Here is a 922,746-nt window from a genome sequence, read left to right as displayed (position 1 = left end):
TCCTGAAACAAAGTTTTGTAAGAGTTGCTACAGAAAATTTTCTTACAATCTTTGCCTTTTACATTGTTATCAAGTAAAAAACTATACACGCCTGCATCGTAAACCGGCATCAATATATCTTCTCTATGATTATAGACACAAAACCCGACATCCAAATCAGTCATCCCTAAAAACGATTGAAAAATGGACTTAAAATTCGCCATAAACTGTTGGTCTTTTCTTTTTTCTTTCGCGATTAAGCTCGATTTTATATTAGAAATAGACTGATCGGCCGTAATATCAAAAATATTAGAAATTACAAAACCCTTGAATTCATAACTTCTTGGCGGGAATTTTTCTTTCCATAAATTGATGTTATCAAAATTATCTAAAAGTTCTTTATAATCTTCCTTGGTTATGGGCTTTGTGTTTTTATTACGGGTTATTTCTATAAAATCGGCGTTATATAAAATTTTATACGATTTAATAATACCGTTAACGTCTCGGTATTTCATAATAAAGTGGTCGGGTATGGTTTGCTTTAAAATTATAACAATAGTCTAAAATAATGGTACAAGCAATAATGTATCCGGAATCATCGGGCATGTTGCGTATTTCCAAATTAAAATCTTCCCCTGCTACATTTAAAATATTGCGAAAGCGTTCTGAAGAATTAAATACGATGTTATGAAAAGGAACGGAAGCCGTCTTGATTTCATTTTTTGTCAACACTTCACTGAAAGAATCTTGTAAGATAATATCAATCTCTTTTTGATATTTTTTAAGATGAGAAATTTGTGTAAAACCATCTCGTAATATGGGGAAATTTTTTTGAACTTTCAATACTCTTCTTGCCTTAGCTGCAAGAAATTCATCATTGCTCTTTGCCAAAGTCTCATAGTAAGACAACAGTTTATTAAAACCGATTTTGATTATGAACGGTAACTCTATATTGTCATTAATATCTGCCATGGTATTTAAACTTACGTAAAATAAATGAAAATTAATCTCAATTTAGTGGTTTTAACACTTAGTTAAGTCGCATAAAAAATCACTATATTTATTGACTAGCCTCTATATTTTATTGGTAAATGCACCACTTTTTTGGTGTCATAAAACGCTTCATCAAAAAACGCCGAAATCGGATAGATTTTTGCGGTTTTATAATCTTGAAGTTCTGCTGATAGGTCTCCCCCTTTTAAATAAAGAATGCCATTTTTGAGATCATGATTTTGATCTTTAGCTATTTTGCCTTTAATCCAGTGCACAAAAGTTGGCATAGCTGCAACCGCTCTGCTTATAATAAAATCGTAATAATCATCATTTATCTCTTCTACCCGAGAATTTGTAGTTTCGACATTATCAAGCTTTAATCCAGCAACCACTTCATTAACTACTTTTAATTTTTTTCCAATACTATCCACCAAATGAAAATGGCATTCGGGAAATAAAATGGCTAAAGGAACCCCTGGAAAACCACCACCAGTGCCTACATCCATAATTTTAGTCCCATCTTTAAAGGAGATGACTTTGGCTATTGCTAATGAGTGCAACACGTGACGTAGGTACAGCTCATCAATATCCTTACGAGACACTACATTTATTTTTAGATTCCAATCTTGATATAATGCCGATAACTTAGAAAACTTATCTATCTGGTCTTCAGTAAGGTTGGGAAAATACTTTAAAATAAGGTCCATCATTTATTTTTTTGCAAAAATAAGACTTTTGCTACCATAATTTTATGATTTTGTATATTAGTTCAAACGTTTTAATTATTTATCTTTGGCACAAATGTGATTGGCACCATTTGTGCACTATCATACAAAACAACACATTATGACAAAACAAACCTTATCGTTCTCTAGAACAGATTCTGCAAAGTTTTTTAGAACACTTAACAAACGTGTGAACTCTTACTTTAAAGACAACGATATAAAACGAACTGGTAACTGGAAAATATGGATTAAAACCATAGTGATGTTTACTTTGTTTTTAGCCCCTTATTTTTTAATATTAACTTTAAATATTCCTGGCTGGGCGCAAATACTATTGACTATAGTTATGGGTGTCGGTATGGCTGGTGTAGGCATGAATGTGATGCACGATGGCAACCATGGTTCGTTTTCTAATAAAGAATGGATCAACCGTTTAATGGGAAGTAGTATATACATATTAGCAGGAAATGTTTACAATTGGAAAGTACAACATAACGTATTACACCATACTTACACGAATATTCACGGTCATGATGAAGATTTAGAAGCAGGACGGGTCTTGCGTTTTTCTAAACACACAGAATGGCGTAAACACCACAAGTTTCAGCATTACTACTCGGTTTTATTATATGGTCTATTGACTATTAACTGGGCAATCACTACAGATTGGCAACAAATGAAGCGCTTTATGAAACGTAAATTATCATATGGTGAATTCCCTAATCCTGTGGCGAACTGGAGTAAATTAGTGATTTCTAAAATTATCTACATCGCGATGTGGATTGTATTACCAATGTTAATTTTAGATATGGCTTGGTGGAAAATCTTAATAGGATTCTTTATCATGCATTATACCGCTGGACTTATATTAAGTGTTGTGTTTCAATTGGCACACGTTATGGATGAAGCAGAAATGCCATTACCGAAGTAAATGGCACCATGAAAAACACTTGGGCCATTCATCAATTAAAAACAACGGTTAATTTTGGTGCAAAAAGCAAGATCGTTAACTGGTTTACTGGTGGTTTAAATCACCAAGTAGAGCATCACATTTTTCCACATATTAGCCATGTTCATTATGGCAAGATTTCAGAAATTGTTAGAGACACGGCAAAAGAATTTAACTTACCATATAACGAATATAAAACCACTCGTAAAGCCATTGCCGCCCATTTTAGATATTTGCGCGACATGGGGATGAATCCCGCTTTACAAGCATAACGAACACATTTTAATGAGTCAACCACTTTCTGAACGTATTTTAAATATGTCCACGTCTGCCACCCTAGCTATGGCAGCAAAAACTAGAGAACTTAGAGCCGAAGGCAAAGATATTATAGGGTTAAGTTTGGGTGAACCGGACTTTAACACCCCGCATTTCATCAAAGGTGCCGCAATTCAAGCGATTAATGATGACTATAATTCGTACTCACCAGTTGATGGGTACGTAGAATTAAAAGAAGCCGTTATCACTAAATTTAAGCGCGACAATGATTTAACATATACGCTACCACAAGTTGTGGTTTCGACTGGCGCTAAACAATCGTTGTATAACGTCGCTCAAGTTATGCTAAACAAAGGTGATGAAGTTATTTTACCTTGTCCGTATTGGGTAAGCTATAGTGACATTGTCAAAGTCGCTGAAGGCGTTCCTGTAGAAGTTCAAACGTCGATAGAGAATGATTTCAAAATGACAGCTTCTCAATTAGAAGCAGCCATTACGCCAAAAACAAAAATGCTTTGGTTTAGTTCTCCTTGTAATCCTAGTGGTTCTATATATAGTAAAGAAGAACTAGAAGCTTTGGCTCAGGTTTTAAAAAACCACCCAAATATTTACGTCGTATCCGATGAAATATATGAACACATCAACTATACCGGCAAATCCCATGCTAGTATGGCCAGTGTGGATGGCATGTTCGATCGTACCATTACTGTTAATGGTGTCTCTAAAGCCTTTGCTATGACGGGCTGGCGCGTAGGCTACATAGGGGCTCCCGACTGGATTGCACGCGCATGTAACAAAATGCAAGGTCAAATTACCAGTGGCACTAATTGTATTGCTCAACGCGCAGTTATCACGGCTTTAAATGCAGACCCAAGTACGGTAAAATATATGATTGACGAATTTAAAGAGCGTCGAGATTTAGTGCTAAATTTATTAGAAGGTATTGAAGGATTTCAAACTAATACACCAGAAGGTGCTTTTTATGTGTTTCCAAATATTTCTTATTTCTTTGGAAAAACCTTACGCGGTAAAACCATAAATAATGCGAATGATTTTTCTCTATATTTATTAGAAGAAGCTTTAGTCGCAACAGTAACTGGTGATGCTTTTGGCAACCCAAACTGTATCCGCATAAGTTATGCCGCTTCGCAAGATCAGATTAAGGAAGCCATAAAACGCATAAAAGAAGTACTTGAATAGTGCCATTCTTGAAAAACATAATATAAAAAAGTCCTATTGATTGGTTTCAATAGGACTTTTTTTCTTTAAAGCCTCTCGGGGGAATATACCCCTTCGAAAAAATTTAGTTGAAATAAAGGAGTAGGGCAATTAATATACCGCCTATAATTCCAATCACTATGAGTCGTTGTAAACTTCGTCTTTTATTTTTCTTTTGAAGTGTTTCGCGAATTTCCCGCAATTTTTCAGGCGTTGCTTTTGGTAAATTATATTCCGTCTTTTCTGTACTCGTATTTACAAAGCTTAATTTTTTATCCAATCGTTTCGATAACATACTCTTATTGGTTCTAATAATTGTTATCATAGCAAGTGCTCCCATAGTTTACAAGGTATTATCCAATAGTCTGTTACAGACTATTAGTAGTTAAACAAATAATAAGTGGAATAGATATAATTATGAAGAATTTGCGAATTCTAAATATCTATTTGAATTAACTGGAGGCAAAGGACCTCTATTAAAAAAGAAAACCGGCTTTATATATAAGTATCCTAATTATATAAAATGTTACATTTTTTAATCGAAATCGTAAACCTATAGGACAAAGCGCAATACACTAATTAAAAGCTATGATAAGCGCTGCTAAAAACACGGCCACTTTTAAAGCGGTTTCAATGCTGCTAGAGGATTGTAACTCATTACTTTTTAGTCGTTGTTTTAAACTAAAAATAGAGTTGTTTTTTAAATCTTTAAAATTCTGTTTAACAACAGATTTATAATTGGAATTTAAAAGTCCTGAATACGAGTGATGCGCGTTTGATGTGATGATTGATTCCATTGTGATTGATTTATTGTGGTTATACTATTACAACGACTCACCTCCAGTTTTGTAACACCAAGACTACGATACAATATACTAAAAACCAACTGGAAACAGCTCAAAACCATTGAGAAATCTACAAAATTTAAAAGTAAAAAATAATTGAAAAATTATCTATTACGCCAAAAGAAAGGCGTGAATAAAATTAAAACCGTGAACAATTCTAATCGCCCGATAAGCATTAAAAAAGCAGACCACCACTTACCAATATCTCGGCAAAGCGTCATAGTTCTTAACTGGTCCGAAGTCACCTAAAGCTGGCCCCACATTTCCTAAACTGGAAGCTGCTAACCCAATGGCTGAAGTAAAGTCAATTTGCATCATGGAGAACCCTAAAGTACCCACAATAAAAGCTAAGAGATAAAGAATAAAAAATCCTAAAATATTAAAAACAATCTCTCCGGAAACGGATCGTCTATTATAACGTACTGGCAAAATAGCATTAGGATGTAACGTACGCTTAAATTCTAAAAAACCATTTTTAATAGTAATTAGGTGTCGCATCACTTTAATACCCCCGCAGGTACTTCCTGCAGAACCTCCTAAAAACATCATACCAAAGAAAAATAAGGTTAGAAATGGAGTCCACAAGGTATAATCTGCGGTCACAAATCCCGTTGTGGTTACAATAGTAAGCACTTGAAATAAGGCGTGTCTAAAGGCACTTTCACCTCTACCTAATACCATAGGGTGCTCAATAGAGGAAAGACTTAAATCGGCATTAAAATAAATAATAAGTGCTGCTACTATGGTAAATCCAGCAATAAATTTAAAATACAATTTAAACTCTTCATCTTGGAAGACCTTTTGTACTTTTCCTTTAAAGGCAAAATAACTCAAAACAAAATTTGTCCCTGCTAAAAACATAAAGACAATAATGATATATTGAATTAATGGCACATCATTCCAATACGCGACACTTGCGTTTTTAGTTGAAAATCCTCCCGTTGACAATGTCGTCATCGAATGATTTATAGCATCAAAAAAAGACATGCCCGCCGCCTTAAGTAAAATCGTTTCTGCAGCGGTATAGCCAAAATAAATTAACCACAATCGTTTGGCCGTGTCTGTGATACGCGGATGCAACTTATCGGCACTGGGTCCTGGAGCTTCAGCCGCAAACAGCTGCATACCACCAATACCTAGCAAGGGTAGAATGGCGACTGCCAATACGATAATCCCCATGCCACCAATCCAGTGCGTTAAACTTCGCCAGAATAAAATCCCTTCGGCACAATTTCAATGTCATTTAAAATAGTAGCTCCAGTAGTCGTAAAACCGAGACATCGTTTCAAAAAAAGCGTCGGTAAACCTAGGAATAGATTCTGTTAAGAGGTAAGGTAGCGTGCCGAGATAAAGCCATAACAACCCAACCAAAGGCGACAACAATATAACCTTCACGCTTATTCATTTCCTTATCATGATCTCTGGTGACATACATGGTAAATGCACCAATAAGAACCGTAACGAGACCCGACAAAAATAAATTTAGCGTAACACCATCCTTATAACTTAAGCTTACTAAGGTCGCAAGCAACATAAACCCACCATTAAAGAGAAACAGTAGTCCGAAAAAATGGAAAATAATTTTGAAATTGAGTTTTAATCTTTTACGCATTATAGGAAAAGTTTCTCGACTTCTTTTATAGATCGGGGTAAACAACACACAACAATATAATCGCCCTTTTCAATTTTAAAACCGCCTAATGCAATTAAACCTTCACCATCTCTAATCACTCCGCCGATAATAGCAGAACGCGGAAATTGAATATCCTTTATTTGTTTATTGCAAATTTTAGAATCAGACTTGACTCTAAACTCTAATAATTCAGCATGAATATTATTGAGTTTGGTCATGGCAACCACTTCTCCCTTTCTAATATATCTAAATATATTATTTGCCGCTAGAAGTTTTTTATTCACCAAAGTATCAATCCCAATAGATTGAGAGAGCTCAAAGTAATCCATATTCTCAACTAAAGCAATCGTTTTCTTTACCCCTTTAGATTTGGCAACAAGACACGACATAATATTGGTTTCAGAGTTTCCTGTAACCGCAATAAATGCATCCATGTCTTTAATGTTTTCTTCTTCAAGAAGCTCTACATTCCTTCCGTCTCCATTAATAATCAACACATCAGACAATTGATCGGCTAAATCCATGGCCACTTCCCTGTTTTTCTCAATGAGTTTAACATTAAAATGTTTCCCACTTAGATCTCTAGAGGTTTTATAACCAATTTTACTTCCCCCTAATATCATAACATCTTTAATAGCGGTATTCGCTCTACCCGTCATTTTACACAACTCTTGACCACCACCTTCACTAGTAATAAAGACCACGGTGTCTCCTTCTTTAAATTGTGTATCCCCCCTAGGAATAATAGTATATTGCGTACCAAATCGCTGAACAGCTATAGGCACAAAATGAATTTCACTAAACTGTTGCGCAGCTTCCTTAACTGTTTTACCTACAAAGGATGCTGTTCTGGACAAGTTTAGACTCACCATGGTTAAAGCACCTTCTTCAAACTCATAACTTTCATTAAAAGCAGACTGACTTAATAATAGTTGAATTTCTGATGCGGCTAAAGACTCGGGTGAAATCAACTCATCGATACCAAAGCGTGTAAATCCAACTTCATCTTTATGGGTAATAAACTCGGTATTAGAAATTCTAGCAATAGTACGTTTCGCCCCCAGCTGTTTAGCAAGTACACAAACAGTAATGTTTGTTGTTTCAGAAGCAGTAACACCAATAACCAAATCGCTATGGGCCACCTTAGCCTCTTTTAAAATAGCAATAGATGTAGCATCTCCTTTTAAAACTTTAATGTCTAAATGATTATCTGCGTAAGAAAGGCTTTCCCTATTAGTATCTATAAGTGTGATTTCCTGTGATTCGTACGACAGTAATTTAGCTAAATGAAATCCTACTTCACCAGCGCCAGCAATAATAATTTTCATTCTTTATCTTTCTGAAAAGTGATACAAAGATAACTAATTTATAATTTAAATGCATTGAAAATGATTCACTTCATCTGCGTTTAACTTTTATCTATAGTAAATTGAATTAATAACATCCCATCTTAAACTCCAATGCTTATAAATTAAAGAAATCGCCTTAAATTTGTAAAAAAAAATATTTTGGCAAAAGTAAAACCTTACAAAGACAGCGCCCTCGGCAAAAAGGAACAAGTCACGCAAATGTTTGATACGATTTCTGAGGATTATGATGGTTTAAATCGGGTGATTTCATTTGGTATTGATATCAAATGGAGAAAGAACGTAGTCGCTATCGTTAAACAAGCGCAACCAAAAACCATTCTCGATATTGCAACGGGTACAGGGGATCTCGCTATTAATTTAGCTGAATCCCAGGCTGAAAAAATTGTAGGACTAGATATTAGTCCCGGCATGCTCGAAATAGGAAAAGAAAAAATAAAGAAAAAAAACCTAAATGCTAAAATCGAAATGATTTTAGGAGACAGTGAAAATATGCCTTTTAATGATAATAGTTTCGATGCCATTACCGTTGCTTTTGGCGTGCGCAATTTTGAAACCTTAGAAAATGGTTTAAAAGAAATCCTTCGCGTACTCAAACCTGGCGGCACTTTCGTGATTTTAGAAACATCGATGCCGAGACAAAACCCCTTTTAAACAAGGCTATAATTTTTATACTAAAAACATACTACCGCTAATAGGAAGGGTCTTTTCTAAAGACAAAACAGCTTACAAATATCTCTGTGAATCGGCGTCTCAATTTCCTTATGGTGAAGCGTTGAACAATATTTTACGTAATATTGGGTTTATAAATGTTAAAGATATGCCACAAACTTTTGGTGTGGCCACTATTTATAAAGCATCAAAACAATAAACAAGGACATGAGGGTCACATGAAATTTTATTAATTCTGAGGATATTAATAGTGAACAGCCTGTGATTTTGATAAAAACCAAGAATGAATACATGAAAAATATATTTGCCCTAATAACTTTTTTATTTATAGCATCAACCTGTTCTGCACAACTATTTACTAAGAAAAAAGTGCAAAATAACCAAAACATGGATAAATCAACTTTGAGTTGGGGCTACTACTTTGGCGTTAATAATTTGGACTACAAAATTGATTACAATAGTGACGAAGAGGAGATACAAACAGAAAAAACATTTGGGTTTAATGTTGGTTTAGTTGGTGATTTTCGTGTTAACGATTATATCAATTTAAGATTAGAACCCGGCTTAGTCATTGCGGGAAGAAACCTAATGTATCCCGAGAGTTACTTTGATGGAATCGATGATACTAATAAATCAGATTTCTTACGTGAGGTGAAGTCCACCTATGTCTATTTTCCATTATTGGTTCGTTTTTCAACGCAAAGAATTAATAACTTTAAACCATTTATTACTTTTGGCGTAGCGACTTCCATTAATTTATCAAGCAACGAAAAAAATCCGAGAGGACAATAGTGGTGGGGAATTTAGAACGACACAGAGCACACAGTTTTATGATATTGGTTTTGGTATCGATTTCTATCTATACTGGTTCAAATTCACACCTTCTATTAGGGGTGTTTTTGCCATTAACGATGAATTAGTACGAGATGTAGACGCAGACAGTCCATGGACTGGGAATATCAATTCTATGAAAACAAGAGGTGTTTTTTTGAATCTAACGTTTAGATAAATATTCCGTTACTGGTTTACTAAAGCAAAAAGAATAATTCTTAAGTATTGCCCGTGAAAAACTAAAAACTGGAGCTATTTATTAATTAAAATATTAACTCCGTTTAAATTCACTCAACAACACAGCGGTAGCCGCAGCAACATTTAAACTTTCTGTCGCTTGTAACGCTCCAAACCTTGGAATAGAAATTCGCTGTGTAATGTGCTTTTCTATGCGATTCGAAATGCCGTTGGCTTCATTCCCCATAACGCGAATACCTTTTTGGGGTAAGTCGCTTTTATAGACATTAACACCATCCATATAAGCTCCAAATACGGGAACATCGGCGATCTTTAAAAAGCGTTCTAAATCAAGATAGCTCACATTTACGCGTGTGATCGAGCCCATTGTTGCTTGTATTACTTTGGAATTATAACAATCTACCGTTTCTTTACTACAAACCAATTCTTTGACACCAAACCAATCGCACAATCTAATAATTGTTCCTAGATTTCCGGGATCCCTCACGGCGTCTAAGGCAACTATTAGTTCAGAATTTAAAACAGCCGTTGCTTCGGAATTTTGAAAATAGCCAACACTTGATTTGGAGTTTTTAAGCTACTGATTTTTTTTAGTTCTATTTCAGAGACAATGGTTTCCTTGTCGGCATAACTATAGAAGCTAGTCGCAGTAAATAGGTGATAGAGCTCTAAAGAAGACTCTAAAAGCTCGGTAACTGTTTTTAGGCCTTCCGCTATAAAGAGACCTTCTTGTACTCTATATTTTTTTTGCTTTAATCGCGTTATAAATTTTATTTGGCTTTTTGATAGCATTTAAAAAATGTATTTTTGAATCCGATGTCATTTAATATATAAATAACCTTAGAAATTAACCTTTTTAACCTTCAGCTATTTGAAACAGCAGTCTTCAAAAATACTATTATTAATTGTAATTATTGGTTTTTTTAGCGCTTGTAATTCGGTAAAAAGAGTCGCAAAAAACGAACATTTACTTACAAAAACTTCACTCACTGTAAATAATGAAAATGAAGACAGAGAAGCTATTACTAATTTAATTTACCGGAAACCAAACAGCACATTACCTCTTATAGGAACCCCTTTAAGATTACATATTTATAATTTAGCGAGACCCAATATTGATTCGATTTTAAAAGCAAGGGCCAAAAAAACCCAAAACGTCACAAACGCTGGGAGAAATTTTTATCTAAAAAACAACAAGACAAATATTACGCATCGCGATTAAGTTTTAATAATTGGATAAAAGAAACAGGGGAAGCTCCCGTTATTGTCAATGATACGCTCTCTAAAAAATCCATTAAACGCTTAAAGGATTACTATTTTAATTATGGATGGTTTGACGTTGAAGCAGAATATGAAACGACCAAAAACGACAATCAAGAAGGTCGCGTGAACTATAATGTAACCACAGGAAAACCGTACATTATAGATTCTATATCCACTAAAATCTCAACGACAATCATTGATTCTTTATACAAATTATCAGCGAACAAATCCTTTATAGAACTTAACAGACAATATAAGTCTGTGGATGCTGTAAATGAGCGAGAGCGCATTACAGACCACATGCGAAACTCTGGTGTTTATCATTTTTCGCAAGATCACATTTATTTGGAGTATGACACCATAGGTAAAACTAAAAAAGTGAAACTAGAAATTCAAATAAGCGATCGGCAAATACGTTTTGAAGACACCACCTTGACCGAACCCTTTAAGATTTATAAGGTAAAAGAGGTTAACATTTTTACAGATTCTCGGTTATGAAGATCGAAATAAAGTCATTTCAGACTCTACTATTTTTAATGGTGTAAATATTTACAGTAAAGGTGCATTACGATACAACCCTAAAACTTTGACCGATGTGGTTTTCATGAAGCCTAATACCATTTTTAAAGACAAACACAAACCCCAAACATCGCGCCGGATTAGCAATCTACGAACCTTTAAATACCCCAAGATTGATTACATAGAAAATAAGGCAGACACCACCTTAACTACGAATATTTACTTGACCCCATTAAAACGCTTTTCCTTAGGGTTTAGTGCGGAAGCCTCCCAAAGTAACATTCAAAGTATTGGGTTTGCATTGAATCCTAGCATATTAATGCGTAACGTATTTAAAGGAGCCGAAACACTGGAATTATCTCGGAATTACTTCTATTGGAGCTTCAAAAGATGGGGCTAATGAACGGGATCAGTTTTTTGACATTAATGAAATCGGTGCCGACTTAAAATTGACCATTCCGCGATTATTTTCTCCTATTAATACAGAAAAAATAATCCCTTCGTATATGTTTCCAAGTACGAGAATTAGTCTTGCCGCTACCAGTCAAACCAACGTAGGTTTAGATAAACAAACGTTTACAGGCGTTTTTAATTACAAATGGTTTCCCAATGACAAAGTCACTAATCGATTAGATGTTTTTAATATTCAATTTGTACAAAATTTAAATACAGCAAATTATTTTAAAACGTATCAAGCGTCATTTAATGCTTTAAATACGATTGCATTAAATTCTGGATACCTCAATGAAAATGAAACACTAAGCATCCCTTCAGGCGCCAATACTTTTATAGCAGAAGCTACGAGCGGAAGCTTAGGCAATGCTATTTCTACCACAGATTTACTAGCTGTAAATGCCATAGAAGAACGAAAAGATCGATTAACCGAAGACAACCTAATTTTATCTTCAAATTTTAATTATGTTAGGGATAGACGGGACAACTTATTTGATAATGATTTTTCCATTTTAAGATTAAAGTTAGAACTTGCTGGTAATGTATTATCTACGGCTTCTAATATTTTGGGATTACAAAAAAACGCAAATAACAAATATGAAGTTTTCAATGTCGCTTTTTCACAATACGTAAAAACAGAGGTGGATTATGTCAAATATTGGAATTTAGGAAATAAAAATATTGTTGCCGTGCGTTCCTATTTTGGCATCGCAATACCGTATGGAAATTCTACAAGTATTCCATTTTCAAAAAGTTTTTTTGGTGGTGGCGCTAATGATATCCGCGCGTGGTCGGCTTATAATTTAGGTCCCGGTAGCTCGCAGTCAACAAATGAATTTAATGAAGCCAATATGAAAATCACATTAAGTGCCGAAAATCGTTTTAATATTTTTGGCGCATTAAATGGAGCTATTTTTATTGATGCAGGAAATATTTGGAATGTGTTAGATGAGGTCAAAAACGATGCCGCTACTTTCAACACATTAGCATCAATAAAAGACATTGCTATCGGCTCGGGTTTTGGGCTGCGCTATGACTTTAATTTCTTTATCTTAAGAGGTGATATCGGTTTTAAAACCTATGACCCCTCCTATCGTTTAGGCAACCGTTGGTTCAATGACTACAACTTTAACAATGCGGTTTATAACATAGGAATCAACTATCCGTTTTAAGCTTAAAACTAAAAAACACTACAACGTTTTCGATGTTTTATCTCCACTTTTCCCAACGAAGACTCAAAAATTCATTACTTTTGATATTCAATTTTTCAACTAAAAACACATTAAAATGGCACACCAAATAAAACCAGGAGTCGCAACAGGAAAAGAAGTACAAGCGATCTTTAAGCTAGCAAAAGAAAAAGGCTTTGCATTACCCGCAGTTAACGTGACTGGATCTAATACTATGAATGCTGTTTTAGAAACAGCAAAAGCTTTAAACGCCCCTGTAATTATTCAGTTTTCTAATGGGGGAGCCGTTTTTAATGCAGGGAAAAGTTTAAGTAATGAGGATCAAAAAGCCGCTATTGTAGGCAGCATTGCCGGAGCCAAACATGTGCATTTATTGGCTGAAGCCTATGGTGTTCCTGTAATACTACACACAGACCATTGTGCTAAAAAACTGCTACCCTGGATTGATGGATTATTAGATGCCAGTGAACAACATTTTAAAGAAACGGGAAAGTCCCTATATAGCTCACACATGATAGATTTAAGTGAAGAGCCCCTAGAAGAAAACATTGAAATTTGTAAAACGTATCTTAAACGCATGAGCAAAATGGGCATGACTTTAGAGATTGAATTAGGAATTACTGGTGGAGAAGAAGATGGTGTTGACAATAGTAATGTCGATGAATCTAAGCTATACACACAGCCGGAAGAGGTGGCTTATGCCTATGAAGAATTAAGTAAAATTAGTGACCAGTTTACAATCGCTGCCGCTTTTGGTAATGTTCATGGCGTTTACAAACCCGGAAATGTAAAATTGACTCCGAAAATTTTAAAAAATTCTCAGGAATATATCTCAAAAAAGTATAATGTGTCAAAAAACCATATTGATTTTGTCTTTCACGGGGGGTCTCGGTTCAACCGAAGCAGAAATTCAAGAAGCTATTAGTTATGGCGTCATTAAAATGAATATTGATACAGATATGCAATATGCCTTTACGAGTGGTGTACGCGATTATATGGGAGAAAAAGCAGACTATTTAAAATCTCAAATTGGTAGTCCTGATGGCCCTGAATCTCCAAACAAAAAATATTATGATCCTAGAGTCCGGTTGCGTCAAGGAGAACTCCTGTTTGTTGAGCGACTTAAAAAAGCATTTGAAGATCTAAACAATGTTAATACACTTTAGGCGTAACCTCCTTTAAATTAAACACCTGTACTAATCCACGATCCCATTGTAACTAAGTTATTATGGGATTGTTTAATTTTAAAGTGATCATTCAAAAGAGATAGGCTCAACAAATTTTGAGTTTGAATAATAAAAACAGTAATTTTGTACGCTTTATTAAAGCAAAAACAGAACTAATTAATAGCAATGATTGGAGCTTAGGCCACTAAACTTCGATTAAATCTCCCATAATTTTGGGATAAAATATAAAATCAATATGGCTTGGTTTAAAAGAAAAGAAAAAGGTATCACTACTTCTACTGAAGAAAAAAAAGACATCCCTAAAGGTCTTTGGTACAAATCTCCTACTGGAAAAATAGTGGACTCCAAAGAACTTGAAAAAAACTTTTATGTGAGTCCTGAAGATGACTACCACGTAAGAATCGGCAGTAAGGAATACTTTGAAATATTATTTGACGACAATAAATTCAAAGAATTAGACGCTAAATTAAGCTCTAAAGATCCTTTAAAGTTTGAGGACACAAAAAAATACCCGAGACCGTTTAAAAGCAGCCCAAGACAAAACCAATTTAGTAGATGCTGTACGTTGTGCGGTTGGCAAGTCTAAAGGTAAAGATTTAGTAATAGCAGCCATGGATTTTGCTTTTATTGGTGGCTCAATGGGAAGTGTTGTAGGGGAAAAAATAGCACGTGCAGCAGATTACGCCTTAAAGAATAAGCTGCCATTTATGATTATTTCAAAATCTGGTGGTGCTCGAATGATGGAAGCCGCTTTATCACTCATGCAATTAGCAAAAACATCAGCGAAATTAGCACAATTGGCAGATGCTCAAATACCATATATTTCTTTATGTACAGACCCCACTACGGGAGGAACGACAGCTTCTTTCGCTATGTTAGGTGATATTAATATTGCCGAACCAGGGGCCTTAATTGGGTTCGCAGGACCTCGTATTGTTAGAGACACCACAGGAAAAGAATTACCGAGAGGGGTTTCAAACTTCTGAGTTTCTATTAGAACATGGCTTTTTAGATTTTATTTCACATCGAAAAACACTTAAAAATAAGGTGAATTTGTATATCGATTTGATTACCAACCAACCTTTAAGAGCATAAAAAAAGCGACCGAAATCGGTCGCTTTTTTTATTATTAAATCGGGGCTTAATTGAGCACAATATCAATTACATCACCACTGTTAAAAGTAAACGTTGCGCTATTATCACAATCTCCAGTTCCATAATCAAAAACACCAGAGAAGTTGTTGCGACTGACAGCTATAGAGCCACTAACAACATAGTAACAACTCATTTGACGACGCAACGGTATAACGACCTCATAACTATGTGAATTTCCATTGACAAATGTAGAGGTCCAATTTCCCGTAATCTTAAAAACGTTATCACTAAAAACGCCGCTACCAAAACCTTCCACCCACTCTCTTACTTTTAGTCCTTGTCTTGATGCTTGTGCACCGCTTGGCCAGATCACTGTTAAATCTAAAGTATGCGCAAATTGTGGGTTTCCATTTTCATTTTCAAGTTGCTTTAAAATAGTTTTAGATCCTAAAATATGTTTCGCATTAATATAAAAATCTTCCAAGGTATAGGTTATTAAAACTTCTCGATCTGAGGCCTCTCGATCATAACTCATTATAACTTTTCCTTTAAGATTATTCCCATTAATAAGACAGCCTTCAGCTCCAAAATCAACAGTAATTTCTCTAAACCCTTGCTCTATCACTGCGGTGATAGTTACGCAATCTGGTAAAAAGTTAGGACGATTAACATTAGGCATTTTACCTGTTTCATCTCCTTCTTGATTTTCATAGACTTCAATCATAACATCATCTATCGCATCAGATGCCGTATCGATTTCTGCCGATAATTTAAGCTCACTAGTCTCTTTTTGTGTCACATCTGTCTCCACAGTCTCATCTTTACTACATGAGGTGAAAATTAATGCGATGATAGAAAACGTGGCAATGGCCTTCTTTGTAAATTTCAAATGGTTCATAATAATTACATTTATATGTTAATATAGTTTTAAGACGCTACAAACAAAAAAAGGTTTAAAAATAGGTGTCAAAAACTTAAATACAATGACCAGCGGTAATGTTATTTTATAAAAGAAGTTGAATTTATAATCTTGGTTAATAGCCAAACGACCTACTAGACGCTTTTACAAAGAGACTAATCTTATAAACCCTATGGGTTTAGTAATAGTAGTAGTAGTAGTAGTAGTAGTAGTAGTCATTATGGACCTTCGTTTTAAACGAAAAAAGATGTACTCAGTATTATTCTAAAGTTATATTTCATGTCTGTGCCTTTTGTAGATAAATGGCAAAGCAAGTCCCTTGATCAACCGTACTGTTCACTTCAATTTTACCTCCAATACTTTCAATGTGATTTTTTGTAATGAATAAACCCACCCCTCTTGAATCCTTATGTTCATGAAACGTACCATTTACCGTAAATAGCTTGTGTTTGTTATTTTTTAAATCCATCCCCAAACCATTGTCTTGTATTTTTAATACTACAAACTCACCGTGTAATACCGTACTAATTTCGATTATACAATCGCGACGAGGAGATTTATATTTAATAGCATTTGTAAGAAAATTTAATATAATACTATCTAAATAAGCTGGTACAGCAAGAACCTCAAGCGTACTATTCGTATGATTTAAAATTTGACATGCATTTCTTTTAGCTAAAGCATTCACATTATAAATGGCATGGGATACATAATCAAAAATTGATAATGCCTCTAACGCTTCTATTTGTTCTAACCTTTCTTTTCTTATTTCATTGAGATGTTCTAAGGTCTCTTGAAGGTTCTCTAATGACACTTTTAACATTGCAAAATTTTCATTATTTTCTAAAACACTAAGTTCTTCTTCTAAAAATTCCATTATTGATCCTAAATTACCCACATGTGTTCTTATATCGTGAGTAGCAATATGAGCAAAATCCTTGAGTTTATCATTTTGGGTTCTCACTATCTTCATTAATATATTAAGTTCCCAATTGGTATTGGTTTGTTCAGAAATATCAACAATTTGAGAAATAAAAAAAGAGGTTTGCCCCATTCATCTCTCACTAAAGAAACTCATAACAAGGCTACAATCACATGGCCTTTTTTATGAAAATAACATTTTTCAATTTGATATTTTTCTGTCTTACCTTCAAGTAATTGATGCATAGGACCTAAATCAAGGTCTAAATCGTCTCGGTGTGTGATGTCTTGAAAAGATAATTGATAAAGTTCTTTCTCTGAATAACCAAATAAATCGATAATACTTTGATTCACCTTAATCCAACGCCCTTCCGCATTAACAATCGCAATACCACCATGCGCATGGGAAAATATATTTTCGAAAAGTACGTCAGTAGATAAATTCATCTTGCTCTAGTATAAAACTGTAAATCAACGAAGTAAAACTTTAAATTTAACACATTATTCTGTTATTGAAAGCCAACTAATACACAATCTTTTGACTTAAAAAGATTCAGAATAACGTTTATTAATCTAATTAATATTTATTATCTTTGCCGTTCGAAAGATAGGCTTTCGTGTACATAACAATCATTTACAACAATATTAGAATGTATCTAACAAAAGAAGAAAAAGCAGAACTTTTTGCTAAACACGGTAAAGCTAAAAACGATACGGGCTCTGCAGAAGGACAAATTGCATTATTCACACACAGAATTAAGCACTTAACAGAACACTTAAAAACCAATCGTAAAGATTATAATACAGAGCGTTCATTAGTGATGTTAGTAGGTAAAAGAAGAAGCCTTCTAGATTACTTAACTAAGAAAGATGTCTTAAGATATCGTGCAATAGTAAAAGAATTAGGATTAAGAAAATAATCTCAATATAAAGACCACGCTTAACAGCGTGGTTTTTTGGTATATAACAACTCGCTTTGGAAGAGTATAAACACCAAAATTGAAGAAGCTAATTATAGTTTTTCATTGGTCACAACTACTACTACACAACACAACTACCAATGTTTAATTAGTATTAAAACTTATTTATGATTCCAAAAGTTTTTAGAGAGGTCATTGACCTAGGTGATGGTAGAGAAATTTCTATCGAGACCGGAAAATTAGCAAAACAGGCACACGGTTCTGTTGTTGTACAATCCGGAAAATGTATGTTATTATGTACAGTTGTTTCCAATTACGAACAAAAAGACCTTGATTTCTTACCATTGACGGTAGATTATCGAGAAAAATTTGCAGCTGCAGGTCGTTATCCGGGGGGCTTCTTTAAAAGAGAAGCAAGACCAAGTGATGGCGAAGTGTTAACCATGCGTTTAGTGGATCGTGTATTGCGTCCATTATTCCCAAAAGATTATCATTCTGAAACGCAAGTCATGATTCAGTTAATGTCTCATGATGATGATGTTATGCCGGATGCTATGGCAGGGTTAGCCGCTTCAGCAGCTATTCAACTATCAGATTTCCCTTTTGAATGCCCAATCTCTGAAGCTCGAGTTGGTCGTGTAAACGGAGAATTTGTTATCAATCCAACACGTGCTCAATTAGCAGAATCTGATTTGGATATGATGATTGGAGCGTCTGCCGATTCAGTCATGATGGTAGAGGGTGAAATGGATGAGATTTCTGAAGAAGAAATGGCCGATGCCATTAAGTTTGCGCATGACGCTATTAAAGTACAGTGTGCTGCACAGGTACGATTAGCTGAAGCCTTCGGGAAGAAGGAAGTACGTGAATACCCGGAAGAAAGATCAGACGACGATTTAGCACAGAAAATTCATGATATGGCATACGATAAAGTGTATGCTATTGCCAAAGCAGGTTCTGCTAAACATGAAAGAACTGCAGCGTTCGCTGAAATAAAAGAAAGTATTAAAGCCACGTTTTCTGAAGAAGAATTAGAAGATTTCGGTGGTTTAGTTTCGAAATATTATCGTAAAGCTGAAAAATCGGCGATTCGTGACTTAACCTTAAATGAAGGTTTACGTTTAGATGGTCGAAAGACCGATGAAATAAGACCAATATGGTGTGAGGTAGATTATTTACCGTCTACACACGGTTCTGCAATCTTCACACGTGGAGAAACACAAGCTTTAGCCACTGTAACTTTAGGAACCTCTAGAGATGCCAATCAATTAGACATGCCGTCTTTTGAAGGTGAAGAGCGTTTCTATTTACACTATAACTTCCCTCCTTTCTGTACTGGAGAAGCAAGACCTATTCGTGGTACCTCTCGTAGAGAAGTTGGACATGGTAACTTAGCGCAACGTGCTTTGAAAGGGATGATTCCTGATGAATGTCCTTATACGGTACGTGTGGTTTCTGAAGTTCTAGAATCTAACGGTTCCTCTTCTATGGCAACCGTATGTTCCGGCACCATGGCACTTATGGATGCGGGTGTACAAATGAAAAAACCAGTCTCCTGGTATCGCTATGGGATTAATTTCTGATGCAGATTCGGGAAATATGCGGTATTATCTGATATTTTAGGTGATGAAGATCATTTAGGAGATATGGATTTTAAAGTAACAGGTACTGCAGACGGAATTACGGCTTGCCAAATGGACATTAAAGTCAAAGGTTTAAGCTATGAGATTTTAGTCAATGCTCTAAAACAAGCACGTAATGGACGTTTACATATTTTAGATAAATTGATCGAAACGATTGCTACTCCTAATGCAGACGTTAAAGAACATGCACCTACTATGGTAACAAGACGTGTTCCTAACGAATTTATTGGAGCCTTAATTGGACCTGGAGGAAAAGTGATTCAGGAAATGCAAAAGGAAACCGATACGACGATTGTTATTAACGAAGATCCGGTAACCGAAGAAGGTATTGTTGAAATATTAGGCGTAGGAAGAACCGGTATTGATGCGGTTATGGCTAAAATCGATGCTATTTTATTTAAGCCAACAGTTGGTAACGTTTACGAAGTAAAAGTTATCAAAATGTTAGACTTTGGAGCTGTTGTAGAATATTTAGATGCCCCAGGAAACGAAGTGTTATTGCACGTGAGTGAATTAGCATGGGAACGCACAGAAAACGTTAGTGACGTTGTAAACATGGGTGACGTTTTTGAGGTGAAATATTTTGGACTAGATCCAAGAACACGCAAAGAAAAAGTCTCTCGTAAAGCTATTATGCCAAAACCAGAAGGTTATGTTGCGAGACCACCAAGAGAAAGTAACGATCGTGGTGGACGTGATAACAAAGGTAGAGATAGTCGCGGACGTGATAACCGTCGTGACGATAGAAAACCTAGAGAAGATAAAAAAGAAGAGTAATTCTTTTAGTTCTTAATATAATTAAAAGCCCATCAAAAATTGATGGGCTTTTTTAATTTAAAAATCTGAATATTTGACGCGGCCTTGAATAAGAAATCACATCAGTGATCCCAAATGTTGTTTATCATAAATAAATTAAGTGACAAGCAATAGCACATTTCACAACTATCCTGCTAAATATAATTACTCTATTATATAAAGAGGAAATGGCTGGTATCTGTACTTACTATAGAAATCTACAGACCATACATTTAGACAAAAAAAAAGCAAAGTATAATTTAAAATTATACTTTGCTTTAATGATGCTTATGTTACTAATTTACCTTCTAGTAAATGTTGTTGATTCACCTTGTTCAGTTAAAATAAGTTGATTAGCACTAACGTCAACAGCAACTCCGGAAAAATAAACGTCGCCACTTTCATAAACTTCATTATTAGCAGGATCTAATAGGTCTGTATATTTGAAATCGATAACGGTTAGGGTACCATCTTCTTCATTGAACGCCCAGTTACCATCGTATTTATCATTTTCAAACATAGTCTCACCATATGTTGCTTCACAGTTAGCTGCAGATGCCTCATAATCTAAGGCATTATATTCTGAATCATAAACTTCATAATATGTACCATTTGCTTTCAATACAAATACCCAACTTTCTTTAGTATAAATGCTATACTCTGCAGGAATCACATCTCCATTAGTACAAGTTACTTCGGTTGAACTACCCGAATAATTGTCTGTTCCTATCCATTCTCCAACAACAGCAGCATTTCCGCCCCAAGCTTCCACAGTTACACAAGCTTCTTGAATTTGACTTACATTTCCGAAGCGTCATATACACAAATAGCGTAGCAAAATTGACCTGCCGGGATACTAGAATCAAAATCTACATCAATATCATTATTAGGAGGCATTAATCTACTTCTACGATTAACCATAGGTGCCTTTGTAGCCATCCTACTGGAGTTATTACGAGACGTACCAAATGCTGAAGCAGGCACATCAAAATAAGTTCCTGTAGCGTTACCCTCTGAATCCTTAAACACTATATAAGCGCCCTCTAAAGTACTATTTGAAGACAATACAATATCAAAACCTGTCCTCTGAAAGGCTTCATTTTTTGTGCCGGACATATCAAAATCCAAATTGCTATTTGGAGCTGGTGGTAATCCAGTTACCTTAGTAGCTCCTGCTATATTGATGCCTCCTTCTAAAGTAGTCGCAGGTATATTTTCATCTTCAGTGGCATTTTGCGAATTTGCCAAAGCTTCAGTATCGACTTGAGCAGTTGTGTTATCGTCGTCCTTGCTACAAGATGTAGAAAATAAAATCGCTACAGACGCGATCGCTAAAAATAAATTACGTTTTTTCATCATAAAATTGGGTTGTTAAATTAGTTACACCTATTGTGTTGGGCAAATATATAATTATTCTTTTACTTTAAAATTTATAAAGCGCTAATCTGTTATTTGTTGTTACAACAGAAGTGTTATAGAGACTCGAATTAAGAATATCCAAATTATTTCTGTAAAACACTTTTGAATAAAACCAGGAAAAGCGCTCCATTAGAGATGGTTTAAAGGCGGCTTATAGATGCTGTAATTCGATTTAAAAAATCCACTTGAGCGTTATAAAACAAAAAGGTAAAATACGAAACCGTTTCGGATTCTTAATTCTTGAACATATTAGTTAAGTTATATAATATCCTTTCTAAATACTATTCAATGATTGTAAAAGTAAATTACTACGATTAATTTTCGTACCTTATAAATCTAGGTTTAATACAGTGTATTCCATTAAATTTTCATAATAAAATTTTAAAATTAATTCGATTTACAGAATGAAATTCAGCAGTGATTTTTTCTTGGATTAAAAACATCTATGCCTTTTTATCCGGACCTTTACTTTAATCTTAATTAATGTACTAAACATACACGATCATCGCCTTTTTTATTTTAATGCGTCTCTTATGCCGACAATTTGTCATTAAACTGAGAGACATATTCTCATGGAGAATTAAAGAATACACCGTTAAGCCCGTTCATTTTTTCATAAATCTCGAACAAAGTGACGTTAAATTATCAAATTGATGATTTAACAAAAAAACAAATATTCAGCCTAGTTCTGCATAATACTTGCACTATATAGGACATAATAATATTAAAATCAACACCTTAATTAAATGAGAGTATTAGTAATTGGAGCAGGAAATATGGGTTTAACGTATGCTGAAGGCATGGCACAATCGCCATTGCTAAGCAAGCATAATTTAAGAATTTATGACACCGATCCAAAAAAGATTAAAAAACTAAGTAAGTTGTCCTATTTCAATGTCTTTGATAATCTTGAAGATTGCCTACCAAAAGCCGATCTTGTTTTTATAGCTGTTAAACCTTATCACTGCGAGGCCTTATTCAAAACTATGAAACCGATGACTAATGATCAACAAATTTTTGTGTCGTTAATGGCAGGCGTCACTATAGATACTATTAAAGAACAGTTAGGCAAGAAAAAAGTCATTCGAACCATGCCTAATTTGCCTGCTAAAGTAGGTAAAGGTGTGACGTCATATACAGAATCTAAAGATGTGTCTAAAATAGAACTTCTCATGGTTCGTAACCTTCTCGATACTACAGGTACCTCTATTCATGTAGAGAATGAGAATTTCATTGATGCCTCAACAGGCATTTCCGGTAGTGGACCAGCCTATGTGTTTTACTTTATGCAGTCGATGCTAGAGGCGGCAAAAAAAATGGGGTTTTCAGACAACGACTCCAAAGTTTTGGTCAGTAGCACATTTGAAGGTGCCATAGAGTTGTTCAACCAATCTGATATTTCACCGGAAACCTGGATTGAACGCGTAGCGTCAAAAGGCGGAACCACACAAGCGGCCATCGATTCAATGGATGACAACAATGTAAAACAACTTATTGAAGATGCGGCTTATGCGGCATTTGATAGAGCTATTGAACTGGGTAAAAAATAAATATGGATATTAAGAGAATTGTAGTAAAAGTTGGTACCAATGTATTAACAAATAGAGACAATCGAATATTGGGCCCTGTACTAAGAGAGTTAGTAAGACAAATTGCAGAATTGTACGAGCGTGACATTATGGTAATTACGGTGTCCTCAGGCTCTGCTATCGCTGGAAAAGAAGTTTTAGGAAACACCAATATCACTGATAAATCGATAAGAAGGCAAGTGTATTCTGCAGTGGGTCAACCTAGAATGATGAGGCATTATTACAGCTTATTTCATGATTACGGAATGCGCTGTGCACAGGTTTTGGCGACCAAAAGAGATTTTGATATTGGAAAGCATCGTGAAAACATGATTAATTGTTATGAAGGCTTATTATCTGAAGGCGTTATACCTATTGCTAATGAAGATGATGCCGTCTCATTAACCATGTCTATGTTCTCAGATAACGACGAGCTGGCCAGTTTAGTTGCTGAGTTATTAGACGCAGATAGATTAATTATTTTATCAGATACGGATGGTTTATATACAGGACATCCGGACGACGAAGACTCAGTAAAATTAAACACGGTTAAAGGTGATCAAAACGTAGAAAAATACGTTCAGGCCTCTGAAAAGCAAGAAGGAGAAGGCCGTGGCGGAATGGCTTCAAAATTAAAAATAGCAAAAGGCACCGCGAAAAAAAACATTCCTACTTATATCGCCAATGGGAAACGCAAAAATGTTATAGTAGATATCATCGACAACAAACCCATAGGAACGAAATTTATTAATTAAAAATACAAAAACATGAAACTTTTAAGTTCAGAGATAAAGAATAAGGTATTGAGTACCATGATGAAAATTCGGATAGAGAACGAGACACTATTATTAAAGAGAACCAATTAGATTTAGAGGCTTTTGACAAAGAAGATCAAGCCCTATACGATAGATTAGTTGTCAATGAGGCTAAAGTAGATGGCATGATACAAGCTATCAATGAAGTACGAGCACAAGACGATCCTGTTGGAAAAGAAATCTCAAACATTACCTTAGATAGCGGCCTAAACATTATCAATAAGACAGCGCCATTTGGTACCATTATGATTATATATGAATCCCGGCCTGATGTTACAATTGAAGCAGCCGTAGTTGCGTTTAAAGCCAATAACAAGATATTATTAAAAGGTGGAAAAGAAGCCATAAACTCTAACTTGATATTAGAAAAATGCTGGCATGAGGCGCTTTTGGAAAACGGGCTGTCTAGAGATTGGATTAAGTTATTACATTTAAAAAGAGAAGAAACCCAGGAATTCCTAAAAAACCCAACTGAAAAGTTAGATTTAATTGTGCCCCGAGGTGGAGAACGCCTTATAAAATTCGTGAAAGACAATGCATCTTGTGCTGTCTTAATTAGCGGTCGTGGTAACAATTTTTTATATGTCGCTGAAGATGCCGACTGGAAGAAAACAGTAAAAGTCATCGTAAATGCAAAAACAGATAAAATTTCAGGATGTAATGCACTAGACAAAGTATTAGTAGATAAAAACATCCCCGAATATGAAGATAAAATAAAGGAGCTACAAACCCTCTTAGAAAAATTAGAGGTCGATATTGTAGTCGATCAATCTTTGTCTAACGTGTTACCAACAAAAACAAAGGTAACCAATGAAGATGTTTGGCATGAAGAGTTTTTGGCTATGAAGATCTTACTTGGGGAGGTGGGCGACATCACGCAAGCTATCGATATGATTAACACCTACTCCGGAGGACATTCTTCAACAATCATGACCGAAGATAAAAGTAAAGCAACGTTGTTTATGGAACAGGTAGATAATGCGGCAGTGTACCACAACGCCTCTACACGATTTACAGATGGTGGCCAAATGGGAGTGGGTGCAGAATTAGCCATTAGTACCGATAAGCTACACCATAGAGGCCCATTAGGTCTTAAACAACTGGTAACAAACAAATACTATGTGTTTGGTGATGGCCATATTAGAGATTAAGTATTAACAGGAAGCATCTTTAAATTACCTTTGAAGATGTTTCTTATTCTAATCCACGAATTTTAACATATAATAAGCTTATGATCAAATCATTAAAAAATCACTTTGCGGTGTTTTTTAAACTAATATGAGGCAACAGGTGACGACAAAGCAAATAAATTATCCAAATACATCTCATTTTTAATACATCCCACCGTTTTGGGTATTCATAATAATGAGTTTTAGTGTCTTGTAAAGCTAAAAACACAAGATAATTCTATCTCTTTCTTTATCAATAATAAAAACGTAAAATACTATAAACATGATGTTTAACTCAAAAAAGAGTGGTATCTTTTATGTTTTTTTTTAATTAATATCTTTTTTATGTAACAAAATGCAACCTATTTACGTATAACTAACGATAGCAATTTATTCACTCCCGAGCTTCGGGATAAAAATCACACTTTTTAAATGAGACAACTTAAAATTACCAAGCAGGTTACCAACCGTGAGACCGCATCATTAGATAAATATCTACAGGAAATTGGAAAAGTTGACTTAATTACCGCAGACGAAGAAGTAGAATTAGCACAACGTATCAAGGCTGGCGATCAGTTAGCACTTGAGAAATTAACGAAAGCTAATTTACGTTTCGTTGTATCGGTAGCTAAGCAATACCAAAACCAAGGGTTAACGTTGCCGGATTTAATTAACGAAGGTAACTTGGGTTTAATTAAAGCAGCTCAACGTTTTGATGAAACACGTGGTTTTAAATTTATCTCTTATGCTGTATGGTGGATTCGTCAATCCATTTTACAAGCGTTAGCTGAGCAATCTCGTATTGTGCGATTACCGCTTAATAAAATTGGATCTATCAACAAAATAAATAAAACATTTGCTTTCTTAGAACAAGCACATGAGCGTCCACCAAGTGCCGAAGAAATTGCAAAAGAATTAGATATGACGATTAATGACGTTAAAGAATCAATGAAGAATTCGGACGTCACGTCAGTATGGATGCCCCTTTAGTTGAAGGTGAAGATTCTAACTTATACGATGTATTAAATTCGGGAGTCACCAAATCCAGATCGTGAATTATTACACGAATCCTTACGTACTGAAATAGAACGCGCTTTAGAAACCTTAACACCTCGTGAAGCAGATGTTATTCGTTTGTATTTTGGTTTAGGAAATCAACATCCCATGACTTTAGAAGAAATAGGTGAAACGTTCGACCTAACACGCGAGCGTGTAAGACAAATTAAAGAAAAGGCTATTAGAAGATTGAAACACACTTCTAGAAGTAAAATATTAAAAACATACTTAGGTTAATCCCTGAGTTATAGTAACAAACAGTTAATCATAACTGTTCGTTTTTTGATTGATGAAAGAACCCGCGGCTGATTACCACGGGTTCACTCATTTTAATCCTTTTGTAAATCACTAAATTCTTTTTTGAAAAAAAATCTTTCACTATCTTTATAAAGCTATTACTACCTGTGTTTGTTGTTTAAAGAATATTATGTTAAAGACAATCTGTTACATTAGTAGTATTACAAATAAAACATCCCAAAAAGATTTAAGTCAGTTATCTGATTTCGTAGCTTCGAAAAATAACCAGCTGAATATAACTGGTATTCTTATTATACAACATGGCCATTTTTTCCAAATAATGGAAGGCAAACTCCAGATTGTTGAAGACCTATTTAATAAAATAAAAGTAGACCAACGGCATTCGGACTAATAAAGCTTCTAGACACGACCATTGAACATCGCATCTTTGAAGATTATAACAGCGGACATTTTTCGGTTATAAACGATTTTTCCAGTTTAAAGAAATTAAGAATTTACTTTGATTGGGTTAAAGAAGCCAATATTCTAACCATTGATGAATTAGCCACCCTAACCAATACCTTTCTTAATTCTAATCGTTGAGTTTAAAACGCATTTTATTATATAGTCATCTTCTCAGTGTACCATGTTATATAAATAATTACCAAGTCGTTTAGATATCAATCCGTAAGTAAAAAGAGTATCGAATGCATTCAAAATTAACAGGAATCCATTTAATATTAATTACTCAAAATGAGTAGTTTAAAATATTTTATTATATTTGAATTCACTCGCAATTAATCTCCCATGTATAAAACTGTTTGCTATCTCAGCACACCAAGCAGAAACCTTTCAATTTTAGACTACGAAGCACTCTTCTACACCATTAAAAACAATAATGATAGACTAAAAATTTATGGCGCACTAATAAAAACACAAGATGTTTTTTTTCAAATCATTGAAGGAGAAGTACCTATTATTGATGCCCTTTTAGAGAAAATTAAAACAGACTCGAGACACAAAAATATTATTGAAATGTTAAACCAGCCTATTGATAAACCCACGTTTTCTGATTTTGGCGTGGGATATTCTATAATTAACCATGACGCTACCATAAGGGCTTTTTACAAGTATATAAACTCTTTGGAATCTAATAAAACACCGAGTCACTCTCTTTTTTGTAATATTATTTCAAAACTAATAAATGTTGACGTTTAAAAATGTTAGTTTTGTACAAACAATACAAACTACAATATTCATGTCTTCAAAATTAATTGCACCTTCCATGCTTGCCGCCGATTTTGGTAACCTACAACGGGATACAGAACTCGTTAATAAGAGTGCCGCTGATTGGTTTCACATTGATGTAATGGACGGTCATTTTGTGCCCAACATCTCTTATGGCATGCCTATAATTGCTGCCATTAAAAAACATGCCACTAAGCCACTAGACGTGCATTTAATGATTGAAAAACCGGAACGCTACATTGAAGAATTTGCAAAAGTTGGTGCTGATATCATTACGGTGCATCATGAATCGACCGTACATTTACACCGTACACTACGACAAATTAAAGATGCCGGTTGTAAAGCGGGAGTTGTTTTAAACATCACCACACCAGTTTCTGTACTTGAAGATATACTTCCAGAATGTTATATGGTGTTGCTCATGTCCATTAATCCTGGCTTTGGAGGACAAAAATTTGAAGACGTGACTTACCAACGCGTACGAAAACTGCGCAAAATGATTGATGAGCAAGGTTTAGACACGCTTATAGAAATCGATGGTGGTGTAACCGATAAAAATATTAAACAATTAGTAGAAGCGGGTGCAAATGTTTTTGTAGCAGGAAGTCATATATTTAAAAGTGATGACCCCATCAAAACCACAGCTCATCTAAAAGCTATGGCGAATCAATAAAATGGTGTGCTTTTTTTATGTAGTGGGCTAACAAGATAGATTAATATCCTGCAAAATTAAAATTCAACATTTGTTTCACATGCTTGTAAATCGTTGGGAATTGACGTCTAAATTCTTGAGGGGTTTCAATAAAATTTTCGATAATTACGGCTGTAAACTCAAAATTATTTTCAAAGGCATAGCTTCTAAAATACGCTGATTTTTTCATTTGTAATTTAAAATTTACTTTTGAATCAATATATTCATTTAACGCTTCTAAACTACTAATAAATATATGTGCACTAATATCATTGTTGCTTTTAGAGTTTAAATAACTTAGGTGTAACGCATGTACAAATTCGTGAATACCCAAATTTAAGTTGTCATCTTCAATTTGATGCCCGTGAATAAAATCTTCCCAAGACAATATTATGGCTCTATATCCTGGATTAAAATGACCTTTATGATAGTTCCTGTCTAGATTTGAGTAGAATACCGATGGATAAATTAAAATTTTATCTATTAAGTTAATGGCATAATCCCGGTAACCAAAGGTGAGCATAATGGCCGTAGCGGCCACAAGTATTTTTTTTCATCATCTATTACGAGACCTTCTTTTCCAGTAAATTCGACTTGCGATAAGAATTTAAAAATGCGGTGTCGAAAGTACTTTTGTTGTTTAATATCTAACCGCTTATAGAATTTAAAATCGTTCTCTAATACCTGTTTTTGAAAGATATTTAAATCTTTAGTAAATAGATAAAAATGCCTAAATAGCGGTTTTTTCGCTATAAAATCAACATAAAAACCTTCTATAAACTTAAAAAGGCCTATACCAATTATAATAATACCTAAGGTAATTATTACTATTAAAATGGTATTTGAAATTGCTGGATTTTCAGGAGGATTTTGGAATAAAAAGAGAACGTTAATCATAAATAATGGGTACAAAAAGGGCTATATTGTTACAAAGTTAATCGTTCGTATTATTAAAAAGAACAGTAGCACCAATTATGTACCCCTGTGTATATCTAATAAAAACTTTATTTTTGATTAGAATTATCGTGCGTACAAAAACCCTTTAAAAATTTCAGATGCACATCAAGCTACAGCAAAAATAGAGATAAGAAGTGAAAACAGCATCATCACGAGACGAAGTCATGAATTACACTATAAGTAAGATTGAAGAGAATAACAGTACCAACTAACGCTTGTTTTATCATGATATAATATTGGTTTGGCTTCCCCATATCACGTCTTTCAGACGAATATTATGTGCTATACTGCATATCTCTTCTTTATTACTCGCAATGGTAAGGCCTCATATAATTACAAAAGAGTCCCTCGCTGCGCTGCGTCATCCTCAATGCTCCGCTTTGAAAACAAAAAGACCACACTTACAAATTCAAGCAAGCTTGATCAATGGTGTCGTTAAAAAGGATTACTCCGCTGCGCTGCGTCATCCTCAATGCTACGCTTTGAAAACAAAAAGACCACACTTACAAATTCAAGCAAGCTTGATCAATGGTATCGTTAAAAAGGATTAATCCGCTGCGCTGCGTCATCCTCAATGCTCCGCTTTGAAAATAAAAAGACCACACTTACAAATTCAAGCAAGCTTGATCAATGGTATCGTTAAAAAGGATTACTACGCTGCGCTTTGTCTTCCTCAATGCTACGCTTTGAAAACAAAAAGACCACACTTACAAATTCAAGCAAGCTTGATCAATGGTATCGTTAAAAAGGATTACTACGCTGCGCTGCGTCATCCTCAATGCTACGCTTTGAAAACAAAAAGACCACACTTACAAATTCAAGCACGCTTGATCAATGGTATCGTTAAAAAGGATTACTCCGCTGCGCTGCGTCATCCTCAATGCTCCGCTTTGAAAATAAAAAGACTATACTAACATATTCTAGCACGCTTGATCAATGGCATCGTTAAAAAGGATTACTCCGCTGCGCTGCGTCATCCTCAATGCTACGCTTTGAAAACAAAAAGACCACACTTACAAATTCAAGCAAGCTTGATCAATGGTATCGTTAAAAAGGATTACTACGCTGCGCTTTGTCATCCTCAATGCTCCGCTTTGAAAATAAAAAGACCACACTTACAAATTCAAGCACGCTTGATTTGACGTGTGGTCTTTTTATTTATTCGTGACCGCGAGAGGATTCGAACCTCCAACCCTCAGAGCCGAAATCTGATATTCTATCCAGTTGAACTACGCAGCCATTTTATTCCCAAGAGAGTGGGAATCTCAATATTCTTAATCTTTTAGCCTAATTTAGCTTTTACAACATTCGAAATGGTCTTCCCATCGGCTCTACCAGCCACTTCCTTATTTACCATTCCCATGACTTTACCCATATCTTTCATGCCTTCAGCACCCGTTTTAACAATCACTGCTTCAACTAATTTAGCGACTTCTTCTTCGCTCATCGCTTCGGTAAAAACGCCTCAATAACTTTGGCTTCTGCTAATTACGGTGCCGCCAAATCTTCTCTGCCTTGCTCCGGATAAATAGCCGCACTATCTTTGCGCTGCTTCACTTGCTTTTGAAGAATTTTCAACTCTTGTTCCTCCGTTAATTCTTCTTTTGCTCCACTTTCCGTTTGCGCTAATAAGATAGCAGACTTCACTGCTCTTAATGCCGTTAGCGCCACGGTGTCTTTACTTTTCATAGCCGTTTTCAAGGCCGTCATTATGTTAACTGATAAACTCATTTTGTGATTCTTTTTCCAAAGTACGAAGATAGGAAAATATGATAGGATTCAACCGCTCTATATGTAAACTTCTGAATAGAAAAATGATTTTTTTTAAAATTAAAGTACCTTGAAGCTTTTTAAATCTCTTCATTTCATATAAAATCAATAAAAATCCGAAAAGTTGGGGAACTCTCCGGATTTCATGTCATTAAAATTAAGGGGCTGCTATTAATCTACATTATCATGTAAAAAAGAATTATTATTTCTTAATTGAATATCATCATTATCATCTATACTTAAACTTGTTTTAGACACATTGGCTTCAGATGAAGAATGTTTAGAAGCATCCAAAGTTGTGCCTTGGCGTTTGTAAGCTGGAATTTTCTCTATGTCCTCAATTTTAGACGTATTGAATTTATAGTTAAAGTTCTTCATTTTCTCCCTTCTGTCATCTGCCCGCTCCTTTAAAATGTCTGAAATAGAACTATTCATAGGATCTAAGTCGTCCTCAGAAACTACTTGTGCGTCCTCTTTATTTAAGACTTTCTTTTCAAAAACAATTTCTTTATCTACTTCTTCCTTAACTTCTGTTTTTGTGTTTTTATTTATTGCAGAATTTACTTCTATATAGTCATCTAAAGCATAACGTACTTCTTCATTTTCACGCACTTCGGTAACAGGAATTAATTCCACATGATCTGTCACTTCATAATCTTTTATCTCACTAGTTAAGTCATGAACTATAGGCGTTTTAGAAGTTTCTTCAACGGTTGGCTCATTAATAGGCAAATCAAAACTTAATGTAATTTGCTTTCTTTCCCCCTCTTGCGCCTCAATTTCTTCTGTATTTGTATTTTTCGTTTCAGATGGCGTGATCACAAACTCTTCTTCTGTTTCAAAATGCGCGACTACTTCTTCGTACACAACATCCATATTTCTAAGAACCTCTGTCGTTGGGATCAATTCAAAATCTTCATAGACCACACTGCGCTGTTTGTTTACCTGTTCCATTTCAAACTTGCTTAAGGTGTCTTCAGTATCCTCTTCAAGATTTAACGTGTGCTTAACCACTGGCACTTCCTTTTTAACGGCTAACTCTAAAGGTGGAGACGTTATTACTCTTTGTTGCTCCTCCGAAGTAAGATCCTTTTTAATACTTTGGTCTTCTTCCAGGGCATGTATTACTTTTTTAGCTTCAGTATTAGAAATTTCATCCTGCTGTTCTACATTAAAACCTGTTGCAATAATGGTCACTGCTATAGACTCATCTAATGACTCATCTTCACCAACACCCATAATAATATTTGCACCATGACCCGCTTCTATTTGAATGTGATCGTTAATTTCACCTATCTCATCAATAGTGATTTCTTGAGAGCCGTAAACGATTAGCAACAATACGTTTTTAGCTCCTGTGATTTTATTATCATTCAATAGTGGAGAATCTAATGCTTTAGAAATGGCTTGCTGCGCTCGGTTTTGACCAGATGCGGTTGCAGAACCCATAATAGCAGTACCACTATTACTCAACACCGTTTTGGCATCTCGTAAATCAATGTTTTGTGTGTAGTGGTGCGTTATTACTTCAGCAATACCACGAGACGCCGTAGATAACACTTCATCTGCTTTAGAGAACCCTGCTTTAAAGCCTAGGTTTCCATAAACTTCACGAAGTTTGTTATTATTAATTACAATTAACGAATCGACTTCTGCTCGAAGTTTCTCAATACCAATTTGCGCTTGTTCATTACGCATTTTTCCTTCAAACTGAAAGGGCATCGTCACAATTCCTACGGTTAAAATATCCATTTCTTTAGCCATTTTAGCTATAATGGGCGCCGCTCCTGTTCCTGTTCCACCACCCATTCCAGCAGTGATAAATACCATTTTAGTATTGGTACCTAACATTTGCTGTATGTCTGAAAAACTCTCTACTGCAGACTGCATGCCTACATCCGGATTAGCTCCTGCCCCAAGACCTTCTGTTAAGTTTACACCTAACTGAATCTTGTTAGGTACCCCGCTGTTTTGTAATGCCTGCGCATCGGTATTACAAATAACAAAATCCACCCCTTTGATGCCTTGTTGGAACATGTGATTAATTGCGTTACTCCCACCGCCTCCAACACCGATAACTTTGATGACGTTAGATTGATTTTTAGGTAAATCAAAAGTGAAATTTTCGAATTCATTGTTGCTCATAAAATTCTATTTAATTGGATCAATTATTTTGACGTTGCCATGCCCCGTCTTTTTTTTCTTTATCTATTTTGTTAAGCCTTACAAGGCAAAGTCTTTTTATTATTCAGCGTTGTCTAAAAAATCTTTAACACGCTCTGTTAACGCATCTAAAAAAGAGCGCTTATGTTTTTTTGGTAACTCGACGGCTATTTCTTCTTCAATACCTTGTTCTGCTTCAATAGCTGCTTCTGCTTCAAATTCTTCTTCAATTTTTTCAGCTTTAATACGTTCTTGGCGTTTTAAACCGTCCATTACCAAGCCAACCGCTGTGGCAAATAAGGGACTGGTAATGGCGTCATCACTATCTCCTGCTAAATGTTCGTTTGGATACCCTACTCGGGTATCCATTCCTGTAATGTATTCCACTAATTGCTTTAGGTGTTTTAGCTGGCTTCCCCCGCCGGTTAAAACAATACCTGCAATCAATTTCTTCTTTTGCTCTTCGTGACCATAGTTTTTGATCTCTACATATACCTGCTCTACGATTTCAACCACTCTAGCATGAATAATCTTTGATAGGTTTTTTAGTGTTATTTCTTTGGGATCACGACCACGTAAACCTGGAATAGAGACAATCTCATTGTCTTTATTTTCTCCTGGCCAAGCAGAACCAAACTTTATTTTTAGTAACTCCGCTTGCTTTTCTATAATAGAACAGCCTTCTTTTATATCCTCTGTAATCACGTTCCCACCAAACGGAATGACCGCTGTGTGACGAATGATACCATCTCTAAAAATAGCTAAATCTGTAGTTCCTCCACCAATATCGATTAAGGCCACACCGGCTTCTTTTTCCTCCTGACTTAATACGGCATTAGCTGATGCTAGAGGCTCCAACGTGATGCCTTCTAACTCTAATCCGGCACTTTTAACACAGCGACCAATATTTCTAATAGAGGACACCTGCCCAACAACAACGTGAAAATTGGCTTCTAAACGGCCACCATACATCCCAATAGGTTCTTTTATTTCAGCTTGGCCATCCACCTTATATTCTTGAGGTAAAACATGTATAATCTCCTCTCCAGGTAACATCACTAATTTATGTACCTGATTGACTAAGCGCTCAATATCATTTTCGTCGATGACGGTTTCCGAGTCTCGGTCTTGTAATGTAATCACTGTGCTGTAAACTACGAATATGCTGTCCCGCAATTCCTACGGTTACCCCTTCAATTTTCAATGCTGCAGCAGCTTCAGCTTCTTGTATTGCTAATTGAATGGATTGAATCGTTTGGGTAATATTATTTACCACGCCACGATGCACCCCTAAACTTTTAGACTTTCCAATACCTAAGATCTCCACCTTTCCGTACTCATTTTTGCGACCTATCATGGCCACAATCTTTGTGGTTCCGATGTCTAATCCTACTGCTAAATTCTGTTCCATAATTTATACTTTAGTACAAACAACTTGGTTTTCAAATTGCAAATTCACTTTGCTATATTTTTCTAAACTCTTATCCTTAATCGCCTTATTATAAAACGCCTTGAGGTTGTTTATTTTTTTATCTAAATAATTCAAGCTACCTAAATGTACCGTGAATTGGCATTGCCTTAATTTTAAATCTATAGATTTATCCCTATTTTGATGAATCTCAATGACATTTGTTTTTAAAAACGAATCATTCATAATTCGGCTAGCAATAGTATAAACCACTGCTAAATCATTTTGTTTTACATGACCTGTAACCATGGGTACACGTGCTGTATAGTTTGTAGACAACGGCATCAAACCACCTGTACTGTCAATATAATAAGCACCTGAACTACTGACTCTTGCAATGGGTTTTTTCTGTTTTATTTTAACTGAAAAACCACCATTTACACGCAAAAACACCTCAGCATTTTCAATCATTTTATGAGCATTTAGGGCTTGCTCTAAACCATTCAAATCTAAAGTTTCTTTGGGCACACTCGTAATAGGTTGTTGATTTTGTATTAACAATTTACTAACAGTGGCGTGTGTGACAAATGGCTTCTGATCATCGACAAATTCTATAATAGGTGCTGCTACTTTTCGCTTGTTATTTCTTTGTGATGTAAACGCATACAAAAACACTACAATCGCCAACAATCCTATGATCTTTATGTGGTTCCAATTAATTCGCATCCATTAAAGCCGTTTTAATATGTTTAACTTCTTCTCCAATATCGCCAGCACCAAGGGTCATAATAACTCCGGCTTTACTTTCTTTTATTTTTGATATGATTTCTTTTTTCTGAATCAATGCTTTTTTAGGGTTAATAATTTGCTGTAACAACCATTGCGAATCGATACCTTGAATGGGCAATTCTCTCGCGGGGTAAATATCCAATAACAACAGCTCATCAAATTGAGATAAGCTTTTTGCAAAATCAGCCCCAAAATCTCGCGTTCGACTAAACAAATGTGGCTGAAAAATAGCCAACACCTCATCATCAGGATACATTTCTCTTACCGCTTGATGTGCAGCGTCAATCTCTGTGGGATGATGCGCATAATCATCTATAAATACGCGTTTATCTGTTTTAATCTGGTAGGTAAATCGACGCTTGACCCCTTTATAGCTTGCTAAAGCTTTAACAAGTTCTGTTCGGGAAGACCGTATTCTAAGGCCATCGCCAAAGCAATTAAGGCATTCGACAAATTGTGTCTACCAGGCAGATTAAATTGAATGTTATTAAGGACTTCTTTTGGTGTTTTTACATCAAAAATATAGGCCGCGTCACGTATGGTAATATTCTGAGCAGAATAATCAGCAGCATCTTCTATCCCGTAAGTGATCCCTTTTAAAGGCAAGCCGTTTCTAACAAACAATTTACCATTCGGTTTTACTTTTTTTGAAAAGGCCTCAAAAGACTCATGTAAAGCCGAAGCATCGCCATAGATATCCAAATGATCTGCATCCATAGAAGTAATGCAAGCGAAGTCCGGCGACAGCGTTAGAAAGGAACGATCAAACTCATCGGCTTCCACTACACTTACTTCATCACCATTTTCAATTAAGTTTGAATTATAGTTTTCACTGATTCCACCTAAAAAAGCAGTAAGCTTCACATCACATTCATACAATAAATGACCCAAAATACTTGAGGTCGTTGTTTTTCCATGAGTCCCTGCTACCGCTAAACAAAAGGTGTTTTTGGTAATCAACCCCAATACTTCCGACCGCTTTAACACAGTGAAATTATTCTCCTTAAAATAAGCCAACTCTTTATGGTCTTTTGGTACTGCTGGAGTATAAATAACAAGGGTCTCTTTAGAATTTAAAAACTCACTATCTATGCTATTTATTGCATCTTCAAAATGAATGTCAATTCCTAAATCTTGTAAACCGTAAGTAATGTCTGTTGGTGTTTTATCATAACCGTGAAACAGCCTTGCCATTGGCACTAAAATAACGTGCTAGCGCAGACATACCAATACCTCCAATGCCTATAAAATAGATGTTATGTTTGTTTTTTAGGTTCATTAAAATCTTTATTCCCTTCTAACGGTACTTACCGCAATGGCAGTCCCCTTATATTATTATTCTCTTATTATCAAGTTTTCTATCCTACTTTAAAAGTTTTTCAACTTCGTCGACAATCTCTTTAGTAGCATTTGCTAATGCTAATTTTTTAATATTAGCGCTCAATTCTTTTTGCTTTTCTAAGGAAGCTACCAATTGTGAAAATTTATTTTCAAAATCAACATTCAAATCCTCCTGAGCAATCATCATTGCAGCATTTTCTTTAACTACTGCCATAGCATTTTTAGTTTGATGATCTTCTGCCACGTATGGAGAAGGCACAAAAATGACAGGTTTTCCAACGATACAAAGTTCTGATACGGAACCGGCGCCAGCCCGTGAAATAATAAAATCGGCTGCTGCATAAGCATAATCCATTTTATTTATAAAGGCATGTACCTGAACATTTTTTGTGTGTCCAACGATTTTATAATCGTCATAATATAACTTTCCACATTGCCAAATGATTTGAAGGTTTTGCATTTGCAAAAACTCTATTTCATTTTTTATTAATTCGTTTATAGCCTTAGCCCCCAAGCTTCCACCTAAAACGAGTAATGTTTTTTTATCTGTAACTAGGTTAAAATGTTTTAAGCCTTCTGCTTTTTTTGAATTAATATCTAGTAAATCCTGACGTACTGGATTTCCCGTTTTAATAATTTTATTCGCAGGAAAAAAGCGTTCCAACCCATCATAGGCCACACATATTTTCTGTACTTTTTTAGACAATAATTTGTTTGTTATACCAGGATAGGAATTCTGCTCCTGTATTAAACTTGGAATTCCTTTTGATGCCGCCACCTGCAATAAGGGACCACTCGCAAAACCTCCGGTTCCAATCACGACATCTCGGCTTGAAATTATTGATTATTTGTCTAGCATTCCAAAGACTATTAAGTAATTTAAAAGGAAACATCATGTTTTTTAACGTGAGTTTTCTTTGAATACCAGAGATCCACAAGCCTTTAATCTCAAAACCTGCCTGCGGCACTTTTTCCATCTCCATACGGTCCTTTGCTCCTACAAACAGGAATTGCGCATCAGGAAAACGTGATTTTAATTCATTCGCTATCGCTATCGCTGGATAAATGTGTCCACCGGTTCCTCCCCGAGATAATATGATTTTATACGTGTTCATTATATGGCTTCCGATAGAATTTCTAACGGACTCTCTTCTGTGTTTTCTTGTTCTTTAATTTCTTCTCTTTTAGCACTTACGCTTAAAATGATCCCTATTGCTAAACAGGTCATCCAAATGGAGGTCCCCCCACTACTTACTAATGGTAAGGTTTGTCCCGTTACCGGAAATAACTCTACAGCCACAGCCATATTTATCATGGCTTGGAACACAATAGGCAAACCGACACCTAGTACTAATAATTTTCCAAAAATCGTATCTGCTTTTTGTGACACGATCACTATTCTAAATAACAACCACATATACATGGTCATTAAAAATATACCTCCTATTAGACCGAACTCTTCGATAATTATCGCAAAAATAAAATCTGACGACGATTGTGGTAAAAAGTTTTTCTGTGTGCTTTTTCCAGGGCCAACACCCGTAATATAACCAGATGCAATGGCAATTTTCGCTTTTTCTATTTGATAATCTGCCTCTGTATCCTCATCATCTGAGAAATTTTCAATACGACTCATCCAAGTATCAATTCTATTTGGCATCGCATCGGGAAACGCTTTTGCAACGACTACGAATAATGCTAATCCTAAAATACCTGCACCAACTATAGCCACCAAATAACGAATGGGATACCCCCCTAAAAACACCAAGATCACTACCATTAAAAAGATAAGCGCAGTTGTAGAAAAATTAGACGGTAGTATTAATGCCAACACTAAAAAAACGGGTAACCAAAGCGGCAAAATAGAATCTCTAAACGTAACGTGTTCATCTTTTATTTTAGACATGTATCGCGCCACATAAACCATTAACACAACAGAGGCCAAAGTAGAGGTTTGAAAAGACATATTAACAAAAGGGATACGAATCCAACGACTAGCATTAGCGCCTGCAATTGTTGTTCCTTGCAAAACAGTGACCACTAATAAAATGAGAACGACAGGAATCATGACCATAGACAATCCCCGGAAATAACGATAGGGTATTTTATGTACGCCATACATAATTGAAAATCCTAGAAACAAATGCATAAAATGTTTTACAAAAAAGGAAAAAGTATTTGTACTGCCACCTACATATGCCAAGTTGCTAGCAGCACTGTACACTGGTAAAAATGAAAAAATAGCAAGCAAGGCCGCTATTGCCCAAATTAACCTATCGCCTTTTATGTTTTTAAATAGTTTTTGCACTTTATTTATTTAATGAGATGCCTTGACTACGCTCAGCATGATAATTAGACTACTTTTATAAATTTCTAACGGCATCTTTAAATTGACGCCCGCGATCTTCATAATTTTCAAACAAATCGAAACTCGCGCATGCCGGTGACAACAAAACATTATCACCAGCCTCAGCTATTCTATAAGCTATTTTGACTGCTTCACTCATAAACTGAGTTTCCACAATAACATCCACCATATTCCCAAAGCTTTCTAAAAGCTTATCATTGTCAACACCTAGACAAATAATGGCTTTCACTTTTTCATTTACAAAAGGAAACAATTCTGTATATTCATTCCCTTTATCTGTACCTCCAACAATCCAAACCGTTGGTGCATCCATACTTTCTAAAGCATAATACGTTGCATTAACATTTGTAGCTTTAGAGTCATTAATGTACTGTACTTTATTAATTTTAAGTACTTGCTCCAAACGGTGTTCTACACCATGAAAATTCTCTAAGCTCTCACGAATGGTTTGCTTTCTAATTTTTAATAAATGGGCCACTGTTGAAGCAGCCATTGCATTTTTAATATTGTGTTTCCCTTCTAAAGCTAAATTGTTTGTTGGCATAATTATCTGGTCGTTATCTATTGTTATTTTTATGTTTTTTTTATCTAAATAAGCACCGTTTTCAATAGTCTTAACCAAAGAAAATGGTAGTAATGTGGATTGAATTTCGTTTTCACCAAGCCATTTTTCAATGACTTGATCATCGGCATCATAAATTAAATAATCGCTTTCGGTTTGATTAAGAGCAATTCTAAATTTAGAATTGATATAATTTTCAAACTTATAATCATAGCGATCTAAATGGTCCGGTGTAATATTAGTTAAAACAGCGATGTTTGGTTTAAAATCTACAATTCCATCGAGTTGAAAACTGCTAATCTCCAACACGTAGTTTTCATAGTCATAGTCTAAAATCTGCTTCGCAAAACTATCTCCAATGTTTCCTGCTAAACCAACATTCAACTCTTGTTTTAAAATATGATGCGTTAACGAAGCGGTTGTAGTTTTCCCATTACTTCCTGTGATCCCTATTAAGGTGGCATTTGTATACTTAGAAGCAAATTCAATTTCAGAAATAACAGGAACTTTCTTCTTTATAAGTTGCTGAATCAACGCAGCCTTATCTCGGAATTCCTGGACTTTTCATAACAACATCAGCATTTAAAATTTTAGATGCTGTATGCTGCTCTTCTTCCCATTCAATCTCATTATGTATAAGAACGTTTTTGTACTTTTCTTTTATTTTTCCTTTATCTGAAACAAAAACCGCATAACCCCTCGCACGTCCTAAAAGCGCCGTTCCCAAACCACTTTCTCCGCCTCCTAATATGACTAATCTTTGCTGTATCATGTCTTGAACCTCCACTTTATAGTGCCGAGTACTCTGTTTTATTATCTTAATTTTAAAGTAACTATTGAAAGGATTGCTAGTAATATGCCAACAATCCAAAACCGTGTTACTATTTTACTTTCGTGATAGCCTCCTTTTTGATAGTGGTGGTGCAATGGTGACATTTTAAAAATACGTCGGCCTGCGCCAAATTTCTTTTTGGTGTACTTAAACCATGTGACTTGTAAGATCACCGAGAGAGATTCCGCAAAAAAGATTCCGCATAACAATGGGATTAATAGTTCTTTTCTAACAGCAATTGCGATGACAGCAATAACACCTCCAATAGTTAAACTCCCCGTATCCCCCATAAACACTTGTGCTGGATACGTATTATACCACAGAAAACCTATAAGAGCTCCTACAAAGGCTGCAATGAATACGACCAATTCACCCAGTCGTGGAATGAACATCACATTGAGATAATTTGAAAAGTTAAAATTTCCAGAAATGAAGGCAAAGATGGCTAGCGCAAAGACAATTATGGCGGAACTCCCTGCTGCTAAGCCATCAATACCATCAGTTAAGTTTGCACCATTAGATACTGCGGTTACTATAAATATAACTATTGGAATAAAAAATAGCCAAGCATATTTACCTGTATCGTCACCAAACCAAGCGGTAATTTGAGCGTAGTCAAATTCATTATCTTTAACAAAAGGAATGGTGGTTTTAAGCGATTGTTCCTCTGCTCTAAACTCGGCCTCTATATTTTGTGTTACTTTTTGAGTCTCATAAACAGGGGTTACTTTTTCCTGCCTTATGGTCACTACGGATGGAAATACATAATAGAACCAACGAAAATACCCAAACCAACTTGCCCTAATACTTTAAATTTCCCACTTAATCCTGCCTTATCTTTTTTAAATACTTTAATATAATCGTCAGCAAAACCTACTAACCCCATCCAAACGGTAGTGACAATTAACAATATAACATAAATATTATCCAGTTTTGCTAAAAGAAATACCGGTATTAGGGTTGAAAAAATTATAATTAACCCCCCCATTGTTGGTGTTCCCGCTTTTTCTACTTGTCCAACTAAGCCTAAGTCTCTTACCGATTCACCTACTTGTTTTTTCTGTAATAAGCGTATGATTTTCTTTCCGAAAATTGTAGAAAACAATAACGATACAATGATAGCCAAAGCAGCACGAAAGGTGATAAATTGAAACACACTCGCCCCTGTTAACTGAAATTCTTTTTCTAAATATTCGAATAGATAGTACAACATATTATTTGTGTAATTGCTTTAATAATTCTTCTACTATTTTGTAATCATCAAAATCTGAACGTTTACCGTTTATCTCTTGATAGGTTTCGTGACCTTTACCTGCGATTAGAATGATATCACCTGGTTGCGCCAGTTGGCATGCCGTTTTTATGGCCTGCTTCCTATCGACAATAGATACCGTTTTTTTAAAATTTTGTGGTTCTACTCCTTTTTCAATGTCTTCTATAATGGATTCCGGAACTTCCGTTCTAGGGTTATCACTTGTGAAAACAACTTTCGTACTCAATGCCGTAGCAATGTGTCCCATTTTAGGACGCTTAGTTTTATCACGATCTCCACCACAACCCACTACTGTAATAAGTTTTTCGTTTTTTGTACGAATGGCGTTAATGGTTTCTAGCACATTTTTTAAAGCATCCGGTGTGTGCGCATAATCCACAATCGCTGTAATTTTCTCCTCAGAAACCAGATATTGAAAACGCCCACTAACACTTTCTAGTTCACTTATTAGTCTTAAAATCTCCGCTTTTTCAAGCCCGAGCAATTCGGCTGTGCCATAAATAGCCGTAACATTGTATGCATTAAACCCTCCAATTAATCGAGTCCGAGACTTCGCTATCATTTAACTTTAATAACATACCCCTAAACGAATGCTCTAAAATCTGCGCTTTATAATCCGCATAACTTTTTAGTGCATATTTATAGGATTTAGCCTTGGTATTCTGCACCATTACTGCACCATTTTTATCATCGCTATTCACCAGTGCGAACGCTTTCGAATTTAAATTATCAAAGAAGTGTTTTTTAACATCACGATACTCAGCGAAGGTGTCGTGATAATCTAAATGATCATGGGATAAGTTTGTAAAAACCCCTCCGGCAAATTCCAAACCTTCAGTTCTATTTTGATGAATTCCATGTGAGCTCACTTCCATAAAGCAAAATTCCACACCCTCATCATTCATCTCTTTTAAATACCGATTAATTGTAAGAGAATCCGAGTCGTATGTGTTGCTTTGTAGTCTTTATCATTTACTTTAATGACTACAGTAGACAGCAGGCCTACTTTATATCCTGCTTTTTTAAACAGTTGATATAATAAACTGGCAATGGTCGTTTTACCATTTGTTCCTGTAACACCTACCAATTTTAAATTGGACGAGGGATTACCATAATAATTAGAAGCCATAACAGCCAAGGCTTTACTCGAATGATCTACCGTTATGTAAGTCACTCCCTCTTTTAACACCTTAGGTAATTGCTCACATACCACAACCACCGCACCTTGCTGCACAGCCTGTTCAATGAAATTATGACCATCTGAAACACCTCCTTTAATAGCCACAAACACATCGTTAACACCAATATTACGGGAGTTAAAATCAATGTGACGCACCTCTAAATTTGTAGCTCCAACCACAGCATTTATAGTTACTTTATACAATATGTCAGCTAATGAATTCACTATATTTCTAAAACTATTGTTTGATTTCTTATAACTTTATCTCCCTTAGGGATAGACTGCGACTTCACCACACCTACGCCTCCCATTTTTACTTTCAACCCCATGTTTTCACATAATGCCACTGCATCCATAGTAGGCAAACCAATAACGTTTGGCATGATGGTTAAATAGATCTTTTCAGTATTGTAAAACTGTTGAAATTCTTTTTCTACTGGAGCATTTACAACTTCCGGAGACTGGATCTCATCAATGATTGGCGTATCTGTAAAAATCTTTTGAGCAATACGTTTAAATACTGGACCTGTAACATCAGCGCCATAATACCCCACTTCAATACTTGGCTTATGAATTACCACAATACAAGAATACTTAGGGTTTTCAACGGGAAAATACCCCACAAATGAAGAAATATATTTCTTATCCTTTTTCCACTCCTCAAAATTGCTATAGCCAGTTCTTACCGTCCCGGTTTTTCCTGCCATTGAGAAGTATTCTGAATACAAGCCCCTACCCGTACCATGAATCACAACGTTTTCCATCATTTTCTGAGCCTTCTCAATGGTCTCTTTCGAACAGATTTGTTTTACTCTGACTTGTTTTTTAAAGGTTTCGATTTCCTTATCTAATTCTTTAACCTCTCTTAAAAATCGAGGCTTTACCATTTCACCGCCATTGGCTACGGCATTGTAAAACGTTAAGGTTTGCAATGGAGTTAGTTTTAAATTATAACCATAAGCCATTGAGGGCAGCGCATTGCGACTCCAATTACCATCTCCTGGCCTAGGAATATTTGGTTTTCCTTCGCCAATTATAGGAAGGTCTAAGGTCTCATTGAGTTTCCATTTATCTAAAATATTAATAAATTTCATCGGGTTTTTAGAATAATGATCATCTATAATGGTTGCCAAACCAATATTTGAAGACTTTTCAAAAGCTTGAGCCGCCGATATTTTTCCATATCCGCGTGTATCGGTAATAGACCTACCATAAAAGCGTTTTGAACCCAGTTTGGTATCAACAATAGTAGAGGTATCAATAACCTTATCTTCTAATGCTGCCATAATGGCCATAAGTTTGAAAGTCGAGCCAGGCTCATGAGATTCCCAAACCGCATAATTCCTTTTTTCATAGTAGGTTCCAGCCTTACTTTTTCCCAGGTTAGAAATCGCACGAATCTCTCCGGTTTTCACTTCCATAACCACCACACAGCCATGCTCTGCATCGTACTTTTCTAATTGCTCTAACAAGGCGTGATGCGCAATATCTTGAACATTTACATCAATGGTTGTGTACACATCATACCCATCCTCCGGTTCTACCTGATTATAATCCACAATAGGCTTCCATTGTCCTTTACCTATTTTCTGTTTCCAACGTTGACCATCTTTCCCTCGTAAATATTTTGCTCCAAAAGCACCATCAATACCAGCTCTTGTAATATTACCGTCTTCATCTTCTCTCTCGTAGCCAATGGTTCGCATAGAAATCCCCCCATTGGATGCTCACGCTTTGTGTTTTGCTCAACAATTAACCCCCCTTTAAAAGCACCCATTTCCAGTAAAGGAAAGCTGCGCAGTCTTAAATAATCTGAATATCCAATATCACGAGCTAACAAATAGTATCGATTTTGTTTTGCATGGGCTTTTCTTAATTCCTCTCTATAGTAACTTGTTGATTTTCCTGAAAAATTAGATAACGAGTCACAAAGCGCTCCTAAATGTCTTTGCCACACACTTTTCTTTGGGGCTTTGGTATCAATTCTAATATCATATTTAGGAATAGACGTAGCTAATAGGTTACCATTTACAGAATATACATTGCCTCGATTTGCTGGAATAGTCACATTTTTAACCGTACGCTCTTCGGCTAACGCCCGATAATCATCGCCATTAACAAACTGGATGGTTAATAACTTTACAACCACAGCCAAGCCGAAGATGAACATGCATCCAGCTACAAAATACAATCGATTTAATATGTTCGTTTCGTTTACTGCCACGAGGGAACTTAATTTTGTTGTGGTTTAACTATTATTTTTTGAGGCGGAACCTCGGAGGTTTTTAAACCTTTCGCTTTCATTTTCAGAGAGACAACAGATTCTTTTTTTAGCTCCATTAATCGCCCTCTACCATCTATAAAGGCACTTCTTAATTCTTTGGCCTCATTACCTAACCGCGCAATGTCATACACTTTTTTATCTGCACTATGCGAACTTGCAATCATGACTATCGCTAGCACAGAAACAAAGAGAATCATCCTCCAATTCTTAAAGGAATCTTCACTCACCGAGAAAGGTGCCTCTTAATATGCTATAAATGTTTTTTTTCATGCCATTGTGCTTTTGAACACTATGCTTAAGCCCCTAACTTTTCAGCTATTCGCAATTTTGCACTTCGTGCTCTATTGTTTATTTTTATTTCTTGAGCAGATGGAATTATTAAACCACCTACTTTTTTAAGAGGCACTTCGAAATTCCCAAACACATCCCGCTCAGGCTCCCCGGCAAACAAACCATTTCTTATAAATCGTTTCACCAAACGATCTTCTAAAGAATGGTAGCTTATCAAGCTCAATCGCCCTTGAGGCTTCAGTATTTCAGGCGTTTGTTGTAAAAATTCTTTTAAAGCCTCGATCTCCTGATTCACTTCAATCCGAATGGCCTGATAAATCTGAGCCAAGATTTTATTTTCATGTTTTGGAGACAAAAACTTTTTTATCGCGTGTTTGAGCTGATCACTGGTTTTTATCACCTCCAACTCACGCTGCTCAACAATCATTTTTGCCATTGCCGGAGCCGCTCTCAATTCACCATATTGCGACAAAACCTGCTTCAGTTGTGCTTCATCATATTCATTTATCACATGATAAGCAGATAACTGATTATTTTGATTCATTCGCATATCTAATTCCGCTTCGAAGCGTGTTGAAAAACCACGTGCCGCGACATCGAATTGATGTGACGAAACTCCGAAATCAGCTAAGATCCCATCCACTTCTTTTACGCCATGAAATCTCAAAAACCGTTTAATGTATCTGAAATTTTCATGTATAAGCGTGAATCGCGAATCATCAAGGGTATTCTCTATGGCGTCGACATCTTGATCAAACGCAAACAACCGCCCCTTATCACCAAGGCGGCTTAGTATTTCTTTACTGTGGCCGCCACCGCCAAAGGTGACATCTACATAAACACCATCTTCTTTGATATTTAAACCGTCCACGGTCTCTTTTAATAATACTGGGTTATGATATTCCATCGTCGCTTTCATCTTGTCCCATGACGTCTTCAGCTAAATCTGCAAAATCAACAGTCGCATCATCTATGGCTTGTTCATATTTTTCTTTATCCCAAATCTCAACAATGTTAACTGCTGAAGACACCACCACATTCTTAGAAATATCAGCAAAAACAAACAGATCCTTTGGTATCAACAATCTGCCATTAACATCCACCTCAACCATCTTTACACCCGCAGTAAAACGACGAATAAAATCGTTGTTTTTCTTCTTGAATCGGTTGAGTTTATTTATTTTTTGCATCAATAATTCCCATTCTGCCATTGGATACAGCTCCAAACATGGCTGAAAAACAGCTCGTTTTAATACAAACCCATTTTGCAACACAGGCGTCAACTGCTTTTTAAGCGCAGCAGGCAACATTAACCTTCCTTTGGCATCTGCTTTACATTCGTATGTTCCTATTAATGAGTTCAAAACGTTTTTTTGAGTCCTTGAGATTTTAAATTCAAATATATCGAAAATTTTACCACTTTTTACCACTTTTTACCACTTTGTTGATAAATAACATCTCAAGTTACTCATCTTACTCCAGCCAAAACCTTGCTATTATGCTTAAATCAATCGTTTTCAAGCTCTTAAACATGACAGTTAATACTAATAAACTATTGTTAATATGTCCCTCCACTTCAATTTTTCAAGTATCTTAAGATTACTATCATTTTTTAAAGGAATTACCTATATTTGCTTTCAACTGATTGACTAAAAATTGCATGTCTCACACACTTAAAACCGAAGGAAAGTACAACTACATTGAAGCTGGAGAAGGCACGCCAATTATAGTATTACATGGCTTAATGGGTGGCTTAAGCAACTTTGATGCAGTAATTGACTATTTTAGTGATAAAGGCTATCAAGTCATTATCCCGCAGCTCCCTGTTTATTCGATGTCTCTTATAAAAACCAATGTAAAAGCCTTTGCTAAATATTTAGGCGAATTCATAACCTTTAAAGGCTTTGACAAAGTCATTCTCTTAGGAAATTCTCTAGGAGGACATATTGGTTTGTACTATACAAAATTAAACCCGGAGCATGTTAAAGCTTTAATTATCACGGGTAGTTCGAGCTTATACGAAAGCGCCATGGGTGGTGGTTACACCAAACGTAGCGACTACGAAGTGATTAAGAAAAAAGCGCAAGACGTTTTTTATGATCCTGCTGTAGCCACTAAAGAGATTGTTGACGAAGTCTATGAAACTGTAAACGATAGAAGCAAGCTTATAAAGACTTTAGCCATTGCAAAAAGCGCCATTAGGCATAATATGGCGAAAGATTTACCGAGACATGCACACGCCTACGTGTATTGTTTGGGGAAAAAACGACGCGGTTACACCTCCTGAAGTTGCTGATGAATTTAACAAACTGCTCCCGAATTCAGATTTATTTTGGATTGACAAGTGCGGTCATGCCGCAATGATGGAACACCCTCAAGAGTTTAATAGAATTCTTCATGAGTGGTTTAAGAGCAGGAGTCTTTAGTTTACAAACTTATCTTTAAAGACCAAGACGGCTGGTTTAAAATTGATATCGCGACACTTTCTCTAAAGTTCTCGGGTTGTTCATGGGGGATATTTTTTGCTTTTCATGACTTACTCTTGTTTGCTTACTCTTAACTGCTTACTTTTGTGCCTTAGTTTTTTGACCTAATCTTTTCATACGTTCGATTATTTCCGAAAATTTTTAGTTTAATTAAAAAGATTCCCGCATTAGTAGGAATGACAAGATGAAAATAAAATCTGCTGCGTTTGTAATAAGTAATTCCGATGTGGAACGCTGTCCCAAAGGAAAAATTCCGGAATATGCTTTTATAGGCAGAAGTAATGTTGGGAAATCATCGTTAATTAACATGCTAACCAGTAAAAAGAGTTTAGCAAAAACTTCAGGAAGACCTGGAAAAACACAACTTATCAATCATTTCATTATTAACCAAGAATGGTATTTGGTGGATTTACCTGGTTATGGTTACGCCAAAGTTTCCAAGAGCGCCAAAAAAGTATTTCAAAAGTTTATTACGCAATATTTTAAGTTTAGAGAACAGTTAGTTTGCGCTTTTGTACTGGTAGATATTCGTCACAAACCACAGCCCATAGACTTAGAATTCATGCAGTATTTAGGTGAAAACGGAGTGCCTTTTTGCATTATTTTCACTAAAGCCGATAAGCTGAAACCTCAAGCTATAGAAAACCACGTGGAAGACTACAAAACCGTCCTTTTAGAAACTTGGGAAGACATGCCACAGTATTTCATCACCTCGTCTTCTAAAGATATAGGTAAAGAGGAGGTCCTTGATTTTATTGGAGAGCTGAATAGTAATATGATTATTGAATAATTCTAAAAATCAACCGCTTTTCTATAGCTTTAGAAGACGGGATTCTTATATTAAACTCTTTATAAATGACAACATTTTTAATTGACTATAATCTATACTTTATACTTCTTGCCGTAGTTACTATTATCGTTGTTGGCTTTATTTTTGTAAAACGGTTAAATACTGAAAAAGACAGAAAGCTTGAGCTCATTATTGGAATCACAGCAGGCGTGTCAATCATTATGGTCATGTATAATCTCATTTTAAACACGCATTCCAATAATCGCGTCGAAGAAAATAGAACGGCTCATATTACTTTAGAAAACATTCAAAGAAACTGGCTTTCTCCTCAAATTGAATTATCACAAGCGTATCCGGAAGGGTTCTTTCTTTTTAAATCGATGACCCCGGATGTTAATCATGACGGTTTTGAACCTACAACCTATGATGCAGCCAAACGCAATCAAATAGAAATTGTTAGTTCTATACGCGTGTTTCAGGCGATGGAAGATTTTTTAACCATAGGATCTCATGACCTTACAGGAAGTAATGTCTCGGATTAACAATTTTTTAATGTGGCTTCAATCTCCCATATTAAAGGAAAACTGGAAAGCACTTTCTTTTAATTATTCAAAAGACACCGGAGAAATGGTGGATCGCCTTATTTTAGAAAGTGATAAATTTACACAAAAAAGAATAAAAAAGGGCACATTAACCAACCAAGACTATGATGACATCTCTGCAAATTTTAAAGTCATTTTTCGTTAATTGACCCACCAAACAACAAAGTGGAATCCCATCAATTTTTGACATCTAAAGCATCCCGCAACGCGTTTCCAATAAGCATAAACGCCATAACTAAAGTCATAATACACAACCCTGGAATAATGGCTAAATAAGGCTTCCCTAAAATAATATAATTATAGTGGTCTTTTATCATCGCTCCCCAACTTGCCATTGGTGGCTGCGCACCAATACCTAAAAAGCTTAAACCGGATTCTATTAAAATGGCCGCAGCAAAATTAGCGGCACAGATAACTATTACTGGCGCCATGATGTTGGGTAAAATATGTTTCGTGATTATGCGATAATTATTATACCCTAATGCTCTTGCAGCAGTCACATATTGTAATTCTTTTGCACTAATTATTTGTCCTCTTACGACTCTAGCGACTTCCACCCACATTGTTAAACCTACTGCTATAAATACTTGCCAAAACCCCTTCCCTAAAGCTAAAGTGATAGCAATAACCAATAGTAATGTTGGAATCGACCATGTGACGTTTATAACCCACATAATTAAGGCATCTATTTTACCACCAAAGTAACCTGCGATACTTCCCATAAAGAGACCAATAACCAAGGAAATAAAAACAGCCACAAAGCCAATAAAAAAGGAAATGCGGGCACCAACTAAAATCCTACTTAAAAGATCGCGACCATATTTATCGGTTCCTAAATAGAAGGTCTTCTCAGAAATTAAAGCTTCGGCGCTTGGTCTATTTCTAGTTGACAGGTCTTATCTAAACCTGTCATTCCATCTGCAGCGTATTCTGTATAATTAATAGAGGACCCCTGGAATTCATAATTTGAAATCGGGATTTCGGTTGCCGTATTAACCGTTCCAAAGAAGAGTTGTTCTAAAACATGTTGCTCATTTTTTATTTTTGTAGGTAGTGTAAGCATGGTCACCTTAAAACCAGGTCTTTTCGAATGAATAGAAACATGCATTTGGTTTGCATGCTGAGAATTATCGGGTGCAAATACATAAGCAAAAATAGAGACTCCCCCTATAAATACTATAAACCAAAAACTTAAAACGCCCCAAAAATTCTTTTTGAATTTCCGGAGCGCTAATTTGCTTAATGAGTTGGTGTTTTCACTCATTATTTATTTAATGTTTTAACGTCGCTACTTTCTTAATTTCGTACGTCATTTTTAAATCGTTCAGCACGTTTAAAGCTTCTTCAATATACACATCTTGACTTAAACTTTCATGCCAACGCACGCGCTTTTCCTTTAAAACAGTGTCTTTTACAAACAGTTGTTTTTCGTAAGGCAAAGACTCAAATGTTAAATTCGTATTGTATTTCCCGATGGCATCGTACTGTTCTGCTTCTTTTTCATTTGCTTTTTGTTCAGCCTTATACGTTGTATAATTAAGTGAATAGGTGTTATCATCCATTTGTGTTTTTATCCACCTTGCATTTTTCTCTATTAACTTCAACTGTTCATTATTAGCCATTCGGGCTTTACTATTGCTTATGGTCGTGTCATAATCAAAATAGCTATTCCGGAACGTATAATCTACGGCATCAATCTTGTCCCAAGGTAATGGATTGTGTTGGTCGCGTTCTCCAATGTCCACAAAACTGTAACGGTCTCGGAACAACAACATCACTCTTAACACCTTCTAATTGTGTCGAACCGCCATTAATTCTATAAAACTTCTGTCTCGGTGATTTTTATGGCTCCTAAGTCACCATGGGAACTATTTCTAACCATTCTATTAAGATCCAAAATATTTTGAACTGTTCCTTTACCATAGGTTTGTTTACTACCAATAATGATGGCGCGTTTATAATCCTGCATGGCTGCGGCCAAAATCTCTGAAGCAGAAGCCGATAATTCATTAACGAGAATCACTAATGGGCCATCCCAAACAATAGACTCGTCTTCATCTTCCAATACCTCTTTTGGCTCATTTGTAGATCGCACCTGAACCACTGGTCCATCTTTTATAAATAATCCAGCGATATCTACCACCGTTTTTAAAGAACCTCCGCCATTGTTTCTCAAGTCTAAAACTAGACCTTCAATGTTTTGCTCTTTTAATCTTTCAATTTCTTGTCTAACATCAGACGCCGAATTACGTTTATTATAATCTTCAAAATCGATATAAAATTTCGGAAGGTTAATCACCCCAAAGTTTTTGCCATCTTTAATAACCGTAGACGATTTAGCGTAGGTTTCCTCCAACTCTACTAGGTCACGGGTAATAGTAATATCTTTAATCGTACCATCTACTTTTTTCATGGTTAGAATTACTTTTGTTCCTTTTGGGCCTTTAATTAATTTAATAGCATCATCAATACGCATGCCCACGATACTAACCGCGGCGTCTTCCCCTTCTTGTCTCACCTTTAAAATAATGTCTCCCACTTCCACCTGCTGGCCTCTCCAAGCTGGCCCACCCGAAATCACTTCAACAACCTTGGTATAGTCCATACGTTTTTGAAGTCTTGCACCAATACCTTCTAATTTACCGAGACATTTGCTGATCGAAACGATCTTTGTCAACTGGCGCGAAATAAGACGTATGGGGATCAAATTCCTCAACGATAACATTCACATACATTGTAAACCAATCTTTGCGCTCCATGTCATTGATGTAATCTGTATAATACACATCCAAGTTTTTTAAAGTTTCCCCTCGGGCTTCAACCTCTATTTCTTTGAGTGTCTTTTTTGGCTTTAATGTTTTGCCATCAACTTTTACAGTATCGGTTTCCTGCTGCGTGATTAACTCATCATAACTAGCAATGGTACTAAATTTAAGTAATTGTCTCCAACGTTCTTTTAATTGCTTTTTAGTTTTTACATACTCGTGATTTTCATAATCGGTATCAAAACTTTCATTAGCATTAAAATCGAAAGGTTGCTCTAACACTTCCTTGTAATACGTTTGAGCCTCTGCCATTCTTTGAACTAAACGTTCATTCGTGATATTGAAAAAAGTAATGTCATTGTCGCGAAGCTGATTATCAATCATCAACTCATACTTTTGAAATTCTTCAATATCTGATTTTAAGAAAAAGCGTTTTAATGGGTCAAGCCGCTCCAAGTATGTTTTATATACATCTTTTGAAAAGTCATTATTAAAATCCTTTGGCTGAAAGTGCAACTGCTCTAAAGCCAATTTCACTATTTGAATTAAAAGTTTGTCTTTATTTGGGTCGTTATCAACTTTAGCTGTAAAACTACATGAACCAAATGCTAGTAACAGTACCAGCATGAGAATGTTATATTTCCTTTTCATAAGCGTTCTTAATCTTTTATATCGTTGTCCTAAACGAAAAGTTTTCACTAAAATAGTAGAAAAAACCGTGCCAACAATTTAATGACGCGCTAATTTTTTGTTAAACCACTTAAAATTAAATATTCCTTAAGAAATTATGTATTTTAGCTAATAATTTAAGGCCTTAAATGACTAAAAAACCGCTTATTTTAGTAACTAATGATGATGGTATAACAGCGCCAGGAATCGTGACATTAGTCTCCATCATGAAAACGCTTGGAGATGTAGTAGTTGTAGCACCGGACAGTCCACAGAGTGGCATGGGGCACGCCATTACTTTAAACTCTACCTTACATATTGAAAAAATTAGAGTTCCGGAAGGCGACTATGAAGCTTACAGTTGTTCCGGAACACCTGCAGATTGTGTGAAAATTGCCATTAATGAAATTTTAGACCGAAGACCAGATTTATGTGTTTCGGGTATTAATCATGGTTCCAATTCATCTATAAATGTGATTTATTCTCGGTACGATGAGCGCTGCTATAGAGGCCGGGATTGAAGGCATTCCTGCAATAGGTTTTTCTTTGTTAGATTTTAGTTGGAATGCCAATTTTGAAGCATCCAAAGACTATGTTAAACAGATAGCAAAGCATGTTTTAGAAAAAGGTATTGCTGACAACACCGTGCTTAATGTTAATATACCAAAAGTAGAAAAGGTAGAAATTAAAGGTGTGAAAATTTGCAGACAAGCACGTGCCAATTGGGAAGAGAAATTCGATAAACGACAAACACCCTATGGCAAAGACTATTATTGGCTTACAGGTACTTTTGTGAATTACGATGAAGGTACAGACACCGATGAATGGGCTCTTGAAAATGGTTATATTTCTGTAGTACCCGTACAGTTTGACTTGACCGCGCATCATACCATACAACAATTAAACACTTGGAAGTTCAATGATTAATAAAAATGTGATTATAGGATTAGCCATTGGTTTAGTCACTACTTTAATTGGCATTACCTGTTATACTATTTTTATAGGCTTGCAATTAGGTTTGAGTACAGAGGGCATCCTCAATAAAATAACATCAACTAGTGTTTTGGGCAAGCGCGCAAGTATTGGAGCCCTTTTAAATATTCCAATATTTTATTTATTTTTAAACAAAAAAAGGAAGCGCATGCCAAAGGCATACTAATTGCTATTATTTTGGTAGCCATTATATTTATGATCGATAAAATTTAAATAATGAAGTACTACATCATTTCCGGGGAGGCCTCAGGCGATTTGCATGGCTCAAACCTTATGAAAGCACTAAAACATGAAGATGCTCAAGCAGACTTTAGGTTTTGGGGAGGTGATTTAATGGCCGCTGTAGACGGCACAATGGTGAGACATTATCGCGATTTAGCTTTTATGGGATTCATAGAGGTCGTTCAAAATTTAAGAACCATCGCCAAAAACTTATCCTTTTGCAAAGAAGATATTAAAGCCTATAATCCGGATGTTATTATTTACATCGATTATCCTGGTTTTAACTTACGCATTGCCAAGTGGGCGAAACAGAAAGGCTTTAAAAACCATTATTACATTTCTCCTCAAATTTGGGCCTGGAAAGAAAACCGTATCAAAGCCATTAAAAATGATATTGATGCGATGTATGTTATTTTACCTTTTGAAAAAACGTTTTACGAAGACAAACATCATTTCCCAGTGCATTTTGTTGGACATCCTTTAATTGATGCTATTGGAGATAGGCATCAGGTTGACGAATATGAGTTTAGAGCTAAACATGAATTAAGCGACAAACCCATTATCGCACTATTACCAGGGAGTAGAAAACAAGAAATAACAAAAATGCTTTCTATAATGTTAAGCGTGGTGGACGATTATTCAGAGTACCAATTTATTATTGCAGGCGCACCAAGTCAAGATTACACATTTTATGAGCAGTTTATAAAAAAGGCCAACGTCCATTTTCTGTCTAATAAAACCTACGACTTATTAAGTGTTTCAAGCGCGGCATTAGTGACTTCCGGAACAGCCACTTTAGAAACGGGATTATTTAAAGTGCCGCAGGTAGTTTGCTATAAAGGGAGCTGGATTTCATACCAGATTGGGAAGCGGGTTGTGAATTTAGATTACATTTCTTTAGTGAATCTCATTTTAAATAAAGAAGCGGTAACCGAATTAATACAAGACGACTTTAATACTAAAAACCTAAAAAAAGAGTTAGATAAAATCCTAGATGCCTATGAACGCACCAAGTTTTTCATTAATTATTACGATTTAGAAAAAGCTTTGGGTGGAAAAGGCGCTAGTAAAAACACGGCGAAACTCATATATGATTCAATAAAAGCTTAAACTTAAGATGAGACACATAACCCTACTGTTATTACTTATCGTTTTTTCGCTTACGTCTTGCGGAAGTGCTAAAACCAAACGTGTGATTACAACGAAATCAAAGACGACTAAATCAGCACGTCCCGTTAAAAGCACAAAGACTGTGGTTAGAAAATCTACCCTTGAGCTGCCTTTAGCAAAGGATATTATTAAAAATGCTGAAAAATATGAAGGTACGCGGTATAAATATGGCGGCACCACTAAAAAGGGTATGGACTGTTCAGGGTTAATCTATACCGCTTTTAAAGAAGAGCATGTCACTATTCCACGCGTGTCTCATGCCATGGCGAAATCGGCGACTGGATAGACCTAAAAGAAGTACAAAAAGGAGATTTATTATTTTTTGCCACGAAGAAAAACAATAGGAATGTCAACCATGTAGGACTCGTTACCGCAATATACGGGGATGATGTTGAGTTCATTCACTCCACTACCAGTAGAGGTGTCATTACTTCAAAACTCAAAGAAAAATATTGGTATTTCGCATTTGTACAGGCACGACGTTTATTATAATCTAAATTTTTCGTATCTTGATTAGGTGAAACTCCCAAAATTCACTTCAATAGAACTCTTGGCTTGCTTCGTTTTAGGAATATTGATGGCTTATTTTTTTGCTATTCCTACTGCGATTTCTCTGTATACCGCAGTTTTTCATGTTATTGCTCTCAGCACTATCTTTTATTTTTATAAACAAAAGAGATTAAAACCTTTTTGGTATACGGTCTTCAGCTTTTTATCTATTCTATTCATTAATAGCATAACCACAAGACTTAACAGCGAAAGAGAAACGGCATTAATTACGCTCGCCATCATTCACAATGCTGAAAATTACGAAGGCACTCAATATAAATACGGGGGCACCACAAAAAAAGGCATGGATTGCTCTGGCTTAATTCGCACCATTTTTAAAGAAGAAAACATTGCCTTACCTCGAGCGTCTAGTGCCATGGCACAAACAGGGGAATGGATAGCCATAGAAGAAGTAAAAGCTGGTGACTTACTCTTTTTTAGAACTAGAAGTAATACTAGCCGTGTTAATCATGTGGGTTTAGTAACGTGTACTGAGAATGATGCTATAGAATTTATTCACTCCACGACCAGTCAAGGGGTTATTACTTCTAAATTAAGCGAAAAATACTGGTATTTTGCGTTTGTTCAGGCGCGACGCGTATTGTAGTATTTTTTTTACTATCTTAAGGGAGTGAAACTCCTAAACTTCACCATAATTAAGCTAACGTCTTGTTTAGTTTTAGGAATATTAATTGCTCATTATTTTGCTATTCCTTTAACTTTATCTTTGTATGCAACGCTTTTATTGCTCTTTATTTTAGGTGTTGTCTATTTCATGACAAAGCAAAAGGTATTGAAAACGTTTTGGTTTGGTCTGTTTAGCTTTCTCAGCATGATATCAATAGGTGTATTAACCACAAACGGACATAATGAAAGTCAAGACCCTTTAAACTATACACACATAGCCTCGGCAGAACAACAGATTACATTTAGAATCCGAACGGCTTTGAAATCGGGAAGTTATCATGACAAATACATTGTCGATATACTTAAAATAGATAGCCTCTGCGCCTCCGGCAAAGCCCTACTTAATGTTTCCATAGAAAGCACTGCGCCAACCTTAAAAGTTGATAACGTATTAATAACCTCAGCAGCTTTTCAAGACATCAACAGTAATCTCAATCCCCATCAATTTAATTATAAAGATTACTTAGAAAAACAATACATCTATAAACAACTCTATGTAAAACCTCATCAGCTCTTATTTGTAAGAGAACAACCGCACACCATTTACGGTTACGCAGATGCTATTCGGGAGGCGATTAACTCAAAGCTAGAACAAACCAACTTTTCGCCTGATGTATTATCGATTATTAATGCCCTCATCTTAGGACAAAGACAACAGTTAAGCAAGGACATTTATGAGAATTATAAAAATGCAGGTGCGGTACATATTCCGGCTGTTTCGGGCTACATGTGGGAATCCTCTTGTTGATACTGCACACCTTATTTACGCCTTTGAAACGCCTAAGGTATGGGAGACCACTCACCATACTATTACTCATTCTTATCCTATGGGGCTTTGCTATAATTGCAGGCTTATCGGCTTCTGTAATTCGTGCAGTAACCATGTTTAGCATCATAGCTATTGGTATGCATTTAAAACGGCCCACTAATATTTACAACACCTTAGCGATTTCTGTTTTTGTATTATTGCTTTTTAAACCCCTATTTTTATTTGATGTCGGTTTTCAGTTAAGTTATTTAGCCGTTATAGCTATTGTCGCAGTACAACCAAAACTGTTTCAGTTATGGCGCCCTAAATCGTATCTATTAGCCAAAACATGGGGGTACTTTACGGTAGGTGTCGCCGCACAATTTGGAGTTTTGCCCATTAGCCTCTATCACTTTCATCAATTTCCTGGGCTTTTCTTTGTGGCTAATATTATAATCATCCCCTTTTTAGGGATTATTTTGGGCATGGGTATACTAGTTATTGTTGTTGCGTTATTAAACGCGTTACCGCAATGGTTAATAGACATCTACGGTGTTATAATAAAGGGAATGAATGTGCTCATGCAAGGGATCGCGGATCAAGAAAGTTTTTTATTTAAGGACATTTCATTCACCATTTATCAATTATTTGCTGCGTACCTATTCATTATCGTAGTTGTACAGTTCGGGATAAAACAGAACCTCAAATGGTTACGCTATACCTTAGTTAGCCTTTTGTTATTGCAAGGCTCGTATTTGTTCTCTAAATATAAAAACAGTTCTCATGAGCTCACCATCTTTCATAAAAGCAGGCATACCATTATAGGAAAAAAAACAGCTGACGCATTACTGGTGTATTCTAATTTGGATAGTCTACAACAGTTTTATAACCTGAATGATTATAAAGTAGGAAACAACATTAAAACAATAAAAGAAAAAACCTTGCCTTCGGTATTAAAACTTGATAACAAACAAAATTTACTAATTATAGATAGTCTTGGAGCCTATCAGGTTAAAAACTTTAAACCCGACTACATATTACTAACCCAATCACCAAAGGTAAATATGGTAAGAATTTTAAATGCTTTAAAACCGAAACTCATTATTGCAGACGGTAGTAACTATAAAAGTGCGATTGCCCGTTGGAAGCTAGCATGCAAAAAACAAAAAACCCCTTTTCACTATACAGGTGAAAGGGGAGCTTTTTTATTCGATTTAGATTGAGTTGATTACTCTGTAAATTCTGCTTTGAAGTTTTGGGAATACGCACTAAATTTAGCTTGAGTATCCATGGTTAAATGTTCATCCTTCTTAAACATTTTTAAATACAACTCTAATTGTTGTGGCTTTTTATACCAGAAATTGGCGCTATAAAGTCTGCGTTCTCATCTAAAAATACTAATGTTGGATAGGCCCGAACACTAAAAAACCGCGACAATTCATGTCCCGAATTTCTAGTTTTAGCTTTCGCAGGGTTATAATTAGGATTTGTAAACGTCTTGTCTTTAAATTTTACGATATCGTTGCCTTCTGCATTGAATTTTACAGCATAATAGTGTTTGTTTACATAAGCTGCTACATCTTTATTATTGAAGGTATTTCGATCTAACATTTTACAAGGACCGCACCAAACGGTGTACATGTCCATCATTATTTTTTTAGGATTTTTCTTTTGAAGCGCAACAGCTTCTTCTAATGTCACCCAATTGATTTCCTGTGCAACCAATGTTGCTGTTGCAAAAAAACCAATTAATGCCAAAACAATATATTTTTTCATTTCTATGTTATTTTTTTAACCTAATTGCAAATAGTGTTCCAAAGTTACAAAAATACAAAACGCCTCTAGGAGGCGTTTTGTTAAAACTTATAAGTACACTACTGTATCCCATGCATCATTTTCTTAATCTTTCCATTAAGCAAAAACATAACTAAGGCTGCTACAATTGGAATGATTGTGAATATTAAAAAGAAATTAGACAAACCGTGTTCTTCCATAATTGGATCCATATAACTCCCTGTTATACCTCCCAGTAGGTTTGCTAAAAAGTTAGAAACGAACCAAATACCAAACATCATCCCTACCAGTTTTGCAGGTGCCAGTTTACTCACATAACTTAAACCCACAGGAGAAACACAAAGTTCACCAAGTGTATGTAGCAAGTAAGCTCCAACCAAAAACATTAAACTAACAGATGCTGTTTTAGCACCATCAGGTATTGCCGTAGCTCCAAAAGCCAAAATACCAAATCCTAGTCCAACTAATAACAACCCTATTGCAAATTTGACTGGTCCTGAAGGATTGAATTTACTTTCCCAAATCTTAGAGAACACTGGCGCAAACAATATTATAAATAACGAATTTAAGACCGAAAACCAAGATGCTGGAACCTCAGTTGTATCTGCTTGAAATTCTCTATTAAGCATCCAAATTACTATACCCCATATGATAACAAAACTTAAGCCTAACCAGATATTTGAGAATGAATATTTACTAAACGTCTGCTTAAAAAGCATAGCTAAAACCCATGAAATAACCAACATAGGCACTATCGTTATTACAGTGTTTACAACTTTAAATGTAGTTGCTGCACTTCCTTCTAGAGCTCTATCTGTATAATCTGCAGCAAAAATAGTCATTGAACCTCCTGCCTGTTCGAATGCCCACCAGAAGAATACAGTGAACAAGGCAAATATTCCTATAACAGTCATTCTGTCTCTAACAACATGAGACTTTTCTGCTTTTTCTAAAACATCTTCTATATTATCACCTACTTCATCAATACTGTTTTCGATAGCATCGTCAAAATCTTCTGTTTGATTGGGAGATAATCCAATTCTTCCAAATATTTTTTGAGCAAAATAAAATTGTAGCATACCCAAAAACATAAAAATTCCAGCTAAACCAAATCCGTAGTGCCATCCAATTTTTTCTCCTATATATCCACATAATAATATACCTAAAAATGCTCCAGCATTAATACCCATATAAAAAATAGTGTAACCAGCGTCTTTCTCTTTACCCTGACCTTTATATAGCTGACCTACCATTGAAGAAATATTTGGTTTAAACAACCCATTACCTACAATTAGACAAAGTAAACCAACATAGAAAAACATAGAAGTCATCCCTTCTAAAGCCATGGATGCATGACCTAATGTCATTATAAATGCTCCTAAAACGACAGATCTTCTATAGCCTAAAAATCTGTCCGCTATAAATCCTCCTATGATTGGAGTTAAATACACCAAACCAGTATACCATCCATATAAAACTAATGCATCTGCTCTATCCCATGCCCATCCACCTTCAAGTATGGATTTCGTCAGAAATAGCACTAACAATGCTCGCATTCCATAATAAGAAAAACGCTCCCACATTTCTGTAAAGAACAAGACAAACAACCCGGATGGATGTCCTAGCACGGTTCTTTGATTAGTTTCCGAACCTCCAAATTTAAATTCCATATATAATTATATTAGTTAGTAATTTATTATCCTTTAACTTTTACTGCTTCGATTTTTTCGTTTGTGATGCCTATTTTATCACCCAATGTGCGGTCTATAAAATTTGTCATTTTTTTGTATAAGTGCAAACGTGTATTCCCGCCGTAAATACCATGATTTTTATCTGGATAAATCATCCATTCAAATTGCTTATCGGCTTGAATTAAAGCTTCCACCATACGCATCGTGTTTTGCACATGCACGTTATCATCACCAGTACCATGGATTAACAGAAAATCCCCTTTTAATTTATCGACATGGTTAATGGGTGAGTTATCATCATAACCACTTGCGTTTTCCTGTGGCGTGGTCATGTAACGTTCTGTATAAATTGAATCGTAAAACCTCCAACTGGTTACTGGTGCGACAGCAATGGCCATTTTAAAGATAGCATTCCCTTTAAACAGAGCATTACTACTCATAAAACCACCATAACTCCATCCCCATATCCCTATACGTTGTTGATCGATATAGTCCCGTTGCCCGAGTTGTTTAGCCGCTTCTATTTGATCTTCCAATTCAAATTTTCCTAATTCTTTTTGAGTGACCTTCTTGAAATCAGCGCCTTTTAATCCCGTACCTCTCCCATCGACACACGCGACTATATACCCTTTTTGGGCTAGCATTTGGTACCAGTAATCATTTGTCGTATGCCATTTATTAGCTACCTGCTGTGACCCTGGTCCCGAATATTGATACATGAATAAAGGATAGGTTTTGCTGGCATCAAAATGAGCAGGTTTAATTAGCCACATATTCAAAGCGTTACCATTGACCTCAATAGTAGAAAATTCTTTTGGCGACGTCACATATTCTGAAAGTATTTGTGCCACCTCCTCATTATCTTTAATGGTTTTTATTACATCGCCATTTAACGCATCATTAAGAGTATAACGTGGTGGGCTTGATGCACTAGAATACGTATTTATATAATATGTAAAATCGGCACTAAAGTCGGCATTATTGGTGCCTTGAGATTGAGACAACCTTTGCTTGTTGGTACCATCTAGTTTTATAGCATAAACATCGCGATTTATTGAGCCCTTTTCTACAGATTGATAGTAAATTCTATCTGTCTTCTCATCATAGCCATAGTAGTTGGTCACTTCCCAATTCCCTTTAGTCACTTGATTAATGAGTTTTCCTTTTTTAGTATAATGGTAGATGTGGTTATACCCATCCTTTTCGCTGGTCCAAATAAAACTTTTATCTTTTAAAAAAGTTAAATTATCAGTCACGTCAATATAAGCTTTATCCTTTTCTTCAATTACTAAATACGCCGTATCCTCTTTCGTGTCTATGATCCATAGGTCTAGTTCATTTTGATGGCGATTCATGTAATGTGCACTTAACATATCTGGCGCATTGGTCCATTTAATTCTTGGAATATAAAAATCGTCGTAGGTTTTATCAAGTGTAATGGCTTCAGTGGTGTTTGCCTTTAAATCGTGAACATGAAGCGATACTATAGCATTGGCTTCCCCTGCTTTTGGATATTTAAAAACCGTTTGAGTTTGGTATAAATCATTACCATATACATCCATTGAAAATTTCGGCACATTGGTTTCATCAAAGCGAATAAAAGCGATTTTATCGCCTGTGGCATTCCATTCGAAAGCACGAACAAAACCAAACTCTTCTTCATAAACCCAATCGGTAATACCATTAATGATTTTATTTTTTACACCATCAAAAGTAATCTGACTCGTTTTACCTGAAACCAGATCTTTCACGAATAGGTTGTTATTTAAACCATAAGCGACCATTGTGCCGTTAGGTGAAAACGTGGGTTCTTGTATCTTATCTTCTGATACCACAGTTAATTTCTGAGACTTCACATGACACACGTAGTATTTCGCTAAAGTAGAGCGTCTAAAAATGGGTGTGACCTCTGTGGCTAAAAGCACTTGGTTTTCATCTGCACTAAAGGTGTAATCTGTAAAGTAATCTAAAGCTTCTATAGCCGATGAGTTTACCAGTGTTTTTACTTTCTCAAGTGTTTTATAATCATAAACATCTATGGTTGTCATGCCATTCTCCCGATCCGCATTCAATACAGAGTATTGTTTTCCGTTGTTCATTGAATGCAAAGCATCTAGACTTTCGGTTCTAAAAGTTCCATCTTTCCAGCAGGTCTTCTAATGTTATGGATTTGTTTTGTGCTGAGGATAAAGAGGTTGCTAAAAAGCAGAAAAGTAGTAAATATTTATAAAATTGCATTTAGAATATTTTTATCTTAAAAGAATGCCAAGTTTACTAAAAAATAAGCAAAAAACCCTATTTATTAACACTTAAATAAGTAATCTGAGTTTCATACTTCGAAATATGATTTTGAGAATAGTATCTTTGCACACTTAATATACAAGGAATGAGTAGATCAATTTCTGGTTTTTCTAAGCTTACAAAATCTGAAAAAATAGATTGGATAGTCACCAATTACCTTTCAAATTCAAGTATAGCCAAAGAAACCATATCACAATATTTTAATGAAGACCTAAAACTTCAGCAACTTCATGATGAGTTTATAGAAAATACAATTTCTAATTATTACTTACCATTTGGGGTAGCCCCAAACTTTTTAATCAATGGGAAGACCTATGCGATCCCAATGGCTATTGAAGAGAGTTCTGTAGTGGCTGCCGCCAGTAAAGCGGCAAAGTTTTGGATGACTCGTGGCGGATTCAAAACAGAGGTTATTTCCACCACTAAAATAGGGCAAGTACATTTTATATATACTGGTGATTTCGAGACTTTGAACCAGTTCTTCAACGCTGTAAAACCTCAATTAATTGCCGACACAAAACCCATGACTAAAAACATGGAAAAACGAGGTGGTGGTATTTTAGACATTGAATTGCGTAATAAAACCAAAGACATAAAGGGCTATTATCAGCTTCATGCCACTTTTGAAACACTGGATGCCATGGGGGCCAATTTTATAAACTCCTGCTTAGAGCAATTTGCAAAAACCTTTAAAGCGGAGGCTGAAAAAGCGCTTGATTCTCCTATAGAAATAATAATGAGCATTCTCTCTAACTATGTACCAGATTGTCCGGTTAGAGCCGAAGTGTCTTGTAAAATTGAAGACTTAAAAGACAAAAATATAGCCGCAGAAACCTTTGCCAAAAAATTTGTGCAAGCCGTTTCTATTGCCGAAGTTGAGCCCTACAGAGCTGTGACTCATAATAAAGGCATTATGAATGGTATCGATGCCGTTGTTTTAGCAACGGGGAATGACTTTAGAGCTATTGAAGCCGGAGTACATGCCTACGCTTCTAGAAACGGAAAATACACCAGCTTGACCCATGCCAAGATTGAAAACGGCGTCTTTACATTCCGGATAGAAATTCCCTTGGCCCTTGGAACCGTTGGCGGTTTAACCAATTTGCACCCTTTAGTTAAAATTGCTTTAGATATTTTAGGGAAACCCTCTGCAAAAGAACTCATGCAAATTGTTGCAGTGGCCGGTTTGGCTCAAAATTTTGCCGCCTTACGCTCCTTAACCACAACGGGGATTCAAGAAGGACATATGAAAATGCACCTAATGAACATTTTAAATCAGTTTGAAGCTACAAAAAATGAAAAAGAGGTTATTGTTAATCATTTCAAGACAAATACGGTAACGCATAGTGCTGTGGTTTCTGAAATTGAAAAACTAAGACGCTAATGCAACGGTTTTACAGTCATGGAAAATTACTACTTACAGGAGAATATGTAGTTTTAGATGGTGCAAAAGCTTTGGCCTTGCCTACAAAATTTGGACAAATGTTAACCGTAGAAGTTCTAGACGAACCCAAAATTAAATGGCAAAGTTTAGATGATCAAGATGCAGTTTGGTTTGAAGATGAATTTGTACTTGTGGATGAACAGACTATCCAGTCACAAATGCCCCACTACGACCGTTCCGTATCTAGCCGGTTGATAGAATTATTACAAGCGGCTCAACATTTGAAGCCTACTTTTTTATCTACCAAAACAGGATATAACGTGACCTCAAAGTTAGAATTCCCAAGCAATTGGGGATTAGGCTCCTCATCGACTCTAATCAACAATATTGCCCAATGGGCTCAAGTAGATGCCTTTGCGTTGTCGAACGCCACGTTTGGAGGTAGTGGTTACGACATTGCCTGTGCACAACAGCATTCTCCCATTGTTTATGAGAGACAGCATACCAAACCAAAACTACAGCCTATTATCTTTAATAAAGCTTTTAAAAACGACTTGTTTTTTATTCATTTAAATCAAAAGCAGGACAGTCGTGAGTCTATAAAAACCTATCAGGAAAACAAAACAAACAGTAAAGAAACCATTCTAAAAATAAATGAAATTACCCAGGACATTTTAGATTGTGCCACCCTGAACACCTTTGAAACACTCATCGAAGCACATGAAACATTAATTGGAACAGTCACTAATCAAACACCAGTAAAACAACGTCTTTTTAATGATTACCAGCATGCCATTAAGAGTCCGGGTGGTTGGGGCGGGGATTTTATTTTAGCTACGGGGCACAAAAAAGAGGTTCATTCTTATTTTAAAAGTAAAGGCTATCACACGATTATGGCTTTTCAGGATATCATTTTAGAATAAAATCAATACGACCTATAATTAAAAAGGCCTCGCAGTGCGAGGCCTTTTTAATTTATAGTATGCTATAAGCAGTACCTATAAGACATTAGTTATTGCACTGTGTTTGCTCTATTATCTTCAATTTCTGCTGCTTCTTTCAAAGCATTATACAATCTGGTATTTATAGCCATAGACTTTTGGGTAGAGACTTGATTGGAGAATGATTGGTAGTTTTCCAATTTTGAAGCAGGCGTCAATTTCGTTAACTGCACCATATAAACACCTTTGTTACCTGTCACTAACCCTGAGGTTTGCCCTTCTTTTAATCCGAATGCTGTACCGACTACAATTGGTTCTAATCCTGCTCCAGCAACTGTTGGATTCTTCATATTAATCGCTAAAGCAGATTTCACTGTTTGCTTTTCAGCAGCAGCTAAATCTGTTAAGGTTTTTGCCTTAATTCTATCTTTAATCATTTCAGCTTTTTTCTCTTTTCTGATTTTTGGTAATGCCGTTACAGAAGCATCTTCAATATTCATTAAACCCGCTTCATTCTTCTTTGTTAACTGCACCACAATATAACCGTCTGTCGTTTTAAAACGTTTAATATCGCCAACCTTTGTACCGTCTTCAAATGTCCAACGTACAAGGCTTCTTTGCGCTCCTGCTCCTGGGATGTTTTCATCTAAAACTTTAACCGTATTTACAGGATTTACTTTTAGGTTTTTAGCCTTAGCCACCTCTTGAAAATCTTTATCTCCAACAGATACTTCAAAATTAGATGCATCTCTAAAAATAGCGTCTTCCGTTTCTATTGACGGTTCAATTTTTCTTTCAATTGTTGCTACTTTATAAGCTGTATCTACATTTTTCTTTTCATCAATTCTAATAATATGAAAACCAAATTTTGTTAAAACAACATCAACAGCCCCCGTTTCATTAAAGAATAAGAAATTAGCAAAATCCGGATCAAACGCTGCCGGATTATAGTCCGTTAAGCGTATCCATCCAATGCTTCCATCTTCTCCTTTTGTTCCGTCTGTATTAATTTCATTAGCCACTTCAGCATATTTGACTTTATCGTTTTTTACTAACGTTAAAATACTATCTGCCATTTTCTCAGCCTCCGCTTTTGTTCGTGTCAAATCTGGCGTTGCCGTTTGTGTTCCTGCAAAAGGAATAATAATATGGCTAGATTTAATAGAATCTGCTAATTCTCTTTTAGCTAAAAGCTTTGTGAGTTTATACGTTTGCCCATCTCTGTACGGCCCATATACATCCCCCACATTTAATTTTAAAATACTGTCTTGAATATTTTTAGGAAAACTAGAAGCATAAACAAATTTGTCCTGAAATTTAACTTCCGCATCAGAATTTGCATTCACAAATTCTTCTGCTTTTTCAATAGACACATTAGCGAAACCAGGCGCTCTTTCTGTTTCTTTAGTCGTCTCGTTATAAACTTCACGACCTTTAACCAATGCTATTAAAGCATCCTGAATCTCGTCTTCATCTTTTATTGATGCCAGTTCTTCAAACTTTACATATTGAAAGTTTCTTGACGCTTCAACTTCGTATTTTGTTTTGTTTTTTGTGATATAATCTTTTATTTCAGATTTAGACACTGATACAGTACTGTCTCGGAATAGAAGAAAAAGGTATTTGAACAAATTTGATATCTACTTTATCATTCTCTAACTTATATTCTAATTCACCTTCTGCCAAAGTAGCTGTTGTAGCGCCTTTGATCATATTGATATAGTTTTGCTGTAAAGCAATCGCCGCTATTTCTTTTTCTCCTTCAATCCATCTTTGGTAAAATTGTGGAGATGATTTTTTTAAATCGGCAATGTATTGATTCATTAAAGACTCATCGTATACGCCATCTGCATTTAAAAACTGAGGACTGTTTGCATAGCGCTCTTTTAATAAATCACGCATTTGCTCTCTACCTACTTTCAATCCTAATTTTTCATATTGCGCTTCCATAACCGCTTTTCTAACTTCGGTATCAAATACTTGATTCATGATTTGAGACTGTGTAGCGTTTGGGTTTTGTCTTGCTTCCACCTGAGCCATAAATTGCTCTCGAGAAATATCTTTACCATTAACAGTCACTACTGTGTTTGGTGACTTAGAGAACAAAACATCTTTGTTATCTAAAAGCCCTGATAATATAAACGCAAATAATGCTAATGCGATTACTAAAATAAGTACGACTGTTTTTTCTCTAATTTTATTTAAAATTGCCATTTTTAGTATTGATTTTAGGTAATATAGTGGGCGAAAATACCATTTTCTGTTTAATAAAAAAAGCAGAAAATCGCATTAATTATAATTATTTAAAATTGTGTAAGGTTTTTATTTAAAACACAGGATAAACTAACAGTATCGTGGTTAATCGTCTGTTTTTATTTTGAGAGCAACCAGATCTATTTTAGTATTTGAAACCTCTAAGATTCTGAATTGAAATTTCTCCATCATCACAATATCATTTTGCTGAGGTATTTCTTCAGTAAAGTCGACAATCATGCCGCCTAAAGTTTCGTAGTTCTCACCTTCTCGCAAATTCAACTTATAGGTTTCATTGATGTAATCTACCTCAAGTCTTGCTGAAAACGTATAACTGTCCTCGTCAATTTTCTCTTCTATTAATACTACAGTATCATGTTCATCATGAATTTCACCAAAGAGTTCTTCAACAATATCTTCCACCGTCATAATTCCTGAGGTTCCGCCATACTCATCCAATACCACGGCAATACTTTTACGCTTTTTAATAAGGGCATTCAAAATATCATTCGCAAGCATGGTTTCGGAACAAATTCTACAGGCAATAACATCGATTTAATCGTTTTTGGTGTTTTAAACAATTCGAAAGCATGTGCATAACCCACAATATCATCAATGGTTTCTTTGTAAATCAATATTTTTGACATTCCGGTTTCCGTAAATAAGGCACTCAAGTTGGCTACCGAGTCATTTAGCTCTAATGCCACAATCTCTGTACGCGGAATCATCACTTCTCCGGCTTTTACCTCGGCAAACTCCAGTGCATTCTGAAAGATTTGAATTTCTGTATCAATATCATCATGTGATTCTACAGATTCCATTTGTTCACTAATATAATTCCCTAACTCGACTTTAGTGAATGCCAGTTGTACCTGATCGCCTTCGGTTTTAAAAAACCGTTTGAGTACGAAGTCTGAAATCCAAAGTACAAACCAAGAAATATACCGGAATAACAAGTAAAACACGTAGGCTGGAAAAGCAAATATTTTTATAAACGTATTACTGTAGATTTGAAAGAATACTTTAGGTAAAAATTCAGCAGTAAATAAAATTACAAGTGTAGAGATAATCGTTTGTGAGAGTAAACTAAAATCGTTTAATAACACCTCTAGAAAACTAAAACGAATGACAAGCGTTTGAAACCATTTTATGAGTAAATCACCCATAAAAAAACCATAAATAACCAAAGCTATATTGTTACCAATAAGCATAGTAGCAATAAATTTAGATGGTTTCGCCGTGAGTCTTGATAAAATTTTAGCTAAAAAATCACCTTGTTTCTTTTCTATTTCAATGTGAATTTTATTGGCAGAAACATAAGCTATTTCCATACCTGAAAAGAAAGCAGAGAGTAGTAACGATACTATAATAATTACAATAACTATCGACGTAGACATCTATTGTTTTTTATTTTTGTCTTCATATTTATTATGAAAACGCCTTCTAAAGAAAAACATAAAAGCGGCTAATATGCATAGGAACAGAGACAGGTACGCATGATTTCTGTCGCTATTCCATGTTACTACCGCATCGTATAAAAAAAACACACCTGCTATTAGATAGACGTATTGAAAGATTTTTAAATATTTTAACATGTAAAATGATTTGTTTTGTAAAGATATATAAAAAAAATATAGAAGTTAAAACTACTGTCCCCTATTCTTCTTCTACTGCAAAAAGGCCACTAACTTCGAGCACTTCGGCTTTTTTAAAGTCTCGATCTGAATCAAAACCACTGCCTTTAGTTAAATAGTCTTTAGACTTATAAGTTACGGGCAAATTGGTGAATAACCATTGTTTGTTTTGATCAAAGTACAATTGCTCAGCAAATAAAGAATCCTGCGCAAATGAAGCTACAACAACGTTACCTTGTAAATCTACTAGATCTGTTTCGCTATAAATTATGGCATAGTCTGCAATGACCCTAGTTTTTTGATTTTTCGCGTCAAAGATGTCTAAAATAATACCCTCCTGGACATTCTGAATACCCGAACTTCCGATTTTCAAAATCCAACATCTTTGGGGTCATTAAATTAGCCACTACGCGACCAGAGTCTGTCCGTTTTGCGTTAATATCAATACCAACACCTTGCGGTTCATTTTCCGAAACCCCTATATTATTAACCTCTTTAAAGTTGTTTTTACAGGAAAAAAACAGAGTCATAGCTAATGCTATGACTCCGTTTTTGAATATATATTGTTTATTAATTATCATTAGTTAGGCACTGTTACACTTCTTTGAATCCAACATCCTATTTTTATTACTTTCCCATTCATATTTTTATCAAAAATATCAACTTTTGATGGCGCATATCCTCTATAAGAAGTTGCCGCAGAACTACTACCTCCTTTATCTGCTTCTTGAGCAGCTAACCAATATACCGCTCTTTGACTAAAAGCGTCAGATCCACAATCTTTAGCACTGTTAGCATACATGCTCGCAATTTGTAAGTAAGGCTTTCTATTAGATGGGTTTAGTTCCACCGACTTCATGTAATAATTCCTAGCTTGACTATAATTCCCTTTAGCCTTATAATCATTCCCTTGTTTGTAATACAACACCGCTTTTTTAATCGGGTTTGTTTCTAATCTAAAGGTTTCGTCTAAATATTTTTGCTCACCAGTGATTACATATAAATAACGGGCGGTATCTGCATTAGGCTCTAAAGAATACTTCTGCTTAACAATTTTTACAAACATTGGATCTTCCTTGCACTCTTTAGCATACAGATTATTCATGGCTCTTTGTAACCACTGTGCATTGTTCTTGTTCGCCTCGTAATCTTTTTTATACAAAGGAATTAAATTTTCACAATTGGCTCTATCTCCTAATTCAGAATCTACACTACCAGCAATCTTATCTAAAGCAGATAAGGTTTGCTCGTAAAATCTTTTGTACTGTCCATCCCTTTTAGTCAATGGTGTTCCAGCCTCTTCTTTAACAACAATTTTATTCAAATCGGCCGAATTCTCACGAACTTCAGTCTCTAATTTTTCTACAACATCATCATATTTATCAAACAATTCTTGTGGTGTTTTCTTTTTTGCATCATAAAGGTTCACCATCATTTTAAAGTACACATATAATCCTTTAGGACTGCTAAAGTTCTTTAAATCAGATTTGTATATGGCGTCAAATTCGTTATAGATTTGTTCATCTGTTAAACCTAAAAGCGCTCTGTTGTCGTATCTTAACTCAGCAATCTTTGAAGCGTATTTTCCTCTAGGAGATTTACTGGCATAGTTTACCATTCTTAATTCCCACAAACCAACAAGTTCATTGATGTACTTCTTTTTTTGTTCTCCAGTTGCAGCATCAATAAAACACTCAAACATATCTTCTCCATATTTATATATGGCAGATTGGTTATACTTTGGGCAATCCTGTATTGCTTTTTGATAATATGGATATGCCTCTTTACAATTTTTAGCTTTTACCGCCTCTGTAAATAAAGATAAGTTATTGTTACACGCTTCATTATCTTGAGCGAAACTTGATGTTAGACCTAAAAATAAAAAGGCTATAAGTAATGTCATTTTAGTTTTCATAATCTTCATTTTAATGTTTTGTTAGTTGTATTTTCTTTTATCAAACCACCTATCGTTTAGCGACAGACTCAATTGGACTTTTATAAAATTCTCTTGAATAAGATTCGCGTTTGTTGTACCGCGCTGTCCTATTTCAAAACCTATATTGGCATTAGAGAACGGGTTTTTAATTGTTCCCACTGGTATACCTATTCCAAAAGCTATGCCAAACTCTTTAATCGATTCGTTTTCAATTTTTAAACCGGTGTTTTCAAAGCGCAACCCCCTCTGTAAACCACTCTTTTCCAGTAACTTGTAAACGAATTGTATTGTGGAATATAAAATCCACCAATAGACAATGTCGAGGCATCTTCAAAGGTCGACCCCGTATTTTGATACAGTACATTTGAAAATTCACTAGTATTTTGTGAGGTATATTCAACCCCCGTAAACCATTTTCTTGGTTGTCCTATTCCCGCTCCAAACGAGATTCTTGATGGCAAGGTTAAACTTGTTTCTTTCAAACCGAGAGGCAGATAAATCCGCTTCCATGGTCTCTACCACACTTTCAGAACCTGTCGATGCGTTAATGATAATGCTTGAAAATGAACGCTGATTTTTAGAGGTTAAATTACTCGAAGGTGCATAGGTCACTGAGGACTGAAGCTCTAATTTATCTGTTAACATACGCTGGTAGTGCAAACCAATATTAAGACTAACTCCGCTTAAATCGGATCTGTTATTCTCACGTGACTGTGTTTGCAGGGGTTCATTTTGACCATTATAATTGAACTGAATGGTACTATTTTGAATATTACCAAAATTATAATTGGCATCAATTCCAGCACTTAATTCATTAGTAATTTGATATCCTGCTGATAAAAAGGCTTTATTTAATCCGCCTTCTCCTCTAAAACGGGTACCAATATTACCTGCATCGTTGTTCGTTTCTAAACGATAACCCACAGCTGTATAAGGTAATAAACCAAAGCCAAAACCGAATTTCCCCACGGGTATAGATAACGCTAAATAGTCAAAGGTAGACGCTTTAACACGATCGCTACCGAAATCACTTTTGAGCTCTGTTGATGTGTGGCTACCTCCAACGGTAAACTTTACGGGACGGCTTTCATTTTGAAAGGTCTCAATATTCATTCCGCCATAGGTGGCAGGGTTTCTAAAATTAATATGGATGCTGTCTTTGTAGATGCTCAATCCACCCATACTTTTATTTTCTACTGAGCCCTTGAATTTTAAGGTTCCTATACCATAAAATGAATAAGGTGAAGCGGTGGTTTCCTGAGCGTAACTTTGAATTGCGAAAAGTGCAATAAAAACTAATACAAGTTTTTTAATCATTAGAGTGAGTTATGTTGTAAAATAAAATTTAATCCTTTTAAAAGGAAATCTGAGTCCGCAAATATGCTACTTTTTAATTGTTTAGACAACATTTTAGTGTCTCCTCCTGTTAAAATTACTGTTAAATCTGAATATTTTTCTAGATACCTTTCAATATTACCGTCTATTTCGTTTATAACGCCATGCCAAACACCGGAATGCATAGCGTTTGCCGTAGAATTTCCAATAATATGATTTGGAATTTCAGTAAGTAATAACGGTAAATTAGCTGTTTGATTGTGCATGGCTTTATAACGCATACGAATACCGGGCGATATGGCGCCTCCTAGATACTCGTTATTGGCATTAATAAAATCAAAAGTAATACAGGTACCCGCATCAATAATTAATACGTTTCTGTCCGGAAACTGATCTACGGAAGCGCAAACCAAAGCAATACGATCGATACCTAATGTTTTTGGTGTCGCATATAAACTCTTAAATGGCAGTTTAGTTTCATGGGTTAAAATTTGGAGTCGAAATACTTTTTTTAGGAAATTTGCAGCCTTTTCATCTAGTTTTCCGACCGAAGAAACAATTGCAAGCTCAAAATCTTCATAAATATGTTGAAGTTTTTTAATTTCTTTTACACAATCTTCTGTTTCAACACGCACTTTGAGAAACATACTACTCTGCTCAAAAACAGCCAGTTTAGTAAAACTATTACCCACATCAATGATTAAATTCATAGTTAAATTTGAAAAATGTAAATTTAGTAAATGAAATTTTATAAAATTTCTTTTGCAAGTATTAAAATTGAAACTATATTTGCACTCGCAATTAAATGCAACTGGTGCCTTAGCTCAGTTGGTAGAGCAAAGGACTGAAAATCCTTGTGTCCCTGGTTCGATTCCTGGAGGCACCACCACTAAAAACCCAATCTGAGAAGATTGGGTTTTTTGGTTTTTATAGGAAAACTTATTTAACCATTCACATGGATGCCGCTGATTTTATAAATGGATGACCTAACAAGACAGATTATTAAAACACTAGGACATAATAAACGCCTCATGTTATTTTAAACCCAACTATAATTAGATAGCGCCGATAGTTAATAACGTTTTGCCATTAATATCTACGTGATTTTTAAGAATTAGTAAAAATCACTTTTTGTTGGCTCTATACTTTACGGTACGAAGTTGCAAACTTCGCACAGCCTACTTCGCAGAGCTGGACATATGCTCGCTACCGCTAAGCTGCGCTTAGTGGACGTACAGCTACTAAACTATGCTTACTCGTAGTGCCACTAGTTTTGAAAACTAGCGGGAGCGGGGGATTCCAATAGCACAGCAGATCACAGACTTCGCAGAGCTGGTTTACTAATTTGTAATTTATTTAATTTTTTATTAATAGCTCTTTAAACGCGTCTAAGCCTACCTCACTAAGTTTAATATTTATTTACGGGTTTGTTTTTTCGTTTATTAAAAACTCATCGTATAATATTTTATCATCAGAATAGGTAACTATAAAACTTCTTGCATTACCTACAATAGGCAATTGATTTAATGTTAAATTATCACTGGTTAAATAAAAACTTGTAAATGAATTCATGTTTTCATAAATAACGTAAACTACATAATCCTCGTACAAATCTATCTGCTTACATTTTATTTCAAAATCTTTTTCAAGTGGTGTTTCTATTAATTTGTCAACGTTAATCCATATGTTACTATTCATAGAAAAACTATATAAAATGTCATTATTTATTTTATCAAATTCACTTACATTGTTTATTTTATAAATCGAATCTCTATAGTTTTCATAATAAACTAAAGAGTCTATGGGAACTTCTCTTATCATATGAAAATGTGGATCTCCATTAAATGGATACATAATACTGGAAAATAACTCTCCCTCTTCTTTCCATACAAAATTCCCTTTTTCAATTGTATCGCCTTTAAAAATCAAATAATTTACATAATCATCATTATTCAATTCAACATTGATTGTTTTATCTCCTTTAAGGTAAGTTGAATCACTACGAAATTCTATTCTATAGACTCCTTTCGATTCTAATAACTCTCCTTTATCGGCAATCGTTGGTATATTATTTAATATTAGATCATTTAACTCTAAATACTCATAGATCAATACTTCTACTTCTTTATTGCTAATATTTTGGAATTAAGCTTTTTTAAAAACATACTTAAGACCATTTTTACTAATTACAAAAGAATCTGTCTTAATGTTTAATATTTGCTTCTCTACATGGTTTTCCGAAAGCATATTTAAAATTTTATTCGCTTTACTCAATTTTGGTTCTTCCGTGCATCCAATTAAGCTTATAATTAATGCTAAAACACCTATAAATTTCATTATTTTTAATTGTTGCATGGTACAAGTTTTTGTCGTGTTACTAAAATAGTAAATGAACTAGATAACACAGTAGAGTTTACAGCACTAAAATCCTGCTCTTCGAAGGTTGCAACTTCGAAGCTTTATTAAACCAATGAACTTTACGGTACGAAGTTGCAAACTTCGCACAGCTAGCTATATAACATTAATACAAAACTATTGAGTTTGCAACTTCAAAGTCATTAAAACATAACTGAACGGTACGAAATTACAAACTTACCGCAGCGTTGCACACTTCGCAGAGCTGGTCAAAGAACACTTAGCTATTTCTGTTTACTTCTTTTTAATGGTAACAGGAATACTGGTTTGAGACCCGTAAAGTTTAATTTCTGTAATGTCCGCCGGCATATTGAGTCCGTTCTTCAAAATAACTTGTTTTACATTCCTTATCACATCACTGCGTACCTCTAAGGCCCTGCGCCTGTACTCCATGGTTTTAGTCCGAGAATAATACTTTAAGATTTACGGTACTCACACCTAGGGAGTCAACAGTTACAAAACATTCATGGGTTTCTGTATTAATGACACCTTCAGACTTAATTACAGCATCCGGAATGACTTGTTTCGCGATATCAATCTCGTCGTCATAATCAATACCCACTACGAAATCTAGTCTAAAATAACCATCTTCTGTATAATTATAAACGGCTTTTTTTATGATATCGCTATTGGGAATATAAACGTCTCGTCCATCAAATGTTTTCAGTTTGGTATACCGAAATTGCATCGCTTTTACTTTACCAAAAATATCGTCAATTTTCACGGTATCATTTAAATTAAAAGGGCGATTGAACGATAATATGACTCCAGCAATAAAGTTTTCTCCTATATCCTTAAACGCAAATCCAATAACAACAGCAGAAGCCCCTGCCGCCGTTAACACACCGGTCGCAATACCCCCAAGTCCTGCAACGTTAAGCGCAAACAAAACCACTAAAATAATGAGACCTAGTTTTATGGTTTTAGACAAAAAATTAGTCATAAGAGGGTCTTGAGTCTTGGAAGCTATAATCTTTTTAAAAAAGAGCGCGACGCTATTAGAGAGCAAAAACCCAAAGGCGACTATTAAAATAGCGATTATTATGTTTGGAACCTGATAAATGAAATCGTTCCAATGTTCCATCAATGAGTCCTTCAATTTTGAAAGCGCAGAATTATCATCCATAGTTTGTTTTCGTTTAGACCAATGCTTTATTTTTTGCTGATAGTATTCATTTTTTATAGAATTCAAAGAAAATAGTGGTACATACGTTACTATTTAGAAACATTTACACTATTTATTTTATCGCATAGGTAGTATAGAACTTCTATTTACCAACTTGAAAACCTTCTATAACCCGTAAAGTTAAGTAAAAGATTTAAATCGTAAATGTTTATAACTAAAAACCCCTATTCAAATCTTATAAATTTATCTCACGGGGTCACGATGCTTTTAAACCAATGTTAATAGAAAAACGCATTACTTGTTTATGTTTTTTTTGCTAAAATCTATATCGCATTATCTTTTTGAATTTCTTATTAATGAAAGATTTAAAAAACAATCATTCCCTACCGTTATACTGCCATAAGAATATTTTATGATTTTCTTAGTATAGTTTTAATGGTGTTTAATTATTTTTATAAAAATTTAAACAAAAAATAGTTGATTATGGATTTGTTATTAGAAGCAGAGCAATTTGAAAAAGCAAAGATGAGTCATATGTCTACCAGTGATCGCGTGGTCGCTTCAAGAAAAGCTAAAGCCTTAATTTTGGCCATAAATAAAGTGTATAAGAAGACAAAAGACGCACACCTCATGGAGGTGATGAAGGTTTTAACAGAAAAAAAACGTAAAATTGAAAAACGAATTAAGGGTGTGCCTCGTGTTTAAGTCCTCTTTTCACACCGAGATATCGCACAATACATTTGGTTTTTTAATATTTATAATATGGAAAAGAAACCCGACAACATAGTATTTGATGCGGCCTCCCGAAGTATGATGCGGCCTTAAAACCTTACGGCACTAATGTGGGCGCACCTGCTATTGTAGCCACAGATAATGTCACTTGGAAAAATAAAAACATCCTCAAAGCCAATAAACAAATTGAGGCAAAGTACCTGGAACTTAAAGCCGAATATGCTAAAATGATGGAGGAATTGGAACAAAATAATTTGGTTTATAATGCTAAATTTAATTTCGAACCTATTATAGGTCAAACGTATCATCTGTACAAAGACACATCTCAAAACCCATTTCTATCTATCATTGCCCCTAATGAATGTCATTTCGATTTTATAGGGAGTTTTTATCTTAATTCGGAACATATCCGGAAAAAAACGGACAGCGTAGACCCTAAATTTCAATTGCATTAATGCGGATCTATATTATGTATTTCGTAATATTAATAAAACTTTTAGAGCACCTTTATTAAATTGTATTGTAATAGCTTTGTAGATTATTAGTGCTGCCATTGAAAAACGAAAAAGATAAAATACCTAAATCTAAAAATAAGGTCAACCGCATTCTAAAGGTCATAGGAAAAATTTCTTTAAGCCTATTACTTCTTTTCATAACTTTAATACTATTTATTCGCAGTCCTTTTGGTCAAAATATTGTAGTAAATAAGGTTGTTTCCTATATATCTAATAAAACCAACACTAAGGTAAGTATAAAAAAACTCTTCGTAACCTTTGATGGTGATATTCAATTGGATGATTTATACCTCGAAGACAAAAAAGGAGACACCCTAATTTATTCAAAATCTTTAGAAGCAAATATCCCCTTATGGTCCATGATTAATGGAACAGGTATTGGCGTTGACGACCTGCAGTGGAAAGGATTGCGCGCTAACATAATTAGAAAAGATACGATTAACGGCTTTAACTTTCAGTTTTTAATCGATGCTTTCGCCACAGAAAGCGAAGAACCGACTACCAAAACGACAGCCCCTTTAAATTTAGTTCTAGGCCAACTGGATTTTAAAAATATTGATGTGGTTTACAACGATGCTGTAACTGGTATTGATAGTCGGTTTACTATTGGAACTCTTAAGTTAGACATGGAGTCTGTGCATTTGGAGACCATGAGGTTTATGGCTTCAAATATTGCTTTAGACGATGCCAACGTCAATATATTTCAAAACCCCATACCTTACGTTGAAAAGGAGGACGCTTCCCCCTTACCATTTCTCTCTGCAGAGGTTTTAATTGCAAATAATCTCATCGTTAATTACAAATCAATTCCAGATTTGTTAACTACCAATATTTCCATTAAAAGCCTTACGGCAGACATTCCTCAATTTAACATTGCTAAGAATGCCATAGATGTCGATTATTTGACACTAAACCAGTCTGAAGTTCTTCTGTTTACCCGAACTAAAGACAACATTATAACAGAAACCCTCAAAGAAGCTGGTGATGAGATAAAAGAAGACGTGGATAATTTTAAATGGCCCAATTTCAATATAAGCATTAAAAACGTCACGCTTAATAATGATGTTTTTGGTTATTACGTTAATGATAGCAAACCCAAAGTAGGCACTTTTAATCCTAGTGCTCTAGAGTTTAAAAATATTAATTTAGTTGGTAACTCCCTATATTTAAAAGAAAATAATGCAGGCATTAACTTAAGTAATGCTTCTTTTAAAGAGGCTTCAGGATATCATTTAAAGGCCTTAACTGTTGCGGCGACAATTACCGATAAGAAAGTAAACATTGAGAAATTGAAGCTGAGATTGAATGACAACTTCATCAATGGTGATACCGTGTTAACATACAACACCCTTTCAGAATTAATTTCTAATCCAGAACATGCGCACATCAATCTAAACCTCTCTGATTTTGAATTCCATTTAAGTGAAGTGTTTGCCTTTCAACCGGCACTCAAACAGAATAACTATCTTGACAAATTAAGTCAACAACCTTTAACGGGAGCTATTAAAGCTTCGGCTACTTATCTAATGTTACACTATCCGATGTATTACTCAATTGGGGACAAACGACGCAAATTTCTGCTAATGGCACCATTAAAAATATAACAAATCCGAGATAATCTTCAGTTTGACCTTCCCTATTTTTCAGCAAAAACCATTAAATCTGACCTCTTGAAATTTGTGAATGAAAGTGAAATGGGGGTCTCTCTACCAAAAGCCATGGCTATCTCTGGCGATGCCAATGGGGGACTAAAAAATATTCACACGAAATCTAAAATAACCACATCGCAAGGGGTTGTTAATATTGACGGACAATTCAACAGTCACAACACGATTTCCTTTGATGCTCTTGTAAAAGTTGAAGCATATAAATTAAATGCTTTATTAAAAAATGACGCTCTAGGTACTTTGAGCCTTACCATGAATGCCAAAGGCCAAGGACAAACTGTTAACACATTAGATGCAAAAACAGAAACGACCATTTCTAGCTTTAGTTATAAAACCTATGCCATAAAGGACCTTAAAATTTTTGGAGATTTTAAAAATGGAACAGGAATTATTAATTCACACTATAAAGACGACCACCTCAATTTAGACCTTAATACTCTGGTGGTTTTAGATTCTATAGCTCCTAAGGCACAGATTGATCTAAACTTGATTGGTGCAAACCTGCAAGGTTTGGGCTTAATGCGTCGAGACATTAGAACAGGCTTAAAATTAAGAGCGACTTTTAAAGGCAATACAGAAAAATATAAGTTTGACGCTAACATAGATGACGGCGTTGTTGTTTATGATAATAAAACCTATCTCCTTGGTGGCATTCATGCGAGCGGTTTTGTGAGAAAAGACACGACTGCAGTCTCTTTTAAAAACAAAATGCTTGCTATCGATTTACAATCTAATACAGACCCAAAATCTTTTAGTGTTGCTATTAAAGACCACTTGTATAGTTATTTCTATCGTGACGCTTTTATTGAAGACACGCTTAAGCATCCCGTGAATTTAAAATTAGAAGGACACATCGCGCAATCCCCTTTGCTTAACGAGGTATTCTTAGTCAATGTAAAAGATTTAGATACTATTGCTATCACCGTTGATTTTAAACAAAAAGAACGGCAATTAAGGGCTAATATTACTGCCCCCCATATTAACTATAGTGGCAACGAATTAGACAGCCTAGCTTTCTCCTTAAACACTACGAAAGAAGATTTAAGTTTTAATTTAGGCTTTAATGCGCTTAAAGCCGGACCAATAGCGATACAAAAAACTGTAATTTCAGGCGATCAGAAAAATAACGAAATGCTATTGACCTTCACGGCTTATAATGATAATAAAAAGCTCATTAATGTATTGTCTCAAATCAAAGGCTCTAGAGACAACCTACAATTTCATGTATTGCAAAAGGACTTAACTTTTAACGAAGAACCTTGGACGACACCTGAGACTAATGAAATAATATACTCTACAGACAAACTAGAATTTAATAATTTCAGCATTAGTAATGGCTCGCAACAGGTGCGTATTACAGATAAGTTACCGAACGTTGATAAAGAGCATATTGCCTTAGACTTTAATAATTTTAGATTAGACGATTTTCTGAGTTATTTTAATACTGACAAAACATTAGCATCAGGAAATATTAATGGTGAGTTTATTTTAGAAGAACCGTTTAAAGATACTGGTATTTTAGCAGATGTCGATGTGCGTGAATTTGAAATTTTAAAAGCCGATTTAGGGAAATTATCTATAACGGGAAGATCTCTTGGTAATAATAGCTACGCTTTTAATACGACAGTGAAAGGTGGCGCTATAGATTTAGATTTGGTAGGAGATTATCTAGCTAACGAAGGCGGCGCAAATCTCGATCTACACTTAGATATTAACACCTTTAAAATGAAAGCTTTGGAGAAATTTTCTCAAGGCCATTTAAAAGAGACCGACGGCAGTTTCTCTGGTAATTTCAAAGTTACAGGCACAACAGCAGAACCACAATACAAAGGCCAGCTTAATTTTGATAATGCGGGTTTTAACGTCGCCATGTTCAATGCTGCTTTCACCTTAGAAAACGAGAATATCAAGATGGATAACACCGGCTTCTCATTATCTAATTTTACTATTCGTGATAAGAATAAAAACAGTCTTATCGTTTACGGAGACATATTTACCAAGTCTTTTTTAAATCCCAAATTTAACTTAAAACTAAAAGCTAAAGATTTTCAATTTCTAAATGCTACGAAAGAAGATAACAATTTCCTATATGGAACAGCTAGTTTTGATGCCAGTGCTAGTTTAACAGGCGATTTACAAATTCCTAAATTAGAGGCCAATGCCACGGTTGGCTCCAATACAGATGTGACCTATGTTATGCCATCAGCAGCTGTAAATGTAGAGTCCCGAGATGGTGTTGTTATCTTTGTCAATCGTGAAAATCCCGATGCTATTTTAACCCAAACTGAAGCGCAAACAGCCACCATAAAAGGCTTCGATATAAAAACATTTTTAAGTGTAGGTAAAAAAGCAACCGTGACCATTATTATAGATGAAGACACCGGTGATTATTTTAAGGTATCTGGTCATGGGGATTTCGATTTTAGGATGAAACCAAACGGCGCCATGAACCTCGTTGGTGTTTACAATGTGGATGCTGGTTTATATGAAATGAACCTGTATAATTTAGTCAACAGAAAGTTTGAATTGGCGCCAGGCAGCAAAGTCAGTTGGGCTGGCGACCCATTTGATGCGAAACTAGATGTTCGTGCGATCTACAATTTGAAAGCTTCTGCTTCTCCACTTATGGCACCACAAATCTCAGGAGCAGACCCGTCTGTGCGAGGCAAATACAGACAAGTTCTTCCCTTTTATGTTTACTTAAATATTGATGGTGAACTCTTGCAGCCAAAAATTTCTTTTAAGTTAGACATGCCGGAGAGCGAGCAAGGAGCTATTGGTGGTCAGGTTTATGGCCGTGTACAACAGGTGAATCAGCAAGAAGGCGAATTAAACAGGCAAGTATTCTCGTTACTGGTGTTAAATCGTTTTTACCCCGAGCCAGGGAGTGATGGTAGTAAAGGCGGATTTGCAACAGTCGCAAGAAGTAATTTAAATGATGCGGTGTCAGACCAATTAAACGTGTTCTCCAATAAGCTCTTAGAAAACTCCGGTTTCGAACTGGATTTTGGACTAGACAGTTATACAGACTATCAAGGCAATGCACCACAAGACCGAACACAACTTAACATTGCCGCTCAAAAACGCTTGTTTGATGATCGATTGATTGTACGTGTAGGAAGTGAAATAGACCTACAAGGCAGTAGCTCAACTGGAGAAACCACACCTTTAATTGGAAATGTAAGCATAGAGTATCTATTGACTGAAAATGGTCGTTATAAGATAAAAGGCTTTAGACGAAATGAATTTGAAAATGTGATTGATGGTCAAACTATAGTTAGTGGTATCGGGCTAATATTTACTCAGGAATTTAATAAATTTAGTGAACTTTGGGACGCTATTCTTTACAATGAGACCAAAGAAGAAAAATTAGAACGAGATCGTTTAAAGGCTGAGCAGAAGAAAAAAGACCAGGAAAAAATTGACCCTGAAAACGAAGAAATAAATAAACAATAGTGAATTATCAATTGAGAAATTATAGAAGTGTTTTTACGCTTTTTAGCGTTGGGGTCTGTATTTTTATTTTACAATCCTGTGCCGTAAAAAAATACATTCCTCAAGGTGAGTTATTATATACTGGTGCTTATATTGACATCAATGCCGATAGCCTCGTGGAAAACCCTTACGGTTTAAAAACGGAATTAGAAACCGTTTTGCGCCCCGAACCGAATTCAAAATTTTTAGGTATGCAACCAGGTTTGTATTATTACTATAAGGTGCAACGTGAAAAACCCGGCTTTATTAATAAATGGCTATACAAACAGTTTGGAGAAGATCCGGTATACCAAAGTGATGTTAAACCTTATGAGGTTGAAGACATTCTTGTTAATAGATTAGAAAACAATGGTTTTTTCTATAGTCAAGCCAGGGCAACTTTTACTGAAGATCCCGACAAAAAAGAAGCGTCGGTCACCTATACCATTAAAGTCCCTTCGCCCTATAAAATTGAAACCTACCAAATAGACTCTGTGCCTTCCCCTTTACAAGAAGAATTGGAAGCCAGCGTTGCCAAATCCAATTTTAAAAAAGACATTCGCTTCGATTTAACGGCTATGAAATTAGAACGTGAACGCCTTGATGCCATGTTAAAACGCAAAGGCTATTATAACTTCAATCCGAGACTTTTTAATATTTGAGGCCGATAGTAATCGCTACGACAAAAAGCGTATTGATTTATTTTTAAAATTGAAAGCCGAAGTCCCGGAAAAAGCCATTATCCCCTATCGCTTAGGACGGATCAATATTTATCCAGATTATGAGTTACCCAAAGATTCCAAAATTTATGATGATGAGCGATACAATAGCAAGACGTACATACAGGATCCTATTTTCTTTAAAACTAAATATTTAGACCCTTTCATTACATTAGAAGAAGGGCAGTTATATAACCCTATAACATCAAAAAACACTGCAAGACGTTTATCCACTATCGGTGCGTACAAGTTTGTGAATATCCAATATAAAGAAACGGACTCCTTAGCTCAGGACGGTTTAGGCCTTTTAGAAGCAAACATATTTCTCTCTCCTTTGAACAAAAGAGCCCTTAGAGCAGAGTTACAGGCCGTAACAAAATCAAATAATTTTGCTGGACCAGCACTCGTTATCACCTATAGCAACCGTAATTTATTTAAAGGCGGCGAAACATTAAATATAAGTACCAAAGTAGGCTATGAAACTCAGATTGCCAGTGGCAACCAAGCAGGGTTAAGTAGTTTAGAATTGGGATTGAAAGGCGAGTTAATTTTTCCAAGAGTTATTTCTCCATTTAAAATTAATACTGACTTTTTTGAATATTCCATCCCAAAAACCATTACTTCTATAGGTTTTGATTATTTAAACCGAAGCAAATTATATACGCTCCTATCTGCAAACGCTCAGTTTGGCTATGCTTGGGATGCCAATCGTTTTGTAACTCATAAAATAAACCCCGTCACCGTAAATTACACGCGCCTTTCAAATACGACTTCAGCATTTCAAAATATACTAAATGAAAACCCATTCTTAAAACGCAGTTTCGATCAGGAATTTATTTCACGGCCTTACCTACTCTTTCACCTACAATGGCCTGGTAGACGCTGGTAAAACACATCAGTTTTTTGCTAATGCGACATTTGATATTGCAGGAAATTCTGTTAGCTTACTAGGTAAAGAAAAGGAGTCCGGACAACCCAAAGAATTTTTGGGCTTAGAATATGCACAATATGCAAAAGCAGACATCGATTTGCGGTATCACTTTAATTTTGGTAAATCGCAAGTCATCGCAACACGGTTGTTTGCAGGCTACGGTCTAGCTTATGGCAATTCAGATATTTTACCTTTTACAAAACAGTACTATTCTGGTGGTCCTTATAGTGTTCGTGCCTTTAGAATACGCTCTTTGGGCCCTGGAACCTATGACGAGCAGGGTACCGATGAAGGCACTTTTTTTGATCAAACAGGAAACATCCGCTTGGAGGCCAATGTAGAATACCGCTTTCCTATTTTTGGCTTCTTTAAGGGCGCCTTATTCGCAGATGCAGGAAATGTTTGGAACTCTAAAGAAAATCCCGCATTAACAGGGGGGCAGTTTTCAGGAGACTTTTTAAGCGAATTAGGAATGGGGGCTGGTGTTGGTTTACGGGTAGATGTCCAGGGCTTTGTTATCCGTTTAGATTTGGCAGCACCCTTTCATGATCCTGCTCAACCAAAAGGACAGCGTTTTGATTTTAAAGCAGACGAGCCTATTTTAAATTTTGCTATTGGTTATCCGTTTTAGGATATTTCAGTTCAATTTTCTTAACCAATTTACCAACGGTTAAACCTTGCACCAAGATAGAGAACACCACTACTATATAAGTAACCACCAAAAATAAATCCCGATGCATAGCCTCTGTTAAACCTAATGCCAAGGCAATGGATATTCCTCCTCTCAAACCGCCCCAAGTCATAATTAAAGTGGTTTTAGGAACAAAATTCAACTTCTTTTTAAAGAAATTAATGGGTAGCAGCAAAGAAGCGTAACGGCATAGTAATACGATTGGTATGGCCAATAAACCAGCAACAATATACTCTCCTTCCAAAGCCAATACTAACATTTCCATACCTATTAACACAAATAAGATAGTATTTAATAAAATATCTATTAATTCCCGAACTTATCTACGTAGGTTTCCGTTGTTTCAGACATAGCACTACTTCTAACCGTATCTTTTCCAACAATTAGCCCTGCAGTTACCATTGCCAATGGTGCCGACACATGCCATTGATGTGCTAACAATGTCCCTCCCATAACAGCCGCTAATGTGATAATGACTTCTATATCGTAATCGTCTATAGATCGCATTAATCGATAAGTAATCCAACCTAAAGCCCCTCCTAGAAGAATACCGCCTACCACTTCCTGAACAAAAAGTTTCACTACATCTAGGACTTCTACATTTTCCATTCCTAAATTGGCTATTTGAAAAATAGTTAAAAAGACAACAACTCCAACACCATCATTAAACAAGGACTCCCCTACAATTTTAGTTTCTAATTTTTTTGGAACCCCCGCTTTTTTGAGTATCCCTAAAACAGCGATGGGATCTGTAGGTGAAATTAAAGCACCAAACAAGAGACAATAAATAAACGGAATGGGCAACCCGAGTACTTGCAGCATGAAATACATTACGGTACCGACCAAAAACGTAGAAACCAATACGCCTAAAGTTGAAAACACTAACACGGGCCAGCGTTGCACTTTAAGCTGTTCGAAATTTGTATGTAACGCTCCTGCAAACAGCAAGAAACTCAACATAATATCCAATAAAACAGCCTTAAAATCTATCTGTTTAATGATGTATCGCTCGGCATCTAATAGCGTAGCATCAAAATAGCTTATCACAAAAATGCCTAAGGTAAACAGAATGGTAATCAACATTAAACCTATAGCGTTTGGCAGCTTAAAAAAGCGCACATTTATATAACCAAAAGCCGCTGACAATATGACCAATACAGATATTATAAAAAAGTAGTCATTCATGATAAAATTATTTATTGTGCTAATTTAAAATATAATTGTGGGAATGTTTGTTATGAACGATTTCTATTTCCGACATAAAAGATAAGATTTATATCTTAGCTAAAATTTTATTTAAATGCAGAAAACATATTACGACCCAGCCGACCTTAGAAAATTTGGAAAAATAAGCGAATGGAATCAGGAATTAGGCGATAAATTTTTTGATTATTATGGAAAAGTTTTTGAAGAGGGCGCCCTCACAGCGAGAGAAAAATCTTTAATTGCTCTTGCCGTTGCACATACCGAACAGTGCCCGTATTGCATTGATGCCTATACCAAAGACGGCTTACAACGCGGTATTACTAAGGAAGAAATGATGGAAGCTTTACATGTAGGTGCAGCTATTAAAAGTGGTGCCACTTTAGTACATGGGGTTCAAATGATGAATAAAGTTAATAAACTGGAAATGTAAGGCCCTTATCGTTGTTAACGAATAAGTAAACCTTAAATAGGTTCAAAATCTAAAAATAGTCCCAAAAACAAAACTAGCTTTACATATTTTACGTAAAGATGAAGTAATACTTAATTGATGACGAAAGTAAAAACACAATCATTACATAAAAGAGATAGTGATTTAGCGAAGAGTAATACACAATTAGAAATCCTCTCTAACGGTATTTTTAAAAGTGGTGAGTTACCTACGTTTAAAGAAAAGATCGCTGAAACTAGCCAATTTCCTTTAAAAGCAAAACAACTTGAGATCCTACAAATCAATGTGGGATACATGTGCAATCAAGTGTGTGAACATTGTCATGTAGATGCTGGTCCGAGATAGGAAAGAAATCATGACGCGTGACACCATGCAACAAATTCTTGACGTGATAAAAACGACAGGCGCTCATACCCTGGATCTTACTGGTGGTGCTCCGTAAATGAATCCGCACTTTAGATGGTTTGTCGAAGAAGCCTCTAAAGTGGGTGTTAAAGATTTTATTGTGCGTTCTAACTTGACCATTATTAGGGCCAATAAAAAGCATTACGATTTACCCGATTTTTTTAAAAAACATAACATTCACGTCGTGTCTTCGATGCCACATTGGACTAGAGGAAAGACAGACAAACAAAGGGGCGAAGGTGTCTTTGATCTCTCTATTAAAGCTTTGCAAGAGTTAAACGCCGGAGGTTACGGCATGCCAAATAGTGGCTTGAAACTAGATTTGGTTTACAACCCTAATGGCGCTTATTTACCAGGAAATCAATCTACTATGGAGAAAGATTTCAAAAAAGCGTTAAAAGAAGATTTTGATATTCAGTTTCACAATTTATTTGCCATCACGAATTTACCAATCGCACGTTTTCCGGATTACTTAATTGCCTCAGAAAATTATGAAGATTACATGTACGCCTTAGTAGAAGCCTACAATCCGGCAGCAGTTAAAAATGTAATGTGTACCAATACACTTTCAGTGAGTTGGGATGGCTATTTATATGATTGTGATTTTAACCAAATGTTGGAGTTGCCAGTAAATAGTAAATCGAAACATATTTCAGAATACAAACAAGAATTATTAGAAGGCCGAAACATCGTTATTTCCCAACACTGCTATGGCTGTACTGCTGGGGCAGGAAGTAGCTGTCAAGGTGTTGTAACAGAATAATATAGATGAATCATAAACCATCATGAAATACATCCTCTTTTTAATAGTTACTTTTTTATCTGTAGAAGCGAGTGCACAAAAAACGCTTGATGCATTGCTAAAGCAATATAATGATAACAGTGTGCCTTATATTTCAGTTGAGGAGTTAGCGATGCCTAAAACCAAAACGATACTATTCGATGCTCGTGAGCCTCAAGAATATTCTGTAAGCCATTTAAAAGACGCTGTTTATGTTGGTTATGATCATTTTGATTTGGCTTTAGTTGAAAAAAAGTATACAAATAAGGACAAAAAGATAGTGGTCTATTGCTCTCTTGGCATTCGTTCTGAAACCATTGGAGCGAAGTTAAAAAAAGCAGGGTACACGAATGTTTATAATCTATATGGCGGTATTTTTGAATGGAAAAATAAGGCGTTTAGTATCATAGATTCAAACAATAAAGAAACCCAAAAAGTGCATACGTTCAATAAAGCATGGAGCAAATGGTTATTGAGAGGCGAGCACGTTTATGAAAATAAAGAATAAGTTCATTGTAACCGTATCCGTTTTTAGCACACTTAAAAAATAAAAATAATTGAACTCAAAAAACCTCATTATAACATTCACCCGAAATCCGGAATTAGGAAAATGCAAAACCCGTTTGGCTAAAACAGTTGGTGATGAAGCTGCTTTACGTGTTTACAAGTACTTGCTCCAACATACCGAAAAAGTAATCAAGCAAGTGGATGCTGATAAGGCAGTATATTATTCTGATAATATTAAGGAGAATGATTTTTGGGAGGCCTCGGTTTTTCAAAAGCACCAACAAGTGGGTCAGGATCTAGGTGAGCGCATGCAAAAGGCTTTTGAAAATGGTTTTATGAATGGTTATGAAAAAATAGTAATTGTCGGCAGTGATTTGTTTCATCTTCAACCAACCCATATCAATGAAGCCTTCCATGGTTTAGACGCTAATGATGTCGTGATTGGTCCAGCAGAAGATGGCGGTTATTATTTACTAGGCATGAAAACTCTTCATGCTTCAGTATTTAAAAATAAAAATTGGGGAACGGAAACTGTTTTTAAGGACACTGTTGCCAATTTAAAGCAAAACAAAATACAGTTGCTGGAGACCCTAAATGATATTGATTTATACGAAGATTTGGAGTACATTGAACCTTTACAAAATATTATAAATAACAATGATTAAGTACATAAATAAAACAGTTGAATACTTGCAAGACAAAGGCTTTGAGTCTCCTGAAGTTGGAATAATTCTAGGCACTGGATTGGGGCAGCTTACTAATGAAATAGAAGTCATTGAAGAAGTAAGCTATAACCATATTCCACATTTTCCAACCGCTACTGTTGAGTTTCATAAAGGTAAATTAATCTACGGAATCTTAGAGGGGAAAACAGTCATTGTTATGCAAGGCCGTTTTCATTTGTATGAAGGTTATACGCTTCAAGATGTTACCTACCCTGTGCGTGTTATGGAAAAACTAGGCATTAAGACCTTATTAGTTTCTAATGCCGCGGGAGCAGTCAATCTCAATTTTAAAAAGGGAGAGCTGATGCTCATAGACGATCATATTAACCTACAAGGCAGTTCTCCTTTAGCTTTTAAAGGTGTTGAAGCTTTAGGTGAACGTTTTACAGATATGAGCGCCCCTTATAATTTGGATATAAATACCACATTCGAGACCATCGCAAAAGCAAATAATATCACATTACACAAGGGCGTATACGCTAGCGTTGTCGGCCCTCAATTGGAAACCGGAGCAGAATACCGAATGCTTAAAATTATTGGTGCTGATGCTGTTGGGATGAGTACCGTTCCCGAAATTATTGTAGCTAATCACCTCAAATTAAAAGTCGCTGCTATTTCAGTATTAACTGATGAATGCGATCCGAGAAAACCTTGAGCCGGTTGATATTTCTGAGATTATTGCTATGGCAACAAAAGCAGAGCCCAACATGATTACATTATTTAAAGAACTAATAAAAACACTCTAATACTTGGTAGTCTTGCTGTAAGCAACATTGAATCTTTCTGATACTGCAAACGGCCTACTACTCCCCGAAAACTAAAAAAAATTATGAGCTATTTAAACGCAACAAACGACTTGTACAAAGAAGCAGCCTTAACACCAGATGTTGGATTATGCTGTACTACAAACCCCATTTGGGAATTACCTGGTTTAAAAATCCCGCGTATCATGCAGGAAATGAACTATGGTTGTGGGAGTACGGTGAATGCCCGCGACTTAACCAACAATCCTAAAATGCTATATGTAGGTGTTGGTGGCGGTATGGAGCTATTACAATTTGCCTATTTTAATCGTCAAAAAGGGGGGGTCATTGGTATTGATGTTGTGGATGAAATGCTGGAAGCCTCGCGCAAAAATTTTATAGAAGCAGAAGCACAAAACGATTGGTTTAAAAGTGACTTCGTCGATCTTGTAAAGGGAGACGCATTAAATCTTAATGTCGAAGACAACTCCATTGATGTTGCCGCGCAAAACTGTTTATTCAATATTTTTAAAGCTGAAGATTTAAAGAAAGCCATCGAAGAAATGTACCGTGTTTTAAAACCACATGGTAAATTAGTAATGAGTGATCCTACTTGTGAACAAGACATGAATGATACTTTGCGTAACGATGATAGATTACGAGCCCTATGTTTAAGTGGTAGTTTACCAATAGCAGACTATGTAAAAGCATTAACCGATGCTGGTTTTGGTACTATTGAAATTCGAGCTAGAAAACCATACAGAATCTTAGATCCTAAAAATTATCCAACAGATGAATTAATTTATATAGAATCTATCGAGGTGGCCGCTATTAAAGACCCAATGCCGGAAGACGGCCCGTGTATCTTTACAGGTAAGGCGGCTATTTATTATGGTGATCAGGATTTTTTCGATGATAACAAAGGACACATTTTACTTAAAAATCAGCCTATTGCTATTTGTGATAAGACCGCTGGTGCTATAACAGATTTAGGAAGGGATGATATTTTTATTAGCGAATCTACATACCATTATGATGGTGGTGGCTGTTGCTAGGCAGGCCTTTGATATTAAAATTTAATCTTTAAAGCTTCAAAAAGATGACTCATAGTCCAGGCTGGACCAATCATTAAAAATTGAATGTCTTTGAGAAATGATGGTTTCTTTCCTTCATGATTATGACCGATAAACTGTACAATCCAAGCCACAACAAAAATAGCGAGCATGACCACCCATAGTGGTGCGAAATCTAACGTTGCAATGGCATTAATACCCAAAAGCACGAGTACCGAAAACACCAACATACCCATAAAAAGTAAAAGAGATAACCGTAAATAATAAATAAGCCCTAAAAGAATAACTAAAGTACCAAGATGCATATAAGGAGACAGCCCTGTGGGCACGCTATCCTTTAAAACACCTCCAGTTGGTATTGCGGCTAACAAGCCAATGATACTAAAGAAAATGGCAGGCACACAGAAATAATGTATTATTTTATTGAAACGCGTCTCGGTGACTTTCACCGTACTCCCTTAATAAGCGGTCTACTTTTCTCATGGTTTATTATTTATAGGTTTAAATATACTTTTTTAATGTGTTATTTTTACATTAATAAAACGACTTACTAACTGCTATGGACAAATATATAGATCTCATAAAGAATTCCTATTCAGGATACTGGAATTACCTGAAAAATGAAATTATCGCAATCAACCATTGGGATAATTATTTTTATGGCTTGATTGTGATCTCTATTTTAGTTTGGATTCTCGAAATTATTTTCCCTTGGCGAAAACAACAGTCTATATTTAGAAAAGATTTTTGGCTAGACACCTTTTATATGTTTTTTAATTTCTTTTTGCTGAATTTAATTATACTCATCGCACTATCTGAAACCGCTTCCGAATTTTTTAATGATATTTTAGGATTCGCTGGGCTTTCAGTTTCAAATTTTCAATTGTTCGATGTCGATCAACTTCCGTTGTGGCTGGGGCTGCTTATTTTTTTCATAGTTAGCGATTTCACACAATGGAATACCCATAGATTGTTACATCGTATTCCCTTACTATGGAATTTCCATAAAGTACATCACAGCGTCAAAGAAATGGGGTTTGCTGCACATTTAAGATACCATTGGATGGAACCCGTTGTGTATAAATCATTACTTTACATACCCATTGCAATTATTGGCGGTTTTGATGCACAACATGTGGCTATTGTTCATTTTTTTAGTATCACCATAGGACATTTAAATCATGCCAATTTAGGTTGGGATTATGGCCGACTCAAGTATCTATTTAATAACCCAAAAATGCACATCCGGCATCATGCTAAAAAACTACCCGCAAACGTAAAATATGGTGTAAATTACGGCTTAACCTTAAGCCTTTGGGATTATCTATTTAACACCAATCACGTCCCGTATGATGGTCAGGATATTGAACTAGGATTTAGTGGCGACGAAGACTTCCCAAAAGATTTTATTCAACAGGAACTTTATCCTTTAAAATTTAAAAAATAATTAGATTTCTGTCTCCACAGAAATGATAAAACGCTTTCAATGAAAAAATTACTCTTCTTATCCATTATCTCCATATCCCTTAATAGCTGTTTTTCGGCCAAAGGATTACCTATAAAAACAATTAATGAAACTGATGAAACGTCTATACCAACAACAAATGCTTCAAATTTAGACCATTCGGCCTGGAACAGTTTATTAAAAAAATACGTGGCAAAAAATGGCGATGTCGACTATAAAGGGTTTAAAAACGAATCTAATGCACTAAACGAATACATTCATTATTTAGAACAACAAGCCCCTAAAGAAGACTGGAGTATAAACACACAATTGGCGTACTTTATAAATGTTTACAATGCGAATACTATTAAATTAATTATTGATAATTATCCTGTAAAAAGCATTAAAGATATTGATAATCCGTGGTTAAAAAATCGTTTTGAGATTGGTGGAAAGGCGTTTTCTCCGGCAGGATTAGAAAATGGTATTTTGCGCAAAATGAATGAACCTAGAATTCATTTTGCCATCAATTGTGCCTCGGCGTCTTGTCCTAAATTATTAAATGAAGCTTACACTGAAAAAAACGTGATGGAATTAATGGAACGTGCCACCAAGGATTTTATAAATAATTCTAAAAAAAATGAAATCACCGAAAACCTTGCAAAAATTTCCGAGATTTTTAAATGGTATAAAGGTGATTTTAATGACGATGGAACACTCCAAGAGTATATCAACATTTACAGTACGGTTAATATAAACCCTAATACTGAAATACAGTATTTAGACTACGACTGGCGTTTAAACGATAAAAATTAATGCGCCCATTTCTTTGAAAACTATTCTATGATTAGCATTATTATTCCTATTCTTAATGAATCAAAAACTATTGAAACGTTATTATATCATTTAATAGATACTGCAAGCCTAAAAAATATTTCTGAAATCATTGTTGTTGATGGTGGTAGCACAGATGGTTCTCAAGACATTATAAAAAACCTAGGCCTTAATATCACTGTATTGTCTTCAGAAAAAGGCAGAGCCAAACAAATGAATACTGGAGCACATGTGGCTAGAGGGCCCATTTTTTATTTTTTACATGCCGATTCTTTTCCACCTATAAACTACGATCAGCTTATTATTAATGAAGTAAAAAAAGGAAATTCTGCAGGTTGTTTCAGACTGAAGTTTGACTGTAATCACTGGTGGTTAAGACTCATGAGTTGGTTTACACAATTTTCTTGGCGAGCCTGTCGTGGTGGTGACCAAAGTCAATTTATTACCAAAGCTTTGTTTGAAGATATTGGTGGTTTTGATGAAGCCTATACCATCTATGAAGACAACCTATTAATTAATGAACTTTATAAACGTCAGGAATTCGTTGTTATTAATAAAAAGATAAAAACCTCAGCGCGACGGTACGAACTCCATGGCATATGGAAACTACAATATCATTTTTGTGCTATTTATGTAAAACATTGGTTTGGTGCCACAGCAGATGATTTACATAGGTATTATAAGAAATATATTGCCTGAGTTAATTTTACTTTTTTCACATATGTTGTTAGCTTTTATTTCTCCCCAACTCATCTGGATACAAATCCTTTAAAGTATCACTTTGGAAGATTTCTTTTGTTTCAATATTTATAGCAGATAATCTCCCTGTAAAGGCTGCTCCAGTATCTACATTCCAAACATTTATAGCATGCATCGGTTTCTCTTTCGAATAATTAAGGGTTGGTGTGTGACCTATATAAATTTCCGAATAATGCTTTAACCGATTGGGATAGATTTCAGACTCTCTTTTTATGCGTCTGTCCATTATTAAAGCCATCTCCCATAAGGTTCTATCAAAATAAAAATTTCTTGTTGTATACTCTTGCTCAACACCATGAACAGAAGTAAAACCGGCATGAATAAACAAGCGTTTATCCGTATCAAGATAGTACAAGCACATGGCTTCAAAAAAATGAAGATGTTGTCTCTTTTTATCTTCAGAATATCGCTCATAGCTATCAACAGTTCCTTTACCGCCATGTTCCATCCATACCGGTTCCTCTTGCCGTGTTCTTAACCAATTTTCACACCACACATCGTGATTTCCTTTAATAAAAATACAGGTATTCGTTTTTGACAAATCGATCAAAAATTGAATCACTTGTGCAGATTCACTCCAACCGTCAACATAATCTCCTAAAAAAATGAGGGTATCCTCCGGAGTCACCTTTGCACGTTCTAAAAGTTGTACTACCCCTTTGAGTCCTCCATGAATATCTCCTATGGCTAGTGTTCGCATATTTGTTTTATTATATAAATGTTTGCGTTTGAATTATAGAAGAACAACATTCGTAAGGACCGGAAATACCATTTTTTTTAACTATAAACAAACGAATGATCTCTACTGAAGCACACAATAATGACCTCTCCTCTGTGCTTTTAACTGCTTTATTTTAGTTCAAACGGTAATACTCCTTTATTATTTTTTCAACCGGTTTATTTTGAGGTGTAAATTGTGAATTGCTAATGCCACCGCTAACTTCGTGATCATGAAACCACTTCCAAATAAACCCACCTGCAAACCAATCTTCTTTCCAAAAGGCTTCAAATAAGGCTTTGGTGGTATTGGTCCGGGCTTCTAAGTTTACCACACTCATACTACGGTCAAATTTCCAGGGTTCTTTTCCTGTGAAATCCACACTTCTATAACCAAACTCAGTAAACACTACAGGCTTATTATAGCGATTTGACAACTGCTTCATGACGTCTTTATGTGTTTTCCATCCCTCTAAACACTCAGCAACCGTTGGTGTTTTACTATCGCTCACAGGAAAATAGGCATCAATACCAATATAATCTAAAGCATTCCAAAAGGGAGTCCGTTTAAACTCATCCCAATTGGCAGCATAAGTAAGCTTCCCTTTATAGATTTTTTTAATTTTAGCGATCAATTTTAACCAATACTCGGGCCTGTTGGCTACAAACTGTTCTAACTCTGTTCCTATACAAAAACTTTCTGCCTCAATTTCTTGGGCTAAATCTGCATACTCTAAAATAAATGTGGAATAGGACTCTTCCAATGCCTTCCAGTGTGTTTCTGTCTCCATTTTTATAAACCCCGTAAATTCGCCATGCCACACCCAAATTTGTGGTTTTATCATGATTTTAATGCCTTGGGCTTTCAAACGCTCGGCATATTGCTTTGCGCCCGCTCTTGTTTCTCCAAACCACTGTCTTTCGGTATTGTGAATAATTTTAGGGTTTTTTAGGTCTTTAATAAAACCAAAAGGCATGATGGCTGCATAATTGGCATGTATTGAAACTACAGGATTGACGTGTTCATCAGTAACAGGTATTCGAGACGCAACAAAACTAACCCCATTAATTTTTGATGCCTGTGCTGTACAAGATTGCGTGACACAAAAAAAAGACAAAAAAAGAAACTTGATGTATTTCATAAAGAGGGAAATTTCTCTAAAGATAAGAAATGAGCCTATAAAAATGAGTTAATACCGCTTCGTTATCAAGCCAAAAATTTTGAAATATGCCACTTGTTAAGCAACAATACTTATCTATTCAATGATTATACACGGCACTTAGAATACCCTTTTAATTGATTTCCGAGATGAAGATCAACACCAAGCGTATGTTAGTTTTGTTTGTTTACATTCCAATTATAAGTAAAATAGGTCAGTGTATAGTCCGCTGGTATTTTGATAGTGCGATACTTATTAATAAAATCAATTTCTGTTAAACCATTCCCAATAAAATCTGCCTTATACCATTTTAATATTTGTGAACTTTCCACTTTTTTTTCTTGGTATCGACTTTTAAGAAACTTCCATTCAAAGCCTTTCTAGTTTGTAATTCTAACTGCGATTCTAATGTGCTTGGCAAATAAGCCGCACTAATTAAGGGCGGACAACCCATAGCGCCACAAACCAGCACAAAATGAAAACGAGCATCTTTAAAACGGCTCCTTAACTCCTGGTTTTCTATAGTATTGAGTGTTAAAGACTTCCCTGCTAATTGATAAGTTGATTCATCAAAAAAACCCACAACATCTAAAGGAGACTGAATGGGATAGCTGTCTGTGATCCCTTTAATAACAGCCAAGTTATAGGCATTAATCCAAAACGCCTGATAATTAGCAGCATTTTCTTTTTCCAAATCAATTCCCTTGGCTATTTTTAAGACGTCATTTAACACCGTTTGATCTATTTTAATACGATGATAATCTACCTTACCCTCAAACACATAGACTTTAAAAAAGGCGTCTGCTTTATTTAAAAAAACATCTAAATTTTGTGCCTTACTAGAAAAACTTCCAAAGAGAAGAAGCATCACCATCACTATTGTTGTTTTTTTTACATCCATTTCCTGAGACCGATAAATTTATTTTTAATTTCCTTTTAATATAAACTTCAGTCTCAATACTTTCGATAAACTTTCAAAGAGACAATAAATTTCCCAACAACTCTTAATATTAGAAAGCTTACAAAACTTTTCTAATTTATAAGCATTCTAAATATCTTACCAATCATTAAGTTGTTATCTTTAAAAACGACATATAGATAATACACATTCAAAAGCCAAGCCAAATATATGGAACACGTTGTAATTATAGGAAATGGAATTTCCGGTGTAACACTGGCACGACACATTAGAAAACAGTCTAACAAAACGATTACGATCGTGTCTGCCGAAAGCGAATTTTTCTTTTCAAGAACAGCACTCATGTATATCTATATGGGACATATGAAATTTAAGCACACACAACCTTACGAAAACTGGTTTTGGAAAAAAAATAGGATCGAATTAAAAAAAGGGTTCGTAAAAACCATAGACACAAGCTCGAAAACACTGCATTTTGCAGAAGGTGATTCTCTAAAATATGACAAATTAGTCATTGCCACAGGGAGTAAACCTAATAAATTTGGCTGGCCTGGTCAAGATTTAGAGGGCGTTCAAGGTTTATACAGCAAACAGGATTTAGAAACTTTAGAGCTTAATGCGCCAAACAATGAAGTTTGTAAGCGTGCGGTAATCGTTGGTGGTGGATTAATAGGTATTGAATTAGCCGAAATGCTGGTTAGCCGAAACATTCCCGTAACCTTTTTAGTTCGGGAGTCGAGTTTTTGGAATGGCGTGCTGCCTCAAGGTGAAAGTGAAATGATAAATAGACATATTAGAAGTCATCACATCGATTTAAGATTATCTACCAATTTAAAAGCTATCAAACCCGACGAGAACGGTCGTGTGTCTTCCATAATTATTGAAGAAACTGGTGAAGAAATAGACTGTAATGTTGTGGGGTTAACAGCTGGTGTGTCCCCAAATATTGATTTTCTAAAAGACACGAACATTGAAATAGACAAAGGGGTGTTAGTAAATCGCTTTTTAGAAACTAACATCCCGGACATCTATGCCATAGGTGATTGCGCGCAGCAGCGTCAAGCGATTGGGCAGCGTAGGCCCATAGAAGCCGTTTGGTATACCGGACGCATGATGGGGGAAGTTTTGGCCCAAACTATTTGCGATAACAAAATGGCCTATAACCCAGGGCATTGGTTTAATAGTGCTAAATTTTTAGATATAGAATATCAAACGTATGGCTGGGTTTTTGGAGAAAAAAACAAACCCAATAATGAACTGCACTTCCATTGGAAACATGACGATGACACAAAATGTATTACTGTTGCTTATGACAAAAACACGCATGTGTTTCTAGGAATAAACACCTTTGGAATACGCATGCGGCATGACGTTTTAGACCGCTGGTTGACTGAAAAACGAGATTTAGATTATGTCATTAATCACTTGTGTGAAGCCAATTTTGATCCAGAACTCTATAGTCGTTTTGAGAAAGAAATTTGCGACGCATACACCCAACAATTACAAACCGTTTAGAAAACCGCTAGGGTTAAACCAAAAAAGATGAACAATAAAACAACTCAAAATATGTCTTTAGCCAATGCTAAAGACCTCTCTCCAAAACAAAAAATAGCTTCGGAACTGGCATGGCTGGCTTATTTATTTTAGTCCTTGCCCTTTTTAATGTTTCTTTTGGTAATAAAGCTCTTTGGCTTACGATAGCCTTACTCCTTATCGTTGTAGGCACCCTATGGTTTGCAAATATTTCCTATAGAGGCCAAAGTAAAGGTATTAAAAATGACGGCGTGTGGTTTAAGTCCATTTCATCAAGAGGTTTAACTGGATGGCTTACAGGTTTAGCGCTTACGGGTTTTTATATTGTGCTTTATTTCAAAGCCACTTGGTTAGGTTTGGGCGCAGCGGGTGGTCAAAACACGGGTTTAGTCGCCCTTTTCGACCCCTTAAGTCAACTGCTTAGCGGTCGTCCGGCAAGTCAATGGTTTGTTTATGGAACACTATACACCATTGCTATTCTCGCCTTTGGTTATAAATTTATATTAAAATACCGCCATAATCGTTACGAGCAGATTCGAACGGTTTCTGTGATGTTCTTTCAATTGGCTTTTGCCTTTTTAATTCCGGAATTCATGTATGTTATGAATTCAGACTTACCCTATTACGATTTAAAAAATGTTTGGCCTTTAAACTATTATAATTTTGAGCAGTATCGCGTTGATGCTTTGATAAACGCTGGTTCGATTGGTATGGCCATGCTTATATTTGGTATTGTTTCCATTTTCATTATAACACCAATTTTGACCTTTAGATACGGTAAACGATGGTATTGTTCATGGGTTTGTGGTTGTGGTGGCTTAGCAGAAACGGCAGGCGATTCCTTTAGACATTTAAGCGACAAAACACAAGCCGCATGGAAAGTGGAGCGCTGGGTTATTCATAGTGTTGTGGTTTTTGTAGTGCTCATGACCACTGCGGTTATACACTCTTATTTGGGTAAGGATTCTAGTAAATACTGGTTAACAAAAAACATTTTTTTATATGGTGTTGCAGGTTTACTAACCTTGGTTTTTGGGTTAACAATGGCCTTTAAACGTAACGCATTTGGTAAGGACGCCAAATTTGGTGCCATAGGTTACTTCGTTGTGATATTGGCGTTAATAGGTATGTATACCTTTAGTGGTCATGGAGATGTTTTTCTTTTTAAAGCCTCCACATTACGTGTTTTTTATGGCTTTTTAATTGGTTCCATATTCTCTCGGCGTGATTGGTACAGGCTTCTATCCTATTTTTGGGAATCGCGTATGGTGTCGTTTTGGCTGTCCTATGGCTGCCATTTTAGGCTTCCAACAGCGTTTATTTTCAAAATTTAGAATCACGACCAATGGTGGGCAATGTATTTCTTGTGGGAACTGCTCAACCTATTGCGAAATGGGTATCGATGTAAGAGCGTATGCGCAAAAAGGAGAAAATATTGTACGCTCTAGTTGTGTTGGATGTGGTGTTTGTTCTGCGGTGTGTCCGCGTGGTGTGTTGAAATTAGAGAACGATAGTATGGATGGTAGAATTAACCCTACAGAAATATTATTAGGAAACGATGTGAATTTGATGGATTTATTAAATAAAAAGTAGTTGTTTGGCGTTTTTTCTGTTTAACCAAGTAGCACCCTAATAATAGGGTTGTTTCCCAAAAACAGGATACATAAATGTCAAGGTTTAATTATTACTAAAGAAACCTATAAAAAACATGTAGCCTATATCCTTAATAAAAAACAACCAACTGGAAATTCCATTTCAGTACTTGAAAACTCAAAAAACAAGGTACCTTTGCACCAATAAAACGAAAGAGTGCTCATATTTTTCTTGAGGGAATAGAACCAAAGAAAAAGAAGGATTATCTATTACATTCAAGAAGATCCAAAGGTGACTCATTTATGACATTGCTGATAGAGCGATTCATAAGCAATAAAATGTGATTTTTTATTGACCTATGACCACCTATCTTTAATTTATGCAATCAAATATTTTGAAGGAAAAATAAAACAACGGACAGATTAGCATCATTCGAAAAAAATAAACTGAGCGACCTCAAATGACCAAAATAAAAGTCATAATCCCTGCCTACAATGAGCAAGATTCTATTGCTAATGTTATTCATGATATTCCCGTAATTGTCGAGGAAATTATTGTTGTCAACAATAACTCTACAGATAACACGGTAGAAAATGCTAAAAAAGCTGGAGCAACGGTACTTACTGAAAAGCGAAAAGGGTATGGCTATGCCTGCTTAAAAGGCATGGATTATATCGCTATGCACACTCAAAAACCGAGATATTATTGTTTTTTTGGACGGTGATTATAGCGATTATCCCGAAGAATTAACAACCTTAGTCGCTCCAATTATAAATGAAGACCTCGATTTTGTCATTGGTACCAGAGTAAAACGACTGCGTGAAGGTGGCTCTATGACGCCGCAACAAATCTTTGGTAATTGGCTGGCTACTTTTCTAATGAAAGTTCTCTTTCGTGCCGATTTCACAGACTTGGGGCCCTTTAGAGCTATCAAATACGACAAGCTTTTAAGCTTAAATATGGAAGACAAGACTTACGGCTGGACGATAGAAATGCAGCTTAAAGCTTTGAAACAGAAACTCTCATATAAAGAAGTACCTGTAAAATATAAACAAAGAATTGGCATAAGTAAAGTGTCCGGAACAATAAAAGGAACTATATTTGCAGGCTTTAAGATATTAGGTTGGATCTTTAAATATAGTTTTAAAAAGTGATTATAGAAATTAGCATTATAGTAATTTACACGATAGCATTAATACTCATATTCATATATTCGTTGGCGCAGCTTAATTTGTTATTTAATTATCTCGGCGCACAAAAGAAAAGTAAAAAAACACCTTTTCCGGATTTTGATAATCCGGATGAAGTGCCCTACGTTACCATTCAACTTCCTGTTTTTAATGAGTTGTATGTTATGGAGCGTTTATTAGAAAATATTGCGCTTATTGATTATCCGAAAAACAAGCTTGAAATACAGGTTTTAGATGATTCTACAGATGAAACCGTAAAAACGACTTTCGATCAAATAGAAGGTTTAAAGCAACAAGGTTTAGATATCGTTCACATTTGCCGATCCAATAGGAAAGGCTTTAAAGCAGGGGCGTTGAAAGAGGGATTAAAAATTGCTAAAGGCGAATATATTGCCATATTTGATGCCGATTTCTTACCTAAAAAAGATTGGTTAAAACGTACCATTCCTCATTTTTCAAAGAACAATATTGGCGTTGTACAAACACGCTGGGGTCACATAAACCGAAATTATTCAACATTAACAAAAATACAAGCCTTCGCTCTCGATGCTCATTTTACTTTAGAGCAAGTAGGTAGAAACAGCAAAGGTCATTTTATTAATTTTAATGGTACGGCTGGTGTTTGGCGTAAGCAATGCATCTTAGACGCTGGCAACTGGGAAGGCGACACGTTAACGGAAGATCTGGATCTTAGCTATCGTGCCCAATTAAAAAACTGGAAATTCAAGTATCTTGAGGATGTTGAAACACCTGCGGAATTACCTGTAGTTATTAGCGCCGCACGCTCTCAGCAATTTAGATGGAATAAAGGCGGTGCAGAAAACTTTAGAAAAACGATGTGGAAAGTTCTTAAAAGTAAGAACATATCTAAAAAAACAAAACTACACGGCATATTACACTTATTAAACAGTACTATGTTTTTAAATGTTTTAATCGTAGGGGTCTTAAGTATCCCAATGCTTTATATTAAAAACGAATACGCGCATTTGAAGCCCTACTTCTATATTATGAGTTTCTTTGTTATAAGTACTATTATTTTCTTCGTCTGTTATTGGTTTATGTACAAACGCACCTATGGTAGTGGTCTTAAAAATTTCGCGCAATATATCGTGCTCTTTTTTACTTTTTTCTCAATAGCGATGGGATTCTCTTTACACAATTCTATAGCTGTACTGGAAGGTCATGTAGGAAAGCGTAGTGATTTCGTGCGCACACCAAAGTTTAATATTAGCTCCCTAAAAGACAGCTGGAAAGGCAATAAATATTTAAAAAATAACATTTCGATAAATGTGATTTTTGAAGGATTATTAATGCTTTATTTCGCTTTTGGCATGTATAGCGCTTTTGTGGTTGGCGATCAAGGTGGTGATTTCGGGTTGTTTCCGTTTCATCTCATGTTGTTTTTAGGTTTTGGTTATGTTTTCTTTAAATCCTTAACGTCTAAAGTATAATTCTTTGTATTTTAAGCCTACCGAAAGGTCGCGTCACTACTTGTTCTCGATTAACCTCAGGAATGGGTATCCCAAACCTCTAACAAACCGATAAATTGCGCAATAGCCCTCATTCTTTGTACTTAATATGAAGAGTAATCTCTAACGCAAACGAATGTTTAATTTAACATTAATAAAAAGTAACAAACTCCCCATACTACTAAGCTTTATTAGTGGTGTCTTTTACTTTACTTTTGCTTACGATTTAGCAAGAACCGATGATATAAAGCTCCTCTCACTGTATGTTGCTTTATTTTTCCTTTTTTACAAACTCCTGCAATTACAAAAGTATAATACCCGCTTTTTAATAGCGAGTGCCTTTATTTTTAGAGTCGTTTTTATATTTGCCATCCCAAATCTATCACAAGATTTTTATCGCTTTATTTGGGACGGACGGCTATCACTTGAAGGGTTTAACCCCTATTTACACACACCAGCATCGTTTATTTTAAAAGGGGAATTTCCAGTGGCTCAAGCACAGGAATTGTATGCTGGGATGGGAGCACTTAACGCCAGTCACTTTACTAATTATCCTCCAGTAAACCAGTTATGTTTCATAATCGCAAGCTTTTTTGCGGGTAAAAGTATTGTGGGCTCGGTAGTGGTATTAAGGATACTTATTATTGCCGCTGATTTTGGCATTCTTTACTTTGGTACAAAACTACTGAAAAAGCTAAAGTTGCCAATACATAACATATTTTTATACCTATTAAACCCGTTTATAATCATAGAACTTACTGGAAACCTACACTTTGAAGGGGTGATGATTTTCTTTTTAGTCTGGAGTTTGTATGTGTTACATTCGGCAAATGGAAAATGGCGGGTATGCTAATAGCAACATCCATTGCTACCAAATTGATACCCCTCATGTTTTTACCGCTCTTTTTTGGCTACTTTTTAAAGTACAAAAAGAAAACAGTTCTTGCGAAAGAAACCGACAAATCTCTTAAAGAAGATGCGCTTACTCTAACTCCATGTGCTCACCTCGACGACACCCCTAACATTTCAATAGAAAACAAAAAATCACATACCAATGTAGCACTAAAACTGTCACGATCTGTCTTTTCCGGCTTGCCAAAATTGATTGCTTTCTATTCTATTATTGCCACAACTATACTTTTACTATTTGCACCCTTTTTCACATCAGCGTTTATAGACAACTACTATAAAACTATTGGGTTGTGGTTTGGTGATTTTGAATTTAATGCCAGTATATACTATATCGCACGTGCAGTGGGGTATTGGTTTAGAGGCTGGAATGAAATTGCTATTATTGGAAAAATATTACCTGTTTGCGTACTGCTGTTCGTTTTATACTTATCCTTCTTCAATAAAAACAAAACGACAAAACAGCTCATCATTTCTATGCTTTTTGCCTTTACCTTTTATTTATTTATGAGTACTACTGTGCATCCTTGGTATCTCGCTACCTTAGTTTTTTTAAGTGTGTTTACCCACTATAAATTCCCTTTGATTTGGTCCTTTATTATTGTTATAAGTTATTTCGCTTATGCAAACACAAATCATTCTGAGAATCTCTGGATAATTAGTATCGAGTACATAGTTGTTTATGGGTACTTCATTTGGGACGTATTTATAAAGCACAAAACAACTAAAAAAAAATAGTTATAAGCTTTTTCTTCTAAACTTTAAAAGTAGCATCTATGTAAATTTAAGACCTCAGCTATAGAGTTTTAAATGTGATATTAAAGCTTATAAATCTGACTCAAAGCGGATTATGAAACGTAATTGGATTAAAACGTCATGTTTAAAAAGGGATGGTTTGATTTATTGATTTTGTGTTTAAAATCATGTTGGGATAGTTTAAGGCATGCATCTCAGACAATTGACTCACTAATACGTTGTATACTTTTTCTGAATGAATCCCAGCTTTAATTAGTCTATTATAAGTCGCACAGAACTCCTCCTCTACTGTTTTAGCTTCTTCAATAATGGACAGCGCATGATGCTCTACGACCAATGATTTGATATCAAACCACAATCTAGCAACCCCTCCCAGCACCGATCCTTTTTCTAAGGGCTGAATACTCATTTCTTTTAATAGGCCCACGATGGTTATCGAAAAGTGTTTGATTACATTCGCTTTTTCGATTAAGTAACACCTTGTTACCTCGTCATTCGCCTTTTCTAATAACTGCCGGAAGGCAGATTCTGCATCATAATTAGCTTTAAGCGCATTTTGCAAAGCTTCCACCCCAACCTCGTAAGTAATTGTAACGCCCATTATTTGTGCTTTTTTCTTATTTATAATACTAAATGTACGACAGCAATTCCAATTTTTTACACAATAAAAATACAATTAGTACTCCCTTAACATAATATAATTAATTGCATTCATTAATCATTTAATAAAACAAAAACCATCCCATAGGATGGTTTAGAGTAAAAAAATAATACTTGGTTATTTTACTTTTTTAAATATAAAAAAAGGTCAAAATTCACCTCCGTAAATCATGACCTAAGTGTTTTTAATTAGATTATTAATCAATACTATCTAGCTTTATTATGGTTTTTGTCTCGATCTCCTCTTCAAAATCATTCTCATCCATAAGCATTTCTGTAGTTATACTGTAAGTTATCTTGAAATGAGCTCCTATTAAGGCCTCAGAATCTAAATCATGACTCTTGAGCACCTCTGCCTCTACTATTTGAAAGGTTATGGTACGTTCTGTACCATCTGTGAGTTTGTAAATAAAATTGTACCCATAATCTTCGTGTCCGTCATAAACCCCAGTAATTGCTTTTTGATCTTGACGTTTAGCGTGCATCATGTCTTCACCCTTACTTGGTGTCATAAAACTTGTTAAACCAAAAAAGGATGAAAAAAAGACAAATACTCCTATTTTTAATAATGCTTTCATAATGTAAGTTTTTAATTAGTGATCGTATGTTCCGGAAACACTTTCAACCACAAGTCCGGACGCTTCTAGTCCCTTTATCCCTAAAGTTACTGGTTATGAATTTTAATTATATACGCTATAAAACAACGTTTGGCCTACACTAATTTAAGCAATAACATATCAAAAACCTCAATAATAATTAGAATTATAATAATCCATTCCAACCTACTGCTTTCCTTATGATCCATGATGTCTTTAAACAGTTCTAAATTTTCCTTTATTATGTCTATGCGATCATGAATGAGACGGTAACGGTCTTTCAAATCAAATACAATCTTAAGCTCGATGTTTAACTTATTTAAAGTTTCATTTTCCCAGGTAATATCTGGTGAATCAAAGATGTACAGGTTTTCTGAAATTTTATTTTTAATATTTAGAATTTTCCCAATAAAACGTTTTAATTTATTTCCGAAATATTAATCCGCCCATGTTTTTCGAGAAATAATGTATGCTGGTTTGTTTCAATGATTAAATTTTCGGTAATTTCTGAATAGCGATCTAAGGCTACAGACTGTGAGGCATTCATCATCACTAAACGAATCATCTCTTGATCTAATGCTGGTAAAACAATAAGATTAAATTGGACATTTAATTTATTGGGTTCAATGATTACATCAACATTTTCAGAAAAATTTTCAGAAAAATAATCGTTGCAAAAGGGATTTATTTGTTCTAACAGCGTATTTATTTGTACCGTTGTTAAATTAAAGAAGCTTACCATGCCATATTGAAACAAATACATGAAGGCATGTTCTGAAACTTGATAATACAACTCATCACTATCCTGAAAAAGCAATTGCCAGGGCAATTGCTTTTTGCTTTCTTTTAGATTAATAGTGCCCGCAACTTGATAAGCTACAACGTTATACATTAGAAATCGTCTTCTTCATTTTCTTCCAGCATAGGGTCTTGAATCGCTTCGGATCGTCATCTTCAAATGCTTCATAATCATCCTCATCATAATTCTCCATGGTCATTTCTAATTTCGTACTCACTTTAACCAGGTATTTTGTATCCTCTGTTATAAGCTCTACCGCTTCAATGAGTTCGTTTTTAGCATTTTTAAAAGAAATCACATGACGGTCATCATAACCATCAGGAAACTTTTCTACCAACATGGCTAAAATCTCCGGTGTTAACTTTTTAAAGTCAACTATTACACGTTTTAAATTGTCCTTTTTCCTTTCCATAACAACGTTTTATAAACCTAACAAATAGGCAAAAATTAATGGTGCTACAATAGTAGCATCACTTTCAATAATAAATTTAGGCGTGTCAATATCTAGTTTTCCCCATGTGATTTTTTCATTGGGTACGGCTCCGTAATAAGAGCCATAACTGGTTGTCGAATCACTTATTTGACAGAAATAGCTCCAAAATGGTGTATCTGTGCGTTCCATATCTTGATAAAGCATTGGCACGACACAAATAGGAAAATCACCAGCTATACCACCACCAATTTGAAAGAAACCGATCCCTTTTGATGAATTAGCAGTGTACCAGTCAGCTAAAAAGGTCATATACTCAATCCCCGATTTCATGGTCGTTGCTTTTAGTTCGCCTTTAAGCACATAACTAGCAAAAATATTTCCCATGGTACTGTCTTCCCAGCCTGGGCAAACGATTGGCAAATTCTTTTCGGCAGCAGCATACATCCATGAATCTTTTAAATCAATTTCATAGTATTGTTCAAGAACACCGTGACAGTAACATTTGATACATGAACTCATGTGGTAAATAACGTTCTCCATTGGCTTCGGCATCTTTCCATAATTTTACGATATGCTCTTGCAATCGTCTAAACGCTTCTTCTTCAGGAATACAGGTGTCTGTAACACGATTTAATCCTTGCTCCAGCAAATCCCATTCTTCTTTAGGCGTTAAATCGCGATAATTTGGCACCCGTTTGTAATGTGAATGTGCTACCAAATTCATAATATCCTCTTCTAAATTGGCTCCAGTACATGAGATAATTTGCACTTTATCTTGGCGAATCATTTCGGCAAAACTCTTGCCTAGCTCTGCCGTACTCATTGCGCCTGCTAAAGACACTAACATTTTAGCTCCGAAGCCAATTGCGCTTCATACCCTTTAGCGGCATCTACTAACGCGGCTGCATTAAAGTGCAAGTAATGTTTTTCTATAAATTGAGAAATTGGACCTTTAGTACTCATCGTCTTCTTTAAATTTTGAATTATTATTTTTAGATTTTGATGGCTTATATTCATTATCAAAATCGTCACCAGCAGCGTCATTTTTAAATTTGTAACTAAGCATTTTGTAATACAACTTAGCTGCAAGAAAATCTGAAGACTTCTCCTTTGGATTAGGGCATAATTCTACAATATCAAAGCCTACCACATTTTTCTCTTCAAACACTTGCCTTAAAAATTCCAAAGTTTCATACCAAAGTAAGCCTCCTGGCTCGGAGTACCGGTACTAGGCATAATGGAATGATCAAAAACATCTAAATCTATAGTAATAAATACATTATCTGTCATCTGATCAATAGCAGAATCCATCCACGTATCATCTAGTGCCATCTCATGTGCAAAGTATGTTTTCTCTTTATCTAGGACTGTGGTTTCTATCACATCCATAGAACGAATACCCACTTGAATTAAATTCGTTGTCCGGCTCGCTTCATAAACAGCACAGGCATGATTGCATTTTGACCCCTGATATTCTTTTCTTAAATCGGCATGCGCATCTAATTGCAGTACGGTTAAACTAGTGTAATAATCTCTAAATGCTCGAATAGTTCCAATAGAAATGGAGTGTTCACCACCAAAAATAGTTACAAACTTGTTCTTTTTAATATAGCGTTTAGTCGCTTGGTGTACGGCATCCACCATCGCTTCGGCGAACTTGCTTCGGTAACGGCCTCTGCTAGAAAGACGCCTTGTTTGTAGACTTCCGTTTCTGTTTCAATATCATATAACTCCATGTTTTCTGAGGCATGCAAAAAAGCCTCAGGCCCTTTATCTGCCCCTTTTTGGAAGGTACTTGTACCATCATAAGGCACAGGAATTAATACGATTTTTGATGTTTCTAATTTCGAGAATTCCTCCGGAATCCCAGCATAAGATTTAGTTTGCATAGCCTAAAATTTTAAGTAAGTCTTCACTTTTTTGTTGTTCACTAAATAATTTTGTTGTCAAGTTCCCGTCTTCATCTCTATCAATTAAAATGTGTTTTGGCGACGGTATTAAACAGTGCTGTAAACCACCAAATCCACCTATGGTTTCTTGATAAGCACCGGTATTAAAAAAGCCTATATATAATGGTTTGTCTCTATTGTACTTAGGCAAATAGATGGCATTCATGTGTTGTTCACTATTGTAATAATCATCACTATCACAAGTAAGTCCACCAAGTAAAACACGTTCATAAGAGTCATTCCAACGGTTGATTGGCAACATCACGAATCGTTTGTTTATGGCCCAGGTATCCGGCAATGTCGTTATGAACGACGAATTAATCATATTCCACTTTTCACGATCGTTTTGTTGTTTTTGGTAAAGCACTTCATAAATAGCACCACCACTTTCACCCACGGTGAAACTACCAAATTCTGTAAAAATATTAGGCACCGCGACGTCTTCGGCTTCACAAGTTGTTTTAATTTGATTGACGATTTCATCAATCATATACTCGTAATCGAAATCAAAACCTAAGGAGTTCTTAATAGGAAATCCGCCACCTATGTTTAGGCTATCTAAACTTGGACATATTTTCTTTAAACTGGTGTAAACCTTCAAACATTTTTGCAACTCATTCCAGTAGTAAGCATTATCACGAATACCTGTATTAATAAAAAAGTGCAACATTTTAAGCTTTACTTTCTTATTATCTTTTATAAGTTTATTGTAAAAAGGGACTATGTTTTTATAACCGATACCTAAACGTGAGGTATAAAACTCAAATTTTGGTTCTTCTTCTGAAGCAATACGAATCCCAATATTAAATTTACCCTTTACTTCCTCTGAAAGCAAATCGATTTCTTCATAATTATCTATTATGGGAATACAGTTTTTATGACCCTCATTTATTAACCTAGCGATATTAGTCACATATTGTGCCCTTTTAAAACCATTACTAATAACATAGGTGTCGTTGGTTATTTTACCTTCCGCTTTTAAATTTTCTACGATATCGATATCGAAAGCAGAAGAGGTCTCTATATGAATGTCATTTTTTAGTGCTTCATTTAACACATGTTTAAAATGAGAGCTTTTTGTACAATAGCAGTAATTGTATTTCCCTTTATAATTGTTTTTTTCAATAGCATTAGCAAACCATTGTTTTGCGCGATTGATATTATTAGAGATTTGAGGGAGATAGGTAAACTTCAAGGGGCCGCCATATTCTTCCACTAACGCCATTAAATCAATGTCGTGAAAGCTTAATTTATTATTATCGACTTTAAATTCTTCTTGAGGGAAATCGAATGTTTGACTGATTAAATCTATGTATTTAGTATTCATTATTATGTTTAAAGTAGTGTAAGTTAGAGTTAGAAGCTAAAAGCGCTCCATTATAAACAATAATAGTGGCATATCAAACTTGTATTTGATTTTCTGTAGTAGGTAAAAACCCATAGTGATGCTGACTCGCAACAATAGATGCAAAAGCAGAAGTTAATTTTAAAATTCGGTCACTTAAACGATAAGCAGCTTTTGAATATGACTTCTTAGCGTTCAAAAGCCCGAACACAGAAACGGGTTTCAAATTGTCCAACTATTATAATATGTTATAAAAATAAGCATAAAATTTCAAAGGCAAATGAAATACATTTTTTTGAATTACAAATTAATTTAATATAATTTTTTTTAATAACATTTAAGCTTGAATTAAAACTGTAAATTTATTATTATGACTCACTTACCCATCATAAAGTTATATAAATTAAACCATAGACAAAACCATAATCTTTCTATTATAAATCGCTTAAATTTGTTGATGACTTTATTAATTATATCTATAATTACTTCCCAAAATTGACTTATAGTGACCAATCCAAAATTCCTAATATATCTTTACCACCAAAATAAATAAGCACTTCTCTATTTGGCTTTACATAGAGATGATTTATTTTAAAATTTGATTCCCGAAAAAACAAGTTTCTTTAAAAATCATACTGATCTAAGTATAAGTGATTTTTAGCATCTTCCATTACATTAGAATTTTTGGATCCAATAAGAAATGATTGATATTTATGAGAATTATTTTTATTCCAGTCCCAATATCTTTCATTTTCTAAATCAGCTTTAATTTTTTTAGTGTTCTTATCATAGAGATGAATCATTAAATTTTTATCCCCATTAAATTCCGGTCCAATAATCTTAGCTAAAATCATCTTTACCTGTCGATGCTTTGTTGAGTCTAATACATCAAATTTTTTTCGTAGTAATTTTTTTTATAAGAGCTGTATCTGTTTCTGTTTCGGTTATATATGTTTTATTCTTGTCGAAAGACCTGAATTCTACGTGCTTAATTACATTATTATTTATATTCATATAAATAATATTTTTTTTATTTTGACATAGCGAGGCTTGAGTGAATAGTAAAACGGAAAATAAAATAAACGTATTTTTCATAATCGGGGAACACGTTTTTATTTTTGATTTCTTTATTTAGTGAAGCTCATAATTTAACAAATAAATACTTGATAAAATAGACGCATAAAAAGTATTTAAAAACCGAGAATCAAGCACTATTTACAGGGTGTCAATTTTATATTTGACGCTAAGGAATTACTGTATGCAAAACCAATTATAAATCTATTAGATTTGTAGACATAAAAGCTATAATGAACATATGTTTATTATATCATTGTTACAAACAATTTAAACAAAACTTTACGCAATGAAAAAACTGAATTTACTACTTATCTTTTTAATTGGATTAACGATTTTGTCTTGCTCATCAGATGACAATAACGGAAATGATGACCCAACATCTGAAGCAGCAACTAAATTACTCAAGAAAATTACGTTTAGCGGAAACGGAAATTATTCCATAACATTTTTCTACAATGCTGACAACAAAATTGACCGATTGCAAAGCGCAGAAACTGGAGACGATTTTATTAAGCAATTCTACTATAATAATGGAGTTTTAGACAGAGCTGAATTTCAAGATTTAAATGCAGTTTCAGATGGTTCAATTGAACAGTATGTTTACAATAACGGAATACTTATAGAAAGACAAGATTTTTATAACACTACTACTCTTGACGAGCGATTTCTTTATTCGTTTAACAATAGCAACATAGACAACATTCAATATATTGGTAATGGTCAAACTACATATTCGGAAGAATATAGTTTTGAGTATGACTCAAATAATAATGTGATTTCAAGAAAACACGATTATTTAAATACTGCTATTTCTGACGAGGAATTAACTTTTACTTACGACACCAAAAAAAGCCCATTTCTTAATTTTCAACCAAACATAGTTTTAATAGATGATTTCTTTTCTTTCAGAAATAATCCAACTTCTCGACTTTTAACAGATATATCGAACGATACTGTTATTTTGGAAAAAAATTATACTTACACTTATGATAGTGATGATTATGCGACTTCTAAAACAGATGGAACAGAAACTATAACCTACGAATACTACTAATTAACTCAAATCAAATTACTGTAATGAAAAAAACACTTTTAATTGGGTTATTAAGCTTTTTGCCAATTCTAACTTTCTCGCAAAACAAAATAGGAATTTTAGCAGGAGTAAATGGCTCGACGCTTTCCGATGGAATTTTAGAGAGTTTCGGAATACACAGCAACTCTTTCAGTTTACATCTTGGAGCTGTCTATGAATTAGACTTTTCAGAAAAAATCGCATTTCGTCCAAAACTTATTTATTCTCAACAAGGAGATAGAGAAGATTTTTATGATAATATAAAATACCAAACTTCATATATAAATATTCCTCTAAATTTTAAATTTTTTAACAAGCCTTATATTTTAGCTGGTCCTCAAATAGGGTTTTTATTGGACACGGAAAAAAGGGAATTTGATTTTGGAGATTTAAAAAGTTTAGATTACGGACTTAATCTTGGTATAGGAATAGATATTAAAGATTTTTTTGTGGAACTTAATTTTTATCAAGGATTTAATGAGTTAATTGCTGTAAAATATGAGCAAACCAATCCATTTAGAGATATTGATATTAAAGCAACAAATACAGTTGTTCAATTAAGTTTTGGATATAATTTTGATTTATAAGAAGAATCTAAAATAAAAACTGTTTGTAACACCGTGTATAATTAATTGCTTTGGCAAGTGCATATTTAGAAAATTCCTTCGGAATTTTTTCGGGCTCGTATTTGTTTACGAAATTAGTTGCTTAACCACGCAACTAACCAAGAACTGTGTTAAAAAACAAGTAATTATTAATTTAAATTATTTAAAACACTTCTATAGTTTCTGTCATATTTCAACCCCGATTTAGCTAAGGCAAACGCCTGTTTTAAAAGCTTGTTAAATACAGCTATTAATGCTACTTTTTTACTCTTCCCTTTTGCTACAATTCTATCGAAGATTTCTTTGCATGCTTTATTACATTTTTTAGCTGAAAGACTACACATAAATAACGTTTTCCTTAATCGCCTATTACCCATTTTACTTATCCTTGACCGAGACCTTATACTAATTCCTGACTGTCTTACCATAGGAGTTAAACCTGCAAAAGAGCAAAGCTCTGAAGCCTTATTAAAACGTTCAAACCCGCCTGTCAAAACAATCAGTAACATACTTGATCTCCTACCTATTCCTGGAATACTTTCTACTCTAGTAAGCAAATCTTGATTATCTTGTTTTACTAACTTTAGCAATGAATCTTCTAACTTATCTATTTCATTTTTCAAGTGTTTTAAACTTCTTTTCAATGACCGTATTACTTGGGTACATGGAGCTCCCATAGACTCTTCTGTTTGCAACTTGTTTTTAAGTGCTGTGGTTTGTTTAGTATAAAGGTTAGTTAGACTTATTATTTGAGAACAAGCTATTTGAGTTGTACTCGGCCTTTCCATAAACGTAGTTCATTGCCGTAGTTTACTGCATATTCATAAATCATTTGGGAATCTCTTTTGTCTGTTTTAATTTTTGTTAATCGCATTTGAATAAAACGTTTAATAGACAAGGGATTTTCAACACTTACAGCTATTGCTTTCTCATATAAATAATACGCTAAACGCAAATGATAAACCCCTGTAGATTCCATAACACAATGAGAAAATTCATTAGTTAAACTCAACATTTTTTTAAAGCCTGATATATCATTCTTAAACTGATAATGCTTACCATCTGATCCCGTCACATCAAAGACATTCTTACTTATGTCTATTCCGAAATAATTTGTGTTTTTAATCATATATATGAAGTTTACGAAAGAAAGGATCTACTAGCTTTTCTGCATCTTAAAAACGAGATCTAAAGTCTCACAGAACTGCTCGAAATAATAGTAGGAAAGAGAGGGGATTGTCATGAAAAACGAGATCACAGTCTCAATACACAAAATAACCTTAATCCTCTCTTTTTATTCTTTCTGATTTGATTCTTAATTTATAACTTATATTTGATAAGGCTAACTTAAGATACACATCAACGTTACCTGTAATTTATGAAGAAACTTTTATTATGCCTCTTTATTTTCAGCCCTATGATTCTTTGTTCTCAAAACTCCCAAATAAAGGAAATTAAATTTGAAGGCAAAACTACTGAAGAAAACAGGTATGCTAAAATGCTCAAATTGAAAGACCAGAATGCCTTAATTATTCAAATTGGTTATTCCAGTTATCCTATAAGAGGATTAGATTCTGATCTTGTCGTTTATATGAATAATGGACAGGTTAAATTATATAAAATCTCTGAACCTGTTAATGATAAATTAGAGCCTGAAGTAAAAAGAGTGAGGATAAAGAAAAATGAATATGAACTGTTTTGGAAATTTCTAAATACGTGTATAAGCCAAGAAAAATTTAACATCAATAAACCCAAACTAAATTTCGAAGATAGTACTTTACAAAAAGTCATTTACGGGGGCAAACTTATCATTTCAGGCTATATCAAAATAAAAAACATATAACTTATAGCTCTTTTGCACCCAATACATATATCTCTCTAAAGTCTAAGGGTTTTGAAGAAAAACAAAAGCTGGTGGATTTAATGGAAGGTTTTGAAAATATAATTAAAAAACACTAATGATGACAAAACCTAAACATCATGTGGGCTTTAGGGCAAAACCAAAAGGTCTATGTCTATTTATAATGTCGGCAAATCTTATGGTTCTATCTTTAGAATAGAAAAAATAAATCAAAAAAAATAAGCTTTAGCTTCGTACTAAAACGGAAACGAAAAATTTGCTTACTGCCGCACTACGCTTAGCTAACCCGTTAACGAAAATTAGAAAAACTACTCCAACTAAAAATAAATCCAAAACAAATAATTCCAAAGTGTAACAAATACTATTTTTTTTTAATCAAAGGAATACAAACCATTAAAAAAACAATAGTATTATGACAAAATTAATTAGAATTATTATCCTATTAGCTATTACCCTAAACACCACAAATAGCTCCGGATTAAATAGGGAAACAAACCTACTCGAAATAGCAGAAGCTGCACCTTTTACCATAGAAATCGTTGGACAAGGAAAACCAATACTATATCTTCCTGGATTTGCAACACCTGGCTCTATATGGAAAGAAACCGTTGAGAGTTTAAATTTAGAGAGAAAATCTTATCTCTTTTCCTATGCTGGTTTCAATGGAAATGAGCCTATAGAAATGCCTTGGTATTCAAATATAAAAAACGGTATTATTGACTATATAAAAGACAATAAGATGTCTGATATTATTATTGTAGGTCATAGTATGGGCGGAAATTTGGCTGTTGATATAGCAACTGAATTGCCGAATAAAGTTTCTAAAATTATTATAGTTGAAGCATTACCTTGTATGCGTGAAGAATGATGCCTAATGTACCAGCAGAAAACTTTTATTATAAAAGTCAGTACAATAAACAAATGCTTGAAATGGATGCCCAACAATTTCAAAATATGGCGACTATGATGGCCGCAAATATGACAATAAAAGAAGATAAAAAAGGAATAATAGCAAATTGGATATCAGAAGCAGACCGAAAAACTTGGGTTTATGGATATACCGACTTATTAAAACTCGACTTAAGGAATGTTTTAGATAAAGTGATATGTGAAACCTTAATAATAGGCGCCTCTTTCCCTGATGTAAAAATAGCAAAAGAAAACTATGAAAAGCAATACTCTCGCTTACCAATCAAAACAATTATAATGGCACCTAACAGCAAACACTTTTTAATGTTTGATCAACCTGAATGGTTTTATAAAACTGCAAATGATTTTTTAGTCAATGAATAACAATAAAAACGAACCTTTTGAAACAATTTATCGCCAACACCATCCCATGGTTTTACAAATGTGTTTGGGTTTTGTTAAAGGAGATAAAGATACTGCCAACGATTTGTCTCAAGAAATATTTATTAGTGTATGGAATAATTTAGATAAATTTAGAGGAGCATCATCTTACAAAACTTGGATTTACAGAATAACAGTAATTACGTGTTTGCAATATGTAAAAAAAGATAAAAAAGAAAAGACAGTTACAACATTAGATCTAGAAAACAATGCTGCTACTACAGAAACCGAAAACACAAAAAAACAACAATTATTCTGAGCTATACAACGCTATTGGAAAACTAAAAAAAATAGATAGATTAATAATTATGATGGTTTTGGAAAACCAAGATTATGATAGTATCTCAGAAGTTATAGGTATAAAACCGATAAACGTTAGAGTTAAAATCCATAGGATAAAAAAACGCCTTGAAACACTTTTAAAAAATAATAAAAATGAATAGCGATTTTAAAGAACTGCAAAATAAATGGGAAAGTAGCAAAAAAAGTCTTGACCTTTCCGCTACAAACTTTGAACGTTTTTATGCAAAAATAAAGAGAAAGGAAAAAGAAAACTATTTTTTCTATTATGGTACCATTATAATCTTGTCAATTACACTTATAGTCATTTCTTTATTCTTTTATTATGTCGCACCAGTAAAAGAAGTATTAAGCCGATTAGGTGCCGGGGTTATGATTTTTGGTTTGGTGTTTAGGATTTTAATTGAAATAATAAGTATCTATAAAGCAAAAAAAATAAGTAACCTTGATAACACATTAAAAACTGCTGAAAACACGCTCCATTTTCATGAATTTAGAAAAACAATTCATAAGGTAATTGCGCCTGTAATTATAGGTTTTTATACTATTGGCTTTTATATGATTACACCTGAATTTAGCATACACATGGAATCTTGGAATATTGTATTAATTGATGTTTCCTATGTAGTTATTGCAATAATTCTTTTTATTATAATTAGGAAAGGCGTCAAAAAAGAGATGCAAAAACTGAAAGATATTGTGACATTAAAAAACGATATAACCGATTAAAATAGCAAAAACGAAAGGCCAACTTAAGAAGTATATCATGTATTACTGGTTCTCGTTTACTTACAAAAATTGCTTACACCAGTATGTTGCACAAGTCTTTCTCAGATGCAATATTCGGTTTATATTTCCTAAATTAGCACCTTAACTAACTTGGTACCTTCCAAACATTGAAAACACTATTATGAAAAAATGGAATTTTAAATCAAAAAGTAATCCTAAAGTAATTAGTAAACGTTTAGAAGCCGCCGTTGGACCTGTTAACGGGTTTGTATTTAATATGAACCACGAAAAAAACAATTCCATAACTTTTAAAATGCGTAAACGCATTCTGTATGCGTGGTACTTGTTCTTTTTAAACAGCATTGTTGTACATGGAAAACTATCACAAACAGATATTGAAAATGAAACCGATGTAGAAATTTCTTTTAATCAACACTTTTTGTGGAAATTAGTAATAATTACAAATATAATTGCGGGTTTCAGCATTCTAATTGCCGTATTCTCTAGAGAAAATAGCAGTGTGTACATGTATTTAATTGGAGCCATACTTTTAGCCATTGGTCTTTTATTGTGGATTAGAGTTCAGAAAAAATATGAAAGAAATATTCAAGAATATAAGACCCTGATTTCTGAAATATTAGAGGCTTAAGCCTAAGGTTACCCCTACGAATAAGTCCTCACGGATTAAAAGCTTTTGAAAATTATCATCATAAAAAAAATCCCTACACACTTAATTTAGGTCTGTAGGGATTATTAAATTAAAAAGTAGTATCAAGAGGTTAAGGCGAAACTACATAATCACTATAAATCCAATTGGATCCATCATAAATCATAGTAAGACTTTCGTTCTGAGATAAAACAGGATTGGCTCCCATAGACACCGGAGCAATCTCATTGCCTACAGTAAAGAAGGTAACCGTATTGGTAGGGTGAATATTGATAAAACATACTTTCTGTCCTTTAACACCTCCCAAAAACCCAAACACACTAACACTAGCACCATTATTAAATAATACGACTTCTTTATTGGTAACATCATATTGTGCAAAATTGACAGCATTCAATTCTGTAAAAACAGATCTTTCCAAAGATGCCCCTACAGATAAACCAGTAGCTGTAAGTGACTCAAATTGCACATCTCCGCTAATATTTAAATGATACAAGGGATCTGCCACGCCATTATGCACTGTGCCATCACTTTCTATAAACAGTCCACTTGAAAAAGTATCTAGAAGGATTCCCCCATTGCCATCTGCATCAGAATCAGCTCCAATCGTAGTACTTCCTGTATTCGTTGTAGATGCTGTACCTCCCCCACTAAGATTGGTAAGGTTTTTGCCACTACCTACAAAAGAAATAGCACTAACAATACCATCCAACTCTAATCGTTCTGTTGGAATCAAGTTGCCAATAGAAACATTTCCGTTAGAGTTTATTTCCATAGCACGATTTGGTGCCCCTGCCATAACCTTAAAAGGAACGGATGAAAGTGTTGCCGTAGTATCTAAAACAGCAAAGTAATTCTCCCCATTATCAAAGTAATCATTGCTCTTTATTAACCAATCCCTATTAGGAAAACTACCAGTACTACTGGTGTCGTCAAAATAAATGCCTGGAGTTGGGCTAGCAAGGATCAAATCATTTTCTCCAAAAGCTACTCCTGTTGTTGCTGCCGAGCCAACGATAGCGCTACTCTTTATCACGCCATCAACGTTGAAAACATTAGACTCTGTATTAAAATCTATCTGATCGGTCCCCGTGAGATTGCAGAACTCCAGCATTATCATAATAGAAAACAAAGCCTTTAGCGCTTTTATCATAAAACAAAGCACCTGGCGTAGGATTAATAACAGTATCCCCAAGGCTTAAAATCATGCCATCTTTAACACCTAAAATGGCATCTCCAAAACCGGAGGTATCTGTATAACCAATCCCTACTTTACCAGTATCATAATAGAGATTATCATCTATTTTTGACCAAATAATATCAAATGCTGTTCCAGCTGTTGTTCCAAATCCTGGAAAGGATGTTTTCAATGTATTCACAGCTACCTCACTCTCTATTTGGTCTAGATTGGCAGTTCCTGTAACATTTAAAAAATTTAATTTAGTGATCTGTTCTGCAGTTATCGTCGTTGGTCTATTGGTAAGATTGTTGTAATCTACACTTAGTGCTACATCCGTTTTCTTACTAGACAATCCATATGGAGTACTTAGAATAGCAGTCGTTCCAACGGTATTATAGCTGGTTCCACCTGCGGGATCGGTTTCCGATTTTAAAAAATAAGAGCTGGTACCCCACTCGATACCATTTAGCACTCCGGAAACTACTGTTCCATTACCCACCAATACCGTAACTACTCCCGAAAAATTAGTGGTTGGATTATGGGTTTCACTATAGACAACGGTCCCCGTTTCTGTATCTTTTAGTATACTTAAACGAATAGCCACGTTTGTCTCTGTAACTAAGCTCCCCGCTGCATCACGAATAATAGCCTGATAGCTAAAATTTTCTGATGTCTGCGCAGACATCGTATTTGCTATTGCAAGCAAAAGAAATATATTAAATAACGTCTTTATCATATCTTAGTTATTAAGTCCTATACAGTACCAATTAGTACCATCAAACATAAATCTAGCACTACTATTAGCTGTTAACACAATACTCGTATTACCTAGCAACTGAAAATTTTGGGAAGCAGTTGCAGCATTGTGCACGATTGTAATATCAGAAGTTAATGCCGTAATCGTTACTTCCTGACCAGTTACACCGCCGTTAAAAGCTTGAATTGTTGATACCACATCACCATTAAGGGTTATAAAGCTTTTATCACTCACATCATAAGTCGTTGGAAATGCTGTGGCAGAAGTCTCTATCGATGGAGAAATCAATAACAACTGAACATTGGCTTTACCACTAAGTGTCATATTGTTTGCCTTAACAGCACCTACCACTTCTAATGCAACAACTGGAGCTACAGTTCCTATTCCTACTGCCCCCGTATTGGTAATAGTCATTCGGGTTGTATTTTGGGTTTGAAAAGCAATTTCGCCCGTACCATCTCCATTGCTATCGGCCGCAATAAGCGTATCATCTATATTAGAAAGTCCTCCTGTACCAGTAGTTAGTCCTGTAATCCCAGCGCCATCACCAATAAATGATGTTGCTTTAATACTTCCCACAACTTCCAGTGTATTGCCAGGACTATTCGTACCCATCCCTATATTTCCAGTTTCTGCTATAAATAAAGAGTGGTCCGGAGCACCCGCCAAAATTTTGAAAGGCGTTGTTCCTGCAGTGACATCCAGAATTGCAAAATGCGACGTACCGCCATTAGCAGATGCATTAGCTTCTATCTGCCAGTCATTGGCAGGTTGTGTCCCTGAAGGATCATCACTGTCATCGAATAAAATTCTAGTGTTGTTTTCTTTAATAATTAAACTACTGAATCCATAATCCATGCCAGCACTCGCGTCACTTCCGACACCAAGATTTACTGTCATTACAACATCTGTACTTATTGTTGCATCACCATTCTCGGTAGTCCATAATCCACTGTTGTAGGTAACTGCCCCAGCATTAAGGGTGACATCGGTATTGGTATTATCTATATAATGAAAACTTCCATTTCCAGTGTTATCGTAGTAAAGACTTCCAGGAACTGTTGTTGCAGGAACGCCATCAAATAAAACAGGCCCAGCGACATGTAACGTTGCCCCTCCAAAACTGCTGGTTTCATCTACACCTATACCTACACTACCTTGATTATAAAAAACATCATCAACAACTTTAGTCCATATTACGTCATCGCCTTCTAAAGCAGTTCCTGGTACAGTTCCAAATCCAGGAAAAGACACTTTAGCAGTATTAGTGATGACATCGGTTTGTAATTGATCTACATCTACTGGTGCTGTAATAGTTATAAAATCAATTTTTGTAGATTGCTCAGCCGTAATAATAACTGGGGTATTGGTCAACGACGCATAGTCAGCAGTTTCTGCTACATCAGCCGTTAATGAATGTAAGGCATATGGCACACTTAATAATTGATTTACACTAGATAATGTATAATTTGTGCCCCCTGAAGTATCGATACCTAAGGTTATAAAATAAGGTCCTGCTGTCCAATCTATAGTATCAAAACCCATAGCATTCCCAATAACAATACTTATAATTCCATTGATATTCGTTGTGGTATTCTGTGTTTCTGAGTACACGGAAGGGCCAGTTCCTGAGTTTTGCGAAATAGTGATTTCTAGCCCTACGTTTGTATTTGCTAATGCGACGTTGGTCGCATCTCGTACAACAGCTTGATAGCTAATTCTGCTAGAAGGTGCTTGTGCTGTAACAGCAGTTATACTCATAAGCATTACGAGAAAAGTAATTATTCTATTCATATTAATTATTTTTTGATGATTTTATATGTTTTTAATGTTTCATTTCTCCTTTTAACGGCCAATAGATATGTTCCCGACACAAAAGTTGACATGTCGATAGTATTGGTAGCGTTTGTAATGGCTCTTTTTAAAATTGTTTTCCCGAGAAGATCATACATTTCAAAACTTAAATCATCTTGATCTAAAGTCTCTATAGAAAGCGTTAATAAATTTGTAGTCGGATTTGGGTAGGTTGACATTTTTAATTGTACTTCCTTAAAATCTGGATTACTCAATGTTTCGATTTCGATAGGCTGTTGGACACCTTCCGATAAGGAGCCACTTCCACCTACAGTGGTGGTGTAAAACGTTTGTCCAAATGAAAAACTAGAACTTCCATTGGAGCCGCTAGCATCTCCACCCGAAGAAACAATGGCTTCCTGAGCGTTTATTATATAACTCCCTAATAAAAAGAGCATTGACAAAAATAATAATGACTTATTGTATTTCATAGATTAGCGGTTGTTAAGTTAAGTGTGTAAGATAATGCGTTATTTCACATTACTACTTTTATTTTACAAATACACTGAGATTCAATACAATATTATTTAATACGCGATGACAAATAATCAAAAATATCAATTAACAACTTCTGCAAAGGGCAGCATATAAAAATAAATTCGCATGAAACTAAAAGTCTATTGAGACTAAAGGCATAGTAAAATAGCCAGAATTCCTCGTATAAAGACCCTTAGATTTCAAGAAATAATGGATATACACAATCTATATGCTTCGATTAAAACAGGAATAGGTTCTGATGGATGGAGAACAATTATTTATTTGTGATATGCTATTCCTCCCTAGGTGAATTCTAATTTAACAAATTCTAAATTAGCTCGGCATAAAGAATTAGCTTATTGTTTCCTACCATAGTTCAGAAAATAATTATTTTTTTTGGTTTAACTTATAGTAAATAAATAAGATTCCCCAAACCAACAACACCTGTTAAACAACCCAAAATAAAATTCATTTTAGTTGCTATAAAAGTTAATTTGTGTTCAATTTTACTAGCACCTATGGCATACAAGGCATATAACGAAAATGAGCCCATGGTAGAACCCATTGAAAAGTAAAAACTATTTAAAAAAGAATACTCAAAATAGTCTAATCCTATTAGAAAAGAAATAGAGGTGAAATAAAATGGAATAGCAAATGTGTTGAGTAAGGCCATGCCAACACCATGTAAATAAGCTTTCGACTTATCAATTTTTGCTTTCTTTTTTTGTATTTTCAAAGTGAAATGCAATCTAAAAAAATGAATAGCCAAAAGGATAAGGATTCCTGTTCCCACTTTTTGAATGAGTGTGATATATTCTGAATTTTTCATCAAAACACTCGATAAATAAGCACCAATATTGGCATGAAAAAACAACACGGTGGCGAAACCTCCTATCAAATACAAAGCCGATTTTCTACCACTTTTTAAACTAAATTTAACAACGGTTAGATTTAAAAAACTTGGTGTAATACTACCAAGAAAGGCAACAGCAAACCCCAAAAGGATACAAGTAAAAACGCTCATGATTTATTTCTAAGCACAAATAAACAACTTAAAGCGCTAACATATTGCTGCGTTTCCTCTTTAATTTAATCCGAAAAAATTTACAGGTGTTAGATGTGGTTCTATTAAATAAAATTTTTGTGATCTCATTTAAGTCACTCCTTTTAATAAGGTATATTGAAATCCCCGAATGGTCCTCGACCCTTTTCACATTTCCATAATGTCAAGATATTTTGATTGCTTTAGATTTTTTTAAATATATTTTTTCTACTCATAAGTCTAACAAAATTTCAAAAATAGCCCCAAAGCCATGCAGCGTAATCGCTGCGCAGTCCCCCATATACTTTAGCGTTCACCTTGAAATACGTTAGCTATAATTTTGCGCTATAGCAACTTAATAAGTTTTAATTGCGAACTATTCTATTTTGCGAAAAACCATATTTAGCGAACGTTCGCTTGTTTTATTAAAAAGTTTGTTTTAATATTGTCTTATAAAATGACAACAACATGGGAACCACACTTTTAAAACTACCTAAAATTACTTTTTCTAGAGAGGTAAACAATTACTATCCGTGAAATTCTAACAGATGGCGCCTTCCAATTTCTAACGGCCCTTCATGAAAAATTTAATGCCTCTCGTTTGGCATTATTAGAAAAAAGAGAAGAACAACAACAGGTCTTTGACACCGGTAAGTTTCCGAATTCCCCACAGAAACGAAAGCCATTAGAGAAGGTGAATGGAAAGCCGCAGGCATTCCGAAAGACTTACAAGATAGACGTGTAGAAATCACAGGACCTGTGGAACGAAAAATGATTATAAACGCCCTAAATTCCGGCACTAAAACCTTTATGGCCGACTTAGAAGACAGCAATTCTCCAACGTGGAAAAACACGATCGAAGGCCAACAAAATTTAATAGATGCGAATAACAAAACCATCTCGCTTACAGACTCAAAAAGAAATAAATCCTACAAATTAAACTCTGAAACTGCCGTACTACTCGTGAGACCAAGAGGGCTTCATTTAAACGAAAGACATCTGCTAATAAATGATGAGGAAAGCTCCGGCAGCTTGGTTGATTTTGGCTTATATGTTTTCCACAATACTAAGACCCTGATGGAAAATGGCACAGCACCCTATTTCTATTTACCTAAACTAGAGCATTATTTAGAAGCACGGTGGTGGAATGAGGTCTTTACGTTTGCTCAAGACTATTTAGAAGTGCCTAAAGGCGCCTTTAAAGCAACCGTGTTAGTAGAAACGATAACCGCTAGTTTTCAATTAGACGAAATCATCTACGAGCTTAAAGATCATATTGTAGGCTTAAATTGTGGGCGCTGGGATTACATTTTCTCATACATTAAAAAATTTAGAAACCACCCTAATTTTGTGGTTCCAAATCGCGATCAAGTTACTATGACCACGCCTTTTATGGATGCATACTCAAAATTGGTTATTCAGCGCTGTCATAAAAGAGGCATTTTAGCGATTGGCGGTATGGCCGCCCAAATTCCTATTAAAAATGACGAAGCTGCAAATGTTGTCGCTCTAGAAAAAGTACGAAAAGATAAAGAACGTGAGGTAAAAAACGGACATGATGGTACTTGGGTGGCGCATCCTGCATTGGTTGAAGTGGCCTTATCAGAATTCAACAAACACATGCCAACCGCAAATCAATTGCACGTTACTCGTGACGATGTTAATATCACTGCTCAAGATTTAGTAGCACTCCCAAAGGGCACTGTGACCGAAGCAGGTATAAGAAAAAACATTAACGTGGGTATTTTATATACCGAAGCTTGGTTACGAGGTCATGGCGCTGTGGCACTCTATAATTTAATGGAAGATGCGGCTACGGCCGAAATATCAAGAACTCAGTTGTGGCAATGGCTAAAAAATGAAGTGATTATTGAAGATGGTCGTCCATTCAATTCAGAATTATATGACGAATTATTTAACGATGAAGTTGAAAAAATCCTAAAGGAAGTTGGAGAAGATGCTATTAAAAACACAAAATTTAAGTTAGCAATAGAACTTTTTAACTCATTAGTGGTCTCAGATAAATTTGAGGAATTTCTAACACTTCCAGCATACCAATACATATAAAAAAAAACAATCCTGCGCTTGCGACAACAAACAACAGGATCTAATTATTAATACTAAATAACGTAGCCCAAAATTATGAAAAATTTATCACAATCAAATTATAGTTCTGCATTAGAGACCGTAAGAAACCTAAAAGCAAAGTATGGAAACACATGGAATGCCATAAATCCGGAAAGTGCAGCGAGAATGGTTACTCAAAACCGTTTTAAAACAGGTTTAGACATCGCTAAATATACTGCTGGTATCATGAGAGAAGATATGGCAGCATACGATGCAGACGCATCAAACTATACACAATCACTAGGTTGCTGGCATGGTTTTGTGGCACAGCAAAAAATGATTGCAGTTAAAAAACACCACAAAACAACTAGCAAAAGATATTTATACCTTTCAGGTTGGATGGTAGCAGCATTACGTTCAGAATTTGGACCATTGCCTGATCAATCGATGCACGAAAAAACAGCGGTGCCAAGTCTAATTGCAGAAATCTATGATTTTCTACGTCAAGCAGATGCTATTGAGTTAAATGATTTGTTTAAAAGACTTGAAAAAGGAGAAGATGTACAAGACCAAATTGACAACTTTGAAACGCATATTGTTCCAATTATTGCTGATATTGATGCTGGTTTTGGTAATGAAGAGGCCACTTATTTATTAACAAAAAAAATGATTGAAGCTGGCGCTTGCGCTATTCAGATAGAAAACCAAGTATCTGATGCTAAGCAATGTGGACACCAAGACGGAAAGGTAACCGTACCTCATGAAGATTTTATTGCTAAATTAAACGCTATTCGCTATGCGTTTTTAGAATTAGGTGTAGATGACGGTATTATCGTTGCCGTAACAGATTCTGAAGGTGCTGGATTAACTCAAAAATTACCAGTGAGTCAAGAACCTGGGGATTTAGCTTCTCAATACTTAGCGTTTGTAGAGGCCGAAGAAATAGCTATTACTGATGCCAAGGAAGACGATGTCCTGCTAAAAAGAGATGGTAAATTAGTGCGTCCTGTAAGATTAGCAAATGGCTTATATAAATTTAAAGAGGGTTCTAATATAGATCGCGTTGTTTTAGATTGCGTTACTAGTCTTCAAAATGGTGCAGACTTATTATGGATTGAAACACCAACACCAAATGTGAAGCAAATTGCGCATATGGTAAACAGAGTTAAAGAAGTGATACCAAATGCTAAACTCGTTTACAATAACTCACCATCGTTTAACTGGACTTTAAACTTCCGTAACCAAGCGTATGAAGAAATGCTTGCAGAAGGTGAAAACATGACCGCTTACGATAGAAATAATTTAATGGCTGTAGAATATGACAATTCAGAATTATGCCATCGTGCAGATGAAAAAATTAAAACCTTCCAAATAGATGGTGCAAGAGAAGCGGGTATTTTTCATCACTTAATAACCTTACCAACGTATCATACAACAGCGCTTCATATGAATGATTTAACTGAAGGCTATTTTGGCGAAGAAGGCATGTTAGCTTACGTAAAAGGGGTGCAAAGACAAGAAATTCGCAAAGGTGTTTCTTGTGTAAAACACCAAAGAATGGCAGGATCTGATTTAGGGGATGACCACAAGACATTCTTTGCAGGAGAAAAAGCTTTAAAAGCTGGAGGTGAAAATAACACTTCAAACCAGTTTGAAGTTAAAATAAATGAACCAAAACGAGAGCTTGTTCTAGACAAATAATTGGTATTTCAATATTTCAAAAAAGGCAACGTGTTAGCATGTTGCCTTTTTACTATTACCACTTAAAGCAACCTATTTAAATAAACCCTATAACCATGTTTACAACAGCAGATCTTTGGGATGCCCACCACGAACAACTGAGTTGTGTTGCTCCTATTTTTAATTCTTTTGGGGCTAAAAAGGCGTTTTCAGGAAAAATAACAACACTAAAGTTATTTGAAGACAATGCGTTAGTTAGAAAACAATTAGAATCCGACGGAAAAGGCAAAGTACTCGTTATTGATGGCGGCGCCTCATTACGCTGCGCCTTAGTTGGCGATCAATTAGCAGCATTAGCCATACAAAACAATTGGAAAGGCATTGTAGTAAACGGTTGTATTCGCGATAGTGATCTTATTAATACTATGAATATTGGTATAAGAGCATTAAACACCTCTCCTGTTAAAAGTATTAAACAAAATATAGGAGCGGTTGACGTACCAGTTAAATTTGGAGGTGTTACCTTTATTCCTCATGAATATATTTATGTAGATTTAGATGGCATACTTATAAGCAAAATTAATTTGGTTAACTAATATAAAAAATAATGAAAGGTAGAAAATTACTTATGATCCCTGGTCCTATTGAGTTTGAACCGGAGGTACTACACGCGATGAGCATCCCTACGACAAGTCATGTTGCTGCAGATTTTATTACTGTTTTTGCAAATAGCCTTGAGCTTATGAGAACCGTATGGAAATCGCCTAAAGGACAACCTTTTATCGTTTCAGGAACAGGCACATTGGCTATGGATATGGCTGCTGCCAACCTCATAGAGAAAGGCGATGATGTCTTGGTCATTTCTACGGGATACTTTGGCAAACGGTTTAAAGATATCTTAGAGCGTTATGGTGCAAATACAACGCTTTTAGAAGCGCCTCTAGGCGAGGTTGTTAGTCTTGAAGTCATTGAAAAAGAATTAAAAACGGGATCTTATAAAGTCTTAACATTTACTCATGTAGACACCTCTACGGGACTTTTAGTAGACCCAAAACCCATAGCCCATTTAGCCAAAAAATATAATGTGTTAAGCATTTTAGATGGTGTATGCTCGGTTGCAGGAGAAGAAATAAATCAAGACGAATGGGAGCTTGACGTGGTCTTAACAGCCTCTCAAAAAGCCATTGGCGTGCCTCCAGGTCTTGCGCTTTTAATGGCTTCGCAAAAAGCGATGCGGGTTTGGGAAAACAGAAAAACACCTGTAAGTAATTACTACGCAGATTGGACTAATTGGCTACCCATAATGAGCGCTTATGAAGCCGGACGACCCTCGTATTTTGGAACACCAGCCGTTAATTTAATTGTAGCCTTAGAAACTAGCCTGAAAATAATAGTTCAAGAAGGCATGGACACACGCGTAAAAAGACATCAAAATTTAGCAAAGGCCTTTAGAGCAGGAATAGCCGCATTAAACCTAGAGATATTACCAAAAACAAATACAATAGCAGCCCATACTTTATCAGCAGTGTACTATCCTAAAGGCATAGACGGCGCTGCATTGAGTGCTAAAATGGTGGCTGATAATGTGATTATTGCAGGAGGTTTACTTCCGAAATAAAAACCGATTATTTTAGAATCGGCCACATGGGCTCGGTCTCATCAAACGATCTTATCGCTGTATTAAGCACTTTAGAGCGTGCTTTGATAGCCTTAGGCCATCCTGTGGTCTCCGGAAAAAGCTTACAAGCATTTCAAAATGAGCTTTTAAAAATGAATTAGTTAGACCAGGTTAGTAAAACAAGTCAAAATATGTAAGTATGACCGGAGTAAAGAACATCCTACCCTTCTTATTTGATAAATTGCTTTCTGAGGTGACGCGTAGAAAAATTGAAAAGAACATTCTCTACATTGCCATCATTAGCTTTTTTATTCACTTATTGGTTATTTACCTATTGAAATTCGGTTTTATAGACCTACCGTCAGACCCGAATTATTAAATAATCCTATATCTGCAATTTATACACCCTTTTCTTTTATTCTAATTTATGAAGTTTATCTCTTAGTTTACTATTTACCCAAATCGTTTACGAATTATATAATAAAACAGTATGAAATTATCACGCTTATTATTATTCGTAAATTGTTTAAAGATTTATCGTCTTTAGAACTGTCATCTCACTGGTTCGAAATAAAAGAAGACCTGCAATTTACTTACGACTTGGTAGGATCGCTTTTGCTTTTCTATTTAATATTTCAATTTCAAAAGCAAGGCAAACTAAAATTCGAACAAAAAGTAGATTTAAAGCCTATACTTAAAAAGTTTATACGAAAGAAAAAAATAATTGCGATTATTTTGGTGCCATTGTTTTCAAGCATGGCCATATACACGCTCTTAGATTGGTTTCAAGAAATGTCTCTATCTTCAGATAAATTTCCAGGATTTGATAGTATTAACAACCTCTTTTTCGACCAAATCTTTACAGTATTAATCCTTGTCGACGTCGTATTGCTTTTAATTACCTTTTTCTATACCGATCAATTTCATAAAATTATAAGGAACTCCGGTTTTATAATTTCAACGATTTTAATCCGAATTTCATTTGGTGTTAGTGGTATCGTTAATACGATACTTATTATAGTCGCTGTTCTTTTTGGACTCGCAATAATTACCATTCACAACAAATATGAAAGAGATAATTTACCCAATAAGGCTACAAAAAATAGTGACGGACGCTTCTAACAATAGAAAATATAACCACAAACACTGCACATCACTCCTTTCTTTTAATCAAATAAGCATAGGCTTCCATGCCTTTGGTATGTTCGAATATTACTTTTAATACTCCAATAATGGGGAGTGCGATAATAGCACCCACTGTACCCCAAAGCATACTAAAAAGAATAATACCAAACACCGTAATAAACGGATTCAAGTCCGTTTCATCACCAATAATCCAAGGCGTAAGAATGTAATTTTCCAGCAGTTGCGCTGCAGAAATCACTCCAATCACGATAAGTGCCGGGGTACTGCCAACGTACAAATAGGATAAAACCACAGCAATACCACCACCAATAATATTTCCAACATAAGGAATAATTGAAAAAAGCGCCGCAAACACTGCCAAAAATAAGGCATACGGCACGGAGCCAATAGTAAAACCAAGATAATAGATAGCGAACAAAAAAAACATAATCTTACTTTTTCCAAAAAGATAACTCCTAATGATGCTTGAAGACGCACTTAAAAGAGAAGACATTGCAGCCGTATTGGACGTGATTTTTTTAAAGAAATTGATGAACATTTGTTTCTGCATCAATAAAAGAACAACGTACACAAAAATGATAAGAGATTGCGACAGCAAATTCATTATTGACGATACAAAAAGCTGTGCCAAACCCTCCATCTTTTCAACCAAGCGTTTGTTATTGTCTACATAATCCTTATAGTCCCAATTCAAATTTTGGTTAGCCCACTCGGTCAAGCTGTTTAATTTTACTGTTGCCTTTTCCTTAATTGTTGGCCAATCGCCTGCCATGGTGTTTACCTGTGAGCTAACCAACCAGGTTAACAGCAGAAAAATCACCACCATTAAAAGAATAGACAGCGTTATAGCTAACCAATTTGGAAAACCCCACTGCTGCATTTTTTTGGTAGGCTCGTCTAATAGCAGCGCAATAATGGCCGCGACCACTAAAGGCAACAACAGATTAGACCCAAGGTATAGAAGCGTCAAAACACCTCCAACAATAAGGAGTATTTTTATTAAATAACTCCAGAAATTTGGATTTTAGAGTGACTCATAAGTTCGTCTTTTATTTAAAACATTGGTGCTCTTGGCAAGACACCCCTTGTAAAGTTAGAAAATTTTTTTTACGATTCGGTTTTGCTGTTTATTTTGAAGGCTTTGCCTGTTTTAAAAACATATCAGTAGAGGCTTTTTTCTGTAAAGACCATACCTTTAAAAAAGAATGAATAGGGCGTATTATTTTAATAACTCAGGAAGAGTGGCGTTAAAAACAAGTGTTTCAGGTGATTTGGAAGCAAATTTCTCCACCCACTAACAGAAATAGCCTTTGCTAAACAAGTTTAAGCAAAGGCTATCAGGTAATTTTAAAACAAGAAATATATCTTGTAATCTCTATCTATTTAATTTCTACCACTTCAAGATCAAAAATAAGGTCTTTACCTGCTAAAGGATGATTTCCGTCTACGACAATACTTTCTTCGCTAACTTCAACCACACGTAAATTCATTTCTTGTCCATCTCGGAGATTTAGAAACTAGTCCCATCCCAACTCACGGTTTAATATCTTCAGGAAGTTCGGTTTTTTTCACTTCTTGTCTAAGTTGCTCATTGATGTCTCCGTAGGCTTCCTCTTTAGCTATTGTAATGGTCTTTTTTTCATTTAACTTCATATCAATGAGTCCCTTCTCAAATCCAGGTATTATTTGTCCTTGTCCTAAAGTAAATTCTAATGGTTCTTTTCCTTCAGAAGTGTCAAAAATTTGTCCGTCTGCTAATTTACCAGTATAATTTACTTTAACTGTGTTGTTCTCTTTAACTTGAGTCATACTATATCTTTTAATTTTAAAAATATTCTTTGCATAATTTTTATGCAGCAAACATTTTTGTTTAAACTTATGTCATCATAGCCGCCAAAACCAAGCCAAAACAAAAAAAATTGCAATGGATAACTATAAATGACGACAGTTATAACTTTAAAACACACAAAAGTGGCTGTATCCCTTGATTGACAGTCAAGACTAACTTTGAAACCTTTTTCAAATTAATCTAATAAAAATGAAATTCATCTGCAAATATGTCAGTTAAAGCTAAAATTCATGATAGTGTTGCACAGGCCTAAATAAAAATACAGGGTATTAAATACTCTATTGGTAACCGTAATAAAAAAAATGAACCCATATTATTTATCGGTACATGACCTGAAAAATATTTATATTTTATGCTTAATTTGTAACACAGAACAAAAATAATAGTCTCTATTACTAAAGAACTACATGAATAAAACACTACCTTCTTTATTACCTATTCTATTTATACTATTAATAGCTACTAAAGTAACTGCTCAAAGTCCATTTAAACTGGAGTCTATAGACCCCATTGAAAAAAAATTTTCGAAAGAAAAACTTGATTCATTAGGTCTTTTTTTGGAACAAGCGGGCTCTTCTTCCGTCATGATTTTAGTCGATGGAAAAATAGTTTATCAATGGGGAAACACGAACGAAAAGCTGTTGGTACATTCTATTCGAAAAGCGCTCTTAAATTCGCTTTACGGCATTTATATAAACAACGGAACGATTGATACCACTTGGACATTAAAAGATTTAGGCGTTAAAGATATTTCTCCGGAGTTAAGTCCTTTAGAAAAATCTGCTACAATCGCCGATCTATTAAAATCAAGATCAGGAGTATATCATAATGCTGCAGCGGTTTCAGAAGGCATGATAAAAAACAGACCAGAAAGAGGCCTTCATAAACCCAATGAATTTTATTACTATAACAATTGGGACTTTAACACCTTAGGTTACATTTTAGAAAAATGTTCCGGTGAAACCATTTACGATCTGTTTTACAAACACATCGCACAGCCTTTAGAAATGGCTTATGACAATAAATACAAAACAGTAACAGACCCACACGAGAGCTGGGAAATCCCTGATGTGGACGGTTTTTATCAATACGAAACAAGCAAATCTAGATTTCCAGCGTATCATTTTAGATTATCTGCAAGAGATTTAGCCTTATATGGCCAATTGTATTTAAACAAAGGCAAATGGGGCGACCAACAAATTGTTCCGAACACTGGATAGAACAATCTACAAAGCCGTATTCCCTTACTAATAAATTCTACGGCATTGCCTATGGCATGCTTTGGAATGTGTTAATTCCAAATGAAAACAGACAAACAAAATCCTTTTATCATACGGGTACGGGGGTCCACATGCTAGGGATTTATCCAGGGTCCAATTTGGTTTTAATACATAGAGTAAATACCGAAAGGCACTATACGTTTAATAAAGGTGACTTTTATAAAATAATTGCCATGGTTTGGGACTCCAAGGAGGATTAAAGCAGAAGGCACGTTACCATTCTTACTAAATAATTTTCAGAGTCTCCCCTACGCAACCCAAGGTAATAGGATTTGCTCATACTTTTTTTTGTAGCTTAGTGCCCCACTATTTATTTAGACCATTTCACTATAAACTAAAAAACACATGATGTAAGACATATGAATACTACAGATTGGACTGGTTTTATTGGCGTTTTCCTTATACTTCTTGCTTATATATTAAATGTCATTGGTACATTATCAAATAAAGATTTACCGTTTATTTTACTCAATTTCATTGGTGCTAGCCTAGCCTGTTTTGCTTCTATACTCATGAAGTACCTTCCTTTTATAATATTAGAGGGTGTATGGGCTTTAGTATCTCTAGTATCTCTAGTGTCCCTATTACGATATAAAAAGCCTCACACTAACTAAAATGTGAGGCTAAAAGCTAATTAATGGTTGGCATCAATTAGAGACTAATACTTTATATTCCCAAGGACCTAATGTCATGGCATCACCTTTTAAATCGATAATTTCTCCGGAAAAGTAGTCCATAAATTTTCCACTGGTAGGACTGTTTGTTCTCAAGCTATCTTTGGTAACGTTTGCTATAAAAACAACCGCGTTATTCCCTTTAGTTCTACTAAAAGCAATCATCGTGTTACTTTTACTTAGGTTTTTATAGCTTCCTGCGTGCTTACCACCATGTAGCGCCTTATTTTCCACCTTCAGTTTTCCTAATTGTTCCAATAATTTCCACGTGCGGCCTTTTGTATGAGGGAACGAGTCTTTTTCAAAAAACAACAATCTGTGGTCCAAATCGTATTCCTGACCTGAATAAATTAAAGGCATTCCGGGTGTTAAGTAACTTAAAACCGTCATGGTTTCACTTGCCTTTCCCATACGTTCTTTAATGGTACCGTTCCATGAGTTCTCGTCATGATTGGTGACGAAATTCATAAGGATATCGTCCTTCTCATAACGGGCCTTGTCTTTTTTAATTATGACATCCCAGGCTGCAGCTTCTGCCTCTCCTTTAGCAATGGCATTCATGGTATGGTGACGGTCCCAGGCATAGGCCATATCGAATAACCCTTCCTTTAATAATTCCGGCTCCCAAGCTTCTGCTAACATAAAGATCTCTTTTTGTGCTCTAAGTTTTGGAATGGCTTGTGCCCAAAAATCGGTTGGCACAGAACCTGCGACATCGCACCTAAAGCCATCAACGTTTTCTTTGGTTATCCAATAACGCATGTCTGCAATCATTGCCTCACGCATGTTTTGGTTGTCATAATTTAAATCGGCAACATCTGTCCAATCGGTATCTTTTGGGTGAATTACTTCACCTTTATCATTATGTGTGTAATATTCAGGATGTTCTTTTAACCAAACATGATCCCAACCCGTGTGGTTTGGCACCCAATCTAAAATGATATAGATACCATTATCATGAGCTGTTTTTACCAAGGTTCTAAAATCCTCAAGCGTTCCAAATTCGGATTTATCTTTGTAAAATCTGAAACCGCATAATAGCTTCCTAAGTATTTAGACTGTTCGGTTTCCGGAAATTCTGATGCAAATTTACTATCGGCTCCGCCAGTCGCTTTTCGTTTCGTTTCAGAAATAGGAAAGATGGGCATTAACCAAATGGTATTGACACCTAGTGTTTTTAACTGTGGAATGTCTTTCGTAAACGCATTAAATGTGCCTTCTGGGAATACTGCCGAATGTTTGCTTCGTAAATAATACCCGTCTCCATCAATTCGGGAGATATTGGCGCTATTGTATTTGTACTAACAGTTTCAATGATTTCTGTTCTCGTTTCTTGCTTACACCCTAAAAACAGGGCTAGCGAAAGTAATAGTGTGATTTGTTTTTTCATTGAAAAATTATTTTATGCTCAAAAGTGAGACGCTTTAGTTATTTCTTTTCTAGTAATACGATATCGAATCCGTAAGAAAGCTTGGCTTTACCCTCTAAGACTTCAACATCTTGGTTTGAATAGGCCTCATGCAATAGGTCTCCGTTTACAAAAACAGAAGACACGTCAATCTCTTTTTCGCCGGCTTTTAAATCTAATCCAACCACCACTGCATCTTTATAGTCTACTTTAGAAAAAGTCCTTGTAAACACGTAAGGTTCTACGCTAATTACTTGATGTATTCCAGCACCTATTGCTGGATGACTTACCCGAAACCGTCCTAATTTTCGCCAGTGAGTTAATATCTGCTGGGTTTCTGTATTGGTTTTAATCGCCTCCCAATTCATAAACGAGCGCAGGGTAGCATCTCCAACGGTTCCATCAATGACTAACGAACGCGCCGATTCATCGCCATAATATATTTGTGAAGTCCCTGGTGTTAACAGCAACATAGTTGCTGTTTCGTAAGGTTTTTCTCGTTTGGGATCGAAAGGCTGTCCATCATCATGAGAACTCATGTAATTTAAGATTCCAAAACCCTTTAATTCATTGTTAAGCATACTAGAATAGCGACTAAAAACCGCTTCTTTACTTTGCTGCTTTACGTTCCATTTCAATTCGAAATTGATGAGCTGATTGAATGCTTTATCAAAATAATTAACTTTTTTATCACCCATATCGAATGCTTTTCCGGCGGAGATAGCATAGTTATAAACTTCACCAACCAAATAAAAGGCGTTATCATCTAAAACAGCCTCCGGGTTCTTCTGCTTCCATTCTGCGAAAGCAAAATCACAGGCCTTCTTAAATTCCTGCCACACATACGCTTCGGTATGCTTAACCGTATCTGCCCTGTACCCATCTATGCCAAATTCGGATATATAATCAGTCAGCCATTTCATGATGTAAAAGCGTGGTGCTTTGGGATGTCCTGTTCTTTCAAAAAAAGCATCAAGTTCTCTAACTTCTTGCTCGTAACGTCCTTCTGCTTTCCATTTAGCAACCAGCTGCGGTGGTAGCACTACATCATCATTATGCTCCGTTTTTATATCTCGGTAGATTTTCAACCAATGTACACGTTATCGTATTTTCGTAATTGGTGTATGTACACTGCGGACCAGTTCTCACCCATCCATCAGGCCAAACCGAGTCTTTTTCAGTCACGGGTCCTGTATGATTAATTACCGCATCTAAAACCACACGAATGCCTTTAGCATGTGCCGCTTCTACTAGTGTTTTTAAATCTTCACGACTTCCAAAATTAGCATCTAAATTGGTCCAGTCTTTGGTCCAATACCCATGATAGCCATACGTTTTTCCAGTGCCTTCGTCTGTACCACCATGAATCTGTTCGAAAATGGGTGACATCCAAAGGGCATTGACGCCTAAATCTGTAAAATATCCTTCATTAATTTTTTCTGTAATCCCTTTTAAATCGCCACCTTTAAAACCTCGTAACTTTCCCGTTTCTTCCGTTCGATCATAGTTAACATCGTTGCTTATATCTCCATTATTAAACCGGTCTGTCAGCAAAAAATACAAATTCGCACCTTCCCATACAAAGGGGATTTCTTCTACTATAGGTTTTACAACTTGAGCATTTCCTATTATCGTGTTCTCTTTGAATTTACAAGTAAAAATTAAGAGTACAATTACGGGTATAACTAGATATTTCTTCATTTTTTTAAAATCTGATTTTAGTTTCTATTGCTTTTAAAGTATTCCATTCTATTGCAAAAAAGAGCACTTTAGATAAGGTATCATAACTAAATTCAAGTGTTTTACCATGGCTTTTAATACGTTTTGGTTGTCTTGGGAAATTATGAACGATAACATTTATCACTTTGGTTGATGCTGAATAATGGTCACCCAATTCTGCCTCAAATTCAATCTCAAAAGAGCCCTTTTTCGTTTCAGATTCAAACGCAAGACGTTCAAATAACCCCTGGTTATAGGCATTTCTCGTTACACCATCGTCGTTATATACTTCACGTTCACTTTTTTCTACTGAAGCATCAAAATAATAATGTAAATCGAATGTATTACCATCGTACTCATTGGTACTTTGCATTGGTTTTGCAGTGGTTATAAATGCACCTCCACGAACAAAGGTAGGTATCGTGCTTTTTTCAACTTGTATGGTTTCTGTTTGTCCGCCAATAACTTTTTTATCGGTATAAAAATTAAACCAATTACTGGTGTTTGGAAAATACATTTCTATCGAATTCACACCTTTATGCGTTACTGGAGTCACCAAGAAATCGGTCCCCATAAATAGGTTACCGCGTTGGTTAATACTTGCTGGTTATCGGTTTCTTCAAATAGTAATGGACGCATTAAGGGCTCGCCATTTTGTGAGTTATGGAACGCCAACGTGTAATTGTAGGGTAATAATTTATAACGTAATTCAATAGCCTCTTTAGCCAATGCCTTTGCTTTTGGTGCTCTAAATACGGGTTCGGCTGGCACCTCTTCTTGACCATGCGGTCTATAAATGGGTTGAAAAACACCATACTGCAACCAACGTACATAGAGCTCATCATCCGATTTGCACCAGCAAAACCTCCTAAATCGCTATGCATGTAAGCGAGACCTTGCATCCCCATTTGTAATGCGATCTCTGTTTGACTTTGTAAGCCTCCCCAGGTTCTGTTCACATCCCCGGACCATGGAATCATACCAAACCGTTGGGATCCAGCGGCACCAGCACGCATTAAAATAAAAAGTCTTTGGCTAGGAAACTCTTTAGCATATACCTCTTGAACTAAGCGCGCCCAGTCGTGACCATAAATATTATGAACCTCATCGGCAGTTCCTGTTGCGTGTAATAGCTTAGATGGATGTACTTCGGCTCCCCCAAATCTCCCCAAACACCAGCGATACCTAATCCAGCCATTTCTTTATAAACGTTTTGAAACCAAGCTTTACCTTTTGGGCTATAGATATCTACTAAGCCTGTGTTACCGAAGTAAAAATCATATCGGAAGGGATTTCCAATAGAATCTTTAGCTAAAATATCGTGATCCACAGCTTCCTTCCAGCGCTTTGATGTTGTTAAAACAAAAGGTTCAGTTATAGCTATGGTTTTTACGCCATGCTGTTTTAATTTTGAGGTCATCCCTTTAAAATCAGGAAACGAATCTTTATAAACTTCCGGATTACCCATAGTGCCTTGGATCTCTTTTCCAAACCAATATAAATCTAGAATAACCGCATCAACGGGAATTTGTTCTTCTTTAAATTTAGCGATAGTGGCTTCTGTCTCAGCCTGAGAGTGGTACCCAAATCGACTGGCAAAATTGCCAAAAGCCCAACGTGGCGGTAAGGGCTGTCTTCCTGTTAACTGAGTGTAGTTCTTAATAAGGTCTAACCATGAATCGCCCACAACGATCTGATACGTTTTTCTCCCCGATATCGTTTCGTAAATAAGTGTGTTATTTCTATTACTATCTAAATCTAAAAAGCCAATGGGCGCGTTATCGAAATGCACCATATACTTATTCGAAGACACGACAATTGGTAATGTAAAGTTCATTAACTCACTTCGGTTTTCGTATCCATAGTGCGCTTTATTATACAATTGCAATCGGTGCCCACGACGGTTCATCCCTAGAGCTCGAGCACCCCCTCCATATAAAACCTCATCTTTTTTTATATTGAAACTTATCGTTTCCGAGACTGTCATTTTTTTGAAAGCCCAGTTTTTCTGAAAGGATTGGTTTTCCTTTATAGGAATACACTATTTGAAAAGGCGCTGTTATTATCGTTACTGTTAGATTATCTGTCCCAAAACTTATCCTTCCTGCGATTTGTTTGAAAGTCGTTTTGATACGCTCAGGAGACAACACGACGGCATGAGAATTGGTATTGTACACCTCTCCCTTTGGAATGAACACCGTTTCAATAATAGCCTCGCTGTAGAAGGTTAAAACATATTCACCATCGTTAGTTTCCACTTTTAAAACCCCATTTTCTTGAAAATGGGATTTGTATTTTCTGTCCGGATTCTGTGCGAAACTGAAAACCGTTAAAAATAAGACGATGGTTGTAAGACTTAATTTCAATTATTTACCGAGTAAAAAAGTTAATGGTATGTCAAATCTTTTCTGCCATGATAGCTCACTATGATCTGCACCTTCAAACTCTAAATTTCTAAAATTTGAATAATCATATCCAGCGTCAGCGAAAATCTCGTTCACGGTATCTTCATATTGCAGATAGTTTTTATCTAATGTTTTTGTGCCAAAATCGAAATACAGTTTATGGTCTATTGGACTTGGCAATTTTTTTTCGAGATAAGCGAATATAGCGTTGGGTATCGGATTCATTTTTTGTGGCATCGTTCCGGGCCAATGCGTAGAAAGACATGCAGCGCCTCCAAATACTTTCGGATACTCACAAATAGCATACATAGCCATTAATCCGCCCATACTTGAACCAGAAACAAAAGTATTATCTTTATCTCTTTTTGTTGAGTACGTTGCATCTATATATGGCTTTACTTCGTCGACCATGAATTTTAAATACGCATCACCATTTAGCTTTTCGTCAACATTAGAATTTATTTCTACTTGAAAAATAGAATCTTTTACACCTAATTTGAGATAATCTAAAGTTTTTTCCGAAATAAATCCTTCCATCGCGTTTTTGGAATGCTATGTATTCCAACCACTATAAATTCTCTAACATCACCATCATCCATTAACTTGGTGGCGATCTCATCTACCATCCATTCTTGTTTATTCTCTGTATTAGTAGCATCAAACAAATTTTGACCGTCATGCATGTATAAAACACTATAAGTTTTATCTTTAGAATATTTATTAGGCAACCAAATATCCACGGGTCTTGAGCTTACATACTGGGAAGGAAAACTATCAATTCTTTGAATTTCTCCTCCTGATATAACCGCATTTTTAAGTGTTTTTGCTTTAAGGTTTGAAAGATCAATTTCTGATCTATTTTGTCTAGATACGGTTTCCTGATCAAAAGGTTTACATGAGGCTAAGATGGTTGCCAAAACGAGTAATAAGAGGCTTTTTTTCATTATGTTTTTATTTTAGGTTATTAGTAAAAATGAAGGCGCATTTCTGAGACAACTCCAAAGCATCACGCTAAACACATTGTGTTTCTGTCATGATGTTATTAAAGAGTCTCCTGGTAACTCCAACTCATTGAAACGACTTAAATCTAATGTTTCTTTTTCATTTTTACTCAAAATAAAGACTACTATTTTAAATTCTAATAGTCAAAGACAAAGCCTCAACTGCTTTTCCATAAGCATAAATCCTGGTGTTTTCCATTTGTCCGACAACTTCAATATTTACAAAAAAAAACAGACATCTTTCCTGTTTTATATGGGCTTTTAATTAGACCGTTACTAAATGATTTGGAGCCATTTCAATCGCTTTGCCGTTTACTAAAATGACCAAAGCTTCAGCACCCTCTAACTCAAAAGAGGTTTTGCCCTGTTCCACTTTTACTTTAATTACCTGATTTCTAAAATTCACTTTAAAGGAATAGCCTTCCCATTCTTTAGGGATTTTTGGTTCGAAAGACAAGGTGTTTTCCTTAACACGCATCCCAGCAAAACCTTCTACGATACTCATCCAAGTTCCTGCCATAGATGTAATGTGTAACCCTTCTTCTACTTCATGATTATAGTCGTCTAAATCTAAACGAGACGTACGTAAATAGAAGGTGTAAGCTTGTTTCATCTGCCCAAGTTTAGCGGCTTGAATACTGTGAACACAGGGTGACAAAGAGCTTTCATGAACTGTAAATGGCTCATAAAAGTCAAAATGACGTTTTAGTTCTTCGGTTGAAAAATCATCTTCAAAAAAGTAAAATCCTTGTAACGTATCGGCCTGTTTTATATAAGGCGAACGCAAAATTCTGTCCCAAGACCATTTTTGATTGATTGGTCTTTCTTCTTGGGATAAATCAGCAACAGTTACCAGATCTTTATCTAAAAAACCATCTTGCTGAAGATAGACCTTTTGCGTTTCTGAATACGGAAAATACATACCATCTGCGACCTTTTTCCGGAGTATTAATTCTTGATCTGTAATGTTGGTTTTCCCCTTTATTCTTTTAAAATCCTCTGGATAATCCGCCCTTACTTTTTCTATGCTCTCCAACGTATAATTAATACACCACTTTGCAATATAGTTTGTGTACCAATTGTTATTTACATTATTTTCGTATTCATTAGGTCCAGTGACCCCCAAAATGACATATTGCTTTTTTAATGTTGAAAACGTAGCGCGCTGCTGCCAAAATCTAGCAATACCAATAAGCACTTCTAATCCCATTTCGGGATGTACGAAAAATCGTTTGTATAGCGGTAGTAATTAAAAATAGCAAAGGCGATGGCGCCATTTCTGTGAATCTCTTCAAATGTAATTTCCCATTCGTTATGGCTTTCTTCTCCATTCATGGTAACCATAGGGTACAAAGCTGCTCCATTTGAAAACCCTAATTTCTGAGCATTCTCAATGGCTTTTTCCAAATGATTATAACGATATTTCAAAAGATTCCTAGCGACCCCTTGATCTTTGGTTGCCATGTAAAACGGGATACAGTAAGCTTCGGTATCCCAATAGGTACTTCCCCCATACTTTTCACCAGTAAAACCCTTAGGACCAATATTTAACGTTGCGTCTTTACCCGAATACGTCTGGTTTAAATGAAAGATATTAAAGCGAATGCCTTGTTGTGCCTTTACATCTCCCTCTATGGTAATATCTGCCATATTCCAGATTTTAGCCCAAGCCGCCTTTTGCATTTCTAGAAGCTCATTAAATCCTAACATCGTAGCCTTTTTTAACACACTTTTAGCAGCAGAAACCAACTCGTTTTTATCATGGTTTCTATCTACAGTATAGCCGCCAAATTTATGAATAGCATACGTATCACCTTCTTTTACGGCGTAATCATAACTAAATGAGGCGTAATTGGCGTCTGCACTTATATTGGGTTCTATTAATACCGACTGTCCATTTATAAATACTTTAGACTCCATAAAAGCACAGGTGAAAAAGTCAGTCTTCATGGTCTTCGCCTGAATGAATGCCTGATGATTTTCATGACTTACATGCAGTGTATCCCAAAACTTATCGTCCCAATTGGTATCTTCATTGGTGATACCGAGAATCTAAATAAGGTAAGAATGAAATTTCTGCGTTACTATTTAATGGGGTTACCGCATAACTTATAGCACCTATTTCATCCATGTCTAAACTTAAGAATCGCTTGGCCTCCACTTTAATTACAGTATCATTTTGAAGGGTTGCTTCAAAACTTCGGATAACCAGCCCTCTTTCATATGCAACTCCCGACGAAAATGCGCTACTTTTTTACAGGTAAATAAATCCAATTTTTCGCTGTTTACAATCACATTAATCCCAATCCAATTTGGGGCATTAAGAACTTTAGCAAAGTATTCGGGATACCCGTTTTTCCACCATCCTACTCCGGTCTTATCTCGGATAATAAACCCCTGCAATATAACTGCCTTGAAAGGCAGGTCCCGAATACGACTCTTCAAAATTCGCCCGTTGCCCCATGGCACCGTTTCCAATACTAAATAAACTCTCTGAGGATTTTACACGCCCTGTATTAAACCCCTCTTCTATTATTGACCATTGGTCCGGTTTTATATAATTTAAATTCATTGTTTTTATGATAATTGAGTTAATTAGGCAGAGCCTTTCAGCTCTAAACGACTTAGACTCTTGAATTTATTTTTTGTTATTTATTAGCTGCGTTAGAAATTCCGAGAGACAGTTCAGTAAAATCATTAAATACATAATCTGCTTCGTGGAGGACACTTCTTGCCCCTATCCCAATGGATATCATTCCGGCAGTATTTGCGGCTTGAACTCCAGCCACCGAATCTTCAAAAACAATACAATCTTCTGGTTTTATTCTAAGCGCTTTTGCTGCCATTAAAAACACTTCGGTCTCGGCTTTGCTTTAGAAACGTCGTTACCGTCAACAATGGCATCAAATTTTTCTATGAGTCTTACTTTTTTAAGTATTTCTCTTGCATTTTTACTAGCAGAACCTAAGGACACTGGTTGTTTTTTTTCTATTAAGAAGTCCAATACTTTTGGCACATCTCGGCAAGATTTCTGTGGCATTCATTTTGGTAATGTAACTTAGGTACTCCTCATTTTTTTTTGCCATAAGTTCCATAAACTGGTCTTCTGAAATGGTTTTATCTCCCCAGGTTAATATTTTTTCTAAGGATTTTATTCGACTCACCCCTTTAAGTTGTTCATTTTGTTCGTGAGTAAAATCGATGCCAATACTATTCGCTAATTTTCTCCATGCTAAAAAATGATATTTTGCAGTGTCTACAATAACACCATCTAAATCAAATATGAATCCTTTTTTTGTCATTTTTATAGTGCTTCAGGTTGATAGGTAATGGCGTTTTTATTTGTAATTAATAAATTACAAAAACCGGCAATTATTAAACTTATTCCAGCGACAGTCATCGCATTTATCGCTTCATCTCCTATTAATCCGGATATAAAATTAATCCCTCCTAAAGCCGCAATAATTTGAGGAATAACAATAAACATGTTAAATATCCCCATAATAACACCCATTTTCTTTGGATCTACAGAACTTGAAAGCATAGCATAAGGCATTGACAAAATACTTCCCCAGGCAAAACCGATAAGAATGAAACAGTACTTTAAATGCTGCGGGAGGCATAATGCATAAATATGAATCCTAAGCCTCCAATAATTAATGAAAACATATGCACTAATTTTCTATTAATTCTTCTTTTGGAAGTGTACAAAACTAGGAGTAGTGCAAATGCCATAGATGACAAACCATAAACACCCATAGCTGATCCCACTAAGTTTGAAGATTTTTGGAATGCGGTGTTTGCAACATTGAAAGCTTCAGATTGAGCAAATACCGCCATATCATAAGTCGATTCTAATGGCGCTGGTGTATGAAAAACATGTTCTGTTAAAGCAGGGTTTGCTAAACTCCACATGGTAAAAAAAGCAAACCATGAAAAAAACTGAATTATACCTAATTTTTTCATCGTTAAAGGCATATTTCCAATATTGTTTAAAATATCCGGAATGAAGTTGTTTTTTTTAGTCTGTTCTTTTTTAAAGGCCTCCATATCCTCAGGAGGATATTCACTGGTTGTAAAAACGGTATAAAGTATACTCAGCAAAAAAACAAAAGCGCCAATAGCAAAGGCGATTTTAACCGACATGGGCACCACTCCTAGATCTGCAGAATCACTAACCCCAAACTTGGACACTAACCAAGGAAGGTTACTTGCTATCCATGTACCAATTCCTATAATTAACGTTTGAATAACGAAACCGTAAGAACGCTGAGACTCCGGCAGTTTATCTGCAACCAACGCTCTAAATGGCTCCATAGAAATATTAATGGAGGCGTCTAAAATCCATAGAAACCCTGCAGCTACCCAAAGGGTTGGAGAGTAAGGCACAAAGAATAAAGCTATAGAACTTAGGATAGCACCTAAAAGAAAGTAAGGCCTTCTTCTGCCCCATTTTGGACTCCATGTTCGGTCACTTAAATAACCAATAATGGGTTGCACCAACAAGCCCGTTAAAGGTGCTGCAATCCATAGTAAAGGAATGGCATCTTTTTCTGCTCCTAATGTTTGAAATATACGAGACATAAAGCCTCCCTGTAGTGCAAAACCAAATTGAATCCCGAGAAAACCGAAACTCATATTCCGGATTTCCCAGAAACCTAGCGTGCGTTTTTTCATTATAGTATGTTTAAATTTATACTATTTGATAAGCGAAAAAACTTATCAAAACTATTTTCGTTGAGAAGTGAAAATATTTGTTTTGATCGGCTGTAAAGATATAAAAGATTTTAAAACTCCTAAGAAAAATTTCTATTTTGTTGATTCGCGTTCAATTAATTCGGTCTCAATAATAACCGTTTGATACGTTTCTTCTTCCTCTTCCACTTCCAAATTATCAATAAGTAATTGGGCTGCTTTCTCACCCATTTCCTGCGCATGCTGGCTCACGGTTGTTAGACTTGGGCTGGCATGTTTTGAGAGTACACCATCTGTAAACCCAACAACCTGTATGTCTTCAGGAATTTTGCGCTTCAATTTTTGAGCGACTTTCATGGCCGAAATGGCGTACAATTCATTAACCGCAAATACCCCGTCAATCTTAGGGTTGTTTGTTAACATGAATTCAATCTCCTGTTCTAATACTTCCAAGTGCTCATCGGAAACTAAATTATCATCCACTTTTAGAATTAAGTCCGCTTTTGGTTTTATGTTGTGCGCTTCTAAAGCTTCTATGTAGCCTTGTGTTCTTAACTTTCCAACGCTTACATAATCTTTAGTGGTTATAATCGCTATGGTTTTACAGCCATTTTCAACCAATTTATTCACGACCTTTTTTGAGCCCTTGAGATCATCTACAATGACTTTGTCACAATTAATTTCATTAACGACACGATCGAACATGACTATGGGCATCCCTTGACTAATGGTTTCTATAAAATGATGATAATCTTGGAGTTTCAGAGTTTCCTTAGAAACCGATAGTATAAAACCATCAATACTACCATTGGCTAACATTTCCATGTTAATCACTTCCTTTGAAAAAGATTCATTAGACAAACCAACAATAACATTATAGCCTCTTTTATTGGCAACGAGTTCAATACCTCTAATAACCTTAGAGAAGAAATGGTGCACTATTTCCGGGATAATAATCCCAATAGTTTTTGTTTTTCTGTTTTTTAAGCTCAGTGCAATATTATTGGGTCTGTAGTTATATAGTTTAGCAAAGGCCTGAACCTTTTCTCCGGTGTCTTCGCTAATTTCTACGCTATTTCGAAGGGCTTTAGATACGGTAGATATTGAAACATCTAGTTCTCTAGCAATCTGTTTAAGGGTGACTTTTCGTTTCATTTTTAAGTAAATGGTTGTAGATATGCTCAAAAATACAAGCTTTTATTACTCAATTCCTAAAATCTGAGCTTTAAGTTGCAAAAAACAAAAAAAAGAAGGCGCCGAATTGTTAAAAACACATGAAATTAAAAAAGTTGTCAACACGAAAACGTTTGCGTTGCTTGTTATTACTAGGGATATCCGTTTTTTAACTTAAATTTTACATAGATTTAACATCGAGAAGTGAAAATATCAAATTAAATTTTAGAAACTAACTAAATAGTTATTTATGAAAACAATTTTTAATTGTCTCCTGTTTGTCTTATTAATTTTGCCCAATTACTTCATGGCGCAAAACACCATTACAGGTACAGTAACCGAACAATCTTCAGGGCTATCCTTACCAGGTGTAAATGTGATTGTCAAAGACTCCAATAAGGGGACATCCACAGATTTTGATGGAAACTATGAAATCACGGTTAATACAGGTGATGTATTAGAATTCTCCTATTTAGGTTTTATCAAGCAAAGTATTATATATACAGGTCAACCTTCTATTAATATTGCGCTAGTAGACGATGCTTCACAACTAGAGGAAGTGGTTATCATAGGTTATGGCAGCGTAAAAAAAGAAGACTTAACAGGCTCTGTGGATGTTGTGTCCTCAAAAGAGTTTAATACCGGGGCCATAACTTCTACAGATCAACTGCTACGTGGTAAAGCTGCTGGAGTTAGAATTACAGATAGTGGTGGTTCTCCGGACTCTTCACCTAACATTAGAATTCGAGGCGGTGCTTCTCTAAATGCAGATAGTAGCCCATTAATAGTGATCGATGGCGTGCCTATTGGAAATCAAAATCCTGCTGGAGTTAGTAACCCCTTAAGTTTAGTGAACCCTAACGACGTAGCAAGTTTTACCATTTTAAAAGACGCCTCTGCCACAGCTATTTATGGATCTAGAGCGTCAAACGGTGTTATTATTATTACGACTAAAAGTGGCACTTCCGGTGCCGCTCAGTATAATTTTTCAACGTCAGTAACCTCGAGTACTCCCGGTTCGCGTTTAGATATGATGACCAGTGATGATTATGTTCGCTTTATTAAACAATACCATCCAAATTTAGAAAAAAACTTAGGTCTTGAAGTAGGTGCTGTATCTACTAGTGAGCCCTCAAGAATCATTCAAGTAAATATTTATGACACTAATGGGAATATCACAGGAACAGAAAATAGAGAAATCTACGATACCAATTGGAGAGATGCTATTTTAAGATCAGCAATCACCTCCAACACTAATTTCTCTGTGCGTGCTAATTTAGGAAAAAACCTACCGTTTAGAGCCTCTTTAGGTTATAGTAATGCCGAAGGGGTCGTAAGAACAGATGATTACGAACGTTTAAGTGCTTCATTTAAATTATCTCCTAAATTCTTGGACGACCATTTAAAGGTAGATACAAATGCCAAAATAACCGTTGCTGATAAAAACGCTGCTGATGTTGGAGGTGCACTTGGCGGCGCTTTAGTTTTCGACCCTACAAAACCGGTATATAATCAAACTGGTATCTTTGGAGGATTTTATACAAACACCAATGGAAACTTAATTGACGGACAAGCTAACCCATTGGCTTTATTAGAGCAAAGAGAGCGTCCTGAAAAAGCCTTTAGATTCTTGGGTAATGTAGAATTAGATTATACGATGCCATTTTTACCAGAATTAAAAGCAGTGGTTAATTTAGGGTTAGACGCTTCACGTTCTAAAATTGAAGAGACTTTTAGTAATAATGCCTTAGCAACTTATCAAATAGATACCAATGGCGATTACCTATTCAATCCTGGTTTAAATTATGCCGAAAGACAACACATTACAAACACAACGTTTGATGCGTATTTACAGTATGCTAAAAGTCTAGAAGATCAATTTATTACGAGTTATGATTTGCAGGTGGGTTATGCCTATCAAAATTTTAAGACCGATGGGAATAAGGCTATTTTTAAATATTACCTAGAAGATGACGATGAGACCACCGATGATACAGATTTAGTAGGGACGAGAGTTGCTGATTTTAATCCAAGCAACCCAAATAACAGGTACTACAATAACCAAAACTTACAATCTTTCTTTGGGCGTTCAAACATCAACTTCAATGACAAATATTTATTAACCTTATCTTTAAGGGCGGATGCTTCTTCCTTATTTGTTTCAAACGATATTTGGGGAGATGGTGTTTGGGGTCTATTTCCTGCTGCTGCATTAGCTTGGAAGGTTAAAGAAGAATCTTTCTTACAAAACATCCCTTTTATTGATGACTTAAAAATACGTTTGGGCTGGGGTAAAACAGGACAGCAAAACATAACGGGTTCTGCGGGGTATTATCCAACAAGTGCTTTATTTTCCATAGGGAGTCAAAACAGTCAATACCTGCCAGGGTTCAACCTCTATTCGGCGAATCCGTTTCAAACCGGTCTAACGTGGGAGAAAACAGATACCTATAACGCAGGAATTGATTTTGCATTCACAAAAAATAGAATGATTACAGGATCTTTCGACATTTTTAAGAGAGAAACTACCGATTTATTAACAGATGCATTAATTCCTCCAGGACAAGGGTTAACAGACTCATTTATAAAAAATATTGGTTCTACAGATAGTGAAGGATTTGAATTATCGTTAAACCTAAACCCTATTAGAAATGACAATTTTGGCGTCACTCTTAATGGTAATATTTCTTATTCTAAAACAGAAGTAACAGATTTAGGGGACAACAACAGACTGCCTATAGGTGGACAACTTCTTGGAACGGGCTCTAATTTACTTTTTAATATCGTAGGAAAAGAACCCTATCAAGCTGGTGTACTTAAGCAACTATATGACGCTAGTGGAAATCCAATACCTAATGCCTTTGTAGATATAAATGGTGATGGTCAAATTAACGAAGATGATAAATACTATGAATCTTTGAGACCGAATTGGAATTTTGGCTTTGGCTTTAATGTTAATTATAAAAACTGGGATTTAGGTGCCAGTTTTAGAGGTCAATTAGATGGTAAAGTCTACGATTTGAATGAATTACGCTATGGAAATATTGATAGCGCTACACCTAATAATAACGTGAGTATTACCAATGTATTAAATTTTTATAACGGTGCCGCTAATCCTGTATTCGATGACGCTAATGGTAATATCCAGTTTTCAGATTATTTCCTGAAAAATGCAAGTTTCATGAGATGTGAAAACATCGTGCTGGGTTATAGTTTACCACAAAATTTTATCCCTAATACGAACATGAGATTATATGCATCGGTTAACAATGCCTTTATTATTACCGAATACGAAGGACAAGATCCGAGAGAACTTTGGTGGTATTGACGGTGCTTTTTATCCAAGACCTCAAGCCTATACTTTTGGAGTAACTATTGATTTTTAAAAAAACGACTATGAAAAAAATAATTTTAACCTTTTTTGCTCCGGCGCTATTAACGACGATATCGTCATGTGTAAACGACCTAGACACAGAACCAAAAGTGGAGCTTACGCTCCAACAATTACTAGAACAAGACCCCAATGCTCTCGAAGGTGTTTTATCTAGACTTTATGCCTCATTTGCACTCTCAGGCCCGGATGGACCTGGCAGTTCTGATATTTCCGATGATGCTGGAGAATCTCCTTTTCTTAGAGGGATTATAAATCTACAAGATTTTACCGCAGACGGCATGAAAAACCGCTGGGGAGATGATGGTTTAGACCAGTTAACAACCACCTCACAGTGGAATAGTAATAATAAGTTTTTTAGGTATCTATACAACAGGGCCTATTACACCATCCCACAATGTAATAACTTATTAAACGTACTACCCAATGCAGGGGTTGATATTTCAGAATCTATTAAAAGTGAAGTTCGCTTTCTAAGGGCTTTGGCTTACTTCTATATCATGGATGCCTTTGGAAAAGGTGTTTTAGCTACAGATGAAAACTTTGGAACCTCAGGACTTTTACCGAAGCGTCTAGAGAAGAACTTTTTACCTATGTTGAAACAGAACTATTAGCTATAGAACCAACGATAGGGAATGATAACGGATACGGAAGAGCAAACACCTATGTTGTAGACATGTTATTAAGTAAATTATACCTTAATGCGAAGGTTTATACCGGGACCGCTAACTACAACGATGCGGCCACTTACTTGAATAAAGTAATTACTGAAGGCGGGTACACACTAGAAAATAATTTTCTTCAAAATTTTACTGGAGACAATGATATCTCTTCTGAAATCATCTATCCATTAATCGCTGACCCTGTAGTAAGCCAAAGTTTCGGGAACACGACTTACATCGTTAACGGTAATTTAAGCCCAGATACTATTCCTATATTACAATTTGGAGCAGCTGAAGGCTGGCAAGGTCACCGAGCGACAAGTGCTTGGTATGGTTTGTTTGGAGATTTAGAAACATCTATTGACACTAGAGCAAGCTTATTCCGGACAGAAGGTCACAATTACGTCATGACAGATTATAAAGAATGGACCGATGGTTATCCTTCGATTAAATTCAGAAATAACGATTTAAATGAAACACCAACCAGCGGGACGTCGTTTTCAGGTACAGATTTTCCATTATACCGTCTTGCTGATGCTTATTTAATGTATGCTGAATGCGCTATAAATAATGCCCCAAATGCCAATATGAATGACGCTTTAACCTATGTGAATCTAGTAAGAACGCGTTCAAATGCAGATCCAATTGTACTCTCTGAGTTAGATATAGATTTTATAATGGATGAAAGAGGTCGTGAATTAAATGCGGAAGGACATAGAAGAACAGACCTTATCCGCTTTGGTAAATTCACAGGAGGAAGTTACTTATGGCCTTGGAAAGGTGGCACCGTAAATGGCTCATCCATTCCGAGACACCTATAAGTTATTCCCCATTCCACAGTCTGCATTAGACGCCAATACTAATTTAACTCAAAACCCTGGTTACTAATTAAAAAAACATAAAACCATGAAAAGAATACAAATATTAACGCTTGCTCTTTTTACCTTTTTAGGTTTCAACTCTTGCACTGAAGATGATGAAAAATTTGTAATAACTGCAGCTGGCGCATCAAAAGCAGTCCTACAATTACCAACCGATGGAACCGATATAGTGTTGGATATTGCTAATCCACAAAATAGTGCTACTACACTCGTTTGGGATGCAGCGAGGTATGAAATCCCAACAGAAATTAGTTATACGGTGCAATTGGCCAATTCAGGAACAGAATTCTCTAATGCTGTTGATGCCAGTGTCACTGATAACACTTATTTAACATGGACTAATAAGGAACTTAATGACGTGGCTTTAGGTAGTCTTGCGCTTACACCCTTTACCGCTGGTGATGTGGATATAAGAATAAAAGCACAACCAGGGAGTACAGAAGCAGAAGCAAGTTTTTCTGAGTCGATCACCATTTCAATCACACCTTACACCACCGAAAATCCTAAAGCATATATCGTTGGTAACTTTTTAGGAGCGAGCGGATACGGTTCTGACTGGACACCTGCAGATGCCGTGGCCATTGAAGCCTCAGGTTTTGGAGAAACAGATTTTGAAGGCTATGTTTATATGAACGTCACGAGTCCTGAATTTAAAATTCTACCAACAAACACAAGCTTTGATGGCGATTATGGTGATGATGGTACTTTTTCAGGTGTTTTAGTTCAAGAAGGAGAATCTAATATTTTATTAGCAAATTCAGGTTATTATTGGATTAAAGCAAATACGGATCCTGACGAGTTAACCTATAGCGCACAAGAAACACGTTGGGCGATTACAGGTAGTGCAACACCAGCAGGATGGCCAAGCGGCACAGTTGACGATCAAGACATGAGCTACAATGCCACGACCAAAAAATGGGAAATCACGATTGATTTAACTGCTAACCCGAGATGATGCTTTCAAATTTAGAGCTAATGATGATTGGGCCATTAATTATGGTGATGCAGGATCAGATGGTGTTTTAGATTTTAATGACGGTACGAATATGACAGTAACAACTGCTGGAACGTATTTTATTGAGGTGGATTTTAGTCATCCAAGAGCCTACACCTATACCGCTACACTACAATAAATTGTAAAATTTAAAAAAGCTGGTTTTGTTACTAAAGACCAGCTTTTTTTATTTAAAGGCTACGTAACCGCTCATTTAATTTAACCGTTTTAATATGAAAAAAAAGAGACTAGTTTTCAGTTCCCTAATCACCGCATTATTTTTTGTGAGTTTCTCTTCTGCTCAAATTTCTATTTCACCCAATCCATTCGATGTCAATCAATCCATTACTATAACAGTAGATATTAATAGTAGTGCATCTAATTGCAACAGCTTATCAAATCCAACCAAACTATACATGCATTCCGGGATTGGTGATAGTACAGATGCTTTTGGTTTCAGTGTAGTCGGCAATTACGGTCAAGATGATGGTATAGGAGAAATGACCAATAATGGAAGTGGTTTTTATACTATTACTATTGTACCCGAAACCTATTACGGCTTAACACCTACTGAAGCCGGGAATGCAACAAGGTTAGGAATGGTTATACGAAACGAAGACGGTTCTCAAGAATTAAAAGCGAATGCTTGCAGCGACTTTATCTTTAATGTAGGTGCATTCCAAGCGACCTTAACAAATCCAACTGAGAATACCTCTATATTAAACGCTGGAGAAGATTTACTTATTACTGCCAATAATACCAATGGTTTAGCGAATTATAGTTTAAAGGCGAATGGCGCTGTAATAAACTCCAATACCAATGTATCTTCATACACGTATACGGATTCCAATATTACTGAAAACAAAAATTATGAATTAGAGATTACGCAATCTGGAACAACAATCACTAAAGTATTTTCTGTTCTAGTTAATCCTGGTGTAATACTAGAACAACTCCCTGCAAATTTAGTTAATGGGATCAATTATGATGCTTCAAATCCAGCTGTCGCAACACTAGTCTTAGATGCACCGCTTAAAGATTTTGTTTACGTGGCTGGGAGTTTTAATAATTGGAATCCTGATTCTAATTATTCTATGAAGAAAGATAACACCTCCTGGCTCAACAACCTTTTGGTTAGAACTAACTGGTTTAACTGCTGGACAAATAGAGACGTTTCAATATTGGGTGGTAGACCAAACGCCTATTGCAAACACACCTATGATGGTAAAAACGGCAGACCCTTATTCAACATTGGTACTATCCCCCTTTGACGACCCTTATATTCCTACAAATACCTACCCCAATTTACCCGATTATCCTGCTGGAGAAGAACGTGAGGTAACCGTATTACAAACGGGACAAACAGATTACCCTTGGCAAGTGACCAACTTTCAAAAACCAAAAAAAGAGGACTTGATAATCTATGAGGTTTTAGTTAGGGATTTTGACGGTGATAGAAATTTTCAGGACTTAATAGATAAAATAGATTACTTCAAAAATTTAAATGTTAATGCCATTCAGCTTATGCCTATTATGGAATTTGAAGGCAATGAAAGCTGGGGCTACAACACGTCATTTCACATGGCCTTAGATAAGTTTTATGGTACTGAGGACAAGCTAAAGGAATTTGTTGATTTATGTCATCAAAATGGTATTGCTGTCCTGTTAGATGTTGCCTTAAATCATGCCTTTGGAAGAAACCCAATGGTCCGCATGTGGATGGAAGATCCGGATAATGATGGTTGGGGAGCACCCAGTAGTGAAAACCCCTATTTTAATCAAGAGGCTCGGCATAGTTATAATGTAGGCTCAGATTTTAATCATTCAAATCCCCTTACTAAAGCGTATGTAAAGCAAGTTGTTAATCATTGGGTAAGTAACTTTCACATCGATGGCTTACGTTGGGATTTAACAAAGGGATTTACTCAAAACTGCACAGCAAGCGACGAAAACTGTACCAATGCTTATCAGTCAGATAGAGTTGCTGTCTTGAAAGACTATGCAGATTATTCTTGGAGTTTAGACCCTGAACATTATGTTATATTCGAACATCTAGGGACGAATACTGAAGAAAAAGAATGGGCAGATTACAGAGTTTCTCGGCGAAGCCGATGGCATTTCAAAAGGCATCCTACTTTGGGGAAAAATGACAGGTTCTTATGCCGAACTCTCAAAAGGTTATGCCGCACAAGGCGATATTTCCGGAGTGGGTCACAACAGTCGTGATTTTAGTGAAAAACGCTTGGTGGGATATGCTGAGAGCCATGACGAGGAACGCATCATGTACGCTACACAAACGGAAGGCAATACAGCACTTCAAAACGCCACACTCCTCCCTTCGGCATTGCTTCGGGCATCCACAGTGGCTGCCACTTTAATAACGGTACCAGGACCTAAAATGATCTGGCATTTTGGGGCTCTAGGGATGAATAATTCCATCTTTACGTGTCGTGACGGTTCCGTTAATTTACCTGGAGGAGGCGATGGGGATTGTAAATTAGACACCAAACCACAACCCCAATGGACAGAAAATTGGGTTGCAAACGCGAATAGGGTCCAGGTTTACAATGACTATGCGCGTATAAATGCTTTAAAAATTAATGAACCAGTCTTTGAAGGCGACTATGAAATACTTCCCGTTGGCAACAATATTAGACAACGCATCTATGTTTGGGATGATGCCTTACCAGCAGCAACACTAAAGAACGTTGTTGTATTAGCAAACTTTTCAGTAGCAAATTTAACGATAGTTCCAAATTTTCCGTACACAGGAAGATGGTACGATTTAATGGATCCTACGGGTAATACTTTTGTTGAAGTTACTAATACTAGTGATCCCATTAATGTTTCTGCCGGTCAATTCAAAATGTATGGAAATGCTTTACCTCAAACATTGAATACCACGGCATTTACTTCTAATAATTCAATGTCTATTTATCCAAACCCGACACAAACCTCATTTTCAATAAATCAAATCGTAAAAAAACTATCTATTTATGATGTTTCAGGAAAATTAATTAAAACATTTAAAGGCCATTTTTCTAAAACAGCAACCTTTAATATTGAAAACATTTCAAAAGGTCTGTACTTAGTGCAGATAGAAAACGAATTAGGAGCAACGACCACCACTAAACTTATTAAGTTGTAACCCTCTTTAAAGCGCCCTTTTGAAATAAAAAGCTTCCTCAATGCAGGAGGCTTTTGTTTTTTAAGTGTTGTTCTTATTAAGCGCAGGACTTTTTTTACTCGATGAAAATCAATAAAATTCTAACTAAAACCAAAAAAGCTAACCGGTTAAAGTTAGCTTTTATCTTTGTTTGTACGGGCGGAGAGACTCGAACTCTCACACCTCGCGGCACTAGATCCTAAGTCTAGCGTGTCTACCAATTCCACCACGCCCGCAAAAGAGGTGCAAATATACAAATAGTTTCAATATTCAAACAATACTTTTATAGAAAAAGTTTAGGTCTTTTTGTACTTTTACTCAAATTCAAAAAATAAAGCATGCAAAACATTCAATCGTACATTCAAGAACATAAAGACAGATTCTTAAATGAGCTCATCGAACTCCTTAAAATTCCGTCGATTAGCGCCGATTCTGCTTATAAAAAAGACGTCATTAAAACAGCCGAAGTTGTGATGGACAGTTTAAAAAAAGCGGGGTGCGATACCGTAGAACTTTGTGAAACCGATGGCTACCCCATTATTTACGGTGAAAAAATTATCGATAAAAACCTACCAACCGTTCTCGTTTACGGACATTACGATGTACAACCACCAGATCCTATTAATTTATGGGATTCACCACCTTTTGAGCCTGTAATAAAAGCCACCGAAGCACACCCTGAAGGTGCTATTTTCGCTCGTGGTGCGTGTGATGACAAGGGGCAAATGTATATGCATGTGAAGGCTTTGGAGTTTATGACGACCCAAAACCAGTTACCGTGTAACGTTAAATTCATGATTGAAGGAGAAGAGGAAGTTGGTAGCGTAAACTTAGCCAAATACGTCAAAGAAAATCAAGAAAAATTAAGTAACGATGTTATTTTAATTAGTGACACCGGCATGATTGCCAAAGACGTGCCATCAATTACTACTGGTTTACGCGGCTTGAGTTATGTTGAAGTCGAAGTTACTGGACCCAATCGTGACTTACACTCCGGTTTATATGGAGGCGCCGTTGCGAATCCTATAAATGTGTTAACCAAAATGATTGCCTCCCTTCAAGATGAAAACAATCACATTACCATTCCCGGTTTCTACGACAATGTAGAAGAACTGTCTAAAGAAGAGCGTGCACAAATGGCAAAAGCACCGTTTTCATTAGAAAATTATAAAAAAGCATTAGATATTGATGCGGTTTATGGTGAAGCAGGGTACACCACAAATGAGCGTAACTCTATTAGACCAACACTAGACGTAAATGGTATTTGGGGCGGTTATACCGGAGAAGGTGCAAAAACAGTGATTGCCAGTAAAGCGTATGCTAAAATCTCTATGCGTTTGGTGCCCAATCAAGATTGGGAAACCATTACGGCGTTGTTTAAAAAACACTTTGAAAGTATTGCGCCCAAAGGGGTTAAAGTAAAGGTGAATCCGCATCATGGCGGTCAAGGTTATGTCACACCAATAGATAGTATAGGTTATGAAGCCGCAAGTAAAGCTTATGAAGATACCTTTGGCAAAACACCTATTCCACAACGTAGCGGTGGTAGTATTCCTATTGTCTCTTTATTTGAAAAGGAATTAAAAAGCAAGACTATTTTAATGGGCTTTGGTTTAGATAGCGATGCTATTCATTCGCCAAACGAGCATTTTGGAATTTGGAATTACCTAAAGGGCATCGAAACCATTCCAGGGTTTTACAAACATTTTACACAACTTTTTAAATAATAGTTGGGCGGAATCCTACTTATACTTTTTGTTATTACGTTTAAGTAGGTCGCGTCTTCCACTGTATCTTTTTTGTAAAGCTACCCATAACCTATTAAAATAGTGGTTTTTATAAAAAGAGTTTAACAACACAGAGCGTTGCAAAAAAGGATGCCGCTACAACCGCTATCGCAAACCAGGATTAAATGAAAAACCAACACCTTAAGCATGTTTTAGAATTGACGTTTGCGACACTTTTAATAAGTACCTCCGGCGCTTTAGGTAGGTATATAGACATGCCCGCACCAGTAACCATTTGGTGGCGTAGTGCTTTGGCGATGGTGCTTTTGCTCCTTTTTTGTAAATTCAAAAACATAAATCTAAGGATAGAATCTAAAAAAGACTTGGGTGCATTTATACTAAGCGCCCTGTTTATGGCATCGCATTGGATCACCTATTTTTATGCGCTGCAACTCTCAAGCGTCGCTATTGGTATGCTATCATTGTTCACGTTTCCAATTATGACCGCATTATTAGAACCCTTTTTTTTAAGAACTAAGCTAGATTACATGCACCTTATTTTAGGGGCGATGGTACTTTTAGGGATTTACATCCTCTCTCCCGAATTAAATTTTGAGAGTGACGCCGTAAGAGGCATACTATTTGGTTTATTTTCTGCCTTGTGTTATGCCCTACGTATTTTAATACTCAAACAATACGTTTCAAGATATCATGGCAGCAGTTTAATGTTTTATCAATTGGTAATTATGAGTATTGTTTTGGTTCCTGTGTTATTTCTTTTTGAAACATCGAACATTACAACACAATTCCCCTATATTATTCTCTTAGCACTAGTAACTACGGCTATTGGGCATACGCTTTTTGTTCAAAGTTTAAAACATTTTAAAGTGAGTACTGCAAGTATTATAGGAAGTACGCAACCCATTTTTGGTATCATCATTGCCTTTTTATTTTTGAATGAAATCCCCACCTGGAACACCTTTTTTGGCGGGTTATTAATCCTTTCCACAGTGGTTATTGAGAGTTTACGCTCAAGACAACTGAAATAGCACGAGACCTTTCTGCTCCCTCATTTAAATCATAAAACCAACGTTATGAGCGCAAGACCCACAACGCTTTAACAACCTTGCTGATTAACTTAGATTAAAAAATTTAAAAAAAAGTAGCTCTATGTTTGTAGAACAAAATATTTATTCTACATTTGTAGAGAACGCTCTCATAATGTAGACTATGAAATTATCGAAAACTGAAGAAGAATTAATGAGTCACCTCTCGGAAACTAGATCGCGCCTTTATGAAAGACCTGCTCGACGCCTATCCGAGCCTAAGCCAGCAAATACAACTGTAGCTACCCTTTTAAAACGTATGGCTGACAAAGGTTTTATAGACCATAAAAAATACGGTAATTCACGCGAATATTTCCCTTTGGTTAAAAAGAAAGACTATTTCTCGAAGCACGTTAACGGGCTCATAAAAAACTTTTTTAATGACAGTAGCTCACAATTTGCTTCTTTTTTCACTAAAGAAACCAATTTAACCAAAGCAGAATTGGAAGATTTACAAGCCATTATTGCTAACGAAATTAAAAATAAGTAATTATGCTATTGATCCTTTTAAAATCGACTGCTTGTCTCGCTATTTTTATAGTGTTTTATAAGCTATTGCTAGAACGCGAAAAGATGCATCACTTTAAACGTTATTATTTATTAGCGGCATTAGTCGTTTCCTTTGCGATTCCATTTATCACCTTTATAAAATATGTAGAACCAACAATTGCTTTTAGCTATTTTCAAGTAGACAATTCTCTTGCCCTAAACCTTGAGCCAGTCGATGCACCTGTTGAAGCACCAATTAACTATTTACCAACCCTACTATGGAGTCTATACGGTTTGGGTGCTTTATTATTCGGAATAAAATTCGGAATTAATCTCTTCAGAATATTTTCAAAAATCAACAAAAACGAAAAGCAAAATCACGGGAATTTTATTACTGTTCTATTACAAGATTTGGTCTCGCCGCATACATTTTTCAGTTACATCTTTTTAAATAAAATAAAGTTTAAAACCAATGCCATTCCGCAGGAAGTATTATTACATGAGGCAACACACGCCAAACAAAAGCACAGTTTAGATGTGCTGTTTATAGAATTATTACAAGTACTCTTTTGGTTTAATCCACTACTGTATTATATTAAAAAAGACATTAAACTAAACCACGAGTTTTTAGCAGACGAAGCGGTTTTAAAACAAGGTACAGACTCATCAACTTACCAAAACATGCTATTGGCATTCTCATCACATGCCACAGAACCGGAATTGGCAAATGCTATAAATTATTCATTAATCAAAAAACGATTTACAATTATGAAAACAAAAACCTCAAGAAAAGCCATATGGCTTAGAAGTTTATTATTGCTGCCACTATTGGGTGGATTACTCTTTAGTTTCAGCAGTACAAAAGAAGTAGAAAAGCATGTTTTGCCGGAAGTTAATTATAGCATTCCTACTCTAGAACTTCAGCAGAACCCATTGCATTTAATATTAAATGGTAATCAAACAACTTTAAGTCGTTTACATGACGATTTCAAAACCATTACTCAAGGCAAAAAATCTGATCTGAAAATAGAAGCTAAAGGTGCTGTTGATTTTAGTCTCTTAAAAAACATAATGACTATAATATCTAAAGATTATTTATTAAAAATTAAACTTTCAGAACAAGCATATATCGAAAACAAAACTGAATATTCCAATAGCGCATCCCAAGAGCTGCTTTTAACTATTAACGGCGTTGTTTGCGACCAGTGCGAATTGAATCTTTCTAAAAAGGGAATAGAAGCGTTAAGACTATCCACTACAACAGGAGAAAAGATTATCTCTTTTACTTTTCAATACCCCGGTAAATCACCAGTGTCTGTTAAAGGTCATGCATTAAACACTGCGGCCAAGACCATTTTACAAGGCGTCGCTCTAGGCACTGTTATTCAATTATTAGATATCACAACAGAGAACAACAGCATGCTATCGCCAATTACGATGAAATTAGTCGATAAAAATAATCCTAACTACTCGAATTCGCCAATTGTAAAACCAGGAGACAAATCAACACTACCACCGCCCCCACCGCCACCAGCACCTATTAACGAATATAAGGCCATGAAAGCCAAGGCTAACTCTAATTTGCCACCGCCACCGCCACCACCAACAAAAACACCCCAATATAAAAAAGGAAAGAAATTAACATTAAATGAGATTATAAAAAAGACCCCAAAGGGCGTAGAGTCCGGGTATGAAATGCTTAAGAATGGTGAGTCTCATTATTTTACGGTTCATAATGGTGAAAAGACCTATTATAATAAAGATGGGTTTGTAACTGACAACAACGGAACTATTTTACCACCACCACCTCCTCCAGCACCAAAAGTAATAAAAGGAAAAGCTTCTAATATTCCGCCGCCACCAGCACCACCTCAACCTATTTCTACAAAGAAACACATTGAAAATATGGCTGCAAAAAACGCTGATTTTTTCTATAATAACGACCCGATCTCATCTAAAGAGGCCTTAAAGCTCGTGAAGTCGAATAGTAACATAAATATTTCAACGCAAACAAATAATGGCACATCTACTGTACACCTATCTACAAAACCAATCACAGTAATAAATGGTCAAGCTGCTATTCATGACCATCAAGCTAAGGCTATAGAATCTCAAAAACTAGCAATGGTAGCTCATGAAAAGGCGATGAAAGAAAATAAAAGCAGACATAAAAAAGCCCGGAAAGAGGCCTTAGAAGCGCAGCGATTAGCCATGATACATCTTAAAAAAGCTAGGGCAGAACAGACTAGACTTATGAAAACTCATAAACAAGCATTAGAACAAAGAAAATTAGCTCTAGAAGAAAGACATCAAATGATGCAACAAAATCGTAAGCCATTAGCAGAGCAATTTGTTGGCATGGAAGCAAACGGAAGCGCCTTCTTTTACGAAGGAGAAAAAATCTCTGAAGAAAAAGCCATTGCATTAATAAAAGACCACCCTAAACTCAATGTCTCCATGAGTACTATCAATGGGAAATCTACAGTTCATTTATCTAAAAAAGGAATGAAGACGGTTAATGGAAGCTTGGTAGACTAAGAATAGTCCACCTTAGTTTAAAAAAAAGCCTCAACATAGAGGCATTTTTTTGTTAAATAATGTAACAAACCTTACCCTCTAGCGTTCTAATAGTCACATCATCAATCAAATCTATTCTAATTATGCTAAAACAATTCTTCATTATTTGCTCTGGTGCAGATACCGATATCTTAAAAAATAGCGCCATAGGCGAACAAAATAAATATGCAGGCATTGGCGCTACGGTGTTTTTTACCGCCTTAATGGCTTTTATTGCTTCTAGTTATGCGCTCTATACTGTGTTTGACAATCTCTTTGCTTCCATTGGTTTTGGATTTGTTTGGGGCTTACTCATTTTTAATTTAGACCGCTTTATTGTGTCCACCATAAAAAAAAGAGACCATTTTGTAGACGAAATTATACAGGCCACACCGAGATTACTATTAGCGCTTATAATTGCTGTGGTGATTTCAAAGCCCTTAGAACTAAAGATTTTTGAAAAAGAAATCAATCAGGTTTTACTGGAACAAAAAAACGAGTTAACACTGGCTAATCAGGATCAAATTGCGCTTCAATTTACGCCTAAAACAGAAGCCCTTAAACAGGATATTATGGCTTTACAAAATGAAGTCACTACCAAAGAAGCCGAAGTAAATGCGCTTTACGGCACCTATATTCAAGAGGCCGAAGGTACAGCGGGCACCAAACGATTAGGAAAAGGGCCCGTTTACAAAGAAAAGCGTGATAAGCACGATGCCGCTTTAGCCGAACTACAAGCGCTAAAAGAAGCTAACGCCGCAAAAATAGCAACTACTGAAACAGCGCTAGCACAACTTAAGGCAAATTATGATGCACAAGTCACCACAACACAGCCTATTATTGATGGCTTTGATGGGTTAATGGCTAGAGTTACTGCTTTAGGAACATTACCCTGGCTACCCTCATTCTTTATTTTCCTATTATTCTTAGCTATTGAAACCTCTCCTATTTTTGCCAAACTATTATCCCCTAAGGGTGAATATGATTTTAAATTAGAAGATCAGGAAACGGCCATAAAAAGTTTAGTAGAGCAAAAAGTGCAGGAACGGAAATTAGCCATTAAAGCCGATTTCGCTATCAATGATAGAGTTTATACAGATCTTGCCGAAGAAGAGGAGTTATACGAATACAAACGTAAAAAAGCTCGTGAACTCATGCAATTACAAGCGGATGCTTTTTATAAAGGACAGCAAAAATTATTCTAATTAAAAGGTTCTGTCTCGGGTGAAAGGCTTTGATATCTAAACTTGTTTTTTTATCTGAAATAATTTCAGAAACTAAAAGCCCTGTTGCAGTTGCCATACTCCACCCCATCATGGCATGACCGGTTGCAATGGTAAGGTTCTTGCATTTTAAAGATTTTCCAATATAAGGCATTCCATCTGGTGAGACTGGACGCAATCCGTGAAGTTGCATTGGCCTTTTCTTTTGCTGTTAGTTCTATTTCTCGGATAGTAATTATGTGTCGCATTAGCAATGGCTTCTACTCTTGCGGCATTGATGTCTTGATTAATACCAGCTATTTCCATTGTCCCAGCAAAACGTGTAAAACCGTTCATTGGTGTTATGGCAACTTTAGCTTCTGCTAAAATGGCGGGAATGGTAATGCCTGTTTTTCGTTCCACATTTATGCAATATCCTTTTCCTGCTTGTAGTAATAATTTTAGTCCTATTTTTTTGCTTAACAATGCGGTCCATGATCCTGCTGCTAAAACAAATTCGTCAGATTTAAGCACTTGCCTATTGGTTTTTATTGAAGAAAGCAGTCCGTCATTGAACTCTAAATCTTCAACGTGTTCATTACTTAAAAACAAGACCCCAATGGCTTTTAAATGCGCTTTCATTTCACTCATAAACTCTTGTGGCGTAGAATGGGAATCACACTTATAATAGGTCGCCCCTTTTACGTTTAGGGCTATATTTGGCTCTAATTGTTTTAATTCGGATAAACTAATTTCAGAAGCCTCTAAACCTTCACGCTTTGCTATATTTGCCGTTTTAATTTCCTCCTCTAACATTTTATCGGTTTGGCATAACATAAGCAAACCTTTCTTCTCCAAATGAAAGGTGAAATTTTCGTTTTGCTTTATATCATCATATAATTTTTGACTTAGAAGTGTCATACTTTTAATAGCTGGAATCGCTTTACGCACATGATTAGCATTACACGATTTATTAAAAGCTAAGGTCCATTTTAAAAAATCAATATTTAAACGTGGCTTTATGTATAACGGACTTGTAGAATTGAACATCCACTTTAATCCTTTTTTCATGACTCCGGGAGCAGAAAGTGGCATAAGATGACTTGGTGATAAATAACCAGCGTTTACGTAAGAAGCACCCGCATCTAGGTTAGACTGATCAACAATAGTTACCTTGTGTCCTGCTTTTTGAAGATAATAGGCTGAACACAACCCTATAATGCCACCCCCAATGATAATTACCTGTTTTGCCATTTTGTTTTTTTTTGCGCCTTATAAAAGATGAAAATGATACATTAATTCACTTGAAAACCAAAAGCATAAGGATCATCTTCTGAATCAATCGTTATGGTATTATACCCGTAAATTTTCGCCCAACCTTTTATGCTCGGTATAATCGCTGGGCTACCGTTCATTGTTGTGACCGCTTCCACCCGTCCAGTAAATTTACTCCCAATAAAACTTTCATGAATGAAGTCTTCCCCCACCTTCAATTTACCTTTAGCGAATAATTGTGCCAAACGGGCCGAGGTTCCTGTCCCACACGGACTTCTGTCTATGGCTTTCTCACCATAAAACACGGCATTCCTTCCGGAAGACGTTGGATCTATAGGCTTACCCGTCCACAACACATGTGTTACATCTCGAATGGTTTTATCTTCAGGATGAATGAAAACTTCGGATACTTCTCGTTAATTCGTGCTCTAATCACTTGTGAGAAGTGAACAATTTGTCCTGCCGAAAAATTTTGTATTCCGAGAAAAATTAGGTTGTGGATCTACTATAGCGTAGTAATTTCCCCCATAGGCAACATCAAACGTTAGACTTCCCAATTGGGGACACTCTACGGTTAAATCTTCTGCTGCCAAATAGCTTTTAACATTAGTTAATTTTACCCAATCTACTTTATGTCCTGTTTGTTGGTATTCAATTTCAATCAAACCTGCTGGGGCTTCTAGTTTAACCTTCCCTGGTGTTTTAGGTTGTATTAAACCTTCTTCTATCCCAATCGTAATGCTACCAATAGTTCCATGGCCACACATAGGCAAACAGCCTGAGGTTTCAATAAATAATATAGCGCAGTCATTTTCTGGATGATGTGGCGCATACAGTATACTCCCACTCATCATATCATGGCCTCGAGGTTCATACATTAACCCTGTACGCACCCAATCGAATGCCTTCAAAAAGTGTTGCCGCTTTTCACTCATGGTATTTCCCACCAATTCGGGGCCACCTTCTTTTATTAATCTTACCGGATTGCCGCAGGTATGTGCATCTATGCAGACAAAAGTGTGTTTCATTCTATTTTAGCTTTGGTTTGCTTATTATCTACTGATCTTAAAATATCTAGAGGATTTTCATTTTTAAGAGCATCCGCAATAAATTATTGGGCCAATCCTGATAGCTAAAAGGCCGCACCCAGCGTTTTATGGAATGCGTACCAATGGCAGTGAAACGACTGTCTGTAGAAGCCGGATAAGGCCCACCATGATTCATAGCGGCACAAACTTCAACCCCGGTTGGCACACCATTGAAAATCAAACGACCGACTCTATTTTGCAGGGTCGAAATGACTTCCGAATATTTCGAAACCTCTTCATTATCTGAAATAACAGTCGCCGTTAATTGCCCTTCCAATTTTGAGATAATGTGTTCCAGTTGTTTCGCATCTTCACATTGCACCACTATGGCGTAGGGACCAAAAATCTCTTGATGTAGCGTTGGGTTTACTAAAAAGGCGCTCCCTTCGACAGTGGTAATGGTTTGCTTAGCGTAGTTCGACTGTACCTTAGCAGTATAATCGGCACCCACCGCGATTCCGCTTTGCACTAGTGCGTTTTGCTTTTTGCTCTCGTAAGCTTCCGCGATATTGGGGTGTAACATGCAGGTTGGTTCTATCTTTACAATGGCCTCTGAAAGTTTTGCAATGAAGTTTGTGAGAGCTTCAGATTTAATTCCCAATAACAATCCTGGATTTGTACAAAACTGTCCAGTGCCTAAAGTAATCGAGCCAGCGTAAACTGCAGCGAGCTGTTCTCCTCTATTTTTTAGGCCTTCCGGTAAAATCAAGACGGGATTTACACTTCCCATTTCTGCAAAAACAGGAATGGGTTCCTCCCGTTGCGCTGCTAAATCGTACAAGGCACGTCCTCCTTTTATACTTCCCGTAAAACCCACGGCCTTTACACTTGGATGTTTTACTAATTGGGTGCCAACGGCTACACCACGGCTATTCAAATTAGAAAACACACCACTAGGCATGCCCGTTTTTTGAGCTGCTTTTACAATCGCCGAAGCCACTAATTCTCCTGTTCCGGAATGCATGGGGTGCGATTTTACAATTACTGGACACCCGTAAGCTAACGCTGCAGCAGTATCACCTCCCGCTGTTGAGAATGCTAATGGGAAGTTACTGGCTCCAAAAACCACAACTGGCCCCAGTGGTATGAGTAATTTTCGTATATCCGGTTTTGGCTGAGGCTCGCGGTTTGGTTGCGCCGCATCAATCGTGGCTTCCACCCAAGAGCCTTCTAATAGGAGTGCTGCAAAACTGCGTAATTGCCCAATAGTACGGCCTCGTTCTCCATGGGCTCGCCCTTCGGGTAGACCGAGACTCTTTGCAATAGGTTTGAATAAGTGTCTCTCCTAATTCTAAAATCTCATCTGCAATCGCATTTAAGAATGTGGCTTTCTTTTCACCCGAAAAACTTCTGTAGGTTTTAAAAGCCTCAGTCGCCAAGTCTACAGCACTATTTATTTCTTCTGCTGTCGCCTCAAAGAATGCATCGTCGTTTTCAATATTCAATTGCGGATTGAATGTTTTATAAAGCGTCTTTCCTTTTGCTGAAAGCGCATTTCCGATATAATTTTTACCTGTTATCATATGACATGTTTATGGTCTGTAAAAGCCCGCAGCTATTATATTCATTTATAAATTCTTGTACTCCGGCAATTTCGGTCTTACCTTTAGTGCCTGTTCTATTACTTTTATGACCGCTGTTCGTTCTTCACCATACAAGGGTAAACGTGGTGCACGAACCTGTTCTGATCCCAATTGAGTATAGACTTCGGCCAATTTGATGTTCTGTACTAATTTAGGGTTTATATCTAACTCTAACAATGGTAAAAACCATCTAAAGATATGTATGGCTTCTTTTATACGTCCGACTTTTTGCAACTCATAAATAGCTACTGTTTCTGCCGGAAATGCACAAACCAAACCAGCAATCCAGCCCTCTGCTCCCATAATAAGACTCTCTAAGGCAATGGTATCGACACCTGTCATAACTTTTAACCGATCTCCAAAACGATTTTTTATTCGGGTCACATTAGTAATATCTCGAGTGGATTCTTTTACCGCTTGTATATTATTGCAAACCAATAATGCCTCAAACATCTCTAAAGTCACTTCAATCTTATAATCTATAGGGTTATTATAAATCATAATGGGCAAGGTCGTATTGCTAGCCACTGCTTTAAAATAGGCTACAGTTTCTCTATCACATGATTTATAGCGCATGGGCGGCAAAAGCATTAACCCTTGTGCACCATCTTCTTCTGCTTGTTGTGCCGCTAAGATAGCAGCTTTTGTCGTTTGCTCAGCAATGTTTATTAACACGGGTACGCTCCCTTTTACCATAGCAACTGTTTCTGTCGTTAAGATCCGTTTTTCATGCTCTGATAACGTACTCGCTTCTCCCAAAGTGCCCCCTAAAACAAGACCATGTACTCCAGCATCTAATTGCGCCTGTACATTGACTTTAAAAAGGTCTACATCTAAAGTATCGTCTGCTGTAAACTTTGTTGTAAGTGCAGGCATGACTCCTTTCCATTCTAAATTCATAATTTTTCATTTTTTAATAAAGTAAATGTACAGTAGCGCGTGTATTATAAATAATGCTTTTTTATCTTAGTGTAATATTATATTATCCAATACCAACTATAATAAATAGATTATGAGTAGTATTTGCGTAATTTTAAAATGAGATTATGAAAGTTTTTCCCTTTAAAATACCAAAACCCGAACAGAATGCTTTAGTCTTCCAAGAAGATTATGGTGTTGTTTTTTATGATAAACTTCACCAACATGAAGACCTACAACTCAGTGTTATTGTTGAAGGTGAAGGCACACTAATTGTTGGGGACACCATAAATGAATATAAGCCTGGTGATATCTTAATTATTGGAAGCTATTTACCTCATGTCTTTAAGAGTGACCCGCAGGCCAATAATCACTCACACATGCTGAGTTTGTTCTTTACGAAAAACACTTTTGGGAAAGATTTTTTCGAATTAGAAATGTTTCATGAATTGAAGTCGTTTTTTAAACGCTCTAAGCATGGGTTTAAAATTACGAGTCAACAAAACACAATACAAACGTCTTTTTCACAGTTAAAAGGAGCTTCAAAATTGTCTCAATTTATTATTTCTTTAGAGGTCCTAAAAACAGCCTCTAAAGCAAATTACAAAAGTCTCTCCTCGTTTATTTATGATAAAAAATATACAGAAAGAGAAGGTAAGCGTCTAAGCGCTGTTTTTGAATATACCATGTCTCATTTTGATAATGAGATTACGTTAGACCAAATATCAGATGTCGCTAACATGAGTAAAAATGCCTTTTGCAAATACTTTAAAAGAAGAACCAACAAAACATATTTCCGTTTTTTAAATGAACTTCGGGTGGAACATGCATGCAAGTTACTCTGTGCTTCCAAGGAGTTAACAATAGCCGAAGTAGCCAGTACAGTTGGATTTAATAATTTATCAAATTTTAACCGCCAGTTTAAAGCAATAAAATCAGTTAGTCCTTCGGAGTATAGAAAACAATAATTATAGCAACGTATTACGCCATTAAGTCTCTCGATGACATGGCAATCAATACTTTTAAAAAATAAGTCTTATTTTAGATGAAAATTTAAGGTACTCATTAATGATCCAAAAACAAACACCCTCAACAGTATTAATTGCCCCTTACCTATTGCTCCTTTTTATCCTTTTATTTTCACAAAATATAAATGCACAACAGACCATTGATGGTACTTTAATGCACGATGGCATACAGAGAACTTACATTCTTTACGTTCCTCAAGCTTATAACGCATCAACTCCCGCACCTTTGGTACTAAATTTCCATGGCTATACTTCTAATGCTATAGAACAAATAAATTACGGTGACTTTAGACCACTGGCAGATGAAGATGGATTTTTAATTGTGGTTCCACAAGGAACGGTAGATACTGCTGGAAATACGCATTTTAATGTGGGCTGGGGAACAAGCACTGTAGACGACATTGGTTTTATTAATGCCTTGCTCGATGACCTTTCAACGCAATACACTATAAATCAAGACCGTATTTATAGTACAGGCATGTCTAACGGTGGGTTTATGAGTTACAAACTCGCTTGTGAGTTAAGTGACCGCATTGCAGCTATCGCTTCCGTTACTGGATCGATGACTTTGGGCACAACTGGCAGCTGTAATCCTTTGCATCCCACTCCAGTTTTAGAAATTCATGGGACATCGGATGGCACTGTGAATTATAATGGAAGTAATTTTGCTACTGCGATACCCGATGTTTTGAGCTATTGGTCAAATTATAATAATACGGATACAACGCCTACCGTAACGAGTATTCCGAGATACCAACTCAACAGATGGCTCCACTGTAGAACACCTTATTTATTCTAATGGTGATAATAATGTTAAAGTGGAACATTTCAAAGTTATAGGGGGTGGGCATACTTGGCCAGGCACTAGTTATGGTTCAGCCAATCAAGACATTAATGCCTCCGAGGAAATTTGGAATTTCTTTTCACGGTATGATATTAATGGTGAAATAACAACATTGTCAATGGAATCGTTTGGACTGTCTAAAATCACGATTCATCCTAACCCAGCGGCTTCAGAAATAGCAATAAGTCATGAGAATTATTCAAAGCATTTAGATTATAAAATAGTTTCATTACAAGGAAAACTACTTAATCAAGGCATGATTAGCTCAACCAATCAAAAGATTGACATCTCTTATCTTTCTGAAGGGTTGTATTTTTTAATCGTGGAAAATACGACTTATAAAATTTTAAAAACAAACTAATGTTTGTTCTTGACACTTACACAGTAAAGCAAAAGTCTTTAGAGCTTAAAATTTTTGAGAAAAATCAAGAAGACTTTACTAGAACAAAAAATATCTTATAATAAACAGATTACAATTCTTTAACCCCCAATATCTAAACTTTATTGAATTACAAATAATGCGCTAACGTGATAAAACGTTAAATTTAAGGACGTATTTATACTGAATCGTATAGGTATATACCCTCGATTACCATCGCATATATTTCATTATCAGATAATTAAGCGTAACTTCACATAGCGCAAAAGATTAAAGTTAACATTCAATAATTAGTCTGATCAACCAATTAAAAAAATTGAATAGTTGCAAAAATTTATTAATTTTTAAAACAATGAAATTATGTCTATTCCAAAAAAAAACTAAGAATTAGTCTAAAAAAAGACACTCCAACACCTCTTTCTGTAGAGGCATTGCAAAAGCAATTAAATCAAATAGGTTTAGATTGTGCCTACACGGACCCCAAACGCCTTCAAAAGTTCAAAGAAGAGGTAGAGCCTCAATTTCCGGACGGAATAAATCAAAGTTTTGGTATTACAAAACCCAAAGCGAGTAACGATGGAAGCCCATATTACAAATCGGTATATTTAGACTCAGAGGCTATTTATCTTGGATTAGAAGAAGCTTCCAAGGGTGACTGGAAGCCGAAGCTTCAGCATTAGGATATTCTACAAAGCTTTCTACTGTTATATTTCCAAGAAATTTTAATTACCTTATGAGTAATAGAGGAGGTTTTAATGGTCATACTAGCGAGGAAAGAACAAAAGAAGATAAATATGAAACAGTAGATGCTATAAAAGAAATGTTTGTTCAAGTAGGAATAGAAGCGTCTGCATCATTAATAAAAGGGCTTGATAAAACCTCCTTAAATTCTATATTGAGCAATGCCATTGCACCTCTTGACAGACCAGAAGGAAAAGACTATAACGAGTCGGATAGTAGAGTTGTTTTCTTGATTGAAAATTACAATCCAATTACTGAAGAGGCAGACGCTATTGGAGTACTAGGAATAGATTGGAGTTTATCTATTACAGATTATAAAGAAAAAAAGCAAAAACCTAAACATGATACTAAATTAGTTGTAAGTACACGCTCTGTATTGTATGATGATTTAAATGTGTTAGAAGGAGATCTTCAATTTATAAAAGCTCACTTTGGCGATGATCTATTTGGAGCTATTCCTTCTAAACAGAAGGAAGTTAAAATTTTTGAAAAGTTACCTTCACCAGATGAAGATGTGTTTAAATATGGTTTACCATTAACTGCTAAAAATGAGTATGTCGATGTTCTTATTATGTATTCACCAAACTTACAAAGTGTAGGTAGTATTGATAATACAGATTCGGATTTAGAAACATCACTTAGTAAGACCATAACCAGTGGTTTTACATTTACGATGGGTCAAAAAATATCTGTTGGAGCAGAATTTGAAGCTGGCGTTGTATTTGCAAAGGGCAAAGCATCCATTAATTTAGAAGTCTCTTTTTCAGAGCAATGGAACAACAGTCAATCTGAAACAATAGCTTTTAAAGCTCCTGCGGGCAAATCTGCTTATTGCTATCAAGGGTATTTATTAACAAGGTATTTACGGTTTAGTCCAAAAGATCAATCTTACAAATATGTAGAAAGTGAAGGGCGATTTTTAACTAACATTTTAAAAACGAGCCAAAAACCTATAGTGGGGGTTGCCAAGTTAAATAAATAGTATAAGAGATAGTTTAACAAGAAAGCTGTTAAACTATCTCTTTAAATAACATCTTACTTTATAATTTTTTAACGTACTCTGTAATAATTACAATTTGTGTTGGCCCTACTTTACCTTCAATATACGTGGCGTTTTCTCGATCTAAACGTATATTTCTAACTGGCGTCCCTTGTTTGGCAACCATACTAGATCCTTTTACTTTTAAATCCTTGACTAAGACCACAGAATCTCCATTTTCTAAAATAACACCATTGACATCTCTGTGTATTATTTTTTCAGATTCCTCTTTATGCTCTCCACTAGCTCTTGCTAAAGCCAAGGCTTCATCTTCTAAATACATCATATCTAACAAATCTTTTGGCCACCCCTCACCACGTAGCCTTTGTAGCATACGCCAAGCCATAATTTGTACAGCAACATGCTCACTCCACATACTATCATTTAGACATCTCCAATGATTGGGATCCATTTCTGTATTGCCTTCAATTTGATCATAACAGTTTGTACAAACCAATAGACTATTGTCAACCGTTTCTGTTAAAGCGGGTGGGATATTATATTGTTTTATATCTGTAGTAGACGTGCACAACTCACAGGATGAGTTGCTTCTGTCTTGTAACATTTGTAATAAGCTCATGCTAAATACTTTTTGATGACCACAAATATAGTAATTGCATTATAATCTACTAGTAAAACAAGGATTAACATGCTTTCTGAATACTTTTTACAACTCCCTTGTCTACATCTACATAAACTTCTAACAACTTAGCATTATTTGAATTAAAGATGACCTCTTTAGCTTTTGCAGGAATCAATATCGTTTCTCCTATTTTTAAACTTTCAGTATGATTACCTGTGCTAACATTTACTTCGCCTTCAACACATATAAAGATGACAAAAGAGTCTAATTTAGAATAGTCTATTGCTAGATATTTTGTGATGTTTAAAATATTAGTGGTAAAATACTCACAGTTAACCAAATTAGTAGTCGTATTTGGCTGCATAGTATATTGTAACTTCCCGTTCGAATCAAATTGCTTTGTTGCTTTTTCTGCAAATTTTGTATGCAACTTTCTTTTCTCTCCACTGTCATCTTTTCTATCCCAATCATAAACTCTGTAAGTAATATCTGATGTTTGTTGTATTTCTGCAGCTAAAACACCTGCCCCAATGGCGTGTATTTTACCTGCTGGAATAAAAAAACTATCGCCTTTTTTTACTTGTTCCCTATTAAAGATAGCGTCTACATTTTGTGCATTGATATTCTGTAATACTTTTATATTCGTTTTTTTATCCTTTAATCCTAAAACGATATCTGCATTCTCATCACTATCCATAATATACCACATCTCAGTTTTCCCAAAACTATTATGGTGCTTTTTAGCCATTTTATTATCTGGATGTACTTGTACAGATAAATCTGTTTTCGCATCTAAAAACTTGATTAATAAAGGGAAACTATAACCGAAATTTTTAAAATTTTCAGTACCTAAAAGCATTTCTTCATATTCTTCTATCAATTCTTTTAAATTAGTGCCTTTATAAATGCCATTACTAATTTCAGAAATGTTTCCGTTTACATCAGAAATCTCCCAGCTTTCACCTATTTTATCTCCATCTGTGTCTTTTCCTAAAAATGTAGCAAGTTTATTACCTCCCCATATTTTTTCTTTTAATATCGGATTAAATTTTATTGGATATACTTTCATGATATTACGTTTTAAAATTTACTTAAATACTGAAGGTTTAAAAACTGGTTCTCCACTTTAATTTTTTTTAAATAGTCTATTACTGAAAACAAGCTTTTAAACAAGGTTAATTTAGTTTCCTGTCGTTCTAAAGCTTCGATATTGCACCCTATAATCTCCTTTCGGTTTTCACTAATAGATTTAATCAATCCACTGAGACCATTACATTTAATATTTATCAAATTAGTGGATACATAACCAATACTTTTTAAAGTGAATTGATTAGACAGATATCTTGCTCCTGCCCGAACTGCTGCGACATCTGATTTAAACTTTTTAATGTCAATTATTGAAACATTTGTCATTCGCGTGTCTTTAATCTCTTTCAAAAGCTGGTAAGTATTGTCTTTGCTCGCATTATTCACTAAACAGAATTCAATATTATTTGCATAATCAAGCTGTTGAGCAAAAACCTTAGTATCAATATCCTCTTCATTGTTATGAAATATTATGATGATGCCTATGTTCATTTTATGTGATTTTATAAATATTAGTAATTAAGCCACTTTCATTTCAGTTGAAATCACCTTACTTCTGTCTAACTTTTTAGTTCTATAAACCCAGGCTATCTGTCCTAATTGCATCACTATTTTAAATGAATCTTTCATTGATAATTTTGACCCATCTGCATGAATCCATCTTTTTAAAGGTTGCTCACAAAGCATCGCTTTTGCTTCTTTTAATCCAAAATAAATACTCATTCTTTTAAAAATTTCAACGTCAAAAATCCATTGAGTTACAAACTTTTTATCAAAAGCAATTTCAATTACATCTTTATGGAAAATCTTTGCTCCACATTGTGTGTCTTTAAAATCCATTTTTAAAATCTTTCTGATGATAAAATTGATGGTTAAGCTAATTAGTTTACGAGCAGATTCTTTAGTGATATGTGCTCCCATTCTAGAAATTCTTGAACCACTAACAATTTTAAAATCAGATGTTTCAATTGTCTTTACTAAGTCATCGAAATCTGCTAAATCTGTTGATAAATCAGCGTCTAAAAATCCAACATAATCTAGATCATTTTTTTTAGCCATATGCAACATTCCTAAACGTACAGCTTCTGCTTTCCCTCCGTTTTTCTCACAGTCATAAACTGTAATAAAATCTTCTCTTCCTTTTTGTAAATTCTTTAAAACTTCTAATGTTTTATCCTTACTACCATCGTTTACAAAACATAAATGGTAACCCGAATTTTTATCTATATAGCTTAAAAATTCATCACTTAACAAACGCGCTTCTTCGTTATAACAAGGAATCACTACGCCTACACAGCGTTCTTGAATCATAACATCACTTTTTGTAATTGTGTTTTCAATTTTAGCCGCACCAATTAATCGTTTTACACGGGCACTAATCTCATTTAAACTTAATGGTTTTTTCATATAGTCGTTAATACCTAACTCAAAACCTTCTGTAATAGTTTCATCTTTAGTGTTTCCGAGACAAAACCATAATAGGAGTTTGAGAATTTTTAGATATTCTAATATGTTTTATAACCTCTAAACCTGAAACTTCCGCATATTAATATCTACTATTACTAAATCTGGATTGAAAGAATTATACGATTCAATCCCACTTTTTCCATCTGTTTCAATTTTTACTTCGTAACCCAATTCTATTAATCTTTTTTGTAAAGGAAGTAAAACTAATTGTTGATCATCGATTGCTAAAACTTTCATAATAAATTGTTTTTTCATGTTATTGATGGTTCAAAAATACCATGGAAGACGCTTTTGAAATTGTTATTTAGTTTAACCTATATCTAAGTGTCGACGAATGGCAGATTGCTGTAGTTAATTAAAAAATGAACCACTATTTAATTTATTTATCTTTACCATTATGTTACAGCTTAGGCTCTAAATGAAAGAAACCTCAAACAAATACTTAATCTCTGCGCTACTTTTAGGATTGGCGTTTCATGGTAGCACCATCTTTTTTACGTTGGAAACTACTTACGATGCTTTAATACATTTGTTTTTTGCAGATCATTATGCCAATAGTTGGTTTGAACCATGGAACTATAAATGGTACACAGGTTTTTCAGTAATGAGTTATCCACCATTAGTGCACCAATCTATGGCATTATTATCCTTAATCGGCGGATTAAAATTTGGATTATTTACTGTGGCGCTTATTGCTATAGTATTATTTATTACAGGCGTTTACAGGTTTTCATTACTAATGACAGCCAATAAAACGGTTGCTGGTTATGCTGCTATTTTAGCTGTGTTTTCTTCATCGTTTGTAGAAACCCTTCATATTTTCGGACAATTACCTAGCATTGTTGGTATATCAATATTAATGCATGCCTTACCAGTAAATTTATTTATGGCTAAAAACAGGTAAACTTTGGTACTTAGCAACCTCGTTATCTCTTATAGCTGTTACGGTTACTTCACATCATGTGACGCCAATTTTTGGAATGGTCTTTTTTATCTTTCCTTTAATAGGAATGGTAATCATGGATGTTTCCGAGAGAACAGGTTAACTCCATGAAAGAAGTCACTTTTAAAATCTTTTTAAAAAGTTTTTTTAAGCTCTTTAAACGTATTGTTAGTTTCGGGATGCTTTCCTTAGTTTTAATTGTAGGTTGTATTTTACCATATTGGATAAACTCTAAAGCCAATCCAATTACACAAGTACCCATTCCGCATGGCTCAAGAGATAATTTTCTTGAAATTACCTCATCAGGATTGGTGTTTTTCCTTATTCCCTGGGGAGTTTTACTTGTATTATTACCATACATTTTTTATAGGTATTATAGCAAACGTTACCTGTTTTTTGGTTTATCAATAACCATTTGTACTCTTTTAGGAACTGGTGGTACAACGACAATACCGTTAAAGATTTTAGGTGAAACTGCCTTTAATATTTTAACATTAGACCGTTTTACACTTTGGGCCTCCATCATGTCTTTACCCATGTTAGGCGAATTTGTTTATCGTTTTGTTGAAGGCGATTTAAAAGATCTTATCCAATCTAAATTTGGAGCTGTTTATCACAGAATTACTGGCGGAATATTAGCAGGATTATTCGTTTTTATGGTTATTTTTACTATGAGTTTAGGTTATTTCAGACCTTCACAACCACAAAAAATAAAGATGTTGCCTATCGTGAATTTCTTAAATCAAGATGATCATGATAAATGGCGATTTATTACTTTAGGTTTTGGCGATCAAATGGCCTGGTTAAGTACGCAAACCCATGCCATGACTGTAGATGGAAACTATCATTCTGCAAGACGATTACCGGAATTAACGACTCGACCTATTGAGCGTTTAGAGAATTCAAAATTTAAAGGTGTCGCAGGCATTGGCTCATTACAACAATTTTTAACAACCCCTGAAAAATACAATCTCAAGTATATATTTTCTAACGATAAATTTTACGATCCAATCCTCTACTTCTGTGGTTGGCAGCGCTTACGACAATTAGAAAATGGAATTATGGTATGGGAACGACTAAACGTTCCTCCGGTTTCCTCTATTTTACCAAAAGAAGATGTTGCAAAATGGCTGAAAATAATGTGGGGAATTATACCATTCTTAACCGTATTAATGGCCTTTATTTTAAACATACAAATGCTTTGGATAAATGCCTTAAAAACACGCATTAAAGCGCTTCCTGACTTTTTAAAATTTCCATCTACCTATATTAAATTCAATAGAAATATATTAAGAATTACACATATTTGGTCATTACTATTGGCTATTTTGGTTTGTTATGGCATCTATTTATTCTATTTAAAAAACGATTCGCAACGTAGTCCAAAAAATACCATTATTGCCTATTACGATGCCTTAGATTTTAAAGAATTTGAAAAAGCACACCGTTTAATAGATCCAAACAGTAAATTGCCAATTGAACAATACATGTTACAAGTTTCAGTGACGGATGGCTTATTGATTAGTTATGCAAAAATGGATGCTATTAAAACCGAAATTAATAAATACAACGATAGCACAGTAACTGCAAAGGTGACCAGTCAATGGATAACACCATTAGAGAAAATTGAAAAAGTGGATTACAAATCACTCTCCAAGCACAACGGTAAATGGTATTTACAACCAGACGATTTAAATAACGATGTGCCGCCGGACCAACTTTACTTTGCTAATACTACTCAATATTTTAATCAAGGTAGACGACGTATAACCACTGAACAAACCCACCATGAAGACGTACTAAAACAACCCGTTTTAGAAGTGCTTTCTGCAAAATTGGTAAAACATGAAGGTAGTTATGCTATTATTGGAGAAGTACAAAATATAGATAATGTGCCTGCTGATGTTATTTTAAAAGGAACACTTTACAATGACGATAATAAAGAACTGGCAACTTACAACGCAAAATATCATGTAAAACACAGGTTAATGCCGAAAGAATCAAGCAGTTTCCGAATTGATTTTGAAGGTATTGCCTGGTCAAAAACGCAAGATTCTATTCCGGACACCTTTAATCCGAGATGAGTTTACGCCTGTTGAGTTTGAAGAACAACCTACTAAATTCAACCTTCAAGCTGCTGGAAATGTATCTGGATCAGATTTGTATAAAAATGTGGTGTTAAGTGATATTTTAATTAAAGATGAAATTATTGACGGAAACTTATTTAATAGTGGTATCCAGGAAATCACTATACCTCAACTTTTAGTGAGCTATTATGACGAAAATAAAAACATAATTTGGGTAGACCATATGTTTATTAAAGAAGGTATAAGACAACAACGCAAACAAAATTTCAGATACCAGATTTTAAAAGACGGACAGATAAAAACTATTAATGATAGCATGAAAAATATCTTTGTAAATGGTTTGCCAAACGAAAGCATATCTAATAAAATAGTACCTACCGTAATTGAAAATCATAGCAATTCCCAATTACAAAAAATTGAACATTCAGACTATAGTTATATTAAAATTGAGATTAACACATATATTGGAAGCCCGAATTAATGCAATTTAAACTTACATACGTATTCCTTTTAGGTTTGATTTTATTAGCATCGTTTGCTGTTGTGCAAAAAAATGAAACTACTAATTCTTTTAAATTAATAACAACAGAAACAGAGTATGAAGTTGGTAACAGCATCGTTTTAAAATTTTCAAGCGCTCAATCTGAAAAACCTTTGTTGTATTGCTCGAATAGTTATGGTTCTACCTTGGTCAGTGCTTCCATAAAAAATGAAATTCTAGAATATACTTTTCCTAAAAATATCACTCAAAAAACAGGTATTGTTAATTGGACGTTATTAGAGGAAACCAATTCTATTTCAGGTCAATTCAACAACAATCCAAAGGCAGAAGTAGCTACTATAGAAACTTATATTGGACCACCTAGTATTGAAGCTGGCGGAACAGATTATACGATGTTGATTGTTATCCCAACAGATTCATTAGATAATCCTGTAACAACAAATACCTTGGTCAATGCAAAGCATCAGTTTTTAGATTCCGAAGAAAACGATCTCATTTTTACAAAAAACCTAATTGCTTATAAAAATATTTATTCCAAAAAGGAAAGCGGTCGTATGTTAGTGTCTTCAGAAAGTTTAGGGATAAATTCTAAGGAGTTTACCATAAATGTTTGGGCTACTATTCCTACTAACTTTACTATTTTAGCAAAACGACCACATGATTATGCAGATGGTAATCAGGTAACAACTTTTTCAACTTCAATTATAAAGGACAAACTTGATAATGTGGTTAGTGATGGCACCTTTGTTACGTTTTTTATCACAAATTCCAAAGGAAATATTTTAAAAACGACTGGAACAACAATAGATGGTATAGCGACTGCAAAAATGATTCATCCGGATTACCAGGCTAATTGGAGCATAAAGGCTTATGTTGAAGGAATGGCAGAAAGCAAAGTGATTACTTTAAATTACAAACAAGTTATTGACGATTTTGATGTTCTATTTTCAGAAAATAATCGAGATATAAAAGTTGGTCCTTTAAGAAGTTTTATGCAACAAATGATACCTGATGGCTTACAAGTAAAACTGCAAATTTATAAAGACAATACTCTTGTTGAAACTTATTTAAAAACATCATTTAACGGTTATGTCAACTTTAATTTAAAACCAGCCATTTTCAAAAATGGCAATTATAACTTTCGCATTCAAACTGCTGGAATAGAAAAAGAGTTTAATAATAAAAAACTATGGTAGGTCTTAACAAAAATATATTGCGTACCATATTAATAGCCTCATATATTATGATTGTAGCCTTAATTATTTCCGGCGTTAGTGCTTTATTTAGCTATCTAAATACAGGTGCAGATAGAAGCACCATGCTACACACCGAAATAGAAAAAGTAGAACAATATCTACCAAAAATGGTTTGGGAACCCTTACGCAATGAAGGTAGACCCATGGATAAAGAAAACTTAAATGCCATACAAAACGACTATTTGGACGCGTGGTATGTTATGCATGTTGCTTATAAAACCAACACAACCGAAGGTGTAAAAGATTATTTTACTGATAGTGCAAGAGAAAACATTTACAGTTTTATTCAATTAAATAAAGCCGAAAATACAACAATTGAATCTACGACCTTAAGCCACAATCCTACTTTAGAGTTTTTTAGCGAAGATGGGCAATTGGCTGTTATTACAGATCGAAATGTAGTAGAATATAAACGTATTTTTAAAGCTGAAAAATTAGTTTTAGAAACTACAGAAATAGTTACTTATAAGATTGTTTTTTTACTGGAAGATGGTTTTTGGCGCATCAGACACTTAGTAAAAGAAAATACCGAAGCTTATAAATCAAAATCTATAATAGCTGTAACAGATAGCTTAAACATTAAAGGGATTAACTATTACCCACAGGCATCTCCTTGGAATATGTATGGAGACAAATTTTCTAAAGACACCATTTTAAAAGATTTTAAAATAATAAAAGAGGCCGGCTTAAATTCGGTTAGAATTTTTGTGCAATATGACGATTTTGGAAAGGCAGAAGTCAATCCTGAAAAACTTGAAAAGCTTAAGCAAACTTTAGATGCTGCTGAAGAAAACAATCTTAAAGTAATTTTGACTTTGTTTGATTTTTATGGAGATTATTCGGTTTTAAATTGGACTTTAAACCTACGTCATGCAGAAAAAATAGTTTCCATCTTTAAAGACCATAGCGCTTTACTAGCCTGGGATATTAAAAACGAACCCAATTTAGATTTTGAATCTAGAGGACAAGATTTGGTGATTTCCTGGTTAGAAAATATGATAGATTTAGTAAAGTCGGTTGACGATAAACATCCTGTAACTATTGGTTGGTCTAACACACAAAGTGCTTCTATTCTAAATGACAAAGTTGATTTTGTTTCGTTTCATTATTATGAAGATTTAGATCTATTGGATGCTTCTATTAAAACGATGCAAAAAGACATTCCGGATAAGAAACTTGTATTACAGGAGTTTGGAATCTCTTCTTACAGTGGTTTTTGGAAACCGTTTGGTTCTTCAGAAGAAGATCAAGCCAATTACCACAAAAAAATCCAAGAGATTATTGCTGCTAACAAATTGCAATTTATGTCTTGGACTTTATATGATTTTGTTGATGTGCCAAAAGCTGTTGTAGGAAGCAGACCTTGGCGTCGTAATACCCAAAAACACTTTGGGTTTATTGATAAAAATGGGACAAAAAAGGCATCGTTTAAATATATTACTCAGCAGTAGCTGGTTCTAAAACAACTTTAGTCTGTGGTACTTTTATATTAATAATTTTATCGAAACTATTTAAGTACATGTTTGTTATTTTTTCCATTGGATAAGCTGTAGCTGCCTTATAATTTGCTTTTGCTATATTTAATCTGTGTGCTTCGTTTGTTACCAAAACTTCTATGGCTAATGCTAAACTAGCTACACTATTAGGCTCAAAAAACTCACCTTGGTATCCTTCATCTTTAACTAACAATGCTAAATCTCCTAAATCCGGCATTACCACTGCTTTCCCATAACTTCCTGCTTGATGTAAAACACCAGTAACTTCCTGTTGTAGAAGTGTATGGAAACACAACCACGGCACTTTCTTTAAATAAGGTTGGCACTTCGTGTTCTTCAACATAACCTGTGAATCTTACCTGTGGTACGTGTTTATAATCTTCCTGCACTTTTGCTAAATAACCTGGCACATTTGGGTTGTCTGTTCCCGCAATGACTACTTCTAAATTCAATCCGAGACGATTTTCTAACTTTCTCTACCGCTTCAATCATTGCTTCTACTTTTTTGTAGGTTCCAAATTTTCCAAAAGTCATAATTTTTAAAGGACCTTGTGGTAAATTATAATCAGGTAGTTCTGTACTTACTTCAAAAGTGCCATGTGGAATTAGAGTCACATTTTTAGCATTGTATTTTTTCTCTAAAATATCAACATATTTTTGCATTGTTACAGCTACCGTATCCGCTTGTAATATTAATTTTGTTAAGCTTGCACCTATAAAACCATATATTTTTTGCATGATTTTGTTAGTTGTAAATCCAGCATTTCCTAAATCTACTTCTTCTAAAATATTGTGTAATAATACGATATTTGGAATGCCTTTTAGTTTACAAACCAATGGTAACATTAAGCCTAAAGCTGCCGCTACTTTTTTGTCTCCAAACTTCATAAACTGTAAGTTGAATAATACGGCATCAGGTTGCGTCTTGTTAATGGCTTTAGTTACATTTAAAATGTTTGAATAGCTATTAAAGGCCCAACATTCTTTAACTATTATTTTACATCCATCTTCTGCAAATGCGATGTCTTTTGCTCCTTCTGTTTTATCGGTTAATAATATAATTTCTGTGATGCTTTCTTTTTGTCTAAAATGCTTTACTAAATGATAAGCATACTCGTTTAAAGTGACTTTACTTGGTGGGTAAGCGGTTACAATTGCTAGTTTCATGAGGTCTTTATTTATTATTTTTTAATATGCTATTTCTTAATCACACTACAAATTTGCATCATAACATCCAGTGAAGTTGCCAACTTTAGACAGATTGCAGGTTACTATAGACGAGTGGAAAGAAGGTATGGATTTACCATTGGTCGATACTTAATTATTACATGAAAAAGAAAAGGCTGTGGTTTAAAACCACAGCCTTTTTTATAAATAAAAAAAATACCGAATTTAAATGAGTTTATTTTTCGTTTCTCTGATTGATTACAAAGAATAACATTTGTACAACCAACAATAAAATCATAGCTATAATTTGCATGTATACCACTTGCTCTAAACTATTATGAAAAAAGACAACTAACACCATTTGAAGCATTCCGAAGACACCGTAAATTACTACTGGAATAAATTTATCTAAAGATAAATAGTAGTAAGCAAAAATGTTTGATATGGCAAACAAACCAGTTGCTAATGCGTACTTCCATAATAAAGGAGCTATTGCTAAATAGCTATCTCCAAATAATAATGTAATCGCAGTTTCGGAAATAAAGCACAACCAACTACTATTACTATTGCAATTCCTGCGATATAACCTACATATTTAAATAAAATTGGAGCTGTTGCTTTTCCTTCTTTTTTAAGTTGTACTACTGTTGGCAATAACAACATCACAAACATCCAGGCGACAAAGTAAACAATACGACCAATTAAGGCTAAGGAAGCATACAAACCAGCTTCGTAAGAATCGAAATAATGCTTTACTAAAAGAATATCACTGTTATTAATGATAATTTGAGTCAATTCATAAAAAGCTGTAATAATAAAAAAGCTACGTACTTGTTTTGAATTACTTGCACCAATAACAGCAGTTGTTTTGAAGGTAATATTTTTAAATTTAAATGGCACTAAACCAAATCCAAAAGAGATTAAAATTCCAATAGCAATGACAACAGAAGATTGAATATGAAATAAGAGGATTAAACCTAAGGTAATTAATAGTCTGCTTAACATTTCAGACTGATAAGTAATCGATAATAATTTGAATTCTTTCTTTCCTTGAAAGACACCTCTATTTACACTCATTAAAAAATATAAAGGCACACCAATACCAAAAATGGTAAACATGCTAGACGATGAGGTGTTAAAAACGTCCTGTAACTGTTTTGCAAAAACGATGATTAACGCTCCAAAACCTAAACCAAATAAAATTGCGTTTTTATAAATTTTTGAAATAAAATTTTTGAACGTATCATTTTCAAAAACAACTGAAAATTTTGCAGTTACCAATTGAAAAGTCATTGCAACAAAAGACAATACTAATAAAAAGGTAATTAAAACTGCTGCATCTGCAAATTGTATTGGTCCTAAAACACGACCTAAAATAAGATTGTACAAGTAGTTGCCTCCATTGACAGCTAATATACTTAGCATAAACAATTGTTCTTGAGTTATGTTTTTCGATTTTAAAATAGATAAAGCTTGCATCTTATTTGGTGTATTTATGTTTATTAATTAGGCGATATTTATGTATTGAAAATCTTCATAAATTTCTTCACTTCTATAACCAGAAACAAAAAATATCTTACAGTTAAGTGCCGCTTCTTTATACAACTCTTTTAATACAAACATTGCTGATACATCAATTTGAGTCACTCTATCTATATCTAACGTAACGTCTTTATAAGAATTTAAAATAAAATCAAAATGACTTTTAAAACTGTTTAAATTTGCTGTATTTAATGAACCTTCTAAAGTAATTGTGTTGTCTTGTTGTGTAATTGTAAGTGCCATAAGTAGTATTTTTTTAGGTGATTAGTATTAAGTTTGGGTTTGGGATTTTAATATTACATTAATGCTTCGTAAAGATCTTTACAACCATTGCCAACGATATAAAAAGGCTTATTCCACAATTTTGAATTGTTATACAATATTTTAAAAGCAGCAACACCTTTCGTGTCAATTTCTGTTACTTTACTAATATCAATGGTCAATCCTTTAAGCGAGTTTAGTAACAGATAAAATTGTGTTTTAAAATTACTTGCCGTTTCTAAATTAATTTTTCCTTCTAATGTGAATGTGTCGTCGTTTCTTAAAATTGTAAGTGCCATAATTGTTATTTTTAAATAGTTATTGTTCTGATTTCTGATACAAAGATGCATTTGAAACCTCCCAAAGTCGTTTGAATTTCGATGAGTAGACCATTGGTGTAGATGAATGAATGAATATGAATGCTTAACTTGCAAGTGATATAAAACAAGAACATGATATTCAAATCTTTTACCTTACTTAGTCTTTTATTAACTGCTGTTTTTGGCTTTGCCCAAGACATGCAGGAAGGCTTTACCTATTTAGAAACTGGTAAATACGCTAATGCGGAAACCTTTTTTAATAATATACTAAAAGACTATCCAAATAATAAGACGGCGCGTTTGTGTTATGGTCGCGCTATTGGATTAAACGGAAAACCAGAACAAGCCAATACCCTTTTTACAACCCTATTGGCAGATTACCCAGCAGATTTTGAAGTGAAACTAAATTATGGCGAATCTCTATTATGGAATAAAAATTACGCAAAAGCCAAAACCTATTTTAAAGGCTTAATAAACGAAGATCCTAAAAGCTTTCCAGCACTTTTAAGTTTTGCGAATACATTATCTAATTTAAAAGAATATGAAGAGGCTTTACTATATGTAAACAAAGCACTAGGCGTTTTACCGGAAAACCCAAATGCCTTAAACTCTAAAAAGTATATGTATTTAGGCTATGCCTATCAAAAACAACAAGCCCAACAGTACGATGACGCTGAAACCTTGTTAAAAGAAAACCTAATGCTTTTTGATAACGATATAGACACTTTATTAAACTTAGCAAACCTGTATTTAATTACCAGTCGGTTAGACGATGCCAAAGTTACCTATAATTTACTCGCCGAAAATCCGTGAAAACAAAATAACAGCATTAAACGGATTAGCTTTAGTCTCACATTTAAACGGAAAAGAAAAAGACGCTTTACAATTAAGTCAACAAGCTTATGAAAATTTAGACGCTTCAACAGTTGCTACACTAACACAACAAACGACAGAGCGTTACGCACAAGCCTTAATTTGGAATAAAAAATATAAAGCGGCAGATACACTTATCGAAAAATTAATAGAGACTAACGCAAACGACAATTGGGTTTTGGCCTTACGTGCCACACTTAATATTTACAAAAGTAACTTTAAACAAAGTGTAAAAGATTACGACCAGATTTTGGTAAACGATAGTAGCTCTTTTGATGGTAACTTAGGAAAAGCCAATGCTCTAAAGGCCTTAGGTTTTTATGATAACGCTTACACCTCTGCTGAAAACACCTTGAAGTTTTATAACAACCAAAAAGATGCGACTAATTTTATAAATAATCTCAACACGACGTTTACACCTTTTTACGAAGCAAAAGCCTCTTATACTTTTGATAATGGAGATAATGAAGCGTTTGCGTTTAATAACAGTACTGAATTTCCATTCTCGACAAAATTTAAACTCTTAGGTAGCTATAATTACAGAAGCACCACAAATGCCGTGACCAATAATGACGCCACTTCTAACGATTTTAGTTTAGGTTTGGCCTACCAATTATTACCTAACGTGACCTTTAAAGGTACTGCCGGAATCACAGCAGCGAAAGCAACAACTAACGCGTATACACAACTATTAACAGACCTCTCATTTAATATTAAACCGTTTAAATTACAAGATTTAACTATTGGTTACAAACGCGAATTACAAAGTTTTAATGCAGAGTTATTAGATCGCGAAATCGTACAAAATAACTTTTACGCTAACTATAGCTTAAATACTAATGTTAACTTAGGCTGGTTTACACAATACTTTTACACGAGCCAAAGCGATAATAATACCGTAAACCTGTTATTCACCTCTTTATACTATAATATTTTACCAAAACCATCGCTTAAAGCAGGTGTAAACTACCAATACATTACGTTTAAAGACCAGATACCAACCATTTATTTTTCTCCGGAATTCTTTAATGCTGCAGAGGTTTTTGTAAATCTTATAAAAGATGAAGCCATTGCTAAACCTAAAGCATGGTTTTACGAGCTAACTGCTGCCACAGGATTACAATATATAGAAGATGATAGTAGCCAAAGCACCTATCGTTTTCAAGGCAAACTGGGTTATAAATTCTCAGAGCGTTGTTTAGCGAACCTATTTGGTACTCGAAGTAACATTGCCTCTGCAACTGCTGCTGGTTTTACTTTTAATGAGGTTGGATTACGTTTTAAATGGTTGTTATTTGATGGACCTGTTTTTAGGGAGTAGAGAATGATTTCAAATTTTAAAATATGCTCTGATATTAGAACAATCACTTTTTGGTATGATAAGAGTTCTAGTGAAGAATCTATCATATATAAAAAAAATAATCTTTTGTATTACCTACTAAGAAATATTTATCCTCTTTAGTATCTATTTTTTTATTTTCATATATAAATGAATAAAAATCTAAATTATTTTCTTTCCATTTAAAAGTCATATCAGCAGATTCTTTATACAAATCCAATTTCATTAAAAATGCTTGTGTTAATGGTTCAAGTGTGGAAAGACCAATTAAGAAAAACATTATTAAACTAAAAGCTTTAAGTTTATCTGAGTAAATACTCAAATAAATAGATGAAAAAATAAATAACATCGTTATAAATGAAACCGGTTTTTTAAGTATAAAAAAGTACACAACGAATAATGTTATTATTAAGATCCATTTAATTAAACTTGTATACCAATTCTTTTTAATTTTATCAAAAACAAACGCAAAGAATAAATAATAAATACAACAAAAATTATTGTATGATTTAGAAAGGAAATAATAGTGTCTTGTATATCAACATAGCTCAATATATTAACACCAAAAGAACCATACCAAATCGTGTCTTTAACAATGGCACACACATAAAGAAGACTAACTATCCACACTTTATTTTTAATAAAATAAATATACCCTTTTCTTAAGTTTACTAATCCTCTCATTATATAGTTTGATTACATCCTAAATATACCAATTAAAACAAAACCATTAATATCACGAAAAAGTACAAAAGTTTCTATCATTCAGAGCGTAGTGAAGAATTTTTAAAATTATTCTATGATAGATTCTTCAATCGTACCTTCTTCCAAATGATAATATCAAATAAAACATCCTTCAAAAAACGCCATAAAAAAAGGCAAAAGAAGAATCTTTTGCCTTTAAAGTTAACTATCGATTAAGTTTACTTAATCACTAATTTCAAGGGAGCGTATTGTTTTTTTGCACTTAGCACTTTACATACGTAAAGTCCTGAATTTAAGTTTTGTTTGATTATAGGAATTTGGTTTCTACCAACTTGCGTTTTTACCGTCTTTTCAAATACTATGTTACCTAATGTGTTATAGATAATTAATTGAACTGTTTCTGTTTGGTTTGTTGTAAAATATAAATTTGAGGTTTCAGTCATTGGGTTTGGATACACTGCTAATGTATTTGTATCTGTTGCTGTTTCAAAGGTATCTGCAGATAAGGTGTTGCCTGTAGAGAAACTTATATCTTGTAAATTCATGGCTTTACCTCTAAGTATACCGTCTTCACTTACCATAGTAAAAACTATTGTTACAGCATCTTCTAAGTTCATACTTGTTCCATTTGTAGCGGTAAAGTTTGAAAATGGAATAACAAAATCCTGAAAATCATCTGTTAACACAACAGTAGTTTTGTATTGCTCTTCCCAATTAGTAATACTCTGCTTTACAAATGCAATCTCTAAGTTCCCTGTTCCCGATGCTTTTAATTTAAAACTGTCATAATCTGATAAATCTACAGGTTTAAATCTTGGCGTTAATGCTCTGTAAGCAGCCACATAACTTTGTGTTGTTGCTGTTAACAAAACGTTTCTTTCAATAAGGAAATCTTCAACGTCAAAGCTATTTGTATTTGGTGATACTGCATAAGTCATGACTGTCGTTCCGTTTTGAGAATCGTCGATGCCCCAAGGCCCATCTGACAGGAATAAATCGTCCGGTGTATTTACGCCATCTCCTATTCTAAAACCTATATCAAATAAGTTACCTGTTGGTAATTGAATGTCTGTAATATAATTTTTATTTAAATTTAAATTCGCTGTTGAGTAATTGAAGCCATTGGTTTCTGTGATTCTAAAACGCGAATCAACAGTGACATCTTCAGTAGCATTCGTATTTATTATTTGAAGATCTAATGCGCCATTATTATACTTTCCTTTTCTAACAAAAACCGTTGGAGGTGCAGAGAGTTGGTACCCGGAAATTGGTTTTTCTGTATTTAACAAATTCAATACTTCCTGCGCTAAACGATATAAATCGTCTATAGAATCAGACCAGATTTGGAAGTTATAAAACGTCACATCTGCCTGGTATAAGTCTAAATTCCAATGGCTTTCAATAGTAAAATTAGCATCGCTGTTTTCTACCTTAGCAGATAAGCTCAACACATATTCAAAACTACCCTCTGCATTTTTAATAATTGATTTTATAAAGGCTTCTCCATTAATATCAATTGTTGACACAGAAATTAACTCTGCTCCCAATAATCTGTCACAAATATATTTGGTGTGTTCGTATACGCCATTTTCTGTTTTTAATGCTAAGATTGAGGCTATTGAAGCATCGTTTTGTATGTAGTCTACAGAATACACTTCAGTTGCATTAGTGATGTTTAACAAGTCTAAAGGTGTTGAGTCAATAGCATAATCTTCATTAATAGTTGTTAAAGGGATAAAGTCTTGTAATTGAAACCCAGTAAATGCGTTTTTTTGTGATTGTTGCGATGCTTTCGTTAAGCGTCGTGCCGTTTTTAAATTGAATTTATAACTGTTTTTTGCACGGTTAAAGTTACGTCTGTTTATGGCTTGAGATAAACGACCATTACTCTCTAAACCACCTTCGTTAGCGGTTGTTGGAGGCGCAATAACAGCACAATTTCCAAAACCTGAGCATGAAGGGTCTTCGCAATCTATTAATCCATCGCCATCATCATCAATGCCATTATCGCAAATTTCTTGTAATACTGGAGCTGTAGGACAACGTGCACCATCATTACTAGCGCTTGATGGACCAAAAGCAAATAAGTTAGAATCCATACCATTTATTCCGTTTAAATCTTGCACATTTTGAATCACATATATAGTACCTGTTTGATTTGCTGAGACATAAAAACGGCCTTCAGAATCAAAATAAACGGCGCCATAAGTATAGTCTAGTCCTGATAAAATAGGGACTACTCCCATGCTTTCTACAACACTCGTTGTTGGGTTTATACGATATAAAATATTGGTGCTTTTTTCTACAGCATATAAATTACCATCTACAGCATTAAAAGCCCAATCATGAATATTGACATTTTGTGATAGCGTTTCAGCAGACATGTATTGGGCATAGGTTGATGATGTAGGATTAAGATCTACTTTATAATACTCCGTTCCGCCGCCTTTAAAATAATAAATACCTTGAGGATTAATATCGCCAACGTATTTTCCACTAGTTGGTAATTCAGGTAAGCTAAAAGATGTTGTTTGAAAATCTTTACCAATTCTTACAATGGTTTGTGTAGGTGAGCTTAAATAACCCCAAATAAAACCATCTGCAGGATTATAAGCTGCTGCGTTAATGTTTCCTGGTGTTATATCTGATGCTGCCGAGATAAGAATTACGAGACGCTAAATCTATTGCGTAAACATCATTATACTGAAATAGATAAGCGCTGTAATCACAATTAAAAGGGATATTTTGAGCTTGAAATTTAAAACTGAACAAAATTAATCCTGTTAATAAAATTTGGTTTCTATGGGAAAGTATTATTGCTATCATAATATATCTGTTTCTGTAATTTGAAACAAAACTAATATGATCAACAAATCTATTTTTTTCTTTTCGTTTGAAAAGCTTTTTTACTGTGACAGAATACTATTTACTGTAGACGAATGGTTTAAAGCAAATTTAAGCGTTTCATTAACTCCTGGTCTATTAGAACGACTTACAGGAATAACGTCTTTTTTAATTAACACACTATTGTCTTCAATATCAATAATTTTTTTTATATTAATGATATAAGAACGGTGTACTTTTAAAAACAGGTTGTCAGGTAATTTATCTTCAATTTTTTTTAATGTAGAATGTACTGTATAGTTTTTATCTTCGGTTTTAACTTGAATATAATCGCCTTTTGCTTCTACTAAATAAATACTAGAAATGTCTATTTTAATTAAACGTCTGTCTATATTAACATATAAATCGTTACCGGAAGTGGTTTCTACTTTTTCAGCAGATGATTCTTTTACTACTGAATTACTTTGTTTCGCTTCTGCTTTTTGAATGGCTTTATCAAAACGTTCTTGAGTAATTGGTTTTACCAAATAATCTACAATACAATTGTACTCAAACGCTTGAATAGCAAAATTTGGGTCTGAAGTGGTTAATATTATTTTCGGTGGATTTTTTAAGGTTTCTATAAAATCAAAACCTGTAAAATCTGGCATGTGTATATCTAAGAAAATTAAATCAACTTCGTTTTGATTTAAATACTTTATGGCTTGCATAGCGTTAGGAAACTCTTCTAAAACATTTAGATTTACTACACTGGAGCACAATTGAGTAATGATTAGTCTTGCGGTAGCTTCGTCATCAATAAGAATGCAATTCATAAGTAATATTTATAGAGTCTCTAGATATTTGGTTATGTTGTTTAAAATAGCTTCAAAGTCTTCTTTTAAATTAGAATTACGTTCTAACAAGTTTTCTTCGTAAGCCACTGCGACCTCATAACTTTCTTCGAGTCCTAAAATACTAATTTTATGTTTAAGTTTATGCACATTGTCTGCTGCTAACTTAAAGTTTTTAGCATTGTAGTTGTCAAAATACACTTGTTTCTCTTCCGGAAACTCTTTTTTGATGACATCTATAAGTTTTTGTTTAAACACCTTGTCGCCTCCGGACAAGCTGTTAATGTAGGTTTGATTAGGTTGTTCCATTTGGGGCTTTTTTTAGTGTGAAATAAAATGTGGTTCCAATATCAATTTGAGATTCAAGCCATATTTTTCCACCATATAAATCGACTATTTTTTTTACAATTGATAAACCGATTCCTGAAGATTCCGGATTATTCTCAAGTTTTTCAAAGGTTTTAAATATTTTATCAAAATAGACTTTTTCAATACCATTACCATTATCTTTAATGTAAAATTGCCAAAATTGGTCTTTATCTTTTGACCCAACTTCAATAGTTCCTTTAGCTTTTGTATTATAAATTATAGCGTTTCCTATTAGGTTTTGAAACAATTGTTGCAACCTGTATTTATCACCTTTAATTGTAGGCAAATTATTTTTTTTTAAGGTAATATGTTTAGGCACTTGAAGTATTTTTTCTATGTCGTCTACTAATTTATCAATATCTACATCATAAATCTCTATTTGGTTTTTACCAATTGTAGAGTATTCTAAAATACCATTTATTAAAGTATCCATTTTTTCTACATTATTCCTAATTAGACCCAGTGTTTTTTGTCCATTATCGTCAAAAACACTGTCATAGTCTTCTTTTAACCAAGCGGTTAATGTGTCTATACTTCGTAAAGGCGATTTTAAATCATGAGATACCATGTGTGCATAATCACTAAGTTCTTGATTTTGATGTGCTAGCTCTAACAATAAAGTTTCTCTTTGTTTATTTATTTCTACAATTTCTTTTGTTTGATTATCTATAAAATCGACCAGTTTTAAACCATCAAGTTCGATATTGTCTGCTGTCTTATTTACTGGTAAATTATAAAATTTTAAGGTGTCTAAAACCCGTTTTAATTTATCTATAACTACTTGTTGTGCTTTTGCTTCTTGTTTTAATTGTTGATTTGCCTCAAACAACTCTTCAGAACTTATAGTCATGGCACGCTGCTGCATAGTGAACTGATCTTCAAAAGTAACATAAGAGCTATTTACAGCTTCTAAAAACTTTTTTATGTCTTTACTTTCTGCTAATTCTTCAGATAAATATTTACGTATTTGACGTTTTAGTAATGAGTTCATTATTCGCTTATTAGCGTTATAGTCATGGTTTGATTATGTAATTGACAATTTGTTTCGCCATGAAAAGGTGCTATTTCTCCATAGGAATAAAAGCCACAAATTGTGGTGTCTTTTCCCACAACATCCACTACTTCTTCTATCTCTTCTTCCACGCGTTGGTCTAACACTAATTTTCTACCAATACAACTTACCAATAATGCTAATTGTGGTTTGTTTTTTCTTAATTCTAATGCTTGCCTTGCTGCACGTTCAGAAGCATTTGCAATATTATCCACATTAGTCATCATGAGTTGTACTTTAGAATTTTTTGGAATATCTCCAGCCAAAATCATAGTATTATCTTTTTCGTTTATATTTAAAATAGTACGTACAAAAGACTGTTGTTCATCTTCTGTTTTGACATTTAAAGGATACAATAATGCAGCTCCCGGAAGGTCTTTAGACTTATCTCCTAAATATTTTTTATATAAATCCAAAGCAGGTTTACCATCTAATTCATACAACACATTAGATTTAGATTTTGTTACCACACGTTCTCGTCCAAAAGGTGTCCAACCACCATGAATAGAAAATGAAGCCTCAAAAGTGTTTCCATAAAAACCTATGGCAACAATTTCACCAGGTTTAGGGTTTTTGTTATAGGATGCTACTGTTTTTTCAAAACGTGCTGCATCACCACAAAGGCCGCCTGTAATTAATATATTTTTTTGAGTGGCAGCATTCATCCCTTTCGTTAGCTCGCTTCCATTTATAAAACTACCTTCAGCAATTACAAAAATATGTTTTAGATTATTTGTAGAAAACTCGCTTATTAAATCTTTTCCTGTTTTATAGCTATCTAAATCTGCATGTAAAACATTACTTGTCTTAATTTGAAAAGTACTTTTTTCAAACTCTATAGCTGTAATAGTTATACTTTCATCATCTACTGTATACGCAGTAATATCTCCACTTGTAGACCCAAAAACCAAATGTCCATCTTGAAATAAATGTCTAACTTGATTGTAGATCGAAGCGTCTTCAAGCATATATCTATTTCCTAAAATTAAAACTAATGGGTTTTTTAAAACTATTTTAGGAGATAAATACTCCCAGTCTTGATCTTTTCTTTTCTTAATCTGTACAATTTTCATTTTATTTTTTTAAAGTGAAATAAAATGAGGTTCCAACATTTGGCTCACTATTTAACCAAATTTCACCTTCATGCAGATTGACAATTTTTTTAACAATTGACAATCCTACACCTGTAGAGTCTTTACTTTTATTAAGAGCATGAAATATTTTAAATATTTTATCATGAAACTTTTTGTCTATACCAATACCATTATCTTGTATAGAAAACTTATAATGACTTTTTAAGTCCTCAACATCAATGATTATGCTTCCTATCTCTTTATCTATAAACTTTACAGCGTTACTAATTAGGTTTTGAAATAGTTGTTGCAATTTTGTTTTATCCCCTTTTACAACAGGTAAACTATTTGAAATTTTAATCTCAATATTTTCCGGCACATAGAGCATTGTAAGTAACTCATTAACTAAGCTATTTAAATTTACATTTACTTTCTCTGTATTATCTGCACCAACACTTGAATAATTTAAAACATCTGTTATAAGCTGTTCCATTTTTTCTAAAGTTGTTTCTATGTGTGCGAAATTCTGCAAGCTTATGTCATCTAGTTTACCTTTATTATCTTCTTTTAACCAGCTTACTAATGCATAAATACTGCGCAATGGTGATTTTAAATCATGAGAAACAATGTGAGCGTATTCTTGTAACTCGTCATTACTTTTTTCTAATTTTTCTAAAAGTTTTTCTTTTTGAAATTCTAAACTTTTTAATTCTGTAATATCTAAATGAATCCCAATAGATCCAACAACCTCTCCTTCTAAATTGTAATTTGGCGCTCCACTTATTAACCAATACCTTATTTCTCCTGCTTTATTTTTTACTTTAAGCTCATAAGAATTTGATTGGCCTTTTTTACGTTTTTCGTTTTCTTGAACTATGGTTTCAACACCATTTTCTACTGCAAAAACCTGACCTCCTTTTTTTCCAATTAATTCATGTGCAGAATAACCCGATATATCTTCAAAGCTTTGGTTAACCATTAGGATTTCGTCGTTATTATTTACTTCAACTAATCCTAAATTCATGTTTGCAATAATGCTGTAATATTTTTGTTTTTGTTTTTCTAGGCTTTTACTGTATGTTTTATTTAGAGTTACATCTCTATAAGCCCACAGATGGCCTTTATATTTATCATCTTCTACTATAGGAATAAAATCTCTTTCTAGAATTTTGCCGTTAGTCATCACCAGCTCATCTGCCAAAACAATGGTTTTACTTTTTAAAATCTCTTCAATCCTTAAAACAAAAGATTCGGATTTTCAAACTGTAATTTACTTTGCTCTGCTGCATTAGAGCAGTCCTGCCCAACTAATAGGTCAGGAGCTACAGGAATACTAAACAGTTGGCAAAATCTTTTGTTTGTTAGTGCTATTCTTCGGTTTTGATCTTCTAATAAAATACCACTATCTAAATTTAAAATTAAAGCTGACAATCTGTTTTCAGACTCTATTAATTTTTCTTCGGATGCTTTTTGGTCTGATATATCTCTAACAATGCCTTGTGCCGCCATTGGTTTTTTTTCTTTATCAAAAATAATACTAGCATTTATGTGTACCCATTTTACATCTTTAGATTTGGTGTATATTCTAGCTTCATAATTTTTAAAAAAACCTTTGGTCTGTAAATCTGTAAAAGAGGATATTGCATACTGATAATCTTTATAGTAAATTAGATCAACCACATTTACAGCTTCTTTACTAATATCATAACCAAATAACCTGGTCGCTGCTTCGTTAAACTTCAACACATTTCCTTCTAGATCCATAACAACGTATGCATCTACAATATTTTCAAAAACACCTTGTAACTGAGAAGATTTTTGATCGAGAAGTTCTTCTAATTTTTGAGATGTTAAATAAAGTTCTCTCGGACTTTTCTTCCAGAATTTTCTCAGCTGCTTTTCTTGCAGCTTTTTCACGTTTAAGAGCCCTTTGTAGTATATCTAATTGATCTTGGCTCATTAATTTTTATTAATAATAAATCTTACTTCTGTTCCGTCTTCTTTAACCTTTTCTAATGTGATAATTGCTTTTGAATTAAAGTGCTCAAACGTTTTATTCATTAATCCTAAACCAAAATGATGCATGGCTCTACTAGATTTATATATCATTATTAATGAATCCTCTGTTTTTTGAACTACTACAAAAGTTGGTAATTCTGCATCTGGATATATTTTTCTTACCTCTACATGAATATGATTTTCTATAGAAGAGATCATTTCTATAGGGTCCTTATAAGTTGCTAAAAGTCCTGGATAACTGTCTTCTATTACTTTAAAAAAATGTTCTCCATATACCAATAATAGATTATCTATTGAAATACCAGTGTTTATGCTTAAATGCTGTAATAATTGTAGCATTTCTGAAAAACTATAAGTACCAACTGCTGTATATATCCCTTTTGATTCTAAATCAGAATTAGAAATCATACGATCTACCATTTCTAAACCAAACTTATCTTCAACTAACTCTAAAAATTCAGTAAAAACGATGCCTTTCATATTTTAAACTACTATTAATTCGTTCACACTCCAATATGCTAATAATTTTTCAATTTTACTAACATAGTCCTCATATTTTAATGGCTTTATTATATATCCAGCAACACCAGTTTTATAACATTCCAGTAAGTCTTTTTGATTATTAGATGTTGTTAAAATTATTGTTGGTATGTACTTTAGCACAGCATCTTTTTTTAAGATATTTAAAAACTCAATACCATTTATTTTAGGCATGTTTAAATCTAATAAAATTATATCGGGTAAGTTATCTTTTTGCTCTAATATTTGCAGTGCTTCTTCACCATTGTTTGCTTCTATAATTTTATGATCTAATTTTAAAGTAGAAATTGTTCTGTTCAATTTCATTATTTCTATCATGTCGTCCTCAATCAGGAGGATTTTGAGTTTCTTAATCATTAGGAGGGTTTTATTATGAATAAGAGCGAAATTACCTCATTTCTAAGAGAAGAGTTATTCATTTCGATTACACTGCGTTTAATGTAGATGAATAACGCTTAAGTGTAGACGAATGGTAATTGGTCTTTTTTAGGTTTTGCAATACTCTATTGATTTTATAGTGCTTTTTTGAGTAGTACACTTATTACTTTCAAGTTCTTGAAGAAAAATTAATGAATATCTATCTTCATTTTTTTATTCAAGTCCAATTCAAAGCACGATATAAACTCTAAATGTTTTAAGTTATTATATAAAATTCTACAATGCTTAATTTTGACATCATGAGTTTTAGATATCTCTTCATTAGAGGCACCACTTTTTTTTGAATATAACATTGAAATTATAGGAAGTGCTTTAAAATTCATTTTTGATAATTTGTTTAATTTCTATTCAAAATTAACAGTAAGTCCTCATCAAATTGACAAATTTCTTTCAACTCAAGCTTTGTATCGATTAATGGTAGATAACTTTAGATAAATGATTTCTAAAGATTTAATTCTTGTCGTTTTTTTTTAGTCATTCCTTTTACAACCATATCATAAGAATGGTCAATGAGTGCCATTATCAATTTTGGAGATAATTCTCCTTTGTAAATGTCCAGGGTATTCCAATGCTTTTTATTCATATGAAAACCAGGTTGAATACTTTCGTACGCAGCTCGAAGCTCCAAAGCGTACTCCGGATTCGCTTTTAAATTTATTGAGGCCAAGCCTTTTTCCCATTGATCTAATGGTGCTAAGGCGAACATTTTTCCCACCACTTTAAAAACTAAAGTATTTTTATCAAAGGGGAAATCTTCTGTAGTTCCGGATTTACTTAAACAATAATCGCGAAGGTATTCAATATCCATCCATTTAAACTTTAGTTAAATTGAATCTTCTTTATATTTGGGTCTTTTATTTAAAGCACGTTTCCTTGACAGCCTCTTTTTATTCTTACTGACTATAATAATCGGTGGAATATCTAAACTTTCCAAAGTATCATTTAAGTAATCCAGTAAGCTTTTCATAATCTAAATTTAAAACTTGACAACTAAAATTAGAAAAAATTACCGATAAAGGATGACTCTATTGAATAAATTGAATTTTGTATCGATTAAACATCACTGTTATTAGTATTATTCTAGTGCCTTTATATCACGCTCTTCAACTTTTAGAGCGGTATAGTCTAATTTCCATCCTATGGTTTGCACTATACCTTCTATAAGTAATACCGATTCTAAAGCTTCTTTTTGTGCGATTTGAAACAAGCCACTTTCGGGGACTTTTTCCCTAATGTGTGATTTAGCTTCATTATGTAAAGCGGTTAAATCGTGGGCTTCAAATTTGTTAAATAAACCATCTTTTTTGTCGTAATATTTAAGATTTGTTTCAATAGACAATATTTCAGGTGTTGGAAAGTGATTTAAAACCACCGTTTTTGTAATGGCATTTGCAGTCATATCAATTTTTGATAAATCGAAACCCACGTAAGCTTTTGCATCGATAATAACTAAGGCTCGTTTTCGGCTTGATATTAATTTTAAGAAACGTTCCTTTACGTTTTCATAATGATAGATTTCAGCAAAATCGCCTTCAACCGTAATAAATTTGCACACTTTTTTAATCTTATCTAATAAAATAACAGATTGTGATTGTGCTAATTTTTTAGTCTCAACATGTTTTATATAAGTCGTTACTCCTAAAGAAGCAATAATGCCAAATATGATTGCAAATAAAATTTCCATATTAATCTATCTTGTATAAAACAGGTTTACTAGGCGTGGCATCATTTTCGAAGGGTGCAATTTGAAGGTTTAAAATATAACTACCATCTTTCACTTTATTAGGTACATAAATAAGTTCTGTGATGGTCGCTTCGGTTCGTATGTTTCCATGAACATCCCAAAAAGCCTTGTGTGCTAATAATTGTCCTTCATCTTTCTCTTTATCTACACTTGGTAAATCTATAAGTAAATGAAGAATGCCTTTCTCGCGCATATAAACCGCAGCTTCCTCGGTTAAATACGGCCAATTCGTATTAGAATACTGTCTTGATTTTTTATCTTTAGTATTGGGCATGGTTCTAATAACTAAGGCTTACGGTGTTTTGCGTGGTAATAGAAATTGCACTTGCTTTTTAGAAATAATGCGATCATCCCCTTTAATTTCAGGCGCTACAGTGATCACTTCGGCAGTAAACATAAAACGTTTTAGGCATTTATTAATGCTATAAAAAGTCTCAGTAATGTGCCCAACACATTCCGTGTGTGTACCATGTGCATGAGGATTAAAGGCAATGTTATTAAAGTTTACCGAAGCACCCTTTTTCACACTTGCAATCCATTTTCCCAACACTACAGGTTCTATTTTAGGTTCCTCAATATACCAAGCATTTGCATTCGTTTTTGACGCGCGTAGCGGCATTGAAATATCCAATGGTTTAGATAAATCGATAGTATAGTTTTTATCTTGTAAAATTGTTATCAAACTGTATTAATTTTAAATAAATCTGAAGCAATGCCATCGCTCAAAAATTTTCCTTTTTTAGTAACAAAAAGGGTTTCCTTATCAATATACAACAATTGTTCCTTGATGTGTTTACGGGCTTGTTGAAAAAGATAATTTTCAAAAACTGGTCCAAATTCCGCTCTTACCTTTTGCATAGAGACGCCCCAAACCGTACGTAAACCTGTCATGACATACTCATTATATTGATCGGCTGTTGTCAATATTTCTATTTCTATAGGCAACTCATGATTCTGAATGGACTTAATATATTTTATATTATTCCGCACATTCCAACCGCGTCGTTGACCATCAAAAGAATGTGCAGATGGCCCAATACCAATATAAGATTTACCTTGCCAATACGCCGAATTATTTTTACTAAAATAACGGTCTTTTCCAAAGTTAGACAATTCATAGTGCACAAAATTGTTGGCTTCCAAACTATCAATCAACATATAAAATTGCTCTTGTGCTAAAGCATCGTCAACGTCATCAATTATTCCTTTAGCAATAAAAGCCGCTAATGCTGTTTTGGGCTCTACCGTTAAGGCGTAACTGGAAATATGATTGACACCAAAACTTAAAGCAGTGTCAATATTAATTTGCCATTCCTCATTAGTGGTACCAGGAATCCCATAAATTAAATCCAGTGAGATATTATCAAAATATTTGGTTGCTTGTTCCAAACAGGCTTTTGCCTCGGTTGCATTGTGGGCCCGATTCATAAGCTTTAGGTCCTTTTCAAAGAAAGATTGAATGCCAATGCTTAACCTATTGATACCAATGTCTCTGTAAGATTTAAATATGGACTTCGATTGTCTTTCGTCTGCACTTAATACAACAGTAGTATTCGCTACTATTAAATCGTCTCGGATTTGCTTCTAAAGTTATTTCGGGATGGTTTGATACGGTATAGTTCTTGAAAATGGCATCTATAATGCGTTTTAATTCTTCTCCGGACAACAAACTTGGTGTACCACCACCAAAGTAAATGGTTTCTACCGTACTATTTTTAAACTCATTTTTTCGTAATTCAAGTTCTGAAATTAATGCCAAAATAAGTTCATCCTTCATTTTTAAAGACGTCGAAAAATGAAAGTCACAATAGTGGCAGGCTTGTTTACAAAAGGGGATGTGAATGTATATACCTGCCATTTAGTTTTTAGTTTTTGATCGCAATAGACCATGCATAACATCAATTTTAAAAGTAAATAGTATTGTAAAATGCATTTTTAAATAGGCGTTTTTAATAGGAATTCATTGAAAAACACGGTTGTCACTTATACTTCTCACTGCTTACTTCTTTACCCGCTTCTCATTCTGCTTTACAAAAGCGCTCCAACCCGTATAACTTTTACCAATCTCTACGCGGCCTTGATTATAGAAATGACACACTGCAGCCCCCAATCCATCCATGGAATCTAAATTTTTCGGTAAGGTTTTAAGTCCGAGCATACTTTGTAACATTTTCGCCACTTGCTCTTTACTGGCATTCCCATTACCCGTAATGGCCATTTTTATTTTTTTAGGCGCATATTCTGTAATTGGGATCTCACGCGATAAGCCTGCTGCCATAGCCACTCCTTGAGCACGGCCCAGCTTAAGCATACTCTGTACGTTCTTACCAAAAAAAGGAGCTTCAATAGCTATCTCATCGGGATGGTGCGTATCTATCAATTCTATGGTACGTTCAAAAATGAGTTTTAATTTTAAGTAATGGTCATCGTATTTTTTTAAATCGAGTTCATTAAGCTGTAGGAAATACATCTTTTTTTTGACCACTTTTATGAGACCGAAACCCATTATGGTCGTTCCTGGATCAATACCTAAAATTATTTTTTCTTCTGTCATTTAGTTGCAATATGCACATCCACTTAAAGAAACCGAAACACCAACGGTCGCTGTAAATAAATTGCCATTAAAGGACCCAAAACCTTTTAAAATGGGATCAAATTCTTTACCAAAACCTAGAACATAAGAGCCATCAACAAAAACGGAAACCGTTCTCGGATAGTGCTTTATGTAATTCTAAACCTCCCATGACATTTAAAAAAGACGTGTTATTCTCTTTATAAAAACCGAGTGGTTTAATTGAAGAATACCCAGGACCTGCATGAAAAACTAAGCCCATACCAATAGGTAAGAACGTGAAATCTGAGGTGCTGTCGTAAACTATTTGTGCATTAATGCGGGTATAATTAATTTTAAATTCGGTGACTCTTCTGCATTAGAAAATCGGTTATATCCCAAATCTAGCTTAACCCCCACTTTTCTTTTTAGCATGCGTTGCACCCCTAAATTAATTGTAGGAAAATTGACGCCATTGGCGACAAAAGGTTTTACTAAGCCGTCTTGTCCAGGACCATTAATGCCTACAGCAATCAATGCCTTCCATTTGCTCGTTTCCCTTTGTGCATAACTGTGGTTTATGAAAAGGAATAATACACTAAAAAAAGTAAGATATTTAATTAAGGCTTTCATTATATAATATTTGGTTTAATTTGCATGGTGAAAAACACCTAATATTTGTACAATACAGTATCCTACAAAACTAAACAATTCTTTTTTGTACTTATTAAATTAAGTATCGTTGTTGCCGCATTTTATTTTATGTACAACAAATTAGTTAATAATGGCACTCTTGATTTTGCGGAATTTATTAATATTTTGAATAAAAAAAATGTTTTTTCTGTGGAAAACATCTTCTTTTTAATCTTTTTATCCCTTTTTAACTGGTTTTTTGAAATTTTCAAATGGAAAATTTTGGTGACTTCGATTAAGGAAATCACTTTTTTTGAAGCGCTTCAACAAAGTTTAGGAGCATTCACTGCTTCTCTTTTTACACCCAATCGTATAGGAGAATACGGTGCTAAAGCAGTCTATTACACCAAAAATTATCGTAAAAAAGTCTTGCTTTTAAACTTATTAAGTAATGTTATGCAAATGGGTGTTACTATCGTGATGGGTTGTGTTGGGTTTTGGTTATTTATCTCTAAATATGCGTTAGATATTAATTATGTTAAAGTCTCAAGATACTTCATTATAATCGCCGTCATTTCAACTATTATTGTTATCGTACTCAAAAAAACGCAATATAAAATAAAAGGTTTTCCTTTTGAAAAAATTAAAAATTTCATAAAAAAACTAAGTTTTAATCTCAAAGTTTTAGCCGTAATCCTTTCCTTTATTCGATATGGAACATTCTCCTTTCAGTTTTACTTTCTACTACACCTCTTTGGTACTCCATTAGCCTATTACGAGGCGATGATCGTTATTACAACATATTATTTATTGGTTTCGGTGGCACCCACCATTTATTTGTTTGATGTGGTTATAAAAGGCAGTGTTGCGGTATATCTATTCTCCTTTACAGATATTAACGACATTTCTGTTTTATGTATAGTTACCTTAATGTGGTTGCTTAATTTTGTAATCCCTAGCCTATTTGGCAGCTACTTTGTGCTTCGTTTTAACCTTCCAAAACAAGATGTTTCATGTTGAGTTTAAGCATTATTATCATAAGCTTTTGTTACGTCATTCTTATTTTAAGTTTAACCTATGGCTTTAATAAAGTAAAAGCGTTTAAGCCCAAAGACAACCAACAAAAAACCACATTCACAGTGGTCATCCCTTTTAGAAATGAAGCTGAAAATTTAGAAGTGTTAATAAATTCTATGACATCCCTCCATTACGACAAAGCGAAATATGAAGTGATTTTAGTAGACGATGCTTCTGAAGATGATTCCGTTGCCATTATTACACAATTACTCTCAAAAGAGCCTTTTAACAAGCTTGAAAGCTCCTTTTCAATAGTCAAGAATGACAGAGCCACAAACGCGCCAAAAAAAGACGCGATCACTTCTGCGGTAGCCATTGCCAATCATGATTGGATTGTAACTACAGATGCCGATTGTATTTTACCAAAATATTGGCTCGCAACTTTTGACGCCTACATTCAGGAACATCAACCCAAAATGATGGTGGCACCAGTAACCTATCATACAACAGATTCTTTTTTAAAACGCTTTCAATTGCTCGATTTTTTAAGTCTCATGGGCGCCACCATTGGTGGTTTTGGAATTCATCACCCCTTTTTGTGTAATGGGGCAAATTTAGCTTATCGCAAATCTCTATTTCAAGAGGTGAATGGTTTTCTAGGCAATAGTAATATTGCCAGTGGAGATGATATTTTTTTATTGGAAAAGGCTTTAAAGACAGATAAAAAGAGTGTGCATTATATAAAAGCCCATACTGCCACTGTACTCACAAAAGCCCAACCAAATTGGAAAAGCTTGGTCTCACAGCGTAAACGTTGGGCTGCAAAGACATCAAATTATCACTCTGCTTTTGGAAAGTTAACCGGCGTACTTGTTTTGTTGATGAATGCTACAGTAATTGTTAGTTGTATTCTAGCATTATGCACAGCACTGCACTGGTTTGTTTTTCTAGTGGTTTTCTTTTTAAAGTTAGTTTCAGATTTCCTGTTACTATATAAAACCAGTGTGTTTTTTAATCAAACCCGCTATCTACGATCATTTCTAGCAGCTGCTGTTATATATCCGTTCTTTAGTGTCTATATTGCTTTTAATTCATTGTTTACGAGCTATAATTGGAAAGAAAGACGGTTTAAGAAATAGGTCATTATTCATCTAAAATTTTTACATTTACAATTAAACCAATTCTCCATAATAATGAAAAAATTAATTTTTATTTTAATTTCCATGGCCTTTAGCGGTTTTGCGTTTGCACAACAAACCTACACCGTCAACAATGAAACCTTAGAGTTAAAAACAGAAGTTGAAGGTAACTTAGATTTACTATGGAATACGATTGATGGGCGCTACCGTTACTTTATTAAAACTACAGACGATTCTATTATTGAGCTTAAGAATACAAAGGGAACCGATAAAAAATTTCAGAATGAGTATCAAACGACATTAAACACCCTTACAAATACTGACGCTTCTCAAGTAAAGTTAACGACTTACAGCTTGAAACAATTTATTAACACATACAATGCTCAGGCAGACAGTAGTTATATCATTTCCGATGCTAAGACCAAGCTTAAACTTCGTTTGGGTATTTATGGTGGCGCCACTAACAACCCCTTTGTTGAGAATCCCAACAATGAAACCGTCCCTTTCTTTGGCTCGGAATTGGAAGTAGTATCTGATGCTTTAACCTCAAGACATGCCGGCTTTTTAAGTGTAAAATATGGTACAGAAAGTGATGCTTTTAAATATACGTCTACGCAGATTGCATTAGGGTACCGCTATCGTTTTATAAATAAAACGTCATTTAATATATATGGGCAAACAAAATTCGCATCACTAAGATGGTCAAATACCACCGTTACCAGTGTAACTTTGGTTGACGGCGTCTCTGTTATTAAAACAGAAGACGTTTCCAGTACGGCGTTCAATACGCCATTAACTTTTGGTTTAGGAGCAGATATTAAACTAGGTAAAGGTTATGTGTCTCTAGTTTACGATTCAATTTTTGGAATATTTGAAGACAATCAGGACAACTTCCCTATAGACTTTGCCATTGGCTATAAATTCAACTTGTAAATACGTGTATTGAAGCACCCATTAGATTGCGGGTTTGGAGTTAATTCACTTCAATAACAATGGGTAAGGTAAACGCAGATTTCACCGGTTGGTCCCGTTTGACAGCGGGCAACAACGCTGGTAAATGATCTAAACTCTTGGTTAAAATAGCTTCTATGTTTGGAATCGCTGCCTTGGTTTTTTCTTTTGCTGAAATCTTTTGGAGGTGTAATAGCCCTTTTTCAGAGATTAAAAACGCTAACACAATAGTATCAGTTAAGTCTTCATTGACAACAATCGTTTCTTGCTGTAACGCCTGAGATATATGATTAGATAAGGTGGTTTCAAAACAATCTTTCAATAGCTCTTTTGAGGATTCTGCATCACAGGTTTCAAAAACGGGATATATATCTATAGCATTCCAATTAAACGTCTTTAGTTCTTCCTTTAAAATAGTTTCTGAATCTATTTTTTTAGTATTAAAATACTCACAAGAGGTGAGTGTGAGGAGTAATATAAAAATTAATACGTTTCGCATAGGGTGATTAGATGCTGAAAAGTACAATATTTTATTCAATTTTTATTGCCTTCGGGAGACATGAATTGTTCTGTCTTTAATCGTTTTAATTTGTCTTCTGCCCATTTTTTAAATTGGCTATTGGGGTAGGCTTTAAGGTAATCTTCATATAGCTTAATCCTTGCCTCTATATCTTTGTAGTAACTATCTTTAGTTATTACTAGGGAAAACCTAGCACTTTCATTTTCAGGGTTTTCTTTCAGCGCTTTTTTAAAATACTTAACAGCATCTTCCGGTCTTTTCAAGTAGTTATAGACGGTGGCTAGTGTACTGTATTCTTTATCTAACGGCGCATCTTGAATTTCTAATGCGTGTTTTAAATTTAATTCTGCATTCCTATAGTCTTCAGCTTTAAAATATAAATCACCCAATCTATAACGATTAACACTGTTATTAGGCTCTAATTTAAGTGCTGCCTCTAAATTTAAAATGGCTTTTTCATACTCCAGCGCTCCGGAATAAGCATAACTTAATTTTTCGAAAATAAAGGGACTACGTTCTCCTAATTCAATAAGCGCTTCGAACCGCGACAATCGCTTTGTCGTAATACATTCTATTATAATAACTTTGTGCTTTCAAACTGATTAATAACACATTGCTAGGATATGTTTTAAGTCCTATATTTACAAAATGAAGCACCTCCTCATGTTGTCCCTTTTTTAGTCGGAACCGTGCTAACTTATAGATCGCTTTTTGATGCGTAGGATCAATAAAAAAAGCTTTTTCAAAATGCTCTTGCGCCTCTTTTTCTTGGTCTATGGCGCTTAAATTTACGCCCAGTTCATAATGGTAATTTGAGTTTAGGCTATCTGTTTTTACCAAAACTTCAAACAGTCTTGAAGCCTTCTTAAAATGCTTCGTTTTACCTAATAATTTGCCATAATCATACTTTAAAAGGGCACGGTCGCGGATCTCTAGAAACAGCATGACCATAATTAGCTAAGGCTTGGTCATAATTACCTATGGCTTGATAGGCTTTAGCCAGTTTATAGAACACCTCATTTTGGTCGCTATAGGTCTCCGGAAGATGAATCGCCTTTGTGTAATTACCATAAGCCATCAAACTATCACCAATACTTAAAACCGAAGACTGCGCTTCGGCTTTAACTATGACAATAAACACTAGAATTAGAAATTTAATCTTCAATGTTGAAATTTATGGGTAAGAAAAAAGTAACATTCACTGGTTTGCCGTCTTTTGTACCTGGATTAGCCTTTGGCAAAGCTCTAACAATACGATATGCTTCTCTTTCTAATAAGGGATGTGGTGCTCTTACTTTAATATTCGCTATTTCGCCAGTTTTAGTAATTGTAAAGAAGGCACTTATTCTCTGTTCACCTACTAACCCTGTTTTTTTTCCTGAAGTCATATCAAAGTTTGTGGCTACAAATTTATTTATAACACCACTAAAGCAGTCCTTCTTTTCTTCGTTACTTGAAAGCTCTTCACATTCGGGTAAAATGGCACATTTTCAACCACTGCAAAAGAGATGCAATCATCAAAATTTAAAGCTGTGGTCTCATTATCTTTTTTGACCTCTGTCTTAATATGCTTTAAACCGTCGGAAAGTATCAACGTATTGTAGTACTCGTCAGTATGTAAAAGTTTTGTAAGACTGTCAATAATTTTTTGCTCTTCAGCAGTAATATTATCTAAATCAGCAACATGTTTTCTAAGTTGAAAACTTTTCGACCAGTTTTCCCAGTTTTTAATGGCTTCGGTTTTTTCTTCACTTCTAAATAATCCTGATAACTTTCATTTGTAATGTTATCAAGTACATCTTCTTTAAACTTCTTTTTTTGTTCTGTCTTATCTTCCCCCTCAAAGTTTCTTTTGATCATGTCATTACATCTAACTATCCTTTGCGCTTTATTACGAATGTATTTGTCTCGTGTTTGAATATAATCTTCCGTTTCTTGAAATTCTGAGTAATAAGCAATTTTATCAGGACCAGAAAGGCCTCCCACTTTTGCGTCAATATCCATTACCTCTTGAATATACTTTTGTAATAAAGCTTCTTCAGTAAGATCAGAAGTCGCAACTTTCGATTCGTTTATATCACTCCCTGATAGTTGTGAATCACAAGACGTGTATACCAGCATCCCTGTGATTAAAGGGATTAATAAGGCATACTTTAATAAATGGATTTGTTTTGATTTGTTTTTACTTAACATAATGATTCGTTTTTTGATTAATGATTCTTTAAAAAATGGATTGATGAAGGATACCGTTTTGGTATCAAAAACTTGAGCGAGTAGATTCTCGTAATAGGATTTTTTATTATTGTGCTTGATGGCTTCGGCATCTGCAATAAATTCGTGTACAATAGAAATTCGTTTTTGGTAGAAATAGATAAGCGGATTGAACCAAAAAAGAATTCGGAGCAGTTCAAAAAATAATAAATCCAAGCTATGTTTTTGAATCACATGTACTTGTTCATGTGCGATAATAGCCTCTTTTTCTCCTGCTGCAATTTTATCTCCTAGAAAAATAAAGTTAAAAAAAGAAAATGCTGAATTATTATTTTTAAGCATTACAATGGATATGTTTTCATACTTATGTTTTGGGCTTTTGTAAACCAAAAATAGAATTTTGCTTAATTTAAAAAAGAAAAGCAATAGGGCTACTGCACAGCCTAAATAAATAAGGAAAGACCAAGACCATGAAAAGGTACTGGCCGCTTCAACTGCTCGAGACATCGCTGAAGGTGCTTCTTTAGCGTTTCCAATAAAAACTTCGGGCAAAGTAAGTATATATTGTTGTGGCATAACTTCCTTAAAACTATTAATTTTTATAAATGGAAGCGCTAAGGATAATACAGCTGACATGAGTAAGTAAGCTCTATTGTAATTAAAAAAAGTTTCTTTTTTAAGAAAAAAATCAAAAATGCACAGAAATAATAACTGAAACGCTAAGGTTTGAAGGATATAATGTAACATAACTATTCTTTTTTATTAATATCTTTTAAAATAGACTCCATCTCGTTTAAACTAATGTCATTCTTTTTCATAAAAAAAGAGACCATACTTTTAAAAGACCCTTGAAAATAATTATCTACCAACTTATTAATAGATTGATTACTATAGACTTCTTTTTTTAACAATGGGAAATAAATATGCCCCTTACCTTGTTTTTTATAGTCTACAAAACCTTTGCTTTCTAAAATTCTAACAATAGTTGATACCGTATTATAGGCGGGTTTAGGTTCGGAAGCTGCTCTATTATTTGTTTCACATTGGCCGTGTCCAATTGCCACAATACGTGCATGATGTCCTCTTCTGCCTTTGTTAATTGTTTCATAAAATTATTTTTAAAATTCGTGCTTTTAGCCACATTACGAATATTCAAATATAACTAAAATTTTAGTTCAAACTAGGTTTTTAGTTTAAAAATATAGATTTTTTTTTATCACCTTCATTATAATGCTCGAAATTAGTGGCATAAATTTCACAGTGCATATTACTTTTAATGTAAGTGTATTTACCTCGTAGAAGCATTATCATTGAGTTATTACATCTAGAGCCAAGGCGTTTGGATGAAATAGATTTTAAAACAACGTTAAAATTACCATTAGACGCTTCTGCTGGTATTAAGACTAGAAGCTTTAATACAACCCACTGTACCATTGGAGTTATCACCTGCTTCTTTTGGCAGTATTCCCAAGCTCTGTCCTGATCTGATCTACTCTAAAAAGAAGAAACCTTATGGATTTCGAGAGAAAGCCATAAGGTTAGTGTAAATGTGCTATTACCAACTAAATTCTTATTCGAATCTAGCTAATGATTGTTGATACTTCAAATATAATAAAGTAATTATAGTGCTTTACGGAAAAAACCGTAAGCTGTTTACGGAAAAAACCGTAGATACTAATGGAGACAAGCGTTCGATAAGAATAAAAAAAAATAAAATAATTAAAATTTTAACATTTTACACCATTTTAGACCCTCTCAGCTAATAAAACCTTTGCTTTTTGCCTCTTCCATTAATGTTTCATCCTTCCCATCATCGACCGCAAAAATAATTTTTAGGTGCTTTTTTCGTTTTTCGATAGCACTTAAAGACATATTAACATGTTTGGCAATGTCTTTCGTTTTAATACCTGTAGAAATAAGGTATAAAATTTCATGGTTAATACTATCGATATCAATTTTATACGGTTGCATCTTTTTTATTATGGTATTCACGGTACTGCTATAAAAAACCTCATGATTTAATACGCGTTGAAAGGCACTGGATAGTTCGCTGGCAGTGAGGTCACTTTTAATTAAAAAGCCCTCCGGGTTAATTTCGTTTAAAATTTTATTAATTCTATACGATTCCTCAAACATAGTTAAAATAATCACTTTAGATTGTGGTGAATTGTCATTCACATAAGCTGCCAAATCCATTCCTGATTGATAGCGGCCATCACTAGAGGCAGGAATACTAACATCAAAGAAATAAATATCATAAGGCTTTTTAATATCTATGGAATATTTAATCGCCTTTATAGATTCATCTGCATTGGATGCCACATCAATAATAAGGTTTTGAGACTCTTTTTTAGTGGCCAATAAGGTGTTTTGATACCCTTCAATAATCATTGGATGATCATCAGTCATTAAAATTCTAATTGTTCTTTGCTCCATGTATTTGAGGGATTTTGTAAGGGCTTATTTTACTGGAATTTCTATTTCAACTGTGGTTCCTTGGTTTTTAATAGTTTTTAAATGAAATGTTGCATTAATTTCTTCCACTCTAGACTTAATGTTCTTCAAACCAATACCATCTTTAACTTTTTCGTTTTCAAATCCTTTTCCATTATCACTAATGGTTAAAGATAATGAATTATTATCTTCATTAATGGTAATAGAAACTAAACTAGCCTCGGCATGCTTATAGATGTTTTGTAGCGATTCTTGCGTAATTCTATAGATATGAACTTTTGTTTTATTCGATACCAAATCCCAATTAATTGATTTGGTGATCGCAATAGAATGCGCTAAACCATAAGCTTCACATTGCGTTTCAACTAAGGTGTTAATAATATCAGAAAAACTGGAATTGGAAACGAAATCGGTATTTAAGTCGTGTGAGACTTTACGGATATCAAATTCAATCTCTTTAAGCTCATTAATATAATTACTCCGCCTCGTAATTGCATCATCTGTTTTTACGACATTTAAATTATCCAAATTGAGTCGCACCCCGAACAAACGCCCTAAAATACCGTCGTGAATGTCCTGAGAAATTCGCTTTTTTTCAACCGCTCGGCCTCATCCATTTTATCCTGCTGCGAGAGCATGAGGTTGTAAATTTCTTCGTTTGCCTGTTGTTGTTGTTGTGCTAATTGTAATTCTTTAATTTTCTCACGTCTGGTTTTAACAACATAGAATAAAAGTAAGGTTATGGCTAAAATAGACGACGCTACAATTAAAAGAATATTCTGTCTCGGAAACGATCTCTTTCTCTTTTTGAATTTTATCTGTCTCTAAGTTAATTCTCGCAAATTTGTTTCTTATAGACCTTTCAGCTGAGATCAAACTATCATTAAGTTTAATGTGCTCCTTTAAAAAAAATTCTGAAGAGTCTCTTTTTAAAGAAGCATTAAATACTAGCGTTTCTAATAAAAAGTCATTCATTTTATAACTCTTCGATATTTTATATGCTTTATCAATATACTTTTTAGCAGAATCTGTTTCTTTAATACTTTCAAAATATTTACTCAAATAGAAATATGTATATATCTCTGTTACATAATTATCAACAGCTTTAGATATTTCTATCGCCTCTCTAAAAGGTTTCTCAATGTCATTTTTATTTTTTATCCCACTTAGAAATTTCGAGTGTGCTCTATTGGATATTGTAGTTGCATAAAATGATGAGTCATAAGCCAAGAGGTTTTCATTCTCCAATATTTGACTATATTTATTAATTGCTGTTTCATAATCTCCTTTTCTTCTATAAATTGAAGCTATGCTTCCAGCTGTAGATAGTTTATAATAATATCCATCTTTTAATTTATTTGCATACTTCAATGCCAAATCATTATACTCTAGCGCTTTATCATATTGTTTCAATTTACGAGATATAATTCCTAATAGGTTGTGAATTAACCATAATGTCTGTAAGTTATCGTCGTTTCGGGAAGCCCTTCTATAAGTTTCTTAGCGTCTATCGCATTAATTTCACCCCCTATAAAATCGCGTTCAGCCATTTGAATATTGGCCATATTTAAAAGGACACCACCGGAATTAGAGTAGTCTTTGAGTCGCTTATAGACCTTAACAGCTTTAAAGTAATAATAATAAGCACTATCTTTCTTAACTTCACGATCATAAACATAACCAAGAATGTGATGTGCGTTAGCTATTGCTAACGAATCCCTCAAAGCTTGAGCTAATCTCAAGTTCTCAAAATTAATACGCTTTAATTCTATTAACTTATTATTTGTTAGATAAAGGTAAGACAGATTCTTGTTGCTCTTTAAAATAGTGGAATCTTTACCATATTGCTTTGATAATACTATGGCTCTTTCAGCTAAAACTAGAGATTCTTGAAGTTCTATATTTTGATCATTTGATAATTCACGAAGCTTGAATATAGAATCAAGTAAGCGGTCTTTGGACTTAACTTGCGAAAAGGAAGCTGTAAAAGACAGAAAAAAAATAAAATATAAAAAAAAATGTCTAGACAATGCTTGAGATATATTTATTAAGTCAAATTTATGATAAATAAATAACCTTTATATAATTTATAATATTTCCTTTAAAAAAACATGAAATAAATTTATAATTACCCCTGTTTAGGAACCTTAATACCTGTGGGATCTATCAATGCTGCTAAATCGATTGTTGGTTTTGTTATTTCTTGTTTAGATGTCTTCGCTTCCAACTCGGTTTCTGAAGCTGGTAATGCTGCTGTTAATAATCCGATTGAAAAGATAGATACTAATGCGATTTTAAGGGTTTTCATAAGGGTATGCTTTAAGTTATTCTAATTAATTCAAGTATTATCCCTGTTTAGGAACTTTAATACCGGTTGGGTCTATCAATGCTGCTAAATCGATTGTTGGTTTTGTTATTTCTTGTTCAGATGTCTTCACTTCCAACTCGGTTTCTGAAGCTGGTAATGCTGCTGTTAATAATCCGATTGAAAAGATGGATACTAATGCGATTTTAAGGGTTTTCATAAGGGTATGCTTTAAGTTATTCTAATTAATTCAAGTATTATCCCTGTTTAGGAACTTTAATACCGGTTGGGTCTATCAATGCTGCTAAATCGATTGCTGGTTTTGTTATTTCTTGTTTAGATGTCTTCACTTCCAACTCAGTTTCTGAAGCTGGTAATACTGCTGTTAACAATCCGATTGAAAAGATGGATACTAATGCGATTTTAAGGGTTTTCATAAGGGTATGCTTTAAGTTATTCTAATTAATTCAAGTATTATCCCTGTTTAGGAACTTTAATACCTGTGGGGTCTATCAATGCTGCTAAATCGATTGTTGGTTTTGTAATTTCTTGTTTAGATGCCTTCACTTCCAACTCAGTTTCTGAAGCTGGTAATACTGCTGTTAACAATCCGATTGAAAAGATGGATACTAATGTGATTTTAAGGGTTTTCATAAGGGTATGCTTTAAGTTATTCTAATTAATTCAAGTATTATCCCTGTTTAGGAACTTTAATACCGGTTGGGTCTATCAATGCTGCTAAATCGATTGTTGGTTTTGTAATTTCTTGTTTAGATGTCTTCACTTCCAACTCAGTTTCTGAAGCTGGTAATACTGCTGTTAATAATCCAATTGAAAAAAGGGCTACTGCTGTAATTTTAAGAGTTTTCATAAGGGTGTATTTTAAATTGTTGCTATTATTATTAAATAAGGGTAATGATAATCTATTATATATTCTACTTCTAATCACACATAAGCATGTGAGTTTCTAGAAGAGATTTAAGCCATAAATAGTCATGATGTGTGATGTACTGTTATAAAATCAGCTTATAAGAAGATTACACGGCTGTTTATAAGGCCGCCTAAGTTCGAGGGTTTTCATAATTATTATTTTAATGGATTAGTATTAATTTAATACAAAGTTAACAAAATAACACACAAAATACTTGTGTTAGTGCTTTAAAACAGAAAATTCAACAGGAATAAAACAAGAAGTCTGCACAATAACCAATGCTAAAAGACAAATGCGCGACGCGGCAATGTAATAAGATAATCTAATATATCAACATGATTATCAAGTAATTAAAAAAAATAGATGAAATAAAAGACCACTTGGCGTTTAAATATATAGGTTATGGTGGTAGAGTACAAAGGTGTAAAACAAAAAAGCATCCCAATTTTCTACTCCGAAAACGGAAGAAAAAAGGAAAGCTTTCCATCGGTTTGAGCCATTTAACTAACTCTCTACCAGATTGATGGACTACTACATCCATCAAAACAACACAACTAAATTTTATTGCCAAAAAAAGCTTCAACAGAGTTGAAGCTTTTAGCAATTTTTGCGGTCCGGACGGGACTCGAACCCGCGACCTTCGCCGTGACAGGGCGACATTCTAACCAACTGAACTACCGAGACCGTTGCATATTGCGAGGGCAAATATACATCCCTATTTTAATATGACAAACCTTTTTCAAGGTTTTTTTATAAAAAAATGACTAAACAAATTTTTGACGCTCCAACATATAACTCGTTAAAATAGCATCAAAATTGGTATTTATGTCAGCCTCAACGTATTTGATTCGGTTTTGACCACACTTAACACGCAATTCGTCAAAATAATTTTCAACCAATTTTTTATAATTATCTTTAACTTGCTCGCTATATAAGTTAATATGTGCCCCGGTTTCGACATCAATAAACCGTTTGGGCTTATTATCAAAATCAAAAGCAAGCTCCTTAGCGCGATCGAATACATGAAATAAGACAACTTCATGCTTGTTGTGTTTTAAGTGCCTTAAAGCTTCAAACAGCTTCAGCTCATCAGTCGTGGTTTGAAACATATCGGTAAAAACAAAAATCAATGAGCGCCGGTGAATTTTTTCGGCAATTTGATGTAAATAGGCGTACGTTTCTGTTTGTTTATTCTTTTTCTTATCGAAAACCACGTTACTCAATTGCGCCAACAACATTTGATGGTGGCGTTCGCTCCCTTTTTCAGAAGCATAAAAGTCATAAGCATCACTATAAATACTTAATCCCACAGCGTCCCGCTGCTTTTTTAAAATATGCATTAATGAGGCCGCAGCCAATGCAGAAAAAGCAATCTTATTTAGATGGTCGATCGAGAAATTAGTCATTTCCGGATAGTGCATAGAACTGCTATTATCTAAAATAATATGACAACGCAAGTTCGTTTCGTCATCATATCGTTTTGTATACAGCTTATCGGTCTTTGCAAAAAGCTTCCAATCTATATGCCTGGTACTTTCTCCTTGATTGTATATTTTATGCTCAGCGAACTCCGCCGAGAAACCATGAAACGGACTCTTGTGCATGCGCGAAATAAAACCCTCAACCACCTGTTTTGCCGGATGTTCAAGGTTTTTAAATCCGCCAGCTTTATTGAGTTCGTCTTGTAAATTCATTTATTCTAAAATGCCATCTACAATCCCATAGGTTTTAGACTCTTCTGCTCCCATCCAATGGTCACGATTAAAGTCTTTCATTACCTTCTCATAGGTTTGCCCACAGTTGTCTGCTAAAATTTTAGCACTTAACTCTTTCGTTTTTATAATTTCCTGAGCGGTAATTTCTATATCACTGGCTTGACCACGTGCGCCACCACTAGGTTGATGAATCATAACACGTGCATGTGGTTGGATAAAACGTTTTCCTTTTGTTCCTACTGACAATAGTATGGATCCCATGGAAGCCGCTAGACCCGTGCAAACAGTAGACACATCACTTTTTAAAGACTTAATGGTGTCGTACATAGCAAAACCAGCCGTAACATAGCCCCCAGGACTGTTAATATACAAGGTAATGTCTTTTGTTTCTAAACTATCCGAGATAAAGCAATCTGTCAATAACATGTTTTGCACTTTTATCATCGACCATTCCCCAAAGGAACACCTTTCTTTCGTCTAATAATTTACTATCTATGGCGTCTTGCGCTTTTATTGTTTTGCTCATTATCATTTACTTTTTTACTAAAATAAAAAAAGGTTTGCCATAAAAGCAAACCTTTATCAATTCTTTATGAAATATATTTCTATAATAAAGCGTCTATCGCTTCAGAATATGCGTTTTTAGGCGCTACCCCTACTTGTCTTCCAACAACTTCTCCGTTTTGAAACACGAGTACGGTAGGAATGTTTCTTACCCCGTATTTTGCTGCAAATTCTTGATTGGCATCGACATCTAATTTTCCAACAATGGCTTTCCCATCATATTCTTCACTAATTTGGTCAATGATTGGTCCAACCATTCTACACGGTCCGCACCAAGCGGCCCAAAAGTCAACCATTACTGGCTTGTCACTTTTTAATACTGTTTCTTCGAAGTTTGCATCTGTGATTTCTAATGCCATAATATTGTTCTTTAATTGTGTTTTACTCACTGTTAATATACAAATTTAGTCAAAAATTCTGCCAAAGCTTATAATCTTATTATTTGTTTAACTTATAACACTATTGACATGTCTTATTTTTATTTATACCCCTACATAAAGGATGCCTTATCAACGCCTACACAATTGCAGGTTGTCTATCCTTATAAGCAAATGAACGCGGAAGCTTAGTTCAACTTATAATATACCTGCTGCTCCTCCAACTCACTCAATAATTCCTGACTCACTTTAATCTTTTGTTTTCGGCTTGGCATTTCAAGTTTAATTTGCTCTCGATTATCATATACCACAAAATCGAGCAGATGACTTCCTGGGTGCATCGCTATAAGTTCTTTCAAGTTTCTAATTTTATTAGATTCCAGCTCTTTAATATTTAATTGTATGGACAGCTTTCTTACATACTTATCCATAACATCATGCAAGAGTTGAAAACTATTAAACTGCAATCGTGGATCACTCTTTTTACCGGTATCTCTATTCACCCAACCTTCTCTTACAAAAGTTTTGACGTGTACAAAGTTGTTTTTCATTAAAAAATGACGGTGTTTTAAATACTCCTCGCCAAAAATTCGAAATTCAAAAGTATCTGTATAATCTTCAATAGTAAACATGGCCCAACCTTTTCCTTGTTTACTCACCCGGTGCTGTACATCGGTCACTACACCTCCAAAAGTGATTTCCTTATTCACGTGAGGGTTTAAATCGTTAAAGTATGCAATAGTTCCTGTACAGAAACTCTTCATTTCGGTTCTAAAATCATCTAGTGGATGCCCCGAAATGTATACGCCTACCACTTCTCGTTCTTGCGCCAGTTTTTCCATGGTTCCCCAAGTTTCACATGGTGGCACTAGGGGCTCTGCAATTTGAATATCGCTGGCCGCCCCAAAGAGACTCACTTGTGATGAGTTTTCATTCTCTTGATGTTTTGCGCCATATTTTATCGCCTTTTCTAAAAAGGTTAAGTCCCCTCCTTCTTTTTGAAAGTACTGGGCTCTGTGCGTGTCTTCAAAACAATCAAAACCACCCGCCAAGGCTAAATTTTCAAACGCTTTTTTGTTGGCAGCCCGCAAATCGATACGTTTCGCTAAATCAAAAATAGATTTATAGTGCCCCTCTTTTTTTCGGTTTTCAACAATAGTCATTACTGCACCATGCCCAACACCTTTAATTGCCCCCATACCAAAACGCACGGCATTGTCTTTATTTACAGAAAACTTGTAGTAAGATTCATTAACATCCGGACCTAAAACAGGTAGCTTCATCCGTTTACATTCTTCCATAAAAAAGGTCACCTGCTTGATGTCGTTCATATTGTTTGACAATACTGCAGCCATGTATTCTGCTGGGTAATGTGCTTTTAAATAAGCGGTTTGATAGGCTATCCAAGCATAACACGTGGAGTGGGATTTATTAAAAGCATAACTCGCAAAGGCTTCCCAATCCTTCCGCATTTTTTCCAATTTCTTAGCATCATGACCTTTAGCACTGGCTTGCTCTATGAATTTTGGTTTCATTTTATCGAGCACCGCAATCTGCTTTTTCCCCATGGCTTTCCGCAAAACATCGGCTTCACCTTTGGTGAAATCTGCTAACTTTTGCGAAAGCAACATCACTTGCTCTTGGTAGACCGTAATACCATAAGTTTCCTTAAGGTATTCTTCCATAGCTGGCAAATCGTACTCAATATCTTCATCGCCATGTTTTCTGCGAACGAAACTCGGGATGTATTCCATTGGCCCAGGACGATACAGGGCATTCATGGCAATTAAATCATCGAAAACCGTAGGCTTTAAATCTTTTAAATGCTTTTGCATCCCTGGCGATTCATACTGGAAGACACCAACCGTTTCGCCTCTTTGAAACAATTCATAGGTCTTATCATCATCCAGTGGAAAACTATCGGGGTCTAATAGTATATCATGCTTGGCTTTTACAATTTTTACGGTGTCCTTGATTAACGTCAGGGTTTTAAGCCCCAAAAAATCCATTTTCAACAATCCTGCGTCCTCAACAACCGAGTTATCGAATTGCGTGACATATAAATCAGAATCTTTTGCGGTTGCTACCGGTACGAATTTAGTAATGTCATCGGGTGTAATAATTACACCACAGGCGTGGATACCAGTATTTCTAACCGATCCTTCCAGGATTCACGGCTAAATTAACGGTTTCAGCCTGTAGGTCATCACCCTCAGAAATGTTTAAAAGCTCGTTGACTTTTTCTAAATCTTCAGCTCTAAATTTAGAGGCTAACTCTTTTTCACTTAAACCAAAAATCTTACCCAACTTAGACATCGTTGGGATTAACTTGGCTATTCTATCGGCATCAAATAATGGCAAATCTAAAACACGCGCGGTATCCCTTATGGAGGATTTTGCCGCCATCGTCCCGTAAGTAATAATTTGTGCTACTTGATTGCTACCGTACTTTTCAATCACATAATCCATCACACGACTTCTCCCTTCATCATCAAAATCGATGTCAATATCTCGGCATACTCACACGATCGGGATTTAAAAAACGCTCAAAAAGCAAATTATACTTTAAAGGATCGATATTGGTTATCCATAAACAATACGCCACCACCGAACCTGCAGCCGAACCACGTCCTGGACCTACCGACACGTCCATATTACGTGCTTCACGGATAAAATCTTCTACAATTAGAAAATAACCCGGATACCCCGTGTTTTCAATAACGCTAAGTTCAAAATCCAAACGTTCGGTAACCTCATCGCTAAGTGTTTCTCCATAACGTTTCTTTGCGCCTTCAAAGGTTAAATGACGCAAAAACGCATTCTCCCCTCTTTTTCCGCCATCCGTTTCATCGTCTTTATTAACAAACTCTTGCGGAATATCAAATGCAGGTAATAGTACATCTCGTGCCAATTGAAAGCCTTCGATCTTATCTACCACTTCTTGCACATTACTGATCGCTTCAGGTACATCTTTAAAGATGTTTTTCATGGCCTCTGCCGACTTAAAATAGTACTCTTGGTTTGGCATACCATAGCGATAACCACGACCTCTACCTATGGGTGTGGCCTGTTTTTCACCATCTTTAACACACAATAAAATATCATGAGCATTGGCATCTTCCTTTTTGGCGTAATAGGTGTTATTTGTCGCAACCAGTTTAATGTTATGTGTTTCCGAAAACTTGATAAGTGTTGGATTCACTCGGTTTTCATCTTCCTGATTGTGACGCATTAATTCAATATATAAATCGTCTTGAAACTGTTCTTTCCACCAAATCAACGCCTCTTCTGCTTGATTTTCACCAACATTTAAAATTTTACTTGGGACCTCTCCATATAGGTTTCCGGTTAAGCAAATTAAATCTTCCTTATACTCTTGAATTAGTTTTTTATCAATTCTAGGTAAGTAATAGAACCCATTTACAAAAGCATGGGACGACAATTTAGCCGGATTATGATAGCCCGTTTTGTTTTTTGCAATGAGAACAATTTGATACCCATTATCTTTTCTCGGTTTTGTCTAAATGGTCTTCGCAAACAAAAAATTCACAACCAATAATGGGCTTGATCATTTTTGCATTTGTCGTTTTCCCTTCAGCTTGTGCGACTTCCGTTTTTGCTTTAATCCCTTCGTTGTGCTTATTTACTGCGTTGACAAAGTGAAAAGCGCCCATCATGTTGGCATGATCGGTTAATGCCACAGCAGGCATATTGTTTTCTGCTGCAACGGCTACAATATCTACAACACTCATGGTCGATTGTAGCACAGAAAACTGCGAGTGATTATGTAAATGCACAAAATCTACCTCTTGTAATTCCTTTATGTTTTCTTTTATCTCTTCGGAAGAAATATCACTGGTTTCAGCTTTTTGTAGCCTAGCATGAATTTTAGCACTTTCCTGCTTGAGATTGATGTGCTTTAATCCGATGAGTTTTATAGGCTTCGGGTTGGCTTCAGAGAAATTCTCAAAATACTCGGCGTAACGTCTAACTGTTCTTTGGTATATTCTTGTCTTCTAATGAGTTCCAAAAAGCAACGTGTCGTTGCTTCCACATCTGCAGTAGCGTTATGCGCTTCGGCAAAGGGCTGGTTGAATAAGTGCTGATGTAACTCGGTTAGCGTGGGAAGCTTAAATTTACCATAACGCCCCCCTGGAATTTGACACAACGCCGCAGTATACTCTGTACAAGTGTCTAAAACAGGCAACTCCTGAAGTTGGTTTACAACGTTCTCACGAACGAATTCAGCACCCATAATGTTTAAATCAAACTTCACATTTTGACCAACAACAAATTTGGTTTTACTTAAAGCGATATTAAATTTCTCTAAAACATCGATTAATGCAATGCCCTGCTCTTGAGCTAACTCAGTAGAAATACCATGAATTTTTTCGGCATCATAAGGAATATTAAAACCCTCTGGTTTTACCAAATAATCTTGGCTTTCGATGCAATTGCCCATAGCATCGTGTAATTGCCATGCAATCTGGATACATCTTGGCCAATTATCTGTATCTGTGATTGGAGCATCCCAGCGTTTAGGCAGACCTGTGGTTTCTGTATCGAAAATTAAGTACATTCTTTGAGTTTAGAGTATTGTTATTCAGTTGTTTAAAAAAAGTAAACGTAGCCTATAAAAATAGGCAAAATTGTTTCTTTTTAAAAACTAAAGTTATAAACAGTTGTAAACAAAAAGAAAGCCAATGTATCCCATTGACTTTCTTTCTTTTCATAGCAAATATTGTGTATTATGACACGAGCTCTAATTTTGCTTTTTCAGTATTAATCGCTGCTTGTATAGCATTTCTATGCTTCGCAATCAAACTGTCTATAGTTGGCGGCAAATTCTTTTCGGTAATCAATTCGTTATATTCCTCGAGACTGGCCTCCTCACCTCTAATGGCTTCTTCTAAAATCGCTTCATCATCATTCGATGTGAACGTCGCTTTTAAATTCATCCAATTTCTATGCATGGTTCCTTTAAAAGAACCGGAGTCCGTTGGAATTTGTCCATATTGTAAGATTTCTGTTCTCAATTCTTTGGCGAAGTCGCTTCTTTCTGAAGCCCTGCGCTTAAAGAACATTTTTAAATCGTTACTTTCAACAGTATTATAAGCATCAATATAGCCTTTCTCGGCATCATAATTCTTTACTAATAATTCGTTTAATTTGTTTGAAATTTCTTCTGTGTACTTCATAATATCTTTTATCATTTTAAATTTCAATACCTTCTTTTAAGATGCGTATTGTTTCACATCAACAGTTTCAATATACAGCAAAAGAGAGCTGATGTCAAGTGATTTAACACACTTTGTGAGTATTTTCCTCCTCTTTAAGAATTTTTAACAATAATGCAAACAACCCACCCAATAGATCAACAAATTGTTGAATGCTAAGATTAAGACATTGAGAATATAGAATATGATCATCGCTAAAAGTATCATTGATAATTTTTAAATTTTTTAACATTGAAAATGGGTGTTGGTTAGGACGTTACAGAATAAGAGGTGCATTTTTAAGAACAGCCGTTTAAAACCTAAGTCATTATATTAAAATAATAGTAAAACGTAACCCAAATAAATTCTAGTATTTGACTGGCATCCATTTAAAACAGCAAAACACTTTCACCCAGAGTGATGACTATGGACAAGCAAACCCACAGAACACCACTAAAAAAGTGTGTTACTTTATCGTTCTTCAACACAATAAAAACAGAAAAAAATAAGAAGAATTAAAACGCGCATTGATTTGAACTAAAAACTTGATATTTAAATAAATATTGTATCTTTGCGCCCTTATTAATAATAGAGGTCGCGTACCTCACAAATTAATTTTTATGCCTGTAAAAATAAGATTACAAAGACACGGTAAGAAAGGAAAACCTTATTACTGGATCGTAGCAGCAGATGCTCGCGCGAAAAGAGATGGTAAATACCTAGAGAAATTAGGTGCTTATAATCCAAACACTAACCCAGCAACAATCGAATTGGATGTTGATGGCGCAGTAAAATGGCTACAGAATGGTGCACAACCAACTGATACAGCCAAAGCATTATTATCTTACAAAGGCGCTTTATTGAAAAATCACCTTGCAGGTGGTGTTCGTAAAGGGGCTTTAACTGAAGAACAAGCTGAGAAGAAATTCGCAACTTGGTTGGAGGAAAAAACTGGAAAAGTAGACGCCAAAAAAGAGGGCTTATCTAAAGCAGAAGCGGAAGCTAAAGCTAAAGCATTTGAAGCTGAAAAAGCAGCAAATGAAGCAAGAATCGCGGCAGCTGCACCAGTTGTTGAAGAAACAGTTGCTGAAGAAGCTCCGGCTGAAGCAGCTTCAAACGAAGAAGAATAGAAAATTAATTTTTTATACTTTTAAACTCCGATAGCTACTATCGGAGTTTTTTTTATGTAAAATAGTATTTTAGATAGAATATTATATTGAACAGACACATTGAGGAAGATCCTTTGTTATTTAATAGTGCTATCCGGCTAAGCGCAATCGAAGCCGTATTGTTTATTTAGGAATTTCACTGCGACTGCGCTCGAAGTGACCTATAGATTATTTTAATTATGACTAAAGAAGAATGCTTTTTTTTAGGTAAAATTGTAAAAAAGTACAGTTTTAAAGGAGAACTTTTAATTAAATTAGATACAGACGAACCTGATTTATATGAGAATCGGATTCTATATTTATTGATTTACGCGGCAATTTGATTCCGTTTTTCCTAGAAAGCTCTCAGTTACACAAAAGTGAATTACTACGCATTAAATTTGAAGATGTTGATAGCGAAGCTGATGCTGATGCGCTTATAAAAAGCGACTGTTACCTCCCGTTATCTTTTTTACCTGAACTAGAAGATAACAAATTTTACTTTCACGAGATTATTGGATTTAAAGTCGAAGACAAGCATTTTGGCCCTGTTGGAACCATTAAAGGCGTCAATGACTCGACGTCTCAATCGCTCTTTGAAATAGATAGAGAGGGTACAGAAATTTTAATCCCCATGAATGATGCGTTCATTTTGAAAGTGGACAAAGTAAATAAGATTATTTTTGTAGATACCCCTGAAGGACTTATAGATTTATATTTAGAAGAATAACATGTATTACTCTCCCCAAGAGAGGAATTTAAAATAATATCTCACTTTAAATAGATTCCTGACGTCTTAAGAATGCCAACCTTATGAGCAACCACCCTTTTAAATTTAAAAATTTTACTGTAAATCAAGACCAATGCGCCATGAAAATTGGAACAGACGGTGTTTTACTTGGCGCTTGGGCAACCGTAGAAAAGCAACCATTTGCCACGCTGGATATTGGAGCAGGGACGGGGATTTTATCATTAATGCTTGCCCAACGTTGTCAAGCAGAAGTAATAGATGCTTTAGAGATTGACGAAAAGGCCTATGAACAATGTGTTGACAACTTTGAAGCGTCCCAATGGCGCGACCGACTCTTCTGCTATCATGCCGATTTAGCAGAATTTACAGATGAAATTGAAGATCAATACGATCTAATTGTTTGTAACCCCCCTTCTATTCCGAAGACTATAAGACCGAAAATACATCACGGGATTTAGCCCGTTTTCAAGACGCTATGCCCTTTGAACATCTTATAGAGAGTGTATCAAAATTATTAATGAAAGATGGTGTTTTTTGCACTATTATTCCATTTAAGGAAGAAGAAAAATTTATAGCTCTAGCTTCAGCTATGCATCTAAAAGTTAACAAACGCACGCGTGTTAAGGGCAATGTAAATTCGGAAATAAAACGGACACTACTCGAAATGTCCTTCCACGAAAGTCTTATAAATACCACCGAACTCGTTATTGAAAATGCAAGACACGACTACACAGAAGACTACATGAATTTAACAAAAGCGTTTTATCTAAAAATGTAAACTTATTTCAGTTTAAAAATTGGGCAATGCTATAGATTTCATTATTTTTGTGACACTTATAAAATAACACCTTTTATTTTGAGAATTTCTCAATTTTGAAGACATAATACATATATATGAAACCAGATTTATTCGAAGCCCCTGATTATTATAATCTTGACGAACTTTTAACTGACGAACATAAATTAGTGCGTGATGCTGCTAGAGAATGGGTAAAGCGTGACGTTTCTCCAATTATCGAGGAAGCGGCTCAAAAAGCTGAATTCCCTAAGTCTATTATTAGTGGACTCGCTGAGATTGGTGCTTTTGGACCTTACATTCCTGAGGAATATGGTGGTGCTGGTTTAGATCAAATTTCTTATGGATTAATTATGCAGGAAATTGAGCGAGGTGATTCCGGTGTACGCAGTACGGCATCGGTGCAATCCTCTTTAGTCATGTACCCTATTTGGAAATACGGAAATGAAGCACAACGCCAAAAATACCTACCAAAATTAGCAAGTGGTGAATGGATTGGTAGTTTTGGTTTAACTGAGCCAGATCATGGGTCTAACCCAGCAGGCATGGTCACAAATTTTAAAGATATGGGAGACCATTACCTTTTAAACGGTGCAAAAATGTGGATTTCAAATTCACCCTTTTGTAATGTTGCCGTTGTTTGGGCTAAAAATGAAGAAGGCCGTATTCATGGTTTAATAGTGGAACGAGACATGGAAGGCTTTACAACCCCGGAGACCCATAATAAATGGTCCCTTCGTGCAAGTGCTACAGGTGAACTTATTTTTGACAATGTAAAAGTACCTAAGGAAAACTTATTGCCTAACAAATCTGGTTTAGGAGCGCCACTTGGCTGTTTAGATTCTGCCCGTTTTGGTATCGCATGGGGCGCAATAGGAGCCGCTATGGACTGTTACGATACAGCCTTGCGTTATAGTAAAGAACGTATGCAATTTGGGAAACCTATTGGACAGTTTCAACTACAACAAAAGAAATTAGCCGAAATGATTACCGAAATCACTAAAGCACAGCTTTTAGCTTGGCGTTTAGGAGTCATGCGTGAAAACGGTACAGCCACCTCAGCACAAATTTCTATGGCTAAGCGTAATAATGTAGATATGGCACTTACCATAGCTCGTGATGCCGAGACAAATGTTAGGCGGCATGGGAATTAGTGGTGAATATTCGATAATGAGACACATGATGAACCTAGAAAGCGTCGTGACATATGAAGGTACACACGACATTCACTTATTAATTACAGGTTTAGATGTGACTGGACTTAACGCCTTCAAATAGTAAAAACCATTAAAGGCTTAATTACGTAAATACATGGTGTGTGATTGAACAAAAAATCATATTATGCCCTTTATTACTTTTAAGCCTTATGAAAAATTTAAATTTGATGTTTGCGTGTGTGTTGTGTCTAAGTTTGTTAAACTCATGTAGCAAAACAGATATAGAAAGTGATTCTGAAATATCAGACAATCTAACAAACACCTATCTCGAAGAAACACCTAATACTTTGGAGATTGTTATTGAAGAGGATGAAACCATAATTGATAATGAGGCTTTCAAAATATTAAGCTTGGGTGATAGCTATACCATTGGACAAAGTGTCTGTAGTACTTGTAATTTTCCTGTTCAATTACAAGATAGTTTGACTAGAAATTTGGATAGCATTCCATTTTCTGTCGATATAATTGCTCAAACAGGATGGACGACGACGAATTTAATTAATGCCGTCAATACACAAGCTGTTTATTCCAATTATGACTTAGTAACCTTATTAATTGGTGTAAACAATCAATATCAAAATAAACCTTTCGAGCTTTATGAGACAGAGTTCCCATTACTTCTTGATAAAGCTATATTTTTAGCCAACGGAAACAAGACTAATGTCATCGTATTATCAATTCCTGATTACGCTTACACCCCCTTTGGTAATGAGGACCCACAAATTTCTGAAGAAATAGATACCTACAATGCGTTTGCTGAAAATTATTGCAACCAAAATGAAGTTAAATTTGTACATATTACAGACATTACTCGACAAGGCATTGCACAGCCCAACCTGGTTGCACCTGACGGCTTACACCCTTCTAAAATTGCATACAGCAGATTTGTGGAAAGACTACTCCCTGACGTCTTACCACTAGTAACTAATTAAGTTGTATTTTTTAGTTAATTTCGTTGAAAACACAACACTATGTTTTCAGCAAAAAAGAGATTGGACCGAGCTTATGAAGAAGCTAAAATAGTTGCGTTTGACAATGACAGTAAGATCGTACTCTTTAGCGACTGCCATAGGGGAGACAATAGCTTTGCTGATGACTTTTCTAACAATAGAAACATCTACTTTCACGCTTTAAAACACTATTATGCCGAGGGATTCACCTATTGCGAATTGGGAGATGGAGACGAGTTATGGGAAAACTTATCTTTTAACTCCATTTTCTACGCACATAAAAACGTGTATTTATTGCTAAAGTTATTTCATCAACAAAACCGTTTGCATATGATTTGGGGAAACCATGATATGGTTTATAGAGACCCCCGCTATGTTGAAAAACATTTATCTACTTACTTTGACAAAAAATTAGACAAAGACGTCGAATTATTTGGAGATATAAATTACCATGAAGGCATTATTTTAAAACATGCTATCACGGCGCAAGAAATATTTTTAACACATGGCCATCAAGCCGATTGGTGGAATTATTTATTACGGAAGTGGAGTCGCTTTATGGTTAGAGTACTCGGAAGCCTTTAAATGTTATGGGAATTGCAGACCCTACAAGTCCAGCAAAAAACTACAAGGAACTCATAAAAATAGAGCGTAAAACAAAAAAATGGATCATTAAAAAAAACAACTTAATGACAGTCGTTGGCCACACACACAGGCCACGTTTTCCGAACCTGGAGACATTGCTTTTTTTAATGACGGGAGTTGTGTTCACCCTAGGAGTATTACAGGGATTGAAATTGAAAATGCAGCGATTTCTTTAATTAAATGGCAGGTCTCAACTTCTGATGATGGCACTTTAAAAATTGTCCGTGTTTTACTTGAAGGACCAATAGCATTGAGCGACTATAAAACTGAATAATTATAGGTTTTCAATAAACGATGTCTGTGATTACAAGTCTTTTAATAAAGTAATCGTCAAAATCTGCATTATTATATATCATTCTATTAGTGGCATGATAATAACCCAATGACAACATCGATTGTCTTTCTCGAATAAAATTTTCTAAAAATTGTGATTTATTAGGCATTGATTCTAAAGCCTTAGAATATTTACCGAAAAGATTAGGCTTTAATCTATTTTTAAATATTTTAACTATGGAATCTTTGGTCAGTCCTTCATAACCCAGCATTGACGAAGATGATTCTATAGTATGAAGGTTGTCATCTGTTGAAGCACAAATATAGTTCGTTCTTATGAAAGATACACTCCCACCCTTTGTAAGGCTATCCTTACTTTTTGTAATCCACACAGAATCTGGAACACAATACATTTCTAACTTCAATGTACTACTATCAAAAATGTTCCGGTTTACTTTAAAAAATTTCTCCCGAGTATCTTGGCTTTCGGCTCTTAAATCAATTAAAAACTGCCGATATGCTTTTTTAGTATTTAACTCAGGATATTGTTTTTTTAGAAAATCATTTTCAAAACCTTCAACTAGATAAGTTAATGTTTCACTATTTTCTTTACCTAATACTGTTTCAAATTGCTTGATGTTTTCATTTTTAGAACAACCTAAAAAAAATACCAACACTAAAAATAGCTTTAAAACTTTCATTCTTAAATATTTAAAAAAGTGGGTGTTACATCAAGTTTACAACAGAAAAAATCAACTCTCAGGTGCCAACGCAACTTCTAATCCCTCCATTTACGGTGTCATTTGTATTTGACACCCTAACCGTGAATTCTCTTTAACATGAAAAGCCTCTGAAAGCATCGCTTCTTCATCGTCTTGCATTTCGGTAATTTTGTGCTACTTGTAACGTAACATTGACAAGACGCACACATGGCCATTCCTCCACAAACACCTATAGTACCTTCCTCGGCCAATTCAAAAGCGCGTACCACTTCCATTAAATTCATCGCCATATCTGTAGGCGCTTGAATTTTATGAGTAACTCCTTCTCTATCTGTAATTGTTATGTTTATGTCCTGTTCCAAACGTTAATCTATTTTATTTTTTCGTAAGTAGTTCCGGCTAGAGATCAAAAAACCTAGTTGAAACTAACAAAGCTATTCAATTTTTTTGACCACCGCTTTTGGGGCTTCTTTTCTTGTACCATCAAAACCATCAACACCGAGAGACTGTTGTATATTTCATAACATAGCGTTTTCCTGGATTTATAATTTGATACGCCGACTGGCACATTAATGTGGCTTCATGAAAGCCACAAAGAATTAACTTTAGCTTTCCAGGATAGGTATTGACGTCTCCAATAGCAAAAATACCTGGAATATTGGTTTGATAATCTAAACTATTATCCACTTTAATGGCATTTTTTTCGATCTCTAATCCCCAATTGGCTATGGGGCCTAATTTAGGAGATAATCCAAACAAAGGAATAAAATGGTCACATTCCAACTCGTATTCTTTTTCAATATGAATGTTATCAGACTCTTTAACCACAACTGCTTTTAGCTCATAATCACCTACAATCCCGATGACTTCAGCTGGAGTTATCAACTTAATTTTACCCGCATTTTTTAACTCTTGCACTTTATCTACAGAATCTAAATGGCCTCGAAATTCATTTCGTCTATGAATTAAGGTGACTTGTTTAGCAACATCACTTAAGAAAATACTCCAATCTAATGCCGAGTCACCGCCACCAGCGATAACCACTTTTTTATTCCTATAAATTTCAGGGTCTTTAATAATATATTCGACCCCTTTATCTTCGAAATCCTTGAGATTATGAATTAAGGGTTTCCTAGGTTCAAAGCTACCTAAACCACCCGCGATTGCCACTACTGGCGCTTGGTGTTTGGTCCCTTTATTTGTAGTCACAATAAAACTACCATCCTCTTGTTTTACAATCGTTTCTGCACGTTCTCCTAAAGTAAAACCAGGTTCGAACTGCTTACATTGTTCTAAAAGTCTTTCGGTTAAATCACCGGCTAAAATTTCAGGATAGGCAGGAATATCGTAAATGGGTTTTTTAGGATAAATTTCTGAACACTGTCCTCCCGGTTGAGGCAACGCATCAATTAAGTGACATTTTAATTTTAATAACCCAGCTTCAAATACTGTGAATAAGCCTGTAGGCCCTGCGCCTATAATGAGTATATCTGTTTTAATCATGAATTTTTAATTTCAGGAAGTCATTCAACTGTTGGATGGTTTAAATAGATCCAATGAATAATATTTTAAGCTTCAACATTAATGACCGTTTCAATTTGAGGTGCATACTTTTTAATGGTCATTTCAACACCAGATTTCAGTGTCATCTGGTTTACACTGCAACCAACGCAAGCCCCTTCTAACTGAACTTTAACCAAGGTATCATTTTCAATGGACAATAAAGAGATGTCCCCACCATCACTTTGTAAAAACGGACGAATTTCATCGAGCGCTTTTTCTACATTTAGTCTTAGTTCTTCTGTTGTCATCTCTTATTTTTTAACTGCTGAACACCCAGCCATTGTTGTGATTTTTATTGCTTCAGTTGGTGGTAAATCCGTGTTACGGTTCACGACTTCTTGAACAATATTTTGCGTTAACTTTTCAAAGGCTTTTTCTAATGTTGTTCCGGTTTGTAATGCTGCTGGTCGACCAATATCTCCTGCTTCTCGAATGCTTTGTACTAGTGGTATTTCACCTAAAAGGGGGACATTTAAATCTTCAGCTAAATGCTTGGCACCTTCTTTTCCGAAGATGTAATATTTATTATTTGGCAATTCGTCCGGCGTAAAATACGCCATGTTCTCAATGATTCCTAAAACTGGAACGTTAATACTTTCTTGCTGAAACATGGCCACGCCTTTTTTAGCATCTGCTAAAGCGACATTTTGTGGTGTACTCACGACAACAGCACCTGTGATAGGCAGTGATTGCATGATACTTAAATGAATGTCACCAGTTCCAGGAGGTAAATCGATTAATAAGAAATCGAGTGTACCCCAAGCCGCATCAAAAATCATTTGATTTAGCGCTTTTGATGCCATAGGGCCTCTCCAAACCACTGCTTGATCTGGTTTTGTAAAGAACCCAATAGAGAGTATTTTAACCCCATAGCTTTCTACAGGTTTCATTTTAGATTTCCCATCAACGGTAACCGATAATGGTTTTTCCATTTCAACATCGAACATAATAGGCATGGATGGCCCATAAATGTCCGCATCTAAAACACCTACTTTAAAGCCCATTTTAGACAATGAAACGGCTAGGTTTGCCGTTACTGTAGACTTACCAACACCACCTTTCCCTGAGGCCACAGCTACTATGTTTTGAATACCAGGAATTTTGTTGCCTTTAATCTGGTTCGTTTCAGTTTTTGCTGGAGCATTAACAGTCATGTTAACTTTTACCTGGGCTTTGTTGTATACTTTTTCATGTATGGCTTTAAGTATTTCAACTTCTGTTTTCTTACGTGCCTGTAATGCAGGATTCGTAATCGTAATATCCACGATCACCTCATCTGCAAATGTGACTACGTTTTTAACCGCGCCACTTTCCACCATATTCTGTCCTTCCCCAGGCACTGTAATAGTTTCAAGTGCTTTTAATATGTCTTGCTTTGTAAATTTCATACGCTTTCCTTGCAAAAAGGAATATCCTTTTAATTATTAAATTAGATTTAGGGTGCCTTCATTAGTTATGGCCCTATGTTTAATGCACATCTTTTATTACACCTCGCTTTTAAAAAGTGAATTTTACTAATTTAGATTTATTCTAAAGTGCAAATATACTACATAAACATTGAAGAATGAAGTGGGGCGTTTTAAGTTTTTTTATGTTACTATTAGGAAAATTTATAGGGCTGTTAGCGGGTCCCAATAGACTGAGTCAAAATTCTGAATTTGATTGTCAACAATAACAATACCTTCACTTTCTAAAAGTTGCTGCATCAAATTTGTACCTTCAAAATGATGTTTCCCAGTTAACAAACCCTGTCGATTTACTACGCGATGGGCAGGAATACCTCTACCATGAGAACCATTCATGGCATAACCAACCATTCTTGCGCTTCTTGGCGCACCTAGGTAGTTTCCTATAGCTCCATAACTTGTAACTTTCCCATAAGGAATTTGTTTAGCTACTTCGTAGACTTTTTCGAAGAAATTGAGTGTTTCACGGTTTCATGTTAGCACTCTTGTTTTATTATAGTGAATAGCAAGTCCTTTTAAAAGCAATACCTCATGCTACCATTCTTTAATTATATTAATTAGCGTAATTACAGCAATGATTCCCGTAATGACGCCAATACTGTAGTTTATGTTTTTTTGTGATCTAAACTTTTTATTCTTAATGCGTTTAAAAAAAAAGATGTACACGTATAACATAACAAATGTTCCTGTTGCCGCCCCTGCCACATAAGAAAAAATACTGGTTTTATCTAACACCAAGAGTCCAGCTGTCGCTAATGTCGTGCCCATATAGGCTTGATATGGAATTGGAAACACATTTAAACTAGACAAAAGCATCCCCTGAAAAAAAAGACCACGCTTACTTTTAACAATGGGATCTAAATCCTGCGTGGTTTGTTTATTGGCTAAAACTAAAAAATAGATCGTTAATAAAACAAAAATAACAAAAGCAACACGCTGTAGAACATCTGTAATATCCGGATGATTGGTTAAATAACTAGCAAATAACAAGGCGATTAAGGTTTGAACAACGACTATCGTACATACACCAACAGAAAACATGATTGCCCTAATATAACCATCTTGTATACTAACTTTTACCGCAGTCATATTGAGTAAACCAGGAGGAATAACACCCAGCAGTGCTATCACTAATCCTAGTCCAAAGGTGATTGTAATTTCCACTCTTACTTGATTTTAAATCTAATATACGTAATTGGTTTATTTTGCTCTAAATAGATACTTTCGTAATGGGTTTGAATACTTGTAACTTCTTCCGCGAGAACCTTCTTGCTTATAGACGTTATGATTAGCATATAGCACTTCATGTCCTTCTCCATGTAACAACCCTAGGGTATACCCATGCATAAACTCACTATCTGTTTTTAAATTCATAATCCCATCAGGCTTTAAAATGGTTTTATAGCGTTTTAAAAATTCAGAGTTTGTCATTCTGTGTTTTGTTCGCTTATATTTTATTTGCGGGTCCGGAAAGGTGATCCATATTTCATCCACCTCATGTGCCGCAAATGCATGATCCACTAATTCAATTTGAGTTCTTAAGAAAGCAACGTTTGAAATGTTTTCTTCGACCGCTGTTTTAGCGCCCCTCCAAAAACGTGCCCCTTTTATATCAATACCAATAAAATTTTTGTTCGGATATTTTTTAGCCAGTTCCACAGAATATTCTCCTTTTCCACACCCCAATTCAAGAACTAATGGGTTGTTGTTTTTAAAATAGAGTGCGTTCCAATTCCCTTTTAATTTGTAATGGGCATCCACCAATTCATTTCTTTTTGGTTGAAAGACATTAGCAAAGGTGTCATTTTCGTTAAATCGTTTAAGTTTATTCTTACTTCCCACTACTTTAATTTAATTTTTTGGTAAAATTAAGGAATTATACGAGAGTGCAATTATGATTACCTTTGAAATTAGGACTTTAAATGCTAACTTTTGAAAAAACGAATTCTAGTTGCGCCACTAAATTGGGGTTTGGGCCATGCCACACGTTGCATTCCCATAATTCAGGCGCTGATACAACAGGACTTTACACCGGTAATAGCTAGTGATGGTATTGCCTTAGCCTTACTTAAGAAAGAATTTCCAAAATTAACATTTGAAGAGCTACCTAGTTATCATGTTACCTATTCCAAAAAAGCGTATCAATTGAAGTGGAAGCTCATAAAAGAGATTCCAAAGCTTTTAAAAGTTATAAACGCAGAAAAAAAAGGACACAATTTTTAGTTGAAAAGTATAAAATTGATGGTATTATTTCAGACAATAGGTTTGGAGTACATTATAGAAAAGTGCCTTGTGTTTTTATTACTCATCAACTAAATGTGTTAAGCGGAAACACCACTTGGTTCAGCACTAATATCCATCAAAATATAATTAAAAAATTTGACGTTTGTTGGATTCCCGATCATGAGTTTGAACCCAACTTAAGCGGGAAACTAGGACATAGTAACAAAACAGCGATTATTAAAAAATATTTAGGCCCTTTAAGTCGGCTTAAAGTACAGAAACAAGAAAAGCAGTACGATTTAATGGTGCTATTATCCGGACCTGAACCACACCGAACACTGTTGGAAAAGAAAATAACAAGTGAATTAAAGGCGTACAAGGGGACCGTCCTTTTTGTTCAAGGCCTTATTGAAAACGACCAAATCATTACTCATGACGGCTTAATCTGTTATTATAATTTTATGAAGGGCAATGAACTACAGTACGCTATAAACAATAGCTTGATTATACTTTCTCGATCTGGCTATACCACCGTTATGGATTTAGCTAAAATGGGCAAGAAAGCTTTTTTTATTCCTACGCCAGGACAATTTGAACAAGAGTATCTTGCGAAACGTTTTGATGATTTAAAAATGGTACCTACTTGTGCTCAAGATGATTTTAAGATTGAAATGCTAGAGAAAGTAAAGCATTATTCGGATTAAAAACAGATAGTGATACGACAAATTTTAAAGCATTATTTCGCTTTTTCCAAAGTGAATGAGAATTCGCTACCCACGCCAAATTCACTTTCGATATATATTTTTTCATCGTGAGCCTCAATAATATGCTTTACAATAGCGAGGCCTAAACCGGAGCCACCTTCTTTTCTTGAACCGCTTTTATCTACACGATAGAAGCGCTCAAACAACCTTGGAATATTCCTCTTTTCGATCCCTTCTCCATTGTCTGTTATGCGAACAATCACTTTGTTTTTAATCAAATTTTCTATGCTTACTTCTGTGGTTCCCTTTTCTCTCCCATATTTAATAGAATTTACGATCAGGTTGGTTAATACTTGTTGTATTTTTTCCTTATCTGCTTTGACCAAAATAGGCGCTGTATAATCTATATCAAAGGTTAACGAAATTCGTTTTTTATGGGCTTTCATCTCAAACAAGTCGAACACACTTTCTATAAGGGCGACAATATCAAAATGTTCTAACTCCATACTTAAATTCCCCACTTCTAAGCTGGTAATCATATCTAAATCTTTAACAATATAGATGAGCCTTTCCACCCCTTTATTAGCGCGGTCGAGATATTTGTCTCGAATTTTTTTGTCGTTGGCCGCACCATCAATCAAGGTTTCCAAATACCCTTGAACCGTAAATAATGGTGTTTTTAATTCGTGCGAAACGTTTCCTAAAAATTCTTTTCTATACTCTTCTCTTACTTTTAAAGTTTCTATTTCTATTTTTTTATCTCTTGCATATTTATCAATTTCCTGCGTTAATGTTGCCATATCTGTAGTAATACGTTCTTTCTTAAACGAAGTAGATTCTAACAACTTTAAGTCATCATATATTTTTTTTACCCGTTTATAGATAAAATTCTGAACACGGTATTGAATAACAAAAAATGATGTAATGTAGCAGAGTAATGCAAAAGCAAGCAATGGATACCATTTTAATTCATAAAAAATGGATAAAAAAACGCTCAAGATGAGCGTTAATAAAAGGGTTATTAAAAACGTGGTTTTTAAAGCAAATTTATATGATTTTTTTATTTGCATTACTCAACAAACTTATAGCCTACCCCTTTGGTTGTTTTTAAATAATGATCGCCTATTTTTTCTCTCAATTTCCTAATGTGAACATCTATAGTTCGACCACCAACAATCACTTCGTTGCCCCAAACCGCATCTAAAATATCCCCTCTTTTAAATACTTTTCCTGGTTTTGAAGCCAACAATGATAAAAGCTCAAACTCTTTTCTTGGCAATATTAATTCTTTGCCTTTTAAAATCACTTTGTATTCTTCCCGATTAATGATAATGTCTCCTATTCTCACCTCGGCAGCAGTAGCATCCTCCGTTTTTAACCGTCTTAATAGGGCTTTAACTTTGCTAACTAACACCTTAGGTTTAATCGGTTTTGTGATGTAGTCGTCTGCCCCCGCATCAAAACCAGCTACTTGAGAATAATCTTCGCCCCTAGCGGTAAGAAATGTAATGATGGTGTGTTTTAGTTCGGGATTTTTCTAATTTGCTCACAGGCTTCAATACCATCCATTTACGGCATCATGACATCTAAGACGATGAGTTCACGCTTCTCTTTTTTCGCTTTCTTAACACCTTCTACTCCATTACGAGCAGTAATCACTCTATAGCCTTCCGCAGACAAATTATAAGATACAATTTCTAATATATCTCGGCTCGTCATCTACTAATAAAATGGTAATGTCCTTTTTGTTCATTTTGAGACTATTTATAATCGTAAAGATAAAATTATTAAAGTAATATCTCAAAGAACATCTTTTGATAACAATATGTTAACATTGAAGTTCCAAATGGAACCCATAGAAGGAAAAAAATGAATCATCTGTTAATGTGAGAGGCAACACATGTTATGTTATCGTTAAAAACCAGCCGGACATCTAGTAAAAGAGATTCCATTTGTATAATATTAGTATTTTTACAGTCTAATTTAAAACGCATAATTATGAAGAAAATTTACTTTTTATTTTTAACAATCCTTATGACTAGTGTTTCTTTTGGTCAAGAAGCTCTTATTACCGGTTATGTGGATTCTCCATGCCCGAGTCAATTGGGAAGAACCGTTGAAATATATGTTGACGGAACTATAGACTTTACTGGTTGGAATCTTGTAAGACAGTCTAATGGAGGTGGGTTTACTACAAATATAGATTTATCAACACTAGGCAGTATTACTGATGCTTTCGCATATATCACGAATGATTCTGCCGCATTGTCATCAGAATTCGGCATTACTAGTAATGTATTGGTAAGTGGTGCAGTTACAGATAATGGAGATGATGCTTTTCAAATTGTTGACAACAACACTAACGTTATTGATCAATTTGGTGAAACCAATGTTGATGGAACAGGACAATCTTGGGAACATTTGGACACTTATTACTACAGAGTTGATGGAGTACCAGCTAATGCTGGCACTTTCCTAAGTGTAGATTTTACTTACGGCGCTCTTAATGCGCTAGATGGAGAAGGTCTTTGTAATGGTGCAAATGCACTTAGTACTTTTGTTCCTTTTGGTTCGTATTCAACAACTGCATCGACAACACCAACAGTGACTATTTCCGGAACTGTTGGTAGTATGGATTACTTTGAAAATAATGGTCCTTCAGGCGAAGAATCATTCGCTGTGTCAGGTATTAATTTAACTCAAAATATTTCAGTTACTGCTCCTGCAAATTTTGAATTATCTTTAACTTCCGGAGGTGCATTTACAAATTCTGTGTCAGTAACTCAAACTGCTGGTACTGCTAATCCAACGACCGTTTACATCAGACTTGGCGCAGGTTTAGCTGTTAATACTTATGCTGGAGATGTTACCGCTACTTCTACAACAGCCTCTGATGTATTAAGCGTAAGCGGAACAGTGTCTCCCGCAAATCCGCAAATCACAGTTGTTGCCTTTTTAGACCCTCTAAATTATACAGAAGGCGCTGGCCCATCTGCTGCAGATGTATTTACCGTTGAAGGTTTGTTTTTAACTTCAGATATTAGCGTTTCTGCTCCTACGAACTATGAAGTTTCTATGGATGACGTAACCTTTAGCCCTAACGTATCTATAACACCGGATGGATCAGGGACAGTTGCAACAACAAATGTTTATGTAAGACTAGCTGCTGGCTTAACAATCAACACATACACTGGAGACATCACTGTATCCTCTACGGGCGTAACAAACGAAACTATAGCTGTGTCAGGCACGGTCTTTGGTCCCCCAACAAATGCTTTGGTTTTAGTTGGAGTTTATGACGGTCCAAATCCGGGTGGAACACCCAAAGGCATTGAGTTATACGCCTTAGCTGACATACCAGATTTAAGTGTTTTTGGAATTAGCTCTATAACAAATGGCGCAGGATCTTCTGCTGGAAATATAGAGTATAGTTTTCCCGCTGACGCCATAGCTGCTGGTGATAGAATTTTCTTGGCTACTGAAGGCACGGAATTCAATAATTTCTTTGGTATGGCGCCAACATACGTAAACGGAGTTGTAGGGATTAATGGCGATGATTCAATAGAACTTTATGAAAACGGTCAGATCATTGATACTTTTGGGGATGTAAATGTAGACGGCACTGGAGAAACATGGGACTATTTAGATGGTTGGGCGTACAGATTATCTAATTCGGGACCGAGATGGAAATATGTTTGTAGAATCTAATTGGACTTTTAGTGGGACTAATCAATTAGAAGGAGGCACTACAAATGCTGCTACCACCTCACCGTACCCAATTGCGACTTATTCAAACACATTAAGCAAAACAGTATTTAACAATAAATTAAACTTCTCAATCTATCCAAATCCAACGAATACAGGATATATAGAGATTACTACAGCTTCTAACGAAGCGATTAATATCCTTGTGTTCGATATTCTAGGAAAGCAAGTATTAAATAAAACAATAAACAACCGTTTGGATGTTTCTAAACTAAATACGGGACTTTATATTTTAAAATTAAATCAAAATGGAGCCACTGTTACTAAGAAATTAGTGATTAAATAAGCTTTACTTATTATACTTTAAAAGAGCGTTATCTATTATAACGCTCTTTTTTATTATATGAGATCCTATTTCTTAAGTTATTTAAAATGCTTCCTCGAATACCTCCGTTTTTAGAACAGGATCTTTTTAATATTACTATCTTTATTTGCTATTTTTGCGGTATAATGATAAACTCTCAAGCCATTTTCAATATAAAAACAGAAGCCGAATTTAACGCTATGGCGTTGTCTGTTTTTAAATTTCAATTTGAAAATAATTTGGTGTACCGCTCTTTTTGTGATTTGTTGTACAAGCACCCAAGTGATATTAAATCTGTTGAAGACATTCCCTTTTTACCCATCCAGTTTTTTAAATCTCATCAAGTATTAAGTTCTTCAGAAGACATTCAGAAAACCTTTACAAGTAGCGGCACTACAGGAAATACAACCAGTAAACACCATGTCACCGATTTAAAGATGTATGAAAACAGTTTCCACTTCGCCTTTAGGCATTTTTATGGGGCTATTGATGAGTATGTTGTGCTTGCATTATTACCAAGCTATTTAGAACGAGAGGGATCTTCTTTAATTTATATGGTAGATGCGATGATAAAACAATCACAACATCCGGAAAGCGGCTTCTATTTAGATAATCTTGAGGCCTTAAGTAAAACACTTATAAAATTAGATGCTGAAGGAAAAAAAGTACTACTTATTGGCGTTTCCTTTGCCCTATTAGATTTAATAGAATCACATACCTTTAATCTAAACAACGCCATTATTATGGAAACTGGCGGTATGAAAGGCCGGCGTAAAGAGCTCATTCGAGAAGAATTACATGAGTTGCTCAAAACCGGCTTTGGTGTTGCCCGTATTCACAGTGAGTATGGGATGACCGAGTTATTGAGCCAAGCTTATTCTAAAGGCCAAGGTGTTTTTGAATGCCCAAGCTGGATGAAAATAATAACACGAGATACAGAAGATGCGCTAACTATTCAAGCAAAAGGTAAAACAGGTGCTATTAATATTATTGATCCGCAAACATTAACTCCTGCTCTTTTATTGCTACTCAGGATTTAGGTCGTACGTATTCAAACCATACTTTTGAAATTATAGGCCGCTTTGATACTAGTGATATTCGTGGGTGTAACCTCATGGTTTTATAAATTGTCCATAACTATTGTGTTGTTTGTAATATTTGAGCAGATATAGCGACAAACCGATTATGAAAACATTGGTTTATATATTCATTTCCCTTGGGATTTTCGCAACTTACGCCCAAACTGATTACAATACCAAAAACGGGTACGCCGCTGAAGGCTACGACGTTGTGTCTTATTTTGAAAATAAAGCAGAAGAAGGCAAAAAAAATATACCACGACGTACGATGGTGTAAACTATAAGTTTATCTCTAAACAACATGTCATAGCGTTCAACAAAAATCCAAAACACTACTTGCCACAATACGGTGGCTATTGTGCGTACGCTATTGCTGAAAAAGCAAAAAAAGTCTCAATAGATGCAGAAACGTTCGAAATACGGGATGGCAAACTCTATTTGTTCTATAATTCTTGGGGAACTAACACCTTAAAATTATGGAAAAAAGAAGATGTGAAAGGTTTGCAACAAAAAGCCGACCAAAATTGGAGATTGATTAGTGAAAAAGATTGATTAAGTGTTATGTTAAAGAAAAATTAGTTTTAGTTGGTTGACTAATTTTTAGAAGTCCGTTTTGCAACTTTGCAGGCGGGCTTCTTGTTATACAAATACCACTTTGGAAGTCCGTTTTGTTATATATGGATGCTAGTCAAAAAAACAAGAGACCTCACAGCTTTCAAATGCTGTGAGGTCTCTTGGAATGTATGCAATAGCCTTATACTATTTTAATAATATACGTGTTCTTCTTACCTTTATTTAGTACGATGTATTGATCATTAATTAAATCTTCAGTAGAAATCTTATAATCCGCCGTAACTTTCTCTTTATTCACAGAAACCGCATTCTCTTTTAAAGCGCGTCGTGCTTCAGAGTTACTGGATAAAAAATTGGTTTTATCTGCAAGTGCAGCGATCATGTCTACACCTTCAGCTAGATCTGCTTTAGATATTTCAGCTTGGGGAACCCCTTCAAAAACATCTAAAAATAATTTTTCATCGAGAGTTCTAATCTCTTCATTAAAATGTTTACTAAATAAGATGTTCGAAGCCTTTTGGGCTTTATCAAAATCTGCTTTACTATGCACAAAAATAGTTACTTCCTCCGCTAACCGCTTTTGCAATGTTCTTAAATGTGGCGTTTCTTGATGCGCTTTAATCAAAGCGTCAATGTCTGCTCTAGTTAAAAATGTAAAAATTTTAATATACTTCTCTGCATCTTCATCAGTCGTGTTTAACCAAAATTGGTAGAATTTATATACCGAAGTCTTTTCAGTATCTAACCACACGTTCCCGCCTTCGCTCTTACCAAATTTAGACCCATCGGCTTTGGTAATTAATGGGCAAGTCATAGCATAGGCTTTTGCTGCCTCATCCCCTACATTCATACGTCTCACTAACTCTGTACCTGTAGTTATATTTCCCCATTGATCACTGCCACCCATCTGTAATTTACAATCTAAAGTTTTATGTAAATGGTAAAAATCATAGCCCTGAATTAATTGATATGTGAATTCAGTAAAAGACATTCCCACGTTACCTTCTTCACCGAGACAACCGTTTCTTTACAGAATCTTTTGCCATCATGTAATTCACAGTAATACGCTTACCCACATCCCTGGCAAAATCGATAAAGGTGAAATCCTTCATCCAATCGTAATTATTAACTAGAACCGGTGCATTTTTAGCAGAGGAACTAAAATCCAAAAATCGAGAGAGTACCGATTTAATGCCCGCCACATTATGTGCCGGAGTGGCCTCATCTAATAAATTTCGTTCGTCACTTTTTCCTGAAGGATCACCTATCATACCCGTGGCTCCGCCAACCAAAGCCACAGGTTTATGTCCTGCTTTTTCTAAATGAACCAAAAGAATAATTGGCACTAAACTTCCAATGTGTAGCGAGTCACTAGTAGGATCAAATCCTATATATGCCGTTGTCATTTCCTTATTGAGTTGCTCATCTGTCCCTGGCATGATATCATGTATCATTCCTCTCCAACGTAATTCTTCTACAAATGTATTTGCCATTTTTCTTGTGCTTTTGTGTATCGCGTCGCAAAGATAAAAATAGCTGTATAATTAAGATACAATATTGAATATTTATTACCTTAGACAGATGATATTAATTACTGGCGGTACAGGATTCTTAGGTGCTCATTTACTTTTTAAATTATTAAGTGAAAACCAAGCTGTTCGGGCGATATACCGCAATGAAAAGAAATTAAAAAACGTTAAACGCATCTTTTCTTATTATACTAAAAATGCCGATACGCTTTTTGACTCTATTGAATGGGTGAAAGCCGACTTAAACGACATACCATCTTTAATGGAAGCCTTCAAATCTATTACTCACGTTTATCATTGTGCCGCTTTCGTCTCTTTTGAACCTGATAAATTCAATAGCCTTCAAAAAATTAACATTGAAGGCACTGCGAATATTGTGAATTTATGTCTCTCAGAACACATAAAAAAACTCTGTTACGTGAGCTCTATAGCAGCTATTGGCAAGCCTAAGCAAGGAGTTATAACGACCGAAGAAATCGATTGGAATCCTGAAGCAGACAACAGTGTATATGCTATTACTAAATATGGTGCAGAACTGGAAGTATGGCGTGGTGCTCAAGAAGGGTTACATACCATTATTATTAATCCTGGCGTCATAATAGGTCCTGGAATTTGGAAGCATGGTAGTGGCTCCATTTTTAAAACAGTGCACCAAGGCACGAACTACTACACTTCCGGACTAGTACCTTTGGTTGCTGTGCATGATGTGGTAAACAGTATGACCCAACTCATGAACAGCGCTCTTATAAATGAACGGTTTATTATTGTGGCTGAGAACTGGAGTTATGAGCAATTTATTAAATCCATTGCACACGCTCTAAACGTTAAACCTCCTGGAAAAGAAGCTAAAAAATGGTTATTGCTACTGGGTTGGAGACTGGATTGGTTAACAAATAAACTATTTGGAAAACGAAGAAAACTCACCGAGACAACTTGCAAATACTTTAATTTCTAAAACAACGTATAGTTCGACTAAATTAAAAAAACATTTAAAAACTCAGTTTACACCAATTACTGATAGCATAGTAATTACAGCGGCCATATTTTTAAAAGACGAGGTTATTTAGATTTCAAAGGATTTAGCTGCCCGTTTAAATTGGGTATTAGTTTCTTGGACGTACTCTCTCTTTCCTTGTTTAATTTTTTTTCAGTTACAATTTTAGTAAGCTTAAGAGAATCTAATTTTTCTTTCTCCTTGTCCTCTCTAGTTTCTATGGCTTTGTATTTGTCTCTTAATGCTGTTAAACTATCTTTTACTTTTGCATAAATAGCGTCATACGTTTTTATATCGAAAGCATAGTATGCATTACTTTCAGCAAAAAGAGTGCTATCTATACCATGTTTTTCATATATATACGATTCGGCACAATACCATTTTCTTCAAGCCTTTTTTTATTCACTCCTTTTGCAGAAGACATAATGGACATATCTACCAAAACAACAACCATTTTATCTTTAGAGATTATAGAAGATGGTTTTTTAGGTTTTTTAACATCGTAACAAGAGACTAAAACAAAACCCATTATTAGACCTATAAGCAGTTTTCTTTTCATCGGTCGAATGTTAATTGTTTTCCATATTTTGTCTCATAAAACTTAAAATTCTTGTAGGCTAACCCTCCATTGACAAAAGTATGTGAGATTCTTGATTTAAAAGTTGTGCCTTCAAATGGAGACCAGCCACATTTGTATAAAATATTATCTTTATTTACTGTCCATGGATTATTTAAATCGACCACCACTAAGTCTGCATAATAACCTTCTTTAACATACCCTCGTTTTTCTATTTCAAACAAAATCGCTGGGTTATGACATAACTTTTCTACAATTTTTTCAATTGAAATCTTTCCTTGATGATGCATTTCCAACAAAGCTGGTAACGCGTGCTGCACTAAAGGGCCGCCGGACGGCGCGTTGGCATATACATTTTGTTTTTCTGCTAATGTATGTGGCGCATGATCTGTGGCAATAACGTCAATTCTATCATCTAACAACGCTTTTAATAATTGATCTCTATCTTTTTCGGTTTTAACCGCTGGATTCCATTTTATTAGTGTCCCTTTTTCGTCATAATCTTTATCACTAAACCACAAATGATGAATGCATACTTCCGCTGTTATTTTCTTATCTTTTAATGGGATCTTGTTACTAAACAATTTGGTTTCTTTACCTGTAGACAAGTGAAACACATGTAAACGGGCTCCTGTTTTTTTCGCTAATTCAATAGCCTTAGAGGAAGAGAGGTAACAGGCCTCTTCACTACGAATAATAGGATGTAAATTCATGGGAATATCATCACCATAGCGTTCTCTATAGATTTCTGTATTTTTTCTAATAGTGGCTTCATCTTCACAGTGAACAGCGATTAACAATTTGGTACTAGAAAATATTTTCTCTAAAACCTCAGGGTTATCCACCAACATATTTCCAGTTGAAGACCCTAAGAATAATTTTAAAGCAGCCACTTGTTTTGGATCTAACTTTAGAATCTCATCTAAATTATCATTAGTACCACCAAACATAAATGAATAATTAGCATACGATGTCGCTTTGGCGATGGTAAATTTTTCATTTAGTTTTTCTATGGTGGTGGTCTGCGGATTTGTATTTGGCATTTCAATAAAGGAGGTGATTCCTCCAGCAATGGCTGCACGCGATTCCGTTTCAATATTGGCTTTATGCGTTAATCCCGGTTCTCGAAAATGAACTTGATCGTCTATGGCTCCCGGTAGCACATATTTACCCTCTACATCAAACACATTAACATCTGCCGATTTCGCACTAATCGAGGCATCAATTTTGATTATTTTTTCACCCTCAATTAGAATGTCACCATTAAAAACAGTGCCTTCATTAACAATTTTCGCATTTTTTATGAGTGTTATTCTATTGTTCATCTAGCGTTATTTATTAAATATACTTTTTAATTTCATAGAGATCACTCCAAAAATGGCCTCAGATATAATACTTGAGCTTAATTTTGATTTACCTTTAATCCTATCGGTAAAAATAACAGGAACCTCTACTATTTTAAAATGCTTTAAATGAGAATTAAATTTCATTTCAATTTGAAACGCATATCCTATAAACTTGATGTCATCCGGATTTATGGCTTCAAGGACTTTCCTTTTATAACATATAAAACCAGCTGTTGCGTCTTGCACGCGCATGCCAGTAATAAGTTTTACATAAATTGAGGCGCCATAAGAAAGTATGATCCGACTTAAGGGCCAATTTACGACATTAACCCCTTTAATATAGCGAGAACCTATGCTCACATCGGCGCCTTCTTTACGGCAAGCATCATAAAGTCTGATTAAATCTTTGGGATTGTGAGAAAAATCAGCATCCATTTCAAAAATATACTCATAATGGCGCTCCAATCCCCACTTAAAACCATGAATATAGGCGGTCCCCAGCCCTGCTTTTTCCTTTCTTACTTCTAAAAATAACCGGTTTTTATACTCTTGCTGAAGCAGCTTTACCCGCTCCGAAGTTTTATCTGGTGAATTATCATCAACCACTAAGATATCGTACGCTTTATCTAATGTAAACACCGCTTTAACAATAGCTTCAATGTTTTCGATTTCGTTGTATGTTGGAATAATAACTAGAGCGTCTTGCATTAACTCAATTTCATTTATGAGGCAAATGTACATATTTGAAGGTTAGTTTTTTCTAAATATTTCTTAATAATGATGCATCTTCTCTAATTTTTTATAATAATTTTACAACATGCTTAGAGAAATCATATCAACCGAAATTTATACCGTTTTATTAGTCTTGTGTTTACTACTAGTTAGTATTACTAAGCTCTTATATCCAAAACGATTTCGTGATTTTGCTTCTATTCTAATTAATTACCGGTATTTAAAGATTTATGCGCGTGACCAGAAATTTCCGGATACTTTTGAAGCACTTCTGTTTTCAAATCTCGTTATTGGAATTTCTATTTTGGGTTTTGTGAGTTATCATTTGAACAGTCACATCGACCCCAGCTCACAAATAACGCTTTATAAACTAGCTTTTGCCATCCTCATTATTATTACCGTGAAAATTTTAATGGAACGGCTGGTGAGTAGCATACTCAAAATGGACAGCATTATTAGCGAATATCTCTTTGTAAAAATCAGTTACAAAACTTTTATAGGGTTGCTGTTAATCCCTTTGAACGCTCTACTTATATACACTCTTGATGTGACACAGACTATTATCATAACCTTTGTAACCCTTTTACTTTTAATTAATTTAATAGGTATTTTAATCTTTATAAAAGACAATCTTAGGCTATTAAAAAACAACTTATTTTATTTTATTTTGTATCTTTGCACACTTGAAATTTCCCCTTATTTCATTTTGTATAAATTAATTACTAAATGAGTGGGTTAAACAAAACTAAAAAAATATGAAAGTGAAAACAATTTTAGTCTCGCAACCTGAACCTAAAATAGAAAATTCGCCATATTTCGATTTGTCTGAAAGACAAAAAGTTAAAATAGACTTTAGACCTTTTATTCATGTAGAAGGCGTGCCCTCGAAAGAAATCAGACAACAAAAAATTGATCTCACTAAATTTACTGCTATAATTTTAACCAGTAGAAATGCCGTAGATCACTATTTTAGAATAGCAGACGAAATGCGCTTCAAAGTCCCGGACAGTATGAAGTATTTTTGCCGAGTGAAGCGGTTGCTTACTATCTTCAAAAGTACGTGGTATACCGAAAGCGCAAAATTTATGTTGGTAAGAGAACTTTTGAAGAATTATCTCCTTTAATTAAGAAGTATAAAGACGAGGCGTTTTTATTACCTACCACCGATAAATTGAAACCGAAGTTCCTGAAGTTTTAAATGCTTTAGATGTAAAGTGGAAAGAAGCTGTTTTTTATAGAACAGTAATTAGTGATTTATCAGATTTAGAAAATGTAACCTATGACATTTTGGTGTTTTTTAGTCCAAGCGGTATAGATTCATTGTTTCATAATTTCCCTGATTTTAAACAAAATGACACACGCATTGCTGTTTTTGGCAATTCTACGATAAAAGCGGTTGAAGCTAAAGGGTTAAGAGTAGATATTTCTGCTCCAACGCCTGAAACGCCTTCTATGACCATGGCCCTTAAGAAATACATTGATTCGGTTAATAAAAAATAACCTTTATTATTTATATGCAGACATAAAAAAGCGACCAATTGGTCGCTTTTTTTATGTCTGCTTTTGCTTGTTAATAAGAGTAACGTTGTGGGCCACCCCTTCTTATTTCTTCACTAGCATTTTCTTCAAATTGCGTAAAATTATCTCTAAACGCATTCGCTAATTTAAATGCCGTATCATAATACGCTTTATCATTATCCCACATAGCTCTAGGGCTTAACACCTCATCAGGAACACCAGGACAAGACCTAGGTTGCGCCACACCAAATACAGAGTGAATATGATAGTCATTGTAATTATAGAGTCCTAAATCACCGTTTAACACCGCTGTTATCATCGCGCGCGTGTATTTTAGTTTCATACGACTTCCTACACCATAAGATCCACCGGACCAACCCGTATTGACTAACCGTGACATTCACATTAGCATCTTTCATTTTCTTACTTAACATCTCGGCATATTTTGTAGGATGCAGTGGCATAAAGGGCGCACCAAAACAGGCAGAAAAGGAAGGCTGTGGTTCTACTACACCAGCCTCTGTTCCTGCTACTTTAGCGGTATAACCGTGAAATAAAGTGGTAGGCTGCTTGCGCCGGTGTTAATTTAGAAATTGGAGGCAATACACCAAAGGCGTCTGCCGTTAAAAAGAAAATATTCTTTGGGTTTTCACCAATAGATGGCACTCTAATATTTTCGATATAATCAAGAGGATAACTTACCCTAGTATTTTGCGTAATGGATGTATCTTCAAAATCGACTTCTCCTTTGTCGTTTAAAATAACATTTTCAAGAATAGCACCTTTTTTAATGGCATCATAAATCTCCGGCTCTTGCTCTCGAGATAAGTTTATAACCTTTGCATAGCAACCGCCTTCAAAATTAAATACTGTGTTCTCTTTCGTCCAACCATGCTCGTCATCCCCAATTAAACTTCTATCCGGATCTGTTGACAAGGTTGTTTTCCCTGTACCCGACAAACCAAAAAATATAGCCGTATCCCCGTGCTTTCCAACATTTGCACTACAGTGCATGGGTAAGGTCTCTTTAAAAACTGGTAAAATAAAATTAAGAGCAGAAAAAATACCTTTCTTAATTTCTCCGGTATACCCGGTACCCCCAATTAGAGCTGTTTTTTTTGTAAAGTTTAAAATAGCAAAATTGTGTTGTCGTGTCCCATCTTCTTCAGGGTTCGCCATAAAACCTGGAGCATTTACAATGGTCCATTCGGCGCAAAATTTTCTAATTCAGCATCCGTTGGGCGTAGAAACATATTGTAAGCAAACATGTTACTCCAAGGATACTCATTAATAACCCGGATGTTCAATTTATAGTTCTCATCTGCGCAAGCATAACTATCTCTAACAAATACCTCTTTTTCTGATAAGTAAGCCGTTACTTTATCGTACAGTTTATCAAATTTATCAGGATCAAAAGGAATATTTATATTGCCCCACCGGACACGATCTTTTGTTATGTCATCTTTAACAATAAAGCGGTCTTTGGGAGAGCGACCCGTAAATTCACCAGTGTTCACAGCTAAAGCTCCGGAGGCTGTCTTAACACCTTGGTCTTTTTCTATTGTAATCTCCTGTAAATCTTTAGGTGATAATTGGTATCGAATAGTAGCATTCTTAATACCGTATTGTTCTAACGAAATCGTTTTCGTAGAGTCTGTATGGTTTACCATAATTTAGTTTGTTGTTTAAGCTACAAAATTAATGATTATTATAAAAAAAGCGACGTTAAATTCAAGATTAATTCATTTTAAACTTTAAAAACCCGATAATCATTGTTATCCAGGCACCTACTAAAAAAAGACCTCCTATTGGAGTGATGAATCCTATTGTTTTAAAATCGAAATTGGACAAGGCATTGGTTGCTAACCCATAGATGGAGCACGAAAAGAAAAAGACGCCCATAATTACCATATAACAAATCATTTTTTTACTCTTTATTGAAAGCATGGACGTACTACCAACAAACAACAAAAGTAAGGCATGATACATTTGGTAGCGCACGCCCGTTTGAAAAGACTGCATGGCCTCATTGGATATTTTAGTTTTTAATCCATGCGCTGCAAAAGCTCCAATTAAAACGGCTAACACACCCGTAACTCCAGCTGATATCAATACTTTTTTATTCATTTTATTTTATTTTGAGTTTTAATAACGCTTGTATTTTACTACATTCGCGATCTAATGGCAATGCCTTTTAAAATTCAATTGCTAAATACAAAACTACTCAACAATTATCATTATGCGAAAGATTTTGGTCATAGGTTCGGGAAATCGACTTCCTATTTAATTAAATATTTATTAGATAAATCTAAAAGTGAAGATCTTCATATTACCGTTGGTGATTTAGACATAGGTACTGCCATAAAATTAATAGACAATCACGAAAATGCCACGGCCATTACTTTAGATGTTTTTAATAAAAAATCTAGAGCAGACGCCGTTCAAAATGCAGATATTGTTATTTCTATGCTCCCTGCTCGTTTCCATATTGAAGTGGCTAAAGATTGTGTTACTTATGATAAAAATATGGTCACGGCGTCTTATGTGAGTGACGAAATGCAGGCTTTGGATACACAAGTAAAAAGAAAAGGCTTAGTCTTTATGAATGAAATTGGAGTCGATCCCGGCATTGACCATATGAGTGCTATGCAGGTGATCGATCGTATTAGAGCCGAAGGGGGAAAAATAATTTTATTCGAATCCTTTACTGGTGGCTTAGTTGCGCCGGAGAGCGACAACAACTTATGGAACTACAAGTTTACATGGAACCCTCGAAATGTTGTCGTTGCAGGACAAGGAAGTGCTGCTAAATTTTTACAAGAAGGTACTTATAAGTATATTCCATATAACCGATTATTTAGACGTACAGAATTCTTGGAAGTGGAAGGTTTTGGACGCTTTGAAGGCTATGCTAACCGTGATTCGTTAAAATATCAAAGCATTTATGCCCTTAATGATGTAAAAACACTTTACCGAGGCACCATTCGTCGCGTGGGCTTCAGTCGGGCATGGAATGTATTTGTCGCACTCGGTATGACAGATGACAGTTACACCATCGATGATAGCGAAAACATGAGTTATCGCGATTTTGTAAACTCTTTTTTAGCTTACAGCCCTACAGACTCGGTCGAATTGAAATTTAGACATGCTTTAAAAATTGATCAGGACGATGTTATTTGGGATAAATTTGAAGAGTTAGATATTTTTAGTCCATCAAAAATGGTAGGACTTAAAAAAGCGACACCTGCACAAATCTTACAAAAGATTTTGATGGACAGTTGGTCTTTAGATGAAACCGACAAAGATATGATTGTGATGTATCATAAGTTTGGTTACGAATTAGATGGTGAAAAACATCAGATTGATGCCACCATGGTCACTTTAGGTGAAGACCAAACCTATACAGCGATGTCAAAAACTGTTGGTTTACCAGTCGCTATTGCCGCATTGGCAATTTTAAATAAAAAAATCACAACACCAGGTGTTTTAAGACCCATTAGCAAAGAGGTTTACGATCCTATTTTAGAAGAATTAAAAAGTTTTGGCATTGCTTTTAAAGAGAAACATGTGCCTTATTTAGGCTACAATCCTTTAAACGCATAATTTAATAAAGATAGCCATAAGGTGAGAATTACTTGATGTGTTTTTTACTTTTCGAAAGCACAAAGTGTGTCTGTTTCTTTCCCTAAAGTAATATCTCATGTCAAGTTAAAATCATTTGATTACTTTTATGTTGTAGATTCATGCGTCATTCGCTTTGATAATTATAAATTAAAACCTAATAAATTTCTGCCTGCGTAGAAATGCTAAACCTAAGCGCCCAGCTTTCTTAAGAGATACATATGAAAGTTATAAATCAAAACATACACATCGATGGCATCGATAAAAAAATACTCCGTGCGCTCATGCAGGATGCAAGAACTTCTGTTTTAGAAATAGCACGTCAAGTAGGTATCTCCTGGAGCAGCCATCCACCAGCGTTTAAGGAAACTTGAAAAATCTGGTTTAATTGCAGGATCCAAATTTGTTATAAACCCAAAGGTTTTAGGCTATACAACCATGGCTTTTGTTGGCATTTATTTGGATAAAGCCATGAGTAACCCTGAAGCTGTAAAACAACTTAAAAAAATCCCTGAAGTTTTGGAATGTCACTATACCACGGGTAATTGGAGTATTTTAATTAAGATATTGTGTAAAGACAATGCGCATTTAATGCATTTATTAAATAGTGAAATACAATCCATATCCGGTGTTTCGAGAACCGAAACATTTATTTCCTTAGACCAGCAGATTGAAAGGCAGATTAAAATTTAAAAACCTATTTCATTTATACTAGAATACACATATACCCAAATCAACACTAAAAAAAGACATGCTCTTTAAAATGGCACTGGTACTATCCATATAACTCAAACCTCAACATTATGAAGACCCTACAACATTATGCTTTTTTAGTTTTAACGGTGATTACACTGGCGTCCTGTAGTAAAAATGATGATGCTCCTGAAAACCCTCCAGCAGGTGAAGCAGAATTTCAAGCCGTAATTAATGGCGGAGCTTATACCGAATATTCGTTTATAATAGGGGTGTATCAAATTACAAAAGGAACCAATGGCAACACCTTAAGTATCGATATTGCAGATGTGAATGGCGATATAATTACCTTGTTTTTAAATGGAACTGAAGGATTTGATAAAGGCACTGTTAAGGACATGGGGAATATTGATGCCAATAATTTTACGACCTACACCCTAATAAGACAACAACAACCTCAGATTTCATATTTCTCAACAAGTGGTAGCGTTACTATTACTAATAATAGAACACACCCTACAGCACCTGGTCATCGTTTAATTTCAGGACATTTTAGTGTTGCAGCCGCCTCTATAGATGGCAATAATACCACAGCAATGACCGGCTCTTTTACAGAGTTGGATTATGTTGATTAAACTTCCAAAGACAACACTATTTTTATAAAAAAACAAAGCGTGAATTCTATAAAGAATTCACGCTTTGTATATAAACTACTTATTAAGTTACTTTTTAATAATTAATTTTTTGCTAGCTATATTAGAACGATTCGTCGCTTTAACAAGATACAAGCCTTCACTTAACTCTCCAATAAAAACCGTAGTCTCTACATTGGCTTTAACTTCAAATGCTTTTACCGTTTGGCCTAGTAAATTAACAATTTCAAAGTCACCACCCATAGTAGACTTAATTTTTACCTGCCCATTACTCGGGTTTGGATACATAGAAAACTTAGATGCTACGTCGAATGTATTGAGACCTAATGTCGTTACTGAAACACAAGAGGATTCTACAACACAACTACTATTCGTTATCACCACTTTGTAGTCCCCAAGAGCAGTCGCTGTAAAACTTTGGCCAGTCTCTGATGATAATAAAGTGTTGGGGCACTCGTACCACTGGTACGTGGCTCCAGCTTGATTCGCTGTTAACACATCAACAACCTGCGAAACCGTATTGTCTGCATTTAATACTTCAATATCATCAGAAGCAGCGTTTGTACATACATTACCATCTGTAAAGGTATACGTTAGGGTGTGTACACCTACACCAGCTGTTGCTGGATCGAAAGAATACGTTGTTCCATTACCATCATCAGTCACACCAGTTCCGGAATAGACACCGCCTGTAGCTGTACCACCTCCTAAACCAGTTTGAACTCCAGCATCGATACATAAATCTGCAGGAGCCATATATGTTACTGTTGGTAAAGTAAAAACTTCTACATCATCAGAAGCTGCGTCTGCACAGCCGTTAGCATTTGTAAAGGTGTAAGTAATAGTATGTACACCAACACCAGCTGCCGCTGGATCGAAAGCGTAAGTCATTCCGTTACCATCATCAGTGACACCAGCTCCGGAATAGACACCGCCTGTAGCAGTTCCACCTCCTAAACCAGCTTGAACACCAGCATCAATACATAAATCGGCTGGTGCCGTATAGTTTACTGTTGGTAAAGCGAATACTTCAATACTATCAGAAGCTGCGTTTGTACATACATTACCATCTGTAAAGGTATACGTTAGGGTGTGTACACCTACACCAGCTGTTGCCGGATCGAAAGAATACGTTGTTCCATTTCCATCATCTGTAACACCAGGTCCTGAATATACTCCTCCTGTAGCTATTCCACCACCTAGACCAGTTTGAACTCCGGAATCGATACATAAATCGGCTGGTGCCGTATAGGTTACTGTTGGTAAAGCGAATACTTCAATATTATCACTCGCTGCATTTGTACAGCCGTTTGTATTTGTATATGTGTACGTAATGGCATGTACACCAACTCCAGCGGCTGCTGGATCGAAAGAGTACGTTATTCCGTTACCATCATCTGTTATTCCTGAACCACTATAAACGCCTCCTATTGGTGTTCCTAGCCCTTGAGATACACCCATACCGTAAGTCAATCCTGTTATTGTTGTATTAATCCCTGTAGACCCCACTAATGTAGCAGCTCCCGTAGTAATATTTATTGTATATATATTCCCGTAATTACCTTGAGCACCTCCTGCGACTAATGTCCCATTATGAAATTCGAGACTACCCAATACCGAGACCCGTATCGGCCAATAATGTAGGGGTTCCTGTACTTAAATCAATAGTATAAATTTCTGTCACGCCTTGACCCGTAGTTGCATAAGCAATTCCTGTATTTGGATCAATAGCAAGAGCACTTAAGCCTAAACCTGTTGGCCCTACCTCAGTTAACACTTGAGTTGTAGGATTAAAAGTACTCAACGGAGCACCAGCTACACCAACCGTATACCAAACGCCATTATAGACACTTACCCCTTGAAAATATGGTGGCATACCTGTATTAGGTGAACCAACTCCGAGTAGATTTCCGGTAGCAATATCAAACATAAAACCACTACCACATCCATTTGTTTCCTCTCCAAAACCTATACCACTTAATGGGTCATAGCCAAGTGCAGTAACTCCTGATGCACAACCTCCAGAAAAACCTTCATTCAAAACAGTAGCGACACCTGTCGTAATATTGATACTAAAATAATTGCCCTGATTGTCTGCACCAAATAGTGTGCTCGTATCAGCAACATAACCAGCTTGAACACCAGCATCGATACATAAATCGGCAGGCGCCGTATATGTTACGGTTGGTAAAGCGAATACTTCAACATCATCAGAAGCTGCGTTTGTACAACCGTTACCGTCTGTAAAGGTATACGTTAGGGTATGTACACCAACACCAGCTGCTGCTGGATCGAAAGAATAGGTTGTTCCATTTCCATCATCAGTAACACCAGTTCCTGAATATACACCCCCTGTAGCTGTTCCGCCACCTAAACCAGCTTGAACACCAGCATCGATACATAAATCGGCAAGTGCAGTATAGTTTACTGTTGGTAGAGCGAATACTTCAACATCATCAGAAGCTGCGTTTGTACAACCGTTACCGTCTGTAAAGGTATACGTTAGGGTATGTACACCAACACCAGCTGCTGCGGGATCGAAAGCGTAAGTCATACCGTTACCATCATCAGTAACACCAGCTCCAGTAATAGACACCGCCTGTAGCTGTTCCGCCACCTAAACCGGTTTGAACACCAGCATCGAGACATAAATCGGCAAGTGCAGTATAGTTTACTGTTGGTAGAGCGAATACTTCAACATCATCAGAAGCTGCGTTTGTACAACCGTTACCGTCTGTAAAGGTATACGTTAGGGTATGTACACCAACACCAGCTGCTGCGGGATCGAAAGCGTAAGTCATACCGTTACCATCATCAGTAACACCAGCTCCAGAATAGACACCGCCTGTAGCTGTTCCGCCACCTAAACCGGTTTGAACACCAGCATCGAGACATAAATCGGCAAGTGCAGTATAGTTTACTGTTGGTAGAGCGAATACTTCAACATCATCAGAAGCTGCGTTTGTACAACCGTTACCGTCTGTAAAGGTATACGTTAGGGTATGTACACCCACACCAGCTGCTGCGGGATCGAAAGCGTAAGTCATACCGTTACCATCATCAGTAACACCAGCTCCGGAATAGACACCGCCTGTAGCTGTTCCGCCACCTAAACCGGTTTGAACACCAGCATCGAGACATAAATCGGCAAGTGCAGTATAGTTTACTGTTGGTAGAGCGAATACTTCAACATCATCAGAAGCTGCGTTTGTACAACTGTTACCGTCTGTAAAGGTATACGTTAGGGTATGTACACCAACACCAGCTGCTGCGGGATCGAAAGCGTAAGTCATACCGTTACCATCATCAGTAACACCAGCTCCAGTAATAGACACCGCCTGTAGCTGTTCCGCCACCTAAACCAGCTTGAACACCAGCATCGATACATAAATCGGCAAGTGCAGTATAGTTTACTGTTGGTAGAGCGAATACTTCAACATCATCAGAAGCTACGTTTGTACAACCGTTACCGTCTGTAAAGGTATACGTTAGGGTATGTACACCAACACCAGCTGCTGCGGGATCGAAAGCGTAAGTCATACCGTTACCATCATCAGTAACACCAGCTCCGGAATAGACACCGCCTGTAGCTGTTCCGCCACCTAAACCGGTTTGAACACCAGCATCAACACAAAGATCTGCAGGAGCGGTATAAGTTACCATTGGTAAAGCGTTGACTGTAACTGATACAGATCCACAAGTCCCTGGAGTTACACAACCGCCTTCACCACGAACATAGTATGCGGTACTTGGCCCGAAGGCGTAACCACAAATGAAGAAGTAGTCGTTGTTCCTAGTAGCGTACCACCACAAGACCCCGTATAAATGGCCCATTGTGTGGCATCATTTAAGTTTCCGGAAATATTTAATGTTGTAGAATTTCCTTCGCAAACAGTAGTTGGCGCATAAGTGACTATTGGCACCGTTGGATCTGTACAAGTAGGAGCTAGATCCCATCTAAAAGCGTCTAATGCTAAATAGTCTGCGTCATTTGTTGCTGAAATAATAATTTCATCAACACTAGTAGATGAGTGATCAACTATATCTTCAGTTGAAAAATCGATATATGTAAATCCATTATTTGGTGTAAATGAAGATCCATCAACTATTCCGAACTTTTAACAAAACTATAGGCTTCTACTCCGTCCTTTTTCCCTGTAAAAGTTATAGATGTTGAAGCAGGCCCAGTAATACCTCTATTTGAAACAAATAAATAGAAGTGTTTAATTTGTATATCTGTTCCATCGGTTGTCGTTATAGAAAAAGAAGATCCATCTCCAATAGCTGGTGTTCCACTAGTATTGTCAATAAATTGATTATCAGGTCCAGCACCATTCCATCCTCCACCAGCAAAGCTTTCAATGTCATAAGTTGTTTCCCCACCTCCATCAACAATCATAAAACTTTGACCATTATCTGTAAAGGATTTAGCTCCAACGGTATCATCTTCAAAGTCTTCTGTGGTTTGCGCATTTAATGAACTGGTCATTAAATAAAAAGAAGCAAGCAGCAGACTTAAGAATAAATGCTTACCTCTAAAAATTAGTGTAGTTTTTTGTTCCATAATGTTTTGTTAGTTAATAATTTATATAAGCACCAAAGACACAAAAATATATTAAATTGTATCAATAAATGTTTTTTTAGCACAAACCTTGGCAAAAAATGTATAAGCGCTAGTATTCTCTTAAAAAATGTACATTAGCAAATAAAATGATCGCTTTGAAAAATTTAGTTTTAAACATATTAAAGTCAAAGTCTTTAAAAGACGAACAAAAAGCAGTCGAATGTCTTTTTAATTATTACAATACCTTAAGTAATCAATTATTACTAAGAGATTTTTTTTTAAACAATGCAACAGAAGTAAATGGCGGTATGGCCTTATCTCCCCAGCACGCCATTGATTGTATTAATGATTATGTAAGAACCGCAAGGTTTATAAAAGGTATCTACCGTGCTATTTTAGATTTAAAAAATAAAAAACAAGCAATTACTATTTTATATGCTGGTAGCGGGCCTTATGGGACATTGTTAGTGCCTTTATTACCACTTTTTAACTCTGATGATATTCAGGTAACGTTTTTAGATATTCATGAAAGTTCTATAGCATCTGTTAAAACTATTATTAATTTTTTAAGTTATGATAAATGTGTTAAAGAATACCTCGTTTGTGATGCCTCTAATTTTCAAGCACAAATAAAAGATTGTTTTCAATTAATTATTTCTGAAACTATGGATGTAGCGCTAACAAAAGAACCCCAGGTTGTAATTACAAAAAGCCTACAGCCTTTGCTGTGTACTCATGGAATTTTGATACCGGAAGAAATTACGCTTACTACCCGCCATTCTTTTTTTTCCAAAGAACCGAAATTCAAAGAAAAAGAAGGTGTTTGTAAGGGAGTGTTGAACACAATTGAAAAAAGCACGCTCCTTTTTTCAATAACAAAAGATACCATATTTGAAAATAATAATGCTTTTTGTTTTGACTCTGAAACAATAGAGAAAGGAACTATTGATGCGAACACACCTGATATTTGTATAAATACAAATATAAAGATCTACTCCGGTATTAAGTTAAATGCTGGTGAATCGTTAATAACCAATCCGTACTGTGTATCTTCTTTGTATTCAGTAAAGGAGCGCTCCTACAAACTACGATATACTACAGAAAACATTCCTAATTGGACTTTAATACAAGAAGACAGCTAACACATAATGTGTTAGCTGTCTTAGTTTTTTAACTTCTAGAAGGAAACACTCCTTGTAAAGCAATGATATAATTTACAGCTAAATAAGGTTGCATATTGTTGTGAGCCTGATTGCCACCATTATTTCCAATTGTAACACTATTTGAAGCTGCATTTAAAGCAACATCAGGCGTTGCATCATTAAAACCATAAGTTTGACTGATTCCTCTACCTGCTGGGGCTCCTGGTGTAGCAATAGAAGAACCTGTCGAAGCTACGGCTTTAGTAGCATCTGCAGAGTTAACTTTCACTTCTCCCGAAGCGATATGATTATGATTTGGCATTTCTGTTACATTAAGCACGTGCCTTTCCTCTCCAGATCTCTGTCCTTCACGGTATGTACTAAGTCCAGCTCCAGTTCTTGGACCCAACGGCACTCTACCTCTTAAATCAGGTAGAGCAAAAGTAGTACGGCCGTCTCCTCCATAGGTAGTGCCAAGAATTGAAAATAGAGCACTGTTAGATGAAATAGGTAGTAATTGACCGTCACAAAACGCCCAACCTCTTGGGGCAAAGTTTCCGCCGAACATGACAATTTGCGCAATAAATGGTTCCATAATTTTTGGTTTTTTTAATTATTAATAATATAGTTTAATTTAATTAGTTTCTATTACAAATTCTCGTATTGAAATGGGTAACATAGACCCATTACTGGTTGTTAATGAACAGGTTCCTAGAGTATCGAACGTCGCGTTAAGCGTTCCACTACCCTCATACCTGTAATACGCTTCCATATTACTGTACCTTACGAGTACCCCCCATGTTTCTTTTGGTTGTGGATAGCCGGGCAATTTTTTATCTGCTAAATCGATAAAATTCATATCCGCCATGCCTGGAATTCTTAAAACCAATGACCCGCGGTCGTTAAAGGTATGCTTTTTATTTTTGGAAATAGTCACCCCATTTGAGGCTTCAATATTGTGTATATAATTATTATTTACGGTTAAGGTATACATGACTTGTTTAAAATAATTGGTGTTACAAAGTTATTGGTAATAAGCGTTTATAATAAACGTACAATTACGGCCTATTTTAATCGCGTAGAAACCCCTGTTTTCACGATTACTGTTTTTTATGTGAGTTAGTATGCCTAGCTTTATCTCTTATTAATTAAAAACCAAAATCATGAGTAAGAATGAAGTAAAACTAAAGCCCGCTAAAAATTGGGCTAAAAATTGGCAACAGAAATATAAAAAGGAATGCAAGGCCTTTTTAATGCCTGCAATAGATTTAATAGAGGCACTTGAAGAAATGAACGTGCTTGTAAAACAAGAAGATGGCCATTACAGTATTCAAAATTTGGATTCTTCTGGCGTTCGTGCCTACATGGCCATTGATCACGAGATACAGGAAGGTAGAGGTGAAAAATTATTAATTGTGGGCACTAAAGTAGACTGTAAAGGCATCCATAGGGATATTATTGAGGGAGAGAAACCATCCGGGTGCGATGACTGTGATGTAGATGGTGCTGTCGCCGCTTTAGATGGCACTGGTATTTTTGATTTTACTGCACCGTGTCCTACGACATGTGATGAAAACAGCCCTTTATACGACCCAAATTAACATAGCTTAAATGTCATTATTAAATTTTTTAATACATCTAGGTAATATTATTTTATTTATAAATGTCATTTTATACTCTATAAAGTTATCTAGTAGAACCAAAATATTTAAAATACTTTGGTTCTACTTCCTTTGTATGCTCATCATACAGTGTCTTACTATTAATTTACAAATTCAAAGAGCAAATAACCTATATTTATCACACTATTATTTCATACTCCAATTTATCATACTAAGTCTCTTTTATTTAAAACTTTTTAAAAGTAAAAAACAAAAAAATACTCTAAAAATTATAAGTACAGCTGTTCTAGCAATTACGGTTATACAATATTTAAACACACCTTCTTTATATTATAAATTTAACCTGTTAGAAATTGTATTGACGTCTTTGACCATTGTTTCTTTTAGTGTTATCCATTTCTATAATTCTTTGATAGAAAAAACAGAATATATATACGTGAATTCAGGTGTCTTTATTTATTTAATTAGCAGTACATTAATTTTTTGTTCGGGCAATTTTTTTAAAGAGGGGCCCTCAAATTTGAAAAATATTCTTTGGTTATTAAATACTTTATTATTTATTGTATACCAAATTTTAGTGTTTTTCGAATGGTATAAAAATTACAGAAAAACTTAAGATATTTAAGCACTATCTTTATACTACTGCAAACGAATTAAACCCTCTTTTTTGGAAGAAAAAACATACATCACAATAATAAGCATCGTAGGAATAAGTGTTAGTTTGTTAATTATAATGGCCGTCACACTCATCACTTTTTTTCACCATACGAAAAAAAAGATCGTTGAAAAAGAACAGGAAAAAGCCAGTTTAAAAATAAAACACCAACAAAAAATATTGCAAACCGCTATTGCTATTCAAGAACGTGAGCGTAAACGTATTGCTCAAGACTTACACGATGCCATTAGTTCTAAACTAAACATTGTAAGCCTAACCACCAATGTATTATTAATAGATAAAACCATAAACGACAAACAGAAAACAGCCTTAGAACAAATATTAAATATTACCACGGGCACCTTAGAAAGCGCTCGTAAAATAGCGCACGACTTGTTACCCCCAATTTTAAATGAATTTGGTCTTAAAGCCGCTTTACAAGAGTTGTTCGAAGACTGTACTAAGTACACTAAAATAGCAATTGAAGACAATGTAGAAGCCTTAACACGGCTTTCAAAAAACGATCAATTGCATGTGTTTAGAATCGTACAAGAACTCATTAACAATTCAGTAAGACACGGCAAGGCTAATGAATTAATGGTATACATAGAACAACATGATACGGGATTTGTATTACATTATCAAGACAACGGCCAAGGCTTTACGGTAAAAGACGTGATGGAAAAATCCGGAATCGGGTTACAAAACATTAAGAGTAGAGTAAAAATATTAAACGGAACACTAAAAATAGAAAGCACACCCAATAACGGCAGTCAATTTATTATACGTTGTAATTATGAAAGATAAAATAAAAATCGCACTAGCAGACGATGAGCTTTTGTTTAGACAAGGACTAAAAGCCATTTTAGAAAGCAATGATACTATAGATGTGATTTTTGATGTTGAAAATGGAGCGTACTTAATTAAAGAACTGCGTAGTACCGAACCCTTGCGTGAAATCGTTATTACCGATCTAAAAATGCGAGAACTTAATGGCGTAGAAGTGACTAAACTAATAAAAAAAGAATTTCCGGAAATAAAAGTGATCGCGTTAACCAGTTACTTTAGTAAACCCTTCATATTAAATATGATTTCTATTGGTGCTGTCGCTTATTTAGCAAAAAACAGTACGCCTGCTTTAATGATAAAAACGATTGAAGAAGTGGCAGACAAAGGGTTTTACTATGACGAACAGGTGATGCAGTACATTCATGAAAGCATTGTTAATCCTGCAGATAAAAAAGTGAAATCCAGTTTTGACACCACCTATTTCACCAAACGTGAAAAAGAAGTATTAACCTTAATCTGTAAGCAATTGACCACTGGTGATATCGCCGAAAAATTATTTATTAGTCCCGCAACAGTAGAAGGACACCGTAATAATTTACTGCTAAAAACAGAATCTAAAAACGTCGCCGGTCCGGTGATATATGCCCTTAAAAATAAATTGGTGTCTTTAGAAAGTGATACCTTTTAAACTACCAACGACCGGGCCTCCCAAAAAAAGAAAAGCGTTTTAAATTCAATTTAAAACGCTTTAGTTATTCCCTGTTTTTTTAGGCTATTAATTTCTCGACATAAAGATTCTTAATATGTACCGGAACAATAGCATCAATGAAGCAAACAATCCCAAGGCTGCCGGAATGTAATCGTCTTCGGTATATTTATTAATCATGTTAGAGGTTTGATACAAGATACTGCCACCAGCTAGTAAACACATGCCTACTGAAAACCATAACCCCATATTAAAGCCGAATATACTTCCCGCGACAATCAAGCCTAAAGCAATAAAAAAACCAATGGTTAATCCTGTTTTCAAGAAAGAAAAGTCTTTTTTGGTTACAAACACTACTGCAGATAAGCCAGCAAACAACCCCAAGGTTACAATTGCGGCTTGCTGCAAAATTTCAGTACCTTGATCCATGTAAAAGGCCGCAACATAAATCATGGGTATAAAAATAAAAGCTTCAGCAGCAATATATAACCCGAAAGCTAGATATTGTTTGTTTTTATCGGCGGTACGCATGGCCATTCCTTCAGCATAATTAGTGATTAGCATAAAGCCGCCAAGCATTAATAACCATTTGATGCCTTCGGTCATCGAAAGTGCAAATTGCACAACCATGTCGCTTTGCAATAATAAATATTCAAAAACGATAAATGCTAAAACCCCATAGGCCACATGGGTATAAGTCTTTTTATAAAAGGCAACACGATCCTGTTCTGCCAAGGCGCTCACCGCCACTTTTGTTTGAGGCACTTGATTTTCAAAAGAATTGTCCATAAAATTAAGTTAGTTTGATTTAGGTTTTAAATATAAAAAAAGAAACCGAATCATTAATAAATGATTCGGTTTTCGATTAATTTACGCTTTTTTTAAACGTTATTAGGCATTGGTTTAAAGACTAAGACCAACTTCCTGAGCCCCCTCCTATTCCGGCAACTGTGCTTACCGCACCCGCTTGAAAGGTTCCTAAGACATTACTACTGCCATCAAAAAATATGATGCTGGTATACACGGGTGTAGCATTAAATTGAAAGCTTTTTGTATCTTTATACAAGCGATTAATATCACTGGTATATACATCACCAATTAAAGCACCTCCTCCTGGCGTGGATGCGCCGCCTGCATTCCCATTAAACGATTTGCCCCCAGTTATGTTCACTTGAAATTTTAAATAAAAAATAAAGCTAGCCACACTACCGTTGGCAGGATAAGATTGGGTCTCTGCTGTAATGGTTTTTACGGCAGCATCAATTTTTTCTTGATCTAAGACTCCTGTGTTTTTAGTTACAAAATCGTGTGCGATTAAGGTACTTGTTTGTTCTAGTGTTGTTTCCATGATTCCCTGTTTAAATGATTAATATGAAAACAAAGTTGCAAAGAAATCACACTTAATTTAAGCGTGATTTCCCTTAAATTAAAAACAGGTAATTCTTCGTAATTATCTGGACTACAAATACAAAAGACACCCCATTGGGGCTTATCTAACAAGCTGCGTTAAAAACTTAGGGTTCTAATCTCTACCTCCAAAAACCTGCAACGCCCAAAACAATAAAGACGCAATGGCTCCAATAGCTGCAACCAAATAGGTTCTCGGCCGCCCATTTTAAAGCATCCTCAGATCCTTTGTACTCCTCAGGAGTCACCATGTTTTTATTTTTTAACCAAGCCAAGGCTCTATGGCTGGCATCATACTCAACAGGCAGTGTAATCACACTAAATAAGGTCGCAAAGCCCATCATTATTAGTCCTGCAATGGCTATGTATTGCCCGGTGCCGCCCAGCATATTAGTTGCCATTAAAATAATCCCCCCAATAATAACAAATTGAGACATCTTAGAGGTTATTTGAACCACTGGAACTAATTTTGAGCGCATGGTTAACCATTGGTACGCTGTAGCATGCTGTACCGCATGTCCACATTCGTGTGCTGCCACAGCAGCAGCAGCGGCATTACGCTGGCTGTATACTGCTTCGCTTAAATTCACCGTTTTATTTGCTGGATTATAGTGGTCTGTTAATCGCCCTGGTGTAGAAATGACGTCTACATTCGTGATGCCATGATCAGCAAGCATTTTTTGTGCAATCTCTGCGCCGCTCATACCATTACGCAAATGCACTTTAGAATATTTAGCGAACTTTTTTTTCAATTGGTTACTCACCATCCAGCTTACCAAAGAAATGGCGCCAATTAAAATGTAGTAACCCATATATCCTGAAATCATAATTTTAGTTTTTAAATTTTAAATAAATATAGCAAAAAGTAAGCCAATACTTGGACAGGAAATGTTGTCAGTTTAATAGACTTCAAAATTTAAGCTTTTAGATTAATATTTGCTATTCCTCCGTGGCATACTGCTGCATGGCAGCCTTTTTTTTCTTTTTTTACTAGTTCAAAAAAGACACCGTGCGCTATATGCTTATGGCTTTAAAAAGCAAAACCTTCAACTAATTGAAGGTTTTACTGGATTTATAATATGCTATTGCAGGTATATACTACCCCACAATATTTACAATTTTGCCAGGAACAACAATCACTTTCTTTGGTACGCGACCCTCTAATTGTGCGATGGTTTTTTCGTGAGCGAGTACTGTTTTTTCAATCTCGTCTTTACTCATATCTAATGGCAACTCTAAGGTAAAACGCATTTTGCCATTAAAGGAAATCGGATAATTCTTGCTGCTTTCTACCAAATATGTGGCATCAAATGTTGGAAAAGGTGCCGTTGAGATCGACTCTAAATGGCCTAGCCTACTGTATAATTCTTCTGCAATATGAGGCGCATATGGTGACATTAATATTAACAACGGTTCCAAGATGTCTTTGCTGGTACATTTTTGTGCGCTTAATTCATTCACTGCAATCATAAAGGTAGACACCGAGGTATTAAAAGAGAAATTCTCAATATCTTCTTGTACTTTTTTGATGGTTTTATGTAATGTTTTTAAGCTCTCTTTTGTTGGTTCTGCGGCGTTTACATGAATACCGTTTTCGCCAACATACAACTTCCATAGTTTTTTAAGAAAATTGTGAACCCCAGTGATCCCCGCTGTATTCCAAGGTTTGTATTGCTCTAATGGCCCTAAGAACATTTCGTAGAGTCTCAAGCTGTCTGCACCATAGTCGATACAAATGCAGTCCGGATTGACCACGTTGTATTTGGATTTAGACATTTTTTCGACTTCACGAGCTACTTTGAAAGTATTCATTTCGTCGCACTCAAAATGTAATTGATCAAAATCTAATACTGATTTCTTTACACTTTCAATGTCTAAATTATTTGAACTATCAACAAGAGACACATCAACATGTAGTCTTCTATCTTCAAATGATAATCTCTCTGATATATAATTTAAAAATTCTTCTTTTGATGCCCTTTTAAGTTTGAACATTGTTGATGAATCTAATACTTGAGAACCTAAAATTTTATGAACGTCTATATCTGTTTCAATTTTGTAGTAGTCATCAAAGATTCTTTTCAAGAACTTCGATTTTATTTCAGAATTAGTTCTTTCAATATTATTACTCAAAGCAATAGACTTAATAATCAATGATGACTTGCTAGAACCATCATTTCTGTCTTCAGTTAAGTGTGGTACCTTTAAGTCAATAAAAGCACTCTCTCCAAGTATCATCCCTTGATTAATCAACTTCTTAAAAGGCTCTTCAACACCAACAAAACCTCTATCTTTTAGAAACTTCACCCAAAAACGTGAATAGAGTAAGTGACCTGTGGCATGCTCGCTACCACCAATATATAAATCGACATTTTCCCAATAGTTGAGAGCGTCTTTACTTGCAAACACTTCATCGCGCATCGCTTCTTCCATATAACGGAAAAAGTACCACGAGCTTCCTGCCCAACCTGGCATGGTATTGAGTTCTAAAGGGAATACGGTTGTATTATTTATCTTGTCGTTGCTAACTACACTATTACTTTCTGTACACCAAGCCCAAACATCGGCACGCCCTAACGGCGGCTCACCTGCTTCGGTGGGTAAATATTTTTCTACCTCCGGCAAGGTGATTGGCAAATGTTGCTTGTCAATCATTTGTGGCATGTCGTTAACGTAATACACTGGAAAGGGTTCTCCCCAGTAGCGCTGTCTTGAAAACACGGCATCACGCAAACGGTAATTGGTTTTACCTTCGCCTTGCCCTAATTGTTCTAATTCAAAAATAGCACGCTTTGTGGCTTTTTTATAGTTCATGCCATTAAGGAAATCACTATTTCCAATCACCGTTTTCTCTTTATCTGTAAAGGCTGCTTCACTAATGTCTACCCCTTCAAAAATATTAGGGATTTCTATATCAAAATGTTTTGCAAAATCGTAATCCCGTTGATCGCCACAAGGCACAGACATCACAGCACCCGTACCATAACCGGCTAAAACATAATCTCCAATCCAAATGGGAATGGGTTCTTTTGTAAAAGGATGTTCTGCGTAAGCTCCTGTAAAGACTCCCGAGATTGTTTTTACATCGGCCATACGTTCGCGCTCACTGCGCTTGGCTGTTTTTTCTATATACGCTTCAACGTCGGCTTTGTGTTCTGCTGTTGTGATTTTAGATACCAGTTCGTGTTCGGTGCAAGCGTCATGAATGACACACCAAAAATGGTGTCAGGACGCGTCGTGAATACCTCTATTTCGTGAAGTGCTTCGACAGGCTCCGCATGACTATTGGTTTCATTCGTGTCTAAAACATTAAATGAAACAGAAGCACCAACAGATTTACCAATCCAGTTGCGTTGTGTTTCTTTAAGGGAATCAGACCAATCGAGGGCTTCTAAGCCTTGAAGTAAACGCTCGGCATACGCCGAAATTCGCATACTCCATTGCGTCATTTTTTTCCGAACCACTTGATGTCCACCACGCTCAGACACCCCATTAACAATCTCGTCATTGGCTAACACCGTTCCTAAAGCTGGACACCAGTTAACTTCCGTTTCTGCTAAATAAGTCAGTCTGTATTTTAAAAGAATTTCTTGTTTCTTTTCAGATGAAAAACCCCTCCATTCCTCAGCAGTAAATGCTTCAATAGCATCATCACAAGACACGTTAACCTCAGCATTTCCACGTAAAGAAAACACATCACTTAGTTCGTTAATAGGCTTGGCTTTATTATCATTATAGCAATAATACGATTCAAACAACTGAATAAAAATCCATTGCGTCCACTTATAATATTCGGGATTACTGGTACGTACTTCTCTACTCCAATCGAATGAAAAGCCAATTTGATCTAACTGCCTTCTATAGGTTGCAATATTGGTTTCGGTAGTTAACGCCGGGTGCTGCCCCGTTTGAATGGCGTACTGCTCGGCGGGCAAACCAAAGCTATCATACCCTTGTGGATGCAATACATTAAACCCTTTATGACGTTTATAACGCGCATAAATATCACTGGCAATATACCCCAAGGGATGCCCGACATGTAATCCTGCTCCGGACGGATAGGGAAACATATCCAAAACATAATATTTTGGTTTGTCGCTGCTATTTGAGGCTTTAAACGTTTCGTTTTCCGCCCAATATTTTTGCCATTTGGCTTCTATGTCGTTAAAATCGTATTGCATTTTGAAGTTTTTCACTTAATAAAGCCACAAATTTAAACTTATTATAATAGTGTTGAAAGTTTAAGCGTTGTAATTATGTGGATTAATCTCAATTGCTTTTAGATTGAAATTTTAAAAGCATCTAATAGGATGATGTCCTTACAGGAAAGACTATTTAATAGAAATCAAAAGACTTTGGCTTTTGAAGTTTCTTTTCATTTTTCTTTATTATTTTTACATGATAAATCAAACACTTTTTATGAGCTCATCTTACGAACAATATCAAAAACGCCGCTTAATTTCTTCATACATTTCTGTAGTATTAAGTATAGCATTGGTGCTTTTTCTATTGGGTCTCTTAGGGCTTTTTGTTTTGAATGCTAAAAAAGTGGCAGACCATTTTAAAGAAAAAGTGACCGTTACCATCTTTTTAAAAGATACGGCTAAAGATGTTGAAGTGAAACAACTCGAAAAAAGTTTGGCCATGGCCGATTATGTAAAATCGACCACTTACGTTTCAAAAGACCAGGCTTTAGAATCTATGAAAGCCGAAAGTGGTGAAGATGTTCTGGACTTTTTAGGTTTTAATCCGTTAAAGAATTCTATTGATGTTAATTTAAAAGCCGACTTTGTGACCTCTGAAAAACTGGAAAGTATATCGGAAGAAGCCTTATCTAAAAATTTTGTTGATGAGATTAGCTATGACAAGGATTTGGTTGCTCAAATGAATGATAACGTAAAAAAAATTAGCTTTTGGATTTTACTCATTAGTGCTCTATTTACGTTGATTGCCGTGTTGCTTATCAACAGCTCTATTCGCTTAGCAGTCTACTCTAAACGTTTTATTATTAAAACAATGCAAATGGTAGGCGCAACCAAGCATTTTATTCGTCGCCCTTTTGTTTGGCAAAGTGTCAAGTTGGGAATTATTGGAGCTATTCTAGCCTTAATAGGCATGGCTATTGTTCTCTATTTTGTTGATAGAACATTTCCTGAGTTGGCATTTATAAAACAACCAGGATTAATAATTGCTTTGTTTGTTTTTGTTTTTCTCTTAGGTATCTTTATTACCTGGATTTCAACGTTTATAGCAACACAACGTTTTTTAAATCTGAATACAGATAAGCTATACTATTAACCCCCATTCTCTTACTTTCTCGTTATTAATACACAAACAATTTCAAGTTTGTCTTTATTTAACTAAATATTTATATATTTGAAAATACCAAGACTATTAATTTACCACTCAAAAAACAAAATTTATGAGTCATCGTATGTTTGTTTTATATGATATTGACAAACACAACTGAGGGGCAACATAGAAACTGTTTGAAAAAAAAACACACACATGAAACGAGCAACCTTTGTATTTATAGGCGTTATATTCATTACTGCTTCAGTAGTATTGACGCAAAATAAAACGGAAAAAGAAACGGCAAGCATCGTTAAAGTAGATTTGAAAAAACAACACTTGCCTAACGTTTTGGACTAACATATAGGGCGTTAACAATCTGCACCGAACGGCAGATTAAATTTAGCATTCTACAAGTAAAAGTTTTAAATAAAACCGTTACTTTGCACTTATCAAGAGTATTGCGTGTAATTGTGCCGGCAATACCATTGAACCAATGATTATTGGTGAGAGATTTTTTTTCAGAATTTAAGTAAATAGTATTGTGGGAGAACAAAAACGCAAAGAAATAGACGCTCAAGATAATACCGAATTTGTCTTTGGAAGACGCAACTACAAATTCATGTTTATTGGTTTAGCTTGTATCGTAATAGGCTTTATTTTAATGTCTCGGCGGTGGGAGTGACGACCCAAATGTATTTAACGAAGATATATTTCATTGGAGACGTATTCGACTTGCTCCTGCTTTAGTTCTAATAGGCTTTGGCATTCAGATTTACGCGATATTAACACGCTCTAAAGATTCTGCAAACTAATAACCTATGACCTCTGTCTTTATTCTATTTCGTTAGATTTGCCCCATGGATATCATCGATTCAATTATTTTAGGTATTATACAAGGACTTACTGAGTTTTTACCCGTGTCCTCAAGTGGACATTTAGAGCTTGGCAAAGCTTTATTGGGAGATCACTCTATACCAGAAGAAAGCCTGTTATTTACGGTAGTGTTACACTTCGCAACAGCATTAAGCACGCTCGTTGTCTTTAGAAAAGACATATTAGAAATTATTAAAGGGCTTATTAAACCCGACTTTAATGAGGACCGCCAATTTGTAATAAAAATTATTATCTCCATGTTACCTGCAGTTCTCGTTGGTCTATTTTTTGAAAAGCAATTAGAACAATTTTTTGGAGGAAACATTTTATTAGTTGGTTTTATGTTACTCATTACAAGCCTCTTGCTCTATCTAGCCGATAAAGCGAAAGATACGAACAAAAAGATATCCTTTAAAAACGCCTTTATAATAGGTGTTTCACAGGCTATAGCGATGCTTCCTGGCATTTCTAGGTCCGGGGCAACCATATCTACCTCTGTCTTATTAGGTAATGACAAAACCAAAGCGGCACGTTTTTCTTTTTTAATGGTCGTGCCCTTAATTTTTGGAAAGATTGCAAAAGACATCATGAGTGGCGATTTGTCTTTTGAAAACAACAATATTATGTCCCTTTCAGTTGGCTTTATTGCGGCCTTTATTGCTGGACTATTTGCCTGTACCTGGATGATTTCCATCGTTAAGAAAAGTAAATTACAGTATTTTGCAATTTATTGTTTCATTATTGGTCTCATTGCCATAGGCTATACTTTATTTAATTAACGCCATGACTGCTGAAGACTACCAAGCTGGACACGTTTTATTAATAGACAAACCTTTGAACTGGACTTCTTTTCAGGCGGTTAACAAACTGCGGTGGGAAATTCGTCAAGCCTACAACATCAAGAAAATAAAAGTAGGTCACGCAGGAACTCTAGACCCTTTAGCAACAGGGTTGTTAGTGATTTGCACAGGGAAAATGACCAAACAAATTGACTCCTTTCAAGGTCAAATTAAAGAATACACAGGCTCTATTACTTTGGGGAGTACCACGCCTTCTTTTGATTTAGAAACCGACATTAATGAGGTCTTTCCTACGGAACACATTACGGAAACTTTAATCTATGAAACCACCAAACAGTTTGTTGGAGAAATTGATCAATTTCCTCCCGTTTTTTCCGCATTAAAAAAAGATGGAAAACGCTTATATGAATTTGCGAGAGCCGGAGAAGCCGTTGACATTAAATCTCGAAGAATTACCATTGAAACCTTTGAAATTACTAGTATTAATGGTAATACTGTAGATTTTAGAGTGGTATGTAGTAAAGGAACCTACATTCGTTCTTTAGCCAATGATTTTGGTAAAGCCTTAAAGTCTGGTGGGCATCTTTCAGCTTTACGTCGTACAAAAATTGGAGCCTTTACTGTAGAGGAGGCATTGTCTATTGAAGCATTCATTAAAAAGTTAAAACCTTAATAATTAGACTATTTAGTCTTTTATTTCGTTTTAAACGTATATATTGCACATGCTATTATAATCTATAATTAATTTTTACCTACTTGAAATTGAATAATTCAAATAAGGCCTTGGCCATTACGATTTTAATTGTTTGTACAATGACTCTGTTTGTTGTTAGTCTTGAATTTCGCACATACGATACTGAAGTTGCCGAAATGATTATCGACGTTACACCTGAAACCATTTTGGAAGAGACAGAAGATACAGAGGACATCAACACTAACGATTCTCCAAAGACCAATAAAGGCTTTAACGAAACAGAAAATTATAAGCATTTTGCAGAAGCATATAAACCCATTGCGCCTCCAAAAGATTTTGAAGATCCACGGTTAAAAAGCAATCAGGAAGAGCCGTATGAAATTAAAACGGCTCCAAAAAACACAGCAAATGCGTCCATGCAAAATGAAGAACTTACAGCTTTTGAAAGCGTGAATAGCATTTTAAATAAACGCTCGAATGCACTACAGAGCAGTCAATCGCAAGCTGTCGCAAATAAAAACAGCTCGATCACCTATTCCCTTAAAAATAGAAACGCGGCGTTTTTGCCCATTCCCATTTATTTATGCGATGCGAATGGTAAAATCGTGGTAAATATTACAGTAAATGCCAATGGTAAAGTGGTAAACACTAGTATAAATACGGCTTCTAATTCCAACAATGAATGTTTACAGGAGCATGCTTTAGACTTTGCTAAAAAAGCAAGGTTTAGTGCCGATTCAAAAAAATCTCAAATAGGCACTATTACCTTCAATTTTGAAGGAAGGTAAGGTTTAGATTACCCAGGCATCATTTTACACAGACATAAAATTACAGAAAAATCTTTGAACTCATTATTCATGAAAAATTCTCAAAAAAGAAGGTTACAATAATGAAAAGATTACTTTATTATTCTAAGCAAATCATTAATAGCGGTTTGTCCTTTGTCTTTGTTATACCAATGCTGTAAAGTTTCTTTAAATTCGGAGTTAAGCTTCCATGTTTGGCTTTGTACAGGCTCACTAACTCTGTAGCTTCACTTGGCCTTGGTCCAAACGTGCTTTTTACTGTTCCCGTTTCATTATCAATGAGTATTAACTTAGGAATGGCTTGACCACCATTGGTTAAAAACTGCTGCATTAATTCAGGATTCTCATCACGCATGACCAACTTAAAGTCAATCCCATCATTCAATGCCGCCATTTTATGCATTACAGGTAATACATGTGCTGCATCTCCACACCAGCTTTCTGTTAAAACCAACCAGGTTTGATTAATATTTAAATTTGTCACTTGTTTTTGAATGGCTTCTGAAACCTTTACTGTTTTATCCCAGCGCTTCATGCGTCTGTCATTAAGCATGGTATAATTTGACAAGGCTTCGGTTTTTTCATTTCCAGTAGTCCCGCCTTCTTCAACTAATTTAGCTACTAACTGTCTATACTCCTGATAACTTATTGCGTTTTGCAAACTATCTGTTATAATCGTCTTTAAATCTGTGTTATTAATTGTTTCCATACTATAAAAATAGGCTTAGTTTTAGAATTACTGAGTAACAGTTGTTACATTAGTAGAAGAATATTAAATTACTTACACCACAGCTAGAAATTAGATCAAAGGACATGGAAAAACACAAATGCGGTTGGTGCGTTGGTGATGACTTATACGAAGTCTATCACGATAAAGAGTGGGGTGTTCCTGTATATGATGATCATCAACTTTTCGAATTTTTAGTTCTAGAAACCTTCCAAGCTGGATTGAGTTGGATTACCATTTTACGTAAACGTGAGAACTTTCGTTTAGCTTTTGATTTTTTTGATTATAAAAAAATCGCAAAATATGATCTCGACAAAAAAGAAGAACTGCTCCGGAATGCAGGGATTGTTAGAAATAAGTTAAAAATAAATGCCACCATTACCAATGCTCAAGCGTTTATGGCCGTGCAAAAAGAATTTGGCAGTTTTAGTAAATACATCCGGCAGTTTGTTGATGGAAAACCCATAAAAAATCAAGTAAAACATTACAAGGAAGCGCCTGCCAACACCCCTTTAAGTGATGCGTTAAGTAAAGACTTAAAAAAACGCGGGTTTAAATTTGTAGGCAGCACCGTGGTTTATGCACATATGCAAGCCACAGGGATGGTGAATGATCACGAGGTGGATTGTTTTAGATACGAAGAGGTATAGCCTGCTTCTGTAAAAGAAACAGCACTATTTGGAGTCCTTTTATAGTTTTCCGGATTAAACACGTAAAAAATAATTTGTCTTACAAGACGATTACATTAAATACTTTATAAAATCGTCTCTAGAAATCTCTTTGGCACCCATACTTTCTAAATGACGGGTATAGACCTGGCAATCGATTATCTTATAATCTGTATTTTGAATAAAGGTGATAAATGCCGCTTTACTCGCATTGCTTTCTTTAGCAAACATACTTTCGCCACAAAACACACCTTTGTTGAGATCGACACCATATAATCCACCCACGAGTTCTTTTTCTCTCCAGACTTCTATGGATTTTGCATAGCCTGATTCGTGAAGTTTACAATAGGCCTCTATCATATTATTTGTAATCCAAGTTCCCGATTGCCCCTCACGTTTCGCCATAGCACATGCGCTAATAACAGATTTAAAGGCTTTATTTACCGTAATTTCATAATCGCAATGTCGCATGAATTGTTTCATACTTTTAGACACTTTCAGATCTTTAGGAAACAAAACAAATCTGGGTCCGGTGACCACCATAAAATCACTTCGTCTTCATTAAACCACGGAAAAATACCGTTTTTGTAAGCAAGAATTAACCGGTCTATTGACAAGTCTCCACCAATAGCTAATAAGCCTTCCTCGTCTGCAAGACTTATATTTGGAAAGGCTAGATTTTTATTTAAGACATACATCTAAATTGCGCTTTGTTAAAAATAAAAAACCTCGACAACATATGTAGTTGTCGAGGTCAAATTTTATAAGATTCCTGACTATGCAGAAAGGACTAATCCCTTTAAAAAGGTAAATCGTCGTGATCTTCTTCTTTTAAGTCGGTTGCTGGTTCAAAAGCAGCAGGTGGCACTTCCGGCATTCCTGTTGGAGCTCCAGCTTGCACACCTTCTATTCTCCAGCCTTGAATAGAGTTAAAATATTTAGTTTCTCCTTGTGGATTAACCCATTCTCTACCACGTAAGTTGATGTTAACTTTTACGTCTTGCCCTTCTTTGTAGTTATTTAATAAATCGCACTTATCTTGAACAAATTCTACTAAAATATGTTGTGGATATTGCTCTTCAGTGGTTACCACTAACTCTCTTTTTCTAAACCCATTACTTCCAAATGTTTGAGTTTCTCCAATTAACTTTACTTTACCTTGTACTTCCATTATCTATATAATTATTAAATATTCGTCTCATTTATAAGGCACTCGTTCTAACTAAAACATTAAAACAAATTCACTTGTCGTGTTATGATAACAATACTTTCCATGCCGTTTCTACGTCTCCTTCACCAAGCAAAACCTGTGCCTTTTTGTGCTTCTCTACTTCAGAGAGTGATGAAATGTCATGCTTTTCAGCAAATGCTATAATGACAGCTTTACTTGGTAGCTTTTCTACATTCCCCAACAAACCTAAATCATTTCCAGTAAGAATCTTGCTTGTTCTCACGTGTTTTGGCAACGCATCAACACCTATGCCTAGTGTTGTCAATGGCTTAGGAATTTCAAAAAAACCGTTCTTTGCTCGGCTATAATAACTTCCTCCGGCACGTGCGACCAAATCTAATTTTTCTTGATCTATACTTCCTGATTCAGTTAAAACATCTGTATTGATGTGCAACTTAACCACTTCACAAATAATTAAATTACCAGCTCCGCCTTCTGTCCCTAGTTTAATAATATCATTCACTTTACATTCAAACTGGACTGGTGCTTCTGCAACGCGAAAGGGTTTTACCATATCGCTCTTTAACATGGTTAATCCCGCTTTTTCAAATTCGTTAACCCCTTCCCCATATTCAGTACTACTTAAAGACATTTGCTGTACAATGTCGTAATTGACCACATTTATAACAACTTCCTTGGTACTCTCAACATTTTTTAACGTGTGTTTAATGGTATTATCTCTCACCCGTCGAGCAGGAGAAAAAATCAAGATTGGGGGATTTGCACTAAATACATTAAAAAAGCTAAATGGTGACAAGTTTGGGTTACCATTTTCGTCTATGGTACTAGCAAAGGCAATGGGTCTAGGCGCTACTGCACTTAATAAATACCCATGTAATGCTGCGGTTGTTAATTCCTTTGGCTCAAAAGATGTCATGCACTCAATTTAGTCCACAAATGTAGCCAATATGTAAATGCTATAAAAATGATTTGCGACACATCAGCACAATATTATTAACAGTTTTACATTATATTAACACTCAAAAATATTAGAGCATGTTTTTTACAAGACACAGACAACTTATTCGTTGGATTATTATTATCGCATCTTTTGCGATTATCTCTCTTATTTTATGGAATACCTATATATTTTTTCAGAAGTTTAAAGAAGAACAGCGTATTAAAATGGATATATGGAGTATGGCTCAAGCAGAGTTTCAAAAAGGTTTTTTAACAGATGATGTAAACCCCATCGTTGATAAGATCATACTTTCAGACAGTTTAATTCCTAAAATTTTAGTGAATTCTGAACGACAAATTAGCACTATGAATCTTGATGAGAAAAGGGCTCAAGACACGACATATGTTAATCGGTTAATTCATCAATTTGAGAAAGAAAACGCCCCCATTAAACTATCTTATGTCGATCCCATAACTAATAAAACCATAGAAATAGGCAAATTATATTATGGTGACTCCATGGTTCTAAACAAGCTCAAATACTATCCGTTAGCCCTGCTCCTTATCATTTTCTTATTTGGCGCCGTGGTTTACTTTTTTTACCGAAGCTCTAAAATAGCGACACAAAATAAATTATGGTGCTGGCATGGCAAAAGAAACCGCACATCAAATTGGAACACCGTTATCCTCCTTGATTGGTTGGACTGAAATTTTAAAGATAGAACAGGTCAATCCAGAATATATTAAAGAAATTGAAAAAGATATTGACCGTCTTCAAATCATTACCGAGCGTTTTAGTAAAATTGGATCGATACCTACCCTTAAAAAAGCAGATGTGGTAGCTGAAACGTTAAGCACATATGAATACCTCAAAATCCGTTCGTCTAAACTTATTAATTTTAGTATAGACCTCCCTACCCAACCTATTTACGTAAATTTAAATACTCAACTGTATAGCTGGACCATTGAGAACCTGGTAAAAAATGCGATTGATGCCATGAAAGGGAGAGGGAATTTAAAAGTAGAAATCTCGCAACTAGAAAACCGTGTAAAAATAAATGTGATTGATTCGGAAAAGGGTTGTCAAAAAATGAATTTAGTACTATTTTTGAACCTGGCTACACGACCAAAAAAAGAGGCTGGGGATTGGGTCTCTCTTTAGCCAAACGTATCGTTGAAGATTTTCACGACGGCAAAATTAAAGTCGTGCATTCTGAAATTGGAAAAGGAACCACTATGCAAATCAGCCTTAAAACTTTGTGATGTATGAATGATCAATGGATTACCGTAAAAGAAGTCTCGCTTAATAATAATTGCCCGGAATGCTTTAGCAAAGAAGGCTTAGAATTGACCTTTAAACAGGAATTTATTGATACTAAATTCTCAAAGTCCGTCACTCAAAACATTTCATCTCAAATGCATTGCACCACTTGTGATACCGAGATCTACCCAGTGAGCTGGACAGAAGATATCGAACGTATTTACGAGTATCAAATGAAAGCTTTTGAACCCAAAAAATCTTCAAAAAAAATGAAGCCTTTATTTTGGATATTACTGGGAGTAATAGCCGTTGTGATCACTCTAATCGTTGTTTTTTTGGCTACTTATAAATTAGCCTGAATCGCTTCTGCCAAAGCTTCAAAGTCTGCTTTTTCTAAAGACACTTTGTTTATAAAACGCGCATCTTCCATTGTATTTAATGGAATTAAATGCACATGAACATGCGGCACTTCTAATCCTATAACAGAAAGACCAACCCGCTTACAAGGGACTGTTTTTTCAATGGCAATAGCAACTAAACGCGAAAATTCCATTAAACCGGCATACGCCACCCTATCCAAATCAAATAGTTTGTTCGTTTCTTTCTTCGGAATACATAAAGTATGCCCTTTTGTATTTGGGTTTACATCCGAGAAAGGCCAAAAACTCATCGGTTTCTGCAACTTTATAACAAGGAATTTCTCCATTAACAATTTTGGTGAATATGGATGCCATACTATTCGTTTTTCAGATTAAAATTAAAGATAAAAAAAGATTCCTGTTTTACTGCGGTTTTTACAGTGTAAACAGGAATTATATTCAAGGTGTTTGATTTTGATTCCGGCTTTGCGGTACTAAAAAAATTATCTACTTATTTCTATAATATCAAACTTCATGGTCCCGTTGGGTACTTGAATTTCGGCCACATCACCAACCGTTTTACCTAACAACCCTTTTCCTATAGGTGAATTAACAGATATTTTACCCGAGGCCAAATCGGCTTCTCCATCGGCAACCAACGTATAATTCATTTCTATACCGTTGGTTTGATTCTTGATTTTCACTTTAGACAACACTAATATTTTCGAGGTGTCCATTTGAGATTCATCAATTACGCGTGCTCCAGCCAATTGGTCTTCCAATTTTGAAATACGCATTTCCAGCATGCCCTGTGCTTCTTTTGCCGCATCGTACTCAGCATTTTCACTCAAATCACCTTTATCACGTGCTTCGGCAATAGCTTTCGATGCTTTTACACGTTCTACGTCTTTTAATTGCTTTAGCTCATCTCTTAATTTTTTTAAGCCCTCAGCGGTATAATAGGATACTTTACTCATAACTTCTTCGTTTAATAAACAAAAAGAGGCTGAATGTTGTTCAGCATAAAAAAATCTCGCATACACGAGATTGTACTACAAATATACAAAATATTTAACTCTCTAATGAGATTATTGTAAATTGCATTCTTGAAAAAGAAACCTGAAAATGAAAAACAGAACACCTATACTCACCCTTATTTTTACTGTAATACTTTCTACCTGTAGTAAGAATGATGATGATAACAATCAAAATAACAACCCAAACATTCCTCGGGCTGTTTTTGATACAGGCGCTAGCATAAACACGAGCTTACCACAGTATAACCAATTGCAATTTCCTAATAATAATGTAGTTATAGATGCGGCTGGTATTAATGGTGTTGTCCTGCATTTTAGCGGGAATTCCTATAGTGCTTTTGAATTAAGTGACCCCAACCACCCCATTAATTCTTGTACTCAACTATCGGTTAATGGCATTATTGCTACCTGCGGTTGTGATGATGGCAACGCTTATGAGATTTTAGGGGGCGCCCCTCAGCAAGGCACAACGGGCCGATATACGCTTGTACGTTATAGCGTGGAAGTCAACGGCAGTGTAATTCGTGTATTTAATAACTAAAAAAGACAGCCCTTAAGGCTGCCTTTTGTTAAGTGTCAATGGTTACTACTAATTTGAAATCATGGTTAAAATTTTAAAGTTGCTCCCACAAGAAAATTAATTGTCGCTTGTGGATAATAACCTACGCCTTCTATCGTTGTTATTGTGCCTGGCACTGAAAAATCATCATCGTATGGGTAATAGTAACCATTAGATATATATTCTTCATCAAAAATATTGTTTACCAATCCTGATAACAGGATTGACTTAAAAATTTTAGTCATTTTAATCTCATAAGTAATGTTGAAATCGTTAACGAAGTAACTTTGTAATTTAGAAGCATCAGAGTCTGTATTCCCCATAAATTGTTCGCCAACATATTTGCTTAAAAATGATAATTGAACATTCTCTTTTGGTTTAAATACCGGAGCATTACTAGCTACAACTTCGGCGAAAATGAAATATTTGTTTTTCCTAAATTGACTAGAGCACCATCTCTCGGAAGTAATCGTTTCATTATTTTTATTAGAACTCAAGGTGATATTGGGTTGTATACTAAATGTATTGGTCACTTGTATTGCCGCTTCTAATTCTAACCCTAAACGAGAACTTTCGCCGGAGTTGTCTCTAATTGGTGCTCCAACATCATCTATTGCGCCCGTTAGAACCAATTGTTCATTATACAACATATAATAAGCATTTACATTGATCGTCAACGCATTTCCTTTATGTCTCCAACCTAATTCTAAGTCATTCAATTGTTCCGGTTTGATATTTGGATTACTTTCAAAATCACTTCTACTGCCTTCTCTATTTGCTCTTGCGTAAGAAAAGTAGAAGTTATTTTGATCGTTTAAATTGTAAGACAGTCCTGCTTTTGGATTGAAAAAATTGTAAGTTTTGTCAATTTCAAACAATACCAAATCTGAACCTATTCCGCTGGTATCGTAATTAACAGAACGCAATTGCAGGTCTCCAAACAAGCTTAACTTTTCGGTTAATTGATAGGTCGCTTTGGCAAAAACACTAAAATCATATTTATCTCCATCTCCTTCATAATAACGGTCTCTAATATCACTATTGCTGGCATATCTTGCCCATATGACTTCTCCAAAATGATCACCATGATAGGTGCTATATGATAGTCCTGTAGTAAGATTTAATACGGCATCTTTATAGTTAACATTAGCATTTAAAACATAGAAATCGTTATCTAACCAGCGTCTACGAATGACATCGGTAGTATTAATCGTTTCTGTTCCAATGGTAATATCATCAAATCCGTAAGTTATAAAATCCTCGTCCTCTTTATACTGTTCAAAATAACCACGCCCGTAGGTGTAGTTCAACCCTAAGTTTGTTGACCAATTATTGTTATACTTTTCATTCCAATGCAATTGGTAGTGGTCTTGCTTGTAATTATCCACTTCGTTATTATAGAACTGCAATTGGCCTTGGGCGTCAAAATAAGCGCCGAAACATTAAACTGTCTGTTCTCATCAATATTTGGATTCGAACCTAGTGCTTCAACATATGAGGGATCAAAACCATTCCATGATTGATACGTAATTTCGTGTCCTCCAAAAGTAACTCCTTTAATGAGTGTATTATCATCTACATAGCTTCCTTGAAGGAAATACGATTTTAAATCTGAAGTTGCCCGATCTATATATCCATCAGAATTAATCTGTGATAAGCGGCCAGCAATTTCAAAATGATCATTTAATAGTCCTGTGCTGTATTTTACGGTATGTTTTCTAGTGTTGAAGCTACCGAAACTATTCGCTATTTCACCGTTGGCTTTCTTAGCTACAGCATCTGTTAAAACATTTAAACTAGCTCCAAAAGCACCTGAACCATTAGTAGACGTTCCAACACCGCGTTGGAGTTGCAAACTTTCTACAGATGAAGTGAAGTCTCCTAAATTAACCCAAAACGTTCCTAAACTTTCGGCATCGTTATAAGGAATTCCGTTGATTGTTACATTTGTCGATTGCGCACTTACCCCACGTACACGAATACCCGTGTAACCAACTCCCGCACCCGCGTCACTTGTAGTCACAACTGATGGTAAATAATTTAAGAGAATAGGAATGTCTTGTCCTAAGTTACGTTTCTGCAATGCTTCTTTAGAAACATTTGAGTGCGTGATTGGTGAATCTGCGTCAACACGAACAGATTGGATTAAGACGGCGTCTAAAGTTTGAACTTTAGTCGAATCCGATACATTGTCCTGAGCAAAAACAGAACCCGCAGTTACAGAAAGCAATAAAATTAAAATTAGTTTTTTGAAATTAAATTTCATTCGAAATACATTTAAATTACGAATAAAAAGAGGTGATTATTCTTTATTAAAATAGTTAATTTGAATTATAATAGAAACTTTGTACTGAGCGATTAATGCGGTTTCAATGAAAAATTAGTTCCATTGCAGTACTGATTTAAGCGACGCTTATAATTCTTCAAATTCCTAAACAGCATTATCTGTTCTAGGTTCAATGGGTATGATCTCAGCCGATATTATGGCACCCCTTTCTTGAGAACGCCGCAAAGGTAGTGTAGATTTTTTAATTTTTTAATGATAAATTATAACTTTTTATTTCGTTATAACGTTTTCGGTAACCTGTTAAAATCTTTCAAGAAGAGAACCCTTATTCTAGATCTGGTTTCCGTCTATTAGTCTTTCGTTGAGAACGGACACTTTTATTTTTAAGTCGTTTCATTATTACCGCCTTAGGGATTTTAGTGGGCACCCTTTTTTTTGAATGATTAAAGCCGATTTTAGAAGATGGATAGCTCTCACTATAGCCAAATTCTTGTTTCTGTATTGACTTCTACTTTCTCCACATTGTAATAATAACAAGCCTTCTTTTGTGAGTCGGTTTGATAATTTTTTTTCAATTGTAGTTTTTTGTCTTTCCGTTAAAACTAAAGATTGGAATACATTAAAAGACAATTCAATTTTAGTTGAAACTTTATTTACATGTTGACCACCACTTCCGGAACTGCGAACGCCTTTGAAACTAAATTCTTTTATGAGGGCTTCTTCGTTGAACATTAATCGACCTGATGTGTTGGTTTTAGTAAGTCAGTGACCGTTTTTACTGGGTTAAAAGTAACAATGGGTACTTCAACAAATACAGTATTCCAATACGCCATACTCCCGTTCCAAAGCCCTGGCAACTCTAATGCTTTAATGGTTTTTCCTGCATTTGTCTTCATAGTAATGAACGCCTGTTTTTGATCGACAAATTGTGATAGATCAAACACATTCCCTTTATAGTCTTTAACTGCACATACCAAATCTACAGGATTAAAATAGACCGCATTTTTAAGAATGTTTTTTTGGAGTTTATTTTTTATGTCTATTTGTGCAGATTCCACGATTTGCAATGAGACATTTCCATTTTCATCCTTAACCCGGAAAGGACCACCACCAGGCTCTCCTTCGTTTTTTACCATACCACAAACACGAAGCGGTCTGTTTAATTTTTCTATTAAATACTCTATTTGGTGTTTATAAGAGAACTTTTCAAACGAATCAGAAATAATAATGTTTAACTCTTTACGAACAAATTGAGTTATTGCTAACAAATCCATGTCAGTAAGTTTTTCTTCTTCCAAGGCTTTCAAATATTTGAAGGCTTGACTTTGAATTTTTAAAAGTATGCCTGCCGAACTTTTTTATGTTGTGCGACCTCATCCTGATATTTACACACCACCACATTATCTATGTTTTTTATAAAAATAATATCGGCATTAAAATCATTTAAATTTTCTAGTAAAGCCCCATGACCAGAGGGTCTAAAGTGAAGGCTGCCATCTAAATTTAGTACGGGTTCATTTTCTAAATTTACGGCAATAGTATCTGTAGAATCTCTTTGATAAGAAAAGGTAACCTCAAATTTTGTGTCTGTTTTTCGTTCAACACCCTCCTTTATTCTTATAAATTCGGTATCAAAAATAGATTTATGACCTTTTGAAATGGTAAAATGAAGTTTCGCTTTTTTATCTGTTGAAGCATAGAGGGCTGCCTCAAATAGATGCTCCTCAAAAGCAGTCGCCAAATGGTCTTTGTATTTATGGAATGGCAAAGAGCCTTTAGGATAAAAACTATAATTCAAATCGTCTTGGGCGAGCAAGGTTTTTACCAAAATTAATAATTGCTCATCATTAGTTAATGTGTTGTAATCGGGACGCTTTTTTTGAGCTGTTTTTATAAGGGTTTCGTAGAATGGGAATTTTTCTAAGCCAACTAAAAACAGGGATAACTCTGATGCTTTATGTTTGTTTATATAGGCGTTGATACTTCCGGTTTTTAATGAATAGTTTTCTAAAAACTGAAACAAAAACTTAAACATCCTAGTCGCTGCACCAGGAGGCCGGAACGAATTTCAAAATATCCAAACCCTCTTTTTTATTATCGTAATACTCTAAAAAATAGCACTTCTCCTTTTCTGAAAGTTGTAAAATACCATCATTCAATACTGCAGCAGACTTTAAATTTACATAAGGCAAGCCTGTTTTAAATACGTCTAATTGCTTTTTAACTTTCTCGACCGTTAAGTCTTTAGTTTCAATCTGTTTTATATGTGTTTCTGTAAAATTCAATGCTTATTATTCAATAGTTCATCAATATGCTTTGTGGCTTTATCTAAACGTTCCTTTTTATTTCCCTTCAATAAAATGTATGGTATGCTATGCCTTTTTAAAGTCGCTTCAAATATTTCAAACATTTGTTCTCTCGCTTCGGGTTTGTCGCGTAAATCGTCACCTTCCCAAGGCGTATCAATATACGTTAAAAAGTATAAATCGTAGGTGTTCTTTAACGCGTATTTTTCTATAATGGGATCACAAGTTCCTGAGTAATACACCTCAGAATATACTTTAGTTTCCATTAAATTAGTATCGCAAATCAAGACCGTATTCGTTTTTTTTGCCAGCGCGTTTTCCAGATCCATTTGACCTATTGCAATGGGCATTAAATCTTTTGGCTCACAGGTTTTACGCTCATTATTCCATTTTTTCTGAAGGTAATCCCGCGCATATTCAGGCACCCAAACGGAATTATAATACCGCGCTAATTGTCTAGCGAGAGTTGTTTTTCCAGTAGACTCGGGACCAAACAAAACGACCTTTATAGCGTTTGTGGGTTGTTGTTTAAGAGTTTCTTCCATTGTAAATATCCAAATATAGCAACAATTGTAAATACTAAATATTGAAAACTGGTGAAGGTAAATCCTTTATACAAATACAAAGGAACAGAAATAATATCGCCTACAATCCAAAGTAACCAATTTTCAATTTTACGTTTAGCCATGAGCCACATGCCAACAAAGAAAATAGCTGTTGTAAATGTATCGACATAAGCCACCCAGCTCGTCCACTTATCAAAACTTATATAGATTATAAAAACAAAAGCCAAAGTGGCAACAAATAGCATTGCACTCCATTTTTTTTCTTTTTTTGAAGTGACAGATATTGGGGTAACATGAATAGCGTCAACTTTATGGGCCCACACATACCAGCCATAAATACTCATAATAAAATAGTAGGCATTAATCATCATATCACCTAAAAGGCCCCATTTAAACAAGAGGTAGACGAATATAAGTGTACTTATTATACCCGTGGGAAACACGAGAATGTTATTCTGTTTAGAATACCAAACCGATAAAAAACCAAAAATAACAGCCACAATTTCTAAAACAATATCTAAGGTGTCGTAATCGGCATACTGGCTAAAAAATAAATCAAAAATGTGGTTCATAATCCTGCCTGTCTGATTTCACAATCTTCATATATAGTAAGCCTTTATCCATTAATTCGAAGGCTTCTTTTATTTCTGTATTAAGAACATGCATCACGTCATCATAATCGCCATACACTTGCGTGCTCAATGGGTTTTCCAACACTTTTAACTTTGAATTTCTAAGTTTTTTTATGAAATGTATAATCGCAGGCTCGTATTCGTTCTGCAAAGGTGTAAGCGTTAATTCTACTGATATTTCCATTAATACATTAATTTTTTTTATTTGTGTCGCTTGTTCTAAAAGGACATTTTTTAAACCACGCGATTTCTATTATAATATTATTTGATTATACATTATTTCCTTAACGCCTTAAACTTCTAAATCGTCAAAAAAATGTTCATTCTCCTCAAAAGCGGTTCCAATGACTACTAAGTTTGCGCCCGCACTATAGGCATCTTCAAGTTGTACGCTATTTCTTATGCCTCCACCCACTATTAGTGGAATTTTAATATCATCCTTTACTGCTTTTATTATTTTTGCTGAAACTCCCCATTTTGCTCCGCTACCGGCTTCAAGGTAAATCAATTTCATACCTAATAATTCTGAAGCTTTTGCAGTGTCGATAATGTCTTGTTCATCTTCAAGTGGTTTTGTATTCGTTACCCTAAGGGTTGCTGTTTGTTTTCCGCCTTCAACTAAAATATAACCGGTTGGAATCACTTCCAATTCCATTTTTCGCAATTTTGAAACGGCTTTAACCTGTTGTTCTATTAAATATTCGGATTTCTTCCGGAGACTAAAGACAAAAACAAGAGCGCATCTGCGTCTTTTGATATCTGAGAAACATCTCCTGGAAATAAAACAATAGGTAAGGCTGTTACTAATTTTAAGTCAGAAACTAAGGTTTGGGTTACGTGTTTTTCTACTATACTACCCCCTACAAAAATGTGTGTTATCTTCGTCTTTTTTACTTTCTCTATAAATTGAGATAAACCTTTTCTTTCAAACTTATCCGGGTCAATTAAAACGGCTAGTAGTCTTTCGTTTTTTTTAGCCGAAGCACTTATGTTTTCTAAAACCGTTTTCATTCCGGTAAGGTATAAGCACAGGTAAATCCGTCAAACTCTAAAAACTGTGCATTAAAGCCTTTCTTAAGACCTTTGTAATCTATCCAAGCCTTGGTCTTTTGGTCTTTAAGCATAAATGGAATCACTAAAAAATGCGCTTTAAATAACATGCCTGGTGTTGCAAAAAGCTTGTAGAGGGATTCTTTAACCCCCCAAATTACTGTTAATTTTTTAATGTATTCCTCATCGGTTTCTAATAAATATTGACACTCATACTCTATGAATTTTTTCGCTATTTTACCAATTTTTTCACGTTGTTTTTCAATATCAATCCCCACTTCCTTATCGCTTACAATAATCGCTGAAAACGTAAACGAATGTGTGATAGAAAGGTGTTTCCCGTCTTTTAAATGTGGCTTCCCATTGCTATCGTAAAAGAGGTCTAAATCACTGTATCCAAATTCGCCTAATAAGTGACGGACACTTAAAAAGCCACGTTGGTGTAATTCACTTTTCATCCCTAAAACGCGTGATTTACTTCCTGGCTTTAATACTATAGGGCTGATTAAATCATTGTATGATTCTTCAATCTTCCGATTTTAACAGTAGTTTGTGAGTTTACACTAATGGATTTATAAAGAGGCATTTAATATTCTGAAATGTATTAGTTATCTTTGTGGTCTTAAATTATACAGACAAATATACAATTATGAGTACAAAAACTGTTGCTTACGTACCTAATAAGGTAAAAGACATGTCGCTTGCGGCTTGGGGAAGAAAAGAGATCGAATTAGCTGAAGCAGAAATGCCTGGTTTAATGAGTTTACGTGAAGAGTATAATAATGAGCAGCCTTTAAAAGGGGCGCGTATCGCTGGTTGTTTACACATGACTATTCAAACAGCTGTTTTAATTGAAACACTACAGGCATTAGGTGCAGAAGTAACTTGGAGTTCTTGTAATATTTTCTCTACGCAAGATCAAGCTGCTGCTGCCATTGCAGATGCAGGAACTGCTGTGTACGCATGGAAGGACATGACAGAGGAAGAGTTTGATTGGTGTATTGAACAAACGTTATTCTTTGGTGAAGATCGCAAGCCACTAAATATGATTCTTGATGATGGTGGTGATTTAACTAATATGGTTTTAGACAAGTACCCGAATTATCAGCGGGTATTAAAGGCTTATCTGAAGAAACAACGACTGGTGTTCACAGGCTTTATGAGCGTGTAAAAAACGGCACCTTAACGATGCCTGCTATTAATGTAAACGATAGTGTTACCAAATCAAAATTTGATAACAAATACGGTTGTAAAGAAAGCGCGGTAGATGCAATTCGTCGTGCAACCGACATTATGCTTGCTGGAAAACGTGTTACTGTTTGTGGTTATGGCGATGTTGGTAAAGGTACTGCTGCTTCTTTTAAAGGCGCGGGTAGTATTGTAACGGTTACAGAAATAGATCCTATTTGTGCTTTACAAGCTGCAATGGACGGCTTTGAAGTAAAGAAATTAGAAACTGTAGTTGGAAATAGTGATATAATAATTACAACTACTGGTAATAAAGATATTGTTCGAGCTGAACATTTCGAAGCCATGAAGGATAAAGTTATTGTTTGTAATATTGGTCACTTTGACAATGAGATACAAATGGGTTGGTTGAACAAAAATCATGGACATACCAAAGACACGATTAAACCTCAAGTAGATAAATATACTATTAATGGAAAAGACATTATTCTTTTAGCCGAAGGCCGCTTAGTGAACTTAGGCTGTGCAACAGGTCATCCAAGTTTTGTAATGAGTAACTCTTTTACAAACCAGACCTTAGCTCAAATTGAATTGTGGAAAAACAGCGATAAATACGAGAATGATGTGTATATGTTACCAAAACATTTAGATGAAAAAGTAGCAAAATTACACTTAGAGAAAATTGGTGTTGAATTAACTGAATTGAAAAAAGACCAAGCAGAATATATTGGTGTAAGCGTTGATGGCCCATATAAGCCGTAACATTACAGATATTAAAACAATAAGACATTCATTAAAAAACGCCCAAACTTATCAGTTTGGGCGTTTTTTTATAGTTTAATTTAAACCCTCGTCGATATTAAAAACAAGGAATATTCCTGAAATATTAATCCCTCTGAGCGGGTATAAAAACAAAACTCTTTTTGAAAGTAACACTCAAATGGCATTTCAACCCTGCTTGTCATAGTTTAAAACTGCTTGTTGTAAGCCAACAATCTTAGCGCATTTAAAACCACTATTACTGTCGATCCTTCATGAAATAAAACCGCCAAACCAATATTAGTAAGTCCCAAAATGGTGACTGGAACTAAAAAAACAACAACGCCCAAACTAATAAAAATATTTTGTTTTATAATGCGTTTTGAGGCTCTACTAAGCCCAATAACAAAGGGCAGATTTTCAATTTTATCAGACATGAGTGCGACATCTGCTGTTTCTAAAGCCACGTCACTCCCTGCAGCACCCATAGCCACGCTAACGGTACTTAAAGCCATTGCTGGCGCGTCGTTAACACCATCGCCTATCATAGCTATTTTTCCGTCTGAAGCCAATAGTTTCTTAATTTCGGCAACCTTATCCTCCGGCAACAAATTGCCTTTTGCTTCGGTTAAACCTATTTGCTTTGCAATAGCATCCCCTACATTTTGATGATCTCCAGTAAGCATTACCATGCGCTTAATGCCAATGGCTTTCAATTTTTTTAATGTATTTGCAGCGGTCTTTCCGGGCACATCCATCACCCCTATTAAACCAATGACCTCCTTTTTAAACGCCACTAACATCATGGTATGGCCCTCTTGTAATAGTACATCCATCTTTGATTTTATATTGGCATCTACAGTTAACCCTTCACCGAGCATCAATTGCAAATTTCCAATTAAAACTTTCGAACCGCTATATTTCGCAGAAATACCCTTTCCTTGTATGGCTTCAATTTCACTCGCAAGATCTTTAAATCTTACATTGTGAAGCTTTTCAATATCCTTTGCTATTGCCCTTGCTATAGGGTGATTACTTAGGCTTTCAACCTCTAGAACGATTTGTAGCAACTCTTGTTCTTCAAAATGATTTAAAGCAATGACATTAGTCAACTTAGGTTTGCCTTCTGTTAGCGTTCCTGTTTTATCGAATGCAATAGTGGTAATGGTTCCTAAATCTTCTAAAGCCTTCCCCCCTTTAATGAGCACCCCTTTTTGAGCTGCTCTTGCAACACCGCTAAGCACTGCACTCGGGGTAGAAATAGCCAAGGCACAAGGGCTTGCTGCAACCAAAACTGTGATGGCTCTATACAAACTTTCTCTAAAAGTTTCATCAACCACCAAATAGGCAAAACAGAGCAGCGTGACCACGAGTAAAACCGCAGGCACATACCACTTTTCAAATTTTTTAGTTAAGCGTTGTGTTGGTGATTTTTGAGTTTCGACCTCACTTACCATTTTAATTAATCTTGCAACAGTCGAGTCTTGACTAAGCTTTAACACCCGAACCTCTATGTTGCTATCGCCATTGATTGCTCCTGTAAATGCAATATGCTTTTTATCGATGTGTTCAAAATCCGGCAATTGTTCTGTTGAAGGCATTGCTGTTTTGTCTACAGGAATACTTTCTCCTGTAATTGGAGCTTGATCAATACTACTGTTTCCAGATATTATGACCCCATCTGCTGCGATTTTTGAATTGGGTTTTACCACTATGATATCACCAATTTTCAAGTCTTCAATGGGTATTTCAACAATTTGACCATTCGTTTTTACCAATGCCTTTTTTGGTGATAAATCGCTTAAAGCTTCAATAGATTTTTGAGCTTTATTCATCGCATAATGCTCTAAACCATGTCCTAAACTAAACAGAAACAAAAGCAAAGCCCCTTCTGCCCAACTATCAATATAAGCTGCCCCAATAGCCGCAGCTATCATTAAAAAATCAATATCGAAACCGCCTTTACTTATTTTCTTGAAGGCTTCAATGGAAATAAAATAACCCCCAAAAAAGTAGGCTACTGCATAACTTAGTATTGCCTCCCAACGCGGATAATGGAATCCTTTGTCTATAGCAAAACCCATGGTTAAGAATGCACCACAAAGCATGGCGAAATAAAGTTCTGTGCGCTTTCCAAAGATGAGGTGACTAGTATGGTCGTGGTCTTTTTTTTTAATCATTAATTAGGCTATTTAAATTATTGCTCTCTATGAAATCCTATGGCGTTCATATTATAATATCCTGAGAGATCTTTTACAATTTGCTAGAAAACCATTTTAGAAAGAATATATTAAAAATACGCTTTTAGCTGTACATTCCCCGTATGAATGGTTTTACTCGTCTCTGTCTTTCTGCCATAGTAAGTGAGATTCAAATCTAAGAACTTTGTTATTTTTTGTTGGGCTAAAAAGCTCCAAGTAAAGTTCTTCCCCCTTTGTAGCCCCTCCAGCATTTGATACCCCACAGGCGAATTGGCATTGCCTTCAAATGTATTTGAAAATACATTAAACTCACCGAGACAAAGCCGATTTGGCATTTTTATTTAAAGTAAAAGACATCCCATATTTTTGTTGTTTTAAACGTTCCCTGCTTCCAATAATATTGTCTTTATTTGTGTACTGATAGAACACATCAAATCGTGCGTTATCGTTTAATAAATAGGATAACTTCGGATTAAACCGAGACTCATCAATCTTAAAATTTTTACTTGTGAAATTTTCGCTTTCACTTTCATTCGTATCAAAACCAGTTAAAAAATTAAATAACCAACTCTTGGCAAATTTATGATTGAAATTCAATTGATGACTCGATAAGGCGTTGGCGATAAAACCAACAGACAAGACATTTCGAGAAGAATTATTTAAAAAAGTATAAGAGCTTGTATAATTTTGTTTCCCTCGGTTAAAAAACAACACGTTTCTAAAATTAAGTTGAAGCCCTAACTGGTTCTCTTTATCACTTTCAAAAGGATTAATATTAAAATTATTCCCATCGCGCTTTATTTTTCGATCTATTAAATAACTGGTCCGGTTATAAAAATGAGACCAAAATTTCTTACTATTACTTTGCTCATTGATCCAGTTCGCTGGGTTTAATGTTACCGTTTGGCTCAGTCTATTTTGATGCGTTTTAATAAAAATTTGATTGGGTAACAACACACGTATGTAACTCCCCTGATCTTGAAATTGCGCAATTTCGAATTCTTCTAATTCTTGAATACCGTTACTATTGTAATCGTTCCAAGTGTAAGCCCCTTGTCCGGGCTCTACGGCTACATAAGTAAAATCTTGTTGTGGTAAAGACCCTGAATTGGTTTCAAAAACAGTCGTCCATTGCACCTTGTTTTCAAAAAATTGCTGACTGTATTGCAATCTAGAGTTTAAAGATTGCTCATCTGCATTCGGCTCATCGTCACTTTTTAAATTTCTATAATTGACATAGAGTGATAAATTGGTGCGCTTGTTTTTAATAAACCGTGAGTCTAAATAGTAGGTGTTAGAATTATTAACACGTTTTAGAGTGTTGTTTCTTAAACTGTCATTTACTCTATACTTGTATCCCACTTCTGTAAAAACGGAAGTACTATCTCCAACACCCGTAAAAACTTCATAAGCGTTGAATCGTTGGCTAACGGGAGTAAGAGAATCTGTGATTACAGCTTTTTGTTCGTTATTCTCTGCAGAAAAACGTCCGCCGAGCCATGCTTTTTTAAAACTGTACCGTGCCTCATTATGGGTTCGTAAAAACGTAGAGGTGGTTTGCGAAGAATTACTTTTTAAAATACTGGTGTTCGTAGATAGCGTTAGTTTTTCTTTAAAAAACAACCGTGCATTTAAGGAGTGCCTATTGCCCTTAAACCCATTTGAATAACTTAAATGCTCAAATAAATAGCTTGAAATTCCTTTTTTACTATGAAACGTTCTAACCCCGGTAGAAAATAATAGTTGATCCCCTAAATCGCTGTTGAGACCGTGAAATAGAAGGCGCGTCTATGTTCCAATCCCGGTTAAATTCTGGATTATAAAGCCCTTCTATATTTCTGAATTCTTGTTGAATAAAATCGGCATCCATAAAGGCCTCCGGATTCCATAAACTATCTTGTTTAACTAAAGATTGCTTCATATTTAGTTTAAGAGCCAAACCATTATTATCATCATCGCCAATACCGTGAAAATAAATTTAAATCATTTTTACTGGCTGCCACTTCAAAGTTTAAATTTGTTTTTTCTGATGGCATATAACTGCCATTTATAACTGCCAACTGTAATTTGACAGGGGCAACCAATTGTACAATAGGCTCAAAACGACCTTGCGGCACATCCATAATTGGCGCAACATATTCATAAATGGTATTAATGGCATTGATACTACCAATAACATAATTCCCTTGGTTGTCTCCTACATCTGTAAAACGCACACTAAATAAAGTGTCTTCCGGGTTGTTTGAAAACACGAAAGCTTCTACTCCATTTATCAGTTCTTTTTTATATAAAATACGGTTTTCGTTAAACCCTTCTTCTACTTCCGACGGTGCTACCATTTGATTTTTATCGTCTCCAGCTAGACTTAAAATAGCCACCTGTTCTGAAGACAGGTTTTGTTGCAACGGGTTGTTTTTTGCATCATTTTCTGAATAGACTGAAGCCCCTATTTTTAATTTATCAGACTGATACTTTCCACCACCGTAAGCCACTATACGGGAATAATTTCGATCACTAAATTGGTAATCTACCGTAATACGCATTTCTGAGGTGATGGGAAATGTAGCATTAAATATAATTTCGCCAGCATTATAGTCAATAATATAATCTTCACTTTCACCACGATTCACCACAATGCCGTTAACATAAACCGTTTCACTACCAGATACAATGAGTACAAATAATTCACCATTTGGCCCTTGTAATTTATAAGGTCCTTGATTGCCTTCCTGCGCGGTAAACTGACTGGTTGTAAATTGGCCACGAACGATGGCGCCTGCAGCAAACAACTGTGTTTGGGACGCGTCTTCGCCCAATCGAGCTCCTAACGACAAGCCTTGCACGCGCTTGGAAAACGCTCCAAAATAGGCGTCTTTATTTTCCAAATCTATATCCCCTGCACGAATGTTCCATCGGTCACTAAAAATTTCAACGAAAACTTGATCAAATTCATCCAATCGCTGCGAATACCCACTTTCCTGCAGTGGAATATTAGCATCTTGAATGGAGGCTCGAAGGGAGACTTTATCGTTCAATTTCCCTGTTATTTGAAGATCCAATTCACTATTTAAAACAGAGTTTTGATTATTACCAATAGTCACCCCGCGAGAAATACTGCCACTAGTTGTTAAGCCATCAAAAGGTGTGAAATTAGTTTCAGTATTGGGTTGAGAAATACGATACAATTGATTTAGTGTCTTATTATTTTCCACAATGATGGCCTCATCAAACTGTTGGTAGGTTTTGGTTAAAAAATCAGGATATCTTAAATAATGAATACGGATAGAATCGGTTTCAACAGGTTTTGTAAATTTAAGAATCGCCTTACTGAAATCCACGTCGTAAAACGTACTGTCTAAAATAGTGGCGTCTTTTAAAGTTATTTTAAAATCTTTTGAATTAATGCTTACGCTATCAATAGTAATCGTTTCTGCAAAGGCCACCGTTTTCTGCTTATAATTGGACTCCTGTTCTTGCGCGATGGCAAAACTTCCAAATAAAAGAAATAAAAGAGAAACGGTAATCTTCATATATAGTTAACTAAAAACGCGGATTTATATTTTGTTGATAGTTTGTGTTTAAAATCGTTAGCATTTAATGGTGTAAAAGTAAGGCATTATTTATTTTAGCTGAAATTAGTTCGCTTTAAAACAAGCGTACTGTCCCAAGGTAAATTGGGATCTCATCAATTTTATTTAAAAAGTAATGAAAATCATCTCATACAATGTCAATGGTATACGCGCTGCGCTTAATAAAGGTTTTATTAATTGGTTAAAAAGTACCGATGCAGATGTGGTTTGCCTTCAAGAAATAAAAGCCATGCAAGAGCAATTGGACCTTATTATATTTGAAGAAGCAGGTTATAACTATCATTATTGGTATAGTGCACAAAAGAAAGGCTACAGTGGTGTGGCCATTTTGAGTAAAACGAAACCTAATCATGTTGAATATGGTACTGGTATTGAATCTATGGATTTCGAAGGTAGAAATCTGCGTGTTGATTTTGATAATGTCTCTGTCATGAGTCTTTATTTGCCCTCCGGAACGAATCTCGACCGCCTAGACTTCAAGCTCAATTATATGGCAGAATTTCAAGAATATATTAATGGTTTGCGTGCTACTATTCCAAACCTAGTCGTTTGTGGGGATTATAATATTTGTCATGAAGCCATAGATATTCACAATCCTAAAATGAAAAACGTTTCCGGTTTTCTACCAGTAGAACGCGAATGGATTGGTGCTTTTATAAACACTGGGCTCATAGATTCTTTCCGTTTTTTGCATCCGGAAAGGGTGGAATACAGTTGGTGGAGCTATCGTGCTAATGCGCGTGCTAATAATAAAGGCTGGCGTTTAGATTATGCCATGGTTACAAAACCTTTACAGGATAAAATTATAAGATCTGTTATTTTAACCGAAGCAAAGCACAGCGACCACTGTCCTATTTTACTGGAATTAGAGGTATAGCCTTTAACGCCTATATTTCAGAATGCTTAGCTTAAACCCTCAGACTGTATACTATGCCATTTTGTGTACCAAAAGCAAAAAAGGACCCTTTCAAAGACTACACCTGCAGGGTGTCTTTAAAAATTTATACATTAGCTTTTAGGGAGAATCTTAACAAACATTTAAATAACCTCATGCGTGTTAAACTGTTCGCAGGATTTATCTTTATATAAAAATTAAGTAACACCCATTATGAAATACACCACATTACCAAACACCAATATAAAAGTTAGTAAAATTTGTTTAGGTTCCATGACATGGGGAAACCAAAACACAGAGGCAGAAGGGCATTTGCAACTGGATTATGCACTAGATCAAGGTGTTAATTTCATAGACACTGCAGAATTATATCCTGTCCCTGCCACTGCCGAGACCTCAGGTAGGACAAGTGAAATTATAGGTACTTGGTTGAAAAAAATCCGGAAATAGAGATAAGATCATATTGGCTTCAAAAATCGCTGGGCCAGGAGATTACACGGCTCATATTCGCACGACGGGATTTAGTAAAAACGCTATAAAAGAAGCGGTTGATTTAGAATTAAAAAGGTTACAAACAGATTATATCGATGTATACCAATTGCATTGGCCGAGAGCGTACCACCAACACTTTTGGGGTTCGAGATTATCAACACCATCCAGATGACCAATGGCAAGACAACTTTAAAAACGTTTTAGAAGGCCTTGATGAGGTTGTCAAAGCAGGAAAAGTACGTCACATTGGGTTATCGAATGAAAAAGCATGGGGCGCCATGCGCTATTTAGAGGAATCAAAAAACAAAAACCTACCAAGACCCATTACAATACAAAATGCATATTCCTTATTAAATCGTGTTTACGAAGGCGATATGGCCGAAATTTCCATGCGAGAAAACATCGGGTTATTAGCCTACTCGCCCATGGCGTTTGGTGTGCTTTCCGGAAAGTATATAAAAAATACTGCTGGAGACACTGCCCGATTAAAATTATTCCCTCGTTTTGCGAGGTATAGCAGCGAGCAAGCGACAACAGCAACACAAAAATACATGGCTTTAGCAGAACAAAACAACCTATCTCTTGCCCAAATGTCTTTAGCCTTTGTAAATCAAAGACCATTTGTTACGAGTACTATTATAGGAGCAACAACTTTGGAGCAACTCAAGGAAAATATTGCTAGTATCACTATAGATTTAAGCGATGAATTATTACTTGATATCAATGCCATTCACTCCATAATCCCTAATCCAGCACCCTAAGAGTCATACTTTTATACTCGCCTTATATTATAATCATTCTAAATTGAAAACAAAAAAAGCCACATCGTATGATGTGGCTTTTTTACTAGTTATTTAATTTGTTTACCATTTTTATCAAAAAAATGATATTCTAAATATGTGTAAGCATCTCTAGGTTGAATTTTGACCCATTTTTTATGTTCAAAAAACCATTTTGAACGAATAGATGGAAAGCCTTTTGTAAGAAAGGCTGCTATAAAAGGATGTGTGTTTAAGGTCACCTTAGTATAGTCTTTTTTTAATAACATTTCTAAATCGTGATTGATTTTAGATAATATTCCAATAGGAGCTTCGACTTCTACTCCATTAATGGCATCAGGATTTTCCTCCCTAGTCTTAATGTTCATTTCTCGGTCGTACTCTTTGTCTTGTAATTTGAATCAATCCAAACTTACTTGGAGGTAATATTTTGTGTTTGGCTCTGTCATCTTTCATTTCATCACGAAGATGATTATAGAGTTTTTTTCTGTTATCCGCTTTATTTAAGTCAATAAAATCTATAACAATGATACCGCCCATGTCACGCAGACGAAGTTGTCTAGCAACCTCTGTGGCAGAAATTAAATTAACTTCTAAGGCTGTGTCTTCTTGAGAGTTAGACTTATTGGATCTATTACCACTGTTAACATCTACAACGTGCAGTGCTTCGGTGTGTTCTATTACCAAATAAGCCCCTTTAGCCATGGAAACCGTTTTTCCAAAAGCGGTTTTAATTTGTCTTTCTACTCCAAATTTTTCATAAATTGGAACATTAGATTGATGCAGTTTGACTATTGATTCTTTGTTTGGTGCAATTTCTTGCACATAATCTTTAATTTGAATATAAAGCGCTTCGTCGTCTACATGAATACCCGTAAAACTGTCGTTAAATATATCTCTTAAAATAGAAGAGGCTTTATTTAACTCACCCAATACTTTTGTAGGATGATGTGCTTTATTTAATTTTTTACACATTGCGGTCCAACGACCAAGCAAATTCTGTAAATCTTTGTCTAATTCGGCTACTTTTTTGCCTTCGGCTACTGTACGTACAATGACTCCAAAACCTTTTGGAGTGATGCTTTGAACCAAACGTTTAAGTCTGTCTTTTTCAGCTTTATCCTCTATTTTTTGTGAAATAGAAATACGGTCTGAAAAAGGGACTAAAACAATATATCTACCAGCTATAGAAAGCTCAGAGCTTATTCTTGGGCCTTTTGTAGATATAGGTTCTTTAACAATTTGTACCAGCATCGATTGATTTGATTTTAAGACATTAGCAATTTTGCCGTCTTTATCAATATCTTTTTCAAATGGGTAGTCTTTTAAAGAAAAGTCATTTAATTTACCTGTGCTTACACTTTTCGTGAATTTTAAGAGTGAAGATATTTTTGGACCTAAATCATGATAATGCAAAAAGGCATCTTTTTCATAACCTACATTTACAAATGCAGCATTCAGTCCAGGAACAGCTTTTCTAATTTTGGCTATAAACACATCGCCAACAGCAAAGTTGTTACTATCTTCATCCTTATGTAATTCAATTAGTTTTCCATCTTTTAATAAGGCAAAATCAACACCTTCAGAATTAGATCTAATAATCAATTCTTTATTCATACTGTTAATTTTAATCCATTACACCGTTAGATATAACAGATGGATTATACATTTTTTATTCGGTACATTTTACCGAATAGTCTCATGTCTCATGTAAATGAGACATTCACAGGATTTTAAAAAATCCGAAGAACTTAACCTACACGCAAGGTTTTACGTAAGTCTTGTTAAGTTCGTTTTCAAAGAACATTGTTTTTAACAAACCAAAAAAGTAGTTTAAAAAACTACTTTTTTGAATTATTTCTTCTTCTTGTGACGATTAGCGCGTCTTCTTTTCTTGCGCTTGTGCGTTGCAACCTTGTGTCTTTTTCTTTTTTTACCACTTGGCATAAGATCTTTGGTTTTAAATTAATAATTCGTTTATGTTGTAATTACTTTACGTCAACGTTAGTTTTTACTCCTTCTACAAACACTTTTGCAGGTTTGAAAGCTGGAATATTATGTGCTGGTATTTTGATAGTTGTATTCTTAGAAATGTTTCTACCAGTTTTTTCAGCTCTTGTTTTAATGATAAAGCTACCAAATCCTCTTAGGTATACATTATCACCAGCTTCTAAAGATGTTTTCACTTCTTCCATGAATGTTTCAACGGTGGCTTGCACATCTCCTTTTTCAATTCCTAATTTCTCAGAAATTTTTGCTACTAAATCAGCTTTAGTCATTTTCTTTTCTTATTTGGGTTATTATTTCTTTTAAGGGTGCGCAAATATAGGCATTTAATATTCAATATTTCAAACCTAATTCATTAAAATTTAATGCTATAAAGATTTACTTTTGCAAACGAATCTTTTTTAATAAATGAACGTCTCTAAAAAATTAATCAACTGGTACTCAGTTAATAAGCGCGATTTACCTTGGCGCAACACTACAAACCCCTACTTTATTTGGTTGTCAGAAATCATTTTGCAACAAACACAAGTGGCTCAAGGTTTGCCTTATTACGACGCATTTATCACCAATTACCCTACTGTTTTTGATCTCGCTAAAGCCGAAGAATCTCAAGTTTTAAAATTATGGCAAGGTTTAGGTTATTATTCCGGAGCCCGCAATTTACATGCCTCTGCAAAATATATTGTAGAGGACCTGGGTGGTGTATTCCCAAACACCTTTAACGACCTAATAAAATTAAAAGGCGTGGGTGATTATACCGCTAGTGCTATAGCCTCCATAAGTTTTAATGAACCCACAGCGGTCGTTGATGGTAATGTGTATAGAGCGCTATCAAGAATTTATGGCATTTACACTCCTATTAATACAGGTAAAGGTTTTAAAGAATTTAAAGCTTTAGCTCAAGAATTAATTGACCAAAAACACCCCGCAACCTTTAATCAAGCCATTATGGAGTTTGGTGCCGATTGTGCAGACCAAAAAACCCAGACTGCAATATTTGTCCTTTTAATAGTACATGTAAAGGTCTAGTAGAAAATGCTATTGATATTTTACCAGTTAAGCTGAAGGCTTTAAAAGCAAAAAAGAAATACTTTAATTTTATCGTGATACTTTCGGAAGACGGAAAAACCATCTTAGAACAACGAGAAGGCAGTGGTATCTCGGCAAAATCTGTATCAATTTCCTTTAATCGAATCTGAAAAACCAATTGAAATTTCAGCAATAGAAGACCAGCTAAAAGCGCTCAGTATATTAAAAAACAAGACTTTTACTCTCTCTCTATATAATGATCAAGACATCATCCATAAATTATCGCATCAGCATTTATACACCAAATTCTGGATCGTATCATTAAAATCTGGTTTAGCTCATGGTATCTCACATCACCAAATTCATGATTTCCCTGTCCCCATTTTAATAGGTAATTTTATCGAACAGTTTAATTTTTAAGTTTTTAAAAGCATTAAGTCTTTCTTTTTTTCTTAAATTTAAATTTATCAATAGTAAAACTGTAATTTTGCTATTACATTTAAAAGTAAATTATGTCTCGGAACATTAAATAAAGTGATGCTCATTGGGCATTTGGGGGATGAAGTGAAAATGCACTATTTCGAAGGCGGTGGCTGTGTGGGTCGCTTTCCCTTAGCAACAAATGAAACATATACTAATAAAAGCACCAATGAAAAAGTAACGAATACAGAGTGGCATAATATTGTACTTCGCAATAAAGCAGCAGAAATCTGTGAAAAATATTTAAGCAAAGGGGATAAAGTCTATATAGAAGGGCGTTTAAAAACCGAGAAAATGGCAAGATGACTCGGAAATGATCGCTATAGTACAGAAATTCAAGCCACCGACTTCACTTTTTTAACCACTAAAAAAGAAAGTGAATCTGCTGTAACACAAAAACCAACAGAAGCCAAACCCGAAGCTTTAGGTAAAGCACAAAGTGATGACGATTTACCTTTCTAAATTATTAACTAAACCTTTTTCCTTTGGATCCTGAACCCACGTTCTTATATATAACCTCCATCGATTTTTCGATAATCCCCAGTTTTATACTGTTATTTATATTGCTCCTTTGTTCTGCATTAATTTCGGGGCTGAAGTTGCCTTGTTTTCATTAACACGTTCAGATTTAGAACCTGAAGATAACCAGAAATCAAAAGCATTGGCCATAATAACCAGGTTACTGGAAAAACCTAAAAAACTGTTAGCCACCATTTTAGTCGCTAATAATTTTATTAATATTGCCATAGTAATCCTTTTTGCTTTTTTAGGTAATATCATTTTTAGCGGTATAGCCAACCCTCTTATAAAGTTTATTTTAGAAGTGGTTGTGGTTACTTTTTTGATTTTGCTCTTTGGTGAAATTTTACCAAAAGTATACGCCAGCAGAAACAGCTTGAAATTTGCTACATTTATGGCATTCCCCCTTCGTGTTTTAGATTTTTTAATCTCCCCATTAAGCACCCCTATGCGGGCCATTACTTTAGGGATCCATAGTAAATTAGGGAGACAAAAATCTAACCTTAGTGTCAATCAACTCTCACAAGCTTTAGAATTAACCAGTGAGCACGATACCACTCAAGAAGAGCATAAAATATTGAAAGGCATCGTGTCGTTTGGAAATACCGATACTAAACAGGTTATGCGGCCGCGTTTAGATATTTTCGCCTTAAATAAAACGCAGAGTTATTCTGAAATTATCCCTGAGGTTATTGAAAATGGTTTTTCTAGAATCCCAGTATATACCGATAATATAGATACTATAGAAGGAATTCTATACGTTAAAGATTTACTGCCTCACATTGACAAACAAGTATTTGATTGGACGACCTTATTACGAGAGCCTTTCTTTGTCCCTGAGAATAAAAAGCTGGATGATTTAATGGCAGAGTTTCAAGAAAAGAAAGTGCATTTGGCGGTGGTGGTCGACGAGTATGGCGGCACCTCAGGCTTAGTATCTTTAGAAGATATTATTGAAGAAATAGTTGGTGATATTAGTGATGAATTTGATGACGAAAACATTATCTATTCAAAACTAGATGATAAAAACTATGTTTTTGAAGGCAAAACCACTTTAAAAGATTTTTATAAAATTATAAAACTAGAAGAAGACTTTATTTTTGAAGATAAAAAGGGAGAAGCAGAGACTATCGCGGGATTTATTTTAGAAATCTCAGGAAGTTTCCCACGACAAGGTGGTAAAATAAATTACGAAAATTACGTTTTTACTATTGAGGCTCTTGATAAAAAACGCATTAAGCGTGTTAAAGTTTCTTTACCTTAACTTAGACAAGAGAATATAGGTATTAGTGAAAAGACTGAAGGCCATAGACAGAAATACTGCGACTGAAAATTATGAAAGCAATTATTAAACATTTTATTTTACTTGTCATGTTAATAGGTCTAATAACAAGCTGCACCGAAGACCCGACACCTAAGCCTAAAGCTTATTTACGTTTAGACTACCCGTAAGCTATCTACAAAAAAGAGGATATTGCCAAAATGCCATTTACCTTTGATCGTAATGCATTAGGAAAACATTTAAAAACAAAAACTTTAAAAGGTGAAACGAATAGTTATGGTGTAAATATTGAATACCCAAACCTTAAAGGCACCATTTACTTAACGTATAAAGCTATTGAAAATAACCCGAGACCACTTAACGACCTTTCTGCGGGATGCACAAAATTTCACACAAGAGCACACGCAAAAAGCTGATGCTATAGAGGAGTTTGTGTATGAAAATCCCGAGCGTCGTGTTTTTGGTATGTTTTACGATGTTGATGGTAACGCCGCCTCACAGTCTCAGTTTTATGTGACCGATAGTATTAATCACTTTTTAATAGGCTCCCTTTATTTTTACGCCAAACCGAATTACGATTCCATTTTACCTGCAGCCCATTATTTGCAAAAAGATATTAGACAAATTATGGAGAGCTTGGAGTGGAAAGAATAGCTTAGTAAGATGTGGTTTAAGTCAGCTTTTATTAGTTCGCACTGGAAATATTCTATTAGAAATTATTGAAATACTGAATATGAGTAATGTAATACTCGAAAGATAGCATTTCATAAAATTGAAGATCACCACTAAAGCCAATCAAAATTTAGAGATATGCTGAATCATTTGTGTATCATTTATTGGATTGTAGAACTAAAATTGGAATGTCAAATTGACTAATAATCCGGAACGTATCATCTTTCAAAAAATTTTCAAAAATTCCTTTTCTATGATTTACTAAAATCAAGAGATCAATGTGTTCACTAGCGTATGATTCTGTGATTCTCTTTAGTTCCGAATCAATAGGGTTCTTAGCATAGTTAACAATATTTTGCCAAAATAGGGAAAGGAAGGTTTCTTGTTGCAATGATTTGGATTTAACCAAATTTGGATTAATATTTAAATTTAATAGTTGAAGTTTAACCAAATCTGTCTCAATATCCTTTCTCTGAATATGCCATATGTTTTTAACCTCAGAAAAGGAATAAACCGCTCTATTGGATGGGAGAAGCAAAACGGGGCAAGGTGACTTCGTGGTCAAATAAAATAATTTATCACTAAACCCTATCTTGGATATTGATAGATCACCCGTTCTTCTGCTCAAAACGAGCAATTCATATTCATGACTAATTTCACTAATATTATCAGAAACAGACCCTTCGCAGGCTAATAGTATGATTGGTTGTCTTTCTATACTACTAATGTTTTTTGTATAAAACGTTTTCAACATCCGTCTAACCCCTTCATCGTAACCTAATGCCCCAAAATCATGCTCTCTATTGTATTCGTAACCTGAATAACAATGCAGTAAACTTAGAGTTGCTCCATGTTCTTTTGCAATCAAGTTAGCACAGTATAGCGCATTTTTTGACGTTTCTGAAAACGATATTGGCAGGAGTATGTTTTTCATAATGCTCTTCAGAATAAATTTCCTTCTGTTTTCAATGTGACATTTTTTTAGCTTACCTACAACGCATTATTTTACAATAAATATATGGCTTATCCTGTGAATTATATGAAATAAAACAAGTTTTATTACTATTACTCAAGTGGCGCTCCTCTGCGATAAGTTAAGATTAAAAATAAACAAAATCCATCTATTTAGCTGTCGCTTTCCTGTTTTAATAATGGGTAGCCTTCCCGTCTACTCCTCTCAGTCGAGCGCTAGCTTGCGATTTTTTCAAATAGGCTAAAACCAGCAATTCATTTATTACTATGTTGCACTCCGGGTTGAACTCAGCATTAATTAAAAATGACGCTTCCAATTATTAAAATTAAAAGAACAAGCAATAGTATTCCAACAACTATTATTTGAAACTTTATATAGTTTGATATGGTCTCCTAAAAAGATTTTTTTTTAAAACTATTTTGATCAGTCAGTTAGCATTTCTTTAGACTTATTCAGTCAGCTAACGTTTTTCCAAGTTTAGTTTTTCTTCTAACTCCGTTTTTGAGTAAAACATGCCATTAAATATTATGCCATTTATATTTTTTGCATTTTCAATATTTTTAAGAGGATTAGTATTTAGCAATACCATATCTGATTTTGCACCTACCTTAATAGTGCCCCATTCGTTTTGTGAAGACCGCATTTCTGATAAATTATAACAAGTCGCTTTAAGAATATCAAAATTCGAAATGCCCGCATTTGCGTAATGTTTCATTTCTGTATGAATGCCAAACCCTGGAATACCATAAATCCCGAAGCGTCCGGGCTTAATAGCAACTTCCCGCCTTGCCTGTATATGTATTTCAAGTAATCTAACCGCTTATTAAATTGATTTTCGCTCTTTTTTCTTTCGGTCTCTCTTTCATCTTTGGTCGTTTTCACATTGTGAGCAGCTATTTTACCCTCCCAATTTTTCACCATTTTAGTTGGCAAAAACGGAACTCCGTAACGGTGTTGTAATTCTTCTTCTGAAACCTGTCCAGTAAAGTACCAATCTAAGGTTGGACAGTGGTAAACATTTTTTGTAATAGATAAGTTGATGGCTGAATTAATTTCTGCTACATTGGTAAGTTGAAAAAAACCGCCCAAATGTTCAATACTTTGAAAAACATTGGTTTTACAGGTTTTAAAAATTCCCACATTGGAAGGACAATGCCCAGCAAGCTGAAAATCATTAGCTTTCGCAGATGCTACTAAATAGTCAAATGTTTGTTCATCTTTTACAGAGAGGATTTTCATAAAATCAAAGCCAGCCTTTTTGTACGCTGAAATCATGTTATTAGCCTCTATTTCCGATAGGTTATCGTTTCTAGAACTTGGCGGAGAAGAAAGAATGAGTTTTGGGGTGAACGCATCCTTTTTATTTATTTCTAAATGCCACATTTCCCCCCGCATTGAACGTAGAGTAGTAACACCATTAAGTAAATTCATTAAGAAATAAGCGTTTAGGTTTTCCTTTTCCGGAAGATGCGCATGTGCATCTGCGTATGCTGGAATTAGATATTTTTCATGTCCATCAATTATTCCTAAATCGTAGGTGGTGGTGTCTTTTTCTATATGATCTCTAATTTCTTTAATTTCTCCGTTTATTAAAATGACATCTTTATTTTCTAATAACTGATTAATATGTAGTGGTATAATGGTTACATTTTTAATCAGTAATTTTTTGTTTTGACCGAATACTTGAAAAGTAAAAAGAAGTGTAATGATTATAATGCCTATTTTTTTCATTCTTGTTGTTGTTTTTTTAATGGTCGCTAACGTGTCATTTAGCAATAAATATATGGTTTTCCATGTGTATTTACAGGATAAAACACGTCTTGTTATTTACGCCGTCTTAATTGTATAGAACTAAGCTTAGTATCGAGAAAAGAGGAAACGTTTCATACTCTTTAGTATAGAGCTTGTATTGACCACAAATAGTATGAGAAACACACTAGAATCCATACTGTTTTCAAAGACTACGGTACCCCGTTTAGCAATCCGTCTTTTAAATTTACAAGGGTTTCTTTAAAACCTTTATTTTGAAGTATTTCAATAGCCAATTTGCCTCTAACTCCCGATTTACAAAATACTAAAAGCGACTTGTCTTGAGGGATTTCACCCACCCTTAAAGCCAATTCAGCCAAAGGAATATGAATACTTTTTATATGGCATTCCTCGCGTTCACGCTGTGTTCTAACATCGAGAAGATTATAATGTGAAGATTGCGCTTTGTATTCTTCAAAACTTATTTCTTTTGTTACTTTAGGTATGCCACAAAACGCTTGATAATCCTCCTGTAATGCTTCCATGCGAACGGTAGTATTTTTCTTAAAAGAAAAGATCGTTTGTTTCATTGACAAAGCATTAAAAGTCAATAATTTACCCGATAGTACATTTCCTAGCCCTAGGATGATTTTTAGAACCTCATTGGCTTGCAAGCTTCCTATGATTCCCGGCAGCACGCCTAGCACGCCTATTTCAGAACAATTCGGAACTTCATTTGGCTTCGGTGGTGTTGGGTATAAACAGCTATAGCTAGGACCATTGTTATAATTAAAGACCGAAACTTGTCCCTCAAATTTAAATATAGAACCAAATACTACTGGTTTTTTTAACAATATAGCAGCATCATTAATTAAATAACGCGTAGGGAAATTGTCTGTACCATCCACAATAATACTGTATTTTTTGAATAGCGCTAAGGCATTCTCTTTTGTCAGTCTTGCATTATAGGTGTCAAAGGAGATAAACGGATTTAATAATTGCAAATGACTAGCGGCAGCTTCGGCTTTATTTTTTCTAATATCCTTATGATTGTATAGTATTTGGCGCTGAAGATTGGACTGGTCTACAGTATCGTCATCTACAATACCAATTTTGCCCACGCCCGCTGCCGTTAAATATTGTAACACAGGGCAGCTCAATCCGCCAGCACCTATTACCAGCACACTAGCTTGCTTCAATTTTAATTGCCCTTCTACCCCGATGTCTTCAAGAATGAGATGGCGATTGTATTGTTGTTTTTCTGCTGTTGATAAATTCATTTGACATTCATTCTGAATAATTTCGCTCCCAGTCTTTCCAAATCACTTGATACCCTTGCGATTGTATCATTTGTTTTATGGCTTCGGTATTTCTTTCATCTGAAATTTCAAATTGCTCCAAAGATTCCGGCGCAACCGCATAACCACCGGGATTTGTTTTAGATTCGGCACTTATAGAAGTGATTCCGAGGTTGATGCAATTATTTCTGAAAATTTCACTTTCTCGCGTAGACATCGATAATTCCAAGTCTTCATCTAATAAGCGGTAAGCACAAATTAATTGTACTAAATCAGCATCTGTCATTTCTACTTTTGGTTCAACTTCACCTTGGTGTGGTCGCAGTCTAGGGAAAGATATTGAGTATTTCGTTTTCCAATAGGTCTTCTGCAAATATTTTAAATGAAGTGCTGTGTAAAAACTATCGACTCTCCAGTCTTCCAATCCAAATAAAGCACCCAATCCAATTTTATGAATCCCAGCTTTACCTAAGCGATCTGGAGTCTCTAGGCGATAATCAAAATTAGATTTTTTACCTTTTGGATGGTGTGTTTTATAGGTTGCTTTATGATAGGTTTCTTGATAGACTAGTACGGCATATAAGCCTTCCTTTATTAGGATTTCGTACTCTTCCTGATCCAGGGGTTGCACTTCAATACTGATATTTGAGAAGTGTTCACGAATTAAACGAATTGCGTTTTTTAAATACGAAACGCCCACAGTTCTATTTGCTTCACCAGTGACTAAAAGAATATGATTGTACCCCAAGCTTTTAATGTGGGCGACTTCTTGAAGTATTTCCTTATCTGAAAGTGTTTTTCTTTTGATTTTATTCGTCATGCTGAAGCCACAATACGTACAAATATTCGCGCATTCATTTGATAGGTACATTGGGATATACATCTGGATTGTATTTCCAAATCGCTTCTTCGTTAACGCATGACTTCGTTGTGCCATTTGCTCAATAAAAGGCTTTGCCGCAGGAGAAATCAAAACTTTAAAATCGTCTAATGTGATTTTATCTTTAAACAATACCCCTTGAACCTCCTGAGCAGAGCAATCGTAAATTTCTTTTTCGAGCGTATCCCAATCATATAAATCAAAAACCGCTTTAAAATTATGCATCTAAAAAAGAGGTTAAAGGGCTACTGGCTTCTGCCCGTTGTTTTACTGGAGCTAATTTCGCATTAAACGCCATTCTACCCGATTCTACAGCCATTTTAAAGGCAATCCCCATGGCTACCGGGTGTTGTGACACAGCAATAGCTGTGTTAACTAGTACTGCATCTGCACCTAGTTCCATAGCATAAGCGGCATGAGAAGGTGCGCCAATACCGGCATCTACAATAACAGGAACATTACTTTGTTCTATGATAATTTCTAAAAAATCAACCGTCTTTAATCCCTTGTTACTTCCTATGGGTGCTCCTAATGGCATGACGCATTGCACACCAACGTCTTCCAGTCTTTTACATAAAACCGGGTCGGCATGAATATAAGGCATCACCACAAAACCTAGTTTTACTAGTGCTTCGGCAGCTTTAAGTGTTTCAATAGGATCTGGTAACAAGTACCTAGGATCTGGATGAATTTCTAATTTCACCCAATGCGTCTCCAAAGCTTCTCCGGCCAATTCTGCAGCAAATATTGCTTCCTTTGCTGTTCTCACGCCTGAGGTATTGGGCAACAAGTTAATGTGGTTCTCTTTGAGATGCACCAGCATGTCATCTGCGTCATTATTTAGGTCTACTCGTTTTAAAGCTACCGTAACGAGTTCACTTTTAGAAGCGCTAATCGCTTCACGCATTTGTTCTGAGCTTTTAAACTTACCAGTGCCTGTAAACAACCTGGAATTAAAAGTTTTATCTGCTATTTTAAGTACGTCTGTCATGCTATTCTTTTTTATCTGGTTGATCTGGTTGATCTGGTTGATCTGGTTTCCAAAGTTGTTCATAAAGTGACGTGCCTCGTAACAAAGTGTTAAACTCACTAATTATATTGAAGTTTTTTGTGATTTCTTCTGAGACAGCAAACCCATGAATCCCCGTTTTTAAAAGTTCAGGAACAGCCTCTAAGGAAATACCACCTACAGCGATAATAGGTGTTGTTGTTTTTAAGGCTTTTAGAATTTCTGAATATGCTTGTTGCCCTAAAACCGGAGCTAAGTTCTCTTTTGTTGTCGTAAAACGAAAAGGCCCCAACCCGATATAATCGACTTTTTTATCAATAAGTGATTTACAATCCGCGACCGTATTTGCTGTACCACCAATAATTTGCCAAGGTTCCATATAGGCTCTCGCTACCGTAGGACAACTATCATTTTTACCCAAATGAACACCATCTGCTTTTACGGCTTTAGCAATTTTATAATAATCGTTGATAATTAAACGTGTTTGAAAATGGCTCGTGATTGCTCTCGCTTTTTCGGCCGCTTCGAGAAGCACAGCTTCGTCTATAGCTTTTAAACGCAACTGTACTAACTCTGCTCCGTAAGCACAAGCATTTTGAATGTTATCAATATGTTCTTGAACACTCGGCCTTGGGATATATAATGAAGTTTTGGAATCATCTTGCTTTATATTATTTACTTGTTTTATACGCTGAAGATAATGGGAAATGATCTCCTAAAAGCGTTTTGTTTGAACTTAAAAACTGTTCGATATATTTTTTACTTTGCAGTGCTGCGGCTTCAATGGGGTATCCTAATAAGATCGTACTCGCTAAAGCTGAAGATAATACACAGCCACTGCCATGTTTTGGAAAAACGACTGTTTCACTAGGCATCATGCTTAATTGCATTGTTTTATTGTAATATAGCTCATCTAAACCTAAGCTATTCTCACGATGTCCTCCTTTTAAATACAGCTTTGTTTTGCTACTGATGTGCGCAATAGTTTCTTTAATAGACTTATCAGCATACAAACTTTGTATCTCTTCATAATTTGGAGTGATTAAATAAATACGCTCTAAAATAGTATCCAGTACGCCAAGATCATCTTCACTGTGAAAATCATATCCTGCACTTGCTTTTAAAACAGGGTCTAAAACGACTTTTATCGTTCGATTATATTGATATAACTGCTCGAGTATACTAACTAATGCTTCCGAATTTTTTACAATTCCAATTTTCACCACTTCAATAGTAAAGCGTTCAAATAACGTGTCTATTTGCTGAAGAATAACTTCAAGACCCACCCAATAAGCGGCTTTAAAATCGATGTCATTTTGAACAGTCACCGCTGTACATACAGATAAGCCATACAAACCAAAAGCCTGAAAGGTTTTTATATCGGCAGTAAGTCCGGCACCACCTGAAGGATCAAAACCTGCTATCGTTAGTATGTATTGCTGGGTATCCACTTAGCTTTTATTGTTTTGCAAAAAATAGTCTTTCATGGTGTTGAAATCTAATATTGGAGTAGCGCTATTCCATACCCCCCTAAAACACCAACACCTTTATATCCAAGTTTTATAAACTCAGCCAGATTGCTTGTGGTAACTCCTCCCATACCTATAATTCTCTTATCTATGTGGTTGACATCGAAACCTCTTCCTTCATATCCATTTTTAGATATGGAAGAAAAAATAGGACTTAATAAATGGTAATCAAATTCAAACTCGCAAGTCGCTAACTCCTCTAGTTCATGAAACGAAGAGCTAATGGTTTTGCCAAACATATTCAAGCCTTTAAAGTATTGACCTGGATTATCGATGTTATCTCTCCTTTTTTGTTCTTGAAAATGAATCCCTTTTAAATTGAATTCATTTATCAATTCATGAAAATAATGCACAACAATTCTGTTGTGATATTTTGAATCCACTTGGTTCAAATACACGCAGTGTTCCGGATAGTTATTTTCCGGTTTTCGCAAATGATAATATTCTAAACCAGCTTCAAAAAGCTGATTCAGAATTAATATTTCATCTTTGACATCTTGTTCCGGAGCGATAAGTACTATCATAAATTAGTATTTTTTTAAAATTACTAGTTATAAATATACTTCCGAGCCTTTATCTTTAAATTCCTGAGATTTTTCTTCCATCCCTTTCTTAATCACTTCATTGTCAACAATGTCGTTTGCAGCAGCAAAGTCACGTACTTCTTGCGAAATTTTCATAGAACAGAATTTAGGGCCACACATAGAACAGAAGTGGGCTATTTTTGCACCATCAGCAGGCAGTGTTTCATCATGATATTCACGAGCGCGCTCCGGGTCTAAGCCTAAATTGAACTGATCTTCCCATCGGAATTCAAAACGCGCCATACTCAAAGCATTATCTCTATGTTGTGACCCCGGATGTCCTTTGGCCGGATCAGCCGCATGAGCCGCTAATTTATAGGTAACGACACCAACACGTACATCTTCTTTATTGGGCAATCCTAAATGCTCTTTTGGCGTGACGTAGCATAACATAGCACAACCATACCAACCAATCATGGCCGCTCCAATACCGGAGGTAATATGGTCGTATCCTGGTGCAATATCTGTTGTTAGAGGGCCTAAAGTGTAGAAGGGCGCTTCGTCACAAACTTCAATTTGACGTTCCATATTTTCTTTAATCATGTGCATAGGCACATGACCTGGACCTTCAATAAAACACTGTACCTCATGTTTACGCGCAATTTTTGTTAATTCTCCTAGTGTCTCTAATTCGGCGAACTGCGCTTCATCATTTGCATCTGCTACAGATCCTGGACGTAAACCATCGCCTAAAGAAAAGGCGACATCGTAAGATTTTAAGATTTCACAAATATCTTCAAAATGTGTATATAAAAAACTCTCTTTGTGATGCGCCAAACACCACTTCGCCATAATAGAACCGCCACGAGACACAATTCCTGTAACACGGTTAGCGGTCATTGGGACATAACGCAACAATACGCCAGCGTGAATGGTAAAATAATCAACCCCTTGTTCTGCTTGCTCAATTAAGGTGTCACGATAAATTTCCCATGTTAAATCCTCTGCAACCCCGTTTACTTTTTCTAAAGCTTGATAAATAGGCACAGTGCCAACCGGCACTGGTGAATTACGTATAATCCACTCACGGGTTTCATGAATGTTCTGCCCCGTAGACAGATCCATAATATTATCTGCTCCCCAACGACACGCCCAAACCGCTTTTTCTACTTCCTCTTCAATAGATGATGTGGTTGCTGAATTCCCAATATTGGCATTTATTTTCACTAAGAAGTTCCTTCCTAAAATCATAGGTTCAGCTTCAGGGTGGTTTATGTTTGAAGGGACGACTGCGCGCCCTCTTGCCACTTCGTCGCGCACAAACTCAGGGGTGATTTTCGAAGGAATAGCAGCTCCAAAATGTTCCCCTTTATGTTGTTTTCTAATTTCGGTCATCTCATCAATGCGCTGGTTTTCACGAATAGCAATATATTCCATCTCAGGCGTAATAATGCCTTTTTTAGCATAATGCAACTGCGTTACGTTTTGTCCCTTTTTAGCACGCATAGGTTTTTTTAATAAAGAAAAACGCATGTGGTCTAGGCTCGTATCATTTAAACGTTGGTTGCAATAGTCTGATGAAAACCCCTCTAACTGCTCAACATCACCACGATCTAAAATCCATTGTTCACGAATTCTTTCAATACCATTATGAATATTGATTTCTTTTTCAGGGTCTGTATAAGGTCCTGAAGTATCATAGACAGTCACGGGTTCGTTAGGTGTCCATTTTCCTGTTATTGAGTTCTTGGTGTCACTCAAGGTGATTTCACGCATGGCCACTTTTATTTCCGGATACAGTTTACCTTCAACATAGATCTTATTAGAATTGGGAAAAGCTTGTCTTGAAATCGTGCCTTGTTTTGGAGCAGTGTCTTTATTCTTCATAGTCAAAAAATGGTTTTATAAATCAGTAATGGTTTGGAATTGTTGTCTTTAACCGCCTTGAGTGGCTTGAATGACCAGCACTTGGTCTCCGGACTGTAACTTTGCTGTTTCCCAATGCGCATGAAGAATAATCTCAGAATTTACAGCCACCGCAATACCCTGCAAAGGCGCATTAATTTGTTGCAATACTTGTAAAATAGTAAAGTTGGAGTCAATGTTAAGGGGAGAATCGTTAATGCCAATAGTTATCATAGTTACAGTGGTATTTTAATACTGTAAACAACAGGGCATTAATGACTTTGAAAGGAAGAAAGCCTTTAGAAAAAGACTATCCAAATGAAAATTTGCAGATTTATATTGCAATAAATCATTCAACTTTTCCCTTCGACGGTACTAACCGCATCAGGTTCAAAGGGTTTTTCTCAGTTCTAAATATACCTACTTAGAACACCCCTAAAGTTTACTAGACAAAAGTATTAAAAAAAAAAGATATGGTATTGTTTTAAATATAATTTCTAGTTTTAAAGCGTTTGTTCTTAAGTAATACATAGGTATTGGCTATTTAAAATAGCACGTGATAATAACTGGCTCGCTTTAGTCTAAACAAAAAAAAGGTTTCGTATAACGAAACCTTTTTATAAATTATATCATGAAAATATTATGCCTTTACTTCCTTAGCACAACATGCTTTCTTACAATCTTTAGCACAAGCTACTTTTTCGGCCTCTGTTTTGTTTTTGCAACAGTCTTTTTTACAATCTGCCTTGCAAGCCATTTTCTCTCCTTCTGATTTGTTTTTACAACAATCCATTGTACAAGCTGCTTTTTCAGCATCGGTTTTGCCTTCACAACACGCCATTGTACAAGAGGTTACTGTAGAAAACATCTCCACTGTTTTCATGTCTTTTACTTTATAAGTATCTGCAACACTGGTTACCGTTCCTTCTAAACTTGCTGGCGTTACTTTAGCTTCATCATATTCTACCATAGCTAACTCACGGTCAAAATCTACTTTTGCAGACTTTACACCTTCCATTTTAGCCATTTTATTCTCAATGGTTTTTGCACAACCCATCGCGCAGGTCATCCCTTCAATTTTAAACTCTGCTTTTGCATAAGTAGCATTCGCGTCTACAGTTGATTCTGTTTCTTCAACGGCAGTCTCCACTGTCATTATCTCCTGGTTGTGCTTCGTTTTTACAACTAAAAGCAGTCATTGCGATTATTGCAACTAATAATACCTTCTTTATGTTCTTCATGTTGATCAATTTTAATTATTGAATTATAGATTACAAATCTAACAATAATAGCGGTTTATTCTCTTAAAAAATCGATTTTTGCACCGCTAAATGATGTGATATGCCAAATAACAATACCAAATGGGTTTACTTACTTATATTATCGGTCATTTGGGGCACCAGTTTTATTCTTATTAAAAAAGGATTATTAGGATTAACACCCTATCAATTAGGTGCTTTAAGAACTTTTTTTACTGGTTTGTTTTTATTTTCGGTTGGTTTTAACCGTATTAAAACGATTAAAAAAAAGGATTGGAAGTGGATTATCATTTACGGGTTTCTAGGCTCTTTTATTCCCGCTTTTTTATTTGCTATTGCAGAGACAGAAATTGATAGTGCGGTCGTTTCGGTTTTAAATTCTTTAGTACCATTAAATACGGTGTTAATGGGACTAGCCGTTTTTAAAATTACCTCAACAAAGCGTCAGATTTTAGGGGTTATTATTGGCTTTGTTGGAACTTCGATTTTAATTTTAAAAGGTGCCGAATTGAATCCGAATCAGAACTATCTGTTTGCTGGCTTTGTGATTGTATCAACAGTAATGTATGCTGCGAATGTAAACATCATTAAACGGTATCTACAAGACGTAAAACCATTAACTATTGCTGTTGGTAATTATGTACCAATCATCATTCCTGCGCTTGCCATACTCTTTTTTACAGATTTTTTTTCTGCTGAAAATTTTAGCGCTTCGTTATTTCGCACTTCTATTTTGTACGTTATTGTTTTATCATTATTCGGTACAGCGCTGGCAAAAGTGCTTTTTAATAAATTAGTACAACTATCTACACCTGTCTTTGCGTCTTCAGTGACCTATATCATGCCCATTGTTGCCCTTAGCTGGGGCTTGCTAGATGGTGAAAAATTCACTTTGATTCAAGGTTTTGCAACACTTATTATTCTTATTGGTGTTTGGTTGGCGAATAAGAAGAAACAGCCCGTTTCGAGATCACAGGAAAAAACTAAGTATAACTAATGATTTAAAAAGACCTCCTTAGTTTTTAAGCATTAAAAAATCCGAAATCTTTCGACTTCGGATTTTTTAATGGTATTGGAATGTGACTTAATTAAAGTCTACTTCTGTTACACCCTCATTGATTTTTACACTTGAAACCTCAAATGGAATGGTTTGAGGCCCTGCTGTTATTTTCATAGAGTATGGGAATTTAATTCCGTTTACTTCTGTATAGTTTGAAAACTCTGCAACCGTCGTCATTTCTTGACCTTGTGCTTCCGTTTTACTTTCTGAACGTATTAACAAACCGGATGCAACATTATAATATCTAAATGAATCTTTCCCGTTTTTAGTAATCTTTACTTTGTAAGTATCTACACCCTCTAAAGTGACGATACTTTCCAAGGTTACATTTTTAGCATCATAATATAACTCCGGGAAAATTGGATGACTATCCATCTTATCTGCTATTTCTTTCTCAGACATATCTTTTCTTTGTCCTTGTTGCTCCATATATCCGGATGTCCCGTTCCATTTCTGCTTCATTAGCGTTCCCATACCTTCGGCACTCATTTCCATAGATTCTTTGTTTGGAGCCATTGCTTTTAATTCAGCTTTTAAAGGAAATGGTGCTAAACCATTGATGCTCGCCGTTGTAAAAGTAGATTTCACAGACATTGCTTGCTCTTTACCTCCAATGGCCTTTATATAATCATCTATAACCGTTTGAGCCGTCACTCCTGCTGGAATTGCCTTAGAAAACACTGGCTTATCTACTTCATTGGCATATTCGTCGAAATACTTAATAGGAATCCCTGTTTTCTCTAAATTAGAGATCACTTCACTTCCCTTACCCACAATAATTACTCTCGCATTTTGCTCTGTAAAGTACTTATTAGCAACACGCGCAACATCTTCTACGGTTACGGCATTAATTTTTGTTAAATACGTTTTGTAAAAGTCTTTTGGCAACTCGTTTAACTTGATGTTTAAAGCATAGTTAGCGATTGTTTGTGGCCGCTCTAGAGCCAAAACAAAATCGCCAACGTATTTAGCCTTAGCGTTTTTTAAATCTTCAGCAGAAACCTTTTCAGCTTTAATTCTTTTGATTTCTTTTAAAGACTCAACCACAGCACTATCTGTTACTGCGTTTCTTACCGCTGTAGTAGCATTAAATCGAGAGGCTCCATAACGATCTGTGCCAACACTTGAACGTGCGCCATAAGTATAACCGTGCTCTTCACGTAAATTCATGTTTAGATAAGAACCAAAGCCACCCCCTAAAATTTTGTTTGCAATTAAAACCGCATGATAGTCAGGATCCCCCATTTTTAATTTCACATTACTAGTAACCGAAAGGTTCGACTGCACCGCATTTGGCATATCGATAAAATCGATTTCTGTTGTACTTACATTTTTATAAGGCTCCGGAATCGTTTTGGTAACCTCTATACCCTTATTCCATTTATTGAAGTATTTTTTAACTTGTTTTTCTACCGTTTTATAATCTATATCTCCAACAACCACTAAATAAGCATTATTAGGATTAAAGAATTTTTGATAGAATGCACGCACATTATCTAAAGTGATATTGTTTAGCGTTTCTTCAGTTATAAACTCACCATAAGGATGTTTTTTACCATAAGATAAAGCACCACCAACACGGCTCGCCACAGCATCCACGCTTTTGGCTTGGGACTTTAAATTTTCTATAGCTTTTTCTTTTTCTTTTTGAAATTCTTCTTCGGTCAATAGTGGATTCATGGCTGCATCTGCCATTAATTCCAAAATGCGTTCGGAATACTTTGTTAGCGAACTTCCGTAAGCACTACTTGATCCAAAATTTAAAGTAGCACCGAGAAAATCGATTTCTTCATTAAATTCATCTTTGGGTATACTTGTCGTTCCGTTTCCAAGCATAGCGCCTAACAGACTAGAAACACCAGCAATATCACCTTCCACAGTGGGATTATTATCAATGGTAAGCGTATAGGATACTCTTGGTAATTTATGATTCTCAACAACTAAAACTTTTAGTCCGTTTTTAAGCGAAAACTCGCCAGGTTGCTCAAGTGTTATTACTGGGGCTGGACCTGGTTTAGGTTGCACTGATCTATCAATTTGGGCGGTCGCTGCCATTGATACAAATAACAATGCGATTATGGCTGCTATATTTTTCATTTGAATTTTCATTTTATTTCTCCTCTTTTTTAGTTGGTAAGTACTCTAAAATTAAACGTTGGTTAGGGTTTAAATACTTTTTAGCAACGGCCTGTATTTCTTCACGTGTAATTGATCTATATATGTCTATTTCATTATTGATTAAATTAACATCATCATATAACATATAGTAGCGTGCTAAAGAATTAGCAATACCTGCCACACTTGAATTTGAATTTACGAAGTTGTTTTCAAATTTATTTTGAAGTTTTTGGTAATCTCTTTCTGAGATTAATTGATTTTGAACTTTAACCAATTCCTCATCCATTCCAGCTAATAAGTCTTCTAAAGAATTATCTCCTAATGGCAAGCCATATAATATATACGTTCCGTAATCTTCTTGACTCGGCTAAAAGCACCCACTTGTAGCGCTTTTTTTTCATCATCTACTAGTTTTTTATAGAGTTTCGATGTTTTTCCATCGCTTAAATAACTTGAAAGCATATCTAGCACATAGGCATCTCGCTCTGTCATTGCAGGTGTTCTATATGCTGCAACAATCGCGGGAACTTGAATATTGGAGTCAAAAGCCTGCGCTTTTATGGTTTCTGTAATAGGATCTTCTTTAGGAAAATTTCTAACAATGGCTTCTCCTCTTGGTATTGGACCAAAATAATCTTCAATCATTTTTTTAGTTGCCGCGACATCAAAATCTCCAGCAACCACTAATACCGCATTATTAGGTACATAGAATTTTTTATTGAAGGCTTGAAACTCCTCTAATGTGGCTGCATCAAGATGCTCCATTTTACCAATGGTCGTCCCTTTATAGGGATGCTTTTTAAACATATTAAGCTTCACATTTTCAATAAATTTCCCATAAGGTTGGTTATCTACACGTAAACGCTTTTCCTCTTTTACCACTTCATTTTGAGTATCCACCCCAATTTGATTGATAATAGGATGCATTAAACGCTCAGATTCCATCCATAATCCCAGTTCTAAACTATTAGAAGGGAATACTTCATAGTAATACGTTCTATCGTCTGTCGTGTTTGCGTTATTACTTCCGCCATTAGACGTTACAATATTAAACCACTCACCACGCGCTATATTTTCGGTTCCTTCAAATAAAAGATGCTCAAAAAAGTGAGCCATCCCTGTACGCTCTGGATGTTCATCCTTTGCACCAACATGGTACATTACGGAGGTTGTTACTACAGGGGCTGTCTTGTCTTGATGTAAAATAACGTGCATACCGTTATTTAAATCATACTCTTCAAATTTAACTTCTTGTGCATTCGCTGCAAAACCAGCTAAAAGCAAAGCCGTTAACGAGAATAAACTTTTTTTCATTTTTGAGATCGTTTTTATTAATATCATAATAGGTCTATAACCATTTAAAAATGTTACAGAATTTTAACAAAAATAATAATCGAATCCTAGTTTTGAGTTACCGAACTGTTAAAAATTAACATCGATTTATATTTTCTGTAGGATATTTTCACGAACTTTATATCTATTAGATGGTCAAAAATTAAAAATTATAAAAAAATAAATATGAAAAACATAACACTCCCCATACGTTTTGGATTAGTTATGAGCGCCTCGCTTATTGCTTTCTTTTTGTTTCTAGCTCTATTTAATTTACATACCAATCCTATTTTTAGCTTAGGTAATGGCCTTATAATAGGTTTTGGTATTTTTGAAACCATTCGTTATCATAAATTAGAAAAGGGTAAAAACTTTTCTTATTCCAGTGGTTTTACGGTGGGCATTCTCTCGGGTTTTATAGCCACCATAGTTTTTACTGTATTTTTTCTCATCTATGCGACCGAGATAAACCCTGATTTTCTTTTAGAATTATTAACCGTTTTTGAGAGGGATTACCAGGTAGGTATTGGATTAGTTGTTTTTGTGGTCGCCATTATGGGCTTTTCAACAACTGTTGTCTTGACTTTAACTGGAATGCAATATTTTAAGAATAGTGGCAATATGCCACACAATAATGAAAGCACAGACAGAGAGACTAACCTAAAGAAAGTCTCATAAATATATGTTGTATTATTTTAGAATGACTCAAGTCTTTCCACAAAAAAACATGTAATACTATATAAAACGTTTGTGGATTAATTAATTAGAAGTATATTTGCATCCGCTTTCAAGCATGGAAGTGAATATTTAGTACAAATTAATTAATAAAAACGTTACGCTATGTACGCAATTGTAGAGATAGCAGGGCATCAATTTAAAGTTGAAAAAGACCAAAAAGTTTTTGTTAACCGTTTAGCAACAGAAGAAGGTAAGAAAGTAGATTTCGACAACGTTCTTTTAATTGCAGATGGTGACAATATTACTTTAGGCGCCCCAGCTATAGGCGGAGCACTAGTAAGTGCAAAAGTCTTAAAGCACCTTCAAGGTGATAAAGTTATTGTTTTCAAAAAGAAAAGAAGAAAAGGTTACCGTGTGAAAAACGGTCACAGACAAGCCTTATCTGAAATCGTAATTGAAAGCATTGTAGCTTCAGGAGCAAAAAAATCTGAAAAGAAAGCTGAAAAAGCCGCTCCGAAAAAAGAAACTAAAAAAGCTGAACCAAAAGTAGAAGCGAAAGCGACTGCTCCTAAAGCTGAAAAAGCGGCGCCAAAAGCGGCTGCTAAAAAAGCGACAGGAAAAGCTGACGATTTGAAGAAAATCGAAGGTGTTGGTCCTAAAGCTGCAGAAGCCATGGTTAATGCAGGTTTAGATACTTTTGCTAAAGTGGCAAAAGCAAAGCCTGAGGCTATTGAAGCGATTTTAGCTGAAGCCAGTTCTAGATTAGCACATTTAGTTGCTAATACATGGCCACAACAAGCTAAATTAGCTGCAGATGGCAAATGGGATGAGCTAAAAGATTTACAAGAAAAATTAGACGGAGGAAGAAAGTAATTTCTTATCCTTATTATTAACAAAATAAAACCTTAAGACAATGGCTCATAAAAAAGGAGTTGGTAGTTCTAAAAACGGTAGAGAATCAGAATCAAAACGCTTAGGCGTGAAGATATTTGGTGGTCAAGCAGCTATCGCTGGGAACATTATCATAAGACAAAGAGGTAATACACACCACCCAGGTGAAAATGTATACCAAGGAAAAGACCATACGCTACATGCTAGAGTTGATGGTCTAGTAAAATTCACTAAGAAAAGAGATGACAAATCTTATGTTTCTATTGAGCCTTTTGAGGCTTAGGAATTTTCAATACTAAATAATTTTCAAACGCCTTTCTAAAAAGAAAGGCGTTTTTTATTTATAATTTATAAAATCGGTGATACTTGGTGGGGTGTCCAATAATGCCCAATTAATATCTTCGGGGTAATGACTTTTTATAAAGGCGTTAGGAGGTGTTAAATACCAATACATATCAGGATTACTCGTTTTACCATTACTAACAGACCAGGTAATGTCTAAAAGACACCATTTTCCATTAAGTTTTATCGCATTCCAAGAATGATTGGGTTTTTTATAAGTCATGGCTAGCTTAGTAAACCCATGAATGGTTTTTGCTTCTATACCCGCTTTTTCACATAGTTGTTCAAACAACAACGAATACCCTCCACAGAGTGCTCTGTTGCGTTCCAGCACTTTTTGAATAACCTTCTCTTTGGAAACATAAAAGTCGCTTTGAAGGTTTTTATTAAATCTTAACTCATGATCGTAGCTAATATTTTTGGTGATCCAAAGATAGATCGCTTTTACTTTTTCCACTTGACTTTCCTTGCCTCTAGTAATGCTGTTTGCCAATTTTTCTAAGACCAAGGTATGCGCAACACGGTGATTTTTGGTTTTACTTTGTTGTATTATTGCATTGTTTTTATGTCCAATTACAGAACCAATTTGTGATTGCGCTGTTAATGAAGAAAAAAGCAAAATAGAAAGCAGGTATTTAACAAACATAAAAATTTAACGTTTACTATTACTCCTGTATAAACGTTCATATTAAAAAAATATTGGGCAAATAAAAAACCCAAACAGTGCTGTTTGGGTTTTTCTTATTATTCTCAGTCTACGAAAACGGTTTTTTACATCTTCATTAACCAAGTTCTCACGTCAACAGCGTCTTTAATAATCGCTCTCAACTCCTCGATTTTAACACGTTTTTGCTCCATACTATCTCTGTAACGTATCGTCACTGTGTTATCTTCTAACGTATCATGATCTACCGTAATACAAAAGGGTGTTCCGTTAGCATCTTGGCGTCTGTATCGTCTTCCTACAGCATCCTTCTCATCATAAGCGACATTGAAATCCCATTTCAAATCGTCAACAATTTGTTGTGCAATTTACGGCAAACCATCCTTTTTAACTAGTGGCAATACGGCTGCTTTAAAAGGTGCTAAAACTGCTGGTAATTTTAGAACGGTTCTTACACTTCCATCCTCCAGTGTTTCGTCTTCTAAAGCATTGGAAAACACAGCCAAAAACATACGATCTAAACCTATTGAAGTCTCTAAAACGTAGGGCGTGTAACTCTTGTTTTCTTCATGGTCGAAATATTGAAGTTTTTTACCGGAGTGTTTTTCATGTTGACTCAAATCAAAATCTGTACGACTATGAATGCCTTCTAGTTCTTTAAAACCAAATGGGAATTTAAACTCTATATCTGTAGCTGCATCTGCATAATGAGCCAATTTTTCATGATCATGGAAACGGTAATTCTCTTCCCCTAGTCCTAGTGACAAATGCCATTTCATTCGGTTTCTTTCCAGTGCTTGAACCACTCTTTTTGAGTTCCTGGTTTAATAAAAAACTGCATTTCCATTTGCTCAAATTCCCGCATTCTAAAAATAAACTGTCGTGCTACAATTTCGTTTCTAAAGGCTTTTCCTGTTTGAGCAATACCGAACGGAATTTTCATGCGTCCAGATTTCTGAACATTCAAGAAATTAACAAAAATACCTTGTGCTGTTTCAGGTCTTAAATACAGATCCATGGCACTTTCTGCACTGGCTCCTAATTTAGTTCCAAACATCAAATTAAATTGCTTAACATCTGTCCAATTTTTACTACCGCTTACGGGACATCCAATTTCAAGTTCTTCTATGAGGGCTTTTACATCTACTAAGTCTTCTTTTTCCGAGAGATTGCCCCATCCGTTTCAATATACTATCAATTTTTTCCTGATATCCAACAACACGTGGATTAGTAGAAAGAAATTCTTGTTTATTAAAGGCTTCTCCAAAGCGCTTTGCAGCCTTGGCAACCTCTTTATCTATTTTAGCTTCTATTTTAGCACAGTAGTCTTCGATTAAGACATCTGCTCTATAGCGCTTTTTAGAATCTTTATTATCAATTAAGGGATCGTTAAAGGCATCTACGTGACCTGACGCTTTCCACGTGGTTGGATGCATAAAAATGGATGCATCTAAGCCCACAATATTATCATGCATTTGCACCATAGCTTTCCACCAATAGTCTCTAATGTTTTTCTTTAACTCTACTCCGTTTTGTGCGTAATCATAGACAGCGCTTAGCCCGTCGTATATTTCACTACTTTGAAATACATAGCCATACTCTTTAGCATGTGAGATTACCTTTTTAAATTTATCGTCTTGATTTGCCATAGCTACAAAAATATAAAACCGCTTCAATTAAATGGAGCGGTTTAGTAAAAATATTACCGCTTATTTTATTTTAATGTCATTACCGTTTTAGAAAGGACATTGCCTTTGTGAAAGATAATGATATCATACATCCCTTTATCTAATTTTACCTCCTCATTTTTATCAATTATAACAGACACTTGTAGTTCATCTCCTCTATAATTCACTGTTTTTTTACCGGAATAGCGCAATGATTTCGGGCCAAAACTAACGGTCCCTTGATCTGATATAACAGTTTTTGATGCATCCATAATTTGAAAATAAAAGGTTTTTGGTCCTTTTATTAAAAATTCATTTTTAACAATGGTGAACTCAATGTGAAACTTTTTGGTTCTCCTAGCGTACCTTGTATCTACAACTCTATTCCTAGAAGTGACACGTTTCGCTGCCTCTGCATTCAAATGACTCACAAAGAGCTTTCTATATTCTGATAAACTAGTATTTTTATCTAATAGATGCGTGTATTTAGTTTCAATTAATTTTGTAAGCGAATCTCTTGTTTTAAGCGTTTTTTCAAACTGCAATCTTTCAATTTTCAAAGATTCGTTTTCTGACTCCGAGACCTTCTACAAAAGAAAGAATATTTCTGTTTTCAACCTTAAGAATTTTAATCTGAGCCTTAAATTTTTCAATTAATGCTTGGTTTGGTTTTAATGTTTTCACAGAATCCCTAATCACCATCATTTTTTCTTTGGATTGTTTCAACTGCACGATTAAAGAATCGTTTAAAACGTCGACAGAATCATAGCTATCTATCATTTCGGAAAGCTCATTTAACACCAAGACCTTTTCTTGTTCAAAAATCCTGTTATGTTCTTTAACCTTTAAATACTTTGAAATACTTAACACACTTAAAATCAAAAAGAAAAACGCAGCAAGCATTACGGCTGGTCTTAAATTAAAGATTTGGGGAGTAACCATCATAAGTAATTCAAATTGGGTTCATTTTAAGTGGAATTAACTATATAAATATAACAAAAAGACGGTAATCTTTAAAAATATAGCTACAGATAATCATAAACATACTGTCTATATATAAAAACAACTTGTTAACACTTGCAAAACAGACACTTACTTTAATTTAATAGCCTTTTTTCCTAATATTTCGCCATTATGGACAATATTCAAAAAGTACACCCCTTTATCTAGAGTCACTTCGGACGCTTTTCAATTATTGAACACACCGTAAGCTCTTCGTTACTATAAAATACCGTTTTCTTTTCGGAGTAAATAAGTGATTTTTTTCCAAAGTGTACGGTACCCTTATCGGCAATTACATTCATCTTAGAATCTAATACTTGAATGTATAATTCTTTTTCTCCAGGGTCTGTGAATTTATTATTTAGGATGGTAAAACACACATGGAATTTATTCACTTTTCTTGCCAATTTAGTAGCTACAATACGTTTAGATGTTATCCGTTTTACACCTGTTGCCTCGACATTTGTAAGGATTAGATTTTTGGCTTGATATAAATCTAATTTCAAATCGGTATTGCGCTTAGACAGTGTTCTATTCTCAATTTTAAGTCCTCGTGAAAGCACTTCTTTTTTAGAAATTTCACTTTCAAAACGTACGGTCTCTTGTTTGAGCGTCTTGTTTTCGACCTCAAGGGTATTTACCATTGCTAATACTCGCGCATTCTCTTTTTTGAGCCATCTAATTTGAGATTTATACTTCGAAATTAATGACGCACTGGGTTTTAAACGCTTCACAGAATCTAAGATACTAGATATTTTAGATTTTGTTATTTCCGGATGACGTCGTATTGATTTGTTTTCAATTTTAACGCCATCATAGCTCGAAATCATTTCAGACAATTCATTCTCAACAAGACCTTTTTCTTGCTCAATAAACACCTGATTTTCTGTCAATTCACTGTAACTTGAATAGCTAAAAGAGCTAAGAATCACAATGGCTATAACCAATGAACCAATAATTAATCTGTAGTTAAAAAATTGAGGGTTAACTATCATTTTAATTTATTTAAAAAACCTAATCTATGTAAATTGATAATAATAAATTATAAAAATCGATGAACTGGTAAAATATTTGATAAAGCAATGAAAATGCTTAAAAAAACACTAGATTATTTAGATAATAGACTAATTTAAAGTAAAGCTTGTGTTTATAACTAAACCTTCAGCAGTATAAATACCAATGTAATAAAGCCCTGGTGTAAATTTATCTGAATAGGAATATTCAATAAATTCACAATGTTCCATATTCTCATTATCATAATCAATGTCTACTATTTTACTGGCTATTAAAGTAGCTTCTCCAAGGGAGATATCTCCTAAATCTCCAACCACATTATTATTGGGGTCAATAACCTGTAAGTAAAAGGTTTGTTTCCCTTTTACTGAAAGTGTGTTTTTTGGGAGTGTAAAACAAATATTTAGTTTTTTGGTGCGCCTAGCACTTGTCGTGTGTACTATAATATTATTAGATCTCAAACGCTTTACTGCAGAAACAGAAATAGTACTAGGTAATACTTTTGATGCTTTATCGAGTTTTACCGTCATTCCCCTATTGTCTTTCCTTAAGGCTAAGTTCCTTCTTTTATAACTATCTACGGCGTATTTGTATTTAGAAACAGTTGTTTGGTTTTTTTCGACATTAGATTTATAATATTCTAATTCTGTACCCACGTAATTCACCTCCATTTTAAGAAAATCATTCTCCCTGTCTAATGCTTTAACTAGATTTAGAATACGTTTGTTTTCTTCTTTTAAAAGTAACAGTTGTTTTTTATAACTGGTCACCAAATCTACATCTGGTTTACTATATTGGATAGAATCTAAAATCTTAAAAATTTTAGTCTTAGTGATGTTTAATTGATTTAAAATCGCATCGTTTTCGACTTCAAGGTCATGATAAGAAAGTATCATGTCCCCCAATTCCTGAGCTATTAATTCATTTTCATGAAAAAGATACTTTTCATAATGTTCAATAGCAATAAAGCTCTCATACGAATAATATCCAAGTGCTAATAGTACAGTGGTAAGAGGGACCAATACAAGCCTTAGACTGTTGATGGGAGGGTTAACAATCATAGCGATAATAAATTACATTTACAGTGCAAAACTATAACTAAACCTTTAAAAATCAGTAATTTTACTATTATTTTCGATGAACGGATTGAATCATCTGACAAACATTATTATATTACCGACCAAATGCTAAAATCAATTATTAATCTTTTTTTTCCTAAAGTTTGCTACACATGCAAACAGCCATTGACTGATCACGAACAGTATGTATGTACGGACTGCCGACACCATTTACCTGTTACCAATTTTCATAAACATAATGCTAATTTTGTGCGAAACCTGTTTTATGGCCGAGCGAACATTATAAATGGTACAGCACTCCTTCGTTTTGAAAAAAAGGGAAGTGTACAGCAATTAATCCACGAACTCAAATATCGAGACCACCAAGATATAGGACTATTTTTAGGCCATTGGCTTGGAGAAGAATTAAGTACCATAGATGCCTATAAAGCAATTGATTTGGTTATACCCGTGCCATTACATAAAAAAAAGTTCAAACGCCGTGGTTATAACCAAGTGACAAAATTTGGACAACAAATTGCAAAAGCTTTAAAAGCTGATTATAATGAAAACCTTCTCATTAAAATAACAAATACGTCATCACAGGTTAATAAAAAACGCTTTGCACGCTGGAATAACAACAACGAATTGTTTTCATTGGTAAACAAAGAAAAAATAGAAAACAAACACATTCTATTGGTCGATGACCTCATTACAACAGGTGCCACAATTGAAGCGTGCATGCAAGTACTCAATAGTGCCAACAATGTAAATATTAGTATTGCCACCATGGCCATTGCATAAGTTTATTTGAGAAAAGTTAAATTCTTTATAAACCTATGGCATAAAACGAGTCGGTTTATGTTTCTTTACAAATATGTTGTTTCTTTGTCACACATTATAATTTGACATGCAAAATAGGGGTTATAACTTTCTTTTCTTTTTAGTCATCGCAATTATCATTGGTAGTTGTGCTAATCGTGGTGCGCCTAATGGTGGCGCCAAAGACATCCTACCTCCAAAAATTGTAAAATCTATTCCTGAAAATTACAGTACTAATTTTACGGGAAAAGAAATACGTATTTACTTTAACGAATATATTAAAACAAAAAACTTAAGTAAGCAACTGGTTATTTCACCTCCTATGAAAACACAGCCTGAAATCACCCCGTTAGGCTCTGCAAGTAAATATGTAACCATTAAAATTTTTGATACGCTAAGACCAAATACCACCTATGCTTTTAATTTTGGTAATAGTATTGTGGATTATAATGAAGAAAACCCTTTTAAGTATTACAGATATGTATTTTCTACGGGTCCTTATATAGATTCTTTATCGGTAAAAGGCAGTATTAAAGATGCTTTAAATTTTGAAACAGAGGATTATGTTTCTGTTGCGTTATATAAAGTCGATTCTACTTATACTGATTCGTTAATCTATAAACGCACTCCAGATTACATTACCAATACTCTAGATAGCACCACGAATTTTAAAATTGAAAATGTAAAAGCAGGGACTTATATGCTTCGTGCTTTAAAGGATAAGAATGGTAACAATACCTTTCAACAAAAAATAGAGAAGATTGCTTTTTACGAAAAACCGATTACCTTGCCACAGGATTCTGTTGGTTTTGAACTCAAATTATTTAAGGAAGTAGCAAATTACAGGGCTATTAAACCCAGTTTAATTAGTGGTGAAAAGCTGGCCTTTGGTTTTGAAGGGGATTATAAAAACATGGCTATTGAATTGCTCACTAAAGTTACAGATACCTTTAAGTCGCGTTATTATAAGCAGGCAGAAAAAGATACGTTGCTATATTTTTATAGTCCGAAACTGAAAGTGGATTCGCTAATTTTTAAAATTTCCAATTTAAAAAATCAAGTCATAGATACCTTTACCGTAAAAATTAAAGATAACATTCGTGATTCATTACTTTTAAAATCCAGCCCAAACAATGTTATCAAATTCAATCAAGAATTTACGATATCCGGAAATATTCCTTTTGAAAATTTCGATGAGAGTAAAATAAGCATTCGTAACAAAGATTCCATCCTTGTAGATTTCACAACCACTTATGATTCGCTTAAAAATGACTTTGAAATAAAATTTAAAAAAGAGGAGGACAATAAATATAACATTGAATTATTGCCAAAAGCCATCACAGATTTATTTAATAACACCAATGATACTTTAAGACGTTCAGTAAGAACCCAAACTAAATACAGTTACTTTACCTCTAGGGTTGTTTTAGACAATGCTAAATACCCTGCTATCGTTCAGTTAACTAATAATAAATACGAAGTTGTTGCAGAGCAATATGTTGAGGGACCAAAGCCTATAGATTTTGAAGATTTAGATGCTGGCATGTATTATTTGAGGGTTATTTATGATGAAAACAAGAACGGCAAATACGATACTGGAGACTATTTGAAAGGCATTCAACCCGAACGCGTAAGTTATAGTCCAAAACAAGTAGAGGCCATCGCTGGTTTTGATGCAATAACTGAGTTTACATTATTAGATTAAAACGATCCTTGTCATTTAAAAAGCCAAGATATTTTCGGTTTTTTGCAATATGTTCTTTAGAAAGTTGTAAAATCTCAATGCCTTCTTTATTAGCCTCTAAGTAGGTAAGTTGTTCTCCTAAAACATCATAAACAGCAGAGTGCCCTGGATACTCATGACCTTTTCCGTCTAATCCAATACGGTTTACACCAACACAGTAACTCATGTTTTCTATAGCGCGTGCTTTTAGTAAAGCATCCCAAGCGGCAATTCTAGGCTTGGGCCAATTGGCAACATAATATAGCAAATCATAATCTTCTGTGTTTCTTGCAAAGACTGGAAAACGAAGATCGTAACAAACTTGGGGGCAGATTTTCCAACCTTTATACTGTAGAATGACTTTTTCTACACCTGCTTTATAAACTTTATTTTCGCCTGCCGGAGTGAAGGTGTGTCTCTTATTATAGCTTTCGATTTTTCCGTTTGGATACACAAAAACAAGTCGATTATAGTAGTTGTTATCCTCTTCTATTATTAAACTCCCTGTTAACGCACAGTTTCTATCCTGAGCTATGGTTTGCATCCACTTGATTGTTTCTCCTTGCATTGTTTCTGCCAGGGACTCTGCATGCATTGTAAAACCGGAAGTGAACATTTCCGGAAGGATGACAAGATCTATTGGTTTTGAAATAGACTCTAACATACGACTCAAATTAATACGGTTTTGAATGGGGTTTTCCCAAATTAAATGCGCTTGTACAATTGCTATGTTTAATATCTCATTCATTTATAAGCGCTTTACTCGTTTTTCAGCTTTAGCAATATTCTTACGCAACGATTCAAATTTTTTCTGCCATTTCTCGTAATCTTCAGGTGAAATCTTTCCTTTTCGTTCTAATCTATCAAATTTCTTTTTTTCCGATTTTAATTTCGACTCTGCTCTGTCTAAATTATCCTGTGCTTTTTCCTTTTGCTTGATTGCTTTCTCTTTCTTTTTAAAGGCTTTCTCGACGGCTTTCTGTTTCTTTTCTGCTCTTTCTTGTGCCTTTTCAGCCTTTTCTTGTGCCTTTTCAGCGTTTTCTTGTGTCTTTTCAGCGTTTTCTATGGCTTCCTCTTGTGCTTTAATACGGTCGAAACGTAATTTAATTTCTTCTTGAGCAGAGGCCGTGAGTACATTGGATTGATCTTTACCATTTTTATAAACTGTTTTTCCTTTTACAGTATAATTTTCATTATTATAATTAATTTCTTGAGCATAAATAAGTTGTGCTGCAAAAAATAATAGTACAATACTACAGTGTAATACTTTCATAATTAATTTGATCTAATAATTTAGTTTAAGGTACTAATTAAATCCGATTTAAAATTTCGGCCGCTTGTATTAATGTGTCTTTTGTTTTAGCAAAACAAAAACGCAGCATTTTATCATCCTTATTGTTATGGTTAAAAACAGACAATGGAATGGCCGCTAATCCATGCTCAATAGTTAATTGTTTAGCAAAGTCAACATCTTTTTCCTGAGAGATTTCAGAAAAGTCTAATACCTGAAAATAAGTGCCTTTTGCTGGAATAGCTTTAAAGCGAGAATGCGCGATTAAGTTTAAAAACAAATCTCTTTTTTCTTGATAGAATTGCGATAATTCCAAATAATGTTTTGGTTCTTTTAAATAATCTGCTAATGCCTTTTGCATGGGATGATTAACACTAAACACATTAAATTGATGTACTTTTCTAAATTCATCCATTAATTCTTTTGGAGCACAACAATACCCTACTTTCCAACCGGTATTGTGAAATGTCTTGCCAAAAGAGGCCGTTATAAAACTTCTTGTTTTCAATTCGAAATTTACAAACACTTTGATGTGGTAAACTATCAAAAATAATATGCTCGTAGACTTCATCACTTAAAACGATACAATTGGTGTCTTTGGTAAGGGCTTGAAGTGTTAATAGGTCCTCTTCTAAAAAAACACTACCGGTAGGATTTTGTGGTGTGTTAATAATAATCATTTTAGTTTTAAACGAAAAACGACCCTTTACTTGATGCCAGTCTATTTTATAGTGTGGTGCTTCCAATTGTATGGCCACCGTCTTTCCCCCATTAATCTCTACGGCGGGTTCGTAGCAATCATACGCTGGTTTGAAGATAATGACTTCATCATTTTGCCTTACAAAAGTAGAGATTATCGTATAAATCGCCTGCGTTGCTCCTGCGGTTATCGTGATATCGCTTTCCGGGTTATAAGTAGCGTTGTAAAGGACGTGTATTTTGTTCGCAATGGCTTCACGCAATTCCAGGTTACCTGCCATTGGTGCATATTGATTATAACCAGAAGCCATTGCTTTCGTGACTAAATGCTTTAATTTTTCGTCGCTTTTAAAATTGGGAAAGCCTTGCGATAGATTAATGGCATGGTGCTTGGTCGCCAATGCACTCATTACAGAGAAGATGGTGGTTCCGATATGGGGTAATTTTGATTGGTGCTTCATTTTGAGTTTTAAGAGTCATTAAAAATACAATATCACGAACTTCTTTTAAAAACCTCTCTTTTCTAATGGTTTAATGTTAAAGTTTAGAACTATTCTTAAAATCATGTTCATTAAAATAACCAATTTTTTATATTTGAAAACGTCCCAAATAATACTATACCTATGAAATTGTTAAAATTCCTATTACTTTTTGTATCCATAAACCTTTCTGCTCAACAAGGTGGCATGTGGATTCCTTCTCTCTTAGAAGGCATGAATGAAAGCGAGATGGCCAACCTTGGCAGCAAACTAACCGCAAAAGATATTTACGATGTAAATAATTCAAGCTTGAAAGATGCTATTGGCCATTTTAATGGGGGCTGTACCAGTGAAATAATTAGTGATCAAGGTTTAATTTTAACCAATCATCACTGTGGGTATTCCCAAATTCAATCGCATTCTTCGTTAGAAAACGATTACTTAAAGGATGGTTTTTGGGCTATGAATTTAGAAGATGAATTACCAAACCCAGGCTTATTTATAGAATTTATAGTGCGTATAGAAGATATTACCTCACAAGTTCTAAAGGATGTCAATGAAGTGATGACCGAAAAGGAAAAGCAAGCCCTCATCTCTAAAAACAGTAATGCGATTGAAGCTAAAACAACAAAAGAGGCCTGGCAAGACACCAAAATCAAGTCGTTTTATAAAGGCAATCAGTATTTTTTATTTGTTACCGAACGTTTTGAAGACATTCGCTTGGTTGGTGCACCCCCAACGAGTATAGGTAAATTTGGAAGTGATACAGACAACTGGGTGTTCCCGAGGCATACCGGGGATTTCTCCATGTTTCGTATTTATGCAGATGCTAATAATCGTCCAGCAAAATATAGTAAAGACAATAAGCCTTACCAGCCAAAGCACTTTTTACCCATTTCTTTAGATGGTATTGAAGAAGGTGATTTCACACTAGTTTTTGGGTTTCCAGGTAAAACGAACGAATATTTACCAGCCGTTGCCATAGAACATATCACTAAAGATTTTAATCCTAGTAATATTGCGATTCGTGAAGCAGCATTAAAGGTTATTGATGCTGCCATGAAATCTAGTGACGCCGTGAGAATTAAATATGCCTCAAAACAAGCACGAATCGCCAACGCATGGAAAAAATGGATTGGAGAAAATTTAGGTATTGAAAAAAGCAATGCGGTTGCAGAGCGTCGTCAATTTGAAACCGAATTCACATCAGCTTTAAAGAAAAAAAACTTAGTAGAAAAATACGGATTCATTTTACCAGAATTCGACCGTTTATATAAAGATTTTGAAGCTATAAACATTAAGCGCCGGAATTTCATTGAGGTATTTATGGTCACTAATGAACTCATGCAAATCACGTATAGAGCCTATCAAATGGAGCAAGCCATAAAAGCGAATCCCGAAGATTTTGAGAAAGCAAGGACCGACCTTATCAAACGATTAAAAGGTATTCATAAAAACTATGACGTGACTTTAGACAAAGGTGTTTATACCCGTGTCATGCCTCTTTATTCCCCCAACAATGTAGAAGCTTCAGTCTATGACAAAACAGCATTTACTCATTTAGAATCTGCTTTAGCTCTGTTAGAGGGCAACCATAAAGAAGTCCTTGAACAATTAAATAAAGACGCGGCCTATGCCTATGCCAAGCCCATTATACAGGAATTTACAAACGTAATTGACCCGAGTTTCAGCAAAAAAACCAAGCAATTACAGCATTACAAACAAAATACATGACCGCGCTAATGGAGGCTTTACCTAAAGCACGCTATTTTCCGGACGCCAATAGTACTTTAAGAGTCACTTATGGCCAGGTACGCGGTTATTCTCCACGAGATGCGGTGTATTATGAGCCCGTAAGTCACTTAGCAGGTGTCATAGAAAAGTATATCCCTGGAGATTATGAATTTGATGTTCCTCAAAAACTACTTGATTTATACGAAAGTAAAGATTACGGCCCATATGCAGATGCTGAAGGTAAAATGCCATTGTGCTTTTTAGGCACCAATCATACTACAGGTGGAAACTCGGAAGTCCTGCCATAGATGCCCATGGTAATCTTGTTGGATTAAATTTTGATCGGGTCCGGGAAGGCACAATGAGTGACATGAATTACGATCCTGAGATTTGCCGTAACATTATGGTTGACGCCCGCTATGTGTTATTTATAGTCGATAAGTTTGCGGGTGCGACGCGGTTGATTGAGGAGATGACATTGGTCCACCCTAAAAAAGAACAAACCGTAGAGCGTATTTAGTCCCTTTTATAGTTTACACCATTTCAGCCCTCACCTTTTTAAAAACGGGTGAGGTCTTTTTTTTTACTGTAAGAATGGCCTGAGATTATAAAATGAGACGCTTTAAAATTAGGAAATAAGGAGAAATTAAGAAACTTCAGGTTTTTAGATTATATTTTCTAAACAATATCCATTTTCTTCAATAAGAAGCTCGCATTCATATTCGGCAAATTCCCTTTTTAAACGTATAATCAAAATACAGCTCATCATCGATTATTTGAGCATCGAAGTAATAATTCTCTACTTCATCTAATGCGGTTTCTATCTCACATAAACTTAAATCGTGTGTGGCTATAATTCCCGTGGCATGACTGGCTACCAGTTTCTCAACAAACTTTCTTGACCCAATGGCTTTGTCTGTACTGTTTGTGCCTTTGAGGATTTCATCTAGAATAATGAAGTAATTATCTTCTTTAATGGCATCTACAATATATTTTAGTCTTGTTAATTCACTAAAAAAGTAGGAGCTATCATCGGTCAAAGAATCCGACGTTCGCATGCTCGTGATCAGCTTTATCGGACTATACACACTGCTTTTCGCACAAACGGGTAAGCCTATATTTGCCATAACCATATGCAAAGATACGGTACGTAAAAACGTGCTTTTCCCAGCCATATTAGCCCCTGTTATAATATAAAACTGCTGGTTTTTTATTTCGAAATCGTTATCAATGCGCTTCTCTGATTTTAGTAAGGGATGTCCTAAACTTAACACTTTTGTATGGCCTTTTTCTCCAACAATCTCGGGATAGACATACTGCTCATGGTTAAAAGCATAATTACCCAAGCTATTAAAAGCATCAAAAAAAGAAACCACTTCAAACCAATCCTCTACGGTGTCTTTGTAGGTTTCTATCCATTGCTCTATAGCGAAACTGTTTCGCAAATCGGTTAAAAAAAAACCATTTCCAAAAATAGCAGAAATAAGGTTGCTTCTATTATCTAAAGCATCCATGGCTTTAGATAATTCTTTTAAGATACGAGATGCTTTTTTATCTTTTAGTTGAATTTGTCCTTGTTTTTGCCGCAGCATTGGCGAAGTAAACGTTTCATTCTCTATACCTTCTAACAACTGCGCATACTGCCTAAACGTGTCTCGAATGCTATCTGTGTGCGCCGCCAAATTATTTATTTTTTTTAAATAGCGCCCGGTTATGAATAACCCTAACAGCAACCAAAACCCTAAGTATAGTCCAGGCAAAATCACCGTAAAAGCAAGAATAATGAGTACTAAAGATGCTATTGAAAAGACCATTGGCAGCCATTTCATTAGTGAAGGTAAAAACGACTGATGAGACTGTAACCATGTAATAATGGTTTTAGATTTGGTCTCTACTTTTATTAAACTGGCTTTCGCTTGATAGTCCTGTCTCCAATCTAATTTTGAGGCTAGTTCTTTTATTGCTTCTTGACGGCTTGTGATTTCTTTAATATTGTTGGCTAATAAAGCTTTTGCTAAATCCTGAGTCCCTTCATTAATAACGGTTCGGTCTATAAATTGAAAGAAAGAACCACGTCCAAATAAATCAATGTCCAAGGCAAAATTATGCTTGGGATCTTGAAACACTAATCCTTCGTTTTTGTGATGAAAGTCTCCAAAAGCAATTTTTAGTTCTTCTTCATTAATGGCTACTAACGCTTTTTCGAGATTATATTTTGCCTTTAAGTTTGTGTACCTAGAAAGTAAATATAAAAACGCAACAACTCCTAAAAACCCAATAGTTAGCGCTATTTGCCAATTATTAAATGCAATGTAAACCCCTAAAATGGTTGCTAAAAAAACGGCTAACCTTGCAATACTTAATCCCGAAAGTTGCTTGTATATTTTAGATACTGCTTTCTTATATTTTTCAATATTTATAGTATAAATCTTGTGCGAATTTGTCATGAAATAAAATATTAAAGTGGCATCGCGTCATACACTTCAAAGACACGAATGATGGTTTGTACAGCATCTTTATAAAACTGGTGGTCTATACGCTCAAAATCATCTGTTGGTTTATGGTAATCTTCATGGTCCGGAACCCCAAAATAAATAAATGGAATTTTTGCTTTATGAAATGCGGCGTGATCACTTGAATTCGTCCAGTTATCTCCCTTATCTAAACCTTCATGGCCAATTAACAGACGTGCTTTCCCTAAACCTTTAAAAGTTTCTATTGCCGGTTTTAATTGTGGGTAGTACCGTGAGCCAATAGCAAACAGCTCATTATTGGCACTACGGCTTATCATATCCATATTTAAATTGAGCTTGAGACTTTCTTTTGGGATCAATGGGTTTTGAACATAATGGTATGCGCCTTTTAAGCCTAATTCTTCAGCGTCAAAAGCCGCCGTAATCACATGGTGTTTTGGTGGATTATTTTTAAAATAGGATGCAAAAGCAAATAGTGCACTTATGCCTGATGCATCATCGTCTGCTCCATTATAAATTTGACCATTTTTTACACCTTCATGATCGTAATGTGCGGATAAAACGATATACCCCTGTGAGCTTTCTGTACCTTTTATCAAGGCTAAAATATTGGTTGCTTCATATGATTTGCCGAAGGATGAAAACTGAAAAGGTTGTTCGTATTTGACTCCTAAAGGTTTAGCTCCTAATTGGGAAAAACGTTCTATAACGTAGTTTTTGGCTTTTTCTGCACCTTGAGTCCCGGTTCTTCTACCTTCATATGCATCAGACGAAAGTTCCTTAATATCCTCTAGGAGCACTTGTGTATCAAAACAGTAATTCTCAATGTTATTATTCGTAACTTCCTGTTTGCCCACAGGGGCATTTTTTGTTTGTTGCCCTTTACAATTAAGGAAAACTAAAGCAAAACATAATAGAAAAGTAAAACGGTTCATCATACTTGTTTTATGTAAATGTACTAAAAAACCCAAGTGTTTAAACTTGGGTTTTTTAATTATTGAAATTCTTTAACGACTCCTTGGAGTAATAATTGTTATCCTTTTAAGCTCGCTGCTAAATACTCACGATTCATACGCGCAATATTTTCTAGTGAAATTCCTTTTGGGCATTCCACTTCACAAGCACCTGTATTTGTACAGTTACCAAAGCCTTCATCATCCATTTGCTTTACCATATTTAACACCCGATCTGTAGCTTCCACCTGCCCCTGTGGTAATAGTGCAAATTGAGACACCTTAGCGCCAACAAATAACATCGCACTAGAGTTCTTACAAGAGGCCACACAAGCGCCACACCCAATACAGGTCGCAGCAGAAAACGCATCATCTGCATCTGCTTTATTAACTGGAATGGTATTCGCATCAATGGTATTTCCTGAAGTATTTACCGAAATGAACCCTCCAGCATGCTGAATACGATCAAACGCGGTTCTATCTACAACTAAATCTTTTATTACAGGAAACGCTTTTGCTCTAAAGGGTTCTATAAAAATGGTATCTCCATCCTTAAACATACGCATATGCAGCTGGCAAGTCGTTACGCCACGATCTGGACCATGGGCTTCGCCATTGATATATAATGAACATGACCCACATATACCTTCACGACAATCATGGTCGAAAGATACTGGCTCATCGCCTTTTTCTATTAATTCGTTATTTAAAACGTCTAACATTTCAAGAAAAGACATGTCTCGGAGAGATATCGCTGATTTTGTAATCAACCATTTTCCCTTTATCGTTAGCATCTTTTTGACGCCATATTTTTAACGTTAAATTCATAGCTTTTCTTTATTTATAACTTCTTTCTTTAACTTCTATGTTTTCGTATGCTAATGCTTCTTTATGAAGGACAGCATCTTTGGGCTCCCCTTTATACTCCCAGGCAGATACGTACTGAAATTCCTTACGGCGCATCGCTTCTCCTTCCGGTGTTTGATATTCTTCTCTAAAGTGACCCCCAGCAGATTCTTCTCTTTCTAAAGCATCTTTAGCGAACAATTCTCCAAGTTCTAAGAAATCTGCAACACGACCTGCTTTTGCTAATTCTTCATTGAATTCATTAGCTGTTCCTGGTACGCGAACGTCTTTCCAAAACTCAGCTCTTAATTCTGAAATCTCAGTAATTGCCGATTTTAAATCTTCAGCGTTTCTAGCCATTCCACATTTGTTCCACATGATTTTACCTAATCTCTTGTGGAAATAATCGACAGAATGCGATCCTTTATTATTAATTAAGTGCTCTATATTTTTTCTTACTTCAGCTTCAGCCTCTTCAAACTCTTTAGTGTCTGTTGAAATAGGCCCTGTACGAATATCATCAGATAAATAATCACCAATAGTATAAGGTAACACAAAATAACCATCTGCTAAACCTTGCATAAGTGCCGAAGCACCCAATCTATTTGCACCGTGATCTGAGAAATTGGCTTCTCCAATCGCATACAATCCTGGAACCGTAGTCATCAAGTTGTAGTCTACCCGGATACCTCCCATAGTATAATGTACTGCTGGGTAAATCATCATTGGCGTTTCGTATGGATTCTCGTCAACGATTTTCTCATACATTTGGAATAAGTTACCGTACTTATTTTTAACAACCTCTTGACCTAATTTCTTAACTAAAACCGCATCATTTTCATCTAATCCCTTAACGTGCGCTTGTTCCTTTCCATAACGCTGAATGGCTGAGGCGAAATCTAGATAGACCGCTTCACCAGTAGCATTCACTCCAAAACCAGCATCACAACGTTCTTTCGCAGCACGAGAGGCCACATCACGAGGCACTAAGTTACCAAAGGCTGGATAGCGACGCTCTAAGTAATAATCACGATCGGCTTCAGCAAGCTGTGTTGGTTTTAATGTTTTATTTCTAATTGCCTCTACATCTTTTTTATGTTTTGGCACCCAAATACGTCCGTCATTTCTTAATGACTCAGACATCAATGTTAATTTAGACTGATGGTCTCCGTAAACGGGAATACAAGTAGGGTGAATTTGTGTATAACAAGGATTTGCAAAATATGCGCCTCTTTTATGTGCTTTCCATGCTGCAGTTACATTACTTCCCATCGCATTGGTGGATAAGAAGAAAACATTACCATAGCCACCAGTTCCAAGAACCACGGCATGCGCAGAATGCCGTTCAATTTCTCCAGTGATTAAGTTACGCGTTATAATCCCTCGTGCTTTACCATCAACTTTTACAACGTCTAACATTTCATGACGGTTGTACATTTTAATCTTACCACGACCTATTTGACGGTTCATAGCCGAGTAAGCGCCTAATAATAATTGTTGCCCTGTTTGTCCTGCTGCATAAAACGTTCGTGATACTAATACGCCACCAAACGAACGGTTGTCTAGCAATCCACCATACTCGCGAGCAAAAGGAACGCCTTGTGCCACACACTGATCGATTATATTAGCAGACACTTCAGCCAAACGGTATACGTTTGCTTCACGCGAACGGTAATCGCCACCTTTTACAGTATCGTAAAATAAGCGATAGGTAGAATCCCCATCACCCTGATAGTTTTTTGCAGCATTAATTCCGCCTTGAGCAGCAATGGAATGCGCACGTCTTGGAGAATCCTGAAAACAGAACGCCTTTACGTTATATCCCAATTCTGCCAAAGTAGCTGCAGCAGAACCACCAGCCAATCCAGTACCTACAACGATAACATCAATGTTACGTTTGTTCGCTGGGTTAACTAAGTCAATGTGGTTTTTATAATTCGTCCATTTGTCTTCAATTGGACCTTGAGGTATTTTAGAATCTAAAGCCATAAATCTCTCTATTATTTAATGATTAAAATGATGAAACAATGCAATAAAGATGAATCCTAATGGAATTCCTATAGCATAGATTTTACTAAATCCTTTTAATCCTTTTGTGTATTTGTTATTTGCTCCAATCGATTGAAATGCCGAATTGAAACCATGTAATAAGTGTAGTGCTAAGAATACAAATGCAATCACATAGGCGCCAACTCTAACGGGATTTACAAATTTGTGAACGAGTTCCTCATAATATCTAAACTCACCGTTAGGCAACGTTCCGAGACAGATCTCCCACAATATATTTTGTGTTAATTTCCGGCAACCAAAAATCAATAAAATGAAGTACTATAAAAGCTAAAATCGCTAGTCCACTCCAAATCATGTTACGACTCATCCAAGTTGAATTGGCAGCACCATTATTTTTAGCATAACTAATTTGTCCGGCTTTTCTGTTTCTTATCTCTAAAACAAAACCCATAACGAAGTGAAAAACAACCCCGAAAATTAACACCGGCTGCAACAAATACTGTACCGCCCAAAAGGTTCCCATAAAATGAGAGGCTTCGTTAAAAGTATCTGGACTGAATACCGATAAAATATTAATTGCAAAATGTTGAAGTAAAAAAACCATTAGAAAGAGTGCCGAAAGTGCCATGGCAAACTTTCTTCCTATTGACGAATTTAAAATTCCGCTCATTATGTATGTAGTTAATTATTTGTTGCACAAAGATAACGCCTGTTAGCTGGTCAAACAAATTTTAAATACTGTTTTCGTCGAAATTTAGAATGGGTTTAAGTTAAATCATTAAATAGTCTAAAAAAGAGTATTTACCTATTAGGGTTATTTATTTACTCTCTCTAAGTTTTTTAAATAAATCGCTTTGTAATAGTTATAGTTTTCTTCATCATATTCTTCTTTTTTAGTTTCTAATTTATCTAGAGCTTTTTTATAATACACAGAAGCCTCTTTAAATTTTTCTTGCGCTTCGAGCATTTCACCCTTACTGTCATATAAATTAACATTATTTGGATACAATTTTAAGGCCCAATCAATAATTTCAAGACCAAGATTTGCATCCCCTTCATGAAAAACAAAATAACCAAAACCATTCGCTTCATCAGCAGACGGGATGATGTCATAACCTGCCCACCTAGATTTATTTTTGTAAAATGCCTTAAGGTGATTAATGAATGTATCTGACGTATCTTTGAGAAAATGCTCTTGTTGCACTTCTGATAAGTTCCAAATTTTTGATATTTGATTCATTCCCTTTGAGATACTCACTATTGGAGTTTCAGAATGATTTAAACCTTCCAAAACTTCAAACCTATAATTTAGTCCTTTTAAATCGGCATTTTTTAAAACACTATCTAACTTTATCGTCGATGGCTTAAAGACTTCCTCCAAGCGCTCCGCTGTACCTGTAGAAATATAAATGGTTTTATTGAGCACCTTATTTTTATCAGTGAATTCTGAGAATCGTGTCACTAATTGTTCGAAATCGTAAGTAATGTTTGGGCTAATGGCAATAATACTTTTAAAAAAGGAAGGCTGATCCAAAATAGTATTCAATAGAAACGTCCCTCCTAGAGAATGACCAATGGCGACTCTAAAAGGCGTAGTTCTATACTGCTTTTCAACAAAAGGAAATACTTCTTTTTGTAAATGGATTTCTAGTAGTTTAGCGTTGCCCACATCTCCTTTATCTTTCCAGTTTGCACCCGTTTTTGGATTTAAAAATGTTGGCGTAAATTCTTTTGGCCTGTCTTCGGTTTTAACACCTACAATAATGTATTCTGAGGCTAATCCCGTCTGCGACATGTAATCACTAATCCCTGTGGTCATGTCAAACAAAGCATCAAATTGGCCATCAAAAAGATAAATAACCGGATAACTCTCTTTGGTTTCGGTATAAGAAAAAGGCACCCAAATCCTTATTTCTCTTGCTTTTTCGAAAGCCTCCGATTGTATTGTATAAGCCTTGAAAACTCCGAGTACTCCTGAGCCTTAATGGTTATATGAATAGCTATAAAGAAGAATAACAGTAGAAATTTTTTCATAATCGAGAGGTTTATCGTTTATAAAAAGACAACCAATGTATTAAATTGTTACAGTCATCGTTGTATAACACCACACTAAATTGAAATTAATTTGCAACTATGGGGATCAATCCACGAAGCCCCATATCAACCACTTGTTCTCCAGCATTTGGTTCATATTTCCCATCGGCGTTTACTTCTGTCCATTCAAAACTATTATTAATCGAAAAGGAGAGTGTCACTCTAACATCGTTAGTTTCATTTCCTGTAAGGGTGAGACCATTTTCAAATTCACCCGTTACCACACACGATCCTTGGGGTATTGGAGAAGAATTAAATAACGGATTTGGAACCGTGGTCGCTCCCTCCGGAGCCTGACCTTGAACCGTGAATCCCTGTGTTTCGAAAGCCCAAAACCCTTGTGATTTATTATCATTAACTTCAATAGTGCTTCCGTTTAAGTCGAAGGAAGTAATATAGTTATTATAACCTACAAAACTTGCTAGCGTTCCTGTGTAGTCAACTCCATTAGACAACAACTGAATAGCACCTTCTTGATAAGCTAATGACACACGAACCCATTTATAATTACCAACCGCTACATCATTTAATGGAATGGTAAGAAACGTGTCACCGTCTCCAGCAAAGGTTACGTTTTGAAAATCGATGGCATTGCTTCCTCCTGCAGTAGTTTTTGGCCCTTCAAAAACAATCTCCCCCTCTCCTAAAAGCGTTGTTGCATTGGGTGCAAACTCAATGTAATTAGCACTCATTCTTGCGAAATCCGGAGATTGTGCGGCATTACCGGCCGCTACTGCAGCGGGTTCCCCTAAATTATTGAGACGCTCTTGAGCAGGATCAAATTGAAACTTAATAATCAAATTTGCTTCAGGCTCCGTTGGTACAATTTTATTGTCATCACTACAATTTGTAAATGACACCAACACCGCTATGGCTGCAATTATATTTAGGTATTTCATTAGATTTGGTTTTGACTATAAAACTCAAAAAATATCGAATTATTATTTATTCTATTTCTAAACCGGTTGTCACGCCATCGATAGACACTAAATATTTTCCTTTTGGAAGATAATATTTATCGTTCTTGGCTTTTTGAATGTCAATGCTCGTGTTTTCTTTTAACAGTTTTTTTCTCCCGTCCTCAGTAATCGTTAAATCGTACGCCACATAATTAAACCCTTTATCCAATTCAGCATGAATCGTTTTTAAAACGGAATTCTGATCCGTTCTTATTTCAATGGTTTTTTTTGCTGAAGCATTCGCATACAAATTAATGGTTATCGTTGGTTCATTGGGTGTCATCCATTTACTCCAGCTATTTCCCCAACGACCGGAATGAGTAACATTCTTTATCTCATATAGACTTATAGGCGCCTTCAGTTGTGCAACGTCCACCTTTTGTAATGCGCTTACATTTGCTTTATAAATACTTCTGCCATGCGTTCCTATCAACAAATCGTTAGTGTCTTCCTGAATCACTATATCATGTACCGCAACCGCTGGTAGGCCTTTTGAAAAAGCATGCCATGTAATACCATCATTAAAAGAAACGTACGCCCCATTATCTGTACCTAAATACACTGTTTTATCACTTACAGGGTCTTCACGAATGACATTAATTGGTGCATCGGGCACATCTTCACTAAGGTCTTTCCATGTTTTTCCATAATTAGAACTTACGTATACGTAAGCATTAAAATCATCCCAACGGTACCCGTTTAATGTTACATATACCTTTCCCTTTTCATGCTTTGATGCAACTACTCTGCTCACCCACAAGTCTTTTGGCAACCCTTCACTTATGTTTTCCCACGAGCCACCGGCGTTTTTACTAATATGAACGAACCCATCGTCACTACCCACATAAAGTAATCCAAATTCGAAAGGCGATTCACTAATGCTGGTTAACGTTCCAAAGGCTACATTTCCTTTTTTTCCGCCTTGAGTTAAATCGTCACTTATGGCTTTCCATGTCTCTCCTTTATCCATAGAACGCATAAGTTTATTACCTCCCAAATACAGAATATCTTGATTGTGATGCGATAAATGAATAGGGGTTTGCCAATTAAATCGATAGGGATTTTCACCCAACTCGTGTTTGGGCTGTATGTATTTTTGCTCGTCAGTCCCTCGATTAATTCTGTAGTAGTTGCCAAACTGAAACCCCGTATAAACAATATTAGTGTTACGATTATCAATTTCAATTTGCATGCCATCACCTCCCATAATACTTTCCCATGGATATTGACCACTTTGCTGCCAAGCCTTATTGTCTTGAGCAGTATTGGCACCAACCCATACGCCATTATCCTGCAAACCACCATAGACGTTGTATGGTTTTGCATGATCTACATTAATAGCATAAAATTGTCCAACGGCTGGGGCATTATTTTTTATCCAGTTTTCACCATCATCGTAAGTAATATTAACCCCACCATCATTACCATTTATTAAATGGTTTGGATTTTTGGGATTGATCCATAACGCGTGATGGTCTGCATGTACATTTTCTGCACTAATGGAAGTGAAAGTGCTGCCGCCATCTTTAGATTTTAATATAGGAACACCATACACATAAATGTTATCCTTATTATCCGGAGCCACGTAAATATGCCCAAAATAATACCCATAGCTATAATACAGGTCGTCTAAATAATCCTCATGTGTTCTCTGCCATGTTTTCCCACCGTCGATACTTTTATACACCTCAGCACCAATGACTGGAGTTTCAAACAACATGGAGTTGGCATCCTCTAAATAGTTTGCCAAATCAACTGGTTTTACATGGCCACTTCGCACCATTTGTTTTACATTTTCAGCACGGTATTTCTCCTGAAAACCATTCATCTTTAAAAAACCATTGAGTTTCTTGTCTTCAAGATTTAAGAACGTCTCAGTGTCCATCGTTTTAAAATCCACTTTTTGAAGCCCTCTCGTTTCTTCTTTTTTATCCCCGTAAGGTCTGCGGAACTGACTATCATGAATGGCATAAATAGTCGTTTCATCATAAAGTGCCAGTCCTATCCTACCTACTCCGGAACCTGTTGGAAAGCCACTGGTTGCTGTTGAAACACGCGCCCAAGTTTCTCCGGCATCTGTGCTTTTATAAATTGCTGAATTATTGCCGTTACCTTCAAAATTCCATGCTTTTCTCTCTTTAGTCCACGACGAGGCAAACATAACATTATAGTTGCTAGGTGCGTGTTGAAGATCAATGATCCCGCTTACGTCATCTACAAATAAGGTTTGCAGCCATGTTTTTCCTCCATCTTTTGTTTTATAAACACCTCTGTCCTCACTTTTGGAATACAAAGCGCCTGTCACGCCAATAGTCACTTCTTCCGGATTGCTAGGATTGATTAAAATACGACCAATATGGTGGGCATTAGATAAACCTACATGTTCCCAACTGGCGCCATTATCTTTAGATTTCAAGACCCCTATTCCGGAGTAAGAAGAGCGCGAGGCATTGTTTTCTCCTGTTCCCACCCAAATGGTTTTTGTTTTCCAATCTACCGCAATATCACCCACATTTTGGGTTTGTGCGTTGTCTAAAATTGGGACGAACGTAGTGCCATTATTTACAGTATGCCACACCCCTCCGGAGGCATAGCCCACATAAAATTCTGTTGGGTCCTCGGGATTCACAGCCAAATCAACCACACGACCACTCATCACTGTGGGTCCAATGTTTTCAAAGGGTACATTCTTTACTAACGAGCGACGTTCATTTTCACTTTTTTGTTTGAGCGCTTGTTGCACCACCATAGTAGTTGTTGCAGGCCGTTGTGCTTTTGCATTAAAAATACAGCAAAAAAGGAAAAGGAAAAGGAATCTGAAGGTCATAAAATATGGATTAAAGGATGAAGGTAAGGATTCTGTTAAAATCAACAAAACAGATTGACAAATGTTAGCTAGAATTTCTTTAAGCGATATAAATATTGTTATTTTTACGGAAATCAAATAATACCACTATTGAGGTTTCTGCTTCTGAAGTATGGAAACTTCAATTAATAAAACACACTCTAAATAGATTCCCACTGTCGTGAGAATGAATAAAAATCTTATCCAATGAAATACCATAAAATTGATTCGAAACTCTTTATAAAAAACCGTAAAAACTTTGCTACACAAATGCAACCTAAAAGTTTAGCGGTGTTTAACTCTAACGATCTCTATCCCATAGGGGCCGATAGTACGATGCCCTTTGAGCAAAGTAGAGACATTTTCTATTTAAGTGGGGTGGATCAAGAGGAAAGTATCCTCGTCCTGTTTCCGGACTGTCCAAATGAAAAACATCGGGAAATTTTATTTTTAAGTGAGACCAACGATCATATTGCGGTTTGGGAAGGCGAAAAACTAACCAAAGACGCTGCCCTTGAAACCAGCGGCATTAAAACCGTGTATTGGCTGAAAGAGATGGAAAAAATCATGTTTGAGATCATGACGCAAGCCGACACGGTGTATATAAATACTAACGAGCATTATCGTGCGAATATAGAAACCGAAACTCGTGAAGACCGTTTTACCAAATGGCTAAAAAATAAATATCCTGCGCATCGTGTTGCTAAAAGTAATCCTATTTTACAGCGTTTACGTTCGGTTAAAGACCAGGTAGAAATTGATTTAATGCAGCAGGCTTGCGACATTACCGAAAAAGGTTTTAAACGTGTTTTAGGCTTTGTAAAACCTGGCGTTTGGGAATTTGAAATTGAGGCCGAGTTTATGCACGAATTCTTAAGAAATCGATCTAAAAAATTCGCCTACACACCCATTGTTGCTTCGGTAATAATGCCAATGTTTTACATTATATAGAAAATAATCAACAGTGTAAAGCTGGTGATTTAATCTTGTTAGATGTTGGCGCTGAATATGCGAACTACAGTAGCGACATGAGTAGAACAATTCCTGTTTCCGGAAAATTTACAGACCGCCAAAAACAAGTATATAATGCTGTGAATCGCGTAAAAAATGACGCGACAAAATTATTAGTTCCAGGGACATTATGGGCAGAATACCACGTTGAAGTTGGTAAATTAATGACTAAAGAGTTACTCGATCTAGGTTTACTCGATAAAGTCGATGTTAAAAACGAAAATCCGAGACTGGCCTGCCTATAAAAAATACTTTATGCACGGTACCTCACACCACATTGGGTTAGACACGCATGATTATGGTATTTTAACAGAGCCCATGCAAGAAAACATGATCTTTACGGTAGAACCCGGTATTTATATTCCTGAGGAAGGTTTTGGTATTCGTTTAGAAGATGATTTGGTTATACAAAAAAGTGGAGAACCTTTTAATTTAATGCGTAATATTCCTATTGAGGCCGATGAAATTGAGGCACTGATGAATCAATAAAAAAATTAATATAAAGTTAAGAAAAGCGAGTCTAAACCCTCGCTTTCTTTGTTTTAACTCAACACCAAGTGATCCGTGTTTTCAAAAACGTAACGCTGTAATTTACGCAAGGTTTCCTGTTTATCACTGGTATTGACCAGCAGTGAAATATTATTGTTACTCCCCCCATAAGCAATCATTCGTACATGAACATCTTGTAATATTTGAAACAGCTGAGGGGTGTCCGGGTGGTAAATAATGTTATTTCCCACCAAACAGACAATACTCATAAAATCATCGACTTCAACGTGAGCTATTTTTTTAAGCGCTGCTACTATCACTTCCAAATGTGTGTCGTCATCAATAGTTAATGATACAGCAATTTCTGAAGTAGTAACCATATCTATTGCTGTTTCGAAAGTTTCGAAGACTTCAAATACTTTTTTTAAAAAGCCATGAGCTTGTAGCATTCTTGCCGATTTGATTTTGATCGCAGTGATGCCTTCCTTAGCTGCAATGGCTTTAATTCCCTCACCATGAGTATGGTGCGTAATCAATGTGCCAAAAGCCTCCGGAGACATGGTGTTCTTTAAACGTACCGGAATATTTAACGCTCGCACGGGCATGACGGTTTGTGGGTGTAGCACTTTTGCTCCAAAATAAGCAAGTTCTGCCGCCTCGTCAAAAGAGAGGTTTGATATCGCTCTAGTGTTATCAACAAAACGCGGATCGTTATTATGAAAACCATCGATGTCTGTCCATATTTGCACCTCATCTACCTCTAAGGCTGCTCCAATTATAGTTGCCGTGTAATCGCTTCCCCCGCGTTGTAAGTTTGAAATATTTCCCTCAGCGTCTAAACATATAAAACCTTGTGTGATGTATATGTCGGCATCAGAAACCTCATCCAGTATCTTATTTAGATTCTGCTTGATATACAAATCATCCGGGTCGTTATTTTTATCCGTTTTCATAAAATCTAATGCTGGCAACAACGCTACTTTTATTTTGTCTTGAAATAAGAATTGGCTAAATAAAAAGGTAGATAACAACTCACCTTGGGCAACAATTTTATTATGTAATAAAACAGAATACGACGTGTTTGAAAGCACTCTCAACCCTAAAAATATAGTGTTTACGTAGGCCTTAGCTTCAATGACTAAAAAGGGATTACTAATTAAATTTGAGACGGTTTTTTTATAGGTGTCATGCAAAGCCTCTATTTTAAGTACGGCCTGCTCTAATTCACCATTTTTTATACATTCTGAAATAGTAACTAAGGCATTTGTAGTGCCGGACATTGCAGATAAAACAACGACTTTTTTTTCGCCATCGATTATAATATTTTTTACACGGGTCATGTTTTCCACAGACCCAACAGAGGTCCCTCCAAACTTTAATACTAGCATACTTTTTGTTTGTTTAGTAGGCTAAATTATTCGGAACTGTCCTTAAGTAAATGAAAATTAAAAAATTAGTCTATTTTTACACAAAATGTTAAATAATTAACAACATGAAGACCATTGCCACTTGCGTTGAAGAAATTTTGGTTACACAACCCTTCCTGGAAGAAGCATTATCACGAAGCATTATTAATTTTTCAGCCTTAGCAGAAGAACTGCAGACTCCTATTAGTACTATGTTAAGAAAACCAGTAAAAACTGGTGCGATTATGATGGCTTTACGACGGTACAACCCGCCAAAAGATTTAAGACATTCCAATCAATTAAAGGCAGTGTTAAAAAATTTAGGAGATATTACCGTACGTTCTAACCTCGTTGATTTTACGTTCCGGAATTCTAAGACCTTAATAAACAGCCACAGTCAACTTATGGCAACAATAGACACCCATGCTTTTTACGGGTTCTCCCGAGGCATCCATGAAAGTAATATGGTGATTTCTGCTTCCGAAAAGCAAAAGATACAAGACCATTTTAAGCATGAAGTATTGATTGGTTTACAGGAAAACCTATCGGCAATCAGCATTCGTCTACCGAGAAAACAACTCAAAAATTTCAGGTTTGTATTACCAAATATTTAAGCGTTTTGCTTGGGAAGGCATCTCACTATACGAAGTCATTTCTACAACTAATGAGTTCACCGTTTTAGTAGAAGATCATGTTGTAGACAAAGCCTTTTCGGCTATAAAGCGGCTGCATTAATAGCGGTCATTTTCAACAAGTAGTTAAACCGCTGGAAACTGTTAGAACCCGACATTATAAAAAACATTCATTTAGTGACTAATTGATCTTAATGGCGCCTCCATTAGAATCGTAAACAACCCTAGAATTAATCTATTGCCTACAATCAGCTAGCTCTATGTAATAAAGCTTCGTCAAGCATTAAATTATGGGATTTTACAAAGACTATTCCATTACAGATAATTCCCTGAATCTACCGCTTTGGTATAATTTGCTTCTACCTTACTTATAAAATCAAAAAACTTGCTTCCATCTTTCTTTTTGAGAACAACATAGGTTTCTCCATTGTTTTTAGTCACCACTTCATCTATCACGACTTCATTTCTACAGACAGGTTTGTAACTTGCAATCTTCCCACGTTTAACCAATATATTTAACTGCGGAAATGAGACGTGATTGTAAAACTGTCCGGAAGGTCCATTGATTCTTAACAGCTCCCCAATTTTTGGTGAATCTTGTGCCTGCGCGAACCAACAAACGCTCAAACAAACCACTAACAAAAACGTTTTTTTCATCATTTAATTATTTAATTACCAACAGAAAGTTACTTATTACGTATTTAAAAAACAACTTTTTCAACATAAATGTAAAGGTCAATTCTACAACAATCGAAGTGTACGCCTCACAGACATATTAGCTACGACAAACCCAAAGACTGCTGGTAACAGCCAACCCAAGCTATACTTCCCTAATGGAATGACCGTAATGACTTTATTCAATCCTTCAGTAGGCATTAAAAACAGTAATACATCTCGGAATACTAAAAACAACAGTAAGCAATACCACCACTCTAAAAACCAATGAAGTTGCCCATTTTTCTCGGAATAGCATTCAACAATATGAGTACAATGGTTATAGGATAAATAAACAATAATACAGGTAAAGCGATAACAATTATAGAGTTAAAATCCATTTGCCCAACAAGAACCCCTAATAAAGAGGCAATAACAGCTGTAATCGTATACACTCTTTTAGAGTCTTTAAATATCCCTTTGAAATAATCGGCAGTTCCTGTAACGATACCTACAGCGGTGGTAAAACAAGCTAAAGAAATTAAAACACTTAAAATAGAATTACCAAAATTTCCCAACGCTTTAATACTTATGCCTCGTAGTAAGTTGGCACGCTGCATGTCATTGCTTAAATCTTCATTGATATTAATTTCTGACCCATAAAATGCTCCAATAGCAATTAAGCCCGCATAAATGACAAACAATCCAAACCCTGCAATCAAGCCAGCTTTTTTAATGAGCACTTTCTTTGCTTCAAAAGTCGCCTCCGTTTTCATATTAATCGATATAATAATAACTGCGCCAACCACTACGGCCCCAATGGCATCAAAAGTTTGATAGCCTTCTAAAATACCACTCACAATGGGCGCTTCAAATTGGGAGCTATTGGCAATCATTTGTGTAGAAAACAATCCAATACCTATAACTACCAAAAGCATAATGACTATTAAGGGTGTTAAATATTTACCTATAAGGTTTAATATTTTAGAGCGGTTTAAAGCAAAAATCAAAACCAAAATAAAATAAATACAACTGGTTAATAGTGGCGAGGTACCAAATGTGGGGTGTATAGCAATTTCGTGTGTAGCTGCTGCGGTTCTTGGTGAAGGTATGGCTACCGCAATAACATAAATAAGAATGCAATACACCAAACTAAATGTGCTGGAGACCTTTTTTCCAAAATCAAATAAGGTTCCTTGTAATTTGGCATGAGAATAAATACCTATTATGGGAATGACTACGGCTGTAATTATAAAACCTAAAAGCACCCAAAACCAATCGCTCCCCGCATTATAGCCCAAAAGCGGTGGCAATAATAAATTACCGGCACCAAAAAAAAGTGAAAACAATGCAAAACTAGTTATTAAAAGGTCTTTGGTTTTATTCAAAACATTCAAATTATATTTGTCGAATATACTCAAATATGATTTTAGATTATAAAGGGATTAACATATTTTATACAGACACTGGAAAAGGAGAGGTCATTGTTTTACTACATGGCTTTCTTGAAGACCACACGATGTGGCATGATTTAGTGGTGAAAATATCTAACAACAACAGAGTGGTTTGTATCGATTTATTAGGTCATGGAAAAACAGGTGTTTTGGGCTATATTCATACGATGGAAGAAATGGCTACAGTTGTAAAAACCGTTTTAAACCATTTAAGATTAAGAAAATACACCATTATAGGTCACTCTATGGGAGGTTACGTGGCATTGGCCTTTGCGAAATTATTTCCTAACAACATAAAAGGAGTCTGCTTACTAAATTCTACTTACGAAGCCGATGATTCTGAAAGGAAACAAATAAGAACCCGTGCAAATAAAATGGTGCAAACCAATTTCGAGAGCATGGTACGCATGAGTTTTACTAATCTCTTCAGCGCAAAAAGCAAGCTAGAACACCAAGAAGCATTTGAAGAAGCATTACAAATCGCACTTAAAACATCTCTTCAAGGGTATATGGCTGCTCAAGAAGGCATGAAGCGTCGCGAAGATTTTTCGACATCGTTTGCCCAAACATCCTATAAAAAAGCAATACTTTTAGGAAAAAAAGACACGGTAATTAACGTCAAAAACACCATTAAATTTGCTAAAAATCATAACATTGACACGCACATTTTTTCCGAAGGCCACATGAGTTATATAGAAAATAAAACAGACTTTATTAAAGAAATTGTGCATTTCATCGAAAAAACATAGCTTATGGGCGGATATTTGTTTTTTTTGATTAAGTTTAACTCCCTATTAATCACAACTATAAAAACTTAATCTAAAATCTTCCCTTAATTATGCAGTTATATTGTAACTTATTCGGACACAAATTTGAAGTCTCAAAAAAGGTAACTTACCACGTTAGTGAATACAAATGTTGCCATTGTAAAAAAGAATTAACCACCAATAGTAATGGTAATCTTACTCCATTAACACCCAAATACAAAGAAATAAATTCCATTTTAAGCCGCGTTCATGCAAAACGTCAAGAAAGATTGCGTCGTGAAGAACTGGTCACTACTTATAAATTAAGTTCCTAATTATCAAAACTTTTCCAGCCTTGGGCTTGTAGCGGGATTTTTGTTTCTGCTCCGGTTACCAAGTGTGCTCCTGCATTTTCTTCGGTTATAAAACCAATAACTGTTAAATTAGGATTTGCTTTAATTTTAGGAAAATCTTCTTGAGATATAGTCATTAATAACTCATAATCTTCACCACCACTCAATGCTACTGTTGTACTGTCTATATCAAATTCTTCGCAAGTTGAAATTACTTGAGGGTCTAAAGGAATCTTATCCTCATATAGATCACATCCTACACGACTTGCCTTACAAATATGTAAGATTTCTGAAGACAGTCCGTCGCTAATATCAATCATTGCGGTTGGCTTTACTTCCAAATCTTTGAGTAACTTTATAATATCTTTTCGTGCTTCCGGTTTTAACTGGCGCTCCATGATATACGTATAGTGATCTAAATCTGGTTGATTATTTGGGTTCACTTTAAAGACTTCCTTTTCACGTTCCAAAATTTGAAGGCCCATATATGCCCCCCTAAATCTCCAGTAACGACTAATAAATCATTAGGTTTTGCGCCACTTCTATACACCTCTTCACCGGATTTCACCTGCCCAATAGCTGTTACTGATATTAACAGTCCGTAGTAGAAGACGTGGTGTCTCCACCAACGACATCAACGTTATATATTTTTGCTGCCGTTTCTATACCTGCATACAGCTCTTCCGGAGCTTCTAATGGAAACCGATTAGACACCGCAATCGATACGGTGATTTGAGTGGCTTCGGCATTCATGGCATACACGTCAGACAAATTCACAACAACTGCTTTGTAACCCAAATGCTTTAATGGCACATAGCTTAAATCGAAATGCACACCTTCAACTAACAGGTCGGTGGTGACAACCATTTGTTTGTTTTGGGCATCAATTACCGCTGCATCATCACCAATAGATTTGATTGTCGACTCTTGTTTTGTCTCAAAATTTTTAGTCAGGTGATCTATCAGTCCAAATTCTCCCAATTCACTTAAGGGCGTACGTTGTTGATTTTTATCTTCTATCATGCTGCAAAAATAAGAAGCTTTATTAAATAGACTGTATATTATAGATAATCTTATGAAAAAAAAAAAAAACAAACAACACTTGTTAGTGCATTTTAACACAGGCATTCAACATTTTATCGTTTTTTTATTATAATTTCGCTCCATTAATTAACACCTAAATCTTATGTTAAAAAATTACGTTTCAGTATTTCTAATTTGTTTTTTGTTTCAAGGTACAGTATTCGCACAAACCCCTTGCGATTCTAGCACCGGGATGGCTGGTGTTTACCCCTGTAATGATTACGACTTAATGTCTAATATGCCCATATCTACTTTAGCAACTGCAGCTGGCAACCCGTAAGGGAGTGATATTTGGGGCTGGACAGATTCACAAACAGGCAAAGAATATGCGATAATTGCCACAACAAATAGCACCGCTTTTGTAGATGTTTCAGATCCTGTGAATCCCGTATTTTTAGGAAGAATTGAAACTGCCGCTGGAACGAATTTTTGGAGAGATGTGAAAGTATATAACAATTACGCATTTATTGTTGCCGATAATGTAGGCAGCCATGGCATGCAAGTTTTTGACTTAACCATACTTAGAAATGGAGTCGATCCAAACTTAATCTTTGAGGGAGCCCAGGTACTAAAATATACAGGAGACGGTGGATCAGGAGACATTGTTATAGGAAGCTGTCATAATATAGTAATTAATGAATCTGAAGGCATTGCCTATTTAGTAGGTTGTGGTTCGGCGAATGGTGGTGGGCCAATTTTTGTAGATATAAGCACCCCTACCAGCCCAACAACATTAGGAGACTATACTGCAGCAGGATACACACATGACGCGCAAGTAGTAACTTACAATGGTCCTGACACAGACCATACGGGTAAACAAATATTTATTGGAAGTAATGGAAATACAGACAAAGTAGTCATTCCGGATGTTACCGATAAAACCAATGTCACTCTCATTAATGATTTTACCTACCCCCAAACTGCCTATGCACATCAAGGTTGGTTTACTGAGGATCAACGGTACTTTATTTTAGGAGATGAAGTAGATGAACAAAGTTTTGGAAATAACACGAGAACGCTTGTTTTCGATATGATAGATTTAGATGCTGATTTTAGCAATGCTGCATTACTTAACACTTACACTGGGCCTACACTTGCTATAGATCATAACGGTTATGTGAATGGGAATAAGTTTTATTTGGCCAATTACAGGGCGGGAATGCGAGTACTCGACGTACCAACATTATTGTCATCAAACAACAGTGCTTCTGAAATAGGCTTTTTTGATACCTACCCTAGCAGTAACAGCGCAAACTTTAATGGCGCTTGGAGTATCTATCCCTACTTTGCCAGTGGCAATATTATAATAAGCGATATAGAACGTGGGCTTTTTGTTGTAAGACAAAGTAATACACTTAGCACCCCTGATTATAATATGACCAATTCATTTTCACTTTCTCCAAATCCTACCAACTCGGTTTCTATTATAAAAAGTAATTCTAATACATCAATTAATAGTATTCAAATCTATAGTATTACGGGTCAGAAAGTTTATGACAATAACAATATTAACACAAAAGAATTCGTTTTACCTTTAACAGAGTATCGTTCAGGCATTTATTTGGTTAAAATAAACGGAACAACAACTAAAAAATTAATCAAAAAATAGAACTCGCGAATATAAATTGTAGATCGTTTTTTTGGTTGATCCTAGTACAATGCTTTGTTAAAATTAAAAAAAACTGAAATTAAAAAAATGAAAAACATTCCAAAGTTTGTTGTTGGAACTGGACTCTTATTCTTGTTCACGTTTATTAGTTGCACTAAAGATGACGATAAACCTGCTGTAAATAGTAGTCCAGCATCTCCATGTGTAAATGGTATGGCTGGGGTATTTCCCTGTCAAGGCTATGACCTTATGGCTAATCTTTCCATTTCTCAAATGGGAGCAGAAGGTAAAGGCAATGATTCTTGGGGATGGACAGACCCCATAACAGGTAACGAATATGCACTTGTAGGCACTTCATCTGCCGCTGTTTTTGTAGATATTACAGATCCCACAAATTTAGTGGTCGTAGGATTATTACCAACAGCAACAATTAATAGCTCTTGGAGAGACATCAAAGTTTATAATGATCACGCTTATATAGTGAGTGAGGCTGCGAACCACGGCATGCAAGTCTTCGATTTAACTCGACTAAGAACCGTGGCAAATTCACCACAAATTTTTAACGCAGATGCACATTATACTGGCTTTGGTAGCGCACATAACATTGTAATAAATGAAGAAAGTGGCTATGCTTATGGTGTAGGCACGAGATTAAATGGCGCTTCAACTTATAACGGCGGCCCGCACTTTGTAAATATACAAGACCCAACAAACCCTGTAGCAGCCGGAGGTTTTGATTTGGGTGGTTATTCTCACGATGCACAGGTGGTCACTTACAATGGACCGAGATACCGACTTTACAGGAAAAGAAATTTTAATTGGAAGCAACGAAAACAAAGTAGTTATTGCCGATATTACAGACAAAACAAACCCTATAGAAATCGCCACTATAGATTATGCCAATATTGGTTATACACACCAAGGATGGTTTAGTGAGGATAAAAAATATTTTATTTTGGGTGATGAACTAGATGAACAATACTATGGCGGCAATACGCGAACCTTGGTTTTTGATTTTACAGATTTAGACAACCCTAAATTACATATGGAATACACCGGTAAAACGCTTGCCATTGACCATAACGGCTATGTTAATAATAACACGTACTATCAGGCTAATTATCGCGCTGGCGTTCGAATGATTGATCTATCAAATATAGATTCAAATGTCATGTCAGAAGTTGGATTCTTTGATACCTATCCAGAAGATAATAATGCTAATTTTAACGGTGCTTGGAATGTGTACCCCTATTTTAATAGTGGAAATATTATTATTAGTGATATGGAAAGAGGCCTATTTGTTATTAGAAAAAGCAATTAAACGAATGATGACCCGTTCTAAAAATTTACTGTTTTTATTCTTAAGTACATTTATACTGTTTATCGGTTGTAAAACTGATGATGATTATGATGCCGGGGTGACAGGCATTTACGGCAATTTAGATTTTACAAAAATTTATGGTGGAACAAAAAACGAGAGCGCACAAGCTATCGTTAGCACAGAAGACGGCGGCTATGCTGTTCTAGGTTTCACACAAAGCATGGATGGTGATATTAGCGATAAAACAAACGAAAGTTACGATTATTGGCTATTAAAATTTAATGCTGAAAGTGAATTGCAATGGAATAAAACCTATGGTGGCACAGCAGACGACCGGGGAAAAGACATCATTCAAACCCAAGAAGGTGGTTATGCTATTTTAGGGTCCAGTTATAGTAACGACGAAGACGTTAGCGGGAACGCCGGTCAAGAAGATTATTGGTTAGCTAAACTAGATGCCTCAGGGACGCTTTCATGGCAAAAATCATTTGGCTATTCCGGTACAGATTCAGGTCTTTCTGTCATTCAAACTAGTGATGGCGGTTATTTAGTATCAGGGATTTTAGACGTGACTGCTTCTAGTGGCGAAGGCAATACATCTAGAAATACCAACAAGCATGCTGGTGGCGATTATTGGATTATAAAATTAGATGCCGCTGGAGCATTACAATGGAGTAAGTATTTTGGAGGGTTGCTTTCCGATACACCTCGAGGAATTGTAGAAGCAGAAAACAACAGCTTTATTATCGCTGGTAGCTCAGATAGTGCAGATACAGATATTTCTAATAACAAGGGTTCCTACGATTTTTGGGTTATTAAAATTTCAAATACGGGCGCTTTGTTGTGGGAGAAATCCTTTGGAGGTGGAGAAATTGATGAGGCATGGGCTATAACAACATCTGGTGATGGTAATTATATAATCGCTGGTGATACCGAAGCATGGATCAAGATGTGTCTAATTATATAGGTGCTGCCGATTTGTGGCTCATTAAAATATCCCCTGCTGGCGAATTGCTTTGGGAAAAAACAATAGGTGGCACTAGTTTTGATGTGGCTAGGGCTATAGTCAAAACACAAGATAATGGTTTCCTTTTAGCAGGAAGCTCCGAAGTTCAGATGTTGATGTTCAAAATAATCAAGGTCAAAATGATGCCTGGATTCTTAAAGTGGATAGCAACGGCGCATTACAATGGGAAACAACTGTGGGAGGCACTAATATTGATTTTGCCTATGGTGTGGCAGAGCTTAAAAACAAAACAGTGATTGCTGTGGGAGAGACCTCTAGTAATGATGGGGATATACTAGTAAACAAAGGCTTTACAGACCTACTAATGATAAAATTTAAATAATAATGCCAAAGATTTTTACCCTTTTTATGATTTCAATACTTCTACTATATTCATGTAGTGAAGATCGTGATGACAATTTAACTTTACAAACTGACGCCAAAACCACGTTTAGCTTTACCCATTATTGGGATGACACCCAAATAACCAGTTCAGATTTTAACACGATACAATACACAAATGCCAATGGCGAAACGCTTAGCATAGAAACCCTTAGGTATCTCATTTCAGATGTCACATTTACTAAAGAAAACGGTGAGAAAATTGTGATAGAAGGCTACAACTTAGTAAATCTAAAAACAGACACAAATCTAACCTATAGTCCCTTAGATAATATTCCGTTAGGAACTTATACCAATGTGTCTTTCACCTTTGGTTTTGATGCCGAAGACAATATTGACGGTGCATACTTAGATTTAAATTCAGAATCCTGGGCCGTACCCAACACCCCTATGTTAGGAAGCGTGGGTGGCTATCACTATATGCAATTAGAAGGTAAATTTACGAACAGTACAACGCCGGAAACGGGTTATGCATACCATGTTATAAGAGCCGCAGATGGCAATACCAATCCACCAACTATTGAAGAAACTTTTATTGAGGTCGACCTAGGCCCAATAACCATAGAAAGAGATATTAATTTTGAAATAAAAATGAATATTGCCGAATGGTTTAAAAACACGTTCCAATGGGATTTAACCGTATGGAACACCATGCTTATGCCCAATTTTCAAGCACAATTAAAGATGAATCAAAATGGACAAAACGTGTTTAGTTTAGGTGCCGTTACACAGTAATTACATGAAACACTGGTTTATATACATGCTCTTATTTACTTTTATCTTGGCGTGCTCGAAAGAGGATTCACCAGATACCGAAGTATATGAACCTACCCCTGTAGCCCTAGACATTCCAGTTCTTTTTCAGCAAACAATACTTTCGCCTATTATTCCAAATAACAACCCCCAAACTCCGGAAGGTGTCGCTTTGGGAAAAAAATTATTCTTTGATCCTATTTTGTCTGATGATGAAACCATGTCCTGTGCGTCATGCCATAAACCGAGAAAATGCCTTTACTGATGATTCTGCCACAAGTGATGGTATTGATGGCATTTTTGGAAATAGAAATGCCATGCCCCTATTCAACCTCGCCTGGAACTACGATGAACGTTTCGCCTGGGACGGAAAAGAACTCAGTTTAGAGCGACAAGCTTTAGAACCTGTACAAAACCCTATAGAAATGCATAGTGATTGGGATGATGTCGTTGCGAAATTAGCAACGCATCCGGAGTACCCCAAATTGTTTCGCTTAGCTTTTAAAACGACGACAATCACCAAAGAATTAACCACAAAAGCGCTGGCTCAGTTTGAGCGCACACTTATTTCAGCGAACTCTAAATTTGACAAGTTTTCATTGGGCGAAACCACCTTAACACCTCAAGAGCAAAATGGTTTAGCGGTGTTTTTAGATGAATCGCGTGGCGATTGTTTTCATTGTCATGGCAATCCCAACAACCCCTTGTGGACAGACAACCTATTTCACAATAACGGTTTAGATGCCAATTTTTCAGATTTAGGCTTGGGCCGTGTAACGGGAGACCCCAATGACAACGGAAAATTCAAAAGCCCCTCTTTAAGAAATTTAGCATTCACCGCACCATATATGCATGACGGCCGTTTTGAAACTTTAGATGCAGTGATTGATTTTTATTCTGAAGGCCTCCAAAACTCACCAACCATAGATCCGTTAATGAAAAAAGTAGAAGACGGTGGTGTACAACTTTCTAATCAAGATAAAGCCGACTTAAAAGCTTTTCTTTTATCACTATCTGATCCCTCATTTCTTACCAATCCTGATTTTCAGAATTAAAACGTTTCACAGAAAGCAATTCATAGACAAATACTATAACCACATATGCTAATATAATGTTAGGTTGTATGGTAAAAACAGACATATATCGTATCTTTGCACTCTATTTAGAGTTAATCTATATAAGAATATGATAAAAGTTTCTGAAACAGCTAAAAAGAAAGTTATTGAATTAATGACTGACGATGGTTATGTCCCTGGTGAGCATTATGTACGTGTAGGCGTAAAAAGTGGCGGTTGCTCCGGGCTTTCTTACGATTTAAAATTTGATAAAACCCAAGAAGCGGAGGATAAAGTTTTTGAAGATAATGGTGTAAAAATCATTGTTGATAAAAAAAGCTTTTTATACCTCATAGGTACCACTTTAGAATATTCGGGTGGATTGAATGGCGCTGGTTTCGTTTTCAATAACCCTAACGCTAACCGAACTTGCGGTTGCGGCGAATCTTTTTCGCTATAGACCAATCCCAACCTTCCCATTGTGAAGGAGTTTAAAAACGAAAATCTAATTATGTCAAAATATACTGAAGACGATTTAAGAGAAGAATTAAAAACCAAAGAATACGAATATGGTTTTTACACAGATATAAAATCTGACACCTTCCCAATTGGTTTAAATGAAGATATTGTTCGCGCTATTTCTAAGAAAAAAGAAGAGCCTGAATGGATGACTGACTGGCGATTAGAGGCTTTTCGTCACTGGAAAACCATGGAAGAACCGGAGTGGGCAAACGTACATTACAAAAAGCCGATTTCCAAGCCATCGCCTATTATTCTGCGCCAGTTGCTGTAGATCCTAATAAAACGTTAGATGATGTGGATCCAGATCTATTGGCCATGTATAAGAAATTAGGAATCTCTATAGATGAGCAAAAAAAGATGAACAACGTCGCTATGGATATTGTGGTCGATTCAGTGTCTGTAGCTACTACCTTCAAAAAAACATTAGGTGAGAAAGGGATTATTTTCATGAGTATTTCGGAAGCCATTAAAGAGCATCCCGAATTAGTGAGAAAATATTTAGGAACGGTCGTGCCCCAAAAAGATAATTTTTATGCGGCTTTAAATTCAGCCGTATTTAGTGATGGATCCTTCTGCTATATTCCAAAAGGCGTACGTTGCCCTATGGAGTTGTCGACCTATTTTAGAATTAACCAAGGAGGCACCGGACAATTTGAGCGCACATTACTCGTCGCAGACGAAGGCAGCTACGTGTCTTATTTGGAAGGCTGTACCGCACCAAGTCGGGATGAAAATCAATTGCATGCCGCCGTTGTGGAGCTTATTGCTTTAGACGATGCTGAAATTAAATATTCTACAGTACAAAACTGGTATCCTGGAAATGCCGAAGGAAAAGGTGGCGTTTTTAATTTCGTGACCAAAAGAGGCATTTGCGAGAAAAACGCAAAAATATCGTGGACACAAGTGGAAACTGGAAGTGCCGTGACTTGGAAATACCCGAGTTGTATTTTAAAAGGTGATAATTCTGTTGGTGAATTTTACTCTATTGCTGTGACTAATAATTATCAGCAAGCAGATACGGGAACAAAAATGATTCATTTAGGAAAAAACACAAAATCTACTATTATTTCAAAAGGTATTTCGGCAGGTAAATCACAAAACTCTTATCGCGGATTAGTACAAATCAATTCCGAGCAGACAACGCACGTAACTTCTCGCAATGCGACAGTTTACTTATGGGTAATGAATGTGGCGCACATACCTTCCCATACATTGAAGCAAAAAACAAAACCGCCATGGTAGAACATGAGGCGACAACCAGTAAAATTGGTGAAGACCAGATTTTCTATTGTAACCAACGTGGTATTGATACAGAAAAAGCAATAGCACTTATTGTAAATGGCTTTAGTAAAGAAGTACTAAATAAATTACCAATGGAGTTTGCTGTTGAAGCACAAAAGCTATTGGAAATCAGCTTGGAAGGTTCTGTAGGATAAAAAAACGGTATTGATTTAAATATGAAACACCTATGAAAAAAACAATCGGATTACTTGTATTACTTATAGCTGCCACCTCTTGTAAAGATTTCAAACAAGGTATACAAGATGGTCACAATAGTGCGCAAGAAGACACTCAAACAACTCAAACTGAGGTTAAATTATACACCTTAAACGGGGGAACAGTTCAGGTGAATAAGTTAGACATTTTTTCTCAAGACACCACGTACCAGGGCCAAACAAAAACCTTTGCCGATGCCTTCTACATTATTGAACATCCTAAGGGGCGTTTACTATGGGATGCCGGTTTAGCAGAAGGCTTAGTTGGCCAAGACCCTTTTACTACGCCAGATGGTGCTTTTACCGTCTCAAGAAAAGATTCTATAATCTCTCAATTAAAAGAATTGAATCTAACCCCTAAAGATTTTGATTATATCGCTTTGTCGCATACCCATTTTGATCACACTGGTTCTGCTTCAAAATTTGCCGATGCCACATGGTTGGTTCAAGAATCTGAATATAATTTTATAACTAGTGACGCACAGAAAAAAGGAGACAATTATCCACCGGTTGCAGCACTTACAAAGGTAAAAAAGCTTAATGGGGATTATGATGTGTTTGATGACGGTTCTGTTATTATAAAATCTATGCCAGGACATACACCAGGGCATCAAGCGCTTTATTTAAACTTGGTTGAAGCTGGGCCAGTATTATTATCTCGGTGACCTTTACCATTTTCAAGAAAACAGAGATTCCGGTGGGGTGCCAAGTTTCAATTATAGTGTTGAAGAAACGCTAACCAGCATGGATGCTTTTGAAGCGTTTGCGAAAGAAAAAAACGCTAAAGTATACATTCAACATTCTGCCGATGATTTTAATAGATTACCTAAGTATCCTAAATTCTTAAACTAGTGATGAAGCAAATTTTAATTTTAATGTTATGCGCCTCATGTTTTACAAGTTGTAAAGAGGACACCAAAACAACAAAATCACCAATAGGTGCTGATGGCCCGAAAAAACTGCCAAACAGAGTGATGGTTTAACGTTATTAAGAGGCGAGTTTATTTATTATTCGGATGCCGCAGTGATGCAAGTAGGAAATTCCGTTTTTGGAGTCGTTATCGATGATAAAATGCACGAATTATATGATATGGGAAAGCCATATAGACAAGAACCTACAGATGGTATCTTGGCTGAAGTAAGAGGCAAACTCATCCCTAAACCAGAAGGTAAAGAAGGATGGCCATTTAATGTAGAGATAAAAGAAATTATAAACGTCAAAAAATTAAATCCAACACAAAACGAAATCGTTAAAATTGGAAAATAAGCATATGTTACAAATCAAAAATTTACACGCGAGTGTTGAAGGTAAATCAATTTTAAAAGGAATAAACCTGGAAGTTAAAGCAGGCGAAGTGCATGCTATTATGGGACCTAACGGGTGCTGGTAAAAGTACTTTAGCTTCAGTTATTGCTGGGAAAGAAGAATACGAAGTTGAAAAAGGTGAAATTATTCTTGAAGGTGAGGACATCGAAGACTTAGCAGCAGAAGAGCGTGCTCATAAAGGCATCTTTTTATCCTTTCAATATCCAGTAGAAATTCCAGGCGTGTCAGTGACCAATTTTATAAAAACCGCAATCAACGCCAATCGCAAAGCCAAAGGTCTTGAAGACATGCCTGCAAAAGACATGTTAAAAATGATTAAGGAAAAGGCTGAAATGCTAGAGATTGACCGTAAATTCTTATCCCGCTCATTAAACGAGGGGTTTTCTCGTGGAGAAAAGAAACGAAATGAGATTTTTCAACTCGCCATGTTAGAACCTAAGTTAGCCATTTTAGATGAAACAGATTCGCGTTTAGATATTGATGCGCTTCGTATTGTTGCCAACGGGGTGAACAAATTAAAATCTAAAGACAACGCAGTAATAGTAATCACACACTACCAACGTTTATTAGATTATATCGTTCCGATTTCGTTCATGTTTTACACAATGGTAAAATTGTAAAATCCGGCGGAAAAGAATTAGCGCACGAGCTGGAAGAAAAAGGATACGATTGGATAAAAGAAGAAGCAAACGCATAGATTAGTAAGCAGTGGTCAAGCTTCAGTAGGCAGTAGCTTACTCAAGCATGATTACTCTTAAAACAATAAAAGTAGTCAATCCTATAAATAAAACAGTTAGCAATTGCGTGGACTGAAAAATAAATACTGATTACTGAAGACTTACAACATGGATTTAAAAGAAAAATTAGTAACCTCATTTTTAGCATTCGAAAATGATATCGATATGGACTCTCCTTTACACGATATCCGTAGCGAAGCCATAAAAACATTTGAAACCGTTGGTTTTCCTTCTAAAAAAGAGGAAGATTGGAAATACACCTCGCTTAAAAGTATTTTAAAAGAGGATTATAGCGTGTTCCCAAGACAGGAAAATGCCCTAGAATATAAAGATGTAAAAAAGTATTTTCTTCATGATATCGATACTTATAAAATAGTGTTTATTGACGGAAAATACTCATCACATTTATCACAGACCACACATGATGGTATTGATGTTTGTTTGATGTCTTCAGCTTTAAACAAACCAAAATACAGGTTGATTATTGAAAATTACTTCAATAAAGTCGCAACAAAAGACAGTTTAGCATCTCTGAACACGGCATTTTCCAACGAAGGCGCTTACATACATATTCCGAAGAATAAAATGGTTGAAAAACCGATTCAGATCTTACACTTTTCAACAGGAAATGAAGCGGCATTACTATTACAACCTCGTAATTTAATCGTAGTGGACGAGAATTCTCATGTTCAAATTATTGAACGTCATCAAAGTTTAACTGATAATCCTGTTTTAACAAACAGTGTTACAGAAATCTTTGGAAACAAACGGGCCATTGTTGACTATTATAAAATACAAAATGATAACGGAAACGCCTCTTTAATAGATAACACCTTTATAAATCAAAAGGACCAAAGTCACTGTTCTGTGCATACGTTTTCATTTGGTGGCAAACTAATACGTAACAATCTAAACTTTTACCAAAATGGTGAACGTATCGATTCTACCATGAAAGGGATTACCATAATTGGCGAAAAACAACATGTTGATCACAACACACTGGTGCACCATATTGAGCCCAATTGCGAAAGTCACCAAGATTACAAGGGCATTTATGGCGATAGCGCTACAGGTGTTTTTAATGGCAAGGTCGTGGTTAATAAAGAAGCTCAAAAAACCAATGCGTTTCAAGCGAATAATAACATTTTAGTAAGTGACAAAGCGTCTATAAATACAAAACCGCAATTAGAAATTTTTGCAGATGATGTGAAATGTTCACATGGGTGTACTATTGGACAATTAGATGAAAGCGCCATGTTTTATATGCGTTCACGTGGTATTCCCGAGAAAGAAGCCAAAGCCTTATTGATGTTTGCCTTTAGTAACAACGTACTGAGTTCAGTAAAAATTCCTGAATTGAAGCAACGTATTACTAAGTTAATTGCAAATAAACTGGGTGTTAATTTGGGGTTTGATCTTTAATGCTAGATTTAAAAAACATAAGAAAAGACTTTCCAATACTTTCTCGCAAAGTTAATGGTAAACCGTTAGTGTATTTTGACAACGCAGCAACCTCACAAACACCGCAACAAGTTATAGACGTTATCGTTGACTACTATTCTAACTACAACGCAAACATTCACCGTGGGGTTCACACATTAAGCCAGGAAGCCACAGATAAATATGAAGCGGCCGGAAATACCATTCAACAGCATTTCAATGCCAAACACGCTTACGAGATTATATTAACTTCGGGACTACCGAAAGTATCAATTTAGTTGCTCATGGTTTTGCGTCACTAATAAAGGAAGGAGATGAAATTATAGTTTCTGCTTTAGAGCATCATAGCAATATTGTGCCTTGGCAAATGCTTTGTGAAAAAACTGGCGCATTATTAAAAGTGATTCCTATGAACCTAAATGGTGAATTGGAAATGGATACGTATTCCCAATTACTTTCAGATAAAACAAAACTGGTTTTTGTTAATCATATTTCTAATGCTTTAGGCACCATCAACCCCATAGAAAAGATAATCGAACAAGCACATGCGGTTGGTGCTGCAGTACTAATTGATGGTGCACAAGCGGCTCCGCACATAAAACCGGACGTTCAAGCCTTAGATGTTGATTTTTACGTCACTTCTGCTCATAAAATCTGCGGACCCACCGGTGTTGGGATGCTCTACGGCAAAGAAACCTGGCTTGAAAAATTACCGCCGTATCAAGGGGGTGGCGAAATGATTGCCACCGTAAGTTTCGAAAAAACGACCTATGCGGGTTTACCACATAAATTTGAAGCGGGGACACCAAACATTTGTGGAGGTATTGCTTTTGGTGCTGCTATAGATTACATGAATAGTGTAGGCTTTGATGATATTGCCGACTACGAAAACGAACTTCTAGCCTACGGTACAGAACAACTTCTAAAAATAGACGGCTTAAGAATTTACGGCACTTCAAAAAATAAAACCTCAGTTATTTCCTTTAATTTAAAAGGCATTCATCCTTACGATGTTGGAACCCTTTTGGATAAAATGGGGATTGCTGTTAGAACAGGACACCATTGTGCACAACCTATTATGGATTTCTACAACATTCCAGGAACCGTTCGTGCCTCTTTTGCTTTTTACAATACTAAAGAAGAAATAGACGCTTTAGTCACTGGAGTTAAGAAAGCAAAGATGATGCTGTCCTAACACAACCCTCTAATAGCCAATTCTTTAAGGCCTTTTACCGATAATCTACTACATTGACTGTTTTTCAACAAATGTACTTTATCGAAAAGTTAAGGTTGCCTTAGTATTTTAACATTTTTTTTGAGATAATTTTATATATTCGGCAAACATTTAACCCTTATATTAAATAATTAATGAAAAAATTAATCCTAAGTATGGCTGTTTTAGCCTTAGTATTTACGTCATGTAATGATGACAAAACAGAAGACCTAAAAGATGAACAATCTAAAATAGATATGAGCAACTTTTACGTGTACACCGATGCCGATGTAGATGAAGCAAATAGAGTTGCAGAAGGCAAAGCCTCTTGTTACTCCATGGTAAATTTAAACAGACAGTTAAATAAAGATCCGCAACTAGCGGATAAAATGTACGATGTAGAGTACAATACAAGAAAATTTCTTGCGGCTAAAGGCAAGCCAACCGGAGGTGGAGGTTCCGTAATCCGGATGTTCTTCCCGTAAATGATGGTATGGGTGTAATAAACATTCCTGTTTATGTTCACGTGGTTTATAGTAACTCAGTTGAAAACATTAGTAGTGCACAAGTTAATTCTCAAATCTCTGTATTAAATGCAGATTTTAGAAAGACCAATAATGATGCGAATCAATTACCATCAGAATTTGATAATGCCATTACAGATTCAGAAATAGAATTTACTTTAGCAGGAACATTTAGATACGCAAGTAGTAATACCTCTTGGGGAACGAATGACGCTGTAAAATCAGCCTACCCTCCTATCACTCCTGAAACGCACCTTAACATTTGGGTATGTAGCATTGGAGGTGGTATCTTAGGTTACGCACAATTTCCTGGAGGAAACTCTAGTACAGACGGTGTTGTTATAGGGACTCAGTATTTTGGTAGTACAGGATATGTTGCCGCTCCATTTGATAAAGGTAGAACAGGAACTCACGAAGTGGGCCATTACTTAAACTTACGTCACATTTGGGGAGATGGAAGATGTCGTCAAGATGATTTTGTTGCCGACACCCCTTCTTCTGATGGACCAAACTACGGTTGTCCGTCTTACCCAACAGTGAACTGTAAGTCTAACGACATGACTATGAATTACATGGATTATACCAATGATACATGTATGTATATGTTCTCTGATGGACAAAGAAATAGAATGCGTGCTATTTTTGCACCAGGTGGATCTAGAGCTGCATTAGCTGGAAACTAAGTTTTCTTAACATAAAAAAACAAAAGACGCCAAGTTTGGCGTCTTTTTTGTATTATTATATCGAGTAATCAAATAACAACTAAAATGAAAACAATCACAATATTACTATTCACAGTTATTTTAAATGCTTGTGGCGCATCTGAAAGTAAAACTTCAGATTCAGTAGATCAAAACAACAACAGCAGTCAAGAAACCTTAAATGGTTCCTTTATGGTTTCTGATATGAATAACACTAGTTCCCTAGAGAACTTGACACTTAACTTTGAAGAAACTTCAAATAAAGTTAGTGGATTTTCCGGATGTAATCGTTTTTTTGGAGATTACACTTTAGAAAATAACACCATTTCTTTTAAAGATTTAGCTTCTACTAAAAAAATGTGTTTAGAGAATGAAAACACTTTAGAATTAAAAATGATGAAAGCCTTAACAGAAACTACAAACTTTCGAATTAAGGATAATAAAATCGTGCTTTATAATGGAGAAAAGGAACTACTTACGGCAACTAAAACTTCTGCGGCAGAAATGATGCAGAATGATATTAAAATTGAGTATAAAGCACATACTAGAGGGAGCTTTAAAAAAATAATTATTGACAATAAAAAGGTAACTGTTCAAAACGTTATTGACGGTAAAGCAGAAGTGAAAACGTGTAGCGATGAAGATTGGAAAGCCCTAATGACGCTTATTGAAAAAACAGATTTAAAAGCCATGACTACACTGGAAGCACCCAGTAAAGCTTTTCAGTACGATGGCGCTGCAATGGTTAACTTTTCTATTCTTATAGACGGTGATACTTACAATGCACCTGGCTTTGATGCTGGTAATCCAAATAAAGCTATTGAACCCTTAGTCACTATGGTTTTAAATATAGCTGCTGAAACTAAGGGATAAATCTACAAGATTTCCGTAATTTTGCATCAGATATAAGATATACAAAATGCAAAGCATACAAGAGATACAAGCTGACATTATTGATGAGTTTTCCATGTTTGAAGATTGGGAAGAACGTTATCAATATATGATAGACCTAGGTAAGGATTTACCCTTAATAGACGAGCAATATAAAACCGAAAGTAATATCATTAAAGGCTGCCAAAGTAAAGTATGGGTGCACGCCGAAATGCAAGACAACAAAATCGCGTTTACGGCAGATAGCGATGCCATTATTACCAAAGGTATTATTGCTATACTCATTAGAGCGTTTTCAAACCAACACCCTAAAGATATTATTGAAGCTAACACGGATTTTATAGATGACATAGGGTTAAAAGAACACTTGTCCCCTACCCGTGCCAATGGATTGGTTAGTATGATTAAACAATTAAAATTGTATGCCGTTGCATACCAAACACAATTAAATTAGAAAGTGAATTACCGCCCATGCGGAAATGAAAAAGTACAATATAATGAGCGATACAGTTATAGATACCACAGAACTTGGAGAAAAAATAGTAAAGGTTTTAAAAACCATTTTTGATCCAGAAATCCCAGTTGACATATATGAATTAGGACTAATTTATGATGTTTTCGTGAATGAAGATTACGATGTTAAAATCTTAATGACTTTAACAACCCCTAATTGTCCTGTTGCCGAAACCTTACCCCTAGAAGTGGAAGAAAAAGTAAAATCACTTAAGGACGTGAAAGATGCCGAAGTAGAAATCACTTTCGATCCGCCATGGACGCAAGATTTAATGAGTGAGGAGGCAAAATTAGAGCTGGGCATGCTTTAATTTAGCACCAACTACGGCTTTTGCTATCGCAGTAATCACAAAAATTAATGCCAAGACAAACACCAAAATCATTAAAAGACGGAAATAAAACCAGCTTAAAACAATCTTTTAGTGCATTGGTATTCATTCCCGATTCTTTAAAGAAATGCGGAATACCAATAAAAAGCTCTTTTTAATGTCTGCGTTTTGCAGATTAATTGGTGCCGTTTTACCCGTCATTATTTTGTGGGTGGGTAAACTCATCATTGATGAAATCATACTTCAAACCAAATTAGAGACTACCAATCTGTCCCAGCTTTGGACTTATGTCGCTATAGAATTAGGATTAATTATTCTTTCTGAATTAGTGAGCAGAGCCATTCAACTCACCGATGGACTATTGGGTGATGCCTATTCTATTGATACTTCAGTAAGAATCATTAAAAAAACCAATCAAATAGATATTAGTCTCCTTGAAGACTCTGAATTTTACGACAAGCTGGAGCGCGCGAGAACACAAACCACAGGACGTGTGGGCCTTATGTCTAACGCTTTAGGCGAAGTGCAGAGCCTAATTTCTATTGCCACACTAGTGGCTGGATTAATCTACTTCGAGCCTTATCTTATTATTTTACTGGTCTTAAGTATTATTCCTTCTTTTATAAATGAAATTTGGTTTAGCCAACAGCAATACTCATTAGCAAGAGGCTGGACGGCCGAACGACGCGAATTGGACTACCTGAGGTATATTGGCGCCAACGACAAAACGGCGAAAGAAATTAAGCTTTTTGGACTTACTGATTTTGTAGTAGACCGTTTTAAAAACCTATCTCAAGAATATTATGAACTAAATAAAAAATTAGCAATTAAACGTTCTGCGCTTGGTTTCTTATTTAATGTGTTAGGTACCTTAAGCTATTATGGCGCCTATGTATTTATTATATACCGGGTTATTTCTCGCGTGATTTCCTTAGGCGAACTCACCTTCTTATCTGGTGCCTTTAATAGGTTAACACGAAACTTACAGGACTTCTTTTCAAAGTTTACGCGTATCTCTGAAAGTGCTTTATATCTCAAGGACTATTTCGATTTTATTGATATTTCGGTCGCCTCTAAGTATGTGGAAGACATGCAGCTTCCTGAGAAAATCACGGAAGGTTTTGAGTTTAAAAATGTGAGGTTTTCTTATCCGAGAATCCGATAACGAAATTTTAAAAGGCATCAGCTTTAAAATTAAAGCCGGTGAAAAACTAGCCTTTGTAGGTCAAAATGGCGCTGGAAAAACGACGTTAACGAAGTTACTACTCCGTTTTTACGAGCCTACTTCCAGTGCGATTTTACTAGACGGCGTAAATATAAACCGCTATAACAAAGCAGCCTATCAAGCACTTTTTGGCGTTATTTTTCAAGATTTCTTTAAATACGAATTCACCGTTAGAGAAAATATTGCCATTGGCGATATTAGCCAAATAGACAATCAAGATAAAATTGAAAAAGCAGCAGAATTAAGTTTAGCCAATGAGGTGGTTTCAGAATTGAAACGGGGATACAATCAACAATTAGGCAAGCGTTTTTATAAGGGTCAGGAATTGTCCGGCGGCCAATGGCAAAAAATAGCCTTGGCTAGAGCTTATATGAAAGACGCCAAAGTGATGATTTTAGATGAGCCCACTTCTGCCTTAGATGCTAAAGCAGAAAGTGAGGTTTTCGAACGGTTTATAGGCTTAACCGAAGATAAAACAAGCATTATTATCTCCCATAGATTTAGTACGGTGCGGCAAGCTAATAAAATTTTAGTTCTAGATGAAGGCCGTGTTTTAGAGATGGGAACCCACGATGCATTAATGGCAAACCAATCGCTTTATGCCCAACTTTTTCAGCTACAAGCGGAAGGTTATCAATAAATTCATTAAAATATACTTAACTTTGAATTATGGCAGATGAAATTATCAATCGCGTAGCGAATAGCAAATTAGTAACCTTTGATCTTGAGGATTTTTATCCTGAAGGAGAACGTGTCTTATTTGATATTAAAGATTGGCTCATGGAAGGCTTAGTTTTAAGAGAAAAGGCCTTTCGAGAACATGTAAAAAACCACGATTGGTCAAAGTATAAAAATAGTTACGTCGCCTTATCTTGCTCAACAGACGCTATTGTTCCTGCCTGGGCGTTTATGCTGTTAACAGTAAGCCTAGAACCTTTTGTTGAAAAAGTGGTTATTGGAACCCTGATAGATTTAGAAACCTCCATTTATCAAGACATTTTAGCCACCATAGACGTGGCATCTTTTACAGATATGCCTGTAATTATTAAAGGCTGTTCTAATAAGCCCGTGCCTGTAAATGCGTACACCATGTTAATTAAAAAACTTAAACCCGTGGTAAAATCATTAATGTATGGGGAAGCCTGCTCTTCTGTACCGCTTTACAAACGTTAACAAATTTGTTAATTATTAATTTTACACGTATTTTACACTTTAACTTCTTACTTTATTTTTGATATACATTTGTACAACGTTTATCTTTGCAAGCGTTTATTTTAAAATATAATTGATCCAAACATGAAAAAATTAATAGTATTATCTGCCTTTTTTATTGGAGTGGTTTCCATGAATGCGCAGACTAAAGAAGAACTTAAAACAGAAAAAGCAGAGAAGCAAGCGGAAGCTAATAAATTTCAAGCAGAAGCAGATGCTATTCAAACCAAAATAGATGCCTTACCAGGTTGGAGAAAAGGGGCTTTTGGTACCATTGGAGGAAGTTATTCTGAATTTACGAATTGGTATTCGCAAGGTTCTCCAAACAACACCTCGGCAAACCTAGGTTTTACAGTCAACGCCTTTGCTAACTTAAAACAAGATGATTTTTTCTCGAGAAATGCCCTGAATGTCAATTTAGGTTGGGTAAAGTTAGACGATAAAGACGACCCCACCGACAGTGACAAATTTAGAGAGGCTACAGATGTGTTTAACATCTCTTCTTTATATGGCAGAAATATTACTAAGACCTTTGCTGTTTCGGGCTTAGCAGAATACAGAACCACCCTTTTAGACAATTTTAATGATCCAGGCTACTTAGATGTTGGGGTTGGTGGGACTTGGAATCCTATTGAAAACCTTTTTGTGGTCATTCACCCCTTAAACTACAACTTTGTCTTTGCTGAAAACGATGCTGTTTTTGAATCGTCCTTGGGAGCTAAAATAGTGGCAGACTATACCGCTAAATTTGGAAAAGTAAATTTTAAATCTAACTTTTCAACCTTCCGAAGCTATGACAGTAGCGACTTATCTAACTTTACATGGACCAACTCGTTTGGCTACACCCTTTGGAAGAAAATTGGTGTTGGTTTTGACTTTGGCTTAAGAAGCAACAAACAAGAAGCTCTAAGCTATGCGCTTGGTCAATACGACCCTATGGCCATTCCATTACAAGTTGTTCCAACATTTGACAATGTAGATAATAAATTACAAACCTATTGGGTACTTGGTTTGAGTTATAATTTGTAGTAAAACATTTAATTACCAAAAAAAGCAAGTAGAACTTATGTTTTGCTTGCTTTTTTAGTCTTGTATCTTTTTGCTGTTTTTGTTGTTATAATAAGCTTCTTGAAGTCTTTAAATTTACAGATAATCAATACTGGTTTCGACAAGCTCAACCTGACAAAGCTCATTTAAATAGTGTTTTTATTATAAACACTCTGTTAAAGTATTTAGTCCTCCGCATCAAACTCTCGCGCTTTCTTCTTTTTACCAAACAAGCGTTTTAAAAAACCATCTCTTTTTTCGGTATTGCACTCCAGGTCTTCTACTACTTCAGCCGCTGGTTTTTCAAAACTCGCTTTGGTAATGGCATTATATTTGGCCTCTGCATTCAACATTTGGTAGAATTTTGCAAAAATGGGTAAGGCCGAATTGGCACCCTGCCCTATCCCTGTGGTTTTAAATCCAATACCGTAATTATCATTCCCTACCCAATGCACACTCACTAAATTAGGGGTAATGCCCACAAACCAACCGTCTTTATTATCTTGCGTCGTGCCTGTTTTACCGGCAATAGCATTTTTTAGATTGTAGCTGGTTCGCAATCCGGAAGCGGTACCCGTGTTCACTGTAGCTTGCATAAACTGTAAAAGCACTTGTCTAGTATAATCGGAATAGGCTTGATTATCTAAAGTTTCAGGCACAAAAGACAGGATTTCTTTGCCGTTTTTATCTTCAATTTTAGTAATGTAATAGGGCTTTACAGGTTTGCTTTTATTAACATAACTGGCGTAAGCGCCTGCAAGCTCTATCATATTGATCTCAGCAACCCCTAAAGCCAACGAAGGTTCTTCTCGGTAATGTTTTAGTGATGCCTAATTTCTTAGCTTGCGCGATTACTTTTGCAATGCCTACTTCGTCCAAAACTTTAACAGCAATGGTGTTTAATGATTCACTCAATGCTTTCTCAAGGTTGTAATTGAGATGTGGGTCTTCGACTTTGGTTCCCGAGTTTTCAGGGGTCCAATTCTTATAGTTGGAATAGGTTATCGCTTTTGGAGAGAAATATGTGCAGGGAGGCATGCCGTTTTCAATGGCTGCCGTGTACACAAACGGTTTAAAGGTGGAACCCACCTGTCGCTCACTCTGTGAGACATGATCATACTTAAAATAACGGTAATCTATACCGCCTATATAGGTTCTAATCGCGCCTGTTTGTGGTTCTATAGCAAGCATTCCCGTGTTTAGAAGCTTTAAGTAATGTTTTAAACTATCGATAGTGGAGACCTGTTTTTTTACGTTTCCCTCCCATTCAAACAACTCCACCTCATGCGCTACTGCTAAGGAATCTTCTATTTGATTCGCGTTCAAACCCATCGCTTTATATTTTTTATACTTGGGAAGCGCTTTTATAGCAGTGTTGATGAGTGCTTTATCATTTTCCCATGGCGCCTGTTTGCCATAAGAGGTTTCATACATTTTTTGAAGACTGCTTAGATGCGCTTTCATAGACGCTTCGGCATATTCCTGCATCTTGTAATCTAAAGTCGTGTGAATAATGAGTCCGTCTTTATACAGGTCATAGGACTCGCCATTGGGTTTTTTATAGTCCTTTAGAATAGAAACTAATTCCTTTTTTACCTGAGCTCTAAAATACGGGGCCGTCCCTAAGTCGTGATTAAAAGACTGATACTCCAAAATAACCGCTTGCGCTTTGGTCTCTTCAAATGTAGGGACATCTATATAGTCATATTTTAACATTTGATGCAGCACGACATCGCGTCGCTTCCGGCTATGTTCTATATTTCGTCCGGGGTTGTAATAATGATTCGCCTTTAAAGTACCTACCAGTGTGGCTGCTTCAGATAACGACAGTGTTGATGTGGGCTTATTAAAAAATTTCCGTGAAGCACTTTCAATCCCATAGGTATTATCCGGAAAGGGCACCGTGTTAAGATACAGTGTTAGAATTTCTTTTTTAGAATAAATGGCCTCTAAGCGTTTGGCTACAATTGCTTCTTTAAATTTATTAATGACAGTTCCAAATAAGAGATGGTGTTGCCTTCCATATAAATTTTTAGCCAATTGCAAGGTAATCGTACTGCCGCCGCCTGAAGATTGGTCTTGAAAAAGAATCGTTTTAAAAAAAACACGCAGTAAACTCTTATTATCTACGCCATGATGTTCGTAAAAACGCACATCTTCAGTCGCGATGAGTGCGCTAGTAAGGTGTTCAGGGAAATCGGTATAGGCCAAAGGCTGTCTGTCGTAAATATAATATTTACCAATTAATTTGCCCTCTTTATCCAGTACCTGAGTCGCCTCGGCTTGTTTTAAATGACTCAGCTCATTGGATGTTGGAAGTTTGCCAAACACACCAAAATAGATACTTAGACAAAAACCAATGACAAAAAACACGGTTACAGCAGCTGCTAAAAGCGACCATTTCACCCATTTTTTCTTTAGATATACTGTGAGCTTTTGCTTAATCATGATAGCCATAACGAGAAATACACAAGATTATTAGGATTTAAATACATAGCAATCGCATTATAAGTGCTTTTTGCATTCTAGGCTAGAAAAACGTGTAACCCCCAACTTGAGGAAGTTTCAAAAGGAAGTCAGTTAGGCTATTACTTAAATGCGTTTATTCTTCTTCTCCCATAGCCTCATAATTATAATCGGGATATAAAAAATTATTGTAAGGAAAACGGGTGACGTGAATATCACGAACCTCATCATAGATCCGCTTTTTAAAATCTTCTAGGTTCTTGTTATTTAATGCTGAAATAAAAAGCGCATTGTCTGCACCCACTCTATTCATCCAAGTCTTTTTCCATTCTGCCAAGCTATAATGCTCTTCCGTACGTTCGGCAATTAAATCGGTATCATCAAAAGGCTTCGCTTGGTAGGCGTCAATTTTATTAAACACCATAATAGTGGGTTTATCGCTACTTCCAATTTCGCCTAAAATTTTATTCACAGACTCTATGTGCTCTTCAAAATTGGGATGAGAAATATCTACGACATGTAATAATAAATCGGCCTCACGGACCTCATCTAATGTGCTTTTAAAACTATCTACTAGCTGCGTTGGCAGTTTACGTATAAAACCTACCGTATCACTTAATAAAAATGGGAGGTTTTGTATCACGACCTTTCTTACCGTGGTATCTAAGGTAGCAAAAAGTTTGTTTTCGGCAAATACTTCGCTTTTGCTTATGGTGTTCATTAATGTAGATTTACCAACATTGGTATAACCTACTAAAGCGACACGCACCATTTGACCGCGATTACCGCGCTGCACAGACATTTGCTTGTCTATGGTTTTAATTTTGTTTTTAAGCAAAGTAATACGATCACGCACAATACGTCTATCGGTTTCTATTTCGGTTTCACCAGGTCCTCGCATACCAATTCCCCCTTTACGGCGTTCCAAGTGTGTCCACATCCCTCTTAAGCGGGGCAACAAATATTCACATTGCGCTAATTCTACTTGGGTTCCGGCATAGCTGGTTTGCGCGCGTTGTGCAAAAATGTCTAAAATAAGATTGGTTCGGTCGAGAACTTTACACTCTAATATTTTACTAATATTTCGCTCTTGCGACGCTGATAATTCATCATCAAAAATTGCTGTACCTATATCATTTTCTTCAATGTATTTACGTACATCCTCCATCTTACCAGTACCTATATAAGTTTTAGGGTTTGGCATCTCCATTTTCTGAGTGAACCGTTTCTTCACCTCTCCTCCTGCTGTAAAAGTTAAAAACTCTAACTCGTCTAAGTATTCTTTAGATTTTTCTTCGTCCTGATCTTTAGTAACTACGCCTATTAAAACCGCTTTCTCAAGATCTATATCTTTTTTTTCTAGCATAATATTGTTTAAAGAACAAAGTTACGCAATTGAAAGCAGATTAAATTTCCTATTTTTAACTCAATAAATTGAAAATTTGAAACTAAACTTCTTTAAAAAAAAAGACATTAGCCACACGATAGCATTCTATAATATTGAAAACCTTTTCGATATTTACAGTGATGAATTAACGCGCGATGCTGATTTTATACCCACAGCCGAGAAACGCTGGACGGTTAAACGTTATCAAAATAAACTTAGAAAAATAGGCTATGTTATTGCGAACATTGGTAAAAAAGACACTCTAAAGCACCCTGTAATTGTAGGCTTAGCCGAAGTAGAAAATGAAGCGGTCCTAAAAGATTTAATCACCTCTAAACATCTTGAGGGTTTAAATTATGATTTTGTACATTATAATTCACCGAGACGAACGTGGTATAGATGTCGCGTTACTGTATGATACCACCGTTTTTAAAGTCGCTTATTCCAAATCCTATGCCTTGGAATTGATTGATGACTTTGGTGTTGTCGATTTAACCGAGAGACATCTTATTAGTGAGTGGCTTATTTGAAGGTTTAGAACTCCATTGTATAGTAAACCATTGGCCATCGAGACGAACGGGTGATGTAGAAACGGAACATAAACGCATGAGAGCCTCTGAAAGGGTCACCGAAATTATTTCAGAATTAAAAGCAAAAGACCAAGACGCTAAAATAATTGTTATGGGAGACTTTAATGATGATCCGTCTAGCAACAGTATTAACGCTTTGGAACAAAGTCATGGTTTATATAACCCTATGAGTACTTTGCTATCACAAGACAGAGGAACCACGAGTCACAATCAGCAATGGAATTTGTTCGACCAGTTTTTAGTAACTCCTAATTTTTTTGAACGCAAAAAGAACACATTACGTTATGTAGACACCAATATTTTTGACGCCGATTTTTTAAAGGAATTTGACGGCAAATATAAAGGAAGCCCCTATAGAACCTATGTAGGCAAACGCTATAAAGGAGGTTACAGCGACCATTTTCCAGTGTATTTAATTTTAAAAAAATAAAAATAGCATTAACTTTCGCTTAACACTAAATGAGATCGTACATTGCTAATTACCAACAGGCTAGTTATCAACAGGCTATTTTATACTTTTCCCTAAAAGAAAAACCACTTATTAGTGCTGCCGACCAATTATTACATGGTCTTTAGGCTTTAATATTATTCTTTATATATTTAATATCAAAACCAACCAACAAACCATTGCTTAACCCAACATTAAATAAAGTCTCTCCATCTGTGATTAAGAGCGCTCTTTTTTCGTTTTTCATCTTTCAACTGTTATTGGGTTATAGTCAAGACTACGACATTAGTACCATTAAGGTCAATAATAATAATTTTAGTGTTTACCTTCAGAAAAAACTATACCTAGATGACGACGGCTTTCTATGGTATTCCACGAAAGATGGGGTTGTTAAAGAAATGGGCAATGGTAGATCGTTCTTTTTTGAATATGCCTTTGATAAAGAAAAACACCATCAGGTCTTAACGACATCAAAACTTTATAAATCTAGTAAAGACCAACTTTGGGCGTCCACAGGGAAGGGCCTTAATTGTTTAGATTTGAAAACGGGAAAATCAAAATGGATAGAATTAAACTACCCCGGAACAACCCTTAATGTCGTTTTTACAGATATTGTTGAAGATGCCTTAGGAAACATTTGGTTGGGTACCGATAAAAATTTCATTTACCGTTTGACTCCAAATGGCAATATGCTTCACTATAAACTAGAAGCTAGTAAATTCCCTGCAACCGACGCTAATAGAGATCAAAAAGGGAATATGGAACTCTTGACCATACCAGAAGACAACTCCATTGTTATTCATCAAAGCAACCAATGGTTTCAATTTAAAAATGAACAAGCAACAGTTTTAAATAGTAAAGAAAATGCATCAAGCATTTTAGTCCCTAACGGTTCTATATTTAATTCCAACTCATCGGGTTTCTATAGCTACAACGGTAAAACTTATAATTACACGTACCTGAAAGAGATAAACAGACAAGTTTTAAATATCCCTTTTAATAAAAGCCAGTACATTCCGAGAAAAAGTGAGTGAAAACTTTTATTATGCGCTCAACTTTATTGCCATTGATAATAAACAGCTGTTAGGTTTTAAAATGACAAAAACCAGTAATGGCTATGAATTAAAATTGAAAGATGCAATTCCTTTTAAACACACCATTACGAATGTGGTTTATGATCCAGAAGGCCACTACGGTTACATACTGAAGATGGATTAAAAAAAATTAGGTATAACGATATTGGGTTTAAAAAGCACATTGATTACAAAAACATTAGCTGTAGAGGCTTTACAGAAAATTCAGAAGGCGCCATTTACGTGTTTACTTATCAAGGGCTTTTTACAAAAAACAAAGGGTCAAAAAATTTTGAACCCATTGATGTCAATCTAATCAAGGACTTAAAAACGTATGACTATATAAAAAACAACTCTTATAATTTCTTCAACCGAATGACAACGTATTTTGGTTCTATGGTTTTCATGATTCTTTAATCGCTTTCAATATTGTGGATGGTACTTTTGAAACCCATTCTTTTCCATTGCCAAAGGTATCTATTGTAGATGCACAACTGATAGGTGATGATATTCTCATGCTAGCCACCTCTGTAGGCTTGTATGCGTTTAACTTGAATACCAAACGGTTCACAAATGAAAGCAAGTTGAATGCCGAAGTGGATTTAAACAATCAACCCATTAAATGCATCACCCTGTCAAAAGACAAACATACGTTGTGGATTGGAACCTCAGGTAAAAACGCCCTTATTAAGCAAGATTTAAAAGCAAAACAAACAACAGTCTTCAACACATCGTCGAAATTGATTCCCTTAATAGATAATGATGTGAAGATTATTTACGAAGATTATACTAATAATATATGGATTGGAACTACTAATGGTTTACAATATGTCAACCCCAAAACGCTTTTAACCACACCTTTTAATTCGTTAAATGGGTTTTCTAACGGAAACATTGCTGGTATTTTAGAAGGTAAGGATAATATTTGGGTGAGCACGTTTGATGGCTTAGTGAAAGTAGATAAAAAAACGCAGGCGGTGCAAACCTACTATGAGATTGATGGCTTAACGCATAATGAATTCAATGCAAAGTCCTACTTTAAATCCAGTGACAATTTATTTTATTTTGGTGGATTAAATGGGGTTACCAGCTTTAACCCTAGCGACATTGCTACTAAAAGCAAAAGTTACAAGATTGTATTAACAGATTATCAACTCTATAATGAGGCCTTGGAAAAAAACGTTTCAGTTAAAACTTTATTAGACGAAGGCCGAGACGATAAAAGCGTTCACGATACCGTATGAACAAAATTACCTGACATTGAATTTTAGTATTAACGATCTGTTTAACGCTGAAAACAATGTGTATCAATATCGTATTAAAGAACTTTCTGAAGACTGGATTAACTTAGGGAATTATTCTAAGTTGGATCTACGAGGCATGAAACCGGGAAAATACAATCCGGAAGTTCAGGGGTTTTCTTCTAACGGAAACCCAACGAATACATTAGAATACAGCATTCATATTAAACAAATATTTTATAAAGAATTATGGTTTGTTGGATTGAATATCCTTCTGATTTTCGGTTTTATTTCCGTTAGAAACCACAGACGAAGAAGGCGATTAAAAAGAGAGTTTGAACTTAAAGGGAAAATTCAAGCTTTAGAATCTAAAGCCATGCGTGCACAAATGAATCCTCATTTTATTTTTAACACGTTAAATGGCATGCAAAGCGTGATGATTTTAAAAGGAGAACGCGCCGCAAACAAATATTTTACTGCCTTTTCAAGACTACTGCGTCTTACTTTAGACATGAGTAATAATGAGTATGTGTTGTTGCAAAAAGAAATTTTATACTTAAAATCTTATTTAGAACTCGAGAATTTGAGGCTAGACAATAAAATTAATATTCAATTTAATATTGATCCCGATTTGGATATTGATAATAAAAGCATTCCATGTATGTTATTTCAACCTATAATAGAAAACGCTATCATTCATGGCTTATCGCCTAAAAAAGAAGATTTAAACCTTACAATTAACTTTAAAAAGCACAAAAGCAGTTTATTAGCAGAGGTTATAGATAATGGGATTGGAAGAAGACTCGCAATGGAAATGAGCGAAAAGTCTAGAGGCAATCATAAATCATGGGCAACACACATTATGAAAGAGCGTATTAGTATAAGCAATAGCATTCATAGTGAAAAGATTACTTGGGCAATAATAGATTTACATGATGAAAGTCAAAATGCACAAGGCACAAAGGTGGTCATGTGTATCCCTTTAAAAGAAAATATTGGCGCTGAAAAATCAGAATAATTTTTCGTACCTTAGTATTATCCAGTAAGTCTCCCATAAACTTAACGCAATGAATCAGGTAACCGCCATCGTAATAGACGACGAAACAAACAATTTAGACTTATTAGTTCATTTTATTAATCAATATTGCCCTCAGTTAAAAGTAGTTGGCAAAGCCATTACTAAAGACGAGGGTGTTGCACTTATAAATAAACTACAACCACAATTGCTTTTTTTAGACATAATGCTAGATGAGGGCACGGGGTTCGACTTGCTTGAAGAAGTCACCTTTACGGAGACTAAGGTTATTTTTGTCACCGCTTTTGATGAATTCGCCATAAAGGCTTTTAAATACAATGCCGTTGATTATCTTCTCAAACCAATAGAAATCGATCAACTTATAGTCGCTGTAAATAAAGCGTGCGATGCTGTTGCTAATAATAAATTCACTGAGACGCAACAAATTCAAAACCTTTACAAAACAGTTACCAATAACAAATTACCCATTAATTTAATTGCGATCCCTTCTACAGAGAAAATAGATTTTGTTAAAGTGGACGATATCATTTATATAAAATCTGAAGGGCGTTACTCTATTTTTAATCTTGTTAATAATAAGCAAATTGTAGCCACTAAAAATCTCGGGGAATACGAAACAATGCTGGACGGTAACACATTCTTTAGAATCCACAACAGCTATCTTATTAACCTCACCAAAGTGACGAGTATTAATAAAGCAGGTGGCAACTACTGTGTTATGGAAAACTCAGAACAACTACCTATTGCTAAACGCAGACAGGATCGATTACATCGCTTTCTAAAAATTAAATAACACACTCATTAACAGTCTTTTATAATCGATAATTACGCGATGACTTCCGTTTATTTCAATAAACTACCACTTGTAACAGCCCTCTTTTAATAATCGAAGTAACCAGTTACCTTTATCCTCGCTAAGATAGTTTTCATTTTTTAGTTGATTAGTTAAACGGTTGCAGAATAGTAAAGAAACCCTTAATCTATAGTATTCTAAAGATTGTAAATCCACAAAGAGGCCTCAATAGGCCTCTTTTTTTATGCCTGTTATAACATACAACGTTGTAGTGCTCCATCTATTACACCAAAACCTCCACCTATTACACGCAACCTCTTTACCTCATAAATCCCTCCTATCTTTGTTTTAGAAATGAGCTGGTTACTCATTTTTGGTTTAGTTAGTATAAAATTCTTCCATAAGAATTTTTACTGATAAATTGATTAATAGCGGAAAAAGGCTCACTTAGGTGAGCCTTTTTTATTTCATCTAAAGTTTATTAATTAAAAATGAACACGTATAACAGCATTTGGTGTTATATCCAAAGATTGTTGACTATTTTCATTTACAGTACTGCCATTTATACGGTAAAATGTATTGATCTCATTTTCTTTATCAAGGACATTCCAAATAGAGACACCAGCATTAATTTTTACTTTATTATTATACTTAAAGTCATAAACAGCAGAAATATCTGCCCGCAAATAGTCTTTAAGGTTTGCCTTATTTGTTGTGTCAAAATTTACTTCACCATCAACAATTTGGTTATCTTCGGTAGGTTTTGTTATTGATTTTCCTGTATGCCAATTTAATCCTGTTGATATTTTTAATTTATTTGAAATATAGTTTGCTCCAAAAGTTATGGCATGTGCAATGTTATAATTACTGGGAAATGAGTTTTCTTCCAAACTCGGGAATCTATAGTTATTATCCATATAGGAGTAGCTTAACCATGTATTAAAATTAGAGATGTTTTTTCTTAATAGCACATCTAATCCAGTAACCTGGTAACTTCCGTTAGCTTTGACAAATTCATATTGATTTTGAAATCCTTGACTTTGAGTAGTAATCCCTTCAACATTTTTATAGTAGCCTTCTGCACTTAATAACCATCCCTTTCTACTAAAACTAATACCTGTTGACATTTGTTTACTTCTAATAATTGGAATACTGGTATTGTTAGAGAGTTGCCATCTTCGCTTTTCTATTCCTAAAAAATCATTTTGAAAATTAATAATCTGAGACGTATTCTGATGTTTGAACTCTCCTAAAACATCGAAAGTAAAGTGTTCTAAAAATTTCTGACTAAAGCTCAATCTCGGTTCATAAATCTGTTTTTTAAACTTATCGATATAATTAAATCTCAGTCCCAAATTGAAGCTCGTATTATTATTTCGTGATTTATAGCCTATTTGAGAAAAAAGAGCATGTGTTCTTAACACTTCAGAGACCAATAGTCTAATAATTGGAGTGTCTACATCGTCCAGATTAGTGACTCCGGTTTCTACAAAATGGTACCCGCTTAAAAGATGCAATCCCTCTTTTAATAAGTAATCTGTTTGTAATTTAATACTCGTTTCAGACACCTTGTTTTCTTGTAAAAAACGCTGAGAATCTAATAAATTAGCATTGATTGCTTTAAGCTTGTAATCTGTCTCATAAACTTGAAAGGTCGTTTGCAATTTATCACTCCACCTGCGATTATAATATAAACCTCCAGCAATACTGTTTTGAGTCAAACGACTTTCGCGCGAACTTTCAACGGCATTTATAGTCGCATTTTCATCAAATACCAACTGATTTGATACTGTTATGAAATTAACACGTAATTCATCATTGTCGGTAATTTTATAAAGCCACCTTAGAGAGGTGTCATAGAAATCAAAAGCTTTGTCTGAATTTGTAATGCTTCTCATATTCGTTTCCACTTCGGTATCTTGTGAAATTCTATCAAAATACTTAGTATAGGTTGGAGTTTGAACAAAATTACTTATAGATTTTCTTGCCGCTAGTTGTAAAGATGATTTGTTTCCAATGGGAGCATCTACAAATGCATTCGCATCTATTAAGTTTACACCAATATTTCCTTTAAATTTTGTGTTAATATTCTGCTCGGTTTGCATGTTAATGGTTCCTGAAACACCATCTGTGTAAGCAACATTACTTCCGTTTTTTAGTAGTGATACTTTCTGTGTTATTTCCGGATTGTACATTGAGATTAATCCAAAAAAATGTCCGGATTGATACATTTTAATATTGTCCCAAAGTATTAAATTTCGGTCGTGACTCCCGCCTCTAATGTTAATATTAGACACCGTTTCGTCTACACTTATAATACCGGGAAAGGATTGCACAGATTGTAGCACATCATTATCAATCAAACCCGGTAATATGTCAAATTTAGAAAAGTCAATTTCGAAAGAACCATTACTAATCTTATTTATCCCTTTTGTAATGAAATTTGAAATAATAACCTCTGACAAAAATTGAGATGTTGCACGTAAATAAATGGAACCACAATCATTTTTCATAAATTGGTTGTATGTCCTGGCAAGCATTTTATAACCCAAATGACGGATTGTTATATCTTCAAATTCATTAGATATGGTTAATTGAAAAAAACCGTTTTCGTCAGTAACTGTAGAACTTTTACCATTCTGTATTGTGACTAAAGATAGTGGCATTAGGTTTTCTTTATCTCTAATATAACCGCAGAGCACTATACCTTTTTTTGGTTTTACCAATACAAAACCGGTATCGATTAGTGTAAAATGTAATGGTGTTTGTGCTTCTAAATAGGCTAAGCTTTGTGCGAGTGTGTTTTGGTTTGATGGTGGCATCAGGAAGATGTCTTTTACAACATCTTCTGCATAGTTAAATTGAACATTGTGTTGTTTTTGAAGTGTTTTAATAACCTTTAAAAGTGATTCTTCTTTTTCTCTGTTCTGACTAAATACTATAACAGAGCTTAAAAAAAATACGCCAATAAAAATTAGTATTCTACCGTTTTTGCCCATTAATTATGACTTGATTAGATGATTTTAATTCATAGGTCATATTCATTGGTTGTGTTATAGAAATAAGGGCATTATTTAAATTGTTATGGGTAAATCCTCCTGTAAATAATCGCTTTGTATTCACGTCTTTAAAGCGTACTTGAATGTTGTATTGCCTTTCTAGTTCTGCAACAACTTCTTTTATTGGCATAGCATTAAAAATACTATTGTTATTAGTCCATTCGGGCACCACTGCATTTATTTTATCACTTGTAAATTTACCTTCAAACATGCTGTAAGTATCTCCTGCTATTAATTGTCTTGTAATCGTGTCTGAAGTTACTTTAACAACACCTTCAAAACATTGAACCTCAAAATAATTGTCACGTTGTTTAACATTAAACGCTGTACCAACTACTGTTACTTTTCCTTGAGAAGTGATTACATCGAAGGTTTTTCCTTTTGCTACTTTAAAATAGGCTTCTCCATCTAATTTTAAAGCTCTACTGTCTTTCCAGTTTTTTTCGCTGTAATCAATTGAAGACATCGCATTTAAAACAACCTGAGATTGATCTGGCAATTCAATAGTGGTTTTTTGGCTAGCTAAAGTTTGCACATATACATTATTATTAAAAAAGAAAGAAAAATAAATACCAAATGCGATAACAACGACACTTGCTATTCTTAATAGCGGTGTTATCCAGTTCAACTTTTTAACGGTTGTATTTTGTGTATTATATTGTGCCTTAAACGTTTCAAAGTCATCAATATTAGAAAACTGTGATGCTTTAAATCGTTTTGCTGTGTCTAAAATCTCTTGATTTAATGCGTAATCATCCAGTTGCCTGAATACTTTTTCTTCAGCTTCAGTCAAGTCATTATTCAACCATTTTTCCGAAGTAATTCTTTATCCATAGTAACTTTACTTTATTATATAACAACTTTAGCTTTTAAACTCCTGATTATTTTATTTTAAATCCTTCAAGCTCTTTTTTTAGAATATTAAATGCTGTATAAATTCTATACTCGACAACTTTTGTAGTGACCCCTAATAAATCTGCAATTTCGCTGTGTTTTTTCCCTTCAACTTTATTTAATAAAAAAGCAACGCGTTGCTCTTCTTTTAAATTGGCAAGTACTTTATTATAACGCTCTAAAAATTGTTCCTTCTCTAAGATAAACTCAGGCGTTTCGTTGGTATATTCCTTACGATTTATTTTTTGATGTTTTAAAACTACTTTTTGATGTTTAATCTCATTAAGCATCATATTATTTGCCACAGTAAACAAAAAAGATTTTGCTTTGCTTAACGTTACCTTTTTACAATTATCCCGAGTTTAATAAAAGCATCTTGCGCTTTATCATTAGGATTATATTGCTCACCATATTTGTAATATAAAAAATCGTGTAAGGTTTTAGAATATTTATCATAAATACGCTTAAAAACTAATTCTTCGCATATATCATCATTAAGGTCTTTTTGCAAAATCAAATATTTAGTTGTCTAAAGTTATGTAAAAAAATCAATAAATTTTTCAGGGATTTTAAAAAGTAAATTGTTGTATTAGTAAAAGCAACCGTTTATATGAATTTAACTGATTATAATAAAGACGAATTAAATCAATTGGTTTTTAATCTAAAAGAATATGAGATTGATCAGTGCCGAATAAAATTAATTCATTTGACGAAAAGTTTAAAGGAACAACCTAATCAAAAAATAGCATCCATACAATTAAAAAGTGTGTTAGAACGATTAGACTATTTATTATTCTTATAAAAAATATTTTTTTTCAGGAATTATTAATAACAAGTTGTTCTATTACTATAGAGGAAATAAATAACAAAAAAATAAAATCATGAAATCTACTCGAAAAATTTTAACCACATTAATTCTTTTTTCATTTGTATCCTTCAATGCTTGCAGAACAGAAGAAATAGAAGTTATTAATCCACCACAAGAGCAAACCTTAGTGGCTAATTCAACTGTTGCAACACTTATGCAACGTACTGCGACCAATGATGGTTCTAATGACAATATTATAGATAATTCTAACTGTTTTAACGTGCAATTGCCAGTAACGGTTTTTGTAAATGGCTTGGAAATTACTGTTGACTCAACATCCAATTTTGATACGATAGAAGCTATTTTTGACGAGCTAGATGATGATGATGATACTATTGTAATACAATTTCCAATCACAATAATTTTGGCCGATTTTACTGAAGTTGTGATTAATAATAGTTCAGAATTTGATGATTTCTCAGATGATTGTAATGATGAAAACGAAGAGGATGATGACATAGAATGTTTAGATTTTCAGTATCCAATTACGGCTTCAATTTATAACGCTAATAATGAATTAATAGAAACTATAACTATTAATAACGACAATGAGCTTTATAATTTTATAGATGATATAGACGAAGAGGACGTTGTTACTATACAATTCCCAATAACAGTTATTTTATCTGATGGCACCACACTTACAGTAAATAATTTAAATGAATTAGAAAATACGATTGACACCTTTGAAGATGACTGTGATGAAGATGATGACTATGATTATGATGACGACGATTGTAACAATTGTACTGATTCTCAACTGACAGCTATTTTAACTGATTGCTCAAATTGGACCGTTGATAAATTAGAACGGGATGACAATGATCTTGAAGATATTTATAACGGTTACTTATTTAATTTCTTAACAGATGGTTCTATAACTGTTACGTCGTCTGGTACAAATTTTACAGGCACCTGGTCTGCCTCGGGAACAGGAAATGCAATAGCAGTAACTGTTAATGTCACCGGATTAATCGATTTTAATGACATCCGGAACCTACACGAAATAGACGAGGAAATTGGAGAAGTGAAGTTCGACTTAAGGCTTGGTGATGACCGATTACGTTTTGAGAGCGATTGCAATTCTAGCGGTGGCGGCACCCTTACCAGCACACTGTCAGATGGCTTATGGATAGTTAGCTCATATACAGATGATGGTGTTGACGAAACTACAGATTATAATGGTTACCAATTAAATTTTGATAGTAACGGAACAGTGGTTGCAGCCAATAGCACAACTATTAATGGGACCTGGGCGGTACAAAACGCTGGAAACGAACTGCTATTAAATTTTGGAACTTCAATCCCGTTTGATGAGTTTAATGATGATTGGGGCGTTGTATCTGCAACAACTACGCAAGTCATTGTTCAGGATATTAGTGGCGGCGGTGGCACAGATGTCTTAACGCTTCAAAAATTATAAAACCTAAATTAATAACAAATACTTAAAATTATGAAAAATAGACTTTTTTACGGGATACTCATGCTGCTTAACTTTTCATTAATGTCTTCATCGTGTTCATCTGATGACGATGATGGAAGCCCTAATGACAATAGCGCGGAAATTCAGCAAGTAATAACGACTGCTCAATCGGCACTTGGAGAATAACTAGTTATGTGGATTCCGGACAAGATGAAACTACAGATTTTAATAACTACAATTTCACTTTTAATACTAACGGCACTTTAGACGCTAGCAATGGTACTAATAGTATTAGTGGAACCTGGTCTGTAACCAACGATAGCAATAGTACAGATGATAGTAGTAATAGCAATGACATAGACTTTAATATCTCATTTCCTGTACCAGAGACTAATGTATTTGAAGATTTAAATGATGATTGGGATATTGTTAGCCATACAGATACCGTTATAAGCCTTATTGATATTAGTGGAGGTAATGGCGGAACAGATACTTTAGTATTTCAAAAAAACTAACAAAAATAATTTCTTATTTTGGAACCCCTTAATGTACCGAGATATTTGATTAATAGCGGAAAAAGGCTCACTTAGGTGAGCCTTTTTTATTAGGCATTATTTTAAGTAAATAGATATAATTGATGCCTTTCCAATAGAGAATAGCCAACAGAAACCATAATGAAACTTAAATTTTGATTATGGTTTGAGAATACAAGTCAAATTATGATTTCCCGCACTTAACAAACATTGTTCATAGGCGCATAGAATTGCTTCACAAATACCCTTATTTTAAATCATCCAATGAAAATTATACACTAAAAATATAAAGAATGACACTTTTAATAATTTCATTATATTTCAAGCCCATTTGTAGGATAATCAGCTAGATAAAAAATATATTTTAAATATATTGAACGTACTACCGTTTCCCATCTATTTCCAAAAGCCCTACAGCTATTACACGTATCTCTTTTAAAAGGCCCCTAGCGTTTATCTTTGTCAACGAGATGCGCTGATTGCGCCTCTTTAATCAGTTAATATTAAATTCTTCCCTGAGAATGTATATTAACAAATTGATTAATAGCAGAAAAGGCTCACTTTTGTGAGCCTTTTTAATTTTTATTTATGGAATAGCATTTATTTACTACCTAACAACAATAGTTCACTACAAACTACTTCTGTTGTATATCGCTTCATCCCATCTTTATCTTCCCATGAGCGCGTGTTTAACTTGCCTTCTATAGCAATCTCTTTGCCTTTGACGACATACTTTTCTATAATTTCTGCTGTTTTGCCAAAAGCTACGATTCTGTGCCACTGGGTACCTGTTACTTTTTCTCCGCTAGCAGTTTTGTAGCTGTCATTTGTAGCAATGGAAAATTTAGCTAACATTTTTCCTGATTCTAAATTGATAATTTCCGGATCTTGCCCTAGGTTACCAATCAACTGTACTTTGTTTTTAAGCGTGTTCATAATTTTCAAATTTTAATGCCGCCTTTGTTGGCAGACAGGTTAAACAGTTAATGACATCGAGTTCTTATGTTTCGACATGGCAAAGATGTGAAGGGTTCCAAATACTAATCGGTAAACACGCATTTAATGTCGATTGTATTCGTTTGTAAGCGTTTACAAACGAATAGCCCCTTAAAAAAAGGGAAACACCTTAGCTATTGTAAGGGACTCTCGTAAACACTATCTCATTATTAATCCTAACTTTATGACATTAAAAAAAACAATTTTGAACAGTTATTATATCATTGATAATTCTAATAAATTATTTAGTAGTATAAATAACGTATTAGAAGATTTTCCAGTATTTAACGCTATTGGCCATTCCTCATGCTACAATGATGCGATGAATACTATTTTAAAAAGAAAGCCGATTTGGTTTTTTTAAATGTTGATAACGTATTAGATAATGCCTTTCATTTTGTAAATGAGCTTAAAACTTATGCCGAGATTCTGCGGGACTTTGTTGCTGTATCAGCAACTAAAGAAAAAGCTTACGAAGCCTTAAAGCATGATTTTTTGGATTATCTCACATTGCCTTTAGCAGAATTAGACCTTAGAAAACTCGCTTTAAAATTTAAAAAAAAACGTTCCAATACGCTTAACAGAACCCTGTGTTTAAAATCCTATCAAGATTATAGATACTTAAATACCGATGAAATTGTTTTTCTTAAAGCCGATAATAACACCACCGATTTCTATATCAATGATGGCACCGTTATAAGTGCTTACAAAACCCTAAAAACATTTGAGGAGGTGATGCCAAAAAATTTTTTTAGAATTCATAAAAGTTATATAGTCAACCAAAATTACGTTTGTAGAATAAATTATAGTAAATCAAAATGTACGGTAGACCAAACGCCTCACAAAATTCCGTTTACTAAAACCTATATTGATAATATAGATTTTATTAAAAACTCCTTATCCGATTTATTTATTTCAAGCTCAAATTAACTTTCCCTATCTAGATTAGGTCATACACTAATAGACCATGGTCTTTCACTAAAGCATGCATAAAATAGTGCTGTACCCCACGACAACCTCTTAATTTAGCGGTGTAAGAAGCTTCTACATTTATTTAGTTGAGACCAAAAATCTCAATTTCCCTTAAGGTTACACCCTTTTTTAGGTGGTGACCACATGTATAATCTAAAACTAACACTTATGAAGATTGCAACAAAATTATTAGCATTAACTTTTTTTACATCATTTATATTCTCTTGTTCAGTAGAAGACATCAACGCAGATGAATCCGCTAACACGACAGAAGCTATTTATGCCACTGGAGGCGAAAGCTCTGCAGAACCAGATAATGACAGAGGTGGTGATTAATAAAACCCATTTATATTTAAAAAAGCCTTAAATTTATATTTAAGGCTTTTTTTGTTTATTATGGCCAATTTAACACATATCTGTTTGAACTTTAAAATACAATCGTCTGTTACCTATATCCTATTAATCGCTATAATGTTATTGATTTGTTTCAGTTGTAATGATAAAGGTCCTAAATTACAAAATAGCAATACTGCTTTATTGAAATCAGCTTATGACCACCTCAAATCAGGAGACTCTTTGCTTTTTAAAACGGCTAACAAAAAAGCCCTCCAATCTTCCGTGCGTTTAAGAGACACCTCTGGTATTGCAGAAACCGACTGGAATTATGCACATTATTATGCAGAAAATGAAATCTACGACTCGGCATACTATTATTATTATAAATCCTTTAAAGCGTATGAATCTGTAAATGACCATTACCACACAGGTAAAATGTTATATAACATGGCCTTCATACAAAGTAGATTTAACGATTATAGAGAAAGTGAAGAAAAACTCTTCCAGGCCATTACAAAGTTAAAACCTTTACAAAAAAACACCTCTCTATACCGATGTTATAACTTGTTAGGCTCCATTTATATGGATATAGAAGATTATGATAACTCCATAAATTTTCACAACATTTCTTTAGAGTACTTAAAAAAAGTCGATCAGAAAAAGACCTTTAGGTCGCGGCACCTTAAATGATTTAGCGTTAACGTATCAAAAACAAGAACGCTATAGCGAAGCTATCGCTGCTTTAGAACTGGCTTTACAGACAGACAGCCTTTTTTACAAAAACAAAAAACTATATGCTATGGTTTTAGATAATTTAGGTCATACTAAATTAATAAATAAGGACACCGCTAATGTGAAATCCAACCTTATAAAAGCCTTAAAGATAAGAACAGCTATTGAAGATAACTCCGGAATAATAGTAAACAAGCTGCATTTAGCAAATTATTATGTTGCTTTAAAAGATACAACAACCGCCATAGATTACGCTAAACAGGCCAATACTCTAGCGACCCGTATTAAAAATACTCGAGACATTTTATCCTCTTTACTGATTCTCTCAAAAATTGACAAAAACAATACCAACCTACACTTTAATAAATACTTGGCACTAAACAATGATTTGGAAACCAATGAGCGCCAAATAAAAAACACCTTTGCCCGTATTCGTTTTGAAACAGATGAATATATAGAAAAAACAAAACGCCTAACACTTAAAAACACTATACTCATAATTTCAGCTTTTGCGTTTATCGCCATTCTATCGCTCCTGTATTTTCTCAAGCTCCAACGTGCAAAAAACAAACAATTAATACTTGAAGCCCAGCAACAACAGGCTAATGAAGACATTTACAAACTCATGCTCAACCAACAAACAAAATTAGAAGAGGGCAGAATAAAGGAGCGCAACCGGATTTCTGAAGAGCTTCACGATGGTGTTTTAGGTAAAATATTTGGTACGCGCATGGGTTTAGGATTTCTCAATATTCAAGGGGACGCCGAAATGAAAAAGAAACACCTTTCTTATATTGATGAGTTGCAAGACATTGAAAAAGAAATTAGAACCATTTCACATGACCTTAAAAATGAAGTTTTATTAAAAAAACAAGAATATTCCGAACTCCTAAAGACCTTAATTAAAACACAAAGTGACATTAGTAACTTTACCTTTATTCTAGAGAATAATGCTACTAATTATTTAAATGAAACCACAGATACGATTAAAATTAATTTTTACCGCATTGTCCAGGAATCTCTTTTAAATATTACAAAACATGCTCATGCTAATGCTGTACATATTTATATTAATTTTGACAACGGTATTATTAATTGTACCATTCAAGATGACGGGGTTGGATTTAAAAGTAAAAAAGTCAATAAAGGCATTGGGCTGTCTAATATTGCCTCAAGGGTAGAAGTGCTTAACGGCAAATATTCTATTGAATCCAGTCGTGCTAAAGGAACAAAATTAACTATATTAATACCTTTTAAGACGAAAACACATGAAAGCCATTAATATTCTTATAATAGATGATCACCCAATAATTGCTGATGCCTACAAAAGTGCTCTGACGAAAATAACCCAGGAGGATGACACTTTTCAATTTTCAATTTCTGAAGCAAATACCATTGATAAAGCACTCCTTGAACTATCAAAAAAAACACCTTTCAACCTCATTTTTTTAGATATAAAACTCCCCAAATCTAAGGACAACCGCTTTCTGTCCGGTGAAGATTTGGGTTTAGAAATAAGACGTGTTTCTCCAACATCTAAAATTATTGTAGCCACGACCTATAATGATAATTATAGATTAAACAACATTCTAAAAAGTATCAATCCAGATGGCTTTATAATTAAAAATGACATCACGCCAAATGAATTAGTCAATGCTATTGAGACGGTATTAGATAAACCACCGTATTATAGTAAAACGGTTTTACAATTGTTACGTAAACAGTTTGCTAATAACTTTAATTTAGATAAAATAGACCGACAAATACTTTTTGAATTATCTAAAGGCACCAAGATGGTAGACATGCCCAATAAAATTCCTATGTCTATTGGCGGTATTGAACGCAGAAAGCGTCAGTTAAAAGAACTCTTTGGCATCGTTAAAGAAGAAGACAAAATTCTAGTCCAAATGGCTATTGAAAAAGGTTTTGTATAAGACAAACTGATTGCCTTACAAACTGTAAGGGTTTCCCCTTACACATCCTAAGGACAAACCTTACTCCACTTCCAATACAATACTGTAAATTGCGCTTAATTAAAATCATAAATATTACAGATTGTATCTGAAAAGTTATGATCTATTTAAAAGCTTAAAATATCAAACTAACATAAGATAACTTGTCTTGGGAGAAACACTTTATCTTGTTAGTCAATAGTTATGATCTATTTAATAGCTTAACATATCTAACTAACAAACGATGACTTGTCTTGGGAGAAACACTTTATCTTGTTAGTTAGATTTTTTTTGTTTAGCATCCACCTATCACCTTCAATTAAATTACTTTTACCATTACAAAATTCTTTAAAAGTTTAGTATATTAGGTTCACAACTTCAATGTAACGTAATGGAACGAGTACTAATCTTTTTAACGCTTCTCTTTTTCTTTAACAGTAAAGCACAAACCAATACACTAAAATTTCCGAGAAAATGCAACCAGTCCACAAGCCACATTAAGTGAGGTGTCTTGGATTGCTGGTCACTGGAAAGGTGAGGCTTTTGGAGGAGTCACTGAAGAAATATGGGGGCCACCCTCCGGAAAATCCATGCTGTTTTCTTTTAAATTAGTAAAAGATGAAGACGTTGTGTTTTACGAGGTCGGTGGCATAAGAGAAATAAACAACACACTCATCTTTCAACTAAAACATTTTGGAAAAGACTTTAGAGGTTGGGAACAAAAAGACGAAACCATAGATGCTAAATTGATAAAAATTGAAGGGAATCGTGCGTATTTTGATCAGTTTACTTTTGAAAAAATAAATGATAACGAGCTAAACATCTATGTAGTTATTGAAGAAAACGGCAAAAGCGAAGAAGTTACCTTTAACTATATCAAACAAGAATGCCCTTTGGCCAAAACTCAGGAATAACAATGAGCTATCACGCGTCTAAGCGTATTTATTTTTATAAAGGAAACCCCTTGCATTTCATTGGAAACGCTATTAAAATTCTAATATATGGATAAAACATGCCCGAATGTGGTGAAAAAATTGTTGGCCGAATAGATAAAAAATTCTGTAGCGATGGCTGCAGAAATGCCCATAATAATAAAATTAATAAAGACGGTAAAAATCTCATCCGCAATATTAATAACCGATTGCGTAAAAACTGGCGTATTTTAGAACGCCTGAATCCCGATCAAAAAACAAAAACGACCAAAACAAAATTGTTGGCACAAGGGTTCGACTTCAACTATTTTACAAGTATCTATACTACCAAAGCGGGCACCATCTATTATTTTGTATACGATCAAGGCTACTTGCCTTTGGAAGGTGACTTTTTTGCATTGGTAAAGCGCGCATCTTAATAGAATAAGACCAAACTACACCTCATTTACTAATCCTTGATTAACTAGTAAGGGTTTATACAGCAGCAGTAATATTATTTGCTTTACGATTATTTAGCATTGAAACCATTGTTTGTGTCAATTAGCAAAAACTCCGAGACAATAAAAACAGCCTATTATTTCCAGTGTTGCTGCTTTAACTGCATGGCTGCTATAAGGATGTCTTTTTGACTGATTTGACCAATCAATTTCCCGTCTTTAACAATAGGAAAACGTCTGCGTTTAGATTCTAAAAACTGCTTAGCCGCATCAAACACATTAAGATTACCATCAATCGTTTCAACATTAGTAACCATATGCTTTTTAATCGTATTATCATCTAATGGCATGTTGTAGTACCGACTATCACTAATTTGTTTGATACAATCCCCTTCAGAAATAATACCTATCAATTCATTTTTGTCGTTAACAACTGGACCTCCGAGAAATACGGTATCTAATTAATATATCGATAACATCTTCCACCGATTGATTAGCTTTAAACGTAATTAAATCAGTAGACATAAAATCACACACTTTAAAGTTCGCTTGCGTTGTATTTTGCTGCTGTGTCACCTTTCGTGCACCTTGAAAACTTTTTATGCCCATAATTTGATGTTTTAAGAGTGATAATAAAGTTACTTATTTTTAATGAGTTATCCTAAAAATAAACTAGCAACACGTTTATTAGCATTGTTTTAAGATAATACGTGGATAATTTTTATAGTTTTGACATACTTAAAATTTTAAAAATGAAAAATATCCTTTATGTATGCGCTTTAACTTTTAGCATGGGCGTTTCGGCTCAAAGTAACACTGAATTAGTGAAACATTTCGAAGCCTATTACAAGCAAATGAGAACGCAAGGGGACACTCAAGGTGTTATTAACGCGATAACTCATCTCAATATTTTAAAGCCTTTAGAAGCCGAAAAAGACACCTTAGCTTATATTTATTTAAACGAAGGACAATTCAATCAGGCATTAAATACCATTGGGTTTGAGCAAAAAGTGAACGACTCAGACATTGCTTTAGAAGTTAAAGCAGTCGCTTTAAAATCGTTAGAACAGATAGAACTGGCACTGCCGTTTTATCAAACCATTTACAATAAAACAAAAAACCCTGTAGTCGCATACGAAATTGCAGAAATCTTCTTGCAACTCAATAAATTAGTGGAAGCCAAGCAGTATATCGCTTTTGGTTTAGATAACGCCACTGAAAAACAGGGAAAGGCATTCTACGAAACACAACAACCCTATCAAGTGCCTTTAAAAGCCGCCTTCCTTTATCTCGGATGCCTTGTTGAAGTTCAATGAAAATAAGACCACAAATATTGATGCAGCAATACTCATCTTAGATAAGGCTTTAGCCATTGAGCCCAAATTTAATATGGCCACTGTTACAAAAAACGCATTAATTGCACAAAAAACTCCGAAAAAAACAAAAAATTAATTCCAGTACTCAATAAATAAAAAATGCTTCCTGGTACAGGAAGCATTTTTTGTTTATACTATAATAGTTCTATTACCATATTCTTACCCGGTTTTCCGGAGCAATGTACATGTTATCCCCTTCCTTAATATCGAAGGCTTCATAAAACGCATCTACATTTAAAAGTGGTTGAACCGCTCTATTCATTCCTGGCGAATGTGGATCTGTTTTAATTCTTGTTTTTAAAGCGTCATCCCGCATTTTTATTCGCCACACCGTAGCCCAACTCATAAAGAAACGTTGCTCCGGAGTAAAACCATCTATAAGTTACGGCCTACCATTTTCTTTAAAACTCATCTGCAATGCGTCATAAGCGGCTAAAACACCCCCTAAATCACCAATATTTTCTCCTAAAGTGAATTTCCCATTAATATTAACCTCCGGCAATACTTCTATTGCAGAATATTGGTCTGCCAATGCTAGTCCTAAATCTTCAAATTGTTTTTTATCTTCATCGGTCCACCAATTATTAAGGTTTCCATCTTTATCATACTTGGCCCCGTAATCATCAAAACTATGAGAAATTTCATGACCAATTACGGCTCCAATACCCCCATAATTTACAGCATCATCTGCCGTATAATTATAAAAAGGAGGCTGTAAAATAGCTGCAGGAAATACAATCTCATTGAATGCAGGATTAAAATAAGCATTCACCACTTGAGGTGCCATAAACCATTCTGTCTTATCTACCGGCTTACCTAGTTTGTCCAGATCCTTTTTAAAATTCCAAGCCGTTGTATTTAATGAGTTTTGAAGGTATGAACCACCATCTTCTACACTTTTAATTTCCAAATCCGAATAATCTTTCCATTGATCTGGGTAGGCGATTTTTATTGTCGTCGCTCTTAATTTTTCGATGGCTTTATTTTTTGTTGCTTCGCTCATCCAATCGAGCTTATTAATCCTAGCCTCAAATGCTAAAATGACATTTTTGATCATTTTTTCGGCTTTCACTTTTGCTTCCGGCGGAAATTTTCTATCCACATATAACTTACCTAAAGCTTCACCAATAGTACCATTCAAACTCCCTAGAGCACGTTCGTCTCCGGCGCGTTGTTTTTTAGCACCATTTAATTCTTTATCATAGAAATCCCAGTTCGCATTGTCTAATTCTGTTGTTAATAGTCCTGCAGCACCATTAAACGCGTTCCAACGCAAATAAGCCTTCCAGTCATCAACATTTTTTTCTGATAACACTTCTTGTAAGCGCTTAAAGTAGCCTAAATCACCAACAATCACCGTATCTATTGTTTTAACTCCAATTCCATTAAAGAAGTTTTTCCAATCTACTGCTGGTACCATTTTTTGTAAATCGTCTATAGATCTTGGGTTGTACCTATTGTCCGGGTTCCGACGTTCAACTTTGTCCATTTTTGCTTCTGCTAAACGTGTTTCGAAAGCCAAAATTTGTTGCGCTTCTTCTGCTGCTCGAGTTTCACTGTCACCCAAATACTGTAACATTCTAGTAATATGTGTGACATATTTAGCTCTTTTTTCTTTGGAGTCTGCATCGTCTTTAACATAATAATCACGGTCTCGGTAAACCTAAACTACCTCCACCAACATAGGCCACATTACGATTGCTATCCTTTGGATCTGCACCCACACCAAAACCATATAATCCACCACCGCCTTTAGGCTCCATTTCAATCATATAAGCTTGTAAATCACTACTATTCTTTATCGCTTCAATTTGAGTTAAGTAGGGTTTTAGGGGTTTTATCCCTTGTGCGTCGCGACCAACAGTATCCATTATTGTTTGATAATAATGAACCGCCTTTTCCTGATCCGATCCTGGAATAACCGAAATAGTTTCCATGTCTTTATTAGTATTCATCGCGGCTTTTAAAATCGCTAAAGCATCGTTGTCTGTCTTCTCTCTTAACTCTGCAAAGCTTCCCCAACTGGTTCTATCGTCTCGGAATTTCGTTGTTTTCCAACCATCTTCCATTAACATATCCAAAAAAGTCTTCGTTAGGTTTTATTTCCGGATTCATAAAATCCACGTTAATACCTGGGACTTCTTCAATCATGACCATCTCCTTTTTTTCTTCTTCTTTTTCTTTACAAGCTAAGGTACTAACTAATGCTAAAGCGCATAAAAAAGACCATTTACTAAAATTTGTTCTCATTACTTTTGGTTTTATTTTATTGGTTTTAAGCCTGTAAGTTACAGAGATATTTCTATCTTAAAATAACTTTAACAAAAAAAGCGCATTCAAATCTATGAATGCGCTTTTGTTTTGAATTTACTTATAGTTAATCCAATATTAATTTTTTAGTGAGTTTACTATGTCCTTTCGAAATACTAAGAAAATACATGCCAGCAGAATAATCTGCCATATTCAATGCATACTGTTTGTTATTTGGAGTAACGTTAGTGTGCTTAAGAATTATTTTTCCTGAAACGTCATAGATTTCTATATCGAAAGCCTCATTCGTTTCTGTTTTAATGTTGAACACTCCTTTAGACGGATTAGGAAAAATTGAGAAATTACTAGTGGCAAATTCATCAACACCTAAAACATTTCCTGCAATCACTAAATTGTCTACAATAACACCTTCTTGTGCTACGGCTTGATCCGAATGGAAAACAAATCGAAACATCATGTTGCTCTCTGTCGCAAATGCCGATAAATTATACCGGTATGGCGTTAAGGTAGATACCTCACCTGTCCATTGGGCTCCTGGACAATTTAAACAATTGGATCCTGGTACGGTATCACTATTATACCAATTCAAATCTGTAGCTGTCCCTAAAACCTGCCACGACTGGCCTTCATTGATGGAGTATTCCATGTAAACCAAATCCCAATCCTCTTCTAATTGAAATGCCATATCAAAACTTATTTCTCGGATTTGAAATAGTAGTTAAATCATAGCACTCACTTACTAAATAACTTTTGGTATTATGGCTATATTGCCCTTCTAAATTTGTTCCGTACACTTGGTTTGAAGGATTTTCTGTGTCGTTTAACACATTTCCAGCAGGAATCCCGCGGGTCCAGTACTTGGTAGACGAACCCTCGTCAAAAACTAAAAGCATTTCATTAACAGTCTCAAAAGTATTGATAACGTCCGTCGTCCCGGGCGCGTTCGCAAGGATTATTTTATCTTCTGAATTGTTATTTGAAGCAAAAGCATCATTCGTAGTGTTTGCTACTGCTGTAAATGTATGTAATCCTTTAGACAATGAAAATTGTGGCAACGACACAAACGTTGAAGCTTCTGAAACGAGGTTTCCTGTCCAATTGTAATTAGTGTCTACTCCATCAACAAAATAAATAAAATCAACACTAGTAATTGTTGATACACCATTGTTTTTAATTTCAACTTGGGGTGTTACCACAGCATTACATTCTATGGAATCACTTATACCTGACACTGAAACCAATTTAACATCCGTTGGCGCCAATGTGGTTTGCATTACAGATTGCCGAGATGCCTCTACCATATGTGGCCGCTGTTATTTTATTGTCGAAAACGTTAAGCTCTATATCTCTAACCGAGACATTTGGCATTCCATTATTAAACGGTTCCCAAAGTAATGTATCGTCATCATAGCGATACACCCCTAAACTCGTCCCTAAATATAATGGGTTCTTAGCGTGTAAATTCTGATGCTTGAGTGAGTTTTTAGTAACCGATGGTAACCCTGATGAAATATTGGTAAAGTTTTGACCACCATCATTCGATTGGTACACTTGACCATTTGTTCCGAAGTTGTGACATAAACAATATTACTATCTTGGGTATTGACTTCAATAGAGGTAATATTTACGGAAAAGGTTTCTATTACATTAAATGTAATCCCTCGATCTGTACTTTTTCTTAGACTTGAATTCAATGCAATAAAAATAGTATTTGTATTACTCTCATCTATTTCCAAAACATCAATATTAAAATTATTACCAAAATTTGGAGATATCTGTGTCCAAGAATTGTTTTCAAGTTTATACAAGCTGGAATACCCCGCGTATAATTCACCATCACTATTCATTACTAACGGTGTAATCCAATTTCCACCACTGTCATTCGTGGCATCATTCGTTTCAGCATCCGGCGCTCCAATACTTCCATTTGCACTAGCACCGGAAGAATTAGAAAGATACAAACCACCTCCAAACTGTATAAAACCATAATAGTTGTTAGAATTATTTGGATCTATTGCCGTATCCATGCCATCAGCACCATAATAATTTTGCCAAGTATTATTACTATAGGCATGACCTCCATTATCTTGTAAGCCTCCCATAAGCTTGTCTGAAGATTGCTTTGAGACTGCAATGCGATAAAATTGTCCAATTTGCATGCCTCCAGTAAAATCGGAAAAACTAACTGCCGCATTATCCGACTTATAAAAACCGCCATCAGAACCGACTAGTAATTCCCCTTCGTAGAAACGCATAAAATGAATATCGGCATGTGTATAGGTGGAACTAGCAGGGGAACTCCAATTATTAATTTTAGTAAAACTCGCTTGGTTGGTTGTTGTACTTACAACACCTTTCCGGACATTTAATACCCCTGTATAAATTTCATTTTCGTCTGTGTCAGACACAGCGAATGCCATATCGTAATAACTTTGTCCAGATTCAAAAATATCTCCCACAGTAGCCATATTAGCTACCGTTGCAAAGGAATTTCCGAATCTACAGATTTATATACCCCTTTAAAATCTCTACCCCCATCTGAAGCCAATACATAGACAACATCCGGATTTATTGGCGTTACATCTATGACTAATCTTGAAATGCTCGCCGTTGGTAAACCGTGAAGCTGTGGTGTTATACTCGGTATAATTCTCTCCAGCATCTGTCGATTTCCAAAAACGATTACTACTCACCGCATAAATGGTATTCACATCTCCTGGTTTGAGTTTAATATCTCGCATGTTCTCCCCTTGGGTTCCATTGGTATTACTCCAAGTTACGCCCGCGTCTATAGATTTATAAATCCCGAATCTGTAGCCACCCAAAGCATATTAGAGTCATTCGGATTAATATAAATGTCATTCATATAATAAGGTGAGTTCCCGGCATTTAACCCCGTAGGGTTCCATGTTGAACCCCCATCTATAGATTTCATCACCCCTACGCTATACGAATCACCACCGTCATCATCACCAGTAGCAATGTATATGGTTCCAGGATTTCCGTAATCTACAGCAATACCGGACACCCCAATTTGAGGTAAATCATCCGTAGTCGTTTCCCACGACATGCCACCATCTGTTGATCGCCAAAAACCGCCTGCTGGAGCTCCTGCATAATAGGTATTAGCAAGTACGGCATCTTTAACCACGACATTTATGCGTCCTTGACCAGAAGACCAGGACCCTGTATTTGAATGGGTAAAAGGTCCAACCGGTTGCCAGTCACTAAAATCTGTCCTGCCACTTGTATTCGTCGCATTTTTTTTAGTACTTAAGTAAGTATTCCATAATTCTTCATTTGTAGGTAAGGTGCCATCGTCCTTAACAAAATTCGCCCAATAGGCCTCCCAACGTTTAAACGGTTTATAACCACTCCCTTTCACCTTTGGATTTTTGTTTTTCCAGTAGGCATTAAAAACGTCTACAACTTCTTGAAATGTAACAGGATTATTTGTGTTTTTTCCGGCTTCAACATTTATAGTTTCCATCCAAGGCGCATTTTGATTGTATTGCGCTTGAACCACACCAACGAGTAAAAGGAAGGCTAAGACTAGTAATTTTTTCATATTTTTTTCGATTTGGTTGGCTAAAATAAAGGATAAAGCTATGATTATGAAAGTTTTACTTTATAAATATTTAAAAACCATTCATTTTGTTATTTGACTGTAAAGTTTTTGCGTATAAACTATCCAATGGTGCCTTAATTTTTACAATTTCGGAGACCTTCTCATTTGGGATCGTTATAGACAGCACATAATGGGCTATTTTCCATTGATTGTTTTCTAATTTTAGAACCCCTGAGCCCCTACATAATTTCATTTGTGTCTCTAAAATCTCATCAAACCAAGCGGTGGTTTTATCGTTATCAATATAAATATTTCTATCAATTGCAGTAAAACTCCACGCTTTGCCTTTATCAAAATAGGGTTTTGAAAAGGCTCTAAAGGCTTCATTCTTCCAATTCTCAGAGGCGTCTGTTCCTATAAAAACACCGTCACTTGTCATTAAACTGAAATAGTTGTCAAAATTGGCTTCAGCAGCTGCTTTATGCCATTGGTCAAGAACCCTATTAGTTTCTGCTTTTAAGTCTTCAAGAGATGTTTGATTTTCTACTTTAATTTCTGCTTTACAAGCTGTGATCAATATTGAGAAAATAAATAGTTTTAAAAACCTCATACTGAATCCGGTTTAATAATGTTTTGTGCTTCTTTTTCAAACTTTTTATTAATTTGAAGCGTGACATAAGAGAACGCTTGAAACAATTCTTTAACAGCAATAAGCCGGTCTTTCTTCTCTATCGTTTTTAGATCAATAGCCTCCCTCAATTTCAATAATTTTGTCCTCAAAACCAGCACTCTTGCTTGAACGGGATCAGAATCGATACTCACAGGAATGGTTAGTTTTAAATCCTTTAAAAGGGTATTAAACTCTTCATCATCCGTTTTGAAAAAGTCGAAATTTGCTGTTCTTAGCTTACCCATAGCCGATGAAACCGTGGCATATGCCTGCCAAGAGTCTAAAGCATTCTTGGCCTTTTCATCTACACCATAATCAACATAACTTAATTGGGAAAGGTCTTCAATAGTAATTTTAGTAGAATCAGCTTCAACAGCAAAGTCCTTAGTTGCCGCAGTTCCTTCTTTTTTGCAAGCCACGAGGGAGGTTATGACCAAAAGAATGATAAAATATTTCATATATAAAAAATCGGTTAAGCTACAAATATATTGCATTCGAAGTTTTAAGTTCTTAGGAATATCATAAAAATGAACTTACAGACTTAATATTGGTGAATTCCCTTTTAAATGAGTAAAATCTTAGTATTTTTGACCGCATTTAAAAATGGAAATCATATGATGTCTTCAAAAATTTTAATCATTGGCGCTTGCGGTCAAATTGGATCAGAACTCACCTTTAAATTAAGAGAAATCTATGGTGATACTAATGTTATCGCTAGTGATATTAGTTATAATAACTTAGATATTGTAAACTCGGGATTATTTGAAATTATAGATGCTATGGATTATAAATCCATAAAAGTTTGTATAGAAAAACACCATATAGACACCGTTTATCTCATGGCGGCGATGTTAAGCGCTACTGGAGAAAAGTATCCTATGAAAGCATGGGATTTAAATATGACCTCTTTATTTCACGTATTAGATTTAGCTAAAGCTAAATTTATTAAAAAAGTGTTCGGCCTTCCAGTATCGCTGTTTTTGGCCCATCAACGCCTAAGGAAAACACCCCACAATACACCACGATGGAGCCTACAACCGTATATGGAATAACCAAACAAGTTGGTGAACGCTGGTGTGAATATTACCACCAAAAATATGATGTAGACGTACGGTCTATTCGATATCCAGGTATTATTAGTTGGAAAACCTTACCTGGTGGAGGCACCACAGATTATGCTGTTGAAATTTATCATGAAGCGCTAAAAACTAAAAAATACGATTGTTTTTTATCTAAAAAAACAGCATTACCTATGTTATTCATGGATGATGCTATTAAAGCTACTGTAGATATCATGCAAGCCAAAGCTTCTGATATAAAAATTAGATCTTCTTATAATTTATCAGCCATTTCATTTACCCCGGAAGATATTACGGCTTCAATTAAAAAACACATTCCGGAGTTTGAAATCACATATTCTCCTGATTTTAGACAGCAGATTGCAGATTCTTGGCCAAGTAGTATTGACGATTCTCAGGCTAGACAAGACTGGAACTGGAAACACAGCTTCGATTTGGAGGCGATTACGAATGAAATGTTAACACAACTTAAAAGTAAGTATTAGCACCAAGGCTTTATAAATAGTAATTCTCATTTATGAGTGACGCGTGGCGTGTTTTACAACGGGAACTAAAAGCATCTATTACTTTTTTAAAAAGTATCATTCCTTTTCAGTCCAACCCTGTGTTCTTTTAACCGCTTCATGCCATTTTTTTATTTTTAGTTGTACGTCATGTTCGGCATGGCAGCTTTAAATACACGATCAATACTGCACTGTGCTTGTAACACTTCAAGAGATTCCCAATATCTCACCGCTAATCCGGCTAAATAAGCCGCTCCTAGTGCAGTAGTCTCTAGCATTTTGGGTCTGATGACATCAAAACCAAAAATATCACTTTGAAATTGTAGCATTAAATTATTAGCAGAGGCACCACCATCAACCCGCAATGTTGTACATTTTTCACCAGCATCCTCTTCCATTGCTCGAACAACATCATACACTTGATAAGCGATACCTTCTAAAGTGGCTCGGGCAATATGTGCTTGCGTGGTTCCTCGAGAAATGCCAAAAATGGCACCACGTGCAAAGGGGTCCCAATACGGCGCTCCCAATCCTGTAAGTGCTGGAACAAAATAAACATCTTCATTGGCTTCTATGGTACTCGCTAGGCGTTCAATTGATTGTGAGTCATCGATAAGTTTTAGTCCATCACGTAGCCACTGTACTGCCGCACCACCAACAAAAACACTGCCTTCCAGCGCATATTGGATTCTCCCATTTATTTGCCAGGCTATAGTAGTTAATAAATTATTTTTTGAAACTATTGGCGTTTCGCCAGTATTCATGAGCAAAAAGCAACCGGTTCCATAGGTGTTTTTTGCCATGCCTTTTTTAATACAGAGTTGTCCAAATAATGCTGCCTGTTGATCTCCAGCAATCCCTGCGATTTTAACAGGGGTGTCAAAAACGGCAATAGCCGTTTCCGCAAATATCATAGAGCTTTCACAAACTTCCGGCAGGATGCTTTTGGGAATAGTGAACAACTCTAAAAGACTATCGTCCCAGGTTAACTCATGAATATTAAATAATAGCGTCCTACTGGCATTGCTTACATCGGTAATGTGCTTTTTGCCATGGGTTAACTTATAGACTAACCAAGAGTCTATCGTTCCAAAACAGAGGTTACCCGCTTCAGCTTCTGCTCTAGCGCCTGTAACATTATCTAAAATCCATTTGATTTTTGTAGCGGAAAAATAAGCATCAATTAACAAACCTGTTTTGTTCTTAATGGTTTCGGCATGTCCTTTTTTGATTAAGTCATCACAATACTTTCCCGTCCGTCTGTCTTGCCAAACAATGGCGTTATATATGGGTTCTCCCGTCGTTCTATTCCATAGCACGGTGGTTTCTCTTTGATTAGTAATACCTATAGCTGCTATAGCTTTGGATGCAATGTCTGTCTTTTTGAGAACACTTTTAATAGTGAATAATTGGGATTCCCAAATCGTGTTTGCATTGTGTTCCACCCACCCGCATTGTGGTAAAATTTGATCAAAATCCTGCTGAGCCAACGCTACGGTTTCTCCTTTGCGATTAAAAATAATGGAGCGTGAAGACGTTGTCCCCTGATCTAAGGCTAAAATGAATTGGTCATTTATCATGATTACGATGCTATTAAATACCCTTTGGCTAATGCTATAAATTCATCCGCCTTTTTTTTAGCCCAAAGGCTGTTCTTTTGGAGCGTTTCTGCTAAAATAGTCGCAACCTGTGGTGCCACCTCTATGGCCGCTTGGGCATCTAAAAATAATAAACGCATGCGTCTCGCTAAAATATCTTCAACAGTTCTTGCCATTTCATGAGTAATCGCGAAAATAACTTCGGAAACGGTAAAATCATAGTTGGGGTGCAATTTTTCGGAAGAACCTAACGTTGTTCTTTCAAGAGTTTCTAAAGCTTGTAACTCGCTACCATAAACATAACGATGACTGTTTAATTTTGAAGTGTTTTCAGAAACATTTCCGTAAAGTGACAAGTGTTCTGTAACACAGCGCTTCGCTTCCAAGTGATGTACTAATATAGCTTTATCAACCAGCTCCTCTGCCATTATACGATACGTAGTCCATTTACCACCAACCAAAGACAACAATCCCGTTTCTGATACTATAATTTTATGTCCTCTCGGAAATTTCTTTAGTTTCACTTTTGTCGCGTGAAGGTGCGACCAAGGGTCTTAATCCCACAAACACGGATAAAACATCTTTCCTTTACGGGGCATTGCTTAGGTAAACTTTACATGTATTTAGAATAAAATCTATTTCTTCTGCTAGAGGCTTAGGTTCGTATTTAGGCTTCACGTTGGGCGTATCTGTGGTCCCAACCACTACTTTTCCATGCCACGGAATGATGAATAACACACGGCCATCACTCGTTTTTGGAATCATGATCGCCGTATCACTTTGTAAGAAAGAGGCGTCTAACACCAAATGAATGCCTTGACTTGGCACTATTTTTAAAGGCTCCCGTTCTCTACCGTTAAGTTTCAAAATCTTATTCGCAAAAACACCTGTTGCATTAATAACCACTTTAGATTTTATTTTGTGCTTAATATTCGTTTCGATATCTAAAACAAGAACCCCACAGACGTTATTAGCGTCGTCCTTTAGCAAATCGACCACTTTAAAATAATTTAAAACCACGGCTTTATGCTGTATTGCCGTTTGTGCCAAATTTAATGCCAATCGCGAATCATCAAATTGGCCGTCTTGATAAGACACACCACTTTTAAGGTTTTTAGACTTTAAAACAGGAATCACATCTTGGGCTGTTCCTTTGCTTATCAATCTTGATTTCCCCAAACTCAATCGTCCGAGAGAGCACATCGTATACTTTCAATCCAAAAGCATAATACACGCCTTGCCACCATTTGTAGTTTGGGATAATAAAGGTTTGGTTTTTAAATAAGTGTTTGGCGTTTTTTGCCAATAAACCGCGTTCTTTTAGAGCTTCCATAACTAGGGATATATTCCCTTGAGCGAGATAACGCACCCCGCCATGAACTAATTTTGTACTACGACTAGAGGTGCCTTTTGCAAAATCAATACTTTCAAATAATGCGGTTTTATAACCACGTGAAGCGGCATCTACTGCAATACCAAGACCACTTGCTCCTCCTCCAATAATAATAAAATCGAATAACGCTGTTTCTTTTAACTGAGCAATGAGTAGGTTGCGATCCATGAGTTGGTTTTAAGTTTGAGTATGAAAATATTGCTTTTAAATTGAAAACCGAAATATAAGCGCTCAAAGATATTTTACAGATTCCTAAAAGTGGTTTTATCATGAAAACGTAATAAGCCTTCTTTTTTTGATTAAAATACTAACGTTCTTTTTGCAACAATAAAATGAACAGGAAAGGAAGTGTCTAAGATCGTTATAGCAGTAGTTTAGTGAACTCTCATGTGCCTTGATTAAAGCAAGGACAAAAGTGTTATTGACACACTACTCATTAGGCTGGAATAGTATTTTTTTTATATAATAGAAAAAGGCTTTGGTTTCATATAAATGTAAGATTACAATTTAGATTGGCACCACGACACAGCCTGGTCTACAGAATTGAAATTCTTTAAAAACCCATCTAGGAAAGTATTTTCAACATCAATCATACTTTCTTGTAAAACGGTGTAGGTGACAGCGGCAAAAGCAGCTATTGTTGGAAACACCTCTTTTATTTTTAAATAATTCATAGGAATTAAAGAATAGGAATGCACTCTATTTGAAATATAGGCAAACGGTTTATCTTGAAAATGCAAAGTGACAAGTTCAGACACTTTAAGAGCATCGTCAATATCAAAACAGAAGCCCTCACTAATTTCGGTTATTAGAAAGTTCTCATAGAAATCTACTTTACCAAAATTAAAGGTGTAACTTTTAATTAATTTATAGTTTTCTAATGCTTGTGACATACAGTATAATACAATCTGCTTATAATAAAAAAAGCCACTATTTCTAGTGGCTTCTCTAAACTTGCTCCTCCTCTTAGGCTCGAACTAAGGACCCTCTGATTAACAGTCAGATGCTCTAACCAACTGAGCTAAGGAGGAGTGTTTTTCGCTGTTGCGAGCGCAAATATAAATCGTTTTTTAGTTTCTACAAAAGACTTTTATATATTTTTTGAAAATATTTAGTTTTCTATTTGAAAAATTCCATAATCGCCTTGTATGCATCGTTTCCATTTGCAAAGAGTACCAACCCTATTAATATAAAGAAACCTACCATTTGTGCATACTCCATAAATTTATCTCCGGGTTTACGACCAGTAACCATTTCGTAAAGTAAAAACATGACATGACCCCCATCTAATGCCGGTATAGGCAATAAATTAAGCACCCCTAACATAATAGACAAAAATGCTGTTAACGACCGGAAAGCTGGCCAATTCCATGCCGAAGGAAATAACTGACCAATAGCAGCGAAACCGCCAATTTGTGAGGCTCCTTTTTTTGTGAAAATATATTGAAACTGCGCTAAGTAATCTTTCACAGTCCAATACCCTTTAGAAAGGCCTCCAGTGACACTTTCTCCTATAGCGTAGTCTTTATGTTTTACTTCGGAAAAGCGCCGTAATCTAATTTATTTCGAATTCCTAAAGTGTTGCTCTCTTTATCAGGAGTAATAGAAAATTCTTGAATTGTTGTATCTCTCTTTACCTTTATAGTAATCGTTTCCGCCGATTTATTGTGCAATGCATAAGCGAAATCTGAAGTAAACTCAATAGGTTTTCCATCGATACTTATAATTTTATCTGACTCAAGTAAACCAGCTTTGAAAGCTGGTGAATCTGGAAATATTGAATCTATATATTTTACCGGATATCTTATATCCAAAGCAGGATAATCCCCTGCTTCAAACAATTGCGTGCCTATATCTTCTCGGAACAGTAAGCGTTTCTGTAGTTCCATCTTCATGCATCACTACCACACTTTTAGTATCACGAAACATTAAATAAGTGTTTATATTGTCTGCCTCTGCATGAGAAACCCCATTAATAGAAAGAATTTTATCCCCTTGCTGGAAACCATATTGCTCCATCGTTTTTGTGACACCATAACCAAAAACAACATCTTCTGCATTTCTATAGTCTTTTCCCCGGACAAAAAGAATCATCATGTATAACACAAATGCCAAGATAAAATTAACAATCACACCACCAAGCATGATAATCAAACGTTGCCAGGTAGGCTTAGACCTAAATTCCCAGGGTTGTGGTGGCTTGGCCATAGCCTCTGTATCCATGCTTTCATCAATCATTCCCGATATTTTCACATAACCCCCTAAAGGTAGCCAGCCAATACCATAAACGGTTTCTCCTATTTTCTTTTTAAACAAGGAAAACTTAACATCAAAAAACAAGTAGAATTTTTCTACACGCGTTTTAAACAATTTTGCTGGTATGAAATGACCTAGTTCATGGAGTATGACTAGAATAGATAAACTTAAAAGTAATTGTGCTCCTTTTATTAAAAATACACTCATTGATGATTTTAATTTTTATAACGCCCAAAAGTAAGTATTTAGACTTAGTTTAAAAAGCTAATCTTCTTTTGCTTTTTGAATACATAGCAATTTATGCGCCAAAACATTTAGAAACGATTATTTTACGTCGTATTTTTACACTTTGAATGAATACACCCTAAACAAATGCTGTCCTTTTTTAAAGATTATAAATACTTCGCCATTGGCTTTTTTTTACTTTCTGCTGTTATCATTTCCATTTTCTATTCCATATTAAGCGTTGAAAAACCCTTACCGATATATAACCCAGCAAACGTTGAAACCACTTTGGTTGATAGTACCATTCAACATGTCAAGAAGTATCATAAAATAGCCGATTTTAGTCTTACCAATCAAAACGGAAGAACCATCACACAAGACGATTACAAAGACAAAATTTATGTAGCTGATTTCTTTTTCACGACTTGCCGGACGATTTGTCCGATAATGACAGACCACATGTACGAGATACAAAAAACGATAGCAGATGATGATGATGTAATGTTACTTTCACATTCGGTGACACCTGTTATTGATAGCGTCTCCCAATTAAAAAAATACGCCAAAATTAAAGGGGTAAACGATAAAAAATGGAATTTAGTAACCGGCGACAAAAAACAAATTTACGAATTGGCCCGAAAAAGTTATTTGGCAGTAAAGTCTGTTGGTAACGGCGACCAATACGACATGATCCATACCGAAAACTTTATGCTTATAGATAAAAAACGTCAAATTCGCGGATTTTATGACGGGACCAGCCCTGAAGCTATAGACGCATTGCTTTTAGATATTAAAAAGTTAAAAAAAGAATACCAAGACTAGTTTTCTCTCTACAATTTTTTAGCCTTAACTTTTTGCCTTATTTTTGCTTCTTTAAAATCAATCTAAATAAGCTTGACTACAACACTTGCAAACTTAAAACGTGGTGAACGCGCCGTAATTACTGATGTTTCATCAGACTTGATTCCATTGAAATTACTTGAAATGGGATGTTTACCAGGTAACAGTGTTGAATTAGTTCAAGTAGCACCCTTTGCAGACCCCATGTATTTAAACATAAACGGAACCCATTTAGCCATTAGAAAAGAAACAGCTATTCATATTTTAATCGATAAAATATGAGCAAGCAAATTAATGTCGCGTTAATAGGTAATCCCAATACTGGTAAAACCTCTGTTTTTAATGCCTTAACTGGTTTAAACCAACAAGTTGGTAATTATCCGGGTATTACGGTTGAAAAAAAGAAGGCATTTGCAAACTGCCTCGTGGTGTTAAAGCCCATATTATTGATTTGCCAGGCACTTACAGTTTAAATGCGTCTTCTCTTGATGAGAATGTAGTGATTGAACTCCTTTTAAACAGAAACGATAAAGATTTTCCGAGATGTTGCCGTTGTGGTTAGCGACGTAGAGAATTTAAAGCGTAATTTATTACTTTTTACACAAATTAAAGATTTAGAAATTCCTTGTTTATTGGTTATAAATATGGCAGACCGCATGCGCCGTAAAGGGATTTCTTTAGATATTGGCTTTCTAGAACAGCAGTTAGAAACTAAAATAGCGTTGATTAGCACTCGTAAAAATGAGGGCATCGTATTGCTAAAACAATTGATTAGTAATTACAAAGAGCTCTCCATTTCGCCTTGCTTAAACGCCTCTGACATTGATCCTGACTATTTTGATAGGCTTCGAAAAGCGTTCCCAAATCAGCTTTTGTATAAATTATGGCTCGTCATTACCCAAGATGTTAACTTCGGAAAAACAGATCGTAAAGAAATTGATGCCATTGCCAGTTTTAAAACCAAATCTAAAAGTGACTTAAAACGACTGCAGCAAAAAGAAACTATAAAAAGATATCAGTTTATTAATGAAGTTCTAAAAAAAGGGCAAACGGTAGATGTTTCTCAAGCAAAAGATTTAAGAACCAAATTTGATCGTGTATTAACCCATAAAGTTTGGGGTTATTTAATTTTCTTCCTCATTCTTTTAACGATATTTCAAGCCATTTACGATTGGTCTACGGTACCCATGGATCTTATCGATGGTGCTTTTGCTTCATTAAGTGAGTGGCTAAAAACCACGTTACCGAGAAGGTGCGGCTACTAATTTGTTAGCAGAGGGGATCATTCCAGGATTAGGAGGTATCGTGATTTTCATTCCTCAAATCGCTTTTCTGTTCCTATTTATTGCGGTTTTAGAAGAAACTGGCTATATGAGTCGTGTGGTCTTTTTAATGGACAGAATCATGCGTCGTTTTGGGCTGAGCGGAAAAAGTATCGTACCACTTATTTCCGGTACTGCTTGCGCCATTCCCGCGATTATGGCCACTAGGAATATTGAGAGTTGGAAAGAACGCTTAATCACTATATTAGTAACGCCTTTTACGACCTGCTCTGCACGATTACCTGTGTACTTAATTATTATCTCCTTAGTGATCCCTGAAGGCAACTTTTTAGGATTAGGCTATCAAGCATTAACATTAATGCTTCTCTATTTGCTTGGATTTGCTGCTGCTATTGTTTCGGCCTATGTATTGAATAAAATTCTAAAAATAAAAAGCAAAACGTTTTTTGTCATAGAAATGCCTAATTATAAGCTGCCTATGTTTAAGAATGTTGCGATTACCGTTCTAGAAAAAACTAAGTCCTTTATTTTTGGAGCTGGTAAAATTATTTTAGCCATTTCAATTGTACTATGGTTTTTAGCCTCTTATGGTCCTGGTGAACAATTTAATGAGGCCGAAAGCATCGTGACTGCACAATATGGGAATGAAAATTTAGATGAAGATGTACTACAACAAAAAATCGCCTCTCATAAATTAGAGCATTCCTTTATTGGTATTACAGGAAGAGCCATCGAACCAGCCATTAGACCATTGGGTTATGATTGGAAAATAGGTATCGCCATTGTGAGTTCTTTTGCCGCCCGTGAGGTGTTTGTTGGTACACTGGCAACCATATACAGTGTAGGTAGTGATGATGAAGAAACGATTAAGAACAGAATGGCGGGAGAGGTAAACCCCATACTTGGCGGGCCCCTATTTAATTTTGCTTCGGGAATTTCACTATTATTATTTTATGCCTTTGCCATGCAATGCATGAGTACTTTAGCCATTGTAAAACGGGAAACCAACAGTTGGAAATGGCCCACTTATCAGTTCGTTATAATGACCGCCATTGCCTATGTTGCGGCATTTTTGGCATTTCAGTTTTTAAAATAAAAAGCGTATCTTTAAATAGCGACTCAAACATTATGAACACGATTATTCAAAACATATTAGTATTTATAACCTTAGGTTTCGCTTTGACATTTTTAATTAGGAAATTTGTTCTGAAAAAGAAGTCGAAAAAAGCGTGTGGAACAGACGATTGCGGGTGCCATTAAGAGCTATCGAATACGATTTTTTCCTAAATAAAGTCTCTTCATTTGCAAGACCCCTCTAAGATGCTTACCCCCACCCATTACTTGATGCCTTTCCATGGTTTACATCATTTCAATGGTGTTCAAGAGAGAATAATGACAGCAGTAAATACCTCCTTTTTAGGGTTTACATTAAGCTAATCCTTAACATACAACTCTATTTTATAGTCTTCTTGCGCTATTTTTTCTTTATAAACAGGATAAGGTATGACCTTTAATGCAGAAATCGTTAATCCTTCATCGACATAAATGTCATTAGTATTTCCTGTCGCACCAAATGTCATTTTTTTGCGGTCTATTTTTTTTTCATCTTTAAAAACATCCACAAAAACAACGACTTCTCCGGCCCACACACACTGAACACCTTTGGCGCAACGGGAATCCCCTACCACTTCCACAAATTCAATGGTTACATTCTCAATTGTGACCGTTTTTCCTAGTGGTAACAAGGCTATAATTTTAGGAGCATCCACTTTTACCATTGTAGAATCCTGCGCAAAACCAAATGCTGAAAAGCATAGTAATAATAAGACAATTGCGTATTTCATTTTAAATAAATTATACTTTAGAGTTTAAATATAACCTAATTCATGCAATAAAGTTTATAGTTTTAAAATTTTAGTTATCTTTGAATATTATTTAAGCTTACTTAAAAAATAATTAAAGCACTTATAAATGTCTGTAGCTATTGAAAATTTCGTAAAAGCCATTTACAAAAATGACCATCACGAGACCCATAATACCAAGCCTGGAAATATTGCCAAAAAACTAGGGATTTCTAATGCCGCCGCAACAGACATGGCTAAAAAGCTGGCCACTAAAGATTTACTTAACTACGAAAAATATCAGGCATTACAATTGACCGAGAAAGGGAAAAAAATGGCATTAAATGTCATTAGAAAACACCGGCTTTGGGAAGCGTTATTGCATAAAATGTTTGATATGTCTTTACACGAAATTCATCGTGAAGCCGAATTATTAGAGCATGAAACCTCTAATTTTTTAGCCAATAAAATCAGTGACTATTTAGGCAACCCAAAATTTGACCCGCATGGAGACCCCATACCCAACGAGGCTGGAGAGATAACCACGATCGACACTTCTATTGCTTTGTCTCATTCTAAAGAAAACAAGAACTATACCATTTCCCGCTTAATGAGTGATGACAAAGAGTTTTTCGATTTCTGCTCACAAAACGGATTAAAATATGGCAACAGCATTTTCGTTGTAAAGCAATTTGCCACTACAAAAATGACACAACTTTTAATTAATAATAAAACCATTCTATTAAACGAAGATTTCACAAAAATTATTTATGTCAATGAATTTTAAATACAACACCAAACATCTTTTAAGCGGTCTACTTATGGCGCTTTCTACGTCACTTTTTGCACAAGAAGAAAACACGCTTGGCGCCTTAATAACCGATCGGCCGGATGCCACAGAGTCTCCAACTGCGGTCCCTAAAAACAGCATACAAGTTGAAACAGGGGCTTTTTATGAAAGTTATGAAGAAAATAATTTTAAAACAGAAAATCTCACATATAATACAATGCTTATGCGTTACGGTTTACTAGAGAATCTAGAGTTACGATTAGGTTGGGATTACACAAATAATAAAACGAAGTTTAACGGTAATGAAGTACTCTCAACAGATAGCTTTTCGCCTTTGCTTCTAGGGTTTAAAGTGGGCATCGCTAAAGAAAAGGGTGTTTTACCGGAAATTGGCTTTCTTGGCCATTTAAACCTGCCCTTTTCAGTAAAAAAAGAACTAAGACCCGAGAACACAAGTGTAGATTTTAGATTTTCATTTGCACACACACTTAGTGAGAAATCAAGTCTATCTTATAATTTAGGCGCGGCCTGGGAAAATGATGCTCCTGAAGCAGCCTATTTGTACACCATTGCCTATGGCTACAGTTTATCTCGGTAAATGGGGGGCCTATATAGAACTCTATGGTGATTTACCGAGAAAACAATAAAGCGAACCATCTTTGGGATGCGGGAATCACCTATTTGATATCTAACAATATTCAATTAGATGCTACCGTTGGCACAAGTATCACAACAGGGCAGGACATCTTAATAAGTACTGGAGTCAGTTTTAGAATTCCTAACTAAAAATATAAAAATTATACAAACCCTAAAAATTCGGACTAGGATATATAAAAACACTTTAAATGAAAAAACACATCTTACTTATTGCCATTACCTTAACATTATTTACGTGTAAAAACAAAACAAAGCAAGACGACGGAAAGCTCAATATCGTTACCACCACCTCTATGATAACCGACTTGGTTGAAAATATAGGAGGTGATTTAATACATGTCCAGGGTCTAATGGGCAGTGGTATCGATCCCCACTTATACAAAGCAAGTGAGGGTGATGTTTCGAAATTGGTTAATGCTGATGTTATTTTCTATAATGGTTTACACTTAGAAGGTAAACTTGTAGAAGTTTTTGAAAAAATGGGTAGTAAAACGAAAACACCCATTGCTTTGGGTGAAAGTTTAAATGAAACAGAATTGATTGGTTCTGAATATTTTGCTTCAAACTACGATCCGCACGTCTCGGTTTAATATTGCCTTTTTTAAACAATTTGCAAAAAAGGTAACTCCGGTTTTGTCTGAAAAAGACCCAAAGCACGCTAAGGTTTTTACAGAAAACGCAACCCGATACCTTCAAAAGTTAGACACATTACAAGCCGCCGTTTTAGCGACTATAGAAACACTCCCTAAAGAAAAAAGAATCTTAGTTACCGCACATGACGCGTTTAATTATTTTGGTAAAAATTACGGTTTTAATGTTGTAGGCTTACAAGGGTTAAGTACAGCAACGGAAGCTGGTGTACAAGATGTACAAAATTTGGCTACCTTTATTATAGAAAATAACGTAAAAGCGATTTTTGTAGAAAGTTCTGTGCCTAAACGCACCATAGAAGCCCTTAAAGCAGCCGTGCAATCTAAAGGTCACGACGTGGTTATTGGTGGCACACTATATTCTGATGCCTTAGGAACCCCTGGGACCACCGAAGGAACTTATATAGGTATGTTTGAATATAATGTAAACACCATTGTGAATGCTTTGCTCTAGTCATTTTTTAAACAGTCCTTATTAAGGCGCATGTTTACTCGGTAGCATTGAATAAAGCGTTATAAAAATTAGAATTCGCCTTAGTTATGCATTTCTAATTCAATATGGAAAGACTAAAATTATGAAAGACAGAATAGCAGTTAAAGTAGATGATCTTACTGTAGCCTACAACTACAAACCGGTCCTTTGGGATATTGATTTGGAAATTCCTGAAGGTGTATTAATGGCCATTGTAGGCCCAAATGGTGCAGGAAAATCAACCCTTATCAAATCTATTTTAGGTATTTTAAAACCTATTGCAGGCAGTGTAACCATCTACGGAAAACCATACAGCAAGCAACGTCAATTAGTTGCTTATGTTCCGCAAAAAGGAAGTGTCGATTGGGATTTCCCAACTACAGCTTTAGATGTTGTCATGATGGGGACCTATGGAAGTTTGGGTTGGATAAAACGTCCTGGACAAAAAGAAAAAAAGAAGCTCTAGAAGCTTTAGAAAAAGTGGGAATGTTAGCATTTAAAAGTCGGCAAATTAGTCAGTTATCTGGTGGGCAACAACAGCGCATATTTTTAGCCCGTGCTTTGGTTCAAAAAGCAGCCATTTATTTTATGGATGAACCCTTTCAAGGGGTTGATGCTTCAACAGAGATTGCTATTATTAATATTTTAAAAGAATTACGAAAAGCAGGAAAAACAGTAATTGTCGTACATCACGATTTGCAAACCGTACCGAATACTTTGATTGGGTCACCTTTTTAAACGTTAAAAAAATTGCTACAGGTCCAGTAAAAGATATTTTTAACGACGACAATTTGACCAAAACCTACGGTATTAATTATAAAGTAAGCATTCAAGAATAATGGATATTCAAGACTATTTTTCTTTAGTATTTAGCGACTACACCCTTAGAACCATCACCCTTGGTACCGCCATTCTAGGTGCCATCACTGGAGTACTTGGTAGTTTTGCCGTGCTTAGAAAGCAAAGTTTACTGGGTGATGCCATTTCACATGCTGCTTTGCCCGGCATTGCCATTGCCTTTTTAATTACTGGCGCCAAAGACACCAACACCTTACTTTTAGGAGCCTTGGTAAGCGGCTTGATAGGTACTTTTTGGATTCGTGGTATTGTCAAGAAAACCCATTTAAAAAGTGATACAGCCTTAGGTTTAATTTTGTCGCTGTTTTTTGGTTTTGGTATGCTTTTATTAACGTTTATTCAAAAACAACCCAATGCTAATCAAGCGGGTTTAGACAAATATTTATTTGGTCAAGCGGCTACATTAGTCGAAAGTGATGTCTCGGCTAATGGCTATCATCACTGGATTATGCTTGTTTGTATTGCTTCTGTTTTGGAAAGAATTTAAAATTTTATTGTTTGATGCCGATTATACTAAAACACTAGGATTCAACACTAATTTTATAGATATCTTAATCACGGTTTTTATCGTTTTAGCCATTGTTTTAGGCTTACAAACCGTGGGTGTGGTTTTAATGAGTGCCATGCTACTAGCCCCCGCCGCTGCCGCCGGACAATGGACCAATAGTCTAAGTACTATGGTCATGCTTGCGGCCCTATTTGGAGCCTTTTCTGGTGTTTTTGGAACCGCAATAAGTGCGAGTCAAAATAATTTATCTACTGGCCCAGTAATTGTGATTGTTGCCGCCGTATTTGTAGTCTTCTCTTTCGTTTTTTCACCAAGTCGTGGGCTATTATTTAAGCACATCCGCTTTATTAAAAACCGCCGTGATTTGGAATTGCATAAAACACTGGCTTTCATGCATCATATTGCAGAAACTCATGACAATTACTCGCATCCACACGCCATCATACTCCTAAATAACTTCCAAGGTTATACCCGTGCCACTTTGCAAAAACTGGTAGAGAAAGATTTTGTCAAACTTGAAGGTAACCTCCGGAGTTTAACTGAAACCGGCTTTGAAACAGCAGCGAATTTATATACTAAACAACTTACAAAAGATGAATAGTGCTCAAATAGAAATACAGTTAATTGCAAGCCTGGTTGCGATCGCCTGTGCCATTCCAGGCACTTTTTTAGTACTTAGGAAAATGGCGATGATTAGTGACGCCATTAGCCATTCTATTTTACCTGGTATTGTTATTGGTTTTTTCATCACACAAGATCTTAACTCTCCCTTATTAATTCTTCTAGCAGCCTTTACCGGCATCATTACCGTAGTTTTGGTAGAATACATACAGAAAACTGGTCTCGGTAAAAGAAGACACCGCTATTGGGCTAGTCTTTCCAGCCTTGTTTAGTATTGGTGTGATTTTAATCGCCAAAAATGCTAATGATGTTCATTTGGATATTGATGCGGTTTTATTAGGCGAATTAGCCTTTGCGCCTTTTGATAGGTTACTCATTTCGGGCGTTGATGTAGGTCCAAAATCACTATGGATTATTGGGGTTATTTTATTCATTACTGTTGCTCTGTTAATTGCCTTTTTTAAAGAACTCAAGGTGAGTACCTTTGATGCAGGTTTAGCCGCTTCTTTGGGCTTTTCGCCAGCGCTTATTCATTACGGATTAATGAGTGTTGCCTCGGTGACCACCGTGGGAGCTTTTGATGCTGTTGGTGCTATTTTAGTAGTCGCCTTAATGATTGCTCCTGCTGCAACAGCATACTTATTAACGACCAACTTAAAGAAAATGCTAGGTTTAGCTATTGGTTTTGGGGTCTTGAGTGCGCTTTCTGGTTATTGGTTAGCCCATTGGCTAGATGCTTCTATTGCTGGCTCTATAACAACGATGTTAGGCTTAATTTTTTTAATGGTGTATTTATTCGCCCCTAGCAAAGGCGTGATTGCTGTTTTATACAGAGAAAGACAACAGCGTACAGAAGTTTCGTTATTAACCTTTTTACTTCACTTAAAAAATCACGACGAAGCAGAAGAACGCCACGTGAATCACTTGCGAGAACACATTAACTGGCAAAAAGTAAGAGCTAAAACCGTATTGGAATTAGCACTTAAGAACAATATGATTGTGGTTGAAAAAAACATCGTTTCACTCACAGAAAAAGGAAACACCTTTACTACAAAAGCTATTGATTACATAATTACTAATAAAGATTCTCAGATTGAGCATATGAAGGATGATTTCTTTTTGTTTAGAGGGTAGCTACTCTATTTTAATAAAGGTCTTCCCTTTAATCCATAATATTTCAGATTCAAAAAACCGAATAGAGGTTTTACGAGTTCTATTAGAGTGATCTCTTTTTGATTTAGAATCAAATCGTGCTTTAGATTTATTTAAGTCTATCGTATGTTTTTCATCAAAATCCCTTGGAGTTGTAGAAAAGGTTACGATTTTTTTGTCCTGCTTCCAACACCCTTTTCCATAAACATTTTTCCCTTTAGGAATACCCATATCGTGATATTCATTAGAATGAAACATAAATGAGCCATCGGGTTTTAGGATAAGGTTTTGGGTAAGATTGGCGTTACTAGATTCAAGTTTGTATTCATAATGACCAACATAACTTTCTGTTTGTGACATACCATTAAAACTAATAATCATGTACAAAGTAAATATGAGGTGTTTCATTTTGATAGGTGAATTAAAATTGAAAATCTGTTATTAAAAAAGGTGTTTGAAGACTAAAATCCACGCTGCTTCTGCAACTGCTCATAGGCTTTTTGCACTTGTCTAAACTTATCTTCCGCGCCTTTTTTGTGCTCCTCTCCTAAGTGTTCTACTTTATCGGGATGGTATTTTTTAGCCATTTGACGATAGGCCTTTTTAATGTCATCATTGGAGGCCGTTTTATCGATTTCCAAAATTTTATAAGCGTTATCTTGTAGGTTATAGAACATCGCTTTAATGCTATTATAATCACGAGAACTAATGCCTAAATATCCTGAAATCGTATAAATCGGCGTTCCTCATCCTCGGCAACCATCTCATCGGCTTTGGCGATTCCAAATAAGAAGTGTATTAACTGCAAACGCGACGCATGATCCATCATTTGTCTGATTTGAACACACACTTCACGTAGTGGCACGGTTTGACTGCTTATCCCTTTAAACAATCTAAAGGCCTTATTGGCTCTATCTTTACCATACATGCTTACAAACTGCTGACGTACAAAATCCAACTCACGTTGGTCTTGTTTTCCATCGGCCTTAATCACCACCGAGGCTAAAATGAGTAAACTCACCTCAAAATCTCCCGATGTGGTTTGCGCGCGACGTTGTTGTTGTGTGCGGTAATCGGGTGGTGTTCTATAATGAGGTTGCCGACGGTTTTGTCTTGATTGTGTTTGCTTGTTTTCTCCTTGACCTAAAAAGAAACCCCCGTCGCCAGCAAAAGCATCACCCAAACTACCTAATGCTACACCAATAATCGCTCCAATGGGCCCTCCAAAAGACCAACCCAGCACGGCGCCTAACCATTTTAATCCGCTCATTTTTTATCATTTTTTAGTACCCGTAAATATAATACTTTGTTAGTTGTAAAAAAGGTGATTTTGTTACGACTCTATTGGTTTTACCTACTTTTAACATTTTTGATTTGACCGCAAACAATTAACACTTCGGAAGTACACAAGACAGGCTCTTCTCGAGTTTTCTTTAGTTGTGATACTCTATTTTAAAACAAAAATACAGCACTAAAAACCTGACCTTCTCGCACCCCATTGACATAACGTGACGCCCAAATCGACATTAGCATGAAAATTGATTAACTTTGTATAGTGAACATTAATAAAATTAAAAAAGAAAAGATATGTATCCAGCAGAATTAGTAAAACCTATGAGCGAAGATTTAACGAACGCAGGTTTTGAGGCATTGCACACAGCAGAAGCGGTAGATGCAGCAATCACTAAAGAAGGCACAACACTAGTTGTTGTAAATTCGGTATGTGGTTGTGCAGCAGCCAATGCGCGTCCAGGAGCTAAAATGAGTTTAAAGAATGATAAAAAACCATCAAATATCGTGACTGTTTTTGCAGGAGTAGATAAAGAAGCGGTTGATAGAGCACGTGGTCACATGATCCCTTTTCCTCCAAGCTCGCCAAGTATGGCTTTATTTAAAAATGGAGAATTAGTACATATGTTAGAACGCCACCATATTGAAGGAAGACCAGCAGAGTTAATTGCTGAAAACCTTATCGATGCTTATAACGAGCACTGCTAGTCATCATTTTAAATCGCGAGAAGTATTTAAGCAAGCTTCTGTGCGAATGTATATGACAAAAAAGAGATTAACCACGTTTTATTGACGTGGTTTTTTTATTTTTGAAAGGTGACACAACTAAACACATGAAAAAATTAATAGCCTATCCTTTAACCTGTATTTATTACCTGTTTTTCGGATTTTTCTTAGTCCTATTTCACCCCATACAATGGGTTTGCTTTCGCGTTTTTGGTTACCAAGCGCATAAAGTAAGTGTGGATTATCTTAACTTTTTTTTGAGCCGCTGTTTACATCTTTTAGGGGTTAGACTGTCACTTTTTGGACGAGAAAATATCCCCGAAAATGTTCCTGTTATTCTTGTTGCGAATCACCGGAGCATGAACGACATACCTCCAATTATTTGGTTTATGCGCAAATGCCATCCTAAATTTATTAGTAAAAAAGAGTTAGGTAAAGGCATCCCTAGTGTGTCTTATAATTTACGGCATGGTGGCTCTATTTTGATTAATAGAAAAGATCCAATACAAGCTGTAAATGCTATAAAAACAATGGCACATTATATTGAACAGAATAATCGTGGTGTGGTTATTTTCCCTGAAGGTACCCGAAGCAGGACTGGTGTCCCCAAACCTTTTCAAACCAGGGGATTAAAAACCCTCTTTCAACAAGCACCCAATGCACTAGTATTACCGATCTCGATTAACAATTCTTGGAAAACTTTGAGATATGGCAAATTTCCAATGGGTCTTGGAGCACATATTAAATATACGATACACCAACCCTTGAAAGTAAGTGATTTTGAAATTAATACCCTTTTAAAGTTGGTAGAATCCACCATTGTAAATGCCGTTGAAAATGAATAATGAAGCACTTATTGAAGCCACCAAAGCTTTTGTTAAACAGGAATTAGCGAACGCTGAAGGGGGTCACGACTGGTTCCACACGCTTAGGGTGTATAACAACGCCAAACATATCGCTCAACAAGAAGAGGTAGATCCTTTAATCGTGGCTTTAGGCGCTTTATTACATGATATTGCCGATAGTAAATTCTATGATGGAGATGATACTGTTGGTCCACAAAAAGCACGTCAGTTTTTGTTTAATCACAATGTAGATTCTGTGGTTATCGAACACGTCGTGAAAATTATTCAACACATTTCGTATAGCTCTAACATTAATGAAGCTAACGTTTTTAAATCTTTAGAATTAGACGTCATTCAAGATGCGGACCGTTTAGAAGCTCTAGGTGCTATAGGCATTGCCCGCACGTTTAATTACGGCGGATTTAAAAATAGAGCGATTTATAATCCGAGATATAAAGCCAAATCTGAAAATGACCAAAGCTGAATATAAGACAGCAGACGCCCCTACCATCAATCACTTTTATGAAAAATTATTGCTTTTAAAGGATAAAATGAATACAAAGACGGGTAAACACATGGCTCAAGGGCGTCATGAGTATATGGTTTCGTTTTTAGAACAGTTCTATGGAGAGTGGCATGGTGAACGCTAGAAAATCATTCATAACTTATTAAAAATGTTTCCTTTCTGTACCTTAAAGGATTCTCGCCTGAAATCTCCACAAACACAGTATTAAAGTATGACACATTATCGCATGCAAGGGATTAAAAAAGTAATGTAATTGCATCTTTACGTACTAAAAACCATGTGATCGCTCTATTGGAGACCGTAGATTTAAATTTAGTTGTATAAATACCGTTTAACGTATTCTTTAAAACAACTTCAACTGCTCGTCTTTATATTCTTCATGAAGCGCTGTATTCAACGGTGGTAGTGATTGACCTTTAAAATATTTTAATTGCGCGAGTGTAACCAAATCATTTATTTGTTTAGCGATAGGCCCTTCCCCTTTCATTCGTGAACCATATCGACTATCATTTAACTGCCCACCGTGACAGCTTTCTATTTGATGCAAAACCTTATCTGCTCGGTCTCGGTAGATTTTTCTTTATCCAATCGGTAAAGATGACACCAATAGCGCCATTTAATCTTACAATGGTATGTGCCATGCTCGAAGCACCAGCTTCAGAGACTGCTTTTGCCGTGAGGTAAAATTTCATGACTGTTTATAGAAGGAATAATTGGAGCCAACATCACATTTACAGGAATCCCATGATCGCTTAGCGTTTTAACAGTCTCCAGTCTTTTTTTTATTGTCGCTGTTCGGGGTTCTAAAATACGCCGGGTCGTTTCCGAAAGTGAGGTGATAGACATATTTACACTTATTAAGTGGTCTGCTGACAGCGCTTTTAACACCTCTAAGTCACGGAGAATTAACGTGTTCTTTGTTATTATAGAAACCGGATGCTTGTACTTTAAGAAGATGTCCAGACAGCGTTTTGTAATTTCAAATTGTTTTTCAGCGGGTTGATAACAATCTGTATTCCCGGACATAACGATGGGATGTGCCTTCCAACTTTTCTTTTTTAACAGGGTTTCCAGTAATTACGGCGCGTTCTTTTTAACTAGAATACGTCGTTCGAAATCTAAGCCTGCACTATAGCCCCAATATTCATGACTGTTCCTGGCGTAGCAGTAAATACAGCCATGCTCACAGCCTTGATACATGTTCATAGAATACCCCATACCCACATCTCGGACTGTTGACCGTGTTCACAATCGTTTTTGGGAATACCTCTAAATACAAGGTCTTGTTTTTGTCTGCTAATTCTCCTTCCTTCTCACAGAATTCTAAAAAATCATCACGCATGTCATGCGACAATTCAAAAAAACGATTGTGCGTATTCAGTTGCGCACCACGGCCTTTTATATTAGAATTGTTCAACATCTTTAATAATTTATGTAAAATTACAAATAATGGTGTTTTAACTCATGGATTGTATTTGGGTTACGCAAAGAAAGGTCGCTCTTATTTCCCTGGAAACTCAGCTTTACGTTTTTCTAAAAAGGCAGTTGTTCCTTCTTTAAAATCTTCGGTCCCAAAGCAGTTTCCAAATTGTTCTATTTCGGTTTCAAAACCATTTAAACCATCTGTGTAGTTTGCATTAACCGCTTTAATCGCTTTACTAATCGCTACTGAAGAATTTCGCATGATTTTACTTGCTATTTTTTCAGCTAAAGGTAATAACTCATCTTGAGGCACCACATGATTTACTAACCCGTATTCCTTTGCTGTATGAGCATCTATCATGCCTGCCGTCATAATCATTTCCATGGCGCGCCCTTTACCTATCAATTGTGGCAAACGCTGGGTTCCGCCATAGCCAGGTATTACCCCTAATGAAACTTCGGCAAGCCCATTTTAGCGGTATCGCTGGCGACTCTAAAATGTGCCGCCATCGCTAATTCAAGTCCGCCACCCAAGGCAAAACCATTTACAGCCGCAATGACAGGTGTTTCCAAATTTTCAACAAAATCGAATAATAAGGCTTGCCCTTTAGCTGCTAATTTACCGCCATTAGTAACATCAAAATTTGCAAACTCACTAATATCAGCACCAGCTACAAAGGCTTTTTCGCCGCTTCCGGTTATAATAATAACTTTAGATTTTTGATCTTTATTAGCCTGATCAAAAGCCTTATGCAACTCTTCTATAGTGGCTTTGTTTAACGCATTTAATTTAGAGGGTCTGTTGATGGTAATGGTTGTAATGCCATTTTGAGATTTAGAAAGTATGTTTTCGTAAGTCATTGTAAATGTGATTGTCATTTGCGCGATGCGAAAATGTGTTTAATATATATTATAACTCGAGCCACTTCGACAGCTCTTGGTATTCCGTTTAAAATCAATGTACTGAAAAATCCTAGAAAACCGGAATTTTATTCCTTAGGAAAAGTAACGGTAAATAGCGTGCCTTTTCCTTTCTGTGATACAAAGGTAATTGTTCCTCCGTAAGTTTCCACAATATTTTTTACCATAGCCAAACCTAGTCCCATACCGCTAGATTTAGTGGTGAACTTTGGCTCGAAAATCTTAGATTTATTCGCTTCGGTGATACCAATACCGTTGTCTGAAACCGTGATTTTTATCATGTTATTAACCTCAGAAACATTAACGATTATTTTTGGCTGTTGGCCTTCCGGAATGGCTTGAATACCATTTTTAATTAAATTGGTAACTACGCGAATGAGCTGCGTTCTATCAAACTTGGCTATAATTTCTTCCTCATCAGACTGAAATGTAATGTAATCTTCATTAAAAATATCTAACGCGAGATCTACAATTTTCACCACATTAAGCATTTCATTTTTTCTGCGCAGGCATTTTAGCAAAATTCGAAAATGCCCCAGCAATAGAACTCATCGTGTCTATTTGTTGTATGAGCGTATCTGTGTACTCATCAACCTTTTGATGAATACTTGGGTCTTGGGGATCAAATTTACGCTGAAAGCTTTGCACACTCAATCGCATAGGGGTTAATGGGTTTTTTATCTCGTGCGCGACTTGTTTGGCCATTTCCCTCCAGGCTTGCTCGCGTTCACTTGTTGCCAATTGCACGGCACTTTCTTCCAGTTCATCAATCATGCGATTGTATGAATTTACTAATGTTGTAATTTCCTCACTACCATCTGTAATTTCAATTTTTTCATTACGCTTTTCCAAGCGCGTGGCATTCATTTTTTCACTGATTGTTTTTAAAGACTTCGTAATATATTTAGAAACCAAAAAAGCCAACGCAATGGCAAATAATAGCACGAGCAGCGTCGTGTAAGATAATCGGGCTAAGAACTCATCAAGTTCCTTTGCTAAAAAATCATCGTTTTCTAAATAGGGTAAATTAATAATGGCTAAAGGTTTAAATTTACCATCTGTAATGTAACGGTATGATGAGCGAAAGACTTCCTCGTTTTCCTCCCTACGCTCTTCATAGCGATGTTCTACAGTATTCATTAAAGTATTTAACACTACGGATCCAAACATTTTTCGGTGACTTCTTGTTTTAAATCTGCTTTAGAAGAAATAAGCAAAGACCCTTCTAAATCGTATAGATTTATTTGAATGTTATGCACATCTGCCACTTCATAAATTTTAGTTTTAAAGATGCTGGGAACATTTTCTGTAATTACGGGAAAGGTAGTTTCACGAGTCACAAAATCTAAACTTCTTATAATCGCTGTTTCTTTCCTGTCCAAACGCTGTTTATGGTAGTCTTGTGTTTCTTCGGTGTATTGATAAATAGCAACTGCGGCAATTAAAATAGATGACATAATCACCAACATAATCATGGCTAAGAAAATTCGGGTACGTAAAGATAGTTTTATGAGTTTCATCTATAAAATTAAGTTGCCATAAATATAACAATAATCGCACCACTTTCAAGGGGCTTTGGAGAGGTGTAAATGAGAACCTTTAGGTTGTAAGGACTTACAGAATCTCGATTTATGGTTCTCCTAAAAATTCTACCAGTGCTAGACATCTCTAAAACCTATTACGCGTCCGGATTTCTTTTACGAATGTGTTTATATACTTTAAAACCTAACATTAAAAGCAGTCCTAAAACGAGAATACCAATCACACCAAAAATCCAATGAAACGCACTTTTTAAAATCACTAAAAAGACAACGGCAAAGAGAATAAAGGTAGCCCCTTCGTTCCATAATCGCATAAAATTAGAGCTTTTGGTTACGGTGTCCTGTTGCAATTGCTTGTAATACAGGTGAGTTTTAATGTGGTAAATAATAAGCAAAACAACGAACCCTAACTTTACTTGCATCCAAGATTGTTCTAACCATGAGGGCATTAAAATAATGAGCCGGAGAGCAAAGCCAGTCGCTAAAATGGCTGATGGCCACGTGATGATGGTCCACAAGCGCCTAGCCATCATTTTAAGTTGCTTACCTAAGATCTCCTTTTCCGGTGAAGGCTTGTGAAACGCCTCAATTTGATAAACGAACAATCTAGGAATGTAAAACAAACCGGCAAACCATGTGATTACAAAAATAAGATGTAATGCTTTTATGTAGTTATAATATTGCATTATTGGGCGTATGTTTCTTCGACTAAATTAGTCTTTACTTCTCGATTTAAAAAATAGGCCGTTATAATAGTAGATAACAAATCACTAATGGGAAAGGCCAGCCAAACCCCTAATTCACCATAAAATCTTGGAAGTATAAATATTAACGGAATAAAAATAAAACCTTGCCGTGTCAAGGTTAATAATAGGGCTGGCACAGCTTTTCCAATGGCCTGAAAATAAGCTGCTCCAATAAGCTGAATGGCGACTATTGGTGTAACTGCAAACACCCATCGCATCGCAGTTGGTGTTTGCTTTAAAACTTCGGCATCTGACGTAAATAACGTTGTAATCGCTTCGGGAATGCCATTAATACGACAAAAACCAAAATACCCAATCCAACAGCATACTTTAAAGCGGTGCTAATGGTTTCTTTGACACGATCATATTTATTCGCACCATAGTTATAACCGGCAATGGGTAGAAACCCTTGGGTGATGCCATAAACAGGAAATAAGGCAAACATTAACATACGCCCTACAATGGCATAAGCCGTTACAGACGTTTCCCCACCCAAATCGAATAGTATGTTATTCATAAACAAGTAGGTGATACTTACCACTGCCTGTCTTGCCAAGGTAACAAACCCTAAACTTCCAATTTCGGAAACAATAGGTCTGTTAAGTCCGAAATGAGACATATTAATTTTTAATTCAGAATGTTTTGAAAAGAAAAACCAAAGAATGAATACAAAACACAACAAATAGGAACCTGTTGTTGCCCAAGCAGCCCCTGCCATTCCAAAATCTAAAACATTAATAAAAAGATAATCTAAAATCAAGTTGCCAACCGAAGGAAACAGCATGGCATACATAGCAAATTTAGGCCTCCCTTCTGCGCGTATGACCGTATTCCCCATCATACATAAGGCTAGAAATGGCACACCATAGAGCACAATGGTATAATAGGTTTTTGCGGGTTCAAAAATGGCACCTTTCCCACCAAAAGTAGTCACAATACTATCAACAAACCATAATCCTGGAATGACTAAAGCAATGGTAAAAAATAGGGTTAACGTAATTTGATTTCCAAAAACCTTTAATGCCTTTCTATAATTATTTGCTCCTAAAGCGCGTGAGATTATTGAAGAGCCCCCAATGCCAATAGACATGCCTAGAGCTGCAATAAAAAAGGAAACGGGAAGCACGACATTAATCGCAGCTATTGCTGTGGAGCCTATCCATTGACCTACAAAAATAGTATCAACCAAGATGTTTAGCGACATCACTAAAATACCTATAGATGCGGGTACGGCTTGCTTTATTAAGAGTTTACCAATAGGCTCCGTCCCTAAAATAGCTGAATTGTTTTTTTGCATAGTCTTTTCCTAAAAAACGGAAATCCTTTTTACTTTTAAAAAATTAAGCCTCTACCACTGTTTCAGACCATTCGTTAATCCACTGCGCAAGTAGTTTCACCCAACTCATATTAGTGTTTAGACAAGGGACCGTTGTGAATTCTTGTCCGCCAACTTCATGGAAAATCTCCTCACCTTCCATGGCTATTTCTTCTAATGTTTCTAAACAATCGCTAACAAATGCGGGGGTAACAATAGCCATTTTCTTGACCCCTTTTTTGCCTAAACGCTCAATCGTTCGGTCTGTATAAGGCTGTAACCAAGGGTCAAAGCCTAAACGCGATTGAAATGAGGTGGAATAACTGTCCGGTGTGAGCTCTAAATGTTCACCAACCAATCGTGTCACTTCTTTACATTGGTGTCTGTAACAAAACTCATGAGCGATGCTTGGCGTTTCACAACAGCTGCCATCTATTTTACAATGCGATTTAGTAATGTCACTTTTTCGGATGTGACGTTCGGGCACCCCATGATAAGAGAATAATAAATGGTCGTAATCTTTATCTTTTAGATCGGCTTTAATAGATTCTGCCAAAACAGAAATATAATCCGGGTTGTTGTAGAACGCAGGAAGTGATTCAATTTTTAAATTAGGGAAATGCTGTTGTCTTAGTTCTTCGGCTAATACCGTAATTGTTTCTGTCGTTGCCATAGCAAACTGTGGGTATAGCGGAATTAAAAACACCTCATCCACGCCTTTATCTACGAGTTCTTGTAGTCCTTTTTTAATGGTCATGCTGCCATAACGCATCGCTAAGGCCACTGGGAATTCAACCTCTTCTTGCACCTTATGCTGCAGTTGTTCAGACAATACTATTAAAGGGGATCCTTCTTCCCACCAAATCTTCTTGTAGGCTTTGGCTGAAGCCTTTGGGCGTGTATTTAAAATAATGCCCTTCACGAGTAACGTTCTTGCCCAAAGCGGCACGTCTATTACACGTTCATCCATTAAAAATTCTCCCAAATATTTTTTAACATCTTTAGGCTCAGGACTGTCCGGGGATCCTAAATTAACTAATAAAACTCCTTTCATATGTTTGTGTCGCTAACCAATAATCTAATTTTTCTAATTGTCACAAAGACAAGAACCTCTTCTTTCTTGTTCGACAATTGACCGTGCAAAAATACAACTCTAATCGATAATATCGATAATCAAATGAATTTGTAATGCAACCTAAGCGCGTTAAAATCTTATATTAAATGGAAAGTATAGGTGAATTGAATATATTTACTGTGATATACAATACCCCAATAATGCAAAAATTACTCTTATACACCATACCCCTCTTTTGTTTATTAGGCCATTCGCAAGAGCAAGAACAGAGTTTGCTTTGGGAGATTTCGGGGAATGGGTTAAGCAAACCCTCATACATCTATGGCACCATGCACGTGAGTAAAAAAGTGGCCTTCCGTTTAGATGATGTTTTTTTTGAGGCCTTAGAAAAGAGCGAAAGTATTGCTTTAGAAAGTGACCCTTCGACTTGGTTGGACCACAGTTATGATAATGCCATGGTGTACCCTCAAAATACTTCTACAGAGTATGACAAAGGATTTTATACTACATTATTCAATTTTGAACCGCCTGAAGAGTTAATGATTCGAAGCGCCATACGCCAAGACAATCGCATTATTAATGGTTATTTGTATAGAAAAAATTCCCAGTCCGATAACTTTGAGGAAGAAACCTATTTAGATATGTTTATTTACCAAGCTGGTAAAAAGAAAAATAAACCTATTATAAGTCTCGAGGATCTAGACGTTGCCGAATACCTTACTACAATGGCTAGTGCCAATGCCTACAAGAAAAAAATGGATCCCTGGCTAACTGAAATTTACGCCAAGGAAAGCCCCTCTCTTTTGCAAGAAAACACCTATCGAGAGCGAAACCTTGCTTTATTAGATTCTATTGGTGAAGCATCAAATACTGATTTTTTTAGAGAGTATATGCTTTACAAACGTAACGCCAACATGGTTACCGTTCTCGGACACCTTGATTCGAAAACAATCCGTATTTGCTGGTGTTGGCGCAGCACATTTACCAGGAAAACAGGGCATGCTCAATGCGTTAAGAGAAAAAGGGTATACGGTAAAACCATTAACATCAAACCAAACCCAAAACGGACAAAAAGCAAAACAAAACATTGAAGATTTTATAGCGGCTCCAGTTATGGAAACCCATACTACAGCTGATGGTTTTATATCACTAAAAAGTTTTACCCCGTTACGTGAATTTTACTACAACGGACAAAAATTCACAGTCTCCCCGAACATGACCAATGGTGCCTACTTGACTATTAACCGCTTTAATTTATATGATTATTTGCCGAACGAAAAAGCAATTTCCTTAGAGCGTTTAGAGCATTTTTTATTTGAAGATATTCCTGGAGATATTATTAGTAAAGAAAAAATATCAAGCCCCTTCCCTGGTTTGAGCGTACTCAATAAAACGAAAAAAGGTGACTATCAAAAATACCATATTTACAAAACACCTTTAGAGGTTATAGTCATCAAATTTGGCGGCCCTAAAAACTATGTTTTAGATCAAGAAAAAGCTGTTTTTAGTTCTATTGAGTTTAAAACAACTACAGATCGCATTGCAACTTTCAATTCGTCTTATGGAAAGTATAGCGTGGCGTTTCCAAGTTTCAATACACAGGATAATATGCTGAATGCAGGAAATAAACACATTCAAGGTGTCGCGGGTGATGATTATTACTTTTTGAGTGAAGCAGTCAGTCAAGACATCTCTTACATTGAAGAAGACGCTTTTGAAGCCAAATATATTATTGACAATGTCTATAAAAATTTAAAAATAGAAACAGGCATTTCGGGTGCCTTCAACAATAGCAATTATAAGAGCTACGAATCTCATGCACAGTTGGAAGCGACCCCTTCAAAAAGCATACATTTAAAATCTATTGTAAAAGATGGTAGCTATTATTTGCTAGGTTATATTGGAGCAGATAAAACAAAAGCGGATACTTATTTTAGATCTTTCCAATTCAACAGCATTAATTATACTACTTTTGAAACCACGGTAGACACGTCATTACATTTTTCGGTTTTAACGAATACGAAACCCCTGTTTTCCGCTTCCTATGGCTATGAACAACAAAAGAAAAAGCACTATGATGCGGAATCAAAACAGACGAGTTACTATTCTAAAGCTAATGAGCAAATTTTTGTAACACGCATGAAGTTTCATGACCTTCAAATGTATAAAAGCATAGATAGTTTATGGGAAGAAATAGAGCCTTCAAAATCACCTTATGTCCATGAGCATCAAATGCAACGCTTAAAGTTGACGAACCAAAAGAAAACGAAAGCGCATGACGGCTATACTTTTAGTTACACCCTAACGGATTCATTAAGTGCAAAAGCTATTCGTGTAAAACACATTCAAAAAAAAGGGGTGCTTTTTACAATCAAATCGTTGTCTGATACGGTAGCTAAACCATCAACATTTGTTACCAATTTTTATAATACATTCAAACCTGTGGACACGTTGATGGGCACGTCCATTTTAAATGATAAAACCACCCGTTTTTTTGGAGCATTAAAAAGAGATGATAGCATTGTTATGGACGCCTACAACCTAATTAAATTCAATAAAACACACACCTATAAACTTATTGATTTTATTCAAAATTTTGAATTTCCGAGAAAACAAACAAAAGATAAAACTCCATTTCATTCGTGAACTTATCGCTATAGATGACGATGAAACGGTTTACCCATTTTTGAAGCAACTGTATCTAGATTCGTATTCCAATCCCGAATACAAGCTACCATTTTAAAGGCGTTATTAAACAAAAAAGAATCAACTGCTATTACCAATTTTTTATCTCTGTTAAGAAAGGATCTCCCTCTAGAAAAATACAGTGTTCGTTCCTTATTTCATACCTATAAAGACTCCTTAGCGCTTAAAAAAGAACTGTTCCCGAATTGTTAGAGTATAGCGCTATTCAAGAATATAAAGAACCCATTTATCACTTACTCGCCATGCTTCAGGACAGTGGTTACATAAAGCCTAAAAACTATAAGGCAATTAAAAAAGCCATTATAAATGATGGTAAAATGGAGATAAAACGCAGTTTAAGCGAGTCTAGCTACAGCGCTAAATCGAGTGCCTTGTATAGCTATGTAAAACTTATTTTCCCTTTTAGAAAGGACCATTATGCAAAACCGTTCTTCGAAAAATTACTGGATAGTGATAATGCCGCAGCTCTAACCACATATTACGTGTTACTGGAAAAAGCAAAGGAACCCATTCCACCTCAACTTGAAGAAAAAACACTCAACGACTATAAAAATCAAGCACTTTTAGTACAGAAGTTATACAAACAACAATTAAACGAACCGTATTTAACAAGAACCATTTCTCAAGATATGTATGCCAAATCGTATCTGTTTTCTAACGTAACTATAGAAAAAGGAAGAGACTCTATTGCCTTTTTAGCAAAAAAACCGTTTGAAACCGACGCAGGTAAAAAGGGAAGCATGTACTTCTACATGCTACATCAAGAGAATGATTATGACAGCTCTAAAAAATTGTATTATGCTGCTTTTTTAGAACCGGAAAAAACAGGAGCATTGGTAACAGATGTGTTTTATAAATCGGGTTATAACGGCAATTACGTGAATGAAAGGGATAAAGAAGAGGCGTTAATAAAAGAAGCTCTAGAACGTATTAAATACAAAACCGGAAAACGAATCCATGAAAAACAGTAGTCGTCTAACCGCTATTTAATCCATTGAATGGCATAGCCATACACCTCTATTCGTGGCATTAAAATATTGCCGTCTCCGTGAAAAATTAATTCTAGAGTTTTATTATAAAAAAGAATTACAACCGACCACTAAGCAGAAGAAGTCGCTATCCATTAACTACTGGTCAATGAGGTTATATACTTTTTAGGAGTTGTACCGTACTTCTTCTTAAAAGCCGCTATAAAATGACTGGAGGTACTGTAGCCTACTCGCAACCCTACTTCATTAACATTATGGCTTCCCGTTTCCAGTAATTTTCGCGCCACTTCCATTTTATAATCAAACAAAAAACTATACACCGAATCGCCATAAACTTGTTTAAAACCTTCTTTAAGTTTCTTTAAAGTGAGGCCAATCTCATCTGCTAGCGCCTGTAAACTTGGCGGTTCTGCCATACGGGAAATAACAATATCTTTTGCTTTTCTAATTTTTAAAACATTAGATTCATCGACCAAAAAAGGGCACTGTTCCACATCGGTCTCTTCACTCCTATGAAAATACAGGCTTAAAACCTCATAGGCTTTGGCTTTAAAATAAATATTTTTGATGGATTGATTCAAATTATAGTTCACCAATTGATTTAGTGCAATAGCCATAGATGGGGAGATTTTTCCATCTTTGTAATACTTTTTATCTTTGTTGTCTGCACTTAAAAACGTGATGTAATCGGCTTCTTGAGAAAACAACCCATGAAATTTTTTAATAGAAATAATCACAGAAACCAACCAAGATTTTGGGTTAACCTCTAAATGAATGGGTAAATCACGTTGCGGATTGTACAAAAGCAAGGACGTTTCTTCAGGGACCTGTAATGAATAATTACCATTATTAAAATTAAAAGCACTCTCCCCTTTTAAACAAAAGTGAAACTGAATATAACTGCTATCTATCTCACGTTCAATTACTTTTATGCTGTTTGAATCATTTTGATGCGTTAAAATAAAAACACCGTCATCGACTCTGGTTTCTATAAAAAACCCTTTAGCGTTATTTTCTATACTTTTGCTTTCTGAATTGTTCATGACCTTATTTAGATTTGTTCTAAACTACTAACGCGAAGAACGCTGTAACCAATACAAAAATATGATATTTATCATTGTTTAGCCAAAAACAAAGTTAAAAAACCACAAACGATATTAATAGTTCTTTGAGCGTTACTTTTTGAGAAGGTCCCGCAGTATTTTTGCTTCCTGATAGATTTTAAATCTCTTAATGCAACAATATCATATTTCTCGAAATACATCTTTCTACGCTATTGGCTTAAGTTATAAAAAAGCCGATGCCGAGATTCGTGGTCATTTTAGTTTGACTGAAGATTCAAAAATAAATTTACTCAATCAAGCTAAAACAAACGGCATTGAAAGCATTATAGTAACCTCTACTTGTAATAGAACTGAAATTTTTGGTTTCGCTGAACATCCCTTTCAACTCATTCAACTCCTTTGTGAGAATACCAATGGCACGGTTGAAGAGTTTCAAAAAGTCGCCTATGTCTATAAAAACAAGGAGGCTATTTCACACATGTTTCGCGTGGGCTCGGGTTTAGATAGTCAAATTCTAGGTGATTTTGAAATTATTAGTCAGCTAAAAACCAGTGCGCGTATTTCAAAAAAACAGGGGTTATTGAATCCTTTCATTGAGCGCTTAATAAATGCGGTGATTCAAGCCAGCAAACGAATTAAAACAGAAACCAACATTTCGTCGGGGGCCACCTCGGTGTCTTTTGCTTCGGTACAATATATTATGAAGCGTTTTGAAAATGTTTCAGAAAAAAGCATACTCCTCTTCGGCACAGGGAAAATAGGAAGAAATACTTGTGAGAATTTGGTGAAGCACACCAAAAACGAACACATCACTTTAATTAACAGAACCAAAGGCAAAGCGGAAGCTATTGCTGGTAAATTTAACCTCATCGTTAAAGATTACGCCAATCTTCAGGAAGAGATTAACGCTTCAGACATCTTGATTGTAGCTACCGGTGCGCAAAATCCTACGATTGACAAGCATATTATACAGACTAAAAAAGAGTTGCTCATTTTAGATTTATCCATTCCGAAGAACGTTAATGATAACGTTACGGAGTTAAGTAATGTCACCTTGATTCACTTAGACGATTTATCACAGATAACTGATGAAACTTTAGAAAACAGAAAACAGCACATTCCATTAGCTGAAAGCATTATTGACGAGGTTAAAACCGAGTTTAATAGCTGGTTAGAAACCGGAAAATTTGCGCCAACCATAAAAGCATTAAAAAGCAAACTGCAAGATTTCAAAAATGCAGAATTGGATACGCAACGCAAAAAAATAGCTGGTTTTAATGAAGAACAGGCAGAATTGATTAGCAATAAACTCATTCAAAAAATAACAAACCATTTCGCTCATCATTTAAAAGATGATGCGTTTTCAACGAACGAAAGTCCGGAACTTATCCAAAAAGTATTTCAGCTAGAACCAACAAAGCATGTCTAAAATAATAAGAATTGGTACGCGTGATAGTGCATTAGCGCTCTATCAAGCCAATGCTGTAAAACAACAATTGGAATTTTTAGGACACCAAACCGTTTTGGTCCCTGTAAAGTCTACAGGTGATTTAGTGCTCGATAAGCCCTTATACGAACTTGGAATTACTGGTATTTTTACACGTACTTTAGACATCGCAATGCTCAATGGAGACATTGATATTGCCGTACATTCGTTAAAAGATGTGCCTACTAAATTACCAAAGGGCATTGTACAAGCAGCGGTGTTAAAACGTGGCAACGTTCGGGATACTTTGGTTTACAAAGGCACCGAGGAATTTTTAGGCTATAGAGAAGCAGTAATTGCTACGGGGAGTTTACGTCGCCGTGCACAATGGTTAAACCGCTACCCCACACATACCATTGAAGAGATTCGTGGCAACGTGAATACAAGACTTCAAAAACTAGAGGATACCGCACATTGGAATGGTGCCATTTTCGCGGCAGCAGGCATTGGCCGACTAGAACTAAGACCTGAAGAAGCTGTAAATTTAGAGTGGATGGTTCCTGCTCCGGCACAAGGCGCAATCATGATTGCCGCTTTAGAGGCAGATGAAGAAACCAGAACCATTCTCTCTGAAATTAATCACGAAGAAACAGAAATTTGCACGCAAATAGAACGCGAATTCTTAAACCGGTTAGAAGGCGGGTGTACTGCACCAATAGGCGCTCTAGCGTTTATAAAAGATGAGGAAGTTCACTTTGAAGCCGTACTTTTAAGTAATGATGGTAGTAAAAAAATCACAGTGTCTCGCGTAAAGAAAGTTGGTGAACATTTTGATCTCGCAGAGTGGTGCGCCAATTATGTGATTGATAAAGGAGGTAAACGCTTAATGGACGACCTTAAAAAATCAAGTAAGCCTACCAATATTTATTCTACAAAATCATTTACAGAAGCTCAAAAACAACTCTTTCACGAAAAAGTTGTTGCAGAAAGTAGCGATTTTATCAAAATTAGTTTGAATCGTATCGCGCCAAGATTCTTTAAACAGGAAATAGAGAATGTGGTGATTACCAGTCAAAATGCTGTAGAAGCTTTGCTTACTAACTTCTCTGCTATAGAGTTATCTTTCAAAAACATTTATTGTGTTGGTCGTCGTACTAAGCGTACTATCGAAAATAGAATTGGAAAAGTCACACATAGCGAAAACAATGCTAAAAAGCTTTCCGAATACTTGGTCGAGTTTATGGAAGGCAGTGAAGTGACTTATTTTTGTAGTGATTTAAGATTAGACGAATTACCAAGCATATTAGAAGAAAACAACATTAAGGTGAACGAAATTGAGGCGTATCAAACAAAAATGGATAGTTTGAAGGTCGATGATAGTGTAGAAGGCGTTATGTTTTATAGCCCATCTACAGTACAAAGCTTTAAACAAGAAAATACTGTCGAAGAAGGCATGATTGCTTTTTGTATAGGTGAAACTACTGCAAAAGAAGCGAGTAAACATTTTAAAGATATAAGAATTGCCAAAGTCCCAACCGTTGAGAGTGTGATTGAGTTAGTGAATGAACATTATGTTTAGTCCTTACCATTTAAAACTAATGACTGGGTTGAAAAAAATATAATAAATAAAAAAGAGAGTTGACAGAGCGGCCGATCGTGCTACCTTGGAAAGGTAGTGTACCTGCAAAGGTACCAAGGGTTCGAATCCCTTACTCTCTGCAATAACTAACATAGTGACCACTATTCATACTATAGTATAAACTATGTTAGTTTTTAATAGTATAGAACAGCTGAAACTTACAAAAAAGGTAAGCCGCCAAAAGTTAAAAGCTAAAAGTCAAAAGCTAGCAATGATAAAAAACGATTTATTTTTAAGAGCATTAAAAGGAGAAACCGTTGATCGTCCACCTGTTTGGATGATGCGCCAAGCAGGACGTTACTTGCCGTAGTTTATGGAAATAAAGGCAAAGTATGATTTCTTCACCCGTTGTCAAACGCCGAATTAGCAAGTGAAATTACAGTACAACCCATTCGCCGTTATGGTATGGATGCTGCCATCTTGTTTTCAGACATATTAGTAATTCCTCAAGCTATGAATATTGAGGTACAAATGAAACCAAACTTTGGGCCGTATTTACCAAATCCTATACGTTCTCAAAAAGATGTGGATAATGTAATCGTTCCGGATGTTAAGGAAGCGCTGAGCTACGTTTACGACGCCATAAAAGCAACCAAAGAAAAACTAAATGATGAAGTGCCCTTAATTGGTTTCGCAGGCTCACCATGGACCATTCTTTGCTATTGCGTACAAGGTCAAGGGAGCAAAAATTTTGATAAGGCCAAAGAGTTTTGCTTTACAAATCCAGTGGCTGCACACCAATTATTACAAAAAATCACAGATACGACTATTGCTTACTTAAAAGAAAAAGTAAAAGCGGGTGTTAACGCCGTTCAAGTTTTCGATTCTTGGGGAGGCATGCTCTCTCCAGTAGATTACCAAGAATTTTCTTGGCAATACATTCAGCAAATTATAAATGCATTAAAGGATGAAACGCCTGTTATCGCTTTTGGAAAAGGGTGCTGGTTTGCATTGAACGACATGGCGAAATCTGGTGCCGCTGCTTTAGGTGTCGATTGGACTTGTTCTGCACGTAATGCAAGATATTTAACTGGTGGCAATATTACTCTACAAGGGAATTTTGATCCTACTCGATTATTTTCTCCGCCTTCAGAAATCAAGAAAATGGTACACCAAATGATTAATGAATTTGGAAAAGACAAATACATTGTAAATTTAGGTCATGGTATTTTGCCCAACATTCCTTTAGACCATGCCAAAGCCTTTATTGATGCTGTAAAAGAGTATAAAAGTCCTTCGTAATCTTCTAAAAAAAGAAGACACGGTACGATTAAGAAAGTTAAACATATGAGTTTCCTTTCCCTTGGAAAGGATTAAGGATAGGAATATGATCAAAAACATTTTAAAAGGTATTACAGCCTACACGGGAAGCTTTGCCTTAATTTCAAGGCTGAAACTTTGGCCCTACTTTTTAGTACCAATAATGATTAGCATAATAACGGCTACCATTATTGGTGTTGCTGCTTATGGCCTGTCTGATAATATTGGAAGGTTCATCGCTAAAATTTGGATTTGGGATTGGGGGAAAACCACATTCACCTCTATCTCCAGCATTATTGGTGCTATTTCTATTTTAGCCATTGGCCTCATTCTATACAAACACATTATTATGGCCTTGTCTGCGCCATTTATGAGTCCGGTTTCTGAAAAGATAGAAGCACATTTAATGGGTGTTCAAAAGCACCAACACAGAAACACCTCCTTTAAGGAGCAGCTCGGCGCGGGATTCGAATAAACCTTAGAAACCTAGCCAAAGAACTTTTGTTTTCAATCCCTCTTTTGTTATTAAAATTCATTCCTGGTGTTAATATCGTTTCCACAATATTATTGTTTTTAGTCCAAGCGTATTATGCCGGCTTTGGAAATATGGATTACACCCTAGAACGTCATTTTAAATATAGAGAAAGCATTCGGTTTGTTAAAAAATATCGTGGGGTAGCCATGGGAAACGGGATCGTGTTTATGCTATTTTTATTTATCCCGGTTATAGGGATCATCCTCGTGTTACCCCTTAGTGTAACTGCGGCTTCCTTAAAAACAGTTGAAATTTTAAAAAATGAAGCGCTCTTGACATCCAAAGAAGTCACATTAAACCAAGAGCCGTTTTAGCTACTTTTTACCTTAAGACAGTGCATCGGAACTGTAAATTGTAAAATGAAATAACATAAAAACAACGAATGCCCTCCAGTAGGACAATACATTCTAAACCTGAATGCAATCGAAATGTATCCTGAAAGTGACATGATACCGATCCGGTAAGGTTTAAAAAAACAAACAGGTCTAAAAAAACAAAGAGAGTAGCATTACCATGAAAGATAAATTCTTCAAATACATACACGAATTACAAGACACGATCACTTCTGCTTTTGAAACCATTGATGGTAAAGCCTTATTTAAAGAAGATGTTTGGGAGCGCCCTGAAGGTGGTGGCGGAAGAACGCGCGTCATTGAAAACGGAAACCTCATCGAAAAAGGAGGGGTCAATATTTCCGGTGTACACGGAAAACTCCCGGATAGCATGCAACAGTACTTTGATGTTAAAGATGCCGACTTTTTTGCTTGTGGATTAAGCCTGGTCATTCATCCTAAGAGTCCAATGATTCCCACAGTTCATGCCAATTGGCGTTATTTTGAAATGTATGATAAAGAGGGACGTATTGTAGACCAATGGTTTGGTGGCGGACAGGATTTAACCCCCTATTATTTGTTTGCCGAAGACGCAAAACACTTTCATCAAACCTGCAAAACTGCTTGCGATAAACACCATCCGAATTCTATCCAAAATACAAAGCACGTTGTGACGACTATTTTTACAACGCGCATAGAAATGAAGGTCGCGGTGTTGGTGGACTGTTTTTCGATTACTGTAAGGCGTCCAAGGAGATGAGTATGGAACACTGGTATGATTTTGTAACCGAAGTGGGGAATAGTTTTGTTGAAGCCTATCTTCCCATAATGGAGAAAAGAAAAGCGTTACCCTATACCGAAGCCCAACGTACGTGGCAGGAAATTCGTCGTGGGCGTTATGTAGAATTTAATTTAGTCCATGATAAAGGCACGTTGTTCGGGCTAAAAACAAACGGGCGTATAGAAAGCATTTTGATGAGTTTACCGCCACATGTGCAATGGGTTTACGACCACCATCCGGAGGTTGGAAGTGAAGAAGAAAAACTAATTAATGTATTACAAAACCCTAAAGATTGGGTATAATATCACAGCATGAATTGTTACTGCGGAAGTTTAAAGAACTATAGTGATTGCTGTGAAATAGCACATAAAGACAGTAAGCAAGCCATTACTGCCGAGCAACTCATGCGCTCTAGATATAGCGCGTTCGTATTGGCCGATGGTGCATATTTAATGCGTACGCATCATGCCTCAACACGTCCCATAAACAATAAAAAAGCTATTGTAAAATGGGCCAAATCTGTACAGTGGCTCAAGCTAGAAATAATAGAAACCTCTAAAGGGCAGCAAAAAGACACCCATGGAACCGTCACGTTTAATGCTTACTTTTATGACCAAGGCGAAATGGATGTTATTCATGAAAAATCGGCTTTTGTTAAAGAAAACCATGCATGGTACTACGTCGGGTTTGCTCAAGATTAAACAAACAACAGCATTAGTGCCACTCTAGAAATAAAAAAACAACAGCAGTCTAAAAACTGCTAACTGAATATTTACACTATGTATCCCATAAGAAGAAACCGAAGATTAAGAACTAATGAAGTGATTAGAAGTTTGGTTCGAGAAACCATTATTTCTCCAAATGATTTTTTAGTCCCCTTGTTTATTGTAGAAGGCAAAGGCATTAAAGATGAAATTGCTTCCATGCCAAATTACTATCGTTTCAGTTTAGATTTGTTAGAAGCCGAAATTAAAGCCCTCTCGGAATCTGGGTTTAAAATCGGTATTGCTTTTTGTAAAAGTACCCGATAATTTAAAAGATAATAAAGGCACGGAAGCTTTAAACCCAAATGGGCTCATGCAACGCGCTATAAAAACCGTAAAAAATGTGTGTCCCGATATGCTAGTGATGACAGATGTTGCACTAGACCCATACTCCTCTTATGGTCATGATGGCATTATTGAGAATGGAAAAATAGTAAACGATAATACTGTGGATGTGTTAGCAGAAATGAGTTTATCACATGCACAGGCTGGTGCCAATTTTGTTGCACCTAGCGATATGATGGACGGTCGCATTCTTGCTATTCGTGAAACGCTAGAAGATGAAGGGTTTACAGACACAGGAATTATGAGTTATTCTGCTAAATACGCCTCTTCCTTTTACGGTCCTTTTCGTGATGCGCTAGACTCTGCTCCTGCCGATATTAAAGAGGTGCCAAAAGATAAAAAAACCTACCAGATGGATTATGCTAATCGCTTTGAAGCCCTAAAAGAAACCGAAATGGATATAGACGAAGGAGCAGATCTCGTCATGGTAAAACCAGGCTTGTGCTATTTAGACATTGTTCGTGAAATTAAAAACGCTGTGGATGTGCCCGTTGCGGTGTATCAAGTCTCAGGGGAATATGCCATGTTAAAGGCTGCAGCAGAAAAGGGTTGGTTAGATCACGATGCGGTGATGATGGAACAAGTGACTGCTATAAAACGTGCTGGTGCAGATGTTATTGCTAGTTACTTTGCAAAAGATGTAGTAAAGCTCATTTCGTAATCATCAAGCGTTTTACTCCTTTTTTAGCGCGTGTCTAGAAACTATCCAAACCAGATGAACACGAATAAAGATATTAAAGGCTAAGCACCACAGGCTTAAATTTATAGATATCTAAGCGATAAATACAGTTCTAATATTATTTCTTATACAGATAGTGATTAATAATTTTTAACTTAGCAACAAACTATAAAAAACTGATGACTTTACTCCTGCTTTACGGTATCATTTCGATATTCTTTTCTTTTTTATGCTCCATTTTGGAGGCTGTGTTACTCACGGTGACCCCTACTTTTCTTAATATAAAGAAGAAAGAAGGTAAACATTATGCTGTCGCTTTAGAACGTTTAAAAAAGGATGTGGACCGTCCATTAATCGCAATTCTAACGCTTAATACCATCGCACATACCGTTGGTGCTATTTTAGTTGGCAAACAAGCAGAACAGTTGTATGGTGATGGCGAAAGTTATGGTGTTTTTATCGTTTCGGCTGTGATGACGCTTTTAATTTTAGTCGCTTCAGAAATTATTCCAAAAACTATTGGAGCGACCTACTGGAAAAGCCTGGCCAATTTTACCACGAAAGCCTTAAGAGTATTAATTTTTCCATTAAAATACACAGGTTTATTGTGGTTAATGCAATTAACTACACGACTCATTGGCGGAAAAGGTCACGGGAGCGTTTTAAGTCGTGAAGGCTTTTTAGTAATGGCCGATATGGCACATGAAGAAGGTGTTTTTGTTGATAATGAAAGTAAAATAATTAAAAATTTACTCACATTTAAAGAGGTGCTTGCAAAAGATGTCATGACCCCAAGAACGGTAATGAAAACCGTAAAAGACACGACAACGGTTGAAGAATTTTTTAATAAAAACATGAACCTTAGGTTTTCCGGAGTACCCATTTACACAGATACGGAAGATAATATCACAGGGCTTGTTTTAAAAGATGAAGTATTTAAAGAAATGGCGTTAGGTAATGGCCAAAAGCCACTTTCTGAATTAAAACGTGATATCATCATTATAGATCGAGAACTTCCTATCCCAAAACTTTTTGAAAAATTAGTTGATAGCAGAAACCACTTAGCATTAGTAGTTGATGAATATGGTACTGTTAGTGGTTTAGTAACTATGGAAGATGTTATTGAAACTTTACTTGGACTTGAAATTATGGATGAAAGTGATAATGTGAGTGATTTGCAATTACAAGCCGGAAAGAACTGGGAAAGTAGAGCGAAGAAACTGGGCATTATAGATAACAGCAAAGACAATTTGTAAATGGAAACCTGCTATATCCATTCGCCTTTAGGAATCACCAAAATAGAGGGCGATGAAACGGGTATTGCTTCGGTTTCAGTTTTAAATTCTAATCAAAAGGCTTCAGACGTTATTCCGAAGTTCCGGAAGATTGTGTGCTTCAGCTTAACGAATATTTTCAAGGCTCTCGGGAACAATTCAGTTTAACTCTTAAGCCACAAGGGACACCGTTTCAAGAACGGGTTTGGGAGGCACTACTAACGATTCCGTTTGGCAAAACCACGTCCTATTTAGAACTCTCAAAACAATTAGGAGATGTGAAAGCCATTCGTGCGGTTGCTAATGCTAATGGTAAAAATCCGTTGTGGATTATTGTGCCCTGTCATCGCGTTATTGGTAGCGACGGAAGCTTAACGGGTTACGCTGGCGGATTGCATAGAAAAAAATGGCTTCGGAACATGAAAGTCCTTACAAACAACAAGTATTGTTTTAAATGTATAGAGTAGTTACAAACGTTCTTAAACGGTTTTTAAAAGCGTCAACCATATATAAATATGGGTTTAATTGGTCTCCCATGTACCGACGATCTACTGCAAAACTCATTGAAGTGAGCGACGATTTACACTATGTTAAAATTCAATTGAAGTTAAGTTGGAAAAACAGAAACTATGCAGGTTCTCTATTTGGCGGGAGCATGTTAGCTGCCACCGACCCTATTTACATGATACAGCTCATTCAAATTTTAGGCAACGATTATGTGGTATGGGATAAGGCAGTTACCGCGAAATATAAGCGGCCAGGAAAAGGTGTTCTTTTTGGTGAGTTTGTCTTTTCTTCTCTAGAAATTACAAACATCAAACAAAAAGTAGCCAAAGACCACGAAGTAGATCTCATTAAAACGATGTCACTAATTAATGAAAAGGCTGAAGTCATTGCTGAGTTTTCTAAAACCATCTATATTGCTGAGAAAACGTTTTACAAAGAAAAACTAAAGTTGAGAAATAGCAAACAGCAAAACTAGATAAGATTTTTTTTTAATTCTTCAATAGGGGTCATTATAATTCTTTATATTTATTCTTCTAAACTAAATCTTAACATGACGTTCCTAAAAAAGTTGCTTACCGTTTTAGTCATCCTTTTTGGATTATTAATAGCGACCCTATACATTACAGATACAGACTATTTAATAAAAGCCGTTCGCACGATCTATCTGCGAGGTTACACCACTGCTTTTTTAGACGATTATAAAAAGTTTGACAATAGAACCATAGCCACGGGAACACCACAACCTTGGCCAAACCATAAGGACTACAATTCGGCTACAGAAACAGACGCTTTAGATAAGGCGCATAAAGATTGGGGCACGGTCGCTTATGTTATTATTAAGAACGACAGTATTTGGTTTGAAAAGTATTATGATGATTATAATGAGCGCTCAAAATCAAACTCGTTCTCTATGGCAAAAAGCTACGTTTCTGGTTTATTAGGCAAAGCAATAATGGATGGTGACATTGAAAGTTTAGAACAACCTGTTTGCGATTTCCTACCTGCCTTTTGCGATGGCTTAGCCGCTAAAATGACGGTAGGTGATTTGTCTTCTATGAGTTCAGGTACGAATTGGGATGAAGCTTATTATTCCCCATTATCGATTACCACTCGCGCTTATTTTGATGATGATTTGGCGAAAGTCATGAACGGTTTAAAAGTGGTTACAGAACCCGGAAAAGCCTTTAAGTATGCCAGTGGAGACACACAAATGTTAGCGATGGTGATTGAAAAAGCGACAGGCAAAAAAATGTACGATTATTTAGCCGAGAGTTTTTGGAAACCCTTAGGAGCAGAACACCCAACCCTATGGCAGGTAGATAGTGACGAACACGATTTAGTAAAGGCGTATTGTTGTATTGCTAGTAATGCTAAAGATTTTGCACGCTTTGGAAAGTTATATAAAGATCATGGCCAGTGGAACGGCGAACAGGTTTTAGACTCTACTTTTGTAGCTAAATCCTTAAAACCGCGATTTAGCCCAATGTATGGTTATGGCTGGTGGTTAAAAACACACCAAGGCAAAGATTTCAAAATGATGCGTGGTCACCTAGGGCAATATGTCATTGTACAACCTGAAGACAACATTATTATCGTACGTTTAGGACACCAAAAATCGCCTGATGCCGGTGTTGGTCGCTTTACAGACGACATCTCCCTTTATATTGATGAGGCTTATAAAATGTTGGACGCGGCAAAAAACTAAGTATTTATAAGATTTTTCGAAATTTCGAAAAAAAGAAGTTAACGTTATGATATCAAAACTAAACTTAGAAAACATTCTCTTTTTAGACATTGAAACCGTACCTGAAACACAACATTTTACTGAATTAGATAAAACGAAGCAAGAGCTTTGGGAAGCCAAGTCGCGCTATCAAAGAAAAGAGGAATTTAATGCTGAAGAATTCTATGATCGTGCTGGCATCCGGGCCGAGTTCGGGAAGATTATTTGTATTTCGGTTGGTTATTTCACTAAGCAAGGCGATGCCCGGTTGTTTCGTACCACCTCATTTTATGGTGAAGAACCCCATTTACTAAAAGACTTTAAAAATTTATTGACTTCTCATTTTAGTCAAGCTAAACATTTACTCTGCGCACACAATGGGAAGGAGTTTGATTTCCCATACATCGCCGGACGCATGATTATTCATAATATTGAGCTCCCCTATAAACTCAATCTGTTTGGTAAAAAACCATGGGAAGTCCCACATTTAGACACTTTAGAATTGTGGAAATTTGGTGATTATAAAACCTACACGTCTTTAAAGTTAATGACTAACGTTTTAGGCATTCCTTCTCCTAAAGATGATATTGAAGGTAGTGAAGTGTATCGTGTGTATTATGAAGAACAAGATATTGACCGTATTATTAGATATTGTGAAAAGGACACCATTGCTGTCGCCCGGATATTTTTAAGGTTACGTGGTGATGCTATTTTAGAAGCAGATGAGATTATTCATGTGTAACCTGTTTAATCAACTCTAAATTTTCGATAAATAGTTAATAATCAACGTCGAAGGCTAATCATTTTATATAGGAATCTTTCTAGATTTCACGACCTTTATAAAAAGAACAATCGTCTAAATTAAAGGCCATTAAACATTTTATAAAAATGATAGTCGCTAACGACACTTATAAACCCATTGTATTACTCTTTATATTCAACGTATTGTTCTCCTTTCACTCACGCGCGCAGAACTTTGATGATACTGAAAACCCTTGGATAATAGGATTAGGTGTTTTAATCGTTCACGACTCGAATACGCAATTGAGTAAGCCCTTTGGTTTTAATGATAATTATCACTTCTCCAATCCTTTTAAATTCTTGGTTGAAAAACGGTTTTTAAATGATTTCGGACTAGAAGGGTCTCTAAATTTCAATCGTTACAAAAAGGGAAAGACACGAAACGGTATTCTCCTTGACAACCCCATAGATTTCCTGGCTACAGACTTAACCTTTAAGTACTATATTACAAATTTACTGGTAAACAAATACAGATCCTCTTTTGAAGGGTATGTTCATGTGGGCCTAGGAAGTACCTTTTATGATGGTGACCGTGGATTGAACACCAATTTTGGTGGTGGCGTTACTTTCTACATGAGCACTCATTTTCGTCTATTTACTCAAGCTACAGGCAAAAAAACATTAAGCCCATCTCCTAACCGATCTAATTATCTACAATACGATTTTGGGATCCTCTATCGCATCCCAAACAAGCATCGCTACCCCTGCCATTCCTGCGATTGATACTTCTGCTTTAGTCATAACCGTATTCATAACCATAGTTATAACCTGAACGTTTATTAAACGCTACATCGTTAATCACGTAAGCCATGTTTTTAAGTTTTTGACTTTTACTCAGTTCCTTAGAGAATTCAATAAGCCGTTTTTCGGTATATTCTGAACGAGTGATAAAGACAGTCATGTCTGTTAAACCGAGAAATCAATAAGGTGTCTGCCACGGGCACTGTTGGTGCAGTATCCAAGATAATATAGTCATACTCCGTTTTAGCGTAATCAAAGAATTTCTCTAAATTATCTCCGGCCATAAGTTCTGCAGCATTTGGCGGGATAGGGCCACTAAAACAAATATCAAGAAAAACGTTTTCAGAGATATTCCGGTTTATGCAATCTTTCCAATTCGTTTCTGGATTATAAAGAAAGTTTGACAAACCAATGTCCTGTTTATCATTTTTAAAATAATTATGTAGCTGCGGATTTCTTAAATCGGCACCCACCAGTAATACTTTTTTCTTAAGACCCGCAAAAGCCATCGCTAGGTTAAGCGCCACAAAAGTTTTGCCCTCCCCTTTCACGGCAGAAGCGATAAAAATGATATGTCCTGCGTCATCCTGCTTTTTAAACAACAAGTATTTTAAGTTTGTGGCCAAAATTCGAAATGATTCGGCTTTAACCGAGCGCTCATTGGTACTAAAAAAACTGGTGGTATCCTTTAGTGAGGGGATTTCTGCCAAAACCGGAATGCCAGGAGCTAGTTTTTCTAAATCTGCCTTCCCTTTAATTTTTGTGTCTAAAGTAAATTTTATATAAAAGAATCCTAAAGGAAGAACCAATCCTAACATTAGCGCGCCTAAAGCAACAATCATTTTTTTAGGAGACACGGGTTTAATACTAGTAAGCCCATAATCGACCACTTTTATCGAGGGTGCAGTCACCGCAAAATTAATGGCGGCCTCCTCCCTTTTTTGAAGTAACAATAAAAATAAATTTTCTTTTATCCCCTGTTGGCGTTCAATGGACCTCAGCATCATTTCTTTCTCTCGGAAGTTGAGAAAACAGGGCATCGGCACTATATTCTTTTTGTTTTAGTTGTTTCAAGGAAACCTTTAACTGGTTTTGATAACTGTTAACCGTATTTAATATATTGGATTTTGCTGTAATTAATTGAGAGGACAATAATTTAACCGCTGGATTACTTAAACCTGCACTCGTAATTAATTTTTCCCGTTCCAAAACGACTTGATTATATTGAAACACCAGGCTATTGATATTGGCATTCTCCACACCAATATCGGCCGGTAGTAAGCCAAAACTGGTTTGATTCTTCAAATTGTTTTCTAAGAGCTTAGACAGTTCTATTTGGGTTTCAATCCTAAAGACTTCACTTTCGGCAACAGAGCGTTTTTCGATGGTCATTCCAGCATCGGCCTGAATGTAAGAGAGGTTGTTGGTTTGCTTGTAGGTTTTTTTATTTGCTTCAATAGAGTCCAGCTCTCGCGGAAAGGTACAAAAACCGGTCATCTATAAAATCTAAGGTTCGTTTAGAGACCAATTGCCTATCCATAATACCATCTTCATTAAATGTAGTAACAATCTCATTTAAAATGGTCTCTGCCAGCTTAGGACTTTCACTGTGCATCCCAATGGAAAGCACATCGCTATCGGTAGTAATAGGTTCTACAGTGAGTGTCTTAATTAAATTAAGGACGGTTTCTTTTTTATTATGGATTTGAACAAAGTAGTCGCGGTTTTTAGAAGATTCGAAATCAACATTTGCGTTTCTAGTCATTTGAATTGGGAAATCTGCTTTGGTAAAACTAATAGCCGAGGAATCCATAGTAAAAACCTGGCCCTCCAAATCTGTAATTTTCATGTCTTTATCTGTGAGAGACACATGATAAACCATTGTTTTTTCAAGACTATTCTCAGGAAACAATTTAGAAACCAAAAAGGGTGCTTCAAAAATTTGTTGATGCTTTAACGTACCCGATTCATAATATTCAATATCCAGATTTAGAGACGAAACAACTTGGTCTAATAACCTATAGGATTTAATAACGGCAATTTCATTGTCTAGGTTTATTTTCGAGCCGCCACCTAAAAGGGATAAGGCATCGGTAGCAATATCAAATTCCTTGGAATCATCAATAATTTTTATTTTTGCTTCTGAAGCATAAACAATTGAAGCATACCGGACATACAAATAGCCAAAAAACAGACACAATACAACCGATATAACAAACCATGGCCATTTACTTAAGTACTTTAATAAATTGTCCTTTAATGCGATGGAACTCTCATTATCAGTGTCTAAAACATATCCGGGATCTTTCATACTATCTTGAAATTAATACAATTGAAGATAAAACTAATGATGCAATAGTTAATACCACGCCTGCATTACCAATAAAGCCAGCACTTTTAACTTTGGTATTATTAGGATTTACAACAATAACATCATTTGGTTTCACATAATAATTGGGCGTATCAAACCAATCGGTCTTTGTGAGGTCTATATGGGTAATACTCCGTTTTCCATTTTCTTCTCTTATAAGCAGAACGTCCTTACGTTCTCCTGTTATTGCTAAATCTCCCGCATAACCCAAGGCTTGAGGCACTGTGATGCTTCTTTCTGTAAAAGTGAAGGTTCCCGGCAATTTTACTTCACCAAGAATAGTAATCTTGGCATTTAGTAAACGTACATTCACGGTAGCATCTTTTAAATGGTCCCCGTCTTCCAAACGCTGTTTCACTTCCAAGCCCAAAGCATCAATGGTTTTATCCTTTGTTGAAAACAAGCCTAAAATGGGAAAATTGATCGTATGTTCTTCTGAAACTAAATAACCTTGAAGTTTCAAGGCTTCAATATTAAAATTAGTCTCACCCAAAGATTGGCTGTTGTAAGGTATTGCTGCCTCCGGTAGGGGTGTGCTCACAATAATGCTTAAAATATCGTTGGGTTGTATTTTAGTTTCCTGATAGTTAATTTTTTCTATATTGGAGTTTTGGGCGTCTTGAAAATATAGGATCTCCTTTTTGCTTTTACAAGACTGTAAAAGCATGACAAGAACGAGTAAGATGAGACTGCTTTTATACATTTTATTTTAGAATTTAAAAGGACTTTCAAGATATGTAAAATGAATTAAAATCATGACCGTTTTGGCGTATTTTGGACTGCTTTCTATGCTGTTTGTCGGCTAGAAGTCAACCTTTTATCTTATGTCGAATCACCTCGAACACAAATTTAGGGGTAGACACCAAATTTCTTTCTGCAAGACGTTTGGGTTCTTTTAAAAACCGCGGAAGCCATTCCAAGCCTAAGTTAATCCAGAAAGCGCTAGGTCTTTTAACTGTGCCTGCATAAAAATCGAATACGGCTCCAATGGAGCAAATAATATCGGCCTTTAAAACCACTTTATGTTCATATGCCCATTTCTCCTGTTTTGGTGCAGTCATGCCCACAAAAAGGACATTTGGTGTATGGGCATTCACGTTCTTTATCATCAGGTTATTGTCTTCTTTACTAAATATTTTTTTGTATGGTGGTGAATAGGTGTTAACCGTTACATTAGGGAACTCTCTGGCTGTTTTAGCCTTAATTAACGCCAATGTTGCCTGGGATGCTCCTAAAAAAAAACAAGAGCCACCAGTAGCATTTAAATGTTTCATTAAAAAAAGAAAAATATCAAAACCAGCAATTTTTTTTATGCTTTGTTTATGAAGCATTTTTGATGCCCATACAATCCCAATTCCATCTGGTAGTAAAATATCAGAATTCTTTAGAACCTGTTTAAACTCTTCATCCTTTTTAGTCATGCAATAACTATGCGGATTGATGGTGTTAATAATTCGATTTGTGCTCAAATCGATATCCTCAACCGAGCCATCAAAGACCTTAAAACCTAATAAAGCTTTCATAATATATACATTTAATATCTGTTTTTTTTTCCTTAAAAGACGCGGGCACAACTTTAATTAATGCCCAAGCCCCCCCTCATTTTTTCATGCGCCGTTATTTCTTCATTACTGAATCTTTTTTTTAAAACTCTCGCAGGGTTTCCACCCACTATAGCATAATCTTCTACGTCTTTAGTAACGACACTTCCGGCAGCGATAATACATCCCTTTCCTATAGTAACCCCCGACATAACAATAGCTCCATACCCTATCCAAACATCGTTATTCACCACTATTTTTGAGGTTAAGCCATGCCAGCTATAATCATCGTCCCTAATTTGAGAAGCCAAACGTATTGGGACACCTATTTCTGTGTACTTATGATCGTATTTTCCAACGAAAGCCACATAGTTTCCCAAAATGACATTATCACCTATGCTCGCATCACATTCAATTTGAGAATACCGGCCTATATAGAAATTATCTCCAATGGTAATGCCGTTTTTTGCCCACATGTTCACGCCTTTGCCGCTGTGAAAATGTTTACCAATCTGAATGTTTTTGTATTTAAAGTTAACTAAATACCAATCTCTTATCAAAACAACATATCTTTTTATTTTACTAAGCATTCTTTATAAATATTATACAGTTTTTTTCCTTTTTCATTCCAATAATAGGCTTCAACCTTCGGACGACAGCCTTGTTTTAATGCCTCAATTTTTGTAGGATTTTCAATGAGTTTGTCAATCTCTTGGCTAAATAATTTAATACTTTTTGAAACGTTAATGAGAGGTATTTTAATGCCACAAGTGGCGTCAATGACCGCTCCAAAACCACAGGTATCATGGCACATCACTGGAGTATTAGCTTGTAATGCTTCAAAAATAACAGTGCTAGTTGCATCAAGTAAACTAGTAAAAAATAACAGGTCAGCTTTTGAAATTTCTCGTTTTGTTTCTTCATTGGGTCTTACTCCAAACCAATGGACATTGTTTAAGCCCAATCTCTCTATAAGGGCTTTCGATTGCTCTGTATTAGGACCTTCTCCAATAACATTCAAAATCACTTTGTCTCTATGTTTAGATTTAGCAATAGCATTTAAAGCAATTGGTAACGCTTTTCGTCCTGCAATTAAGCCAACCAAACAAGCACCAACTTCTCCTTATCACGATACGTTTTAAGACTCATTGGTACTTTATGCGCGCCTGTTTCAGGCAATATGATGGATTCTTTTTTAGTATATTTCGATACAATTTCCCGTCCGGAAGGGGTTGCAAGAATCACGACTTTCGCCTTTTTATAAGCTTTATGTGGTCGTGTTAAAAAATGCATTTGAAACTTGTTTATAATGTTTCTAGCCAAGTAGAATAGCTTGTCTTTAGTATTTAAAATTGAAAAATAAGATTGCGGGAATTGGTTGTATCCTCCTATTGGCCCAATAATATATGGCTTTCCTTGAATCTTCCGAGAGATAACCTGGCTCACGATATCCAATCATATTCAATTGATGGATGACATCAAAATCTTCCTTTTCTAACAATTCTTTTGCGAGCACATAGGCCTTTTTTTGCCACCTTTTGTAGTGACTATAAAAGCTTGCGGCACCCTGTTTCCAAAATAATTTTCGCCCCCGTGCTCCAATATCTATATAGTAAAATTTTGGCGGGAATTTAATCTCTAAATCAGGAAGCACAGCCTCAATATCTTTTTTAAAACCCAGTTCGGTTATCACCGTTAGCTGACAAAAGTTGCTGGTGCTAATCACCCAATTCCAGCCCATCCCAATTTCTGACCCCCAATGAGGCCCGCAGGCAAAAGCAGAAACTAATGTATGTAGCGGTTTATTTTCCATTTAATATAGTATTTAGGCCTAAAACTATACATTGCGCTTGATGGGATGGGTTATAAAGAGTTTTAATGACCTGTTGACAGTCACGAGTATTACTACTCTTAGAAATGTTATTTTCCATCCAATATTTTAATTTATGAAGCATATCGTCCATAGCATTATATTGGTAAAAAATACCTGTTTTGCCATCGACAATAGCTTCTACTTCGGGTTTTGATACACAAAATTATTATGAGTCAACACAGGAACACCGTACGCTAGCGCATGAATACAATTGAGACCTACATTACCAGGAGAAATCATTAAATCGGCCTTCACAAAATAAGGTGCTATACTTTCTTCATCATACAAAGCCCCTGCAAAATACACCTGGGTATTAAGCTCGTTTAGAATACAAAACGTTTGCATTTTTTCTTTTTCTTCTCCCTCCCCAATAAAAATACAATTGACTAAAATAGAGGCGTCTTTAAGTGATTTCATTGCTTTTAATATATTCATTACCCCTTTAGAATCAACGAGTCTACCAATAAATATTAAGGTGAAATTATTAGCCGATTGAAATAGTGCCTTATTATTATCTTGAGATGAACCGTTCGATATATCCTTTAATATTTTAAATTGCTTTTCCGGCTGTAATGAATTAAAAATAACAAAAAGTTTATTAGGATCGTAACCGTCTTCGATCATGAGGTTCCGTTGAAAATGACCATAGAGAAATAAACCATCCCCAAGCCATTTAAAGAGAATCACCCTTAGAAATTTCTTGATGCCTCTGTCTAATCCTCTATTACCGTGCGTCCAAAACACCACTTTTTTGTCACAGAGTTTACAAAGCAGTGCAAATAACCGAGATGGGTAAATGGGCCAAAGCACCTTCAAACACGAAAACCTTAAATTTGGATCTAAATATTTCTTTGATAATACCTGTTTGCCATAAGAGACGTTCTGGTTTATAAAAGTAATTTCCGGTTTTAATCCATCGAATCCGCCCTTCACCTCCGGCCGTTGCATACGAAAATGGAATCTGTTTTATACCACCTTGCTCTTTAGTATCACCAAAAAAACTAAACTCGTAAGTTTCTGTAATAGTACTAAGACTTTGAAAAACACCCAACCGGTAATAGGGCATTAATTTGCAAACCATAGCAACATTTATTTTTTCCATTTGTTCTTATAATTTATTCGATAGGATAATCTACTACCTGTGTAGGACGCTCCGGTTCAGTATTAGTAAACGCTTGTTTCCATTGAAATTTTATTTCAGTATTATTCAAAATAATTATAATATACAGCAAAATAGAGATCAACATAAAGGGTTGTACTAAAAAACTCTCAAAGGTCGCTCCAACGAGAATGCCCACCAAGATGCTCCTATTGACTCTATTAAGATATTTCCAGGTATTCCTGATAATAATGAAGAAAAAGAGCAACACAAAAATACCTCCGCCAGCTAAGAGTTCGATATATGAGTTATGGAATGACAAAGACTTAAGGTTATCAAAATAATAGAAGCCTATATATTTATTTTGACTAAGCACTACATCGTTTAAATTGAACAATCCATTGCCGAATAATAGCAGATTATTAGTAAACATACTTTCTAAAGCTAGGGACCATATTTGATATCTTCCGGAGGTAAAAGAAATTAAATCCAATTCTGAAAAATCTTGAAACATTAAACTAATATTAACCCCAATAAACGTTAATGTGAATAGTATGACTTTATAAAATCTATTTTTTACCATTGAGATAATAAAATAATAAATTAACACCACAAGAATAATAAGAAACGCATTTCCGGAAGTAAACAAAGCGATTCCTCCATAAACTAAAAGCAAGGATGTGTTAAAAATAGAAGTGTCTCGGACAAGATTATTAAATCGAAAATAAAAGGATAAAAGAAAGCCCGTGACTACAAAAAAGCCGAAATGTATCTCATCTTGATAAAAGCCCCCAAAACCCCCATCATCTTCATACATATTTATACCACGTGCAAACGCTAAAACAAACCGAGAAAACAAAATTGACAAATAACGTTTTTCTAAAGATTGACAGTAGATTGAACTCTACCAATTGCTTCACATTTATACCCGCTCTATTTTTTTTTATCCTAATTAGTAATTTTATAATTAGAAAATAAAAAACGAAATAAACAGGGAAGGCTAAGTTTGGCAATAAGTTAACCCGCGTACTGGTAGATAGCATAAAATATGCGGAGAATATTAGTAGCAAAACAATAATAAAAATCCATTCCTTAACCCTTGAAAAGGTAATATTTATTTTTCCTTTATTTGTAAACATAATGGTCCCTGCAATAAATACTAAACAGAACAAAAGCTTTCCAACACTCCCTATAGAAGCAATTACGCTAATGAAACCAATAGAATTCATAATGACTAATGTCAAGTAAATAAAAAAGGAGATAGACAATACTTTTGTTTCTAACTTATTCATAAGTCAAATACTTATTAGTAATTCGTTTGTACATGATGAAATACGACACTTGATAAAATAGATTTTCAATCATCATGGTATAAAATACGCCATACAATCCAAATTTAGTAATAAAAAAATAGCCCAATACTACTGAAATGATACTTCTTGGTATGAGAATCCGAGAAATTGACATCCGTTCTCTTAATCGCGTTGAGTACTATTTTGTAAGGTTGAAAAACAATGGTTATTGCCTGAACAACAAAAGGGTAAAGCACAATGAGACCTAAATTTCCATACTTCGAGCCAAAAAGCAATGCGATCAATTGTTGTCCGATAAAATATCCAATAAGTACAAGTACCACGGCAGCACCCATAAAAAAGACAACCCATAATTTTAACTTTTGGTCAATGCTCTTAAAATTCTTATTCATCTTAACAAATATTGGTAATAAATAGGAACTTAAAGCGGTCAATACGGGGTTTACCAACCCCGCGATACTCATTAAAACACCAAAAACAGCAATGTCATCTTTTGTCGTGATATACAATAATAGCCATGGATAAATGTTAGAACTAATATGAAACAAAAAGTTCGACCCCAATAACCATTTTCCAAGGGTCCAATTCATATTCCAGTACGCGAAGTACTGTTTTCTTATACCATTAATCCATTGAAAATTTTTAATAAAATAGACACAGGCAATACCACCGTATATAATACTGGCAATTCCTATAAAAATTTGAATATCTTGTAATTTATTGAAAAAAATAAAAAATAGTAACACCATTAAACTCACAGAACAGGCTAGCCCATAGGTGAGATTTTGTTTCGTTTTGCGTTCACTTAATAAGGTTTCTCTAACAAAAAAATAAGAAGAGTGTGTTAGAATGTAAAAAAGAAACAGCAGAAACCGAGAAGTGTACCAAGCATCAAATAACATATAATATAATAGTGGAAACACTACTATAACACCTATAGTAAAAGCGATTTTTAAATTCAAATTAAACTGAAAATAACTCCTTATTTGATGCTTTTTAAAATCATTAAGACTTATAGCATAAGGTTTAGAAATAATAGCGCTTTGGAAACCCAATGTAAAGATTGTAATAGAAAAAAGCAGAACCAGATCGGCATAATTTATTTTGGTATATGTTCTCGCCAAAACAATACTTGTTAGTAAGGTTGTCAAACTCATAAATGCTTGATCGAGCAAAACACTCACGAGTTTTGGTAGTTCCTTATTATTTTTTAGGTTGAGCGTTTTTAGCACAGGGGGCGTGATTAAGTTGAGATGGCACGTTATAAAGGCAATAAGAAATATCAATTGCTTCTACAAAGGTCATATTTATGTAATGTACAGCGTTATGATCTATTTAAAAATTAAATTTTAATCTGGTAATATACTGGTCATTTTTTTACTAAGTAACTTAGGAGTTCTCCGGCGCACAATTTTTTTATTTTCTCCAACAAGAAAAGGCGAAAGGTACACTAGGGGCGCTAATGTAAACACTATTAGCAACTGAATGTGAATATTGAAATCAAGGTAATCCACAAAAACAGCAGATGTAATAACGATAACATTGACATAGATTATTAATAAGGTCGCTTTTATATGACTAAACCCTAAATTCAATAATTTGTGGTGTATATGATTTCTATCTGCAATAAATGGGCTCCGCCCTTGTTTAAGTCTTACAGCAAACACTCTCGTAGTATCTAAAATAGGAAAAGCCAGTACGGATAATACAACGATTTGAACATTACTAAAGGCATAAATTGTCGTCTCTAGCTCGTTCATACCTAAAAGAATAATGCCTTGAAAGGCTAGTAAAAAACCTATAAACATTGAACCGAATCTCCCATGAAAATCTTGTGATCCTTAGACAGATTGAAATACAAAAAACTAATTAAGGATCCAATTAAGATAAAAGACACCAAAGCCATTAGGTAATTAGAATTCACTAAAAAATAAATTCCAAAAATGGTGCTAGAAAGAATAGCAATTGAGCCAGCCAAACCGTCGATCCCATCTGCAAGATTAAAAGCATTAATAATAAAAACAAAGGTTAAAATTGTAAAAATAACAGAAACAATAGGTGCAAGCTCTCCAATACCTAAAAGACCTCCTAAACTAGAAATTCTAACCTCCCCTAATATTACAACAACGGATGCAGCTATTATTTGACCAACAAGTTTCTTTTGTGCCGATAAAACCAAAAGATCGTCTTTAATTCCAAGAAATAACAATATTATGATTCCAAAAAGCAAGGAAATGAGTTGTGCAAAGTCTGTGACAGTTAATTTAACGATTAGTCCAAAAAGGATAAGCGTAAGAGAGAAAGTAATAAAAACACCAACACCTCCCAAAGTCGCCGTTTTATGAGTGTGCATACTTCTTTCTCCTGGAACATCCATGAGGTTCTTCGTGTTCGAAAGGTAAATTATAGCGGGAAATATTTTGCGAGACAAAACCACAGCTATTGTCGCCGATAAAACACCTAAAAAATATAAATTTGAAAATGCTGTATCTATAAAGGACATAATTAGTGTGTTTAATTATTAAGCCTTAACAGAAATAGTTTTCGATGGTTATACATCGATTAAATTCTAAACGTCGTTATTTATTAGGTGATAAAACAAATAAGCAACGATTTTAAATAGCAGATATTGGTGACTTTAAAGATCAATAACGTTACATTTTACAAATAGCGTAACCATATTATTAATAGCGTACTCTAATATAAAATATAATTTAACCAATTCATAATCAGAATGTAAAACAATCTTTTTTTTAATGGATTTAGCACATCGCCATCGTTCAATGACCAATTTTAACTATAAATGGATGCAATAAATATATTTTTCTTAATAGTCTAATTGGCTATCCCTTTTAAAAATTTTAAATGCTAACGATTACCTGTTCTTGATTTAGTTTGTCAAACAATACTAAACCAAAATTCAAAATTTAAGCCCCCTTTGCTAAAAATTTATCTGTACAGTAATAGCAAATATTGTATATGATGTCAAGAAAGGGAGGTTGATACTAATCATTTATCACTTTTAATGCAATCCTCTAAAACATTTAAGGATCATAGTCAAGGAATTAGTGAAAAACTAGAAGCTGGCACCAAACAAAAACAAGATATTTAAGCGCGCTGGGACACATGTTCATAATAGGAGCTATAAGACTTTAATTTTTAGTAATTTAGCGTCTGAAAAATTTATTTTAGTTATGATTAAAAAATTCACGTTAGCACTGCTGTTTTTAATCCTATTCACAAAACACAGTGACGCTCAAACAAGAAACAATCTAAAAGACATCAATGCCACGTGGCAAAAATTCTATCAAGCCTTCGAGACTTTAGATTATACACTAATGGCGCAAATTCATTCTAAAGCCTTAATACGTATCTCAAATGGTCAAAACATATTAGATTACAATACATATATTAGCAATTACAAAAAACGATTTAAAGATGCTAAAAAAAACAACAGTACCAATAACATTTCATTACGCTTCTTTGAACGTATTAATAACGATTCGATAGCTAGTGAAAGAGGTATTTATAAGCTTATTGTACATGAAGATAAGAGTAATGAAAAAGCCTATTACGGCCAATTTCATGTGATACTGAAAAAAGAAGTTGGACAATGGAAAATCACTCTAGATTATGACTCCAGTGAATTTAATACTATTGGAGCAAATGATTACGCTAAAGCCCATGGAATTGAGGCATTAGATGTGTTTGTGAAGAACTAAACCTTGTTTGCCGATTGCTAAAATAAAAGCGCGCTATTGGTTGTTCCTTAACGCACTATGTATTAGATAATATGCCCTGAATGATTAGGTAAAAACAATAGGGGTACCATTTCCTGTTATTACGTATTTAATTGATATATCTAGTGAATAATTAAGAAATAAAAAAGCGCTAAGGCTTCATACTGAATTAAACAATTACTCTGAACTTCTTGGTGAAAAGTACGATTTGTTTAACATCATAGAGCAGAGTGTTAATTCTATGGTCTATAATAACCTTCTTAAAAAGATTTGGGATCCCTGGACTACGATTAAGCTAAATACTCAATAAATTTAACCCCTTAATTTAATGTCTCTTTCTTTATATTTCACAAACATTTTTTTAAAAATTTAGGACTAAAAAAAAACCCAAACTTTCGCTTGGGCTTTAAACATGATTAGATGTTATTTAGTGGATTTTAACTATTCTTTAATAAATCTTTTCATTTTGGTTTTCTCTCCAATATTTAGCTGTATGATATACATGCCCGATTCTAATTTTGAAACATCAATAGTATTGCTATAACTCCCTTTAATTACAGTTTGTCCTAACATATTTTTAATTTCAAAACTTTGTGCTTTAAAACCAACCAATGACACCCTAAGTTCTTCTTCAACAGGGTTTGGATATAATTTAAAGTGTTGGTCTAAATTATTTGCACTAGTAGACACTGAAGTAAATCCGAAGCAAAACCTGAACTTGCTAAACAAAAGTTAGTGGTCTCAGAGCTTGCAAAGGCTCCTCCGGAAGCTAAAGCAACACCCGTATCAGCATTAGTTAATGTGTATGATCCATTACCATACGAACAGCAAATACCATCTCCATAAGTATCGGTTATGATAAAGTCATAGCATCCATCGTCTAAACACCCAACAGGAATGTTAATCGTTGAGCCATCTGGTTGAGATCCATAGGTGCCTCCGGAGGCAACAGTCGTTCCCGATCCATTTACAATAGACCATGCCGTTTCTTCCTGGATAATTATCAAACGTAAGGGAAAGCGTCACATTAGAACAACTAGGTTGTGGCCCGCCTGTAGAAGATACACCGACATTATCAATGGCAATATCTGCTTGCCAAGTATTACCTGTTAAACGATTAAATCGTAATTGTACACTATTTCCAACATAACTTGAGAGATCTAAATTAACAGATTTCCAAACATTTCCTTGTGAAACACCGGATTGAGACCAAATAGTTGTCCAGGTTGATCCGTTATTATTACTAGCTTCTACAGCAATACTTCCTAAATCATTGGCGCCATACATGTGATAATCAAAAGTGAAATTAGCTTGAGATACAGAACTTAGATTAAAACAAGGTGAGTTTAAAATAGCCCGCTTACTCGGGTAATTTGGAGAAGAGGCTTCTACATATACATACCAAGATCCTGCCGAACCTGATGTTGGTCCTGTGTTAGAGGAAGGGGTTCCACCACTATCACGGGTCCAGTTCAAATCGTCTCCTGTTGCTTGAGTCCAACCGCCCAATCCACTCTCAAAACTTTGATTGTATGGAAAAGCCGTAATGCCACCAGTACAGCCTCCTGGAGGGGTGACTGATAATGTCGTCACACTCAAGTTATTACTTGGGGCTGACACATTCCCTGCAGCATCCTTAGCTCTCACAGAAAAAGAATACGTTGTACTTGCCGTTAAGCCTGTTACATTAAATGTGGTTGCCGTTACTGTACCTAAACTTGTACTCCCTCTGAAAACTTCGTAGCCTGTAACACCAACGTTATCTGTTGATGCATTCCAAGATAAATTGGTCGTTGTTTGCGTAGTTCCCGAAGCGGATAAGCCTGAAGGAGCACTTGGTGCTTGCGTATCCGGATTGGTAGTGGTAAGACTAAATGCATCGATAGCAATATCTCCTTGCCAAGAGGTATTAGTCGTTGCTCTAAATCGTAATTGTACTGTTTCTCCAGCATATGCCAGCAGACTGACATTTGCACTTACCCATGCGGCACCTTGATCTCCTGTTTTAGACCACACTTCTGTCCAGGTTTGCTCAGCATCTAATCTCGCTTCTAGCCTAATGGTTCCAACAGAGTTTCCAGTCATTTGATAATGAAAATTCGCGGTTGGATTGGCCACACCAGATAAATTAAAACACGGTGAATTTAATAGTGTTGTTTTCCCTCCAAAATTTGGACTGGAAGCCTCTACATAAATGTAATGTGTTCCTTCAAATGCTCCTGCAGGACCTGTGCTACTAGAGGGTGTGCCTCCAGTTCTAAGTGTCCAATCGAAATCGTCTCCTGTGCCTTGAGACCATGCGCCTAAAGTATTTTCAAAACCTTCATTGTATGGGAAACTTGCAATTGTAGACTCACAATTTATTGGTGTTGGATCATCACAAGCACTAGTGAAAGATGCTATTTGATCATTATTTGTATTTGTACCTCCGTTAGTGTTTTCTACGGCATCTACGCCAACACCTCTTTTTGCAAAAGCATCCCAAATTAAGCAATTATATTGTCCTCCATAGAGGTCTTGATCCGCTTGAAGAATACCATTACGACCGGAAACATAGCCTGGATTGTTTGCCGTATTTTTTAGTCCTTCTATAACCAAAGCCATGGCTATGTTATTTCCACCAGTACCTGTATATAAATTGGAATCATACCCTTCCGGATCAATAAGATCCCAAGTCATATCCCAAAGTATCGTAGCAAACCCATAGCCTACACCATGAGGCACGACAAGACTTGGTACATCAGTATAATCTGTGCCATTCACTGCGAAATCAGTAGAATATCTTGTCGGACGAATACCCGCACCTGTTGTGGGTTGACCTATGGCGTAAGTCCCAACACCACGGGCTGTATTCCTATCGTCTCCTTGTCGGATGGTAAGTACTAAACCTAACCAATCTGACCAGCCTTCTCCCATTTGCTCCGATCCGCCTAACGCATTGGTATTTGGCCCCCCTACTAAACGCGTGGAAATGCCATGACCATATTCATGAGCGATAATAACATTGTCTAAATCACCATCTCGAGTAGGATTTGTAAATAAAAACATTTGCATTCTTGGATTACTTCCATCTCGGAGGTGTAGCAAAATTTGCATTATTTGTTCCACTTCCATCTTGAGCATCTGCATTTACAGAATCACTGCCAGCACCCCCTTTACCATAATTATTTTCTTGGAAATTTCCGAAGCTTCATTGAATCCATATTGATAAAACACATCATGCATGATATTATTCCAATAGAATAAATTTGTTGTTGCCGCTGGTAAAAAAGTGGACGGACTATTGTTTAAATTTAATGTAAAATCAAAATTTAAGGCACTCCCTCCATTAGGAGAAACACCTGTTCCATTATTTCCATTCGTGTCTTCTTGTGCCCATACATTATTTCCTCTAGTTATTGTAAATTCTGCTCCGGAACTACCGTTCGTATCATGCCATCCATAGGGAGAAGCTAAAGCAGTCGCAGGATCGGTAACTATCGTTCTGTTGCCGTGATTAGGACTTTCTATACCTAAAGGATACACGTTATAAGACCCACCACCTACTAGAGTTTTAGTAACTGATCTTTCTTCATAATGTAAAGGCCTCATATGCTCTAATTTTGGTGATGCCGTTCGGTCATGATTATGGTTTTCATGATTCGGATCTTCATAATTACAAGAAACCACCCAATCTTCAGTATAAAGTATTTGCCCAGTTTTTGCATCTACGTTTTCACTCCACCAATGTTGTCCATTCTTTTGATAAAGATTAACATTCCAAACCAGTTTTAGTTGTTCATTATCCTTTTGATACAATAATTTTACTGTAATCGGCTCGTCACTTATTCCTGAGTTTTTATACTCATAAGTATCCTTTTTAATTTTAGTTCCCCTAAGTGTTGGACTATTTAAACGATGCTTAGCTATTGTTTTTGATATCGCTTGCTCGGAGTAATTGAGGGAGTTGCTCCATTGGCTTTTGACGCGATATCTGTAATAAACTGATCAATGTTCCAAGTCACTTGATTATTCTTAACCGTTAACTTGTAACTAGCAAATTGAATGGGGATGTTGTTATGATACTGTTGCACATAAACATGTTGAATTTTTGGATTCAAAGAAGGAACAACATCGGTAATTTTCCATTCTGCCAAATCTGCTTTTTTTGAATCTGATGCTTCAGAAATACTATTAAAATAGTTCTGAACGAGGCCATCCATTTGGTGTTGGGAGAATGACGTTTGAACTGCAAAAATTAGCAGCAAAAACAATTTGTAACTGTTTTTCATAATGGTAATAATTTATGGATTAATTAATATTTTAAGATATAAGATAATATATCTCCATTTAATTTATTAAATCTTTGCCAACAACTGAACAATTTTCCATCCTTTTCGATAAACAACACGAAAACTAGGTTTACTTTTTTGGCAATTACGGTTAAACCCGTAATTTTCAGCTTTTTATAAATAAAAAAAAGTCTCAACCTAGGTTGAGACTTTTTGTGAAATTATTTATTTTAGTAAGAAAACTCTTGTTTAGTCTTTTACGAATTTTCGGGTTTCCAATGTACCATTCACATGAAACTGAATAACATATAAACCAGCTTCAAGTTCTGAAACATCAAGCTCACCTGTAGATATTTTTCCTTTTGTTACTTGCTGTCCCGTAATATTAATCAGCGTAAACGGGATGTTATCTAACGTTGTTTTAATATACAAGACCTCTCCTTTTACGGGATTAGGGTAAATACTAAGACTAAATAACGCACCTTCTTCATTAGGCTCCGGAATAACCTCTCCACGAACTGTTGATGCGGTTGTTAAATTAATATTATCTATAGCCACATCTGCCTGCCAAGTATTCCCTGTCACTCTGTTAAATCTTAATTGAATACTTTGTGCTAAATAGGGAGATAAACTTACACTAACATTCAACCAAGCATTTCCTTTGTTTCCTGTTTGGTTCCATAAAGACGTCCACGTATTTCCATTATCGTTGCTTACTTCCAAGGCAATAGAACCCATGTTAGTGGCGCCATACATATGATAACTAAAGTTAAAGTTAGCAGAAGACTTTCCGCTTAAATCAAAACAAGGAGACGTGATAATGGCACGCTTATTAGGATAACCCGCTCCATTCCCTGACGCTTCAACATAGATATAGTAAGTGCCTTGTATTGCACTTGAAGGACCCGTACCAGATGAAGGCGTCCCATTCGCATCAACGGTCCAGTTTATATCGTCTGCTGTAGATTGAGTCCACGCACCAAGGGTGTTTTCAAAACCTTCAGTGTATGGATAAGAAGTAATGCCACCTAAGCAACCATTTCCAGGAACCCCTTCGGTCATCTTTATAGCATCTATAGCAATATCTGCTTGCCAAGTACTTCCTGTTACTCTATTAAACCTTAATTTAACACTACCTCCAACATAGGTTGTTAGGTTAATAGAAGCACTTTGCCAAGTGTTTCCTTTGTTTCCTGTTTGACTCCATATAGAAGCCCACGTTCCTCCATTATCTGTACTCGCTTCTAGAGCTATACTGCCCATATCTGTAGCACCATACATGTGGTATTTAAAACTGAAAGTCGCTTCTGAAACAGCACTTAAATCAAAACAAGGGGAATTTAAAATAGCTCGGGCATTTGGATACCCTGTACCTTGTACAGAAGCCTCTACATAAACATAATTGACGCCTTCAAAAGCGCTTGACGGTCCTGTACCTGTAGATGGTGTTCCATTCGCGTTTACCGTCCAATCAATAGTATCTGTCGTAGACTGCGTCCAGTCCCCTATCCCACTTTCAAACCCTTGATTGTATGGGAAGGAGGTAATGCCTGAAGTACATCCGTAACTCACCTGGGTAACATTAATGGTTCTTATCACTGGCGTGGCTGCATTTCCAGCCGCGTCGCTTACATTATAGGTAATGGTGTACGTACCTGCTACCGATGTATCGACATTACCGGTAATGACAATACTTGAGGTGATGTTTCCATCCACATTATCTGTTGCCGTAGCTCCTTGTTCATTATAAGTATCACCAACCAATAAGTTAATGGTTCCATTTCCTATTAATGTAATTACTGGGGCCGTTGTATCTCCTGCTCCCGCTTGAATGTTAACAGTATAATCTTCAACTTCTCCATATTGAAAAGACTCACATGAAGTGGGTGCCGCATTATATTTCATTGCAACCCGCAGTCTTGTCGTACCATTCGTCGCTGTATTTGGTACTGTAAATGTACCGCTTACTGGCGTGGCTTGCGTTGGTGCTTGAGAAAACACTTGCTCTCCAGCATCTGTAAAATCACCATCTTTATTATAATCAATCCAAACGGCATAAGCTTCATTATAAACAGTACCGGTCCAGGTTGGAGTGATTGTAATCGCAGTAGCAGACCCCTTGGCTAAATTTGTAGATTGTGCTGTAAAATCTGAATAGAATTGTGCTCCGTAAATGTTATTAATAGTTCCTAATTGCACCCTAGATATGTATTCATCGTTAACATTTGAACTTGCAGAAGTACAGTAATTTAATTGGACGTCTGTTGTTGTAAAACTCACTGAAGCACTATATGCTGAATTACTTCCACTAGAACATTTACTTCTTACTTGTGCTTCATATGTGGTTAAAGTCGTTAATCCTGATACGGTTGAAGACGTTCCCGTCACCACATTAGTGGTCCAAGTTGTTGTTCCGCATTTTCTATAACGCAAATCATAAGTGGCAGCGGGTACTGCTGTCCAACTTAATGTTGCTGTTGACGCCCCAATATTTGAAGCCGCTAAACCCACTGGAACATTAGCAACGCAAGTTACTGGAGTTCCAATAGTAAAATTACTATTGGAGATATCGAAGAAAATATTATTCGAGCCTTTTACCATTATTCTGTTTTGATTGCCTTGGTTATTTGGCACTACAATGTTCTGCGATCCATCATTTGCCACTCCAGTTGCTAAAGTAATTGGGTAGGTATTACCACCATCTATAGATAGAAAAATATCAACATTAGCAGCATTTATACCATTACCTGTTGTTCCCGCAACGTTCCACGTTACAGACTGCGTGGTCCCCGCATTCCAGGTGACATTTGTATTTGGCGTATTAACAACAAAGGGCCCCGCAGTACCATTCACGGTTATTGCCATATCATCACTATTATTATTGGCGCCTCCAGCTTTGTTATCTCTCACGGTTAGCCTAAAATTTAAACTTCTAGCAACATTAGGCACAGCTTCCCACTCCCAAGCCGTTGCGCCTGTTTTAATGGTCGCTAATCTAGGGAAATACCTCTTAGTATCGGTAGATGGAAGATAAGACCTAAAAGCGGGGCCGAAGTAGCGGTTACACTAGGCTTTTGAGTCGCAGAGTTATTCTCATCTATTTCCTCCCAGCAATACGTGAGCACATCTTGCGAGTTCGCATCAGAACCGGCTCCTGTTAATACAAATGCGGTTCCCTTTGGAATGGTATAATTTGATCCAGCGCTGGCTGTTGGCACTGCGTTACCCGTATTGGTGTTTGTTTGACAGCTTGTTGATTTTACGTAATTTGTTATTTGTTGTATTGAAATCGCATGAAAATAAGGATCACTATTTTGTTGAACATCAGTATTAGCGCCTGTAATTCCAGCATAACCCATAATTGTGCTACCGCTACCAGGCTCCATCTGAACATTAGTCCCTTCATTTCCGCCATGCGTCCAAGTATGATTTCCTCCAAATTGGTGCCCCATTTCATGAGCTACATAATCTACATCAAATGGATCACCCACTGGGTCTTGCCTTGAGGTAAATCCACTACCTTTTTGGCCATTTACACATACACAGCCTATACAACCTGCATTTCCATTATTTGAGGCCTTGGCAAATAAATGACCGACATCATAATTTGCTTCGCCAATGACATTGGTTAACGTGTTTTGTAAAGCACTATTAAAACCTCCCGAAGTAGAGCCATAAGGGTCTGTAGATGCATTGGTATAAATAACCGCATCTGTGTTAGCTATTAACACCATGGTCACATTAAAATCGTTTTCAAAAATACCATTGACTCTAGTCATGGTCGTATTAATAGCTGCTAATGCTAATGCTTTTGTACCGCCATGAAAAATAGTATACTCTGCAGTAGTAGACACGGCTAATCTATAGGTTCTTAAAATAGCATCATCTGCATTTCTTAACGTAGAAGTATTCCCCAACAATGCTTTATTAGCGGCATCTGTAACTTGGCACTCAAAATTATCATAGGTGTCTGCTTTGTCTTCTCTTTTGTAGACGGTATATTCTAAGCCATCAATCGTATAAGGTTCAATAAACGCAGCTGGCTGTCCTGCTGAAAGCCTCATGCTTTGTAGACCAAGCGGTGAAACACTGAAGCGGATTCTTGCGGAAGCATCATCTACGCCCTGTCCTGCATACGATTTAATTCCTGGATATTTTGCTTCTAAGTCGGGATGCATCACAGAAGCTTCAACGATTCTAAAACGCTCAAATTCACCTCGATCATTAGGGAATTCAATAATAACATTAGAATTATTAGAGGCTGAGCCTCTTATAGGCGCTTTGATTAAGGCTTGCTTTAAACCTTCAAAATTTAAATGGTAAGTTGTGCTGGTTGGCAAGTTCTTTTTACTTTGTTTTACTTGAGAAGCAGCTGCTGGAGCTTTTTTTGCCACAGTGATCTACTTTGTGAAAAAGCAAACGATGTAGAAATAAAAAAAGCTAATAATACTAGTTTTTTCATGAGGGTGGTTTAAAAGATTAATTGATTAATTGTGAAATCTCAATTAAATTATCACTTTTTTAACAAATATTAACGCATAAAATCAAAAAACTTAATAAACAACAGTAAAAATTTAGTTATATCATAAAAATTACGGTTTTAACCGTAAAGCTTTCCTCTATAAACTAAAAAAGCCCAAGCTTTCGCTTGGGCTTTAAACATAATTATTAGTTGGTTAGTGACTTATAATTATTGTTTCATGAATTTTTTAGAAATCACTTGGTCGTTTATGTCAAATTGAATTAAATACAATCCAGCTTTAAGCCCCGAAACATTCACACCATTTCCGGATGTTGTCCCTCTTGCCACTTGCTGACCTAACATATTAACCACGGTATAAGACAAACGTGCTACTGATGTTTTAACATACAGGGTGCTTCCAGCAACTGGATTTGGATATAATGAAATTTCTAAAGCATTTGGCGGATAGTTAACGGCCACTGCAACTACAGCGTTTAAAGTGGTGCCACAAGCACCTAAGTTCGTCCAACCTGATGCTGTTCTTTCAAATAAATTACCTTGGTACGTTACTCGATCTCCAGTACTATAAGATTGAGTGCTCACATATTCTGAAACGCCAGCACAAATGTCTGTGCTTGGCGCAGCATTTAAAAGTTTCACATTATCTATTGCAATATCTGCTTGCCATGTATCTCCTGTGATTCGTACGAATCTTAATTGCACGGAACCTCCAACATAAGCTGACAAATCTAAACTTACAGATTGCCATGCATTGCCTTGAGTCGCTCCGGATTGACTCCGGATTGCAGCCCATGAGCTACCGCTATTATTACTAGCCTCAACCGCTATGCTTCCTAAATTACTAGCGCCATACATATGGTAATCGAAAGTGAAAAAAGCATTAGAGACACTACTCAAATTAAAACAAGGAGAGTTTAGAATAGCACTCTTACTTGGATAATTTGGAGAAGACGCTTCTACAAACATGTACCAAGATCCTGCTGAACCTGATGCCGGTCCTGTATTTGACGAAGGCGTTCCACCACTGTCACGTGTCCAGTTTAAATCGTCTCCAGTAGCTTGAGTCCAAGCACCTAATCCGCTTTCGAAACTTTCTCCGTAAGGGAAAGACGTAATACCTCCTGTACAACCTCCGGATGGTGTATCTGACAATGTGGTTACACTCACCGCATTACTTGATGCTGATACATTTCCAGCGGCATCCTTTGCTTTAACAGTAAAAGAATACGTAGTATTTGCTGTTAAACCTGTTATGTTAGAGGATGTTGCCGTTACTGTTCCTAAGCTATTGCTACCTTGAAAAACTTCATAGCCCGTTACACCTACGTTATCTGTAGACGCGGTCCAAGATAAATTGGTTGTTGTTTGTGTAATTCCTGAAGCCGTTAAGCTCGTTGGAGCACTTGGCGCTTGTGTATCTGCAGTTGTTCCACCGATATTAATGGTGTAGTCTTCAACTTCACCGTATGTAAATGACTGACATGCTGTTGGCACCGCATTATATTGCATAGACACACGCATTCTAGTAGACGTTGCACTAGCCGATGATGGCACAGTAAACGTTATGCTAGAGGTCGCATTTTGATTTGGAGCTACAGTACCTAATAACTCTCCTGAATCACTAAAATCTTTATCTCCATTGTAATCAATCCAAACAGCAAAAGCTTCATTGTACTTAGTACCTGTCCAAGTTGGTGTAATCGTTACAGTGTGTGTAGATCCTTTTGCCAAAGTGGTAGCAACAGAAGTAAAATCGGAATAAAACTGTGCGCCTGACGCATTATTTATGGTGTTTAATTGTACACGAGAAATATATTCATCATTAACATTAGAACTTTGAGAAGCACAATAATTGCTTCCACCGCCTCCGCCTCCGTATGCTGAGCCAACACCTACTGCATGCCATGCATTAGTCACTGCTATTTCTTCAGCACCACCAGCCCCATATAAATCGATCGCCGATTGAATGGCTCCAGTTCTTGCATTTGCAAATGTTGAATTAGCCGATAAATATTGTGTTAAGGTTCTGTAAGCAATTTTAGCAGATTTGGTCATTCCAATACCGTAAACACTAAAGGCATTTCCTATATCGTTAGTACCCGTTCCACCAGCTACGTTTAAGTAAAACCAATAGTTTAATACACCCGAGTTGGTATGCACACCACAATAATCATTAGATTGTGTTGGTGTTCCACAATTTGGGTTTTTCCAATACGTTCCTCCATAAGTATCTGGTTGACTACGAGATGTTGGATTGCTCATAGAGCGTAAGGCAGAAGAACCCGTTCTTCTATCAATTTCGTCACCAATTAACCAGATCTCTGCTGATGGTGCTGCATCATTTCCATTTCCTTTAGCGAAATGCTCCACTGCTGCTCCCCAAATGTCAGAAAACCCTTCATTAAGTCCTCCGATTCTCTTTGGTAAGCTAAGTTTGCCGTACTACTTGTTACTGCATGTCCTATTTCGTGAGCCGCAACATCTATAGACGTTAAAGCATCAAAATAGCCATTGCCTTCTGCACCATTAGACGAACCATCACCATAGGTCATAACACTTCCATTCCAAAAGGCATTGTCATAACCTAAGCCACCGGCTACATCATCATAATGTACCCAGCTATTAATTGCTGCACCAGTAACCGTTGTACGAATTCCTAGAATGCACGGTAGATAAGTAATCATATGTTTTTTCTGCTCCCCAGTGGGCGTCTAAAGCAGCATTATCTTTATTTGTATTGTCAAATTCTGCAGCGGTCCAATCATTATTAGCATCTGTAAAATTGGTAGATGGGTAAGACGGTTGTCTTCCACTATTATAGGTATTCACTCCATTTCCTCGTGTATCGTCTCTCAAAGCATAGCTAGAACCCACCACGCGCGTTGTAATTTGTTTTGTACCACTGTATCTTGTCGCCGCATTACCTGTAGCTCTGTAAGCATTTGCCGCTTTATCACTGTGCTCCGTATCTACAGTTACCAAATTTTTAGATGAGTTGGCGTGTTCATCCAAGTGCTTAATAATGCTATTATAAAACAAAACTTTACCGGTAACAGCATCAACATAAATCTCTCCTCTACTTATTGGTTGAGTCGCATAAATGTCATATTTATAAGCGAGTTGTGCATTTTTAGACGTTTCTTTTCCTTGAGCATCCAAATTAGGGAGTAAAACTAATTGCCCTGCTGGTTTAGAATAATTCATTTGTTCCGCCATCTCAGCATTTTCCCATAAATAACTTTGGGCACCTATTTGATTTACTGCAGATTGAAAGCCTTGCAACTTATTAATTTTAGGATTTGTATTAACACCTTCTAAGTCATAATATTCTCCACTAATTGAAGCTACCTTTCCATTTTTTCCATGTAAGGTATACGTTCCAAATTCTACAGGAATACCATTATATACTTGTTGGTACTTTTGATGAACAAAACCTATATTATCCGATTCAGAATTAATTTGGGAAAAGCTATCCCCACCTCTTGTCTTTAACTGTTCTGCTAAAACCGCATTCACATCTTGCATAGAATAAGAGGCCTCTTTACTAAAGACTACTAATGAGGGTTGACCATTATCGCCATAAATTTTTTGCTGTACTTTATCTTGTGCAAAACTGGAAGCACAAATGCATGCTGCAAAAAGTGACAAGGACAATGCCTTGAGGGAGTTTTTTTTCATAATAATAATGATTTTAAGATGGATTAATTAAAATTTCCGGATGGTTCATAGAATATCCGCAATGAATGTATTAAAATTTTGTTAAATACCGAGTTTCACTCTGCTGTTTTCGACGTATAACACTAAGTAGAAAACTATTCTACTAGATGTATGGTTTTAACCGTAATACAACGGTAAAGTTCAATAAAAAAAGCCTCAACTTTCGCTGAGGCTTTTAAATAACAGTTCGTTGTTAAAATAGTGGACTATTGCTTTATAAACTTTCTAGTCTCTACTTTATCATTCACATTAAATTGAATCATGTAAAGTCCCGTTTCAAGATTGCTAACATCAACACCATTGGTAGATGTTCCTCTTGCTACTTGTTGCCCTAACATGTTTACTACTGTAAATGGTAAGTTTTCAACATTCGATTTTATGTATAAAGTATTGCCTTTTACTGGGTTTGGATATACTGAGATGTCTACACCTAAGTATTGTACAAAACCTTCCTCTGTAATTCTAGCAGTCCCACAAGGACCTAGATTCGCCCAACCTGTAGACGTTCTTTGATACAAGGTTCCATAATACGTCACTTTCGCTCCTACTGGGTAAGATTGACCACTAACATATTCTGAGACTCCCGCACATTTATCTACTGGCGCCGTTCCTGTTTTAATATTTACCGTATAATCTTCTACTTCTCCGTAAGAAAAAGTCTCACAAGATGTTGGGATGCCATTGTATTTCATAGAAACTCGTAATCTTTTGTTTCCATTAGCTGTCCCTGAAGGCACAGTAAAGCTTCCGCTTACCGGTGACGTTTGCGATGCCGACTTAGAGAAAATTTGTTCTCCAGCATCTGTAAAATCACCATCATTGTTATAATCAATCCAAGCCGCATAGCCTTCATTATATTTAGTACCAGTCCACGTTGGTGTCACTGTGATTGTATATGCAGAACCTTTGTTTAAATCTGTTGATGTACTTACGAAGTTTGAATATTTCTGTGCTCCGGAAGATTTATTAATACTTCCTAATTGTACTCTAGAAATGTATTCATCTGCAACACTGTTTCCTTGAGAAGCGCAATATTGATTCCCTGTTTGACAAGGCGTACATGAACCACCACAATCTACACCTGTTTCGTTTCCATTTTGAATACCATCGGTACATGTTGGAGTTGTTGTTGTTCCACCACATTTTTCAGATAATGCTAAAGCTCTTCTTGAACCACCTGCATTTAAAACGGCGCGCATTCTGTTTTTTTGTCCTGTAGTAAATAAGTTCATACAAGAGTCATTTGTATAATCCATATAGTTTTCAACCATATCGGTTGATCCACAAGACACTTTTCCCGTAGGACAACCGCCATTAGACGTTTGATGCGTAGGTGTATCACTCACTAAATCGTTTCCACAATTTGAATCTCCCCAAATATGACGTAGGTTAAAAAAGTGTCCTACTTCGTGTGTTGCTGTTCTTCCCTCATCAAAAGGTGCCGACAAATAAAATCCTGAACCTAAATTTTTAGATCCAAAATATTGCGGCCCCATAACAACACCATCTGTAGAGGCACTCCCTCCAGGAAACTGTGCATATCCAAGAATTCCGCCTCCAATATTACATACCCACATGTTAAGGTATTGTGAAGCATCCCATGGATTTACACCTCCTTGAGAAGCTTTTTTCATATCATCATTGGTTCCCCAAGATGTTCTAGTAGATGACTTTCTTGTAATACCGTTAGTGGCACTTCCATTAGGATCTACAGTCGCCATACAGAATTCAATTTGAGTGTCTGCTGCTTGTGACCACGTATTATTTGCATCGGCATTTAGTCTTCTAAAATCGTCGTTTAAGACTTGTATTTGAGATAAAATTTGAGCCTCACTAATGTTTTCATTTGAATTGCTATAAATCACATGTACTACCACTGGAATGGTAATAATGCTGCCTACTATTTTACCCTGAGCTTCTTGGGATTCTAATTCTTTTACTTTTTGCTCTGTAAAAGCTTCAATTTGAGCCATTCTAGATTCCAGTTGTGGATCTAATTGTTTTCTGTACTCAAAATTTTCAATGACACCACATTCTCTTTGCTGTTGGGCAAAGGCGAACACCGTGAAAAGTAAACTCAATAATGATAAAGTAATTGTTTTTTTCATGAGGATTGTTTAAAGAATTAATTAATTTTTTATTATATCGGCAGCGAAAGTATAGAAATTAAAAATATTAAATTATCAACACCGCAATGTTTTCGATGAAATACTGTTAAAATTTTAACGTTCGGTTTCAATTACGGCTAAAACCGTAATTAAATTGTCTATTATTCCTACATTTACATAATATATGAAACCAGTACTCTCAATAAACAACCTATCTATTTCTTTTTTGTCTAACGCACAAGAAATAGAAATCATTCATTCTATTTCCTACCATTTAAACACTAATGAAATATTAGGTATTGTTGGTGAATCTGGTTCGGGAAAATCGGTCTCCTCATTAGCTATTTTAGGGTTGCTTCCGAAGAACATTTCGAGAATCTCTTCCCGAGAAATTTATTTTGAAGGTGACGATCTCACCAAAATGAATACTGAAACCTTCCGAGACGATAAGAGGGCAAAAGATAGCTATGATTTTTCAAGAACCCATGAGTTCTTTAAACCCTTCTATGCGATGCGGAAAACAGGTGGAAGAAATCTTGAAGCAACACACCAGCCTCTCAAAAAAAGAGATAAAAAAGGAAACCTTGTCTCTTTTCACCAAGGTCAAGCTTCCAGATCCTGATCGCGTATACAAATCCTATCCACACGAAATATCCGGAGGCCAAAAACAACGGGTAATGATTGCGATGGCCATTGCTTGCAAGCCTAAAATTTTAATCGCCGATGAGCCTACCACTGCTTTAGATGTTACGGTACAAAAGGATATTATCGAACTGCTTAAAACACTACAAGCGGAAACCCAAATGAGTATTCTTTTTATAACACACGACCTGTCTTTAATTTCCCAAATTGCAGATCGCGTTTTGGTAATGTATAAAGGACAAATAGTAGAGCAAAATACGGTTAATGCCATTTTTAAATCCCCTCAACACAACTACACAAAAGCGCTCATACATTCGAAACCCTCATTAACGACAAGACAAAAAACCCTACCAACTATTCATGATGTTATGCATGACACGGTTTCTAAAACGATTATAACTAGTGAAATGCGGGCAATGAGTCATAAAAAGATATACAGTAAAACGCCTTTGCTAGAAGTAATTAATTTGGAGAAAGAATACGTTTCTAACCCTGGTTGGTTTACAAAACAAACAAGCTTTAAGGCTGTGAATGATGTAAGTTTTAAAGTATACGAAGGCGAAACCCTTGGGTTAGTTGGAGAATCGGGTTGCGGGAAATCGACTTTAGGCAATGCCATTTTACTTTTAGATAGACCTACTTCGGAGCTATACTATATAAAGGAAGAGATATTACTACCTTGTCGTCTTCTGAAACAAAAACGCTTAGAAAGGACATTCAAATTATATTTCAAGATCCCTATTCTTCTTTAAATCCGCGTTTAACTGTGGGTAACGCGATTATGGAACCAATGAAAGTACATAAACTTTATGCCACAGATGAAGCGCGCAAAGAAAAGGCGATGTCTATTTTAAGTCGCGTAGGGTTAAATGAAGACTATTTTAACCGTTATCCTCACGAATTTTCTCGGCGGCCAACGCCAACGTATAGGCATTGCACGAACAGTAGCTTTACAACCTAAATTGATTATTTGTGATGAATCTGTTTCTGCCTTGGATATTTCAGTACAAGCTCAAGTACTGAATTTGCTGAATGAATTGAAAGAAAATTTTGGATTTACCTATATCTTTATCTCTCATGACTTGTCTGTCGTGAAATATATGAGTGACCAATTACTGGTAATGAACAAAGGTAAAATTGAAGAAATTGGGGATGCTGATGAAATATACAACGCACCTAAAAAGGAATATACTCAAAGATTAATTGCTTCTATTCCGACCCCCCTAAAGTAGCTTCTTTCTAATTGTTCATGACCTTGTAAGCAATAACATAAAGAATCTCACTATCAATTAAGTATTTCAAAATATAAATCGGTAATTAAAAGGTAATGTAGGATTTTATAATTATGTAGCGCTGCTTATAGTCAACAATTACAACATGAATACTTTCTTAGTTAAATATAATACGCTTTTAGTAAAACGCAACGTATTTTTAATCCCATTAAAAGTTCTGTTAATAATTGTAGAGTGTTCAGGTAGATTTGCTGCTGTATTCATACTAGGTCGTTTTAGGTAAATTTGGATTATTTTTAAATTAGTAAACTTGGGTTAAAACAATAACATAAAGGTTAAATTATGGTACATTTGAGTTTTATAATGTTAGATAGTTTGGGAAGACCAATATATCATACATTTCCAAATTATCGGCTAAACAGCATTAATATTCGATGAAATACATAAAATTTTAACGTTTAAGGCGCAATTTATTGATTTTAGTTTTAAATTTATTTAAAATTAACACCCTTCCATGTCATGCAGACTTTCTTTTTATAATTTAAATGCGATTACTTTCTAGGTTATAATCGCCATGTGACCGCTATCAAAGTTACAAGCGCATTTCTCGAATGTCTCCTTCAATAATCAGAGCACCTTCAGTAGCTTCTTGTATTTCTTCGACTGAAACGCCTGGCGCGCGTTCTAATAGTTTGAACCCTCTATTGGTCACTTCTAATACTGCGAGGTTTGTCACTACTTTTTTCACACACCCAACACCTGTTAACGGTAAAGAGCATTTCTTAAGAAGCTTGGATTCGCCAGCTCTATTGGTATGCATCATCGCGACAATAATGTTTTCTGCACTGGCCACTAAATCCATAGCACCACCCATACCTTTCACCATTTTTCCTGGTATTTTCCAGTTGGCAATATCCCCATTTTCCGCAACCTCCATAGCACCCAAAATAGTCAAGTCTACATGTTGCCCTCTAATCATGGCAAAACTCATCGCGCTATCAAAAAAACTGGCTCCAGGCAATGTGGTTATGGTCTGCTTTCCTGCGTTAATAATATCGGCATCTTCTTCGCCTTCAAAGGGAAATGGCCCCATACCTAGCACGCCATTTTCACTTTGAAATTCAACCTCAATATCATCAAGTACATAGTTGGCTACTAATGTTGGTATCCCTATGCCTAAGTTTACATAATATCCATCTTTTACTTCTTTTGCTATGCGTTTGGCTATACCTGTTTTATCTAACATAATGCGTCGTTTTTGTCGTTCCCACAGAAGTGAGATTTTTTTTAATTGATCTTAAATATGACCCGTGCCTTCCCTACTTCGAAGGAATAACAAGTCCTTTTTACTCTTTGTTTCTAACCGTACGTTGTTCTATACGTTTTTCGTAGGTTTCCCCCTGAAAAATACGCTGAACAAAGATTCCCGGTATATGAATCTGGTTTGGATCTAAGTCACCAACAGGCACTAATTCTTCAACCTCAGCCACTGTGATTTTTGCAGCACCAGCCATACACGGATTAAAATTTCTTGCGGTGCCTTTAAAGATTAAATTTCCGGCAGCATCCCCTTTCCAGGCCTTTACAAAAGCGAAATCAGCTTTAAACGCATGCTCTAAAACATACATTTTACCATCAAATTTTCGTGTTTCTTTACCTTCAGCTACTTCTGTACCATAACCTGCAGGGGTGTAAATGGCTGGAAAACCACCTTGTGCAGCACGACAACGTTCCGCTAAAGTACCTTGGGGTATGAGCTCAACTTCTAATTCTCCGGATAACATCTCGGCGTTCAAATTCATCATTCTCACCCACATAAGAAGATACCATTTTCTTTATTTGATGTTGGTGCAATAATAACCCCAAACCAAAATCGTCTACACCAGCATTATTGGAGATACAGGTAAGGCCTTTAATACCACTTTTTACCAAAGCAGCGATGGCATTTTCTCGGAATACCAGAAAGTCCAAATCCACCCAACATGAAGGTCATATTATCTGTGACACCCTCTAGCGCTTCGATGACACCATTTACTTTTTTATTAATCATAGGACTGTGTTTCTTTACTGGTTTAAAATTAAGAAATAAAAAAGCCATTCGGTAAAGAATGGCTTCAAATATTTATTGTTTTTTCTAAAGGTTATAGTTCTAAGCCATCAGGCACTTCTTCTTTTGGTGTATCTCCGTCAGAATTGTCATCGTCATAATTAGCACAATCAACAGCTATGGACAAGTTAGAAGGCCGTTCAAAATCGGCTTTCGAGACGTTAAGCGTTTCATCTTCATAACAACTTTTCATGTACATGCCCCACATAGGCAACGCCATTGCCGCTCCTTGGCCATACGTAATCGTAGCAAAATGCGCTGCTCTATCTTCTGCTCCAACCCAAATACCAGTTACCAAATTAGGCACCATGCCCATAAACCAGCCGTCACTTTGATTTTGTGTGGTCCCCGTTTTTCCTGCGATAGGGTTGGTTAATTCATAAGGGTAACCCGTGATGACTTCTTTATATGCTTTATCCCATTGGTCTCTACCTGTCGTCCTTAAGCGACTACCGGAACCTAGACTCTACAACACCTTGCATTAATTTCACGGTCACATAAGCCGATTCTGCACTCAATACATCTTTACTTTCCGGTGCAAATTGGTATAAGACTGTTCCGTTTTTATCTTCTATACGCTCAATCATAACTGGTTTAGTATAAACCCCTTTATTTGCAAAAGCAGCATATGCAGCAACCATTTCGAAAACACTAATGTCCGGAGTTCCCGCAGCAATTGAAGGCACTTCGGAATGTAAGAGGTAACGCCTAAACGCCTCACTAAATCAGCTACAGGCTGTGGTCCCACTTTATCCATTAAACGGGCGGTTACGGTATTTACAGAGCCTGCCAAGGCTTGTTTTAAGGTGATTTCTCCCCCATAATTGTTATCTGAATTGCCAGGTGACCAAGGTTACGGATTCCCATATTTGTTTGCCTCTATAGTAATTTGAGACCGTGGTAGTTTATCGCAAGGCGACATATGTAACTGGTCTATGGCCGTGGCGTATACAAAAGGCTTAAAGGTTGATCCTACTTGACGTTTTCCTTGGTTGACATGATCGTATTGAAAGTGTCGATAATTCATGCCGCCTACCCATGCCTTTACATGGCCTGTCTGAGGATCCATGCTCATCATTCCAGGGTGTAAGAATGATTTGTAATAACGCATAGAGTCTATGGGTTTCATGATGGTATCTACCTCACTTGCCTTTCCTTCAACCCACTTAAACACGGTCATTTTTGTTGGTTTGTTAAAAGAAGCTATAATTTCTTTGTCAGACTTGCCCTCTTCTTTAAGTACTCTCCAACGTTCTCCTCTTCGCATCGAGCGATTCATTAAATCCTCAATCTCAGAATTATCTAACTCTAAAAATGGCGCGGTTTTGTTTCGCTCTGGTGTATTTTGATGAAAAAACTCTGCTTGCAGTCTTGGCATATGTCTATTCACAGACGCTTCTGCATATTTTTGCATGCGTGAATCTATGGTAACAAATATTTTTAAACCTTCACTATTGATGTTGTATTTGGAACCATCTCGTTTTCTATTGGCTTTATCATTGATCCAATCTTTCATCCATGCTCTTAAATATTCTCTAAAATAAGTAGCAGTGCCATCTCGGTGAGACTGAGGTGAATATTTTAAATCTAATTCTGTTTTTTGTAGGGAGTCCTTAACTTCTTTCGTAATGTAATCGTATTTATACATTTGAGACAGCACCACATCTCTTCTGTTCTTGACGCCCACTGGATTTCTTCTAGGATTATATAAAGAAGAGTTTTTAAACATGCCCACCAGCATTGCCGATTCTTTTATATTTAACTCACTTGGCTCTTTGTCGAAATAAATATTAGCCGCAGACCGAATGCCATCGCCATTATTACCAAAATCGTAAATATTAAAATATTGTGCAATAATTTCTTCCTTAGTATACTGGCGTTCCAGTTTCGTGGCAATGACCCATTCTTTTACTTTTTGAAGAACACCTTCAAACTTTCCTTTGGCTCGCACACCAACAAAAAGCTGTCTCGCTAGCTGTTGAGAAATGGTACTGGCGCCACCTTTAGACCCCAAGAAAAAAAAGGCTCTTAGTGTACTTCTAGCATCAATGCCTGAATGCTCATGGAACCGAGCATCTTCGGTTGCTATAAGTGCGTCTACCAAATTCTTTGGTAACTCATCATAATCTACAGGCGTTCTATTATCATCAAAATAGAATTTCCCCAATGTTTTTCCATCACTTGAAATAATCTCTGTTGCCAAATTGGTTTCAGGATTTTCCAATTGGGTATAATCAGGAAGTTCTCCTAACCCCCCCAAAGAGGCAATAAAAAATAACAATAGTACTGACACTATTCCTCCTAAAAATAACATCCAAAACCAGCGTACATATTTGTCGAAGTCTTGTGTTTCGTTTGTTTGATTTGTTTTAGCTTTTGCCATGCATTCCTCTTTTCTTGTCGATAGCATTCTGCGATAGCAAAAGCATTCGATATGACTCTAATTTCTTATTTTGTTTTTTCTATTCGAAAACCAATATCTGTAATCCCTTCTAAACGCTCAACACCATTTACTTCTCCATTCTCTCTCATACCATGTTGAATGCTCACAACATACTCGCCATCTTCATTAAAAACGACCCCTTCTTTATACCACAGTTTGTTTTCTTTTACGTTCCCTAAACCAGTGCCTAAAAACGTGCCATCAGGTTGTGTCATTTTATACTCTAAGGTATCTCTTAACGTTTTTCCATGTGGAAAATTCATTTCAACAATTAAAAATAAATTGCTGTATTTATAATCACTCGTATTTCTTAAGTTAACAAACAAATTATAGGCTTTTGTTGAATCTGGTGCCTCAATATTGAAACGAACAACATCATTTTTATTCCAAACATTCGGCACGGTTTGGTATTCATCAAAAACTCTTTTAGCGTCACATGACGTTAAACTTAGAATAATAATACCTAAAAAAATAAAACTACTTCTCATTTTTAGGTTCCGATTTTGGCTTATTAGATTTATTACGATTGTTTTTATTTCGTTTGTTTCTGTTTGCAGGTTTCGTTTGATTGCCTGGTTTTGCTTGACTTGCTGGTTTGTTTGGTTCACCAGCTTTGTTTTGACTTACAGGCTTATTCGGTTTACGTTTCTTATTGTTTCTACGTTTTTTATTTCCTTTTGGACCATCAAACCGCGTTAAACTATCTTGACCCACAACGTTTTCAAATTCAACTTTAGTATCTTCAATTAGATCTGAAGCATACTCTTCTAGGCTGGCAATCTTTTCTTTCTTTTTATTTAACTCAATGATTTCTCCTGGCTTGATCTGTTGTAATTTTATGCCAATTCATCCATTCGCCCTCATAGGCATACCACATATGACCTTTGAAAATATCTGTTTTTTGGCAAACAGCGGTTCCCTTTTCTGTATATAATTTGGTTTCGGTTTTTGGAAATGCTTTTAAAGCATCCAAATAAGAATCTAATTCATAATTTAAACAACATTTCAACTTCCCACATTGTCCGGCTAACTTTTGTGGATTCAAAGACAATTGCTGGTAACGTGCTGCACTGGTACTTACCGAACGAAAGTCGGTTAGCCAGGTAGAGCAACACAGCTCTCTACCACAAGAGCCAATGCCTCCTAATCTGGAAGCTTCTTGCCTAAACCCTACTTGCTTCATTTCAATGCGTGTTCTAAATTCCTTAGCGAACAGTTTAATTAATTCTCTAAAATCTACCCGTTCTTCGGCGGTATAATAAAAGGTCGCTTTACTCGCATCCCCTTGAAATTCAATATCAGAAATCTTCATATGAAGCTTTAAGTCAATTGCAAATTGACGTGCTTTCACCTTCATTGGTTCCTCTTTATCACGCGCATCGCTCCAAATATCGATGTCTCTTTGAGAGGCTTTCGGTATATTTTTAAAACATCCTCGGGTTTTTCGTTAATTTTTTTGCGCTTCATTTGCACACGCACCAGTTCGCCCGTGAGTGTAACCATGCCAATATCATGACCAGATTGTGCTTGGGTTGCAACCACGTCTCCAATACTTAACGATAAATTCTCAGTGTTTTGATAGTAGTGTTTTCTTCCATTTTTGAAGCGAACCTCTACGAAATCGAAAGGTTTTTCTCCATTGGGAACAGACATGTTGGCTAACCAATCGAAAACGGTTAGTTTATTACAGCTATCGGTACCACAGGTACCATTACTTTTGCAGCCTTTAGGTTGGCCATCTTTACCTGTTGAGCAACTTGCACAAGCCATAGGTGGTATATATTGATTCTAAATGCATTACGCACAAGAAGATGATTAATAAAAAACTTAGTTTAGAGCGCGTTATAGACCCGAGCTCTGATGTCGTAAATATACTATTATTCTATAGACTTAAAAAACTCTAAATAGTATTCGTCCCTTTATAAATAGTATTCGTTTACTAACGGAGATTATTTGTTTTTTAAAGTCTCGAATATGTTTCTTAAATCCTTTTTATAAGGCAAATGCTCTGCTCTTCCTTTTTTAAAAATATCATTGCTATTTCCTTGTCCTTTTCGTAAGGCTTTTTGTGTTTCGTAAGGCAACCCGACAACCTCCTTACAACTTGTTGAACAGCAATTATCAAGTTCGTCTTTGCAAGTCTCACATTGAATAAACAACAAGTGACAGGCCTCATTTGCACAATTTACATGGGTATCGCATGGTGTTCCGCATTGGTGGCAACTGGCAATAACGTCTTCACTAATTTTTTCGGCACGGCGATCATCAAAAACAAAGTTTTTACCTATAAATTTATTCTCTAGGCTATTTTCATTCACTTGCCTTGTATATTCTATAATGCCGCCTTCTAATTGATAGACCTTTTTAAATCCTTTATGCTTAAAATAGGCACTAGCTTTTTCACATCTAATCCCTCCCGTACAATACATCACTAGGTTTTTATCCTCCTTATGTGCTTTTAGGTCGTCTTCAATAATATCCAAGGATTCCCGAAACGTATCGACATCCGGTGTAATTGCATTTTTAAAATGACCAATTTCACTTTCATAATGATTTCGCATATCTACAAGAATGGTGTTCTCGTCTTCAATAAGCGCGTTGAATGTTTCGGCAGCCACATGAATTCCTTTATTAGTGACATCAAAAGTATCGTCTGCTAAACCATCGGCAACAATTTTATCCCTCACTTTGATTTTTAATTTCAAAAAAGACATGTTATCTTGTTCGATAGCGATATTTAAACGAATATCTTTTAAAAAATCAATGCTGTCTAAATGCGTTTTAAACGCATTAAATCGATCGGCGGGTAAAGACAATTGTGCATTAATCCCTTCAGAAGCCACGTAAATACGCCCTAAAACGTCTAGTGCATTCCATGTAATAAATAAATGATCTCTTAAAATTTGCGGATTGCCAATGTTCGCGTATTGATAAAACGAAAGCGTTAAACGCTCTTTTCCAGTGCTTTCTATAAGTTCTGCTCGTTCTTTGGCGCTTAGTTTATTGTACAGTTGCATGCTATACTAATGTATTAAGGTTAAAGAATTTTCATTTTATCTTATGTTTAGAAGAGGTAAAATGAATTTTAAAATGCAAAAGTACTGTTTTTGTTCGATTTACCAAGACATTACCGTTCTCCAACCATTGCGAGTACTGATATTTGGCTGCAATATAGTGGCTTGTAAGTGGCTTGTAATTGATAACACGTCTAATAAAAAACGCTATTTCAACGCTCAGATTTATATATAAAAAAAAGTCCGTTGTTTGCGCAACGGACTTTTAATAGACTAACTCGTTAATAATTTTTTATTTCTAAAAAAATATACGAGCTAACCTCCATCGGCTTTACAGCTACTGTTTATAAAAACAGTGACTGAAACACCAAATGCCTTCGAGGTGATTGTTTTTTTTATATATTTCATCGCTAAATATTTAAAAATTAATGATGAATCGTTTAAAAACAGGGTTAATTTTTCTTTTTCACAACAAATAATTTCCCGCTTTTATTAGTAGATGCAGAAAGTATAAAAAGGTTGCGTGTGAAAGTAAAAAAAAGTTAAAAAAAGTAGTATTTTAGCAGGCACAATAGATAAAATTAAGAAAAATGGCAAATGAAAAAGAAGCAAAATTAAAGGCACTAAAATTAACCTTAGATAAATTAGACAAAGCCTATGGCAAAGGCACTGTGATGAAAATGAGTGATGCAGCCATTGTAGATGTAGAAGCTATTCCTTCTGGTTCACTTGGGTTAGATATTGCTTTAGGTGTTGGCGGTTACCCAAGAGGTCGGGTGATAGAAATATACGGTCCGGAATCTTCTCGGTAAAACAACATTAACATTACACGCCATTGCCGAAGCACAAAAAGCAGGAGGCATTGCTGCGTTTATTGATGCAGAGCATGCTTTTGATCGTTTCTATGCTGAAAAATTAGGCGTTGATATTGATAATTTAATCATCTCTCAACCGAGACAACGGTGAACAAGCTCCGGAAATTACAGACAACCTTATTCGTTACGGTGCTATTGACATTGTGGTTATTGATTCTGTGGCTGCTTTAACACCTAAAAGTGAGATTGAAGGCGAGATGGGTGACAGTAAAATGGGTTTACATGCCCGTTTAATGTCTCAAGCATTAAGAAAATTAACAGCCTCTATAAGTAAAACCAATTGTACCGTAATTTTCATCAACCAATTACGTGAGAAAATTGGCGTTATGTTTGGAAACCCTGAAACGACAACTGGTGGTAACGCATTAAAGTTTTATGCTTCTGTACGTTTAGACATTCGACGTTCGACACAAATAAAGAGCACCGATGGCGAAGTTTTAGGTAATAAAACAAGAGTGAAGGTGGTTAAAAACAAGGTAGCACCTCCCTTTAAACTCGCAGAGTTTGACATCATGTATGGAGAGGGCATTAGTAAAGTTGGTGAGATACTTGATGTTGCCGTAGAAAAAGAAATTGTAAAAAAGAGCGGCTCTTGGTTTAGCTATGAAGATACTAAGCTCGGACAAGGGCGAGACGCTGTCAAGTCGGTTATAAAAGATAACCCGTAACTTTTTGATGAGCTAGAAGCAAAAATTAAAAAAGCGATTAAAGAAAATATGTAAAATAAAAAATCCCGAAAGTATCGGGATTTTTTTATTTTTAGACGCAACCCTTTTACGTTTTTAGCATCTACTTTATAAATATCTATTTATAATATTGAATTAAAATGAAAAAGCTCCTTATTTTATTAATGCTCTCATCTGCGTTTTCGTGCAGCGTAGACGGGGTTGATTCTAGCAACTATCAAGAAATATTGCCCATTGAAAGCGCTATGGTACCCAGTGAATTTCTATTAAATGAAACTTACGAAATAACGGTCACTTATTTAAGGCCTACTAGTTGTCATGCCTTTAACAATATTTATTACCAAAAGCACAACAATGAAAGAACTGTTGCTGTTATTACCACCTTTTTTGGCGATAATGGTAATTGCACAACTATAGATAGTCCATTGGAAGCCACTTTTAATTTTAAAGCGACACAAGTAGGTACGTATGTTTTTAAATTTTGGCAAGGCGAGGATGACAATGGCGAAGATAGTTATCTCATTGTGGAAGTTCCAGTAACAGAAGAATAATAACTAATACGTGGATTGAATTTGAGTTTAGATCAGCTCATACATAATTGTAAGATTAATGATACTAAGGCACAAAGCGAACTCTACAAACTCTTTTCGAGTAAGTTGTTTACTGTTTGCCTTAAGTATTCACGAAATTATGCCGAAGCTGAAGACAACTTGCAAGATGCTTTTATCACTATTTTTAAAAAAATAGAACAATATAAAAACAAGGGGTCGTTTGAAGGCTGGCTAAAACGAGTGACCATTAATACGGCTTTGCAACGCTATAGACATCAAGGTGTTTTTGATATTATTAATGAGGATCACATTGAAGATAATAGCGTAACCATTGAAGATGATAACGATATTTCAATTGAATATCTATTAAAAATCATTCAGGAATTGCCGGACAGATACCGGTTGGTATTTAACCTTTATGTTTTAGATGGTTATTCCCATAATGATATTGCCGATCTATTAAAAATAAATGCAGGCACCTCAAAATCTAACTTAGCTAGAGCACGGCAGATTTTAAAAACTAAAGTAACGGACTATAAAATGGGTCACCAATCCCAATCTTTATAAGTATGAGTGAAAAAAAACACATCGACAGACTTTTTCAAGAAAAGTTTAAAGATTTTGAAGCAAAGCCAAAGGATACGGTTTGGAATGCTATTCAAAATCAACTAGAGCCAGCAGCAGTTCAGCCTAAAGTGATGCCTTTATGGTTACGCCTAGCAGGAGTCGCTGCATTGGTCGTACTTTTATTTACCATAGGAAACACTTTCCTAGAAAGCAATACTTCTGAAGGCAACACAGAAACAATTGTAGACACTAAAGTAGACACTAATGGTAATCCTGAAAACACCAACAGCGCTTCAAAGACGAATAACACGGCTTCAACAGAAAACGAAACCGTTTCAGAAAAAAAGCCTGAGAATAATGCGTTAAATAGAAACACGACTACGAATGTTCCTACTACTCAAGGTTCAAATCCCATTGTAAACACAAACACAACAACTTCAGGTAATACTAATAAAACCAGCACCAATTCTATTATTACAAAAAAGGAAACACAAGCTAATGCTTTATCGGCTTCTGAACCCCTTCAGAAGAACGCGAAAACACTCTCTAATGACACAACTTCAGAATCAAAAGAGGTAAGCACAGCAGTTACCAATGTTATAGACAAAAAAACGGGCTCCCAAAATGCTGATAGAAATACTGCAGCTAAGACTACAAATAAAGCGAACAGGTCTTCACAAGATACAAAGGCATCACCTTCATATAATGCAATTGCAAATAATAAAACTTCTCAAAATGCTTCCGAAAAGTACGCCAAAAGCACTTCTAATTTACCACTATACACTCAAAACAAAACTGCCAATAATGAGCGTTTAAATAGTAATGGTATTGCCGATAATACTGAGAAACTAGAAGAAAATCAAACAAATCAAAACATAATAAATAATAAAACAAAAGCTAAGACTTCAAAAGAAGCTTTAGCACAAACCAATAGTGAAGAAGAAAAAACGAATTTAAACCCGGTAGATGAGGATGCGCAAACTCCAAATCTGCTAGAAGAGGCAGCCCTTGCCAATAACATCGAAGATGCTATTGAAAAAGAAGAAGAAAAAGAAGAGGAAACTGTAATGAACAGGTGGACAGTAAACGCAAATGTGGCACCTGTTTATTACAATACACTTGGCAAGGGCTCTCCTATTCATGACCAATTTATTGACAACCCAAAAAACGGTGAAATTAATACCAGTTATGGTATTCATTTAGGCTATGCATTAAACAACCGATTAAAAGTGCGCTCCGGAATTAGCAAACTGAACTTAAGTTACGATACAGCTAATGTTATTATTTACGAAAATGTTTCGAACACCCCTAATAGTGCTCCTTTGAGAAATATTAATTTTGTCCCTACAAATCAAGGTCAAAGCATTGGTGTTTTGAGCGCGAACAACTTGTCTATCCAACAAATAGACGGTGTCACTAATGACGCCTTGAATGCCGCCCTAAGTCAGCGGTTAAGCTACCTCGAAGTTCCGGTGGAACTCGAATATGCTATCATTAACAAGCGCGTAGGCTTTAATGTCATTGGAGGTGTTAGTACCTTTATTTTAGAGGGCAATGAAGTCGTAACAGAAGTAGAAAACAGAAAAACAACAATTGGCGAAGCCAATAATATAAATAATGTGAGTTTTACCACCAATATTGGTCTTGGATTAGACTATAAGTTTAGTGATACGTTTAAGTTTAATTTCGAACCCACCTTTAAGTATCAAGTGAATGCTTACAACGAAACTTCGGTAATTTTAAGCCTTACATCATTGGCGTTTATACTGGTTTTAGTTATAAATTTTAAGTTTTAGATTTTTTTAGTTGATTAGACTTTTACTTAGTGGCTCTTAAAAGAGCAACCAATGATGACTAAAAGCTGCTCTGTGCCAAGAGCAGCTTTTTTTACGCCTCGTTATCTTGACCCAAATGCTTTTAGTTGGTTGTAAATAACACGTCCGGCCTTGGTGTTTATAGCTGCAGTATCTACAGTTTTTAAGCCTTTTGTCTCAATAAATTCATGTGTTTTAACACGCATTTTTCCAGGGCCGCCGCTAAAAAAAGTATAAGAAAAACGCGCTTTATTATCCCCAAAAGTAATAGGAACTATAGGGATTTGATGATTTATAGCTAAGCGAAATGCCCCATCCTTAAATTCAGTAAGTAAGATGTCTTCTTTGGGCACCAATCCTTCAGGAAAAATACAAATACTCAGGCCTTGTTTTAATCTACGCTGCGCTCTTAAAAATACGGCTTGCCTACTCTTCGCACTATTTCTGTCTACTAATATGCACGTGCGCTTATAGAAAAAACCAAATAAGGGGATCTTAGCGAGCTCAGCTTTCCCAACAAAGACAAACGGATTATTAACCGTTACTAACATAAGCATGATATCTGCCATAGACGTGTGATTAGCGACAAACATATAACTGGCTGTTTTACTTAGTGTTTGCTCCCGCTCGATTTTGATAATAAACCCCATCCCGAGAAGAATAAACCGTGCCCAAATTCTAGCCAATTTAAAGAAATAAGGATACCACGACTCTTTTAATATAGAAATAAGAAGCAATGGAAATAGCACAAGAATAGGCACTGCTACTAAGATGTAAAACCAAATGCGATAGAGCAACCAAAAAATGTATTTAAATACAATCATAAGCGCCAAAAATACACAAATGTTTTGAGCTATTTTAATTGAAAAAAAATACCTTTGTTTTCGGAAAAAATTTTAGTTTAATTTAGGTTTCAGTTTAATATGTATTAAGTTGAAATTCTAAAACGCAATTAATATTTGCGTTGTATAAATAAGATTTCCGCTTTCGCGGAAAGTAAACATGGCAAGAATACTCACAGGAATACAAAGCACAGGAACACCACATTTAGGTAATATATTAGGCGCGTTAATGCCCGCAATAGAAATGAGTAAAGACGAAAAGAACAATTCGTTTTTATTTATTGCAGACATGCACTCACTTACGCAAATAAAAGATGCCGAAACATTACGACATAACACCTATTCTACTGCTGCCACTTGGTTGGCCTTTGGGTTAGACATTGAAAAAACGGTATTTTACAGACAGAGTGATGTCCCTCAGGTCACTGAACTCTCTTGGTATTTAAGTTGTTTTTTTCCCTACCAACGCTTAACCTTAGCGCATAGTTTTAAGGACAAAGCAGACCGATTGGAAGATGTTAACTCCGGCCTATTTACCTATCCCATGTTAATGGCTGCAGATATTTTGTTGTATGACGCCAATATTATTCCTGTGGGGAAGGACCAGTTACAGCATATAGAAATGACCCGCGATGTCGCGTCTCGCTTTCATGCACAACTTGGTGACACTTTTGTCTTACCGAAGCTAAAATTCAGGAAAACACCATGCTAATTCCTGGAACCGATGGCGCCAAAATGAGTAAAAGCAAGGGCAATATTATCGATATCTTTTTACCGGAAAAGAAATTGCGTAAACAAATCATGAGCATTGAAACGGACAGCACGCCTCTTGAGGACCCAAAAGATTGGAGTACCTGTAATTGTTTTGCACTCTATAGTTTATTAGCTTCTGAAGACGAAAAAGCAGCTATGAAAACCAATTATGAAACCGGTAATTATGGTTATGGCCATGCGAAGCAAGCGTTATTTGAGTTGATTTTAAAAACCTTTGAAACACAACGGGAGCGTTATGATTTTTATATGAATAACCTTGACAAAATTGATGAGGCATTGGCTAAAGGTGCTGAAAAAGCGACGGTTGTAGCAGAAGCTGTTTTGACGCGTGTTCGTACAAAGCTCGGGTATTAATTTATTAATTGATCGCGTATTGCGTTAATATCAAGTCATTTACAAGCAACAAGATCTTAATATTCACTTTTACCCTGCTTTTAACGTCACGTAGTGAGCATAATTTATTATCTTTACTGTGTTATCCTGTAAACTTGCTACACGCATTGAAAAGGTAGGTTTACTCAATAGCATGTACCTCTCCCTAAAAATTAGTTTTAATATTCATTAGAACCGCTTAATTTTAACACGCAAACATTTAAATGACTAATTATTTATGACACAAAACCTAAAAAGGTTTCTTAAACCAGATCTGCGAAGTCTGTGACGTTAGTCAATATGTGTTTTAATAAATGCTTCGAGGTTGCAAACTTCGAAAAGTTGGTTAAACACTCCATAAACCATTTTAAACATGTCGTGGTTAATTTTTGGTTAACCACCTAATATTTTTTTTACTTTAAACGCTATTGGGCACTTATGAAAAAACAAGTAGAATCTAATTCACGCATTTTTGAGAAGATTCAAAAAATTAATTCAAAAAAAAAATGTAACCAACGTACTTAATAAAGACATTTATAACAGCGCTTACGGTTTTACCATTAATACCGATTTTGTAACACATATTGAGAACACAGAAACGGGTTATCATTCTTATAGCTTTAGTATTCTTAGAGATTCTACTAGCAATATAACGTAGAAAATTTATTATTAACTTTAAATGCAGACAATGACTACACTGCATATATTGTAAAATACGCCTTTACAAAACAAGAATTCCTTACTTTAGACACCAATGCTTTAAACTCTAAAACAACAACTTATACCCCCATAGATTTTGACGTTTCTGTATTTACAGAGGGTGAATTATCTAAAGATTATCAAATGCGAGAATTAGTCTGCGATTTTCATTGGGAAACTTTGCCTTGTTACGATGTGGCCTATTCAGATTGTCCTCCAGTATTAATGGCCACTAATTGCCATTGGATTGGCGGCGTTGGTATTGGTGGTGGTGGAAATGAGGATGACGATTATTCTAACACGGGCACTACAGACTCAGAAGGAACTTCGGCACGGGAGGCGGTGTTGGTGGGAATACTGATTCTACTGGCACCAACACAGACCCAGCTCTTGACGAAAACCCTTGTAAGGAAACTTCTTGCATTGAAATTGTGACTACTCCTGTTGTTGAACAACCCGATCCTTGTCAAAAAATAGCACAGTTAAAAAATGACGATGTATTTAAACAAAAAATGAATATTCTAAAAGGTGCCGCTGAACAATGGAGCTTTGAAAAAATGTTTACGGTGTACGATGACCCAACACCAAATACAGAAATTAGTCAATCTGATAATTATGACTATGATGAATTTCAAGGAACGGCAAGTAATCCATTTGTATCTTGGACTGGCAACTCAACCATTAAAGGCGTCATTCATTCTCATTATGATGGTTTATTATCTGTTCCTTCTCCAACTGATTTACAAGATATGTATAACCAGTTACTAACCCCAACTGTTACAAGTGATTTTTTCTATGGTGTGGTTACACACTCAGGAAAGGCATACATTTTGCAAGTAAACGATAGGAGCAACTTTATTAACTTTGGAAATAAAAATTTAATAAACAATAAGATTAATAAATTTATTAAAAATAAAATTATTAAAAAATATAACATTAAAGAAAACAACACAAATGCAACTAATGAATTAGGGTTTGTAAAAATGCTAGAAGAGTTAAATGTAGGCTTGAATATTTATAAAGCAACTGACTTAACTTTTTCAGATTATCAAAAATTAGAAATACAAAACAATCAAGTTACAGCAACACCATGCAACTAAACAAGCAAATTATGAAAATATTAATATTAAGTATGTTATTCTTTGTTTCCGTAAAAAGTATAGCACAGACACCAATTAACATTGTAAATATATGTAATGGACTGACCTCAGAAGATGTTTCTGACAACACCTATTTTAAAGATATTAATCAAACATTTGACAATTATATTGGTACTTGGGTATGGACTAGTGGAAATGAAATAGTAACGTTTAAATTAACCAAAGTAACACAAAAATATTTCCCAGAAGAAAGAGTGTTTGAGGATTATATGATTGGAAACTATAGCTATTCAACAGATGGAGGTACAACTTTTATAGTAAATACAATAACCACACCAACAAATGAAGAGCGAGAATTAAATCCGATGTACACGGCCTGTGTAAATGATGATGATGTTGGCATAAATATCTTTGCTTTTGATGATGTAATTATTGATAAAGGAAATAGTTATTGTACAGCAACTTTTGAATTTCTACCAAATAGCACGACACAAATGCAAGTAACTATAGAAAATCCAAAAGGTCCAGTTGGAAGATTAGATGGACAACCACCTTTTAATCCCAATTTTACAATTCCGACAAATATGATAGTTACTAAACAATAAAAACTAACCAACTCTGCGAAGTCTGTGACTTGGTAGTGGCTTCGAAGTTGCAAACTTCGAAGAGCAGGATATTGGGAATTAGATTCTAGTGGTGCAGCTATTCCAAATTCATATATAACTAGAATAAATCCAACTTTTGAAAATACAGCAACAAATAATGCTATAGCAAGAACGATGCTTCATGAAGCTATACACGCTTATTTATTGAGCCAGGTGGATTCGGCAGATGCAGGAACAATTAATCAAACTCAATTTCAAGAAAGTTTTTCACTACTTTGGGAGTATTATATGGATGGTTTAGGTTCTGCAAATCAAGCTCAACATGAAACCATTGCACAGTTATTTGTTAATACACTAGCAAATGCTTTAAAAGAATGGGACAACAATTCACAGAGTCCTCAATATTATATTGATTTAGCTTGGGGAGGCTTACACGAAACTAATATTTATTTAACGACAATTTCATTAACAGATGATGATAGAGACAGAATTAAAGACGTTAATGAATCAGAAGATTTTAATGAAACTAAACAACATATAAACAGCTTAGGAGAAACTATTATTACTTCACCAAAAGGAACACTTTGCCCATAAATACAGACATTATGAAATTTATATATTTAAGTTTATTAATACTTACTTGTAGCTGTGTCACACAAAAAACAGATAGAGATAGCAACGAAGATTATCAGGTCTTAAATGCTTATTTAGAAAAAAATAAAGATTCTATTATTTTTAATACAAATACATTAGTTCTTGATTATAGAAAACCTGAATCGTTTTTTCAAAGCTATCTATATTTTTCAAAAAAATTTAAAACAAAAAAGAAATTCTTCAGCGAAAAAGAAATTGAAGAATTAAAAACCAAATATCCAAATTGGCAAGTTGAAAAATGGAATGTCAAATTAATTACAAAAAAGAATCTAATATTAACTGATAGTATAAAAAAGGAGAAACTATATTTAAATGATATAGATTACGAAATTGTCTATTATTATCATAATAAAAAACATAATATATACATGGTATCTAAACCATTTTATGATAGAAAAAATAAAAAAGCTTTTCTTATAGTAGAAAAAGATAAAATAATGAAAGAAAATGTTAAGTTAAGACATAATGGAAAAGAACTCCTCTTAATAAAACTAAAAAAAACAAAAGGTAAGTGGAGATTCTATGGAGGTTCTCCAATTTATTAATGTGATTCTATTATAAAAAACACTCTACAACAAAGTACTGTGGTCAAAAACTAGTGAAAAATTCAATAATTTTTCACTAGCGTACTTTTATAATTTTCATCATAAGGCACTCGCATTTAGCAATAGCAAAAGCTTGTTTTTAGATGGAAGTCATTAAAGAAATAACAAAAATCAAAAAGCTTTGAAACCAATTTAGTATAAACCCTAATCTTTAACTGGTGTAAATGAGGGCAATCTCATCCCGAATGTAGGCAATATGAATCTTAAAAAGATAACCAGCTCTGCGAAGTCTGTGACTTCGTAGCTTTAAATAAATACAGAAAGAGCACACTTTAAATGGTGTGTTATTTTATGCGTAAGCTTTTTTAGTTTTTAAGTCACGTAAAGCCATATCAATCATATTAAGGATAAAAGTCTTGTTGTCTTCATTAAGTTCAGAAATACTTGCCAGCTCTGCGTGTACTGTGCGAAGTTTGTAACTTAGTCCCGTTAGTCAATATGTGTTTTAATAAATGCTTCGAAGTTGCAAACTTCGAAGAGCGAGGGAATAAAAAAAACACCTTGTAATTAGTCAACTAAAAAAATATACATTATGAAAAACACATTATATCTTCTATTATTTACGTTTATAATTTTATCATGCAAAGCCCAAAGCCCTGTCATTTCTTTATATGATGGAGATGAATATTTAAATATAGAAAACGCCTATTATAAAGACACAGATAACGATTTTGATAGATTTGTAGGGACCTGGAAATTTACTAATGGTAGCGAAGAATTTACCATTATTTTAAAAAAGAAACTGCAATATATGTTTACTTATATAAATAAAACGTATTATAAAGATATGCTATATGGTGAATACAATTATATTGATGAGAATGGTAACGAGCTCATTAATACATTAACCTATATAGATAACACATTTACTAATATATCAGAGCATAAAATATTTGGAAATAGTATAATACCTTATAAATTTTTACCAAAATGTGAAACTTGTTTGCCTGGAGAAAGAAGAATACGTTTAAGATTAATAGATGTATTAAAAGATTATTTAGGTATTAATATTGTTTTAAGAACCGTGCCCAATGAAACAAATATTACTGTAAATGATTTACAATTAGTGATAACAGGAACCTATGCCGATATTCCTGATGGAGTTTCTACAATACCAACAATACCTTATGGAGCGTATTTAATGATTAAACAATAAGCTTATATGGATCAATCCATCTATCGCTATTTTGTAACCCTATTGCAGGAAAAACGTATACTATTTAAAAGCCACAATTTGACTATTGTGGCTTTTTTAGTAATGCTCTAAGATATCTACAATTCTACAATAACTTTTTGTTTTACTATTTTATCATCGAATTCTGATTGTAAAATGTATAGCCTGCTGTGCGAAGTTTGTAACCTGCTGTGCGAAGTTTGTAACTTCGTACCGTCTACAATAAATGTTTCTTTTAATGGCTTCGAAGTTGCAAACTTCGAAGAGCAGGTGTTATATTATGCGTAAGCTTTTTTAGTTTTAAAGTCACGTAAAGCCATGTCAATCATATTAAGGATAAAAGTCTTGTTGTTTTCATTAAGTTCAAAAATCCTTACCAGCTCTGCGTGTGCTGTACGAAGTTTGTAACTTATTACCGTTAGTCAATATGTGTTTTAATAAATGTTTCGAAGTTGCAAACTTCGAAGAGCGTTAGTCATAAATGACAGATATTTTATACCTTTAAAATCATGGATTCAGACGGCTATAAAATAAGAGACCAATCGAAACCACACTTTATTACACTAACAGTAGTAGGTTGGATAGATGCTTTTACAAGAAAGCGTTATAAAGATGCACTTATAGAGAGTTTAAATTACTGTGTAGAAAATAAAGGTTTAGTTGTTTTTGGCTATGTTATTATCAGTAATCATGTGCACTTGATTGTTCAAAGTAAAGACGACGATCTATCTGGTCTCATTAGAGATTTTAAAAAATTCACGGCTAAGAATATTATACACTTAATTAAATCTGAATCAGAAAGCAGAAGAGAATGGATTTTAAAATTGTTAAAAGAAGCGATGCAAACCCATGGTCGCAACAAAGACTATCAATTCGGAAATATGGAAACCATCCTGAAGAAATCTATACAGATAAATTTATGTGGTCAAAATTAGACTATATTCATTTAAATCCTGTTCGCGCAGGTTTAGTGTCTAAAGCATCACATTATCTTTACTCGAGTGCAACAAATTATGTAAATGGAAACGGTATTCTAAACATAATTTTAGTTGATAATCCAGTTATAAATGTACATGAAGACGTTGCCTTTTGGAAAAGTAGTGTTTGGTAAACAAGTTAAATAAAATAGTTAGAATCATAATATGCTTCGAAGTTGCAAACTTCGAAGAGCAGGTTTAATACGCGAAACTCTAATAACAAGAGCGCTTCGCTGGAATCTAAATAACCTCAAACAACTTCCCTGGTAACGGCCGCACCACGCCCTTTAATTCCATGTTCAATAATAATCCTGCAAGTTTATAAGTGGGCATATCACATTGTAGCGCAATAACATCTAGGAGTTGCTTATCGTTATTTTTTAAGTAATTATAAATCACTTTTTCATTAGCATCAAGCTGTACAAATAATTGTTTTTGTACTGCGGGCTTCTGGTCTTCTTCTAACTGCCAATTGAGTAAGTAGGGCACATCTAATGGTGTTGAGAGTAGATGAGCCTTCTGCTGTTTTATTAAATTATTGCAGCCCACACTTTGAGAATCGGTGGTGCGACCCGGTACGGCAAATACGTCACGATTGTAAGAATTTGCAATATCGGCAGTGACCAAGCTGCCTCCTTTTTCGGCGCTCTCAATAACTATTGTAGCTTCACTTAGCCCTGCGATAATGCGATTCCGTTTTAAAAAGTTGTTTCTATCAAAAGCATCTGTGCTCCAAAAATCTGTAAAAAAGCCGCCATTCTCTTCTACCGCAGCCATGTATTTTTTATGGGTTTTTGGGTAAATTTGGTTTAAGCCATGCGCTAAACAAGCTATGGTTTGGAGTTTATTATCTATTGCCGCTTTATGAGCCGTGATGTCTGCTCCGTATGCAAAGCCGGAAACAATCACGGGATTGTAAATAGCCAATTCTTCTACTAATTTTTCACAAAACGCAATCCCCAAATTGGTTATTTTTCGGGCACCGACCACACTAATAATATGTTTTTTATTCAAATCAATGGTTCCCGCTTCAAAAAGTAATATGGGACTATCAATACAGTGTTTTAGTTTTTCAGGGTAACTTTCAGAAGCAAAATAGTGTGTTTTAATGCCTTCCGCTTTAATAAATGTTAGCTCAGCTTCAGCAGCTTCAAGATGATTTCTTGAAAACAAATCTGTAATCGTCAGACTTCCTATACCATCAATTTTAAGCAAATTTTGACGCTTTTCTTTAAGCACCGCTTCCGCAGAACCACAGTGCGCGATTAGTTTTTTTGCCGTAGTATCCCCAATTTTAGATACGTTTTGGAGCGCTAACGTATAAAGCAACTCATGTTCTGTCATTTTATTTTACTGATTTTAAGACTACAAGAAAAGAATTTTCGTTGTGTTAATAACTAATACGCCCCAAATTTTATTGGCATACAAAAATTTCTAACTTTGTTTCTATGCAATTAGAACACTACATAAGCGATTTATTATACCGTTACGAATGTGTGACCGTGCCTAATTTTGGTGCTTTTTTATCACAGCGCGTGAGTGCCACGGTTCACGAAACCACGAATGCCTTTTATCCGCCAAAAAAGAGTTTAGCTTTTAATGAGCAAATACAAACAAATGATGGGTTATTAGCGCGGTATATTGCAGATGTTGAAGACGTTTCTTTTGAAAGGGCTACTGAAAAAATTGCGAATCAAGTAAAATCGTTAAAGTCATACTTAATTGAAGGGGAAGTCGTGGCTTTTGAAAATATTGGTGATTTAAAGCTGAATAACGAAGGGAAAATAGTGTTTTCTCCATCGTATCATTTAAATTATTTAACAGATGCTTTTGGGTTGTCACAATTGGTTTCTCCACCTGTCACTCGTGAAGTGTACAAGGAAACGGTTGAAGCCATTGAAAAGGTAATCCCTATTACCGTCACAGCCGAAAAACGCAAAGCGATACCCTATCTTAAATATGCCGCCGCCGCTATAATTGCCTTGACTATAGGTGGGTTTGGTGTAAGCAATTACCATATAAATAACATTGCGACACAAAACGAAATGGCGCAGGAGGAAGCAAACGCGCAACTCGACACTAAAATTCAAGAAGCGACTTTTATAATTAGTAATCCCTTACCTACAGTCACTTTAAAGGTCACAAAGCAAACTGGGAACTATCATATTGTGGCTGGTGCTTTTAGGGTGGAAGCCAATTCTGATAAAAAAGTTGAACAGCTTCAAGCTCAAGGTTTTAAAGCTAGGAAAATTGGCATGAACCGCTACGGTTTACACCAAGTGGCTTATGCCACATACGAGAACCGCTTTGAAGCCCTTCGTGTACTTAACGAGATTCGCGAGTCGAGTAATGAAGATGCTTGGTTGTTAGTAAAACAACTGCCATAACGAGAACTTAACTTAGCTACTCATTTCATTAAGCGCTTATAATCTTTACCTGCTTCTACCGTTAATTATATCTAAAATTTAAGGCTGAAAATCTAAATCGTCTTACCTTTGTTTTTTAAACGATTCCTGATCTCGAAACTTCGAGACTAGGAGATTAAAAGACCTCCATTTTCGCCATCGCGAAAATGACAACATTAGTTTATGGAAGCAAAGACACCCAAAGAATCAAGAACAATCATGACCGATATGGTTTTACCTGGTGAAACCAATCCCATCAACAACCTTTTTGGTGGTGAATTACTAGCCCGAATGGACCGTGCCGCAGGTATTAGTGCCCGTCGCCATTCGAGACGTATTGTGGTGACCGCTTCTGTGAATCATGTGGCGTTTAATCGTGCTATTCCTTTAGGAAGTGTTGTCACCGTAGACGCAAAGGTTTCTAGAGCATTTAAAAGCTCTATGGAAATCTATATAGACGTTTGGATAGAGGACAGAGAGTCCGGTATTAAGGACAAGGCCAATGAGGCCATATATACTTTTGTTGCAGTAGATGAAACCGGAAGACCAGTGCGTGTTCCGAATTAAAACCAGAAACAGACTTAGAAACGGAACGTTACGAGGGGGCGTTAAGACGCAAACAACTCAGTTTAGTTTTGGCAGGTAAGATGAAACCTCATGATGCTACCGAATTGAAAGCATTGTTTGAATAACGGCATTGTATTTAGAAAGTATCAATTTACTTAGGAACACACTACATCTTATAAATCCAAGACGCTGGATTTTGAGTGTGACTGTCTTTATAAATACTAAAATTTAAGATACTCTCACCATTGGTTGGGCTTGTAAATACTTCGCCAATCTCCTGTTTCGTGGTCACTTTATCTCCTGTTTTTATATATAGTTTACCAATATTTCTATACGCTGTAATGTAATTCCCGTGCTTAATTAATACAATGGGATTACTACGTTTGGGCTGTATGATACGCCACACTTCACCATTAAAAACAGCTCTTACTTTAGCGTTTTTTTCTGTAGATATTCTAACCCCGTTACTATTAATGGTCACTGAAGGGTCTATGGGCGAGGGTTGCTTGCCATAACGTAGTTTTATGACACCTTTTTCTACTGGCCAAGGCAATTTGCCTTTATTGCCCAAAAAGTCGTTAGCGAGCGCCTTAGCCTCTGCTGTTAAAGCAAATTCCTTTGAACTTACCCGTTTGGTCTTGTCTGAGGCTTTTGCTTTATTAGATGCTGCAATAGCATCACGAATAATCTTATCTATTTCTTTATCAATACGGGTGGCCTCTCTCTCCTTTTCTTTTACTTGTGCACTGTATTTATTTAAGTTCTTTCTAATAGAACTCATGATTTGTTCGTGTTCTATACGTTCGGTTTCCAACGTTTTTTGTGCGATCTTATTTTGGGCTATAAGGGCACGTTTTTTTTCTTTTTGCGCTAATAGTTTTAGGTTGGCGTCTTGTAAGGCTTTGGTTTTTTCTTTTATCGTTTCGCCCTGCTGTTTTTGGTAGTCTGCATACTGGTTTAAATACTGAATGCGCTTATACGCTTGTTTAAAGTTAGCAGACGACAATAAAAACATGACACGGTTTTGTTTGTTTTTATTTTTATAAGACTTCTGAAGCATTTTACCATAATTGACTTTCAAAAGTTTTAACTCATTCCGATTGGCAGTAATTTCCTTCTGATTGGTATTAATTTCTCGTGTCAACAAATTGGCTTGTTGATTGGTTACTTTAATCAAATTTTCTCTTACCCTAAGCTTGTGATTGAGATCTTCAATTAAAGAGACCTCAGATTTTTGTTTCGATTTGTTCGAGGCCAATAGTGTATTGATTTTTTCAATTTCATTACGCAATTCTACACGCCTCGCTTCCAACTCTTTTTGCTTTCCGCTTTGCGAAAAACTAAAGGTTGTCGTTAGCAATAACCCAAGCAAACAATATGTAAGGTATTTATACATTAATCGCGTTTAATTTCGTCGTATCCTGAAGGAATGTTAAATGGAAAACGTAGCGGCTCATTTATTTCAACCGATTTGTATTCCAAGTTAATTCTTAATTCTTCGTTCTTTTCAACCGCTAAAATAGTCATTTCTTCAGGGAGTGTTTGTGTCTGTACTTTTTGGTATTTTAGATAGTCTACCTGTAATAAGCGCATGGCTTCCGGTTGAGCTATTTGCTGTGAATCCAGTTTAAAATGGGTTGGGTTAAAAAGAAAAAATAGTTCGTATATTGCTAATTGGTTTTTTGGCTGTAACATATAAGAGGGCTCAACCACATCACTTCTATAGTCCTTTGCATTAACATCAAGAATGGCTTCCCCTAATAACATATTTTGCACCTTATCGAAATCCAGTGCTGTACCCAAAAGGGTGCTTAAATAAGCAAAATCTCCATCAAAATAGGTTCCATCAAGTTTATTATAAAAGGCTACTCTAGTGGGCGTAATTAATGCTTTTACCACAGAAATTGGCGTTGAAGACAACAAAATTTGCTTGTCTTTTTCCAATCGTAGATTTACCGTATAACTTTTAGATTTGTTGGTCTCATGAATCTCTATTTTAACACGAGAAGCTAAGGTGTTGAATTTAGACTTCCCTTGGTTTACTTCTTTCACTAATTGCTTAGTAGAGAGGTTTTTATTTAAAGCACCCGTGTCTACGAGTGTTTTTGCAGATTTACAGCCAGTAAAACACATTGCTAAAAATAATATAAAAAATACTGAAATAGATTTCGCTCTCATTTAATTAGGAAGTTCTAGCTTTTTAGCTTTATCGCTAAAGGTCTTTGCTTTGCTCAAATTGTTTAAGCTTGTGTAGGCTTTTGCTAGCTGGTTGTAAAAATCGGCTTCCATTTTATTATCCTCAATAATATAATCTAAACCTGCGTCTAGACTTTCTATAGCCTCCTTTGGCCGGTCTAACCGATTTAATGCAACACCGTTAATAAGGTACAAAACAGGTTGTGAAGGATGCTTTTCTATGTTCTCTTTACTTTTTTGTTGCGCCTCTTGATATTGTTCTAAATCTATATGAAGTAATAAAATATTTCTTAGTAACCCGAAGTTTTCAGTTTCCGAGCTTCTGCTTTTAAATAATAATGTATCGCTTTGGCTTTATCGCCTTTCACTAGGTAGTATTGCGCGATCTCCACAAAGGTTTTTCCATTGGTTGCTTTTTCTGAAACTAAGGTGGTAATTTCTACCAAATCTGTTTCATATTGTGGATTTTTATCTACAAATTTCACAAAATCGCCCAATACTTTTACCTTAGCCTCCTGGCTTAATTAGCCTGCTATTTAGAACGACTTTCATAGATTGAATGGCGTTTTCTGAATCCCCGTCATCTAAATAAAACTTATACAATGCTAGATGTACCAACTGAGACTCGGGTTCATTTCAATAAGTTTTCTAGCCGTTTCAAAGGCCTTTTTTTTATCGCCATTCTCACTATATCTAAAGATAAGGGCTAGATAGTTCTTTTCTGCATCCGGATTTTCATCCACTCGATCTTCAAGATTTTTTATTTGTTTTTTCTTTTGTCCAGTGACATTATAAATTTGATTTCGCAAACGGTCCCGAATGTCGGACACACCCAATTCTTCATCTAAATCATCCAACACTTTTAAAGCATCTTTGTACCGTTTTGTACGCACATAAAGAGAGGCCAAATCTTCCTTGTAATCGGGGTGGTATTTTACCAACTGCTTAATGGTCTTTATTGCTTTATCAAAATCTTTTTGTTGGGAATAGGTTTCATACAACTCATCTAAATACCATTCGTTTTCTCGGATTTTTACTCACCGCTTCTTTAAGAGCATCTTCTGCTTCACCAAAATTCTTTAGTTGGTTGTAATTTTTACCAAGTTCAAAATACAAAATAGACTCCGTATCATCAATTTCAAGTGCTTTTCGAAGGGCAACAATGGCTTTGTCGTAATTCTCAATGGCCTTTTGTTTTAAAGCTTCGTAAAACAACTCTTGAAATTCATCTGAAACATTTCCTAAATCATCCTCAGGCACAGCATTAAAATCTATTTGTGCATAGTTATGCTGCGGCATGAAAAACATTCCGGAAAACAAAAGTAAGATGTATAGTTGTTTTTTCATAGATGTCTCCCTTGAAAATGGAAGTCTTTAAAATCTTGTGTGGGATAATTTAATCAAATTTTATTCCAAAAATTGTTTAAAAAACGTGAAAGATTAATAATATTCACGATTTACCGAAATCCGTTTATTCTAAAACCGAATAGTCCCCAATACTAATTTTAGAAAATTTACCATCGTATTTTACATGATTACCAATCATCGCTTCCTCTAAATTAGCGTTTTTTATCGTGGTGTTATTCTGTATTAGGCTATTTTTAACGGTGGAATTTTCAATGACACAGTTATTTCCAATAGACACATTGGGGCCAATTTTGGCATTTATTAAGCGCACATGTTCACCAATAAAGCATGGCTCTATAATTATAGAATTCTCATTTCTAACTGAAGCCGCTATTAATTGCTCCTCACCATCTGCTTTTAAGAACCCCAACATGCGTTGGTTCGTTTCTAACGTCACGGCTTTGTTTCCACAATCCATCCACTCGGCAACCTCGCCAGTTTTAAATACCTTTCCTTTCGCCATCATGCCTTTAATCCCGTCATTAATCCGGTATTCACCACCATTAATAATATTATTATCTAACACCTTTTGTAATTCTTCTTTTAACACAGAAACCTCTTTAAAGTAGTAAATCCCTATAACGGCCAAATCACTAACAAATTGCTCTGGTTTCTCTACCAATTCTACTATTTCTTGCTTGTCGTTTAGTTTTACCACACCATAAGCTTCGGCTGATCCACTTGTTTTACCCAAATGACAGCATCTGCTTCTGAATCTAGATTAAAATTAGCACGTATAAGCGTGTCGGCATAGGCAATTACTGCTGGACCGAGAAGGGATGCTTTGGCACACATAATCGCATGACCCGTTCCTAATGGTTGGTCTTGTCTATAAATTGACGCTTTGGCCCCAAGGCTTCGTGCTAACTCTTGCAAGCTAGATACCACATCATCACCAAACCATGCTGGATCTCCTAAAACAAAGGCAATTTCTTCTATTGGTTGGTTTAACACTTTTACGATATCTTTAACCAAACGATGGACAATGGGTTGACCAGCAACTGGAATTAAAGGCTTTGGTACGGTTAAACTATGTGGACGCAATCGAGATCCGCGCCCTGCCATTGGAACTATTATTTTCATTGAAAAAGTATATTTTTATTTCCGCCACAGCGGAAAACGTATTAATTTTTTTTTGAGTCCAGGCTTCAACTTTCATCCGCCTAACGCCTTTTATCTCCTGTACAATTATTTCACCCCTGTACTACCAAAACCGCCTTGTCCTCTACCGGTTTGAGAAAGCGTTTCCACTTCATACCATTCTGCACGTTCATGTTTTGCAATAACGAGTTGTGCAATGCGTTCCCCATTTTCTATAGTAAAGGGTTCTGTAGACAAGTTAATTAAAATCACCCCGACTTCGCCTCTATAATCTGCATCTACCGTTCCTGGTGCATTAAGCACTGTAATGCCTTTTTTAGCAGCCAAACCACTTCTAGGTCTAACCTGTGCTTCTACACCTATAGGAAGCTCTAAAAACAAACCCGTAGGCACAATTGTACGCTCCATGGGTTTCAGAATGATATTTTCTGTTATGTTTGCTCTTAAATCCATACCGGCAGAAGCCATGGTTTCATAATGTGGTAGTGCGTGATTGGATTTGTTGATTATTTTTATATTCATATAATCTGTCATAGGATTCTCTATTGTGTTCAGAATACTATTTCTTTTTTAATACTTGTTTTAATTCGTTTTTTTCAAGCTGAAAAACTAAGGCTAAAAATACAATTAATGCTCCAATTCCAATAACATAATTTCCTCTAAAATTATAAAAATATACCATTGAAAAGAGGGTCGACCCCCCGAAATATAAGCTTATTTTTTTTAAATTATATGGAATAGGATAATACTTTCTTCCGAAGAAAAAAGATAAAAGCATCATCATGGCATAGGCCGATAGCGTAGCTATTGCAGCCCCCTTAAAACCAATTTTGGGGATTAACATATAATTTACCGTTAGTGTAATTATGGCTCCAAAAACAGATACATAGGCGCCAAATTTTGTGCGGTCTGTAATTTTATACCAAACGGAGAGGTTGTGATATATGCCTAGACAAAAATGTGCTAAGAGAATGAAAGGCACGATCCACATCGCCTCATAATAAGCTTCACTTCTAATAATATACGGTTTAATTGCATCTGCAAATACAACCACCCCTAAAAAGATGACTGAGCCAAAAGCAACGAAAAACTCTAAAATTTTAGCATAATTCTTTTGTGGATTTTCGGTCTTAGAATGGCTGAAAAAATAGGGTTCAATACCCAAACGGAAGGCTGTAGCAAATAAGGTCATAAATAAAGCGAGCTTATAACACGCAGAATACATCCCTATTTGTTCTTCAGCAATAGTATTGGGTAATAATTTTTCTAACAGAATACGATCGAATGTTTCATTTACTGAATAGGCGATTCCGGCTATAAGTACGGGCATCGCATATCGCATCATTTTTTTCCATAAAACCGTATCAAATCTTAGCTTAATTCTAGTGTAAAAGGGCAGTAATAACAGTAATGTGATGCCACTGGCAATCACATTAGCTATAAAAATATAACTGATTTCAAAATGGTCTTTACAGATGTTTGAAAAGAATGTATTTCCATAAGACCATTCTTTTAGGTACAATAGAAAAAAAACGTTTAAGCCCGCATTTATGGCAACATTTAATATTTTAATAATCGCATATTGCATGGGTTTCGCTGTCGCACGTAACCATGCAAAAGGGATGATTACTAAAGCATCTAACAATAGAATTATAAAAACTAAATTGAGGTATTTAAGTTCTATATTAATCAGGTTTGAAATGTCATGTCTAAACAAAAATGCAATGCCTAATAACGCAACAGAACTTACAATTAAAGAAATGGCAGACGTGCTGGTTACATGTTCTTGGCCGTCTTCCTTATTAAAAAATCTAAAAAAGGCAGTTTCCATACCGTAAGCCAGCACCACATTGAACAATACAAAATAGGCAAAAATGAAAGAGACACGACCATATTCAGCAGTAGAAAGTACTGATGGGTTGGTATAAAGAGGTACTAAAATAAAACTCAACATTCTAGGCAACACAGTGGCTAAACCATAAATAAATGTTTGTTTAAAAAGAGATTTAAATCCGCTCAACGTTGGTGTATAATAATTGGTCTAAATGTATAAGTATTGCAAAACCTTTAAAAGTTGTACAGGCATTCGTTATTGCTTCGTTTGAGTTGGAGGCGCGCTTGGATAATCTACTCTAGCTTTTTCGCTTAGGTTCTCAACCTTAAAATACTTGATGTTACTGTTGTCTTGATAGCTAACAACACATTCATTATCCTTCAATTGAAATGGGAAGCCCCCTGTAATACTCGGTACTACATTACCATACTCTCCGTTTTCTTTATTTGTCATTATAAGGTCGCTTTCCTGATTAGAAGCTGTAGTAAACCTTCCTATAAATAACGTTTTGTCTGTTTTAGTTACTAATTTAGCAACTTTTCCTCTAAAGTAAACACTATCTAACACGAAGTTAGCCTGCGAACGCTCATCAATAGGGATAAATACATTAATTCCGGAACCGCCACCCTTTACACCTCCTACCCATGATTGAAAATAGACCTCACCGACTTTTACTGGCGCATTCTCTAATACTTTTTTTGAACTTGAACACTGAGAGAAACTTAATACAAAAAAGAGTAATACGCTAGAAAGGGTGATTGTTTTCAATAATTTCATTTTTAATGCATTTAAGTCTCGTAAAGATAGTAAATCTCATAGTGTTCCATAAAAAAACCCTATTCTATTTGAATAAGGTTTTTCCTTTATAGGTTGCTTTACTTAGCCAAAAGCAATACATAATCTTTTACTTTTTAACTCTTATCACTGCGGTGTGCCCATTCTCTATTATCGAAAAGGTTCAAGGCTTCCGCATTCTAACTCGCATACTAGGTTTAATTGTTCAGCGCTTCTGCACCACCTACAATTTCTAATATTTCATTAGTAATAGCCGCTTGACGTGCTTTGTTATACGTTAATTTTAATTGATCTCTTAATTCAGTAGCATTGTCTGTTGCTTTGTGCATTGCTGTCATACGTGCACCATGCTCGCTAGCAAAACTATCTCTTATACCTTTATACAATTGGGTTTTTAAAGACTTAGGGATTAACTGTTCAACAATTTCTATTTTTGAAGGCTCAAAAAGATAATCGGCATTGGTGTTTACGGCACCTTCAACAGGCACAATTGGTAAAAACTGTTCTGTCATTACGATTTGAGTGGCAGCGTTTTTGAACTTATTATAAACAATTTCAATTTTATCATACTCTCCTGCAACAAACATGTCCATGATACGTTGTGCGACATGCGCCACGTTGTCAAAGGTTAAGTCCTCATAAATTTCGCTATAATTTGCAATAACGATGCGTTGTTTTGCAAAAGCATCATTGCCCTTTTTTCCAATAGCAAGAATGGACACCTTTTTTCCAGCATACACGTTTTTAACTAAATGCTGTGTTTGCTTAATGATATTAGAATTAAACGCTCCAGCTAAACCTCTGTTTGAAGTAATGGGAACGATCAATACATTTTTTACTTCACGCTGGTCTGAAAATTTACTTCCGAATCTTCATCTAAAGTAGCGCTTAAACTTTGTAAAAGTTCAGATAATTTATCTGAATATGGTCGCATTGCGGTAATAGCATCTTGCGCTTTCTTTAACTTTGCCGCCGATACCATTTTCATGGCACTGGTTATCTGCATGGTTGAAGATACCGATGATATTCTATTACGTATTTCTTTAAGATTAGCCATTCTTTATATCTGTTCGAATGTTATACAAAGGACTCTTCGACTGTGCTCCGAGTGACCTTCCGTTTAAATCCATTTAATTTACTATATTTAAAGTTATGAGCTATAATCGTTATAACTCATAACTTTAAACTATTAACTTGTTTAAGCTCTATATTTAGCTGAAAGGTCTTTTGCTACAAGCGATAAAGTATCTGTCACCTCATCTGTTAACTTACCTGCTTTTAGAGTGTCTAAAACATCTCTATGTTTTGCATTTAAGAATTCAAGATAATCACGTTCAAATTCTTTTACTTTTTCAACAGGAACATCTCTTAATAAGTTTTTAGATCCCGCATAAATAATAGCGACTTGATCTTCCACTTTAAAAGGATCGTTTTGTGCTTGTTTTAAAATTTCAACGTTACGTTTTCCTTTTTCAATAACATTTAAAGTCACCGCATCTAAATCTGAACCAAACTTAGCAAACGCTTCTAATTCACGATACTGTGCTTGATCTAATTTTAAAGTACCAGATACTTTTTTCATTGATTTAATTTGTGCGTTACCTCCAACACGAGATACCGAAATACCCACGTTAATTGCTGGACGTACACCGAGTTAAATAAATCTCCATCTAAGAAGATTTGTCCATCTGTAATAGAAATTACGTTTGTTGGAATATATGCTGAAACGTCACCTGCTTGTGTTTCAATAATTGGTAATGCTGTTAAAGAACCCCCACCTTTTACGATAGGTTTTAACGAATCTGGTAGGTCATTCATTTCTTTAGCAATAGCATCATTATTAATGATTTTTGCAGAACGCTCTAATAATCTTGAGTGTAAGTAGAAAACGTCACCTGGATACGCTTCACGTCCTGGTGGTCTTCTTAATAATAAAGAGACTTCACGGTAAGCTACTGCTTGTTTTGATAAATCATCAAAAACAATTAAAGCAGGTCTTCCAGTATCTCTAAAATATTCTCCAATAGATGCTCCTGTAAATGGCGCATAAACTTGCATTGCAGCAGGGTCTGATGCATTTGCAGCAACTATGGTTGTATACGCTAAAGCCCCTTTTTCTTCTAAGGTTTTAGCAATTAAAGCTACAGTAGATGCTTTTTGACCTACAGCAACATATATACAGTATACAGGCTCACCTGCATCGTAAAATTCTTTTTGATTTAAAATGGCATCGATACAAACAGCTGTTTTACCAGTTTGTCTATCACCAATAACTAATTCACGTTGCCCTCTACCTACTGGAATCATCGCATCAATAGCTTTAATACCTGTTTGTAACGGCTCGGTTACTGGTTCACGATAAATAACACCAGGCGCTTTACGCTCTAAAGGCATCTCGTAAGTTTCACCAGTTATAGGTCCTTTTCCATCAATTGGATTCCCTAAAGTATCTACCACACGACCAACAATACCTTCACCTACTTTAATAGATGCGATACGCTCTGTACGTTTTACTGTAGAACCTTCTCTAACGCCTACTGAAGTTCCTAATAATACGATACCTACATTATCTTCTTCAAGGTTTAATACAATACCTTCTAAGCCGCCATCGAATTCAACTAATTCTCCATATTGAGCATTAGCTAGTCCGTAAGCACGTACGATACCATCACCTACAGTTAATACTGTTCCAACCTCATCTAATGAAGCGCTTGCTTCAACACCTGAAAGTTGTTGTTTTAAGATTGCTGATATTTCAGCTGGTTTTACTTCTGCCATTTTCTTAAGTATTTGCTTTATGGTCGTATGAGGCTTCGACTGCGCTCAGCCTGACATCTGCGACCAGCTATTTTAGTTTAATGTGAATTCTCTTTTAATTTTATTTAACTGATTTGCAATACTTGCATTGTATTGTAAATCGCCTACTCGTAAAATGAAACCTCCTAAGATGTCTTCATCTACAATGTTTTCTACAGCCACATCTTTTCCAGTTAATGCTTTAGCCTTAGCTAACACCTTTGCTTTCAAATCGGCTGTCAATGGCACTGCTGTGGTTACTGTTCCTGATTCGATTCCTTTTGACACATCATACAATTCATTGAATTTTGATGCGACATCTGCAAAGATATCAATTCTCTTATTAGTAATTAAAGTCTCTATTAAGTTACCCGTTAGTGTGTTAATATCCTTAAAAATGGCATGTAATGCCGATTTTTTAATGGATGCACTAATTACCGGACTTTGAAGCATAGCGCTTAAGTCTTCATTCTCGGCAATAGTATTAGCGATTAGCTTCATGTCCTCATTTACAGGCTCGGCCGAATTTTGATCATTTGCTAGACTTAACACTGCTTTTGCGTAACGTATTGCTGCTCTTGCCATTCTATTTCTTAGTTTAGTTTTGCATCACCTAACATCGTGTCAACCAATTCTAATTGCCTGTCTTTGTTTGATAATTCTTGACGTACTACTTTCTCTGCTATTTCAATAGATAAAGTTGCCACATGATTTTTAAGCTCAGCCATAGCGGCTTTCTTTTCACTTTCAATCGCTGCTTGGGCTTGCGCAATCATTTTGCTCGCCTGTTCTTGCGCTTCCTCTTTAGCCTCTTCAATCATATTGTTTTTCATCTCACGAGCATCTTTTAACATCCCTTCACGTTCTGCACGCGCTTCTTGTAAAAGGTTTTCATTATCTGCTTTAAGATTCTGCATTTCTAACTTTGCTTTTTCAGCAGAAGCTAATGCATTATTAATGGAGTCTTCACGGCTTTTAACAGCACCTAAAATAGGCTTCCACGCAAACTTCTTTAATAAGAAAAAGAACAACACAAAAATTATCGTTGTCCAAAAAATCAAACTTTACTGGTGCAGTAAAGTTCATATCTATACTATTATTTAATTATTTTTAATTTTTAAAATAGTTCCGGAACCAACCGTTCCGGAACTATTTAGTTTGTTTTCAAAAATTACTTTGCAATTAAAGCAACTACCACTGCGAAAAGTGCAACACCTTCAATAAGTGCAGCAGCAATAATCATCGCCGTTTGAATTTTTGAAGTAGCTTCAGGTTGACGAGCAATTGCATCCATTGCAGATCCACCAATTTTTCCAATACCGATTCCTGCACCAATTGCAGCTAAACCAGCTCCGATTCCAGCTAATACCATAAGTAATAAAATTTATTTAGTTAATAATTAAAAAACTCTTGTTTAAATAAAATCCCCACGCACATCTTCTGCATCTGGAATTTCGTGACCAGCAGCATCATGCGCATGATCGTGGTCATGTTCTGCTACCGCCTGACCAATAAATAGCGCTGATAACAACGTAAACACATACGCTTGTAAAGCAGCAACTAACATTTCTAAAACACTCATAAACAAAACAAACACTCCGAAAACTGGTGCAATAAATACGCTTTTAAATATGAATATTAAAGAAACCAAACTTAATATAATAATATGCCCAGCTGTAATGTTTGCAAATAAACGAATCATTAACGCAAAAGGCTTTGTAAATATCCCAATGATTTCAATTGGAACCATAATAGGATATAACGCTTTTGGTACTGGGGGTGTTAGTATGTGTTTCCAGTAATCTTTATTACCACTAAACGACGTCACAATAAATGTGATAAACGACAATACGAACGTGAAAAATATATTCCCTGTTAGGTTTGAACTAAACGGAAAGAAAGGAATTAACCCAAATAAATTATTTACCCGAGATAAAGAAAAATATAGTTAATAAATACGGCATAAATCTAGCGTATTTCTTCTCACCAATGTTTGGAATAGCAATATCGTCTCTCACAAATAGAACCAGTGGTTCAAGGAAAGCAGCCAAGCCTTTAGGCGCCTTGCTATTTTTCTTATATGATCGCCCTACCGCGCTAAACAAGATGAATAATAATAACACAGAAAACATCATAGAGAACACCAACTTTGTTATTGAGAAATCTAAAGGTCTCACCGAATAATCAACAGGCACCATTGTTTCTTTATCTTCCTGAGTCATGGTTTCGAATTTATTTTTATAATAAATTCTTTCATGGTGTCTTACAAATTCTTGACCATTAGCTTCAACTACTGTTTCTCCGTAATTATCATGATGGAATTTTTCCGAAGAAAATAAAGTTAAACCATTGTCTGTCCAAAGAATCACTGGCAAGTAGAAAGAAATTGGATGACCATTCCAATCTGCTATATGAAACTCATGCGAATCACCAATGTGATCATTAATTAACTCACTCGCATTAAATTCTTTATCCTCACCATGTTGACCACCTTCCAATGCCAATGAAGCCACTGGTATCAAGGCTAAAACTACTATTGCGATCAGTTTGATAGATTTTTGTGCTATCGTCATACCTTATCTAATAAAAAATTAACGTCCTAAAAATTCGGTGCAAAGGTATGCTTTTTCTTTAAATTTTTAAGGTATTAAGAAGAAAAAAAAATAGAGCGTAACACCTTAATTTTTAACGTGTAAAAAGCAGCTATTTATTTAAAATTTTAACCACGTAAATTGTTTCTAACAATAGGAAAAGAAAATAGGGAATAAAGAAGGTGATGACATCGTTCACCGCATCTAATTCCTTGTTTTGGATAATCGGTAACAAAAAAATAATAGCTGCCATCATTTTTAATAACCCACAAGCCATAAAAGCAAAGCCGGTTTTATCTGAAAAATTTTTATTGACAAACAGAACAAATAAATAGACGAAAAAACTTGCTAAAAAATTAAACAAATACACCTTCCAAGTACTATAAAACAGCAATTTAGTGTCAAGAATGAGGTCAGAAACAAAATGTTGCAGGGTAAAAAATACGAGGGTAAAAGGAATTAATACGAAAAGAAATTTTATTAATTTTTGATTCATTATTTATCTTTTGACATTCCAATGACTTGTTTTATGACTTGGTAAATAGCAAGAATTACTCCTAAAAGAGAAAAAATCACAGTATAAGCACTGTACTCATTTGGAAATTTTGAATCCAGCCACCAACCCACAAAAGACAATAGCCCAATGGTGGCAATCATTTGAAAAGCGATTGTTGTGAATTTAATGTAATTATTTAGTTGTTTTTTGGGCTTTTGAGTCACCTTTTATGTCTTTAGTTGTGTTTTTCATATCACAGGTTACATTAAAAATAGCGCCCGGCTCTATGGCCAATTTTGCGATTATGACTTCGCCTTCAATTTTGGCAGATGGTTTTAGGGTAAGCGTTTCGGTAAGTGTGAGTTTTCCTTTTAAAGTCCCTTCAAAATAGGCATTGCTACTTTCTAGTGAGCCATGGATTTCTCCCGTTTTGCCTACCACTACTTTTCCAGGTGTTCTCACCTCTCCTTCTATAATACCATCGATTCTAATATCGCCTTCACTTTCAAAAGTACCCACTATTTTAGTGCCCTTAGAGATCAGGTTCTGAACTGAGTTTTGGTTAATATCTTGTTTTGTTTTTTTACTATCGGGAAACATATGACTATTTATTTTACTGGTTGGTTAAATACGATTCTAAATTCTTATGAATTTGAAGAACCCTGTAATTGGCTGTTGAAATACCAAAAAATGATCTTGATATCTCGGCTTGCTCCGGCTTTTCAAAAAAGGAAGGAAAGCCCCGGGCTGCTTCAATACTTTTTAACCCATGAACGACAACAAATGTTTTATCAGGACTATATAGGTCAATAGAGACATACATATTATGGTATTTCATTTTATCTATTGCTTTTTCTAGGGTTTCTTTAAACGTTTTTAATTCTTCTACCGTGGCATTTACAAATTCAAAGACCGCTTTTGCGCTTGTTGCTGTGGTTTCATCTTCAAATGAGGCCGTTTCTAGGCCTTTGATTGCGTTATCTAAAATGGATTGTGCTTGAATACCTTCTGCAGAATTTGCATAATTTACGGCCACATCGTTAATTGCTTTTTTATATTTTATAAAACCATACAACCTACCTATAGCATAAGCCTTTAGTAACTCGAATTTAGGCACAATAGCCTCACCATCAAAAGCTGTAATATATTGATCACTTTTGGAAATGGTTTCCGCAAATTTCTGTGTCTCAAAAAGCTTATAAACAGACTCATAAACACTTTCAGGACTGCTTTCGTCTTTTGTAAGCGCTGTTTCAGGATGATTTAATATTTGGGCATAACGGGTCTCTCGGATAGTTAGTAGTAATCTCGTTTTTAACACGCTCCATTTCTGTTGTAAGACCTAAAATTTCGTAGATTTTAAATAGATTATACTTTGAAGGTAATATTAAACGGTCCTCGGGTTCATTATCTAATAAACTAATGAACTTCGTTTTTGACAACTCATATTCTTTAAATTTTTCCTTGTATATCAAACCTAATTGAAAATAGGCGAAATTACGTTCTTTAGCTATGCTATCTATTGTCTTTTTTTCTGAAGGTATTTGAGCGATATAATAGCCGGCATCAAAAAACTCGTTGTCTTCCGCAAGGTCGTTTTCAGCAAGAGCATTTTCTATACCTTGAGTTGCCCCTCTTCTGTTAGACCAACGCCAATTATCTCTGTTTTCTCGATCTCCCCAAATTCTAGTAAATTCATTTTTACCGTAAGCGACCGTCTGATCATTATAGAAATAAAATGAAGATCCCACAGGGGTGCTCCCCGAGGGTTTAAATCCGCCAACATTATTTTGTCCCGCATTGTTTTGAGCTAAGCCTTGTTTTTGTAATGCTATGGCCGCTTTTTCTTTCTCTGCTTCAGCTTTTGCTTTTAGTTTTGCCACATAGTCTTTAAAATAATCCAAGCGTTCCGCTTCGGCATATTTACAAAACGGAGAATACTATCGTTAACCTCGGCAACGCCTTCGTAGTATATAACATCATCAAGATTTTCTCTTTTCCGTTTTATTATTCTAAAGGGCTTGCTGTTTTCTACCATTTTTGTCATGGTGCTATCGTAGTAAGCACCAGCAACTTTAAAATTATTTCGGTCGAAATTCATATCGCCAAGCGTTTCATAATTTTTAGAAATGAGTATCTTGTCTTGTGAATTCGTGCGAATAGACTTGTTATAATACACAACGGCTAGTGAATCTCTATTTCGATTTAGATAATACGTAGCTTTTTGGTGATAGATATGGTCTAAAAAAGGCCTGTTTTCTCGGTCTTCTTCCAGTTTACTTAAATGCTCAATAAACTCTAATTTGTTACCTTTTTCGTAATCAAAGTTTTTCGCTTTTTCAATGTGTGCGCTAATGAGATATTTACGAGGTATCTTCCGGTTTAAATCGATTACTTTATCAAACGCTAAGTTGGCACTGTCTTTATCTTTTAGCGCATTATAGAGTTGTCCTTGAATAAAGTAGAATCGGCCTTCTTCATGAGGTTTCTTTGTCGCTACGGCAGCTCGACCTATTTGAGTTAAGGCACTATCCAAAGACTTGGTATTAATATAAGCTTGCGCCAATATAGAAGTAGCATCTGCCAACTCCTGATCTTGTATTTCTTCCTGTTCTAAAAGCCGTTTTAAGTTTCTAATAGCCAACTCATCATTTTCTAAACGCATGTTGGTTTTCTCACGCCGAGACCTTTGCTTGGTTAATGTTGCTACTTGCCGGATATTTGTATAAAATGTAATTGAAGGCTTCCGGAGCCGGTATAAATCGTTGATCAAAATAACGGGCTTTACCTAATAAGAGGTAGGCTTCATCCATTTGCGGATTGTATTCCTTGCCTTTAATATTCATACCATGTTGTTGTATGGCTTTTACCGCCTTTTCTTCAGCTACAGTAAAATCTGCATTTTTAGACTGCCCCGGAAGCATAATCTCTTCGGCAATTTGCATGCGTTCTACGGGTAAAACAGCCCAGTAGTTGTCTCTATAAGCACTGTTGAGATTTTCTCTTCCTTTTTCTAAGGCGTTGTTTCCATTAAATAACGTGTTGTATTCTGCCGTTACCGCGTGAAAATTTCGACTTACAAAACTGTCGTTCTTTCGAGAACAACCCGTTATGGTTAGTGCAGAAATTACTACTATTAATATTGATTTGTGTGCTATTTTCAACGGTCTTGTATTTAGTCTAATACATAACTTTATTCTTTTGAAAATAGTATATAACTATTGCAAAAGCACGTAAAAATAAGCATCTTTTTGACTTTATGCCAATTAATAAAGAAAATGTGATTTAAAATAGAAAAGAACTACACCTCAACCACTCCGAGAAAAATGAGCTTCTAATTCTTTTAAGGTTGCTGGGTTAGTTTCTAAATCCTTAACCACTTTACCTTTTTCAAGCACAACAATACGCTCACAAACGTCTGTAACGTGTGACAAGTCATGACTTGAAACCAAAACAGTAACTCCTTTTTTTTCTGCCAAATCTCTTAAAATCCCTTTTAATCTAATTTGAGTGGTGGGATCGAGATTAGCAAAAGGCTCATCAAGAATAATCACTTCGGATGCCCTATAAGTGCGGCTACAATGCCTGCTTTCTTTTGGTTACCCTTACTTAAATCGCGTAAGTACTTTTTTTGCAGAAGAATTTCACCGTGGAAAAAATCTTCGAACTGAGCGAGTAAGGCATCGACATCTGCTTTATTTTGCCCCCGCAATTCGCCAATAAAGTAAAAATATTCTTCAGGGGTTAAGTAACCAATTAAAAAGGTTTCATCAATAAAGGCAGAAGTAAACGGTTTCCAGTCTTCGCTTTCGTGAACGCGCACATTGTTATTTTTTATATAGCCTGTTGTTGGCTGAATCAAATCTAATAGTAAACTAAAATAGGTCGTTTTTCCAGCACCATTGTTGCCCACTAAACCAAAACTCTGACCTTTTGGTATCTCTAAGCTCTCAATGTTTAAAACCGTGTTTGTATTATATGTTTTCGAAAGGTTTGAAGTAATTATCATAGTTCTAATTTGTTTGTTTATAAGCAAGTAGTGTTTTATATTTTTCAGCTTTATAAATCTTTTCTATTAAAGTAAACACCGCATTTTTAAATAAAAACCCTAATAACCCAAATACGGCTACTAGTGCAAAACCTAGGATTTCGCCTTGTAATAAATGACCAGCGGCATAGATAAGCATTGGTAATAATAATTTAGGAATCGTTAATAGAAGGGTTTTAACATTAAATGATTTTTTATCACCAAAAGCCTTTTTTCCTGAAGTTAAATCTATAGGTGTTTTAATATAGGCACCACCCCAAAGGACGACGTGAGAATTAACACCTATATTATATATGGCCCCAACAACAATGGCCGCATAAGCCTGCCAACCAAAAAACAAATAGAACGATGCAAAAAGTGTTGAAAAAATGGTGGCAATGACCATCAAATACCATTTAGATTCTAAGTATTCTTTGTAACGAATATTTTGGCTCATTAGTAGTGGGTAGTAGGCACTATCCCAGCTAGGAACAAATTGTCCGAAAGAAAATAAAAAACCACCAGTCACAAAAATACCTGCAAAAATCCGCCAAAACGGACCATCATAAACTTCGATTGATCCGAGAAAAAAAGAGCAGACCATAAAACAGAAAAGCAAAGCTCATAAACAATGTCATTTTAGAACGTTTGTTTCTTTTTATTAATTTTATATCATTTTTAAGGAATGTCGAAACGCTACCAAAGCGGTCCAGCCAAATCATGTTATCGGTTTCTGCGACAGCGACTTTTTTAGCTAAGCCTGCATCTAAGTAGAAGTTTTTTCTAAAATAATTAAAAGCCATTTTATAAAGCAAGACTGCTAATGCTAATGGAATAATGGCCCAGTACGGCTGGTTGTAAAAGGCCGAAAACACTGGAGTGGTGTATTGTGTAATATCAAAAACATCATAATACATTAACGCCATTAAAACGACCACGACAGCTAAAACAGAGTAGAATGCGAAATCTTTGTTATTGACAAAAATATTAATAAAATTATTACAATAAACAAGTGCCAGCATGGCCAAATACCAACCCAAGACATTAATAAAATCATGCCCTTCGATTAATAGCACGATTGAAAACGGAATAAAAAAGAAGGCGTGCCAAATATTGAAGAAAGACACCATTGTTTTGTTGATACCAAATCGAACCACTTGATTCTTTTTTAGTGGTAAATATAAAAGCGGTTTGATATTAACAATTGGCATTTTTTGCAGAAAATACCTAAAGACCAAGTCGCCTACAAAATAAAAAATTATAAATTTATTGATGATCTTAAACGGTTCAGGATCTACCAGTTCTTCAATAATATAATAGGCACCAACACCCAGCCCTAACGCGTAAAGTAACATAAAAAAGGCTCCAATAAGCATTAAAACTTTAAGTGCGAGATTCATTTTAAATGAAGCAGAGCGCGTAAACCCTTTCCACTCTAAACTTATAAAACGTTTAATCATTTTTGGTTTGTTTTAATCCATTAGTAATATTAATACAGTTTTTGTTACAATAAAAGGGATTTAATTTCTTGTTGCTTATTTTTGTAAAAAAAATAATGGCGCAATTCCACACCCTTTCAATAAAAAACATACACCGCGAAACGGCTCAATGTATCACATTAAGTTTTAACATCCCCGAACAATTAAAGCAAACTTTTAGTTTTAAAGCGGGACAATATATCACTTTAAAAACGACTATAAATGGCGAATCCATACGTCGTGATTATTCCCTTTGTTCTTCTCCAAAAAGTGGCGACATAACAGTGGCGGTTAAAGAAGTAGAAGGAGGAACGTTTTCCAAGTATGCAAACAACTCTTTAAAAATTGGAGACACCTTAGATGTTGCCGAACCCAAAGGCCGATTTACTTTTGAACCTTTAGCTACTGCAACTCGAACGATAGCGGCTTTTGCGGCCGGTAGTGGAATCACACCCGTATTGAGTATTGCTAAAACTCTTTTAGAGGAAGAGCCCAACAGCACATTCGTTTTAGTTTACGGAAACAAAACAACCCAAGACACTATTTTTTTAAACGAACTACTAGCACTGCATCACACCTACAAAGAACGCTTTGTCATTCAGTTTCTATTTAGTCAAGCACAAGAACCTGATGCGCTTTTTGGTCGTATTGAAAAAAGCACCGTGAACCTCATCGTGAAAAACAGATACAAACACGTAATTATTGACGCTTTTTATCTTTGTGGTCCGTGAAGCCATGATTAATACTGTTACCTCTGTTTTAGCAGAGAATAACATTCTCGAAAATAAAATTCATTTTGAACTGTTTACGGCAGCCCAGGCTTCTAAACCCCTTGACACTATAGCCGCAGCAGATGGCAAAACAAAAATAACGGTTATTGTTGATGATGATGAAGAAAGCTTTGAAATGGAACAGTCGCAAACCATTCTAGAAGCGGCATTAGCTAAAGATTTAGATGCGCCTTATTCTTGTCAAGGTGGGATTTGTAGTAGTTGTATTGCGCGTATTACCGAAGGCAGCGCGACCATGAGGCAGAACAATATTTTAACCGATAGCGAGGTCGCCGAAGGTTTAGTGTTAACGTGTCAAGCACAACCAACTTCCGCTAAAATTATTGTAGATTATGATGATATTTAGGGGGTTGCCATGCCAAACCACCACTCTTAGTCATTGAAATTAAGTCTTTCGTCGAATTTACAAAATCTTTAACATTAAAAAAAAGACAGGCACCCTTTTCGTTTTATTTTTGCGGAAGATTATAACGCTAAAATTGTTAGTTAAGGGATAATATATTTATGAGCTGTTATAATTTAATGCCTTGCATAACTGCGAGGCATTTTTTTTATAATGCCCTTTCTATCTTTTTTATAATGGTTTCAGGAGCTATCGTTCGAGAAGCTTCTTTATAATGCTCTGGATATTTATTGCCATAGATTGAAGTCGGAATTAAAGGAAACTGTGTTCTGTTTGCTAAAACAGCATATTCTTCTCGGCTGATTAAACGCTGAAAAACCTGCAAAAGGATGGGTAACGTTCCATATAGTAATTACTTTTTTACCTAACATAGCAGCCGGATGTGCATTCCCGAATCCATAGACAGCATGACATCTAAATTTGATATGATATTGAGTTCTTCGTTAAGATCAAATTTTCCAGCAACACTAATGACGTTTTCATATTTATTTTGAAACCCCTTTAACGTTTTTATTTCATGCTTTCCGCCACCAAAAAGTAAAATTTTATGTGATTTAGATAAATGGGCTATTACTTTTTCAAGTAAATCCAACGGGTACATTTTAGAGTCATACTGTGCGAATGGAGCCATACCAATCCAACATTTCGTGTCGTTTCCCAAAACGTCTTGTGTGCTTAATTTCAATTTTGCCTTTTCAGGAAATGAAGGGTTCTTTAACGTTAAAGAAAAACCTAAGGTTCTAAAAACGTCTGCATAGCGTTCATGAGTGGTTTGCAATTGCTGAAATAGGTACCCCTCCGTTAGTGCTTTCTTTTCGTTTCTGCCTTTGTCGATTTGTAGAAAAGTTTTTCCGAAGAAAAATAGTTTTAAAATATTGGTTCGTAGAACATTATGTAAATCTGCTACAGCGTCTATCTTAAGTGCTTTGAGTTCTTTTGATAATTTGTATAATCCATAAACCCCTTTATGCCTCCCCTTTAAATCAGGGGCAAAAACAGTGACCTGAGGGAGGTCTCTAAAAAACGGTATGAAAAGCGCACGTGTTAAAACGGTAAGTTTTATTTCTTGATGTTGTTCACAAAAAGCACGCAACACAGGTACAGACATGGCAACGTCTCCCATGGCAGACAGCCTGATGACTAAGATATGTTTTGGTTTTCTTGGCATTATTAATCGCTATCACACTAAGCGCCATCGAAGCGTATTTGGGGACCCATAATTATGGCATTCGACAGTGTTCAGGATTGCTATTTAAGGGCGTGTTCTATTTCTGCCCTCGTAACACAGGATTTAATTCGTCGTCATTATACATTTTCATTTGCTTATACACTTTCATGTATTTATCGCCTTTACTAATGTCGTTTAATAACGTGTCAATCGCCGTAGACAAATCTACGCGTTGTTCTAATAATATCTCAAGTTTTGTTCGGCAAGCGGCTCTATGAGCCTCTGTCGCATTCGTACGTGTTGCCTCTTCTTCCATATGATATACTTTTAAGGCTAAAATGGAAAGCCGGTCGACACCCCAGGCAGGGCTTTCGGTATTAATGGTTGCATTAGGTTTTGGTGCTACTGTCTTATATTTTTCTAGAAAATAACTATCAATGTACTCCACCATGTCTGTTCTATCCTGATTAGACGCATCAATTTTACGTTTCAAGGTTAAAGCAGCTACTGGATCTATTTGTGGATCACGAATAATATCTTCGTAATGCCATTGCACGGTATCAATCCAACATTTTCTATATAGTAAATGCTCCAGTGTTTGCGTTTTTTTGTCATACTTATTAACAAACGGCTGATTTACCGAGTTAATTTCATGATATTGTTTTATAACCTCTTGAAAAATGGCATTTGCCTTATCTGTAAACATAAATGTATTATTTTAAGACTTCAAAATTACGTAAATAATATAAGAAACATTAAAATGGAGTTGTAACTTTACTCTTGTAAAAGCAATATAAAACCATGACCATTCACAATATTTCCGAAAACGACTCTATTTTAAATACTTTTTTAGCAGAAATTAGAGACACTGTAATTCAAAAAGACAGCATGCGCTTTCGTCGTAACATAGAACGTATTGGTGAAGTTTTGGCTTATGAAATGAGTAAATCATTCGACTATAAAAGTAAAACAGTTGAAACTCCTTTAGCTAAAACAGAAGTACAAATACAAGAGAATGACATGGTCTTATGTTCTATTTTGAGAGCAGGCCTTCCTTTGCACAATGGGTTAATTAATTATTTTGACAAAGCGGAAAACGCCTTTATTTCTGCGTACAGACATCACCTTAAAAACCCCGAAACCTTTGAAATTATTGTAGAATATTTAGCCTGTCCTAATTTAAAAGGAAAAACCTTAATACTGGCAGATCCCATGGTTGCCACGGGCCAGTCTTTACTAGCTACCTTTGAAGCGCTAAAACCCTTTGGAACACCTAAAGAAATACACCTAGTTGCTGTTATAGGAGCACAAGAAGGTCTTGATTTTATAAAAAAACACTTCCCAAAAAACACCACTTTATGGATTGGCGCTGTAGATAAAGACCTTAATTCGAAAGGCTATATTGTACCAGGTCTTGGGGATGCTGGTGATTTAGCTTTTGGTGAAAAATTACAACACTAAGAGAATAAACGGAATTACTAATAAGGCCATTAAAAATACTTCTTTAAACCATCTTTCTTCTATGGTTTCAATATAATTTGTGATAATTATTGCTAAGGGCGCAAATAGAAAAAGGAACTCACTGCCATTTTTGTTTGGCGCAATAATAACAATGCACGTTGCAATAATACAGGCTGAAAAAACAACACTGTACGACGGCCTAAAGGTTTTCTTTTTGTTTTTAATACCTCTTAAATAAAAAATAGAAGACCACAACCCAAAAGAGACCAACATGGTAATCGCTATTATAAATTGAACACTATTAAATGGGCTCAAATCAAAACTAATTTGTGGCGTCCAATTAAATGCAGAGAAAAAAACATCATCAACAAGCAGAGAATAACTTATAGCCACCACGTAAATAGATATTAATCCTAAAAAAGGAGTGATTACTTTTTTAACCTCAGCTTCTGCATAGAATAAAATAGCCAGTAAAGATTAAAAGGAAGAATAAGATAGACCGTGAAATAAAACAAGCTGGCTAATCCAATTAAAAACCCTGAATCAAAGAGTTTTTTAAGTGTCTCTTTTTGCTTATGAATACTAATCATTCGCCGTAAGGCTAAGAGGATAATTAAATTAGAAAAAACAAGGTGTGGGTGTAAAAATAATTGTGGAATAGCCGTAACGAACACACTAAATAATAAGACTTCATAGTTGCTCTTCTGAGACAGTGAGTTCTTGCTTACAATAAAATCTAGAAGTAGAATACTGAAATAACACCCAATAAACACAGGTAAAACCTTAAAAAGGTTTAGTGCCGTTATCTCAGATTCTGAATCAGAATATAGCGCAGCTAAAACGGCAATAACCGTAATAATAAAAACGATTAAAAAATTTATTGGTTTAGATTTACTAAAAATACTTGCAATCATTAGTAGTTTTTGTATTTTTGCTTTATAAATATACTATAAATTATGAAGGATTTATTTGAAGCTATAGAAGACTTATTTGTAAATATTCTTTTTGCCCCTTTTGATGCCTTAAGAGCTTTAGAGTTAGAGAGCTGGTTTACAGCGAATATCATGAGCTGGTTATTCACCATTATAGGCTTAGTTGCTTTTGTTTATTGGATGCTTCAACTTAAGAAATTTAATGACAACAATGACGAAGACAAAAGTATTTCTTCGCACTCCTTTTTATAAATCGAAACCAATATCTTTTCGATAATTCATCTTATCAAAATGTAGGTTTTCTATATTTTGATAAGATTTTTTTATAGCTTCTTGATACGTGTCTCCATAACTAGTTATAGCCATAACACGTCCACCCGAAGTGACTACCTTATGGTCCTTTACCTGCGCACCTGCGTGAAAAGCAATAGAACCCTGAATGTTTTCAAGTCCTGAAATTACTTTTCCTTTCTCGTAAGCTTCAGGATAACCGCCAGAAACGAGCATGACCGTCGTTGCTGCACGTTCGTCTATTTCAAGAGTTATTTGATCTAACGTTTGATTTGCAACCGCCTGAAAAAGGTCTACTAAATCATTTTTTAACCGGGGTAAAACCACTTCTGTTTCCGGATCTCCCAAACGCACGTTATATTCTATAACCTTTGGGTCATCACCCACTTTTATTAAACCGATGAACACAAAGCCTTTATAGGGTAGATTATCTTTTTGTAGGCCGTTTATAGTAGGGATTACAACACGCTCTCTTATTTTAGCCATAAAGGCTTCATCTGCAAATGGTACAGGAGACACCGCTCCCATGCCGCCTGTATTTAACCCCGTATCCCCTTCTCCAATACGCTTATAATCTTTGGCCGTAGGTAATATTTTATAGCTTTTACCATCGGTTAATACAAAGCAGCTTAATTCTATTCCTTCCAAGAACTCCTCGATAACTACTTTCGTACTTGCAGCTCCAAACTTTGCATCAACAAGCATCGCTTTTAACTCTGCTTTAGCGTCATCAATATCATTTAAAATGACAACCCCTTTTCCTGCTGCTAATCCGTCTGCTTTTAATACGTATGGGGGTTTTAAAGTGTCTAGAAAAGCATACCCCTTATCAACGGTTGAAGCATCAAAGCTTTCGTAAGCGGCCGTAGGAATTTGATGCCTGTATAAAAATTGTTTTGCAAATTCTTTACTTCCCTCTAATTCAGCAGCGGCTTTTTGTGGCCCTATTACAGCCACGTTTTTAAGTTGCTCATCTGCTAAAAAGAAATCATGAATCCCTAAAACTAAAGGGTCTTCCGGCCCCACAACTACCATTGTAATATTATTATTTAAAACCACTTGTTTTATGGCCTCAAAATCTGTTACGTCTACAGGAACATTTGTTGCTACTGTTGCCGTACCCGAATTTCCAGGAGCGACATATAAGTTTCTACATTTATCGCTTTGAGCGATTTTCCAGGCGATAGTATGCTCTCTTCCGCCGTGAACCTAATATTAAAATGTTCATTATTGTTGGTGTTGTTTTGACAAAAATAACATTTTGAGGTTTCAATTTAAAAGGTTTGTTTGGTTCATTTTAGAAAACTTTTTTAAGTTCGGATTTTTTGTTCAACCGCTCTTTAGCTTTAAATACTAAGGCATTGAAAACCGGTTAAATTTGTTTAATTTTGAGTTTATAAAACAAAACATCCTTTGAGTCTATTTGAGCGTTCTTTAAAATGGAAAGGTTTCCCAATACAGGAAGCTAAAGACCTGTTGAAGACTATTAACACATTAAACAGTAAGGCTCTTGAGGCTTCCATTTTAAAGCAAAGAGAATTCATCATTAATTACCATTTAGAACACAATTCGTTTTATAAATCGTTTGCTTCTAAGGCAAATGCCCAGGATTGGAGTTCCATTCCTATACTATCAAAAAGTGATTTACAACAGCCTTTAACTAATAGATTATCTCAAGGCTTCACTAAAAAAAATTGCCTAATAAATAATACGTCCGGCTCTTCACGCCAACCCTTAAGCTTTGCAAAAGACCCCTTTTGTCATGCGTTAACCTGGGCTGTTTTTATGGACCGATATCTGTGGTATAATATAGATTTAAACACCTCGAAACAAGCTCGTTTTTATGGCATTCCATTGAATACAGTAAGTTACTACAAAGAGCGTATAAAAGACGTCCTAAGTAATCGCTTTCGCTTTTCGGTGTTTGATATGAGCGATGCCAAATTAAAAGAAAATGTCGCCACATTTAGTCGAACTAATTTTGAATACCTCTATGGATATTCGAATGCCTTAGCTCTTTTTGGAAAATACCTAGCGCAAGAAAAAATTGTTTTAAAAACGGTTTGTCCGTCACTAAAAGCCTGTATAGCGACGTCTGAAACTCTATTTGAAGAAGATAGGGAATTACTAGAAAAAGCCTTTGGCGTCCCTGTAATTAATGAGTATGGCTGTGCCGAATTGGGGCTCATCGCCTTTCAAAATCACAATGGCACGTGGAAAATAAATAGTCATGATTTGTATGTAGAAGTTTTAGATGAAAACGGGGCTGTTTTGCCTTACGGAGCAGAGGGTCGATTAGTAATTACTTCCTTATTTAATAAAGCACATCCCTTTATTCGCTATGATCTAGGTGATATTGGAACATTATCTAAGAAAAGCACCATTCAGTACCCTATACTAGAGTCGTTAGCAGGCAGGACCAATGACGTTTTAAGATTACCAAGCGGAAAAACAGCTGCAGGGTTTACAATGTATTATGTAACTAAAACAGTTATCGATGATACATCCAATGTTAAAGAATTTATGATAGAGCAAATGACCTTAGACACTTTTAAAGTAAGTTATGTCTCTAGAACAGCCTTTTCAGACACGGAAAAAACTAAAGTAATTAAAGCTTTAAATCAATATTTAGAACCTGGTTTAACGGTGTCCTTTGAGAGAAAGGAAGCTTTAGAACGTAGCAAAAGTGGGAAAGTGAAACAATTTATTTCTTATGTAACGTAATGGTCTGTTTTGATTTTACAAAGACGTGTTCCCATACAAAGATCACCATAGACCAAAGCGATTTTAGTACAGAAAAACGGAGTCCTTTTCTATACACCCAATAGTTATATTTTATTAAATCAAACTTATTCGATGACATAGAATCCTTTCTAACACGGTAAAAGGCCAAAGATTCTTGAAGGCTTTTAGCCGGTTCCCCGGACTTGCTAATAGCCGCCAACCACAGGAGCCAATCTTGGCGTTTACGCAAATTGGGGGAGGTGATTTTACCTAACCGTTTCGCGTTATAAATCCCAGTAAGGTTTCCTATATAATTACTTCTTAAATACTTTTTATACGTTAAAACCGGCAATGCTTTAATTAGTCTATTTAATGGGTTTCCTGTTTCGTCTATTTGTTCATAGCTACTAAAGCATACCATGCAATTTTCGTTTTCCATAAAAGCCAGCTGCTTTTCTAATTTCCGGGGTTTCCATAAGTCATCCGCATCTAAGAAGGCAATAAAGTGCCCTTTTGCATGCACGATCCCTTTATTTCACGGCCTTGGCTGCTCCAACATTTGTTTTGTTCTTAAGCAGATAAACATTGGGGTGTTTCCGGGTAAAACTTTCTGCTATTTTTATGGTGTCATCCGTTGAGCCATCATCAATAAGCCATAATTCCCAATGGGGGTAGGTTTGATTAAGAACCGAGTTTATAGTTAAAGTAATAAAGGCCTCAGAATTATATAAGGGTGTAATTATAGAAACGAGTGCTTTCACAGTTAATAAGCCTTTTCTTGGCCCTTAAAGATATTAATAATGGTTTGAAAAATAATTCTTAGATCCAATAAAATAGACCAGTTTTCAATATAAAAGATATCATATTTTATTCGGTTAATGATGTCTTCGTCATTTTTAATTTCTCCTCGATAACCTTTAATTTGAGCCAATCCCGTAATACCAGGTTTAACATGATGGCGAAAAATAAAATTATATTTGTCTATTTTTTTAGAATATTCGTCTGTATAAGACAGCATATGGGGTCTTGGCCCAACAACAGACATGTCTCCTAAAAGGACGTTTACAAATTGTGGCAACTCGTCTATACTGGTACGTCTTAAAAAGCGGCCTATTTTAGTCACCCTATTATCATTTTGTTTTACATAAGTCCCATCTATTTCTTGAACCGTTCTTAAGGATCTAAATTTATAACAAACGAATTCTTTATAGTTAATACCATTACGTTTATGTGTGTAAAATAGAGGTCCTTTAGATTCCATTTTTATTAAAATAAATAAAATTAAAGTAATCCAAGACAGGATAAAAATGATGATAAAGAGCGAAAAAATTATATCGAATGTACGCTTAACCAATTTATTAAAGTCCTGATTAAGAGCCACTTTCTGAATAGATAAAACGGGCAAATAATTATAAAAATCGGTTTTTAACCGTTTGGTAAACAGTTTTTTAGTGTTGGGGATAAATTTAATATTACAATGGTGACTATTAGCATATTTAACGAAGTCGTTAATTTCCTTTTCTGTGAGCTCGTCGATAGCACAATAAATTTCGTCAACATTATTGGCTTGTTCTAAAAACTTAAAACTGTCTTTAACTGTGCCTTTATTTTCTATCCATTTTTCATTCCCGAACATGGCTAACAAATGGTACCCTAATTCTTTTTTATTACGGAAAATAAATTTTAACTCTTTTGCACCTTCGCTATTTCCAATAATAACGACATGTCTAACGTTCCCATTCAAGCGTTTACGAAAGGTTTTTAGTAAAAAATAACTCAATAATTTAATTGCACAAATAATAATAAAACTATAGATTAAGTACCTAAGGGTTACCAAAGCTCCGACATTGACACTTCTAAACATTCCAATAAAGGCATACACAGCTATAGCGAAAATGAAAAACTGTTTCACAATTAATGAAACAATATTTAACACTGAAGTGTACCGATACACACGATAAAAACCAATAAAAGTTGTTGAAAACAACCAAAAAATAATGGAATAAATTATATATAAAACATGCTTGTTATTAAAAATACCGGAGGAAAAAAAATACAGGTTTTGGTCATTAAAACTGAAAAAACAAAAGGCTAATAAGTTAATAATTAAAATATCTAAACTCGTTAGAAGCGGTCTTAACACCCATGAATACCGACCGCGTTGATAATCCATTTTTTATTTATTATAACTAGTAAAATCTTTATGTTCACTTTTATAAAGCTCATTTTCACTTAGGCTTTTAAAGTAATTGAAGGTCAATTTCATACCTTCTTCTCTCCCTACTTTAGGTTCCCAGCTCAATAGTTTTTTTGCTAATGAAATGTCCGGTTGGCGTTGCATGGGATCATTAATGGGTAAATCTTTATAGATTGCTTTTTGGTTAGTTCCTGTAAGTTTTATAATTTCTTCTGCAAAATCCCTAATGGTTATTTCATGTGGATTTCCTATGTTAACAGGATTAGAGTAATCACTTAGTAATAATCTATAGATGCCTTCTATTTGATCATCAACATAACAAAAGGAACGCGTTTGCATGCCGTCTCCAAAAACGGTTAAATCTTCACCGCGTAACGCTTGACCCATAAAAGCGGGAATCACCCGGCCATCATTAAGTCTCATCCTAGGTCCATAAGTATTGAATATGCGTACGATTCTTGTCTCTACCCCATGGAAACGATGGTATGCCATAGTTATCGATTCTTGGAAGCGTTTGGCTTCGTCATAAACGCCACGGGGTCCTATGGTGTTTACATTTCCATAATATTCTTCTGTTTGTGGGTGCACCAATGGATCTCCATAGACTTCTGATGTTGAGGCGATCAACAGACGTGCTTTTTTTGCTTTAGCTAATCCCAATAAATTATGCGTTCCTAGGGAGCTCACTTTTAATGTTTGAATAGGAATTTTTAAATAATCTATTGGGCTCGCTGGGGACGCAAAGTGTAAGATATAATCTAAATCCCCTTCTATATTTATAAACTCTGTAACATCATGATTTATAAAACTAAATTTAGCGTTGTTTTGAAGTTGTGCTATGTTTTTTTTGTCCCCAGTTATGAAATTATCCATACCAATAACAATATGACCTTCCTTAAGAAAGCGATCACACAAATGTGATCCTAAAAATCCTGCAGCCCCGGTTATTAATACTTTTTTTAAACTCATTATCTCCCTATTGATATGTAATTAAAGCCTTCATTTTCCACATCTTTAACATCATATAAGTTTCTACCATCAAATATAATAGGAGTACTCATTAATGCCTTCATTTTTTCAAAATTGGGCGTTCTAAAGATACTCCATTCTGTACAAATAATTAAAGCGTCTGCATTCTCTAGGGCTTCATACATCGTTTCAGAAAAACGTATTTTATCTCCCAGTTTTCGTTTCACATTAGGCATCGCTTCCGGATCAAAAGCAATGATATTAGCTTCTAATTCTAATAAACTATCAATAATATATAGCGCCGGTGCTTCACGAATATCGTCTGTTTCCGGTTTAAACGCTAAACCCCAAACAGCGATGTTTTTTCCTTTTAAGTTATTATTAAAATGGGCTTTAATTTTTGGAATCAACACCAGTTTTTGTCGTGCATTCACATTAATTACAGCATCTAGTATTTGAAAATGGTAGTTGTTGTCTAATCCTGATTTGTGAAGTGCTTTTACATCTTTAGGGAAACAAGACCCACCATAACCAATACCAGGAAACAAGAAGCGTTTGCCTATTCGGGAATCAGTACCCATCCCGATTCTTACTTTATCGACATCTGCCCCTACTTTTTCACAAAAATTGGCAATCTCATTCATGAACGTTATTTTTGCTGCTAAAAACGCATTCGAAGCATATTTGGTGAGTTCGGCAGATTTTTCATCCATTATAAGAATTGGATTTCCCGATCGTACGTAAGGTTTATAGAGTTTTTCCATAAGCTTTATAGCTTTATCGCCACTTGCCCCTATCACAATACGTTCCGGCTTTAAAAAGTCGTCTACGGCAAAACCTTCTCTTAAAAATTCCGGATTAGAGACCACATCAAATGCTACCGTTGCATTCTTTGCAATAGCTGCTTGAACTTTATCTGATGTCCCTACTGGTACCGTGCTTTTATCTACTATAACTTTATAGGTTTTAATTAATTTTCCGATATCCTCCGCCACGCCTAAAATATACTTTAAATCTGCAGAACCATCCTCATCTTCGGGTGTTGGTAAGGCTAAGAAAATAATATCGCCATGATCTAAACCTTCTTCTAAATTTGTAGAAAATCTAAGCCGATTGGCTTTTATATTTCTATCAAATAACACATCTAAATGTGGCTCATAAATGGGCACTTTACCGGCCTGCATTTTCTTTACTTTATTTTCATCAATGTCTATACACAATACATCATTTCCGGTTTCTGCTAAACACGTTCCGGTCACTAAACCAACATATCCTGTTCCTATTACTGCTATTTTCATTTATAATGATTCGGTATTTTATTTACTAAATAAGTTAAACAATTTTTTTATCTAAGCGCTCAAAGTCTGAATTCATACTCAAAAATTCGGGAACAAGATCTTTCATTTTTAAAACAATTTCATTTTTACTACCCTCTTTAGCTATTTCCGCTAATTCTAAAATCATGGTATTTACCAGTTCATATTCATGACTGTCAATTTTAGCAATCATAATTTTATCGTTATATGTTGGTAATGTTTCAGAGGTGTCGTTTAACAATTCTTCATATAATTTCTCCCCTGGCCTTAAACCAATAACTTTAATGTCGATATCTTTATAAGGTATAAAGCCTGCCAAACGGATGATTTTTTTTGCCAAGTCTATTATTTTCACAGCCTTGCCCATATCAAAAATAAAGACTTCACCTCCATTTCCCATTGCTCCAGCTTCAATAACCAATTGACACGCTTCCGGAATGGTCATAAAATAACGAATGATATCCGGATGTGTTATTGTTAAGGGACCTCCTTTTTCTATTTGTTTTTTAAAAAGTGGTACAACAGAACCATTAGATCCTAAAACATTGCCAAATCTGGTTGTTACGTATTGTGTTTTAGACCCGTTATCTTGTTTAGGTTTCTTTTGAAGCGCTTGTATATAAATCTCGGCAATGCGTTTGGAAGCCCCCATAACATTACTCGGATTTACGGCCTTATCTGTAGAAACCATTACGAATTTTTCTGCTTCATATTGATAGGATAAATCTGCAATATTTTTAGAACCTATAATATTTGTAAACACTGCCTCAGACGGGTGGCTTTCCATTAGAGGGACGTGTTTGTAAGCCGCGGCATGGTACACTACTACGGAAGGTGTTCTTTAAAAACCTCGGCTATATTAGCTTTATCTCTTACATCTGCTATTATGGCTTCAAAATCGAGGTCTCGGAAAATTATTTTTTATTTCTAACTGAATACGATACAGCGGAGATTCTGCTTGATCTAAAATAATTAGTTTTACGGGATTGTAATTTGAAACTTGTCTCGGCAATTTCACTTCCAATTGAGCCCGCTCCTCCAGTAACTAAAATACACTTATTATAAATTTCTTTAGCTACTAATTTATTGTCTAGTTTAATTGGGTCCCGCTCGAGAATGTCTTCAATTTGAATTTTTTCGATTTGATTAGAGAGACTCTTATTGGTTTCTATATTTGATATCAGTGGCGCTCGAAACACCTTGAAATTATAATCAATACAATTATCAATTATTACAATACTTTCATCTTTAGTTAAGTTATTATCTGCAATAATCAAAGCTTGTGCTTTATATGCCCTAAGGATGGTTGCCATTTTACGATGTAAATAAATGATTGGCAAGCCTAATATTTCTTTGCTTTTGTTCTTTCCATCTTTATCAACAAAACCCAACACTTTGTATCTTGATGGTTTTTCAGACTTTAAGGCACTTGCAATAGCAATCGCATTTTCGTCTGTTCCGTATACCAAAATATTTAATTGATCTTCCTTATATTGGTAATTCAAATAGGTCTCAAAAATTTGTTTGACAAGAATTCTAAAAAGAAACAATCCGCAAAAGGATATTATAGCATATAATAGTATTTCAGATAGAACAAATAAAGGCGTGCTCGTGAAAAGATAATATATAAAATAAATCCCTAAAATAGTAATTAAAGTAGAAACAGAAGCTAAAAAAAACTTTACCGCATCAATAAAAGTGGAATGTCTTATTAAGCCAGCATACGTTCTAAATAAGATAAAAAACAAGACATTAACTAAAACAACTATTAATTCTCGTTTCGTAGGAAAAAAGGAAAAGTAGCTAATATTTTTTAAGCTGCTTACAATGAGTTTCGTTGTCATTAAAGCAATAATTAAAATGACCGTATCAAAACATAAAATGGCCCAACGTGGCAAATAATTAATTGTCTTAAAATCTATCTTTTTACGACTAGATTCTAAGACTTGAAATACCGCTTGTTTTAATTTTCTTAGCATTTAGGTAATTACAATTCAGTCTACAAATATCTTAATTATAATTACAATATAGAAATATAAGGAGGTAATACCTTTAAAATAAGTGAAAAATAAACCTATGATAGACCGTTTATTACTTTAGCAATTCGATTTAAATCACTTTGAGCTAAATTAGATCCGCTTGGCAAGCACAAACCTGTATTAAACAGCGTTTCACCAACTTTTGACCCGTAATATGGCGCATTATTAAAGACTGGTTGTAAGTGCATAGGCTTCCAAAGCGGTCTAGTTTCTATATTCGCTAGTAGCATACTATCATAAAGCGCTTCTCTCGGTAAATGGAGCACGCTCATTAATAAGAATACAACTTAGCCAGTGGTTTGAAAACACTTCTGTATTAGATTCTTCTAAAACTGTGACGCCTTCAATATCTTTAAATAGTGTCTTATAAAAAGCATTCATTTTACGTCTTAAATTAACGTGTTTATCGAGAACTTCCATTTGACCACGACCGATTCCCGCACTAATATTACTCATTCTATAGTTATATCCTACTTGAGAATGCTCATAATGAGGGGCATGATCTACTGGCTTGGGTAGCCAAAAAGATGGTGTTATCCTTTTTATTCTTTGTGTTACATACCATGGCACCACCCCCGAAGTTGTTATTATTTTGTTACCATTAAATGATAATATTGAAAAATCTCCAAAAGTACCACATTTTCTCCCTTTGTAAGTCGAACCTAAGGCTTCTGCTGCGTCTTCAACCAAAGGAATATTATAATCTTTTGATATGGCTTGAATCTCATCGATTTTGGCAGGCATGCCATACAAATGCACGACAATGATGGCTTTTGGTTTAGTACCTTTTTTTATTCTATCTTTAATGGCGCTTTCTAAGTGTACGGGGCACATATTCCAGGTCTCTTTCTCACTGTCTACAAATACGGGGGTAGCTCCTTGGTATTTTATTGGGTTGGCTGAAGCTGAAAATGTCATGCTTTGACAAATAACTTCGTCATTTAAACCGACTCCTAATTGCACTAATGCCAAATGGATTGCTGCCGTTCCCGAGGATAAACAAGCCACGTGTACCGCTTCATTTAAATACTTTCGTAAATCGTTTTCAAAACCTGTAACATTTGGGCCCGGAGGCGCTATCCAATTCGTGTCAAAAGCCTCTTTTATATAGTGTTGTTCTGTACCACCCATATGAGGTGAAGACAACCTGATTTTTGGATTCATAAGTTCTAAGTTACTGTTTTAATAATATATTTGATGTCTTTAAACAAAGAATAGTTTTTAATATATGCTTTATTTATTATTACTTTTTCGGGCCAAATAACAGTATCGTTATATGCCAAAGGATCTTGCTGTTTTTCAAGTAGGTCTTCTTCATTTTTAAAATGAATGGAAGCGGGACCCGTTATTCCCGGTTTTACAGTTAATATAACCCTGTCTTCACCAGTTAATTTATCGGCATAACCGTGAACGTCTCGGTCTAGGGCCAACAAAACTCATGTTTCCAATTAAAACATTAAAAATTTGTGGAAGTTCGTCTAATTTATATCGCCTTATAGACCTCCCTATTTGAGTTATTCTTTTATCTTTTCGTGCTGTTACTGTTGATTCATTTTCATTATCAGAAGATTTCATGGTTCTAATTTTATAGATACTAAATGGTAGTCCTTTATACCCTATTCTTTTTTGAATGATAATTCCAGATTGTTTGGTATCAAAAAAACTAATTACAGCTAATACTACAATAAGCCACCAGATGAAAAACAAGAGTATTGCTGCCAATATAAAATCAAAAATACGTTTTATTATTTTTTGCTTTTTTCTTAGCACTTTAGAGGGACTTACTTATTTAATTTAATAAACTTTGCTGGAGACCCTACAACAATTGAAAAGTCAGGAACATCTTCAATAACCGTTGAACCCGCGCCAATAATACACCATTTACCTATAGTGATTCCCGGAATGACATGGCACCCTAAACCTATTTGAGTACCCTCTCCAACGGTTACATTTCCGGCTAATGCCGCATTTGGTGCAATGTGCACGTAATCTTCAATTTTACAATCATGCTCCACCAATGCAGCCGTATTAATTATGCAATGTTTACCAATGGTCGAGTTAGGATTTATTACAGCGTTTGCCATCACAACAGTTCCTTCTCCAATAAAAACTTCCAATTTAGAAATAACTGCCTTTTTATGGATAACAGAAATGTATTTCGCCATAAATGATTGGGCGATTTTTTTTCTTATACTATTATTTCCAATACTAATAACAACTTCCCTATCACTATTTTTCTCTTTACCTACATCAATTATAGGAATATGGTGTAGGAATTTATCGGATGAAAAATTGTCATAAACACCCTCAATCTGATAATTAGTCGAACATTGAATAATATCGATTATAACTCTTGCATGACCGCCAGCACCATATAAAAACATACACTTAATTTTAATTATTGAAAGCTTCTAATTGCTGAATTGAATTAATGCCAACAATAGTTGTTAGTAACGATTTATGAGTAGATATATACCTTAAACAATCGTCTATCGTTTTTTTTATATCATCAGAATTTTTTAATAATGCGCCTGCATAAAAAGGTCTTATCGCAATAAAGGGATTGTTTGTCGCAAACTTAGAGTACTCTTGTTCTTGTCTATTTAAATAAGAAATAATTCCATCTATTTGGCTAAGTTTTTCAACTTCTTCAGCAAAAGGAACAGAATATGGAAAACTAAAAACAGATTTTATCTTGCCTTTTTGTTTCAAATTTAAAAAACAATCTTCAATTTCTAATTCACTATTTTTTAAAGTATTTAATCGTTCTAAATCGTTAATTGGTTTAGATCTTAAAAGCCACTGTAACACATCTATACACTCTACATTTAAATTAACAAGTTCTTGGTTTACCCGTTCCTCTAATAGTTTTGCCGAGAAGCTGGTGTCTTCAAAATGTGGCGCAGATAATTTAACGATATGTTTTATGTTTTTAGCACAACTAGTACGTTTTATCGCTTCGGTATATAATGGATAAGAACTGTATTCTACAGAGGAATGGTGTGTGTTTATTCCCGAGTTATATGCTGCTTCAATTAAATCCACTACTGCTCTCGTAGTTAGCGCCTTATCGAAAAACCGCATCGTTCCTAAAGTAATTGAACTTAAGTTTAAAGTGCTTTTCAATTTTTCCACTTGAAACCCGTTTTCCGGATAAATCTATCGTTCGTTTTCTCTGCTTCGTAAGATGTACGACCATGTAACACCAATTCATCCCACCACAAAACGGCTTCACCAGGATTTAATATTACTTTTTCGACCATGTGTGAATGCGCTACATAGTTTTCAAGAAAATCAAAAAACTCCTTGTTTAAGGCTTTATTTTCCTCTGTTTCGTCTCTGTCTACACAATAGTAGTTATAATTAAAGTGCACTTGACCATCCTCTTTAAAATCGATTATTCGTTCTGTTCGTTCTTCATTTGCCTTTTTATATCTAACTTCAGTAGTCTTCAACCGACTTAATAAATCGGATGCATTTTCTTCCATATATTTAAGCAATACCTTACTATCAATAAAAGTAGTAGCTCCGCCTTTGATCGACTTATTAACTCCATAGAACATCATAACGTCAGCAGGGTTAGAGATATACGATTCATCTGTGTGTAATGGTTGTGCGTTTTTACTGTGTCTATAGGCTGCTAAATCAGGAATATCTGCGTCGTATCTAATTTCTAACCATTTTTCTTGTGTTTGTTCGCCTCCTTTTGTGAAATCTTCACCAATATTTATTGGATCCCCTAGGTTATCTACAAAGACATCATAAAACGCTCTTAAGTCGCCCAAATACCATTACGGAATAATTTTAATTACTTTATATTGCGCTAATGATTCTTTAACAATTTTTGCGGCTTCTATAGGGTTATCTGTTCTTAATTTTACGTCTGTTATAAATTCCATTGTCTCTAGTTTTTACCATTAAATTTAACCGTAGTCGCTTCTCCGATTTGATTAACATCAGTAGGATTAACGATTTTGAGCAAAGTTAAAAAAAGTATTTTAAAATCAAGCGAAAAGCATTGTCTATCAACATACCATATATCTAGTTCAAACTTTTGTTGCCAACTTATACTGTTTCTACCATTCACTTGAGCCCAGCCCGTAATTCCAGGTTTTACTTCATGTCTTCTTTTTTGATGATCGGTATATAATTCTAAATACTCAGACATAAAAGGTCTTGGCCCAACTAAACTCATTTCTCCCTTTAAAACGTTTAATAATTGCGGTAATTCGTCTAAAGATTTGTTTCTTACAAAACTTCCAACTTTGGTTAACCTAAGGTGATCTGGCAACAGTTCGCCATTGGCGCCTTTTTTGTCATTCATCGTTTTGAACTTAATGACATTAAATATTTTATTGTTTTTCCCACCTCTTGTTTGAGTAAAAAAAGGTTTTCCTTCATTCTTTATATATAGTAGAATAACGAGAAGTAGAAAAATTGGAGAAGCTATTAACAAAAGGGTTAATGCTGAAAAGAAGTCGAAAAATGGTTTTATAACTGTTGTATACATATACTTTATTTTTTCGCCACTTCAATAAGGCTTTCGAGATATTTCAGGGCCAGCTGTTTTCTTTCAAAATGAAGCTTAGCATAATTGTAACCGTTTCCCCCCTGATCTTTAATCTGCTCGATATTAACCATATATTTACGTATTTTACTGGCAATATCATCCGGGTTTTCACGGTTCTACAAAAATGCCACATTTCGCATCTTCTATCAATTGTTTTGAGACGCCTTCGATCGCTAATAATATGGGCTTCTTACAAGACATATAATCGAAAGTCTTATTCGAATATATGGTTTTAAAAGTATCCACTCTTTTTAATACAGATGCTCCCATATCTGAAGCAAGAATATATTTAAACACCTCCGCTTTTGAAACTGGGTCCCTAAATACTATATTGTTTAATTTTCTTTTTAAGGCTTCCTTCTGAAGCATTTCCTTTTCCATCCCGGAGCCAATTAATTGAAAAACAACATTAGTGTCTGTTAATTTTTCGGCTGTATCGACTAACTGAATTAAGTGGTTGGCAACACCATGAGCGCCAACATACGTGATAACAAATTTGTCATGTAAATTTAGTTCGGTTTTAAATTTAATAGCATCAAATTCTTTTTGTACGCTTTCTGCCGGAGTAAAGTCGGCTGCATTTGGAATAAATAAAATTTTGTCTTTAGGAACATTTTTCTTTTTAATTAGAGTATCTCTAAATGCTGGTGTAAGTACATTGATGAGTTTTGCTCTTTTATAGACAAACCCTTCAAACCAATAGGCAAACTTAATAATGGCTTTATTTTGCAAAACGCCAGTATCTATTGCCGATTCGGGCCATAAATCTCTAATTTCAAAAACAAAAGGTGTTCTTTTTAAGAATGATAAAACATAGGCGGTAATACCTACAAATAAGGGTGGAGAAGTCACTAAAATTACATCAAACTTACCATGCAGTTTAAATAAACCAGCGTAAATACTCGAGAATACGAAAGAAAAATAAGCCCAAAGCCTTCCTAAGAAACTAACATTATAGCTTTCAGAGACATGACACCTGTAAACATCTACCCCTTTGTAAAATTGTTTATCTGTGTGAAAATATTTCCCTTTGTAGCGCGTGTTTTTTTTCCCTGTCGCGTAATGCACCATACCCGCCAAAACACTTACTTCGTGCCCTTGGTTTGCCCACACTTGAGTCATTTCATTAAAACGAGAACCACCACCGTCATTTTTTTCTAAAAATGCATGATGAATTAAAAGAATACGCATATACCTAACTATCTATTGTAATGGTCGTTTTAAAACCACTTTTATCGGTTACAAAAGTAAGCCTTATTGACTTTTCTTTTACACCATAATAACCGAGAAAACCATTTTTCTTCTATTATAGGCTCTAATTTCTGATGGGCGGCATCACAAGTCACTATTTTAATACGGTCTTGAAACTCCGGATTGATCTGCCAGTATTGGTATATCTTTTTGTTTTCAACATTTTCTAGAACATCTATAACTTGCCACTTATTTTCACCTATGTTTTTGTCAATACTTCGGTTATGGTAAATATTATTTCCTATATTTTTGAAAGCTTTTATTCTTCCTGTGAAGTTATACGTCGTGTCGTTTTTAACTAATTTGGCCTGTGCTTCTTTTATCCAATTATACCAGATAAAGCGATTGCCTTTTAACATTTGATTTTCCCGTGAAACACTTACTGTATTATGTCCTTCGCACCCATTGAAATAATTTAAAAATTCCTTTTCAGTATTGTATTTGTAAGAACCGGAATCTCTTAAAATATTATTGCCATTACTCCATATGTCCATATGTAAATTATCACTTTGAAATGGTCTGTCTTTATACTTACCACATCTAATAAATGTTTTTACATCTTGATCTTGTATTATGTAGTAACCACCGGTATCGAAACTATTTATTTCTTTTGGAGCAATATAGTCCACTATATTTTCATGTTTTAAACCATACCAAAAGGCACTTTCGTTTTTAGCATAAGCTTCATTTTTTAAAGCTAATCTTAAATCATTTAATTCTGATTTATAGTTTCTGAAATCATCGTTTGTAAGCTTAAAAAATAATGCCCCATCATTGGAGCCATAGTTTGGTAACTTACCGGAAACAGGATCTAAGCACACCTCTAAAAACTCTAGAGATTTTGATGCTCTTTGGTATACTACAGGTTTAAACTTCTCATTATTTAATTTTGAAAGTTGCAATGCCCAGGTAAGTAATTGCACAACGACACGATGATAATTCATAGAAAACTGAAGGAACGTCCCGTCGTCATATATTTGGTAAGCTATCTCTTGCTCAAACCATGCTTTTCCTTTACTACTCCATTTTTTAGTTTCCGAAATAAACGGGAATAGTTTCGCTGATAGATACAAAGTAAGTGTTTCGGTAATGGCATGATTATTTCTTACTGCTATTCTTGAAAAATGAATGTTGTTATATACGTGATGTAATTGCCAATAAATTGCGTTTATTATTTTCTGAAACAAAGCATCATTTAAAAAGGCTGAATCTTTATAGTAATATAATGCAAATGTCCAGTTTAATACCCGTAAGCTTATTTCTTGGCTACATTTATAATTTGGCCCTTGATTTATTGGGTTTTTGTCAATAAAGTCTTCCATTTCACTGAAAACTAATTGCGATTGGTCCTCTTCAAAATGATAATCGTAACGAATGATGTCATACAAAAATGAAAAGCGAGCTTTCTCCCATACAAATTTTATATCTCCAGCTTCAATGGAAATGTCTTGAATTTCGCTCCAATGCTGTGAGCTGTTGTATTTGTGATTGGTAACGGGATTAGTCATCCAATCATAATTTTTCCCTAAGTCGAATTTCTGTTTACTAAAAAAAGTAAAGCGTCCATTTTCAATATCTTCAAAAGTCTTTTTTAATTTTTCGTCTTTTTCTCGAGGAAGATTGTTTATGTTTTTTCCAAAGAAAAAAAGGGCGGTAAATTGTTCCGCCATTCTTCTAAAGTGACGAATTTTTTAAATTTAGGACTGGTAGGAAAGTCTTTTTTTTGCCATCCTAATTTTGTTGAAATCGCGAAATAAGTTCTATATAAAACATATCGCAACCCCATGTTTTTCAAAAGGTTGAAAACTAATTTTATTTTTTGAATCATCGCTTAGTCTTATCTGTAAGATTTTAGGTTTTGGTCTGCAATTTCTTTCATATATTCATCAATAATATAATATTGCTTTCCATCATCTAATAATTGTTTCTTAGGTTCTATTTCTCCATTTAAAAAAGCGGTTATGGTTTTTACGTAATTCTTAGTCATTAATGGTTCAAATCTTGCTCGAAGTGTTTTTATACTATCATCTTCTTTATGTATCTCTACACTAACAACTTCTAAAATATCTCCAGTATCTACTCCTTTGTCCATAAAATGAACGGTAAAGCCTAAATTATTAAAATCTTTCTTAAATAACGGCCACTCTACAACGTCCATCCCTCTGTATTCCGGTAGTTTTCCCATATGGCAGTTAAAAACCCCAGCTCCAGCGTTTTTAATAATATTCTCTCTTATTAAACCGCCTCCAGTAAACACAACTGCATCTACTTTTTTAGCTCTTAATATTTTTTCAACACTTATATCATTCAAATCGTTTACAAAATGAACACCTATTCCTTTCTTTTTTAACTCTTTTACGTTGTTGAGTTTTATTTTCTCTTTTTCTCTAAAAGAAATTATATTTTCTACATGTGTAAAACCATTATATGCTTTTTCTTGCAAAATCAACTTATTCCAAATTTTTTTTATCAATCTAAAGCCATCTCTTGAAAATTCTTTTTGAAATCTTGAAATAGTAAACTTTTTGACAAACACATCTTCTATAATAATGTCATTGCGGAGTAATAGTTCGCAAACTGATGTTGTATATAAACTCTTTGGATTTGGAGAAAATACAGCTATTCTTTTTCTATCTCTCATTTTTTAAAAATTATCGATTAAATATTTAGATAATAAAATATTATATGAGCTTTGAACCGAATGGTTTTTTGTATTTCTAAATTCTTTTACTCTCTGTAATTTTACTGCTAAGCTTAAAAATCTTGCATCCTTTGAAACATAAGCATACTCTAGCAGTAGAGATATTAGGTTTTGAATAAATAACGTGCGTTCTTTAGGATTTGCATAGTTTATTTTAAACCTTTGTTTTAAGCTACTAAAACGGTATTCTAAGAATCTAAGAATTTTATTGCACCACTTTTTTTGTCTACTGTCTAATTTAATAATATTACTTCTTAAACATTGAATGTCATCAAGTCTAATAATTTTAAAAGTAGTATACCCATTTAATTCTTTATAAGTACTTTTATTCTGTATTTTAATTGATACTGTAGTACCATTAACTAATTGAAATATATCCTGGTTAAATACCGTTAAATTTCCTAAGTTTAGTCTTAAATTCTCTTGATGATCGAGCGTGTTTGAAAATATATTATTACTCATTTAGTGAACAGATATAGGATTTACCATCTACTTTTTTTAAGGCTTCAAAATGAATAGCAAAACTTTTACTGCTCTGTTTTCCATCTGCAAAACCTATAACTCCCCATTTAAAGTATCGCATTGGAAAAATGTCTTTTGGAAACTTGTATACACTTTCCCAATTTTCCAAGTCTTTACTTACAAATAATTGTGCTTCTTTAGAGAGAACCCCTTCTCCAATTTCTACAGATGTTGCTGCAATATAATAGCCGTCTTCTAGTTTTTTTAAATACCAAACTGGACCCGGGAAAAGAGATTTTCTTGTAATTTTATTTGTTTTTCTATGTAATGTGTAATGATAACTTTTCTCTAATGGAGAGTCCATTATCCAATGGACATTTTCTAATGTAAAAAACACATTTACGGCTCTATATTTTTGACTTCCATCTCCAATTTTCTCATTCTCTGTAAAATCTAAATTAGATTTCATTATTATATTTTCTTTCTTGAAATCTCCAGTAAGTGTCCAGATTTTGTTTTCATATTTGTCATAGTAACAACCATGAACATGCTTAATTTCTCCTGATTTAAAAGTGTAGACCACTTGCCAAGAAAGCCCTTTATCTATACTTTTGTACACATTGACTGGCTTACGTTCTCCATTGTTTCCGTATTCACCAAAAAAGAGCTCTCCTGTATTGGTTTCTCCAATAGATTGATGAAGAACATTTCTACAATTCTTTAATTGTAAAGTTTCTTTTAATTCTTTAGTCTCTAGATTATAACTGTAAACCTTATGTTTTCTAATAATGATTAAAAAATTTCCAGTAACAAATACATTACATTTATCTAGCCTTAATGCGCGCCTCGTAATTCGAAATAACCCAAATACAGTACCTATTAAATCAGTTGGGAGTTTTACAATACAGTTGTAATCTTTATATTTTACATATATTTTGTTAAATTTACTAGTAATAATATCGTCATTACAAAAGTAATGTGTGATCTCTGCATTTTTTATTTTATGTATTCTCTTAAGTTTCATTTTTATTTAATAGCTTTTGCGCTTTATTTATTTTTTGCAGGCATATTTCACACTCTCTTTAAAATTTTTATAGTAGTTCTCAAAACTATATGAAGATTCAATTGCTTTTTTAGCGTTTTCTCCCATTTTTTTTAAAAGATCTCTATTGTTATAAAGAGTTTCAATTTGTGTAAATAGGGTTTCTGAAGTCATCTCTTCAATAAGAATACCTGTAATGTTATTTACAATTAAATCTTTTTCCGTTCCATCTGCTGTAGATGCTATTACGGGTAATCCATAAGCCATAGATTCTGAAATTGCCAAACCTCCAAGCCCTGGAAGGACAAATAAATTTGATTTGAAATAAAAGCTACTTAGACCCTCTGTTTGTCTTCCATGAAAAATTAAATTATCAGATGTGTTTTCATATTTTGTTTTTAAATCTTCATAATATTGTGCTCCGAGCCTACAATGTCTAAATATGTGTTTTTATGTTTTTTTTCTAATTTCAAAAAAACATCTAATAGCAATTCTAACTTTTTTTCTGGTATAATTGTTCCTACAAATAATATTCTAAAGTTTTGAGAATTGGTAAATTCCTTTTTTAATTTAAGGATCTCTCTAGTGTCTAAAACGTTTACGCCGACAAATATTTTCTCCGGATTGATGTTTCTTGATGTAAAATATCTTTTTGTAAATGAGCTGTATGCAAATATTGCGTCCGTTTGTTTTTCAATATAATTAATGAGCTTATCTATTTTTCTTACGGGGTAAGAAAGTGCTTTGTTTTTAACACTTCCTAAGGTCCAATAAATGATCTTCCTCCTAAATAACTTAGCGTAAAACAAAGCGGATAAACAGTTAGGTACAGAGGTCGATTCAATTAATATTACTTCAGGGTTTTGTTTTATTAAAGAGAAAAATAAGAACGGAAAAAAAGAAAAATACCTTTTTTCTCCCTGCTGTTTGAAAGGCATTTTTAAAGATTTAATTTCTAAGACACTCTTAAGATCATTATTTGCATTTCTGATTTTTGTTCCTTTAATACCACTTCCATGTAGTATAATAGAATTAAAGTCTTTATCTCTCTCAATCTCCTTATAGAACGGAATTCTGTAATGGAAAATTACTTGATATACTATTGCTAATTTTATCTTTTTCATTAAAAATTTTAATATCCTTTATAATAGAATATGATAGTTACAAGGTGGCTTTTTATGCGAAGGTCAAAATTTTATGCGAAATTAGTTTTAATTTGATACAAACCCAAGAATTATACTCAATTATGAACACTTGAATTGATAACAGGAGGCATTATAAACTTTACAGCAATATAGAGAAAAATAACAGAGGTAACGTTTAATAGTAACCCCCGAGAAAAAAAACTAGTAACAAATACGATTACTATTAAATTTCTCATTAAAAAATCGTTTTTGTTTAATAGCATACTTGTTATGTGTAAATAATATAACACCCCTGAAATACCTAAAAACAGGTATAAGTCTATGAATTCGAATTCTACTTTAAATGTATTAAAATCAAGTCCCCCTACAATATAATTAATGAATGTCCAGTTTTTGTCAATATGAAGTGCAGCTAATTCTAATAGTTCATTTCTATAAGATGTTATAGTAGATATTAAACCGCTTTGATGATATATACTCTCCCAAAAAGGCGAAAATTTCAAAATTGCTGTTACAATATTTTCTTTGAATAAAATAAATATCAATACTGTGAAGGGGAGAAATAGCCTGAAAAACTTTTTATATCTATTATTATGTATTAAAAAAACCACTCCTAATAAGAGAAGAAATAAATATACTTTTTTTTGACCTAAACATAAAGAACATGTTATAAACAGTAAAAGTTTAAAGAATAAAAACTTACTTCTATGCGATATCCAATGATAATAACTAACAATGATTGCAATAGCGTACATGTAACTAGCTTCTCCAGGTTTCGAAAATAAGCCGGAAAAACCAAATCTTGGGGTGTACTCATAAGATCTAAATATTTCTATTTTAAATAAAAAACCTAAAGCAATGGCGATAGCATTGATATATAAAAAATACTCAAAATATTTATATGCTTTTTGAAAAGTTTCTTTTTTTACATCAACATTCTCGATAAAAATGACAAAAATTAGCAGGTAAATATAGCAGTTATAAAAATATATATTCCCGCTTAAAAAATGTCTCTTGATATCATAATCAATTACACTACTTAAATAGAGTTGGCTAATAAAAAATGTTAAAGAAACTATGATTAAAACCCAAAATGTTCTAGAGTAATTTTTCATGTTAATGGATATTAAACTAATCATGAAAACTTCAAACAATAATTTTATGAGACCTGCATATCTATAAAAGAATGGTGTATTGCTAAAACGAAAGTTTTCATATTTAAGATTTGACAAAAAATCGCCCACCAAGAAGGCCATCAAAGAAAAAAATATTATAGCATCTATATTTTTCTTTATTAAATTCATAGCCGAAATTTAATTTTAAAATTTTTTTGTAAAAACACCCACATTATTATAAAGAAGAAAAAACCATAACCTAAAAATGATCTAGGTAGGCTTGCTTGAGATAGATAATATGCGAACACAAAGCAAAATATTATAAATACTATGTTGACTACATTTCTCTCCAGTTTCTCTAAAAAGCTATCTAATAGGGCAAAAAAACCACCTAGAAATAATGTCCCAAAAAACAAACCATAATACCCAAATGCACCGTAAAAATCCATTATAGATGATATGGCTAAAGATCCACCTTGTTTTCTTGATGAATAATAATTAAATAGAACGCGACCATCTAGAAATACGTCGTATCTGAAAATTTTCCCTAAAGTCCCTATGTTTTTAATACCATAATGGTCCTCGACTTTTGGAAAATAATTTACATAGAAAAAGGAAGGAAGTGATAATCTTCCAAAAATTCGGACTAAAGATACTTCTGTAAGTTTTTTTATTGCTTGAAAAAGATTTTCAAACTTATAATTAGTTCCGAGAATAGTATAATAACATTAATAAAAAGAACAAACTTAATCCAATAAAGATAAAACGCCTTATTACGTATTTTCTACTTCTAATTTTTTTAACTTTTTTGAAATTGGAATGTTTTTTAAAAACATACCCAGCTAATGCAAAACAAAGCAAAAATAGGATTAATGGTCTTTTTTGAAATAATAATAAAATTAAGATTATTGAAGTAAATAATAACAACAAGAATATAAACTTATTTAATGAACTTTTACTGTTAATAGTCACATAGAGTGAAATAATTGTTAAAAAAGGCAGTAAATTATATGTTATTATTACATATAAATAATTGGAAGTAATACTTTTTCTAGAGGACAATAATGCGTTTGAATCTCTTCCTATTAGACCATCAAAAAGACCAAAAATAAGTGTGTCTCTTTTCAATATAATATAAACAAACAGAAAAATAGCTATGCAAAAAAGGATAAAGTAATAGTTAGATTTGCTTAGGTTATCTACAATAGGTACGTTAATTTTTAAATGATTAATTGTTATTATTTTACCGTGCACAAACATTAAAACTAATGAGTAAGAATATAAAACCATTAAAACACCTCCAACACTAATACATTGCGTTTTAATAATTTGGGCATCTGTAATTAAACTAACTTTAAAAGTCCAAAATTCTTGATAAACAAATGGTTTGATAAAAGGAAATAAAAGAATTCCTATTATAGAAAAAATAAGTGTGGCTATAAAAAAAACACTAAAAACATTCCATTTAAAAATGAGTTTTCTAAACAGATAAACATGTAATAATAAAACAAATATAAGTATATAGGTTATTCCCATTTATAAGTATTTCTCGCGTTTAGGTAAAGTAAATAATTGAAACTCGCAAAGAATATAATTCCCCATTGTCTACTTAATATGTTTTCAGTAAAACAGCTGCCTAAAACAAGTATTAGAAAGCAAAAATATACATAATTATTTAGTTTAACTGATAGGTAAACTGCATATCCAATAACAGCTATAAAAACCAACAACCCAAACAGTCCAACACGTAATAAGTAATCCAAATACTGGTTATGTATATTCGTATTTGTTTTTAGTCCATTGTTTTTATAATTTTCAATTAAAACTTTATTCCCATCACCAGTTCCAACCCCAAAAACAATATTTTCTTTTAATAATGGCATTGCAGATTTCCATAGTACAACCCTTGTTTCTCTATTACTGTTTGTAGTATTACTTAACTCTTCAATACGATCTGAAATCCTGTTTAGCGGTAGCTTAAATTTGGTCGTTGTAAAATAAAAAACACCCGCTAATAGGATTAATAAAAAAAGCAAAGTTTTTATTTTTTTTTTAGTGATCAACAAATAAAATAATGATGGAATTATTATTAATATGTTAATTATTATCGCCGTTTTTGCAACCATTTGCATAATAAATAACGATTGAAAGGAAATTATTAATAATAATAAAATGAATAAACTACTCTTTTTAATTTCTTTTAAAAATGAAATAATTAATACGTTAGAAAGTATGATATACATCCCTAAATATGCGTTGTGAACACCTATTAATTTTGTTAGTTCCGCACCAGTATATCTAAACGATAGGAACAATTCTAAATCCAATGGAAAAATATCACTTTGATAGAAAAATCGATATAGCGTGTAGATTTCAAGAGTTATTAGAAGTATAAAAATAGCGCAACAATACACCTTGAATAACAACTTAATATTCTTTAAGTTGTAACTTATGTAAAATAGTGGGAATAAAAAAAGGCTTACTTGCCTAGTAATTATCATGAGCCCTTTGTTTAGATCTTCTGTATAAAGTAAGCCTATAAAATTAATGGCATAAAGTGCCATAAGCATCCAAAAAAAAGGAGTGGTTTTAAATTTAAAATTTCGCTTCTTTATTATTAAAATAAATTGAACAACAAACAGGCAGAATACAAATTTAGGATTTACTTTTTCTAAAGGAAGTGTAGAAAACACTCCCAACAAAAGTAAAAAAACAAGTTCTGAACTTTTAAAATTTATTTTAAATTTAGTATTATTTACCATAATATATTCTTCGAAGACTAATTCTAATTACGGAAATTTAGATTCGGTTTAGATGATAATTAAAAATGTGTTTTTATCCCTAAAGTGTCTTTCTTTTTAATAAAACATTAATAGCTTCTTTGATAAAAGATGGTTTTACTATAAATATTATACTAACATATAAAAATGTAGATATTAAGGTAAATATTATAAAACCAAGTATATTATTAAAATATTTATTAGCAAAATAGTTTGCTATAAACAATATAACTCCTAAAAATATTAATACTTCAAATCTAAAATATTTATTTCCAAAAAAATCTTTTCTACACCATATGGCTGTATTTATTCCCAAAGAGATAAACGCTAATGCTAATGATATAGAAAGCGCCGCTAATGTAGAATAGAAATTTTTAAGGATGAAGTACAATACTATATGTATTATTAAAGCTATAATAAGCGAATACAAATTGTAGGGTTTAAAAAATTTAATCTCTATTATTCCTTTTAAGCCTTGAAAAAAAGCATAGGGTATAAGACCGAAAACAATAAAGCCAAAAGCATATAAAACATTTTTAATTGTCTCCGGATTTGTTAACCAAAAATTTAACAAAACGTCTAACCATGTAGCTAATAATATTACAAACAATAGTGTGATATAAATAATCGCCCCTGTCATTAAATTAATCGCTTGTTTTTGTTTCTCTATAGCATTATCATTACCAATAATTACCGAAGATAATTTTGATACTGGTTGTAATACCACTAATACCATTCTCGAAATTACTAAAGCGATTAAAAAAGAAGCAATTATTTTTTCGTCTTTAGAAACCAAAAGAGACCCTATAGTCAATAGAAACATATCTGAAAACGTTATTGCTGATCGAGGGATGCTATACGTATAAAAAGATTTTAATTCTGTTTTGATCTTCTTTTTTGATGGTACATTGTATAGTTTAAGCTTAACTATAATATATAACATGAGTACAATTTGCAATGCAGACATTACAAAAAAAGCAGAATTCAAAATGAATTCTAAACTGGGGTTTTTAGAAAAAGAAAAAAAAGAAAAAATGAGTATTACACTCGCATTTAATGTGTTAATAACATTATATATAATAACGTTTCGTTTGGTTAAAAAATAGGGCTGCACTAAATAACTCAAATGTAGTATAGCAATATACCATAATGTTAATAGCATATATTTTTTGCTATTAACATTCCCGTCATAAGCTATATCTCCTAAATATTGACCGATTAAGAAATAGAGAACAATTAAAATAAGAACACTCATAAACCAACCGAGAAAATGATATAAAAAAATATACTCTCTTTTTATCTATATCATTTCTACTTAAACTAACAAAACGAATTATAGCTTGAGAAGTTCCTAACTGACTTAAATTAGAAAACGTTGCAGCAACCCTACGTATCAATAAGAAAACACCTAACGCAATTGCCGAGAGCATAAATTCTGCTTCCTTAATTAGCCACATATTGAAAAGCACATTCACTACAGAAAAGGCTGTGCTAAAAAATAAATCACGACTTAGTTTATTCATCTATTAACTGTAAATTTTTAGCTTGCAATGTAAATGTATTGTAAAGAAAAACCACAATTAATAGACTTAGAAATTAATTATGGTTTTCATATTTTGGGTGAAATTACTAATTATTTAACAGAAAAAACTCAACAGTTCATGTTTTATATAATCGTTATCCAAAATTACTCCATTTGTAGATGGGATTGAGTTGTTTTTTAGTTCTATTCCTAGTGAATAGCACAAGTGAGCTTTGTAACGGGTCCTCATCAGCTGACTTGACACTTGACATACCCTGACAATAATATAGGGGATAGTGTGTTCCTAATTCAGAGAGAACTTCAAGAAAACAATATAACCTGTGTTAATATGTTTAAAAAGTTAAATTTTATCAAAATACATAGGTGTAAATCCACCAGTGTTATTAATAATAAGGTTTTATCGTCAACATTGTAGTCTTTACTTATTGATAACCTGTCTTTAAAGTATTCATACAATAAATATATGCTTTACTTCCTTAGGCGTTTTTGATTTCTTAAGAGCCTTCCTGTGTACCCGTTTAATCATTCATTACTAAAAGAAACCGCAACCATCAATATAGAGCAAAAAGTGATGGTTTAATAATGTACTGATTGGATTTTAAAATTCAAAACAGTGTTTTTCTCTATGTCACAAAAAGCTAATAGTTTTTTTGCTTCGATTTTATGCCCATAATTTCTACTTAAAAAATATGACCCAACTTTTAATCGTGCAAAATTTTCAAAAACTATATGGTACTTCCTATTACTTACCGTTATTATAGCTTTATTATCCTTTAATTTAATTTCCGCATTATCAATAAAGTGTAGGCTTCTTACAATTTGATGCTTTGAGTTACAATACACCTCATCTTCGCAACATATCTCGCTGAAATCTTTTTTAATATTAAAAGTACGCTTGTGCGTCACTGGGTCTTTTAATCTTTGGTAACCTTTATGTTCCCAGAAATTGATATAGAATGGTCAGTATCTTTAAAACTAACATTATTTGGTTCTGCAATATTACTAATTCCCCAAGCTCCTATTTGAGGAGCGATTTCTTGGTTGTCTACTACTAAACTATTATGATAAAAAGAGGATTTCATTTCGCCTTTAAGCTCTAAATTTCCAGTATAAGTATAACACCCAGCATCTACAATGATGTCTTGTTTATCTAGCATCAATTCAAAACTAAATAAATCGTTATGCCCATGACCTCCTTTACCATGCATACCTACCTCTCCATAATCTGCGATAAAATAGTTCGTATTTGATTTCGCTGAAATAAAGCCGCCTTTTTCAAAGTAATTTAGCTCAAATGAGTCTTGTTTTTGTGATGGATTAATTGCGTTTATTCCAAAGCACTCCATTGAAGAATGATAAACTTTATCCGTAATATTCAAACTTTCATCTTCTAAAAACAAACTAGCCAACTGTAACATGTTTGAATGATTGTTAAGCGATACAATGTCATTCTGAAATACCGAAGCACTATCATTATCTCCAATAATTGGTGTTTGTAAGTTGGGTTTCGTTACAGCTTTTATAAAAACATTTGCGTTTTTGAAAACAGTAAGTGTTTCGGGCTCAATTTTATTCCACTACGTTTCATTACTAAAAACGAAATAAAAAACAACTCCACTACAAATCTGTGATAAGGTATTGATTTTTCGAAATTAACACCATCTTTAAAAAATTGTAAATGAAACTCTTTTTCGGTTTTCTTAATTGCAAAATCATACCATTGTTTGGCTTCTTTGTAAAAGGATTTAAATACTTGTCCTAATAAAAGGAGTGCTGTTAAATTGGCAGCATAATGGTTTGCACGAACATCTGTATATTCGAGGTTTCGCCATAAAAAAACACCATGGAGTAATAGGATTTCATTTAATAAATTGATGGTTTTATTTCCTTTTGCAGAAACTAACAACAATTCCCGTGATTGAATGAGATTAATAGTTCTAACAGCAACTTCCATGGGGTACCAATTGACAGAATATGCCATTGGATTCGGTTTTTCCAATTGCTTAAAGTATTGTAAATAAATTCTAAATACTTGTCCTCCTCATTAATAGAGTATCCTCTCGGAAACAGTAATTAAGAAACTAAGCCTTGATAATTCCCAAGGAAACTTAACGTCATATTCTTTTTCTTTATTTGCTTGATAAAAACTATAGCCTTTAAAGTACTTATTATCCCAGGTTTCATTAGCTCTCCAATCTATATTCCATTGCAGGGGAAAATCAAATTCATAATCTGCTTCAAAAATGGAAATCGTACCCTCTAAGATACGACTAGCCTTTTCTAATGTAGTTCTGCTTCCAGTTGAAGTTGATTCGTTATAGCCTTTAAAATCATCATGAAACAGTTGGCTCTTAGCCTTAAAAGTATCTGCTTTGGAAACTTTATTCGCAATTTGTTTTTCAACCTGAGACCAAAACTGCGTTCTAAAGTAATAATGAAGCTTTAGTAATTGCTTAAATCGATACCAAACGACTGGAATGGGTTTAGATAAAATCGTTTGAATATTCATCCTTTTGAATATTAATTATCCTGAATCAAGAACGTTGCTTGAGTAGTCTCCACCATACTATCAAAACCAATAGCCCATTGGTTTTTTGCAATTGCATTATAAAAATGAATTAACTCTTCGTATTGTCCTTTTTCCGGAGTTTTAGAGTTGATGTCCTTTACTTTTACGCCATAACCCGTAAGTTTTATAAAGTCGTCCATGATGATAGTTTTTTCATCATAATGTACTTCTAAATTCTCTTTTTGATAGCCCTTATTTCCAACAGCAAAATACTGTAAGTTTCCAACCGAGCCGTCTTTATATTTTAATAAGACCGATACATTATCGTCTGCTCTAATATGACCGTTTTTAGGAGATAGTTTTTCAACGCTAACAGAAACAATACTAGAATCTGTTAGATAAGAAATTAAATCTATAAAGTGACATACTTCCCCCACAACGCGTCCACCATGTTCGTGCAAAGCATCAGTAGAAGGCCTAAAACCTGCATTAATTCTGTAACTTATATAAAGCGGGTTAGTACGTTGCTCTGTGTGTGTTTTAATTTCTTGAGCGTATTTACTAAAACGTCTGTTAAAGCCCGTTAACAATTGTGGTTTATTTACAATGCTATCATCATTATAGAAAGCAATTATTTTATCTAATTCTTCTTGCGTTGTTGCTAGAGGTTTTTCTACAAACACATGTTTCCCTGCCTGTAACGATTGTAACACTAAAGCCGCATGATCTTTATGCTGCGTCGTTATAAACACCAAATCTACGTTATCATCTATCAACACATCATTAATATCTGAAGTGGTGTATTTAGCATCAAAATGCGTCGCGACTGTTTTGCTTTTATGCCCCGTTCTATTTACCACCGCATACAAGGCGTACTTGTCTTTCATTTTTTGCATGTTAGGCAAATGCATGGCCGTTGCAAAACTTCCTGCACCAACAAGCGCAACGTTTAAAGCTGAATTTGGTTTTGCATAATTTGTGTTTACTGTAACTTTATTATTGGTTGGGACTTCAGTAGTAGTGTCATAAGACAATATTACAATAACAGGTTTTTACTGGGCTTTGCAGAGAAGCATAGGCTTCTTCTACTTTTTCAATAGGGTATACTTTACTTATTAAAGGTTCTAAATTAACCTTTCCTTCATGAAGCATCTTGAGATACTCGGTCATGTTTCGGTTTTCTGTCCAACGCACATAGCCATACGGATAGTCGTTCCCATCCTCTTCATAACTTCTATCATAACGGCCAGGGCCATAAGAAGTGGACACTAAGAAATCTAATTCTTTTTGGTAGATGTCCTCTCGTTTAATTTCCATTCCGGAAACACCAACTAAAATGACTCTACCTTTTTTCTTACAGGCTTTGAAGGCTTCAGATAGTGGCTCGTTACTTCCCGTCGCTGCTGTAAAAATAACGGCATCGGCTCCAAAACCACCAGTAAAGCTAGTTATGGTTTTTACTACATCACCTTTTGTGGGATTGATAATTAACTCTGCACCAAGTTCTTCTGCAATCTTTAATCTGTCGTCATTAATGTCTGTTACAATAGTGCGAATACCGGAATTTTTTAAATATTGAACCGTTAATAAACCTAAGATCCCCGCGCCAATAACTACTGCATATTCTCCTAATCTTAAATCTGCACGTCTTACACCTTGTAAAGCGATACCGCCTAAGGTTACCGTTGAGGCTAGTTTTAAATCTAAACCTTCAGGTACTTGCATGACTAAATTTTGAGGTACGACCACAAACTCTGCATGATTTGCAATACCTGCTCCAGCGGCAGCTACTTTATCGCCAACTTGAAAATTAGAGACCCCTTCTCCTACAGCAATTACAATTCCTGAATTGGAGTAGCCTGTTGGCGTCCCATACTTTACTTTTTGCTGCACTTTAGAGAACGCTCTAGAAATGCCTTGCGCCTTTGCCATGGCGATAACCTTTTTAAGGTTTTACGGCTGTTTTATGGCACGCATTAAAAGATTTTCTCCACTATTTCCAACACTCTTTAGTTCTGTGCCTGCAGAGATACAACTGTGAGAGACACTAATGAGTACTTCTCCAGCAGATAAAATTGGTGCTGAAACTTCTTCTGCTACTACTTTTCCTTTTTTTATAATGGCTTGTAACATCTTTAATTTAAATTTTCTATTATAAATTTTTCTAAAACTTCGTGTGCTTGTGCATCAAAATGTAAAACATCTATTTTGCCCCTAACGCTTCCGTTAGTATAAACCCCAAAGTTCTCTTTATTCAGTATATATGAAGCATCTATGCATTTCACATTGTTTTCTTTACAGTAGGATTTAACTTGGGAAACTAAATCTGCATATTGATCTTTCTGTGGGTATGCCGATTTTTTATCTGTATGCCAAAACGGTGTTAATAATAAGTACTTCTGTTCTTTTATTTTACTCCAATGCTCTCTATTATAGTTGTAAGATACATTTAAACGTTCTTTTAATTGTTCTTCTGCACTTGGATTTGGTATAATATTTTCATGCTTTACCCCATCAATAATTGGAAACGCTTTTATATCATCAAACCAAACCGTTCCTGTTCCGCCATAAAATAACAAATGTGGCTTAATTGATTTTACTTTTTTATCAAAACAAACCAATATATAATAAATACTACTGTAAAAAACAGTAAGAAGAGTGGGGTAGAAAAAATCATTTAATATATACCTATTTTGGTAAGTCAATATTTTTTAAGGTTAACATTTTATCGTTTTCTACACCTTGGTCAGAGTAGAAATAAAATTTAATCAATTTGTGTTCTTTAGGAACCATTGTAAACTCTTGAGAAATCACAGCTTCATTATCAAGAATGCTAATTTTAGCTACAGAAGGCACTTGACGAACTTCTCGCTCCTTATATAAATCGTCTGTAAATAATTTTGGGTTTTCAGCGTAAAAATTTGCTGAGACTTTTAAACTTTCTATGCGTTCAAGGTCTGATGATGCATCTATTCCATAAATTAATTGATAGTTATTGTCGCCTTTAGCTTGTAAAGCGATGTAATTTACTTTGATATCTTCTGCAAATTCAAAACCGTTTTCAAAAATGTAGTTAAGTTGTAGTGGTACACCTTCTAATTTTGGATAAACTACAGTTGTTTGTTCTTCAACTTTTGGAGAAGTCTCCTTATTCATCGTTTCTTTTTTTGCCTCACCTTTACATGAAACAGCAACTATAAATAGTACTAGTAATACAACGTTTTTCATATTTTCTTGATTTATTGATTTGTGACATTACAAAAATCTAAAACTAATGCATTAGAATTCAGCGCTTTAAATTGATCATGAGCGACTAAGTACACAATAATATCTGCGTCATTTACTGCTTGATCTATAGTATATATTTCTAAAGTTTTATGCGACTCTATATTTGGTTCAACTGGTAAAATACTTAAATTGGAATTTTTAAGAGCTGTCACCACGTGTAATGCCGGAGACTCTCTTAAATCGTCTATATTTGGCTTAAAGGCTAAGCCCATGGCTGCAATTTTAGGTTTCTTGCTATTATCTAATTCAAATTGCAAAGCTGTGTTTTTAATTTTTTCAATAACCCATTCTGTCTTATAGTTATTAATTTCTCTTGCAATACGAATAATTTTTGCTTGCTCAGGAAACTCACTAACTATGAACCAGGGATCCACAGCAATACAATGCCCTCCAACGCCTGTTCCTGGTTGTAAAATATTGACCCTGGGGTGTTTGTTTGCTAACCGAATAAGCTCCCATACATTAATTCCCGCTTCATCACAAATCATAGAAAGCTCATTAGCAAAGGCAATTTGAGTATCTCTTGAAGAGTTTTCAACCAATTTGCACATTTCAGCAGTTTTAGCATTGGTTTTATGTAATTCTCCTTTTACAAAATGCTTGTAAAACCAAACTGCTTTTTCTGTTGATGCTTCATTAATTCCCCCAATAGCCCTGTCGTTATGCTCTAACTCATAAATAACATTTCCAGGCAACACACGCTCTGGACAGTAGGCCATATATATTTTTCCTTTAAGTTACGGTCTTTCAGAAAAAATAACCGCTTCCATTTTTTCAGTGGTACCTACCGGGCTGGTAGACTCTATAATAACTAAAACACCTTCTTTAAGCGTGGGTAAAATAGCACGCGTAGCAGATTCGACATAAGAAATATCTCGTTCATGATCACCTTTAAAAGGTGTAGGAACCGCAATTAAATATACATCGGCTTCAACAGGAGTGGTACTGGCCGTTAAAAATTTGTCTTTTACCACATGGTGCACTAAACCATCTAAATCAGGTTCAATAATGTGAATCTCTCCCTTATTAATAGTGTCTACTACGTGTTGATGGATATCAACCCCTGTGACTTTAATGTTTCTACTCGCTATTAATGCGGCTGTAGGCAAACCAATGTAGCCTAAGCCAACCATTACAACGTTTGGTTTATTACTCATATTTATAAGTTAGAAATGAAGCTTACTATTTTCTGACAAGCGGTACCATCTCCATAAGGGTTATGTAATTTGCTCATTTTTAAATAGGCCGATTCATTATTCAGTAAATTATTTGTTTCTTTTACTATTTTATCTTTGTCTGTTCCTACCAAAAAAACCGTTCCCGCATCAACGGCTTCGGTCTTTCTGTCGTGTCACGCATAACCAAAACAGGCTTCCCTAAACTAGGCGCTTCTTCTTGCACGCCACCACTATCAGTAATAATAAGATGTGATTTATTCATTAACCATACAAACGCTGGATATGATAATGGACTGATAAGTTTTACGTTTTCAATACCAGCTAAAAGTTCGTATACGGGCTTTTGAACATTTGGATTTAAATGTACTGGATAAATGATTTGAACATTCTTATTTTTTTCCGCTATCTCCTTTAAAGCACTACAAATATTAATAAAACCTTGGCCATGGTTTTCACGTCTATGACCAGTAACGAGTATTATTTTTTTTGAATCATCAACAATATGCTTTAGGCGTTCAACCTCGTTATCTGAGTATAGTGATGCCGTTACTTTTCCTGAGCTAAAATCTAATGCATCAATAACCGTATTCCCAGTAACAAGGATGTTTTCTTCTGAAATGTTTTCCCTAATTAGATTCTGTTTTGAAGTTGCTGTTGGAGCAAAATGGTAATCGGATATACTACCAGCAATACTTCTATTCACTTCCTCTCGGAAATGGGGATCTTTTATTAAATGTCCTTAAACCCGCCTCAACATGACACACTTTTGCTCCGAATAAAAAGAAGCAATACTTGCCGCCATTGTCGTAGTGGTATCCCCATGAACATATACATAGTCTCGGCTTAAATTCTTCTAAAATTGGTTTTAAATTTGTTATAATATCTGCAGTAAGGGTATAGAGGTTTTGATTTGGCTTCATTAAATCCAAATCGTAATCTGGTTTAATTTCAAAAAATGACAAAACTTGATCTAACATTTCTCTATGCTGAGCTGTTATACACACTCTAGTTTCAAATTCATTTTTGTTTTTAAGAAACTCCTTAACCAATGGTGCCATTTTTATAGCTTCCGGTCTAGTACCGAATATAATAAGGTTTTTTTTCATTTATTGTTGAGGCTAAGCATTCTATTAACATCGTGCCTTTTTTCGGTTGCAAAAGTAGTATTTTAAATGGACATTCGTAATTTTATGATGCATAAAGTTACACCAATTGTACTTTTAGGCGGTTCAATATTTTAATTTACGCAATTTGAGACTTTTGAGTTAAACCACTCAAATATTGCATTTTAAGTTTCCATAGCTGTTACCATTTTCTCTAGACTTTCTCTCCAAGTTGGAATTTCTATACCAAAAGTTGCCATAATCTTTGATTTGTCTAACACACTATATTTTGGTCGTTCAGCTTTTGTTACAAATGTATTAGAGTCGACAGGATGAACCTCAATATTCGCATTGGTCATTTCAAATATGGCTCTAGCAAATTCATACCAAGTTGTGCTGCCTAAATTACTAAAATGGTATAGCCCATATTTAGTGGGTCCGAAAAGAATAATTTTGAAAATTACGTCTGCTAGATCCGGACCATAAGTGGGTGTTCCTATTTGATCGTTTACGACATTTAGTTCCTTTTTTTCCTTAGCGAGCCTAAGCATGGTTTTTACAAAATTGCTGCCAAAATGAGAATATAGCCAAGAGGTCCTTAGAATATAATAGTTTTTTAAAGTAAAAGCTATTTCTTTTTCTCCAGCTAGTTTAGTTGCTCCATACACCCCTAATGGATGTGTTACATCCTTTTCCTTATAGGGTGTAGTGCTCTTCCCATCAAAAACAAAATCTGTTGAAATATGTATTAAAGTAACCTGATGTTTTTTACAAGACTCTGCTAAAAATTTAACGCCCAGCGTATTAATTTTATAGGCCAATTGTTTTTCATCCTCTGCCTTATCAACCGCAGTGTATGCGGCACAATTGATACAATAATCAAATGGCGTATTTCTAAATAGTGTTTCAACTTGTTTGGCGCTTGAAACATCTAATGCATTACTATCTAAAAACAAAAAATCCAACGATGGATATCCGTTAGATAATGCTTTTATACATAATCCCAATTGACCTTTAGCCCCTACGACAACAATTTTTTTCATGTATAAGTTATTGTGATTTATTGGTCACCTGTTATGCGCTATCAATCATTCTCATAAGTGGTTATGCGATTGACCCGCCCGTCTCATTTAAATAATTCTTTAACTGTTGAAAGTCTTTTGTCTTTTTCAGAAATAATGAATTGTTCCGGTCTAAATTGCCAATCTATATTTAAGGTTTCATCATTATAAATAATTCCGTTTTCTGAAGCCTTTTTGTACCAATTGTCACATTTATAATTAAATACTGCCGTTTCAGTTATTACTATGTATCCATGAGCAAATCCCCTAGGAACAAAGAGCTGCTTTTTATTATCTGATGAGAGTTCAACAGCGATATGCTTTAAAAAGGTTTCTGACTTGGGTCTTAAATCTACTGCCACGTCGATGACAGCGCCCTGCGTCACTCTAACCAATTTGGCTTGTGCATGTTGACCTTCTTGAAAATGAAGACCTCTTAGCACCCCTTTTTTAGAGAATGCTTCATTGTCCTGAACAAAATTAACAGTTTCACCAACAAGAGATTCAAATTGTATTTTATTATAGCTTTCAAAAAAATAGCCTCTATCATCACCAAAAATAGTTGGTTCTAATAGGTAACAGCCCTTTAAAATGGTTTCTTTCGCTTGCATTTCACTCTTGGTTTACTAAACTAATTAAATGCTCTCCATAACCGCTTTTAAGTAATGGCGTTGCTAAATCTACCAATTGTTGTTTAGAAATAAAACCACTACTGTAAGCCGCTTCCTCTATTGCTCCAATTTTCAAACCTTGGCGCTCTTCAATAACTTGAACAAATTGAGAGGCTTGCATTAGCGAATTAAAGGTACCGGTATCTAACCAAGCCGTTCCTTTGTCTAAAATAGAAACTTTAAGCCTCCCTTGTCTCAAATACTCCTTGTTAACGTCTGTTATTTCCAATTCTCCGCGATGACTAGGTTCTATGTTTTTTGCTATTTCAATGACAGTATTATCATAGAAATAAATCCCTGGCACAGCATAATTAGATTTTGGTTTTTCAGGTTTCTCCTCAATGGACAAGGCTTTTCCATTTTTATCAAAATTTACAACACCGTAACGCTCTGGGTCTGTAACGTGATAGGCGTAAACAATACCGCCCTCTGGATTATTATTAGCTTTCAAAAGTTCGGATAATCCCGTACCATAGAAAATATTATCTCCTAAAATTAAGGCGACCTTATCTTTACCAACGAAATCTGCTCCTATAATAAAAGCTTCTGCAAGACCATTGGGTGCCTCTTGGACTGCGTATTGAAAGTTACACCCTAATTGGGTTCCGTCTCCTAACAATTGTTTAAACAGCGGTAAATGTTCCGGTGTTGAAATGATTAATATGTCCTTTATTCCAGCATGCATTAAGGTTGATAGAGGATAGTAAATCATGGGCTTATCATAAATTGGCATAAGCTGTTTACTTAACACTTTCGTTAATGGATGAAGTCTTGTTCCAGAACCTCCCGCAAGTATAATTCCTTTCATGTGGCTGTTTTATTGTTCTTTATTAGTCACCTGTTGCTTCCAATTAGAAATTCACTATGCAAAAGACTTTCGATTCGGAAGGTGTATTAACTATGAGTATTTATTTAAGTACCAATCTATCGTTTTTCGTATGCCCGATTCAAAATTCTCATCGGCCTTCCAGCCGAGTTCCTTTTCAATTTTTGAAGCGTCAATGGCATATCTGAAATCATGACCTGCTCTATCCTTCACAAAGATTATTTGATTTTTATAGGATGCTGAAGCTGGCTTTAATTCATCTAAAATAGAACAAATAGAATCTACAATGTAGAGATTATTTCTTTCGTTTCTACCACCAATATTATATGTTTCACCTGTTTTACCTGTTTTAAACACCAAATCAATACCCTTACAGTGGTCCAAGACATATAACCAATCTCTAATATTTTTACCATCTCCATAGATTGGAATAGCTTCCCCTGATAAGGCCTTTCTAATGATTGTAGGAATGAGCTTTTCATCGTGTTGTTTCGGACCATAATTATTAGAACAATTTGTAGTTATCACAGGCATTCCATAGGTATGAAAATAGCTTCTTACAATAAAATCTGAAGCCGCTTTTGAAGCACTATAGGGACTATTGGGCGCATAAGGTGTTTCTTCAGTAAACAACCCCGCTTCTCCTAATGTGCCATAGACCTCATCAGTAGAGATGTGATGGAATCTAGCCGTCTCAAAGTCTTTTTTAAATTTATTAGGGCTCGCCATCCAATAGTTTTTAGCCACATCCAATAAGTTAAAGGTTCCGGTAATATTAGTGTCAATAAATGCTCCCGGGTTTTTTATTGAATTGTCTACGTGAGATTCAGCTGCAAAATGAATGACCCCATCAAATTTATACTCATTAAACAAACTCTCAACTAATTTTCTATCACAGATGTCTCCTTTAACAAAGGTGTAATTAGCACTATCCTCAACATTCTCTACATTAGAAAGATCACCTGCATAGGTTAGATTGTCTAAATTTACAATATTGTAATCCGGATATTGATAGATAAAATATTCAATAAAATTAGATCCAATAAACCCTAGCCCTCCTGTTATTAGTAGATTCATTTCAGCGTCTAATTATTTGATTGCTCGTGTTTTTTTAGAAACTCTCCTAGGCCTAGAAAAAGGAACACTAACATCATTAATGCTACCGCTAGTAATGGAATTTGAAACTTTCTATCTTGATAATATTCCGTTATATCGTAACCGAAGTAGGAAAATCGGATATTACAGATATAATATTCTCTTCCTTTATCATATTACTAATAACTTCTCTTCTCATCTCCTCTACTTCTAGAATTTCATTTAATAATTCTGCCTCATTAACTAGCAGTTCATTCTTTTGAGCATTTCCTAAATACAGATTGGTACCCGCTCCTGGGGTCGCTGGCTTATTAGACTGATCCGATCTAATTTGCAAATAGACTCTAACCAAGGAATCTATTTTCTTTTGTTGCGCAGCTAATGTTTTTTCTTCTCTTCTATAATTCTCTTGACCTACTTCTTTAGCTCTTCTTAGATAAGGATTTTCAGACAGAACCTTAGGCAGGACATTGTTTAATTTACTGTATATTTTTTTGTCTGTAGAAGCGACTCCTATCTGATGTCTTTTAAAGTTGAACTTACTTACCCGTAATATAAAAGATTCGTATTCCAGTTCTTCTCTAGCTGTAGAATCCAATTCTTTTTTAAATTCAACAAACATTTTCATGTTCTCACTGGGATCGGTCTCCGGTTTTATATAAAATGCCGTAATGGAAGAAGCTTCACTAACTTTAAGACCCAACATTTTTGACAACTCTTCAGCATCCTTGTCTACACTAGCAAGTTCATTTAGGTTTTTGATGTTTTCATAAACCTGATAGCCTGAATTATAATTGGTTTCAATAAACATGTTAGCCCCATAGCTCTTTTCAGATGATCCGTCTAAAAACAAACCAATAGCAAGACCTATAATGGCCGCTCCTATATACCAAAAAATGCGTTTATGAAAGTGCGATAAAATGGAGATTAAGATCTTAAATAGCCCTTTAAATAATAATGCTATGAAATCAAACAGCTTGGAAAATGCATTCCCAATAAGATTAAAAAACACAATTAAATCGACTTCCTCATTGTTGTTTTTGTTAGATGGTAATTCTTTACTCATAATTATCGTTAATTATTAACTAAATATTTGTTGTAATATCTTTCTTGTTATTAGATAGGTTGGTCGCACTCCGAAGTTCCCAGTCCACCCGAAGCTAGTGTGCCCCCTGTTTCTAAAGGGTTGTCACTGGCATAATAAGCATACCGTACTTTTACATCCGGATTGATACTCCCTCTCACTTTGGAGGCGGCTTGTATCGCTTTTTGATAATGTGCCCCTTCCATTTCAAGTCCAATGACATTCCAGGTAGAATTAAAAAAGAACTTCAAAATATCTTTGTTTTGAAGCGACGTACCCAATACAGAGACCATGGTGCCCTCATAAATATTGACGCCCTGTCCTTCTAGATCTGCTTTACTCAATTCGTTTTTAAAAGGGTAATTATCTGCAGTGCCCTCAAAAATATGAGCCGAAGGAATCATAATATCCCCTTTACCACCTTCTAAGATACCTGCTTTCCCCATTATAGAAATAGAATCGATATTTAGGTGAATCTTATCGTTCTTAGTCCCAAAAGGTTTTAACAATTCATCTATGGTTTCGTAGGCTTGTTCCCCAAACGCATAATCCATAACAACAATAACGGGTTTCTCTCCTTCTTTTTGTGAAGCACTAATATCTAAGTCTGTTGTCGCTAAATCAAGTTTTTCTGTGTCAAAGATTTGAACATCAATATTAGTACCGAGAGGTGTCCGGAATAAAAATCATGCCTTGTTGTAACGCTTTTTGAGTGACTTTATTGCGCATCTCAACATTTTCAGAACTACTTAGCGCTTCGTATATTTGAAAAATATCTTTTTTGGTTGCTAAACCCTTAAGCGCTTGTGGTGCATATAGGGTATTCATGACACTATGTAAGTTTGCACTTATAATATGAATGGGCCTGCTTAATAACTTGTTCTTTTTAAGAACTTCTTTTATCGTATTTGCCCAAATCTCTCCGTGAATGTGATGGCCTAATCTTTCTCGTAGTACGGGACTAAATGTGACGGTACGCTTGTTGTTGTTTATGACCTCATCAATAGCTAGTTTTCCTAACCAGTAAATAATATGTAATAACCGTTCAGGATACTTTGGTGTTGCAAAAAGCGCATATGCTTCTGACAATTCTTTAAATGTTCTCCCTAAGATATTTGCTGTGTGTGTAATCGCTATTTCACGTGCTTTTTGGGTGAGTTTCTTTTTGTTTAGAACGGCATCTTCGAGTTTCAACCAATCCCGAGTAGTTGTCCCTTTCTCATCAATAATAATGCGCTTACTAATTTTATGAGACTCAATAAAAAGGAAGGTTAAATGCGTTAAAATATCATAAATTTCAGAACGACCTCGCGTAATTTCAATATTCATTTGCTCATCGTCAATACGATAACAGTTACGTCTCCTCTTTGGTGGTATTATAGGTTCAAAATGAGAGTTTGTGTACCCTTCATCACTGGTTAAGTTAATAAAGCGACACTCCTCTATTCCTATGGGTAGTCTGTCTATAACATAAAGCAATCCTTCTAACTCGGCCTTTTCTTCTGCAATAGAACCATAAATTTCAGGGCGCAAAACCAGTAAAGCTTCACGTAAGGTCTCTCCGGAAATCCCCATAGGCTTATAAAACCCACGATTAAAAAGATGTCGCATGGTAATGTACATTCTTTCAATAGCATTTGAACTCTCTTGTGCTCGCGTTCTCTCGTGTCGTTTTATATTGCTCATGACGTTCTTTTAACAGGCAAATATACTATTATTTAGTGATAATTTCTGCTAATAAAGCATCTGCAATTTTACGGTCGTTTGCTAGTCGCGGAATTTTATTTTGTCCGCCTAATTTTCCAACCGATTTCATGTAGTTTTGAAATCCGTTTTTTCGAATTACAGAAATCTGTAATGGCTTTAAGACTTTGCCGGCTATTAAATCTAGATAATAGCTATTTTGCTTTTGTAACGCTTGATCTATTTTTTGTGCTAAAGCGGAAAGACTTTCTCGGCTCATTTTCAAATTCTATAAACCATTCATGGTACGGTAAACCCGATTCTCGGATTAATTTGAGGCGCGACTGTAAATTCATTAATTCTAATTTTAGTGCCTTCTGTCGCTATTTTTAATGCAGACTCCACCTCTTTACCAATCACGTGTTCCCCAAAAGCAGAAATAAAATGTTTAATACGGCCCGAAACTATAATACGAAAAGGTTTAGTACAAGTGAACTGAACGGTATCTCCAAGGTTATACGCCCAAAGTCCAGCGTTTGTGGAAATGATCATAACATAATTTACACCTAAAGACACATCGGCTAAGGTAATTCGCTTTGGATTTTCACTAAAAAAGTCTTCTGCTTTTACAAACTCATAAAACATACCTGAATCCAACTGCAATAGCATGCCTTTTTCGTTTTGTTTATCTTGAAAGGCAAAAAATCCCTCGCTTGCTGGATAAAGTTCAATGCTATCGACTTTTCTACCTATTAAATTTTCGAATTTGGCTCTATAAGGCTCAAAATTAACACCTCCAAAAATAAAAAGATTGAAATTCTTAAAGAGGTCTCCTACTTTTTTACCTGTTTTCTGTTGCAATTTTTCAAAATACATTTGAACCCAGGAAGGAATACCCGAAATAATGGTCATGTTTTCAGATAGGGTCTCCTCAACAATGGCATCTACTTTCTTCTCCCAATCTTCAATACAATTCGTCTCCCAAGAAGGCAAGCGGTTTTTTTGAAGATACTTTGGAATGTAATGCGCCACAATTCCTGAGAGTCGCCCTAATTGTACGCCATTTTCCTCTTTTAAAACGGGACTTCCCTGAAGGAAAATCATTTTACCATCTACAAATTTTGAATGGCCGGTTTCGTGAATATAAAGTAAAATGGCATTGCGCGCAGCGTTCACGTGATTGGGCATGCTTTCACTAGTAATAGGAATGTATTTTGACCCGTAAGTCGTCCCGGACGTTTTAGCAAAATAGAGTGGTTTGCCTTTCCAAAGCATGTTTTCTTCACCGGCAACAACACGCTCAACATATGGTTTTAAGGCTTCGTAATCACGAATGGGTACCTGCTCTTTGAAATCTTCATAGGTCTTAATTTTTATGAAATCATGATCTATTCCAAACTGCGTGCCTTCTGCTTCCAAAATTAAATGACGAAACACCTTTTCCTGTGTTTCAATAGGGTTATTGGCCCATTTTTGAATTTTTTTGTACGTGCGTTTCGCCAACGGTTTGGCGAGTATGGCTTTTAGTGATATCATTGTTTTAAATAGGTGTTAAACCAATGCAATATTAAACGAGCTCGTTCCATTACAAAATGAGTCAAATTCCGGTTTAAAATTATACTTAACATTTTTTTGTTAAAATTAAAAGGGTCTTTATTGACGCGCTTTCTTTAAATAACCGTTTTCATTAGTATCTCCATGCCTTCTTTTGTTCTCTTTCTTTGGCAAGATAAAAGTAGCCATACAAAGTGCTTCAAATGAGCGACGACATATTTAAACTTTTTTCTAATTCTTAAAATCAATAAAATTTGTTGGATTTACAGGATAACCGTCACTCCATAATTCAAAATGCAAATGTGTTCCCGTAGTGAGTTCTCCTGTGTTTCCCGCAGTAGCAATCACCTCTCCGGCTCTTACTAGATCCCCTTGAGATTTTGTTAGAGATGCATTATGTTTGTAAACCGAAATTAAGCCATAACTGTGTTCAATTAAAATCACGAAACCTGTTTCGGCAGTCCATTCAGAAAAAATAACTGTGCCATCTGCCGTCGCTTTAATAGGGGTGTTTTTAGCCACTATAATATCTACCGCATAATGTTTTTCTTCAATATTATAAGCGTCGCTAATTTCACCATTTACCGGTGGAAAAAGCACAAAATTCACCTTAGATTTCGCTGAATCAAACAGGCTATATTTATCCTCTTTATCTACTTTAGCTCTTAAAATGGAGTCTTCCTTTATTGGGTTTAAATCTATCTCGCTTATATCAACACTAGCCGCTCTGATAATCGAATCTCTATTAATGTTAACACTACTGATCTCTCCTTTCAACACCTTTTTAATAGATGCGTAATATTTATCATTGTTCGTAATGATTTGATGTAAAGAATCTGTTTTATAATTTAATTCAAGTGCTTGTTTTTTTAAAGCTGTTGATGAATATCCAGGGATGTATTCTCTCAAAGGCGTAAAGGCAATAAGTAAAATGGTAAAGGTTATTAATACAATAGAAGAAATACCTAACAAAATAAAAACATTTAGTCGTGTTAACTTTAAAGCCAACCGCTCTTCAAAGGTGTCTTCATTGAGAATTACCAAACGGTATTTATGAAGTAATTTTTTAGATATTTTTTTCGATTTCTTTTTTTCCATAATCAATTATTGACAAATATAATCAAGGCTTTTTTGTAAAGCATTTTAAATATAATATTTTTTAATAAAGCACTTTGCAAATTAGATTTAATATTTTGTTTTTAAGATGGTTACGCCATTTATAGACAACCCGATTTTATAAAATTGAGGACGCTTCCCTTGTGTTTGTTCTTTATTATCTGTTGCTTTGAATCAAATACTCAAGCACATGTTACATTTATTAATTAGAGTTTCATTCATAATAGTTCTTAATATAAAAGACACATTATTACTAACTTATTAATCGTCTAAAAATTATGAATGAAAATAATATTTTCCCGTAAGATATTCTTCACAATACGGTTGAATATCATATTGCTAAGCATAGTAAAAAAACGAATCTGATTTTTTGGATTATATTTTTTGCTTTGACTGGTACCTTTATAATGCTTCCCTTTATAGAAGTAGATATTTATACTACCAGTCGTGGTATAATTACTTCTCACGAAAAGCCCGTGACACTTTATGCGCCTGTGAGTGGAAGAATAACATATTTTAACCTTATTGAAAACATGTCGGTCTCAAAAGGGGACACCCTGCTGGTGGTAAACCAAAGTATTCTAGAAGAACGTGATCATCTTATGGATTCTCAAAAAGAGGATATTGAAGACTTTATAGTAGACTTAAATTATTTAATAAAAGGGGATTATTCATCTATTAAAACGAATCAATATCAAAAGGAATACATTCGGTTTCAGCAACAATTATTTAATGTAAATACACTAATTAAAAACACAAATGCTGAATACAATAGATCAAATGCGCTCTATCAAAAAGGAGTGATTGCAAAAGCAGAATATGATCGTGCGCTGTTAGATTTAAACAAGTTAAAGAATGACAAAGAAAACACCATTAAACAATCTCAATTAACATGGCAAAAAGAGCTTACAGACTATAAGCGGGCCTTAGAGGATTTAGAATCGAACAAAAAACAGCTTGAAGAGGAAAAAACTATGTATGTTCTAATTGCACCAATAGACGGTGAGCTTATAAATGTTCAGGGCTATAACCAAGGTAGCGTATTAAGTCCCGGAAGTACTTTAGCTAATATCTCACCTAGTAAAAATTTAGTCATCGAATCTTATTTATCACCTACGGATATTGGCTATATCAAAGAGGGTGTTTCTGCAAAATATCAAGTGGATTCTTATAACTCCAACCAATGGGGGTTTGCCACAGGAAAAATTACTGAAGTTGGAAAAGATATAGTACAAATTAACAACAGAAATATTTTTAAAGTGAGAAGCTCTTTAAATGAAACCTATTTATCCCTAATTAATGGCGCTCAAGGCCAATTAAAAAAAGGAATGACAGTGACCAGTAGATTCTTTTTAATACGAAGAAGTCTTTATGATTTATTATTTGACAGTATAGACGATTGGTTTAACCCTTATAATCCTACAAATGAGTAAGATAGAAATAAAACAACATGATTTTAGCGACTGTGGTGCGGCTTGTTTAGCGTCTATTTCAGAACATTACAAACTAAGTCTTCCTATTTCGGAATTAGGCAATACGCAAGTACAAATCAAAAAGGAACGACCCTTTTAGGGTTAAGGGAAGCAGCCTTAAAACTAGATTTTATTGCAAAAGGCGTTAAGGCCTCTATGGATAGTTTAGAGGAAATCCCGCTTCCTGCTATCGCTCATGTGATGATTAAGCTTGAAGAACATGAGTTTCCACATTATATGGTAATCTATAAGGTCACTAAGGATTATGTTAAGGTTATGGATCCTGCTAATGGAAAACTAGAAAAGAAAAGCAGGGCCGAATTCGAGACTATTTTCACAGGCTATATGCTTATTCTTATTCCGGATGAAGATATCTTTAAGGAACGAAACGAAAAATTCTCTAACCTTAAAAGAATGTCTTTTCTTTTAAACCCACATAAGCACATTTTAATTCAAGCTTTAATTGGCTCCATTTTATATACTATTTTGGGTTTTTCTGTGTCTATTTATATAGAAAAAATTACAGATTTTGTTTTGGTAAGTGGCAACAAGAGTTTACTTAATTTGATGAGTATTATTGTGTTGGCCTGCATAATACTGCAATTCTTATTTGGCGCCCTCAAAGATGTCTTTATGCTTAAAACGAGTCAACAAATTGACTCCAGGCTTATTTTAGGGTACTATAAGCACCTATTTACAATGCCCCAAAAATTCTTTGACACTATGCGAATAGGGGAAATTATGTCGAGAATAGGAGATGCCGTAAAAATTAGACTACTTATAAATGAAACGGCTTTAAATATATTGGTTAATATATTTATTGTTGTGTTTTCATTCATCTTCATGTTTACCTATAATGTAAAACTAGCTGGTATTATCATGCTTATTATTCCAGTATATATTATTATATACTTTATTGTGAATAAGTTGAACAAAAAAGTAGAGCGTGAAGTTATGGAAAAGAATGCTTTACTAGAGTCTCAATTAGTAGAATCTATTAAAAACATTGGTACGGTAAAAAGGTTGTCTCTTGAAGAATTCTCAAAAAACAAAACAGAATTAAAGTTTATAGATTTATTAAAAACCATCTATAAATCTGGACTAAACAATGTTTTCTCTAGTACTTCAACTGGCTTTATATCGAGAGTATTTACAGTTATTTTATTATGGGCTGGGACGTATTATGTCATAGATGGAGAAATTACGCCTGGAGAATTATTCTCTTTCTATTCGATTATTGGATACTTTACAGGGCCAGCATCTCAGCTTATTGGCACTAACAAATCCATTCAAAATGCGATGATTGCTGCCGATAGATTATTTGGGATTATGGATCTTGAAACCGAAGCTAACGAGGCCAACATAGCCATTACTGAACATTCTTTTGGAGACATTCAATTTGATCATGTTCGTTTTCACTATGAATTAGGAAGAGATATTTTTAAAGATATTAGTTTAACCATTCCAAGAGGTAAGTTTACGGCTTTGGTTGGAGAAAGTGGTAGTGGAAAAAGTACCATTGCTTCACTTATTCAAAACATATATCAACCTTCAGAAGGTAAAATCCTCATTGGAGATTACGATCTAAAATACATTACCAAAGACAGTATTAATGCGTTAGTAACCACTGTGCCTCAGAATGTTGAACTCTTTGATGGCTCAATAATTTCAAATATCGCAATAGGTGAGTACAGTCCAGATATGGAAAAAATAATTAAAGTATCTAAACAGGTTGGTGCTTATGAATTTATTGAATCACTTCCTAATGGTTTTGAAACATATTTAGGCGAATTCGGTGCCAACCTTTCAGGAGGAGAAAGACAACGTATTGCTTTTGCTAGAGCACTTTATAAAGAACCCGAAATACTCATTTTAGATGAGGCTACTTCAGCATTAGATTCTGAATCTGAATTGGTAATTAAAGACCTCATCGAAGATTTAGTTTCACAAGGAAAAACGATAATAATTATTGCCCACAAACTACAATCTATAGTTAAAGCCGACAAGATCATTGCCATGAAAAAAGGTGAGGTCATTGAAACCGGAACACATACAGAACTTTTAGCTAAAGATGGCTACTACAACAAAATGTGGCAAAATTTAAATGTATAACTAAAAAAATCCGTCAATTATGAAAAATCATTCATTTGCAAACCAAGCGGTTGTTAGAACACCGCTAAGCGCTAAAAAAATTGATATTACTTGGGAAGGTATTCAAGAAATATTTAAAGACACTAAACATAGAGAGGCTTTGTTTATTGGCTCTCCCAATATCTATAAAGCAATGGAAATGTGGGAACGTGGTGAAGCCTTTCAAACCGAAGATGACCTTAAAAGTCTTAAAGGCTCGCTTTATAAATACACGTCACGATTATCTAATCGTTGTACACCATTTGGTCTGTGGGCCTCTGTTAGTACGATAGGCTTAGCTAAAGAAACAAACATTGATGTTGCCAACGCTGATTTGAAGCGTACTACAAAATTTGATATGTATTTTCTTGGTGAGATTTTACCGGAAATAACTAAACATAAAGAGATTAGAGACGTCCTTAAGTATTACCCTAATAACTCTATGTACAAAGTAATGGACAAATATCGCTTTGTAGAATATTACTTTAAAGATAGCGCTAGATGCCACAAAATATCTGAAGTGGATATTAATGAGTATTTAGAAAAAACCATTGCAATTGCTCAAAAAGGGGCAACAATTGCTGAACTTATAAAACCAATTACCGATGATAATATTAGTGTTGAGGATGCTAGAACTTTTATTAACCAAGTTATAGATAGTCAGTTTTTTGTAAATGAATTAGAATTTACGTTAACTGGAGACGATTATTTAGAAAGTCTATTAGCTGTTTTAGCAGAAAACCGATTCGATTTTTATGAAGCTAATGTTGTAAAAGAATTGCTTTTATCTCTAAAGAGTAAAATTTCTGATATTGATGACGCTGTATTTAATGATCCAAATAAATACACAGAAATACATGAGCAAATCGAGAAGGAAATACAGGAAGCAGATCTTACCAAGCTCTTTCAAGTAGATAGCTATAAAGATTTATCGACATCCACTTTGAGTTACGGAATAGTTAAAAAACTTAGAAATGCTATCGTTGCATTAAATAAGTTACAATCTGAAAAAAACAATCCGACATTAGACGAGTTTAAAAAGAAGTTTCAAGAACGTTATGAAGAATATGAACAGCCATTAATAAACGTCTTAGATCCCGATTTAGGTATAGGCTATGGTAGCGGTTCCGGAGCAAAAACCCCCTTAGTCGATAAATTATCTATTAGAGGAAAACGAGCTAAAAACAGTCAAATAAATTGGAACAACAAAACAGGTTTTATATTTAAAAAAGCGCTTCATGCACTTCAAACTGGTACAAAAGAGATCATCTTAACCGATGAAGAAATTAATCAGTTTAAAGAAAATGAAAGCCTCTATCCGGATAGTTTTTCAACATTTTTTAATGTATTTCACGAAAATGGAGAAGAGAAAGTACACTTAAAATCTGTTTGGGGGCCATCGGCAAACGGATTAATTGGACGTTTTGCTCATTTAGATGAGTCTATTGAAACCATGTGTGATGAGATTCATGGCCATGAAAAAGCCTTATACCCAAATAAAATTTTAGCAGAAATAATTCATCTGCCGCAAGCGAGAACTGGAAATATTTTATACAGAAAATTTCAACGTGACTATGAAATTCCCTATTTAGGAAATTCTTCATTAGATAAAGAGCACCAATTGGATGTTTCAGACTTATATGTTTCTGTTAAAAGAGGAAAAGTGATTTTGCGTTCAAAACGCTTAAATAAAGAAATTATTCCTCGTTTGGGTAATGCGCATAATTATAGTGCAAATGCATTACCTATTTATAATTTTTTATGCGATTTACAAGACCAAGAACAAGCTGGACTTACCTTTAGCTGGGGAAGCTTAAGAAATGAATTTGAGTACTTACCAAGAGTGAGTTATAAAGATGTTATATTATCTCGTGAGACCTGGAACTTATCGAGTAAGACTATAAAAGCGTTACTTGACACCAAAGAAGAAAACGTAATTGAAGCCGTAAGAGCATTTCAAAAAGAGAGAAACATACCCCATGTCGTTGCTTTTACACAAGGAGATAACGAAGTGGTTGTTAATTTTGAAAATGATTTAAGTTGTACCGTGTTTTATTTTATGTTAAAAGGAGAAAATTTTATTCAGCTTAAAGAATTCTTTTTCACAGAAGACACAGTAACAGGAGCGTATTGTAATGAGTTTATATTACCATCTTATAAAAATGCCCCTCAAGATTCAAAGCAAGAACAGCCACTAGAAGCACAAAAAGGCACTTTACAAAAAGCTTCATACTCTACCGGAGATGAGTGGCTATACTACAAGTTTTATTGTGGGGAGCGTGTAGGAGAAAAATTACTAAACCAAGCCATTAAGCCTATAGTTGACGAACTTGAAGCTAATAACCTCATCGATAAGTGGTTCTTTATTCGCTATGCAGATAAAGATGGTCACCATTTACGTTTTAGAATTCATTTAAATGACCGAGACAAAATTCTCTGAGTGTGTATTAATCATCAAAAAACACATTCAGCCGTTTGAAAACAACCTGTTAATTTGGAAAACACAAACAGATACATACTTAAGAGAATTACAACGTTATGGTTTTGAATCTATAGATGCTACTGAGGAATTATACTATAATGACAGCGAGGCCACTGTTAAGTTCGCTGATTTAATTGAAGGAGATGCAGGGGAACGCATTCGTTGGTTATTCTCACTGCTCTCTATGGACCATTTACTCAACGACTTTGGTTTTGATATAAAGCAAAAAATGCAGCTCTTAAATGTCGCCAAAACAAGTTTTGGAAAAGAATTTAATAAAACGGGAACTCTTAATAAACAGGTTAACGAACTTTATAGCGAAAACATGTCTAACATAGAAGTTTTTTTAAATGAAGAAGCTAAAGCAGACATGTACGGCCCACTTTGGGATATTTTGAAAGAACGGTCACTCAAAAACAAACCAGTAATTGATCAATTAAAATCTTTAGCCGCTCAAAATATTTTACCTGGTGGGTTAGAAAACACCGTGTTAAGTTATTTACATATGGTTTGTAATCGTATTTTCTTAGCAAAACAACGCGTGCATGAAATGGTCGTTTACGATATGTTATTTAAATATTACAGTAAACAAATGCACACTCAGAAAAAGACAAAAACAAAAGTAAGCGCATAGATTAATAGCTAATTAAGTTAAAAGAGAGCTTCTATGGCTCTCTTTTTTAAACGCAACAAAAGATACATTATGAGAGCATTAGGCGTACTAAGTCCTTCTTTAGCGACGAGGTTAAACAAGGAGGATAAATATATTTTAGAAATAGATTCATTAAAAATACCATTAGCTTTAATACACATACCAGATACCGCATTTGATGAAACGGACGACCAGTATGCCGATGTTGTTTTGGTAAAGAAAAAAGGATTTTCTTTAAATTACAGAGATTTTGGAGTTATTGAAAATGCTTGGAAAAAATTAAAAGATACAGATCAAGACACCTATTATCCAATAGGCTCAGAATTTTGTGGAGAGATCCTTAAAATTGGAAAAAATGTAACTCACTTAAACGTGGGTGATTATGTTATTGCGAATTGTTCTTACCCTCAGGCTTCTCACAATGCACCACCAGGTATACCAAGTAATCACGCCAGTAAGGAGTTAGAAATTTACCATAAAGGTAAGTTAATTAAAGTTCCAAACAACATTCCCGTAGAACAAGCGTCCGGCATAAGTATTGGCATCCGAGACGGCGATGTCTATGATTAAAAAAGCAGACATAAAAGATGGGGATAATGTATTGGTAACCTCTGTCACATCAAATACGTCATTAATAATCCTTAATTTTCTAAGAGATAGAAATTGTACTATTTATGGCTTATCTTACTCAGGAGAGGACAAAGACAAGGTGAAAGAATTGTTTCCATTTATCCATACCATTTATAACTTTAAAGACAACAACCTACCTAAAGATTTACTTTTTAATGCTGTTTTAGATCCCTTTGCAGACACGCACATCGTTGCTCTACAGCCAAACTTAAATTTTGAAGCCCGCTATGTTACTTGTGGTATGTTTAATCAGTCTTCTCGAAAAATAAAAAGCAAGGCGTCTTATACAAACTTACCCCTATTTATCGGTACTTTAATATCAAAAAATATTCAAATTAAAGCCAATTGTTTAGGGACTACTGAGGATTTAGAAAAAGGTTTAAAATTATTAAGTGAAAATGTTAATAGTTCGATTCCTATCGATTCTTTTTACAACAAAGATGAAGACATTAATTTGTTTTTAGACAAATCCTTTTTAAAGACTAAGAAAACAGGAAAAGTCTCTTTTTTATATAACTAACCTATCATTTTAATAAAAAAACAATAAATCATTACCGCCTAACGCTAAGCGTTTATTAGAATAAAACACTATTTGATAGCATCCAAATTACAGTGTTAAAGGGCCTGTATATGATTCGTAGCTATGTTTTTTTAGTAAATAGGTGGACATAAAATGTGAGATTCCTAACATCTTACTTAACTATAACGGAATAAAAAATTAAAGAATTATTACACTAAAAGCATGAAATTATGAGAGTTCTAGCAGTATTAAGTCCGTCTTTGGATAAAAAAATTGAAAGTAAAGATAAAAGCTATATCCCAATTGATTCTTTAAAGATTCCATTGGCATTGATACACGTAGCAGATGAAGTGTTTGATACACATGATACTAATAATAAAGATCTTGTATTACTAAAGAAAAAAGGATTTTCTCTCAATTATAGAGACTTAGGAATAATTGAAAACGCCTGGAAAAAACTTAAAGATTTTGATGGGGATACGTACTATCCTATTGGATCAGATTTTTGCGGGGAAGTTGTGAAAATTGGTGAAAATGTTAAAAACTTATCTGTTGGGGACTTCGTTGTTCAAGACGGTTTTTACCCCTATTCAGTAGATGGGGGAAAATCGGAATTCCAACGAATCACGGCAGTAAAGAATTAGAAGTAATCCATAAAACCAAACTAATTAAGCTTCCAAAGGATTTTCCAGTAGATATTGCTTCAGGTGTAGGAATTGGAGCTCAAACGGGCATGTCTATGATTAACAAAGCAGAAATAAAAGAGGGGAGTAACATTCTCGTTACTTCTGTGACGTCATACACGTCACTATTTCTTTTAAGCATGTTGAAAAATTATAATTGTAATGTGTATGGCTTATCTTATTCTCGTAATGAAATAGACTCTGTAAAAAAGCAATTTCCCTTTATTAAAGATATCATTACTTTTAAAGACAAAAATTTTCCTAAAAATGTAACCTTCGACGCCGTTTTAGATCCCTTTGCAGATACTTATTTTCCATATTTGTTACTGAACAAAAAATTAAATTACTATTGTAAGTATATTACTTGTGGCTTTTTTAATCAATCTTCAGAAAAAAAAGCCTCGGATGTAGAATTTAAATTGTCTTTAATTCTATCACACATAATAATATACAATGTTCATCTTATAGGGAATTGTTTAGGTACGACTAAAGACTTAAAAGAGGGTATTGATATGCTTCACAAAGACAACGTACTACCAATGGATAGTGTTTTCACAGAAAATGATGATTTAAATGATTTTATAATAAAATCTTTTAACATGGATAAAAATCGTTTTGGCAAAGTCTCTTTTAAGTACTAACTAAAAACTATATACACTTCTAAAACCCGAGAATTTACAATCTAGTAAGTTTTTGGGTTTCTCTTTGGTTTACAATTAACCGCTCTGTTAGGACTACAACGTGCTTCTGTTTTAGACTTCAAACATCCCTAGTCACTATCGTATAAGAACAAAACAGTCCATGATTCATAAAAAAAGCTCGTTCTAAAACCTTATTTTATTTCTATTCATAACGGCTATTTGCCTAAAGATTATAATAAAGACGGCATTTCCAGCTTAAAACGAAAGCGCTTCTCTATGTACACAACTAAAAAACCAGAACAACTAATTGTTCTCGGTTTCATTTTTTATAACTTTCAAGTTATCTACTTAGTGAGCATCGTAATTAAAATCAATTTCAAACTTATAAACAAGACTTGAAATTAAACAAACCCAGCTGGTTGTGCCATTTCCTCCTCTTACCTCGTTAAGCTCGCTTTTATTTAATTCTATCACTGCGCTTTTGTTAAAATCTAATGATTTTTTATTTGTCTTCATAATTATTATGTATTAAATGGTTTATATGTTGTGATTCATACTAAGGCTGTTACTTAGTGAGCATCATAGTTAAAATCAATTTCAAAATTATAAGTAAGACTAGTAACTAAACAGACCCAAGAGGTTGTTCCTCCTCCTCTTACCTCGTTAAGTTCATTTTTATTTAATTCCATTACTGAACTTTTGTTAAAGTCTAATGATTTTTTATTTGTCTTCATAATTATTGAATGTTATTTTGTTTATTTTTAGTGGTGTACGATCGAAATAACTTGATGATCTGAAACGGTTACCGCAATAGCAAGAAGAATGACACCTGCACAAGCCCAGGCAGTACCTCCGTCTATTTCATTCATTTCACTGTTTTTAAGTTCTATTATGGTGTTGGTATTGAAGCTTAATTTGTTGTTTTGTGTTTTCATAATTTAAAATTTAATTAATGTTTTTGAGCTAATTTTAAGGTATCGCTCATTAACCTTTGTTTGAACAAGAGGTTTTTAATGTTAAGATTTACTGATCGAAAAAGTCGAAGACTCTACTAAATAAACCGTCCTAATTCTTACGTGTTATTGTCAATTTATCTCGTTTTGAGTAAACTCTAATTGTTAGTGGTGAACAATCGATATGACTTGATGATCTGAAACAGTCACCGCAATAGCAAGAAGAATAACACCTGCGCAAGCCCAGGCAGTACCTCCGTCTATTTCATTCATTTCACTGTTTTTAAGCTCAATTATCGTGTTGGTATTGAAGCTTAGTTTGTTGTTTTGTGTTTTCATAATTTATTTGTTTTACAAGTTAGTCATCAATGGCTACTGAAATCCGAATATAAGTTCCCCTTTACTGTTTTCAACAAAGGATAAGGTAAAACCATCACCTCCGTTAACACCTATCATTTGTTGATCGTTTAATTCAGAAATTGAATCTTTTTTAAACTGTAATTTGTTGTTTTGTGTTTTCATAATATTTAGTTTAAAGATTAATGGTTACCAAAAAATTGTAACATCTATTTCTAATTGTGTTTCATCATCTCTACCAATATAAATGCTAATACTTGCTCCTGCATTTACGTCAAGCATGTCTTTATCGTTTAATTCAACAATAGCGCTTTTTGAGAACCCTAATTTTGTGTTTTGTGTTTTCATAATTTATTTGTTTTTAAAAGTTAGTCATCAATGGCAACAGAAATCCGAATACAAGTTCTCCTTTACTGTTTTCAACAAAGGATAAGGTAAAGCCATCGCCTCCGTTAACACCAATCATTTGTTGGTCGTTTAATTCAGAAATTGAATCTTTTTTAAACTGTAATTTGTTATTTTGTGTTTTCATAATATTTAGTTTAAAGGTTAATGGTTACCAAAAAATTGTAACATCTATTTCTAACTGTGTTTCATCATCTCTACCGATGTAAATACTAATACTTGCTCCTGCATTTACGTCAAGCATGTCCTTGTCGTTTAATTCAACAATAGCACTTTTTGCGAAACCTAATTTTGTGTTTTGTGTTTTCATAATTTTAGTTTTATTAATAATAGAGGCCATTTTTAAGGTCTGTCTCACCGACCTTTGCTTAAATTAAAGTTCTTTAATGTCTAGATTTAAAAATCGAAAAAGTCGATGGCTATCTTAAATTAACTTGTAAATTTTCGCTTGTTTTTGTTTGTATATTGTACTTATTTTGACCTATTCAATTTCAAGAATAAGGCTAAATGCTGGCCAATACCAACTAGTAACTTCGTGAAAAGAAATCGTTACTCCTACAGATTCGCCTCCACCGGCAACCCCTGTTAATTGTTGATCGTTTAATTCTAAAACAGAATTTTTACTGAAGTCTAATTTTTTGTTTTGTGTTTTCATAATATTACGTTTGGTTTTAATTGTTGTTATAATCTGTTATAGATCTGTTATAGATCTAGAATAAAACTAATGACTGGAATTGGAATAATCCAACCATCAATTTCGTGGAAAGAAATGGTAATGCCTACAGATTCACCTCCACCGGCAACCCCTGTTAATTGTTGATCGTTTAATTCTAGAATAGAATTTTTACTGAAGTCTAATTTTGTGTTTTGTGTTTTCATAATATTGCGTTTGTTTTAATGATTACTTTAATCCCCTATCCTATTTCAAGAATAAGACTAAATGCTGGCAAATACCAACTGGTAACTTCGTGAAAAGAAATCGTTACTCCTACAGATTCACCTCCACCGGCAACCCCTGTTAATTGTTGATCGTTTAATTCTAAAACAGAATTTTTACTGAAGTCTAATTTTTTGTTTTGTGTTTTCATAATATTGCATTTGTTTAATGAGAAATTTGTGATGCTTTTTAGTTGGTAAGAGTTGCTACAAAAGAAAAGAAGGGTTCTGTTGCTCCTTGGCTTTAAACGACCAATAACGTTCTAACGTTCAATTCTGTTAAAGCTGTTTATTGAAATTTAATTTTTGTTACGCCCCAATAGCCCCCATTATATATAGGGAGACATGTCCTCCTTAGCTTCATCTATTTGATTTTGCACCCAATCCACAAAAAAAGTGGTACTCCCTCCTTTAATAGAAACCATTTGAGAAGTATTTAAGTCTACTATGGCTTTTTTGTGAAATCTTGGTTTATTTGTTTGTGTTTTCATAATTTAAAAGGGTGTTTTATTACAGTCCAAAATCGAACCATGTCCCATAAGTGGCCGCTCTTGTAATAATTTCAATGACCTCAGAAGAACCTCCATGGATCTTACTAATGTCTCTATCGTTTAATTCGACAATTGAATTATGATTAAACAATACGTTTTGATTTTGTGTTTTCATAGTCGTTATTTTTAAAAATTAATTTTGATTTAATCCTTGGTGAACAAAGGGGTAATCCGTTTTAACCTTTTAGGCATAGAGTCCGGCACGCCATTTTATATGCGTAACCAGGATCCTCTATTGCCTTTTAAATTAGTTATCTTCTAGTTACACAACTGTCTTCGCCACTGCCACAGGTTATTTGTTCTGTTAATTCTGCAATGTTTATAGAGGTCGTCACTGTCACGCCGTTAACTAAAAGGAGTGCTTCCTTTTGAAGTTCAACTATAGTACGTGTCTCTAATACCTGTTTTGTTTTGTGTAATTTAATAAGAATTAAAATTTGAGATTTTTTAAAATCTACATGGCTACTTCAATTTGCGTAGGCATAACTATTGATTTATTACCTGCCGTTAAAATAGTTTGGGTGGCACCACACATACATCCCGTGCAAGTATCTCCTCCTACTATTGTAGAACCGCCATTAATATTTAATAAATCTGAGCTTTGTAATTCTAGTATCGAGCTTTTGCTAAATACTAATTTGTTGTTTTGTGTTTTCATAATTTTCTTTTTTTAATATAAAATAATGGTTTCAACATGCGTTGGGTTATCTATAATAGATATTTTAATCGTTACAGTCGCTCCGGATGAATCTCCCCATTGGCAGCCTCCATGAATTGACTGAGATTGTGAGTCGCTAAGCTCTGTGATTGCATTTTTACTAAATACTAATTTGTGTTTTTGTGTTTTCATAATAAATGGTTTTTAATAATTAATTGTATTGTCTTCTCGTGCTATTTAGCATCTGAAGTACATAGTGTGTTTGTTGAATAGTTCACTGTTGGTATTTGTATTGACCTTGTTAATCCGTGAAGTTAATATGGTACCTCCCTTAACTTGTTGAAGGGTATTTGTATTTAATTCTGAAATAGAATGCTTATCAAATGCTAATTTTAATGCTTTTGTTTTCATGATATTACGGTTCTATTATATACTATCTAGTAAATGCTTTTATTATAATGTCTGCCATATCACAAAGCGGCCCACTTTCTGAATTGGTACTAAATGTTCCTCCAAATACTGCATTTAGATCGCCTCTATTTAATTCTACAATTTCGCTTTTAGCAAAGTTTAATTCCGTTTTTTTCTTTTGTGTTTTCATAATTAAAGTTGTTTTAGGATTATAAATTTTGTTTCTGTTATAACTGCTCCATAGTCTAAGGTGTTTAACCTCTTTTGGAGTGTTTTCTACTTCTTTTAGCCGTTTTCAAGCGTGCACGTCATGAGTGCTTTTAAGGTCGCTAATTACGCTTGCAAAAGATCTCTTATTATAACCGTTCCTGCTCCGTTACTGCTGTTGATACAAAAAGAGCAGCTAATGCTTCCTCCGTTGGGAGTTATTGAAAGAGTACCTCCATTGATTTTGCTAATTTGATCTTGATTTAGCTCTGAAATTGCGTGTTTTGTGAATTCTAATGCGCTTTTGTTTTGTGTTTTCATAATTATATAGTTTTGTTTTAATGACTAAGGTTAAGGATTAAAAAAAGTTAACATGTCCTTGATCGCGTTTATAGTACATCAACTGTTCTCCCAGTTAAGAACGTTAGAAAAATGACCATAGATTGAAAATCATATGAGGTTATTAATGCATACTATAAGAGTCTTCCTTTTTAGTGAAACAACCATGTGCCATAGGTTGTTGCTACAAGTATATCTTCAATTAGGTCTGCAGAACCCCCTATAACTAATTTTGATTCTGAGTTCGTAAGCTCTGTAATGATACTTTTACTAAATACTAATGGTGCTCTTGGCGTTTTCATATTATGGCTCATATAAAAGTGTCTCAATTACAATTCTCTGGTTACACCACTATCTTCTCCGCCTCCTTGTGTAATTTGCTTCGTTAATTCGGCAATTGTTATTATAGAGCTTGGATAAATAGAGGTCCCTCCTCTAACAGCTACTAAATCGTCATTTTGGAGTTCAACTAATGTTTGTTTTTCAAATACTAACTTTGTACGTTGTGTTTTCATGGTTGTCTTTTTTGTTTTAATAGAGTATAATGGTAAAAACTGGTGTTGGGTTGTCTACTATGGTAATTCTAATGGTTACGGTAGCACCCGATGAATCTCCCCATTGACAGCCTCCATTAACTGAGTTTATTTCTGAGTCTGTAAGCTCTGTGATTGCATTTTTATTAAATGCTAATTTGTGTTTTTGTGTTTTCATAATAAATGGTTTTAATAATTAATTGTATAATTTCCTTCACTTTCGTTGACGACGGTGGTGCATCGTAAATGAGCACTTCTAGTATAAGACTGCCGCGACTATTAATAGTCCTTTTAGAATTTATACAACCGCCCACGTTACAGATTTCACCAACAATAGTTTTAAGCGTTTCTTTATTCAGCTCAAGTATTATAGGTGTTCATAATACGTTGATTTACAACTTGCTTTGTTCTCTTTTGAATAGCTCTATTAGTCTCTTCCACCAACTTTTATCATTAGGTAATTCAACAATTGTTCGCTGTCTCAATTTATCTTTATGAGTATTCGTGTCCTCTTTCATAAGGCGTTGTTAAATACGATTAATCAATTACGATAGCGTCATCTAATGAATGAAAGACATTGTCAAATTCTTGACACAATTCGTTTGAAATAAAATCTAACGCATCCAAATGCAAGTCTGTGTTACTTTGTGTAGTTTTCATTTTTCAAAATTTTAATTAAACTAATATTGTAAAGAACTGATTACTAACTAAAATGAAGCGTTCATCAGTTCTTCAACTCAAGCGCGGTTAAGCCTTAAGCTAAATCTTATTTTAATCTTGTATTCCGAAAAGTGTAGTGAAGTACTCTTGAGATATAATATCCTTTGTGATGACACAAAAAAAATATATATTTGTAGAGTATTCAATGTTGACGGACACGGAATACATGAAAATTTGTGTTTTCAAAATTAACAGGGCTTTACAGAGCTCTGTTTTTTTTATGTCTAATAATTAAAAATGCTTGAGTAAAATTATTAGAACTGTTCTCTTTCTTGTCCCAAAGTAATCTCAAATAAAAGTAACATCCAAACGAAGTAGCCAACAATTTATAAAAAAAACAGTGCTTTTTTTTTATTAAACAATTGTAAATCAGTAGGTTGAAATAAAATCTATGTTTTATATTTCTTGGATCTTTTTAATGTAAACAGATGGGGTAATCCCTGTAGCGTCTCTAAAATATCTTGAAAAAGCATCTGCATTTTTATATCCCATTTCTCCCGCAATACCTTTAACAGAATACGAACGTAATCGCTTGTTATTTTTTAACTCGAGAATCGCGTAATTGATTCGAAGTTCGTTTATATATGTACTAAAAGATTTATCTAAGTGTGTGTTTATTATTTTCGAAAGGTAAGATGTATTGGTTTTAAGTTTTTTGGCCATATTATGTAATGTACAATCCTGGCGCAAGTAATATTGTTTCTCTTCAAGTTTTTGAAGTTTAATAAGTATTTCTTCTACTTTTTTATCATCGATAACGTACGTCGCTTCTGCTTCCTCAGCCTTTGGCGAGGAAGATAGCGCTTTTACTTCCGTGTTTTCTAGGACTTGACGTGATTCTATAGGTTCTTCTTCTAACACCGGTTCTATCTGCTTCTTATGCTCTAAAACAGGTTTGTTTTCTTCAGCCTTTCGCTGTTCGAAAGCTCGAATTTTTATCATTAAATCTTCAAAACGACTTTGATTCTTAATGGCTTTCTGTCTATAGAACATGAATACCCCAACCATAAACAATAAGAGTATTGCACTAATAAAAACCCACAACCATTTGGTTTTTTTATATTTCTCTTTTTCAGAAATTTCTCCCAAAAGCTCTTCTTCATAGGTGTTTTGAATATCTGAAAGCTCTTCTTTGAGTGTGATATCGTGAATACTTTGAATGGCAGATAAATATTCTTGAGTCGCTTTCTCTCTTGCATCCATATATTGAGAGTAGAATGTATTGGATAGCCGAATACTGTCTAAATTTTTATAAACATTCGCTGTTAACTTATAGTATTTCGAAGATTGAAGTGCAGATTTACTGCTTTTTTTATTATTAAGTATCTTTTTTAAATTGTTAAGCGCTTCCTTATATTGTTTCTTTTCAAAAGCAATATCAGCTAACCTGTAGTTAATTTCATTTTTGAACACCTCATTTTTAAGCTGTAAAGCATACTCCATGGCTAAATTAGCATCCTTTTCCGCGCTATTTAAGTCTTTTAATTTTAAGTAGCTTTTTGATCTATAATCATACATATAATAGAGAAAAAGCACATTTTTCTTATGATTGGCCTCCTCTATTCCCTCATTTATTAGCCGAATCGCTTCGGTAATATCATTTTCATTTAAATACACTTCAATAAGACTTTTCCTATTATATCTAAGAAGTATTATGTTATTACTGTTTTTCTGCTTAAGGTAGGTCTCTTTTAAATAATTAAACGCCTCTTTAGAGAGGCCATCTCTATTAAGTCCCACTTTCGTTTTTAGCAGCTCAATTGAAAATTTCATATCCTCTACAACAGTGTCATTTTTCTCTTTCTTTGCTAAATCAATAATTTGGCTATACTGCCTTAAGGCTTCGTTGTAATCGTAATTGTTATCATATATTCGAGCAATAAAATACTTGTTTTTGATAATGTCTATCGGCTTATCAACCAAGCTTAACTTCTTATAATAATAATAAAGAGTACTGTCAATTTGATTCATTGACTCGTGAGAAAAGGCCAAAACAGAATACGCCAATATTATATTTTCTGTATTATTACTAGCCTTATTTAATTTGAGAAATTTATGACTGAAAACAATTGCTTTTTCTCGATTGTTATAAATGTATTTTTTTATTGAATCCCCTGTGGACGCCGTACTCTCTTGGCAAAATATAGGGTGACTAAAAAATAACAAGGAAAAAATGAAGAAAAACAATTTACTTTTCATTAGCGAGGGGATCTATGGACTAAATTTCAATTGTAAAATTACGTTTTTTTTTTTAATTCATAAATCTACGTAAAGCACTGATTTTTATAGCGTTAAAACAATAAAGCAATTCTTTTTTTTTATAAATCGCAGCTTATTATTTTTGGGGTAATAAGAATTAATAGCCATATTTGTTAGAGACAATTAATTAATCTATAAATAAACCTTTTAAGTATGAAAACTCAAGCAAACAAAAAATTGACATTTAACAAGCAGAACATTACAGAACTTAACGACGTATCTCTTTACAATATAAAAGGAGGTGGTGAAACAAGTATTGCCATACAGAGTCATATGCCTCCAATTGAAACCACTTGGTTATGTCTTGGAAACAATCTAATAATGAATAATGAATAGATTGATTTAGACATTGGGCTTACCCGATGCTTCCATGATACTCTTTAAGAAAAGCGTGTAACACTAAAGTGTTACACGCTTTTCTTTTAATATCACATCAATCTTCAGATTAATTAAAAAGAAGGTGTTTAGTACATTGTTTCTATAGTAATTGACCTAGCGAAAGCTCCATATCCCGTTAAATTTCACGTTTCTTCTTGTCTATTTCAAATAATCATGTAGACAGAGAATGGCTTTATCTCGGCGGTAATAATTATGATTTCAAACGAAATATGCTATAATCCATTTCAATTTATTGAAGAATCTCTCTTTTAGCCTATTGACCAAAATAGGATTACCACGGAAAAGTGCATTAAATATAAGTGAGTTATTAGACTTTTACGACGTTAAGGGTCCGTCCGTATTAATCTACTAAATAATTTTATAAAAATAGGTTGCTTAATTTCTATTTAAATATATCAAAAAACTAAGTTTACTCTGAAGTTAAATGTAGCGCGCTATGAAATCTTGAACACTAGCAGCCCTTTTTTTGAGAAAAAAACCAGTAATTTGAATTCTTAGCGGCAATGAAAGTGTTACTAAGACAATTCACTATCTAGAACATATAATTACTTCTGAGACCACGATTTATAGCAATGTTAATGAAAATTAATTTTGTGTATTGGGCACTCTAAGGCGTATAAACTTACTAATTAAAGCATTTAAAGGAAATTACTTTTTTAACGCATTTTAAACACTTTAATTAGTAACTTTGCACTTTAAATCTATCTATTATGATTTCAGTAAGTATATTTTTAGGAATGATTGGACCTTGGCAAATTGCAGTCATCGTGGTGTTAATACTACTCTTATTTGGAGGCAAAAAAATCCCGAATTAATGCGCGGATTAGGAAGCGGCATAAAGGAATTTAAGGATGCTAGTAAAGAGGAAGACGAAGAAAACGTTAAAGAGAAATAGTTTCTTTGTCACAAGATAATAATAAAAAACCCAACGCTATGCGTTGGGTTTTTTGTTGTTATTAGTTAACGTTTATTAAATTTTACTAAAACCCATCTTCGAAAATAACATCACCCGTTGGACCTTGGTCTCCTGGAATAGTTGTTATAATTGATACTATTATTATCGAGCAAAACAAAGTAGTTGGTGTGCTTCCTCCATTTACATCAAGTAACTGACTATCGTTCAACTCTAGTAAATCTCTTTTAATAAATTCTAATTTATTTGTGTTTTGTGTTTTCATAATTTGTGTTTTGAAAATTTAACTTGTATCGTATTTTGATTTGTGATAGTATAGATCAAAACGTTATAAAATTCAGACTCATGGACTCTATTTCTGTTGATCTCTAGTTATATTATAACTAAGAGCTATACTAGCAACACCTATTCCTACGCACTTCACTGATGATGCAATAGCTATGATACAAATAGGAGAAGTCCCACCATCGACCTCCATTAATTGTCCTTCGTTTAGTTCTACTATACTTTTTTTTGTAAAATCTAATTTGTTTGATTCTTGTTTTTTCATAATGTATATATATATTAATTAGTTGCAATTGTAGCGCCGGCAATTGCACCTGTTATAGCTGCTCCAACAGCACCACAGCCAGCAGATGACATCATCGCAGCTACGTTTACACAGCCCATTGAAGATACGACTAAAGGCGTTGTACCTCCTTTTATGTCTTGTAACTGAGCATCGTTTAATTCTAATACAGCGGTTTTTTTAAACCCTAATGTTGTGTTTAAATTTTGTGTTTTAAATAATTATTAAATCCTTTGTTTTTTAATGGTAAAGGTTGCCATAATAAAAGAATAACAATTAAACCCTATATTAGTAATATTCATTATTAACGAAAAAGTCGCTGTCTTTAACTAATAGGTTTTAAAAACTACCTAATACATATTATTTAGTATCTAATGTTGGAATGCATGCAGAGCAGATGTAAGTCGTTGCTCCTCCATAAATAGCGATTGACTCTAATGTGGTTAATTCTACAATTATTTTTTTTGTAAAATCTAACGTGTTCTTGTTTTGTGTTTTCATAATTTGTGTTTTTAATTTGTTATTATTACTGAAATGACCCTTGTTGTTACTCGCAAACAGACTGAAGAAGACATAATAAATATTGGTGATGTTCCGCCATTTACGTCATGTAATTGTGTGTCATTTAATTCTACTAAACTTTGCTTTCTTAAGTCTAATTTGTTTTTATTTTGTGTTTTCATAATTTGTAATTAAAAAGTTAAATAAGCCATTAAACAGCCAATTCCGAGAATCTTTAGAACAGATCTCTGTCGACCCGCCTTTTACCTGATTTAAGTCGTCGTTATTTAATTCTACAATAACCTTTTTTTTAAAATCTAATGTGTTGTTGTTTTGTGTTTTCATAATTGTTTAAATATTAAATTCATTTAAAAATAAATAACCCTTAAAAACCATCCTGAAATATGTTATCCTGGCATGGTAATGAAGATTGTCTTATAGCTTCATCTATATAAGGCGGAGAAAAATATGTCGTAATTGATACTGTGCCCCCGTTAACCTGCACTAATTGAAGATTATTTAATTCTACTATTGAATGCTTACGCACAGATAATTGCTTATTGTTTTGTGTTTTCATAAAATATTATTTCGTTTTACTTAGTAATTAATCTGGTAAAAAGGCTTGTTGGTCCTACTATAACTGTTGTAGCTGTTCCCCCATTTATAGAATGTAAATCATCGTTTTGGAGTTCAACTATTGCTTTTGTTTTAAATGCCAGTTTCTTGTGTTGTGTTTTCATAATTTATTTTTATTACTTTCTTATTGTGTAATTTGTACCACCACTACTTGTAACTAAAAAAGTGCATCTAATATCACTTGGGAGTGAAGTATGCGTACCTCCCTTTATTTCTTTTAACTTATTGTTATTAAGCTCAGATATTGTGCTTGTACTAAATTCTAGTTTGTTCACATTTTGTGTTTTCATAATATTTTGTTTTGTTATTATTGTTGTTGATTATCTGATGTACATAAAGTATCTTTTGAAAAATTGATTATTGTAGTTAAATTTGGGAATGAAGTGACTGTCGTACCCCCTTTTATTTCGTTTAGACTAATATGATTTAGCTCTACAACATCCTTTTTTTCTAAGCTTAGCTGATTTTTAGTGTTTTGTTTTTTCATAAAGTTTCTGTTTTTTAAAATTAGTTACCCACTCCTATTCCTTGAAAAGGATCTCTATAAGAAGTAGTTATAGATACAGCAACCATACATGGCTCAGAAGTAAAGAAATCTGTTTGACCACTAGCTGTTCCTCCATTAATTTCTTTTAATTTTTTGTCATTAAGCTCAGATATTGTGCTTTTACTAAATTCTAGTTTGTTTTTATTTTGTGTTTTCATAAATAGTGTTGTTTTTGTTATTGCTAATTATATGATTGTATATGATGTTTTTTTGAAAAATCAGTGTCTTGTTTACTCTTTTTAAAAACCGCTATGATGTAGAAAGTCCCTAAATCACTATTTTTATAAACTAAAAATCAAGCAGTTATCAATGTTTTGATGAGTCAAAGTAATTTTAAAAAAAAGGAGTGTGCAAGTGAAGACCTGTCATTTTTATAAAAACGACAAGCAAAAAAAAACAGCAAGTTGCTGTTTTTTAGTTGGTTATAGTTGGTTTTAAGACAACTCTTTTATATTCTTAATATAGACTGCAGGAGTAATACCTGTGGCTTCTTTAAAATATTTAGAAAAAGAATTCGCTTTTTTATAGCCTAATTCTTGAGCAATGGCTTTAGTAGAATACGCGCGTAGCTGTTTGTTCTTTTTTAATTCTATAATAGCGTAGTTAATTCTTAGCTCATTAATGTAGGTGCTAAATGTTTTATTTAAATGGTTATTAACGACTTTGGAGAGGTAAGACGTATTGGTCTTTAATCGTTTTGCCATGTTGTGTAAAGTGCAATCCTGACGCAAGAAATACTGCTGGTCTTCCAGGTTTTTAAGTTTTACCAATATCTCATTAACCTTTTCATCGTCAATAATATAAATTGAGGATGTTTCTTCATCAAGTGCTTCATGAGCAACACTATTAACCTCATCACCTTTTATCTTGCTTTTTGTGTTTTCTACTACTGGGACGTTTTCTTTTTCGTAGGCATCAACTTTTAGCATCAACTCATTAAACAGTTTTTTATTTCTTTTTTGTGTCTTCTTATTTCGTAAATAAACAAAAGTAGAAACACAAAATAATACTATAAAAGCAGTAACCCAATACCATTTTTTTAGTATTTGTTGCTTTGTCTCTTGCTTTTCTTCTTCAAGAAAAACCTTATGAATGTTACTTATTATTTTGGATTTCTCTTTAGAAATTTTTGAATATCCAGCATCATATTTGTCTCTATAATTTATATGTAGATCATTTTCTCCTAAAGATTTATATGCTTCTGCTAATAGTTTATAATATTTTGTCAGTTGCGCTGTCTTATTTTTAGCTGTTTTTTCTATTATACTTTTTAATAATTCAATTTGCTCATCATACTTTCCTTGTTTTCCTTTTATTACTGCAGTTGTATATTTTGCTTCGTTTTGAAAACCAATATTGCCTAATAGTATTGCTTTTTTTGTAGCTTCATGTATAGAATTAATTGCCAAAAGTAATTCTTGTTTTTTAATGTAAGCCCTAGCCTCTAATTCATATAGGTAATACTGAAATTCTAGATTCTTATTATCATCGGCTTCAAGGATGCCTTCTTTAATCAAATTAAAAGCCGCGTCTATTTTATTCGCTTTTAAATAAGCTTGTATTAAATTTTTACGATTAAATTTCAAGTCTGTGTTACCTATCTTTCCTTTGGTCTCATTATATCTAACTAAATAAAGATGAAGTGCTTTTTCATTGTCTAGCAATATATACTCGATTTCTTTTATGGCAGAACGTAAGACTTCTATAACACTAATAAAATTTTTCTTTTTAGCGAGTATTAAGGCTTCTATGTATATATCTAATGCGTTTTGGTATTTGTATTGCCTTTCATAAATACGTGCAATACTATATTTATATTGAATAATATCGATTGGATTATCGATGCTTTTTAATGTCTTTTTATAGTAATGAATCGTACTATCAAGAATATTTAATACATCGTATGCTACTGCTTTGTATGTGTTAGATAAAATTATCCCTTCAACATTATTTATTGATTTACTTTTTATTAGAAAACTATCAGATAGCGTTATTGCTTTATTAGGATTATTGTAAATCGTTTTTTTTATTTGATCTCGATAGTGTTGGTTTTCTTCCTTAAAAAGATCCTCCTTTTTACAAGATGCAACTATTACGAATAAAATAGCTAAAAATAGAAATGCTGATTTATTTTTAAAAGCCATATAATCAGGGTGGTTATTTATAGTAGATGTTGTAAAAATACATTTTATAAAAACTTTATTACTATTAGGAGAGGGATTATTTACACCCTTTTTAATGATCCTTTTTTATAAATAGGGTCAAATTCAACGCATTAGAAAGCTCAAATTAATTTATATTTGATAATTGAGTAACTATAATAACACCTAATTATGAAAAGTAAAAAAGGAAAAGTATCATTTTTCGCAAAACTATCTATTACAGAACTTAACAACCAACAATCTCTATCCATTATTGGAGGAACTGTTACAGCTGCAGAAGTGGGACAAAATTCAACAAATTGCCATATAGAGATAAGAACGACAACTATTGCTACAAATCAATCAAATTAGCTAAATACGCTTTATTAGTAAGCATGTATCCCATAACAATTAATAGTTTTATGAAAATCCTTTATGAAATCTAAAAAACAAAAATCTTTAACTGTTAATGGTGGTGTTCGAGAAACGAGTTTAAATATTAGACTCACAACGGTTACAAATTGTAATACTTTAACTCCATCAGGTACTGGCGAAGCTAATGGTGGTGGTACTACAACAAATATGCAACAGTAGTTTTTTAATATAATATTCTAGTTTTAAAAATCAACTATAATAAAAAACCCAACGCAATGCGTTGGGTTTTTTGATTAGGAAGCCTAATTAAGCCGTAACTCAAACAAATCGCACAAATAACCCGAAGATCCTCCATGGATTTTTAGCATTTCATTCTTTTTTAATTCAAAAACTGTGCTTGTCTTGAAATCTAATGTGTTGTTTTGTGTTTTCATAATACTAATGTTTTAATTATTGTAGGGACGCTGCATACACATGAAGAGCCTCCGTTAATTTCTAATAACTCGTTTTGATGTATCTCAACTACAGAATGAACACGAAATTCTAATTCTTTTGTTTTTGTTTTCATAATGTTATGTTTTAATAGCTAATACATGACTCTATAAAAAGGTTTGTGCTCCCTCCTCCATTAATGGTTAGTAAATTATTGTCATTTAACTCCAAAAGGGTCTTTTGTGTGAATTCTAAATTTTTATTTTGTGTTCTCATCTTGTTTGTTTGTTGTTTTCGCTTGTCGGGTACTGTTTTCTAATCGTTTTACACTAGGCTTTTAATATAATTTGACTACTAGAAATAAATTACCTGAACAATAAAGCTATTGTTCAGGTTTATTGAATGATTTTTAATCCTTATTGAATGATTTTTGAAATAATTCGACCAATCGCAAATCCAGCTGCGAATGCGGTGCCTCCTTCGATGGCAAGTATCTCTTGATCACTTAACTCGGTAACTGACCCCTTTCTAAAATCTAATTTATTTTGTGTGTTTTGTGTTTTCATAATATTTCGTGTTTTATTGTTGTTGTTACAATTTATGTTTTGTTATTATTATACTAATTCATATAGAATTCCAAGAGCAACGCCTAAGGCAAAGGCCCCCAAACTTCCTCCTTCAATTGCTAATAATTGATCCTCATCTAATTCTACCATTGTGTTTTTGCTAAAGCTTAAGTTTGTGTTTTGTGTTTTCATAATGTTTAATATTTATATTAATAAAAGTGCTTTGTGTATTTATAGTGCCACAAAGCGGTCCACTGTTGGTAATTCTCGTTATTGTAAATAGATAAGCTCATGTTTGTAAATGGATTAAGTCGATGACTTTAGCCTCTATTGCTACTTTTTAAGAATCACCATATTTTATTCTTTTTACATTAATGCTACAGTACCTATAGAAAGTGCTTGCAAAATGGCACCAAGGTTACTTCCTACATCCACACTTTTTAAAGTGCTGTCATTTATTTCTAAAATTGTCGCTGTGTGAAATTGTAAATTGTTTTTTTGTGTTTTCATACTATTTAAGATTTAATTGCTGTGTTTAAATGAAGAACGATGACTCCTAACTATTAAAAGCGTCCACCTCCTTCTCCAACTCACGCAAATTTTTATACTGCCCAGGTATCTATTTTTAACAAAGAGCTCTTAAAAATGAAAGTTCGGAAATGTCAATCTTACTTGAGTGAACCCTTCTACTTTACGTTTATAAATGATATTTTTTAGAACGTTTAAAGACTAATGTACTGTAACACAATTGTTTTCGTTTGTTGGGTCAAAGTAATTTTAAAAAAAAGTGTTGTGCAAGTGAAGACTCCCGGTTTTCATAAAATATAGAAAACTAGATTTTTATAAAAATCCTATAATGGAAAGTTGAAAGCTTTATTATACTTAAGAAGTTCTAATGCTTTTAATCTTTTTTATATAAACAGAAGGCGTGATACCTGTTACCGATTTAAAGTAACTTGAGAAGGAATCTGCATTCTTATAACCAAATTCTTCAGCAATTGCTGCTACCGAATAAGCTCTTAATCGACTACTATTTTTTAATTCAACAACTGCATAGTCGATTCTTAAATCATTTATGTACTTACTAAACGATTTATTAAGGTGTTCATTTACAATTTTAGACAAATATGAAGTGTTTGTGCCTAATGCTTTAGCCATATTATGCATGTTGCAGTCTTTTCTTAAAAAATAATGCTCTTGTTCTAATTTTTTAATTTTTTTAAGAATCTTACCAACTTTTGCTTTATCCAAGACAAATCTATTGGTTTTTGAAATGGCTTCTTTGGTTTCAGCTGTCTCAACCTTTAATTTTTTAGCTTCACTATTAGCCTTTTTGGAAAGATCTTTAATAACCAGATCTATATCTAAGTGGGCTGATTTATTTTCATAATCCTTAACTTTTCTAAAAAGCGCATCGAAAGCGATTTGATCCTTTCTTTTTATTTTTATATATCTAAAAAACAATACTATTGCGGTAAATAGTAGTATTACAAAAGCAATAATCCAGTACTTTTTTTTAGTTTTTTGCTCTTTAGTCTCTGTAATTTCTTCGCCTAACGAAATTTTGTAAATTTTTTCTAATGTTTCTATTCTTTCAATGGATGCTTTTTCTCTTTCTTTAATCGATTTTTTATAATACGTATTCGACACATCACTACTGTCTAACAACTTGTAATTTTCTGCAAGTAAATTATAATATTTATAGCGCTCTTCGGATGATTTTTCGTCTTCCCGCTGTAAAATATTTTTTATTAAAACAATAGATTCTTTCGTTTTTCTTTGTCTATTTTTAACTTCTGCTAACACATAATTAGTATTATCTAAAAACAATTCATTGTCTAGTATATTAGCATGTTTTATTGCAATTTCTAAAGCTTCATGACTACGTTTGTACTCTTTTTTATTTAAATAGCACTTTCCTTTAAGTTCATTCAAATAGTATAAATATTCTGAGTTATTTTCTTCCGAAGCTTGTTTTAACCCCTCCTCAATATGTATTAATGCTTTATCGTATAAACTGTTAGCGACATAACCATCAATTAATTTTTTTCTAATATATCTAATGGAAGTTTTATCATCGGCATATTTATCGTAAGCGGCTAAAAGTTGTGTGATAGACTCTAAAGTTCCATTAACCTTATTTCTTATAGACGTGATTGAAAGTCTGATGTCTTCTTTTTTACTTTCTAAATTATTTTCTGATGCTATTGATAATGCTTCATTATAAAGTCTTAATGCTCTTTCATAATCCCGTTTTGCTTCATAAATAACACCTATACTATAAGTGTAATCTATAATATCTGAAGGAGTCGAAGACCTATCTAATGCCTTTTGATAATAAAATACAGTGCTATCCAAGTCATTCGACAGTTCGTGCATGATTGCATAGATCATATAAGACCAACTTAAATCTTCTTCGTTATTTTTGCTTTCACTTAAAGTAAACAACTGTTTATTAAAATATTCTGTTTTCTCTCTATTATTATAGATGTATTTCTTAATGGAATCTTTTAGCTGTTGGTTTTGAGCATCAACACTAAAACAAACGGTAATTAGAAGGGATAATGACAGTATACGAAAACACTTATGGTAAAATATCTTGTTTTTTAAGAATGTTTTAAGAGACATAATTGTTTGATTTTAAGCTATTTACTGTATAAAAAAAGTGTTTTTATAAAAACAGGGTGTAGTTACTTTAACTGAATACACATATCCTATATCTTTGTTTTGAAAGATTGAATATATAAAAACTAATCTTTTATTTAACCAAAACATTAATTTTATAATCCCTCTTAAAATGAAAACAATTCAAGCAGACTTTCCTAACCAAAAAAAAATAATGCAAAGCAAAAAAATTTCTTTTTTAAAATATTCTATTATTGAATTAAATGATTCAAATTTAAAAGAGATTAATGGAGGTACATTAGGAGGTAGTACGGGGGCAACACATAGTACAAGACCTAAAAGTATTGCTCACTAAATCAAACTAAGTACCCCCCTATAATAGAGCATAAAGATTGTTTCAGAACGATACGTTATACTAGTGTTTATACATCCCATTTAATTACAAATTAAAAATAATCGTAAATTTCGTTTGTTTTATACTATGAAGACATCTCAAACAAAAACGATTTATAGCAAAACACTCAAAAATAAATAAACAAACCATCATTGAATTAAATGCTCCAAACCTGAAGGAGATTTTAGGTGGTTCCGGTACAAAGCTAAGTGAATCAAATACTAGGATGATCGTTGGATCTGGCCAAAACCTCTGATGAAACGATTAGTACAAGACATAGTAGTTCACCGTTTATATATAAATAAACAACTCTGTTGACTCTAATTAAGTTGACTTTCTAAAGACATTCTTATTATTTAAAATTCCATATTATGAAAACAACTCAAGAAAAAAAATCACTTTCAAATTCTCCTATTTTTATGAAAACAACTATTGTGGAACTTTCTGAACACACAATGCTAAAAGTTAATAGTGGTTCCGGATTTCGCAGGCCTGTTAGTATACGTACTTCTGACACAAATTAAACACTTACTTTAAAAACAAACGCCCATGTTTAAACATGGGCGTTTGTTTTTAGATATTCAGTAACTGTATTTATTTCACCTCAATAGATTTTATTACAGCCTCTAATTCAAACATATAATCTCTTTTAGACACGGAAGGTGCGAAAGTAAAACCTTCTGCGACCAGGTATCTTTCATTCACTTTATCTTCAATAAAGTAAGTGATAAAAGGTCCGGACATAATGGGCCCTCCTTTTACATCCCAAAGGCCTTTAACTTCAATGGTAGGTTTATTGTCGATAATGGATTCGTATATGTGTGGGGCGTACATCATTTCTGTTGCCATATAACTCCCTTCTACTGGTCCTCCAATATACTTCGGCCAATGGAGTCTCTTATTTTTAAAACTTGATTTACGAGGCTGTCATCCTTCTTCAGGGCTTCCATAGGCACTTCATATAACAGAACATTGGTGTAACCTGTGGGAATATCACGTCTTATCCAAAAGAATTTATCTTCCGGCTTTGCTGCTGTCGTAGCAATTCTAAACGTATTAGGAAAGCCTATTTCTATACCTAAAGATTCTTCTATCACTTGGGCATTTTGTAACGCTTTTTGGTGATCTTTTTGTGTTTTTCTTATGTCTGACACCTTAAACGCGTTCACTATTTGCGTTTCATGTTTATTAATCTGCATCTTTATTTCAGCAATATCCTTTCCGCTTAAAACAATCATCGTTTGTGGTCGGGCAAAAGCATCTTTTACAATTTTAAAACCTACCGGTCCTTGTTCAATTTTCAAAGTATTTCTGCTTTCTTTGGCAAAACTCGTAAATACTTGAGGTGGGATTTGATTTAACGAAAACAACGGCTCTTCTTGATTTAGTCCATCTATTGGCGCTGCAAGAACATCTCTTATCGCCTCACCTACCGTATTTTTCCGAGTTCGTTATCTATAACAATAGAAACATTATTTATTGGCCCTGCTGAATCTGGTAGAATTCTTTGGCTTTCTTTACTTCCTTCTTTGCATGAAAAAAGGGATAATACAATAACTACTAAGAGTGTCGTTTTACGCATAATTGAGCTGTTTTTTATTTAAATATTAACCTTCTAAAATGTTTAGCCTTTAGAAATTTTTAAGGTCTCTCCTGGTTTTAAATTGTTCCCACTAATATCGTTCCATTCTTTTATATTTTCAATGGTAACGCCTGAAAATTTTTGCGAAATGCTCCAAAGTGAGTCACCACTTTTTACTATATAGGTCGTTCCTGTATGATTTGAAGACTTATTTGTGTTTAAAGCATTATTCGTTGTAGATGAGGGATTTCTTGGAAAAATGGTTAACCGTTGCCCTACTTTGAGATTATTGCTTCTTAAGCCATTCCATTGTTTAATTTGGCTCACGCGCACCCCAAATTTTCTTGCAATTTTACCTAAATAATCTCCAGCTCTCACTCTGTAACGCGTTTTCGTATCGGCTTGCAATAATTGTGGTAATGGTTTTTCACGTTTATCAAACTCTGCTTTAGCAAAAGCATACATGTTTTCTTCATTGTTTACGAAGGTACCAACAACTTCCCGTGGTAAACGCAAGGTGTATTCTTTACCCTTGATATAGGGAATAATATCCAACTTGTACGACGGATTTAAAAACTGAAGGATTTCTATATTTACCTCAGTAAATTCAGAAACCTGATCTAACGTAATCATTTGTTTTATATGGATCGTATCGGTTTCAACATAGTTAAATTGCGGTTTATGTTGCACAAAGCCATGTTCTTCGGCATACTCAAAAATATACATTGTAGCTAAAAAAGCAGGTACGTAACCCGCTGTTTCACGTGGAAGATTAGGTCTTATATTCCAATAGTTCCTATGTCCACCAGAGCGTCTTATGGCTTTAGCCACATTTCCTGGCCCGTAATTATAGGCCGCCAGTGCGAGGTCCCAATCTCCAAAAATTTCATAAAGCTTAGCGAGATATTTTGAAGCTGCTTGGGTCGATTTAATAGGGTCACTACGCTCATCTACATAACTGCTAACATCTAAACCATATTGTTTCCCCGTTGCAAACATAAATTGCCATAAACCCGTAGCTCCAACACGAGATTTAGCTCTTGGTTTTAAAGCAGACTCTACTATAGCAAGATACTTCATCTCTAAAGGAATATTGTAATTGTCCAACTCTTGTTCAAACATTGGAAAATAATAATTACTTAAACCCATTAAACGTTCAAGGGAATGATGTCTTCTTTTTAACCACCCTTTTATTACACTTTCTAATTGGGGGTTATATTCTACATTAAAGGGCGTTCTAGCATTCAACCTTTCTAATCTCGCCTTTAAAGTATCTGTGGTTAGCTCGGGTAGTCAACTACGTCGTATTTTAAGTCGGAAACCTCACGATAAATGGTGTCGAAAAGAGAATTACTGTAAAGTTCTTCCATCCACTTTTTATCCACCTCAGAGGCAAAGGGATGGTCTTTAAGCGCGTTTTCTAAATCTAATGGCCCTTTATGCTCCAGGTCCTTTATAAATAACGTTTGTCCATCGATAGCATCTACAGCTTGGTTGTCGTCCATTACTCTTTGAAGCCCGCTACTCTTTTGGGGGTTAATTTGCGTTGCATCTTGTGCATAGCTTAAAATGCAGCAAAATGAAGTACATAAAAATATACTGTAGGTTTTTAATTTTCTCATTGACTCTAATTGATTACAAAAATAACGCCATGTTAGTAAAAATGGTATACAAAAACCGTTTTTACTTTAAAATTGCCGCAATGCCTGGTAATGTTTTACCTTCTAAGCTCTCCAGCATGGCGCCTCCACCGGTGCTAACATAACTTACTTTTTTCTCAAAGCCAAATTCCTTAACAGCAGCTACTGAGTCGCCACCACCAACAAGAGAGAAAGCACCTTTTTTGGTTGCTTCTGCAATAGCGTCTCCTAAAGCTTTCGTTCCTGCCGCAAAATTTTCCATTTCAAAAACACCTAAAGGGCCATTCCATAAAATAGTTTTGCATTGCATAACCACATCGTGAAAAAGAGCTCTTGATTTTGGTCCAGCATCCAAACCTTGCCAACCGATCCGGAATTTTTGTAATATCAACAATTTGCGTATTGGCATCGTTGCTAAACGCATTTGCGGCAACAACGTCAACAGGAATGTGAACAGTCACCTTTCTTTCTTTGGCTTCTTTTAAAATATGTAACGCTAAATCCAATTTATCATCCTCACAAATAGAATCACCAATACTGCCACCCTGTGCTTTTACAAATGTAAAAGCCATGCCTCCTCCAATAATTAAGTGGTCTACGGCATCCAAAATGTTTTCTATGATGGTGATTTTAGAAGACACTTTTGCACCTCCAAGTATTGCTAAAACTGGATGTTCTCCTGTTTTTAAAACTCTATCTATACTTTTAATTTCCTTCTCCAACAAATACCCAAAACATTTGTTTTCCGGAAAAAATTCGGCAACAATAGTCGTAGAAGCGTGTGCTCTGTGCGCGGTACCAAAAGCATCGTTTACATAAATATCCCCCAGTTTAGAGAGTTCCTCGGCAAACGCCCTGTCGCCCTTAGTCTCGGCGTCATGAAAACGTAGGTTTTCAAGAATTAAAATCTCCCCCGGTTTCAAGTTGGCAGCAGCTTCCTCGGCGTCCGCCCCTACACAATTCGTTACAAACTTAGTTTCCACTCCAATCACATCTTCCACTTTATCCCTAATGTGCCTAAGTGAGAAGGTGTCATCCACTCCTTTTGGCCTCCCTAAATGAGACATTAATACACAACTACCTCCGTCTTCTAAAACCTTTATTATAGTGGGTTTTGCCGATGCAATTCTTGTGTCATCGCTCACATTAAATTGGTCATCTAATGGCACATTAAAATCTACACGAATTAATGCTTTTTTATCTTTAAAGTTAAAGTCATTTAAAGTCTTCATTCTCTCTTAGTATTATATTAATCTATATTTTAAAATCCTCAACGCACAAAGGCCGAGGATTTGCTTATTTTTTTTGTGTTTATAAAAGTCACTTCCTCACTACATATATCCAAACAACATTGTGTTTATCGCTATTCTTGTTGTTGCACCGCCCTTTAGTCTAACCGTTATCCACACAGCTCAGGTACACGATTTAAACACACGACTCCTCCTGGTATGATTATATTGCAAAAAAGAGCGTCATCCGCTAACCTCTCAAAGATAAATAAATACATTGAGACCATTTTTTAAAAAAGCGCCTTAAATAACGGCCCAACTTATACTGCATAAATAATAGCTTTTATTTACAGGACATACTATATTTGCCACATGCTTTTTAATGATATCATCGGGCAACAGCATATAAAAAACCATCTTACCACAAGTGTAGATAATGGTCGTATTCCGCATGCCCAACTTTTTGTTGGCCCGAAGGTTCCGTACTTTACCCATGGCTATTGCTTACGCGCAATATCTTTTATGTAACAATACCGAAGGCGAAAACACTAATGGAAACGCGGCCTGTAACCTAAAGTTTAAAAATTTTTCTCATCCCGATTTACATTTTGCTTTTCCTGTAACCACTAATGATAAAGTAAAAAAGCACCCCGTTTCCAGTCACTTTTTAGAAGAGTGGCGCGATGTACTAAATGAACAACCTTATGGCAATCTGTTTGATTGGTATAAAGCGCTAGGGGTTGACAACAAACAAGGACAAATTGGTGTTGATGAAGCACTTGATATTGTTAAGGCTTTAGCATTAAAACCCTATGAAGGCGGTTATAAAATTATGGTCATTTGGATGGCGGAAAAAATGAATACGGCAGCATCGAATAAGCTGTTAAAACTCATAGAAGAACCTCCAAATAAAACCGTATTTATCTTAATTACTGAAGATGAAGAACAAATAATTAGTACGATTAGATCACGGTGTCAAACGCTACATTTTCCCCCTTTAGCTGAAGTAGATATCAAAAATGCGCTCATTAAAAACTATAATTTAAATGAAGCTGTAGCCACCAATTTAGCACACCAAGCTAACGGCAACTATAATAAAGCCTCCGATTTGGTTTATCACGATAGTGAAGATACTCAGTTTGAAGACTGGTTTATTTTACGGATTCGTGCCGCTTTTAAAGCTAAAGGTAATAAAGCAGCCATTCATGATTTAATTTCTTGGAGTGAAGACATTGCAAAAACAGGAAGAGAAACTCAAAAACTGTTTTTAAATTTTTGTCTAGATTTTTTTAGACAAGCGTTATTACTTAATTACAATGCAGAAGCACTCGTTTATATGGAAATTAAAAACGAGAATTTTGATTTAAAAAAGTTCGCTCCTTTTGTACACAACAACAATATTTTAGATATATCTAGTGAAATTCAAGAGGCTATTTATCATATAGAACGAAATGGTAATTCTAAAATTATCTTGACGGATTTGTCTATAAAACTCACGAGATTGCTTCATAAAAGCTCTGAGTAAAGTATTTTAAATAGTGCTTATTTTAAGGTAGGTATTGTATGAAAATAGACCCTATTATACAGTTGAAAACTATATAAAACACTATAATTTTTTACCCAGTTGCTTTTCAATGTTAACGTTCAAAATCCACACATCTTCTAAAAACGGATTTTTTATAAATGCTTTTCTAAGCATAAATACGTCGTAAAAATTTTCAGAGTTAAAAAGGTAGATGTAATATTTTTCTTGCAAATGGTCTATAAATATCTTAGAATGTACTCCTTTTTCTAATAATTCATTCTGACTCTTAACTGCGCTGTCAAGATCGTAAACTAAGCTAGCTATAATATAATAGCCCTGTTCCACGTCTTTAATAAAAGTGGGCTCTTGGTTAAGAATTCGCTTGAAATTTTGTGTTTCGTAAATATAATCTTCCTTAGTAAGTAATTTTTCGTAATTCTCACGATTTAAAACTAAAGTACGAGCTAAAAGCGGTTTGAAAGACCCTTCCGGCTGATAAATAGTGGTATCCTTAACAAAGCCAGCCGCTTGCTTTTCTTTAAGCCATATTGGTAGAGATTTTTCTTTGTCTACAACCTCCGGTATATAGTCCTTTGTTGTTACTGTGGTATTTGGTTTAGCTCTTTTAGCCCATAGTAAAGGTTTAAATACCCTTTTATCATCATTCTGTTCATTATCGCTAACCTCTTTATTATCAGGCTTATATTCCGATTTTATTGAGAGCACATCTCTTTTTGTCTGAACAATTTTGTTATTTGCTTGTTGTTTTCCAGGTCGCGGTTTTTTCTTTATTACCATTTTATCCTTAGTTACAGGAATGGTGTTTATGTTTTCCGCGAGAGCTTCTTCTATGTTCTTCTTTTCTTCATAATAGGTCTTACTTATTTCGGTTTGAAATGCGGTGAAAAACAAATAAAACCGATCTGCTTTGGTATTAAAAGCCATTTCTACATCAGTCGTATTATTGTCCACTAAAGGCTGGGAGGTCTCCGGTAAATCCATAGAAATGATGTCAAACCCTAAGGTGTTTTCACTGCTAGGGAACCGTGTTGCCAAACCTTCATTTCCATAGGTGATTTTACTATTAAAAAAATTATTTCTCGGTCTTTCCAACGTATTTAAGAGCAGTACGCGTTTCGACTTTGGGTTTAAAAAAAGACACTCATCTTCATTTAGTGCTGAATCACCTTCCAATGCAGCGAACGTTAATGACGTTTTCACGTCTCCTGTCTCCAAAGCCTTAAAATTACTAAATTTTAGTGTTACTGGATCTCCACTTACGTGAGCAAACCCATTATAAGTTGTTATATATTTAGGATTTTTTGTGGGGGCTTCGTAAACAACATAAAGTAACCAACCCGCAGCGCTTCCCCCGAAACAAAGCCTTGGGTAGCAACAACATTGGCAACCATATATTCTCCATTTATAATTTCTGAATTCTTTAAAAGCTTAGTAACATCTGCCATACAGACGTAAGGGGAGTTAAGAGTAAACGCACGATCTCTAGCGCCATCAAAAATAACAGAGCCAATAACGTCTGTATACCTCCCGTTCGGAGTTTTTAATTTAATATTATTGATTTTATTACGTTTATTATCACGCTTTCCTTGAAAGAGAAATTGTCCATCGGACTCTTTTCTAAATCCTTGCTCATAACTATAAGTCGCGCTCCAATATAATGCTGCGTACTTTATTTTAGTATGATTTAAAGGCAAGATTAAATTTGCAGAACTAGAACTAAAAGTAGACACGTCATCGTCGACATCAACAAATACCATGTCAATATCGTCATTCGTTAAATCGGGATCATTGAACGGTTCTTTCGCATCCTTACTTAAAACATTATTACCAATAACCAAAGCGTCCCCATAGATATAAAACTCATTTTGAATTTTAAATGGAATAGCCTCTTGAGCTAATAGGTAACCGTATGAAGTAAAGAAAACAAGAGATAGCCAAGTGGTTGTACTCATCATCTTAAATAGAATAATTAATAGCGGTAAATTATGCTAGTTAAATATAGTTAATTATTCAATACGTATGAAATGTATGAGCTTATTGCATAAAAAAAGCGCCGAACGGTAGGTCCAGCGCTTTTAAAATTTTTATATGCTCTTATTTAGCGTATTTAGCATCAATTTCTTTAAGAATAGCCTCCGTTAAATCCGCAGTCTCTTCACCATACAAAACAGTTCCAATAGATTCATTAGTTCCTAAAATAAATGTATACCCATTAGCTTTACCATATTCTTTAACAGTCGTTTTCATTTTACTTATTACAGAATCAATTTCGGCTTGGTAAGCTGTCTGCAACTTTTGCTGCTCGGCTTGCATCCTTTGTTGATACTGTTGTGCTTTTATTTGAAAAGGCTGCATCATTTCCTGTTGTTTTTGTTGAGATAATTTAGCCGCTTTAGTTTGTAATTCTTGGTATTCCATTTGGTAACTTTTACCAAGGCTATCAGCTCTATTTTTAAACGATTCGTTTAAAGCTTCATATTTAGACTCGACGTCTTTTTTTCTTGGATGTCATTTATGACTTTACCATTATCAACATACCCAATTTTTTGTTGTTGACAAGACGCTAATGTCACCATGGCCATTACCGCTAAAATTAAATTTTTCATTTTTATGTTTTTTAAGTGTGACGCAAAAATATAAAAGTAGACTTACATTTTTAGAAATAAATTGGTCTGAATTTCCAACTATAAGAAATACTTATCATGAAAATTAGTTTTAATAACAACCCTCTATCAAAAACAGCTTCAAATAAGCCGTTTTAAGGCATTAATGAAAAAAGCCGAGGTAAAGCTTTGTTTAAAACCAAGACCCTTCCGAATAAAGCTTAAAAATGAATTTTACCTATTTTTAATCACATAAATCAAAGAAGAATACTCTCAGAGCGCTTAGCTTTTAAATTGGATTGCAATCCAACAGTAAAAGCTCTAATAAGGTTCATTGAGTTGTTTCTATATTTTTCAGAAAGTAAGCTTACATAGAACGCGTCAAAAATCATGGGATAGGTTTTCACAACTTCCATATGTTCTTTTCCAAATAGTTTTTTAATCGCTGTCTGTGAAAAATGCCAAAGGTGTCTCGGTACGTCGTAAGCAGCCCAAAAATTTTTATATACTGAGGCATCGTAGCTTTTATAATTAGGAACGGCAATAAGCAAAAAACCATTTGGCTTGAGTAAACGTTTTAAAACAGAAACCTGCTCGTCGAGATTTGGTAAATGTTCTAAAACATGCCATAACGTAATGACATCAAAACTATGCTCCTTAAGGTTTAATAAATGATCAACATTAAAAACTTTATTATTAGTGATGTTATTGGCTACGGTTCTTGCTTCTGTATCTGGTTCCACACCACACACATGCCAACCATTGTTTTGTGCTGTTTTTAAAAAGGCCCCCGTACCACAACCAATATCTAGAAGCTGTTTGTCTTCAGGGTTAAAACTATTAATCAACTTTAGTTTTCTCTTTAAAGAAATATTTCTAATTTGGTGATACACTTTTTCAAACAGGTTTCGTTTGGCATTGGTATGAGAAATATAATCTTCACTTTTATAATAGGCTGGTAATTTATCTGCAGAAGGTTTTGGTCTCGTTTCCAAATAGTCCATCTCTAAATTATGGACCAGTTGAAAGGCCTCTCCGTAAACGGTATAGTCAATAACTTTTAAATAGGGGTTGTTTTTAGAAGACACAATAAAAGGGTGTTAAAAATTTGTTTTTAAAAAGCTTCCGTGAACACGGAATAATAACGTTTGAATTTATAATTTTGTTCTCATTACTTTCTTTAGCGCTTATTTTAATAGTTTTTGTAAATAAAACGTTCTTATCACAAACAAGTTCGCGCGCTACCTCATAGCCAATCATGCCCTTTTCCTTTTCTTTTTACGTTGTCTTTTGGTCATTCGTTTTAAAGAAACACATGCATGTACTAATAAAAACTTAGCATATCTCCCTAGACTTTTTTCTAGATCACCACAATTTCTTTGCGATAAAAAAACAAAAGCATTTGTTTTAGAGTCAACAAACAACACCATTATCACCACTCATAAACCCAGTCGCGTTACTTAATGCGTTTTTTAATCTAAGACCAACCGCTCTTTCTAAAACAAAAATAGCAAACCACGAATTCAAAGAAACACTTGTCATTGTGTTAAAGAATAAAGGCAAACTTTAAAGTCTTAAAAGACCCAAAGCATCTTCTATAACCAATCACCTATAAGCATCGAAACCATCCATCAATTAGTGAAATTTCAATCAAGACTCATGTTTAATAAGACGTTCCACGTGGAACAAACAAACAACACGAATAATTTAACGTCCCATATAAACTAAAAGAACAGAGACATCACTCGGCGACACCCCGCTTATTCGTGAGGCCTGTGAAATCGTCACTGGTTGTATTTTATTTAATTTCTCCCTTGCTTCGAGACTCATGGACTGCAATGCTGAGTAATCAAAATTAGCTGGGATTTTAATGTTTTCTAATCGACTTAGCTTATCAGCATTGTTCCTTTCTTTCTCAATATAACCCGAATATTTAACCTGAATTTCCGCCTGCTCTATAACCTCCCGATCCGGATTATGCGATCGAATATAACTTTCAACCGCCTCAAATTTCCTCACATCCTCAATACCTATATTAGGCCTTGCAAACAATTTAAACATTTTTCCTTGTTGCGAAACCGCCGCAGAATCCTTAGCTTCCAAAACAGGATTTGCTTCTTCAGCGCTTATACTCGTCTCCTTAAAAAACTGTACGAAATTTTCAGACTGCTCCCTCTTCTCCTCCATTCTTCTCAGTCTTTTTTCACTTGCTAAACCCAGATCGAAACCTTTAGGCGTTAACCTAAAATCTGCATTATCTTGTCTCAATAACGTTCTGTATTCAGCCCTAGAGGTAAACATTCTATACGGCTCCTCTGTTCCTTTTGTAATTAAATCATCCACCAACACACCAATATACGCTTCATCCCTTCTAAGAATAAAAGGTTCTTTTTCTTGTACTTTTAATGCCGCATTTATACCCGCCATCAAACCCTGTGAAGCCGCCTCTTCATAACCTGTAGTCCCATTAATTTGACCAGCAAAAAACAACCCGTCAATCAGTTTCGTTTCTAAGGTATGTTTTAATTGTGTGGGCGGAAAATAATCATACTCTATAGCATAGCCTGGTCTAAAGAATTTTACGTTTTCAAAACCAACAATGGAACGCATCGCCTTAAATTGAACATCTTCCGGCAAGGAGGTAGAAAAACCATTTACATACATTTCACAAGTGTTCCATCCCTCTGGTTCTACAAACAATTGATGCCTATCTTTATCTGCAAAGCGGTTTATCTTATCTTCAATACTTGGGCAATATCTCGGTCCCAAACTTTTAATCCTACCATTAAACATAGGAGAACGATCAAACCCCTCTCTCAACAAATCATGTACCAATGCACTTGTATAAGTCATATAACATGAGCGCTGATTTTCTAACGGCTTTGTAATATCTAAATATGAAAATTTCTCTCGGATTAACATCTCCTGGCTGTTCCACCATTTTAGAAAAATCCAATGAGCGGCCATCCACTCTTGGAGGTGTTCCAGTTTTCATTCTTCCAGACTCAAAACCCAAACCAACCAACTGCTCTGTAATTCCAGTTGCCGCTCTTTCTCCTGCTCTACCACCACCAAAATTTTTGTCGCCTATATGAATTAACCCATTTAAAAAAGTCCCATTAGTAAGCACTACGGTTTTTCCCTTCACCTCAACACCAAGAGAGGTCTTAACACCAACGACCCTGTTATTCTCAATAATCAACCCGTAAACCATTTCTTGATAAAAATCAAGATTAGGCGTGTTCTCCAAAAGCAGTCTCCAATCTTCGGCAAAACGCATGCGATCACTCTGCACTCTAGGGCTCCACATCGCAGGTCCTTTAGATTTATTCAACATCTTAAACTGAATAGCCGAGGTGTCACTCACAATCCCGCAGTACCCGCCAAGGGCATCAATCTCTCGAACAATTTGTCCTTTTGCTATACCTCCCATAGCAGGATTACACGACATTTGTGCAATATTTTGTAGACTCATCGTGATGAGCAATGTCTTACACCCCATGTTTGCAGCAGAAGCCGCCGCCTCACTTCCAGCGTGCCCAGCCCCAACAACAATAACATCATATACTTCGTTAAACATATTACTCTTTTTTAGACTCCTTTATACAAAACAGTCGTGACTTATAATAAAATAATCTTGTGTTCCACGTGAAACAATCAATCCATCAGTTTCTAAATAAAACCAACCATATCTCCTATTCGAATACCCGTGTTCCACGTGAAACAATTTGCATTTCAAAAATTAAAGTTGGCAAATGTACAACTATTTAACGGGTCTTATTTAATTAGGCCGAGGTAGTGATTTTCTTTTTCCCGCATTAATTTTGCCTCAGATTCAGATTTGTCTTTGTACCCACAATAGTGCAATATACCATGAACCATAACCCGGTGTAATTCATCTTCAAATGCTACATCAAAATCACTGGCGTTTTCTGAGACTCTTTCGGTGGAGATAAACACATCGCCTTGTAGTGTTTTTCCTACCGAATAATCAAAGCTAATAATATCAGTGAGTGTGTCATGATTCAAAAACTCGACATTCAATTTATACAAATACGCATCATCACAAAATACATAATTCACCTCATCCTCTATACATCCTTCTGATTGGATAACATCGGAAATCCAACTCGATACTCTATGCTCGTTTGGTAATTTAAAATTGTTCTCGTAGTTAAAACTAATCATCAAATTTCTTAAAATATTCTTGTACCTTCATTTTGTAAATTTGCTGCAAAGGTAAGGCTTGTTTATTCAAAATTTCAGTGGTGTTAAAATATTCTTTTGCAGTGGGAATTTGATTACTCGTTGTGTTTTCAAACTCTTTTTTGTTCGTCTCCGATTTGCGTTTCGTATCCTCCCCTTGTTCAAAAGTTGCCTTTTCTAACTTCAATAATTGATGTTGTAACTGCATCATTTTACTCAGCGTCTCGTTGGTAAAGCCATTATTTATTAAATCCAGTTCTACATGTTCCATGTCTTTTAATAATTGTTTGGTTTCACCAATAGCACCTTTCCCTAATTTATCCTCTAATAAGCGTTCTTCAAGAGCTTGACGAATAAGTTGCTGCTGTTGATAAATACGATACAATTCACCATTCAGGTCTTCATTAAACCCATCACCCCCCAGTTTATTAGCCCCTTTTCCTTCTCCCTCTCCTTTTCCGCAGTTACCGCTTTCCCCTTTCTCACTTCCCGATTGTTGGCCCCCGGTCTTTTGTCCCTGTCCATCACTATCGCTAGGTGTATCGCCAGGTTTACTACCCGGCTTCTGTCCTTCACCTTCTTTTGGCTTTCCCTTATCACTGTTATTAACCCCTTCTTCCATTTGCTTATTAAGTTCTTCTTGACTCATAATAATATCGGGTAATGGTGTTCCCCCTTCACCACTTCCTGAACCAGGAGAAGGGATCGCATTTTGAAGATTATCTAGTGTTTCACTTAAAAAATCAGCCAAATTATTGGCCGCGGTTACGGTGTATTGCTGTGCAGCTACCCCTCGATATAAATCATTCTCAGATAACAAATCTAAGGCCTTGTCTATATTGAAGTACACCTCAGAAATTTCTTTATTCACCTGTTCAGAAATTTTAGGTTGGCGTAAGGATATAGCAAATAAACTATCATCCACATGTTCAAAATGGGTACGCAACTCCTTTTGTTTCTTTAAATAGGTGGCGTACTCGTTGTGGTTAGCATCTATGTTACTAAACCGATCCATAATACGTTCTTCATCAAAAGAAAATAATAATAAGTTGTCCAAAATTTGTCGTAACATCTCAATATCTTCTTCTAAAGCTTCTTGACTGGATTGTCCCATTTGAGCCTGCATTTGCATACTCAACTGTTTCATTTTTTGAGCTGCTGCTTTCTGTCTTTTTTGAGCCTTATCGCCGCTTTTCTTTTTATCTTCCTGGTTTTCTACCTGTTGTTTTTCATCTAAAGCTTCTGAAGCCTCCTTTTGATCTTCCTTAATATTTTCCTCCGTACTTTCGTTTCGTGGAAGCTTCAGGGGTTGTCTAAGCCCATTGTTTTCCTTTTCTAGGGCCTCCAACTCTTTCTCGGAGTTCATTAAATTTTTTATTAAGTACCTCTTGCTCCTGCAATGTGTTCTCATCAACAGCAGCATTAGCCAATTTATCCTGTTCCTTTGCCAGTTTATCTAATTCATTACCTATTTTTTCCAACTTTTTACTAACATAGTAGCGCTTCGTCAACTCTAACATTTGCTCTAGACTGCGTTTTTGGCTTTTAGCTGTTTTTGCTAACTGATCTAACTTCTCTGAAAAGGCCTCTTTATTAATCTTTTCTTTTAGTTTTTCAAGTTCTTCTAATAACTTCTCATCTTCTTTAAGTTGCTTTTCATTTTCTTCTAACCGCTGTTTTAAATCCTTTTTAAAAGGGTCTTCTTGATCCTCTTCCTTTTGAAAATCCTCTAAATTATCTTGCAATTTTTTATTGAAGTTCTGCATCATTTGTTCCTGTTGCTTTTGACGCTTCAGAAAATGTTCAAACTTCTTTTTATCATTAAAACTAAGTTCAGGTTTCTCCTTTTGGTTTTTAGATATCGCCTCTAGCTCTTTTTCCTGTTTATCAAACTGATCCAAAGACTTACTCAAGTTTTCAATAGTTTCACTCTGCTCCCGCAACTGTTTATCTTCTTCCTCCTCTACAGTACGCTTTCTATAAGTAAACACCCTACTTTTCGTTCGCTTGTTAGCATTCACAGCGTCGTTGTCGTACACCTCAAAAAACAAATCATAGGCGACGCCATCAACAATATCCAATTGATTAGGAAAAGCACTAACAAATTCGCTAAAATTAGAGCCTGAGATGGATATGGGTACATAGCTTTTCTTCGCTTCGTCACCACTGGAATAATACACTAACTGTAACTTAGATAAACCGTAGTCATCACTTACCTGTCCATAAAAATAAAGGGATTGCTTGTCCAAAGAATCTATTTTAGATTCCAATTTAAGTTCGGATATTCATCACGTACTACTGAAATATTAAAACCCGCATTCTCATAACCTTGAAGGTTTTGATTACTAGTAGCTATGCTGTAAACATAGTTAGTAAACAAACGCTTGCTAGACACAAAATCGCCATTACCTTCATTAGTAAATGCTATAGTGTCCTTTGCCTGCAAGTGTACATGGTCTGTGGCCTTAGTCCTAAGCTTCCATGTCGCTAAAGTACCTGCCGGTACCACCGCATTCCCCGTACTTTTTAATATTTCGTCGCGTTTATTAGTGTAATTGGGGTAATTTAAAACCATATCAAAACTGAGCAATGTTGGCGCTTGTATCACTCGTATCTTGTAAGGTTTGGAATATACATTGTTCGCAGATAAACGAAATGTAAGATTGTCTTTAAGCTGTTCAAACACATACTCGAAACTCCCTAATCCCTGTTGCTGTAAATAATACGTTTCATCATTAAATTTTATTTGCACCGCTTCCGGAATAACCTTTCCCGCTGTTTTAATAATGAGTCTAAAAGAGGTGTTCTCTACTACTTCCAATTCTTCATTCAAAACAAAAAACTGAAATGGTGCCGGCGGCTCATACGCTGTTTGATAATTAACAACACGTTGGTAACTCTCACTAAACCACGCGCTTTTTCCGGACAAGACCACACTGGCAATTATTAAGATTGGAATAGCAGTATACTTTAAGTATTTCAGGTTTTTTTTAAAATTAATAGCAAGTTTAAAAGGAATGGGACGTAATTCTTCCGATTTCTGATTAATACTTGCTAATAACAATTCAGATTGAGTCGATGCCGTGTTTAACTGAAGTACATTTAATAATTTATCACTAACCTCAGGAAAATGGCTTCCTATCAATCGGCGGCTTCTTCATAGTTAATTCCCTTTTGAAGCTTCGCTAGCTTGGTTAACGGCATCACAATAAACCTGATAAATAAAACCAACTCGACAAAAATAAATAACCGGAATAATAGCATTCTTGCCCCCGTATTCAACCATAAAAAATGTTCAATAAGTAACGTAAGTATAAAGTACAGAAGCCCTATACTAAAAAACAGAAGGATGCCTTTAATAAGTTCATTGGTATAATATTTACGAATGAACTGTTCTAATTTAGTTTGTATGTCTTTAAAATTATTCAATGTGATATTCATTTTTTGGCGCTTATTAAGAGTGGAACGACAATCTAAACTTTATTAAAAAGCGTTTCAACAACACACCGTGTAACATATTATATTGCTTATAATGTTCTAACTTACTAAAATACAGTTTTATTTTATAAAAGAATTGTTTAGATTTATAATCTATTGTTAATTTAGTACGTGTCCCAACAAAGCGTTCCGACTACACATAAATAATAACCAGACTTCCATATGAAAGATATCAAATACATCGCTGCCTTTTCCCTTCCCGTAGTTGCAATTATTGGCTTATATTTTAAAGGTGTCTATACTTTTTTAACGCCAGTTTATGCCTTTGGAATCATTCCTGTTTTAGACCTTCTCCTTCCTATACAAACGGAAAATTTAACAGCAGAAGAAGCGGATTCTAAACTAAAAAGAAAAGTGTTCGATTGGTTGCTCTATATGAATTTACCTGTAGTTTTAGCTTTGCTCATCTATAGCTTTATCATAGTTTCAACAAACGTTTTAGCAACCTACGAATTCATAGGTTTGTTTATTTCTATGGGAATTGTACTAGGAACGAATGGTATCAATGTTGCCCACGAATTAGGGCATAGACAAGCTACAAACGAAAGATTTATAGGCAAAGCATTGCTTTTACCTGCCTTCTATATGCATTTTTATATTGAGCATAACTTTGGCCACCATTTACATGCAGCTACCCCTGAAGATCCAGCTACAGCTCGATACAATCAAAGCGTTTACTCCTTTTGGTTTACCTCTACGGTTCGACAATATTTTAATGCGTGGCGCATTCAAACGAAAAGACTTGAAAACAATAATCAATCCTTTTTGTCTGTAAAAAACGACATGCTTTGGTACACGATACTGCAACTAGCTTATTTAGCTGTTGTTTTTATGGTCTTCGGAAAAACGGTCCTACTCTTTGCCATTTTATCAGGAATTGGAGGGTTTATTATGCTGGAAACCGTTAATTATATTGAACACTATGGCCTACTAAGACATAAAACCAAATCTGGACGATACGAACGCGTACGTGAAATGCATTCATGGAATTCCAATCATGTTGTTGGACGTATTGTCCTTTATGAGTTGACAAGGCATAGTGACCACCATTACAAAACATCTAAAAAATATCAAATTTTAGATTGCCACGATGAGAGTCCACAAATGCCCTTTGGATATCCTACTTCTATGGTTTTAGCCTTAATGCCGCCTTTATGGTTTAAGATTATGAATAAACGTGTACCTCGTGACATGGTTTCCATTTAAAATAAATATGCGTGATTTTATAAATCTTGTACACGCTCTCTTTCTTCTTTAGACTTATCACTCTATCTTTGTCGTTATATAAAACAACACTTGAACTGTGCTTAATGTGACAGTTGGAGATTAAAATTAAAACATGTCTAAAAATGTTCGCGTGCGATTTGCACCAAGTCCAACAGGACCTTTACACATTGGAGGCGTAAGAACAGCGCTTTTCAATTATTTATATGCTAAAAAACACAACGGTACTTTTATATTAAGAATAGAAGATACCGATCAAACCCGATATGTTGAAGGCGCAGAAGATTATATAGTAAACGCCTTAACTTGGTGCAATATTCCTTTTGATGAAGGCCCAGATAAAAACGAAAAATTTGGTCCTTATAGACAAAGCGAGCGGAAACATTTATATAAGCAATATGCCGATCAATTAATCGCTAGTGGCAATGCTTATTATGCCTTTGACACTTCAGAAGAACTGGATTACCACAGGGCTGATCACGAGTCAAAAGGGAAAACATTTATCTATAATTGGCACAACCGTTTAAAATTAAGTAACTCATTATCGCTAACTGAAGAGGCCGTACAAGAAAAATTAAAGGCAGGTGACGATTATGTGATTCGTTTTAAATCACCCCAAGACGAAACTCTGCACTTAAAAGATATTATTCGTGGTGAAATTAAAATAGACACGAATGTTTTAGATGACAAAGTTTTATTTAAAAGTGATGGTATGCCTACCTATCACTTAGCCAATATTGTAGATGATCATTTAATGGAAATCTCTCATGTTATTAGAGGTGAAGAATGGTTGCCAAGTTTAGCGTTACACATGCAGCTTTATACTGCTTTTGGATGGGAAGCACCACAATTTGCACATTTACCACTTATTTTAAAACCAACAGGAAAAGGAAAGTTAAGTAAACGAGATGGCGACAAACTAGGGTTTCCTGTATTTCCTTTAGAATGGCATCCTGAAGAAGGTGACCCTGCTAAAGGCTATAAGGAAGAGGGATATTTCTCTGATGCGGTTATAAATTTCTTGGCGTTTTTAGGATGGAACCCGGGGACAGAACAAGAACTTTTTAATATAGAAGCATTAACTCAGGCGTTCGATCTAGAACGAGTAAATAAAGCGGGGGCGCGCTTTGATCCGAGATAAAATTAAATGGTTCAACCATCATTATATGCAAGAGCAGGATAATGAGGTGTTAGCAGAGGCTTTTATAGAAGCCCGACCGAACTAAAAAATATAGATATCAATTATATTGCCATGGCTATCGGGTTAATAAAAGAACGTGCGACGTTTATAAGCGACTTTTGGGAGTTAAGCCACTTCTTCTTCACAACCCCGGAGCACTTTGAGGAAAAAGCGTCTAAAAAAGCATTCAAAGACGACACCAAAGGCTTAATGACAGAATTGGGAGCCATCATTTCAAAAATAGATGTTTTTGAAGTAGAAACCCTTCAAAAAGACATCAAGGGCTGGATTACTGGAAATGAAATAAGCTTTGGCAAAGTCATGATGCCCTTACGACTGGCACTAGTTGGGGATTTAAAAGGCCCGGATGTTTTTGATATCATGTTTATGATAGGAAAAAACGAAACGATTAAACGCATAGAAAAAGTAATAGCCACGCTATAACTTAAGCATCAGCTATAAAAAAGCGGATTCAACTATTGAATCCGTTTTTTTTATGTATAAACTGTTCTTATTGTTTTACAAACTTTAACACGGTATCTGCTCCATAAAATTTTATAAAATAAGTTCCCGAGGCAAAGTGTGACACATCTAAAGAGTTTTGCGATGTACTTAAGGTATGGTTCTTAATTTTTTGACCCAGCATATTGAAAACAGAAATATTATATGTTTCCGTAAGGTTTTTAAAAGTGAGGGCCCCTTTTGTTGGGTTAGGGAACATTACGATTGGCTTGGTTTCAAATGCCGCGACACTTAATGTACACGTATAGGTTGGTAAATTATAACCTCTTGCCGTAAATCTATCTGTGAATACTTGAATATCTTCGCAGGTATAACCACCCGCAACTCCCATATCTATAGCTGCTTGCCTTACAGCAATGGCAGCCTGTTCTTGATTGGTATTACTATTGGTCATGGCGATCCCTTCGATAAAGGCTTTATCTGTTTTTTCACGACCAATAATATCCCAAATTTCCATTAATGTCGATGACCACATCTCGCCATCAAAATGAGCGGCCCCGCCTTGGAGTCCAATCAATCCATTTGGATAGCTTCGTGTATCTGCCGTCGTTCGTCCTGGCCAGCAGGGATTATTTCCATCCCATCCAAACATAAAATCATAGGAGGCATCTGAAGGGGACCACTGTGCAAAACTTCTTTTATAAGAGGCTGCTAAATAGTCCCCATTACCTTCACCCAAATAAGCCGATGTAGCACCATTTGTAATCCAATCATGAATGCCATGTCCAAGTTCATGAATAATGACGTCTGCGTCCTCTGCATCGTCCACACAACCTTCACCAAAAGCTAACCTACCGGAGCCGGGAAGGTAGTGTGAATTGTCAGCTCCACTTAAACCGGAAGGATCTACTCTTACACCGGAGTTATATTGATAGGGCTTAACATTCAACCCTAAGGTTTCATTGTAATATCGCATGCTTTTATCGATATGATAGTACACATTTACTGCTTCAAAAGCATCCTGATTTCTATTAAAATTAAAGACACTCGTGCCTTGAGAAAAAACGCCTTTATTTGGTGCTTCAAAGTCTTGTATTTCAGCATAAGGTCCTGTTAAGAAAAACTCCCCTCCCGTTTGGGTGATATCTAATAATGTAACACTAGATCTTGCGGCATCTAAAGCAGGGTTGGTTGCGTCGTTTGCATCTACATATTGACCACCATATACATTTAAAGTCGCTGTCAAGGGATCTGTTTCATAAACGAATCCGCTCCCATTCACGGTGCTTTTTTTCCTTTTTATAAACTCTTTTCTATGTCTCTTATTTCCTTGTTTTTCATCCTCCCCATTATAATAATACGCTTTATCTCGAGCACTTAAAACCTCACCCGTTAGCGCATTGATTATAATTTCCCAACTTCCTATTGGGGTCACTTTAGGCTCTATAGTTATAACGTAAGTGAGTAATGTCTTTCCCATTTTATTATAAATGTATAAGTCATTCTTTTCGAAAGCAATAGTTCCGGCGTGGATGTGTTGTCTCGGCGATATGGATTGCTTTCTGTTTAGAGATGGTAGGAGTGGTATTGATAGTAGCTACCGCTCTATCATATGTACTTTGATGAAAGGTCACGTTATTATCATTTGAGACATGAATAGTTACTTCAGCGCCATAAACCTGAACACCATTAATCATTTGGTAAAAACGAAAGGTTTCTCCGGATAATCCAGCAGTACTAAACAACATCTTGAAAGAGTGATTAGAGTGAATACCTAGTCGCGTCTGATTCGCTGTTAGCCATTTAAGAGCAATAACGTCCTTATCGTGCTGTGCATAAGAAAGCATTGTAATGCTTACTAAGACTAAAAAGACTAATTTTTGCTTCATATTAAGGATAATATTAATGGTTTTTAGATTGCATTAAAATCCAAATATAAACATTAACGCCTAAAACTCAATATATTAAAAAGTAATCATAGCTGTAAACGCGAGCATAGATTGGTTTCCTTTAAACTTTTTATCATTATCGATTACATCTAAATTATTATTAGAGTTTAACTTATTCAGGATATTGGTCACCCCATAAATATATTGAGCCCTAATCTTAAAATGACTAAAACCGGCGGTTACACCTGCTGCCGCGTTGAAATTAATATTTGAAATTTCGGTGATGTCGTTTGCTGTTAAGTTATTGTAATTCCTAATTAAATAGGTTTCTTGAGTATAGTCCTTTAATTCTAAGTCACTATTATATTGTAACATAGGTCCTAAATCTAAAGTTACAAATTCGTTAACTAATTTAATGTGCCACAAAAAAGCCAGTTGTGCGGTGAATATTTTATATTCTACCTCTTGTGCCGTTAAATCTGTTAAGGATGTATAACCGAGAAACACCTATGCTGTTTTCAGAGAGTTGCATCCCATAACTTACACCATATGGCCTGTGTGGTGGCATCACTGTGGCACTCATACCACCAATCCAGCCTTCTCCTTTTGTGGTTTCAAAGTTGTCTGTAATGATATCAAATTGAGTAAGTCCTCCACCTATAGCAAAACCGTTTTTAATAACATATTTATTACTTTGTGCGCTACTTATTGTAACGAAACATATACTAAGTGCTACTAATAAAACAAATGGTATCTTTTTCATAATAACTTAAAGGTTTATTGTATAAATATAACTTAATTTAGTAATCAACAAATGTCTAACCCAATAATTTAAAAACTCATGCTTTATTTAATACCTATTGTATTCCTCGGAATAATCATTTTATTCTCTGCTTTTTTTGTCGTGAAACAACAAACAGCGGTCATTGTAGAACGTTTTGGAAAATTTCAAAGTATCCGTCAATCCGGCCTACAATTAAAGGTTCCTCCGGTTGATAAGATCGCTGGTCGATTAAGTTTAAAAATTCAGCAATTAGACGTCATCATCGAAACGAAAACATTAGACGATGTATTTGTTCGCCTTAAAGTATCTGTACAATACCGTGTTATTAGTCAAAAAGTTTATGATGCTTTTTATAAATTAGATTATCCACATGATCAAATTACAAGTTACGTCTTTGATGTGGTTCGTGCCGAAGTCCCAAAAATGAAATTAGATGATGTTTTTGTAAGAAAAGATGATATTGCAATCGCGGTTAAAACCGAATTAAACGATGCCATGTCTGATTATGGTTTTGACATTATTAAAACCTTAGTTACAGATATAGATCCTGATGCGCAAGTAAAAGCAGCGATGAATCGTATTAATGCGGCCGATCGAGAAAAGACCGCCGCGCAATTTGAAGGGGATGCTGCACGTATATTAATCGTAGAAAAAGCGAAAGCTGAAGCCGAAAGTAAGCGTTTACAAGGTCAAGGTATCGCAGACCAGCGTCGAGAAATTGCGCGTGGTCTTGAAGAATCGGTAGAAGTACTTAATAAAGTGGGTATTAATTCTCAAGAAGCCTCGGCTTTAATAGTAGTCACACAACATTACGACACACTTCAATCCATTGGTCAAGAGACGAATAGTAACTTAATTCTATTACCAAACTCTCCACAAGCAGGAAGTCAAATGTTAAACGACATGGTGGCAAGTTTTACTGCTAGTAATCAAATTGGTGAAGCCATGAAAAATCAAAAAAAGAAAAAAGAATAATACGCAGATCATGCCATAAAAAAGCCTCAAGTATAATACTTGAGGCTTTTTTATAGAATTGTTTTTATTTTTCCTGTTTTTTATATTTATCAATCAGGCTCTTTAAGCTATCTCTATGATTTTTTAAAGAATCTACATCTATTTCTCCACCTATACCGCCCTGAGGAAGAGTTTCTCGTGTTTCATCTAGGTATTTTTGTAATTCTGGATAGTTCTCTTCGATTGTTCTACGTAATGTTGAAATTTCGGTAAGAATATCTTGTTGTGTTTTTTTCATGATCTGTTGATTTACTTAAAGGTATTTAAACTTCAAAAGAACCTCAAAAATATAATGCTAATCTTTTATTAAATTTATTTAAAAGGATGACGCTCTTGCCAAGCAGTTGTAGGATTGAGGTATCTAACAATGATTTTCAAAATTGTATTGGCGATAAAATTATTGGTATGTTTCATGTAAATATGCATGTTTCTAGGCCGCGCACCAACAGAGCTTTTAATTTCCATGGCGGTTCGCGCATAAATCACCTGAACACAATGGTTCTCGATAGCATAAAAAGCCATATCATAGAGCATATTTAAATACAACTGGTGTTTGTGTTGTAGATTTTTATTATAGCCTAAAAAATAAGTTTCTAAGTTGTTGTTATTTAAAATCAGGGTATAAAAACCAACAAGCTTATTATCTAGAAAATAGGCGAAAATTTTAAATTGGGTATTTAATGCTTTCTTTAAATGGCTAAAGTGATCCCTAGGAAGAACAAAAGAATTCACCCCGGCGCCATCTGAGACCATTTTATAGAGTTGGAATAAATCGGCTTCCAAGGCTTCTATTTCAACTAATGTTAGTTCCTTTTTAACAATAGTAAATCCTTTTTTTCTAGCCGTCTTGTAACGGTCTCTATACTTTTTTCTGAAACTAGAAATGTAATCCCCTGTCGTGGTCCAAGACTCAGGAATATCAAAAACCATGTTAGGTTGCACTTCTACCCTATACAACTTCTGCTTTTTAAAAAAAAGCTGTTTTGATGAATGCCGTCCTCTTCAAAATAATCTTTAAAAGCGATAATCCGGATTTTTTTGTTGTGCTTCCTTCTAATTTCTGCTTTTATTTGGGTTAACGCTTGGTCTATGGTATTTAAATACGTTGCAAAAGTAATGGCTTGAGTATTACAATATAAACCATGTTGTCCAGTATGCATGAGATTGCCAACAATTAAAGCATTCCCTCTAACAATTTTAGCGACTATTTGCTTAGCTTTTTGGTACAAGAAGTTATCAGAAGTGTCTCTAAATATATCGTCAAAATACATTTCTACACGTTGTATAATTGCTATTCCAACGAGCGCCTCTGCTTTAAATATTCCTACATAAAATGGGGTAATGTTATCCGGACAGGAGCATTCTAGTCCTTTGAGGAAGTTCGATTTTAAAAAAACATCATGGTTTTGTACACTGTCCCAAGAATCAGGTAGATTATTTACTGTATCGTATAATTTATAGTGTATCAAAGGCGTAAAGAAAAAGACTGAAAACGTAAGGCTTCCAGTCTTTGTAAATATACTTTATTTTAGACTTACCTCCAACCGCATACAATGGCACCCATCGCAGCCAAAGAGATTACCCAATACCCTGAATTCATTAGAATGTATTTCCAACTTTTACGCTCGAATAACCCATTTATAGCAATCACTGGAAAAAAGAGAAATAATCCTGCTAAGACACCATGTAAAGCACCATGCTGAAAGGTTCTAAATGCATCCCTGTAATCCCTCATAAAGGCTTCGTATGATGGTTTCGCAAGTGCTGGATCTCCACCCATTAAACTATAAGCTCCCGTTTGATGAATGGTTAATGTTTGAACAAAGAATGCTAATATAAAAGACAGAATTAAGGTGATAACAAAAATAACTAGCATATTGCCGGATTTCATTTTAGCCTCAGTCATTTCGGCTTCGCGCATCCACGCCGTTCCAAATACTTTTGGATTATACCAAATAAATCCAATAAAAATAGGTACTAGAGCAGCAACGAAAATTGCCAAATAATTAAATCCTTCCATACTGTTTTGATTTTTAAGTTAGTACTTTAAATGTACTAAAAAATTATTGAAACGGATTTGTGGTCTTTCTAGCAGACATCCCTACTCTTACATTTCTGCCTTTTTAAGCTATGCCCTTAGTTTCACTAACCAATAGCTCATTTTTGTCTTCCAACGCCTTAGCAATAAAAGCGTTTATGGCGTCATTCTTCTCTAAGCCATCCTTCAATAACACCCCTAATGTTATCATGGTAATTATACGAGTCCCTACCTTTTTAACAGCGGTTCCAAATAAAGGCTCTAGCTCATCATAGTGTACCTTTTTGGCTAGTTCTTGAATTTCAGCCTTTGCTTTTGCTTGCTGTTCGGCATTCATTCTATCATATTTTTTACCAAAAGATTTTATTTGCTCTATAGCTGAACGCGTGTTCTGTTGCGGTTGTTTGTGCTCATTATTTTGAGCGGGTTTAGGCGCTTGCTTCGCCCAAGAATCCCTTAAACCCACTGTTTTATTAAACACTAATTTTTGTGCTGTTGCATCCTCATCAACGTTAAAATACCCTAAACGCTGAAACTGAAACTGATCTCCCACTTTAGCCTCTAATAAGCTAGGTTCTACAAAAGCGTTAATAATTTTAAGTGAATTAGGATTTATGAAATCCATAAAATCTTTATCAGTATGACTATCTCGGTGCTTCATCTACAAACAATCGATCATACTCTCTAACCTCTGCCCTAACGGCGTGTTTTATAGAGACCCAATGGAGGGTGCCTTTAACTTTCTTATCGGTATCTTCAGAATAGGTACATTGAATTTCGGTGATGGTTCCATTTTTGTCTTTTACCACCTGCTCTGCCTTAATGATATAAGCGTTTTTTAATCGCACTTCTCCACCAAGTTTCAATCTAAAAAATTTACTCCCCGCGACTTCTTTGAAGTCTTCTTTTTCAATATACAATTCCCTAGAAAAAGGGATTTGTCTGTAACCGGCACTTTCATCTTCCGGGTTGTTCTCTGCCTCCAGCCATTCTTCTTTATCCTCCGGATAATTAGTAATCACCAATTTAACGGGATCTAACACAGCCATCACTCGCGGCGCTATTTTATTCAAATCTTCACGAATACAAAATTCTAAAAGAGACACATCAATGATGTTTTCACGCTTAGCAACACCGACGGTTTCTACAAATTTTCTAATAGCATCAGGAGTGTAACCTCGGCGACGTAAACCAGAAATGGTTGGCATTCTTGGATCGTCCCATCCGTTTACGATCCCTTCCTCTACTAATTTAAGTAGCTTACGCTTACTCATGATCGTATAGCTCAGGTTCAAACGCGCAAATTCACGTTGTTTAGGACGTAATCTATTCCCCTCTACAACTTGGTCCAAAAACCAATCGTAAAGCTCTCTATGAGGCTTAAATTCAAGCGAACATAACGAGTGTGAAATTTGTTCTATATAATCACTTTCACCATGCGTCCAATCGTACATGGGGTAAATACACCAATCGTTTCCTGTACGGTGATGGTGTTTCTTTAAAATACGATAAATTAAGGGGTCACGCATTAACATATTGGGGTGCTGCATGTCAATTTTAGCGCGTAATATATGCTCCCCTTCATTAAATTCGCCGGCTTTCATTCTCTCGAATAAGTCGAGATTTTCTTCAACAGAACGATTTCTATACGGGCCATCGACCCCTGGTTGTGTTGGTGTTCCTTTTTGCGCAGCCATCGCCTCGCTAGATTGCGAATCAACGTAGGCTTTTCCATCTTTTATTAATTGGACTGCCCAATCGTAAAGTTGTTGGAAATAATCTGAAGAATAGCACTCTTCAGCCCATTGGTATCCCAACCAAGAAACGTCTTTTTTAATAGCATCCACGTATTCCTGCTCTTCTTTTGCTGGATTAGTATCGTCAAACCTCAGGTTTACTGGTGCATTATATTTTTCACCTAAACCAAAACTAATACCAATGGCTTTTGTATGACCAATATGTAAATAGCCATTAGGCTCGGTGGAAAACGAAAACGAAGATCGTTTTTAGAAATTCCCTGTGACAAATCTTCTTCTATAATGTGCTCTAAAAAGTTGAGCGATCTTGTTTCTTCAGACATAAAAAAATACTATTGATTACAGCTATTAAATCAATTTATAGTGCGCTGTAAAATTAGTGAAAAAACCATAGATTTTAAGTATATTTAAACGAAATGCATCTATGATGAATACAGATTCCTTTGAAAGAAACTATTGGAACCAGCGATATCGAGAGGCGGCTACTGGCTGGGATATAGGCAGGCCTTCTACTCCACTGGTAGCCTATATCAATCAGTTAAAAGACAAAACCCTAAAAATTCTAATCCCGGGAGCCGGAAATGCATATGAAGCAGAATACCTCTTCAATAATGGATTTAAAAACGTTTTTGTGTTAGATATTGCAAAACTTCCACTAGAAAATTTACAATGTCGAGTGCCTCACTTTCCTTCAAACCAGCTTATTCATGAGAATTTATTTTCTCATAAAAACACCTATGATTTAATTTTAGAACAGACTTTTTTTTGTGCGTTAGAACCAACTCAAATAAACAGAGATACCTATGCTAAACACATGCATAGCTTACTTAATGCTCATGGTAAGCTTGCGGGGTTGTGGTTTAATATACCACTCAACAAAGCCTCTGAAAGACCCTTTGGAGGTACACGAGAAATGTATTTAAATCATCTTACTCCATATTTTGAAGTTCAATGCTTTGAGCACTGCTATAATTCTATACCTGCTAGAAAAGAAAACGAACTGTTTGGCATTTTTACAAAAAAATAAGCGGTTTGTAGTTATCTTTGCCCATTAACAAAAAACTATGGGAATTATAAAAGTTGAAAATATACGTGTGTATGCACATCACGGTTGCTTAAAAGAAGAAACCGCCATTGGTAGTGATTACCGTGTGGATTTAAAAGTAAAAGCCGACTTACAAAAAAGTGCTTCTAGCGATACATTAAAAGATACCGTAGACTACGTGTTTTTAAATAGAGTAGTTGTTGAAGAAATGGCGATACCTAGCGCCCTTTTAGAGCACGTTGCTAAACGCATATTAGACCGTATTTTTGCTGAAGATAAATTAGTTACTATTGGTACGGTAGCTGTTAGTAAAATTAATCCACCTATAGGAGGTGATGTTGAAATGGTTACGATAGAAATAACCGAAAAAAGAAAAGTGGGCAGTAAATAGTGTAAAAAGGGAAAAGTTTTTATATTTGCTGTCACAAATAAGGTGTCGTGGCCGAGTGGCTAGGCAGTGGTCTGCAACACCATCTACAGCGGTTCGAATCCGCTCGACACCTCAAAAAGAGAGTTGCTTTTTAAGTAGCTCTTTTTTTATGCTTAAATCTCAACGCCATATGGGTGCTATTACAGCCCGGTTCGAATACCATCAATCTCTCAAGCAACCATGCCCTGCATTGATTGATTTCAGCCATTAAAAACGATCACTAAAGGATCCTTTGGTTCTATGTGTTCGTTAATTCTAATGGAGCAGCTGCTTTAGTCTTATTCATGACTTTGATGCTCGATGTCTTCAATAATATCCTTAGGGTTAAATTGATCTTTAGGTAAGAATCCTTTAACGATTAAAATCGTACCACACACAACCGGAATAAGACCTAACAGTCGTTTAACTTTAATAATGCGAACGGGCGTAAGCTTACTTTTTAACTGTTTTGCTAACACGATTTTTATTAAATCGGTAACAAAATAAGCTCCTAACATAGCGCTAAAAAAAGTTAAAAAGCGATTCGTGCTGTTCCCTAAATTGGGACTCACCACAATAATAACACCTAACCAAAATACGAGAACCCCAATGTTTATAAAATTTAAAAAGAAGCCTTTAACAAATAATCTTATATAATTTGTTTTAGGTGCTATAATATCAACGGTGGTTTCCAAATCCTTTTTAGACTTTTTAAAATAGATAATTAGTCCATAAACCGCTAAAATAGTGCCTCCAAAGACATATAATCCGGGTTGGTTACTTAAGTTTTCTAAGAGTTGAAAGCTTGAAAAATAGGCTACGGCAATAAACAACGCATCGGCCACAATAACACCAAAATCGAAAGCCACAGCTGCACGAAAACCTTTAATCACGCTAGTTTCAAGTAAAACAAAGAATACAGGACCAATCATAAAAGCTAAAAAAAAGCCTAAGGGAATTGCTGCCTGGATATCTTCTATCATAACTAAGTAAGTGTTTCCTACAAAGTAAAGAAAATAATTGGTGTTATTAAAGTATTATGACTAATGAGTAAATAAAGTGACTTGCACACTTTATCCATAAAAAAAAGCCTCAAATATAATTTGAAGCTTTTAAATATAATAAAAGGTCCATTTTTAAAGGCCGTCTCTAATTTCTATTCTACCACCAAAGGTTTGCTTTTTATTGAGTTTTTTAGGTTTACCATAAATATACACATCACCTCCTGCCGTTATTTTAACATCTGCTAAATCACTGGCCTTTATTTCGGCTTCTCCAGCAGCTGTTACTTTTACATAGGTTTCCTTTGTATCAAAGTCTCTGCCTTCAAAAACGCCTCCTGTATTTATGGTAATATCTTGTGTTTCAGCCTTTCCTTTTGGTATGATAATACCACCGGAAACAGCTCTTACTATTAATTCTTTTACATCTAATCCTACTTTTAAAACAGCACCTTCTTGGGCTCTTAATTCTATTTTATCTTGCTCAATAAGCTCATTTGAAAATATTTTTGATCCTTCATTACCGTCAATCACTTCAATGTTTTTATAGTGTACAGCAACAAATGTTTTAGTGCCATCAAAACTACGTTCAAATTTCATTCTTACTTTTAAAGTTCCATTTTTAGATAATACTTCTACATCATCTGCATCCTGTCCTGAAATAATAACTTTATTTTCATCTGATTTTACTAAGCTGATATGAATTAAGTCGAACACTTTTACAGTTGTAAAATTGTTCACCCTTTTTTCCATCGGGTTTTGAGAAAAGCCAATGAATGCTATGCCTAATAAAAATGTTGAGAGTCTATATTTCATCATTATAAGAGTTTTGTTACTACTAAAGAGTCCCTTTCTTTAACATTGTTACAGTTTAAAAAAATTATTTACTAGGAACTACGTGAACAGCCGTCCCAGTCACAGAAACCATGGTCATGGCTAAGTTAGGATTGGTTTCTAAATCTAATTTAATACCAACCACTGCATTTGCCTGTAGTTTGTTAGCATTATCTTTTAGTCTTTGAAATGCTTCTTCTTTAGCATCGTTCATAGTCGCTTCAACAGAAGCGTAATACTTATCCATTTTAAACGAAAACGATGCCTTTCTAGTATTTACACTTACGCCGGTTACAATCCCTTTATATTCTAATATTTTAAAACCTTCTATTGAATTCGTTGTCGTTAAAACCATAATTATTATTTACTATTGGTTGCACATGTTGTATAAATATTTCCAAATTAATCTTCAGCTTTACCTATTAATTCAAAATCTAAGTGTCGTTTCACTAAATCGGCTTGTTTCACTTTTACAATTATTTCATCTCCCAATTGATACATGGTTTTTGTATCGCGACCAATTAATGCAAACTGACTTTCATCAAATTCATAGTAATCACCTTTAATATCACGAGTTCTTACCATACCTTCACATTTATTAGCTATAATTTCTACGTAGATGCCCCAGTCTGTTACCCCGGAAATAACCCCTCTAAAAGGTTCGTCTAAATGATCTTGCATAAAACGTATTTGCATGTATTTAATAGAGTCTCTCTCGGCTTTCGTAGCTAGGTATTCCATGTTACTAGAGTGCTTACATTTTTCTTCATAAACCTCTGCATTCGCCGATTTCTCACCATCTAAATAGCGTTGTAGTAAACGGTGTGCCATCACATCTCGGATAACGACGAATTGGTGACGTAAAATGACTGTAGTATTCAAAAGCCAAGCCGTAATGCCCTATATTATTAGTAGTATATTCTGCTTTAGACATGGTTCTAATGGCCAATGTATCGACTAAATTTTGTTCTTTTTTACCTTGAACATCGCTTAATAATTTATTTAAAGAAGAGGCAATACCTGCTTTACTATTAAAATTAAGCTTGTGACCAAATTTTGAAACCACGCCTTGTAACGCCATTAATTTACTTTCATCTGGTTCATCGTGTACCCTATAAACAAATGTCTTCTCTGGTTTTTGTTTGCCAATAAACTCTGATACTTTTCGGTTTGCTAACAACATAAATTCTTCAATTAACTTGTTGGCATCTTTACTGGTTTTAAAAAAGACACCAACAGGGTTTGAATCTTGATCCAAATCGAATTTTACTTCTACTTTATCGAAAGAAATCGCCCCATCACGCATGCGTTTGCCACGCATCATTTTAGCAAGTTCGTCCATTTTTAAAACAGCTTGTGCTATTTCAAGGGTGGTGTTATATACTTTACCTGTTAATGAAACTTCGTTAGGAATGGTGGTATTAATAGTATCCGGTTTTTTAAGTACGTCCCCAGCATTCAAAGCGACATTGTTTTCTATAATGGCTTGAGCTTCTTCATAAGCAAAACGCGCATCAGAATACGTCACGGTTCTACCAAACCACTGGTTCTTTACTTCAGCTTTATGATTCAATTCAAATACTGCAGAAAATGTATATTTCTCTTCATGTGGTCTAAGCGAACATGCACCGTTTGATAGTATTTCAGGCAACATCGGAACAACACGATCTACTAAATATACAGATGTAGCACGTTCATAGGCTTCATCGTCTAAAACAGTCCCTTCTTGTAAATAATGAGACACATCTGCAATGTGAATCCCTATTTCAAAATTACCATTTTCTAAAACGGTAAAGGATAAAGCATCATCAAAATCCTTTGCGTCTTTGGGATCAATCGTAAAGGTTAAATCTTTACGCATGTCGCGACGCTTGGCTATCTCTTCAGGTTTTATATCTAAATCAATGTTATTAGCATACGCTTCCACTTACGGTGCAAACTCGTACGGTAGTCCATAATCTGCTAAAATAGCGTGGATTTCGGTATTATGTTCTCCAGCTTTTCCTAAAACTTTAATCACTTTTCCATTAGGAGAATCGGCTTTTTCGGGCCATTCTTCCATTGTAACCAATACTTTATCACCATCGTCGGCTTGCATGGTTTTACTAATAGGCACGAAAATATCCGTCTTCATTTTATTACCATCAACCACTACAAAAGCAAAGTTCTTTTTGGCATGAATTTGAATAACTCCAACATAATCGGTCTTTGCACGTTTTATAATGTTGGTAATTTCACCTTCTAATTTGCCACGCTTTCTACGTTTGTAAACATAGAGCTCTACTTCATCACCATTTAAAGCTTTGTTAACATTGTTTGAAGCAATGTATATATCATTTTCAAAATCATCACAAATAACATAGCCATTGCCACGTTGTGCGGCATCGAAAATTCCGGTATGGTATTCTGTATTGTTAATGATCTTAAATTTGCCACGCTCTATTTCTTCAATTTCGTTTTTAGCTTTAAGCTCGGCTAATTTTTTTATAATCTGGTTGCGACTACTAGCATCGTTTACGTCTAGTTTTGCCGCTATTTGTTTATAATTAAAAGTTGCGTTTCTCTCTTTTTTTAAAATACTTAAGATTGTATTGGTTAGGTTAGAAATCTTGTTATTTGAAGGTTTCCTGTGTTTTTTATTTGTCATTTAATTTGTAATCTATATCGATTTTCTAATCCCGAAGTCTCGAGAAAAATCATGTTATTTAAAGGTAATCTATGGAGAAGATTATGTATTACCTTTTTACAAAGCTACGTTTTTATTATTAAATGAAAATAAAAGGAACAGTATATTAACTATTTGATAACAAAAAGGGCTTACAAATGAATGCAAGCCCTTTAGTCTTTTATACATTTTAATACAATTATTCCACTATAAATCGCTTGGTCACTTTCCAAGTATTTGTGATTATTTGAGCAAAATAAACACCTTTAGAAAACTGTGAAACATCAAGCTTGGTTTGGTTTGTTTCTAATATTAATTGCCCCAGTTGATTATAGATGCTGAGGTTTTTTAAAGTTGTATTATTACTTAAGGCAATGTTTAAAAATTGTGACGTTGGGTTAGGATATAGCGCAACAGTATTGCTATTTAAACTGAAGGTTTTTGTACTAAGCGCATTGCACTGCCCTTGATTTTCTACAAATGCACTGCTAGCATCAATTGCTGTCCAGGTTGTCGAGCTATAGTTGGCATCATCTACTAAAATACAATTTAAATTAGGATTATTTAATGAACCATATTGAGTTTCAATAATGGCCGCATTATTTCCATTTCTTAGATCTAGACTAGTTAAATTGTTGTTGTCACATTTAATGTATAGAAGGCTTGTATTTTGACTTAAGTTTAAACTACTTATGTTATTATCAGTACAACCAAGAACTTCCAGATTAGTATTTTGGCTTACATCTAAACTACTTAAGAAATTAGTAGAACAATGAAGATATGTAAGATTGCCATTTTTACTTATGTCAAGGTTATTTATATTATTTACATAACATGAAATAGTTTTTAAACTCGTAATCTGACCAAAATTAATACTACTTATGCTATTATTGTTACAGAACAACCGTTCAAGACTTGTATTTTGGCTAACATCTAAACTTTTTATACTATTATTAGAACATTGAATATATGTTAGACCGGAATTCTGACCTAAATTTAAACTAGTTATGTTATTATTTTGGCACCAAAGTTTTTCAAGACTCGTAATTTGGCTGACGTCTAAGCTACTTAAGTTATTATAAGTGCAATAAAGACTCAAAAGACTTGTGTTTTGTCCAAGAATAATATTACTTAGGTTATTATTCTGTGAACAAGAAATTGTTTTAAGACTCCTATTCTGACTGAGATCTAAACTATTAATGCTTGTATAGTTACAAGTAAAATTTTCAAGATTAATATTTTGGCTTAAATCTAGACTAGTAAAGTAAACGTTACCGCATTGAAGTTCTACAAGACTCGTATTATAACTGAGATCTATATCATATAAGAAATTTTTATCGCAATGAAGCGTTGTAAGGCTAGTATTTTGGCTCAAATCTAGATTAGTTAACTTATTATTGCTACATCTAAGATCTGTAAGGTTGATGAAGGCTTCTATCCCTGTAAGGTAGTAAATAACTAAATTACTACAATCTATTGTACCCGTAAACGCTTGTGCTTCACTTACTTGTATTTCTGTGTCATTATTAATATTTATTAGTGCATTGCCTATTAAGTAATTTTTAAAATTAGTATCTCGGAATGTTTACATTTTGTGCTTTAACAGTAGTTATGAAACACATAAATAGACAGATGGATAAGCTTAATCTTTTTAAGAATGTCATTAGTTTTAGAATTAAGAGTCAGTATTTATATTTATAAAATATTGAGTAACTACTTTACAGTTTCAAATATATCACTTTTGTTACCCGAGACTTATTGACTTATCCACATTTATACTATATATTATTATTCTTTCTTTAAAATTTAAAAAAAAATTAATGATGATGATGGCTTGTGAATAGCGGTATAACTTTTTAAAGTTTCTATTGTATAGGTGACTTGTCTCTTTCTATTAACAGGTTATACACTTGTTAATAGTCTCATTTTAAAAGCAATTACTTACACTATTAACAACTGTTTATAACTACAATTCACCAGTTGTTTTTAATAAGTATTTTATTTTTTACTGTTGGTATATGTTCTATTTTACGTGATAAATAGTCTAAATAAAAAGGCTAACTTTTTTGGTCGTTTGCTTTGCATTTTTGTTTGTAAAATTAACTGGATAATCCTAATAAAACTTTTAAAAAACAATGATTAGATATTAACAAGTAGTCCCTATTTAACCTCACAGTTATCAACACTCTTTTATTATTATAATTAACCCTTGACCACAAACCTTTTATAGTAAAAAATCTTTGTCAAATTTAATATAATTCCAATGGTAGAGGATTATAAGTTATGCCTACTTATATGGTATTATTAAAAGACTGTTCACATTATATTTTATGCAATAAGATATTTTATTACGCGGCAAAGCAATTAATTTATAAAGGGTTTCATTAACTTTATAGTCTTAAACACACAACTATAAAATATTAAAAAAATGACTATCTCAATTGGAAATGATCACGCAGGTACCGCCTATAAATTTGCTATTTTAAAGCACTTAGAAGCCAAAGGCTATACGGTTAACAATTATGGTACAGATGCTACAGATAGTGTGGATTACCCTGATTTTGTGCACCCGGTAGCCACAGATGTTGAAAACGACAAAGCAGATTTTGGTATTCTTATTTGTGGTAGTGCTAACGGTGTTGCCATGACTGCTAATAAGCACCAAAAAGTACGTGCAGGAATTTGCTGGACCAAAGAAATTACGCAATTAACCGGACAACATAATAATGCTAACATCATATGTATTCCTGCGCGTTATACAGCCGTGGAGCAAGCAATGGCTATGGTAGACACATTTTTGGAAACCAAATTTGAAGGCGGAAGACACCAAAACCGTGTGGATAAAATACCAGTGTCTTGTTAATATATGAGTCATGACCATTTACATAATCATAGACATGATCATAACGACCTTAGAGGACGCAACCTTTTAATTTCTATTTTTTTAAATGTTGTCATCACTGTGGCACAGGTTATTGGGGGCGTACTCTCCGGGAGTTTGGCTTTATTAAGTGATGCCCTGCATAATTTTAGTGATGTTATCTCATTAATTGTTAGCTACGTTGCCAATCGCTTAACTAAGAAAAAGGCATCTTTAAATAAAACGTTTGGCTATAAACGGGCAGAAATATTGGCTGCATTTATCAATGCTTCAACCTTAATAATTGTTGCTGTTTTATTAATAGTGGAAGCTGTTGACCGATTTCAAAATCCACGCGAGATTGAAAGTGATTTAGTCATCTGGTTGTCTTTAATTGCTATTTTAGGAAATGGTTTTAGTGTATTGTTACTTAAAAAAGACAGCCAGTCTAACATGAATATGCGAAGTGCTTATCTACATCTTATTACAGATATGATGGCTAGTGTTGCCGTTTTAATAGGCGGACTTCTAATGAAATTCTATCAGATATTCCGGATAGATAGTGCGCTTACTTTAGCCATCGCTTTATATCTCATTTATATGGGATATGATTTACTAATGGCCTCTACCAAAGTGCTTATGTTGTTTACACCAGATACTATTCCTGTTGATAAAATAGTTGAAGAATTACACCAGTTTGAAAGCATAAAAAACGTGCATCACATTCATGTATGGCAATTAAATGAAAACGAAATTCATTTTGAAGCTCATATTGATTTTGAAAAAGACATCACTTTGTCTCATTTTGATAAAATACTTCATGAAGTAGAAATTTTATTGTTTGATAAATTTGAAATCAACCACGTTAATATTCAACCGAGAATATGGAAAAGATGATGTTAAGGATTTAATTGTGCAAGATTGATATTATGGAAGACGCCGGCTCATTATTACAAACGGTATTGAAGACGTGCATTTTGTCTTAAGAAAAAAATAATTAAGGGGTATACATACCCTTCCCTAAGAAAAAAGCGAACCAAAGGATAAGGAACTATATGTTAGACATTACAACTAAAACATTTAAAGAACTCACTATTCATGAACTTTACGATTTACTTCAATTACGCAGTGAAGTCTTTGTGGTAGAACAAGATTGTGTCTATCAGGACCTAGATGGTAAAGACGAAAAGGCATTACACGTTATAGGTTTTAAAAATAAAAAAATTATTGCCTATACTAGGCTTTTTAAACCTGGTGATTATTTTAAAGAAGCCAGTATTGGTCGAGTGGTAGTGGCTAAAAATGAAAGAGAACATAAATACGGTTATGATATTATGGCTGCATCGATTGAAACCATTAAAAGGCATTTCAAAGTTTCGGAAATAAAAATATCAGCACAATGTTATTTAAAACGGTTCTATAATAATTTAGGTTTTAAAGAGTTAGGTGAGACTTACTTAGAAGACGGTATACCACATATTGCAATGCTTTATAAACCATAAAAAAAGCCAGCGCAAAGCGCTGGCTGTATAAGTAATAAACCCTACTAAAAATTAATTACTTAGAAATATATCTTACTTCCAATTCAACTCTTCTATCTTCTTTATCTGCTCCTCCTAAGTTGTACTGGCCTGCTAAGCCTTGGTACCTTACTCTATTGGCATCGACACCCGCTTTTACGAGGTAATCACGAATGAATTTTGCTCTTACAACACTTAAGTTAACTTTGCCTGTTTCTTTATCTCTAGAATCTTTTCCATTGAAAGTACAACATACGTGACCGTTGATGGTGAAAAAGATATCTGTACGTCTCACTAAGTAATCTGCCAATTCTTTTAATGTCTCTGAAGATTCAGAGTTAAATAACGTAAACCTCTTTTAAAGTTTAAGTTCTTTAAATTTATAACATCTCCTTTTCTTAAATCTTCACCATAAAACGAACCAGCGATAAATTTCTTAGGAGCAACAATAACAGTCACTCTTCTATTCAAGCTTCTCAACTCATTAAATAAAGTCGATTCTGAAGTGGTTAAAGCGACTTCTCCTTTACCATTTACAGTTACAACTTCGGCTTGTCTAAGCTATTTCTGTATTTAGCAATAATGTCTCTAATCGTTTGTGCTCTTTTATTAGATAATGCCTTATTGTATGAAGTACTACCTCTATCGTCACAATACCCAACAATAGTTATTCTTTCAATATCTATGGTTTCAGTAGCCTTAATAAAAGTTACCAATTTTAAAAATTCTTCAGAAGTCACTTGCGCCTTGTCAGTATCAAAAAAAACATCATGACTAACTACTGAAGTTTTTCCTAATGCCTCATTTTTTGATTCATCTATTGCGAAAGCAATATTTAAAGTGAAGATAACAGCGAATATGTAGGTTAAAATTTTCATGCTAATAGTATTGTAGGTCTTTCAAACATAGAGCTACATTATCTTCTTGCGAAAAATTTTAGACCAGTTTCATATTTATTTGGTTTAAATGCACAACTTCTGTTAAAACGCGCCTTTTTATCGACAAATAGCAGTGCTAAACAACTGATTTTATGCACGTTTCATGGATACGTTAACAAGTAGACCTAAAAAAGGGTCTCTAAAGTTGATCGTTTTGTGACTTCTTTAAAATGGTGTGTTTGTTTTTATAACAAAGCCTTTTTTACTAAAATATAAGGATGTGCTTATAAGGTTTTAGGTGATGAAGGATTAAATTAGTTTAAAAATGTTTTACAAAAGGCTTAAAAACATGTTGACTTTATTCAGGATGGCTCATGTAGTAATTTTACCGTTACGGGATGCTTCCGCTACAAAACCAGTAAATAACAATCAAGCTGCTTTAAAACATAGCTATTACGGGCTTCATGATCATTAAAACCAATAAACGGACCCTTTTTTTCTCTAGCAGCTTCTAATCAAGCGATAAATAGGCTTAGCTAGTGTTGTTCAGTTATGGGAACAACTTAAAGCTGACGATTAAAAGTGCGTACTTGAATGCTTTTTTTTACAAAAAGGTATACCACTCGATACGCTTTGAGTAGATATCCTTTAAATGAAATCAGGGGCTGTTGCCGAGATAACACGGCACCAATAGCTTTTAGTCTATGTTGTTACTTTAAATAACTGTTATATTTAGAAAGGTTTTCTAAAATTTCGGTAGACTTTTTTATTTCAGCGTTGTGCATTTTATAATAGTCATATAAGCCTTCTCTGTAAACATAGCGTTTAATGATTTCATCACTTAATAAGCTCATAAGTTGCGATTTATTATCATCAACAGCTTTTAATTTAGAATTATTTAAATTTTCAAGCAATGAATTAAAGTCGCGACGAATATCGTCATCGAGATTTTCAGATTTTGCCACTTCTAGAGCCTTGTAAAGGGCCATTTCTGTGTCTGTTTCAAAGGAGAAATGAGAGGATTTTAAAAAGCTTTTAAAGCTTCGGAAATCTGAATCTGATAATTTAAACGCATTGATGTCTTCAATCTCATGACTATAATAATATTTAGTAGCATAATCAAAGATACTTTGATTACTCAAAATAGCTTTTGTAATGGCTGAGTTTTTAGAATAATCTAAAGCTTCATCAGGAAACACACCGCCGCCATCATAAACTTTTCTTCCTTTTGCAGTTTTGAAAACGTTATAGTCTTTTTGTTTTACTCTTACTGCATTGCCTTTATCGTCTTTATTCCAATAATCTAAAGCCTGAATACAACGACCAGAAGGTGTGTAGTACCGAGAAATCGTAACTTTTAGTTGTGTGCCGTATGTTAATTTTTTAGGGCGCTGAACTAAACCTTTTCCAAAACTCCTAGCGCCAACAATCACTGCACGATCTAAATCTTGTAGCGTTCCAGCAACAATTTCACTAGCAGATGCGCTTTGCCCATTTATTAAAACCACTACAGGGATTTCTGTATCCACAGGATCGCTGTTGGTATAATAGGTACGGTTGTATTTTTTAACCTTAGATTTTGTAGTTACCACTAATTGCCCTTTTGGTACAAATAAATTCACAATATTTACCGCTTCTCTCAACAGGCCACCAGGATTACTACGGAGGTCTAAAATAACCGTTTTTGCACCTTGTGCTTTTAAATCTTTTAGCGCGTACTCTGTTTGTTGTGAGGCCTTTTCATTAAATTTCTTTAAAACAATATATCCTGTTGTTTCATTTACCATTGAGAAATGAGGAACCGCATCGATTGCAATTTCAGAACGTTTTATTATCGCTTTATAAGTTTTACCCTGTCTTACATAAACGAGTTCTACCGTAGAATTAGGAGTGCCTTTAAGCAGGTTTCCGGCATCATCTTCGTAATCCTCTACACTGTGGCCATCTACATTAATAATTTCATCTCCTGCCTTTAATCCTGCTTTATCTGCAGGATAGCCCTTATAAGGCTCAATAACTACTAATTTGTCTTTTAATGTTTTAATACTCGCACCTACACCTGTATAGTCTCCTGTTTGTTTTATTCTAGCAGCTTCAACATCTTGCTCATTATAGAATTTTGTATAGGGATCCAATTCATTCAACATGTTTTTAATGGCATTATCCATCAAATCTGCAGGGTTTGTTTCATCTACATAATTCATATTTAACTCTTTAAAAAGCGTAGTAAAAATTTCTATTTGCTTTGCAATTTCAAAGAAGTCATTATTGTATGTTTTAAAGGCAGAACCGGTTATTAAAATAACCTGAGCAAAAATTGGAATGAGAATTTTTCTTTTGAGTATCTTTTTCATGACTTCAGGTTTTTAGAAGTTTGATCTATAAATTTATGCAATAAGCTTTTCATTTTGGTATCAACCAATATAAAATCGGGCATTTCTTTACTAATATATAAAATCATAAACGAGTAATGTGTACTGTTGTTGTCTATTAACATATTTTTATTGAGGCGATAAGCCTCTCTAAGCAATCGTTTTATTCTTATTCGGTCTACCGCTTTTTTAAAATTACGCTTGCTTACAGAAACACCAGCCTTAATTCCAGTTTCATTTTGTTGGTATACTAACCGCAAAGGGTATGCCGAAAGACTATGGCCCTCAAGAAATAGTTGGGCAATCGCTTTTTGGCTTTTAAGTTTTTCTTTTTTATTGTAAGTGAATTTCATTGTAATAGAACCGAAATTAGTTCTTACTTGTTTTTTTAGACCCCATCCTCTTATAGCCTTCCATTAATAATACTATTTTATAGTGGTCTCTTTAACCCCTATTCGTTTTGAAAAGGCATAATTATTTAAATGAAAGGGGTTAATAATAGCAGTGTTTTTCATCTATAGTAGTCATAAATACTTAAAATATAATAATCTTTTACTAAATGTTTAGCACTTATGCTATAGACGAGACGAAGATACAAATTTATCAATAAATCAGACATTTGTATATAACCGCCAGAAGAAATATTTGATTTTATTTTGAGTACACCGCATCGCGAAAAAGAGTTGAAATGTAAATAACCTGTAAAAGGGATGTTTATAGGGTTCTAGTTAAAGTGTTTTTTATAAGAAAGACAAGGTCTGTTTTATTTTGATTTTATAAGGTATTGTTTGTTGTCTATTACCAAAGATTATAAAATGACACTTAAGCTCAAAACCAGGTAGTGCCCTTTCAATTATACTGTTAGTTTAATTAAATGCACAATAAAATATGATTTTAATCATGTTTTAATAGCAGTGTTTAAAGTAATTTTAATACCATTAACTCTAATACAATGGGAAACTTAAATGTTATTAAGCTAAATAAAAAAAGAGATAAAGCAAATTATATATATCACCTTTCTAAAGATATTGAGGCTTTAGATCGAATGATTAATGAAGACCTCATTGAAAAAGCACCTATTAGAATTGGTGCCGAACAAGAGTTTTGTATTGTTGATAATGCTTTTTTACCAAATAATAATGCAATTGCTATTTTAAAAGACATCGATGATACCCATTTCACTACAGAAATTGGTAACTACAACTTGGAAATTAATCTTGATCCGATTGAGTTGGAAACAAACTGTTTTTCTAAAATGCATACTCAGCTCATCACATTAATGGAAAAGGCTAAAATAAGTGCAAAAAAACACCACTCAAAAATAGTTCTTACAGGCATTCTTCCAACCCTTTCTTTAAAACATATAAGTATAAATAATATGGCGCCAATACAGCGGTATTATGTGTTAAATGATGCTGTAAAAGAATCGAGAAAACAAGATTTTAACATTCACATTAAAGGTGTAGATGAACTTAATTTGTTACATGATTCCGTCATGCTTGAAGGCTGTAATACCAGTTTTCAATCCCATTTACAAATGAATCCGGAGACTTTTGTGGAAGACTATAATTGGGCACAAGCTATTTACGGGCCAATCTTAAGTGTCTGTACTAACTCTCCGTTGCTTTTTGGTAAGGAGTTGTGGAGTGAAACTAGAATTGCACTATTTACGCAAAGTGTAGACACCGCGAGCAAATTCATTTTTACTTAATGAAAAGCAGTCTAGAGTTAGTTTTGGTCGCGCTTGGGAAACAGGAAGTATTACTGATATTTTTAAAGATAATATTTCCAGGTTTAGAAGTTTGGTGACCTCTGAATTCGAAAAAGACAGTATTGAAATGTTAGATCAAAATGACATTCCGGAACTGAAAGCATTAAATCTTCACAACGGAACAGTCTATCGCTGGAATAGAGTATGCTATGGGGTTGGAAATGGAAAGCCTCATATTAGAATAGAAAACAGATACATTCCTTCAGGCCCTTCAATGACAGACGAAATTGCTAACATGATGTTTTGGGTTGGTGTCATGCTTGGCAAACCAAAACAATACAAAACCATACATGAAACGATGGATTTTAAAGATGTAAAATTAAACTTCTTTAGTGCGGCACGTTATGGTATGGGAACTCAGTTTAAATGGAATAACAAAACGATTTCCAGTCAGGATTTAATTCTAGATGAATTATTGCCTATGGCTTATCGGGGGCTTTATAGTAAAGGTATTTCTCCCAAAGATGCAGAATACTATTTAGGCATTATTGAAAATAGGGCACATTCTTTTACAGCTTCAGAATGGCTAATTAAGAGTTATAGAAATGTATTGCAATCAAAAAAACGACATGAAGCCTTACAAGTATTAACGGCTAATTTGTATTTAAAACAGGCACACGATTATCCGGTTTCCAGTTGGGAGGTCCTTCAGCCTGATGCAACCACGACATTTAAGATTAAAAAAAAGGTGCGGCACATTATGAATACAGATATTTTTTCTGTAGACAAAAAAGACAGCTTGGAGCTTGTTCTTCAAATTATGAAATGGAAAAACATTCACCATATGCCGGTCATTAATAAACGTAAAAATTTAATTGGATTATTAAGCTGGAATGATGTAAAAAGCTATTTACATAAATACGAGGCCACTACAAAATCGGTTCAGAATGTAATGAAACAAGACTTAATAACCAGTACTGAAGATGAAACGGTAACCAAAGCCAAAGCCTTAATGGAGACGCACCAAATTGGGTGTCTTCCTGTTGTTAAAGGAAAAAAATTAATAGGGATTATTACATTAAATGATATGTAAACTTTATGGTGAATGTCTTCAATAAGGCACTGGATGAAACCATTCAGGTCAATAGAATAATTGGAAAAGTGGAAGGCCATTCTCAAGGGCCAACCGTCGTTTTTTTTGCAGGGATTCATGGTAATGAAACCGCAGGCGTTTTTGCTCTAGATTCTATTTTTAGAACACTTACTAATAGTTTGGTAAATGGGACAGTTTATGGCATCGCGGGAAATTTAAACGCCTTAAACCATCATCAGCGTTATATAGATGAAGATCTAAATAGGCTATGGACTGATGAGAAGCTTAACGCACTTAAAAACAAATTGGTTTACAACATAGAAGAAAAAGAACAAACAGAACTTTACAGTATTTTAAAGGACATTATAAATACGAATACAGGTCCTTTTTATTTTATAGACCTACACACAACGTCTAGTAAGACACTTCCATTTATTACCATTAACGACGCTTTAATAAATCGTTATTTTTCAAAGGTTTTCCCGGTCCCAATTGTTTTAGGAATTGAAGAATACCTTAATGGTCCATTATTAAGTTATATAAATACACTAGGTTATGTATCATTGGGTTTTGAATCAGGTCAACACGATAGCGCAGCGGCCTTCTCAAATAGTATTGCATTTATTTATCTTGTGTTAGTAAATACGACTGTGATGCAAAGCGAAGATATTACTGGGTATCCTGTTTATTATAACCAACTTAAAGAACAATCAAAAAACAACATTCATTTTTTTGAAGTCGTTTATTTATACGCTATTAATAAAGAAGAGCGATTTGAGATGCTTCCTGGTTTTAAAAGTTTTCAACGAATTAAGAAAGGAGCCGCTTTAGCTAAAAGCAACAATAACAAGATATTATCAAAATTTAATGCGAGACTTTTTATGCCATTGTATCAAAGTAAAGGTCAAGAAGGCTTTTTTATTATAAAAACAATCACGCCTTTAATTTTGCAACTTTCAATAGTTTTACGACGCTTAAAATTAGAACGCTTATTTGTAATGCTTCCAGGCGTTTTTTGGGAAACTAGGGACAGAAAAGTACTTATGATTGATTTAAGGGTCACTAAATTTTTCGCTAAATCTATTTTTCATTTATTTGGGTATCGCAAAAAAAAAATAAGTAGACATTTTATGATGCTATTTAATAGAGAACAAACAGCAAAGGTTCTGCAGTATAAAAATGAATTGTGGTATAAAAAAAGCAGTATTTTTTAAATACTGCTTTTTTAAATTTTTAAAATTGAACGTTTACTTTTTATTATTCTCTTTATTAATATCTGCCATTAACCCTTTAGGATCAATTTCAACGCTTTTCACATTCTTTTTAACCTCAAAAGTATAGGTTGGATATGCCCAAGCCCAATCTGGTTTAATAGTTGCTGAGGTTGGTTTCTCACCCCGCATCATTTGTAAAGGAATATAAACACTCTCGGTTGAACCATCGGTATAGGTAACTTCGACATCTAAAGGCATTGGCATTAAGCCAATACGTTCTAATGTGACTTTATTAGCATCAATATTTTTTACGCCGTAGTCAATGGTATTGGTGGTCATTGTCCAATCGGTTAAATACCAATCTAACTCTAATCCGGATATTTTTTCGGCCACACGAATAAAATCGTTAGGTGTAGGGTGCTTAAAAGCCCAATCTCTAAAATACTGTTTTAAGGTTTTATTTAAATTTTCCTGTCCAATAACATAGCCTAGTTGAGATAAAAATACCGCACCCTTATTATAAGCAGCAATGCCGTAAGCCATATTAGACTCAAAACGATCGGCGTGTGTGGATTGTGGTTTTTCTTTACCTGATTTAACTAAATAATAGTATCCTTTATAAGCACTTGCAACAGGGTTATCAGCATTTTCTTTGTTAATAAAATCCATAGCATAATCACTAATGTAACTGGTGAAACCTTCATCCATCCACTCGTGCTTACCTTCATTGGAGGCCAATAAGAATTGAAACCAGGTGTGTGCCAATTCATGAGCAGTAACCCCGATGAGGCTTCCAAGCTTTCTTTTTCCTGTAATTAAAGTACACATCGCATACTCCATACCGCCGTCACCTCCTTGGATAACTGAATACTGATCGTATGGATATTGGCCTATATTTTCACTAAAATATTGCATCATTTCCACAGTTTTCGGCTGTAATACTTTCCAAAACTGAAGATTTTCAGCAGGTAAATCTTTTTTGTAATAGAAATTAAGCAGAGGTCCGTTAGGCACCTGCATCGTATCGTGAATATAATCAGGATCTGCAGCCCAAGTAAAGTCGTGAACGTTAGGCGCGGTATAACGTAAGGTTTTTTTATTCCCGTTCACAGTCTCTTTTTCAAGATATCCCGTACCCCCAACGATATAGTCTTTATCAATAGTTAAGTTCACATTAAAATCACCCCACACACCATGAAATTCTCTTCCAATGTAAGGATCAGCATGCCAACCTTCAAAATCATACTCTGCTAACTTAGGATACCATTGTGTCATTGACAATGCCACACCTTCGGCATTATTTCTGCCCGAACGTCGAATTTGTACTGGGACTTGAGCATCAAAAACCATATCAAAAGTGACACTTTCACCGGGCTGAATGGCTTTGTTCAATGTTACCTCTAAAATAGTTCCTGCAGTTATATGCTCTACTTTGTTTCCATTTTGCTTCAAAGAGGAGACATTGATGTACCCAATTTCATTGGGTTTTAATTTACTTATTCTACTTTCTTTGACATCGCCAACTTGAGTAACCATCCTGCCGTCTCGGATCTTCTATGGTTTGTAATCGAATATCCATTTCACTTCCTGGTTGAAACGCATTAAAGTATAAGTGATAGAATACTTTGTCTAAAACATCTCGGAGAATTATTGGTATACACTAATGTCTGCTTGCCTTGATATTGGTAGTCATTCACATTCATATCTATATCCATTTTGTAGTCAACATGTTGTTGCCAATAGGTAGACTTAGCAGAACTAGCTGTCACGGCCATGGGACTGCTTAGTGAAGGGCTTGAAGTTTTTGAAACACTTTTAGATGAGCCACATGAGGCTAAAATAAGAGACACCGATACCGCGAAGAAAAAAAGCTTTTTCATTTGAATTTATTTAAAAATAAACCGCTTAATGGTTAACCAAGAGGATAACTATATTAAGCGGTTTGTTAATTACTAATTATTTAGATAATTGAGCAGCCATAACCAATGCATTGTAAGCATTAACCATTTTTGCTGATTTTGTTAAGCTTCCAAAGGCTTGTATATTATTAGCATCACCACCAACAACAACCTTAGTTGTAACCGCTAAACCGAGAATCTAAAATAATTTGCTTCACTTGAGCAGCGGTTAGTTTTGGATACTGAGACCATACTAAAGCAGCAACCCCAGCAACCGCAGGAGCAGCCATAGATGTACCACCAAAAGTACTATATTCGTTTTCACGGTGTTGTAGAATATATTTGAGCACCAGGCGCAAAAACATCTACATTTTTCTTTCCATAGTTAGAAAACCCTGCAACCATATTGGTGCCATAACTAGGGGCTAAAGCACCAACACGAATATACGTATTGCTCACTTCCTCACCATTTATGTTATCGTCTCGGAAAATTTGGGGCTGTATCGACATCTTTACCATCATTTCCTGCAGCATGGACAAAGACCACACCTTTATCACTAGCGTACTTAATAGCATCTCTTACCCAATCTGCATGTGGAGAAAAACTTTTTCCAAAACTACCATTAATTATTTTTGCACCATTATCAACAGCGTAGCGAATGGCTTTTGCAACGTCTTTATCATACTCATCACCATTTGGAACAGCACGAATACTCATGATTTCAACATTATTAGCAACGCCATTTGCTCCTTTTCCATTATTACGTTCGGCAGCAATAATACCTGCAACGTGCGTTCCATGAGCTTCAGATTTTTTTACTGGCAAAACATTTCCATTACCGTAGCCTGATTTATCGTTAAAATCGTTTGGGTTATCCCCTGTTTTTCTACCTTTAAAGTCTTTGTTTAAATTAAAATTTACTTGATCTGTAAAGTACTCTACACCTCCCTTAACTTGTTCCAAACCTTCTTCAAGAGACGTCATACCATTACTATACATTAAATTAGCGGTTTCTATAGCTGCTTTTAATTCTGCGTCTTCAGTTTCAATTGCGGCAACTTCTTTTGCTGTATAACTGCGTTTTTTAAAATGAGCCGACAGTACTTTATTAGCATCATTCACCTTCGCGTATACTTGATCATAGTATTGTTTTCTTGATAACGCTTGTCCATAATCGGTATCATATTTCGCTTTAGCTTCAGCATATCTTGGCGCGCTGGTGTCACCACTAGCAATTAAGCGCACGTATTCTAATTGCTCATCATAGCCAGTACCCGGAAAATTCCATCCGTGGATGTCATCGATATACCCATTACCATCATCATCTTTCCCGTTTCCGGCGATTTCTTTTTTATTGGTCCACAGGACACCATCTAAATCTTCGTGAGTGATATCAATTCCGGAATCGATAACGGCAACAATAATTTTTTGTCCTTTTTTGCCTTTTATAATTTCGGCATATGCTTTGTCAACACTCATTCCTGGAATCGTATCTTTTACTAGATCCAAGTGACCCCAATTCTGCTTTTCGGCAGTAGTTAAATCGGCCTCTTTAATAGGTGTTGTGTCAATATTTTCAATAGGCGTTGATAATATTGGGGCTCCACCACCACAGCTTGATAACATCACTGCTGAAAAGAGGGAGAATAATAGTGTCTTATTAATAAATTTCATGGTGTAAGGTGTTTAGTTATTTTTATAAATTAAATATGTCTTTACTGGTGTGAATTTCTTTTAAACGCACACCTTTCTCCGTATGTTGAACGGTTATTAGTTCATGATGTGCATCGTGTTCCAAAAATAAGTAATAATTATTATCTGCCGCTAAATTGAGGAATTTTTCTTTTTCGTCTAAACTCAATAGTGGTCTTGTGTCATAGCCCATAACGAATGGAATTGGTAGGTGTCCCACGGTAGGTAATAAATCGGCCATAAAACAAATGGTTTTGTCTTGATACCTTATCATAGGAATCATTTGTTTTTCTGTATGACCATTGGCGAAGAAAATATCAAAACCTAATGCCGAGTTTTTTAAAAGATCTTTTTTAGGAAGCGAAGTAAACTTTAAATGCCCGCATGCTTCCATAGGTAAGATGTTTTCTTTTAAAAAAGAGGCCACTTCGCGACGGTTGGGCTGTGTTGCCCATTGCCAATGTTTGTCATTGCTCCAAAAAACGGCGTTTTTAAAGGCAGGTTCTAAAAGTGTGCGGTCTTTGTTATATTGAATGCTTCCCCCACAATGATCAAAATGCAGATGTGTCATAAACACATCGGTAATATCATCCCGGTGAAACCCATATTTTGCCAAAGACTTATCTATAGTATCGTCACCCCAAAGATGGTAATACCCATAAAACTTTTCACTTTGTTTGTTTCCCATTCCAGTATCGATTAAAATTAACCGATCGCTATCTTCAATCAAGAGACAGCGCGCCGCAATATCAATCATGTTATTACTATCGGCAGGATTTGTTCGGGTCCATAGCGATTTTGGTACCACGCCAAACATAGCGCCCCCATCAAGTTTAAAATTGCCAGCATTAATTGGATATAAATTCATTCTTGCAAATTATGAAAAAGGATAGAAAAGTGAGTCACTATTAAGTTTTTCTTATGAAACAATAGCCTTTAATCGTCTACCAAAATCATAAAGCGCCTCTATTTCTTGTATACTAGCTAAACGTTCTCGACCAAAAATAAGTAAGTCGTTGCCGTTAGATTCTACGTGATAGTAAGGATTGTTTTCAAAAAAGTGGGTGATTTTATCAGTAAAAAAAGCTTGAATGGCCTGCGTGTCCTCCCCTAATAAATAGAAGTGTCTTGAGAAATCAGAATGATTATCAATAGGAATATCCTTGAAGCCAGCAAAGGCATAGACTTTTTCTAAAAAGCCCTCGCGATCTAAAGTAAATTCAGGAATATCTTTGTTAAGTTTAATATGAAGCATGGTAGAGCGCATGACTTCTTTCGCAATAAACTCGCCTTCAGAAAATTCAATATCAAAGGCGTTTAACGCTCCATTTTTACTGTTGAGTTGATTGTAAATGTAATTTATTTTCTTGGTCCTGAAGAATAAAAAATTATCAAGAAAATGCGTCTCTCTTTGTTTTATAGATTTATAATTTAGCGCGTACTTTTCTGCCAATTCTTCAATAGACGTTTGTCTGCGTGTCAAACTCTTTTTAATCATATTAGGTACGGGCAATAAACGTCTAAGCGCAAAGGGATGTTTAGAATCTGTATCGTGTAAATCTAAACCTAACACTTCAAAGTGGCCCCCACGCTTAGAGAACAATTCTTGATAGTTATTCAGGTTTTCCATAACGGTATGATCTACAAAAGGGCAGAGAGAAAAATCGACAATAATATCTTCGGTTTCTCGGAACAGCGTCTAGTTTTTCTTTTAATTTATAAAAATTTAAAAAACTACAAAAGTGTTTAACACTCACATAATAATTACGGTCCTCTTGAAACATTAAAACATTGGGTTTTAATAAGTTTCTCGCAAAAAGCGCGACACTCTTATTAATAAACACATGAATTATAAAAGTGACTAAAACACCCGATGTAATCCCGTAAATTAAACCCACTTTAAGGGTGACAATAAGCGTTACAAAGAAGATAATGAGTTGTTCTCTACCAATTCTAAAAATCTTTTTTATGTTCTCCGGCGAGGCTAATTTGTAACCCGTATATACTAAAATAGCCATTAAAGCAGGCAAAGGGATACGGGTTAATTGTGTGCTAAATAAAACGATAAAAATCACTAAAAATGTAGCATGAAAAAAGTTAGAGGAGCGGTTGCTCCCTCCGTTGTTAACATTTACAGAACTTCGCGCAATAACAGTTACGACGTTTAAACCTCCCAAAAAACCACTCCCTATGGTAGCTAAACCAAGGGCTTTTAAATCCCTATTAACATTACTCCGACGTTTCTCAGGATCTAATTTATCTACAGCTTTTATACTTAAAAGGGATTCGATACTGGCGATTAAGGTGAGTGCTAAAACACTGATCCAAAACGAAATGGTGCCAACCTGACTAAAATCTACAGTTGGTATTTGCGATATAATTTCTGAAAATTGGGGAATGCCGGAAATCATGTACTCTCGGTCTATTGGATTGTTTTCATGGATTACGAACTCAAAATAATAACTAAAACCAATAGAGAGTAAAACAATCCACATGGGGGCAGGGATTAATTGCAAATACTTGTTTCTAATTTTAGAGTATAAACTCATAATTAGAAAGCTTATAGCACCAGCCAATGCCGCATAAATTAACGCGGTTTTATGGTAATGAATGGCGTCATTTATGGTAAAGGGAATCTCAAACAGGTAATCTAAAGTATCCTCACGTTTTATTCTGTGGGCTAGCATGATATGGAATTGCTTGCCTAAAATTATAAGACCAATAGCAGCTAACATCCCTTGTATAGCACTGGAAGGAAAGAAGTTTGCTAACTTTCCTAAGCGCAAAAAACCTAAGGTTAGAAGCAATATTCCGAGAACAGATGATGGCAGCAAAAGCACTTTCTAGTCCTAATGTGGATATAGCGACTAAAAGGACGCCCACCAATCCATTTCCTGGTCCGAGAAATAGTCACATGGCTTCCTCCCAAAATAGACACAACAACACCTCCAATTACGGCTGCAATAACCCCCGATATAGGCGGTGCATCACTAGCCATAGCAAGGCCTAAACCTAGCGGTAGAGCGATAAGACTTACCACAAATCCCGAAAAAATGTTTCTTGGTAGGGTTTTAAAAAAACTTTTTATGTTATTCTTTTTGGGACTCATTGAATAATTAAAACATCGGTTGGTAGCTCGGTTAAAATGTGTTCTATATCGTGTGGAAATAAACGATCCCAAAAGGTCATTTTTGAGGGTGCATTCATGATTAATAAATCAGCGCGCTTAATTTGTGCGTAATGCCCGATAGAATAACCTTGTGTTCCAAAGATAGGTTGAGATTTAACAGCTATATTTTGAGTATATTCTTTTGGAATATTTTCTATAATATGATTGACTCTCGAACGTTCACGATTACGTAAACGCTCTTTCAAAATCGTTGCTTTTCGTAAAGATTTATCATCTTCAACTTTAACAGCGATTTCATTTTGTTTTATTTCTTCAACAATAGTAAGCTTTTCAGACCTTAATTTTAAACCAACGTAAAAAGCTGTAGCGATAGTTCTTTCGGTTTTAGGGTCTTTTAACCCATTAACCACAATGTGTTTGCACGAGACTCGATCTACCGAGGGGTTGATTAATAGCAGCAACGAGCATGTTGCCTGTCTCGTAATTTTACGAGCAATAGATCCCACATAATAGGTTAAGAGTTTTTCACGTTTTGCGGCACCAATGATTAATAAATCAATATTATTTTCTTTAGAAGCACTTAAAATAACATCTACAGGGTCTCCGGGCTTGAAGATTACCTCATAGTTAAGTTGGTCTTTTTTAAAGGTATTTAGAATTATCTTCAGGGTTTTTATTTTGTCTTCAGACTCTTCACCAACATGAATAAGTACCAATTTGGCATCGAAATATAAAGACAGTCGAGCGGCTTCATATAAATTCGGTTTTAAATTTGGTGAAAAAGCGACACCGATTCCTAAGGTTTTAAAGGGTTTTAAAGACACTAATCTGTTGGATTTCTAAAAAATTGAAAGATAACATTTTTTTCAGTTTAAAAAAATCCATTCACACAGACTCTTTTGGAACCTGTTCTCCCAATTTTTGCTTAATTATACTTTTCATTACGGTTTTAAATGTTAATTTCACGAAAAAATCAAATTTATGTTAGAGTTAGGAGGTATTATTATATTAGGAATCTTGGCACAATGGGTGGCTTGGAAATTTAAAATCCCTGCCATTTTACCATTAATTTTAATAGGGCTGTTAGTTGGACCAATTGCTGCCGAATTTTTAAGTGAAGACGGCACTAAATGGATAGAACCTATCCGGAACGGAGATGAGGGCTTATTCCCCGGAGAAAGTTTGTTTTATTTTGTATCGCTAGCCATTAGTATCATTCTTTTTGAAGGCGGCTTAACTCTAAAAACAGGAGAAATAAAAAATGTTGGACCAGTAATTACCAAGTTAATTTCAATTGGATCACTCATTACTTTTTTTGGAGCAGCAGTGGCCGCGCATTTTACTTTTAATTTAAGTTGGAAAATTTCATTTTTATTTTCTGCGTTAATTATTGTTACTGGACCAACAGTGATTACACCTATTTTAAGAAATATTCCTTTAAAGAAAGACGTATCTGCTGTATTAAAATGGGAAGGAATTCTAATTGATCCAATAGGGGCATTAGTTGCCGTTTTAGTTTTCGAATTTATAAGTGTGGATGCTGGTGGGGAATTTACCAAAACGGCTCTGATTGAATTTGGTAAAATTGTATTATTTGGTGCCAGTTTTGGTTTTACTTTTGCACATGCATTGAATTTAATATTGAATAGAAAATTAGTCCCTCATTATTTAATGAACGTCTTTACTTTAGCCGCTGTTTTAGGTGTTTTTGTTCTATCAGATGCCTTTGCTCATGAGTCTCGGATTATTGGCTGTCGTTGTGATGGGTATGGTTTTGGGGAATTCTAAATCTCCTTATTTGAAAGATATTCTATACTTTAAAGAATCACTAAGTGTTCTTCTTATTTCTATTCTTTTCATCTTATTAGCAGCCAACATTAATATGGAAGAGCTCTATCTCATTTACAATTGGAATACAGCGGCCTTATTTGCAGCTATTGTGTTTTTAATAAGACCTTTGGGTGTTTTTATAAGTACACAAGGATCTTCTTTAAAACTTAATGAAAAACTATTTATTAGTTGGGTTGGGCCAAGAGGTATTGTCGCTGCGGGTATTGCTTCTCTTTTTGGTTTAAAATTAGCAAAGGAAGGGGTTCCTGGCGCAGAGTATATTACACCATTGGTGTTTATGATTGTACTAGGTACCGTATTATTGAATGCGACAACAGCACGATTATTTGCTAAAATGGTAGGTGTGTTTTTAACTAAATCTGACGGTATTTTAATTGTAGGCGCCTCTAAAGTCTCCAGATTAATCGGACATTATTTAGAGTCTAATGGAAGACACGTGGTCCTAATTGATAGTAACCCCGGTAATATTGCCAAAGCAAAAGAATTAGGTCTTGAAGCCATTACCACGAATATTTATTCAGATACGTTGATGGATAATATAGAATTAAACGATGTTGGGTACTTAATGGCTTTAACTGGAAGTACTGATATTAACAAATATGCGATTGGTAAATTTAGTAAGCAATTTGGAGAAAATGGTTCCTTTAGACTGGTTAGCGTTGATGAAATGCGTGATGAAAAGAACAACCCAACAGAAGGCCTGTTTTCGCACACCGATGATTTTACAACCTTAACTAATGTAACCGAGAAAGTTTCCAAGCATTCAGGAAATTGAACTTAAAGACAAGGCACATTATGAAGATTTAATAAAAATAACAAACGCCGATAAAGATATTATACCTTTATTTCTAAAAAAGGCAGAAGGCGACATACTTATTATCTCTTCGTATAATACAAGCATTGAAGAAATTAAAGACGGTGATTTTTTAGTTTATCTAGGAAAACCGTTGGATGTTGAAAAAGTTGAAACGGTTTAATGCTTATAAAACGGTTTCAACTTTTGTCTTGATTTACATAATATGTAACTCAGTAAAATCTTTATCAATAATCATGGCCTGATTTTTTGTGAATTTTATGTCTTTGTAAAGCACCTCAACGTTATCAATTTCAATCTTTTTAATTTCAAAGGGCAATCCAATTAAGTTCAATTTAAAGGTTTTGAACGGTGATATATACTTTCCCGATTTATGTTGCTGAATGATTAATTCATTAGATTTCCCTGTTAATTTGAAGTGACGTAAACTGTAGCGTCCTTTGGTATAATCGTAGCCATCATGCGCATCATCATATAAATCTGAATGTTCTTTTCCTTTTTTGTAATAGATATCTAAAGTCACTTGGTCAACTTCTATTTCGCCAACATATTGTTGAATAGGGTACTTAGGAATAATCGCGCCGGCTTTCACAAAAATAGGCATACTATCTAAGGTGGCATCAACCCAAACCTCTTTGCCACCTTGAAAAGATTCGTTTTTCCAGTAGTCGTACCATATCCCTTTTGGGACATATAAACGCCTGCCTTTTGAATTGGGTTCTAAAATAGGGCATACAAGCATTTGACTTCCAAAAATAAATTCGTCTGTTCTATAGTGCGTTTGTATGTCATGCTGATCGTACAGCACCAATGACTTTAACATGGGGGTGCCTTGATTTAAATAATGCCGAAAAGAGGTATATAAATACGGCAATAACTGGTAGCGTAACTCTATAAATTTTCTTACTACGTCTGTCACTTCATCACCAAACATCCAGGGTTCTTGTTCACCATGATCTCCCGAAGAATGGGTACGGCAAAAAGGGTGAAACACACCCAATTGAATCCAACGCGCATAGAGTTCACCATTAGGCTGTTCTGCGAAACCACCAATATCACTTCCAATAAAGGAAAAGCCGAGACAAGGCCATGCGCTGCGCTTGTACATTAGCAATCCATAAATGTTCCCAGGTCGCGATATTGTCGCCCGTCCAAGACGAGGTATAGCGTTGTGTACCGGAATAAGCGGCACGGGTTATAGCAAAAGGGCGTTTGGGGTACGAATATTTTTTTAATCCGTGATAGGTAGCGCGAACCATTTGCATCCCGTAGATGTTATGGGCTTTTCTATGGCTACACGGGTTGCCGTCATAATCATGTCTTACATCGTCTCGGAAATGTTTTATTAGGAACCTCCATTACGGCGGGTTCATTCATGTCATTCCACACGCCTTTTACACCAATATCTTCAATCAATTCTTTAAATAATCCGGACCACCAGTCTCTTACTTCTCGTTTTGTAAAATCTGGGAAGTAACATTCTCCAGGCCACACTTTACCTTTCATATAAGGTCCATCGGCACGTTTACAAAAATAATCGTTGTCTAAACCTTCCTTAAAAACACTATAATCTAAATCTATTTTAATGCCTGGATCGATGATAACAATGGTTTTAAAACCATCCTCTAGTAATTCGCTAACCATGCGTTTTGGGTCAGGGAAATACTCCTTGTTCCAAGTAAAGCATCTAAAACCATCCATATAATCAATATCTAAATAGATCGCATCACAAGGGATTTTTAGTTCTCTAAATTTCCGGGCAACTTCTTTAACTTTGGATTCGGATAATAACTCCATTTACATTGGTGATACCCCAAAGCCCATAACGCAGGGAGTTGATGAGGTTTACCCGTTAAATCGGTATAACTTTCAACAACGTCTGTCATTTCGGGCCATAAATAAAGTAGTAATTCATTTCACCCCCTTGTGCCCAAAAGCTGGTTACATTTTTACGTTCGTGGGCAAAATCAAAATAGGAACGAAAGGTATTATCAAAGAAAATACCATACGATTTACCGTGATGCAACCCTGTAAAAAACGGGATTGCTTTGTAAATGGGATCTGTTTGCTTACCATAGGCATAAGAATCGGTCACCCAATTTTGAAAGCGTTTACCTTTTAAGTTTAGGTGCTCCGGCTTATCTCCTAAACCATAATAACTCTCACCATCTTGAGCGGTTTTACTCATTTTCACGACATCACCACCAAATTCATAACTATCTTCCCAGTGAAATCCTAACTCATCTTGATTAATTAAACTATTATCTTTTGCGTCGTAAAGCGTAATTTTTAAATTAGATTTATTCACTTTACAAATTAATTTTTGCGTCTTGATGGTATAGTTTTTAAGGTCTTCCGTAATCTCTAGAAGATTATAACCGCGGCCAGCATATCGTGTTATGGCATAAGAAAAGTCTTTTTCAAAACTTAAACTTGTGGCGTATCTAAAACGTAAAACACTATCTCGAATGACGGTGATTTGAAGGGCGACATTGTTTTCTGTTTTAAAGTGAAGCACATCAATATTTTTCGAATAAGAAATGACTTTTGAAGGAAACTGATTGCCTTTTTTTTCAAGCTCTGTATTTGTAATCATGTTCGGGTGTTTTAATTATAAACGTAGTGATTTACACCATGATAAAGGCTTTTAATTCTTTAAAAATAGATGCGTTTTATTATATAAAAATGAATTTTAGGACCTTAAAAAAACTGTTTTTCCATTATTCATATTTAAAGACCGTGACCGCCAATGGTGGTATTGTTATATCAGCAGAAAACGGATTATTGTTCCAGCGTTCCTTAATCGTTTTAACTGGTTTAGTATTTAATGAATTGCTCCCTCCGAAGTCTTCAGCATCACTATTAAATATTTCTATAATGTTTCCTTTTTTTGGCACTCCTATTTTATATTTGTTATGAGTATTGGGGGTAAAATTACACACGACAATGACATCGTTTTCTCGGATCATGACCTTTTCTAAGGAACGCGATCACACTGTTTTTGGCATCGTCATGACTGATCCATTCAAAACCTTCTACACTAAAGCCTTTTTCGAAAAGGGCCGGTGTGTTTTTGTAAAATAGATTAAGTGCTTTAATATGATTTTTAAGTCCAATATGTGGTAAATACTCTAATAAATTCCAGTCTAAACTCTTTTGAAAGTTCCATTCTGTATATTGCCCAAATTCATTACCCATAAAGAGGAGTTTTGCACCAGGATGCGTGTACATATAGGTGTATAGTAATCTTAAATTGGCAAAGCGCTGCCACTCATCGCCCGGGAGTCTACCTAAAATAGAATTTTTACCATGAACCACTTCATCATGCGACAATGGTAACATAAAATTTTCAGTAAACGCATATGTTAAGCTAAAGGTAATGTCGTTTTGATGGTGTGGTCTATAAATAGGATCTCGAGCAAAGTAATGCAGCGTATCATGCATCCAGCCCATCATCCATTTCATCCCAAAACCTAAGCCACCAAGACTCACAGGTTTTGTAACGCCTGGAAATGCTGTAGATTCTTCAGCAATGGTTTGAACATCATCATAATGACTATAAACAGCTTCATTAAATTCTTTTAGAAAGGAAATAGCGGCTAGGTTTTCGTTTCCACCAAATGCGTTGGGATCCCATGCGCCATGTTCTCCGGAGTAATCTAAATATAGCATGGAAGCTACAGCATCTACACGTAACCCATCGATGTGATAATGGTCTAACCAAAATAGTGCATTGCTTATTAAAAAGGAGCGAACCTCATTCCTTTCATAGTTAAAAATAAGACTTTTCCAGTCCGGATGATACCCTTTTTTTGGGTCCGGATGTTCATACAAATGAGTGCCATCAAAAAAACCTAAACCATGGTCATCAGAAGGAAAATGAGACGGTACCCAGTCTAAAATCACACCGATATTATTTTGATGTAAGGCATCAATGAGCTGCATAAACTCTTGAGGGTTTCCAAAACGAGAGGTTGGTGCAAAGTAACCTACCAATTGGTATCCCCAAGACGGATTATATGGATACTCCATTATAGGCATAAATTCTACATGTGTAAAATTCATGTCTTTTACATAATGAACTAATTCTTTTGCGAACTCGTTATAACTAAGACTTGTTCCATCCTCATTTTTTCGCCAGGAATCTAAATGAATTTCATATACCGAATAGGGCTTATCTAATGCATTTTTATCTTTCCGATAGCTAAGCCATTGCGTGTCGCTCCATTTATAGTCTGAAATATCCCAAATTATGGATGCTGTCTTGGGAGATTTTTCAAAGTATAGCGCATACGGATCAATTTTTTCAGTAACTACACCATTGCTATTTGATACGATCTTATACTTATAGCGCATGCCTTTTTTTGCCTCGGGGATAAAGCCTTCCCAAATCCCCGAAGCGTCCCAGCGTACATTTAAAACATGCTGTGAGTCATCCCAGGAGTTAAAATCACCGACTACAGAAACCGTCTTTGCGGAAGGGGCCCAAACGGCAAAATAGACACCTGTTTCGGTATTATACGTCACAAGATGTGCTCCAAACTTTTCGTATAATTTAAAATGTTTCCCCGATTTGAAAAGTGTAATATCAAAATCAGTAAAAAGACTGTATACTTTTGTTTTGCTCATTAAACTATTTTAAAACCAGCAGGGATTATGGCGCCTTTTTTAATCACGACGATGCCCTCTTTTATTAGGTAGTTTTCGGTTTCAATATCTTGGAGGTGTTTCCCGCCTTTAATCTCAACATCGTTACCAATGCTGCAATTTTTGTCTAAAATGGCATGACTAATTTTACAACGCTTTCCAATGCCTATTAACACTTTGTGATCATCAGACAAATCTTCAAGACTCGGTAATAATCACTTCCCATAGTATATACGTGGCTAATAATACTGTTGTCTCCAATTCGGAGCGAATGCCTATAACGGAACGCTCTATGCTTTCTGCGCTTATAATGCAACCTTCGGCAATTACTGTTTTTGTTAATTTTGTTCCCGTAATTTTTGAAGTGGGTAGCATGCGAGCTCTAGTGTAGACACGGTTTTTTATGTCGTAAAGATCAAATTTTGGGAGATCATCTGTTAAACCAATATTGGCTTCAAAGAAAGAATCTATATTCCCAATATCTGTCCAATAGCCCTCAAATTGATAACTCAGTACTTTGTGATTATGAATGGATTGTGGTATGATTTCTTTTCCAAAATCAATAGTAGTTGTATCTGCCATAAGTTCCTCTAAAAGGGCTTTATTGAAAATATAAATACCCATCGACGCCAGGTGATTCCGTTCTTGCGCTTGCATTTCAGTGCTCACCTCAGAAGTCCAATCAGGTAACAGTGTTTCATCTCGGTTTTTCTATAAATGATGTGATGACGTTTTCTTTATCGGTTTTTAAAATACCAAAGGCTGTGGCGTCCTTTTCTTTTACTGGTAAAGTCGCTATAGAGATAGCAGCATTATTTTCTATATGCTTGTTGAGCATGTCATTAAAATCCATACTATACAATTGGTCACCCGATAGAATGAGAGCATATTCATAATCATGTCTTTTAAAATGGTGCATACTCTGTCTCACGGCATCAGCAGTCCCTTGAAACCAGGTTTTGTTTTCTCGGTGTTTGTTCTGCTGCTAAAACGTCTACAAATCCGGAGCTAAAAAAGCTAAAGTGATAGGTGTTTTTAATGTGTCTGTTTAATGATGCTGAATTGAATTGTGTTAATACAAATATGCGTTTGATGTCGGAATTGATACAATTCGAAATGGGAATATCTACCAAACGGTATTTTCCTGCAATGGGCACTGCTGGTTTTGATCGGGCTTCGGTAAGCGGATATAAGCGCGATCCCTGTCCGCCTCCCAAAATAATTGAAATGACTTTGTTGTTTATCATTTTAGCTGATTTTTATATAAAGTTCCTGATATGCTTTAGCCGATTGTAGCCAAGAATGGTCAATAGACATGATGTGTTTTTGTGTTTTTTTGAAAGCCGCTTTGTTGTCGTAAAAGGCTTTCGCTTTAATAATGCCGGCAACCGTTGCTTCGGTTGTAGCAGAAGGGATTACAATTCCAAACCCGTCGTTTGAAAGATCTTTTATCGTGTCTTTTAAACCACCAATATTGTTTACTATAGAAATGGTGCCATAGCGTAGTGCATATAATTGATTGAGACCGCAAGGCTCCACTCGAGACGGCATAATTAAAAAGTCGGCACCAGCGTATAAAATATGTGAGAGTTTTTCGTCGTATCCAATAAAATGATTATAATTCTCAAACGCTGAAGACAACAATTTTAGGGCCTGTTCTGTTTTTGTTTCACCGTAGCCTAAGAGCAAAATTGATAGATCGTTTTTTCTTAATACTTGACTGAAAATTTCAGGGAATAAATCGGCAGTTTTTTCACCAACCAGTCGTCCAATAAACGTAAAGAGTGGTTTTTTTTCGTCTAAACCAAAAGTGTCACACAACCATTTTTTGTTTGCCTTTTTACCAGAGATGACGGAAGTGTTTTTATAATTTTTAATAAGAAAGGCATCTGTTTCTCGGATTCCACACCGTGGTATCAATACCATTCAAAATACCGACACATTTTTCGTGTTCATGAGATAAAAGCCACTCCAAACCGTTGGCATTGTTTTTTAATTCCTCCATGTAACTTGGAGAGACTGTTGTGACTTGCCAGGCGCTTTTTATGGCTGCCGCTAAAGGATTAATTTGGTGATTCCAGTCGATTAAGCCCACATGATCAAAATTAAAGTCCGGAATGAAGTGTATTAAATCATGAGAAAACTCACCTTGATATTGTGCATTATGAATAGTGAAGACCACAGGAATTCTATTCAGTGATTGATACTCAAAAGACTGTTGTAGCATAAACGGGATTAAGCCCGTGTGATGATCATGACAATGTATGATGTCCGGTGTATTGTCGAGGGATTTCAGCCAATCTAAAGCAGCAATTTGAAAGCCTAAAAACCGTTTGGTGTCCTTATTAGAATACACATAGTCTTTATAGAGTAAAGGTTCGATATTTATAAAATAAACGGCGAAATCTAATGTATTCTCTGTCAGGGTTAACACTTCAAAAGGAACACTTTTGTCCCCAAATTGTAGTGTCGCCATGAAAACAGGAGTAAACCGGTGAGCTGTTGTGAACACATTATTATAAAAAGGCATAATGACAGAGGCGGTGTGGCCTAAGTCATTTTGATATTTAGGTAATGCCCCAACAACATCTGCCAAGCCGCCAACCTTGGCAATGGGATAACATTCTGCACTAATATGAACAATGGTCATTAAGAAAGTTTATAAGCGTCCTATAAAGCTAATGATATAAACTTAAAAAAAAGAATGTTTGTTAAATATTGTATACTTTTTATGAATCCATGTATGCGTATAAAACACATGAACCATCTAATAAGAATTAGAAAACATCTATCAGGACAAAAGTCTTAATGCGATACTAAAACAAATGAACATCACAACCCGATAGGGTATTAGTCGTTCAACTTCAAAACAGCCATAAACGCTTGTTGTGGTATTTCCACATTACCCACTTGACGCATACGTTTTTTACCTTTTTTCTGCTTTTCAAGAAGTTTACGCTTTCGTGAAATATCACCACCGTAACATTTAGCGGTTACATCTTTACGCAGGGCTTTAATGGTTTCACGAGAAATAATTTTGGCGCCAACGGCAGCTTGAATTGGAATATCAAATTGTTGACGGGGAATGAGTTCTTTTAGTTTTTCACACATTTTTTTACCAATACTCTGTGCATTATCGGCATGAATTAATGCTGAAAGCGCATCTACGGGTTGTGCATTTAATAAGACATCTAAACGCACTAATTTTGAAGTACGCATCCCAATTGGTGAATAATCGAATGAAGCATACCCTTTAGAAACCGTTTTTAATCGATCGTAAAAATCGAAAACAATTTCTGCCAAAGGCATATCAAACGTTAGTTCAACACGCTCTCGGTGTTAAATAGGTTTGATTGGTAATCATCCCACGTTTTTCAATACATAAAGACATAACGTTACCCACAAAGTCGGCTTTAGTGATTATCGTGGCTTTAATAAAAGGTTCTTCAACACGATTAATCGTAGTTGGGTCCAGTAAATCACTAGGGTTATTAACTATAAAAGGTTCTTCCGGGTTTTTATTGGTATACGCAAAATAAGACACGTTTGGTACAGTTGTAATCACGGTCATATCAAATTCACGCTCTAGTCGTTCTTGAATAATTTCCATGTGTAACATTCCTAAGAATCCACAACGAAAACCAAAACCTAAAGCCGCAGAGCTTTCACGGTTGAAACACTAAAGAGGCATCGTTTAATTGCAGCTTTTCCATAGAGTTTCTTAGCTCTTCATAATCTTCTGTGTCCACTGGATAAATACCCGCAAAAACCATAGGTTTTACATCCTCAAAACCTTCAACAATATTTGTCGTTGGGTTATCAAAATCGGTAATGGTATCTCCAACTTTAACTTCTTTTGCTGTTTTGATGCCTGTAATTAAATAGCCTACATCTCCCGTTTTTACACTTTGCTTAGCTACTTGAGTTAATTTTAAGGTACCCACCTCATCGGCATAGTATTCTTTTTCTGTGGCAACAAATTTAATTTTTTGTCCTTTTTTAATTTCGCCGTTAAAAACTCTAAAATAGGTTTCAATACCTCTAAAGGTATTGTAAACCGAGTCGAAAATAAGGGCTTGAAGTGGCGCGTTTGGATCGCCTTTAGGCGCTGGAACACGCTCTATAATGGCTTTTAAGATGTTTTCTACACCAAAGCCTGTTTTTCCACTAGCATGAATAACTTCACTAGGATCACAGCCTAAAAGCTCGACAATATCGTCTGTTACTTCTTCAGGATTTGCACTAGGTAAATCGACTTTATTTAAAACAGGAATGATTTCTAAATCATTTTCTAATGCCAAATATAAATTTGAAATCGTTTGTGCCTGAATACTTTGGGCGGCATCTACAATTAGTAAAGCCCCTTCACAGGCAGCAATAGATCGAGACACTTCATAAGAGAAATCGACGTGGCCTGGAGTATCTATTAAATTTAAAACATATTTTTCACCTTCATAGGTATAGTCCATTTGTATGGCGTGCGATTTAATGGTAATACCACGCTCACGCTCTAAATCCATACTATCTAATAACTGGTTTTGTTGCTCACGGGCCGTTACCGAACCGGTAGCGTCTAATAAACGATCGGCAAGTGTACTTTTACCGTGATCGATATGTGCGATAATACAAAAATTTCTAATGTGCTTCATAATCAAATTCCTCTAAAAACAACGGGAGTGCAAATATAATGCATTATTGTCGATTTTTTCTTTTTTCTTAGGAATAGAATGGTCTTGGGGTTTACGGTTTTAACCACAGCAAAAAGTAAAAAACAATTGGTATATTGCCTTTAAATATTTCTCCTTTGTTGCGATACATACTTTACATATTTATTTGTCTTTTTTGCTCAGAAATTCGGCACAAGAATTTACTATTTACGGAACTTTGGTTGATGAAAGCAATGTGCCGGTAGCCTTTGCCTCTGTTTTGCTTTTAGCTGAAGATGAGACCATTGTCACGGGTGTTAGTTCTAGTGAATCCGGTACTTTTTTATTAAAAGACCTTTCGGCAAACGCCTATACATTAAAAATCACATTTGTTGGTTATAATGAAGCATTAGAACGTTTTGAACTTACTCAAAGCAAAAATTTTGGGACCATTATGCTTAAGAATAATACGGAAGCATTAGAAGAGGTTAATATTACTTCAAAGCAACCCACCTTAAAAAAAGAAGCTGATCGTTTTATTTTTAATGTTGAAAACACAGCTTTAAGCGAAGGTAACTTGCTAGAAGTCTTACGGAGCACCCCAGGTGTTTTAATTTTAGACAATGTGATAACGGTTAAAAACAGTATACCAACGGTTTATATTAATGATCGAAAAGTGAATCTCTCGGCAGGAGAGATTACCCAATTGCTTGAAAATTCACCAGCAAATAGCATTAAAAAAGTGGAGGTTATAACCAATCCTCCAGCAAAATATGACGCAGAAAGTGGTGCGGTGTTAAACATCGTGATGAGTAGAAACTTGATTACAGGGTATCGTGGCAACATTTTCACTAATTACACACAAGGTGTTTTTCCTAGGCATAGTGCGGGACTCAATCAGTTTTATAAGACAAACAAAGTAAATGTTAATTTAAACTACAGTTTTACAAAAAGTAAAATTAATAGAGAACAAGATGATCGTATTAATTATTTAGAGAACACTGGCGCTTTAGATGAACAATGGTTAACCAATAATAACCGGAATACACGTTCCAATACACATAATGTGAATTTGAATTTTGATTATTTTATAGATGGCAAAAACACATTAAGTCTTTCAGCCAACACGTTATTGGTTCCTTTTTACGATTATAGAATTAAAGGACTAACCCGTGTGAATGGTAATAGGATTTTTAACTTTAATTCAAAAAATCACTCAGAAGATGAAAAATACAATCTGGGATTCGATCTAGATTTTGAACATCGCTTCAAAAATGGCGCTCAAATATCTTTGAACACGCATTTTACAGATTATAATTATGCTAGAGACCAAAAGGTTAATAGCAATTATTTTTTTCCGAATAGCATCAATAATTTTAGTACCGCTTTTAACACCAATAGTAATCAGGACACCAATATATTAACCTCTCAATTAGATTATACTTGGCCAATAAATGACAGTTCAGAGTTTACTGCTGGGATAAAAACCTCTAGCATAACAACAGAGAGTGCTATTGATCATTTTGATTTTGACGAAACTTCAGGCAGATTTATTTTCGATCCAACCAATTCAAACGCGTATGACTATGAAGAATCTATATTTGCAGGATATTTGAGTTATAACAAAAATTGGGAAAAATGGAATTTTAGTGGTGGGCTAAGAGTAGAACAGACAGATGTCGATGGACTTTCTATATCTGACAATCAAAAAAATAAGCAAAATTATTTTGAAGTGTTTCCTACCTTAAATTTAAGTTTTCAAGCCTCAAAGAATGCTAATATCTATACCAACTACAAACGCAGTATTTCTAGACCGAGTTACCAACTGTTAAATCCATTTAATTTCTTCTTGAATGACAATACAGTGGTTACTGGAAACCCTTTTTTGAAACCGGCCTTTACTAATAAGTTTTTATTGGGGACTGGATTATTCGATTTCCTAACCGTTGATGTTTTTTATCAAGCTCGAAAAGATGCTATTTTCGAGATTCCAATTCAGGATAATAATAATAGCATTATTGCTTTCACACCAACCAACATCAATAAATCCAATGAGTACGGATTAGATGTTGAGTTCTATAAGAACATTACAGACCGCTGGTTTTTGTATTTGGCAAATAGAATTGCAAATATTGAAGAGCGCTTAATTGTTGATACCGCTGAAATAAACCAAAATCAATGGTACAACTATTCTATTTTAAGTGCAGATTATAGTTTTTTGAAAGACAATAGTTTATCTGCAAATTTATCTTTAGTACATATTGGTAAAAATATTATTGGGTTGCAAAGAATAGATGCTCGGTTGGTGTCCAACCTTTCAATCAAGAAAATTGTTTTTAGTAAAAAAGGGACTGTGTCTCCGGCCATTGCAGATCTCTTTAATACTCAAGATTCGGCGTTACAACGAGATACAGAACTCAAGATAATTATCTTTTTACTGATGATGACAATCGCTATATTAAACTTGGGTTTAGTTATAAGTTTGGAAATACGACTCTAAAAACCAATGCCCGAACTAAAGAACGCGTGGAGCGTGAGCGCTTAGAGAAATAAATGGGAATTACCCCTTTGCACTTTTTTAATCCTGCCACTCTGCAATAAACAAATTGGTGTCGCGACCACCTCCATTATTTCTATTGGAAGAAAAGGCTAATTTTTTGCCGTCATTGGAAAACACAGGAAAGGCATCGAAGGTTTCGCCGTGGGTCACCCGTTCTAAATTTTTCCCATCTATATCAATCAGATATAAGTTAAAAGGGAAGCCACGCGAGGCTTCAAAGTTTGATGAAAACAATATTTTCTTACCACTTGGATGAAAAAACGGGCTCCAATTCGCATTGCCTAAATCGGTTAATTGCCTTAGTTCACTACCATCAGCATTACAGATATAAAGCTCCATATCTGTTGGTTCCACCAAGCCTTCGGCTAACAACTCTTTGTATGCTTTGATGTCCTGCTCTGTTTTTGGTCGAGACGAACGGAAGATAATTTTGGTCCCATCTCGGTGAGAAAAAAGCACCACCATCGTAGCCTAATTCGTCTGTAATTTGCTGGACATCACTACCATCTAAATTCATGGTATATAATTCCAAATCACCACTTCTTGTTGAGGTAAATACTATTTTATCACCTTGAGGAGATACCGTTGGCTCAGCATCATACCCTTTTTCATGTGTCAACTGCTTTACGATGTTACCTTGTAAATCTGCAACAAAAATATCGAAGGTATCATACACCGGCCAAATGTATTTTCCATTTTTACGCAAGGGTGTCTCTCGGACAGTTTTCATCGCTTAAATGCGTGGATGCATATATAATATGTTTATTGTCCGGAAGGAAATAAGAACAGGTTGTGCGCCCCTTGCCTGTGCTTACCATGGGTGGCGGGACACTATCGAAAGTGTCGTTGACCTGCATTAAAAACATCTCGGTCACAGCTCACATTCCATTTTTCATAATTAGACTGAAATACTATTTGCTTATTATCAAAACTCCAATATGCTTCAGCATTATCACCCCCAAACGTCACTTGTCGTAAGTTTTTAAAATGCACTTCTTCCGGATAAATTAATGGGTTTTTTGTTTCTGAAACTTCAGAATTTATATCGGTCTCTTTCGCGTTGTCTTCATTTTTACAAGAAAATAAAATTAGAAAAAGGAAGCTGAGGTATGTGATTTTCATGAGGAGTAAAGTAATAAATATTGTATAGTTTTGTGTAAAATTAATACTTCTCACAATGAAAAAAGGAATTGCAGTCGTTTTTTTACTGCTTTTAATGGCTTGCCAACAAGAAAAAACAAAGACCGTCACCATAAAAGAGGATGTCGCTTTTCTGTCTTCTGATGCTTTAGAAGGCCGACAAACGGGAAGCAATGGCGAACTAAAAGCAGCAGCATATATTGCCGAACGTTTTCAAAATATGGGGCTAAAAGCTCAAGGCACAAACACGTATTTTCAAACCTTTTCTTTTAGACCAAAGACCGATCCTCACCAAGCCGTGAACTATACAATAAAGGATGGAGATAGTACTATTACAGGAACTAATGTTATCGGTTTTATAGACCACAAAGCAGAAAACACGATTATCATTGGAGCACACTATGATCATTTAGGTTTAGGTGCAGAGGGATCATTACACCGTGGAGAAACAGCCATTCATAATGGCGCCGATGATAATGCCAGTGGGGTCGCCGTCCTTTTAAATTTAGCCGAAAAACTAAAATCAGTAAACACCAATAACAACTATTTATTTATCACGTTCTCTCGGTGAAGAAATGGGCTTGTTGGGCTCAAACTATTTTGTAAAACACCCCACGATTGATATCAAAAAAGTGAATTACATGATAAACATGGATATGGTTGGGCGTTTAAAAACAGACAGCACCTTAGCGGTTTACGGTGTGGGAACATCGCCTGTTTTAAAGCAGACGGTAAAAGCGAACAACTCTAATTTTAAATTAGTGCCAAAGGAATCTGGTGTTGGGCCCAGCGATCATACCTCTTTTTATAACGTTGATATTCCCGTACTCCATTTTTTTACTGGACAGCACGAAGACTATCACAAACCGAGTGACGATTTTGAAAAACTTAATTATGAAGGCATGCAAACCATAGCTAACTATATTTTTGAAATCATTACCGATTTAGATAATAATGGAACATTACCTTTTAGAGCAACCATAAACGAAAGCGATGCCGTACCAAAATTTGAGGTGGGATTGGGGGTTACACCAGATTATTTATTTGATGGTAAAGGCATGCGAATCGATGGTACAAGAGCAAATACTCCAGCCACCAATGCGGGCATTCAAAAAGGTGATATTGTAGTTAAAATTGGAGCTCATGACATCTCAGATATGATGACGTATATGAAAGCCTTATCAAACTATAAAAAAGGCGACACAACTGATGTAACTCTGAAAAGGGGGGATGACTTGGTTGTGGTTGCGGTAACATTCTAAAAGAAGTAATTAAAAAATGTTGAATTTTGGGTCATTTCGAAACCATAGGAAATCATATCCGAAGTAGAATGATGATTAAAACTAAAGAGGACTTCATTAATAAAATCCACCTCATTATTTCGGTGTGTATCGTTATTCCTGTGGCTTTTGTTTACGGTTTTAAACCAGAACTAAGCTTCGATATGCTTTTAGAAACTACCGATGAGCATAATTTTTACAAAGCCATTATGGGACTGTATTTGGGGTTTTCTGCGTTATGGATTTTGGGATTCATTAAAAAACGATATTTTGAAACAGCAATAGTTACCAATTTTATTTTTATGCTAGGTTTGGGTTTAGGAAGACTGCTAAGCCTTATTACAGATGGCATACCCACTTCAGCTTACGTTTTTGGAACCGCTGCAGAATTGTTTACGGGTTGTTATGGCCTTTGGGTTTTTAAGAGGCTTAACCAGTAAGAAGCGCCCCACAAATCCCTAAACTAACAATAACATATACGGCAGCTAGAATAAATAAAATTTTGGCTGCTTTTTTGTTTTTATTCTTGACAGCAAACCCAATGATTGCTAAAACAATGGCTGGACCAAGCATGATGGCAATAAGCATAAATAACAACCCGTTAAGATTCCCAACTTCTAATAGAAAATACCTCATATCATTTCATTTCTAAGGCGTTCTAAGTGCTCTTTTTTATCATCACGATAAAACAAATTCATGGTTTCAAAAGGAATGATTTTATTGTCTTTGTCTACAATATGAACACACGACTTTTTAATAGCGCGTACATCAAAATTATAGGCGTCAATAAACTGCATAATGATGACGCGAAATAAATTATCATAGCCTAAGTTTGGAGCCTCAATATTTGGCAAACAACACATTATAGATTTCAAATTTTCTTCTGCAACTTCTACAGAATTCCCTGTGCTAAACAACTCTATCATTTTATCTTGAAGCTGTTCATCCTGTTCATAAATAATGGTGTTTTTACTGTTGTCTAATAAATCTGCTGGATTAATATAGCGTGTTAACGGAAACACGGCTTCGTCTAATTTAAGCGCATAACCCATGACTAAAGCATCAGGGTTACAGGGCACAGGAATAAGATCATCACTATTAAATATAGTGGTTTGCTCAATGATTTTTCTGCGCACTTCGGTAAGGGTCATACGATCCGTCTCCGGATTAAAATGTTCTAACCGTCCAGCAATTTGTGTAGGCTGAAGGGTGACACCACGAACACATTTTTGTAGTAGGGCGTAATCAATAATTTTTCCAATTTCATGATCATTCAACCCCTTTTGAAGCGTCACGACCAAGGTCGTTGAGAGGTTCACGGCATTCAAATGCGAAATGGCTTGGGTTCTTATGTCATTCAAATCGGCACCCCGTAATTCACGAAGCACGCTATTTTCGAAAGAATCAAATTGTAAATACACTTCAAAATCGGCGCATAGGTTTTTAGTCGTTCTGCGAAAGCGAGGTCTTTAGCTATTTTTATACCATTGGTATTCAGCATTAAATGTCGAATGGGTAAAGATTTAGCATAATCCATAATCTCCCAAAACTGCGGGTGAATCGTGGGTTCGCCACCGTAAATTTGTACCACATCCGGCTCTTTTTCATTCTTTACAATAGTATCTAACATCACTTTGACTTCCTCTAGAGTACGATGTCTCCCATACGTTGGTGATGAGCCCGCATAACAGGTTGGGCAGGTTAAATTACACCGGTCGGTCACCTCGATAACCGTCAAGCAACTGTGCTGTTCGTGGTCCGGACACAACCCGCAATCGTAAGGACACCCATAGTCTGTTTTAGTATTAAAGGTATAGGGCGTTTCACTTGGTTTATTGTAGTTTCTTATATTTTTGTAGTATTCAATATCATCGGCAATCAATACCTTAGAGTTCCCGTGTTCTTTACAGCGTTTTAACATGTAAACGTTTCCTACTTCAAAAACGATTTTAGCATCTACACGTCGTAAACATTCGGGCAAAGGCTTAAGGTAAAATCGTAATAGGTATAATTTCTAACGGGCATAATTAAGTTTTTGAAGTATAAAGCGAGAATAGTATAACCAACAAATTACACATAAAATTTGAATGGTGCTCAATCCTAAGAAATAAAACACATTCGGTTTTAAAAATTCAATACAAAAGCGAAAGCCAAAATAGAGGAGCATAAACCATTTAAACAGGTCCCCATTTTTTATAGAAGCATGGTTTTGCAATCGTTTTAATCCCAAAAACAACAGCATTAGAAAAACCAATTCGTATAATGCCGAGGGATGCCTGAGGAGGCCATCCCCTAAATCCATTCCGAAAAGGGAAGTGGTTTCTTTACCATAGGTAAATTCATTGATTCCGAGATAAAAAGCACCCGATGCGACCTATAAAAATTCCTAGGATTATAGGAAGCGTAAATAAATCGCCTGAAGACTGTGTTTCGCCAATGTGTTTTTTAGCTAATTCGACCCCAAGTAATCCGCCAAATAATCCACCCATGATGGTTTTGGTATTTAAAAGCATAATAAGATTGGCTTGAGACCATGCTACAAGCGGGTTTTCTAAGAGCCCAATGAGTCGTGATCCCAGTAAAGCGCCAATGGCGGCACCTAAAATAATAGAGAGTCTGTTGCCTCCGGAAATACTGTCGACTGAGCGTTTTCTTAAAAACACGTAATACCGAAAGGCAATAAAAAAAGCGAGATACTCTAATATGAGATGAATGTTTATATGGTAACCTAAAAGTGTGGGTTCGAAAGGAATAGTCAATGAGTTGCGTTTTGAAGTTTAAAAATACAATAATTATCATGCGAATAGTAGGTTTACTTAAAAAGCATTAATTTTGCAGCAAAATCAAATCCCTTGGTAAAAATAGACCACATAGAACTTCCCGATTTTCCGTTGCTTTTAGCACCCATGGAAGATGTTAGCGATCCACCGTTTCGTGCCTTATGTAAAGAACAAGGTGCAGATGTTGTTTATACCGAGTTTGTATCGAGTGAAGGTTTAATTCGTAATGCTGCAAAAAGTGTTATGAAATTAGACATTTATGAAAAAGAACGTCCTGTTGGGATTCAAATTTTTGGAGCCAATATGGAAAGCATGTTAGAAACCATTGACATCGTTTCGGCATCGAAACCTGATATTATTGATATTAATTTTGGTTGCCCAGTAAAAAAAGTGGTAAGTAAGGGTGCGGGCGCAGGCATTTTAAAAGATGTGTGTCTCATGGAACAACTGACGGCCGAAATGGTAAAGCGCACCAATATTCCTATTACTGTAAAAACGAGATTAGGCTGGGATCACGATTCTATTAGAATTGTTGAGGTTGCTGAAAGGCTCCAGGATGTGGGCTGTAAGGCCATTGCTATTCACGGGAGAACCGGAGCACAAATGTATAAAGGGGAAGCTGATTGGGAACCTATTGCCCAAGTAAAGAACAACCCAAGAATGCACATTCCTGTCTTTGGCAATGGAGATGTAACCTCTCCAGAGCGCGCTATGGAAATGCGAGATGTCTATGGTTTAGATGGTTGTATGATTGGTCGTGCTACGATTGGTAATCCTTGGTTTTTTAAACAAGTAAAACACTTTTTTGAAACAGGAGAGCATTTAGCGCCAATTTCTCTAGCTGAGCGGGTTGATGCAGCTCGCAGACATTTACAAATGGCTATTGATTGGAAGGGCGAAATACTTGGCGTATTTGAAACCAGAAGACACTACACTAACTATTTTAAAGGCATTCCACACTTTAAAGAACACCGTATGAAAATGGTAACCAGCGATGCTTCAAAAGATGTGTTTGCGGCTTTTGATGAAGTCGAAGCGCTGTTTAGTGATTATCAATTTACAGAATAAAGGGATTAATTCACTTTTACCATAGCCTTGTTAATACGAACCGAGGCAATTTTAGAGGCCATAATGCCTAAAATGGTAATCGTTAAAAAGACGATAACAAAGTTTTGTGCATGAACAGCAACGGGATAGGCCGAGAGACGGGGTGATCATCACTAAAGAAAACGCTTGTTGCATCATCACAATTAAATACCCGATAAAAAGTCCAATCAAGGTGCCCAAGGTGGTCATTATAGTGCCTTGCAAAAAGAAAATTTTCCGAATATCTTTTAAGGTTGCACCAATATTATAGAGTGTAGATAAGGTTTGTTTTTTATCTAGAATCATCATGATGAGTGAGCCAATGACATTAAAAATAAGAATTATAGACACCAAAGTAAGTAATAAATACACAAAGAGGTTTTCCGTGTTTAACATTTTATGTAATGACTCGTTAAGTTCTTCCTTATTTTTAAGTACAATTTGATTTCCAAGAATCGTTTGAAGTTCTTCTTTTATTAGTGTTTCGTCAGCATTTTCTGTTAGACGAAACTCAATACTTGAGAATTGACCATTAGGTAAACTTAATAAGTCTTGGGCTAAGCCAATGGAAGAGAAAATGTAGGTATCATCAAATTTCTCATTAACTGAAAACACACCAACGTTAATCGCGTCTGTTTGGTTGAATGCTTGTTGCACAGAGGTTATTTGTCCCTTACCAGGTTTTGGTACATAAAGCGATAAGCGTTTGCCATAATCTAAAACACCAATATTTAAACTCCTTGAGACGCCCCAGCCTACCACAACTTGAGACGTGTTTTTAGTCAACCAGCTCCCGAGTTCAACAATGGAATCTACCTTGTAAACTGTAGCATAATTTTCATCGACTCCTTTAAGGAAACAGGCTTGTTTATTGCCATCAAATGATGCAATAACACGTTCTTCAATAATTTTGGAGTAAGCAGCGATGCCATTAACACGATTCAGCTTTTCTTCTATATCTCGTGTTAAGGTAAACGATTTTCCAACAGTCGATTCGGCTTTTAAATCGGGATCGATAATGGTGGTAAATTCTAAAGTAAAATCTTTTAAACCTGCGAATCCGAGAAAGCACAATAAAAAGTGCAGCAGCACCTAATATAATACCGCCAATAGCAATATAAGTGATAAAATTTATAGCATTATTACTGCTTTTTGAGCGTAGATAGCGTTTAGCAATGTAATAAGGAAAGCTCAAAATGCATTAAGATTTTTTATGCTTGTCTAAAAGGTCCGGATTTTTTATAGGATTATCTTTTCCTTTTAAAGACTGTTCAATTTTATCGATATGCTCTAGAGAATCATCTACAAAAAAGTAGAGTTGAGGCATTCTTCGTAGTTGATTTTTGGTACGTTGTGCCAATTCATGACGAATAAATGGCTGATTGGATTTAATACCTTCTAATAACTCTGCCGCCTTATTATTTGGGAAAATACTTAAATATACTTTGGCGACAGATAAATCTACAGTGACTGCAACTTTAGATACCGAAATAATAACACCACGCATACCGCCCTGTGTGGCAGCTGTTTGTAAGATGTCTACTAAATCACGCTGTAAAACCGATCCTATTTTCTTTTGTCTTTGACTTTCTTCTGTTTTCATTTCTTTGATGCGTTTTCGCAAGAATATAATGCAAAAATACGCTTATTTAAATTTAATACCATTTACCAACAGTATTTATTACTTTTGAAAGCAAAATTCGTACCTTTTTTAAATGCTCAAACAAGTTACGAAATTATAATAATCAGATTTCCATTTTATGGAAATGAAACACTTTTTTGATGAAAAAGATAGAACACGTAGGTATTGCTGTAAAAAGCCTAGAAAAATCAAACGCGTTGTTTGCTAAGTTATTTGGTGCGCCACATTATAAAATAGAGGAAGTAGCCTCTGAAGGTGTAAACACCTCGTTTTTTAAAGTTGGAGATAATAAAATAGAACTGCTGGAAGCCACAAAAGACGACAGCCCCATCGCTAAATTTATAGAAAAAAAGGGGGAGGGTATTCACCACATTGCTTTTGATGTTGACGACATTCATGCCGAAATTAAAAGACTAAAAGCAGAAGGGTTTACTGTTTTAAATGAAACACCTAAGAAAGGCGCAGATAATAAATTAGTGACTTTTTTGCATCCAAAATCGGCTAACGGTGTATTAATCGAGCTTTGCCAAGAAATTAAAGATGATATAAAGGAATAAAAATCTTGTAGAGTTTTAAAAATAATATTAGATTTGCACCCGATTTCGGTCCCATAGCTCAGTTGGTTAGAGCACCTGACTCATAATCAGGTGGTCCTTGGTTCGAGCCCAAGTGGGACCACTTTTATAGATTGCAAAGCCTTGTAAACGTTAAGTTTATGAGGCTTTTGCTTTTTTAGGGGACGAATTGGGGGACGAATAATATAGTGTTATTGGATTGAACAATTAACGTAGTTTATAACTATTAGAATTTTGATACTGTATTAAGATTAATAAATCTTGTTTGCTTTCCCTCATATAATTATGATATTTTAATTAATTTTATAGTAGATATTCTGACAATAAAAACATACTATTTTGGTTGATAACAATGTGAGAAAATATTGTATAGCTAAATAAATTATTCCATATTTTTGGACTATTTTTGTCCTAAATAGAATATTGAATATGACACCAACCTTTGGAGAATATATTAAGCAACGTAGAACTGAACTTGGATTTCCACTGAAAAAAGTTGCATTGCATTTAGATATTGATACTTCCTCTCTTGGAAAGATAGAAAGAGAAGAAAGAAATCTATCTGAACACCTATTAAGCCCTCTAGCAGATATACTTCAAACGGAGCAAAGAAAAGTTTTAAATTACTATTACTCATCAAAAGTAACACAAGAAATTAAAAACTATCCTTACTATAAAGATGTTTTGAATATTGTTGAGGAACAATTACAATTATACTTTTCTAATACCGAACATAAAGAAAATTGGACAGAAAAAGAGTTTGAAAATCCTAAAGCCAAATTAAGAATTGCGACAATGTTTTCAGGAATTGGAGCTATTGAATATGCTTTTAAAAGATTGAAAATAGCAACAGAAATAATTTTTGCAAGTGATATAGACAAATTCGCAAAGCAAAGTTATTTTGCTAATTACAAAATTGATGAAGAAAATTGGTATGATGATGTTCAAAACATTAATGGAAAAAAATATAAAGGCAAAGTTGATTTATTAGTTGGAGGAAGTCCTTGTCAATCATTCTCAATGGTTGGAAAAAGAAAAGGGTTTGCGGACACAAGAGGGACTCTTTTTTATGATTTTGCGAGAGTTGTTAAAGAAAGTCAGCCCAAAGTATTTATATTTGAAAATGTAAAAGGTTTAATAAATCACGACAACGGAAATACATTTGAAACAATAAAAGCAACCTTTGATGAATTAGGGTATAAATACTTTTATCAAGTTTTAAATTCTAAAAATTATGGTGTTCCACAACACAGAGAACGAATTTTTGTTGTTGGTTTTAAAGATAATTCAATAGAATTTGAGTTTCCTAAGCCGATAAAGTTAGAGTATAAAATGCAAGATTTTCTAGAAGATTATATTGACAGTAAATATTATTTGAAAGAAAAAGGGGTGAAGTTTGTAACAAGTTCAAAAAACAGAAAAAAACGATACACTCAAATTAATGGGGATATAGCAATTTGCCAAAAAGCAAATCAACAATTTAATTGGCATGGTGATTTTATTTTCGAAAGCAAAGACTCACCAGAGTTTAACGAATTGATTTTTGATGTAAATGAAGTTGAAGAAAAATATTACTTACTTGAAAAAACAAAAAAATATGTTTTGACTGAGGGAACTAAAAACTTCAAAACATCAATAAAAACAGATCTAGAAATTGCAAGACCCTTATTGCAATCTATGCACAAAATGCATCGTGCAGGAGTTGATAACTACGTTACCCACAATAAAGGTAGAATAAGAAAACTAACTCCGAAAGAGTGTCTAAGATTGATGGGTTTTAGAGATGATTTCAAGCAAGAAGTTAGTGATACCCAAATATATAGACAAGCAGGGAACAGTATTGTGGTAGATGTTCTTATAGCATTATTAAAACAAATGGACATAACTAAATTTGCGAAAAAATAATTGGAGAATTTACAGAAAATTAAAATTGAAGGTATAGAATATTTAATAATCGATTCTATACAAGATTTTAGAGCAGAAGATAGTTTTATTCATAGAAAAAACAAGTTAGCACAATTTCGAGGGAATGGTGAGTCTAAAAAACATGTCGGAACTTATGCAGGAGAAAAAGGCGATAGAATTTCTAATTTTTTCAATTATTCTAATTGGGGTTTAGAACATTATGATTTAAATAAAAAAAGAAAATCAATTAATTCAGCAAAAGAAAAGGGAGCGATAATAAGCGAAAACAGATGCTTTTTTAGTAAATCAAACTTTCAAAAATATTTAAATGATGCTAAAACAGAATACTTTTCTCAAGAACAGCAATATCATAATAATATAAGTGAATTCTACAACGAACGATTTGAAAAAGTAAATAGCCTAGAAACAAATCTCTTGTTTTTCAGTATTTATGATGCCTCAGATAACTTATCCCAAAGCCAAAACAGGGGTTATGTTCGTTCTGACGATTCCATATGGAAGTTGTGGCGAGAATTAATATTACCTAGTATAAGCTATTTGTCAATCTTAAAATTAGTTCCCACAGACAACAAAAACGCAGAACCACTATTTTACTTTAGAATACTGTTAGATTATCAATTTAGATCATTTGTTCATCCAAAATCACTAAATACAGAGCAAGAATTGGAAATAGAAGAAATGGAAACTGGTGTTATTATAAAAAGTTCTCATAGAAAAGGTTCTATAAAATATAGAAAAGAAGTTATCAATTATATGCCTCAGTGCCCATTTACAAAAATAACAGATGAACGTTTATTAATTGCAAGTCATATTAAACCCTACAGTATCTGCATTAAAAACAACGAAAATGATCAAGCATTAGACTATTTAAATGGATTGGCACTATCTCCTACTTATGATAAATTATTTGATCAAGGGTATATAACTTTCACCGACAATGGAGAACTGATTTGTGGCACTCAATTAAGCTCGTATACTTGGGAGAAATTAAGCATTAACCCTAATGCAAAAAACAGAATGAGAATATTCCCCGAAGACAGAGAAAAGTATTTGGATTATCACAGAAATAATGTGTTTCAAGATGATATAAATGATTTGATATAAAAAAACAGGTTATTAAATAATAACTATATAATATGGATCGATACTAAGGTGAAAAGTTTCTGAAGAAACCTAACCTAAGAGCGTAAACATGTTTTGAGAAGTATGTAATTGGAGTTGAAACAAAAAGAGAACCTGTTACTAAAATGTACAGGCTCCCCTTTTATTGTTAAAAAAAGTCTTAAACGAAATTAGCTATTTCATGATTAAATTTAAAAATCATCTGAATATTCATAGATATCTATCGTAGTACTACGTATTTCATCATCATAGTTTTCTGATAGATAATTTATAATCTCGTGACTTATTTCTTTTGTAGTGTCTAGTATGATAAAATCAAGTCTAAATTCATATTCATTGCCAAATGATAGCAAAAGGCAGTTTTTATACTTTAAAGTTGCGTATCCATAGTTGTAACCCTCTTCAATTATTATGTTATCAAAATTTTCGCTTATAAAAGTTGAGTTTATTTCGTGCTTTTCTTTATCTTTTATAACGTAAAAGTTATCCGTTACTTTCGTGTCAAATACTATGTTTTCAATAATTTTTTTATTCATATTTAATTTTTTATAGTGTTTATATTTTTATCATCAAGCCTTTTATAAAGTGGCAAGGTATTCCTGTTTAAATCAATCATTTTAACGTCAACTACTGGGTTGTTTCTTTCGCTGTTTGTTATCTCCTTAGTCACTGCGTTAAGGCGTTTAAATTGGTCTGTAAATTCGGTTGTGGTATAGAAATCTGTATATAGCTCAGATACTTTTCTCGAGCAATTCCAAACTTGACATTTAAACTTTGCATTATTCTTGGTGACGTATTTCGTGACATAAGAAGATATTCTTTTAATATTGTTTGTGTTTAATTGTTTTACATCAAAAGCCGAGGAGGGTTTAAAATCCTTATCTCTCGGGAACAATGCCGTTCTTGTGTTGGAGAGCCAACCAGTAATTCCACCATTTTTCAATTTTCCAATACTTGTTGGTTATCATGTGAAAATGTGGGTTTCCCTTAAATTCATCGTTTTTGGTTTGTCGCTCTACCACCCATAAATATTGAAAATCGTCACTTCGTTTTTTAACGTTATCAATAAATTTTCTTAGAACATTTACCGCTTGTTCATCTGAAACTTTGTTTAAAAAGGTAAGCGTGACAAAACTTAGTCTTTTTTGAGTTCTAGAGAAACACGTAATTTTTTTTCTAATTTTTTGTTTCGAGCGCCTAGACAAGGAGCGTTCTCTTCGCTCCCTGTCTTTACTTTCCTTTTTTTTTGCTTTTGGTTTATTTAGAGGTTTTCTTCTCTGCAATGCGGAACCTGTAAACTCACTTTTTGGAGCAATGCCGTATTTTGCAATTGAAAAAGCAACACTCACACCGTATGTGTTCTTGACTATCATAATCTGAATCGTTGTACAATTATTAAAACCATTAAAAGGTTATTTATTAAAGGTTTTTATTTAAAGGTTTTTAATTTTAAAAGGTTAAAAAAAAGAAAGACCTACTCAATGAACGGCGGGACGAAAACGCCTTTCTTGAATTGCTTCATAAACTGACTGGTTCGCCTGTTGTAAACATTCATGTATAGCCAAGTAGGGTGTTTTTTAGATAAGAACATAGAGAAGCCATTTAGCTTATGAACAAATTCCCACTTTTTAGGCTTTTTTTCATTTTCTAGGAAAACAATAACGGAGTAATCATTTTTCTTTTTTAACATGATAGTTCCTCCCTTCTTACTTTTGGGTTAATCAACGTCAAAGCATCTTCTATATCTTGCTTTTTATATAGAACTCTACTGCCTATGCGATAGGCTTTAATAATTCCCTCTAAAGTCCAGTCATGAAGTGTTGGGAGTGAGATGCAAAGTTTTTTTGCAGTGTTTGACCTAGAGAATAAGTCAATGTCTCCAATTTTTGGAGGGAATAGTTTGTTTTCTACTGCTCTTTTTATTGCTTTATTAAAAGCGTTGTCAAAAGCTTTTTCGAAGTCTGAAAATTCGAAAGTGTTCAATTCAATTTTTGCCATTATTTTACTTTATTTTAGTTTAACAATGGTGCAAATATTAAATAAGATATGGCTGTGGTTCCCGTTTTGGGGTGCCACAATTTTTAGTTTAACTCCTTAATCTCTCTTTTTAATTTGTTAGAAACAGACTCAAAGGTTTTGTTCTCAAATAGTTCTGTGAGTTTTTCAAAATTCGTAATATTTCGTAAATCATTTTTGCCACCGTTTATTTTTGAAAGATTTTTTCTAATATTTTACGGGCCGACATTTAATATTTGACTAAGTACATTTGCAACATGAGTATTTGTAAAGTCTCTAAAATCTAGGCCTAAATAATGCAGGGCAAGCAATTTTTGTTCAGGGCTTAAAGTGGAGTATTCTTTTTCTGTGGAGGGCTCGTTTTCTAATTTTCTGAGCCATAAAACATATTTTCCCAACTCCAATCCTTGATTATGAAATACTTCATTCTCATCATTAAAGCTTTTTAAGTGTTTTTCTGAAATATCATTAATATTTGAGACTCTTCTATATTTGGTTTCTTTTTCATTATAATAATATTTTTCGTACCCCCATAAAAATATCTTCCAACCACTTTGAACACAATTATATATTCTATTTAAATTCTCGAGTTTTGATTTATATCGTTCTGTTAAACCTGACATTCCGAAATCTGGGGCATAATTACTATGATTTAATAACAAGTCAACTTGCTTCAACTCGTCTTCTACAAATCTTTTTGTGTTTTTCAGTTCACTTGAGCGTGAATTAAAGTCCTTCTGTAATGTTTTAAAATCTATTATCATTAGTTAAAAAATGGGTGTGTTAATAATTTATCTGCGTTTTCTTTTTGTGTTACTCTTATGTATTTCAAAAAGGATTGTTCTGTTTTATGCCCTGTTATTTTCATGATGGAGATAGTAGGCACTTGTGCTAAATATAAATTTGTTGCAAAACTTCGTCTTGCGGTGTGGGTTGATACCAATTTAAATTTTGGTAATACGGTGCGTTCAATTTTTCCGCCTTTTGTAATTGAGGTTTCTATAAGTTCTTTAATGCCTGCTAAACTAACCACTTCTTTTAAATATTGATTCATGGTTTGGTTCGTGTATGCTTTTGGCAACTTGTTATTGTATTTTTTTAATATCCTTCGTACTGTTTGGTGTAACGGAATAGAAATGCGTTGGCTTGTTTTTCTTGTGCGTACTTCTATTAGTGAATTGTTAGAGGTAATGTTTTCGGGTTTAATTTCTGTAAAATCGGAAAACCGTAAGCCTGTATAGCAACCAATGAGAAACAAATCGCGCACTCTATCTAATCTTTGGCTAGCCGATAATTTTAAATCTTCAATGCGCTTGAGTTCGTCTATGCTTAAATAAATGGTGTCCGCTTCTTCACGAATGGTTTTAAATTTTCGCTTTCTATAATCAAGATTATCATTAAGCCCTCTGTCTGTGGCTTCATTCATAAAAGATTTTATAGTCTTAATATGTTTGCCAATCGTATTAGAAGCAAGGTTGTATTCTATATTTAAAAAGGCAACGTAATTACTGTAAAACTCAAGTGTGATGTTTTCAAAATTTAATTTTTTACGCTTTTGTGAATACTCTTTAAGATATTTAAAAGTGGTATTATAAACTTTAACCGTACCTATTGATTTTTTTAATTTACTTTCTTCAATGTAATCCTCTATAAATTCTAAGAGTGTGGTTTTCTTTGGTTTTAAAATGTGGTCTGATAATTCGTTTTCTAGTGCGTCTTTTAGATTTTTGTTGTTTGGTTGAATGCCATCATTCAACAATTTTCGAAACGCATTATTTATTCCGTTCTCAATTTTATCCAATCGCGCATTAAATTCGGGATGCTCGGGAAAGTTTTTAGAAGCCTTAACACGTTGGTCGTTTTTATTCCAAAATTTAGGATTTACTTTTTCAGCGGTAGAATATTTAAATCTATTATATTGGTAGTTGTAAACGAGATAGATTAAAGTCTCTGTTTTTGCATGAGGTTCTTTGAGTACAAATTTTGCTTTTGCCATGACCCAAAGATATTAAAAAAGAATCTCTAGGGGACGAATGAGGGGACGAATAATTTTAATTTGATTGAATTTCGCTTTATTTCCCTTTTCTAAAAACCCCCGTATTAACTGGGTTAAAGTGCTTAAATACAATAAAATAGAGTAAAATAAGACAACACTTCAGGTGGACCAAGTGGGACCACACTTAAAACCCTTCTTTTTAGAAGGGTTTTTTGTTTGATGCTTTATTGACTCATAATGATACTACAAATCTATGAGCTTTGAAGCCGATAATGGATCCTTTTTCAAAATCATTACGTCAGGATAAAAAGAATTACATTCCTAATTTTTATATCGCATTGTAATTAATGTATAGAATAAATAAGGTCTTTCTTTAGAATATAGACCTTGTTTTATAATTAAATATCACCTAAAACTATTTTTTTTGTAACCGTTTCTTCCCCTTCAGTTTCTAAAGTTATTAAATAGAGACCTGCGCTAAGTTGTAATTTCTTAGAAGAAAAGGCATTCACACCATAGGATAAGGGTTGTTTAAAAATCGCTCGCCCGTTAATAGTGTACAGGGTGGCAGTAAGGGGGTTACTTGTTTTTTGTGTTACATGAATATTGAAAATGTTAGAAACAGGATTAGGACTTATGGTTATATAAGGCAACACACCTTCCTCTTCACTGCCTAAATTAGGCTTTGTTATGGCAAACGTTATCTTTTGGGCTACAGAAGTGTCGCAAACGCCTTCATAAATTTTGACCTGGCTAATGGTAGAGTTGTTGCCGGTACCACCGTCATTATCGTTAATAAAAACCAACCGATCCATGGCGCCGTAATAAAAATTACCAACCGGTATCGTATAGGTTTTTGTACTTCCAGCATAAGTATCGTAGTTAGTAATGCCATAATTTTGGGTGCCATACACTTTAAAATACTGGTTACTGGTCAGGGTATTATCATTTTCAAAGCCTAGACCATGAATTTCTCCTTCAGAAGTACTACTGAATGTAAATTCAATAACCGTTTGAGCAGTAACAGTATAGTTGAAATTGATGTGTTTCCAGGTGTTGTTATTTAGAATTAATGTCCCGCCGAGTTAGCAATACTGTATGTACCATCAGCATCTTGATTAGAAAAAGAATTTATGGTGTAGTTATTAAAATTAATGGTTTCACAAGTTGGATTAGTGGTTGTACCATTATTTATGGAGATCGCATCGAGAGCGATGTCGCTTCGCCAGCCGCTACTTCCGCTTCCCGTCACGATAGTGACGCGCAATTGAACAGCAGATTCGTTGCCATAAGAACTTAAATCTATGTTGGCGGTCTTCCAATTGCTACCTTGGTCTCCGATTTGGTATATATAGCATTCCAAGTGCCAGTAGTACTTGTTCTAATGTCAACAGTTAACGAAGCAATAGCACTTCCTAACATGTGGTAATCAAAACTTAATTCAGGTGTTGTAAGTGTGGTGAGGTTGTAGCAAGGAGAGTTTAAAGTCGCGGTTTTATTAGGAAAGCCGGTGCCACTGCCTGAAGCTTCAACATATATGTAATAAAAACCATTAGATGCACTGGCGGGACCTGTACCACTTGAAGGTGTCGCGCCTGAGTTTCTAGAGTAGTCTAAATCGTCATCTGTGCCTTGGGACCAAGCTCCAAAAGACGACTCAAAACTTTCCTGATACGGATAGATTGAGATCGTTTCAGTACAAACCTCACCATTAGGATTGCCTGTATTGATGCCGTTTGAGATTTCTATTAGGTACTCTAATGCTAGTTTTGCAAATTTTGCCGCATGTGTCGCATTCGGGGTTGGCGATCTGTCAAACGTGTCGTTTCTAGTATGGATATAAGGATTGCTTTGATTGAAGGTGGCTTCAAAGGGGAAAGCAACATCATAGCCCTCTTGTGCCCAGCTATAATGATCTGAACAACCGTAGTTACAAATGGAAGTGCCGTAAGTTAATTTGTGCGTTCCGAAGCGTTGTAAAAATCCATAAGCTCGATTAAGAAATTATTCAAATTATCGTCGTTATAAGAATCTGTTGATATGTATACGTCATTTGCAGAACCCTTATAGTTGGTCATGTCTAATTGCATATAACTAATCACGTTAACGTTCCTGGATTTATAGTCTTGCGCAATTTCTTTAGAGCCCCTTAAACCTACTTCCTCAGCGGCAAAAGCCATAAATTCTATAGTGCGCTTAGGTTTGAAATTCATTTCGAACAATACTCTCGCGGCTTCGGTAATGGTTGCTATTCCGGATGCATTATCATCTGCTCCTGGAGCATCATTGTTATTCGCACTATTTGTAGAGTCTATATGACCCCCAATAATTACAAATTCATCTCGGATTTTCTGAGCCAGTAATGGTCATCACAACCGAGGGCATACTGGTACTTGTGTGGTTTACAATCCTAACAGAAACATCCGTTCTTCCTGAAGCAAGCGTTTCCCATTTGGTTTTTAAGTCGAAAACAGCTTGTGCTGCACTGTTTTTCGTGTGGTATCTGGTCACATAGCTTTCTAATTCTTGAATTTGATTTGCAATGTTTAGATTGTTCACTAAATCTAAACTTTGTAGCACCAATGGTTGCTGGGTAATGCTATAAGTAAGGTTGGCTTTATTATTAGCCTCTTTAGAGGCCATGAGACTGGATTTGTAAATGGCCGCAATAGCATTTTCCCTTGAGGCTTCATAAATAAATCCGGGACCATGAACTAAAACCTTGTGGTGTAGCTCTTCGGCCGCATGATGAGACAGCATAACGGCACTATGGCCATTAAAGGATTTGATAATTTCGATAGCCTCCGGATGATTGATCTGTAGTCCTTTAGCATCTTGTGTCTGCATGGTTGCATAAAACATGTCCTTCTTTTCTAGGGACTGACTGTTTTGAGATTCTGAGATTTGTGGTTTCAAAGCCATGCAAAAGAATAGCATGGATAACATTGTTAATTGGAGGGTTTTCATACGTAATGGATTTTGAAATTAATTCAATTCTAGTGGTTTGATAATCAGTACCTAAGTTATGATAAAAAACACCTACAAAATTATTTAAATCTAATTTTTTTAACCCATTCCTTAATTTTATTTAAAATTTTTAACAAAAAAGGGTATTATTTTTCAATGAAACTGGTGGTTTTTGATAAATTATTAAGGATACTCTATTTTTTTTAAGCCTTAAACGATCTTGCCCGTATTAAAAAGCAATGGTTGTCGCTTAAAACGAATTCTAGTTTAACGGCTACGAATACTAAAACCGTCCCAATTAAAGGAAGGTCTCATAATACCTTTGAAGTGTAAACAAAACAATAACACTCTAAAACACTTTATTATGAAAATTTTAAAAAACAGTATCCTGGCAGTAGTATTATTAATCGCAACTAACGTATTTGCTCAAAACAGAGAAGTCGTTTTTGACACGTATGCACATGCAACAGCAACACAAGCTTCAAAATACTTGTTAGCCAATGATGTTGCTTTAAGAGACTGCCCAGCAACACAATGCCAAAAATTAACAACCTTACCTATTGGCATGAAAGTAAGGTTATTAGAAAAAAGCGAAAAGCCCATAACGTTAAACGGGGTAACCAGCAGTTTTTATAAAATAAAAGTAGGTCCGAGATACGGGTTGGATATGGGGTGGACTCATCTCACAAAAAACAATGAGCAGCACAGCAGATTCAGCCATTAGGTTTGTCTTTGGGGAGCAAGGTGTAAAAGGAAGTGATGATGTTGACGCTTTAAAGAGCTACCAAATAAGAGCCGTGAAAAATGGTGTGGAAATCGATAGACTAACCATCACATCACAAGCATTAAATTATGAAAACGTGACCAATCTAGGAAACAAAGGCTTAGAAAACGTAGACGATATTATAAGCCTAAGCTTAATGAACGACGACGCTTGTGATGTTATAGATAATGCACTATATATTCTTTGGAAAAATAACTCTTTCAAAAAAACAACAGAGGTTGTTATGGTTACCAATGCCATCTCTCGAGTAGATTGTTGTTCTCTTTTTGATAATTAACTTGGGGTTTTAAATTATCAAAAAATAAACGCTACGTACTTTCATGGTTCGTAGCGTTTTTAATGGTAAGTATACAATAAGAGTTTAACTATATTTGTTTTCATTATCTAATACATTGCACTTGAATCGATTTGTCACATGTTTAATCCTTTTTATAGTTTCACGCTCCGGTTTTTCACAAAACAGGAACCTAAGAGCCTATACTATTGAAGACGGTTTACCACAATCGCAGGTGTATGATGTGATTCAAGATGGGGTAGGCTATTTGTGGTTAGGTACACAAGGTGGCGGATTAAGTCGCTTTAACGGAAACGCATTCGAAGTTTGGAACGAAAGTGATGGCTTACAATCTAATTATATTTTTGCATTATTATCCTCAAAAGAAAAACTTTACATAGGCACTAAAAAGGGGTTGTCTATAAAAAGCAAGAATGTATTTTTAAACATTGAGGCGCCTCAGGTTAATAAAATTTATCAATTTAATAACACCATTTATCTCGCTACAAAACGCGGCATTTATAGCCTAAATAAAGATGAAACACTCAAAAAGATCAGTATAAATAAAGACATTGACTCTAGTTCTGTGAATGCTATTATTTTTAAAAACGGTTTTTTTTGGATGGCAACAAACCAAGGGTTTTATAGGCTAAGTGACTTAAAGGAAGGGTTGGAAAATTTGAAAAAGTTAGAGTCTAACAACTTCTCTGCCGCTATTTCATACCAAAATAAAATTTATGCTTCAACCTTTGCCGACGGGACTTTTGTTTTTGACCTTGAGGATTTGGAGTCTCCTATTTTAATGCGGGAACCGTTGCGTATAAATAGTTTGTCTATTCAAAACGAAAACGAACTCCGGGTAACTACAGATAATGATGGCATTTCCATTATTGAAACAAAAACAAACTCAGAGAAAGCGGTCTTAAATACTAAAAACGGGTTCTCCGTTGCACATATTAGAAAAGTTCTTGCCGATAGCCAATCCAATCTGTGGATTGCTACTTCGGAGGTGGGCTCTATAAATATTTTCAGAACAACTTTAAGCATTATACCGTAAATACCGGATTAAAAGGCAATCGCGTGTATGCCGTGCATCAGGCGAAAGATGGTTTATACCTTTCAAGCTCGGAGGCAGGTTTGAGCCGAATGGATTCAGCGGGCATTCATCACATAAAACCTTACAAACACTTTTCCGATGTAAAAATTAAAACCATTGCAAGTGATTCTAGAGGGAATATTTGGGCAGGATCAGACGGTCGTGGCTTATTATTTCGTGAAACTAAACTTGTAGATAGTCTTTCTGCAGATTCCACAGAAACGTTTAAAGTAAAAACCGTTAAAAATCATCTCTTCAATACCGATACTGGTTTTACCAACGATTGGATTTGTAAAATACAGGTTGTTGATGATGCGGTTTATGCCGCGACCTATTCCAGCGGCATTATCAAGTTGAATTACTATCCTGAAAAGGATAGTTTAGTTATTAGAAAAATTTTTGGAGAACAGGAGGGTATAAAAGATTTATACATTAAAAACATGATTGCAAAAGACGGTCAACTTTGGTATTCTACAAAAAGCGGACACATTGGTTATATTCAAGATAATAGAGTTCAGGATTTTGGTCAGGTATTAAAAAGCCCAACGGCTATTAATGCCATGGAATTTAATAATAATACCCTTTTTATAGGAACTGCAGGCCGTGGCATCTGGTATAGTGAAAGAGAAGACTATACGCGTTTTACTAAATTGAACGGAATTAAAAGAATATATTCAGAAAACATTTACCAACTTATTTTTGATAATCAAGGTTTTTTATGGGCTGGAAGCGAACGCGGTGTAGATAAAATTTTAATAAATCAGGCGAATACCATTTTAGATGTCTTTCATTTTGGAAGAAATGACGGTTTTTTAGGCATTGAAACTTGTTTAAATGCTGTTGAAAAAGGCGCCAATGGAAATTTGTGGTTTGGTACTATATATGGCTTAACAAATTACCAACAAAGTGAAGGCAAACAAAACAACAGTAAGCCCAACCTTTTTTTTAAGGATGTTTTAGTGAATTATAAAAGCGTAGACTCCATAAACTTAAAAAAATGGACGAATAGCAAAAAAATACTTCAGCTCAACCCTAAACAAAGACAGATAAGTTTTCAATATGCCAGTGTAGATTTAGATCACCCCAACGATATTCAATTCCGTACGCAATTAAATAACACCGTATGGAGTCCATGGTCCAGTGAAAGCACTCAAAATTTTTCCGGGTTAGCTTTTGGCGCACATACGTTTTCTGTACAATCAAGAAATTACCGCTGGGAAGAAAGCGACCCCATTCGTTTTGGTTTTTATATAGAGCGTCCACTATATAAGAAGATATGGTTTCAATGGTTATTGGTAATAGCAATGATTACTTTTTTAGCGCTTTTAGTGTGGCGTTATATTAGAGGGGTAAAAAAAGAAAACACCGTAAAAACGAAGCAATTAGAATTGGCGAATCATTTGTTGACCTTAGAACAAAAGGCCTTGCGTTTACAAATGAATCCACATTTTATTTTTAATGTTTTGAATGGTATTAAAGCCATGGCCAGTACCAAACCAGGAGAAGATGAATGTCACTATTAATAGTTTTGCAACATTGCTACGCGACACTTTAATGAATTCAAGAAAAGACACGATTAGTTTGGCTCAGGAAATAAAAACCTTGCGTCATTATATCGAAGTTGAAAAACTCATGGCCGCTAAAGCTTTCAACTATGAGATTACAGTGCATTCAGATTTAGACCCGGAAGAAATTTTGGTCCCTTCAATGCTTATTCAACCTTTTGTAGAAAACGCAATAAGGCATGGTATTTTAAAAGCGAATAATACGGGGCATTTAATTATTACTTTCCAGTCGACGGAAGAGGACTTACAATGCTCTATTTCAGATAATGGGATTGGCGTTTTTGAGTCGCAAAAAAACAAACCAAAAACCGATCATCAATCCATGGCGCTTAAAGTTACTGCGGAGCGTCCGGAGTCCATATCTCGGAAAGAATGCGTTACAAATAAAGGAAATTAAAAACCATAATGGAGCAATTTTAGGAACAACGATCACCTTTAATATACCTCTAGAAACAGACTATTAAATGACACTTACTGCAATTATTATAGAAGACCTAATGGACGCCATGGAACTTTTAAAAAGAGACATAGAATCCGGACATCCGGAGCTTACTATTGTTGATACCGCGCAAAGCGTTGTTGAAGCAGCGAAGGCTTTAAGAAAACAGGAGCCGAGACATCTTGTTTTTAGATATTATGTTGGGCGATGGCACTGGTTTTGATGTTTTAGAGATTTTTCCGGACTTAAAATCTAAGATTATTTTTGTAACAGCAAGTGATGAATTTGCCATCAAAGCCTTTAAATTTGCGGCTATCGATTATGTTTTAAAACCCTATAGTCCTGAGGAGTTAGACCAGGCGATAAAACGAGCTAAATCACAAATTCAACCTTCGGTAGAGCGGTTAAACATTTTGAAAGACACCTTGGCTGCACCGGAGAAAAAACCGGATAAAATCTCCTTGCATACGCTAGATAAAATAATTATAGTCAATTTAGGGGACATTGTTCGTTGTGAATCAGACAGTAATAACACTATTTTTCATCTACAAAACGGTAAAAAGGTGTTCGTTACAAAGACGCTGAAATACTTTAGCGACATGCTTAAGCCCTACGAATTCTTGCGTGTACACCAAAGTCATTTGGTCAATTTACAATGTATTAGTGCCTTTATCAAAACAGATGGCGGGTATTTAATGTTGAAAAATGGACAAAACGTACCCGTTTCTGTGAGAAAAAAGGCTGAGGTTATTGAAATATTAGATCAAATGCATCGTTAACTATGGAAACAAGAAGAAGCGATCTTACAAATAAAAATTCAAAAAAGTGTAAATTCGTAGCCTTATACGTTGACAGTCAATGCTTTTAAGTTTTCTGTAGGATTGGTGCAACTGGAAAGCCCAAAAAACAAGAACAAATGAATTATTCGTCAAAAACGGATAATTTTTTCAGTAAATTGGTAGTTTGTCGAAAAAAACAACCGTTCGCGGTGTTTTTACAACGAATAAAGTGTAGAAAAGTTTTGTTTAGATGTTTTTTTTGATACATTTACGTCCTGATTATGATAACATATAAAAAGACATTCGCCTCAATCTTATTTATATTAATAAGTTTTGTGTGCTCAGCCCGGATGCCACCACCTCCAATGAGGAGGCCACCAGGACCACCAGCTTTACCGGTTGATGGGAGTGTTTACTTGTTATTAGTTGCGGGACTTCTTTATGGCATTTATAAAATGTATCAAACCAAAAGTAAAAGCCTTTAGTGAGACAAAGCGTTTAGTCTAGCGACGTATTTGCCAATCACATCAAATTCTAAATTTACTTCCGTACCCACCTGAAAGGTATTAAAATTTGTGTTTTCAAAGGTGTAAGGAATTATTGCGACACTGAACGCATCTTTTTTAGAATTAACAACGGTTAGACTGACACCGTTAACAGTGATTGACCCTTTTTCAATAGTTATATTATTTAAAGAAGAATCATATTTAAAAGAATACGACCAGCTTCCATTGGTTTCTTTTACTTTAATGCAGGTTGCCGTTTGATCCACATGACCTTGTACTAGGTGGCCGTCCAAACGATCGCCTAATTTCATGGCGCGCTCAAGATTTACTTGCTCACCTATATAGAGTTTTCCTAGGCTTGTTTTATGCAACGTTTCTTGAATAGCAGTTACCGTGTATTCTTCACCATTAATTGCAACAACTGTCAAGCAAACACCATTATGAGCGACACTTTGATCAATTTTTAATTGTGAAGTAATAGCGCTTCTAATAGAAATATGAAGGTTCATTGCTTCTTTTTGTAATTGAGTGACAGTCCCTATCGTTTCAATAATTCCGGTAAACATACTTTTAACTGTATTATTTGGTTAAATTTGTGACTATAAAATTACGAACAATAGTTAGCATTATTAATGAAGAAAGAAGAAAAAATAATCGTAGGCATCTCTATAGGGGATTTAAATGGCGTTGGTGCAGAAATTCTACTTAAGATTTTTGAAGATTCAAGGATGTTAGATTTTTTTACGCCCGTTATTTTTGCCTCAATTAAAACGATGACTTTTGTAAAAAATCATTTTAATTTAGATGTTAATTTAAATAGCGTTCAAAGTCATAATCAAGTTTTGCAAGGTAAGGTTAATGTTTTCAATTGTTGGAAGGAAAATGTGGATATCAGTTTTGGAAAAGAAGACCCCAAAATTGGGGCGTATGCTATTCAATCTTTGGAAGCGGCAACAAAAGCCTTAAAAGATGGCGATGTTGATGTTTTAGTAACGGCCCCAATTAATAAAAGCAATATCCAGTCTGAAACCTTTAAATTCCCAGGGCATACCGATTATTTAAATCAGGAATTAGAAGGGGATAGTTTAATGTTTATGGTAACCGACACATTAAGAGTGGGTTTACTAACAGACCATGTGCCAGTAAAGGACATTGCGAGTCATATTTCACCAGCGCTTATTACTAAAAAAATTGAAACGGTTTATGATTCACTAAAAAAAGATTTTAGAATTAGGAAACCGCGTATTGCCGTTTTAGGTATTAATCCGCATACAGGAGATAATGGTGTTATTGGCAAAGAGGACGATGTTGTTATGCGGCCAACACTACAAAAAATAAAAGAAAGCGGGAAATTGGTCTTCGGTCCTTATGCAGCCGACAGTTTTTTTGGGTCTAATAATTATAAGAATTTTGATGCCATTATAGCCGCATATCATGATCAAGGATTAATCCCTTTTAAAACCTTGTCTTTTGGTCAAGGTGTTAATTTTACAGCAGGATTAAATAAAGTACGTACCTCACCAGATCATGGAACCGCCTATGAAATTGCGGGAAAAGGAACGGCAGACACCGGTTCTTTTAAAGAAGCCCTTTTTACTGCCGTTAGTATTTTCAACAATAGAAGAGAATATGAAGAGTTGCATAAAAACCCTTTAGCGGTATCAAAACGAAAGCGATTTGAAGACCAAAAAAGAGCATAAAAAACTAGAATGTAAAAAATTGTTGATAAGTCTGTTGAATAAATAAAAATTTGTATATTTGCAGGCTCAAAATAGATGTGAAAATGAAGCCATTGAAAGCGTTTACAATTCCATTTGTAGGTTTAAAAGTTGGAAAACATCATTTTGATTACGATATTGATAATAAGTTCTTTGAATATTTTGAGTACGAAGACTTCAATAGAAGTGATTTAAAAGTGAATGTTGTTTTAGAAAAAAAGAGCACACTTTTAGAATTACATTTTGAAGTTTCCGGAACAGTAAATGTCAATTGTGATGTTACTAATGAGCCCTATAATCAACCTTTAGAAAATGCGTTTGATTTAGTGGTTAAGTTTGGTGAAGAATTTAACGATGAGAATATAGACATATTAATCATTCCTCACGGGGAATATGAAATCAATATTCAACAATACGTTTATGAGTTAATTGTGTTGGCCATGCCGAGCAAACGGATGCATCCAGGTGTTGAAGATGGCTCATTGGATTCAGACATACTTGAAAAATTAGAAGAATTAAGTCCTAAAATAAAGGATATAAAAGAAGACGAAGAGGAAACAGATCCTCGTTGGAATACATTAAAGAAACTATTAACGGATAAATAAAATAATAAAATGGCACATCCTAAAAGAAAAATCTCGAAAACAAGAAGAGATAAGAGAAGAACACATTACAAAGCAACTGCGCCACAAGTTGCAACTTGCCCAACAACAGGTGAAGCTCACTTATACCATAGAGCACACTGGTTTGAAGGAAAATTATATTACAGAGGTCAAGTGTTAATTGATAATGCTGTTGCTGAAGAAAATTTAGCATAATTTATTATGCATGCATATAGAAAACGCTCACTTGTGGGCGTTTTTTTTATGATATATTTTTCTATGCGTTAAAAACAACTTAATTTGCGCATTATTGACGGGAAATGATTAATTTCATTAAAATTTCGTCATTTTTGAACGATTTTGAACCATTTTTGGTCGAATTAACTCGAAAAGTATGAGTAAAATCTCAGCAGCAATCACAGCTGTAGGTGCTTATGTACGCGAATATGTATTAACTAATAAGATCCTAGAATCTATGGTTGATACAAACGACGAATGGATAACCTCGAGAACGGGAATCAAAGAACGTCGCATCCTTAAAGGAGAAGGCAAAGGCACTTCTTATATGGCAATTAAAGCAGCAAACCAGCTTATTGCTAAAAGACAAATCAATCCCACAGATATAGAATTAGTAATCGTTGCGACTGCAACACCCGATATGCAAGCGGCTTCAACAGCGGCTTACACGGCGACACAAATTGGTGCTGTTAACGCTTTTTCTTTTGATTTGGAGGCAGCTTGTTCCAGTTTTCTTTTTGGAATGTCTACTGCGGCCAAATTCATTGAATCCGGACGCTATAAAAATGTTTTGCTTATTGGCGCCGATAAAAATTCTTCAATGATTAATTATGAAGACCGCTCAACCTGTATCATCTTTGGAGATGGTGCTGGCGCTGTTTTATTTGAACCTAATCATGATGGTCTTGGGTTGCAAGATGAATATTTAAGAAGTAATGGCGCGGGAAGAGAATTTCTACAAGTAAAGTCTAGCGGCTCCTCTTATCCCGTGACTGCTGAAACACTTGCCAAAAAAGAAAATTTTGTTTTTCAAGACGGAAAAACAGTGTTTAAAAATGCGGTTTTTAATATGGCAGATGTTACTGTAAAAATATTAGAGAGAAACGATCTGGAGAAAAGCGATATTGCTTGGTTGGCAGCGCATCAAGCTAATAAGCGTATTATTGACGCTACTGCAAATCGTATTGAATTAGAACCAGAAAAAGTAATGATGAATATTGAAAAGTACGGCAATACGACTTCAGCAACATTACCGTTATTATTAAGCGATTATGAATCGCAACTTAAAAAAGGAGATAATATTATTTTTGCTGCCTTTGGAGGTGGCTTTACCTGGGGCTCTATTTATTTAAAATGGGCCTATAACTCATAGAAAACTAACTAAAAACACACTTAAAATAACTCTTAATTATGGATTTAAAAGACATTCAAAACTTAATCAAATTTGTAGCGAAATCGGTGCAAGTGAGGTTAAATTGGAAACAGAAGACGTTAAGATTACAATAAAAACTGGTCCTGATACAGAAACGACTTATGTACAGCACATGCCAATGGCAGCACAAATGCCTCACATGCAAATGCCGGTAGCTCAAGCGCCAGCAGCAGGAGCTCCTGAGGTATCTGCAGCCGAAGCCGCTGCTACAGCGGCCGCCAGCGAAGACGCAAAATACATCACAATAAAGTCGCCAATTATTGGAACGTTTTATAGAAAACCATCTCCGAGATAAGCCGTTATTTGTAGAAGTAGGACAAACCATAGCTGAAGGTGATGTACTTTGTATCATTGAAGCCATGAAACTATTTAATGAAATTGAATCTGAAGTATCAGGTAAAGTCGTTAAAATTTTAGTAGATGATTCCTCTCCAGTAGAGTTTGATCAACCATTATTTTTAGTAGATCCGTCTTAATATAAATCTTTCCCGATATGTCGGGATCAATCGGCAAATTTCAAAAGGAAACTATTTGGAATTTGATTGTTGAATATTGAAAATTTAAAGCATTTATGTTTAAAAAAATACTAATTGCAAATAGAGGAGAAATAGCACTTCGTGTTATTAGAACCTGTAAAGAAATGGGCATTAAAACCGTCGCAGTATATTCTACGGCCGATGCCGATAGCCTTCACGTAAAATTTGCAGACGAGGCGGTTTGTATTGGACCTCCTGCAAGCAGTGAGTCTTATTTAAAAATGTCAAATATTATTGCTGCAGCCGAAATCACAAATGCAGATGCCATTCACCCTGGTTATGGGTTTCTGTCAGAAAACGCTAAGTTTTCTAAAATATGTGAAGAGCATGGTATCAAATTTATCGGTGCCTCTGCAGAGATGATTTCTAAAATGGGTGATAAAGCTACGGCAAAGGCAACCATGAAAGAAGCAGGTGTCCCTTGTGTACCAGGAAGTGAAGGGATTATTAAAGACTTTAAAGAATGTGAAAAACTTGCAATAGAGACCGGTTACCCTGTCATGCTTAAGGCGACTGCCGGTGGTGGTGGAAAAGGAATGCGAGCAGTATGGAAGCCTGAAAAACTTAAAGATGCGTGGGACGCGGCAAGACAAGAATCTAAAGCGGCCTTTGGAAATGACGATATGTATATGGAAAAGCTTATTGAAGAGCCACGCCATATCGAAATACAAATTGTAGGGGATTCCAACGGTAAAGCCTGTCACTTATCAGAAAGAGATTGCTCGATTCAAAGGCGTCACCGAGGTTAACCGAAGAGGTGCCGTCTCCTTTTATGACTGATGCGCTCCGTAAAAAAATGGGAACAGCCGCTGTTAAAGCCGCTGAACACATTAAATATGAAGGAGCAGGAACTATTGAGTTTTTGGTAGATAAGCATAGAAATTTCTATTTCATGGAAATGAATACCCGTATTCAAGTAGAGCATCCCATTACAGAACAAGTTATAGATTTTGATTTAATTCGTGAGCAAATTCTAGTTGCAGCAGGTGTGCCTATTTCCGGTAAAAATTACTTACCACAACTACATTCGATTGAATGTAGAATAAATGCTGAAGACCCTTTTAATGATTTTCGTCCATCTCCAGGAAGAATAACGACTTTGCATGCACCAGGAGGTCATGGCGTTCGTTTAGACACACATGTTTATGCGGGCTATTCTATTCCTCCTAATTATGACTCTATGATTGCCAAGTTAATTACTACGGCGCAAACAAGAGAAGAAGCCATTAATAAAATGAAACGCGCCTTAGATGAATTCGTTATCGAAGGCATAAAAACAACGATCCCATTCCATAGGCAACTCATGGATCACCCGGATTATTTAGCTGGAAATTATACCACTAAATTTATGGAAGATTTTGTGATTCAAAAACCAAATGAAGCCTAAAATAAAAAAAGCACCTTATACGATATAAGGTGCTTTTTTTATGTCTGATGTTTTTTATAAGGTGAAAGATTCTTCGATACGCGTGATAACTTGTGGCACCTCCGAAACATTAAAAGTGAGTTTAAAGCTGTAGGTTTTATCATCGTTTTTGGAAATCGATAATCGACCTTCTTTAACAGCATAATAGCCCGTTTGATCTCTGCAAAAACACAATCTACCAAAGGACACCTTCGCTTTTAAAAGATCCATATCTTCGAGCTTAAGACCCTCGGTGTTAGCGTCTATTTCAACATAAATTAACTCTCTGTAACTACTATCCTGAGTATCAGGGATTGCATTTCTAACGTATTCAAACTTCAAGATTGTTTTTGTTCCCTCAGAAATTTCGGGATACGTATTTCCAAATTTTTCGTTAATGAAAAACGTTTTATTTTTTAACACTTCAAAGGTGCAACTCCCATTTTCAGGGCATTGAGAATTGATACTAGTTTTATCTAAACGAGCATCCTCTTTAACTGTTTTTTGAGAATTACAAGATAAAACAATTAATAAAACTAGATTGTACATGATACTTTTCATGTCACAAAGGTATACTATTTAACTTTGTTTTTTTGGTGGTTTATAGACAGAGAGGTATCTTTAATCTTTAAATAAATCAAATAATTAAATTTATGAAGCAATTTTACTCAAAATTTGTTTTAATACTAGTTACAATTTTAATGTTTTCTGCATTCGGTTCTGCTCAAAACGGAAAATCGTTATGGTCTAAAACAACACAAAACCAATTATCTAAAAAAGCACAAGTTTTTAGAAAAACACAACCTAAAAAAGCAAATTATTATCAATTAGATATTAATAGTCTAAAAGACATGTTGCAAACTGCACCTGACAGAAAAACGAATCAGAACTCTAATCTCATAATTAGTTTTCCAACTGCAGATGATACCTTTGAGTCTTTTAGAATTAGCGAAGCATCTGTAATGGCTCCGTAACTACAAGCGAAATATCCTGATCTTCGTTCTTATGCAGGACAAAGTATAGATAACCCTAGCACATTAATACGGTTTTCTATAACCTCGCAAGGATTACATGCTATGTTTTTATCTGCAGAAAAAGGAACCCAATTTATTGATCCTTTTACAAAAACGGATAATAACTACATTGTATATTCTAAAAGAGACCTACCTGCTTTAGACCAATATTGGGAGTGCCATTTTAAAGATAGTGACTATAATATGGACGAAAAAACATTAGGAGACAGCTACTTATTAAGAGATACCGGAGACGGAATGTTGCGTGACTTTAGAACGGCTATAGCAACAACTGTCGAGTATTCTGCATTTCATTGGGCAGCGGCCGGATTAACAGCTGGTGATACTGAAGCTGCCAAAAGAACGGCAGTAATGGCGGCAATAGTAGTAACGATGACCCGTAATAACTTTGTTTATGAGAGAGATTTTTCAATTACTATGACCTTGGTTGCTAATAACGATCTTGTTGTATTCATAAACTCAGATAATTTTAGTAATGATAATGCGAACGCTTTAATTAATGAAAGTCAAACAGTCATTGATGGAGCTATTGGATTCCCAAATTATGATGTAGGACATACCTTTAGTACCGGTGGTGGCGGATTAGCGCAATTGAATTCTCCGTGTACTGGAAGCAAAGCGAGAGGAATTACAGGTGGACCCTCTCCTGTGGGCGATTCTTATGATATTGATTTTGTTGCTCATGAATTGGGACATCAATTTGGGGCACCACACACGTTCAACGGTAATCAAGGAAATTGTGCTGGAGGCAATAGAGCAGCAACAAATGCATACGAAGTAGGCAGTGGAACAACTATTATGGCATATGCCGGTATTTGTGGTAGTGATAATGTTCAAGGGAATAGCGACGCTTATTTTCACCAAAAGAGTTTACAAATGATTTGGGACAACGTATCTACAGGAAATAGTACATGTGCAACACAAACGGCTACAGGAAATAATGCGCCAACCGCTGAAGCAGGAAATAATTTCGTAATCCCAATTTCGACACCTTATAAATTAACAGGATCTTCAACAGATCCGGACGGGACTTCATTACATACTTATACTTGGGAACAATATGATTTAGGACCTGCCGGTTTACCAGCAGAAACGAATCCCTCCGGACCAATGGTCAGATCTTTTGAAGGAACTGAAAACCCGACACGATATATACCAAGATTACAAGACTTAGCAATAAGTGGTGGTTCTACAACATGGGAAAAATTAGCTTCAGTCGCACGATCTCAAGATTTTAGATTAACAGTCAGGGATAATGATACCAATGGTGGTCGTACTGCTGTAGATAACATGTCTACGGTTACAGTAGATACAGCGGGGCCATTTTTAGTGACCTCTCAAAATACAACTGGTATTTCTTGGACAGCAGGTGCAACTGAAACCATTACATGGGATGTGGCAGGAACAACAGTAAATGGTATCAACACGGCGAGTGTTAATATTTTACTTTCTTCTGATGGCGGATTGACTTATGATAGGACATTAGCCACAAACGTACCTAATGATGGAAGTCATGACATTACTGTTCCAGGAGATGTCTATTCACGGATACTGTAGAGTTATGGTAGAAGCTGTTGGAAATATTTTCTTCAATATTAATACGGTTGATTTCGCGGTTAATGCAACAGTAGCGACAACTTGTAATGTATATACTACGGGATCAATTTCTTCGCCAATTCCGGATAGTGGAGGGGTGAATCAACAAGGGACACCTGTGTTTATACCTGTTTCTGTAACAGAATCTACTTTAATTTCAGACATTAGAGTAAGTGCAGATGTGACACATAGTAACATAGGTGATTTAATTATGCAGTTACAAGCACCGAATGGTCTTGGTTTTTCGAATATCTGGGCACGGACTTGTAATTCGGGAACGTTTCAAGATGTAGATATTACTTTTAAAGATGGAGCACCAGCAATTGCCTGTGCCTCTCCAACAACAGGAACTTATAATCCAGCAAATCCTATGACCGGTTTTAATGGAGGGAATCCATCCGGAACTTGGAATTTAGTTTTTGTGGATTTTAACAGTGGAAATACAGGAACGGTTAACGAGTGGTCTATTGAACTTTGTACTACAACGGTAACTCTTGGTGTAGATGAGTTCAATATCGAGAATTCTTTATCTATTTATCCAAACCCTAGTAATGGTGAATTTAATATTAAGTTTAATGGATCTACAGATAAAGTGCAAGTTAAAGTGTTCGACATTAGAGGTCGTTCAGTTTTAAATAGTGCTTTTGAAAATTCATCGAAGGTATTTAATGAAACTATTAATTTAGGCAATGTACAATCGGGAATGTACTTATTAAATATAAATGACGGTTCTAGAACAGTAACCAAAAAAATCATTGTTGAATAACGACAACGACTCTTCATAATCTTAAAACTCCGAATTCATTTTCGGAGTTTTTTTTTGCATCTAATTCTCTAAGCTGTGGTTATGTGGTACGCTGTGTTTTTTTAAAACAAAAAGAAGGTTGCTTCCATCCTTAACACGAAAATAGTAACTTCGTAACATGAATCTATCCTACTGGGAAATAAAATCTTGGCTCACTCATGTAGACTACACTATTGTTGGCAGTGGAATTGTGGGCATAAATTGTGCGTTGCGCTTAAAGGAACGGTTTCCCAAAGCCAACATTCTCATTTTAGAAAAAGGCATACTACCACAAGGCGCTAGCACAAAAAATGCAGGTTTTGCGTGTTTTGGTAGTCTTAGTGAAATTATAGATGATCTTAAAACACATAGCGAACAAGAGGTTATAGACCTCGTAAAAAAACGGGTTAAAGGACTTCAAAAACTAAGACAAAATTTAGGAGACAAAACCATTGACTATCAACAATTAGGGGGTTACGAGTTGTTTGCTAAAGATGACCTGCTGTTTGAACAGTGTTTAACGAAAAAAGAATATATCAATGCCTTACTAGAACCCATTTTTAGTGCGTCCGTTTTTAGTTTAAAGGAGAATATACTTGGCTTTCAAAACATAAAAAAGAATTACAGTTTTAATGCCTTTGAGGGACAAATTGATACTGGAAAAATGATGGAAGCCTTACTTCAAAAAGCACTTTCTAAAGGGATTAAAATACTTAATAATGTGTTGGTTCAGCGTTTTTCAGAAGACCAAAATGCCGTTAAAATTGAAACAGACCAATTTAGTTTTTCTACGTCTAAGCTGTTAATAGCCACCAACGGTTTTGCATCTGTTTTAAATATACCTAAAGTCAAACCGGCAAGAGCACAAGTATTAATTACTAAGCCCATTAAAAACTTGCACATCCATGGCACCTTTCATTTAGATGAGGGCTATTATTATTTTAGAAACATTCACGACCGGATTTTATTTGGAGGAGGCCGGCATTTAGATTTTAAAGCTGAAGAAACCATGGAACTAACACAAACAACACGCATTCAGAATAAGTTAGAAGAACTCCTTAAAACGACTATTTTACCAAAAACAGTTTTTGAGATTGACCACAGGTGGAGTGGCATTATGGGGGTTGGCAGTCAAAAAAAGCCCATTTTAAAACAAATAAGCAACCATGTGTATTGTGGTGTACGTTTAGGGGGCATGGGTGTTGCGATTGGAAGCCTAGTAGGAGAGGAACTGGCAAATCTCATAGAATAATGCTTACAAAATTATTCAGACTTATTACTAAAACAATCCTATGGTTCATTATTGCATCGGTAGGGTTGGTTCTAATTTATAAATGGGTACCAATACCTATAACGCCTCTCATGGTTATTAGATATGTTCAATCAGACAGCTCTAAAACTTTAAAACACCATTGGGAACCTATTGAAAATATTTCAAAAAACTTGCAATTGGCGGTTATTTGTAGTGAAGACCAAAATTTTTTAAAGCATAATGGCTTTGACTTCATAGCCATTGAAAAAGCCTATGAAAGCAACAAAAAGGGAAAACGCTTAAAAGGTGCCAGTAGCATTAGTCAGCAAACGGCTAAAAATGTCTTTTTATGGCCACAGCGTACTTGGTTACGTAAAGGATTAGAAACCTATTTTACCTTTTTAATTGAATTGCTTTGGTCTAAGGAACGTATTATGGAAGTGTATTTAAACAGTATAGAAAAGGGTGATGGGGTCTATGGTGCAGAAGCAGCGTCTCAATATTGGTTTAAAAAAGCAGCGTCTAAACTATCTAAAAATGAAGCATCAGCAATTGCCGCTATATTGCCCAACCCAAAAAGATATAAAGCTAATCCGGCCTCAAATTTTATAGCACGAAGAAAAGCTTGGATTTTGAATCAGATGCATTTTTATGGAATCTTAACTTACAAAGAAGGAAAATGAGTAAAACCGAAAACATAAAACAAGCGCTATACAATAAGTGTGTTGGTTTTACTCAAAGACGGTTAAACACCATTAATAAAACCATTGAAGAATTACAGGAGTCTTTAACTTCTGAAACCAAAAGTAGTGCTGGTGATAAACATGAAACAGGGCGTGCCATGGTACAATTGGAGCGTGAAAAAGCCGGACAACAATTGGCTGAAATTCAGAAGATTAATCAACTATTAGCAAAAATAGAGATTTCTAAACCCTCAAAAACAGTGGCTTTGGGTAGTCTTGTAATGACTTCTAAATCCAATTATTTTATTGCCATAAGCGCAGGAGAATTTGAGATTGAAGATCAAAAATTCTACGCCATTGCTGCCAATACGCCAATCGCACAGCTACTATTAGGAAAAACAATTCAGGATGAGATCACCTTTAGAGACCAACATTTTACCATTATTGAGGTTGTGTAATTTTAATCTAAAATAAATTCGACTTACCTTTAGTAAAAATGAATTGCTAATTAGAAGTTGAAAACAGACCCCTCAAATTTTGATGTTATAATTATTGGTGGTGGCTTAGCGGGTTTAACCAGCGCCATTCATTTATCAAAGCAGGGGTTGCGTATTTTGGTTATTGAAAAAAACGCCTACCCAAAGCATAAAGTTTGTGGCGAATATATTTCTAATGAAGTGTTGCCTTACTTAGAATCTTTAGATATTGACGTCTTTAAGTTGGGTGCAGTTAAAATCAATACTTTTGAGTTATCCACAGCTAAAAATAAAGTTGTAAAAGCCGAATTACCTTTAGGTGGATTTGGCATAAGTAGGTATTGCTTAGATTATGCTTTAGCGCAAAAAGCGATTGAAAACAAGGCAATCATTATTCAAGAGACTGTTGACCATATTCAATTTTCGAACGAGGCGTTTACCGTTGAAACCAAACAGGCCATGTATTTCTCAAAAATAGTTGTTGGAGCGTATGGCAAGCGTGGCCATTTAGACGCTAAACTCAAGCGGGACTTCATTAAAAACAAATCCCCTTTTTTGGCAGTGAAAACCCACGTAAAAGGACATTTTCCGAGAAAATTTAGTGGCCCTTCATAATTTTGATGGTGGTTACTGCGGGGTTTCAAATGTGGAAAAGAACGCGATTAATTTATGTTATATCACCACTTTTGAAGCGTTTAAAAAGCACAAAGACATTGCAGAGTTTCAAGAGCGCGTTCTATTTAAAAACAAAGCTCTAAAACGTATTTTTGAAAACAGCTCACCACTTTTTGATGCGCCTCTAACTATAAGTCAGATTTCATTTGAAACGAAAACGCCCGTAGAAAACCATATACTCATGTGTGGCGATACCGCGGGCATGATTCATCCTTTATGTGGAAATGGGATGAGTATGGCCATAAGGAGTGCTCAGATGGCTTCTTTATTAATTGTAAAATTTTTTGATGGTGATCTAAAAACCAGAGCCGCACTTGAAAGTGCATATCTTAAAGCATGGAACGAGGCGTTTAAATCGCGTCTTAAAACAGGGCATATTGTGGCTAATTTGTTCAGTAAAAATAAACTAGCCGAAATTTTAATACAAGGTTTAAAGCTGTTTCCATTTCTTCTGCCTTTAATAATAAAACGAACACATGGCAAAATGATGCACGTAAAATGAGCGTATTAGTAAATACAAAATACAGGAGCGAACAAGAGGAAATCATGGACAATTTAGACTATAAGGGTCACATATTACATGATGCTTTAAATAAATTAGCAAAGATCAATCAATGGTTAGGCGGAAATAAGGTAACGCTAAACGGACTTAAAAAAGTACTGAAAAACCAGTCTAAAAAAGAACCAATCACTATTGTTGATTTAGGTTGTGGTGGCGGAGATATTTTGCGCGAGGTGTCAAAATATGGAAAACAAAAGGGCTATAAATTGAACTTAATAGGAATTGATGCCAACCCTAATACGGTTAATTACGCCGAGACAATTATCAGAAAGTTATGATAATATAAGTTTTGAAACGATGGACATCTTTTCAGAAGCCTTTAAAGCTATAGAATATGATGTCGTATTAACCACTTTGTTTTTACATCACTTTAAAGAAAAGGAATTGGTGTCTTTTTTAAAGCCAGTTATTGAAAAGGCCAAATTAGGTGTCGTGGTTAACGATCTGCACAGGCATAGATTAGCCTATTATCTTTTTAAGCTCCTGTGCACCACAATAAAAAACCAAACCATTATTGAAGATGGCTTAACGTCTGTATTAAGAGGGTTTAAAAGAAACGAACTGGAAGACATTTCAGAAAAAATAAATGCAACCTATCAAATACAATGGAAATGGGCCTTTCGTTTTCAATGGATTTTGATGAGAAAATAATCGATAAAACAAAACAGGTATTAAAACTTGTAAAGGCTAAAATATGAGCGTAAAAATAACAGCAGTAGCAAAACAGTTACCAAAATATACTAGAGATACTAAAGACATTATTCCCTATTTAAACCTGTGGATGACCGGACAAGAAGAGCGGTTTCAGCGCAAAGTGATTAAACTATTTGAAAGTGCAGGGGTCGATAGGCGTTATTCTATTATGGATGCTGAAGAAGTGTTTAATAACACCTCTTTTGAAGAAAAGAATGCTATTTACTCAAGAGAAGTGGTCAAATTAGCAGAACAATCTTTAGTTAAAGCGTTAGATAAGGCAAAACTCAAACCAACTGATATCGATTACATCATTACCGTGAGTTGTACCGGCATTATGATTCCATCTATGGATGCCTATCTTATTAATAACCTAAAAATGAAGCAGGACATTGTGCGATTACCTGTAACAGAAATGGGTTGTGCCGCAGGTGTTTCAGGAATTATTTATGCAAATAATTTTTTAAAAGCGAACCCCAACAAAAGGGCGGTAGTTATCGCTGTCGAATCCCCAACAGCAACGTTTCAGTTAGACGACTTTTCCATGGTAAATATCGTTAGTGCTGCTATTTTTGGTGATGGAGCTGCTTGTGTTATTCTATCCTCTTATGAAAATGAAAAAGGCCCCAAAATTATAGATGAAGGCATGTATCACTTTTACAATGCAGAAACCATGATGGGTTTCAAATTGGTGAATACAGGTTTACAAATGATTTTAGATAAAGCGGTGCCCGAAACCATTTCAGAACATTTCCCTGACATTGTCCATCCGTTTTTAGAACGAAATAATATGACCATTGAAAATATAGATCATCTCATTTTTCATCCTGGTGGAAAGAAAATTGTACAAACCGTAGAAGACTTATTTGGGTCTTTAGGAAAGAATATTGATGACACCAAAGAAGTCCTTAGATTGTATGGCAATATGAGTAGTGCCACCGTGTTGTATGTGTTAGAACGGTTTATGGATAAGCAATTACCAAAAGGGGATCGCGGATTGATGCTCAGTTTTGGCCCTGGATTTTCGGCACAACGCATATTATTAGAATGGTAAGTCTTCAACAGACTCAGACAGACACAAAGCGATAAATCGCGTTTTGGTCTAACGAAGTAAAGTGTTACAATGGAACAAATTAGAAACTAAAGGGCACACGGAGCTACGTCTGTACTGAGCTAAGTCGAAGTATCGAAGTCTTATTGAAATAAATATTTGAATAAAAATGAAAGAATTTCAAAACAAAAATTATTGGGCCCTCATTCTAGGCGGCTCTAGCGGTTTAGGCTTGGCTACAGCAAAAAAATTAGCGAAACACGGGATGAATATCTGTATCATTCATCGCAATTCTAGGGCTCAAGAAGAAGTCATTCAGTCAGAATTTGAAACAATAAAAGCGGAAGGTGTTCGGTTTAAGTCTTTTAACGCAGATGCGTTTAAAGAAGAAAAAAGAGCGCAAATAGTTTCAGAATTAAAAACCATATTTGGTTTAGAAGGGAGGGTACGCACCTTGGTACATAGTGTTGCTAAAGGGAATTTAAAACCCATGCTGTCTGACGACCAACCCACCTTAAAAAATGACGATTTCAATTTAACCATCAATGCTATGGCAATTAGTTTGTACGACTGGACGAAAGCCATTTTTGAAGCTAAATTATTTGCTGAAGATGCCCGAATCATTAGCTTTACTAGTGAAGGAAATACTAAGGCGTGGCAAAACTACGCAGCAGTATCTGCCGCAAAAGTGACCTTAGAAGCCATCACCGTAAATATCGCTTTAGAGTTTGCGATGTATGGCATTCGTGCGAATTGTATTCAGGCAGGTGTTACTGATACCGCCTCACTACGTATGATTCCTGGGAGTGAAAAAATTAAAGAACATAGCTTGCTTCGTAATCCATTTAAGCGATTAACACTACCTGAAGATGTCGCCAATGTGGTTTACCTGTTGTGTAAAGATGAAGCGCGTTGGATTAATGGTTGTGTGATTCCTGTAGATGGCGGAGAACATATTAGTTAAATAAATTATGGAAGGCAGACCTCACGGGTGTTTAAAACAGGAGAGGTCTTAATAAGAAAACACAATGACATCAAATCAAATTATTAAACTGTTACCCTACCAATATCCGTTTCTGTTTGTAGATGAATTAACTGAAATTTCTTCAGAAGGTATTACAGGCAATTACCATTTCAGAACAGACGAATACTTTTACCAAGGGCATTTCAAAAACACCGCAGTCACTCCAGGAGTGATTCTAACAGAATGTATGGCGCAAATCGGACTCGTGTGTTTAGGAATTTATATGCTCAAAGCAGAACTGTTAGAAGAAAAACAGCCTCAAATAGCTTTAACGGCGAGTCAAGTTGATTTTTTCATTCCCGTTTTTCCGAGATGAAAGGGTGACTGTGATTTCAGAAAAAGAGGTGTTTCGGTTTAAGAAATTAAAATGTAAAGTAAAGATGTTAAATGAAAAAGGGGAGTTAATATGTCGCGGACAAATTTCGGGGATGATAAAAACGTAATCAAAAGATAAATGAATCGAAATGTCACACTGAGCTTTGCCTATACTGAGTGCAGTCGAAATATCGAAGTGTGCTATAAATTAATATTAATAAGATTCCGGTCTTCTCGAAAATAAAAAAAAATGGATAAAAACAGAGTCGTCATCACAGGATTAGGAGTCGTTGCACCAAATGGTGTAGGTCTCGATGCGTTTACTAAAGCCATAAAAAATGGTGAATCCGGAATTACGTTCCATCAATCCTTAGCAGATCTTAATTTTTCGTGTTGCATAGGCGGTATTCCCCAAATTTCAGAAGCAAAAAAACTGGAGTATCTCACCCCTTTACAATTGCGCGGATTCAATAGTTCTCGGCATTTTATATGGCTGCATGGCGGGTATAGATGCCTGGAGAGATGCTGGACTTGAGCTGGATTCTGAAAGCACCTTGGATTTCGATAGCGGTACTGTTTTCGGCACTGGCACTTCAGGTGTTGAGAAATTTAGAGAAGCCATTTATAAATTAGATGCTGGGGAGGTAAAACGCTTAGGAAGCACAGTCGTCGTTCAAACCATGGCAAGTGGAATTAGTGCGTTTCTAGGCGGTATTTTGGGCTTAGGGAATCAAGTCACCACAAATTCTTCGGCCTGCACCACAGGAACTGAAGCGATTTTAATGGGTTACGAACGTATTAAAAACGGACAAGCAAAACGCATGCTTGTGGGCAGTTGTAGTGACGATGGGCCTTATATTTGGGGCGGCTTTGATGCCATGCGCGTCATGACCTATAAACATAACGAATCTCCGTGAACAAGGTTCAAGACCAATGAGCGCCAGTGCCTCCGGTTTTGTGCCGGGAAGTGGTGCTGGTGCTTTGGTTTTAGAGTCTTTAGAAAGTGCTTTAGAACGAAACGCAACGATTTATGCTGAGGTTTTAGGTGGTAACATCAATTCGGGGGACAACGCGATGGCGGTACCATGACTGCGCCCAATGCTGAAGCTGTGCAACGTTGCATAAAAGACGCGCTAAACGATTCGGGGATTTCTGCAGAAGACATCGATACTGTCAATGGCCATTTAACAGCAACTTCAAAAGACAGCTTAGAGATTGAAAACTGGACGAAAGCGCTAAGCCGAAAGGGTAGTGATTTTCCTTATATTAACTCTTTAAAGTCCATGGTAGGGCATTGTTTGGCTGCGGCTGGAAGTATAGAAAGTGTCGCAACGGTACTACAAATTAAAGAGCAGTTTGTGTTTGCTAATAGAAATTGTGAAGCGGTGCACCCCGAGATTTTAGCACTTATTTCTGAAGAAAAAATAGTAAAAAAAATGTTGAAAACAGAACTCAATATTGCGGCCAAAGCGAGTTTTGGTTTTGGTGATGTGAATGCTTGTGTTATCTTTAAGAGATATATTAAATAGGGTCTTCGACAAGCTCAGACTGACATTCGATTTCAGCATTGGCTTCATAACCCATTTAACAAAAAAGGAATATTGAAAAATAAAATTAGGAACGTATCACTGAGCTTCGCTTAGTGCAGGCTAGCTTAGACTGACAAAGGGATTAGATTTGTCTTGAATACTATAGTGCCAATTAGACGTTAAGATGTCACACTGAGCTTGTCGAAGTGTTGAAGTGATAATAATATGTAATATAACAGACCGTTAGAAGTTAAGCTGTCACACGGAGCTTCACCTGTACTGAGCTAAGTCGAAGTATCGAAGTGTATAATGCAAACAAGAAGTATTAAAAAGAAATTCTATTATGTCTATATATTATTATGTTCAGATAAAACCTATTACACAGGAATGACGAACGATTTAGAAAGACGACTGATTCAACATAAATCTGGTCACAGAAAAGACTCGTATACTTCAACTAGATTGCCCATTAAATTGGTCTCGGTATTTAACTTGCGAAAACCCAAAAGAAGCTATTAAAATTGAAAAGCAAATAAAAGGCTGGTCTCAAAGAAAGAAAAAAGCATTGATTGAAGAAAATTGGCAAGACCTCATTCAATTTTCAAAAAATTATACTCAAAATAATAAGTGTATTTAATTGATTAGAGTCTTCGACAGGCTCAGACTGACATATGGATTAGATTTGTCTAGATAACTATATTGCCAGTTGTGATCTCTATTGTCACACTGGCCAGTTATTTCAGTGTTGTATGTTTTGCAATTTAGCCAATCAGGAGTGTCGCTGTCACACTGAGCTTGTCGAAGTGTATCTATCGCTATTTATAAATTAAATTGTGAACGACCCACTGAGCTTCGCTTGTACTGAGCGAAGTCGAAGTATCGAAGTGTATAATCCAAATAAAGAAGTATTAAAATGACATTCTATTACGTCTATATCCTTTTATGTGCAGATAAAACCTATTACACGGGGATGACGAATGATTTAGAAAGACGACTGATTCAACATAAATCGGGTCACAAAAAAGAATCGTATACAGCATCTAGATTACCTGTTAAGCTACTTTGGTATTTACAGTGTGAAAACCCAAAAGAAGCTATTAAAATTGAAAAGCAAATTAAAGGATGGTCTCAAAGAAAGAAAAAAGCATTGATTGAAGAAAATTGGCAAGACCTCATTGAATTTTCAAAAAATTATACTCAAAATAATAATCGTATTTAAGGGATTAGAGTCTTCGACAGGCTCAGACTGACATTCAATTTCAGAATTGGCTTCATTTCGTCATGAAATTAAAAAGAACCCAAACAAATAAAAACACAGCTGTTACACTAAGCTTAGACCTACTAATAATTTCAGTTTTACCTGAATTACAACATTGCCAATTAGAAGATAAGATGTCACACTGAGCTTGTCGAAGTGCTAAAAAATAGTGATCTTTAGAAAACATTAAATTCTTGAAGTTTCAAGAATAAAAAATGATAAAATAACCTATGACAAAAGAAGAACTTATCGCCAAACTAAAAACCATCGTCCAGCCTTATATTCAAGACGAAGACGCCTTTAAAAATCTTAATGAAAACACAGATTTCATCAACGACTTAAAAATAAACTCTGCCAATTTGGTCGATGTTATTTTAGATGTTGAAGATGAATTTGACATTCGCATTGAAAATGATGATATGGAAAAAATGATCTCTGTAAAAGCAGCCATGGACCTTGTAAACGAAAAGTTAGCCGCAACATGATAGGCAATGATATTGTCGATTTAGAACAAGCCGCTACAGATTCGAACTGGAAGCGACCTCGTTTTTTAGATAAAGTGTTCACACAACAAGAACAAGATTATATTTTTTCTGCGGAAGATCCTCACCAAAGGGTTTGGCTGCTTTGGAGTATGAAAGAAGCGGCGTATAAAGTGCAGGTACAGCAGTTTGGAACACGTTTTTTTAATCCGAAACGATTAGAATGCAAGCTTCTTTCTATTAAAAAAGGACTTGTTTCAATAGGTGACGACACCTATTTTACCCGTTCAGAAATCACTAAAGATTACATCTACACAATTGCAAAGCAAGACAAGGCTCAAAAGGTAAACACCTCAATGTTCAAAACGGAATACCCAGCTTACAAAACGCAAAGTGACACCTTAAAACATAACTTCCTAAAAGCAATTTCTAAAAAGGAAGGGGTAGCTTTTGAAACGTTAGACATTAAAAAGACAGCAGCTGGTGTTCCACAAGTATTTAGCAATGCTTTGAAACTATCAACCTCATTCTCTTTGACCCATTGTGGACGGTTTTCAGGATTTGCCTATTAAACCTGTTTACCCATTAGGAACGCTAAATACTTTTTATTCTTTTGCGATTTCTTCTTCTAATATGGTTTTTAGTTGTTTAATAGTAGGATGTCCTAAATCTGTATTCACAACGGCCCCTTTTTTATTTACTAAAACATAATGTGGAATTCCTCTAAAATTAAATTTCGTTAATAAACTTTCCCATTGATCATTAGTAACTCTATAATGCTCCCCTCTTATATTCGAAACCGCATCCTTCCATTGACCTTCCGGAGATCTTTCGTTTGTAATATATAAAAACACAATAGCATCATCTTTCATTTCTTCTTTAAGTGGCTCAATAGCCTTAATTTTAGGTATGCATTGGCCACACCAAGTGGCCCAAAAATCCACGTGAATAACTTTGCCCTTAAATGGTTTAATTAGAGACTCAAACAAGTCTTCACCTGCTGCTTTTTTTACAGTATTAATGTTGTAGCCTGTTTTTATATTATTTTCCTTTATGTAGGCTTTAGCTTTATTGTTTGCGGTGACTAAATATTCTGATATAAAAGGATCTTTAATTTCTTGTTGTAATTTTATTATTTCAGCATCGGTGTAAGTATCATAATTATTTAAAAACTTTTTATAAGCGTTTTGAAATCTTATAAAATCAAGCATAAAACTGTTAGTGAGTTCAAAATGCGTTTTAATGTTGTTTTCCAATTCTTTATCAGTGCTATTTTCGTTTTTAAAAGCAGAATTTTCAGATAGTTTTTTTGTAGCAAACCCAAGCCAAGGTGAGACGACAATTGGTAAACGACTATTTAAAATTTCTTCAGGGACAAAATCAAAAAAAGCGGCATCCACATTTGAGGCTTTGTATTCCAGCTTGTTAGCCTCATTTTTCTCCTTTTCATTTAATTCATCAATCAACATTTTTTTAGAACGGTTATAATTGAGAATTCTTATAAGGGAGATTAATTCAATTTTAATCTGTTTTACTTGAAGCGCTTTCTTACTTATAAACTGTTTTTTCTTTAGTGCTTCAAGTGCTTTATATTGTTTGTCTTTAAATATTAGACTTTCTAGTTTATACTCTTCCGGAGATTTTTTGATAGAAGAACGCACAATTTTAAGGTCTTCAATGTTGTCTTTATGACGGAATTCTAATTTAATTTCTTGAAAACCAGTATTTAATGCTGCGACATCTCCCATAAAAAGATCTTCTTTATCTGTAATAAAATGAAAGGTTTCTTTTCCAGGTTCTACATAAACTTCTTGTTGAGATTCATAAGGTGACATAACAAGAATAGTTTGTGGGTAATTTGCAGGGAATTCTATGGAGAAACTGCCGTCATCATTTATTTCAACTTTGTGGAAATCTACTTTTAAAGTAAAGCAATCTTGAGTAACTATTTTAATTTTCACCTTATCCTTTACCGCTTCTGTATAGCCTTTTATTACGCCCGAATATGTGGTGGAGCTTACTTTGAGTAAAGATTCTGCTGCGTAAGGCACATCATTTTCAAATGTGTAATTGGGGTTGTGTGTTTTTTCTAAACTATAAGTTTTTAGTACTTTCGGGTTAGTTCCAAAATCGACTTGCCCATCTTTATGAAGTTCGGCGTAAACGGTTTTTAAAGCACCTGGTCTTTCTAATGTAATCGTGTACTGCTTCCCTTTATTGGTAACAGATTTATAGTTCCAAACGGCTCTGTCTACAATCGCTTTGTCGTAATGAAAACCATAATCCCAACGGTTACCACCATCAGTTAACAACCAATCACCACGCAGTGCTTTTGGCAGCATTGGCGAATCTTCGTCTATAAGAATATGGTCAATAAAACCAGTATCGGCTGCGGCTTCATCGGTTTTAACTTCACCAAAACTTATGACTTTTACGTTAGTGTCTAGTTTAGGGAAATATAGAGAATAGAACAATTCTCCATAGTCTGACGTTTTGTTATTTTCACCTCCTAGTTCTACTCCCACAGCTTTAGTTACAAATAGTTTCTCTTCACTACCTCGCGCTTGGATATAGCTTTTTTTGGAAACAGATAGGTCACTATTTGGATAATATTTAATATGAAAGTACAAAACAGTAGCGTCATCCAACAACTCAATTTTAGTTAAAGAGCCAGGAACGGTACAAAGTCCGTATTCGGATTTTCAATTGTTTTTTGAGCAAAAGTATTGGTAATGAGTAGTCCTAAGAAAAGGGTGAAGATTAATTTTTTCATAATGAAGTAGGTTAATTTTGGGCGATATTTCTTACGAATATAACTTAAATAACGTAATCAATAAGGTGAAGTTTAGTAAGTAGACGTTTTGTACTGTGCTTCAAGGAAGCAAATTTGTCCTTTTTCAACTTCTAAATCACTCTCAAAAAACACGGTTTCACCATCCAAATCTACTTCAATTAAATAATAAGCACCTTTAAAATAGTTTTGTTTTACTGTGGCTCTTAAATGAGAATGCACCACAATTTTTAGCTGGTTGGCATAAATAATAGCGCCATTAATAACATTAAATTCTCCAAAAAACGAAGCGATTAAAGCTGTTTTAGGGTTGTTGTACAATTCCTGAGGTGTTCGTTTTGCTACTATTTTGTTTTGGTCTAAAACAATCATCGTATCTGCGTAGCCTAAAACATCACTTTTGTCGTGAGTTGCAACAATACAGGTTATGTTGTTGTCCTTTAAATACCTAAAAATATTCCTACGGAGCGTTTGTTTTTTAAAGTTATCAATGTGGCTAAAAGGTTCATCTAGTAATAAAATCTCCGGGGCATTAGCTAAAGCTCTCGCCAAAGCGACCCGCTGTTTTTGTCCGCCGCTTAGTAATTTTACTTTGGTATTTGCAAAAGCGGATAATTCTACAACGTCTAACAATTCTGAAATACGCTCTTTTTTTCTTCTTTGTAAAAATTAGATAGGTGTTTACCAATGTTATCTACAACCGAAATAAAAAGATCTAATTCAAATTCTTGGGCGACGTATTTCATGAAATCGTAACCAATAACAAGATGATGTTTAGGCCCTAGAATGGCTTCCGTTTTCCAAAATATTTGTCCGTGATTTAAATCGTATTCACCACGTAAAACTTTTAGAAGGGTACTTTTTCCTGAGCCACTTTCACCAATAATAGCGATAGACTCGCCTGTTGTTGCTTGAAAAGAGAGGTCTTTTAAAACAGGTGTTTTTTGATAAGAAAAAGAGAGGTTTTTTTACGTTTAGCATAACCCTGCAAAAATAGTATAAAAAAAACCACTTGCAGCGCAAGTGGTTTCATCATTTTTATAAAAGAGTACCGTGAAAGCGTTAGTCTTTAAACTCCGCTTTCATTTTACTTGGTAAAATATCAAATCCCATATTGTATAGTGTAAAGCCAAAAATATCGGCATATTGTGCTATCGTTTTACTTACAGGAGTCCCAGCACCATGCCCAGCATCCGTTTCTATACGAATTAAAGTGGGGTTATTTCCTGATTGTTTGCTTTGTAGCTCGGCAGCAAATTTAAAACTATGCGCTGGTACCACACGATCATCATGGTCGCCTGTTGTTATCAAAGTCGCAGGATATGCTACCCCTTCTTTTACATTGTGTAGCGGCGAGTACCCTTTTAAATACTCAAACATTTCTTTACTGTCTTCGGCTGTACCGTAATCATAAGCCCAACCAGCACCTGCAGTAAAGGTATGGTAGCGTAACATGTCCAAGACCCCAACGGCAGGCAATGCGACTTTCATTAAATCCGGACGCTGTGTCATTGTTGCGCCAACTAATAGACCGCCATTAGAACCACCCCTAATCGCTAAATAGTCTGATGAAGTATAATTTTTTTCTATCAGGAATTCAGCAGCAGCAATAAAGTCATCAAACACATTTTGTTTTTTTAACTGTGTCCCGGCATCGTGCCATTCCCTTCCATATTCTCCACCACCACGAAGATTTGGCACGGCATAAACACCACCTTGTTCCATCCAAACGGCGTTGGTGATGCTAAAAGAGGGTGTTAAACTTACATTGAAACCACCATAACCATAAAGTATGGTTGGGTTTTTGCCATTAAGAGCCATTCCTTTTTTATGTGTAATGATCATTGGTATTTTTGTGCCATCTTTAGAAGCATAAAACACTTGATTACTTTCATAATCTTCTCGGATTGAAATCTATCGCGGGCTTACGGAACAATTCAGAAGATCCTTTTTCAATGTTATACTTGTAAATGCTACCAGGAGTCACATAATTTGTAAAAGAGTAATACAGTTCTTTTTCTTCCTTTTTAGCACCAAAACCGCCTACGGAGCCAATGCCTGGTAAAGTGACTTCTCTTATTAGTTTTCCATTGAAATCATACTGCATCACTTTAGACACCGCGTCCACCATATATTCAGCAAAAAAGTAACCACCCGCAGTAGATGGGCTGAGCACGTATTCCGTTTCGGGAATAAAATCCTTCCATTGGTCTCGGTGTTGGATTAGAGGCATCAACAGTTACAATCTTTTGGTTTGCTGCTTCTCGATTGGTTACCAAGAATAATTTTGACCCTTCGTTTTCAATAACGTAAGTGTTACTATCTGTGTCACCAATGATTTCAACAAATTTTGAATTCGCTTGTGTTAAATCTTTAATATACAATTTGTTTCGAGACGTTGAGATACGCGGAGAGATAAATAAATACCTGTTATCTTCGGTAACGCCACCATAGATATATCGGTGCTTTTCTTCCGGTTTATCACCATATATTATTGCATCGTCTTTTTGTGAGGTGCCTAGTTTATGATAATAGACTTTGTGTTGATCTGTTTTGGCAGATAGCTCACTTCCTTTTGGTTTATCGTAACTTGAATAATAAAACCCTTCGTTTTTATACCAAGACATGCCACTAAATTTAACGTCAACAATAGTATCTTCAATAATTTCTTTAGTTTCAACATTCATGATCAGGATTTTTCGCCAATCACTTCCGCCTTCAGAAATCGAATAGGCTAAGGTTTTTCCATCTTTAGAAAAGTTTAGGCCTCCAAGAGAAATCGTCCCGTCCTCTTTAAAGGTGTTTGGATCTAGAAATACAGTTGCTGTTTCGGGGCTTCACCTGTTCTATAACGATAGATGACATATTGATTTTGAAGCCCGTCATTTTTATAAAAATAGGTGTAATCGCCTTCTTTAAATGGTGCTCCTATTTTTTCGTAATTCCATAATTTTTCTAAACGGCCCTTTAATTCCTCACGAAAAGGAATCTTATCTAAATAGCCAAAAGTCGTTTTGTTCTGTGCCTTTACCCAAGCTTCAGTCTCAGGGCTTCTGTCATTTTCTAACCATCGATAAGGGTCTTTTACTTCTGTTCCAAAATGAGTAGTTACGGTATCGACTGTGTTTGTGTGTGGATAGTTTACAGTGATTTCTTTTCGTGTTTGTTGTTCTTCTTTACAAGACATGAGTGCTGAAAGTATTAGTAAGCAAAGCGCTGTTTTTTTCATGAAATTTTTATTTGATGACATAAATGTAAACAAAAAAGCGCTTGTGATTAATACACAAGCGCTTTTTTGGTCAATACTTATGTTAAACAGCTATACCAATTTGTTTGCCACCGAGATACTCGGCAATTTGCACGGTATTTGTGGCAGCCCCTTTACGTAAATTATCACTTACGATCCATAAGTTTAATGTATTGGGTTGCGACCCGTCACGACGAATACGGCCAACAAAAACATCATCTTTTCCGTTAGCGTATAATGGCATAGGATAGGTATTGGTGTCTAAATTATCTTGTACCGTAACTCCATCGGTCTCGGCTTAGTAGTTGTCTGACTTCATTGACGTCAAAGTCGTTTTCAAATTCTACATTCACCGCTTCACTGTGTCCTCCTGCTGTTGGAATTCTTACAGCAGTAGCCGTAACAGCAATCGTTTTATCATCAAGAATTTTTTGGGTCTCACGAACCAGTTTCATCTCTTCTTTCGTGTAACCATTCTCTTCAAAAACATCACAATGCGGAATGGCGTTTCTATTAATAGGATAATGGTATGCCATCTCACCTTTTATACCAGCCAATTCATTTTCTAATTGCTGAACTGCTTTGACACCAGTTCCGAGAAATGGATTGATAGGTTGAAACAACGATACGTTTGATTTTATATTTTTTGTGCAAAGGAGCTAATGCCATCACCATTTGAATGGTGGAGCAATTAGGATTAGCTATAATTTTATCGCTTTTTGTTAAAGCAGAAGCATTAATTTACTGGAACAATCAATTTTTTATCAGGATCCATTCGGAATGCCGAAGAATTATCAATAACCGTTGTGCCAACAGCGGCAAATTTTGGAGCCCATTCTAGTGACGTAGTGCCACCTGCCGAAAATAAGGCGATATCTGGTTGCATTGCTACGGCCGTTTCAAGACTAACAATGGTGTGTGTTTCATTTTTGAAGGTCACTTTTTTACCTACCGATTTCTCAGAGGCTACGGGAATAAACTCCGTAATATTAAAAAGACGTTCTTCTAAAACTTTACGCATCACTTCACCGACCATGCCTGTGACACCAACTACAGCTAATTTCATAAATAATTTATTCTTTTATTTTTATAGAGACAAAAAATTCTTCTCATCAAACCAGTTACAAAGCTATTATATTTCTCTGTTTTACAGGTTAAAACCTCATAATTTTTTTCAAAAACTAAAGCATAAAAAAATCGGTGTTGCTTTTGCAACACCGATTTAACGAGTCACGGTTAAAAGCTATTTATTTTTTTAAAGCATCTCTAATTTCTTTTAGCAAATCAATTTCTGATGGACCAGCGGGTGCTTTAGGAGCTGGAGGGGTTTTCGTTTTATTGTAAGCCTTAACAATCATGAATAATACGAAACCGACAATAATTAAATTGATTATAGCATTAATCCATTTTCCATACATAATAGCATTTTCGGGCTTAGTGATGCTGCCGTCTCGGCGCCACTATAGCTTCATCAAGCACTATTTTCATATCTGCAAAATCTAATCCGCCGGAGAAATGTCCAACAATAGGCATCATAATATCGGATACAAAGCCACTAACTACAAGTCCGATGGCACTTGCGAGTAATACGGCAACTGCTAAATCTATGACATTGCCTGTCATAATAAATTTCTTAAATTCTTTGAGCATAATTATAAATTTTAAGTGGGTTGATCATTTAAATGGATTCCAATTTAGTTAAAACTTGTGAAAATTAAAACGAGTGAAGTGTCAATTATCGAACAAATACGCGTTTCACGCGCTGAGACACAGCAGTAATAATTTCATATGAAATAGAGTTTATACTATCTGAAAGCTGTTCTGCAGTATGTTCTCGTCCAAAAACAATCACTTCATCACCTTCTTGGCAATCAATGGTCGTGATGTCTACCATGATCATATCCATACAAACATTCCCTAGAATGGGTGCTTTTTTACCCTGAATAAATACAAAGCCTTTTCCGTTTCCAAGCTGTCTACTTATCCCATCGGCATGACCAATAGGTAACGTTGCTGTTTTTGTTAATGTGTTTGCTTTAAATGCACGGTTATATCCTAATGTATCACCAGCTTTTAAAGTATGTATTTGAGAAATCACCGTTTTTAAAGTGGCAATTGGTTTTAAATAGTTATCAAATTCTCGTTCATTGCCAAAACCATATAACCCAATACCGCTACGTACCATATCAAAATGAGCTTCAGGAAAATTTAAAAGTCCTGAGGTGTTACTTTGATGTAATAGGGGTTGGTATCCTAAAGCTTTAGTTATTGTTCGTGCTATGTTAGTAAAGGTGTTAATTTGTTTTAGGGTAAACGCTTTTTCTTCAATAACTTCACTGGCCGCTAAATGTGAAAAGAGAGATTTCACCTTAATAGCGGCACTATTTTTTAGCAAAGAGAGAATGGTTTCAATTTCGGCTTCTGCAAAACCGAGTCTGTTTAATCCTGTATTAAATTTAATATGTATTGGGTAATTTTTTTGCTTCAGTTCTTCGGCAACGGTAATAAACGCATTTAAAACGCGTTGCGAATAGAGACTAGGTTCTAGGCAGTGTTCAATTAAGGTTTTAAAATTGAAGGGTTGTGGATGCAAGACTAAAATAGGAGTGCTAATTCCCGCCTCGCGCAAAGCAATACCTTCGTCTATATAAGCCACGGCAAAATAATCTACTCCTAAATGTTCTAGGTGTTTTGCGATTTCCACAGCATCGCTACCATAGGCAAAGGCTTTAACAACAGCCAAGAATTTTGTGTCGTTTTTTAGTTTAGATTTAATAAAGGCAACATTGTGGGTTAGCGCCTTTAAATCTATTTCAAGAAGGGTCTCCTGCGCTTTAGGCATCCGGTTTTTTTGTTTGGCGGTAAGGTCTTCTGCATCTTTCACCTTCATGGTTTTTATTTTCTCACGCATGGTTGCTTTGTAATACGCAGCACGGCTTAAAGGCTCATACTCCTCGGTTTCACCTAAAAGAACCAGATCTTCACTTTTGTTTTTTCTATAACTAAATTGGGCTAAATTTCCTGTTCGAGTACAAACAGCATGTACTTTAGTAACATATTCTGCAGTGGCCATTAAATTAGGCATGGGACCAAAGGGGTTGCCTTTAAAATCCATGTCTAATCCCGCTACAATGACGCGAACCCCTTTATTAGCCAAATCATTACAAACGCGCACTATTTCATCATCAAAAAATTGCGCCTCGTCAATGCCTACCACATCACATCCGTCTGCCAAAATAGGGATGTTTGCAGCCGCAGGAACAGGTGTTGAGCGAATTTCGTTGGCATCGTGTGAGACCACCATTTCGTCGTCATAACGCACATCTATAGCTGGCTTAAATATTTCTACTTTTTGCTTAGCAAATTGGGCGCGTTTGAGTCTGCGAATGAGTTCTTCTGTTTTACCAGAGAACATGGAGCCACAAATGACTTCGATCCAACCAAATTGTTCTTTTTGATTTACTGTATTTTCAAGAAACATTTCGTAATTTTAACACTAGAATGAAACGCATTTATCGTTTTGATAAAGGTGGCTCAAATTTATTAAAAATCAAAAGGCTAAATTGCAATAAATACAAATAATTATAAAATTTAAAGTAATGAAGAAGAAGTTAGAATCCGAATTAATGAGTATCGCTCATAAGATTCTTAAACTGAGCGGTAAGGATGATATAAATAAAATGCACGCACAAGTGGCAGCACTTTATGAAAAATTAACGGTTTTAAAATTTGCTCAAGAAAATTTTGATGACCATCTTCCCACGATTGGAAACGACTCCTCCTTTTTTGACATGTTGGATACGGCGTTTAATAATAAGGTGAGTGATAACATAGAGGTAGGAAATAAAACGTATGTAAACCTGGATGATTCTGATGAAGAATCAATTACCGAGCCGTTAATTGAAAAAATAAAGGATATGGTAGCACAAATGCCGCAGGAAACACAAGCGGTTGATGCTATTTTTGATGAGGTCAATGCGAGAATCAAATTCCATAAAAATGATTTCGATGAGATCACAGCCGATTTTAATAAAGTACCAGTATTTGATAAAGTGGGTAATGAAAAAACGGAAGCAGAAAAGAAATCGCTAAATGATAAACTAAAATACTGGGGTTAAAAATAGGGCTAAATGATAAATTGGCCTTTATCAAATTTTTATTTGATGGTAAACCGGAAGATTACCATCGGGTGATATCACAATTGAATACCACCGAAAGTTTTGATGAAGCCGTACAATTTATTCAAACTCAAATAAAGCCGGAGTACAATTTCTCGGACCGGGAAAGAAGAAGTCTCAGAGCGTTTTATGGAAGTTATTGAAGCACGGTTTAAATAATAGTACATTAAAACTGTGCAAAAAAAACGAATGAACCATAATCTATGATGATGCACACAAGTATGCCTTGGACAGCCGCAAGCTTAGAAACTGTCATGCTATCATATTCTTTTACAAAAGTAATTACAACACCATGAGTAAACTCTACATAGTGCCTACACCCATAGGTAATTTGGAAGACATGACCTTTAGGGCCATTTCAGTTTTAAAGTCTGCCGATTATATTTTAGCCGAAGACACCGGAACTTCGGTAAGCTCCTAAAGCATTTTGAGATTAAAACCCCCATGCAAAGTCACCACATGCATAATGAGCATAAAACGGTAGCCGGACTTATAGAGCGATTACAAGGTGGAGAAACGATTGCTTTAATTAGTGATGCGGGCACACCAGCGATTTCAGATCCTGGGTTTTTACTCACGCGGGCTTGTGTAGAGAATAATATAGAAGTCGATTGTTTGCCGGGAGCCACCGCATTTGTCCCTGCCTTAGTAAATTCAGGCCTCCCAAACGATAAGTTTGTTTTTGAAGGGTTTTTGCCAGTAAAAAAAGGAAGACAAACACGTTTGTTGTTACTAGCAGAAGAAACCCGAACGATTATTTTTTATGAAAGCCCCCATAAGCTCATTAAAACTTTAGGTCACTTCTGTGAGTTTTTTGGTGAAGACAGACTGGTTTCGGTGTCACGAGAATTGACAAAATTATATGAGGAAACCATTCGTGGCACCGCAAAAGAAGTACTAGAACATTATACAAATAAACCACCTAAAGGTGAAATCGTGATAGTGGTAGGGGGCAAAAAGTAATGACAGGCTTATTTAAATAGCCTTAAAATGTATCAAAAAAATGTTAAAAAAAACAGGACTTCTCATCGTTATTTTAGTCGTGGCAATGAGCTGTCATTCTATGCGAAAGGCATCAGACTTTAAAAATGAAGCCAGTTCAGAGTTAAATTATTTCGATTTAGTTAATCAACGATTTACGGGAGGTATCGCCTATAAAACGACCGCTTTTGTTGAAAAATATTGGCGTGTTGTTGGTAACACGGGCTTTAATGAAAGCGTTTATGAAATAGCCGGACAACTTGAAAAAGCAGGTTTCGTTTTAGAAGAAAAAGCGTTGCCGTAAACGGTTTTAACCTACCGCATAGAAAAACGTCCTCTAAAAGATCCAACTTGGGAACCGGTCTCAGCCCATGTAAAGATTCAAGGCGAAAAAGCCCCATTACTACAGCAAAAAACGAATCGAAATATGGTGGCTTTAAATTCGTATAGCACAACAAAAGAAGGCGTTACTGCTGAGGTCGTTTATATAAAAGATTTAAAGACATTAAAAGAGCAGAATTTAAAAGGAAAAATTGTTTTTGTAGAATCTAGTCCTGCAAGTGTGTTCCAAAAGGCGGTGATTGAAGGTGGTGCATTAGGTGTATTATCTTACAGCAATCCTAACTATTTACAACCGTAAAAGAATACAACGTCTATACAATTTCGCTCAATTCCTTTGAATCAAGAAACAAGAGGCTGGGCCATTGCCATGTCTTACGAAGCTAAAGAACGACTAAAAAACCGTTTGAGTCAGGGGGAAGTGACCGTGAATGTTGCTATTGACACCAAAATCTATGATTCAGAAGAATTAACCATTATAGCAGATATCAAGGGGGCAACAGTACCAGAAGAGCGCTTGGTGTTTAGTGCTCATATTCAAGAGCCAGGTGCAAACGATAACGCTACTGGAGTAGGAGTTGCTCTAGAAATAGCTTCGGTAACAGCAACCTTAATTGCAGAGAACAAATGGTCGCCAAAACGGACACTAACTTTCCTTTGGGGTGATGAAATGATATCTACAAAACGGTATGTAGAAGACGATAAAACACGCGCAAATAACATTAAATGGGGCATCAGCTTGGATATGGTTGGTGAAAACACCTCAATAACAGGAGGCTCTTTTTTAATTGAAAAAATGCCTGATCCAAGTGCGGTGTGGACTAGAGGCAAGGATAAACACACCGAATGGGGCGGTATGAAAATGAGTTTAGAACAAATGAAACCGCATTACTTAAACGATTTTCTAATTGATATATTCAAGGCACAAGGGAAACGAGCCAACTGGACAGTCAATACAAATCCCTTTGAAGGAGGGAGCGATCATGTGCCCTTTTTAAGCGCCAATATACCAAGTGTTTTGTTTTGGCATTTTACAGATCAATTTTATCATACCGATAATGATCGATTAGATAAAGTATCTAAAGCAACACTTAAAAACGTAGGAATAGCATCATTGGTTTCTGCTTACACGCTTTTAAATTCAGATGAAATATTAGCGAAAAAAATGATCTTGCAAATAGAATCTGCTGCAATAGAAAGATTAAACGAAGAATTAAAACAAAGTAAAATAGCGTTAGACAACGGAGAAGATTTAAAAACACAATTAGCAATAATCCACGCTTGGGAAGATTGGTACGTCAAGGCTATTGCAACAACAAGTGATATGGTTAAAGACATATCCACTATAAAAAACGTAATAGAATCGTCTCAAAAGCGTATTCGAGATGCATCGCAACGCATAGTAGCACAAATTAATCAGTAATAAAGCACCACTTTTTTTTATGCAGTTAAACTTTAGTTTCTTCTTAATATAATAATGATGGTTTCTTTGTTATCTTCATTTTTAAAAAAGAAACGAGCATGTTCAAAAATTTGTCACCTATAAAAAGGATTAATAGCGAACAGCATGTGTCCTTAAAAAGAGCAGTAAACATAAACACATGAAAACGAAACACTATAATGTCTTTGTCATTGGTTCTCGAATTGCTGGACAAACCGCTGCCGAGGCCTGTGCAAAAAACAAATTAACGGTAGCTATTACCGATAATCGTGAATACGGAGGTACTTGCGCAAACAGAGGTTGTGACCCCAAAAAAGTGATGCTTCAGTTTTCTTCTTTATTAGAGCAATCCAACCGTTTACATCATTTAGGAGTTTCAAAATTACCCAAGATAAATTGGAAGCAGGTTCAAGATTTTAAAAAGGAGTTTACTCAGAAACTTCCAGTATCCATTGAAGACAGGTTAAAAGAATTAAGTATTGACTTATACCATCAATCACCGGTATTTATTTCAGAGCATGAAATTACAGTAGAAGGAAAAACCATTACTGCAGATTATTTTGTTATTGCAACAGGGCAAATACCTAGAGCACTAAATATAAAAGGAAAAAAATACTTAGAAACCAGTGATGCCATTCTTGATCTGGAAAAGATTCCTAAATCTGTAAGTTTTATAGGTTCGGGGTATGTAGGTATGGAATTCGCTACCATGTTGGCCGTATTAGGGTGTAAAGTCACCATTTTTGAGCACGGGCCTACAGCACTTTCAAATTTTGATGCGCTTTTGGTTGAAAAACTAATTGCCAAAATGGAAAAATTAGGGGTTGCATTCATTTTTAATGCTGAGGTGTCGGCCATTGAAAAATTAAGTAAAAACATAAGAATCAAATACGCGGTTAATGGCAGTAAAAAGCGACACAAAAGCCGACATGTATTTAATACAGCCGGACGTGTCCCGTCCATTAGTAGTTTAGAACTTGAAAAGGCAAATATTGATTATAATGAGGCTGGTGTTGTTGTCAATGATTTTCTCCGGAGTCCTTCAAATAAAAAAGTCTATGCCTGTGGAGATGTCTCTAATTTGTCCCTGCCTTTAACACCGTTATCTCGGTTTACAAGGCCACATTGCTAGTGAAAACATTATAAACGGAAATAAAAAAGAATTTCAATATCCCTTAGTGCCCTCAACTGTTTTTACACAACCCAATCTTTCTGCTGTAGGCCTTTCAGAAGCAGAAGCTAAAAAACGCTACAAAAACATACTGGTGTTTAAAGGAGAGGCGCAAGAATGGTTTAATGCAAAAAAAGCAAATGAAAGCACCTATGCTTATAAAATTATAGCGAATGAACGTACAGAAGAGATTGTGGGTGCTCATATTTTAGGACATGAAGCTAATGAAAACATCAACTTGCTTACCGTAGCTATAAATAATAAGATGACGGTTTCAGAATTTAAACGTATGATTTTTACTTATCCCTCGTATAGTAATGATTTGAAATACATGCTGGCTGATAAATAAATAGCTATTTATTTATTACGGTTTATATTGAAGCGATTGTTTATAGCGCAATACAATTTACTGAGGAATACTCCCAAAGTGAGAACAAGAACGCTTATTTACAATCGAGAACGGATTACTGATTTGCTTCTAGTTTGGAACTTGTAGTAAACAGGTGAGGTCTTATTAGTTTACTATAATGCGTATGGTTTTTTGATTATTATTCGCATCACTAACTTTTACGATATATACGCCTGAAGCATAGGTGCTCACGTTCATATCAAGTTCTTTAAATAATACATGACTATATATTATTGTGCCAAGGAGGTTATAAATTTCCACCTTTTTTTCAGTAGTATTTGCTGTAATAATAGTCGCTTTGTTTGAAGTCGGGTTTGGGTATATTTTAAAAGAGATTTCTAAATTGTCATCATTAGTACCCAATGTATTTAAACGTTGCGCAAATAACCAATCCCACACCTCTTGATTATTATAAGTTTTGGTCCAGGCATCATGATTGCCATTTTTGTATAGGGTAAAGGAGAGTTTGTCGTTAGGGGCATGGATTCCTACGCTTGCAGACCACGTTTGCGTATTGGTGTCAAATTGCATGGAATAATCCGCATCAGCTACAGAATTACTGCTACCGTAGGGATAAACGCTCATCACAGAAGACCCCGTGTTGGCAATGCGATTCATGTTATTAATTGTTTGGCCTTTACCAACCACGCCATCATTAAAATTATGATGTGCCCGGATCGGGGTTTGTTGAAGAAAAGCTGCCGGGTCGCTAACGCTACCCGCCCCACAGATGGGTAAAGCAGCAGCAATTTTCTCATGATGTCCTTTTAAAGCATTCCATGTGCCCCCTCCACCGGCACTTAATCCTGTAACATAAACGCGATTAGTATCTATAGGATAGTGAGCCGTTAAATAAGTATACAAACTCAAAAAATTTGCGGGACTAAACCAACCGTAAGCACTTTGTGGAGAAATTATAATAGCTTCAAAGTCGGTGCCTTGTTCAATGAGTTTTGGCGGGCCATTAGCCAAAACTTTATTTAATTCAGTAGTGCCATTCCCTTTTTCTCCCAAACCATGATAAAATAAAACAAGAGGGTAAGTTGTACTGGAAGAGGCATCAAAGGAGGTTGGTAGATATTCGTAATAGCCAAAAGGTGTTTCCGGACGGCCTAGTATTACTGGCGTGTGATCACCAGCATTGCCATAAGGCGTTTGTGCACTTAAGAGCGGTGAATAAGAGAAGACAATAAAGAATAGGACAAATAGTAGGGGGCTGGTTTTCATGAGGGTTTTTTTGTTGGAGGTCTTTTTAGTGTTCTAGTAGCCAACAGCTAAGGGCCTTTTGTAATCACAATATAATAAAAAAAGGCCACAGCTACAAAGTTCGGGTCCTAAGGATGTTCTATTCTAACGTATCCAAAAGTGCAGTGCTTTAATACGGGCACCGTTTAAACATGCTTTCCAACCTCAAAGCCATGTTTGCCTAGAAATTGGTTGCCACTTTCTATAGCAGCGCCCTCTAGTGTGGTTCCCATAGAATCATTCCATCGGTTTAAGTAGCCAAATAACGAGACCACACCAAGCATTTCTACAATTTCCCCTTCATCCCAATGCTCATGTAAGCGTTTTTTTATGGTAGCATCAACAGCGTTGGGTACTTGTGATGCTGCTAAAGAAAAATCTAAAGCGGCACGTTCTGCTTCACTAAAGGCAGGATGGGTTCTATATTCCCAAATATTATCTAATTGCTCTTGTTCTGCACCATAGCGTTCCGCAGCACGAATGGCATGTGCCTGGCAATAACGGCAACCGGTGGCATTACTGCTTACCCATGCGATCATTCGCTTAAGGGCAGAAGTCACGCGCCCTTCGTTGGCCATAACAGCCTTATTCAAAGTAATGAAAGCCTTCGAAATGTCAGGCCTGCGTTGCATGGTAAGTACAGAGTTTGGACAAAAACCCAAGGTCTCATTAAAAAATTCTGCCAATTTTTTAGTTTCTAAATCATGTTCGGCATCTAAAGGTGTTACTAAGGGCATATTTTTGTTTTTTTAGTAGTATTTTTGAAAGTATCAATTAACGAAAAATTCTTCAATTATGACACATAAAGTCACAACCGTTTGGAAAGAAAAAATGATTTTCGAAAGCGATAACCCTGGTGGTTATTCATTTAATTTAGGCCAAACGGAAGAAAATAACGATCCATATAAACCGTTAAGACCTAAAGCGGTCATGTTATCGTCTTTAGCAGCCTGCTCGGGATTAGACATCGTTTCTTTGGCTGAAAAAATGAGAATAACATTTAATGACTTAAAAATTAAAGTGGAAGGTGAGCTTACAGAGGAGCACCCAAAGACGTATCATACGGTTTCTGTAGATTATCATTTCTATGGTAAAGATTTAGACGAAAGCAAGATTAATAAGGCCATAGCCCTTTCGGTTGATAAATATTGCGGGGTCATGGAAATGTTTCGTCAATTTGCTCAAGTGAAAACAAAGACACATTTTCATAATCATTGAGATATGGAGTAATCTTCGTTGTATAATGCTTCAACTTAAACACGATATTTAATTCATGCGCTGGACTCTTAAACCCAAACCAAATCTTGATACCGTATACGCTCTGCAAGAGGCTTTAAATATTGAAGCTTCTATTGCAACACTTCTCGTTCAAAGAGGCATTGAAACCTATGAAGACGCGAAGTTGTTTTTTAGACCTAGCCTAGAACATTTGCATGATCCATTCTTAATGAAAGATATGGAAAAGGCAGTTGAACGCATCGAAAAAGCCTTTGAAAACAACGAAAACATATTGGTTTATGGTGATTATGATGTTGACGGAACTACCGCAGTCTCTTTGTTATCTAGCTATTTATTAAGAGACTATTCTAATGTTGCAACCTATATTCCCGACCGTTATGATGAAGGCTATGGGATTTCATACCAAGGGATTGATTTTGCTGAAGACAATGGGTTTTCACTCATTATTGCGCTCGATTGTGGTATTAAAGCCATAGATAAAGTCGCTTACGCAGCAGAGAAAAACATAGATTTCATTATCTGTGATCACCACAGACCAGGAAAACAAATACCAAATGCAATCGCCGTTTTAGATCCAAAACAAGAGGATTGTCATTATCCTTTTGATGAGTTATGCGGCTGCGGAGTTGGTTTTAAACTAATCCAAGCTTTGGCGTCTAAAAAAGGGCAAACCATAGCAGATTTAGTGCCTTATTTAGATTTGGTTGCCACAGCAATAGGAGCAGACATTGTATCCATTACAGGAGAAAATAGAGTGCTCGCTTATTTTGGTTTACAAGTGATTAATAACAACCCACGCGCTGGGTTTAAAGCGATTATTAATCAGATTAAAAAGAAGACCTTAACCATTACAGATGTTGTATTTATCATTGCCCCAAGAATTAATGCTGCGGGACGTATGAAACATGGGCAATATGCAGTGGATTTACTAACGGAAACCCATGTGGAAACCGCTGAGAGATACGCGAAAGAGATTGAAGCATTTAATACCGACCGACGGGAAGCAGATAAGCAAATCACCATAGAAGCCTTGGAACACATTGAAACCCAAAAAGAACGGGAACGTTTTACTACCGTTGTTTATAACGAAAACTGGCACAAAGGCGTGATTGGGATTGTGGCTTCTCGGCTTATTGAAACCTATTACCGTCCAACACTAGTATTTACAAAAAGTGGCGATAAACTAGCGGCTTCGGCGCGTTCTGTTAAAGGCTTTGATGTATATAATGCTTTAGAAGCTTGTGCTGAGCATATTGAACAATTTGGCGGACATAAATACGCTGCCGGACTCACGTTGAAAGAAGAAAATTACGAGGCTTTCAAACAAAAATTTGAAGCAGTTGTAGAAGCCACCATAGATAAAAGATTACTAACACCGTAAATCACAATAGATACTCAAATAGAACTTAACACAATCACCCCTAAATTCTATAGAATTTTAAGCCAGTTTGCACCTTGTGGCCCAGGAAATATGTCTCCTGTATTTATGAGTGATAATCTTATGGATACGGGCTATGGTAAATGTGTTGGTGAAGATGAAACACATTTACGTATTACAGTAAAGCAGCCTAAGAGTGCTAAAATAGTATGTATTGGCTTTGGCTTGGGTGAAAGGCTAAGCCTTATTGAAGGAAATAAAACGTTTAAAGCGGCTTACTCCATAGATGAAAATGAATGGCAAGGGCAGGTGTCTTTGCAATTGAAGTTGCGAGATATAAAAGAATAATTAATTAAACCTCAGAGTCCCGGAATATCGGGATTAAAACAGATGAGGTTTCAATATTTAACAGATTTGCAAAAAAACGACCCCTACGCAGCATTGCGCTTTAAAGAGTTCAACATCTTTTTATTAATGCGTTTTTTATTAGTTTTTGGCTGGTCTATGCAGTTTATCGTTATAGAATGGCAAGTGTATTCTATTACTAAAAACCCGTTATCGCTGGGTATTATAGGTTTAATGGAGTTTTTCCCTGCTTTTTTTATGGCTTTATTTGCTGGACATATTGTAGACCAAAAAGAAAAACGAAACTTACTCATTCTTTGTATTGCTGCATTTTCAATAATTAGTTTGGGGTTGTTTTTATTAACGAGCCCTAGTGTTACTCAAGAGTGGTCCACTAATTCTGTGTTATATTCTATCTATGCTTTAGTCTTTTTTGGTGGCTTTTTGCGTTCCTTTTTTGGACCGATCTTGTTTTCTTTAGTTGCTTTAATTGTACCAAGAAAAGTATTTCCAAACGCTGCAACCTGGAGCAGTAGTACTTGGCAAATGGCTTCAATTATAGGTATTGGTTTTGCTGGTTTCTCTATAAGTTGGTTTGGTGTGCATTGGTCTTTGTGTATTGTTTTTGGTTTAGTGATGCTCTCCTTAATCACAGTGACGCAGATTTCTAAAAAACCAATATTAAACACAAAAATTAATGAACCTATATTAAAAAGTTTAAGTGAAGGTATTCGTTTCGTCTTTAAAACTAAAGCTATTTTAGGAGCATTGACTTTAGACATGATATCCGTTTTATTTGGTGGAGCTGTTATGCTTTTACCCATTTTTGCTCAGGATATTTTAAAAGTAGGTAGTGAAGGTTTTGGTGTGTTAAGAGCCGCTCCTTCTGTTGGTGCGATTATAACTATGGTCGCCACAGCCTACATTCCTATAAGTAAAAATGCGGGTATGAAATTACTAGCGGCTATTTTTGGTTTTGGTGTGTGTATTATCGTCTTTGGCTTGTCTTCTGTCTTTTGGATTTCGGTAGTAGCCTTGTTTTTTAGTGGTGTTACAGACGGCGTTTCCATGGTGATTCGTCAAACCATTCTTCAGCTTAAAACACCGGACCATATGCGTGGTCGTGTGGCGTCTGTCAATTCTATGTTTGTTGGTTCATCAAATGAATTAGGGGCTTTTGAAAGTGGTGTAACAGCAAAATTAATGGGTACTGTTACGGCAGTGGTTTTTGGTGGCACCATGACTTTAATTACCGTAATAACCACGGGAATTGTATTACCCTCTTTTAGAAAACTAGACTTGAGGAAAGATTTTGAAGAGAATGAAACCCATTAATCGTTTCGTGTGTGTTTTTCTTCCAATTCATTAGTCTTTTGACTTTAAACGCAACCCAATGTTTTGTGAAAAAACACGCCCTCAAGAGCTTTGAAGAGTTCTCTATAAAAAAATTATTTGCTAACGAAATACTATATTTAGTAACTCTAAATAAACTTTTCTTAAGTAATTTAGTATTCTTTCAATTCCAAATGCTCACCATCAAAAACACCATAGGTATAGTAGGAAATCCAATCACCCAAATTCACATATCGGGAGTGCTCGTTTAACTCAATGTCTAGAGGTAAATGTCTGTGGCCAAACACAAAAAAGTCTCTGTGTTTGTCTTTTAGTTTTAGTTTGCAATATTGTACCAACCACTCGTTGTCTTCACCTAAAAATGTAATATCGTCGTCACCGTAAATGAGTTTATTCTTTACTGAAAGATATTGTGCCAAACGCACGCCTAAGTGCGGGTGTAACCAACGAAAAAACCATTTAGCAACGGGGTTTGTAAATACCTTTTTCATACGCTTATACCCTTTGTCGCCTGGGCCTAAGCCATCTCCGTGACCAATAAAAAAGGTTTTATCATTAAAGGTGTATTCTTGTGGGCTATGGTAAACCGGAATGTTTAATTCTTCTTCAAAATAGCCATTCATCCATAGATCATGGTTTCCAACAAAATAATAGATAGGGATTCCGAATCACTTATTTCTGCAAGTTTACCTAAGGTTCTTGTGAAGCCTTTTGGCACCACGGTTTTATATTCTGCCCAAAAATCAAATAAGTCACCTAATAAAAAAATAGCTGCAGCATCTTCCTTTACCAAATCTAACCAGGCAACAAATTTTTGTTCACGCGGAAACGATTGTTCTTTTGTTGGAGCTCCTAAATGGTTGTCTGAAGCGAAATATATTTTCTTTCCTTTTGGAATTTGCATGTGTAAATATAATAATTCCTTAGCAGGAAGGAATCTAATGATTTAAATTTTCATAGTTTGAATGCACCCTCAGTAGTTGGGTTAGGGATTACGCAGTCATTTTACTAAGAAGTAAATCACGATTATTTTATAGTTAAGCAATTGTTGGAGTTTCTCACAAAGCCTCAACTTTAGGAAACACCAAAAAAATTACGCGGTTAGTTTTCACTGGCGTACCATTCGGCATAAGAGCTTTCTGTCTCTTGTAATTTAAGGGAGTGCAGCTGAATACTTTTAGGTAATCGCTTCTTGATTTTTTCAGCAAAATCAATAACCATCATTTCACTAGTGGGTTGGTAGTTAACAAGTAACACATTATGTCCTCTGTCTTTAAGCTCTTTTGCAAGTTCTACATGAGGGGTGTTTTTATTAAAGACCGTCGCATGGTCGAACACGTCAACAATCTCTTCTTTTACTATTTTTTTAAGATCCGTAAAATCGATGACCATCCCAAATTTTACATGAGTATTATCCTTAATGGGTTGACCAAAAACGGTTACAGATAATTTATAGCTGTGGCCATGCACATTTTTACACTTCCCATCATAGCCATATAAAGCGTGACCAGTTTCGAATGAAAATAATTTTGTAATACGAATGTTTCCCATTATCTGCGGTTTCTAAAACGGTTTACTAAATAGATTATGATAAGCGCAAAAGCTAATACAGCGAACATACCGCTGCCTCCTAAAAAATTGAGAATATCCATAAATTTATAATTAAATATACTTTAGGCGTCAAAGTTAATGGTTTTGGGTACGGGGTAAAAATTCTTTTCTAAATTTTATGATTAATGGTAGTCCTCTCGGCGATAATCCAAAAGGTAAAAGCGATAAAAACGGCGTATAATTTTAAGTCTAGACGGTCCGGAATATATAAGATTGGAATAAAAACGGCAAGCGTTGAGACTAATAGGAGGTTTCTGAGGGTTTTCATTTTACCAAGTCCTTTAAACATACCATCAAAGATAAAGGCAAGGGCACAAAAAGGTTGCATGGCGAGAACAATCCAAAAAATCGTATAAAATTGATTTAAAACTTCCGGCTCATTAGTGAAAATTTTTCCTATGGGGTAATACAAGAAGGCACCTAAAAAGGCGATTATAATACCTATAATAATTCCAATTTTTATCAGTCTATTACTAAGGGCAATAAGTTTACTGTATTCTTTACCACCATATAATTTACCCGACAAAATGTTACCCGCGCTGGCGTAACCATCGATCAAAAAAGCACCTAAAAACCATAAATTTATGGCTATTGTGTACGCGGCTATATATTCATCACCATAACCTGTTGCATATCTAACCGCTAAGAATAAAGTAGTATTTAAGGCCAACGTTCTAATAATTAAATTTCCTATCATGATCAAAAAACGTTTAATTTCTTTGTTAAATGGAAAAGTAATTAATAATGGAATATCTGTTTTTTTTAATAAATAATAAGCAGAAAGCACTGCCATTAGTACTTGTGCCAAAATACTGGCGTAAGCAGCACCTTTAATATGCAGGGAAGGAACAAGGCCAGGAGACACCATAGACCAACGCATAATCTAAAATAATGTTTGCTAAAGCACCAATTATCGCTATAATCATGGGGTAGTAGGTGTTCTGTAACCCCCGAAAGGCACCAAAAACACCAATAGTAAATAAGGTAAAAGGAAAACCAAACACCCGTATTTTATAATAGTCAACAGCATAGTCTAAGATCAAGCCCGAGGCATTATAGAGTTTAAAGATACTTTGTACAAACGGATAGGTGCCAAGAATAATGAGAATGCTTAGAGCGGTAATAATAAAAATGGCTTGTGCGGGCAGGTTTTTGATGTCGTCTAATTTGTTCGCCCCTAAATACTGTGATACAAGAGATGAAATGGCACTTCCGGTTTGCCCAAAAACCCATATGAGCATGGAGAGAAAGGTAGAAACGATACCAACGGCGGCTAAAGATTCTGTAGCGTTTAAATCCACATGACCTACTATCGCGGCATCTGTTAATGACAAGATAGGTTCTGAAATCCCAGCAATTAAGGCAGGTATTGCTAAAGTGTTAATGTGTTTTAAGCTTATATTTGTGCTCAATTTCTTTATTTAATGGCTATTTGGCTAAGTTCGGAAACTTTTAGTATAAAAAAATGTATTTTTGTATTCTAAATTGTTTCACACGCTATAATTATGAAAAACATTCTGGTTCCAGTTGGCTCATCAAAAAACGCTAAAAGTCATTTGCAATATGCTGTAGATTTCGCAAAGGCTACGGGCGCAAAGCTGTATGTTGTACAAATTTATAATGTATACACCAAGGCTGGAACAATGATAAAAATAGACGATATTCTTGAGCGTGAAAGTAAAGAGTTTTTAGAGCGTCATGTCTCAGAAATCGAGTCTAAAGGGGTTGAAATTATTACGAAGACCTTTAAAGGTAAATTAATAGATACTTTAGAATTGGTTTGTAAATCCCTCAGTGTTGATTTAATTATTCTAGAACCTAGAACCAATTCTATAAAAGACGAAGTGTTCTTAGGAAAGACCTCCGGTAAAATTATAAAACAAACGAATATTCCGGCATTAATAGTGCCCGAGGGTTTTGTTTTTAAGCCTATTAGTTCTATATTGATGGCTATAAAGTCGGCTATTATTAAAAAGGAAGAGGCTTTAAGACCTTTAAATGTTTTGATTAGAGATTTTAACGCTAAGGTAAATTTATTGATTGTTAAGACACCGTTTTATACTAAGGAAGATACCGTTATAAATCAAGCATTAAAAGCGATCATTAGCTCCTCTAAAGAGACGGAAAACGCAACAACGTATCAAGGCGTATTGGAACACTATAAAGAATTTAATCCGGATTTATTGTGTGTAGTAAGACGCAAACGCGGATTCTTTACTAAACTTTGGGAAAATAATATCGTCTTAAAAAAGGATTTTCATATTACTGGCTTTCCTGTTTTAGTGTTAAGTGGATTAAAATAATATTCGGGGATGTAGCTCAGTTGGCTAGAGCGTTTGACTGGCAGTCAAGAGGTCGTGGGTTCGAGTCCCATCTTCTCCACATTTTTTTTGTAAAACCAACGTGATATATATTACGTTAGTATATAGTGTTCAGCTATTTGTTCCCTCCTTTTGAATAGTTGTACTTGATTTTTTTTGATCACCACCTAAATCAACCAAAAATGCGTCAAGTATTACTCTTTTTTATCATTTTTACTTCATTCTTCGCGGTTGCACAAAACAACGTGTATAACCCTTTAAAAAGCAAAGGAAAGCTCTTTGAGTACGCCATGTTTACAAAAGCTCCAATAACAGATGTTCAAGAGCTTATTACTAAACAAAACCAACTCGAGTTTCAAAACTTAAGTTCAGAGAATCAAAGTGTTGGTTTTACTTCAGACGATTATTGGGTGACCTTTCGTTTAGAAAACAGTGCCTCAAATGAAAAAACGTATTATCTCGAGACAGCTAGACCCGTTACAGATGTCGCTTATTTATACCAGCTCCAAAATGGAAAAATAACAAAATTTAGTAGTGGAGACGGCATAGCTTTTGAAGACCGACAAGTGTCCCATCGAGAAACTGTTTTTAAAGTACAATTGCCTCAAAATACAGTTCAGAAATTTTATTTACATTTAAAAAGTGATGGGGAAACGCTTAATCTTCCACTTAAGTTATATACAGAAGAGGATTTCACGGAAAGCCAATTATAATCAGCAATTGTTTTTAGGTGTGTTTTATGGGTTATTATTTCTAGCCGGTTTAATTTATCTTTTTTTCTATACCAGTTTATCGAATAAAACCTTCTTGTATTATAGTGTTTATGTGTTTTCGATAGCATTATTACAATCAGCTTTAGATGGTTTTATGTTTCAATATCTATTGCCTTTTGGAGGATATTTAAATGATAGAGCGGTTTTAATTACGGCCTTGTTTTCTAATTTTTTCTTGTTAAAATATTGCGAACATTTTCTAAAAGTGTCCTTGCGAAGTAAAACTTTAAAATACGGATATAAATTTGTTTATACCATAATTCTTGGATTGGGTGTTATGTTATTTATTAACGATAAAACTATGGCCTTGGTATATCCTATGAGTAATTTGAATGGCCTTTTAAGTCTCATTTTAATTTTGGGCACTCTTTTTTATTTACGGTATAAAGGTATAACTATAGATCCTTTTTTCTCAATAGGTATTTTCTTCTTAGTTATTGGGCTTTTAGGTTTTGTTATGAATAACTTAGGCTTGCTTCCAAACAACTTTATCGTTCTTAACAGCGCTAAATTTGGTATCGGATTCGAGGTGGTATTCTTATCGTTGTCTATGACGCATTTAATTCGAGATTTGCGTTTAGAAAATGAACAATCTCAACTTATTGCGCTTAATAAATCGGAAGAAATTAGTGAACTTAAAAGTTACTTTATGTCTAATATTAGTCATGAATTACGTACGCCAATCAATGCCATTATGGGGATCGCCGAGGACGAATTAATGAACAATACAAACCACGAAGCGCATAAGAATTATGAGATTATTAGACATGCTTCACTAAGTCTTCTGAGTAATATTAACGATATTTTAGATTTTGAAAAAATAGAGAAAGGTACCTTAAAATTAAGAACAGAACACTTTAATCCTAAAGAGGCGATTGAGCAAATTAGCAGGAACTGGCAGCGTATGGCCGAAAAAAAAGGATTGAAATATAGTCTCGAAATAGCGAACACTTTGCCTTATTCTGTTGCCGGTGATGCAGATCGTTTCATGCAAATCATTAATAATGTTTTAAGTAATGCGGTAAAGTTTACGGCATTCGGTAAAGTAGTGTTTCAAATAAAAAGCACAGTAAAACCATCCGGCGAAGTAGAATTTATTATGACTGTATTAGATACCGGTGTTGGAATTAGTAATAATAAAAAAGCCGACTTATTCAATAGTTTCGGTCAAATGCGGTCAAATGATAAGCGCCGTTTTGGTGGAGTAGGTCCGGGTTTAAGCATAGTAAACCATTTAATCAAACTATTTGGCGGTACCATCTCTATTGAAAGTGAAGACACTCGTGGAACTAAGGTAACCATGGTTATAGTGCTTAACGTGATCGCGCTAAGCATGCCCATTAATGATAACGATACTAAGGAGACTAGTACTCAGGCTTTAAAAGTATTAGTAGTAGAAGACAATATGATGAATCAATTAATTATGAAAAAAATATTGACCACCTTATCGATAACAGATTTTAAAATGGCCGTTAACGGACAGGTCGCGCTTGAGCTTTTAGACAAGCATACCTTTGATATTATTTTAATGGATTTACAAATGCCGGTTATGGATGGGTATGAAACGACCACTAATATTAGGAATGGTAATTTAAAACACAAGCATAAAAACATTCCAATTATAGCAGTAACAGCCGATACCACAGAGGCGGCAAGAGAAAAAGTGCTCGCGGTAGGAATGAACGATTATATTAGCAAACCAGTAAACAGGGATTTGCTTTTCAATAAAATTAATAAGCATAAAACGAGGCCTCTAAAGATCGCTTAATCTTTAATTAGGCTTAAAGCCATTTTAGTGATTTGTTTTAGTACTGGGGGCATTCTCTCGTCGTGCCATGGATGCTTAGCTCCAAAGACATGATCACTGTTTTCCACAGAAATTAATGTCGCTTTTGGATTCCACTGTTTTAATAATTTTGCTTCTTTATAATTTACAGAGGGATCGTCTATCGCATGAATAATAGCGTGTGGGATGACCAATGATTTTTCCGCCTGCTCTATATTCAAGCGTGTTTCGTGCGCTTTAAAATCTTCATAAAACTGGTAGTTGTGGGGCATTTGCTGCTTTGTTCTTCCGTTTAGTACATATTTAACGCCTTCTTTTTTCCACGCATCTAAATCTCCACTTATTGCTGTTCTTTTAGCAAAGTCACAAACACTCGCTAGTGTTATTAATTTTGTAATTCTTGAATCTTCCGAGGCTTTAATTATTGCAATTCCACCACCCCGGGAGTGCCCAATGACAGTGACGTTAGTTGGGTCTATTTCCATTGTAAAATTAGTGCCTTCTGATAAGCAGTGAGTTAAAATAACATCTAAATCAGCGATCTCTTTGGTATAGTTGTTTTCTGCAAAGGCCTCTAAATCTGAAAAATCAATGGGATTTTCAACGGTGCCTCCATTGTGCGAAAAATTTAATTTAACAAAAAACAAATCGGCATTCATAAAGGCTTTAGCCATTAAATTCCATGCGCCCCAATCTTTAAAGCCCTTATAACCATGACAAAAAATGATTAGGGGTTTTGGTTTTTTAGTTTTTTTGTAAAAAAGATCAAAAATGATTGGTTTTTGACCAGCACGACTTAAAATTTGGTTTTTGAGAATCATTTCAGCTCTTTTTCTATAAAATTAATATCTGGATTGTAGATTTCAATAATGAGCGTTTTAAGTTCTTCAAAATAACTTGCTAAGGTATCCTCTGTTATTAGTGTCGATTTGTTTCCACCTCGAACTTGCTCCTTTTTTGTAAATTTCAAAAAACCGGAATGTAAATTTTTAAAGGAAATAATACCTGCTTCTAACGGGAATTCAAGTGGTTTCTCTTTATTTAGCATGTAGGCGTAAGCCAATATTTGAAAACTTTTACTGTACTTTTTATAATCGGTCGTTAGGTCTTGCCAGTCAACAATGGAAACCTCGTTTTCTAAAACCTTGCCTGTTTTGTAGTCTATAATTCGTGTTACACCATTATATTCGTCGACTCGATCTACTGTACCGTTCATGTTCACCTCAAAATTTAATTCAGGAATATCTAAACATACGGTTGATTTTGTTTCTAATGCAACAATCTTTATCGTGTTGCCTTGTTCTAATTCTGCGATTTCAAGGTTTATAAAATTAAGAACATAGCGTTTTGCGATTTCAAAAATGATGAGGTTTCTACCAGTGGTCATGTCACCATCCTTATAGATAGAATTAAAGAAATGTAATATGGTTTTCTCGATTTTTTTCTTGAGTATTTTAAGACCATCAAGGGTTAAATACTGGCCTAAAAAGGGTTGATATAAGGCCTCTAAGGTGTCATGTATTACAGTTCCCATGGTGTTGGCTGCTACCGTTTCCTCAACTTCTTCTAGCTCTTTAATTCCTAGTAATTTTTGATAATAAAAATCTATAGGATTTCGTATATAATTTGTTAGAGAAGATGGCGAAAAGCCTTTTTTAGCAATGGCTTTTAATTGATTTAAAACCAATTCTGTTTTCTTTATCTCTTTTAATTTTGGAACTACATTGGGAACGTGGGGGACAACTATTTTGTGTTTTATATTATGGATCCCTTCTAATTCTAATTGGGTTATGAATCGACTTTTTTCGCCGCCCGTTAATATATCGGCTTCTGTATTATATAGAATATAAATGTTTTTCGCGCGTTGGAGTAACCTGTAAAAGTGATACGTATAAACAGCGTCCTTTTCTTTATATGTTGGTAGTTTGTTTTCCAGTTTCACATCGAATGGAATAAAGGAGTTATTTGACTTTCCCGAAGGTAACACGCCCTCATTGACACTAGAAATAATAATGGTTTCAAAATCTAAAACACGAGATTCCAACATGCCCATAACTTGTAAACCTAGTAGTGGTTCGCCTTGAAAATCTAAAGTTTCCGATGTTAGGAGCTCCTTATATATACTATATAAAGCGGAAATGTCATTAATATGGTGATAACATTCATTTAGTCTGTAAAGTTCATTAAACAGGGTGTTGAAGCGAAATAAATACTCTAATCCCAAGGTCTGAGATTCTTTATCTTCAGTAAGAACGCCTTGGATTTTGTTAATGATTATAAAGCACTGTGATATGCCCTTTTGTGGATTATTTTTCCAAGGTTCAAAAAGTAATCCAATAGTGTCCGTTTTGCTTTGATCATAAGACTTCAAGTCCAGTAGGGTTAGATAGACAACATTGTTTTTTTGAATATTTTCAATAATTGCGGAAGCATAATCTATAGTGTTTACCTGTAATAAAGGTCTTATAAATTGATGGGATACGATTTCAATAATATCTTTATAGTAATAGCGGTCTGTTGCTTTCTTTTGAACGGTAAATAAAAGATCAAATAAGGAGGCTAGTGGAATTAAACGCAATGGGAAACCCATAGTGATGTTTATATTCTCAATAGTTGAAGGTATTGAGTTAAGTACTGGGATTAATAAATTTTCATCACCAAGGACTACAGCCGTGTTTTTTAATTCGGATTAGTTTGTGCTATTTGTTTTAACAGGGTACCAATAGTTTTAGCCTGTCCTACATTTTTTGGAATCCCAAACACTTGAATATTTTTTTCTTCAGAATAGTGATTAGTAACCCATTTAAAAGGGTGCTTTTTAAAATGTTTCCAATTGTCCTTGTGCTGTCGGGTAAAAAGGGCGGCATCATGTATGGGATTGCTTAAAAAGACCTGGTCGATGTCCCAATACGTTTCGGCCATGTTGTTAAGCAAGAGTTCTTGAATTATGGTCTCTTCGGCTGTATTTAGAGCGTTAAAACCTAAGAAGATATGGCGGTTGGTATTACCCGCACAATAATTTTCAATGTTTTTTACAGCTTCTCTATAGATGAGTCCTTGATAGCCTAATTTTTTATCGATTAAAGTGGATGTGTAGTGTGAATAATAGCGCTTGAGCTTATTCCGAATTTGAGATAATTTTCTACAAATTCGGTCCTGGTCTTTTTCTGTAGACCAATGCTCTAATTCTTTTATAGCGCTTAAATAGTCAAAAATATTATTTTGCGGGATGAGGTAACGATCAATTTCATTAAAATCCTGGAGAAGGATTTGTGCCCATTTAGCAAAGCTTTCAAAAGACTCTCTTTCTTGGCTTGGTGTAAGATGCGTATACGTATTGTAAAATTCGAAAAGCAACTCTGTGTTAGTGATCGACTTAAGCTGGGCGAGGTCTTCTACAAACTCCTCAATACTAATTATAGTGGGAGAAAAAAGGGTGCTATCTGAGACATTAAATAACTCCTTTTTTAAAAACACACCAGCACGTCTACTTGGTAAAATAAATATTAAATCTGATAGATTTTCACCGTTAGTCTTTAGGTCTTCAAGTACATCTAAAATAAAGCTTTTCATTTTATAAAAATAAAAAACGCCTCGGTAAACCGAGGCGTTTTTATAAAAACTTATTTAAAAGTATTGAGAAACTTATTTTTTAAGTTTAATCTCAGTACGTCTGTTGTTTTTTCTTCCAGATCTAGTTGCATTTGAATCTACTGGGTATTCTTCACCAAATCCATAAGCAGTTAATCTATCACTGTTAATTCCATTAGCTATTAAGTAATCTCTTACTGCATTAGCTCTTCTTTCAGATAATAACTGGTTAGAAGACTTAGAACCAACGCTATCAGTATGTCCTTCTAATGTAAAGTTAGAATCTGGATATTCTTTTAAGATAGCAGTTATGTTTTGTAATACTTCGTAAGATTGTTTTTGGAAAGATGATTTTCCTGTATCAAATAAAATTGTTCTTGCATACTCATTTAATTGATCTATAACTTCTTGAGTTGGTTGTACAATTTACGGGCAACCGTTGTTTGCAACAGTTCCAACAACATCAATACACTGATCGTCTTTATCTAAAACACCATCACCATCTGTATCTCGGCCAAGGACATCCATTATTAGCAGCTGGACCAGCTTCGTTAGGACATGTATCATTCTTATCAGCAACACCGTCACCATCAGCATCTGGACAACCGTTTAAAGCCTTAAGACCTTTAACAGTAGGACATTCATCACTACCATCTACAACACCGTCACCATCTGTATCAGGACAACCGTTAAATTCAGCTAAACCAGCTTCATTTGGACAAGAGTCTTTAGAATCTTCAATACCATCACCATCTGTATCAGGACAACCGTTGAAAGCCTCTAAACCGAATACTTCGGACAGGCATCATTTTTGTCATAGATTCCATCACCGTCAGTATCTTTTCCACCAAATCTAACAGTAAAACCTGCAGAATGTTGGAAGTGAGTTGTTAAGTAATCTTCAAAAGCATGCTTATATTTAGACTCAACATATAAACCTACGTTATCAGTAAACCAATAAGTTAAACCTAAAGAACCATTTAAAGTTCCAGCACCAACATTATTATTACCGGAAGCACTATTAGTATTAAAAGGACCTTCTTCTATCCAAGTATAACCACCACCAACTCCAACATGTGGAACTAGTCTTTTGGTGTTTAATACGCTAGAAAGACTGTATCTTACATTTCCATCAAGAGCATAGTAGTTTAAGTCTGAAACTGAAACATCACCGTACTTTTCGATTTTGTTGATAGAACCAGCCGCTTGTAAAGAAAAATTTTCTCCTAAGTATTTCGACACGCTAATTGTTGATAAAGAAGGAAGAATATTCCAGTGGTCAGTTGCGTTAAAGTATTCATCGAAAACACCAGCATCAAACGATTCCTCACCTGAGAAAAAGTCTACTGCGTTAACTCCGAAACTAATAGCCCAAGGATTGTCTTGGTCTTGTGCATTCACATTACTAAAACTTACTACAAGTACTAGTGTGAATAATAATCTGCTAAGATTTTTCATATTCAAAAAATTTAATTTTTAAGTGTTAATTAGAAGCAAAAATAAGTTGTTAATCATTATTAACAAAGACAAATATATAAAAATATTGGTTATTCTGACAAATTGTTAAAGTTTATAACAATTATTTAATGATTTCCAAGGCTTTTCCAACTTTAATAAAGGCTTGTATCGCCTTGTCTAGATGTTTCTTTTGGTGCGCTGCTGAGAGCTGAACGCGTATTCTTGCTTTTTCTTTAGGCACAACAGGAAAAAAGAAACCTATAACATATATTCCTTCTTTTAAAAGCATATTTGCCATAGTTTGTGATAATTTTGCATCATACAACATAACCGGGACAATTGCTGAATCTCCATCGATGACATCAAAACCGGCCATTTTCATTTCTTTTTTAAAGTAATGGGTGTTGCTTTCTAGTTTGTCCCTTAACGAGGTGTCATTTTTGAGCATGTCGAACACTTTAATTGAGGCTCCAACTATAGCAGGTGCTAAAGAATTTGAAAATAAATAGGGTCTTGAACGCTGCCTTAATAGGTCTATAATTTCTTTTTTGGCAGTAGTATAACCACCCATCGCACCACCAAGTGCTTTTCCTAAGGTTCCGGTAATAATGTCTATACGTCCTAAAACACCTTTGGCCTCAAGGGTGCCTATTCCTGTCTCTCCTATGAATCCCGCAGCGTGACATTCGTCTATCATGACTAAAGCATCATATTTGTCTGCGAGATCACAAATTTTATCTAAAGGAGCGACGATGCCATCCATGGAAAACACCCCATCTGTGACTATAATTTTAAAACGAGCACCATTCTCGTTGGCAGTAATTAGTTGTTCTTCTAAATCTGCCATATCACTGTTTTTATAACGATAGCGGGCCGCTTTACATAAGCGCACACCATCAATAATAGAGGCGTGATTTAAAGCGTCTGAAATTATGGCGTCCTCTTTTCCTAATAGAGGTTCAAATACACCGCCGTTGGCATCAAAAGCTGCGGCATATAAAATGGTGTCTTCAGTGCCATAGAAGTCTGCAATTTTTTGCTCGAGTTCTTTATGAATGTCTTGAGTTCCACAAATAAAACGGACTGAAGACATTCCAAATCCGTGGGTATCCATGGCCTCTTGAGCGGCCTTTACAACCTCGGGATGCGAGGACAAGCCTAAGTAGTTATTGGAACAAAAATTTAAAACCGTTTCGCCCGTACTCAGCGTGATTTCTGCCCCTTGTGGCGAAGTAATAATGCGCTCTTGTTTATAAAGTCCGTTGTCTTTTATGTCTGTTATTTCTTGTTGTAAATGTTTTTGAATTTTACCGTACATGTGAATTGCTTTTTTACAAATTTAGAATGTTTTTTTACGTTAGAGATACAAACAACCTCCTTTTTTATATATAGGTTATTTCAGGTGTTCAAAAGTATGGGTGTTTGTTAATATGTTTGAATCTTAACCCCTTCATTAATATAGATTAATATTTTTTTAGTGATTTTATAATTCATTTCCTCTAAAACATCTTGATAGTCTTGTAATTGATGCTGGTATTTAGGGTTATGTAAGCCTGTTTTATAATCTATAATAACCACTTCTTTTTTATTATTTATTACCAGGCGGTCCGGGCGATAAATTTTTCCTGTTCTTGAAAGAATATCACGCTCATTGTAAACGGTATGGCCTTTAGAAAAATATTTACTTAAGTCTCGGATGACGTATGATTTCAAGGATTAAAATCCCTAAAATGCTGGCTTGTTCTTCATTAATTATTCCTGTACTTAAAAAATGACTGATGGCCTTGTCAACATCTTTTTCGGTTTTAATGTGTTCCATTAAATCATGCACTAGGTTTCCTTTTTCTAAGGCTTGTTCTTGTTGGGTATCCCAAAGGTAGCCCGAGTTAGTAATGATACTAATATTATGCGAAGCTTTAGATGTTGAAATGAATGCGGTTTGTTCAAGGGTTTCTAATGTAGTGATGGTTTTCGGTTTTTCGGTTCTTTCTTTTGAACCAAAACTATACATCGTTTTTGTGTCTTCCCATTCCCCTGCCTCCTTTAAGTACTCTATGAGCAATGATGAATAGGATTTTGTACTTGGATTAGTTTTACTTCCGAGATCTTTTTTACCAATCACATATAATTGTTCAATAGGTCGCGTTAAGACAACATACAATAAATTTAAACTGTCTAATTCTAGTTCTGCTTGATGTCTGTGGTAGATTTCTTTACCAACGGCGCCATAAAACTCGAAATCTTTATTGTAGTTTAATAAGGTATACGAAAAACCCTGGTATTGTTTAGGGTTAATTGGAAGCCATTCTTTAGGTTCTATATCTTCGTAGACGTTAATGTCAGCATATGGAAAAATAACCACAGGAAACTCTAAGCCTTTAGATTTGTGAATGGTCATAATCTGAACAGCCTCTTGCTCCTTAGGCGAAACGATACTTAACGTGTCTTTTTTAGTCTCGAAATACTCTAGAAAAGAGGAAATATCTGAACTGTTATGTTGCGAATAATCTAATACCGTATCGAGGTAAAATTGAACATAAGCGTTTGAATGACTGACTAATTTAAAGCCTCTAATAATAGTTTCTGCAATATCAAATAGTGCTTCCTGTACTATTGTTTTAGGATTGATACAAATATCAAATTTTTTTAAACCCTCAAAAAACGCTTCTAAATCTAGATGTATAGAACTGTTAAAAAAGGCATGCTTGTCTTCGATGCTATGTTTTTCAGCAATAAAATCTAAAATAGAGACTTTACGTTCATTGTCATTGGGTTTTATAAGTAATGAGAGGATATTATTAATTAATTGAACTTCGGAGCTCTATTAATTAGCATGGTCTCACTAGAGGTAATGTTTATGTTTTGACTGCTCAAATGTTCTGCAATAGCAATACCTTGCTTTTTCTTTCGTACTAATACACAAATATCTTTTAAGCGATACCCGTTATTTTGACAGGAGAGAATGGTTTGTAAGACCTTATTTGTATAGACTTTATCTTTATTATCATCTTTATCAAAGTCTATAAAGTTAAGATTGACATAGCCATTTTCTTGTTTAAAAGGTTGTTGAAACGCCTTGTCGTATAAATCACCATATGAAGCGTTGCTAAAAACGGAAGCGGAGACGTGTTTAAAAAAGGCGTTGTTAAAAGCAACTATCGTCTTTGAGCTTCTGTAGTTTGATTCCAGGTTTTGAACGTTTTGTTCAACATGAAAGGGGCGCTCTGTGCCATTAAAAAGCCCCATAAACTGCTCTGCTTTACCACCTCTCCAGCGATATATTGCTTGTTTTGCGTCACCAACAAGCATGGCTGTTCCTTTTTCAGCTCTTATATTTTCAGCAGATAAGGGGTTGGCGATTAAAGGAATTAAATTATCCCATTGCATTTTCGAGGTGTCTTGAAACTCATCTATAAAATAATGTTTAAATTTTTCACCCATACGCTCATAAATAAAAGGGGTGGGTTGTCCTTTTATTTCCTCGCTAATGATGGCATTAAACTCACTAATTAGCATTTTGTTTTCTTCCGTTTTTATTGTTAAAAGCTCTTGGCTTATTGCTTTTAAAACCGAAAGCGGTGTTAAGTTTTTTGCAAATGTTTTGAGGAATTTTAAATGGAAAATACCGGCTTTAGTATCATTAAAAGATTTTGCTATTTGAGGTTGTAAATTTTCAATTGTTTCCGCGATAGCTGTCGAAACTCTTTTTGGGTATAAAGTATTAGTATCTATGTTTTCTTGCCATTTTGATTCAAAACTAACAGAGAAGTTATTATTGGCTAATTTTTCAAAATGTTTGGGCAAATAGGCGCCTGAGAAATCACTGAAGTCTAATCCGTTGGATTCTAATAGAGATAGTAGTGCGTTGGCTTCTTCTACAATTTGTTTTTCGGTAGTTGTTTTTTCAGTAACTAACTGTTTTTTTAAAATCTCAAAATCATCTAGTGTTTTATCATCAAGTAATTTTATGTATTCAATGTCGCTTTCTTTTAAAAGCAATTGGGCAATGGCATTAAAATCTCCGGAAACATCCCAGCTTTTATCATCATCGGCTTTTTCAATGGCGAAAGCGATTAATATCTTAGTTAATGTCTTGTCTGTGCCAGCCTTTGAAATTAAACGATCAACGGCTTCGGCGAGTAATGATTTTGTATCGAGCTCGACTTCAAAATTTAGGGGTAATTTTAAATCATGAGCAAAGGTGCGAATGAGTCTGTGATTAAATCCATCAATGGTTGAAATATCAAAAGCAGCATAATTATGCATGATGGTATTTAAAATGATTATTGCCTTATGGTGAAGTGTTTCCGGTTTTAGCTTTAATTCTTCGGCCATGGCAGAAAACATGGGGTTAGGTTTTTCCGAATTTCAACTTCAGAAAAAGCCTTTAACATGTCTAAAATGCGCGCTTTCATTTCAGCTACTGCTTTATTAGTAAAAGTAATAGCAAGAATGTGTTTAAACTGATACTGTGTAGATGCTGAAAATAAAACCTTAAGATACTCTTTTACTAAAGTAAAGGTTTTACCGCTGCCCGCAGAGGCATTGTATACTTGAAATGGAGAAGGTGTAGTCATAAGTGTTATCTGCTACAAGATAAAAACAAATCGGATGATGCCGCCTAGATTTTTATTTTTTTCGTATGAAAAGGAAATTCACTTCAATTCATGATGTTAAACTATTATTAAAAGGAGCGGATTAGTATTGTTTAAATTTTTAATTGAAATGTGAAAGCATTAAATTTACGTTCAACGAATTATTAACCAAAAAACACATAAAATTATGGCTTTCGAATTACCGAAATTAAAATATGCATACGACGCTTTAGAACCAAATATAGATGCGCGTACCATGGAAATACATCATTCTAAACATCACAATGGGTATACCACCAAATTAAATGATGCTATTGCAGGCACCGACTTAGAGGGAAAAACCATTGAAAATATCTTGGCAAATGTTGATATGGAGAATAAAGCCGTTCGAAATAATGGTGGCGGATTTTACAACCATTCTCTATTTTGGGAGGTAATGAATCCTGAAGATAAAGGGCAGTTATCTCGGTGAATTAAAGGAGGCCATTGAAGTAGCCTTTAAATCTGTAGATGCCTTTAAAGATGCTTTTTCTAAAGCTGCTGCTACTCAATTTGGTTCGGTTGGGCTTGGTTGTGCGTGCATAAAGGAGGTAAAGTAGAGGTGTGTTCTACACCTAATCAAGACAACCCCTTAATGCCTGGCGTTAGTTGTGGTGGAACTCCAATTTTAGGATTAGATGTATGGGAGCATGCTTATTATTTAAATTATCAAAATAGAAGACCAGATTACATTGATGCGTTTTTTAATGTGATTAACTGGAATGAAGTAGAAAGACGTTTTGCTTTGGCAAAATAGTTTGAACGCTATATAGTATTGAAGAGAGCTGGTGTAATAACTGGCTCTTTTTTTGTTTATAAAGTTTTAAAAATAAAAAAGCCGGACGAGAGTCCAGCTTTTTTGCCCCAAATCTACCATGAACTTAACCTACTTATGTTATGGTAAGTTCAAATATAACGACATATAAATTGATTTATTGTTTTTTTTAGATAAATGGTAAAAATATCTGATAAAATGCATTTTATCGACGCTGTTGAATATTTTTATACGTAGTTAGATTAAATGTCATTGGTTTTATTAAGCATAAAAAAAGCCGGACGAGAGTCCAGCTTTTTTTGCCCCAAATCTACCATGAACTTAACCTACTTATGTTATGGTGACTTAAATATATATTAAAAAACAGTTACAGAAAAATCTTTTAGATTAAAAGCATTGATATCTGTTAAAGTGATTAACAACTGTTAATATGCGCGTTCCTTATTGCCTTCGTAAAAATTGATAAAGGCTCTATTAACGACTCTATTTCCTCCAGCCGTAGGGTAGTTTCCTGTAAAATACCAGTCCCCTAAATTTTTAGGACAGGCTTGATGGAGGTTCTCAACTGGTTGAAAAATGATTTCAACTTTGGCACGAACAGAATCATCACTCAATAGTTCTGATATTTTAGCTGAAATTTCCTCGGGTGTAAACGGATCGTAAATTTCTTTTACAAAGTTTTTTACCTCGTGATCTTTTAGCTTCTGCTGTGCTTTACATTTTTTATAAACGTCATCAACGATATGGTATTTATTATTTTCCTTTAATAAGGATAAAGCGGCATTGAAAGCCACTAAGGTTTCCAAATTAGCCATGTCTATACCATAACAATCAGGATAACGTATTTGTGGTGCAGAGGATACAACGACTATTTTTTTGGGATGTAACCTATCCATCATTTTAATAATACTCTTCTTTAAAGTGGTACCCCGAACAATACTATCGTCTATGATAACCAAATTATCTGTGGGTTTAATAACACCATAGGTCACATCGTACACATGGGCCACTAAGTCGTCTCTGCTGCTGTCTTCCGTTATAAACGTTCTAAGCTTAACGTCTTTAATAGCTATCTTTTCAATACGTGGTCTCTCTTTGAGAATATTAATAACACGTTCCTTGGAGAGCTTCCCGTTGCCTTCTAAAATGGCTTGAGTTTTTCGTTCGTTGAGATATTCTTCTACGGTTTCTATCATGCCGTAAAAAGAGGTTTCTGCTGTATTTGGTATGTATGAAAAGACTGAATTTGCCGTGTCATGATTAATAGCTTTTAATACTTCAGGCATTAATAAGCGACCTAACATTTTACGCTCTTGATAGATTTCGGCATCACTACCACGAGAAAAATAAATACGTTCGAAAGAGCAGGCTTTTCGTTCTAAGGGTTCTAATATTTTTTTAATAGAAACTTCTCCGATTTTTTAGTGATAATCGCGTGACCTGGTTCTAATTCTTTTACATCCTCAAACGCAACATTAAAGACCGTTTGTATTACAGGACGTTCTGAAGCAACGACAACAACTTCGTCATCCTTATAATAATACACCGGGCGTATACCTGCCGGGTCTCTTAAAACAAACGAATCGCCATGCCCTAATAAGCCGGCCATAGCATACCCGCCGTCCCAATTTTTCGCGGCTTTTCTAAGGATTTTCCCTACTTTTAGACGTTTTGCGATTAAAGGCGAACACTCATTTTTATTATATCCTTCTTTTTTTAAATCTTTATAAATTTTGCTTACCGCATCATCCAAGAAATGGCCAATTTTCTCCATTATGGTAATGGTGTCTGTATATTCCTTGGGGTGCTGTCCCAGTTCTACCAGATTGCTAAAGAGTTCTTTAACATTGGTCATATTAAAGTTACCAGCTAAAATAAGATTTCTGTGTTGCCAGTTATTTTGTCTTAAAAACGGATGTACACTTTCCACGCTGTTTTTACCAAAGGTACCGTAACGTACATGCCCCAAAAGCACTTCCCCTATATATGGAATGTTTTGTTTTTGTAACGCCACATCATCATTGTACTCCGGGTGCTCTGTTAATTCCTTATTAATACGTTCGTTAATTTGAGCAAAGATATCTTGAATAGGTTGTTGAGCTACAGAGCGTACACGACTAATATAACGTTCACCAGGTTTCGTGTCTAATTTTATACTTGCAAAACCAGCACCATCCTGACCACGATTGTGCTGCTTCTCCATTAATAAGTACATTTTGTTTACGCCGTAAAACGCACTTCCATATTTTTCTTTGTAGTATTCTAAAGGTTTTAAAAGTCTAATGTGTGCAATTCCGCACTCGTGTTTTAAAGCATCACTCATTGTTGTTGTGTTGTGAGTTGTTTATTAATTTAAAAATATAAAAGATTTCTGCAGGAGCAGAAATAATAAAAATATAGTTATAAAAAACGCGCTCAATGAAGGAGCGCGTTTTTTTGTTATTGAACATCTGTTAGAACAATTTCAAATTGTGTTAAATCTTTAAATTGCTGTAAACGCTTATATACTTCTTTGTCTTTTAGAGTTAACATGCGTTCTGTGCCAAATTTCTCAACGCAAAAGGAGGCTAAGGTTGACCCATAAATCACCGCATTTTTCATGTTCTCGAAGGAGGTGTCTCTTGTTTTAGCTAAATAACCAGCAAAACCACCAGCAAACGTGTCGCCTGCTCCCGTTGGATCAAACACTTCTTCTAAAGGTAAGGCCGGAGCATAGAATACATTCTCATTATGAAAAAGTAAAGCACCGTGCTCTCCTTTTTTAATCACCACATACTTAGGGCCCATCTCATGAATCTTACGAGCGGCAACTACCAAAGAATATTCTCCTGTGAGTTGTCTTGCTTCTTCATCATTAATAGTAATGACATCTACATTTTTTATTACAGAGCGTAAATCGTCTAATGCGATATCCATCCGTGAAGTTCATGGTGTCTAAAATAGCCAACTTTGGTTTTTTTGACATCTGATCTAAGACACTTTGTTGCGTCAGCGGATGTAAATTCCCGAGCATCACAATCTCGGCATCTCTATAACTTTCAGGAACTACAGGAGTAAAATGTTCTAAGACATTAAGCTCAGTAGCCAAGGTGTCACGAGAATTCATATCGTTATGGTATTTACCACTCCAAAAAAATGTTTTGCCTTCTTTTACAATTTCAACACCCTCTATATTAACACCTCTATCGGTTAAAAGGTCAAGGTATTCTTGTGGAAAATCGCCACCAACAACCGAAACAGCTGCGGTATCAACATTAAAGTTAGAGGCCGACAACCCAATATATGTAGCTGCGCCTCCTAATATTTTATCTGTTTTTCCAAAAGGGGTTTCAATAGCATCAAAGGCTACTGTACCTACTACTACTAGTTTACTCATGTAAGCGTTTTAATTTTAAGCGGCAAAGATACGATTTTTTAGAGGATTAGTGAGAAAAGAAATAACACTTATTTCCGCCCAAAATCGGCAGGAATTTCTCCCCAGGCTTTGGTTTCCCATTTTACAATGGTGGTTTTGTAATCGTTTTCTATAAGCCAGTTAACCGCACGATCTACCAAATCGTACACCGGTTTGTTTTTTGCATTACGTACTAACTTAGAATTACAGGTCTTTTTTCTTACCCAACTCATAGCTGTTTTTGAGTCGGTGTACAGGATGCGATTACTATTGTGTTTTTTTAAATAACTCAAGCCGTGAACTAAAGCTAAAAATTCGCCGAGATTGTTTGTGCCCTCAGCAAATGGTCCTTGAATAAACAGTTGTCTTTTTGTTTTAGTGTCCACACCACGGTATTCCATAATTCCAGGATTACCACTAGAAGCAGCATCAACGGCTATAGAATTGTAATTGGGACGCCCTATTTTTTTAAGTTGTTCAGTTGAAAGTTCACTCTTAAAAGTTTTGTTCTTACCTATATAATCAAAATAGTTGCCTTTTAAAGCTGCTTTTGCGGCATCAAACGTAGCGAAAGATTTGTATTGCGCGCCTTCATAGTCTTTAATTTGTGCTTTGCAATCATTCCAGGATTCAAAAACTCCGGACTTATGTCCTTTCCAAACGGTGTAGTATTTTTTCTTTTTTTTGCCCATTATTGTTATTTATGCCGTTTTGGCTTTTTGGGAGTGGTACTGTTTTAGTCACGTTTTTCATTAGATGTAGCATTCATCTCATGGCCATCTTCTTCAGAAGTCTCTGCAAACTCAGGTTTTGATGTCATAACCGGATCGTTTTCTAAGCGCTTTATAGCTTTCTTTTTACTTTTTATTTGGTAAGCGATTTTTCTAATGATAACATTGAAAACAAGAATTATAATGAAAACCCCTATAGCAATAATAATGATATCTAATAAATTACGCATTCAATAATTTTTTAACCACCTTGGGAAAATGCTCCTGTTCCAATAAATGAATTTTTTCGGCAACCGTTTGGGCAGAATCTGTAGCTAAAACCTCACATTTTGCCTGAAAAATAACAGCGCCGTCGTCATAATGTTCATTTACGTAGTGAATAGTGATGCCGATTCCATTTCTTTTTGGTCTACCACGGCTTGATGCACATGCATGCCGTACATGCCTTTTCCACCAAATTTTGGGAGTAAAGCGGGGTGGATATTTATGACTTTATTTGGAAAGTGCTTCAAAATGTTCTCTCGGAAATTTCCAAAGAAAACCAGCCGAGAACAATTAAGTCAGGACGGGAGGCTTTTAAAATATTGAGAACATCTTCGGTTTCAGTAAACGCAATTTTATTAAATGATAACGCGCTAACGTTTAGTTTTTTACAGCGCTCTAACACTTTGGCATGAGGATTGTTTGTGAGTACTTGAATAACAGACGCATCGTCGCTATTTTGAAAAAACCGAATTAAATTTTCAGCATTACTTCCGCTCCCGGACGCAAAAATTACTACACGTTTCATTTTCTAGTTTCCATGTTAAATATTCAAACAAAAAAAAGGATAATTATTAACAATTATAGGGTAAAAGAGAATTTCTTCAGGATTAATTATTAAATTACGAAGACATTTTTAACATAAAGATGTTTTTTCAAGTAAAGTTTTTTATTTTTGCCACTTAATTAAAACTAAAAAAATTAAAATTATGTCAGACATTGCATCAAGAGTAAAAGCGATAATCGTAGACAAATTGGGTGTTGATGAAAACGAAGTTGTAACAGAAGCTAGCTTCACAAACGACTTAGGCGCAGATTCATTAGACACTGTTGAATTAATCATGGAATTCGAAAAAGAATTCGATATCCAAATTCCGAGACGACCAAGCAGAAAACATTGCAACAGTAGGTCAAGCTGTATCATACATTGAAGCTGCAAAATAAGCACTAATATTTATGGAACTTAAGCGAGTTGTAGTAACAGGTCTAGGCGCTCTTACACCTATAGGAAACACCAAAGATGAATATTGGGACGCCCTTATTAAAGGAAAAAGCGGTGCTGCGCCTATTACGTATTTTGATACTGAAAAGTTTAAAACAAAATTTGCTTGTGAGTTAAAAAACTTTGTCGCGACTGATTTTATTGATAGAAAAGAAGCGCGAAAAATGGACAGGTTCACGCAGTACGCAATGGTCGCATCTGATGAGGCTATTGCGGACGCGAACCTAGATTTAGATGCCATCAACAAACTTAGGGTTGGTGTTATCCGGGGTGCAGGAATTGGAGGTCTTGAAACCTTTCAAAACGAAGTGCTCAACTTTGCAGAAGGCGATGGAACACCAAGATTCAATCCCTTCTTTATCCCAAAAATGATTGCAGATATTGCACCAGGTAACATTTCTATTAAAAATGGATTTATGGGGCCTAACTATACGACGGTTTCTGCTTGTGCATCTTCTGCAAACGCCATGATAGATGCTTTAAATTATATTCGTTTAGGGCAGTGTGATGTTATTGTCACTGGAGGAAGTGAAGCGGCTGTAACTATAGCAGGCATGGGCGGTTTTAATGCAATGCATGCGTTATCAACGCGTAACGAAAGCCCGAAACAGCCTCAAGACCTTTTGATGCCACCAGGAGATGGTTTTGTGTTGGGGGAAGGCGCTGGCGCCATTATTTTAGAAGAATATGAGCACGCCAAAGCAAGAGGGGCAAAAATTTATGCTGAAGTTGTAGGTGGCGGAATGTCAAGTGATGCCTACCACATGACAGCACCACATCCAGATGGTATTGGTGTTATAGCTGTAATGAGAAACTGTTTGGAAAATGCGGGTTTAAAACCGGAAGATGTAGATCATATAAATACACATGGTACATCGACGCCTTTAGGAGATGTTGCCGAATTGAAAGCCATTTCTGAAGTTTTTGGTAGTCATGCTAAAAACATTAACATTAATTCTACAAAATCGATGACGGGTCATTTGTTAGGTGCTGCGGGAGCTATTGAGTCTATTGCCTCTATATTAGCCATGGAACATGGTATCGTGCCACCAACAATTAATCATACCACTTTTGATGATTCGATAGATCCTAGTTTAAACTTAACGTTAAACACTCCTCAAAAAAGAGAAATAAAGGTTGCCATGAGTAATACTTTTGGATTTGGCGGACATAATGCCTGTGTGTTATTTAAAAAATTAGACTAACGCTCGAATGAAATAATTATGACAAAATATTTCTCTATTAATAAAAATATTTGGTTCATTACCTCTGATTTATGTAATGAAATAGTAGTCATCAAATGAAACGCATTCGAAACATATTTAGATCCCGTAATAAAGATAACGGGATTTTTTTTACCACTATTTCAGAGATTATAGGTTATAAGCCAAAAAATGTCAAGCATTTTAATACGGCCTTTACGCATCGCTCTATGAACATTAAAAACACGAAAGGCCATATTGTAAATTATGAGCGTTTAGAGTTTTTGGGAGATGCCATGCTTAGCGCTGTTATTGCTCATCATCTTTATGAAGAAGTGCCTAGCGGTGATGAAGGGTATTTAACTAAAATGCGTTCTAAAATTGTGAGTAGAGAACATCTTAATGAGTTGGGTCGCGATTTAAAACTAATTGATTTAGTAGAGAGTAAAATTCCAAAAGGACAATTTGGAGACAACATTCATGGCAACTTATTTGAGTCCTTAGTAGGTGCTATTTATCTCGGATGGCGGTTATAAAGCTTGCGAAAAATTTATTTATAAGCGCGTAATTACACCGTTTGTAGATATAGAACAATTAGAAGGCAAGGTGATTAGCTATAAGAGTTTGCTTATAGAATGGTGCCAAAAGGAAAAGAAAACCTTTGATTATAATGTATACGAAGATACTGGAAATGATGACATTCGCCACTTTTCGGTAAAACTATCTATAGATGATAAAATCGTGTCTAAAGGTCGGGCGACTTCAAAAAAGAAAGCCGAAGAAAAGGCTTCTAAGCGTGCCTTTTTTGTGTTTCAAAATCAAATTTCTAAGGCATTCTTATAAACAGCCTTATTCTTTAAGCCAAATAATAGCTATCTCGCTTTATGCGTTCTTGTGAGCACGTACCGAATGTCGTAAATTTCAGTCGAAGCAGTAGATACGATCTTAACAGTACCGCCATTGGCTTGCCAAGTCCCTAAGGTATAGCCTGTAAAAGAACTCAAATAGTAATGTTCTATTGCGTTACCTTTAGATAATACAAAATCTCTTTTATAAATTTCTCCTATACCCCCACCAATATCAATGGCTACCGTTAGGCGTGTGCTCGCAGCTGTTGTTGGTCTAGCTTTAAATTCTATGACTATGTTTAAACCGTCCCCATTTCTTCCCGTTATGGTTTGATTAGTAGCATCATAGAAAGTTGCTATGTCAATCGGTTTTTGAGTATCAATACCACCAGCAGCGTCATTTGGAAGCGTGACTTTAATCCCTCCTGTCAATGTGAGCGGATTTCCGAGTTATAAGTACCATCAACATAATCTGCCCAGCCAGTATAGTCATTTGCATTGTTTCCGGAGACAATTGGGAACCAAGTTGCTCCATCGTAAAAATAAAAAACAGTGTCGTCAGTATCAAAAACTAATAGCCCTTGAGCTGGACTGGCAATGGCTACACGCTGTACGGTTGTCATTCTAGGAGTTAACATACCTTGAGTTGTAGAACTTACATCTAAAACTGCCGAGGCATCCGGTGTAGTCGTGTTAATACCAACTTGGGAGAAAGATTGGTGAATAACTGTTAGCGAAACGACTAAAAAACAAGTTATTTTTAAAATTTTCATCCCCCGCAATATAAGAAAAAACGTATTACTAATCCAAAAAAAAAGAGCTTTAACGGTAAAAAATAGTGTTTAAACGGTGATTTATGACGTGAGAGGAGCATAATTAGTTAAATCTAGTATTCAGAAACAAACAAAATACCCGTTATAATTACCAGTTTTAGTTTTTTTTTGTAAAATTAATAAGTTTAATTATAAGGCATTTCACTCATTATATAATATATTAAAGAACAGAAAAAATGAAAATATAATTTCGGGGATACTATGAAATTTCAAGAAAGGGTAAGGCCTAGAGATACTGTTCTTTTTATTAGGTACTAAAGTGTATAAGTGTATTTAATAAAATAACTGCAGAGGTGTGGTGTGTAAATCTCCGTTTTTCAATGCTTATTATTAGTATCCTTCACCTAGATGCCTGGTAATTAAAAACAAGGTATACTACAACGTTTGCGTTACTATTTCTACTAAAATGCAATGTTTTGAACGATTTTAAATACTATATTTACAATTAATTCTGTTGTGAGTATGGCGATAAAAAAACTCGTTTTAGATGACTTTTGTGAGGAAGAACATTTCTCTCTAATTGGTATTCATTGCACGATAGAAGATTACAGGTTAGCTTTTTTATTGAATACCGCTTTAGATATTAGACTTACAAGAAAAGATAGTGATATCGATAATAACAATTCAAAGACGACTTTTTCTATTTTTGAATGGGAAGATCATGCTCAGTTTAAAACGTGGCATTTAGTGTCTAATACCTGTAAAATTGTTTGTAATCAAAGCCATGAAACTTTAGATTCGCTGTTTCGTTTTAATGAAATCACCACAGAAACGCACCATTTAGTTTCAAAATACAAGAAAGCTAATTTCTTACTTAAAATAAATAATGGGTTAAATTCTAAAAAGGAAAAACTCATTTTAGAAAAAATACTAAATATAGATCATGTCATTACAGCGTATAGTATTGCTACCGATGCCTTAAAATCTAAAGACCAACTAATATTTAACTAATGTTAAAAAGAAAAAAAACAAAGATTGTTGCTACCTTAGGTCCAGCAACCAGTTCAAAAGCCGTTTTAAAAGCCATGCTGGAAGAAGGCGCCGATGTGTTCAGAATTAACTTTTCACATGCCGATTATGATGACGTAAAGGAACGCGTAAAGATGATTCGTGAGCTCAATGCCGAATTTGGGTATAACGCTTGTATTTTGGCAGATTTACAGGGTCCAAAGCTTCGCGTGGGCGTAATGAAAGGAGAGGTTATTGTGAATCCAGGTGACGAAATTATTTTTGCTACTGGCAAACGTTTTGAAGGCACAAAAAAACGGGTGTACATGACTTACGATAATTTTCCGCAAGATGCCAAACCAGGAGAACGCATTCTGTTAGACGATGGAAAATTAATTTTTGAAGTGGTATCTACCGATAAAAAAACGGAAGTGAAAGCCGGAGTCATTCAAGGGGGGCCACTAAAATCTAAAAAAGGAGTAAACCTACCAAATACAAATATTTCTCAACCAGCGTTGACTGAAAAAGATATAGAAGACGCCATATTTGCATGTGAATTACAAGTCGATTGGATGGCCTTGTCTTTTGTAAGACATGCCGAAGATTTAATGGTGTTACAAGAGTTGATTAAGAAACACAGTGACCATAAAATACCAATTATTGCCAAAATTGAAAAACCAGAAGGCGTAGAGAATATTGATAAAATTGTGGCGTATTGTGATGGTTTAATGGTAGCCCGTGGAGATTTAGGGGTAGAAATTCCAGCAGAAGAAGTACCCTTAGTACAAAAGCAACTCGTTTTACGCGCTAAAAGAGCAAGAATTCCAGTAATTATTGCGACACAAATGATGGAGACCATGATTGATAGCTTAACACCAACACGTGCTGAGGTTAATGATGTGGCTAATTCTGTAATGGATGGTGCCGATGCCGTGATGCTTTCGGGAGAAACCAGTGTTGGTAAATATCCTGTAGAAGTTATTAAACAAATGGCCAGTATTATACGCAGTGTAGAAGACAGCGATTTAATTAATGTGCCTCAAGAACCGCCACAAATTCGTACTAAGCGATATATCACTAAGTCTATTTGTTACCACGCCTCGCTTATGGCTAACGAAATTAATGCCAATGGTATTTCTACCTTGACAAACAGTGGCTATACGGCGTTTCAAATTTCGGCATGGAGACCCAGTGCACACATTTTAGTCTTTACCTCAAATACGCGTATTTTAACACAGCTCAATTTGCTTTGGGGCGTTAAAGCCTTCTTTTATGATAAGTTTGTAAGTACCGATGAAACTATAGAAGATGTTAATAAGATGGCACAAGAGATGGGCTACCTTAAAAAGGGAGACATGCTAGTCAGTTTAGCAGCCATGCCAATTCAAGAAAAAGGCATGGTGAATACGTTACGTGTGACCGAAATATAGTTTATGGGTTTCCTTTTAGGGGACCGTGTTGACTCAAATTAAATAGATTAATAAAGGTTAGCGCGAACCGAGAATAAAGCATGTATAATTAAACCCGTCACTTTTGTTGTACGGGTTTTTTAAAACCCAAATTTTAATTGTACACTAACTGTATTTGGTTCTTCTTGTTTAGTCTTTTTTTCAGTGTTTAAATTTGAGAGAGAGAGGCCTAATAAGCGTACCGAATTATCCAATTTTTCTTGGTAGAGTAAGTCTTTTGCCGTTTCAAGCAGAATGTCTTTGTCACTAATAAAGTAAGGCAAGGTTTTACTGCGCGTGTGCAACGTAAAATCACTATATTTTATTTTTAAAGTCACTGTTTTTCCGGCAACTTTACTTTTTTTTAAGCGTCTCGGAAACTTCTTCTGCGATATGCTCTAGTTTTTCCAGCATAAAAATTTCTGAAGATAAGTTTTCATTAAAGGTACGCTCGGCAGCTAAACTTTTTCTAATACGATTTGGTTTCACTTCACTGTTATGAATACCACGTACCACATAGTAATAGTACCTTCCCGATTTTCCGAAATTTTGCTCCAAAAAATCTAACGATTTAGACTTTAAATCTACGCCAGTAAAGATTCCTTTTTGGTACATTTTTTCTGCAGTCACTTTACCAATGCCATAGAATTTTCTTATATCTAAAGCCTCTAAGAATGCTAAAACCTCTTCCGGGGTTACTGTTTTTTGTCCGTTAGGCTTGTTATAATCACTCGCGACTTTGGCGATAAATTTGTTTATAGAAATACCTGCGGAAGCTGTTAACCCAACTTCATTAAAAATACGGGCACGGATTTCTTCAGCTAACATGGAAGCACTCGGATTTCCTTTTTTGTTTTCTGTGACGTCAAGATAAGCCTCATCTAACGATAGCGGCTCCACCAAGTCAGTATAATCATGAAAAATCGCTCTAATTTTAGAAGATATTTCTTTGTAGCGTTCAAATCTTGTCTTTACAAAAATAAGCTCCGGACATAAGCGTCCGGCTAGAACACCACTCATCGCGCTTTTTACTCCAAATTTTCGAGCTTCGTAACTCGCGGCACTGACGACGCCTCGTGTTCCACCACCTCCAACAGCTAAAGGTTTCCCTTTTAATTCGGGATGATCCATTTGTTCAACAGAGGCATAAAAGGCATCCATATCGACATGGATAATCTTTCTTATGGGTAAGGCTTCATGCATAACACAAATTTATAATATCTTTAGCAAAAAGAATTTTAGAAATGAGCAAATCGGCAATTATTTTAGGAGCCACTGGATTAACCGGAGGCATATTGTTACAACAGCTTTTAAAAGATGCCCGGTATTCAAAGATTATATTATTTAGTAGAAACACTTGTGGTATAAACCATGTTAAAATTCAAGAGCATCTTATTGATCTTTTTCAATTGGAAACTTACAAAAAAGAGTTTGTTGCAAATGATGTCTTTTGCTGCATTGGAACAACCAAAGCAAAAACAAAAGACAATGACCAATATACCAAAATAGATTATGGGATTCCCGTTGCAGCAGCACACTTATCAGCAGAAAATGGTATTGAAAACTTCATCGTAATATCTGCTTTAGGCGCAGATGCGAATAGTAAACTCTTTTATAATCGAACGAAAGGCCTTATGGAAAATAAAGTGTTGTCAGAAAAGATAAAACAGACATATGTGTTGCAACCGGCACTCATTGGCGGACAACGCGAGGAGAAGCGTTTGGGGGAATATGTCGCTAAAATAGTTATGACATTAGTAAACCCCTTTTTAATTGGACGCTTAAAAAAATATAAATCCATTGCACCTAAAACCATCGTCAATGCTATGGTATGGTTGGCAAACCACAGGTATGAAAGTGGCAGGATAGAATCAGATGTTATTCAGCAACTGGGAAAAGATTAAAGCCAATGAAACTAATATATACGTTGCTTGTTTTTATCGTTTTGTTGCTTATTTGGTCCGGAATAAAACCCTTCGAGTATTTTACCTGGTTTTTAGAAGTGTTACCTGCGTTATTGGGTATTTTGATTTTAATATTTACATTTACTCGTTTTCGATTTACCAACTTGGTTTATATTCTCATTTTTATTCATTGTGTTATTTTAATTATAGGAGGGCATTATAGCTATGCTGAGGTGCCGCTATTTAATGACCTCCAAGAAGCCTTTCATCAAACCCGAAACAATTACGATAAGCTTGGTCATTTTGCACAAGGTTTTGTGCCTGCTATGATTATTAGAGAGCTACTAATAAGAAAACAGATCATTAATGGAAGTGGTTGGCGAAATTTTATAACGGTTTGTATTGCCATGGCAATTAGTGTAACTTACGAGTTTATAGAATGGTTTATTTCTGTTTTTACAGGTGAAGGGGGAGACTCCTTTTTAGGTACACAAGGTTATGTATGGGATACCCAATCGGACATGTTATATGCTACCATTGGAGCTGTTTTCGCCTTAGTTTTTTTAAGTCGAATACATAATTTTCAAATAGAGAAAATCAATTAATTACATGGGGTTCCTGCTCCAAGGGTAAATACGTATGATAGAGATAGAACGTAAATTTTTAGTAAATTCTGAAGCTTTTAAAAAGCAAGCCTCTAATGCCACACGAATCATTCAAGGCTTTTTAAGCACAGATAAAAAACGAACTGTACGTGTGAGATTAAAAGGCGAACAAGGTTTTTTAACGATTAAAGGCGCGTCTTCAAAAAATGGTTTATCGCGTTTTGAATGGGAAAAGGAAATTTCTAAACCTGAAGCTGAGGCGTTGTTGAAGCTTTGTAAAAAGGGAATCATTGATAAAATGCGATACGAGATAGCAGTAGACCTGCACACCTTTGAAGTTGATGAGTTTTTTGAAGACAATAAGGGTTTAATTATTGCTGAAGTAGAGCTCACTTCAGAAAAGGAAACCTTTTCAAAACCAGATTGGCTAGGCAGAGAAGTTACTGGAGAGCCTAAATATTATAATTCCCGAGATAAGTAAACATCCATTTTCTAAATGGTAAAGCACTAACCGTTGTCTATCTCAGGTTTTGAGATCACGACAATAAAAACACTTATGTTATGAAAAAAGCACTTTTAATTTTATTACTCATTGTTTTAGCTTGTAAAGAGGAACCCAAAGCGATTGAAATCCCCGAAGAAGCACCAGCTGAAACCCCAATGGAAACGCCAATAGAGGCGGTCGAAACTCCGGTCGAACCAACAGCAAAAGAAATACTTGAAACGTTAAAATCGAAAGGTTTTGAAACATTTAATTATGTAGATGAGCAAACAAAAGACACCGTGATCATGCAACAATATTTTATGGCGTTTTTAAAAAAGGGTCCTATTGTTACTCAAAATGAAGAAGAGGCCGCAATTTTACAGCAAGAACACCTCGACCATTTAGCAGAAATGTATGCTCTAGGCTATGCAGATATTTACGGGCCTTTTAGTGACGATGGTGATATTAGAGGCATTACAATTTATAACGTGCCAACACGTGCTTTGGCAGATAGCTTAGCAAATGCTGATCCCATGGTGAAAGCGGGACGTTTAGAAATCGAGATGCATCCTTGGTGGGCAGCAAAAGGGTATGGTTTAAGATAAAAAAAGGTCATGAGCGTTAATATCCTGTGTAGTTAAACCAGGAGATTATCTTGCCCTCATTTACTTACTAATCTCTATGCTTCTTGTAATGGCGTTTCCAAATGGATCGACTACAGTTATTAGATGTTTCCCTTCAGAAGGCGTAATGGCCATATCGTGAATGTCTTTAGTGGTTCCTACAAAGCTGTCGTTTAAATACCAGTATAATGTAGATTCACGGTTTTGAATGGGCTACTTTTAAAATGAGAGCGTTGGTTTTACCGTCAAAATCTTTTGGAAGAAAAATGGTGCTCGATGCTTTTGGGTAAATAAACTGCATGCTTGTGGTTGCAGTGGCAATGCAATCCTTTCTAAAAGGCGGTAATGGTTTATAAAACGGATTTTTTATTTTGTAATAAAATTCCATTAACGGTGGCAATACAAACCAGGATTTATGAGTCATTTTATTGATAGCTTCACAAGAGGAATTCACCTGATGCCATTCATTTTCATCTAAGTGAACACGCCGGTGATAAGGACAAGGCTTTGTTTTTAGTCCGCTCATTTGAACAAATTGCTGGAGTACTTCATCACAGTTTTCATTCGCACGATAGCCACTTTTTGCGCAAATTTCAATGTCTCGCATGTCATCAAAGGGCCTATCAAACCAAGGACTATTAGGAAGCACATCGAAAACATCAAATAAAATGGGTGCAGCCGTTTGCACGCCAACTAAGCCAGGGCGCCCTTCTCCATCGGCATTGCCCACCCAAACACCTACAACATACTCCTTTGTTGTGCCGATGGCCCAGGCATCACGAAAACCAAAACTGGTCCCCGTTTTCCATGCGATTTGCTTTGAGTCATCATAAAACTCCCAATTTTCATCACCTTCAGGGCGGTTTACTTTTTTTAAACTCTCGTAAGTAAGGTAAATGGAAGCGGCATCAAAGAGCGTTTTTTCTGATGTTTTTTTGCCGAAGTCAATAGATTCCGAGGCTAAAAACGTCGGTTCACAAAATTCATTTGAAAAGTACTCGCTTGAGGTCTCATTGAAGTGATTGAGCGTTGATGAAAAATTTGCATAGCTTTTACAGAGGTCCCACAAGTTACTTTCGGCACCACCTAAAATTAAGGACAGGCCATAATGATTAGCATCGTATGTGATATCTTTTAGTTCTAAGGCCTTTAAATAGTGATGAAACCGATCGAGTCCAAAATCTTGAAGCATGCGTACTGCGGGCACGTTTAGCGAGCGTGATAACGCACGACTTGCCGGTACCGCACCGTCAAACGTTTTATTGTAATTTTGAGGTGCGTAATTCCCGAATTGTGAGGGCACATCCGGAATTAATGTGTTGGGTAGTAAATCACCAGCGTCCAGCATGGCCGCATATAGAAAAGGTTTTAAAATACTCCCTGTACTTCGTGGTTTATTAATGATATCTACATCTTTTTGATGGGCTTTATCGGTTGGTGCATTGCCCACGTAAGATAACACTTGACGTGTTTTAACATCTAGCACTAACACTGAAATATTATAAATTTCATTTTGTTTTAAAAGCTGGTGGTGGTTAAATACAATGGTATTTGTTTGTTGTTGTAGTTTGGTGTTTATGGTGGTTCGTACGCGTTCACCAGCATGTGTTTTCGACACTTTTTGCAATAAATGTGGGGCTCTTTGTGGTAAAGGATATGGTTTTTGTGGTAAGTCTTCTGCGATGGACAACTCATACGTCAAGCGGTCAATTATTTGCTTATTGAGAAGTTTTTTTAATAAACGATTGCGTTTTTCAAGTAGTTTTTCTTGATTTTTGCCGGGATAAATCAAACTTGGGGCATTCGGTAAAACGGCTAGTGTGGCACTTTCAGACCATGATAATTCGTTGGCATCTCTATTAAAATAGCGCCAGGATGCCGCATCAAGACCAACCACGTTGCCCCCAAAAGGGGCATAACTTGCATAATAAACCAAGATGGTTTCTTTACTATATCTCAATTCAAGGCGGGTGGCCGGAAGGAGTTCTTTTATTTTTTCAAAATAGGTGCGCGATTGACCTTTTCGAGAGAGACGAATCACTTGTTGGGTAAGTGTGCTTCCGCCGCGTTTGACCTCACCTGACGTGATATTTTGTTTAAGTGCCTTATAAATTGAAACCGGGTTGAAACCAGGATGTTGATAGAAATATTCATCTTCAAAATTAACGACACAACTCTTAAATTTTTTCCGGAACAACGGCGTTTTTTGGAAATCGCCATTGGCCATCGTTTGCGATTTGGGCGCCTAGCAAATCGTTAGTTGCGCTAGTAATAACAGTCGCTGTTGGGTCTTTAAATAGTTGTTGGGGTAGGCAAAAATAATAGGCAACCAAAAGACCTGCTAGGAGTAGCGCTTTTATTTTGTGACGTGTTATGTAGGTGATTATTTTCATTTGTTAAAATCATACTCACGTTCTACTTTGCATATTCGTACCTGATACCAACTGTACCACTCCTGTATTCCCTTTTTCTGCGCTATAACATGTTCGGTTTGTTGTTTCCAGTTTTTTATGGCATCTAAAGTTTTCCAATAGCTTACGGTAATACCTACGTCACTTCTTGCAGAATCCATGCTAATAAAACCCTCTTGTTTTTTGGCTAATGTTTCCATGAGTTCAGACATTTCGGCATAACCGGTAATCTCCTCGGTTCTTGTTGACGTGAAAATGACAGCGTAATAGGGCTTAAAGGTTTTCATTAATTTCTTTTTTTAGTTCCGTGAAGACGGTACGCTTTAATTTAAAATAACGCGGACTCTTAAAATCCTGTCAGTTGTAATTGTTTATTTCTCAACAGTCACCCATTGTCCTTTTGTTCGCACTAAGAAGTCATGGTCATACATCGCTTCCGCTTGAACCCCGTATAAGTAATAGGTGCCCAAATAGGAGGCATTCAGCATCACATTAAATGTATTGCTTCCGTATTGCCCCTTTTTATTCAAATCGAAATAGAAATTCACCCGGTCGTCACGAATATCTGTAAAGCGGGCTTGACTGGTTGTATTGCTTCCAAAAGCCGTAAATCGGGTATTCACAATTTCCCACCCTGAGGGGAAAATTTGAGTGAGTGCGACGTCACTCACACGTTCATTTTTAAGGTTGGAAACCGTTACTGTAGCCATAAAATCCTGACCTTGTTGCAAGGTGCTAATATCGATGGTGCTTCCTTTTAAATCTTTATAAGCGACACTGATACTCAAGCCCCGTTGCTCCGTGATTTCTTCTCCTAAGGGTAGTTTTCCGAATTTAAAACACGCACATACACGACATTGTCTTGATTGTTTTTAAAGGATAAGCTGTTGTTGCCTTCTTTGACCTTTAACTCCCGTTGGGCAATGGCGCTCTTCGTGTTAATGGTTTGGGTTTTACCGTTCATCGTGTATTCTAGATTCACAGATTTCCCACCATTGGCTTTGACCATTTTGGCCATGGCTAGTAAACTATAGGCTGCCGTTTGTGTGCTCATCCAGCGATTACTAGATAGTGCTTTTGCAATGCTTTCTGAAAGTTCTCGTGCACGCGTATCTTTGGTTAAAATCATCGTCTCTAAAGCCATGGCACGATTCCTGTTCAATGAACCATAGGTATAATAGTTGTAGCGAGGTGGCTGAAATTCTATGTTTGCCGTTTGCGAAATCTGCTCACTAGCCTCTTTTTGTCCAGCTAAGGCATAAGCTGCTGCTAATCGCCATTTTGCTTCGTTAGAAATTTCGGTAAATTCGCGTAAGCGATTCATGGCGCCTAAGTCTCGGACGCCCAGCTAATGCTAAGGTATATAGTCTATAGGCCTGTGCTAAATCACTATTTTGGGTTTTATAGCTTGGCCGCCATTCGCGCGCTGCTTGCGTTTGGTATTTAATCCAGTTGCTTTTAAAGGTTAAGGGTAATACATACCCTTGTTTTTCGGCTTCTATCATAAAATGCCCGGAATAGCTGGTTCCCCAATCGCTGGCGTTATTTTCTCCCATCCAATAACTCATGCCACCGTTTGGCCTTTGGAAGTTTCCTAAACGTTTAATACCATTGGTAATGTTTTCCTGAATGTCTTGTTTTTTCTTCAATGGTAAATCGAAAATGTCGTTTAAAAATAACTGCGGGAAGACACCGGATGTTGTTTGCTCCACACAACCATGTGGGTATTGTACCGAGATATTGTAACCTACGTGAGAAATCCATAGGCGGCATGGTTGAAAACTCTACGGTCGCACTGTTGCTTCCGGAGACTCCAAAGGTTGAAAAGTCTAAAGCTTTAGGAGCGCGGTCTTGTAGCGTTTCATCGCGTACTTTCGATGTTATCGGGTTGGGATTCATCACATCCAATGCCACTTTATAGGTTGCTTTTTCTCCGTTTCCAGTGGCAATGACCTCAACGGTGTTATTACCGTTCGCTTTACTCACGTCTAGTTCAAAGAACGCCATCTGTTCATCTGGTTTTGAAAAGCTTAAGTTTTTGGAAGACGTACCAACAACCGAAATACCAGCACTTGTTTTTAGTTGAATGTTTACATTTTTCAACTTAGATTCCATGGCAAATACAGTTACCGGTAGCGTTACTTTTTCGCCGGGGCTCAATTTTCTAGGTAAGGCTGCCAATACCATTAAAGGTTTTTTTACTTCCACCGATTGGTCTGCGCTTCCGTAAGCTTCATGGTCCACATGTCCTGCGACAACCATGGTACGAACAGCACCAATATAATTTGGCATTTTAATGGTGTGCGATTGTTTCTCACCAACATCCATTTTAAAAGGGCCTAAAAATTTTACAACAGGCTTGAATCGGTTTGCTTTTTTATTTTTCCCTCCTGTAGCACTCCCATCACCACCAATAGCAAAAACCTGATCAATACTGCCGCCATAAGCGCCAATGACATCATCAAACATATCCCAAGTTTTTACACCTAAAGCTTCACGCGCATAAAATTCATTCCACGCGTTTGGTGTTTTAAAACGGGTAAGGTCGAGCAAGCCTTCTTCAACGATAGCAAGCGTATAAGTCATGGGTTTATTGTTTTTTTCTGAAACAGTCACGGTAAATGTTTCTTCGGGGCGCAATACGCTAGGCATTCTAATTTCAGGCTCTAATTTCGTATTTGGGTCTTCTACCATTAGCGGAATGACACCGTATAAACGAATGGGTAAATCGTTAGCTGTCGTTATATGTGGTTGTAACAATGAAATATTGATAAATACATTAGGCGCCATTTTTTTTGTTATTGGAATGTTCACAACCGTTTCTCCTTGAGTGGTCTTTATCCATTTGTGTTCAATGACTTCTGTGCCATTTTCAATGGAGATTAAGGCACGGCCTTCTGTACCACTTGGAAATGTAATTTTAGCCGTTTCACCAACCTGGTAATCTTCTTTATCGGCAGCAAAGACTAGCATTTTTGCAGCTTCCTTATCACCTGATGGTTGTTTTTTCCACCAGTTTTTGTAAAAATAGGCTGTGCGACCAGTAGCGTGCCCACTATTAGGATCATAAACACGAATTAAATAGCGCCCACCTTCTGCTTCAGGCACATTAATTTTAAAATTAGCCTTACCCTTTGCATCTGTATTAATGGTGCGAGCCATAAATGGTTTATGAAAAGAACTTGACGTATATTTTGATAAGTTGTCGTTAGAGGCATTCCACCACCAGCGCCATTCTACTTTATAGACGGTGACTTCTAATCCGTCACGTTTTATGGGTTTGCCTTGGTCGTCGACGACTGCAACATCAAAAGTTTGATCTTCATCTGTAAAAAACGAACCATAAGCGCGACCTTGTGGGGATTTTAAACCTACAAAAGATTTATAAGGGGCATATGGCTTGGAAAAAGCATCCATAGAAAAATCGCCACCATTTTCAAAAGCACGCACAAGAAACTGTACGTTTAACATCCCAGGCGCATTTTGTCCAACACTTAATTGATTCGTGATTTCTGTAAAGCCCTCTTCGTTTACCTGGCCTTCGAATACGGTAATTTCTTCACCGGAATAGGTGCGAGAGGGATCACTAAACACGTAATTTTTGTAGTTTTTAAACGGGGCATACGCATTACTGAATTTGGCTTTAATTTCAGTCTTTACACGTTTTGCTGGCGCTCCATGTAACCAGTTTACTTGGAGTGCTCCATTAAGCGGTGCAAACCCGGATAGAATGTCATCTTTGAAATCGACTTTTATTTTAAGTCGATTAGGTTTTACGGTTTCTACTTTTAAACCTTTATAAAAAGTCGCACCTCCAACACTAACTTTGGCGTTCCAATTCCCAGTCTTGCTTTCGACCGCTGTGGGTACCGTAAAGCTGTAGAAATTATTTATATTATCACCTATTACCTTTTGGTAAGTGAGTTTACCGTTAGGATCTGTCACTTCCATTTTTACAGGATGTCCTTTAGGTAGTTTGTTGCCATTATCGTCTAAAATGAAAGACAGATGTAATGAGTCTCCAGGACGCCAAACGCCGCGTTCCCCATAAATATAACCTTTAAGGCCGCGTTGTAATTGATTTCCGAGACACATCAAATTTGCTTAAGGAGAGCGAATTACCATCTCCAAGCTTGATATAGGTATGACTGTTATCTTTTGAAATGATAGCAAAAGCTGCACGTTTGTCGGATCTAATGGTAGCCAAGCCTTCTGCATTTGTTTTGGCACTCGCAATTTCTTGCTGCTGATAGTTATAAATTTTAACCAAAGCTTGGGCTTCCACATTAGTATTTAGAAGATTAGTAACGGCAAAATAGTAATCGCTAGTCGTGCCTTTTTTAACAAGGACACCTAGATTTGATGCCATTAAATTTTGAGAGACCATACGATCTGAATTATAGTATGCCTCATGACAGGGGTTGTCGCGTTCACGCCAGTTGTAATTGTTATTTCTATAGCGGTAGGTTACATTATCCCAATAGGCTTCTTCACGGAGCGCTTCGTCTTCGGTTGTGCTCGTGGTGTTTTCATCGTAGTAATAATCGTCGTGGTAATAATCGTCATTATTTTCAGTGTTTGTAATGTTTCTGTTTACACTACAATCGTACAGTGCGTATTCTTTTTTAAATTCGACTTCCACACGATAAATAGCGCCTTGATCTGCTTTAAACAAACTTGATAAATCAACACTGTAGGTTTTCCATTGCTCGTTATCCTGTGCCGCTTCACTAGTGAGAAGGATGGTTTTTTTTACAATGCGACGACCTACTTGACGAATGCTGTTCTCATTGCTACTAGACAATTCATTATCCTGTAAAAACTGAAGAATGTTGTCTTCAAAAATTTTAATCACTCGAAGGTCTACGGCCTTTAAATTGACGGCCTCAAAATTAAATTTTAATTCTTGAGAGTTCGGTAAGATAACCCCGTTATTTACCAAACGCACTTGTGGCTTTACTTCTTCAAAAGAAATGGTTTCAGAAAAAGGATGTTTTAATTTATAGCCTTCGTTATTTTTAATGCCTTGAAAAACATCGACCTGAACCGCACCCTTTATTTTGGTGTCTCGGATAGGCTTTTAAAATATTACCTTCAACAATGTATTTTGGGTTTTTAGTATTTTGAATGGTCACCAATCCATCAAAATTTTGTTGTTTTTTAATAGGATCGGAAAAATTAATAAGCAAATACTGCTCTGGATTTTGAACCACTTCAATGCGTGTAATGGTAAAATTATTTCTACCTGGAATCGTTACCATATTACTGCCAGCGTTATCGGCTTTAATGGCTTTTCCGTTCCACGTCACTTCAATTTCTGAATCTTCGACGTTACGACTAATACTATCGATTTTAAATTCGAAAACCCGCTGAGGTAACTGGGATTCATTCCATTCTATATTCAATTTTTTACCATCTTGTGTCGCGTGGACGAGCTGCTTTGCCTCTTCAATGGTTATATCATCAGCAGATTTTACAACGCCTAATAGGTATTGCCATGCTTTACTGTAAGATTGCAAATCATTGGTAACAACATTGAAATTGGGTGTGATGGTTTTAAATTGAAAGGTATAGTTTTCAAATCCAGAAGGCATATCAGAATAAATGGCCCCCAATTTTACGGTCACTGTATATTCTGTATCCGGATCTAATGGCTCATCGGGATAAAATAATAATGAGTGTTTGCTTTTAGTAACTAACCGTCCTGAAACATCAGGATTGAAAGAGACAATGTTATCTTTGATATCCTGATTTAGTTCCCAGCCTTCGACGGCTTTGTGTAGATTAATAGTAATTGGTTTAGTAACAGAAACGCGCCCCGAAGTGGTGTAGCTAATATAGTCTCTAAATTTAAAGAGATTATCGGTTTCAACGACTTCTTTTTTACAAGAGGTTACAAGAATAATGAAGAGGAATAAGGCAAAGAGTGGATGTAATCTCATGTTTTCTGTTTTCGATAAAATTAGTAGAAAGTATTGCAATTTCTAGATTAGATGTATCAAACGTGACTAACAAAAGAGTATCCGTGTGATTCTTAATGGGATTCGTTTTCTTTTTGATAATGCACTCGACTTTAATGGAAGGGCATATCCATGTGAAATAGTTCTAAGTGCAACGGGTTTATAGGGCATACTAGCTTTTAATATTAACATGTAACGTTCTGCTATTGAAGTTTACTCTTTAAAAATACCAATAACCAATTCATCCTTATCATTCATAGCGGCGCGATACATGCCAGCAGTATTGAAATTCATTTCCATATTTCCATATTTATCCACTGCAATGATGCCGCCATCTCCTCCCAGTTCAGGGACTTTTTTCTGAATGACTTCGTTCGCGGCTTCTTTTAATGATACTCCTTTGTATTCTATTAACGCAGAGATGTCATGGGCTACTGTTGCACGAATAAAAAACTCGCCCCATCCCGTACCGAGATACAGCACAAGTCGCGTTATTGGCGTAGTTTCCAGCTCCAATAATTGGCACATCGCCAACACGACCATATCTTTTATTTGTCATCCCGCCAGTAGACGTTCCCGCAGCAAGGTTGCCATTTTTATCTAGGGCGACACAACCAACAGTACCAAATTTACTGTCTTTAATAGTTGCATCGTAAAATGCCGAGGCATTATCACTTTCTTTTTGTGCTTCTTTTTCCTTTACTCTTTTTAGGGATTGCATTCTACTTTCAACATAGAAATACTCCGGAGAGACCAATTCTAAACCTTGTTCTTTTGCATAACTTTCTGCGCCCTCACCAGCCATCATAACATGTGGTGAATTTTCCATAATTTTTCTTGCTAAACTAATGGGGTTTTTTACGGTTTTAGTACCTGCCGAAGCCCCTGCATTTAAGTCTTTTCCATTCATTATTGAAGCATCGAGCTCATTTGTTTCTGCATTAGTAAAGACGGCACCTTTTCCAGCATTGAATAATGGAGAGTCCTCTAAAACAGTAATGGTCTTTTCAACCGCATCAAGACTTGTTCCACCATTTTTAAGAATGGTGTGCCCCACACGAATGGCTGCTTCCAATGTTGCTCTGTATTCTGCTTCCTTTTCATCAGACAGGTTTTCCTTAAGAATAGTACCCGCGCCACCATGAATAACAATGGCAAATTCGTTTACTTGTTCTTTTTTCGGGGTGCTTTAGTAGTGTTTTTAGAATTGTCGTTTGGCTTGGGAATGAGCTCTCCACAATTGAGTAGCACTAAAAAAACAAAGAGTACGCTGAGTGATTTTTTCATTTTGGTTTGGTTTTATCCGCATTAAAGTTACTATTTTTAAGAAAGCTATAACCTTTAAAACGCACATTTATTAGTATATTTGCCTCAAAATTAAATAATTCGTAAAAATTGATTATATATGATAGCAGTTTCAGCTGATTTCGGAATAAAAGAAGCCTTACAACAGTTAGGTATTAAAGATGTAAATGACGGAACCTCTACAGGATCTAAAAGCTTTGGAAGTGGGGAGATGATTTCATCTTATTCACCAACAGATGGGTCTTTAATAGCAAAAGTAACAACCACAACAAAAGCAGACTACGACAAAATGATGGAAGCAGCAACCACTGCTTTTCCAACATTCAGAGCGATGCCAGCACCTCAAAGAGGAGAGATTGTTCGCCAGTTTGGTAATAAATTAAGAGAGTTAAAAGAGCCATTAGGAAAATTGGTGTCTTATGAAATGGGTAAATCTTTACAAGAAGGTTACGGTGAAGTTCAGGAAATGATTGATATCTGTGATTTTGCGGTAGGGTTATCGCGCCAGTTAAACGGTCAAACCATGCCTTCTGAGCGTCCAGGGCACGTCATGAGAGAACAATGGCACTCTATTGGTGTTGTAGGTATTATTTCAGCCTTTAATTTTCCAGTGGCAGTTTGGGCATGGAACACGGCTTTAGCGTGGGTTTGTGGTGATGTTTGTGTTTGGAAAGCTTCAGAAAAAGTACCCCTTTGCTCAGTAGCTTGTCAAAATATTATTGCAGGCGTATTAAAAGAAAATAATTTGCGAGAAGGTATTTCTTGTATTATTAATGGAGATTATAAAGTAGGTGAAATGATGACTACTGACAAAAGAATTCCATTAATATCTGCTACAGGTTCTACAAGAATGGGACGTATTGTGGGAACCACTGTTGCAGAACGTTTTGGAAAATCGTTATTAGAATTAGGAGGAAACAACGCCATTATTATTACACCAACTGCAGATTTAAAAGTAGTAGTACCTGGTGCTGTGTTTGGAGCTGTTGGAACCTGTGGACAACGTTGTACTTCAACAAGACGATTAATAATTCATGAATCTGTTTACGATAAAGTAAGAGATGCTATTGTTGGAGCCTATGGACAATTAACTATTGGGAACCCTTTAGATCAAAAAAATCATATTGGACCATTAATAGATAAAGATTCTGTGAACACCTATTTAGCGGCTATTGAAAAAGCAAAAGCTGAGGGCGGAAACGTATTAGTAGAAGGTGGTGTTTTGGAAGGTGAAGGTTACGAATCCGGATGTTATGTAAAACCAGCAATTATTGAAGCAGAAAATAGTTTTGAAATTGTACAACACGAAACTTTTGCACCAATTTTATACTTAATGGAGTATTCAGGAGAGGTTGAAAATGCTATTGAAGCTCAAAACGGTGTTGCACAAGGATTATCGTCTGCAATTATGACTAACGAAATGAAAGAAGCTGAAAAATTCTTATCATTCTCAGGATCAGATTGTGGTATTGCAAACGTAAATATTGGAACTTCGGTGCCGAAATTGGAGGTGCTTTTGGAGGTGAAAAAGAAACTGGTGGTGGACGTGAGTCCGGATCAGACGCATGGAAAGTGTACATGAGAAGACAAACAAACACTGTAAATTATTCAGATGAACTACCTTTAGCACAGGGTATTAAATTTGATTTATAAGACGTATTAGTTCAAATTGGAAAAGCCACATCGAAAGATGTGGCTTTTTTTATTTAATAGGAGTTTAATCGCTTATTTTGTTGTGTTGGTCGAATTTCGATCGTTTGATTTTTTATTTGTTATTGTAAGTGTGAAAATTTGATTTTAAATTTAATAACTTGACAGTCACTAACATATAAATCAATATCATAATGAATAAAAAAACCGGCTATCTTCTCGGTGTTTTTTTAACGATTATTCTTGGTATCATTCTGTACTATTTTTTATGTTGTAAATCCTGTTGGGATGCTCAAAAAGCGGAAGCTAAGACGATAGTTGTAGGAGTGCCGGAGGTTGAAAATACTTCAAAAAACAGGCTTTCTATTATTGATTCTAAAAGCGGAATAGCATTTAAAGCAAAGGATAATTTTAATTTTAGAACATCAGACTTTTCAATTGTCACACCTTTAGGGGAAGGATTGGTCGAGGAGGTCTCTAAATTAGCACGATTTATAAACGATAATTCAAAGAAGGGACTTGATATTACTGGTTATTACTCCATTGGCGAAGAGAACACAACAGCATTTCCAAACTTGGGTTTAGCCGAGCTAATGCCGTGAAAAACTATATGGTTTCTCAAGGGATTCCCTCAAAAAAACTAAATACATATGGGATACAAAATAATGATATGATTCCGAGATGAAAACGGAATGTATTATGGACCGCTACACTATAATATAAGTACTACGATAGAAGGAGATCCTGGCGTAGAACTTGCTTTAATAGCGCTACGGCAAGACATCCAAGCAAATTCGTTGGTCATGTATTTTGATATTGGGAATGCTGCCATTACACTGTCTCCTGAGCAGAAAGAAATAGTAGCTAAAATGTCTCGGTATATTGATAAGGCTAACGATAATGCCGTAATTGAAATTATTGGTCATACCGATGATATTGGAGATTGGGATAGTAATGTCAAACTGGCCTTAAGCAGAGCCAACTTCGCCAAAGAATACTTTGTGGAAAACAACATTTTAGAAACTAAAATAAAAACGACTTCTAAAGGACCCGATCAACCCATTGCAGACAATGCAACCGAAGAAGGACGGTCTAAAAATAGAAGAGTAGTCGTAACTATTAACTAACAAAAAATTAAAATATGGATATGTGTTTATTTATTCCCATACTCGTCGGGCTTGTATGTGCTTTATTGGGTTACTTATTAGGAAAACTTTCCGGAGATGGAAACAATCGATCTAATGCAGTAGATGTTTATAAAAATAGAATCTCAATATTAGAGACAGAATTAGCGGGTTGTAAAGAGCGGTTAGGCAATACTAAAGTGGTAGGCAATGGTATTTCTTCCGGGGCAGGAAATTCGGGGCAAGATCAAGTATGATGTCTGCTGGTAAAACGGCCGAATCCACGAGCTCTCGAGAAAATGCCACACTAGATTTTAACGCAGCTGCCGCGAAAGCCGCTTTTGGAAAAAAAATAGCCCCGGACGATTTAACAGTTGTTGAAGGTATTGGGCCAAAAATTAAAGCGTTGTTTCATAAACACGATGTTCAAACCTGGGAGGCACTAGCCGCTTGCTCAGTAGATAAATGTCAGGAAGTGTTACGTAGCGGCGGTAAGCGATACGAGATTCATAGGCCAGGAACATGGCCGGAACAAGCAAAATTAGCAACTCAAGGCAAATGGGAAGAACTCAAAGATTGGCAGGACATATTAAAAGGCGGAAAATAAGTATCTAAACCAGAACATAACGCCAACTTTGTCTTTAAAGAACTAAGCAGTGCAGCGTGGATTACAGGTGACGTGAGTATCGCATGGACCGCTAAAACGGATATAATATTAGTAAAAGCCTCAACTGTATTTTACTTTTCGCAAGATTCGTATAGACTCTTTAAATTGGATGTAAACAGCATCGCTGTAGTCTTTTAAATACGGCTTGGCCTCCAGTAATTTATCTATGGCCTCATGGAATAAGTTCAAATAACAGATTAAATAGGTTGCCGGTAAGTTTTGAAGGTCTTGTATTTCGGAAAGATTAAGAGTGGCTCCTTTTTTTAATTTTTCTAAAATGGCATTATTAGCATTGTAGATGTGATGCAATACTTTTTTGTCAAATTCCGGTGGCTGAAATACTAAAGTAGAGTCAATCGTGTAATGCGCGTTTTCGTTAAATTGAATGATGGTTTCTTCAAGGGGATAATATTTAAAATTATTCTGAAGACCTAATGACACATATTCTATTATTTTGAAGGTATCCTGGTCAAAGTAAATGGCAACGTCATCTAAAGTCGAATAAAATAAGCGCACTTGTTCATTAATAAGTTCAATGTCTACCCTAGAAAAGAACACATTACCATTTGCTTCTTTACGCTGCCCAGCCCAACATACCACAAAATATTCTTTGAAAACTTTGTATTGTGGATGGTAATCTTTTCGTTTATTCATAAAATCGAATACACCATCTAATGTGTGTTCAATATTATTGTGTGAGTGACTTTCAATAGCTTCAACTATTTTAGAATTAACATCTATAATATCACTTTTAAATATTTTAGGCATGCTCATACTGCCATCTCTAAAAAATACAGAACCTCCATAATATTTCCAGATGTTTTTTCGTAATGAAGTTAAACCTTCATTGGCACGAATAGTGACTAAGCCCACCACTTTATGATCTGCTAAATGTGGAAATGGGATATTCTCATACTGTACAATTGGTGGATTCGTGAGATAAGCATTGATGAGGTTTTGAATTTTAGAGTCATCAAAAAAATCGACTCCAATAATCTCGTTATCCTCGTCTTCTACGCCAATAACAATGAAGGAGTTGTTTTTAGGATTACTATTTGAAAGCGCACAAATATGTTTTAAAAACTTCGCCTTTCCTTCTTTTAAATCAATATCAATTTTTCGCTTTTTGTCATAAAAACTGTTCTCATCATTATGGGCGAGTAAGTTTTTAATTAAAAGGCGTTTGTTAATCATTTTAATCTCCTTTTGGGCTTTTATTACGGCTTGATCTTCAGGCGTCTTTTTTAACGATAGTGCTACTAGCTTGTGCCGTACAAAACATTAAAACATCTGCGATGTTCACATGTTTCGGTCGTGAAATTGCAAAGTAAATAACCTCTGCAACATCTTGGGGCTGCAACGCTTTATAACCCTTATAAACATGATCTGCTCGGGCTTCCCCTTTAAAACGAACTTGAGAAAATTCAGTTTCTACTAATCCAGGATTAATAGCGCCAACTTTTATTCCAAACGAATTGAGGTCCATGCGCATCCCTTCAGTAAGGGCTACAACCGCATGTTTGCTGGCACAATACACATTTCCGTTTGGATACACTTCTTTTCCAGCTGATGAACCAATGTTAATAATATGTCCCGATTGGCGTGCGGTCATTTGTGGTATTACGGCTTTACTCACATAGAGCAACCCCTTAACGTTGATGTCAAGCATGGCATCCCAATCGTCAAGATTGCCTTCGTGGATGGGGTCTAAACCGTGCGCATTACCGGCATTATTGATTAAAATATCAATAGCTTTAAAGCCTTCGGGTAGTGAAGCGATGGCTTCAAAAACACCTTCTTTATCTCTAACATCAAAGTTGAGAGTGTGCACATCGGTGAGTTTGCTTAACTCTAGCTTAATGCTGTCTAGCCGTTCTTGGCGCCTGCCACAAATAATTAATCGAATGCCTTGTTTTGCAAATTCATGTGCGGTGGCTCTCCCTATACCACTGGTAGCTCCAGTAATTAATGCTGTTTTTTTCATATGCTTTCCTGCGTAGGCAGGAACCTTTTTAATGTTACACTTATTTTTCTTTTAGAATAGCCTTTATAAATCTCTCATTTTCAAAAATAAAACTTGTTGTTTTAACCTGTTTAAAGCTTGATTTCTGCCTAAACAGGCAGAAATATCAAGGCACTTTATGACCTTGACAGGCCACTAAAATTAAAAACCAATCTTCCAACTCTAAATCAATAGCTGTCGCTTTGGCTGCATTGGTAATGCGCTCTAAATTGGTGGTTCCGATAACTGGTTGAATATGTGCTGGATGTTTTAACAGCCAAGCCAATAATAATTGATCTTCGGTGGCATTATATTTATGGGTTAATTCCTGTAATTGTTTATGAATGCGTCTGGTTTGCTCGGTATCTTCCCTAAAAACAGAACCTAGTGGTGACCAGGCCATGACAGGGATGTTATGCGTCGTTAAGTAATCAAGTGTACCATCGTGCATCGCACTGTGTTGTGTTAACGAAAATTCAATTTGATTGGCAGACACTTCTGTTTCTTTTCTAATCAAGTCCATTTGAGAGGGGCTGAAATTTGAAACACCAAAAGCCCTCACTTTACCTTGTGTTTTGAGTTGTGAAAAAGCTTCGGCAATAACTTCGGCTTCCATTAACGGACTCGGTCTGTGTAATAGTAGTAAGTCTAAATATTCTGTTTTTAAGTGATTTAGTGAGGCTTCTGCAGAAGCAATAATATAGGCTTTACTGTAATCGTAATGCTTCACTTTATTGTAATGCCGCGTTTTACCTAAATATTGAATGCCGCATTTGGTTATGAATTGAAGTGTCTCTCTATCGGCTCCACTTTCATCAAAAGCACTACCAAAGTCGGCTTCTGTGGTATAATCACCATAAATGTCTGCATGATCAAAAGTAGTAATCCCGTTTTCAATACAATGGTTGATACGTTTTATCATCTTGGTTTTTGAGAGTTTCTTTCCCCAAACGCCCCAAGTCATAGTGCCTGCAATAATTTTAGAATAGTTCACCTAAAAACGCTTTAAAATAGTTTGCTTAAAAATAAGGAATAGCCTATAAATTCTCTTTAAAAAAAGACGCTTAATTGTTAAACTTATTATAATACGGGTTTATAAGAAGTCTGTAAGTATAAAGCTCACGTAAATGACATTAGAAACTTTTAAAAAACAAAATTATAAGTATGAACAAAATGAAATTTTTAAAGTATGTAATTTTATCATTATCATTGGTATTCGCCTTGAGCTGTAACAAATCTGATGATACCAACCCTGTAGAGGGAACTTCGAAAATATCGGTTAGACTAATGGATATGCCGGGAGATTTTGATAACGTATTTGTAGATGTTCAAGATGTCATGATAAAATTGAATGATGATAGCGAAGGGGATTCAGGTTGGGTTAGTGTGGAAGCTATAAACACTGGAATATACGATCTTCTTGAACTTACAGGAGGTATTGATGTACTCTTGTTGGATGATTTTGAATTGCCATCAGGATACTTAAATCAAATTCGTTTGGTTTTGGGCAATGATAACACAGTGGTGATTGATGGTGAGACCTTTCCTCTAAATACGCCTAGTGCACAACAATCAGGATTAAAAATCAAAGTAAATCAAAATTTAGAACCAAACATTAATTACACGTTCTTACTTGACTTTAATGTAGACGCGTCTATTGTTATGGCTTCAAATTCTGAAAATATTAATTTGAAACCAGTAATTAGAGCAAGCGTTGAAGCGCAATCAGGTTATATTACAGGAATGGTAACACCGCTGGATTTACAAGTTTTAATTGAAGCAACTAATGGCGTTGAAACGATTTCGACTTATGCTGATGAAACGGGACAATTTGTTTTAGTAGGACTTGATTCGGGAGCCTATACCGTTACGGCGACTCCGAGATACTGCTTCGGGATTTGAAGCTCAAGTATTTGAGAATGTGGAGGTCGTTATTGGAGCATCAACAGACCTTGGTACAATTACATTTGAATAAAACGTCTTTTTTTTATATAAAGCCAGTATCCGTATGATACTGGCTTTTTTATTTTTAACCAATTATTAACAAGATATGAGCAAAAAAAGTGACAATTTGCGAATCTAAATTTCCAATATTATATTCGACGCTTAAAATTTATAAAAAGATGGAAGAAACCAATACAATTGATATTAAATCAATTAACGAGAAAATTGAAAAGGAAAGTGCTTTTGTCGATTTGTTGACATTCGAGATGAATAAGGTAATCGTTGGTCAGAAAGATATGATTGAACGGTTGCTTATTGGCTTATTAGGCCAAGGACATATTTTACTAGAGGGCGTACCAGGTTTAGCAAAAACATTAGCGATTAATACCTTGTCGAAAGCCATAGACGCAAGCTTTAGCCGAATTCAATTTACTCCGATTTATTGCCTTCAGATGTGGTTGGAACTTTAATTTTTAATATGAAAGAGAATGATTTCTCTATTAAAAAAGGACCCATATTTGCCAATTTCGTGTTGGCCGATGAGATTAACAGAGCGCCAGCCAAGGTGCAGTCTGCCTTGTTGGAAGCCATGCAGGAAAAGCAAGTTACCATTGGTGATGAAACCTTTGTTTTGGATAAGCCCTTTTTAGTGATGGCCACTCAAAATCCTGTGGAACAAGAAGGAACCTATCCTTTACCGGAGGCACAAGTAGATCGATTTATGTTAAAAACAGTGATAGACTACCCAAAGAAAGATGAGGAGCAGCTCATTATGCGTGCTAATTTAAAGGGAAGTTGGGATAAAGTGAACCCTGTGGTGTCTATTGCTCAAATTTTAAGAGCGCAAGAAGCCGTTCGCGAGGTTTATATGGATGAGAAAATAGAAAAGTATATTCTCGATATTGTTTTTGCAACCCGTTTCCCAGAGCAATATAAACTTGCCGATTTAAAACCATTAATCTCTTTTGGCGCCTCACCTCGTGGAAGTATTAACTTAGCTACCGCAGCAAAATGTTACGCCTTTATTAAGCGTCGTGGTTATGTTATTCCTGAAGATGTTCGTGCTGTAGTTCACGATGTTTTACGTCATAGAATTGGTATTACTTATGAAGCTGAAGCCGAAAATGTGACTTCAGAAGACATCATTAATAAGATTGTAAATGTGGTTGAAGTACCATAGATAGTTACTAGTACTCATATTAAGTGGGGAGACGCTCACTCGAAATTTGATTGTTTTTTAACTGCATACTCAAGACTGCACACTGCATACTTAAAAAAAATGGATACTAAAGAATTACTTAAAAAAGTACGAAAAATAGAGATTAAGACCCGTCGTTTGTCTGATCATATTTTTGGAGGAGAATACCATTCTACTTTCAAAGGGCGTGGTATGACTTTTTCTGAAGTTCGCCAGTACCAATTTGGGGACGATGTTCGAAATATCGATTGGAATGTTACAGCACGCACAAACGAACCACATATTAAAGTATTTGAAGAAGAGCGAGAGCTCACCATGTTATTAATGGTGGATGTTTCTGGTTCAGAGCTGTTTGGTACAGAGCAGCAATTTAAAAATGAAATTATTACAGAAATTTCGGCGACACTTGCTTTTTCTGCCACACAAAATAATGATAAAATTGGCTTGATTTTGTTTTCAGATGACGTCGAGTTATTCATCCCGCCAAAGAAAGGACGGTCTCACGTGCTTAGAATTATTCGTGAATTAATAGAATTCAAACCAAGAAGTAAGGGCACAAATATTGTTGAAGCATTGAAATTTATGCGCAGTGTGATGAAGAAAAAGGCCATTGTATTTGTACTGAGTGATTTTATTGCAGACGACTATAAGCAAACATTAAAAATAGCCGCAGGAAAACATGATGTGACAGGCATTCGTGTGTATGACAAAAAAGAAGAGGCGATCCCAAATTTAGGACTGGTACAAATGCAAGATGAAGAGTCTCGGCGAGTTCCTGTTGGTCAATACATCATCAAAAAAAGTACGATTAAACTACAGTAAATTTTATCATGAGAAAGTAGAATATTATAAAGATAGCTTTGCAAAAGCAGGTGCAGGAACCATCGATTGTAGAGTGGATGAAAGTTACGTAAGAAAGCTATTGGGTTATTTTAAAAGAAGAGGATAAAAATTAACTAGGAGGTCACACTAAGCGCCATTGAAGTGTAATTGAAGTAATAACTAACAATGAAAAAAATTGAATTGAAAAATTATAAGAGTAAAGACAAGGCTTTGGTCTTCCGTGTTAACACTTCCGTTTGCCTGTCTTTTGTCTTTACACTTTTTTCTCTGCTCTCTTTCAGTCAAGTCCAATCATCAATAGATGTGGATTCCATTAAAATTGGAGAACAAATCACGTTTAAAGTTTCCGTTGAAGCAGATACTTCAGAAGTGATTGTTTTTCCTGAAGGGCAGACGTTTGGTGCCTTAGAGATGATTGAGTCTTATAAGATAGACACTACAAAAAAAGACGCTAGATTCAATCTGATTAAAAAATACGGATTAACAAGATTCGATTCCGGAGCCTATACCATTCCAAGGCAAAAAATACTAATAGGAGCCAAAGAATTTTACACGGATTCTCTTAAAGTTGAGGTGCGAGAAATGGCAGTGGATACCACTAAACAAGGGTTGTATGATATTAAGCCCATTATAGAAGTTGAAAAAAGCACGGGTAATTGGTGGAAGTATTTCCTTGTTATTTTAATAGGTTTTGGCGTAGCGGCCTTCTTGTTGTGGTGGTTTATCCGGAGACCAAAACCATTAAGTGAAGAAGAAGAGATTGCTCTGCTTCCGCCGTATGATCGTGCAAAATTAGCCTTACAGAAACTAGACGAAAGCGGCTACTTGCAGAATGAAAATTTGAAAGAATATTATTCTGAATTGACCTTCATTATTAGAAAATATTTGGATGAAAAAGTGTACGATCGTGCCTTAGAAAGCACCACCTCCGAACTTGTTTTACGGTTAAATTTGCTAAAAGATGGCAATCAAATAGAAATTAGTAAAGAAGATATTCGAAATATTGAAACCATATTAAAACGTGCCGATTTGGTTAAATTTGCTAAGTCTGCCCCGGATATCGCTTTAGCCGAAATTGACAGAAAAACAATTGATTTAGAAATCGATCACGTTAAAGAAGCACTACCTGAACCAACTGAAGAGGAGAAGTTATTGGATAACCAATACAAGGAAGCCCAAGTGCGTAAAAAGAAACGTAAAAAAATACTGGTTACTGTTCTTATCTCTGTGTTTTTAATAGTTGCCACAATTACTGGTTTTGTATTCAAATTTGGATTTGATTACGTAAAAGATACCGTTATTGGGCATGAAAGCAAAGAATTGCTTGAAGGAGATTGGGTAACGAGCGCCTATGGTACTCCTCCAGTGACGATTAGTACTCCAGTAGTGCTTAAGAGAATGAGTCTGCCAACAGCACAAAATGAGCCGAAGTAAAAATAAACATGTTTTCTTATGGAACCGTTTTAGATTTATTTAGTGTCACAGTTAGCACTCAGGTGTTGCTGCAACAACAAGCTCAAGGCGAAAGCCAAGACCAGGGAAAGACTTCAGAAATTGACTTGAATGAAGTATCAGAAGTGGTTATCAAAGGTTTAGAGTCTAAAGGCGTAAAAGACATCGTGCTGTTACGTGATGCCTTTGAAACCCCCAATGGGGCTAAAGGGTTAAAAACACATGGAACTTTGAGTATTCCGAGCCAAACGAGCGATAAATTAAGAGCTGCTCAATTCATTTTACTACAATTTACCGCTCAAAATATTTTACAACAAGTTATTATTACCGCCCCAAATAATGACGATTATGCAGATCAAATGATTGAGCGTATTTTAAATTCAGTTGAAGTAAAACCAAAAGAAAACTAATGTTAGAAGGCATAGAATTTTTAAATAAGGAATTTTTCACGCTATTGCTATTACTTCCCCTAGCTGTACTTTGGTATATTTTTAGGTACAAACAGCAAACGGCAGAATTAAAAATATCGACTCTAAAAGGGTTTAAACTCACGAACTCTTTGTTACCAAAATTTAAGCATGTTTTGTTTATTTTGAGGTTGATTGCCTTAACTTTTTTAATCACTGCATTAGCTAGACCAAGAACCGTTGATATTTCTTCAAAAACAAAAACAACCCGTGGTATCGATATTGTTATGGCAATCGATGTCTCTGCGAGTATGCTCGCAAAAGATTTAAAGCCAAACCGACTGGAGGCCTTAAAAAAGGTCGCTTCAGAATTTATTAAAGGCAGACCTAACGATCGTATTGGCCTGGTGGAATATGCGGGAGAAAGCTATACTAAAACACCAATAACGAGTGATAAAAGCATTGTTTTGCGGTCACTTGCAGAAATAAGATATAATACGATTATTGAAGGAGGAACAGCCATAGGGATGGGTTTGGCAACGGCGGTGAATCGCCTAAAAGATAGTAAAGCGAAAAGTAAAGTTATTATTTTGTTAACCGATGGGGTCAACAATTCAGGGGCTATAAATCCAAAAATTGCGAGTGAATTAGCCGTAGAGTTTGGTATTAAAACATATACCATTGGTTTAGGAACAAACGGGATGGCGTTATCCCCTATTAGGATTAAACCAAACGGCGACTTTCACTATGGAAGAGTCCAAGTAGAAATTGATGAAGCCCTATTAAAGGAAATAGCGCAGGTCACTGGAGGAAAATATTTTAGAGCAACAAATAATAAGAAATTGGTTGAAATTTACGACGCGATTAATAAACTTGAAAAAACCGAAGTTGAAGAGTTTAAATTCTATAACTATGAAGAAAAATATCGCTGGTTTGTTTGGGTCGCGGGTCTATTATTACTCACCGAACTATTGTTGCGGATTACTATTTTTAGAAGTTTTGTTTAATAAAATAAGAAACAGGACATATGTTTGATTTATTAGAAGAAAAAATATGGTTTTGGGGGTTGCTGGTCATTCCATTAATAATTGTTTTGTTTTTAGCACAACAAGTATGGAGGCGCAGTGCGCAAAGAAATTTTGCAAATAAGAAGTTGTTAAAGCGCCTAAGCCCTAACAAATCTGTATTCAAGCCAATATTAAAAATCGTGATTTTATGTTTGGCTTTTACCTGTTTAGTTATTGCTTTAGTGAACCCTAAAAACGGTTCTAAATTAGAAACAGTTAAGCGCGAAGGCGTCGATATTGTCTTCGCGGTAGACGTATCTAAAAGTATGTTAGCCGAAGATATTGCACCAAACAGATTAGAAAAATCAAAGCAGTTAGTCACACAAATCATTAATAATTTAGCCAGTGACCGTATAGGTATTATTGCCTATGCAGGTAAAGCTTTTCCGCAGCTACCAATCACTACTGATTATGCTGCAGCAAAAATGTTTTTGTCTAATATGAACACAGACATGTTATCTTCTCAAGGGACAGCAATTAATGAGGCCATTGAGTTGGCTAAAACATACTATGATGACGATCAACAAACCAATCGTGTACTCATTATTATATCAGATGGAGAGGATCACAGTGACGTGTCTGAGCGTATTGCAGAAGAAGCGAGTGAAGAAGGAATTAGGATATTCACCATTGGTGTTGGCGATTTAAAAGGCGGACCAATACCTATTAAACGAAACGGTGTTATTATTAATTATAAGAAAAACAACGAAGGAGAAACAGTCATCACACGACTAGACGAAGGCACCTTAAGAGGGATAGCAGAGGAAGCCAACGGGGCTTACATAAACGGGAATAATACAGAGGCAGTGGTCGAAGAAATAAGAGATATTCTTAATAAAATGGATAAAACGGAGTTTGAAGCTAAGCAATTTACTGATTTTGAAGATCAATTTCAGTGGTTCTTAGGCTTCGCAATTCTATTTTTATTCATAGATATATTCTTATTAGAGCGTAAAACAGCATGGTTAAAGAAACTTAATTTGTTTAATGAGAATTTATAATTTGTTTACACAAGGTTTCTTGAAAGAGGTAAGGCTCTAAATTTTATAAAATCCTTAACACGTTTGAATCCAGGGCTTTCATATATTTAGAAGTTGAAAAAGCAGTAATAACACCCACATTTACATAAAGTAAATATGAAACAAATAATAACCTACATATTCATTTTAATAGCAGGACTTTCGTTTGCTCAAGAAGCAGCTCTTGAAAAGCAGCAATCCAAGATTACAAAAAGAGCTAATGATTTAATTCATGAAGCTAATGATTTGGCAAGTAATGATGATTTCGTGTTAGCCGAAATGGAATATAGAAAAGCGATTTCTACTCAACCCACTAGCGTTGCAGGTACCTATAACTTAGGGCACTCTTATTATAAGAAAGGGAATTATGATGAGGCGCTTTACCGCAATCAACAAGCGGCCAAAAACGCCACTAATAAGGAAGAAAAACATAGGGCTTTTCATAATATTGGAAACATTTTAATGCAAAATAAAAAATGTAAACAGGCGGTAGAAGCTTTTAAAAATGCGTTGAGAAATGACCCCACAGATGATGAAACACGATACAATCTAGCCTTAGCAAAGGACTGTGCAAAGGACGAAAAAGAACCACCTCAGGAAAAAGATAATAAAGACGATAATAAAGACAACCAAGAAGACGACAATAAAGAGAACGAAGACAAGAAAGATAAAGAACAAGAAGACCAGAAGGATAAGGGTGGTGAGGGTGAAAATGAGGATAAAAAAGAAGGTGAGGATAAAGAAGATGAAGGGAAGCCTGATGATAAAAAAGAAAAAGATGGTGAAGGTGGTGATAACAAAAAAGAACAACCAAAACCACAGCAACAGCCAGGTCAATTATCTGCACAGCAAATTAAAAATTTGCTAGAAGCAATGAATAATCAAGAACAAAAAGTACAGGAAAAAATGAATGCCGAAAAAGTAAAAGGTGTCAAGGTACAAACAGATAAAGATTGGTAAATAACGTCTTTGTCATTTCCGGTTAAACGGAAGTCTCATAACAGTTACATAGATAATGAAACTACTAAAAAACATATCGATTCTACTACTGATACTTTCAACAAGTATCGCTACTGCACAAGTTGATTTTCAAGCCAAAGTGAGCAAGAAAACATTAGGGGTTAATGAGCGTTTACGGGTGGATTTCTCAATGAATCAAGACGGGGACAATTTTAATCCGCCAAATTTTGAAGGTTTTACTATTATTGGCGGACCAAACCAATCGGTTAGTAATTCATGGATTAATGGAAAACGCTCCTTTGAAAAAACGTATAGTTACTTTTTAGCCCCGAGACCGTGAAGGGGATTTCATGATTAAACAAGCGACTATTGAGATTCAAGGGGAAACCTATAATACTACCCCCATTGTCATTAAAGTGACAAAAGCGATAGACAAACCCAAAGACCCTAATGACCCGAATGTGATTATTGCAGACAACATTCATTTGGTTGCTGAGGTTTCTAAAAACAATCCCTACTTAAATGAGGCCATCACTGTGGTGTACAAATTATATGTATCACCAAATACGGGTGTTAGTAACTGGCGGGAAATTGAAGACCCTAAGTTTGATGATTTCCGGAGTCAAAATATAAATGACAAAAATTTAAAAGTCCAAAACGGAAAATACCAAGGAGAAGACTATAGATACGTGGTATTGCGTAAAACAGTATTATATCCTCAAAAAACTGGTAAATTAGAAATAGAGCCTTTAAAATTAGATATAACGGTAGATGTTCCTACAGCTCGGCGTGATATATTTGGCGGTCGACTGATGTCTCAAGTGCATAAAACGGTTTCTGCCAACGTTCGTGTTATTGACGTAAAACCACTGCCGGAAGACGGAAAACCTTTAGATTTTACGGGAGCTGTGGGTCGCTTTGATTTTAAATTGATCACTTCAAAAACCGAATTAAACGCCAATGAATCCCTACAAGCCAAAGTAGAAGTTTCAGGCGAAGGCAATTTAAAGTTATTTCAATTACCCAAACTTAACGTGCCAAGTTCATTAGAAGTTTATGAACCGGAGCATGATGAAAACATACGAACGACATTTAATGGAATGCAAGGAAAAATTTCCGATAATTATACGCTTATCCCACAGTACAAAGGGAAATATCCCATTCCAGCGATTTCGTTTTCATATTTCGATTTAGAGACCAAAAGTTACAAGCGACTCTCCTCTGAGGAGCGTACTATTAATGTGTTGGAAGGTCCCGTATATGGAGCTTCAGACAATAATTTGACATCGCAAGGCGCAAATAAACAGCGTGTGATTCTTAACAATGACCAATTTGCTTTTATTAAAACCCATGCGAATTTAGAACCAAAGAAAAAAGCTTACTTTTTTAATTCTACCACTTTTTGGGTAAGCTTATTAACGCCATTATTAGCCATTCCATTAGCTATTGTTTTCCGAAGAAAAAGAGAAGAACGTGCGGGGGATATTACGGGGAATCGCTTGAGAAAAGCAGATAGGTTAGCCAAAAAATATTTAGGAGAGGCTAAGAAAGCTTTGGGGCATAAAGAAGCGTTTTACGTGGCTTTAGAAAAGGCATTGCATAATTATTTGAAAGCAAAATTGAATATTGAAACCAGTGATTTAAGCAAGGATAAAATAAAAATGCTGTTGTCTAAAAAACAAGTGGAACACAAGGTGATTTCCGATTTTGAAAGCATTCTTAAAAACTGTGAATTGGCGCGATATACCCCAATAACTACAGTAACGATGAAACTGGATTATGAAAAGGCGGCGAATACGATTAACTTAATTGATAAGCAAATTAGCTAAATTTTCACCTTTAATTTAATATGAATGCCGAGAATCTTATTTTAATTTTTTTTGGTGAAATAAAATACAATGAAAAAAGTAATTTACATATTTCTGTTCTTTTGCGGACTACTTTCTGCGCAAAACGAGGTGCTATTCGATCAAGCCAACACCCTGTATAATGAAGGTAAGTTTGTGGAGGCACTAGATAAATACGAAACCATTTTAAAAGGTGATAACCACTCTGCTGCCTTGTATTTTAATATGGCCAACACGCATTACAAGCTCAACCATATTGCTCCAAGTATTTATTATTACGAAAAGGCTGCTGCTATGGCTCCAAATGACCAAGAGATAAGTAATAACATGGCATTTGCAAATAACATGACCATAGATGCCATAGATACCATACCGAGAAACAAGCATATCTAAAACGGTTAATGGAATTACCAATGTTTTCTCTTTCGATGGTTGGGCAAAACTCACCGTGCTTTTTGTAATGGGCTTCATTTTATTTTATTTAGGTTATTATTTTGCTTTTGAAACTAAAAAAAAGCGGTTGCTTTTTACGGGAAGTATATTGTTTATATTTTTAGCTTTTTCAGCATTAGCCATTGCTTTTCACACGCACGATGTGGCAAAAAGAAGTAATCCAGCCATTGTTTTTGCTCAAGAATCTCAAGTTAAAAGTGAACCAAACATAAGAAGTAACGAAGCTTTTATACTTCATGAAGGCACAAAAGTTCAGGTTTTAGACACCGTTAGTCATTGGAAAAAAATCAAACTTTCAGATGGAAAGACGGGCTGGATCCCGGAAAATGATATTAAATTGTTGAATATTTTTTAAACATTCCTTAACACTATACTGGTGTTATAGTTTTATATTTGCTAACCTTAATAAAAAACAATGTTTAAGAAGACAATATCTATTTTCTTTGTGTTATTATTTTTGGCCACAATTACAGCGCCATCTATAATTATAGCCATGGACAATTCTGTAGATATTTCTGTTTTTTATAGTCTTTCAGAAGAAGAGGAAGAAAAGACCAAAGAAAAGGATAAAGTTGAAACCTATTTATCAGAAAAAATTTCAACTTCAGATTCATTTATTGAGCTGTTAGAAAGAAAAGATATTAGATATTACTTTAAAAAATATCAAAAACCGCATTTAAATTTAATTTCTCCGCCACCAGAAAACCACATATTATAATTTCGATTTTTAGGCTTAAAAGCCATCTATTCATTAAAAAAAGCTATTGATTTTCTGTCAATAGCATAAAATCATTATAATATGTTTAAAACATTAAAAAATGACATACCAGCGAGTATCGTCGTATTTTTTGTTGCATTACCATTATGTTTAGGTATTGCATTGGCGAGTGGAGCGCCTTTATTCTCCGGATTAATTGCAGGAATTGTAGGAGGTGTTATTGTTGGAGCTTTAAGCGGCTCGAAAATAGGAGTTAGTGGCCCTGCTGCTGGTTTAGCAGCAATTGTTTTAACCGCAATCATCAGTTTAGGGAGCTATCAGAATTTCTTAGTTGCTGTTGTTTTAGGTGGGGCAATTCAAATTGTTTTTGGTTTATTAAGACTTGGAATTATTGGATATTACTTTCCTTCTTCAGTAATAAAAGGCATGCTTACAGGTATTGGTATTATTATTATATTAAAGCAGATACCTCATTTTTTTGGTTATGATGTTGATCCAGAGGGCGATTTTGCTTTTTTTCAAGTGGACGGTGAGAATACATTTTCAGAAATTATAAACAGTGTTAATCACATTCAGCCAGGTTCGGCATTAATTGGTATCATTGGTTTAGCGATCTTACTGGTTTGGGATAAAGTACTATCTAAAAAAGGTAAGATTTTTCAAATTATACAAGGTCCTTTGGTTGCCGTAGTTGTTGGTATTGTCTTTTTTGTTGTAACACAAGGAGATTCTGCTTTGGCCATAGAAAGTTCTCATTTGGTAAGCGTTCCTGTACCTGATAGTGCCGAATCTTTTTTGGGACAGTTTAGTTTTCCTAATTTTTCAGCCATTACAAATGGAGAGGTGTGGATCGTAGCTTTTACTATAGCGTTAGTGGCTAGTTTGGAAACGTTATTATGCGTTGAAGCAACAGATAAGCTAGACCCTGATAAAAACGTTACACCGACTAATAGAGAGTTATTTGCACAAGGTACTGGAAATATTATTTACGGTATGATTGGAGGTTTACCTATTACTCAAGTTATTGTACGTAGTTCTGCAAATATACAATCTGGTGGAAAAAGTAAAGTGTCTGCTATTGTCCATGGCTTCTTACTGTTGATTTCTGTAATAATTATTCCTAGGTTATTGAACATGATACCATTATCTGTTTTAGCAGCAGTACTTTTAATTGTGGGCTATAAGTTGGCGAAACCAGCACTATTTATAAAAATGTATAATTTGGGTTGGAAACAATCTATTCCATTTACAGTCACTGTTTTAGGTATTGTGTTTATAGACCTGCTTTGGGGAATTGGATTAGGATTAGCAGTAGGAATTGTTGTTATTTTAATAAAAAGCTTTCAAAATTCTCACTTTTTACATATTGAAGATAAAAGTAACGGGAAGCACAAAATAAAGATGACATTAGCAGAAGAAGTGACCTTTTTTAATAAAGGGGCCATATTAAAAGAATTAGATAGTCTACCAAGAGATACTTACTTAGAATTAGATGTTAGAAAAACCAGATATTTGGATAATGATATTATAGAGATTTTGGATGATTTTGCTTTAAAAGCGAAAGAAAGAAACATCGATATTGAGTTAATTTCAGAAAGGGGCAGTGTAGAAAACCCTACAAGTTTTATTGAGTTTTTTAAATTACGACCAAAAACAGCTTAAATAATAAGAGTATGACACATAACAAATATAAAATACTCGTGCTTTCAGATTTAAAGAAATCTGCAGAGTTGGAATTAAAAAGCACAGTAGGATTGGCAAAAATGATTGATAGTGAAATAACACTTCTCCATGTTCAAAAGCCTACAGAGATCGTGGAAAGGGAAAGCCAGTTATCTGCTATGCGAGCGATTAACGAGGAACATATCATGACTAATAAAAGGATTTTAAATTTAATTCAGCCCATTAGTGAAGCTTTTCAGGTGAGGATACATCATGAATTGGCAATTGGTAATATAAAAAATGAAATAGAAGCTTTTATTATTAAGTACAAACCGAGACATTGTAGTTTTAGGAAAAAGAAAATATAATGCACTTAGTTTTATAGGTGATAATATTGTTGATTTTGTTTTAAACATTCATAAGGGAAGTATTATGATAGCTGCAGAAGAGCATGCATTACAACCCGATACAGATGGAATATTTGGGGTTTTAAATACAACTGGAAACACTTCACGCACCGACTTTTTTGATAGTTTAGTAAAAAAAACGAAGCATCCTCTAAAGTCTTTTAAAATCAATAAAGGAGTTTCCAGCCTCCCTAAAACGGAAGACACCCTAGATAGTAGAACTGTGGAATATGTTTTCGAAGCGGGCGTTAGTGCACTTGATAATATTTCAAAATATGCATCTAAAAGCAGAATAAATCTAATGTGCTTTAATGATAAAGGGCATGATAAAACAAATAAAAACATTAAAAACGTTATCAATAAACTTAACGTTTCATTATTATTAAGAGGTATACATAAAAATGATGCTACAGAGGTGGCATTTAAATAATAAATTAAATCAATAAAAACGATGAAAGCACATACAAGAGAAACCCAGGCGACAATGACACCAGCAAAGTCATTACAATATTTAAAAGATGGCAACCAAAGATTTCAAAATAATTTAAAAACAAATCGTAACTTATTAGAACAAGTAAATGACACTAGTGATGGTCAATTTCCTTTTGCGACAATATTGAGTTGTATCGATTCTCGAGTGTCTGCCGAGCTGGTTTTTGACCAAGGGCTGGGGGATATTTTTAGTGTACGTATTGCAGGGAATTTTGTAAATGAAGACATCTTGGGAAGCATGGAATTTGCCTGTAAATTAGCAGGCACTAAGCTTATTGTAGTATTAGGTCATACAAGCTGTGGTGCTGTAAAAGGGGCTTGTGATCATGCTGAAATGGGTAATTTAACAAAATTAATAGAAAAAATTACACCTGCTGTAAACGCTGTAAAAGAGCCTCAAGACGAAAGCTTAAGGAGCTCTAAGAATTTAGATTTTGTTGATGAAGTATCTAAAGTAAACGTAAAATTAACGATAGAAAGAATTCATGCCGAAAGTCCAATTTTAGCCGAAATGGAGAAAAATGGAGAAATTAAAATCGTTGGAGCTATGTATGATATTAACACAGGAGAAGTCGATTTTTATGAATAGAAAAGCAATGCCGATGAGAGAATTAAAATTGAAAAAGAAAAATATAATTGCAACACTAACTTTATCGTTAGTGTTGCCTTTTTTATGCTGTAAGTCAAGATAGTAATATAGGAAACTGGTTAATATACATTGGAAGTAAACAATTAAATAATGGGTGGAATATACATAACGAAGTCCAATACAGAAATTATGATGCCATTGGTGATTTAGAGCAATTGTTGTTAAGAACTGGAGTAGGCTATAATTTAACCGAAAACAATAACAACCTATTATTAGGCTATGGTTATATTCTGTCTGAAAACTATAGTGGAGAAACTGAGCAAAAATTAACCGTAAACGAACACCGAATTTTTCAACAATTTATTACAAAGCAGCAGGTTGGTCAAGTGGGGTTTAGTCATCGTTACCGCTTCGAGCAACGCTTTGTAGAGACCGATTTTAAAATGCGCTTTCGGTATTTTTTAAGTGTAAAAATACCTTTGCAATATCATGAAGAAGGTAAAAATCCATTGTATCTTTCCGCATACAACGAGATTTTTTTAAATACAGAATCATCCATCTTTGATAGAAATAGGTTGTATGGTGGTTTAGGCTATCAGTTTTCCAAAGTATTAAGATTAGAAGTGGGCTATATGAATCAGTTTTTTGAAAGCTCAAGTAGAGATCAAATAAATATCATTGCTTTTGTTAATTTTTAAGGTATGGATTACGTATCATTAGCTAGCAATAAAAGAGGAGTATCAGCTATTTAAGTTGAGAATTAATACTAAATTAGTATAACACCAAAACCACAGATTAATGAAGACATTTTTTACCCATTTAAAAGGAGACGCATTTGGAGGGATCACTGCAGGAATTGTAGCATTACCCCTGGCATTAGCTTTTGGTGTTTCCTCCGGCCTGGGGCCTCAAGCAGGACTTTATGGAGCCATATTTATTAGTTTCTTTGCAGCACTCTTTGGGGGAACAAATACTCAAATTTCGGGCCCTACAGCGCCAATGACGGCGGTAAGTATGATTGTTATTGCAACAATTATTGCAGCTAATGATGGTAGTGTAGAGAAAGCCTTGCCAGCTATTTTGACTGTATTTTTATTAGCTGGTCTGTTCCAAATAGGACTGGGCGTTACGGGTTTTGGTAAATACATAAAATACATCCCGTATCCTGTGGTCTCCGGATTTATGACTGCCATTGGTGTAATTATTTTGGTGACCCAAATTTTACCATCTATTGGTTATTATCCTAAAGAAGACATCGATTTAGTAAGCCAATTTAAACCCCAAGCAGAAGAACTCATTTTAGAAAACATTTTAAAAGAAGAGGCAGGAGAAGGTATTTTGGTTTTAGAAAATTTTGAAGAAACTATTATACGTGCTAATGCGTTAACAGAGGAAGACATTGCAAAAGAATCACAAACTTTAGCTAAATCTGCGACCTCCGGCGTTATGGGAACCATTAAAACATTGCCCGAGCTATAAAAAACATTAATTGGCTCGAACTGGTCTTGGCCTTATCCACCATCTTCATTGTTTATGGGTTTAAAAGGATAACCACTAAAATCCCAAGTGCTTTAGTCGCGTTGATTGTCGTTTCGGGATCGCTTATGGTTTCGGGTTAAATTATAGGCCAATAGAAGAAATTCCATCAGGCTTACCCATTCCTAATCTCGAAATTTTTACTGGATTTAAATTATCTTCCGTAACACCCTACATATTTACAGCGATTACTTTAGCGCTTTTAGGTGCTATTGATTCCCTGTTAACAAGCGTTGTGGCAGACAATATGACCAAGACCAAACACCAACCTAATAAAGAACTGGTAGGTCAAGGTATAGGTAATAGTATAGCTGCTGTCTTTGGAGGTATTCCTGGCGCTGGAGCAACGATAAGAACCGTTGTTAATATTAATTCAGGAGGTAAAACTAAGCTGTCAGGAATGATTGCGGGTATAATGCTCCTTATCATTTTACTTGCATTGGGTCCAGTAGCTTCAAAAATCCCAGCAGCCGTTTTGGCTGGAATTTTAATAACCGTTGGTATTGGGGTCATGGATTACAAAGGACTTAAAGCCATTCCTTATTTACCAAAAGATATGAAAATTGGTCCGGTAAAGGTAAGTTCAGAAGTTTTAATAATGATAGTGGTTTTAGTCCTTTCAACTTTTTGGAATTTAGTTTATGCTGTTGGCATAGGGTTAGTCATCGCATCTCTGTTGTTTATGAAAAAAATAGGGGATCTTACCGCTAGAAGAAGTGATGTGAAATCATTAAGGGAAGAAGCGTGGTCAGACGAAATTAATTTTCCTGACAATCTAAAAGAAGAAGTTTTTATAAAGCACATTAAAGGCCCTTTATTTTTTGGCTCAACTTCAGATTTTCAAGCGCTATCAAAACAAATTCCGGCGACTGCAAAAACGGTTATTATTAGATTAGGGCGTATGCAGTATATGGATCAGTCCGGGTTATATGCCATGGAAGATGTTTTAGTCGATCTTAGAAAACAAAACATTAATGTCTTATTTGTGAACTTGCTTCAGCAACCAAGATACATGATGGAACGAATAGATATTATTCCGGATTTAATACCTAAAGAATATATTTTTAAAGATTTTAATTCCTGTCTTCAATGGGTTAAAAATAATGTAGAGGATAAATTTTAAAAGCACTATGGATTTAAAACACGTGTTTGATAATAATGAACAGTTTATTAAAAACAAACTGGCCTCCAACAAAAATTACTTTGAGGATTTAGGGAAAGGTCAAAATCCGGAGTTGCTTTATATTGGATGTAGTGACAGTCGTGTTACTGCTGAGGATTTAATGGGCTTAGGACCGGGAGAAGTGTTTGTGCATAGAAACATTGCTAATATGGTCTCCGGAATAGATTTGAGTGCCATGTCTGTCGTGGAATATGCTGTTGTACACTTAAAAGTTAACCACGTGGTGGTTTGTGGCCATTATGCTTGTGGTGGTGTAAAAGCGGCCATGCAATCTGCTGATCTAGGCATTTTAAACTCCTGGTTGCGTAATATTCGTGATGTGTATCGCATTCACAAAGAGGAGCTTAATGACATTAAAGATGAAGAAAAAAAGTATGATCGTTTAGTAGAGCTCAATGTAAAAGAGCAGTGTGTTAATCTTATAAAAACAGCAGCAGTTCAAAAAGCGTATCGAGATAGAGGCTTAAAAGTTCATGGCTGGGTTTTTGATGTACATACCGGAAAGTTGATAGATTTAAAAATAGATTTTGAACATTATTTAAAAGATATTATGGAAATCTATCATCTAGATTAAAAAAAAGCTGCTGTAACTGGCAGCTTTTTTATACTCCTTTTCACGGAATAAGTTCCTCGTCTTCCGCGCTTTCTGTTTTAATAATATTAGGAAAAATCAAAGGTGCAATGGATTTTACTGGTTGGTATAAAAGAGAATTCTCGATGTGTTCTTCGTCGACAAAAGTTATCGTGCTATTCAGGGTATTAAACACAATTAATAAAACACTCAAAATTAAGCCTACCTTTAAAAGGCCAAAGACGCCACCAAGCAATTTATTTAAGATGCCTAGAGCTGCAAAATCGGCCAGTTTTGTTAATGCTTTTCCTGCGAGAGCAATAGCTACGATTATAATAACAAAAGTAATAGCGAAGGCCACGATATTAATGGTTTTCTCTTCCCATTCGGTTTTATCCTGAAGAAATTCGGCAGCAAAATAACTAAAGTGGATGGCGCCATAAACCCCGGCAACCAAAGCAACAAGTGATGCCACTTCAACAAATAAGCCTTTCGTAAACCCGCGAACGAGCCCGAATAGCAATAACGCACCTAAAACAATATCAATAACCACCATAACATGAGATTTATCACAAACCTACACAATTTTTTACATTTTAATAAATAACGTCTATAGAGAACAGTTTAGTTTGCTAACTTTGAACTTTTAAACGTTATGTTGAATAAATAAGATGGCAAGAGACGAAGCATTAAAAGAACGCTGGGAGTTGGTGGTGACTAAGTTATCCAATCAATTTGCAGATGGAGATAGATTAGATTTAGATGCCATAATATACCTTATAGGGGTACAAGAATTGGGGCAGCTGGATAGATCCTTTAAAAAAGACCATAAATTAGACCTTATGCATATAGCAATCTGCAAGCTATTATTGCCCTATGGCTATTATGAATTAGATTTTGTTGATGATGAAGGTTGGCCGCACTACACGATTAAAGAAGAATTGCCGCACTTAAAAGCTGGAGAACAAAGTGTTTTAATGAAAGAGGCTATCGTTAATTATTTTATCGAGACCGCGTATATAGAGTAATGTGTTTTTGATGGAAAAATATTGATCTAATGTGTTTTATACTGTAATGCATTTTGTGATACAAGGTATTTCATACGATACAATTGTTCGAAACGTCTTGGGTAATGAAAATCTCAAGAAAAGTAGTAAATTTGCCAATCATTTAGAAGATTATGATAGAGAAGATTAAAGAACTCATTGCTGAAGCAGAAAGTTTTAAAGCCCAATCGAAGGAAGAGGTGGAAGCCTTTCGTATAAAATACTTGGGCAAAAAAGGGGTGCTCAATGAGTACTTTGCTGAGTTTAAAAATGTGGCTAACGAGCATAAAAAGGAGTTTGGACAGGTCATCAACCAGTTAAAAATTACCGCTCAGGAAAAAGTGAATACGTTAAAGGAGGAGTTGGATAATACTGATGAAACCTTAGGGGTTTATGGAGACTTATCTCGTCCTGGCGAACCTGTTTCAATAGGAGCGCGGCACCCTATTTCGTTGGTAAAAAACCAAATTATAGATATTTTTTCTCAAATAGGATTTAACGTAAGTGAAGGTCCTGAAATTGAAGATGACTGGCATAATTTTACGGCCTTAAACTTACCCGAATATCATCCGGCGCGGGACATGCAGGACACCTTTTTTATTCAAACCAATCCTGATATTTTATTGCGTACGCATACCAGTTCTGTTCAAGTACGTTACATGGAAAATAATCCCCCACCCATTCGTACCATTTCACCAGGACGCGTCTATAGAAATGAAGCGATCTCTGCACGGTCACATTGTTTTTTCCATCAAGTAGAAGGTTTGTATATAGACAAGGAGGTTAGTTTTGCCGATTTAAAGCAAACCTTACAATACTTTACGACCGAGCTATTTGGCAAGTCTAAGATTAGGTTAAGACCCTCATATTTTCCATTTACCGAACCAAGTGCAGAAATAGATGTGTACTGGGGATTAGAAACAGAAACCGATTATAAAATTACCAAGGGTACTGGCTGGTTAGAAATTGGTGGTTGTGGTATGGTTGACCCCAACGTGTTGACCAATTGCGGTATTGATGCCAACGAGTATTCACGGTTTTGCTTTTGGGGTAGGTGTCGATCGTATCGCCATGTTATTACACCAAATAAGTGATATTCGACTGTTAAGCGAAAATGACGTGAGGTTCTTAGAGCAATTTAAAAGTGCTTTATAAATAAAGAATTAAACCTTAAAGAGGCCCAGCAGAATAGTTTCGTTGGGCTTTTTTGTACTTTAGATTTAAAGAGAATATAACTTATTCTTACTTTTGAAATGGCTTCATTCCCTATTTCATCGGTTAAATAAAAATATAAAACAAGTGACCCTTTTTTACGGTAAGCAAGTATGAAAAAAGACATCGACATCCCTAACGTTGAAAACGTTTACATAGCCATTGTAAATGAATACAATGACATTTACAAAACTCAAGATTGGAATGCCTATATTATTAATGATAAAGCGGTAGATCTTGAAATGGTTTTGATTGTAACCAGTGGCTATAGTGAAGATAAAATGACTTCTATCTTTCGTAAGAAATTGGAGTTGCTCCCAAAGAAAAGCTATGCAAAAATAGAACTGATGCAAGAGGATTTATTTGCTTTAAATAATCAATTTAAAGTCTCTTTTTTTGAAGGGAATAAGATGTTTGATAAAACGTACCTTTTTAGAAAGAATACGGTACATTTAAAAGCATTGCAACCGCTACCGCTAATGAAGGCTCGAGGCGTTTTAGTAAAGTAACGTCTAGCGTTTCCTATTAGCTAGTAATAGCAAACGCTTAGACCTTTAAGATTAATCTAACTTTTCAGTCAATTTTTTAAAAACTTTCTTCGCATCTTTGCCTTCATATAGAATATCATACACCGCATTAATAATAGGGAGTTGCGTCTTTTTTTTATTTTTTTTATTGAGCTCAAAGGCACTTTTAGTGGCATAATAGCCTTCGGCAATCATGCTCATTTCCATTTGCGCCGATTTTACCGTGTAGCCTTTCCCAATCATATTTCCAAACATCCTATTCCTAGAAAATACAGAATAGCCTGTAACCAGTAAATCCCCTAAATAAGCCGAATTGTTAATATTACGTTTCATTTTATGCATTTTTTTGATAAAACGTTTCATTTCACGAATAGCATTACTCATTAGTACACTTTGGAAATTGTCTCCGTAGCCCAATCCGTGGGCAATTCCAGCAGCAATGGCATAAATGTTTTTTAACATCACCGCATACTCCGTACCAATGACATCATCACTAATTTTAGTTTTTATATAATCACTAGATAACGCCTGAGCAATGAGTTTTGCTTTTTCTGCATCCACACAAGAAATAGTAAGATAAGACAACCGTTCTAAAGCAACTTCTTCTGCATGACAAGGCCCAGCAATAACACCAATGTTTTCAAAAGGCACATTATAATTTGAGTGAAAGTGTTCTCCTAAAAGTAAACCAGTTTCAGGAATAATGCCTTTTACAGCACTAACTACAATCTTATCTGTAAGTTCTAAATGGAGTTTTTTTAATTCATCACTTATAAATGCAGAAGGAATAACAAATATTAATACATCGGCATAAGCTACCATTTCATTAATGTCATTACTAAGCTGTAATTTTTCTAAATTGAACTCCACCGAACTTAAATAGCTTGGGTTGTGCTGTTCTTTTAATAAATGTTCTTTGGTATAAACGCTGCGCATGTACCATCCTACTTTTTCTTGGTTTTCACATAGCATTTTCACTATGGCAGTCGCCCAACTTCCGGAGCCAAAAACAGCAAATTTTAATTTGTTACTCATAAATCAATTTCTAATCTAGTTCAAAAATACGGAAATTATAGTATTTAATAATCTATTGATAATCAAAACAATAGCATTTTTGGCACGTCTTTTGAAAACCCAGTAATAGCAATCCTAAAACGACAGATTATGAAAACATTTAAATTACTCTCGATATTTGCTTTAATAGCAACGTTATTTACTTCGTGTTACACAGAAGTAGTGGTAGAAGAAGAATATGTAGGTAGTGGATCTCCAGTAGTTCCAGCAATAACTTTAGAACAAATGCTACGGTCATACGAATTATGGTATGTAGACATTAATCAAACCATTGGCTACGGTGAAACGCCTTTTTTACAAATTGCTTTTACAGTATCGTTTAAAAACGGAGCGCTTTATGCTAACAATAATTTGGTGGGCATTGGGAGTCAGGGTAACGGGTTTGGTATTCCTATAGGATATTACGACACAAGTAATATGATATTAAATGTTGATCATGATATTGATGGCTATGATAGTTTTGATGTCTATCAAATAGATAACAATACTATTGAATTATATAACCCGTATAATGACACCTCTTATTTCTTAAATGGTTACCAACGTTCAACCTTTGATTATGACTATGTTTTTTATGATAACATTCGTTATTTTATGCAAGAATATGAAGCTTGGGAAAAAACATATACCAGTGAATATGGTGCTTTGAATGAGTTTGATAATGAAAACTATTTACAGTTTTTGTCGGGAGGTAATGACAATACCTTTAGAAGTTCTCAAGATCAAATGGGTACGAATCCAAATAGTTTATACTGGGATTTCACGGGTATCTATGGTGTAGCAGATGTATCTCGGCAATATGTACTCTAAGATAATGACATTAAATTATGATTATTTTGATAATGAATACTTTGAGCTAAGTGTCATCAATGATCAGACCGTCGAGTTATTTCATACAACGTCGGGAACAGTTTATGAATTTAAGGGCCGTGGGTATATTGAATTCTTAAAGGAAGGAAAAATTTTAGATAAATCTAAATCTTCAGCAGAAAAGAAACGGAAACAACGCACCGTTAAAAAAGAAAATTCACGAGTTAACACTAGAGAAAAGTAAATTTTGCTTGATTGATTTTATGAAACTGTTTTAAGAAACATCTTAAAACAGTTTTTTTTTTGCTCTATATTTTTTTTAAGATAATAATAAGATTTATAAGTTGCAATTGAAAGAGATTTTATCCAACTTTACGTGATACATAGTATTAACCAATTAAAACAATTTAAATTATGGGATTATTTTCATTTATTAAAAATGCCGGCGCAAAGATTTTCGGTATAGGAAAAACAGATAAAGAAGAAGCGAAAGATGCTGCTGAGGCAGAATTAAAAAAAGAAGCCGCTGCGGCAAGAAAATTAGAAGAAACAATAAGAGATTTAGAGTTACATGTTGAAGGTTTAAGTGTGCATATTGACGATGATAAAGCAACGATTTACTGGTCGGGCACAAAATCAATCCACTCGTGAAAAAGCTATCTTGGTCGTAGGAAATAGCGAAGGTATTGCGACGGTAGACGACCAAATGACGGTGGAGCATAAAGAACCTGAAGCACAATTTCACACGGTTGTTAGTGGAGATACTTTAGGGAAAATTGCTAAGAAGTTCTATGGTGATGCCATGAAATATCCAGTTATTTTTGAAGCGAACAAACCCATGTTAGAGCATCCGGATAAGATTTACCCAGGACAAGTACTACGTATCCCAGCATTAGACTAAAAAGAATCTATTTCAGGAAATAAAAAAAGCCAACTCATAAAGAGTTGGCTTTTTTTCCGCTATTAATCAAACTAATAAATAAAACCTACATTACCTATTAGAGGTACTTTAGAATCACTTTTGAGAAAGCTTTTAATAAAGTACTGATTCAAAACTAGGGTAAACTTAAGGAGTCTACAAATGAATTTTTTGCATTTTTATGCATTTCATCGAAAAATAGTGATTTTAGACCGTTTGTGGTACGGTAAAAACCGTAAAACCGAAAAAAAGCGGGTTTTGGGCTTTTAAAAAAGGACGGTTTTTGAAGAAATTGTGGAAATATCAATTACGGTAATGACTATTTATTAAAACACAAGAACAAAAAAACAGTCTGAATCGTAAAGGTCAGGTGTGTTTCAATTTTAAATTAGCTAATAGTAACATGGTCAACATTTAAAACGAGCTTCTATATGGTTTTTTTTCGAAAGGGTACTGGTTTTAAATATTCTATTTCCTTTGTTTCAAAATACAAGGAAATTAAGAGGTTATTCAATACATGTTGAAAAGGTAACGTGTGCTAGTGTTTCCAATTCGTTTAAAACATGTAGTTCGCGAAGCTTGTCATGTGAGGTGTTGCATATTGGAGCACGATAGAAATAGGTGTTCAGCAAATGTCGTTCCTTTAACAAAAAATGCCAACTCTATTAGAGTTGGCTTTTTTTTGAGCTAATAATTTAAGGGATAAATATGAGCTTAATTGTTTGTAAGTGATGTATGTGAATCACTCCTGGATTAGATAATTAATAAAATACGCCGTTGAGCCTATAAATGGAAGACCTAAAATGAAAAGCACCCAATACAATTTATTCTGATTGTTGTTTTTGTTTACAAGCCACAGACTTAAAGCCATGTAGCCGAATAAAATTAACAACAAAAGCAATAGGTTTGTGGAGCTTACTACGTTCATTTCGTGAATTTTTATCAAAACTATAGTAATGGACCATTGCTTACAAAAGTATTTTTGCAGATTTTGTGCAGTTCGTCGAAAAGTGTTGTTTTTTAGTGTTTTGCTGTACGGTAAAAACCGTAAATGAAGAAAAATATTACATTTTAGGCACTAAAAAAAGGATGCTTTTTTAGTAAACGTAAGGCTATAGGGGGCTCTGTATGATGTTTTTTGAAGCACACTCGTGTTTTATACCTTCATTATTTTAAATACTAAACATTAGCTACCTGATAGTTTTGAACATATCAATTCAATCTAATTTGTTATTACTAGAGCAGGCTTAAAACAAGTTTAAAGAGATTTCACGTCCAATAAGGGGTTTAGCCATTTAAAAATAGAAGTGTTTGAGTTTAATTAAATACGTAACCAAAGGTTAAGGCGAGGTTATTATAATTAGTATTCCAAGAAGGATGATTATTTAATATCTTTCTGCTGGTTAAGAGGGTCAATTCTAATGTGTATTTACTGTGGTAATTATACCCTGCTCCCAGTGCAAAACTAGGCTTAGAAGAGATGTCTAAATCAAATAACTCCGTACCTTCGGCTCTATCAGCAGATATTGAGCTAGACATAGGCATATCTATTATCGCAGATAAATTGAAAAATAATTTTGAGTCGGCATTAAGAAAAGAATAATATCTAACCCCAATAGGGAACTCTAGTGATTTGTAATTTACGTATACAATTGTTTTTTTAGTAACCAAAGACGTTTGTAAATACGTTATTTCTTTTTCTGATTTAAAGGATTGGTAAGTAGGCTGTACTATTAATGACCACTTATTTTTATTAAACGGTAGAATGAACTCAGTTTCAACCCCAATTCTTAACGTTAACTTACTGTCAAAATTTGTATCCCAAGAAGGAATGGGCATGTTCTGTATTTTCAATGATGTAGCACTTAGCCCAAGTCTAGCTGAAAAATTAAAAAGATCTTTTTTTGGTCTTTTAATTGAGAAGCTTTCGTAATTTGGATCTTTACATTTATTATAATTTTCGAATATTTTTTTAAGCTCTCTTTCCTTATAATTCGTGTTTTTTATATCTTTTTGTGAAATGCTGCTACAATTTAAATTATTCAACAATTGTTGCTTGTATGCATTGTTTGTTCTAATGATATTTTTGTACTCCCCCTCGTCCTCTGAATCTAAATAACTTTTAAAAATGAGTTGCTCAGGATTGGTATTGGGAGAATCAATGTTAAAAAAATAGCGGCCTAAGTTGCTATCTTCATAGGAATATAAATTGGCAGTGCCTTCCACTATAAGTTTTAAAAAAAGAATTTCTTCATTAAAGGAAGGGGCTCTTTCCTCACTCATATACTTTATAATTTCACGAGATCTGTCTATGTTTACAACAAATCTATTATATTTTACAGAATTTGTAATGCTAAACTCCTTTACAGTTTCTATTGTTGCTGTGTTGGATTCTATAGTAGTTTCAGATAATTTATATTCAAATGACGTAGGATTGTTTTTCCAATCCATGTTTTTAATAAAACAATTGGTTTTTTGATCTTCATTATTTATAAAGTATCCAGGTTCATACGATATTTGCGCGTAACCATTAAGGGTAAAGATGGTGATAAAAAAAAGTATAGTATGCTTCATGTTTTATTGGTAAAAATCAGTTGGCGAAAATAGTCTTTAGTGTTAGAAAAAATAATTTATTCGCTACAAATTTTTGAAAAAAGTAGTTATTAATTCGGGGATCTTCCTTCTTGGATCACATTTAATGTGCCTGTTCACGGTCTATTATTTTCTACCTATAAAAATTCATCTTATCTAGGTATTCCCATACGTTCTCAGGCAACAATGGCTTTACGCTTTTCCCTGCTTTTATAGCATTGCGAATCATGGTCGAAGAGATCTCTATGATGGGAGCTTCAACTTCGTGAATTTTTTTGTGTCCTGCAAACTGTGTGTCTACAGCCCCTTGAGAAATCCTTGGATACACATAAATAGCATGATTTTGAAGTATGACTTCATAATTTTTCCACTTGTGAAAGCTCTTCAAATTATCGGCTCCCATAATAAGAGAAAATTGATATTTGGGATGTTTTTCTTGAAGATAAGTGAGGGTGTTTATTGTGTAATTAGGTTGAGGTAAATTAAACTCGATAGCACTTGGTTTTAACTTGATATAATCTTTAGTTGCTAGATAGACCATTTCTAAGCGTTGATAATTATCTAACAACGTATGTTTCTTTTTAAACGGGTTATGAGGTGTAACTACAAACCAAACCTGATCCAAATCGCTATTTTCTACCATTTGGTTGGCAATAATTAAATGCCCAACATGAATGGGATTAAACGAACCAAAATAAAGACCAATGTTCATTGTTTAATTGTTTTTCTCGGAGTTGCATTGAATGTAGGCGAAGGACCAATCATACATGGCACCCGGTGTTTAGCTTTGAGTTTCACTTATTATAAAATGACCAACAACACCTTCAGCCTCTTTTAAAGCTTTTTCTAAATTATCATTTTCTATAATCACATCAAAAAGAGGCGCCGTCGCTAACTCTGCACTAGCTTTAGCCACGCGCATGTTAATTTTATCGTCGCTTTCGGTTTTACGGTTTTTTAATCTTATTTTTAACTCATCAATACTTGGTGGCTTCACAAAAACAGCTAACGTTTGCTCGGGAACTTACGCTTAATTCGAAGCCCCCCGAAACATCGATGTCGAAAATAACATTTTTGCCTAATGCCCAAAGACGCTCTACCTCGGTCTTAAGGGTGCCATAAAAATTATCTCTGTAAACTTCTTCCCACTCTAAAAAGTCTTCATCTTTTATATGTTGCTTAAATTCGTGGGCAGACATAAAATAGTAGTCTTCTCCATGTACTTCTTGTCCACGTTTTTCTCGTGAAGTAGCAGAAATTGAAAACGCAAGGTTTAGGTCTTCTTGCTTTAGCAAATGTCTTACAATAGTTGTTTTTCCAGATCCTGATGGCGCAGAGAATACAATGAGTTTTCCTTCTTTCATTATTTATTTTCTTTGTTCACTTTTAAAAGTTTATTAAAGGACGTTCAACAATTGTTCTTTAATTTTCTCCAGTTCATCCTTCATTTGCACCACCAATTGTTGCATTGGTGCATAATTACTTTTCGAACCAATAGTATTGATTTCTCGACCCATTTCTTGACCAATAAAGCCTAGTTTTTTCCCATTAGAGTCTTGAGAATTTAATGTTTCAATGAAATACCCTAAATGGTTTTTTAACCTTACTTTTTCTTCTGTGATATCAAATTTTTCTATATAGTAAACTAATTCTTGCTCAAAACGGTTTTCATCATATTTCTCACGTAACTCATCAACACCTTTCCTTAAGCGTTCGCGCACCCCCTCAATGCGTTCAGGATCCATGGCAATCACTTGCTCTAATAAATCACTAATAGTTGCTACGCGATCTTTAAAATCTTCTTCTAAAACCTTACCTTCATTTAAGCGATATTCATTTATGGCTTTTATGGCATTTTTAATGTCAGCTTCAATGTGTTTCCATTCGTTTTCGTCTATTTCTTCCCGTTCTGTATTTAAAGCATCCGGAAAACGCACTGCCATTTTTAGTAAATCTATCTCCTCGCCGTCAACGACATTTTTTAATTGCTGGATGTACTGTTTCACAACAGGGGTGTTAATTTTAGTTGAAGTGTCCTCGGCAGTCGCTTCAACATAAATAGAAAAATCTATTTTTCCACGATCCAATTCTTTCGCCATTAGTTTACGTAAATACAATTCTTTTTCTCTATAAATAGAAGGCATTCGGCATTCAAATCGAAGCTTTTGCTATTAAGCGATTTAAGCTCAATTGTTATTTTTTTTGTTGGTAATTGTAATACAGATTTACCATAACCTGTCATTGAATGTATCATAAAATAATTTATAAAGTTGAGCAAAAGTACGGGTTTTTTTTTGTTTGGAAATTTCGCTTACCATAAAATAAGTGGTAAACGAACGAAGCGGTTCTTTAATTTAATGAATTGTATTGCAGTTTTGTAAATAAGAATACCGCTTTTATTAGATAACAAATAAAAACAGAACCCTAAGAAAACAGTATTTTTGTATTTTAAAAATAGGAAGTATGCATTGTATATCAGTTTATATTCCTAAAAATAAGTCTTGACGATTGCGGTCTAAGCGTTAAAAAGCATAACCATATAATACATAAAATGTACACAAAACAATTCGAAATACGTTGGAGTGATGTTGATGCCAATAGACATTTAGCCAATTCGGCATATACCAATTTTATGAGTCACACCCGTATGGGGTTCTTGATAGAGCAAGGGTTTACCATGAAGGAGTTAGCGACTTATAACATTGGCCCTGTCGTTTTTTATGAACACATGCATTATTTTAAAGAAGCTTTTCTAGGACAGCCCATAACAGTCTCGCTAGAAGTTTCGGACTTAGTGAAAACGGTGCCTTTTTTAAATTCGATCATAATTTTTATAACCATAAAGGTGAAAATATAGCTTTTTGCGAAATGCTTGGTGCTTGGATTGATTTAGGGGCAAGAAAAATGACGAGCTTACCAAAAGCATTATTAGAACTTGCAGATCATTTTCCAAAATCTCAGGACTACAAAATTTTGACTAAAGAAGATACACGAGCAAACGGCAGACGGCCTAAAAATTTAAATTTATAGCTTGTTATTTTTAATTGCTTTGGGTTTTTTAGTTACCGAGATAGACGCCTGCGAATATTAAGGTAGACGCTATCAATTTTACAGCGGTTATAGCATCGCTTCCCATAATAATAGCAAATAGACCAGCGATTACAGGTTGAATATAAATAAAAGTACTCACAGTGGAAGCTTTTAAATAGCGAAGCGATAAAGGGTTCAACACGTAAGTGCCAAAAGTAGCTCCAACAACAATAAAAAACACAGAGAAATAGATGTAAGGAGTAAAGGTCTCTAGTGGGGTTGCTTTTAAATCTTGGAATCCAAAAGGTAAGACGAGCAAGAATCCAAACAAAAACAGCCAGCGTATAAATGTGAAAGGATGGTATTTGTCTGTTAGTTTTTTAATAATGATTATATAAATACTGTAAGACACAGCATTTATGAAAATAAATAGATTTCCTAATGAAATATTTTCGCCAACGAGATTGCCTCGGCCGTAGATGCTTAAAACCAAAGCTCCGAGAAAAGCCTAGCACAACACCTATAATTTTTAGCGTCGTAATACGCTCTTTTAAATAGATAGCAGACAGCACTAATACGATTATTGGAACGGTAATCATTATTACAGAGGCATGAATAGGTGTGGTGTATTCTAAACCTTTTATAAAGAGCAGCATGTTTATGGCAACACCAAACACCGCTCCAAAAAAGAATGTTTTATAGTCTTTTTTATCGATTTTTTCTTTTGGCCCTATGTTTTTAAATAACCGTGAATAGTGATGCAGCACCTATAATTCGCAAAAGCACAAGTCCGTTGGAGCGCATATGTCCACCCGATAAAACCACTTTTACAAAGGTGTAATTCAGGCCATACAGTAATTGTACAGCAAATGCAGCAATTAAAGCCCAATATCTAGTTTTCATTTAAAGCCATATTTACAGCTTCAATATTGTTTTTAGAATTGCCAATAAAGATTTTGTCATTTAAAATAAAAACGGGACGACTTAAAAAAGTATAGTGTTCTAGGATGAGGGTTCTATAATCTGTTTCCGTAAGCGCTTTATGTTTTAAATCACGCTGCTTATATAGGGTGGCTCTTTTGCTGAAAAGTGCTTCGTAGCTTCCAGCGAGTGCTTTCATTTCATCAATTTGTGTTTCAGTAATGGCGTCTGTTTTTATATTCTGAAGGCGGGTGTCTTGAGGTAAATCTAGTGCTTTTAGAATACGAATACAGGTACTGCAAGATTTAAGATAGTATACTTTGTTCATTGAAAATTCTTTTGCATTTCCACGGAAGTAGAAATCTCTAAAATATTTAATTCTACAAAGTAAATTCATTTGTAATAGATTCCATTATATTTATAAAAAAAATGATTTATGGATTTTACTTTTGATGTTTTTGCTAAAACCGGAGGCTTTTTTAAAGCCTACTTAGAAGAATTGTCACTTGCGCAACTTAACGCCATTCCTAATGGATTTAATAATAATGTGATTTGGAATATTGGACACTGTATTGTTACAGAGCAGATTTTAGTTTACAAATTGTCCGGTTTGAAGCCTCATGTAAGCGAAGCGCTTATTGAAAAAATACAAAAAGGGAACGAAGCCTGATGGAAAGGCAACCCAAGCCGATGTTGATGAATTAAATGAATTAGCTTTCTCTACAATAGAACATACAAAAGCCGATTTTGGCTCTAAAACCTTTAGTACATTTCACGAGTATACCTTATCCACAACAGGAAACACGCTAACGAATGTTAGCCAAGCCATTCAGTTTGCATTGGTTCACGAAGGGATGCACGCGGGTTATATTTTAGCGTTATTGCGTGTTTTAAAAGTTTAAATAGGGATTGGCCTCAATATAAGGAATGGTAAATTCAATGATATGATTACTAATAGAATTGAAGGTGTCATAAAAAACAATAACACCATCTTCGCTAAAGCCTATATTTTACGGGATTTCAAACGCTTTAGCTTCAAAGGCAGAAATGCGACTTTCATTTGCAGACAATAATTCTTTGTCGTAGTACTTTTTAGCTAGAATGGTAAAGGCTTGAACATCATTAATTAAATTTTTGGTAGTGAGTTGTTTTCCGGTTTTAATATCAAAATTATAAAACTCAAAAACGAGGTTGCCATGAGCGGCACCCGTATTAACACCAGAGGTCATTGCCATAGAAATGAGCGTTTTATTTGTATAGAGGATTTCGCCATCAATAATAACCTCCCAAACGGGTAGATTTGTATACAATTTGTTTCCCATTTGGGTTTTGAAATTAGCATACGATTTTTTAAAACCAGCAATACTTTTTTTAGTATCTACGTTTATAGGATAAGAATTTTCTATATTTAATACGCTATTAACAAACTGACTCAAAGCGCTATTGATTTGTTTTGCAGCTTCCGAATGGCCTTCTGCCTTTGGGATGTTGATTTCAATAGTTGTTTCGTCTCGGTCAATAATTTGGGTTTCTGTAAATTTTAAGGGAACCTCTTTGTCACAAGAATACAAAACGGTAACAAAAAGTATAAAACCGAATATTTTTAGAAATCTGAAAGGCGCTGTGTTAAACATAGGCTAAAGGTATTAATAGAATTTGAATACAAAGCATGAACGGCTATTTTTGTTGTTACCTACTAAAATAGGGATGGCGCGCGTTTTATTCATGCGAGTAATTAATTTTTTGGTTGATCGATTCAAATTCTAAAACATAATAATATTGAAAGATGAAATTTAACACAAAAACAATTCACGGCAAGCAAAAACTGGATCCGGCTTATGGAGCGGTAATACCTCCCATATATCAAACATCCACTTATGCACAATCTACTCCTGGTGAACATAAAGGATTTGCCTATTCAAGAACGCATAACCCCACACGTCAGGCTTTGGAAAACGCGTTGGCGAGCATTGAAAACGGGGGCTATGGCTTGGTCTTTGGTTCCGGTATGGCGGCAATAGATGCCGTAATGAAGCTTTTACGACCAGGAGATGAAGTGATTTCGAATAACGATTTATACGGTGGGAGCTATCGCCTATTTACTTCAATTTTTGAGGGCTATGGGATTAAATTTCATTTTGTAGACCTACAAAAGGCGTTTAGTATGGAAGAGTATTTAACCGATAAAACAAAATTAATTTGGATAGAAACACCAACAAACCCAATGCTCAATATTATCGATATTCAGGCCTGTGCTGCTATTGCGAAAAAGCACAAAGTCTTATTGGCAGTTGATAACACCTTTGCAACGCCTTATTTACAACAACCTCTCGGAGTTAGGGGCAGACATCGTCATGCATTCGGCAACAAAATATATTGGAGGACATAGTGATTTAGTTTTGGGAGCATTGGTTGTAAAAGACAAACAGTTGGCAGATAAGTTATATTTTATACAGAATGCCAGTGGTGCTATTTGTGGACCACAGGATGCGTTTTTAGCACTGAGGGGAATCAAAACACTTCACGTAAGAATGCAACGACACTGTGAAAACGGCAAGGCTGTTGCTCATTACTTGGCTTCTCATCCTGAAGTAGAAAAAGTGTATTGGCCAGGTTTTGAAGCCCATCCAAATCATGACATCGCAAAATCTCAAATGAAAGATTTTGGAGGCATGCTGTCTTTCACTACCAAAGGAAACAGTTATGATGAGGCGATTAGAGTTGTTGAAAAACTCAAGATTTTCACCCTAGCAGAATCTTTAGGTGGTGTAGAATCTTTAGCGGGGCACCCAGTAAGTATGACGCATGCCAGTATTCCAAAAGAAGCACGTGAGAAATGGGGTGTAGTAGATGCCCTAATTAGGTTAAGCGTGGGCATTGAGGATGAAGAAGATTTAATAAACGATTTAAAACAGGCCTTAGAATAGCATCTCGTTTTATGCATAAACAAAAAAGCTCAAGTGCAATAAACACTTGAGCTTTTTTGTTTGCTTTTTTTAGATTAATTTAAATAATAGATATAACCAAAGTTTAACCAAACCAACCAATCGTTATTTTTGTTATATTCTAATTCATGATTTAATCCATCGACCCAATCACTAAAGTAGTATTGACCTCTAAGATCTAGCATAATATCTGCCAAAGGGGATATTTTATAACGTACACCAACACTTGATACAATAGACCAGGTGCTTCCTGAGCTTGGATCTACAGGTATTTGTAACCCATTAGGATTCGTATCTGCGTTGTAAGGATTATCTGCATACCACGGACTATAGAAATTAGAAAAATCTTGGGCGTTACCATTACCATAATCAGTATTAACCTTTGGGTTATAGGCCACATAGTGCGCACCTAGACTTACAAAAGGAGCAAATTTATAACCAAAAGCTTGAAATGAACGAATACTTAATGGAAAAAACTCAAGTTGCATACCAATATCAAAATTATTGGCCTCGCCAGTATGTGCTCTTAAACGGTTAGATTCCTCACTCGTTTTATTAGGTGCAACAAACTCGCCAACGTGTTCTAGTTTTGTTTTATTCCATGATAGTTCGGTGCGTAACTTAAAATGATCGTTAAAATAATTATCTGTAGTATAACAATTACAATCGGCGCGATATGCAAAATTGATATAATGGACTAGGCCAATACCAAACCCTGTATTTTCTGTATTGGTTTCAAAATCAGAACGCACACCAAAATCCGATTTCATGGCCACAGGGCCAGCTATAATGCCCAACTCGTGAGAGAATCCTAATTGTGCTTTTGCTGTTTGCATAGCAAAGCAAATAAAGAATAGCACAACTATTTGTTTCGTTTTAAACATTGTATTGTTCTGGTTTAGAGGCAACATGTAAGCAAATATAGAAAAATCCGATTAACCAACAAATAATATAGATTAAATGCAGCGAATTAATTTTCTTTCTATTAATTTTTCTTTTGTGAATTTTAAAAAAAAACAATGTCATTTTTAAAGATAATGTATATTTGCAAGAACAATTAACTATATATATAATAGTATCATAATTTTACTTTTAATGAAAAATAAAATACAAGCATTTTTAGACTTAGTTAAGGAGAAAAATAGTCATGAACCTGAATTTTTACAGGCCGTACATGAAGTAGCTGAAACAGTCATTCCTTTTATAGAAGACAATCCACAATACCAAAATAAAATGTTGTTGGAGCGCATGGTAGAACCAGAACGCACGATTATATTCAGAGTGCCTTGGATTGATGACAAAGGCGAAACTCAGGTAAACAGAGCTTTTAGAGTTGAGTTTAATTCTGCTATCGGACCGTATAAGGGCGGTTTACGTTTTCATCCTTCGGTAAACCTAAGTATTCTTAAATTTTTAGGTTTTGAACAAGTGTTTAAAAATTCTTTAACAACACTACCAATGGGTGGTGGAAAAGGAGGGAGTGACTTTAACCCAAAAGGAAAAAGTGACAACGAAGTGATGCGTTTTTGTCAATCATTTATGAGTGAATTATTCCGTCATATAGGCCCAAATACAGATGTTCCTGCGGGTGATATAGGTGTTGGAGGACGTGAAATAGGTTATATGTTCGGACAATATAAAAGGTTACGTAATGAATTTACGGGCGTGTTAACTGGAAAAGGTATTTCTTATGGTGGTTCATTAATTAGACCGGAAGCGACAGGTTATGGTTGCGTTTATTTTGCAAAAAACATGTTGGCAACAAAAGGAGATTCTTTTAAAGGAAAAACCGTGGTTATCTCCGGTTACGGAAATGTCGCGCAATATGCTTGTGAGAAAGCAACACAACTGGGTGCTATAGTATTAACTATGTCAGACTCAGGAGGTTATATTTACGATGAGGCGGGTATAGATGAAGAGAAATTAGCACACATCATGGACATTAAAAACGTGAAACGTGGAAGAATTAGTGACTATATAGAAGCTTATCCTAACGCTACTTATCACGAAGGAGAAAGACCTTGGGGTGTTAACTGTGATGTCGCGATGCCGTGTGCTACTCAAAACGAATTAGATAAAGAAGAGGCTGAAACTCTAGTTAAAAATAAGGTTATAGCAGTAGCAGAAGGCGCGAATATGCCTACTACTCCGGAGGCGATTGAAGTTTTACAAAAAGCGAAAGTGTTATTCTCCCCAGGAAAAGCATCGAATGCTGGTGGTGTAGCAACTTCAGGTTTAGAAATGAGCGTGAATTCATTGCGTTACAATTGGACAAGAGAAGAGGTTGACGCTAAGTTAAACCAAATTATGAACGACATTCATGAGTCTTGTGTAACATATGGACGACAAAAAGATGGAAGCATAGATTACGTAAAAGGAGCAAATATCGCCGGATTTGTTAAAATAGCAGATGCTATGTTAGCACAAGGTGTAGTATAAAACGTTTTGATAAGACTATTAAAAGCTCCTAAAATCAGGAGCTTTTTTTATTTTTTTATATAATTTCTTCTGTTTCTACGTTATATGTTCGTAATTACAAATTATGAAAGTTAGGTTTTTATTTATATTATTTATATTTCCGTCTCTAATCTTTAGTCAAGACCTTTTTCCAGGGTGGACGGGTTGTTTTTCATATCTAGACGTCTCTAGTATTTCATATGGAGAAACCAAAATTTTTGGAGCAGCAGAAAATGCTATTTTTGTTTATGATGTAACTACTAATGAAATTGATAAAATATCAACCATCGAAGGGTTGTCGGGAGAAACCATTTCAAGTATTGAATATATAGAAAATAAAGGGTTGCTCTTTATTGGGTTTGAAAATGGATTGATTCAGATTTATATTGAATCGAGTAGAGATGTTAAAACGATAGTCGATATTTTAGAGAAGCCCTCTATTCCTCCAAACGATAAAATAATTAATGATTTTTATTTGACTGGGAATGAGGTTTATATCTCAACAAATTATGGTATTTCTGTTTATGATAGTAGCGCTTTAGAATTTGGTGACACCTATTTTATAGGAGACAACGGTGCTCAAATTAAAATTAATGAAACGGCAGTATTCAATGGTTTTATCTATGCAGCGACAGAAAATGGCTTAAGAAAAGCGGCATTAGATAATCCTAATCTTATAGATTATCAACAATGGGAATGGGTAACAGCAATCCCGTTTAATGGTATCGTATCGACAGGGTTAAAGCTGTACGGGACTAGTGCAAATGGTAGACTTTATGATCTAACGAATGGGTCTGCTGTTTCATTAATTTTGTATGCCACACCTCCATTAGATATGCGCTACTCAAATGAAAACCTCGTGGTGACCATTACAAATAACATTTACATTTACACCGAAAATTTCGAGGAAGTACGTACGGTTTCTGCAGTAGATTATAATAATGTTACCTTTACATCTGCATTCACAGATCTCTCTAAGAACAAAATTTATATTGGTTCTAGCCGTGTTGACACGATTGGGCTATCGGGTTTAGGAATTATTGAAATAGACATCAATGCGCCCTCTGTATTTCAAGAAATTCATCCGCAAAGTCCGCTACGAAATTATTTTTTTCAAGTAAGAACGCAATCGAGTGAAGTTTGGGTTACTCATGGAAGTCACGATGCAAATTATAATCCATATGCAGGTATTAGAGAATCTGGTCTAAGTCATTATATCAACGAGCAATGGAATAATATTTCTTACAATTCTTTAACGACAATTACTCCAAATCCTTGGGCACTAACATATCTTTCTATAAATCCTTTTAATACTGGAGAGGTCTATGTTAGTTCTTCTATTAAAGGGCTAGTTTATATCAAAGATAGCGAGCCAATTACCTTTTATAATGAAGGCAATAGTACATTAACTCCTTTTATTCCTGAAAACACGTTTGTTTTCGCTAGTAACTTTGACAAAGATGGAGCGCTCCGGGTATTAAATGCTAGAAATGAAAGGCCCCTTAATCGATTTAAAGAAGGCCAATGGGAAAGCTTTAGCTTAGAACCACTTATTAGCCCCGCTACAGAAAATGCGGGCTTCTCTTCCATCGTTTTCGATAACAACGAGACTGTTTTTATGGGATCACATGGTTTTGGACTCATAGGATTTAACGTCACGACAGGAGCTATTAAAAACATAAGTCAAATAGGACAAAACATGCCTTCACCATCTGTAAAAACAATGGCTATAGATAAACAAAATCAGTTATGGTTAGGTACAGACAAAGGGCTAAGAATAGTAACCAACACATTAGAATTTATGGAGGGTGTGCCGAAGTTTCTAATATTGTTATTTTAGACGATGGGGTTCCTAGAGAATTATTGTTTCGACAATTTGTAACCGATATAGAAGTTGATGGATCCAATAATAAATGGATTGCAACATTGGATACCGGAGTTTATTATTTTTCTTCAGATGGACAGGAAACCATTTATCATTTTACAAAAGACAATTCACCACTCCCTTCAAATGATGTTTTAGATGTTGCTATAGATGCTACCAGCGGTCAAGTTTATTTTGCTACTGAGAAAGGGATGGTTGCCTTTAATTCTGAAACCTCTGCTCCAGTAGATGGTTTGGAAGCGACCTATGTTTACCCAAATCCTGTTAGGCCTAGTTTTAACATTAATGAAAAAAAGGTGAAAATTAAAGGCATAACAGGCAATGTTAATATAAAAATAACAGATATAGAAGGTAACTTAGTGACTGAAGGAGAGTCAAGAACAAACGCGAGATTTAAAGGGTACAACTTAGAAGTTGTTGGAGGAACAGCCCTTTGGAATGGGAAAAATATGTCCGGTAGAACAGTGGCTTCGGAGTCTATTTGATCTTAATCTCAGATTTGGAGTCTTTCGAGACTAAAACACTTAAACTAATGATAGTAAGATAATGCTTGTTACTACAAATGCTATTGTACTTTCTAAAATTAAATATAGAGATCACGATTTAATAGTTAAATGTTACACACAAAAGGAAGGCATTGTTAGTTACTTGTTAAGAGGCGTTCTAAAAGGTGCTAAGGGTTCTAAAACAGCGTATTATCAATTGTTGTCACAAGTGCAGTTGATTACCGATCATAAATCTTCTCGAGGGTTACAATACATAAAGGAAGTCAAAATCAATTACCTCTATTCCAGTTTACATACTAATGTTTTAAAAAGTGCTATCGTTATGTTTTTAGCAGAGGTACTCTCGATGTCACTTCAGGAAGAGGAACAAAATGATACGTTATTTAATTATATAGAAGCGACCTTACAGTGGTTAGATACGCATGACCAGTATGCTAATTTCCATTTATTATTTCTATTAAATTTATCAAAACACTTAGGCTTTTATCCTGATACCTCCCAAATTGATTCACCTTATTTTAATTTAGAAGATGGCGCATTTGTCTTTAGGAATTCAAGCAGGTATCATGTGTCGGAAGAAAACTTATCTTTGTTAAAACAGTTGTTAGGCACAAATTTTGATGCGTTAGAATCAGTAAAAATTAACGCGAAACAAAGACATGCTTTTTTAAGCTTTATTCTTTTGTATTTTGAATTACATTTGGGAAGTTTTAAAAAACCAAAATCACTACAAATATTTAATGACGTTTTTAACTAAAAATACCCCTGTTTTTTTCTTTTTATTTATGGTTGTTTGCTTTAGCTCTTATATGGAAGCACAGGAAATTACAGTGTATAATAAAGAAACGAAAGAGCCAATAGTAGAAGTAGCAGTATTTAATAAAGTCCGAGAATAAAAGTGTTATTAGCGATTTCTATGGAAAAATTAATTTAGACATTTTTAATGACACTGAAATCATTTATTTCAAACATATAGGATATAATTTGTTTGCTATAAAAAAAAAGGATATCAAAAAAGGACAAGTTTTCTTAGAAACCAAGGCAGAAGGTTTAGATGAAATTGTTATTTCTGCTTCGAAGTTTGAAGAAAGTAAAAGAGATATTCCAAAAAAAATAGTGAGCATTAATGCTCAGGCAATTCAATTTAACAATCCACAAACCAGTGCAGATTTATTAGAAGCATCGGGGCAGGTCTATATTCAAAAAAGCCAACTGGGTGGCGGAAGTCCAATGATAAGGGGTTTTTCAACCAATAGATTATTAATTACAGTCGATGGTGTGCGTATGAATAACGCCATTTTTAGAGGGGGAAATATTCAAAACGTCATTTCTATCGATCCCTTCTCTATTCAAACCACGGAAGTATCTCTAGGGGCTGGAAACGTGATATATGGTAGTGACGCTATAGGCGGTGTGATGAGCTTTTATACTCATAAACCACAGGTGTCCTATTCAAAGGAGAGCTTTGTTAAAACTGAAGCGGTATTACGCCATGCTACAGCAAGCAATGAGAAAACTGGGCATCTTGGATTAAATTATGGTTTAAAAAAATGGGCGTTTATATCCAATGCGACGTATACGTCTTTTGATGATTTAAGAATGGGCAGTCATGGACCAAAAGATTATGTACGACCCGAATTCGTTGCGAGTAATAATGGAGATGATGTTGTGGTGAGAAATAGCAATCCGCTCGTTCAAAAATTTTCCGGATATAATCAGATGAATCTCATGCAGAAAGTGCGGTATGAATCAAAAGAGGAGTTAACCTTTGACTTAGGTGTTTTTTATACAGCGACTTCAGATAATCCAAGATACGATAGACTTATTCGCTACCGTAATGGCACGTTGCGATCTGCCGAATGGTATTATGGTCCACAAACCTGGTTCATGACCAATTTTAATGTAATCAAGTTAAGTAGTCATTCCAATTTATATGATAAAATTCAAGCGACTGCTGCTTATCAAAATTTTCAAGAAAGTAGAACCGATCGGGATTTTCAATCTTCTATTAGAAACCACAGAGCAGAAAATGTAAATGCCTTATCTTTTAATTTAGACTTAGAAAAAGGGTTGAGTAGACGTACTAAGCTGTTCTATGGCATTGAATATGTCTACAATAAGGTTAATTCCGAAGCGTTCCAAGAAAATATAGAGAATTTCGAAACACAGGCTATAGTAACACGATACCCTAATGGTTCCACCTGGCAATCGGCTGCTGTATATGGAAACATAAAGTATAAGCCTAATAATCAAGTGGTGTTTCAATCGGGAATGCGTTATAACTATGTCGTATCTCATGCCGATTTTTCTGAAAACAATGTGTTTTTAAACTTACCATTTAGAGCGTCTACCAATAGAGCAAGTGCGCTTACAGGATCTGCGGGTGTCAGTTGGTCTCCCAATAATACCATACAATGGCGATTGAATGCCTCCTCTGCTTTTAGAGCACCAAATATAGACGATATAGGAAAGGTTTTTGACTCAGAACCTGGCGCAGTAGTTGTTCCTAATGAAAGTTTGATGCCGGAATATGCTTATGGAGGAGAACTTGGTTTGAGATTGAATTTTGATGACATTCTTATTTTAGATACAGCTACGTATTATACGTATTTAAATAATGCTCTAGTGCGCCGTCATGGGGATTTGAATGGTGAAACGGAAATTGTTTACGATGGAGACCTTAGTGAAGTGCAATCGATACAAAATGCTTCAAAATCATGGATTTATGGTTTCGAGATTGGAGCTCAAGTACATTTTAACAACAGCTTTAAATTAACGTCGCAGTATAACATTACTGGGGGAACAGAAGAGACCGATGGTATTGAAGTGCCTGTTAGGCACGTCGCTCCAAATTTTGGTAATACACATTTGGTATGGCAAAATAAATGTCTAAAAGTTGATGGGTATTTAAATTACAATAATACTCTTGATTTTAATCAATTTGCGCCTTCTGAGAAAGAAAAGGACTATTTGTATGCATTAGATCAAAATGGAAATCCGTATTCACCTTCATGGTACACTCTTAATATAAGAAGCCAATATCAAATAAACAAGGCAACCACGTTAACGGCTAGTATAGAAAATATTACCGACCAACGCTATAGAACCTATTCGTCTGGTATCTCTAGCCCTGGACGAAATTTAATAGTCTCTATTACATACAACTTATAAAAAAGTACTACAGTAGCTTTACTTATTTGATTCCTGGTACCAACGAAAACAATCAGATTAATTTATTTTGTGCTATCGCCTTAAAAACGAAGGTAACTTGACCTGATGGTTACGTGTTGCTATCACAAAAGACTTTTTTGGTATTCTTTTTTAATCACTTATTTTTGGAATATGTATCAAAACATAAAAACACATACAGTAGAAGAAGCAACCAAAAAATTAGAACATTACTGTGCTTATCAAGAACGTTGTCATCAAGAGGTAAGACAAAAGTTGAAAAACATGAACATGATTCCTGAGGCCATAGATGTTATCATTGTTCATCTTTTGGAGCACAACTACCTTAATGAAGCACGTTTTGCTCAAACATATGTTAGTGGGAAGTTCAGAATAAAAAAATGGGGGAGACGGCGTCTGCTCCTTGAACTTAAGAAGCGGGAGATATCAAAATTCAACGTCAATCAAGCGCTTAAAGAAATTTCAGAAGATGAATATCTCTCTGTATTCGATGCTTTAGCAGAGAAAAGAGTCCATTCTATGCATGAAAGCAATATGCTAAAGAAGAAAAAGAAATTAATAGATTATTTATTATACCGTGGTTGGGAGGCGCATTTGGTATATGAAAAGGCCAATGAATTGGTGAAATAGCTTTTATAAAAAAGCCTTTCAATGAAAATTGAAAGGCTTTATAGATGTTATAAAAAACGCTTACAGATTAAAAATAGCTCCAATATTTGTTACAAATTGATTGTGAATTTGTTCTGCCGCTGTTAAGTTATCAGTATTGTATTTTGCAAATGTTGTTCCAACCTCAGCAAAAACACCAAAACCGGAGGTGAAAAGATAGCGAAAACCTAAATGGCCTCCAAAGTTTTTTAAGCTCAAGCTTAATCCAGGGTAAACATCAAAATTGTCGCTAATATTTAAAACATTCCCTAAGTTGGCATTAAAACGTCCTTTTAAATCAAAACGATCTACAAAATCTGCCGTTAAACCATTAGTTAAATTCAATGCGTACGCCCCACTGATACCTAATGAAATGTTTTCGCCAATACCATAGTCTAAACCAATGGTAATACCTGTTGCATTTTCTTGCAGGTTAGCTCCTATAAATAATTTTTTATCATCCTTTCCTGAGAATGCTTGGGCATTTCCTAAATAAGCGGCTAATAGAAATGCTATAAGTACTATTTTTTTCATTTTATTGTATGTATTTATTAGTATTTGTTATTGCTTTTTGATTTTTCCAATCGATCCACTTTTGCCCTTTTACACGACGCATGATATTATCTAAAGTACGCATAAAAAACACATTATAAAAAGCTTGACCTAATGTTTTTGGATGTCTAGCAATAGCACGCAGACTCATGGAGAACCCTGGGGTTATATAACGCATATAATGCCAATACCCTTCCGGCATGTATAGCACTTCTCCATGGTTTAATTCGCACCCCCACCCTTTTGCCTTCTCTAATGCGGGCCATTTATTAAAATCCGGATTTGTAAAATCAATATCTTCCCGTACTATTAATGAATGTGGAATTTTATACAAATAATTGTTTTGCTCTTGATCAAATAAGATGCATTGTTTTTTGCCTTCAAAATGGAAATGAAAGATATTGGCTAAATCAATATCGTAATGCATAAACGTATGCGAATTAGTACCCCCAAAAAATAACATTGGTAGGCCTTTCATTAACTTCAATCCGAAATCCGGAAAAGTAAAATCTTTTTGAAGTTCAGGTATCTCTTTTAAAACATTCCAAAGAAAAATTCTCAATTTTGTAGGTTCCCGTTTTAACAAATCGATATAATCGCTCATCTTCATCTTGGTATGAGGCTCATTAAATCCGTCTTTGTAATTAACAGGCCTGTCGTCGTATAACGGTACGATTTTATCGCCCGCTAGACGTTTTATAAATTCTAAATTCCATTTAGAATAGGCTGGCCAATCTTCTATAAATTGTTCTATAACCACTGGTTTTTGTGGTTTGAAATAATCACGAATAAACACTTCTTTTGAAATGGTTTTTACTCGTGGGATATCTTGAAGATTCAATTTCAAAAATTAGTTGTTTTATAGTGTTAAAGTTAAGAAAAGGTTCTGAAATTGACGCTTTTATAATAAGACTTTAACTATTGAATAGGTTTCGCTTTTTGCTTAGCTTCCTCATTTCTCTCAATTTTGTGCTCCGGCCTTGACCATTTAGGTTTTTCTCCTAACGCTTCAAATTGAGAATCTTTCGCTTCTACAGAGGCTGGCTGCATCTTTTTTATGAATGGCTTCTGAGGATTCAACCCTAACATCTCAAACATTTTCATGTCTTCATTGACATCGGGATTTGGGGTGGTTAAAAGTTTATCACCAGCAAAAATGGAGTTAGCACCAGCAAAGAAACACATGGCTTGACCTTCGCGACTCATTTCTGTTCTACCAGCACTTAGTCGTACTTGGGTTTCCGGCATGATAATTCTAGTTGTGGCGACCATTCTAATCATATCCCATATAGATACTGGCTTTTCTTCAGCTAAAGGGGTGCCTTCCACTGGAACTAATGCATTTATAGGTACCGATTCCGGTTGCGGGTTCAAAGTCGCTAAGGCCACCAGCATCCCTGCTCGATCTTCAATAGCTTCTCCCATACCAATAATACCTCCGGAACAAACGGTTACGTTTGTTTTTCGCACGTTGTCAATCGTTTTTAAACGGTCTTCAAAACCACGTGTAGAAATCACTTCTTTATAATAATCTTCAGAAGAGTCTAAGTTGTGGTTGTAGGCATAGAGTCCAGCTTCAGCTAAGCGATGGGCTTGGTTCTCTGTAATCATTCCTAAAGTACAACACACTTCCATATCCAGTTTGTTAATGGTGCGTACCATTTCTAAAACTTGGTCAAACTCCTCTCCATCTTTAACATTACGCCAAGCGGCGCCCATACAAACACGCGAACTTCCTGAGGATTTTGCACGTAAAGCTTGTGCTTTTACTTGCTGAACACTCATTAAATCATTGCCCTCAATGTCTGTATGATATCTTGCAGCTTGTGGGCAATACCCACAGTCCTCAGGACAACCACCGGTTTTAATAGACAGTAAGGTACTTACCTGAACCGTATTTGGGTCGTGATGTAACCGATGTACAGTGGCTGCTTCGTAAAGCAATTCCATTAAAGGTTTATTATAAATAGCTAATATTTGTTCTTTTGTCCAATTGTGTTTTATCTCGCTCATGAAAGAATTCGTTTAAAACAAAAATAGTTATATCCATTTATATAGGGTATTTTATTTTGAAATATATAGAGATATTTTTATCCTAATATTAATTCCTGTTGTTTTACGGTTCATTAACCTTAAAAGATTAGTTTTGACGAAATTTAAAAATATTAAAGAATGAAAAAAGTATTAGGATTAGCGTTTGCAGCATTAATGTTAACTAGTTGTGGAACAGTAGGATTTGTTTCTACACCTTCAAACTATGTAAAAGCAGGAAAAGAAGTGAGCGTAGTAAAAAAGAACACAAACGTTCTTGGTTTAACTGCAATGGATGCTCAAGAAGAAGCAAAACTAGCATTAACTGAATTAAATGGTAAATGTACAGATGGTGTTACTAATGTAGTTACAACAGTATCTGCTTCAGGACTTTTTATCTTTGGATTTGAAAAGCTAGAAATGTCAGGAAATTGTAAATAAATAGTATAAAATTTTATTTAAAAACGCTTCGATAACCATCGAAGCGTTTTTTTATGAATTTACTTAATAGATGCCTATTTTAGTTACAACCATTTCGATTCTGGTTCTGTTGCATCTAAGATGTCAATGTTTAGGATTTGTGCAATTTCATCTGCCATTTTAAAAGCATCCTTTTTATCTGTTGTTGTGTAAGCCGTTATTTTTTGATTTCTGTTGTGAAATAAATTGAGTTGAATGACATCACTTTTTATATTGGCTTCTGCTCCTAAAGATCTTATTGTATTAATTTCAGAAGTGCTAAATACCGAAATATATTCAATATCCGGCAAAGCTTTCCATTGTCCAAAACGAAAACCAAATAGAGAAATAAATGTTCTATATGTTTTTGAGTCTAAATCTATTTCTGAGCCATCGGTGTAGAAGAAGAAAGTGGACATACCACAAATGAGAAATCCATAAAAATGAAAGAGTAAAGAAAAGCCAAAAATAAAGAATATGATACCAAAGGCCATTTTCATTTTTGGCACTTTTCTTTTATAAACTATTTTATTCATTCAAAAAGGTGTTGAAGATTTTAAAAAATTTCTCAGGTTCTTCCAAGTAAGGATTATGGCCGCTATTCTCAAACATTTCAAATTGAGCTTTAGGCATAAAGATTTTGTATTGTATTGCAAATTCCGGAGTGGAGACGCCATCATAGCGCCCGGCAACAATTAATGTTTTTGCTTTAATATTTTTTAATTCCTTTCGGTAATCCTGATGGATCATACTTCCTGATACGTCGAAGTCTCCATCTCTACCAATGATAGCGACATAAACATCGTTCACCCAGCCACGATGTTCTGTTTTTGGCAGGTTTTGTTTTAGTTTTGTGTTGTGATAATAAATATATTTTGTTGGAAAACTCCCGTAAACAGCTGCTAGGGCTTTATCACTTGACACGTAACCTAAGGCACGAAGTGAGTCCACTTTTGTCCATCGTTCGGAAAATGGGTTTTTGCATAATGGTTATAACTATCACAGTTCGCTTGCCACATGGCGCCACTGTGGAAACCATTAATAAGCACCATTTTATCTAGCTGATTAGGATATTTAATAGCATAAGCTTGTGCAGGAACCGTTCCGTAAGAATGCCCAACCAATGTGATTTTTTCAAATTTTAGAAGCACTCTTAGTTTTTCTATCATTGCTACATCATTCTCTACAGAATATTCCGACGCGCTCTTGGCATCATCGCTCTTTCCCCGGCCCAACCAATCGAAAAACACCACCGTATTCGTTTTGTAATACTGCCCAAAATTACCTTGCATATAATCATGAGAATTCCCCGGACCACCTGGCAAAAAGAAGATTGGGTCACCGGAACCTTTCATTTCTACATTTATTTTGTAACCATCTATAGTATAGAATTTTGATTCAAATTGTGTGTAAATATTAGGGTCTTGTTGTGCATCATGGCATGCGGTAATTAAGAGTGCTACGAGGCATAGCAGTTTGTATAAGGGTTTCATAGGCGCTTGGTTTCCGGTAAATATAGAAAAATTGGTAAAGATAAAATCCGCTCTCGTAGCGGATTTTATCTTTACCAATTTCGTCTTTTATTTTAAAGGCATTTCTTCTACAGCTTCTGCTTCAGTATTACCTTTTGGATCTTTCCCTTTTAAGTATTCCGGCAGTTCCATACCTGCCATATTAAACATTTCTTGTAAAGGGGGTACCGATTTATACATACCGGACAAAAAATTAGCGGTTGATGATTTACCATCTTTTCCGCCGCCATTTTCCCAAACGGTCACTTTATCAATTTTAATATTTTTAATGGCGTCAGACTGCATTTTCACTAGTTCCCGTAATTTGTCTGCGATTAATAATAAAACAGCATCCTTAGAATTATTTCCCGCAGCTTTAACAATTTGTTCCATACCTGCAGCCTGCTTTGTTAAAATCTCATATTGACCTTGAGCTTCGGCTTGGGCTTTAAATAGTATGGCATCGGCTTCACCTTTTGCACGTCTTCTAATCTGTTCCGCTTGGGCTTCAGCATCTATTTCCACTTTGCGCTTGTCAATTTCGGCAGGCACAATAATATCGGCCATTTGAGATGAGCGTTCTCTTTCAGCCCTTACGACTTCGGCTTCTTGCTCTGCAGCATACGATTCTTGTAACGCTTTTGCTCCTTGTACTTTTTCTGAGGCGATAGCCACACGCTCTGCTTCAGCCTCCCGTTGGCGACGCAAAGAATCTGAATTTGCAACAGCAATTTTCGCTGTGTTTTCACCTTCTACTGCTTGGGCATTGGCAGCTGCTACTTGCGTTCTTTCATCCTGTACCGCATTTGCTTCTCCAATAGAACCATCTCCTGGTTTTTTCAGCTACAGATTTACGTGCGGCGTTAATAGCATGTGCCGCAGCTTCTTTTCCTAAAGCCTCAATATAGCCGAGACTCGTCAACAATATCTGTTATGTTTACGTTGATTAATTTCAGCCCCACTTTCTTTAGCTCTGATTCTACACTTTGAGAAATATTAGTTAAAAACTTATCACGGTCATTATTAATTTCTTCAATATCCATAGACGCTACGACCAAACGCAATTGCCCAAAAATGATTTCTTGTGCTAATTCCTGAATATTACCTTGGTTGAGCCCCAGTAATCTTTCAGCAGCATTTTGCATAATACCAGGCTCTGTAGAAACACCAATAGTAAAACGAGAGGGTACATTTACACGAATGTTTTGTTTCGATAAGGCATTGACAAGATTGACCTCAATAGATATTGGTGTTAAATCTAAAAATTGATAATCCTGAAATACAGGCACGATAAAGGCTGCACCTCCATGGATACATTTGGCGGATTGGCCGCCACCAACTTTACCATACACGACAAGTATTCTATCTGAAGGACAGCGTTTATACCGTCTGATTAAAATAATTAAAAATACAAAGACAAATAGTATTGCAAAAATAATGGCAATTGGAAAACCTAAATCAAATTTAGGTTCCTGTGTTAGAAGGTAATTCATAAGTTTCTTGTTTAGTTGGTTCTATAGGTTTTTTAGTTTCATTCACTATTAAAATGCCATTACTAGTGACATCTATTACTTGTATAAGCGTTCCGGACTTAAGGTCGGTTAATGCATCTGTAAGCGCTTCTAATTCTCTTAAAGAACCTTGCACTCTAACGCTCACTTTACCCATTCTTGAGCGGTTAGCGCCAATGGTTAAATAGACTTCACCAATAGCATTAATGGCATTTTTGTAATTCAATGTGCCGCTATCGGTTAGCTTTTTCATGGCGTAAAACATGCCGGCCATGATAGCCATCATTAGTAAACCACAGCCAAAAGCCGTAATAACAGTGACTGGTTTTGAAAACCCTGCATTTATTCCAGCGATCCCAATCCATCCAAAAATGGTAAAAAACCCGATAAGATTTTTAAATGTTATAAACTGAAATTCTATACCAACATCGGTTTCAATAGCATCAAAGTCGTCGCCACCATCAATACCTGCAAAGGTGGTTACGATGACGAAAGCAAATATTAATGAGCTAATGCCCGCTATAATCCAAAAGAATTGGGAAAAAGAATCTAAAGCCGAAAACCATTCAGTCATAAGTAATACGTTTTAATTTATAGTATTGAAATATCGTTTTTTATACGGTTGCATCATTTTATTTTGAGAGTAAAATACTCACAGCATTACCTCCAAATCCAACCGCATTGACTAGGATGTTTTTTAGTCTTTTAGGCTGTTGTGTTTCAATATAAGGAACAGAAATAAATTCCTGATTTTGAAGCATTAAAACCGCCATTTCGACGCTTAACATCCCTGAGGCTCCTAAGGTGTGACCGAGTTTCCACTTATTAGTAGTTAAACTAGGCGTGCTGTTACAAAAAACTTTTTTAATGGCATGAAATTCAGACGTGTCGCCTTTAATGGTGCCAGGGGTATGAGTCACAATAACGTCTATATCTTTTGGGTTTAAATCGCCTAAGGCCATATTCATAGATTTTATAAAGCAGTCTCCATTTGCAGATAGAGAGACATTGTGTTCTAAAATTTCGGTGGCATAACCCATACCTGTAATTTTTGCTAAGGCATTTGGTGTTTCTTGAGATTCTAAACAGGCCATGGCTGCACCTTCGCCCAAAACCATAGTGTTTTGTTTTTTATTAAGATCTAAAGCGCGACAAGGATAATAAGAGTCCTCACTTTGTCCGGATTGCTTAGCATAAATCTTTAAAGCTTGCATTTGCGAGATGGTAAATGGGGTTAAAGGGGCTTCACTTCCGCCAACTAAAAATTTGTTGCAAAGTCCGGATTGTAACCACGCAACCCCATTAAGTATGGCGTGTAGCGCCGTTGAACACGTGATGGAGTGTGAAATTTCCGGCCCTTGTGTTTGTAAATCGTGCGCAATCCAAGAGGATATATTACCTAAAGTTGTTGTGGGAGAACTCAAGGTTTTTGCTTTGTTATTTTTTAAAAAATCTTCGTGATAGCTTTCGAAGAGTTGGGTTGCCCCGCGAGAGGAGCCTATATTAATTCCAAAATTACCTTCTGATGACCAGCCTGCTTTTTTTGTAGCTTTTCTAGCGGAATAGATACCGAATAATACAGAATCGTCTAGTGCTTTATATTTGGAGTCCAATGATTTAAGTTTTAAAATCTCTGCTTGTGAGTCTCCGGATAATTCTGAAACCAAATGCCCGTTCTTTTCAGAAATAAAATGTGCGGCACTTTTATAGTTTTTCCAAACCTGTTCCGTGGTGTTTCCTAAAGCGGAAATAGAAGAAATAGACGTTATGTATATTGGTTTATGCACGAAAAAATATTTGAAACAAAAGTAATCGTTATGGCTTTTAAATCATATCATTTTAGCTTGTAAAGCAGAATTATTTTGCTGAAATTGTAACAAGATTCCATTAGGATGGACGTATTGGTAATAAATTTAATAATTATGGAAGTTGTACAAGAAAGAAGTTGGTTTAGCAGAAATTGGGGATGGGTACTTGGCGGAGGCTGTTTGACGCTAATTGTTATTGTTGTCGTTATCGTAGGCGCCTTAGTTTATAAAGTTTCAGATGCCATCGCGGGTTCTGAGCCTTATACCCATGCCTTTTCTTTGGCTACAGAAAACGAAAAGGTAATTTCATTTTTAGGGGAGCCCATCGAGACCAATGGTATGGGAAGTACCAGTTATAAGCATGTAAACGGATCAAGCACTGCCGACTTAAGAATCCCTATTAAAGGTCCAAAAGACGAAGGTGTCATTGTTGTTTCTGCCGAAAAAATAAATAACGAATGGAGCTATAGTACGCTTTATGTAAAAATTGATGGCGAAATGGGAACCATTAATTTACAGGAATTAAAAATGGAAGAAGGTTTAGACGACTTCTAAAACGTCTTCAATAACCTGATAGATTTTATCGAGTTGGGCATCTGTAATAGTATAAGGCGCTTGAATGTAAATGGTGCCACCAAGAGGCCTTAAAAAGACCCCGTTTTCCATAAAAAAGTGGAAGAGCTTGTCGCGTAAATCGCCATAACGTTCCATTTCAACATCTAAATCCAGCGCAAAAATAATACCTTTTTGCCGTATTGATTTTACTTTGGGATGGGATTTAATATAAGCTCCAAAGATCTTATGTTTCTCTATTATATGGTTTATGTTTTGCTGGATGGTATGTGATTGCAATAGCTCTAAGCCTGCAATTGCAGCTGTACAAGCCAGGGGGTTTGCTGAATACGTATGGCAGTGAAATAAACCCTTGCCTATATCGTCACTATAAAAAGCATCGTAAATGGCTTGAGTACAAGAGGTAATGGACATGGGCATTAAACCAGCAGTTAGGGCTTTACTCATGCACATGACATCCGGCTTGGTTTCCATGAAATCTGAAGCAAAATAGCGTCCAGTTTTACCAAACCCAGTCATGACTTCATCGGCAACGGTAATGATATTATGGGCTTTACAAAATTTTAAAATCGTGTTTAATCCTTCAGCATCATGCATTTTCATGGCGGCCGCACCTTGTACTAAAGGCTCATAAATGAATCCGGCTACTTTATTTTGTTTCACAATAGCTTTTAGAGTCTCTAGAATCTCAGCATGATTGCTTCCATTTGGTGTAGGAATCCGTTTAACGTCAAGAAAGAAATCCTCAAAAGGGCCGTTGTAAACAGATAGGCCTGAAACACTCATGGCCCCAAAGGTATCCCCATGAAAACCATCTTCAAAAGCAATTAGGGTGTTGCGTTTTTCACCGGTATTGAAATGGTACTGTAAAGCCATTTTAATACCAATTTCTACACTGGTAGACCCGTTATCTCCAAAGAAAATTTTCTCTTGATTTTCTCGGTAATATTTTAATGAGTTCTTCACTGAGTTTTACTGCGGGTTCGTGTGTAAAACCAGCAAAAACCACATGGTCTAAGGTTTGCATCTGTTTATACACGCGGTTCGTGATAAACGGGTTGCAATGCCCGTACATGTTAGAGTACCATGAGGCAATACCATCAATATATTCATTCCCATCCTCATCAAATAAAATACAGTCTATAGCTTTTGTAATCGCCATAGTTTCCGGATGTAACTTGTGTTGCGTCAAGGGATGCCGGATGTGTTTTTTATCGCGTTGTTTTATACTCATATTTTTGATTTCCATAAAGTAAGACCTCTATTTTTTCATCGTGCAGCTCATGTTTCAGCCCGAAGTGGTATTAAAATTTTAATAGTTCAGGTTTGAACTGAGTAGCATACTCTAAAACCACGTTTTTATCAAAATAAGGTTCTTCTTCAATACGACCAATGATAGGAACGTTAGTCATTTTTTTTATAATAGCTTCTGTAGTTTTATGCTCGTTTCCACTAAAAACAATAGCGACTTCAAAGCCTTTTTCTTTGAGTAAATGTACTGTTAATAGGGTATGATTTATGCTGCCTAAATAGTGTCTTGAGACGACAATCACTTTATAATGAGGCTTTATAAGCTCTATAATCGTTTGTTTATTATTTAAAGGGACTAATAGTCCGCCAGCACCTTCGATGACCAAGTGGTTTTTTGTTTTTGGCGCGGTTATTTTTTTTAAATCAATAACGACACCGTCTAGTTCTGCAGCAGCATGCGGACTCATGGGTGATTTTAAAGCGTAGGCATTCTTATGAAATTGCGACGTTTGGTTAGAGACTAATTGTTTTACTTTTTTAGTATCACAAGTATCGAGCTCACCAGCTTGAATAGGTTTCCAATAATCGGCTTCTAAAGCTTCAGTGATGATTGCCGATGCGAGGGTTTTACCAACCTCGGTGGAGATGCCTGTTATAAAATAAGTGTTCATTTAAAAAATAGTATTACAAACATTACAACGGAACTTTGTTTTTTCAAAAAACGGAAATAACATATAAAAAATATTTTTTCGCGTGAGTTCTGCTATTAGTATTTTTGTTGATTGGCAGTTTGGGCAAACAATAGCATCACCTGTTTTATCTGTTTCATAGAGCCTGATCCTATTGTATATTTTTAAAGCGTCTTCAGCATCCTCATTATAAACTAATAATTTAACACCCCCAATGGCTTGACTAATTAGAGGATCGGAATCTATGGTTTTTTCATCTAATAACATCACGCGAATTCCTTCTGCCTCCAGTTTAGATTTGGTTATTTGCGCTTCGGAAGAGTAGGGAAACGTCGTTAATATCGTATAATTATCGATCATAATATGGTATCATTTTAAACAAAGGTAGTGAGTAAGTTTAAAACTTGAGAGATTTCGTCTTTAGTATTATAAGCATGTAAGCAAAAACGCAAACGTTCTTGTCCTTTTGCAACCGTTGGTGATAAAATGGCCTTGACATCAAATCCTTTATTTTGATAATGCTTGGCAATAGTTTTTACCGTTTCATTATTAGGTATTATGCAACATTGAATGGTCGAGTTGCTTTCTATGAATTTGTTTTTTAACTGAAGTCTTTTTATTTCAGATTTAAAAAAGGAAATGTTTTGATGGAGTTTGTCAATTTGAGGCGTATTTTGAAGCGCTTTATAAGCACAGGATATCGTTGCTAGACTGTGTGGTGACAGACCAGTGGTGTAAATAAAAGGGCGAGAAAAATTAACTAAGTATTGCTTTAAGTCTTGGCTTCCTAAAATAGCGGCGCCATGGCAACCAACGGCTTTCCCAAAAGTGATAATTCTTGCAAAGGTTTCTATGCTTTGGGCCAAGCCTACGCCCTGTTTCCCACAAACACCAATAGCATGCGCTTCGTCAATGATTAAATGACAAGCATTTTCTTTTGAAAATTGAGCAAACCCTTTTAAATTAGGGGTGTCCCCATCCATTGAAAACACAGATTCTGTAACAATATAGATCTCGCTGTCATGCTGAGCTTGTCGAAGCAGCTGCTTGTTTAGATCGTCTAAATTGTTGTGCTTAAACTTGTAGGCTTTGGCATCGCTCATTTTTATTCCGTCACGAATAGAGGCATGAATGAATTCATCGTAAAAAATAATATCACCGCGTTGAGGTACACTGGAGAAAAACCCTAAGTTGGCGTCATAACCGGAGTTAAAAATTAATGCGGCTTCACTATCGTGAAATTCACATAATTGAGTTTCTACGGTATTATATAATTGATGATTTCCGAAAGTAAACGTGAACCGGTGGCACCATTCTCTACAATATTATTGACTAATAAATAGTTGTGAGAAGCTCTAAAAATAGCATCATTCTTAGAAAAACCTAAATAATCGTTAGAGGCAAAATCCACCAGTTTATTTTGTACGCCTAATTTGCGAATGGCGTTTTCTGCTTCACGTTGATTTAGCTTGTTTTGAAGTTTTTTAGGTATCACAAACCAAAGGTACAAAGACCCCACAGGATTTGAAAACCTGGGAGGTCTAAAAGATTAATTTTATTCTTTTTTAATAAATAGTTATTGTTTATCAATAATTATTATATATTTGTTATCGTAAAACAATAATTTTAATGCATTTAAATATGAAAAAACTCATTATTTTAAAAGCACTGGTAGACTTTATTTGGATTGTCACCTGCTTACCCTTAATTCCTATAGCCCTATTTTTTTCGGTCTATATGTTTTTTAACGAGGGGGTACTGAAAACATTTAATGTGCTTAATCAAGGCCTTATTATTACGCCTTGGTATTTAAAAATCGTAGCGTTATTGGTAGTTTCCGTGTTATTTGTTTGCATTTACAGCTTTTATTTGTTTAGAAAGACACTACGGTATTTTCAAAACCGGAAACCCTTTGATGATTATGTTATTGGTAGTTATAAGAGAATCGGACAATTACTTTTGGTTTCAGGAATTTCGGCAGCTCTTATCTCCTTTAGTTTTTATCTTTTTTTTAAAAATAGTTTGACACTCAATTTTGGTTTGAGTCCCTATCTATTTATGGTTTGTTTGGGGTTGTTCTTCTTGGTACTAAGTGAAACCTTTAAAATAGCAAAAACAGCAAAGCAAGAAAACGAACTAACGATATAATTTATGAAACATATAAAATTAAAAATGTTTGGAAAACACTCTGTATCAGCATTGTTTTTTTGGCTTTCTATTGTCTGTTTTCTATTGTCAGTGATTTTTTTTGTCGGTACATTTTTTTCAGATCTTTTAAAAGCATTTACGGCTTTAAATTCCATATCTAAAATTTCCTTCTTTTTTATACCTAAGATAGTTTTCTTTTATATGCTAATTTTAATATTTAGAGCATTTAAAACGGAAAAGATTTTCACTAAAAGAACTGTTATTTATTTGTATTTATTCGCCGGTATTAATTTTTTAATGGTGCTTGTCATTCTTTTGTCATTAAAATTTGAAGGATATTGGGCCCAAGATATTGTGCCAATATTTCCGTTGATAGTTTTAGGGGTGTTTGGGTTATTTATAGCGGCAATTTTTAAACAAGGGTTTCAAATCCAAAAAGATAACGAACTAACGATATAACTTATGAAACATATGAAATTAAAAATGTTTGGAAAACGCTCACTGTCAACACTGCTTTTTTATGTAGTTCTTTTGTGCTTGCTATTTGTTGTGTTTATATTCTTTCAATTTATACCAGATTTATTATTTAAAGATGATATACCTGTACTTTTAAATATACTCCCAATGTTGGGGTATTTAGGATTTTTAATTCCTCTAGGCTTACTACTAAACACATTTAGAAAGGAAAAAATATTCACCTCAAAAGCCGTAAAGTATCTCAATATTTTTGCAGTATTAAACCTTGTAATACCTGCTTTTAATGTTTTAGTATCGATTTTGATTTACGATTTTGAGTTTATGGAGGTCGCACCAGGACTACCATTGCACATAATGCTTGTTATTTTTTCCTTATTCCTTGCTTCCGTTTTTAAACAAGGGTTTCAAATACAACAAGAAAACGAATTAACCATCTAAGCATGTCTATAATTGTAAACCTAGATGTTATGCTAGCCAAGCGTAAGATGAAAAGTAATGAGTTGGCAGATCTTGTTGGTATTACCACCGCGAACCTGTCTATTTTAAAAACAGGGAAGGCCAAGGCGATTCGATTCTCTACTTTAGAAGCGATTTGCAAAGCATTGGAATGCCAGCCCAGTGATATTTTAGAGTATATAGCAGATTAATTTTATATTTTTATATAAAACGAAAAGTTATGGCTTCGGAATCACCTATCATAGAGCAAAAAGCATTGACGAACTCGAGGCTATTTTAAAACTTCAGAAAGAAAATTTACACGATTTAATTTCTGATGAGGTAAAGCAAAAAGAAGGCTTCGTCACGTTGCAGCATGATTTTGACCTATTGAAAAAAATGAATGACGCTTGTGGCCATTGCATTGCAAAACATGAAGGCAAAGTAATAGGGTATGCTCTTTCTATGCTTCAGGCGTTCAAAAACGACATGCCTTTGTTGATACCCATGTTCAATGAAATAGATCATGTCTTGAGTGGTCAAAACAGGAGGCTAAATTATATTGCTATGGGACAAATTTGCATCGATAAAAGCTACAGGAGAATGGGAGTTTTTAGAGGCTTATACTTATATATGGCAAAGGAACTTAGTAATGAATTTCATGCGATTATAACAGAAGTCGATAGTAAAAACACACGCTCTTCCGAGGCTCATAGGTCTATTGGGTTTAAGGTCCTAAGCAAGTATACCTCAAATGATCAGCTTTGGGAAGTTATAATCCTAGAGATTTAAAATTTGATGCGGAATGCTGTGCTATTTGCAACTTAGAAAATAGCTGGCAATTGTAGTCGCATGTGTTTTTATTTTGAGATAACACTTGATTAGGAACTGTACTGAGGGCTGCAGCGTGTAATTATAAATATGTGTAACTAATAAAATTTTCCTTAATGACAAGTCATGATGTAATTAGAACAGTTATGTCTATCTTTAAAACTGGAAAAACACACGTTTATATGATAACTCTCCAATGTGAAAGTTTAACTTTCTTCACCCCTGAGCCCAGTGCTAATGCAGCAGGACATTTTTTTGATACTGGAATTTCAGCGGGGTTTCCTTCGCCGGCAGACGATTTTAAAGGAGAACCTCTCTCCTTAGATGAAACTTTAGTAAAGAATAAAGAAACCACGTTTTATGCTAAGGTAAGTGGACAATCTATGATTGGAGCTGGATTAGATGATAACGATTTATTGGTTATAGATAGAAGTTTAGCGCCGAGAAAACAACAAAATAGCCGTTTGTTTTTTAGATGGCGAGTTTACGGTAAAACGTTTGCGGGTTTCTAAAGATGAAGTTTGGTTGCAACCAGAAAACCCGAGTATCCTATTATTCATATAACAGAGGATAATAACTTTTTAATTTGGGGTATTGTTACTAATGTGATTAAAAAAGTATAACGCATATCCCAATTCCTCAATTTAATTTTTAACTATAAAAAATGAAATCACTATTTTCTATACTTCTTACCATTTGCAGCACTTTTGTTTTCGCACAAAACACGAGCTACACGATAAGTTTTGAAAACGCAGGACACCACGAAGCAACTATTGAAATAGCGTATACCCATTTAAAGGATACCTCACTTGTAGTACAAATGAGCAGAACATCGCCAGGACGTTATGCAATTCACGATTTTGCTAAAAATGTCTATCATGTTAAGGCTTATAATAGTAAAGGAGAACCATTACACATCAATCGAATAAATCCACAAGCGTGGGAAATTCAAAACCATGATGGTGCAGTAACAGTCTCTTATACCTTGTTTGCTGATAGAGCCGATGGCACCTATAGCCAAATAGACGAAACCCATGCGCACTTGAATATTCCAGCAACTTTTATGTTTGCACCTTCTTTAAGTGACAAACCGATGGAAATTACCTTTATGCCAAGAGCTGATCTAAATTGGAAAATAGCGACTCAATTACCTTTAAAAGAGGCTACGACTTACAGGGCTCCAAACTTGCAGTATTTTATGGATAGCCCTACAGAATTGAGTAACCATAGTACACGCAGTTTTGAGGTCAAGGGACAAGAAATAGAATTTGTATTACACCATGACGGCAGTGAAAAAATGTTGGATACTTATTTCGAGAAGGTTAAGAAAATAGTATTAGCGGAGGAAGCGGTCTATGGCGAATTACCAACCTTCGATTATGGTAAGTATACTTTTCTAGCCTGTTATTTGAACCATGTGAGTGGCGACGGCATGGAGCATAGAAACTCTACCATTTTAACAGATAAAGAAGGTTTGAGTGAAGGCGGAATGGAAGGTAATATTGGTACGGTGTCTCATGAATTTTTTCACGCGTGGAACGTAGAACGCATCCGTCCAGCAGCATTAGAGCCTTTCGATTTTGAAGACGCCAATATGAGTGGGGCCCTTTGGTTTGCCGAAGGTTTTACCAGTTATTATACCAATCTTATTTTGTGTAGAGCGGGACTTATTACGCCAGAAGCTTATGTTTCCGGATTAAATGGGACGTTCAACTATGTATGGAACTCTCCGGCGCGACAATTCTTCAACCCTATAGAGATGAGCTTTCAGGCACCCTTTGTAGATGCAGCATCATCTATAGATCCGGTGAACAGGGACAATACTTTTATTTCTTATTATTCTTATGGGAGTGTTCTAGGCTTAGCATTGGATCTATCATTACGCCAAAAAGGTTTGGATTTAGATACGTATATGAAACAGGTTTGGGCTACTTATGGTAAAACAGAAATCCCTTATACTATAAAAGACCTTAATGCCGTTTTAAATGCCTATGCGGGAACTGATTTTGGAGACGGTTTTTTCAATACTTATATTTATAAAAGTGAGATGCCCGATTATAAAACCTTATTTGAAACCGTTGGTTTAACGATAGAGCAGGACTCAAAAAAGAAGTATATAGGCGCTTCGTTTAATAATAATCTAGTGTCTAGAAACACGAAAATAGGAACCCCAGCCTATCAAGCAGGTTTAGAAAAAGGAGATGAAATTATAAGTGTCAACGGCATAAAACCGAGAGGCAACCAATACAATCGAAAGTCTTATGAATGGTTTAAAAATTGGGGTTTTAAAGATGATATACTTAAGAAACAGGAAAACAAAAGAGACCGAGGTGACGTTAGCGGAAGACCCTAATTATACCATTAGTATTTCAAAAGAAAATAACAAAATTGCAGTCAAGAACCGAAAAGAATGGTTGAAGCAATAAGGAAACTCATTTGGTAATGTGCTGATGATTTGTGTCAGTTAAATAAATAAAAAACGCGAAAAATTAATGTTTCGCGTTTTTTTTAAGGTCTTACTAATAAATTATTTAATGACGTTAATTTCTACGCGTCTGTTAACAGCTCTATTTTGCGCGGTATTATTATTTACAAGTGGTTTGGTTTCACCATATCCAATGGCGGTTAATCTTGATGCGTCTATAGTATTGCTAATCAAATAGGTTTTAACTGCATTGGCTCTTGATTCAGACAATTTTTGGTTATTAGCAAGACTACCTACACTATCTGTATGGCCTTCTACCATGAAATTAGCATTTGGGTATTCTTTTAGAATACTTACAATGTCATTTAGTGCCGCGTAGGAATTCGTTTTAAAGGTTGCCTTTCCGAATTGAATAAAATTGTTTTGGCAAAGTTATTAAGTTCCTTTTGAACGGTTTCAGTAACCTCAGGACACCCCTTGTTTTCTACTGTCCCCGCAACCTCAGGACAAGCGTCATCTTTATCTAAAACACGATCCCCGTCGGTATCTTTAAATGGACATCCTTTGTTTTCAACAGCTCCTGCTACTTGCGGACATGCATCATCTTTGTCAATAACGGAGTCACCATCGGTATCTGGGCAACCGTTGTTTTCAACAGTGCCTATAGCATTTGGGCATGCATCATCTTTGTCTAAAATGGTGTCACCATCAGTATCCTTCCATGGACACCCATTATTTTCTATTGGTCCAGCTTGTTCAGGGCATGCATCATCTTTATCTAAAATGGTGTCACCATCTGTGTCTTCAAAGGGGCAACCACTATTTTCAACAGGACCTTTTACTTCTTTACAGAGATCTAATTTATCAATAACACCATCGCCGTCTGTATCTTTGGGTCTAGACTGATAAACAGGAATTTTCAAACCAGCATAAACATCAGCAGCTTTAGAATTATCACTAATTAATAATGAGAGAATAGAACCGGAACCTAGATATAATGGTCCAGCACGTAAGCCCGCTCCCCATTGAAACCCACTGTGTTGTAAATAACTCACTGGAGAATAAAAACTAAACCATTTACTCTCAAATCTTGGGGTTAATGAGGTAACGTTTGCGACTCTATTGGTATTCACTTTTGTTCTTGAAACCAATGAAAAATCGCTGTTTAAATTGGCATAGAATTTATTGTTTATATTCCAATCTACACTAACATGTAAGGCTGAAGGTAATGTCGCCTTGGTGGCATCATTGGTTGCTGTTTTGGTATAAAAGGCATCTAATACTTCATCAAAATCTGAAGAGTTAAAATCACTTTCAGAAATAGTATTGTTAATGTCGTAAGCGTCTTCTTCTCCCTCTTTATAATTAATGCTTCCAACGTCCGTTAAAGATAAACCAAACTTTAATTTATATTTATTTTTGTCTTTTGCTAATACCGTATCTCCATTTGCATTAGAAATGTGGTAGATCTTGTAATCGGGTCTCCATTCATAAACGAAACCTAAATCTATCGCAAAGCCATTAGACTCGCTAATAACTTCAAAATCCTCAAAGTCATTACTGCTACTACTACCATAATAGAGTTGGCCTTGAGAGGTTATACTCCCGTCAGTAGGGTTTGTACCATCGGCATCATACGTTATAGAAACGTTTTCTCCATTAGTATAGACATTACCAAAACCTTGCAAGTATTTTAGAGAAATTCCTCCTTTTAAATAATGTTCATTGTTGTCTATTATTTGTCGCGCGTAAGTGACCCCTATTTCTGCCCATGCATTAGCGGTAAAACTAAAATTGTCTTCGTCAATTGAGAAATCGCTATTGTCCTCTATGTCATCATTAATAAAATTGTCAAAGGTTTCGCCACTAATATCGTTAATACTATAAAACACCCGTCCTCTGGTAAAAAGACCTATAGCGCTTTTGTTGTTAAGATTGAACATGAAAGCGGGTCCTAGAATATCAATATTACCAAAAAAGTTGTTTTTAGCCTTTGGGGTTTTAGCTGCATTATCAAAATCGTAATTGGAGTCGAATAAACTATTAAAGTTAATCGCTGCATAATCGTTGCCTATAATAGCACTAGCACCGGCCAAGTTAATATCGGTTCTAAATCTTGAATCGGCAATATTTGCAGGGTTTGATATGATACCGTGAATACCACTATAATTATCAGATAAAAGACCAATATAAGATTGGGCAGTTCCCTTATAAATATATAGTAGGGACACTATAAGCGTTAAGTAAATTTGTTTCATAAAAAATTGGTTAAGGATTAAGTTTAGATTCTATAAATGAAAAAAAGGCACAGAACGAATTCTATGCCTTTTTTTTTATCTTTAAAATAATTAATCTGCTAAAATAATAACTTTGTTATCTTTCATTTCAAGCGTACCAGATTGGATTGCTAAAGACGTTGTATTTCCTGTTGTAATAAATTTATTAGCAACATCTTCGGTTAAAGTAACATTACCATGAATTTTGATGTTACCAGCCTTTAGAAGGGATACAATGGCTGCGTGATTATTCAACAGTTGAAATTCACCATCTACCCCTGGTACTGTTACAGAATCTACTTCATTGGCAAACAAAGTAGCTTCCGGTGATACGATTTCTAAATACATATATTATAGTTGTTTGTTATTAGTTTGTGGTTGTTGATAAACTAGAAACCAACAACTATAAACCATTAACTAATTACGCTTCAGCTAACATTTTTTCTCCAGCTTCAATAGCTTCTTCAATAGATCCTTTAAGGTTAAAAGCAGCTTCGGTAAATGATCTAATTCACCATCCATAATCATATTGAATCCTTTAATTGTTTCTTTAATATCTACTAAAACACCTTTAAGTCCTGTAAACTGTTCAGCAACATGGAACGGCTGAGATAAGAAACGCATCACACGACGTGCACGACCTACCGCCATTTTATCTTCTTCAGATAATTCTTCCATACCTAAGATGGCAATAATATCTTGTAATTCTTTATAACGTTGTAATAGCTCTTTTACGCGTTGTGCACAATTGTAGTGCTCATCACCTAAAATATCTGCTGTTAAAATTCTTGATGTAGAATCTAACGGGTCTACCGCTGGATAAATACCAAGCTCAGCAATTTTACGAGACAATACTGTTGTTGCATCTAAGTGTGCAAAGGTTGTTGCCGGTGCTGGATCTGTTAAATCATCTGCAGGTACATATACCGCTTGTACAGAAGTAATAGAACCTCTTTTTGTTGAAGTAATACGCTCTTGCATCGCTCCCATCTCTGTGGCTAATGTTGGTTGGTAACCTACAGCAGAAGGCATACGTCCTAGTAATGCAGATACCTCAGAACCCGCTTGTGTAAAACGGAAGATGTTATCGACGAAGAAAAGAACATCTTTTCCTTGTCCTTCACCAGCACCATCACGGAAATATTCTGCAATGGTTAAGCCGGATAAAGCAACACGTGCACGTGCTCCTGGTGGTTCATTCATTTGTCCGAAAACGAAAGTCGCTTTCGATTCTTTCATGATATTTTTATCCACCTTTTTAAGATCCCATCCACCTTCTTCCATAGAATGCATAAAGTCATCACCGTATTTGATAATTCCTGACTCTAACATTTCACGTAATAAATCGTTTCCTTCACGTGTTCTTTCTCCTACTCCTGCGAATACAGAAAGACCACCGTGGCCTTTTGCAATATTGTTAATCAACTCTTGTATTAATACGGTTTTACCTACACCGGCACCACCAAATAATCCAATTTTACCACCTTTTGCATAAGGTTCAATTAAATCGATGACTTTAATACCAGTAAATAATACTTCTGTAGATGTTGATAAATCTTCAAATTTAGGTGCTTGTCTGTGAATTGGCAAACCAGCATCTCCTGCTTTAGGTAAATCACCTAAACCGTCAATAGCATCTCCAATGACATTAAATAGACGTCCATAAACATCAGGGCCTACAGGCATTTGAATTGGAGCACCAGTAGCGTTTACTTTTGTTCCTCTACTTAAACCATCAGACGAATCCATGGCGATAGTACGTACAGTATCTTCACCAATGTGAGATTGTACTTCTAGTACTAAAATAGAACCATCAGGTCTGTTAATTTCTAATGAGTCGTAAATTTTTGGAAGTTCGGCACCAGCAGCGAATTCAACATCGATAACCGGACCTACTATTTGAGCAACTTTACCTGTAACTTTTGACATTACTTATCTATTTAATATTATGCTATTTAATTGTTCGAAAACACGATTTGTTTTCGCGTGCAAAGATAGGAGATTTAATTTAAAATGAAAGTTGTTTTTTAAGCTTTTTTACGCATAAAAAACGCCTTCATTATGAAGGCGTTTTTTTAAAGATAAATTCGTTTGGCTTATTGCAAAGCAGCCGAATAGTTTGTATTGTAATTTCCGATATCTACAAGATTACCTGAAGCTTCAAAATTGGAACCATAAGTAACATCAATAGCTTTTAAAAACTGGTTAGCCAGTAGTGCATAGCCTCTAGATGTTGGATGAACGCCGTCTAAAGAAAAAGCGCCACCAGTTACTAAATTTGAGTTTAATACATAATTCCCTGAAGGTAAATTAGAAGCGGCTAATTGATTTAATAAGCTATTAGCATCTACAAATGCTAAACCAGCAGCATCAGCCTGAGCTTTTATAGTTGAGTTAAATAAATCTGTAGCTGTTTTAATTTCCAGTTGTTCTTCAGGTGTTAACACCCATTTGTCTTCTAATTGAATTTGCGTGCCATAGCCTTGAGGGATTAAAGACGACAGTGGTAAAACGAATAAATCGTTTTTAGTAGATTGTCTAAAGTTTGGTAAACCAACACTCATTGATAAATCAGTTAAGTCCTCATCAATTAATACCATGGCATTTCCTTCTCCTACAGAGAAAGTAATCGTTCTTCTCTCTAACTCGTCTGCATCGATCAACCCACCTTGAGCTGCTAGTTGTAGACCGCCGTTATATTGAGCATAAGCTCCATTTAAAGCGTTTGCAGACGCTTGATTTAAAGGTATAGGGTTATAAGGAACCGTGGTAAAATGTGGAATAGAAGTGACATCCGGAATATTAGCTACGACCCCTTGAGCTCCGTTAGAAGTTAAGGTAGCAATTAGTGCGCCATAACTTTGATCGAAACCAAAACCAGGAGGGCCTGCAACAGGAGTAATTGGATCGCTACCATCACCACCAGATAACGCATAACCTAATACGTCGTTATTACCTATCCATAAAGAAAAAAACGTTGGCGCTTGTGCCATTGCTAATTCTAAAACACTGGCATTAGGAGTTGCTCCAGTCATTCTTACAAAATACGGATTAGCTAATCCTAATGAGACATTTCCTAAATTTCCATATCCTGGCGCTAATAAATGATAACTTTTAGCACCTGGTACTCCCATATTATTAAAAGGGCCTGTTGGGTTATTTGTAACAATGTCAGTAGTTGAATTGGCGTTTAATCTTACTGGTGCTGGATCAGCTCCTGATAAATCCGAGATATAATCTAGGAGGAAACAAATTTGCTCCAGTCATTGGGTTTAAAAGTGGAGATCCACCAGCCAATAAGCCTCCAATATTATCTTCCATTAAAGGCTGCGTAAAAGCACCTCCTCCAACTTTAGCAAATTGCTCTGCCATAATACTTGGCATAGAATTTTCTTGAGCGATTTTGTAAAGCGCACCATCTGCATATCCTGCGGTAAGAGAATTTCCTAAAGAGACAAATGTTGAGAAATTGGCACTCCCTGCGGTTGCTACTTCTAATTCAGCAGCAGGTTCAGGATTGTCTAACATGTCTTCAAAATCACTTTCGTCATTACAGGCCGTTAACCCTAATGCTACGGCCAATAGCCATAAATATTTTATATTTTTCATAATTTTTCTTTTTTATAGGTTGTTAATAGTGATACCAACATAGTACATAGAGCCAATAAATCCAGTACCAAAGGCTGTAAAGTATTCTTTTCCTCCTAAATTAGTTCCACCTGCTTTAAGCGTTGTTTTTAGACTAGGGATTTGGTAGTTTATTTGAGCATCTATAGTATGGAATTCCGGTACAATACCATTTCCAAAAGTAGCTTCCCGAAATAATCATCACTAAATCTATAAGCGACATTAAAACCAAAATTTGTAAACAATTCTGTGTTACCAAAAGAGGCTTTGAATTTGTGTTACGGCGTGTTAAAACTAGTCATTAAATGCGGATCACTAGCTTGGTCGAAATCCTGCTTAGTAAAGGTATAACTACCTCCTAAATCAAAGTCTCCTAATACTTTTGTAGATAAGCCTAAAGAAGCACCATAAGATCCTACATCGGCACTAGAATTAGTATAAGCACTGTATGTTTGGAAATCACCATTTGCTATTGCTTGAATTGATAAGCCGTTATCGCCAACAGTTCCATAGTAAGGAGCGATCACAACTTCTTGAGAGATGAAATCTTTGTATTGGTTGTAATACGCACTAAAGTCTACAATCAACTTATCAAATTTACCTCTATACCCCACTTCTACAGAAGTCACTTGTTCCGGTTTTACTAAATCTGGATTAGCAATAGCTTCCGGAGTTCCTAATAATGCAGGGTTTCCAGTGTTTGCGAATTGTTGAACCACTGTAGATGAGTAAGAATTGTTATAAGCATTCGCACCCGTTTGTGTTACTGTAGTTTGACCGAGAAGCTGTTTGGCCGTCTGTACTTACATCAAACGTTCTTGTGTATCCGGCAAGGTTATCTGCCCCTGAACCTATTAAAATAGCACGACCGGCATCTAGACCAATGAATAAATCTTGTGTGGTAGGGTTTCTAAAACCTGTTTGCACAGAAGCTCTAATGTTATGGTCTCTGTTTACCGTTAAACCTGCCGATAATCTTGGAGATACAAAACCATCAAATAATTCAGATTTGTCATAACGCGCAGAAGCGGTAATTTTCAACTCCATATCGTCATTAACATCAAAATCTTTTTGGATTTGAGTATATATCCCTAATTCCGAATAGGTAATATTGCCGTCTTTATCTGTGTATATCGTTCCACCGGAATTTAAATCGTAACTTCTATAAGAAGCGCCCACTTGAATGTCTGCGAAGTCTGTTAAGTGACTAAAATTGTAGTTGGCATCTGAATGATAGTATTTCGAGGCATCTTGAAACTTAGAACCAGTGCTTAAATCGGGATCGTTTACACTTCTATTGAAAGCCGATTTGTATTCTGCTGATCCAGGTAAAAAACGTCCAGTATCTGCAACTGCTCGAGCAGCGTCGTGTTTCTGTTGTTCTGACAACCCTTGTGGGTTACCACTTAACTCAATACCAGCAAAAGTAGCGATATACTCTTGGAACCATTGCGTATCACTCTTCCACGCTCTGTTAATATTGATACCCGTAAATACCATATCATATGAGTCACCGAGAGCGATCTCCTACAACGTACCCTCTTAAAAAGAAGTTGTCATTCTTTATTTCTAATTTGTGTTGCTCTTGAAAAAAGCCTTTAATGTTATAGCGGTTCGTGCCTTGGTAGATGGTGTTACCTGTTCCTACTTTCCCAACATAAGATAATTCTAAACTGTTGTCTTCAATAGGTCTAAAGTATAATCCCCAATCTGCTTTAATACTTTCCGCATTATAATTGGTTAAATCACGTTCGTTATATCCTGTTCTAGTTACTTCAACATCAGGAAGGAATGCTAATCCGATTCGGACTGGATGTTTACTGAAAAGTCATCACCATAAACGTTTACCCCATCATAATTTGTGTTATTCTCTCGTGTTCCTCCTTCTTGATTTTTATCTACAGTACTAGTGGCTGCCCAATCGGTTCCTTTTAAATACCCAAAGTTTACTTTTGCAGCAAATTTATCTGAGAATTTGTGAGCCATTCTAATTCCGAAATCTGTATATGCATTATCTCCTGCAGCTTCTTGTGATGTAATTCCTTGCTTATAAAAGGCGCTAATGCCTGTATGATCAAAAGGATTTTTACTTCTCATAAACAAAATACCGTTAAAAGCATTGGCACCATATAAAGCAGAAGAGGCGCCAGGTAGCAATTCTACACTTAACACATCTGTTTCAATCATACCTACTAAATTTCCTATAGGGAAGTTTAATGCTGGGGTAGAGTTGTCCATCCCATCAACTAACTGCATAAAACGGGTGTTGGCAAATGTTGCAAAACCACGCGTGTTAACCGATTTAAAGGTTAAACTGTTGGTATTCACATCGACACCTTTAAGATTTTCTAAACCATCATAAAAATCTGCAGAGGCTGTATTTTTTATCTCTTTTAAACCGAAACGTTCTACAGTAACTGGCGATTCAAAAATACGTTCTCGTGTTCTAGATGCTGAAATAACAACTTCGTCAAGAATACTTCCTTCTTGAAGGATAAAGTCTAATTTTTGACTACTGGAAGTTACCTCTATAATTTCAGTTGAAAAACCAACACTACTGGCTTGTGCCGTAAATGGGGGCGTACTGTCTGTTGTGAGTGTAAACGTTCCGTCGAAGTCAGTCATATTCCCTGATGATGTCCCAACAATAATGACATTTGCACCAGCAATAGGTCGTCCGGTGTTATCCGTAACGGTTCCAGTCATTGTGGTTTGAGCGAAGGTGAATCCGCAGAAAACCATCAATACTATAGATAAAATTGTTTTCATTTTTTAGATTTAGTTAAATTATAGATGCCAATATACGGTTTTTAACCAAATCTTAAAAAAATCTTAAAGAAATTTATGCGTGCATAATAAATTTATCAAAAAACAAAAGGCCTTATTTTATGAAAGTCTCATAAAATAAGGCCTAAAATTGTATTTATAAGAATTTTGAGAGTGAGTAAAATCACTCTACAGTAACAGATTTTGCTAAATTTCGTGGTTGGTCTACATTTTTATTCAACAACACCGCAATATGGTACGATAGTAACTGAAGTGGAATGGTTGTCAATAATGGGGTTAGTGACTCCAGTGTTTCAGGAACTTCTATAATGTGATCTGCAAGACTTTTTACATCGGTATCTCCTTCTGTTACAATTCCAATGATCTTTCCTTTTCTTGATTTGATTTCTTGAATATTACTTACTACTTTTTCGTAGTGGCCTTTCTTAGTAGCGATAACAAAAACGGGCATGTGCTCGTCAATAAGCGCAATGGGACCATGTTTCATTTCGGCTGCAGGATAGCCTTCTGCATGTATATAGGAAATTTCTTTTAACTTTAAAGCGCCTTCAAGTGCTACTGGAAAATTATAACCCCTACCTAAGTATAAGCAGTTTTTAGCATCCTTATATATTTCTGCTACTTGTTTAATATGACTATCAGAAAGCAAGGCTTTTTCAACTTTTCCAGGAATGAGTTCTAATTCATACAGGTGATGTTGAAATTGAGATTTAGAAATCGTTCCTTTTTCTTTTGCTAATTTTAAAGCGATGAGTGTTAAAACAGTTATTTGCGTGGTGAACGCTTTTGTAGAGGCGACGCCAATTTCTCGGTCCGGCATGTGTATAAGCACCTGCATGCGTTTCTCTAGCAATAGAAGAGCCCACGACATTACATACCCCAAAAACAAAAGCACCTTTTGATTTTGCTAACTTAACAGCAGCTAGAGTGTCTGCAGTTTCACCAGATTGTGAAATGGCGATAACAACATCTTTTTCTGTAATGACAGGATTTCTATATCTAAATTCCGAAGCATATTCTACTTCCACAGGAATACGTGCCAAATCTTCAAAAATATACTCTGCGACTAAGCCCGCATGCCACGAGGTGCCACAGGCAATAATAATGATTCTGTTAGCGTTTAGAATTCTTTCTAGATTATCATCAATTCCGAGACATTTTGATAATGCCTTCTTTGGCTCTTAATCGGCCTCTGTATGTATCCTTAATGGCTTCGGGTTGTTCATGAATTTCTTTTAACATGAAATGCTCGTAACCGCCTTTAACAATTTGCTCTAGGTTTAACTGAAGTTCTTGAATATAGGGATCTACTAAAGTGTCATCTTTTATTTTTCTAATTTTAACCCCTTTTTGTAAACGTATGATAGCCATTTCTTCATCCTCTAAATAGATGGCTTTCTTTGTGTATTCTAAAAATGGAGTAGCGTCACTAGCAATAAAAAACTCTTCATCTCCAACGCCAATAGCTAAGGGGCTACCCAATTTTGCAACCACAATTTCGTCTCGGCTTATTTTTATCAAAAACGGCAATGGCATAAGCCCCAACAACCTGGTTTAATGCAATTTGAACGGCTTTGCCAAGTTTTACTTTTTCATTCTTTTTAACATCTTCAATAAGATTAATAAGAACTTCTGTATCGGTGTCAGAACTAAAGGTATACCCTCTTTTAATAAGCTCTTTCTTTATAGAGGCGTAGTTTTCAATAATACCATTATGGATAATCACTAAATCTCCGTAATTTGAATAATGAGGGTGTGAATTAACATCATTAGGAACCCCGTGTGTTGCCCACCTTGTGTGACCAATACCCACCGTTCCATGAGTTGTGATGTCTTTAGTTATACGTTCTTCTAAATCTGAAACCTTGCCTTTCGTTTTCGAAAGTTTTAAGTTTTCACCATCATAAAGTGCAATTCCTGCACTATCATAACCCCGGTATTCCAATCTTTTTAAGCCTTCTAAAATAATAGGATACGCTTCTTTTTTGCCTATATATCCAACGATACCACACATATGCTATTAGTTTTCTCGGTTCTGTATAAAAAATTTCTAATTCTGCTTTTTGTCCTGCAGGTAAGTTACCGCTTCCATAAAGAATGGTGCCCTTAGGGCTTAAAATACTTGTTGGAGGCAACGCGTCAATAGTAGCATCGTCTTCATCATTATTAACACCTTGAATTTTAGATGTAATTATTCCGCTAAAATTATCGGCTAACTGATTTATATTATAGGTTAAATACAAACCCAATTTAACATTTGTAGAATCTCTTCGTAGTATATTATTAATATGGTTAGTAATTCGAAACTTATAGCGCACGCCATTACCATTACTATCACGATTTAAAATTTCGGAATACCCGATTCTCGATTGTCTAGGGTTCGTTGTATTCACTGTTCCATCTAAAAAATAGTCAACAATAGGTTCGTTATTTTTTAAATCATAAAGCACGACACGTTCAGGTTCATCACCATTAACTAAATCTTGATTCACATAAAACACAAGATCCGCTTCATTAATGAGCCATGTGTCTTTTTTACTCTTAAAGTAAGTTAGGGCATCCACAAGACCCCCTTGGTCGTCTTCAATGTCTCCTGCAAATAAGTCTATTTCAGCAAAAGCACCATCACCACCTTTAAGGTAGAGGTTGTCTTGGCGGCCTTCCACATCTTCATTGTTTATTGTGTTGAAGGTATTTACTTTATTTCCACTAAATCGTAAGTTGTAGACCGTCGCATCTTTAACACCAAAAGGCTCTTCAGCATCCATCTCTTCTTGATTTGTATAATCTACGACAATACTAGCACCATCGAGATTTACATAAAAGATAGTGCCATCATTATTATTTACCTCAAACTTAAAAATAAGACCCTTAAAATAATTAACAAATAAGTTTTGGTTACTTAAATCGGCTGGAGAAGCATTTTCAAACAATAATTCAGAAAAAAACGTGGTATCAATAAAGGTTGTGCCTGGGATATTGGGGTCTTGAGTTAAATCAAGTGTAAGACCTGGAGGAAAGCGCGTAGGCTCTCCTTCAATCATGGTATCAGGATCAACTTCTCCAGGGATGATATACTCCGCAGCATTAGGTCTAAAAGCCGTATTCTCATAAATTAAGTCCGCGGCACTAACAGTCGCTTGAAATACGTCTTGTTGATTAGAATAATAGCATTGTGGGTTTTCGAAGTCGGCATCCGGATTTAAATCTCTTAACAAATAATTGTTTCTGTAAATAGAGAGCTTGTAATCAGCGCCAGTATTGCCATATATAGAGTCTAGGGTGTAGGAGTTGTTTCCATCATCATCAGTGCTTTGCAATGTTGAGAAATAAGGAATATGTAGTATTACAGATTCTAAAACAGGATTATCTCCAAAATCAGGATTGAATATCGTTGGAACCAATTGAGTGGTCAAATTTGCTTCTGTAATTCCAAAAACAGTATTAGGATCTTTATAAACACCTAAAAGTGTTCCTGGTAGGTTGTCTGCTTGAACGCCTACAAAATCTTCACTTCCGAAGGAGTGAAAGGTGTAAACAATCTAGTAGTGGCGACCATAGGAAATGGTTTGCTGGTAGCTTCAAAGTTTTTTATTCCTTGAATATCACTTTCTATATTTGAAAAATCTCTATCACAAGATACAATAACACTTAATGTTAATATAAGTAGTGTTATAAATTTGAGGCTGTAAATTATCTTCTTCATATGTATTTATTGTAATACGCTTGTATTATAAAATTCTGTGTAGGCTTCTGCAAACTCATCTTTATCTTTAAAGTCTAGCACCGGTTTTTTAGATTCTTTTAAGTAATTTTCTAATTCTTCCTGGTATTTCTTTCGACCCAATAATAAGTGCATCAGACTGGTCTATTGCTACTTTCATTAAGTTATTATAGGTCGGGTCTTTTAAAGCTTTAATAGTTGATGGATGTATATTATCAAACGACACTTTGTTAATAAGGTCTTTGTTTAACGTTTTTTCGAAACTTTGATTGTATACAGACGTAACAATTTTACTTTCGTTAAATAAAGGTTCGTCTTTATAAAACTGTTTTAAATATAAAGGCAACAAAGAGGCCAACCAACCGTGCACATGAATGATATCTCGGAGACCAGTTTAATTTTTTTACGGTTTCAATAACACCTTTGGCAAAGAAAATAGCACGTTCATCGTTATCTCGGAAATAAATTACCATCTTCGTCTGTAAGGGTTGCTTTTCTTTTGAAATATTCATCATTATCAATAAAGTAAACCTGAATACGTTCTTTTGGGATTGATGCCACCTTAATAATTAAAGGCATGTCTAAATCATTGATTACTAAATTAATTCCGAGATAAACGAATCACTTCATGAAGCTGGTGCCTTCTTTCATTAATGTTACCATATCGCGGCATGAATATTCTTATTTGTCCGCCTTGTTGGTTTACCATTCTCGGAGTTTCAAAGGACATTGAAGAAATCTCAGTTTCAGGCAAATAAGGTACCACTTCAGACGACACGTATAATATTCTCTTATCTTTCATACATTAGTTTTTCTAGTTCAAAATACAGTTATTAATAGCTTGCCGTTTTTAAAAAAAACCTCAGACACTTTTGGTATGTGAGGGTTCACTTTTGAAAAAATCAAAATAAAAAACACGCAAAAGTACAAAAATTTATGCAGATTGCGACTAATATATTAAGTTTGCACGCGTTAATTTTATATTAAAAATGACTGTTTTCAGGGATAAAACTAAAATTCAAAAGCATATTGCATACTATAAGGCTAAAGGAAGCACCTTTGGTTTTGTGCCTACAATGGGGGCGTTACATCAGGGGCATTTGGCATTAGTAAGAGAAGCATTAGCTAATAATACCATCTGTGTCGTAAGTATTTTTGTAAATCCCACACAGTTTAACAACGCCAAAGATTTAGAAAAATACCCGAGAACGCTTGAAAAGGATGTAGAACTTCTTGAAACGGTCTCTAAAGATATTGTTATTTATGCCCCTACTGTCGCAGATGTCTATGGAACCGATGCGAAGGCGGAGCATTTTAGTTTTGATGGCCTCGAATTTGAAATGGAGGGCAAGTTCAGAAAGGGGCATTTTGATGGTGTTGGAACCATAGTAAAACGCCTTTTTGAAATTGTAAAGCCGGACCAAGCGTATTTTGGAGAAAAGGATTATCAGCAATTAGTGATAATAAAAAAGCTGACTCAAAAATACAATCTTCCTGTAAAAGTTAATGGATGCAAAATCCATAGAGAACAAAGCGGTCCCGCAATGAGTTCTAGGAACATCAGGCTAAAATCGAACTATAAAATGGCAGCACCATTTATTTACCAAACACTACAGGCTGCCAAATTAAAATTTGGCACAAAAAGTGCTAATGAAATTACGGCATGGGTTGAAAACCAATTTGCAAAACATAAATTATTGGAATTAGAGTATTTTATTATTGCCGATGTTGAAACCTTACAGCCAGTAAAACGAAAAACAAAAACAAAAACCTACAGAGCGTTTATTGCCACTTACGCAGACGACATAAGATTAATAGACAATATCGCCCTAAATTAATTATCTTTGCACCATGCAAATACAAGTAGTAAAATCTAAAATTCACCGCGTAAAAGTAACAGGCGCAGACCTTAATTATATAGGTAGCATTACCATTGACGAAGATTTAATGGATGCCGCAAATATTATACAAGGTGAAAAAGTTCAAATTGTAAATAATAACAATGGCGCACGATTAGAAACCTATGCAATTCCTGGCCCAAGACAGACAGGAGAAATAACTTTAAACGGAGCAGCGGCACGACTAGTATCACCCGGAGACGTCTTGATATTAATCACCTATGCTTTTATGGATATTGAAGAGGCTAAAGTGTTTAAACCGTCATTGGTGTTTCCCGACGAAAACACAAACTTATTAAAATAAGACATTGAATAAGTCAATACTTAAAATATTAAAAATTTCACTCCCAATTGTATTGGGAGTTTTTTTAATATGGTATTCGCTTTCAAAGTTATCCATTCAAGAACTTTTAGGTTATTTTAAGAGCGCCAACTATACGTATATCGGTCTTGGTGTCTTTTTTGGTCTTTTAAGTCATTTGTCTCGTGCTTATCGATGGTTGTTTATGCTAGAACCTATGGGTTACAAAGTCAGGTTTGGCAATAGTGTTATGGCTGTTTTTGCCACCTATTTAATAAACTACACCATTCCTAGAGCAGGCGAAGTTGCCGGAGCCTCAATATTAACTAATTATGAAGGTGTGCCTTTTGAAAAAGGTTTTGGAACTATAGTTGCTGAACGTATTGCCGATGTATTAGTCATGTTGTTAATTATTTCTATTACCTTGATTTTAGAGTTTGATTTTATTTACAATTTTTTGGTTGCACGTTTCAATCCTTTAAAAATAATTATTGGTTGTATTGGATTAACTGTTTTGGCTTTTCTCTTTATTTTCTATTTAAAAAGAAGTGAGTCTGCAATAGCAATAAAAATCAGGGATTTTGTAAACGGATTAATTGAAGGCGCGCTAAGTATTTTTAAAATGAAAAAAAAGTGGGCATTCATTTTTCACACGTTTTTTATCCGGGGCATGTATGTGCTTATGTTTTATATCACGACGTTTGCGATTCCTCAATTAAATGCCATACCACTAGGTGCTATTTTAATTGCTTTTATATTGGCAAGTTTCAGCATTGCAGCTACTAATGGAGGTATTGGTTCTTATCCGAAGCGATAGTGGTCGCATTCTTAATGTTTGGTTTGCCGGAAGACCCCAGTCGTGCTTTTGGTTGGATCATGTGGACATCACAAACAGCTTTAATTATTCTCTTTGGTGGTTTATCACTACTTTACCTGCCCATATACAACAGAAAAAAATAATTTGTACCTTGCCTTATTAAATTTAAAATCACCTACTATGAAACGTTTGATATACCTATTTACCCTCTGTCTTTCAGTTCAATTTCTTTCTGCACAAGTGATTTATAAGGAATTCAACTCTGAAAAATTAGGAGGTCCACGTGAGTTAAAAATTCAGTTACCAAGGAGCTATGATTCAAGTGAAAAAAGTTATCCTATTATTGTGGTTTTAGATGGGGACTATATGTTTGAAATCGTTTCAGCAAATGTTGATTACGCAGCGTATTGGGAAGACATTCCGAAGCGATTGTAATTGGAATAAATCAGTATGGAAAAAGAGATGATGATTTATTTTACTCAGCAAAAAGTTCATTACCCTTTGAGACAGGCGCCGACTTTTTTGAGTTTATTGGTATGGAGTTGATTCCATATATCGAAAAAATATATCGAACATCAAAATTTAAAGTGGCAGTTGGTCATGGAGCCACAGCAAATTTTATAAACTACTACCTTATTAAGGAAGTTCCTTTATTTAATGCATACGTATCTATAAGTCCGAGACCTGGCTCCAAACATGAAGACGTATTTGTCTGAAAAACTTCCAAAAATAGAATCAAAAGTATTCTATTATCTAGCAACATCTGATAACGATGTAAAGTTTATTAAAGAAGAAACGGAAGCTTTAAATACAATAATTAGTGGAATAGACAATAAGAATGTATCATTGTCATTCGATAAATTCGAAGGCCCTTCACATTATACACTTCCAGCTTATGCTATATCAAAAGCTTTGGAGAATATATTTTTTGTCTTTCAACCTATATCAAAAAAAGAATATAAAGAGTCGATATTAAAATTAGAATCTTCACCTGTAGATTATTTAATACAAAAATACCAAACGATTGAGGATCTTTTTGGTATAGATAAACCTGTTTTAATTAATGATTTCAGAGCAATAGCCACTGCCATAGAAAAGACAGAAAAATTTGAATATTTTGAAGCTCTTGGTGAATTAGCGAATAAAGAACTTCCGAATCTCTATTAGGACATTATTACTTAGGTCGCTTTTATGACAAGGAAGAAGATTATAAAAAAGCAATAAAGAATTACGAAGCAGCTTATTTGTTGGAAGATGCGGGTCGTATTACTAAAGAGGTTGTTTTAACTTATCTTGAGAATAGTCAAGAAATTCAAGCAGCAATAGCGCTTAAAGAAGAGGAAGAGAAACTTGCTGAAAAAGAAGAAAAGCAAAGAGAAAAGGAACTAAAAAAGCTAGAGAAAGAGGAACGAAAGATAGATAAAGAACTGGAAAAGATCAAGAAAGAAGAACGAGAGCTAGAAAAAGAATCCAAAGAAAAGAACGCCGATGAAAATATTGGTATTGAAGATGATAATTAGTCTCTCTTTAAAGAAAAGCAGTTCTAGTTATAGTAAAATAAATCATAAGGTCTCTTTTAAATGAGATTTATAATAAAAAACGAAACAATGATTTCAATAGTTAAAACCCGTTGCGTAATGAAAAATTGTATTCCAGTATTAATCATACTATTTTGTTTTAAATTTTCCATAGCTCAAACCACTTATAAAAGATTTACTTCTAGCAAGTTAGGAGGGGAGAGAGATATTAAAATTCAATTGCCAAGAACTTATGGAAATGGAACCGAAAGTTACCCAATTATAGTAGTGCTGGATGGAGATTTTATGTTTCAAATAGTTGCAGGAAATGCAGATTATATTCCATATTGGAATAATATGCCTGAATCTATAGTTGTAGGTGTTAATCAATTTGGTAAACGTGAAGCAGACACTCTTATATCAGAGTCAAATGGACTGCCCATAGATACCGGGGCGGCTTTTCTTGAGTTTGTAAGTTTGGAATTAATTCCATTTATTGAAAAAACGTATAGAACAGAGCCATTTAAAGTAGTGGTAGGTCACGGGTCCACTGCAAATTTTATTAATTATTTTTTATTGAAAGAAAAGCCGGTATTTGATGCGTATATTGCTGTAAGTCCTAAATTAACGTCAGGTATGACTTCTTTAATATCAAAAAAACTTTCTCGGAATCCAAAATCAAATATTCTATTATACCGCCACTTCTGATAACGATATTAAATCAATTCAAAAAGAAACGCGAGCATTGAACACAGCTATTAATGAAATAAAAAACGATTATCTCAGCAGTAATTTCAGTGATTTTACCGGGGCATCACATTATTTATTACCCGCTATTGCAATACCTCAAGCCTTTGAAAATATTTTTAATGCATTTAGACCAATATCTGTAAAAGAATATAAAGAAAAGATAATACCATTAGAATCTTCATCTGTAGATTACCTTGTAGAAAAATATCAAAGGATTAAGAACCTTTATAATATAGATAAACCTGTTTTAATAAATGATTTTAAAGCCGTTGCTGCGGCCATTGAAAAGAAACAACAATATGAAGACTTTGAACCTTTAGCTAAATTAGCTACCAAAGAATATCCAGACACATTGTTAGGGAACTATTATTTAGGTCGTTTTTATGAAGAAACAGGAGATCCTAAAAAGGCTATGAAAATTTATCAATCTGCCTATATTTTAAAAGAAGCTGCCGGTATTACTAAAAATCATGTTTTAGAATTGTCTGATAAGATTAAAGCAGACTTTGGCTATTAAAAATAAGATTTTCGGTTTCAAGGATGAAATAATTAATTAAATTAAAGGATATTTTCGCTTTCGCGGAAGGTAAATATGGCAAAAGTAAAAACTACTTTTTTCTGTCAAAGCTGTGGCACGCAATATGCCAAATGGCAAGGACAATGTACGGCTTGTAAAGAGTGGAATACCATTGTTGAAGAAGTCATTCAAAAACCGAGAAAAAAGCGACTGGAAAACTCCAACAAACACCTCAAAACGCGCTTCAAAACCTCTAAGAATAAAGGAAATTGATGCCTCTAAGGAGGCGCGACTAGATACTTTAGATGCGGAGTTTAATCGTGTTTTGGGTGGTGGTATTGTGCCGGGTTCTTTAACCCTTTTAGGGGGTGAGCCTGGCATAGGTAAGAGCACGTTAATGCTTCAAATCTCACTAAAATTACCTTATAAAACATTGTATGTTTCTCGGAGAAGAAAGTCAGAAACAAATAAAGATGCGGGCCGAACGCATTAATCCAAATAACGACAGTTGCTACATTCTTACAGAAACGAAGACCCGGAATATTTTCAAACAAATTGAAGGCTTAGAACCCGACATTGTGATTATAGATTCTATTCAAACCTTGCATAGCGATTATATAGAATCCTCTAGCGGAAGCATCTCTCAAGTAAAAGAATGTACGACAGAACTTATTAAATTCGCAAAGGAAACCAATACGCCAGTGATTTTAATAGGTCACATTACGAAAGATGGTAATATTGCTGGACCTAAGATTTTAGAGCATATGGTAGATACGGTGTTGCAATTTGAAGGCGACCGCAATCATGTGTTTAGAATTCTACGCGCGCAAAAAAATCGATTTGGTTCTACACACGAACTTGGTATTTACGAAATGCTAGGCTCTGGTTTACGCGAAGTGAGCAACCCAAGTGAAATTCTTATTTCTAAAAAAGACGAAGTGCTTTCAGGTAATGCCATCGCTGCGACTTTAGAAGGCATGCGTCCACTAATGATTGAGGTCCAGGCATTAGTGAGTACGGCTGTTTATGGCACGCCACAACGGAGTGCCACAGGGTTTAATGCGAAGCGCTTAAATATGTTATTGGCGGTCTTAGAGAAACGTGCTGGTTTCCGTTTAGGAGCTAAGGATGTCTTTTTAAATATTACGGGAGGCATTAGTGTAGATGATCCGGCTATAGATTTAGCTGTGGTGGCTGCTATTTTGTCCTCAAATGAAGATGAAGCTTTGGAAGCAAATTTTTGTTTTGCTGCAGAGGTTGGTTTATCCGGAGAAATACGCCCCGTGCAACGTGTCGAGCAACGCATCCTCGAAGCCGAAAAACTAGGTTTTTCAACAATTTTTGTGTCAAAATACAATAAAATTTCCCTGCAAAATACAGCGATAAAAATTCAGTTGATTTCTAAGATTGAAGATTTAGTGGAATTTATAGTTTAAGCCTCAGCCATTTCCAATCAATTTTGCCTTCTTTTTTGCTAAAATTTCTTAATTTCGCGACTCGATAACGAAACACTACAAAATGAGCGCAGGATTCCCTGAATATAAAGGACTTAACTTACCTAACGTTGCAGAAGAAATTCTAGCGTATTGGAAAGCAAATAATATCTTCGAAAAGAGTGTCAATACTCGTGAAAATGCAGAACCTTATGTGTTTTTTGAAGGGCCACCAAGCGCCAACGGCTTGCCTGGTGTCCATCATGTCTTGGCCCGTGCGATCAAAGATATCTTTCCACGTTATAAAACCATGAAAGGGTTTCAGGTGAAGCGTAAAGCAGGTTGGGACACTCACGGTTTGCCCATAGAATTAGGAGTAGAGAAGGAATTAGGGATTACCAAAGAAGATATTGGTAAAACCATTTCTGTTGAAGATTACAATGCCGCGTGTCGTAAAGCCGTTATGCGTTACACCGATGTTTGGAATGACCTAACTCAAAAAATGGGGTATTGGGTAGATATGGACGATCCATACATTACCTACGAGCCTAAATACATGGAAACGGTATGGTGGTTGTTAAAAGAGATTTACACTAAAAACTTAATGTATAAGGGGTATACAATTCAGCCGTATTCACCAAAAGCAGGTACTGGATTAAGCTCGCATGAGGTTAATCAGCCAGGAGCTTATCAAGATGTAACCGATACGACTATTGTTGCCCAATTTAAAGCTTTAGACGAAACACTGCCGGATTTTTTGCAAAACGAAGGTGATATTTATTTTACAGCATGGACAACAACACCTTGGACCTTGCCTAGTAACACGGCACTAACCGTTGGTCCCAAGATCGATTATGTGCTCGTTGAAACCTACAATCAATACACGTTCAAGCCAATAAATGTGATTTTAGCAAAAGCATTGGTTAAAAAACAATTTGACGCTAAATTTCATAACGTTGAAACGAAACCAGAATTATTAGAGTATAAAGAGGGCGACAAGAAAATTCCATTCTACATCGTTAAAGAATTTAAAGGGAAAGACTTAGTAGGAATAAAATACGAGCAGTTATTACCATACGCCTTACCAAATGACAATCCGTGAAAATGCCTTTAGAGTCATTGCAGGAGATTTCGTAACCACTGAGGACGGTACAGGTATCGTGCACACCGCGCCAACATTTGGAGCAGATGATGCCTTAGTTGCTAAACAAGCCACACCTGAAGTCCCGCCACTGTTAGTAAAGGACGATAACGGAAACTTGGTACCACTTGTGGACTTGCAAGGACGCTTTAGACCAGAACTGAATGAATTTGGTGGAAAGTATGTTAAAAATGAATATTACAAAGATGGAGAAGCGCCGAACGTTCTATGGATGTTGAGTTGGCTATTAAATTAAAAGAGGAAAATCGCGCTTTTAAAGTTGAAAAGTATAAGCACAGCTACCCACATTGCTGGCGAACAGACAAGCCTATTCTGTATTATCCATTAGACTCTTGGTTTATAAAAGTAACAGATGTTAAAGAAAAAATGGTGGCACTTAATGACACCATTAATTGGAAGCCAAAATCAACAGGAACGGGACGTTTTGGAAATTGGCTAGCCAATGCAAACGATTGGAATTTATCCCGTTCGCGTTATTGGGGTATTCCATTGCCAATTTGGAGAACTGAGGATGGTAAGGAAGAAATCTGTATTGGGTCTGTTGAAGAGCTTAAAAATGAAATGGCAAAAGCGGTTTCGGCAGGCGTTTTAAAAGAAGATATTTTTGCAGATTTTGAGGTTGGGAATAATACTGAAGATAACTACGGGAAAATCGATTTACATAAAAATATTGTAGATGAGATTGTATTAGTATCTCCAAGTGGCCAACCCATGCGCCGTGAAAACGATTTAATTGATGTATGGTTTGATTCGCGTTCCATGCCTTATGCGCAGTGGCATTATCCTTTTGAAAACAAGGAGAAAATAGATGAGAATAAAGCGTTCCCGGCTGATTTTATAGCTGAAGGTGTAGACCAAACTAGAGGGTGGTTTTATACCATGCATGCTATAGCTACTATGGTCTTCGATTCGGTAGCCTATAAAAATGTAGTCTCTAATGGATTGGTCTTAGATAAAAACGGACAAAAAATGTCTAAACGACTGGGGAACGCTACAGATCCTTTTGAGACTTTAGAAACCTATGGGGCAGATGCCACGCGCTGGTATATGATTGCCAATGCAAACCCTTGGGATAATTTAAAATTTGATTTAGAAGGAATTGAAGAAGTGAAACGTAAGTTTTTTGGGACTTTATATAATACCTATTCTTTTTTCAGTTTGTACACCAATTTGGATAAATTCAGCTATGCAGAAGCGGATCTTATGCTAAAAGACAGGCCTGAAATAGACCGTTGGATTCTCTCTGAGTTACATACGCTTATTCAAAAAGTAGATGCTTTTTATGCAGAATACGAGCCTACTAAAGCAGCGCGTGCTATTTCAGACTTTACGCAAGACTATTTAAGCAATTGGTATGTGCGTTTAAGTAGAAGGCGTTTACGGAAAGGCGATTACCAAACCGATAAAATTTCGGCGTACCAAACGTTACATACCTGTATGTTAACCATTGCAAAGTTGGGAGCACCCATTGCCCCGTTCTTTATGGATAAATTATACTTAGACTTAACAAAAACGACTCAAAAAGAACGATTTGAAAGTGTGCATTTGGCCGAGTTTCCAAAATTTAATGCAGATTTTATAGATAAATCTTTAGAACGTAAAATGGAAACGGCCCAAACAATATCCTCATTAGTACTGTCGTTAAGAGCTAAGGAAAAGATAAAAGTAAGACAGCCTTTACAAAAAATAATGATTCCAGTAGATTCTGTTGCACTTAAAGAAGAAATCAATGCTGTAGCAGATTTGATAAAAAGTGAAGTAAATATCAAGGACATTGAGTTGCTCGAAGATGCGTCAGATATTTTGGTAAAGCAAATAAAACCTAACTTTAAAACACTAGGGCCGCGCTTTGGGAAAGATATGAAGTTGATTGCTAATGCAATACAAGGTTTTGACTCAGAAGACATTAAAAAAGTTGAACAAAATGGAAGTATAGATGTCAATTGTAACGGAAAAATTATTACATTACATCGGGAGGATGTTGAGATAACATCCCAAGATATTGAAGGATGGCTTGTCGCAAATGAAGGGTCTATTACCGTGGCATTAGATGTTACCATTTCAGAAGAATTACGTGAAGAAGGGATCGCTCGTGAGCTCGTGAATCGCATTCAAAATCTTCGTAAAGATTCAGGATTTGAAGTGACAGATAGAATAGCAGTGCAACTGCAAACAGACCATCAAATTACGCAGGCTGTAAAAACAAATTTAGAGTACATCAAGGCAGAAACCTTAACAGATAGTCTTGAAATTATTGACCAAGTAAACAATGGTATAGAAATTGTATTTGATACTATAAATACCATGTTGTTTATTAAAAAACATTGATAGTATGGCAGATGATAATACAGTAAGATATTCAGATAAAGCATTAGCTGAATTCAAAGTCTTAATTTTAGAAAAAATTGAAAGCGCTAAGCATGATTTAGAGTTAATAAGAAGTGCCTACATGAATGATCATGATAATGGAACAGATGATACTTCGCCACAGTTTAAAGCGTTTGACGAGGGCAGTGCGGTCATGAGTAAAGAGTCTAATTCACAATTAGCTATTAGACAAGAAAAGTTTATTCGCGACCTAAAAAATGCATTAATTAGAATTGAGAATAAAACTTATGGTGTTTGCCGTGTTACTGGTAAATTGATCAATTCTAAACGTTTGGAATTAGTCCCTCACGCCACGTTAAGTATTGAGGCCAAAAACATGCAGTAATCGTGCTAAGGCACATTAAATTATAAACGCTTCAATGAAAATTGAGGCGTTTTTTATTCATGAATAAATTCGTTTTTGTTATATTTTTAAGTCTGTCGCTTCCATGTCAAGCGCAAAAAGTTATAGAGCAAAGCATTGAGAATACCGCTATAAAAACCGTGGTGATTATTGATGATGCTATTTTTAAAATTAAAATAGCTACGACACCGCGCAATAAGGGAATTCAATTGGAATCTAAAATTGATGGAGAATATGCCAAGGATATTATCCTGTTAACAGAGATGAAAAATGACACATTGTTTATTTCAAGCATGTTTCAGCCTTTTTTTGAAAGTAAAAACGATAAGTTAAGTGCACACAAAATAGTTTCTGTTGAACTGGTTTTAGTCCTACCCGAAAACTTATCAGTTTATGCTAAAAGTGCAATTGCATCAGCAAAAATAAAAGGAAGGTATAAACGACTTACACTAGAATTTGCCCAAGGAAATACGACTATAAAAAATTTTATTGGTGAGGCAATTGTCAATTCAGTTAATGGAGACATTGCTATAGAGTCTAATTATGCCTTAGTGAAAACGTCTTCGAAAACAGGTGTTGTGAAAGAGGAGCCTTTAAATAGTGGCATACACCATATTACGCTAAATACTATAAATGGGAATATTAGCGTAACTAAAACTAAAAAATAACTCTATTTTTGTATCAAATCTATAGTATGTCCTTAAAAAAAGCCTCGATTTTAATTATTGCTATTTTGCTTATAGACCAGTTGAGTAAAATTTATATAAAAACACATTTTCAACTACAGGAGTCTGTGGCGATCTTTAGCTGGCTTAAAATCTATTTCGTAGAGAATGATGGGATGGCTTGGGGTACGACATTGCGTGATATTATTCCTTTTATGAGTGATAAAACAGCAAAATTAAGCTTAACCCTTTTTAGAATAACAGCTATTTTTGGGATTGGTTATTGGTTATTGCACGCTATAAAAAGACAACAATCGAATGTTTTAGTTATCGCTTTAGCTTTTATTTTTACTGGCGCTTTAGGCAATATTATAGATTCTGTATTTTATGGTATTTCGTTTAACGACAGTTACGCACAGGTCGCACAATTTTTACCAGGAGGAGGGTGGTTATGGACGTGTTTTTTATGGTAATGTTGTAGACATGTTGTATTTGCCCATTTGGGAAGGGAATCTACCGGAATGGATACCTTATTGGGGCGGTCGTTATTTTATGTTTTTTGAACCCGTATTTAATATTGCAGATGTCGCGATAAGTATTGGTTTTGCAATTTTGATTTTATTCAATAATAAAGCGTTTCCTAAAACACTTGAAAACGACTAAATGTACAGGTGCTATTTAGTCGGTTGGTTTACAGAAGATGTTTTCTAATTCAGAGATATTAATGGGCTTTATTAAGTAGTCTTTTACACTGGATAATGATTTTGCGCGATTCACATCTAATGGATTGATAGAAGAGCTAACGACGTAAAGTGTAATGACTTTGTTGAATTTATTCTTTATTTTGGTGAATCGTTCTAGAAATTCCCAACCATCCATAACGGGCATGTTGAGGTCTAAGAATATAATTTCGGGAATGCTGTCTTCTTTCATGTTCTCCATCAATGCCTCAAAATATTCAATACTTTGTTTTCCATTCCTAAAAATCATCAGATTTTCACAGAGCTTTTTAGTTTCAATAATTTTCTTAACTAAATTGACATACACTTTATCATCATCTATAATGCAAGCTAGTTCAACAGTAGGAGACTTCATAGGGCTATTGAGTAAGTTAAAATTGTATTTTAAATGTGGTGCCTTGATGTAGGGTGCTGTCTACAAATATTTGACCATTGAGCGATTCAATTTGGTTTTTGGTAATAAACAAACCAATGCCTACAGCGTCTTTGTTGTAATGAAAAGTTTTATACATACCAAAAAGCTTGTTTCCATATTTTTCTAGGTCTATACCACTACCATTATCACGCACTTCTAAGAAGTGATTATTATCTAAAACGTAAGAGTTAATTCTAATTTCAGGGGCTCTATCTGGATGTTTGTACTTAATAGCATTCGTGACTAAATTTAGTAAAATGCTTTCTAAATAAGCTGGGATATAATCAATAGCTGGTAATGCCGAAAAATCGCCATGAATTTGGGCGTTACTTTCATTAATAATCCCGCCAATGGATTTCTTTACATTATTGAGTGTTGACGAAAAACTAACCTCTAATTTATTTTGGCTGGTCTGAGTTTGAATGGTCACTATCTCATTTAAATGATCTATGGTGGTGTTAAGACTTTCAGATATATCTTTTATACTAGACAGCAATTCTAACTTCTCATACACCGTTTCCACGTCATCAATGAGTTGAGTAATTAAAGTAAGATTACTGGTATGAGAACGTAAATTATGTGAGACAATATGTGCAAAATTAAATAACCTTGAGTTTTGTGAAGCAATAATATCGGAGGTTTTTTGAAGGGTAATGACCTTCAATTTTTCGTCGTCGATATCTTGAAACACACCTCTTACTCCAACCACTTCTTTATCATCATTATAAACAGGTTTTCCAACCGCTTTCACCCGAATGCTCTCCCTTTAAACGTTAGCATTTTAATCTCAGCTTCAAAAGGGATGCCTGCCATGGCACATTTAAAAAAATAATCGGCAGCTACTTGGTGATACTCTTTAGGAAAAAATTGCGAAGAATTTTTTAATGAAGGAATGTAGCCTTCTCGGATATTCTAAAATCTTTCCGGTTTGGTCGTCCCAATAGCTTTTTCGGTTTTTAAAATCCACATACCAACTTCCAGTAGAGGTCATTTCGGCGCTTTCGCGGTAATAAAAATAATCCTTTTTTACTTTTTGACTGGTTTTAAATTTTCTTTCGTTAAAGAAAATAACCGGAGCATCTCCATGGGCGTTTATAGGTAAATTATCATTGGTTAAACAAATAAACTCTTTATACTCTCCATTTTTGCACTTAATAGAGATCACTTGTTTAAAATCAAGATGGTTTCTTACTAAACTAAAAAAATTGTCTCTAAAATTAGCCCGATGATCGCTATGAATAAGGTGATTTAAAAAATAATCCAACTTGATTTCAACATCTTCAGGTTCATACCCTAATACCTTCAAAAAAGCAGCAGACCAATTACTAGTATTGTTATGAAGCTCCCAATAGCCAATATCAAGGTCGTCGATTACGTTTTTAAAAAGTTGATTGGGTCTCATTTTAGACACTTAAGTGATTTGGGTTAATAGATCAAATATAGAATAAAAATACAATTTAACGACAAAAATAGCATTTTATCGATAAAAAGCTACTTAAATGTAAGAATATTCTTCGGCGATATGCAAAAATCAAGTGGGATATCGGTGATAGACACATCTGTAATGAAGTTTTCAGGCTTAAAAAAGGACAGCCCTATTTTTATGGTGTGGGGTTTACAACCCGCTAAAAATTTGTCGTAGAACCCTTTTCCATACCCCACACGATTACCCATTGTATCATAGGCTAATAACGGTACAAAAACGACTTCTATTTTTAAAGGGTCAATTTCAATACCATCCACAGGTTCAGGAATGTTATGGCGGTTTAATTTTATTGTAGTCGCATCGGTTAATAAAAAATGCTGAAGTGTTCGTGTTTCAAAATTACTTTTGGAAATCACAACATTTTTATCTTTACCGAAAGGATGTTTAAAATATAATCGGTATTTACTTCTTTTTGATTTTCAATAGCCAAAAAAAGATGATAAAAACTAAATTGCCAAATGTCCAATTTGAGGAGTTGATTGGCGATGTCAATGCTTAAATCATGAATCACTTCATCAGTTAACCCTTTACGAAGTGTTTTATATTTTATTCGTAATTCAGCTTTAGTCATGGCCTAGAAATTAGTCTGATAATTTAGTTGAAATATGGAACAAAGCATCGCCTTGATAAACTATGGGAGATTCATTTACATTGATAATATAGCCCTCATAGGAGGCTTTTACAAAGTGATTAAACTTTCCATAAGGATCTGTTATATTACCTATAATCTGTCCTTTTTTTACTTTTTCGTTTATTTGAATGGAGGCTTTGAACATCCCTGAGAAATTAGCACGAATCCATCGGCTTTCAGCAATAAATATGGGCGCCTCTTTTGGTCTCGGACACTTTAAAATTACTTCTTAGCATGCCGTAGTGATGCAAGATACGTTTGGCGCCATTGACGCCCGTATTTGTAATGTTGTTGTCTATATGAATCGATTTCCCGCCTTCAAATAATAAAATAGGCTTACCCATTTTATTACAAGTATTTCTAAAGGATTTCGCAATATTATCTGAATAGAGCACAAATGGGGCACCAAAAATTTGAGCAGCAATATCAAAATCGGCATTGCCTTTAGCGATTCTAACCTGAGGCGCATTATAACGCATCGCACCACCAGTATGAAAATCTAAAACAAAATCAGTATGTACTAAAATTTCGGTAGTTATAGTATAAGCAACTCTGCTTGCCAAGGAACCTGTTTTACTACCTGGGAATACCCGATTTAAATCGCGACCATCTCGGAAATTCACGCTCCATATTTATAAATCCAAAAATATTGAGAACTGGAATACAAATGGTTGTGCCTGTTTTTGGTTTATTAATACCTTTGGCTATGATTTGTCTAACAATTTCAACACCATTAATTTCGTCACCGTGAATCCCTGCCGTTAATAATATGATGGGCCCTGGTTTTTTAGAGCGTTCAATAATGATAGGAACATCTACTGGAGTTCGGGTGTGTAATTTGGCCGATTAAAACTTATTTCTTTACTCTCGCCAGGCTTAATTATTTTTCCTAAAATTTTTAAGTCGTCTTTATTTTGAATTACTGCCATTAAAAAAAACGGTTAAACATTTCGCTCAATAAAACGAATGATAGTCGATGCGATGTCCTTTTTAGTAGCCGCTTCTATGCCTTCTAATCCGGGAGAAGAATTGACTTCTAATATTAACGGGCCACGAGACGATTGTAGCATATCTACACCGCAAATACCTAAACCAAGTGATTTAGCAGCTTTTAACGCCGCATTTTCTTCCTCATCGGTGAGTTCAATAATATTCGCACTACCACCTCTATGTAAATTAGATCTAAACTCACCTTCTTTTCCTTGTCGTTTCATAGCGCCAACAACCGTTCCATCAACGATAAAGGCACGAATATCTGCTCCTTTAGATTCTTTAATAAACTCTTGAACAATCACTCGGGCCTGCAATCCATTAAACGCTTCAATTACAGATTCTGCAGCGTTATTAGTTTCAGCCAATACAACTCCTAATCCTTGAGTACCCTCTAATAATTTAATCACTAATGGAGCACCTCCTACATAATCAATCATACTTTGTACATCTTTTGCATAATTTGAGAACACTGTTTTTGGCATCCCTAAACCTGCTCTTGAGAGTACTTGTAGACTACGAAGCTTATCGCGAGACCTTACCGAGAGATTGAGATTCTACGGCTGAAAACACTTTCATCATTTCAAATTGTCTCACTACAGCTGTCCCATAAAAGGTTACAGAGGCTCCAATTCTAGGTATAATAGCGTCTGCCTCCAAAGTTCTTCCTTTAAAAATAACTTTAGGACTTTTCTTCTCAATAATAATATCGCACATTAGAGGATCGATGATTTCAACTTCATGCTTGCGTTTTTTGGCAGCCTCAACAAGACGTTTCGTGGAATATAAATGTGCGTTTCTAGATAAAATTATTATTTTCATTGTTCTAAATTGATATATTATTATTTATTAAAATAGTGCTTGGTGAGGTTGTCTTATTTAGAGAGCAACTTTTTATCATAAGATAAGTTTTTTAAATTGATGTCTACAAGAAATTTTTTAGAAAGAAATTTACGACCAATTAAAATAGGGTATTTCATCTCGTCTCGAGTACTTAAGGTGAGGTTAATTTTGTATTTCTTATTAAAAAGTATCATTGTTGTATTAACCATATACCTGTTTTGAACCATTCCATTACTACTTTTCACTTTGGCTGTAGAATAGTTTTTAAAAACGATGATTTTTCTATTGTAATTAGGATGTTCTTTATCAAAAAACAGACATTTAAGTACATTATCTTCTTCAATTACTTTATGACAGTGCATAGATGAAGTAAAGGCACCTGTATCAATTTTTATATCTATATCAAATAAATCAAGAGTAGGAAAATCTGCTTTATCTATTCTGCCTATTATTTTTTTTGGCATTTTTAAAAGTTAAATTTAAGATGCAAAGTAACAAAAACTTCAATTAAATTAATCTTGTAATCATAATTACTATCCAAAATATTTTTAAGTATTACCTTTGAGACATGAGTATACTCGCTTTAGACATACAACTTAAAACCATTCCAGAATCCCCTGGAGTGTATCAATATTATGATGTTGACGGCGTGATAATTTATGTTGGTAAAGCAAAAAATTTAAAAAAACGGGTAACATCCTATTTCACTAAAACACATGATAACGGTAAAACCAGAGTACTAGTTAGAAAAATTGCCGATATAAAACACATTGTGGTAGAGACAGAAAAGGATGCGTTGTTGTTAGAAAACAACCTGATTAAAAAATACAAACCGAGATATAATGTCTTGCTAAAAGACGACAAATCGTATCCTTGGATTTGTATTAAAAAGGAACGCTTCCCTAGGGTGTTCCCAACGCGCCGCGTTATTAAAGATGGCAGTGAATATTTTGGACCGTATACCAGTATGAAAACGGTAAAAACGTTGTTGGATTTAATAAAAGGGCTTTACTCTTTACGCACGTGTAATTATAAATTAGATCCCGAAAAAATAGCCGAAGGTAAATTTAAAGTGTGCCTAGAGTATCATTTAGGAAACTGCAAAGGGGCTTGCGAAGGTTTAGAAAGCCAAACAAGTTATCATGAAAATATTACGGCTATAAGAGAGATTTTAAAAGGAAATTTTAAAGAATCACTAGGGCAATTTAAAGTGCAAATGAAAGCTTTAGCCGAGGAGATGCATTTTGAAGCCGCTCAAAAAATTAAGGAAAAAATTGAAATTTTAGAAAATTATCAAGCCAAATCTACGATTATTAATCCTAAGATTAGTAATGTGGACGTGTTCTCTATTGTAAGTGATGAAAGTTATGGCTACGTCAATTTTTTACAAATTTCATACGGCTCTATTATACGTTCTCATACTTTAGAAATAAAAAAGAAATTAGACGAAACAGATAAAGAGTTATTAGAACTGGCCATTATTGAGTTAAGAGCGCGTTTTAACTCTAATTCTAATGAAATTTATGTGCCATTTAAAGTAGATGTTGGTCATGATGTTAAGGTGTCATTACCGCAATTAGGCGATAAAAAGCAAATTTTAGAATTGTCTGTTCGAAATGCGAAGTACTACAGGATGGAGCGTTTTAAACAAGTTAAAATAACAGATCCGAGACCGTCATGTTACACGCATTATGGCACAAATGCAAAAAGATTTACGCTTAAGTGAGGAGCCAAGACATATCGAATGTTTTGACAATTCCAATATTCAAGGGACCAATCCCGTAGCTGCCTGTGTGGTATTTAAAAACGGAAAACCCAGTAAAAAAGACTACAGGCATTTTAATATAAAAACGGTTGTAGGTCCAGATGATTTTGCCTCTATGGAAGAAGTGGTTTATAGGCGCTACAAACGGTTGTTGGAAGAAAACGAGCCATTACCACAATTAATTATAATTGATGGTGGGAAGGGGCAATTGTCTTCAGCTTTAAAAAGTTTAGATGCTTTGGGTCTACGTGGCACCATCGCAATTATTGGAATTGCTAAACGTTTAGAAGAATTATTCTATCCAAACGATCCAATTCCCTTATATTTAGATAAAAAAAGTGAAACGCTTAAAATCATTCAACAATTAAGAAACGAAGCGCATCGTTTTGGTATAGAACATCATAGAAATAAACGTAGTAAACAGGCATTAAACACAGAGTTAGCGACGATCTCCGGTGTGGGAGAAAAAACAATTATAGATTTATTAAAGGTTTTTAAATCTGTAAAACGCATTGCCAATGCTAAACTAGATGAACTTGAAAATGTTGTAGGAGTGTCTCGGGCAGAGAAGGTATATAATCACTATCATAAAAACGAAAATTATTAAATGAGATACGTTATCATTGTCATATTATTACTATTAAGTGCCGAGGCTTACGCACAAAATATTGAAAACAGAGAGCCTAAGGTGGGATTGGTTTTAAGTGGTGGTGGCGCTAAAGGGTTGGCCCATATAGGAGCTTTAAAAGTAATAGATAGTCTTGGGATACGTATAGATTACGTGGCAGGTACAAGTATGGGAGCCATTATTGGCTCCTTATATGCCTCCGGTTATTACGGTAAGCAATTAGATTCAATTTTTAAAACGGTAAATTTTGATAATATTATTACAGATAATATTCCACGTGAAGCAAAAACATTTTATGAACGGGAAAATGATGAAAAATATGCGGTTATACTCCCCTTCGATGATTTTGAAGTCAAGCTTCCTTCTGCCTTGTCACGTGGGCAAAACACCTTTAATTTGTTATCTAAATTGACACTTCATGTTAGCAATGTTGAAGATTTTAGTAAACTACCCATTCCTTTTTTTGTCTCGCTACCAATATAGAAAATGGCCAACCCGTCATTTTGGATGAAGGTAATTTAGCGCAAGCAATAAAAGCCAGTGGTGCATTTCCATCTTTGTTCCAGCCAGTTTTAATTGATGATCAACTATTAATAGATGGTGGGGTGTTAAATAACTACCCTATAGATGAACTTCGAGCAAAAGGAATGGATGTTATTATTGGTGTGGATGTACAAGATGGATTAGCCAATAGAAGCGATTTATCATCGGCGCCTTCCATATTATTTCAAATAAATAATTTTCGTACCATAAATGATATGAAAACAAAAGGGCCTAAAACAGATATTTATATAAAACCGAGATATTACTAAGTTTACAGTTGTGTCGTTTAGTGATGGACCTAAAATCATTGAAAACGGGAAAATCGCGGCCAAGATTAAAATAGATGAACTAACAGCATTGCGTGAAAGACAGATAAAAAAACCCACTGATTTTAAGGTAGAAAATACACCAGATAGCCTACAGATTAATTTGATATACTTTGAAGGTCTTAAGAATTATACCATTTCTTATGCCTTAGGTAAGCTAAAATTGAAACCCTTTGAAAAAGTGAGTTATGATCGGTTTATTAGTGGTACGAATAACCTTGTAGCCACTAATAACTTTGATAGTTTCACCTATAAACTGGTGCCATCGACTTATGATGGTATACAGGGTTATGATCTTTATACAGAGATGGTTGAAACAAAAAAAACAGCGTCAATAAAGTTTGGGCTGCATTATGATGGTTTATACAAAAGTGCTTTATTAGCTAATGTAACAAAGACACAGCTTCTATTTAAAAATGATGTCCTATCATTAGATTTAATTATGGGGGATAATGTACGATACAATTTTGAATACTATATTGATAAAGGGTTTTATTGGAGTGTTGGTGTTAAATCTCGCTATAATGAATTTAATAAAGGTGTCGCCGCCTCAGCATTACTTACACCGGAGCAGCTTGCGATTGCAGGAGTAAATCAACTGGGAGTCAAAGTTACAGATTTAACGAATAAGATTTTTTTGCAAACGCAATATGAGAATGATTTAACGCTAACACTAGGAGCAGAACATAAACGTTATAAAATCACCACCGAAACGGTCATTTCTTCTTCCAGTGAAAATAATACCGTATTCGACAAAAGCGATTACGTGAGTGCCTTTGCTAACTTGAGATTTGACTCTTTCGACAATCGTTATTTTCCAAATAATGGCATCTATTTTAATAGCGATTTTAATTTTTATGGCTATTCTTCAGATTTTAACAAGGACTTTTCGGAGTTCTCCGTGTTAAAAGCAGATCTTGGATATGCTTATAGCTTTTCCTCAAAATTTAGTGCTAACCTATTCGTTGAAGCAGGAGCTAAAATTGGGGCTGGTGATAACACCTACTTAAATTTTGTTTTAGGGGGGTATGCCGGAAATTTTATAAATAATTTTGAAAGTTTTTACGGTTACGATTATTTGTCAATACCAGGAAATAGCTTTTTAAAGGGCACCTTGGATGTGGATTATGAAATTTTTAATAAACATCACATCACATTGGCAGCAAATTATGCCAATGTTGCAAATGATTTATTTAGTTCGGAAGATATAGAATGGTTCTCAATTCCTAATTATTCCGGATATGCGGTAGGATACGGCATAGAAACCTTTTTAGGTCCTATAGAAGCGAAATATACTTTTTCTCCGTGAAAACAGTCAAGATTATTGGTTTTTCAATATAGGATTTTGGTTCTAATGGAATGGTGTAGTTGTAAAACAACAAAAATTGAAAGCACTTTTTAAAGGGGTTACATTTTATTAACTCCAAAAAAATGCCGATATTTGTTTACAATGAAATACTTCGGCAAGACATACTATCCTTTTTAAAATTTCTTATTAAAAGAAATCCAGAATGATTTTGTAATTTTCTTTTTCGCATTTAAATAAGTTAAAAGCATGGCTTTTAAACTTTATTTTTTTAATTTAAAACTGAAGAAAATGCCACTTTATCATAAATTAGGAAACATTCCACACAAAAGACACACCCAGTTTAGAAAAGCTGATGGGTCTTTATATTACGAGCAATTATTTGGTACTATTGGGTTTGATGGGATGAGCACAAATTCCTATCACGAACAAAGACCAACACAAGTAAAAGAGATTAAAAAGCAATACAGCGTTGCTCCAAAAATTGCTAAAAAAAACCATCTACAATCCTATCGTTTTAGAGGCTTTCAAGTCAAGCCGGAAAGTGATTATTTAGAAAGCAGGAAGGCTATTTTAACAAATAGCGATTGTACGATTATTCTAGCGGCACCAAAACACTCTACTGAAGATTATTTTTATAAGAACTCTGATGCAGATGAACTTATTTTTATTCATAAAGGTTCCGGGAAACTAAGGACGCACTTAGGGAATCTTGATTTTAAATATGGCGATTATTTAATAATTCCTAGAGGTATTATTTATAAAATGGATTTCGATACCGATGACAATCGTTTATTCATAGTAGAGTCACGCAGGCCTATTTATACACCAAAACGCTATAGAAACTGGTTTGGTCAATTACTAGAACATGCCCCCTTTTGTGAACGCGATATTAGAAGACCTTATGAGCTAGAAACCAATAATGAATCTGGTGATTTTTTAATGAAAATTAAAAAGCAAGACGAAATTTTTGACATGGTCTATGCCTCGCATCCTTTTGATGTTGTAGGTTATGACGGGTATAATTATCCCTATGCTTTTTCAATCCATGATTTTGAACCCATAACCGGACGTGTGCATCAACCACCTCCTGTGCACCAAACATTTGAAACAGATGCTTTTGTAGTCTGTAGTTTTGTGCCACGGTTGTACGATTACCACCCACAAAGTATTCCTGCGCCTTATAACCATAGTAATATAGATAGTGACGAGGTATTATATTATGTCGATGGTGATTTTATGAGTCGAAATGATATTGATCAAGGACATATTTCTTTACATCCAGCAGGGATACCACATGGACCACACCCTGGTGCAACAGAGCGCAGTATTGGTCACACTAAAACTGAAGAACTAGCAGTAATGGTTGATACATTTAAGCCGTTAATGGTTACAGAAGAAGCGTTGAAGATTGCTGATGAAGCGTATTATAAATCATGGTTAGAGTTTTAATTGGATGCATTTTTATTCCTGTGAAATTCAGGAGCCCACTTAAATAAATTAAAAGCTATTTCCTGCTTTTGGCTATATCTTTTGGGAAAAACAAAAAAGGATGTCGCTACAATCAGGGCTAAAATAAATGACAATGAGTAAAAAAGAAGTACAATCAGTAAACTACGGTTTAGAAAAAATATTTGAGGGCGCACAAGATTTCTTGCCGCTTTTAGGAACAGATTATGTTGAGTTTTATGTGGGTAATGCCAAGCAGGCAGCGCATTTTTATAAAACAGCATTTGGGTTTCAGTCCTATGCTTACAAAGGCTTAGAAACTGGTTCAAGAGATACCGTTAGTTATGTTTTAAAACAGGATAAAATTCGTTTGGTTTTAACTTCCCCGTTAAACAGTAAATCTAAAATAAACGAGCATATTGTAAAACATGGAGATGGTGTTAAGGTTGTGGCGCTTTGGGTGGAAGATGCTAGAAAATCTTACGAAGAAACCACGAAGCGCGGCGCGAAATCTTTTATGGAGCCATTGGTTGAAACAGATGCGTATGGGGAAGTAGTAAGAGCAGGGATTTACACCTACGGGGAGACCGTTCATATGTTTGTTGAGCGTAAAAATTATAAAGGGACTTTTATGCCTGGTTTTGAGGCTTGGGAGAGTGATTACAATCCGGAGCCGGTAGGTTTAAAATACATTGATCACATGGTTGGTAATGTGGGCTGGGGACAAATGAATACCTGGGTAAAATGGTATGAAGAGGTTATGGGCTTTGTTAATTTCTTATCTTTTGATGATAAACAAATCCATACCGAATACTCTGCATTAATGAGTAAAGTGATGAGTAATGGTAACGGACGTATTAAATTCCCAATTAATGAGCCAGCAAAAGCGGCTAAAAAATCACAAATCGAAGAGTATTTAGATTTTTATGAAGATTCGGGGGTGCAGCACATTGCAGTCGCCACAGACGATATTATAAAAACGGTGGCACAACTAAAATCTAGAGGCGTAGAATTTTTGCCACCACCACCGCAAGCCTATTACGACGATATTCCAAGGCGCTTAGGGGTGCATATGGACATGATGAAAGAAGACATTAAAGAACTTCAAAGATTGTCTATTTTGGTTGATGCCGATGAAGAAGGGTATTTGCTTCAAATTTTCACTAAACCAGTAGAAGATAGACCCACATTATTCTTCGAAATTATTCAACGTATGGGTGCACAAGGGTTTGGGGCAGGAAACTTTAAAGCCTTATTTGAATCTATTGAGAGAGAACAAGCAAAGCGAGGAACATTATAGCTTTATATGTAATTTCAAATAACTATAAAAAAATGTCATCTAATATACAGATGACATTTTTTTGTTTTCTATTTTTGGAATAGTAATTGTAATTAACAAGATGAAACAATATTTGTCAGCATTTTAAGTTGATATTAATTACGAAAGACTATGAAAAAATTACTCCTAATAATATTTACGCTCGCTGCATTTAATAATGCGGTTGGTCAAACAAAAGAAGGCGCTTTTAAAGATGGCGAATGGTTCAAATTTAAAATGAGCTACAGTGGTTTTTTTAAAGCAGGAAATGCCACCCTTCAGGTTAATGAAGCCAATTTAAATGGAAAGCCAGTGTTTCATGTTGTCGGTAAAGGTTGGACCACAGGAGCTATAAAATGGGTTTTTAAAGTAAAAGACAGATACGAGAGTTATTTCGATGTGCATTCAATTGTACCTTATAAATTTATTAGAAACATTGATGAAGGGGGGCACAAGAAAGATATAGAGATTGATTTTGATCAAATAAATAACAAAGCACTCGTTCATAATAAAAAACACAATACTAAAAACATAGTAGATACTAAGCCAAACATACAAGATATGGTATCCACATTTTATTATTTAAGAAATAAATTAGACATTTCTTCCTTGAAAGAAGGCGATGAAATAAAGTTAGACATGTTTTTCGATCAAGAAAATTATGGTTTTAAATTGAAATATCCGGGTGAAGAAACCATCGAAATTGATAATGGTAATGATGTAGAAGCTTTAAAATTCAGACCCTATGTCATGGCAGGGCGGGTATTTAAAGAAGAAGAAAGTTTAACCCTTTGGGTTACAAAAGACAAAAATAAGATACCTTTACGTATTAAAGCCGATTTAGCGGTGGGCTCTTTAAGAGCCGATTTAGTAGATTGGAGAGGACTAAAACATCCTTTTAAAATGATTATAAAAGAGTAATGAGTTTAGATAAAAATACGACCGACCAACTAATAGATAAATATCAAAACCTTGGCCAAAATGTAAATACGCATTTGGAAGGGTTGTTGCACAGCAAACCCATAGATTATTGGGATTATATTCAGACCGATGCGCTGTTGAATTTGCAAGTACAACGTACAACGTTGCCGAGATGAAATGGTCTTTTTAATGTATCATCAAGTCAACGAATTGTTGTTTAAAATGGTGCTTTGGGAAATCGATCAAGTCGCAAAAAAACAAGACATTACAGCTTCTTTTTTTGAAACTAAAATCATGCGTATTAGCCGGTATTTCGATGTGTTAACGTCGTCTTTTACCGTCATGAAAGATGGTATGGATGTTGAACAATACAATAAATTTCGCAATACGTTAACCCCTGCCAGTGGTTTTCAAAGTGCCCAATATAGAAAAATTGAATTTGCAAGTACAGAACTTATTAATTTAATAGACAACCGCTTTCGGGCAACTATTGATAGAAATACGTCTTTCGAGCATGCGTTTGAGCATTTATACTGGCAAGCAGCAGGAAAAGACTATAAAACAGGTAAAAAAAGTTACACATTAACAGTTTTCGAAGAGAAATACAAAGACGAATTTATTAGATTTGCGGAATTCTATAATACACACAACCTGTGGACGATTTTTAAAAAACTACCACAAGAGGTTAGAGAGGATAAAGATTTAATTAAAGCCATGCGCCACTACGACTATACGGTCAATATTACATGGGTTATGGCACATTATAATACAGCCAATCATTATTTAAATATTGGTGGTAAAACAGCAGAAGCAACAGGAGGAAGCGAATGGGTAAAATACATGCATCCAAAATATCAAAAACGAATTTTCTTTCCGCATTTATGGAGCACTCAGGAATTGGACGATTGGGGAAAAAACATTTAATACTTTTAATACTTTTAACAGCGCTCTATAGTTGTAAGGAAGACGTTGAGGTGCCTGTAAAAGCGCCTGATACTGTTGTAGTAGAAGCCCCCAAAGAGATCTACGAGTTTGGCTTCAAGTTAAATGATTACGTTGTTAAAAGAGACACGATTCAAAGTGGCGATACGTTTGGGAAAATACTAGAACGCAACAATATTTCGTATCCAAAAATCTTTGAAATAAGCGAAAAAGCGAAAGATAGTTTCGATATTAGAAAATTACAATTGGGTAAGCCGTACACCTTGTTGTGCACAAACGATTCTCTTCAAAGTCCTAGATGCTTCATCTACCAACCCAATAAAGAGGAATATGTAGTTATCGATTTTCAAGATTCCATTAAAACCTATACAAGGAGAAAACCAATAAATTATGTTGAAAAAGAAGTGTCGGGGGTTATCACCTCTAATATTTCTGAAGCCATGGAAAAACAAGGAGCAAGCGTTATCCTAGCTTATAAGATGAGTGATGTTTACGCATGGACTATCGACTTTTCTAGATTACAGGTTAATGATAAGTTTAAGGTGGTCTATACTGAAAAGTATATCGATGATACTATTTATGCAGGCATTGATAATATCAAAGCAGCCTTTTTTGAGCACAATAAAGAACCGTTCTATGCCTTTGAATATGAAACGGATTCGGTACTCGGTCTTACAGAATATTTTAATGATGAAGCAAAAAATTTACGTCGGGCCTTCTTAAAAGCCCCTGTTAAATTCAAACGCATTTCATCACGCTATAATTTAAACAGACGTATTTCTCTATATGGCAATCGTGTTAGAGCTCATAAGGGAACAGATTTTACAGCGGCATTGGGCACACCAATTTTAGCAACCGCTAATGGTACGGTTATAGAATCTAAAAAACGAGGCGGTAACGGCAATTATGTGAAAATCAAGCATAACGCGACGTATACCACGCAATATTTACACATGAGTAGACGAAAAGCGAAGGTTGGACAATTTGTAAAACAAGGCGAAGTGATTGGTTATGTGGGTATGACAGGGAATACTTCGGTCCACATGTTTGCTATCGTTTCCGGAAAAACGGGAAACAAGTAGATCCTTTCAAGCAAAAATTACCCGAAGCCAAACCCATTTCAGACAGCTTGAAAACAGAATTTTTAGAGTTTATTAAACCTATAAAAGTACAGTTAGATCGAATAAAATACCCGCTTAATCCAATAGAAAAAGATACCACCAATACGCTTTTCAATAATAACAAACTCATTTCAGAAGTTCATTAAAATGGCACTACCAACGGTTAACCCAACAACAACAAACGCTTGGAAAGCATTACTTAATCATTTTGAATCTGTAAAAGATTTAAAAATGAAAGCTCTTTTTTCTAAGAACAAAAACAGGGCAAACACGTTTACTATTGAGTGGGATGATTTTTACGTCGACTTTTCAAAAAACAGAATCACAGAAGAGACCTTTAAATTATTGTTAGATTTAGCAGATGAGGTAAAGTTAAAAGAGGCGATACAGGCGTATTATACAGGAGACCCTATTAACCAAACGGAAAACAGAGCGGTCTTACATACTGCACTACGTGGAAAAAAAGCAGACACGGTCTTAGTTGATGGAAAAAATGTGATGCCGTAAATTTTTGATGTGAAATCAAAAATGCAAGCCTTTAGTGATGCTATTATTGAGGGTAAGCGAAAAGGGTATACTGGTAAGGCATTTACAGACGTGGTGAATATTGGTATAGGAGGTAGTGATTTAGGTCCGGCAATGGTTGTAGAATCCCTGCAGTACTACAAAAATCATCTCACGACACATTTTGTAAGTAATGTGGATGGGGATCATGTTAACGAAATCATTAAAAAACTAAACCCTGAAACAACGTTATTTGTAATTGTTTCAAAAACCTTTACCACTCAAGAAACCTTGTCAAATGCAACGACTTTGAAAGCGTGGTTTTTAAAAAGTGGCTCACAACAGGATGTCGCAAAGCACTTTGTGGCGGTCTCAACAAATATCGAAAAAGTAAAAGGCTTTGGGATAGACGCGTCTAACATTTTCCCTATGTGGAACTGGGTTGGAGGGCGTTTCTCTTTGTGGAGTGCCGTTGGATTAACCATTAGCCTAGCCGTAGGTTTTACTCATTTCAACAGTCTTCTTAAAGGTGCTAACAAAATGGATCGTCACTTTCAGGAAGCAGATTTCAAAAGTAATATTCCTGTTGTTTTGGCATTACTTAGTGTTTGGTATAATAATTTTTTTAAAGCCGAAAGTGAAGCCGTCATTCCCTATTCACAATACTTAAATCAGTTTGCTACGTATTTGCAACAAGGCATCATGGAAAGCAATGGCAAAAGTATTGATCGTAATGGCCATAGGGTAAACTACGAAACAGGAACGATTATCCGGGGCGAACCTGGCACGAATTCACAACATGCTTTCTTTCAGTTAATCCACCAAGGCACAAAATTAATTCCAGCAGATTTTATTGGTTTTGGGGAGAGTCTTTATGGAAACGAAGACCATCACGATAAACTCATTTCAAACTATTTAGCCCAAACTGAAGCGCTTTTAAATGGTAAAACGGAAGCTGAGGTTCTAAATGAGTTAAAAAAGCAAGAGGTCTCTTTAAAAGAAATTGAAGCCCTTCTGCCTTTTAAAGTTTTTGAGGGTAATAAACCTACAAACTCCATCTTTATAAAAAAACTAACGCCGGAAAGTTTGGGGTCGCTCATAGCAATGTACGAGCACAAAATTTTTGTGCAAGGCATTATCTCGGAATATTTTTAGCTACGACCAGTTTGGTGTTGAATTGGGGAAACAGTTAGCCAGTAATATATTAAAAGAATTCGATTTTAACACAAATACGAATCATGATGCTTCTACTCAAAATCTTTTAGAATTCTACAAAAAAATAAGATAAAGACTGTTGAAAAATATGTTAATAGGTTTTTATTTATTAAACATATAAACAGATACTTAGTAAGTATATTTGCCCTGGTGTAAATATGTTAACGTTAAGTTAATATATAATGTTTAATAATACGTATTTTTGCCGAAAATTTAAATCAATTAATTTTAATTTAACAAAATGAAGAACAATTTCAAATTTTTGTTTTTTGCAGTGTCGTTATTATGTTCTGCAATTACAATGGCTCAAAGTACAGTAACAGGTACTGTATTGGATCCGTGAAACTAATTCACCTTTACCTGGTGTAAATGTAATAGAGGTCGGAACATCAAATGGAGTTTCTACAGATTTTGACGGAAAGTTTAGCATAACTACAACTAAAACAATTGCGACTTTAGCAGTGTCTTATGTTGGGTTTTTAACTAAAGAATTTGAAATCAACGGAGACACAAATTTAGACAACATTACTTTAGCTTCTAACCAAGTTGGTTTAGAAGAAATAATGATTGTTGCCTCTGTCGCAGTAGACAGAAAAACACCTGTTGCAGTTTCAACAATTAAAGCTGCAGATATTTCTTTAAAATTAAGTACTCAAGAATTTCCTGAAATTTTAAAATCAACTCCAGGTGTTTATGTAACAAGAGCTGGTGGTGGTTACGGAGACAGTAGAATAAATCTTAGGGGGTTTAGTTCTGAAAATGTCGCAGTAATGATAAATGGTGTTCCAGTAAACGATATGGAAAATGGCCGTGTATATTGGAGTAACTGGGCAGGCTTAGGAGATGTAACGTCTAGAATGCAAGTTCAAAGAGGATTAGGAGCCTCTAAAGTTGCCGTGGCATCAGTAGGAGGGACAATAAATATTATAACAAAAACAACGGATGCTGAACAAGGGGGTAATGTTTCTACGAGCATTGCAAATGACGGTTATTTGAAATACGGGATGACCTATTCAACAGGGTTATCCGATAATGGATTTGCTGCAACAGTTAGTGCCTCAAAAATCTCTGGTGACGGTTATGTAGATGGAACTGAGTTTTCAGGTTATAATTATTTTGTTAGTTTATCACAACAATTAAATGAGGCACATAGGTTGTCTTTTACTGCTTTTGGAGCACAGCAAGAGCACGGTCAGCGTTTTAATCGTGGTACTATTGCAGAATTGAAAGACACCGATTCGGGGCCAAAAAAAGCGAATAGAGACTGGGGTTATAAAAACGGTGAAGTGTATCACCAATCATATAATTTCTATCACAAGCCTCAAATGTCTTTAAATCATTTGTGGAATATAAACGATAATTCTGCTTTGTCTACTGCAGTATATGCTTCTTTCGGTTCAGGAGGTGGACGAAGAGATGAAGGTGCTAAAATTGGATCTGATGATTATAGAATAGGACAAACAGGCTTACAGCCAATTGATTTTGACCGTGTTGTTGCAGAGAATCAAGCGAATGGGGTGAATGGATCAAGCGATATTATTTCCTCTTCTAGAAATTCTCATAAGTGGTATGGCGTTTTGTCTACTTATAAAAATGACGTTACTGATGCTGTAACCATTTCGGGAGGTTTGGATGCACGTTATTATGTTGGATCACACTGGTATGAAGTGGATGATTTATTAGGAGGACAATATTTCTTAGACAACGAAACGAATACTTTTGCTTATGGTAAAGCGCTTACTGTTGGTGATAGATACAATAAGGATTATGATGGTATTGTGCTTAGATCAGGCTTATTTGCTCAAGCAGAATTTCAAGTTAGTGAGTCATTCAACCTATTTGTTGCTACAGACGTGTCTAATACCAATTATAAAAAAGAAGAATTCATGAGTTCTGACATTACTGGTAGTAGAACTTCCGAAGCTGTTGACTTTATAGGTTATGGCATTAAAGGTGGTGGTAACTATAATATAGATGCTGTTAACAATGTGTTCGCTAATGTAGGTTACTTTTCAAGAGCTCCATTTTTAATTGGAGTGTTTTTAGATGAAGATACTCCGGAAGCAAATGAAGAAGCTGAAAACGAAAAAGTATTTAGTGTAGAATTAGGATATGGTTTCCGCGAAGAGAAGCTTAGTGCTAATGTGAATATATACTATACGCAATGGTTAGATAAAACAAATTCGGGTCAATTGGTACGGGTGATAACATATTTTTCTATAACTTATTAGGAATAGATGCTCTACATCAAGGTGTCGAAGTTGATTTTAGATATAAAGCAACTGACGCTTTAACTGTAACAGGTATGGCCTCTATAGGTGATTGGAAATGGAAGAGTAATGTATCAGCCATTGTAAGAGATCAAGCAGGTGAAGAGGTAGACGTTGTTGAAGTTTATGCAGAAGATTTAAAAGTAGGCGATGCTGCACAAACAACATTCGCTTTAGGAGTGGATTATCAATTGGCAGCAAAGTCTAATATTTATGTAGATTATAACTTTGCTGGAAATAATTACGCGTCTTACGATGTTACAAATAGAGAGACTAATGATTTACCAGATGTTTGGAGACTTCCTGATTTTGGTCTATTTGATGTTGGTGTAAGACACAGTTTTGATATGGGAGCTTTTGATGCTACTTTAGTTGGTAAAATAAATAACGCTTTTAATACTGAGTATGTTTCAGATGCTAATGATATTGATGGTACTGCCTCAAAAGCTCAGGTGTATTTTGGCCCTGGAAGAACATATAGTGTAGGTTTAAAAGTTAATTTTTAAAAAATAGTTAAGATGAAAAGAATAATTTATTGTTTAGCACTTTTAGGAATAACCTTGTTAGGTTGTAACCCTATGGAAGACATTTATGACGAAATGGATTCATCAGATAATCCTATTGTTGGAGCTGAATCTTACACATTAACAGATGATGATTATGCTGATTTTGATCTTGGTTTTGGTAGCTTTAATTCTGAGCAACAGGCAAAAGATTCAATACCGCAATTGCTAGCGAACCTTTATCCTTTTTGGGGACAAGGATCTTCGGTTTTAGTGAATTATAACCTCTATATCGGTAACGCAGAAGGCGTAAGTGATTTAACGAACTCTGATATTTACACGTTAAGCAACGCAGATTACGCAGCTACAGGAAGTGATGCTTTTGGTTTTTATCCAAATGTAAATGCCACGGCTAAAATTCCAGAGGTGTTAACATCTCAAATTGCAAGTCCAGTTGAAGGACAAATTGTATTAGCAAAATATAAGCAGTATACTGAAACACCTGTAGTAGGTTTAGCGAATTTAGTAGATTACAACTTTGCTGGTAGTTTTGAAGGATGGACACCAGTAGAAGAGTCCGGAGCAGACATCGTTTGGACGTCAGAAACGGGGTATGTGCAAGGGAATGGTTTTTTTGGTGATCAATTTTCAAATGTGGAATGGTTAGTGTCTCCTTCAATCGATTTATCGGGTGAAGACAACCTTAAATTTCAAATCACTCAAGAACTTGATTTCGCAGGCGATACGTCATTAATTAAAATTTTAGTTTCTACAGATTACGCTGGTGATGTTCTTACCGCAAACTGGAATGAAATTACATTGGCCAATCCTGCGACTGGAGATATGGCTTCTTCTGAAGATTATGATTTTTCTGCTTATGATGGTCAAACCATTAATGTGGCATTTAAGTACACATCTATAGGAGATGATCCAGCTACAACAACAGTAGATGAAGGCGATGCAGGACGTTGGAGAATTGCTAGTTTAGCGATTAAAACCCTTGGAGCTACCGGTAACACAAATTCTAAAGGGGAGTACTTTATGTATTCGGTGGAAATTGGGAAGCGGTACAAGATACATACTTTTTAAGTTCTGCAGATTACGATGCTATGGGAACTGGTTCTGGTGAGCCTGGTCAATACAATAACTTTAGTAGTTCTGTTTCTCCAAACAATTATTTGCCAACGTTTTTAGAGTTAAATTTTCCTTACGGACAGGAAGGTCAAGAGCTAGTTGTAATTTATGACTACTACTCAAGTAATTCAGGACCGCAAAGAAGAGGCAATCTTTATACTTTTGTTGATGGAATGTGGAATGCTTACGAATCTACGATAGAAACGTCATTACAGTTTGGTTTTGACAATGGTATTTGGGTTCCGAGATAATACCATACGATACACATTAGAACCTACAGATTATGATTTTGCTGCTGCAGCACTATTAAATGAACCAGGATTTGAAGCGCCGGCAGCAAGTGTAGCCAATTATGGGAACTTTGATAGAAGAGTGGGGAATTCTGCTTATTGGAGTGATGATATGGTTGTGACGGCCTTAGGTATAATCTTAAATAATATTGATCCTTCAGCATCAGAGGAACAAAAGTATATTGTTACAGTTGATATTTATAATGGAAGTAATACTACTGAAGATTTCAGTGTAATAAAAACAGGTGGAGAATGGGTTGCTAACTAATAATTAGTAATTTCGAAAACCAAAAAAAACCGCTTCTTAATGAAGCGGTTTTTTTATGCCTTAATAATTCCTACATTTGTTAAACTAACTTAAAACAAGAAAAACATGTACTCAACAGTTAAAATGCTGCACTCTTATTGGGCTTATTTAGTCTTATTTATGATTGTAGTCGCTACATTTAATGCGCTTATTAAACATTTTGGTAAGAAGGAATATGAAGCCAGAGATTTTAGAGTGGCCTTATTTACATTAATAGTAACTCATATTCAATTATTAATTGGGTTAGTGCTTTACTTTACATCACCAAATGGGTTGCAGAACCTAACCTCTAATGGCATGGGTGGTTTAGATAATGTAGCCGAGACTATTGGCTGTTGAGCATCCTTTAGTGGGAATACTAGCGGTTGTTTTTATTACTATAGGCTATTCTAAACATAAGAAGAAACTTACGTCTGCGGGTAAACTAAAGGCTTTGGCTATTTTTTATTCTATTGGATTATTATTAGTGCTTTCAAGATTGCCTTGGAGCCAATGGTTTTAAAAAACCTAGGCATAAAAAAAGCGATTCATTTCTGAATCGCTTTTTTTATGTTATTATATTTACAGGTATTACTGCACCTCTTTAATCAAATAAATGTACACAGGGAAGTGATCACTAAAGCCGCCAGTAAATCCACCGTCTGCAAAGCTTCGTAGCGGATACCCTTTATAGCGGCCCTTATTATTTGTCAAATAATTTTTATTATAAATTCCGGCTTTGTAATACCTAAAAGAACTAAAATCTGTTTCAATTAGTGGTTTAGTTACCATTATTTGATCAAAAAGACTCCACGAGTCTCTGTAGGCGCCTGTTCCCAACCCTTGTTTTTTAAACATATTAATAAATGGATTATAGATACCCTTAATTTTTACGTTCTTCTTTTTTGATTTAGCCTTTAGAACATCTTTTACACTAGCATTTGTAGGGTTGTCGTTTAAATCGCCCATGGTAATGATCTTTGCATAGGGGTCAATGACCTGTAATGAATCAATAATACGCTTATTTAAGTGAGCAGCAGCGACTCGTTTAGCGCGACTTCTTTCTTCACCACCGCGTCTAGAAGGCCAATGGTTTACTATTATGTGAACCAGTTCTCCGTCTAATTCTCCTGAAACCAATAATTGATCTCTAGTGTAAATACGATTTCTAGTTTGATCATCATATATTTTTAAAGTATGTGAACTTTTAGATATTGGTTGGAATAATGCTTTTTGGTACATTAACCCAACATCTATACCACGTCTGTCTCGGAGAATCGAAATGTACAATAGCATAATCTTTACCTAATAATAAAGGATCATTTGCTAAATCTTCTAAAACAGTTATATTTTCAACCTCGCATACGCCAATAATGGCTGGGCTATTTCCAATGGACTCACTACCGATATCCGAAATGACACGAGCCATATTATTAACTTTTTTTTGTAAATGTCTTCACGATCTACCTTAATTTCCATCATGGGGCTAGCTTCATCGTTTTTTTCGGTATCGTTTACAGTATCAAATAAGTTTTCAAGATTGTAAAAAGCCACAGTATGGATTTTAAACTTCTTTGCCTCTTGAGCGTTAACGCTTATAGCAGTAGCAACAAGCACAACTGCAAGCCATAGTTTTAATTTTTTCATTAATTATAATGTTCTGATTATATTATGCATGCATTCAAAATGCTTGCCAAAGGTAAATGTTTCTAATAAAAAATGTAAATTTGGAAGCTTTAAATATTTAAAGATTAAATTATTATTAACCATTATTTCTAATATGAAGAAAAGTATATTTATTTTTTTGTTTGGAATGTTTTCAATCAGCACAATCCTCGCTCAAAGCACGATTGTAAAAGGTAGTGTTAAAGACGCTGTCACAGATGAGGCACTTCCCAATGTAACAGTAACTATTGAAGAATCGTCATTATCAACAAAAACTGACGCTTTCGGGCAATTTATCTTCGAAAAAGATATTCCTTTAGGAGAGCAATTTTTAAAAATTGAACTTCGGATTATACTTCAAAACGCTTTCCAATCATAGTTAATCAAGGAGAAACTGTAGATATACAGAATATGACTTTAACTTATAACGCGAGTGATAAAAAAGACTTGTATATCATCTCTATTTCTGATGATCAGTTGAATAGCGAAGAGGATGGACTAACGAGTAACGTCTCAGGATTATTACAATCTTCTAAAGATGTGTTTTTAAGAGCTGCCGCATTTGATTTTAGTGCTACGTTTTTTAGACCAAGAGGACTCGATAATTCAAGTGGTAAAGTTTTAATCAATGGCCTTGAAATGAATAAACAGGCCACTGGAAGACCTCAATGGGGAAACTGGGGCGGAATTAATGACTTACAACGTAACCAGGAATTTTCAATGGGAATAGCTCCTAACGATTATAATTTTGGTGATATAGCAGGTACTAATAATATTATTATGAGAGCCTCTAAATATCGTAAAGGAGGACGTTTGTCTTATGCTTCTGCTAACAGAAGTTATGAAGGACGTGTGATGGCTAGTTATAATTCGGATTAATGGAAGATGGTTGGGCATATAGCTTATTGGCATCTAGACGTTATGGAGATGGTGGTTATATAGAAGGTACATTATACGATGCCAATTCTTTTGTCGCTGTTGTTGAAAAACAAATCAGCGATCAACACAGTATTAATTTTACATCTATCTATGCACAAAATAGAAGAGGTAGAGGAGCTGCTTTAACCCAGGAAGTAACTGATTTAAAAGGACGACAATACAACCCTTTTTGGGGAGAATTAAATGGAGAGATAAGAAACTCAAGAATGAGAAAAATTGAAGAGCCAATAATCATGTTAAATCATTATTGGACCATTTCAGATAAAACCTCTATAAATACAAATATTGGATACCAATTTGGAACCTCTCGGAAACACAAGAGTAGATAATGGAGGTACACGTTTAGATAATTCTCAAGGTCAAGATAGTTATATTGGTGGTGCACGTAATACCGATCCAACATACTACCAAAACCTACCAAGTTATTATTTAAATAGAGATGGTGGACCAACAGCTGCCGATTACGAATTAGCTTACGAAGCGCAGCAATCGTTTTTAGAGGATGGACAGTTTGACTGGAATGCATTATATGGTGCTAATGTTAGATCTACTAATCAAGGCTATAATGCCATCTATGCCATACAGGAAGATAGAATTGATGATAAACAATTAATGGCTAACATTATTTTTGACACAGAATTAAATGATAACATTCGTTTAAACGCTGCTGTTAACTATAGAAATTTAAAGAGTGAAAACTTTGCGTTAGTTTCAGATTTATTAGGAGCAAACACATATTTAGATGTTGATTTCTTTTCTGATGAAAATATTCAATCTACAGATGGCGTGCTAACAACAGCACAATCCGACCTTAGAAATCCTAATAGACTAGTAACAGAAGGTGACCGTTATAAATATAATTACGAAGTTGATGCTAACGTTGTTAGTGGTTTTGCTCAGGCGCTTTTTAAATATAGCAAAGTAGATTTCTATTTAGCAGGAAATCTCTCTAAAACCGATTACCAACGTAATGGTTTATACGAAAATGGATATTTTGAAGGCAATTCTTTTGGTAAAGGAGAAAAAATAGAATTTAATAACTTTGGAGTTAAAGCAGGGGCTACGTATAAAATTTCCGGAAAACATTTGTTAGATTTTAATGGGGCATATATGACTAAAGCACCAATTACCGGAAATGTATTTGCAAATGCAAGACAAGCTAATATGGTACTTGAGGATGTAGATAGTGAAACCATTTCAAGTGTAGACGCAAGTTATATTTTTCGTTCTTCAATAGTACAAGCTAGATTAACTGGTTTCTATTCAAAATTTGAGAATGGAACCGACACTGGGTTTTTCTTCAGTGAAGGCGCTGGAAGTAATTTAGTACAGGAAGCCATTACTGGAATAGAGACACAACGTGTAGGAGGAGAATTAGGCATTGAAGCACAGGTAACACCAACAATTAAATTAAAAGGTGTTGCATCTGTAGGACAATTTACTTACACCAATAATCCGAGACCTCACTTATTATAGTCAAGAATTTGGTTCAGGGCGTGCTGTTTTTGGAAATGGAAAAACTAACCTTGAGAATTTACATGTGGCAAGTGGCCCGTAACGTGCCTTTCAATTAGGGTTTGAATACCGTGATCCGGAGTATTGGAATATTGGTATAACTGCAAACATGTTTTCTAATGCTTATGTAGATCCAAGTGCTTTAAAAAGAAGTGCTGCTTTTGTTGCAGATCCAGAATTATATACAGACACACAATTTCAAGATGGTACAGATGAAGGAAATGTTTATGTATTTAACGGAGGAGAAATTAATGATATAGATCCAGTGATTGCAAAAAAATTATTGCAACAAGAACAGTTTGATGATTACATGTTGTTTAATGTTGTTGGTGGTAAGTCATGGAAAGTAGGTGACTATTTCGTAGGTTTCTTTGCAACCATTAATAATGTATTTGACCAGGAGTATAAAACAGGTGGTTTTGAGCAATCAAGACGTGTGGATTACAGAAGTCAATTAGAGGAACAAACCAACGAAAATGGACCAGTATTTGGTAATCGTTATTTTCTTGGAAATGGAACGACCTATTACATGAATGTATACGTAAGATTTTAATTATATTTAGTAAAAAAAAATAAATTCAATAAAAATGAAAAAATTCAATTTAAACAAATTAGCAGGACTTTTAGTTGCTTTAGTTGTATTAACGGGTTGTGTTGAAGACGATAATTTCGAAATTCCTACAGGGATTTCAGGAATCACAGAATATCCAAATGAAGCAGACTTTAATCCACTTAGTGCTGTTTTAGGGAATTATAATAGTGGCAATGGAGATGCAATTACTTATGAAGAAGCAGGCGTTGGTGTCTCTGAGAAATATACTGAAGGTTATGTCGTGTCCAGTGATGAAGGTGGAAATTTCTTTAAACAAATAGTCATTCAGGATAAGCCGTGAAAACCCAACCGCAGCGATAGTTATACAAGTTGATCAAAACCCAATGTTTACGCAATATGAGTTTGGTCGTAAGGTTTTTGTTAAATTAAATGGGTTAAGTGTAGGTCCGGACAATGGTGTCATTCAATTAGGACGTTTAGATGGTAATCAAATAAGCAGAATACCAGCGACTCGAGTTTCTGAATTCATAATTAGAGCTGCAGATGTTGAAACGATTATCGCTAAAGAAGTTAGTATTTCTGACTTTAGTGACGACTTAGAGAGCCAGTATATTCGATTAACAGATATGCAATTTAATAGAAATTTGATGGGATTGTCTTTTGCATCAGAAACTGATGATAGTTTTGATGGAGAACGTTTATTAGAAAGTTGCGAAACTGGAGCTTCTGTCATTTTAAGTACAAGTACATTTTCAGATTTTAAAGGGTTACAATTACCTGCGAATAGAGGAACTATTGATGGGATATTGACAAGAGATTTCTTTGATGAGTTTTATACTATTTATATTAATACTCCGAAGCAATAAATTTTGATAATGAAGAGCGTTGTGATCCAATAGAATTAGATTGTGGTATTGCTGCGACAACAGGAACAAATAGCCTTTTTAGTGATGATTTTGAGACTCAAACAAACAACACACTAATTAGTGGAAATGGCTGGACAAATTATATCCAAGCAGGAACAGAGGGATGGGAAGCGTATACTCAAAGTGGTACAAATTCTTCTTTAGGTCGTTCTGCTAGAGTAGGATCATTTAATTCACGGTGATGCTAGTTCAGTAGCGTGGTTAATAACACCAGCAATTGATTTAGACGCGAATAATGGTGTTACAATTAATTTCAAGACCTCTAATAGTTTTGCAGATGGTAGTAACATGGAATTATTGTTTTCTACAGATTGGGACGGTACAGAAGCTAATATAGCGTCTGCTACTTGGGGAATTTTACCAGCAGCGTATATTGTACAAAATTCAGATTTCTTTGGTGATTGGTTGGATTCTCGGTAATGTAGATCTTTCTTGTGGTACAGGGGTGATTCATATTGCGTTTAAGTATACTGGAAGTGGAGATCAAAGTTCTGATGGTACTTATGAGTTAGATGATATTAGTATTGACGCGCAATAGAATATTGTAAAATTATAGTTAAAAAAACCTGCTAGTTATTCTAGCAGGTTTTTTACATTTACCCCATGACAGTATTCGATAAAATATACCTCTTTATTTTCACGTATTATAAGGTACGTTACAAACAAAAAGCTAACACTATAGCCTTAGTGTATACCTCTGTGCTCCAAATGAGTTTAGTGTTCCTATTAGGTTGTTTTTTTGCGGCATTTGCCAGTCAGTTACATGTGGATAGTTTGTCTAGTGAGAAATCATGGTTTCTGTTTGTTATACTGTCTATCGGGATTTATTATAAAAACTGGATGGGATACAGTGGGCAAACCAGAAAGATATTAAATGCGAAGTTTAACAAAATTAAAACGCCGCAATACAACATAACTTTGCTTTTCACACTGCCATTTATAGCTATTGGTATGGGTCTCGGTGTTTATACAGGCCTTATAACGAAAGGGATGAAATCAAAAAACCACTTGAAAGGATCAAGTGGTTTTTCTCGCTATTAATCAACCAACATATAATTAGTTTTAGGGATTCACTAATTATTTATTATACCATAAGTAGTAGTATACTGAAATGTCTTTTTTAAAGGCTAACGTATTACCGTTTTGCTTACACAAATATACGACGAAGTGTGTGTTTTGTAGGACGAAATGTAATAATCGGGCAAAATAGCGTATAGTTGGATATTTATGCGATTTTTCAAAAGAGCTTTTGGGTCTAGCGAAAAGTATTGGCGTACGCATTAATAATGGATCTTATTTCCGGAGAATAACACCACCCATACTGCGCATGACAGGGTTGTTATTAGTCTTACAACGTGCTAGCACAAATTGATCCCCCCTACGAAGTTTGCAACTTCGTAACGTTTACAGTAAGTATTTATTTTAATAACTTCGAAATTGCAAACTTCGAAGAGCAGAGGATTTTAGCCTGAAGGAAAGACACTATACGGAATATTTTGAATAGTTATCACTTTATCTTATCCAATAGCCGTCTTAATATTTTCATTCGGAAAAAACAAAAACGACAGTTAACAAGTGCTAAGGTAAAAAACAAATAGACTTCTTTTCATTTTTACCCCATTCATTACTTATAAAGAGCATTATATTATTTACAGCCCTAAAATCGGCCTTATCGTCAGATTATAGTTTACTATACAAAATAAGTGTTTTTTAAATTTTAGGCATACACTATTTGGGTCATCTGTAGGGCCCATTTTATCTCTTCTATCGCCTCTAAAACAAGAGCAGATTATTATAAGATTATTTTTGGGTTAAACTGTCATTAACTTTGTTGAACGACTAGGGATACCTTATATTTTTTTTCTAGTTTTGCCCCGAAATTTATGACTAGTAGCGCGCGATATTAGTATATTATGAATTTCGAGACCTATTAAAAAAGTAAACCTTTAAAAAAAACAAACCATTTAAAATTATCATGAAAAATCGTATATTATTAATCATAGGCTTAACCCTCTTTTTAACCGCTTGTGAACAGTCCGATATTACTATTGAAACACCAGCTGAAGTTTCACAAGAACAAGTCCAAGAAATACTTATTGACGCTTCACAGGAACAAGCCAAGAGTAGTAATTCAGAGACAGGCATTTACTTTACCATGGGGTATAACAAGCAAGTTTTAATTATTAGCCGCAGAGGTTACAATACAGAGAGCATAAGAATTGCTTTTACCGGGATTGACGATAGTCGTTGTCCAGTGAATGCTAAGTGTATTACCCAGGGGGCTGCTAAAGTACAGCTTTCTTTTACAGAAGAGAGTGGGGCCTCAGAAACAGTTCCAATGTGTATTGGTGATTGTTATGAATTAGATCGCCCATTTGATAACGAAGCCAAGCTTAGATTGGAAGATGAACTAGTATTTGAGCTTAATAACGCCTATTTTGCATTAGTGTTAAAAGACGTTACTCCTGATCTAATGGCTGGTTTTCCTACATTAGAATCTGATTACGCAGTTGAAATGCAGATAATAGCCCTATAAACTAATAGGTTGTTGGCAAACCAACTAACACTTTATTAAAAACCCACAAGATTTTTTTCTTGTGGGTTTATTATTTTTAGGTATTCCTTATTGATTCAAGTTCTAGAGCTTTACGTGTGAGCTTCCCTTGAAACCTATTGGTTGATTTCCTTATGTGAAACTTGTAACTCGCGCTTTAGTAAGTATCTGTTTAATGCACAACCATCGAAGCGTTCGATTAATAATATTGAATTTCCCCCTCATAGATTAACTACAATTTTGGATTACCGCATCTTTTAGGAGTGATCTGTTTTAATACAAGCTTTAAAAAAAATGAACAAAACTAAAAAACCACTTGAGGGGTGTCAAGTGGTTTTTCTCGCTATTAATCAACCAACATATAATTAGTTTTAGGGATTCACTAATTATTTATTATACCATAAGTAGTAGTATACTGAAATGTCTTTTTTAAAGGCTAACGTATTATCGTTTTGCTTACACAAATATACGACGAAGTGTACGGTTTATAAGATGAAATGTAACAATCGGGCGAAATAGCGTATATGTGGGTCACTACTGGGAATTAAAAAAAGAGCTCTTGGGCTAAACGAAAGGTATTGGCGTGCGCTTCAATTATGGTTTTAATTTCCGGAGAATAGCCGCCTCCCATACTACACATGACAGGAATATGATTGGTCTTACAAAGTTGTAGCACCAATTGATCTCCGGCTTTACATCCAGCAACCGTTAAGGCTAATTTGCCTAATTTGTCGGTGCTAATTACGTCCACACCACATAAGTAGTAGATAAAATCCGGGTTTACCTCCTGGATTAGTTTTGGAAGTGTGTCTTGTAAAATAGCGAGGTATGCTGCATCGCTTATATTGTTATCCAAAGCAATATCTAAATCACTCTGCTCCTTTTTAAACGGATAATTGTGTTTGCCATGCATTGAAAATGTAAATACAGAGGGATCATTGGCAAAAATCTCTGCCGTCCCATTGCCTTGATGTACGTCTAAATCAACAATTAAAATTTGCTTTGCGAACCCTTTTTTTGAAGGTATCTAGCGCCAATCGCCTGGTCATTGAGCATGCAAAAGGCCTCCCCTTTATTGGTGTAAGCGTGGTGTGTGCCTCCTGCTATATTCATGGAGATACCATATTCTAAAGCAAATTCACTGGCTTTAATCGTACCATCGACAATGGTGATTTCACGTTCGACCAAAACTTCACACAGGGGGAACCCTATTTTTCTAGCGGCTTTAGTCTTTAAGGTGATGTTGAGTAAATCGTAAAAATAGTCAGGGGTATGAACCGCTAAAATAGGTGCCTCATTCAGCATTCGTAAAGGCTCAAAAAAATTTTCGTTTGTACAAGTGCCTTCATGAATGAGCTGCTGCGGTAGTAAGTCGTATTTTAACATGGGAAAGCGATGCCCTTCCGGCAACGGATGACAGTAAATTGGATGATAAGCGATTTTTAGCATGAACTTAAGTGTTGTAAAGCTTTTACGTTGAGTACCATAGAAAGCCTTTCAAAGCAAGCCTGATTAGTTTTCTAACTTTAACTGGATGCGTTTTCTAGGGACATCTACTTCCAAAACTTTCACCAGTATTTGTTCATTTAAGTGTACATGTTCATTAACATCTTTAACAAAACGATCACTTAAATTCGAGACATGGATTAAGCCACTTTCTTTGATACCAATATCAACAAAACACCCAAAGTTTGTGATGTTGTTTACGATGCCTGGAAGTAATTGACCAGTATGCAAATCGGTAATGGTCTTGATGTTTTCATCAAAGGCAAACATTTTCGCTGCTTCACGAATATCTAGACCCGGCTTTTCCAGTTCCTTGACGATATCTTCTAAGGTTAATAACCCAACCGTCTCTGTACAGTAAGCTTTCAAATCAATGTTTTGAAGAAGGTCTTTATTTCCAATCAATTCAGAAACGGAAACACTTTTGTCTTTCGCCATTTTCTCAACAATCTTATAACTTTCAGGATGCACTGCAGAATCATCCGGAGGATTTTTTGGCTGTTTAATTCTTAAAAACGCCGCGCCTTGCTCAAAGGCCTTTCCTCCTAATCGCGACACTTTTTTAATGTCGTTTCGAGATTTGAAACTACCGTGTTCGTTTCTATACTTGAAAATATTTTCAGCCAATTTAGGTCCTATGCCGAAACATAACTTAAAAGAGAGGTACTGGCTGTATTAATATTTACACCTACAGCATTCACACAATTTTCCACCACAACATCTAATGACTTTTGGAGTTTAGTTTGGTCTACGTCATGTTGGTATTGTCCCACACCAATAGATTTAGCATCAATTTTCACCAACTCTGCTAAGGGGTCTTGTAAACGGCGACCAATAGATACCGAGCCGCGGACGGTCACATCGTAATCTGGAAACTCATCCCGTGCTATTTTTGATGCCGAATAAATACTGGCTCCCGCTTCACTGACTACAAATACCTGAATCTCGTTTTTGAAAGACACTTTTTTAACGAGCGCTTCGGTTTCACGGGATGCGGTTCCGTTTCCTATAGCAATCGCTTCTATTTTATATGCCTCAGTTAACGAGGCTAATTTTTTAATAGCACCAATACTATCACTTTTAGGCGGATGCGGATAGATGGTTTCGTTATGTAATAAGGCACCTTGTGCATCTAAACATACGAGTTTACATCCCGTTCTAAACCCAGGGTCGATGGCTAATATGCGTTTTTCACCCAAGGGTGAGCCTAAAAGAAGTTGTTTTAAATTATTTGAAAATACGTTTATTGCATCAGTATCGGCTTTTTCTTTTGCCTTTTGAAGTGCTTCGTTACTTAAGGAAGGAAGTAATAAACGTTTGTAAGCATCACTAATTGCAAGTTCTAATTGATCGGCACAAGCGGTATTAGAATTTATAATTTTCCGATCTATATTTTCTAACGCTTTAATAGCATCCACTTCAATTTTCACGCGAATAAACCCTTCGTTTTCAGCCCTTAAAATAGCAAGTAATCTATGAGAGGGTATTCGACTTAGACTTTCGGTCCAATCAAAATAACCTCTAAATTTCTGAGCTTTTTCATCTTCCGCTTTTGTTTTAACGACCTTGGTTGTTATTTGGGCATGACGGTCTAATTGGTTTCTTAGATTATTTCTGATATCTGTACGTTCGTTAATCCATTCAGAAATAATATGTCTTGCACCCTCTAAGGCGGCATCAATAGTTGTGAGTTCTCCTTTTACATATTTTAAGGCAATAGATTCGAGATCATTGGCGTTCTGTGACATAATGATTTTAGCCAAGGGCTCTAAGCCATTTTTACGCGCTGTTTCGGCTTTGGTTTTTCGTTTCTTTTTAAATGGGAGATACAGATCTTCAAGCGTTGTTAAATCTGTTGCAGCCTGTATTTTACTTTTTAGAGTTTCTGTTATATCGCCTTGGTCTTCTAGAGCCTTTAAAATAGTTGTTTTTCGTTTTTCTAGCGCTTCAAACTGTTCTTTGTACTTTACGATATCTCCAATTTGAACTTCGTCTAAATTGCCTGTAGCTTCTTTTCTATATCTAGAAATAAAGGGGATAGTACACTCTTCATTTAATAAAGCCACGGTGTTTTTAATCGAGGCATCAGATAAATTGGTATGGGACTGTATGTATTTTAAAAGCATAAAAAAAGACCTTATTTTTTACTTAATAAGGTCTTGTAATATATTTAACTCTGTTTAATTTTCCGAAGAAAAACTAAAAGATTTCTAATTTTCTCCAGATTGCGTTTTAGCATCTTCAATCATTTTCTCATTTGGCAAAATAGCAACGTTTACACGTCTGTTTTTTGCTCTACCCTCTGCAGTACTGTTGTCATGCATTGGCTGAGATTCTCCAAACCAATTAGTAGTGAATCTAGAAGCGCTTAACCCTTTTCCTATAAGATAATTGGTCACGGCGTTCGCTCTGTTTTTAGATAACGTCATGTTGGCTTCGTCTGAACCAACACTATCGGTATGACCAACAACTAAAATATTAGTATCTGGATATTCTCTAAAAACATTTGTTAGTTTGTTAAGTGATTCTTGAGAGGCCGCATTAACATTGTATTTGGCCGTGTCAAAAAACACGCCACTATTTTCATCGAAAGTGATAACGATAGCGTCATCCACACGTTCTACTTGCGCACCAGGAATTTCTTCTTCAATTTTTTGTGCTTGTTTGTCCATTTTAGAACCAATTAAAACACCAGCACCTCCGCCTACGACTCCACCAATAACAGCGCCTAGTTCACCATTACCACCTTTACCTACATTGTTACCAATAATGGCTCCTAAAACGGCTCCACCAGTTGCCCCAATTACGGCACCTTTTTGTTTATTATTTGCGTTTTTTACTGCTGTACAACTTGAAATACTAACGATTAAAAGGAGAGCAGATAATGTTATTAATGAATTTTTTATTATTAATTTCATGTTTTTATAGTTTTGAAAAGTTCATATTAATTGTAAATGGTTTTCCATCTACTGATACAGTTTGTTGCCATTGCATGTTCATCTCTGAAAGTTGAGAGAGTTTTAGTCTAAAGCCTTGATTGGTTTCACTGTTTCCCTTAGCATCCGTTGGCTTTAATAAGAAATGATACAATCCTGTAGTTTCGTCTACTTCTTGAATGGTAAAATTAAAATTGCGATCTCCAGTAGCACAATCGGTGTTGGCAATACTGTAAACTCCAGTGTTATTATTTGGTATAAATTGCCATTGACTTTGTTCAAAGCATGCCTTGGAAACGTCATTAAAAATATTGACTTTGTAAGTGCCCGCTTCACTATAATTAATTGAATTGAGTACCCATTGTCCTTTAATAGTACTTTTTGACTGTCTTACAGTCTTTGATGCACCACAACTAAAGAGTAATGCAACAACTAAAATGGTTATTATTTTTTTCATAATCATGAATTATTGTTATATAGTTCATATAAAAGTACTGAGGATTAATTCAGGATTTATTAAAAAAAAACCAATTACCATAACTTTAACTAAGTGTGCGTTATTCGTCGTCAATATGTGCTCAATAGCTGAGAAAGTTCCAGCATTGAAAGGCGTGTGTCCTTCTGTACCCTAATGATAGTGTATGGGGCAGTGAAGTCAAACGACTAGGGAATGTTATAATTGTACGTCTTTAGTTTGGTGTAAAACGGAGAAGACCTCACCGCTTTTTAAAAATGGTGAGGTCTTCTTTAACTCATATATAGTGAGGTCTACTCTAACTTATATGTAATCCGTTGGAAACATTGACATCATCTGGGTTAACAAACACCAATTGGCCTTTAGCTGTTTCGGTCATTAAAATCATGCCTTGGCTTTCTACGCCACGTAAGGCTCTTGGTGCTAAATTTACTAAAACGGTTACTTTTTTGCCTACGACCTCTTACGGGGTGAAACTTTCAGCAATCCCGGATACAATGGTACGTACATCAATTCCTGTGTCTACTTTTAAAACTAATAGTTTTTTCGTTTTAGGCATTTTTTCAGCTTCCGGAATCGTGCCTACTCGAATATCTAATTTTGTAAAATCATCAAAGGTAATGGTCTCTTTTTGTGGTTCTAAAACTTTGTTTGCAGCGTCGTTAGCTACCTTACTTGCTTCTAATTTGTCCCGTTGTGCTTGTATTTCGCTATCTTCAATTTTACTAAAGAGCAGTTCGCCTTTCCCTATGTGATGTCCCGCAGGTAATAAGACGTCTTTAGTAGAAATCTCTCCCCAGGAGGACTCCGCATCTAGTGCCGTATGGCAAAGGATGTTTTTTAATTTAGCAGAAGTGAATGGCAAAAATGGCTCACTTAATGTAGCCAAAGCAGAGGCGATTTGAAGGGCAACATACATAATGGTTTTTGTACGTGCTTCATCTGTTTTTACTAATTTCCATGGCTCTTCGTCTGCCAAATACTTGTTTCCAAGTCGCGCTAAATTCATTAATTCTTGAGACCCTTCTCTAAAACGATAACGCTCTAATGAGCTTTCAATAACAGATGGGTATGCCTTAACCGCAGCCAACGTTTCTTCATCTAATGCTGAAAATACGGCGGGTTCAGGAACATGTCCTTCATAATATTTATTAGTTAAAACGACCACGCGATTAATAAAATTACCAAAGATGGCAACCAATTCGTTATTGTTTCTCGCCTGAAAATCGCTCCAAGTAAAATCGTTATCTTTTGTTTCTGGCGCATTTGCCGTTAGTGCATAACGCAAAACATCTTGCTGATTAGGAAAATCAACAAGATATTCGTGAAGCCAAACCGCCCAGTTTTTTGAAGTGGATAATTTGCTGCCCTCTAAATTTAAAAACTCATTGGCAGGCACATTATCCGGTAAGATATAAGAACCTTCAGCTTTTAGCATGGCGGGGAATATAATACAGTGAAATACGATATTATCTTTACCAATGAAATGCACGAGTTTAGTGTCTTCATCTTTCCAATAGGGTGTCCAATCTTTACCTACACGTGCTGCCCATTCTTTAGTGGCAGAGATATAACCAATGGGTGCATCGAACCAAACATACAAGACTTTGCCTTCGCCTCCAGGAACTGGAACAGGAATGCCCCAATCCAGGTCACGTGTTACTGCTCTTGGTCTCAAACCATCATCAATCCACGATTTTACTTGTCCGTATACATTAGGTTTCCAATCTTTTTTATGACCTTTAAGAATCCAATCTTTTAAAAATTGTTCATGCTTATCTAATGGCAAAAACCAGTGTTTTGTTTCTTTTAAACTAGGAACATTTCCTGTGATTGCAGATTTAGGGTTGATTAAATCGGTCGCATTGTGGCTGGTGCCACACTTTTCGCATTGATCGCCGTAACTTTCTTCATTACCACATTTCGGGCAAGTACCCACTACAAAGCGATCTGCTAAAAACTGATTGGCCTCAGCATCATACAACTGTTCTGATACTTCTTCGATAAATTCGCCCTTGTCATATAATGTTTTAAAAAACTCGGAGGCGGTGTCATGGTGAACCTTAGCCGAAGTACGCGAGTAGTTGTCGAATGTAATTCCGAAGTCTTCAAAAGAGGCCTTGATTATTTTATGGTATCGGTCAACGATTTCCTGAGGCGATACGCCTTCCTTCTTAGCTTTTATAGTAATAGGGACGCCATGTTCATCACTTCCACAAATAAAAGCGACATCGTTTCCTGTTAATCTTTTATAGCGCGCATAAATATCTGCTGGAACATAAACCCCTGCCAAATGGCCAATGTGTATGGGGCCATTTGTGTACGGTAAAGCAGCAGTAATCGTATATCTTTTCGACATGTTTTGAATCTTTTGGTGCCGTAAAATTAAGGATTTTAGGTGAAGTTATAATATAAAATAAGCCTTTAGTGTGGGCCAGTGTTTTTAATGGGTGTTTTATGTAATAACGAGGCAGTCGTTTCGTTTTACTTTAGGGGGCCTTATACATTGAAAAAGAATACCTGAGTGGTCTCGAAATTAATTTGTGTTTTAATTTAATCTTTTGGAAGAGTCCGTCATTTATAAAAAATAATTAGGTTTTAAGTGTCGCTTGTTCTTTTTCACATACCGCAAGGTTAATAACAATATGTGGCGTACTGAAAGCTTAATCTGAATGACGGTATCCTCATTAATCTTTTAATAAAATGTGTATTTTTACAGTATGATTAAAAATGTAGTATCTATTTCTTTATGCTGTCTCGCTTTTTTCTTTGGAATAAATTTGGCGAAGGCACAAGCATTTAATTCGCAAAAAAACAAGACCACTTTGATACAGCCTCCATATTTAAAAGCGGGTGATACCGTAGCCATTGTTGCGCCTTCGGGAATTCTTAAAAACCGGAATGATGAAGTGTTAACAGCTAAAAAATTATTAGAAAGTTGGGATTTAAAAGTCCTCGTTGGGAAACATGTTTTTAGTAAAGCCGATCATTTTGCTGGTACAGATGCCGAACGCTGCGAAGATTTTCAAAACGCCTTAGATAATCCAAATATAAAAGCGATTTGGAGTGCCCGTGGAGGCTATGGTACCGTTCGCATTTTAGATCATTTAGACTACTCAAAATTTTTAAAATCGCCGAAATGGATTGTCGGCTATAGTGATATTACTGCACTACACAACCAAGTACACACTAAGGGGGTAGAATCCATACATGCATTAATGTGTGTGAGTTTAACCGATGATTTATCAGAAATAAAAGAGAGTATAGCCACTTTTAAATCGGCTATTTTTGGAACACCTTTACGTTATACATTATCTCGGTTCTAAATACAACAGGGAAGGGAACTCTACCGGCCAATTGGTAGGTGGCAATTTAACGATGCTGCACACTATGTTGGGGTCAGACACGAGTCTTACGATGGATAATAAAATATTATTCATTGAAGAAATTGGTGAATATAAATATCATATTGATCGTATGTTACAAAGCTTAAAACGCGCAGGCTATTTTAAAAACTGTAAAGGAGTGATTGTGGGTGATATGACAAAACTAAGGAAGAATACAACACTTTGGGGAACCAGTGTTGAACAGCTTGTTTTAGATGCGTTAGCGGAGTATGATTTTCCGATTGCATTTAATATGCCTGCCGGTCATGAAGATGATAATCGGGCAATGATTTTAGGGCGAACGATCGAATTAAAGGTTGAAAAAGAAAAGACGACTGTTGTTTTTCAATAGTAGAAAAACATTCAAATAATTACGTGTAGGATGTGTGTCCTGCGCTCTTAGGAATTTATGGCACAACATAACGCACTGGGTAAAAAAGGAGAACAACTCGCCGTCGATTTTTTAATTAAAAATGGCTACGATATTGTGGCACGCAATTACCGTTTTGATAAGGCTGAGGTAGATATTATTGCAAAGTTAGAAGAGACGCTTGCTATTATAGAAGTAAAAACCCGTTCGACCATTGATTTTGGTAATCCACAAGACTTTGTAAAACCAAAACAAATTCAACGCTTAGTAAAAGCCGTGGATGCCTATGTTAACCTTAATGGATTAGAGGTAGACGTGCGTTTTGATATAATTGCGATAGTGAAAGAAGGAAAAACATTCACTATCGAACATTTGGAAAATGCTTTTTATCATTTTTAACAACACTTTTTCTGTAGTAACTTTTAAATACAACAGGTATAAACTCATTGCTCAGAAGCTCAAAGATTTCGTGTCACGTATGCTTTTAATCTTATATATCATAACAAGTTTCCATAAAAAAAGCGACATTCAACGTCGCTTTTTTATTAATTATTTTAATCTTGCGTTAATCTTTAGGAAGAACACCGTCCTTATTAATCATTTCTGAATCTTTAAAACGTAAGGTTTTCCAAGACGTCCCTTTAAGCCCGTTTAATACAAATTCTTTGTTATCTATCGCCACTGTAAATTGAAAGTCTGTCAAGTTTTTATCTACGGCATTAGATGCTGCGTTTGCACCAACTATACCGTATTGATCTACACTCTGTGCACTTTTATTTGTTTGATTGAATTCTAAGTCTGTCCAAGCGCAACCCCTAACACAATTGAGTTTTATGTTCTGTCCTGCTTTGTTAACACTTATAATAAAGTCATTAGAATTGGATTGTGCCGAGGCAACAGTTGTCGTGAGCATGAGCATCATTAAACCTAAAACAGGTAGTACTAATTTTGAAATTCTTTTCATGATATCTAAAGTTTTAAATTAATTTTCTTTGTTTGATTGTAATAAATTGTCAAAATAAGGCTTGAATTCAGTAAAATCATAAGGTTTCGCTACTATTGTTTTGTTTTTGTCTAAAATAAAATAGCTAGGGGTCGCTTTAGCATTATATCTATTGCCTATTTCGTTTTCCCATTTGCCTTCACCAAAAACATGATAAAAATGGGGATAATCCGAGAATCATATTTTTCCAGCGATATTCATCGGTATCCAAGGCCACAGCCACCACTTGAAGTTGTCCTTCTTCTAGAGTTTTAGTATAATCTCTTAGTTTTGGCATTTCATCTAAACAATGCGAACAGGTGGTATTCCGAGAAAACAATTAAATAGTTTTCTGCGGTATCTAATGCACTTAATGTTTTAAGCGTGGTCTTATTTTTTTGGTCTTTTATTTCAACAGCGAAATCAGGCGCTGTTTTACCTATAGACGCCATCTCAAAATAGATAATATTGTCTGCTAATTCTTTATCCTGAGTGGCTTGAGCGATGGCTAGTAAATATGTAGTCCCAATATAATTAGCTAAGGTTTCATTGTTAGCATTAACAAACTTATTCCATAAAATCTTTAAAATCGTTTTCTTAACCTTAGGATTGTTTCCTATTTCTTTAACCACGGTATCTACGTTTTTCATATAAGAGACCCCTTGATTATTAGGGTCTACAAAGCCGAAAACATAATTAACTGTATTACTAATTAAAAAATTAGAGTTTTGAAGTTGTGTGTTTCCAAAATCAATATTCTTAAAGTAATTGGCTTTGACGTGATTAGAAAACGTCATCAAATCTTCATACTTAGTAGGAATATAGGGTTTACAGGCTTTAATAAAATTATGAACGACCATCCCTTTAGACGCTTTTTCAAATTCTAATTGGGTGCGTGCTAAAATATCAAAAATCTCCTTGAACCCCTTTTTGTCATCTTTTTGAGAACCATAATAATTACGGATGCTTTTATTCACTAAGGCGATACTTCTGTTATACGATTGGTATAATTTATTTTCTTGAGATTTAGTAAACGACACCCCTTTTTCTAAATCAAATTGAAGTTCAATATTTTCTTTGCCATTCAAAATAAAATCAAAATTATGTTCGTCTTGAGGCTGGGCATAAACAATACGATAGGTGCCAGGAATAACAGCAGTCGTGGAATCTAATTTTAGTTCAAATTCACCTTTTTTATTGACTTCTGCATTAGCCACAAAAAGAGACGTTTACGGAGTTACACGATACAAAAAAGCAAAAGTAAATTGCTCTGCTGGTGAAAAAGTACCTTTAACCGTATGCTGTGCAAATAACATAACGGGTAAAATGGTAAATAGGAAAAGTGATTTTTTAGTCATTACTACTAGTTTTTCTTCAACTTAGACAAAAATTAAGCCAAAATAGGTTCTAACGCCTTTAAGGCCTGTTTTACAGTTTTTATATGCTCAAAGGTAAGTAATAATCGTAAACCTTTTCCGGTCTGCTTTTCTTTCATCTTACCCAAATTTGGATTCTTTTGTACGTATTGTAATAGTTTGGTAAAGGGTGTACTTTGGTAAAAACCACTTTGTTGATCGTTAATAAAGTAGCCTACGAGTTTGCCTTTTTTCATGATTACTTTTTCTAGACCTAGTTTCGAAGCCACCCACTTTAGGCGAACGCTATTCAATAAATCTTCTACTGGTACAGGTAATTCTCCAAAACGGTCAATAAGTTCTATTTCGAATTTTTCAAGTTCAGCTTCTGTTTTAAAATTATTAAGTTGTGTGTACAAGTTAAGTCTTTCGGTAATATTATTAACATAATCGTCTCGGAAATAACAATTCAAAGTCTGTATCGATGGTCATGTCTTTAACATACGCTTTCGTCTCAATATCTTCAGGATATAACTCTTTAAACTCCGTTTCTTTAAGTTCATCAATGGCTTCATTTAATATTTTCACGGTAGGTATCAAAGCCTATTTCATTAATGAACCCACTTTGCTCGCCACCTAATAAATCGCCTGCACCACGAATTTCTAAATCTTTCATGGCAATATTGAAACCACTACCTAGCGCTGTAAATTGCTCCAAGGCCTGAATACGTTTTCACGGCATCGTCTGTCATTGCTGAATATTCGGGGGTAATAAAATAACAAAACGCTTTTTTATTACTTCGACCTACACGACCACGCATTTGGTGTAGATCACTCAACCCAAAATTATTTGCGTTATTAATAAAAATAGTATTGGCATTCGGGACATCTAGGCCGCTTTCAATAATCGTCGTACTTACCAACACATCAAAAGCACCTTCCATAAAAGAGAGCATGAGTTCTTCTAATTTTTTTCCATCGAGTTGTCCGTGACCAATTCCAATTTTAGCATCGGGCACCAAGCGCTGAATCATCCCAGCCACTTCCTTGATATTCTCAATACGATTATGGATGAAGAATATTTGTCCGCCACGTTCTATCTCATAACTAACGGCATCTCGAATCGATTCTTCACTAAAGCGAATCACGTGACTTTCAATAGGGTATCGGTTTGGTGGCGGTGTAGTAATCACAGACAAATCTCTTGCTGCCATTAAACTAAACTGAAGGGTTCTTGGTATAGGAGTAGCGGTTAATGTTAACACATCGACATTGTCTTTTAGTGTTTTTAGTTTCTCTTTAACCGCAACGCCAAATTTTTGTTCTTCATCAACGATAAGTAACCCTAGGTCATTAAACTTTACATTTTTGTTAACGAGTTGATGCGTTCCGATAATAATATCGACATGTCCTTTCTCAAGTTTCTCTAAAGTTTCTCGTTTTTCTTTCGCGGTACGGAAACGATTCACATAATCGACAGTAACGGGAAACTCCTTTAAGCGTTCACTAAAGGTTTTGTGGTGCTGAAATGCTAGAATGGTAGTAGGCACTAAAACAGCTACCTGTTTACCGTTATCTACAGCTTTAAAAGCTGCGCGAATCGCGACTTCTGTTTTGCCAAAACCAACATCCCCACAAATTAAGCGATCCATAGGGCGTTCACTTTCCATATCTGTTTTAATATCTGCTGTTGCTGTGATTTGATCTGGCGTGTCTTCGTAAATAAAAGAGGCTTCTAATTCGTGTTGTAAATAGGTGTCCGGCTTATATTGATATCCCTTTTCAAGCTTACGTTTTGCATATAACTTGATGAGGTTGAAAGCAATATGCTTGACTCTTGATTTTGTTTTTTCTTTTAGTAATTTCCAAGCTTTACTACCTAATTTATATACTTTAGGTGGCTTGCCATCTTTACCATTAAATTTCGTGATTTTATGTAAGGAATGAATACTTAAATATAGCACATCGCGTTCGCCATAAACGAGCTTAATGGCTTCTTGCTTTTTGCCTTCAACATCTATTTTTTGAAGGCCGCCAAACCTTCCAATGCCATGATCGATATGGGTTACATAATCTCCAATATCTAAATTGGTTAGTTCTTTTAAAGTGATGGCTTGTTTTTTGGCATAGCCATTTTTTAAATGAAATTTATGATAGCGCTCAAAGATTTGATGATCGGTGTAGCAAACGATCATATGATCGTGATCTATAAAACCTTGAAATAGTGAAATAATAATAGTTTCATAGTGCACTTCTTGCTCCACATCATCAAAAATATCATGAAAACGTTTGGCTTGTTGTTCACTAATACAAGCGATAAAGTTTTTATAGCCCTTATTATGATTCCTATTTAAATCATCGATTAATAAGTCGAACTGTTTATTAAACGACGGTTGCGGGGTGGTGTTAAAGGTGATGTTTTCTTTAATACTCAACCAGGCGTCACTACCAAACTCAACGACATTGAAGTCTATTAATTGTTTTTTTAAGAGTGTGGCATTACAAAACAATTCACTAGGCTCGGCATGTTTCACCTCTGTAGAAAGACTTTTGAAGGCCGCTTCCGCTTTCCCAAAAAATTCATCGATTCTTGAAAACAAAACATCGATATTTTTGGTAAAAATCACAGTTTTTGAGGCAATGTATTTCAAGAAACTAGCCCGTGATTCTTCGAGGAACTTATTTTCTACATTGGGGATAATGCCTATTTTCTTAATTTGCTCATTTGAGAGTTGTGTTTCGACATCGAAAGTTCGAATACTGTCCACTTCGTCGCCAAAAAACTCGATACGATAGGGCTCATCATGAGAGAATGAAAAAACATCAACAATACCACCACGCACTGAAAATTCTCCTGGCTCTGTCACGAAGTCGACACGCTTAAATTTGTATTCGAATAAGACTTCATTTACAAAATCGATACTCAACTGATCGCCAACATTTATTTTCAGGGTATTGCGTTCCAATTCTTTTCCGGTCACTACTTTTTCAAATAGTGCATCGGGATAGGTCACAATTATTGCCGGTTTTTTTTGCGAGTTGATACGGTTTAAAACTTCTGCTCGCAAAAGCACGTTGGCATTGTCTGTTTCTTCTATTTGGTAGGGTCTACGGTAACTTCCAGGGTAGAATAACACATCCTTTGCGTTTAGTAATTGTTCTAAATCGTTAAGGTAAAAGGCAGCTTCTTCCTTATCGTTAAAAACAAGAAGGAAGGGTTTTTGCGCATTTTTAAAGCTTTCGCTTATAACAAAGGATAAGGCAGAGCCTACAAGACCTTTTACGTGCGACTTTGTTTCGGTTTGGGTAATAGCAGTCTGCAGTTTTTGCAGTTGCAAAGACTTTAAATAAGTTTGCGAGATTAGCGTTTTGCTCACGTATTTTGTATTGAAAAGCAAATATAAGTGATAGAATGCTGAATTGGTAATTATGTATTTATAACTTTTTATTTTGAGTGATAAACAAACCCATCTAGTCGTTAATCTATAGCCGTTTAAACCTGTTTAATATGAGTCAATAATTGTAGCCTTCTTCGGTTTTTACTAACTACTTTGTTGGGGGTAAACGCATTACATAGCCTGGCTTCTATTTTAATACACCGCTTTTATAAAAGATGTTAACGAATGATACCGCATTCTTTTTTAAATGCATTTGAGAGTTTTCTAAACGGGTAAAACAGTGTTAAAAGACAGTTCGAAAAGCGTGGCTTATATTTAATGTTTTTGGATTCAAAAAAAGAAACATTTAATTTTAAAAGATTTGAAGTTTAACTATCTTTGCAATACTAAAAAATTAAAAGATATATGTCATTTTCAGATTTATTTGATAGCGGATTTAAAAAGCGTAATGAAGATCATTTTGCTGCAATTGTTAGAGTTGCTATGGATGATGGGATTATTAGCGAAGAAGAAAAAAGGTTTTTAGACCGTTTGGCACGTAATTTAGATATTAGTGAAGTCGATTATAAAATTATTTTGAAGGATTACCAATTACACCCAATAAACCCTCCAACCTCTTATGACAATCGTTTAGAGCGCTTATACGATTTAGCGCGTATGGTGTATGTAGACCATATAAAAGGAAATCAAGAGGACGTTTTATTAAGAAAAATTGGGGTTGGTTTAGGTTTTAGTCCGAGAGAATGTAAAATATGTTGTTGATAAAGCGCTAACTTTAGTAAGTAACGGTGTTGATTTAGAGACCTTTACTGAGGAAATTAAACACATGAATAGATAATTTTCTATTTAAAGATATAAAAAAAAGCAAGCCTAATTCGCTTGCTTTTTTATTATATATTTTCTTCTGTTAGCCATAGCCTTTCTATTGAACTTGTGCTGGTATTAAATTCATACAACACCTTTTATGGCAAGGACTATTAAGCGTTTTGCATGAATGTTTCGGCCTTTTCCACCATGTTTTTGCTGCCGCAGAAAAAGGGAACACGTTGGTGAAGTTCTGTAGGTTCAATATCTAAAATTCGAGTAAAACCATCACTCGCTTTGCCATTTGCTTGTTCTGCTAAAAAGGCCATAGGGTTACATTCGTATAATAAACGCAGTTTCCCATTAGAGTTTTTAGAACTTTTAGGATAGATGTAAATACCGCCTTTAATCATATTTCTATGAAAATCTGAAACCAAACTTCCAATATATCTTGAGGTATAAGGCCGGTCTCCTTCTTCTTTTTGGCAATATTTAATATAGTCTTTTACACCTTGAGGGAAGTGGTTGTAGTTGCCTTCATTTACAGAATAAATGTGACCATCTACAGGGAATTGCATGTCCGGATGTGATAAATAAAAGGTGCCTAAAGCAGGATTTAGCGTAAACCCATTAACGCCATAACCAGTCGTATATACAAGCATAGTTGAGGTGCCATAAACCACATATCCGGCGGCTACTTGTTGATTTCCCTTCTGTAAAAAGTCTTCTAAAGTTACAGGGGTTCCTACTGGTGTTACCCGTCTGTAAATAGAAAAGATGGTACCCACCGAAACATTAACATCAATATTAGAAGAACCATCTAAGGGGTCGATTAACACCACGTATTTATTTTGGTTGTTTTTATCTTGACTGTTTATGGAGATAAAGTCATCCTCTTCCTCACTGGCAATACCGCAAACAATATTTCTGTTGGTTAAGGTATGTATAAATTTTTCATTGGCATAAACATCTAGTTTTTGCTGGTCTTCACCTTGTATATTGGTATCGCCTGCCGCTCCAATAATATCTACCAAACCTGCTTTATTCACTTCGTGATTCACTACTTTTGCAGCCGAGACGAATAGAGTTGATTAATCTTGATAATTCTCCTGAAGTATATTTGAAAGACGATTGATTTTCAATGATAAATTCTCCTAAGGTTTGATTTTTTCTTGACATAAAATGAGACTTCTTTTTTGCAAATATCTGACTTTTTTAGCGACCTACAACGTTTTCGTTAATTATTAAAACTGAAACTATTTAACTTTAAACTATATTTGAAATTAAATTTAAACTTATGTCTTTCACTATTCGTTTAGCCACTGCGGCAGACATGCAAAGTGTTCATGATCTCATCGTGGAACTTGCCATCTATGAAAAAGAACCAGAAGCCGTTATTATTTCGGTTGAAGATTTAAAACGGGACGGGTTTGGTACGTCGCCAAAATTCACTTGTTTTGTGGCAGAAAAAGCACATCAGGTTGTAGGAATCGCTTTAGTATACAAACGGTATTCCACGTGGAAGGGTGAGGTGTTGCATCTTGAAGATTTAATAGTGAGCCAAAAAATGAGAGGGACTGGCCTAGGGACTGCATTACTTGATGAAGTTGTGAAATATGGTCATGAGTTGGGAGTCAAACGGATTTCGTGGGAAGTGATAGACTGGAACGAATCGGCCATTACTTTTTATGAAAATAAAGGCGCTAATGTGATGCGTGATTGGGATGTTGTGCAATTGGATGAATCGGGTATAATAAATTATTTGAACACTATTTCATGAGAATATTTAAATTTGGTGGAGCTTCTGTAAAAGATGCGAATGGGGTGAAAAACGTTATTCGTGTATTAGAAAAAGTAGGTTATAAAAACACACTTATTGTAGTTTCTGCAATGGGAAAAACCACGAATGCTTTAGAAGTTGTCATTGATAAATATTTGAATGATAAAACAAAATTAGCAAACGAATTATTTGAGGTTAAAACCTACCACCAGACTATAATTAGCGATCTATTTGAAACAGAGCAACATCCTGTATATCAAGCTGTAGGTTTGCTTTTTGAAGAACTACAGCAGTTTTTTACCAGTAATAAATCTCCGAGACTACAATTTTGTCTATGATCAGGTCATTGGCTTTGGTGAGCTACTTTCAACAACCATAATCAGTCAATATCTAAATGAAAAGCACTTAAAAAACAGCTGGTTAGATGTTAGAAAATGTATTAAAACCGATAACTACTATCGTCGTGCTAATGTAGATTGGGAAGCGACCCGGATGCATATTGCAAAAGCAGTAGAGGCTTCTACGTTATATATTACTCAGGGGTTTTTAGGAAGCGATAGTAACAATTTCACCACCACCTTAGGGCGAGAAGGGAGCGATTACACGGCGGCTATTTTTGCCTATTGTTTAAACGCTGAGAGTGTTACCATTTGGAAAGATGTTCCTGGGGTATTAAATGGGGATCCAAGACATTTTAACAATGCGAAGCTGTTAAACACTATATCTTATACCGAAGCGATTGAGTTGGCCTTTTACGGGGCCTCTGTAATTCACCCAAAAACATTGCAGCCATTACAGCGTAAGGAAATTCCTTTGCATGTTAAATCCTTTTTAAATCCGGAAGATAAAGGAACAACCGTTAATAAAACAAAAGGTATAGAGCCAAATGTCCCCTGTTTTATTTTAAAACAGAATCAGGTGTTGTTATCATTATCAACCTTAGATTTTTCTTATATCGTAGAAGAAAATATCAGCGAAATTTTCACTTTATTGGCGTTATATAAAATGAAAGTGGATGTGATTCAAAATTCGGCCATTAGTTTTTCTGTGTGTTTTGAAAATGCATACAATAACTGGACCCATTATTGTTACACTTAAAAGCAAAATTTAAAGTGACATGTCACAACAAAGTGCATTTATATACCATTAGACATTTTGATGCCATTTCGATTAAAACATTAGAACAAGGTAAAACGGTTTTATTAAAACAACTATTTCAAGAAACAGTTCAAATTGTAACTGAATAATCTATTGCTTACATTTGTAGCAATTAACTAAAAATAAACTATGGGATTAGTAACGGCAAAAGAGGTTTCAAAGGCAATTCACCTTGACAAATATGGTGTTTTTGGAACTTTTACTGGTTGGTTATTGATGAAGGTTTTAAAAATTTCAACACTTAATGAAATTTACAATCGCAATAAACATTTAGGTGAAGTCGAGTTTCTTGATGCTATTTTAGAGGAGTTTCAAATTAAGTTTGAAATTCCGGAAGAAGACTTAAAAAGGTTGCCAAAAGAAGGGGCTTATATCACTGTTTCTAATCATCCTTTAGGAGGTATTGACGGTATTCTATTGCTTAAGTTAATGCTCGAGCAGCGTTCAGATTTTAAAATCATCGCTAATTTTCTATTGCACCGCATAGAACCCATGAAGCCATATATCATGCCAGTTAACCCGTTTGAAGATCGTAAAGATGCGAAGTCCAGTATGGCAGGTTTTAAACATGCGATTTTGCATATTCGTGAAGGGCATCCTCTAGGTATTTTTCCTGCTGGCGAAGTGTCTACCTACAAAGATGGTAAATTAATGGTTGACAAACCTTGGGAAGAAGCAGCGATGAAATTGGCTCAAAAAGCAAACGTACCTATTGTTCCTATTTATTTTCATGCCAAAAACAGTAAATTGTTTTACAAGCTTTCAAAAATTAACGATACGTTTAGAACGGCAAAATTACCTTCAGAGTTGCTAACACAAAAGCGCAGAACCATTAAAGTGAGAATAGGAAAAGCCATTTCTGTAAAAGACCAAGACGAGCATGAGACTTTAGAAGAGTTTTCAGAGTTTGTTAGAAAGAAAACGTATATGTTGTCTAATGCCTTTGAACCCAAAGAGAAAATTATAAGCAGTATTTCTTCCAGTTTGAAAGCGCAGAAGATTCCAAAGAAAATTGTGACGCCTGTAGATTCTAAAATCATGATTAATGAAGTAAAGGCGCTACTAAAAAGTGACCGGCGTTTATTAATTAGCAAAAATTACGAAGTCTATTTAGCACCAGCAAACGAAATTCCTAATATACTGCGCGAAATAGGACGGCTGCGCGAAATTACGTTTAGAGAAGTTGGTGAAGGCACCAACGAAGCCATAGATTTAGATACTTTTGATACGTATTACTACCATATGTTTTTGTGGGATAATGAAACTAAAGTGATTGCGGGAGCGTATAGAATGGGGTTGGGGTCCAAGATTTTTGAATCTTTTGGTATCGATGGATTTTATCTTCAAGATTTATTTCGTTTTGAACCCGAGTTACATAAAATGATGAGTGAGTCTATTGAGCTTGGTCGTGCTTTTATAATTAAAGAATACCAGCAAAAGCCCATGCCCTTATTTTTACTCCGGAAAGGAATTGTACATACGACCCTACGTCATCCAGAGCATAAATTTTTAATTGGTGGTGTGAGTATTAGTAATCAGTTTTCAAATTTCTCAAAATCTTTAATGATTGAATTTATGAAATCTCATTATTACGATCCTTACGTTGCCCAATATGTAAGACCTAAAAAGGAGTTTAAGGTAAAACTTAAAGATGCTGATAAAGACTTTGTTTTTGATGCTACGGAAGCCGATTTGAATAAGTTTGATAAGATTATCGATGAAATAGAGCCAGGTGCATTAAGGTTACCGGTATTATTGAAAAAATACATCAAACAGAATGCGCGACTAGTGGCATTTAATGTGGACCCACTATTTAATAACGCGGTAGATGGCTTAATGTATATAAAAATTGAAGATTTACCTGAAAGTACGGTAAGGCCCGTTATGGAAGAATTTCAAGCCGAGTTGGAAAGAAAGTTTCCCAATGGTAATGGGGTCATTGAAGATTGATTTTTTAAATAAAGCCCTTGAATGCTATGCCATATAAATCTAGTGTGTTTTATTTTATCTTATTTGTGGGCGTAAATCTAGCCTGGTCTCAAACATTGAGTGGGACATTAAAAGACCGTAATACAAATGCACCCATTGTAGGGGCTTCGGTATATTTTGATAATACATCTTATGGAACAACCACTAATTTTGACGGAGAGTTTTATTTTGAATTAAAAAAACATATAAGTGCGCCACTAGTGATTTCTTTTGTCGGTTATGAAAGTATTATACTATATGCGATAGACTTCGATAAAGTTTACCATTTGTCACTAAAACAAGACGTTAACGCATTAGAAGAGGTTGTGTTAGACAGCAAAGACGAGTGGTCACGGCCATTTAAATTACAACAATTTAGGCGAGAGTTTTTAGGGCATTCAAAATTCGGAATGGGCTGTGCTATTTTAAATGAAGACGCCATTGTACTCAATTTTGATAGGAAGACGAAACAACTGGTAGCCTCATCAAAAGCTCCGTTAGTGATAAAAAATATAGCTTTAGAATATCTTGTGAGGTACGATTTAAATCATTTTAGTATTACCTATAATATAGATACAGATTCTACTTTAGATTTAGAAAACGCCTTTAAAACAGTTCATTCGGTTGGCTATTACGGTACTACCTTTTTCGAAAACATATCTTCTAACAATCACAGAAAAGCTTTGAGAAATAGAAAAGAGGCTTATATAGGCTCTACGCTGCACTTCATGCGAGCAGTTGCTAATAATAGGTTGAAGGAAGAAAAATTTAAGATTTTCAAGGGCGCTTATCAAATAAAACCCGAAACGCAAATTACCACGTTCAAAAATGATAGTACAAAAATCGTAGAAGTTGAAATTCCATTAAAGTTAAATATCCTTTGTAAAGGCAAACAATCTGCAATACAAAGCGAGGTCAAGCGTTTTCAAATTGATGCCTTTGGTAATCATGCACCTGTTGATAAAGTGTTGTTTGGTGGCTTTATGGGACATCAGCGTATAGGTGATGCGCTACCATTAGATTATGGGTTAGCACAATAACCCATCAGGCGGCTTTTACCGGAGTCGCTTATTTATATTAATAAAAGAAGTCCGGATGAAGGTTCACCTGGACTTGTTAAGCCCTTTTAGAACCAAGGCTTGCGGCCAACTTGATAAGTGTTGTAAAATTCTGCGTCCGTTTTTGTTAGATACATAATACCTTCAACAAGTCCGATTACAGAAACTAAAGCTGTAGGAATACCACACAAGAACCAACCGAACACCAACTGCTGCCATTATTATGCCTTCCTTTTGATAGCCTAAAATAAATTTATGAACACCAAGCCAGCCCAATAATATTGCCGTAATTCCAGCTAATAGTTTTTTGTTTTCTGCAGAGCTTCCAAAGGTTTCTTTAGCACTGTTAGAAAATTCATGAGCCGATTTCTTCGCTTCCTCAGCAAATTCCCCAGCCTTATCTGCAGCTTTTTTTGCACCTTCTTTAGCGTCACCTAACATATCGTCAAGGTTCTCGTTTAAGTTTTTTTCGTCAGACATTTTGATTTTTAATTTATTGGTTGAAAGCTAAAGTTAATAAAAATTTGATTCGTTTTACAAAAGGGCTTGGTCTACTGGCTCCCAAAGTTCAATTTTGTTACCATCATTGTCTAAAATCCAACCAAATTTTCCATAATCATATTCTTCCATTTGGCCAACAACAGTTACCCCTTCCGCCTGCAATGTGGCTAATAATTCTTTAAGATTTTCTACTCGGTAATTAAACATAAAATCTTTTTTAGAAGGCGCAAAATATTCTGTGTCTTCTTTAAAGGGTGACCATTGGGTGGAGCACTCGTTCCCTTCTTTGTCTTTCCACAAAAAGGTACAGCCATAATCGTCTGTGTTAAATCCTAAATGTTTTTTATACCAGTTTTTTGTTTGTTCCGGGTCTTTTGTTTTAAAAAAAAGACCCCCAATTCCTGTAACACGCTTTTTCATATCTATTTGTTGTTTTACTGTTATCCTTTGCTTAATAAAAGCTTGGAAGATATTTATTTCTTTATCGCTTTCTGATAAAGGTCAACCCACTCTTCAACACTCATTTTACTAAGTAGTTCTTCAATTAAATTATACGGGATGGCATCTATTTTTTTAAAGCGTACACAGCTTTTGCCCATGTCTAGTTTGTGTTTTGAATGCTTTGGGTATTCAGCCACAAACCAGTCGTGGAGTTCCTTTTTTGCATACAGTCCGGAATGGTATAGCGCAATAAAGTTTTTTTGAGAGGCCACGTTTATAAATGGTAACGGGGGAAAAGGTTTACAGTGGTATCCCTCTCGGATAGATAGATTTGGGAACGTAATACGCTAACATACCATAACCCATTCCAGCTTCTAGACCTCTTGGCATATGGTTTATTATGAGATCATGGAGCTTCGTTACGGCCACTTTTCTTTCCTCAGGTAGCTGCTCGATATAGTCTTCCGGAGTTTTGGCGTTCGATGTCATAAACAGTAGTTTTTACGTAGGTATAAAGCTAACAAAATTTTGCTTTAATTTTGTCGACTATGGTTTGAGCCAATTTTTCTTTACTCTCTATAGTCCAACCTGCAACATGGGGCGTTAATAGCACGTTTTCTGAGTGGACTAAATATTGAAACGCTTTAGGTAATTTATTGTCACTAAATAAATCTTCAAATGAGGTTTTCTCATATTCTAGAACATCGAGTCCTGCACCTAAAATTTTACCACTTTTTAATGCCGCAACCAAATCTGTCGTGACCACACTTTTGCCACGGGCTGTATTTATGAGCCAAAAGGGATTTTTAAAGGCATCAACAAAAGCTGAGTTTACCATGCCAATGGTGTCTACCGTTTCGGTGTATGTAAACTTAAGACGTCTGCTTTTTGCTGGAGTTCTTCTAAAGTCACCTGCCTGGCATTGTCATCACCTACATCCGGCTTTATATCATAACACAATACCTGAACCTCAAACCCGTTTAGCTTTTTCGCGAATGCTTTACCCATATTTCCATAGCCAATGAGACCAACGGTTTTTCCGTCGAGCTCTTGTCCGCGATTGTCTTCACGCAACCATTTACCCTGTCTCACTTCTTGGTCTGCCTTGTTTAATTTATTAAAGAGTGATAGCAATAGGGCCAAGCTATGTTCGCCAACAGCATTCCGGTTGCCTTCAGGAGCTGCAATTAGTGTGATGCCTTTTTGTTGGGCAAATGCACTATCTATGTTTTCAAGTCCAGCGCCAACACGCCCAATAAATTTCAGCTTTTTTGCCGCATTTATAAACTCAGCATCAATATTGAAACGACTACGAATTATTAAACCATCAAAATCATGAATGTTTTTTTGAATGACTGCTTTGGAATCGGAATAATTCTCATGATTTTCGAATCCTAAATCCTTGAGTCTATTTATTAATAAGGGGTGATTGGTATCTAAATGAAGAATTTTCATAAATTATATTTCCGGATATTTGGTTTGTGTTTTATCGTCTTTTATGTTTCCTGTATGAGCGGTTGACAGTTTTTCGAAGAGTAAAACATGCACTTCTTCGTCATTTTTTGTCATAGGATTATGCTCTACACCTTTGGGTACGACAATAATTTCACCTTCTTTTACAATTTCTGTTCTGTCTCGAAATCGCATATAAAGAGTTCCTTTAAGCACTTGAAATAGTTCATCTTCATCATCATGACTGTGCCAAACAAATTCGCCTTCTAGCTTTGCTAAAAGCACTTGCATTGTGTCTACCGTTGCAATGCGATGGGGGTGCCATTGTTTTGTGAAGCTGGCGTGTTTTTTTTGTAAATTAATCGCTTTCATAATAAATGTATCTGAAGTTGAAAGTTACGAAGTTTTACGCTAGTGATGGAAGTGGGATCCTTTTTTTGCTTCAGGAGAAGGTCAAAAAAAATGTGTTAGAAATGGAAGCCGATCTGTAATGCTCCAAAATTTTAGAAAGCTTGTAGGTTTGACAAAAACGAAAAGGCTATTAAAAAAAACTTAGATACCTATAATAAGTTTAGCAATCCGTAGTAAATTAAAATCCCAAAAATATCGTTGCTAGTAGTAATAAATGGTCCGGTAGCGATGGCTGGATCTATTCCTTTTTTATCTAAAAACAGGGGTACAAATGTACCTATGAGTCCTGCGACGATAATGACAGCAACGAGAGATACAGAAATGGCTAGTGCCGTTAAGAACTCACCTTTCACAATCCACACGAAAGCGAAAAGGAATAAGGCTAGAATTGTTCCGTTGAGGGCTGCTAGAAGCATTTCTTTAATTAAGCGGTTATTAATACTACCTTTTACATCGTCATTAGCTAAACCCTGAACAATAATAGCACTCGATTGTACCCCCACGTTTCCAGCCATGGCTGCGATTAATGGTGTAAAAAAGAATAAAAGGGCATACGAATTAAAGGCTTCCTGAAACCCTTCCATAATTAAGAAGGCCCCTATGCCTCCAATTAATCCTAAGAAAAGCCAAGGTAAACGTGCTCTTGTTAATTGCAAGATACTATCATCGGCCTCGACATCTTTGGTAATACCTGCAGCCAGTTGATAATCCTTTTCTGCTTCTTCTTTTATGACGTCTACAATATCATCTATGGTAATACGTCCTAATAATATTTTATTCTCATCGACTACGGGTATGGCTTCCAAGTCGTATTTCTGCATGATTTTAGCGACGTCTTCAACACCTTCATCTACAGTGACGTAATCAACTTTTGGTATGTAAACGGTAGAAATATGAGCTCTTGGTGAGGCCATGAGCAAGTCTTTTAACGAGAGACGTCCAATAAGCTTTTCGGTATCATCTACAACATAAATGGAATGCACTCTGGTCACGTTTTCAGCTTGCGCGCGCATTTCTTTAACACATTCGGTTACCGTCCAGTTCTCATTGACTCTTACGAGTTCTTTTGCCATTAATCCGCCGGCAGTGTCTTCATCGTAAGCGAGTAACTCTTGAATTTCTGCCTTGTGGTCCTGATCTTCAATTTGTGCGATAACCGCTTCTTGCCGTTCTTCGGAAAGTTCAGCAATCATATCTGCCGCATCATCAGTATCGAGCTCTTCAATTTCTTCGGCAATCTCTTTTGTGGATAACAACGCCAAGATTTTCTCGCGATCGTCTTCATCCATTTCCATAAGGATTTCCGACGTTTTTCCGCTATCTAAAAGCTTAATGATATACGTGGACTGTTCGGGATTTAGGTCTTCGAGAATTTCGGCAATATCAGCATGATGGTATTCATTTAGTAATTCTAAAATGGCGTTATCATTTCTAGAATCTACTAATTCTTCTACTTGAGTAATAAGCGCGTCGCTTATTGTAAATTTGATATTTTCGTCCTGTTCTTCCACCTAAAAGTCTAAATTTTGCTGTCGTTTTCTATTGCGGTTGTAAGTTCTATAAACGCCTGAACATCTAGTTGCTCCGGTCGTTTGTCAAAGATAACATTTGCTTTTAGAATATCACTCAAATCAAATGTTTTTAAGCTGTTGCGTAATGTTTTTCTGCGTTGCTGAAAAGCCGTTTTCACAACTTTAAAAAAAGTTTTTCATCGCATGGCAAACTGTAATCAGCTTTACGTGTGAGTCTTAATACGCCGGAATCTACTTTTGGTGGTGGGTTGAAAACAGTTGGAGGCACAGTAAACAAATACTCAGCCTCATAAAACGCTTGGGTTAAGACCGAAAGAATACCATAGACTTTACTGCCTTCTTTAGAACAAATACGTGCCGCAACTTCTTTTTGAAACATTCCGGAAAATTCGGAATCTGATCGCGTAATTCTAAGGTTTTAAACACAATTTGAGTCGAAATATTATAAGGGAAGTTACCAATAATAGCAAAAGGCTCCTCTTTAAACGTTTCACTAACATCGTATTTTAAAAAGTCTTTTTCAATGATTCTTGGCGTTAGATTTAAGTAATTGTTTTTAAGATAAGCAACACTATCTGTATCGATTTCGATGACGTAAGTCGTTGTGGGTTTCTTAAGTAAATATTTGGTAAGCACGCCCATTCCTGGGCCTATTTCTAAGACGTTTTCGTAACCTTTTAAGCTTAAAGTATCCGCAATTTGCTCTGCAATAGCCTCATCTTCTAAAAAGTGCTGTCCCAAAAACTTTTTTGCTTTAACTTCTATTTTGTTGTTGTATTTGCTCATAAGCGTATGCCCTTTTTAGAAATTTTGAATGTGATTATCATGAACGTTAAAACGTCCGTGTTTTAAGGGTTGTGTGAATCTTAAAACTTAGCTACAGCTATTTAAAATCTACAGAATATTCATTAATAACTTCTAACTCGGTTCTAAACGCTAGCATTTTATCTGCGAATCTTTTGAGTCCGTCGCCACGAAGTCTTTCAGCGTCTTCTGTATAATAAGCCTCTAAAGTTTCTCTAGAATGGGCTCTGTATTGAATGGAGTATGTTTGACCTTCCAAATCTTCATCAACTAAAACTTTTGTTAGTTTTGCTTCTTTAAACTTGCCTGTGGCGAGTACTTGGGGAATGTGTTCCTTAATCCATTGTAGCCACTCCTCGTGAATACTGTCGTCTATATTTATGGTGACGTTATATATTATCATAATTTAAAATAGAAGATTAAATTCAAGTTGTAAAATGTGTGGTGAACACGCTACAAAGGTAATATTTTGATTTTAGAATGTGAGTAATCCAAAGAAGGAAACTGTTTACTAATTCAAGGCATCACCACGTAAGGCTCTAAATTTTTTTCGAGCTTCTACGAAATAAATACTATCTGCGTGTTCAAAAAGCAGGGTTTCATAGAGTGGTTTTGCTTTTTCAGGAGACGCTAAATGATTCGCGTAAATTTCTGCTAAAGCATATAAGGCATCATCAATTAAAATGCTCTCTTTAAAATCTCGAATGAGTAAGATATAGTTGTCTTTAGCTTTGTCATAGGCTTCTTTTTCCTCAAATAACTGAGCTTGTTTTAAGAGGGTTCGAGGGACAATAATTTCGGTTTTATAGGCTTTCAATATGGTAGAAAGAAGATTAATAGCTTCCTCCTTGTTGTTTTGAAAGGCTAATAAATCGGCTTTCGCATAAATTTTAAGTGCTGTTTGCAATGAATCTACAACTTTATTATCAGAAATTAGTAATTTTAAATCTAAGGCGTCATTTGCAGTAAGCTGAGATGTCGATTTTTTTAATACTTTTAATTGTGATTCTGCCCATTTAAAATCCCCTTTATAATAACTCGTTTTAGCCACTTTAAATCGTGCCAATTGAGAAATGGTACTATTTTTTAAACTGCGTTGAATTTGTGTATAATAAATTAAGGCTTCATTAAATTTTTCTTCTAATACCAGTATGTCTCCAAGTTCTAGTTTTAATTGTGCCAATTGAAATTCACTAACATTAAGATTTAAACTTTCTTTCAAAAAAGCAATAGCTTGTTTTGTTCTGCGATAGTTGAAAGCCAAAAAATGAGCATAAGCAATTTGCAACTCTAGAGTACGACTGCTTCTACCATAATGATCCGTAAGACTTAAATATTTTTCATTAAGCGTCTCATACGTTTTAGGTGTGGCTTCTTTAGTCTCAATATTTATTATGTGGTATTGTGCTCGAATTTTATCGTCGATATCTTGTGAATTGTCAATAATAAATTGAAAAACAGCCTTTGCAATGTCATTCTGTTTTTGATTGTAGGCAATGTTTGCTAATTCTTCAATACGATCCGGACTTTCTAACTGCCTTTTAAATATGGCCTTTTCTTGAATAAATGCTTTTTTGTAATCTTTTTGCTGTATAAAGAGCCAACTCAGTAATTCATTCCATAATATGTTAGGAGCTGTTTGAACTTTCTTTAATAAGATTTTTCTTAGAATGACATTATTTTCATTTTCATCACTCTCACTTATAAAGGTGCTAAATTCACGTTTTATAGTATTTACATAGGATTCATTGTCTTCAGAAAACTCCGGATAGCTGTTAAACATCTTTTCAATATTTCCTTTTTCACCATAAATACGTGCTAACCGCATATTAAAGTTTAACTCAGGGTCAAAAAGCATAGCTTTTTCATAAGTGGTAATCGCTTGATTAAGTAATGATAAGTTTTCGAAAGCAATGCCAAGGGCATAAGCGAAATTCGGCTTTTCTTCAATAGAAGCAATCGCTTTATTATAGTTTGCGTTTGCAGAAACACTGTCATTTTGAAGGGCGTAGTTATACCCTAATTCTATATATAATGGCGGAAAAGGATAGCGTGACAACTCTTCCTCCAATAATTGTTGCGCTTCTGTGTGTTGCTCTAATTGCTGATGTGTTTTAACGAGTTGTAACAGGTAATTACGATTGTTACCCTTTTTGGAATAGAGCTTTGTGTAGAGGACTAACGCTTTTTCAAATTCGCCTTTTTTAAAGTATTCTCTTGCGACAAGATCTTCGTCCTGAGCAAAAGTTGTCAAGCTGAATAGAAGAAAATAGAGTAATAACAAAGACGTTCTCATCATAGTGTAAATATATCAAATGTCATACCACTTCACAATTAAAAAGAGGGTATTATACCGCTCTTTTAAATTACCATTTGTTAAAAACAAAATCAATAACAGCGTCGATGTTCTGTTATTCGTTGTTATTTCAAAATAGAACCTTGCTGTATGGACTATTCACTGAAATAAAAATAAAAAAAATGCCTGAAAATAAATTCAGGCATTAGCCAATCTAAATAAATGTGCTATTAATCATCATATTTAAAATGATTCAATTACTTGATTGAGGCTTATTTTTAAATTAGAAGTATTATCATTCGTTAACGGCTAATGTGGTGTTATTATCTGCTTTGAATTCTTTGAAGTCTGATTCAAAAACAACTATTGCAATGATAATAAGGGTAGCAAGTAGGAATAAGCGTTTAATGTTTTTCATGGTTCTGTATTTTTAACTTGGGCTTTTAAAAGTGAGAAGAAAAAACCAAACAGCAAAAGGAAACACGAGAAAATCGTCAAACAACGTGTTTTTTTAACACTTAGTCGAGGAAAATCAATAATTTAAGCCTGTTTATGCTCCCTTTAGTCTATAATTGAAAATCCTGTGTAGGGCACTAAGACCTCCGGAATAATAATTCCTTTTTCTGTTTGGTAATTTTCCAAAATACCAGCAAGAACGCGAGGTAGTGCAAGTGAACTACCATTTAGAGTATGAGCGAGTTCATTTTTGCCGTCACTGTTTTTAAAGCGTAACCTTAAACGATTGGCTTGGTAAGATTCAAAGTTAGAGACACTAGAAATTTCTAGCCAACGATCTTGAGCTGTAGAAAACACTTCAAAGTCATAGGTCATAGCAGAAGGAAAGCCCGTATCTCCAGCGCATAAGCGTAAAATACGATAAGGTAGTTTTAATTCCCGTAAAATATCTTTTACGTGTTCAATCATACCATCAAATGCTTTATAAGAATGTTCTCGGATGCTCCACGCGAATAATTTCAACTTTATCAAATTGATGAAGTCTGTTCAAACCGCGCACGTGTGCGCCATAGCTTCCCGCTTCACGTCTAAAACATGGCGTGTAGCCCGTAATACTAATGGGCAGCTCACTTTCAGCGAGTAATACATCTCTAAAAACATTAGTTCCTGGAACTTCAGCGGTGGGAATTAAATATAAATCATCACGAGAGTCGTGATACATTTGTCCTTCTTTATCTCGGTAATTGGCCAGTACCATAACAAGAAGCCTCATTGACTAAGTGCGGCAATTGGTACTCGGTATAGCCAGCAGCAGTATTTTTATCTAGGAAGTAAGCAATTAATGCACGTTGCAGGCGAGCACCTTTTCCTTTATAAACAGGAAAACCAGCGCCGGAAATTTTGTTACCTAATTCAAAATCAATAATATCATATTTTTTTGCTAGGTCCCAATGTGGTTCTGCACCAGCGTATAATTTTGGGATGTCACCTTCGGTAAAAATTTCTTCGTTGTCCGCCTCACTCTTGCCAGCAGGAACAGAAGGGTGTGGGACATTTGGTAATTTATATAATAACTGTTTTAAATCCTCTTCCGTGCTATTTAACTGGTCTTTTAATAGTTTGTCATTGTCTTTTAAAGCCGTTGTTTTTTCTTTTAAAGCATTCGCTTCTTGTGCTTTCCCGCATTTATATAAATCCCCAATTTCTTTTGAGAGCGTGTTTAGTTCTGCTTTAGTATTGTCTAGGTCGGTTTGCAGTGCTCTACGTTTGTCGTCAATGTCTATAACTTCGTTTACAATAGTGGTCGCATCAAAATTTCTTTTGGCCAAACCAGCGATTACCGCATCTTTGTTTTCTCTTATAAAGGGTACCTGTAACATAAATTTTATTTTGGGCGCTACCGTTAGGTCAGGCTATAGACGTTGTGTTTTTGTAGACACTTAAAACGTTAAGTAGATTCTGAGCCTAGACTTTGGACTTCGATCCTTAGCGCAAACTGAAACTTTGATTTAAAGTGGTAAAAGTAGTAAGATTTCGTATGCTTTAAAATAAAAATGAAGTCTATTTTGAAGGGAGTATCCAATCGTTGTGTTTAAATACTTTCCATTCTGTATTGGCCAGATCTACTTTAGGATCAATAAGCTGTTGGTAGGGTTTGCCATTTACACTTACATTTGCATTTACAAAAACCTGTATATCCTGCCCTTTCTTTTTATAGTCTTTTTTTAAATGCTGAGAAAATTGCCAAATAACATCGGGCTTTGTACTCGCTAATCTTATTTGTTTTCGTGTTAAATAGTAGTCTAAGTTTATAGGGGTTTTTTCGCCTGTAGTTTTATTTACAACGTTGTAACTCGTATAACTACTTTTAGAGCGCAACATCATACGCCAAGAGAGCCTGTGTCCTTCTTCGGTCCAGGAGCACATCATCCTGAATAAAGTGATGGCGTAAGGGTAGTATGACTTGAATAATAAAATATAAGCTGGCAACAAACAATAAAGGAAATTTATAGGGAGGAATGATTGTTTTTGACTCTGTGTATAACGATTTATGTTTTAAAAAAAGGTTTTTAATGGTTTTAGGTTCAAAAAAGAACAGTGAAAAAGCCAATGATAAATAAGGAAAAACGCCAACCTGAAATACAATAGAATTAAACATATGAAAGAAAATAGAAACAACAAACGCATATTTTCCGGTACGTTTAAACAAAAGCAAAGGTATGATGAGGCCATCAAATAAAATGCCGCCATAAGCGACCAAGTATGGCATAAAATCAAACTGCAAATAAGGGCCAATGATAGGCACACTCGCTTTACTTTTCATTAATAATTTTGGAACTGTTAAGTCTATCCAATCGGGATATATTTTAGCAATAGACGCATACGTATAAAGGATGAGCAGCTGTAGCACAAAAACCCACTTACACCAATTTGGCATAGAAATACGCTTAATACTTGGTCTTAATTTAACATCTATAGAAGCATACTTATGGGCAGGTAGAAAAGCCATAATTAGGCATAGTAACATTAAAAAATAATAGTGGTTATTGTAAGATGCTTTTTGCATTAAATACACAGCTGTCCACATAATACCAAATGAGACGATACTAAGCCTATATTTATAACCCACCATAATTAAAAGGCCAAACAGTCCCATGATTACATAATAAGCATACATCCATTGTCCTGGTAAGGGTTGTAAAAACTCAAAACCAATAAACGAAAAAGTAAATTTAGGCTCTACTAAAGTCCTTGCAACCCAACCTGTGAAAATAGCGCCAACAGATTCTAAAAAACAGAGCAAACCAAACACCATGCGGAAGACAATTAACCCACTATTATCTATAGGTTTAAATAGAAACTTATTGAGCATTGTTTTTTATAAATTTTAAAGCGGTTAATTGGTCTTGTTGTAGTTGTTGTTTTAAAGCTTCAACAGATTGAAATTTATGTTCGTCTCTTAATCTATGGAGTAATTCAACCTTTAAAGGCTTGTCATATAGAGAGGCGTTAAAATTAAAAAAATGAACTTCTACAGTCTCTTTAATTCCGTTCACAGTGGGATTAATTCCAATATTCATCATTCCAAAAACAAGACGATTGTTAATCGTAGATTTCACAATGTAAACCCCTTTTTTTGGGATGAGTTTATAGGTTTCTTCAATATGTAAATTCGCTGTGGGAAAAGTTAAGGTACGCCCTAAGCCTTTACCTTTTACAACTATTCCTGTGAGAAAAAAAGCATACCCTAAAAAGCTGTTTGCTGTGGCAATATCACCATTTGTTAATGCTGTTCTTATCTTTGTAGAGCTAACGGCAACTTCATTTATGTCTTGTGCACTTATTGCTTCAACTTCAAAACCGTAGTGTTTTCCAAAAGCGATTAAATCATCAATATTCGCAGAGCGGTTTCGGCCAAAATGATGATCGTAACCGATAATTATATGTTTTGCTTGGAGTTGATTTACTAAAATGGAATCAACAAATTCCTCAGCGGTTAATCGCGAAAATTCTTGTGTGAATTTTTTAACCACCAAGTTTTCTAATCCAAAATGCTTGAGGATGGTTTCTTTTTCGGTAATCGTATTAATGAGTTTAATATTGGCGTCTTTTTGTAATACCATTCTTGGGTGAGGAAAGAAAGTAAGAATAGTAGGCTCTAGATCTTTGCCTTTACCAACTTGAATGAGGCGTTCTATTATTTTTTGATGTCCAATATGCACACCGTCAAAAGTGCCAATAGTGACCACTGTGTGTTTTTTTTTAACCGCTGGTGATTCCAAATATGAATAGTTTAGATACAAAAATAAAAAAAGACAACTGAAATAACTCGAATATAATTTTAAGTTTTATTCTTTTATAATCTTTGCGGTATTATTTGCTTGGATTCTGTAAAGTTGTTTAAACACTTCCATTTCTAAAAAGAGTTTCCTGTCGCTTTTCTATATGTTAACGCTTTGTGCTGATCACAACTGGATTATTATTGAAGAATAGACCTCTAATTACTGTCACTTTTTTCAACACAGCAGAATTTAAAGAGAAACGTATTAGTGAATAGGTTTTTTTTAAAAAAATACATTTTATTATTTTTGTATTATCCAAATAAATGAGCTGAAACGCATGTTTTATCGATTAAAAACCTTTCTTAGGAGTGTATTGGATCACGTTTTTTCCAGCGGTGTATGTGGGATTATAAAAAGCACTAATATTTGATTTATTTCTATGTTTTTATGAAAAATATTGGTTATTTTGAATTTAATTAATCAATTATTAACTAATATGAAACTAAAATTACATTACTTATTCTTAAGTATTTTTGTTTTTTCTATTAACGCATACAGTCAAGAGGGCTTGTGGAGTAATACTTCTTTTGTTGAAGGGAAAGACGGTGTCTATCTAAAAAATTTGGACGCAGATAATTCAGAAATTCTTAAATTGAATATTGAAAGCTTTAAACAACAACTAGAGGGGGCGCCATTACGTTCAAATTCTCAAGGAAAATCAAATACTATTGTTAATTTTCCAAATGTAGATGGAAAATTTGAATCATTCAGAATTGTTGAAACGTCAATATTTTCAACCAATGACAATGAGCATTCAGAGATTAAAACGTATTTAGGTTCTAGAACTGATGATTCAGGAACTCGCGTTAGATTTAGTGTTACTCCACTAGGATTAAAAGCAATGATTTCTGAGCCAGGCAAAGAAACGGTGTTTATTCAACCCATAACTAAGGTGTCAAATAACCAGTATTTAATTTATAATAGAACAGCACAGTTAAATGCATCGAATACTTTTGAGTGTCTAACAGACGATATTGATATCTCGAAAAGAAAAGGAAGTGTTGCAACTTCAAGAGATGCAAATGATCAGTTATTAAGAACTTTTAGAATAGCGATCTCTGTTACTCAAGAATATACTGGCTTTTGGGATGATGGTATTGCAGGAAATGGAGACGATAGAGCAGATGCATTGGCTCAAGTCGTGTCCACTTTAAATAGAATGAATGAAGTGTTTGAAGTCGATATGGCCATTACTTTCGTATTGGTAGATACGGCTGATGATCCTGCGATAGATTTAATTTATTCTCCATCCGTGCCTGATCCTTATGGAACCGATTTAAATGGTGATTTACAAGCAAATCTTACAGCTACTGTTGGAGAAGCAGATTATGACATAGGACACTTATTTGCTTTTGCCTCTAATAATGGTAATGCTGGTTGTATAGGTTGTGTATGTTCAAGTGGCAAAGGAAGTGGGTTCTCAGCTCACGAATTTACTGATAACAACGGAGGGCCATATATGTCTGATTTTTTTGACATTGACTATGTGCCTCATGAAGTTGGCCACCAAATGGGAGCCAACCATACATTCTCTTTTAATTCTGAAGGGACAGGTGTAAATGCAGAACCAGGTAGTGGAACAACCATTATGGGTTACGCTGGTATAACAGGAGGCAATGATGTTCAAGACCATAGTGATGCTTATTTCCATTATCACAGTATTGATCAAATTTTAGATAATGTGGCTACTGCGCCAAATAATTGTGCCGTTACTACAAGCATTACGAACAATCCACCAGTAGCAGATGCCGGTTCTGATTACACAATTCCCTATGGTACAGCTTTTATTTTAAAGGCATCAGCATCGGATGCTGACGTAACAGATGTATTAACCTACTGTTGGGAACAAATAGATGATGGCGTTACAACCAATAGTAACTTCGGACCAACCAAAGGTACGGGAGCATTATGGCGTTCAAGACCACCAAGTACATCACCAAACAGATACATGCCTATATTAGAAAGGGTATTAAATGGGCAATTAACAGAAATTACACCTGTGGAAACAGTGGACAATTCATCGTGGGAGACTGTTTCAACTGTGGGAAGAGATTTAAACTTCGCATTAACTGTTAGAGACCGTTCTGAAGCAGGAGGTGTGGGACAAACTCCACAATCTGACTTTGATGAAATGTTAGTAACAGTGGATGGTGCTTCAGGGCCATTCACAGTGACCTCTCAAACGACTAACGTTCTTTGGGATGCGGGTTCTACTCAAACAGTGACATGGGATGTGGCCGGAACAGATGCAGGTTTGGTGAATACGCCAACTGTTAATATATTATTGTCTATCGATGGCGGCCTAACCTTTCCTTACACGATGGCTTCAGCTGTTCCTAATGATGGGACTCATGATGTCACCGTGCCTCTTACAGGAGGTGATACCTCTTTGGCAAGAGTGATCGTTGAAGGTAATAATAATATTTTTTATTCTGTAAATGCTTCAAATTTCTCTATTCAAGAATCTGAGTTTGTTATTACGGTTTCTAACCCTGTAATTGATGTGTGTGAACCAGCAGATGCTATTTATAATTTTACTTATAATACGTATTTAGGTTTTACTGATACTACAAACTTTTCTGTGGTTGGTTTACCAGTTGGAGCATCTGCGGTAATTAATCCAACATCAGCTTCGGCAGATGGAACCACAGGAACAGTGACCGTATCCGGAACGGGAAGTTTGGCTTTAGGGTCTTACAATTTTACAATACAAGGCGACTCAGGAGCTATAACAAAATCTGCAGATCTTACTCTTAATGTTTTTAGTAGTGCTATTAGTGCAGTAACTTTAGTATCACCTTCTGATGGTGCGATTGATATTTCTGCCGATGGTGATTTAGTATGGAATAGTGACGTTAATGCTGAGGATTATTTTGTTGAGGTAGCTAGTGATGCTGGCTTTACCGCTATTGTTGAATCGGCTACGGTTCAAGCGACATCGTATACTACGACAGCACTTAATGCTAATACTCAATATTACTGGAGAGTTACAGCTTCAAATGCTTGTGCAACAGCAAGTCCATCAAGTACCTTTAGTTTTACAACGGCAAACTTAACCTGTGGCACATTTTCAGCAGGAGGGCTTCCTTTAACCATTTCTGAAAGTGGTGCAGGAAATACTTATAATGCCTACGTCAATGTGACCAGTGATCTTCCAATTACAGATGTTAATGTGATTATTGATATTACGCATAGTTGGGATGCCGATTTAGACATTACTTTAACAAGTCCTAATGGTACTATTGTTGAGTTGACTTCTGATAATGGTGGAAGTGGTGATAATTATACCGCAACTATTTTTGATCAGGAATCAACCGGAGGACCTATTACTGGTGGTGTTGCTCCTTTTACAGGGAGTTTTGTGCCGAAGGAGATTTATCGACTTTATACGGAGAAATGTCAGCTGGAACTTGGATTTTAACTGTTGTTGATGATGCTAATCAAGATGGAGGAACTTTAAATAGTTTTGATTTAGAATTATGTGTTCAAGGTACGTTGTCGGTTGATAAATTTGAGACTACGATATCTAACTTCATACTCTACCCTAACCCTAATAACGGGTCGTTTAATATACAATTAGCAAACACTTCTACTAATGGTATTGAAGTTTCGGTTTTCGATATTAGAGGTCGCAGTGTTTATAATAAGCGTTACCCAAATACGCCTAATTTTAACGAGACTATTACTTTAGAATCCGCTCAATCAGGACTGTATATTTTACAGGTTTCAGATGGTGTAAATACTCAAACCAAAAAGATTGTAGTTAATTAATTACTATAAAAACTATTTATAAATAAAAAAGGAAGCGCTTGGCGCTTCCTTTTTTATTTCCCATTAAAGAGATTCATGGTCGTATTTATTCCGGCCAAGCCAAAGGATTTTATAACTGCAATAGACTTCTCTAGTCTTTCCTCTAGTTTTTCATCTTCCTCAGGGGTCCATTCACCTAAGACATAATCCACTTGTCTGCCTTGAGAAAAAGCATCGCTAATTCCAAATCTAAAGCGGTTGTAATTCGAGGTGTTTAATTTGTCTTGAGTATCTTTTAGTCCGTTATGTCCCCCAGCACTACCTTTTAACTTTACACGAATGCTGCCAAAGGGCAAGTTTAAATCGTCTGTGATTACCAGCAGGTTGTCTATTGGAATTTTCTCCTTAGTCATCCAATATACTATGGCTTTTCCACTCAAATTCATATAGGTATTTGGTTTGAGTAGGATAAAGGTTCTTCCTTTAAATTTATAGGTGGCTACCTCTCCAAGCTTTTTTGTTTCGAAGGTTAAGGCTTCTTTTTTGGCAAAATAATCTAAAATTTTAAAACCGATGTTATGGCGCGTGTTTTTGTACTCTTCGCCAATGTTTCCTAAGCCGATAATAAGAAATTTTTTCATAGGATCTTGTTCTTCTATTGAGGGTTTGGGTTTATTTATTTTAAAAAGTTTGGTCACACAGTTAAACATAAGCCGAATGATTTTCAGTAAAAATAAAAAAAGCATCCTGAATAAACAGGATGCTTTATAGTATTTAAAAATGTTGAATTTATTCTTTTACTGCTGCTACATCATCAGTTTCAGTTGCTGGAACATCTCCTGCTTCATCTTCTTCTTCAGTATCATCTTCATCATCCTCAGTGATTGCTGCTCTAGAACGTCTCACTAAACATACTACCGTGTTGTCCGGGTGCATGAATGTGTAGTCTTCACTAGCTAATTTTGTGATGTATAATTTGTTTCCAATTTTAAGCTCAGAAATTTCAGCATCAATATAGTCAGGTAAATTTCCTGGTAAGGCTTTTACTCTTAAACTACGTTTGTTTTTACGTAAAACACCACCGTTTCTAACACCACGTGGATTTCCAATAAAGTTTACAGGAATATCCATAGTTACCGCTTTATCTTCAAATGTTTGATAGAAATCTACATGTAAGATGCGGTCTGTTACCGGGTGAAATTGAATGTCTTGCAAAATAGCATTGAATGTTTCGCCACCTTCTAATTCGATTACAACTGTATGCGCATTAGGTGTGTACACCAATTTAGAGAATGCTAATTCAGCTGCCGAGAAATGCACTGCTTTGTCTCCTCCGTATAATACGCAAGGAACCTGACCAGCATTACGTAAGGCTTTTGTTGCTTTGCTGCCTACGCTTTCTCTTTGAGATCCGTTGATTGTAATTGATTTCATTGTTTTTATTTATATTTAATTTATTTATATACTTTGTTTAGAATGTAGTTAACTACATTAAAAATTTAGAGCTAATCGACTTGTTGTAATGCACATTATGCATGACTTCAGCAAATAAATCGGCACAGCTAATCACTCTAATTTTTTTACTCTCTTGCTTTAGCGGTATCGAGTCGGTAACAATTAATTCTTCTAATTTTGAATTTTCTAATTTTTCATAAGCATCGCCCGATAAAATAGGATGTGTACATATGGCTCTTACACTTAATGCACCACGCTCCATCATTAAATCAGCAGCTTTTGTTAGTGTGCCGGCAGTATCTACCATATCGTCTACTAATACCACATTTTTACCAGTAACGTCACCAATAAGTTCCATGTGAGAAATCACATTCGCTTTGGCGCGTTGCTTATAACAAATAACAACATCGCTTTCTAGTGCTTTAGAATAAGCATAGGCTCTTTTACTACCTCCCATATCTCGGGAAGCGATTGTTAAATTATCGAGATTTAATGCTTTCAAATACGGTAAAAACACAGTTGATGCAAATAAATGATCTACTGGTTTTTCAAAAAAGCCTTGAATTTGGTCTGCGTGCAAGTCCATGGTGATAATTCTAGTGGCGCCAGCTGCTTCCAGCATTTTTGCTACTAATTTCGCAGCTATTGGTACTCTAGGTTTGTCTTTTCGGTCTTGTCTCGCCCAACCAAAGTAAGGCAATACTGCAGTAATATGTCTCGCAGAGGCACGTTTTGCAGCATCTATCATTAATAACATTTCCATTAAATTTTCTGAACTTGGATTGGTAGATCCAATAATGAAAATTCGTGTCCCTCGTATAGACTCTTCGTAAGAGGGTTGAAACTCTCCATCGCTATACGTCGAGGTGATCACGTTACCCAAACTGGCACCATAGGCTGCTGCAATTTTTTCAGCTAAAGCTTTACTTTGTGTAATGGAAAAAATTTTAGCGTCTCGGCTTAGTATTTGGCATCGTTAAAATGTTGTTTAGCAGCGTTTAACACCGCCTGATTTTTAATGAGGTGCAAATTTAGAATTTTTTTTCATCTATTAAGCATAATCCCTACTATTTTTAAGGCATTTACAGAAAAAAGATATATTTTTGTGCTCACAATTGCTCAAGTGGTGGAATTGGTAGACACGTCGGATTCAAAATCCGATTCTTCGGAGTGCGGGTTCGATTCCCGCCTTGAGTACAAAAAGCTTCAATTTATATTGGAGCTTTTCTCTTTTTTTATATATTTACCGAGTCCCTAAAAATGATTACTTATGCTCCAAGAATTTCGGTTTGATGTAAAATATGGTATCGATCATGTTTTAGATATCAATGCTTACGATCACATTTTATTTTTAATTGTTTTAACCGTCCCTTATTTATTTAAAGATTGGAAACGGGTGTTTTTATTAGTTACCATGTTCACGGTTGGGCATACGCTGTCGTTATTATTGGCAACTTATGGTGCTGTAAGTATTAAAGCGAGTATTGTCGAATTTTTAATACCCGTGACCATATTAATCGTGGCTGTTTTTAATGTTTTCACCTCCGGTAAAGGGGCCCAAAAAGAAAAAGTGGGTGTTTTGTTTATTTCTACTTTGTTTTTCGGTCTTATTCACGGCTTGGGTTTTGCAAGAGAACTTAAAATGCATCTAACGGCTGGGGAAAATAAATTATGGTTACTTTTAAAATTCGCTTTAGGGATTGAAATTGCTCAAATCATTATTGTCTTTATTGTGTTGTTTTTGGGGTATTTAATGCAAACCATTTTTAGATTCTCTAAACGAGACTGGGTAATGGTCATATCTGCTGTGGTTATTGGTTTAGTCATACCTATGTTAATACGAAATAATATTTTTTAAGGGGTTTACTTAAACTTTTCACAAATCTTCTTTATTTCATTGTAATTAAAATACTAACAACTTATCTTCGTTATCATTAGAGGTTGCACTACGGATTATGTCTTTTGTTGAGGTTCTTTTTTGTTTTTCAAAAAATAGAGTATCAGACAGTAGTCTTGATTTAACACAGAAAAGCACGCCTAATAGATGCTATAAACATGCCAAAAATAAAACAACTTAAATACGATAAAGCCTACTTGCGAATTGCCAAAGAATGGGGGAAATTATCACATTGTCATAGAAAACAAGTCGGAGCACTTATTGTTAAAGGGCGGATGATTATTTCTGATGGTTTTAACGGAACACCAACGGGTTTTGAAAATCCTTGTGAAGATGAAAAGGGGGATACCAAATGGTACGTGCTCCATGCCGAAGCTAACGCGATCTCTAAAGTAGCATCATCAACACAGTCTTGTAAAGGCGCGACATTATACATTACGCTTTCACCATGTAAAGAATGTAGTAAGTTAATTCATCAAGCTGGCATAATTCGTGTGGTATATAAAGATGGATATAAGGACGATTCTGGTTTGCGCTTCTTAGAAAAGGCAGGGATAGAATTGCAACAAATTGAGGATTTAAACGCTTAAAAAAATGAATAAAAAGTACTGGCCTTTAATTATAGGAGCTGCGATTGCAGGTGGTATTTTTATTGGGGGAAATCTCGATTTTAATGATTCTTCAGATCGTTTGTTTACTTCAAATAGTAAAAAAGACAAATTGAACCGTCTTATTGACTACATCGATCATGAATACGTTGAAGACGTCAATACCGATAGTATAGTAGATGTCACGGTTAACGGTATTCTGCATAATTTAGATCCGCACTCGGTTTATATTCCTAAAGATGAATTACAGCGTGTAACCGAAAATATGAAAGGCGATTTTGTAGGGATTGGCATAAGCTTTTATACCTATAAAGATACGATAACCGTAATAAGAACCATTGAAAAGGGGCCTAGTGAGCGTGCCGGTTTAAAAGGAGGTGATCGTATTATTACTGCCAATGGCGATTCGCTTTTTGGTCGCGATTTAACGGATGGCGATTTGATTAAAAGGCTGAAAGGACCTAGAGATAGCAAGGTTGTGCTAGAGGTCATAAGAAGGGGTGAGGAACAAGCGTTAACATTTGAAGTAAAACGAGAGGATATTCCTATTAGAAGTGTAGATGCGGGATATATGTTAACGGAAACTTTAGGATATATAAAAATTAATCGTTTTGCCGAATCAACATACAAGGAATTTAAGCGCGAATTAACAAAATTAGAAAAGAAAGGAGCCCGTGCATTAGCTTTAGATTTGCGAGAGAATCCAGGCGGATTTTTAGGTATTGCAGAACAAATAGCAGACGAATTTTTAGAAGATGATAAACTTATTTTATTTACAAAAAATAAGCGCGGGGATATAGAAAAAAGCTTCGCTACAAAACGAGGTTCTTTTGAAAACGGGCATGTGTATGTTTTAATCGATGAGAATTCGGCATCGGCCAGCGAGATTGTAGCGGGAGCATTACAAGATAATGACAAGGGTACTATTGTGGGTAGGCGTTCTTATGGCAAAGGTTTGGTGCAACGCGAAATGCAATTGGGAGATGGGAGTGCTGTGAGGTTAACCGTGTCTAGATATTATACACCAACGGGACGCTCCATTCAGCGTGCTTATGAAAAAGGAAATAGTGATTATTTTGATGATTATTATGCCCGTTTAGATAGTGGAGAATTACTAGATCCTGAAAAAATTGAAGTTGCAGATTCTCTAAAGTTTACGACACCTAATGGAAAAATAGTGTATGGGGGTGGTGGTATCATTCCGGATGTTTTTGTCCCCTTAGATGAACGGATGCAAAATGAAACCGTTGCTTTTTTAAGACGTCGCGGATACATTAGTAATTTTGCTTTTGAGATGTTAGAAAATGACCGTTCCGGATTTAATGATTTGTCACGGGAGGCGTTTATATTAAATTATCAAGTAAGTGATGACGCCGTTGAAGAGTTTCAGGATTATTTAAATATAAAGCGAAAAACGACGGTGGTTTTTGTTACCTATAAAGAAGAAATCAAACAATACCTCAAGGCGGCTCTAGCAGAGCAACTTTATGGTTTTGGAGCTTACGAAGAAGTTTTAAACCAAAAAGATATGATGGTGAATGAGGTTATTAATTTAAGTAAGGGCAGTTTTCAAGACTAATATACTGTGATTTTACAAGGACTACTGCTTTTTGTTCATAGGAGTAGAATCTAAAGGCCAAAGATTTGGAATTCGATTAAATTTCAAAAGATATAAAATAACGTTTCTTATTTGGCTGTTGAATAAAAAATACCGCAATAGCGTTTTTTTTAAAATTATTTAATCTGCTTGGGGCTTATAGTGATGTCGTCTTGTCGTGCACTTTAGTCTGCTTCCCATTATTCCAAAGCGTTAAAATATCTGTGGCTACATGTGCACCACTACCCGAAGCTATCGCAAATTGGCTACGCCAACCAGCTAAAGTGCCTGCAACAAAAAGATTTTCTTTAATGAGATGGTTTGTGTTTTTGAGCCAAATACGGTTTTTTTCGATAGCAGCTTTTGGATGTGGTTTGATATAATTTTCTAAGCCCTTAATCGTTAGTAAATTCGTATACCCTACAGCAATAACCACGCGCTTTGAAAGGTATTCCTTCTTGTTTGTGATTACTATAAATCCATCTTTAGTTTCTACAATGGTAGTAGCTTTTTCTTTTTCAATTTGAATCACTTCGGGATATAATTCGGCCAATTGTTCTTTACCACTTTTTAGTAAATCTTTACCTAAGGTACCTGGAGTCAAGCCTAAAACATTGTTAAACAAGGCGTTCTGTAAGTGGGAGGTTTTTTGATGCGTAAGAATCGCTACGGTCTTACCTTCGGCAAATGGTTTTTCTAGGGCAGAGCCTAAAACTAAAGCACAGGACAATCCAGCGGCGCCACCTCCTATAATTAGCGTGTCTAGCATCGTTTAGTGTTTGCTTTTCTTTTCAATTTTTTTCGAAATCCGTAAAATTTGAAGTAATAAAATAGCGCAAAGGGATGCGAAAATGGTAATTAGAGCAACAACGCTCTCGCCTTGAAAAAACGCGTCAAAATTTATTTTGGTGGCATTATATATAATTAATCCCATGGCAATAGCACTTAATATGATTGTAAATAGTTTCATAGTTACAAAGTTAAGCAAAAAGAATTTTAATGTTGTGCGCAAATAATTTTACAGAAATAGCGAGTAAAATCACACCAAATACTTTTCTAATAATATTAATACCATTTTGCCCAATTAATTTTTCAATCCTACTAGAGGTTTTTAGAACGATATAGATAACGATGACGTTTAGTAATACTGCGGCGATAATATTTTCGGTAGAATACTCTGCTCTCAGTGACAGTAATGTGGTTAAACTTCCGGGACCAGCAATTAAAGGAAACGCCAAAGGAAATACAGAAGCCGTCATCGGGTTTGTCGCTTCGTCCTTGTATAAGGTAATGCCTAAAATCATTTCTAAAGCAATAAAAAAGAGTATCAGAGAGCCTGCAACAGCAAATGAGCTAACATCAATACCAATGAGATTTAAAATACTTTTACCTAAAAACAAAAAAGCGATTAAAATTACACCAGCAATAATAGAGGCTTTTTCACTTTGTATGTGCCCAGCTTTTTTGCGTAGGTCAATAATTATAGGAACATTTCCAATAATGTCAATCACAGCAAACAGTACCATAAATACTGTGACAATTTCTTTAAAATTGAAGGTCATAACCGCAAGGTTTTAAATTTTCGGCAAAAGTACTTCTAAATAAGTGATTTACAAATTTATTTACTGCGTTAATTCGAGTTTTAATTTTTGAAAGTTTTCGACGTATATTTGTAGCCAATTTGAGATTTTAAACCCATGTTCCAACTTGGAAAAACAATAGTTTCTGAAGCTATTATAGAAAATGATTTTTTGTGTAACCTATCAGCTTGTAAAGGGGCTTGTTGTATCGATGGGGATGCTGGTGCGCCTTTAACAGAAGAGGAGGCTAGCACCCTAGAGGCTATTTACCCAAAAGTAAAACCGTACCTACGAAAGGAGGGTATTGCCGCGATTGAAGCGCAAGGCACCTCTGTAAAAACCGCTTTTAATGAATTGGAAACCCCTTTAATAAATGGCGCAGATTGTGCTTATGTTATCTTTGATAAGAAAAAAACGGCGCTTTGTGGTATAGAAGAGGCGTATAACCAAGGACAAGTGGACTGGAAAAAACCTATTTCTTGTCATTTATACCCTGTGCGAGTTAAAGAATACACTGAGTTTTCGGCGGTGAATTACGACAAATGGGACATCTGTGATGATGCTTGTACCTTGGGGAAGGAATTACAAGTCCCTATTTATAAGTTTGTAAAAGAAGCGCTCATTAGAAAATTTGGTGAAGATTGGTACAGTGAATTGGAGAAGGTGGCAGATAAGATGAAGTCTTAAAGGTATCGCTAACCTTCATGATACACGATTGATGTGCATTCTAAAGGGTCATTTGTAATCACGTGTTCTATTGATTGCTTTGTGAATAGTTTATTTATTTTATTCTATAACCTTTTTTTCTTTTATACCATTATAGTTATTAGAAATGCTACTAGTTTTTTACTGTTAAAAAAGGAGGCAACAATAGTGTCGTCGTTTTAGTTATAAATAGTCTTGTGCACGGCTCATTTTAAAAATTACTAAAGCTCCAAAGACGGGCTTTTTATTTCAGGACTATTTTCAGAAATTTCAGTAGCTATTTTAATTAAAAACTCAATGTCTTTAAAAGGGCAATTTAAAGTCATGTATTCTTACTCTTTAGCGCGAGAATTTTCTTTTTCTGCGATGTCTTTTTATGTTTTCAGAATCAACATCTATGATTTTAATCGATATTACGCTCCAGTTTTTTTGAATTTAAAATAAACAAGAGAAATATCATTTAATTATTAAATGTTTAATTATCAGATATTTACTATGTTTTCAAAGCCTTAGATGATATTAATAAGTGCATGTTTACAGGATCGCTTTTTTTTGTTCCTATTCTACTTAAAAAATTAAAACGCTATAACGGCAGTGAATCCGACTTGTAGGTGTACATTTCAACAATTGATGTTAAAAACTTTGAAAAGATTTAGGGTAAAGCACCTTTTAAAATCATAGATTATTTCCAATCTTTGTTTGTCCCAAGAAAGAGTATTTTTTGATCTAAGTTAATTTTAAAAAAAACACAATTATGTCGCAAGCCATCGAGCCAATATTAGCACCAAATAAAGATAGATTTGTCATTTTCCCAATTCAACATCATGATTTGTGGGAATGGTATAAAAAATCTATGGCTAGTATCTCGACCGCTGAGGAAATTGATTTACATCAAGACATCACAGATTGGTCAAATAAATTAACAGACGATGAGCGTTATTTTATTAAACATGTGTTAGCCTTTTTTGCGGCTAGTGATGGTATAGTAAATGAAAACTTAGCTGAAAACTTCGTGAATGAAGTACAATATAGTGAGGCGAAATTTTTCTATGGTTTCCAAATCATGATGGAAAACATTCATAGTGAGACCTACTCATTATTAATCGATACCTATGTAAAAGACGAAAAAGAGAAAGCGAATTTATTCAATGCTATTGAAACCTTTCCTGCTATTAAAAAGAAAGCAGACTGGGCATTAAAATGGATAGAGTCTCCAAGTTTTGCAGAGCGCTTAATTGCTTTTGCAGCCGTAGAAGGGATTTTCTTTTCAGGGTCTTTTTGCTCTATTTTCCGGTTAAAAAAACGGGGCTTAATGCCTGGATTAACCTTCTCTAATGAGTTAATCTCCGAGAGATGAAGGGATGCACTGTGATTTTGCGGTACACTTACATGAAAATCATTTAGTGAATAAAGTACCAAAAGAACGCATCAAAGAAATTATTATCGATGCGCTTAACATCGAGCGTGAATTTATTACAGAGTCTTTACCAGTGAGTTTAATTGGTATGAATGCTAATTTAATGACTCAGTATTTAGAATTTGTTACTGATTCTTTATTAGACGATTTAGGCTGTGACAAAGTGTATAACACAGCAAATCCTTTTGATTTTATGGACATGATTTCACTGCAAGGTAAAACCAACTTCTTCGAAAAACGCGTAGGAGATTACCAAAAAGCGGGAGTGATGAATAAAGAAGTAGACGAGGATAAATACAATATGGATTTCGATTTTTAACAACGAAATCAATTCGAAAAAAAATAATAGTATCCTTGGTATCCTGTTTTCAATAGATAGCCACGAGCTGCCTTTGTAATCACGAGTGCCAATAGGAACACCAATATAAAAAACTAAACAATAACTCGCTGTTGATCAGGTTATTATGTTTTAGAATAATCAACTAACCGCTTTATTGATCGTGGGCTCAGTAAAGGATAAAATCTAAATGTGTAAAGTATGTATGTAATTAAAAGAGACGGGAGAAAAGAACAAATCATGTTCGATAAAATTACGGCACGTGTTCGTAAATTGTGCTACGGATTAAACGAATTGGTTGACCCTTTAAAGGTGGCCATGCGCGTTATTGAAGGGCTATATGATGGTGTAACCACTAGTGAATTAGATAATTTGGCAGCCGAAACTGCTGCAACAATGACAACGGCACACCCAGATTACGCACGTTTAGCAGCACGTATCTCTGTTTCTAATTTACACAAAAACACAAAGAA

At 35.3% G+C, this 922,746-nt stretch carries 793 protein-coding genes, 10 tRNA genes, 241 pseudogenes and 1 riboswitch (2 of these 1045 running past the window's edge); of the genes and pseudogenes, 454 read left to right on the top strand and 590 right to left on the bottom strand.

Annotated features, from left to right (window positions below):
- The 3 genes from N7U66_RS15810 to rsmG all read right to left on the bottom strand — a co-directional run.
- Positions 1 to 494 carry the start of a GAF domain-containing protein gene (locus tag N7U66_RS15810; RefSeq protein WP_313791278.1) on the bottom strand. Its footprint begins 1,438 nt before the window's first position, so the window shows 494 of its 1,932 coding nt (coding positions 1-494); the start codon lies at positions 492 to 494; the stop codon falls past the left edge of the window.
- Complete coding sequence (locus N7U66_RS22190) at positions 475 to 951, bottom strand: hypothetical protein (protein ID WP_313791277.1); 477 nt, start codon at positions 949 to 951, stop codon at positions 475 to 477. Before N7U66_RS22190 ends, N7U66_RS15810 begins: the two co-directional genes overlap by 20 nt.
- Positions 952 to 1,046: 95 nt before the next feature.
- Entirely contained in the window at positions 1,047 to 1,679 is a 633-nt protein-coding gene (gene rsmG, locus N7U66_RS15805) for a 16S rRNA (guanine(527)-N(7))-methyltransferase RsmG (RefSeq protein WP_267678542.1), read from the bottom strand.
- A 139-nt stretch (positions 1,680 to 1,818) separates the two neighbouring features.
- Here rsmG and N7U66_RS15800 point away from each other — a divergent pair.
- Positions 1,819 to 2,918: pseudogene (locus tag N7U66_RS15800) on the top strand (fatty acid desaturase family protein).
- A 13-nt stretch (positions 2,919 to 2,931) separates the two neighbouring features.
- Positions 2,932 to 4,122 carry a pyridoxal phosphate-dependent aminotransferase gene (locus tag N7U66_RS15795; RefSeq protein WP_267676077.1) on the top strand — a complete coding sequence of 397 codons (1,191 nt, stop codon included), beginning with the start codon at positions 2,932 to 2,934 and terminating at the stop codon, positions 4,120 to 4,122.
- 103 nt (positions 4,123 to 4,225) lie between these two features.
- Here the strand turns inward: N7U66_RS15795 and N7U66_RS15790 are convergent, their stop codons facing one another.
- From N7U66_RS15790 to trkA, 4 genes and pseudogenes are all read right to left on the bottom strand, one after another.
- Positions 4,226 to 4,480: a hypothetical protein gene (locus N7U66_RS15790; RefSeq protein WP_267676076.1), complete on the bottom strand. Its 255-nt coding sequence runs from the start codon at positions 4,478 to 4,480 to the stop codon at positions 4,226 to 4,228.
- 235 nt (positions 4,481 to 4,715) lie between these two features.
- Positions 4,716 to 4,937 (bottom strand): hypothetical protein, encoded by a 222-nt coding sequence (locus N7U66_RS15785; RefSeq protein ID WP_267676075.1) that lies wholly within the window; start codon positions 4,935 to 4,937, stop codon positions 4,716 to 4,718.
- A gap of 152 nt (positions 4,938 to 5,089) precedes the next feature.
- Positions 5,090 to 6,597 (bottom strand): annotated as a pseudogene (locus N7U66_RS15780) (TrkH family potassium uptake protein).
- Positions 6,597 to 7,946, bottom strand: a complete 1,350-nt coding sequence (gene trkA / locus N7U66_RS15775) for a Trk system potassium transporter TrkA (protein WP_267676074.1) — start codon at positions 7,944 to 7,946, stop codon at positions 6,597 to 6,599. Before trkA ends, N7U66_RS15780 begins: the two are co-directional and overlap by 1 nt.
- Before the next feature lie 240 nt (positions 7,947 to 8,186).
- Between trkA and ubiE the strand changes: the two are divergent.
- Positions 8,187 to 8,856: pseudogene (gene ubiE, locus N7U66_RS15770) on the top strand (bifunctional demethylmenaquinone methyltransferase/2-methoxy-6-polyprenyl-1,4-benzoquinol methylase UbiE).
- 92 nt (positions 8,857 to 8,948) lie between these two features.
- A pseudogene (gene porT / locus N7U66_RS15765) lies at positions 8,949 to 9,666 on the top strand (type IX secretion/gliding motility protein PorT/SprT).
- A 93-nt stretch (positions 9,667 to 9,759) separates the two neighbouring features.
- On the opposite strand, the pseudogene N7U66_RS15760 reads toward porT, so the two are convergent.
- Positions 9,760 to 10,478: pseudogene (locus N7U66_RS15760) on the bottom strand (TrmH family RNA methyltransferase).
- Positions 10,479 to 10,557: 79 nt separating this feature from the next.
- On the opposite strand from N7U66_RS15760, the gene N7U66_RS15755 reads away from it, so the two are divergent.
- The 7 genes and pseudogenes from N7U66_RS15755 (at position 10,558) to accD (ending at position 15,393) form a co-directional block, all read left to right on the top strand.
- A complete protein-coding gene (locus N7U66_RS15755) occupies positions 10,558 to 10,908 on the top strand; it encodes a hypothetical protein (RefSeq protein ID WP_267676073.1) in 351 nt (116 codons plus the stop codon).
- A gap of 14 nt (positions 10,909 to 10,922) precedes the next feature.
- Positions 10,923 to 11,036, top strand: a pseudogene (locus N7U66_RS22660) (hypothetical protein); the annotation flags it as partial.
- Positions 11,037 to 11,072: 36 nt separating this feature from the next.
- Positions 11,073 to 11,447, top strand: coding sequence for a hypothetical protein (locus N7U66_RS15750; protein WP_267676072.1), 375 nt, complete (start codon positions 11,073 to 11,075; stop codon positions 11,445 to 11,447).
- 88 nt (positions 11,448 to 11,535) lie between these two features.
- Positions 11,536 to 11,868, top strand: a complete 333-nt coding sequence (locus N7U66_RS15745) for a hypothetical protein (RefSeq protein ID WP_267676071.1) — start codon at positions 11,536 to 11,538, stop codon at positions 11,866 to 11,868.
- Positions 11,834 to 13,093, top strand: coding sequence for a translocation and assembly module lipoprotein TamL (gene tamL / locus N7U66_RS15740; RefSeq protein WP_449274500.1), 1,260 nt, complete (start codon positions 11,834 to 11,836; stop codon positions 13,091 to 13,093). The genes N7U66_RS15745 and tamL overlap by 35 nt, the downstream gene beginning before the upstream one ends.
- 115 nt (positions 13,094 to 13,208) lie before the next feature.
- Positions 13,209 to 14,277: pseudogene (gene fbaA / locus N7U66_RS15735) on the top strand (class II fructose-bisphosphate aldolase).
- A 256-nt stretch (positions 14,278 to 14,533) separates the two neighbouring features.
- A pseudogene (gene accD / locus N7U66_RS15725) lies at positions 14,534 to 15,393 on the top strand (acetyl-CoA carboxylase, carboxyltransferase subunit beta).
- Positions 15,394 to 15,439: 46 nt separating this feature from the next.
- On the opposite strand, the gene N7U66_RS15720 reads toward accD, so the two are convergent.
- From N7U66_RS15720 to N7U66_RS15710, 3 genes are all read right to left on the bottom strand, one after another.
- Complete coding sequence (locus N7U66_RS15720) at positions 15,440 to 16,291, bottom strand: hypothetical protein (RefSeq protein WP_390886588.1); 852 nt, start codon at positions 16,289 to 16,291, stop codon at positions 15,440 to 15,442.
- A 298-nt stretch (positions 16,292 to 16,589) separates the two neighbouring features.
- The gene (locus N7U66_RS15715; RefSeq protein WP_267676066.1) at positions 16,590 to 17,366 is read right to left on the bottom strand and encodes an ATP-binding protein; all 777 of its coding nucleotides are present in this window, start codon (positions 17,364 to 17,366) and stop codon (positions 16,590 to 16,592) included.
- Between the two features lie 20 nt (positions 17,367 to 17,386).
- Positions 17,387 to 17,680 carry a PAS domain S-box protein gene (locus N7U66_RS15710; protein ID WP_267676065.1) on the bottom strand — a complete coding sequence of 98 codons (294 nt, stop codon included), beginning with the start codon at positions 17,678 to 17,680 and terminating at the stop codon, positions 17,387 to 17,389.
- Positions 17,681 to 17,883: 203 nt separating this feature from the next.
- On the opposite strand from N7U66_RS15710, the gene rpsO reads away from it, so the two are divergent.
- Positions 17,884 to 18,153, top strand: a complete 270-nt coding sequence (gene rpsO / locus N7U66_RS15705) for a 30S ribosomal protein S15 (protein ID WP_267676064.1) — start codon at positions 17,884 to 17,886, stop codon at positions 18,151 to 18,153.
- A gap of 167 nt (positions 18,154 to 18,320) precedes the next feature.
- A pseudogene (locus N7U66_RS15700) lies at positions 18,321 to 20,573 on the top strand (polyribonucleotide nucleotidyltransferase).
- Between the two features lie 319 nt (positions 20,574 to 20,892).
- Here the strand turns inward: N7U66_RS15700 and N7U66_RS15695 are convergent.
- Together N7U66_RS15695 and N7U66_RS15690 are read right to left on the bottom strand one after the other, a co-directional pair.
- Positions 20,893 to 21,363 carry an META domain-containing protein gene (locus N7U66_RS15695; protein WP_267676063.1) on the bottom strand — a complete coding sequence of 157 codons (471 nt, stop codon included), beginning with the start codon at positions 21,361 to 21,363 and terminating at the stop codon, positions 20,893 to 20,895.
- Between the two features lie 26 nt (positions 21,364 to 21,389).
- A complete protein-coding gene (locus N7U66_RS15690; protein ID WP_267676062.1) occupies positions 21,390 to 21,950 on the bottom strand; it encodes a hypothetical protein in 561 nt (186 codons plus the stop codon).
- An 806-nt stretch (positions 21,951 to 22,756) separates the two neighbouring features.
- On the opposite strand from N7U66_RS15690, the gene proC reads away from it, so the two are divergent.
- The 7 genes and pseudogenes from proC (at position 22,757) to rpe (ending at position 28,776) form a co-directional block, all read left to right on the top strand.
- Positions 22,757 to 23,560 (top strand): pyrroline-5-carboxylate reductase, encoded by an 804-nt coding sequence (gene proC / locus N7U66_RS15685; protein ID WP_267676061.1) that lies wholly within the window; start codon positions 22,757 to 22,759, stop codon positions 23,558 to 23,560.
- A gap of 2 nt (positions 23,561 to 23,562) precedes the next feature.
- Complete coding sequence (gene proB, locus N7U66_RS15680; protein ID WP_267676060.1) at positions 23,563 to 24,333, top strand: glutamate 5-kinase; 771 nt, start codon at positions 23,563 to 23,565, stop codon at positions 24,331 to 24,333.
- A 12-nt stretch (positions 24,334 to 24,345) separates the two neighbouring features.
- Positions 24,346 to 25,544 (top strand): annotated as a pseudogene (locus N7U66_RS15675) (glutamate-5-semialdehyde dehydrogenase).
- 450 nt (positions 25,545 to 25,994) lie between these two features.
- Positions 25,995 to 26,855: pseudogene (locus tag N7U66_RS15670) on the top strand (sigma-70 family RNA polymerase sigma factor).
- Positions 26,856 to 27,045: 190 nt separating this feature from the next.
- A complete protein-coding gene (locus N7U66_RS22655) occupies positions 27,046 to 27,267 on the top strand; it encodes a BLUF domain-containing protein (RefSeq protein ID WP_390886586.1) in 222 nt (73 codons plus the stop codon).
- Between the two features lie 395 nt (positions 27,268 to 27,662).
- Positions 27,663 to 28,073 carry a BLUF domain-containing protein gene (locus N7U66_RS15665; RefSeq protein ID WP_267676059.1) on the top strand — a complete coding sequence of 137 codons (411 nt, stop codon included), beginning with the start codon at positions 27,663 to 27,665 and terminating at the stop codon, positions 28,071 to 28,073.
- A gap of 40 nt (positions 28,074 to 28,113) precedes the next feature.
- Entirely contained in the window at positions 28,114 to 28,776 is a 663-nt protein-coding gene (gene rpe / locus N7U66_RS15660; protein ID WP_267676058.1) for a ribulose-phosphate 3-epimerase, read from the top strand.
- 40 nt (positions 28,777 to 28,816) lie between these two features.
- Here rpe and N7U66_RS15655 read toward each other — a convergent pair whose 3' ends face one another.
- On the bottom strand, positions 28,817 to 29,335 hold the full coding sequence (locus N7U66_RS15655) for a zinc-dependent peptidase (protein ID WP_267676057.1): 519 nt from the start codon (positions 29,333 to 29,335) through the stop codon (positions 28,817 to 28,819).
- Positions 29,278 to 29,691: a M90 metallopeptidase family protein gene (locus N7U66_RS15650; protein WP_267676056.1), complete on the bottom strand. Its 414-nt coding sequence runs from the start codon at positions 29,689 to 29,691 to the stop codon at positions 29,278 to 29,280. Before N7U66_RS15650 ends, N7U66_RS15655 begins: the two co-directional genes overlap by 58 nt.
- 644 nt (positions 29,692 to 30,335) lie before the next feature.
- Here N7U66_RS15650 and N7U66_RS15645 point away from each other — a divergent pair.
- A complete protein-coding gene (locus N7U66_RS15645; RefSeq protein WP_267676055.1) occupies positions 30,336 to 30,665 on the top strand; it encodes a hypothetical protein in 330 nt (109 codons plus the stop codon).
- A gap of 251 nt (positions 30,666 to 30,916) precedes the next feature.
- Here N7U66_RS15645 and N7U66_RS15640 read toward each other — a convergent pair.
- The 15 genes and pseudogenes from N7U66_RS15640 to mraZ all read right to left on the bottom strand — a co-directional run bounded on the left by N7U66_RS15640 (position 30,917) and on the right by mraZ (position 47,376).
- Positions 30,917 to 30,990: transfer RNA gene (locus tag N7U66_RS15640), tRNA-Arg, on the bottom strand.
- Positions 30,991 to 31,033: 43 nt separating this feature from the next.
- Positions 31,034 to 31,482, bottom strand: a pseudogene (locus N7U66_RS15635) (GatB/YqeY domain-containing protein).
- 210 nt (positions 31,483 to 31,692) lie between these two features.
- On the bottom strand, positions 31,693 to 33,666 hold the full coding sequence (gene ftsZ / locus N7U66_RS15630; protein ID WP_267676054.1) for a cell division protein FtsZ: 1,974 nt from the start codon (positions 33,664 to 33,666) through the stop codon (positions 31,693 to 31,695).
- Positions 33,667 to 33,765: 99 nt separating this feature from the next.
- A pseudogene (gene ftsA, locus N7U66_RS15625) lies at positions 33,766 to 35,095 on the bottom strand (cell division protein FtsA).
- 3 nt (positions 35,096 to 35,098) lie between these two features.
- The gene (locus tag N7U66_RS15620; protein WP_267676053.1) at positions 35,099 to 35,818 is read right to left on the bottom strand and encodes a cell division protein FtsQ/DivIB; all 720 of its coding nucleotides are present in this window, start codon (positions 35,816 to 35,818) and stop codon (positions 35,099 to 35,101) included.
- Positions 35,808 to 37,160 (bottom strand): annotated as a pseudogene (gene murC, locus N7U66_RS15615) (UDP-N-acetylmuramate--L-alanine ligase). The gene N7U66_RS15620 and the pseudogene murC overlap by 11 nt, the downstream one beginning before the upstream one ends.
- A gap of 84 nt (positions 37,161 to 37,244) precedes the next feature.
- Positions 37,245 to 38,337: pseudogene (murG, locus tag N7U66_RS15610) on the bottom strand (undecaprenyldiphospho-muramoylpentapeptide beta-N-acetylglucosaminyltransferase).
- Positions 38,337 to 39,530: an FtsW/RodA/SpoVE family cell cycle protein gene (locus tag N7U66_RS15605; protein ID WP_267676052.1), complete on the bottom strand. Its 1,194-nt coding sequence runs from the start codon at positions 39,528 to 39,530 to the stop codon at positions 38,337 to 38,339. The pseudogene murG and the gene N7U66_RS15605 overlap by 1 nt, the downstream one beginning before the upstream one ends.
- A 55-nt stretch (positions 39,531 to 39,585) precedes the next feature.
- Positions 39,586 to 40,924 (bottom strand): annotated as a pseudogene (murD, locus tag N7U66_RS15600) (UDP-N-acetylmuramoyl-L-alanine--D-glutamate ligase).
- Positions 40,925 to 40,965: 41 nt separating this feature from the next.
- Positions 40,966 to 42,197, bottom strand: a pseudogene (gene mraY, locus N7U66_RS15595) (phospho-N-acetylmuramoyl-pentapeptide-transferase).
- 1 nt (position 42,198) lies between these two features.
- Positions 42,199 to 43,662 (bottom strand): annotated as a pseudogene (locus tag N7U66_RS15590) (UDP-N-acetylmuramoyl-L-alanyl-D-glutamate--2,6-diaminopimelate ligase).
- Positions 43,662 to 45,661 (bottom strand): annotated as a pseudogene (locus N7U66_RS15585) (penicillin-binding protein). The pseudogenes N7U66_RS15590 and N7U66_RS15585 overlap by 1 nt, the downstream one beginning before the upstream one ends.
- Before the next feature lie 8 nt (positions 45,662 to 45,669).
- Positions 45,670 to 45,948 carry an FtsL-like putative cell division protein gene (locus N7U66_RS15580; RefSeq protein ID WP_313791275.1) on the bottom strand — a complete coding sequence of 93 codons (279 nt, stop codon included), beginning with the start codon at positions 45,946 to 45,948 and terminating at the stop codon, positions 45,670 to 45,672.
- A 68-nt stretch (positions 45,949 to 46,016) separates the two neighbouring features.
- Positions 46,017 to 46,919 (bottom strand): 16S rRNA (cytosine(1402)-N(4))-methyltransferase RsmH, encoded by a 903-nt coding sequence (gene rsmH / locus N7U66_RS15575; RefSeq protein WP_267678541.1) that lies wholly within the window; start codon positions 46,917 to 46,919, stop codon positions 46,017 to 46,019.
- Entirely contained in the window at positions 46,906 to 47,376 is a 471-nt protein-coding gene (mraZ, locus tag N7U66_RS15570; protein ID WP_267676051.1) for a division/cell wall cluster transcriptional repressor MraZ, read from the bottom strand. Before mraZ ends, rsmH begins: the two co-directional genes overlap by 14 nt.
- Before the next feature lie 296 nt (positions 47,377 to 47,672).
- Between mraZ and N7U66_RS15565 the strand changes: the two are divergent.
- The 4 genes and pseudogenes from N7U66_RS15565 (at position 47,673) to N7U66_RS15550 (ending at position 50,035) form a co-directional block, all read left to right on the top strand.
- Positions 47,673 to 48,438, top strand: a pseudogene (locus tag N7U66_RS15565) (alpha/beta fold hydrolase).
- Between the two features lie 244 nt (positions 48,439 to 48,682).
- The gene (gene yihA / locus N7U66_RS15560) at positions 48,683 to 49,288 is read left to right on the top strand and encodes a ribosome biogenesis GTP-binding protein YihA/YsxC (protein WP_267676050.1); all 606 of its coding nucleotides are present in this window, start codon (positions 48,683 to 48,685) and stop codon (positions 49,286 to 49,288) included.
- Positions 49,289 to 49,353: 65 nt separating this feature from the next.
- Positions 49,354 to 49,830, top strand: coding sequence for a hypothetical protein (locus tag N7U66_RS15555; RefSeq protein ID WP_267676049.1), 477 nt, complete (start codon positions 49,354 to 49,356; stop codon positions 49,828 to 49,830).
- Positions 49,831 to 49,840: 10 nt separating this feature from the next.
- Positions 49,841 to 50,035 carry a hypothetical protein gene (locus N7U66_RS15550; RefSeq protein ID WP_267676048.1) on the top strand — a complete coding sequence of 65 codons (195 nt, stop codon included), beginning with the start codon at positions 49,841 to 49,843 and terminating at the stop codon, positions 50,033 to 50,035.
- A 31-nt stretch (positions 50,036 to 50,066) separates the two neighbouring features.
- On the opposite strand, the pseudogene N7U66_RS15545 reads toward N7U66_RS15550, so the two are convergent.
- Positions 50,067 to 51,154: pseudogene (locus N7U66_RS15545) on the bottom strand (ABC transporter permease).
- A 7-nt stretch (positions 51,155 to 51,161) separates the two neighbouring features.
- Positions 51,162 to 53,306: pseudogene (locus N7U66_RS15540) on the bottom strand (carboxy terminal-processing peptidase).
- 167 nt (positions 53,307 to 53,473) lie between these two features.
- Between N7U66_RS15540 and surE the strand changes: the two are divergent.
- The 8 genes and pseudogenes from surE (at position 53,474) to N7U66_RS15505 (ending at position 58,916) form a co-directional block, all read left to right on the top strand.
- A pseudogene (surE, locus tag N7U66_RS15535) lies at positions 53,474 to 54,251 on the top strand (5'/3'-nucleotidase SurE).
- A complete protein-coding gene (locus N7U66_RS15530; RefSeq protein WP_267676047.1) occupies positions 54,244 to 54,483 on the top strand; it encodes a hypothetical protein in 240 nt (79 codons plus the stop codon). The pseudogene surE and the gene N7U66_RS15530 overlap by 8 nt, the downstream one beginning before the upstream one ends.
- 50 nt (positions 54,484 to 54,533) lie before the next feature.
- Positions 54,534 to 55,649, top strand: coding sequence for a lipid-A-disaccharide synthase (gene lpxB / locus N7U66_RS15525; protein WP_267676046.1), 1,116 nt, complete (start codon positions 54,534 to 54,536; stop codon positions 55,647 to 55,649).
- A 7-nt stretch (positions 55,650 to 55,656) separates the two neighbouring features.
- Positions 55,657 to 55,995, top strand: a complete 339-nt coding sequence (locus N7U66_RS22185; protein WP_313791274.1) for a C40 family peptidase — start codon at positions 55,657 to 55,659, stop codon at positions 55,993 to 55,995.
- A complete protein-coding gene (locus N7U66_RS22180; protein ID WP_313791538.1) occupies positions 55,980 to 56,201 on the top strand; it encodes a C40 family peptidase in 222 nt (73 codons plus the stop codon). Before N7U66_RS22185 ends, N7U66_RS22180 begins: the two co-directional genes overlap by 16 nt.
- Positions 56,202 to 56,226: 25 nt before the next feature.
- Positions 56,227 to 56,865 (top strand): C40 family peptidase, encoded by a 639-nt coding sequence (locus tag N7U66_RS15515; protein WP_267676045.1) that lies wholly within the window; start codon positions 56,227 to 56,229, stop codon positions 56,863 to 56,865.
- 24 nt (positions 56,866 to 56,889) lie between these two features.
- Entirely contained in the window at positions 56,890 to 57,693 is an 804-nt protein-coding gene (locus tag N7U66_RS15510) for a DUF4131 domain-containing protein (RefSeq protein WP_267676044.1), read from the top strand.
- Between the two features lie 23 nt (positions 57,694 to 57,716).
- Complete coding sequence (locus tag N7U66_RS15505; RefSeq protein WP_267676043.1) at positions 57,717 to 58,916, top strand: ComEC/Rec2 family competence protein; 1,200 nt, start codon at positions 57,717 to 57,719, stop codon at positions 58,914 to 58,916.
- Between the two features lie 5 nt (positions 58,917 to 58,921).
- Here the strand turns inward: N7U66_RS15505 and N7U66_RS15500 are convergent.
- The 3 genes and pseudogenes from N7U66_RS15500 to N7U66_RS15490 form a co-directional block, all read right to left on the bottom strand.
- Positions 58,922 to 59,469 (bottom strand): annotated as a pseudogene (locus N7U66_RS15500) (thioredoxin family protein).
- Positions 59,470 to 59,567: 98 nt separating this feature from the next.
- Entirely contained in the window at positions 59,568 to 61,157 is a 1,590-nt protein-coding gene (locus N7U66_RS15495; protein WP_267676042.1) for a peptide MFS transporter, read from the bottom strand.
- A gap of 26 nt (positions 61,158 to 61,183) precedes the next feature.
- Positions 61,184 to 63,416 (bottom strand): annotated as a pseudogene (locus tag N7U66_RS15490) (S9 family peptidase).
- A 148-nt stretch (positions 63,417 to 63,564) separates the two neighbouring features.
- Between N7U66_RS15490 and N7U66_RS15485 the strand changes: the two are divergent.
- Together N7U66_RS15485 and N7U66_RS15480 are read left to right on the top strand one after the other, a co-directional pair.
- Complete coding sequence (locus N7U66_RS15485; RefSeq protein ID WP_267676041.1) at positions 63,565 to 64,863, top strand: hydroxymethylglutaryl-CoA reductase, degradative; 1,299 nt, start codon at positions 63,565 to 63,567, stop codon at positions 64,861 to 64,863.
- Positions 64,863 to 65,786 (top strand): GYDIA family GHMP kinase, encoded by a 924-nt coding sequence (locus N7U66_RS15480; RefSeq protein WP_267676040.1) that lies wholly within the window; start codon positions 64,863 to 64,865, stop codon positions 65,784 to 65,786. The genes N7U66_RS15485 and N7U66_RS15480 overlap by 1 nt, the downstream gene beginning before the upstream one ends.
- 89 nt (positions 65,787 to 65,875) lie before the next feature.
- Here the strand turns inward: N7U66_RS15480 and N7U66_RS15475 are convergent, their stop codons facing one another.
- The 10 genes and pseudogenes from N7U66_RS15475 to N7U66_RS15440 all read right to left on the bottom strand — a co-directional run bounded on the left by N7U66_RS15475 (position 65,876) and on the right by N7U66_RS15440 (position 73,672).
- Positions 65,876 to 67,390, bottom strand: coding sequence for a peptidylprolyl isomerase (locus tag N7U66_RS15475; RefSeq protein ID WP_267676039.1), 1,515 nt, complete (start codon positions 67,388 to 67,390; stop codon positions 65,876 to 65,878).
- A complete protein-coding gene (locus N7U66_RS15470) occupies positions 67,383 to 68,018 on the bottom strand; it encodes a SurA N-terminal domain-containing protein (RefSeq protein WP_267676038.1) in 636 nt (211 codons plus the stop codon). The genes N7U66_RS15475 and N7U66_RS15470 overlap by 8 nt, the downstream gene beginning before the upstream one ends.
- A gap of 144 nt (positions 68,019 to 68,162) precedes the next feature.
- Positions 68,163 to 69,454, bottom strand: a pseudogene (locus tag N7U66_RS15465) (hemolysin family protein).
- A gap of 259 nt (positions 69,455 to 69,713) precedes the next feature.
- Positions 69,714 to 70,064: an LPS export ABC transporter periplasmic protein LptC gene (lptC, locus tag N7U66_RS15460; protein WP_267676037.1), complete on the bottom strand. Its 351-nt coding sequence runs from the start codon at positions 70,062 to 70,064 to the stop codon at positions 69,714 to 69,716.
- A complete protein-coding gene (locus N7U66_RS15455) occupies positions 70,003 to 70,272 on the bottom strand; it encodes a hypothetical protein (RefSeq protein ID WP_267676036.1) in 270 nt (89 codons plus the stop codon). Before N7U66_RS15455 ends, lptC begins: the two co-directional genes overlap by 62 nt.
- Positions 70,272 to 71,606 (bottom strand): tetratricopeptide repeat protein, encoded by a 1,335-nt coding sequence (locus tag N7U66_RS15450; RefSeq protein WP_267676035.1) that lies wholly within the window; start codon positions 71,604 to 71,606, stop codon positions 70,272 to 70,274. The genes N7U66_RS15455 and N7U66_RS15450 overlap by 1 nt, the downstream gene beginning before the upstream one ends.
- 21 nt (positions 71,607 to 71,627) lie before the next feature.
- Positions 71,628 to 71,786: a hypothetical protein gene (locus N7U66_RS22175; RefSeq protein ID WP_313791273.1), complete on the bottom strand. Its 159-nt coding sequence runs from the start codon at positions 71,784 to 71,786 to the stop codon at positions 71,628 to 71,630.
- A gap of 56 nt (positions 71,787 to 71,842) precedes the next feature.
- Positions 71,843 to 72,088: a hypothetical protein gene (locus N7U66_RS22170; RefSeq protein ID WP_313791272.1), complete on the bottom strand. Its 246-nt coding sequence runs from the start codon at positions 72,086 to 72,088 to the stop codon at positions 71,843 to 71,845.
- Positions 72,024 to 72,944, bottom strand: coding sequence for a hypothetical protein (locus tag N7U66_RS15445; RefSeq protein ID WP_313791271.1), 921 nt, complete (start codon positions 72,942 to 72,944; stop codon positions 72,024 to 72,026). The genes N7U66_RS22170 and N7U66_RS15445 overlap by 65 nt, the downstream gene beginning before the upstream one ends.
- Positions 72,944 to 73,672 carry a type III pantothenate kinase gene (locus N7U66_RS15440; RefSeq protein WP_267676034.1) on the bottom strand — a complete coding sequence of 243 codons (729 nt, stop codon included), beginning with the start codon at positions 73,670 to 73,672 and terminating at the stop codon, positions 72,944 to 72,946. Before N7U66_RS15440 ends, N7U66_RS15445 begins: the two co-directional genes overlap by 1 nt.
- 103 nt (positions 73,673 to 73,775) lie before the next feature.
- Between N7U66_RS15440 and N7U66_RS15435 the strand changes: the two genes are divergently transcribed.
- Positions 73,776 to 73,851, top strand: a tRNA-Phe gene (locus tag N7U66_RS15435).
- 530 nt (positions 73,852 to 74,381) lie between these two features.
- Here N7U66_RS15435 and N7U66_RS15430 read toward each other — a convergent pair.
- The 4 genes from N7U66_RS15430 to N7U66_RS15420 form a co-directional block, all read right to left on the bottom strand.
- Positions 74,382 to 75,074 (bottom strand): hypothetical protein, encoded by a 693-nt coding sequence (locus N7U66_RS15430; protein WP_267676033.1) that lies wholly within the window; start codon positions 75,072 to 75,074, stop codon positions 74,382 to 74,384.
- Positions 75,075 to 75,107: 33 nt separating this feature from the next.
- Positions 75,108 to 75,317: a hypothetical protein gene (locus N7U66_RS15425; protein WP_267676032.1), complete on the bottom strand. Its 210-nt coding sequence runs from the start codon at positions 75,315 to 75,317 to the stop codon at positions 75,108 to 75,110.
- Between the two features lie 294 nt (positions 75,318 to 75,611).
- Positions 75,612 to 75,770, bottom strand: a complete 159-nt coding sequence (locus tag N7U66_RS22165; RefSeq protein ID WP_313791270.1) for a hypothetical protein — start codon at positions 75,768 to 75,770, stop codon at positions 75,612 to 75,614.
- Positions 75,771 to 75,774: 4 nt separating this feature from the next.
- Positions 75,775 to 76,569, bottom strand: a complete 795-nt coding sequence (locus N7U66_RS15420; protein WP_313791269.1) for a mechanosensitive ion channel family protein — start codon at positions 76,567 to 76,569, stop codon at positions 75,775 to 75,777.
- A gap of 417 nt (positions 76,570 to 76,986) precedes the next feature.
- Here N7U66_RS15420 and N7U66_RS15415 point away from each other — a divergent pair, with 417 nt between their 5' ends.
- The 7 genes from N7U66_RS15415 to N7U66_RS22845 all read left to right on the top strand — a co-directional run bounded on the left by N7U66_RS15415 (position 76,987) and on the right by N7U66_RS22845 (position 85,172).
- A complete protein-coding gene (locus N7U66_RS15415) occupies positions 76,987 to 77,208 on the top strand; it encodes a hypothetical protein (protein ID WP_267676031.1) in 222 nt (73 codons plus the stop codon).
- Positions 77,209 to 77,345: 137 nt separating this feature from the next.
- Complete coding sequence (locus N7U66_RS15410; protein ID WP_313791268.1) at positions 77,346 to 77,690, top strand: DUF2452 domain-containing protein; 345 nt, start codon at positions 77,346 to 77,348, stop codon at positions 77,688 to 77,690.
- 98 nt (positions 77,691 to 77,788) lie between these two features.
- Positions 77,789 to 79,354 (top strand): DUF748 domain-containing protein, encoded by a 1,566-nt coding sequence (locus N7U66_RS15405; protein ID WP_267676030.1) that lies wholly within the window; start codon positions 77,789 to 77,791, stop codon positions 79,352 to 79,354.
- A 75-nt stretch (positions 79,355 to 79,429) separates the two neighbouring features.
- On the top strand, positions 79,430 to 82,873 hold the full coding sequence (locus N7U66_RS15400) for a translocation/assembly module TamB domain-containing protein (RefSeq protein WP_267678540.1): 3,444 nt from the start codon (positions 79,430 to 79,432) through the stop codon (positions 82,871 to 82,873).
- The gene (locus N7U66_RS22855) at positions 82,873 to 83,553 is read left to right on the top strand and encodes a hypothetical protein (RefSeq protein WP_449274493.1); all 681 of its coding nucleotides are present in this window, start codon (positions 82,873 to 82,875) and stop codon (positions 83,551 to 83,553) included. Before N7U66_RS15400 ends, N7U66_RS22855 begins: the two co-directional genes overlap by 1 nt.
- 49 nt (positions 83,554 to 83,602) lie before the next feature.
- On the top strand, positions 83,603 to 84,499 hold the full coding sequence (locus tag N7U66_RS22850; RefSeq protein ID WP_449274492.1) for a hypothetical protein: 897 nt from the start codon (positions 83,603 to 83,605) through the stop codon (positions 84,497 to 84,499).
- Between the two features lie 97 nt (positions 84,500 to 84,596).
- A complete protein-coding gene (locus N7U66_RS22845; protein ID WP_449274491.1) occupies positions 84,597 to 85,172 on the top strand; it encodes a BamA/TamA family outer membrane protein in 576 nt (191 codons plus the stop codon).
- On the opposite strand, the pseudogene N7U66_RS15390 reads toward N7U66_RS22845, so the two are convergent.
- Positions 85,153 to 86,417: pseudogene (locus tag N7U66_RS15390) on the bottom strand (cation:proton antiporter). The gene N7U66_RS22845 and the pseudogene N7U66_RS15390 overlap by 20 nt on opposite strands.
- Positions 86,418 to 86,532: 115 nt before the next feature.
- Here N7U66_RS15390 and N7U66_RS15385 point away from each other — a divergent pair.
- The 6 genes and pseudogenes from N7U66_RS15385 (at position 86,533) to arsM (ending at position 91,102) form a co-directional block, all read left to right on the top strand.
- Positions 86,533 to 86,868, top strand: coding sequence for an arsenosugar biosynthesis-associated peroxidase-like protein (locus tag N7U66_RS15385; protein ID WP_044402341.1), 336 nt, complete (start codon positions 86,533 to 86,535; stop codon positions 86,866 to 86,868).
- Positions 86,869 to 86,985: 117 nt separating this feature from the next.
- Positions 86,986 to 88,054, top strand: a pseudogene (arsS, locus tag N7U66_RS15380) (arsenosugar biosynthesis radical SAM (seleno)protein ArsS).
- Between the two features lie 22 nt (positions 88,055 to 88,076).
- The gene (locus N7U66_RS15375) at positions 88,077 to 88,580 is read left to right on the top strand and encodes a rhodanese-like domain-containing protein (RefSeq protein WP_267676029.1); all 504 of its coding nucleotides are present in this window, start codon (positions 88,077 to 88,079) and stop codon (positions 88,578 to 88,580) included.
- A 49-nt stretch (positions 88,581 to 88,629) separates the two neighbouring features.
- Positions 88,630 to 89,244 (top strand): TIGR04282 family arsenosugar biosynthesis glycosyltransferase, encoded by a 615-nt coding sequence (locus N7U66_RS15370; protein ID WP_267676028.1) that lies wholly within the window; start codon positions 88,630 to 88,632, stop codon positions 89,242 to 89,244.
- Positions 89,237 to 90,050: pseudogene (locus N7U66_RS15365) on the top strand (purine-nucleoside phosphorylase). Before N7U66_RS15370 ends, N7U66_RS15365 begins: the two are co-directional and overlap by 8 nt.
- Positions 90,051 to 90,133: 83 nt before the next feature.
- On the top strand, positions 90,134 to 91,102 hold the full coding sequence (arsM, locus tag N7U66_RS15360) for an arsenosugar biosynthesis arsenite methyltransferase ArsM (protein WP_267676027.1): 969 nt from the start codon (positions 90,134 to 90,136) through the stop codon (positions 91,100 to 91,102).
- A 14-nt stretch (positions 91,103 to 91,116) separates the two neighbouring features.
- Here the strand turns inward: arsM and N7U66_RS15355 are convergent, their stop codons facing one another.
- Positions 91,117 to 91,569, bottom strand: a complete 453-nt coding sequence (locus N7U66_RS15355) for an Mpo1 family 2-hydroxy fatty acid dioxygenase (RefSeq protein ID WP_267676026.1) — start codon at positions 91,567 to 91,569, stop codon at positions 91,117 to 91,119.
- Positions 91,570 to 91,679: 110 nt separating this feature from the next.
- Here N7U66_RS15355 and N7U66_RS15350 point away from each other — a divergent pair, with 110 nt between their 5' ends.
- From N7U66_RS15350 to N7U66_RS15340, 3 genes are read left to right on the top strand one after another with little or no spacing between them, the layout of a single operon-like run.
- Positions 91,680 to 92,567, top strand: coding sequence for a sterol desaturase family protein (locus N7U66_RS15350; RefSeq protein WP_267676025.1), 888 nt, complete (start codon positions 91,680 to 91,682; stop codon positions 92,565 to 92,567).
- A 39-nt stretch (positions 92,568 to 92,606) separates the two neighbouring features.
- The gene (locus N7U66_RS15345) at positions 92,607 to 93,380 is read left to right on the top strand and encodes a DUF547 domain-containing protein (RefSeq protein ID WP_267676024.1); all 774 of its coding nucleotides are present in this window, start codon (positions 92,607 to 92,609) and stop codon (positions 93,378 to 93,380) included.
- A 27-nt stretch (positions 93,381 to 93,407) separates the two neighbouring features.
- Positions 93,408 to 94,097: a TIGR04283 family arsenosugar biosynthesis glycosyltransferase gene (locus tag N7U66_RS15340; RefSeq protein WP_267676023.1), complete on the top strand. Its 690-nt coding sequence runs from the start codon at positions 93,408 to 93,410 to the stop codon at positions 94,095 to 94,097.
- A 28-nt stretch (positions 94,098 to 94,125) separates the two neighbouring features.
- Here the strand turns inward: N7U66_RS15340 and N7U66_RS15335 are convergent, their stop codons facing one another.
- The 3 genes from N7U66_RS15335 to N7U66_RS15325 form a co-directional block, all read right to left on the bottom strand.
- Positions 94,126 to 94,857 carry a metallophosphoesterase family protein gene (locus tag N7U66_RS15335; RefSeq protein ID WP_267676022.1) on the bottom strand — a complete coding sequence of 244 codons (732 nt, stop codon included), beginning with the start codon at positions 94,855 to 94,857 and terminating at the stop codon, positions 94,126 to 94,128.
- A 154-nt stretch (positions 94,858 to 95,011) separates the two neighbouring features.
- Positions 95,012 to 96,016, bottom strand: coding sequence for a glycoside hydrolase family 113 (locus N7U66_RS15330; RefSeq protein ID WP_267676021.1), 1,005 nt, complete (start codon positions 96,014 to 96,016; stop codon positions 95,012 to 95,014).
- Between the two features lie 328 nt (positions 96,017 to 96,344).
- Positions 96,345 to 96,935: a DUF547 domain-containing protein gene (locus N7U66_RS15325; protein ID WP_267676020.1), complete on the bottom strand. Its 591-nt coding sequence runs from the start codon at positions 96,933 to 96,935 to the stop codon at positions 96,345 to 96,347.
- A gap of 228 nt (positions 96,936 to 97,163) precedes the next feature.
- Here N7U66_RS15325 and N7U66_RS15320 point away from each other — a divergent pair, with 228 nt between their 5' ends.
- The 5 genes and pseudogenes from N7U66_RS15320 (at position 97,164) to N7U66_RS22840 (ending at position 104,385) form a co-directional block, all read left to right on the top strand.
- Positions 97,164 to 98,468 (top strand): NAD(P)/FAD-dependent oxidoreductase, encoded by a 1,305-nt coding sequence (locus N7U66_RS15320; RefSeq protein ID WP_267676019.1) that lies wholly within the window; start codon positions 97,164 to 97,166, stop codon positions 98,466 to 98,468.
- Between the two features lie 27 nt (positions 98,469 to 98,495).
- Positions 98,496 to 100,079: pseudogene (locus tag N7U66_RS15315) on the top strand (4Fe-4S binding protein).
- 460 nt (positions 100,080 to 100,539) lie between these two features.
- Positions 100,540 to 101,233 (top strand): annotated as a pseudogene (locus N7U66_RS15310) (glycosyltransferase family 2 protein).
- A complete protein-coding gene (locus N7U66_RS15305; RefSeq protein WP_267676018.1) occupies positions 101,230 to 102,720 on the top strand; it encodes a cellulose synthase family protein in 1,491 nt (496 codons plus the stop codon). Before N7U66_RS15310 ends, N7U66_RS15305 begins: the two are co-directional and overlap by 4 nt.
- Before the next feature lie 154 nt (positions 102,721 to 102,874).
- Positions 102,875 to 104,385 (top strand): annotated as a pseudogene (locus N7U66_RS22840) (mannosyltransferase).
- Between the two features lie 142 nt (positions 104,386 to 104,527).
- Here N7U66_RS22840 and N7U66_RS15295 read toward each other — a convergent pair.
- The 10 genes and pseudogenes from N7U66_RS15295 to N7U66_RS15250 form a co-directional block, all read right to left on the bottom strand.
- Positions 104,528 to 105,004, bottom strand: coding sequence for a DUF2383 domain-containing protein (locus N7U66_RS15295; RefSeq protein ID WP_267676017.1), 477 nt, complete (start codon positions 105,002 to 105,004; stop codon positions 104,528 to 104,530).
- 256 nt (positions 105,005 to 105,260) lie between these two features.
- Positions 105,261 to 105,641: a hypothetical protein gene (locus tag N7U66_RS15290; RefSeq protein WP_267676016.1), complete on the bottom strand. Its 381-nt coding sequence runs from the start codon at positions 105,639 to 105,641 to the stop codon at positions 105,261 to 105,263.
- Positions 105,642 to 105,775: 134 nt separating this feature from the next.
- Positions 105,776 to 105,943 (bottom strand): RMD1 family protein, encoded by a 168-nt coding sequence (locus tag N7U66_RS15285; protein ID WP_267676015.1) that lies wholly within the window; start codon positions 105,941 to 105,943, stop codon positions 105,776 to 105,778.
- A gap of 36 nt (positions 105,944 to 105,979) precedes the next feature.
- Positions 105,980 to 106,027 (bottom strand): annotated as a pseudogene (locus tag N7U66_RS15280) (hypothetical protein); the annotation flags it as partial.
- A gap of 50 nt (positions 106,028 to 106,077) precedes the next feature.
- A complete protein-coding gene (locus tag N7U66_RS15275) occupies positions 106,078 to 106,551 on the bottom strand; it encodes an RMD1 family protein (protein WP_267676014.1) in 474 nt (157 codons plus the stop codon).
- The gene (locus N7U66_RS15270; protein WP_390886585.1) at positions 106,544 to 106,870 is read right to left on the bottom strand and encodes a hypothetical protein; all 327 of its coding nucleotides are present in this window, start codon (positions 106,868 to 106,870) and stop codon (positions 106,544 to 106,546) included. Before N7U66_RS15270 ends, N7U66_RS15275 begins: the two co-directional genes overlap by 8 nt.
- Before the next feature lie 9 nt (positions 106,871 to 106,879).
- Positions 106,880 to 107,854: pseudogene (locus N7U66_RS15265) on the bottom strand (deoxyhypusine synthase family protein).
- Positions 107,844 to 108,780 (bottom strand): annotated as a pseudogene (gene speB, locus N7U66_RS15260) (agmatinase). The pseudogenes N7U66_RS15265 and speB overlap by 11 nt, the downstream one beginning before the upstream one ends.
- Positions 108,770 to 110,167 carry an arginine decarboxylase gene (locus N7U66_RS15255; RefSeq protein ID WP_267676013.1) on the bottom strand — a complete coding sequence of 466 codons (1,398 nt, stop codon included), beginning with the start codon at positions 110,165 to 110,167 and terminating at the stop codon, positions 108,770 to 108,772. The pseudogene speB and the gene N7U66_RS15255 overlap by 11 nt, the downstream one beginning before the upstream one ends.
- Before the next feature lie 641 nt (positions 110,168 to 110,808).
- Entirely contained in the window at positions 110,809 to 111,039 is a 231-nt protein-coding gene (locus N7U66_RS15250; RefSeq protein ID WP_267676012.1) for a hypothetical protein, read from the bottom strand.
- 509 nt (positions 111,040 to 111,548) lie between these two features.
- Here N7U66_RS15250 and N7U66_RS15245 point away from each other — a divergent pair.
- Entirely contained in the window at positions 111,549 to 112,316 is a 768-nt protein-coding gene (locus N7U66_RS15245) for a hypothetical protein (RefSeq protein ID WP_267676011.1), read from the top strand.
- A 23-nt stretch (positions 112,317 to 112,339) separates the two neighbouring features.
- Positions 112,340 to 112,921: a porin family protein gene (locus N7U66_RS15240; RefSeq protein WP_267676010.1), complete on the top strand. Its 582-nt coding sequence runs from the start codon at positions 112,340 to 112,342 to the stop codon at positions 112,919 to 112,921.
- Positions 112,922 to 113,088: 167 nt separating this feature from the next.
- Here N7U66_RS15240 and N7U66_RS22835 read toward each other — a convergent pair.
- A pseudogene (locus N7U66_RS22835) lies at positions 113,089 to 114,068 on the bottom strand (IS110 family transposase).
- Between the two features lie 288 nt (positions 114,069 to 114,356).
- On the opposite strand from N7U66_RS22835, the gene N7U66_RS15230 reads away from it, so the two are divergent.
- The 7 genes from N7U66_RS15230 (at position 114,357) to N7U66_RS15205 (ending at position 117,828) form a co-directional block, all read left to right on the top strand.
- On the top strand, positions 114,357 to 114,782 hold the full coding sequence (locus tag N7U66_RS15230) for a hypothetical protein (RefSeq protein WP_267676009.1): 426 nt from the start codon (positions 114,357 to 114,359) through the stop codon (positions 114,780 to 114,782).
- Between the two features lie 430 nt (positions 114,783 to 115,212).
- A complete protein-coding gene (locus N7U66_RS15225; RefSeq protein WP_267676008.1) occupies positions 115,213 to 115,668 on the top strand; it encodes an alpha/beta fold hydrolase in 456 nt (151 codons plus the stop codon).
- On the top strand, positions 115,665 to 116,093 hold the full coding sequence (locus N7U66_RS15220) for an alpha/beta fold hydrolase (protein ID WP_267676007.1): 429 nt from the start codon (positions 115,665 to 115,667) through the stop codon (positions 116,091 to 116,093). The genes N7U66_RS15225 and N7U66_RS15220 overlap by 4 nt, the downstream gene beginning before the upstream one ends.
- Entirely contained in the window at positions 116,086 to 116,409 is a 324-nt protein-coding gene (locus N7U66_RS15215) for an RNA polymerase sigma factor (protein WP_267676006.1), read from the top strand. Before N7U66_RS15220 ends, N7U66_RS15215 begins: the two co-directional genes overlap by 8 nt.
- Positions 116,360 to 116,593 carry an RNA polymerase sigma factor gene (locus N7U66_RS22650; RefSeq protein WP_390886584.1) on the top strand — a complete coding sequence of 78 codons (234 nt, stop codon included), beginning with the start codon at positions 116,360 to 116,362 and terminating at the stop codon, positions 116,591 to 116,593. Before N7U66_RS15215 ends, N7U66_RS22650 begins: the two co-directional genes overlap by 50 nt.
- Entirely contained in the window at positions 116,586 to 117,179 is a 594-nt protein-coding gene (locus tag N7U66_RS15210) for a hypothetical protein (protein WP_267676005.1), read from the top strand. Before N7U66_RS22650 ends, N7U66_RS15210 begins: the two co-directional genes overlap by 8 nt.
- Before the next feature lie 181 nt (positions 117,180 to 117,360).
- A complete protein-coding gene (locus N7U66_RS15205; protein ID WP_267676004.1) occupies positions 117,361 to 117,828 on the top strand; it encodes a DUF423 domain-containing protein in 468 nt (155 codons plus the stop codon).
- Between the two features lie 130 nt (positions 117,829 to 117,958).
- Here the strand turns inward: N7U66_RS15205 and N7U66_RS15200 are convergent, their stop codons facing one another.
- The 5 genes from N7U66_RS15200 to N7U66_RS15180 form a co-directional block, all read right to left on the bottom strand.
- Positions 117,959 to 118,978, bottom strand: coding sequence for a hypothetical protein (locus N7U66_RS15200; RefSeq protein ID WP_267676003.1), 1,020 nt, complete (start codon positions 118,976 to 118,978; stop codon positions 117,959 to 117,961).
- Complete coding sequence (locus N7U66_RS15195) at positions 118,914 to 119,711, bottom strand: hypothetical protein (protein ID WP_267676002.1); 798 nt, start codon at positions 119,709 to 119,711, stop codon at positions 118,914 to 118,916. The genes N7U66_RS15200 and N7U66_RS15195 overlap by 65 nt, the downstream gene beginning before the upstream one ends.
- Positions 119,712 to 119,765: 54 nt before the next feature.
- Positions 119,766 to 121,577, bottom strand: a complete 1,812-nt coding sequence (locus N7U66_RS15190; RefSeq protein ID WP_267676001.1) for a hypothetical protein — start codon at positions 121,575 to 121,577, stop codon at positions 119,766 to 119,768.
- Positions 121,578 to 121,582: 5 nt separating this feature from the next.
- The gene (locus N7U66_RS15185; RefSeq protein ID WP_267676000.1) at positions 121,583 to 122,068 is read right to left on the bottom strand and encodes a T9SS type A sorting domain-containing protein; all 486 of its coding nucleotides are present in this window, start codon (positions 122,066 to 122,068) and stop codon (positions 121,583 to 121,585) included.
- A 452-nt stretch (positions 122,069 to 122,520) separates the two neighbouring features.
- Complete coding sequence (locus N7U66_RS15180) at positions 122,521 to 123,138, bottom strand: LysE family transporter (RefSeq protein ID WP_267675999.1); 618 nt, start codon at positions 123,136 to 123,138, stop codon at positions 122,521 to 122,523.
- A gap of 486 nt (positions 123,139 to 123,624) precedes the next feature.
- Between N7U66_RS15180 and aceB the strand changes: the two are divergent.
- The 7 genes and pseudogenes from aceB to N7U66_RS15145 all read left to right on the top strand — a co-directional run bounded on the left by aceB (position 123,625) and on the right by N7U66_RS15145 (position 129,643).
- A pseudogene (gene aceB / locus N7U66_RS15175) lies at positions 123,625 to 125,223 on the top strand (malate synthase A).
- A 75-nt stretch (positions 125,224 to 125,298) separates the two neighbouring features.
- On the top strand, positions 125,299 to 126,924 hold the full coding sequence (locus N7U66_RS15170; RefSeq protein WP_267675998.1) for an isocitrate lyase: 1,626 nt from the start codon (positions 125,299 to 125,301) through the stop codon (positions 126,922 to 126,924).
- A gap of 95 nt (positions 126,925 to 127,019) precedes the next feature.
- Positions 127,020 to 127,499 (top strand): ribonuclease E activity regulator RraA, encoded by a 480-nt coding sequence (gene rraA / locus N7U66_RS15165; protein WP_267675997.1) that lies wholly within the window; start codon positions 127,020 to 127,022, stop codon positions 127,497 to 127,499.
- A gap of 11 nt (positions 127,500 to 127,510) precedes the next feature.
- The gene (locus tag N7U66_RS15160; protein WP_267675996.1) at positions 127,511 to 128,521 is read left to right on the top strand and encodes a pyridoxal-phosphate-dependent aminotransferase family protein; all 1,011 of its coding nucleotides are present in this window, start codon (positions 127,511 to 127,513) and stop codon (positions 128,519 to 128,521) included.
- 26 nt (positions 128,522 to 128,547) lie between these two features.
- Positions 128,548 to 128,682 carry a hypothetical protein gene (locus tag N7U66_RS15155; protein ID WP_267675995.1) on the top strand — a complete coding sequence of 45 codons (135 nt, stop codon included), beginning with the start codon at positions 128,548 to 128,550 and terminating at the stop codon, positions 128,680 to 128,682.
- Between the two features lie 38 nt (positions 128,683 to 128,720).
- Positions 128,721 to 128,900, top strand: a complete 180-nt coding sequence (locus tag N7U66_RS15150) for a hypothetical protein (protein WP_267675994.1) — start codon at positions 128,721 to 128,723, stop codon at positions 128,898 to 128,900.
- Between the two features lie 143 nt (positions 128,901 to 129,043).
- The gene (locus tag N7U66_RS15145; protein WP_267675993.1) at positions 129,044 to 129,643 is read left to right on the top strand and encodes a hypothetical protein; all 600 of its coding nucleotides are present in this window, start codon (positions 129,044 to 129,046) and stop codon (positions 129,641 to 129,643) included.
- A 31-nt stretch (positions 129,644 to 129,674) separates the two neighbouring features.
- On the opposite strand, the gene N7U66_RS15140 is transcribed toward N7U66_RS15145, so the two are convergent.
- A complete protein-coding gene (locus N7U66_RS15140) occupies positions 129,675 to 130,604 on the bottom strand; it encodes an AI-2E family transporter (protein WP_267678539.1) in 930 nt (309 codons plus the stop codon).
- Between the two features lie 442 nt (positions 130,605 to 131,046).
- Positions 131,047 to 131,476 (bottom strand): annotated as a pseudogene (locus tag N7U66_RS15135) (FKBP-type peptidyl-prolyl cis-trans isomerase).
- A 447-nt stretch (positions 131,477 to 131,923) separates the two neighbouring features.
- Between N7U66_RS15135 and N7U66_RS15130 the strand changes: the two are divergent.
- The 3 genes from N7U66_RS15130 to N7U66_RS22830 all read left to right on the top strand — a co-directional run bounded on the left by N7U66_RS15130 (position 131,924) and on the right by N7U66_RS22830 (position 133,410).
- Positions 131,924 to 132,736: a serine hydrolase domain-containing protein gene (locus N7U66_RS15130; RefSeq protein WP_267675992.1), complete on the top strand. Its 813-nt coding sequence runs from the start codon at positions 131,924 to 131,926 to the stop codon at positions 132,734 to 132,736.
- A complete protein-coding gene (locus N7U66_RS15125; RefSeq protein ID WP_267675991.1) occupies positions 132,700 to 132,996 on the top strand; it encodes a hypothetical protein in 297 nt (98 codons plus the stop codon). Before N7U66_RS15130 ends, N7U66_RS15125 begins: the two co-directional genes overlap by 37 nt.
- A 159-nt stretch (positions 132,997 to 133,155) precedes the next feature.
- Entirely contained in the window at positions 133,156 to 133,410 is a 255-nt protein-coding gene (locus N7U66_RS22830) for a CBU_0592 family membrane protein (protein ID WP_449274490.1), read from the top strand.
- 33 nt (positions 133,411 to 133,443) lie between these two features.
- Here the strand turns inward: N7U66_RS22830 and N7U66_RS15120 are convergent, their stop codons facing one another.
- From N7U66_RS15120 to N7U66_RS15050, 15 genes and pseudogenes are all read right to left on the bottom strand, one after another.
- The gene (locus N7U66_RS15120; protein WP_313791263.1) at positions 133,444 to 134,445 is read right to left on the bottom strand and encodes an alpha-amylase family glycosyl hydrolase; all 1,002 of its coding nucleotides are present in this window, start codon (positions 134,443 to 134,445) and stop codon (positions 133,444 to 133,446) included.
- Positions 134,439 to 134,618, bottom strand: a complete 180-nt coding sequence (locus tag N7U66_RS22140; protein WP_313791262.1) for a hypothetical protein — start codon at positions 134,616 to 134,618, stop codon at positions 134,439 to 134,441. The genes N7U66_RS15120 and N7U66_RS22140 overlap by 7 nt, the downstream gene beginning before the upstream one ends.
- A 280-nt stretch (positions 134,619 to 134,898) precedes the next feature.
- Positions 134,899 to 136,579, bottom strand: a pseudogene (locus N7U66_RS15115) (alpha-amylase family glycosyl hydrolase).
- A gap of 4 nt (positions 136,580 to 136,583) precedes the next feature.
- Positions 136,584 to 137,129, bottom strand: coding sequence for a hypothetical protein (locus N7U66_RS15110; protein WP_390886583.1), 546 nt, complete (start codon positions 137,127 to 137,129; stop codon positions 136,584 to 136,586).
- A 20-nt stretch (positions 137,130 to 137,149) separates the two neighbouring features.
- A pseudogene (locus tag N7U66_RS15105) lies at positions 137,150 to 137,769 on the bottom strand (TIM-barrel domain-containing protein).
- A complete protein-coding gene (locus N7U66_RS15100) occupies positions 137,664 to 138,584 on the bottom strand; it encodes a TIM-barrel domain-containing protein (protein WP_267675990.1) in 921 nt (306 codons plus the stop codon). The pseudogene N7U66_RS15105 and the gene N7U66_RS15100 overlap by 106 nt, the downstream one beginning before the upstream one ends.
- Positions 138,541 to 138,963 (bottom strand): alpha-glucosidase domain-containing protein, encoded by a 423-nt coding sequence (locus N7U66_RS15095; RefSeq protein ID WP_267675989.1) that lies wholly within the window; start codon positions 138,961 to 138,963, stop codon positions 138,541 to 138,543. Before N7U66_RS15095 ends, N7U66_RS15100 begins: the two co-directional genes overlap by 44 nt.
- Entirely contained in the window at positions 138,964 to 139,539 is a 576-nt protein-coding gene (locus tag N7U66_RS15090; RefSeq protein WP_267675988.1) for an alpha/beta hydrolase, read from the bottom strand.
- Positions 139,509 to 139,946, bottom strand: coding sequence for an alpha/beta hydrolase-fold protein (locus tag N7U66_RS15085; RefSeq protein WP_267675987.1), 438 nt, complete (start codon positions 139,944 to 139,946; stop codon positions 139,509 to 139,511). Before N7U66_RS15085 ends, N7U66_RS15090 begins: the two co-directional genes overlap by 31 nt.
- 322 nt (positions 139,947 to 140,268) lie before the next feature.
- Positions 140,269 to 141,812 (bottom strand): annotated as a pseudogene (locus N7U66_RS22825) (family 65 glycosyl hydrolase domain-containing protein); the annotation flags it as partial.
- A gap of 223 nt (positions 141,813 to 142,035) precedes the next feature.
- Positions 142,036 to 142,472, bottom strand: a pseudogene (locus N7U66_RS15070) (hypothetical protein).
- Positions 142,381 to 142,575, bottom strand: a complete 195-nt coding sequence (locus N7U66_RS15065; RefSeq protein ID WP_267675984.1) for a hypothetical protein — start codon at positions 142,573 to 142,575, stop codon at positions 142,381 to 142,383. Before N7U66_RS15065 ends, N7U66_RS15070 begins: the two are co-directional and overlap by 92 nt.
- A gap of 66 nt (positions 142,576 to 142,641) precedes the next feature.
- A pseudogene (pgmB, locus tag N7U66_RS15060) lies at positions 142,642 to 143,305 on the bottom strand (beta-phosphoglucomutase).
- Positions 143,306 to 143,307: 2 nt separating this feature from the next.
- Positions 143,308 to 144,680 (bottom strand): annotated as a pseudogene (locus N7U66_RS15055) (MFS transporter).
- A gap of 132 nt (positions 144,681 to 144,812) precedes the next feature.
- Positions 144,813 to 145,853, bottom strand: coding sequence for a LacI family DNA-binding transcriptional regulator (locus N7U66_RS15050; RefSeq protein WP_267678537.1), 1,041 nt, complete (start codon positions 145,851 to 145,853; stop codon positions 144,813 to 144,815).
- 268 nt (positions 145,854 to 146,121) lie between these two features.
- Here N7U66_RS15050 and N7U66_RS15045 point away from each other — a divergent pair, with 268 nt between their 5' ends.
- The 8 genes from N7U66_RS15045 (at position 146,122) to N7U66_RS22125 (ending at position 154,947) form a co-directional block, all read left to right on the top strand.
- The gene (locus N7U66_RS15045) at positions 146,122 to 149,199 is read left to right on the top strand and encodes a SusC/RagA family TonB-linked outer membrane protein (protein WP_267675983.1); all 3,078 of its coding nucleotides are present in this window, start codon (positions 146,122 to 146,124) and stop codon (positions 149,197 to 149,199) included.
- Positions 149,200 to 149,267: 68 nt separating this feature from the next.
- A complete protein-coding gene (locus tag N7U66_RS15040) occupies positions 149,268 to 149,876 on the top strand; it encodes a RagB/SusD family nutrient uptake outer membrane protein (RefSeq protein ID WP_267675982.1) in 609 nt (202 codons plus the stop codon).
- 62 nt (positions 149,877 to 149,938) lie between these two features.
- Entirely contained in the window at positions 149,939 to 150,745 is an 807-nt protein-coding gene (locus tag N7U66_RS15035; protein ID WP_267675981.1) for a RagB/SusD family nutrient uptake outer membrane protein, read from the top strand.
- Positions 150,717 to 150,812 (top strand): RagB/SusD family nutrient uptake outer membrane protein, encoded by a 96-nt coding sequence (locus tag N7U66_RS15030; protein WP_267675980.1) that lies wholly within the window; start codon positions 150,717 to 150,719, stop codon positions 150,810 to 150,812. The genes N7U66_RS15035 and N7U66_RS15030 overlap by 29 nt, the downstream gene beginning before the upstream one ends.
- Before the next feature lie 18 nt (positions 150,813 to 150,830).
- Positions 150,831 to 151,760 (top strand): SusE domain-containing protein, encoded by a 930-nt coding sequence (locus N7U66_RS15025; protein ID WP_267675979.1) that lies wholly within the window; start codon positions 150,831 to 150,833, stop codon positions 151,758 to 151,760.
- Between the two features lie 272 nt (positions 151,761 to 152,032).
- Positions 152,033 to 153,070, top strand: a complete 1,038-nt coding sequence (locus tag N7U66_RS22135; RefSeq protein WP_313791261.1) for a hypothetical protein — start codon at positions 152,033 to 152,035, stop codon at positions 153,068 to 153,070.
- Entirely contained in the window at positions 152,985 to 154,025 is a 1,041-nt protein-coding gene (locus N7U66_RS22130; protein ID WP_313791260.1) for an alpha-amylase family glycosyl hydrolase, read from the top strand. The genes N7U66_RS22135 and N7U66_RS22130 overlap by 86 nt, the downstream gene beginning before the upstream one ends.
- Entirely contained in the window at positions 153,946 to 154,947 is a 1,002-nt protein-coding gene (locus N7U66_RS22125; protein ID WP_313791259.1) for a T9SS type A sorting domain-containing protein, read from the top strand. The genes N7U66_RS22130 and N7U66_RS22125 overlap by 80 nt, the downstream gene beginning before the upstream one ends.
- A gap of 172 nt (positions 154,948 to 155,119) precedes the next feature.
- Here the strand turns inward: N7U66_RS22125 and N7U66_RS15015 are convergent.
- Positions 155,120 to 155,201: transfer RNA gene (locus N7U66_RS15015), tRNA-Leu, on the bottom strand.
- A 102-nt stretch (positions 155,202 to 155,303) separates the two neighbouring features.
- Here N7U66_RS15015 and N7U66_RS15010 point away from each other — a divergent pair.
- The 5 genes from N7U66_RS15010 to N7U66_RS14990 all read left to right on the top strand — a co-directional run bounded on the left by N7U66_RS15010 (position 155,304) and on the right by N7U66_RS14990 (position 162,048).
- Positions 155,304 to 156,692 carry a dipeptidase gene (locus N7U66_RS15010; protein ID WP_267675978.1) on the top strand — a complete coding sequence of 463 codons (1,389 nt, stop codon included), beginning with the start codon at positions 155,304 to 155,306 and terminating at the stop codon, positions 156,690 to 156,692.
- Positions 156,693 to 156,877: 185 nt separating this feature from the next.
- Positions 156,878 to 157,741 carry a DMT family transporter gene (locus tag N7U66_RS15005; RefSeq protein WP_267675977.1) on the top strand — a complete coding sequence of 288 codons (864 nt, stop codon included), beginning with the start codon at positions 156,878 to 156,880 and terminating at the stop codon, positions 157,739 to 157,741.
- Positions 157,742 to 157,922: 181 nt separating this feature from the next.
- The gene (locus tag N7U66_RS15000) at positions 157,923 to 158,288 is read left to right on the top strand and encodes a BlaI/MecI/CopY family transcriptional regulator (protein WP_267675976.1); all 366 of its coding nucleotides are present in this window, start codon (positions 157,923 to 157,925) and stop codon (positions 158,286 to 158,288) included.
- Positions 158,289 to 158,290: 2 nt separating this feature from the next.
- A complete protein-coding gene (locus N7U66_RS14995; protein ID WP_267675975.1) occupies positions 158,291 to 160,825 on the top strand; it encodes a M56 family metallopeptidase in 2,535 nt (844 codons plus the stop codon).
- 122 nt (positions 160,826 to 160,947) lie between these two features.
- Positions 160,948 to 162,048, top strand: a complete 1,101-nt coding sequence (locus N7U66_RS14990; protein ID WP_267675974.1) for a DUF4407 domain-containing protein — start codon at positions 160,948 to 160,950, stop codon at positions 162,046 to 162,048.
- Here the strand turns inward: N7U66_RS14990 and N7U66_RS14985 are convergent.
- The 5 genes and pseudogenes from N7U66_RS14985 to N7U66_RS14965 all read right to left on the bottom strand — a co-directional run bounded on the left by N7U66_RS14985 (position 161,996) and on the right by N7U66_RS14965 (position 166,891).
- Positions 161,996 to 162,220: a hypothetical protein gene (locus tag N7U66_RS14985; protein ID WP_267675973.1), complete on the bottom strand. Its 225-nt coding sequence runs from the start codon at positions 162,218 to 162,220 to the stop codon at positions 161,996 to 161,998. The genes N7U66_RS14990 and N7U66_RS14985 overlap by 53 nt on opposite strands.
- Complete coding sequence (locus tag N7U66_RS14980) at positions 162,196 to 163,299, bottom strand: NAD(P)/FAD-dependent oxidoreductase (protein ID WP_267675972.1); 1,104 nt, start codon at positions 163,297 to 163,299, stop codon at positions 162,196 to 162,198. Before N7U66_RS14980 ends, N7U66_RS14985 begins: the two co-directional genes overlap by 25 nt.
- A gap of 41 nt (positions 163,300 to 163,340) precedes the next feature.
- Positions 163,341 to 164,348 (bottom strand): annotated as a pseudogene (locus N7U66_RS14975) (4-hydroxyproline epimerase).
- Positions 164,345 to 165,931, bottom strand: a pseudogene (locus N7U66_RS14970) (aldehyde dehydrogenase (NADP(+))). Before N7U66_RS14970 ends, N7U66_RS14975 begins: the two co-directional pseudogenes overlap by 4 nt.
- Before the next feature lie 45 nt (positions 165,932 to 165,976).
- Positions 165,977 to 166,891: a dihydrodipicolinate synthase family protein gene (locus N7U66_RS14965; protein ID WP_267675971.1), complete on the bottom strand. Its 915-nt coding sequence runs from the start codon at positions 166,889 to 166,891 to the stop codon at positions 165,977 to 165,979.
- A gap of 146 nt (positions 166,892 to 167,037) precedes the next feature.
- Between N7U66_RS14965 and N7U66_RS14960 the strand changes: the two genes are divergently transcribed.
- The 5 genes from N7U66_RS14960 to N7U66_RS14940 all read left to right on the top strand — a co-directional run bounded on the left by N7U66_RS14960 (position 167,038) and on the right by N7U66_RS14940 (position 170,883).
- Entirely contained in the window at positions 167,038 to 167,877 is an 840-nt protein-coding gene (locus N7U66_RS14960; RefSeq protein ID WP_267675970.1) for an AraC family transcriptional regulator, read from the top strand.
- A gap of 100 nt (positions 167,878 to 167,977) precedes the next feature.
- On the top strand, positions 167,978 to 168,736 hold the full coding sequence (locus tag N7U66_RS14955; RefSeq protein ID WP_267675969.1) for an alpha/beta hydrolase family esterase: 759 nt from the start codon (positions 167,978 to 167,980) through the stop codon (positions 168,734 to 168,736).
- Positions 168,737 to 168,755: 19 nt separating this feature from the next.
- Positions 168,756 to 169,142 carry a T9SS type A sorting domain-containing protein gene (locus tag N7U66_RS14950; RefSeq protein ID WP_267675968.1) on the top strand — a complete coding sequence of 129 codons (387 nt, stop codon included), beginning with the start codon at positions 168,756 to 168,758 and terminating at the stop codon, positions 169,140 to 169,142.
- Positions 169,143 to 169,591: 449 nt separating this feature from the next.
- Entirely contained in the window at positions 169,592 to 169,840 is a 249-nt protein-coding gene (locus tag N7U66_RS14945; protein ID WP_267675967.1) for a hypothetical protein, read from the top strand.
- Between the two features lie 53 nt (positions 169,841 to 169,893).
- Positions 169,894 to 170,883 (top strand): hypothetical protein, encoded by a 990-nt coding sequence (locus N7U66_RS14940; protein ID WP_267675966.1) that lies wholly within the window; start codon positions 169,894 to 169,896, stop codon positions 170,881 to 170,883.
- Positions 170,884 to 170,941: 58 nt separating this feature from the next.
- Here the strand turns inward: N7U66_RS14940 and N7U66_RS14935 are convergent, their stop codons facing one another.
- The 4 genes and pseudogenes from N7U66_RS14935 to N7U66_RS14920 all read right to left on the bottom strand — a co-directional run bounded on the left by N7U66_RS14935 (position 170,942) and on the right by N7U66_RS14920 (position 174,313).
- Complete coding sequence (locus N7U66_RS14935; protein ID WP_267675965.1) at positions 170,942 to 171,520, bottom strand: PhnA domain-containing protein; 579 nt, start codon at positions 171,518 to 171,520, stop codon at positions 170,942 to 170,944.
- 64 nt (positions 171,521 to 171,584) lie between these two features.
- Positions 171,585 to 172,592: a type I phosphomannose isomerase catalytic subunit gene (locus N7U66_RS14930; protein WP_267675964.1), complete on the bottom strand. Its 1,008-nt coding sequence runs from the start codon at positions 172,590 to 172,592 to the stop codon at positions 171,585 to 171,587.
- Positions 172,593 to 172,603: 11 nt separating this feature from the next.
- Positions 172,604 to 173,101: a glycosyltransferase gene (locus tag N7U66_RS14925; RefSeq protein ID WP_267675963.1), complete on the bottom strand. Its 498-nt coding sequence runs from the start codon at positions 173,099 to 173,101 to the stop codon at positions 172,604 to 172,606.
- A gap of 27 nt (positions 173,102 to 173,128) precedes the next feature.
- Positions 173,129 to 174,313: pseudogene (locus N7U66_RS14920) on the bottom strand (response regulator).
- A gap of 181 nt (positions 174,314 to 174,494) precedes the next feature.
- Here N7U66_RS14920 and N7U66_RS14915 point away from each other — a divergent pair.
- The 3 genes and pseudogenes from N7U66_RS14915 (at position 174,495) to N7U66_RS14905 (ending at position 180,315) form a co-directional block, all read left to right on the top strand.
- Positions 174,495 to 177,587, top strand: a pseudogene (locus N7U66_RS14915) (hypothetical protein).
- Positions 177,587 to 178,804: a hypothetical protein gene (locus tag N7U66_RS14910; RefSeq protein WP_267675962.1), complete on the top strand. Its 1,218-nt coding sequence runs from the start codon at positions 177,587 to 177,589 to the stop codon at positions 178,802 to 178,804. Before N7U66_RS14915 ends, N7U66_RS14910 begins: the two are co-directional and overlap by 1 nt.
- Positions 178,798 to 180,315 (top strand): DUF4434 domain-containing protein, encoded by a 1,518-nt coding sequence (locus N7U66_RS14905; protein ID WP_267675961.1) that lies wholly within the window; start codon positions 178,798 to 178,800, stop codon positions 180,313 to 180,315. The genes N7U66_RS14910 and N7U66_RS14905 overlap by 7 nt, the downstream gene beginning before the upstream one ends.
- Here the strand turns inward: N7U66_RS14905 and N7U66_RS14900 are convergent.
- The 4 genes and pseudogenes from N7U66_RS14900 to N7U66_RS14885 form a co-directional block, all read right to left on the bottom strand.
- A pseudogene (locus N7U66_RS14900) lies at positions 180,302 to 181,527 on the bottom strand (glycosyltransferase). The gene N7U66_RS14905 and the pseudogene N7U66_RS14900 overlap by 14 nt on opposite strands.
- Before the next feature lie 235 nt (positions 181,528 to 181,762).
- Positions 181,763 to 183,006: pseudogene (locus tag N7U66_RS14895) on the bottom strand (oligosaccharide flippase family protein).
- A gap of 27 nt (positions 183,007 to 183,033) precedes the next feature.
- Positions 183,034 to 183,312: an STAS domain-containing protein gene (locus tag N7U66_RS14890; protein WP_267675960.1), complete on the bottom strand. Its 279-nt coding sequence runs from the start codon at positions 183,310 to 183,312 to the stop codon at positions 183,034 to 183,036.
- Positions 183,313 to 183,365: 53 nt separating this feature from the next.
- Positions 183,366 to 183,629: an STAS domain-containing protein gene (locus N7U66_RS14885; RefSeq protein ID WP_267675959.1), complete on the bottom strand. Its 264-nt coding sequence runs from the start codon at positions 183,627 to 183,629 to the stop codon at positions 183,366 to 183,368.
- 153 nt (positions 183,630 to 183,782) lie between these two features.
- On the opposite strand from N7U66_RS14885, the pseudogene N7U66_RS14880 reads away from it, so the two are divergent.
- A pseudogene (locus N7U66_RS14880) lies at positions 183,783 to 185,844 on the top strand (tetratricopeptide repeat protein).
- A gap of 82 nt (positions 185,845 to 185,926) precedes the next feature.
- On the opposite strand, the gene N7U66_RS14875 reads toward N7U66_RS14880, so the two are convergent.
- The 15 genes and pseudogenes from N7U66_RS14875 to N7U66_RS14805 all read right to left on the bottom strand — a co-directional run bounded on the left by N7U66_RS14875 (position 185,927) and on the right by N7U66_RS14805 (position 200,662).
- A complete protein-coding gene (locus N7U66_RS14875; RefSeq protein WP_267675958.1) occupies positions 185,927 to 186,142 on the bottom strand; it encodes a hypothetical protein in 216 nt (71 codons plus the stop codon).
- A gap of 643 nt (positions 186,143 to 186,785) precedes the next feature.
- Positions 186,786 to 189,158, bottom strand: a complete 2,373-nt coding sequence (locus tag N7U66_RS14870; protein ID WP_390886659.1) for a DUF6923 family protein — start codon at positions 189,156 to 189,158, stop codon at positions 186,786 to 186,788.
- A 353-nt stretch (positions 189,159 to 189,511) separates the two neighbouring features.
- Positions 189,512 to 190,226, bottom strand: a pseudogene (locus N7U66_RS14865) (LytR/AlgR family response regulator transcription factor).
- Positions 190,227 to 190,235: 9 nt separating this feature from the next.
- Positions 190,236 to 190,553 (bottom strand): Hpt domain-containing protein, encoded by a 318-nt coding sequence (locus N7U66_RS14860; protein WP_267675956.1) that lies wholly within the window; start codon positions 190,551 to 190,553, stop codon positions 190,236 to 190,238.
- Complete coding sequence (locus N7U66_RS14855; protein ID WP_267675955.1) at positions 190,540 to 191,604, bottom strand: sensor histidine kinase; 1,065 nt, start codon at positions 191,602 to 191,604, stop codon at positions 190,540 to 190,542. Before N7U66_RS14855 ends, N7U66_RS14860 begins: the two co-directional genes overlap by 14 nt.
- Positions 191,604 to 192,737, bottom strand: coding sequence for an FIST signal transduction protein (locus N7U66_RS14850; protein ID WP_267675954.1), 1,134 nt, complete (start codon positions 192,735 to 192,737; stop codon positions 191,604 to 191,606). Before N7U66_RS14850 ends, N7U66_RS14855 begins: the two co-directional genes overlap by 1 nt.
- 1 nt (position 192,738) lies before the next feature.
- Positions 192,739 to 194,697 (bottom strand): annotated as a pseudogene (locus N7U66_RS14845) (PAS domain-containing sensor histidine kinase).
- Positions 194,697 to 195,236 (bottom strand): heme NO-binding domain-containing protein, encoded by a 540-nt coding sequence (locus N7U66_RS14840; RefSeq protein ID WP_267675953.1) that lies wholly within the window; start codon positions 195,234 to 195,236, stop codon positions 194,697 to 194,699. The pseudogene N7U66_RS14845 and the gene N7U66_RS14840 overlap by 1 nt, the downstream one beginning before the upstream one ends.
- A gap of 3 nt (positions 195,237 to 195,239) precedes the next feature.
- Positions 195,240 to 195,653 carry a response regulator gene (locus tag N7U66_RS14835; RefSeq protein WP_267675952.1) on the bottom strand — a complete coding sequence of 138 codons (414 nt, stop codon included), beginning with the start codon at positions 195,651 to 195,653 and terminating at the stop codon, positions 195,240 to 195,242.
- A 523-nt stretch (positions 195,654 to 196,176) separates the two neighbouring features.
- Positions 196,177 to 196,542 (bottom strand): MmcQ/YjbR family DNA-binding protein, encoded by a 366-nt coding sequence (locus N7U66_RS14830; RefSeq protein ID WP_267675951.1) that lies wholly within the window; start codon positions 196,540 to 196,542, stop codon positions 196,177 to 196,179.
- A 267-nt stretch (positions 196,543 to 196,809) separates the two neighbouring features.
- The gene (locus N7U66_RS14825) at positions 196,810 to 197,418 is read right to left on the bottom strand and encodes a DUF4230 domain-containing protein (protein WP_267675950.1); all 609 of its coding nucleotides are present in this window, start codon (positions 197,416 to 197,418) and stop codon (positions 196,810 to 196,812) included.
- Position 197,419: 1 nt separating this feature from the next.
- Positions 197,420 to 198,160: pseudogene (locus N7U66_RS14820) on the bottom strand (cyclase family protein).
- Positions 198,157 to 199,336 (bottom strand): annotated as a pseudogene (hemW, locus tag N7U66_RS14815) (radical SAM family heme chaperone HemW). The pseudogenes N7U66_RS14820 and hemW overlap by 4 nt, the downstream one beginning before the upstream one ends.
- Positions 199,337 to 199,477: 141 nt before the next feature.
- Positions 199,478 to 200,032, bottom strand: coding sequence for a crossover junction endodeoxyribonuclease RuvC (gene ruvC, locus N7U66_RS14810; RefSeq protein WP_267675949.1), 555 nt, complete (start codon positions 200,030 to 200,032; stop codon positions 199,478 to 199,480).
- A 321-nt stretch (positions 200,033 to 200,353) separates the two neighbouring features.
- Positions 200,354 to 200,662 carry a hypothetical protein gene (locus N7U66_RS14805; RefSeq protein ID WP_267675948.1) on the bottom strand — a complete coding sequence of 103 codons (309 nt, stop codon included), beginning with the start codon at positions 200,660 to 200,662 and terminating at the stop codon, positions 200,354 to 200,356.
- A gap of 45 nt (positions 200,663 to 200,707) precedes the next feature.
- On the opposite strand from N7U66_RS14805, the gene N7U66_RS14800 reads away from it, so the two are divergent.
- Genes N7U66_RS14800 through N7U66_RS14790 form a run of 3 tightly spaced genes read left to right on the top strand, consistent with a single transcriptional unit; the run spans position 200,708 to position 203,751 of the window.
- A complete protein-coding gene (locus N7U66_RS14800; RefSeq protein WP_267675947.1) occupies positions 200,708 to 201,682 on the top strand; it encodes a lysylphosphatidylglycerol synthase domain-containing protein in 975 nt (324 codons plus the stop codon).
- Positions 201,676 to 202,818, top strand: a complete 1,143-nt coding sequence (locus tag N7U66_RS14795) for a glycosyltransferase family 2 protein (RefSeq protein ID WP_267675946.1) — start codon at positions 201,676 to 201,678, stop codon at positions 202,816 to 202,818. Before N7U66_RS14800 ends, N7U66_RS14795 begins: the two co-directional genes overlap by 7 nt.
- Before the next feature lie 54 nt (positions 202,819 to 202,872).
- Positions 202,873 to 203,751: a hypothetical protein gene (locus N7U66_RS14790; RefSeq protein WP_267675945.1), complete on the top strand. Its 879-nt coding sequence runs from the start codon at positions 202,873 to 202,875 to the stop codon at positions 203,749 to 203,751.
- A gap of 40 nt (positions 203,752 to 203,791) precedes the next feature.
- On the opposite strand, the gene N7U66_RS14785 is transcribed toward N7U66_RS14790, so the two are convergent.
- The 23 genes and pseudogenes from N7U66_RS14785 to N7U66_RS14675 form a co-directional block, all read right to left on the bottom strand.
- Positions 203,792 to 204,268 (bottom strand): hypothetical protein, encoded by a 477-nt coding sequence (locus tag N7U66_RS14785; protein WP_267675944.1) that lies wholly within the window; start codon positions 204,266 to 204,268, stop codon positions 203,792 to 203,794.
- Positions 204,269 to 204,303: 35 nt separating this feature from the next.
- Positions 204,304 to 204,840 carry a tetratricopeptide repeat protein gene (locus tag N7U66_RS14780; RefSeq protein WP_267675943.1) on the bottom strand — a complete coding sequence of 179 codons (537 nt, stop codon included), beginning with the start codon at positions 204,838 to 204,840 and terminating at the stop codon, positions 204,304 to 204,306.
- The gene (locus N7U66_RS14775; protein WP_267675942.1) at positions 204,815 to 205,234 is read right to left on the bottom strand and encodes a tetratricopeptide repeat protein; all 420 of its coding nucleotides are present in this window, start codon (positions 205,232 to 205,234) and stop codon (positions 204,815 to 204,817) included. Before N7U66_RS14775 ends, N7U66_RS14780 begins: the two co-directional genes overlap by 26 nt.
- Complete coding sequence (locus N7U66_RS14770) at positions 205,191 to 205,454, bottom strand: tetratricopeptide repeat protein (RefSeq protein ID WP_267675941.1); 264 nt, start codon at positions 205,452 to 205,454, stop codon at positions 205,191 to 205,193. The genes N7U66_RS14775 and N7U66_RS14770 overlap by 44 nt, the downstream gene beginning before the upstream one ends.
- Positions 205,444 to 205,677, bottom strand: coding sequence for an energy transducer TonB (locus N7U66_RS14765; RefSeq protein ID WP_267675940.1), 234 nt, complete (start codon positions 205,675 to 205,677; stop codon positions 205,444 to 205,446). Before N7U66_RS14765 ends, N7U66_RS14770 begins: the two co-directional genes overlap by 11 nt.
- 26 nt (positions 205,678 to 205,703) lie before the next feature.
- A complete protein-coding gene (locus N7U66_RS14760) occupies positions 205,704 to 205,883 on the bottom strand; it encodes a hypothetical protein (RefSeq protein ID WP_267675939.1) in 180 nt (59 codons plus the stop codon).
- A gap of 77 nt (positions 205,884 to 205,960) precedes the next feature.
- Positions 205,961 to 207,136, bottom strand: a complete 1,176-nt coding sequence (locus tag N7U66_RS14755) for a M56 family metallopeptidase (RefSeq protein WP_267675938.1) — start codon at positions 207,134 to 207,136, stop codon at positions 205,961 to 205,963.
- Between the two features lie 113 nt (positions 207,137 to 207,249).
- Positions 207,250 to 207,608: pseudogene (locus tag N7U66_RS14750) on the bottom strand (BlaI/MecI/CopY family transcriptional regulator).
- A 647-nt stretch (positions 207,609 to 208,255) separates the two neighbouring features.
- A complete protein-coding gene (locus tag N7U66_RS14745) occupies positions 208,256 to 208,936 on the bottom strand; it encodes a response regulator (protein WP_267675937.1) in 681 nt (226 codons plus the stop codon).
- 24 nt (positions 208,937 to 208,960) lie between these two features.
- Positions 208,961 to 209,482 carry a sensor histidine kinase gene (locus tag N7U66_RS14740; protein ID WP_313791258.1) on the bottom strand — a complete coding sequence of 174 codons (522 nt, stop codon included), beginning with the start codon at positions 209,480 to 209,482 and terminating at the stop codon, positions 208,961 to 208,963.
- 186 nt (positions 209,483 to 209,668) lie between these two features.
- Entirely contained in the window at positions 209,669 to 210,400 is a 732-nt protein-coding gene (locus tag N7U66_RS14735; RefSeq protein ID WP_390886658.1) for a tetratricopeptide repeat protein, read from the bottom strand.
- The gene (locus N7U66_RS14730) at positions 210,400 to 210,984 is read right to left on the bottom strand and encodes a hypothetical protein (protein ID WP_267675935.1); all 585 of its coding nucleotides are present in this window, start codon (positions 210,982 to 210,984) and stop codon (positions 210,400 to 210,402) included. The genes N7U66_RS14735 and N7U66_RS14730 overlap by 1 nt, the downstream gene beginning before the upstream one ends.
- Before the next feature lie 98 nt (positions 210,985 to 211,082).
- The gene (locus N7U66_RS14725) at positions 211,083 to 211,262 is read right to left on the bottom strand and encodes a hypothetical protein (protein ID WP_267675934.1); all 180 of its coding nucleotides are present in this window, start codon (positions 211,260 to 211,262) and stop codon (positions 211,083 to 211,085) included.
- A gap of 37 nt (positions 211,263 to 211,299) precedes the next feature.
- Positions 211,300 to 211,479: a hypothetical protein gene (locus N7U66_RS14720; protein ID WP_267675933.1), complete on the bottom strand. Its 180-nt coding sequence runs from the start codon at positions 211,477 to 211,479 to the stop codon at positions 211,300 to 211,302.
- Positions 211,480 to 211,516: 37 nt separating this feature from the next.
- Positions 211,517 to 211,696, bottom strand: coding sequence for a hypothetical protein (locus N7U66_RS14715; RefSeq protein ID WP_267675932.1), 180 nt, complete (start codon positions 211,694 to 211,696; stop codon positions 211,517 to 211,519).
- A 37-nt stretch (positions 211,697 to 211,733) separates the two neighbouring features.
- Entirely contained in the window at positions 211,734 to 211,913 is a 180-nt protein-coding gene (locus N7U66_RS14710; protein ID WP_267675931.1) for a hypothetical protein, read from the bottom strand.
- A 37-nt stretch (positions 211,914 to 211,950) separates the two neighbouring features.
- Positions 211,951 to 212,130 (bottom strand): hypothetical protein, encoded by a 180-nt coding sequence (locus N7U66_RS14705; protein ID WP_267675930.1) that lies wholly within the window; start codon positions 212,128 to 212,130, stop codon positions 211,951 to 211,953.
- Between the two features lie 670 nt (positions 212,131 to 212,800).
- A tRNA-Asp gene (locus N7U66_RS14700) sits at positions 212,801 to 212,875 on the bottom strand.
- A 79-nt stretch (positions 212,876 to 212,954) separates the two neighbouring features.
- A complete protein-coding gene (locus N7U66_RS14695; RefSeq protein ID WP_267675929.1) occupies positions 212,955 to 213,884 on the bottom strand; it encodes a DUF58 domain-containing protein in 930 nt (309 codons plus the stop codon).
- Positions 213,885 to 214,431 (bottom strand): annotated as a pseudogene (locus tag N7U66_RS14690) (ClpP family protease).
- Positions 214,432 to 214,510: 79 nt separating this feature from the next.
- Positions 214,511 to 214,858, bottom strand: a complete 348-nt coding sequence (gene trxA / locus N7U66_RS14685; RefSeq protein ID WP_267675928.1) for a thioredoxin — start codon at positions 214,856 to 214,858, stop codon at positions 214,511 to 214,513.
- Positions 214,859 to 215,034: 176 nt separating this feature from the next.
- Positions 215,035 to 219,425, bottom strand: a pseudogene (gene dnaE / locus N7U66_RS14680) (DNA polymerase III subunit alpha).
- Positions 219,426 to 219,594: 169 nt separating this feature from the next.
- Positions 219,595 to 220,044, bottom strand: coding sequence for a ferritin-like domain-containing protein (locus tag N7U66_RS14675; RefSeq protein ID WP_267675927.1), 450 nt, complete (start codon positions 220,042 to 220,044; stop codon positions 219,595 to 219,597).
- A gap of 638 nt (positions 220,045 to 220,682) precedes the next feature.
- On the opposite strand from N7U66_RS14675, the gene N7U66_RS14670 reads away from it, so the two are divergent.
- The 6 genes and pseudogenes from N7U66_RS14670 (at position 220,683) to N7U66_RS14645 (ending at position 225,843) form a co-directional block, all read left to right on the top strand.
- A complete protein-coding gene (locus tag N7U66_RS14670; RefSeq protein ID WP_267675926.1) occupies positions 220,683 to 221,192 on the top strand; it encodes a 30S ribosomal protein S16 in 510 nt (169 codons plus the stop codon).
- 218 nt (positions 221,193 to 221,410) lie between these two features.
- A pseudogene (rimM, locus tag N7U66_RS14665) lies at positions 221,411 to 221,940 on the top strand (ribosome maturation factor RimM).
- 83 nt (positions 221,941 to 222,023) lie between these two features.
- Positions 222,024 to 222,739, top strand: a pseudogene (locus tag N7U66_RS14660) (tRNA1(Val) (adenine(37)-N6)-methyltransferase).
- A gap of 116 nt (positions 222,740 to 222,855) precedes the next feature.
- A pseudogene (locus N7U66_RS14655) lies at positions 222,856 to 224,035 on the top strand (acyl-CoA dehydrogenase family protein).
- An 88-nt stretch (positions 224,036 to 224,123) separates the two neighbouring features.
- Entirely contained in the window at positions 224,124 to 224,906 is a 783-nt protein-coding gene (locus N7U66_RS14650) for an SGNH/GDSL hydrolase family protein (protein ID WP_267675925.1), read from the top strand.
- 39 nt (positions 224,907 to 224,945) lie between these two features.
- A pseudogene (locus tag N7U66_RS14645) lies at positions 224,946 to 225,843 on the top strand (metallophosphoesterase).
- Positions 225,844 to 225,853: 10 nt separating this feature from the next.
- Here N7U66_RS14645 and N7U66_RS14640 read toward each other — a convergent pair.
- The 8 genes and pseudogenes from N7U66_RS14640 to trmB all read right to left on the bottom strand — a co-directional run bounded on the left by N7U66_RS14640 (position 225,854) and on the right by trmB (position 231,435).
- Positions 225,854 to 226,543 (bottom strand): hypothetical protein, encoded by a 690-nt coding sequence (locus N7U66_RS14640; RefSeq protein WP_267675924.1) that lies wholly within the window; start codon positions 226,541 to 226,543, stop codon positions 225,854 to 225,856.
- 90 nt (positions 226,544 to 226,633) lie between these two features.
- Positions 226,634 to 226,926, bottom strand: a pseudogene (locus N7U66_RS14635) (ferredoxin).
- 72 nt (positions 226,927 to 226,998) lie between these two features.
- Positions 226,999 to 228,067, bottom strand: a pseudogene (locus N7U66_RS14630) (NAD(P)/FAD-dependent oxidoreductase).
- 65 nt (positions 228,068 to 228,132) lie between these two features.
- Positions 228,133 to 228,375, bottom strand: coding sequence for a NifU family protein (locus N7U66_RS14625; RefSeq protein WP_267675923.1), 243 nt, complete (start codon positions 228,373 to 228,375; stop codon positions 228,133 to 228,135).
- A gap of 3 nt (positions 228,376 to 228,378) precedes the next feature.
- Complete coding sequence (locus N7U66_RS14620; protein WP_267675922.1) at positions 228,379 to 229,515, bottom strand: Mrp/NBP35 family ATP-binding protein; 1,137 nt, start codon at positions 229,513 to 229,515, stop codon at positions 228,379 to 228,381.
- A gap of 222 nt (positions 229,516 to 229,737) precedes the next feature.
- Positions 229,738 to 230,058 (bottom strand): annotated as a pseudogene (locus N7U66_RS14615) (MGMT family protein); the annotation flags it as partial.
- 69 nt (positions 230,059 to 230,127) lie between these two features.
- On the bottom strand, positions 230,128 to 230,757 hold the full coding sequence (locus N7U66_RS14610) for a LysE family translocator (RefSeq protein ID WP_267675921.1): 630 nt from the start codon (positions 230,755 to 230,757) through the stop codon (positions 230,128 to 230,130).
- 2 nt (positions 230,758 to 230,759) lie between these two features.
- Positions 230,760 to 231,435: pseudogene (gene trmB / locus N7U66_RS14605) on the bottom strand (tRNA (guanosine(46)-N7)-methyltransferase TrmB).
- A 90-nt stretch (positions 231,436 to 231,525) separates the two neighbouring features.
- On the opposite strand from trmB, the gene N7U66_RS22120 reads away from it, so the two are divergent.
- On the top strand, positions 231,526 to 231,816 hold the full coding sequence (locus N7U66_RS22120; RefSeq protein WP_313791257.1) for a hypothetical protein: 291 nt from the start codon (positions 231,526 to 231,528) through the stop codon (positions 231,814 to 231,816).
- Positions 231,744 to 232,520, top strand: coding sequence for a glycosyltransferase (locus N7U66_RS14600; protein WP_313791256.1), 777 nt, complete (start codon positions 231,744 to 231,746; stop codon positions 232,518 to 232,520). The genes N7U66_RS22120 and N7U66_RS14600 overlap by 73 nt, the downstream gene beginning before the upstream one ends.
- Positions 232,521 to 232,552: 32 nt before the next feature.
- On the opposite strand, the gene N7U66_RS14595 is transcribed toward N7U66_RS14600, so the two are convergent.
- Positions 232,553 to 233,590, bottom strand: a complete 1,038-nt coding sequence (locus N7U66_RS14595; RefSeq protein WP_267675920.1) for a sensor histidine kinase — start codon at positions 233,588 to 233,590, stop codon at positions 232,553 to 232,555.
- Positions 233,590 to 234,273, bottom strand: a pseudogene (locus N7U66_RS14590) (response regulator transcription factor). The gene N7U66_RS14595 and the pseudogene N7U66_RS14590 overlap by 1 nt, the downstream one beginning before the upstream one ends.
- A gap of 245 nt (positions 234,274 to 234,518) precedes the next feature.
- Between N7U66_RS14590 and N7U66_RS14585 the strand changes: the two are divergent.
- The 5 genes and pseudogenes from N7U66_RS14585 to N7U66_RS22110 all read left to right on the top strand — a co-directional run bounded on the left by N7U66_RS14585 (position 234,519) and on the right by N7U66_RS22110 (position 238,220).
- Complete coding sequence (locus tag N7U66_RS14585; protein WP_267675919.1) at positions 234,519 to 236,228, top strand: T9SS C-terminal target domain-containing protein; 1,710 nt, start codon at positions 234,519 to 234,521, stop codon at positions 236,226 to 236,228.
- Positions 236,212 to 236,571, top strand: a complete 360-nt coding sequence (locus tag N7U66_RS14580; protein ID WP_267675918.1) for a T9SS type A sorting domain-containing protein — start codon at positions 236,212 to 236,214, stop codon at positions 236,569 to 236,571. Before N7U66_RS14585 ends, N7U66_RS14580 begins: the two co-directional genes overlap by 17 nt.
- 164 nt (positions 236,572 to 236,735) lie before the next feature.
- Positions 236,736 to 237,715: pseudogene (locus N7U66_RS14575) on the top strand (LuxE/PaaK family acyltransferase).
- A gap of 59 nt (positions 237,716 to 237,774) precedes the next feature.
- Entirely contained in the window at positions 237,775 to 237,945 is a 171-nt protein-coding gene (locus tag N7U66_RS22115; protein ID WP_313791255.1) for a hypothetical protein, read from the top strand.
- 11 nt (positions 237,946 to 237,956) lie between these two features.
- On the top strand, positions 237,957 to 238,220 hold the full coding sequence (locus tag N7U66_RS22110) for a YHS domain-containing (seleno)protein (protein ID WP_313791537.1): 264 nt from the start codon (positions 237,957 to 237,959) through the stop codon (positions 238,218 to 238,220).
- Positions 238,221 to 238,422: 202 nt separating this feature from the next.
- Here the strand turns inward: N7U66_RS22110 and tyrS are convergent.
- Positions 238,423 to 239,734: pseudogene (gene tyrS, locus N7U66_RS14565) on the bottom strand (tyrosine--tRNA ligase).
- An 88-nt stretch (positions 239,735 to 239,822) separates the two neighbouring features.
- On the opposite strand from tyrS, the gene N7U66_RS14560 reads away from it, so the two are divergent.
- Entirely contained in the window at positions 239,823 to 240,725 is a 903-nt protein-coding gene (locus N7U66_RS14560) for an NAD-dependent epimerase/dehydratase family protein (RefSeq protein ID WP_313791254.1), read from the top strand.
- 104 nt (positions 240,726 to 240,829) lie between these two features.
- Here N7U66_RS14560 and N7U66_RS22645 read toward each other — a convergent pair whose 3' ends face one another.
- Genes N7U66_RS22645 through N7U66_RS14545 form a run of 4 tightly spaced genes read right to left on the bottom strand, consistent with a single transcriptional unit; the run spans position 240,830 to position 243,395 of the window.
- Complete coding sequence (locus tag N7U66_RS22645) at positions 240,830 to 241,105, bottom strand: hypothetical protein (RefSeq protein WP_390886657.1); 276 nt, start codon at positions 241,103 to 241,105, stop codon at positions 240,830 to 240,832.
- Positions 241,102 to 241,323: a hypothetical protein gene (locus N7U66_RS14555; protein WP_267675917.1), complete on the bottom strand. Its 222-nt coding sequence runs from the start codon at positions 241,321 to 241,323 to the stop codon at positions 241,102 to 241,104. Before N7U66_RS14555 ends, N7U66_RS22645 begins: the two co-directional genes overlap by 4 nt.
- Positions 241,320 to 242,666: a dihydroorotase gene (locus tag N7U66_RS14550; RefSeq protein WP_267675916.1), complete on the bottom strand. Its 1,347-nt coding sequence runs from the start codon at positions 242,664 to 242,666 to the stop codon at positions 241,320 to 241,322. The genes N7U66_RS14555 and N7U66_RS14550 overlap by 4 nt, the downstream gene beginning before the upstream one ends.
- Positions 242,667 to 242,672: 6 nt before the next feature.
- Positions 242,673 to 243,395: a polyprenol monophosphomannose synthase gene (locus tag N7U66_RS14545; protein WP_267678535.1), complete on the bottom strand. Its 723-nt coding sequence runs from the start codon at positions 243,393 to 243,395 to the stop codon at positions 242,673 to 242,675.
- Between the two features lie 109 nt (positions 243,396 to 243,504).
- Between N7U66_RS14545 and N7U66_RS14540 the strand changes: the two genes are divergently transcribed.
- Both N7U66_RS14540 and N7U66_RS14535 read left to right on the top strand, forming a co-directional pair.
- Positions 243,505 to 244,149 carry a DUF4271 domain-containing protein gene (locus tag N7U66_RS14540; RefSeq protein ID WP_267675915.1) on the top strand — a complete coding sequence of 215 codons (645 nt, stop codon included), beginning with the start codon at positions 243,505 to 243,507 and terminating at the stop codon, positions 244,147 to 244,149.
- A 25-nt stretch (positions 244,150 to 244,174) separates the two neighbouring features.
- A pseudogene (locus tag N7U66_RS14535) lies at positions 244,175 to 244,919 on the top strand (uroporphyrinogen-III synthase).
- A 70-nt stretch (positions 244,920 to 244,989) separates the two neighbouring features.
- Here N7U66_RS14535 and pckA read toward each other — a convergent pair.
- Positions 244,990 to 246,607, bottom strand: a pseudogene (gene pckA / locus N7U66_RS14530) (phosphoenolpyruvate carboxykinase (ATP)).
- A gap of 67 nt (positions 246,608 to 246,674) precedes the next feature.
- Positions 246,675 to 247,064: a DUF423 domain-containing protein gene (locus N7U66_RS14525; RefSeq protein ID WP_267675914.1), complete on the bottom strand. Its 390-nt coding sequence runs from the start codon at positions 247,062 to 247,064 to the stop codon at positions 246,675 to 246,677.
- Between the two features lie 112 nt (positions 247,065 to 247,176).
- On the opposite strand from N7U66_RS14525, the pseudogene N7U66_RS14520 reads away from it, so the two are divergent.
- The 3 genes and pseudogenes from N7U66_RS14520 (at position 247,177) to N7U66_RS14510 (ending at position 249,886) form a co-directional block, all read left to right on the top strand.
- Positions 247,177 to 248,540: pseudogene (locus tag N7U66_RS14520) on the top strand (saccharopine dehydrogenase family protein).
- 239 nt (positions 248,541 to 248,779) lie between these two features.
- Positions 248,780 to 249,251, top strand: a pseudogene (locus N7U66_RS14515) (Lrp/AsnC family transcriptional regulator).
- 110 nt (positions 249,252 to 249,361) lie between these two features.
- Positions 249,362 to 249,886: a hypothetical protein gene (locus N7U66_RS14510; RefSeq protein ID WP_267675913.1), complete on the top strand. Its 525-nt coding sequence runs from the start codon at positions 249,362 to 249,364 to the stop codon at positions 249,884 to 249,886.
- A gap of 87 nt (positions 249,887 to 249,973) precedes the next feature.
- Here the strand turns inward: N7U66_RS14510 and N7U66_RS14505 are convergent, their stop codons facing one another.
- The 5 genes from N7U66_RS14505 to N7U66_RS14485 form a co-directional block, all read right to left on the bottom strand.
- Positions 249,974 to 251,518: a T9SS type A sorting domain-containing protein gene (locus N7U66_RS14505; RefSeq protein ID WP_267675912.1), complete on the bottom strand. Its 1,545-nt coding sequence runs from the start codon at positions 251,516 to 251,518 to the stop codon at positions 249,974 to 249,976.
- Entirely contained in the window at positions 251,511 to 252,521 is a 1,011-nt protein-coding gene (locus N7U66_RS14500; protein ID WP_267675911.1) for a hypothetical protein, read from the bottom strand. The genes N7U66_RS14505 and N7U66_RS14500 overlap by 8 nt, the downstream gene beginning before the upstream one ends.
- Positions 252,472 to 253,260, bottom strand: coding sequence for a hypothetical protein (locus N7U66_RS14495; protein WP_267675910.1), 789 nt, complete (start codon positions 253,258 to 253,260; stop codon positions 252,472 to 252,474). Before N7U66_RS14495 ends, N7U66_RS14500 begins: the two co-directional genes overlap by 50 nt.
- Positions 253,211 to 253,738 (bottom strand): hypothetical protein, encoded by a 528-nt coding sequence (locus N7U66_RS14490; protein ID WP_267675909.1) that lies wholly within the window; start codon positions 253,736 to 253,738, stop codon positions 253,211 to 253,213. Before N7U66_RS14490 ends, N7U66_RS14495 begins: the two co-directional genes overlap by 50 nt.
- A 271-nt stretch (positions 253,739 to 254,009) precedes the next feature.
- Positions 254,010 to 254,468 carry a hypothetical protein gene (locus N7U66_RS14485; protein WP_267675908.1) on the bottom strand — a complete coding sequence of 153 codons (459 nt, stop codon included), beginning with the start codon at positions 254,466 to 254,468 and terminating at the stop codon, positions 254,010 to 254,012.
- Between the two features lie 155 nt (positions 254,469 to 254,623).
- On the opposite strand from N7U66_RS14485, the gene N7U66_RS14480 reads away from it, so the two are divergent.
- A complete protein-coding gene (locus tag N7U66_RS14480; RefSeq protein WP_267675907.1) occupies positions 254,624 to 255,610 on the top strand; it encodes an SAM-dependent methyltransferase in 987 nt (328 codons plus the stop codon).
- A gap of 28 nt (positions 255,611 to 255,638) precedes the next feature.
- On the opposite strand, the gene N7U66_RS14475 is transcribed toward N7U66_RS14480, so the two are convergent.
- Positions 255,639 to 256,205: a phage tail protein gene (locus N7U66_RS14475; RefSeq protein ID WP_267675906.1), complete on the bottom strand. Its 567-nt coding sequence runs from the start codon at positions 256,203 to 256,205 to the stop codon at positions 255,639 to 255,641.
- Positions 256,206 to 256,244: 39 nt separating this feature from the next.
- On the bottom strand, positions 256,245 to 256,604 hold the full coding sequence (locus N7U66_RS14470; protein ID WP_267675905.1) for a hypothetical protein: 360 nt from the start codon (positions 256,602 to 256,604) through the stop codon (positions 256,245 to 256,247).
- Between the two features lie 169 nt (positions 256,605 to 256,773).
- Here N7U66_RS14470 and N7U66_RS14465 point away from each other — a divergent pair, with 169 nt between their 5' ends.
- The 3 genes from N7U66_RS14465 to N7U66_RS14455 all read left to right on the top strand — a co-directional run bounded on the left by N7U66_RS14465 (position 256,774) and on the right by N7U66_RS14455 (position 259,364).
- A complete protein-coding gene (locus N7U66_RS14465; RefSeq protein ID WP_267675904.1) occupies positions 256,774 to 257,211 on the top strand; it encodes a hypothetical protein in 438 nt (145 codons plus the stop codon).
- A gap of 688 nt (positions 257,212 to 257,899) precedes the next feature.
- Complete coding sequence (locus N7U66_RS14460; protein ID WP_267675903.1) at positions 257,900 to 258,694, top strand: sensor histidine kinase; 795 nt, start codon at positions 257,900 to 257,902, stop codon at positions 258,692 to 258,694.
- Positions 258,684 to 259,364 carry a response regulator transcription factor gene (locus N7U66_RS14455; RefSeq protein WP_267675902.1) on the top strand — a complete coding sequence of 227 codons (681 nt, stop codon included), beginning with the start codon at positions 258,684 to 258,686 and terminating at the stop codon, positions 259,362 to 259,364. The genes N7U66_RS14460 and N7U66_RS14455 overlap by 11 nt, the downstream gene beginning before the upstream one ends.
- Before the next feature lie 87 nt (positions 259,365 to 259,451).
- Here N7U66_RS14455 and N7U66_RS14450 read toward each other — a convergent pair whose 3' ends face one another.
- The 4 genes and pseudogenes from N7U66_RS14450 to N7U66_RS14435 form a co-directional block, all read right to left on the bottom strand.
- Positions 259,452 to 260,171: a Bax inhibitor-1/YccA family protein gene (locus N7U66_RS14450; RefSeq protein WP_267675901.1), complete on the bottom strand. Its 720-nt coding sequence runs from the start codon at positions 260,169 to 260,171 to the stop codon at positions 259,452 to 259,454.
- Positions 260,172 to 260,292: 121 nt separating this feature from the next.
- Entirely contained in the window at positions 260,293 to 260,730 is a 438-nt protein-coding gene (locus tag N7U66_RS14445; protein ID WP_267675900.1) for a VapA/VapB family virulence-associated protein, read from the bottom strand.
- A 174-nt stretch (positions 260,731 to 260,904) separates the two neighbouring features.
- Positions 260,905 to 261,601: pseudogene (locus tag N7U66_RS14440) on the bottom strand (zinc metallopeptidase).
- A gap of 286 nt (positions 261,602 to 261,887) precedes the next feature.
- A pseudogene (locus N7U66_RS14435) lies at positions 261,888 to 264,970 on the bottom strand (leucine--tRNA ligase).
- A gap of 238 nt (positions 264,971 to 265,208) precedes the next feature.
- On the opposite strand from N7U66_RS14435, the gene N7U66_RS14430 reads away from it, so the two are divergent.
- From N7U66_RS14430 to N7U66_RS14405, 6 genes and pseudogenes are all read left to right on the top strand, one after another.
- Complete coding sequence (locus N7U66_RS14430) at positions 265,209 to 266,087, top strand: cell division protein FtsX (protein ID WP_267675899.1); 879 nt, start codon at positions 265,209 to 265,211, stop codon at positions 266,085 to 266,087.
- Positions 266,088 to 266,297: 210 nt separating this feature from the next.
- On the top strand, positions 266,298 to 266,441 hold the full coding sequence (locus tag N7U66_RS14425) for a hypothetical protein (RefSeq protein ID WP_267675898.1): 144 nt from the start codon (positions 266,298 to 266,300) through the stop codon (positions 266,439 to 266,441).
- Between the two features lie 184 nt (positions 266,442 to 266,625).
- Positions 266,626 to 266,896: pseudogene (locus tag N7U66_RS14420) on the top strand (DUF3098 domain-containing protein).
- A gap of 45 nt (positions 266,897 to 266,941) precedes the next feature.
- Positions 266,942 to 267,736, top strand: coding sequence for an undecaprenyl-diphosphate phosphatase (locus tag N7U66_RS14415; protein ID WP_267675897.1), 795 nt, complete (start codon positions 266,942 to 266,944; stop codon positions 267,734 to 267,736).
- A 4-nt stretch (positions 267,737 to 267,740) separates the two neighbouring features.
- Complete coding sequence (truB, locus tag N7U66_RS14410) at positions 267,741 to 268,430, top strand: tRNA pseudouridine(55) synthase TruB (protein WP_267675896.1); 690 nt, start codon at positions 267,741 to 267,743, stop codon at positions 268,428 to 268,430.
- A gap of 89 nt (positions 268,431 to 268,519) precedes the next feature.
- Positions 268,520 to 269,239 (top strand): energy transducer TonB family protein, encoded by a 720-nt coding sequence (locus tag N7U66_RS14405; RefSeq protein WP_267675895.1) that lies wholly within the window; start codon positions 268,520 to 268,522, stop codon positions 269,237 to 269,239.
- Positions 269,240 to 269,357: 118 nt separating this feature from the next.
- On the opposite strand, the gene N7U66_RS14400 is transcribed toward N7U66_RS14405, so the two are convergent.
- Entirely contained in the window at positions 269,358 to 269,966 is a 609-nt protein-coding gene (locus N7U66_RS14400; protein ID WP_390886581.1) for a thioredoxin family protein, read from the bottom strand.
- A 104-nt stretch (positions 269,967 to 270,070) separates the two neighbouring features.
- Here N7U66_RS14400 and N7U66_RS14395 point away from each other — a divergent pair, with 104 nt between their 5' ends.
- A complete protein-coding gene (locus N7U66_RS14395; protein ID WP_267675894.1) occupies positions 270,071 to 270,634 on the top strand; it encodes a DNA-3-methyladenine glycosylase I in 564 nt (187 codons plus the stop codon).
- A gap of 90 nt (positions 270,635 to 270,724) precedes the next feature.
- Here the strand turns inward: N7U66_RS14395 and aat are convergent.
- The 3 genes and pseudogenes from aat to N7U66_RS14380 form a co-directional block, all read right to left on the bottom strand.
- Positions 270,725 to 271,350 (bottom strand): annotated as a pseudogene (gene aat / locus N7U66_RS14390) (leucyl/phenylalanyl-tRNA--protein transferase).
- 101 nt (positions 271,351 to 271,451) lie between these two features.
- Complete coding sequence (locus N7U66_RS14385; RefSeq protein WP_267675893.1) at positions 271,452 to 271,823, bottom strand: DUF3127 domain-containing protein; 372 nt, start codon at positions 271,821 to 271,823, stop codon at positions 271,452 to 271,454.
- Between the two features lie 82 nt (positions 271,824 to 271,905).
- The gene (locus tag N7U66_RS14380; protein WP_267675892.1) at positions 271,906 to 272,760 is read right to left on the bottom strand and encodes a flavin reductase family protein; all 855 of its coding nucleotides are present in this window, start codon (positions 272,758 to 272,760) and stop codon (positions 271,906 to 271,908) included.
- 119 nt (positions 272,761 to 272,879) lie between these two features.
- Between N7U66_RS14380 and N7U66_RS14375 the strand changes: the two are divergent.
- Positions 272,880 to 274,046, top strand: a pseudogene (locus N7U66_RS14375) (sensor histidine kinase).
- A gap of 3 nt (positions 274,047 to 274,049) precedes the next feature.
- Positions 274,050 to 274,403, top strand: a complete 354-nt coding sequence (locus N7U66_RS14370; RefSeq protein ID WP_267675891.1) for a hypothetical protein — start codon at positions 274,050 to 274,052, stop codon at positions 274,401 to 274,403.
- Here N7U66_RS14370 and N7U66_RS14365 read toward each other — a convergent pair.
- Both N7U66_RS14365 and greA read right to left on the bottom strand, forming a co-directional pair.
- A pseudogene (locus N7U66_RS14365) lies at positions 274,388 to 274,778 on the bottom strand (HIT family protein). The gene N7U66_RS14370 and the pseudogene N7U66_RS14365 sit on opposite strands and share 16 nt — an antisense overlap.
- A 128-nt stretch (positions 274,779 to 274,906) precedes the next feature.
- A complete protein-coding gene (greA, locus tag N7U66_RS14360; RefSeq protein WP_267675890.1) occupies positions 274,907 to 275,380 on the bottom strand; it encodes a transcription elongation factor GreA in 474 nt (157 codons plus the stop codon).
- 148 nt (positions 275,381 to 275,528) lie between these two features.
- Between greA and N7U66_RS14355 the strand changes: the two genes are divergently transcribed.
- Entirely contained in the window at positions 275,529 to 275,981 is a 453-nt protein-coding gene (locus N7U66_RS14355; RefSeq protein WP_267675889.1) for a hypothetical protein, read from the top strand.
- A gap of 65 nt (positions 275,982 to 276,046) precedes the next feature.
- Here the strand turns inward: N7U66_RS14355 and N7U66_RS14350 are convergent, their stop codons facing one another.
- From N7U66_RS14350 to N7U66_RS14310, 12 genes are all read right to left on the bottom strand, one after another.
- The gene (locus tag N7U66_RS14350; RefSeq protein ID WP_267675888.1) at positions 276,047 to 277,408 is read right to left on the bottom strand and encodes a TonB-dependent receptor; all 1,362 of its coding nucleotides are present in this window, start codon (positions 277,406 to 277,408) and stop codon (positions 276,047 to 276,049) included.
- Positions 277,312 to 278,265: a TonB-dependent receptor plug domain-containing protein gene (locus N7U66_RS14345; RefSeq protein WP_267675887.1), complete on the bottom strand. Its 954-nt coding sequence runs from the start codon at positions 278,263 to 278,265 to the stop codon at positions 277,312 to 277,314. Before N7U66_RS14345 ends, N7U66_RS14350 begins: the two co-directional genes overlap by 97 nt.
- Before the next feature lie 420 nt (positions 278,266 to 278,685).
- The gene (locus N7U66_RS14340) at positions 278,686 to 279,018 is read right to left on the bottom strand and encodes a peptide chain release factor-like protein (protein WP_313791252.1); all 333 of its coding nucleotides are present in this window, start codon (positions 279,016 to 279,018) and stop codon (positions 278,686 to 278,688) included.
- Entirely contained in the window at positions 279,018 to 279,584 is a 567-nt protein-coding gene (locus N7U66_RS22105) for a DUF4301 family protein (RefSeq protein WP_313791251.1), read from the bottom strand. The genes N7U66_RS14340 and N7U66_RS22105 overlap by 1 nt, the downstream gene beginning before the upstream one ends.
- A gap of 35 nt (positions 279,585 to 279,619) precedes the next feature.
- Positions 279,620 to 280,321 (bottom strand): DUF4301 family protein, encoded by a 702-nt coding sequence (locus tag N7U66_RS22100; RefSeq protein ID WP_313791250.1) that lies wholly within the window; start codon positions 280,319 to 280,321, stop codon positions 279,620 to 279,622.
- A 1-nt stretch (position 280,322) separates the two neighbouring features.
- Positions 280,323 to 280,571 (bottom strand): DUF4301 family protein, encoded by a 249-nt coding sequence (locus N7U66_RS22095; RefSeq protein ID WP_313791249.1) that lies wholly within the window; start codon positions 280,569 to 280,571, stop codon positions 280,323 to 280,325.
- Positions 280,568 to 281,137, bottom strand: coding sequence for an ATP-binding protein (locus N7U66_RS14330; protein ID WP_267675886.1), 570 nt, complete (start codon positions 281,135 to 281,137; stop codon positions 280,568 to 280,570). The genes N7U66_RS22095 and N7U66_RS14330 overlap by 4 nt, the downstream gene beginning before the upstream one ends.
- Positions 281,098 to 281,730 (bottom strand): nicotinamide riboside transporter PnuC, encoded by a 633-nt coding sequence (pnuC, locus tag N7U66_RS14325; protein ID WP_267675885.1) that lies wholly within the window; start codon positions 281,728 to 281,730, stop codon positions 281,098 to 281,100. Before pnuC ends, N7U66_RS14330 begins: the two co-directional genes overlap by 40 nt.
- Positions 281,714 to 281,974 carry a thiamine-binding protein gene (locus N7U66_RS14320; RefSeq protein WP_267675884.1) on the bottom strand — a complete coding sequence of 87 codons (261 nt, stop codon included), beginning with the start codon at positions 281,972 to 281,974 and terminating at the stop codon, positions 281,714 to 281,716. Before N7U66_RS14320 ends, pnuC begins: the two co-directional genes overlap by 17 nt.
- A 108-nt stretch (positions 281,975 to 282,082) precedes the next feature.
- Positions 282,083 to 282,484 (bottom strand): geranylgeranylglyceryl/heptaprenylglyceryl phosphate synthase, encoded by a 402-nt coding sequence (locus N7U66_RS22090; RefSeq protein WP_313791536.1) that lies wholly within the window; start codon positions 282,482 to 282,484, stop codon positions 282,083 to 282,085.
- Positions 282,484 to 282,801 carry a geranylgeranylglyceryl/heptaprenylglyceryl phosphate synthase gene (locus N7U66_RS22085; RefSeq protein WP_313791248.1) on the bottom strand — a complete coding sequence of 106 codons (318 nt, stop codon included), beginning with the start codon at positions 282,799 to 282,801 and terminating at the stop codon, positions 282,484 to 282,486. Before N7U66_RS22085 ends, N7U66_RS22090 begins: the two co-directional genes overlap by 1 nt.
- On the bottom strand, positions 282,798 to 283,298 hold the full coding sequence (locus tag N7U66_RS14310) for a 4'-phosphopantetheinyl transferase family protein (protein ID WP_313791247.1): 501 nt from the start codon (positions 283,296 to 283,298) through the stop codon (positions 282,798 to 282,800). The genes N7U66_RS22085 and N7U66_RS14310 overlap by 4 nt, the downstream gene beginning before the upstream one ends.
- A gap of 191 nt (positions 283,299 to 283,489) precedes the next feature.
- On the opposite strand from N7U66_RS14310, the pseudogene ahcY reads away from it, so the two are divergent.
- Positions 283,490 to 284,790 (top strand): annotated as a pseudogene (ahcY, locus tag N7U66_RS14305) (adenosylhomocysteinase).
- 206 nt (positions 284,791 to 284,996) lie between these two features.
- Here the strand turns inward: ahcY and N7U66_RS14300 are convergent.
- From N7U66_RS14300 to N7U66_RS22065, 5 genes are all read right to left on the bottom strand, one after another.
- Positions 284,997 to 286,967, bottom strand: coding sequence for a heavy metal translocating P-type ATPase (locus N7U66_RS14300; protein WP_267675883.1), 1,971 nt, complete (start codon positions 286,965 to 286,967; stop codon positions 284,997 to 284,999).
- Positions 286,968 to 287,077: 110 nt separating this feature from the next.
- A complete protein-coding gene (locus N7U66_RS22080) occupies positions 287,078 to 287,323 on the bottom strand; it encodes a hypothetical protein (protein WP_313791246.1) in 246 nt (81 codons plus the stop codon).
- Positions 287,298 to 288,611, bottom strand: a complete 1,314-nt coding sequence (locus N7U66_RS22075) for a hypothetical protein (protein WP_313791245.1) — start codon at positions 288,609 to 288,611, stop codon at positions 287,298 to 287,300. Before N7U66_RS22075 ends, N7U66_RS22080 begins: the two co-directional genes overlap by 26 nt.
- Before the next feature lie 97 nt (positions 288,612 to 288,708).
- Complete coding sequence (locus N7U66_RS22070) at positions 288,709 to 288,909, bottom strand: hypothetical protein (RefSeq protein ID WP_313791244.1); 201 nt, start codon at positions 288,907 to 288,909, stop codon at positions 288,709 to 288,711.
- Positions 288,910 to 288,940: 31 nt separating this feature from the next.
- A complete protein-coding gene (locus N7U66_RS22065) occupies positions 288,941 to 290,518 on the bottom strand; it encodes a hypothetical protein (protein WP_313791243.1) in 1,578 nt (525 codons plus the stop codon).
- A 175-nt stretch (positions 290,519 to 290,693) separates the two neighbouring features.
- Between N7U66_RS22065 and N7U66_RS14290 the strand changes: the two genes are divergently transcribed.
- A complete protein-coding gene (locus N7U66_RS14290; protein ID WP_267675882.1) occupies positions 290,694 to 291,455 on the top strand; it encodes an exodeoxyribonuclease III in 762 nt (253 codons plus the stop codon).
- A 231-nt stretch (positions 291,456 to 291,686) separates the two neighbouring features.
- Positions 291,687 to 292,726: pseudogene (locus tag N7U66_RS14285) on the top strand (aldo/keto reductase).
- An 89-nt stretch (positions 292,727 to 292,815) separates the two neighbouring features.
- Here the strand turns inward: N7U66_RS14285 and N7U66_RS14280 are convergent.
- Together N7U66_RS14280 and N7U66_RS14275 are read right to left on the bottom strand one after the other, a co-directional pair.
- Positions 292,816 to 294,361, bottom strand: a pseudogene (locus N7U66_RS14280) (Rne/Rng family ribonuclease).
- A 371-nt stretch (positions 294,362 to 294,732) separates the two neighbouring features.
- Entirely contained in the window at positions 294,733 to 295,023 is a 291-nt protein-coding gene (locus tag N7U66_RS14275) for an HU family DNA-binding protein (RefSeq protein WP_013869848.1), read from the bottom strand.
- A gap of 136 nt (positions 295,024 to 295,159) precedes the next feature.
- Here N7U66_RS14275 and mutY point away from each other — a divergent pair.
- The 4 pseudogenes from mutY (at position 295,160) to gldD (ending at position 298,715) form a co-directional block, all read left to right on the top strand.
- A pseudogene (gene mutY / locus N7U66_RS14270) lies at positions 295,160 to 296,200 on the top strand (A/G-specific adenine glycosylase).
- A 117-nt stretch (positions 296,201 to 296,317) separates the two neighbouring features.
- Positions 296,318 to 296,722: pseudogene (locus tag N7U66_RS14265) on the top strand (single-stranded DNA-binding protein).
- 23 nt (positions 296,723 to 296,745) lie between these two features.
- Positions 296,746 to 298,043: pseudogene (locus N7U66_RS14260) on the top strand (gliding motility-associated protein GldE).
- Between the two features lie 218 nt (positions 298,044 to 298,261).
- Positions 298,262 to 298,715, top strand: a pseudogene (gldD, locus tag N7U66_RS22640) (gliding motility lipoprotein GldD).
- A 175-nt stretch (positions 298,716 to 298,890) separates the two neighbouring features.
- On the opposite strand, the gene N7U66_RS14250 reads toward gldD, so the two are convergent.
- The 12 genes and pseudogenes from N7U66_RS14250 to N7U66_RS14195 form a co-directional block, all read right to left on the bottom strand.
- Positions 298,891 to 299,667 (bottom strand): universal stress protein, encoded by a 777-nt coding sequence (locus N7U66_RS14250; RefSeq protein ID WP_267675881.1) that lies wholly within the window; start codon positions 299,665 to 299,667, stop codon positions 298,891 to 298,893.
- A 499-nt stretch (positions 299,668 to 300,166) separates the two neighbouring features.
- On the bottom strand, positions 300,167 to 300,421 hold the full coding sequence (locus tag N7U66_RS14245) for a hypothetical protein (RefSeq protein WP_267675880.1): 255 nt from the start codon (positions 300,419 to 300,421) through the stop codon (positions 300,167 to 300,169).
- Entirely contained in the window at positions 300,418 to 301,437 is a 1,020-nt protein-coding gene (locus tag N7U66_RS14240) for an amidohydrolase family protein (RefSeq protein WP_267675879.1), read from the bottom strand. Before N7U66_RS14240 ends, N7U66_RS14245 begins: the two co-directional genes overlap by 4 nt.
- Positions 301,438 to 301,667: 230 nt before the next feature.
- Positions 301,668 to 302,735, bottom strand: coding sequence for a molybdopterin-synthase adenylyltransferase MoeB (gene moeB / locus N7U66_RS14235; protein ID WP_267675878.1), 1,068 nt, complete (start codon positions 302,733 to 302,735; stop codon positions 301,668 to 301,670).
- 7 nt (positions 302,736 to 302,742) lie between these two features.
- Positions 302,743 to 303,858, bottom strand: coding sequence for a 2-iminoacetate synthase ThiH (gene thiH / locus N7U66_RS14230; RefSeq protein ID WP_267675877.1), 1,116 nt, complete (start codon positions 303,856 to 303,858; stop codon positions 302,743 to 302,745).
- On the bottom strand, positions 303,851 to 304,624 hold the full coding sequence (locus N7U66_RS14225) for a thiazole synthase (protein ID WP_267675876.1): 774 nt from the start codon (positions 304,622 to 304,624) through the stop codon (positions 303,851 to 303,853). Before N7U66_RS14225 ends, thiH begins: the two co-directional genes overlap by 8 nt.
- Before the next feature lies 1 nt (position 304,625).
- Positions 304,626 to 305,204: a thiamine phosphate synthase gene (locus N7U66_RS14220; RefSeq protein ID WP_313791241.1), complete on the bottom strand. Its 579-nt coding sequence runs from the start codon at positions 305,202 to 305,204 to the stop codon at positions 304,626 to 304,628.
- 109 nt (positions 305,205 to 305,313) lie between these two features.
- Entirely contained in the window at positions 305,314 to 306,093 is a 780-nt protein-coding gene (locus N7U66_RS14215) for a hydroxymethylpyrimidine/phosphomethylpyrimidine kinase (RefSeq protein ID WP_267675875.1), read from the bottom strand.
- Positions 306,094 to 306,695, bottom strand: a pseudogene (locus N7U66_RS14210) (thiamine phosphate synthase). It abuts the gene before it with no gap.
- 27 nt (positions 306,696 to 306,722) lie between these two features.
- On the bottom strand, positions 306,723 to 308,582 hold the full coding sequence (thiC, locus tag N7U66_RS14205; protein WP_267675874.1) for a phosphomethylpyrimidine synthase ThiC: 1,860 nt from the start codon (positions 308,580 to 308,582) through the stop codon (positions 306,723 to 306,725).
- Positions 308,583 to 308,630: 48 nt separating this feature from the next.
- Complete coding sequence (gene thiS, locus N7U66_RS14200) at positions 308,631 to 308,834, bottom strand: sulfur carrier protein ThiS (protein WP_267675873.1); 204 nt, start codon at positions 308,832 to 308,834, stop codon at positions 308,631 to 308,633.
- A gap of 110 nt (positions 308,835 to 308,944) precedes the next feature.
- A riboswitch (TPP riboswitch) is annotated at positions 308,945 to 309,047 on the bottom strand.
- Between the two features lie 193 nt (positions 309,048 to 309,240).
- Positions 309,241 to 309,756: a cation transporter gene (locus N7U66_RS14195; protein ID WP_267675872.1), complete on the bottom strand. Its 516-nt coding sequence runs from the start codon at positions 309,754 to 309,756 to the stop codon at positions 309,241 to 309,243.
- A 185-nt stretch (positions 309,757 to 309,941) separates the two neighbouring features.
- On the opposite strand from N7U66_RS14195, the gene N7U66_RS14190 reads away from it, so the two are divergent.
- Positions 309,942 to 310,856 (top strand): DMT family transporter, encoded by a 915-nt coding sequence (locus N7U66_RS14190; RefSeq protein ID WP_267675871.1) that lies wholly within the window; start codon positions 309,942 to 309,944, stop codon positions 310,854 to 310,856.
- A gap of 87 nt (positions 310,857 to 310,943) precedes the next feature.
- Here the strand turns inward: N7U66_RS14190 and N7U66_RS14185 are convergent, their stop codons facing one another.
- Both N7U66_RS14185 and N7U66_RS14180 read right to left on the bottom strand, forming a co-directional pair.
- Positions 310,944 to 313,016, bottom strand: coding sequence for a M16 family metallopeptidase (locus N7U66_RS14185; RefSeq protein WP_267675870.1), 2,073 nt, complete (start codon positions 313,014 to 313,016; stop codon positions 310,944 to 310,946).
- A 13-nt stretch (positions 313,017 to 313,029) separates the two neighbouring features.
- Positions 313,030 to 314,351, bottom strand: a pseudogene (locus tag N7U66_RS14180) (M16 family metallopeptidase).
- Positions 314,352 to 314,555: 204 nt separating this feature from the next.
- Between N7U66_RS14180 and N7U66_RS14175 the strand changes: the two are divergent.
- From N7U66_RS14175 to rpmA, 3 genes are all read left to right on the top strand, one after another.
- Entirely contained in the window at positions 314,556 to 315,047 is a 492-nt protein-coding gene (locus N7U66_RS14175) for a DUF4199 domain-containing protein (RefSeq protein WP_267675869.1), read from the top strand.
- A gap of 162 nt (positions 315,048 to 315,209) precedes the next feature.
- On the top strand, positions 315,210 to 315,920 hold the full coding sequence (rplU, locus tag N7U66_RS14170) for a 50S ribosomal protein L21 (protein ID WP_267675868.1): 711 nt from the start codon (positions 315,210 to 315,212) through the stop codon (positions 315,918 to 315,920).
- 40 nt (positions 315,921 to 315,960) lie between these two features.
- Entirely contained in the window at positions 315,961 to 316,221 is a 261-nt protein-coding gene (rpmA, locus tag N7U66_RS14165; RefSeq protein ID WP_044401786.1) for a 50S ribosomal protein L27, read from the top strand.
- 54 nt (positions 316,222 to 316,275) lie between these two features.
- On the opposite strand, the gene N7U66_RS14160 is transcribed toward rpmA, so the two are convergent.
- The 6 genes and pseudogenes from N7U66_RS14160 to N7U66_RS14135 form a co-directional block, all read right to left on the bottom strand.
- On the bottom strand, positions 316,276 to 316,926 hold the full coding sequence (locus N7U66_RS14160; protein ID WP_267675867.1) for a transglutaminase domain-containing protein: 651 nt from the start codon (positions 316,924 to 316,926) through the stop codon (positions 316,276 to 316,278).
- Positions 316,927 to 317,051: 125 nt separating this feature from the next.
- Positions 317,052 to 318,593: pseudogene (locus tag N7U66_RS14155) on the bottom strand (glycine--tRNA ligase).
- Between the two features lie 65 nt (positions 318,594 to 318,658).
- Positions 318,659 to 319,171, bottom strand: coding sequence for a hypothetical protein (locus tag N7U66_RS14150; RefSeq protein WP_267675866.1), 513 nt, complete (start codon positions 319,169 to 319,171; stop codon positions 318,659 to 318,661).
- A complete protein-coding gene (locus N7U66_RS14145) occupies positions 319,161 to 319,556 on the bottom strand; it encodes a hypothetical protein (protein ID WP_267675865.1) in 396 nt (131 codons plus the stop codon). The genes N7U66_RS14150 and N7U66_RS14145 overlap by 11 nt, the downstream gene beginning before the upstream one ends.
- 227 nt (positions 319,557 to 319,783) lie before the next feature.
- Entirely contained in the window at positions 319,784 to 320,608 is an 825-nt protein-coding gene (locus N7U66_RS14140) for a hypothetical protein (RefSeq protein WP_267675864.1), read from the bottom strand.
- A 129-nt stretch (positions 320,609 to 320,737) separates the two neighbouring features.
- Positions 320,738 to 321,688, bottom strand: a complete 951-nt coding sequence (locus N7U66_RS14135; protein ID WP_267675863.1) for a hypothetical protein — start codon at positions 321,686 to 321,688, stop codon at positions 320,738 to 320,740.
- Between the two features lie 183 nt (positions 321,689 to 321,871).
- On the opposite strand from N7U66_RS14135, the gene N7U66_RS14130 reads away from it, so the two are divergent.
- On the top strand, positions 321,872 to 322,489 hold the full coding sequence (locus N7U66_RS14130) for a ComF family protein (RefSeq protein ID WP_313791239.1): 618 nt from the start codon (positions 321,872 to 321,874) through the stop codon (positions 322,487 to 322,489).
- Positions 322,490 to 322,595: 106 nt separating this feature from the next.
- On the top strand, positions 322,596 to 324,212 hold the full coding sequence (locus N7U66_RS14125; protein ID WP_267675861.1) for an Ig-like domain-containing protein: 1,617 nt from the start codon (positions 322,596 to 322,598) through the stop codon (positions 324,210 to 324,212).
- On the opposite strand, the gene N7U66_RS14120 is transcribed toward N7U66_RS14125, so the two are convergent.
- The 3 genes and pseudogenes from N7U66_RS14120 to N7U66_RS14110 all read right to left on the bottom strand — a co-directional run bounded on the left by N7U66_RS14120 (position 324,196) and on the right by N7U66_RS14110 (position 326,681).
- Positions 324,196 to 324,978 carry a nitrilase family protein gene (locus tag N7U66_RS14120; protein ID WP_267675860.1) on the bottom strand — a complete coding sequence of 261 codons (783 nt, stop codon included), beginning with the start codon at positions 324,976 to 324,978 and terminating at the stop codon, positions 324,196 to 324,198. The genes N7U66_RS14125 and N7U66_RS14120 overlap by 17 nt on opposite strands.
- Entirely contained in the window at positions 324,979 to 325,503 is a 525-nt protein-coding gene (locus N7U66_RS14115; RefSeq protein WP_267675859.1) for a hypothetical protein, read from the bottom strand.
- Positions 325,504 to 325,540: 37 nt separating this feature from the next.
- A pseudogene (locus N7U66_RS14110) lies at positions 325,541 to 326,681 on the bottom strand (methionine aminotransferase).
- 162 nt (positions 326,682 to 326,843) lie between these two features.
- On the opposite strand from N7U66_RS14110, the pseudogene N7U66_RS14105 reads away from it, so the two are divergent.
- A pseudogene (locus tag N7U66_RS14105) lies at positions 326,844 to 328,953 on the top strand (S46 family peptidase).
- A gap of 196 nt (positions 328,954 to 329,149) precedes the next feature.
- Here N7U66_RS14105 and N7U66_RS14100 read toward each other — a convergent pair.
- From N7U66_RS14100 to N7U66_RS14065, 8 genes and pseudogenes are all read right to left on the bottom strand, one after another.
- On the bottom strand, positions 329,150 to 330,880 hold the full coding sequence (locus tag N7U66_RS14100) for a MutS-related protein (RefSeq protein ID WP_313791238.1): 1,731 nt from the start codon (positions 330,878 to 330,880) through the stop codon (positions 329,150 to 329,152).
- Positions 330,881 to 330,891: 11 nt separating this feature from the next.
- A complete protein-coding gene (locus N7U66_RS14095) occupies positions 330,892 to 331,845 on the bottom strand; it encodes a M28 family peptidase (protein ID WP_267675858.1) in 954 nt (317 codons plus the stop codon).
- 95 nt (positions 331,846 to 331,940) lie between these two features.
- Positions 331,941 to 332,688, bottom strand: a pseudogene (locus tag N7U66_RS14090) (succinate dehydrogenase/fumarate reductase iron-sulfur subunit).
- Positions 332,689 to 332,697: 9 nt separating this feature from the next.
- A complete protein-coding gene (locus tag N7U66_RS14085; protein WP_267675857.1) occupies positions 332,698 to 334,695 on the bottom strand; it encodes a fumarate reductase/succinate dehydrogenase flavoprotein subunit in 1,998 nt (665 codons plus the stop codon).
- A 15-nt stretch (positions 334,696 to 334,710) separates the two neighbouring features.
- Positions 334,711 to 335,386, bottom strand: a pseudogene (locus N7U66_RS14080) (succinate dehydrogenase cytochrome b subunit).
- Positions 335,387 to 335,530: 144 nt separating this feature from the next.
- Positions 335,531 to 336,661, bottom strand: coding sequence for an alpha/beta hydrolase-fold protein (locus tag N7U66_RS14075; protein ID WP_267678534.1), 1,131 nt, complete (start codon positions 336,659 to 336,661; stop codon positions 335,531 to 335,533).
- 175 nt (positions 336,662 to 336,836) lie between these two features.
- Positions 336,837 to 337,709: a hypothetical protein gene (locus N7U66_RS14070; protein ID WP_267675856.1), complete on the bottom strand. Its 873-nt coding sequence runs from the start codon at positions 337,707 to 337,709 to the stop codon at positions 336,837 to 336,839.
- A 46-nt stretch (positions 337,710 to 337,755) separates the two neighbouring features.
- Entirely contained in the window at positions 337,756 to 340,596 is a 2,841-nt protein-coding gene (locus N7U66_RS14065) for a beta propeller repeat protein (RefSeq protein WP_267675855.1), read from the bottom strand.
- A 225-nt stretch (positions 340,597 to 340,821) separates the two neighbouring features.
- Between N7U66_RS14065 and N7U66_RS14060 the strand changes: the two are divergent.
- Positions 340,822 to 342,114, top strand: a pseudogene (locus N7U66_RS14060) (aminopeptidase P family protein).
- A 53-nt stretch (positions 342,115 to 342,167) separates the two neighbouring features.
- On the opposite strand, the gene N7U66_RS14055 reads toward N7U66_RS14060, so the two are convergent.
- Positions 342,168 to 343,502, bottom strand: coding sequence for an aspartate kinase (locus N7U66_RS14055; protein WP_267675854.1), 1,335 nt, complete (start codon positions 343,500 to 343,502; stop codon positions 342,168 to 342,170).
- Positions 343,503 to 343,606: 104 nt separating this feature from the next.
- Between N7U66_RS14055 and N7U66_RS14050 the strand changes: the two genes are divergently transcribed.
- Together N7U66_RS14050 and N7U66_RS14045 are read left to right on the top strand one after the other, a co-directional pair.
- Positions 343,607 to 344,134: a hypothetical protein gene (locus N7U66_RS14050; protein WP_267675853.1), complete on the top strand. Its 528-nt coding sequence runs from the start codon at positions 343,607 to 343,609 to the stop codon at positions 344,132 to 344,134.
- Positions 344,115 to 344,255: a hypothetical protein gene (locus N7U66_RS14045; RefSeq protein ID WP_267675852.1), complete on the top strand. Its 141-nt coding sequence runs from the start codon at positions 344,115 to 344,117 to the stop codon at positions 344,253 to 344,255. The genes N7U66_RS14050 and N7U66_RS14045 overlap by 20 nt, the downstream gene beginning before the upstream one ends.
- Positions 344,256 to 344,467: 212 nt before the next feature.
- Here N7U66_RS14045 and N7U66_RS14040 read toward each other — a convergent pair whose 3' ends face one another.
- Together N7U66_RS14040 and N7U66_RS14035 are read right to left on the bottom strand one after the other, a co-directional pair.
- Positions 344,468 to 344,812, bottom strand: coding sequence for a hypothetical protein (locus N7U66_RS14040; RefSeq protein ID WP_267675851.1), 345 nt, complete (start codon positions 344,810 to 344,812; stop codon positions 344,468 to 344,470).
- A 272-nt stretch (positions 344,813 to 345,084) separates the two neighbouring features.
- Positions 345,085 to 346,227: a branched-chain amino acid transport system II carrier protein gene (locus tag N7U66_RS14035; protein ID WP_313791237.1), complete on the bottom strand. Its 1,143-nt coding sequence runs from the start codon at positions 346,225 to 346,227 to the stop codon at positions 345,085 to 345,087.
- A gap of 2 nt (positions 346,228 to 346,229) precedes the next feature.
- Here N7U66_RS14035 and N7U66_RS14030 point away from each other — a divergent pair, with 2 nt between their 5' ends.
- Both N7U66_RS14030 and N7U66_RS14025 read left to right on the top strand, forming a co-directional pair.
- Positions 346,230 to 347,009 carry an alpha/beta fold hydrolase gene (locus N7U66_RS14030; RefSeq protein WP_267675850.1) on the top strand — a complete coding sequence of 260 codons (780 nt, stop codon included), beginning with the start codon at positions 346,230 to 346,232 and terminating at the stop codon, positions 347,007 to 347,009.
- A gap of 89 nt (positions 347,010 to 347,098) precedes the next feature.
- Positions 347,099 to 347,341 (top strand): DUF1660 family phage protein, encoded by a 243-nt coding sequence (locus tag N7U66_RS14025; protein ID WP_267675849.1) that lies wholly within the window; start codon positions 347,099 to 347,101, stop codon positions 347,339 to 347,341.
- Here N7U66_RS14025 and thiL read toward each other — a convergent pair.
- Positions 347,338 to 348,382, bottom strand: a pseudogene (gene thiL, locus N7U66_RS14020) (thiamine-phosphate kinase). The gene N7U66_RS14025 and the pseudogene thiL overlap by 4 nt on opposite strands.
- A 163-nt stretch (positions 348,383 to 348,545) precedes the next feature.
- On the opposite strand from thiL, the gene N7U66_RS14015 reads away from it, so the two are divergent.
- The 24 genes and pseudogenes from N7U66_RS14015 (at position 348,546) to N7U66_RS13910 (ending at position 367,747) form a co-directional block, all read left to right on the top strand.
- On the top strand, positions 348,546 to 348,722 hold the full coding sequence (locus N7U66_RS14015; protein WP_267675848.1) for a hypothetical protein: 177 nt from the start codon (positions 348,546 to 348,548) through the stop codon (positions 348,720 to 348,722).
- Positions 348,723 to 348,731: 9 nt separating this feature from the next.
- Positions 348,732 to 350,051, top strand: coding sequence for a choice-of-anchor B family protein (locus tag N7U66_RS14010; RefSeq protein WP_267678533.1), 1,320 nt, complete (start codon positions 348,732 to 348,734; stop codon positions 350,049 to 350,051).
- Between the two features lie 87 nt (positions 350,052 to 350,138).
- Positions 350,139 to 351,372 (top strand): annotated as a pseudogene (locus N7U66_RS14005) (choice-of-anchor B family protein).
- A complete protein-coding gene (locus N7U66_RS14000; protein WP_267678606.1) occupies positions 351,311 to 352,339 on the top strand; it encodes a hypothetical protein in 1,029 nt (342 codons plus the stop codon). The pseudogene N7U66_RS14005 and the gene N7U66_RS14000 overlap by 62 nt, the downstream one beginning before the upstream one ends.
- Complete coding sequence (locus tag N7U66_RS13995; RefSeq protein WP_267675847.1) at positions 352,312 to 352,635, top strand: hypothetical protein; 324 nt, start codon at positions 352,312 to 352,314, stop codon at positions 352,633 to 352,635. Before N7U66_RS14000 ends, N7U66_RS13995 begins: the two co-directional genes overlap by 28 nt.
- 112 nt (positions 352,636 to 352,747) lie before the next feature.
- Complete coding sequence (locus N7U66_RS13990; RefSeq protein ID WP_267675846.1) at positions 352,748 to 353,515, top strand: MbnP family protein; 768 nt, start codon at positions 352,748 to 352,750, stop codon at positions 353,513 to 353,515.
- Positions 353,516 to 353,519: 4 nt separating this feature from the next.
- Positions 353,520 to 353,798, top strand: coding sequence for a cytochrome-c peroxidase (locus tag N7U66_RS22635; RefSeq protein WP_390886579.1), 279 nt, complete (start codon positions 353,520 to 353,522; stop codon positions 353,796 to 353,798).
- Positions 353,761 to 354,588, top strand: coding sequence for a cytochrome-c peroxidase (locus tag N7U66_RS13985; RefSeq protein WP_390886578.1), 828 nt, complete (start codon positions 353,761 to 353,763; stop codon positions 354,586 to 354,588). Before N7U66_RS22635 ends, N7U66_RS13985 begins: the two co-directional genes overlap by 38 nt.
- 130 nt (positions 354,589 to 354,718) lie before the next feature.
- A complete protein-coding gene (locus N7U66_RS13980) occupies positions 354,719 to 355,048 on the top strand; it encodes a HesB/IscA family protein (protein WP_267675845.1) in 330 nt (109 codons plus the stop codon).
- A gap of 51 nt (positions 355,049 to 355,099) precedes the next feature.
- Positions 355,100 to 356,546: pseudogene (gene sufB, locus N7U66_RS13975) on the top strand (Fe-S cluster assembly protein SufB).
- 32 nt (positions 356,547 to 356,578) lie between these two features.
- A complete protein-coding gene (locus N7U66_RS13970; RefSeq protein ID WP_267675844.1) occupies positions 356,579 to 357,271 on the top strand; it encodes an N-acyl homoserine lactonase family protein in 693 nt (230 codons plus the stop codon).
- A complete protein-coding gene (locus N7U66_RS13965; RefSeq protein ID WP_267675843.1) occupies positions 357,240 to 357,458 on the top strand; it encodes a hypothetical protein in 219 nt (72 codons plus the stop codon). The genes N7U66_RS13970 and N7U66_RS13965 overlap by 32 nt, the downstream gene beginning before the upstream one ends.
- Positions 357,459 to 357,630: 172 nt before the next feature.
- Positions 357,631 to 357,873 (top strand): hypothetical protein, encoded by a 243-nt coding sequence (locus N7U66_RS13960; RefSeq protein WP_267675842.1) that lies wholly within the window; start codon positions 357,631 to 357,633, stop codon positions 357,871 to 357,873.
- A 4-nt stretch (positions 357,874 to 357,877) separates the two neighbouring features.
- Positions 357,878 to 358,630, top strand: a pseudogene (gene sufC, locus N7U66_RS13955) (Fe-S cluster assembly ATPase SufC).
- Positions 358,631 to 358,778: 148 nt separating this feature from the next.
- Positions 358,779 to 360,092 (top strand): Fe-S cluster assembly protein SufD, encoded by a 1,314-nt coding sequence (gene sufD, locus N7U66_RS13950; protein WP_267675841.1) that lies wholly within the window; start codon positions 358,779 to 358,781, stop codon positions 360,090 to 360,092.
- Positions 360,092 to 361,305, top strand: a pseudogene (locus N7U66_RS13945) (aminotransferase class V-fold PLP-dependent enzyme). Before sufD ends, N7U66_RS13945 begins: the two are co-directional and overlap by 1 nt.
- A 173-nt stretch (positions 361,306 to 361,478) precedes the next feature.
- Positions 361,479 to 361,808 (top strand): hypothetical protein, encoded by a 330-nt coding sequence (locus tag N7U66_RS22060; protein WP_313791236.1) that lies wholly within the window; start codon positions 361,479 to 361,481, stop codon positions 361,806 to 361,808.
- 8 nt (positions 361,809 to 361,816) lie between these two features.
- Entirely contained in the window at positions 361,817 to 362,530 is a 714-nt protein-coding gene (locus N7U66_RS13940; protein ID WP_313791235.1) for a zinc metalloprotease, read from the top strand.
- 84 nt (positions 362,531 to 362,614) lie between these two features.
- Entirely contained in the window at positions 362,615 to 363,421 is an 807-nt protein-coding gene (locus N7U66_RS13935; protein WP_267675840.1) for an META domain-containing protein, read from the top strand.
- A gap of 46 nt (positions 363,422 to 363,467) precedes the next feature.
- A complete protein-coding gene (locus N7U66_RS13930; protein ID WP_267675839.1) occupies positions 363,468 to 363,893 on the top strand; it encodes a SufE family protein in 426 nt (141 codons plus the stop codon).
- A 43-nt stretch (positions 363,894 to 363,936) separates the two neighbouring features.
- On the top strand, positions 363,937 to 364,263 hold the full coding sequence (locus tag N7U66_RS13925) for a DUF59 domain-containing protein (protein WP_267675838.1): 327 nt from the start codon (positions 363,937 to 363,939) through the stop codon (positions 364,261 to 364,263).
- A 47-nt stretch (positions 364,264 to 364,310) separates the two neighbouring features.
- A pseudogene (locus N7U66_RS13920) lies at positions 364,311 to 366,146 on the top strand (ABC transporter ATP-binding protein).
- 29 nt (positions 366,147 to 366,175) lie between these two features.
- Entirely contained in the window at positions 366,176 to 366,679 is a 504-nt protein-coding gene (locus tag N7U66_RS13915; protein ID WP_267675837.1) for a DUF2480 family protein, read from the top strand.
- A 123-nt stretch (positions 366,680 to 366,802) separates the two neighbouring features.
- The gene (locus tag N7U66_RS13910; RefSeq protein WP_267675836.1) at positions 366,803 to 367,747 is read left to right on the top strand and encodes a DUF3078 domain-containing protein; all 945 of its coding nucleotides are present in this window, start codon (positions 366,803 to 366,805) and stop codon (positions 367,745 to 367,747) included.
- 203 nt (positions 367,748 to 367,950) lie between these two features.
- On the opposite strand, the gene N7U66_RS13905 is transcribed toward N7U66_RS13910, so the two are convergent.
- From N7U66_RS13905 to hflX, 3 genes are all read right to left on the bottom strand, one after another.
- Positions 367,951 to 368,562 carry a penicillin-binding transpeptidase domain-containing protein gene (locus tag N7U66_RS13905; RefSeq protein ID WP_267675835.1) on the bottom strand — a complete coding sequence of 204 codons (612 nt, stop codon included), beginning with the start codon at positions 368,560 to 368,562 and terminating at the stop codon, positions 367,951 to 367,953.
- On the bottom strand, positions 368,543 to 370,171 hold the full coding sequence (locus N7U66_RS13900) for a transglycosylase domain-containing protein (RefSeq protein ID WP_267675834.1): 1,629 nt from the start codon (positions 370,169 to 370,171) through the stop codon (positions 368,543 to 368,545). The genes N7U66_RS13905 and N7U66_RS13900 overlap by 20 nt, the downstream gene beginning before the upstream one ends.
- A 196-nt stretch (positions 370,172 to 370,367) precedes the next feature.
- Positions 370,368 to 371,597 carry a GTPase HflX gene (gene hflX, locus N7U66_RS13895; RefSeq protein WP_267675833.1) on the bottom strand — a complete coding sequence of 410 codons (1,230 nt, stop codon included), beginning with the start codon at positions 371,595 to 371,597 and terminating at the stop codon, positions 370,368 to 370,370.
- Positions 371,598 to 371,673: 76 nt separating this feature from the next.
- On the opposite strand from hflX, the gene N7U66_RS13890 reads away from it, so the two are divergent.
- From N7U66_RS13890 to N7U66_RS13880, 3 genes are read left to right on the top strand one after another with little or no spacing between them, the layout of a single operon-like run.
- Positions 371,674 to 372,036, top strand: a complete 363-nt coding sequence (locus N7U66_RS13890; RefSeq protein WP_267675832.1) for an endonuclease/exonuclease/phosphatase family protein — start codon at positions 371,674 to 371,676, stop codon at positions 372,034 to 372,036.
- On the top strand, positions 371,975 to 372,148 hold the full coding sequence (locus N7U66_RS13885; protein ID WP_267675831.1) for an endonuclease/exonuclease/phosphatase family protein: 174 nt from the start codon (positions 371,975 to 371,977) through the stop codon (positions 372,146 to 372,148). Before N7U66_RS13890 ends, N7U66_RS13885 begins: the two co-directional genes overlap by 62 nt.
- The gene (locus tag N7U66_RS13880) at positions 372,132 to 372,638 is read left to right on the top strand and encodes an endonuclease/exonuclease/phosphatase family protein (protein WP_267675830.1); all 507 of its coding nucleotides are present in this window, start codon (positions 372,132 to 372,134) and stop codon (positions 372,636 to 372,638) included. Before N7U66_RS13885 ends, N7U66_RS13880 begins: the two co-directional genes overlap by 17 nt.
- 142 nt (positions 372,639 to 372,780) lie before the next feature.
- On the opposite strand, the gene N7U66_RS13875 is transcribed toward N7U66_RS13880, so the two are convergent.
- Positions 372,781 to 372,903 carry a hypothetical protein gene (locus N7U66_RS13875; RefSeq protein ID WP_267675829.1) on the bottom strand — a complete coding sequence of 41 codons (123 nt, stop codon included), beginning with the start codon at positions 372,901 to 372,903 and terminating at the stop codon, positions 372,781 to 372,783.
- A gap of 13 nt (positions 372,904 to 372,916) precedes the next feature.
- Here N7U66_RS13875 and N7U66_RS13870 point away from each other — a divergent pair, with 13 nt between their 5' ends.
- From N7U66_RS13870 to N7U66_RS13850, 5 genes are all read left to right on the top strand, one after another.
- The gene (locus tag N7U66_RS13870; RefSeq protein ID WP_267675828.1) at positions 372,917 to 373,690 is read left to right on the top strand and encodes a two-component regulator propeller domain-containing protein; all 774 of its coding nucleotides are present in this window, start codon (positions 372,917 to 372,919) and stop codon (positions 373,688 to 373,690) included.
- Positions 373,683 to 373,874, top strand: coding sequence for a hypothetical protein (locus N7U66_RS13865; protein WP_267675827.1), 192 nt, complete (start codon positions 373,683 to 373,685; stop codon positions 373,872 to 373,874). Before N7U66_RS13870 ends, N7U66_RS13865 begins: the two co-directional genes overlap by 8 nt.
- 286 nt (positions 373,875 to 374,160) lie before the next feature.
- Positions 374,161 to 374,973, top strand: coding sequence for a two-component regulator propeller domain-containing protein (locus tag N7U66_RS13860; protein ID WP_267675826.1), 813 nt, complete (start codon positions 374,161 to 374,163; stop codon positions 374,971 to 374,973).
- Positions 374,974 to 374,989: 16 nt separating this feature from the next.
- Positions 374,990 to 375,988, top strand: a complete 999-nt coding sequence (locus N7U66_RS13855) for a histidine kinase (protein WP_267675825.1) — start codon at positions 374,990 to 374,992, stop codon at positions 375,986 to 375,988.
- A 49-nt stretch (positions 375,989 to 376,037) separates the two neighbouring features.
- Positions 376,038 to 376,799 (top strand): LytR/AlgR family response regulator transcription factor, encoded by a 762-nt coding sequence (locus N7U66_RS13850; protein WP_267675824.1) that lies wholly within the window; start codon positions 376,038 to 376,040, stop codon positions 376,797 to 376,799.
- 485 nt (positions 376,800 to 377,284) lie between these two features.
- Here the strand turns inward: N7U66_RS13850 and N7U66_RS13845 are convergent, their stop codons facing one another.
- From N7U66_RS13845 to N7U66_RS13835, 3 genes and pseudogenes are all read right to left on the bottom strand, one after another.
- Positions 377,285 to 379,798: a TonB-dependent receptor gene (locus N7U66_RS13845; RefSeq protein WP_267675823.1), complete on the bottom strand. Its 2,514-nt coding sequence runs from the start codon at positions 379,796 to 379,798 to the stop codon at positions 377,285 to 377,287.
- Positions 379,782 to 380,663, bottom strand: a complete 882-nt coding sequence (locus N7U66_RS13840; RefSeq protein ID WP_267675822.1) for a FecR family protein — start codon at positions 380,661 to 380,663, stop codon at positions 379,782 to 379,784. Before N7U66_RS13840 ends, N7U66_RS13845 begins: the two co-directional genes overlap by 17 nt.
- Before the next feature lie 76 nt (positions 380,664 to 380,739).
- Positions 380,740 to 381,263 (bottom strand): annotated as a pseudogene (locus tag N7U66_RS13835) (RNA polymerase sigma factor).
- A gap of 99 nt (positions 381,264 to 381,362) precedes the next feature.
- On the opposite strand from N7U66_RS13835, the gene N7U66_RS13830 reads away from it, so the two are divergent.
- From N7U66_RS13830 to N7U66_RS13815, 4 genes are all read left to right on the top strand, one after another.
- Positions 381,363 to 381,554: a hypothetical protein gene (locus N7U66_RS13830; RefSeq protein ID WP_267675821.1), complete on the top strand. Its 192-nt coding sequence runs from the start codon at positions 381,363 to 381,365 to the stop codon at positions 381,552 to 381,554.
- Positions 381,555 to 381,633: 79 nt separating this feature from the next.
- Positions 381,634 to 383,043, top strand: a complete 1,410-nt coding sequence (locus N7U66_RS13825) for a hypothetical protein (protein WP_267675820.1) — start codon at positions 381,634 to 381,636, stop codon at positions 383,041 to 383,043.
- A gap of 30 nt (positions 383,044 to 383,073) precedes the next feature.
- Complete coding sequence (locus N7U66_RS13820) at positions 383,074 to 383,229, top strand: hypothetical protein (RefSeq protein WP_267675819.1); 156 nt, start codon at positions 383,074 to 383,076, stop codon at positions 383,227 to 383,229.
- Between the two features lie 8 nt (positions 383,230 to 383,237).
- Entirely contained in the window at positions 383,238 to 383,558 is a 321-nt protein-coding gene (locus tag N7U66_RS13815) for a hypothetical protein (protein ID WP_267675818.1), read from the top strand.
- Between the two features lie 618 nt (positions 383,559 to 384,176).
- On the opposite strand, the gene N7U66_RS13810 is transcribed toward N7U66_RS13815, so the two are convergent.
- On the bottom strand, positions 384,177 to 384,512 hold the full coding sequence (locus tag N7U66_RS13810) for a single-stranded DNA-binding protein (RefSeq protein ID WP_267675817.1): 336 nt from the start codon (positions 384,510 to 384,512) through the stop codon (positions 384,177 to 384,179).
- A 411-nt stretch (positions 384,513 to 384,923) separates the two neighbouring features.
- Here N7U66_RS13810 and N7U66_RS13805 point away from each other — a divergent pair, with 411 nt between their 5' ends.
- The 7 genes from N7U66_RS13805 to N7U66_RS13775 all read left to right on the top strand — a co-directional run bounded on the left by N7U66_RS13805 (position 384,924) and on the right by N7U66_RS13775 (position 389,915).
- A complete protein-coding gene (locus tag N7U66_RS13805) occupies positions 384,924 to 385,502 on the top strand; it encodes a LytR/AlgR family response regulator transcription factor (RefSeq protein ID WP_267675816.1) in 579 nt (192 codons plus the stop codon).
- A 210-nt stretch (positions 385,503 to 385,712) separates the two neighbouring features.
- Positions 385,713 to 385,880, top strand: coding sequence for a hypothetical protein (locus N7U66_RS13800; RefSeq protein ID WP_267675815.1), 168 nt, complete (start codon positions 385,713 to 385,715; stop codon positions 385,878 to 385,880).
- A 60-nt stretch (positions 385,881 to 385,940) separates the two neighbouring features.
- A complete protein-coding gene (locus tag N7U66_RS13795; RefSeq protein ID WP_267675814.1) occupies positions 385,941 to 386,570 on the top strand; it encodes a hypothetical protein in 630 nt (209 codons plus the stop codon).
- Between the two features lie 109 nt (positions 386,571 to 386,679).
- A complete protein-coding gene (locus N7U66_RS13790; protein WP_267675813.1) occupies positions 386,680 to 387,894 on the top strand; it encodes a sensor histidine kinase in 1,215 nt (404 codons plus the stop codon).
- Positions 387,881 to 388,546: a response regulator gene (locus N7U66_RS13785; protein ID WP_267675812.1), complete on the top strand. Its 666-nt coding sequence runs from the start codon at positions 387,881 to 387,883 to the stop codon at positions 388,544 to 388,546. Before N7U66_RS13790 ends, N7U66_RS13785 begins: the two co-directional genes overlap by 14 nt.
- 524 nt (positions 388,547 to 389,070) lie before the next feature.
- Positions 389,071 to 389,478 (top strand): DUF6265 family protein, encoded by a 408-nt coding sequence (locus N7U66_RS13780; RefSeq protein WP_267675811.1) that lies wholly within the window; start codon positions 389,071 to 389,073, stop codon positions 389,476 to 389,478.
- Positions 389,479 to 389,576: 98 nt separating this feature from the next.
- A complete protein-coding gene (locus N7U66_RS13775) occupies positions 389,577 to 389,915 on the top strand; it encodes a hypothetical protein (RefSeq protein WP_267675810.1) in 339 nt (112 codons plus the stop codon).
- Between the two features lie 155 nt (positions 389,916 to 390,070).
- Here N7U66_RS13775 and N7U66_RS13770 read toward each other — a convergent pair.
- Positions 390,071 to 390,542: pseudogene (locus N7U66_RS13770) on the bottom strand (CBS domain-containing protein).
- A 143-nt stretch (positions 390,543 to 390,685) separates the two neighbouring features.
- Between N7U66_RS13770 and N7U66_RS13765 the strand changes: the two are divergent.
- On the top strand, positions 390,686 to 391,249 hold the full coding sequence (locus N7U66_RS13765; protein WP_267675809.1) for a hypothetical protein: 564 nt from the start codon (positions 390,686 to 390,688) through the stop codon (positions 391,247 to 391,249).
- Between the two features lie 208 nt (positions 391,250 to 391,457).
- Here the strand turns inward: N7U66_RS13765 and N7U66_RS13760 are convergent.
- The 8 genes and pseudogenes from N7U66_RS13760 to N7U66_RS13725 all read right to left on the bottom strand — a co-directional run bounded on the left by N7U66_RS13760 (position 391,458) and on the right by N7U66_RS13725 (position 398,276).
- Positions 391,458 to 393,559, bottom strand: a pseudogene (locus tag N7U66_RS13760) (M13 family metallopeptidase).
- 127 nt (positions 393,560 to 393,686) lie between these two features.
- Positions 393,687 to 394,265, bottom strand: a complete 579-nt coding sequence (locus N7U66_RS13755; protein WP_267675808.1) for a T9SS type A sorting domain-containing protein — start codon at positions 394,263 to 394,265, stop codon at positions 393,687 to 393,689.
- 1 nt (position 394,266) lies between these two features.
- The gene (locus N7U66_RS13750) at positions 394,267 to 394,881 is read right to left on the bottom strand and encodes a hypothetical protein (RefSeq protein ID WP_267675807.1); all 615 of its coding nucleotides are present in this window, start codon (positions 394,879 to 394,881) and stop codon (positions 394,267 to 394,269) included.
- A 132-nt stretch (positions 394,882 to 395,013) separates the two neighbouring features.
- Positions 395,014 to 396,048, bottom strand: coding sequence for a hypothetical protein (locus tag N7U66_RS13745; RefSeq protein WP_267675806.1), 1,035 nt, complete (start codon positions 396,046 to 396,048; stop codon positions 395,014 to 395,016).
- 60 nt (positions 396,049 to 396,108) lie between these two features.
- Complete coding sequence (locus N7U66_RS13740; protein WP_267675805.1) at positions 396,109 to 396,405, bottom strand: beta propeller repeat protein; 297 nt, start codon at positions 396,403 to 396,405, stop codon at positions 396,109 to 396,111.
- Complete coding sequence (locus tag N7U66_RS13735) at positions 396,369 to 397,148, bottom strand: WD40/YVTN/BNR-like repeat-containing protein (RefSeq protein ID WP_267675804.1); 780 nt, start codon at positions 397,146 to 397,148, stop codon at positions 396,369 to 396,371. Before N7U66_RS13735 ends, N7U66_RS13740 begins: the two co-directional genes overlap by 37 nt.
- 70 nt (positions 397,149 to 397,218) lie before the next feature.
- Entirely contained in the window at positions 397,219 to 397,758 is a 540-nt protein-coding gene (locus N7U66_RS13730; RefSeq protein WP_267675803.1) for a nuclear transport factor 2 family protein, read from the bottom strand.
- A complete protein-coding gene (locus N7U66_RS13725; protein WP_267675802.1) occupies positions 397,755 to 398,276 on the bottom strand; it encodes a hypothetical protein in 522 nt (173 codons plus the stop codon). The genes N7U66_RS13730 and N7U66_RS13725 overlap by 4 nt, the downstream gene beginning before the upstream one ends.
- A gap of 159 nt (positions 398,277 to 398,435) precedes the next feature.
- Between N7U66_RS13725 and N7U66_RS13720 the strand changes: the two are divergent.
- Positions 398,436 to 399,382, top strand: a pseudogene (locus tag N7U66_RS13720) (NAD-dependent epimerase/dehydratase family protein).
- Between the two features lie 96 nt (positions 399,383 to 399,478).
- Here N7U66_RS13720 and glpK read toward each other — a convergent pair.
- The 5 genes and pseudogenes from glpK to rseP all read right to left on the bottom strand — a co-directional run bounded on the left by glpK (position 399,479) and on the right by rseP (position 404,854).
- Positions 399,479 to 400,980 (bottom strand): annotated as a pseudogene (gene glpK, locus N7U66_RS13715) (glycerol kinase GlpK).
- 2 nt (positions 400,981 to 400,982) lie between these two features.
- Positions 400,983 to 402,559, bottom strand: a pseudogene (locus tag N7U66_RS22630) (FAD-dependent oxidoreductase).
- A 332-nt stretch (positions 402,560 to 402,891) separates the two neighbouring features.
- Positions 402,892 to 403,284, bottom strand: coding sequence for a hypothetical protein (locus tag N7U66_RS13705; RefSeq protein ID WP_267675801.1), 393 nt, complete (start codon positions 403,282 to 403,284; stop codon positions 402,892 to 402,894).
- A 64-nt stretch (positions 403,285 to 403,348) separates the two neighbouring features.
- Positions 403,349 to 403,422 (bottom strand) — tRNA-Asn (locus tag N7U66_RS13700).
- Between the two features lie 88 nt (positions 403,423 to 403,510).
- Positions 403,511 to 404,854 (bottom strand): annotated as a pseudogene (rseP, locus tag N7U66_RS13695) (RIP metalloprotease RseP).
- 165 nt (positions 404,855 to 405,019) lie between these two features.
- Between rseP and N7U66_RS13690 the strand changes: the two are divergent.
- From N7U66_RS13690 to feoB, 3 genes and pseudogenes are all read left to right on the top strand, one after another.
- A complete protein-coding gene (locus tag N7U66_RS13690) occupies positions 405,020 to 405,694 on the top strand; it encodes an SCO family protein (RefSeq protein WP_267675800.1) in 675 nt (224 codons plus the stop codon).
- A gap of 72 nt (positions 405,695 to 405,766) precedes the next feature.
- The gene (locus N7U66_RS13685) at positions 405,767 to 405,994 is read left to right on the top strand and encodes a FeoA family protein (protein ID WP_267675799.1); all 228 of its coding nucleotides are present in this window, start codon (positions 405,767 to 405,769) and stop codon (positions 405,992 to 405,994) included.
- Positions 405,991 to 408,091: pseudogene (gene feoB / locus N7U66_RS13680) on the top strand (ferrous iron transport protein B). Before N7U66_RS13685 ends, feoB begins: the two are co-directional and overlap by 4 nt.
- A 337-nt stretch (positions 408,092 to 408,428) precedes the next feature.
- Here the strand turns inward: feoB and N7U66_RS13670 are convergent.
- A complete protein-coding gene (locus N7U66_RS13670) occupies positions 408,429 to 408,839 on the bottom strand; it encodes a hypothetical protein (protein ID WP_267675797.1) in 411 nt (136 codons plus the stop codon).
- Positions 408,840 to 408,966: 127 nt separating this feature from the next.
- Between N7U66_RS13670 and N7U66_RS13665 the strand changes: the two genes are divergently transcribed.
- From N7U66_RS13665 to N7U66_RS13635, 8 genes and pseudogenes are all read left to right on the top strand, one after another.
- The gene (locus N7U66_RS13665) at positions 408,967 to 409,623 is read left to right on the top strand and encodes a metal-dependent transcriptional regulator (protein WP_267675796.1); all 657 of its coding nucleotides are present in this window, start codon (positions 408,967 to 408,969) and stop codon (positions 409,621 to 409,623) included.
- Positions 409,613 to 410,224, top strand: coding sequence for a transporter (locus N7U66_RS13660; RefSeq protein WP_267675795.1), 612 nt, complete (start codon positions 409,613 to 409,615; stop codon positions 410,222 to 410,224). Before N7U66_RS13665 ends, N7U66_RS13660 begins: the two co-directional genes overlap by 11 nt.
- 23 nt (positions 410,225 to 410,247) lie before the next feature.
- Positions 410,248 to 410,412, top strand: coding sequence for a transporter (locus N7U66_RS13655; protein ID WP_267675794.1), 165 nt, complete (start codon positions 410,248 to 410,250; stop codon positions 410,410 to 410,412).
- 59 nt (positions 410,413 to 410,471) lie between these two features.
- A pseudogene (locus N7U66_RS13650) lies at positions 410,472 to 411,387 on the top strand (metal ABC transporter solute-binding protein, Zn/Mn family).
- A 121-nt stretch (positions 411,388 to 411,508) separates the two neighbouring features.
- Complete coding sequence (locus N7U66_RS22625; RefSeq protein ID WP_390886577.1) at positions 411,509 to 411,871, top strand: metal ABC transporter ATP-binding protein; 363 nt, start codon at positions 411,509 to 411,511, stop codon at positions 411,869 to 411,871.
- Positions 411,769 to 412,143 carry a metal ABC transporter ATP-binding protein gene (locus N7U66_RS22620; protein WP_390886576.1) on the top strand — a complete coding sequence of 125 codons (375 nt, stop codon included), beginning with the start codon at positions 411,769 to 411,771 and terminating at the stop codon, positions 412,141 to 412,143. The genes N7U66_RS22625 and N7U66_RS22620 overlap by 103 nt, the downstream gene beginning before the upstream one ends.
- Before the next feature lie 100 nt (positions 412,144 to 412,243).
- Positions 412,244 to 413,372, top strand: a pseudogene (locus tag N7U66_RS13640) (metal ABC transporter permease).
- A pseudogene (locus N7U66_RS13635) lies at positions 413,365 to 414,526 on the top strand (metal ABC transporter permease). Before N7U66_RS13640 ends, N7U66_RS13635 begins: the two co-directional pseudogenes overlap by 8 nt.
- Here N7U66_RS13635 and N7U66_RS13630 read toward each other — a convergent pair.
- Both N7U66_RS13630 and N7U66_RS13625 read right to left on the bottom strand, forming a co-directional pair.
- Positions 414,527 to 414,952: a hypothetical protein gene (locus tag N7U66_RS13630; protein WP_267675793.1), complete on the bottom strand. Its 426-nt coding sequence runs from the start codon at positions 414,950 to 414,952 to the stop codon at positions 414,527 to 414,529.
- 53 nt (positions 414,953 to 415,005) lie between these two features.
- Positions 415,006 to 415,814 (bottom strand): annotated as a pseudogene (locus tag N7U66_RS13625) (TerB family tellurite resistance protein).
- 317 nt (positions 415,815 to 416,131) lie between these two features.
- Between N7U66_RS13625 and N7U66_RS13620 the strand changes: the two are divergent.
- The 3 genes and pseudogenes from N7U66_RS13620 to N7U66_RS13610 all read left to right on the top strand — a co-directional run bounded on the left by N7U66_RS13620 (position 416,132) and on the right by N7U66_RS13610 (position 418,055).
- On the top strand, positions 416,132 to 416,542 hold the full coding sequence (locus N7U66_RS13620; protein ID WP_267675792.1) for a BrxA/BrxB family bacilliredoxin: 411 nt from the start codon (positions 416,132 to 416,134) through the stop codon (positions 416,540 to 416,542).
- A 125-nt stretch (positions 416,543 to 416,667) separates the two neighbouring features.
- Positions 416,668 to 417,405 carry a lysophospholipid acyltransferase family protein gene (locus N7U66_RS13615; protein ID WP_267675791.1) on the top strand — a complete coding sequence of 246 codons (738 nt, stop codon included), beginning with the start codon at positions 416,668 to 416,670 and terminating at the stop codon, positions 417,403 to 417,405.
- Positions 417,398 to 418,055 (top strand): annotated as a pseudogene (locus N7U66_RS13610) (HD domain-containing protein). The gene N7U66_RS13615 and the pseudogene N7U66_RS13610 overlap by 8 nt, the downstream one beginning before the upstream one ends.
- Before the next feature lie 219 nt (positions 418,056 to 418,274).
- Here N7U66_RS13610 and N7U66_RS13605 read toward each other — a convergent pair.
- From N7U66_RS13605 to hemH, 6 genes and pseudogenes are all read right to left on the bottom strand, one after another.
- A pseudogene (locus tag N7U66_RS13605) lies at positions 418,275 to 419,351 on the bottom strand (PA0069 family radical SAM protein).
- An 81-nt stretch (positions 419,352 to 419,432) separates the two neighbouring features.
- A pseudogene (locus tag N7U66_RS13600) lies at positions 419,433 to 420,214 on the bottom strand (enoyl-CoA hydratase/isomerase family protein).
- Positions 420,215 to 420,342: 128 nt separating this feature from the next.
- Positions 420,343 to 421,794: pseudogene (locus N7U66_RS13595) on the bottom strand (ATP-binding protein).
- Between the two features lie 158 nt (positions 421,795 to 421,952).
- Complete coding sequence (locus tag N7U66_RS13590; RefSeq protein ID WP_267675790.1) at positions 421,953 to 422,501, bottom strand: CopD family protein; 549 nt, start codon at positions 422,499 to 422,501, stop codon at positions 421,953 to 421,955.
- Positions 422,501 to 423,858: pseudogene (locus tag N7U66_RS13585) on the bottom strand (MATE family efflux transporter). Before N7U66_RS13585 ends, N7U66_RS13590 begins: the two are co-directional and overlap by 1 nt.
- A gap of 43 nt (positions 423,859 to 423,901) precedes the next feature.
- The gene (gene hemH / locus N7U66_RS13580; RefSeq protein ID WP_267675789.1) at positions 423,902 to 424,930 is read right to left on the bottom strand and encodes a ferrochelatase; all 1,029 of its coding nucleotides are present in this window, start codon (positions 424,928 to 424,930) and stop codon (positions 423,902 to 423,904) included.
- Between the two features lie 167 nt (positions 424,931 to 425,097).
- Between hemH and N7U66_RS22615 the strand changes: the two are divergent.
- The 3 genes and pseudogenes from N7U66_RS22615 to N7U66_RS13565 form a co-directional block, all read left to right on the top strand.
- Positions 425,098 to 425,868 (top strand): annotated as a pseudogene (locus N7U66_RS22615) (TraB/GumN family protein); the annotation flags it as partial.
- A gap of 19 nt (positions 425,869 to 425,887) precedes the next feature.
- Entirely contained in the window at positions 425,888 to 427,597 is a 1,710-nt protein-coding gene (locus tag N7U66_RS13570; RefSeq protein ID WP_267675788.1) for a TraB/GumN family protein, read from the top strand.
- Between the two features lie 245 nt (positions 427,598 to 427,842).
- Positions 427,843 to 428,628: a hypothetical protein gene (locus N7U66_RS13565; protein WP_267675787.1), complete on the top strand. Its 786-nt coding sequence runs from the start codon at positions 427,843 to 427,845 to the stop codon at positions 428,626 to 428,628.
- Positions 428,629 to 428,780: 152 nt separating this feature from the next.
- On the opposite strand, the gene N7U66_RS13560 is transcribed toward N7U66_RS13565, so the two are convergent.
- On the bottom strand, positions 428,781 to 429,689 hold the full coding sequence (locus N7U66_RS13560) for a helix-turn-helix transcriptional regulator (protein WP_267675786.1): 909 nt from the start codon (positions 429,687 to 429,689) through the stop codon (positions 428,781 to 428,783).
- Between the two features lie 190 nt (positions 429,690 to 429,879).
- Here N7U66_RS13560 and hemA point away from each other — a divergent pair, with 190 nt between their 5' ends.
- The 14 genes and pseudogenes from hemA to N7U66_RS13490 all read left to right on the top strand — a co-directional run bounded on the left by hemA (position 429,880) and on the right by N7U66_RS13490 (position 442,499).
- A complete protein-coding gene (gene hemA, locus N7U66_RS13555) occupies positions 429,880 to 431,139 on the top strand; it encodes a glutamyl-tRNA reductase (protein ID WP_267675785.1) in 1,260 nt (419 codons plus the stop codon).
- Complete coding sequence (gene hemC / locus N7U66_RS13550) at positions 431,132 to 432,715, top strand: hydroxymethylbilane synthase (RefSeq protein WP_267675784.1); 1,584 nt, start codon at positions 431,132 to 431,134, stop codon at positions 432,713 to 432,715. Before hemA ends, hemC begins: the two co-directional genes overlap by 8 nt.
- A 53-nt stretch (positions 432,716 to 432,768) precedes the next feature.
- Positions 432,769 to 432,855 (top strand) — tRNA-Ser (locus tag N7U66_RS13545).
- Between the two features lie 131 nt (positions 432,856 to 432,986).
- Positions 432,987 to 434,017: pseudogene (hemE, locus tag N7U66_RS13540) on the top strand (uroporphyrinogen decarboxylase).
- A gap of 85 nt (positions 434,018 to 434,102) precedes the next feature.
- Positions 434,103 to 434,884: pseudogene (locus N7U66_RS13535) on the top strand (EI24 domain-containing protein).
- A 199-nt stretch (positions 434,885 to 435,083) separates the two neighbouring features.
- A pseudogene (gene hemF / locus N7U66_RS13530) lies at positions 435,084 to 435,985 on the top strand (oxygen-dependent coproporphyrinogen oxidase).
- Positions 435,986 to 435,994: 9 nt separating this feature from the next.
- Positions 435,995 to 436,384 (top strand): YchJ family protein, encoded by a 390-nt coding sequence (locus N7U66_RS13525; RefSeq protein ID WP_267675783.1) that lies wholly within the window; start codon positions 435,995 to 435,997, stop codon positions 436,382 to 436,384.
- A 78-nt stretch (positions 436,385 to 436,462) separates the two neighbouring features.
- Positions 436,463 to 437,453 (top strand): annotated as a pseudogene (gene hemB / locus N7U66_RS13520) (porphobilinogen synthase).
- Between the two features lie 197 nt (positions 437,454 to 437,650).
- The gene (locus tag N7U66_RS13515) at positions 437,651 to 438,727 is read left to right on the top strand and encodes a CNNM domain-containing protein (RefSeq protein WP_267675782.1); all 1,077 of its coding nucleotides are present in this window, start codon (positions 437,651 to 437,653) and stop codon (positions 438,725 to 438,727) included.
- Positions 438,728 to 439,199: pseudogene (locus tag N7U66_RS13510) on the top strand (methylated-DNA--[protein]-cysteine S-methyltransferase).
- The gene (locus N7U66_RS13505; protein ID WP_267675781.1) at positions 439,200 to 439,727 is read left to right on the top strand and encodes a DUF4442 domain-containing protein; all 528 of its coding nucleotides are present in this window, start codon (positions 439,200 to 439,202) and stop codon (positions 439,725 to 439,727) included.
- A 75-nt stretch (positions 439,728 to 439,802) separates the two neighbouring features.
- Positions 439,803 to 440,957, top strand: a complete 1,155-nt coding sequence (locus tag N7U66_RS13500) for a serine hydrolase domain-containing protein (RefSeq protein WP_267675780.1) — start codon at positions 439,803 to 439,805, stop codon at positions 440,955 to 440,957.
- Between the two features lie 46 nt (positions 440,958 to 441,003).
- Positions 441,004 to 441,717, top strand: a complete 714-nt coding sequence (locus N7U66_RS13495) for a 3'-5' exonuclease (RefSeq protein WP_267675779.1) — start codon at positions 441,004 to 441,006, stop codon at positions 441,715 to 441,717.
- Positions 441,718 to 441,863: 146 nt separating this feature from the next.
- Complete coding sequence (locus tag N7U66_RS13490; RefSeq protein WP_267675778.1) at positions 441,864 to 442,499, top strand: hypothetical protein; 636 nt, start codon at positions 441,864 to 441,866, stop codon at positions 442,497 to 442,499.
- Between the two features lie 128 nt (positions 442,500 to 442,627).
- Here the strand turns inward: N7U66_RS13490 and N7U66_RS13485 are convergent, their stop codons facing one another.
- From N7U66_RS13485 to N7U66_RS13410, 16 genes and pseudogenes are all read right to left on the bottom strand, one after another.
- On the bottom strand, positions 442,628 to 443,557 hold the full coding sequence (locus N7U66_RS13485) for a polysaccharide biosynthesis tyrosine autokinase (RefSeq protein WP_267675777.1): 930 nt from the start codon (positions 443,555 to 443,557) through the stop codon (positions 442,628 to 442,630).
- Positions 443,505 to 444,014 (bottom strand): GumC domain-containing protein, encoded by a 510-nt coding sequence (locus N7U66_RS13480; protein ID WP_267675776.1) that lies wholly within the window; start codon positions 444,012 to 444,014, stop codon positions 443,505 to 443,507. The genes N7U66_RS13485 and N7U66_RS13480 overlap by 53 nt, the downstream gene beginning before the upstream one ends.
- Positions 443,971 to 444,828 carry a GumC domain-containing protein gene (locus tag N7U66_RS13475; RefSeq protein WP_267675775.1) on the bottom strand — a complete coding sequence of 286 codons (858 nt, stop codon included), beginning with the start codon at positions 444,826 to 444,828 and terminating at the stop codon, positions 443,971 to 443,973. The genes N7U66_RS13480 and N7U66_RS13475 overlap by 44 nt, the downstream gene beginning before the upstream one ends.
- Position 444,829: 1 nt before the next feature.
- Complete coding sequence (locus N7U66_RS13470; RefSeq protein ID WP_267675774.1) at positions 444,830 to 445,591, bottom strand: polysaccharide biosynthesis/export family protein; 762 nt, start codon at positions 445,589 to 445,591, stop codon at positions 444,830 to 444,832.
- Between the two features lie 106 nt (positions 445,592 to 445,697).
- Positions 445,698 to 446,411, bottom strand: coding sequence for a WecB/TagA/CpsF family glycosyltransferase (locus N7U66_RS13465; protein ID WP_267675773.1), 714 nt, complete (start codon positions 446,409 to 446,411; stop codon positions 445,698 to 445,700).
- 95 nt (positions 446,412 to 446,506) lie between these two features.
- Positions 446,507 to 446,683 (bottom strand): annotated as a pseudogene (locus N7U66_RS13460) (DapH/DapD/GlmU-related protein); the annotation flags it as partial.
- Positions 446,684 to 446,806: 123 nt separating this feature from the next.
- Positions 446,807 to 446,905: pseudogene (locus tag N7U66_RS13455) on the bottom strand (hypothetical protein); the annotation flags it as partial.
- Positions 446,906 to 447,003: 98 nt separating this feature from the next.
- On the bottom strand, positions 447,004 to 447,534 hold the full coding sequence (locus N7U66_RS13450) for a glycosyltransferase family 4 protein (protein ID WP_267675772.1): 531 nt from the start codon (positions 447,532 to 447,534) through the stop codon (positions 447,004 to 447,006).
- The gene (locus N7U66_RS13445) at positions 447,522 to 447,722 is read right to left on the bottom strand and encodes a hypothetical protein (RefSeq protein ID WP_267675771.1); all 201 of its coding nucleotides are present in this window, start codon (positions 447,720 to 447,722) and stop codon (positions 447,522 to 447,524) included. Before N7U66_RS13445 ends, N7U66_RS13450 begins: the two co-directional genes overlap by 13 nt.
- Before the next feature lie 46 nt (positions 447,723 to 447,768).
- The gene (locus N7U66_RS13440; protein ID WP_267675770.1) at positions 447,769 to 448,242 is read right to left on the bottom strand and encodes a hypothetical protein; all 474 of its coding nucleotides are present in this window, start codon (positions 448,240 to 448,242) and stop codon (positions 447,769 to 447,771) included.
- A gap of 198 nt (positions 448,243 to 448,440) precedes the next feature.
- Positions 448,441 to 449,046 carry a glycosyltransferase gene (locus N7U66_RS13435; RefSeq protein ID WP_267675769.1) on the bottom strand — a complete coding sequence of 202 codons (606 nt, stop codon included), beginning with the start codon at positions 449,044 to 449,046 and terminating at the stop codon, positions 448,441 to 448,443.
- 19 nt (positions 449,047 to 449,065) lie between these two features.
- Positions 449,066 to 449,404 carry a hypothetical protein gene (locus tag N7U66_RS13430; protein ID WP_267675768.1) on the bottom strand — a complete coding sequence of 113 codons (339 nt, stop codon included), beginning with the start codon at positions 449,402 to 449,404 and terminating at the stop codon, positions 449,066 to 449,068.
- A gap of 13 nt (positions 449,405 to 449,417) precedes the next feature.
- Positions 449,418 to 450,269 (bottom strand): hypothetical protein, encoded by an 852-nt coding sequence (locus N7U66_RS13425; protein ID WP_267675767.1) that lies wholly within the window; start codon positions 450,267 to 450,269, stop codon positions 449,418 to 449,420.
- A gap of 528 nt (positions 450,270 to 450,797) precedes the next feature.
- Positions 450,798 to 451,946 (bottom strand): lipopolysaccharide biosynthesis protein, encoded by a 1,149-nt coding sequence (locus N7U66_RS13420; RefSeq protein ID WP_267675766.1) that lies wholly within the window; start codon positions 451,944 to 451,946, stop codon positions 450,798 to 450,800.
- Positions 451,947 to 452,063: 117 nt separating this feature from the next.
- Entirely contained in the window at positions 452,064 to 452,522 is a 459-nt protein-coding gene (locus N7U66_RS13415) for a hypothetical protein (protein WP_267675765.1), read from the bottom strand.
- Positions 452,513 to 453,217, bottom strand: coding sequence for an MraY family glycosyltransferase (locus N7U66_RS13410; RefSeq protein WP_267675764.1), 705 nt, complete (start codon positions 453,215 to 453,217; stop codon positions 452,513 to 452,515). The genes N7U66_RS13415 and N7U66_RS13410 overlap by 10 nt, the downstream gene beginning before the upstream one ends.
- A gap of 691 nt (positions 453,218 to 453,908) precedes the next feature.
- Between N7U66_RS13410 and N7U66_RS13405 the strand changes: the two genes are divergently transcribed.
- Complete coding sequence (locus tag N7U66_RS13405) at positions 453,909 to 454,436, top strand: hypothetical protein (protein ID WP_267675763.1); 528 nt, start codon at positions 453,909 to 453,911, stop codon at positions 454,434 to 454,436.
- Positions 454,437 to 454,895: 459 nt separating this feature from the next.
- Here N7U66_RS13405 and N7U66_RS13400 read toward each other — a convergent pair whose 3' ends face one another.
- From N7U66_RS13400 to N7U66_RS13355, 10 genes and pseudogenes are all read right to left on the bottom strand, one after another.
- A complete protein-coding gene (locus N7U66_RS13400; protein ID WP_267675762.1) occupies positions 454,896 to 455,144 on the bottom strand; it encodes a T9SS type A sorting domain-containing protein in 249 nt (82 codons plus the stop codon).
- A 210-nt stretch (positions 455,145 to 455,354) separates the two neighbouring features.
- Complete coding sequence (locus N7U66_RS13395; RefSeq protein ID WP_267675761.1) at positions 455,355 to 457,541, bottom strand: M36 family metallopeptidase; 2,187 nt, start codon at positions 457,539 to 457,541, stop codon at positions 455,355 to 455,357.
- A pseudogene (locus N7U66_RS13390) lies at positions 457,516 to 458,045 on the bottom strand (M36 family metallopeptidase). The gene N7U66_RS13395 and the pseudogene N7U66_RS13390 overlap by 26 nt, the downstream one beginning before the upstream one ends.
- Before the next feature lie 314 nt (positions 458,046 to 458,359).
- Positions 458,360 to 458,725 (bottom strand): hypothetical protein, encoded by a 366-nt coding sequence (locus N7U66_RS13385; protein WP_267675759.1) that lies wholly within the window; start codon positions 458,723 to 458,725, stop codon positions 458,360 to 458,362.
- A 249-nt stretch (positions 458,726 to 458,974) separates the two neighbouring features.
- Positions 458,975 to 461,635, bottom strand: coding sequence for a GEVED domain-containing protein (locus N7U66_RS13380; protein WP_267675758.1), 2,661 nt, complete (start codon positions 461,633 to 461,635; stop codon positions 458,975 to 458,977).
- 80 nt (positions 461,636 to 461,715) lie between these two features.
- Positions 461,716 to 463,119 carry a reprolysin-like metallopeptidase gene (locus N7U66_RS13375; RefSeq protein ID WP_267675757.1) on the bottom strand — a complete coding sequence of 468 codons (1,404 nt, stop codon included), beginning with the start codon at positions 463,117 to 463,119 and terminating at the stop codon, positions 461,716 to 461,718.
- A 296-nt stretch (positions 463,120 to 463,415) separates the two neighbouring features.
- The gene (locus N7U66_RS13370; protein WP_267675756.1) at positions 463,416 to 465,578 is read right to left on the bottom strand and encodes a M4 family metallopeptidase; all 2,163 of its coding nucleotides are present in this window, start codon (positions 465,576 to 465,578) and stop codon (positions 463,416 to 463,418) included.
- Positions 465,518 to 465,892 (bottom strand): gluzincin family metallopeptidase, encoded by a 375-nt coding sequence (locus N7U66_RS13365; RefSeq protein ID WP_267675755.1) that lies wholly within the window; start codon positions 465,890 to 465,892, stop codon positions 465,518 to 465,520. The genes N7U66_RS13370 and N7U66_RS13365 overlap by 61 nt, the downstream gene beginning before the upstream one ends.
- Entirely contained in the window at positions 465,831 to 466,886 is a 1,056-nt protein-coding gene (locus N7U66_RS13360; protein ID WP_267675754.1) for a hypothetical protein, read from the bottom strand. Before N7U66_RS13360 ends, N7U66_RS13365 begins: the two co-directional genes overlap by 62 nt.
- 245 nt (positions 466,887 to 467,131) lie before the next feature.
- Positions 467,132 to 469,033: a GEVED domain-containing protein gene (locus tag N7U66_RS13355; RefSeq protein ID WP_267675753.1), complete on the bottom strand. Its 1,902-nt coding sequence runs from the start codon at positions 469,031 to 469,033 to the stop codon at positions 467,132 to 467,134.
- A gap of 184 nt (positions 469,034 to 469,217) precedes the next feature.
- Between N7U66_RS13355 and N7U66_RS13350 the strand changes: the two are divergent.
- Positions 469,218 to 470,636 (top strand): annotated as a pseudogene (locus N7U66_RS13350) (ATP-binding cassette domain-containing protein).
- On the top strand, positions 470,545 to 470,907 hold the full coding sequence (locus N7U66_RS22610) for an ABC transporter ATP-binding protein (RefSeq protein ID WP_390886677.1): 363 nt from the start codon (positions 470,545 to 470,547) through the stop codon (positions 470,905 to 470,907). The pseudogene N7U66_RS13350 and the gene N7U66_RS22610 overlap by 92 nt, the downstream one beginning before the upstream one ends.
- Positions 470,908 to 471,499: 592 nt before the next feature.
- On the opposite strand, the gene N7U66_RS13345 is transcribed toward N7U66_RS22610, so the two are convergent.
- From N7U66_RS13345 to trhO, 6 genes and pseudogenes are all read right to left on the bottom strand, one after another.
- On the bottom strand, positions 471,500 to 472,153 hold the full coding sequence (locus N7U66_RS13345) for a CoA transferase subunit B (RefSeq protein ID WP_267675752.1): 654 nt from the start codon (positions 472,151 to 472,153) through the stop codon (positions 471,500 to 471,502).
- 100 nt (positions 472,154 to 472,253) lie between these two features.
- Positions 472,254 to 472,957 (bottom strand): annotated as a pseudogene (locus N7U66_RS13340) (CoA transferase subunit A).
- A gap of 91 nt (positions 472,958 to 473,048) precedes the next feature.
- Positions 473,049 to 475,397 (bottom strand): annotated as a pseudogene (locus N7U66_RS13335) (penicillin-binding protein 1A).
- Between the two features lie 65 nt (positions 475,398 to 475,462).
- Positions 475,463 to 475,945, bottom strand: coding sequence for a gliding motility lipoprotein GldH (locus N7U66_RS13330; RefSeq protein ID WP_267675751.1), 483 nt, complete (start codon positions 475,943 to 475,945; stop codon positions 475,463 to 475,465).
- Positions 475,935 to 477,227 (bottom strand): annotated as a pseudogene (locus N7U66_RS13325) (PSP1 domain-containing protein). Before N7U66_RS13325 ends, N7U66_RS13330 begins: the two are co-directional and overlap by 11 nt.
- A gap of 179 nt (positions 477,228 to 477,406) precedes the next feature.
- Entirely contained in the window at positions 477,407 to 478,474 is a 1,068-nt protein-coding gene (gene trhO, locus N7U66_RS13320; RefSeq protein WP_267675750.1) for an oxygen-dependent tRNA uridine(34) hydroxylase TrhO, read from the bottom strand.
- 587 nt (positions 478,475 to 479,061) lie between these two features.
- Here trhO and recA point away from each other — a divergent pair.
- The 4 genes and pseudogenes from recA (at position 479,062) to N7U66_RS13300 (ending at position 482,946) form a co-directional block, all read left to right on the top strand.
- A pseudogene (gene recA, locus N7U66_RS13315) lies at positions 479,062 to 480,014 on the top strand (recombinase RecA).
- Between the two features lie 182 nt (positions 480,015 to 480,196).
- Entirely contained in the window at positions 480,197 to 480,583 is a 387-nt protein-coding gene (locus N7U66_RS13310) for a hypothetical protein (protein WP_267675749.1), read from the top strand.
- A gap of 21 nt (positions 480,584 to 480,604) precedes the next feature.
- Positions 480,605 to 481,150, top strand: coding sequence for an RNA polymerase sigma factor (locus N7U66_RS13305; RefSeq protein WP_267675748.1), 546 nt, complete (start codon positions 480,605 to 480,607; stop codon positions 481,148 to 481,150).
- A gap of 2 nt (positions 481,151 to 481,152) precedes the next feature.
- Positions 481,153 to 482,946 carry an outer membrane beta-barrel protein gene (locus N7U66_RS13300; protein ID WP_267675747.1) on the top strand — a complete coding sequence of 598 codons (1,794 nt, stop codon included), beginning with the start codon at positions 481,153 to 481,155 and terminating at the stop codon, positions 482,944 to 482,946.
- A 101-nt stretch (positions 482,947 to 483,047) separates the two neighbouring features.
- On the opposite strand, the gene N7U66_RS13295 is transcribed toward N7U66_RS13300, so the two are convergent.
- On the bottom strand, positions 483,048 to 483,788 hold the full coding sequence (locus tag N7U66_RS13295; RefSeq protein WP_267675746.1) for a lysophospholipid acyltransferase family protein: 741 nt from the start codon (positions 483,786 to 483,788) through the stop codon (positions 483,048 to 483,050).
- A gap of 178 nt (positions 483,789 to 483,966) precedes the next feature.
- Here N7U66_RS13295 and trpS point away from each other — a divergent pair.
- The 9 genes and pseudogenes from trpS to N7U66_RS22040 all read left to right on the top strand — a co-directional run bounded on the left by trpS (position 483,967) and on the right by N7U66_RS22040 (position 490,900).
- Positions 483,967 to 484,934: pseudogene (gene trpS, locus N7U66_RS13290) on the top strand (tryptophan--tRNA ligase).
- An 861-nt stretch (positions 484,935 to 485,795) separates the two neighbouring features.
- Positions 485,796 to 486,086: a hypothetical protein gene (locus N7U66_RS13285; RefSeq protein ID WP_267675745.1), complete on the top strand. Its 291-nt coding sequence runs from the start codon at positions 485,796 to 485,798 to the stop codon at positions 486,084 to 486,086.
- Positions 486,083 to 486,751, top strand: coding sequence for a hypothetical protein (locus N7U66_RS13280; RefSeq protein ID WP_267675744.1), 669 nt, complete (start codon positions 486,083 to 486,085; stop codon positions 486,749 to 486,751). Before N7U66_RS13285 ends, N7U66_RS13280 begins: the two co-directional genes overlap by 4 nt.
- 11 nt (positions 486,752 to 486,762) lie before the next feature.
- Positions 486,763 to 487,356: a DUF6705 family protein gene (locus tag N7U66_RS13275; protein WP_267675743.1), complete on the top strand. Its 594-nt coding sequence runs from the start codon at positions 486,763 to 486,765 to the stop codon at positions 487,354 to 487,356.
- A 174-nt stretch (positions 487,357 to 487,530) separates the two neighbouring features.
- Positions 487,531 to 487,950 (top strand): hypothetical protein, encoded by a 420-nt coding sequence (locus N7U66_RS13270; protein WP_267675742.1) that lies wholly within the window; start codon positions 487,531 to 487,533, stop codon positions 487,948 to 487,950.
- Between the two features lie 11 nt (positions 487,951 to 487,961).
- On the top strand, positions 487,962 to 488,555 hold the full coding sequence (locus N7U66_RS13265; protein WP_267675741.1) for a hypothetical protein: 594 nt from the start codon (positions 487,962 to 487,964) through the stop codon (positions 488,553 to 488,555).
- 592 nt (positions 488,556 to 489,147) lie between these two features.
- Positions 489,148 to 489,771, top strand: coding sequence for a DUF6705 family protein (locus tag N7U66_RS13260; protein WP_267675740.1), 624 nt, complete (start codon positions 489,148 to 489,150; stop codon positions 489,769 to 489,771).
- A 527-nt stretch (positions 489,772 to 490,298) separates the two neighbouring features.
- Complete coding sequence (locus tag N7U66_RS13255; RefSeq protein ID WP_313791231.1) at positions 490,299 to 490,724, top strand: transposase; 426 nt, start codon at positions 490,299 to 490,301, stop codon at positions 490,722 to 490,724.
- Positions 490,709 to 490,900 carry a hypothetical protein gene (locus tag N7U66_RS22040; RefSeq protein ID WP_313791230.1) on the top strand — a complete coding sequence of 64 codons (192 nt, stop codon included), beginning with the start codon at positions 490,709 to 490,711 and terminating at the stop codon, positions 490,898 to 490,900. The genes N7U66_RS13255 and N7U66_RS22040 overlap by 16 nt, the downstream gene beginning before the upstream one ends.
- Before the next feature lie 106 nt (positions 490,901 to 491,006).
- Here N7U66_RS22040 and dprA read toward each other — a convergent pair whose 3' ends face one another.
- Positions 491,007 to 492,110: a DNA-processing protein DprA gene (gene dprA / locus N7U66_RS13250; RefSeq protein WP_267675739.1), complete on the bottom strand. Its 1,104-nt coding sequence runs from the start codon at positions 492,108 to 492,110 to the stop codon at positions 491,007 to 491,009.
- A gap of 104 nt (positions 492,111 to 492,214) precedes the next feature.
- Here dprA and N7U66_RS13245 point away from each other — a divergent pair, with 104 nt between their 5' ends.
- Entirely contained in the window at positions 492,215 to 493,153 is a 939-nt protein-coding gene (locus N7U66_RS13245) for an HU domain-containing protein (RefSeq protein WP_267675738.1), read from the top strand.
- Between the two features lie 201 nt (positions 493,154 to 493,354).
- Positions 493,355 to 493,863: pseudogene (locus tag N7U66_RS13240) on the top strand (acyl-CoA thioesterase).
- Positions 493,864 to 493,904: 41 nt separating this feature from the next.
- Here N7U66_RS13240 and N7U66_RS13235 read toward each other — a convergent pair.
- The 26 genes and pseudogenes from N7U66_RS13235 to N7U66_RS22030 form a co-directional block, all read right to left on the bottom strand.
- The gene (locus tag N7U66_RS13235) at positions 493,905 to 495,134 is read right to left on the bottom strand and encodes a murein hydrolase activator EnvC family protein (protein WP_267675737.1); all 1,230 of its coding nucleotides are present in this window, start codon (positions 495,132 to 495,134) and stop codon (positions 493,905 to 493,907) included.
- Positions 495,134 to 495,916 (bottom strand): DUF4292 domain-containing protein, encoded by a 783-nt coding sequence (locus N7U66_RS13230; RefSeq protein ID WP_267675736.1) that lies wholly within the window; start codon positions 495,914 to 495,916, stop codon positions 495,134 to 495,136. The genes N7U66_RS13235 and N7U66_RS13230 overlap by 1 nt, the downstream gene beginning before the upstream one ends.
- Positions 495,917 to 496,129, bottom strand: a complete 213-nt coding sequence (locus tag N7U66_RS13225) for a hypothetical protein (RefSeq protein WP_267675735.1) — start codon at positions 496,127 to 496,129, stop codon at positions 495,917 to 495,919.
- A 95-nt stretch (positions 496,130 to 496,224) separates the two neighbouring features.
- Positions 496,225 to 496,419: a hypothetical protein gene (locus tag N7U66_RS13220; RefSeq protein ID WP_267675733.1), complete on the bottom strand. Its 195-nt coding sequence runs from the start codon at positions 496,417 to 496,419 to the stop codon at positions 496,225 to 496,227.
- A 120-nt stretch (positions 496,420 to 496,539) separates the two neighbouring features.
- Entirely contained in the window at positions 496,540 to 496,935 is a 396-nt protein-coding gene (locus N7U66_RS13215) for a tetratricopeptide repeat protein (RefSeq protein WP_267675731.1), read from the bottom strand.
- A 1-nt stretch (position 496,936) separates the two neighbouring features.
- The gene (locus tag N7U66_RS13210; protein ID WP_267675728.1) at positions 496,937 to 497,281 is read right to left on the bottom strand and encodes a tetratricopeptide repeat protein; all 345 of its coding nucleotides are present in this window, start codon (positions 497,279 to 497,281) and stop codon (positions 496,937 to 496,939) included.
- Positions 497,282 to 497,405: 124 nt separating this feature from the next.
- Positions 497,406 to 498,424: pseudogene (locus N7U66_RS13205) on the bottom strand (sugar phosphate nucleotidyltransferase).
- Between the two features lie 105 nt (positions 498,425 to 498,529).
- The gene (dut, locus tag N7U66_RS13200; protein WP_267678532.1) at positions 498,530 to 498,964 is read right to left on the bottom strand and encodes a dUTP diphosphatase; all 435 of its coding nucleotides are present in this window, start codon (positions 498,962 to 498,964) and stop codon (positions 498,530 to 498,532) included.
- A 37-nt stretch (positions 498,965 to 499,001) separates the two neighbouring features.
- Positions 499,002 to 500,462: an oligosaccharide flippase family protein gene (locus tag N7U66_RS13195; RefSeq protein WP_267675726.1), complete on the bottom strand. Its 1,461-nt coding sequence runs from the start codon at positions 500,460 to 500,462 to the stop codon at positions 499,002 to 499,004.
- Positions 500,463 to 500,531: 69 nt separating this feature from the next.
- The gene (locus tag N7U66_RS13190) at positions 500,532 to 501,053 is read right to left on the bottom strand and encodes a hypothetical protein (RefSeq protein ID WP_267675724.1); all 522 of its coding nucleotides are present in this window, start codon (positions 501,051 to 501,053) and stop codon (positions 500,532 to 500,534) included.
- Between the two features lie 215 nt (positions 501,054 to 501,268).
- Positions 501,269 to 502,128 (bottom strand): annotated as a pseudogene (gene atpG, locus N7U66_RS13185) (ATP synthase F1 subunit gamma).
- 141 nt (positions 502,129 to 502,269) lie between these two features.
- Positions 502,270 to 503,849, bottom strand: a pseudogene (gene atpA / locus N7U66_RS13180) (F0F1 ATP synthase subunit alpha).
- A 72-nt stretch (positions 503,850 to 503,921) separates the two neighbouring features.
- Complete coding sequence (gene atpH, locus N7U66_RS13175) at positions 503,922 to 504,452, bottom strand: ATP synthase F1 subunit delta (protein WP_267675722.1); 531 nt, start codon at positions 504,450 to 504,452, stop codon at positions 503,922 to 503,924.
- Between the two features lie 8 nt (positions 504,453 to 504,460).
- Complete coding sequence (locus N7U66_RS13170; protein ID WP_267675720.1) at positions 504,461 to 504,928, bottom strand: F0F1 ATP synthase subunit B; 468 nt, start codon at positions 504,926 to 504,928, stop codon at positions 504,461 to 504,463.
- A gap of 110 nt (positions 504,929 to 505,038) precedes the next feature.
- On the bottom strand, positions 505,039 to 505,239 hold the full coding sequence (gene atpE / locus N7U66_RS13165; protein WP_044401428.1) for an ATP synthase F0 subunit C: 201 nt from the start codon (positions 505,237 to 505,239) through the stop codon (positions 505,039 to 505,041).
- A gap of 42 nt (positions 505,240 to 505,281) precedes the next feature.
- Positions 505,282 to 506,440, bottom strand: a pseudogene (gene atpB, locus N7U66_RS13160) (F0F1 ATP synthase subunit A).
- 130 nt (positions 506,441 to 506,570) lie between these two features.
- Entirely contained in the window at positions 506,571 to 506,954 is a 384-nt protein-coding gene (locus N7U66_RS13155) for a DUF6168 family protein (RefSeq protein WP_267675703.1), read from the bottom strand.
- The gene (locus N7U66_RS13150) at positions 506,954 to 507,178 is read right to left on the bottom strand and encodes an AtpZ/AtpI family protein (RefSeq protein ID WP_267675701.1); all 225 of its coding nucleotides are present in this window, start codon (positions 507,176 to 507,178) and stop codon (positions 506,954 to 506,956) included. The genes N7U66_RS13155 and N7U66_RS13150 overlap by 1 nt, the downstream gene beginning before the upstream one ends.
- Positions 507,147 to 507,554 carry a bactofilin family protein gene (locus N7U66_RS13145; protein WP_267675699.1) on the bottom strand — a complete coding sequence of 136 codons (408 nt, stop codon included), beginning with the start codon at positions 507,552 to 507,554 and terminating at the stop codon, positions 507,147 to 507,149. The genes N7U66_RS13150 and N7U66_RS13145 overlap by 32 nt, the downstream gene beginning before the upstream one ends.
- 13 nt (positions 507,555 to 507,567) lie before the next feature.
- Entirely contained in the window at positions 507,568 to 508,275 is a 708-nt protein-coding gene (locus N7U66_RS13140) for a hypothetical protein (protein ID WP_267675696.1), read from the bottom strand.
- On the bottom strand, positions 508,208 to 508,858 hold the full coding sequence (locus N7U66_RS13135; RefSeq protein WP_267675694.1) for a hypothetical protein: 651 nt from the start codon (positions 508,856 to 508,858) through the stop codon (positions 508,208 to 508,210). Before N7U66_RS13135 ends, N7U66_RS13140 begins: the two co-directional genes overlap by 68 nt.
- Positions 508,825 to 509,619 (bottom strand): type IX secretion system periplasmic lipoprotein PorW/SprE, encoded by a 795-nt coding sequence (gene porW / locus N7U66_RS13130; protein WP_267675693.1) that lies wholly within the window; start codon positions 509,617 to 509,619, stop codon positions 508,825 to 508,827. The genes N7U66_RS13135 and porW overlap by 34 nt, the downstream gene beginning before the upstream one ends.
- Before the next feature lie 10 nt (positions 509,620 to 509,629).
- Positions 509,630 to 510,118 (bottom strand): hypothetical protein, encoded by a 489-nt coding sequence (locus tag N7U66_RS13125; RefSeq protein ID WP_267675692.1) that lies wholly within the window; start codon positions 510,116 to 510,118, stop codon positions 509,630 to 509,632.
- 144 nt (positions 510,119 to 510,262) lie between these two features.
- A pseudogene (locus N7U66_RS13120) lies at positions 510,263 to 510,963 on the bottom strand (ABC transporter ATP-binding protein).
- A 4-nt stretch (positions 510,964 to 510,967) separates the two neighbouring features.
- Positions 510,968 to 511,585, bottom strand: coding sequence for a DUF5687 family protein (locus N7U66_RS22035; RefSeq protein WP_313791229.1), 618 nt, complete (start codon positions 511,583 to 511,585; stop codon positions 510,968 to 510,970).
- Positions 511,545 to 512,441 carry a DUF5687 family protein gene (locus N7U66_RS22030; protein ID WP_313791228.1) on the bottom strand — a complete coding sequence of 299 codons (897 nt, stop codon included), beginning with the start codon at positions 512,439 to 512,441 and terminating at the stop codon, positions 511,545 to 511,547. Before N7U66_RS22030 ends, N7U66_RS22035 begins: the two co-directional genes overlap by 41 nt.
- Positions 512,442 to 512,536: 95 nt before the next feature.
- Here N7U66_RS22030 and N7U66_RS13110 point away from each other — a divergent pair.
- Positions 512,537 to 513,596, top strand: a pseudogene (locus N7U66_RS13110) (2Fe-2S iron-sulfur cluster-binding protein).
- A 205-nt stretch (positions 513,597 to 513,801) separates the two neighbouring features.
- Here N7U66_RS13110 and N7U66_RS13105 read toward each other — a convergent pair.
- Both N7U66_RS13105 and N7U66_RS13100 read right to left on the bottom strand, forming a co-directional pair.
- Positions 513,802 to 514,776: pseudogene (locus N7U66_RS13105) on the bottom strand (glycosyltransferase family 9 protein).
- A gap of 142 nt (positions 514,777 to 514,918) precedes the next feature.
- Complete coding sequence (locus tag N7U66_RS13100; RefSeq protein ID WP_267675691.1) at positions 514,919 to 515,527, bottom strand: DUF4254 domain-containing protein; 609 nt, start codon at positions 515,525 to 515,527, stop codon at positions 514,919 to 514,921.
- Between the two features lie 95 nt (positions 515,528 to 515,622).
- Between N7U66_RS13100 and upp the strand changes: the two genes are divergently transcribed.
- Complete coding sequence (gene upp / locus N7U66_RS13095; protein ID WP_267675690.1) at positions 515,623 to 516,282, top strand: uracil phosphoribosyltransferase; 660 nt, start codon at positions 515,623 to 515,625, stop codon at positions 516,280 to 516,282.
- On the opposite strand, the gene N7U66_RS13090 is transcribed toward upp, so the two are convergent.
- Together N7U66_RS13090 and N7U66_RS13085 are read right to left on the bottom strand one after the other, a co-directional pair.
- Positions 516,271 to 516,711: a DUF6427 family protein gene (locus tag N7U66_RS13090; protein ID WP_267678531.1), complete on the bottom strand. Its 441-nt coding sequence runs from the start codon at positions 516,709 to 516,711 to the stop codon at positions 516,271 to 516,273. The two genes, upp and N7U66_RS13090, sit on opposite strands and share 12 nt — an antisense overlap.
- Positions 516,711 to 517,196 (bottom strand): hypothetical protein, encoded by a 486-nt coding sequence (locus N7U66_RS13085; protein WP_267675687.1) that lies wholly within the window; start codon positions 517,194 to 517,196, stop codon positions 516,711 to 516,713. The genes N7U66_RS13090 and N7U66_RS13085 overlap by 1 nt, the downstream gene beginning before the upstream one ends.
- Before the next feature lie 42 nt (positions 517,197 to 517,238).
- Between N7U66_RS13085 and N7U66_RS13080 the strand changes: the two genes are divergently transcribed.
- A complete protein-coding gene (locus tag N7U66_RS13080) occupies positions 517,239 to 517,466 on the top strand; it encodes a DUF6341 family protein (RefSeq protein ID WP_267675685.1) in 228 nt (75 codons plus the stop codon).
- Here N7U66_RS13080 and purD read toward each other — a convergent pair.
- A pseudogene (gene purD, locus N7U66_RS13075) lies at positions 517,461 to 518,733 on the bottom strand (phosphoribosylamine--glycine ligase). The gene N7U66_RS13080 and the pseudogene purD overlap by 6 nt on opposite strands.
- 185 nt (positions 518,734 to 518,918) lie before the next feature.
- On the opposite strand from purD, the gene N7U66_RS13070 reads away from it, so the two are divergent.
- Positions 518,919 to 520,229: a phenylacetate--CoA ligase family protein gene (locus tag N7U66_RS13070; RefSeq protein ID WP_267675683.1), complete on the top strand. Its 1,311-nt coding sequence runs from the start codon at positions 518,919 to 518,921 to the stop codon at positions 520,227 to 520,229.
- On the opposite strand, the gene N7U66_RS13065 is transcribed toward N7U66_RS13070, so the two are convergent.
- The 26 genes from N7U66_RS13065 to N7U66_RS12945 form a co-directional block, all read right to left on the bottom strand.
- A complete protein-coding gene (locus N7U66_RS13065) occupies positions 520,210 to 520,752 on the bottom strand; it encodes a glycosyltransferase (protein ID WP_313791227.1) in 543 nt (180 codons plus the stop codon). The genes N7U66_RS13070 and N7U66_RS13065 overlap by 20 nt on opposite strands.
- Positions 520,753 to 520,759: 7 nt before the next feature.
- The gene (locus N7U66_RS22025) at positions 520,760 to 520,990 is read right to left on the bottom strand and encodes a glycosyltransferase family 2 protein (RefSeq protein ID WP_313791226.1); all 231 of its coding nucleotides are present in this window, start codon (positions 520,988 to 520,990) and stop codon (positions 520,760 to 520,762) included.
- Between the two features lie 2 nt (positions 520,991 to 520,992).
- A complete protein-coding gene (locus N7U66_RS13060) occupies positions 520,993 to 522,402 on the bottom strand; it encodes an exopolysaccharide biosynthesis polyprenyl glycosylphosphotransferase (RefSeq protein WP_267675681.1) in 1,410 nt (469 codons plus the stop codon).
- Positions 522,403 to 522,405: 3 nt separating this feature from the next.
- Positions 522,406 to 523,395 (bottom strand): UDP-glucuronic acid decarboxylase family protein, encoded by a 990-nt coding sequence (locus N7U66_RS13055; RefSeq protein ID WP_267675679.1) that lies wholly within the window; start codon positions 523,393 to 523,395, stop codon positions 522,406 to 522,408.
- Positions 523,395 to 524,693, bottom strand: coding sequence for a UDP-glucose dehydrogenase family protein (locus tag N7U66_RS13050; RefSeq protein ID WP_267675677.1), 1,299 nt, complete (start codon positions 524,691 to 524,693; stop codon positions 523,395 to 523,397). The genes N7U66_RS13055 and N7U66_RS13050 overlap by 1 nt, the downstream gene beginning before the upstream one ends.
- A 34-nt stretch (positions 524,694 to 524,727) precedes the next feature.
- Positions 524,728 to 525,498 carry a polysaccharide biosynthesis protein gene (locus tag N7U66_RS13045; protein WP_267675675.1) on the bottom strand — a complete coding sequence of 257 codons (771 nt, stop codon included), beginning with the start codon at positions 525,496 to 525,498 and terminating at the stop codon, positions 524,728 to 524,730.
- A 127-nt stretch (positions 525,499 to 525,625) separates the two neighbouring features.
- Complete coding sequence (locus tag N7U66_RS13040) at positions 525,626 to 526,690, bottom strand: nucleoside-diphosphate sugar epimerase/dehydratase (protein ID WP_267675673.1); 1,065 nt, start codon at positions 526,688 to 526,690, stop codon at positions 525,626 to 525,628.
- Between the two features lie 95 nt (positions 526,691 to 526,785).
- Positions 526,786 to 526,980, bottom strand: a complete 195-nt coding sequence (locus N7U66_RS13035; RefSeq protein WP_267675670.1) for a DegT/DnrJ/EryC1/StrS family aminotransferase — start codon at positions 526,978 to 526,980, stop codon at positions 526,786 to 526,788.
- A 4-nt stretch (positions 526,981 to 526,984) separates the two neighbouring features.
- Positions 526,985 to 527,914, bottom strand: coding sequence for a DegT/DnrJ/EryC1/StrS family aminotransferase (locus tag N7U66_RS13030; RefSeq protein ID WP_267675668.1), 930 nt, complete (start codon positions 527,912 to 527,914; stop codon positions 526,985 to 526,987).
- Positions 527,915 to 527,919: 5 nt separating this feature from the next.
- Entirely contained in the window at positions 527,920 to 528,180 is a 261-nt protein-coding gene (locus N7U66_RS13025) for a sugar transferase (RefSeq protein WP_267675666.1), read from the bottom strand.
- Positions 528,143 to 528,520 carry a sugar transferase gene (locus N7U66_RS13020; RefSeq protein WP_267675664.1) on the bottom strand — a complete coding sequence of 126 codons (378 nt, stop codon included), beginning with the start codon at positions 528,518 to 528,520 and terminating at the stop codon, positions 528,143 to 528,145. The genes N7U66_RS13025 and N7U66_RS13020 overlap by 38 nt, the downstream gene beginning before the upstream one ends.
- A gap of 11 nt (positions 528,521 to 528,531) precedes the next feature.
- Entirely contained in the window at positions 528,532 to 529,134 is a 603-nt protein-coding gene (locus tag N7U66_RS13015) for an acetyltransferase (protein ID WP_267675662.1), read from the bottom strand.
- Between the two features lie 10 nt (positions 529,135 to 529,144).
- Positions 529,145 to 529,885, bottom strand: a complete 741-nt coding sequence (locus N7U66_RS13010; RefSeq protein WP_267675660.1) for an aldo/keto reductase — start codon at positions 529,883 to 529,885, stop codon at positions 529,145 to 529,147.
- On the bottom strand, positions 529,873 to 530,535 hold the full coding sequence (locus N7U66_RS13005) for a TauD/TfdA family dioxygenase (protein ID WP_267675658.1): 663 nt from the start codon (positions 530,533 to 530,535) through the stop codon (positions 529,873 to 529,875). The genes N7U66_RS13010 and N7U66_RS13005 overlap by 13 nt, the downstream gene beginning before the upstream one ends.
- 119 nt (positions 530,536 to 530,654) lie before the next feature.
- The gene (locus N7U66_RS13000; protein WP_267675657.1) at positions 530,655 to 531,260 is read right to left on the bottom strand and encodes a sugar transferase; all 606 of its coding nucleotides are present in this window, start codon (positions 531,258 to 531,260) and stop codon (positions 530,655 to 530,657) included.
- 5 nt (positions 531,261 to 531,265) lie between these two features.
- Entirely contained in the window at positions 531,266 to 531,391 is a 126-nt protein-coding gene (locus tag N7U66_RS12995) for a hypothetical protein (RefSeq protein ID WP_267675655.1), read from the bottom strand.
- 37 nt (positions 531,392 to 531,428) lie between these two features.
- A complete protein-coding gene (locus tag N7U66_RS12990) occupies positions 531,429 to 532,511 on the bottom strand; it encodes a glycosyltransferase family 4 protein (RefSeq protein ID WP_267675653.1) in 1,083 nt (360 codons plus the stop codon).
- A 41-nt stretch (positions 532,512 to 532,552) separates the two neighbouring features.
- Positions 532,553 to 534,241 carry a heparinase II/III domain-containing protein gene (locus N7U66_RS12985; protein WP_267675651.1) on the bottom strand — a complete coding sequence of 563 codons (1,689 nt, stop codon included), beginning with the start codon at positions 534,239 to 534,241 and terminating at the stop codon, positions 532,553 to 532,555.
- 167 nt (positions 534,242 to 534,408) lie between these two features.
- Positions 534,409 to 535,212 (bottom strand): formyltransferase family protein, encoded by an 804-nt coding sequence (locus N7U66_RS12980; protein ID WP_267675649.1) that lies wholly within the window; start codon positions 535,210 to 535,212, stop codon positions 534,409 to 534,411.
- A gap of 3 nt (positions 535,213 to 535,215) precedes the next feature.
- Complete coding sequence (locus tag N7U66_RS12975) at positions 535,216 to 535,734, bottom strand: hypothetical protein (RefSeq protein WP_267675647.1); 519 nt, start codon at positions 535,732 to 535,734, stop codon at positions 535,216 to 535,218.
- Positions 535,727 to 536,758, bottom strand: coding sequence for a glycoside hydrolase family protein (locus N7U66_RS12970; RefSeq protein ID WP_267675645.1), 1,032 nt, complete (start codon positions 536,756 to 536,758; stop codon positions 535,727 to 535,729). The genes N7U66_RS12975 and N7U66_RS12970 overlap by 8 nt, the downstream gene beginning before the upstream one ends.
- 27 nt (positions 536,759 to 536,785) lie before the next feature.
- Positions 536,786 to 537,220 (bottom strand): glycosyltransferase family 4 protein, encoded by a 435-nt coding sequence (locus N7U66_RS12965; protein WP_267678530.1) that lies wholly within the window; start codon positions 537,218 to 537,220, stop codon positions 536,786 to 536,788.
- Entirely contained in the window at positions 537,175 to 537,900 is a 726-nt protein-coding gene (locus N7U66_RS12960; RefSeq protein ID WP_267675643.1) for a glycosyltransferase family protein, read from the bottom strand. Before N7U66_RS12960 ends, N7U66_RS12965 begins: the two co-directional genes overlap by 46 nt.
- Positions 537,901 to 538,016: 116 nt before the next feature.
- Positions 538,017 to 539,225 carry a hypothetical protein gene (locus tag N7U66_RS12955; RefSeq protein ID WP_267675641.1) on the bottom strand — a complete coding sequence of 403 codons (1,209 nt, stop codon included), beginning with the start codon at positions 539,223 to 539,225 and terminating at the stop codon, positions 538,017 to 538,019.
- Between the two features lie 1,337 nt (positions 539,226 to 540,562).
- Positions 540,563 to 541,162: an O-antigen ligase family protein gene (locus N7U66_RS12950; RefSeq protein WP_267678529.1), complete on the bottom strand. Its 600-nt coding sequence runs from the start codon at positions 541,160 to 541,162 to the stop codon at positions 540,563 to 540,565.
- Between the two features lie 715 nt (positions 541,163 to 541,877).
- Positions 541,878 to 542,612, bottom strand: coding sequence for a hypothetical protein (locus tag N7U66_RS12945; RefSeq protein WP_267675640.1), 735 nt, complete (start codon positions 542,610 to 542,612; stop codon positions 541,878 to 541,880).
- Positions 542,613 to 542,757: 145 nt separating this feature from the next.
- On the opposite strand from N7U66_RS12945, the gene N7U66_RS12940 reads away from it, so the two are divergent.
- On the top strand, positions 542,758 to 542,922 hold the full coding sequence (locus tag N7U66_RS12940; protein WP_267675639.1) for a hypothetical protein: 165 nt from the start codon (positions 542,758 to 542,760) through the stop codon (positions 542,920 to 542,922).
- Between the two features lie 1,013 nt (positions 542,923 to 543,935).
- Here the strand turns inward: N7U66_RS12940 and N7U66_RS22605 are convergent.
- The 20 genes and pseudogenes from N7U66_RS22605 to N7U66_RS12845 form a co-directional block, all read right to left on the bottom strand.
- Complete coding sequence (locus N7U66_RS22605; protein ID WP_390886575.1) at positions 543,936 to 544,265, bottom strand: hypothetical protein; 330 nt, start codon at positions 544,263 to 544,265, stop codon at positions 543,936 to 543,938.
- 8 nt (positions 544,266 to 544,273) lie between these two features.
- On the bottom strand, positions 544,274 to 544,759 hold the full coding sequence (locus N7U66_RS12935) for a heparinase II/III domain-containing protein (protein ID WP_267675638.1): 486 nt from the start codon (positions 544,757 to 544,759) through the stop codon (positions 544,274 to 544,276).
- Between the two features lie 119 nt (positions 544,760 to 544,878).
- Positions 544,879 to 545,382 (bottom strand): heparinase II/III family protein, encoded by a 504-nt coding sequence (locus N7U66_RS12930; RefSeq protein WP_267678528.1) that lies wholly within the window; start codon positions 545,380 to 545,382, stop codon positions 544,879 to 544,881.
- A 21-nt stretch (positions 545,383 to 545,403) separates the two neighbouring features.
- Positions 545,404 to 545,868 (bottom strand): hypothetical protein, encoded by a 465-nt coding sequence (locus tag N7U66_RS12925; RefSeq protein WP_267675637.1) that lies wholly within the window; start codon positions 545,866 to 545,868, stop codon positions 545,404 to 545,406.
- Positions 545,869 to 545,879: 11 nt separating this feature from the next.
- Positions 545,880 to 546,902 (bottom strand): Gfo/Idh/MocA family protein, encoded by a 1,023-nt coding sequence (locus N7U66_RS12920; RefSeq protein WP_267675636.1) that lies wholly within the window; start codon positions 546,900 to 546,902, stop codon positions 545,880 to 545,882.
- The gene (locus N7U66_RS12915; RefSeq protein WP_267675635.1) at positions 546,892 to 547,800 is read right to left on the bottom strand and encodes a zinc-dependent alcohol dehydrogenase; all 909 of its coding nucleotides are present in this window, start codon (positions 547,798 to 547,800) and stop codon (positions 546,892 to 546,894) included. The genes N7U66_RS12920 and N7U66_RS12915 overlap by 11 nt, the downstream gene beginning before the upstream one ends.
- 21 nt (positions 547,801 to 547,821) lie before the next feature.
- The gene (locus N7U66_RS12910) at positions 547,822 to 548,001 is read right to left on the bottom strand and encodes a hypothetical protein (protein WP_267675634.1); all 180 of its coding nucleotides are present in this window, start codon (positions 547,999 to 548,001) and stop codon (positions 547,822 to 547,824) included.
- Between the two features lie 2 nt (positions 548,002 to 548,003).
- Positions 548,004 to 548,573: a hypothetical protein gene (locus N7U66_RS12905; RefSeq protein ID WP_267675633.1), complete on the bottom strand. Its 570-nt coding sequence runs from the start codon at positions 548,571 to 548,573 to the stop codon at positions 548,004 to 548,006.
- Positions 548,557 to 549,096, bottom strand: coding sequence for a hypothetical protein (locus N7U66_RS12900; RefSeq protein WP_267675632.1), 540 nt, complete (start codon positions 549,094 to 549,096; stop codon positions 548,557 to 548,559). Before N7U66_RS12900 ends, N7U66_RS12905 begins: the two co-directional genes overlap by 17 nt.
- An 11-nt stretch (positions 549,097 to 549,107) precedes the next feature.
- A pseudogene (wecC, locus tag N7U66_RS12895) lies at positions 549,108 to 550,313 on the bottom strand (UDP-N-acetyl-D-mannosamine dehydrogenase).
- 2 nt (positions 550,314 to 550,315) lie between these two features.
- Positions 550,316 to 551,037, bottom strand: a pseudogene (gene wecB / locus N7U66_RS12890) (non-hydrolyzing UDP-N-acetylglucosamine 2-epimerase).
- Positions 551,030 to 551,440, bottom strand: coding sequence for a UDP-N-acetylglucosamine 2-epimerase (locus tag N7U66_RS12885; RefSeq protein ID WP_267675629.1), 411 nt, complete (start codon positions 551,438 to 551,440; stop codon positions 551,030 to 551,032). The pseudogene wecB and the gene N7U66_RS12885 overlap by 8 nt, the downstream one beginning before the upstream one ends.
- 182 nt (positions 551,441 to 551,622) lie before the next feature.
- The gene (gene rfbD, locus N7U66_RS12880; RefSeq protein WP_267675627.1) at positions 551,623 to 552,480 is read right to left on the bottom strand and encodes a dTDP-4-dehydrorhamnose reductase; all 858 of its coding nucleotides are present in this window, start codon (positions 552,478 to 552,480) and stop codon (positions 551,623 to 551,625) included.
- An 83-nt stretch (positions 552,481 to 552,563) separates the two neighbouring features.
- Positions 552,564 to 553,109, bottom strand: a complete 546-nt coding sequence (rfbC, locus tag N7U66_RS12875; RefSeq protein WP_267675625.1) for a dTDP-4-dehydrorhamnose 3,5-epimerase — start codon at positions 553,107 to 553,109, stop codon at positions 552,564 to 552,566.
- Between the two features lies 1 nt (position 553,110).
- Positions 553,111 to 553,977, bottom strand: a complete 867-nt coding sequence (rfbA, locus tag N7U66_RS12870) for a glucose-1-phosphate thymidylyltransferase RfbA (RefSeq protein WP_267675623.1) — start codon at positions 553,975 to 553,977, stop codon at positions 553,111 to 553,113.
- 90 nt (positions 553,978 to 554,067) lie between these two features.
- Positions 554,068 to 555,072 (bottom strand): dTDP-glucose 4,6-dehydratase, encoded by a 1,005-nt coding sequence (rfbB, locus tag N7U66_RS12865; protein WP_267675620.1) that lies wholly within the window; start codon positions 555,070 to 555,072, stop codon positions 554,068 to 554,070.
- 130 nt (positions 555,073 to 555,202) lie between these two features.
- Positions 555,203 to 556,156, bottom strand: a complete 954-nt coding sequence (locus N7U66_RS12860; RefSeq protein WP_267675618.1) for a hypothetical protein — start codon at positions 556,154 to 556,156, stop codon at positions 555,203 to 555,205.
- A gap of 15 nt (positions 556,157 to 556,171) precedes the next feature.
- Positions 556,172 to 557,860, bottom strand: a pseudogene (locus N7U66_RS12855) (DUF6909 family protein).
- 28 nt (positions 557,861 to 557,888) lie between these two features.
- Positions 557,889 to 559,393, bottom strand: a pseudogene (locus tag N7U66_RS12850) (GH3 auxin-responsive promoter family protein).
- A 249-nt stretch (positions 559,394 to 559,642) separates the two neighbouring features.
- Positions 559,643 to 560,509 (bottom strand): M23 family metallopeptidase, encoded by an 867-nt coding sequence (locus tag N7U66_RS12845; protein ID WP_390886574.1) that lies wholly within the window; start codon positions 560,507 to 560,509, stop codon positions 559,643 to 559,645.
- A 425-nt stretch (positions 560,510 to 560,934) separates the two neighbouring features.
- Here N7U66_RS12845 and N7U66_RS12840 point away from each other — a divergent pair, with 425 nt between their 5' ends.
- The 9 genes and pseudogenes from N7U66_RS12840 to N7U66_RS12805 all read left to right on the top strand — a co-directional run bounded on the left by N7U66_RS12840 (position 560,935) and on the right by N7U66_RS12805 (position 569,737).
- Positions 560,935 to 561,960 (top strand): HlyD family secretion protein, encoded by a 1,026-nt coding sequence (locus N7U66_RS12840; RefSeq protein WP_267675614.1) that lies wholly within the window; start codon positions 560,935 to 560,937, stop codon positions 561,958 to 561,960.
- Positions 561,953 to 562,305 (top strand): annotated as a pseudogene (locus N7U66_RS22600) (cysteine peptidase family C39 domain-containing protein); the annotation flags it as partial. The gene N7U66_RS12840 and the pseudogene N7U66_RS22600, both read left to right, overlap by 8 nt.
- 39 nt (positions 562,306 to 562,344) lie before the next feature.
- Positions 562,345 to 564,111, top strand: coding sequence for a peptidase domain-containing ABC transporter (locus N7U66_RS12835; RefSeq protein ID WP_390886656.1), 1,767 nt, complete (start codon positions 562,345 to 562,347; stop codon positions 564,109 to 564,111).
- A 19-nt stretch (positions 564,112 to 564,130) separates the two neighbouring features.
- Positions 564,131 to 566,569 (top strand): lantibiotic dehydratase, encoded by a 2,439-nt coding sequence (locus N7U66_RS12830; RefSeq protein ID WP_267675613.1) that lies wholly within the window; start codon positions 564,131 to 564,133, stop codon positions 566,567 to 566,569.
- Positions 566,547 to 567,245 (top strand): thiopeptide-type bacteriocin biosynthesis protein, encoded by a 699-nt coding sequence (locus N7U66_RS12825; protein ID WP_267675612.1) that lies wholly within the window; start codon positions 566,547 to 566,549, stop codon positions 567,243 to 567,245. Before N7U66_RS12830 ends, N7U66_RS12825 begins: the two co-directional genes overlap by 23 nt.
- Positions 567,246 to 567,278: 33 nt before the next feature.
- Positions 567,279 to 567,833, top strand: a complete 555-nt coding sequence (locus N7U66_RS12820) for an alcohol dehydrogenase catalytic domain-containing protein (protein ID WP_267675610.1) — start codon at positions 567,279 to 567,281, stop codon at positions 567,831 to 567,833.
- Positions 567,826 to 568,413 carry an MDR/zinc-dependent alcohol dehydrogenase-like family protein gene (locus tag N7U66_RS12815; RefSeq protein ID WP_267675609.1) on the top strand — a complete coding sequence of 196 codons (588 nt, stop codon included), beginning with the start codon at positions 567,826 to 567,828 and terminating at the stop codon, positions 568,411 to 568,413. The genes N7U66_RS12820 and N7U66_RS12815 overlap by 8 nt, the downstream gene beginning before the upstream one ends.
- 230 nt (positions 568,414 to 568,643) lie before the next feature.
- Entirely contained in the window at positions 568,644 to 569,057 is a 414-nt protein-coding gene (locus tag N7U66_RS12810; RefSeq protein WP_267675607.1) for an alcohol dehydrogenase catalytic domain-containing protein, read from the top strand.
- Between the two features lie 95 nt (positions 569,058 to 569,152).
- Entirely contained in the window at positions 569,153 to 569,737 is a 585-nt protein-coding gene (locus tag N7U66_RS12805; protein ID WP_267675604.1) for a hypothetical protein, read from the top strand.
- A gap of 348 nt (positions 569,738 to 570,085) precedes the next feature.
- On the opposite strand, the gene N7U66_RS12800 is transcribed toward N7U66_RS12805, so the two are convergent.
- The 23 genes from N7U66_RS12800 to N7U66_RS12690 form a co-directional block, all read right to left on the bottom strand.
- Positions 570,086 to 570,253, bottom strand: a complete 168-nt coding sequence (locus N7U66_RS12800; protein ID WP_267675603.1) for a class I lanthipeptide — start codon at positions 570,251 to 570,253, stop codon at positions 570,086 to 570,088.
- A gap of 53 nt (positions 570,254 to 570,306) precedes the next feature.
- Entirely contained in the window at positions 570,307 to 570,471 is a 165-nt protein-coding gene (locus tag N7U66_RS12795; RefSeq protein ID WP_267675601.1) for a class I lanthipeptide, read from the bottom strand.
- Positions 570,472 to 570,498: 27 nt separating this feature from the next.
- Complete coding sequence (locus N7U66_RS12790) at positions 570,499 to 570,672, bottom strand: hypothetical protein (RefSeq protein ID WP_267675600.1); 174 nt, start codon at positions 570,670 to 570,672, stop codon at positions 570,499 to 570,501.
- 183 nt (positions 570,673 to 570,855) lie between these two features.
- On the bottom strand, positions 570,856 to 571,029 hold the full coding sequence (locus N7U66_RS12785) for a hypothetical protein (RefSeq protein ID WP_267675600.1): 174 nt from the start codon (positions 571,027 to 571,029) through the stop codon (positions 570,856 to 570,858).
- Positions 571,030 to 571,062: 33 nt separating this feature from the next.
- On the bottom strand, positions 571,063 to 571,212 hold the full coding sequence (locus N7U66_RS12780) for a class I lanthipeptide (RefSeq protein ID WP_267675599.1): 150 nt from the start codon (positions 571,210 to 571,212) through the stop codon (positions 571,063 to 571,065).
- A 24-nt stretch (positions 571,213 to 571,236) separates the two neighbouring features.
- The gene (locus N7U66_RS12775) at positions 571,237 to 571,395 is read right to left on the bottom strand and encodes a hypothetical protein (protein WP_267675598.1); all 159 of its coding nucleotides are present in this window, start codon (positions 571,393 to 571,395) and stop codon (positions 571,237 to 571,239) included.
- A gap of 13 nt (positions 571,396 to 571,408) precedes the next feature.
- Positions 571,409 to 571,579 (bottom strand): class I lanthipeptide, encoded by a 171-nt coding sequence (locus tag N7U66_RS12770; protein ID WP_267675597.1) that lies wholly within the window; start codon positions 571,577 to 571,579, stop codon positions 571,409 to 571,411.
- Positions 571,580 to 571,603: 24 nt separating this feature from the next.
- Positions 571,604 to 571,762, bottom strand: coding sequence for a hypothetical protein (locus tag N7U66_RS12765; protein ID WP_267675596.1), 159 nt, complete (start codon positions 571,760 to 571,762; stop codon positions 571,604 to 571,606).
- Between the two features lie 171 nt (positions 571,763 to 571,933).
- Positions 571,934 to 572,107, bottom strand: coding sequence for a class I lanthipeptide (locus N7U66_RS12760; RefSeq protein WP_267675595.1), 174 nt, complete (start codon positions 572,105 to 572,107; stop codon positions 571,934 to 571,936).
- 47 nt (positions 572,108 to 572,154) lie between these two features.
- Entirely contained in the window at positions 572,155 to 572,331 is a 177-nt protein-coding gene (locus tag N7U66_RS12755; protein WP_267675594.1) for a class I lanthipeptide, read from the bottom strand.
- 35 nt (positions 572,332 to 572,366) lie between these two features.
- Complete coding sequence (locus N7U66_RS12750; RefSeq protein ID WP_267675592.1) at positions 572,367 to 572,540, bottom strand: class I lanthipeptide; 174 nt, start codon at positions 572,538 to 572,540, stop codon at positions 572,367 to 572,369.
- Positions 572,541 to 572,717: 177 nt separating this feature from the next.
- Entirely contained in the window at positions 572,718 to 572,879 is a 162-nt protein-coding gene (locus tag N7U66_RS12745) for a hypothetical protein (protein WP_267675591.1), read from the bottom strand.
- A gap of 19 nt (positions 572,880 to 572,898) precedes the next feature.
- Entirely contained in the window at positions 572,899 to 573,054 is a 156-nt protein-coding gene (locus N7U66_RS12740; RefSeq protein WP_267675590.1) for a hypothetical protein, read from the bottom strand.
- 339 nt (positions 573,055 to 573,393) lie between these two features.
- Positions 573,394 to 573,597, bottom strand: a complete 204-nt coding sequence (locus N7U66_RS12735; protein ID WP_267675589.1) for a hypothetical protein — start codon at positions 573,595 to 573,597, stop codon at positions 573,394 to 573,396.
- A gap of 12 nt (positions 573,598 to 573,609) precedes the next feature.
- Positions 573,610 to 573,789 carry a class I lanthipeptide gene (locus N7U66_RS12730; protein ID WP_267675588.1) on the bottom strand — a complete coding sequence of 60 codons (180 nt, stop codon included), beginning with the start codon at positions 573,787 to 573,789 and terminating at the stop codon, positions 573,610 to 573,612.
- Positions 573,790 to 573,834: 45 nt separating this feature from the next.
- Entirely contained in the window at positions 573,835 to 574,008 is a 174-nt protein-coding gene (locus N7U66_RS12725; protein ID WP_267675587.1) for a class I lanthipeptide, read from the bottom strand.
- Between the two features lie 22 nt (positions 574,009 to 574,030).
- Positions 574,031 to 574,198 carry a hypothetical protein gene (locus tag N7U66_RS12720; RefSeq protein WP_267675586.1) on the bottom strand — a complete coding sequence of 56 codons (168 nt, stop codon included), beginning with the start codon at positions 574,196 to 574,198 and terminating at the stop codon, positions 574,031 to 574,033.
- Positions 574,199 to 574,341: 143 nt separating this feature from the next.
- Positions 574,342 to 574,536, bottom strand: a complete 195-nt coding sequence (locus N7U66_RS12715; RefSeq protein ID WP_267675585.1) for a hypothetical protein — start codon at positions 574,534 to 574,536, stop codon at positions 574,342 to 574,344.
- 170 nt (positions 574,537 to 574,706) lie between these two features.
- Positions 574,707 to 574,868: a hypothetical protein gene (locus tag N7U66_RS12710; protein WP_267675584.1), complete on the bottom strand. Its 162-nt coding sequence runs from the start codon at positions 574,866 to 574,868 to the stop codon at positions 574,707 to 574,709.
- Between the two features lie 15 nt (positions 574,869 to 574,883).
- On the bottom strand, positions 574,884 to 575,069 hold the full coding sequence (locus N7U66_RS12705; RefSeq protein ID WP_267675583.1) for a hypothetical protein: 186 nt from the start codon (positions 575,067 to 575,069) through the stop codon (positions 574,884 to 574,886).
- A gap of 16 nt (positions 575,070 to 575,085) precedes the next feature.
- Entirely contained in the window at positions 575,086 to 575,265 is a 180-nt protein-coding gene (locus N7U66_RS12700; protein ID WP_267675582.1) for a class I lanthipeptide, read from the bottom strand.
- Between the two features lie 359 nt (positions 575,266 to 575,624).
- Positions 575,625 to 575,747 (bottom strand): hypothetical protein, encoded by a 123-nt coding sequence (locus tag N7U66_RS12695; RefSeq protein WP_267675581.1) that lies wholly within the window; start codon positions 575,745 to 575,747, stop codon positions 575,625 to 575,627.
- A gap of 456 nt (positions 575,748 to 576,203) precedes the next feature.
- The gene (locus tag N7U66_RS12690) at positions 576,204 to 577,814 is read right to left on the bottom strand and encodes an AraC family transcriptional regulator (protein WP_267675580.1); all 1,611 of its coding nucleotides are present in this window, start codon (positions 577,812 to 577,814) and stop codon (positions 576,204 to 576,206) included.
- A gap of 405 nt (positions 577,815 to 578,219) precedes the next feature.
- Here N7U66_RS12690 and N7U66_RS12685 point away from each other — a divergent pair, with 405 nt between their 5' ends.
- Positions 578,220 to 578,402 (top strand): class I lanthipeptide, encoded by a 183-nt coding sequence (locus tag N7U66_RS12685; protein ID WP_267675579.1) that lies wholly within the window; start codon positions 578,220 to 578,222, stop codon positions 578,400 to 578,402.
- A 773-nt stretch (positions 578,403 to 579,175) separates the two neighbouring features.
- Positions 579,176 to 579,360, top strand: a pseudogene (locus N7U66_RS12680) (twin-arginine translocase TatA/TatE family subunit).
- Between the two features lie 85 nt (positions 579,361 to 579,445).
- On the opposite strand, the gene N7U66_RS12675 reads toward N7U66_RS12680, so the two are convergent.
- The 12 genes and pseudogenes from N7U66_RS12675 to N7U66_RS12630 all read right to left on the bottom strand — a co-directional run bounded on the left by N7U66_RS12675 (position 579,446) and on the right by N7U66_RS12630 (position 583,774).
- The gene (locus N7U66_RS12675) at positions 579,446 to 579,643 is read right to left on the bottom strand and encodes a hypothetical protein (protein ID WP_267675578.1); all 198 of its coding nucleotides are present in this window, start codon (positions 579,641 to 579,643) and stop codon (positions 579,446 to 579,448) included.
- 87 nt (positions 579,644 to 579,730) lie between these two features.
- A complete protein-coding gene (locus N7U66_RS12670; RefSeq protein ID WP_267675577.1) occupies positions 579,731 to 579,928 on the bottom strand; it encodes a class IIb bacteriocin, lactobin A/cerein 7B family in 198 nt (65 codons plus the stop codon).
- A gap of 14 nt (positions 579,929 to 579,942) precedes the next feature.
- Positions 579,943 to 580,146, bottom strand: a pseudogene (locus N7U66_RS22595) (hypothetical protein); the annotation flags it as partial.
- A gap of 160 nt (positions 580,147 to 580,306) precedes the next feature.
- On the bottom strand, positions 580,307 to 580,447 hold the full coding sequence (locus N7U66_RS12665; protein ID WP_267675576.1) for a hypothetical protein: 141 nt from the start codon (positions 580,445 to 580,447) through the stop codon (positions 580,307 to 580,309).
- Positions 580,448 to 580,458: 11 nt separating this feature from the next.
- Positions 580,459 to 580,629: a class I lanthipeptide gene (locus tag N7U66_RS22590; RefSeq protein ID WP_390886573.1), complete on the bottom strand. Its 171-nt coding sequence runs from the start codon at positions 580,627 to 580,629 to the stop codon at positions 580,459 to 580,461.
- Positions 580,613 to 580,792, bottom strand: a complete 180-nt coding sequence (locus N7U66_RS12660) for a class I lanthipeptide (RefSeq protein ID WP_267675575.1) — start codon at positions 580,790 to 580,792, stop codon at positions 580,613 to 580,615. The genes N7U66_RS22590 and N7U66_RS12660 overlap by 17 nt, the downstream gene beginning before the upstream one ends.
- Positions 580,793 to 580,832: 40 nt before the next feature.
- Positions 580,833 to 581,024 (bottom strand): hypothetical protein, encoded by a 192-nt coding sequence (locus N7U66_RS12655; RefSeq protein ID WP_267675574.1) that lies wholly within the window; start codon positions 581,022 to 581,024, stop codon positions 580,833 to 580,835.
- A 16-nt stretch (positions 581,025 to 581,040) separates the two neighbouring features.
- Positions 581,041 to 581,187 carry a hypothetical protein gene (locus tag N7U66_RS12650; protein ID WP_267675573.1) on the bottom strand — a complete coding sequence of 49 codons (147 nt, stop codon included), beginning with the start codon at positions 581,185 to 581,187 and terminating at the stop codon, positions 581,041 to 581,043.
- Between the two features lie 12 nt (positions 581,188 to 581,199).
- Positions 581,200 to 581,373, bottom strand: coding sequence for a bacteriocin (locus N7U66_RS12645; RefSeq protein ID WP_267675572.1), 174 nt, complete (start codon positions 581,371 to 581,373; stop codon positions 581,200 to 581,202).
- 17 nt (positions 581,374 to 581,390) lie between these two features.
- Complete coding sequence (locus N7U66_RS12640) at positions 581,391 to 581,570, bottom strand: class I lanthipeptide (protein WP_267675571.1); 180 nt, start codon at positions 581,568 to 581,570, stop codon at positions 581,391 to 581,393.
- A 20-nt stretch (positions 581,571 to 581,590) separates the two neighbouring features.
- Positions 581,591 to 581,788: a class I lanthipeptide gene (locus N7U66_RS12635; protein ID WP_267675570.1), complete on the bottom strand. Its 198-nt coding sequence runs from the start codon at positions 581,786 to 581,788 to the stop codon at positions 581,591 to 581,593.
- Between the two features lie 276 nt (positions 581,789 to 582,064).
- Positions 582,065 to 583,774, bottom strand: coding sequence for a helix-turn-helix domain-containing protein (locus N7U66_RS12630; protein ID WP_267675569.1), 1,710 nt, complete (start codon positions 583,772 to 583,774; stop codon positions 582,065 to 582,067).
- A gap of 189 nt (positions 583,775 to 583,963) precedes the next feature.
- On the opposite strand from N7U66_RS12630, the gene N7U66_RS12625 reads away from it, so the two are divergent.
- Both N7U66_RS12625 and N7U66_RS12620 read left to right on the top strand, forming a co-directional pair.
- A complete protein-coding gene (locus N7U66_RS12625; RefSeq protein WP_267675568.1) occupies positions 583,964 to 584,143 on the top strand; it encodes a hypothetical protein in 180 nt (59 codons plus the stop codon).
- Positions 584,144 to 584,206: 63 nt separating this feature from the next.
- Positions 584,207 to 584,365 (top strand): hypothetical protein, encoded by a 159-nt coding sequence (locus N7U66_RS12620; RefSeq protein WP_267675567.1) that lies wholly within the window; start codon positions 584,207 to 584,209, stop codon positions 584,363 to 584,365.
- 83 nt (positions 584,366 to 584,448) lie between these two features.
- On the opposite strand, the gene N7U66_RS12615 is transcribed toward N7U66_RS12620, so the two are convergent.
- The 6 genes from N7U66_RS12615 to N7U66_RS12590 all read right to left on the bottom strand — a co-directional run bounded on the left by N7U66_RS12615 (position 584,449) and on the right by N7U66_RS12590 (position 587,772).
- Positions 584,449 to 584,580: a hypothetical protein gene (locus N7U66_RS12615; protein WP_267675566.1), complete on the bottom strand. Its 132-nt coding sequence runs from the start codon at positions 584,578 to 584,580 to the stop codon at positions 584,449 to 584,451.
- Between the two features lie 145 nt (positions 584,581 to 584,725).
- Positions 584,726 to 584,854, bottom strand: a complete 129-nt coding sequence (locus N7U66_RS12610) for a hypothetical protein (RefSeq protein WP_267675565.1) — start codon at positions 584,852 to 584,854, stop codon at positions 584,726 to 584,728.
- Between the two features lie 140 nt (positions 584,855 to 584,994).
- Positions 584,995 to 585,144: a class I lanthipeptide gene (locus N7U66_RS12605; protein WP_267675564.1), complete on the bottom strand. Its 150-nt coding sequence runs from the start codon at positions 585,142 to 585,144 to the stop codon at positions 584,995 to 584,997.
- Positions 585,145 to 585,192: 48 nt separating this feature from the next.
- On the bottom strand, positions 585,193 to 585,336 hold the full coding sequence (locus tag N7U66_RS12600; RefSeq protein ID WP_267675563.1) for a class I lanthipeptide: 144 nt from the start codon (positions 585,334 to 585,336) through the stop codon (positions 585,193 to 585,195).
- A 174-nt stretch (positions 585,337 to 585,510) separates the two neighbouring features.
- Positions 585,511 to 585,654 (bottom strand): hypothetical protein, encoded by a 144-nt coding sequence (locus tag N7U66_RS12595; protein WP_267675562.1) that lies wholly within the window; start codon positions 585,652 to 585,654, stop codon positions 585,511 to 585,513.
- 372 nt (positions 585,655 to 586,026) lie between these two features.
- Positions 586,027 to 587,772: an AraC family transcriptional regulator gene (locus N7U66_RS12590; protein WP_267675561.1), complete on the bottom strand. Its 1,746-nt coding sequence runs from the start codon at positions 587,770 to 587,772 to the stop codon at positions 586,027 to 586,029.
- A gap of 169 nt (positions 587,773 to 587,941) precedes the next feature.
- Here N7U66_RS12590 and N7U66_RS12585 point away from each other — a divergent pair, with 169 nt between their 5' ends.
- Entirely contained in the window at positions 587,942 to 588,124 is a 183-nt protein-coding gene (locus tag N7U66_RS12585; protein ID WP_267675560.1) for a hypothetical protein, read from the top strand.
- 633 nt (positions 588,125 to 588,757) lie between these two features.
- On the opposite strand, the pseudogene N7U66_RS12580 reads toward N7U66_RS12585, so the two are convergent.
- From N7U66_RS12580 to N7U66_RS12565, 4 genes and pseudogenes are all read right to left on the bottom strand, one after another.
- A pseudogene (locus N7U66_RS12580) lies at positions 588,758 to 589,560 on the bottom strand (DUF4837 family protein).
- A 32-nt stretch (positions 589,561 to 589,592) separates the two neighbouring features.
- Positions 589,593 to 589,745 carry a hypothetical protein gene (locus N7U66_RS12575; RefSeq protein WP_267675559.1) on the bottom strand — a complete coding sequence of 51 codons (153 nt, stop codon included), beginning with the start codon at positions 589,743 to 589,745 and terminating at the stop codon, positions 589,593 to 589,595.
- A gap of 42 nt (positions 589,746 to 589,787) precedes the next feature.
- A pseudogene (locus N7U66_RS12570) lies at positions 589,788 to 591,367 on the bottom strand (LysM peptidoglycan-binding domain-containing protein).
- 61 nt (positions 591,368 to 591,428) lie between these two features.
- Positions 591,429 to 592,617, bottom strand: a pseudogene (locus N7U66_RS12565) (phosphoglycerate kinase).
- 369 nt (positions 592,618 to 592,986) lie between these two features.
- Here N7U66_RS12565 and N7U66_RS12560 point away from each other — a divergent pair.
- Positions 592,987 to 594,139, top strand: a pseudogene (locus N7U66_RS12560) (DNA polymerase III subunit).
- An 81-nt stretch (positions 594,140 to 594,220) separates the two neighbouring features.
- Here N7U66_RS12560 and N7U66_RS12555 read toward each other — a convergent pair.
- The 12 genes and pseudogenes from N7U66_RS12555 to N7U66_RS22000 all read right to left on the bottom strand — a co-directional run bounded on the left by N7U66_RS12555 (position 594,221) and on the right by N7U66_RS22000 (position 604,410).
- On the bottom strand, positions 594,221 to 595,375 hold the full coding sequence (locus N7U66_RS12555; protein WP_267675558.1) for a hypothetical protein: 1,155 nt from the start codon (positions 595,373 to 595,375) through the stop codon (positions 594,221 to 594,223).
- Between the two features lie 68 nt (positions 595,376 to 595,443).
- Entirely contained in the window at positions 595,444 to 596,115 is a 672-nt protein-coding gene (locus N7U66_RS12550; protein WP_267675557.1) for a hypothetical protein, read from the bottom strand.
- 139 nt (positions 596,116 to 596,254) lie between these two features.
- Positions 596,255 to 596,605, bottom strand: a pseudogene (locus tag N7U66_RS12545) (OmpH family outer membrane protein); the annotation flags it as partial.
- Positions 596,606 to 596,625: 20 nt separating this feature from the next.
- Positions 596,626 to 596,766 (bottom strand): hypothetical protein, encoded by a 141-nt coding sequence (locus N7U66_RS12540; RefSeq protein WP_267675556.1) that lies wholly within the window; start codon positions 596,764 to 596,766, stop codon positions 596,626 to 596,628.
- A gap of 254 nt (positions 596,767 to 597,020) precedes the next feature.
- Positions 597,021 to 597,851, bottom strand: coding sequence for a class I SAM-dependent methyltransferase (locus N7U66_RS12535; RefSeq protein ID WP_313791224.1), 831 nt, complete (start codon positions 597,849 to 597,851; stop codon positions 597,021 to 597,023).
- Between the two features lie 325 nt (positions 597,852 to 598,176).
- On the bottom strand, positions 598,177 to 598,305 hold the full coding sequence (locus tag N7U66_RS12530) for a hypothetical protein (protein ID WP_267675555.1): 129 nt from the start codon (positions 598,303 to 598,305) through the stop codon (positions 598,177 to 598,179).
- 165 nt (positions 598,306 to 598,470) lie between these two features.
- Positions 598,471 to 600,343: pseudogene (mnmG, locus tag N7U66_RS12525) on the bottom strand (tRNA uridine-5-carboxymethylaminomethyl(34) synthesis enzyme MnmG).
- A 197-nt stretch (positions 600,344 to 600,540) separates the two neighbouring features.
- A complete protein-coding gene (gene ybeY, locus N7U66_RS12520) occupies positions 600,541 to 600,951 on the bottom strand; it encodes an rRNA maturation RNase YbeY (protein WP_267675554.1) in 411 nt (136 codons plus the stop codon).
- Positions 600,944 to 602,335, bottom strand: a complete 1,392-nt coding sequence (locus N7U66_RS22015; RefSeq protein ID WP_313791223.1) for a hypothetical protein — start codon at positions 602,333 to 602,335, stop codon at positions 600,944 to 600,946. The genes ybeY and N7U66_RS22015 overlap by 8 nt, the downstream gene beginning before the upstream one ends.
- Positions 602,283 to 603,239 carry a coiled-coil domain-containing protein gene (locus tag N7U66_RS22010; protein ID WP_313791222.1) on the bottom strand — a complete coding sequence of 319 codons (957 nt, stop codon included), beginning with the start codon at positions 603,237 to 603,239 and terminating at the stop codon, positions 602,283 to 602,285. Before N7U66_RS22010 ends, N7U66_RS22015 begins: the two co-directional genes overlap by 53 nt.
- A complete protein-coding gene (locus N7U66_RS22005; protein ID WP_313791221.1) occupies positions 603,224 to 604,114 on the bottom strand; it encodes a hypothetical protein in 891 nt (296 codons plus the stop codon). Before N7U66_RS22005 ends, N7U66_RS22010 begins: the two co-directional genes overlap by 16 nt.
- On the bottom strand, positions 604,111 to 604,410 hold the full coding sequence (locus N7U66_RS22000; protein WP_313791220.1) for a hypothetical protein: 300 nt from the start codon (positions 604,408 to 604,410) through the stop codon (positions 604,111 to 604,113). Before N7U66_RS22000 ends, N7U66_RS22005 begins: the two co-directional genes overlap by 4 nt.
- A gap of 219 nt (positions 604,411 to 604,629) precedes the next feature.
- Here N7U66_RS22000 and N7U66_RS12510 point away from each other — a divergent pair, with 219 nt between their 5' ends.
- Entirely contained in the window at positions 604,630 to 605,673 is a 1,044-nt protein-coding gene (locus N7U66_RS12510) for an alkane 1-monooxygenase (RefSeq protein ID WP_267675553.1), read from the top strand.
- 133 nt (positions 605,674 to 605,806) lie between these two features.
- Positions 605,807 to 607,315, top strand: a pseudogene (gene gltX / locus N7U66_RS12505) (glutamate--tRNA ligase).
- 67 nt (positions 607,316 to 607,382) lie between these two features.
- Here gltX and N7U66_RS12500 read toward each other — a convergent pair.
- The 4 genes from N7U66_RS12500 to N7U66_RS12485 all read right to left on the bottom strand — a co-directional run bounded on the left by N7U66_RS12500 (position 607,383) and on the right by N7U66_RS12485 (position 609,985).
- The gene (locus N7U66_RS12500; protein ID WP_267675552.1) at positions 607,383 to 608,813 is read right to left on the bottom strand and encodes a T9SS type A sorting domain-containing protein; all 1,431 of its coding nucleotides are present in this window, start codon (positions 608,811 to 608,813) and stop codon (positions 607,383 to 607,385) included.
- Between the two features lie 19 nt (positions 608,814 to 608,832).
- Positions 608,833 to 609,222: a hypothetical protein gene (locus N7U66_RS12495; protein ID WP_267675551.1), complete on the bottom strand. Its 390-nt coding sequence runs from the start codon at positions 609,220 to 609,222 to the stop codon at positions 608,833 to 608,835.
- 75 nt (positions 609,223 to 609,297) lie between these two features.
- Entirely contained in the window at positions 609,298 to 609,729 is a 432-nt protein-coding gene (locus N7U66_RS12490; RefSeq protein WP_267675550.1) for a hypothetical protein, read from the bottom strand.
- Positions 609,674 to 609,985, bottom strand: coding sequence for a hypothetical protein (locus N7U66_RS12485; RefSeq protein WP_267675549.1), 312 nt, complete (start codon positions 609,983 to 609,985; stop codon positions 609,674 to 609,676). The genes N7U66_RS12490 and N7U66_RS12485 overlap by 56 nt, the downstream gene beginning before the upstream one ends.
- A 78-nt stretch (positions 609,986 to 610,063) precedes the next feature.
- On the opposite strand from N7U66_RS12485, the gene N7U66_RS12480 reads away from it, so the two are divergent.
- Entirely contained in the window at positions 610,064 to 610,981 is a 918-nt protein-coding gene (locus N7U66_RS12480) for an SPFH domain-containing protein (RefSeq protein WP_267675548.1), read from the top strand.
- A 64-nt stretch (positions 610,982 to 611,045) separates the two neighbouring features.
- Here N7U66_RS12480 and N7U66_RS12475 read toward each other — a convergent pair whose 3' ends face one another.
- The 5 genes and pseudogenes from N7U66_RS12475 to N7U66_RS12455 all read right to left on the bottom strand — a co-directional run bounded on the left by N7U66_RS12475 (position 611,046) and on the right by N7U66_RS12455 (position 615,138).
- Positions 611,046 to 611,258: a hypothetical protein gene (locus N7U66_RS12475; protein WP_267675547.1), complete on the bottom strand. Its 213-nt coding sequence runs from the start codon at positions 611,256 to 611,258 to the stop codon at positions 611,046 to 611,048.
- Positions 611,259 to 611,332: 74 nt separating this feature from the next.
- Positions 611,333 to 611,977: a GNAT family N-acetyltransferase gene (locus N7U66_RS12470; RefSeq protein ID WP_267675546.1), complete on the bottom strand. Its 645-nt coding sequence runs from the start codon at positions 611,975 to 611,977 to the stop codon at positions 611,333 to 611,335.
- The gene (locus N7U66_RS12465) at positions 611,965 to 612,489 is read right to left on the bottom strand and encodes a hypothetical protein (protein ID WP_267675544.1); all 525 of its coding nucleotides are present in this window, start codon (positions 612,487 to 612,489) and stop codon (positions 611,965 to 611,967) included. Before N7U66_RS12465 ends, N7U66_RS12470 begins: the two co-directional genes overlap by 13 nt.
- 65 nt (positions 612,490 to 612,554) lie before the next feature.
- Positions 612,555 to 613,040, bottom strand: coding sequence for a DUF1761 domain-containing protein (locus N7U66_RS12460; RefSeq protein ID WP_267675543.1), 486 nt, complete (start codon positions 613,038 to 613,040; stop codon positions 612,555 to 612,557).
- 103 nt (positions 613,041 to 613,143) lie between these two features.
- Positions 613,144 to 615,138, bottom strand: a pseudogene (locus N7U66_RS12455) (glutamine--tRNA ligase/YqeY domain fusion protein).
- Between the two features lie 101 nt (positions 615,139 to 615,239).
- Between N7U66_RS12455 and N7U66_RS12450 the strand changes: the two are divergent.
- From N7U66_RS12450 to N7U66_RS12440, 3 genes are all read left to right on the top strand, one after another.
- Positions 615,240 to 615,842 carry a class I SAM-dependent methyltransferase gene (locus N7U66_RS12450; protein WP_267675542.1) on the top strand — a complete coding sequence of 201 codons (603 nt, stop codon included), beginning with the start codon at positions 615,240 to 615,242 and terminating at the stop codon, positions 615,840 to 615,842.
- A 37-nt stretch (positions 615,843 to 615,879) separates the two neighbouring features.
- The gene (folB, locus tag N7U66_RS12445) at positions 615,880 to 616,251 is read left to right on the top strand and encodes a dihydroneopterin aldolase (protein ID WP_267675541.1); all 372 of its coding nucleotides are present in this window, start codon (positions 615,880 to 615,882) and stop codon (positions 616,249 to 616,251) included.
- A gap of 41 nt (positions 616,252 to 616,292) precedes the next feature.
- Positions 616,293 to 616,363: transfer RNA gene (locus N7U66_RS12440), tRNA-Cys, on the top strand.
- Between the two features lie 205 nt (positions 616,364 to 616,568).
- On the opposite strand, the gene N7U66_RS12435 is transcribed toward N7U66_RS12440, so the two are convergent.
- The 5 genes and pseudogenes from N7U66_RS12435 to N7U66_RS12415 form a co-directional block, all read right to left on the bottom strand.
- Complete coding sequence (locus N7U66_RS12435) at positions 616,569 to 617,252, bottom strand: LysE family translocator (RefSeq protein ID WP_267675540.1); 684 nt, start codon at positions 617,250 to 617,252, stop codon at positions 616,569 to 616,571.
- Positions 617,253 to 617,405: 153 nt separating this feature from the next.
- A complete protein-coding gene (locus tag N7U66_RS12430) occupies positions 617,406 to 618,089 on the bottom strand; it encodes a head GIN domain-containing protein (protein WP_313791219.1) in 684 nt (227 codons plus the stop codon).
- A 61-nt stretch (positions 618,090 to 618,150) separates the two neighbouring features.
- Complete coding sequence (locus tag N7U66_RS12425) at positions 618,151 to 618,459, bottom strand: YbjQ family protein (protein ID WP_267675539.1); 309 nt, start codon at positions 618,457 to 618,459, stop codon at positions 618,151 to 618,153.
- Between the two features lie 47 nt (positions 618,460 to 618,506).
- Positions 618,507 to 620,751: pseudogene (gene rnr, locus N7U66_RS12420) on the bottom strand (ribonuclease R).
- A 217-nt stretch (positions 620,752 to 620,968) separates the two neighbouring features.
- On the bottom strand, positions 620,969 to 622,144 hold the full coding sequence (locus N7U66_RS12415; RefSeq protein WP_267675538.1) for a leucine-rich repeat domain-containing protein: 1,176 nt from the start codon (positions 622,142 to 622,144) through the stop codon (positions 620,969 to 620,971).
- Between the two features lie 1,053 nt (positions 622,145 to 623,197).
- Here N7U66_RS12415 and rpiB point away from each other — a divergent pair.
- The 3 genes and pseudogenes from rpiB to N7U66_RS12400 all read left to right on the top strand — a co-directional run bounded on the left by rpiB (position 623,198) and on the right by N7U66_RS12400 (position 625,131).
- A complete protein-coding gene (gene rpiB, locus N7U66_RS12410) occupies positions 623,198 to 623,632 on the top strand; it encodes a ribose 5-phosphate isomerase B (protein WP_267675537.1) in 435 nt (144 codons plus the stop codon).
- A 3-nt stretch (positions 623,633 to 623,635) separates the two neighbouring features.
- Positions 623,636 to 624,554: pseudogene (locus N7U66_RS12405) on the top strand (cation diffusion facilitator family transporter).
- 130 nt (positions 624,555 to 624,684) lie between these two features.
- Positions 624,685 to 625,131: a GNAT family N-acetyltransferase gene (locus N7U66_RS12400; RefSeq protein ID WP_267675536.1), complete on the top strand. Its 447-nt coding sequence runs from the start codon at positions 624,685 to 624,687 to the stop codon at positions 625,129 to 625,131.
- 55 nt (positions 625,132 to 625,186) lie between these two features.
- Here the strand turns inward: N7U66_RS12400 and N7U66_RS12395 are convergent.
- The 4 genes and pseudogenes from N7U66_RS12395 to rnpA form a co-directional block, all read right to left on the bottom strand.
- Positions 625,187 to 625,477 (bottom strand): annotated as a pseudogene (locus N7U66_RS12395) (OmpA family protein); the annotation flags it as partial.
- Between the two features lie 211 nt (positions 625,478 to 625,688).
- Complete coding sequence (locus N7U66_RS12390; RefSeq protein ID WP_267675535.1) at positions 625,689 to 626,027, bottom strand: OmpA family protein; 339 nt, start codon at positions 626,025 to 626,027, stop codon at positions 625,689 to 625,691.
- A gap of 710 nt (positions 626,028 to 626,737) precedes the next feature.
- Entirely contained in the window at positions 626,738 to 628,381 is a 1,644-nt protein-coding gene (locus tag N7U66_RS12385) for a S41 family peptidase (RefSeq protein WP_267675534.1), read from the bottom strand.
- Positions 628,378 to 628,752, bottom strand: coding sequence for a ribonuclease P protein component (gene rnpA, locus N7U66_RS12380; protein WP_267675533.1), 375 nt, complete (start codon positions 628,750 to 628,752; stop codon positions 628,378 to 628,380). The genes N7U66_RS12385 and rnpA overlap by 4 nt, the downstream gene beginning before the upstream one ends.
- Positions 628,753 to 629,351: 599 nt before the next feature.
- On the opposite strand from rnpA, the gene N7U66_RS12375 reads away from it, so the two are divergent.
- From N7U66_RS12375 to N7U66_RS12365, 3 genes are all read left to right on the top strand, one after another.
- On the top strand, positions 629,352 to 630,110 hold the full coding sequence (locus tag N7U66_RS12375; RefSeq protein WP_267675532.1) for a hypothetical protein: 759 nt from the start codon (positions 629,352 to 629,354) through the stop codon (positions 630,108 to 630,110).
- Positions 630,111 to 630,204: 94 nt separating this feature from the next.
- Positions 630,205 to 631,203, top strand: coding sequence for a CBS domain-containing protein (locus N7U66_RS12370; protein ID WP_267678526.1), 999 nt, complete (start codon positions 630,205 to 630,207; stop codon positions 631,201 to 631,203).
- Positions 631,204 to 631,208: 5 nt separating this feature from the next.
- On the top strand, positions 631,209 to 632,417 hold the full coding sequence (locus tag N7U66_RS12365; protein WP_267675531.1) for a succinylglutamate desuccinylase/aspartoacylase domain-containing protein: 1,209 nt from the start codon (positions 631,209 to 631,211) through the stop codon (positions 632,415 to 632,417).
- A gap of 33 nt (positions 632,418 to 632,450) precedes the next feature.
- On the opposite strand, the pseudogene N7U66_RS12360 reads toward N7U66_RS12365, so the two are convergent.
- The 7 genes and pseudogenes from N7U66_RS12360 to N7U66_RS12340 form a co-directional block, all read right to left on the bottom strand.
- Positions 632,451 to 634,297 (bottom strand): annotated as a pseudogene (locus tag N7U66_RS12360) (M1 family aminopeptidase).
- A 76-nt stretch (positions 634,298 to 634,373) separates the two neighbouring features.
- A pseudogene (locus tag N7U66_RS12355) lies at positions 634,374 to 635,990 on the bottom strand (S8 family peptidase).
- 22 nt (positions 635,991 to 636,012) lie between these two features.
- Positions 636,013 to 636,876, bottom strand: coding sequence for an MBL fold metallo-hydrolase (locus tag N7U66_RS12350; protein WP_267675530.1), 864 nt, complete (start codon positions 636,874 to 636,876; stop codon positions 636,013 to 636,015).
- A 51-nt stretch (positions 636,877 to 636,927) separates the two neighbouring features.
- Positions 636,928 to 637,638 (bottom strand): hypothetical protein, encoded by a 711-nt coding sequence (locus tag N7U66_RS21995; protein WP_313791218.1) that lies wholly within the window; start codon positions 637,636 to 637,638, stop codon positions 636,928 to 636,930.
- Complete coding sequence (locus N7U66_RS21990; RefSeq protein WP_313791217.1) at positions 637,622 to 638,794, bottom strand: SulP family inorganic anion transporter; 1,173 nt, start codon at positions 638,792 to 638,794, stop codon at positions 637,622 to 637,624. Before N7U66_RS21990 ends, N7U66_RS21995 begins: the two co-directional genes overlap by 17 nt.
- Before the next feature lie 11 nt (positions 638,795 to 638,805).
- A complete protein-coding gene (locus tag N7U66_RS21985) occupies positions 638,806 to 639,117 on the bottom strand; it encodes a SulP family inorganic anion transporter (RefSeq protein WP_313791216.1) in 312 nt (103 codons plus the stop codon).
- Complete coding sequence (locus N7U66_RS12340; protein ID WP_267675529.1) at positions 639,114 to 639,962, bottom strand: universal stress protein; 849 nt, start codon at positions 639,960 to 639,962, stop codon at positions 639,114 to 639,116. The genes N7U66_RS21985 and N7U66_RS12340 overlap by 4 nt, the downstream gene beginning before the upstream one ends.
- Before the next feature lie 157 nt (positions 639,963 to 640,119).
- On the opposite strand from N7U66_RS12340, the pseudogene N7U66_RS12335 reads away from it, so the two are divergent.
- Positions 640,120 to 641,966, top strand: a pseudogene (locus N7U66_RS12335) (cation:proton antiporter).
- A gap of 33 nt (positions 641,967 to 641,999) precedes the next feature.
- Here N7U66_RS12335 and N7U66_RS12330 read toward each other — a convergent pair.
- The 6 genes and pseudogenes from N7U66_RS12330 to lepA all read right to left on the bottom strand — a co-directional run bounded on the left by N7U66_RS12330 (position 642,000) and on the right by lepA (position 651,099).
- Positions 642,000 to 644,399: pseudogene (locus tag N7U66_RS12330) on the bottom strand (glycoside hydrolase family 31 protein).
- 124 nt (positions 644,400 to 644,523) lie between these two features.
- Positions 644,524 to 646,432, bottom strand: a pseudogene (glgB, locus tag N7U66_RS12325) (1,4-alpha-glucan branching protein GlgB).
- Positions 646,432 to 647,697 (bottom strand): annotated as a pseudogene (locus N7U66_RS12320) (glucose-1-phosphate adenylyltransferase). The pseudogenes glgB and N7U66_RS12320 overlap by 1 nt, the downstream one beginning before the upstream one ends.
- Position 647,698: 1 nt before the next feature.
- The gene (locus N7U66_RS21980; RefSeq protein WP_313791215.1) at positions 647,699 to 648,376 is read right to left on the bottom strand and encodes a glycogen synthase; all 678 of its coding nucleotides are present in this window, start codon (positions 648,374 to 648,376) and stop codon (positions 647,699 to 647,701) included.
- Positions 648,324 to 649,100, bottom strand: a complete 777-nt coding sequence (locus tag N7U66_RS21975) for a glycogen synthase (RefSeq protein ID WP_313791214.1) — start codon at positions 649,098 to 649,100, stop codon at positions 648,324 to 648,326. Before N7U66_RS21975 ends, N7U66_RS21980 begins: the two co-directional genes overlap by 53 nt.
- Before the next feature lie 200 nt (positions 649,101 to 649,300).
- Positions 649,301 to 651,099: pseudogene (gene lepA, locus N7U66_RS12310) on the bottom strand (translation elongation factor 4).
- A 184-nt stretch (positions 651,100 to 651,283) separates the two neighbouring features.
- On the opposite strand from lepA, the gene N7U66_RS12305 reads away from it, so the two are divergent.
- Positions 651,284 to 653,596: an outer membrane beta-barrel family protein gene (locus N7U66_RS12305; RefSeq protein ID WP_267675528.1), complete on the top strand. Its 2,313-nt coding sequence runs from the start codon at positions 651,284 to 651,286 to the stop codon at positions 653,594 to 653,596.
- Between the two features lie 78 nt (positions 653,597 to 653,674).
- Here the strand turns inward: N7U66_RS12305 and N7U66_RS12300 are convergent.
- Positions 653,675 to 654,778: pseudogene (locus N7U66_RS12300) on the bottom strand (TolB family protein).
- A gap of 55 nt (positions 654,779 to 654,833) precedes the next feature.
- On the opposite strand from N7U66_RS12300, the gene N7U66_RS21970 reads away from it, so the two are divergent.
- Genes N7U66_RS21970 through N7U66_RS12290 form a run of 3 tightly spaced genes read left to right on the top strand, consistent with a single transcriptional unit; the run spans position 654,834 to position 656,516 of the window.
- The gene (locus N7U66_RS21970; protein ID WP_313791213.1) at positions 654,834 to 655,367 is read left to right on the top strand and encodes a M28 family peptidase; all 534 of its coding nucleotides are present in this window, start codon (positions 654,834 to 654,836) and stop codon (positions 655,365 to 655,367) included.
- 4 nt (positions 655,368 to 655,371) lie between these two features.
- Positions 655,372 to 656,058, top strand: a complete 687-nt coding sequence (locus tag N7U66_RS21965; RefSeq protein WP_313791212.1) for a M28 family peptidase — start codon at positions 655,372 to 655,374, stop codon at positions 656,056 to 656,058.
- A 26-nt stretch (positions 656,059 to 656,084) separates the two neighbouring features.
- Positions 656,085 to 656,516: a DUF4345 domain-containing protein gene (locus N7U66_RS12290; protein ID WP_267675527.1), complete on the top strand. Its 432-nt coding sequence runs from the start codon at positions 656,085 to 656,087 to the stop codon at positions 656,514 to 656,516.
- On the opposite strand, the gene N7U66_RS12285 is transcribed toward N7U66_RS12290, so the two are convergent.
- From N7U66_RS12285 to N7U66_RS12270, 4 genes and pseudogenes are all read right to left on the bottom strand, one after another.
- Positions 656,506 to 656,712: a hypothetical protein gene (locus tag N7U66_RS12285; protein WP_267675526.1), complete on the bottom strand. Its 207-nt coding sequence runs from the start codon at positions 656,710 to 656,712 to the stop codon at positions 656,506 to 656,508. The two genes, N7U66_RS12290 and N7U66_RS12285, sit on opposite strands and share 11 nt — an antisense overlap.
- Positions 656,709 to 658,101: pseudogene (locus tag N7U66_RS12280) on the bottom strand (radical SAM protein). The gene N7U66_RS12285 and the pseudogene N7U66_RS12280 overlap by 4 nt, the downstream one beginning before the upstream one ends.
- On the bottom strand, positions 658,091 to 658,378 hold the full coding sequence (locus tag N7U66_RS12275; protein WP_267675525.1) for a prolipoprotein diacylglyceryl transferase family protein: 288 nt from the start codon (positions 658,376 to 658,378) through the stop codon (positions 658,091 to 658,093). The pseudogene N7U66_RS12280 and the gene N7U66_RS12275 overlap by 11 nt, the downstream one beginning before the upstream one ends.
- A gap of 37 nt (positions 658,379 to 658,415) precedes the next feature.
- Complete coding sequence (locus N7U66_RS12270) at positions 658,416 to 658,835, bottom strand: prolipoprotein diacylglyceryl transferase family protein (protein ID WP_267675524.1); 420 nt, start codon at positions 658,833 to 658,835, stop codon at positions 658,416 to 658,418.
- A 93-nt stretch (positions 658,836 to 658,928) separates the two neighbouring features.
- Between N7U66_RS12270 and dusB the strand changes: the two genes are divergently transcribed.
- Positions 658,929 to 659,924, top strand: coding sequence for a tRNA dihydrouridine synthase DusB (dusB, locus tag N7U66_RS12265; protein WP_267675523.1), 996 nt, complete (start codon positions 658,929 to 658,931; stop codon positions 659,922 to 659,924).
- A gap of 51 nt (positions 659,925 to 659,975) precedes the next feature.
- On the opposite strand, the gene N7U66_RS12260 is transcribed toward dusB, so the two are convergent.
- Complete coding sequence (locus N7U66_RS12260; protein WP_313791211.1) at positions 659,976 to 661,016, bottom strand: ABC transporter permease; 1,041 nt, start codon at positions 661,014 to 661,016, stop codon at positions 659,976 to 659,978.
- Positions 661,017 to 661,143: 127 nt separating this feature from the next.
- On the bottom strand, positions 661,144 to 661,545 hold the full coding sequence (rbfA, locus tag N7U66_RS12255; RefSeq protein ID WP_267675522.1) for a 30S ribosome-binding factor RbfA: 402 nt from the start codon (positions 661,543 to 661,545) through the stop codon (positions 661,144 to 661,146).
- A gap of 179 nt (positions 661,546 to 661,724) precedes the next feature.
- Between rbfA and mce the strand changes: the two genes are divergently transcribed.
- From mce to N7U66_RS12235, 4 genes are all read left to right on the top strand, one after another.
- The gene (mce, locus tag N7U66_RS12250; protein ID WP_267675521.1) at positions 661,725 to 662,141 is read left to right on the top strand and encodes a methylmalonyl-CoA epimerase; all 417 of its coding nucleotides are present in this window, start codon (positions 661,725 to 661,727) and stop codon (positions 662,139 to 662,141) included.
- Between the two features lie 47 nt (positions 662,142 to 662,188).
- Positions 662,189 to 662,262, top strand: a tRNA-Ile gene (locus tag N7U66_RS12245).
- Between the two features lie 326 nt (positions 662,263 to 662,588).
- The gene (gene dcm / locus N7U66_RS12240; RefSeq protein WP_267675520.1) at positions 662,589 to 664,064 is read left to right on the top strand and encodes a DNA (cytosine-5-)-methyltransferase; all 1,476 of its coding nucleotides are present in this window, start codon (positions 662,589 to 662,591) and stop codon (positions 664,062 to 664,064) included.
- Positions 664,065 to 665,189, top strand: a complete 1,125-nt coding sequence (locus N7U66_RS12235) for an HNH endonuclease (protein WP_267675519.1) — start codon at positions 664,065 to 664,067, stop codon at positions 665,187 to 665,189.
- A 209-nt stretch (positions 665,190 to 665,398) separates the two neighbouring features.
- On the opposite strand, the gene N7U66_RS12230 is transcribed toward N7U66_RS12235, so the two are convergent.
- From N7U66_RS12230 to N7U66_RS12185, 11 genes and pseudogenes are all read right to left on the bottom strand, one after another.
- Positions 665,399 to 665,743, bottom strand: a complete 345-nt coding sequence (locus N7U66_RS12230; RefSeq protein ID WP_267675518.1) for a hypothetical protein — start codon at positions 665,741 to 665,743, stop codon at positions 665,399 to 665,401.
- A 2-nt stretch (positions 665,744 to 665,745) separates the two neighbouring features.
- Positions 665,746 to 666,102: a hypothetical protein gene (locus tag N7U66_RS12225; RefSeq protein WP_267675517.1), complete on the bottom strand. Its 357-nt coding sequence runs from the start codon at positions 666,100 to 666,102 to the stop codon at positions 665,746 to 665,748.
- The gene (locus N7U66_RS12220) at positions 666,086 to 666,580 is read right to left on the bottom strand and encodes a rolling circle replication-associated protein (RefSeq protein ID WP_267675516.1); all 495 of its coding nucleotides are present in this window, start codon (positions 666,578 to 666,580) and stop codon (positions 666,086 to 666,088) included. The genes N7U66_RS12225 and N7U66_RS12220 overlap by 17 nt, the downstream gene beginning before the upstream one ends.
- A 310-nt stretch (positions 666,581 to 666,890) precedes the next feature.
- On the bottom strand, positions 666,891 to 667,205 hold the full coding sequence (locus N7U66_RS12215) for a helix-turn-helix domain-containing protein (protein ID WP_267675515.1): 315 nt from the start codon (positions 667,203 to 667,205) through the stop codon (positions 666,891 to 666,893).
- 233 nt (positions 667,206 to 667,438) lie between these two features.
- A complete protein-coding gene (locus N7U66_RS12210; protein WP_267675514.1) occupies positions 667,439 to 667,987 on the bottom strand; it encodes a hypothetical protein in 549 nt (182 codons plus the stop codon).
- Positions 667,987 to 669,219 carry a tyrosine-type recombinase/integrase gene (locus N7U66_RS12205; protein WP_267675513.1) on the bottom strand — a complete coding sequence of 411 codons (1,233 nt, stop codon included), beginning with the start codon at positions 669,217 to 669,219 and terminating at the stop codon, positions 667,987 to 667,989. Before N7U66_RS12205 ends, N7U66_RS12210 begins: the two co-directional genes overlap by 1 nt.
- A 398-nt stretch (positions 669,220 to 669,617) precedes the next feature.
- Positions 669,618 to 670,133, bottom strand: a complete 516-nt coding sequence (locus tag N7U66_RS12200) for a T9SS type A sorting domain-containing protein (protein ID WP_267675512.1) — start codon at positions 670,131 to 670,133, stop codon at positions 669,618 to 669,620.
- 155 nt (positions 670,134 to 670,288) lie between these two features.
- A complete protein-coding gene (locus tag N7U66_RS12195) occupies positions 670,289 to 670,582 on the bottom strand; it encodes a hypothetical protein (protein WP_267675511.1) in 294 nt (97 codons plus the stop codon).
- Positions 670,522 to 671,160: pseudogene (locus N7U66_RS22585) on the bottom strand (hypothetical protein); the annotation flags it as partial. The gene N7U66_RS12195 and the pseudogene N7U66_RS22585, both read right to left, overlap by 61 nt.
- Before the next feature lie 11 nt (positions 671,161 to 671,171).
- Positions 671,172 to 671,534 (bottom strand): M20/M25/M40 family metallo-hydrolase, encoded by a 363-nt coding sequence (locus tag N7U66_RS12190; protein WP_267678525.1) that lies wholly within the window; start codon positions 671,532 to 671,534, stop codon positions 671,172 to 671,174.
- Positions 671,535 to 671,556: 22 nt separating this feature from the next.
- A complete protein-coding gene (locus tag N7U66_RS12185; protein ID WP_267675510.1) occupies positions 671,557 to 672,186 on the bottom strand; it encodes a zinc-binding metallopeptidase family protein in 630 nt (209 codons plus the stop codon).
- A 364-nt stretch (positions 672,187 to 672,550) separates the two neighbouring features.
- Between N7U66_RS12185 and N7U66_RS12180 the strand changes: the two genes are divergently transcribed.
- The 7 genes and pseudogenes from N7U66_RS12180 to N7U66_RS22580 all read left to right on the top strand — a co-directional run bounded on the left by N7U66_RS12180 (position 672,551) and on the right by N7U66_RS22580 (position 677,608).
- A complete protein-coding gene (locus N7U66_RS12180) occupies positions 672,551 to 672,910 on the top strand; it encodes a hypothetical protein (protein WP_267675509.1) in 360 nt (119 codons plus the stop codon).
- Positions 672,882 to 673,247 (top strand): hypothetical protein, encoded by a 366-nt coding sequence (locus tag N7U66_RS12175; RefSeq protein WP_267675508.1) that lies wholly within the window; start codon positions 672,882 to 672,884, stop codon positions 673,245 to 673,247. The genes N7U66_RS12180 and N7U66_RS12175 overlap by 29 nt, the downstream gene beginning before the upstream one ends.
- Positions 673,248 to 673,368: 121 nt before the next feature.
- Positions 673,369 to 674,301 carry a ligand-binding sensor domain-containing protein gene (locus N7U66_RS12170; RefSeq protein WP_267675507.1) on the top strand — a complete coding sequence of 311 codons (933 nt, stop codon included), beginning with the start codon at positions 673,369 to 673,371 and terminating at the stop codon, positions 674,299 to 674,301.
- Between the two features lie 89 nt (positions 674,302 to 674,390).
- Positions 674,391 to 676,302 (top strand): annotated as a pseudogene (locus N7U66_RS12165) (histidine kinase).
- A 67-nt stretch (positions 676,303 to 676,369) separates the two neighbouring features.
- Positions 676,370 to 676,567 carry a hypothetical protein gene (locus N7U66_RS12155; protein WP_267675504.1) on the top strand — a complete coding sequence of 66 codons (198 nt, stop codon included), beginning with the start codon at positions 676,370 to 676,372 and terminating at the stop codon, positions 676,565 to 676,567.
- Complete coding sequence (locus N7U66_RS12150) at positions 676,527 to 677,123, top strand: LytR/AlgR family response regulator transcription factor (RefSeq protein ID WP_267675503.1); 597 nt, start codon at positions 676,527 to 676,529, stop codon at positions 677,121 to 677,123. Before N7U66_RS12155 ends, N7U66_RS12150 begins: the two co-directional genes overlap by 41 nt.
- Positions 677,124 to 677,404: 281 nt before the next feature.
- On the top strand, positions 677,405 to 677,608 hold the full coding sequence (locus N7U66_RS22580) for a PID-CTERM protein-sorting domain-containing protein (RefSeq protein ID WP_390886572.1): 204 nt from the start codon (positions 677,405 to 677,407) through the stop codon (positions 677,606 to 677,608).
- Here the strand turns inward: N7U66_RS22580 and N7U66_RS12145 are convergent.
- Positions 677,605 to 678,195 carry a riboflavin synthase gene (locus tag N7U66_RS12145; RefSeq protein ID WP_267675502.1) on the bottom strand — a complete coding sequence of 197 codons (591 nt, stop codon included), beginning with the start codon at positions 678,193 to 678,195 and terminating at the stop codon, positions 677,605 to 677,607. The two genes, N7U66_RS22580 and N7U66_RS12145, sit on opposite strands and share 4 nt — an antisense overlap.
- A gap of 66 nt (positions 678,196 to 678,261) precedes the next feature.
- On the opposite strand from N7U66_RS12145, the gene pdxA reads away from it, so the two are divergent.
- From pdxA to accC, 6 genes and pseudogenes are all read left to right on the top strand, one after another.
- On the top strand, positions 678,262 to 679,329 hold the full coding sequence (pdxA, locus tag N7U66_RS12140) for a 4-hydroxythreonine-4-phosphate dehydrogenase PdxA (RefSeq protein ID WP_267675501.1): 1,068 nt from the start codon (positions 678,262 to 678,264) through the stop codon (positions 679,327 to 679,329).
- Between the two features lie 83 nt (positions 679,330 to 679,412).
- A complete protein-coding gene (locus tag N7U66_RS12135; protein ID WP_267675500.1) occupies positions 679,413 to 679,952 on the top strand; it encodes a YceD family protein in 540 nt (179 codons plus the stop codon).
- Between the two features lie 9 nt (positions 679,953 to 679,961).
- Entirely contained in the window at positions 679,962 to 680,165 is a 204-nt protein-coding gene (gene rpmF, locus N7U66_RS12130; RefSeq protein ID WP_044401085.1) for a 50S ribosomal protein L32, read from the top strand.
- Between the two features lie 178 nt (positions 680,166 to 680,343).
- On the top strand, positions 680,344 to 681,339 hold the full coding sequence (locus tag N7U66_RS12125; RefSeq protein ID WP_267675499.1) for a beta-ketoacyl-ACP synthase III: 996 nt from the start codon (positions 680,344 to 680,346) through the stop codon (positions 681,337 to 681,339).
- 38 nt (positions 681,340 to 681,377) lie between these two features.
- A pseudogene (gene accB / locus N7U66_RS12120) lies at positions 681,378 to 681,875 on the top strand (acetyl-CoA carboxylase biotin carboxyl carrier protein).
- Positions 681,876 to 681,970: 95 nt separating this feature from the next.
- Positions 681,971 to 683,322: pseudogene (gene accC, locus N7U66_RS12115) on the top strand (acetyl-CoA carboxylase biotin carboxylase subunit).
- A 54-nt stretch (positions 683,323 to 683,376) separates the two neighbouring features.
- Here accC and N7U66_RS12110 read toward each other — a convergent pair.
- A complete protein-coding gene (locus tag N7U66_RS12110; RefSeq protein WP_267675498.1) occupies positions 683,377 to 683,901 on the bottom strand; it encodes a hypothetical protein in 525 nt (174 codons plus the stop codon).
- A 92-nt stretch (positions 683,902 to 683,993) separates the two neighbouring features.
- Here N7U66_RS12110 and N7U66_RS12105 point away from each other — a divergent pair, with 92 nt between their 5' ends.
- The 18 genes and pseudogenes from N7U66_RS12105 (at position 683,994) to N7U66_RS12030 (ending at position 697,326) form a co-directional block, all read left to right on the top strand.
- A complete protein-coding gene (locus N7U66_RS12105; protein WP_267675497.1) occupies positions 683,994 to 684,314 on the top strand; it encodes a hypothetical protein in 321 nt (106 codons plus the stop codon).
- Positions 684,315 to 684,416: 102 nt separating this feature from the next.
- On the top strand, positions 684,417 to 685,931 hold the full coding sequence (locus N7U66_RS12100; protein ID WP_267675496.1) for a reprolysin-like metallopeptidase: 1,515 nt from the start codon (positions 684,417 to 684,419) through the stop codon (positions 685,929 to 685,931).
- On the top strand, positions 685,876 to 686,736 hold the full coding sequence (locus N7U66_RS12095) for a T9SS type A sorting domain-containing protein (protein ID WP_267675495.1): 861 nt from the start codon (positions 685,876 to 685,878) through the stop codon (positions 686,734 to 686,736). Before N7U66_RS12100 ends, N7U66_RS12095 begins: the two co-directional genes overlap by 56 nt.
- A gap of 157 nt (positions 686,737 to 686,893) precedes the next feature.
- Positions 686,894 to 688,006 carry an NAD(P)/FAD-dependent oxidoreductase gene (locus N7U66_RS12090; protein ID WP_267675494.1) on the top strand — a complete coding sequence of 371 codons (1,113 nt, stop codon included), beginning with the start codon at positions 686,894 to 686,896 and terminating at the stop codon, positions 688,004 to 688,006.
- A complete protein-coding gene (gene mtgA, locus N7U66_RS12085) occupies positions 688,006 to 688,689 on the top strand; it encodes a monofunctional biosynthetic peptidoglycan transglycosylase (protein WP_267675493.1) in 684 nt (227 codons plus the stop codon). The genes N7U66_RS12090 and mtgA overlap by 1 nt, the downstream gene beginning before the upstream one ends.
- On the top strand, positions 688,686 to 689,147 hold the full coding sequence (locus N7U66_RS12080; RefSeq protein WP_267675492.1) for a GreA/GreB family elongation factor: 462 nt from the start codon (positions 688,686 to 688,688) through the stop codon (positions 689,145 to 689,147). Before mtgA ends, N7U66_RS12080 begins: the two co-directional genes overlap by 4 nt.
- A gap of 57 nt (positions 689,148 to 689,204) precedes the next feature.
- Positions 689,205 to 689,780 (top strand): NAD(P)/FAD-dependent oxidoreductase, encoded by a 576-nt coding sequence (locus N7U66_RS21960; RefSeq protein WP_313791210.1) that lies wholly within the window; start codon positions 689,205 to 689,207, stop codon positions 689,778 to 689,780.
- Complete coding sequence (locus N7U66_RS21955) at positions 689,767 to 690,342, top strand: NAD(P)/FAD-dependent oxidoreductase (RefSeq protein ID WP_313791209.1); 576 nt, start codon at positions 689,767 to 689,769, stop codon at positions 690,340 to 690,342. The genes N7U66_RS21960 and N7U66_RS21955 overlap by 14 nt, the downstream gene beginning before the upstream one ends.
- Entirely contained in the window at positions 690,339 to 690,680 is a 342-nt protein-coding gene (locus N7U66_RS21950; protein WP_313791208.1) for a methyltransferase, read from the top strand. The genes N7U66_RS21955 and N7U66_RS21950 overlap by 4 nt, the downstream gene beginning before the upstream one ends.
- Entirely contained in the window at positions 690,628 to 691,053 is a 426-nt protein-coding gene (locus N7U66_RS21945; RefSeq protein WP_313791207.1) for a class I SAM-dependent methyltransferase, read from the top strand. The genes N7U66_RS21950 and N7U66_RS21945 overlap by 53 nt, the downstream gene beginning before the upstream one ends.
- Before the next feature lie 43 nt (positions 691,054 to 691,096).
- Positions 691,097 to 692,149, top strand: a complete 1,053-nt coding sequence (locus N7U66_RS12065; RefSeq protein ID WP_267675491.1) for a type III polyketide synthase — start codon at positions 691,097 to 691,099, stop codon at positions 692,147 to 692,149.
- Positions 692,150 to 692,315: 166 nt separating this feature from the next.
- Positions 692,316 to 693,110 carry an SDR family oxidoreductase gene (locus N7U66_RS12060; protein WP_267675490.1) on the top strand — a complete coding sequence of 265 codons (795 nt, stop codon included), beginning with the start codon at positions 692,316 to 692,318 and terminating at the stop codon, positions 693,108 to 693,110.
- A gap of 64 nt (positions 693,111 to 693,174) precedes the next feature.
- Positions 693,175 to 693,613, top strand: a pseudogene (locus N7U66_RS12055) (3-hydroxyacyl-ACP dehydratase FabZ family protein).
- Positions 693,614 to 693,735: 122 nt separating this feature from the next.
- Positions 693,736 to 695,014 (top strand): annotated as a pseudogene (locus N7U66_RS12050) (beta-ketoacyl-[acyl-carrier-protein] synthase family protein).
- A gap of 309 nt (positions 695,015 to 695,323) precedes the next feature.
- Positions 695,324 to 695,533, top strand: coding sequence for a GIY-YIG nuclease family protein (locus tag N7U66_RS21940; protein WP_313791206.1), 210 nt, complete (start codon positions 695,324 to 695,326; stop codon positions 695,531 to 695,533).
- 394 nt (positions 695,534 to 695,927) lie between these two features.
- Positions 695,928 to 696,233 (top strand): GIY-YIG nuclease family protein, encoded by a 306-nt coding sequence (locus tag N7U66_RS12040; RefSeq protein ID WP_267675489.1) that lies wholly within the window; start codon positions 695,928 to 695,930, stop codon positions 696,231 to 696,233.
- Positions 696,234 to 696,502: 269 nt separating this feature from the next.
- Positions 696,503 to 696,757, top strand: a complete 255-nt coding sequence (locus N7U66_RS12035) for an acyl carrier protein (protein WP_267675488.1) — start codon at positions 696,503 to 696,505, stop codon at positions 696,755 to 696,757.
- Entirely contained in the window at positions 696,754 to 697,326 is a 573-nt protein-coding gene (locus N7U66_RS12030) for a 4'-phosphopantetheinyl transferase family protein (protein ID WP_267675487.1), read from the top strand. Before N7U66_RS12035 ends, N7U66_RS12030 begins: the two co-directional genes overlap by 4 nt.
- Before the next feature lie 33 nt (positions 697,327 to 697,359).
- Here N7U66_RS12030 and N7U66_RS12025 read toward each other — a convergent pair whose 3' ends face one another.
- From N7U66_RS12025 to N7U66_RS11995, 8 genes and pseudogenes are all read right to left on the bottom strand, one after another.
- Positions 697,360 to 699,279 carry a TlpA family protein disulfide reductase gene (locus N7U66_RS12025; protein WP_267675486.1) on the bottom strand — a complete coding sequence of 640 codons (1,920 nt, stop codon included), beginning with the start codon at positions 699,277 to 699,279 and terminating at the stop codon, positions 697,360 to 697,362.
- Between the two features lie 320 nt (positions 699,280 to 699,599).
- Complete coding sequence (locus N7U66_RS21935) at positions 699,600 to 700,178, bottom strand: ATP-binding cassette domain-containing protein (RefSeq protein WP_313791205.1); 579 nt, start codon at positions 700,176 to 700,178, stop codon at positions 699,600 to 699,602.
- Positions 700,172 to 700,429 (bottom strand): ATP-binding cassette domain-containing protein, encoded by a 258-nt coding sequence (locus tag N7U66_RS21930; RefSeq protein WP_313791534.1) that lies wholly within the window; start codon positions 700,427 to 700,429, stop codon positions 700,172 to 700,174. The genes N7U66_RS21935 and N7U66_RS21930 overlap by 7 nt, the downstream gene beginning before the upstream one ends.
- Before the next feature lie 178 nt (positions 700,430 to 700,607).
- Positions 700,608 to 702,774: pseudogene (locus tag N7U66_RS12015) on the bottom strand (prolyl oligopeptidase family serine peptidase).
- 90 nt (positions 702,775 to 702,864) lie between these two features.
- Positions 702,865 to 703,858 (bottom strand): annotated as a pseudogene (locus N7U66_RS12010) (aspartate-semialdehyde dehydrogenase).
- 181 nt (positions 703,859 to 704,039) lie between these two features.
- Positions 704,040 to 704,442: pseudogene (mscL, locus tag N7U66_RS12005) on the bottom strand (large conductance mechanosensitive channel protein MscL).
- Between the two features lie 85 nt (positions 704,443 to 704,527).
- Positions 704,528 to 705,607: pseudogene (alr, locus tag N7U66_RS12000) on the bottom strand (alanine racemase); the annotation flags it as partial.
- Positions 705,608 to 705,643: 36 nt separating this feature from the next.
- Positions 705,644 to 706,273, bottom strand: a pseudogene (locus tag N7U66_RS11995) (thymidine kinase); the annotation flags it as partial.
- Positions 706,274 to 706,391: 118 nt separating this feature from the next.
- Here N7U66_RS11995 and N7U66_RS11990 point away from each other — a divergent pair.
- The 8 genes and pseudogenes from N7U66_RS11990 to N7U66_RS11955 all read left to right on the top strand — a co-directional run bounded on the left by N7U66_RS11990 (position 706,392) and on the right by N7U66_RS11955 (position 711,251).
- The gene (locus tag N7U66_RS11990; RefSeq protein ID WP_267675485.1) at positions 706,392 to 706,910 is read left to right on the top strand and encodes a hypothetical protein; all 519 of its coding nucleotides are present in this window, start codon (positions 706,392 to 706,394) and stop codon (positions 706,908 to 706,910) included.
- Positions 706,911 to 706,930: 20 nt separating this feature from the next.
- The gene (locus N7U66_RS11985; protein ID WP_267675484.1) at positions 706,931 to 707,113 is read left to right on the top strand and encodes a hypothetical protein; all 183 of its coding nucleotides are present in this window, start codon (positions 706,931 to 706,933) and stop codon (positions 707,111 to 707,113) included.
- Positions 707,114 to 707,262: 149 nt separating this feature from the next.
- Positions 707,263 to 707,933, top strand: a pseudogene (gene rsmI, locus N7U66_RS11980) (16S rRNA (cytidine(1402)-2'-O)-methyltransferase).
- Positions 707,934 to 707,973: 40 nt separating this feature from the next.
- Positions 707,974 to 708,255 carry a hypothetical protein gene (locus N7U66_RS11975; RefSeq protein ID WP_267675483.1) on the top strand — a complete coding sequence of 94 codons (282 nt, stop codon included), beginning with the start codon at positions 707,974 to 707,976 and terminating at the stop codon, positions 708,253 to 708,255.
- A gap of 123 nt (positions 708,256 to 708,378) precedes the next feature.
- Entirely contained in the window at positions 708,379 to 708,591 is a 213-nt protein-coding gene (locus tag N7U66_RS11970; protein WP_267675482.1) for a protease-associated domain-containing protein, read from the top strand.
- A gap of 36 nt (positions 708,592 to 708,627) precedes the next feature.
- Entirely contained in the window at positions 708,628 to 709,713 is a 1,086-nt protein-coding gene (locus N7U66_RS11965) for a M28 family peptidase (protein WP_267675481.1), read from the top strand.
- 178 nt (positions 709,714 to 709,891) lie between these two features.
- The gene (locus N7U66_RS11960; RefSeq protein WP_267675480.1) at positions 709,892 to 710,863 is read left to right on the top strand and encodes a dihydrolipoyl dehydrogenase family protein; all 972 of its coding nucleotides are present in this window, start codon (positions 709,892 to 709,894) and stop codon (positions 710,861 to 710,863) included.
- Positions 710,864 to 710,909: 46 nt separating this feature from the next.
- A complete protein-coding gene (locus tag N7U66_RS11955) occupies positions 710,910 to 711,251 on the top strand; it encodes a hypothetical protein (RefSeq protein ID WP_267675479.1) in 342 nt (113 codons plus the stop codon).
- Positions 711,252 to 711,416: 165 nt separating this feature from the next.
- On the opposite strand, the gene N7U66_RS11950 is transcribed toward N7U66_RS11955, so the two are convergent.
- Together N7U66_RS11950 and N7U66_RS11945 are read right to left on the bottom strand one after the other, a co-directional pair.
- Positions 711,417 to 712,538, bottom strand: coding sequence for a T9SS type A sorting domain-containing protein (locus N7U66_RS11950; protein WP_267675478.1), 1,122 nt, complete (start codon positions 712,536 to 712,538; stop codon positions 711,417 to 711,419).
- Between the two features lie 164 nt (positions 712,539 to 712,702).
- The gene (locus tag N7U66_RS11945) at positions 712,703 to 713,293 is read right to left on the bottom strand and encodes a carboxymuconolactone decarboxylase family protein (RefSeq protein ID WP_267675477.1); all 591 of its coding nucleotides are present in this window, start codon (positions 713,291 to 713,293) and stop codon (positions 712,703 to 712,705) included.
- A 58-nt stretch (positions 713,294 to 713,351) separates the two neighbouring features.
- Here N7U66_RS11945 and N7U66_RS11940 point away from each other — a divergent pair, with 58 nt between their 5' ends.
- The 3 genes and pseudogenes from N7U66_RS11940 (at position 713,352) to N7U66_RS11930 (ending at position 716,853) form a co-directional block, all read left to right on the top strand.
- Positions 713,352 to 713,774, top strand: coding sequence for an OsmC family protein (locus N7U66_RS11940; RefSeq protein ID WP_267675476.1), 423 nt, complete (start codon positions 713,352 to 713,354; stop codon positions 713,772 to 713,774).
- A gap of 55 nt (positions 713,775 to 713,829) precedes the next feature.
- A pseudogene (gene recJ, locus N7U66_RS11935) lies at positions 713,830 to 715,521 on the top strand (single-stranded-DNA-specific exonuclease RecJ).
- Between the two features lie 66 nt (positions 715,522 to 715,587).
- On the top strand, positions 715,588 to 716,853 hold the full coding sequence (locus N7U66_RS11930) for an MFS transporter (protein ID WP_267678523.1): 1,266 nt from the start codon (positions 715,588 to 715,590) through the stop codon (positions 716,851 to 716,853).
- A gap of 170 nt (positions 716,854 to 717,023) precedes the next feature.
- Here N7U66_RS11930 and N7U66_RS11925 read toward each other — a convergent pair.
- From N7U66_RS11925 to N7U66_RS11915, 3 genes and pseudogenes are all read right to left on the bottom strand, one after another.
- Positions 717,024 to 717,775 (bottom strand): annotated as a pseudogene (locus N7U66_RS11925) (UDP-2,3-diacylglucosamine diphosphatase).
- Between the two features lie 197 nt (positions 717,776 to 717,972).
- The gene (locus N7U66_RS11920; protein ID WP_267675475.1) at positions 717,973 to 718,422 is read right to left on the bottom strand and encodes a 6-pyruvoyl trahydropterin synthase family protein; all 450 of its coding nucleotides are present in this window, start codon (positions 718,420 to 718,422) and stop codon (positions 717,973 to 717,975) included.
- A gap of 135 nt (positions 718,423 to 718,557) precedes the next feature.
- Positions 718,558 to 719,894: pseudogene (locus tag N7U66_RS11915) on the bottom strand (MATE family efflux transporter).
- Between the two features lie 93 nt (positions 719,895 to 719,987).
- On the opposite strand from N7U66_RS11915, the gene N7U66_RS11910 reads away from it, so the two are divergent.
- From N7U66_RS11910 to N7U66_RS11895, 4 genes are all read left to right on the top strand, one after another.
- Positions 719,988 to 720,785 carry a universal stress protein gene (locus N7U66_RS11910; protein ID WP_267675474.1) on the top strand — a complete coding sequence of 266 codons (798 nt, stop codon included), beginning with the start codon at positions 719,988 to 719,990 and terminating at the stop codon, positions 720,783 to 720,785.
- Between the two features lie 5 nt (positions 720,786 to 720,790).
- Positions 720,791 to 720,864, top strand: a tRNA-Ala gene (locus N7U66_RS11905).
- A gap of 121 nt (positions 720,865 to 720,985) precedes the next feature.
- Positions 720,986 to 721,516: a 7TMR-DISMED2 domain-containing protein gene (locus N7U66_RS11900; RefSeq protein WP_267675473.1), complete on the top strand. Its 531-nt coding sequence runs from the start codon at positions 720,986 to 720,988 to the stop codon at positions 721,514 to 721,516.
- Positions 721,449 to 723,344, top strand: a complete 1,896-nt coding sequence (locus N7U66_RS11895; RefSeq protein ID WP_267675472.1) for a 7TM diverse intracellular signaling domain-containing protein — start codon at positions 721,449 to 721,451, stop codon at positions 723,342 to 723,344. Before N7U66_RS11900 ends, N7U66_RS11895 begins: the two co-directional genes overlap by 68 nt.
- Here the strand turns inward: N7U66_RS11895 and N7U66_RS11890 are convergent.
- From N7U66_RS11890 to N7U66_RS11850, 9 genes and pseudogenes are all read right to left on the bottom strand, one after another.
- Positions 723,341 to 724,183 (bottom strand): alpha/beta hydrolase family protein, encoded by an 843-nt coding sequence (locus N7U66_RS11890; RefSeq protein ID WP_267675471.1) that lies wholly within the window; start codon positions 724,181 to 724,183, stop codon positions 723,341 to 723,343. The genes N7U66_RS11895 and N7U66_RS11890 overlap by 4 nt on opposite strands.
- A complete protein-coding gene (locus N7U66_RS11885) occupies positions 724,180 to 725,952 on the bottom strand; it encodes a PD-(D/E)XK nuclease family protein (RefSeq protein ID WP_267675470.1) in 1,773 nt (590 codons plus the stop codon). Before N7U66_RS11885 ends, N7U66_RS11890 begins: the two co-directional genes overlap by 4 nt.
- A gap of 89 nt (positions 725,953 to 726,041) precedes the next feature.
- On the bottom strand, positions 726,042 to 726,935 hold the full coding sequence (locus N7U66_RS11880; RefSeq protein ID WP_267675469.1) for a hypothetical protein: 894 nt from the start codon (positions 726,933 to 726,935) through the stop codon (positions 726,042 to 726,044).
- 72 nt (positions 726,936 to 727,007) lie between these two features.
- Positions 727,008 to 728,411: pseudogene (locus N7U66_RS11875) on the bottom strand (OmpA family protein).
- Between the two features lie 121 nt (positions 728,412 to 728,532).
- Positions 728,533 to 729,729, bottom strand: a complete 1,197-nt coding sequence (gene kbl / locus N7U66_RS11870) for a glycine C-acetyltransferase (protein WP_267675468.1) — start codon at positions 729,727 to 729,729, stop codon at positions 728,533 to 728,535.
- 107 nt (positions 729,730 to 729,836) lie between these two features.
- Positions 729,837 to 730,124 carry a PD-(D/E)XK nuclease family protein gene (locus N7U66_RS11865; protein ID WP_267675467.1) on the bottom strand — a complete coding sequence of 96 codons (288 nt, stop codon included), beginning with the start codon at positions 730,122 to 730,124 and terminating at the stop codon, positions 729,837 to 729,839.
- Complete coding sequence (locus N7U66_RS11860) at positions 730,093 to 730,893, bottom strand: 3'-5' exonuclease (RefSeq protein WP_267678522.1); 801 nt, start codon at positions 730,891 to 730,893, stop codon at positions 730,093 to 730,095. Before N7U66_RS11860 ends, N7U66_RS11865 begins: the two co-directional genes overlap by 32 nt.
- Positions 730,894 to 731,213: 320 nt before the next feature.
- Positions 731,214 to 732,758, bottom strand: a complete 1,545-nt coding sequence (locus N7U66_RS11855; protein ID WP_267675466.1) for a UvrD-helicase domain-containing protein — start codon at positions 732,756 to 732,758, stop codon at positions 731,214 to 731,216.
- Positions 732,731 to 732,988: a UvrD-helicase domain-containing protein gene (locus tag N7U66_RS11850; protein ID WP_267675465.1), complete on the bottom strand. Its 258-nt coding sequence runs from the start codon at positions 732,986 to 732,988 to the stop codon at positions 732,731 to 732,733. The genes N7U66_RS11855 and N7U66_RS11850 overlap by 28 nt, the downstream gene beginning before the upstream one ends.
- Positions 732,989 to 733,193: 205 nt before the next feature.
- Here N7U66_RS11850 and N7U66_RS11845 point away from each other — a divergent pair.
- Positions 733,194 to 733,802, top strand: a pseudogene (locus N7U66_RS11845) (superoxide dismutase).
- A gap of 443 nt (positions 733,803 to 734,245) precedes the next feature.
- Here the strand turns inward: N7U66_RS11845 and N7U66_RS11840 are convergent.
- The 5 genes and pseudogenes from N7U66_RS11840 to purN form a co-directional block, all read right to left on the bottom strand.
- Positions 734,246 to 736,143: pseudogene (locus N7U66_RS11840) on the bottom strand (amidophosphoribosyltransferase).
- Between the two features lie 116 nt (positions 736,144 to 736,259).
- Positions 736,260 to 737,196: pseudogene (locus N7U66_RS11835) on the bottom strand (PfkB family carbohydrate kinase).
- 68 nt (positions 737,197 to 737,264) lie between these two features.
- Positions 737,265 to 737,906, bottom strand: a complete 642-nt coding sequence (locus N7U66_RS11830) for a ribonuclease H family protein (protein ID WP_267675464.1) — start codon at positions 737,904 to 737,906, stop codon at positions 737,265 to 737,267.
- A gap of 44 nt (positions 737,907 to 737,950) precedes the next feature.
- Positions 737,951 to 738,175 (bottom strand): hypothetical protein, encoded by a 225-nt coding sequence (locus N7U66_RS11825; protein ID WP_267675463.1) that lies wholly within the window; start codon positions 738,173 to 738,175, stop codon positions 737,951 to 737,953.
- A pseudogene (gene purN, locus N7U66_RS11820) lies at positions 738,168 to 738,735 on the bottom strand (phosphoribosylglycinamide formyltransferase). Before purN ends, N7U66_RS11825 begins: the two are co-directional and overlap by 8 nt.
- Positions 738,736 to 738,916: 181 nt before the next feature.
- Here purN and N7U66_RS11815 point away from each other — a divergent pair.
- The 3 genes and pseudogenes from N7U66_RS11815 to rnc all read left to right on the top strand — a co-directional run bounded on the left by N7U66_RS11815 (position 738,917) and on the right by rnc (position 741,254).
- Positions 738,917 to 739,151 (top strand): annotated as a pseudogene (locus N7U66_RS11815) (acyl carrier protein).
- A gap of 12 nt (positions 739,152 to 739,163) precedes the next feature.
- On the top strand, positions 739,164 to 740,414 hold the full coding sequence (gene fabF / locus N7U66_RS11810; protein WP_267675462.1) for a beta-ketoacyl-ACP synthase II: 1,251 nt from the start codon (positions 739,164 to 739,166) through the stop codon (positions 740,412 to 740,414).
- 95 nt (positions 740,415 to 740,509) lie between these two features.
- Positions 740,510 to 741,254 (top strand): annotated as a pseudogene (gene rnc / locus N7U66_RS11805) (ribonuclease III).
- A gap of 29 nt (positions 741,255 to 741,283) precedes the next feature.
- Here the strand turns inward: rnc and N7U66_RS11800 are convergent.
- Both N7U66_RS11800 and N7U66_RS11795 read right to left on the bottom strand, forming a co-directional pair.
- Entirely contained in the window at positions 741,284 to 741,691 is a 408-nt protein-coding gene (locus N7U66_RS11800; RefSeq protein WP_267675461.1) for a hypothetical protein, read from the bottom strand.
- On the bottom strand, positions 741,688 to 742,032 hold the full coding sequence (locus N7U66_RS11795; protein ID WP_267675460.1) for a hypothetical protein: 345 nt from the start codon (positions 742,030 to 742,032) through the stop codon (positions 741,688 to 741,690). Before N7U66_RS11795 ends, N7U66_RS11800 begins: the two co-directional genes overlap by 4 nt.
- A 522-nt stretch (positions 742,033 to 742,554) precedes the next feature.
- On the opposite strand from N7U66_RS11795, the gene N7U66_RS11790 reads away from it, so the two are divergent.
- The gene (locus tag N7U66_RS11790; RefSeq protein ID WP_267675459.1) at positions 742,555 to 743,043 is read left to right on the top strand and encodes an IPExxxVDY family protein; all 489 of its coding nucleotides are present in this window, start codon (positions 742,555 to 742,557) and stop codon (positions 743,041 to 743,043) included.
- Positions 743,043 to 744,470 carry a pyruvate kinase gene (gene pyk / locus N7U66_RS11785; protein ID WP_267675458.1) on the top strand — a complete coding sequence of 476 codons (1,428 nt, stop codon included), beginning with the start codon at positions 743,043 to 743,045 and terminating at the stop codon, positions 744,468 to 744,470. Before N7U66_RS11790 ends, pyk begins: the two co-directional genes overlap by 1 nt.
- 119 nt (positions 744,471 to 744,589) lie before the next feature.
- Here pyk and dinB read toward each other — a convergent pair.
- Positions 744,590 to 745,691: pseudogene (gene dinB, locus N7U66_RS11780) on the bottom strand (DNA polymerase IV).
- 41 nt (positions 745,692 to 745,732) lie between these two features.
- On the opposite strand from dinB, the gene N7U66_RS11775 reads away from it, so the two are divergent.
- From N7U66_RS11775 to N7U66_RS11760, 4 genes are all read left to right on the top strand, one after another.
- Entirely contained in the window at positions 745,733 to 746,392 is a 660-nt protein-coding gene (locus N7U66_RS11775) for an NAD(P)H-binding protein (protein ID WP_267675457.1), read from the top strand.
- A 5-nt stretch (positions 746,393 to 746,397) separates the two neighbouring features.
- A complete protein-coding gene (locus N7U66_RS11770) occupies positions 746,398 to 746,997 on the top strand; it encodes a DUF2238 domain-containing protein (protein WP_267675456.1) in 600 nt (199 codons plus the stop codon).
- 34 nt (positions 746,998 to 747,031) lie between these two features.
- Positions 747,032 to 747,478 carry a CYTH domain-containing protein gene (locus N7U66_RS11765; RefSeq protein WP_313791204.1) on the top strand — a complete coding sequence of 149 codons (447 nt, stop codon included), beginning with the start codon at positions 747,032 to 747,034 and terminating at the stop codon, positions 747,476 to 747,478.
- Positions 747,479 to 747,558: 80 nt separating this feature from the next.
- Positions 747,559 to 748,086: a YciI family protein gene (locus N7U66_RS11760; RefSeq protein ID WP_267675455.1), complete on the top strand. Its 528-nt coding sequence runs from the start codon at positions 747,559 to 747,561 to the stop codon at positions 748,084 to 748,086.
- 60 nt (positions 748,087 to 748,146) lie between these two features.
- Here the strand turns inward: N7U66_RS11760 and pbpC are convergent.
- From pbpC to N7U66_RS11740, 4 genes and pseudogenes are all read right to left on the bottom strand, one after another.
- Positions 748,147 to 750,497 (bottom strand): annotated as a pseudogene (pbpC, locus tag N7U66_RS11755) (penicillin-binding protein 1C).
- Positions 750,494 to 750,802 carry an antibiotic biosynthesis monooxygenase family protein gene (locus N7U66_RS11750; protein ID WP_267675454.1) on the bottom strand — a complete coding sequence of 103 codons (309 nt, stop codon included), beginning with the start codon at positions 750,800 to 750,802 and terminating at the stop codon, positions 750,494 to 750,496. Before N7U66_RS11750 ends, pbpC begins: the two are co-directional and overlap by 4 nt.
- 84 nt (positions 750,803 to 750,886) lie before the next feature.
- Positions 750,887 to 756,457: pseudogene (locus tag N7U66_RS22820) on the bottom strand (MG2 domain-containing protein).
- Positions 756,458 to 756,688: 231 nt separating this feature from the next.
- Positions 756,689 to 757,762 (bottom strand): annotated as a pseudogene (locus N7U66_RS11740) (isoaspartyl peptidase/L-asparaginase family protein).
- A gap of 118 nt (positions 757,763 to 757,880) precedes the next feature.
- Between N7U66_RS11740 and amaB the strand changes: the two are divergent.
- The 5 genes and pseudogenes from amaB (at position 757,881) to N7U66_RS11710 (ending at position 761,161) form a co-directional block, all read left to right on the top strand.
- A pseudogene (gene amaB / locus N7U66_RS11730) lies at positions 757,881 to 759,433 on the top strand (L-piperidine-6-carboxylate dehydrogenase).
- A gap of 191 nt (positions 759,434 to 759,624) precedes the next feature.
- On the top strand, positions 759,625 to 760,032 hold the full coding sequence (locus tag N7U66_RS11725) for a hypothetical protein (RefSeq protein ID WP_267675452.1): 408 nt from the start codon (positions 759,625 to 759,627) through the stop codon (positions 760,030 to 760,032).
- Between the two features lie 90 nt (positions 760,033 to 760,122).
- Positions 760,123 to 760,557, top strand: coding sequence for an OmpA family protein (locus N7U66_RS11720; protein WP_267675451.1), 435 nt, complete (start codon positions 760,123 to 760,125; stop codon positions 760,555 to 760,557).
- A 14-nt stretch (positions 760,558 to 760,571) separates the two neighbouring features.
- Positions 760,572 to 760,811, top strand: coding sequence for a hypothetical protein (locus N7U66_RS11715; RefSeq protein ID WP_267675450.1), 240 nt, complete (start codon positions 760,572 to 760,574; stop codon positions 760,809 to 760,811).
- Entirely contained in the window at positions 760,808 to 761,161 is a 354-nt protein-coding gene (locus tag N7U66_RS11710; RefSeq protein WP_267675449.1) for a hypothetical protein, read from the top strand. Before N7U66_RS11715 ends, N7U66_RS11710 begins: the two co-directional genes overlap by 4 nt.
- A gap of 120 nt (positions 761,162 to 761,281) precedes the next feature.
- On the opposite strand, the gene N7U66_RS11705 is transcribed toward N7U66_RS11710, so the two are convergent.
- From N7U66_RS11705 to N7U66_RS11695, 3 genes are all read right to left on the bottom strand, one after another.
- Positions 761,282 to 762,415: an ATP-binding protein gene (locus N7U66_RS11705; protein WP_267675448.1), complete on the bottom strand. Its 1,134-nt coding sequence runs from the start codon at positions 762,413 to 762,415 to the stop codon at positions 761,282 to 761,284.
- 37 nt (positions 762,416 to 762,452) lie between these two features.
- Positions 762,453 to 763,238 (bottom strand): SDR family NAD(P)-dependent oxidoreductase, encoded by a 786-nt coding sequence (locus N7U66_RS11700; protein ID WP_449274499.1) that lies wholly within the window; start codon positions 763,236 to 763,238, stop codon positions 762,453 to 762,455.
- A 112-nt stretch (positions 763,239 to 763,350) separates the two neighbouring features.
- Positions 763,351 to 764,217 (bottom strand): aldo/keto reductase, encoded by an 867-nt coding sequence (locus N7U66_RS11695; protein ID WP_267675446.1) that lies wholly within the window; start codon positions 764,215 to 764,217, stop codon positions 763,351 to 763,353.
- Positions 764,218 to 764,396: 179 nt separating this feature from the next.
- Between N7U66_RS11695 and N7U66_RS11690 the strand changes: the two genes are divergently transcribed.
- The 19 genes and pseudogenes from N7U66_RS11690 to N7U66_RS11600 all read left to right on the top strand — a co-directional run bounded on the left by N7U66_RS11690 (position 764,397) and on the right by N7U66_RS11600 (position 781,574).
- Entirely contained in the window at positions 764,397 to 765,125 is a 729-nt protein-coding gene (locus N7U66_RS11690) for a DUF4382 domain-containing protein (RefSeq protein ID WP_267675445.1), read from the top strand.
- Positions 765,126 to 765,346: 221 nt separating this feature from the next.
- Positions 765,347 to 766,347: pseudogene (locus tag N7U66_RS11685) on the top strand (AAA family ATPase).
- A 99-nt stretch (positions 766,348 to 766,446) separates the two neighbouring features.
- Positions 766,447 to 767,314, top strand: a pseudogene (locus tag N7U66_RS11680) (DUF58 domain-containing protein).
- Positions 767,315 to 767,373: 59 nt separating this feature from the next.
- Positions 767,374 to 768,642: a hypothetical protein gene (locus N7U66_RS11675; protein ID WP_267675444.1), complete on the top strand. Its 1,269-nt coding sequence runs from the start codon at positions 767,374 to 767,376 to the stop codon at positions 768,640 to 768,642.
- A gap of 8 nt (positions 768,643 to 768,650) precedes the next feature.
- Positions 768,651 to 769,070, top strand: coding sequence for a hypothetical protein (locus tag N7U66_RS11670; protein ID WP_267675443.1), 420 nt, complete (start codon positions 768,651 to 768,653; stop codon positions 769,068 to 769,070).
- Positions 769,070 to 770,074 (top strand): vWA domain-containing protein, encoded by a 1,005-nt coding sequence (locus N7U66_RS11665; RefSeq protein WP_267675442.1) that lies wholly within the window; start codon positions 769,070 to 769,072, stop codon positions 770,072 to 770,074. The genes N7U66_RS11670 and N7U66_RS11665 overlap by 1 nt, the downstream gene beginning before the upstream one ends.
- Before the next feature lie 20 nt (positions 770,075 to 770,094).
- Positions 770,095 to 771,135, top strand: coding sequence for a vWA domain-containing protein (locus N7U66_RS11660; protein WP_267675441.1), 1,041 nt, complete (start codon positions 770,095 to 770,097; stop codon positions 771,133 to 771,135).
- 135 nt (positions 771,136 to 771,270) lie between these two features.
- Positions 771,271 to 772,113 carry a tetratricopeptide repeat protein gene (locus N7U66_RS11655; protein WP_267675440.1) on the top strand — a complete coding sequence of 281 codons (843 nt, stop codon included), beginning with the start codon at positions 771,271 to 771,273 and terminating at the stop codon, positions 772,111 to 772,113.
- A gap of 55 nt (positions 772,114 to 772,168) precedes the next feature.
- A pseudogene (locus N7U66_RS11650) lies at positions 772,169 to 773,942 on the top strand (BatD family protein).
- Between the two features lie 69 nt (positions 773,943 to 774,011).
- Positions 774,012 to 774,353 carry a tetratricopeptide repeat protein gene (locus N7U66_RS11645; protein WP_267675439.1) on the top strand — a complete coding sequence of 114 codons (342 nt, stop codon included), beginning with the start codon at positions 774,012 to 774,014 and terminating at the stop codon, positions 774,351 to 774,353.
- 67 nt (positions 774,354 to 774,420) lie between these two features.
- A complete protein-coding gene (locus N7U66_RS11640) occupies positions 774,421 to 774,768 on the top strand; it encodes an SH3 domain-containing protein (RefSeq protein WP_267675438.1) in 348 nt (115 codons plus the stop codon).
- 60 nt (positions 774,769 to 774,828) lie between these two features.
- Positions 774,829 to 775,131 carry a hypothetical protein gene (locus N7U66_RS11635; protein WP_267675437.1) on the top strand — a complete coding sequence of 101 codons (303 nt, stop codon included), beginning with the start codon at positions 774,829 to 774,831 and terminating at the stop codon, positions 775,129 to 775,131.
- Positions 775,132 to 775,212: 81 nt separating this feature from the next.
- Entirely contained in the window at positions 775,213 to 776,793 is a 1,581-nt protein-coding gene (locus N7U66_RS11630) for a SulP family inorganic anion transporter (RefSeq protein ID WP_267675436.1), read from the top strand.
- Positions 776,794 to 776,804: 11 nt separating this feature from the next.
- Positions 776,805 to 777,161, top strand: a complete 357-nt coding sequence (locus tag N7U66_RS11625; RefSeq protein ID WP_267675435.1) for an adenine nucleotide alpha hydrolase family protein — start codon at positions 776,805 to 776,807, stop codon at positions 777,159 to 777,161.
- Between the two features lie 64 nt (positions 777,162 to 777,225).
- Positions 777,226 to 777,630: a hypothetical protein gene (locus tag N7U66_RS11620; RefSeq protein WP_267675434.1), complete on the top strand. Its 405-nt coding sequence runs from the start codon at positions 777,226 to 777,228 to the stop codon at positions 777,628 to 777,630.
- Positions 777,631 to 777,651: 21 nt separating this feature from the next.
- Positions 777,652 to 778,281 (top strand): carbonic anhydrase family protein, encoded by a 630-nt coding sequence (locus N7U66_RS11615; protein ID WP_267675433.1) that lies wholly within the window; start codon positions 777,652 to 777,654, stop codon positions 778,279 to 778,281.
- A gap of 13 nt (positions 778,282 to 778,294) precedes the next feature.
- A pseudogene (locus N7U66_RS11610) lies at positions 778,295 to 778,979 on the top strand (DUF2490 domain-containing protein).
- 100 nt (positions 778,980 to 779,079) lie between these two features.
- Positions 779,080 to 780,940 (top strand): annotated as a pseudogene (locus tag N7U66_RS11605) (SulP family inorganic anion transporter).
- A gap of 7 nt (positions 780,941 to 780,947) precedes the next feature.
- Positions 780,948 to 781,574: a carbonic anhydrase gene (locus tag N7U66_RS11600; protein WP_267675432.1), complete on the top strand. Its 627-nt coding sequence runs from the start codon at positions 780,948 to 780,950 to the stop codon at positions 781,572 to 781,574.
- Between the two features lie 40 nt (positions 781,575 to 781,614).
- On the opposite strand, the gene N7U66_RS11595 is transcribed toward N7U66_RS11600, so the two are convergent.
- Positions 781,615 to 782,127 (bottom strand): CvpA family protein, encoded by a 513-nt coding sequence (locus N7U66_RS11595; protein WP_267675431.1) that lies wholly within the window; start codon positions 782,125 to 782,127, stop codon positions 781,615 to 781,617.
- Between the two features lie 115 nt (positions 782,128 to 782,242).
- Between N7U66_RS11595 and N7U66_RS11590 the strand changes: the two genes are divergently transcribed.
- The 3 genes and pseudogenes from N7U66_RS11590 (at position 782,243) to N7U66_RS11580 (ending at position 784,338) form a co-directional block, all read left to right on the top strand.
- Entirely contained in the window at positions 782,243 to 782,599 is a 357-nt protein-coding gene (locus N7U66_RS11590) for a hypothetical protein (RefSeq protein WP_267675430.1), read from the top strand.
- Between the two features lie 152 nt (positions 782,600 to 782,751).
- A pseudogene (pheS, locus tag N7U66_RS11585) lies at positions 782,752 to 783,772 on the top strand (phenylalanine--tRNA ligase subunit alpha).
- 170 nt (positions 783,773 to 783,942) lie between these two features.
- Entirely contained in the window at positions 783,943 to 784,338 is a 396-nt protein-coding gene (locus N7U66_RS11580; RefSeq protein WP_267675428.1) for a hypothetical protein, read from the top strand.
- 51 nt (positions 784,339 to 784,389) lie between these two features.
- On the opposite strand, the gene N7U66_RS11575 is transcribed toward N7U66_RS11580, so the two are convergent.
- Positions 784,390 to 785,391: an NAD(P)H-dependent glycerol-3-phosphate dehydrogenase gene (locus N7U66_RS11575; RefSeq protein ID WP_267675427.1), complete on the bottom strand. Its 1,002-nt coding sequence runs from the start codon at positions 785,389 to 785,391 to the stop codon at positions 784,390 to 784,392.
- 129 nt (positions 785,392 to 785,520) lie between these two features.
- On the opposite strand from N7U66_RS11575, the gene N7U66_RS11570 reads away from it, so the two are divergent.
- The 3 genes and pseudogenes from N7U66_RS11570 (at position 785,521) to lysM (ending at position 787,141) form a co-directional block, all read left to right on the top strand.
- Complete coding sequence (locus N7U66_RS11570) at positions 785,521 to 786,240, top strand: nicotinic acid mononucleotide adenyltransferase (protein WP_267675426.1); 720 nt, start codon at positions 785,521 to 785,523, stop codon at positions 786,238 to 786,240.
- Positions 786,241 to 786,244: 4 nt separating this feature from the next.
- Positions 786,245 to 786,484 carry a hypothetical protein gene (locus tag N7U66_RS11565; protein WP_267675425.1) on the top strand — a complete coding sequence of 80 codons (240 nt, stop codon included), beginning with the start codon at positions 786,245 to 786,247 and terminating at the stop codon, positions 786,482 to 786,484.
- Between the two features lie 170 nt (positions 786,485 to 786,654).
- Positions 786,655 to 787,141, top strand: a pseudogene (gene lysM, locus N7U66_RS11560) (peptidoglycan-binding protein LysM).
- A gap of 760 nt (positions 787,142 to 787,901) precedes the next feature.
- Here the strand turns inward: lysM and N7U66_RS22575 are convergent.
- The 5 genes and pseudogenes from N7U66_RS22575 to N7U66_RS11540 all read right to left on the bottom strand — a co-directional run bounded on the left by N7U66_RS22575 (position 787,902) and on the right by N7U66_RS11540 (position 792,005).
- Positions 787,902 to 788,030: a PLDc N-terminal domain-containing protein gene (locus N7U66_RS22575; protein ID WP_390886655.1), complete on the bottom strand. Its 129-nt coding sequence runs from the start codon at positions 788,028 to 788,030 to the stop codon at positions 787,902 to 787,904.
- Positions 788,031 to 788,476: 446 nt separating this feature from the next.
- Positions 788,477 to 789,733 carry a porin family protein gene (locus tag N7U66_RS11555; RefSeq protein ID WP_267675424.1) on the bottom strand — a complete coding sequence of 419 codons (1,257 nt, stop codon included), beginning with the start codon at positions 789,731 to 789,733 and terminating at the stop codon, positions 788,477 to 788,479.
- A gap of 151 nt (positions 789,734 to 789,884) precedes the next feature.
- Positions 789,885 to 790,463 (bottom strand): nicotinate (nicotinamide) nucleotide adenylyltransferase, encoded by a 579-nt coding sequence (nadD, locus tag N7U66_RS11550; protein WP_267675423.1) that lies wholly within the window; start codon positions 790,461 to 790,463, stop codon positions 789,885 to 789,887.
- 69 nt (positions 790,464 to 790,532) lie between these two features.
- Positions 790,533 to 791,115 (bottom strand): annotated as a pseudogene (gene gmk, locus N7U66_RS11545) (guanylate kinase).
- A 33-nt stretch (positions 791,116 to 791,148) separates the two neighbouring features.
- A pseudogene (locus tag N7U66_RS11540) lies at positions 791,149 to 792,005 on the bottom strand (YicC/YloC family endoribonuclease).
- Between the two features lie 297 nt (positions 792,006 to 792,302).
- On the opposite strand from N7U66_RS11540, the pseudogene N7U66_RS11535 reads away from it, so the two are divergent.
- Positions 792,303 to 792,781, top strand: a pseudogene (locus N7U66_RS11535) (acyl-CoA thioesterase).
- 28 nt (positions 792,782 to 792,809) lie between these two features.
- On the opposite strand, the gene N7U66_RS11530 reads toward N7U66_RS11535, so the two are convergent.
- The 4 genes from N7U66_RS11530 to N7U66_RS11515 are packed head-to-tail and all read right to left on the bottom strand — an operon-like array spanning position 792,810 to position 794,030.
- On the bottom strand, positions 792,810 to 793,193 hold the full coding sequence (locus tag N7U66_RS11530; protein ID WP_267675422.1) for an EamA family transporter: 384 nt from the start codon (positions 793,191 to 793,193) through the stop codon (positions 792,810 to 792,812).
- Positions 793,162 to 793,548, bottom strand: coding sequence for a DMT family transporter (locus N7U66_RS11525; protein ID WP_267675421.1), 387 nt, complete (start codon positions 793,546 to 793,548; stop codon positions 793,162 to 793,164). Before N7U66_RS11525 ends, N7U66_RS11530 begins: the two co-directional genes overlap by 32 nt.
- Positions 793,520 to 793,684 carry a hypothetical protein gene (locus N7U66_RS11520; RefSeq protein WP_267675420.1) on the bottom strand — a complete coding sequence of 55 codons (165 nt, stop codon included), beginning with the start codon at positions 793,682 to 793,684 and terminating at the stop codon, positions 793,520 to 793,522. The genes N7U66_RS11525 and N7U66_RS11520 overlap by 29 nt, the downstream gene beginning before the upstream one ends.
- A complete protein-coding gene (locus tag N7U66_RS11515) occupies positions 793,674 to 794,030 on the bottom strand; it encodes an arsenate reductase family protein (protein ID WP_267675419.1) in 357 nt (118 codons plus the stop codon). The genes N7U66_RS11520 and N7U66_RS11515 overlap by 11 nt, the downstream gene beginning before the upstream one ends.
- Before the next feature lie 108 nt (positions 794,031 to 794,138).
- Between N7U66_RS11515 and N7U66_RS11510 the strand changes: the two genes are divergently transcribed.
- Both N7U66_RS11510 and N7U66_RS11505 read left to right on the top strand, forming a co-directional pair.
- The gene (locus N7U66_RS11510) at positions 794,139 to 794,372 is read left to right on the top strand and encodes a DinB family protein (protein ID WP_267675418.1); all 234 of its coding nucleotides are present in this window, start codon (positions 794,139 to 794,141) and stop codon (positions 794,370 to 794,372) included.
- Entirely contained in the window at positions 794,341 to 794,604 is a 264-nt protein-coding gene (locus N7U66_RS11505) for a DinB family protein (protein WP_267675417.1), read from the top strand. The genes N7U66_RS11510 and N7U66_RS11505 overlap by 32 nt, the downstream gene beginning before the upstream one ends.
- Positions 794,605 to 794,712: 108 nt before the next feature.
- On the opposite strand, the gene N7U66_RS11500 is transcribed toward N7U66_RS11505, so the two are convergent.
- Positions 794,713 to 795,336, bottom strand: a complete 624-nt coding sequence (locus tag N7U66_RS11500) for a PdaC/SigV domain-containing protein (RefSeq protein WP_267675416.1) — start codon at positions 795,334 to 795,336, stop codon at positions 794,713 to 794,715.
- Between the two features lie 152 nt (positions 795,337 to 795,488).
- Between N7U66_RS11500 and N7U66_RS11495 the strand changes: the two are divergent.
- Positions 795,489 to 796,629, top strand: a pseudogene (locus tag N7U66_RS11495) (cystathionine gamma-synthase).
- A gap of 74 nt (positions 796,630 to 796,703) precedes the next feature.
- On the opposite strand, the gene N7U66_RS11490 reads toward N7U66_RS11495, so the two are convergent.
- A complete protein-coding gene (locus tag N7U66_RS11490; RefSeq protein ID WP_267675415.1) occupies positions 796,704 to 797,531 on the bottom strand; it encodes a THC0290_0291 family protein in 828 nt (275 codons plus the stop codon).
- Positions 797,532 to 797,742: 211 nt separating this feature from the next.
- Between N7U66_RS11490 and gdhA the strand changes: the two genes are divergently transcribed.
- The 6 genes from gdhA (at position 797,743) to N7U66_RS11460 (ending at position 805,314) form a co-directional block, all read left to right on the top strand.
- Positions 797,743 to 799,086: an NADP-specific glutamate dehydrogenase gene (gdhA, locus tag N7U66_RS11485; RefSeq protein ID WP_267675414.1), complete on the top strand. Its 1,344-nt coding sequence runs from the start codon at positions 797,743 to 797,745 to the stop codon at positions 799,084 to 799,086.
- 103 nt (positions 799,087 to 799,189) lie between these two features.
- Complete coding sequence (porZ, locus tag N7U66_RS11480; RefSeq protein ID WP_267675413.1) at positions 799,190 to 800,944, top strand: type IX secretion system anionic LPS delivery protein PorZ; 1,755 nt, start codon at positions 799,190 to 799,192, stop codon at positions 800,942 to 800,944.
- Complete coding sequence (locus tag N7U66_RS11475) at positions 800,854 to 801,474, top strand: T9SS type A sorting domain-containing protein (protein WP_267675412.1); 621 nt, start codon at positions 800,854 to 800,856, stop codon at positions 801,472 to 801,474. The genes porZ and N7U66_RS11475 overlap by 91 nt, the downstream gene beginning before the upstream one ends.
- A 61-nt stretch (positions 801,475 to 801,535) precedes the next feature.
- Positions 801,536 to 802,252: a DNA repair protein RecO gene (gene recO, locus N7U66_RS11470; protein WP_267675411.1), complete on the top strand. Its 717-nt coding sequence runs from the start codon at positions 801,536 to 801,538 to the stop codon at positions 802,250 to 802,252.
- Between the two features lie 227 nt (positions 802,253 to 802,479).
- Complete coding sequence (locus N7U66_RS11465; protein WP_313791197.1) at positions 802,480 to 804,666, top strand: TonB-dependent receptor plug domain-containing protein; 2,187 nt, start codon at positions 802,480 to 802,482, stop codon at positions 804,664 to 804,666.
- Positions 804,667 to 804,837: 171 nt separating this feature from the next.
- The gene (locus N7U66_RS11460; RefSeq protein WP_267675410.1) at positions 804,838 to 805,314 is read left to right on the top strand and encodes a regulatory protein RecX; all 477 of its coding nucleotides are present in this window, start codon (positions 804,838 to 804,840) and stop codon (positions 805,312 to 805,314) included.
- A gap of 60 nt (positions 805,315 to 805,374) precedes the next feature.
- Here N7U66_RS11460 and N7U66_RS11455 read toward each other — a convergent pair whose 3' ends face one another.
- The 3 genes from N7U66_RS11455 to bioB all read right to left on the bottom strand — a co-directional run bounded on the left by N7U66_RS11455 (position 805,375) and on the right by bioB (position 807,897).
- Positions 805,375 to 805,866 (bottom strand): DUF6646 family protein, encoded by a 492-nt coding sequence (locus tag N7U66_RS11455; RefSeq protein WP_267675408.1) that lies wholly within the window; start codon positions 805,864 to 805,866, stop codon positions 805,375 to 805,377.
- Between the two features lies 1 nt (position 805,867).
- Positions 805,868 to 806,731 (bottom strand): cupin-like domain-containing protein, encoded by an 864-nt coding sequence (locus tag N7U66_RS11450; protein WP_267675407.1) that lies wholly within the window; start codon positions 806,729 to 806,731, stop codon positions 805,868 to 805,870.
- 71 nt (positions 806,732 to 806,802) lie between these two features.
- Positions 806,803 to 807,897: a biotin synthase BioB gene (gene bioB / locus N7U66_RS11445; protein ID WP_267675406.1), complete on the bottom strand. Its 1,095-nt coding sequence runs from the start codon at positions 807,895 to 807,897 to the stop codon at positions 806,803 to 806,805.
- Positions 807,898 to 808,056: 159 nt separating this feature from the next.
- On the opposite strand from bioB, the gene N7U66_RS11440 reads away from it, so the two are divergent.
- Entirely contained in the window at positions 808,057 to 808,356 is a 300-nt protein-coding gene (locus N7U66_RS11440; protein WP_267675405.1) for a hypothetical protein, read from the top strand.
- Positions 808,357 to 808,439: 83 nt separating this feature from the next.
- Here N7U66_RS11440 and N7U66_RS11435 read toward each other — a convergent pair whose 3' ends face one another.
- From N7U66_RS11435 to N7U66_RS11410, 6 genes and pseudogenes are all read right to left on the bottom strand, one after another.
- A complete protein-coding gene (locus N7U66_RS11435; RefSeq protein WP_267675404.1) occupies positions 808,440 to 808,910 on the bottom strand; it encodes a hypothetical protein in 471 nt (156 codons plus the stop codon).
- A complete protein-coding gene (locus tag N7U66_RS11430) occupies positions 808,903 to 809,325 on the bottom strand; it encodes an alpha/beta fold hydrolase (protein WP_267675403.1) in 423 nt (140 codons plus the stop codon). The genes N7U66_RS11435 and N7U66_RS11430 overlap by 8 nt, the downstream gene beginning before the upstream one ends.
- The gene (locus N7U66_RS11425) at positions 809,304 to 809,867 is read right to left on the bottom strand and encodes an alpha/beta fold hydrolase (RefSeq protein ID WP_267675402.1); all 564 of its coding nucleotides are present in this window, start codon (positions 809,865 to 809,867) and stop codon (positions 809,304 to 809,306) included. The genes N7U66_RS11430 and N7U66_RS11425 overlap by 22 nt, the downstream gene beginning before the upstream one ends.
- Positions 809,868 to 809,954: 87 nt before the next feature.
- A pseudogene (locus tag N7U66_RS11420) lies at positions 809,955 to 811,378 on the bottom strand (flotillin family protein).
- The gene (locus N7U66_RS11415; RefSeq protein WP_267675401.1) at positions 811,350 to 811,970 is read right to left on the bottom strand and encodes a hypothetical protein; all 621 of its coding nucleotides are present in this window, start codon (positions 811,968 to 811,970) and stop codon (positions 811,350 to 811,352) included. The pseudogene N7U66_RS11420 and the gene N7U66_RS11415 overlap by 29 nt, the downstream one beginning before the upstream one ends.
- 58 nt (positions 811,971 to 812,028) lie before the next feature.
- Entirely contained in the window at positions 812,029 to 813,183 is a 1,155-nt protein-coding gene (locus N7U66_RS11410) for a beta-ketoacyl synthase N-terminal-like domain-containing protein (protein WP_267675400.1), read from the bottom strand.
- 135 nt (positions 813,184 to 813,318) lie between these two features.
- Between N7U66_RS11410 and N7U66_RS11405 the strand changes: the two genes are divergently transcribed.
- Entirely contained in the window at positions 813,319 to 813,759 is a 441-nt protein-coding gene (locus tag N7U66_RS11405) for a cytochrome c oxidase assembly factor Coa1 family protein (RefSeq protein WP_267675399.1), read from the top strand.
- Here the strand turns inward: N7U66_RS11405 and bioA are convergent.
- The 5 genes and pseudogenes from bioA to N7U66_RS21895 form a co-directional block, all read right to left on the bottom strand.
- Positions 813,745 to 815,011, bottom strand: a pseudogene (gene bioA, locus N7U66_RS11400) (adenosylmethionine--8-amino-7-oxononanoate transaminase). The gene N7U66_RS11405 and the pseudogene bioA overlap by 15 nt on opposite strands.
- Before the next feature lie 70 nt (positions 815,012 to 815,081).
- Positions 815,082 to 815,699: a dethiobiotin synthase gene (bioD, locus tag N7U66_RS11395; protein ID WP_267675398.1), complete on the bottom strand. Its 618-nt coding sequence runs from the start codon at positions 815,697 to 815,699 to the stop codon at positions 815,082 to 815,084.
- Positions 815,700 to 816,077 (bottom strand): putative signal transducing protein, encoded by a 378-nt coding sequence (locus N7U66_RS11390; protein WP_267675397.1) that lies wholly within the window; start codon positions 816,075 to 816,077, stop codon positions 815,700 to 815,702.
- A gap of 14 nt (positions 816,078 to 816,091) precedes the next feature.
- Positions 816,092 to 816,946, bottom strand: a pseudogene (locus N7U66_RS11385) (aminotransferase class I/II-fold pyridoxal phosphate-dependent enzyme); the annotation flags it as partial.
- Between the two features lie 29 nt (positions 816,947 to 816,975).
- The gene (locus N7U66_RS21895) at positions 816,976 to 817,212 is read right to left on the bottom strand and encodes a hypothetical protein (RefSeq protein WP_313791196.1); all 237 of its coding nucleotides are present in this window, start codon (positions 817,210 to 817,212) and stop codon (positions 816,976 to 816,978) included.
- 146 nt (positions 817,213 to 817,358) lie between these two features.
- Here N7U66_RS21895 and N7U66_RS11380 point away from each other — a divergent pair, with 146 nt between their 5' ends.
- From N7U66_RS11380 to N7U66_RS11350, 7 genes and pseudogenes are all read left to right on the top strand, one after another.
- Positions 817,359 to 817,865, top strand: coding sequence for a DUF2975 domain-containing protein (locus N7U66_RS11380; protein WP_267675396.1), 507 nt, complete (start codon positions 817,359 to 817,361; stop codon positions 817,863 to 817,865).
- Positions 817,866 to 817,868: 3 nt separating this feature from the next.
- On the top strand, positions 817,869 to 818,324 hold the full coding sequence (locus N7U66_RS11375; protein ID WP_267675395.1) for a DUF2975 domain-containing protein: 456 nt from the start codon (positions 817,869 to 817,871) through the stop codon (positions 818,322 to 818,324).
- 12 nt (positions 818,325 to 818,336) lie between these two features.
- Complete coding sequence (locus N7U66_RS11370; RefSeq protein ID WP_267675394.1) at positions 818,337 to 818,780, top strand: DUF2975 domain-containing protein; 444 nt, start codon at positions 818,337 to 818,339, stop codon at positions 818,778 to 818,780.
- A gap of 2 nt (positions 818,781 to 818,782) precedes the next feature.
- Complete coding sequence (locus tag N7U66_RS11365) at positions 818,783 to 818,989, top strand: helix-turn-helix domain-containing protein (RefSeq protein ID WP_044400739.1); 207 nt, start codon at positions 818,783 to 818,785, stop codon at positions 818,987 to 818,989.
- Positions 818,990 to 819,146: 157 nt separating this feature from the next.
- Complete coding sequence (locus tag N7U66_RS11360) at positions 819,147 to 819,569, top strand: GNAT family N-acetyltransferase (protein ID WP_267675393.1); 423 nt, start codon at positions 819,147 to 819,149, stop codon at positions 819,567 to 819,569.
- 221 nt (positions 819,570 to 819,790) lie between these two features.
- A pseudogene (locus N7U66_RS11355) lies at positions 819,791 to 820,231 on the top strand (LexA family protein).
- Positions 820,232 to 820,272: 41 nt separating this feature from the next.
- On the top strand, positions 820,273 to 821,961 hold the full coding sequence (locus N7U66_RS11350) for a M61 family metallopeptidase (protein ID WP_313791195.1): 1,689 nt from the start codon (positions 820,273 to 820,275) through the stop codon (positions 821,959 to 821,961).
- Between the two features lie 174 nt (positions 821,962 to 822,135).
- Here the strand turns inward: N7U66_RS11350 and N7U66_RS11345 are convergent.
- The 10 genes and pseudogenes from N7U66_RS11345 to N7U66_RS11305 form a co-directional block, all read right to left on the bottom strand.
- Positions 822,136 to 822,923: pseudogene (locus N7U66_RS11345) on the bottom strand (OmpA family protein); the annotation flags it as partial.
- A gap of 153 nt (positions 822,924 to 823,076) precedes the next feature.
- Positions 823,077 to 824,291, bottom strand: a pseudogene (locus tag N7U66_RS11340) (DUF5723 family protein); the annotation flags it as partial.
- A gap of 90 nt (positions 824,292 to 824,381) precedes the next feature.
- Entirely contained in the window at positions 824,382 to 824,657 is a 276-nt protein-coding gene (locus tag N7U66_RS11335; RefSeq protein WP_267675392.1) for a FoF1 ATP synthase subunit delta/epsilon, read from the bottom strand.
- 73 nt (positions 824,658 to 824,730) lie between these two features.
- Positions 824,731 to 826,238: pseudogene (gene atpD / locus N7U66_RS11330) on the bottom strand (F0F1 ATP synthase subunit beta).
- A gap of 167 nt (positions 826,239 to 826,405) precedes the next feature.
- Positions 826,406 to 827,443 (bottom strand): hypothetical protein, encoded by a 1,038-nt coding sequence (locus N7U66_RS11325; RefSeq protein ID WP_313791194.1) that lies wholly within the window; start codon positions 827,441 to 827,443, stop codon positions 826,406 to 826,408.
- A 76-nt stretch (positions 827,444 to 827,519) separates the two neighbouring features.
- Positions 827,520 to 827,918: a hypothetical protein gene (locus N7U66_RS21890; protein ID WP_313791193.1), complete on the bottom strand. Its 399-nt coding sequence runs from the start codon at positions 827,916 to 827,918 to the stop codon at positions 827,520 to 827,522.
- A 12-nt stretch (positions 827,919 to 827,930) separates the two neighbouring features.
- Positions 827,931 to 830,705, bottom strand: a pseudogene (locus N7U66_RS11320) (TonB-dependent receptor).
- A 181-nt stretch (positions 830,706 to 830,886) separates the two neighbouring features.
- Positions 830,887 to 832,737, bottom strand: a pseudogene (gene glmS / locus N7U66_RS11315) (glutamine--fructose-6-phosphate transaminase (isomerizing)).
- Positions 832,649 to 834,265 (bottom strand): DUF4270 domain-containing protein, encoded by a 1,617-nt coding sequence (locus N7U66_RS11310; protein WP_267678521.1) that lies wholly within the window; start codon positions 834,263 to 834,265, stop codon positions 832,649 to 832,651. The pseudogene glmS and the gene N7U66_RS11310 overlap by 89 nt, the downstream one beginning before the upstream one ends.
- 170 nt (positions 834,266 to 834,435) lie before the next feature.
- Positions 834,436 to 835,249, bottom strand: a pseudogene (locus tag N7U66_RS11305) (glycogen/starch synthase).
- A gap of 187 nt (positions 835,250 to 835,436) precedes the next feature.
- On the opposite strand from N7U66_RS11305, the gene panC reads away from it, so the two are divergent.
- The 15 genes and pseudogenes from panC (at position 835,437) to N7U66_RS11250 (ending at position 846,901) form a co-directional block, all read left to right on the top strand.
- On the top strand, positions 835,437 to 836,285 hold the full coding sequence (gene panC, locus N7U66_RS11300; RefSeq protein ID WP_267675391.1) for a pantoate--beta-alanine ligase: 849 nt from the start codon (positions 835,437 to 835,439) through the stop codon (positions 836,283 to 836,285).
- Between the two features lie 13 nt (positions 836,286 to 836,298).
- Entirely contained in the window at positions 836,299 to 836,649 is a 351-nt protein-coding gene (gene panD, locus N7U66_RS11295) for an aspartate 1-decarboxylase (RefSeq protein ID WP_267675390.1), read from the top strand.
- Positions 836,650 to 836,653: 4 nt separating this feature from the next.
- Positions 836,654 to 837,463: a lysylphosphatidylglycerol synthase transmembrane domain-containing protein gene (locus N7U66_RS11290; protein WP_313791192.1), complete on the top strand. Its 810-nt coding sequence runs from the start codon at positions 836,654 to 836,656 to the stop codon at positions 837,461 to 837,463.
- Positions 837,463 to 837,606 carry a hypothetical protein gene (locus N7U66_RS21885; protein ID WP_313791191.1) on the top strand — a complete coding sequence of 48 codons (144 nt, stop codon included), beginning with the start codon at positions 837,463 to 837,465 and terminating at the stop codon, positions 837,604 to 837,606. The genes N7U66_RS11290 and N7U66_RS21885 overlap by 1 nt, the downstream gene beginning before the upstream one ends.
- A 37-nt stretch (positions 837,607 to 837,643) precedes the next feature.
- On the top strand, positions 837,644 to 837,898 hold the full coding sequence (locus N7U66_RS21880) for an alpha/beta hydrolase-fold protein (protein ID WP_313791190.1): 255 nt from the start codon (positions 837,644 to 837,646) through the stop codon (positions 837,896 to 837,898).
- The gene (locus N7U66_RS21875) at positions 837,871 to 838,179 is read left to right on the top strand and encodes a hypothetical protein (protein WP_313791189.1); all 309 of its coding nucleotides are present in this window, start codon (positions 837,871 to 837,873) and stop codon (positions 838,177 to 838,179) included. Before N7U66_RS21880 ends, N7U66_RS21875 begins: the two co-directional genes overlap by 28 nt.
- Positions 838,172 to 838,630, top strand: coding sequence for a hypothetical protein (locus N7U66_RS21870; RefSeq protein WP_313791188.1), 459 nt, complete (start codon positions 838,172 to 838,174; stop codon positions 838,628 to 838,630). Before N7U66_RS21875 ends, N7U66_RS21870 begins: the two co-directional genes overlap by 8 nt.
- Positions 838,631 to 838,710: 80 nt before the next feature.
- Complete coding sequence (locus N7U66_RS21865; RefSeq protein WP_313791187.1) at positions 838,711 to 838,983, top strand: hypothetical protein; 273 nt, start codon at positions 838,711 to 838,713, stop codon at positions 838,981 to 838,983.
- A 117-nt stretch (positions 838,984 to 839,100) separates the two neighbouring features.
- The gene (locus tag N7U66_RS11280; RefSeq protein WP_267675389.1) at positions 839,101 to 839,688 is read left to right on the top strand and encodes an alpha/beta hydrolase; all 588 of its coding nucleotides are present in this window, start codon (positions 839,101 to 839,103) and stop codon (positions 839,686 to 839,688) included.
- Between the two features lie 37 nt (positions 839,689 to 839,725).
- On the top strand, positions 839,726 to 840,247 hold the full coding sequence (locus N7U66_RS11275) for a hypothetical protein (protein ID WP_267675388.1): 522 nt from the start codon (positions 839,726 to 839,728) through the stop codon (positions 840,245 to 840,247).
- A 75-nt stretch (positions 840,248 to 840,322) separates the two neighbouring features.
- Positions 840,323 to 841,683, top strand: a pseudogene (gene radA, locus N7U66_RS11270) (DNA repair protein RadA).
- An 82-nt stretch (positions 841,684 to 841,765) separates the two neighbouring features.
- A pseudogene (gene ileS / locus N7U66_RS11265) lies at positions 841,766 to 845,170 on the top strand (isoleucine--tRNA ligase).
- A 4-nt stretch (positions 845,171 to 845,174) separates the two neighbouring features.
- The gene (locus N7U66_RS11260) at positions 845,175 to 845,555 is read left to right on the top strand and encodes a TraR/DksA family transcriptional regulator (protein ID WP_267675387.1); all 381 of its coding nucleotides are present in this window, start codon (positions 845,175 to 845,177) and stop codon (positions 845,553 to 845,555) included.
- Between the two features lie 59 nt (positions 845,556 to 845,614).
- On the top strand, positions 845,615 to 846,241 hold the full coding sequence (locus N7U66_RS11255; RefSeq protein ID WP_267675386.1) for a DUF4097 family beta strand repeat-containing protein: 627 nt from the start codon (positions 845,615 to 845,617) through the stop codon (positions 846,239 to 846,241).
- A gap of 26 nt (positions 846,242 to 846,267) precedes the next feature.
- Positions 846,268 to 846,901, top strand: a pseudogene (locus tag N7U66_RS11250) (lipoprotein signal peptidase).
- A 15-nt stretch (positions 846,902 to 846,916) separates the two neighbouring features.
- On the opposite strand, the gene N7U66_RS11245 reads toward N7U66_RS11250, so the two are convergent.
- The 7 genes and pseudogenes from N7U66_RS11245 to N7U66_RS11215 form a co-directional block, all read right to left on the bottom strand.
- Positions 846,917 to 847,333 (bottom strand): response regulator, encoded by a 417-nt coding sequence (locus N7U66_RS11245; protein WP_267675385.1) that lies wholly within the window; start codon positions 847,331 to 847,333, stop codon positions 846,917 to 846,919.
- Positions 847,334 to 847,349: 16 nt separating this feature from the next.
- Positions 847,350 to 848,144, bottom strand: a complete 795-nt coding sequence (locus N7U66_RS11240; protein WP_267675384.1) for a sensor histidine kinase — start codon at positions 848,142 to 848,144, stop codon at positions 847,350 to 847,352.
- A gap of 105 nt (positions 848,145 to 848,249) precedes the next feature.
- The gene (locus tag N7U66_RS11235) at positions 848,250 to 848,795 is read right to left on the bottom strand and encodes a PAS domain-containing protein (protein ID WP_267675383.1); all 546 of its coding nucleotides are present in this window, start codon (positions 848,793 to 848,795) and stop codon (positions 848,250 to 848,252) included.
- A gap of 89 nt (positions 848,796 to 848,884) precedes the next feature.
- A pseudogene (locus tag N7U66_RS11230) lies at positions 848,885 to 849,450 on the bottom strand (5-formyltetrahydrofolate cyclo-ligase).
- Positions 849,451 to 849,460: 10 nt separating this feature from the next.
- Positions 849,461 to 850,439: pseudogene (locus tag N7U66_RS11225) on the bottom strand (succinylglutamate desuccinylase/aspartoacylase family protein).
- 12 nt (positions 850,440 to 850,451) lie between these two features.
- Positions 850,452 to 851,322: pseudogene (gene rimK, locus N7U66_RS11220) on the bottom strand (30S ribosomal protein S6--L-glutamate ligase).
- Positions 851,323 to 851,375: 53 nt separating this feature from the next.
- Positions 851,376 to 851,807, bottom strand: a complete 432-nt coding sequence (locus tag N7U66_RS11215; protein WP_267675382.1) for an ATP-dependent zinc protease family protein — start codon at positions 851,805 to 851,807, stop codon at positions 851,376 to 851,378.
- 104 nt (positions 851,808 to 851,911) lie between these two features.
- Here N7U66_RS11215 and uvrC point away from each other — a divergent pair.
- The 17 genes and pseudogenes from uvrC to N7U66_RS11145 all read left to right on the top strand — a co-directional run bounded on the left by uvrC (position 851,912) and on the right by N7U66_RS11145 (position 868,387).
- Positions 851,912 to 853,715, top strand: a pseudogene (gene uvrC, locus N7U66_RS11210) (excinuclease ABC subunit UvrC).
- Positions 853,716 to 854,219: a patatin-like phospholipase family protein gene (locus N7U66_RS21860; protein ID WP_313791186.1), complete on the top strand. Its 504-nt coding sequence runs from the start codon at positions 853,716 to 853,718 to the stop codon at positions 854,217 to 854,219.
- A gap of 20 nt (positions 854,220 to 854,239) precedes the next feature.
- Complete coding sequence (locus tag N7U66_RS21855) at positions 854,240 to 854,548, top strand: patatin-like phospholipase family protein (RefSeq protein WP_313791185.1); 309 nt, start codon at positions 854,240 to 854,242, stop codon at positions 854,546 to 854,548.
- A gap of 10 nt (positions 854,549 to 854,558) precedes the next feature.
- Positions 854,559 to 855,914 (top strand): hypothetical protein, encoded by a 1,356-nt coding sequence (locus tag N7U66_RS21850; RefSeq protein ID WP_313791184.1) that lies wholly within the window; start codon positions 854,559 to 854,561, stop codon positions 855,912 to 855,914.
- Positions 855,915 to 856,202: 288 nt separating this feature from the next.
- Complete coding sequence (locus N7U66_RS11200) at positions 856,203 to 857,363, top strand: homogentisate 1,2-dioxygenase (protein WP_267678520.1); 1,161 nt, start codon at positions 856,203 to 856,205, stop codon at positions 857,361 to 857,363.
- Positions 857,364 to 857,496: 133 nt separating this feature from the next.
- Complete coding sequence (gene hppD, locus N7U66_RS11195) at positions 857,497 to 858,660, top strand: 4-hydroxyphenylpyruvate dioxygenase (RefSeq protein ID WP_267675381.1); 1,164 nt, start codon at positions 857,497 to 857,499, stop codon at positions 858,658 to 858,660.
- Positions 858,661 to 858,810: 150 nt separating this feature from the next.
- Positions 858,811 to 859,599 (top strand): DUF3108 domain-containing protein, encoded by a 789-nt coding sequence (locus N7U66_RS11190; RefSeq protein WP_267675380.1) that lies wholly within the window; start codon positions 858,811 to 858,813, stop codon positions 859,597 to 859,599.
- Positions 859,599 to 860,523 (top strand): annotated as a pseudogene (locus tag N7U66_RS11185) (tryptophan 2,3-dioxygenase family protein). The gene N7U66_RS11190 and the pseudogene N7U66_RS11185 overlap by 1 nt, the downstream one beginning before the upstream one ends.
- Positions 860,481 to 861,623, top strand: coding sequence for a M23 family metallopeptidase (locus N7U66_RS11180; protein WP_313791183.1), 1,143 nt, complete (start codon positions 860,481 to 860,483; stop codon positions 861,621 to 861,623). Before N7U66_RS11185 ends, N7U66_RS11180 begins: the two are co-directional and overlap by 43 nt.
- Positions 861,624 to 861,670: 47 nt before the next feature.
- Positions 861,671 to 861,808: a hypothetical protein gene (locus tag N7U66_RS21845; RefSeq protein WP_313791182.1), complete on the top strand. Its 138-nt coding sequence runs from the start codon at positions 861,671 to 861,673 to the stop codon at positions 861,806 to 861,808.
- Position 861,809: 1 nt separating this feature from the next.
- A pseudogene (gene pgi / locus N7U66_RS11175) lies at positions 861,810 to 863,454 on the top strand (glucose-6-phosphate isomerase).
- 253 nt (positions 863,455 to 863,707) lie between these two features.
- Positions 863,708 to 865,612 (top strand): TonB-dependent receptor, encoded by a 1,905-nt coding sequence (locus tag N7U66_RS11170; RefSeq protein ID WP_313791533.1) that lies wholly within the window; start codon positions 863,708 to 863,710, stop codon positions 865,610 to 865,612.
- 74 nt (positions 865,613 to 865,686) lie between these two features.
- A complete protein-coding gene (locus tag N7U66_RS11165) occupies positions 865,687 to 866,157 on the top strand; it encodes a hypothetical protein (RefSeq protein ID WP_267675379.1) in 471 nt (156 codons plus the stop codon).
- Positions 866,158 to 866,169: 12 nt separating this feature from the next.
- Entirely contained in the window at positions 866,170 to 867,243 is a 1,074-nt protein-coding gene (locus N7U66_RS11160; protein ID WP_267675378.1) for a choice-of-anchor J domain-containing protein, read from the top strand.
- A 20-nt stretch (positions 867,244 to 867,263) separates the two neighbouring features.
- Complete coding sequence (locus tag N7U66_RS11155) at positions 867,264 to 867,539, top strand: hypothetical protein (RefSeq protein ID WP_267675377.1); 276 nt, start codon at positions 867,264 to 867,266, stop codon at positions 867,537 to 867,539.
- A complete protein-coding gene (locus tag N7U66_RS11150) occupies positions 867,511 to 867,846 on the top strand; it encodes a hypothetical protein (protein WP_267675376.1) in 336 nt (111 codons plus the stop codon). The genes N7U66_RS11155 and N7U66_RS11150 overlap by 29 nt, the downstream gene beginning before the upstream one ends.
- A gap of 105 nt (positions 867,847 to 867,951) precedes the next feature.
- Positions 867,952 to 868,387 (top strand): annotated as a pseudogene (locus tag N7U66_RS11145) (hypothetical protein).
- 68 nt (positions 868,388 to 868,455) lie between these two features.
- Here the strand turns inward: N7U66_RS11145 and N7U66_RS11140 are convergent.
- A pseudogene (locus N7U66_RS11140) lies at positions 868,456 to 869,511 on the bottom strand (endonuclease/exonuclease/phosphatase family protein).
- A gap of 133 nt (positions 869,512 to 869,644) precedes the next feature.
- Here N7U66_RS11140 and N7U66_RS21840 point away from each other — a divergent pair.
- The 11 genes from N7U66_RS21840 to N7U66_RS11105 all read left to right on the top strand — a co-directional run bounded on the left by N7U66_RS21840 (position 869,645) and on the right by N7U66_RS11105 (position 875,998).
- Positions 869,645 to 869,908, top strand: a complete 264-nt coding sequence (locus N7U66_RS21840) for a peptidase associated/transthyretin-like domain-containing protein (protein WP_313791181.1) — start codon at positions 869,645 to 869,647, stop codon at positions 869,906 to 869,908.
- 32 nt (positions 869,909 to 869,940) lie between these two features.
- Positions 869,941 to 870,408 carry a hypothetical protein gene (locus N7U66_RS21835; protein WP_313791180.1) on the top strand — a complete coding sequence of 156 codons (468 nt, stop codon included), beginning with the start codon at positions 869,941 to 869,943 and terminating at the stop codon, positions 870,406 to 870,408.
- A complete protein-coding gene (locus tag N7U66_RS21830; protein WP_313791179.1) occupies positions 870,408 to 870,797 on the top strand; it encodes a hypothetical protein in 390 nt (129 codons plus the stop codon). Before N7U66_RS21835 ends, N7U66_RS21830 begins: the two co-directional genes overlap by 1 nt.
- Positions 870,754 to 871,944 carry a TonB-dependent receptor gene (locus N7U66_RS21825; RefSeq protein WP_313791178.1) on the top strand — a complete coding sequence of 397 codons (1,191 nt, stop codon included), beginning with the start codon at positions 870,754 to 870,756 and terminating at the stop codon, positions 871,942 to 871,944. Before N7U66_RS21830 ends, N7U66_RS21825 begins: the two co-directional genes overlap by 44 nt.
- A gap of 148 nt (positions 871,945 to 872,092) precedes the next feature.
- On the top strand, positions 872,093 to 872,536 hold the full coding sequence (locus N7U66_RS21820; protein ID WP_313791177.1) for a hypothetical protein: 444 nt from the start codon (positions 872,093 to 872,095) through the stop codon (positions 872,534 to 872,536).
- 34 nt (positions 872,537 to 872,570) lie between these two features.
- Complete coding sequence (locus N7U66_RS11130) at positions 872,571 to 872,876, top strand: DUF5689 domain-containing protein (protein WP_267675375.1); 306 nt, start codon at positions 872,571 to 872,573, stop codon at positions 872,874 to 872,876.
- Positions 872,866 to 873,402 (top strand): DUF5689 domain-containing protein, encoded by a 537-nt coding sequence (locus N7U66_RS11125; RefSeq protein ID WP_267678518.1) that lies wholly within the window; start codon positions 872,866 to 872,868, stop codon positions 873,400 to 873,402. The genes N7U66_RS11130 and N7U66_RS11125 overlap by 11 nt, the downstream gene beginning before the upstream one ends.
- Positions 873,403 to 873,633: 231 nt before the next feature.
- The gene (locus tag N7U66_RS11120) at positions 873,634 to 873,882 is read left to right on the top strand and encodes a choice-of-anchor J domain-containing protein (RefSeq protein ID WP_267678517.1); all 249 of its coding nucleotides are present in this window, start codon (positions 873,634 to 873,636) and stop codon (positions 873,880 to 873,882) included.
- Complete coding sequence (locus N7U66_RS11115) at positions 873,857 to 874,000, top strand: hypothetical protein (protein ID WP_267675374.1); 144 nt, start codon at positions 873,857 to 873,859, stop codon at positions 873,998 to 874,000. Before N7U66_RS11120 ends, N7U66_RS11115 begins: the two co-directional genes overlap by 26 nt.
- 65 nt (positions 874,001 to 874,065) lie before the next feature.
- Positions 874,066 to 874,503: a hypothetical protein gene (locus N7U66_RS11110; RefSeq protein ID WP_267675373.1), complete on the top strand. Its 438-nt coding sequence runs from the start codon at positions 874,066 to 874,068 to the stop codon at positions 874,501 to 874,503.
- A 934-nt stretch (positions 874,504 to 875,437) separates the two neighbouring features.
- Positions 875,438 to 875,998 (top strand): hypothetical protein, encoded by a 561-nt coding sequence (locus tag N7U66_RS11105; RefSeq protein ID WP_267675372.1) that lies wholly within the window; start codon positions 875,438 to 875,440, stop codon positions 875,996 to 875,998.
- 562 nt (positions 875,999 to 876,560) lie between these two features.
- On the opposite strand, the pseudogene N7U66_RS11100 reads toward N7U66_RS11105, so the two are convergent.
- The 5 genes and pseudogenes from N7U66_RS11100 to metG form a co-directional block, all read right to left on the bottom strand.
- Positions 876,561 to 877,465: pseudogene (locus N7U66_RS11100) on the bottom strand (histone deacetylase family protein).
- 63 nt (positions 877,466 to 877,528) lie between these two features.
- Positions 877,529 to 879,648: pseudogene (locus tag N7U66_RS11095) on the bottom strand (Tex family protein).
- 84 nt (positions 879,649 to 879,732) lie between these two features.
- Positions 879,733 to 880,440, bottom strand: coding sequence for an OmpA family protein (locus N7U66_RS11090; protein WP_267675371.1), 708 nt, complete (start codon positions 880,438 to 880,440; stop codon positions 879,733 to 879,735).
- A 4-nt stretch (positions 880,441 to 880,444) separates the two neighbouring features.
- Entirely contained in the window at positions 880,445 to 880,915 is a 471-nt protein-coding gene (locus N7U66_RS11085) for a lipocalin family protein (protein WP_267675370.1), read from the bottom strand.
- 316 nt (positions 880,916 to 881,231) lie between these two features.
- Positions 881,232 to 883,292, bottom strand: a pseudogene (gene metG / locus N7U66_RS11080) (methionine--tRNA ligase).
- Positions 883,293 to 883,758: 466 nt separating this feature from the next.
- On the opposite strand from metG, the gene N7U66_RS21815 reads away from it, so the two are divergent.
- The 3 genes from N7U66_RS21815 to N7U66_RS11070 are packed head-to-tail and all read left to right on the top strand — an operon-like array spanning position 883,759 to position 885,088.
- Positions 883,759 to 884,259: a S66 peptidase family protein gene (locus N7U66_RS21815; protein WP_313791176.1), complete on the top strand. Its 501-nt coding sequence runs from the start codon at positions 883,759 to 883,761 to the stop codon at positions 884,257 to 884,259.
- On the top strand, positions 884,222 to 884,671 hold the full coding sequence (locus N7U66_RS21810) for a hypothetical protein (protein ID WP_313791175.1): 450 nt from the start codon (positions 884,222 to 884,224) through the stop codon (positions 884,669 to 884,671). Before N7U66_RS21815 ends, N7U66_RS21810 begins: the two co-directional genes overlap by 38 nt.
- Positions 884,672 to 884,728: 57 nt before the next feature.
- Complete coding sequence (locus tag N7U66_RS11070) at positions 884,729 to 885,088, top strand: YraN family protein (protein WP_267675369.1); 360 nt, start codon at positions 884,729 to 884,731, stop codon at positions 885,086 to 885,088.
- 166 nt (positions 885,089 to 885,254) lie between these two features.
- Here the strand turns inward: N7U66_RS11070 and N7U66_RS11065 are convergent, their stop codons facing one another.
- From N7U66_RS11065 to mfd, 5 genes and pseudogenes are all read right to left on the bottom strand, one after another.
- Positions 885,255 to 885,653: a hypothetical protein gene (locus N7U66_RS11065; RefSeq protein WP_267675368.1), complete on the bottom strand. Its 399-nt coding sequence runs from the start codon at positions 885,651 to 885,653 to the stop codon at positions 885,255 to 885,257.
- 178 nt (positions 885,654 to 885,831) lie between these two features.
- Positions 885,832 to 885,969, bottom strand: coding sequence for a hypothetical protein (locus N7U66_RS11060; protein WP_267675367.1), 138 nt, complete (start codon positions 885,967 to 885,969; stop codon positions 885,832 to 885,834).
- A gap of 1 nt (position 885,970) precedes the next feature.
- Positions 885,971 to 886,888 carry a hypothetical protein gene (locus N7U66_RS11055; protein ID WP_267675366.1) on the bottom strand — a complete coding sequence of 306 codons (918 nt, stop codon included), beginning with the start codon at positions 886,886 to 886,888 and terminating at the stop codon, positions 885,971 to 885,973.
- 12 nt (positions 886,889 to 886,900) lie between these two features.
- Positions 886,901 to 887,029 carry a hypothetical protein gene (locus N7U66_RS11050; protein WP_267675365.1) on the bottom strand — a complete coding sequence of 43 codons (129 nt, stop codon included), beginning with the start codon at positions 887,027 to 887,029 and terminating at the stop codon, positions 886,901 to 886,903.
- A gap of 32 nt (positions 887,030 to 887,061) precedes the next feature.
- Positions 887,062 to 890,403 (bottom strand): annotated as a pseudogene (gene mfd, locus N7U66_RS11045) (transcription-repair coupling factor).
- 426 nt (positions 890,404 to 890,829) lie between these two features.
- Between mfd and N7U66_RS11040 the strand changes: the two are divergent.
- Positions 890,830 to 891,262 (top strand): annotated as a pseudogene (locus tag N7U66_RS11040) (TerB family tellurite resistance protein).
- A 139-nt stretch (positions 891,263 to 891,401) separates the two neighbouring features.
- On the opposite strand, the pseudogene fbp reads toward N7U66_RS11040, so the two are convergent.
- Positions 891,402 to 892,407 (bottom strand): annotated as a pseudogene (gene fbp, locus N7U66_RS11035) (class 1 fructose-bisphosphatase).
- Positions 892,408 to 892,525: 118 nt separating this feature from the next.
- On the opposite strand from fbp, the gene N7U66_RS11030 reads away from it, so the two are divergent.
- The 4 genes and pseudogenes from N7U66_RS11030 to N7U66_RS11015 all read left to right on the top strand — a co-directional run bounded on the left by N7U66_RS11030 (position 892,526) and on the right by N7U66_RS11015 (position 897,174).
- Positions 892,526 to 893,008, top strand: coding sequence for a GNAT family N-acetyltransferase (locus N7U66_RS11030; RefSeq protein ID WP_267675364.1), 483 nt, complete (start codon positions 892,526 to 892,528; stop codon positions 893,006 to 893,008).
- Positions 893,005 to 894,255: pseudogene (locus tag N7U66_RS11025) on the top strand (aspartate kinase). Before N7U66_RS11030 ends, N7U66_RS11025 begins: the two are co-directional and overlap by 4 nt.
- 40 nt (positions 894,256 to 894,295) lie before the next feature.
- On the top strand, positions 894,296 to 896,116 hold the full coding sequence (locus N7U66_RS11020) for a lysophospholipid acyltransferase family protein (protein ID WP_267675363.1): 1,821 nt from the start codon (positions 894,296 to 894,298) through the stop codon (positions 896,114 to 896,116).
- A 26-nt stretch (positions 896,117 to 896,142) separates the two neighbouring features.
- The gene (locus N7U66_RS11015) at positions 896,143 to 897,174 is read left to right on the top strand and encodes a carboxypeptidase-like regulatory domain-containing protein (protein ID WP_267675362.1); all 1,032 of its coding nucleotides are present in this window, start codon (positions 896,143 to 896,145) and stop codon (positions 897,172 to 897,174) included.
- A 162-nt stretch (positions 897,175 to 897,336) separates the two neighbouring features.
- Here the strand turns inward: N7U66_RS11015 and N7U66_RS11010 are convergent, their stop codons facing one another.
- The 13 genes and pseudogenes from N7U66_RS11010 to N7U66_RS10955 all read right to left on the bottom strand — a co-directional run bounded on the left by N7U66_RS11010 (position 897,337) and on the right by N7U66_RS10955 (position 908,867).
- On the bottom strand, positions 897,337 to 897,672 hold the full coding sequence (locus N7U66_RS11010; RefSeq protein WP_313791174.1) for a TM2 domain-containing protein: 336 nt from the start codon (positions 897,670 to 897,672) through the stop codon (positions 897,337 to 897,339).
- Between the two features lie 54 nt (positions 897,673 to 897,726).
- Positions 897,727 to 898,113, bottom strand: coding sequence for a VOC family protein (locus tag N7U66_RS11005; protein ID WP_267675361.1), 387 nt, complete (start codon positions 898,111 to 898,113; stop codon positions 897,727 to 897,729).
- 53 nt (positions 898,114 to 898,166) lie between these two features.
- A pseudogene (locus tag N7U66_RS11000) lies at positions 898,167 to 898,623 on the bottom strand (DUF1801 domain-containing protein).
- 28 nt (positions 898,624 to 898,651) lie between these two features.
- A pseudogene (locus N7U66_RS10995) lies at positions 898,652 to 899,589 on the bottom strand (2-hydroxyacid dehydrogenase).
- Between the two features lie 3 nt (positions 899,590 to 899,592).
- On the bottom strand, positions 899,593 to 899,958 hold the full coding sequence (locus N7U66_RS10990; protein WP_267675360.1) for a cupin domain-containing protein: 366 nt from the start codon (positions 899,956 to 899,958) through the stop codon (positions 899,593 to 899,595).
- A gap of 180 nt (positions 899,959 to 900,138) precedes the next feature.
- Positions 900,139 to 901,487 (bottom strand): annotated as a pseudogene (gene mgtE / locus N7U66_RS10985) (magnesium transporter).
- Positions 901,488 to 901,516: 29 nt separating this feature from the next.
- Positions 901,517 to 902,315: pseudogene (gene rsmA, locus N7U66_RS10980) on the bottom strand (16S rRNA (adenine(1518)-N(6)/adenine(1519)-N(6))-dimethyltransferase RsmA).
- 97 nt (positions 902,316 to 902,412) lie between these two features.
- The gene (locus tag N7U66_RS10975; protein ID WP_267675359.1) at positions 902,413 to 902,736 is read right to left on the bottom strand and encodes a DUF4286 family protein; all 324 of its coding nucleotides are present in this window, start codon (positions 902,734 to 902,736) and stop codon (positions 902,413 to 902,415) included.
- 108 nt (positions 902,737 to 902,844) lie between these two features.
- On the bottom strand, positions 902,845 to 904,632 hold the full coding sequence (locus N7U66_RS10970) for a tetratricopeptide repeat protein (RefSeq protein WP_313791173.1): 1,788 nt from the start codon (positions 904,630 to 904,632) through the stop codon (positions 902,845 to 902,847).
- Positions 904,633 to 905,190: 558 nt separating this feature from the next.
- Positions 905,191 to 906,464: pseudogene (serS, locus tag N7U66_RS10965) on the bottom strand (serine--tRNA ligase).
- A gap of 181 nt (positions 906,465 to 906,645) precedes the next feature.
- Positions 906,646 to 907,029 carry a hypothetical protein gene (locus N7U66_RS22570; RefSeq protein WP_390886654.1) on the bottom strand — a complete coding sequence of 128 codons (384 nt, stop codon included), beginning with the start codon at positions 907,027 to 907,029 and terminating at the stop codon, positions 906,646 to 906,648.
- A complete protein-coding gene (locus tag N7U66_RS10960; protein WP_390886570.1) occupies positions 906,953 to 907,957 on the bottom strand; it encodes an HTTM domain-containing protein in 1,005 nt (334 codons plus the stop codon). The genes N7U66_RS22570 and N7U66_RS10960 overlap by 77 nt, the downstream gene beginning before the upstream one ends.
- Positions 907,947 to 908,867 (bottom strand): bifunctional riboflavin kinase/FAD synthetase, encoded by a 921-nt coding sequence (locus tag N7U66_RS10955; protein WP_267675358.1) that lies wholly within the window; start codon positions 908,865 to 908,867, stop codon positions 907,947 to 907,949. Before N7U66_RS10955 ends, N7U66_RS10960 begins: the two co-directional genes overlap by 11 nt.
- 496 nt (positions 908,868 to 909,363) lie before the next feature.
- On the opposite strand from N7U66_RS10955, the gene N7U66_RS10950 reads away from it, so the two are divergent.
- Both N7U66_RS10950 and N7U66_RS10945 read left to right on the top strand, forming a co-directional pair.
- Positions 909,364 to 912,348, top strand: a complete 2,985-nt coding sequence (locus N7U66_RS10950; protein ID WP_267675357.1) for a reprolysin-like metallopeptidase — start codon at positions 909,364 to 909,366, stop codon at positions 912,346 to 912,348.
- Positions 912,324 to 912,698 carry a T9SS type A sorting domain-containing protein gene (locus N7U66_RS10945; protein ID WP_267675356.1) on the top strand — a complete coding sequence of 125 codons (375 nt, stop codon included), beginning with the start codon at positions 912,324 to 912,326 and terminating at the stop codon, positions 912,696 to 912,698. Before N7U66_RS10950 ends, N7U66_RS10945 begins: the two co-directional genes overlap by 25 nt.
- Before the next feature lie 53 nt (positions 912,699 to 912,751).
- Here the strand turns inward: N7U66_RS10945 and pth are convergent, their stop codons facing one another.
- The 3 genes from pth to N7U66_RS10930 all read right to left on the bottom strand — a co-directional run bounded on the left by pth (position 912,752) and on the right by N7U66_RS10930 (position 915,099).
- A complete protein-coding gene (gene pth / locus N7U66_RS10940; RefSeq protein ID WP_267675355.1) occupies positions 912,752 to 913,318 on the bottom strand; it encodes an aminoacyl-tRNA hydrolase in 567 nt (188 codons plus the stop codon).
- A gap of 148 nt (positions 913,319 to 913,466) precedes the next feature.
- Positions 913,467 to 914,111 (bottom strand): 50S ribosomal protein L25/general stress protein Ctc, encoded by a 645-nt coding sequence (locus tag N7U66_RS10935; protein ID WP_267675354.1) that lies wholly within the window; start codon positions 914,109 to 914,111, stop codon positions 913,467 to 913,469.
- A gap of 52 nt (positions 914,112 to 914,163) precedes the next feature.
- The gene (locus N7U66_RS10930; RefSeq protein ID WP_267678515.1) at positions 914,164 to 915,099 is read right to left on the bottom strand and encodes a ribose-phosphate pyrophosphokinase; all 936 of its coding nucleotides are present in this window, start codon (positions 915,097 to 915,099) and stop codon (positions 914,164 to 914,166) included.
- A 150-nt stretch (positions 915,100 to 915,249) separates the two neighbouring features.
- Between N7U66_RS10930 and N7U66_RS10925 the strand changes: the two genes are divergently transcribed.
- The 4 genes from N7U66_RS10925 (at position 915,250) to N7U66_RS10910 (ending at position 918,216) form a co-directional block, all read left to right on the top strand.
- Positions 915,250 to 915,329, top strand: a tRNA-Leu gene (locus N7U66_RS10925).
- Positions 915,330 to 915,402: 73 nt separating this feature from the next.
- Complete coding sequence (locus tag N7U66_RS10920) at positions 915,403 to 915,990, top strand: HupE/UreJ family protein (protein WP_267675353.1); 588 nt, start codon at positions 915,403 to 915,405, stop codon at positions 915,988 to 915,990.
- Between the two features lie 197 nt (positions 915,991 to 916,187).
- Positions 916,188 to 916,619: a deoxycytidylate deaminase gene (locus N7U66_RS10915; RefSeq protein ID WP_267675352.1), complete on the top strand. Its 432-nt coding sequence runs from the start codon at positions 916,188 to 916,190 to the stop codon at positions 916,617 to 916,619.
- A gap of 4 nt (positions 916,620 to 916,623) precedes the next feature.
- Positions 916,624 to 918,216, top strand: coding sequence for a S41 family peptidase (locus tag N7U66_RS10910; RefSeq protein ID WP_267675351.1), 1,593 nt, complete (start codon positions 916,624 to 916,626; stop codon positions 918,214 to 918,216).
- Between the two features lie 175 nt (positions 918,217 to 918,391).
- Here N7U66_RS10910 and N7U66_RS10905 read toward each other — a convergent pair whose 3' ends face one another.
- Genes N7U66_RS10905 through N7U66_RS10895 form a run of 3 tightly spaced genes read right to left on the bottom strand, consistent with a single transcriptional unit; the run spans position 918,392 to position 919,796 of the window.
- Positions 918,392 to 919,003: an FAD-dependent oxidoreductase gene (locus tag N7U66_RS10905; protein ID WP_267675350.1), complete on the bottom strand. Its 612-nt coding sequence runs from the start codon at positions 919,001 to 919,003 to the stop codon at positions 918,392 to 918,394.
- Positions 919,004 to 919,006: 3 nt separating this feature from the next.
- Complete coding sequence (locus tag N7U66_RS10900) at positions 919,007 to 919,204, bottom strand: hypothetical protein (protein WP_267675349.1); 198 nt, start codon at positions 919,202 to 919,204, stop codon at positions 919,007 to 919,009.
- 10 nt (positions 919,205 to 919,214) lie between these two features.
- Positions 919,215 to 919,796: a MarC family protein gene (locus N7U66_RS10895; protein WP_267675348.1), complete on the bottom strand. Its 582-nt coding sequence runs from the start codon at positions 919,794 to 919,796 to the stop codon at positions 919,215 to 919,217.
- Between the two features lie 135 nt (positions 919,797 to 919,931).
- On the opposite strand from N7U66_RS10895, the gene N7U66_RS10890 reads away from it, so the two are divergent.
- The 3 genes and pseudogenes from N7U66_RS10890 to N7U66_RS10880 form a co-directional block, all read left to right on the top strand.
- Entirely contained in the window at positions 919,932 to 920,501 is a 570-nt protein-coding gene (locus tag N7U66_RS10890) for a DUF3109 family protein (RefSeq protein WP_267675347.1), read from the top strand.
- Between the two features lie 772 nt (positions 920,502 to 921,273).
- Positions 921,274 to 922,255: pseudogene (locus N7U66_RS10885) on the top strand (ribonucleotide-diphosphate reductase subunit beta).
- 219 nt (positions 922,256 to 922,474) lie between these two features.
- Positions 922,475 to 922,746: pseudogene (locus N7U66_RS10880) on the top strand (ribonucleoside-diphosphate reductase subunit alpha); it runs 2,206 nt beyond the window's last position.

The sequence above is a fragment of the Lacinutrix neustonica genome (genome assembly GCF_026625145.1).
Taxonomy (GTDB): Bacteria; Bacteroidota; Bacteroidia; order Flavobacteriales; family Flavobacteriaceae; genus Lacinutrix; species Lacinutrix neustonica.
Note: the sequence above shows the minus strand (reverse complement) of the source record. Positions and strands in the feature narration are given on the sequence as shown.

Coding starts and splice junctions, on each gene's coding strand:
- N7U66_RS11690 (WP_267675445.1), top strand. CDS start 764,397: ATGAAATTTTTAAAGTATGTAATTTTATCATTATCATTGGTATTCGCC.
- N7U66_RS14310 (WP_313791247.1), bottom strand. CDS start 283,298: ATGAAAAGTGAATTACACCAACGTGGCTTTTTAAGTGTCCGTCACTTA.
- N7U66_RS10905 (WP_267675350.1), bottom strand. CDS start 919,003: ATGCTAGACACGCTAATTATAGGAGGTGGCGCCGCTGGATTGTCCTGT.
- N7U66_RS15085 (WP_267675987.1), bottom strand. CDS start 139,946: ATGAAAAAAAGCCTCTTATTACTCGTTTTGGCAACCATCTTAGCCTCA.
- N7U66_RS11245 (WP_267675385.1), bottom strand. CDS start 847,333: ATGAAGTCTCCTACTGTTGAACTAGCTTGCATTATAGATGATGATAAA.
- N7U66_RS13990 (WP_267675846.1), top strand. CDS start 352,748: ATGATTTCAATACTTCTACTATATTCATGTAGTGAAGATCGTGATGAC.
- N7U66_RS14385 (WP_267675893.1), bottom strand. CDS start 271,823: ATGGAAGTACAAGGTAAAGTAAAGTTAATTGGAGAAACTCAAACATTT.
- N7U66_RS13085 (WP_267675687.1), bottom strand. CDS start 517,196: ATGATTGCAAGTATTTTTAGTAAATCTAAACCAATAAATTTTTTAATC.
- N7U66_RS14710 (WP_267675931.1), bottom strand. CDS start 211,913: ATGAAAACCCTTAAAATCACATTAGTATCCATCTTTTCAATCGGATTG.
- N7U66_RS15190 (WP_267676001.1), bottom strand. CDS start 121,577: ATGAATAGAATAATTACTTTTCTCGTAATGCTTATGAGTATAACTGCT.
- N7U66_RS21860 (WP_313791186.1), top strand. CDS start 853,716: ATGAGATACGTTATCATTGTCATATTATTACTATTAAGTGCCGAGGCT.
- N7U66_RS11665 (WP_267675442.1), top strand. CDS start 769,070: ATGTTAGAAGGCATAGAATTTTTAAATAAGGAATTTTTCACGCTATTG.
- gdhA (WP_267675414.1), top strand. CDS start 797,743: ATGAAAAATAAAATACAAGCATTTTTAGACTTAGTTAAGGAGAAAAAT.
- N7U66_RS12660 (WP_267675575.1), bottom strand. CDS start 580,792: ATGAAAACACAAAACAACAACACATTAGATTTTAAAAAAAAGGTTATT.
- N7U66_RS15480 (WP_267676040.1), top strand. CDS start 64,863: ATGCAACGGTTTTACAGTCATGGAAAATTACTACTTACAGGAGAATAT.
- N7U66_RS14695 (WP_267675929.1), bottom strand. CDS start 213,884: ATGAATTTACAAGACGAACTCAATAAAGCTGGCGGATTTAAAAACCTT.
- N7U66_RS14380 (WP_267675892.1), bottom strand. CDS start 272,760: ATGACATCTTTTGAGCCAAAGGAATTAACAACCGCAGCATTACATGGG.
- N7U66_RS14955 (WP_267675969.1), top strand. CDS start 167,978: ATGATCCAAAAACAAACACCCTCAACAGTATTAATTGCCCCTTACCTA.
- N7U66_RS22830 (WP_449274490.1), top strand. CDS start 133,156: ATGAATACTACAGATTGGACTGGTTTTATTGGCGTTTTCCTTATACTT.
- N7U66_RS12675 (WP_267675578.1), bottom strand. CDS start 579,643: ATGAAAACACAAAACACAAATAAATTAGAATTTATTAAAAGAGATTTA.
- mce (WP_267675521.1), top strand. CDS start 661,725: ATGAAAAAGATAGAACACGTAGGTATTGCTGTAAAAAGCCTAGAAAAA.
- N7U66_RS13980 (WP_267675845.1), top strand. CDS start 354,719: ATGATAAAAGTTTCTGAAACAGCTAAAAAGAAAGTTATTGAATTAATG.
- N7U66_RS10935 (WP_267675354.1), bottom strand. CDS start 914,111: ATGAAATCAATTACAATCAACGGATCTCAAAGAGAAAGCGTAGGCAGC.
- N7U66_RS14100 (WP_313791238.1), bottom strand. CDS start 330,880: ATGACAAATTCGCACAAGATTTATACTATAAATATTGAAAAATATAAG.
- N7U66_RS11165 (WP_267675379.1), top strand. CDS start 865,687: ATGGCCTCTATAGGTGATTGGAAATGGAAGAGTAATGTATCAGCCATT.
- N7U66_RS15550 (WP_267676048.1), top strand. CDS start 49,841: ATGTGGCTTCAATCTCCCATATTAAAGGAAAACTGGAAAGCACTTTCT.
- N7U66_RS15295 (WP_267676017.1), bottom strand. CDS start 105,004: ATGGGCGTTACAATTACTTACGAGGTTGGGGTGGAAGCTTTGCAAAAT.
- N7U66_RS12365 (WP_267675531.1), top strand. CDS start 631,209: ATGGTGAATGTCTTCAATAAGGCACTGGATGAAACCATTCAGGTCAAT.
- N7U66_RS11215 (WP_267675382.1), bottom strand. CDS start 851,807: ATGCCAAAAAAAATAATAGGCAGAATAGATAAAGCAGATTTTCCTACT.
- N7U66_RS15040 (WP_267675982.1), top strand. CDS start 149,268: ATGAAAAAAATAATTTTAACCTTTTTTGCTCCGGCGCTATTAACGACG.
- N7U66_RS13500 (WP_267675780.1), top strand. CDS start 439,803: ATGACGTTCCTAAAAAAGTTGCTTACCGTTTTAGTCATCCTTTTTGGA.
- N7U66_RS21985 (WP_313791216.1), bottom strand. CDS start 639,117: ATGAGTCCCAAAAAGAATAACATAAAAAGTTTTTTTAAAACCCTACCA.
- N7U66_RS22100 (WP_313791250.1), bottom strand. CDS start 280,321: ATGTTTAAGTTTTTGTTTCAGTTTTTAGAAAACTATTCATTAAAAACC.
- N7U66_RS14875 (WP_267675958.1), bottom strand. CDS start 186,142: ATGTTTTTCTTAATTGGTCTTTCCACACTTGAACCATTAACACAAGCA.
- N7U66_RS12980 (WP_267675649.1), bottom strand. CDS start 535,212: ATGAGAGATAGAAAAAGAATAGCTGTATTTTCTCCAAATCCAAAGAGT.
- N7U66_RS11415 (WP_267675401.1), bottom strand. CDS start 811,970: ATGACTGAATGGTTTTCGGCTTTAGATTCTTTTTCCCAATTCTTTTGG.
- N7U66_RS11065 (WP_267675368.1), bottom strand. CDS start 885,653: ATGAAAAGAATTTCAAAATTAGTACTACCTGTTTTAGGTTTAATGATG.
- N7U66_RS15125 (WP_267675991.1), top strand. CDS start 132,700: ATGGGGCGACCAACAAATTGTTCCGAACACTGGATAGAACAATCTACA.
- N7U66_RS11910 (WP_267675474.1), top strand. CDS start 719,988: ATGAAAAACATTCTGGTTCCAGTTGGCTCATCAAAAAACGCTAAAAGT.
- N7U66_RS14275 (WP_013869848.1), bottom strand. CDS start 295,023: ATGACTAAAGCTGATTTAGTAGCAAAAATTTCTGAGAAATTAGGAATT.
- N7U66_RS13410 (WP_267675764.1), bottom strand. CDS start 453,217: ATGTCCTTTATAGATACAGCATTTTCAAATTTATATTTTTTAGGTGTT.
- lpxB (WP_267676046.1), top strand. CDS start 54,534: ATGAAGTACTACATCATTTCCGGGGAGGCCTCAGGCGATTTGCATGGC.
- N7U66_RS11390 (WP_267675397.1), bottom strand. CDS start 816,077: ATGATCGATAATTATACGATATTAACGACGTTTCCCTACTCTTCCGAA.
- N7U66_RS11885 (WP_267675470.1), bottom strand. CDS start 725,952: ATGGGTTTCCCATTGCGTTTAATTCCACTAGCCTCCTTATTTGATCTT.
- N7U66_RS14185 (WP_267675870.1), bottom strand. CDS start 313,016: ATGAAAAATATAGCAGCCATAATCGCATTGTTATTTGTATCAATGGCA.
- N7U66_RS11515 (WP_267675419.1), bottom strand. CDS start 794,030: ATGAACAAAGTATACTATCTTAAATCTTGCAGTACCTGTATTCGTATT.
- N7U66_RS15210 (WP_267676005.1), top strand. CDS start 116,586: ATGAATAGCGATTTTAAAGAACTGCAAAATAAATGGGAAAGTAGCAAA.
- N7U66_RS13440 (WP_267675770.1), bottom strand. CDS start 448,242: ATGGAAAATAAACCGCTACATACATTAGTTTCTGCTTTTGCCTGCGGG.
- N7U66_RS14525 (WP_267675914.1), bottom strand. CDS start 247,064: ATGAATAAAAAAGTATTGATATCAGCTGGAGTTACGGGTGTGTTAGCC.
- N7U66_RS11130 (WP_267675375.1), top strand. CDS start 872,571: ATGAAAAAATTCAATTTAAACAAATTAGCAGGACTTTTAGTTGCTTTA.
- N7U66_RS12740 (WP_267675590.1), bottom strand. CDS start 573,054: ATGAAAACACAAAATCAAAACGTATTGTTTAATCATAATTCAATTGTC.
- N7U66_RS11655 (WP_267675440.1), top strand. CDS start 771,271: ATGAAACAAATAATAACCTACATATTCATTTTAATAGCAGGACTTTCG.
- N7U66_RS14455 (WP_267675902.1), top strand. CDS start 258,684: ATGAAAGATAAAATAAAAATCGCACTAGCAGACGATGAGCTTTTGTTT.
- N7U66_RS13735 (WP_267675804.1), bottom strand. CDS start 397,148: ATGAAAAAATTACTAGTCTTAGCCTTCCTTTTACTCGTTGGTGTGGTT.
- N7U66_RS11455 (WP_267675408.1), bottom strand. CDS start 805,866: ATGAAAAAAATAGTACTTATAGCATTTCTATTAGCCGCTTATTTAGGA.
- N7U66_RS13765 (WP_267675809.1), top strand. CDS start 390,686: ATGAAAAATATCCTTTATGTATGCGCTTTAACTTTTAGCATGGGCGTT.
- N7U66_RS11405 (WP_267675399.1), top strand. CDS start 813,319: ATGGAAGTTGTACAAGAAAGAAGTTGGTTTAGCAGAAATTGGGGATGG.
- N7U66_RS13820 (WP_267675819.1), top strand. CDS start 383,074: ATGAAAAATAGACTTTTTTACGGGATACTCATGCTGCTTAACTTTTCA.
- N7U66_RS13035 (WP_267675670.1), bottom strand. CDS start 526,980: ATGCTACTAGCGAATATAGAAACTAGACCGCTTTGGAAGCCTATGCAC.
- N7U66_RS12480 (WP_267675548.1), top strand. CDS start 610,064: ATGCTTTATTTAATACCTATTGTATTCCTCGGAATAATCATTTTATTC.
- N7U66_RS13885 (WP_267675831.1), top strand. CDS start 371,975: ATGATTTTGTACATTATAATTCACCGAGACGAACGTGGTATAGATGTC.
- N7U66_RS12720 (WP_267675586.1), bottom strand. CDS start 574,198: ATGAAAACACAAAAGAAAAAAACGGAATTAAACTTTGCTAAAAGCGAA.
- N7U66_RS13970 (WP_267675844.1), top strand. CDS start 356,579: ATGAAAAAAACAATCGGATTACTTGTATTACTTATAGCTGCCACCTCT.
- N7U66_RS12940 (WP_267675639.1), top strand. CDS start 542,758: ATGAGTACAATTTGCAATGCAGACATTACAAAAAAAGCAGAATTCAAA.
- N7U66_RS11710 (WP_267675449.1), top strand. CDS start 760,808: ATGATGTCTGCTGGTAAAACGGCCGAATCCACGAGCTCTCGAGAAAAT.
- N7U66_RS13230 (WP_267675736.1), bottom strand. CDS start 495,916: ATGAGAGCGAAATCTATTTCAGTATTTTTTATATTATTTTTAGCAATG.
- N7U66_RS11595 (WP_267675431.1), bottom strand. CDS start 782,127: ATGGTGGTTATTGATATTGTTTTAGGTGCGTTATTGCTATTCGGGCTC.
- N7U66_RS11060 (WP_267675367.1), bottom strand. CDS start 885,969: ATGCCAAAACTAAGAGATTATACTAAAACTCTAGAAGAAGGACAACTT.
- N7U66_RS11425 (WP_267675402.1), bottom strand. CDS start 809,867: ATGAAACCCTTATACAAACTGCTATGCCTCGTAGCACTCTTAATTACC.
- N7U66_RS14755 (WP_267675938.1), bottom strand. CDS start 207,136: ATGTCAGCTGTATTATCCTTAGCGCTTCCATTTATAAAAATTAATAGT.
- N7U66_RS10960 (WP_390886570.1), bottom strand. CDS start 907,957: ATGCTCAATAAGTTTCTATTTAAACCTATAGATAATAGTGGGTTAATT.
- N7U66_RS14830 (WP_267675951.1), bottom strand. CDS start 196,542: ATGGATATTGAATACCTTCGCGATTATTGTTTAAGTAAATCCGGAACT.
- N7U66_RS15320 (WP_267676019.1), top strand. CDS start 97,164: ATGGAACACGTTGTAATTATAGGAAATGGAATTTCCGGTGTAACACTG.
- N7U66_RS13810 (WP_267675817.1), bottom strand. CDS start 384,512: ATGAACACGCTTAAAAACAAAGTACAGTTGATTGGTAACCTAGGGCAA.
- N7U66_RS22635 (WP_390886579.1), top strand. CDS start 353,520: ATGAAACACTGGTTTATATACATGCTCTTATTTACTTTTATCTTGGCG.
- N7U66_RS15010 (WP_267675978.1), top strand. CDS start 155,304: ATGCAAAACATTCAATCGTACATTCAAGAACATAAAGACAGATTCTTA.
- N7U66_RS21970 (WP_313791213.1), top strand. CDS start 654,834: ATGAAAAAAGGAATTGCAGTCGTTTTTTTACTGCTTTTAATGGCTTGC.
- N7U66_RS22610 (WP_390886677.1), top strand. CDS start 470,545: ATGAAGACTATTTTAACCGTTATCCTCACGAATTTTCTCGGCGGCCAA.
- N7U66_RS12095 (WP_267675495.1), top strand. CDS start 685,876: ATGATGGAAGTCATGACATTACTGTTCCAGGAGATGTCTATTCACGGA.
- N7U66_RS13795 (WP_267675814.1), top strand. CDS start 385,941: ATGGCCAATTTAACACATATCTGTTTGAACTTTAAAATACAATCGTCT.
- N7U66_RS13525 (WP_267675783.1), top strand. CDS start 435,995: ATGAATTGTTACTGCGGAAGTTTAAAGAACTATAGTGATTGCTGTGAA.
- N7U66_RS11705 (WP_267675448.1), bottom strand. CDS start 762,415: ATGATTAACAAACGCCTTTTAATTAAAAACTTACTCGCCCATAATGAT.
- N7U66_RS13995 (WP_267675847.1), top strand. CDS start 352,312: ATGGATCAAGATGTGTCTAATTATATAGGTGCTGCCGATTTGTGGCTC.
- N7U66_RS12385 (WP_267675534.1), bottom strand. CDS start 628,381: ATGAAAAAGATACTCAAAAGAAAAATTCTCATTCCAATTTTTGCTCAG.
- N7U66_RS15555 (WP_267676049.1), top strand. CDS start 49,354: ATGACAACATTTTTAATTGACTATAATCTATACTTTATACTTCTTGCC.
- N7U66_RS11765 (WP_313791204.1), top strand. CDS start 747,032: ATGATAGAGATAGAACGTAAATTTTTAGTAAATTCTGAAGCTTTTAAA.
- N7U66_RS14300 (WP_267675883.1), bottom strand. CDS start 286,967: ATGATTAAAAAAAAAGACCACGACCATACTAGTCACCTCATCTTTGGA.
- N7U66_RS13360 (WP_267675754.1), bottom strand. CDS start 466,886: ATGAAAAAAAACTCCCTCAAGGCATTGTCCTTGTCACTTTTTGCAGCA.
- N7U66_RS11090 (WP_267675371.1), bottom strand. CDS start 880,440: ATGAAATTAATAATAAAAAATTCATTAATAACATTATCTGCTCTCCTT.
- N7U66_RS15325 (WP_267676020.1), bottom strand. CDS start 96,935: ATGGATGTAAAAAAAACAACAATAGTGATGGTGATGCTTCTTCTCTTT.
- N7U66_RS15345 (WP_267676024.1), top strand. CDS start 92,607: ATGAAAAAATTACTCTTCTTATCCATTATCTCCATATCCCTTAATAGC.
- N7U66_RS12925 (WP_267675637.1), bottom strand. CDS start 545,868: ATGAATATTCAAACGATTTTATCTAAACCCATTCCAGTCGTTTGGTAT.
- N7U66_RS22655 (WP_390886586.1), top strand. CDS start 27,046: ATGTTAAAGACAATCTGTTACATTAGTAGTATTACAAATAAAACATCC.
- N7U66_RS11760 (WP_267675455.1), top strand. CDS start 747,559: ATGAAAAAAGCACTTTTAATTTTATTACTCATTGTTTTAGCTTGTAAA.
- N7U66_RS15245 (WP_267676011.1), top strand. CDS start 111,549: ATGAAAAAACTGAATTTACTACTTATCTTTTTAATTGGATTAACGATT.
- N7U66_RS12630 (WP_267675569.1), bottom strand. CDS start 583,774: ATGGCTTTTAAAAATAAATCAGCATTTCTATTTTTAGCTATTTTATTC.
- N7U66_RS11510 (WP_267675418.1), top strand. CDS start 794,139: ATGGATTTTACTTTTGATGTTTTTGCTAAAACCGGAGGCTTTTTTAAA.
- N7U66_RS12435 (WP_267675540.1), bottom strand. CDS start 617,252: ATGATAGAAGATATCCAGGCAGCAATTCCCTTAGGCTTTTTTTTAGCT.
- N7U66_RS13145 (WP_267675699.1), bottom strand. CDS start 507,554: ATGTTTCCCGATAGTAAAAAAACAAAACAAGATATTAACCAAAACTCA.
- N7U66_RS12710 (WP_267675584.1), bottom strand. CDS start 574,868: ATGAGCCATAATATGAAAACGCCAAGAGCACCATTAGTATTTAGTAAA.
- N7U66_RS14835 (WP_267675952.1), bottom strand. CDS start 195,653: ATGATTAAGAAACTCAAAATCCTCCTGATTGAGGACGACATGATAGAA.
- N7U66_RS11490 (WP_267675415.1), bottom strand. CDS start 797,531: ATGTTTAAAACGAAACAAATAGTTGTGCTATTCTTTATTTGCTTTGCT.
- N7U66_RS12595 (WP_267675562.1), bottom strand. CDS start 585,654: ATGAAAACACAAAAAAACAATTTACAATTTCACACAGCGACAATTTTA.
- N7U66_RS12275 (WP_267675525.1), bottom strand. CDS start 658,378: ATGGATTTAGGGGATGGCCTCCTCAGGCATCCCTCGGCATTATACGAA.
- N7U66_RS11520 (WP_267675420.1), bottom strand. CDS start 793,684: ATGAAAACTAGATATTGGGCTTTAATTGCTGCATTTGCTGTACAATTA.
- N7U66_RS11050 (WP_267675365.1), bottom strand. CDS start 887,029: ATGACTAAAAAATCACTTTTCCTATTTACCATTTTACCCGTTATGTTA.
- N7U66_RS14745 (WP_267675937.1), bottom strand. CDS start 208,936: ATGGAGCAAAGAACAATTAGAATTTTAATGACTGATGATCATCCAATG.
- N7U66_RS15185 (WP_267676000.1), bottom strand. CDS start 122,068: ATGAAATACAATAAGTCATTATTATTTTTGTCAATGCTCTTTTTATTA.
- N7U66_RS22590 (WP_390886573.1), bottom strand. CDS start 580,629: ATGAAAACACAAAATAAAAACAAATTAGACTTAAGAAAGCAAAGTTTA.
- N7U66_RS15455 (WP_267676036.1), bottom strand. CDS start 70,272: ATGATAATTAATAAACAATATATATTCAAAAACGGAGTCATAGCATTA.
- N7U66_RS14400 (WP_390886581.1), bottom strand. CDS start 269,966: ATGGAAACAATTAATAACACAGATTTAAAGACGATTATAACAGATAGT.
- N7U66_RS11715 (WP_267675450.1), top strand. CDS start 760,572: ATGGATATGTGTTTATTTATTCCCATACTCGTCGGGCTTGTATGTGCT.
- N7U66_RS13850 (WP_267675824.1), top strand. CDS start 376,038: ATGAATCAGGTAACCGCCATCGTAATAGACGACGAAACAAACAATTTA.
- N7U66_RS13245 (WP_267675738.1), top strand. CDS start 492,215: ATGCAATTAGAACACTACATAAGCGATTTATTATACCGTTACGAATGT.
- N7U66_RS10950 (WP_267675357.1), top strand. CDS start 909,364: ATGAAACTAAAATTACATTACTTATTCTTAAGTATTTTTGTTTTTTCT.
- N7U66_RS11160 (WP_267675378.1), top strand. CDS start 866,170: ATGAAAAGAATAATTTATTGTTTAGCACTTTTAGGAATAACCTTGTTA.
- N7U66_RS10920 (WP_267675353.1), top strand. CDS start 915,403: ATGCTCCAAGAATTTCGGTTTGATGTAAAATATGGTATCGATCATGTT.
- panC (WP_267675391.1), top strand. CDS start 835,437: ATGACTGTTTTCAGGGATAAAACTAAAATTCAAAAGCATATTGCATAC.
- N7U66_RS14550 (WP_267675916.1), bottom strand. CDS start 242,666: ATGAACAATAGAATAACACTCATAAAAAATGCGAAAATTGTTAATGAA.
- N7U66_RS21940 (WP_313791206.1), top strand. CDS start 695,324: ATGCAAACAAGAAGTATTAAAAAGAAATTCTATTATGTCTATATATTA.
- N7U66_RS13470 (WP_267675774.1), bottom strand. CDS start 445,591: ATGTATAAAAGCAGTCTCATCTTACTCGTTCTTGTCATGCTTTTACAG.
- N7U66_RS12450 (WP_267675542.1), top strand. CDS start 615,240: ATGATGAATACAGATTCCTTTGAAAGAAACTATTGGAACCAGCGATAT.
- N7U66_RS11070 (WP_267675369.1), top strand. CDS start 884,729: ATGGCACAACATAACGCACTGGGTAAAAAAGGAGAACAACTCGCCGTC.
- N7U66_RS13590 (WP_267675790.1), bottom strand. CDS start 422,501: ATGCAATATTATAACTACATAAAAGCATTACATCTTATTTTTGTAATC.
- N7U66_RS11555 (WP_267675424.1), bottom strand. CDS start 789,733: ATGAAGCATACTATACTTTTTTTTATCACCATCTTTACCCTTAATGGT.
- rfbA (WP_267675623.1), bottom strand. CDS start 553,977: ATGAAAGGAATTATACTTGCGGGAGGTTCTGGAACAAGACTTCATCCA.
- N7U66_RS14775 (WP_267675942.1), bottom strand. CDS start 205,234: ATGCTGTTTCTAGAGATCCGCGACCGTGCCCTTTTAAAGTATGATTAT.
- N7U66_RS10990 (WP_267675360.1), bottom strand. CDS start 899,958: ATGAAAGCGATTAATTTACAAAAAAAACACGCCAGCTTCACAAAACAA.
- N7U66_RS14250 (WP_267675881.1), bottom strand. CDS start 299,667: ATGAAAAACATACTCCTGCCAATATCGTTTTCAGAAACGTCAAAAAAT.
- N7U66_RS15130 (WP_267675992.1), top strand. CDS start 131,924: ATGAATAAAACACTACCTTCTTTATTACCTATTCTATTTATACTATTA.
- N7U66_RS14430 (WP_267675899.1), top strand. CDS start 265,209: ATGAGCTCATCTTACGAACAATATCAAAAACGCCGCTTAATTTCTTCA.
- N7U66_RS11625 (WP_267675435.1), top strand. CDS start 776,805: ATGACACATAACAAATATAAAATACTCGTGCTTTCAGATTTAAAGAAA.
- N7U66_RS12040 (WP_267675489.1), top strand. CDS start 695,928: ATGACATTCTATTACGTCTATATCCTTTTATGTGCAGATAAAACCTAT.
- N7U66_RS15180 (WP_267675999.1), bottom strand. CDS start 123,138: ATGAGCGTTTTTACTTGTATCCTTTTGGGGTTTGCTGTTGCCTTTCTT.
- N7U66_RS14980 (WP_267675972.1), bottom strand. CDS start 163,299: ATGGCAAAACAGGTAATTATCATTGGGGGTGGCATTATAGGGTTGTGT.
- N7U66_RS12805 (WP_267675604.1), top strand. CDS start 569,153: ATGATTAACAAAGCAGAAATAAAAGAGGGGAGTAACATTCTCGTTACT.
- N7U66_RS11280 (WP_267675389.1), top strand. CDS start 839,101: ATGAAAAATTGTATTCCAGTATTAATCATACTATTTTGTTTTAAATTT.
- N7U66_RS13015 (WP_267675662.1), bottom strand. CDS start 529,134: ATGTTTTTATATGGTGCTGGCGGTCATGCAAGAGTTATAATCGATATT.
- N7U66_RS12375 (WP_267675532.1), top strand. CDS start 629,352: ATGGGAAACTTAAATGTTATTAAGCTAAATAAAAAAAGAGATAAAGCA.
- N7U66_RS14095 (WP_267675858.1), bottom strand. CDS start 331,845: ATGATGAACCGTTTTACTTTTCTATTATGTTTTGCTTTAGTTTTCCTT.
- N7U66_RS13445 (WP_267675771.1), bottom strand. CDS start 447,722: ATGCATTTTTTAACACGACCACATAAAGCTTATAAAAAGGCGAAAGTC.
- sufD (WP_267675841.1), top strand. CDS start 358,779: ATGGATTTAAAAGAAAAATTAGTAACCTCATTTTTAGCATTCGAAAAT.
- N7U66_RS11325 (WP_313791194.1), bottom strand. CDS start 827,443: ATGGGAGTACCAGGTGCTAAAAGTTATCATTTATTAGCGCCAGGATAT.
- N7U66_RS11830 (WP_267675464.1), bottom strand. CDS start 737,906: ATGGGCAAAAAAAAGAAAAAATACTACACCGTTTGGAAAGGACATAAG.
- mtgA (WP_267675493.1), top strand. CDS start 688,006: ATGCTTACAAAATTATTCAGACTTATTACTAAAACAATCCTATGGTTC.
- N7U66_RS14485 (WP_267675908.1), bottom strand. CDS start 254,468: ATGGAACAAAAAACTACACTAATTTTTAGAGGTAAGCATTTATTCTTA.
- N7U66_RS14445 (WP_267675900.1), bottom strand. CDS start 260,730: ATGGAAACAACACTAGAACAAACAAGTACCTTAATCGCACACGATTTT.
- N7U66_RS15045 (WP_267675983.1), top strand. CDS start 146,122: ATGAAAACAATTTTTAATTGTCTCCTGTTTGTCTTATTAATTTTGCCC.
- N7U66_RS13265 (WP_267675741.1), top strand. CDS start 487,962: ATGAAATTTATATATTTAAGTTTATTAATACTTACTTGTAGCTGTGTC.
- folB (WP_267675541.1), top strand. CDS start 615,880: ATGGGAATTATAAAAGTTGAAAATATACGTGTGTATGCACATCACGGT.
- N7U66_RS11630 (WP_267675436.1), top strand. CDS start 775,213: ATGTTTAAAACATTAAAAAATGACATACCAGCGAGTATCGTCGTATTT.
- N7U66_RS14245 (WP_267675880.1), bottom strand. CDS start 300,421: ATGAAACATTACGCAAATGCGGGCATTTCGAATTTTGATATTCTTAAA.
- N7U66_RS11380 (WP_267675396.1), top strand. CDS start 817,359: ATGAAAAAACTCATTATTTTAAAAGCACTGGTAGACTTTATTTGGATT.
- N7U66_RS11085 (WP_267675370.1), bottom strand. CDS start 880,915: ATGAAAAAAATAATAACCATTTTAGTTGTTGCATTACTCTTTAGTTGT.
- N7U66_RS11030 (WP_267675364.1), top strand. CDS start 892,526: ATGTCTTTCACTATTCGTTTAGCCACTGCGGCAGACATGCAAAGTGTT.
- N7U66_RS12725 (WP_267675587.1), bottom strand. CDS start 574,008: ATGAAAACAAAAGCATTAAAATTAGCATTTGATAAGCATTCTATTTCA.
- N7U66_RS12970 (WP_267675645.1), bottom strand. CDS start 536,758: ATGAAACTTAAGAGAATACATAAAATAAAAAATGCAGAGATCACACAT.
- rpmF (WP_044401085.1), top strand. CDS start 679,962: ATGGCACATCCTAAAAGAAAAATCTCGAAAACAAGAAGAGATAAGAGA.
- N7U66_RS12610 (WP_267675565.1), bottom strand. CDS start 584,854: ATGAGAACACAAAATAAAAATTTAGAATTCACACAAAAGACCCTTTTG.
- N7U66_RS13235 (WP_267675737.1), bottom strand. CDS start 495,134: ATGTATAAATACCTTACATATTGTTTGCTTGGGTTATTGCTAACGACA.
- N7U66_RS12210 (WP_267675514.1), bottom strand. CDS start 667,987: ATGATAATAGATTTTAAAACATTACAGAAGGACTTTAATTCACGCTCA.
- N7U66_RS15050 (WP_267678537.1), bottom strand. CDS start 145,853: ATGAAACGAAAAGTCACCCTTAAACAGATTGCTAGAGAACTAGATGTT.
- N7U66_RS14705 (WP_267675930.1), bottom strand. CDS start 212,130: ATGAAAACTCTTAAAATTACAGCAGTAGCCCTTTTTTCAATTGGATTA.
- N7U66_RS11790 (WP_267675459.1), top strand. CDS start 742,555: ATGGCGATAAAAAAACTCGTTTTAGATGACTTTTGTGAGGAAGAACAT.
- N7U66_RS14940 (WP_267675966.1), top strand. CDS start 169,894: ATGAGTAATAGAGGAGGTTTTAATGGTCATACTAGCGAGGAAAGAACA.
- kbl (WP_267675468.1), bottom strand. CDS start 729,729: ATGTACGGTAAAATTCAAAAACATTTACAACAAGAAATAACAGACATA.
- N7U66_RS10900 (WP_267675349.1), bottom strand. CDS start 919,204: ATGAAACTATTTACAATCATATTAAGTGCTATTGCCATGGGATTAATT.
- N7U66_RS11970 (WP_267675482.1), top strand. CDS start 708,379: ATGGTGGCTTTAAATTCGTATAGCACAACAAAAGAAGGCGTTACTGCT.
- N7U66_RS12860 (WP_267675618.1), bottom strand. CDS start 556,156: ATGAGTAAAGAATTACCATCTAACAAAAACAACAATGAGGAAGTCGAT.
- N7U66_RS11940 (WP_267675476.1), top strand. CDS start 713,352: ATGACACATAAAGTCACAACCGTTTGGAAAGAAAAAATGATTTTCGAA.
- N7U66_RS11365 (WP_044400739.1), top strand. CDS start 818,783: ATGTCTATAATTGTAAACCTAGATGTTATGCTAGCCAAGCGTAAGATG.
- N7U66_RS13790 (WP_267675813.1), top strand. CDS start 386,680: ATGGTTTTAGATAATTTAGGTCATACTAAATTAATAAATAAGGACACC.
- N7U66_RS15620 (WP_267676053.1), bottom strand. CDS start 35,818: ATGCGAATTAATTGGAACCACATAAAGATCATAGGATTGTTGGCGATT.
- N7U66_RS12635 (WP_267675570.1), bottom strand. CDS start 581,788: ATGAAAACACAAAATAAAAACAAACTAGAATTTAGTAAAAGCACAATA.
- N7U66_RS13490 (WP_267675778.1), top strand. CDS start 441,864: ATGATAGTCGCTAACGACACTTATAAACCCATTGTATTACTCTTTATA.
- N7U66_RS14040 (WP_267675851.1), bottom strand. CDS start 344,812: ATGATGAAAAAAACGTTTTTGTTAGTGGTTTGTTTGAGCGTTTGTTGG.
- N7U66_RS13505 (WP_267675781.1), top strand. CDS start 439,200: ATGTATAGAGTAGTTACAAACGTTCTTAAACGGTTTTTAAAAGCGTCA.
- N7U66_RS14195 (WP_267675872.1), bottom strand. CDS start 309,756: ATGACAGTGGAGACTGCCGTTGAAGAAACAGAATCAACTGTAGACGCG.
- N7U66_RS22080 (WP_313791246.1), bottom strand. CDS start 287,323: ATGCCAAATCGGCTTTGTCTCGGTGAGTTTAATGTATTTTCAAATACA.
- N7U66_RS11720 (WP_267675451.1), top strand. CDS start 760,123: ATGTATTATGGACCGCTACACTATAATATAAGTACTACGATAGAAGGA.
- N7U66_RS11500 (WP_267675416.1), bottom strand. CDS start 795,336: ATGTTTAACACAGCGCCTTTCAGATTTCTAAAAATATTCGGTTTTATA.
- N7U66_RS14860 (WP_267675956.1), bottom strand. CDS start 190,553: ATGGAACAACCTAATCAAACCTACATTAACAGCTTGTCCGGAGGCGAC.
- porW (WP_267675693.1), bottom strand. CDS start 509,619: ATGCGTTTAGAAAATGATGAGTTGGCTATTAGAAACTTAAAACGGCTT.
- N7U66_RS13800 (WP_267675815.1), top strand. CDS start 385,713: ATGAAGATTGCAACAAAATTATTAGCATTAACTTTTTTTACATCATTT.
- N7U66_RS14120 (WP_267675860.1), bottom strand. CDS start 324,978: ATGAATGAGATATTAAACATAGCAATTGTACAAGCGCATTTAATTTGG.
- N7U66_RS14050 (WP_267675853.1), top strand. CDS start 343,607: ATGAAGACCATTGCCACTTGCGTTGAAGAAATTTTGGTTACACAACCC.
- N7U66_RS12845 (WP_390886574.1), bottom strand. CDS start 560,509: ATGGAAAAAAAGAAATCGAAAAAAATATCTAAAAAATTACTTCATAAA.
- N7U66_RS13045 (WP_267675675.1), bottom strand. CDS start 525,498: ATGGAAAGCCACCCGTCTGAGGCAGTGTTTACAAATATTATAGGTTCT.
- N7U66_RS15230 (WP_267676009.1), top strand. CDS start 114,357: ATGATTCTTTGTTCTCAAAACTCCCAAATAAAGGAAATTAAATTTGAA.
- N7U66_RS11825 (WP_267675463.1), bottom strand. CDS start 738,175: ATGCGTAATTTATTAGATATCATTATTATTGCTATAGGGGTTTTCATT.
- N7U66_RS13300 (WP_267675747.1), top strand. CDS start 481,153: ATGAGTGAAAAAAAACACATCGACAGACTTTTTCAAGAAAAGTTTAAA.
- pdxA (WP_267675501.1), top strand. CDS start 678,262: ATGAAGAAAGAAGAAAAAATAATCGTAGGCATCTCTATAGGGGATTTA.
- N7U66_RS15100 (WP_267675990.1), bottom strand. CDS start 138,584: ATGACAGTCTCGGAAACGATAAGTTTCAATATAAAAAAAGATGAGGTT.
- N7U66_RS11920 (WP_267675475.1), bottom strand. CDS start 718,422: ATGGGAAACATTCGTATTACAAAATTATTTTCATTCGAAACTGGTCAC.
- upp (WP_267675690.1), top strand. CDS start 515,623: ATGACCATTCACAATATTTCCGAAAACGACTCTATTTTAAATACTTTT.
- N7U66_RS12215 (WP_267675515.1), bottom strand. CDS start 667,205: ATGGCAAAAATTGAATTGAACACTTTCGAATTTTCAGACTTCGAAAAA.
- N7U66_RS11950 (WP_267675478.1), bottom strand. CDS start 712,538: ATGAAAACCAGCCCCCTACTATTTGTCCTATTCTTTATTGTCTTCTCT.
- N7U66_RS12885 (WP_267675629.1), bottom strand. CDS start 551,440: ATGAAAAAAAACCTTATTATATTCGGTACTAGACCGGAAGCTATAAAA.
- N7U66_RS14675 (WP_267675927.1), bottom strand. CDS start 220,044: ATGAAGTACACAGAAGAAATTTCAAACAAATTAAACGAATTATTAGTA.
- N7U66_RS13055 (WP_267675679.1), bottom strand. CDS start 523,395: ATGAGTTTAAAAAAAGTATTAATAACCGGGGCTGCAGGATTTTTAGGA.
- N7U66_RS13935 (WP_267675840.1), top strand. CDS start 362,615: ATGAAAACAATCACAATATTACTATTCACAGTTATTTTAAATGCTTGT.
- N7U66_RS13385 (WP_267675759.1), bottom strand. CDS start 458,725: ATGAAAAACAGTTACAAATTGTTTTTGCTGCTAATTTTTGCAGTTCAA.
- N7U66_RS14140 (WP_267675864.1), bottom strand. CDS start 320,608: ATGATAGTTAACCCTCAATTTTTTAACTACAGATTAATTATTGGTTCA.
- N7U66_RS15155 (WP_267675995.1), top strand. CDS start 128,548: ATGGGCTCGGTCTCATCAAACGATCTTATCGCTGTATTAAGCACTTTA.
- N7U66_RS12100 (WP_267675496.1), top strand. CDS start 684,417: ATGTTTTTATCTGCAGAAAAAGGAACCCAATTTATTGATCCTTTTACA.
- N7U66_RS13775 (WP_267675810.1), top strand. CDS start 389,577: ATGCCCGAATGTGGTGAAAAAATTGTTGGCCGAATAGATAAAAAATTC.
- N7U66_RS12655 (WP_267675574.1), bottom strand. CDS start 581,024: ATGAAAACACAAAACAATAAGCAATTATCTGTGCGTAAGCATTCAATA.
- N7U66_RS13745 (WP_267675806.1), bottom strand. CDS start 396,048: ATGGCTACTGTGGGAGATATTTTTGAATCTGGACAAAGTTATTACGAT.
- N7U66_RS13930 (WP_267675839.1), top strand. CDS start 363,468: ATGCAAAGCATACAAGAGATACAAGCTGACATTATTGATGAGTTTTCC.
- N7U66_RS14320 (WP_267675884.1), bottom strand. CDS start 281,974: ATGGAAATATCAGTAGAATTAACGCTTACACCTTTGCAGAACGAATAC.
- N7U66_RS13000 (WP_267675657.1), bottom strand. CDS start 531,260: ATGTATACAACAGTTATAAAACCATTTTTCGACTTCTTTTCAGCATTA.
- N7U66_RS14330 (WP_267675886.1), bottom strand. CDS start 281,137: ATGGAAGAAACTCTTAAACAACAACCCACAAACGCTATAAAGGTCGTT.
- N7U66_RS13725 (WP_267675802.1), bottom strand. CDS start 398,276: ATGAAATATTTTATCATTCTTTTGGTCATAACCTCCCTCGTGGCTTGC.
- N7U66_RS12105 (WP_267675497.1), top strand. CDS start 683,994: ATGAAGCAATTTTACTCAAAATTTGTTTTAATACTAGTTACAATTTTA.
- N7U66_RS13050 (WP_267675677.1), bottom strand. CDS start 524,693: ATGAAAATAGCAGTAATAGGAACAGGATATGTTGGTTTAGTGACCGGA.
- N7U66_RS11200 (WP_267678520.1), top strand. CDS start 856,203: ATGCCACTTTATCATAAATTAGGAAACATTCCACACAAAAGACACACC.
- N7U66_RS12500 (WP_267675552.1), bottom strand. CDS start 608,813: ATGGGAAAGACATTACTCACTTACGTTATAACTATAGAGCCTAAAGTG.
- N7U66_RS12900 (WP_267675632.1), bottom strand. CDS start 549,096: ATGAAAAACGTTGTATTACTAGTACTATTTATAGTTGCTGTTTCATGT.
- N7U66_RS13480 (WP_267675776.1), bottom strand. CDS start 444,014: ATGACCGGTTTTTGTACCTTTCCGCGAGAGCTGGACTCTATTGAAGCA.
- atpE (WP_044401428.1), bottom strand. CDS start 505,239: ATGGTATTAGCTGGAATCGGAGCTGGTTTAGCTGCAATTGGTGCAGGA.
- N7U66_RS11960 (WP_267675480.1), top strand. CDS start 709,892: ATGAAAACGAAACACTATAATGTCTTTGTCATTGGTTCTCGAATTGCT.
- N7U66_RS12790 (WP_267675600.1), bottom strand. CDS start 570,672: ATGAAAACACAAAACAACAAATTAAGCTTCAATACCAACACCATAATA.
- N7U66_RS22580 (WP_390886572.1), top strand. CDS start 677,405: ATGATAACATATAAAAAGACATTCGCCTCAATCTTATTTATATTAATA.
- N7U66_RS12760 (WP_267675595.1), bottom strand. CDS start 572,107: ATGAAAACACAAAACAAAAAATTAGACTTCAGTAAAAATTCTGTTTTA.
- N7U66_RS11660 (WP_267675441.1), top strand. CDS start 770,095: ATGTTTGATTTATTAGAAGAAAAAATATGGTTTTGGGGGTTGCTGGTC.
- N7U66_RS14015 (WP_267675848.1), top strand. CDS start 348,546: ATGTTAAAAAATTACGTTTCAGTATTTCTAATTTGTTTTTTGTTTCAA.
- N7U66_RS12550 (WP_267675557.1), bottom strand. CDS start 596,115: ATGATGAGTACAACCACTTGGCTATCTCTTGTTTTCTTTACTTCATAC.
- N7U66_RS12620 (WP_267675567.1), top strand. CDS start 584,207: ATGAAATCTAAAAAACAAAAATCTTTAACTGTTAATGGTGGTGTTCGA.
- N7U66_RS10945 (WP_267675356.1), top strand. CDS start 912,324: ATGTCAGCTGGAACTTGGATTTTAACTGTTGTTGATGATGCTAATCAA.
- N7U66_RS12840 (WP_267675614.1), top strand. CDS start 560,935: ATGCTTCCCTTTATAGAAGTAGATATTTATACTACCAGTCGTGGTATA.
- N7U66_RS13940 (WP_313791235.1), top strand. CDS start 361,817: ATGGGTGTAATAAACATTCCTGTTTATGTTCACGTGGTTTATAGTAAC.
- rfbD (WP_267675627.1), bottom strand. CDS start 552,480: ATGAAAAAAATTGTTGTCGTAGGGGCTAAAGGTCAATTGGGATTATGT.
- rraA (WP_267675997.1), top strand. CDS start 127,020: ATGTTTACAACAGCAGATCTTTGGGATGCCCACCACGAACAACTGAGT.
- N7U66_RS12205 (WP_267675513.1), bottom strand. CDS start 669,219: ATGGCAAAAGCAAAATTTGTACTCAAAGAACCTCATGCAAAAACAGAG.
- N7U66_RS14465 (WP_267675904.1), top strand. CDS start 256,774: ATGAGTAAGAATGAAGTAAAACTAAAGCCCGCTAAAAATTGGGCTAAA.
- N7U66_RS14625 (WP_267675923.1), bottom strand. CDS start 228,375: ATGACAACAGAAGAACTAAGACTAAATGTAGAAAAAGCGCTCGATGAA.
- N7U66_RS11335 (WP_267675392.1), bottom strand. CDS start 824,657: ATGTATTTAGAAATCGTATCACCGGAAGCTACTTTGTTTGCCAATGAA.
- trkA (WP_267676074.1), bottom strand. CDS start 7,946: ATGAAAATTATTATTGCTGGCGCTGGTGAAGTAGGATTTCATTTAGCT.
- N7U66_RS14490 (WP_267675909.1), bottom strand. CDS start 253,738: ATGGGCCATTTATACGGGGTCTTGTGGTGGTACGCTACTAGGAACAAC.
- N7U66_RS15415 (WP_267676031.1), top strand. CDS start 76,987: ATGGATTTGTTATTAGAAGCAGAGCAATTTGAAAAAGCAAAGATGAGT.
- N7U66_RS12575 (WP_267675559.1), bottom strand. CDS start 589,745: ATGCGTAAAACGACACTCTTAGTAGTTATTGTATTATCCCTTTTTTCA.
- N7U66_RS14345 (WP_267675887.1), bottom strand. CDS start 278,265: ATGAAATTTAATTTCAAAAAACTAATTTTAATTTTATTGCTTTCTGTA.
- N7U66_RS14450 (WP_267675901.1), bottom strand. CDS start 260,171: ATGGACAATTCTTTTGAAAATCAAGTGCCTCAAACAAAAGTGGCGGTG.
- atpH (WP_267675722.1), bottom strand. CDS start 504,452: ATGGCAAGAGCAGCAATACGTTACGCAAAAGCAGTGTTAAGTCTAGCA.
- N7U66_RS13330 (WP_267675751.1), bottom strand. CDS start 475,945: ATGAGAAGTAGTTTTATTTTTTTAGGTATTATTATTCTAAGTTTAACG.
- N7U66_RS11180 (WP_313791183.1), top strand. CDS start 860,481: ATGGAGCACTCAGGAATTGGACGATTGGGGAAAAAACATTTAATACTT.
- N7U66_RS14370 (WP_267675891.1), top strand. CDS start 274,050: ATGAATGATCAATGGATTACCGTAAAAGAAGTCTCGCTTAATAATAAT.
- N7U66_RS13660 (WP_267675795.1), top strand. CDS start 409,613: ATGAATTTTAAATACAACACCAAACATCTTTTAAGCGGTCTACTTATG.
- N7U66_RS14190 (WP_267675871.1), top strand. CDS start 309,942: ATGCCAAATAACAATACCAAATGGGTTTACTTACTTATATTATCGGTC.
- N7U66_RS11900 (WP_267675473.1), top strand. CDS start 720,986: ATGCGTCAAGTATTACTCTTTTTTATCATTTTTACTTCATTCTTCGCG.
- N7U66_RS13875 (WP_267675829.1), bottom strand. CDS start 372,903: ATGAAAAACGAAAAAAGAGCGCTCTTAATCACAGATGGAGAGACTTTA.
- N7U66_RS14145 (WP_267675865.1), bottom strand. CDS start 319,556: ATGATGGTTACTCCCCAAATCTTTAATTTAAGACCAGCCGTAATGCTT.
- N7U66_RS22165 (WP_313791270.1), bottom strand. CDS start 75,770: ATGGAGTACAGGCGCAGGGCCTTAGAGGTACGCAGTGATGTGATAAGG.
- N7U66_RS13260 (WP_267675740.1), top strand. CDS start 489,148: ATGAAAAACACATTATATCTTCTATTATTTACGTTTATAATTTTATCA.
- N7U66_RS11255 (WP_267675386.1), top strand. CDS start 845,615: ATGAATAAATTCGTTTTTGTTATATTTTTAAGTCTGTCGCTTCCATGT.
- N7U66_RS12510 (WP_267675553.1), top strand. CDS start 604,630: ATGAAAGATATCAAATACATCGCTGCCTTTTCCCTTCCCGTAGTTGCA.
- N7U66_RS14620 (WP_267675922.1), bottom strand. CDS start 229,515: ATGAAATTTACAAAGCAAGACATATTAAAAGCACTTGAAACTATTACA.
- N7U66_RS11110 (WP_267675373.1), top strand. CDS start 874,066: ATGACAGTATTCGATAAAATATACCTCTTTATTTTCACGTATTATAAG.
- N7U66_RS14395 (WP_267675894.1), top strand. CDS start 270,071: ATGGAAAAACACAAATGCGGTTGGTGCGTTGGTGATGACTTATACGAA.
- N7U66_RS15350 (WP_267676025.1), top strand. CDS start 91,680: ATGGACAAATATATAGATCTCATAAAGAATTCCTATTCAGGATACTGG.
- N7U66_RS13060 (WP_267675681.1), bottom strand. CDS start 522,402: ATGGATTATCAACGCGGTCGGTATTCATGGGTGTTAAGACCGCTTCTA.
- dut (WP_267678532.1), bottom strand. CDS start 498,964: ATGAATATAAAAATAATCAACAAATCCAATCACGCACTACCACATTAT.
- N7U66_RS15690 (WP_267676062.1), bottom strand. CDS start 21,950: ATGATGAAAAAACGTAATTTATTTTTAGCGATCGCGTCTGTAGCGATT.
- N7U66_RS12745 (WP_267675591.1), bottom strand. CDS start 572,879: ATGAAAACACAAACAAATAAACCAAGATTTCACAAAAAAGCCATAGTA.
- N7U66_RS15335 (WP_267676022.1), bottom strand. CDS start 94,857: ATGCGAACACTAGCCATAGGAGATATTCATGGAGGACTCAAAGGGGTA.
- N7U66_RS14930 (WP_267675964.1), bottom strand. CDS start 172,592: ATGAAAGTATATCCAATAAAATTTAATCCGATATTAAAAGAAAAAATA.
- N7U66_RS14890 (WP_267675960.1), bottom strand. CDS start 183,312: ATGGCACTTACAATTACACAACAAGACAACACAATTACTTTAGAAGGT.
- N7U66_RS11190 (WP_267675380.1), top strand. CDS start 858,811: ATGAAAAAATTACTCCTAATAATATTTACGCTCGCTGCATTTAATAAT.
- N7U66_RS13365 (WP_267675755.1), bottom strand. CDS start 465,892: ATGATTACTTATCTACCGTGCATTCTAGGAATTCGTACAACGGTTACT.
- N7U66_RS11795 (WP_267675460.1), bottom strand. CDS start 742,032: ATGAAAATTTTAAAAATAACTTGTTTTTTAGTCGTTTCGCTAACAGTT.
- N7U66_RS12390 (WP_267675535.1), bottom strand. CDS start 626,027: ATGAAAATTTTAACCTACATATTCGCTGTTATCTTCACTTTAAATATT.
- N7U66_RS11620 (WP_267675434.1), top strand. CDS start 777,226: ATGATAGCTGCAGAAGAGCATGCATTACAACCCGATACAGATGGAATA.
- N7U66_RS12605 (WP_267675564.1), bottom strand. CDS start 585,144: ATGAAAACACAAAACACACAAAATAAATTAGATTTTAGAAAGGGGTCA.
- N7U66_RS14135 (WP_267675863.1), bottom strand. CDS start 321,688: ATGATTGTTAACCCTCCCATCAACAGTCTAAGGCTTGTATTGGTCCCT.
- N7U66_RS15710 (WP_267676065.1), bottom strand. CDS start 17,680: ATGAATTTATCTACTGACGTACTTTTCGAAAATATATTTTCCCATGCG.
- N7U66_RS11895 (WP_267675472.1), top strand. CDS start 721,449: ATGGGGAAACGCTTAATCTTCCACTTAAGTTATATACAGAAGAGGATT.
- N7U66_RS15485 (WP_267676041.1), top strand. CDS start 63,565: ATGAGTAGATCAATTTCTGGTTTTTCTAAGCTTACAAAATCTGAAAAA.
- N7U66_RS15715 (WP_267676066.1), bottom strand. CDS start 17,366: ATGGGGCAAACCTCTTTTTTTATTTCTCAAATTGTTGATATTTCTGAA.
- N7U66_RS15195 (WP_267676002.1), bottom strand. CDS start 119,711: ATGTCTGCGCAGACATCAGAAAATTTTAGCTATCAGGCTATTATTCGT.
- N7U66_RS11750 (WP_267675454.1), bottom strand. CDS start 750,802: ATGAAAACCTTTAAGCCCTATTACGCTGTCATTTTCACGTCAACAAGA.
- N7U66_RS12815 (WP_267675609.1), top strand. CDS start 567,826: ATGATTAAAAAAGCAGACATAAAAGATGGGGATAATGTATTGGTAACC.
- N7U66_RS13620 (WP_267675792.1), top strand. CDS start 416,132: ATGTATCCAGCAGAATTAGTAAAACCTATGAGCGAAGATTTAACGAAC.
- N7U66_RS14555 (WP_267675917.1), bottom strand. CDS start 241,323: ATGAAAAGAAAACTGCTTATAGGTCTAATAATGGGTTTTGTTTTAGTC.
- N7U66_RS14725 (WP_267675934.1), bottom strand. CDS start 211,262: ATGAAAACCCTTAAAATCGCATTAGTATCTATCTTTTCAATCGGATTA.
- N7U66_RS10970 (WP_313791173.1), bottom strand. CDS start 904,632: ATGATGAGAACGTCTTTGTTATTACTCTATTTTCTTCTATTCAGCTTG.
- N7U66_RS15275 (WP_267676014.1), bottom strand. CDS start 106,551: ATGTATAACGTTGTAGCTTATCAAGTTGCGGGCACTATTAATCTAAAA.
- pyk (WP_267675458.1), top strand. CDS start 743,043: ATGTTAAAAAGAAAAAAAACAAAGATTGTTGCTACCTTAGGTCCAGCA.
- N7U66_RS12080 (WP_267675492.1), top strand. CDS start 688,686: ATGAGTAAAACCGAAAACATAAAACAAGCGCTATACAATAAGTGTGTT.
- N7U66_RS14990 (WP_267675974.1), top strand. CDS start 160,948: ATGCTAAAACAATTCTTCATTATTTGCTCTGGTGCAGATACCGATATC.
- N7U66_RS15215 (WP_267676006.1), top strand. CDS start 116,086: ATGAATAACAATAAAAACGAACCTTTTGAAACAATTTATCGCCAACAC.
- N7U66_RS15785 (WP_267676075.1), bottom strand. CDS start 4,937: ATGGAATCAATCATCACATCAAACGCGCATCACTCGTATTCAGGACTT.
- N7U66_RS13030 (WP_267675668.1), bottom strand. CDS start 527,914: ATGAATCCAAAAATCAGGTTGTCTTCACCTCATATGGGTGGTACAGAA.
- N7U66_RS13915 (WP_267675837.1), top strand. CDS start 366,176: ATGGCAGATGAAATTATCAATCGCGTAGCGAATAGCAAATTAGTAACC.
- porZ (WP_267675413.1), top strand. CDS start 799,190: ATGAAAGTTAGGTTTTTATTTATATTATTTATATTTCCGTCTCTAATC.
- N7U66_RS12065 (WP_267675491.1), top strand. CDS start 691,097: ATGAGCGTAAAAATAACAGCAGTAGCAAAACAGTTACCAAAATATACT.
- N7U66_RS11565 (WP_267675425.1), top strand. CDS start 786,245: ATGACATTAAATTATGATTATTTTGATAATGAATACTTTGAGCTAAGT.
- N7U66_RS11015 (WP_267675362.1), top strand. CDS start 896,143: ATGCCATATAAATCTAGTGTGTTTTATTTTATCTTATTTGTGGGCGTA.
- N7U66_RS13785 (WP_267675812.1), top strand. CDS start 387,881: ATGAAAGCCATTAATATTCTTATAATAGATGATCACCCAATAATTGCT.
- N7U66_RS12180 (WP_267675509.1), top strand. CDS start 672,551: ATGAAAATTTTAAAAAACAGTATCCTGGCAGTAGTATTATTAATCGCA.
- N7U66_RS12975 (WP_267675647.1), bottom strand. CDS start 535,734: ATGAGTAATAATATATTTTCAAACACGCTCGATCATCAAGAGAATTTA.
- rpsO (WP_267676064.1), top strand. CDS start 17,884: ATGTATCTAACAAAAGAAGAAAAAGCAGAACTTTTTGCTAAACACGGT.
- N7U66_RS12810 (WP_267675607.1), top strand. CDS start 568,644: ATGAGAGTTCTAGCAGTATTAAGTCCGTCTTTGGATAAAAAAATTGAA.
- N7U66_RS12795 (WP_267675601.1), bottom strand. CDS start 570,471: ATGAAGACAAATAAAAAATCATTAGACTTTAACAAAAGTTCAGTAATG.
- rsmG (WP_267678542.1), bottom strand. CDS start 1,679: ATGGACCTTATTTTAAAGTATTTTCCCAACCTTACTGAAGACCAGATA.
- N7U66_RS12825 (WP_267675612.1), top strand. CDS start 566,547: ATGACCGAGACAAAATTCTCTGAGTGTGTATTAATCATCAAAAAACAC.
- N7U66_RS13655 (WP_267675794.1), top strand. CDS start 410,248: ATGGTGATTTACCGAGAAAACAATAAAGCGAACCATCTTTGGGATGCG.
- pnuC (WP_267675885.1), bottom strand. CDS start 281,730: ATGAACCACATTTTTGATTTATTTTTTAGCCAGTATGCCGATTACGAC.
- N7U66_RS21835 (WP_313791180.1), top strand. CDS start 869,941: ATGACTTTAACTTATAACGCGAGTGATAAAAAAGACTTGTATATCATC.
- N7U66_RS12695 (WP_267675581.1), bottom strand. CDS start 575,747: ATGAAAACTACACAAAGTAACACAGACTTGCATTTGGATGCGTTAGAT.
- N7U66_RS21980 (WP_313791215.1), bottom strand. CDS start 648,376: ATGGTATTGATACCACGGTGTGGAATCCGAGAAACAGATGCCTTTCTT.
- N7U66_RS12955 (WP_267675641.1), bottom strand. CDS start 539,225: ATGAATTTAATAAAGAAAAATATAGATGCTATAATATTTTTTTCTTTG.
- N7U66_RS13705 (WP_267675801.1), bottom strand. CDS start 403,284: ATGTCACAAGCATTAGAAAACTATAAATTAATTAAAAGTTACACCTTT.
- N7U66_RS14965 (WP_267675971.1), bottom strand. CDS start 166,891: ATGAATTTAGAATGGAAAGGAGTCATGCCTGCACTTACAACAAAGTTT.
- N7U66_RS14960 (WP_267675970.1), top strand. CDS start 167,038: ATGAAAGTTTTTCCCTTTAAAATACCAAAACCCGAACAGAATGCTTTA.
- N7U66_RS14885 (WP_267675959.1), bottom strand. CDS start 183,629: ATGGCACTTACAATTTTAAGAAACGACGACACATTCACATTAGAAGGA.
- N7U66_RS14715 (WP_267675932.1), bottom strand. CDS start 211,696: ATGAAAACCCTTAAAATCGCATTAGTATCCATCTTTTCAATCGGATTG.
- N7U66_RS12705 (WP_267675583.1), bottom strand. CDS start 575,069: ATGAAAACACAACGTACAAAGTTAGTATTTGAAAAACAAACATTAGTT.
- N7U66_RS13255 (WP_313791231.1), top strand. CDS start 490,299: ATGGATTCAGACGGCTATAAAATAAGAGACCAATCGAAACCACACTTT.
- truB (WP_267675896.1), top strand. CDS start 267,741: ATGACTGCTGAAGACTACCAAGCTGGACACGTTTTATTAATAGACAAA.
- bioB (WP_267675406.1), bottom strand. CDS start 807,897: ATGAGCGAGATAAAACACAATTGGACAAAAGAACAAATATTAGCTATT.
- pth (WP_267675355.1), bottom strand. CDS start 913,318: ATGAAAAAATTTCTTATTATCGGCTTAGGAAACATTGGCGAAGAGTAC.
- N7U66_RS12600 (WP_267675563.1), bottom strand. CDS start 585,336: ATGAAAACACAAAACACAAACTTAAGCTTTAGCAAAAACACAATGGTA.
- N7U66_RS15065 (WP_267675984.1), bottom strand. CDS start 142,575: ATGAATTTAAATTATATAAAACCGGACCAATGGTCAATAATAGAAGAG.
- nadD (WP_267675423.1), bottom strand. CDS start 790,463: ATGAACATTGGTCTTTATTTTGGTTCGTTTAATCCCATTCATGTTGGG.
- N7U66_RS13155 (WP_267675703.1), bottom strand. CDS start 506,954: ATGAATCAAAAATTAATAAAATTTCTTTTCGTATTAATTCCTTTTACC.
- N7U66_RS12665 (WP_267675576.1), bottom strand. CDS start 580,447: ATGAAAACACAAAACAAGAACACGTTAGATTTTACAAAAAAAATAATT.
- N7U66_RS11590 (WP_267675430.1), top strand. CDS start 782,243: ATGGCAAGAGACGAAGCATTAAAAGAACGCTGGGAGTTGGTGGTGACT.
- N7U66_RS12035 (WP_267675488.1), top strand. CDS start 696,503: ATGACAAAAGAAGAACTTATCGCCAAACTAAAAACCATCGTCCAGCCT.
- N7U66_RS14985 (WP_267675973.1), bottom strand. CDS start 162,220: ATGCCTTATATTGGAAAATCTTTAAAATGCAAGAACCTTACCATTGCA.
- N7U66_RS15290 (WP_267676016.1), bottom strand. CDS start 105,641: ATGAAAGCATTATTAAAAATAGGAGTATTTGTCTTTTTTTCATCCTTT.
- N7U66_RS12145 (WP_267675502.1), bottom strand. CDS start 678,195: ATGTTTACCGGAATTATTGAAACGATAGGGACTGTCACTCAATTACAA.
- rnpA (WP_267675533.1), bottom strand. CDS start 628,752: ATGAAATTCACTTACAATAAAAAAGAAAAACTTAAAAGCCAAAAAGCG.
- N7U66_RS15170 (WP_267675998.1), top strand. CDS start 125,299: ATGAAAAATTTATCACAATCAAATTATAGTTCTGCATTAGAGACCGTA.
- dprA (WP_267675739.1), bottom strand. CDS start 492,110: ATGACAGAACATGAGTTGCTTTATACGTTAGCGCTCCAAAACGTATCT.
- N7U66_RS14115 (WP_267675859.1), bottom strand. CDS start 325,503: ATGAAAGTATTACACTGTAGTATTGTACTATTATTTTTTGCAGCACAA.
- N7U66_RS14160 (WP_267675867.1), bottom strand. CDS start 316,926: ATGTTTGTTAAATACCTGCTTTCTATTTTGCTTTTTTCTTCATTAACA.
- N7U66_RS12030 (WP_267675487.1), top strand. CDS start 696,754: ATGATAGGCAATGATATTGTCGATTTAGAACAAGCCGCTACAGATTCG.
- N7U66_RS15795 (WP_267676077.1), top strand. CDS start 2,932: ATGAGTCAACCACTTTCTGAACGTATTTTAAATATGTCCACGTCTGCC.
- fabF (WP_267675462.1), top strand. CDS start 739,164: ATGGAACTTAAGCGAGTTGTAGTAACAGGTCTAGGCGCTCTTACACCT.
- N7U66_RS21995 (WP_313791218.1), bottom strand. CDS start 637,638: ATGGAAAACCTGAATAACTATCAAGAATTGTTCTCTAAGCGTGGGGGC.
- N7U66_RS15270 (WP_390886585.1), bottom strand. CDS start 106,870: ATGGAAAGGAAAAAGGACAATTTAAAACGTGTAATAGTTGACTTTAAA.
- N7U66_RS21890 (WP_313791193.1), bottom strand. CDS start 827,918: ATGAAAAATATAAAATATTTATGGCTATTGGCCGTAGCATTAGGGTTA.
- rfbB (WP_267675620.1), bottom strand. CDS start 555,072: ATGAATCTACTAATAACAGGAGGGCTAGGGTTTATTGGATCTAATTTT.
- N7U66_RS12765 (WP_267675596.1), bottom strand. CDS start 571,762: ATGAAAACACAAAACACAAAATTAGGTTTCGCAAAAAGTGCTATTGTT.
- N7U66_RS14470 (WP_267675905.1), bottom strand. CDS start 256,604: ATGTATACCTTAACCGTAAATAATAATTATATACACAATATTGAAGCC.
- ftsZ (WP_267676054.1), bottom strand. CDS start 33,666: ATGAGCAACAATGAATTCGAAAATTTCACTTTTGATTTACCTAAAAAT.
- N7U66_RS22085 (WP_313791248.1), bottom strand. CDS start 282,801: ATGAAAACGGTTTTAGAAAACATAAGTGCTTCGGCTAAAAAAAACGAA.
- N7U66_RS12350 (WP_267675530.1), bottom strand. CDS start 636,876: ATGAATTTATATCCAATTAATGCTGGCAATTTTAAACTTGATGGGGGC.
- N7U66_RS15250 (WP_267676012.1), bottom strand. CDS start 111,039: ATGATTTTAGCTAAGATTATTGGACCGGAATTTAATGGGGATAAAAAT.
- N7U66_RS11635 (WP_267675437.1), top strand. CDS start 774,829: ATGTTTAAGAAGACAATATCTATTTTCTTTGTGTTATTATTTTTGGCC.
- N7U66_RS21880 (WP_313791190.1), top strand. CDS start 837,644: ATGAAACGTTTGATATACCTATTTACCCTCTGTCTTTCAGTTCAATTT.
- N7U66_RS11880 (WP_267675469.1), bottom strand. CDS start 726,935: ATGAAAAGCTTTATTTTAGATGTACTTGAAGACCTAAAGACTAACGGT.
- N7U66_RS11945 (WP_267675477.1), bottom strand. CDS start 713,293: ATGCCCTTAGTAACACCTTTAGATGCCGAACATGATTTAGAAACTAAA.
- N7U66_RS22000 (WP_313791220.1), bottom strand. CDS start 604,410: ATGAATATCACATTGAATAATTTTAAAGACATACAAACTAAATTAGAA.
- N7U66_RS12285 (WP_267675526.1), bottom strand. CDS start 656,712: ATGAGGTATTTTCTATTAGAAGTTGGGAATCTTAACGGGTTGTTATTT.
- N7U66_RS22140 (WP_313791262.1), bottom strand. CDS start 134,618: ATGCCCATCTTTCCTATTTCTGAAACGAAACGAAAAGCGACTGGCGGA.
- N7U66_RS13615 (WP_267675791.1), top strand. CDS start 416,668: ATGAAAAAATTAATAGCCTATCCTTTAACCTGTATTTATTACCTGTTT.
- N7U66_RS11615 (WP_267675433.1), top strand. CDS start 777,652: ATGAAAGCACATACAAGAGAAACCCAGGCGACAATGACACCAGCAAAG.
- N7U66_RS15445 (WP_313791271.1), bottom strand. CDS start 72,944: ATGATTAAAAAACTTGTATTAGTTTTTATTGCACTTTTCGCAATTCAA.
- N7U66_RS22070 (WP_313791244.1), bottom strand. CDS start 288,909: ATGAAGCAATCTTTAGTTAAACAAGATAGTTTATGGAATCCGGAGGCC.
- N7U66_RS10910 (WP_267675351.1), top strand. CDS start 916,624: ATGAATAAAAAGTACTGGCCTTTAATTATAGGAGCTGCGATTGCAGGT.
- proC (WP_267676061.1), top strand. CDS start 22,757: ATGAGAGTATTAGTAATTGGAGCAGGAAATATGGGTTTAACGTATGCT.
- N7U66_RS11640 (WP_267675438.1), top strand. CDS start 774,421: ATGGGCTTCATTTTATTTTATTTAGGTTATTATTTTGCTTTTGAAACT.
- N7U66_RS13560 (WP_267675786.1), bottom strand. CDS start 429,689: ATGAACAATTCAGAAAGCAAAAGTATAGAAAATAACGCTAAAGGGTTT.
- N7U66_RS11260 (WP_267675387.1), top strand. CDS start 845,175: ATGGCAGATGATAATACAGTAAGATATTCAGATAAAGCATTAGCTGAA.
- N7U66_RS12730 (WP_267675588.1), bottom strand. CDS start 573,789: ATGAAAACACAAAAACACAAATTAGTATTTAGTAAAAATGCAATCACA.
- N7U66_RS15240 (WP_267676010.1), top strand. CDS start 112,340: ATGAAAAAAACACTTTTAATTGGGTTATTAAGCTTTTTGCCAATTCTA.
- N7U66_RS13295 (WP_267675746.1), bottom strand. CDS start 483,788: ATGATTGTATTTAAATACATTTTTTGGTTGCTCTATCGCATTTGGTTT.
- N7U66_RS14995 (WP_267675975.1), top strand. CDS start 158,291: ATGCTATTGATCCTTTTAAAATCGACTGCTTGTCTCGCTATTTTTATA.
- dcm (WP_267675520.1), top strand. CDS start 662,589: ATGACACCAACCTTTGGAGAATATATTAAGCAACGTAGAACTGAACTT.
- panD (WP_267675390.1), top strand. CDS start 836,299: ATGCAAATACAAGTAGTAAAATCTAAAATTCACCGCGTAAAAGTAACA.
- N7U66_RS12585 (WP_267675560.1), top strand. CDS start 587,942: ATGAAAACAATTCAAGCAGACTTTCCTAACCAAAAAAAAATAATGCAA.
- N7U66_RS12650 (WP_267675573.1), bottom strand. CDS start 581,187: ATGAAAACACAACACAAGAAACTGGCATTTAAAACAAAAGCAATAGTT.
- N7U66_RS15000 (WP_267675976.1), top strand. CDS start 157,923: ATGAAATTATCGAAAACTGAAGAAGAATTAATGAGTCACCTCTCGGAA.
- N7U66_RS21830 (WP_313791179.1), top strand. CDS start 870,408: ATGGAAGATGGTTGGGCATATAGCTTATTGGCATCTAGACGTTATGGA.
- N7U66_RS15425 (WP_267676032.1), bottom strand. CDS start 75,317: ATGCAACAATTAAAAATAATGAAATTTATAGGTGTTTTAGCATTAATT.
- N7U66_RS12640 (WP_267675571.1), bottom strand. CDS start 581,570: ATGAAAAAACAAAACACTAAAAATCAGCTAAGCTTAGAAAAAAAGGAT.
- N7U66_RS13430 (WP_267675768.1), bottom strand. CDS start 449,404: ATGGAAAAAATAAATGTTGCTATGGTTTGCAAATTAATGCCCTATTAC.
- N7U66_RS10915 (WP_267675352.1), top strand. CDS start 916,188: ATGCCAAAAATAAAACAACTTAAATACGATAAAGCCTACTTGCGAATT.
- N7U66_RS13345 (WP_267675752.1), bottom strand. CDS start 472,153: ATGTTAGATAAAACAGGTATAGCCAAACGCATAGCAAAAGAAGTAAAA.
- N7U66_RS15650 (WP_267676056.1), bottom strand. CDS start 29,691: ATGATTAACGTTCTCTTTTTATTCCAAAATCCTCCTGAAAATCCAGCA.
- N7U66_RS14175 (WP_267675869.1), top strand. CDS start 314,556: ATGAAAAACATAACACTCCCCATACGTTTTGGATTAGTTATGAGCGCC.
- N7U66_RS13310 (WP_267675749.1), top strand. CDS start 480,197: ATGCTCTCATCTGCGTTTTCGTGCAGCGTAGACGGGGTTGATTCTAGC.
- N7U66_RS12230 (WP_267675518.1), bottom strand. CDS start 665,743: ATGAATAAAAAAATTATTGAAAACATAGTATTTGACACGAAAGTAACG.
- thiS (WP_267675873.1), bottom strand. CDS start 308,834: ATGATAACTATTGGCATTAACGATTCTCCCCTTAACATTGACTCCAAC.
- yihA (WP_267676050.1), top strand. CDS start 48,683: ATGAAAATAAAATCTGCTGCGTTTGTAATAAGTAATTCCGATGTGGAA.
- N7U66_RS14790 (WP_267675945.1), top strand. CDS start 202,873: ATGAAAAAATTAATTTTTATTTTAATTTCCATGGCCTTTAGCGGTTTT.
- N7U66_RS22125 (WP_313791259.1), top strand. CDS start 153,946: ATGACAGGTTCTTATGCCGAACTCTCAAAAGGTTATGCCGCACAAGGC.
- N7U66_RS14910 (WP_267675962.1), top strand. CDS start 177,587: ATGCAATTTAAACTTACATACGTATTCCTTTTAGGTTTGATTTTATTA.
- N7U66_RS12750 (WP_267675592.1), bottom strand. CDS start 572,540: ATGAAAACACAAAACAAAAAATTAGACTTCAGTAAAAATTCTGTTTTA.
- N7U66_RS14030 (WP_267675850.1), top strand. CDS start 346,230: ATGATTTTAGATTATAAAGGGATTAACATATTTTATACAGACACTGGA.
- N7U66_RS13100 (WP_267675691.1), bottom strand. CDS start 515,527: ATGTTTACAGATAAGGCAAATGCCATTTTTCAAGAGGTTATAAAACAA.
- N7U66_RS11975 (WP_267675483.1), top strand. CDS start 707,974: ATGTTAAAAAAAACAGGACTTCTCATCGTTATTTTAGTCGTGGCAATG.
- N7U66_RS14065 (WP_267675855.1), bottom strand. CDS start 340,596: ATGACCTTCAGATTCCTTTTCCTTTTCCTTTTTTGCTGTATTTTTAAT.
- N7U66_RS13415 (WP_267675765.1), bottom strand. CDS start 452,522: ATGTTTATAGGTTTTTTACTAGCCTTTCAAGGCATTATTCTTTTAGGT.
- N7U66_RS13285 (WP_267675745.1), top strand. CDS start 485,796: ATGCGAGAATTAGTCTGCGATTTTCATTGGGAAACTTTGCCTTGTTAC.
- N7U66_RS13845 (WP_267675823.1), bottom strand. CDS start 379,798: ATGGGCAAAAACGGTAGAATACTAATTTTTATTGGCGTATTTTTTTTA.
- N7U66_RS15150 (WP_267675994.1), top strand. CDS start 128,721: ATGACCGGAGTAAAGAACATCCTACCCTTCTTATTTGATAAATTGCTT.
- N7U66_RS12185 (WP_267675510.1), bottom strand. CDS start 672,186: ATGAAAACCCTCCAATTAACAATGTTATCCATGCTATTCTTTTGCATG.
- N7U66_RS13080 (WP_267675685.1), top strand. CDS start 517,239: ATGAAGGATTTATTTGAAGCTATAGAAGACTTATTTGTAAATATTCTT.
- N7U66_RS11435 (WP_267675404.1), bottom strand. CDS start 808,910: ATGAATAAAATAGTTTATAAAAGAAAAGTGCCAAAAATGAAAATGGCC.
- N7U66_RS14560 (WP_313791254.1), top strand. CDS start 239,823: ATGATATTAATTACTGGCGGTACAGGATTCTTAGGTGCTCATTTACTT.
- N7U66_RS12430 (WP_313791219.1), bottom strand. CDS start 618,089: ATGATGAAATATAGACTCTCAACATTTTTATTAGGCATAGCATTCATT.
- N7U66_RS13405 (WP_267675763.1), top strand. CDS start 453,909: ATGATTAAAAAATTCACGTTAGCACTGCTGTTTTTAATCCTATTCACA.
- N7U66_RS11575 (WP_267675427.1), bottom strand. CDS start 785,391: ATGAGTAACAAATTAAAATTTGCTGTTTTTGGCTCCGGAAGTTGGGCG.
- N7U66_RS11775 (WP_267675457.1), top strand. CDS start 745,733: ATGAGCAAATCGGCAATTATTTTAGGAGCCACTGGATTAACCGGAGGC.
- N7U66_RS12755 (WP_267675594.1), bottom strand. CDS start 572,331: ATGAAAACACAAAACACAAAATTAGACTTCAGTAAAAATTCTATTCTA.
- N7U66_RS14795 (WP_267675946.1), top strand. CDS start 201,676: ATGTTGAGTTTAAGCATTATTATCATAAGCTTTTGTTACGTCATTCTT.
- N7U66_RS15470 (WP_267676038.1), bottom strand. CDS start 68,018: ATGGCAATTTTAAATAAAATTAGAGAAAAAACAGTCGTACTTATTTTA.
- N7U66_RS14935 (WP_267675965.1), bottom strand. CDS start 171,520: ATGAGCTTATTACAAATGTTACAAGACAGAAGCAACTCATCCTGTGAG.
- N7U66_RS11850 (WP_267675465.1), bottom strand. CDS start 732,988: ATGACTACACCTTCTCCATTTCAAGTATACAATGCCTCTGCGGGCAGC.
- N7U66_RS11155 (WP_267675377.1), top strand. CDS start 867,264: ATGGGAACTGGTTCTGGTGAGCCTGGTCAATACAATAACTTTAGTAGT.
- N7U66_RS12735 (WP_267675589.1), bottom strand. CDS start 573,597: ATGAAAACACAAAACAACAAATTAGTATTTAGCAAAAGCTCGATACTA.
- N7U66_RS22190 (WP_313791277.1), bottom strand. CDS start 951: ATGGCAGATATTAATGACAATATAGAGTTACCGTTCATAATCAAAATC.
- N7U66_RS12220 (WP_267675516.1), bottom strand. CDS start 666,580: ATGATAGTCAAGAACACATACGGTGTGAGTGTTGCTTTTTCAATTGCA.
- moeB (WP_267675878.1), bottom strand. CDS start 302,735: ATGAATTTATCAACAGCAGAAAAACAACAATACAATCGCCATCTCATT.
- N7U66_RS12530 (WP_267675555.1), bottom strand. CDS start 598,305: ATGACAAGTGTTTCTTTGAATTCGTGGTTTGCTATTTTTGTTTTAGAA.
- N7U66_RS12820 (WP_267675610.1), top strand. CDS start 567,279: ATGGCTCTCTTTTTTAAACGCAACAAAAGATACATTATGAGAGCATTA.
- N7U66_RS12485 (WP_267675549.1), bottom strand. CDS start 609,985: ATGAAAAAGATACCATTTGTTTTATTAGTAGCACTTAGTATATGTTTC.
- N7U66_RS13515 (WP_267675782.1), top strand. CDS start 437,651: ATGACTTTACTCCTGCTTTACGGTATCATTTCGATATTCTTTTCTTTT.
- N7U66_RS10890 (WP_267675347.1), top strand. CDS start 919,932: ATGTTCCAACTTGGAAAAACAATAGTTTCTGAAGCTATTATAGAAAAT.
- N7U66_RS22040 (WP_313791230.1), top strand. CDS start 490,709: ATGTGGTCAAAATTAGACTATATTCATTTAAATCCTGTTCGCGCAGGT.
- N7U66_RS14355 (WP_267675889.1), top strand. CDS start 275,529: ATGAAAAACAGAACACCTATACTCACCCTTATTTTTACTGTAATACTT.
- N7U66_RS11725 (WP_267675452.1), top strand. CDS start 759,625: ATGAATAAAAAAACCGGCTATCTTCTCGGTGTTTTTTTAACGATTATT.
- N7U66_RS11440 (WP_267675405.1), top strand. CDS start 808,057: ATGAAAAAAGTATTAGGATTAGCGTTTGCAGCATTAATGTTAACTAGT.
- N7U66_RS14475 (WP_267675906.1), bottom strand. CDS start 256,205: ATGGAACCATTTATTGCGCAAATTGTCATGTTCGGCGGAAACTTTGCC.
- N7U66_RS12985 (WP_267675651.1), bottom strand. CDS start 534,241: ATGGCGGAACAATTTACCGCCCTTTTTTTCTTTGGAAAAAACATAAAC.
- N7U66_RS13465 (WP_267675773.1), bottom strand. CDS start 446,411: ATGAAAGCTTTATTAGGTTTTAAGGTCTTTGATGGCTCGGTTGAGGAT.
- N7U66_RS13190 (WP_267675724.1), bottom strand. CDS start 501,053: ATGAAATTATTGAAAACAATCACCCTTTCTAGCGTATTACTCTTTTTT.
- rpiB (WP_267675537.1), top strand. CDS start 623,198: ATGACTATCTCAATTGGAAATGATCACGCAGGTACCGCCTATAAATTT.
- N7U66_RS12645 (WP_267675572.1), bottom strand. CDS start 581,373: ATGAAAACACAAAATGTGAACAAACTAGAATTTAGTACAAGCACAATA.
- thiH (WP_267675877.1), bottom strand. CDS start 303,858: ATGCATAATTTTAAAGCGGTTTTTGATTTATATGATTGGGATACGCTC.
- N7U66_RS14510 (WP_267675913.1), top strand. CDS start 249,362: ATGAAGACCCTACAACATTATGCTTTTTTAGTTTTAACGGTGATTACA.
- N7U66_RS13690 (WP_267675800.1), top strand. CDS start 405,020: ATGCTGTCCTTTTTTAAAGATTATAAATACTTCGCCATTGGCTTTTTT.
- N7U66_RS13830 (WP_267675821.1), top strand. CDS start 381,363: ATGAATTTAACTGATTATAATAAAGACGAATTAAATCAATTGGTTTTT.
- N7U66_RS13670 (WP_267675797.1), bottom strand. CDS start 408,839: ATGAAATACGCAATTGTCTTATTATTACTATGCTTTTCAGCATTTGGT.
- N7U66_RS14585 (WP_267675919.1), top strand. CDS start 234,519: ATGAAGAAAATTTACTTTTTATTTTTAACAATCCTTATGACTAGTGTT.
- N7U66_RS14225 (WP_267675876.1), bottom strand. CDS start 304,624: ATGACAGACGTACTTAAAATAGCAGATAAAACTTTTAATTCCAGGTTG.
- N7U66_RS12915 (WP_267675635.1), bottom strand. CDS start 547,800: ATGGCAAAGGCGCAAGGCATTTCTAGAGCGTTCTCTAAAGTGCAGCAA.
- N7U66_RS13910 (WP_267675836.1), top strand. CDS start 366,803: ATGAAAAAATTAATAGTATTATCTGCCTTTTTTATTGGAGTGGTTTCC.
- N7U66_RS13750 (WP_267675807.1), bottom strand. CDS start 394,881: ATGGTAGAGGCATCTCGGCAATCTGTAATGCAAACCACATTGGCGCCA.
- N7U66_RS15025 (WP_267675979.1), top strand. CDS start 150,831: ATGAAAAGAATACAAATATTAACGCTTGCTCTTTTTACCTTTTTAGGT.
- N7U66_RS12715 (WP_267675585.1), bottom strand. CDS start 574,536: ATGAAAACACAAAACAAAAGCGCATTAGAATTCACAAAACACGCAATT.
- N7U66_RS13825 (WP_267675820.1), top strand. CDS start 381,634: ATGAAATCTACTCGAAAAATTTTAACCACATTAATTCTTTTTTCATTT.
- N7U66_RS12425 (WP_267675539.1), bottom strand. CDS start 618,459: ATGGTTTTAACGACAACGAATTCAATAGAAGGTTTTAAAATATTAGAA.
- N7U66_RS12625 (WP_267675568.1), top strand. CDS start 583,964: ATGAAAAGTAAAAAAGGAAAAGTATCATTTTTCGCAAAACTATCTATT.
- N7U66_RS15450 (WP_267676035.1), bottom strand. CDS start 71,606: ATGAAAACTAAAATGACATTACTTATAGCCTTTTTATTTTTAGGTCTA.
- N7U66_RS12400 (WP_267675536.1), top strand. CDS start 624,685: ATGTTAGACATTACAACTAAAACATTTAAAGAACTCACTATTCATGAA.
- N7U66_RS14670 (WP_267675926.1), top strand. CDS start 220,683: ATGCCTGTAAAAATAAGATTACAAAGACACGGTAAGAAAGGAAAACCT.
- N7U66_RS12155 (WP_267675504.1), top strand. CDS start 676,370: ATGACACTTACTGCAATTATTATAGAAGACCTAATGGACGCCATGGAA.
- N7U66_RS14085 (WP_267675857.1), bottom strand. CDS start 334,695: ATGGCTTTAGATTCTAAAATACCTCAAGGTCCAATTGAAGACAAATGG.
- N7U66_RS14905 (WP_267675961.1), top strand. CDS start 178,798: ATGGTAGGTCTTAACAAAAATATATTGCGTACCATATTAATAGCCTCA.
- N7U66_RS12780 (WP_267675599.1), bottom strand. CDS start 571,212: ATGAAAACACAAAACAACAAATTACAGTTTAAAAAAGATTCAATTTCT.
- N7U66_RS12995 (WP_267675655.1), bottom strand. CDS start 531,391: ATGGTTAATATCGAGCAGATTAAAGATCAGGGGGGAAACGGTTACAAT.
- N7U66_RS11570 (WP_267675426.1), top strand. CDS start 785,521: ATGAAAACATTTAAATTACTCTCGATATTTGCTTTAATAGCAACGTTA.
- N7U66_RS15005 (WP_267675977.1), top strand. CDS start 156,878: ATGAAAAACCAACACCTTAAGCATGTTTTAGAATTGACGTTTGCGACA.
- N7U66_RS12960 (WP_267675643.1), bottom strand. CDS start 537,900: ATGAAAAAGATAAAATTAGCAATAGTATATCAAGTAATTTTCCATTAC.
- N7U66_RS11770 (WP_267675456.1), top strand. CDS start 746,398: ATGAAACTAATATATACGTTGCTTGTTTTTATCGTTTTGTTGCTTATT.
- N7U66_RS13925 (WP_267675838.1), top strand. CDS start 363,937: ATGAGCGATACAGTTATAGATACCACAGAACTTGGAGAAAAAATAGTA.
- N7U66_RS21820 (WP_313791177.1), top strand. CDS start 872,093: ATGTTTTCTAATGCTTATGTAGATCCAAGTGCTTTAAAAAGAAGTGCT.
- N7U66_RS12460 (WP_267675543.1), bottom strand. CDS start 613,040: ATGGAAGGATTTAATTATTTGGCAATTTTCGTTGCTGCTCTAGTACCT.
- N7U66_RS12830 (WP_267675613.1), top strand. CDS start 564,131: ATGAAAAATCATTCATTTGCAAACCAAGCGGTTGTTAGAACACCGCTA.
- N7U66_RS15090 (WP_267675988.1), bottom strand. CDS start 139,539: ATGGAAGGATTTATTTCGGAAAAAACTTTAGATTATCTCAAATTAGGT.
- N7U66_RS13665 (WP_267675796.1), top strand. CDS start 408,967: ATGTCTGTAGCTATTGAAAATTTCGTAAAAGCCATTTACAAAAATGAC.
- N7U66_RS15220 (WP_267676007.1), top strand. CDS start 115,665: ATGATGCCTAATGTACCAGCAGAAAACTTTTATTATAAAAGTCAGTAC.
- N7U66_RS12800 (WP_267675603.1), bottom strand. CDS start 570,253: ATGAAGACAAATAAAAAATCATTAGATTTTAACAAAAGCGCAGTGATA.
- N7U66_RS21975 (WP_313791214.1), bottom strand. CDS start 649,100: ATGACCATTGTTCATATTAGTGCAGAATGTTATCCCATTGCCAAGGTT.
- N7U66_RS15225 (WP_267676008.1), top strand. CDS start 115,213: ATGACAAAATTAATTAGAATTATTATCCTATTAGCTATTACCCTAAAC.
- N7U66_RS12110 (WP_267675498.1), bottom strand. CDS start 683,901: ATGAAAAGTATCATGTACAATCTAGTTTTATTAATTGTTTTATCTTGT.
- N7U66_RS14595 (WP_267675920.1), bottom strand. CDS start 233,590: ATGCAAATAAAAAAATCATATAAATTTGCTTTAAAAACCACGTTTTTA.
- N7U66_RS13485 (WP_267675777.1), bottom strand. CDS start 443,557: ATGCCCTGTTTTCTCAACTTCCGAGAGAAAGAAATGATGCTGAGGTCC.
- N7U66_RS22060 (WP_313791236.1), top strand. CDS start 361,479: ATGAAAAAATTAATCCTAAGTATGGCTGTTTTAGCCTTAGTATTTACG.
- N7U66_RS12700 (WP_267675582.1), bottom strand. CDS start 575,265: ATGAAAACACAAAAACACAAATTAGCATTTAATAAAAATGCAATCACA.
- N7U66_RS15440 (WP_267676034.1), bottom strand. CDS start 73,672: ATGAATTTAATCATTGATGTGGGTAATAGTTTTACTAAACTGGCTGTT.
- hppD (WP_267675381.1), top strand. CDS start 857,497: ATGAGTAAAAAAGAAGTACAATCAGTAAACTACGGTTTAGAAAAAATA.
- N7U66_RS14925 (WP_267675963.1), bottom strand. CDS start 173,101: ATGAACATAGGCATCATCATAATATTTCATAACAATGAAGAGGATATT.
- N7U66_RS14825 (WP_267675950.1), bottom strand. CDS start 197,418: ATGGAAATTTTATTTGCAATCATATTTGGCATTATTGCTTCTTTAGGA.
- N7U66_RS15340 (WP_267676023.1), top strand. CDS start 93,408: ATGATTAGCATTATTATTCCTATTCTTAATGAATCAAAAACTATTGAA.
- N7U66_RS11350 (WP_313791195.1), top strand. CDS start 820,273: ATGAAATCACTATTTTCTATACTTCTTACCATTTGCAGCACTTTTGTT.
- N7U66_RS11580 (WP_267675428.1), top strand. CDS start 783,943: ATGAAAAAAGACATCGACATCCCTAACGTTGAAAACGTTTACATAGCC.
- N7U66_RS11375 (WP_267675395.1), top strand. CDS start 817,869: ATGAAACATATAAAATTAAAAATGTTTGGAAAACACTCTGTATCAGCA.
- N7U66_RS11890 (WP_267675471.1), bottom strand. CDS start 724,183: ATGATTCTCAAAAACCAAATTTTAAGTCGTGCTGGTCAAAAACCAATC.
- N7U66_RS12475 (WP_267675547.1), bottom strand. CDS start 611,258: ATGAAAAAAACACAACAAGATATTCTTACCGAAATTTCAACATTACGT.
- N7U66_RS13495 (WP_267675779.1), top strand. CDS start 441,004: ATGATATCAAAACTAAACTTAGAAAACATTCTCTTTTTAGACATTGAA.
- arsM (WP_267676027.1), top strand. CDS start 90,134: ATGAGCTATTTAAACGCAACAAACGACTTGTACAAAGAAGCAGCCTTA.
- N7U66_RS15665 (WP_267676059.1), top strand. CDS start 27,663: ATGTATAAAACTGTTTGCTATCTCAGCACACCAAGCAGAAACCTTTCA.
- N7U66_RS14415 (WP_267675897.1), top strand. CDS start 266,942: ATGGATATCATCGATTCAATTATTTTAGGTATTATACAAGGACTTACT.
- N7U66_RS15160 (WP_267675996.1), top strand. CDS start 127,511: ATGAAAGGTAGAAAATTACTTATGATCCCTGGTCCTATTGAGTTTGAA.
- N7U66_RS22065 (WP_313791243.1), bottom strand. CDS start 290,518: ATGAAGATTACCGTTTCTCTTTTATTTCTTTTATTTGGAAGTTTTGCC.
- N7U66_RS14545 (WP_267678535.1), bottom strand. CDS start 243,395: ATGCAAGACGCTCTAGTTATTATTCCAACATACAACGAAATCGAAAAC.
- N7U66_RS13630 (WP_267675793.1), bottom strand. CDS start 414,952: ATGAAACACCTCATATTTACTTTGTACATGATTATTAGTTTTAATGGT.
- N7U66_RS12135 (WP_267675500.1), top strand. CDS start 679,413: ATGAAGCCATTGAAAGCGTTTACAATTCCATTTGTAGGTTTAAAAGTT.
- hflX (WP_267675833.1), bottom strand. CDS start 371,597: ATGCTAGAAAAAAAAGATATAGATCTTGAGAAAGCGGTTTTAATAGGC.
- N7U66_RS14055 (WP_267675854.1), bottom strand. CDS start 343,502: ATGCTAGTATTAAAGTTTGGAGGGACCTCTGTTGGGTCTGTGGAAAAC.
- hemC (WP_267675784.1), top strand. CDS start 431,132: ATGTCTAAAATAATAAGAATTGGTACGCGTGATAGTGCATTAGCGCTC.
- N7U66_RS12175 (WP_267675508.1), top strand. CDS start 672,882: ATGAGCAGCACAGCAGATTCAGCCATTAGGTTTGTCTTTGGGGAGCAA.
- N7U66_RS14855 (WP_267675955.1), bottom strand. CDS start 191,604: ATGAACTCATTACTAAAACGTCAAATACGTAAATATTTATCTGAAGAA.
- N7U66_RS22575 (WP_390886655.1), bottom strand. CDS start 788,030: ATGGCTTTAAGTCTGTGGCTTGTAAACAAAAACAACAATCAGAATAAA.
- thiC (WP_267675874.1), bottom strand. CDS start 308,582: ATGAAGAATAAAGACACTGCTCCAAAACAAGGCACGATTTCAAGACAA.
- rbfA (WP_267675522.1), bottom strand. CDS start 661,545: ATGAAAACAGAAGAAAGTCAAAGACAAAAGAAAATAGGATCGGTTTTA.
- N7U66_RS15530 (WP_267676047.1), top strand. CDS start 54,244: ATGATTAATAAAAATGTGATTATAGGATTAGCCATTGGTTTAGTCACT.
- N7U66_RS13755 (WP_267675808.1), bottom strand. CDS start 394,265: ATGGCATTTCAATTAGAAGAGGATTGGGATTTGGTTTACATGGAATAC.
- N7U66_RS14340 (WP_313791252.1), bottom strand. CDS start 279,018: ATGTTCAACGAAGAAGCCCTCATAAAAGAATTTAGTTTCAAAGGCGTT.
- rplU (WP_267675868.1), top strand. CDS start 315,210: ATGTACGCAATTGTAGAGATAGCAGGGCATCAATTTAAAGTTGAAAAA.
- greA (WP_267675890.1), bottom strand. CDS start 275,380: ATGAGTAAAGTATCCTATTATACCGCTGAGGGCTTAAAAAAATTAAGA.
- N7U66_RS12615 (WP_267675566.1), bottom strand. CDS start 584,580: ATGAAAACACAAAACAACACATTAGATTTCAAGACAAGCACAGTTTTT.
- N7U66_RS14425 (WP_267675898.1), top strand. CDS start 266,298: ATGAAACGAGCAACCTTTGTATTTATAGGCGTTATATTCATTACTGCT.
- N7U66_RS15790 (WP_267676076.1), bottom strand. CDS start 4,480: ATGGGAGCACTTGCTATGATAACAATTATTAGAACCAATAAGAGTATG.
- N7U66_RS13475 (WP_267675775.1), bottom strand. CDS start 444,828: ATGAAAGATCCCGGATATGTTTTAGACACTGATAATGAGAGTTCCATC.
- N7U66_RS14765 (WP_267675940.1), bottom strand. CDS start 205,677: ATGACTTCAGGAAAAAAAACAGGGTTAGTAGGTGAACAGAGAATAAGT.
- N7U66_RS15330 (WP_267676021.1), bottom strand. CDS start 96,016: ATGAAATACATCAAGTTTCTTTTTTTGTCTTTTTTTTGTGTCACGCAA.
- N7U66_RS13040 (WP_267675673.1), bottom strand. CDS start 526,690: ATGCTAAGAAAATTAAAACAAGCGGTATTTCAAGTCTTAGAATCTAGT.
- N7U66_RS10975 (WP_267675359.1), bottom strand. CDS start 902,736: ATGATAATATATAACGTCACCATAAATATAGACGACAGTATTCACGAG.
- N7U66_RS15255 (WP_267676013.1), bottom strand. CDS start 110,167: ATGAATACTAAATACATAGATTTAATCAGTCAAACATTCGATTTCCCT.
- N7U66_RS11670 (WP_267675443.1), top strand. CDS start 768,651: ATGTTTTCTTATGGAACCGTTTTAGATTTATTTAGTGTCACAGTTAGC.
- N7U66_RS12590 (WP_267675561.1), bottom strand. CDS start 587,772: ATGTCTCTTAAAACATTCTTAAAAAACAAGATATTTTACCATAAGTGT.
- N7U66_RS12670 (WP_267675577.1), bottom strand. CDS start 579,928: ATGAAAAAACAAGAATCAAACAAATTAGATTTTACAAAAAAAAGTATA.
- rpmA (WP_044401786.1), top strand. CDS start 315,961: ATGGCTCATAAAAAAGGAGTTGGTAGTTCTAAAAACGGTAGAGAATCA.
- N7U66_RS11105 (WP_267675372.1), top strand. CDS start 875,438: ATGAAAAATCGTATATTATTAATCATAGGCTTAACCCTCTTTTTAACC.
- N7U66_RS11855 (WP_267675466.1), bottom strand. CDS start 732,758: ATGTTTTCTGCCATGGCCGAAGAATTAAAGCTAAAACCGGAAACACTT.
- N7U66_RS12540 (WP_267675556.1), bottom strand. CDS start 596,766: ATGAAAAATTTAATTTTAGCGGTAATGGCCATGGTGACATTAGCGTCT.
- N7U66_RS14650 (WP_267675925.1), top strand. CDS start 224,124: ATGAAAAATTTAAATTTGATGTTTGCGTGTGTGTTGTGTCTAAGTTTG.
- N7U66_RS14540 (WP_267675915.1), top strand. CDS start 243,505: ATGCTTAGAGAAATCATATCAACCGAAATTTATACCGTTTTATTAGTC.
- hemA (WP_267675785.1), top strand. CDS start 429,880: ATGCAACAATATCATATTTCTCGAAATACATCTTTCTACGCTATTGGC.
- N7U66_RS15495 (WP_267676042.1), bottom strand. CDS start 61,157: ATGGAATTTAAATTTGGAGGTTCGGAAACTAATCAAAGAACCGTGCTA.
- N7U66_RS14240 (WP_267675879.1), bottom strand. CDS start 301,437: ATGAAAAAAATAGGCATTATAATCATTACACTTCTTTTTACTTTTCAA.
- N7U66_RS14805 (WP_267675948.1), bottom strand. CDS start 200,662: ATGAAAGCCTTAATTAAATATCTTACTTTTTTTAGTGTATTATTCCTT.
- N7U66_RS12910 (WP_267675634.1), bottom strand. CDS start 548,001: ATGTTACAAGCCATTATAAAAAAAGGAAAAGTAGTAGCAGAAGAAGTT.
- N7U66_RS13275 (WP_267675743.1), top strand. CDS start 486,763: ATGAAAATATTAATATTAAGTATGTTATTCTTTGTTTCCGTAAAAAGT.
- N7U66_RS12495 (WP_267675551.1), bottom strand. CDS start 609,222: ATGAAGCAAAAATTAGTCTTTTTAGTCTTAGTAAGCATTACAATGCTT.
- N7U66_RS12770 (WP_267675597.1), bottom strand. CDS start 571,579: ATGAAAACACAAAATAACAAATTACAGTTTAAAAAAGATTCAATTTCT.
- N7U66_RS15035 (WP_267675981.1), top strand. CDS start 149,939: ATGTTATTAAGTAAATTATACCTTAATGCGAAGGTTTATACCGGGACC.
- N7U66_RS12950 (WP_267678529.1), bottom strand. CDS start 541,162: ATGGTTGCAAAAACGGCGATAATAATTAACATATTAATAATAATTCCA.
- N7U66_RS12990 (WP_267675653.1), bottom strand. CDS start 532,511: ATGCGTATTCTTTTAATTCATCATGCATTTTTAGAAAAAAATGACGGT.
- bioD (WP_267675398.1), bottom strand. CDS start 815,699: ATGAACACTTATTTTATAACAGGCATCTCCACCGAGGTTGGTAAAACC.
- proB (WP_267676060.1), top strand. CDS start 23,563: ATGGATATTAAGAGAATTGTAGTAAAAGTTGGTACCAATGTATTAACA.
- N7U66_RS22650 (WP_390886584.1), top strand. CDS start 116,360: ATGCTGCTACTACAGAAACCGAAAACACAAAAAAACAACAATTATTCT.
- rfbC (WP_267675625.1), bottom strand. CDS start 553,109: ATGCAAGCGAAAGAAACCATTTTAAAGGGCTGTTACCTATTAGAACCA.
- N7U66_RS12125 (WP_267675499.1), top strand. CDS start 680,344: ATGAGTAAAATCTCAGCAGCAATCACAGCTGTAGGTGCTTATGTACGC.
- N7U66_RS21965 (WP_313791212.1), top strand. CDS start 655,372: ATGGGCTTGTTGGGCTCAAACTATTTTGTAAAACACCCCACGATTGAT.
- N7U66_RS11645 (WP_267675439.1), top strand. CDS start 774,012: ATGAAAAAAGTAATTTACATATTTCTGTTCTTTTGCGGACTACTTTCT.
- N7U66_RS22185 (WP_313791274.1), top strand. CDS start 55,657: ATGAGACACATAACCCTACTGTTATTACTTATCGTTTTTTCGCTTACG.
- N7U66_RS13270 (WP_267675742.1), top strand. CDS start 487,531: ATGCTTCATGAAGCTATACACGCTTATTTATTGAGCCAGGTGGATTCG.
- N7U66_RS14640 (WP_267675924.1), bottom strand. CDS start 226,543: ATGAAAGTTTTAAAGCTATTTTTAGTGTTGGTATTTTTTTTAGGTTGT.
- N7U66_RS21950 (WP_313791208.1), top strand. CDS start 690,339: ATGAGCGTATTAGTAAATACAAAATACAGGAGCGAACAAGAGGAAATC.
- N7U66_RS12835 (WP_390886656.1), top strand. CDS start 562,345: ATGCTTATTCTTATTCCGGATGAAGATATCTTTAAGGAACGAAACGAA.
- N7U66_RS15030 (WP_267675980.1), top strand. CDS start 150,717: ATGGCTCATCCATTCCGAGACACCTATAAGTTATTCCCCATTCCACAG.
- N7U66_RS11475 (WP_267675412.1), top strand. CDS start 800,854: ATGGTTAGGTACAGACAAAGGGCTAAGAATAGTAACCAACACATTAGA.
- N7U66_RS11005 (WP_267675361.1), bottom strand. CDS start 898,113: ATGAAAAAGCGTGTTACAGGAATTGGGGGTCTTTTTTTTAAAACAAAA.
- N7U66_RS13355 (WP_267675753.1), bottom strand. CDS start 469,033: ATGAAAAAAACAATTACTTTATCATTATTGAGTTTACTTTTCACGGTG.
- N7U66_RS22625 (WP_390886577.1), top strand. CDS start 411,509: ATGAAAGACAGAATAGCAGTTAAAGTAGATGATCTTACTGTAGCCTAC.
- ruvC (WP_267675949.1), bottom strand. CDS start 200,032: ATGACAGAAGAAAAAATAATTTTAGGTATTGATCCAGGAACGACCATA.
- N7U66_RS14850 (WP_267675954.1), bottom strand. CDS start 192,737: ATGAAAATTGTACAGATTAAGAAAAGAAAAGATCAAGACTGGGAGTAT.
- N7U66_RS21840 (WP_313791181.1), top strand. CDS start 869,645: ATGAAGAAAAGTATATTTATTTTTTTGTTTGGAATGTTTTCAATCAGC.
- N7U66_RS11235 (WP_267675383.1), bottom strand. CDS start 848,795: ATGAGACCCAATCAACTTTTTAAAAACGTAATCGACGACCTTGATATT.
- N7U66_RS14580 (WP_267675918.1), top strand. CDS start 236,212: ATGTTTGTAGAATCTAATTGGACTTTTAGTGGGACTAATCAATTAGAA.
- N7U66_RS22015 (WP_313791223.1), bottom strand. CDS start 602,335: ATGAACTCCGAGAAAGAGTTGGAGGCCCTAGAAAAGGAAAACAATGGG.
- ybeY (WP_267675554.1), bottom strand. CDS start 600,951: ATGATTAGTTTTAACTACGAGAACAATTTTAAATTACCAAACGAGCAT.
- N7U66_RS14290 (WP_267675882.1), top strand. CDS start 290,694: ATGAAAATCATCTCATACAATGTCAATGGTATACGCGCTGCGCTTAAT.
- N7U66_RS15375 (WP_267676029.1), top strand. CDS start 88,077: ATGAAATACATCCTCTTTTTAATAGTTACTTTTTTATCTGTAGAAGCG.
- N7U66_RS13730 (WP_267675803.1), bottom strand. CDS start 397,758: ATGAGGTTTTTAAAACTATTTATTTTCTCAATATTGATCACAGCTTGT.
- N7U66_RS14840 (WP_267675953.1), bottom strand. CDS start 195,236: ATGAAAGGCATCGTTTTTACTGAATTTTTAGAGTTAGTTGAAGATAAG.
- N7U66_RS22030 (WP_313791228.1), bottom strand. CDS start 512,441: ATGATTAAACGTTTTATAAGTTTAGAGTGGAAAGGGTTTACGCGCTCT.
- N7U66_RS14720 (WP_267675933.1), bottom strand. CDS start 211,479: ATGAAAACCCTTAAAATCGCATTAGTATCCATCTTTTCAATCGGATTA.
- N7U66_RS22135 (WP_313791261.1), top strand. CDS start 152,033: ATGAAAAAAAAGAGACTAGTTTTCAGTTCCCTAATCACCGCATTATTT.
- N7U66_RS11675 (WP_267675444.1), top strand. CDS start 767,374: ATGAAAAAAATTGAATTGAAAAATTATAAGAGTAAAGACAAGGCTTTG.
- rsmH (WP_267678541.1), bottom strand. CDS start 46,919: ATGGAATATCATAACCCAGTATTATTAAAAGAGACCGTGGACGGTTTA.
- N7U66_RS12685 (WP_267675579.1), top strand. CDS start 578,220: ATGAAAACTCAAGCAAACAAAAAATTGACATTTAACAAGCAGAACATT.
- N7U66_RS11020 (WP_267675363.1), top strand. CDS start 894,296: ATGGGATTAGTAACGGCAAAAGAGGTTTCAAAGGCAATTCACCTTGAC.
- N7U66_RS15720 (WP_390886588.1), bottom strand. CDS start 16,291: ATGAACCATTTGAAATTTACAAAGAAGGCCATTGCCACGTTTTCTATC.
- N7U66_RS11600 (WP_267675432.1), top strand. CDS start 780,948: ATGGATTTAAAACACGTGTTTGATAATAATGAACAGTTTATTAAAAAC.
- trhO (WP_267675750.1), bottom strand. CDS start 478,474: ATGCAACTGTACAATAAACTAAGCGCCAAAGAACGAGCAGAACTTATA.
- N7U66_RS14785 (WP_267675944.1), bottom strand. CDS start 204,268: ATGCGAAACGTATTAATTTTTATATTACTCCTCACACTCACCTCTTGT.
- recO (WP_267675411.1), top strand. CDS start 801,536: ATGCTTGTTACTACAAATGCTATTGTACTTTCTAAAATTAAATATAGA.
- N7U66_RS12785 (WP_267675600.1), bottom strand. CDS start 571,029: ATGAAAACACAAAACAACAAACTAAGCTTCAATACCAACACGATAATT.
- N7U66_RS11990 (WP_267675485.1), top strand. CDS start 706,392: ATGAAGAAGAAGTTAGAATCCGAATTAATGAGTATCGCTCATAAGATT.
- N7U66_RS12090 (WP_267675494.1), top strand. CDS start 686,894: ATGAATCTATCCTACTGGGAAATAAAATCTTGGCTCACTCATGTAGAC.
- N7U66_RS10895 (WP_267675348.1), bottom strand. CDS start 919,796: ATGACCTTCAATTTTAAAGAAATTGTCACAGTATTTATGGTACTGTTT.
- N7U66_RS22035 (WP_313791229.1), bottom strand. CDS start 511,585: ATGGTCTGCTCTTTTTTTCTCGGATCAATCGAAGTTTATGATGGTCCG.
- N7U66_RS11370 (WP_267675394.1), top strand. CDS start 818,337: ATGAAATTAAAAATGTTTGGAAAACGCTCACTGTCAACACTGCTTTTT.
- N7U66_RS22115 (WP_313791255.1), top strand. CDS start 237,775: ATGAAAACATTGGTTTATATATTCATTTCCCTTGGGATTTTCGCAACT.
- N7U66_RS12775 (WP_267675598.1), bottom strand. CDS start 571,395: ATGAAAACACAAAACACAAAATTAGGGTTCTCAAAAAGCGCTATTGTT.
- rpe (WP_267676058.1), top strand. CDS start 28,114: ATGTCTTCAAAATTAATTGCACCTTCCATGCTTGCCGCCGATTTTGGT.
- N7U66_RS13210 (WP_267675728.1), bottom strand. CDS start 497,281: ATGAAAAAACAACTATACATCTTACTTTTGTTTTCCGGAATGTTTTTC.
- hemH (WP_267675789.1), bottom strand. CDS start 424,930: ATGAAAGGAGTTTTATTAGTTAATTTAGGATCCCCGGACAGTCCTGAG.
- N7U66_RS21945 (WP_313791207.1), top strand. CDS start 690,628: ATGCCAACCCTAATACGGTTAATTACGCCGAGACAATTATCAGAAAGT.
- N7U66_RS14070 (WP_267675856.1), bottom strand. CDS start 337,709: ATGAAATACCTAAATATAATTGCAGCCATAGCGGTGTTGGTGTCATTT.
- N7U66_RS15385 (WP_044402341.1), top strand. CDS start 86,533: ATGCAGAAAACATATTACGACCCAGCCGACCTTAGAAAATTTGGAAAA.
- N7U66_RS14125 (WP_267675861.1), top strand. CDS start 322,596: ATGCAAAATAGGGGTTATAACTTTCTTTTCTTTTTAGTCATCGCAATT.
- N7U66_RS15205 (WP_267676004.1), top strand. CDS start 117,361: ATGAAAAAATGGAATTTTAAATCAAAAAGTAATCCTAAAGTAATTAGT.
- N7U66_RS11460 (WP_267675410.1), top strand. CDS start 804,838: ATGTATCAAAACATAAAAACACATACAGTAGAAGAAGCAACCAAAAAA.
- N7U66_RS11010 (WP_313791174.1), bottom strand. CDS start 897,672: ATGTCTGACGAAAAAAACTTAAACGAGAACCTTGACGATATGTTAGGT.
- N7U66_RS14025 (WP_267675849.1), top strand. CDS start 347,099: ATGCAGTTATATTGTAACTTATTCGGACACAAATTTGAAGTCTCAAAA.
- N7U66_RS12060 (WP_267675490.1), top strand. CDS start 692,316: ATGAAAGAATTTCAAAACAAAAATTATTGGGCCCTCATTCTAGGCGGC.